Annotated in this window: 718 protein-coding genes, 1 tRNA gene and 8 pseudogenes (2 of these 727 only partly in view); 330 read left to right on the top strand and 397 right to left on the bottom strand. The window is 72.1% G+C overall.

Features of this window, described 5'->3' with window-relative positions:
* The 3 genes from ACQPZF_RS22700 to ACQPZF_RS22710 all read left to right on the top strand — a co-directional run.
* Nucleotides 1-830, top strand: the 3' portion of a protein-coding gene (locus tag ACQPZF_RS22700; RefSeq protein ID WP_433260022.1) for an IS630 family transposase. The gene continues 187 nt to the left of window position 1, outside the view; 830 of the gene's 1,017 nt are visible here — the last part of the coding sequence; its start codon lies beyond the left edge, outside the window; it ends in the stop codon at nucleotides 828-830.
* Between the two features lie 76 nt (nucleotides 831-906).
* The gene (locus ACQPZF_RS22705; RefSeq protein ID WP_433260023.1) at nucleotides 907-1,467 is read left to right on the top strand and encodes a GNAT family N-acetyltransferase; all 561 of its coding nucleotides are present in this window, start codon (nucleotides 907-909) and stop codon (nucleotides 1,465-1,467) included.
* Between the two features lie 94 nt (nucleotides 1,468-1,561).
* Nucleotides 1,562-2,155 carry a TetR/AcrR family transcriptional regulator gene (locus ACQPZF_RS22710; protein WP_433260024.1) on the top strand — a complete coding sequence of 198 codons (594 nt, stop codon included), beginning with the start codon at nucleotides 1,562-1,564 and terminating at the stop codon, nucleotides 2,153-2,155.
* Nucleotides 2,156-2,204: 49 nt separating this feature from the next.
* On the opposite strand, the gene ACQPZF_RS22715 is transcribed toward ACQPZF_RS22710, so the two are convergent.
* Both ACQPZF_RS22715 and ACQPZF_RS22720 read right to left on the bottom strand, forming a co-directional pair.
* Nucleotides 2,205-3,134 (bottom strand): alpha/beta hydrolase, encoded by a 930-nt coding sequence (locus ACQPZF_RS22715; protein WP_433260025.1) that lies wholly within the window; start codon nucleotides 3,132-3,134, stop codon nucleotides 2,205-2,207.
* 170 nt (nucleotides 3,135-3,304) lie between these two features.
* Nucleotides 3,305-4,270: an aldo/keto reductase gene (locus ACQPZF_RS22720; protein ID WP_433260026.1), complete on the bottom strand. Its 966-nt coding sequence runs from the start codon at nucleotides 4,268-4,270 to the stop codon at nucleotides 3,305-3,307.
* A 127-nt stretch (nucleotides 4,271-4,397) separates the two neighbouring features.
* On the opposite strand from ACQPZF_RS22720, the gene ACQPZF_RS22725 reads away from it, so the two are divergent.
* The 3 genes from ACQPZF_RS22725 to ACQPZF_RS22735 all read left to right on the top strand — a co-directional run bounded on the left by ACQPZF_RS22725 (nucleotide 4,398) and on the right by ACQPZF_RS22735 (nucleotide 7,145).
* Nucleotides 4,398-5,738 (top strand): amidohydrolase, encoded by a 1,341-nt coding sequence (locus ACQPZF_RS22725; RefSeq protein ID WP_433260027.1) that lies wholly within the window; start codon nucleotides 4,398-4,400, stop codon nucleotides 5,736-5,738.
* Between the two features lie 80 nt (nucleotides 5,739-5,818).
* Nucleotides 5,819-6,076, top strand: coding sequence for a hypothetical protein (locus ACQPZF_RS22730; RefSeq protein WP_433260028.1), 258 nt, complete (start codon nucleotides 5,819-5,821; stop codon nucleotides 6,074-6,076).
* Nucleotides 6,077-6,434: 358 nt separating this feature from the next.
* Nucleotides 6,435-7,145, top strand: a complete 711-nt coding sequence (locus ACQPZF_RS22735; RefSeq protein WP_433260029.1) for a lysostaphin resistance A-like protein — start codon at nucleotides 6,435-6,437, stop codon at nucleotides 7,143-7,145.
* 108 nt (nucleotides 7,146-7,253) lie between these two features.
* On the opposite strand, the gene ACQPZF_RS22740 is transcribed toward ACQPZF_RS22735, so the two are convergent.
* From ACQPZF_RS22740 to ACQPZF_RS22750, 3 genes are read right to left on the bottom strand one after another with little or no spacing between them, the layout of a single operon-like run.
* Nucleotides 7,254-7,649 carry a RidA family protein gene (locus ACQPZF_RS22740; RefSeq protein WP_433260030.1) on the bottom strand — a complete coding sequence of 132 codons (396 nt, stop codon included), beginning with the start codon at nucleotides 7,647-7,649 and terminating at the stop codon, nucleotides 7,254-7,256.
* Nucleotides 7,650-7,706: 57 nt separating this feature from the next.
* Nucleotides 7,707-8,177, bottom strand: coding sequence for an RrF2 family transcriptional regulator (locus ACQPZF_RS22745; RefSeq protein WP_433260031.1), 471 nt, complete (start codon nucleotides 8,175-8,177; stop codon nucleotides 7,707-7,709).
* A 58-nt stretch (nucleotides 8,178-8,235) separates the two neighbouring features.
* Nucleotides 8,236-8,832 (bottom strand): hypothetical protein, encoded by a 597-nt coding sequence (locus ACQPZF_RS22750; RefSeq protein ID WP_433260032.1) that lies wholly within the window; start codon nucleotides 8,830-8,832, stop codon nucleotides 8,236-8,238.
* Nucleotides 8,833-9,132: 300 nt separating this feature from the next.
* On the opposite strand from ACQPZF_RS22750, the gene ACQPZF_RS22755 reads away from it, so the two are divergent.
* Nucleotides 9,133-12,246 carry an amidohydrolase family protein gene (locus ACQPZF_RS22755; protein ID WP_433260033.1) on the top strand — a complete coding sequence of 1,038 codons (3,114 nt, stop codon included), beginning with the start codon at nucleotides 9,133-9,135 and terminating at the stop codon, nucleotides 12,244-12,246.
* A gap of 45 nt (nucleotides 12,247-12,291) precedes the next feature.
* On the opposite strand, the gene ACQPZF_RS22760 is transcribed toward ACQPZF_RS22755, so the two are convergent.
* From ACQPZF_RS22760 to ACQPZF_RS22780, 5 genes are all read right to left on the bottom strand, one after another.
* Nucleotides 12,292-13,146, bottom strand: a complete 855-nt coding sequence (locus ACQPZF_RS22760; RefSeq protein ID WP_433260034.1) for an SAM-dependent methyltransferase — start codon at nucleotides 13,144-13,146, stop codon at nucleotides 12,292-12,294.
* On the bottom strand, nucleotides 13,143-13,787 hold the full coding sequence (locus tag ACQPZF_RS22765; protein ID WP_433260035.1) for a 4'-phosphopantetheinyl transferase superfamily protein: 645 nt from the start codon (nucleotides 13,785-13,787) through the stop codon (nucleotides 13,143-13,145). The genes ACQPZF_RS22760 and ACQPZF_RS22765 overlap by 4 nt, the downstream gene beginning before the upstream one ends.
* Before the next feature lies 1 nt (nucleotide 13,788).
* On the bottom strand, nucleotides 13,789-14,730 hold the full coding sequence (locus tag ACQPZF_RS22770; RefSeq protein ID WP_433260036.1) for a hypothetical protein: 942 nt from the start codon (nucleotides 14,728-14,730) through the stop codon (nucleotides 13,789-13,791).
* A gap of 5 nt (nucleotides 14,731-14,735) precedes the next feature.
* Nucleotides 14,736-15,611 (bottom strand): diiron oxygenase, encoded by an 876-nt coding sequence (locus tag ACQPZF_RS22775; protein WP_433260037.1) that lies wholly within the window; start codon nucleotides 15,609-15,611, stop codon nucleotides 14,736-14,738.
* Nucleotides 15,612-15,866: 255 nt separating this feature from the next.
* Nucleotides 15,867-19,040, bottom strand: coding sequence for a BTAD domain-containing putative transcriptional regulator (locus ACQPZF_RS22780; RefSeq protein ID WP_433260038.1), 3,174 nt, complete (start codon nucleotides 19,038-19,040; stop codon nucleotides 15,867-15,869).
* Nucleotides 19,041-19,267: 227 nt separating this feature from the next.
* Here ACQPZF_RS22780 and ACQPZF_RS22785 point away from each other — a divergent pair, with 227 nt between their 5' ends.
* Complete coding sequence (locus ACQPZF_RS22785) at nucleotides 19,268-19,972, top strand: helix-turn-helix transcriptional regulator (RefSeq protein WP_433260039.1); 705 nt, start codon at nucleotides 19,268-19,270, stop codon at nucleotides 19,970-19,972.
* A gap of 22 nt (nucleotides 19,973-19,994) precedes the next feature.
* Here ACQPZF_RS22785 and ACQPZF_RS22790 read toward each other — a convergent pair whose 3' ends face one another.
* The 8 genes from ACQPZF_RS22790 to ACQPZF_RS22825 all read right to left on the bottom strand — a co-directional run bounded on the left by ACQPZF_RS22790 (nucleotide 19,995) and on the right by ACQPZF_RS22825 (nucleotide 30,598).
* Nucleotides 19,995-20,801: a protein phosphatase 2C domain-containing protein gene (locus tag ACQPZF_RS22790; protein ID WP_433260040.1), complete on the bottom strand. Its 807-nt coding sequence runs from the start codon at nucleotides 20,799-20,801 to the stop codon at nucleotides 19,995-19,997.
* Nucleotides 20,777-22,435, bottom strand: coding sequence for a hypothetical protein (locus ACQPZF_RS22795; RefSeq protein WP_433260041.1), 1,659 nt, complete (start codon nucleotides 22,433-22,435; stop codon nucleotides 20,777-20,779). The genes ACQPZF_RS22790 and ACQPZF_RS22795 overlap by 25 nt, the downstream gene beginning before the upstream one ends.
* Complete coding sequence (pseB, locus tag ACQPZF_RS22800; protein ID WP_433260042.1) at nucleotides 22,432-23,430, bottom strand: UDP-N-acetylglucosamine 4,6-dehydratase (inverting); 999 nt, start codon at nucleotides 23,428-23,430, stop codon at nucleotides 22,432-22,434. Before pseB ends, ACQPZF_RS22795 begins: the two co-directional genes overlap by 4 nt.
* 52 nt (nucleotides 23,431-23,482) lie before the next feature.
* Nucleotides 23,483-24,679 (bottom strand): DegT/DnrJ/EryC1/StrS family aminotransferase, encoded by a 1,197-nt coding sequence (locus ACQPZF_RS22805; RefSeq protein WP_433260043.1) that lies wholly within the window; start codon nucleotides 24,677-24,679, stop codon nucleotides 23,483-23,485.
* Nucleotides 24,676-25,848, bottom strand: coding sequence for a LuxR C-terminal-related transcriptional regulator (locus ACQPZF_RS22810; protein ID WP_433260044.1), 1,173 nt, complete (start codon nucleotides 25,846-25,848; stop codon nucleotides 24,676-24,678). The genes ACQPZF_RS22805 and ACQPZF_RS22810 overlap by 4 nt, the downstream gene beginning before the upstream one ends.
* Before the next feature lie 15 nt (nucleotides 25,849-25,863).
* Nucleotides 25,864-27,081, bottom strand: a complete 1,218-nt coding sequence (locus tag ACQPZF_RS22815) for an MFS transporter (RefSeq protein ID WP_433260045.1) — start codon at nucleotides 27,079-27,081, stop codon at nucleotides 25,864-25,866.
* A complete protein-coding gene (locus tag ACQPZF_RS22820; protein ID WP_433260046.1) occupies nucleotides 27,078-28,766 on the bottom strand; it encodes a condensation domain-containing protein in 1,689 nt (562 codons plus the stop codon). The genes ACQPZF_RS22815 and ACQPZF_RS22820 overlap by 4 nt, the downstream gene beginning before the upstream one ends.
* 392 nt (nucleotides 28,767-29,158) lie before the next feature.
* Nucleotides 29,159-30,598: a nitroreductase family protein gene (locus tag ACQPZF_RS22825; RefSeq protein ID WP_433260047.1), complete on the bottom strand. Its 1,440-nt coding sequence runs from the start codon at nucleotides 30,596-30,598 to the stop codon at nucleotides 29,159-29,161.
* Nucleotides 30,599-30,756: 158 nt separating this feature from the next.
* On the opposite strand from ACQPZF_RS22825, the gene ACQPZF_RS22830 reads away from it, so the two are divergent.
* Entirely contained in the window at nucleotides 30,757-32,148 is a 1,392-nt protein-coding gene (locus ACQPZF_RS22830) for a hypothetical protein (protein ID WP_433260048.1), read from the top strand.
* Between the two features lie 80 nt (nucleotides 32,149-32,228).
* Here ACQPZF_RS22830 and ACQPZF_RS22835 read toward each other — a convergent pair whose 3' ends face one another.
* Together ACQPZF_RS22835 and ACQPZF_RS22840 are read right to left on the bottom strand one after the other, a co-directional pair.
* The gene (locus tag ACQPZF_RS22835; RefSeq protein ID WP_433260049.1) at nucleotides 32,229-33,728 is read right to left on the bottom strand and encodes an ATP-binding protein; all 1,500 of its coding nucleotides are present in this window, start codon (nucleotides 33,726-33,728) and stop codon (nucleotides 32,229-32,231) included.
* Complete coding sequence (locus ACQPZF_RS22840; protein WP_433260050.1) at nucleotides 33,721-34,413, bottom strand: response regulator transcription factor; 693 nt, start codon at nucleotides 34,411-34,413, stop codon at nucleotides 33,721-33,723. Before ACQPZF_RS22840 ends, ACQPZF_RS22835 begins: the two co-directional genes overlap by 8 nt.
* Before the next feature lie 140 nt (nucleotides 34,414-34,553).
* Here ACQPZF_RS22840 and ACQPZF_RS22845 point away from each other — a divergent pair, with 140 nt between their 5' ends.
* Together ACQPZF_RS22845 and ACQPZF_RS22850 are read left to right on the top strand one after the other, a co-directional pair.
* On the top strand, nucleotides 34,554-35,300 hold the full coding sequence (locus ACQPZF_RS22845; RefSeq protein ID WP_433260051.1) for an ABC transporter ATP-binding protein: 747 nt from the start codon (nucleotides 34,554-34,556) through the stop codon (nucleotides 35,298-35,300).
* A complete protein-coding gene (locus tag ACQPZF_RS22850; RefSeq protein ID WP_433260052.1) occupies nucleotides 35,300-37,810 on the top strand; it encodes an FtsX-like permease family protein in 2,511 nt (836 codons plus the stop codon). Before ACQPZF_RS22845 ends, ACQPZF_RS22850 begins: the two co-directional genes overlap by 1 nt.
* A gap of 33 nt (nucleotides 37,811-37,843) precedes the next feature.
* On the opposite strand, the gene ACQPZF_RS22855 is transcribed toward ACQPZF_RS22850, so the two are convergent.
* Nucleotides 37,844-39,652 carry an FtsX-like permease family protein gene (locus ACQPZF_RS22855; RefSeq protein WP_433260053.1) on the bottom strand — a complete coding sequence of 603 codons (1,809 nt, stop codon included), beginning with the start codon at nucleotides 39,650-39,652 and terminating at the stop codon, nucleotides 37,844-37,846.
* A 1-nt stretch (nucleotide 39,653) separates the two neighbouring features.
* Entirely contained in the window at nucleotides 39,654-40,400 is a 747-nt protein-coding gene (locus ACQPZF_RS22860) for an ABC transporter ATP-binding protein (protein WP_433260054.1), read from the bottom strand.
* 174 nt (nucleotides 40,401-40,574) lie between these two features.
* On the opposite strand from ACQPZF_RS22860, the gene ACQPZF_RS22865 reads away from it, so the two are divergent.
* On the top strand, nucleotides 40,575-41,849 hold the full coding sequence (locus ACQPZF_RS22865) for a sensor histidine kinase (protein WP_433260055.1): 1,275 nt from the start codon (nucleotides 40,575-40,577) through the stop codon (nucleotides 41,847-41,849).
* A gap of 8 nt (nucleotides 41,850-41,857) precedes the next feature.
* Entirely contained in the window at nucleotides 41,858-42,508 is a 651-nt protein-coding gene (locus ACQPZF_RS22870; protein ID WP_433274660.1) for a response regulator transcription factor, read from the top strand.
* 19 nt (nucleotides 42,509-42,527) lie between these two features.
* On the opposite strand, the gene ACQPZF_RS22875 is transcribed toward ACQPZF_RS22870, so the two are convergent.
* Nucleotides 42,528-42,917: an STAS domain-containing protein gene (locus ACQPZF_RS22875; RefSeq protein ID WP_433260056.1), complete on the bottom strand. Its 390-nt coding sequence runs from the start codon at nucleotides 42,915-42,917 to the stop codon at nucleotides 42,528-42,530.
* A gap of 191 nt (nucleotides 42,918-43,108) precedes the next feature.
* Between ACQPZF_RS22875 and ACQPZF_RS22880 the strand changes: the two genes are divergently transcribed.
* Nucleotides 43,109-44,794 carry a serine/threonine-protein kinase gene (locus ACQPZF_RS22880; RefSeq protein ID WP_433260057.1) on the top strand — a complete coding sequence of 562 codons (1,686 nt, stop codon included), beginning with the start codon at nucleotides 43,109-43,111 and terminating at the stop codon, nucleotides 44,792-44,794.
* A 7-nt stretch (nucleotides 44,795-44,801) separates the two neighbouring features.
* Here ACQPZF_RS22880 and ACQPZF_RS22885 read toward each other — a convergent pair whose 3' ends face one another.
* Nucleotides 44,802-45,431: a DsbA family oxidoreductase gene (locus ACQPZF_RS22885; RefSeq protein ID WP_433260058.1), complete on the bottom strand. Its 630-nt coding sequence runs from the start codon at nucleotides 45,429-45,431 to the stop codon at nucleotides 44,802-44,804.
* Nucleotides 45,432-45,574: 143 nt separating this feature from the next.
* On the opposite strand from ACQPZF_RS22885, the gene ACQPZF_RS22890 reads away from it, so the two are divergent.
* The 16 genes from ACQPZF_RS22890 (at nucleotide 45,575) to ACQPZF_RS22965 (ending at nucleotide 71,129) form a co-directional block, all read left to right on the top strand.
* Nucleotides 45,575-46,903 (top strand): ABC transporter substrate-binding protein, encoded by a 1,329-nt coding sequence (locus ACQPZF_RS22890; protein ID WP_433260059.1) that lies wholly within the window; start codon nucleotides 45,575-45,577, stop codon nucleotides 46,901-46,903.
* Between the two features lie 6 nt (nucleotides 46,904-46,909).
* Nucleotides 46,910-47,815 (top strand): carbohydrate ABC transporter permease, encoded by a 906-nt coding sequence (locus ACQPZF_RS22895; RefSeq protein ID WP_433260060.1) that lies wholly within the window; start codon nucleotides 46,910-46,912, stop codon nucleotides 47,813-47,815.
* Nucleotides 47,812-48,630, top strand: coding sequence for a carbohydrate ABC transporter permease (locus tag ACQPZF_RS22900; protein WP_433260061.1), 819 nt, complete (start codon nucleotides 47,812-47,814; stop codon nucleotides 48,628-48,630). Before ACQPZF_RS22895 ends, ACQPZF_RS22900 begins: the two co-directional genes overlap by 4 nt.
* Before the next feature lie 100 nt (nucleotides 48,631-48,730).
* Complete coding sequence (locus tag ACQPZF_RS22905) at nucleotides 48,731-49,528, top strand: 2,3-dihydro-2,3-dihydroxybenzoate dehydrogenase (protein ID WP_433274662.1); 798 nt, start codon at nucleotides 48,731-48,733, stop codon at nucleotides 49,526-49,528.
* 385 nt (nucleotides 49,529-49,913) lie between these two features.
* Nucleotides 49,914-51,116 (top strand): isochorismate synthase, encoded by a 1,203-nt coding sequence (locus ACQPZF_RS22910; protein ID WP_433260062.1) that lies wholly within the window; start codon nucleotides 49,914-49,916, stop codon nucleotides 51,114-51,116.
* Nucleotides 51,113-52,753, top strand: coding sequence for a (2,3-dihydroxybenzoyl)adenylate synthase (locus ACQPZF_RS22915; protein WP_433260063.1), 1,641 nt, complete (start codon nucleotides 51,113-51,115; stop codon nucleotides 52,751-52,753). Before ACQPZF_RS22910 ends, ACQPZF_RS22915 begins: the two co-directional genes overlap by 4 nt.
* 4 nt (nucleotides 52,754-52,757) lie before the next feature.
* Nucleotides 52,758-53,426, top strand: a complete 669-nt coding sequence (locus tag ACQPZF_RS22920) for an isochorismatase family protein (protein ID WP_433260064.1) — start codon at nucleotides 52,758-52,760, stop codon at nucleotides 53,424-53,426.
* Nucleotides 53,423-53,677: a phosphopantetheine-binding protein gene (locus ACQPZF_RS22925; protein ID WP_433260065.1), complete on the top strand. Its 255-nt coding sequence runs from the start codon at nucleotides 53,423-53,425 to the stop codon at nucleotides 53,675-53,677. The genes ACQPZF_RS22920 and ACQPZF_RS22925 overlap by 4 nt, the downstream gene beginning before the upstream one ends.
* Nucleotides 53,674-54,528, top strand: coding sequence for a siderophore-interacting protein (locus tag ACQPZF_RS22930; protein WP_433260066.1), 855 nt, complete (start codon nucleotides 53,674-53,676; stop codon nucleotides 54,526-54,528). Before ACQPZF_RS22925 ends, ACQPZF_RS22930 begins: the two co-directional genes overlap by 4 nt.
* 201 nt (nucleotides 54,529-54,729) lie before the next feature.
* On the top strand, nucleotides 54,730-55,734 hold the full coding sequence (locus ACQPZF_RS22935; protein WP_433260067.1) for an ABC transporter substrate-binding protein: 1,005 nt from the start codon (nucleotides 54,730-54,732) through the stop codon (nucleotides 55,732-55,734).
* Nucleotides 55,731-56,756 (top strand): FecCD family ABC transporter permease, encoded by a 1,026-nt coding sequence (locus ACQPZF_RS22940; RefSeq protein WP_433260068.1) that lies wholly within the window; start codon nucleotides 55,731-55,733, stop codon nucleotides 56,754-56,756. Before ACQPZF_RS22935 ends, ACQPZF_RS22940 begins: the two co-directional genes overlap by 4 nt.
* Entirely contained in the window at nucleotides 56,753-57,775 is a 1,023-nt protein-coding gene (locus ACQPZF_RS22945; protein WP_433260069.1) for a FecCD family ABC transporter permease, read from the top strand. Before ACQPZF_RS22940 ends, ACQPZF_RS22945 begins: the two co-directional genes overlap by 4 nt.
* Nucleotides 57,772-58,098, top strand: coding sequence for a hypothetical protein (locus tag ACQPZF_RS22950; protein WP_433260070.1), 327 nt, complete (start codon nucleotides 57,772-57,774; stop codon nucleotides 58,096-58,098). The genes ACQPZF_RS22945 and ACQPZF_RS22950 overlap by 4 nt, the downstream gene beginning before the upstream one ends.
* A gap of 47 nt (nucleotides 58,099-58,145) precedes the next feature.
* The gene (locus ACQPZF_RS22955) at nucleotides 58,146-68,663 is read left to right on the top strand and encodes an amino acid adenylation domain-containing protein (RefSeq protein ID WP_433260071.1); all 10,518 of its coding nucleotides are present in this window, start codon (nucleotides 58,146-58,148) and stop codon (nucleotides 68,661-68,663) included.
* Nucleotides 68,660-70,111, top strand: a complete 1,452-nt coding sequence (locus ACQPZF_RS22960) for an MDR family MFS transporter (RefSeq protein WP_433260072.1) — start codon at nucleotides 68,660-68,662, stop codon at nucleotides 70,109-70,111. Before ACQPZF_RS22955 ends, ACQPZF_RS22960 begins: the two co-directional genes overlap by 4 nt.
* A complete protein-coding gene (locus ACQPZF_RS22965; protein WP_433260073.1) occupies nucleotides 70,104-71,129 on the top strand; it encodes a 3-deoxy-7-phosphoheptulonate synthase in 1,026 nt (341 codons plus the stop codon). The genes ACQPZF_RS22960 and ACQPZF_RS22965 overlap by 8 nt, the downstream gene beginning before the upstream one ends.
* Nucleotides 71,130-71,147: 18 nt before the next feature.
* On the opposite strand, the gene ACQPZF_RS22970 is transcribed toward ACQPZF_RS22965, so the two are convergent.
* From ACQPZF_RS22970 to ACQPZF_RS22980, 3 genes are all read right to left on the bottom strand, one after another.
* Nucleotides 71,148-71,555, bottom strand: coding sequence for a hypothetical protein (locus ACQPZF_RS22970; protein ID WP_433260074.1), 408 nt, complete (start codon nucleotides 71,553-71,555; stop codon nucleotides 71,148-71,150).
* A complete protein-coding gene (locus ACQPZF_RS22975) occupies nucleotides 71,552-72,265 on the bottom strand; it encodes an acetoacetate decarboxylase family protein (RefSeq protein WP_433260075.1) in 714 nt (237 codons plus the stop codon). The genes ACQPZF_RS22970 and ACQPZF_RS22975 overlap by 4 nt, the downstream gene beginning before the upstream one ends.
* Before the next feature lie 75 nt (nucleotides 72,266-72,340).
* Nucleotides 72,341-74,536, bottom strand: a complete 2,196-nt coding sequence (locus ACQPZF_RS22980) for a S8 family serine peptidase (RefSeq protein ID WP_433260076.1) — start codon at nucleotides 74,534-74,536, stop codon at nucleotides 72,341-72,343.
* Between the two features lie 465 nt (nucleotides 74,537-75,001).
* Between ACQPZF_RS22980 and ACQPZF_RS22985 the strand changes: the two genes are divergently transcribed.
* Nucleotides 75,002-75,244, top strand: a complete 243-nt coding sequence (locus tag ACQPZF_RS22985; protein WP_433260077.1) for a hypothetical protein — start codon at nucleotides 75,002-75,004, stop codon at nucleotides 75,242-75,244.
* Nucleotides 75,245-75,288: 44 nt separating this feature from the next.
* On the opposite strand, the gene ACQPZF_RS22990 is transcribed toward ACQPZF_RS22985, so the two are convergent.
* Nucleotides 75,289-76,173 (bottom strand): hypothetical protein, encoded by an 885-nt coding sequence (locus ACQPZF_RS22990; protein WP_433260078.1) that lies wholly within the window; start codon nucleotides 76,171-76,173, stop codon nucleotides 75,289-75,291.
* Between the two features lie 167 nt (nucleotides 76,174-76,340).
* Between ACQPZF_RS22990 and ACQPZF_RS22995 the strand changes: the two genes are divergently transcribed.
* From ACQPZF_RS22995 to ACQPZF_RS23020, 6 genes are all read left to right on the top strand, one after another.
* Nucleotides 76,341-76,994, top strand: coding sequence for a hypothetical protein (locus tag ACQPZF_RS22995; RefSeq protein ID WP_433260079.1), 654 nt, complete (start codon nucleotides 76,341-76,343; stop codon nucleotides 76,992-76,994).
* A gap of 201 nt (nucleotides 76,995-77,195) precedes the next feature.
* Nucleotides 77,196-77,375 (top strand): hypothetical protein, encoded by a 180-nt coding sequence (locus ACQPZF_RS23000; RefSeq protein WP_433260080.1) that lies wholly within the window; start codon nucleotides 77,196-77,198, stop codon nucleotides 77,373-77,375.
* Nucleotides 77,368-78,054, top strand: coding sequence for a hypothetical protein (locus tag ACQPZF_RS23005; RefSeq protein WP_433260081.1), 687 nt, complete (start codon nucleotides 77,368-77,370; stop codon nucleotides 78,052-78,054). Before ACQPZF_RS23000 ends, ACQPZF_RS23005 begins: the two co-directional genes overlap by 8 nt.
* Nucleotides 78,054-78,968 (top strand): DUF6895 family protein, encoded by a 915-nt coding sequence (locus ACQPZF_RS23010; protein WP_433260082.1) that lies wholly within the window; start codon nucleotides 78,054-78,056, stop codon nucleotides 78,966-78,968. Before ACQPZF_RS23005 ends, ACQPZF_RS23010 begins: the two co-directional genes overlap by 1 nt.
* A gap of 33 nt (nucleotides 78,969-79,001) precedes the next feature.
* The gene (locus ACQPZF_RS23015) at nucleotides 79,002-79,883 is read left to right on the top strand and encodes a DUF6895 family protein (RefSeq protein ID WP_433260083.1); all 882 of its coding nucleotides are present in this window, start codon (nucleotides 79,002-79,004) and stop codon (nucleotides 79,881-79,883) included.
* Nucleotides 79,880-80,893, top strand: coding sequence for a serine hydrolase domain-containing protein (locus ACQPZF_RS23020; protein ID WP_433260084.1), 1,014 nt, complete (start codon nucleotides 79,880-79,882; stop codon nucleotides 80,891-80,893). Before ACQPZF_RS23015 ends, ACQPZF_RS23020 begins: the two co-directional genes overlap by 4 nt.
* 15 nt (nucleotides 80,894-80,908) lie before the next feature.
* On the opposite strand, the gene ACQPZF_RS23025 is transcribed toward ACQPZF_RS23020, so the two are convergent.
* Nucleotides 80,909-81,304, bottom strand: a complete 396-nt coding sequence (locus ACQPZF_RS23025) for a MarR family winged helix-turn-helix transcriptional regulator (protein WP_433260085.1) — start codon at nucleotides 81,302-81,304, stop codon at nucleotides 80,909-80,911.
* A gap of 79 nt (nucleotides 81,305-81,383) precedes the next feature.
* Here ACQPZF_RS23025 and ACQPZF_RS23030 point away from each other — a divergent pair, with 79 nt between their 5' ends.
* From ACQPZF_RS23030 to ACQPZF_RS23045, 4 genes are all read left to right on the top strand, one after another.
* Nucleotides 81,384-82,457: a substrate-binding domain-containing protein gene (locus tag ACQPZF_RS23030; protein ID WP_433260086.1), complete on the top strand. Its 1,074-nt coding sequence runs from the start codon at nucleotides 81,384-81,386 to the stop codon at nucleotides 82,455-82,457.
* Nucleotides 82,458-82,588: 131 nt separating this feature from the next.
* Nucleotides 82,589-83,215 carry an AmiS/UreI family transporter gene (locus ACQPZF_RS23035; RefSeq protein WP_433260087.1) on the top strand — a complete coding sequence of 209 codons (627 nt, stop codon included), beginning with the start codon at nucleotides 82,589-82,591 and terminating at the stop codon, nucleotides 83,213-83,215.
* Nucleotides 83,215-84,252, top strand: a complete 1,038-nt coding sequence (locus ACQPZF_RS23040) for an aliphatic amidase (RefSeq protein ID WP_433260088.1) — start codon at nucleotides 83,215-83,217, stop codon at nucleotides 84,250-84,252. The genes ACQPZF_RS23035 and ACQPZF_RS23040 overlap by 1 nt, the downstream gene beginning before the upstream one ends.
* A gap of 9 nt (nucleotides 84,253-84,261) precedes the next feature.
* On the top strand, nucleotides 84,262-85,260 hold the full coding sequence (locus ACQPZF_RS23045; protein ID WP_433260089.1) for an AAA family ATPase: 999 nt from the start codon (nucleotides 84,262-84,264) through the stop codon (nucleotides 85,258-85,260).
* 96 nt (nucleotides 85,261-85,356) lie between these two features.
* On the opposite strand, the gene ACQPZF_RS23050 is transcribed toward ACQPZF_RS23045, so the two are convergent.
* Together ACQPZF_RS23050 and ACQPZF_RS23055 are read right to left on the bottom strand one after the other, a co-directional pair.
* On the bottom strand, nucleotides 85,357-85,827 hold the full coding sequence (locus ACQPZF_RS23050) for a MaoC family dehydratase (protein ID WP_433260090.1): 471 nt from the start codon (nucleotides 85,825-85,827) through the stop codon (nucleotides 85,357-85,359).
* 227 nt (nucleotides 85,828-86,054) lie between these two features.
* Nucleotides 86,055-87,458, bottom strand: coding sequence for an NAD(P)/FAD-dependent oxidoreductase (locus tag ACQPZF_RS23055; RefSeq protein WP_433260091.1), 1,404 nt, complete (start codon nucleotides 87,456-87,458; stop codon nucleotides 86,055-86,057).
* A 196-nt stretch (nucleotides 87,459-87,654) separates the two neighbouring features.
* On the opposite strand from ACQPZF_RS23055, the gene fabG (ACQPZF_RS23060) reads away from it, so the two are divergent.
* The 5 genes from fabG (ACQPZF_RS23060) to ACQPZF_RS23080 all read left to right on the top strand — a co-directional run bounded on the left by fabG (ACQPZF_RS23060) (nucleotide 87,655) and on the right by ACQPZF_RS23080 (nucleotide 91,580).
* On the top strand, nucleotides 87,655-88,392 hold the full coding sequence (gene fabG / locus ACQPZF_RS23060; RefSeq protein ID WP_433260092.1) for a 3-oxoacyl-ACP reductase FabG: 738 nt from the start codon (nucleotides 87,655-87,657) through the stop codon (nucleotides 88,390-88,392).
* Between the two features lie 11 nt (nucleotides 88,393-88,403).
* On the top strand, nucleotides 88,404-89,366 hold the full coding sequence (locus tag ACQPZF_RS23065) for a 3-oxoacyl-ACP synthase III family protein (protein WP_433260093.1): 963 nt from the start codon (nucleotides 88,404-88,406) through the stop codon (nucleotides 89,364-89,366).
* Nucleotides 89,367-89,393: 27 nt separating this feature from the next.
* The gene (locus ACQPZF_RS23070) at nucleotides 89,394-89,648 is read left to right on the top strand and encodes a phosphopantetheine-binding protein (protein WP_433260094.1); all 255 of its coding nucleotides are present in this window, start codon (nucleotides 89,394-89,396) and stop codon (nucleotides 89,646-89,648) included.
* Between the two features lie 2 nt (nucleotides 89,649-89,650).
* Nucleotides 89,651-90,598, top strand: a complete 948-nt coding sequence (locus ACQPZF_RS23075) for a zinc-binding dehydrogenase (protein WP_433260095.1) — start codon at nucleotides 89,651-89,653, stop codon at nucleotides 90,596-90,598.
* 61 nt (nucleotides 90,599-90,659) lie between these two features.
* Nucleotides 90,660-91,580, top strand: a complete 921-nt coding sequence (locus ACQPZF_RS23080) for a hypothetical protein (protein ID WP_433260096.1) — start codon at nucleotides 90,660-90,662, stop codon at nucleotides 91,578-91,580.
* A gap of 9 nt (nucleotides 91,581-91,589) precedes the next feature.
* Here ACQPZF_RS23080 and ACQPZF_RS23085 read toward each other — a convergent pair whose 3' ends face one another.
* The 7 genes from ACQPZF_RS23085 to ACQPZF_RS23115 form a co-directional block, all read right to left on the bottom strand.
* Nucleotides 91,590-92,363, bottom strand: a complete 774-nt coding sequence (locus tag ACQPZF_RS23085) for an AfsR/SARP family transcriptional regulator (protein ID WP_433260097.1) — start codon at nucleotides 92,361-92,363, stop codon at nucleotides 91,590-91,592.
* A 308-nt stretch (nucleotides 92,364-92,671) separates the two neighbouring features.
* Entirely contained in the window at nucleotides 92,672-92,950 is a 279-nt protein-coding gene (locus ACQPZF_RS23090) for a hypothetical protein (RefSeq protein ID WP_433260098.1), read from the bottom strand.
* A gap of 40 nt (nucleotides 92,951-92,990) precedes the next feature.
* On the bottom strand, nucleotides 92,991-93,653 hold the full coding sequence (locus ACQPZF_RS23095; protein ID WP_433260099.1) for a hypothetical protein: 663 nt from the start codon (nucleotides 93,651-93,653) through the stop codon (nucleotides 92,991-92,993).
* Nucleotides 93,646-94,146, bottom strand: coding sequence for a hypothetical protein (locus ACQPZF_RS23100; protein WP_433260100.1), 501 nt, complete (start codon nucleotides 94,144-94,146; stop codon nucleotides 93,646-93,648). Before ACQPZF_RS23100 ends, ACQPZF_RS23095 begins: the two co-directional genes overlap by 8 nt.
* The gene (locus tag ACQPZF_RS23105) at nucleotides 94,143-94,472 is read right to left on the bottom strand and encodes a hypothetical protein (protein ID WP_433260101.1); all 330 of its coding nucleotides are present in this window, start codon (nucleotides 94,470-94,472) and stop codon (nucleotides 94,143-94,145) included. The genes ACQPZF_RS23100 and ACQPZF_RS23105 overlap by 4 nt, the downstream gene beginning before the upstream one ends.
* 20 nt (nucleotides 94,473-94,492) lie before the next feature.
* A complete protein-coding gene (locus ACQPZF_RS23110) occupies nucleotides 94,493-95,326 on the bottom strand; it encodes a hypothetical protein (protein ID WP_433260102.1) in 834 nt (277 codons plus the stop codon).
* Between the two features lie 119 nt (nucleotides 95,327-95,445).
* Nucleotides 95,446-96,192 (bottom strand): MarR family transcriptional regulator, encoded by a 747-nt coding sequence (locus ACQPZF_RS23115; RefSeq protein ID WP_433260103.1) that lies wholly within the window; start codon nucleotides 96,190-96,192, stop codon nucleotides 95,446-95,448.
* A gap of 266 nt (nucleotides 96,193-96,458) precedes the next feature.
* Between ACQPZF_RS23115 and ACQPZF_RS23120 the strand changes: the two genes are divergently transcribed.
* The 3 genes from ACQPZF_RS23120 (at nucleotide 96,459) to ACQPZF_RS23130 (ending at nucleotide 100,063) form a co-directional block, all read left to right on the top strand.
* Nucleotides 96,459-97,661 carry a cytochrome P450 gene (locus tag ACQPZF_RS23120; RefSeq protein WP_433260104.1) on the top strand — a complete coding sequence of 401 codons (1,203 nt, stop codon included), beginning with the start codon at nucleotides 96,459-96,461 and terminating at the stop codon, nucleotides 97,659-97,661.
* A 3-nt stretch (nucleotides 97,662-97,664) separates the two neighbouring features.
* A complete protein-coding gene (locus tag ACQPZF_RS23125; RefSeq protein ID WP_433260105.1) occupies nucleotides 97,665-98,489 on the top strand; it encodes an oxidoreductase in 825 nt (274 codons plus the stop codon).
* A gap of 182 nt (nucleotides 98,490-98,671) precedes the next feature.
* Nucleotides 98,672-100,063 carry an MFS transporter gene (locus tag ACQPZF_RS23130; protein ID WP_433260106.1) on the top strand — a complete coding sequence of 464 codons (1,392 nt, stop codon included), beginning with the start codon at nucleotides 98,672-98,674 and terminating at the stop codon, nucleotides 100,061-100,063.
* A 48-nt stretch (nucleotides 100,064-100,111) separates the two neighbouring features.
* Here ACQPZF_RS23130 and ACQPZF_RS23135 read toward each other — a convergent pair whose 3' ends face one another.
* The gene (locus tag ACQPZF_RS23135; protein ID WP_433260107.1) at nucleotides 100,112-100,807 is read right to left on the bottom strand and encodes a GntR family transcriptional regulator; all 696 of its coding nucleotides are present in this window, start codon (nucleotides 100,805-100,807) and stop codon (nucleotides 100,112-100,114) included.
* 219 nt (nucleotides 100,808-101,026) lie between these two features.
* Here ACQPZF_RS23135 and ACQPZF_RS23140 point away from each other — a divergent pair, with 219 nt between their 5' ends.
* On the top strand, nucleotides 101,027-102,394 hold the full coding sequence (locus tag ACQPZF_RS23140; protein WP_433260108.1) for an MFS transporter: 1,368 nt from the start codon (nucleotides 101,027-101,029) through the stop codon (nucleotides 102,392-102,394).
* A 63-nt stretch (nucleotides 102,395-102,457) separates the two neighbouring features.
* On the opposite strand, the gene ACQPZF_RS23145 is transcribed toward ACQPZF_RS23140, so the two are convergent.
* Entirely contained in the window at nucleotides 102,458-103,054 is a 597-nt protein-coding gene (locus ACQPZF_RS23145) for a snapalysin family zinc-dependent metalloprotease (RefSeq protein WP_433260109.1), read from the bottom strand.
* Between the two features lie 294 nt (nucleotides 103,055-103,348).
* Here ACQPZF_RS23145 and ACQPZF_RS23150 point away from each other — a divergent pair, with 294 nt between their 5' ends.
* Nucleotides 103,349-104,248, top strand: coding sequence for a hypothetical protein (locus ACQPZF_RS23150; protein WP_433260110.1), 900 nt, complete (start codon nucleotides 103,349-103,351; stop codon nucleotides 104,246-104,248).
* 291 nt (nucleotides 104,249-104,539) lie between these two features.
* Here ACQPZF_RS23150 and ACQPZF_RS23155 read toward each other — a convergent pair whose 3' ends face one another.
* On the bottom strand, nucleotides 104,540-105,409 hold the full coding sequence (locus tag ACQPZF_RS23155) for an isocitrate lyase/PEP mutase family protein (protein WP_433260111.1): 870 nt from the start codon (nucleotides 105,407-105,409) through the stop codon (nucleotides 104,540-104,542).
* A 242-nt stretch (nucleotides 105,410-105,651) separates the two neighbouring features.
* Here ACQPZF_RS23155 and ACQPZF_RS23160 point away from each other — a divergent pair, with 242 nt between their 5' ends.
* Entirely contained in the window at nucleotides 105,652-106,671 is a 1,020-nt protein-coding gene (locus tag ACQPZF_RS23160) for an NAD(P)/FAD-dependent oxidoreductase (RefSeq protein ID WP_433260112.1), read from the top strand.
* A 148-nt stretch (nucleotides 106,672-106,819) separates the two neighbouring features.
* On the opposite strand, the gene ACQPZF_RS23165 is transcribed toward ACQPZF_RS23160, so the two are convergent.
* From ACQPZF_RS23165 to ACQPZF_RS23175, 3 genes are all read right to left on the bottom strand, one after another.
* On the bottom strand, nucleotides 106,820-107,008 hold the full coding sequence (locus tag ACQPZF_RS23165) for a hypothetical protein (RefSeq protein WP_433260113.1): 189 nt from the start codon (nucleotides 107,006-107,008) through the stop codon (nucleotides 106,820-106,822).
* 90 nt (nucleotides 107,009-107,098) lie between these two features.
* Nucleotides 107,099-108,187, bottom strand: coding sequence for a cytochrome P450 (locus ACQPZF_RS23170; protein WP_433260114.1), 1,089 nt, complete (start codon nucleotides 108,185-108,187; stop codon nucleotides 107,099-107,101).
* Nucleotides 108,188-108,506: 319 nt separating this feature from the next.
* Complete coding sequence (locus ACQPZF_RS23175) at nucleotides 108,507-111,197, bottom strand: BTAD domain-containing putative transcriptional regulator (RefSeq protein ID WP_433260115.1); 2,691 nt, start codon at nucleotides 111,195-111,197, stop codon at nucleotides 108,507-108,509.
* 148 nt (nucleotides 111,198-111,345) lie between these two features.
* Between ACQPZF_RS23175 and ACQPZF_RS23180 the strand changes: the two genes are divergently transcribed.
* Genes ACQPZF_RS23180 through ACQPZF_RS23210 form a run of 7 tightly spaced genes read left to right on the top strand, consistent with a single transcriptional unit; the run spans nucleotide 111,346 to nucleotide 120,709 of the window.
* The gene (locus ACQPZF_RS23180) at nucleotides 111,346-113,154 is read left to right on the top strand and encodes a BTAD domain-containing putative transcriptional regulator (protein WP_433260116.1); all 1,809 of its coding nucleotides are present in this window, start codon (nucleotides 111,346-111,348) and stop codon (nucleotides 113,152-113,154) included.
* 42 nt (nucleotides 113,155-113,196) lie between these two features.
* On the top strand, nucleotides 113,197-113,424 hold the full coding sequence (locus ACQPZF_RS23185; RefSeq protein WP_433260117.1) for a hypothetical protein: 228 nt from the start codon (nucleotides 113,197-113,199) through the stop codon (nucleotides 113,422-113,424).
* Nucleotides 113,421-114,716 (top strand): EsaB/YukD family protein, encoded by a 1,296-nt coding sequence (locus ACQPZF_RS23190; RefSeq protein ID WP_433260118.1) that lies wholly within the window; start codon nucleotides 113,421-113,423, stop codon nucleotides 114,714-114,716. The genes ACQPZF_RS23185 and ACQPZF_RS23190 overlap by 4 nt, the downstream gene beginning before the upstream one ends.
* Before the next feature lie 11 nt (nucleotides 114,717-114,727).
* Entirely contained in the window at nucleotides 114,728-115,642 is a 915-nt protein-coding gene (locus tag ACQPZF_RS23195; protein WP_433260119.1) for a MinD/ParA family ATP-binding protein, read from the top strand.
* Nucleotides 115,639-119,613 (top strand): type VII secretion protein EccCa, encoded by a 3,975-nt coding sequence (eccCa, locus tag ACQPZF_RS23200; RefSeq protein WP_433260120.1) that lies wholly within the window; start codon nucleotides 115,639-115,641, stop codon nucleotides 119,611-119,613. Before ACQPZF_RS23195 ends, eccCa (ACQPZF_RS23200) begins: the two co-directional genes overlap by 4 nt.
* Nucleotides 119,610-119,948, top strand: coding sequence for a hypothetical protein (locus tag ACQPZF_RS23205; RefSeq protein ID WP_433260121.1), 339 nt, complete (start codon nucleotides 119,610-119,612; stop codon nucleotides 119,946-119,948). The genes eccCa (ACQPZF_RS23200) and ACQPZF_RS23205 overlap by 4 nt, the downstream gene beginning before the upstream one ends.
* Complete coding sequence (locus tag ACQPZF_RS23210) at nucleotides 119,945-120,709, top strand: DUF6177 family protein (protein ID WP_433260122.1); 765 nt, start codon at nucleotides 119,945-119,947, stop codon at nucleotides 120,707-120,709. The genes ACQPZF_RS23205 and ACQPZF_RS23210 overlap by 4 nt, the downstream gene beginning before the upstream one ends.
* Nucleotides 120,710-120,822: 113 nt before the next feature.
* On the opposite strand, the gene ACQPZF_RS23215 is transcribed toward ACQPZF_RS23210, so the two are convergent.
* Genes ACQPZF_RS23215 through ACQPZF_RS23235 form a run of 5 tightly spaced genes read right to left on the bottom strand, consistent with a single transcriptional unit; the run spans nucleotide 120,823 to nucleotide 124,364 of the window.
* Nucleotides 120,823-121,680: a hypothetical protein gene (locus ACQPZF_RS23215; RefSeq protein WP_433260123.1), complete on the bottom strand. Its 858-nt coding sequence runs from the start codon at nucleotides 121,678-121,680 to the stop codon at nucleotides 120,823-120,825.
* Between the two features lie 30 nt (nucleotides 121,681-121,710).
* On the bottom strand, nucleotides 121,711-123,345 hold the full coding sequence (locus tag ACQPZF_RS23220) for a hypothetical protein (protein ID WP_433260124.1): 1,635 nt from the start codon (nucleotides 123,343-123,345) through the stop codon (nucleotides 121,711-121,713).
* Nucleotides 123,342-123,689, bottom strand: a complete 348-nt coding sequence (locus ACQPZF_RS23225) for a DUF6507 family protein (RefSeq protein WP_433260125.1) — start codon at nucleotides 123,687-123,689, stop codon at nucleotides 123,342-123,344. The genes ACQPZF_RS23220 and ACQPZF_RS23225 overlap by 4 nt, the downstream gene beginning before the upstream one ends.
* Before the next feature lie 7 nt (nucleotides 123,690-123,696).
* Nucleotides 123,697-124,002, bottom strand: coding sequence for a pore-forming ESAT-6 family protein (locus ACQPZF_RS23230; protein ID WP_433260126.1), 306 nt, complete (start codon nucleotides 124,000-124,002; stop codon nucleotides 123,697-123,699).
* Between the two features lie 17 nt (nucleotides 124,003-124,019).
* Nucleotides 124,020-124,364 (bottom strand): hypothetical protein, encoded by a 345-nt coding sequence (locus ACQPZF_RS23235; RefSeq protein ID WP_433260127.1) that lies wholly within the window; start codon nucleotides 124,362-124,364, stop codon nucleotides 124,020-124,022.
* Between the two features lie 971 nt (nucleotides 124,365-125,335).
* On the opposite strand from ACQPZF_RS23235, the gene ACQPZF_RS23240 reads away from it, so the two are divergent.
* Complete coding sequence (locus ACQPZF_RS23240; RefSeq protein WP_433260128.1) at nucleotides 125,336-126,058, top strand: response regulator transcription factor; 723 nt, start codon at nucleotides 125,336-125,338, stop codon at nucleotides 126,056-126,058.
* A 105-nt stretch (nucleotides 126,059-126,163) separates the two neighbouring features.
* On the opposite strand, the gene ACQPZF_RS23245 is transcribed toward ACQPZF_RS23240, so the two are convergent.
* From ACQPZF_RS23245 to ACQPZF_RS23370, 26 genes are all read right to left on the bottom strand, one after another.
* Nucleotides 126,164-127,261 carry an NAD(P)/FAD-dependent oxidoreductase gene (locus ACQPZF_RS23245; protein WP_433260129.1) on the bottom strand — a complete coding sequence of 366 codons (1,098 nt, stop codon included), beginning with the start codon at nucleotides 127,259-127,261 and terminating at the stop codon, nucleotides 126,164-126,166.
* Between the two features lie 99 nt (nucleotides 127,262-127,360).
* Nucleotides 127,361-127,840, bottom strand: coding sequence for a MarR family winged helix-turn-helix transcriptional regulator (locus ACQPZF_RS23250; protein ID WP_433260130.1), 480 nt, complete (start codon nucleotides 127,838-127,840; stop codon nucleotides 127,361-127,363).
* A 97-nt stretch (nucleotides 127,841-127,937) separates the two neighbouring features.
* Complete coding sequence (locus tag ACQPZF_RS23255; protein ID WP_433260131.1) at nucleotides 127,938-129,056, bottom strand: acyl-CoA dehydrogenase family protein; 1,119 nt, start codon at nucleotides 129,054-129,056, stop codon at nucleotides 127,938-127,940.
* Entirely contained in the window at nucleotides 129,053-129,679 is a 627-nt protein-coding gene (locus ACQPZF_RS23260) for an antibiotic biosynthesis monooxygenase family protein (RefSeq protein WP_433260132.1), read from the bottom strand. Before ACQPZF_RS23260 ends, ACQPZF_RS23255 begins: the two co-directional genes overlap by 4 nt.
* A 120-nt stretch (nucleotides 129,680-129,799) precedes the next feature.
* Nucleotides 129,800-130,381, bottom strand: coding sequence for an NADPH-dependent FMN reductase (locus ACQPZF_RS23265; protein ID WP_433260133.1), 582 nt, complete (start codon nucleotides 130,379-130,381; stop codon nucleotides 129,800-129,802).
* Between the two features lie 112 nt (nucleotides 130,382-130,493).
* Entirely contained in the window at nucleotides 130,494-131,282 is a 789-nt protein-coding gene (locus ACQPZF_RS23270; protein ID WP_433260134.1) for an SDR family oxidoreductase, read from the bottom strand.
* Between the two features lies 1 nt (nucleotide 131,283).
* Nucleotides 131,284-131,952, bottom strand: a complete 669-nt coding sequence (locus ACQPZF_RS23275) for an antibiotic biosynthesis monooxygenase (RefSeq protein WP_433260135.1) — start codon at nucleotides 131,950-131,952, stop codon at nucleotides 131,284-131,286.
* A 34-nt stretch (nucleotides 131,953-131,986) separates the two neighbouring features.
* On the bottom strand, nucleotides 131,987-132,754 hold the full coding sequence (locus ACQPZF_RS23280; protein ID WP_433260136.1) for an SDR family oxidoreductase: 768 nt from the start codon (nucleotides 132,752-132,754) through the stop codon (nucleotides 131,987-131,989).
* Between the two features lie 63 nt (nucleotides 132,755-132,817).
* The gene (locus tag ACQPZF_RS23285; RefSeq protein WP_433260137.1) at nucleotides 132,818-133,732 is read right to left on the bottom strand and encodes an LLM class flavin-dependent oxidoreductase; all 915 of its coding nucleotides are present in this window, start codon (nucleotides 133,730-133,732) and stop codon (nucleotides 132,818-132,820) included.
* A gap of 57 nt (nucleotides 133,733-133,789) precedes the next feature.
* Complete coding sequence (locus ACQPZF_RS23290; RefSeq protein ID WP_433260138.1) at nucleotides 133,790-134,482, bottom strand: hypothetical protein; 693 nt, start codon at nucleotides 134,480-134,482, stop codon at nucleotides 133,790-133,792.
* Between the two features lie 31 nt (nucleotides 134,483-134,513).
* Complete coding sequence (locus ACQPZF_RS23295) at nucleotides 134,514-135,560, bottom strand: methyltransferase (protein WP_433260139.1); 1,047 nt, start codon at nucleotides 135,558-135,560, stop codon at nucleotides 134,514-134,516.
* A 59-nt stretch (nucleotides 135,561-135,619) separates the two neighbouring features.
* Nucleotides 135,620-136,837 (bottom strand): MFS transporter, encoded by a 1,218-nt coding sequence (locus ACQPZF_RS23300; protein ID WP_433260140.1) that lies wholly within the window; start codon nucleotides 136,835-136,837, stop codon nucleotides 135,620-135,622.
* Nucleotides 136,831-137,595, bottom strand: coding sequence for an SDR family oxidoreductase (locus tag ACQPZF_RS23305; RefSeq protein WP_433260141.1), 765 nt, complete (start codon nucleotides 137,593-137,595; stop codon nucleotides 136,831-136,833). The genes ACQPZF_RS23300 and ACQPZF_RS23305 overlap by 7 nt, the downstream gene beginning before the upstream one ends.
* Nucleotides 137,596-137,629: 34 nt before the next feature.
* Entirely contained in the window at nucleotides 137,630-139,627 is a 1,998-nt protein-coding gene (locus ACQPZF_RS23310) for an SDR family oxidoreductase (RefSeq protein WP_433260142.1), read from the bottom strand.
* Nucleotides 139,624-141,102, bottom strand: coding sequence for an FAD-dependent monooxygenase (locus ACQPZF_RS23315; protein ID WP_433260143.1), 1,479 nt, complete (start codon nucleotides 141,100-141,102; stop codon nucleotides 139,624-139,626). Before ACQPZF_RS23315 ends, ACQPZF_RS23310 begins: the two co-directional genes overlap by 4 nt.
* 98 nt (nucleotides 141,103-141,200) lie before the next feature.
* Entirely contained in the window at nucleotides 141,201-141,434 is a 234-nt protein-coding gene (locus tag ACQPZF_RS23320; RefSeq protein WP_433260144.1) for an acyl-CoA carboxylase epsilon subunit, read from the bottom strand.
* Nucleotides 141,431-143,002 carry an acyl-CoA carboxylase subunit beta gene (locus ACQPZF_RS23325; protein ID WP_433260145.1) on the bottom strand — a complete coding sequence of 524 codons (1,572 nt, stop codon included), beginning with the start codon at nucleotides 143,000-143,002 and terminating at the stop codon, nucleotides 141,431-141,433. Before ACQPZF_RS23325 ends, ACQPZF_RS23320 begins: the two co-directional genes overlap by 4 nt.
* A gap of 45 nt (nucleotides 143,003-143,047) precedes the next feature.
* Entirely contained in the window at nucleotides 143,048-143,983 is a 936-nt protein-coding gene (locus ACQPZF_RS23330) for an aromatase/cyclase (protein WP_433260146.1), read from the bottom strand.
* Nucleotides 143,984-144,004: 21 nt separating this feature from the next.
* A complete protein-coding gene (gene fabG, locus ACQPZF_RS23335) occupies nucleotides 144,005-144,790 on the bottom strand; it encodes a 3-oxoacyl-ACP reductase FabG (RefSeq protein WP_433260147.1) in 786 nt (261 codons plus the stop codon).
* Nucleotides 144,791-144,874: 84 nt separating this feature from the next.
* Complete coding sequence (locus ACQPZF_RS23340; protein ID WP_433260148.1) at nucleotides 144,875-145,807, bottom strand: alpha/beta hydrolase; 933 nt, start codon at nucleotides 145,805-145,807, stop codon at nucleotides 144,875-144,877.
* A 35-nt stretch (nucleotides 145,808-145,842) separates the two neighbouring features.
* Nucleotides 145,843-146,103 (bottom strand): phosphopantetheine-binding protein, encoded by a 261-nt coding sequence (locus tag ACQPZF_RS23345; RefSeq protein ID WP_433260149.1) that lies wholly within the window; start codon nucleotides 146,101-146,103, stop codon nucleotides 145,843-145,845.
* A gap of 16 nt (nucleotides 146,104-146,119) precedes the next feature.
* Complete coding sequence (locus ACQPZF_RS23350; protein ID WP_433260150.1) at nucleotides 146,120-147,340, bottom strand: ketosynthase chain-length factor; 1,221 nt, start codon at nucleotides 147,338-147,340, stop codon at nucleotides 146,120-146,122.
* Nucleotides 147,337-148,608: a beta-ketoacyl-[acyl-carrier-protein] synthase family protein gene (locus ACQPZF_RS23355; protein ID WP_433260151.1), complete on the bottom strand. Its 1,272-nt coding sequence runs from the start codon at nucleotides 148,606-148,608 to the stop codon at nucleotides 147,337-147,339. Before ACQPZF_RS23355 ends, ACQPZF_RS23350 begins: the two co-directional genes overlap by 4 nt.
* Nucleotides 148,605-148,934: a TcmI family type II polyketide cyclase gene (locus ACQPZF_RS23360; protein WP_433260152.1), complete on the bottom strand. Its 330-nt coding sequence runs from the start codon at nucleotides 148,932-148,934 to the stop codon at nucleotides 148,605-148,607. Before ACQPZF_RS23360 ends, ACQPZF_RS23355 begins: the two co-directional genes overlap by 4 nt.
* A gap of 177 nt (nucleotides 148,935-149,111) precedes the next feature.
* Nucleotides 149,112-149,936 (bottom strand): hypothetical protein, encoded by an 825-nt coding sequence (locus tag ACQPZF_RS23365; RefSeq protein ID WP_433260153.1) that lies wholly within the window; start codon nucleotides 149,934-149,936, stop codon nucleotides 149,112-149,114.
* 245 nt (nucleotides 149,937-150,181) lie between these two features.
* Entirely contained in the window at nucleotides 150,182-151,174 is a 993-nt protein-coding gene (locus tag ACQPZF_RS23370) for an aldo/keto reductase (RefSeq protein ID WP_433260154.1), read from the bottom strand.
* A gap of 236 nt (nucleotides 151,175-151,410) precedes the next feature.
* Here ACQPZF_RS23370 and ACQPZF_RS23375 point away from each other — a divergent pair, with 236 nt between their 5' ends.
* Nucleotides 151,411-152,598, top strand: coding sequence for an MFS transporter (locus ACQPZF_RS23375; protein ID WP_433260155.1), 1,188 nt, complete (start codon nucleotides 151,411-151,413; stop codon nucleotides 152,596-152,598).
* A gap of 35 nt (nucleotides 152,599-152,633) precedes the next feature.
* On the opposite strand, the gene ACQPZF_RS23380 is transcribed toward ACQPZF_RS23375, so the two are convergent.
* Nucleotides 152,634-153,098 (bottom strand): DUF6194 family protein, encoded by a 465-nt coding sequence (locus ACQPZF_RS23380; RefSeq protein ID WP_433260156.1) that lies wholly within the window; start codon nucleotides 153,096-153,098, stop codon nucleotides 152,634-152,636.
* Between the two features lie 109 nt (nucleotides 153,099-153,207).
* On the opposite strand from ACQPZF_RS23380, the gene ACQPZF_RS23385 reads away from it, so the two are divergent.
* Nucleotides 153,208-154,545, top strand: a complete 1,338-nt coding sequence (locus tag ACQPZF_RS23385) for an amidase family protein (protein WP_433260157.1) — start codon at nucleotides 153,208-153,210, stop codon at nucleotides 154,543-154,545.
* A 4-nt stretch (nucleotides 154,546-154,549) separates the two neighbouring features.
* Here ACQPZF_RS23385 and narI read toward each other — a convergent pair whose 3' ends face one another.
* The 6 genes from narI to ACQPZF_RS23415 form a co-directional block, all read right to left on the bottom strand.
* The gene (narI, locus tag ACQPZF_RS23390) at nucleotides 154,550-155,317 is read right to left on the bottom strand and encodes a respiratory nitrate reductase subunit gamma (RefSeq protein ID WP_433260158.1); all 768 of its coding nucleotides are present in this window, start codon (nucleotides 155,315-155,317) and stop codon (nucleotides 154,550-154,552) included.
* A complete protein-coding gene (gene narJ, locus ACQPZF_RS23395) occupies nucleotides 155,314-155,955 on the bottom strand; it encodes a nitrate reductase molybdenum cofactor assembly chaperone (protein ID WP_433260159.1) in 642 nt (213 codons plus the stop codon). The genes narI and narJ overlap by 4 nt, the downstream gene beginning before the upstream one ends.
* Nucleotides 155,952-157,649 carry a nitrate reductase subunit beta gene (narH, locus tag ACQPZF_RS23400; RefSeq protein ID WP_433260160.1) on the bottom strand — a complete coding sequence of 566 codons (1,698 nt, stop codon included), beginning with the start codon at nucleotides 157,647-157,649 and terminating at the stop codon, nucleotides 155,952-155,954. The genes narJ and narH overlap by 4 nt, the downstream gene beginning before the upstream one ends.
* Nucleotides 157,649-161,344 carry a nitrate reductase subunit alpha gene (locus tag ACQPZF_RS23405; protein ID WP_433260161.1) on the bottom strand — a complete coding sequence of 1,232 codons (3,696 nt, stop codon included), beginning with the start codon at nucleotides 161,342-161,344 and terminating at the stop codon, nucleotides 157,649-157,651. Before ACQPZF_RS23405 ends, narH begins: the two co-directional genes overlap by 1 nt.
* A 51-nt stretch (nucleotides 161,345-161,395) precedes the next feature.
* A complete protein-coding gene (locus tag ACQPZF_RS23410; protein WP_433274664.1) occupies nucleotides 161,396-162,622 on the bottom strand; it encodes an MFS transporter in 1,227 nt (408 codons plus the stop codon).
* Nucleotides 162,623-162,842: 220 nt separating this feature from the next.
* Nucleotides 162,843-165,248, bottom strand: a complete 2,406-nt coding sequence (locus ACQPZF_RS23415) for an ATP-binding protein (RefSeq protein WP_433260163.1) — start codon at nucleotides 165,246-165,248, stop codon at nucleotides 162,843-162,845.
* Nucleotides 165,249-165,377: 129 nt separating this feature from the next.
* On the opposite strand from ACQPZF_RS23415, the gene ACQPZF_RS23420 reads away from it, so the two are divergent.
* The 3 genes and pseudogenes from ACQPZF_RS23420 (at nucleotide 165,378) to ACQPZF_RS23430 (ending at nucleotide 167,045) form a co-directional block, all read left to right on the top strand.
* On the top strand, nucleotides 165,378-166,361 hold the full coding sequence (locus ACQPZF_RS23420) for an alpha/beta hydrolase (RefSeq protein ID WP_433260165.1): 984 nt from the start codon (nucleotides 165,378-165,380) through the stop codon (nucleotides 166,359-166,361).
* A gap of 98 nt (nucleotides 166,362-166,459) precedes the next feature.
* A pseudogene (locus ACQPZF_RS23425) lies at nucleotides 166,460-166,651 on the top strand (FAD-binding oxidoreductase); the annotation flags it as partial.
* A 1-nt stretch (nucleotide 166,652) separates the two neighbouring features.
* On the top strand, nucleotides 166,653-167,045 hold the full coding sequence (locus tag ACQPZF_RS23430) for an FAD-dependent oxidoreductase (protein ID WP_433260167.1): 393 nt from the start codon (nucleotides 166,653-166,655) through the stop codon (nucleotides 167,043-167,045).
* On the opposite strand, the gene ACQPZF_RS23435 is transcribed toward ACQPZF_RS23430, so the two are convergent.
* Together ACQPZF_RS23435 and ACQPZF_RS23440 are read right to left on the bottom strand one after the other, a co-directional pair.
* Complete coding sequence (locus ACQPZF_RS23435; RefSeq protein WP_433260169.1) at nucleotides 167,005-167,760, bottom strand: class I SAM-dependent methyltransferase; 756 nt, start codon at nucleotides 167,758-167,760, stop codon at nucleotides 167,005-167,007. The genes ACQPZF_RS23430 and ACQPZF_RS23435 overlap by 41 nt on opposite strands.
* A 28-nt stretch (nucleotides 167,761-167,788) precedes the next feature.
* On the bottom strand, nucleotides 167,789-168,448 hold the full coding sequence (locus ACQPZF_RS23440; RefSeq protein WP_433260171.1) for a peptidylprolyl isomerase: 660 nt from the start codon (nucleotides 168,446-168,448) through the stop codon (nucleotides 167,789-167,791).
* A gap of 362 nt (nucleotides 168,449-168,810) precedes the next feature.
* Here ACQPZF_RS23440 and ACQPZF_RS23445 point away from each other — a divergent pair, with 362 nt between their 5' ends.
* Nucleotides 168,811-169,779 carry a carbohydrate-binding protein gene (locus ACQPZF_RS23445; RefSeq protein ID WP_433260173.1) on the top strand — a complete coding sequence of 323 codons (969 nt, stop codon included), beginning with the start codon at nucleotides 168,811-168,813 and terminating at the stop codon, nucleotides 169,777-169,779.
* 36 nt (nucleotides 169,780-169,815) lie between these two features.
* Here ACQPZF_RS23445 and ACQPZF_RS23450 read toward each other — a convergent pair whose 3' ends face one another.
* Nucleotides 169,816-170,811 (bottom strand): Lrp/AsnC family transcriptional regulator, encoded by a 996-nt coding sequence (locus tag ACQPZF_RS23450; RefSeq protein WP_433260175.1) that lies wholly within the window; start codon nucleotides 170,809-170,811, stop codon nucleotides 169,816-169,818.
* A 75-nt stretch (nucleotides 170,812-170,886) separates the two neighbouring features.
* Between ACQPZF_RS23450 and ACQPZF_RS23455 the strand changes: the two genes are divergently transcribed.
* From ACQPZF_RS23455 to ACQPZF_RS23495, 9 genes are all read left to right on the top strand, one after another.
* Nucleotides 170,887-171,180 carry a hypothetical protein gene (locus ACQPZF_RS23455; RefSeq protein ID WP_433260177.1) on the top strand — a complete coding sequence of 98 codons (294 nt, stop codon included), beginning with the start codon at nucleotides 170,887-170,889 and terminating at the stop codon, nucleotides 171,178-171,180.
* Nucleotides 171,181-171,514: 334 nt separating this feature from the next.
* The gene (locus tag ACQPZF_RS23460; protein ID WP_433260179.1) at nucleotides 171,515-172,219 is read left to right on the top strand and encodes a thioesterase II family protein; all 705 of its coding nucleotides are present in this window, start codon (nucleotides 171,515-171,517) and stop codon (nucleotides 172,217-172,219) included.
* Nucleotides 172,216-173,046 (top strand): SDR family oxidoreductase, encoded by an 831-nt coding sequence (locus ACQPZF_RS23465; RefSeq protein ID WP_433260181.1) that lies wholly within the window; start codon nucleotides 172,216-172,218, stop codon nucleotides 173,044-173,046. The genes ACQPZF_RS23460 and ACQPZF_RS23465 overlap by 4 nt, the downstream gene beginning before the upstream one ends.
* 115 nt (nucleotides 173,047-173,161) lie before the next feature.
* Entirely contained in the window at nucleotides 173,162-175,939 is a 2,778-nt protein-coding gene (locus ACQPZF_RS23470) for an amino acid adenylation domain-containing protein (protein WP_433260183.1), read from the top strand.
* A complete protein-coding gene (locus ACQPZF_RS23475; RefSeq protein WP_433260185.1) occupies nucleotides 175,936-179,418 on the top strand; it encodes an amino acid adenylation domain-containing protein in 3,483 nt (1,160 codons plus the stop codon). The genes ACQPZF_RS23470 and ACQPZF_RS23475 overlap by 4 nt, the downstream gene beginning before the upstream one ends.
* Before the next feature lie 28 nt (nucleotides 179,419-179,446).
* Complete coding sequence (locus ACQPZF_RS23480; RefSeq protein ID WP_433260187.1) at nucleotides 179,447-184,609, top strand: amino acid adenylation domain-containing protein; 5,163 nt, start codon at nucleotides 179,447-179,449, stop codon at nucleotides 184,607-184,609.
* A gap of 1 nt (nucleotide 184,610) precedes the next feature.
* A complete protein-coding gene (locus tag ACQPZF_RS23485; RefSeq protein ID WP_433260189.1) occupies nucleotides 184,611-185,360 on the top strand; it encodes an AzlC family ABC transporter permease in 750 nt (249 codons plus the stop codon).
* Complete coding sequence (locus ACQPZF_RS23490; protein ID WP_433260191.1) at nucleotides 185,357-185,680, top strand: AzlD domain-containing protein; 324 nt, start codon at nucleotides 185,357-185,359, stop codon at nucleotides 185,678-185,680. The genes ACQPZF_RS23485 and ACQPZF_RS23490 overlap by 4 nt, the downstream gene beginning before the upstream one ends.
* Before the next feature lie 501 nt (nucleotides 185,681-186,181).
* Nucleotides 186,182-186,520: a hypothetical protein gene (locus tag ACQPZF_RS23495; RefSeq protein ID WP_433260193.1), complete on the top strand. Its 339-nt coding sequence runs from the start codon at nucleotides 186,182-186,184 to the stop codon at nucleotides 186,518-186,520.
* A gap of 235 nt (nucleotides 186,521-186,755) precedes the next feature.
* Here ACQPZF_RS23495 and ACQPZF_RS23500 read toward each other — a convergent pair whose 3' ends face one another.
* The 5 genes from ACQPZF_RS23500 to ACQPZF_RS23520 form a co-directional block, all read right to left on the bottom strand.
* Nucleotides 186,756-188,063: an MFS transporter gene (locus tag ACQPZF_RS23500; RefSeq protein ID WP_433260195.1), complete on the bottom strand. Its 1,308-nt coding sequence runs from the start codon at nucleotides 188,061-188,063 to the stop codon at nucleotides 186,756-186,758.
* A 74-nt stretch (nucleotides 188,064-188,137) separates the two neighbouring features.
* On the bottom strand, nucleotides 188,138-188,848 hold the full coding sequence (locus ACQPZF_RS23505; RefSeq protein WP_433260197.1) for a DUF899 domain-containing protein: 711 nt from the start codon (nucleotides 188,846-188,848) through the stop codon (nucleotides 188,138-188,140).
* Between the two features lie 150 nt (nucleotides 188,849-188,998).
* Nucleotides 188,999-189,373: an ArsR/SmtB family transcription factor gene (locus ACQPZF_RS23510; RefSeq protein WP_433260199.1), complete on the bottom strand. Its 375-nt coding sequence runs from the start codon at nucleotides 189,371-189,373 to the stop codon at nucleotides 188,999-189,001.
* Nucleotides 189,363-189,794: an SRPBCC domain-containing protein gene (locus ACQPZF_RS23515; RefSeq protein WP_433260201.1), complete on the bottom strand. Its 432-nt coding sequence runs from the start codon at nucleotides 189,792-189,794 to the stop codon at nucleotides 189,363-189,365. The genes ACQPZF_RS23510 and ACQPZF_RS23515 overlap by 11 nt, the downstream gene beginning before the upstream one ends.
* A gap of 164 nt (nucleotides 189,795-189,958) precedes the next feature.
* Nucleotides 189,959-192,829, bottom strand: a complete 2,871-nt coding sequence (locus tag ACQPZF_RS23520) for an AfsR/SARP family transcriptional regulator (RefSeq protein WP_433260203.1) — start codon at nucleotides 192,827-192,829, stop codon at nucleotides 189,959-189,961.
* An 843-nt stretch (nucleotides 192,830-193,672) separates the two neighbouring features.
* Here ACQPZF_RS23520 and ACQPZF_RS23525 point away from each other — a divergent pair.
* Both ACQPZF_RS23525 and ACQPZF_RS23530 read left to right on the top strand, forming a co-directional pair.
* Nucleotides 193,673-197,026: a BTAD domain-containing putative transcriptional regulator gene (locus ACQPZF_RS23525; protein WP_433260205.1), complete on the top strand. Its 3,354-nt coding sequence runs from the start codon at nucleotides 193,673-193,675 to the stop codon at nucleotides 197,024-197,026.
* Between the two features lie 124 nt (nucleotides 197,027-197,150).
* The gene (locus ACQPZF_RS23530) at nucleotides 197,151-200,690 is read left to right on the top strand and encodes a BTAD domain-containing putative transcriptional regulator (RefSeq protein WP_433260207.1); all 3,540 of its coding nucleotides are present in this window, start codon (nucleotides 197,151-197,153) and stop codon (nucleotides 200,688-200,690) included.
* Between the two features lie 164 nt (nucleotides 200,691-200,854).
* Here the strand turns inward: ACQPZF_RS23530 and ACQPZF_RS23535 are convergent, their stop codons facing one another.
* From ACQPZF_RS23535 to ACQPZF_RS23630, 20 genes are all read right to left on the bottom strand, one after another.
* Nucleotides 200,855-201,046: a hypothetical protein gene (locus ACQPZF_RS23535; protein WP_433260209.1), complete on the bottom strand. Its 192-nt coding sequence runs from the start codon at nucleotides 201,044-201,046 to the stop codon at nucleotides 200,855-200,857.
* A gap of 1 nt (nucleotide 201,047) precedes the next feature.
* Nucleotides 201,048-201,623, bottom strand: coding sequence for a response regulator transcription factor (locus ACQPZF_RS23540; RefSeq protein ID WP_433260211.1), 576 nt, complete (start codon nucleotides 201,621-201,623; stop codon nucleotides 201,048-201,050).
* Between the two features lie 119 nt (nucleotides 201,624-201,742).
* Complete coding sequence (locus ACQPZF_RS23545) at nucleotides 201,743-202,828, bottom strand: NAD-dependent epimerase/dehydratase family protein (RefSeq protein WP_433260213.1); 1,086 nt, start codon at nucleotides 202,826-202,828, stop codon at nucleotides 201,743-201,745.
* A gap of 165 nt (nucleotides 202,829-202,993) precedes the next feature.
* Entirely contained in the window at nucleotides 202,994-204,061 is a 1,068-nt protein-coding gene (locus ACQPZF_RS23550; RefSeq protein WP_433260215.1) for an NADase-type glycan-binding domain-containing protein, read from the bottom strand.
* A 32-nt stretch (nucleotides 204,062-204,093) separates the two neighbouring features.
* Nucleotides 204,094-204,645 (bottom strand): phage tail protein, encoded by a 552-nt coding sequence (locus ACQPZF_RS23555; protein WP_433260217.1) that lies wholly within the window; start codon nucleotides 204,643-204,645, stop codon nucleotides 204,094-204,096.
* Complete coding sequence (locus ACQPZF_RS23560; protein WP_433260219.1) at nucleotides 204,642-206,582, bottom strand: putative baseplate assembly protein; 1,941 nt, start codon at nucleotides 206,580-206,582, stop codon at nucleotides 204,642-204,644. The genes ACQPZF_RS23555 and ACQPZF_RS23560 overlap by 4 nt, the downstream gene beginning before the upstream one ends.
* Nucleotides 206,582-206,992 (bottom strand): GPW/gp25 family protein, encoded by a 411-nt coding sequence (locus ACQPZF_RS23565; protein ID WP_433260221.1) that lies wholly within the window; start codon nucleotides 206,990-206,992, stop codon nucleotides 206,582-206,584. Before ACQPZF_RS23565 ends, ACQPZF_RS23560 begins: the two co-directional genes overlap by 1 nt.
* A complete protein-coding gene (locus ACQPZF_RS23570) occupies nucleotides 206,989-207,306 on the bottom strand; it encodes a PAAR domain-containing protein (protein ID WP_433260223.1) in 318 nt (105 codons plus the stop codon). Before ACQPZF_RS23570 ends, ACQPZF_RS23565 begins: the two co-directional genes overlap by 4 nt.
* A 42-nt stretch (nucleotides 207,307-207,348) precedes the next feature.
* On the bottom strand, nucleotides 207,349-209,070 hold the full coding sequence (locus ACQPZF_RS23575) for a VgrG-related protein (protein ID WP_433260225.1): 1,722 nt from the start codon (nucleotides 209,068-209,070) through the stop codon (nucleotides 207,349-207,351).
* Nucleotides 209,071-209,299: 229 nt separating this feature from the next.
* Entirely contained in the window at nucleotides 209,300-210,022 is a 723-nt protein-coding gene (locus ACQPZF_RS23580) for a peptidase M23 (RefSeq protein WP_433260227.1), read from the bottom strand.
* A gap of 19 nt (nucleotides 210,023-210,041) precedes the next feature.
* On the bottom strand, nucleotides 210,042-210,467 hold the full coding sequence (locus ACQPZF_RS23585; RefSeq protein ID WP_433260229.1) for a phage tail protein: 426 nt from the start codon (nucleotides 210,465-210,467) through the stop codon (nucleotides 210,042-210,044).
* 22 nt (nucleotides 210,468-210,489) lie between these two features.
* Nucleotides 210,490-211,008, bottom strand: a complete 519-nt coding sequence (locus ACQPZF_RS23590; RefSeq protein ID WP_433260230.1) for a hypothetical protein — start codon at nucleotides 211,006-211,008, stop codon at nucleotides 210,490-210,492.
* Between the two features lie 2,623 nt (nucleotides 211,009-213,631).
* Nucleotides 213,632-213,790, bottom strand: coding sequence for a DUF6760 family protein (locus ACQPZF_RS23595; protein WP_433260232.1), 159 nt, complete (start codon nucleotides 213,788-213,790; stop codon nucleotides 213,632-213,634).
* On the bottom strand, nucleotides 213,787-214,254 hold the full coding sequence (locus ACQPZF_RS23600) for a hypothetical protein (protein ID WP_433260234.1): 468 nt from the start codon (nucleotides 214,252-214,254) through the stop codon (nucleotides 213,787-213,789). Before ACQPZF_RS23600 ends, ACQPZF_RS23595 begins: the two co-directional genes overlap by 4 nt.
* A complete protein-coding gene (locus tag ACQPZF_RS23605; RefSeq protein WP_433260236.1) occupies nucleotides 214,251-214,691 on the bottom strand; it encodes a phage tail protein in 441 nt (146 codons plus the stop codon). The genes ACQPZF_RS23600 and ACQPZF_RS23605 overlap by 4 nt, the downstream gene beginning before the upstream one ends.
* Nucleotides 214,692-214,739: 48 nt before the next feature.
* Nucleotides 214,740-216,266: a phage tail sheath family protein gene (locus tag ACQPZF_RS23610; protein ID WP_433260238.1), complete on the bottom strand. Its 1,527-nt coding sequence runs from the start codon at nucleotides 216,264-216,266 to the stop codon at nucleotides 214,740-214,742.
* A 331-nt stretch (nucleotides 216,267-216,597) separates the two neighbouring features.
* Nucleotides 216,598-218,679 (bottom strand): ATP-binding protein, encoded by a 2,082-nt coding sequence (locus tag ACQPZF_RS23615; RefSeq protein ID WP_433260240.1) that lies wholly within the window; start codon nucleotides 218,677-218,679, stop codon nucleotides 216,598-216,600.
* Between the two features lie 60 nt (nucleotides 218,680-218,739).
* Entirely contained in the window at nucleotides 218,740-219,444 is a 705-nt protein-coding gene (locus ACQPZF_RS23620; protein ID WP_433260242.1) for a DUF4255 domain-containing protein, read from the bottom strand.
* A gap of 31 nt (nucleotides 219,445-219,475) precedes the next feature.
* Nucleotides 219,476-222,571: a hypothetical protein gene (locus tag ACQPZF_RS23625; RefSeq protein ID WP_433260244.1), complete on the bottom strand. Its 3,096-nt coding sequence runs from the start codon at nucleotides 222,569-222,571 to the stop codon at nucleotides 219,476-219,478.
* 246 nt (nucleotides 222,572-222,817) lie between these two features.
* Nucleotides 222,818-223,420 (bottom strand): response regulator transcription factor, encoded by a 603-nt coding sequence (locus tag ACQPZF_RS23630; RefSeq protein ID WP_433260246.1) that lies wholly within the window; start codon nucleotides 223,418-223,420, stop codon nucleotides 222,818-222,820.
* Between the two features lie 190 nt (nucleotides 223,421-223,610).
* Here ACQPZF_RS23630 and ACQPZF_RS23635 point away from each other — a divergent pair, with 190 nt between their 5' ends.
* A complete protein-coding gene (locus ACQPZF_RS23635; protein ID WP_433260248.1) occupies nucleotides 223,611-224,891 on the top strand; it encodes a COG1470 family protein in 1,281 nt (426 codons plus the stop codon).
* Between the two features lie 217 nt (nucleotides 224,892-225,108).
* Here the strand turns inward: ACQPZF_RS23635 and ACQPZF_RS23640 are convergent, their stop codons facing one another.
* The 6 genes from ACQPZF_RS23640 to ACQPZF_RS23665 all read right to left on the bottom strand — a co-directional run bounded on the left by ACQPZF_RS23640 (nucleotide 225,109) and on the right by ACQPZF_RS23665 (nucleotide 230,180).
* Entirely contained in the window at nucleotides 225,109-226,485 is a 1,377-nt protein-coding gene (locus tag ACQPZF_RS23640) for a GH1 family beta-glucosidase (protein WP_433260250.1), read from the bottom strand.
* Between the two features lie 8 nt (nucleotides 226,486-226,493).
* Entirely contained in the window at nucleotides 226,494-227,315 is an 822-nt protein-coding gene (locus ACQPZF_RS23645; RefSeq protein WP_433260252.1) for a carbohydrate ABC transporter permease, read from the bottom strand.
* Between the two features lie 3 nt (nucleotides 227,316-227,318).
* The gene (locus tag ACQPZF_RS23650) at nucleotides 227,319-228,209 is read right to left on the bottom strand and encodes a carbohydrate ABC transporter permease (RefSeq protein WP_433260254.1); all 891 of its coding nucleotides are present in this window, start codon (nucleotides 228,207-228,209) and stop codon (nucleotides 227,319-227,321) included.
* Nucleotides 228,210-228,217: 8 nt separating this feature from the next.
* Nucleotides 228,218-229,489 (bottom strand): extracellular solute-binding protein, encoded by a 1,272-nt coding sequence (locus ACQPZF_RS23655; RefSeq protein ID WP_433260256.1) that lies wholly within the window; start codon nucleotides 229,487-229,489, stop codon nucleotides 228,218-228,220.
* Between the two features lie 170 nt (nucleotides 229,490-229,659).
* Nucleotides 229,660-229,827 (bottom strand): hypothetical protein, encoded by a 168-nt coding sequence (locus tag ACQPZF_RS23660; RefSeq protein WP_433260258.1) that lies wholly within the window; start codon nucleotides 229,825-229,827, stop codon nucleotides 229,660-229,662.
* Nucleotides 229,824-230,180, bottom strand: a complete 357-nt coding sequence (locus tag ACQPZF_RS23665; protein WP_433260259.1) for a hypothetical protein — start codon at nucleotides 230,178-230,180, stop codon at nucleotides 229,824-229,826. The genes ACQPZF_RS23660 and ACQPZF_RS23665 overlap by 4 nt, the downstream gene beginning before the upstream one ends.
* Before the next feature lie 208 nt (nucleotides 230,181-230,388).
* On the opposite strand from ACQPZF_RS23665, the gene ACQPZF_RS23670 reads away from it, so the two are divergent.
* Nucleotides 230,389-234,072, top strand: a complete 3,684-nt coding sequence (locus ACQPZF_RS23670) for a BTAD domain-containing putative transcriptional regulator (RefSeq protein WP_433260261.1) — start codon at nucleotides 230,389-230,391, stop codon at nucleotides 234,070-234,072.
* 115 nt (nucleotides 234,073-234,187) lie between these two features.
* Here the strand turns inward: ACQPZF_RS23670 and ACQPZF_RS23675 are convergent, their stop codons facing one another.
* The gene (locus tag ACQPZF_RS23675; RefSeq protein ID WP_433260263.1) at nucleotides 234,188-235,204 is read right to left on the bottom strand and encodes a glycosyltransferase; all 1,017 of its coding nucleotides are present in this window, start codon (nucleotides 235,202-235,204) and stop codon (nucleotides 234,188-234,190) included.
* Between the two features lie 28 nt (nucleotides 235,205-235,232).
* Entirely contained in the window at nucleotides 235,233-238,190 is a 2,958-nt protein-coding gene (locus ACQPZF_RS23680) for an AfsR/SARP family transcriptional regulator (protein ID WP_433260265.1), read from the bottom strand.
* A 145-nt stretch (nucleotides 238,191-238,335) separates the two neighbouring features.
* Here ACQPZF_RS23680 and ACQPZF_RS23685 point away from each other — a divergent pair, with 145 nt between their 5' ends.
* From ACQPZF_RS23685 to ACQPZF_RS23695, 3 genes are all read left to right on the top strand, one after another.
* Nucleotides 238,336-241,572, top strand: coding sequence for a LamG domain-containing protein (locus tag ACQPZF_RS23685; protein WP_433260267.1), 3,237 nt, complete (start codon nucleotides 238,336-238,338; stop codon nucleotides 241,570-241,572).
* A gap of 181 nt (nucleotides 241,573-241,753) precedes the next feature.
* Nucleotides 241,754-247,771, top strand: coding sequence for an RHS repeat domain-containing protein (locus ACQPZF_RS23690; protein ID WP_433260269.1), 6,018 nt, complete (start codon nucleotides 241,754-241,756; stop codon nucleotides 247,769-247,771).
* 135 nt (nucleotides 247,772-247,906) lie between these two features.
* Nucleotides 247,907-249,097 carry a 4-hydroxybenzoate 3-monooxygenase gene (locus ACQPZF_RS23695; protein ID WP_433260271.1) on the top strand — a complete coding sequence of 397 codons (1,191 nt, stop codon included), beginning with the start codon at nucleotides 247,907-247,909 and terminating at the stop codon, nucleotides 249,095-249,097.
* Nucleotides 249,098-249,279: 182 nt separating this feature from the next.
* Here ACQPZF_RS23695 and ACQPZF_RS23700 read toward each other — a convergent pair whose 3' ends face one another.
* Nucleotides 249,280-249,708, bottom strand: a complete 429-nt coding sequence (locus tag ACQPZF_RS23700) for a response regulator transcription factor (protein ID WP_433260273.1) — start codon at nucleotides 249,706-249,708, stop codon at nucleotides 249,280-249,282.
* Nucleotides 249,709-249,915: 207 nt separating this feature from the next.
* Here ACQPZF_RS23700 and ACQPZF_RS23705 point away from each other — a divergent pair, with 207 nt between their 5' ends.
* The 5 genes from ACQPZF_RS23705 to ACQPZF_RS23725 all read left to right on the top strand — a co-directional run bounded on the left by ACQPZF_RS23705 (nucleotide 249,916) and on the right by ACQPZF_RS23725 (nucleotide 256,895).
* On the top strand, nucleotides 249,916-250,563 hold the full coding sequence (locus tag ACQPZF_RS23705; RefSeq protein ID WP_433260275.1) for a hypothetical protein: 648 nt from the start codon (nucleotides 249,916-249,918) through the stop codon (nucleotides 250,561-250,563).
* Between the two features lie 7 nt (nucleotides 250,564-250,570).
* Nucleotides 250,571-252,028, top strand: a complete 1,458-nt coding sequence (locus ACQPZF_RS23710; protein WP_433260277.1) for a glutamate--cysteine ligase — start codon at nucleotides 250,571-250,573, stop codon at nucleotides 252,026-252,028.
* 18 nt (nucleotides 252,029-252,046) lie between these two features.
* Entirely contained in the window at nucleotides 252,047-255,070 is a 3,024-nt protein-coding gene (locus ACQPZF_RS23715; RefSeq protein WP_433260279.1) for an amidohydrolase family protein, read from the top strand.
* A gap of 311 nt (nucleotides 255,071-255,381) precedes the next feature.
* Complete coding sequence (locus tag ACQPZF_RS23720; RefSeq protein ID WP_433260281.1) at nucleotides 255,382-256,059, top strand: papain-like cysteine protease family protein; 678 nt, start codon at nucleotides 255,382-255,384, stop codon at nucleotides 256,057-256,059.
* On the top strand, nucleotides 256,056-256,895 hold the full coding sequence (locus ACQPZF_RS23725; protein WP_433260283.1) for a hypothetical protein: 840 nt from the start codon (nucleotides 256,056-256,058) through the stop codon (nucleotides 256,893-256,895). Before ACQPZF_RS23720 ends, ACQPZF_RS23725 begins: the two co-directional genes overlap by 4 nt.
* Here ACQPZF_RS23725 and ACQPZF_RS23730 read toward each other — a convergent pair.
* Nucleotides 256,841-257,812: a helix-turn-helix domain-containing protein gene (locus tag ACQPZF_RS23730; RefSeq protein WP_433260285.1), complete on the bottom strand. Its 972-nt coding sequence runs from the start codon at nucleotides 257,810-257,812 to the stop codon at nucleotides 256,841-256,843. The two genes, ACQPZF_RS23725 and ACQPZF_RS23730, sit on opposite strands and share 55 nt — an antisense overlap.
* A gap of 376 nt (nucleotides 257,813-258,188) precedes the next feature.
* On the opposite strand from ACQPZF_RS23730, the gene ACQPZF_RS23735 reads away from it, so the two are divergent.
* The 4 genes from ACQPZF_RS23735 to ACQPZF_RS23750 all read left to right on the top strand — a co-directional run bounded on the left by ACQPZF_RS23735 (nucleotide 258,189) and on the right by ACQPZF_RS23750 (nucleotide 261,554).
* Nucleotides 258,189-259,832 (top strand): choice-of-anchor B family protein, encoded by a 1,644-nt coding sequence (locus tag ACQPZF_RS23735; RefSeq protein ID WP_433260287.1) that lies wholly within the window; start codon nucleotides 258,189-258,191, stop codon nucleotides 259,830-259,832.
* Nucleotides 259,833-259,914: 82 nt separating this feature from the next.
* A complete protein-coding gene (locus tag ACQPZF_RS23740) occupies nucleotides 259,915-260,793 on the top strand; it encodes a hypothetical protein (RefSeq protein WP_433260289.1) in 879 nt (292 codons plus the stop codon).
* A 46-nt stretch (nucleotides 260,794-260,839) separates the two neighbouring features.
* On the top strand, nucleotides 260,840-261,016 hold the full coding sequence (locus ACQPZF_RS23745; protein WP_433260291.1) for a hypothetical protein: 177 nt from the start codon (nucleotides 260,840-260,842) through the stop codon (nucleotides 261,014-261,016).
* A gap of 214 nt (nucleotides 261,017-261,230) precedes the next feature.
* Nucleotides 261,231-261,554, top strand: a complete 324-nt coding sequence (locus ACQPZF_RS23750; protein WP_433260293.1) for a J domain-containing protein — start codon at nucleotides 261,231-261,233, stop codon at nucleotides 261,552-261,554.
* Between the two features lie 18 nt (nucleotides 261,555-261,572).
* Here the strand turns inward: ACQPZF_RS23750 and ACQPZF_RS23755 are convergent, their stop codons facing one another.
* Nucleotides 261,573-262,403 (bottom strand): SAM-dependent methyltransferase, encoded by an 831-nt coding sequence (locus tag ACQPZF_RS23755; RefSeq protein ID WP_433260295.1) that lies wholly within the window; start codon nucleotides 262,401-262,403, stop codon nucleotides 261,573-261,575.
* Nucleotides 262,404-262,620: 217 nt separating this feature from the next.
* Here ACQPZF_RS23755 and ACQPZF_RS23760 point away from each other — a divergent pair, with 217 nt between their 5' ends.
* Nucleotides 262,621-264,432 carry an oleate hydratase gene (locus ACQPZF_RS23760; protein WP_433260297.1) on the top strand — a complete coding sequence of 604 codons (1,812 nt, stop codon included), beginning with the start codon at nucleotides 262,621-262,623 and terminating at the stop codon, nucleotides 264,430-264,432.
* Here ACQPZF_RS23760 and ACQPZF_RS23765 read toward each other — a convergent pair.
* The 3 genes from ACQPZF_RS23765 to ACQPZF_RS23775 all read right to left on the bottom strand — a co-directional run bounded on the left by ACQPZF_RS23765 (nucleotide 264,429) and on the right by ACQPZF_RS23775 (nucleotide 270,002).
* A complete protein-coding gene (locus tag ACQPZF_RS23765; protein WP_433260299.1) occupies nucleotides 264,429-264,551 on the bottom strand; it encodes a hypothetical protein in 123 nt (40 codons plus the stop codon). The two genes, ACQPZF_RS23760 and ACQPZF_RS23765, sit on opposite strands and share 4 nt — an antisense overlap.
* 31 nt (nucleotides 264,552-264,582) lie before the next feature.
* Complete coding sequence (locus ACQPZF_RS23770) at nucleotides 264,583-268,974, bottom strand: HAD-IC family P-type ATPase (RefSeq protein WP_433260301.1); 4,392 nt, start codon at nucleotides 268,972-268,974, stop codon at nucleotides 264,583-264,585.
* 152 nt (nucleotides 268,975-269,126) lie between these two features.
* Nucleotides 269,127-270,002: an NAD(P)-dependent oxidoreductase gene (locus tag ACQPZF_RS23775; protein WP_433260303.1), complete on the bottom strand. Its 876-nt coding sequence runs from the start codon at nucleotides 270,000-270,002 to the stop codon at nucleotides 269,127-269,129.
* A 114-nt stretch (nucleotides 270,003-270,116) separates the two neighbouring features.
* On the opposite strand from ACQPZF_RS23775, the gene ACQPZF_RS23780 reads away from it, so the two are divergent.
* Complete coding sequence (locus ACQPZF_RS23780) at nucleotides 270,117-270,479, top strand: winged helix-turn-helix transcriptional regulator (protein WP_433260305.1); 363 nt, start codon at nucleotides 270,117-270,119, stop codon at nucleotides 270,477-270,479.
* 886 nt (nucleotides 270,480-271,365) lie between these two features.
* Complete coding sequence (locus tag ACQPZF_RS23785) at nucleotides 271,366-271,722, top strand: MerR family transcriptional regulator (RefSeq protein ID WP_433260307.1); 357 nt, start codon at nucleotides 271,366-271,368, stop codon at nucleotides 271,720-271,722.
* A 196-nt stretch (nucleotides 271,723-271,918) separates the two neighbouring features.
* Here the strand turns inward: ACQPZF_RS23785 and ACQPZF_RS23790 are convergent, their stop codons facing one another.
* Complete coding sequence (locus ACQPZF_RS23790; RefSeq protein WP_433260309.1) at nucleotides 271,919-272,959, bottom strand: Lrp/AsnC family transcriptional regulator; 1,041 nt, start codon at nucleotides 272,957-272,959, stop codon at nucleotides 271,919-271,921.
* An 81-nt stretch (nucleotides 272,960-273,040) separates the two neighbouring features.
* On the opposite strand from ACQPZF_RS23790, the gene ACQPZF_RS23795 reads away from it, so the two are divergent.
* The 7 genes from ACQPZF_RS23795 to ACQPZF_RS23825 all read left to right on the top strand — a co-directional run bounded on the left by ACQPZF_RS23795 (nucleotide 273,041) and on the right by ACQPZF_RS23825 (nucleotide 284,438).
* Nucleotides 273,041-273,292, top strand: coding sequence for a hypothetical protein (locus tag ACQPZF_RS23795; protein WP_433260311.1), 252 nt, complete (start codon nucleotides 273,041-273,043; stop codon nucleotides 273,290-273,292).
* The gene (locus ACQPZF_RS23800; RefSeq protein WP_433260313.1) at nucleotides 273,292-274,767 is read left to right on the top strand and encodes a sodium:solute symporter family protein; all 1,476 of its coding nucleotides are present in this window, start codon (nucleotides 273,292-273,294) and stop codon (nucleotides 274,765-274,767) included. Before ACQPZF_RS23795 ends, ACQPZF_RS23800 begins: the two co-directional genes overlap by 1 nt.
* Nucleotides 274,768-274,804: 37 nt before the next feature.
* On the top strand, nucleotides 274,805-276,448 hold the full coding sequence (locus ACQPZF_RS23805) for an amidohydrolase (protein WP_433260315.1): 1,644 nt from the start codon (nucleotides 274,805-274,807) through the stop codon (nucleotides 276,446-276,448).
* A 19-nt stretch (nucleotides 276,449-276,467) separates the two neighbouring features.
* Nucleotides 276,468-277,856 (top strand): P1 family peptidase, encoded by a 1,389-nt coding sequence (locus ACQPZF_RS23810; protein WP_433260317.1) that lies wholly within the window; start codon nucleotides 276,468-276,470, stop codon nucleotides 277,854-277,856.
* Nucleotides 277,857-278,053: 197 nt separating this feature from the next.
* The gene (locus tag ACQPZF_RS23815) at nucleotides 278,054-279,109 is read left to right on the top strand and encodes a radical SAM protein (RefSeq protein WP_433260319.1); all 1,056 of its coding nucleotides are present in this window, start codon (nucleotides 278,054-278,056) and stop codon (nucleotides 279,107-279,109) included.
* 165 nt (nucleotides 279,110-279,274) lie between these two features.
* Nucleotides 279,275-281,518, top strand: coding sequence for a catalase (locus tag ACQPZF_RS23820; RefSeq protein ID WP_433260321.1), 2,244 nt, complete (start codon nucleotides 279,275-279,277; stop codon nucleotides 281,516-281,518).
* A gap of 208 nt (nucleotides 281,519-281,726) precedes the next feature.
* The gene (locus tag ACQPZF_RS23825) at nucleotides 281,727-284,438 is read left to right on the top strand and encodes an alpha/beta hydrolase family protein (RefSeq protein WP_433260323.1); all 2,712 of its coding nucleotides are present in this window, start codon (nucleotides 281,727-281,729) and stop codon (nucleotides 284,436-284,438) included.
* A gap of 75 nt (nucleotides 284,439-284,513) precedes the next feature.
* Here ACQPZF_RS23825 and ACQPZF_RS23830 read toward each other — a convergent pair whose 3' ends face one another.
* On the bottom strand, nucleotides 284,514-285,188 hold the full coding sequence (locus tag ACQPZF_RS23830) for a S1 family peptidase (protein ID WP_433260325.1): 675 nt from the start codon (nucleotides 285,186-285,188) through the stop codon (nucleotides 284,514-284,516).
* Between the two features lie 60 nt (nucleotides 285,189-285,248).
* Nucleotides 285,249-287,843, bottom strand: coding sequence for an AAA family ATPase (locus ACQPZF_RS23835; protein WP_433260327.1), 2,595 nt, complete (start codon nucleotides 287,841-287,843; stop codon nucleotides 285,249-285,251).
* A 153-nt stretch (nucleotides 287,844-287,996) separates the two neighbouring features.
* Here ACQPZF_RS23835 and ACQPZF_RS23840 point away from each other — a divergent pair, with 153 nt between their 5' ends.
* The 3 genes from ACQPZF_RS23840 to ACQPZF_RS23850 are packed head-to-tail and all read left to right on the top strand — an operon-like array spanning nucleotide 287,997 to nucleotide 290,089.
* On the top strand, nucleotides 287,997-288,608 hold the full coding sequence (locus tag ACQPZF_RS23840) for an isochorismatase family protein (RefSeq protein ID WP_433260329.1): 612 nt from the start codon (nucleotides 287,997-287,999) through the stop codon (nucleotides 288,606-288,608).
* 30 nt (nucleotides 288,609-288,638) lie between these two features.
* Nucleotides 288,639-289,625 carry a LysR family transcriptional regulator gene (locus ACQPZF_RS23845; protein WP_433260331.1) on the top strand — a complete coding sequence of 329 codons (987 nt, stop codon included), beginning with the start codon at nucleotides 288,639-288,641 and terminating at the stop codon, nucleotides 289,623-289,625.
* Between the two features lie 38 nt (nucleotides 289,626-289,663).
* A complete protein-coding gene (locus tag ACQPZF_RS23850) occupies nucleotides 289,664-290,089 on the top strand; it encodes a hypothetical protein (protein WP_433260333.1) in 426 nt (141 codons plus the stop codon).
* A gap of 194 nt (nucleotides 290,090-290,283) precedes the next feature.
* On the opposite strand, the gene ACQPZF_RS23855 is transcribed toward ACQPZF_RS23850, so the two are convergent.
* Nucleotides 290,284-292,953, bottom strand: a complete 2,670-nt coding sequence (locus tag ACQPZF_RS23855; RefSeq protein ID WP_433260335.1) for a BTAD domain-containing putative transcriptional regulator — start codon at nucleotides 292,951-292,953, stop codon at nucleotides 290,284-290,286.
* Nucleotides 292,954-293,098: 145 nt separating this feature from the next.
* On the opposite strand from ACQPZF_RS23855, the gene ACQPZF_RS23860 reads away from it, so the two are divergent.
* The 3 genes from ACQPZF_RS23860 to ACQPZF_RS23870 are packed head-to-tail and all read left to right on the top strand — an operon-like array spanning nucleotide 293,099 to nucleotide 296,486.
* Entirely contained in the window at nucleotides 293,099-294,730 is a 1,632-nt protein-coding gene (locus ACQPZF_RS23860) for a serine hydrolase domain-containing protein (protein ID WP_433260337.1), read from the top strand.
* Between the two features lie 11 nt (nucleotides 294,731-294,741).
* Nucleotides 294,742-295,836 (top strand): sensor histidine kinase, encoded by a 1,095-nt coding sequence (locus tag ACQPZF_RS23865; RefSeq protein ID WP_433260339.1) that lies wholly within the window; start codon nucleotides 294,742-294,744, stop codon nucleotides 295,834-295,836.
* Nucleotides 295,833-296,486, top strand: a complete 654-nt coding sequence (locus ACQPZF_RS23870) for a response regulator (protein WP_433260341.1) — start codon at nucleotides 295,833-295,835, stop codon at nucleotides 296,484-296,486. The genes ACQPZF_RS23865 and ACQPZF_RS23870 overlap by 4 nt, the downstream gene beginning before the upstream one ends.
* Here ACQPZF_RS23870 and ACQPZF_RS23875 read toward each other — a convergent pair.
* The gene (locus ACQPZF_RS23875; RefSeq protein ID WP_433260343.1) at nucleotides 296,473-297,903 is read right to left on the bottom strand and encodes an MFS transporter; all 1,431 of its coding nucleotides are present in this window, start codon (nucleotides 297,901-297,903) and stop codon (nucleotides 296,473-296,475) included. The genes ACQPZF_RS23870 and ACQPZF_RS23875 overlap by 14 nt on opposite strands.
* Nucleotides 297,904-298,028: 125 nt before the next feature.
* Between ACQPZF_RS23875 and ACQPZF_RS23880 the strand changes: the two genes are divergently transcribed.
* From ACQPZF_RS23880 to ACQPZF_RS23915, 8 genes and pseudogenes are all read left to right on the top strand, one after another.
* Nucleotides 298,029-298,928: a LysR family transcriptional regulator gene (locus ACQPZF_RS23880; protein ID WP_433260345.1), complete on the top strand. Its 900-nt coding sequence runs from the start codon at nucleotides 298,029-298,031 to the stop codon at nucleotides 298,926-298,928.
* 91 nt (nucleotides 298,929-299,019) lie between these two features.
* Nucleotides 299,020-299,553, top strand: coding sequence for a hypothetical protein (locus tag ACQPZF_RS23885; RefSeq protein ID WP_433260347.1), 534 nt, complete (start codon nucleotides 299,020-299,022; stop codon nucleotides 299,551-299,553).
* 90 nt (nucleotides 299,554-299,643) lie between these two features.
* Nucleotides 299,644-300,486, top strand: a complete 843-nt coding sequence (locus ACQPZF_RS23890; protein ID WP_433260349.1) for a helix-turn-helix transcriptional regulator — start codon at nucleotides 299,644-299,646, stop codon at nucleotides 300,484-300,486.
* A 322-nt stretch (nucleotides 300,487-300,808) separates the two neighbouring features.
* On the top strand, nucleotides 300,809-303,655 hold the full coding sequence (locus ACQPZF_RS23895) for a BTAD domain-containing putative transcriptional regulator (RefSeq protein WP_433260351.1): 2,847 nt from the start codon (nucleotides 300,809-300,811) through the stop codon (nucleotides 303,653-303,655).
* A gap of 382 nt (nucleotides 303,656-304,037) precedes the next feature.
* Nucleotides 304,038-304,361 carry a hypothetical protein gene (locus tag ACQPZF_RS23900; protein ID WP_433260352.1) on the top strand — a complete coding sequence of 108 codons (324 nt, stop codon included), beginning with the start codon at nucleotides 304,038-304,040 and terminating at the stop codon, nucleotides 304,359-304,361.
* Nucleotides 304,358-305,356: a hypothetical protein gene (locus ACQPZF_RS23905; RefSeq protein WP_433260354.1), complete on the top strand. Its 999-nt coding sequence runs from the start codon at nucleotides 304,358-304,360 to the stop codon at nucleotides 305,354-305,356. The genes ACQPZF_RS23900 and ACQPZF_RS23905 overlap by 4 nt, the downstream gene beginning before the upstream one ends.
* 234 nt (nucleotides 305,357-305,590) lie before the next feature.
* A pseudogene (gene rho, locus ACQPZF_RS23910) lies at nucleotides 305,591-306,688 on the top strand (transcription termination factor Rho); the annotation flags it as partial.
* Between the two features lie 135 nt (nucleotides 306,689-306,823).
* A complete protein-coding gene (locus ACQPZF_RS23915) occupies nucleotides 306,824-307,900 on the top strand; it encodes a phenylacetaldoxime dehydratase family protein (protein WP_433260356.1) in 1,077 nt (358 codons plus the stop codon).
* Here the strand turns inward: ACQPZF_RS23915 and ACQPZF_RS23920 are convergent.
* The 8 genes from ACQPZF_RS23920 to ACQPZF_RS23955 all read right to left on the bottom strand — a co-directional run bounded on the left by ACQPZF_RS23920 (nucleotide 307,894) and on the right by ACQPZF_RS23955 (nucleotide 318,108).
* Nucleotides 307,894-308,280, bottom strand: coding sequence for a hypothetical protein (locus tag ACQPZF_RS23920; protein WP_433260358.1), 387 nt, complete (start codon nucleotides 308,278-308,280; stop codon nucleotides 307,894-307,896). The two genes, ACQPZF_RS23915 and ACQPZF_RS23920, sit on opposite strands and share 7 nt — an antisense overlap.
* A gap of 114 nt (nucleotides 308,281-308,394) precedes the next feature.
* Nucleotides 308,395-311,694, bottom strand: a complete 3,300-nt coding sequence (locus ACQPZF_RS23925; RefSeq protein ID WP_433260359.1) for a S8 family peptidase — start codon at nucleotides 311,692-311,694, stop codon at nucleotides 308,395-308,397.
* 189 nt (nucleotides 311,695-311,883) lie between these two features.
* The gene (locus tag ACQPZF_RS23930) at nucleotides 311,884-312,789 is read right to left on the bottom strand and encodes a DMT family transporter (RefSeq protein WP_433260361.1); all 906 of its coding nucleotides are present in this window, start codon (nucleotides 312,787-312,789) and stop codon (nucleotides 311,884-311,886) included.
* Nucleotides 312,762-313,817 carry a hypothetical protein gene (locus ACQPZF_RS23935; protein ID WP_433260363.1) on the bottom strand — a complete coding sequence of 352 codons (1,056 nt, stop codon included), beginning with the start codon at nucleotides 313,815-313,817 and terminating at the stop codon, nucleotides 312,762-312,764. Before ACQPZF_RS23935 ends, ACQPZF_RS23930 begins: the two co-directional genes overlap by 28 nt.
* 13 nt (nucleotides 313,818-313,830) lie before the next feature.
* Complete coding sequence (locus ACQPZF_RS23940; protein WP_433260365.1) at nucleotides 313,831-314,850, bottom strand: hypothetical protein; 1,020 nt, start codon at nucleotides 314,848-314,850, stop codon at nucleotides 313,831-313,833.
* 239 nt (nucleotides 314,851-315,089) lie between these two features.
* Nucleotides 315,090-316,331, bottom strand: a complete 1,242-nt coding sequence (locus tag ACQPZF_RS23945; RefSeq protein ID WP_433260367.1) for an MFS transporter — start codon at nucleotides 316,329-316,331, stop codon at nucleotides 315,090-315,092.
* Nucleotides 316,328-317,488, bottom strand: a complete 1,161-nt coding sequence (locus ACQPZF_RS23950; protein ID WP_433260369.1) for a PLP-dependent cysteine synthase family protein — start codon at nucleotides 317,486-317,488, stop codon at nucleotides 316,328-316,330. Before ACQPZF_RS23950 ends, ACQPZF_RS23945 begins: the two co-directional genes overlap by 4 nt.
* 257 nt (nucleotides 317,489-317,745) lie before the next feature.
* On the bottom strand, nucleotides 317,746-318,108 hold the full coding sequence (locus tag ACQPZF_RS23955) for a hypothetical protein (protein ID WP_433260370.1): 363 nt from the start codon (nucleotides 318,106-318,108) through the stop codon (nucleotides 317,746-317,748).
* A 323-nt stretch (nucleotides 318,109-318,431) separates the two neighbouring features.
* Between ACQPZF_RS23955 and ACQPZF_RS23960 the strand changes: the two genes are divergently transcribed.
* Nucleotides 318,432-318,908: an MSMEG_6728 family protein gene (locus ACQPZF_RS23960; protein ID WP_433260372.1), complete on the top strand. Its 477-nt coding sequence runs from the start codon at nucleotides 318,432-318,434 to the stop codon at nucleotides 318,906-318,908.
* Nucleotides 318,909-318,969: 61 nt separating this feature from the next.
* Here ACQPZF_RS23960 and ACQPZF_RS23965 read toward each other — a convergent pair whose 3' ends face one another.
* Nucleotides 318,970-320,160 carry a macrolide family glycosyltransferase gene (locus ACQPZF_RS23965; protein ID WP_433260374.1) on the bottom strand — a complete coding sequence of 397 codons (1,191 nt, stop codon included), beginning with the start codon at nucleotides 320,158-320,160 and terminating at the stop codon, nucleotides 318,970-318,972.
* A gap of 197 nt (nucleotides 320,161-320,357) precedes the next feature.
* Here ACQPZF_RS23965 and ACQPZF_RS23970 point away from each other — a divergent pair, with 197 nt between their 5' ends.
* Nucleotides 320,358-320,555, top strand: coding sequence for a hypothetical protein (locus ACQPZF_RS23970; RefSeq protein WP_433260376.1), 198 nt, complete (start codon nucleotides 320,358-320,360; stop codon nucleotides 320,553-320,555).
* A gap of 8 nt (nucleotides 320,556-320,563) precedes the next feature.
* Here the strand turns inward: ACQPZF_RS23970 and ACQPZF_RS23975 are convergent, their stop codons facing one another.
* The 5 genes from ACQPZF_RS23975 to ACQPZF_RS23995 are packed head-to-tail and all read right to left on the bottom strand — an operon-like array spanning nucleotide 320,564 to nucleotide 328,073.
* Complete coding sequence (locus tag ACQPZF_RS23975) at nucleotides 320,564-321,532, bottom strand: zinc-dependent alcohol dehydrogenase family protein (protein ID WP_433260378.1); 969 nt, start codon at nucleotides 321,530-321,532, stop codon at nucleotides 320,564-320,566.
* A gap of 8 nt (nucleotides 321,533-321,540) precedes the next feature.
* Nucleotides 321,541-322,311: a HisA/HisF-related TIM barrel protein gene (locus ACQPZF_RS23980; RefSeq protein WP_433260380.1), complete on the bottom strand. Its 771-nt coding sequence runs from the start codon at nucleotides 322,309-322,311 to the stop codon at nucleotides 321,541-321,543.
* A 34-nt stretch (nucleotides 322,312-322,345) separates the two neighbouring features.
* Nucleotides 322,346-323,581: an FAD-dependent oxidoreductase gene (locus tag ACQPZF_RS23985; protein ID WP_433260382.1), complete on the bottom strand. Its 1,236-nt coding sequence runs from the start codon at nucleotides 323,579-323,581 to the stop codon at nucleotides 322,346-322,348.
* A 22-nt stretch (nucleotides 323,582-323,603) separates the two neighbouring features.
* A complete protein-coding gene (locus ACQPZF_RS23990) occupies nucleotides 323,604-324,266 on the bottom strand; it encodes a hypothetical protein (protein ID WP_433260384.1) in 663 nt (220 codons plus the stop codon).
* A gap of 15 nt (nucleotides 324,267-324,281) precedes the next feature.
* Nucleotides 324,282-328,073, bottom strand: coding sequence for an amino acid adenylation domain-containing protein (locus ACQPZF_RS23995; RefSeq protein ID WP_433260386.1), 3,792 nt, complete (start codon nucleotides 328,071-328,073; stop codon nucleotides 324,282-324,284).
* 510 nt (nucleotides 328,074-328,583) lie between these two features.
* Here ACQPZF_RS23995 and ACQPZF_RS24000 point away from each other — a divergent pair.
* Both ACQPZF_RS24000 and ACQPZF_RS24005 read left to right on the top strand, forming a co-directional pair.
* A complete protein-coding gene (locus tag ACQPZF_RS24000) occupies nucleotides 328,584-329,747 on the top strand; it encodes a S8 family peptidase (protein WP_433260388.1) in 1,164 nt (387 codons plus the stop codon).
* 314 nt (nucleotides 329,748-330,061) lie between these two features.
* A complete protein-coding gene (locus ACQPZF_RS24005) occupies nucleotides 330,062-330,712 on the top strand; it encodes a hypothetical protein (protein WP_433260390.1) in 651 nt (216 codons plus the stop codon).
* Between the two features lie 55 nt (nucleotides 330,713-330,767).
* Here ACQPZF_RS24005 and ACQPZF_RS24010 read toward each other — a convergent pair whose 3' ends face one another.
* A complete protein-coding gene (locus tag ACQPZF_RS24010; protein ID WP_433260392.1) occupies nucleotides 330,768-331,730 on the bottom strand; it encodes a helix-turn-helix transcriptional regulator in 963 nt (320 codons plus the stop codon).
* A 121-nt stretch (nucleotides 331,731-331,851) separates the two neighbouring features.
* Here ACQPZF_RS24010 and ACQPZF_RS24015 point away from each other — a divergent pair, with 121 nt between their 5' ends.
* A complete protein-coding gene (locus ACQPZF_RS24015) occupies nucleotides 331,852-332,526 on the top strand; it encodes an alpha/beta fold hydrolase (protein WP_433260394.1) in 675 nt (224 codons plus the stop codon).
* Nucleotides 332,527-332,656: 130 nt separating this feature from the next.
* Here ACQPZF_RS24015 and ACQPZF_RS24020 read toward each other — a convergent pair whose 3' ends face one another.
* On the bottom strand, nucleotides 332,657-333,583 hold the full coding sequence (locus ACQPZF_RS24020; RefSeq protein WP_433260396.1) for an alpha/beta fold hydrolase: 927 nt from the start codon (nucleotides 333,581-333,583) through the stop codon (nucleotides 332,657-332,659).
* A gap of 65 nt (nucleotides 333,584-333,648) precedes the next feature.
* On the opposite strand from ACQPZF_RS24020, the gene ACQPZF_RS24025 reads away from it, so the two are divergent.
* Both ACQPZF_RS24025 and fabG (ACQPZF_RS24030) read left to right on the top strand, forming a co-directional pair.
* Nucleotides 333,649-334,302: a response regulator transcription factor gene (locus tag ACQPZF_RS24025; protein ID WP_433260398.1), complete on the top strand. Its 654-nt coding sequence runs from the start codon at nucleotides 333,649-333,651 to the stop codon at nucleotides 334,300-334,302.
* Nucleotides 334,299-335,024 carry a 3-oxoacyl-ACP reductase FabG gene (gene fabG / locus ACQPZF_RS24030; protein WP_433260400.1) on the top strand — a complete coding sequence of 242 codons (726 nt, stop codon included), beginning with the start codon at nucleotides 334,299-334,301 and terminating at the stop codon, nucleotides 335,022-335,024. The genes ACQPZF_RS24025 and fabG (ACQPZF_RS24030) overlap by 4 nt, the downstream gene beginning before the upstream one ends.
* Before the next feature lie 13 nt (nucleotides 335,025-335,037).
* Here the strand turns inward: fabG (ACQPZF_RS24030) and ACQPZF_RS24035 are convergent, their stop codons facing one another.
* The 4 genes from ACQPZF_RS24035 to ACQPZF_RS24050 all read right to left on the bottom strand — a co-directional run bounded on the left by ACQPZF_RS24035 (nucleotide 335,038) and on the right by ACQPZF_RS24050 (nucleotide 340,202).
* Complete coding sequence (locus tag ACQPZF_RS24035; RefSeq protein ID WP_433260402.1) at nucleotides 335,038-336,498, bottom strand: aldehyde dehydrogenase family protein; 1,461 nt, start codon at nucleotides 336,496-336,498, stop codon at nucleotides 335,038-335,040.
* Nucleotides 336,495-337,853 (bottom strand): acetyl-CoA carboxylase biotin carboxylase subunit, encoded by a 1,359-nt coding sequence (locus ACQPZF_RS24040; protein WP_433260404.1) that lies wholly within the window; start codon nucleotides 337,851-337,853, stop codon nucleotides 336,495-336,497. The genes ACQPZF_RS24035 and ACQPZF_RS24040 overlap by 4 nt, the downstream gene beginning before the upstream one ends.
* Nucleotides 337,850-338,338, bottom strand: coding sequence for an acetyl-CoA carboxylase biotin carboxyl carrier protein (locus tag ACQPZF_RS24045; protein WP_433260406.1), 489 nt, complete (start codon nucleotides 338,336-338,338; stop codon nucleotides 337,850-337,852). The genes ACQPZF_RS24040 and ACQPZF_RS24045 overlap by 4 nt, the downstream gene beginning before the upstream one ends.
* A 133-nt stretch (nucleotides 338,339-338,471) precedes the next feature.
* Nucleotides 338,472-340,202 carry a carboxyl transferase domain-containing protein gene (locus ACQPZF_RS24050; RefSeq protein ID WP_433260408.1) on the bottom strand — a complete coding sequence of 577 codons (1,731 nt, stop codon included), beginning with the start codon at nucleotides 340,200-340,202 and terminating at the stop codon, nucleotides 338,472-338,474.
* A gap of 227 nt (nucleotides 340,203-340,429) precedes the next feature.
* Here ACQPZF_RS24050 and ACQPZF_RS24055 point away from each other — a divergent pair, with 227 nt between their 5' ends.
* Entirely contained in the window at nucleotides 340,430-343,315 is a 2,886-nt protein-coding gene (locus ACQPZF_RS24055; RefSeq protein ID WP_433260410.1) for a beta-ketoacyl synthase N-terminal-like domain-containing protein, read from the top strand.
* Here ACQPZF_RS24055 and ACQPZF_RS24060 read toward each other — a convergent pair.
* Complete coding sequence (locus ACQPZF_RS24060) at nucleotides 343,289-344,665, bottom strand: wax ester/triacylglycerol synthase domain-containing protein (RefSeq protein ID WP_433260412.1); 1,377 nt, start codon at nucleotides 344,663-344,665, stop codon at nucleotides 343,289-343,291. The two genes, ACQPZF_RS24055 and ACQPZF_RS24060, sit on opposite strands and share 27 nt — an antisense overlap.
* A 273-nt stretch (nucleotides 344,666-344,938) precedes the next feature.
* Between ACQPZF_RS24060 and ACQPZF_RS24065 the strand changes: the two genes are divergently transcribed.
* A complete protein-coding gene (locus ACQPZF_RS24065; protein WP_433260414.1) occupies nucleotides 344,939-346,429 on the top strand; it encodes a GMC oxidoreductase in 1,491 nt (496 codons plus the stop codon).
* 19 nt (nucleotides 346,430-346,448) lie between these two features.
* Here ACQPZF_RS24065 and ACQPZF_RS24070 read toward each other — a convergent pair whose 3' ends face one another.
* Nucleotides 346,449-347,072 (bottom strand): TetR family transcriptional regulator, encoded by a 624-nt coding sequence (locus tag ACQPZF_RS24070; RefSeq protein ID WP_433260416.1) that lies wholly within the window; start codon nucleotides 347,070-347,072, stop codon nucleotides 346,449-346,451.
* 97 nt (nucleotides 347,073-347,169) lie between these two features.
* On the opposite strand from ACQPZF_RS24070, the gene ACQPZF_RS24075 reads away from it, so the two are divergent.
* Nucleotides 347,170-348,378 carry an FAD-dependent oxidoreductase gene (locus tag ACQPZF_RS24075; protein ID WP_433260418.1) on the top strand — a complete coding sequence of 403 codons (1,209 nt, stop codon included), beginning with the start codon at nucleotides 347,170-347,172 and terminating at the stop codon, nucleotides 348,376-348,378.
* On the opposite strand, the gene ACQPZF_RS24080 is transcribed toward ACQPZF_RS24075, so the two are convergent.
* From ACQPZF_RS24080 to ACQPZF_RS24095, 4 genes are all read right to left on the bottom strand, one after another.
* Nucleotides 348,375-349,550, bottom strand: coding sequence for a glycosyltransferase 87 family protein (locus tag ACQPZF_RS24080; protein WP_433260420.1), 1,176 nt, complete (start codon nucleotides 349,548-349,550; stop codon nucleotides 348,375-348,377). The two genes, ACQPZF_RS24075 and ACQPZF_RS24080, sit on opposite strands and share 4 nt — an antisense overlap.
* A 100-nt stretch (nucleotides 349,551-349,650) precedes the next feature.
* On the bottom strand, nucleotides 349,651-350,310 hold the full coding sequence (locus ACQPZF_RS24085; RefSeq protein ID WP_433260422.1) for a response regulator: 660 nt from the start codon (nucleotides 350,308-350,310) through the stop codon (nucleotides 349,651-349,653).
* Entirely contained in the window at nucleotides 350,307-351,539 is a 1,233-nt protein-coding gene (locus ACQPZF_RS24090; RefSeq protein ID WP_433260424.1) for a sensor histidine kinase, read from the bottom strand. The genes ACQPZF_RS24085 and ACQPZF_RS24090 overlap by 4 nt, the downstream gene beginning before the upstream one ends.
* A gap of 86 nt (nucleotides 351,540-351,625) precedes the next feature.
* Nucleotides 351,626-352,045, bottom strand: a complete 420-nt coding sequence (locus ACQPZF_RS24095; protein ID WP_433260426.1) for a hypothetical protein — start codon at nucleotides 352,043-352,045, stop codon at nucleotides 351,626-351,628.
* Nucleotides 352,046-352,208: 163 nt separating this feature from the next.
* Here ACQPZF_RS24095 and ACQPZF_RS24100 point away from each other — a divergent pair, with 163 nt between their 5' ends.
* Nucleotides 352,209-353,258: an alpha/beta fold hydrolase gene (locus ACQPZF_RS24100; RefSeq protein ID WP_433260428.1), complete on the top strand. Its 1,050-nt coding sequence runs from the start codon at nucleotides 352,209-352,211 to the stop codon at nucleotides 353,256-353,258.
* Between the two features lie 11 nt (nucleotides 353,259-353,269).
* Here ACQPZF_RS24100 and ACQPZF_RS24105 read toward each other — a convergent pair whose 3' ends face one another.
* Nucleotides 353,270-356,236: a BTAD domain-containing putative transcriptional regulator gene (locus ACQPZF_RS24105; protein ID WP_433260430.1), complete on the bottom strand. Its 2,967-nt coding sequence runs from the start codon at nucleotides 356,234-356,236 to the stop codon at nucleotides 353,270-353,272.
* 115 nt (nucleotides 356,237-356,351) lie between these two features.
* Between ACQPZF_RS24105 and ACQPZF_RS24110 the strand changes: the two genes are divergently transcribed.
* Nucleotides 356,352-356,987 carry a hypothetical protein gene (locus ACQPZF_RS24110; RefSeq protein WP_433260432.1) on the top strand — a complete coding sequence of 212 codons (636 nt, stop codon included), beginning with the start codon at nucleotides 356,352-356,354 and terminating at the stop codon, nucleotides 356,985-356,987.
* A 3-nt stretch (nucleotides 356,988-356,990) separates the two neighbouring features.
* On the top strand, nucleotides 356,991-357,593 hold the full coding sequence (locus tag ACQPZF_RS24115) for a class F sortase (protein WP_433260434.1): 603 nt from the start codon (nucleotides 356,991-356,993) through the stop codon (nucleotides 357,591-357,593).
* A gap of 55 nt (nucleotides 357,594-357,648) precedes the next feature.
* On the opposite strand, the gene ACQPZF_RS24120 is transcribed toward ACQPZF_RS24115, so the two are convergent.
* On the bottom strand, nucleotides 357,649-358,311 hold the full coding sequence (locus ACQPZF_RS24120) for a helix-turn-helix transcriptional regulator (RefSeq protein ID WP_433260436.1): 663 nt from the start codon (nucleotides 358,309-358,311) through the stop codon (nucleotides 357,649-357,651).
* The gene (locus ACQPZF_RS24125) at nucleotides 358,308-359,645 is read right to left on the bottom strand and encodes a pyridoxal-phosphate dependent enzyme (RefSeq protein WP_433260438.1); all 1,338 of its coding nucleotides are present in this window, start codon (nucleotides 359,643-359,645) and stop codon (nucleotides 358,308-358,310) included. Before ACQPZF_RS24125 ends, ACQPZF_RS24120 begins: the two co-directional genes overlap by 4 nt.
* Before the next feature lie 400 nt (nucleotides 359,646-360,045).
* Here ACQPZF_RS24125 and ACQPZF_RS24130 point away from each other — a divergent pair, with 400 nt between their 5' ends.
* The gene (locus ACQPZF_RS24130) at nucleotides 360,046-360,426 is read left to right on the top strand and encodes a hypothetical protein (protein WP_433260440.1); all 381 of its coding nucleotides are present in this window, start codon (nucleotides 360,046-360,048) and stop codon (nucleotides 360,424-360,426) included.
* 259 nt (nucleotides 360,427-360,685) lie between these two features.
* Nucleotides 360,686-363,478 carry an AfsR/SARP family transcriptional regulator gene (locus ACQPZF_RS24135; protein ID WP_433260442.1) on the top strand — a complete coding sequence of 931 codons (2,793 nt, stop codon included), beginning with the start codon at nucleotides 360,686-360,688 and terminating at the stop codon, nucleotides 363,476-363,478.
* Nucleotides 363,479-363,566: 88 nt separating this feature from the next.
* On the opposite strand, the gene ACQPZF_RS24140 is transcribed toward ACQPZF_RS24135, so the two are convergent.
* On the bottom strand, nucleotides 363,567-366,398 hold the full coding sequence (locus tag ACQPZF_RS24140; protein ID WP_433260444.1) for an AfsR/SARP family transcriptional regulator: 2,832 nt from the start codon (nucleotides 366,396-366,398) through the stop codon (nucleotides 363,567-363,569).
* Between the two features lie 324 nt (nucleotides 366,399-366,722).
* Here ACQPZF_RS24140 and ACQPZF_RS24145 point away from each other — a divergent pair, with 324 nt between their 5' ends.
* Complete coding sequence (locus tag ACQPZF_RS24145; RefSeq protein ID WP_433260446.1) at nucleotides 366,723-367,073, top strand: hypothetical protein; 351 nt, start codon at nucleotides 366,723-366,725, stop codon at nucleotides 367,071-367,073.
* 178 nt (nucleotides 367,074-367,251) lie between these two features.
* Here the strand turns inward: ACQPZF_RS24145 and ACQPZF_RS24150 are convergent, their stop codons facing one another.
* Nucleotides 367,252-368,301 (bottom strand): aminotransferase class V-fold PLP-dependent enzyme, encoded by a 1,050-nt coding sequence (locus tag ACQPZF_RS24150; RefSeq protein ID WP_433260448.1) that lies wholly within the window; start codon nucleotides 368,299-368,301, stop codon nucleotides 367,252-367,254.
* 232 nt (nucleotides 368,302-368,533) lie between these two features.
* Between ACQPZF_RS24150 and ACQPZF_RS24155 the strand changes: the two genes are divergently transcribed.
* Nucleotides 368,534-369,862 carry an amino acid permease gene (locus tag ACQPZF_RS24155; RefSeq protein ID WP_433274666.1) on the top strand — a complete coding sequence of 443 codons (1,329 nt, stop codon included), beginning with the start codon at nucleotides 368,534-368,536 and terminating at the stop codon, nucleotides 369,860-369,862.
* Nucleotides 369,863-369,947: 85 nt separating this feature from the next.
* Here the strand turns inward: ACQPZF_RS24155 and ACQPZF_RS24160 are convergent, their stop codons facing one another.
* Nucleotides 369,948-370,463, bottom strand: a complete 516-nt coding sequence (locus ACQPZF_RS24160) for a carcinine hydrolase/isopenicillin-N N-acyltransferase family protein (RefSeq protein ID WP_433260450.1) — start codon at nucleotides 370,461-370,463, stop codon at nucleotides 369,948-369,950.
* Nucleotides 370,464-371,099: 636 nt separating this feature from the next.
* Here ACQPZF_RS24160 and ACQPZF_RS24165 point away from each other — a divergent pair.
* The 3 genes from ACQPZF_RS24165 to ACQPZF_RS24175 are packed head-to-tail and all read left to right on the top strand — an operon-like array spanning nucleotide 371,100 to nucleotide 381,761.
* Nucleotides 371,100-372,920 (top strand): non-ribosomal peptide synthetase, encoded by a 1,821-nt coding sequence (locus tag ACQPZF_RS24165; RefSeq protein WP_433260452.1) that lies wholly within the window; start codon nucleotides 371,100-371,102, stop codon nucleotides 372,918-372,920.
* Nucleotides 372,913-374,913: a beta-ketoacyl synthase N-terminal-like domain-containing protein gene (locus ACQPZF_RS24170; protein WP_433260454.1), complete on the top strand. Its 2,001-nt coding sequence runs from the start codon at nucleotides 372,913-372,915 to the stop codon at nucleotides 374,911-374,913. The genes ACQPZF_RS24165 and ACQPZF_RS24170 overlap by 8 nt, the downstream gene beginning before the upstream one ends.
* Entirely contained in the window at nucleotides 374,910-381,761 is a 6,852-nt protein-coding gene (locus ACQPZF_RS24175; RefSeq protein WP_433260456.1) for an amino acid adenylation domain-containing protein, read from the top strand. Before ACQPZF_RS24170 ends, ACQPZF_RS24175 begins: the two co-directional genes overlap by 4 nt.
* 100 nt (nucleotides 381,762-381,861) lie before the next feature.
* Here the strand turns inward: ACQPZF_RS24175 and ACQPZF_RS24180 are convergent, their stop codons facing one another.
* The 3 genes and pseudogenes from ACQPZF_RS24180 to ACQPZF_RS24190 all read right to left on the bottom strand — a co-directional run.
* On the bottom strand, nucleotides 381,862-382,179 hold the full coding sequence (locus ACQPZF_RS24180) for a hypothetical protein (RefSeq protein WP_433260458.1): 318 nt from the start codon (nucleotides 382,177-382,179) through the stop codon (nucleotides 381,862-381,864).
* 69 nt (nucleotides 382,180-382,248) lie between these two features.
* On the bottom strand, nucleotides 382,249-382,503 hold the full coding sequence (locus ACQPZF_RS24185) for a transcriptional regulator (RefSeq protein WP_433274668.1): 255 nt from the start codon (nucleotides 382,501-382,503) through the stop codon (nucleotides 382,249-382,251).
* 123 nt (nucleotides 382,504-382,626) lie between these two features.
* Nucleotides 382,627-382,914, bottom strand: a pseudogene (locus ACQPZF_RS24190) (zinc finger protein); the annotation flags it as partial.
* 32 nt (nucleotides 382,915-382,946) lie between these two features.
* Here ACQPZF_RS24190 and ACQPZF_RS24195 point away from each other — a divergent pair.
* Complete coding sequence (locus ACQPZF_RS24195; RefSeq protein WP_433260460.1) at nucleotides 382,947-384,170, top strand: helix-turn-helix domain-containing protein; 1,224 nt, start codon at nucleotides 382,947-382,949, stop codon at nucleotides 384,168-384,170.
* Between the two features lie 7 nt (nucleotides 384,171-384,177).
* Nucleotides 384,178-384,738: an HD domain-containing protein gene (locus ACQPZF_RS24200; protein WP_433260462.1), complete on the top strand. Its 561-nt coding sequence runs from the start codon at nucleotides 384,178-384,180 to the stop codon at nucleotides 384,736-384,738.
* A gap of 72 nt (nucleotides 384,739-384,810) precedes the next feature.
* Here the strand turns inward: ACQPZF_RS24200 and ACQPZF_RS24205 are convergent, their stop codons facing one another.
* From ACQPZF_RS24205 to ACQPZF_RS24250, 10 genes are read right to left on the bottom strand one after another with little or no spacing between them, the layout of a single operon-like run.
* Entirely contained in the window at nucleotides 384,811-385,710 is a 900-nt protein-coding gene (locus ACQPZF_RS24205) for a TauD/TfdA family dioxygenase (protein WP_433260464.1), read from the bottom strand.
* Nucleotides 385,700-386,998 (bottom strand): MFS transporter, encoded by a 1,299-nt coding sequence (locus ACQPZF_RS24210; RefSeq protein ID WP_433260466.1) that lies wholly within the window; start codon nucleotides 386,996-386,998, stop codon nucleotides 385,700-385,702. The genes ACQPZF_RS24205 and ACQPZF_RS24210 overlap by 11 nt, the downstream gene beginning before the upstream one ends.
* Nucleotides 386,991-391,466 carry an amino acid adenylation domain-containing protein gene (locus ACQPZF_RS24215; RefSeq protein ID WP_433260468.1) on the bottom strand — a complete coding sequence of 1,492 codons (4,476 nt, stop codon included), beginning with the start codon at nucleotides 391,464-391,466 and terminating at the stop codon, nucleotides 386,991-386,993. The genes ACQPZF_RS24210 and ACQPZF_RS24215 overlap by 8 nt, the downstream gene beginning before the upstream one ends.
* A 2-nt stretch (nucleotides 391,467-391,468) precedes the next feature.
* Nucleotides 391,469-391,654 (bottom strand): MbtH family protein, encoded by a 186-nt coding sequence (locus tag ACQPZF_RS24220; protein WP_433260470.1) that lies wholly within the window; start codon nucleotides 391,652-391,654, stop codon nucleotides 391,469-391,471.
* Between the two features lie 16 nt (nucleotides 391,655-391,670).
* Entirely contained in the window at nucleotides 391,671-396,944 is a 5,274-nt protein-coding gene (locus ACQPZF_RS24225) for an SDR family NAD(P)-dependent oxidoreductase (protein ID WP_433260472.1), read from the bottom strand.
* Complete coding sequence (locus ACQPZF_RS24230; protein ID WP_433260474.1) at nucleotides 396,941-400,498, bottom strand: amino acid adenylation domain-containing protein; 3,558 nt, start codon at nucleotides 400,496-400,498, stop codon at nucleotides 396,941-396,943. The genes ACQPZF_RS24225 and ACQPZF_RS24230 overlap by 4 nt, the downstream gene beginning before the upstream one ends.
* Nucleotides 400,495-402,777, bottom strand: coding sequence for a lantibiotic dehydratase (locus ACQPZF_RS24235; protein WP_433260476.1), 2,283 nt, complete (start codon nucleotides 402,775-402,777; stop codon nucleotides 400,495-400,497). Before ACQPZF_RS24235 ends, ACQPZF_RS24230 begins: the two co-directional genes overlap by 4 nt.
* Nucleotides 402,778-402,788: 11 nt before the next feature.
* Entirely contained in the window at nucleotides 402,789-404,465 is a 1,677-nt protein-coding gene (locus ACQPZF_RS24240) for a beta-ketoacyl synthase N-terminal-like domain-containing protein (protein ID WP_433260478.1), read from the bottom strand.
* 22 nt (nucleotides 404,466-404,487) lie between these two features.
* Nucleotides 404,488-405,873: a DUF6002 family protein gene (locus tag ACQPZF_RS24245; protein WP_433260480.1), complete on the bottom strand. Its 1,386-nt coding sequence runs from the start codon at nucleotides 405,871-405,873 to the stop codon at nucleotides 404,488-404,490.
* Nucleotides 405,873-406,928 (bottom strand): hypothetical protein, encoded by a 1,056-nt coding sequence (locus ACQPZF_RS24250; RefSeq protein ID WP_433260482.1) that lies wholly within the window; start codon nucleotides 406,926-406,928, stop codon nucleotides 405,873-405,875. Before ACQPZF_RS24250 ends, ACQPZF_RS24245 begins: the two co-directional genes overlap by 1 nt.
* A 187-nt stretch (nucleotides 406,929-407,115) precedes the next feature.
* Between ACQPZF_RS24250 and ACQPZF_RS24255 the strand changes: the two genes are divergently transcribed.
* The 4 genes from ACQPZF_RS24255 (at nucleotide 407,116) to ACQPZF_RS24270 (ending at nucleotide 412,506) form a co-directional block, all read left to right on the top strand.
* Complete coding sequence (locus tag ACQPZF_RS24255; protein ID WP_433260484.1) at nucleotides 407,116-409,248, top strand: non-ribosomal peptide synthetase; 2,133 nt, start codon at nucleotides 407,116-407,118, stop codon at nucleotides 409,246-409,248.
* A gap of 159 nt (nucleotides 409,249-409,407) precedes the next feature.
* Nucleotides 409,408-410,439, top strand: coding sequence for an alpha/beta fold hydrolase (locus ACQPZF_RS24260; RefSeq protein ID WP_433260486.1), 1,032 nt, complete (start codon nucleotides 409,408-409,410; stop codon nucleotides 410,437-410,439).
* A gap of 56 nt (nucleotides 410,440-410,495) precedes the next feature.
* A complete protein-coding gene (locus ACQPZF_RS24265; protein ID WP_433260488.1) occupies nucleotides 410,496-411,167 on the top strand; it encodes a DNA alkylation repair protein in 672 nt (223 codons plus the stop codon).
* 115 nt (nucleotides 411,168-411,282) lie between these two features.
* Nucleotides 411,283-412,506 (top strand): glycosyltransferase, encoded by a 1,224-nt coding sequence (locus ACQPZF_RS24270; RefSeq protein ID WP_433260490.1) that lies wholly within the window; start codon nucleotides 411,283-411,285, stop codon nucleotides 412,504-412,506.
* Nucleotides 412,507-412,554: 48 nt separating this feature from the next.
* Here ACQPZF_RS24270 and ACQPZF_RS24275 read toward each other — a convergent pair whose 3' ends face one another.
* Nucleotides 412,555-413,208 (bottom strand): response regulator, encoded by a 654-nt coding sequence (locus ACQPZF_RS24275; protein WP_433260492.1) that lies wholly within the window; start codon nucleotides 413,206-413,208, stop codon nucleotides 412,555-412,557.
* Between the two features lie 19 nt (nucleotides 413,209-413,227).
* Nucleotides 413,228-414,451: a sensor histidine kinase gene (locus ACQPZF_RS24280; RefSeq protein WP_433260494.1), complete on the bottom strand. Its 1,224-nt coding sequence runs from the start codon at nucleotides 414,449-414,451 to the stop codon at nucleotides 413,228-413,230.
* A gap of 179 nt (nucleotides 414,452-414,630) precedes the next feature.
* Between ACQPZF_RS24280 and ACQPZF_RS24285 the strand changes: the two genes are divergently transcribed.
* From ACQPZF_RS24285 to ACQPZF_RS24295, 3 genes are all read left to right on the top strand, one after another.
* Nucleotides 414,631-415,707, top strand: a complete 1,077-nt coding sequence (locus ACQPZF_RS24285; RefSeq protein WP_433260496.1) for an ABC transporter permease — start codon at nucleotides 414,631-414,633, stop codon at nucleotides 415,705-415,707.
* Nucleotides 415,704-416,456 carry an ABC transporter ATP-binding protein gene (locus tag ACQPZF_RS24290; protein ID WP_433260498.1) on the top strand — a complete coding sequence of 251 codons (753 nt, stop codon included), beginning with the start codon at nucleotides 415,704-415,706 and terminating at the stop codon, nucleotides 416,454-416,456. The genes ACQPZF_RS24285 and ACQPZF_RS24290 overlap by 4 nt, the downstream gene beginning before the upstream one ends.
* Before the next feature lie 63 nt (nucleotides 416,457-416,519).
* Complete coding sequence (locus tag ACQPZF_RS24295; RefSeq protein ID WP_433260500.1) at nucleotides 416,520-417,068, top strand: EF-hand domain-containing protein; 549 nt, start codon at nucleotides 416,520-416,522, stop codon at nucleotides 417,066-417,068.
* A 153-nt stretch (nucleotides 417,069-417,221) separates the two neighbouring features.
* On the opposite strand, the gene ACQPZF_RS24300 is transcribed toward ACQPZF_RS24295, so the two are convergent.
* The 3 genes from ACQPZF_RS24300 to ACQPZF_RS24310 all read right to left on the bottom strand — a co-directional run bounded on the left by ACQPZF_RS24300 (nucleotide 417,222) and on the right by ACQPZF_RS24310 (nucleotide 418,909).
* Nucleotides 417,222-418,139 (bottom strand): hypothetical protein, encoded by a 918-nt coding sequence (locus ACQPZF_RS24300; RefSeq protein ID WP_433260502.1) that lies wholly within the window; start codon nucleotides 418,137-418,139, stop codon nucleotides 417,222-417,224.
* Nucleotides 418,136-418,642, bottom strand: coding sequence for a hypothetical protein (locus ACQPZF_RS24305; protein WP_433260504.1), 507 nt, complete (start codon nucleotides 418,640-418,642; stop codon nucleotides 418,136-418,138). The genes ACQPZF_RS24300 and ACQPZF_RS24305 overlap by 4 nt, the downstream gene beginning before the upstream one ends.
* A gap of 108 nt (nucleotides 418,643-418,750) precedes the next feature.
* Nucleotides 418,751-418,909, bottom strand: coding sequence for a hypothetical protein (locus tag ACQPZF_RS24310; RefSeq protein WP_433260506.1), 159 nt, complete (start codon nucleotides 418,907-418,909; stop codon nucleotides 418,751-418,753).
* A 158-nt stretch (nucleotides 418,910-419,067) separates the two neighbouring features.
* Here ACQPZF_RS24310 and ACQPZF_RS24315 point away from each other — a divergent pair, with 158 nt between their 5' ends.
* From ACQPZF_RS24315 to ACQPZF_RS24325, 3 genes are all read left to right on the top strand, one after another.
* Nucleotides 419,068-422,313 (top strand): AfsR/SARP family transcriptional regulator, encoded by a 3,246-nt coding sequence (locus ACQPZF_RS24315; RefSeq protein WP_433260508.1) that lies wholly within the window; start codon nucleotides 419,068-419,070, stop codon nucleotides 422,311-422,313.
* 103 nt (nucleotides 422,314-422,416) lie between these two features.
* Nucleotides 422,417-425,482 (top strand): hypothetical protein, encoded by a 3,066-nt coding sequence (locus ACQPZF_RS24320; RefSeq protein ID WP_433260510.1) that lies wholly within the window; start codon nucleotides 422,417-422,419, stop codon nucleotides 425,480-425,482.
* Nucleotides 425,483-425,487: 5 nt separating this feature from the next.
* A complete protein-coding gene (locus ACQPZF_RS24325) occupies nucleotides 425,488-425,826 on the top strand; it encodes a hypothetical protein (protein ID WP_433260512.1) in 339 nt (112 codons plus the stop codon).
* A 157-nt stretch (nucleotides 425,827-425,983) separates the two neighbouring features.
* Here ACQPZF_RS24325 and ACQPZF_RS24330 read toward each other — a convergent pair whose 3' ends face one another.
* From ACQPZF_RS24330 to ACQPZF_RS24360, 7 genes are all read right to left on the bottom strand, one after another.
* Nucleotides 425,984-426,382: an STAS domain-containing protein gene (locus ACQPZF_RS24330; RefSeq protein ID WP_433260514.1), complete on the bottom strand. Its 399-nt coding sequence runs from the start codon at nucleotides 426,380-426,382 to the stop codon at nucleotides 425,984-425,986.
* A gap of 134 nt (nucleotides 426,383-426,516) precedes the next feature.
* Nucleotides 426,517-427,188 (bottom strand): ABC transporter ATP-binding protein, encoded by a 672-nt coding sequence (locus ACQPZF_RS24335; RefSeq protein ID WP_433260516.1) that lies wholly within the window; start codon nucleotides 427,186-427,188, stop codon nucleotides 426,517-426,519.
* Nucleotides 427,170-428,105, bottom strand: a complete 936-nt coding sequence (locus ACQPZF_RS24340; protein ID WP_433260518.1) for an ABC transporter ATP-binding protein — start codon at nucleotides 428,103-428,105, stop codon at nucleotides 427,170-427,172. Before ACQPZF_RS24340 ends, ACQPZF_RS24335 begins: the two co-directional genes overlap by 19 nt.
* Nucleotides 428,102-428,989: an ABC transporter permease gene (locus tag ACQPZF_RS24345; RefSeq protein WP_433260520.1), complete on the bottom strand. Its 888-nt coding sequence runs from the start codon at nucleotides 428,987-428,989 to the stop codon at nucleotides 428,102-428,104. The genes ACQPZF_RS24340 and ACQPZF_RS24345 overlap by 4 nt, the downstream gene beginning before the upstream one ends.
* Complete coding sequence (locus tag ACQPZF_RS24350; protein WP_433260522.1) at nucleotides 428,982-429,995, bottom strand: ABC transporter permease; 1,014 nt, start codon at nucleotides 429,993-429,995, stop codon at nucleotides 428,982-428,984. Before ACQPZF_RS24350 ends, ACQPZF_RS24345 begins: the two co-directional genes overlap by 8 nt.
* Complete coding sequence (locus ACQPZF_RS24355; protein ID WP_433260524.1) at nucleotides 429,992-431,572, bottom strand: ABC transporter substrate-binding protein; 1,581 nt, start codon at nucleotides 431,570-431,572, stop codon at nucleotides 429,992-429,994. The genes ACQPZF_RS24350 and ACQPZF_RS24355 overlap by 4 nt, the downstream gene beginning before the upstream one ends.
* Before the next feature lie 101 nt (nucleotides 431,573-431,673).
* Nucleotides 431,674-432,225, bottom strand: a complete 552-nt coding sequence (locus ACQPZF_RS24360; RefSeq protein ID WP_433260526.1) for a GNAT family N-acetyltransferase — start codon at nucleotides 432,223-432,225, stop codon at nucleotides 431,674-431,676.
* Between ACQPZF_RS24360 and ACQPZF_RS24365 the strand changes: the two genes are divergently transcribed.
* The gene (locus ACQPZF_RS24365; protein ID WP_433260528.1) at nucleotides 432,224-432,373 is read left to right on the top strand and encodes a hypothetical protein; all 150 of its coding nucleotides are present in this window, start codon (nucleotides 432,224-432,226) and stop codon (nucleotides 432,371-432,373) included. The two genes, ACQPZF_RS24360 and ACQPZF_RS24365, sit on opposite strands and share 2 nt — an antisense overlap.
* Here ACQPZF_RS24365 and ACQPZF_RS24370 read toward each other — a convergent pair.
* Nucleotides 432,370-432,819 carry a hypothetical protein gene (locus tag ACQPZF_RS24370; protein WP_433260529.1) on the bottom strand — a complete coding sequence of 150 codons (450 nt, stop codon included), beginning with the start codon at nucleotides 432,817-432,819 and terminating at the stop codon, nucleotides 432,370-432,372. The genes ACQPZF_RS24365 and ACQPZF_RS24370 overlap by 4 nt on opposite strands.
* 306 nt (nucleotides 432,820-433,125) lie before the next feature.
* Here ACQPZF_RS24370 and ACQPZF_RS24375 point away from each other — a divergent pair, with 306 nt between their 5' ends.
* Entirely contained in the window at nucleotides 433,126-433,644 is a 519-nt protein-coding gene (locus ACQPZF_RS24375) for a helix-turn-helix domain-containing protein (RefSeq protein WP_433260531.1), read from the top strand.
* 67 nt (nucleotides 433,645-433,711) lie between these two features.
* On the opposite strand, the gene ACQPZF_RS24380 is transcribed toward ACQPZF_RS24375, so the two are convergent.
* Together ACQPZF_RS24380 and ACQPZF_RS24385 are read right to left on the bottom strand one after the other, a co-directional pair.
* Nucleotides 433,712-434,101 carry a bacteriophage spanin2 family protein gene (locus ACQPZF_RS24380; RefSeq protein WP_433260533.1) on the bottom strand — a complete coding sequence of 130 codons (390 nt, stop codon included), beginning with the start codon at nucleotides 434,099-434,101 and terminating at the stop codon, nucleotides 433,712-433,714.
* Between the two features lie 276 nt (nucleotides 434,102-434,377).
* Nucleotides 434,378-435,346 (bottom strand): helix-turn-helix transcriptional regulator, encoded by a 969-nt coding sequence (locus tag ACQPZF_RS24385; RefSeq protein WP_433260535.1) that lies wholly within the window; start codon nucleotides 435,344-435,346, stop codon nucleotides 434,378-434,380.
* A 170-nt stretch (nucleotides 435,347-435,516) separates the two neighbouring features.
* Here ACQPZF_RS24385 and ACQPZF_RS24390 point away from each other — a divergent pair, with 170 nt between their 5' ends.
* A complete protein-coding gene (locus ACQPZF_RS24390; RefSeq protein ID WP_433260537.1) occupies nucleotides 435,517-436,029 on the top strand; it encodes an RICIN domain-containing protein in 513 nt (170 codons plus the stop codon).
* Between the two features lie 45 nt (nucleotides 436,030-436,074).
* Here the strand turns inward: ACQPZF_RS24390 and ACQPZF_RS24395 are convergent, their stop codons facing one another.
* The 4 genes from ACQPZF_RS24395 to ACQPZF_RS24410 all read right to left on the bottom strand — a co-directional run bounded on the left by ACQPZF_RS24395 (nucleotide 436,075) and on the right by ACQPZF_RS24410 (nucleotide 440,185).
* Nucleotides 436,075-436,899, bottom strand: coding sequence for an AfsR/SARP family transcriptional regulator (locus ACQPZF_RS24395; RefSeq protein WP_433260539.1), 825 nt, complete (start codon nucleotides 436,897-436,899; stop codon nucleotides 436,075-436,077).
* 247 nt (nucleotides 436,900-437,146) lie between these two features.
* Nucleotides 437,147-438,304 carry a ricin-type beta-trefoil lectin domain protein gene (locus ACQPZF_RS24400; RefSeq protein WP_433260541.1) on the bottom strand — a complete coding sequence of 386 codons (1,158 nt, stop codon included), beginning with the start codon at nucleotides 438,302-438,304 and terminating at the stop codon, nucleotides 437,147-437,149.
* Between the two features lie 171 nt (nucleotides 438,305-438,475).
* Entirely contained in the window at nucleotides 438,476-439,684 is a 1,209-nt protein-coding gene (locus ACQPZF_RS24405) for a peptidoglycan-binding domain-containing protein (protein WP_433260543.1), read from the bottom strand.
* A gap of 9 nt (nucleotides 439,685-439,693) precedes the next feature.
* Complete coding sequence (locus ACQPZF_RS24410; RefSeq protein ID WP_433260545.1) at nucleotides 439,694-440,185, bottom strand: DUF1772 domain-containing protein; 492 nt, start codon at nucleotides 440,183-440,185, stop codon at nucleotides 439,694-439,696.
* Nucleotides 440,186-440,302: 117 nt separating this feature from the next.
* Here ACQPZF_RS24410 and ACQPZF_RS24415 point away from each other — a divergent pair, with 117 nt between their 5' ends.
* The 3 genes from ACQPZF_RS24415 (at nucleotide 440,303) to ACQPZF_RS24425 (ending at nucleotide 442,873) form a co-directional block, all read left to right on the top strand.
* A complete protein-coding gene (locus ACQPZF_RS24415; protein ID WP_433260547.1) occupies nucleotides 440,303-441,454 on the top strand; it encodes a class II histone deacetylase in 1,152 nt (383 codons plus the stop codon).
* 65 nt (nucleotides 441,455-441,519) lie between these two features.
* Nucleotides 441,520-441,930, top strand: coding sequence for a hypothetical protein (locus ACQPZF_RS24420; protein WP_433260549.1), 411 nt, complete (start codon nucleotides 441,520-441,522; stop codon nucleotides 441,928-441,930).
* A gap of 412 nt (nucleotides 441,931-442,342) precedes the next feature.
* On the top strand, nucleotides 442,343-442,873 hold the full coding sequence (locus tag ACQPZF_RS24425; protein ID WP_433260551.1) for a DUF4360 domain-containing protein: 531 nt from the start codon (nucleotides 442,343-442,345) through the stop codon (nucleotides 442,871-442,873).
* 244 nt (nucleotides 442,874-443,117) lie between these two features.
* Here the strand turns inward: ACQPZF_RS24425 and ACQPZF_RS24430 are convergent, their stop codons facing one another.
* Together ACQPZF_RS24430 and ACQPZF_RS24435 are read right to left on the bottom strand one after the other, a co-directional pair.
* Complete coding sequence (locus tag ACQPZF_RS24430; protein WP_433260553.1) at nucleotides 443,118-443,783, bottom strand: response regulator; 666 nt, start codon at nucleotides 443,781-443,783, stop codon at nucleotides 443,118-443,120.
* On the bottom strand, nucleotides 443,758-444,939 hold the full coding sequence (locus ACQPZF_RS24435) for a sensor histidine kinase (RefSeq protein WP_433260555.1): 1,182 nt from the start codon (nucleotides 444,937-444,939) through the stop codon (nucleotides 443,758-443,760). Before ACQPZF_RS24435 ends, ACQPZF_RS24430 begins: the two co-directional genes overlap by 26 nt.
* A 181-nt stretch (nucleotides 444,940-445,120) precedes the next feature.
* Between ACQPZF_RS24435 and ACQPZF_RS24440 the strand changes: the two genes are divergently transcribed.
* Nucleotides 445,121-445,453, top strand: a complete 333-nt coding sequence (locus ACQPZF_RS24440; RefSeq protein WP_433260557.1) for a hypothetical protein — start codon at nucleotides 445,121-445,123, stop codon at nucleotides 445,451-445,453.
* 83 nt (nucleotides 445,454-445,536) lie between these two features.
* On the opposite strand, the gene ACQPZF_RS24445 is transcribed toward ACQPZF_RS24440, so the two are convergent.
* The 9 genes from ACQPZF_RS24445 to ACQPZF_RS24485 all read right to left on the bottom strand — a co-directional run bounded on the left by ACQPZF_RS24445 (nucleotide 445,537) and on the right by ACQPZF_RS24485 (nucleotide 456,933).
* Nucleotides 445,537-446,115: a hypothetical protein gene (locus ACQPZF_RS24445; protein WP_433260559.1), complete on the bottom strand. Its 579-nt coding sequence runs from the start codon at nucleotides 446,113-446,115 to the stop codon at nucleotides 445,537-445,539.
* A gap of 326 nt (nucleotides 446,116-446,441) precedes the next feature.
* Nucleotides 446,442-447,230 carry an FHA domain-containing protein gene (locus tag ACQPZF_RS24450; protein ID WP_433260560.1) on the bottom strand — a complete coding sequence of 263 codons (789 nt, stop codon included), beginning with the start codon at nucleotides 447,228-447,230 and terminating at the stop codon, nucleotides 446,442-446,444.
* Nucleotides 447,231-447,240: 10 nt separating this feature from the next.
* On the bottom strand, nucleotides 447,241-448,353 hold the full coding sequence (locus ACQPZF_RS24455) for a serine/threonine-protein kinase (RefSeq protein WP_433260562.1): 1,113 nt from the start codon (nucleotides 448,351-448,353) through the stop codon (nucleotides 447,241-447,243).
* Nucleotides 448,350-450,377 (bottom strand): transglutaminaseTgpA domain-containing protein, encoded by a 2,028-nt coding sequence (locus tag ACQPZF_RS24460; protein ID WP_433260564.1) that lies wholly within the window; start codon nucleotides 450,375-450,377, stop codon nucleotides 448,350-448,352. The genes ACQPZF_RS24455 and ACQPZF_RS24460 overlap by 4 nt, the downstream gene beginning before the upstream one ends.
* A complete protein-coding gene (locus ACQPZF_RS24465; protein ID WP_433260566.1) occupies nucleotides 450,374-451,489 on the bottom strand; it encodes a DUF58 domain-containing protein in 1,116 nt (371 codons plus the stop codon). The genes ACQPZF_RS24460 and ACQPZF_RS24465 overlap by 4 nt, the downstream gene beginning before the upstream one ends.
* A 23-nt stretch (nucleotides 451,490-451,512) precedes the next feature.
* On the bottom strand, nucleotides 451,513-452,478 hold the full coding sequence (locus ACQPZF_RS24470) for an AAA family ATPase (protein WP_433260568.1): 966 nt from the start codon (nucleotides 452,476-452,478) through the stop codon (nucleotides 451,513-451,515).
* A gap of 3 nt (nucleotides 452,479-452,481) precedes the next feature.
* The gene (locus tag ACQPZF_RS24475) at nucleotides 452,482-454,626 is read right to left on the bottom strand and encodes a fibronectin type III domain-containing protein (protein WP_433260570.1); all 2,145 of its coding nucleotides are present in this window, start codon (nucleotides 454,624-454,626) and stop codon (nucleotides 452,482-452,484) included.
* Between the two features lie 56 nt (nucleotides 454,627-454,682).
* On the bottom strand, nucleotides 454,683-456,329 hold the full coding sequence (locus tag ACQPZF_RS24480) for a protein kinase domain-containing protein (RefSeq protein WP_433260572.1): 1,647 nt from the start codon (nucleotides 456,327-456,329) through the stop codon (nucleotides 454,683-454,685).
* 220 nt (nucleotides 456,330-456,549) lie between these two features.
* Complete coding sequence (locus ACQPZF_RS24485; RefSeq protein WP_433260574.1) at nucleotides 456,550-456,933, bottom strand: hypothetical protein; 384 nt, start codon at nucleotides 456,931-456,933, stop codon at nucleotides 456,550-456,552.
* Nucleotides 456,934-457,409: 476 nt separating this feature from the next.
* Here ACQPZF_RS24485 and ACQPZF_RS24490 point away from each other — a divergent pair, with 476 nt between their 5' ends.
* Together ACQPZF_RS24490 and ACQPZF_RS24495 are read left to right on the top strand one after the other, a co-directional pair.
* Nucleotides 457,410-457,796 (top strand): tyrosinase family oxidase copper chaperone, encoded by a 387-nt coding sequence (locus tag ACQPZF_RS24490; RefSeq protein WP_433260575.1) that lies wholly within the window; start codon nucleotides 457,410-457,412, stop codon nucleotides 457,794-457,796.
* A gap of 25 nt (nucleotides 457,797-457,821) precedes the next feature.
* Entirely contained in the window at nucleotides 457,822-458,640 is an 819-nt protein-coding gene (locus tag ACQPZF_RS24495; protein ID WP_433260577.1) for a tyrosinase family protein, read from the top strand.
* A 105-nt stretch (nucleotides 458,641-458,745) separates the two neighbouring features.
* Here ACQPZF_RS24495 and ACQPZF_RS24500 read toward each other — a convergent pair whose 3' ends face one another.
* Nucleotides 458,746-459,909, bottom strand: coding sequence for an McrC family protein (locus ACQPZF_RS24500; protein ID WP_433260579.1), 1,164 nt, complete (start codon nucleotides 459,907-459,909; stop codon nucleotides 458,746-458,748).
* Nucleotides 459,906-461,213, bottom strand: a complete 1,308-nt coding sequence (locus ACQPZF_RS24505; RefSeq protein ID WP_433260581.1) for an McrB family protein — start codon at nucleotides 461,211-461,213, stop codon at nucleotides 459,906-459,908. Before ACQPZF_RS24505 ends, ACQPZF_RS24500 begins: the two co-directional genes overlap by 4 nt.
* Nucleotides 461,214-461,689: 476 nt before the next feature.
* Here ACQPZF_RS24505 and ACQPZF_RS24510 point away from each other — a divergent pair, with 476 nt between their 5' ends.
* The 6 genes from ACQPZF_RS24510 (at nucleotide 461,690) to ACQPZF_RS24535 (ending at nucleotide 466,619) form a co-directional block, all read left to right on the top strand.
* On the top strand, nucleotides 461,690-462,919 hold the full coding sequence (locus ACQPZF_RS24510) for a hypothetical protein (protein ID WP_433260583.1): 1,230 nt from the start codon (nucleotides 461,690-461,692) through the stop codon (nucleotides 462,917-462,919).
* Nucleotides 462,916-463,269: a hypothetical protein gene (locus ACQPZF_RS24515; protein WP_433260585.1), complete on the top strand. Its 354-nt coding sequence runs from the start codon at nucleotides 462,916-462,918 to the stop codon at nucleotides 463,267-463,269. Before ACQPZF_RS24510 ends, ACQPZF_RS24515 begins: the two co-directional genes overlap by 4 nt.
* Nucleotides 463,270-463,277: 8 nt before the next feature.
* Entirely contained in the window at nucleotides 463,278-464,294 is a 1,017-nt protein-coding gene (locus ACQPZF_RS24520) for a hypothetical protein (RefSeq protein ID WP_433260587.1), read from the top strand.
* Nucleotides 464,291-464,854 carry a hypothetical protein gene (locus ACQPZF_RS24525; RefSeq protein ID WP_433260589.1) on the top strand — a complete coding sequence of 188 codons (564 nt, stop codon included), beginning with the start codon at nucleotides 464,291-464,293 and terminating at the stop codon, nucleotides 464,852-464,854. The genes ACQPZF_RS24520 and ACQPZF_RS24525 overlap by 4 nt, the downstream gene beginning before the upstream one ends.
* Nucleotides 464,855-464,919: 65 nt before the next feature.
* Entirely contained in the window at nucleotides 464,920-465,987 is a 1,068-nt protein-coding gene (locus ACQPZF_RS24530; RefSeq protein ID WP_433260591.1) for a sensor histidine kinase, read from the top strand.
* Nucleotides 465,975-466,619: a response regulator gene (locus ACQPZF_RS24535; protein WP_433260593.1), complete on the top strand. Its 645-nt coding sequence runs from the start codon at nucleotides 465,975-465,977 to the stop codon at nucleotides 466,617-466,619. The genes ACQPZF_RS24530 and ACQPZF_RS24535 overlap by 13 nt, the downstream gene beginning before the upstream one ends.
* 69 nt (nucleotides 466,620-466,688) lie before the next feature.
* Here the strand turns inward: ACQPZF_RS24535 and ACQPZF_RS24540 are convergent, their stop codons facing one another.
* On the bottom strand, nucleotides 466,689-468,158 hold the full coding sequence (locus ACQPZF_RS24540) for a glycosyltransferase family 2 protein (RefSeq protein ID WP_433260595.1): 1,470 nt from the start codon (nucleotides 468,156-468,158) through the stop codon (nucleotides 466,689-466,691).
* Nucleotides 468,159-468,376: 218 nt separating this feature from the next.
* Here ACQPZF_RS24540 and ACQPZF_RS24545 point away from each other — a divergent pair, with 218 nt between their 5' ends.
* Complete coding sequence (locus ACQPZF_RS24545; RefSeq protein WP_433260597.1) at nucleotides 468,377-469,393, top strand: glycosyltransferase family 2 protein; 1,017 nt, start codon at nucleotides 468,377-468,379, stop codon at nucleotides 469,391-469,393.
* A 37-nt stretch (nucleotides 469,394-469,430) separates the two neighbouring features.
* Here the strand turns inward: ACQPZF_RS24545 and ACQPZF_RS24550 are convergent, their stop codons facing one another.
* Both ACQPZF_RS24550 and ACQPZF_RS24555 read right to left on the bottom strand, forming a co-directional pair.
* Nucleotides 469,431-471,812 carry a glycosyltransferase family 39 protein gene (locus ACQPZF_RS24550; protein WP_433260599.1) on the bottom strand — a complete coding sequence of 794 codons (2,382 nt, stop codon included), beginning with the start codon at nucleotides 471,810-471,812 and terminating at the stop codon, nucleotides 469,431-469,433.
* A gap of 157 nt (nucleotides 471,813-471,969) precedes the next feature.
* Entirely contained in the window at nucleotides 471,970-473,583 is a 1,614-nt protein-coding gene (locus ACQPZF_RS24555) for a S8 family serine peptidase (RefSeq protein WP_433260601.1), read from the bottom strand.
* Nucleotides 473,584-474,026: 443 nt separating this feature from the next.
* On the opposite strand from ACQPZF_RS24555, the gene ACQPZF_RS24560 reads away from it, so the two are divergent.
* Together ACQPZF_RS24560 and ACQPZF_RS24565 are read left to right on the top strand one after the other, a co-directional pair.
* Nucleotides 474,027-474,674, top strand: coding sequence for a response regulator transcription factor (locus ACQPZF_RS24560; protein ID WP_433274670.1), 648 nt, complete (start codon nucleotides 474,027-474,029; stop codon nucleotides 474,672-474,674).
* Complete coding sequence (locus ACQPZF_RS24565; protein WP_433260603.1) at nucleotides 474,671-476,086, top strand: sensor histidine kinase; 1,416 nt, start codon at nucleotides 474,671-474,673, stop codon at nucleotides 476,084-476,086. The genes ACQPZF_RS24560 and ACQPZF_RS24565 overlap by 4 nt, the downstream gene beginning before the upstream one ends.
* 9 nt (nucleotides 476,087-476,095) lie before the next feature.
* Here the strand turns inward: ACQPZF_RS24565 and ACQPZF_RS24570 are convergent, their stop codons facing one another.
* On the bottom strand, nucleotides 476,096-477,601 hold the full coding sequence (locus tag ACQPZF_RS24570) for an aromatic amino acid ammonia-lyase (protein ID WP_433260605.1): 1,506 nt from the start codon (nucleotides 477,599-477,601) through the stop codon (nucleotides 476,096-476,098).
* 121 nt (nucleotides 477,602-477,722) lie between these two features.
* Between ACQPZF_RS24570 and ACQPZF_RS24575 the strand changes: the two genes are divergently transcribed.
* Both ACQPZF_RS24575 and ACQPZF_RS24580 read left to right on the top strand, forming a co-directional pair.
* Nucleotides 477,723-479,189 (top strand): class I adenylate-forming enzyme family protein, encoded by a 1,467-nt coding sequence (locus ACQPZF_RS24575; protein WP_433260607.1) that lies wholly within the window; start codon nucleotides 477,723-477,725, stop codon nucleotides 479,187-479,189.
* 94 nt (nucleotides 479,190-479,283) lie between these two features.
* Complete coding sequence (locus tag ACQPZF_RS24580; RefSeq protein WP_433260609.1) at nucleotides 479,284-480,573, top strand: cation:proton antiporter domain-containing protein; 1,290 nt, start codon at nucleotides 479,284-479,286, stop codon at nucleotides 480,571-480,573.
* A gap of 41 nt (nucleotides 480,574-480,614) precedes the next feature.
* Here the strand turns inward: ACQPZF_RS24580 and ACQPZF_RS24585 are convergent, their stop codons facing one another.
* The gene (locus ACQPZF_RS24585) at nucleotides 480,615-481,220 is read right to left on the bottom strand and encodes a TetR family transcriptional regulator (RefSeq protein ID WP_433260611.1); all 606 of its coding nucleotides are present in this window, start codon (nucleotides 481,218-481,220) and stop codon (nucleotides 480,615-480,617) included.
* Between the two features lie 101 nt (nucleotides 481,221-481,321).
* Here ACQPZF_RS24585 and ACQPZF_RS24590 point away from each other — a divergent pair, with 101 nt between their 5' ends.
* The 3 genes from ACQPZF_RS24590 (at nucleotide 481,322) to ACQPZF_RS24600 (ending at nucleotide 483,917) form a co-directional block, all read left to right on the top strand.
* The gene (locus ACQPZF_RS24590; protein WP_433260613.1) at nucleotides 481,322-482,536 is read left to right on the top strand and encodes an FAD-dependent oxidoreductase; all 1,215 of its coding nucleotides are present in this window, start codon (nucleotides 481,322-481,324) and stop codon (nucleotides 482,534-482,536) included.
* A complete protein-coding gene (locus tag ACQPZF_RS24595; protein WP_433260615.1) occupies nucleotides 482,533-483,141 on the top strand; it encodes a DUF3159 domain-containing protein in 609 nt (202 codons plus the stop codon). The genes ACQPZF_RS24590 and ACQPZF_RS24595 overlap by 4 nt, the downstream gene beginning before the upstream one ends.
* A gap of 74 nt (nucleotides 483,142-483,215) precedes the next feature.
* A complete protein-coding gene (locus ACQPZF_RS24600) occupies nucleotides 483,216-483,917 on the top strand; it encodes a putative immunity protein (RefSeq protein WP_433260617.1) in 702 nt (233 codons plus the stop codon).
* On the opposite strand, the gene ACQPZF_RS24605 is transcribed toward ACQPZF_RS24600, so the two are convergent.
* Together ACQPZF_RS24605 and ACQPZF_RS24610 are read right to left on the bottom strand one after the other, a co-directional pair.
* Entirely contained in the window at nucleotides 483,896-487,237 is a 3,342-nt protein-coding gene (locus tag ACQPZF_RS24605) for a S8 family peptidase (RefSeq protein WP_433260619.1), read from the bottom strand. The genes ACQPZF_RS24600 and ACQPZF_RS24605 overlap by 22 nt on opposite strands.
* Before the next feature lie 108 nt (nucleotides 487,238-487,345).
* Nucleotides 487,346-488,926: a flavin monoamine oxidase family protein gene (locus tag ACQPZF_RS24610; RefSeq protein ID WP_433260621.1), complete on the bottom strand. Its 1,581-nt coding sequence runs from the start codon at nucleotides 488,924-488,926 to the stop codon at nucleotides 487,346-487,348.
* A gap of 295 nt (nucleotides 488,927-489,221) precedes the next feature.
* On the opposite strand from ACQPZF_RS24610, the gene ACQPZF_RS24615 reads away from it, so the two are divergent.
* Entirely contained in the window at nucleotides 489,222-490,130 is a 909-nt protein-coding gene (locus ACQPZF_RS24615; RefSeq protein WP_433260623.1) for a GDSL-type esterase/lipase family protein, read from the top strand.
* A gap of 76 nt (nucleotides 490,131-490,206) precedes the next feature.
* Here ACQPZF_RS24615 and ACQPZF_RS24620 read toward each other — a convergent pair whose 3' ends face one another.
* The gene (locus ACQPZF_RS24620; RefSeq protein ID WP_433260625.1) at nucleotides 490,207-490,569 is read right to left on the bottom strand and encodes a peptidase inhibitor family I36 protein; all 363 of its coding nucleotides are present in this window, start codon (nucleotides 490,567-490,569) and stop codon (nucleotides 490,207-490,209) included.
* Between the two features lie 233 nt (nucleotides 490,570-490,802).
* On the opposite strand from ACQPZF_RS24620, the gene ACQPZF_RS24625 reads away from it, so the two are divergent.
* Entirely contained in the window at nucleotides 490,803-491,993 is a 1,191-nt protein-coding gene (locus ACQPZF_RS24625; RefSeq protein ID WP_433260627.1) for an acyl-CoA dehydrogenase family protein, read from the top strand.
* Nucleotides 491,994-492,337: 344 nt separating this feature from the next.
* Here the strand turns inward: ACQPZF_RS24625 and ACQPZF_RS24630 are convergent, their stop codons facing one another.
* Nucleotides 492,338-492,625 carry a hypothetical protein gene (locus ACQPZF_RS24630; RefSeq protein ID WP_433260629.1) on the bottom strand — a complete coding sequence of 96 codons (288 nt, stop codon included), beginning with the start codon at nucleotides 492,623-492,625 and terminating at the stop codon, nucleotides 492,338-492,340.
* A 13-nt stretch (nucleotides 492,626-492,638) separates the two neighbouring features.
* The gene (locus ACQPZF_RS24635; RefSeq protein WP_433260631.1) at nucleotides 492,639-492,875 is read right to left on the bottom strand and encodes a hypothetical protein; all 237 of its coding nucleotides are present in this window, start codon (nucleotides 492,873-492,875) and stop codon (nucleotides 492,639-492,641) included.
* Between the two features lie 150 nt (nucleotides 492,876-493,025).
* On the opposite strand from ACQPZF_RS24635, the gene ACQPZF_RS24640 reads away from it, so the two are divergent.
* Both ACQPZF_RS24640 and ACQPZF_RS24645 read left to right on the top strand, forming a co-directional pair.
* Nucleotides 493,026-493,379: a PadR family transcriptional regulator gene (locus tag ACQPZF_RS24640; RefSeq protein WP_433260633.1), complete on the top strand. Its 354-nt coding sequence runs from the start codon at nucleotides 493,026-493,028 to the stop codon at nucleotides 493,377-493,379.
* Complete coding sequence (locus ACQPZF_RS24645; protein ID WP_433260635.1) at nucleotides 493,376-494,032, top strand: HAAS signaling domain-containing protein; 657 nt, start codon at nucleotides 493,376-493,378, stop codon at nucleotides 494,030-494,032. The genes ACQPZF_RS24640 and ACQPZF_RS24645 overlap by 4 nt, the downstream gene beginning before the upstream one ends.
* A 30-nt stretch (nucleotides 494,033-494,062) precedes the next feature.
* Here the strand turns inward: ACQPZF_RS24645 and ACQPZF_RS24650 are convergent, their stop codons facing one another.
* The 16 genes from ACQPZF_RS24650 to carA form a co-directional block, all read right to left on the bottom strand.
* Entirely contained in the window at nucleotides 494,063-496,873 is a 2,811-nt protein-coding gene (locus ACQPZF_RS24650) for a BTAD domain-containing putative transcriptional regulator (protein WP_433260637.1), read from the bottom strand.
* Between the two features lie 107 nt (nucleotides 496,874-496,980).
* The gene (locus tag ACQPZF_RS24655) at nucleotides 496,981-498,255 is read right to left on the bottom strand and encodes an MFS transporter (protein WP_433260639.1); all 1,275 of its coding nucleotides are present in this window, start codon (nucleotides 498,253-498,255) and stop codon (nucleotides 496,981-496,983) included.
* Between the two features lie 13 nt (nucleotides 498,256-498,268).
* Nucleotides 498,269-499,510 (bottom strand): Nramp family divalent metal transporter, encoded by a 1,242-nt coding sequence (locus ACQPZF_RS24660; protein WP_433260641.1) that lies wholly within the window; start codon nucleotides 499,508-499,510, stop codon nucleotides 498,269-498,271.
* Nucleotides 499,511-499,531: 21 nt separating this feature from the next.
* Nucleotides 499,532-500,536 (bottom strand): aldo/keto reductase, encoded by a 1,005-nt coding sequence (locus ACQPZF_RS24665; RefSeq protein ID WP_433260643.1) that lies wholly within the window; start codon nucleotides 500,534-500,536, stop codon nucleotides 499,532-499,534.
* 17 nt (nucleotides 500,537-500,553) lie between these two features.
* Nucleotides 500,554-501,750 carry an amidohydrolase family protein gene (locus ACQPZF_RS24670; RefSeq protein ID WP_433260645.1) on the bottom strand — a complete coding sequence of 399 codons (1,197 nt, stop codon included), beginning with the start codon at nucleotides 501,748-501,750 and terminating at the stop codon, nucleotides 500,554-500,556.
* Nucleotides 501,751-501,752: 2 nt separating this feature from the next.
* Nucleotides 501,753-502,106, bottom strand: a complete 354-nt coding sequence (locus ACQPZF_RS24675; protein ID WP_433260647.1) for a hypothetical protein — start codon at nucleotides 502,104-502,106, stop codon at nucleotides 501,753-501,755.
* Nucleotides 502,087-502,521 (bottom strand): Rieske (2Fe-2S) protein, encoded by a 435-nt coding sequence (locus tag ACQPZF_RS24680; RefSeq protein WP_433260649.1) that lies wholly within the window; start codon nucleotides 502,519-502,521, stop codon nucleotides 502,087-502,089. Before ACQPZF_RS24680 ends, ACQPZF_RS24675 begins: the two co-directional genes overlap by 20 nt.
* A gap of 3 nt (nucleotides 502,522-502,524) precedes the next feature.
* Nucleotides 502,525-504,027 (bottom strand): mycofactocin dehydrogenase MftG, encoded by a 1,503-nt coding sequence (gene mftG, locus ACQPZF_RS24685; protein ID WP_433260651.1) that lies wholly within the window; start codon nucleotides 504,025-504,027, stop codon nucleotides 502,525-502,527.
* A complete protein-coding gene (gene hemL / locus ACQPZF_RS24690) occupies nucleotides 504,027-505,334 on the bottom strand; it encodes a glutamate-1-semialdehyde 2,1-aminomutase (protein ID WP_433260653.1) in 1,308 nt (435 codons plus the stop codon). Before hemL ends, mftG begins: the two co-directional genes overlap by 1 nt.
* Before the next feature lie 6 nt (nucleotides 505,335-505,340).
* Nucleotides 505,341-506,351 carry a porphobilinogen synthase gene (gene hemB, locus ACQPZF_RS24695; RefSeq protein ID WP_433260655.1) on the bottom strand — a complete coding sequence of 337 codons (1,011 nt, stop codon included), beginning with the start codon at nucleotides 506,349-506,351 and terminating at the stop codon, nucleotides 505,341-505,343.
* On the bottom strand, nucleotides 506,348-507,580 hold the full coding sequence (gene hemA / locus ACQPZF_RS24700) for a glutamyl-tRNA reductase (RefSeq protein WP_433260657.1): 1,233 nt from the start codon (nucleotides 507,578-507,580) through the stop codon (nucleotides 506,348-506,350). The genes hemB and hemA overlap by 4 nt, the downstream gene beginning before the upstream one ends.
* Before the next feature lie 141 nt (nucleotides 507,581-507,721).
* Nucleotides 507,722-507,792: transfer RNA gene (locus ACQPZF_RS24705), tRNA-OTHER, on the bottom strand.
* A 121-nt stretch (nucleotides 507,793-507,913) separates the two neighbouring features.
* Nucleotides 507,914-509,293, bottom strand: coding sequence for an aldehyde dehydrogenase family protein (locus ACQPZF_RS24710; protein WP_433260659.1), 1,380 nt, complete (start codon nucleotides 509,291-509,293; stop codon nucleotides 507,914-507,916).
* Between the two features lie 2 nt (nucleotides 509,294-509,295).
* Nucleotides 509,296-510,384, bottom strand: a complete 1,089-nt coding sequence (locus ACQPZF_RS24715) for a phenazine antibiotic biosynthesis protein (RefSeq protein ID WP_433260661.1) — start codon at nucleotides 510,382-510,384, stop codon at nucleotides 509,296-509,298.
* A gap of 34 nt (nucleotides 510,385-510,418) precedes the next feature.
* The gene (gene carB, locus ACQPZF_RS24720) at nucleotides 510,419-513,790 is read right to left on the bottom strand and encodes a carbamoyl-phosphate synthase large subunit (RefSeq protein ID WP_433260663.1); all 3,372 of its coding nucleotides are present in this window, start codon (nucleotides 513,788-513,790) and stop codon (nucleotides 510,419-510,421) included.
* Complete coding sequence (gene carA, locus ACQPZF_RS24725) at nucleotides 513,787-514,890, bottom strand: glutamine-hydrolyzing carbamoyl-phosphate synthase small subunit (RefSeq protein WP_433260665.1); 1,104 nt, start codon at nucleotides 514,888-514,890, stop codon at nucleotides 513,787-513,789. Before carA ends, carB begins: the two co-directional genes overlap by 4 nt.
* Before the next feature lie 125 nt (nucleotides 514,891-515,015).
* Between carA and ACQPZF_RS24730 the strand changes: the two genes are divergently transcribed.
* From ACQPZF_RS24730 to ACQPZF_RS24770, 9 genes are all read left to right on the top strand, one after another.
* Nucleotides 515,016-516,803 carry a carbamoyltransferase N-terminal domain-containing protein gene (locus ACQPZF_RS24730; protein WP_433260667.1) on the top strand — a complete coding sequence of 596 codons (1,788 nt, stop codon included), beginning with the start codon at nucleotides 515,016-515,018 and terminating at the stop codon, nucleotides 516,801-516,803.
* Between the two features lie 110 nt (nucleotides 516,804-516,913).
* On the top strand, nucleotides 516,914-517,582 hold the full coding sequence (locus ACQPZF_RS24735) for a LuxR C-terminal-related transcriptional regulator (RefSeq protein WP_433260669.1): 669 nt from the start codon (nucleotides 516,914-516,916) through the stop codon (nucleotides 517,580-517,582).
* 343 nt (nucleotides 517,583-517,925) lie between these two features.
* Nucleotides 517,926-519,410 (top strand): GMC family oxidoreductase, encoded by a 1,485-nt coding sequence (locus tag ACQPZF_RS24740; RefSeq protein ID WP_433260671.1) that lies wholly within the window; start codon nucleotides 517,926-517,928, stop codon nucleotides 519,408-519,410.
* Nucleotides 519,411-519,512: 102 nt separating this feature from the next.
* On the top strand, nucleotides 519,513-520,604 hold the full coding sequence (locus ACQPZF_RS24745) for a phenazine antibiotic biosynthesis protein (protein ID WP_433260673.1): 1,092 nt from the start codon (nucleotides 519,513-519,515) through the stop codon (nucleotides 520,602-520,604).
* 1 nt (nucleotide 520,605) lies between these two features.
* Nucleotides 520,606-522,000 (top strand): aldehyde dehydrogenase family protein, encoded by a 1,395-nt coding sequence (locus tag ACQPZF_RS24750; RefSeq protein WP_433260675.1) that lies wholly within the window; start codon nucleotides 520,606-520,608, stop codon nucleotides 521,998-522,000.
* Nucleotides 522,001-522,036: 36 nt separating this feature from the next.
* Nucleotides 522,037-523,074: a zinc-binding dehydrogenase gene (locus ACQPZF_RS24755; protein ID WP_433260677.1), complete on the top strand. Its 1,038-nt coding sequence runs from the start codon at nucleotides 522,037-522,039 to the stop codon at nucleotides 523,072-523,074.
* 102 nt (nucleotides 523,075-523,176) lie between these two features.
* Nucleotides 523,177-524,052 carry a hypothetical protein gene (locus tag ACQPZF_RS24760; RefSeq protein WP_433260679.1) on the top strand — a complete coding sequence of 292 codons (876 nt, stop codon included), beginning with the start codon at nucleotides 523,177-523,179 and terminating at the stop codon, nucleotides 524,050-524,052.
* A gap of 115 nt (nucleotides 524,053-524,167) precedes the next feature.
* Nucleotides 524,168-525,562, top strand: coding sequence for an amidohydrolase family protein (locus ACQPZF_RS24765; protein ID WP_433260681.1), 1,395 nt, complete (start codon nucleotides 524,168-524,170; stop codon nucleotides 525,560-525,562).
* Nucleotides 525,563-525,777: 215 nt separating this feature from the next.
* Nucleotides 525,778-526,959, top strand: a complete 1,182-nt coding sequence (locus ACQPZF_RS24770; protein WP_433260683.1) for a hypothetical protein — start codon at nucleotides 525,778-525,780, stop codon at nucleotides 526,957-526,959.
* Between the two features lie 99 nt (nucleotides 526,960-527,058).
* Here ACQPZF_RS24770 and ligA read toward each other — a convergent pair whose 3' ends face one another.
* Entirely contained in the window at nucleotides 527,059-529,050 is a 1,992-nt protein-coding gene (gene ligA, locus ACQPZF_RS24775; RefSeq protein ID WP_433260685.1) for an NAD-dependent DNA ligase LigA, read from the bottom strand.
* A gap of 352 nt (nucleotides 529,051-529,402) precedes the next feature.
* On the opposite strand from ligA, the gene ACQPZF_RS24780 reads away from it, so the two are divergent.
* Nucleotides 529,403-530,482 carry a hypothetical protein gene (locus ACQPZF_RS24780; protein ID WP_433260687.1) on the top strand — a complete coding sequence of 360 codons (1,080 nt, stop codon included), beginning with the start codon at nucleotides 529,403-529,405 and terminating at the stop codon, nucleotides 530,480-530,482.
* A gap of 218 nt (nucleotides 530,483-530,700) precedes the next feature.
* Here ACQPZF_RS24780 and ACQPZF_RS24785 read toward each other — a convergent pair whose 3' ends face one another.
* From ACQPZF_RS24785 to ACQPZF_RS24795, 3 genes are all read right to left on the bottom strand, one after another.
* Nucleotides 530,701-531,924 carry a Fic family protein gene (locus tag ACQPZF_RS24785; protein ID WP_433260689.1) on the bottom strand — a complete coding sequence of 408 codons (1,224 nt, stop codon included), beginning with the start codon at nucleotides 531,922-531,924 and terminating at the stop codon, nucleotides 530,701-530,703.
* 289 nt (nucleotides 531,925-532,213) lie between these two features.
* The gene (locus ACQPZF_RS24790) at nucleotides 532,214-533,782 is read right to left on the bottom strand and encodes a multicopper oxidase family protein (protein WP_433274672.1); all 1,569 of its coding nucleotides are present in this window, start codon (nucleotides 533,780-533,782) and stop codon (nucleotides 532,214-532,216) included.
* Entirely contained in the window at nucleotides 533,779-534,186 is a 408-nt protein-coding gene (locus ACQPZF_RS24795; protein WP_433260691.1) for a hypothetical protein, read from the bottom strand. The genes ACQPZF_RS24790 and ACQPZF_RS24795 overlap by 4 nt, the downstream gene beginning before the upstream one ends.
* A gap of 80 nt (nucleotides 534,187-534,266) precedes the next feature.
* Between ACQPZF_RS24795 and ACQPZF_RS24800 the strand changes: the two genes are divergently transcribed.
* On the top strand, nucleotides 534,267-535,145 hold the full coding sequence (locus tag ACQPZF_RS24800) for a LysR family transcriptional regulator (protein ID WP_433260692.1): 879 nt from the start codon (nucleotides 534,267-534,269) through the stop codon (nucleotides 535,143-535,145).
* 223 nt (nucleotides 535,146-535,368) lie between these two features.
* Here the strand turns inward: ACQPZF_RS24800 and ACQPZF_RS24805 are convergent, their stop codons facing one another.
* The gene (locus ACQPZF_RS24805; RefSeq protein ID WP_433260694.1) at nucleotides 535,369-536,022 is read right to left on the bottom strand and encodes a response regulator transcription factor; all 654 of its coding nucleotides are present in this window, start codon (nucleotides 536,020-536,022) and stop codon (nucleotides 535,369-535,371) included.
* Nucleotides 536,022-537,386 carry a sensor histidine kinase gene (locus ACQPZF_RS24810; protein WP_433260696.1) on the bottom strand — a complete coding sequence of 455 codons (1,365 nt, stop codon included), beginning with the start codon at nucleotides 537,384-537,386 and terminating at the stop codon, nucleotides 536,022-536,024. Before ACQPZF_RS24810 ends, ACQPZF_RS24805 begins: the two co-directional genes overlap by 1 nt.
* Nucleotides 537,387-537,557: 171 nt before the next feature.
* Between ACQPZF_RS24810 and ACQPZF_RS24815 the strand changes: the two genes are divergently transcribed.
* Entirely contained in the window at nucleotides 537,558-538,652 is a 1,095-nt protein-coding gene (locus ACQPZF_RS24815; protein WP_433260698.1) for an alpha/beta hydrolase family protein, read from the top strand.
* A 102-nt stretch (nucleotides 538,653-538,754) separates the two neighbouring features.
* Here ACQPZF_RS24815 and ACQPZF_RS24820 read toward each other — a convergent pair whose 3' ends face one another.
* Nucleotides 538,755-539,144 (bottom strand): HNH endonuclease, encoded by a 390-nt coding sequence (locus ACQPZF_RS24820; RefSeq protein ID WP_433260700.1) that lies wholly within the window; start codon nucleotides 539,142-539,144, stop codon nucleotides 538,755-538,757.
* Between the two features lie 325 nt (nucleotides 539,145-539,469).
* Here ACQPZF_RS24820 and ACQPZF_RS24825 point away from each other — a divergent pair, with 325 nt between their 5' ends.
* The gene (locus ACQPZF_RS24825) at nucleotides 539,470-540,501 is read left to right on the top strand and encodes a LacI family DNA-binding transcriptional regulator (RefSeq protein WP_433260702.1); all 1,032 of its coding nucleotides are present in this window, start codon (nucleotides 539,470-539,472) and stop codon (nucleotides 540,499-540,501) included.
* 72 nt (nucleotides 540,502-540,573) lie between these two features.
* On the opposite strand, the gene ACQPZF_RS24830 is transcribed toward ACQPZF_RS24825, so the two are convergent.
* Nucleotides 540,574-541,038: a hypothetical protein gene (locus ACQPZF_RS24830; RefSeq protein ID WP_433260704.1), complete on the bottom strand. Its 465-nt coding sequence runs from the start codon at nucleotides 541,036-541,038 to the stop codon at nucleotides 540,574-540,576.
* Nucleotides 541,039-541,244: 206 nt separating this feature from the next.
* On the opposite strand from ACQPZF_RS24830, the gene ACQPZF_RS24835 reads away from it, so the two are divergent.
* The 4 genes from ACQPZF_RS24835 to ACQPZF_RS24850 are packed head-to-tail and all read left to right on the top strand — an operon-like array spanning nucleotide 541,245 to nucleotide 546,526.
* On the top strand, nucleotides 541,245-542,813 hold the full coding sequence (locus tag ACQPZF_RS24835) for an ABC transporter substrate-binding protein (protein ID WP_433260706.1): 1,569 nt from the start codon (nucleotides 541,245-541,247) through the stop codon (nucleotides 542,811-542,813).
* Nucleotides 542,814-542,830: 17 nt separating this feature from the next.
* Complete coding sequence (locus tag ACQPZF_RS24840; protein ID WP_433260707.1) at nucleotides 542,831-543,817, top strand: ABC transporter permease; 987 nt, start codon at nucleotides 542,831-542,833, stop codon at nucleotides 543,815-543,817.
* Nucleotides 543,818-543,834: 17 nt separating this feature from the next.
* On the top strand, nucleotides 543,835-544,752 hold the full coding sequence (locus ACQPZF_RS24845; protein WP_433274674.1) for an ABC transporter permease: 918 nt from the start codon (nucleotides 543,835-543,837) through the stop codon (nucleotides 544,750-544,752).
* A gap of 1 nt (nucleotide 544,753) precedes the next feature.
* Nucleotides 544,754-546,526, top strand: coding sequence for a dipeptide ABC transporter ATP-binding protein (locus ACQPZF_RS24850; RefSeq protein ID WP_433260709.1), 1,773 nt, complete (start codon nucleotides 544,754-544,756; stop codon nucleotides 546,524-546,526).
* A 15-nt stretch (nucleotides 546,527-546,541) separates the two neighbouring features.
* Here the strand turns inward: ACQPZF_RS24850 and ACQPZF_RS24855 are convergent, their stop codons facing one another.
* The gene (locus ACQPZF_RS24855; protein ID WP_433260711.1) at nucleotides 546,542-547,084 is read right to left on the bottom strand and encodes a cysteine hydrolase family protein; all 543 of its coding nucleotides are present in this window, start codon (nucleotides 547,082-547,084) and stop codon (nucleotides 546,542-546,544) included.
* 193 nt (nucleotides 547,085-547,277) lie between these two features.
* On the opposite strand from ACQPZF_RS24855, the gene ACQPZF_RS24860 reads away from it, so the two are divergent.
* Nucleotides 547,278-550,064 (top strand): AfsR/SARP family transcriptional regulator, encoded by a 2,787-nt coding sequence (locus tag ACQPZF_RS24860; protein WP_433260713.1) that lies wholly within the window; start codon nucleotides 547,278-547,280, stop codon nucleotides 550,062-550,064.
* A 54-nt stretch (nucleotides 550,065-550,118) separates the two neighbouring features.
* On the opposite strand, the gene ACQPZF_RS24865 is transcribed toward ACQPZF_RS24860, so the two are convergent.
* Nucleotides 550,119-551,330 (bottom strand): CynX/NimT family MFS transporter, encoded by a 1,212-nt coding sequence (locus ACQPZF_RS24865; protein ID WP_433260715.1) that lies wholly within the window; start codon nucleotides 551,328-551,330, stop codon nucleotides 550,119-550,121.
* An 82-nt stretch (nucleotides 551,331-551,412) separates the two neighbouring features.
* Complete coding sequence (locus ACQPZF_RS24870; RefSeq protein WP_433260717.1) at nucleotides 551,413-552,177, bottom strand: nucleoside phosphorylase; 765 nt, start codon at nucleotides 552,175-552,177, stop codon at nucleotides 551,413-551,415.
* A gap of 129 nt (nucleotides 552,178-552,306) precedes the next feature.
* On the opposite strand from ACQPZF_RS24870, the gene ACQPZF_RS24875 reads away from it, so the two are divergent.
* Genes ACQPZF_RS24875 through ACQPZF_RS24895 form a run of 5 tightly spaced genes read left to right on the top strand, consistent with a single transcriptional unit; the run spans nucleotide 552,307 to nucleotide 557,907 of the window.
* A complete protein-coding gene (locus ACQPZF_RS24875) occupies nucleotides 552,307-553,053 on the top strand; it encodes an FCD domain-containing protein (protein ID WP_433260719.1) in 747 nt (248 codons plus the stop codon).
* A 54-nt stretch (nucleotides 553,054-553,107) separates the two neighbouring features.
* Complete coding sequence (locus tag ACQPZF_RS24880; protein WP_433260721.1) at nucleotides 553,108-554,136, top strand: ABC transporter substrate-binding protein; 1,029 nt, start codon at nucleotides 553,108-553,110, stop codon at nucleotides 554,134-554,136.
* 4 nt (nucleotides 554,137-554,140) lie between these two features.
* The gene (locus tag ACQPZF_RS24885; protein WP_433260723.1) at nucleotides 554,141-554,989 is read left to right on the top strand and encodes an ABC transporter ATP-binding protein; all 849 of its coding nucleotides are present in this window, start codon (nucleotides 554,141-554,143) and stop codon (nucleotides 554,987-554,989) included.
* Nucleotides 554,986-556,644 (top strand): ABC transporter permease, encoded by a 1,659-nt coding sequence (locus ACQPZF_RS24890; RefSeq protein WP_433260725.1) that lies wholly within the window; start codon nucleotides 554,986-554,988, stop codon nucleotides 556,642-556,644. Before ACQPZF_RS24885 ends, ACQPZF_RS24890 begins: the two co-directional genes overlap by 4 nt.
* A gap of 57 nt (nucleotides 556,645-556,701) precedes the next feature.
* A complete protein-coding gene (locus tag ACQPZF_RS24895; RefSeq protein ID WP_433260727.1) occupies nucleotides 556,702-557,907 on the top strand; it encodes an amidohydrolase in 1,206 nt (401 codons plus the stop codon).
* A 64-nt stretch (nucleotides 557,908-557,971) separates the two neighbouring features.
* Here ACQPZF_RS24895 and ACQPZF_RS24900 read toward each other — a convergent pair whose 3' ends face one another.
* A complete protein-coding gene (locus tag ACQPZF_RS24900; RefSeq protein WP_433260729.1) occupies nucleotides 557,972-559,432 on the bottom strand; it encodes a trypsin-like serine protease in 1,461 nt (486 codons plus the stop codon).
* Between the two features lie 185 nt (nucleotides 559,433-559,617).
* Here ACQPZF_RS24900 and ACQPZF_RS24905 point away from each other — a divergent pair, with 185 nt between their 5' ends.
* Nucleotides 559,618-560,043, top strand: coding sequence for a hypothetical protein (locus ACQPZF_RS24905; RefSeq protein ID WP_433260731.1), 426 nt, complete (start codon nucleotides 559,618-559,620; stop codon nucleotides 560,041-560,043).
* On the opposite strand, the gene ACQPZF_RS24910 is transcribed toward ACQPZF_RS24905, so the two are convergent.
* The 5 genes from ACQPZF_RS24910 to ACQPZF_RS24930 all read right to left on the bottom strand — a co-directional run bounded on the left by ACQPZF_RS24910 (nucleotide 560,044) and on the right by ACQPZF_RS24930 (nucleotide 561,836).
* Nucleotides 560,044-560,223, bottom strand: a complete 180-nt coding sequence (locus tag ACQPZF_RS24910) for a LuxR C-terminal-related transcriptional regulator (protein WP_433260733.1) — start codon at nucleotides 560,221-560,223, stop codon at nucleotides 560,044-560,046.
* Between the two features lie 125 nt (nucleotides 560,224-560,348).
* The gene (locus tag ACQPZF_RS24915) at nucleotides 560,349-560,690 is read right to left on the bottom strand and encodes a hypothetical protein (RefSeq protein ID WP_433260735.1); all 342 of its coding nucleotides are present in this window, start codon (nucleotides 560,688-560,690) and stop codon (nucleotides 560,349-560,351) included.
* Between the two features lie 45 nt (nucleotides 560,691-560,735).
* Nucleotides 560,736-561,266: a bifunctional DNA primase/polymerase gene (locus tag ACQPZF_RS24920; protein ID WP_433260737.1), complete on the bottom strand. Its 531-nt coding sequence runs from the start codon at nucleotides 561,264-561,266 to the stop codon at nucleotides 560,736-560,738.
* A 61-nt stretch (nucleotides 561,267-561,327) separates the two neighbouring features.
* Nucleotides 561,328-561,594, bottom strand: coding sequence for a hypothetical protein (locus ACQPZF_RS24925; protein WP_433260739.1), 267 nt, complete (start codon nucleotides 561,592-561,594; stop codon nucleotides 561,328-561,330).
* Entirely contained in the window at nucleotides 561,591-561,836 is a 246-nt protein-coding gene (locus ACQPZF_RS24930) for a transcriptional regulator (protein WP_433260741.1), read from the bottom strand. Before ACQPZF_RS24930 ends, ACQPZF_RS24925 begins: the two co-directional genes overlap by 4 nt.
* 316 nt (nucleotides 561,837-562,152) lie before the next feature.
* Here ACQPZF_RS24930 and ACQPZF_RS24935 point away from each other — a divergent pair, with 316 nt between their 5' ends.
* Nucleotides 562,153-563,340, top strand: coding sequence for a helix-turn-helix domain-containing protein (locus ACQPZF_RS24935; RefSeq protein WP_433260743.1), 1,188 nt, complete (start codon nucleotides 562,153-562,155; stop codon nucleotides 563,338-563,340).
* A 51-nt stretch (nucleotides 563,341-563,391) separates the two neighbouring features.
* Nucleotides 563,392-564,264 carry a DMT family transporter gene (locus tag ACQPZF_RS24940; protein ID WP_433260745.1) on the top strand — a complete coding sequence of 291 codons (873 nt, stop codon included), beginning with the start codon at nucleotides 563,392-563,394 and terminating at the stop codon, nucleotides 564,262-564,264.
* A 131-nt stretch (nucleotides 564,265-564,395) separates the two neighbouring features.
* On the opposite strand, the gene ACQPZF_RS24945 is transcribed toward ACQPZF_RS24940, so the two are convergent.
* From ACQPZF_RS24945 to ACQPZF_RS24955, 3 genes are read right to left on the bottom strand one after another with little or no spacing between them, the layout of a single operon-like run.
* A complete protein-coding gene (locus ACQPZF_RS24945) occupies nucleotides 564,396-566,132 on the bottom strand; it encodes an ABC transporter ATP-binding protein (RefSeq protein WP_433260747.1) in 1,737 nt (578 codons plus the stop codon).
* Complete coding sequence (locus tag ACQPZF_RS24950) at nucleotides 566,129-567,958, bottom strand: ABC transporter ATP-binding protein (protein ID WP_433260749.1); 1,830 nt, start codon at nucleotides 567,956-567,958, stop codon at nucleotides 566,129-566,131. The genes ACQPZF_RS24945 and ACQPZF_RS24950 overlap by 4 nt, the downstream gene beginning before the upstream one ends.
* Before the next feature lie 37 nt (nucleotides 567,959-567,995).
* The gene (locus ACQPZF_RS24955; protein ID WP_433260751.1) at nucleotides 567,996-568,976 is read right to left on the bottom strand and encodes an alpha/beta hydrolase; all 981 of its coding nucleotides are present in this window, start codon (nucleotides 568,974-568,976) and stop codon (nucleotides 567,996-567,998) included.
* A 174-nt stretch (nucleotides 568,977-569,150) separates the two neighbouring features.
* Here ACQPZF_RS24955 and ACQPZF_RS24960 point away from each other — a divergent pair, with 174 nt between their 5' ends.
* Nucleotides 569,151-569,720, top strand: coding sequence for a TetR/AcrR family transcriptional regulator (locus tag ACQPZF_RS24960; protein ID WP_433260753.1), 570 nt, complete (start codon nucleotides 569,151-569,153; stop codon nucleotides 569,718-569,720).
* 123 nt (nucleotides 569,721-569,843) lie between these two features.
* Here ACQPZF_RS24960 and ACQPZF_RS24965 read toward each other — a convergent pair whose 3' ends face one another.
* Nucleotides 569,844-570,395: an RICIN domain-containing protein gene (locus ACQPZF_RS24965; RefSeq protein ID WP_433260755.1), complete on the bottom strand. Its 552-nt coding sequence runs from the start codon at nucleotides 570,393-570,395 to the stop codon at nucleotides 569,844-569,846.
* Nucleotides 570,396-570,580: 185 nt separating this feature from the next.
* Here ACQPZF_RS24965 and ACQPZF_RS24970 point away from each other — a divergent pair, with 185 nt between their 5' ends.
* The 7 genes from ACQPZF_RS24970 (at nucleotide 570,581) to ACQPZF_RS25000 (ending at nucleotide 579,076) form a co-directional block, all read left to right on the top strand.
* Nucleotides 570,581-572,125, top strand: a complete 1,545-nt coding sequence (locus ACQPZF_RS24970) for an alpha-N-arabinofuranosidase (protein ID WP_433260757.1) — start codon at nucleotides 570,581-570,583, stop codon at nucleotides 572,123-572,125.
* Complete coding sequence (locus ACQPZF_RS24975) at nucleotides 572,122-573,369, top strand: ABC transporter substrate-binding protein (protein WP_433260759.1); 1,248 nt, start codon at nucleotides 572,122-572,124, stop codon at nucleotides 573,367-573,369. The genes ACQPZF_RS24970 and ACQPZF_RS24975 overlap by 4 nt, the downstream gene beginning before the upstream one ends.
* Before the next feature lie 8 nt (nucleotides 573,370-573,377).
* Nucleotides 573,378-574,265 (top strand): carbohydrate ABC transporter permease, encoded by an 888-nt coding sequence (locus ACQPZF_RS24980; protein ID WP_433260761.1) that lies wholly within the window; start codon nucleotides 573,378-573,380, stop codon nucleotides 574,263-574,265.
* 1 nt (nucleotide 574,266) lies between these two features.
* Complete coding sequence (locus ACQPZF_RS24985) at nucleotides 574,267-575,085, top strand: carbohydrate ABC transporter permease (RefSeq protein ID WP_433260763.1); 819 nt, start codon at nucleotides 574,267-574,269, stop codon at nucleotides 575,083-575,085.
* A 102-nt stretch (nucleotides 575,086-575,187) separates the two neighbouring features.
* On the top strand, nucleotides 575,188-576,198 hold the full coding sequence (locus ACQPZF_RS24990) for a LacI family DNA-binding transcriptional regulator (protein ID WP_433260764.1): 1,011 nt from the start codon (nucleotides 575,188-575,190) through the stop codon (nucleotides 576,196-576,198).
* A 141-nt stretch (nucleotides 576,199-576,339) separates the two neighbouring features.
* The gene (locus ACQPZF_RS24995) at nucleotides 576,340-578,127 is read left to right on the top strand and encodes a BTAD domain-containing putative transcriptional regulator (RefSeq protein ID WP_433260766.1); all 1,788 of its coding nucleotides are present in this window, start codon (nucleotides 576,340-576,342) and stop codon (nucleotides 578,125-578,127) included.
* Between the two features lie 352 nt (nucleotides 578,128-578,479).
* Nucleotides 578,480-579,076, top strand: a complete 597-nt coding sequence (locus ACQPZF_RS25000; protein WP_433274676.1) for a GNAT family N-acetyltransferase — start codon at nucleotides 578,480-578,482, stop codon at nucleotides 579,074-579,076.
* A gap of 67 nt (nucleotides 579,077-579,143) precedes the next feature.
* Here ACQPZF_RS25000 and ACQPZF_RS25005 read toward each other — a convergent pair whose 3' ends face one another.
* Nucleotides 579,144-580,901: a Xaa-Pro dipeptidyl-peptidase gene (locus ACQPZF_RS25005; protein ID WP_433260768.1), complete on the bottom strand. Its 1,758-nt coding sequence runs from the start codon at nucleotides 580,899-580,901 to the stop codon at nucleotides 579,144-579,146.
* Between the two features lie 255 nt (nucleotides 580,902-581,156).
* Between ACQPZF_RS25005 and ACQPZF_RS25010 the strand changes: the two genes are divergently transcribed.
* Nucleotides 581,157-582,581, top strand: coding sequence for a WGR domain-containing protein (locus ACQPZF_RS25010; RefSeq protein WP_433260770.1), 1,425 nt, complete (start codon nucleotides 581,157-581,159; stop codon nucleotides 582,579-582,581).
* A gap of 147 nt (nucleotides 582,582-582,728) precedes the next feature.
* A complete protein-coding gene (locus ACQPZF_RS25015; RefSeq protein ID WP_433260772.1) occupies nucleotides 582,729-585,980 on the top strand; it encodes a BTAD domain-containing putative transcriptional regulator in 3,252 nt (1,083 codons plus the stop codon).
* Nucleotides 585,981-586,036: 56 nt separating this feature from the next.
* On the opposite strand, the gene ACQPZF_RS25020 is transcribed toward ACQPZF_RS25015, so the two are convergent.
* The 4 genes from ACQPZF_RS25020 to ACQPZF_RS25035 form a co-directional block, all read right to left on the bottom strand.
* Complete coding sequence (locus tag ACQPZF_RS25020; protein ID WP_433260774.1) at nucleotides 586,037-588,241, bottom strand: ATP-binding protein; 2,205 nt, start codon at nucleotides 588,239-588,241, stop codon at nucleotides 586,037-586,039.
* A 152-nt stretch (nucleotides 588,242-588,393) separates the two neighbouring features.
* Nucleotides 588,394-590,169 (bottom strand): hypothetical protein, encoded by a 1,776-nt coding sequence (locus tag ACQPZF_RS25025; protein ID WP_433260776.1) that lies wholly within the window; start codon nucleotides 590,167-590,169, stop codon nucleotides 588,394-588,396.
* Nucleotides 590,170-590,268: 99 nt separating this feature from the next.
* Nucleotides 590,269-593,802 (bottom strand): CHAT domain-containing tetratricopeptide repeat protein, encoded by a 3,534-nt coding sequence (locus ACQPZF_RS25030; protein ID WP_433260778.1) that lies wholly within the window; start codon nucleotides 593,800-593,802, stop codon nucleotides 590,269-590,271.
* A 12-nt stretch (nucleotides 593,803-593,814) separates the two neighbouring features.
* Nucleotides 593,815-594,153, bottom strand: coding sequence for a hypothetical protein (locus tag ACQPZF_RS25035; protein WP_433260780.1), 339 nt, complete (start codon nucleotides 594,151-594,153; stop codon nucleotides 593,815-593,817).
* A gap of 108 nt (nucleotides 594,154-594,261) precedes the next feature.
* Here ACQPZF_RS25035 and ACQPZF_RS25040 point away from each other — a divergent pair, with 108 nt between their 5' ends.
* From ACQPZF_RS25040 to ACQPZF_RS25065, 6 genes are all read left to right on the top strand, one after another.
* On the top strand, nucleotides 594,262-594,447 hold the full coding sequence (locus tag ACQPZF_RS25040; protein ID WP_433260782.1) for a hypothetical protein: 186 nt from the start codon (nucleotides 594,262-594,264) through the stop codon (nucleotides 594,445-594,447).
* A 356-nt stretch (nucleotides 594,448-594,803) separates the two neighbouring features.
* On the top strand, nucleotides 594,804-594,881 hold the full coding sequence (locus ACQPZF_RS25045; protein WP_433274678.1) for a tryptorubin family RiPP precursor: 78 nt from the start codon (nucleotides 594,804-594,806) through the stop codon (nucleotides 594,879-594,881).
* Between the two features lie 74 nt (nucleotides 594,882-594,955).
* Nucleotides 594,956-595,999: a cytochrome P450 gene (locus tag ACQPZF_RS25050; RefSeq protein WP_433260784.1), complete on the top strand. Its 1,044-nt coding sequence runs from the start codon at nucleotides 594,956-594,958 to the stop codon at nucleotides 595,997-595,999.
* A 24-nt stretch (nucleotides 596,000-596,023) separates the two neighbouring features.
* Nucleotides 596,024-597,292: a cytochrome P450 gene (locus ACQPZF_RS25055; RefSeq protein WP_433260786.1), complete on the top strand. Its 1,269-nt coding sequence runs from the start codon at nucleotides 596,024-596,026 to the stop codon at nucleotides 597,290-597,292.
* A 130-nt stretch (nucleotides 597,293-597,422) separates the two neighbouring features.
* Nucleotides 597,423-598,244, top strand: coding sequence for a helix-turn-helix domain-containing protein (locus ACQPZF_RS25060; RefSeq protein WP_433274680.1), 822 nt, complete (start codon nucleotides 597,423-597,425; stop codon nucleotides 598,242-598,244).
* 66 nt (nucleotides 598,245-598,310) lie between these two features.
* On the top strand, nucleotides 598,311-598,892 hold the full coding sequence (locus ACQPZF_RS25065) for a dihydrofolate reductase family protein (protein ID WP_433260788.1): 582 nt from the start codon (nucleotides 598,311-598,313) through the stop codon (nucleotides 598,890-598,892).
* Between the two features lie 73 nt (nucleotides 598,893-598,965).
* Here the strand turns inward: ACQPZF_RS25065 and ACQPZF_RS25070 are convergent, their stop codons facing one another.
* Nucleotides 598,966-600,603, bottom strand: a complete 1,638-nt coding sequence (locus tag ACQPZF_RS25070; RefSeq protein WP_433260790.1) for a cation:proton antiporter — start codon at nucleotides 600,601-600,603, stop codon at nucleotides 598,966-598,968.
* Nucleotides 600,604-600,791: 188 nt separating this feature from the next.
* On the opposite strand from ACQPZF_RS25070, the gene ACQPZF_RS25075 reads away from it, so the two are divergent.
* Nucleotides 600,792-602,741: a hypothetical protein gene (locus ACQPZF_RS25075; RefSeq protein ID WP_433260792.1), complete on the top strand. Its 1,950-nt coding sequence runs from the start codon at nucleotides 600,792-600,794 to the stop codon at nucleotides 602,739-602,741.
* A gap of 337 nt (nucleotides 602,742-603,078) precedes the next feature.
* Here the strand turns inward: ACQPZF_RS25075 and ACQPZF_RS25080 are convergent, their stop codons facing one another.
* On the bottom strand, nucleotides 603,079-604,098 hold the full coding sequence (locus ACQPZF_RS25080; protein ID WP_433260794.1) for an aldo/keto reductase: 1,020 nt from the start codon (nucleotides 604,096-604,098) through the stop codon (nucleotides 603,079-603,081).
* A gap of 155 nt (nucleotides 604,099-604,253) precedes the next feature.
* Here ACQPZF_RS25080 and ACQPZF_RS25085 point away from each other — a divergent pair, with 155 nt between their 5' ends.
* Together ACQPZF_RS25085 and ACQPZF_RS25090 are read left to right on the top strand one after the other, a co-directional pair.
* Entirely contained in the window at nucleotides 604,254-604,832 is a 579-nt protein-coding gene (locus tag ACQPZF_RS25085) for a TetR/AcrR family transcriptional regulator (protein WP_433274682.1), read from the top strand.
* Nucleotides 604,833-605,002: 170 nt separating this feature from the next.
* Nucleotides 605,003-605,962 carry an anti-sigma factor RsbA family regulatory protein gene (locus ACQPZF_RS25090; RefSeq protein WP_433260796.1) on the top strand — a complete coding sequence of 320 codons (960 nt, stop codon included), beginning with the start codon at nucleotides 605,003-605,005 and terminating at the stop codon, nucleotides 605,960-605,962.
* 35 nt (nucleotides 605,963-605,997) lie between these two features.
* Here ACQPZF_RS25090 and ACQPZF_RS25095 read toward each other — a convergent pair whose 3' ends face one another.
* Nucleotides 605,998-606,603 (bottom strand): SRPBCC family protein, encoded by a 606-nt coding sequence (locus ACQPZF_RS25095; RefSeq protein WP_433274684.1) that lies wholly within the window; start codon nucleotides 606,601-606,603, stop codon nucleotides 605,998-606,000.
* 443 nt (nucleotides 606,604-607,046) lie between these two features.
* Between ACQPZF_RS25095 and ACQPZF_RS25100 the strand changes: the two genes are divergently transcribed.
* The 4 genes from ACQPZF_RS25100 (at nucleotide 607,047) to ACQPZF_RS25115 (ending at nucleotide 612,471) form a co-directional block, all read left to right on the top strand.
* A complete protein-coding gene (locus ACQPZF_RS25100; RefSeq protein WP_433260798.1) occupies nucleotides 607,047-609,662 on the top strand; it encodes an ATP-binding protein in 2,616 nt (871 codons plus the stop codon).
* A 162-nt stretch (nucleotides 609,663-609,824) separates the two neighbouring features.
* Nucleotides 609,825-610,676 (top strand): aldo/keto reductase, encoded by an 852-nt coding sequence (locus tag ACQPZF_RS25105; RefSeq protein ID WP_433260800.1) that lies wholly within the window; start codon nucleotides 609,825-609,827, stop codon nucleotides 610,674-610,676.
* 208 nt (nucleotides 610,677-610,884) lie between these two features.
* On the top strand, nucleotides 610,885-611,730 hold the full coding sequence (locus ACQPZF_RS25110; RefSeq protein ID WP_433260802.1) for a hypothetical protein: 846 nt from the start codon (nucleotides 610,885-610,887) through the stop codon (nucleotides 611,728-611,730).
* A 318-nt stretch (nucleotides 611,731-612,048) separates the two neighbouring features.
* Nucleotides 612,049-612,471 (top strand): hypothetical protein, encoded by a 423-nt coding sequence (locus ACQPZF_RS25115; RefSeq protein ID WP_433260804.1) that lies wholly within the window; start codon nucleotides 612,049-612,051, stop codon nucleotides 612,469-612,471.
* A 122-nt stretch (nucleotides 612,472-612,593) separates the two neighbouring features.
* Here ACQPZF_RS25115 and ACQPZF_RS25120 read toward each other — a convergent pair whose 3' ends face one another.
* Genes ACQPZF_RS25120 through mptB form a run of 3 tightly spaced genes read right to left on the bottom strand, consistent with a single transcriptional unit; the run spans nucleotide 612,594 to nucleotide 616,750 of the window.
* Nucleotides 612,594-613,856: a glycosyltransferase 87 family protein gene (locus tag ACQPZF_RS25120; RefSeq protein WP_433260806.1), complete on the bottom strand. Its 1,263-nt coding sequence runs from the start codon at nucleotides 613,854-613,856 to the stop codon at nucleotides 612,594-612,596.
* Nucleotides 613,846-615,090, bottom strand: a complete 1,245-nt coding sequence (locus ACQPZF_RS25125) for a mannosyltransferase (RefSeq protein WP_433260808.1) — start codon at nucleotides 615,088-615,090, stop codon at nucleotides 613,846-613,848. Before ACQPZF_RS25125 ends, ACQPZF_RS25120 begins: the two co-directional genes overlap by 11 nt.
* Nucleotides 615,083-616,750 (bottom strand): polyprenol phosphomannose-dependent alpha 1,6 mannosyltransferase MptB, encoded by a 1,668-nt coding sequence (gene mptB, locus ACQPZF_RS25130; RefSeq protein ID WP_433260810.1) that lies wholly within the window; start codon nucleotides 616,748-616,750, stop codon nucleotides 615,083-615,085. Before mptB ends, ACQPZF_RS25125 begins: the two co-directional genes overlap by 8 nt.
* A gap of 717 nt (nucleotides 616,751-617,467) precedes the next feature.
* On the opposite strand from mptB, the gene ACQPZF_RS25135 reads away from it, so the two are divergent.
* The gene (locus tag ACQPZF_RS25135) at nucleotides 617,468-618,094 is read left to right on the top strand and encodes a ClpP family protease (RefSeq protein WP_433260812.1); all 627 of its coding nucleotides are present in this window, start codon (nucleotides 617,468-617,470) and stop codon (nucleotides 618,092-618,094) included.
* Nucleotides 618,091-618,699 carry a ClpP family protease gene (locus tag ACQPZF_RS25140; protein ID WP_433260814.1) on the top strand — a complete coding sequence of 203 codons (609 nt, stop codon included), beginning with the start codon at nucleotides 618,091-618,093 and terminating at the stop codon, nucleotides 618,697-618,699. Before ACQPZF_RS25135 ends, ACQPZF_RS25140 begins: the two co-directional genes overlap by 4 nt.
* On the opposite strand, the gene ACQPZF_RS25145 is transcribed toward ACQPZF_RS25140, so the two are convergent.
* From ACQPZF_RS25145 to ACQPZF_RS25165, 5 genes and pseudogenes are all read right to left on the bottom strand, one after another.
* Nucleotides 618,686-619,033, bottom strand: a complete 348-nt coding sequence (locus ACQPZF_RS25145) for a helix-turn-helix domain-containing protein (protein WP_433260816.1) — start codon at nucleotides 619,031-619,033, stop codon at nucleotides 618,686-618,688. The two genes, ACQPZF_RS25140 and ACQPZF_RS25145, sit on opposite strands and share 14 nt — an antisense overlap.
* Before the next feature lie 184 nt (nucleotides 619,034-619,217).
* Complete coding sequence (locus ACQPZF_RS25150) at nucleotides 619,218-620,393, bottom strand: cytochrome P450 (RefSeq protein ID WP_433260818.1); 1,176 nt, start codon at nucleotides 620,391-620,393, stop codon at nucleotides 619,218-619,220.
* Nucleotides 620,394-620,397: 4 nt separating this feature from the next.
* Nucleotides 620,398-621,768: a glutamate decarboxylase gene (locus ACQPZF_RS25155; protein WP_433260820.1), complete on the bottom strand. Its 1,371-nt coding sequence runs from the start codon at nucleotides 621,766-621,768 to the stop codon at nucleotides 620,398-620,400.
* A 93-nt stretch (nucleotides 621,769-621,861) separates the two neighbouring features.
* A complete protein-coding gene (locus ACQPZF_RS25160) occupies nucleotides 621,862-622,506 on the bottom strand; it encodes a transposase (protein ID WP_433260822.1) in 645 nt (214 codons plus the stop codon).
* A gap of 62 nt (nucleotides 622,507-622,568) precedes the next feature.
* Nucleotides 622,569-622,829 (bottom strand): annotated as a pseudogene (locus tag ACQPZF_RS25165) (transposase); the annotation flags it as partial.
* 371 nt (nucleotides 622,830-623,200) lie between these two features.
* Here ACQPZF_RS25165 and ACQPZF_RS25170 point away from each other — a divergent pair.
* Both ACQPZF_RS25170 and ACQPZF_RS25175 read left to right on the top strand, forming a co-directional pair.
* Complete coding sequence (locus ACQPZF_RS25170) at nucleotides 623,201-623,386, top strand: hypothetical protein (protein WP_433260824.1); 186 nt, start codon at nucleotides 623,201-623,203, stop codon at nucleotides 623,384-623,386.
* A gap of 91 nt (nucleotides 623,387-623,477) precedes the next feature.
* Nucleotides 623,478-625,892, top strand: a complete 2,415-nt coding sequence (locus tag ACQPZF_RS25175; RefSeq protein ID WP_433260826.1) for a hypothetical protein — start codon at nucleotides 623,478-623,480, stop codon at nucleotides 625,890-625,892.
* Between the two features lie 452 nt (nucleotides 625,893-626,344).
* Here ACQPZF_RS25175 and ACQPZF_RS25180 read toward each other — a convergent pair whose 3' ends face one another.
* The 3 genes from ACQPZF_RS25180 to ACQPZF_RS25190 are packed head-to-tail and all read right to left on the bottom strand — an operon-like array spanning nucleotide 626,345 to nucleotide 627,143.
* A complete protein-coding gene (locus ACQPZF_RS25180; protein WP_433260828.1) occupies nucleotides 626,345-626,548 on the bottom strand; it encodes a hypothetical protein in 204 nt (67 codons plus the stop codon).
* The gene (locus ACQPZF_RS25185) at nucleotides 626,530-626,874 is read right to left on the bottom strand and encodes a hypothetical protein (protein WP_433260830.1); all 345 of its coding nucleotides are present in this window, start codon (nucleotides 626,872-626,874) and stop codon (nucleotides 626,530-626,532) included. Before ACQPZF_RS25185 ends, ACQPZF_RS25180 begins: the two co-directional genes overlap by 19 nt.
* Nucleotides 626,871-627,143 carry a DUF4158 domain-containing protein gene (locus ACQPZF_RS25190; RefSeq protein ID WP_433260832.1) on the bottom strand — a complete coding sequence of 91 codons (273 nt, stop codon included), beginning with the start codon at nucleotides 627,141-627,143 and terminating at the stop codon, nucleotides 626,871-626,873. Before ACQPZF_RS25190 ends, ACQPZF_RS25185 begins: the two co-directional genes overlap by 4 nt.
* Between ACQPZF_RS25190 and ACQPZF_RS25195 the strand changes: the two are divergent.
* Together ACQPZF_RS25195 and ACQPZF_RS25200 are read left to right on the top strand one after the other, a co-directional pair.
* Nucleotides 627,142-627,402 (top strand): annotated as a pseudogene (locus ACQPZF_RS25195) (transposase); the annotation flags it as partial. The gene ACQPZF_RS25190 and the pseudogene ACQPZF_RS25195 overlap by 2 nt on opposite strands.
* An 86-nt stretch (nucleotides 627,403-627,488) precedes the next feature.
* A pseudogene (locus ACQPZF_RS25200) lies at nucleotides 627,489-627,905 on the top strand (transposase); the annotation flags it as partial.
* A 471-nt stretch (nucleotides 627,906-628,376) separates the two neighbouring features.
* On the opposite strand, the gene ACQPZF_RS25205 reads toward ACQPZF_RS25200, so the two are convergent.
* Together ACQPZF_RS25205 and ACQPZF_RS25210 are read right to left on the bottom strand one after the other, a co-directional pair.
* Complete coding sequence (locus tag ACQPZF_RS25205) at nucleotides 628,377-628,463, bottom strand: hypothetical protein (RefSeq protein ID WP_433274686.1); 87 nt, start codon at nucleotides 628,461-628,463, stop codon at nucleotides 628,377-628,379.
* A complete protein-coding gene (locus tag ACQPZF_RS25210) occupies nucleotides 628,423-628,746 on the bottom strand; it encodes a YbjQ family protein (RefSeq protein WP_433260834.1) in 324 nt (107 codons plus the stop codon). The genes ACQPZF_RS25205 and ACQPZF_RS25210 overlap by 41 nt, the downstream gene beginning before the upstream one ends.
* Nucleotides 628,747-628,922: 176 nt before the next feature.
* Here ACQPZF_RS25210 and ACQPZF_RS25215 point away from each other — a divergent pair, with 176 nt between their 5' ends.
* From ACQPZF_RS25215 to ACQPZF_RS25225, 3 genes are read left to right on the top strand one after another with little or no spacing between them, the layout of a single operon-like run.
* Complete coding sequence (locus tag ACQPZF_RS25215; RefSeq protein ID WP_433260836.1) at nucleotides 628,923-630,641, top strand: amidohydrolase; 1,719 nt, start codon at nucleotides 628,923-628,925, stop codon at nucleotides 630,639-630,641.
* Between the two features lie 39 nt (nucleotides 630,642-630,680).
* The gene (locus ACQPZF_RS25220; protein ID WP_433260837.1) at nucleotides 630,681-631,310 is read left to right on the top strand and encodes a TetR/AcrR family transcriptional regulator; all 630 of its coding nucleotides are present in this window, start codon (nucleotides 630,681-630,683) and stop codon (nucleotides 631,308-631,310) included.
* Nucleotides 631,311-631,344: 34 nt separating this feature from the next.
* Nucleotides 631,345-634,191: a BTAD domain-containing putative transcriptional regulator gene (locus ACQPZF_RS25225; protein WP_433274688.1), complete on the top strand. Its 2,847-nt coding sequence runs from the start codon at nucleotides 631,345-631,347 to the stop codon at nucleotides 634,189-634,191.
* A gap of 18 nt (nucleotides 634,192-634,209) precedes the next feature.
* On the opposite strand, the gene ACQPZF_RS25230 is transcribed toward ACQPZF_RS25225, so the two are convergent.
* On the bottom strand, nucleotides 634,210-635,487 hold the full coding sequence (locus ACQPZF_RS25230; RefSeq protein ID WP_433260839.1) for an RNA polymerase sigma factor: 1,278 nt from the start codon (nucleotides 635,485-635,487) through the stop codon (nucleotides 634,210-634,212).
* Nucleotides 635,484-635,855: a YciI family protein gene (locus ACQPZF_RS25235; protein ID WP_433260841.1), complete on the bottom strand. Its 372-nt coding sequence runs from the start codon at nucleotides 635,853-635,855 to the stop codon at nucleotides 635,484-635,486. Before ACQPZF_RS25235 ends, ACQPZF_RS25230 begins: the two co-directional genes overlap by 4 nt.
* A gap of 199 nt (nucleotides 635,856-636,054) precedes the next feature.
* Here ACQPZF_RS25235 and ACQPZF_RS25240 point away from each other — a divergent pair, with 199 nt between their 5' ends.
* A complete protein-coding gene (locus tag ACQPZF_RS25240; RefSeq protein ID WP_433260843.1) occupies nucleotides 636,055-636,483 on the top strand; it encodes a hypothetical protein in 429 nt (142 codons plus the stop codon).
* A 103-nt stretch (nucleotides 636,484-636,586) separates the two neighbouring features.
* Here ACQPZF_RS25240 and ACQPZF_RS25245 read toward each other — a convergent pair whose 3' ends face one another.
* The 12 genes from ACQPZF_RS25245 to ACQPZF_RS25300 form a co-directional block, all read right to left on the bottom strand.
* Nucleotides 636,587-637,837: an ATP-grasp domain-containing protein gene (locus tag ACQPZF_RS25245; RefSeq protein WP_433260845.1), complete on the bottom strand. Its 1,251-nt coding sequence runs from the start codon at nucleotides 637,835-637,837 to the stop codon at nucleotides 636,587-636,589.
* 83 nt (nucleotides 637,838-637,920) lie between these two features.
* A complete protein-coding gene (locus tag ACQPZF_RS25250) occupies nucleotides 637,921-639,141 on the bottom strand; it encodes an acyl-CoA dehydrogenase family protein (RefSeq protein WP_433260847.1) in 1,221 nt (406 codons plus the stop codon).
* Complete coding sequence (locus tag ACQPZF_RS25255; RefSeq protein WP_433260849.1) at nucleotides 639,138-640,454, bottom strand: ATP-grasp domain-containing protein; 1,317 nt, start codon at nucleotides 640,452-640,454, stop codon at nucleotides 639,138-639,140. The genes ACQPZF_RS25250 and ACQPZF_RS25255 overlap by 4 nt, the downstream gene beginning before the upstream one ends.
* Nucleotides 640,451-641,740: an MFS transporter gene (locus tag ACQPZF_RS25260; RefSeq protein ID WP_433260851.1), complete on the bottom strand. Its 1,290-nt coding sequence runs from the start codon at nucleotides 641,738-641,740 to the stop codon at nucleotides 640,451-640,453. The genes ACQPZF_RS25255 and ACQPZF_RS25260 overlap by 4 nt, the downstream gene beginning before the upstream one ends.
* Nucleotides 641,737-642,762, bottom strand: a complete 1,026-nt coding sequence (locus ACQPZF_RS25265; RefSeq protein ID WP_433260853.1) for an FAD-dependent oxidoreductase — start codon at nucleotides 642,760-642,762, stop codon at nucleotides 641,737-641,739. The genes ACQPZF_RS25260 and ACQPZF_RS25265 overlap by 4 nt, the downstream gene beginning before the upstream one ends.
* Nucleotides 642,762-644,306, bottom strand: a complete 1,545-nt coding sequence (locus tag ACQPZF_RS25270) for a class I tRNA ligase family protein (RefSeq protein ID WP_433260855.1) — start codon at nucleotides 644,304-644,306, stop codon at nucleotides 642,762-642,764. Before ACQPZF_RS25270 ends, ACQPZF_RS25265 begins: the two co-directional genes overlap by 1 nt.
* Nucleotides 644,306-645,589 (bottom strand): lysine N(6)-hydroxylase/L-ornithine N(5)-oxygenase family protein, encoded by a 1,284-nt coding sequence (locus ACQPZF_RS25275; protein WP_433260857.1) that lies wholly within the window; start codon nucleotides 645,587-645,589, stop codon nucleotides 644,306-644,308. The genes ACQPZF_RS25270 and ACQPZF_RS25275 overlap by 1 nt, the downstream gene beginning before the upstream one ends.
* Before the next feature lie 362 nt (nucleotides 645,590-645,951).
* Nucleotides 645,952-646,710 carry a response regulator gene (locus tag ACQPZF_RS25280; protein ID WP_433260859.1) on the bottom strand — a complete coding sequence of 253 codons (759 nt, stop codon included), beginning with the start codon at nucleotides 646,708-646,710 and terminating at the stop codon, nucleotides 645,952-645,954.
* A 599-nt stretch (nucleotides 646,711-647,309) separates the two neighbouring features.
* Entirely contained in the window at nucleotides 647,310-648,557 is a 1,248-nt protein-coding gene (locus tag ACQPZF_RS25285; RefSeq protein ID WP_433260861.1) for a hypothetical protein, read from the bottom strand.
* A 60-nt stretch (nucleotides 648,558-648,617) separates the two neighbouring features.
* On the bottom strand, nucleotides 648,618-649,991 hold the full coding sequence (locus ACQPZF_RS25290; RefSeq protein ID WP_433260863.1) for an FAD-binding oxidoreductase: 1,374 nt from the start codon (nucleotides 649,989-649,991) through the stop codon (nucleotides 648,618-648,620).
* A complete protein-coding gene (locus tag ACQPZF_RS25295; protein WP_433260865.1) occupies nucleotides 649,991-650,314 on the bottom strand; it encodes a hypothetical protein in 324 nt (107 codons plus the stop codon). Before ACQPZF_RS25295 ends, ACQPZF_RS25290 begins: the two co-directional genes overlap by 1 nt.
* Entirely contained in the window at nucleotides 650,311-650,697 is a 387-nt protein-coding gene (locus tag ACQPZF_RS25300; RefSeq protein WP_433260867.1) for a cupin domain-containing protein, read from the bottom strand. The genes ACQPZF_RS25295 and ACQPZF_RS25300 overlap by 4 nt, the downstream gene beginning before the upstream one ends.
* Nucleotides 650,698-651,019: 322 nt before the next feature.
* Here ACQPZF_RS25300 and ACQPZF_RS25305 point away from each other — a divergent pair, with 322 nt between their 5' ends.
* The 7 genes from ACQPZF_RS25305 to ACQPZF_RS25335 all read left to right on the top strand — a co-directional run bounded on the left by ACQPZF_RS25305 (nucleotide 651,020) and on the right by ACQPZF_RS25335 (nucleotide 659,413).
* The gene (locus ACQPZF_RS25305) at nucleotides 651,020-651,961 is read left to right on the top strand and encodes a hypothetical protein (RefSeq protein ID WP_433260869.1); all 942 of its coding nucleotides are present in this window, start codon (nucleotides 651,020-651,022) and stop codon (nucleotides 651,959-651,961) included.
* A 45-nt stretch (nucleotides 651,962-652,006) separates the two neighbouring features.
* Complete coding sequence (locus ACQPZF_RS25310; RefSeq protein ID WP_433260871.1) at nucleotides 652,007-652,501, top strand: SigE family RNA polymerase sigma factor; 495 nt, start codon at nucleotides 652,007-652,009, stop codon at nucleotides 652,499-652,501.
* Between the two features lie 133 nt (nucleotides 652,502-652,634).
* Nucleotides 652,635-653,603, top strand: coding sequence for a GlxA family transcriptional regulator (locus tag ACQPZF_RS25315; RefSeq protein WP_433260873.1), 969 nt, complete (start codon nucleotides 652,635-652,637; stop codon nucleotides 653,601-653,603).
* The gene (locus ACQPZF_RS25320) at nucleotides 653,600-654,205 is read left to right on the top strand and encodes a DJ-1/PfpI family protein (RefSeq protein ID WP_433260875.1); all 606 of its coding nucleotides are present in this window, start codon (nucleotides 653,600-653,602) and stop codon (nucleotides 654,203-654,205) included. The genes ACQPZF_RS25315 and ACQPZF_RS25320 overlap by 4 nt, the downstream gene beginning before the upstream one ends.
* 48 nt (nucleotides 654,206-654,253) lie before the next feature.
* Nucleotides 654,254-654,898, top strand: a complete 645-nt coding sequence (locus tag ACQPZF_RS25325; protein ID WP_433260877.1) for an HD domain-containing protein — start codon at nucleotides 654,254-654,256, stop codon at nucleotides 654,896-654,898.
* Nucleotides 654,899-655,079: 181 nt separating this feature from the next.
* Nucleotides 655,080-655,754 (top strand): class I SAM-dependent methyltransferase, encoded by a 675-nt coding sequence (locus ACQPZF_RS25330; protein WP_433274690.1) that lies wholly within the window; start codon nucleotides 655,080-655,082, stop codon nucleotides 655,752-655,754.
* 161 nt (nucleotides 655,755-655,915) lie between these two features.
* Nucleotides 655,916-659,413, top strand: a complete 3,498-nt coding sequence (locus ACQPZF_RS25335; RefSeq protein ID WP_433260879.1) for an FG-GAP repeat domain-containing protein — start codon at nucleotides 655,916-655,918, stop codon at nucleotides 659,411-659,413.
* Between the two features lie 69 nt (nucleotides 659,414-659,482).
* Here the strand turns inward: ACQPZF_RS25335 and ACQPZF_RS25340 are convergent, their stop codons facing one another.
* Together ACQPZF_RS25340 and ACQPZF_RS25345 are read right to left on the bottom strand one after the other, a co-directional pair.
* On the bottom strand, nucleotides 659,483-662,299 hold the full coding sequence (locus ACQPZF_RS25340) for a BTAD domain-containing putative transcriptional regulator (protein WP_433260881.1): 2,817 nt from the start codon (nucleotides 662,297-662,299) through the stop codon (nucleotides 659,483-659,485).
* 417 nt (nucleotides 662,300-662,716) lie between these two features.
* Entirely contained in the window at nucleotides 662,717-662,983 is a 267-nt protein-coding gene (locus ACQPZF_RS25345; protein ID WP_433260883.1) for a hypothetical protein, read from the bottom strand.
* 523 nt (nucleotides 662,984-663,506) lie between these two features.
* Here ACQPZF_RS25345 and ACQPZF_RS25350 point away from each other — a divergent pair.
* The 8 genes and pseudogenes from ACQPZF_RS25350 to ACQPZF_RS25385 all read left to right on the top strand — a co-directional run bounded on the left by ACQPZF_RS25350 (nucleotide 663,507) and on the right by ACQPZF_RS25385 (nucleotide 676,207).
* Nucleotides 663,507-665,759, top strand: a complete 2,253-nt coding sequence (locus ACQPZF_RS25350) for an ATP-binding protein (protein ID WP_433260885.1) — start codon at nucleotides 663,507-663,509, stop codon at nucleotides 665,757-665,759.
* Between the two features lie 57 nt (nucleotides 665,760-665,816).
* The gene (locus ACQPZF_RS25355; RefSeq protein ID WP_433260887.1) at nucleotides 665,817-667,670 is read left to right on the top strand and encodes an FAD/NAD(P)-binding protein; all 1,854 of its coding nucleotides are present in this window, start codon (nucleotides 665,817-665,819) and stop codon (nucleotides 667,668-667,670) included.
* A gap of 103 nt (nucleotides 667,671-667,773) precedes the next feature.
* Nucleotides 667,774-669,030 carry a putative PEP-binding protein gene (locus tag ACQPZF_RS25360; protein WP_433260888.1) on the top strand — a complete coding sequence of 419 codons (1,257 nt, stop codon included), beginning with the start codon at nucleotides 667,774-667,776 and terminating at the stop codon, nucleotides 669,028-669,030.
* Nucleotides 669,031-669,226: 196 nt separating this feature from the next.
* Nucleotides 669,227-669,991 (top strand): alpha/beta fold hydrolase, encoded by a 765-nt coding sequence (locus ACQPZF_RS25365; protein WP_433260890.1) that lies wholly within the window; start codon nucleotides 669,227-669,229, stop codon nucleotides 669,989-669,991.
* Between the two features lie 145 nt (nucleotides 669,992-670,136).
* Nucleotides 670,137-671,729, top strand: a pseudogene (gene ctaD / locus ACQPZF_RS25370) (aa3-type cytochrome oxidase subunit I); the annotation flags it as partial.
* 530 nt (nucleotides 671,730-672,259) lie between these two features.
* Nucleotides 672,260-672,592: a hypothetical protein gene (locus ACQPZF_RS25375; RefSeq protein WP_433260892.1), complete on the top strand. Its 333-nt coding sequence runs from the start codon at nucleotides 672,260-672,262 to the stop codon at nucleotides 672,590-672,592.
* Nucleotides 672,593-672,856: 264 nt separating this feature from the next.
* Nucleotides 672,857-674,173, top strand: a complete 1,317-nt coding sequence (locus ACQPZF_RS25380; protein ID WP_433260894.1) for a sodium:proton exchanger — start codon at nucleotides 672,857-672,859, stop codon at nucleotides 674,171-674,173.
* A 243-nt stretch (nucleotides 674,174-674,416) separates the two neighbouring features.
* Nucleotides 674,417-676,207, top strand: a complete 1,791-nt coding sequence (locus ACQPZF_RS25385; protein WP_433260896.1) for a thiamine pyrophosphate-requiring protein — start codon at nucleotides 674,417-674,419, stop codon at nucleotides 676,205-676,207.
* An 83-nt stretch (nucleotides 676,208-676,290) separates the two neighbouring features.
* Here ACQPZF_RS25385 and ACQPZF_RS25390 read toward each other — a convergent pair whose 3' ends face one another.
* Genes ACQPZF_RS25390 through ACQPZF_RS25405 form a run of 4 tightly spaced genes read right to left on the bottom strand, consistent with a single transcriptional unit; the run spans nucleotide 676,291 to nucleotide 681,709 of the window.
* On the bottom strand, nucleotides 676,291-677,802 hold the full coding sequence (locus tag ACQPZF_RS25390; RefSeq protein ID WP_433260898.1) for a CoA-acylating methylmalonate-semialdehyde dehydrogenase: 1,512 nt from the start codon (nucleotides 677,800-677,802) through the stop codon (nucleotides 676,291-676,293).
* The gene (locus tag ACQPZF_RS25395) at nucleotides 677,799-678,770 is read right to left on the bottom strand and encodes an alpha/beta hydrolase (protein WP_433260900.1); all 972 of its coding nucleotides are present in this window, start codon (nucleotides 678,768-678,770) and stop codon (nucleotides 677,799-677,801) included. Before ACQPZF_RS25395 ends, ACQPZF_RS25390 begins: the two co-directional genes overlap by 4 nt.
* Nucleotides 678,771-678,800: 30 nt before the next feature.
* A complete protein-coding gene (locus tag ACQPZF_RS25400) occupies nucleotides 678,801-680,144 on the bottom strand; it encodes an amidohydrolase family protein (protein ID WP_433260902.1) in 1,344 nt (447 codons plus the stop codon).
* 35 nt (nucleotides 680,145-680,179) lie between these two features.
* Complete coding sequence (locus tag ACQPZF_RS25405; RefSeq protein WP_433260904.1) at nucleotides 680,180-681,709, bottom strand: FAD-dependent oxidoreductase; 1,530 nt, start codon at nucleotides 681,707-681,709, stop codon at nucleotides 680,180-680,182.
* A 251-nt stretch (nucleotides 681,710-681,960) separates the two neighbouring features.
* On the opposite strand from ACQPZF_RS25405, the gene ACQPZF_RS25410 reads away from it, so the two are divergent.
* Entirely contained in the window at nucleotides 681,961-682,848 is an 888-nt protein-coding gene (locus ACQPZF_RS25410) for an IclR family transcriptional regulator domain-containing protein (RefSeq protein WP_433260906.1), read from the top strand.
* Here the strand turns inward: ACQPZF_RS25410 and ACQPZF_RS25415 are convergent.
* The 3 genes from ACQPZF_RS25415 to ACQPZF_RS25425 all read right to left on the bottom strand — a co-directional run bounded on the left by ACQPZF_RS25415 (nucleotide 682,785) and on the right by ACQPZF_RS25425 (nucleotide 685,747).
* A complete protein-coding gene (locus ACQPZF_RS25415) occupies nucleotides 682,785-683,861 on the bottom strand; it encodes a maleylacetate reductase (protein ID WP_433260908.1) in 1,077 nt (358 codons plus the stop codon). The two genes, ACQPZF_RS25410 and ACQPZF_RS25415, sit on opposite strands and share 64 nt — an antisense overlap.
* Nucleotides 683,858-684,793, bottom strand: a complete 936-nt coding sequence (locus tag ACQPZF_RS25420; protein WP_433260910.1) for a dioxygenase — start codon at nucleotides 684,791-684,793, stop codon at nucleotides 683,858-683,860. Before ACQPZF_RS25420 ends, ACQPZF_RS25415 begins: the two co-directional genes overlap by 4 nt.
* 174 nt (nucleotides 684,794-684,967) lie before the next feature.
* Complete coding sequence (locus ACQPZF_RS25425) at nucleotides 684,968-685,747, bottom strand: IclR family transcriptional regulator (RefSeq protein ID WP_433260912.1); 780 nt, start codon at nucleotides 685,745-685,747, stop codon at nucleotides 684,968-684,970.
* Nucleotides 685,748-685,891: 144 nt separating this feature from the next.
* Between ACQPZF_RS25425 and ACQPZF_RS25430 the strand changes: the two genes are divergently transcribed.
* The 4 genes from ACQPZF_RS25430 to ACQPZF_RS25445 all read left to right on the top strand — a co-directional run bounded on the left by ACQPZF_RS25430 (nucleotide 685,892) and on the right by ACQPZF_RS25445 (nucleotide 690,105).
* Nucleotides 685,892-687,112 carry an FAD-dependent monooxygenase gene (locus ACQPZF_RS25430; RefSeq protein ID WP_433260914.1) on the top strand — a complete coding sequence of 407 codons (1,221 nt, stop codon included), beginning with the start codon at nucleotides 685,892-685,894 and terminating at the stop codon, nucleotides 687,110-687,112.
* A gap of 134 nt (nucleotides 687,113-687,246) precedes the next feature.
* Entirely contained in the window at nucleotides 687,247-687,861 is a 615-nt protein-coding gene (locus tag ACQPZF_RS25435; protein ID WP_433260916.1) for a hypothetical protein, read from the top strand.
* A 32-nt stretch (nucleotides 687,862-687,893) separates the two neighbouring features.
* Complete coding sequence (locus tag ACQPZF_RS25440; RefSeq protein WP_433260918.1) at nucleotides 687,894-688,865, top strand: amidohydrolase family protein; 972 nt, start codon at nucleotides 687,894-687,896, stop codon at nucleotides 688,863-688,865.
* A 10-nt stretch (nucleotides 688,866-688,875) separates the two neighbouring features.
* Nucleotides 688,876-690,105, top strand: coding sequence for an MFS transporter (locus ACQPZF_RS25445; RefSeq protein WP_433260920.1), 1,230 nt, complete (start codon nucleotides 688,876-688,878; stop codon nucleotides 690,103-690,105).
* A gap of 142 nt (nucleotides 690,106-690,247) precedes the next feature.
* Here the strand turns inward: ACQPZF_RS25445 and ACQPZF_RS25450 are convergent, their stop codons facing one another.
* Entirely contained in the window at nucleotides 690,248-690,592 is a 345-nt protein-coding gene (locus ACQPZF_RS25450; protein ID WP_433260922.1) for a hypothetical protein, read from the bottom strand.
* Nucleotides 690,593-690,727: 135 nt separating this feature from the next.
* On the opposite strand from ACQPZF_RS25450, the gene ACQPZF_RS25455 reads away from it, so the two are divergent.
* A complete protein-coding gene (locus ACQPZF_RS25455) occupies nucleotides 690,728-693,412 on the top strand; it encodes a BTAD domain-containing putative transcriptional regulator (protein ID WP_433260924.1) in 2,685 nt (894 codons plus the stop codon).
* Between the two features lie 38 nt (nucleotides 693,413-693,450).
* On the opposite strand, the gene ACQPZF_RS25460 is transcribed toward ACQPZF_RS25455, so the two are convergent.
* Both ACQPZF_RS25460 and ACQPZF_RS25465 read right to left on the bottom strand, forming a co-directional pair.
* Nucleotides 693,451-694,497 carry a hypothetical protein gene (locus ACQPZF_RS25460; protein WP_433260926.1) on the bottom strand — a complete coding sequence of 349 codons (1,047 nt, stop codon included), beginning with the start codon at nucleotides 694,495-694,497 and terminating at the stop codon, nucleotides 693,451-693,453.
* 4 nt (nucleotides 694,498-694,501) lie between these two features.
* The gene (locus ACQPZF_RS25465) at nucleotides 694,502-694,786 is read right to left on the bottom strand and encodes a hypothetical protein (protein ID WP_433260928.1); all 285 of its coding nucleotides are present in this window, start codon (nucleotides 694,784-694,786) and stop codon (nucleotides 694,502-694,504) included.
* Nucleotides 694,787-695,014: 228 nt separating this feature from the next.
* Between ACQPZF_RS25465 and ACQPZF_RS25470 the strand changes: the two genes are divergently transcribed.
* Nucleotides 695,015-696,100, top strand: a complete 1,086-nt coding sequence (locus ACQPZF_RS25470; RefSeq protein ID WP_433260930.1) for a helix-turn-helix domain-containing protein — start codon at nucleotides 695,015-695,017, stop codon at nucleotides 696,098-696,100.
* A gap of 466 nt (nucleotides 696,101-696,566) precedes the next feature.
* Entirely contained in the window at nucleotides 696,567-699,299 is a 2,733-nt protein-coding gene (locus tag ACQPZF_RS25475; protein WP_433260932.1) for an ATP-binding protein, read from the top strand.
* Here the strand turns inward: ACQPZF_RS25475 and ACQPZF_RS25480 are convergent.
* From ACQPZF_RS25480 to ACQPZF_RS25490, 3 genes are all read right to left on the bottom strand, one after another.
* Nucleotides 699,283-699,906: a DUF4360 domain-containing protein gene (locus tag ACQPZF_RS25480; protein ID WP_433260934.1), complete on the bottom strand. Its 624-nt coding sequence runs from the start codon at nucleotides 699,904-699,906 to the stop codon at nucleotides 699,283-699,285. The genes ACQPZF_RS25475 and ACQPZF_RS25480 overlap by 17 nt on opposite strands.
* Nucleotides 699,907-700,069: 163 nt before the next feature.
* Entirely contained in the window at nucleotides 700,070-701,107 is a 1,038-nt protein-coding gene (locus ACQPZF_RS25485) for a MerR family transcriptional regulator (protein WP_433260936.1), read from the bottom strand.
* Complete coding sequence (locus ACQPZF_RS25490) at nucleotides 701,101-701,868, bottom strand: HEAT repeat domain-containing protein (protein WP_433274692.1); 768 nt, start codon at nucleotides 701,866-701,868, stop codon at nucleotides 701,101-701,103. Before ACQPZF_RS25490 ends, ACQPZF_RS25485 begins: the two co-directional genes overlap by 7 nt.
* 232 nt (nucleotides 701,869-702,100) lie before the next feature.
* On the opposite strand from ACQPZF_RS25490, the gene ACQPZF_RS25495 reads away from it, so the two are divergent.
* The gene (locus ACQPZF_RS25495) at nucleotides 702,101-702,943 is read left to right on the top strand and encodes an SDR family NAD(P)-dependent oxidoreductase (protein WP_433260938.1); all 843 of its coding nucleotides are present in this window, start codon (nucleotides 702,101-702,103) and stop codon (nucleotides 702,941-702,943) included.
* Nucleotides 702,944-703,015: 72 nt separating this feature from the next.
* Here the strand turns inward: ACQPZF_RS25495 and ACQPZF_RS25500 are convergent, their stop codons facing one another.
* Nucleotides 703,016-704,581 (bottom strand): endonuclease/exonuclease/phosphatase family protein, encoded by a 1,566-nt coding sequence (locus ACQPZF_RS25500; protein ID WP_433260940.1) that lies wholly within the window; start codon nucleotides 704,579-704,581, stop codon nucleotides 703,016-703,018.
* A 102-nt stretch (nucleotides 704,582-704,683) separates the two neighbouring features.
* Nucleotides 704,684-705,382, bottom strand: coding sequence for a hypothetical protein (locus ACQPZF_RS25505; RefSeq protein WP_433260942.1), 699 nt, complete (start codon nucleotides 705,380-705,382; stop codon nucleotides 704,684-704,686).
* A 247-nt stretch (nucleotides 705,383-705,629) separates the two neighbouring features.
* Here ACQPZF_RS25505 and ACQPZF_RS25510 point away from each other — a divergent pair, with 247 nt between their 5' ends.
* From ACQPZF_RS25510 to hutI, 5 genes are all read left to right on the top strand, one after another.
* Nucleotides 705,630-707,813 carry an ATP-binding protein gene (locus ACQPZF_RS25510; RefSeq protein WP_433260944.1) on the top strand — a complete coding sequence of 728 codons (2,184 nt, stop codon included), beginning with the start codon at nucleotides 705,630-705,632 and terminating at the stop codon, nucleotides 707,811-707,813.
* A 129-nt stretch (nucleotides 707,814-707,942) separates the two neighbouring features.
* On the top strand, nucleotides 707,943-708,632 hold the full coding sequence (locus ACQPZF_RS25515) for a hypothetical protein (RefSeq protein WP_433260946.1): 690 nt from the start codon (nucleotides 707,943-707,945) through the stop codon (nucleotides 708,630-708,632).
* A gap of 6 nt (nucleotides 708,633-708,638) precedes the next feature.
* The gene (locus ACQPZF_RS25520; RefSeq protein WP_433260948.1) at nucleotides 708,639-709,502 is read left to right on the top strand and encodes an MBL fold metallo-hydrolase; all 864 of its coding nucleotides are present in this window, start codon (nucleotides 708,639-708,641) and stop codon (nucleotides 709,500-709,502) included.
* A complete protein-coding gene (locus tag ACQPZF_RS25525) occupies nucleotides 709,502-710,062 on the top strand; it encodes a carboxymuconolactone decarboxylase family protein (protein WP_433260950.1) in 561 nt (186 codons plus the stop codon). Before ACQPZF_RS25520 ends, ACQPZF_RS25525 begins: the two co-directional genes overlap by 1 nt.
* The gene (hutI, locus tag ACQPZF_RS25530; RefSeq protein ID WP_433260952.1) at nucleotides 710,059-711,270 is read left to right on the top strand and encodes an imidazolonepropionase; all 1,212 of its coding nucleotides are present in this window, start codon (nucleotides 710,059-710,061) and stop codon (nucleotides 711,268-711,270) included. Before ACQPZF_RS25525 ends, hutI begins: the two co-directional genes overlap by 4 nt.
* On the opposite strand, the gene ACQPZF_RS25535 is transcribed toward hutI, so the two are convergent.
* From ACQPZF_RS25535 to ACQPZF_RS25570, 8 genes are read right to left on the bottom strand one after another with little or no spacing between them, the layout of a single operon-like run.
* On the bottom strand, nucleotides 711,225-712,034 hold the full coding sequence (locus tag ACQPZF_RS25535) for an SDR family oxidoreductase (RefSeq protein WP_433260954.1): 810 nt from the start codon (nucleotides 712,032-712,034) through the stop codon (nucleotides 711,225-711,227). The two genes, hutI and ACQPZF_RS25535, sit on opposite strands and share 46 nt — an antisense overlap.
* Before the next feature lie 26 nt (nucleotides 712,035-712,060).
* Nucleotides 712,061-713,173, bottom strand: a complete 1,113-nt coding sequence (locus tag ACQPZF_RS25540; RefSeq protein WP_433260956.1) for an ABC transporter substrate-binding protein — start codon at nucleotides 713,171-713,173, stop codon at nucleotides 712,061-712,063.
* 17 nt (nucleotides 713,174-713,190) lie between these two features.
* Entirely contained in the window at nucleotides 713,191-714,351 is a 1,161-nt protein-coding gene (locus ACQPZF_RS25545) for an acyl-CoA dehydrogenase family protein (RefSeq protein ID WP_433260958.1), read from the bottom strand.
* Nucleotides 714,351-716,468, bottom strand: a complete 2,118-nt coding sequence (locus tag ACQPZF_RS25550) for an acetate--CoA ligase family protein (protein WP_433260960.1) — start codon at nucleotides 716,466-716,468, stop codon at nucleotides 714,351-714,353. The genes ACQPZF_RS25545 and ACQPZF_RS25550 overlap by 1 nt, the downstream gene beginning before the upstream one ends.
* Entirely contained in the window at nucleotides 716,468-717,268 is an 801-nt protein-coding gene (locus tag ACQPZF_RS25555) for an enoyl-CoA hydratase/isomerase family protein (RefSeq protein WP_433260962.1), read from the bottom strand. Before ACQPZF_RS25555 ends, ACQPZF_RS25550 begins: the two co-directional genes overlap by 1 nt.
* 7 nt (nucleotides 717,269-717,275) lie before the next feature.
* Nucleotides 717,276-718,361, bottom strand: a complete 1,086-nt coding sequence (locus tag ACQPZF_RS25560) for an ABC transporter ATP-binding protein (protein WP_433260964.1) — start codon at nucleotides 718,359-718,361, stop codon at nucleotides 717,276-717,278.
* Complete coding sequence (locus tag ACQPZF_RS25565) at nucleotides 718,358-719,266, bottom strand: ABC transporter permease (RefSeq protein WP_433260966.1); 909 nt, start codon at nucleotides 719,264-719,266, stop codon at nucleotides 718,358-718,360. Before ACQPZF_RS25565 ends, ACQPZF_RS25560 begins: the two co-directional genes overlap by 4 nt.
* The gene (locus ACQPZF_RS25570) at nucleotides 719,263-720,156 is read right to left on the bottom strand and encodes an ABC transporter permease (protein ID WP_433260968.1); all 894 of its coding nucleotides are present in this window, start codon (nucleotides 720,154-720,156) and stop codon (nucleotides 719,263-719,265) included. Before ACQPZF_RS25570 ends, ACQPZF_RS25565 begins: the two co-directional genes overlap by 4 nt.
* Before the next feature lie 295 nt (nucleotides 720,157-720,451).
* Here ACQPZF_RS25570 and ACQPZF_RS25575 point away from each other — a divergent pair, with 295 nt between their 5' ends.
* From ACQPZF_RS25575 to ACQPZF_RS25625, 11 genes are all read left to right on the top strand, one after another.
* Nucleotides 720,452-721,663, top strand: a complete 1,212-nt coding sequence (locus ACQPZF_RS25575) for a PucR family transcriptional regulator (protein ID WP_433260970.1) — start codon at nucleotides 720,452-720,454, stop codon at nucleotides 721,661-721,663.
* 118 nt (nucleotides 721,664-721,781) lie between these two features.
* The gene (locus ACQPZF_RS25580; protein WP_433260972.1) at nucleotides 721,782-723,206 is read left to right on the top strand and encodes an aldehyde dehydrogenase family protein; all 1,425 of its coding nucleotides are present in this window, start codon (nucleotides 721,782-721,784) and stop codon (nucleotides 723,204-723,206) included.
* Nucleotides 723,203-724,843: a thiamine pyrophosphate-binding protein gene (locus ACQPZF_RS25585; protein WP_433260974.1), complete on the top strand. Its 1,641-nt coding sequence runs from the start codon at nucleotides 723,203-723,205 to the stop codon at nucleotides 724,841-724,843. Before ACQPZF_RS25580 ends, ACQPZF_RS25585 begins: the two co-directional genes overlap by 4 nt.
* A 47-nt stretch (nucleotides 724,844-724,890) precedes the next feature.
* Nucleotides 724,891-726,501, top strand: a complete 1,611-nt coding sequence (locus tag ACQPZF_RS25590) for a urocanate hydratase (protein WP_433260976.1) — start codon at nucleotides 724,891-724,893, stop codon at nucleotides 726,499-726,501.
* Nucleotides 726,498-727,634, top strand: coding sequence for a CaiB/BaiF CoA transferase family protein (locus ACQPZF_RS25595; protein ID WP_433260978.1), 1,137 nt, complete (start codon nucleotides 726,498-726,500; stop codon nucleotides 727,632-727,634). The genes ACQPZF_RS25590 and ACQPZF_RS25595 overlap by 4 nt, the downstream gene beginning before the upstream one ends.
* Entirely contained in the window at nucleotides 727,634-728,785 is a 1,152-nt protein-coding gene (locus ACQPZF_RS25600) for an SGNH/GDSL hydrolase family protein (RefSeq protein WP_433260980.1), read from the top strand. The genes ACQPZF_RS25595 and ACQPZF_RS25600 overlap by 1 nt, the downstream gene beginning before the upstream one ends.
* 106 nt (nucleotides 728,786-728,891) lie before the next feature.
* Entirely contained in the window at nucleotides 728,892-730,115 is a 1,224-nt protein-coding gene (locus ACQPZF_RS25605) for a M20 family metallopeptidase (RefSeq protein WP_433260982.1), read from the top strand.
* Nucleotides 730,112-731,398 carry a M20/M25/M40 family metallo-hydrolase gene (locus tag ACQPZF_RS25610; RefSeq protein WP_433260984.1) on the top strand — a complete coding sequence of 429 codons (1,287 nt, stop codon included), beginning with the start codon at nucleotides 730,112-730,114 and terminating at the stop codon, nucleotides 731,396-731,398. The genes ACQPZF_RS25605 and ACQPZF_RS25610 overlap by 4 nt, the downstream gene beginning before the upstream one ends.
* Complete coding sequence (locus ACQPZF_RS25615; protein WP_433260986.1) at nucleotides 731,395-732,864, top strand: flavin-containing monooxygenase; 1,470 nt, start codon at nucleotides 731,395-731,397, stop codon at nucleotides 732,862-732,864. The genes ACQPZF_RS25610 and ACQPZF_RS25615 overlap by 4 nt, the downstream gene beginning before the upstream one ends.
* Nucleotides 732,861-733,520, top strand: a complete 660-nt coding sequence (locus ACQPZF_RS25620; RefSeq protein WP_433260988.1) for a carboxymuconolactone decarboxylase family protein — start codon at nucleotides 732,861-732,863, stop codon at nucleotides 733,518-733,520. Before ACQPZF_RS25615 ends, ACQPZF_RS25620 begins: the two co-directional genes overlap by 4 nt.
* Entirely contained in the window at nucleotides 733,513-734,277 is a 765-nt protein-coding gene (locus ACQPZF_RS25625) for a crotonase/enoyl-CoA hydratase family protein (RefSeq protein WP_433260990.1), read from the top strand. Before ACQPZF_RS25620 ends, ACQPZF_RS25625 begins: the two co-directional genes overlap by 8 nt.
* Here ACQPZF_RS25625 and ACQPZF_RS25630 read toward each other — a convergent pair.
* From ACQPZF_RS25630 to ACQPZF_RS25650, 5 genes are all read right to left on the bottom strand, one after another.
* Nucleotides 734,274-734,645 carry a nuclear transport factor 2 family protein gene (locus ACQPZF_RS25630; RefSeq protein ID WP_433260992.1) on the bottom strand — a complete coding sequence of 124 codons (372 nt, stop codon included), beginning with the start codon at nucleotides 734,643-734,645 and terminating at the stop codon, nucleotides 734,274-734,276. The genes ACQPZF_RS25625 and ACQPZF_RS25630 overlap by 4 nt on opposite strands.
* The gene (locus ACQPZF_RS25635; protein WP_433260994.1) at nucleotides 734,642-735,487 is read right to left on the bottom strand and encodes a DUF1684 domain-containing protein; all 846 of its coding nucleotides are present in this window, start codon (nucleotides 735,485-735,487) and stop codon (nucleotides 734,642-734,644) included. The genes ACQPZF_RS25630 and ACQPZF_RS25635 overlap by 4 nt, the downstream gene beginning before the upstream one ends.
* A gap of 33 nt (nucleotides 735,488-735,520) precedes the next feature.
* Nucleotides 735,521-736,324: a class I SAM-dependent methyltransferase gene (locus tag ACQPZF_RS25640; RefSeq protein WP_433260996.1), complete on the bottom strand. Its 804-nt coding sequence runs from the start codon at nucleotides 736,322-736,324 to the stop codon at nucleotides 735,521-735,523.
* A 179-nt stretch (nucleotides 736,325-736,503) separates the two neighbouring features.
* A complete protein-coding gene (locus ACQPZF_RS25645) occupies nucleotides 736,504-737,094 on the bottom strand; it encodes a helix-turn-helix domain-containing protein (RefSeq protein WP_433260998.1) in 591 nt (196 codons plus the stop codon).
* A gap of 39 nt (nucleotides 737,095-737,133) precedes the next feature.
* Nucleotides 737,134-738,198: an aldo/keto reductase gene (locus ACQPZF_RS25650; RefSeq protein WP_433261000.1), complete on the bottom strand. Its 1,065-nt coding sequence runs from the start codon at nucleotides 738,196-738,198 to the stop codon at nucleotides 737,134-737,136.
* Nucleotides 738,199-738,314: 116 nt separating this feature from the next.
* On the opposite strand from ACQPZF_RS25650, the gene ACQPZF_RS25655 reads away from it, so the two are divergent.
* Both ACQPZF_RS25655 and ACQPZF_RS25660 read left to right on the top strand, forming a co-directional pair.
* Complete coding sequence (locus tag ACQPZF_RS25655; protein ID WP_433261002.1) at nucleotides 738,315-739,148, top strand: helix-turn-helix transcriptional regulator; 834 nt, start codon at nucleotides 738,315-738,317, stop codon at nucleotides 739,146-739,148.
* A gap of 134 nt (nucleotides 739,149-739,282) precedes the next feature.
* Nucleotides 739,283-740,302 carry an aldo/keto reductase gene (locus ACQPZF_RS25660; protein WP_433261004.1) on the top strand — a complete coding sequence of 340 codons (1,020 nt, stop codon included), beginning with the start codon at nucleotides 739,283-739,285 and terminating at the stop codon, nucleotides 740,300-740,302.
* Between the two features lie 36 nt (nucleotides 740,303-740,338).
* Here the strand turns inward: ACQPZF_RS25660 and ACQPZF_RS25665 are convergent, their stop codons facing one another.
* The 9 genes from ACQPZF_RS25665 to ACQPZF_RS25705 all read right to left on the bottom strand — a co-directional run bounded on the left by ACQPZF_RS25665 (nucleotide 740,339) and on the right by ACQPZF_RS25705 (nucleotide 752,131).
* Nucleotides 740,339-741,844 carry an ArnT family glycosyltransferase gene (locus ACQPZF_RS25665; RefSeq protein ID WP_433261006.1) on the bottom strand — a complete coding sequence of 502 codons (1,506 nt, stop codon included), beginning with the start codon at nucleotides 741,842-741,844 and terminating at the stop codon, nucleotides 740,339-740,341.
* A gap of 123 nt (nucleotides 741,845-741,967) precedes the next feature.
* Nucleotides 741,968-744,484, bottom strand: coding sequence for a glycosyltransferase (locus ACQPZF_RS25670; protein WP_433261008.1), 2,517 nt, complete (start codon nucleotides 744,482-744,484; stop codon nucleotides 741,968-741,970).
* The gene (locus tag ACQPZF_RS25675; RefSeq protein WP_433261010.1) at nucleotides 744,481-745,911 is read right to left on the bottom strand and encodes a glycosyltransferase family 4 protein; all 1,431 of its coding nucleotides are present in this window, start codon (nucleotides 745,909-745,911) and stop codon (nucleotides 744,481-744,483) included. The genes ACQPZF_RS25670 and ACQPZF_RS25675 overlap by 4 nt, the downstream gene beginning before the upstream one ends.
* Nucleotides 745,908-746,663, bottom strand: coding sequence for a glycosyltransferase (locus ACQPZF_RS25680; RefSeq protein ID WP_433261012.1), 756 nt, complete (start codon nucleotides 746,661-746,663; stop codon nucleotides 745,908-745,910). Before ACQPZF_RS25680 ends, ACQPZF_RS25675 begins: the two co-directional genes overlap by 4 nt.
* A 444-nt stretch (nucleotides 746,664-747,107) precedes the next feature.
* Entirely contained in the window at nucleotides 747,108-747,707 is a 600-nt protein-coding gene (cysC, locus tag ACQPZF_RS25685) for an adenylyl-sulfate kinase (protein WP_433261014.1), read from the bottom strand.
* On the bottom strand, nucleotides 747,697-748,869 hold the full coding sequence (locus ACQPZF_RS25690; protein ID WP_433261016.1) for a hypothetical protein: 1,173 nt from the start codon (nucleotides 748,867-748,869) through the stop codon (nucleotides 747,697-747,699). Before ACQPZF_RS25690 ends, cysC begins: the two co-directional genes overlap by 11 nt.
* The gene (locus ACQPZF_RS25695; RefSeq protein WP_433261018.1) at nucleotides 748,862-749,956 is read right to left on the bottom strand and encodes a GNAT family N-acetyltransferase; all 1,095 of its coding nucleotides are present in this window, start codon (nucleotides 749,954-749,956) and stop codon (nucleotides 748,862-748,864) included. The genes ACQPZF_RS25690 and ACQPZF_RS25695 overlap by 8 nt, the downstream gene beginning before the upstream one ends.
* The gene (locus tag ACQPZF_RS25700; RefSeq protein ID WP_433261020.1) at nucleotides 749,922-751,157 is read right to left on the bottom strand and encodes an MFS transporter; all 1,236 of its coding nucleotides are present in this window, start codon (nucleotides 751,155-751,157) and stop codon (nucleotides 749,922-749,924) included. Before ACQPZF_RS25700 ends, ACQPZF_RS25695 begins: the two co-directional genes overlap by 35 nt.
* The gene (locus ACQPZF_RS25705) at nucleotides 751,154-752,131 is read right to left on the bottom strand and encodes a hypothetical protein (RefSeq protein ID WP_433261022.1); all 978 of its coding nucleotides are present in this window, start codon (nucleotides 752,129-752,131) and stop codon (nucleotides 751,154-751,156) included. Before ACQPZF_RS25705 ends, ACQPZF_RS25700 begins: the two co-directional genes overlap by 4 nt.
* A 1,023-nt stretch (nucleotides 752,132-753,154) precedes the next feature.
* Between ACQPZF_RS25705 and ACQPZF_RS25710 the strand changes: the two genes are divergently transcribed.
* From ACQPZF_RS25710 to ACQPZF_RS25770, 13 genes are all read left to right on the top strand, one after another.
* Complete coding sequence (locus tag ACQPZF_RS25710) at nucleotides 753,155-754,501, top strand: lysine N(6)-hydroxylase/L-ornithine N(5)-oxygenase family protein (protein ID WP_433261024.1); 1,347 nt, start codon at nucleotides 753,155-753,157, stop codon at nucleotides 754,499-754,501.
* 147 nt (nucleotides 754,502-754,648) lie between these two features.
* Nucleotides 754,649-755,710 carry a saccharopine dehydrogenase gene (locus ACQPZF_RS25715; RefSeq protein ID WP_433261026.1) on the top strand — a complete coding sequence of 354 codons (1,062 nt, stop codon included), beginning with the start codon at nucleotides 754,649-754,651 and terminating at the stop codon, nucleotides 755,708-755,710.
* Nucleotides 755,703-756,854 (top strand): saccharopine dehydrogenase family protein, encoded by a 1,152-nt coding sequence (locus ACQPZF_RS25720; RefSeq protein WP_433261028.1) that lies wholly within the window; start codon nucleotides 755,703-755,705, stop codon nucleotides 756,852-756,854. The genes ACQPZF_RS25715 and ACQPZF_RS25720 overlap by 8 nt, the downstream gene beginning before the upstream one ends.
* A gap of 517 nt (nucleotides 756,855-757,371) precedes the next feature.
* Entirely contained in the window at nucleotides 757,372-758,685 is a 1,314-nt protein-coding gene (locus ACQPZF_RS25725) for a lysine N(6)-hydroxylase/L-ornithine N(5)-oxygenase family protein (RefSeq protein ID WP_433261030.1), read from the top strand.
* Nucleotides 758,682-759,728: an NAD(P)/FAD-dependent oxidoreductase gene (locus ACQPZF_RS25730; protein WP_433261032.1), complete on the top strand. Its 1,047-nt coding sequence runs from the start codon at nucleotides 758,682-758,684 to the stop codon at nucleotides 759,726-759,728. Before ACQPZF_RS25725 ends, ACQPZF_RS25730 begins: the two co-directional genes overlap by 4 nt.
* On the top strand, nucleotides 759,725-761,701 hold the full coding sequence (locus ACQPZF_RS25735; protein WP_433261034.1) for a class I tRNA ligase family protein: 1,977 nt from the start codon (nucleotides 759,725-759,727) through the stop codon (nucleotides 761,699-761,701). Before ACQPZF_RS25730 ends, ACQPZF_RS25735 begins: the two co-directional genes overlap by 4 nt.
* Nucleotides 761,698-763,326: an AMP-binding protein gene (locus ACQPZF_RS25740; protein ID WP_433261036.1), complete on the top strand. Its 1,629-nt coding sequence runs from the start codon at nucleotides 761,698-761,700 to the stop codon at nucleotides 763,324-763,326. The genes ACQPZF_RS25735 and ACQPZF_RS25740 overlap by 4 nt, the downstream gene beginning before the upstream one ends.
* The gene (locus ACQPZF_RS25745; RefSeq protein ID WP_433261038.1) at nucleotides 763,323-763,916 is read left to right on the top strand and encodes a GNAT family N-acetyltransferase; all 594 of its coding nucleotides are present in this window, start codon (nucleotides 763,323-763,325) and stop codon (nucleotides 763,914-763,916) included. The genes ACQPZF_RS25740 and ACQPZF_RS25745 overlap by 4 nt, the downstream gene beginning before the upstream one ends.
* A gap of 22 nt (nucleotides 763,917-763,938) precedes the next feature.
* Entirely contained in the window at nucleotides 763,939-764,646 is a 708-nt protein-coding gene (locus tag ACQPZF_RS25750) for an alpha/beta hydrolase (protein ID WP_433261040.1), read from the top strand.
* Between the two features lie 22 nt (nucleotides 764,647-764,668).
* A complete protein-coding gene (locus ACQPZF_RS25755; protein ID WP_433261042.1) occupies nucleotides 764,669-765,622 on the top strand; it encodes a cupin-like domain-containing protein in 954 nt (317 codons plus the stop codon).
* Between the two features lie 56 nt (nucleotides 765,623-765,678).
* Entirely contained in the window at nucleotides 765,679-766,881 is a 1,203-nt protein-coding gene (locus tag ACQPZF_RS25760; protein WP_433261044.1) for an ATP-grasp domain-containing protein, read from the top strand.
* A 12-nt stretch (nucleotides 766,882-766,893) separates the two neighbouring features.
* Entirely contained in the window at nucleotides 766,894-768,120 is a 1,227-nt protein-coding gene (locus tag ACQPZF_RS25765) for an MFS transporter (RefSeq protein WP_433261046.1), read from the top strand.
* Between the two features lie 13 nt (nucleotides 768,121-768,133).
* A complete protein-coding gene (locus tag ACQPZF_RS25770; protein ID WP_433261048.1) occupies nucleotides 768,134-768,571 on the top strand; it encodes an N-acetyltransferase family protein in 438 nt (145 codons plus the stop codon).
* Between the two features lie 52 nt (nucleotides 768,572-768,623).
* Here the strand turns inward: ACQPZF_RS25770 and ACQPZF_RS25775 are convergent, their stop codons facing one another.
* The 3 genes from ACQPZF_RS25775 to ACQPZF_RS25785 form a co-directional block, all read right to left on the bottom strand.
* Nucleotides 768,624-771,434: a BTAD domain-containing putative transcriptional regulator gene (locus ACQPZF_RS25775; protein WP_433261049.1), complete on the bottom strand. Its 2,811-nt coding sequence runs from the start codon at nucleotides 771,432-771,434 to the stop codon at nucleotides 768,624-768,626.
* A gap of 109 nt (nucleotides 771,435-771,543) precedes the next feature.
* Nucleotides 771,544-772,140, bottom strand: a complete 597-nt coding sequence (locus ACQPZF_RS25780; protein WP_433261051.1) for an NAD(P)H-dependent oxidoreductase — start codon at nucleotides 772,138-772,140, stop codon at nucleotides 771,544-771,546.
* Nucleotides 772,137-773,198: an LLM class flavin-dependent oxidoreductase gene (locus tag ACQPZF_RS25785; protein WP_433261053.1), complete on the bottom strand. Its 1,062-nt coding sequence runs from the start codon at nucleotides 773,196-773,198 to the stop codon at nucleotides 772,137-772,139. The genes ACQPZF_RS25780 and ACQPZF_RS25785 overlap by 4 nt, the downstream gene beginning before the upstream one ends.
* A 231-nt stretch (nucleotides 773,199-773,429) precedes the next feature.
* On the opposite strand from ACQPZF_RS25785, the gene ACQPZF_RS25790 reads away from it, so the two are divergent.
* Complete coding sequence (locus ACQPZF_RS25790) at nucleotides 773,430-773,900, top strand: MarR family winged helix-turn-helix transcriptional regulator (protein WP_433261055.1); 471 nt, start codon at nucleotides 773,430-773,432, stop codon at nucleotides 773,898-773,900.
* A gap of 49 nt (nucleotides 773,901-773,949) precedes the next feature.
* On the opposite strand, the gene ACQPZF_RS25795 is transcribed toward ACQPZF_RS25790, so the two are convergent.
* The 5 genes from ACQPZF_RS25795 to ACQPZF_RS25815 form a co-directional block, all read right to left on the bottom strand.
* On the bottom strand, nucleotides 773,950-774,864 hold the full coding sequence (locus ACQPZF_RS25795) for a LysR family transcriptional regulator (RefSeq protein WP_433261057.1): 915 nt from the start codon (nucleotides 774,862-774,864) through the stop codon (nucleotides 773,950-773,952).
* Nucleotides 774,865-774,938: 74 nt separating this feature from the next.
* Nucleotides 774,939-775,304, bottom strand: coding sequence for a RidA family protein (locus ACQPZF_RS25800; protein ID WP_433261059.1), 366 nt, complete (start codon nucleotides 775,302-775,304; stop codon nucleotides 774,939-774,941).
* Complete coding sequence (locus tag ACQPZF_RS25805; protein WP_433261061.1) at nucleotides 775,301-776,041, bottom strand: SDR family NAD(P)-dependent oxidoreductase; 741 nt, start codon at nucleotides 776,039-776,041, stop codon at nucleotides 775,301-775,303. Before ACQPZF_RS25805 ends, ACQPZF_RS25800 begins: the two co-directional genes overlap by 4 nt.
* Entirely contained in the window at nucleotides 776,038-776,775 is a 738-nt protein-coding gene (locus ACQPZF_RS25810; protein ID WP_433261063.1) for an SDR family NAD(P)-dependent oxidoreductase, read from the bottom strand. Before ACQPZF_RS25810 ends, ACQPZF_RS25805 begins: the two co-directional genes overlap by 4 nt.
* A 12-nt stretch (nucleotides 776,776-776,787) precedes the next feature.
* Nucleotides 776,788-777,717: a succinylglutamate desuccinylase/aspartoacylase family protein gene (locus tag ACQPZF_RS25815; protein WP_433261065.1), complete on the bottom strand. Its 930-nt coding sequence runs from the start codon at nucleotides 777,715-777,717 to the stop codon at nucleotides 776,788-776,790.
* 252 nt (nucleotides 777,718-777,969) lie between these two features.
* On the opposite strand from ACQPZF_RS25815, the gene ACQPZF_RS25820 reads away from it, so the two are divergent.
* Genes ACQPZF_RS25820 through ACQPZF_RS25850 form a run of 7 tightly spaced genes read left to right on the top strand, consistent with a single transcriptional unit; the run spans nucleotide 777,970 to nucleotide 786,733 of the window.
* Nucleotides 777,970-779,676, top strand: a complete 1,707-nt coding sequence (locus tag ACQPZF_RS25820; protein ID WP_433261067.1) for an ABC transporter family substrate-binding protein — start codon at nucleotides 777,970-777,972, stop codon at nucleotides 779,674-779,676.
* Between the two features lie 56 nt (nucleotides 779,677-779,732).
* On the top strand, nucleotides 779,733-780,710 hold the full coding sequence (locus ACQPZF_RS25825) for an ABC transporter permease (protein ID WP_433261069.1): 978 nt from the start codon (nucleotides 779,733-779,735) through the stop codon (nucleotides 780,708-780,710).
* Nucleotides 780,703-781,617 carry an ABC transporter permease gene (locus tag ACQPZF_RS25830; protein ID WP_433261071.1) on the top strand — a complete coding sequence of 305 codons (915 nt, stop codon included), beginning with the start codon at nucleotides 780,703-780,705 and terminating at the stop codon, nucleotides 781,615-781,617. Before ACQPZF_RS25825 ends, ACQPZF_RS25830 begins: the two co-directional genes overlap by 8 nt.
* A complete protein-coding gene (locus ACQPZF_RS25835) occupies nucleotides 781,614-783,698 on the top strand; it encodes a dipeptide ABC transporter ATP-binding protein (protein ID WP_433261073.1) in 2,085 nt (694 codons plus the stop codon). The genes ACQPZF_RS25830 and ACQPZF_RS25835 overlap by 4 nt, the downstream gene beginning before the upstream one ends.
* Complete coding sequence (locus ACQPZF_RS25840; protein WP_433261075.1) at nucleotides 783,695-784,405, top strand: SDR family NAD(P)-dependent oxidoreductase; 711 nt, start codon at nucleotides 783,695-783,697, stop codon at nucleotides 784,403-784,405. The genes ACQPZF_RS25835 and ACQPZF_RS25840 overlap by 4 nt, the downstream gene beginning before the upstream one ends.
* A 23-nt stretch (nucleotides 784,406-784,428) precedes the next feature.
* Nucleotides 784,429-785,664, top strand: coding sequence for a pyridoxal phosphate-dependent aminotransferase (locus ACQPZF_RS25845; protein ID WP_433261077.1), 1,236 nt, complete (start codon nucleotides 784,429-784,431; stop codon nucleotides 785,662-785,664).
* 46 nt (nucleotides 785,665-785,710) lie between these two features.
* Nucleotides 785,711-786,733: a D-2-hydroxyacid dehydrogenase gene (locus tag ACQPZF_RS25850; protein WP_433261079.1), complete on the top strand. Its 1,023-nt coding sequence runs from the start codon at nucleotides 785,711-785,713 to the stop codon at nucleotides 786,731-786,733.
* Nucleotides 786,734-786,800: 67 nt separating this feature from the next.
* On the opposite strand, the gene ACQPZF_RS25855 is transcribed toward ACQPZF_RS25850, so the two are convergent.
* The 3 genes from ACQPZF_RS25855 to ACQPZF_RS25865 are packed head-to-tail and all read right to left on the bottom strand — an operon-like array spanning nucleotide 786,801 to nucleotide 789,214.
* Nucleotides 786,801-787,520, bottom strand: coding sequence for an SDR family oxidoreductase (locus ACQPZF_RS25855; protein WP_433261081.1), 720 nt, complete (start codon nucleotides 787,518-787,520; stop codon nucleotides 786,801-786,803).
* A 1-nt stretch (nucleotide 787,521) separates the two neighbouring features.
* On the bottom strand, nucleotides 787,522-788,352 hold the full coding sequence (locus ACQPZF_RS25860) for an oxidoreductase (RefSeq protein WP_433261083.1): 831 nt from the start codon (nucleotides 788,350-788,352) through the stop codon (nucleotides 787,522-787,524).
* Between the two features lie 52 nt (nucleotides 788,353-788,404).
* Complete coding sequence (locus tag ACQPZF_RS25865) at nucleotides 788,405-789,214, bottom strand: helix-turn-helix transcriptional regulator (protein ID WP_433261085.1); 810 nt, start codon at nucleotides 789,212-789,214, stop codon at nucleotides 788,405-788,407.
* Between the two features lie 366 nt (nucleotides 789,215-789,580).
* Here ACQPZF_RS25865 and ACQPZF_RS25870 point away from each other — a divergent pair, with 366 nt between their 5' ends.
* The gene (locus ACQPZF_RS25870; protein ID WP_433261087.1) at nucleotides 789,581-789,925 is read left to right on the top strand and encodes a peptidase inhibitor family I36 protein; all 345 of its coding nucleotides are present in this window, start codon (nucleotides 789,581-789,583) and stop codon (nucleotides 789,923-789,925) included.
* 55 nt (nucleotides 789,926-789,980) lie between these two features.
* On the opposite strand, the gene ACQPZF_RS25875 is transcribed toward ACQPZF_RS25870, so the two are convergent.
* From ACQPZF_RS25875 to ACQPZF_RS25900, 6 genes are read right to left on the bottom strand one after another with little or no spacing between them, the layout of a single operon-like run.
* Complete coding sequence (locus tag ACQPZF_RS25875; RefSeq protein WP_433261089.1) at nucleotides 789,981-790,616, bottom strand: GntR family transcriptional regulator; 636 nt, start codon at nucleotides 790,614-790,616, stop codon at nucleotides 789,981-789,983.
* Entirely contained in the window at nucleotides 790,609-791,415 is an 807-nt protein-coding gene (locus ACQPZF_RS25880; protein WP_433261091.1) for a DUF4438 family protein, read from the bottom strand. The genes ACQPZF_RS25875 and ACQPZF_RS25880 overlap by 8 nt, the downstream gene beginning before the upstream one ends.
* On the bottom strand, nucleotides 791,412-792,218 hold the full coding sequence (locus ACQPZF_RS25885; RefSeq protein WP_433261093.1) for a DUF4438 family protein: 807 nt from the start codon (nucleotides 792,216-792,218) through the stop codon (nucleotides 791,412-791,414). Before ACQPZF_RS25885 ends, ACQPZF_RS25880 begins: the two co-directional genes overlap by 4 nt.
* A complete protein-coding gene (locus ACQPZF_RS25890) occupies nucleotides 792,215-793,537 on the bottom strand; it encodes a metallopeptidase TldD-related protein (RefSeq protein WP_433261095.1) in 1,323 nt (440 codons plus the stop codon). The genes ACQPZF_RS25885 and ACQPZF_RS25890 overlap by 4 nt, the downstream gene beginning before the upstream one ends.
* A complete protein-coding gene (locus ACQPZF_RS25895; RefSeq protein WP_433261097.1) occupies nucleotides 793,537-795,003 on the bottom strand; it encodes a TldD/PmbA family protein in 1,467 nt (488 codons plus the stop codon). The genes ACQPZF_RS25890 and ACQPZF_RS25895 overlap by 1 nt, the downstream gene beginning before the upstream one ends.
* Nucleotides 795,000-796,121, bottom strand: a complete 1,122-nt coding sequence (locus ACQPZF_RS25900) for a Gfo/Idh/MocA family protein (protein WP_433261099.1) — start codon at nucleotides 796,119-796,121, stop codon at nucleotides 795,000-795,002. The genes ACQPZF_RS25895 and ACQPZF_RS25900 overlap by 4 nt, the downstream gene beginning before the upstream one ends.
* A gap of 237 nt (nucleotides 796,122-796,358) precedes the next feature.
* Here ACQPZF_RS25900 and ACQPZF_RS25905 point away from each other — a divergent pair, with 237 nt between their 5' ends.
* Nucleotides 796,359-796,997: a type VII secretion system-associated protein gene (locus ACQPZF_RS25905; protein ID WP_433261101.1), complete on the top strand. Its 639-nt coding sequence runs from the start codon at nucleotides 796,359-796,361 to the stop codon at nucleotides 796,995-796,997.
* 64 nt (nucleotides 796,998-797,061) lie between these two features.
* On the opposite strand, the gene ACQPZF_RS25910 is transcribed toward ACQPZF_RS25905, so the two are convergent.
* From ACQPZF_RS25910 to ACQPZF_RS25925, 4 genes and pseudogenes are all read right to left on the bottom strand, one after another.
* Nucleotides 797,062-797,682: a type VII secretion system-associated protein gene (locus ACQPZF_RS25910; protein ID WP_433261103.1), complete on the bottom strand. Its 621-nt coding sequence runs from the start codon at nucleotides 797,680-797,682 to the stop codon at nucleotides 797,062-797,064.
* Between the two features lie 25 nt (nucleotides 797,683-797,707).
* The gene (locus tag ACQPZF_RS25915; protein WP_433261105.1) at nucleotides 797,708-798,670 is read right to left on the bottom strand and encodes a hypothetical protein; all 963 of its coding nucleotides are present in this window, start codon (nucleotides 798,668-798,670) and stop codon (nucleotides 797,708-797,710) included.
* A gap of 4 nt (nucleotides 798,671-798,674) precedes the next feature.
* Nucleotides 798,675-830,669, bottom strand: coding sequence for a peptidoglycan-binding protein (locus tag ACQPZF_RS25920; RefSeq protein ID WP_433274694.1), 31,995 nt, complete (start codon nucleotides 830,667-830,669; stop codon nucleotides 798,675-798,677).
* A pseudogene (locus ACQPZF_RS25925) lies at nucleotides 830,642-831,073 on the bottom strand (hypothetical protein); the annotation flags it as partial. The gene ACQPZF_RS25920 and the pseudogene ACQPZF_RS25925, both read right to left, overlap by 28 nt.
* Here ACQPZF_RS25925 and ACQPZF_RS25930 point away from each other — a divergent pair.
* A complete protein-coding gene (locus ACQPZF_RS25930) occupies nucleotides 831,015-831,545 on the top strand; it encodes a pentapeptide repeat-containing protein (protein ID WP_433274696.1) in 531 nt (176 codons plus the stop codon). The pseudogene ACQPZF_RS25925 and the gene ACQPZF_RS25930 overlap by 59 nt on opposite strands.
* Nucleotides 831,546-833,355: 1,810 nt before the next feature.
* Here the strand turns inward: ACQPZF_RS25930 and ACQPZF_RS25935 are convergent.
* The 8 genes from ACQPZF_RS25935 to ACQPZF_RS25970 form a co-directional block, all read right to left on the bottom strand.
* Entirely contained in the window at nucleotides 833,356-834,063 is a 708-nt protein-coding gene (locus ACQPZF_RS25935; protein WP_433261107.1) for a hypothetical protein, read from the bottom strand.
* Nucleotides 834,064-834,157: 94 nt separating this feature from the next.
* Nucleotides 834,158-834,568, bottom strand: coding sequence for a YbaB/EbfC family nucleoid-associated protein (locus ACQPZF_RS25940; RefSeq protein ID WP_433261109.1), 411 nt, complete (start codon nucleotides 834,566-834,568; stop codon nucleotides 834,158-834,160).
* 113 nt (nucleotides 834,569-834,681) lie between these two features.
* Complete coding sequence (locus ACQPZF_RS25945) at nucleotides 834,682-838,017, bottom strand: right-handed parallel beta-helix repeat-containing protein (RefSeq protein ID WP_433261111.1); 3,336 nt, start codon at nucleotides 838,015-838,017, stop codon at nucleotides 834,682-834,684.
* Between the two features lie 11 nt (nucleotides 838,018-838,028).
* Nucleotides 838,029-840,566, bottom strand: coding sequence for a hypothetical protein (locus ACQPZF_RS25950; protein WP_433261113.1), 2,538 nt, complete (start codon nucleotides 840,564-840,566; stop codon nucleotides 838,029-838,031).
* Between the two features lie 26 nt (nucleotides 840,567-840,592).
* Nucleotides 840,593-841,960 carry a type VII secretion protein EccB gene (eccB, locus tag ACQPZF_RS25955; protein ID WP_433261115.1) on the bottom strand — a complete coding sequence of 456 codons (1,368 nt, stop codon included), beginning with the start codon at nucleotides 841,958-841,960 and terminating at the stop codon, nucleotides 840,593-840,595.
* Between the two features lie 4 nt (nucleotides 841,961-841,964).
* Nucleotides 841,965-843,449 (bottom strand): type VII secretion integral membrane protein EccD, encoded by a 1,485-nt coding sequence (gene eccD, locus ACQPZF_RS25960; RefSeq protein ID WP_433261117.1) that lies wholly within the window; start codon nucleotides 843,447-843,449, stop codon nucleotides 841,965-841,967.
* Between the two features lie 10 nt (nucleotides 843,450-843,459).
* The gene (eccCa, locus tag ACQPZF_RS25965) at nucleotides 843,460-847,470 is read right to left on the bottom strand and encodes a type VII secretion protein EccCa (protein ID WP_433261119.1); all 4,011 of its coding nucleotides are present in this window, start codon (nucleotides 847,468-847,470) and stop codon (nucleotides 843,460-843,462) included.
* Complete coding sequence (locus tag ACQPZF_RS25970) at nucleotides 847,467-848,417, bottom strand: hypothetical protein (protein ID WP_433261121.1); 951 nt, start codon at nucleotides 848,415-848,417, stop codon at nucleotides 847,467-847,469. Before ACQPZF_RS25970 ends, eccCa (ACQPZF_RS25965) begins: the two co-directional genes overlap by 4 nt.
* Before the next feature lie 1,285 nt (nucleotides 848,418-849,702).
* Here ACQPZF_RS25970 and ACQPZF_RS25975 point away from each other — a divergent pair.
* Complete coding sequence (locus tag ACQPZF_RS25975; protein WP_433261123.1) at nucleotides 849,703-850,557, top strand: hypothetical protein; 855 nt, start codon at nucleotides 849,703-849,705, stop codon at nucleotides 850,555-850,557.
* Nucleotides 850,558-850,914: 357 nt separating this feature from the next.
* Here ACQPZF_RS25975 and ACQPZF_RS25980 read toward each other — a convergent pair whose 3' ends face one another.
* From ACQPZF_RS25980 to ACQPZF_RS25990, 3 genes are all read right to left on the bottom strand, one after another.
* Nucleotides 850,915-851,640: a hypothetical protein gene (locus ACQPZF_RS25980; RefSeq protein ID WP_433261125.1), complete on the bottom strand. Its 726-nt coding sequence runs from the start codon at nucleotides 851,638-851,640 to the stop codon at nucleotides 850,915-850,917.
* Between the two features lie 136 nt (nucleotides 851,641-851,776).
* Nucleotides 851,777-852,076: a WXG100 family type VII secretion target gene (locus tag ACQPZF_RS25985; RefSeq protein WP_433261127.1), complete on the bottom strand. Its 300-nt coding sequence runs from the start codon at nucleotides 852,074-852,076 to the stop codon at nucleotides 851,777-851,779.
* A 35-nt stretch (nucleotides 852,077-852,111) separates the two neighbouring features.
* Nucleotides 852,112-852,444 carry a WXG100 family type VII secretion target gene (locus tag ACQPZF_RS25990; RefSeq protein ID WP_433261129.1) on the bottom strand — a complete coding sequence of 111 codons (333 nt, stop codon included), beginning with the start codon at nucleotides 852,442-852,444 and terminating at the stop codon, nucleotides 852,112-852,114.
* 434 nt (nucleotides 852,445-852,878) lie between these two features.
* Between ACQPZF_RS25990 and ACQPZF_RS25995 the strand changes: the two genes are divergently transcribed.
* The 4 genes from ACQPZF_RS25995 to ACQPZF_RS26010 all read left to right on the top strand — a co-directional run bounded on the left by ACQPZF_RS25995 (nucleotide 852,879) and on the right by ACQPZF_RS26010 (nucleotide 855,670).
* Nucleotides 852,879-853,544, top strand: coding sequence for a response regulator transcription factor (locus ACQPZF_RS25995; protein ID WP_433261131.1), 666 nt, complete (start codon nucleotides 852,879-852,881; stop codon nucleotides 853,542-853,544).
* A gap of 171 nt (nucleotides 853,545-853,715) precedes the next feature.
* Nucleotides 853,716-854,138, top strand: coding sequence for a VOC family protein (locus ACQPZF_RS26000; protein ID WP_433261133.1), 423 nt, complete (start codon nucleotides 853,716-853,718; stop codon nucleotides 854,136-854,138).
* Nucleotides 854,139-854,475: 337 nt separating this feature from the next.
* Nucleotides 854,476-854,997: a hypothetical protein gene (locus ACQPZF_RS26005; RefSeq protein ID WP_433261135.1), complete on the top strand. Its 522-nt coding sequence runs from the start codon at nucleotides 854,476-854,478 to the stop codon at nucleotides 854,995-854,997.
* Nucleotides 854,998-855,247: 250 nt separating this feature from the next.
* The gene (locus tag ACQPZF_RS26010; RefSeq protein WP_433261137.1) at nucleotides 855,248-855,670 is read left to right on the top strand and encodes an ATP-binding protein; all 423 of its coding nucleotides are present in this window, start codon (nucleotides 855,248-855,250) and stop codon (nucleotides 855,668-855,670) included.
* 21 nt (nucleotides 855,671-855,691) lie between these two features.
* Here the strand turns inward: ACQPZF_RS26010 and ACQPZF_RS26015 are convergent, their stop codons facing one another.
* The gene (locus ACQPZF_RS26015; RefSeq protein ID WP_433261139.1) at nucleotides 855,692-856,387 is read right to left on the bottom strand and encodes an IMP dehydrogenase; all 696 of its coding nucleotides are present in this window, start codon (nucleotides 856,385-856,387) and stop codon (nucleotides 855,692-855,694) included.
* A 136-nt stretch (nucleotides 856,388-856,523) separates the two neighbouring features.
* Nucleotides 856,524-857,021, bottom strand: coding sequence for a hypothetical protein (locus tag ACQPZF_RS26020; RefSeq protein ID WP_433261141.1), 498 nt, complete (start codon nucleotides 857,019-857,021; stop codon nucleotides 856,524-856,526).
* Between the two features lie 201 nt (nucleotides 857,022-857,222).
* Between ACQPZF_RS26020 and ACQPZF_RS26025 the strand changes: the two genes are divergently transcribed.
* From ACQPZF_RS26025 to ACQPZF_RS26035, 3 genes are all read left to right on the top strand, one after another.
* Nucleotides 857,223-857,441: a cold-shock protein gene (locus tag ACQPZF_RS26025; protein WP_433261143.1), complete on the top strand. Its 219-nt coding sequence runs from the start codon at nucleotides 857,223-857,225 to the stop codon at nucleotides 857,439-857,441.
* 97 nt (nucleotides 857,442-857,538) lie between these two features.
* Nucleotides 857,539-858,111 (top strand): hypothetical protein, encoded by a 573-nt coding sequence (locus tag ACQPZF_RS26030; protein ID WP_433261145.1) that lies wholly within the window; start codon nucleotides 857,539-857,541, stop codon nucleotides 858,109-858,111.
* A 284-nt stretch (nucleotides 858,112-858,395) separates the two neighbouring features.
* Entirely contained in the window at nucleotides 858,396-858,824 is a 429-nt protein-coding gene (locus tag ACQPZF_RS26035) for a PLAT/LH2 domain-containing protein (RefSeq protein ID WP_433261147.1), read from the top strand.
* A gap of 63 nt (nucleotides 858,825-858,887) precedes the next feature.
* Here the strand turns inward: ACQPZF_RS26035 and ACQPZF_RS26040 are convergent, their stop codons facing one another.
* Nucleotides 858,888-860,069 carry a PucR family transcriptional regulator gene (locus ACQPZF_RS26040; protein WP_433261149.1) on the bottom strand — a complete coding sequence of 394 codons (1,182 nt, stop codon included), beginning with the start codon at nucleotides 860,067-860,069 and terminating at the stop codon, nucleotides 858,888-858,890.
* Nucleotides 860,070-860,327: 258 nt separating this feature from the next.
* On the opposite strand from ACQPZF_RS26040, the gene ACQPZF_RS26045 reads away from it, so the two are divergent.
* Nucleotides 860,328-860,837, top strand: a complete 510-nt coding sequence (locus tag ACQPZF_RS26045; protein WP_433261151.1) for a hypothetical protein — start codon at nucleotides 860,328-860,330, stop codon at nucleotides 860,835-860,837.
* A gap of 91 nt (nucleotides 860,838-860,928) precedes the next feature.
* Here the strand turns inward: ACQPZF_RS26045 and ACQPZF_RS26050 are convergent, their stop codons facing one another.
* The 4 genes from ACQPZF_RS26050 to ACQPZF_RS26065 form a co-directional block, all read right to left on the bottom strand.
* Nucleotides 860,929-862,563: an amidase gene (locus tag ACQPZF_RS26050; protein WP_433261152.1), complete on the bottom strand. Its 1,635-nt coding sequence runs from the start codon at nucleotides 862,561-862,563 to the stop codon at nucleotides 860,929-860,931.
* Between the two features lie 157 nt (nucleotides 862,564-862,720).
* Nucleotides 862,721-864,541: a helicase-associated domain-containing protein gene (locus tag ACQPZF_RS26055; RefSeq protein WP_433261154.1), complete on the bottom strand. Its 1,821-nt coding sequence runs from the start codon at nucleotides 864,539-864,541 to the stop codon at nucleotides 862,721-862,723.
* Between the two features lie 65 nt (nucleotides 864,542-864,606).
* Nucleotides 864,607-865,203, bottom strand: a complete 597-nt coding sequence (locus ACQPZF_RS26060) for a DUF3558 family protein (RefSeq protein ID WP_433261156.1) — start codon at nucleotides 865,201-865,203, stop codon at nucleotides 864,607-864,609.
* A 119-nt stretch (nucleotides 865,204-865,322) separates the two neighbouring features.
* Entirely contained in the window at nucleotides 865,323-866,798 is a 1,476-nt protein-coding gene (locus ACQPZF_RS26065) for an APC family permease (protein ID WP_433261158.1), read from the bottom strand.
* A 142-nt stretch (nucleotides 866,799-866,940) separates the two neighbouring features.
* Between ACQPZF_RS26065 and ACQPZF_RS26070 the strand changes: the two genes are divergently transcribed.
* Both ACQPZF_RS26070 and ACQPZF_RS26075 read left to right on the top strand, forming a co-directional pair.
* Complete coding sequence (locus tag ACQPZF_RS26070; protein ID WP_433261160.1) at nucleotides 866,941-868,044, top strand: DUF6461 domain-containing protein; 1,104 nt, start codon at nucleotides 866,941-866,943, stop codon at nucleotides 868,042-868,044.
* Between the two features lie 280 nt (nucleotides 868,045-868,324).
* A complete protein-coding gene (locus tag ACQPZF_RS26075; RefSeq protein ID WP_433261162.1) occupies nucleotides 868,325-868,816 on the top strand; it encodes a DinB family protein in 492 nt (163 codons plus the stop codon).
* A gap of 43 nt (nucleotides 868,817-868,859) precedes the next feature.
* Here the strand turns inward: ACQPZF_RS26075 and ACQPZF_RS26080 are convergent, their stop codons facing one another.
* Nucleotides 868,860-868,988, bottom strand: coding sequence for a hypothetical protein (locus ACQPZF_RS26080; RefSeq protein ID WP_433261164.1), 129 nt, complete (start codon nucleotides 868,986-868,988; stop codon nucleotides 868,860-868,862).
* Nucleotides 868,989-869,187: 199 nt separating this feature from the next.
* Between ACQPZF_RS26080 and ACQPZF_RS26085 the strand changes: the two genes are divergently transcribed.
* The 3 genes from ACQPZF_RS26085 to ACQPZF_RS26095 all read left to right on the top strand — a co-directional run bounded on the left by ACQPZF_RS26085 (nucleotide 869,188) and on the right by ACQPZF_RS26095 (nucleotide 872,683).
* A complete protein-coding gene (locus tag ACQPZF_RS26085) occupies nucleotides 869,188-869,655 on the top strand; it encodes an NUDIX hydrolase (protein WP_433261166.1) in 468 nt (155 codons plus the stop codon).
* Nucleotides 869,656-869,973: 318 nt separating this feature from the next.
* Nucleotides 869,974-870,375 (top strand): RIP homotypic interaction motif-containing protein, encoded by a 402-nt coding sequence (locus ACQPZF_RS26090; RefSeq protein WP_433261168.1) that lies wholly within the window; start codon nucleotides 869,974-869,976, stop codon nucleotides 870,373-870,375.
* Nucleotides 870,353-872,683, top strand: coding sequence for a tetratricopeptide repeat protein (locus ACQPZF_RS26095; protein WP_433261171.1), 2,331 nt, complete (start codon nucleotides 870,353-870,355; stop codon nucleotides 872,681-872,683). Before ACQPZF_RS26090 ends, ACQPZF_RS26095 begins: the two co-directional genes overlap by 23 nt.
* A gap of 79 nt (nucleotides 872,684-872,762) precedes the next feature.
* Here ACQPZF_RS26095 and ACQPZF_RS26100 read toward each other — a convergent pair whose 3' ends face one another.
* From ACQPZF_RS26100 to ACQPZF_RS26120, 5 genes are all read right to left on the bottom strand, one after another.
* On the bottom strand, nucleotides 872,763-873,251 hold the full coding sequence (locus ACQPZF_RS26100; protein ID WP_433261173.1) for a methyltransferase domain-containing protein: 489 nt from the start codon (nucleotides 873,249-873,251) through the stop codon (nucleotides 872,763-872,765).
* A complete protein-coding gene (locus ACQPZF_RS26105) occupies nucleotides 873,248-874,504 on the bottom strand; it encodes a beta-ketoacyl-[acyl-carrier-protein] synthase family protein (RefSeq protein WP_433261175.1) in 1,257 nt (418 codons plus the stop codon). The genes ACQPZF_RS26100 and ACQPZF_RS26105 overlap by 4 nt, the downstream gene beginning before the upstream one ends.
* On the bottom strand, nucleotides 874,501-874,929 hold the full coding sequence (locus tag ACQPZF_RS26110; protein ID WP_433261177.1) for a cupin domain-containing protein: 429 nt from the start codon (nucleotides 874,927-874,929) through the stop codon (nucleotides 874,501-874,503). Before ACQPZF_RS26110 ends, ACQPZF_RS26105 begins: the two co-directional genes overlap by 4 nt.
* Nucleotides 874,926-875,261 carry a TcmI family type II polyketide cyclase gene (locus ACQPZF_RS26115; RefSeq protein WP_433261179.1) on the bottom strand — a complete coding sequence of 112 codons (336 nt, stop codon included), beginning with the start codon at nucleotides 875,259-875,261 and terminating at the stop codon, nucleotides 874,926-874,928. Before ACQPZF_RS26115 ends, ACQPZF_RS26110 begins: the two co-directional genes overlap by 4 nt.
* Before the next feature lie 86 nt (nucleotides 875,262-875,347).
* On the bottom strand, nucleotides 875,348-876,031 hold the full coding sequence (locus tag ACQPZF_RS26120) for an SDR family NAD(P)-dependent oxidoreductase (protein ID WP_433261181.1): 684 nt from the start codon (nucleotides 876,029-876,031) through the stop codon (nucleotides 875,348-875,350).
* Between the two features lie 148 nt (nucleotides 876,032-876,179).
* Here ACQPZF_RS26120 and ACQPZF_RS26125 point away from each other — a divergent pair, with 148 nt between their 5' ends.
* The gene (locus tag ACQPZF_RS26125; RefSeq protein ID WP_433261183.1) at nucleotides 876,180-877,307 is read left to right on the top strand and encodes a nucleotide disphospho-sugar-binding domain-containing protein; all 1,128 of its coding nucleotides are present in this window, start codon (nucleotides 876,180-876,182) and stop codon (nucleotides 877,305-877,307) included.
* Here ACQPZF_RS26125 and ACQPZF_RS26130 read toward each other — a convergent pair.
* Complete coding sequence (locus ACQPZF_RS26130; protein ID WP_433261185.1) at nucleotides 877,301-877,798, bottom strand: hypothetical protein; 498 nt, start codon at nucleotides 877,796-877,798, stop codon at nucleotides 877,301-877,303. The two genes, ACQPZF_RS26125 and ACQPZF_RS26130, sit on opposite strands and share 7 nt — an antisense overlap.
* Before the next feature lie 181 nt (nucleotides 877,799-877,979).
* On the opposite strand from ACQPZF_RS26130, the gene ACQPZF_RS26135 reads away from it, so the two are divergent.
* From ACQPZF_RS26135 to ACQPZF_RS26155, 5 genes are all read left to right on the top strand, one after another.
* Entirely contained in the window at nucleotides 877,980-879,008 is a 1,029-nt protein-coding gene (locus ACQPZF_RS26135) for an LLM class flavin-dependent oxidoreductase (RefSeq protein WP_433261187.1), read from the top strand.
* The gene (locus tag ACQPZF_RS26140) at nucleotides 879,001-880,644 is read left to right on the top strand and encodes a DHA2 family efflux MFS transporter permease subunit (protein WP_433261189.1); all 1,644 of its coding nucleotides are present in this window, start codon (nucleotides 879,001-879,003) and stop codon (nucleotides 880,642-880,644) included. The genes ACQPZF_RS26135 and ACQPZF_RS26140 overlap by 8 nt, the downstream gene beginning before the upstream one ends.
* Before the next feature lie 65 nt (nucleotides 880,645-880,709).
* The gene (locus ACQPZF_RS26145; RefSeq protein ID WP_433261191.1) at nucleotides 880,710-882,191 is read left to right on the top strand and encodes a peptide MFS transporter; all 1,482 of its coding nucleotides are present in this window, start codon (nucleotides 880,710-880,712) and stop codon (nucleotides 882,189-882,191) included.
* 107 nt (nucleotides 882,192-882,298) lie between these two features.
* Nucleotides 882,299-883,432 (top strand): cytochrome P450, encoded by a 1,134-nt coding sequence (locus tag ACQPZF_RS26150; RefSeq protein ID WP_433261193.1) that lies wholly within the window; start codon nucleotides 882,299-882,301, stop codon nucleotides 883,430-883,432.
* A 469-nt stretch (nucleotides 883,433-883,901) separates the two neighbouring features.
* On the top strand, nucleotides 883,902-885,842 hold the full coding sequence (locus ACQPZF_RS26155; RefSeq protein WP_433261195.1) for a BTAD domain-containing putative transcriptional regulator: 1,941 nt from the start codon (nucleotides 883,902-883,904) through the stop codon (nucleotides 885,840-885,842).
* A gap of 101 nt (nucleotides 885,843-885,943) precedes the next feature.
* Here the strand turns inward: ACQPZF_RS26155 and ACQPZF_RS26160 are convergent, their stop codons facing one another.
* From ACQPZF_RS26160 to ACQPZF_RS26230, 15 genes are all read right to left on the bottom strand, one after another.
* Complete coding sequence (locus ACQPZF_RS26160; protein ID WP_433261197.1) at nucleotides 885,944-887,350, bottom strand: acetyl-CoA carboxylase biotin carboxylase subunit; 1,407 nt, start codon at nucleotides 887,348-887,350, stop codon at nucleotides 885,944-885,946.
* Nucleotides 887,347-887,844, bottom strand: coding sequence for an acetyl-CoA carboxylase biotin carboxyl carrier protein (gene accB, locus ACQPZF_RS26165; RefSeq protein WP_433261199.1), 498 nt, complete (start codon nucleotides 887,842-887,844; stop codon nucleotides 887,347-887,349). The genes ACQPZF_RS26160 and accB overlap by 4 nt, the downstream gene beginning before the upstream one ends.
* Complete coding sequence (gene accD / locus ACQPZF_RS26170; protein ID WP_433261201.1) at nucleotides 887,841-889,640, bottom strand: acetyl-CoA carboxylase, carboxyltransferase subunit beta; 1,800 nt, start codon at nucleotides 889,638-889,640, stop codon at nucleotides 887,841-887,843. Before accD ends, accB begins: the two co-directional genes overlap by 4 nt.
* Nucleotides 889,641-889,946: 306 nt before the next feature.
* Entirely contained in the window at nucleotides 889,947-890,255 is a 309-nt protein-coding gene (locus ACQPZF_RS26175; RefSeq protein ID WP_433261203.1) for an antibiotic biosynthesis monooxygenase family protein, read from the bottom strand.
* A complete protein-coding gene (locus tag ACQPZF_RS26180; protein ID WP_433261205.1) occupies nucleotides 890,252-890,611 on the bottom strand; it encodes an antibiotic biosynthesis monooxygenase family protein in 360 nt (119 codons plus the stop codon). The genes ACQPZF_RS26175 and ACQPZF_RS26180 overlap by 4 nt, the downstream gene beginning before the upstream one ends.
* Complete coding sequence (locus ACQPZF_RS26185) at nucleotides 890,608-891,360, bottom strand: SDR family NAD(P)-dependent oxidoreductase (RefSeq protein ID WP_433261207.1); 753 nt, start codon at nucleotides 891,358-891,360, stop codon at nucleotides 890,608-890,610. Before ACQPZF_RS26185 ends, ACQPZF_RS26180 begins: the two co-directional genes overlap by 4 nt.
* 27 nt (nucleotides 891,361-891,387) lie before the next feature.
* The gene (locus ACQPZF_RS26190; protein WP_433261209.1) at nucleotides 891,388-891,849 is read right to left on the bottom strand and encodes a DUF1772 domain-containing protein; all 462 of its coding nucleotides are present in this window, start codon (nucleotides 891,847-891,849) and stop codon (nucleotides 891,388-891,390) included.
* 25 nt (nucleotides 891,850-891,874) lie between these two features.
* Entirely contained in the window at nucleotides 891,875-892,333 is a 459-nt protein-coding gene (locus tag ACQPZF_RS26195; protein ID WP_433261211.1) for an SRPBCC family protein, read from the bottom strand.
* A gap of 1 nt (nucleotide 892,334) precedes the next feature.
* Nucleotides 892,335-892,595 (bottom strand): acyl carrier protein, encoded by a 261-nt coding sequence (locus ACQPZF_RS26200; protein WP_433261213.1) that lies wholly within the window; start codon nucleotides 892,593-892,595, stop codon nucleotides 892,335-892,337.
* Nucleotides 892,595-893,860, bottom strand: a complete 1,266-nt coding sequence (locus ACQPZF_RS26205) for a ketosynthase chain-length factor (RefSeq protein ID WP_433261215.1) — start codon at nucleotides 893,858-893,860, stop codon at nucleotides 892,595-892,597. The genes ACQPZF_RS26200 and ACQPZF_RS26205 overlap by 1 nt, the downstream gene beginning before the upstream one ends.
* 49 nt (nucleotides 893,861-893,909) lie before the next feature.
* Nucleotides 893,910-894,362, bottom strand: a complete 453-nt coding sequence (locus tag ACQPZF_RS26210; protein WP_433261217.1) for a DUF1772 domain-containing protein — start codon at nucleotides 894,360-894,362, stop codon at nucleotides 893,910-893,912.
* The gene (locus ACQPZF_RS26215) at nucleotides 894,356-895,216 is read right to left on the bottom strand and encodes an LLM class flavin-dependent oxidoreductase (protein WP_433261219.1); all 861 of its coding nucleotides are present in this window, start codon (nucleotides 895,214-895,216) and stop codon (nucleotides 894,356-894,358) included. The genes ACQPZF_RS26210 and ACQPZF_RS26215 overlap by 7 nt, the downstream gene beginning before the upstream one ends.
* Before the next feature lie 18 nt (nucleotides 895,217-895,234).
* Nucleotides 895,235-896,125 carry an NAD(P)-dependent oxidoreductase gene (locus ACQPZF_RS26220; protein ID WP_433261222.1) on the bottom strand — a complete coding sequence of 297 codons (891 nt, stop codon included), beginning with the start codon at nucleotides 896,123-896,125 and terminating at the stop codon, nucleotides 895,235-895,237.
* Nucleotides 896,122-896,634, bottom strand: a complete 513-nt coding sequence (locus ACQPZF_RS26225) for a SchA/CurD-like domain-containing protein (protein WP_433261224.1) — start codon at nucleotides 896,632-896,634, stop codon at nucleotides 896,122-896,124. The genes ACQPZF_RS26220 and ACQPZF_RS26225 overlap by 4 nt, the downstream gene beginning before the upstream one ends.
* Nucleotides 896,634-897,374 carry an SDR family NAD(P)-dependent oxidoreductase gene (locus tag ACQPZF_RS26230; protein WP_433261225.1) on the bottom strand — a complete coding sequence of 247 codons (741 nt, stop codon included), beginning with the start codon at nucleotides 897,372-897,374 and terminating at the stop codon, nucleotides 896,634-896,636. Before ACQPZF_RS26230 ends, ACQPZF_RS26225 begins: the two co-directional genes overlap by 1 nt.
* 216 nt (nucleotides 897,375-897,590) lie before the next feature.
* Between ACQPZF_RS26230 and ACQPZF_RS26235 the strand changes: the two genes are divergently transcribed.
* A complete protein-coding gene (locus tag ACQPZF_RS26235; RefSeq protein ID WP_433261227.1) occupies nucleotides 897,591-898,601 on the top strand; it encodes a methyltransferase in 1,011 nt (336 codons plus the stop codon).
* A gap of 51 nt (nucleotides 898,602-898,652) precedes the next feature.
* On the opposite strand, the gene ACQPZF_RS26240 is transcribed toward ACQPZF_RS26235, so the two are convergent.
* Entirely contained in the window at nucleotides 898,653-900,653 is a 2,001-nt protein-coding gene (locus ACQPZF_RS26240; RefSeq protein WP_433261229.1) for a carbamoyltransferase C-terminal domain-containing protein, read from the bottom strand.
* 250 nt (nucleotides 900,654-900,903) lie between these two features.
* Here ACQPZF_RS26240 and ACQPZF_RS26245 point away from each other — a divergent pair, with 250 nt between their 5' ends.
* Genes ACQPZF_RS26245 through ACQPZF_RS26260 form a run of 4 tightly spaced genes read left to right on the top strand, consistent with a single transcriptional unit; the run spans nucleotide 900,904 to nucleotide 904,166 of the window.
* A complete protein-coding gene (locus ACQPZF_RS26245; protein ID WP_433261231.1) occupies nucleotides 900,904-901,701 on the top strand; it encodes an SDR family NAD(P)-dependent oxidoreductase in 798 nt (265 codons plus the stop codon).
* A 42-nt stretch (nucleotides 901,702-901,743) separates the two neighbouring features.
* On the top strand, nucleotides 901,744-902,925 hold the full coding sequence (locus tag ACQPZF_RS26250; RefSeq protein WP_433261233.1) for a cytochrome P450: 1,182 nt from the start codon (nucleotides 901,744-901,746) through the stop codon (nucleotides 902,923-902,925).
* 5 nt (nucleotides 902,926-902,930) lie between these two features.
* Nucleotides 902,931-903,161 carry a ferredoxin gene (locus tag ACQPZF_RS26255; RefSeq protein WP_433274698.1) on the top strand — a complete coding sequence of 77 codons (231 nt, stop codon included), beginning with the start codon at nucleotides 902,931-902,933 and terminating at the stop codon, nucleotides 903,159-903,161.
* 12 nt (nucleotides 903,162-903,173) lie between these two features.
* Nucleotides 903,174-904,166, top strand: a complete 993-nt coding sequence (locus ACQPZF_RS26260) for an NAD-dependent epimerase/dehydratase family protein (RefSeq protein ID WP_433261235.1) — start codon at nucleotides 903,174-903,176, stop codon at nucleotides 904,164-904,166.
* A gap of 82 nt (nucleotides 904,167-904,248) precedes the next feature.
* Here ACQPZF_RS26260 and ACQPZF_RS26265 read toward each other — a convergent pair whose 3' ends face one another.
* Nucleotides 904,249-905,445: a cytochrome P450 gene (locus ACQPZF_RS26265; protein WP_433261237.1), complete on the bottom strand. Its 1,197-nt coding sequence runs from the start codon at nucleotides 905,443-905,445 to the stop codon at nucleotides 904,249-904,251.
* A gap of 32 nt (nucleotides 905,446-905,477) precedes the next feature.
* Nucleotides 905,478-906,557, bottom strand: a complete 1,080-nt coding sequence (locus tag ACQPZF_RS26270; RefSeq protein WP_433261239.1) for a methyltransferase — start codon at nucleotides 906,555-906,557, stop codon at nucleotides 905,478-905,480.
* A gap of 154 nt (nucleotides 906,558-906,711) precedes the next feature.
* Here ACQPZF_RS26270 and ACQPZF_RS26275 point away from each other — a divergent pair, with 154 nt between their 5' ends.
* The 3 genes from ACQPZF_RS26275 to ACQPZF_RS26285 all read left to right on the top strand — a co-directional run bounded on the left by ACQPZF_RS26275 (nucleotide 906,712) and on the right by ACQPZF_RS26285 (nucleotide 909,429).
* Complete coding sequence (locus ACQPZF_RS26275; protein ID WP_433261241.1) at nucleotides 906,712-906,873, top strand: hypothetical protein; 162 nt, start codon at nucleotides 906,712-906,714, stop codon at nucleotides 906,871-906,873.
* 237 nt (nucleotides 906,874-907,110) lie between these two features.
* Nucleotides 907,111-907,830: a TetR/AcrR family transcriptional regulator gene (locus ACQPZF_RS26280; protein ID WP_433261243.1), complete on the top strand. Its 720-nt coding sequence runs from the start codon at nucleotides 907,111-907,113 to the stop codon at nucleotides 907,828-907,830.
* Nucleotides 907,831-907,842: 12 nt separating this feature from the next.
* Nucleotides 907,843-909,429 (top strand): FAD-dependent monooxygenase, encoded by a 1,587-nt coding sequence (locus ACQPZF_RS26285; protein ID WP_433261245.1) that lies wholly within the window; start codon nucleotides 907,843-907,845, stop codon nucleotides 909,427-909,429.
* Nucleotides 909,430-909,522: 93 nt separating this feature from the next.
* Here the strand turns inward: ACQPZF_RS26285 and ACQPZF_RS26290 are convergent, their stop codons facing one another.
* Nucleotides 909,523-910,290: a class I SAM-dependent methyltransferase gene (locus ACQPZF_RS26290; RefSeq protein WP_433261247.1), complete on the bottom strand. Its 768-nt coding sequence runs from the start codon at nucleotides 910,288-910,290 to the stop codon at nucleotides 909,523-909,525.
* A 240-nt stretch (nucleotides 910,291-910,530) separates the two neighbouring features.
* Between ACQPZF_RS26290 and ACQPZF_RS26295 the strand changes: the two genes are divergently transcribed.
* Together ACQPZF_RS26295 and ACQPZF_RS26300 are read left to right on the top strand one after the other, a co-directional pair.
* Nucleotides 910,531-913,377 carry a tetratricopeptide repeat protein gene (locus tag ACQPZF_RS26295; RefSeq protein WP_433261249.1) on the top strand — a complete coding sequence of 949 codons (2,847 nt, stop codon included), beginning with the start codon at nucleotides 910,531-910,533 and terminating at the stop codon, nucleotides 913,375-913,377.
* A 223-nt stretch (nucleotides 913,378-913,600) separates the two neighbouring features.
* Nucleotides 913,601-914,488: a carcinine hydrolase/isopenicillin-N N-acyltransferase family protein gene (locus ACQPZF_RS26300; protein WP_433261251.1), complete on the top strand. Its 888-nt coding sequence runs from the start codon at nucleotides 913,601-913,603 to the stop codon at nucleotides 914,486-914,488.
* Between the two features lie 223 nt (nucleotides 914,489-914,711).
* Here the strand turns inward: ACQPZF_RS26300 and ACQPZF_RS26305 are convergent, their stop codons facing one another.
* The 4 genes from ACQPZF_RS26305 to ACQPZF_RS26320 all read right to left on the bottom strand — a co-directional run bounded on the left by ACQPZF_RS26305 (nucleotide 914,712) and on the right by ACQPZF_RS26320 (nucleotide 916,995).
* Nucleotides 914,712-915,152: an RICIN domain-containing protein gene (locus tag ACQPZF_RS26305; RefSeq protein ID WP_433261253.1), complete on the bottom strand. Its 441-nt coding sequence runs from the start codon at nucleotides 915,150-915,152 to the stop codon at nucleotides 914,712-914,714.
* 165 nt (nucleotides 915,153-915,317) lie between these two features.
* Nucleotides 915,318-915,665, bottom strand: a complete 348-nt coding sequence (locus ACQPZF_RS26310; protein ID WP_433261255.1) for a VOC family protein — start codon at nucleotides 915,663-915,665, stop codon at nucleotides 915,318-915,320.
* A gap of 156 nt (nucleotides 915,666-915,821) precedes the next feature.
* The gene (locus tag ACQPZF_RS26315) at nucleotides 915,822-916,637 is read right to left on the bottom strand and encodes a DUF6597 domain-containing transcriptional factor (protein WP_433261257.1); all 816 of its coding nucleotides are present in this window, start codon (nucleotides 916,635-916,637) and stop codon (nucleotides 915,822-915,824) included.
* 148 nt (nucleotides 916,638-916,785) lie between these two features.
* The gene (locus tag ACQPZF_RS26320) at nucleotides 916,786-916,995 is read right to left on the bottom strand and encodes a DUF2795 domain-containing protein (protein ID WP_433261259.1); all 210 of its coding nucleotides are present in this window, start codon (nucleotides 916,993-916,995) and stop codon (nucleotides 916,786-916,788) included.
* Between the two features lie 208 nt (nucleotides 916,996-917,203).
* On the opposite strand from ACQPZF_RS26320, the gene ACQPZF_RS26325 reads away from it, so the two are divergent.
* A complete protein-coding gene (locus ACQPZF_RS26325; protein WP_433261261.1) occupies nucleotides 917,204-918,880 on the top strand; it encodes a glycoside hydrolase family 99-like domain-containing protein in 1,677 nt (558 codons plus the stop codon).
* 115 nt (nucleotides 918,881-918,995) lie between these two features.
* Here ACQPZF_RS26325 and ACQPZF_RS26330 read toward each other — a convergent pair whose 3' ends face one another.
* Nucleotides 918,996-922,746 carry the 3' portion of a hypothetical protein gene (locus tag ACQPZF_RS26330; RefSeq protein WP_433261263.1) on the bottom strand. The gene runs 77 nt beyond the window's last position, so only the last 3,751 of its 3,828 coding nucleotides appear in the window; the start codon falls outside the window, past its right edge — the gene reads right to left on this strand; its stop codon occupies nucleotides 918,996-918,998.

The raw sequence follows: 922,746 nt of genomic DNA on the forward strand, positions 1-922,746 counted from the left end.
GCGACGGCCTGCCGGGCCTCCCCGACCGAGCCCGCGGCGGGCGGCCCCGACTGGGCAGCCCCCGGCTCGGGCAGCGCATCCGCACCCTGCTGACCACCCCCAAAGCCTGGACCACCGCCCGCCTGTGGCGCGCGGCCGGACGCCCGGCGATGAGCCTGCGCACCTTCCACCGACGACTACGCGAACAAGCCCGCTGGTGCCGCCCCCGCCTGATCGCCAAGGGCGACCCCGACCACGACACGACCTGCGCCGACATCCGCGCCCGCATCGCCGCACTGCCACCGGGATCGGTGGTCCTGGCCGAGGACGAGACCCACATCGACCTGCTGCCCAGGGTCCGCGCAACCTGGATGCCCACCGGCCTGCGCCACCGCATCCCCACACCCGGCACCAACCGCCGCCGCACCGTGCACGGCGCGATCGACCTCGCCACCGGCGCCTTCCACCACCACGTCTCGGTGAAGAACGTCTCCGTGGTGTTCTGCTACTTCCTCCAACAGTTGCTCGACGCCCACCCCGACACCCCCGCCGTCGTGGTCGTCTGCGACAACGGCTCCACCCACCACAGCGGCATCACCCGACGGTGGCTCGCGAAACACCCACGCCTCATCTTGATCCAGGGCGCCAGATACAGCCCACACGACAACCCCGTCGAACGCGTCTGGGCCGGCCTCAAACACTGGATCGCCAACACCGCACCCGCCACCATGGCCGACCGCGTCCGACAGACCCACGCCTACTTCCACAACCGCACCCACGACCAGACCCTCACCACCGCCGCACCCTGGATACCCGAGGGTTACGGACAGAACTTCTGGCCAGGTGCTTAGCGCCATTCCCGTCCGGGACGGCGTTGCCCGGCGACGTCCCCGTTCCCCCGGCGTGCGATCCGGATAGGATTCAGCGGTGCCAGAGGGGGGTCCGGTGGACGTGTCGCCAGTGCTGCGCAAGGCCGTGCGGTCCGATGTGCCGCGGATCGGCGCGCTGATGCGCCGGTCGGTGTTGGAGTTGTTCCCGCTGTTCCACGACGAGCGCGAGACGGCCGCCGCCGCGCGGTACCTCACCGAGCCGGACACGGTGCTGATCGACGACGGGACGTACTTCGTCCACGACGTGGGCGGCGAGGTCGTCGCCTGCGGCGGCTGGAGCAAGCGGGACAAGCTGTACACCGGGTCGGGGGCCGCGCCGTCCGACGATCGGCTGCTCGACCCGGCCACCGAACCCGCGCGGGTGCGGGCGATGTTCGTGCGGGGCGACTGGACGCGGCGTGGTCTGGGGCGCGCGATCCTCGCCCGGTGCGAGCAGGCGGCGCGGGCCGAGGGGTTCGGGTCGCTGGTGCTGATGGCCACGTTGCCCGGTGTGCCGCTGTACCGGTCGTTCGGGTTCCGCGAGGTCCGCCGTGCCCGCATGCCGCTGCCCGACGGTGTCACGCTGGACGGCCTGTCGATGGACTACCCGCTGCGCTGATCCGGCACTGTGCGCCTGCTCCCATGGCCGCCGGGGCGGCCGGATCGCCGATACACTACGGACGTAGACGGAATCGCCGCACGCGAGGAGCACGATGCCCAAGGTCATCGACCACGACGAACGTCGCGAGCACATCGTGGACGTGACGTGGGGCCTCATCGTCCGCGGTGGCCTGGAAGCCGCGACCATGCGCGAGATCGCCACCGCGGCGGGTTTCGCCAACGGCGCGCTGAAGCGGTACTTCGCCAGCAAGGACGCGTTGGTGGAGGCCACCTTCGACCGCGCACTGTCCATGATGGACAAACACATCGCCGGCACGATCTCCGACCACTCCGGCCTGGAGGCGTTGCGCGTCATGTGCTACGGCGCGATGCCGCTGGACGCGAAGCGGGTGACCGCCGGCCGGGTGCTGCTGGCGTTCTGGGAGATGTCGCTGTCCAACAAGGGTTTGCACGACCGGTACCTGGAGCACCTGCGGATCTGGCGTGGGCTGCTGCTCGAACACATCCGGCGGGGGCGCGAGGACGGCGACATCCGCACGTCGATGCCGGACGAGCAACTGGTGGACGAGATCGTCCTGATGAACGCGGGCGCCAACGTGATGAGCCTCGTCGGGCCGCGCTACTCGACCAGGAAACTCCAGAAGCAGCACCTGGACTCGTTCTTCGAACGCCTCACCCGGCCATGAGGCCCGCGCGGAGTGGGTCGGCCCGGGGCCGACCCACTCCGCGGCCGGCTCAGAGCGCGCCGGTGAGGAACGCGACCACGTCCCCGTGCGCCACGGGCGAGATCGGCAGATCGGTGTAGAGCCCGTAGAAGCCGTGGATCTGGCCGTCGTACTGCTTGTACGTCGTCGGGACGCCGGCCTTCTCCAGCCGGGCCGCGTACTGCTCCCCCTCCGACCTCAGCACGTCGTACTCCGCCGTCATCACGAGCGCGGGCGGCAGTCCGGTGAGGTCCACCGCACGGGACGGCAGCAGGTAGGGGTCGTTCAGGTCGTCGGGCGACGACGGGTACTGCTCGAAGAAGAACCGCATGCTGTCCGCGGACATCCCGAACCCGTCCGCGCAGTCCACATAGGACTGGAGATCCGCGTCGCCGGGATGCGCCGTCACGGGGCAGATCAGCACCTGGGCGGAGATCTTCGGCCCGCCCCGGTCCCGGCTCAGCATCGAGATCACGGTGGCCAGGTTGCCGCCCGCGCTCTCGCCGCCGACGGCGACCCGGGACGCGTCGATCCCGCGCTCGGCGCCGTTCGCGACCAGCCACGTCAGGACGGCGTAGCAGTCCTCCGGCGCCGCCGGGAACGGGTCCTCGGGAGCCAGCCGGTACTCCACCGAGGCCACCGCGATACCGCCGTCACGGCAGACGCGGCGGTTGGCGACCTCGTTCTCCTCGATGCCGCCGATCGTCCAGCCGCCGCCGTGCATCCAGACGAACAGCGGCACCGGGCCGGTGGTCTCGGGCAGGTAGAGGCGGACGCGCAGGTCGCCCGCCGGTCCGGGCACCGCCAGGTCGGTGACGGACCGGACCTCGGGCAGTTCGTCCGGCAGGACCAGCGTCGAGGCGAACATGGCACGCAGGTCGGCCGGCGTCAGAGGACCCGTGTCGGCAGGTGGGGCGGGGGTGGCGGAGAGCATCTCGGCGACTGCGGGGTCGAGAGGCATCGGGCGGGATCTCCTTGTCAGGGTCGGGGCGCGGTCGGCGGCGGGGCGGCGGCGAGGTCGGACGGCGGGTCGGCGGCGCGATTCGCGGGCAGAGTCGCGATCCCAGTCGGGGCGGGACCGCGACCCGGATCGCGGACAGAGCCGTGATCAGGGCCGGGGCCGGCGCGGGATCACCAGGAGCCGTCGGCGTTGACCTCGCGGTCCGTCCACAGTGGATCGAGGGCGGCGCGCAGGTCGTCGCCGTGGTCTGCGGCGAGGCGGAGGGCGCCGAGGTTGTCCTCCAACTGGGACATCCTGCTGACGCCGAACAGCACGTTCGCGACGGCGGGATTGGTCAGGCAGAACGCGATCGCGACCTGGGCGGCGGTGGCGTCGAGCCCGGCGGCCACCTCGGCGACCCGGTCGGCCGCCGCGCGGATGGCGTCGCGGATGCCGCCGGGGTCCGCGCCGATCTTGCGTTCGGGGAACTTGCGGCCCGCGAGGATGCCGCCCTCGAACACGTCGGAGGCCTGGAGGGCGAGTTCGCCCGACGCGAAGTACGCGCCGTAGTACTCGCCCTCGGCCATGGTGCGCCGCGCGATGCTGTACTTGAGCTGGGCGAACGAGGGCGGCGTCAGTCCTTCGTCCTTCGCGAACGCCAGTGCCGCCGCCAGGTCCGAGGCGACCCAGTTGTTCACGCCCCACGTGTCGAAGCGGCCCGCACGGATCTGCTCCGCGACGTCGGTGACGATCGACGGGATGTCGGGTGGGGACATGTAGTCGCCGACCACCACGCTGTCGGCCTTCTCGATCCCGATGCGCTCCAACGAAGTCGTCAACTGCTGCTCGAAGCTCGTGGTGGGGTACTCCCACAGCCACAGCTTCCCGCACAGGTGGTAGTCCGCGCGGTCGAGGCCGGCCGCCCGCACCGCCTCGCCGAAGATGAGGTCGGTGCGCGCCTGCTCGGCGTGCGGGCCCATGTTGTAGTGCGCGACGTCGAACAGGGTCACCCCGGCGTCGACGGCGCGCCGCAACAGCTCCACGGCGTCGTCGAAGTCCATCCGGTCCCAGGTGTTCCACGAGCCGAGCCCGAACAGCGGCACCTGCGGGCCGCCGGGGCCCAGCCGCCGGACCGGGACGCGGGATGACTCGCCCATGAGCGCTCCTCACTAGCCGGGTGAAGTTTGGGTTAGTCTACATACATAGACTAAAAATCGGGAGGTTCCCCTGTGGGGCTTCCCGGACTGACGCCGCTTCATCTACATCTGTTGACGGAGGACCCCCGTGGCCACACCCAGGACCGCCGACCTCGTCCTCACCGGCGGCACGGTGCTGACCTTCGACGGCGACGACCGCGAGGCCGCCGCGCTCGCCGTCGCGGACGGGACGGTGATCGGTGTCGGTGACGTCGACCGGTTCACCGGCCCGGACACCCGCGTGGTCGACCTCCGCGGACGCACGGTGTTGCCGGGTATCAACGACTCGCACCTGCACGGCGCCTGGCTCGGCGCCCTGTGGCCGAACACGCTGCTCAGCGGATCCGGCATGGGCGAGGACGCGGGCGCGGGCGGGCCGCTGGTCACCGACGCCGAGTCACGCCGGGCGGCGATCCTGCACGCGGGCGAGGTGGTCTCCCGGCTCGGCATCACCAGCTACACCGAACCCGGCCTCGGTCCCGGCGAGGACGCCGGCCGGACCGGCTGCTTCTCCGCCGCCGTGCTGGACGAGTACGCCGCGCTGGCCGCCGAAGGCCTGCTCCGGGCGCGGGTGACCGTGCTCCGGCTGTTCGGCGAACTCGACGGCCCCAGCTCGGTGGCCGACTTCGAGCGCGGGCTCGCCAGCCCGACCCCCGAGGCGGACCCGCGCTGGCTCAACGTGACCGGCGTGAAGATCTTCGCCGACGGCATCCCGCCGATGCGCTCGGCCTGGACGCACCGCTGCTACCACGACGGCACCTCCGGCAAGCTGCTCGTGGACGGCGCCGAGGACGTCGAGCGCGAGGCCAACCTGCGCCGGATGATCGACCGCGCGCACCGCGTGGGGGCGCAGATCGGCGTGCACGCGACCGGCGACCGCTCGATCGAGGTGGTGGTCTCGGCGATGGCCGACGCGATCGCCGCGCACGGCCCGGCGGGCAGGCACTACCTGATCCACGGCGACCTGCTGTCCGCCGACGTGCTCGCCCGGCTCCCGGAACTCGGCATCGGCCTCAACACCCAGCCGGGTATCGCCGCGACCACCGGTCCGTGGTTGGCGGCTGCGCTCGGTGACGACGCGCTGACCGCCGCGTGGCCGCTGGGCGACGCCTTCGCCCACGGCGTGCGGGTGTGCCTCAGCTCGGACGCGCCGGTGATCGAGCCCGACTGGCGGCGCTGGGTCGCCGCCGCGGCGGAGTGGATGGGCGCGGAGCCCGGCCCGGAGCTGATGCGCCTGCTGCTCCGCGCCTACACCGTGCTCCCGGCGGTGCAGGACGGCGCGGAGGCGTGGAAGGGCTCGATCGAGGTGGGCAAGGTCGCGGACCTGTGCGTGCTGGAGGCCAACCCGCTGGAGCTGGCACCCTCCGACCTGCCGCACGTGGGCGTCGCGATGACCGTGGTGGACGGGCGGGTCGTCTTCGAGCAGTGAAATCCGGCGGTGGGGCAGGTACGGCCCGGTGGTACGGGGTAATCGGTCCTGACAGGCGATCACCGCTGGAGGGAGTCACCGTGGCTGACGAGCGAGTTCGTTCCGAGCAGCAGGAGGAGTTGGAGCGGACGTCCGCCTTGCGCGCCGAGCGGGCGGGCGAAGGCGCGGACGACGTGCCCGCCGCGCAGTTCACCTCACCGGGTGGCGGCGGCGCTCCCGGTGACGAGGAGCCCGCGGAAGTCGCCGAGGACGCGGGCTCCGACTACCTGGCCGGCCCCGAGGCGCAGGCGGTCCGGATCGAGGAGGGCGACGAGGGCAGCGGTCGCGTCGGGGAGTGACGGTCTCGCCCTCGCCGACCGGCGACGGAGGCGACAGCCCGTGGTGGAGAGCGGCGGCCTCGCCCTTGCCGACCGGCGACGAGGGCGACAGCCCGTGGTCGAGAGCGGCGGCCTCGCCCTCCCCGCCGGGCGACGAGGGCAGCGGTCTGTGGCGGAGAGTGACGACTGCCCACTCGCCGGCCGGGCGCTGCGCGGGACCGCGTTCGGACCGCCGAACACGGGGTATCCGCGTGCAATGGGCGACCCGGTGGACACTCCCCTCGTGCAGGCTGGTGACATGACGTCACCAACCCCACCCGGGAAACCCGCTCCACCACCGTCCCGGCCGGGAACACCCGGTCGCGGCGTCGGTGCGGGCATGCGGATGCTGGGCGTGTTCGTCGTCGCCGAACTGGTGATGCTGCTGGCGGCGTTCCTGGTGCTCGTGCCGTTCGCGATCGCCGACCCGACGCTGCTGGACGACAACCGGCTGCCGCCGTGGCCGCTGATCGCCCTGCTGGTGGTGCCCACGTCGCTGGCGGCGGTGGTCGCCGCGGCGGGCACGGCCTTGTTCGGCGGCGGCCCGCGGGCCGGCCGGGTGCGTCGGGAACTGGCGTTCGCCTGGCACTGGCGCGACCTGCGCAACGGGTTGGCGTTCGGCGCGGGCGGCCTGCTGCTGACCATCCCGGCTGCGGCGCTGTGGTCCGCGTGGGTGGGCAACGACGCCGGATCGGCGGTCGGGGACGCGTTCGAGGGCACGAAGCTGGGCCCGGCGGTGGCGCTGATCGCGTTCCTGATCGTCTGGCTGGTGGCGCCGCTGGGCGAGGAGGTGCTGTTCCGGGGCGTGCTGTGGCGGGCCTTGGAACACTGGCGCTGGAACCGCTGGGTGGTCTTCGCGGTCACCACGGTGGTGTTCTCGGTGGCGCACCTGGAACTGCTCCGCACGCCGCTGCTGATCGTGCTGTCCGTGCCGATCGGCCTCGCGAGGGTGTTCACCGGCAACCTGCTGACCTGCGTGGTCGCCCACCAGGTGAACAACTTCCTGCCTGCCGTCGCCCTGCTGCTGACCACGATGGGCGCCCTGCCCTGACCCGGGTCGCCGCGTCGCCGGGTCGCCGGGTCGCCCCGAAGTGGCCGGCACCGGCTCGTGCCGGCCACCCCGGACGGCTGGGCCGCGTTCGGGAGGCGGAACCACGATCTAGGGGCGGGCGGCGACCGCGTCCACTTCGAACTTCATGCCGGGCAGGGCGAGCGTGGCCACTCCGAGCAGGGTCTGCGCGGGCGGCTTGGCGCCCCAGATCTCCCCGACCGCCCGTGACCAGACCTCCAGCTTGGCCTCGTCGTGGTCGACGATGTAGCTGCCGAGCCGGACGACGTGGCTGAAGTCCAGCCCGACGGCGCGCAGCGCGGTGTCCAGGTTGGCCAGCGACCGGCGGACCTGGTCGGCGAAGTCGTCGGACATGACCTGGCCGTCCGGCCCGGAACCGTACTGCCCGGCGATGAACACCAGGTCGCCGGACGTGGTGGCGATGTGGCTGTAGCCGAAGCCCACCGGGTCGTGCAGGCCCTCGGGGTTGACGATGTCGTGCGGCACGGGTTGTCCTCTCGGAACGTGGAGTGTCTCGGCGGCGACCGATCGGGCGGCCGGCGCTCAGGTCGTGAACCAGCGGTGGACCCGTTCGGGCACCGCGGGGGCCGTGCGCTCGACACCGGCCATGACGTCGCCCAGGGTCCGCCCGGCCAGTTCCCTGCGCCAGGCCAGGTCCGCCTGCCCCATCGCCTGGTCGACCGCGCACCGGGTCTCGTCCGCCGGGTCGGCGCCCGGCCCCCGTCGCCGGATTTCGGCGCACCGGAAGGCGGGCCGGGGCCCCTCGATCGCGGTCACCACGTCCAGCAACGTGATCGACTCGGGGGCGCGGGCCAGCCGGAACCCGCCCCGCGGCCCCGGCGTGGAGGCCACGATCCCGTCCCGGGCCAGCGCCTGCAACTGCTTGTTGAGGTAGGCGGAGGGCAGTTCGTAGTAGGCGGCCAGCCGAGCGGCGCTGACCGCGTGCTCCGCCCCGGTCCACGCGAGGTTCAGGCAGCAGTGCACCGCCCACTCGACGCCCTCGCTCATGCGCATATCTGGACATTAGATGTCCAGGATTACCTTCCGCAAGCCGGTGGCGACACCGCTCGGGTCACCCGTCCCCCGTACCGGCCCGGAGGTGTTCGAGCACCCGCTCCCCACGCGCCGAGAGGCGGTAGCCGGTGCCCAGGCTCTCGGTGAGCCCGCGGGCCTTGAGCGTGCGCACGTCCGACTTGAACCGCAGCACCTCCCGACCGACCGCCGCGGCCAACTCCGCCGCCCGCACCCCCGGACGTTCGGCGATCAGCGCGAGCACCGCGCCGGTCCACGCGCCCCGCCCGCTCCGCGCGTCCAGCCGGCGCAACCCCGCGACGACCTCGGCCAACTCGGCCTCGTCGACCTCGGCCCGGTCCCGCAACGCGATCCGCGGGTCGACGCCGACGAACCGCACCTCCACCCGGTAGAGCCGCCGGTCCGGACCCGGCCGCAGGCTCGCCAGGAACTCGTCCCGACCGCCGAACCCGGCGCGCGCCACCTCGTCGTCCGTCACGGCGGCCTCTTCCACGACAGCCACCTCACCGACCCCGATGACACCGACGGCAGTCGTGATCCGCGTGCCCGGCCGGACGTCCGGCCGACGCCACCGCCGGAACGCCAGATCGATCCGGCCCGCCACGATCTCGTCCAGGATCGGACGCGAGAACTGCACCGCGGTCTCCTTCCCACCGTGCGGCCGGCGGGCTACCTCAGGCTCTCGGTTCCCGACCACCGGACCGTGTCACGGTAGAGGGTGAAGGCCAATTTGCGGTGCAGCAGTTCTCTCACTTGCGGATGCCAAGTCGCGCCGGGAGCTTTGGGCTCTTGGCGGTCTTTGCTTCTTGGCGCTTTTGGCTTTTACGGCTTCGGTCGTTCAGCGTCTCAATCGGCCGATTCGGGCCTAGGCGACCATGCCCGCGCGTGGCAGTGTGGGTGATCGGGGTCTCACTGCTGCTCAAGGGGGAGCGATCGCATGGCTTCGCAGGACATGTCCCGACGGGATCTGTTGGCGCGCAGCGGTCAGGTGGCTGCCGCGTTGGGTGTCGTGACCACGGGGGTCGTGACCACGGGGGTCGGCGCGGGCGTCGGGATTGCCGATCAGGTGCAGGAGGCCGGATCGGTGCGGCTCCGCCAGGGCACTTCCATCTCGGTCACCCGATCACCGGACGGCAAGTGGCTGGCCACGGACCTGGTCACCGCGATCTGGGTGGTGCCCTCCGAAGGTGGCACGGCGCGCAGGCTGACCGGTGACTTACAGGACGCGACGCTGCCCTCCTGGGCGCCGGACGGCCGGTCGATCGTGTTCCAGGCCTACCGCGACGGGAACTTCCACCTGTACCTGGTCGACGTCGGCGGCGGGGAGCCTCGTCAGCTCACCACGGGGCGGTTCGACCATCGTGAGCCCGTGTTCTCACCGGATGGCAAGCGGATCGCGTTCACCAGTGATCGGGGTGGCGGCTACGGGATCTGGTTGCTCGACGTCGTTTCCGGTGGTGTCACCAGCCTGACCGGGCTGCCGGACGAGGTCGCCGCTCCGCAGTGGTCCCCGGATGGTGAGCGGATCGTGTTCGCGGTCAACGAGAATGCCGTCGACGTGCTCACCGTGGCCACCGGCGAGCGTGTCCGCGTGGCGACGGCTCCGGCGGGGTCTCGGGTCTTCGGCGCGGCGTTCGGGCCCGATGGCCGCACGCCGTCCTACACGCTCGTGCGTGGCGGCACGGCCGATCTGATGCTCGGCGACCGGCGACTGACCACGGGTGAGGATGTGTTCGGGTTCGCCGCGACGTGGACCGGCGACTCCTTCCTGTACACGGCCGACGGCACGATCCGTCGGCGCACCCTCGGCGGCACTGCGCGGGACATCCCGTTCGAAGCGGCCGTGCCGGTCGCCGCGCGAGTACCGCGTCGGCGGGCGGCCGAGTTGGAGTCCGAAGGGTCGAAGCCGGTCCGTGGTATCGCCAGTCCGGTGGTGTCGGCGGACGGCACGAAGATCGCGTTCCGCGCTCTCAACGCCATTCACCTCGTGCCCATCACCGGCGGGAAACCGCGGAAGCTCACCGACGGGGCCTATTTCGACTCGGACCCCGACTTCGCCCCGGACGGGCGTTCGATCGTGTATTCGAGTGATCGGCTGGGTGTGCCCGCGCTGCGGTTGCGGAACCTGGTCACGGGTGAGGACACCGCGTTGAGCGGCACGGCCGGCGCGCAGACGGCGCCGCGGTTCTCACCGGACGGCGCCCGGATCGCCTACGTCGACCACGACGGCGCGGTGTGGGTCCTCGACGTGCCGACCGGGAACCGGCGGCAGGTCACGCCGCCGCTGTTCATGCCGGGCAGGCCCACCTGGTCGGCGGACGGCACGGTGCTGGCGCTCGCGGCGGTCAAGCCGTTCTCCCGCCGCTTCCGCGAAGGCACCAGCCAGGTCCTCACCGTCGACCTGGTCGGCGGCGAACTCCGCTACACCGAGCCGATGCCGTTCCGCTCGATCGCGACCCGGGGTGACGACGGTCCGGTGTGGTCGCCGGACGGGCGGCAGCTCGCGTTCGTCGTGGAGAGCGTGGCGTGGGTGGTCGCGGTCGACGGGTCGGGCCGGTTCCTCGGCGACCCGCGTCAGGTCACGCACGAGGTGACCGACTCACTGGCGTGGTGCGGGTCGGACGCCTTGGTGTACCTGTGCAACGGCAGGCTGCGGAGAATCCCCCTCGACGGCGGCCCGGCGCGGACCATCCGGCTCGATTTCCACTGGCACCGGCCGAAAGCGCCGCAGCGCACGATCATCCACGCCGGCGCGGTGTGGGACGGCGAGTCCGACGGCCTGCGGCACGACGTGGACATCGTGGTGGAACGGGGCCGCGTCCAGGAAATCCGCCCGCACCGCGCGGCACCGGGAGAAAGCGTGGTCGACGCGCAGGACCTCGTAGCCATGCCGGGACTGATCGACGCGCACAACCACTGGCACCTGCGTGGCCGCCAATGGGGTGCGCGGCAAGGCAGGCTGTGGCTGTCGTACGGCATCACGACCACCCGCTCACCCGGCGACCCGGCGTACCAGTTGGTCGAGACCAGGGAAGCGCTGGCGGCCGGAACCCTGGTGGGGCCGCGGTTCTTCGGCACCGGCGAGGCGATCGACGGCTCCCGCGTCTACTACAACTTCATGCGCCCCACGCTGTCCCGCGAACAGCTCGACCTGGAGCTGAAGCGGGCGCTCGAACTCGACTACGACATGGTCAAGACCTACGTGCGGCTGCCCGTCGAACTCCAGCAGGCCACCGTCACCGCCGCACACCGCGCGGGTATCCCCCTGTCGTCGCACTACCTCTACCCCGCCGCGAACATCGGCATGGACGGCATGGAGCACGTCGGGGCCACCAACCGGCTCGGCTACTCGCACACCATCAGCCGCACCGGGCACGCCTACCAGGACGTGGTCGACCTGTTCGTGAAGTCCGGCATGTCCGTGACACCCACCCTGTTCCAGGCTCGCGCGCTGTACGCCGACGACAAGTCGCTGGTGACCGACGAACGCACCCGCGTGCTGTTCCCGCCGTGGGAGTACGAACGGTACGTCGCCGACGCGAACGCGGCGGGCACCCCGGCGTCCCCGTGGTCGCGCGACGTCCTGGCAGGCTGGGTCGACCTGGTGCTGCGCGTCCACCGCGCCGGCGGGCTGGTCATCTCCGGGACCGACGCGCCGCTGGACGCGATCGGGACGTCGACCCACCAGAACCTCCGGGCCATGGTGGAGTTCGGCTTCACCCCGCGCGAAGCGCTGATCACCGCCACCCGGAACCCGGCGGCGTGGCTGGGGCTGTCGGGCCGGCTCGGCACGCTGCGCCCCGGCGCGCACGCCGACCTGTCACTCGTCGCGGGCAATCCGCTGGCCGACATCCGGGCCGCCGCCGCCGTGCGCCGGGTGATGGTGGGCGGTGTGCTGCACCGGGTCGATGAACTCCTCGAACCGTTCCGCCAGGCACCGCCCACGGCACAACGGGAAGCGTTGGCGCCCCTGGCTTCCGCCGCGCACGACCACGAGCACTGGTGGCACGAGCCCGAGTGGTCGGCCCACGTCTGCTGCGGCCCGTTCTGACCACGGTGCCGGGATGGGCACGCCCGCCCATCCCGGCGCCGGTCGTCAGCGGTCCGCGATCTCGGCGCGGATGAGCCACAGCCGGGACGCGCCGCGCCGATCCCGCGGCTGCACCTCGTAGGGCCAGCGGCTGCCGCCCGCGCCCGGCCGGCCGGGCTCCAGCACGTCCCGCACCCGCCAGCCGTTGTCCGCCAGGAACTTCTCCGGCTCGTCGGTGCCGAAGATCCACGGTGTGCCGTCGGCGCGCAGGTTGTCCAGGAACCGCTGGGAGAACGGGCTGCGCAACAGCCCTCGGCCCAGGATGTCCAAAGCCAGCCTGCTGCCGGGCGCGGACGCGCCGCCCAGCGTGGTCAGCAGGTCCGCCGCCTGTTCCGCGGTGAGGAAGAACGTCAGCGCCTCCGCGATCCACAGCGTCGGCCGCGCCGGGTCGAACCCGGCCTGGACGAGGTCCGGCAGCCACCGCTCGGTGAGGTCGACCGACACCGTCCGGCGCTCGGTGCGGGGTTGCGCGCCGAGCAGGTCCAGCCGCCGCTGCTTCTCCTCGATGAGCGGGCCGTGGTCCACTTCGTACACCACGACGCCGGCCGGCCAGTCGAGCCGGAACGCCCTGGTGTCCATGCCCGCCGCGATCAGCACCACCTGTTCTACGCCGTCCCCGGGGCGCAGCTCCGACACGCTGTCGTCCAGGAACTTGGTGCGGATCGAGATGAACGGCAGCAAACCGCCGCCCGCGTACCGGTCGACCATCTCGAAGCCGCGCGGTGCGGCGAGGTCGCGGGCCAGCGGGTCGACGAACATCGCGTCCGGCCGTTCCGACTCCACCGCGCGCGCCGCGGCCATCCACTGCGCGGTGAACGACACCGCGGGCATGGCCGGCTCGGTCGTGGGCTGCATGCTCATCCCTCCCCCCGCGTGAAGAACGCCCGGTCGATCGCCGAGACCGACTGGAAGTCGGCCAGGTCGATGCGGTCGAAGTCCATCTCGACCCCGCTGGCGTCCTCGATCACGTAGACCAGCTCCACGAAGGACAGCGAGTCGACCAGACGGCTCTCGATGAGGTTCTCGTCCGGTCCGATCTCGGTGCGCTCCGGGTGCCGTCCGAGAATCCAGTCCCGGACCTTGTCGATACCCGGTGTCGGCATGTCCACTCCCCTCGGCAGTGCTCGGTCAGGTGCGACGGAAGCCGCGACCGCGATGGCGCACGACTCGTCGTGGGTGATGCTGATGGCGATGTGCCGGATGCCCGCCCGTTCCGCGAGGCGGGCGGCCCGGCCGCTGAGCCGCACTTCCGGCCAGCCGCCGGGCCCTTTCAGGATCTCCGTGGTGAGCCAGGGCATCGGCTGCCCGGAGACGTGGAACAGCTTGAAGACCGCTTCCTTGGCCGCGATCCGCCCCGCGATGCCCGACGGGTCCAGTCCGTCCGAAGTGGACGAGAGGCGGAACTCCGACTCGGACAGCATGCGCCGCAGCGCCACGCCGGCGATCAGGCCGCGCACGCGGTCGAGCGGCACGATGTCGACACCGATCCGACCGATCGGCATGTCACGACGCCCGTCCGGTCGGAACCGGCGCTCCGGGCGACAGCTCGCGCGCCGCTTCGGACACCGCCGCGTGCGCCGCCCGCACGTCGCCGCCGTGCAGGTCGGTCAACACGGTCAGCCAGCGCTCCAGCCCGAAGGCGACGCAGCCGGTGTACGCGTGCTCGCCGGTGTCGCTCAGCCGGATGTCGCACCGCTCGCCGAAGAAGTTCCGGTGGGTGTTCACCGAGGCGATGGCCAGGTCGCCGTGCTGGAACTCGAACTTGACCGGGCCGAGGCGCTGCATCAGCGCACGCGGGTCGTCCGCCGCGAAGAACGGGTCGACGGCGGCGACCTTGGCCAGCGGGAGGCCGAGCGCGCGGCCGAACCCCTCGATCCGCGCGGTGAAGTCCGCGATCACCCGCTGGGTGTGGTCGTAGCCGCCCAGCGCGACGATCTCCCGCATCTCGAACGCGGCCAGCCTGCGCAGTCCGCCGTAGCGCTCCTCGTTGCGGAAGCAGCGGTTCACCAGCGTGACCACGGTGGACCGGTCGACGCGGGTGCCCTCGTGGTAGAGGTAGACGCCGAAGCAGGTCGCGTGCGGCAGCCCGTACACGGCCTCCCGCAGGTCCGCCGCGCCGAACCGCCCGCCGACCGGTTTCGCGCCGCCCGCCTGCCCACCGACCTCCAGCGCGCCACCCGCCTGCCCGCCACCCGCCTGCCCACCGACCTCCAGCGCGCCGCGCCCGGCCGGCTCCAGCGGACCCGCGACCAGGGCGAGCTGCGGGAAGTTGGTGTAGACGTCGAACTTCTCCAGGTCGCTCACCGGGTACAGCGGCGGCGCGCTGATCTCGTCCGCGCCCGCGGCGGCGCCCCAGCTTGCGAACGTCCGGTCCAGCTCGCGGACCAGCGCCGTCTCGGGCGGGCCGAGGATGGCGAGCGCGTCCGCGCCGGCCACACCGGTCATCCTCGTCATCGGATGATCCCGGTCTTCCGGAGGTACTTGGCCGTCTTGCGGAACACGCGCTGCTCCGCCTCCGCGAGGGCCGGCGAGTCCAGCAGCGCGCGGCGCAGTTCGAGCGGCTGCTCGATGCCCGCGTCGCGGTAGACCTGCGGGTTGACCAGCGACTCGAAGCTGTAGGTCATGTAGCGGCGGAGGTAGGCCGAGACCTCGGCCAGCTCCTCCTCCGTCGCGGTCCGCTTGAAGTCGTCGAACAGCAGCTCGACCAGCTCGCGGCCGAACGCGATGTGCCGGGACTCGTCCTGGTGGTGGATCCGGTTGATGGCGCGGATCGTCTCGTGCAGCCGGTCGTCCACCGCCATCTTGGCGTTGTAGTGGTCGACCAGCTCCTCGAAGATCAGGATGCGGGTGAAGACCAGCAGGCTCTCCACTTTGGACGAGGACGACGTCGGCACCGCCACGCCGCCGCCGGGTGAGCGGTAGATCCGCCCGGCGTAGCGGAGGCAGAACTCCGCGAAGAACCACATGTGCTCGTTCTCCTCACCGATGAAGTGGTGGAAGAACTCCGACGGCGTCTCGAAACCCGTCGTGTGGATCCGCTTGACCACCTCGATGAGCAGTTCGCGGATGCCGTGCACGTTGAGGCTGTAGAAGTTCACGCTCTCGAAGCGGGACAGCGCGAACAACTGCTCCTCGCTCAACGACTCCGCCACCTCCGTGCCGTACGTGGTGGTCAGCTCGGGGCTCATCCACCACATGTGCTCGGGCAGGGCGTCCGGCCACTCGAAGAGCCGGTAGGGGTTGTAGTAGTCGTCGACCGACTTCGACGACAGCCGGTCGAGGATGCCGCGGAACCGGTCGTCCTGGTCGATGAGATCGCTGATCATGAGAGGGATTCCCCCATCCGCACAAGGAATTCTGGTGCTGCGACCGACACTAGGCAGCGCGCCGGCACCCCTCAATGTCCACAACGGGCGTGGCCTCGACCGGTCACACCCGGCAGTCCGCAACCCGGCGACCAACCGCCGCACCTGGACCGGTCACGCCGGGCAATCCCACACCACGGCGGTCACCCGCCGCGCCGGAACCCGTCACACCGGGCAATCCCACAACCCGGCGGTCAACCGCCGCGCCGGAACCCGTCACACCGGACAGTCCCGCAACACGGCGGTCAACCGGCGCACCTCGACCGATCCGGTGTCCGCGAGCACGTCGAGCGCCTGGCGCAGCAGACATCCGGCGGCGGACGGGCCGTCGGCGTGGCGTGCGATCCGGCCCAGGATGCCCAGCGTCCGGCCCTCGCCGATGACGTTGCCGGTGTGGCGGTGGCTGTCCAGCGCGGCCTCGGCGTGCTTGCGGGCTTCGTCGTGGCGGTCCAGTTCGAGGTTCGCCGACGCGAGGATCATCCGGGCCCGCGCGGTCAGCAGGTGGAAGGAGTGCCGTTCGGCCGATTCCAGCGCGGCTTCGGCGTTCATCAGCGCGGTGTGCGGCCGGCCGAGCCGGAGGTCGACGTCCGCGAGCGCCAGCAGACCTTCGGTCTCCGCTCTCGGGTAGTTGATCTCCCTGGCCAGCCGGAGCGCCCGCTCGGCGGGCAACCTCGGCGCGGACGACAGCCCGCTCGGCACACCGACCGACGCCAGCACGGCCAGCGCCGACGCCTCGGTCCGCCGGTCGCCGGTCTCCCGGGCCAGTTCGACGGCCGCCGTGCCGTACTCGGCCGCCCGGTCGGGCTCGCCGGTCTCGGCGTGCAGGGCGGTCAGGCAGGTGAGCGCGGTGACCTGCCCGTACCGCCCGCCGGTCTCCTGGTGCAGCCGCAGCCCGTGCCGCAGGTGACGCCGGGCGTCGGCCAGCCGGCCGAGGTCGAACAGGGCCTCGCCCATGCTGGTGTGGGCGTGCGCGGCGCCGCTGGTCGAGCCGAGCGCCTCGTGCGTCGCCAGCGCCCGGGTGAGGTGCTCCACGGCCTCGCGCGGTCTGCCCAGCTCGCGGCACAGCGTGCCGAGGTTGTGCAGGTTCGTGCCCAGGCCCGCCTGCCAGCCGGTCCGCCGGTTGAGCCGGATGGTCCGGGTGAGTTCGACCATGGCCTCGTCCAGCCTGCCCAGTTCCCAGTACACGCCGCTGACGTTGCCCCTCGCCGCCGCTTCCGCCTCGGCCCAGCCCGCGGCCTCCGCGAGGTCGATGGCGGCGGTGTAGTGCACGATCGACCTCGGGTAGTCGCCGATGCTGCGGTACGCCTGCCCCAGGCTCTGCTCGGCCGCGATCCGGCCGTGCGCCGACCCGTCCGCGATGGCCGACTCCGCCGCGATCCGGGCGACGGCGAGCCACTCGGCCGCGTACCGCCGCAGCCAGAAGTAGCCCCGCAGCACGTCGGCGAGCTGCCACGCGATCCGGCGCGGCCCGTGCTCGGCGGCGTCGCGGACCACCGCGACGAGGTTGGCGCGCTCGGCCTCCAGCCAGGCCAGCGCGCCGGTGTCCTCCTCGAAGTCGACCACCGGGGCCCCGGCCGCCCGGTCGGCCCGGGTCAGCCGGAGCACGTGCGGGGTGAGCCGGGCGGTCGCGGCGGCGGCCAGGTCGAGGTACCAGTCGAACAGCCGCGCGCGGGCCGCCGCGCGCTCGTCCGCGCCGTCCTCGGCCGCCGCCCGTTCGGCGGCGTAGAGCCGCAGCAGGTCGTGGAAGTGGTAGCGGTCGTTCCCGTCCACCTCCACCAGGTGCGTCCCGACCAGTTCCGCGAGCAGTCGCCGCGCTCGCCCGTAGCCCACGCCCAGCAGGGCGGCGGCGGCGTGCACCGGGAAGTCGGGCGTCTTGACCACGCCGAGCAGCCGGAACAACGCCCGCACGGCCGGGTCGAGCGTCCGGTAGGACAGGTCGAAGGTCGCCCGGACCGCGGTCGCCGAGTCGCCGGCCACGCTCAGCCGGTCCAGCCGGTCCGCCGCCCGCAGCCGCGCGACGCAGTCCGCGATCGACTGCTCCTGGCCGGAGGACAGCCCGGCGGAGGCGACGCGCAGCGCCAGCGGGAGGCGGGCGCACAGCGTGATGAGTTCCACCGCGGCCGGTCTCTCGGCCTCGACCCGCGCCGCGCCGACGACCCGTTCGAGCAGCATCACGGACTCGCCCGTGGTGAGCACGTCCAGGCACGACACAGCGGCGTCGTTGGTGACGGCCAGCCCGCGCAGGTCGTCCCGGCTGGTGATCAGCACGGCGCTGCCCCGCGTGCCGGGGAACAGCGGGCGCACCTGCTCCACCGAGGCGGCGTTGTCGAGCAGGATCAGCATCCGCCGGCCGCCGATGGTGGACCGGAACAACGCGGTCAGCTCGTCCAGGTGGGCGGGCATCCGGTCGGCGGGGATGCCCAGCGCGCGGAGGAACCGGATCAGCGCCTCACCGGCCGACACCGCCGCGGCGGGCGCGTACCCGTGCATGTTCACGTAGAGCTGGCCGTCCGGGAACCGGTGCAGCGCCCGGTGCGCCCAGTGCAGGGCGAGCGCGGTCTTGCCGACGCCGGCCGTGCCCGCGACGACGATGACCGGCACCCCGTCGCGGTCCGCCGCCGCGTCGAGGTCGCGCAGGGCCGCGTCCCGTCCGGTGAACGTGGCGACGCCGGGCGGCAACTGGGTGGGCCGCGCGGGCGCGGCGTCCCGCGTCACCAGGTCCAGCTTCGGGTCGGCCCGCAGGATCGCCTGCGCCAGCTCGCCGATCTCGCCGCCGGGCTCCAGCCCGAGTTCGTCGGCGAGCAGGCGGCGGACCTTCCGGTACACCTCCAGCGCCTCGGCCTGGCGGCCCGACCGGTACAGCGCGAGCATGAGCTGGGCGTGCAGGCCCTCGCGCAGCGGGTGTTCCGCCACGAGTTCCCGGAGTTCGGCCACCACCTCGCGGTGGCGGCCGAGCCGCAGCTCCGCCTCCACGCACATGCTGGTCACGACGAGCTTGCACTCGCGCAGCCGCTCGGCTTCCACGTGCAGCACCCGCACCTCGTCCGCCAGTCCGCAGAACGGCGTGCCGCGCCAGAGCGAGATCGCCCGCCGCGCCAGCGAACCCGCGCCGACGTAGTCCCCGCGCTGGTAGGCGGTGCGGGCCTGGCCCGCCAGCGCCTCGAACCGCTCCGCGTCCAGTTCGTCCGGGTGGACCTCCAGCACGTAGCCGGGGCTGCGCAGCGCCACCCGTTCCGGGTCGCCCAGCGCACGCCGGAGCTGGTGCACGTAGAGCTGGAGGTTCTTCGCCGCCGACCGGGGCGGGTCGGTCGGCCAGAGCCCGTCGATCAGCACGCTCGCAGGCACCACTTCGCGCGGCCGGCACAGCAGCAGCGCCAGCAGCTTGCGCACCTTCGGCGCGCCGAGTGGCAGTTCGCGCTCTCCCTCTTTTGTCCCGAGTGGACCGAGAACCCTGAATTCCACTGTTGCCCGCCCCCCAGGTTGCCCGGTGAAGTGGAATTTCGCGATTCGGCATCACTCGTCGAGTGGTCCATACCAACGCTATACCGACCATCAGCACTATTCCGACAGCTTGACCGGGACGGAGCGGGGAACCGAACGCCACAGGGGGGCATTCCGTGATCATCGGGAATCGGCGCGACGAGTTCGGGACATCGGGGCAGGTCGAGCACGCGCGGCTGCTGGACATCTGCCGGGGAGCCCGCCGGGAGGTGCTGTCGACCGTCACCGGCGCCACGCCCGGTGTCGCCGGCAGCCTCACCGAGGCCGTCCGGGAGGTCGCGGACCGGCCGGAGATCCGGGTCCGCCTGCTCTGCGCGCCGCCGGACGACCTCGCGCGCGACCGGATCAGGGAGCTGATCAGGCGGGGCGTGCAGGTGAAGGTCGCCGCCGACCGGCTGCACGACACGCTGCTGATCGACCGCAGGCTGGTGGTCGTGGGCACGGACCGCGCCCGGTCGACGGGCGTCCTGGTAGTGGTGACCGCGCCGTCGGTGATCGCCGCGATGGTCGAGTCGTTCGCGCCGCGCTGGGCCTCGGCGGCGCCGTGGGCGCTGGTCAGCGGCGAGCCGGGCGACTTCGAGCGGTCCATCCTGCGCTGCCTCGTCGCGGGCATGACCGACGACGTGGTGGCGGACCGGCTGGGCGTGTCCGCCCGCACCGTCCGGCGGTACGTGAACGTGCTGATGGACCTGGTGGGCGCGCGCAGCCGGTTCGAGCTGGGCTTCCGGGCGGCCGAGTCGAGCTGGCTGGAACCGAACGCCGGCGGCCACCGCCGGGTCCGGCTCCAGCCCGACGACCGATTAGTCCCGGTCGACGCCTGATCCAGGGTCGCCGGCGAACCGATCAGTCCCGATCGGCACCCGACCCCGCATCGCTCGCGAACCGGCAGAGCGCGGCCGTGGCGTCGTCATGCAGCTTCCCGACGAACCGGCCCGCCGACCGCCGCTCCGCCTCCCTGGTCCGCGCGACCACCTCCGCCGGACCGGTCTCGTCCAACGCCCCGACCAGATCCCGCCAGGTCCAGCCGTACCGCTCGACCAGCCTGGTCACGCCGTCGGTGAGCAGGGCGGCCCGCCGCAGCCCGGCCACCGGCGCCGTGCCGACGAGCGCGTGCCGGGTCGCACCCGGGGTGTTGCCCGCGACCCAGAAGCCGCCGGGCACGTTGCGGATGTGGCGCAGGTCGGCCCACGAGCCGGTGTAGCGGGCCAGCCGGTCGTCGACGACCGGGGTGACGGACCCGTCGGCCCCTTCCAGCACGATGGGCGAGTCGCCGAGCACGAGGTGGTCGACGTGCCGGTCGCGCTGTCGGAGGATCGCCACGGTCGAGGATGGGCTGCACAGGTTGCCCAGGTCGCAGGTGTCGGCGTGCGACCGGCCGACGGCCGCGACGGCGTCGTGCAGGACGTCCGCGAGCGAGCACGCCTTCGACGCGTCGAGCGCCAGCTCGCCGGCCAACCCGCCGGCCAACTGCCGGACGAACCACCGGACGCCGTGCACGCACCCGGTGTCCGTGTCGGGCTCGGCCGTGGCGCCGTCCAGGACCACCGCGAAGTCGTCCCCGGCCACGACCGCGTCCTCGTTGACCCCGTTGTCGCCCGCGCTGGTGGCGAAGACCGTCTCCATGGTCAGCCCGCCTCGTACGCGAGCCACTGGGCGACGGTCCGGATGCCGTCGCCCAGGTCGACGGACGGACGGCCCGCCGCGGACCCGACCCGGGCGTCCGGCTCGTCCACCACGGCGTCCGACAGGTCGATCGGCACGTTCCGCACCACCCGTCCGACGAGTTCCGCGAGCTGCCGGAGGGTGACCGGCGGGCCGTCCGCGAGGTCGACCACGCCGGCCGGTCCGGGACCGTCGAGCAGTGCGTCCAGCGCTCCCGCGAGGTCCCACACGTGGACGAACCGGTACGACCCGGCGACCGCGCCCGCCACCCGCATCGGCCGCATCGTCAGCGACTGGAGCACCAGGTCGTTCAGCGGCGAGTGCCCGACCACGCCGGGCCCGTACGGCACCCCGAAGCGGAGCACCGAGTCCCGCACCCGGATCTCGGCCTCGTCCGACTCCACGACCACCTCGTCCGGTTCCACGACCACCTCGCCCGGCTCGACGCCGTCCATGCCGGAGGTCGTCCGCACCACGTGCCCCCGGTCGGCGAGGTCGTCGGCCAGGGCCCGCTTGAGCGGAGTGTCCGCGCCCGCGAACACGATCCGCCGTCCGGCCGTGGCGCGCGCGGGCGCGCGGGCGCCCGCGAACAACGCCTCGCGGGCGAGTTCCTTCATCGGCGCCTGGAGCCGACGCAACTCCGCCGAGCCGAGTTCCGTGCACAGCCCACCGGGGCCGAGCGTGTCGAGTGCCTTGTCCACCAACGGGTCCGTCCGCCAGTCCACGTTCGACTCGTGGCGGGCGCCGAGGAATCCCAGCGCGTATCCCGTCCGCCAGAACGCCTCCAGCGCGTGGTCCGGGACCGGTCCGTCGGCCCGCAGCCGCCCGACCGCCGGCGCGGCGTCGAACTCCTTCCGGCAGTCGTCCACGTCGATGCCCAGGTGTCGCGAATACCGTTCATAGCCGACCGTCCGCCACCGGTCGTCCCGTCGGATGGAGCACATCGCGAGGCCGTACTTGAAGAACGGCACCGCGTCCGGTCGCAGGACGTCGTCCGCGGGCCATTCCGCGTCCGGCGCGGGCGCGGCGAAGCAGGCGGACATGCGAAGGCCGTGCAGGTCGTTGCCGGAGATGCTGGGGAACTCGCCGTGCTCCACGAGGTTCGGCACGGCCAGCCGGGTGACCGCGCCGACGGACCTCAGGTAGCGGAACAGCACCACGTCGTCCGGCCACGTCCCGCCGTGCTCGCGGGCGTAGTCCGGGAACCCCGCCGCGAGCGCGGCCGGCAGGATCAGCGCGACGTTCGCGGTGTACTCGTCGGCCGGGGCGACCCAGCGGGCACCTGCCAGCGCGCCCAGCCGGACGGCCGCGCCGTTGCGCGAACTCCAGTTGTTGAACAGCACGATCGCGGCGTCCGGGGCCGCCGCGACGGCTCGTTCCGCCTGCCGCCGGAACCCGGCCGACAGCCGGGCGTCGTCCTCCAGCACGAGGTGGTGGGTCGCGCCCGGAGGCACCTCCGACCACGCCCTGATCGACGTGCGCAACCCGGTCGGCGGGCCGCCCGGGTCCGGGTCGAGCACGAGGTCGAGGAAGCCCGGCGGGGCCGCGGCGATCAGTGAGCGGGCGGCGTCCAGTCGGCGCGGGTGCGCCATCACCGCCCCGGTCAGGTGTATCGGTTTCACAGCGTCGACCATGCCCCTTCGCGGTCGAGCATCGTGCGCAGCTCGTCGATGGACAGCCAGGAGTCGTTGGTGTCCGAGCGGTAGGTGAACCCCAGCGAGACGGGCAGGCAGTAGCCGGACGCGACGTAGTCGGTCACCCCGACCGTGGGCAGCACGAGGTAGCGGTCCTCCAGTTGCAGCGTCCGGTAGCTGTCCTCGGCGGCGATCATCTCCTCGTGCAGCTTCTCCCCCGGCCGCAGGCCCACCTCGTAGGTCGGCATGCCGGGCGCGACGGCCTCCGCGAGGTCGGAGACCTTCATGCTGGGGATCTTCGGCACGAACAGCTCGCCGCCCCGCATGGTGTCGAAGGTGTCGACGGTGAACCGCACCGCCTGCTCGGGGGTGATCCAGAACCGGGTCATCCGCTTGTCGGTGATCGGCAGCGTGCTGCCCTCCGCGACCAGCCGGCGGAACAGCGGCAGGACCGAGCCCCGGCTGCCCATCACGTTGCCGAAGCGGACCACCGAGAAGGTCACCCCGCGCTCGGCCGCCCAGGCGTTGGCCGACGTGAAGAGCTTGTCCGCCACCATCTTCGTCGCGCCGTACAGGTTGGTGGGGCTGGACGCCTTGTCCGTGGACAGCGCGACGACCTTCCGCACACCGCAGGCGACGGCGGCCTCCAGCACGTTCTGCGAGCCCTCGATGTTGGTCTTCGCGAACTCGTACGGGTGGTACTCGGCGGTGTCGACCTGCTTGAGCGCGGCGGCGTGCACCACGTGGTCCACACCGCGCATGGCGCGCACCAGGCTGTCCCGGTCCCGGATGTCGCCGAGCACGCAGCTCACCGCGGTGTCCGGGCCGAACGCCTGGCGCATCTCGTACTGCTTCTGCTCGTCCCTGGAGAAGACCACGATCCGGTCCGGTTCGAGGTGGTCCAGCACGTGCCGGGCGAAGGCCCGGCCCAGCGAGCCCGTGCCGCCGGTGACGAGAACGGTCGAATTCCGCAGGACACTCACTATGACCCCCATCGATATCCAGGACGGTCTGCTCTCCGGCCCGCCGAAGGCCTCATCCCGCGTCCGGAACGCGGCGCGCGGTGATCTCCGGTCCGTGCTGGTGGATCCGGTGGACCACCTCGCAGATCCGGTCGACCAGGTGTTCCGGCATGTGCGAGTACAGCGGCACGGCGAGCGCCTTCGCGGCGAGTTCCTCGCTGTGCGGTAACGGTTTCCGGCTGCCGGCGAACCGCTGGTACGCGGTCTGCCGGTGCAGCGGGGGATCGAAGTACGCCCTGGTGGCCACGCCTTCGGCGCGCAGCGCGTCGGCCAGGGTGTCCCGGTCGAGCAGGAACTCCGCCGCCGAGACGGTGAGGCAGAAGTCCTTGTAGGTGCTGCGCGCGCCGGGCGGGATCCGCTGGAACCCGATCCCCGGCAGGTCGGACAGCCCGGCCCGGTAGCGGTCGGCCAGCTCCTGCCGGCGCTCGATCAGCGCGGGCAGCCGGGGCAGGTTGTGCCTGCCGAGCACGGCGGACAGCTCCGGCATGCGCGCGTTCAGGCCGATGAACCGGCTGTCGTAGTCGCCGGCGTTGCCGTAGTCGCGCCCGATCCGCAGCTCGCGCGCGAGGTCGCCGTCGTTGGTGGCGATGATGCCGCCCTCGCCGGTGGTGAAGGGCTTGGTCGGGCTGAGGCTGAACACCTCCGCCGTGCCCCGGCCGCCGACCGGCGAGCCGTCCGGGTACCGGCCGCCGAACGCGGGCGCGGCGTCGATCACCAGCGGGACGCCCCGCTCGGCGGCGATCTTCGCCAGCGCGTCCACGTCGCAGGGCGAGCCGAACGTGTGCACCGCGAGCAGGGCGGCCGTCCGCCCGGTCACCTCGTCGGCCACGCTTCCCGGCGCCACGGCGAAGGTGTGCGGGTCGATGTCGGCGAACACCGGTTCCAGCCCGTTCCACACCGCCGCGTGGCCGCTCGCCATGAACGTGAAGCTGGGCAGGACGATGTCGCCGTGCAGGTCCAGGCACCGCAGGGTCAGCATCAGCCCGCCGGTGCAACTCGCCACGAGGACCGCGTGCGCCACCCCGAGGAGGTCCGCGACCTCGCGTTCCAGCTCGGCCAGGTGCCTGCCCTTCGTGACGATGCCGGAGGACAGCACGTCGTGGAAGGCGGCGAGGAGGTCCGGGTCGGTGGCGATGGTCGGGCGCGCCAGCGGCACCGGGTCGGCCAGGATCGGCGGGCCACCGAGGATGGCCGGTCGGGTCAGCTTCATGGAAGTCCTCCGGGTGATCGGTCGCCGGTCGTCGGGTGCTCGTGCTGGACCGCGGGTGGCCCGACCGCCGGAGGTTGGACCGCCGAGGGTCGAGCCACCGGTTGCACCAAGGCGGGCTGCACCAAGGCGGGCTGCGCTGGAACGGGCTGCGCTGAAGCAGGCTGCACCAAGGCGGGTTGCACTGCCGGTGGCTCCACCGGCGGTTGGACCAGGCCCGCTTTGGCGGCGGTGACCCCGGCCTGGAAGCGGCTGTCGGCCGACATGTCCCGCATGATGACCGCGATGTGGCGGCGCAGCGTCCGTTCCGAGATGCCGACCCGGCGGGCGATGGCGTTGTCCGTGAGACCCGACGCCAGCAGGGTCAGGATGCTGCTCTTCAGCACGTCCAGCACGTCGCTGTAGCCGGGCTGCCGGGGGTTGAACCGCATCGCCGACCGCCAGGCGTGGTCGTGCACCCGGCACAGGAACTCGGCGATGACGGGCTCCTCCACGACCGCGACGGCGTGGTCGTCCGCGTCGTCGCCGGGCGTGAGGATGAACGCGGTCCGGCGGTCGAAGACGATGAAGCGCTCGAAGATGTCGCTGGAGGTGCGGACCTCGCCGCCGGCCTCGGTCACGTCGCGCAGGTAGGAACGGGTGACCGTGTCGCCGCGCCCGGTGTGCGGGTAGAGCAGCCGCACCCGGGCGCCGCGCCGCACGGCGTCCAGCACGAGCGGTCGGGCGGAGCGCGCCTCCGGTGGCTCCTGGGCGATGCAGGTCTGCATCATCAGCGCCTCGGACTCGCACTCGTGCGCGGCCCTCGCCAGCCGGGCCTCGATCTCCGCGAGGTCCCGGTAGACCGCCGTGGTCGACCGCCGGGACCTGCCGCGCTGCGCCCGGCCGAAGGCGTCCGCGAACGGGAGTAGCTGCCGCTGGGCGCGCTGCACCGGCAGGAACAGCTCCGCCCGCGCCGCCTCCGGGCTGACCGCGACCAGCGGCTCCCCCTCCTTGAGCAGCCGGAGCCGGCGCAGCACGCGCACCGCCCGCTCGACGTCCGACCGCCGCGCGGCGAACTCGTCGCCCGCCGCGGACAGCCCGAGGCCGGGATTCGCGAGCACTCGTTCGTAGACCTCGACGACGAAGTCGTCCACGTCGTCGGGCACCGGTTCGCGGTGTGTCGAGACCCGCATGGGTCGCTCCTCCCGTCAGTTCACGCGGCGCAGGTTCCGGATGGCCGGCACGGCGAGCAGCAGCCCGGTGCACACCAGTCCCAGCACGGTCGACAAGGCCATCAGCTCCCGTGCGCCGACCAGCTCCGCCAGCGGTCCCGCCAAGGAGCGGCCCAGGGCCAGCGCCAGCAGGGAACCCGTGACGTCGTAGGCGTAGACGCGGTTGAGCAGGTCCTCCGGGATGTGCGTCTGCACCGTGGTCGACCACAGCACCTGCCAGTACGCCAGGCCGAACCCGGCCACCAGCCAGCCCGCGTAGAGCAGCAGCTCCGGCGGGCGCAGCGCGGGCACGAACGGGTAGGCGACGAACAGCGCCCAGCCGACCGAACCCGCCAGCAGGGGCCGGGAGGCCTTGGTGCGCATCGCGATCGCGCCACCGAGCACGCCGCCCGCGCCGAACAGCGCCATCCCGATGCCGAGCGCGGTCGAGCCGTGGTCCGCGACGACGAGTTCGGCCGCGACCGGCAGCGAGACGCCGGGCACGAAGCACCCGTACACCAACCAGATCGCGATCACGCTCCAGAGCCAGGTGCGGGAGCGGAAGTCCTGCCAGCCCTCCACGAGCTGTCGCCAGTACGACTCCGAAGTGCGGACCGCCGACTCCCGTGCCATCCGCATCGCCACCAGGCAGACCGCGCTGACCCCGTACGTCGCCGCGTAGCAGAAGAAGACCGGGCCCGCGCCGAACGCGCCCAGCATCGCGCCGGCCAGCGCGGGGCCGAGGACGCCCGCGAGCGCCTCGGAGATGCGCAGGACCCCGTTCGCGCGCTGCACGTCGGTGGCGATCTTCGGGATCATGCTCGCCACACCGGGCTGGAACAGGGCCGTCGCCGCGCCGCTCACGAACTGGAGCGCGACGATGGTCACCAGGTCGGGCGAGCCGAGCAGGAAGGCCACCGCCATCGTGCTCTGCACGGCGAGCCGGACCACGTCGGCCAGCACCATCATCCGGCGCGGGGTGAAGCGGTCCGCCAGGACGCCGCCCGCGAGCATGAACAGCGTCAGCGCGGCCATCCACGCGCCCAGCGCGTACCCGACGCCGGTGATGCCGTGCCCGGCGGCGAGCACGCCGACGGACAGGGCGACCGGCAGCATCCCGTCGCCGAGCATGGAGGTGGTGCGGGCGCCGAAGTAGAGCCGGAAGTTCGGCGACCACAGGGATGTCGTCGGCGGCCGGGTGTCGGTCCCGGTCATCGCGGTCCACCCCTGCCACTGCTCCGGGAGACGACCGGCCGGGCGGTCCAGGCGGCGGTGTCGGCGGGGTCGTCGGGCGGGCTCGCGCAGACCACGTACTCGTGCGGGGTGATGGCGGTGACCCGGCCGGGCAGGCGTTCCACGCACCGCCGGTGGACGTCCTCCGGGTCCGCGGGACCGGTCAGGTAGCACACCAGCCGGCGGCCCAGGGCTTCGTCCGGAACGGCTGCCACGTGGTGCGGGCGGTCGCCGAGGACGTCGGCGAGCAGGCCGCGCACGGCGTCGACCTCGATCCAGCACGAGTCGGCGAGGTGCCAGCCGTCGCCGCGCGCCATCGGTTCGAGCGCGGTCAGGGCGGCCACCTCCTTGAGCGGCTGGTCCCGTTCGGCGGCGGCGCGCAGCAGGCGCAGCAGGCCGCGGCAGAACTCGGTGAGCCCGTCCCGGTCCAGGCACAGCGGGTCGGCGAGGAACGTCACGTCCAGTTCCTCGTCCAGCCGGTAGACGTAGACGATGAACCGGATCGGGACGTTCTCCGCCGGCAGCCACTCCAGGCTCGCGTCGAGTTCGGGGGCGTCCGCGGCGAACTCAGGGCCGCCGGGGATCCACACCCAGGGCAGGCGCTTCAGCGCGGACCGCTCGGCCTCGCCGCCGGTCCCGGTCAGCGGGCTCATGTCGTTGAACACCAGGTCGCGGGCGTAGCTCGCGCCCCGTTCCGCGGTGACCCGGGTGATGACGTCCCAGGCCTCCGCCGGGTCGTACCAGGCGGCGCGGTAGGCGGTCAGCGACTCCGCGCGGAGGACGCGCACCAGCTCGTCGAAGGTGCCGGTCTCCGGCACGGGCACCGACAGCAGGGCGTCCTGCGAGATGGTGCCGAACAGGTCGCCGAGTTCCTGGAAGACCCGGTTGCCGTACAAGGAGGTCGTGACGCAGGTCGACAGCCCGGTGTAGTGGCAGACCAGCGCGTTGACGGCGGCCAGCAGGACCGTCGACGGGCTCGCGCCGGTCCGTTCCGCGACGGCCGCGAGGTGCGTCATGGCGACCTGGGACCGGATGCGCAGACCGGGGTGGCGCCAGTCGGTCTTCGCGGACGTGGCGGCGGCGGGCACCGGGAACATGGCCTGCGGCACCTGGCGCATCCGGGACTCCCAGTAGCGCGCCGAGGCCCGGGTGAGCCGCCGCACGAAGGGCTTCCGCTCGAACTCGACCACGTCCAGCGGTTGCGGCCCGTTCGGCGGAAGCTCCCGTCCCGCCGTCAACGCGCTCCACTCCCGCAGCAGGATCTCGCACGCGGCCACGTCCATGGCCAGGTGGCTGACCACCCACACCAGGTGTCGCACGAGACCGTCCTGCGTCACGAAGGCGACCCGCAGCGGCGGGGCCTCCTGGAAGTCGAACGGCCGCGCCCGCAACCGCTTCGCCGTACGCTCGGCGGTGTCCGACGGATCGCCGTCGGCTTCGACCACCTCGATCGCCTGCTCACCGGAGCCCGCGACGTGTTGTGTCACAACGGGTCCGAGCCGGTACTTGGTGCGCAGCGATTCGTGCCGCCGGAGCAGCACCTCGACGAATCCGACCACCTCGGCCGGTGGCAGGTCCGGCACGGCGAACACCATGGCGAGGTTGTCGCGGGTCTGGTCGTCGTCGACGGTGATCGCCCGCATGATGTTCGCGTGGCCGAAGGCCAACGGTCCCGTCCGGTCTGGCCGGCCCGAATAGCACGCCGAAAGTCGGTGCATTTCTCACCTCATGAGTGGAGCCGCGGGATACCCCGATGCGTTCTCGTCTCCGAACCGGTCCGAAACTATGGGCGGCCGGTAGCGGTCAACCAGTGTTTGACAGGTAGCGGACGCACGCCGACCGCCACACCGGCCGCGAGCACGGGGAACCCGGCCGAAATCGTCCACTGTGGACTGATCGGATGACCGGAAGCGGCCACCGGGGGCCGAAGAAGCCTCGCATGCTCCGGAGGGCCGCCGGCCATCAGCGCGCTCGGCGACAGGTGGGCTGCCTGCTCTCAGCGCCCCGCGACCGGCAGACTCGGCCCTCAGCGGACCGCGACCGGCAAGGCTGCCTGCGGTCAGCGCACCCCGAGACGGGTAGGGCTGCCGGGGCGGGTGGCGCCAGGTCGCGAGCGGTAGGCCGGGACTCCTACGGCGGTCGCGAGCAGGCCATCGGTCGGCGAGCGGAGCACTGCCGGCACCGTGGTGTCGGCGATGGTCAGGCCGGTGCAGCCGAGCCGCCGGCCGAAGGCGGACAGGTAGAGCGCGCCGGAGGCGAGCCCGGCGGCGAACTGCAGGACCCGGTAGCCGCGCTCCCCGCGTCGGCCCAGGTACGGCCCGACCCGCGCCGAGTGCAGCACGAGGAACGCGCTGTCGTAAGCCAAGTCCTGGCCGCAGCACAGCGAGCGGGCGTGCGCGCGCGAGTCTCCGTCGGCGACGGGTTCGGGTCCGCCCGCGTCGTGCCACCGGTAGACACCGGGAGACAATCCGTCGACCGCGTTCACGACCACGTGCGACGCCAGCGGCCACGTGCCGGAATCCCAGGGCGGCACGCGGCCCGCCGCGAGCATCGTCGCGCGGAAGGCGTCGAGCGGGATCGTCGCCTTCGGGTCGAAACGGCGTGTGGAGCCGCGGCGCAGGATGACCTCTTCGACGGCCTCGGTTCCGCCCCGGGGCGGCGTGGGCGAGTCCACCGGGGTTTCGGCCCACTGCTCGGCGTCGTCGGAGGTCCGGAGATCGCCGGCCCGATGGGTGTCGCCGATCAGCGGGAAGGTCACCGGGATCGGCCCGAGATCGCCGGTCACCGCGTCGGCCGCCGCTCTCGGCGTCGACCCGGAGCGGCCGAGGTCCACGACGGCGAGCGGGAACTCGTGCGCCGGGTCCGCGCCGACCAGCCGGGCGATCTCCCGGTCCGCGAACCCCAGGCGCACGTGCACCCCGTCGCCGCGCAACGCGTGCAACTGGGCGACGACGGTGCCCGCGTCCCACCAGAGGTGCCGGTAGCCGCGTTCCGCGTACTTCCAGCACGTGCGCCACGGAACGCCGGTCAACACGATCGCGGGCGCGTCGCAGACCGGCGGCGGGCCGATCCCCACCAGCGCGTGGTCGCGCGGGGAGTAGTGCCAGACCCCGTCGTCGAGCCCGTCGACATCGCGCGCGCAGACGTACAGCTCGACGGGGTGCAGGTTCCCGGCCGACGGGGCGGCGCGGAAGTAGACCGGCCGGCCGCCGTCCGGGACGCGGTAGCGGACGACCCCGGCCGAGAAGTACAGCAGGCGGGACAGCTCGACCAGGTCGACCGGCCCGGCCCGGAGCGGAGCGGGAGGTGACAGGTCGGTCGGCAGCACCACCCTCGGCAGCGCGTCCGGGTAGCGCTTGAACTCGGCCGGGTACCGGCTGTCGTCCATCGGCTCGAAGGCCGACAGGACGCGCTCGTCGTCCTCCGGCACGAACCACGGGCGGTCGGGCCGGTAGACCGTCAGCCGGTGGTAGGCCTCGCCGGCGGATTCCGGATCCACCCACCCCACTATAGGTCGGTCGACGGTTCCAGGCGGCCCGCCCCTGATCCGCGGCGAGTTCGTCCTATCGGGTGGTGAACACACGGAAATCTCGTGTCGTGGCGACGGGCGTGCATTCATGGACACCTCGAATCCGGGGACGGGGAAAGCAGGGGGAGATGGCGTACACCGCAGGATCGGCGAAAGTGGACCTGACCCCTCCGTTGACGATCCCGTATCTCGGCGGACTACCCCGGCATTCGCCGTATTTCGGCGTCCACGACGCGCCGCACGCCCGCGCCGTCGCGTTCGGAGAGGACGGCGGCGAGACCGTCGTCGTCATCGCGGTCGACGCGCTCGGCATCAACAACGACATCCTCGGTCCCGGCCGCCACTTCACCGACGAGGTGCGGAACGCCATCGAGCAGGCCACCGGGATTCCGCCGACGCACGTGATGATCGCCAGCTCGCACACCCACTCCAGCCCGGAGACCGGGGACGTCCGCCGGCTGCTCGACACCCCCGGCGCGGACGAGTGGCTCGCGCGGTTCGCCGACCAGCTCGTCACGGCCGCGGTCCAGGCCTTCGACAGTCGGCGGCCGGTCATCGCCCGGCGCGGCAGCGGCGACGTCGTGCGCGGCACGCTGGCGGTCAACCGCGGCGCGTGGGCGTACCCGGACCCGGCCGCCGCGCCGGACGACCCCGAGGTCTCCGTGCTGGTGCTGGAGGCGCCGGACTGGTGCGCGGTGCTCTACAACTTCGCGTCGCACCCGGTGCTGGTGCAGGTGCAGCCGTACGCGTCGGCCGACTTCCCCGGCGTGGCGTCGGACTTCGTCGAGCGCAACGTGCCCGGCTGCCAGGCTGCTTTGTTCCTCCAGGGCGCGTGCGGCAACCAGGAGCCGCCGCCCGATCCGCTCACCCACGACGGCGGGGTGTGGCGGTCGCCGTTCGACGCGGAGCACGACCTCGTGCCGGAGAACGTGCGGGACGCGTTCGCGCACGCCGAGCGGATCGGCTTGGCACTCGGCACCAAGGTGGTCGAGGTCGTCCGGGGCGCGGACACACCGGTGTCGGGGCCGGTCTCCGCCTTGTCGGAACGGCTCGACGTCGCGTCCCGCGAGCTGCCCGACCGCGGGCCGTTCCAGGCGGAGTTGGACGCCCGCGCGCAGGCGCTCGCCGACGCCATCGCCGGCGGCGCGCCGAAAGCCACCGTCGTCCGGCTCTCCGAGCAGGTGCAGGAGACGGAGGAGCAGCTCGTCGCCATCGACCGGGGCGCGGACCCGATCTCCGCCGAGGTGCAGGTGCTGCGCCTGGGTGACGTCGCGCTCGCCGGGTTGCCGGGCGAGCCGTTCGTGGAACTCGGGCTGGGCTTGAAGGAGCTGTCCGACGACGGACGCCAGGTCCTGCCCGTGGGGTACGCCAACGACTACCTCGGCTACCTGACCGACCCGGAGGCGTGGGACAGGCCGATCTACGAGGTCAGCCTCGGCGCGTGGACCCGCATCGGCCGCTTCGGCGGGTCCGAGCTGACCTCCTTGGCGGTGGACCTGGTCGACCGGCTCTGGCCCTGAGCACGAACTGCCGTCACCGGTGCCCGGCCGGCACGAGCACGAGCCGGCGATCTCGCCGGCGACTGCCGCCATGAGCGCGATCAGGCGCCACCACCGGTCTCCTGGGCGGCCGGCAGCCGGGCGACCAGCCGGGCACCCGTTTCGCTGTCCTCCACCCGGAGCGACCCGCCGTGCCGGGCGGCGATGTCACGGGCCAGGGTGAGGCCGAGGCCCGAGCCGCCGGCGTCCCGGGTGCGGGCGTCGTCCAGGCGGGCGAAGCGGTCGAAGACCCGTTCGCGGTCCGCCGGCGGGATGCCGGGGCCGTCGTCGAGCACTTCGAGGACGACCTCGCCCGCCGACCGGGCGACGCGGACGGCGACGGCGGAGTGCGCGTGCCGCACCGCGTTGTCCAGGAGGTTGCGCAGCAGGCGTTCGAGCCGCACCGGCTCGCCCGCCACCGGCGCGGGTCCGTCCACAACGGACTCCACGGTCGGGCCGCCGGCGGTCAGCGCGTGTTCGGCGACCTGCTCCCGCACCACGTCCGCGAGGTCCACGACACCGCACGGCGGCGGGTCCTCGGCCGGGTCGGCGGCGAGTTGCAGCAAGTCCGCCGTGATGCGCTGCAAGCGCTGGACGTCGAGCAGCGACCGGTGGGCGACGGCGGGCCAGTCCGCCCGGCCCGGGTGGGCGATCGCGACCTCCAGGCCGGCCCGCAGGTTCGCCAGCGGGCTGCGCAGCTCGTGACTGGCGTCGGCGACGAAGCGTTCCTGCCGGTCGTGCGCGTGTTGCAGGCGGTCCAGGGTGGTGTTCGTGGTCCGGGCCAGCCGGGCGATCTCGTCCCGGGAACGGGGCACCGGCACGCGCCGGTCGAGCCTGCTCCCGCTGACTTCGGCCAACTCCCGGCGGATGGCCTCCACGGGCCGCAGCGCGCGCCCCGCCGAGAACCACGCGACCAGCGCCGTGAGCAGCACCGCGAGGGGGACGAAGAACCTCAGCGTGTCGTCGTACATGCGCAGCGTCCGCAGCGTGTCCCACGGCAGCACGAACAAGTACAGCGTGAGTCGATGGCTGCCGACCGCGCCAGCACCGGACAACCCGGAGTCCAGAGTGGCCCCTTCGCGACCGACCGGCTCCACCAGACCGGTCGGCACGTCGTCCACCACGCGGCCCAGCACGGTGTACGTGCGGTATTCGCGCCACTGCGGGTGCTCCCCCGGCCGCAGCGTGACCCTTGTGGTGGTCGTCCAATCCGCCGACACCCCGGCGGGCGCCGGCGGCAACGTCGTCCACGTGGGACTCCAGCGGCGCAGGTTGGCGCTGCTCACCACCGCCTGCCCGGAGTCGGCGACCACCTCGAACATCGCGTCGCCGGAAAGCCCCGCCGCGGCCAGCGCGGGACGCCCGCCGCCGAGGGACGCGACGCGGTAGGCGTCGGCCATCCGGTCCAGTTCGGCGTGCGTGGTGTTCCGGGCCTGGTCGGTCAGCCGACTGTCCAGGAACTCGCGCGTCCCCAGCCACCCCAGGGCGAACACGACCACGCAGAGCAGCGTGGCCGCCAGCGCGGTGCTGCGCCGCACCGACACCGGCCACCACCTACTCATCGGCCACCACCGACTCCTCGGCCACCAGCCGGTAGCCGGCGCCGCGCACGGTGCCGATGGTGCGGCGCCCGAACGGCGTGTCCAGCTTCCGCCGCAGCGCGCTCACGTAGACCTCGACGATGTTCGGGTCGCCCCGGTACGCCAGGTCCCACACCTGCTCCAGGATCTCGTGCTTCGCGACCACCTGCCCGTCGTGCCGCAGCAGGCATTCGAGCACCGCGAACTCCTTCGTGGTCAGCGACACCGACCGCCCCGCGCGCCGGCACGTCCGCTTCGCCGGGTCGAGCACCAGGTCACCGAACGCGAGCGTCGCGGGCGCGCCGGCCGAGCCCCGGCGGGTGAGGGCGCGCAGCCGCGCCGTGAGCACCACGTACGAGAACGGTTTGCTCAGGAAGTCGTCGGCGCCCGTGTCCAGCGCCTCGGCCTCGTCGTACTCCCCGTTCTTGGCGGTGAGCATCAGGATCGGCGTGGTCACGCCGCGTTCCCGCAGCGCCGCGCAGACGCGGTAGCCGTTCAGCTTCGGCAGCATGATGTCCAGCACGATCACGTGGTACGGGTGCAGGTGCGCCAGTTCGAGCCCTTCCACGCCGTCGTGGGCGACGTCCACGGCGTAGCCGTCGGCCTCCAGTCCCCATTGGAGCGTTTCGGCCAGCCGCTTTTCGTCCTCCACCACGAGCACCCGCATGACACCGATCGTCCCAGATCCGCGCCGCGGTTCCTGAAGCGATCTTCAGGTCGGTTCAGGAACCGTTCAGGCGTCGACCGCCATGCTCGCCGTGGTGGCCGCGACGGGTGGCCGCCGTCCAGGCCGGTCCAGGGGAGCACATGCACGGGAACACAGTGGACGGTCACGCCGCGGTCGGCGTGGCGGACGTCGTGAAGGTCCACGGTCGCGGTGACACGGCGGTACGGGCGCTGGACCACGTGTCCCTGGACTTCCCGGCCCTCCGCTTCACGGCGGTCATGGGCCCGTCGGGCTCGGGCAAGTCCACGCTCATGCACTGCCTCGCCGGTCTGGACGCGGTGGACGCCGGGGTGGTCCGGATCGGACGGACCGATCTCACCGGCCTGTCCGACGCCGCGCTGACCAGGCTGCGGCGGGACCGGGTCGGGTTCGTGTTCCAGTCCTCCGCCCTGCTGCCGACGTTGAGCGCGGAGGACAACATCCTGCTCGGCTTGCGGCTCGCGGGCCGCCGCCCCGACCGGGCGTGGTTCGCCACGGTGGTCGACGCGCTGGGGCTGCGCCCGAGGCTCCGGCACAAGCCGGGTGAGCTGTCGGGCGGCCAGCAGCAGCGGGTGGCGTGTGCCCGTGCGCTCGTGGGCCGGCCGGAGGTCGTCTTCGCCGACGAGCCCACGGGCAGCCTCGACTCGCGCTCCGGCGCCGAAGTGCTCGACTTCCTGCGCACGTCGGTCCGCGAGCTGGGGCAGACGGTGGTGATGGTGACCCACGATCCCGTCGCCGCGTCCTATGCCGACCACGGGGTGCTCCTCGCCGACGGCCGGGTCGCCGCCCACGTGCCGCGTCCCACCGCCGATACCGTGCTCGCGGCGCTCGCCGGGCTGGGGGCGTGATGCTGCGCACCGTCATCGCCGGGCTGACGGCCCGGCCCCTGCGGCTGGTGCTCTCGGCGGTCGCCATCGCGCTCGGGGTGGCGTTCGTCGCCGGGGCGTCCGTCCTCTCCGACGCCGTCGACGCCGGTCTCCGGGACGCTGTCGCCGTCGAGACCCGCGGGGTGGACGCGTCGATCAGCCGGACCCGCGGCGGGCCGGTGCCGGTCGACCTGGTGGCAGAGGTCCGGCGGGTTCCCGGCGTCGCCGCGGCGGAGGGTCGGGTCACGGTGAGCGCGCCCCTGCGGGACGCGGCGGGCCGCCCGCGGGACACGGCCGCCACCGCCCTTCCCGCCGACGAGGGGCTGCGTCCCTTCGACCTCGCCGAAGGCCGGTTCCCGGGCAACGCCGGCGAGGTCGCGATGGCGCGGGACGAGGCTGCGGACCACCGGCTGGGACAGCCCGTGACCGTCATCGGACAGGACGGCCGCGACCACTCCTTCACGCTGGCCGGGACGTTCCGCCGGCCCACGGACGCGGGCATCGGCGCGGCTGCGCTGGTGCTGCTGCCCGAGGCCCTGGACCGGCTGTCGCCCGGCGCCGGGTTCGCCGAGGTCGTCGTGCGCGCGACGCCGGGAGTCGGTCAGCCGCGACTCGTCGCCGACCTCACGCGGGCGGTCGGCGGCACGGGCGTCTCGGTGGTGACCGGGCACGAGGCAGCCGCGCGGCTGCTGCGCGAGACCCCGCCGGACTCGACCGGCCTGACGGCGTTCTCCACGGCGTTCGCGGTGCTCGCGGTGGTGGTGGCCGCGATGGTGATCGGCAACTCGTTCACCATCCTCGTCGCGCAGCGGGCGAAGGAGTTGGCGCTGCTGCGCTGCGTCGGAGCGGGGAAACGGCAGGTGTTCACGGGGGTGCTCGCCGAGGCCGTGGTGGTGGGCGCGGTCGCGTCCGTGGCCGGGCTGTTCGGCGGGCTCGGCGTCGCCGCGGCGCTCCAGGCGTTCGCGGGAGCCCTCGGCGGACACGCTACGGATGTGCACGTCCCCCTCACCGCACGGACCGTTGTCGCGGCGTTGGCGGTCGGCGTGCTGGTGACGGTGTCGGCGGCGGCGCTCCCGGCCTGGGCGGCGACCCGCGTCGCCCCCGTCGAGGCGTTGCGGAGGCCGATGGAGGGCAGGTCGACCCGGGCCGGGCGGCCCCGTGCGGTGACGGCGATCGTGCTGCTGGTGGCGGGGGTCGGGATGGCCGTGCTCGCGCCGCGCGCCGCGGTGGGGACCGGAGCCGTGCTCGCCGTCGCGGCCATGGTCACGCTGCTCGGCGCGCTGCTGGCGGTCGGGCCGCTGGTGGTCGGCCCGGTCGTGCGCGGGCTGGGCGCGGCCTGCGCACCGCTGCTCGGACTGCCCGCGAGGCTCGCCGCGCTCAACGCCGACCGCAACCCGAAGCGCACCGCCGCCGGCGCCGCCGCGCTCACGATCGGGCTCGCCGTCGCCTCGCTCGTGACGACCGTGGCGGCGGGCGTCGAAGCCGGCCGGACCCGCGGTCTCGACCAGCAGCTCGCGGCGGATTTCACGGTCACGTCGGTGGTCTCGACCCAGCCGCTGCCCGCCACGCTCGCGGACACCCTGGCCGCGGTGCCCGGCGTCGAGGCCGCGGCGCTCCGCCAGTCGTTCTCGGGAGACCTGGGCACGTACGGCGGCGCCGGGATGTCCGCCGTGCGCGGCGACGCCGTGGGCACGCTGCTGCGGCCGGTGGTGCCGGCCGGCCGGCTCGACCGGCTCGGTCCGGGTGAGCTGGCCGTGAGCAGGGAACTCGCCGAGGACACGGGACTCGCAGTCGGCGCCACCGTCCAGGCCGGACCGCGCGACCGGCCGGTTCCGCTGCGGGTCGTCGCGGTCTACGACAGCGTCGAGGCGCCCGGCGTCGACCTCGGGCTCGGCCTGGTCGAACTCGGGCAGATGCCCGCGATCGCCTACGAAGGCAGCCCCGGCTACGACGACAGCGTCCTGGTCGGGCTCACGCCGGGCGCCGACCAGGACCAGGTCCGGCCGGCCCTGGAACGGGCGCTGGCCACCGCGCCACTCGCCCGGCTGAACAGCGTCGACGACCTCCGGGACCAGGTGTCGGCGCCACTGCGGAGCACGCTGGACCTCCTGTGGGCGCTGACCGCGCTGGCCGTGCTGATCGCGTTCGCCGGCATCGCCAACACGCTCTCGCTGTCCGTCCTGGAGCGGACCCGCGAATCGGCCCTGCTCCGCGCGCTCGGCCTGACCAAGGGCGGGCTCCGCGCCACGCTGACCGCGGAATCGGTGTTCGTGGCGCTGTTCGGCGCGGTGTGCGGCCTCCTCCTCGGCACCGGCTCGGCGTGGCTGATCGCGCGAGTGGCGTCGACCGACGCCGAACCGGTGCTGTTCGCCGTGCCGTGGGCCCGACTCGGGGTGCTGCTGGGAGCCGCCGTGCTGGCGGCGCCGCTCGCCGCCGCGATCCCGGCCCGCCGGGCCACGCGGGGTTCGCTCACCGCGGGTATGGCGGAGTGACCTGCGCCGGACCGCCCGACGCCCGCAGCGCCGTCAGTCGGCCGACGGGCGTCGGGCGGTTCGCAGCACCAGCGCCGACGCGGTGAGCGAGGTGGTCAGCAACACGGCCACACAGCCGGCGGCGATCGCGCCCAGCGCACCCCACGGCAGGCGCAGCGGGATGTCCAGGCCCGCTGCCCGCAACGCCTGCCACAGCCCGCCCACCGCGAGGGCCGTCGCCCCCGCGCCCAGGGCCAGGCCCGTGACGGCGATGCCGACCGCTTCCCACAGCACGATCCGCAGCACCTGACCACCGGTCGCACCCAGCAGGCGGAGTCGGGCGAACTCGGACGCGCGCCGGCCGAACGACATGGCGACCGTGTTGGCGACCGCGAACAGCGTGTACAGCAACGCGAACCAGGACAGCAGTTCCGCGCCCACCCGCATACCGTCCTCGCGGAACCCCGCCGTGGTGGACAGCCACTCCCCCGTCGGCACGACCTCCGCGCCCGGCACGCTCGGGGGCTGCGAGGCCTTCACGTGGAGAGCCGGTCGCCGACCGGAGACGAGGTCGGCGGGCAGCAGCACCGGGGCGGTCAGCGGTGGCCCGTCGAACAAGGCGACCACGCGGACGGACGCCCGCGTGCCGTCGGGCAGCACCAGCGCCAGGGCCCCGCCCAACGGAATCCCGAACGCGGACGCCTGCCGGCGGGGCAGGGCGGCGGTGTCGCCGGTCAGCGCGGTCAGGTCGCCGGTGATCGTGCCCAGTCCCAGCACGTCGGGCGCGCCGGCCGGGGTGATGCCCAACGCGGGCAGCGTGCGCGAGGTCCGGTGCACGTGCGCGGTGACCGACGTGTCCTCGATCAGCACCGCGCCCGGCACGGCCGCCGGGTCCAGCCGCGGCCCGGTGACGCGGTAGTCCGAGGTGTGCAGCAGGGCCGCGTCCGCGCGGCCGGCCGCCGCCAGCAGGCCGGTGCCGGCGAGCAGCGAGCCGGTGATCCCGATGGTCGCCAGCACGGGCGCGGCGCAGGACGCGGTGCGGCGCACGGCGGTGCGCAGGTTCTCCCGCGCCACCATCCCGCTCACCATCCGTCGCAGCGGGGTCGTCACCACCGCGGTCAGGCCGGGCACCACCGCGGGTCCGAGCAGCGCGAGCCCCACCACCAGCGGTTGCGCCACGAACAGCGCCAGCGGCAGGCGGCCCTCGGCCGGGACGTTCGGCAGCAGCGCCAGCAGCCCGATGCCCGCGCCCATGGCCAGCAGCCCGAGCAGCCACCGGCCGAACGGCAACGGCCGGGTGTCCGCGGACGCTTCACGGAACGCCTCGACCGGGCTGATCGCACCCGCTCTGCGCGCCGCCGGCCACGCGCCGAGCAACGCCACCACCACCCCCAGCCCGAACGCCAGCAGCAACGGCCCCACCGCCCCCGGCGACGGCAACGCCACACCCTCGGGCAGTACTTCCCGCGCCACCAGCACCCGCACCAGCAGCGACTTCAACGGCAGCCCGAGCACCGCGCCCACCAGCGCCGCCGCCACACCCAGGATCAGCGCCTCGGCCTGCACGATCCGGAACACCTGACCCGGCGCCGCGCCCGCCATGCGCAACAGCGCGAACTCGCGACGGCGCAGCGACACGGTGAACCCGACCGTGCTCGCGACCACGAACACCGTCAGGAACCCGCTGACACCGGCGAACAGCGTCAGCAGACTGCCCGCTTCCGCCAACGCCTTTTCCTCCTCGGCCGCCGAGACCACCAACCCGGCCGCCGAGATCATCGCCACACCGAACACGAGCGTGAGGAACGCGCCCACGAACGACAGCCGCCGCTCCCGCAACGACGCCAACGCGACCAACAACACGTCAGCCCACCTCCCCGGCCGACTCCAGCGCCGTCATCCGCGCCGCGACCGTGCGCGCCGACGGCGCGTCGAGGTGGCCGGACGCCCTGCCGTCCGCCAGGAACGTCACCCGGTCGGCGAAGGACGCGGCCACCGGGTCGTGCGTCACCATGACCTCCGTCTGCCCGCGGTCGTCCACCAGCGAGCGCAGCAGCGCCAGCACCTGCCTCCCGGTGCGGCTGTCCAGCGCGCCGGTCGGTTCGTCGGCGAACAACACCTCCGGCCCGGTGGCCAGCGCGCGGGCGATGGCCACCCGCTGCTGCTGCCCGCCCGACAGCTCACCGGGCCGGTGCCGCGCGCGGTCCGCCAGCCCCACGCCCGCCAGCAGCCCGCGCAGCCGCGCCGGGTCGGTCCGCTCCCCCGCCAGCCGCAGCGGCAGCGCCACGTTCTGCTCGGCGGTCAGCGACGACAGCAGGTTGAAGCCCTGGAACACGAATCCGACCCGGCCGCGGCGCAGCCGGGTCAGCTCGCGCTCGGACAGCGCGCCGAGCGAGGTGTCGCCGAGCCGGACCTCGCCGCCGGTCGGCCGGTCCAGTCCGGCCGCGCACTGGAGCAACGTCGTCTTGCCGGACCCGGACGGGCCCATGACCGCGGTGAACGTGCCGCGGTGGAACACCAGGTCGACCTCGTCCAGCGCCACCACGTGGTTGGGCTCCCGGCCGTGCACCTTCGTCAAGCGCGTCAACCGGATCGCCTCGGGGGATCTCATGGCCCAAGCGAACCGCCAGCGGGCACCCGCGTCACGGGCCCGCGGTGGAGTTCCGGGGGTAGACCCCGCGCTACCCCGCCCGCCGGAGTAGAGCGGGGTCTACCCCGGCGGGCGGGGTAGCACCCGTGTCCGGCGCGGCCGGCGTCCCTAGGGTCGGCGGGGAACTCCCCGGGGTTGGCGGAGAAGGAGGAGGTGCTGGTCGTGGACGCCTTGCGGCTGCTCGGGTCCTCCCGGCCGTGGCGGTCGCTGGCGTACCTGGCGTGCGGCGTGCCGGTCGGGCTGGTGTGCCTGGTGGCGATCGTCGTGCTGGCGGCGCCGGGCGTGCTGCTGCTGCCGGTGGTGCTGGGGCTGGGGCCGCTGATGGCGTTGGGGCAGTTGGGCATCCCGGTCGCGGTGGTCGAGCGGGCGAGGTCCAGGTGGGTGGACCCGCGGCCCGCGCCCGGCCCGCACCCCGCGCTGCCGGACGTCGGCTGGTTCCGCCGCGCGAAGGCCCGGCTGCGGGAGCAGGCCACCTGGCAGGAGCTGGCCTACGCGGTACTGACGGCGACCCTGCTGTGGGTGGTCGACCTGGTGGTGGTGCTGGCCGCCGTCGTGGTGCCGGGGGTGATGCTGCTCGCGCCCGTCGTCGTGCCGCTGCTCCCGCCCGAGGCGGTGCCCGCCGGGAGCGCGATGGCGCGCGCCGGGCTGATCTGGCTGACCGTCCCCTTCGGCCTGGTGGCCCTGGTGCCCGCCGCGTACCTGGTGACGTTCGTGGCGCTGGGCCAGGCGCGGCTGGCCCGCGCGCTGCTGGTCCCGGCCCCGCCCGCGCCCGCCGGCGACCTGGTGGAGGTGCGGCGGTCACGGGCCCGGATGATCGACCGGTACGAGGCGGAACGGCGGCGCATCGAACGCGACCTGCACGACGGCGCGCAGCAGCGGCTCACGTCGGTGACCATGCTGCTCGGCCTGGCGCGGGCGCAGCTCGACGCCGACCACGCGGCGGCCGAGCCGGTGACGCGGGCGCACGCCGAGGTGACGCGGGCGCTGGCCGAGCTGCGGGACCTGGTCAACGGCATCCACCCGAAGATCCTGGCCGACCGGGGGCTCGACGCGGCGCTGGGCGAGCTGGCCGACCGGTGCGCCGTGCCGGTGCGGGTGGCCGCGGCGGTGGGCCGCAGGCTGCCCGACGCCGTGGAGACCGCGGCGTACTACGTGGTGAGCGAGGCGTTGGCCAACGTGGTGAAGCACAGCGGGGCGCGGCACGCCCGGGTGAGCGCGCGGTACGAGGACGGGGTGTTGCTGGTGGAGGTGCACGACGACGGGCGCGGCGGCGCGGACCCGGCGCGCGGGGAGGGCCTGACCGGCTTGGCCGACCGCGCCGCCGTGGTCGGTGGCACGGTGGCGCTGGCGAGCCCGGTCGGCGGACCCACCGTGCTGCGGGTCGACATCCCGGCCGGGCAGGCGTCGTGACGGAGGGTCTGCGGATCGCGGTGGCGGAGGACTCCGTGCTGCTGCGCGAAGGCCTCGTGCGGATACTGGAGTTCTACGGCCACCGGGTGGTGGTCGCGGTGGGCACGGCGGTCGAGCTGGTGGCGGGCGTGCGGTCGACGGCGGTGGACCTGGTGGTCACCGACGTGCGGATGCCGCCGGGCAACAGCGACGAGGGCCTGCGGGCGGCGTTGGACCTGCGGCGGGAACGCCCCGACCTGCCGGTGCTCGTGCTCAGCCAGTACGTGGAGCAGACCTACGCCGCCGAACTGCTGACCACGGACTCGGCCGGCGTCGGCTACCTGCTCAAGGACCGGGTGGGCGACCTGGAGGTCCTGGCGTCCGCGATCCGCCGGGTGGCCGACGGCGGCACCGTCGTGGACCCGCAGGTGGTGCGCCAACTCCTGTCCCGCAACCGGGAGCGCCCGGCTCTGAGCCGCCTCACCGCGCGGGAGCTGGAGGTGCTGGACCTGATGGCGCAGGGGCACAGCAACACCGCCATCGCGCGGGCGCTGTCGGTGAGCGAGGCGGCGGTGGCCAAGCACATCGGCAACGTGTTCGGCAAACTCGACCTGCCGGTCGCGCCGCGGACCCACCGCCGGGTGCTGGCCGTGCTGACCTACCTGCGGGAGGCCCACTGACCCCGGTGGTGACCGCCGGTCAGGCGGGGTTGCGAGGTGCTCGGGCGAGGGCTTCCTCCACCGACGGCACCACGGTCAGGATGCGGGTCAGCGCGGTCGTCCAGAGCAGGCGGGTGAGCTGGTGGTCGGGCTCCACCACCACGGCGAGTTCCAGGCCCTGGTCACCGGCCTGGTGGTGGGCCCGGATCAGGGAGGACAGGCCTACCGACGCCAGCAGGCCGACCTCGTGCAGGTCGACCGCCAGCAGCAGGGCGCCGGCGTCCTTCGCCTGCGCGAACCCGTTGTCCAGGCCTTCGTCCAGCGTCGACACCGTGTCCTGGTCGATGATCCCACCGACCCGCACGAGCACCGCCTGGCCCTCGGCCATCGTCTCGACCCGTGTCCACGGGCCCTCTTCCGGGGATGTCACGCTCCCAGCTAATCACGCCCGGAGGCCGTCGGCAGCTCAACTCACGCCGCCCACCAGGGACGACAGCCGCCAACCGGCCCAACCGCGGCGGCCGACCCGACGATGTCAGCAAGAGGTCACGGCCGTCCGGTGGCGGCGCCGGTTTCGTATGCTGATCAACAACACCAGGCGCGGGACATCGGCGGGCGGGAATGGCACAACAGCCGGCGGGGGCAGCACCGGGTCGGGTCGTCGGCGACCGGTATCGGCTGGTCGAGGCGCTCGACTTCGGTGGCATGGGACGGGTGTGGAAGGCGCGTGACGAGGCGCTGCACATCGACGTCGCGGTCAAGGAGGTGTGGCTGTCGCCGGGGATGTCGGCCGCCGAGCGGGACGAGCGGCTGGCCCGTGCCCGGCGCGAGGCGCGCAACGCGGCCGTCTTGCGCGACCACCCCAACATCGTCGCCGTCCACGACGTCGTCGTCGAGGAGGGCGTCCCCTGGATCGTGATGCGGCTGGTGGCCGGGCGGTCGCTCGACAAGCGCCTCGAAGAGGGGCCGCTGTCCGCCGAGGAGGCCACCCGCGTGGCTTCCGACCTGCTCGACGCACTCGAAGCCGCCCACGGCGTCGGGATCGTGCACCGCGACGTCAAGCCGGCCAACGTGCTGCTCGCCGACAACGGGGACACGCTGCTCGCCGACTTCGGCATCTCCGTGCACCACACCGATACCGCGATCACCGTCACCGGGACGCTCATCGGCTCCGTCGAGTACATGGCCCCCGAGCGGCTGAACGGCAAGGACGGCCTCCCCGAAAGCGACCTGTACTCCCTCGGCGTGACGCTCTTCCAGGCCGTGGAGGGCCGGTCACCGTTCCGCCGCGACACCCCCACGGCCACGCTCACCGCGGTCCTGCTGGAGCCGATGCCGCCGCTGAGCCGTGCCGGCAACCTCGCCACGCTGATCACCGGCCTGCTGGCCAGAGACCCGGCCGGACGCCCGACGTTCGCCGAAGCACGGGCCCGGCTCGCGGCGCCGCCGACGCCGACGGCGAAGATCCCCCAGCCGCCGCCGCGTCCGACGGAAGTGATCCGACCGCCGCAGGGCCCGGCCACCGCGCGACGGTCGCCGGCCGTGGCGTTGGGCCTGGTGATCGCCCTGGTCGTGGTCGGTCTGGTCGTCTTCAGGAGTCAGCTCATCGACGGCCTCGACGCCGCCGTGGACGAGCTGAACTCGTCGTCCGACACCACGACGCGGACGACGACCACCACGCGCAGCCCGCTCACCCAGGCCGCCACCCGCGAACGGGCCACCTCCGAGCGCCGACCGACCAGGACCACCACGACCACACCGGCCTTCGACCCGGCCGATCTCGACGACAAGTCCACCGACGACACGCCGTTGACCACCGCGGCGTTGCTCGCGCAGTCGTTCACCGACTCGAAGGACGTGGGATACACCCGGGAGGGCGCGGACGTCCGCGAGTGCGTCACCGAGTACCTGAGCCAGGAGGTCCGGGACCTCCTGGTCCGCTCCGGCTGCCGCGACGCCGTCACCGGGACCTACGTCGACAAGTCCGGCCGCATCCTGGTCATGGTGTGGGTGGTGCCGATGGCGGACGACCGGACCGCCAAGGCCGCCTACGAGGCCTACGACTCCGCTTCCTGGGGCATCCTGTGCCCGAAGAACGGCCCCGGCTCCGAGATCTGCGACCGCGACCTGGACACCCGCGGCGCGGTGCAGCGCGGCCACACCCGCCGCACCCACCGGTACCTGATCCACTCGACGGCGCTCTACATCAACCTGACGGGTGACCGGAGCGTCGCGCCGTGGCTGGAGTCGGCCGCGAAGGAAGCCGTCCTCTCGGCCGGGCCGGAGAACCACTCGGGCAACCGCTGAGGCGTCGTCAGCGGTCGTCGGACCACGCCGTGCTCAGCGCCTTCGTGAAGGTGTCGAGCGGCTGGGCTCCGGAGATGCCGTAGCGGCCGTCGATGACGAAGAACGGCACCCCGGTGGCCCCGAGCCGCCCGGCTTCCCGTTCGTCGGCGCGGACCGCGTCCAGGTAGGCGTCGGGGTCGTGCAGGACGCGGCGGGTGTCGTCGGGGTCGAGGCCCGCCTGATCGGCGAGCGCGGCCAGGGCCTCGGGCGTGAAGAGGGACGCGGCTTCGCCGAAGTGCGCTGCGAACGACAGTTTCACCAGGCGGTGCTGGAGGCCGTGCTCCTTCGCCAGGTGCAGCAGGCGGTGGGCGTCCAGGGTGCTGCCCACCTCGCGGTCCGTGCGGTAGCCGAGGCCTTCGCCGCGCGCGAGCCGCGCGACCTGGTCGTCCATGCCCGCGCCGCGGGGCCCGAACTTGTCGGTGAGCATCTTCTGCACCGGCTCGGTGTGTCCGGGCTCACGGGCCGGCTCCAGCTCGAACGACCGGTGGACGACCTCCACGCGGTCGCGGTGTTCGAAGCCGTCCAACGCCCGTTCGAAGCGGGTGGTGCCGATGTAGCACCAAGGGCAGACGAGGTCGCTCCAGATGTCGACGCGCATGGTTCTCGGTGTTCCTCGTGGTGCGGGGTCGCGGTGGGCGACCGCCACCCTACGTCGTCACTACGCCGTCCGGGCGACCTGTGTGTGGGAAGACCGTCCCGGGGGAACTGTGTCCGTGATGCCCGGCACGGGGGGAGGCGGTCGTGCGCCGACTACTGGTCACAGCGGTGGTGCCCCTGCTGGTGGTCGCCGGCTGCGGCGGGCTGGGTTCGCGCGGCGCGGACGCGCCGAACACGTTGGTGGCCACGGGCTTCGGCCTGCCCGACGAGCACGCGACCGCGCGGGTGGCGGTGTTCCGCGCCGCCAACCCCGAGGTCGACCTGCGCATCAACGAGGGCGCGTTCGACGAGCAGCAGTTCCTCTCCGCCGTGGCGGCGGGCGATCCGCCGGACCTCGTCTACGCGGAGCGGCGCAAGCTCGGCAGCTACGCCGCCCGGGGCGCGGTGCTGAGCCTGGCGGACTGCGTCCGGGAGCACGACGTGGACCTTGCCCAGTTCCGGGACGCGGCGCTGCGCCAGGTGACCTACCGGGACGAGGTGCACGGGCTGCCGGACTTCGCCAACGTCCGGCTGATGATCATCAACAACCCGGTGGCGCGGGCCGCCGGCCTCGATCCCGCGGCACTGTCCACAACGGACTGGCCGGCGCTGGTCGAGCTGACCGACCGGCTGTCCCGGCTGGAGGGCGGACGCCCGCAGCGCATCGGCTTCGACCCCAAGGTGCCCGAGTTCCTGCCGATGTGGGCCAAGGCGAACGGCGCGGAGCTGGTGTCCGGCGACGGGCGCGACGCCCGGCTGGACGACCCGCGCGTGGTGGAGGCGGTCCGCTTCACCGCGGACCTCGTGCGGCGGCAAGGGGGTTGGGCGTCGTTCAAGGCGTTCCGGGACACCTTCGACCAGTTCGGGGCGGCGAACGCCTACGTGACCGGGCAGCTCGCGGCGATGCCGATGGAGTCCTGGTACATCAACACGCTGGCCACGAACTCGCCCGACGCCGACGTGACGATCGCGCCGTTCACCGACCGGCGGGGCGAGCCGCTGACCGAGACCGGCGGGCAGGCGTGGGCGATCCCGAAAGGCGCGCGGCACCCGGAGCTGGCCTGTCGCTTCCTGGTGACGATGACGTCCACCGACACATGGGTCGCCGCCGCGACCGCCCGCCGGGACACGTTGGCGCGGGCCGGAAAGCCTTACGGCGGGACGTTCACCGCGAACCGGGTGGCCGACGAGCGGATCTTCCGCGAGGTGTTCGACCCGAAGGGCAACCGCATCCTCGAACTCGGTGTGCCGCAGGTGTTGTCTTTGCAGGACAAGGCGTTCGCCGTCGCGCCGAGTCCGGCGGCGAGCGAGCTGGTGCGCGCGTGGGAGGGTGGGGTGAACCGCGTGCTGACCGGTCGGCAGAGCCCTGACGAGGCGATGGCGCAGGCCCAGCGGGAAGCCGAACGGGCACTGAAGCGCGTGGGCGGGAGGTAGCGCCCCATGACGGCGGTCAGCCGGCGCGAGTCGCGGGCAGGATGGTTGTTCCTGTTGCCGTGGGTGGTCGGGTTCCTGGCCTTCACGGCGGGTCCGATGCTGTTCAGCGTGTGGTTGTCGCTGACCCACTACGACATGCTCAAGCCGCCCGAGTTCATCGGGCTGGAGAACTACCGCGAGGCGCTGGTCGACGACCAGGTCGCGACGGCGCTGTGGAACACGCTGGTCTTCACCGTCCTGCACGTGCCCGCCCAGATCGCGCTGGCGCTCGGCCTGGCGAGCCTGCTGCGCCGGGCCGGCCGCTCGGCGGGCTTCTTCCGCACCGTGCTCTACCTGCCGGTGATGACCCCGCCGGTGGCGTTGGCCGCGATGTTCCTGTTGCTGCTCAACGGGCAGAACGGCGCGATCAACGAGTTCCTCGGCTGGTTCGGCTTCACGGGGCCGAACTGGACGACCGACCCGGTGTGGATCAAGCCCGGCCTGGTGCTGATGAGCCTGTGGACGGTCGGCAGCACCGCGGTGCTGTACCTGGCGGCGCTCACCCGCGTGCCGCTCGAACGGTACGAGGCGGCGCGGTTGGACGGCGCGAGCCCGTGGCGGCAGTTCTGGCACGTGACGCTGCCCGGCATCAGCGGCACGGTCTACTTCACCGTGGTGGTCAACACGATCGCGTCGCTCCAGGTGTTCACCGAGGCGTACACGATGTTCTTCGGCGCTCGTGCGAAGCAGTCCAGCGAGGGCGACGCGGCGCTGTTCTACGTGATCCACCTGTTCCGGGAGGCGTTCGAGTCGCTGCGGATGGGCTACGCGTCGGCGTTGGCGTGGGGCTTGTTCGTGGTGATCGCGGTCGTCACGGCGGTGCAGGTGCGGCTGTCCCGCCGGTACGTGCACTACGAAGGCGAACGGCCGTGAAGCGCGTCGCCCCGGGGCTGGGGCTGCTCGTCGTCACGGTGGCGTTCGTCTACCCGTTCTGGTGGCTGGTCAGCGCTTCGCTCAAGGACCGGGCGCACGTGTTCGACAACGCGCTGCTGCCCAGCCCGTTCTCGCCGGGCAACTACGTGGAGATCTGGCGGGCAGTGCCGCTGCTGACCTGGATCGCCAACAGCGTCGCGGTCGGGGTGGCCGCGGCGGCGGCGGCCACGGTCGCGAGCGCCCTGGTGGCGTTCGGCTTCGCGTTGTTCCGGTTCCCCGGTCGCAACCTGCTGTTCGGCGTGGTGCTGGCGACGATGATGCTGCCGAGCGCGGTGACCATGGTGCCGGTCTACCTGGAGTGGCACGCGCTGGGGCTGGCCACCACGCAGATCCCGCTGTGGGCGCAGAACCTGTTCGGCTCGGCCTTCTACATCTTCCTGCTGCGCCAGTTCTTCCTCGGCCTGCCCCGGGAGGTGTTCGACGCCGCGAAGGTGGACGGCGCGAACGCGTGGCGGCTGTTCGCGAGCATGGCGCTCCCGCTGGCGCGTCCGGGCCTGATCGTGGTGTTCGTGTTCGAGCTGAAGGCGGCGTGGACCGACCTGGTCAAGCCGCTGATCTACCTGCGGGAGCCGGAGCTGTACACGCTGCCGCGCGGCCTGAAGACCGTGCTCGACCGGTTCGGCGAGGGCGGCGAGACGCAGTGGGAGCTGGTGCTGGCGGCGAGCACGATCGCCACCGTGCCGATGATCCTGCTGTTCCTGGTGGCGCAGCGGTACTTCGTGCGGGGCACCGTCACGCAGCACGTCGAGCAGTGACGAGGCCGCGAGACGTAGATCACCCGGAATGAGCAGTCCGGAAACACGTCCGTACGTCTAGGTTAGGGGAGCCTAAGCAAAGTTCGTTGGTGAGAGGGGCATCGCGTTGACCTCGTCGGGACTTGGGGACGCGGGGATCGAGGGCAAGGTCGCCCTCGTGACCGGAGCCGCCCGCGGCATCGGGGAGGCCGTGACGGAGGGGCTGGTCCGCGCGGGCGCGACCGTCGCCGCTGTCGATGTCGACACCATCGGGCTGAAACGGGTCGCGGCGGAGTGGGACGGGCAGGTGCGGCCGTACACCGCCGACATCGGCGACTCCGCGGCCGTCGCGCGCGTCGTGGCGGACGTGGAACGCGAGGTGGGCCCGATCGGCATCGGGGTGTCCGTGGCGGGCATCCTGCGGCCGGCGTCGGTGTGCGAGACCACCGACGAGGACTGGGCGGCCACCTTCGCGGTCAACGCCACCGGCGCGTTCACCGTGCTGCGGGAACTCGCGCGCCGGATGGCGCCGCGCGGGAACGGCGTGCTGGTGACGGTCGGGTCGAACGCGGCCGGGGTGCCCCGGATGGGGATGGGCGCCTACGCGGCGTCGAAGGCGGCGGTGACGATGCTGACCCGGTGCCTCGGTTTGGAGCTGGCCGGTTCCGGCATCCGGTGCAACGTCGTGTCGCCCGGATCGACCGACACCGACATGCAACGGATGCTGTGGACCGACGACGAAGGGCCCGCGCGGGTGGTGGCGGGCGATCCGGACCAGTACCGGGTCGGCATTCCGCTGGGACGGATAGCCGATCCGGCCGACATCGCGGAAGCCGTGTTGTTCCTGGTCTCCGATCGCGCCCGGCACATCACCATGCAGAACCTGTACGTCGACGGCGGCGCGACGCTCCGCGCGTGATCGTGACGCACAGACATTGCTCCGAACGGACTGGTACGAATACCCCGTTTCACGCAGTGGCCACGGTGAACGGAGGTTGGGACGGTCGTCCGACCGGCCGCCGCGCGTCGCGCGGCAAGTGCGGCCGAGTAGACCTTCCCCAGTCCAAGTCATTTAGGCTAGCCTAACCAAAGTTGGAGAGTGGCGTTCGATCCCACCGCCTGCCGCCACGTGCGACAGGCGCCGGAGGCTGGTGGCTGACCTCCGCCGGGGCCGGGCTTCGTCGCGCGCCCGCGCGACGACCACATCTCCTTCGCCGACCGATTTCCGGCCGGCACCAGCACCACCAACTTCGGCCATCGGCCGCCGCGACCGCTTCGACCTCCACGCCGAAGGGAATCTCGACGTGTCCCCACCTGTTCTGGTTCGACCCCGGCCCGTGCACCGGGCGGCCGACCTGCTGGCCGCCTACCTGCCGGGGTCGTTCTACTACTCCTCGGCGCAGGGATCGCTGCTGGCCGACGGCGTGCACGCGACCGTCCGGGCAGGCCACGGCTCGCGCGCGCACGCGGCGGCGGACGCGCTCGACGCGGCTGCCGTGGCCGGTGTCGACGGGCCGGTGGTGGCCGGCGCGGTCGGGTTCCGGCCGAACGCCGAGGCCAGCCTGGTCGTCCCCGCCGTGATCAGGCGGGCCGGTGCGCCGGGAGTCGCGGCCGACGTGCCGCCGGCCGCCTTCGGGTCCACGAAGTGGTCGATCGCGGCCCGGCCCGAAGCGGCGGGGTACGCCGAGGCCGTCCGCCGGGCGCTGGCCCTGATCGCCGACGGCGAGCTGCGCAAGGTCGTGCTCGCCCGCTGCCTCGAACTGACCGCGGACGCACCGGTCCCGGTGCCCACCCTGCTGGCCCGGCTGGTGCGGGCGGACCCGGCCGCGCAGGCCTTCGCCGTCGACGTCAGCGCGCCCGGCGACCCCGCGCCCCGCACGCTGGTCGGCGCGAGCCCGGAGCTGCTGGTCGCGCGGCGCGGGGCGCGGGCGGTGGCCAACCCGCTGGCCGGGTCGCTGCCCCGCGTCGCGGACGAAGCCGAGAACCGCCGGCGGATCGCGGCGCTGCTGGCCTCGGAGAAGGACCGGGCCGAGCACGCGCACGTCGCCGCGCAGGTCGCCGAGGTGCTGGGGCGGTTCTGCGTCGACCTGGAGGCGCCCGCCGAGCCGGTGGTGATCGGCACGCCGACGATGTGGCACCTGTCGACCCGGATCACCGGGCGGATCGCGCACCCGGACGACCCGGGGTCGTCGTCCCTGGCGCTGGCCGAGGCGCTGCACCCGACGCCCGCCGTGTGCGGGGTGCCCACCGGGCTCGCCCGCGCCACGATCGCGGACCTGGAGCCCGAGGACCGGGGCTACTACTCCGGGCTGGTCGGCTGGACCGACCTGGACGGCGACGGCGAGTGGAGCGTCACCATCCGCAGCGCCGAGGTGTGCGACCGGACGGTCCGGCTGTTCGCGGGCGCCGGGATCGTCGCGGGCTCGGACCCGGCCGCGGAGCTGGCCGAGACGAGCGCGAAGTTCCGCACGCTGCTGCGCGCGCTGGGACTGGAAGGTGCGGCGTGAGCGCCGGCGTCGACCACGTGCCGTGGCCGCCGGACGTCGCGGCCCGGTACCGCGCCGCCGGGCACTGGCGCGGGCAGACGTTCGGCGCGTGGCTCACCGCGCTGACGGCCGCCTACGCCGACCGCACCGCCGTCGTCGGTGAGCGGGACGGCGCGTCGGCGCGCTGGACGTTCGCCGAACTCGACGCGCGGGCGCACCGTATCGCGGCGGGCCTGGTCGAGCGGGGAGTCCGCGCGGGCGACCGGGTCGTGGTGCAGTTGCCGAACGTGCCGGAGTTCCTGCCGGTGGTGTTCGGCCTGTGGCGGGCGGGCGCGTGGCCGGTGTTCGCGCTGCCCGCGCACCGCCACAGCGAGCTGCGGCACTTCGCGACCCAGAGCGAAGCCGTCGCGATCATCACCGTCGACCACCACGAGCGGCACGACCACGCCGCCACCGCGCGCGCCGTGGCGGGTGACGTGGGCACGGTGCGGGACGTGCTGGTCGTCGGTTCGGCGGAGTTCGACGCCCTGGCGGCGGCGGCACCGCGCGAGCTGCCCGACCCCGATCCGGAGGGCGTGGCGTTCCTCCAGCTCTCCGGTGGCAGCACCGGGTTGCCGAAGCTGATCCCGCGCACCCACGACGACTACCTCTACAGCGTCCGGGAGAGCGCGCGGATCTGCGCGCTGCGCCCGGACAGCGTGTACCTGGCCGCGCTGCCGGTCGCGCACAACTACCCGCTCAGCTCGCCGGGGGTGCTCGGCGCGCTGCACGCGGGCGCGGCGACCGTGCTGGCGCCGCGGCCGGACGCGGACACCGCGTTCCGGCTGATCGAGTCCGAGCGGGTGACGATCACCGGCGTCGTGCCGCCGCTGGCCGCCGCCTGGGTGCAGGCCGCGGCCCGTACCGAACGCGATCTGTCCACTTTGGAGGTCCTGCTGGTCGGCGGCGCGAAGTGCGGCCGTGAGCTGGCCGAGCGGATCGGTCCCGCGCTGGGCTGCCGGTTGCAGCAGGTGTTCGGGATGGCCGAGGGCCTGGTCTGCTACACGCGGCTGGACGACCCCGAGGAAATCGTGCTCGGCACCCAGGGACGCCCGATCTCGCTCGACGACGAGATCCGCCTGGTCGACCCGGACAACCCCGCTGCGTCCTCGGACGACGTGGTGGCCCCGGGCGAGGTCGGGGCTCTGCTGACCCGCGGCCCGTACACGATCCGCGGCTACTACCGCGCCGCCGGGCACAACGCGACCGCGTTCACCCCGGACGGCTTCTACCGGACCGGGGACCTGGTGCGGCGCGGCGCGTCCGGGCACGTGGAGGTCGTCGGCCGGGCGAAGGAGCAGATCAACCGGGGCGGCGAGAAGGTGGCGGCCGAAGAGGTGGAGAACCACCTGATGGCCCACCCGGCGGTGCTGGACGCCGCCGTCGTCGCGGTGCCCGACGAGTACCTCGGCGAGCGGACCTGCGCCTACGTCGTGCCGGTCGCGGGCGCCACGCCCAGCGCCGCCGAGTTGCGCCGCTTCGTCCGGGAGCGCGGCGTCGCGGCGTTCAAGGTGCCCGACCTGGTCGAGGTGGTCGCGGCGTTCCCGGTGACCGGTGTCGGCAAGACCAGCAAACGCGAACTGCGGGTGGCCCTGGCCGCCTTGTCCGAGAAGGGGTGAGGGCGTGTCCCTGCCGAAGATCCAGCCGTACGCGCTGCCCACGGCGGCCGAGCTGCCCGCGGGCCGGGTGGCCTGGCGGCCCGACCCCGCCCGCGCGGCCCTGCTGGTGCACGACGCGCAGCGCTACTTCCTGGCCCCGTACCAGGGCGCGCCCGTCCCGGAGATGACGGCCAACATCGCCGCGCTGGTCGCGGCGGCCCGCGCGCACGACGTGCCGGTGTTCTACACCGCGCAGCCGGGCCACCAGGAAGCCGCCGACCGGGGGCTGCTGACCGAGTTCTGGGGACCGGGCATCGGCGCGGTCATCGACGCCGACCCGCGGGCCGCGGACATCGTCGCCGACCTCGCGCCCGATCAGGACGACACGGTGCTGGTCAAGTGGCGCTACAGCGCCTTCCAGCGCAGCACGTTCGCCGAGCAGCTCGCCGCCCGGGGCCGCGACCAGCTACTGATCACCGGCGTGTACGCGCACATCGGCTGCCAGGCCACGGCCGTCGAGGCGTTCATGCGCGACATCCGGCCCTTCCTGGTCGGCGACGCCGTCGCCGACTTCTCCCGCGAACGGCACGACCAGGCCTGCGAGTACGTCGCGCAGCGCTGCGGGGCCGTCACCACCACCGCAGAGGCGCTGGCCGCGCTGTCCGCGCCGATTCCCGCAGGAGCACCACGATGAGCACCACACCGCCGCCGCTGTCCGCCGAGCGGGTCCGCGCCGATGTCGCGGAACTGCTGGGGTGCGACCCCACCGAACTCACGCCGGAGACCGACCTGTTCGACCTCGGGCTCGACTCGGTCCGGATCATGGGCCTGGTCGAGCGCTGGCGGGCCGCCGGGGCGACCGGGCTGGAGTTCGCCGACCTGGCCGAGCAGCCCGAACTCGGGCGCTGGACGGCGCTGGTCGCCGGAGCGGGGAAGAGCGCGTGAGCCGCGTCGACCACCGCCACCGCCACCTGGAGCGGATCGCCGAGGTCCGGGCGGGCGCGGGCGCGGAGAAGGTGCCCTACCCCATCCGCATCCGCGAGATCACGGTGCTGCGCAAGGAGATGGTCGGCTCCGGGCTGCTGCGGCTGACGCTGGGCGGCCCCGGCGCGGCCGGGTTCGAGGCCCACTCCCCCGACGAGCACGTGAAGCTGATCTTCCCCGAGCCGGACGGGACGCTGCGCCTGCCGGAGCCGAACGGCGACATGCTGCGCTGGCCGCGGCCGTCGCCGACCTCGCGCGAGTACACGGTGCGCCGCCACGACCCCGCGGCCGGCGAGATCGACATCGACGTGGCCCTGCACGACGGCGGCCTGGGCGCGGAGTGGGCGCTGGTGGTCGAGCCGGGCGAGGCCGTGCACGTCGCCGGTCCGCCCGGCGGGCTGATCGTCCCGCACAACTACGACCGGTACCTGCTCGCGGGCGACCTCACCGCGCTGCCCGCCATCGCCCGGTGGCTGGAGGAGCTGCCCCGGACCGCCGCGGGCTGGGCATTCATCGAGGTCGCCGACGCCACCCAGGAGATCGAGCTGTCCGCGCCCGAGGACGTCGAGGTGCACTGGCTGCACCGCGGCGACCTGCCGCCGGGAGCGGGCGACGCGCTGGAACGCGCCGTGCGCGCGGTCTCCGTGCCCGCGGGCGAACGCGTCTACGTCTGGGTCGCGGGCGAGGCCGGCGCCATCAAACCGCTGCGCCGCTGGGTGCGCGACGAACTGCGCCTGGACAAGGCCGACCACGACATCACCGGCTACTGGAAGCGCGGCGTCGCCGACTTCGACGACGACCACGACCACTGACCCGACCCCCGAACCTGTCCCCCAGGCCCGACCCCGGACCCGACCCCAAGGCCCGACTCCAACGCCCGACTCCAACGCCCGACGGGCCGAGCCCGACGCCAAGGCCCGACCCCCACGCCCGACCGGCCGAGCCCGACCACAAACCTGTCCCCCAACCCCTACCCCCACCGCCGATTTTCCGCCGAATCCCGAGGAACACGCATGTCCATCGTCAGATCACCCAGACTCGCCGGCGCGCTGGTGCTCGCCCTCGCCGTGGCCACCGGCTGCGGCTCCGGTTCCGGCGACACCGGCGCCGCCGCCGACGGCAAGGCCGAGACCAGGGTCTTCAAGGCCGACAACGGAGACATCACCATTCCCGTCTCGCCCAAGCGTGTGGTGGCCACCGGCTACGCCGTGCCCGCCATGCTGGAGGCGGACGCGCCGCTCGTGGGTATCTCGACGTGGAAGCGCGGTCTGCCGCTGATGACCGAGGAGGACCTCGCCGCCTACGAGAAGCTGCCCAAGGTGGCGGGTGAGCAGGCCGCCGAGACGAACTACGAGGCCATCGCCCAGGCCGAGCCCGACCTGATCGTGATCGGGGTGCCGAAGCCGGTGCTCGCCGACATCGACCTGGCGCGGCTGGAGAAGGTCGCGCCCGTGGTGGCGATCGGTCCGAACGTGCCGTCCGCGTGGCGCGACCTGTCCCGCAAGCAGGCCGACGCGGCGGGCGCGCTGTCCAAGTTCGACGCGGTCCGCGGCGAGTACCAGACCAAGGCGGACTCGGTCGCGAAGAAGTACGCGGACGTGCTGCCCAAGCTCAAGCTGGCCCACGTCGGCGCGTACGGCGAGGTCGCCAAGGGCAACTTCCAGCGCGAGTTCAACGGCTCCTGGGGCACCAACATCGCCCAGGACACCGGCGCGAACTACTACGGCCAGGTGAAGGTCAAGGGCGGCGGCTCGCGCGACGTCAGCGAGTACCCGTCGATCGAGGAGCTGCCGGCCGCCTTCGCGGAGGCCGACGCGATCACCTACTCGGTCAACGCCGACGGCTCGATCCCCGCGCCGGTGAAGTACGTCCTCGAATCGGAGCTGTGGAAGAACCTGCCGGCGGTCAAGGCCGGCAAGACCTACCCGTTCCGCTACACCGAGGCCGCGACCTACCAGGCGGCCATGAAGACGCTGGACGCGGTCGACCAGGCGTTCGCGCCGCTGCTGGGCCGGTGACCACCACCCGTCGCGGGTCGGACGCGCCGACCGTGCCGCCCCGGACGGGTGCCCGGACCGCGCTGCTGGCCGCCGCGCTGGTGCTGCTGGTCGGGGTGGTGGTGGTGAGCGTCGGGATCGGCGCCCACGCCGTCGCCCCGACCGAGGTGGTGCGGGCGCTGCTGGCCTTCGACGGGTCCGGCGACCACCTCGTGGTCCGGGACATCCGGGTGCCCCGCGCGCTGCTCGCGATCGCCGTGGGCGCCGCGCTGGCGGTGGCCGGCGTGCTGGTCCAGGTGCTGTCGCGCAACCCGCTGGCCGAGCCGGGCGTGCTCGGGGTGACCGCGGGCGCCGGGTTCGCGATCACCGTCGGCACGGCGCTCGGCATCGCCGCCGCGCCGGTGGCGGAGCTGGGGCTGGCCGTGGTCGGCGCGGTGGCCGCCGCGGTGCTGGTCTACTCGGTCGGGCACCGGTCGCCGCTGCGCCTGGTGCTCACCGGGGTCGCGCTGAGCGCGGTGCTGGCGGGGGTGTCGCTGGGGCTGAACCTGATGATGCCGACCGTGTTCGACCGGTTCCGCTTCTGGGCGGTCGGGTCGCTGGCGGGTCGGGAGCAGGCGCCGACGACGCTGCCCGTGCTGGCGATCGCCCTGGGTGTGGTCGCCGCGCTGCTGCTGACCAGGCAGCTCAACGCGATCGCGCTCGGCGACGCCGTGGCGCACACGCTCGGCGTGAACGTGGCCCGGGTCCGGCTGGCCGCGCTGGTGGTGATCACCGTGCTGGCCGGCGCGGCGACCGCGGTGGCCGGGCCGATCCTGTTCGTCGGCCTGATCGTGCCGCACGTGGCGCGGCGGGCGGCGGGCGGCTCGGTGCCGTGGCTGATGGGGTTCGCGGTGGTGTTCGGCCCGATCCTGCTGCTGGTGTCGGACATCGGGTCGCGCGTCCTGCTGCCCACCGGCGAGGTGCCGGTCGCCATCGTGACCGCGTTCCTCGGCGGCCCGGTGCTCATCTGGGCGGTCCGGCGGTACGGGGCGGCGGCGCTATGACCGCGACCGTGCTGCGCCGGGGCGTGCTCTCGGTCCGCGTCGAACACCGCACCCTGACCCTGGTGGCGGCGATGGCCGTGGTCATCGCCGGGCTGGCCCTGCTCGGCCTGTGCTACGGCGCGACCTGGTCGAGCCCGGCGAAGGTGTTCGCCGCGCTGTCCGGCTCGGGCGGCGGCACCGGGGTGGTGATCCGGGAGTGGCGGCTGCCCCGCGTGCTCGCGGGCCTGGTCTTCGGCGCGGCGCTCGGCGTGGCCGGGGCGCTGTTCCAGAACATCACCCGCAACCCCATGGGCAGCCCGGACATCATCGGGCTCGACGCGGGCGCGTACACCGGGGCGCTGGTCGCGATCACCGTGTTGGCCGGCACGTCGGCGCAGTTGACGGTCATCTCCGTGGTGGGCGGTGCGCTCGCCGCGGCGGCGGTCTACCTGCTGTCGCTCGGCGGCGGCCTGTCCGGGCTGCGGCTGGTGGTGATCGGCATCGCCGTCAACGCGATCCTGACGGCGGTGAACTCGTGGATCGTGCTGCGCGCCGAACTGGAGGTCGCCATCGCGGCCGTCGGGTGGAACGCCGGCTCGCTCAACGGCGTCGACTGGGCCGACCTGCACATCCCGTTCGCGGTGATCGCCGTGCTGCTGGTGCTGCTGGCCACCCGCGCCCCCGCCCTGCACCAGGCCGCGCTGGGCACGGCTGTCGCGGTGACGACCGGGGTGCGGCTGGAGCGGCTGCGCTTCCAGCTAGTGCTGATCGGCGTCGGCTGCACCGCCACGGTGACCGCCGTGGCCGGGCCCATCGCGTTCATCGCGCTGGCCGCGCCGCAGATCGGCCGCCGCCTGGCCCGCGCGCCCGGCGTCCCGCTGCTGCCCGCCGCGCTGACCGGCGCGGTGCTGCTGCAGGGAGCCGACCTGGTCGCGCAGCTCATGCTGGCGCCGGTCTCGCTCCCGGTCGGCGTGGTCAGCACCGCGATCGGCGGGTGCTACCTCATCTGGCTGCTCACCAAGGAGGTGCGGCGGACATGACCGCACGGCCGACGACCTGGGCCCCGACCCCGACCCCGAGCCCGAGCGACCAGGCGTGGTCGGACCGGCCGAACCCCGGCCTTCCCGTCACCGCCGGCGTCGCGCCGGCCCTCGCCGCCACCGCCCGCGTCGCGCCCGACACCCGCGGCACCGCCGGGGTCGCGCCCGACTCCGCCGCCACCACCCGCGTCGCGCCCGACTCCGCCGCCACCACCCGCGTCGCGCCCGACTCCGCCGCCACCACCCGCGTCGCGCCCGACTCCGCCGCCACCACCCGCGTCGCGCCCGACTCCGCCGCCACCACCGGCGTGCCGTCGGTCTGACCGCGGCACGACCTCCGAGCGCACTCCCCCGACCCCAGGAGCGTGAGTTGAGCACCGCCCACGTCCAGCACCGCACCACCGCACCGACGCCGGTCGACACGGTGTTCGAGCTGACCAGCGCGCAACTGGGCATCTGGCACGCCCAGCGGCTGGAGCCCGACTCGCCCTACTACCTCGTCGGCGACGTGGTGGAGGTCGCCGGCCCGGAGCCGGTCGACGCCCGCCTGCTCGCCGAGGCGGTCCGCGCCACCACCGAGGAGGCCGAGAGCCTCCGGCTGCGGGTGTTCGACACGCCGTCCGGGCCGCGCCAGGTGATCCGCGACGAGCCCGTCGGGCTGCCCGAGGTGGTCGACGTCAGCGGGGAGCCCGATCCGCTCGCCGCCGCGCAGGCGCTGGTGGACGCCGAGCGGCGCGGCGCCGCCGAGGCCTGCAAGGCGATGGTGGACCGGGAGTTGTTCCGCCACACCGTCATCAAGCTGTCCGACCGCGAGGTCTGGTACACCCAGCTCGGCCACCACCTGGTCTTCGACGGCTACACCGCCGCCATGCTGGCCCGGCGCACCGCCGCCCACTACACCGCCCTGGTCAACGGCGACCCGCCACCGCCGCCGGCGTTCGGCCGGTTCGCCGACGTGGTGGAGGCCGACCGCGCCTACCTGGCGAGCGAGCGGTTCGAACGGGACCGGCAGTACTGGCGCGACCACCTCACCCCGCTGCCGGAGCTGGGCGACGGCGACGCCGCGACGGCCGGGCCGCCGGAGCGCACGCTGACCGCCCGCGCCGTGCTCCCGGCCGAGGAGGTGGACCGGCTGCGCGCGCTCGCGGAACGCGAGGGCACCACCTGGGGTGAGGCGCTGATCGCCTGCTACGCCGCGTTCCTGCACCGGATGGAGGGGCTGACCGACGTCGTGTTCGCCCTGCCGCTGATGTGCCGCACGGGCTCGGCGCTGCGCACGCCGGCGATGGCGGTCAACGTGCTGCCGCTGCGGGTGGCCGTGCGGGGCGACGACGGGCTCGGCGAGCTGAGCAGGCGGGTCGCGGCGGTGATGCGCGAGATGCGCGTCCACCAGCGTTACCGGGGCGAGAACCTGCCGAAGGACCTGGCCGTGCCCGGCGCGGGCGCGCTGCTGCACGGGCGGGGCGTCAACCTCAAGGCGTTCGACCTGGCGATCGACTTCGCGGGCGCGACGGGCGTCCTGCGCAACGTCGCGGGCGGGCCGCCGGAGGACATGGGGCTGAGCGTGCTGCCGACCGGGGACGGCGGGCTGCTGTTGGGCTTCGAGGTCGACGCCCGCACCCACGACCAGGCCGGCGTCGAGCGCAAGCTGACCGCGCTGCGCCGCCTGCTCACCACGCTGACCGGGCCCGACACCCCCGCGATCGGGCGGGTCGAGCTGGTCGGGCCGGAGGAGCGGGCCGAGCTGCTGGCGCAGTGGGCGACGCCCGCGCTGCCCGGCGTGCCGCGGGACGTGCCGGCCCTGCTGGACGACCTGGTGGCGGACCGGCCGGGGCAGACCGTGCTGGTGCACGGCACGGACCGGCTGACGACCGAAGACCTCGTCGGGCGGGTGCACCGCCTGGCACGCGCGTTGCGGGCCGAGGGGATCGGGCCGGACGACGTCGTGGCGCTCGCGCTGCCCCGTTCGGTCGACTTCGTCATCGCCCTGCTGGCGGTGCTCGACGCCGGGGCCGCCTTCCTGCCGCTGGACGTCGAACACCCGCCCGAGCGGCTGCGCGAGCTGGTCGCCGACGCGGGTTCCGCCCTCGTGCTGGCCGTCGGGGAGACCGCCGGGATCGCCCCGGACGCGGTCCCGTGCGTGCTGCTCGACACCCGTGCCGGGCCGGCCGACCTGTCCGGCGCTCCGCTGGCGCGCGAGGAGCTGGCCGCGCCGCGCGACCCGGAACACCTCGCCTACGTCATCTACACCTCCGGGTCGACCGGACGGCCCAAGGGCGTGCTCGGCCGGGCCGGTGGCCTGGCGGCGCTGCTGCACCACCACCGGTCGACCACGGTCGCCGAGACGGAGCGGGCCGCGGGCCGCCGGCTGCGGGTCGCGCACACCTACTCGTTCGCCTTCGACTCCGCTCTCGACCAGCTCATGTGGTTGCTGTGCGGGCACGAACTGCACCTCTACGACGCCGAGCAGGCCCGTGACGCGGAAGCGCTGCTCGCCGCCTACGCCCGGGACCGGATCGACGTCGTGGACACCACTCCGTCGATGGCCGCCCCGCTGATCGAGGCTGGTCTGCTGGACGCCGACCACCGGCCGGCGCTGCTCGTGCTGGGTGGCGAGGCCACTCCGGCGGCGCTGTGGCAGCGCGTCGCCGCGTCCGGTGTCGCGGCCCGCAACATGTACGGGCCGACCGAGGCCGCGGTGGACAGCACCACCGCCCGGATCGACGGCGGCGAGCCGACGATCGGCTTCCCGCTCGCCGGCACCAGGGTCTACCTGCTGGACAACGCCCTCCAGCCGGTGCCGCCCGGCACCCGCGGCGAGCTGTACCTGGCCGGCCCGCACCTGGCCCGCGGCTACCTGGGCCGGCCGGTGGCGACCGCCGAGCGGTTCGTGCCCGACCCGTTCGCGGGGCCCGGCGCGCGGATGTACCGCACCGGCGACCTGGCCCGGTGGACGCCCGGCCGGGGTGTGGAGTTCCTGGGCCGGCGCGACGGCCAGGTCAAGATCCGCGGTCATCGCGTCGAGGTCGGCGAGGTCGAGGCCGCGTTGGGCGCGATGGCCGGTATCAGCGCCGCGGCGGCCACCGTCCGCACGGATGCCGCGACGCCCCGGCTGGTCGGCTACGTCGTGCCCGCGGCCGGTGTCGTGGTCAGCCCCGACTCGGTGCGCTCCGCGCTCGCGGAGCGGCTGCCCGACCACCTCGTGCCCGCGGCCGTGGTCGTGCTGGACGAGCTGCCGCTCACGGTCAACGGCAAGCTGGACCGCGCCGCGCTGCCCGCGCCGCGCGCGACCGGCGGCGGCCGGGCCCCCGGCACCGAGCGGGAGCGGCTGCTGGTCGCGACCGTCGCCGAGGTCATGGGCGCCGAGCGGATCGGCGTGGACGACGACTTCTTCGCCCTCGGCGGGGACAGCATCACCGCGATCAGCGTGAGCAGCCGGTTGCGCGCCCACGGCCTGGAGCTGCGGCCACGCGACCTGCTCGCCCGGCGCAGCCTCGCCTCGCTCGCCGCGGCGGGCCGGGAGATCGGCGCCGGACCCGACCTCGCGCCCGACGACCCGACCGGGCCGGTGCCCGCGCCGCCGATCGTGCGCGCCCTGCTCGACCCGCATCCCGATTTGGACGCGGTGGCCGGGTACGCGCAGTGGACCGCGTTGCGGGTGGACGACGAACTCGCCCTCGACGACCTGGTCGAGGGCGTGCGCGCGGTGCTGGACCACCACGACGCGCTGCGGCTGCTGGTGGGGCCGTCGGCCGAGCTGGTCGTCCGCCCGCGCGGCGCGGTGTCGGCCGCCTCGGTCGTCAGCGAGGTCGCTGCCGATGGCACCGAGGACGAGGTCGCCGCGCTGGCCGAACGGCTGGCCGGGTCGCTCGACCCCCGCTCCGGCGACGTGCTGCGGGTCGCCGTGCTGCGCACCCCGTCGGACGTGCCGGACCGGCTGGTCGTGGTCGCCCACCACCTCGTCGTGGACGGCGTGTCCTGGCGGGTCCTGCTGCCCGACCTGCACGCGGCCTGCGCCGGGAACGACCTCGCGCCGGTCGGGACGTCGTGGCGGCGGCACGCGACGCTGCTCGCCGAACAGGGCGAGAGCGGCGCCCGCCGGAACGAGCTGGACCACTGGCGGCGCACGCTCGACCGCACCCACCTGGGCGACCGGCCGCTGGACCAGGCCGTGGACACCGTGGCCACCGCCGACCGGTCCGCCACGACCGCCTCGGCCGAGGTGACCGACGCGGTGCTCACCGCGCTGCCCGCGGCCTACCGCGCCGGCGTGGACGAGGTGTTGCTCGCCGCGCTCGTGCTGGCGTTGCGGCTCTGGCAGCGCGACCGGGGCCGGCCCGCCGACGACGCGACGACGGTCACCGTGGAAGGCCACGGGCGCGAGCAGCTCGTGGCCGGGACCGACCTGTCCCGCACGGTCGGCTGGTTCACCAGCGAGTACCCGGTGCGGGTGCCCGTCGACGCCGTGCGCGCCGACGCGGACCTGGCCGACGCGCTGGCCGGGGGCGACGCCGCCGGGCGGCTGCTGCGCGCCGCCAAGGAGGCCAAGCGGACGGTGCCCGACGGCGGCATCGGCCACGGCGTGCTGCGCCACCTCGACCCGGTCGCCGGCCCGGAACTCGCCGCGACCCCGCCGCCGGACGTGCTGCTGAACTACCTCGGGCGGTTCGCGTCGCTGCCCGGCGCCGGGTGGCGGCTGCCGGAGCGCGACGCGTTCGCGGTGGTCGAGCCGGCGGGCAAGGCGCTGGAGCAGGTGTTGGCGCTCAACTGCTTCGTGCACGAGGACGACGAGCCCCGCATCGCGGTGGAGTGGACCGCGGCGCGGAAGGTGCTGCCGCCCGACGCGGTGGCGGACCTGCACCGCGCCTGGGAGACCGCGCTGGCCGCGCTCGCCGCGCACGCCGCGCGGATCGGCCCCGACGGCGGCGGGCTCACCCCGTCCGACCTGCCCCTGGTCGACCTCGACCAGGCGGCCGTCGACGCGCTCGAACGCACCGGTCGGATCGCCGATGTCCTGCCCGCGACCCCGTTGCAGGTGGGCCTCTCCTTCCACAGCCTGGTGCGCGGCGACCTGGACACCGACGTCTACGTCGTGCAGGCGCAGACCCTGCTGCACGGTGACCTGGACGCCGACCGGATGCGCGCCGCCGCCGGGGAACTGCTGCGCCGGCACCCGGCGCTGCGCGTGTTCCTGCACACGACGGCGGCCGGCGATGTCGTCCAGGTGATCCCGGAGGGGGTCGACCTCGACTGGCGGCAGGTGGACCTCTCGGGGCACGCCCCGGCCGACCGCGACGACCTGTTCGCCGAGCACGCCCGTGCCGACCTGGCACGCCCGTTCGACACCGGCGAGCCGCCGCTGATCCGCTTCCTGCTGTGCACGCTGGACGCCGAGCAGCACCGGCTGGTCATCACCAACCACCACGCGCTGCTCGACGGGTGGTCCATGCCGCTGGTCGGCCGCACGCTGCTGGGCCTCTACGCCGAACTCGGCGGCGGCCCCGCCGTCCCGGCCGCACCGCCGTTGGCGGAGTTCCACCGCCGGCTCGCCGAACGCGACCACGACGCCGCGCTGGGGGCGTGGCGGGAGGCGTTGGCGGGCGTCGACGAGGGGACGCGGCTGGCGCCGGCCGGGTCGTCGGCCTCGGTCGAGCGCCCGGAGCGGGTGTGGCTCGGCCTCGGGGTGCCGTTCAGCGAACGGCTGCACGCGTTCGCCCGCGAGCGGGGCGTCACGACGACGACGGTGTTGCAGACCGCGTGGGGTGTGCTGCTGGGTCGGCTCACCGGGCGGCGGGACGTGGTCTTCGGCTGCCCGGTCTCCGGCCGGCCCGCCGAGGTGGCCGGGGTCGAGTCGATGATCGGCCAGCTCGGCGGCACCATCCCGGTCCGCGTCCGGTGCGCGCCGGAGGAATCCGCGGCGCGCCTGCTCGACCAGGTGCACGAGGAGAGCGTGGCGCTCGCCGACCACCACCACGTGGGGCTGCCGGAGATCCAACGGACGACCGGCGTGGGCGACCTGTTCGACACCATGCTGGTGATGGAGAACTTCCCGCTCTCCAGCAGACAGCGCACCACCCTCGCGCCCGGCCTGGACCTGGTGGGCGTGGACATCATCGACGCCACGCACTACCCGCTCACCGTCATCGTGATGCCCGAGGACGAGATCTCGCTCGGCCTGGGCTACCAGCCGCACGCGTTCGACGAGGACACCGTGCGCGGCTTCGGCCGCTGGCTGCGCAACCTGCTGCACGAGATCGTGGCCGACCCGGACCGGCCCATCGGCCGGCTGCGGGCGCTGGACGACGAGGAGCGGGACCGGCTGCTGCGGATGGGCGACGGTCCCGCGCACGCCAAGCCACGAGGTGGCTGCCTGGACGAGTTCGCCGGCTGGGTGGCCCGCAAGCCGGACGCCGAGGCGGTGGTCTGCCGCGACCGGACGCTGACCTACGCGGAGCTGGACCGGCGGGCGAACCGCCTCGCGCACGCGCTGCTGGCCCGCGGGGTGCGGCCCCAGGACGCCGTCGCGGTGCTGCTGGGCCGGGACGTGGAGATGGTGGTCGCGCTGTTCGGGGTGCTCAAGGCCGGCGCGGTGTACGTGCCGATGGACGCGAGCTACCCCAAGGACCGGCTGGCGTACATGTTCGAGGACATCACTCCGGCGGCGGTGGTGACGACCGGTGACGCGCTGGCGGTGTTCGGCGGCGCGCTGCCAGCCGACGTGCCGGTGCTCGGGCTGGACGACCCGGCGACGCTCGACGGGCCGTCCTCGTGGGACGCCGATCCGGCCGACGCCCGCCGCGCCCTCACCGAGGACTCGCTGGCCTACGTCATCTACACCTCGGGCACGACCGGCAAGCCCAAGGGCGTCGCGGTGCCGCACCGGGGCGTGCCGGACCTGATCGCGCTCCAGGAGGACGTCGTCGGGGTCACCGAGGGCGAGCGGTACCTGCACTTCGCGTCGACCAGCTTCGACGTGGCGTTCTGGCAGTTCATGGTGCCGCTGCTGTCCGGCGGCACCTCGGTGATCGCGCCCGACGAGGCGCGGGTGCCCGGCGACGAGCTGCTGGACTACATCGTCGAGCACCGGGTGACCGGCGTGAACCTGCTGCCGTCGTTCCTCGCCGCCATGCCCGACGACCTCACCGTGTCGCCCGACGTGTGGTTCATGGTCGGCGCGGAACGCCTGGACCCCGAGCTGGCCCGCCGCTGGGGCGACCGCCGGGCGCTGTTCAACGCCTACGGCCCGACCGAGGTCACGATCAACGCGGTCATGTGGCGGTACGAGGCCGACGACGCGGGCCCGCTGCCGATCGGCCGGCCGGACCCCGGCGTGCGGGCCTACGTGCTGGACGGCGGTCTGCTGCCGGTCGGTGTCGGCGTGACCGGCGAGCTGTACCTGGCCGGGCCGAAGCTGGCGCGCGGCTACGTCAACCGCCCCGACCTGACGGCGGAGCGGTTCGTCGCCGACCCCTACGGCGCGCCCGGTGACCGCATGTACCGCACCGGGGACCTGGTGCACTGGCGGCCGGACGGGAACCTGGTGTTCCTGGGCCGGGCCGACCACCAGGTCAAGATCCGCGGCTTCCGGATCGAGCTGTCGGAGATCGAGACGGTGCTGACCCGGCACCCCGACGTGCGGGCGTGCGCCGTGGTCGTCCGCGAGGACCGGCCCGGTGAGCGCCGGCTGGTCGGCTACGTCATCCCCACCGACGGGGCCGACCCGGACCTGGCGCGGCTGCGCCTGCACCTGGCCGGGGAGCTGCCGGACCACATGGTGCCGACCGCGCTGGTGGTGCTGGACAGCCTGCCGCTCGGTCCCAGCGGCAAGCTCGACCGGGCCGCGCTGCCCGCGCCGGAGGCCCGTGCCGCCGCCCCGGCGCGCGAGCCGGCCACCAACGCGGAAGCCGTGCTGCTCGGCGTGTTCCGCGAGGTGCTGGGCAGCGACGACGTCCACCTGGACGACGCGTTCTTCGACATCGGCGGCGACAGCATCGTGTCCCTGCGAGTCGTCTCGCGGGCCCGTCGCGAAGGCCTGAGCCTGTCCGCCCGCGACGTGTTCGAAGGGGTCACCGTCGCCGGGATCGCCGCGCGCTGCGGCGGTGTCGGCCAGGTCGAGGAGCAGCCCGCGACCGGCGACGCGCCGCTCACCCCTGTCATGCGGGACCTGCTGCGCCGCTGCGCGGCGGCCGGGGCGCCCGCTGACGGCTTCTGCCAGTGGGTGGAGGTCTGCGTGCCGCCGGGCGGCGACCCGGCGACGTGGCGCGCGGTGCTCGACGCCGTGCTGGTCCGGCACGACGCGCTGCGCGGCCACTTGGCCGACGAAGGTTCCGAGCCGACCGGAGTTCGCGGGCCGGTGCTGCGCATCCCGGAGGCGGGCGCGGTGACCGGGGCCGACGTGCTGGTCCACGTGCGCGCGACGGCGTCCGACGACCTGCGTGCCCTGGTGGACGGCCACATCGCCGACGCCCGCGCCGGCATGGACCTGCGCAAGGGTCCGCTGCTGCGGGCGGTGTGGGTGGACGCCGGTCCGACGCGGCCCGGCAGGCTGGCCCTGGTCGCCCACCACATCGTGGTCGACGCGGTGTCATGGCGGATCCTGCTGGACGACATCGCGCACGCCTACCGCACCGCCACCACCGCCGGTTCCACCGCCACCACCACCGCCACCACCAGCGGTTCCGTGTCCGTTCCGCCGCTGCCGAAGCACGGCCAGTCCTTCCTGGGTTGGGCGCGGTCGCTGCGCGAGGCGGTGTCGCGGCGGCGCGTGGAGTTGCCGCACTGGGAACGGGTGGCCGCCGCACCGGCCGAGCCGCTGGCGGCGTCCGCGCTCGACCCCGTCCGCGACACCGCGGCCACCGCGGTCCACCACCACCTCCGGCTGGACCCCGAGACGACGCGGACCGTGCTCACCACGCTGCCCGCCGCCTACCGCACGACACCGGACACCGTGCTGCTCACAGCGCTCGCCGAAGCGGTGGGCGCGTGGCGCGGCGGCGCGGCGGACGTCCTGGTCGCCCTGGAGGGCCACGGGCGTCCCGAGCACACGCCGGACCTGGCCGGCCCGGTCGACCTGTCCCAGACCGTCGGCTGGTTCACCGCCGTCCACCCCGCGCGGATCACGGTGCCCGACGGGGACGTGGCGGCGGCGTTGAAGGCGGTCAAGGAAAGCCTGCGCGCCGCCGGGGACGGGCTCGGCCACGGCATCCTGAGCGTGGACGGGCCGCTGGTCCGGGAGCCGGAGATAAGCTGGAACCACCTCGGCCGGTTCCCCGCCCTCCCGGCCGCCGAGACGCCGTGGCAAGCCCCGCCGGACGCCGATCCGCTCGGGTCGGGCGGCGGCGACGACCTGCCGCTCCCCCACGCCCTGATGATCAACGCCCTGGCGCGCGACGACGGGGACGGCGAAGCCCTCGGCGTCCGGTTCACCTGGCCCTCCGCGTTGTTCACCGAGGCGGAGATCGACCGGTTGGCCGAGTGCTTCCGCCGGGCGCTGGTGCGGATCGCCGGCGATCCCGGTGTGCGCGACCGGGCCGGTCTCACGCCGTCCGACCTGCCCCTGGTCGCGCTCGACCAGGCGGCGATCGAGGCGCTCGAACGGGACCACGCGGTGGCCGACGTGCTGCCGCTGACCCCGTTGCAGGACCTCATGGTCCGGCACGCGCGGACGCATGCCGCCGACCCGTACACCGTGCAGGCGGCGTTCTCGCTGTCCGGGGCGCTCGACGTGGCGGCGCTGCGCGCGGCCGGCGGCGACCTGCTGCGCCGGCACCCGAACCTCGGGGCGGTGTTCCCGCTGTCCCACGAGGTGCAGGTGATCCCCGCCGACCCGCGGCCCGGGTGGCGCGTCGTCGATGTGTCCGATGTGGACGGTGTCGAACGCGTGCTGGCCGACGACCTGGCGGAGCCGTTCGACCTCGCGGCCGGTCCGCCCGTGCGGCTGACCGTGATCCGGCGCGGCCCCGACCGCCACGAGTTCGTGCTGACCAGCCACCACGTGCTGTCCGACGGCTGGTCCGCGCCGCGCATCCTCACCGAGCTGTTCGCGCTCTACACCGCCAGGGTCCGCGGCGACGCGCCGGACCGCGCGCTGCCCGCCCCCGTCCCGTTCGCCCGGTACCTGCGGTGGCTGGCCGATCGCGACCGCACCGCCGACCTGCGCGCCTGGCGTGCCGAGCTGGCGGACCTGCCCGAGGGCGACTACCTCGTCGGCGACCGGCCCGAGGCGGTCGGCGCGGCGGACCCCGTGCTGCTGGAGGTGGACGCCACCGTCGTCTCCGCCCTCACGCGGGCCGCGGCGCACCGCGGCCTGACACCGAACACGGTGCTCCAGGGCGCGTGGTCGGCGGTGCTCGCGGCGCGGTCCGGACGCCGGGACGTCTGCTTCGGCGCCATGGTCTCCGGTCGCACCGCCGACGTCGACGGCGTCGAGGAGATCATCGGCCTGCTGGCCGGCACCGTGCCGGTGCGGGCCCGGTTCGCGGGCACGGTGGGCGAGGCGCTGGCCGACCTCCAGGCGCGGCAGCAGGCGATGGTGCGGCACCACCACGTCGGCCTGCCCGAACTGGCCCGGCTGACCGGACGCCGGCGGCTGTTCGACAGCCTCGTGGTGTTCGAGAACTACCCGGTGGACCCGGACCGGCTGCGCGAGCCCGCACCCGGCCTGGTCGTCACCGGAACCCGGTTCCGGGAGCGCACGCACCACCCGCTGACCCTGACCGTCGTGCCCGACGGCGGCGGCTGGACGGGCGTCCTCGGCTACCAGGCCGGGATGTTCCGCGCCGACGAGGCCGAAGCGCTCGCCGCCCACCTGCTCGCGGTGCTCCGGGACCTCCCCGGGTGCCTCGACCAGGACGCCGGCGACTTCCTCGCCCGGACGGCCGGGCCGTGACCGCCGCCGGGGTCCGGGCCGCCCGCCCGGTGGACGCCGCGCTCTGGCGCACCGCGTTCGTCCTGGTGCTCGGCACGTTCATGGCGACGTTGGACAGCACCATCGTGGCCGTCGGCATCGACGCGCTGGCCGACCGGTTCGACGCGCCGGTCACCGACCTCCAGTGGGTCAGCACCGGCTACCTGCTCGCCGTGGTGGCCGCCGTGCCCGCGTCGGGCTGGCTGGCGGACCGGTTCGGCGGTCGACGGACCTGGCTCGCCGCGGTGGCGGTGTTCCTGCTCGGCTCGGTGCTGTGCGCGCTGGCCTGGTCGCTGCCCAGCCTGATCGCGTTCCGGGTGCTGCAGGGCCTGGCCGGCGGGCTGCTGCCGCCGATCGGGCAGGCCCTGCTGGCGCGGGCGGCCGGCCGGGACCGGATCGGCCGGGTCATCAGCGTCGTGGGGATGGTGCCCCTGCTGTCGCCGGCGCTCGGTCCCCTGGTCGGCGGCTCGATCCTCGGTGTCGCGGACTGGCCGTGGCTGTTCTACGTCAACCTGCCGATCGGCGTGGTCGCGTTGCTCCTCGCGCGCCGCCACGTGCCCTCGGTCCCGCCGGCGGAGCAGCGCGCGCCGTTCGACTTCCGCGGCGCGGCGCTGCTGTCGCCGGGGCTGGCCGTGCTGGTCTTCGGCCTCACCGGATTCGGCGACCGGGCGGTGCCGCCGGCGGTGGCCGCCGCCGCCGTGCTGGTGGGCCTGGGGATGCTGGCCGGGTTCGTGGCGCACGGGCTGCGGACCAGGCGGACACCGCTGATCGACCCGCGGCTGTTCACCCGGCCGCCGTTCGGGGTCGCGGCGCTGGCGTTGGCCGTGCTGGGCGCGTCCGTGTTCGGCACGATGTTCCTGCTGCCGCTGTACCTGCAGACCGGTGAGGGCCTGTCGCCGTGGGAAGCCGGGTTGCTGCTCGCGCCGCAGGGCGTGGGCGCCATCGCGGGCTCGGTGCTGCTCAACCGGATCGTCGACGTGGTGGCCCCGCGCACCCTCGTGCTGACCGGCATCGCGCTGGTCGCCGTCGGCACGGCGCCGTTCACCCAGCTCGGGCACGCGCTGCCGGACGCCGTGATCGCGGCGTCGCTGCTGGTGCGCGGCGTCGGCGCGGCGATGATCGGCGCTCCGGTGATGAACATCGTCTACCGCCGGATCGAACCGGCGCAGCTACCCCGCGCGGCCGGCGCGCTGAATCTGCTCAGCACCGTCGGCGGCTCGATCGGCACCGCGGTCCTCGCCGTGGTGCTGCAACACCGGCTCACCGCGCGCGAGCCGGACATCCCCCTGGCGTTCGCCGACACCTTCTGGTGGGTGCTCGGCTTCGCCCTCGTCGCGGCCGTCGGCGCGACGAGACTCCCCCGCCGCGACCCTGTCGAGTCCACCGTGGACCGACGTCATGATCACGAGAAGGGCTCAGCGGATGCCTGATCTGGACACCCTGCCCACACCAGCCGAGGTGGACGCGGGACACCCCCTGACCACGGCGGTGGCCGAGACGGTGACCCGGCACCGGGAGACCGTCGCGGCCGTCCTCGACCGCCGCGACCCCCGACTGCTCGTCGTGGTCGGCCCGTGCTCGGTGCACGACCCCGACGCCGCACTGGACTACGCACAGCTCCTCAAGGCCGCCGCCGACCGCTTCCACGACGACCTCGTGGTGGTCCTGCGCGCCTACCTGGAGAAGCCGCGCACGGTGGCCGGGTGGACCGGCCTGCTGCCCGACCCGACGCTCGACGGCAAGGGCGACATCACGACCGGCGTGCGGCAAGGCCGGTCATTCCTGGTGGAGGCGGCGAGCGTCGGTTTACCGCTCGCCTACGAGTTCGTCGATCCGCTGCTGGCGCACTACGTCGCCGATCTGGTGACGTGGGGCGCGGTGGGCGCGCGCACGGTGGCCAGCCAGCCGCACCGCCACCTGGCGTCGTGGCTGCCGATGCCGGTGGGCATGAAGAACTGCGTCTCCGGCCACACCGGCACCGCCGTCGACGCCATCCGCGCGGCCGGCCTGCCCCACGCGTTCCCCGGGGTGGCGGCCGACGGGCAGCTCACGACCCTGCGCAGCGCCGGCAACCCCGACGCCCACCTGGTGCTGCGCGGCGGCCCGACGCCCAACTACGACGCCGGCCACGTCGCCGCCGCGCTGGCCGCGCTGACCGCCGCCGGGCTGCCCCGGCGGGTGGTGGTCGACGCCTCCCACGGCAACAGCGGCAAGGACCACCACCGCCAGCCTGCCGTGGTCGGCGACCTGGCGGGCCAGGTCGCCGACGGCAACACCGCCCTGGTGGGCGTCATGATCGAGTCCTACCTCGCCGACGGGCGGCAGGACCCGAGCTGCGGCAAGCTGCGCCCGGACCTCAGCATCACCGACGCCTGCCTCGGGTGGGAGCGCACGGTACCCCTGCTGGAGACGCTGGCCCTCGCCGCGCGGAGGCGTTCGACGAGGTGACGGTGGCGACGCCGGCGCTCAGGCCGCCGCCCGGCGGCGACCGGCGACGAGCAGCGCGACGGGCAGCAGGACGGCCAGGGCGAGCGTGACGACGTTGCCGACCTGGTCGACCACCGGCATGTGGTCGAGGTGGATCAGGTGGAACACCATGTGCGGCACCGCGAACACGAGGTACGCGGTCAGCACGGCCCGCACCACCAGCCGGTCGAGGGTGACCGCCGCGAACGCCAGCGCCACCGCGACGGCGAGGTTGAGGCTGCCGAAGTCGCGCACCAGGTGCTCGTTGAACGGCGGGAACATCGCCACCCAGTGGTGGCCGGGCGCCGGGAAGCCGTCGTAGAACCCCTGCGGCGCGACCAGCGCCCAGCCACCCACGGCCGCCTGCGTGACGGTCAGGAACCACAGTCCGATGCGAAGGAAGGTCATGTCCGGGGGACGAGCCCGGCGGACGGAACGTGACGCCGGGGACCGAACCGCAGGCGGAAACCGGTGAAGGCCAGGCCGAACAGGGGCCGGGCCGTGCCGAGCCACGCCAGCGGCCCGGCGGCGTCGACGCGCCACGACAACCGCGCGAACCCGACCCGGCCGCGGATCCGCAGCGGCGTCGACGCCACTCCTTCGGGCACCGCCTGCCACAGCGTTGCACCTGCGCGGAACGGGAACCGCCACCGGACCGGCCGGTCGACGCGGACCGCGGCGATGGCGACATCCCCGTCGGTGGATCGCGGGACTGCGGTGGATCGCGGGACTGCGGTGGATCGCGGGACTGCGGTCGACTCGAAGCGGGCCAGGTCCTTGGGGATGCCCCACAACGCGCGGCCACCGGCGCGGGAAGCGGGGCTGTCGACCCAGATGTCGGTGATGGACAACCCGATCCGCACCCCGCGCCGCACCAGGACCACGGCGAGCAGCTCCCGGTAGGCGAGCACCCCGCCCGGCCGGTAGTCGGCGAACGCGGTGACCACCACGGCCTTGCCCAGCAGCGTCACCGGCTCGACCGACGTGGGCAGGGCGGGCAGCGCCGCCGAGTCCACCAGCCACGCCGACGCCCAGCCGTCGCCGCGCAGCAGCCACGGCTCGGGCGGGTAGGCCACGCTGTCCACTTCGGACCCGCTCTCCGGTCGGGTGTGCGGCACAGAAACGATCCTAGGACGAAAGACCGTGGGTGACGGGACTGCTCACCGCCACCCACGGTCGTCACCTCGGGACGGTCACGCCACGTCCAGCGTGACGTCGTCCACGACGAACGACGTCTGGAGGTTGCTGTCCTCCGTCCCGGTGAACTCGATCGTCACGGTCTGGCCCGCGAACTCCGCCAGGTCGTAGGTGAGCTGCCGGTACCCGGCCGCGGCGTCGGCGTTGGACAGCGTCGCCAACGTCCTGCCGCCCGCCGTGACGGTCAGCCGGTCGTAGACCGTCGACCCGCGCTCGTCCGTGTCGATGTGCAGCCAGAACGACAGCCGGTAGCCGGAGCACCCGGCCGGGACCGCGACGCTCTGGCCGGCCGAGTCGTTGCTCGCCCGACCCCAGCCGCCCATCCACGCGCTCCACGTGCCGGTGCGCGCGGGCTCGCCTTCGGCCGCGTGCTCGCCGACGACGGACGCCGACGCGGTCCAGCCGGTGGCACCGGACTCGAAGCTCGGGTTGACCACCTTCTGCTCGGGCGTGCAGCCGCCGGTGATGGTCCAGTCGAAGGTGGCCTCGCCGGACCTGCCGGCCGCGTCGGTCACCCGGACGGTCGAGGTGAACTTGCCGGCGGCGGTCGGCTTGCCGGTGAGGTGGCCGCTGCCGGCGTCGACCGACAGGCCACCCGGCAGACCGGTGGCCGACCAGGTGTGGGGCTTCGTGCCGCCGTCGACCACGATCTCCAGGCTGACTGCCTCGCCGACCTTGCCGGTCTGCGCACCGGGGTTGGTCACCGCCAGGTCGCCGCCACCACCGTCCTCGGTGATCGTCCAGGTGAACTCGGCGGTCGCCGACGAGCCCTCGGCGTCCGCCACGGTCACGGCCACCTCGTTGACGCCCGCCGTGGTCGGCGTGCCCTCCGCGAGGGTGCCCTCGGTCGCGCTCGGCTGGAGCACGATGCCCGCGGGCAGCCCCTTCGCCGACCACGTGAACGGCCCGGTGCCGCCGGAGGCCACCAGCTTCAGGTACGTGGCCCGGCCGACCACACCGGTCTGCTTGCCGGGGCTGGGCAGGGTCACCGGGTCGCCCTGCACCCCTGGATCGACGTAGAGCAGCTTGTTCGGCGAGCCGGTGCCCGGATTGGTGATCTTGTCCGGGGTGGCCGCCGCGAGCAGGCCCGCACCCACCTGCGCCGGGGTGTCGTCCGGCCGGTGGGCCAGCCAGACCGCCACGGCGCCCGCGACGTGCGGCGCCGCCATCGACGTGCCGCTGGCGGTGTAGGTCGCGCTGTCGCCGCCCTTCCAGGCCGACACGATCCCCACGCCCGGGGCGAAGATGTCGGTGCAGGTGCCGAAGTTGGAGAAGGTGGCCCGCGTGTCGTTCTTGTCCGACGCGTTGACCGTGATGCCCTCGGCGACCCGTGCGGGCGAGGTGTTGCAGGCGTCCTTGTTGTCGTTCGCCGAAGCCAGGGCGTAGGTGATGCCCGACGCGATCGAGTTGCGGACCGCGGTGTCGAGCGCCACGGCCGCGCCGCCGCCCAGGCTCATGTTCGCCACGGCGGGCTTCACGGCGTTCCTGGTGACCCAGTCGACGCCGCTGATCACGCCGCTGTTCGAGCCGGAGCCCGTGCAGTCCAACACCTTGACGCCGACGATCTTGACGCCCTTCGCGACGCCGTACTCCTTGCCGCCGACGATGCCGCCGACGTGCGTGCCGTGGCCGTGGCAGTCGGTGTTGTCCGTGTCGACCGTGTTGGTGCCCCAGGTCGCACGCCCCTCGAAGGTGCTGTGCGTGGTGCGGACACCGGTGTCGATGATGTACGCCGTGACGTTCTCGGCGCGGGCGCCGTAGCCGTACCTCTGGTCGAGCGGCAGGTCGCGCTGGTCGACGCGGTCCAGGCCCCAGTTCGGCGGGTCGGTCTGGTCGGTGGCGAGCCTGACCTCGGCGTCCTGCTCGACGAACGCGACTCCGGGGTCGGCGGCCAGCCGACGGGCCTGCGCGGCGGTCATCTTCGCGGAGAACCCGCGCACGGCGTGCTGCCAGGCGGCGGTGACCGATCCGCCGTACTCCTTCGCCAGTCGGTCCGCCGTCTGCGCCACCGCGGCACCGCTGTCCTTCACCACGACGATGTAGCTGTCCTTGATCGAACCCGGACGGTCGGCGCCCAGCACGGCGCCCTCGGCCGCGGCGGCGGGCGCGGTGGTGACGCCCAAAGCCAGGACCGCGGCGATCACACCGGACCCGGCGTGCCGCCACCGTCTGCTCGCACGAACTCGTTGCATGAATGGTCTCCTTCAATGCAGGGACCTCCGCCCGGACGCCTCCAGGTGGGCCGGGCAGGGGGAAGGGACCGCAACACTCGCGCGGATATGGGTGCGGACGCCAGCGGTTGTCCGGAAAAGAAGCCGTTCAGCAGTGCGGAATAGGCCGTCGGCCCCAGGCGGCACTCCGGTGTATCAGCGCGACCGGGTCATAACGACCCGGCCATCATTCTCCACGCGCTATGACCGAATTCGGCAGAATCGGCGCCGGCCGGCCCCGGGCCGCTCGGCTGCCGGCCGATCCCGGGCCGCAGGACGCACAACACCCCACCGTGTGAACGAGGGGCGGCTCCCGCGGTCGCCGGGCCGGTGAACGGTTGCGGCGGCGGTGCGGGGGTATTCGACAGGAACGTCAACCGGTCGCCGCTTCACACTCGGTGTCGGCGGAGGGTGGCGATCGATGCCTACTCCCCCAAGGACGTTGCCATGACCTACACACCTCGGCCCGACCGCGGGGCCATCGTCACCTACCTCAACCCGAACGTTTTCGACCCGGACGTCTTCCCGTACGGCGTCATCACCGGACCGCACGTGGTCGACCCGGAAACCGACCGGACGTGGGTGCCCGTGCTGCGGCCGGACCGCACGATGGTCGTGCTGGACGCCGCGAACATCGTCGAAGTGCGGCCGTCACACGATAGTTGGGCCGAACCCGGACCACCATCGTGACCACGACCGGGTGGCCCGACCACCCGGCTCCACCACGTCGGCCCTCACGGCCGCACCGGCACCCAACCACTGCAGAACGACTCCTGGACGCTGGACGGCGGACGCTGCTCCGCCGGCGCCTGCCCACAGGCCCGGACCCAGCGGGCGCGGCCGTCCGCGTCCACGCCCCGGACCGCGGGGCTGTCCGGACCGGCGCCGATGGCGTGCGGTCCGCACTGCCGCCAGTGCTGCCGTTCCCGGGGGTCGGACAGGTAGCTCCAGTCCAGCCACAGCTTGTCCCGGTCGGACGCGGGCCGGGCCAGGTGCGCCCACGCGACCCAGCCGTGGTCGGGATCGCGGTACGCCCGCACCTCGACCAGGCGGTCGGGCTCGACCGCGTCCGCCGGGCCGCTCTCCCGCGCCAGCACGGTCACCCGCGCGTCGGGGCGCGGGGTCAGCGACTCGGCGCACAGCGGGCTCTCCCGCGCCGCCACGACAGCGCTCTCGGCGTCGATACCGTCCGTCGTCGGCGAAACCGGCGCACCGGTCGACCGGTGCCGGAGCACGAGCGCCATCGACACCACGCCGACCACCACGAGAACCACCGCCGCGATTCCGGGCGCCACCGGATAACTCCGGGACACCTTGACCGGCCGGGATTCCCCGTCGACCTGACCGGAAACCGACCGGCCGCCGTCCTGGAGCCGCCGGCGGTCCTCGTTCAACCGGTCGAAAAGGTCTTCCCGCTCACAAGCGAGCAGAATTCCGCGCAATTCGTTGCACGTCGGCAGCCGGCGGCCGTCCTCGATCGCGGGCACACCGGGGCGGGGCACGTAGTACCCGTGGCGTTTGGCGTGCCGGGCGACCGCCTCCACGGGCATCGTGCCGCGCAGTTCACGCAGTAAGGCGCCCAGTTGCGCCGTGGTGGTGACGCTGTCCTGTTCACTCACTGGGACTCCTGGTGATTCCGTGCCGACCGGAAAGTACCGACGGGGACGCCACCCGGCCTGTCGGGCGAGCCGGGAGGACACTCGATCGGGCGATTCACGGGCACGAGGGCCGGTAGCGGGTACACCCCGGGGCAGCACGGACACCCGACCGCGCCGGAGGAGGACACGTGAACCGGAGCAAGTCCGACCTTCACGGGCCGGGCCGGACGTTGTGCCTGGTGCTGTCGGCGGCCCTGGGCCTCGTCCTGGCGCCGATGGCATCCGCCGCGCCCCCGACGCCGGTCTTCGGGCCGGAGATCGACGGGTACGCGGAGTACCAGCCGCAGAGCACCTGCGACCCCGCCGCCAAGCCCGGCGTCGCGGAGTTCAAGGACCTCCTGGTCGCCGCCTACGGGGAGCGCCACTGGGGCATCGAGCGGGCCTGCGACCAGGGCGGGACGAGCGAGCACAAGGAAGGCCGCGCGCTCGACTACGCCTTCGACGTCAACGACGCGACGCAGCGGGCGCAGGCGGACGAGGTGCTGGGCTGGCTCCTGGCGACCGACCCGCACGGCAACCCGCACGCGCTGGTGCGCCGGTTCGGGCTGATGTACATCATCTGGAACAACCAGATCTGGGGCGCCTACGACCAGCGCTGGGTGCAGTACAACGGCTGCTCGGGCGACAGCGGCAACCCGACCGCGTGCCACCGCGACCACATCCACTTCAGCTTCGGCTGGCCCGGTGCGCGCAAGGAGACCTCGTGGTGGAACCCGCCGAGCCTCGCTCGGGTCGACCCCCTCGGCCGACGGCATGACCGGACCGATCCACCGCAACCCTGACCCGCGCCCCGGCTGCCGACGAGCTGCCCGCCGTCCCTCGTTCGGGTTCAGTTTCCCCGGTGGCAGGCGTCGGGCGGTGAGGCCGGGGGTTGCCGCGGCCGGGGACAGGAGTTGCACTGACCGGTGCGGCCACTGCCGTATCCCGTGGATCCGTGTGGTTGCGAAGGGTACGTCCCGAACCAGTGTGAGGAGATGGTCCACGTGTCTGTTCCCGTAGACGCCAAAGCGGTGCCGGTGAGCGCCGAGCTGTTGGCCGCCGAGGTCGGCTCGCTGCTGGACGCGCCCGAGCCGGAGGGCGATTTCCGCGACTCCCGCGAAGCCGTCATGCTCGCGCTCCTGCTCCTCAACCCGCCCGACAAGATCGTCGAAGCGCGTGGCTGATGACCAGGTGAGCGTGGGCGCCCGACTGGCGGACGTAGTCCGGGAACGGGCGGCGGTCGTGCTGTCGGCGTTGCGGGACGGGCCGGTGGTCGAGGACGGCTGGGACGCCTCGGACCCGCTGGTGGTGGCGGCGACCAGGGTGCTCGGCGCCGATGTGCTCGCCGCCCACACCCTGCTCGGGCGGGAGCCGGCCGAGACGGAGGTGGCGCTGGCCCAGGCCGCGGTGGCGGCGTTCCCGGCGGACACGCGCTCGTCGACGGCGGGCGCGTGGACGTACTGGGGGCTGTGCGCGGCGCTGCGCTCGGCGGGCCGGGCCGGGCCCGGCGTGTCGGCGCTCGCACCGCCCGACGCCGGGTGGGCGCGCACCGTGCCGTGGCCGGTGCTGACCCACCGGCTGGCGCAGGTGGCGGCGGTGGCGGTGCCGAAGTGGCACTGCCCGCTGGCCGAGGCGGCGGCCGGGCGGGTGCCCGACGTGGCCCGCGGGTTCGTGCGCGCGGTGCGGCGGCGGGACTGGTCGCAGGCCGCGGGCGCGGGCCGCTGGCTGGCGGTGCTCGGTGGCTTTCCGGAGTCGCTGGGCCTGGACGCGGGACTAACGTTCGTCGGGCACCTCGCCGCGGGCGACCCGCGGGTGGAGTTGCAGGTGCGGGCCGCGCGGCTGATCCGGGAGGCGAGCGCCTGATGCCGGGGTGGGACCTCGCGGACCGGATGGCGCTGCGGGCGCTCGAATGGACGTGGTCCCGGCGCGACTCGTTCCGGCTGCCGGACGATGTCACCGATCCCGCGGTGTCGGTGGACGCCACGCTGAAACCGCTCGGCGAACTCGCGCAGACCGCCGCCTTCGTCCGGCGGTCCAGCGCTGCCGGCAGCCCGCGGCGCCGGCTGGCCGACGACTGCCTCCGGTTCGCCTGGGACCAGCTCCGCCACGGCCAGGTGCTGTTCGACCTGCTCCGCTCCGAGCCCGTCGCCGCCTACCCGCTGGAGGTCTACGCGCCGTTCCCCGGAGCCGGGCTGCGCCACCGGCCGCTGGAGGAGTTCGGTGCGTTCCTGGCGGGCACCCGCGCCTGGCAGGTCGCCGAACACGTGCCCACCCGCGTCCTCGGGGTGCGCAGCGTGCTGCGCGACCTGGCGATCGGGCCCGAGCCGGACCCCGCCGAGGTCGTCGGGCGGACCTGGCTCGGCGGGCGGCCCGAGCCGTGGGCGATGGACGTGCACGCCGGCTACGCGCTGACCCACGACGTGTTCCACCTGACCGACTGGGGTCGCCGGCCCGAGGGGTTGCCCGCGCACCTGGCCGACTACCTGGGGGTGTGGCTGCCGGCGTGGGTGGAGACGTGGCTGGAGGAACGCCACTGGGACCTCACCGGTGAGCTGCTGGCGGTGGACGCCCTGCTCCCCCGGCCCACGGCGGGCCAGGAGACCTGGGAGCGCTACGCCGCCGCGCAGGCCGCGGACGGCTCGGTGCCGGCGGTCGGCGACCGGCTCGGACCGGGCCTGACGCCGCCGGAGGTGTTCGCCGTGTGCCACCACGCCACCCTGGTGGCGGCGTTCGCCGCGGCGCTGGTCGACGCCCGGCCACGTCATGCCGCGGCGTGACCCGCCGGGCCGGCCGGGAGCCCGGAGCCGGTGATGGACCTGCGGCAGGTGCACGAGACCGGGGCACGGGCGTTGGCCTGGACCGACAGCCACCGCGAGGGCTTTCGCCCGGACCGCCCCGAAGGCGGCCTCGCGAGGCTGAAAGCGGTGGGGGAACTGGCGTTGACCGCCGGAGTGCTCCTGCAGGAGGGTGCCGCCGGCGCGCGGCAGGCGACCTGCGCCCGGCGGTTGCTGGACTTCGCCTGGCACGACCTGCTGGACAGCGGCGGGGTGCTGCACCGGCTCCAGCACGACGAGCCCTCCTCGTCCGTCCCGCTGGAGCTCTACGCCCCGTTCCACGACGGCGGCTACCGCAACCCGCCCATCGAGGACACCCTGCGCTCCACCCGGCCGCTGGTCGAGGCCGCCGCCGTGAGCCTGCCCCCCGCCCGGCGGCTGGGCGTGGTCGCCGCCGCGCACCGGCTGGGCCTGGCGTCCGACGCGGACCTCGCCGCCGCCGGCCGGGACACCTGGCTGGGCCACCTGCCCCCGCCGTGGAGCATCGACCGCTCGACCACCTACGACGCCGCGCACACCGTCTTCCACCTCACCGGCTGGGGCGGGCGACCGGACGCCCTGCCCGCCGAGGTGGTCGACTACCTGCGGTGGTGGTTGCCCGCGTGGCTGGAGGAATGCGTCCACCAGCGCGCGTGGGACCTGCTCGGCGGACTGCTCGCCGCGGACGCGTGCCTGCCCGAGCCCGCCCTGCCCGAAGAGGGCTGGGCCCGGCTCTGCGCGGCCCAGACCCCCGACGGCGCGGTGCCCGCCGAGGACGGCGACCTGGACCGGGTCCACCACGCCACCCTGATGACCGTCCTCGCGGCGACCCTGGCCACGTCCCGCGCGCTGACCGCCTTGCTGCCGGGCAAGCCGTGACCACCCGTCGCTCCTACGACGTCGCGCTCCGGCTGCACCGGGCCGCCTACCGCGTCCGCGCCCCGAACGTGGTGTTCGCCTTCTCGTGCCGCGGCGACCGCATGCTGAGCACCGCGGGCACCGACCCGGCCGGAGAACACCTGCGCTACGAGATCGGGTCGGTCTCGAAGACCTTCGCCGCCCTGCTGCTGGCGGAACTGGTCGCCACCGGCCGCCTGGACTACGACACGCCGGCCGGCGCCTGCCTGCCCTCGCCCACGTCCCGCGGCCCGCGGGGGATCACCCTGCTGCACCTGGCCACGCACACCTCGGGCCTGCCCGGCCTGCCCCGCGACCCCTTCTTCTACCGACAGGCGCTCCCCCGGTGGACCACGAACGTCTACGCCGGTTACCCCCGTTGGCGGCTGCTCCGGGCTTTCCACCACCACCGGGGCCACACCCCGCCCGGCTCCCGCTGGGGATACTCCAACTTCGGCGTCGCCGTGCTGGGCCACGCCTTGGCCCACCACGCCGCCACGCCGTACCCGGAACTGCTCGCCCGACACGTGCTGCGCCCACTGGGCCTGGACGACACCTGCCTGCGGCCGGGACCACCCGGCACGGACGCGCTCGGCCACCGCGCCGGCGGCGCACCGGTGCCCCCACTGGACCTGGGCGGCTTCACCGCCGCCGGAGCCGTCCGCGCCACCCCGCACGACCTGCTCACCTACCTGGAAGCCCACCTCGACCCGGACGGCAGCCCCCTGGCCACCGCGCTCCACGCCGTCCACGAGGTCCACACCGCGCCGAGTCCGCGCACGGCGCCCGCCCGCTCCCTGACCTGGTTCCGGACCGACACCGAACACGGACCGATCTACTTCCACGGCGGCGCGACCTTCGGCCACCACGCGTACCTCGGCTACCGGCCGGCCACCCGCACCGCGCTCGCCGCCGTGGCCTCCCGCCGCTACACCCGCCGCCACAACCTCCTCGCCACCGCCCACGACCTGCTGACGACCCTGCGTCCCTAGCGGTCGGCGGTCGGCTCAGCTATCGGCGAGGCGGTGCAGCAGGTCCAGCACTTTCGCCCCGGACTGGCCGAGCAGGTCGCGCTCGACTTCGTCCACCTTCACCGCGACCCGCTTGTGCAGCGCCCGCCCGCGCGGGCTGAGGTAGACGCGGACCCGGCGGCGGTCCTCCGGGTCCACCTCGCGGTACACCGCCGCCGTCGCGACCAGCTTGTCCACCACCCTGGTCACGGTCGGGCCGCTGGCCGGTGTCCGGGCGGTCAGCTCCGTCATGGTCATGCCCCGCCGCTCCGCCAGCGCCGCGAGCACCAGCCACTGGTCGAGGGTGAGGCCTTCGGGGCGCAGAACCTGCTCGACGTGGCCGGTCACCGTGCGGACCGCCCTGGTCAGCGCTCTGGTCAGCGGGTCGTGCACCGGCCCTCCTCTTGCGGAACTTATCCCCGATTGTAAGACTTCCACCTGAAACTAAAAGCCGAGGGTCGAGAGTGTCCGGATGGCAGGAGTCGCCTCGCGGGACGTCCGCGCCGACTGGCGTGTCGCCATGGTGATCCCCCTCCAGGGTCCGGCCGGTCTGTTCGGGCCGTCCTGCGAGGCGATCACCGAACTCGCCGCGCGCGAACTCAACGCCGAGGGCGGCATCCTCGGTCGCGAGGTGTCGTTCGAGGTCGTCGACGGCGGCGGCGCGCCGGACCGGGTGGCGGCGGAGCTGCGCGGCCTGGTCGACGCCGGTCAGGTGGACGCGGTCAGCGGCTGGCACATCTCGTCGGTGCGCAACGCGATCGCGCCGGTGGTCGCCGGGCGGCTGCCGTACGTCTACACCTCGCTGTACGAGGGCGGGGAACGCCGCCCCGGGATCTTCTGCTGCGGCGAGACGCCCCGGACGCAGCTCGCTCCCGCGCTGAAGTGGTTGCGGGACAACGTGGGCGCGCGGAACTGGTTCGTGGTCGGCGACGACTACGTGTGGCCGCACACGTCCGCCGCCGCGGTCCGGGGGTACGCCCACCAGCTCGACCTGCGGATCGTGGGCGAGGCGTTCGTGCGCCTGGGGGTCGGCGACACCACCCGGCTGGTCCGCGAGGTCGAGCGGTCCTCGTGCGACGGCGTGCTGATGCTGCTGGTCGGGCAGGACGCGGTCGAGTTCAACCGGCGGTTCGCCGCGCGCGGCCTGCACGAGCGGCTGGTGCGGTTCAGCCCGCTGATGGAGGAGAACATGTTGCTGGCCAGCGGTCTCGGCGCGACCCGCAACCTGTTCGTCTCCGCCGCGTACTTCCGGTCGATGGTGAACGCCGACGCCATGGACCTGCTGGGCCGGTACGTCGCCCTGCACGGGTCCGACGCCCCCGCGCTGAACAACGCGGCGGAGTCCTGCTACGAAGGGCTTCGCACGCTCGCGAGCCTGGTGCGGCGGGCCGGCACCGCGCGGCTGCCGGAGCTGAACGCGGCGATCGACGGCGTGGCCTACCACGGTCCACGTGGGACGGTGGAGTTCCACGGGCCGCAGGCCGAGCAGTACGTGCACCTGGCCGTCGCGGACGGCTACGACTTCGACGTGATCACCCGCCTCTGACCGTCGGCCACCGCCTTCCCGGTCACCCGGCCACCCCACCCCCGATCGTCCCCGCAGGCCCCTTGACGTGCCTCTTCCGGCCACTTACCTTCATCTGAAATTATTCAAAGTGGTGCTAATAGGGAGGCGCGATGAGCAACGTCGGCCTGCTCTACGTCGGTGCCGTGCTGCTGGTCAACGGCATGGCGCTGCTCGGGAAAGTGCCCGCCCGGTCGGCCGCCGCACTGAACCTGTTCGTCGGCGCGCTCCAGTGCGTCACCCCGACCGTGCTGATCATCCAGGCCAACGGCGACGCGGACGCCGTCCTCGCCGCGTCCGGCCTGTACCTGTTCGGCTTCACCTACCTGTACGTCGGCGTCGCGAGCCTGGCCGGGCTCGAAACCGAGGGCATCGGCTGGTTCTCGCTGTTCGTGGCGGGCGCGGCGGTGGTGTACGCCGGGATCTCGTTCTTCCGCAACGACGATCCGGTGTTCGGCGTGATCTGGCTGTCGTGGGCGCTGCTGTGGGCGTTGTTCTTCCTGGTGTTCGGCCTCGGCGAGGAGAGGCTGACCCGGTTCACCGGCTGGGCGGTGGTGCTGCTGAGCCAGCCGACCTGCACCGTGCCCGCGTTCCTCGCGATGACCGGCTCGCTGCGCTCGGACACCGGCACCGGCCTGCTCGCCGCCGGGCTCGCCGTGGCGCTGATCGCGCTGGCCGCCGTGCTGGCGGCACAGCGGAAGTTGTTCGTACCCCAACCCGTTCTGGCCAAGGAGAGCTGATGCGACACGGTGACATCTCGGCTAGCCCCGACACTGTCGGCGTCGCGGTGGTCAACTACAAGATGCCCCGGCTGCACACCAAGGCCGAGGTGCTCGACAACGCGCGCAAGATCGCGGAGATGCTGGTGGGCATGAAGACCGGCCTGCCGGGCATGGACCTGGTGGTGTTCCCGGAGTACTCGACCCAGGGCATCATGTACGACCCGGGCGAGATGTACGACACCGCCGCGTCCGTCCCCGGCGAGGAGACCGAGATCTTCTCCGCCGCCTGCCGCGAGGCGAACACCTGGGGCGTCTTCTCGATCACCGGTGAGCGGCACGAGGAGCACCCGCACAAGCCGCCCTACAACACCCTCGTGCTGATCAACAACAACGGCGAGATCGTGCAGAAGTACCGCAAGATCCTGCCGTGGTGCCCGATCGAAGGCTGGTACCCCGGTGACACCACGTACGTCTCCGAGGGGCCCAAGGGCATGAAGATCTCCCTGATCATCTGCGACGACGGCAACTACCCGGAGATCTGGCGGGACTGCGCGATGAAGGGCGCGGAGCTGATCGTGCGCTGCCAGGGCTACATGTACCCGGCGAAGGACCAGCAGGTGCTGATGGCCAAGGCGATGGCGTGGGCCAACAACTGCTACGTGGCGGTGGCCAACGCCGCCGGGTTCGACGGCGTGTACTCGTACTTCGGCCACTCGTCGATCATCGGCTTCGACGGCCGCACGCTCGGCGAGACCGGTGAGGAGGAGTACGGCATCCAGTACGCGCAGCTTTCGCTGTCCGCGATCCGGGACGCGCGCACGCACGACCAGTCCCAGAACCACCTGTTCAAGCTGCTGCACCGCGGCTACTCGGGCGTGCACGCGGCGGGCGACGGCGACCTCGGCGTCGCGGACTGCCCGTTCGAGTTCTACAAGCTCTGGGTGACCGACGCCCAGAAGGCGCGGGAGAACGTGGAGGCGATCACACGCGACACGGTGGGCGTCGCGGACTGCCGCGTCGGCACGCTCCCCGTCGAGCGGACGCACGAGGCGTGAGGACGGCCGATGCCGTACCTGACCGACATGTTCCATGAGCAGAACCGTCTCGCGGGCGGCGGGCAGGACCCGGCGCCCGCGGCGGTGGCGGCCCGACTGCGCGGCCGGATGCTCGGCCAGGACGACGCGGTGGACGCGGTCGTGCGCGCGATCACGCTGGCCCGTGCCGGCGCGCACGACCCCGACCGGCCGCTGGCCAACCTCCTGCTGGTCGGCCCGACCGGCGTCGGCAAGACGGAACTCGTCCGGCGGGTGGCCGCCGAGCTGAGGTCCGGACCCGACGACCTGTGCCGGGTGGACATGAGCGCGCTGGCGCAGGAGCACTACGCGGCGTCGTTCAGCGGCGCGCCGCCGGGGTACGCGGGCAGCAAGGAGGGGTTCAGCGTCTTCAGCCGGACCACGGTGGAGGGCGACCCGTACACGCCGGGCATCGTGCTGTTCGACGAGGTGGAGAAGGCGCACCCGACCGTGCTGCGGGCGCTGCTGCACGTGCTGGACACCGGCGTCCTGCGGCTCGCGAACGGCCAGCAGACCATCTCCTTCCGCAACAGCTTCGTGTTCCTGACCTCCAACCTGGGCTCGGCGGAACTCGCTCGGCAGGCGAGCCGTTGGCGCCGGCTCCTCCCCCGCCGCGACGTCGTCTCCCGCGCCCTGACCGCGTTCTTCGACCCCGAATTCCTCAACCGCATCGACGAGGTGGTCGAGTTCCACGCCATCCGCCCCGACATCGCCCTGGACATCACGCTGTTGGAGGTCGACCTGGTGCGCCGCCGGATGCGCGGGCGCGGCGTCCGGCTGGAGGTCGAGGACGCCGCGGCCGAGTGGATCGCACGACGCGGGTTCGACCCGGTGTACGGGGCGCGGGCGCTGCGGCGCTGCCTGCGGGTGGAACTGATCGCGCCGGTCGCGGCGGAGGTGCTGCGCATCCGCCCCACCGGCACCGATCCGCTGCACGTCGCCGTTCGGGTGACCAACGGCGAGTTGACCGCCCACGGCGAGCAGGAGTGATCACCCTATCGGCGGGGCATCATCCGGAAATCCGATTATCCGAACGGCCTTGACGGTTTGTCCGGGACACCGAAACGAATTCAGCGACGACGCAATTCAGGGACGACGCAGGAGGAAGTTCAGCACATCGGCCTTGAAGACCGGCCGCCCTTCCGCGTCCAGGAGTTCCGCCTTCGTGCGGATGAGGCCGCGGTCCGGCTTCGAGTTGGACGCCTTGGCCTCCACCACGGTCACCCGCAGGTGGAGGCGGTCGCCCGCCCGGACCGGCCGCAGCCAGCGCAGTTCGTCCATGCCCGGACCGCCGAGGCTCGCCACCGTGGACAGGTAGTGGGTGGCGAACAGGCGCATCATCAGGCCGGCCGTCTGGAAGCCGCTCGCGATCAGGCCGCCGAACGGACCCTCGGCGGCCTTCCCCGGATCGACGTGGAAGTACTGCGGGTCGTACTCGCGGGCGAACTGGACGATCTTCGCCTCGTCCACCGAGACCTCTTCGGCGAATTCGTAGGTCGCGCCGGGCAGGTAGTCCTCGAAGTACCGCTGGTCGATGGCCGGGGTGAATGCGGTCATTGCCCTCGCTCATCCTCTCGCGATCCGTAATCTCGACGCTATCACGGCACCGCGATCGCACCACTCGTCACCTGAACGGAGGACCCGCGTCGGCGACCGGGCGGAGAAATGCCGTTCTCGCGCGGTATTCCGGTCACGACTCCCGACCGATACCGACGGACTTGGTCACGACTCGACCGATGCCGAGCGGCTTGGTCACGACTCCCGGCCGATGCCGAGGAACTTGGTCACGACTCCCGGCCGATGCCCAACGGCTTGGTCACGAGATACAGACCCGACGCCGTGTCGTGCAGATCGCTCGGCTCGATGCGCAACGCCGCCAGATTGGACGACTCCCCCTCCGGACGCGCCTCGTCAGCACGCCGCCGCGCCCGGTCCGCCTCCTCGATCAACTCGGTCATCACCGCGGTGCCACCGGCCGCACGCGCGTCACGCAGGTCGCTGAGCCCCGCGACGATCTCCACGAAGGCCGCGTTCGCCTGCTCGCCCGCCTGCCGCTCCTTCTCCCGCACCATGCGCTGCGCGAGCCAGAAGTAGCTGTCCTTGCCCTGGTACTGCTCGTACACGCCGGACACGAGCACCAGCAGCCGCGCGTAGGCGTTGCGGTACAACGTCTCGTAGAACCCGGCGGCCTCGCGTTCGGTCACGTCGCCGCGCGCCGTGGCGAGGATCGACGCGGCGGCCAGCGTGGCGCTGTAGAGCGCGAGGTGCACGCCGGTGGACAGCAGCGGGTCCAGGAAGCACGCCGCGTCGCCCACCTCGTAGAAGCCCGGACCACAGAACGCGTCCGCCACGTAGGAGAAGTCCTGCTCGATGCGCACCGGCCGCTGGAACACGCCGCCGGCCATCAGGTCGCGCACGGTCTCCGAATCCCGCACCACGTGCAGCAGCATTTCCTCGTCGGAGCCGAACTCGCGCCGCCGCTGGAGGAAGTTGTCCTGGTGGGTCACGAATCCGACGCTGTGCACGCCGTCGCGCAACGGGATGACCCAGTACCAGCCCTCCGGGTGGGAGATCACGTCGATGCCGCCCGCCGGGGTGTTCGGCAGCGTCGTGCCGCCCTCCCAGTAGCCCCAGATGGCCACGTTCCGGAAGATGTCGTGCGGCCTGCGGTTCTTGAAGTGCCGCGCCGACAGCACGCCCGCGCGGCCCGAGGCGTCGACGAGGTGGTCGAACTCCTCGGTGTGCCGGACCCCGTCGTCGTCCGTCCACTCCGCCGCGTACGGCCGGTCGCCGTCGAACAGCACCCGCCTGACGGTCGCGCCCTGCCGCACGTCCGCGCCCTGCTCGGCGGCGTGGTCGAGCAGGATGTGGTCGAAGTGGTCGCGTTCCACCTGCCACGACGAGACGTTCGTGCCGAACAGCTCGGACCAGTCGATGGTCCAGTCCTCCTCGGCTCCCCAGCGCAGCAGCGCGCCGCGCTTGGCCGGGTACCCCTGGGCGTCGATCTTGTCGACCACGCCGGACAGGCCCAGCACGACCCGACACGACGACGCCAGCGACTCGCCGATGTGGTAGCGGGGGAAGTGCTCCCGCTCCAGCAGCACGACGTCCACCCCGTTGCGGGCCAGCAGGGCCGCCGCGGTCGAGCCGCCGGGGCCGCCGCCGATCACGAGCACCTTCTCGGTCATGTGCTTCCTCGCTTGTCGCCGGAATAGCGGGAAATGGATTCACGGCCGCCTCCGACGCTATGAGGGGCCGAACGGCAGTGTCAACGGCAAACTGCTTCAGCGGCGGTTCAGCGTCCTGAAAGCGGTCGTTCAGGAAATGTGCAACCCGCTCCGTGCTAACTTGGCGATGCGTTTCCGTGCGACCGGCGAGGGAGTCATGGAAAATCCTTGCGTGTTCGTCACCGGCGTTTCCCGGGGAATCGGCCGGGCGGTGGTGCGGCAACTCGCCCGGGACGGCTGGGACGTCGCCGGCTGCTTCCGGACCGGTGCGGACGAGGCCGACAAGGTGGCCGCGGAGGTGGCCGGGCTGGGGCGGCGGGTGTTGTTCGCGCAGTGCGACGTGCGTGCCCGGGACGCGGTGGAAGCACTGGTGGAACGAGTGGAGGAGGAGATCGGGCCGATCACCGGCCTGGTCAACAACGCCGCGGTGACCCGCAACAGCCCGGCGGTGCTGATGCCGCCGCAGGCCTGGCAGGAGGTCGTGGACGTCAACCTGACCGGGGTGTGGAACGTCAGCCAGGCCGTCCTGTTCCGATTCCTGCGCCGCCGCCGGGGTGCGATCGTGACGATTTCCTCGATCGTCGGCATCCGCGGGTTCGTGACCATGGGGAATTACGCGGCGAGCAAGGCCGGGGTGATCGGGATGAGCAAGTCGCTGGCCCTGGAGGCCGCGCCGCACGGCATCCGGGTGAACGTCGTCGCACCCGGCATAACGGACACCGCGCTACTCGACGACATACCGGAAAAAGCCCGCCCGAAAGCGCTCCAGGGCATTCCGCTGGGCCGGTTCGCGCGGCCCGAGGAGATCGCGGACGCGGTGGCGTTCCTGCTGTCGGACAAGGCGTCGTACGTGACCGGGCAGGTGCTCCAGGTCGACGGCGGCGCGGCGATGTGAGGAGGGCACCGGTGTCGATCGGGATCGTCGGGCTGGGCGCGCACCTGCCCGACCGGGTGGTGACGAACGCCGAGGTGGCCGCGTGGGCGGACACCACGGAGGAGTGGATACACACCGTCACGGGCATCGAGGAGCGCCGGTACGCGGCGGACGACGAGGCGACCTCCGACCTCGCGGTCGCCGCCGCGCGCGCCGCGCTGGGCAGCGGTCCGGTCGCCCCGCCGGCGGCGATCCTCCTCGCCACGTCGACCCCGGACCAGCCGCAGCCGGCGACGGCGTCGGTCGTGCAGCGCGCCCTCGGGTTCGCGGGCGTGCCGTCGTTCGACCTCAACGCCGTGTGTTCCGGGTTCCTCTACGCCGTGGTGGTCGCGGAGGCGTTGCTGCGCACCGGTCCGGGAGGCACCGCGCTGGTCGTGGGCGCCGACAAGTACTCCACGATCATGAACCGCCGCGACCGGCGCACGGTCAGCCTGTTCGGCGACGCCGCCGGCGCGGTCGTGCTGGGCGAGGTGCCCGCCGGGTACGGCATCCAGGCGTCGCACCTGCTCACCGACGGCCACCACGCGGAACTGATCGAGGTCCGCGCGGGCGGCACCCGGCTGCCCGCGGGCGATCCGGACGACCACCTGTTCCGGATGAACGGCTTCGTCGTGCGCGAATACGTCCTGCGCACCCTGCCCAAGGCCGTGCACGCGGTGCTCGACGCGTCCGGGGTGCGGCTCGACGAGGTCGACCGGTTCGTCTTCCACCAGGCCAACGCCCGCCTGGTCGAGACGTGCGCGGAGGAGTTGGGCGTCCCGCCGGCCAAGGTGCCGCTGACCGCGCCCCTGCTGGGCAACACCGCGGCGGCGTCGATCCCGGTCACGCTCGCCGCCGCCCACCGCGAACGGCCGCTGCGGCGGGGCGAGCGGATCGTGCTCGCCGCCGTCGGCGGCGGGATGAGCACCGGCGCCGTGCTCCTGACCTGGTACTGACCTGGAACCCGACCGGAAGGAAGAGGGATGAGTGGCTGGGACGAAGTGCACCAGTGGGTCCTGGACCAGCAGGACGAGATCGGCCGGCGCGACGAGCTGCCGCCCGACCTCGACCTGTACGAGGCGGGGGTGCTCACCTCGCTCCAGGTCATCGAGCTGCTGGTGGTCATCGAGCGCGCGAGGGGCGAGAAGGTCGACCGGATGGCCATCGAGCCCGACGACTTCCGCACGCTGGACGCGTTGCGGCGCAAGTTCTTCGGCGACCAGGTCCCGGCGCGGTAGCGGTGTCGGCAGCCCTGCGGGTCGCCCGTCCGGGCGAGTTGGACAGCCTGGAGCTGGTCGCCCGGCCCCGCCGCGGGCCGGGGCCCGGCGAGGTCGCGATCCGGGTCGAGGCGGCCGGCGTGAACTTCAAGGACGTGCTGGTCGCGCTCGGGATGTCCGGTGAGTCGCACGACCTGGGCCTCGACGGCGCCGGTGTGGTGACCGAGTCCGCGGCGGACGGCCTCCGGCCCGGTGACCGCGTCGCGTTCTTCCACGAAGGCGCGTTCGCGGACCACGTCACGGTGCCCGCGGACCTGGTCATGCCGGTGCCGGACGGGATGTCCACGATCGAGGCGGCCACGGTGCCCGTCGCGTTCCTGACCGCGTGGCACGGTCTGGTGCGGCTCGCGTGGCTGCGGCCGGGCGAGGTGGTGCTCGTCCACTCGGCCGCCGGGGGTGTGGGGCTCGCCGCGCTGGATGTCGCCCACCTGTGCGGCGCGGAGGTGCTGGCCACGGCGGGCACCGCCGCGAAGCGCGGGTACCTGCACGGGCTGGGCGTGGCCGAGGTGATGGACTCGCGCACGCCGGACTTCGGCCGGCAGGCGGAGGGACGGGTCGACGTGGTGCTGAACTCGCTGCCCGGCCCGGCCCTGCGCGCGGGCCTGGACACGTTGCGCGAGGGCGGGCGGTTCGTGGAGATCGGCAAGCACGACATCCACGGCGGCGGGTCGATCCCGCTCGCCCCGTTCCGCCGCAACCTCAGCCTGCACAGCGTGGACCTGCTGCTGATGTCCCGGGTGCGCCGTCCGCTGGTCGGCGACCTGTTCCGCGAGCTGGTGCCGCTGTTCGCGGAGAAGCAGCTCGCGCCCCTCCCCCACGTGGTGCACGACGTGGAGGACGCGCCCGCCGCGTTCCGGGCGCTGACCACGGGCCGGCACATCGGCAAGGTGGTCCTCGCTTTCCCCGGCTAGCGGGTCGCCGCCCGGAATCGCCGCTTCCGCAGTGGCCGGCGCGCCTGGCACAGTCTTCAGCGTGTCGTTGGACGATCTGCCGGCCTGGCTGCCGGCCTGGTGCGTGGACCGGTTGGGGGACGAGCCGGTCGGCGTGCTGTTCGAGCTGCGGCAGATGTCGGCGGTGTTCGGGCTGCGGCTCGCCGGTGGTCGGGACGTCGTGGTGAAGGCGCGGGAGGACGACGGACGCGCTGCGTCGTGTGTCGCCGCGCAGGCCCGGCTGGCGGAACGGGGGTTCCCGTGCGCCCGACCGCTCACGCAGGCCGTCCGCGTCGGCGCGCTGGCCGTGCACGCCGAAGAATCCCGGCCCGGTGGTGAGCTGCTGCGCGGCGACTCGCCGGACGTCGCCGCGCGCTACGCGGCGGTGTTCGCCCGGCTGATGGCCGACCTCGCCGACGTGACCGTCGCGCCGCCCCTGCCGAACCCGCGCTGGGCGCGGTGGGACCACACGGACGCCGGGCTGTGGCCGGCGATCGGGTTCCTCGACGAACGGGACCAGAGCGCCGTGCCCGCGTACGTCGTCGACACGGCCGAGCGGGTCCGCAAGCGGCTGCTGGCCACCGACCTGCCGTGCGTGCTGGGTCACGCCGACTTCGAGGCGCAGAACCTCCGCTGGCGGGACGGGGACGTGTGGGCCGTGCACGACTGGGACAGCCTGGCGTGGCAGCCGGAGGCGGCGCTGGTGGGCGCGGCGTCCGGGACGTTCGCCGGCGCCTTGCCGCCGACCCTGGCCCCGGTCGGGAGTTCCGCCGCGTTCCTGGCGGTCTACCAGGACCTCCGGGGGCGCCGGTTCACCGCGGAGGAGCAGGAGGTCGCGTGGGCGGCCGGCCTGTGGACGGCGGCGCACAACGCCCGCTGGGAGGCCCTGCACGGCGACACCCCGCTGTGCGGTGACGCCGTCCGCGCCCAGGCGGCCGAACGCCTCCGCCGAGCGAACGCCTGAGCCGGCTGCTCAGAGGCGGTGCACGCTGGCGCTGGTCTCCAGTTCCCGGTCGCGGCGCAGCATCAGCCGGTGCAGGCGCTGGATCTCCGGGCCCGGCTCCATGCCGAGACCGGCCACCAGTCGCTCGCGCAGCCGCGAGTAGGCGGTGAGCGCTTCCGCGGTGCGGCCGGCGCGGTAGAGGGCGATCATCAGGTAGCCGTGGAAGGTCTCCCACTGCGGGTACCGGTCGACCAGGATGTGCAGCTCGCCGACCAGTTCCTTGTGCCGGTTCAGCATCAGGTTGACGCGCACGAGCTGCTCCTGGGCGGCGAGGTGCTCCTCGTCGAGCCGGATCGCCAGGTGGTGCAGCGCGACACCCTCCCGCACGTCGGCGAGCGCCGCGCCGTCCCACAGGTCCACGGCGCGGCGCAGCAGGGTGGACGCGGACTCCAGGTCGCCCGCCACCTGGGCGTCCCGCGCCTCGCGCGTCCACGCGCGGAACCGGTCGAGGTCCAGCCGGTCGACCGACTCGACCAGGTAGCCGTGCGGTCTGGTCTGCACGCGGACCGTGCCACGGCGTTGTAAATGCTTGCGCAGCCGGGAGATGTACACGTGCACCGCGGCGGCACTGGTCGGCGGCGGCGACTCCGGCCACAACTCCTCGCGAAGCTGACCGCTCGACACCACGTGCCCGGCGTTGACCACCAGCAGGGCCAGCGCGGTGCGTTGTTTCCTCGGTTGCGGCGTGTGGTCCACACCGGACGCGTCACGCATCCGGAACGGGCCCAACACGGCGAAATCCATTGGTTCCCCCTGTCGTCGTTCCGCGGTCGGACGAGCCGCGACGCGCGCCGTCGCACGCCGGAGGTCGGGTCAGGAGGGCACGATCACGTCGGTCCGCGCACCGCGTCCCGCGGCGTGCCGGATTTGCCCCCTAGCGTGGGTGTCACCGAGGATCACCCTCTTCTCACTCTATGTACAAGTGATCCCCCTGTCATCCGACGACCGCCGGCTCACCCTGATGGCTCAGCCGGCGTGACCCGGCGTGGCCGCGGCGGACGGGGCAGGTGGCCGACCGACGACGTCCTGGCACGCCGACGCGGTCGCCTGCCTCACGACCAGGGCTTCTGCTTCTCCAGCTCCTCGTTCACCAACTGGAGGAAGGCCCGCACCTCGGTCTCGCCGTACGGCGGCTCGATGTCCGCCGTCACGGGGTCCGCCTGCGCGAGCGCCTGGGTGATGGCCCGCGCGTACGCCTCGGGACCGTCCACGAAGTACTCGCGGGCGATCATGGCCTCCACCATGCTCGCCGCGACCTCGCGGTCCAGGCCCGGGGCCCGGAACAGGCCGTAGATCACCGAGTTCAGCTCGGCGCGGTGGTCGATCGTCATCGTGCTCCCCTTCGGGGTCTCCGGCGCTGGGCGGACAGCGTCAGGCGAACATCGGGCGGCCACCGGGCCGCGGGCCCTGGAAGTCCCAGATCGGCGGCCGGATGCCGTTCCGGGAGAACTCCTGGGCGAGGTTGGACATGTGCTCGGGGCCGGGCTGGTAGTGGCCGCTCGCGGCGGTGGCGTAGTTGACCCGTCCGTTGGTGACCGACAGCTCCCCCGCCGCCGCCACCGGGTGGCCGCCGGCCAGCGACGAGTGGTGGAAGTGGCCCGGCGCGTGGTGGTTCGAGGCGTACATGTTGCCGTTCCCGTCCATCACGAAGATCGCCCGCTGCCCGCCCCACGCCGAGGTGCCCGACTGCGTGTCGTACAGCGAGCCGTCGCGGGCCCTGCGCAGGTTCCCGCTCCCGTCGACGAACACGCGGTGCGCCTCGCGCTCCTGCGGCGACAGGCGGCGCACCGACCGGCCCGGGAACGGGTTCGCCGGGTGGTTCGGGTCCGTCTCGTGGCGGTACTTGTCCAGCATCGGCTTCTGCCGGTGGTAGCGCGGCACGGTGTGCGGCCCCGGCGTGCCCGGACCCCCGTGGTGCCCGGACGGCCTGGTCCCGCCGCCGCTGCCGCCGCGGTTCGACCGGCGCAGCCACTGGAGGATCGGCCGGAAGATGCCGGCGTTCCCGCCGCCGCCCCGGCCCCCGCGCCTAGCCATTGAGCACCGCGTTGATCGCGACGTCCAGCGCGACGTCCAGCAGCAGCTTGGTGATCTGGCGGAAGATCGGGATCTCCAGCAGCGACGCGCCGAAGGTCACCACGGCGGTCGCGATGGCCTGGGCGATCTCGATGGCCAGCACGACGAGCTGCGCGATCACGGCGACCTTCAGCGCGATGAGCGCCCCGGCGCAGACGTACAGCCCCGCGCCGACCATGGCCGCGGCGGTCGCGCCGTCCTCCAGGTTGTTCTTCGGCGCGTCGTCGCCGTCCCAGAACGACCGGAACCGCTCGACCGCCTCCGCCCTGTTCTGCGACCACACCGCTTCGGCCTGCCCGTGCGCCTCGCCCACCGAGCCGCTCAGGCGGTCGCCGAAGGCGATCCACTCGCCCGCCAGGTCGAACAGCTTGCCCTCGTCGCCCTCCGGCCAGGTGAAGCCGAGCGTGTTCAGCAAGCCCGACAGCTCGGCGGGCAGCATGATCCCCGTGGTCACTGGCCCAGCCTCCCCAGCAGGCCGGTGAACAGCCCGTCGTTGGCCTGCTCGACGCCGGTGTACTCCGCGCCCATCTCGACCAGCTTCCCGCCGGTCTCGGTCAGCACGGCGGTGTTGTCGTCGAAGCACTCCAGCGCGGCCTGGGAGATGGCGTCGTAGACCATCTTCATGGCCGAACCCAGGTCGTCACCGCCGAACGCGTTCTCGAACCCCGCGAGCCGCCCGCTGAACGACTCGATCTCACCCGCCAGCCGCTCGGCCGTGGCGGTGAGCTGTTCTCCCGACTGGCCGATCGTGCCACCCGTGAGGTCCAGATCCCCGGACACCTTCCCCCGCTTCCCGAGCCTTACGGCCCGCCGATGCTACCCATGATCGAGTTCAGCTTCTTGGTGTACCCGCGCAACTGGTCCAGGCTCTGCGTGCGCAGCGCGTCGGCCTGCGCGGCCAGCCGCCCGAAGTCGGCCCCCGCGGCGTCCGGCGGCGACTGGTCGCGCCGCTTGGCGGTCCAGTCGTCCAGCGCGGCGTTGACCGCCTGCCGGGCGCGGTCGTCGAACTGCCGGCTCGTCATGCCCCGCACCGCGCCGGACAGCTCCACTTCGGACACCGTGCCGTCCACCCCGACGGTGACCCACACCTCGTGGTCCTCATCGGAACCGCTGCCGGTCACCTGCGGCCCCTGGAACCCGGCGAGCTGGTCACGCGCCGTGCGCAACGCCGTCGCGGCGTCGGAGAACACCGCGTCCACCCCGCTCGGCGACGGATCGCCGCGCATCCCCGTGCGAGGCCCCACCTTGGCCATCACGTCGTCCAGCGCCGAGCCGATCCGCCGCAGGAACTCGCCGCTCTGCTCGCCGACGGAGTTCAGCCGGTCCAGCAGGACGTCCAAGTCAGGCAAGGGATCGGTGGCGGTGGGCACGGCCGCCCTGGCCGCGGCCAGCGCGGCGTTCACGGCCGTGGCGAGGTGGTCGCCCAAATCGCTCGTCGGGAGTTCGGCCGGCGACCGCCGCACGGCCACCGCCGTGACCCGGCCCTCCGCGACGGTCACCTCCACCAACCCGTCGGCGGACCGGCCGGCGAACCGCCCGTCGTGCTCGGGCACCACGCCCAGGTCGTCGCCCTCCTCGCCGAGCGACCGCCGGTATTCGTCGAGCCGCTGCTCGGGGCTCGCCCCGCTGTCCACAGTGCACCTCCGACCGCTTTGGGTTGTGCCCGAGCGTACTACCCCTTGCACAGCCGGTAGTCGATTTCGGAATTCGCGGCCGGATCGCGTTCGTCCACCGTGGACGGGCCTCGGGCGGATCACCGCGCGGAGAGCGCCTGCCGCCAGTGCTCGGCGGCCTGGGCCATGTCGTGGCCGAGGTGCTCGAAGAAGCGGCTCGTGGTGTGAAGTCGTGCCCCCGCAGGGGTTTCCCGGCCGAGGACGTCGGCGCCGTGCCGCGTGGTGGCCGCCCACATCGCCATCGACCGGGTGCTCGACGCCCAGGCCCGGTACCAGACGTCCTCGTCGATGAGATAACGATCACGCCGGTCGTGGGGGTCGCGTTCCCTTTTGACCATTTCGAGCGGTTCGAGGTAGTTCACGGCTTTGGACACCGACGCCGGGCTGACCTGGAGCCGCTGCACCAGTTCCGCGGCGGTGAGACTGCCGGTGTCGCTGGTGTACAGGCAGGCGAGCACCCGCGCCATCATCGGCGGGAGTCCGGTCTGGACCATCATCCCGGCGAACCGCCGCTCGAACTCCCGCACCGTTTCCGGGCCGCGGTCACGGGTGGCGGCCGTCGTGGTGGCGGCGGTGGCCGTGGCGGCGGTGGTGGTGGTCGGCGTTGCCGGACGCCTGGTCGCCTTGCGGCGGCGGGCCCGCCACGCGGTCGCCTGGTGCGCCCGGTTGGCCCGGTAGCCGTGGGGTCCGCCGTTGCGCGCGATCTCGCGGCTGATGGTGGACGTGGACCGCGCCAGGCGGCGGGCGATCTCGGCGTATTCGAGTCCTTCGGCCAGCCCCGCGGCGATGTGCCTGCGGTCCTCGTGGCTGAGGCGCCCTCCCGGCATCCGTCCTCCCCGGTCGGTCCGATGCGGTCGGTGCAAGTGTGCATTCACGCGCCATCCCATTGCAACGCTGATGCGCACCGCGTTGCATTCGCCGACAAGCTCGTGGCAACGATTAATGTCCCGCCACCTGCGCAGACAACGAAAGATGGGCGACTTCGAATTGCCCCTCCCCCGAACGAGTCGTAGCGTTTTTGACAGTGCGAACGATTCGGACGTCGCCGGTGTGGCGACCCGTTCGCACGCCGGTCGTCCGAAAGGAAATCGACGTGACGTCTTCACCTCCGGTGCCCGCGCTGCCCGTGGAGCGGGCTCCGGGCCGACCCTTCGACCCGCCCGAAGGGCTCGCCGAGCTGCGCACGCGGAGCCCGCTGACCAGGATGGCGTACCCGGACGGGCACGTGGGCTGGCTCGCGACCAGCCACACCCTGACCCGCGAGGTGCTGGCGGATCCGCGCTTCAGCGCCAGGGCCGAGCTGCGGCACGCCCCGATCCCCGGCGTCGCCGCCGCCGACCGCCCGCGACCCGCGCCGCCGGGCAGCTTCACGGCGATGGACCCGCCCGAGCACACCCGCTACCGCCGCCTGCTGACCGGCCAGTTCACCGTGCGCCGGGTGCGCCGGCTCACCGAACGGATCGAGGAGGTCACCGCCGAGCACCTGGACGCGATGGACCGCCACGGCCCGACCGTGGACCTGGTGGAGGCGTACGCGCACCCGATCCCGGCGCAGGTGGTCTGCGAGCTGCTCGGCGTGCCCTACGCCGACCGCGCGCGTTTCCAGCAACACGCGATGGACCTGTTCCGCCTGGGCTCCTCGACCGAGGAGATGATGGCCGCCTACGCCGCGGTGCACGGCTTCGTGCACGAGTTGGTGCTCGCCAAGCGCGCCGCGCCGACCGACGACGTGCTCAGCGGGCTGACCGCCACCGACCTCACCGACGAGGAACTCGTCAACATCGGCTTCACGCTGCTGGGCGCGGGCCTCGACACCACGGCCAACATGGTGGCCCTGAGCGTCTTCGCCCTGCTGCGCCACCCCGAGCAACTCGCCGCGCTGCGCGCCGATCCGAGCCTCACCGACCACGCCATCGAGGAGCTGCTGCGCTACCTGAGCATCATCCCGTTCACGATCCGCGTGGCGCTGGAGGACGTCGAGCTGGCCGGCGTGCTGGTCAAAGCGGGCGAGTCGGTCACCGTGTCGATCCCGGCGGCCAACCGCGACCCGGAGCGGTTCGCCGACCCCGACACGCTCGACCTGTCCCGCCCGGCCGGCGGGCACGTCGCCTTCGGCCACGGCATCCACCAGTGCCTGGGCCAGCAGCTTGCCCGCGTGGAGCTGCGGGTCGCGCTGCCCGCGCTGCTCGACCGGTTCCCGAGCCTCCGCCTGGCGGTCGCGCCCGACGAGGTGGCGATGCGCACCGACATGCTCATCTACGGCGTGCACCGGCTCCCGGTCGACTGGGACAGGTGAGCGATGGCAGCCAAGGTATGCCTCGTCACCGGCGCCTCGTCCGGCATCGGCCACGCCACCGCGCTCGAACTCCTGCGCGCCGGCCACACCGTGTACGGCGCCGCGCGGCGGGTGCGGAAGATGGACTCGATCCGGGCCGCCGGCGGTCACGTGCTGGAAATGGACGTCACGGACGAGGAAGCCGTCGAACGCGCCGTCGACACCGTCGTCGGGGAGCAGCAGAGGATCGACGTCCTGGTGAACAACGCGGGCATCGGCCTGCACGGCGCCATCGAGGACGTGCCGCTCGCACAGGCGCGTCACCAGTTCGAGGTCAACGTCTTCGCACCCGCCCGGCTGGTCCAGCTCGTCCTGCCGCACCTGCGCGCGCAGGGCTCGGGCACGATCGTCAACGTGTCCTCGATCGGCGGCGAGATCGCCCTGCCGCTCGGCGCCTGGTACTACGCGTCCAAGCACGCGCTGGAGGCGTACTCCGACACGCTGCGCCAGGAGGTGAAGGCGTTCGGCGTCGACGTCGTGCTCATCCAGCCCGGCATCATCAAGACCGAGTTCGAGAGCGGCACGGCGCGGGAGCTGCGCGAGATCTCCGGGCGGGGTGCGTACCGGCGGGTCGCCGAGGCGATGGCGCGGCGGGCCGAGACGGAGCTGGGCGGCGACAGCAAGGCGTCGGACCCCGTCGTCGTCGCGAAGGCGATCCGGGAGGCCGTCGAGTCGACGCGGGCGAAGCCGCGCTACGCCGTCGGCCACCTGGCCCGGACCATCCTGCTGCTGAACAGGCTGCTGCCCGACCGCGCCTTCGACCGGATGGTGACGCGCCCCTTCCGCTAGCCTGGCACTGCCTGTTGATTAAGTCAACAGGCGACCCTCCTTCCCGTGACTCGCCTTGCGCCGGAACAGGCCTGACGGGTGCGCACCGGCACCGGGTATTGACAAAGTCAACACCCGGTGCCGAGACTCACCACGCCACCGCCGTCCGCCGAGGCGGAATCCGGACGAAGGAGTCGCACGCCGTGGCCGAACCCACCACCTCGCGCGAGGGGCCGGAGAACACCGTCGACCGCGCCGCCACCTACCGCCGGATCGCGCTGCGGATCATGCCGCTGCTGGTGATCTGCTACATCGTCAACTACATCGACCGGACCAACATCGGGATCGCGCAGCAGGGGCTGCGGCGCGACCTCGACCTCGGACCGGCGGCCTACGGGCTCGGCGTCACCCTGTTCTTCGTCGGGTTCATCCTGTTCGAGGTCCCCAGCAACGCCCTGCTCGCCCGGATCGGCGCGCGCAAGACGCTCGTCCGCATCATGGCGTCGTGGGGCGTGGTGACCATCGCGACCCTGTTCGTGTGGAACGAGCCGTCCTTCTACGTCGCCCGGTTCCTGCTGGGCGTCGCCGAAGCCGGCTTCTTCCCGGGCGCGCTGTTCTACCTGTCCCGCTGGTTCCCCTCCGCGCGGCGCACCAGGATGACCGCGATCTTCTTCATCGGGGTGCCCGTCTCCGGCGTGATCGGCTCGGTGGTCTCCGGCGCCATCATGCACGGGCTCGGCGGCGCGGCGGGCCTCGCCGACTGGCAGTGGCTGTTCCTGGTGGAGGGCATCCCGCCGCTCGTCCTGGCCCTGCTGGTCTTCCGGCTGTTCGTCGACGAACCCGAGCAGGCCCGCTGGCTCAGCCCGGCCGAGAAGGCGGCCGTGCGCGCCGATCTCGACGCGGACCAGAGCCGGAAGCAGCCCGGCGGGAAAGCGGAGCGGCACGGCGGCCTGTCGGTGGCCTTGCGCGACCGCAAGGTCTGGCTCCTCGGCCTCTGCGCGTGCGGCGCGTACACCCTGGCCAACGCGGTGTCGTACTGGACTCCGCGCATCATCGCCGAAGCGGGTGTCGGCAACGTCCTCGACCTCGGCTTCTTCTCCGCCCTGCCGCCGCTGGCGGGCATCGCGGTGATGCTGGTGGTCAGCCGGCACTCCGACCGGACCCTGGAACGCCGGTGGCACACCGCGACCGGCTGGCTCGTCGCCGCCCTGGCGCTGATCGCGCTCTCGTTCTCCGGCGGCAACGTCGCGCTGGTCGTCGTCCTGCTGGCGGTGCTGGCGGCGGCCCACTACGCGGGGCTCACCGTCTTCTACTCGATCCCCTCGATCTACCTGTCCGACCGGGCCGCGGCGACCGGGATCGCCGTGGTCACCTCGATGGGCTCGTTCGCGGCGGCCGTGTCGCCCTCGCTGCTCGGGTTCATCCAGGAAGGCACCGGGAGCCTCGCGCTCGGCCTCCAGATCAGCGCCGCGTTCGTGCTGCTCGCGGTGGCCCTGCTGCTGCTCGGGGTGCGGGCCGGCGACCTGCGCGAAGCCGAGTCCCGCATCGGGCGCGGCCCCGAACCGGCGGCCGGGCGGACCAAGAGCGGCTCGTAGCCCGACCTCAGTCCAGGAGGCCGGGCCACGATTCGGGAGGGGCCGGTCTCACTCCGCGAGGCCGGCCGGGTGCCGATCGGTCTCCCAGTCGACAAAGGCCGCGATGGTGGCCATGCGGTGCGCGCGGGCGCAGTGTTCTACCCACTCCGCGCCCGCTCGCGCGCGGATCAGTTCGAGTAGCTGGTCGTGCTCGGCGACGGACGCCTCCGCCCGCGCGGGGATGAACGAGAACGTCGACTCGCGGATCGTCGCCAGCTTCGACCAGCCGCGCTGGACCAGCTCGACCAGCGCCGGGTTCGGGCACGGCGCGTACAGCGTCTCGTGGAACTCGTGGTTGAGCTGCGTGAAGACGAGCGGGTCGAACGCGCGCAGGCAGGCGCGCATCCGGTCGTTGACCTCCCGCGCCTGCGCCAGGACCGCGTCGGTGACGTGTGGCGCGGCGAGCGCCGTCGCCGCGCCCTCGACGATCGCCAGCGCCTGCATCGTGTGCCGGTACTCCACCGGGTCGACCGCCGCGACGGTCGCGCCGACGTTGCGCTCGAAGTGGACGAGACCTTCCGCCTGGAGCAGCCGGACCGCCTCCCGGATCGGCACCGGGCTCACCCGGAACTCCTTGGCCAGCGAGCCGAGCACCAGCCGGTGCCCCGAACCGTAGGTGCCGTCGGCGATCCGGGATCTGATCACCTGGTAGGCGTGCTGGGCCTTGCTCAACCCGGCCGCCGGCGTTCCGTCCACAGTGGACACCAGTCGCCACCCGACCCTTCCCACCGTGACCCGGAGTTGCGCCGGCTAGTCACTGTGCACCCAAATCGTATACGACAGCCGCGTGCAGCGCCCTGGACCGACTCCGCGCCTGCCGTAGCGAACACAGAACCCTTGTCACCGCCATTCGAAATGATATATGATCTGGCGTCGAGTCCCGACGCACACCGCCTGCGCACCGTCGCAACCAGTGGAGTCGCAATGTCGCGATTGACGGGAAGTATCGACAGGGAACACCGCCGGGTCGTCCTGGCGGCGATGGTCGGCACGACCATCGAGTGGTTCGACTTCTTCATCTACGCCATCTGCGCCGGCCTCGTGTTCGGCAGCCAGTACTTCGCGGCGCTGGGCGAAAACGCGCTGATCCTGTCGTTCGCGACGGTCGGGATCAGCTTCTTCTTCCGGCCCGTCGGCGCGGTGATCGCGGGCCACCTCGGCGACCGGATCGGCAGGCGCGCGATGCTGATCCTCACGCTGCTGCTGATGGGCGTCTCGACCGTCCTGATCGGACTGGTGCCCACCACCGCGACGATCGGGGTGGCCGCACCGGTCATCCTGATCCTGCTCCGCATCCTGCAAGGGCTCTCGGCGGGCGGCGAATGGGGCGGCGCGGCGCTGCTCGCCGTGGAACACGCCCCGGCCGACCGGCGCGGGCTCTACGGCGCGTTCCCCCAGATCGGCGTCCCGATCGGACTGCTGCTGGCCAACGGCGTGCTCGCCCTGGTCGCCGCGCTCACCACCCCGGCCCAGTTCCTCGCCTGGGGCTGGCGGATCCCGTTCCTGCTCAGCGTCGTGCTGATCGTGGTCGGCATGGTGATCCGCACCAAGGTCGCCGAGAGCCCGGTCTTCGAGGAGGTGCGCCGCTCCAAGGTCCGGTCCCGCCTCCCGCTCGTCGTCCTGCTCCGCCACCACTGGCGGCTGGTGCTCGCGGGCGCGCTGGTGTTCGCGGCGAACAACGCGGTCGGCTACATGACCACCGGCGGGTACGTGCAGTCCTACGCGGTCAAGTCGCTGCACCTGGACCGGTCGACCGTGCTGGCGGCGGTGATGATCTCCGCGCTCGGCTGGCTCGCGAGCACCCTCGTCGGCGGCAAGCTGTCCGACCGCTACGGCCGGATCCGGGTCTACCAGGTCGGTTTCGTCATCCAGCTCGCGTGGATGTTCCCGTTCTTCGCACTGGTCAACACCGGCAACGTCGGCCTGCTGGTGGTCGCGCTCATCCTCTTCTCGGTCGGGCTCGGCTTCACCTACGGGCCGCAGGCGGCGCTGTACGCCGAGCTGTACCCGACCACCGTGCGGTACAGCGGCGCCGCCCTGTCGTACGCGCTCGGCGCGGTGCTCGGCGGCGCGTTCGCCCCGACCATCGCCGAGGCGTTGCAGACCAGCACCGGAACCGTGTACTCCGTCGGCGTCTACCTCGCCGTCGTCACCCTCGTCGGCCTGGCCGCCAGCTTCTTCGTGCCGGACAACCGCGGGCGGGCACTCGACACGACCGGCGACCGACCCCCCGCACCCGTGGTCGAACCCACTTCGCGGACGTCCAACCCGCCGGAGGCCGCCACCCCGTGACCGCTGCCGGCACAAGGGACGCCCTTCCACCCTGTAGGAGGGGCGTCCCTCGTGCCAGGTCTCTCAGGACACGGTCGCCAGCGCCCTCACGGGGGCGGGCCAGGAGTCGTCGGACCACTCGATCGGCGAGTCCTTGCCGGACTCGGCGTGGAAGCCGCGGGCGAAGCTCTGGTTGACCCAGTTGGCTTCGGCGGCGCTCGGGTTGGGGTTGCGGCACGCGGTGCCCGCGCTGCCGCCGGACATCAGGATGGTGCAGCTACCGTTGTAGTTGTCCCGCAGGCCGAGGGAGTGCCCCATCTCGTGGGCCACCACCCGCAGCGGCGAGTAACCCTGGTTGATCTGCACCCGGTCGAGGTAGATGGTGCCCGAGCCGTGCCCGATGGTCGCCCGCGAGCCGCCGCCGCTGCCGACGGTGATCCGGATGTTGCCGCCGCTGGGAACCTGGCTCATCCGGATGTTGGGCACGTGGCTGTTCCAGATCTCGATGGCCTGGGGCACGTAGGACGAGTACTCGCCGCCGCCGCTGACCGTGATGTTCCGGGGGGCGGCCAGGCTCGACGCGGTGTCGGCGTACGCGGGCGTCGCCGAGGCGGGTGGGGCGGTGAAGGTGATCGCCGCGAGCGCGACACCGGCCGCCGCGGTCAGAATTCTGCGAAGCAATGTCAACTCCTTTTCACGGGCAGGGGGAAGTCGACCTGCGAACTTTGTGGACAATCGGCCAGGGAATTCGGATCCGTCGACCGACCGGCAGGACAAACTCACCGTATCGGGCAGGTGTCCTTTCACAAGGCCTCCGCCCGCGGCCCGCCCGGTGTCTCCGTACGACGCGGTGGGCCTGCCGCGCAACAGCGCAGGTGTGCTGCCCCGGCGGGGGATTGCGCCGAACCAAACTCTGGAAAACCCTGTATTTCCGGAGAGTCCGCTTGGTACAACTGGGTCGATCGGAGGTGCCACATGGGGCCAGACCCCCGTACGGCGTTCAGCGCCGCGCTGCGCTCCGCCATCCGCGAGAGCGGCCTCACCCTGCAAGCCGTCCACGCCCGCCTGGCCCGCCGCGGAGTCGTGGTGTCCGTGGCGACGCTGAGTAGCTGGCAGTCGGGCACCAACCGCCCGGAGCGGCCCACCTCGTTACAGGCCGTGACCGAACTCGAAATCCTGCTCGGCCTGGCGCCGGGCGCGCTGATCACCCTGCTGGGCCCGCGCCGACCACGCGGCCGACCGAGCCGGAAACCGAGTGGATACCCGCGGGACGACGTCCTCCCGGAATCGGACGCGGTGGCCGACATCGTGCGTGAGATCAGCCCGGAGAAATTCGACGGCATCCGCCTCCTGTACGTGGAGGAGAACGTGCGGGTGAACCCGGACCGGACCCTGCGCGAAATACGCACCCGCTCGGTGGCCGAAGTGCTCCGGGACGGCGTGCGCCGGTGCTTCTCGATAAACTACGCCCATTCCGCCGACGACCTCGACCTGGTCCGGACGACGGCCATCAACCGCTGCCGACTGGGCCGGGTGCGCCGCAACCACGACCGCCGGCTGATCGGGGCGGAGCTGATCCTGGAGCGCGCCTACCACTCGGGCGAGGTGTTCTCCATCGAGTACAAGACCACCACCGGCCAACCGGTCCTCGACACGGAGTACTTCCGGGTCTTCACCACCTCGGTCACCGTCTACGTGCTGCAGGTGACCTTCCACCACGCGATGCTGCCGGTCCGCTGCCACCGTTTCGAGACACCGTCCTGGTCGCAGCCGAGAGCCGATCGCGAAATCGGCCTGGTGGACCGGAAAACCGCCCTGATAGCGGCCCGGGACGTCGAACCCGGTCTGTACGGCATTCGCTGGGAATGGACCTGACCAGGGCTCGCCGCGGCGAGCCGGGTCCGCCGCAGGTCGTGATCACCGACCGGGCCGGCGGTCGCCGGACGTGGTGCGGTGGCGGGGTGAGTGGCATCCAGAACTCGATGGGTCGCCGCACCGCTGCTGCTGATCTTCGGATTCAGCCGGTTCGGCGACCGCGAGCCCGACGGCCTGCTCGCCGGCGGGGCGGTGGGGCGCGTCGCTGTGTCGTCGCCATCGCCGCCGTGCTCGTCCTGTCCCGACGCACCTCGCCGCTGCTCGGGTCCTGATCGGACGGAGCACGCGGCGTCAGGTGCGGACGGTCGAGAAGCCGTCGCGCGCGGAAGGCACCGGGTGGTCGCTCGCCTGGTTCTGCGCCAGCAGGGACTGGGACTCGGCCACGCCGATCGAGTCGGCCGGAAGGCGGCCGTCCGCGTCGCGAAGGCGCGTGAGGGCGTCGTCCATGGCCTGGTGGGCCGCGAACAGGCACGGTGTGCTGTAGATCGTCACGTCCACGCCCAGCGCGGTGAGGTCGGACAGCGACAGCGCGGGCGAACGACCGCCGGCGATCTGGTTGAACACCAACGGTTTCGCGGCAGCCGCGGCGGCGACCCGGCGGAGCGCGTCGGTCGACGGGATGCCGTCCACGAGCACGGCGTCGGCGTCCGTCGCCGCGAACCTGGCGGCGCGGTCGACCATCTCCGACTCGTCGACGGCATCGCTGCGGGCGACGACGAACAGGTCCGTGCGGGTGGTCAGGACCGCGTTCAGCTTGTCGAGGTAGTCCGGCAGCGGGAGGATCTGCTTGCCGCCGACGTGTCCGCAGCGGCGCGGCCTGCGCTGGTCCTCCAGCACCACCCCGGAGGCGCCCACCTGTTCCAGGCCGCGCACCACGTGGCAGGCGACGTCGCTGTCCACGTAGCCGTCGTCGATGTCCACCAGCAGGTGGTGGCGCGGGAACGCCAGCCGCAGGCGCTGCACGAACGCGATCACGTCCGGCCAGGCGATGAACCCGATGTCGGGCAGGCCGTAGTGGGACGCGGAGAACCCGAAACCCGAGACGAACAGGGCGTCGTAGTGCCGCGCCGCGATCGAGGCCGACAGCATGTCGAACACGCCGATCACCGGCGTCGTCCCGGCGGTCGCCACGGCCTCGCGCAGGGCCTTCCCGTATGCCATGCGGGGAACCTGCCACCGGTCGCCGCACGGGGTCGAGATATCGGATGGATGATCCATCGACACGTCCGGGTGCGCCGTCCGCCGACGGGTCCTCGGTGCACGCCGCGAGCGCACGCCACTCGTCGGGCCGGCCCGGGGACTGACCGGTGACCGTCGTCACCGTCCACGCAGGTTGCCAGAACGGCAACAAACTTTGCGAGGACGGCCGGCGGTTTCGCATAGTGGCGGCGGAGGTGGTCGAGATGACCTATCAGGTGGATGACGGCTATGACGTGGTGGTCGTCGGCGGTGGGGCCGCGGGGTTGAGCGGCGCCTTGATCCTGGCTCGGGCGCGGCGGTCGGTGCTGGTGATCGACGCCGGCGCGCCGCGCAACGCCCCGGCCGAGGGTGTGCACGGGCTGCTGGGCAGGGAAGGGACCTCGCCGACCGAGCTGCTGGAACGCGGCCGGGCCGAGGTGCGGGGCTACGGCGGCCACGTGGTGACCGGCGAGGTCGAGTCCGTGACTCCCGGTGACGACGGTTTCGTGGTGGTGTCGGCCGACGGCCGGCCGGTGCGTGCACGTCGGGTGCTGGTGGCCACCGGGCTGGTGGACGAACTGCCGGCGGTGCCGGGTCTGCGGGCCCGGTGGGGTCGGGATGTGCTGCACTGCCCGTACTGCCACGGCTGGGAGTTCCGCGACCGGGCCGTCGGTGTGCTGGCGAGTGGGCCGATGTCGGTGCACCAGGCGTTGCTGTTCCGGCAGTGGAGCGCCGATGTCACCTACTTCTCGCACACCATGCCGCCGCCGACCGACGAGCAGGCGGAGCAGCTCGCCGCCCGCGGGATCAGCGTGGTGGACGGCGAGGTGGCGTCCCTGGAGGTCGTCGACGACCGCGTCGCCGGCCTCCGGCTGGCCGATGGCACGGTGGTCGACCGCGAGGTGGTGGCGGTCGCGCCGCGGATGGTGGCGCGTGCCGGGTTCCTGGCACCGCTCGGGCTGCGGCCGGTCGAACACCCGTCCGGGGCCGGTGAGCACATCCCCGTCGACGCGACCGGTCGCACCGACGTGCCCGGCGTCTGGTTCGCCGGCAACGTCACCGACCTGTCCGCGCAGGTCGGGGCCGCGGCAGCCGCGGGGGCCGCCGCGGGGGGCCAGATCAACGCCGACCTGATCGCCGAGGAGACCCGCCAGGCGGTCGCCGCCTACCGGGATCCGTTCTCGGCCGAGTCCGAGGCACGTCTGTCCGAACTGGTGATGGGCGACCGACGTCACGGCGTGTGAACTACTTCGGGATCGCGAGCGACCGACGTCACGACGTACGCACTTCGGAACCACCAGCGACCGACGTCACGGCGCGTGAACCGCTACAGGACCACGCGCGGCCGTCGGACGCCGGGGTTCCCGCGTCCACTGTGACCGGTCGGGCCGGTTACCCGCCGGGTGGCTGGGAGCGCGGCGGCCCGTCGAGGCCGAGTTCGGTCGTCTCCTCCTCGTCGGGCATCTCCGGGTCGCGCCAGCCCTCGGCGCGGGTCGGCCCGCCGCCCCGCAGGTCGTTGTCGACCTCCTTCTTGAGCTGGTCGTCCGTCGCTGGACCGTGTTGTGTGCTTCCTCGCTCCACGGTGGCTCCTCCGCGAGTCATCTCATGTGGACACTCCGGGTACCCCCGCGAGGCCGGAATTCACCCACCCTCGCCCGACCGGGTGACCGGTCAGGCGAGGGTGTGCCGGGGTGCCGAGAAGATCGCGGTCACGCAGGGAGTGCCGCTGCGCCGGCTCAGCGACAACGGCGGCCGAGCAGCCAGTTGCCGGGCGACCGCCGCGAGACGGCGCACCTCGAACACCGCCGCCACACACGCACCCGGACCGACCGCGAACGGCAGGAAGGCGTCGGGACGACCCGACCACCCCGCCCACCGGCCGGGGTCGAAGGTGTCCGGGTCGGGCCAGTACCGGGGATGTCGCTGGAGGGCGTACGACGGCACGACCACGTCGTCGCCCTCCAGCACGGCCAGCGGACCGATGCGGTGGTCGCGGAGGACCGGGCGGCGGTGCTGCCAGGCCGGCGGCCAGAGCCGCAGGGTCTCCAACGCGACGTGTTCGGGCTCGGCCCCGCCTGCCGCCACGGCGTCCGGCGCGCGTCGGGCGGCCACCAGGTCTCCCGGGTGCAGCACGCAGACCAGCCAGCTCAGCGCCGCCGCCGACGCGCCGGTGAACGCGCTCACCGCGCGCAGGTACACCTCGCCGCCCACGGCGGGGTCCAGGTCGGGGAAGCCGGGCACCGCGCCCGCCGCCACCGCCGGAGCGGCACGGGCGCAGAGCCGGTGGAACGTGCCGTGGTCCGCCTGTCGGCGATCGCCGGTCACCATGCTGTGGAACACGGCGTCCAGGAACGCGGCGACGGTGTCCCGCAACACCGGCTCGCGGTCGAGCCCCAGCGCCCGCCCCGCCGCCGCGACCACCGCGTGCAGACAAGCGCGGTGCAGGTCGCCGTGGGCGGCGGCCACCGCGTCGACCACGGTTCCGGCCGCCTGCTCCGGGTCCTCGGCGGCGAGCGCGCGGTGCGCCCAGCGGTTCAGCGCGCCGCAGACGTCCGGCGGCAGCGCGACACCGCCGGGCCTCCAGAAGGCGGGCACGTGGTCGAGCCGCCCGTCTGCGTCGACCAGGACGCGCCGGGCCAGTGCGGCGTCGCAGATCACGGCGCTGCCGGCGAGCGTGCGGAACACGGGCCGCCGCACGCACCTGCGGTGCAGCCCCCGCATCCCCCGCCAGCCGGTCCGGCGAATCGGACCGAACGACATCCGTCAGTAGTAGGTGTAATGAGGCCGCCACGCGAGCCGGCGGATGCCGCGCTCCACTCCCAGTCGACGCATCAACGGCCTGATCAGACGCTTCACGTGAGCCCCCATATCGCGTGTCCGGTCTTCGACGAGCCGATCTCCACGAAACGCGGCCCCCGCAGGCACGTCAAGGCGCCGTCCGGGTGACGGGCGCTCATGATCCCCGGGGCTACGCGCCTCAACGCCGTTGGTTCGTGCACCGCGTCTCCGCCGGTCTTGTCGCTGCGCGCGCGGTGCTGCGGCTTCTCTACGATCGCGATGGGTTCCCGGCTGCCGCGCTCTAGAGGTCGGCGAGTGCTCGCCGCAGCCGTTCGGCGGCGGCCTTGCGCCCTTGTTGCTCGTACAGCTCCAGCGCCTGCCGCCAGTTCTCCCGGGCCAGGGCGTGGTCGCCGAGTTCGCGCCGGACTTGGCCGAGCCGGTCCAGGGTGCCTGCCTCCTGGTGGACGTTGCGGCTGTCGCGGTGCAGGGCGAGGGCTTCGTGGAAGTAGCCGACGGCCTCGTTGTGGCGTCCCGTCCGCAACGCGATGAAGCCGAGGGTGTCCAAAGTGTCCCCGGCCGCATGGGAACGCTGACGACGGAAGAGGGTCAGCGCTTCCTCCGCGTGGGCGCGAGCGGTGGTGTGGTCGCCGAGATTGCTCTCGTACCAGGCCATCGCGTTGAGCGAGTGGGCTTCCATCAGGGGGTTGCCCAGGCCGCGCAGGAAGTGCCGCGCCCGGGTGGCTTCGTCCAACGCGCGCCGGATGTCGCCGCGCTGTTCCCAGTGCGCGGCAAGGACTTCGTGGGTGTGCGCCTGGCCGCGGACGTCGCCCGCGTCGCCGTACCGCGCCAGCGCCCGGGTGAGGTGGTCCAGCGCCTCGTCCTGCCTGCTCAGCCGGCCGCACGCGTGGCCGAGGCTGCGGTGCGCCAGTCCCCGGGCCGCCGGATCGCCCGCCTGTTCGGCGGCGGCCAGACCGCGCTGCCAGACCGCCAGCTCGTCGGCGAAGCGCCCCAGGTGGTAGTGGTACGAGTACATCGTCCACGCTAGCTGCCACACCGCGGTGTGCCACCCCTCGGCGGCGGCCAGCTCCTGCACCGCCAGCAGGTTGGCGTGCTCGCGGTCGAACCAGCTCATCGCGGTCGGCTTGTCCGGCGGCGTCGAGCCCGCGTTGCAGCTTGCGGCGGCCGGTTCCGGCGCGACCGGCTCGGAGTCGGGGTTGAGGCGCCTGCGCGCCGCGAACGCGGTGTGCAGGTAGAAGTCGACCAGTCGGCGCCGCGCGGCGCGGTCCGGCGCGGCCCGTTCCGACACGTGGAGGCGGACCAGGTCGTGCATCCGGTACCGGCCGGGACGGTGTTCGTCCACCAGGGACACCTGCTCCAGGCCCCGCAGCACCTTCCTCGCCTCGGTGGCGGCCAGGCCGAGCAGCCCGGCGGTCGCCGCCAGGCCGATGTCCGGGCCGGGCGCCTGGCCCAGCAGCTCGAACGCCCTGGCCTGGTCGGGGCTCAGCGCCGCGTGGGAACACGACAGCACCGCCGCCAGGTCGGTGGCCGGGTCGCCGGTGTCCAGCGCCGCCATCCGGGCGTCGCGGAGTTCGGCGGCCAGCGCGGCGAGCGGGAAGTCGGGATGGGCGGCGGCCCGGCCGGCCACGATGCCCAGCGCCAGCGGCACCCCGGCGCAGCACGCCAGGATCTCGGCCACCGCGCCGGGCTCGCGGTCGACCCGGTGCGCGCCGAGCCGGGAGACGACCAGGTCCCGGGCCTCCCGGTCGGACAGCGTGCCGAGGTGCAGCGTCCGGCCGCCGTGCGTGGTGGCGAGGCCGTGCATCCGGTCCCGGCTGGTGATCAGCACCGTGCAGCCGGGGCTGCCCGGCAGCAGGGACCGCACGTGGGCCGAGTCGCGGGCGTTGTCCAGGACGATGAGCATCCGCTTGTCCGCCACCAGGCTCCGGTACAGCGCCGCCTGCGCGTGCGGGTCGACCGGGACCGTGTTCGGCTTGACGCCCAGCGCCTCCAGGAACCCCCGCACGGCGACCTCCGGCGGCATCGGCTCGCCGCCGGGGTCGAACCCGTTGAGGTCCACGAAGAGCTGGCCGTCCGGGTACCGGTCGAGGTTGCGGTGCGCCCAGTGCAGCGCGAGCGACGTCTTGCCGATGCCGCCCAGCCCGCCGATCGCGGAGATCACCGTGGTGCGCGCGGCCGGCGCCACCGCCAGCTCGGCCAGTTCCGCGGCGCGCCCGGTGAACGCGGCGGGGGCGGGCGGGAGCTGGCGCGGCACCACCCCGGAGCCGCCCTCGCCGCGCAGGATCTGCTCGTGCAGGCGGCGGAGTTCGGGGCCGGGGTCGGCGCCGAGTTCGTCGCGGAGCACGGCGCGGGCGTTCGCGAACGCCTGCGCCGCGTCGCCGGGGCGGCCCGCCACGTGCAGCGCCTGCATCAGCAGGCCGTGCAGGCGTTCGCGCAGCGGGTGCGCGTCGACCAGCAGCCGCAGCTCGGAGACCACCTCGGGCGGGTTGCCGGTGCGCACTTCGAGGTCCAGGCACTCCTCCAGCACGGAGAGCCGTTCCTCGGCGAGCGCCTGCTTCACCGCGACCAGGCCGGGCACGTCGGCCAGCGGCTCCCCGCGCCACAGGCCGAGCGCCTGGCGGAACAGCACCACGTCCTGGGTCTGCCGCGCCTTCACCACGAGGTCGCGGAACCGGACCAGGTCGACGCGCTGCGGGTCCACCTCCACCAGGTAGCCGGGCGACCGGTGGGTCAGCCGGACCGCCGGGTCGACGGCGAACGTCCGGCGCAGGTCCGCGACGCAGCCCTGGATGATGTTGCGGGCGGTCTTCGGGGCGTCCTCACCCCACAGCTCGTCCACCAGCCGGTCGACCGGGACGATGCGGCCGGGCTCCAGCAGCAGGGCGGCGAGCACGAACCGGCGCTGCACGCCGCTCGGCCCCAGGTCCTGCCCGTCGTGCGAGACCGAGATCGTGCCGAGCAGTCCGAACTCCACCGCGCCCCCTCCCCCGGCCAGTGTGCCCGCCCCGGCCACCGGATTCGACGGGTTCCGGACGACTGCCCGCTCATGGCGTAGCGGACCACTCACTCAGCGCACAGTCAGCGCCGACTCAGCGCGCTGCCTCACGGTGCTTGCGGTCCTGGTGTCCCAGGGAGTGGAGCTGGTGATGGAGTTCCGGATGCTCGGTCAGTTCGAGCTGCGTGACGGTGACCGCACGCACCACCTCGGTGGGCCGATGCAGCGCGCGCTGCTCGCCCACCTGCTGCTCTCGGCGGGGCAGCCGATCCCGGCGGAAACCCTGGTCGAACGGCTGTGGGGCGGCTCGGCGTCGGACCGCGCGAACGGCATGATCCAGGTGCACGTCCTGCGGCTGCGGCGGGTGCTCGCGGCCGGCGGGTGCGCCGCGACCGTCGCGACGAGCCCGCGCGCCTACCGCGTCGACCTGGGCGCGGACACCCTGGACGTGGCCGAGTTCCGGGGGCACGTCGACGTGGCGGCGCAGGCCCGCGAGGCGGGCGACACGCTCGGCGAGCTGGCGGCGCTGGACGCCGCGCTCGCGTTGTGGCGGGGTGACGTGCTCAGCGGCGTCGGGGGCGACTGGCCCCGGTTCGCGGAGGTCCGACGGCTCATCGACGCGCGGTCCGCCGCGCGTGAGCAGCGGGCGGTGGCCCAGCTCGCGCTGCGCAGGCCGGCGGAGGCGTTGGGCGAGCTGCGGAGCCTCGTCGCCGACCACCCCGACCGCGAGTCGCTGCGCTACCTGCTGGTGCTCGCGCTGCACCGCACCGGACGGCGGGCCGAGGCGCTCGCCGCCTACGACGACGCCTACCGCTACGCCGCCGACCACCTCGGGCTGGCACCCGGCGACGACCTGCGGCGGTTGCAGCGCACGGTGTTGCAGGGCTCGACGGACGAGGTCCGGCTCGAACGCGAGGTGGTCGAGCTGCGCCCGCGCGCGCTGCCCGCCCGGCCCGCGCACTTCGTCGGGCGGGAGGACGACCTCGACCGGCTCGCCGCCGCACGGGGCATCCGGGTGATCACCGGGATGCCCGGGGTCGGCAAGTCGGCGCTGGCCCTGCGGCTCGCGCACGGGCTGCGCGAGGACCACCCGGACGGGCAGCTACACGCCGAACTCGGGCGGATCGACCCGTCGGACGTGCTCGCCCGGTTCCTCCGGCTGCTCGGCGTGCGGGCGGCGTTCGTGCCCGACGGGCTGGTGGAGCGCGCCGAGCTGTTCCGCGCGCACACGGCCGACAAGCGCCTGCTGGTGGTGCTGGACGACGCCACGTCCGCGAGCCAGGTGCGGGCGCTGCTGCCCGGCGACGGGCCGGCCACGGTGATCGTCACCAGTCGGACGCCGCTGGCCGCGCTGGACGGGGCGGTCCGCTGCCGGCTCGACGTGCTCGGCGAACCGGAGTCGGTCGCGCTGCTGGCGGGCGTCGCGGGAGCACGGCGGGTCGAGCTGGCGCCGGCCGCCGCCCGGCTGATCGTCGACCGGTGCGGCCGGCTGCCGCTGGCGCTGCGCGTCGCGGGAGGGCGGCTGGCCGCCCGCCCGGACTGGCCGCTCGCGACCTTCGCCGACCTGCTCGCCGACGACCGCACCCGGCTGGACCGGCTGGTCTGCGAGGACCTGTCGGTGCGGGCGCGCCTGGACGCCGGGTGCGCGGCGCTCGGCGGCGCGGAGCGGCGCGCGTTCCGGCTGCTCGGGCTGCTGGACGCGGGCACGTTCGGCACGGCGACGGTGGCCGCCCTGCTGGACACCGGTGAGGCCGCCGCGCGGGACCTGCTCGACACCCTGGTGGACGCGGGCCTGGTGGCCTCGGCGGGCGCCGACCACGTGCTGCCCGACCTGGTCCGGCTCTACGCGCGGGAACAGGCGGAGCGCCTGGACCCGGTCGGCATCCGGGCCAAGGCACGGCACTGGCTGTCGGCAAGCGGGCAGCAAGCGAACTGACAGGACGGCCCCTCGACGCTGTCGGGGTGGAGGGAGGCAGACATGGCGCGTGAGTACGACAGCCAGTTGCTGGAGTCCGTCGCGGTCCGCCGGCGCAGGCTGCGGGACTCGTTGCTGTGGGGCGGTTTGCGGCACCAGCGGTCCACCGCGGACAACGTCGCCAGGTTCGTGGTCGGCTGCGTGGTCGCGGCGGTGGTGTGCGCGGGGTGCGTCGGCTGGGCGTTCCTCCAGGACGTCCTGCCGCAGCAGAAGCAGGTGTCCACGCGATGACCGCCCACACCAGGGTCACGCTCGTCGGCAGCCGGCGGCGCATCGACGTGGTGCTGCCGTCCGCGGAGCCGCTGGGCGTGCTGCTGCCGGAGTTCCTGCGCATGGCGGACGAACCCCACGGCAGCCCGCCGAACTCGTACCAGCTCGTCGGCACGGACGGGGCCGCCCTGGCGGACGACCGGAGCCTGCACGAGTCCGGCGTGCCCGACGGCGCGGTCCTGCGGATACTGCGCAGGCTGGACGTCCCGTCGGACGCGGTCGTGCACGACGTCGCGGACGCCACGACGGACGACCTGGGCACGCGGGCGTGGCGCTGGGGACCGGGGGCCCGGCGCTGGGCGTGCACGCTGATCGCGGTGCTCGCGGTGACGGCGGCGTGCGCGGTGCCGGCGGAGGCGATGTCACTGCCCGCCCCGGTGGCGCTGGTGTTCGTCGCGGCCGGATCGCTCCTCGCGCGCCGCGGCAGCCGCCCGGTGGGCGTCGCGCTGGTGCTCGCCGGCGGCAGCGTCGGGATCTACCTGGCACTGGAGCAGATCCCGCTCGGCTTCGTCGCGTGGATGGTCGTCGCGGCCGTGGTCGCCGGGGTCACGGTGGTGCTCGGGGTGGTGTCCGACCTGGGCCGGGGCGGCGTGTTCGGCGGTCTCGCCGGGCTCGTGCTGCTCGCGCTGTGGGCCGGGCTGGTGCTGCTCGCCCTGCCGGCGGGCCGGGCGGCTGCGATCGTCGCCGCCGTGGCGGTGCTCGGGCTCGGCGCGCTACCCAGGATCGCGGTCGTCGGCTCGGGTCTCGCCACGCTCGACGACGCCGTGACCGGTGACCGGAGGGTCCGCCGGCCGGCGGTGTCGCAGGCGCTCGCCGCCGCGCACCGCGGGCTGGTGATCGCCACCACCGCGACCGCGGCCGCCGCCGGCGCGGCCGGTGCGCTGCTCGCGGCGCAGCCCGGCCGGTGGGCGACCCCGCTGGCGTGCCTGACCGCGGCGGCGCTGGTGCTGCGGCTGCGGGCGTTCCCGCTGCTGGCCGAGGTCGCCGCGCTGCTCGGCGCGACAGCCGTGATCGGGGGCGCGCTGATCCGGCAGTGGCTGCTCGACCAGCCGGACGCGCGGATCTGGGGGTGCGCGGTGCTGCTCGGCTGCGCCGCGGTCGCCCTGCTGCGCATGGAGTACCTGCCCAAGGAACACGTGCGAGCGCGGTTCCGCCAACTCGCCGACCGCGTCGAGGCCGCGGTGGTGCTCGCGATCGTGCCCGTCGTGATCGGCGAGTTCGGTGTCTACAGCCGCCTGCTCGGCACCTTCTGAAGGAGACAGCCGTGACCGACACCCAGTGGCGCGGGACGCTCGTGCCGCCGCTCGACCCCGACTCGGTGGCCGGTCGCCGCCGGACCGGCGAACCCGCGCACCGCCGGCTGGCCCGCGCGGTCCGCCGCGTGTTCGACCCCTCGGCGGCCGACGTGGAGGAGCTGGCGCAGCTCATCGCCGCCGTCCAGCAGCCCGTCACGACCGGGCGGCGCATCGCCGTCACCGGTGTCCGCGGCGGCGCGGGCAAGACCACCGTGGCGGCGCTGCTCGGGCGGGTGTACTCGCGCCGCCGGGCGGACCGGGTGCTCGCGGTGGACGCCGACCCGGAGAGCGGTTCGCTGTCCTGGCGGCTCGGCGCGCCCACCGGGCACCCGGTCACCGTCCTGGCGAGGCGCGCGGCGAACGGCGACATCAGGAGCATGGCCGACCTCGCGCCGATGCTGGGTGTGGCGGGCCACGGCCTATGGTCGGTGCCCGCGCCGGCGCAGCCCGCGCCCGCGGCGGGCGCGGTCGGGGCCGCCCGGGACGTCGGCGTCGGGCTGTCCCGGTACTTCGGCGTGACCGTGCTCGACTGCGGGCACGGGCTGGTGCTGCCGACGCCGGTCCTGCTGGAGGCGCACGCGGTGGTCGTCGCCACGCCCGCCACCATCGACGGCATCCGCAGCACGCGTGCCGCGCTCGACCGGGTGACCGACCTGAGCCGGTACGTGGTGGCGCTGACGTCGCTCAACGACCGCTCTGAGGGCGTCGACCTGCGCCGTGCCTGCCGGGCGATGGGTGTGCTCGGCGTGCCGGTCGCGCACGTCCGGTTCGACCGCCACCTCGCGGGCGGCGGTGTGATCGACGTGCGGAAGCTCGCCGAGCCGACCGTGGTCGCCGCCACCAGGATCGCGGCGATGGCGCTGGGGCGGGCGAAGCCGCTGTGAACGTCCGACTGGTGCACCGGCCGACGAGGGCGGTCCGGCCGAGGCGTGCCGACGAGCCGCTGGACGTCGCCGCGCCGCCGATCCTGCCGGACGGCAAGGGGTTGTCCGGCATCTTCACGCTGTTGCCGATCGCGGGGTCGACGGCGTCGCTGACGCTGATGATGTTCTTCCGCGGCTCGGGTTTCGCCGCGCTGGGCGCGGTGATGATGGTGGTGGTGCTCGCCGCGACCGGCGTCATGTACCTCAGCCAGCGCGGCCAGGCGGTGCGCAACCGCAAGCAGCACCGCGAGCGCTACCTCGACCACCTGGAACGCCTGCGCGAGGAGCTGGCCGGGCACGAACGCGCGGCGCGCGACGCCGCCGCGCTGCTCGACCCGCCGCCGGACGCGCTCGCCGACCTGGTGCGCGACCGGGGCAGGCGGTGGGAACGTCGGCGGCGCGACCGGGACTTCCTCGTGGTGCGGGTCGGCGCGGGGCCCGCGCCCGGCCGGCCGCTGCGGCTGTCCGACGACGGCACGCCCACCAACCCCACCGACCCGTTCCTGCTCGCCGAGGCCCGGATGCTGCTGCGCCGGTTCGGGACCGTGGCCGGCCAACCGCTGCCGGTGCGGCTCGACCTTGCGGGCGACGTGAGCGTGGTCGGCGACCGGCCGCGGGTGCTCGCGGCGCTGCGGGTGCTGCTGTGCCAGGTCGCCGCGCTGCACGCGCCGGAGGACGTCGCCATCGCCGCCTGCCACCCCGCCGACGCGATCGGCGACTGGTCGTGGCTGCGGTGGCTGCCGCACCTGGCCGATCCGGCGCTGACCGACGAGACCGGCCCGCTGCGCCGGATCGCGCCCGACCCGACGGCGCTGTGCGCGCTGCTCGCCGACGACCTCGCGGCCCGCGCGACCAGGGCGGCGCAGGCGCGCAGGTTCGACGGGACCGCCAACCCCGCGGCGAACGGACAGCGGCTGCTCGTGGTGTGCGACTGCCACGGCCACGACGCGAAACCGCTGCCGCTGCCGGACAAGGCGGCCTCCGCCGCGGAGCTGGGCATCACCGTCGTGCACCTCGTCGCCGAACGGACGGCCGAGCCCGACGAGGTCTCCGCCCGCGTCACCGTCGCTCCCGGCGGCGCGGTCACGGTCGAGGACCTGCGCGCGGACACCACGTCCGAGGGCGAACTCGACCGGTTCCCGCAGGCGTCGGCGGAAGGTCTGGCGCGGTCGCTCGCGCCGTTGCGGCTGCACCCGGAGTCCTACGACGACGGAACGGGCACCGCGCCCGCCGACTTCGCCGAACTGGTCGACGTCGACTGGGCGCCGAGGTCGGACCGCGACTTCCTGCGCGTGCCGATCGGCGTGGACACCGCGGGCCGGCCGGTGCTGCTCGACCTGAAGGAGTCGGCGCAGCTCGGCATGGGCCCGCACGGCCTGTGCGTCGGCGCGACCGGCTCCGGCAAGAGCGAGCTGCTGCGCACCCTGCTGCTGTCGCTCGTCGCCACGCACCCGCCGACGCAGCTCAACCTCGTGATGATCGACTACAAGGGCGGTGCGACGTTCGCGCCGCTGGCCCGCCTGCCGCACGTCACCGGCCTGATCACCAACCTGATCGACGACGACGGCCTGGTCGGCCGGGTCCGGGCGAGCCTCGCGGGTGAAGTGCAGCGGCGCCAACAGGTTCTCGCGGACGCGGGCAAGGTGTCCGACATCGCGACCTACCGGCTGCTCCGCGAGGCCGACCCGGACCTGCCCGAGCTGCCCCACCTGCTGGTGGTCATCGACGAGTTCGGCGAACTGCTCACCGCCGAACCGGAGATGATCGAGCTGTTCCTGACCATCGGGCGCATCGGCCGCTCGATCGGCGTGCACCTCCTGCTGGCCAGCCAGCGCCTGGAAGCGGGCAAGATCCGCCAGCTCGACACGCACCTGTCCTACCGACTGGGCCTGCGCACGCTGTCCGAGACGGAGAGCCGCACCGTGCTGGAGACGCCGGACGCGTTCCACCTGCCGCCACTGCCCGGCTTCGGCTACCTGAAGGTCGACGTCTCGGTCTACACGCAGTTCAAGACCGCGTACGTGTCCGGCCCCCTCCGGACCGGATCCGACGAGCCCGCCGCCGTCACGGGCCCCAGGGTGCGGCCCGCGCTCCCCTACTCGGCGCGGCCGGCGCTGCCTTTGGCGGACGCCGACCACACGGCGACCGAGCGCACCACGGGCCCGACGCTGCTGTCCGCGGTGGTCGACCGGCTGGCGGACGCCGCGCCCGCGGGCCGGCGCCTCTGGCTGCCGCCGCTGCCCGACGCGATCAGCCTCGACCGCGCCGCCGGAGGCCTGCGTGCCTCCGACGCGGGACTGCGGCTCGGCGGCTCGCCGACCTCCTCCGCCGCAGGGTCACCGCTCGGCGGCTCGGCCGCCTCCTCCGCCGCAGGGCCACCGCTCGGCACTCGGCCCACGGGGCTCGCGGTGCCGGTCGGGCTGCTGGACGACCCGGCGAAGCAGTGGCAGGGCACCTGGTGGCTCGACCTGGCGTCCTCCGGCGGCCACGTCGCCGTGCTCGGCGGTCCGCAGTCGGGCAAGACCACGTTCCTGCGCACCCTCGTGCTCGGACTCGCCACCACGCACACACCGGCCGAGGTCGCGGTGTACGGCGTGGACCTCGTCGGCACCGGCCTGCGCGCGCTGGAACGGCTGCCGAACGTCGGCGGCATCGCGGGCCGCGACGACGCCGAACGCGTGCGCCGCACGCTCGAAGAACTGACCGCGATGCTCGAATTGCGCGACGAGGTGTTCCGCCGGCACCGCTTGGACGACATGGCCGAACTGCGCGCCGCGCACGCCGCCGGCCGCGTCCCCGAACTCGCCGCCGCCGACGTCGTGCTGGTGCTCGACGGCTACGGCCACCTGAGCGGCGACTTCGAGCGGCACGAGAGCCTCGTGCACGCGATGCTCGCCCGCGGCGGCGCGCACGGCCTGCACGTCGTCACGACCGCACGGCGGTTCGGCGAGATCCGGATGGCCCAGCAGGTCGCGTTCGGCACCCGCGTCGAACTGCGCCTCGCCGAACCCGCCGAGTCGGGCATCGACGGCAAGCTCGCCCGCGCGGTGCCCACCGGCCGGCCGGGGCGCGCGCTGACGGCCGACAAGCTGTACGGGCAGGTCGCGCTGCCCCGCGTCGACGGCGGCACGGACCTGTCGGGCACCGGCGAGGCGCTGGCGCAGGCGGTGCGCGCGGTCAGGTCGTCGTGGATCGGTCCGACCGCGCCCCCGGTGCGGGTGCTGCCGGGCCTGCTGCCCGCCGACGCGCTGCCGGGCGTCGCGTCCGGCATCCCGTTCGGGGTCGAGGAGAGCACGCTCGGACCTGCCGTGCTCGACCTGTTCGGCGACGACCGGCACCTCCTCGTGCTCGGCGACGGCGGCTGCGGCAAGTCGAACCTGCTGCGGGTGCTCGCGTCCCGGCTGGTGGCAAGCCACACCGAGGACGAGTTGGTGTTCGCGGTGTTCGACCCGCGCCGCACGCTCCGTTCCGTGGTCCCCGAGTCCCACCTGGGCGGCTACGCGCCGAACGCGGCGCTGGCGGCGCAGTTGGCCGGCTCGGTGGGCGAGGAGCTGGCGAACCGCGTGGAGTCCGGCGGCTCGGGCCCGCGGGTGGTGCTGCTGATGGACGACTACGACGTGCTGACCGCCGGAGGGGCCCGGCCGCTGTCGCCGCTCGCGCCGTACGTGTCGGCGGACGTCGGCCTGCACGTGGTGATGACCCGGCGGGTGCTCGGCGCGTCGCGCGGCATCTACGAGCCGTTCACCACCGTCGTGCGGGAATCCGGCTGCACCGGGCTGCTGATGTCCGGCGACCGGTCGGAAGGCCAGGTGTTCCCGGGCGTGCGGCCGTCCGTGCTGCCGGTGGGCCGCGGCCTGCTGATCAGGCAGGGCGACCCGGCCCGCACCGTGCAGACGGCGTACGCCGGCGAGGCAGTGGAGGGTGCGGCGTGACCACCGACTTCATCGCGCTGTGCAGGCAGCGCCCGGACCGGGAGCACATCGCCGCGGCGCTGCACGCCGCCTGCCCGTCGCTCGCCGCGGGCCCGGTCGCGCACGGCGCCCTCCTCCGGATCTACGACGAGGCCGCCCGCCCGCTGGTCGCCGTCGAGGGACCGCTGCTGGTCCAGGTGGCCGGCGAACCGCTGCGGCTGCTGGGGATCGCGGTGGAGGTGCCGGTGTGGTGGATCGAGGCGCGGGCCGAGCTGTCCGACGAACGGGCCACGCTCGTCGCGCGCCGGTTCATCGCGGAGCTGGCCGCCGGGTCGGACGGTGTGGTGTGGCCGTGAAGCACCCGGCGGTCGACCTGTGCACCTCGGCGACGGCGCTGATCTCGCAGCAGCGGTCCGTGGTGGGCCTGTCCACTTGGCTGCTCGACGCGGCCAACTCGTGCGCCGCGGCCGGCCGGCGGTTGCAGTTGCTCACCCCGATCACCAGCAGGCTCACCCGGCCCGCCGCGGACGTGCTGCGCTGCGACGACGCGGACTGGGTGGTGTGGTCGGACGGCGGCGCCTCCGACGGGTTCACCGGCCGGCCGATGAGCTGGCACGGGCAGGGGTTCACCCCCGACGGCCCGGCGCCCGCGGTCGGCCTGCCGTCGTCTTCAGGTGGCGCCGTCGTGCTGGACCTGGTCGTCCGGCACCGGCTCACCGCGTCGACGGAGGTCGGCGGTGTGCTGGAGGACTGCGTGGCCGGGCTGACCGGTGGCGAGGTCACCGGGTGGGGCGTCGCGGAACCCGTCACGCAGCGGTGGAGTCGGGCACGGCTGACCGAGTTCTGCCGGGAACGCGCGCCGCGGCCGACGAAGCTGGTCGTGGTCGGCCGCCCGTCGGTGCTGGGCACCTTGGCGGTGGCGGTGGTGGGCGGAGCGGTGCTGGAACACCTCCACGTCGGCGTGGGTTCCCCGGCGGGCGCGGACCAGGCGGCGGTCGACCGCCTGCGGACCCGGCTCGTGGCGCGCTACGACGTCCGCCTCGCGCATGCGACCTTCCAGCCGGGCCGGACGGACGGCACCGTGGAGCCGGTGCCGCCGCGTCCCCTCGCCCGCTGATCGAACGAGCCGATCGAACACGCCGGTCTACGACCGACGCCGCCATACGAGCAGGTCGACAACCGGCCCCACCCCTCGCGGGGTCGGGACCGGTCGAAGACAGCCGCAACGCGTCAGACGAGCCGGTCCACGATCGGCCGCACCTCGGCGGGCAGGTGCGCCCGTGCGGTGTCCGCGCCGGTGTCCTCGATCCGGACCTCGTGGTACCGACCGGCCGCCCACCAGTAGACCTCGGGGCCGAACGGGTCGCTCGCGCCGTCGTGCAAGGACCGCGCCATCCGGCTGAACGGCACCAGGAAGTCCAGCACGTCCCTCGTGTACACCTCGTGCAGCAGCACCGCGCTGCGCCGCGGCACCGACACCAGCGCACCGAACGGGGCCTCCCCCGGCGTGAACCGCTTGAGCGACATCAGCACGGTGTGCACGTACGGGTTGCCGTCGTGCGCGATCAGCCGGGTGGACATGCCGCCGGGCACCGGGTGGTCGCGGACGTCCAGCTCGCCCAGTTCCGCGACGATCGTCTGCTGCACCGCCCGCTTGCCGATCTCGTCCAGCGAGACCCCGAACGCGGACGCCTGCTCGCGGGTCAGCGCCGACACCCGCGTCTCGTGGTCGACCACCACGGCGAGGTCGAAGTTCTCGTCGTAGGGCAGCGTGACCAGGTTGGCCGGCGCCGGCTGGTGGCGCCGGAACTGGACGCGCAGCCGGTCCGGGGGCGCGGTCGCCTCGGACCGGGCCAGCTCGATGTTCTTCCTGACCGACGTCAGCCAGGTGACGGCGAGCGCGTCCCACTCGCCGCTCGGTGTCCGGTCGGCTTGCTCGACCAGCGACGCGAGTGAGATCCGCGCCCGGCCGTCCGGCAGTGGGACGACCAGCTCGCCCTCCTCCGCGTCCAGCGACGCGTCCGGCGACAGCACCGCCAGCCTCGCGCGGACGGTCTCGATCAGGCTCTGACGGCTCGGGGAGTTCATCCCTCTCCTCCGTTGTGGACGAAGTGACGGCTAGCGTGACACGGCCCGGGGATTGGGCTCGACCTCGGGCTTGAGGTTGTCCTCGTCCCACCCGGCTTTGACGGTCTCCGGGGTGAACACCGGATCGAGCCGGTCGATGACCTCGTTCGACCACTTCGGCTTGATCCGCGCTCCCTGCGTCTTGAGGTCCCAGGTGTGCACAGCCTCCCACCCGCCGTCCGCGGTCTGCCGTTCCAGCAGCAGGTCCGGGACCACCGCGCCGGTGTTGGCGGCCTGCTCGTTGCCGTTGGCGTCCCACTTCGTCTCCGGTCGGATCCGGTAGCCGGAGTCCGGGGTGATCAGCTCGTTCATCCTCGCTTCGACGATGGCCTTGAACCGGCTGTGGGCCTCGGTGCCCTTCCGGCCCGCGAGCATCTGGGGCTTCTCGCCGAGGAGGGTGGCGTACTTCCCCTTCAACTCCTCCCAGTGGTTGGAGGTGTAGTCCCAGGCCTCGTCCGCGTACTGGTCGAGCCTGCCCCGGACCTGGTCGCGGATCTCCCGGGTCTGGGCCTGGATCAGGGCGCGCTCGGCCGGGTCCTGCTTGTCCCACTCGGGCACGTTCACCGGGGTGTTCGGCACGGGTGGCGGCTCCGGCCGCGGGAGTGCCGGCGGGGGCGTGCCGAAGCCGGGCAGCGGGCCGGCCGGGTGCGTGCCCGGCGGGTGCGCTTTGTCGTAGGCGGTGCCGCTGATCGCCAGGTCGGCGCCGCCCGCGGCCACGCTCGCCGCCTTGCCGAGCGGCCCGATCCGGCCGACGCCGGTCAGCAGCGTGCCCACGTTGAAGATCGACTGGCCGAGCGCGGAGCCGGGGTTGGTGCTCCACTCGTCCCACGCGACCGTTCCCTTGAGGACGTTCCCGAGCACCTCCTGCGCGGTGCCCTTGGGCATGCCGGGCAGGTCGACGTGCTCGTTGATGCCGCCGAGGAGGACGCTGGCGGCGAACAGCCCGACGCCCTTCGCCGTCTCGCCGCCGTCGGTGAAGAGGTCCCACCAGCCTTCCAGCCACTCGCCCGCCGCCTTGGCGACGCCGAAAGCGGGGGTCTGCTGCCACGCCGGACCGCCCCACTGGTCGATGATCTCGGCCGGTGTCGCGCCGTACTCCAGCGGCTGCGGCACGCCGTCGCCGTTGCCCGCCACCAGCGGCGCGCCGTTCGCGACCTTCCTGATGCCGTTCGCACAGATCCGCTCCACTTCCATGAACCGGCTCATCAGGGCGGCTGCCTCGGCTCTCACGGCCTCGCGTTCCGCCGCGCTCGAATCCTCCGCACCCACACCTTCACCGCTGGTCGGAGTGAAGCTCGGGACGATGGCGTTCGCCCGCTCGATGAGCGCTCGGGCCTCCGCCTGGAGCGGCACGACCGCGGCGGTGTAGGCCGCCAGTTCAGCCGAGACCGTGACGACGTCGGCGCCGAGCGAGGCGGTGAAGTCCATGATCGGCTGGGTGGCGGCGAACAGCGTCGCCGCCTCGGGCGCTCGGTAGCAGCTTGCCAGCCCCTGCCACGTCCGGTGCACGTTCGCGCCGTTGTCGGTCAACGCGGTCGCTTCGCGGGCCAGCCGGTCCGCGATCGTCGGCAGCGCGTCGACCTTGACTTCGAGCAGCCGCGCGAGCAGTCCGTCGAGGAAGCTCATCCGGGCCTCCGCGCGGGAATGGTCAAGGTCGGGTCCGGCGCGCTCGCCGCCGCCTGCTGGGCGTTGCGGACCATGTCGAAGTCGCCGCGCTCGTACGCGTTGACCGCGGTCCGGCACGCGTCCAGGCAGGCGAGGCCGCGGGCCTTCACGTACGCCACGCCCGGCTTGGACCGGATGGCGATGAAGCCGGCCAGCGCGGTGGCCACCGGCTCCGAGTTCGCCGCCGTCGCACCTCCCACCAGCGCTTCGTCGATGTAGCGGGCGGTGTTCTCGACGTCTTCGAGCGCGCCGGCCGTCCTCGTCCGCACGCCGAGGGCTTCGGCGCCGCGGATGTCGTATTCCACGGCGGGGTCACCCGATGTTCGCGACGGCGTTCGCCGCCTGGACCTGGGCCGCCGTCGCGGACTCGTCGTTGAGCGCCAGCGTGTGCTTGACCAGGTCGATGATCTGCTGGACCTCGTTGGCGGCGCGGTCCCAGCGCGTCTCGACCGACTGGTACGGGTCGGAGACCCCGTCGGCCTGGAAGTCCGACAACGCCTGCGCGACGTGGCCGGTGCGGTCGCCGATCAACGCCTGCAACCGGCCGATGATGCCCGCCAGGTCGCCCTGCACCTGCCCGGACACCGAGGTGTCGTAGCTCCTGCGATCAGTAGGCATCGGTGCTCTCCCCCCGGTCAGCGGACGGAGCCGCGGGCGCCGAAGCGGGCGGCGTCGAAGTTCGCGCCGGCCTGGGTGGCGGTCGCGTTGGTGGACATCTCCTCGTCACCCTGGACGAACGCCGTGTCCATGCCCGACTGGCCGACGACGATGGAGCCGAGCGCGCCGTTGAGATCGGCGCTGACCTGGTCCGAGCGGGACTTGAAGCTGTCCCACATCGCCCGGCCGTTGCCGTTGAACTTGCCCTCCAGCGGACTGGCCGCGGCGATCAGCGCCGTCACCAGCGCGCCCAGCTCGTCACTGGACCCCTGGCTCTGCCGGGTCAACGTGGTCAGGGTCGTCCACCCCATGTCGAACTTCACGAGCGTGCTCCCTTCCTCGACATGGGAACAGCGTCGCGGAGGGGAGCTTGCCGACGGCTGTACGCGCGCTTGCCGCGGCGCACCGACTGGCCGGACATCGCACCGCACGATCTGGTTCAGACCTTTCCGGGATGATTCCGCCGGCAAACACGTGCCCATTCCCGCAGTGACGAACGGTCACCATGCGTAGGGAGATCAGCATTACATGAGAGAAGGTCGGCTGCCATTCCTTGGGAGTCTCAGCACCAATCGCGTAAGCTTTCCACCCCTCCATCCGACGTCAGCCACCCAGTCGCAGGTATACGTCCGGCCGATGCAGCGGCAGCCGCCCCGGCCGGCTTACTACCGGAGAGTAACCCTGTTGCCGATCGGCGGCATTCGCTATGTTATCCATTGGCCGACCACAATGGCGGGTCGGCCGCTGGGTGTCTGGGGGGCAACCATGAGCGTCAACCGCCGACCGTCCATACCACGGTCGAGCCGCGCGCAGGAGCAGAAGTCACATTCGACGGCCGGGGGAATCGCGAATTCTCTCGCGACGCACGTCCCGAGGGGTGGGCCAGGCGACCATCGGCCGGGCGTGGCCTCCACTGAGGCCGCGAATGCCGGCACTCGCGGGTTGCCCGCCTGAGCATTAGTTCAATGACCGATACGACCGGCACCGGCCAGTGTTCACCAGTCCGGACACCGACGTCCGAAAACAAACAAACCGGGCACCGACCGGTGTGCTCGTCGCCGTCCGAATTCGGCAGGTGGTCCGCCGTGAGCACTCGAACGCGATCATTCGCCGCACCTGCCTGCGGCATTGGGCAGAAGTTCACCTTCGACCGCCGCGCCCGGTTCGGCTGCCCGCAGGGAGATGTCCGGGGTTCGCCCGCGGACCACGGTCCACCGGTGATTTCCCGGCAAGCTCGACGCGGTGGAAACCCGCCTGCCCGGCAGACGTTCCAATCGAAAGGGATCTCCCAGCGATGACGCACTTATCGGAGACGCGGCAGACCACGGCGCTACGCGGCATCCCGGTGCGACCGAACGGCTGGCGCGTGCTGGTGGTGGAGAACCACGTCGGCGACGCCGAGGCGTTGGTGGCCGGGCTGCGCCGGCACGGGCACGAGGTGAGCACGGTCGGCACCGGCGGGGAAGCCCTCCAGGTCTTCGACGACGCGGACCTGGTGCTGATCGACCTCGACCTCCCCGACCTGGACGGGCTGGAGGTCTGCCGGAGCATCCGGACCGTCGGCGACACCCCGGTGATCGCCGTCACGGGGCGCGGCAGCGAGCTGGACCGGGTGCTCGGCCTGCACGCCGGCGCCGACGACTACCTGGTCAAACCCTATGGGTTCCGCGAGCTGATGGCGCGGATGGAGGCGGTCATGCGGCGGACGAGGCCGCAGGCCAAGGCCGCCGACGCGATCGTCCACGGCCCGCTGCGGATCGACGCGACCTCGCGGGAGGTCGTGGTGGACGGCCGCGTCGTGGAGTTGACGCGCAAGGAGTTCCAGCTTCTGCACCTGCTCGCCTCGCAGGCCGGCTCCGTGATCCCGCGAAAGCAGATCATGGCGCAGATCTGGGGTGACGTCTGGTCCCGGCGCACGCTCGACACGCACATCAGCAGCCTGCGGGGCAAGCTCGGCAGCAGCGACTGGATCATCACGGTGCGCGGCGTGGGTTTCCGGATCGGGCAGACGGAGTGACGTGGCGCCCGGCCACCGCGCGGCCACCGGTGGACTCGCCGAGCCGGGTGCCGGGACGTGCACCGGGCCCGACGAGTCCACGCGGCCTATCCTTCGAGGGGTGGCTCAGGCGGTGCCGAACTGCTCGGCGAAGCGGCCCGTGAACAGGTCGGCGCCCTTGTACTGGGAGACCGTGTCGGCGGTGACGGCGGCCGTGCCGTCGGGCATCGGTAGCTGGCCGACACCGCCCCGCGGCCCGAGCGGGAGCAGGATCATCGGGTCCGGCGCGGGCGCGTAGGTCGCGGTGGCCCGCTCGCCGCCGAGCTGGGCGATGATGTTCTGCGCCACGATCTCCGCGTGCTGCATCGCGTAGCCGGCCATCTTGGCCTCGGCGAGGTCGGTGATGTCGCCGAGCGCGTAGACGTGCCGGTAGCCCTCGACGTTCAGGTTCTCGGTCACGGCGACCGTACCCCGCGCGGTGCGCGGGGTGAGCTTGCCGTCCGCGAGGTAGTCGCTGTTGACCTGCACGCCGAACGCGCGGAACCAGATGTCGGCGGTGATCTCGTCACCGCCGGTGGTGGCCACGGTGAACGTCCCGGCCTGACCGGGCGCGACCGGCGGCAGCTCCCTGAGGCCGGCGCCGAGCCGCACCTCGATGCCCAGCTCGGCGAGCTGGCGGTGCAGGTCCTCGCGCATCTCCGGCAGGAAGCCGGGCAGCAGCCGCTCGGCCTGGTCGACGATGGTCACCTGCTTGGTCGACCAGACCTCCTTGATCTCCCCGCCTAACTCCAGGCCGACCGGCCCGGCGCCGACGATCAGCACCCGCTGGGCGTCGGCCAGCTCCTTGTGGGTCCGGCGGAGGTCGTCCAGCGCCTGGCTGGTGGTGGTGGAGCCGGCGTTGGGCTTGGCCGGGTAGGCGTAGTCCGAGCCGGTGGCCAGCACCACGTAATCCGCCTCGACCCGCTCGCCGGAGGCGAGGGTGACGCCCGCCGGGTCCACCGAGACCGCGCGGTCGCGGATCACCTTGCCCCTGGTGAGCAGCGTGTCGAAGGAGAAGAACATGTTGCTCGCCCAGTCGGGCTGGGCCAGCGCGCGGAGGGATCCCGCGGCGTTGACGAACGCGTCCCGGGGGTCGATGAGGACGACGTCCGCCTCGGAGTCCAGCGCCTTGGCGACCGCGGATCCCCCGTAACCTCCGCCGATGACCGCGACGGTACGACTCATGACTTCACGCTCCAGACGAAAGAGTTGCAGTTCGTGCCACGAACTATATTAGTTCGTGGCACGAACTGCAAACTCCCCGGCCGGAAAACCGGCGCGGTCCTACTGGCGGCGAGCGGCCGACGCCGCCTCGTCCAGCTCCAGGAAGACCACCGGCACCTCGTTGTCCAGCACGACCCGGCCCAGCAGACCGGCCAACGCCTCGCGCTCGGCCGGGGCGAGGGTCGCCGGCAGCTCGTCGATCCGCCGGCAGGTCTCGGTGTAGAACTCCTCCGCGAGCCTGCTCCCGCGCGGCGTGAGCGCGACCCGCACCGCACGCGTGTCCTGCGGGTCGGGCTCGCGCCGGACCAGGCCGTTCCGCTCGGTGCGGTCCACCAGGCCGGTCAGGCTCGACTTGGCGAGGCCGAGCATCGTGCTCAGCTCGCCCATGCCGTACGGCTGCACCATCAGCACGCACAGTAGCTGGCCCTGCTGCGGCGTGAGGCCGTGCTCCCGCCCCGCCTGGGCGTACACGGCATTCACCAGGAACGAGGTTCGCACCAGGGCGGTCACCAGACCCAGCCGGCCATCCTGCTTACCCATCAGTACAGGGTAACACCGTGATCCACCGCAGTTCGTACGACGAACTACAGTTTTGCGGCGACACGGTTTCGTGCGGCGACATCGAGGCCCGAACAGCTCAGCCGGTGACGAGCCCCCGCGTGTAGGCGAGTGCCGCCGGCTCGAACTGGAGCGCCGCGTGCGAGGCCGCCGCGTGCACGTCCCGCCAGATACGCTGCATCGCGTGGGACGTGCCCTGGCCGCGGGTTCCGGTCACCCGGAAGAGCCGGTCCACCGCTCCGACCAGGATCTCCACCGCGAGCGTGCTGTCACGGTGGCTGCGCTCGGCCCGGCCGTCCGCGAGGCCGCCCAGGTCGGCGGTGTCGGCGACCCGGGACAGCAGCAGCTCGGCCGCGTCGATCTCGCCCGCCGCGCGGGTGAAGGCGATCAGGCTCGACTCCCGTGACGCCGCACGGGCCCCGCTCGGCCGGTCCGCGAGGTGCCGTTCGGCCAGCCGCAGCGCGCCGCGGGCCGCCCCGAGGATCGGTGCGGCGAAGGTCAGCCCGTTCACCGAGAACAACGACGCGGACTGGGCCGTGGTCCCGGGACCGGACAGCACGCCCCGCCGCATGTCGTCCCAGACGAACGTCCGGCACTCCGGCACGAACGCCCGCTCCACGACCAGGGTGTGGCTGCCGGTGGCGTTCATGCCGACCGTCGACCAGGTGTTCAGGTAGGTGAACGAGTCCCCCGGCACGGCGAACACCAGGACCGACCGGTCGCCCTCGCGCGGCGGCGCGGAACTCACCAGCGCCCAGTCGGCGAACTCGACGCCGCTGACGTACAGCCACCGGCCGGACAGCGACCAGCCGCCGTCGACGGGCTCGGCCTCGACACCGGCCGCGACCATCGAGCTGACCAGCCGGGTGTCCGGGCCCTTGGCCCAGACCTCCTCCTGCCCCCCGACCGGCAGGTACGCGCCGAACCGCCCGTTGTACGCCGACAGGGAGGCGATCCAGGCGGCGGACGCGCAGCCTTCGCCGACCGCCGCCACCGCCTTCGTCACCGCGGCGAACGTGGCGTCGCCGCCGCCGAACCGCCGCGGCACGAAGCAGCCGGGGAAGCCCGCCGCCGTCAGCGCCTCGACGGTCTCGTTCCCGATGCCGCCGGCCGCGTCCGAGTCCGCAGCGTCCCGACCGGCCAGGTCGGCGGCGGAGGCGATCGCGTCCGCGTCCGGCCACGTGCCCCCCGCGGTCACGACCGGCCCCGGATGTACTCAAGTCGGCCGAAGTACAGCTCGGCCGTGGTGGCGGAGTCCGGCGGCGACGGTCGCCGCGGCCTGCCCAGGAAGGCGTGGAAGCTCTCCTCGTCCGCCCACTGGGCGTACTTGACCACGTGCTCGCCGGAAAGCCCCCGGTGCACGGCGTGGGACACGTGTCCCGGCACGTCGCCCAGGCCCGGTTCGTCGTGGGTCATCTCCGCGAGCACCGCGGCCTGGTGCTCGGGCGGCGTGCGGACCACGATCACCACCGTGAACCACGGCTTGTCGGCGGACAGCTCGGGCGCCGGATCCCAGGTGTGCACCACCTCGCACGCCACGCTGTCCATCCGGGAGAAGGCCAGGGCTTGGCCGAGCCGGTCCTTGGTGCCGGACTCGCCGCGGAAGGCGTCGTAGTCCTCCCTGCTCTCCCACTGCGCGTAGTTGACCACCGAGCGGCCGTCGAAGCTGCGGTGGAAGTTGCCCGCGACGAGGCCCTTCTGCGTGTGGGCAGGCGGCAGGCTCCGCCACTGGTCGAACAGCAACTGCTGCTCCTCGGGTCCGGGGGTGTGGAAGATGTTGAACAGCGTGAGATAGCCGTCCTCCACCCTGATGGAACTCATGTCGTCTCCCTGGTCAACAGCATCGGGTCAGGACCTCGGCCGCACGACGGCGCGCCACCGGTCGGCGGTCGGAGCCGGCGGTCGGCGGTCGGCGGTCAGAGCCGGCAGTCGGAGGTCGGGTCAGGCGGAGTAGGGGCGCACGGCGCGGGCGTCTTTGAGGGCGGTGGCCCACCAGGCGAGCTTTTCGAGCATCACCTTGGCCGGGGTGGCGGCGCCGGCGGTCCGCAGGCTCCCGTCCGGGCCGAGCTGTTCCCACACCGCGTGGAAGCTGACGGTGTCCCGGATCGTCGTCGCGTGCAGCTCGGCGAACACCTGGCGAAGCTGCTCCACCGCCCGCAGACCGCCGGACAGGCCGCCGTAGGACACGAACCCGACCGGCTTGGCCTGCCACTGCGTGCGGTGCCAGTCGATCAGGTTCTTCAACGGCGCGGTGAAGCTGTGGTTGTACTCCGGCGTGATCACCGCGAACGCGTCAGCCGCCGCCAGCCGCCCGCCGACGTCGGCCGACACCTCGTCCTGGCCGGGCTCCGGCCGCCGGGTCAGCGACAGCGGCAGCTCGAACTCGGCCGGGTCGAGGACGTCGACGTCGAACACGCCGAAGGCGCGGGCCTCGTCCTCGAACCAGCGCGCGACGGCGGGGCCGGACCGTCCTTCGCGGACCGACCCGATGATCACGGCCAGCCGCAGGTCTTCCTCGGACATGGGGCTTCCTTCCTTCGTGCCACGGGATCGGCGATGGAACGCGGAACGTGCAAAGCGGTCGCGCCGACGAAGCGGACAGGCGCGACCCCGCCCCTGCGACGTGGTGCCGCGGTCAGGCCCGGCGGCCGGACCGCATCGCCCGCATGTCGGCCACCCACCGGTCGGGGTCCTGGGCGCGGAGGCGGAACGAGTCGGCCGCCTCCGGGTGCGGGTAGATGTGGATCCGGTTCGCCTCGACGCCCGCGAGCGCGATGTCCGCGACCTGCTCCGGCTCCAGGACGGTGGAGAACGACTTCAGTACCGCCAGTTCCTCGTGGTCGGTGACGCTCGCGGTCAGCATCGGTGTGTTGACCGCCTGCGGCAGCAGGCACGAGACGCCGATGCCCCGGTCGCCGTACTGGACCGCCAGGTGCTCGGCGAACGCGACGGCCCCGTGCTTGGCCACGGTGTACGGGGCCGCGCCGAACGCGGTGAGGACACCGGCCGCGGCGATCGTCTGGAGCAGGTGCCCGCGACCCGCTTCCAGCATCGCCGGGAGCACCGCCCGCGCGGCGTACACGTGCGCCATCAGGTTGACGTCGATCGCACGCCGCCAGTCGTCGTCCGGAGCCTCGAACCCGCCGATCACCGTCAGGCCCGCGTTGGAGACGAACAGGTCGATGGCCCCGAACCGCTCCCGGGTGACCGCGACCAGCTCCTCCACGGCGCTCTCGTCGGCCACGTCGGCGCGCACCGCCATCGCGCCGTCCCCGAGCGCGGACGCGACCTCCTCCGCGCCGTCGCCGTCGAGGTCGGAGACGACGACCCCGCGTGCCCCGGCGTCGCGGAGCTTTTCGGCGAGCGCCTTGCCGATGCCGCTCGCGGCGCCGGTGACGACCGCGACACTGCCTTCGATCTTCATCTCACAGGCTCCCGAACGGGTTGGTGATGACGTAGCGCCACTCGCCGCCGGCGTTCTTCCTCAGCACGTCGAGCCCGCGCCCGCGCCCGGTCATCTCCGGGGCGCCCGGCACCTCGATGCTCCAGTCGACGACGAGCGCCGCGGTGTCACCGGCGACATAGCTCTCGCGCACCTCGGCCGACAGCCTCGGGTCCTTCTTCAGGAACTCGACCACGGCCTCCCGGTGCGCCGCACCGCTGACCGCCTTGCCCGGCTCCCACACCGCCGACGCTCCCGGCGCGTACACCGCCATGATCGCGTCGACATCGCGCTCGTTGTACGCGTCGAGGTACTTCTGGTTCATCGCCGCCGGCTCGGCCGGCTCGGGCGCCGGGCCCGCCGGACCCAGTTTCCGCACCTCCAGGTCCTGCGCCAGGTAGTCCATCCGGGCGGCTAGGAACTCCTGCATGTACGGCTGGGCCAAGTGCCGGGTCAGGTCCTCTTCGGACGCCCACATCTCGTAGAAGACGAACTGGTCGGCGTCGGCCAGGTCCTGGTGGATCCAGCTCTGCAGGCAGCCCTCCTCGCCGCGCGACCGCTCGGCGAGCGTGACGAGGAGGGCTGCCAGCTCGGCGGCTTTCCCGGGTTTGGCGCGGGCGAAGCCCACCGCCGACAGGATCGTGCTCCGCACGTCGGTCTCCATCGCGCTCCGCATGTCGGTCCTCTCAGCTCAGCAGCGTGCCGCCGGTCGCGTCGACGAACGCGCCGGTCATCCAGCGGGCGTCGGCGGACGCGACGAAGGCGACGATGTCGGCCACCTCGGCGACCTCGCCGACCCGGTTGAACACGGACAGCGCGGCCATCCGCTCGACCGCCTCCGGGTTGTCGAACACCGGGTCGCCGTTGTCGGTCACGCCGGGGGCGACCGTGTTGACGGTGATCCCGCGCGCCGCGAGGACCGGGGCCAGGTGCAGCGTGATCTGCTCCAGCGCGCCCTTGCTCATCGCGTACGCGATCTGCTGCGGGAACGTGGAGTGCGTGACGCCGGACGAGATGTTGATCACCCGGCCGCCGTCCGGGATCAGCGCCAAGGCCTGCTGGATGAGGAAGAACGGCGCCTTGGCGTTGACCAGGTAGCAGTTGTCGATGATGTCCTCGGTGACCGCGTCGGGCCCCGCGCCCGCGAAACCGGTGGCGGCGGCGTTGTTCACCAGGACGTCCAGCGTCCTGGAGCCGGTCAGCTCGACGAGGCCCGCCTCGACCGCGGCCAGCAGCCCTGCCACCGAGCCGGGCGCGCCCAACTGCGCCTGCGCGGCGAAGGCACGGCCACCCGCGGCCTCGATCAGCGCCACGGTCTCCTTCGCCGCGGCCTCGTTCGTCGCGTAGTTCACGGCGACGACGGCCCCGTCCCGGGCGAGCCGCAGCGCGATGGCCCGCCCGATGCCCCGGCTGGCCCCGGTGACCAGTGCCGTCTTGTCGTGCAGCCTGCCCATGGATGGCCTTTCCGCTAGGTCGAATACGAAAACCCGATATCGCCGACCGTCGACCGGAATCGACTAGCCGTTTTCCTGCGCGATCGCCTCCCGCACCGCGGGGACGATTTCGCCGCCCCACCGGCCGAGTGAGACGAGATCCGTGGTGCCGCCTTTGGGCGAGAAGAGCAGGAATCCCGACGCGCCGTGCGCCAGGACGGCCCCGGTCAATTCCTCCACCCACTGGTCGACGGAGCCGCCGAGCCAGCGGCCGGCGCGGTCCCGCGGGGAGGCCACCGGCCGGTCGGTGATCTGCCCGGGAAGGTTGAAGATCGTGCGTACCTCGCGCGGGTCGCGGCCCGCGGCGGTCGCCGCGTCGTCGATGACCGGCCGCGACTCCCGGTACCGCTCGCTGAGCCAGTCCGCCGCGTGGCCGGGGATCCAGCCGTCCGCCACCCGGCCGGTCGCGGCGAGCGACTTCGGGCCGACCGACCCGGTCCACACCGGCGGCGCGGCCACCGGAGCGGGCTCGATCCGGTTCACCCGGTAGTGCCGACCCTCGTGGGTGACCGGCGGCCCACCGCCGGACAGCTTCTTGACCAGCACGATCGCCTCCTCGAAGGCGTCCACGGCGGCGCTCGGCGACAGCCGCGGCACGCCCATGTCGGCGATCCGGTCCCACAGCCCGCCCGCGCCCATGCCGAGCACGACCCGGCCGCCGGAGAGCGCGGACAGCGACGTCACGGTCCGCGCCAGCATGGGCGCGGGCCGGGTCGGCAGGTTGCTGACGTTCGCGAAGCCCGCGAGCCGCCGCGTGCCGCCGAGGACGAACCCGAGGGCGGCGTACGCGTCGAGCCGCGTGCCGATGTAGGGGTGGTCCGACAGCGAGAACAGGTCGAGCCCGTCCCGGTCGGCCTGCTGGGTCATGCGCAGCAGCTCCGGCCCGTCCTCGATGCCGCTGTGCGCGCCGAAACCGAAGACGATTCCTTGTACAGACAACTGCCCGACCTTTCCTTGGATGAGGCTATTGCGCACAGCCTGGCACAGGCCGGTGGTTCAGAGTGCCGATTTCCCGATTGCGGAAACCATGGTGTGGAAGTGGTATCGGCGACCCGCGCCGGCCGCTGCCTGACCCATGTATTCCAACAGCGGCTCGATCACCTCTTCGATGTGCGCGACCGCCTCGGCCTCCGACGCCCACTCGGACAGCAGGAAGATCCCGCTGCCGTCCGCGGCGACGTGGAAGTTGGCGGCGAGCGCGCCGGGGTAGGCCCGGTCCGCGCCCTCGTTCTGCTCCTCGTTGTCGAGCAGCCCGTCCACCCACTGGCGCGCCGCTTCGCGGTTGTCCATGGCGAAGACCGCGGCCGGGAAGCACCGGGCGAGCGGGACGGGGTCGGGCAGCGCGGCGGGCTGGACCCTCCGGTACAGCTCGTACGCCTTGGGCGCGCCGGGGGCGATGCCCGCGGTCGCCCAGTCGAACCGCGCGGTGCTCCCCGGCTGCCGCAGGTGCTCCGCCAGCGCCTCACCCGACGACCACTGCGCATAGGTGAGCAGCGACTTGCCGTCGGTCCCGGTGAACAGGGACTGGGCCACCAGGCCCGCGGGCCACTCGGCGGACTCCCAGTGCCCGACAACCTTCGCCGCCGCGGCCCGCTGGCGTTCCACGTCGTCGGTGAAGACCTCTTCGACCAGGGCGACGGCGACGTCGTCGCGTTCGATGGTCGGCCGGATGTCCGTTGCGGTGAGCATGCTCGACTCCTCGGGGGGCTCGCGGGGTGCTTCAGCGGTCCTTGTGGCCGACGACCAGGACGTCGTCGTGGAGGTCGGCGACCTCGGCGGTCTCGGGCCGGAAGCCCGCCTGCGCCAGCCAGCCGTGCAGCTCCTGCACGGAGTACTCGTGGCCGCCACGGGACCAGACGAGCATCGCCAGGCCCGCCAGCACGCCGTGCATCGAAGGCTGCTCCCCGCCCGCCATCGGGTCGTAGACGAACACCGCGCCGCCGGGCCGGAGCGAGTCGTAGGCGTTCTTCAGCAGCCGGACGCGGTCCTCCACGCCCCAGTTGTGCAGCACGTGGCCGAAGACGAGCACATCGGCCTCGGGCAGCCGATCCGTGAAGAAGTCGCCGCCGTGGAACGTGATGGACGGGGCCACGCCGCCCAGCCCGGCCATGTGCCGGGTGAACGCGGGCTCCAGCGGGGGCAGGTCGAACACCGCGCCGGTCAGGTGGGGGTTCGCCGAGACCACCTGGTGCGCGAAGTTGCCGCGCGCGCCGCCGACGTCGACGAAGGACTTGTAGCGGCTCCAGTCGAACCGGCTCATCGCCAGTCCGATGGGTGTGGTGAGCAGGTCCATGCTGTCGAGGAAACCGTCGGTGGCGTCCGCGTCCCGGTACAGCGTGTCGTACGGGTTGCCTTCGACGGCCGCGTGGTTCTGCGGCTGCCCGGTGCGCAGCGCGGTGGCCAGCCCGTCCCACGCGGGGTTCAGCTCCTGGTCGCAGAACCGCAGGTAGCCGCCGAGGTACGCCGGGCGGCCACGGACCAGGAAGGCGTCGGCGACCGCCGAGTTGGCGAACCCGCCGTCGGCCGACTCCAGCAGACCGAGGTGGCGGAGCCCGACGAGCAGGTCGTTGGCGCCGCGCGGGACCAGCCCGAGGTCGGCGGCGAGTTCGGCGGAGGTCGCCGACCGGCCGGACAGCGCGGTGAAGACGTCGTGCTCGACGGCGGCCAGCAGGATCTTCACCTGCCAGTAGCCGGCCATCAGCCCCATGATCGGTCCGGGGTGCGTCGACTCGGGGTGCACGGCCGGCTCGGACGTCTGGGCAGCCATTTCGGGGAACCTCCTGGGTTTTGGGGGTGCGGGCGGGAGGAGATGCGGGCGGCCGGTGGTCAGCGCGGTGCGCCGCTCCGGGTGAGCCCGGTCGGGCGGCCCGCGAGCGCGGTCACCAGTCCGAGCGTCCCGACCACCGTGACGAGCGTGAGCGCCGCGCGGACACCGCCGAGGTGGCTCACCAACGCGACGAGTGGCAACAGCAGGCCCGCGCCGAGTTGGACGCAGAGCTGGTACAGCGACACGGCAGCGCCCCGGTCGGCGATGTCCACCGAGGCCGTGGCGTGCATGTTCAGGGCGGTGAACGCGCAGCAGAAGCCCGCTTCCACCAGCAGCACGGTCGGCAGCATCCCGAGCGCGTACGGACTGTCCTCGGGTCTGGCCGCATACAACACGTAGCCGAGGAACGGGAACAGGGCGCCGAGCGCGATGAGCCGACCGGTCCCGTACCGGGCGATGAGCCGACCCGCGAACGGCACGGCCAGCACCAGCGGGGCGCACGCGGGCAGCAGCGCGAGGGCGGTCTGCCACGGAGTCCAGCCGAACACGCGGTGCGCCTGGAAGGTCATCAGCACCAGCACGCTCTGGTAAGTGCCGTTCAGCGTGGCGGCGACGAGCGCGGAACGCCGCAGCGCGGGGTTGCGGAGCAGCGCGGGCTGCGGCGTCCGGGGTGGACTCACGGTGAGGTCGTGCGGGAGCACGTATCGGCCGAACACCAACAGCACCAAGGCGACCGGGGCGGGGAAGACGAAGATCCAGCGCCAGTCCTGCTCGACCAGCAGGCCGGCGAGGAGCAGCCCGGTGGTGAAGCCGACCGCGCCGAAGAACGAGTACACCGACACGGCCCGCCGTCGCTGCGGCCCTTCGGGGAAGGTCTCGCTGATGATCGCCAGCCCGGCCGGCGCGGTCAGGGCCGCGCAACACCCTTTGACGACGCGGACCGCGACGAGCAGCGCCAGACCGTCGACCAGACCGCCCGCGACCGAGGTCAGCCCGAACACCGCCATGGCGGCGAGGTAGGCCCGTCGTCGTCCGATCCGCGCCGAGACCCGTGGCCCGATCAGCAGCAGCGCGGCGAACCCGAGCGCGAACCCGCTCATCAGCCACTGGACACCCCACGGCGTCAGCCCGAGCCGGCCGGCGATCGTGGGCAGCGCGATCAGCACCACCGACACCTCGATCGCGTCGAGGAGCATGTTGCCGGACAACACGAACAGCAACGACCACCGACGCGCACCCCAGCGCACCGACGATGCCGTGCCGGTGCGGCTCACCACGGCAACACCTGTCCTTCGGGCGTGCCGTTCTCACCCAGGAAGGTGGCTGTGGGGCCGTCGTCGTCGAGCGTCGCCAGCAGCACCGGGATGCGCGCGCCCTGCTCGGCGCCGAGCACACCGTTGTGCCCGTTGATGTCCGTCGCGACGAAGCCGGGAGAGGCGGCGTTGACGAGGATGCCGGTTCCGCGCAGTTCGTTGGCGTAGGTCAGGGTGACCGCGTTGAGCGCGGCCTTGGAGGTGCTGTACGAGAGCATGGTCGGGAACTCGCCGGGCCGGTGCACGCCGGTCGGGTCGAGGTTCCCGGCCGCCGCCGCGAGCGAGCCGACCACACTGCTGACGTTGACGATCCGCGCGGAACCGGCCCGGCGCAGCAGTGGCAGCAGCGCGTTCGTCACCGTGATGACGCCGAACACGTTGGTCTCGTAGACCCGGCGCACCTGCTCCGCCGGGGTCTGGCTGGGCGGCTGCACCGGGCCGCCGACACCGGCGTTGTTGACCAGGACGTGCAGGAGGCCCACCTCGGTCAGCAGCCGCTCGGCCGCCCGCGCGACGGACTTCTCGTCGGTCACGTCGAGGTGCAGGAAGCGCACGTCGAGACCGTCGGCGCGCAACGCCCGCTCGGCGGCCAGGCCGCGTTCCTCGTCGCGGGCGCCCAGGTACACGACCAACCCGCGCTCGGCGAGCTGCCAGGCGATCTCGCGGCCGATGCCCTTGTTGGCCCCGGTGACAACGGCGACACGTGCGGCGTCGGAGGACATGGGTTCCTTCCTCACACTGGGTCGGGGGTCGTGGTCAGCCGAGCAGCGTGCCGCCGGTGGCGTCGATGAAGGCCCCGGTGATCCAGCGGGCCTCGTCGGTCGTCAGGAAGGTCACGACATCGGCCACGTCACCGGCCTCGCCGACCCGTTTGAACGCGGACAGCTCGGACATCGCGTCGACGGCCGCCGGGTTGTCGAAGATCGCGCTGCCGTTGTTGGTGATGCCCGGCGCGACGCTGTTGATGGTGATGCCGCGCGGCGCGAGGAGGCGCGCGAGGTGGAAGGTGAGCTGCTCCACCGCCCCCTTGGTCATCGAGTAGGCGAGCTGCTCGGGGTTGGCCGTGCGGGTCAGGCCCGAGGAGATGTTGACGATGCGACCGCCGTCGGGCATCAGCTCCAGTGCCCTCTGCACGATGAAGTACGGCGCCTTGGCGTTCACCGCGAAATAGCGGTCGAAGTCCTCGGGGGTGAGTTCGTCGGGTGCCTGGCCGGTCGTGGTCACGGCCGCGTTGTTGACCAGGACGTCCAGCTTGCTCTCCCCGACGCGCTCCTTGAGACCTCGTTCCAGGGCCAGGAACAGCTCGTGGACGTCGCCGGGGACGCCGAGTTCGGCGCGGACCTTGAACGCGCAGCCGCCTTCGCCCTCGATGTGACCGACGGTCTCATCGGCCGCCGCGTCGTCGACCGCGTAGTGCACCGCGACCAGGGCGCCCTCGCGGGCGAGCCGGATCGCGGTCGCCCGGCCGATGCCGCGACTGGAGCCGGTGACGAGAGCCGTCCTGCCGGTGAGCCTGTCCATGGTCGATCTCCCGAGGGTGAGGGTGAGGGTGTCCGGGATGCGGGCGTCCGGGATGCGGGCGTCCGGGATGCGGGCGTCCGGGGTGGGTGGTCGCGGTCGTTCCCGGATGTCGAGACCGCTGATCGCGCCGGCGAGGTGGCGGCGGACGGCGCCGAACTCCAGCAGCTCGCCGACGACTTCCCGCAGCGCGGTGACTTCCTCGGCGCCGAACAGCAGGTGCGCCTGCGCCGCGATGTTGGCCAGCGTGCGGGCCCCGGCCGCGTGCCGCTCGGCGTGGTAGCGGTCGAGCAGGCCCGGCCGGGCCCGGCCGGTGACCTCGTGCGCGAGCTTCCAGCCGAGGTTGGCCGCGTCCTGGAGGCCGAGGTTGAGGGCCTGTCCGCCGACCGGCAGCTTGCGGTGCGCGGCGTCGCCGGCGAGCAGCACCCGGCCGCGCCGGTACTCGGTGACCTGCCGGGAGGCGTTGTCGAACCGGTTGAGCCACAACGCCCGCCCGTGGCCGATGTCCTCCCCGGTGACGGCGTGCCACGCCTTGGCCAGCCGGTCGAAGTCGAGATCGCCGGTGACCGGTGCGCCGTGCTCGTGGACCATGAGCCGGGTCGTGCCGTCGGGCCTGCGGTAGGCGGTGGCGACCCCGCCGGGGTAGCGCCGCAGGCGGCGGTCGGCGAGGTCGAGGCCCGCCACGTCGGCGCGCAGCATCTCCTTGTCGGCGTCCCGGCCGGCGAAGTCGAAGCCGCCCAGTCCGCGGACCGTGCTGTCCTCGCCGTCGCAGCCGACCACGTAGGACGCGGTGAGCCGGTACGGCTTCCCGTCCGGCCCGCACACCGCGATCCGCACGTCGTCCGCCGTGCCGGTCAGGCCGGTCACCCGGTGGCCGCGCCGGATCTCGGCGCCCAGGTCGAGCGCGTGCCGCTGGAGCACGGCCTCCAGGCGGCTCTGGAGGCACTCCCACTGACCCGCGTACGGGTGCTCCCCATCGGCGTCCGCGAGGTCGAAGCGCAGGCCGCCGAAGTGGCCGGGGCCCACCGCTGGCAGCTCCCCCAGCCGGGTCAGCAGGCCGCGGTCGGCGAAGATCTCCATGGTGCGCGCGTGCAGGATCGACGCCCGCGACTCGCCGGTCGGCTCGGCCAGCTCCTCCAGCACGAGGGCACGCGCGCCGTTGGCGCGGAGTTCGGCCGCGAGGAACAGGCCGACCGGTCCCGCGCCGACCACGACGACCGGGACGCGCCCCGTCACCGACGCCGCCCGGAGGCCGGACCGAACCAGCGGGCCAGCGACGAGTCCACGTTCCGGTGGCTGCCGGGCGCGGTCCAGGCGACGTAGCCGTCCGGGCGCACCAGCACCGCCGTGACGCCGGTGAGCGTGGGCTCCGGCGGCACGCCGGGGGTGGCGGTCACGATGTCGACCCGGTCCCGCCAGCCCTGTGCCCGGCGGCGCAGCACGGCGTTGTCGGCGAAGTCGAGCAGCACACCACGGCCCGGCCGCAGCAGCTCGGTGCTGCTCGTCGCACGGTTGCCCACGGTCAGCGGCAGGTGTGGCAGGCGCACGCCGAGGAGCGGGTTGGCGCCGCCGCCCACGTCGTACCGGATGTCCAGGCCGCTGACCTTGGCCGCCAGGTGCCGGGCCACCTCGGGGTACCGGATCAGCTCGGACAGGACGTCGCGCAGCGGCTGCGCCTCGGCCCCGCCCAGCACGAGCAGGCTCTGCGCCCGGGTGTTGGCGAGCATCCGGCGACCCACCTCGTGGCGTTCGGAGTGGTAGGTGTCGAGCAGCGCCTCGGGCGCGTAGCCGTGCAGGACCAGCGCCAGCTTCCAGCCGAGGTTGTACGAGTCCTGCACGCCGGTGTTCATGCCCTGCCCGCCGGCGGGCAGGTGCACGTGCGCGGAGTCGCCCGCCAGCAGCACCCGGCCCCGGCGGTACTCGGTGACCTGCCGGGTGGCGTCGCCGAACGCGCTGACCCAGACCGGCTCGGCGTGCGAGATGTCGTCGCCGGTGAGCCGTTTCCAGAGGTCGGCGACTTCGGCGAAGGCGGGCGGCCCGGTCCGCCGGCGGGGCGGCGCGCCGCGTTCGCCGACGATGACCCGGTGGATGCCGCCGGCCAGCCTGGCGACCATCACGAAGCCGTCGCCGACCTGCCGGCCGGTCATCCGCGGTTCCAGGTCGACCCCGCGCAGGTCGGCGAGCAGCATCTCGGTGGTGGCCTCGGTGCCCGGGAAGTCGAACCCGGCCGCCTTGCGCACGCCGCTGCGACCGCCGTCGCAGCCGACCAGGTAGCGGGCCTCGATCCGCCGCTCGCCGCCGGGGCCGCGCACGGTGACCGCCACGTGATCACCGAAGTCTTGCAGCGCAAGGAATTCGTGCCCGCGCCGGATGCGCGCGCCGAGTTCGGTCGCCCGGGCCTCCAGGGCTTCTTCGGTGACCGACTGCGGAACGGTGCGGGCCGCCTCGTGCGCCGCGCCGAGGACGCCGATGTCCAGCGGCAGGCCGCCGAAGTGCCCGGTGTTCCCGGTCTGGTAGTCGCCGAGCCGGCGCAGCAGTCCGCGCTGGTCGAACACCTCCATGGTGCGGGTGGTGAACCCGATACCCCGGGACTCGCCGGTGCATCGCGGATGCCGCTCCACGACCACCACGTCGATTCCCGCGAGGCGCAGCTCCCCGGCGAGCATGAGCCCGGCGGGACCTGCCCCGACAATGACCACCGAAGCGTCCATGAACATCTCCCAAGGAACCGGCGTCGACAAGGTGAGAGCGGCAACGCCGGGCGTTGTCGCGGGAACATTCCGTTGACACAGCAGTCGTGCCGCCGGGGTCAGCGGCGCGCGTGACGGACCGGCCGGGCCGACTGCCAGGTCCGGGCCCCTTCGAAGCCGGCCACCCGTTCGAGCCGGTGCCACGGGGCCGCGGTCCGGGTCGTCCCGTCGGCGGCGTCGCCGCGACGGGCCGCGCACGCCAGCAGCACGGCCGTCAGCGCGGCCAGTTCCTCCGCGCTCGGAGACCCCTTCACCACGCGCAGCACGACGGGGTCGGCCGGTTCCGGCGTCACTGCGGCGGGTTGCCGTGCTTGCGGCGCGGCAGGTCGGCGTGCTTGGCGGACAACATCGCGAGGGCACGGCACAACGTCGAGCGCGTCTCACGCGGGTCGATGACGTCGTCGACCAGACCCCGCTCGGCCGCGTAGTAGGGATGCACCAACTCGGTGCGGTACTCCTCGATCTTCTGCCGGCGCATCGCCTCCGGGTCGTCGGCGGCGGCGATCTCCCGGCGGAACACCACGTTCGCCGCGCCCTCCGCGCCCATCACCGCGATCTCGTTGGACGGCCAGGCATAGCAGAGGTCCGCGCCGATGGACCGCGAGTCCATCACGATGTACGCCCCGCCGTACGCCTTGCGCAGGATCACCGAGATCCGCGGCACGGTGGCGTTGCAGTACGCGTACAGCAGCTTCGCGCCGTGCCGGATGATCCCGCCGTGCTCCTGGTCGACGCCGGGCAGGAAACCCGGCACGTCGACCAGCGTGACGAGCGGGATGTTGAAGGAGTCGCAGAACTGCACGAACCGCGCGCCCTTCTCGCTCGCCTTGATGTCCAGCACGCCCGCCAGCGCGGAGGGCTGGTTGGCGACGATCCCGACCACGTGGCCGTCCAGCCGGGCCAGCGCGCACACGATGTTGGGCGACCAGTCGGCGTGCACCTCCAGGCACTCGCCGTCGTCCACCACCTCGTCGATCACCTTCCGGACGTCGTACGACCGGTTGCCGTCGACGGGCACCAGGTCCAGCACCGCCTCCACCGACCGGTCCGCCGGGTCCTCGCCGCGCACCGCCGGCGGCAGTTCCCGGTTGTTCGACGGCAGCAGCGACAGCAGGTAGCGGACTTCCTCCAGACAGGTCTGCTCGTCGTCGCAGACGAAGTGCGAGACACCCGAGACGGTCCCGTGCACGCCCGCGCCGCCCAGCCCGTCCTGGCTGATCCGCTCCCCCGTGACCGCCTGCACCACGTCCGGGCCGGTGATGAACATCTGCGACGTGTCCCGGACCATGAACACGAAGTCGGTCAGCGCCGGGGAGTACGCCGCCCCGCCCGCGCACGGGCCGAGCATCACGCTGATCTGCGGGATGACCCCGGACGCCCTGGTGTTGCGCTGGAAGATGCCGCCGTAGCCCGCCAGCGCGCTGACGCCCTCCTGGATGCGCGCGCCCGCGCCGTCGTTGAGGCTCACCAGCGGGGCTCCGGCGGCGATCGCCATGTCCATGATCTTGTGGATCTTCTGGGCGTGGGCCTCGCCCAGTGCTCCGCCGAAGATCCGGAAGTCGTGGGCGTAGACGAAGACCGTCCGCCCCTCGACCGTGCCCCACCCGGTGATCACACCGTCGGTGTAGGGCCGCTTGTGCTCCAGCCCGAACCCGCTCGCCCGGTGCCGGCGCAGCGGCTCGACCTCGGCGAAGGATCCCTTGTCCAGCAGCAGTGCGATGCGCTCGCGGGCGGTCAGCTTGCCCTTGTCGTGCTGGCGCCCGGTGGCCGCGGGGTCCGGCCCGTCCTGCGCCAGGTCCTTGAGCCGCCGCAGCTCGTCCAGCCGTTCCCGCACTTCGGGTGCAGAGGTCGTGACGGTCATGGGACAGCACATTCCTTCCGATGACGAGCCGGTCCGCCGCCGTGGTCAGCGCCTGCCCTCGGCGTAGTCCTTGGCGTGGCCGAGAGTGGCGCGGCTGTTGGTGCTCAGCGCGGTGTGCACGTACGCGCGGGCGTCGGCGACGGTGGCGTCCGCGCCGAGGATCCGGGCGATGTTCCCCGTGTCGAGCACCACGGTGTGCTGCGAGGACGCCGCCACGCCGCCGTCGACTTCGGCGAACGTCCAGTAGCCGGTGTGCAGCGTCATCAGCGCGGGCAGGGTCACCTGCTTGTAGGCGATCTTGTGGTGCGGGAACGTCACCCGGTACGACTTCGTGGTGTGCACGGAGCCGTCCTTGGCGCGGGTGTCCATCTCCAGCTCCTGCAAGCCCGGGGTGTCCTCGGCCAGCCGCACCTTGGCGACGTGCGGCAGCCGCTCCGCCCACAGGTGCGCCTCGTTGACGAAGTCGTAGGCATCCTTGGCGGCTCCCTCGATCAGAACGGTGTCCTCGAAGGAGAAGGTGGTCTCGGCCGCGGCGTGGGCCAGCTCGACGTTGACCTTCAGCGCGGCCAGTTCCGAGCGGGAGTTGCGGTCGACGGCCTGGTCGATCCACTCCAGACCGCCGGGGTCGTCGTCCACCGCCCGGTAGTCGTGCAGCAGCCTGATCCGCGATTCGGTCGGGGAGACCGGTTCCACGACCCAGGCGCCGCCCATCGCGGCCACCGGCGGCGTGGACAGCTCCTGGCGGAAGTCGATCCGCAGGCCTTCGGGGTCGAGGACGCGCCGCGACGTCCAGTTCTTGGGCTCGCCGTTGGCGGTCGCCCAGATCCGGATGCGCTCGTTCCTCCCCGAGCGCTCCACCTGCTCGACGTGGATGGTGGGCGGGAAGACCCGCGGCCAGTTCGCCACCTCGGCGAGCAGCCGGAACGCGGTCTCGGCCGGGGCGGTCACGGTGATGTCGTGCTCGACCTCACGGGTGGTCATGGTCAGCTCTCCTCGCCGATCTCAGAAGTTGCCCAGTCCGCCGCAGACGTTGAGCGCCTGCGCGGTGATGGAGGCCGCGGTGTCGGAGGCCAGGTAGCCGACGAGGCCGGCCACCTCCTCCGGCGTGGAGTACCGGCCGAGTGGGATCTTGGCCTGGAACTTCTCCAGGATCGCTTCCTCGGAGGTGTCGTAGGCCGCCGCGTAGCCCTGCCGCACGCGTTGGGCCATCGGGGTTTCCACGTAGCCGGGGCAGACCGCGTTGACCGTGATGCCGGTGGGCGCGAGTTCGTTGCCCAGCGCCTTGGTGAAGCCGACGACACCGTGCTTGGACGCCGAGTACGGCGCGCCCAGCACCACGCCCTGCTTGCCCGCCGTGGACGCGATGTTGATGATCCGACCCCGGTCCTTGCGCCGCATCCCGCCCGCGTTCAGCACCTCGCGGGTCATCCGGAAGACGCTGGTCAGGTTGGTCTCGATGACGTCGTCCCACAACTCGTCGCCGATGTCGGCGGTCACGCCGCCGCCGCTGCGGCCGGCGTTGTTGACCAGCACGTCGACGGCGCCGAAGCAGTCGACCGCGGCCTGGACGAAAGCCTGGACGCCGTCCCCGGACCGGACGTCGACGGTGGTGCCGTCCACCTCCAGCCCGTCGGCCTGGAACCGCTTGACGGTCGCGGCGACGTTGTCGGCGTCGCGCGCGCCGATGAACACCCGGTGGTCCTGCGTCGCGAGGAGCCCCGCGACGGCGAGCCCGATCCCGCTGGTGGCCCCGGTGACGAGCGCGACCCGGTTCTCCTGGTGTGCCATGTGATGCCTTTCTCCCGTGGTCCGGTGCAGGGGGTGGTGGACGGCATCCGGTGCGGATCCGTGCGTGGTGGTGGGCCGGTGCGGTCAGCCGGCGCAGCGGCCGGCCGCCAGGCATTCCTCCAGGAACGCCAGCGCTTTCAGGTGGTACGCGCGGGCCGCCCAGCCCAGGCTGATGTTGTGGCCGCTGTCGGGCTGGCGCTCGACGACGACCCGCGGGCAGGAGGTGAACCGGGCCACCAGGTCGGCCACGGCGCTCTCGTCGTGCCGCCACCAGGACTCGTGCTCGGCGAAGGTGAACCGCACCGGGACGCGGACGCCCGCCGCGACGTCCGGGAAGACCCCGGGCCAGCGCGCGGCGTCCGCCCACTCCCGCTCCGGGACCGGCGCCACGACCGACTCGCCGGCCTGGAACGTGCCGGGCGGGTAGAGGCGCAGCGCGCCCCAGTTCCGCCGCACACCGCCAGCCGGGCGGTTCCCCCGCAAGTCGTCGGGAGCGGCGTACTCGTGGCCGCACCCCGAGATGTCCAGCCCGATCAGACCACCGGCGGCCCGGGACGCCACGGTCAGCGCGACCTTCCCGCCGTAGGAGTGGGCCAGCAGGAAGAACCCGGCGCCCACCGGGTGGCGGTCGGCGAACGACGCGAGCGCCGCGTGCAGCACCGCCGCCTGCTCCTCCCTGGTCTGGCCGTGCGGCAGGGCGGCGGCGGACGCGCCGTAGCCCGGCCGGTCGAGCGCCAGGACGGTGCAGCCGAGGCTCATGCCCAGGGTGACCAGCGACAGGTCCGGGTGGGCCGTGCCGTGGAAGTAGCCGGAGTTCATGCCGACCCCGTGCAGCGCGACCACCACCGCCCGGGGCGGCGTCCGCGCCGGTTCGCCGAGGAGCGCCGACAGCGGGATCCCGGCCGCGTCCAGCCGAACGCGCCGCACCCGACCGTCCGTCGTGGACACCGGCTCCATCGACACCGCCTCCGTGGACACCGGCTCTCCGGACACCGGCCCCGCGGTCGGGTGGGCCATGGTCACCTCCAAGCCGGCCCGGTCCGGTCGGCCGGTCAGACAGCGGCGGACAGGCGGGCGTTGACGAGATCGATCAGCGAACGCGGGGTGTGGTCGGCGTCCAGCGCGTCGTCCAGCGAGACGCCGTACTCCCGCTCGATGTGGCTGCACGTTTCGAGCAGGGCGAGCGACTCGTAGTTCAGCGCCTCGAACCCGGTGTCGAGGATGTCCCCGTCGAGGTCGACGGACTCGTCGGCCCCGGCCGCCTCGCGCAGCACGCGCCGGAGGTCGTCGAGCGTGAATTCCTTGCCTGCCATGGTGTTTCCTTCCCGTTCAGCGGAGTCGGTCGGCGGATCGGACGACCATCGCGGAGTTGAAGCCCCCGTGGCCGCGGGCCAGCACCAGCGCCGTGCGCACCTGGGCGGTGCGCGGCTGGCCCACCAGGTCCAGGCCGTACTCCTCGGCCGGCTCGGTGTGCACGGAGGGCGGGATCAGGCCCTCCTCCATGGCGAGCAGGACCGTCGCCAGGTCGAGCGCCGCGGCGCCGGAGTACAGGCGGCCGGTCATCGTCTTGGGCACGGTGACCGGGACACCCCGCCGCCCGAAGACCGCGGTCAGCGCCTCGGCCTCGACCAGGTCCAGCTCCGGGACCGCCGCGCCGTCGGCGAAGACCACGTCCACGTCGCGCGCGTCCGCACCGGCGTCGGCCAGCGCGAGTCCGATCGCCTCGCACAGCACGGGTGGACGCCCGCTGTCCGGCCGGGGGTCGAAGGTCGCGCCGTAGCCGGCGATCTCGCCGTAGACCCTCGCGCCACGGGCACGGGCCGAGTCCGCCTGCTCCAGGACGACGATCGCGCCGCCCTCGCCCGGCACGTGCCCGGCGGCCCGGCGGTCGAACGGCAGGTAGGCGCCCGCCGGGTCGTCGCAGGTGCTCAACCGGCCGCCGGCCATCTGGGCCACCCACCCCCAAGGGCACAGGGAGGCGTCGACGCCGCCGGACACGACCAGCGGCGTGCCCTTCCGGATCTGGCGGCGGGCCTGGGCGACCGCGTCCAGGCCGCCCGCCTGGTCGCTGACGACGACACCGCTGGGCCCCCTCATGCCGTGGCGGATGGAGATCTGGCCGCTGTTGACCGCGTAGAACCAGGCGAACGACTGGTAGGCGCTCACGTACTCGCTGCCCTGGCTCCACAGCTTGCGCAGCTCGTGCTGGCCGAACTCGAACCCGCCCGCGGCGCTGGCGGTGACCACGCCCATGTCGAACGCGGGCAGTTCGTCCGGCCGCACCCCGGCGTCGGCGAGGGCCCAGTCCGCGGCTACCAGCGCGAGCCGGGTCATCCGGTCGGTCTGCGGCAGCAGCCGGTTCGGCAGGTGGTCCTCGGCGGTGAAGTCGTGGATCTCTCCGGCCAGCCGGGACGGGTACCGCGCGGGGTCGAACCGGGCCAGCCGCCCGATGCCGCTCTTGCCGATCCGGGTCGCCTGCCAGTGGCTCCGCGCACCGAGCCCGGTGGGCGCGACCACGCCCAGCCCGCTCACCACCACCGAGCCGCTCATGCGGCGCTCCTCTCCGGCCGGGCCAGCACCATGGCGCTCTGGAACCCGCCGAAGCCGCTGCCCACGGTGAGCACGGCGTCCGTGGTGTGCTCGCGGGCGGTGACCGGCACGTAGTCGAGGTCGCACTCGGGGTCCGGCGTGCGCAGGTTGGCGGTGGGCGGCACCACGTGGTGCGTCATCGCGAGGATCGACGCGGCGATCTCGATGGAGCCGATGGCGCCGAGGGAGTGGCCGACCATGGACTTGATGGAGCTGACCGGCGTGGCGTAGGCGTGCCCGCCCAGGCTCTTCTTGAACGCGGCGGTCTCGTGCCGGTCGTTCTGCTTGGTGCCCGAGCCGTGCGCGTTGACGTAGTCGATCGCGCTCGGGTCCAGGCGCGCCTCGTCGAGCGCGACGCGGATCGCCTCGGCCATCTCCAGCCCGTCGGGGCGCAGGCCGGTCATGTGGTAGGCGTTGCTGCGCGTCGCGTACCCGGCGATCTCCGCGTGGATCCGGGCGCCCCGCCGGCGGGCGCTGTCCAGCTCTTCGAGGACGAAGAAGGCCGATCCCTCGCCGAGGACGAACCCGTTGCGGGTGCCGTCGAACGGGCGGGAGGCCCGTTCCGGGTCGTCGTGCCGCGGGGTGGTCGCCTTGATCGCGTCGAAGCACGCCATGGTGATCGGCGAGATCGGCGCGTCGGTGGCCCCCGCGACCATCACGTCGGCCGATCCCTCGCGGATCAGCTCGACCGCGTGGCCCACCGCGTCGATGCCCGACGTGCACCCCGTCGACACCACCGCGTTCGGCCCCTGCGCGTCCACGGCCCAGGCGACCTCGGCCGCGAACGAACTCGGCACGAGGTAGTCGTAGAGGTGCCGGACCGCGTACCGGTGGTCGACGAGGTCCAGCCGCCCGCCGTCGCTGACGACCCGGTACTCCTGGTCGAGCCCCATCGTCGCGCCGACCGCGGTGCCGACCGTGACGCCGGTGCGGTGCGGGCCGTGCGCCGCCAGGTCGATGCCGCTGTCGGCGAGCGCGCCACGGGCGGCGACCACGGCGAACTGGGCGGCCCGGTCCATCCGCCGCACCTCCTGCGGGCTCAGCCCGTGCGCCTCCGGGTCGAAGTCGATCTCGGCCGCCACCCGGGAGCGGAACGGCGCGGCGTCGAAGAAGGTGATTCCCCGCGTCGCCGTGCGGCCCTCGCTCAGCAGCGCCCAGAACGCGTCCGCGCCGACGCCGCCGGGCGCCAGCACCTCCAAGCCGGTGACGACCACTCGGCGGCTACTCACGACGAGGCCTCCCACGAGTAGAAGCGGGTCGCCATGGCATCGGCCGGCGACCGCCAGGTCTTCGGGTCGTAGGCCTGGACGAACGGCTTCAGGTCCTCGCTGATCCGCACGAAGCGCGGGTCCGTCCGCGCCTGCTCGATCAGCTCCCCGCCGTTGTCCCGGTCGAAGTCCTGGAGGTGGAAGTACAGGCCCCGGTAGTGGAAGAGCTGCCGCCGCCGGGTGCCCATCAGGTGCGGCATCGTGGTGGCGTCGAAGTCCTTGAACAGGCCGGCCACATCGTCGTTCGCGCCGGGTTCCATCCGGGCCACGATCAACGTGCTGTGCATGCGTTTGTCCTCCGAAGTGTTTCGGTCCGCCGACCGCGCGGATTACGACGCCGGAATCCGGCGATCGGCGATCAGTGGGGAATTACCGCGCCGGAACCCGGCGATCGGTGATGTGCGCGCAAAGGGGAATACCGGTCGATCCGGGAACGATCAGGAGCGGAGCCGCCGGAACGGGGCTCACTTCCCCCGCGACACCCGCGCCTTGCGGCGGCTGAAACAGCCGTGCACGTCGTTCTCCGCGTAGTAGGTGCGGCCCGACCTGGTGACGCGCCGCCACCCCTGCTCGCCGGCGAGCCGGTAGACCGTCCCGGTCGGCGTGCTCCACAACGCGGCGATGTCCGCCGCCGTGAGCCAGCGCTCCTCGGTGGAGGCCGACCGGCGCATCTCCCGGCGCAGCAGGATCCACTCCGGACCGTCCCACGTGTGCCCCGGGTCCGCGCCGCACCGCACCCGCGCGCCCTCGCCGCCCCGCACGGTCGCGGTGAGCACGCCGTCACACGCCGGCGTCACGCACGGCCCGACGACGACCTGCTTGACGGGGTCCGGGTAGGCCGCGCGACGTGCGGTCCGGACCGTCCGCGACACCTCCGCGCTCAGGTCGGCCGCCGCCGGGTGGCACGTCAGCCAGGTGAGGTTGGCCAGCAGGAAGTCGGCCAGCGCGCCGACCTCCCGGACGGGAGCCCGCCGCCGGCGCTCCTCCGCGACCAGTCCGCTCCACGAGGCGAGGGTGGTGACGATCCCCGTCCTCGCCTCGGCCGCGCGGCCGTTCAGCACCAGCCCCGGCAGCGCCCCGCCGGTGGTCTTCTCCCGCAGGCCGCCGGCCGCGCCGGCGCCGAGCGCCACCCCGCAGTCCGCGTGCAGCCGCGGCAGTTCCCGGAGCCCTTCCGCGAGGCGGCCACCGCAGGCCGCGCACAGCTTCCTGCCGTCCGCCGTCCGTGGGCGCCCGCCGCCTCGGCAGCCCGCGCCGGCACACAATTCCCCGTCGAGCACCAGCGGTTCCATCGTCGTCCCCCAGTTTCCCGCGTGCCCGAAGTTTCGGCTACAAAGCACCGGATCCTGACAACAATGTTCTTCGGAACCGAACCCCGCCGTCAAGGGTTCCGACGTCAACGGCAGATCAGAATCGACCGGGTTGTGCCCGCTGTCTTCGCACATTTCCAGGTGAACGTCAGAATTCCCCGGCGAAGGTCAGCTCCGTGGCCGGCGGAGGTCAAATCCAGGTCAGATCGGGTCACGGCGGGACGGGTTCACCAGGCGTAGGCCTCGGGAGCGGGCTTGGCCCCGTTCGGCGCGGGCGGCGGGAACAGCTCGTCCAGCTTCGCCAGCGTGCCGCCGTCCAGCGTGATCGCCAGCGCGCGCTGCGCCCCGTCGAGCTGGTCGACCGTGCGCGGCCCGATGATCGGCCCCGTCACGCCGTCCTGCGCCAGCAGCCACGCCAGCGCGACGTGCGCCGGGTCCTCGCCGATGTCGGCGCACAGCTTCTCGTACGCCTCGACGGCGTCGCCCCGCTTCGCGAGCACGTCGACCGACCGCGCCGAGTTGCCCCGGGAAGCGCCGCCCTCGCGCTGCTTGCGCAGCACGCCGCCGAGCACGCCCCCGTACAGCGGCGACCACGGGATCACGCCCACCCCGTAGTGCCGGGCGGCGGGCAGCACCTCCAGCTCGATCCAGCGGGTCATCAGGTTGTAGAACGACTGCTCGCTGACCAGGCCGAGGAAGTGCCGCGACCGCGCCGCCTCCTGCGCCTGCGCGAGGTGCCAGCCGGCGAAGTTGGACGAGCCGAAGTAGAGGACCTTCCCCTGCTGGCGGAGGATGCCGAGCGCCTCCCAGATCTCCTCCCACGGCGTGTCCCGGTCGACGTGGTGCAGTTGGTACAGGTCGATGTGGTCGGTCCGCAGCCGCTTGAGCGACGCGTCGCACGCGCGCCGGATGTGCAGCGCGGACAGCCTGCTCTCGTTGGGCCAGTCACCCATCGGCAGGTACGCCTTGGTGGCCAGCACGGTCTTCTCGCGCCGTCCACCACCCGTGGCGAACCACCGGCCGATGATCTCCTCGGTGACACCTCGCCCCTTGGTCCCGCCGTACACGTCGGCGGTGTCGAAGAAGTTGATGCCGTGCCCGTGCGCACGGTCCATGATCGCGTGGCTGTCGTCCTCGGATGTCTCCGGCCCGAAGTTCATCGTGCCGAGCACGAGCCGGGACACGGAGAGGCCACTGCGGCCGAGGCGGGTGTACTCCATGTGCCCGCACCCTACTCCCGGCCCGACCCCCGCCGGGCCGGCGCGACCGCCGCCGCACCCGGTGGGGCGCGGGGTTTGGCTTCGGGTGCCCGAAGTGCACCGGCCACGACCGGCCGCACTCGCCAACCGCTTGGCGCACAACGATTTTTGCGGTCACGGCCGGGCGGTGTGCCGAGTGCCCGGCGGCCGGCGCGATTGCGGACCTGGATCATGGTCGAGGTCCTACCATCGCGATCATGAATGGGACGACGGCCGCGACCGCGCGGCGACCATCGGGCGCGATGCTCGCCACCCTGCTCGGGGCCAGCACGATGACCATCATGGCCGGCGCGACGATCATGCCGGCGCTCCCGGGCATGGAACAGCACTTCGCCGCCGTGCCGAACGCCGATCTGCTGGTGCGCCTGGTGCTCACCATGCCCGGTTTGACGATCATGCTCACGGCGCCGCTGCTCGCCTGGCTCGGCAGCCGGGTGGGACGGGTCCGCGTGCTGACCGCCGGCCTGGTGCTCTACGCCGTCGGCGGCTGCTCGGGCCTGGTGCTGGACTGGTTGCCCGCGCTGCTCGCCGGTCGGGCGCTGCTCGGTGTCGGCATCGCGGGCATCATGGTCACCACCACCGCCCTGCTGGCCGACCATTACCCGGCCGGCGAGCACGGCCGGGTGCTGGGTCTGCAGGGTGCGGCGATGGGGTTCGGCGGTGTGGTCTCGCTGCTGTTGGGCGGGTTGCTGGCCGCGTTGAGCTGGCGGGGTGCGTTCGCGGTCTACGTGCTGGCCCTGCCGCTGCTGGCCTTGGTCCTGCGGCACGTCCCCGAGGTCACCGTGAGCCGGACGGCCGCGGAGGACGGCCGCGGCACGTCACCGTGGAGCCCGCGGCTGCTCGGCCTCTACGCCCTGATGTTCCTCGGCATCCTGGTGTTCTACGTGGTGCCGACCCAGGCGCCGTTCTGGCTGGCCGAGATCGGCGCGGAGAACCCGGTCGTGACCGGGGCGCTCATCGCGGCGGTCAACCTGGTGACCACCCTGGTGGGCCTGAACTTCCGGCGGCTGCGCGCCCGGTGGGACCACCGCGTGCTCGGCGTCTGCGTCTTCCTCTCCTACGCCGCGGGACTGGTCGTGGTCGGCTTGGCCGGCTCGCTCTGGATGGTGACCCTCGGGATGCTCGTGGTCGGCGTGGGCATCGGCCTCCAGAACCCGACGCTCAACGGCTGGCTGGCCGCCGCCGCCACGCCCGGCGTGCGGACCAGGGCACTCGGCCTGATGACCTCGGCACTGTTCCTCGCCCAGTTCTCCTCTCCGCTCGTCGCCCAGCCCGTGGTCGACGCCATCGGGCTCGGGGGGATGTTCGTGGTCGCCGGCGGGCTCAGCGCGCTCGTCTGCGTGCTGCTGGCAGGCGCTCGCCTGCTGCCCGGCCGTCGTCCGTGAGCACGGCCGGCTCTCGTCCGACCGCCTGACGGTGTTCAGGCCTTGGCGCGCCGGCCGTGATTGACGTGCTTGCGCACCGAGAACTCGTAGGCCTCGGCGAGCAGGGGCCGCAGCGCCTCGAACGTCGCACTGCCGGGCGAGACGACGCAGACCCAGTGCTGCGCCGCGTAGGTCGGGTGCGGCATCAGCACGTCCCGCGCCGCGTAGTCGAACCCGGTGTCGTACACGCCGTTCTCGTCGCGTTCGGTGGGCACGGCTCCGAAGTGGGCGGTGTAGCCGGCTTTCGTCAGCCCGATGTTCAACCGGTACGCGTCCGGCCCGTCGAGGCGGGAGACGGTGTCGTAGTGGTCGCCGGTCACGATGGTCGCGAACGGCATCTGACGTTCCGGCGGGAGGTCGCCGTCCGGGTCGTAGAGGAAGAACGTGTCGCCGTTCGCCTCGGGGGCGGTAACCCCCTCGAACGCCTCGCGGATGCGCCGGGTCACCTCACTGGAATCCATGCTTCAAGTTTCTCATTGAACCTCCTTTTGAAGGTTGAGCGCGAAGCAGCCGGTACAGTGCCCGACAACCCTCAAACAGCGGTCGCGACAGGTGGCGGGAAGGACGGACATGGCCGAGGAACTCTCCCCGCTGTCGCTGGCCGAATGGCAGGACCTCGATCCGGCCGAGCGCGCCCGTCGGCTGTCCGACACCGTCGACCAGGCCCGCGCCTCGGTGCACGGCGACTGGATCAGTTTCGCCCGCGACACCCCGTCCGGCGCAGGCGTGCTGGCGGGCATCCCGTTCTCCGTCAAGGACAACATCGACGTCCGGGGGCTCGCGACCACGGCGGGCAGCCGACTGCTCGGCGACTCACCCGCCGCGGTCGACGCCAGTGCGGTGAGCGCCCTGGAGGACGCCGGGGCGGTCGTCGTCGGCAAGACCAACCTGCACGAACTCGCTTTCGGGATCACCAGCAACAACAAGGCCTTCGGGCCGGTGCGCAATCCCGCGGACCCGTCCCGCTCGGCCGGCGGGTCGAGCGGCGGCAGCGCGGTCGGCGTCGCGCTCGGCGTCGTGCCGTTCGCGCTCGGCACCGACACCGGCGGTTCCGTCACCATCCCCGCGTCCTTCTGCGGTGTGGTCGGGTTCCGCCCGTCCACCGGCCGGTACCCGGGCGACGGCGTGGTCAACCTCTCCACCAGCCGCGACACCATCGGCATCCACGCCCGCACGGTGCGCGACGTGCGGACCGTGGACGAGGTGATCACCGGCGAACCGGCGGACCACACGCCTCCCGTCGCCCTCGCCGGCCTGCGCGTCGGCCTGCCCCGCAGCCGTTTCCAGGACCTGGACCCCGAAGTGGCGGCAGTCGTCCGCACCGCACTGTCCACTCTGGAGCGAGCGGGGGCGCTCCTGGTCGAGGTGGACCCGGACGACGACCTCGCGGTGGCCGCCGAGTCGGGCAACGACCTGGTGTTCTTCGAAGCGCCGCACCTGCTGGCCCGCCGCGTCGGGTCGCCCGCGGAGCACTGGCCGCGGCACATCGCCTCGCCCGACGTGCGCGCCCTGATCGAGGCGATCCACTCGTCCCCGCTGCCCGCCGAGGCGTACGAGGACGCGAGGGCCGCGCGGTGGCGGCTGCGGCGCACCTACGCCGAACTCTTCACGCGGGTGGACGTCGTCCTGAGCCCGACCTCGCCGGTGCCGCCGCCCCTGCTCGGCGAGGACGACGTGATCCTCCTCAACGGCCGCAGGGCGCCGACCTTCCCGACCGTCACGCGCAACGTCAGTCCCGGCACCGTCGCCGGCCTGCCGATGCTGTCGCTGCCCGCGGGCGTCACCAGTGCCGGGCTCCCGATCGGCCTGTGCCTGGAGACGCACGCCTTCAGCGACTCCCGCCTGCTGCGCATCGCGGACACGATGCAGGCCGCGCTCGCCGCCCAGGCCCGCGAACGGTCGCGGTGAACGGTCAGCGCACGCGTTCCCACCCGCGTCGGGGCGCGCGGCTGCCCAGGTCGGTGTCGCGGCTGCGGTAGACGATGTAGGGGCGGGTGAGGTAGCCCAGCGGCATCGAGAACACGTGCACCAGGCGGCTGAAGGGCCAGAAGGCGAACAACGCCCACGCGGCCAGCGCGTGCAGCCGGAACCCGATCGGCGCGGCGGCCATCAGGGCCGGTTCGGGCTGGAAGGTGAAGACGGACCGGAACCACGGGGAGACCGTCTCGCGGTAGTCGTGGGGGTGGTCGGTGAGGTTGCCCAGCACGGTGGTGCCCAGGCCGAGCAGGATGGTGCCGACCAGCAGCACATACATGACCTTGTCGTTGCGGGTGGTCGCGGAGAACACCGGGCCGACGGTGCGGCGGCGGTAGACCAGGATCGCCGCGCCGACCAGGGTGCAGGCGCCGGCCGGCACACCGAGCACGACGGCGGTCACGTGGTAGGCGGTGTCGCCGATGCCCGCGGCCTCCGTCCACGACTTGGGCACCAGCAGGCCGCCGACGTGCCCGAGCACGACGAGCAGGATGCCGAAGTGGAACAGCGGGCTGCCCAGGCGCAGCAGCCGGTTCTCGTAGAGCTGCGAGGAGCGGGTGGTCCAGCCGAACTTGTCGTAGCGGTAGCGCCAGAAGTGGCCGACGACGAACACCGCGATCGCCACGTACGGAACGACGACCCACAGCAGGATGTCCAGCGTGCCCGGTGACGGAGTCCCGGCGTCCTGGGCGACGAGCGCGGTCATCGGCGGTCCCCTCGCGGTTGCGGCATGTACTCGGGCGGGGCGAACGGGGCCAGGCCGACGTCCTCCTCGGGCGGCCCTTCGGCCGCGAGCCGGGCCACCGCCTCGTGCTCCCGCCTGCCCAGCGGCGGCAGCGTCGCCGACACCGACTCCAGGACGTCCGCCCACGGCGAGCCGGCGTCCCGCAGCCCCAGGCGGATCAGCTCCAGTCCCGCGCGGTGCTCGGTCATCAGCCGGTGTCCCACCACCGGGTCGCCGGTGGCGGCGAACTCCAGCACGACCGCCAGGTGATCGGGCAGTTCGCTGTCGTCCAGTTCCAGTCCGGCGGCGCGGTAGGCGTGCTTGAACCGCAGCAGGGCCATGCCGCGCTTGCGGGTGTCCCCGTAGGCGAAGTAGGTCAGGTAGGGGCTGAACCGCTTGCGGTGGTCGAAGGTCGCCACGTAGTCCGCGGCGAGGACGGTCAGCGGCGTGGCCGCCACGTGGTCCAGGAACCTGTCGAGCGGCACGGCGAGCGGCGCCGGCAGGGTCCGGGTCGCGGCCCGCAGCAGCGGCAGCCGGGCCACCAGTTGCTCGTCGGGGTATCCCATCGCCAGCGACTGGACCTGCCACGCGGTCGCGCGTCGGACCTCGGTGAGCGTCATGGCTTCGGCTCCACCTCACCGGCCGGATCGCCGCCGCCCGGTCGGTGCGCCGGCGGCGGGAACAGGCCTTCCGGACGGCCTTTGCCGTCCCAGTTGAGCAGGTTGACCCGGCTGCCCTTGTCCATCGGCGCGGCCGTGGTGTCGGAGGTCTGCCGGTCGCGCAGCATGCGGAAGTTCTCCACGGCGATCGGCGACGCGCCGCCGGAGTTCTCCCCGAACGGACCGGAGCCGCCCATGCCGGGGCCGCCCTCGTAGTCCAGGCTGCACTCGGTGGCCAGTTCCTCCAGGCCGTGGGCCTGTTCGGCGTGGGCGGGCGGGATGACGTAGCGCTCGTCGTACTTCGCCAGCGCGAGCAGCCGGTACATGTCGTAGACCTGCTCGCCGGTCATGCCGACCTGCCCGGCGATCTGCTCGCGGGGTTCCCGGCCGAGGTTGATGTCCCGCATGTAACAGCGCATCGCGGCCAGCCGGCGCAGCACCGCGTTCACCGGCTCGACGTCGCCCGCGGTGAACAGCCGCGCGAGGTACTCGACCGGGATGCGCAACGCCTCGATCGCGGCGAACAGGTTGCCGTGGTCCTCGGCGTCGTGGCCGGTGTCGCGGACGACGTCGACCACCGGCGACAGCGGCGGGATGTACCAGACCATCGGCATGGTGCGGTACTCCGGGTGCAGCGGCAGCGCCACCTTGTACGTGGTGATCAGCGCGTGGACCGGCGAGCGCCGCGCCGCCTCGATCCAGTCGGCCGGGATGCCCGCGCGCTCGGCCTCGCGGGCCACGACGGGGTCCGCCGGGTCCAGGAACACCTGCCGCTGCGCCTCGTAGAGGTCCTGGTCGTCCGGTGTCGAGGCCGCTTCCAGGACCTTGTCCGCGTCGTAGAGGACCAGGCCGATGTAGCGCAGCCGGCCCACGCAGGTCTCCGCGCACACGGTCGGGATGCCGACCTCGACGCGGGGGAAGCAGAACGTGCACTTCTCGGCCTTGCCGGTGCGGTGGTTGAAGTAGACCTTCTTGTACGGGCAGCCCGTGACGCACATCCGCCAGCCCCGGCAGCGGTCCTGGTCGACCAGGACGATGCCGTCCTCGCTGCGCTTGTAGATCGCGCCGGACGGGCAGGAGGCGGCGCAGGACGGGTTGAGGCAGTGCTCGCAGATGCGGGGCAGGTAGAACATGAAGGTCCGCTCGAACTCGAACTTCACCTTGTCGGCGATGCCCTTGAGCATCGGGTCCTGGTCGCCGTGGTCGGGCGCGCCGCCGAGGTTGTCGTCCCAGTTGGCCGACCAGGTGATCCTGGTGGGCTCGCCGCTGATCAGCGATCTCGGCCGGGCGACCGGGGTGTGCTCCTGCAGCGGCGCGTTGGTCAGGTTGTCGTAGTCGTAGGTCCAGGGCTCGTAGTAGTCGTCGAGACCGGGCAGCTTGGGGTTGCTGAAGATGGTGAGCAGCTTGCGCAGCCGCCCGCCGCCCTTGAGCTTGAGCCGGCCGCGCCTGTTCAGCGTCCAGCCGCCGCGCCAGCGCTCCTGGTCCTCGTAGGTGCGCGGGTACCCCTGCCCCGGCCGGGTCTCGACGTTGTTGAACCAGACGTACTCCACGCCCGAGCGGTTGGTCCACGCCTGCTTGCAGGTCACCGAGCAGGTGTGGCAGCCGATGCACTTGTCGAGGTTCATCACCATGGCCATCTGCGCCATGACCCTCATCAGTACTGCACCTCCTGGCCGCGGCGGCGGATGACGGTCACTTCGTCGCGCTGGTTGCCGGTAGGGCCGAGGTAGTTGAAGGCGAAGGAAAGCTGGGCGTAGCCACCGATCAGGTGCGACGGTTTGATCATCAACCGGGTCAGGGAGTTGTGGATGCCGCCGCGCTTGCCGGAGGTCTCCGCGCGGGGGACGTCGATCAGGCGGTCCTGGGCGTGGTGCAGGTAGACGGTGCCCTCGGGCATGCGGTGGGAGACGACGGCGCGGGCGACGACGACGCCGTTGCGGTTGACCGCCTCGATCCAGTCGTTGTCCGCCACGCCGATCTTCACGGCGTCCTCCTTGGACATCCAGAGGGTCGGCCCGCCGCGGGACAGGCTGAGCATGAAGAGGTTGTCCTGGTACTCGGAGTGGATGGACCACTTGCTGTGCGGGGTGAGGTACCGGACGGTGATGCCCAGCGCGCCCTGCTCGCCGACGCGGGGTTCGTCGAACAGGGCGTGCATGTCCAGCGGTGGCCGGAACACCGGCAACTGCTCGCCGAACTCGGCCATCCAGTCGTGGTCGAGGAAGAAGTGCTGGCGGCCGGTGAGGGTGTGCCAGGGCTTGCGGCGCTCGACGTTGATGGTGAACGGCGAGTAGCGCCGGCCGCCGGTCTCCGAGCCGGACCACTCCGGCGAGGTGATCACCGGCACCGGCGCGGACCGGGTGTCGGCGAAGGTGATCCGCTTGCCCTCGTGCTCGGCGGCCAGGTCCGCCAGCGGGGTGCCGGTCCGCTGTTCGAGGGTGCGGAAGCCCTGCGTGGCCAGGTGCCCGTTGGTGGTGCCGGACAGCGCGAGGATCGCCTCGCACGCGTGCACGTCCCGGACCAGCGACGGGCGGCCGTCGGCCGGGCCGCCGCGGATGGCGCCGTTCTGGTGCCGCAGGTGGTCCACTTCGCGCTCCACCCGGAAGGTGACGCCCTTGGTGGTCGCGCCGAGCGAGTCGGCCAGCGGGCCGAGCGCGCCCATCTTCGCCGCGATCGCGGTGTAGTCGCGCTCCACGACCGTGAGCCTCGGCATGGTGACGCCGGGAACCGGGTCGCACTCGCCGGCCTTCCAGTCCCGCACCACGCCGTGCGGGGTGGCCAGTTCGTCGGGGGTGTCGTGCATCAGCGGGGTGGCCACGACGTCCTTGCGCGTCCCGAGGTGGCCGGCGGCGAGCCGGTCGAAGGCCTCGGCGACGGCCAGGAAGGCCGCCCAGTCGGTGCGGGTCTGCCAGGGCGGCGCGATCGCCGGGTTGAACGAGTGCACGAACGGGTGCATGTCGGTGGTGTTCAGGTCGTGCTTCTCGTACCAGGTCGCGGCGGGGAGCACGACATCGGAGAAGATCGTGGTGCTGGTCATCCGGAAGTCCAGCGACAGCAACAGGTCCAGCTTGCCGACCGGCGCCTCGTCGTGCCACACCACGTCCTTCGGCCGGGCCCCGCCCGGCGGGGTCTCGTGCGCGCGCAGCGAGTGGTCGGCGCCCAGCAGGTGCTTGAGGAAGTACTCGTTGCCCTTGCCGGACGACCCGAGCAGGTTGGCCCGCCAGACGCTGAGCACGCGCGGGAAGTTCGCCGGCGAGTCGGGGTCCTCGCAGGCGAACCGCAGCCGCCCGGCGGTCAGCTCGGACACCACGTGCGCGCCCACCGGGACACCGGCCCGCTCGGCGTCGTCGGCCAGGTCCAGCGGGTTGCGGTCGAAGGTCGGGTACGAGGGCATCCACCCCATCCGCGCGGACTGGGCGATCACGTCGGCGGTGGTCCGGCCCGCCAGTCGCCCGCCGGCCGTGGCGGAGGCGAGGGTGTCCGCGCCGAACCGGTCGTAGCGGAACTGGTCGGTGTGCAGGTACCAGTACGCGGTCTGGATCATCTGGCGCGGCGGGCGCGCCCAGTCCAGCCCGAAGGCGAGTTGCGACCAGCCGGTGATCGGGCGGCACTTCTCCTGCCCGACGTAGTGCGCCCACCCGCCGCCGTTGACGCCCTGGCAGCCGGTGAGCGTGGTCAGCGCCAGGAACGCCCGGTAGATCGTGTCGGAGTGGAACCAGTGGTTGGCCCCCGCCCCCATGATGATCATGGACCGGCCGCGCGATTCCTCGGCGTTGGCCGCGAACTCCCGCGCGATCCGCGCCGCCGCCCGCGCGGGCACACCGGTGATGGCCTCCTGCCAGGCGGGCGTGCACAACTGTTCGGCGTCGTCGTAGCCGGTGGGCCACACCCCGGGCAACCCGTCGCGGTGCACGCCGTACTGCGCGAGCAGCAGGTCGAACACCGTCGTGACCAGGTGCCCGCCGACCCGCCGCACCGGAACCCCGCGCCGCACCACGGCCGGCGCGCCGTCCGGGGCGTCGAAGCGCGGCAGTTCCACGACCGCCGAGTCGCCGCCCGACACCGACAGCAGCGGGTCGACGTCGCCGAGGTCGAGGTTCCACCGGCCCGCGCCCTGCTCCCCGTAGCGGAAGCCGAGCGAGCCGCCGGGCACCACGGGGTCGCCGGTGGCCGAGTCGAGCAGGACGGTCTTGAACGCCGGGTGCTCCTCGCCCGCGGGCCGCTCCAGGTCGGCGGCGGTGAGGAACTTCCCCGGCCGGCAGGCGTCGCCGTGCCGGTCGAGCCGGACCAGGAACGGTAGATCGGTGTAGCGCTTGACGTAGTCGACGAAGTAGGGCGCGGGCCGGTCCACGAAGAACTCGCGCAGGATCACGTGGCCCATCGCCATGGCCAGCGCGCCGTCCGTGCCGGGCCGGGCGGGCAGCCACTCGTCGGCGAACTTGACGTTGTCGGCGTAGTCCGGCGCCACCGCGACCACCTTCTGGCCGCGGTAGCGGGCCTCGGCCATCCAGTGCGCGTCCGGGGTGCGGGTGACCGGCAGGTTCGAGCCCCACATGATCAGGTAGCCCGCGTCCCACCAGTCACCGGACTCGGGCACGTCGGTCTGGTCGCCGAACACCTGCGGCGAGGCCACCGGCAGGTCGGCGTACCAGTCGTAGAACGACAGCATCGCCCCGCCCAGCAACGACACGAACCGGGCGCCGGAGGCGTGCGAGACCATCGACATCGCCGGGATCGGGGAGAACCCGGCCACCCGGTCCGGTCCGTAGCGCTTGATCGTGTGCACGTGCGCGGCGGCGACCAGCTCGGTCGCCTCGTCCCACGACGCGCGCACCAGCCCGCCCTTGCCACGCGCGGACTTGTAGCGGCGGGCGCGTCCGGCGTCCTCCACGACCTCCGCCCAGGCCGTCACCGGATCGCCGGTGCGGGCCTTGGCCTCCCGGTACAGCTCCAGCAGGACACCCCGCACGTAGGGGTAGCGCACCCGCGTCGGCGAGTAGGTGTACCAGGAGAACGCCGCCCCGCGCGGGCAGCCGCGCGGCTCGTACTCCGGCCGGTCGGGGCCCACCGAGGGGTAGTCCGTCTGCTGGGCCTCCCAGGTGATGATCCCGTCCTTGACGTAGACCTTCCACGAGCACGACCCGGTGCAGTTCACCCCGTGGGTGGAACGCACCACCTTGTCGTGGCTCCACCGGTCCCGGTAGAACTCGTCGGCCTGCCGTCCGCCGATCTTGTGCAGCGTGCGCAGGTCGGCGGAGACCTCGGAGCGGCTGAAGAAGCGGCGCGTGCGCACCAGCGCCTCGGTCAACCCGTTGTCCAGGCCCGCACGGGCGTGCGGATCGGTGTTCACGGCGCCGCCTCCTCTGGTGATCGGTCGTTCCGTCCCCGGTGGCCGCGCAGGTCACTCACCGGTCGCGGAGTGGGCGTGCACGGCGCGGCGGACCGCGGTCGAGGTGAACAGGAGGGAGGCCAGGGCGACCACGGCGAGCGCGGCCAGCCCGAGTGCGTAGGAGGAGAACGCGCCGTACAGCGCGCCCATGACCAACGGCGGGACGAACCCGCCCAACCCGCCGGCCGCGCCGACCACCCCGGTGACCGCTCCGACCTTGTTCGCCGGGGCGAGCAGCGCGACCAGCGCGAACACCGCCCCGCTGCCCGCGCCGAGCGCGGCGGCCATGGCCAGGAACGCCACCGTCCCCAGCGGCGCCAGCGGCGGGGTGAACGCCAGCACCACCGCGCACACGGTCACCACGGCCAGACAGGTGGTCAGCACCCGCACGGGGCCGACCCGGTCGGACAGCCAGCCGCCCACCGGCCGCATCAGTACCGCGAGCAGTACGAACCCGGCCATCCGGTTCGCCGCGTCGGCCTGGGTGAGCCCGTAGGCGGTCTTCAGGTAGGCGGGCAGGTACACGGAGAACGCGACGAACCCGCCGAAGGCCACCGCGTACAACGCCGACGCCTGCCAGGTGATCGGCAGCCGGGCGGTGTCGGCGAGCCGGCGGCCCATCGACTGGTCCGGCACGGCGCGCCCCGGAGCGTCCCGCAGCACCAGCGCCGACACCACCGCGTACACCGCGAGCACCGCGGCGGTCACCAGGAAGGGGGTCTCCAGCCCACTCGCGTCCACCAGCTTCACCGTCGTCAGGGCACTGACCGCGGTGCCGCCCATCCCCGCGCCGAAGACCCCGATCGCCAACCCACGCCGCTCGGGCGGGAACCAGGCGTTGACGAACGGCACCCCGACCGCGAACGCGGTGCCGCCCACCCCGAGGAAGAACCCGCCGACCAGCAGGGCGACCAGCGACGAGTGCCCCACCAGCCCCAGGAACAGCACGGGGACGATCGTCACGGCGGACACCAGCGGGAACATCACCCGCCCCCCGAACCGGTCGGTCAACGCGCCCACCGGTATCCGCCCCACCGAACCGACCACCACCGGCACCGCGACCAGCAGGGCCTCCTGGAAGGCGGACAGCCCGAGCGAGTCCTTGAACAGCGGGCCGAGCGGGCTGAGCAACGCCCACGCCCAGAAGTTCACCGCGAACCCGACCGTGGCCAACGCCAGCATCACCCCACGCCGACCGGTCGCCGTACCGTCCTCAGTGGACGGCCGCGATATCCGCATGCCCATCGGTGATCCCTCGCAGCCCGGCTCGCGTGCCCCGGTCATCGTCATCCCGCCTGCCCGACCGCGCACTTCGTGCGATCGCCCGAGGGCGAGGGCGCTCACTCCGCGTGTGGTGCGTTCGGACACGACAGGGCAACGGTCCTACCCGGACGGGTCAACGTCGCTGTCCGGGTGCACGGTCGTCAGGGCGGTGTCACACCGCACTGGAGCGCTCGGCTCACGGTGATGCCTCCCCGGCCAGCAGCGCCCGCACGCGGTCGCCGTCCGGTAGGCCGAGTTGGCCGTAGATCGCGAGCGCCTCCTGCCACCGCCCCACCTCCCCGTCCACGGACCCCAACCCCTCCAGCGCACGGGCCTCCTCGTACCGGTCGCCGACGGCCCTGGCCACCGACAGCGCGTCAGCGTGGTGGGCACGGGCAACGTCGGACGCGCCGGCCGCCAGGTGCGCCGAACCGAGGTTGTTCAACACCTCCGTCTCGATACCGCGGGCGCCGATGTCCCGGGCCAGGTCCAGCGCCCTCCCGAAGAGCGTGAGCGCCTCCTCGGTCCGACCGTCCAGCCGGTGCACCTCCGCGAGGTTGCCCAGGGCACGCGCGGTGCCGCCGGGGTCCGCGAAGATCGTCAGCGCCTCCTCCAGATCGCGCCTGGCCCGGTCGTGGTCGCCCAGTCGGGTGTGGACGACGCCCAGGTTCGTCAGCACGACGGCACGTCCCTTGGCGAACGCGAGGTCGTCGGCGAGGGCCAGCGCCTCCCGGTAGTGCTCCAGCGCTTCCCCGTACCGCCCCAGCCGCTCGTAGAGGTTGCCGAGGTTGTTCAGCGCACCCGCCTCGCCGAGACGGTCGCCGGCCCGCCGGCAGATGTCGAGCGCCTCGCGGTGGTGGCGCATCGCGTCCTGGTGCAGGCCGAGGCGCAGGTACGCCACGCCCAGGTGGTACAGGGCCGCGCCCTCCGCCGACCGGTCGCCGGCGGATCTGGCCGCGTCCCGCACGTGACCGAGGACCGCCAGGGCGTCGCTGTGCCGGCCGCCCTGGTCGAGGTGGCGCTGCAAGGTCTCCGCCAGCCTGGTCGTCGCCGCCGACCATCCCCGCCGGGCCGTGAACGCGACCAGCGCCAGCAGGGACTGCCACTCGGCGTCCACCCACTCGCGGGCGTCGCGGACCGGCAGCGGGGAGTCCGCCGCCGGGCCGGGGTGGAGCGCGTCCATCGCCTGCGCGGCGGTGCCGGCGAAGTGCTCGACCAGCCGGGCCAGGGCCTCGTCCAGCACCTCGGGGTCGGTCACCTGTTCACGGGCGTAGGCCCGCACCAGGTCGTGCATGTCGAACCGGTGCGCGGATGAGCGCTGGATCAGGTGCGCGCGGACGAGGACGTCGAGTCGCCGGGCCGCGGTCCGCTGGTCCGCGCCGAGCAGCGCGGCGGCGGCGGGGAGGCCGATGTCGTGCGCCGGGTGCGCGCCGAGCAACCGGAAGTCCTGGCGGGCCTCGTCGTCCAGGTGCCGCAGCGACCAGGAGAACACCGTCCGCACGGCCGTGTCGGGATCCCCCACGTCGAGCAGGTCGAGACCCTGGACCTCCAGGTCGGCGACCAGTTCGGCCAGCGGCTGGGCGGGACGGCCGTGGGCGCGGGCGGCCACGATGCGCAGGGCCAGCGGCAGGCCGCCGCAGCGCCCGGCCAGTTCGAGCGCCGCCGCCGGCGAGTGGTCGACCTGGTCGCCGACGTGCGCCCGCAGCAGGTCCATCCCCTCGTCGGCGGACAGCGGGCGCAGGTCGAGGCGGTGCGCGCCCGGCCGGACCTGAAGGCCCGCGAGGTCGGTCCGGCTGGTGACCAGGACGAAGCACAGCGGCTCGCCGGGCAGCAGGGGCCGCACCTGGTTGACGTCGAGGGCGTTGTCCAGCACGACCAGCACCCGCTTGCGGGCCAGCAGGCTGCGCAGCCGGGCGGCCCGCTCGTGGGTGTCGGCGGGGATGTCCGGGTCGTCCAGGCCGAGACTGCGCAGGAAGCCCGCCAGCACGTCGGCCGGGTCGTGCGGCTGGACGGGCGAGTAGCCGTGCAGGTCCGCGTACAGGCAGCCGTCCGGGAACCCGGCCGCGACCCGGTGTCCCCAGCGCACGGCCAACGCGGTCTTGCCCACGCCCGCCGGGCCGGCGAGCACCACGATCGGCACGCCGCCCGGCGCGGCCTCCGGCACGGCCCCCGACACGCCGCCCGGCACGGCCTCGGCACGCGCCCGGTCCAGGGCGGCCAGTTCCCGACCGCGACCGGTGAACCCGACCGGGTCGGCGGGCAGCTCGGCCGGCACCGGCGGGGCCTTGCGCGGCGGGCCGCCCGATCCCCGTGGCCGCTGGAGGGCGTCCCGGGCCGTCGCCAGGCGCCGGTGCTCGTCGGCGGGCACGCCCAGCTCGGCCAGCAGGTCGTCCAGGGCCTCGCTGGACGGCAACGTCGTCCCCGCCAGGTAGGCGTAGAGCGTGCTCTGCGAGATCCGCAGCCGCTTGGCCAGCGCGGCGACCTTGACCGGCCCGCGCGCCCCGTGCCGTAACCAGTGCTTCAGCGCCCGCCCGAGATCCGCGGTGGTGCCGACGGAATTTCCAGAGTTTCCGAACTTCTCCAGCGGTGACGGTACTGACACTCCACACATGATGCGCTACTGCCCGTACACGGGACTACTGGGGAGTAGGGGGATCTCGTGCTGTTCGCCTTCCGCGTCTTCCCAGGAGTCGTCCGGACACCCGCCGACCGACCTCATGGAGAACATCCTGTGAAACGCCCAGTTCCCCGGCGTCGTGCGCTCACGCTGGTGATCGCCCTGGTGGCGACCCTCGTCACCGGCGCGGCCACGACGACCGCGACCGCGTCCGCGGTGCCGCCCGCCTTCTCCGACGGGCACGGCATCGAGGTGCGCAACGTCATGCAGACCACACCCCGCACCTACGTGGTCAACATCCACACGAACTCGGTGGACACCCGCGCCCTCGCGTGGACCTACCACGACGTGATCATCACGCTGCCGTCCGACTACAACCCGAACGTCGCCTACCCCGTGCTCTACCTGTACCACGGCCGGGCCCAGGGTCCGGGCGCGTGGCACCGCGAGGCGAACATCGAGGCGGTCACGCACGGGTACCCGATCATCACCGTCGCCGCCGAAGCCGGCTGGGCGGGCTGGGGCACCAACTGGGTCAACCAGTCGGCGGGCGTCCAGCAGTGGGACAGGTTCCACCTGGACGAGCTGATCCCGTGGGTCGACCAGAACCTCAACACCATCCGCGACCGTGAGGGCCGCGCCGTCGCGGGCTTCTCGATGGGCGGCTTCGTGGCGGTCCGGCACGCGACGCACCGCCCGTGGCTGTTCCGGATGGCGGTCGGCATGTCCGGCGGCTACCACCTGGAGGACCAGCGGATGCGCACGGCCGTCACCGCCCCGCTGCCGGAGAAGGGCCTGCCACTCGACGGCCCGTACGGCGCTCCGTGGGATCCGTCGTGGGGCTTCAACAACCCGTGGCACCGGGTGAGCGGCCTCAGCGGGGTGCACACCGTGCTGTACGCGGGCACCCGGCACGACGACCTGCTGGAGGCGCAGGCGCACCGGCTGACCTACGAGTTCCACCAGCACCTGCTGGCCAATGGGATCTTCAATAGCTGGATGGTCGAGTACGACTGCGGCCACTGGATCGAATGCGCCGCGCGGGTCGGTCTCGGCCGTGAACTCCCGGTGATGATGGACGTGCTCCGGCACCCCTGACGGGTCCGACGAGCATCCGGTGAACCGATCCCCCACTGGACGACATCGATGAGGGCGGCAACCTGGAGTGGGCGGCCGACGAGGCACGGCGTGAGCGGCTGAGTCGGAAGGTCGAAGGTGTTCTCGACTACGGGTACGAGGCGCGGTGGCTCAGCCAAGCGGAGCCGGCGCGCCTCGTACCGGACATCGACCCCGACCGGCTCCCGGCGGGCGGGAGCGCGTACTTCCCGCGCGAGGCTTGGACCGAGCCGGTGCGGCTGATCGGCTACCTGCTGTCCAGCGCCGTCTCCCGTGGCACCGAACTGGTGCGCGACGACGCCGTCATCGGGCTGGACGTGGCCGCCGGCGTGGTGCGCCGGCCCGGCTCGCCTCCGCCCGGACGGCGCCGGCCGACTGCTGTTGCACGACGAGCGGATGGACGGCGCGGCACAGGTTTCCGCGAGCGGCGAGGTCGGCGTCGAGCCGGCGGCGGTCGGGGCGGTGCTCGCCGCGGCCCGCGCGCTCTACCCGGGCGTCGGCGCGGCCACGGTGGAGAGCGTGCGCGTCGGCGAACGACCGATCCCGGCCGACGGGCTACCGGTGCTGGGACGGGCGGCCGAGGTGCCCAACCTGGTGCCCGACGTTTCCCGCCAGGATGCCGGGATCATCGCGGAAGCGTCGTCGGTTTCGGGTTCCGGCAACTGAACACCGCGAAACTCGGGCTGCGCCGCAACGCCCCCCAGAACCTCTCCCCACGACCGTCATCGGGCACGACGGTCGGGTGTCGGGTCACGTCACGAAGGCCCGCGCGCCCCAGCGCCGCCTCGAACGCCCCGGCACGCCAGAAGTACGAGCCGAACTCGAAGGACGGGTTGCCGGGCACGTGCACGACGACGGGTTGCCGAAGTCCCGGTGGGCCGGTGCGGTGGATTTCGTAGCCGTAACGGCCGTAGTCGGCCATCGCGTCCCAGTCGACCTCCGGGTTGGGCACGAGCACGACCACCGTGCCGCCGGGAGCCGCGTTCGCGCGCAGGTTCGCGACCATGGCGTCCAGCCCGGCCACGTCCTCCGCGTACCCGAGCAGCCAGACCCCTGTCACGATGTCGAACGCGCCCAGCACCGGCAGCTCCGCCGCGTCGTGCCGGTGGTACTCGATGCCGGCCGGCTCGCGTTCCTCCACCCTCCGGGCGTAGGCCACCATTCCGGCGGTCGAGTCGACGCCGACGACGCGCCCCGCACCGAGCGTGCGGAACAGCCGCGCGTGGAAACCCGTGCCGCACGCGACGTCCAGCACCGACCGGCCGCGCAGGTCCGGCAGCGCGGAGAGCAGCGTCGCGCGTTCGGCGAGTCCGGCGGGAACGTGCCTGGTGCGCTCGTACTGCCGGCCGAGCGCCTCGTACTGCCCGTCCGATTCCGCCATGAACCCCACGCTACCGACCGGACGAGGGTCAGAAGGGCACCGTGATTGCCCAATGAATCCGCACCGGATGCTTCGGCAATCCGTCTTGCGCGCCGTCGGCGATACCCGCCGCGACGATCCGGTCGAGCGTGTCCATTCCGTGCACCACGCGCCCGAGCACGCTGTACGCGGGCGTGATGTTCGCGTGCGAGTGCACGATGAAGAACTGGCTGCCGTTCGTGCCGGGCCCCTGGTTGCCCATCGCCACCGTGCCGCGCGGGTAGGTCTCGCGGCCGGTCACCTCGTCGGCGAACCGGTAGCCGGGGCCGCCTTCCTCCACCCGGTAGATGTCCCCGCACTGGAGGACGCCCAGGCGCGCCGAGTTCGTGAGCCGGAAGCACTGGGTGTGGTGGTAGAACAAGCCGCGCACCAGGTGCGTGAAGTTGTGCACCGCGCAGGAGGCGTTCGACCGGTCCAGTTCGATGACCACCGTGCCGTAGTTCGTCCGGAGGACCGCGGTCGCGGTGCCCCTGGTCAGCGCCGTCGGGCGCGGCGGGCGGACCGGCTTCGCGGCCGGTTTGTCCGGCGTGGGGATGAACTCGCAGTGCTTCGTCGGCCTGGCCTCCCCCGGCGAGGCGGCGGCGACCGGGGTCGCGACGCCGAAGAGAGCCACCAGCAGGACGACAGCGGATACGGCAAACCTTCCCATGCGCAGAGGCTAACGCCCGCGGGTGTGGTGCGCGCCACTCCTCTTCGGGAACTCGGCTCCTCCTCCGACATGCCCTCCGGTTTGCGCGGCACGGCGTCGCGGTAGAAGTCCGTCGAAGGCGCGATCTCCGCACCGCACGGGACTGCCGCCGCGGCAAGGGTGATCTTGCTCACCATTCGCGGCGGCCGGATGACCTATAGCTGTGCTCGCCGGTGAGGTGCACGCTGCGGATACCGCAATGTCCTTGGGGGGACACCGAAAGGTGCCGCTGCGTCCTTCTCCAGGAGCGGTGAGTTGGTTCGCCTACCGAGAGGACGACCGTGGCAAACCCTTCATCACCACCCCGGTTACGCCGTTCGCCGATGCGCCGGGCGGCCGTCGCGCTGCTCGCCGTCGGCACGTTGTCCGCCGCCGCCGCCGCACCGGCCGTGGCCTCATCGTCCACAGTGGACAAGCCGGCCCAGGTCGCCATCCCGTCGCCGGATTCGCCGGTCAGCGGCAGACTCGTGCCCGCGCTGCGCGGTGACGCGGCCAGTGCCGCAGTCGGCCCGGTGGTCAGCGAGCAGTTCCGCAAGCTCGGCGAGTCCCGCCACGCCGACCGGGCGCGTGCCGACCGGCCGGCCGGCGTCGCGAGCATCCCGCCGTGGACCGGCGCCCTGCACACCGTCTGGGGCGCGTTCCCGAACGTCGCCTCCGACGGGGCGCAGGCGACGCACACCATCAACCCGGACATCGCCATGTCGCCGGGCAACCCCGACGTGGTGTACGCCCCGACGCTCGACCCGAGCGGCAAGACGTGCATCGAGGTGACCACGTTCTACTGGCAGGGCGGCAACGGCGTCGGCGCCTGGGACTGGTGCGCGGCTTCGCCGGGATTCGCGGCGGTGGCCTGGATCGACAGCAGCTTCCTGAGCACCTACACGACGACGCTCCTGGGCCCGCCCGCCTACACCGTGCAGGACGTGCAGACCGACCCGGTGACCAACTCCTGGACCGCCTACCTCTACAACTACTCCACCGGGACCTGGGACGCGCTGTTCACCAGCGCCGACCCCGCCAAGCTCACCAACCTGCACGGCGGCTGGAGCATGTTCGAGGTCTACACGAACTACAACCCCGCCACCGGTGAGGGGCACTACTGCACGGAAACGGCCGGCTCCGACTTCTCCGCCGCCGGGATCCAGATCAAGGTCGGCGGCACCTGGAGCCTGCTGACCACGTCCAATTCGTCGGTCACGCCGCCGGGCAGCGTGTCGAGCACCGACTTCGGCTGCACCGGCCTGTCGTTCGCCCTGCCGTCGGCGAACGACTACTGGCAGGTCACCAGCTAGACGGATCGACCGGTGCGACGCCCGCCGTCATCCCGGTCAGGCCCACGGGTCGACCGGGATGACGGCGGTGCTGCGGCCCCCCGGGTCGAGGAGGCAGCCCATCCGCTTGACCGCGCGCAGCTCGATCGTGCGGTCGTTCACGACGAGGGTCGGGAAGTGGGTGGAGAGCTGCTCCTCGAAGCGCTGGCTGTCCGCCAGCGACCGCAGCCACAGGCTGATCACCAGGTTGTCCGCGCCCGTCACCGCCGCGCACATGCGGATCTCCGGCAGGGCGGTCAGACCGGTCGCCACCGCGCGGAGTTCGGGCGGCGGGACCTTGGCCCAGAAGCTCGCCGACACCGGCCACCCCGTGATGGACTGCGCGGTCTCGCAGCGGAACGACAACTCGCCCTCGCGCACCACCCGGGCCAGCCGACGACGGGCGGTGGACGCGCTGGTGCCGGTGAGCCCGGCGATGTCGGCGACGCTGCGCCGGGCGTCCGCCAGCGCCACGAGCAGGTCCCGGTCGGCGGCGGGCAGGACGCCCGTCGCGTTCGGCGGCGGGTGCAGGACGGCGCGCTGACCGCTGGTCAACGAGTCCAGGCGCCACGTGCCGCCCTCCGTGAACATGCGCGTCACCAGGCGCGTCCGGGTGCCTCGGACGCCTTTCAGGCTCAGCACCAGCGCCGACAGCGACTCCAGGTCCGCGGTGAGCACGGTCAGGTAAAGGTCGCGACCGCTGCTCGCGATCGTCACGGAGGCGATCTGCGGCACCCGGACCAGGTCGGCGATCACCTCCTCGCGGGTCGCGGGCTCGCAGTCCACCTCGATGATCGCGAGGCAGCGGTGCCGGGCCCACGCCGTCAGGCGCGGGTAGGCGATCACGCGGGCCAGCCCCGCATCCGACAGCCGGCCCCAGCGGCGGGCGGCCGTCGCCGGGTTGATGTCCAACGCCGCGCCGATCTCCGCCCACGACGCCCGCGGCGCGATCTGCACGACGTTGACCAGCGCCCGGTCCGTCTCATCGAGGTCGTGCTCGACCGAATCCCGCATCAAACCTCCCCGGGTGACGCTTTTCCGGCACTTCTACCTCAGCGTAGAACCGATTGGCCACAGTGAGGCATGGAAATGAACCGGAAGGACTCGCGAGCCGCCCACGTCGCCGGCTGGACCGGCCTGACCGCCGCCGGCCTCGGCGCACCCGCCTATGCCCTGGGCAGCACGCTGCTCGACAGCGGCTCCGGACTGCTGGGCGCCACCTGCGAGGTGGCGACCCTGTGGGGCTGGAGCGCCGACGCCACTTCAGTCCTCTGTGGACTGACGGCCGCGGTCGCCTTGCCGCTGCTCGCGCTCAACGCCGTCGCGTACTCGGCGCTCGTCCTCCTGCTCGGCGACGGCAAGCGGAGACACCGTCGGCGATGAGGAGTCGATTGGAATAGTGCGCGCGTTACGTCGAATACCTGCGCACCCGGACTCCGAATGGGGCAGGCCGGCCTGCACGATGGTGCAGGCATCGGCCGCGAATACCGCAATTCGATCGGGTTTACAACCTGGGCTCGGCAGAACGGGACCGGTTGACGAACCGCGTTACCGGTGTTTTCCTTTAGCCGCGCTTGCGTGGAGTGCCGATGGGGCGGCCTCCGGGATCCCGGCGCGCCTGCGGTGACATCAAGCCGCCATCAGACGACGGCACAGCGCGTTTGGTGGCGTGCACATTTCCTGACAGCGCACCCTCCTGGGTGAAGGAAGGCGTTTCATGCAGCCGACCGTCCTGATCTGCCTGCCCTTCGCCGGTGCGGGAGCGTCGTTCTTCGGCTCGTGGCAGTCGCGGCTACCGGAGGGGGTGAAGGTCGCCGCGGCGCAGTTGGCGGGACGCGAGGAGCGGTTCGTGGAGGAGCCCGGCACGGAGGTCGCCCGCGCGGTGGACGACGTCCTCCCCTGGGTGGTCGAGCAGGTCGCGGGTGCCGGGCAGGTCGCGTTGTTCGGCCACAGCATGGGCGCCGTGCTGGCCTACGACCTCGCCCACCGGCTCGGCGAAGTGGCCGGCGTGTCCCTCGCCAAGGTGTTCGTCAGCGGCTCGCCGGGGCCGTGGAGCGCGCGGGAGAGCCGCGCCACCGGGCTCGACGACGACGAGTTCGTCGCCCGGGTCCAGCGCTTCGCCGGGTACTCGCACCCGGCGCTGGAGCACCCGGAGATGCGCGAACTGCTGCTGCCGGTGCTGCGGGCCGACGTCGCGATGCACGAGAACTACCGGCCCGCGTCCGACAAGCCGCTGTCGGTCCCGATCACGGCGCTGCGCGGGCGTGACGACGGACTGGTGAGCGCCGAGCAGGTCGCGCAGTGGAGTGCGGCCACGACCGGCGCCTTCGCCTGCGTCGAGTTCGCCGGCGGTCACATGTACCTGTCCGACGACCCGGACGACCTCCTCCGGCACCTCGCGGCCGAACTCGGGGCGTCGTGAGCGCGCGGCTGGCCGGCAAGGTCGCGGTGATCACCGGAGCGGCCCGGGGGCTGGGGCGCGCGTGCGCCACCGCGTTCGCCCGCGAGGGCGCGGACCTCGTGCTGCTCGACGTGGCGCGCGACCTGCCGGGCGTGCCCTACCCGCTCGGTTCGGCCGACCAGCTCGACCACACCGCCCTGCTGTGCCGGGAAGAGGGTGTCGCGGTGCAGACGCACCACGTCGACGTCCGCGAACTGGCGGAGGTCGAGGAGGCGGTTGCGACCGCCCGCGCGCGGTTCGGGCGGATCGACGTGCTCGTCAACAACGCGGGCATCGCCGCGCCGGCAGGCAAGGCGGCGCACGAGATCGAAGAGGACGAGTGGCGGTTGATGCTCGACGTCGACCTCTCGGGCGCCTGGCGGACGATCCGCGCGATCGGCGGGCTGATGGCCGGGCAGCGCTCGGGGAGCATCGTCAACATCGCGTCCACCGCGGGTCTGGTCGGCTACCGGCACTTCGCGGGCTACGTCGCCGCGAAGCACGGGCTGATCGGCCTGACCAAGGCCGCCGCGCTGGACTACGCCCCGCTGAAGGTACGGGTCAACGCGCTGTGCCCGGGTTCGGTCCGGGACGACGCGTCGGTCGAGGGCCGCATGCTGTCGGAGATCGCCCGCTCCCTCGACGTGGACGTCGCCGAGCACGAGGAGACCTTCGTCCAAGCACAGCCGATGAACGCGCTGATCGAGCCGGACGACATCGCCTCGACCGCCGTGTGGCTGGCCTCCGACGACTCGCGGCAGGTCACGGGCAGCGTGATCACGGTAGACGGCGGTTTCACCGCCCGCTGAGCCAGAACCGGACAGCTATCCTGGGGGATTCATGCTGCGTTCCGCAGATCGACTGTCAGCGACGGACGGTCCACCGTCCGACCACACGCACGCGTTGCGGATTCGGCTGTCCGATGTGGACACCAACCGACTCTCGCGCGTGCTCGAACAGACCGCGCGCAGTCCACTGTGGAGTGAGCCGGTCCCGGTGGACGCCGATTCGCCGGTCGCCCTGCGCAGGCTGCGCGCCGAACTGCACCGACCGGCCACCCAGGACGGGCCGCCGGTGCGTGCGGTGCTGTTGCGGTATGCCGACGGTGTCGCCGACCTCGTGCTGGTGGCGCACCGCGCGGTGCTGGACACGGCGTCGTTGCGGTTGCTCGTGGACGTGCTGCTCGACCGCGTCCCCGCCGACGGCGTCTCGATCGTCGCCCCGCCGGAAACCTCGGCCGTGGACGCGGCGGTCGTGAAGAGGTGGCGTGAGGCCGACTACTGCGGCACCGCCGAGTGGGCCGCCGGCGACCGCACGGCAGGCGACCGCACGGCAGGCGACCGCACGGGTGTGCTGGAAACCGCGCTGGCGGGGAAGGCGGTCGACGTGCCCGCCACGCTCGCGGTCGCGGGAGCCATCGTCCTAGGCCGGTACGAAGGGCAGGAGTTCCCCGTCGCGGGTTTGGTGACCGGTCTGCCGGACCGGCCGGCCGGGGCGCTGGGCGCGTTCGAGGGCCGCACGCTGCTCGTGGTGGACGCCTCGGGCGCGCGGAGTGTGGTCGAACTGCTCGACGGGGCCTCGGGTCCGCTGTCGTGGTGCGATCGGGCGTTGTACCGGGACCTGACCGACCGGAGCGGTGGCCGCGTGTTCGTCGGGGTCCTGGCCATCGCCACGACGATCGACGCGGACGAGTACCTGCCGTGCCAGACGGCGCCGTTCCCGCTCACCCTGGTGCCACGCGAGGACGCGAACGGCGTCACGCTGGAGGTGCGCCACCGGCTGCGGGACGTGGACGCCGCGACGGCGGGCCGGTTCGCCCGGCACGTCGCGCACGTCTACGCGCAGTTGTGCGCCGCCGGGCCCGAACCCGCGCCGACCGACCTCGAACTGGTGACCGGCGACGAGGTCGGGTGGCTCGCGGGGCTGGGCGGGCCGAAGAGGACGGTGCCGTGGCGGCCGGATCGGATCGACGCCGTGTTCGCCGCCCGCGCCGCCGAACGGCCCGACGCGATCGCGCTCACCTGCGAGGGCGAGTCGACCACCTACGCCGAACTGGACGCGCGGGCCACCCGGTTCGCCGTGGGCCTGCGGGCCAACGGCGTCCGGCCGGGTGACCGGGTCGGCATCTGCCTGGACCGCACGGCGGACCTGGTGGCGGCGATGATCGCCGTGCTGAAGGCGGACGCCGTCTACGTCCCGATGGACCCGGCGCACCCCGCCGACCGGTTGGCCTACACGGTCCGGGACGCCGGCCTGCGGATCGTCGTGACCACTGTGGACGGTGTCGCGAACGCGGTCGACCCGGCAGCGCTGGCCGGGCACGAGGGCACGGTCGCCCCGCCCCGGCGCGGTCCGGACGACGCCGCCTACGTGATCTACACCTCGGGCTCCACCGGTCGCCCCAAGGGCGTCGTCGTGCCGCACCGCAACGTGATCGCGCTGCTCGCCGCCACCGCGTCGGACTTCGCGCTCGACGCCGACGACACCTGGACGCTGTTCCACTCCAGCGCGTTCGACTTCTCCGTGTGGGAGATCTGGGGCAGCCTGCTGACCGGGGCACGGCTCGTGGTGGTGCCGTACTGGGTGTCCCGCTCCCCCGACGAGTTCCGCGCCCTGCTCGCGGCGGAGCACGTCACGGTGCTCAACCAGACGCCGTCCGCGTTCGCGCAACTCGCCGAAGCCGACCGGCACCGGCCCGAACCGCTGAGGCTGCGGCTGGTCGTGTTCGGGGGCGAGGCGCTGGACACCCGCCTGCTGCGGTCCTGGTTCGACCGCTATCCGGAGTCCCGGTGCCGAATGGTGAACATGTACGGCATCACCGAGACCACCGTGCACGTGACCGCGCACACCGTCACCCGCCGGGACGCGCTGACGGGCTCCCGCTCGGTCGGCTCCGCCCTCCCCGGCTGGCACGTCCACGTGCTCGACGAGCGCGGGCGGCAGGTCCCGTGCGGCACGCCCGGCGAGATCTACGTCGGCGGCGAGGGCGTGGCGCTGCACTACCTCGGCCGTCCCCCGCTGACCGCCGAGCGCTTCGTCCCCGACCCGTTCACCGGCGGGCGGATGTACCGCAGCGGCGACCGGGGCCGGCTGCGGCCCGACGGCACGGTGGAACACCTGGGACGGCTGGACAGCCAGGTCAAGGTGCGCGGGTTCCGGATCGAGCTGGACGAGATCCGCAACGTCCTGCTGGACGACCCGGTGGTGCGCGCCGCCGCGGTCGTGGTGGGCGGCGACGCGGCGCTGGACGCGGCGGGCGTGCGGATCGACGCGTACGTGGTGCTGGCCGGGGGTGATCCGGCGGACGTCCGCGCGCGGGCGGCCAAGGTGCTGCCGGACTACATGCTGCCGACGACCGTGACGGCGCTGTCCGCGTTGCCGCTCACCGCGAACGGCAAGCTGGACGCCGCCCGGCTGCCCGAGCCGTCGTCCGGACCGTCGTCCGGGCCGGCGTCCGGGGTGGTGCAGTCGTCCGGGGTGGTGCGGGACCTCTCCTCGGCCTTGATCGAGGTGTGGGAGTCGGTGCTGGGCACGGCGGTCGGCCCGGACGACAACTTCTTCCACCTGGGCGGCAACTCCCTGTTCGCGGTGCGCATCGCGGCGGCGATGCGGCAGCGGGACCTGCCCGCGATGCCGATGCGCGAGCTGTACCTGAACCCCACCGTGCGCGGCCTCGCCGCGGTGCTCGGCGGCCGAGGATGAGCCTGTCCTGGTTGCCCGCGCCCGGCACGCGTGCCTCCGGGCCGGTCGCGATCCCCTTGCCGGCCGGCTCGTCGGCGGACCCGGTGAGCCGCGTGCTCGTGGCGTGGGCGGTGCTGGTGTACCACCACACCGGTGACCGGACGCCGGTCATCAACCTGCGGCACGGGGCCGTGCGGTTGCGGGTGACGCCGGACGCGCCCGTCGGCACGGCGGTCGAGACGTCCGGGACCGACGAGCCCGCGCTCCCGCTCCGGGTGGTCGCCGGGAACAGCCCGGTGCCCCCCGGCGAACTGGTGGTGGCGGTCCACGGGACGGAACTGCGGCTGCACCACGACCCCGACCGGCACGACGCGGACGCCGTCGCCCGGCACGCCCGGCATCTCGGCCGGGTCCTGGCGGTGCTCGCCGAGCGCCCGGACACACCCGTCCGCGAGGTCGACCCGTTGACGCCGGAGGAGCACGCCCGGATCGTGCTGGAGTGGAACGACACCGCGCGGGACTACCCGGCGGACCGGCGCATCGAGCAGTTGGTCGCCGCGCACGCCGCCGCCGCGCCCGACCGACCCGCCGTCGTGCACGGCGACACCGTGCTCACCTACGCCGAGCTGGACCGCCGCGCCGGTCTCCTGGCGGCGCGGCTGCGGGCGGACGGCCTGCGGCGCGCGGAACCGGTGGCCCTGCTGCTCGACCGCGAGCCGGCGCTGGTGGTCGCCGCGCTGGCGGTGCTCAAGGCGGGCGGCGTCTACCTGCCGATCGACCCCGGCTACCCGGCCGAACGGGTCTCCCACCTGCTCGCCGACAGCGGCGCCCGCCAGGTGTTGACCGCGGCCGAGCTTGCCGCGTTCGACTGGACCGGCGGGTCACTGTTCGTGGCGGCGGAGGCGTTCGGCTGCGACGAGCCCGCGTACCTGATGTACACCTCCGGCACGACGGGGCGTCCCAAGGGCGTTCTCGTGCCGCACCGCGGCGTCGTGCGCCTGGTGTCCAATGTGGACTACGTCCGCTTCGACGCCACCACGAGGACGGCGCAGGTCGGCGCGACCGGCTTCGACGCGTCGGTCTGGGAGATGTGGGGCACGCTGATCGGCGGCGGGTGCCTGCACCTGCTCGACCGGGAGACCGTGCTGGACGTCGCGGCGCTGCGGCGGGAACTGGCCGGGCGGCGGATCACCACGGCGCTGTTCACCTCGGCGCTGTTCAACCAGCTCGCCGACGAGGACCCGGCGTTGTTCCGCCCCTTGCGGGACCTGCTGGTGGGTGGCGACGTGCTGGGCGCCGGGCAGGCGCGGGCGGTGCTGCGCGCGAACCCGGGCCTGCGCCTGGTGAACGCCTACGGACCGACCGAGAACGCGGTGATCTCCACCTGCCACGTGGTGACCGAGCCGGTCGGCGACCGCGTGCCGATCGGGCGGCCGGTGCCGAACACCGTGGCGCGCGTGCTGAACCACGACCGCCTGCCGTTGCCGGTGGGCGTTCCCGGTGAGCTGCACGTCGGCGGTGACGGCCTCGCGTCGGGCTACCTCGGCCGGCCCGAGCTGACCGGACGGGCGTTCGTGCCGGACCCGTTCCGGGAGGGCGGGGTCCTGTACCGGACGGGCGACCGGGCGCGGCTGCTGCCCGGTGGCGAGATCGAGTTCGTCGGCCGCACCGACCACCAGGTCAAGGTCCGGGGCTTCCGGGTCGAGCCGGGCGAGGTCGAGACCGCGCTGCTGCGGAATCCCGCGATCCGGGCCGCCGTCGTGCTGGCGCGCCACAGGCCCGGGTCCTCGGACGCCTACCTGTGCGCGTACGTCGCCACCGAGGAGGCTCCGGAAGCCGTCCGGGAAGCCGTGCGGCCACTGCTGCCGCCGCACATGGTCCCGGCGCGGGTCGTGGTGCTGCCCGCGCTTCCGTTGACGGCCAATGGAAAGGTCGACCGCGGCGCGCTGCCCGATCCCGGCGCGGACCTCGGAACCCCCGGCGCGGAACCCGCCGACGAGGTGGAGCGCGTGCTGGTCGGGCTGTGGGAGGAGGTGCTCGGCGTGCGCGGGCTGGGTGTCCAGGACAGCCTCGACCGGCTCGGGGCCAGTTCGCTCACGGCCACCCGGCTCGCGGCACGGGTGCGGAGCCGGTTCGGCGTCGCGTGCCCGGTGTCGGTGGTGCTCGCCACGCCCACCGTCGCCGGGGTGGCCGCGCACGTCCGGTCCGCCGTCGGCACGGGCTTCGTCGGCCCGCGGCCCGGCACCGCGACCGACCGCACCCCGCTGTCCCCGCAGCAGCGCCGGATCTTCGTCGAGCAGATGAAGGACCCCGAGGGCACGCAGTACAACCAGCCGGTCGTCGTGGACCTGCCCGACGTCGACGGCGTGCTGGAGGCCTTCGCCACCCTGGTGGCACGGCACGAGATCCTGCGCACCGACGTCGTGCTGGACGACGACGGCTTCGCGTGGCAACGGGTCCACGACGAGGTTCCGGTCGAGTGGTCGACCGGGTGGGTGAAGCCCTTCGACCCGCACCGGGCGCCGCTGTGGCGGCTGTCGACCACCGGGACGCAGCTCCGGCTGGACATCCACCACCTGATCACCGACGGCATCTCGCTGACGCTGCTGATGACCGAGTGGGCCGCGCTGTTGCGCGGCGACGACCTGCCGCCGGTCGAACTGCGGTACCGCGACTACGCGCACTGGGCTGCCGGGAACGAGGGTCGCCGGATCGCCGCGGAGCAACGGGAGTTCTGGACCGGGGTCCTCACCCCTCCGCCCCGACCGGTCGACCTGCCGACCGACGCGCCCAGGCCGCCACACCGCCGCACCGAGGGTGCGCACCTCACGTTCCCGCTGGGCGCCGAACGCAGCCGCGCCGTCCGTGAACTGGCCCGCACCGAGAGCTGCACGCCCTTCCACGTGCTGCTGGCCGGCTACACGGCATTCCTGGCGCGGATCACCGGCAGCGACGACATCACGGTCGGCACACCGGTGTCCGGCCGCCACCTGCCCGGCGTGGACCGCGTGCAGGGCATGTTCGTGAACACGCTGTGCCTGCGATTCCGCCTTGCCGGCGACCTGTCGTTCCGCACGCACCTGCGCGCCACCGCCGACCACGCGGTGGCCGCCGCCGACCACCAGGATCAGCCGTTCGAGGAACTGGCCCAGGAGTTCGGCGCCCGCGACGGCAGCCGCCACCCGCTCTTCGACACCCTGTTCGCCGTGCAGGACACCGGGCTGCACCAAGTGGACTTCCTCGGCCGCGCCCCGCGCTGGACCCCCGAGGCCACCGGCCGGACGATCTTCGACCTGGAACTCCAGGTGGACGACGCCCCGGAGGGGTTCACCGCCCGCTGGGGGTACCGCACGAGCCTGTTCCAACGGCCGACCGCGGAGCTGTTCCGCGACGAGCTGCCGGCGCTGCTGGACGCCGTGCTGGCCGATCCGGACGCCCCGCTCGACCACCGCGCCCCGGTGAGCGCGGTGGACCTGCCCGACCTCGACTTCGACTTCTGAACGACCGGCTTCGACCGCTGGGGGAACCATGCAATCGTTAGAGACCCGAGGACAGCAGAAGGTCGCCGCCGCCCGGCGACCGCGGCAAGGCGCGTTCTGGCGCGCGGAACTGGCTTCCCTGGCGGAGCGCGCCGGGTTCCCCGCCGGTGGAGGTCCCGGCGGCGTCGCCGTGCTGGACCTCGACGGGCCGGTGTCCGAGTGGCTGGACAAGGTGACCCGCGGCCGGGACACCGCGCTGCGGGCCGTCCTGGCGACCGCCGTCGGCGCGCTGCTGCACCGCTACACGGGTGCGGAGGACTGCGTGCTCGCCACGCCGGCCCGGAATCCGGAGTCGCTGTCCGGGATGGTGGTGCTGCGCCTGTCCCTCACCGCCGACACGACGTTCCGCGGGCTGCTCGGCGAGGCCAGGACCCGGCTGCTCGCCGCGTGGGAGCACGAGGACTACCCGCTCGACCTGCTCGCCGAGGAGTTCGGCGCGGCCGACGGGTTCGGCGGATCCGCCGACGCGACCGGCCACCCGTTCGCGGACGTGGCCGTCGGGTCCACGAGCGAGGCCTTCCCGACCGGTTTCGCGTTCGCGCGGGGACCTCGCGGCCTCCGCCTGGAGTTGCGGCACCGGCACACCGAAGACGAGGCGCTGCGCCTTCTCGCCCACTGCGCGACGCTGCTGGAGCGGGCGAGCGGGGAGCCCGACGCCCCGCTGTCCGACCTCGACCTGCGCACCGACGCCGACCGCGCGCTGATCGCCCGCGCCAACGACACCGCCACGCCGTTCGAGGACACCGTGCGCCTGGACGAGCTGTTCAGCCGCCAGGTGGCGAAGAACCCCGACGCGGTGGCGGTGGTCGGCTCGCTGTCCTACGCGGAACTCGACGCGCGCGCCAACCGGCTCGCGCACACCCTGCGCGGACGCGGCGTCGGGCCCGGCGACCTGGTGGCCGTGCTGGCGGACCGGTCGACCGAGCTGCTGGTCGCGATCTACGCCGTGCTCAAGGCGGGCGGCGCGTACCTGCCGATCGACCCGGCCTACCCGCGCGACCGGATCGACTACGTCCTGGCCGACAGCGCGGCTCCGCTGGTGCTCACCCGGGGCCGCCACGCCGGGCTGGTCGACCGGGTCGAGACGCTGGACCTCGAAGACGAGGGCAACTACGCGGCGGACACCGGCACGCCGACCGTCACCGGTGACGCTCGCGACCTGGCCTACGTGATCTACACCTCCGGCTCCACGGGCCATCCCAAGGGCGTGCAGGTCGAGCACCGGTCGGTGGTCAACCGCATCCGCTGGATGCAGGGCGCGTACCCGATCACGGCCGCCGACGTGATCCTCCAGAAGACGCCGACCTCGTTCGACGTGTCGGTGTGGGAGTTGTTCTGGTGGATGTTCGAGGGCGCGTCCGTGTGCCTGCCCGAGCCGGGCGTCGAGCGCGACCCCGAAAAGCTGGTCGAGGTCATCGAGCGCGTCGGCGTCACCACCGCGCACTTCGTGCCGTCGATGCTCGGCGGGTTCCTGGACTTCGTGGCGGCGGCCGGTGAAGGGCACCGGCTGGCGACCCTGCGCAAGGTGTTCGCCAGCGGTGAAGCCCTTGCGCCGCACCACGTCCACCGTTTCACCGAAGTCGTCACGAGTGCCCGGCTGGTGAACCTCTACGGGCCGACCGAGGCCACGGTCGACGTGACGCACCACGCCTGCGCGGGCGACGAGCGGCGCGTGCCGATCGGCCGGCCGATCGACAACACCCGCATCCACGTGCTGGACGGGCGGTCACGGCCGCAGCCGGTCGGCGCCCCCGGTGAGCTGTGCATCGCGGGCGTGGGACTGGCCAGGGGGTACCTCGGCCGTCCCGAGCTGACCGCCGAGCGGTTCGTCGCCGCGCCGCACGCCGGCGAGGACCGCGTCTACCGGACCGGCGACCTCGCCCGGTGGCTGCCGGACGGCACGGTCGAGTACCTGGGGCGGATGGACCACCAGGTGAAGGTGCGCGGGTACCGCGTCGAGCCCGGCGAGATCGAACAGCGCCTGCGGGAACACCCGGCGGTCAAGGACGCCGTGGTCGTCACGCGCGCCGCGCCCGACGGCCAGGCCGTCCTCCGCGGCTACGTCCTGTCGTCGGCCGCGGTCGCCGAGTCCGAGCTGCGCGCGCACCTCGCGGTGACCCTGCCCGACTACATGGTGCCGTCCCGCATCGTCGCGCTGGACGCGTTCCCCTTGTCCCCCAACGGCAAGCTCGACCGACGCGCGTTGCCCGAGCCGACCGGCACGACCACCGACCACGTCGCGCCGGGCACCCCGGTGGAGATCGAGCTGGCCCGGATCTGGGCGGACGTGCTCGGGCATCAGCGGATCGGCGTGCACGACAACTTCTTCGCGTTGGGGGGCAACAGCATCCACTTCGTGACGGTGCTGGCGAAGGCGCGTGCGGTGGGGATCGGGTTCACCTTCCAGCAGTTCTTCGCCAACCCCACGGTGTCCGCGTTGGCGCGCAGCGTGTCCGAAGGGGCTCAGGTCACCGAGCGGGTAGTGGGCCGGTTCGAGCTGCTGACCCCCGCCGACCGGGAGCGCGTCCCCGCGGGCATCGAGGACGCCTACCCGCTGACCCAGTTGCAGGCGGGCCTGGTGTTCCAGAGCGAGCTCTCGCACGGCACGGCCGAGTACCACGACATCCTCAGCTACCTGATCCAGAGCCCGTTCGACCCCGAGCGGTTCGAGGAGGCGGTGCGCGTCCTGGTGCGGCGCAACCCGATCTTCCGCACCAGCTACCACCTGACCGGGTTCGACGAGTACCTGCAACTCGTGCACGAGGAAGCCCCGCTGCCGCTGGAGATCGCGGACCTGCGCGGGATGGGCGGAGCCGAGCAGGAAGCCTGGTACCAGGACTGGGCGGCACGCGAGAAGGCGCACCGGTTCGTGTGGAGCGAGCCGGGCCTGGTGCGGCTGCACGTCCACGTGCTGGCCGACGACCTCTACCGGTACAGCCTCAGCCAGCACAACTCGGCGCTGGACGGCTGGAGCATCACCCTGGTGCACACCACCCTGTTCGACCTCTACTACCGGCTGCTCGACGGGCGTCCGCTGCCCGGGACCGAGGTGGCCGACCACGCCCGCACCTACGTCGCGCTCGAACGCGCGTCGCTGGCGGACGACGGGCACCGCGCCTACTGGGCGGACCTGCTGGAGGGCGGCGGGCCGACCGAGCTGCCGCGCACCCGCCGGTCCGCGCAGGCCGACGTGTTCCCGGTGGTGTTCCACGAGGTCGGGTTCCCGCGCGGCCTGTCAGACCGGATCGTCGCGCTGGCCGACCGGCTGGCGGTGCCGGTGAAGAACGTGCTGATGGCCGCGCACGCCAAGGTGCTGGCGCTGGTCTCCGGCGACGACGACGTCATCACCGGGTACGAGCACAGCGGACGCCCGGAGGCGGAGGACGCCACCCGCGCGATCGGCCTGTTCCTCAACACGGTGCCGTTCCGGGTGCGGGTGGCCGAGGGGTCGTGGGAGGACCTGGTCCGGCAGGTGTACCGGTCGGAGACCGACCTGCTGCCCGCGCGCCGCTACCCGATGGCGCAGGTGAAGCACGACCTCGGCACGCAGGAGCCGCTGTTCGAGACCGCCTTCAACTTCACCCACTTCACCCTGCTCAAGCGGCTGGACGAGCTGCCCGGCTTCGCGCTGCTGGACGTGCGGGCCAACTCGGAGACGGAGTTCGTGCTGCGCGCCGAGTTCTCCCGGCACTTCGCCTCCGACGACGTCCGGCTCAGCCTGCACTACCACGCGCACCTGTTCGAGCCGTGGCAGATCGCCCGGATGGGCGGCTACTACGTGACCGCGTTCGAGCGGATGACGACGGACCCGGCCGAGGCGCACCACCTCGTGTCGCTGCTGTCCGACGCCGAGATCACCGAGGTCGCCCGGCCGATCGCGGCGCCCGCCGAACTGGTCACCGACCCGGCGAGGCCGTGGCGCGCGGAGGTGGTCGACCGGCATGGCCTGCCGGTCCCGGCCTGGACGCCCGGCGACATCGTGCTCACCGACGGAGCCGAGCGCGTGCCCACCGGGGTCCGGGGACGCCGTACCCGGGACGGGCTGGACGTCCTCGGTCCGCACGTGCGGCGCACGTTCGGCACTCCGGTCGCCGCGGAGACCGCCGAGGACTCGGCGGGGCTGCCCACCACGGCGGTGCAGCGGAGGATCGCCGAGGCGTGGGCGCGGGTGCTGGACATCCCGCAGGCCTCGGTGACGGTGGAGGACAACTTCTTCCTGCTCGGCGGCAGCTCGCTGTCGGCGATGCGCGTGGTGATGGAGCTGGCGGGCCTGGTGTCCCTCACGGACCTGATGCGCAACTCCAGGCTGGACGCGCTCAGCGCGGTCGCCGAGGGCAATCTCGCCGCCGTCTCCGTGGCGGAGACCGGTCTGCTGCACCCGCTCTCGGCGCGGCCGGAACGGGCGGGGTGCGCGCTGGTCTGCTTCCCGTACGCGGGCGGCAACGCGGTGAACTTCGAGCCGCTGGCGCGTGCGCTGGACGCGGCCGGCGACGTCGCGGTGTACGGCGTCGAGCTGCCCGGCCACGACGCGGGCAACCCGGACGAGCCGCCGATGGACATCCGGGACGTCGCCCGCCGGGTGACGGACGAGGTGCGCGCCACCGTGGCCGGCCCGGTGATGCTGTGGGGCCACTGCGTCGGTTCCGCCCTCGCGCTGGAGACGGCGCGGTTGCTGGCGGCCGGCGGTGCGCCGCCGGTCCACGTGTTCGCGGGCGGCAAGGTGTTGCACAGCCCGGAAGTCGCGCGGCGGGGCGTCGAGCAGGTCGGCGCGATGTCCGACGAGGACGTCGTGCGGTGGCTGGTCGACGTGACGGGGCTGACCGGGTTCGACGCGCTGCGGCCCGAGCAGGCGGCGTTCGTGGCCAAGGTCTTCCGGCACGACTCGGGCACCGCGAACGAATACCTGGCCACCGCGGTGGAGTCACCGGACGACCACCGGCTGGGCGCTCCGCTGACCGTGGTCTACGCGACCGACGACCCGCTCACGCCGGACTTCGAGCGGCGGTCGGCGGCGTGGTCGCGGTTCACCGACGACCTCCGCGTGACCGAGGTGGGCGAGGGCGGCCACTACTTCTGCCACTCGGTCCCGGCGCGGGTCGCCGGGCTGGTGGCCGACCGGTGGCGCGAGGCCCGCGCCGGGACGGAGGACTGACATGGGCACACCGGACGAACAAGCGTCCACCACCGTGCGCCAGGAGCTGTGGGAGGGCGTGCGGAGCATGGCGCCCTTCCTGCTCTCGGCGATCCCGCTGGGGATCGTCGGCGGGGTGCTGGGGTTGACCAGCGGCCTGTCCGCGTGGTCGACCCTGGGCCTGGCGATGGCGGTGAACTCGGGCACGGCGCAGTTCGTCGGCATCGCGCTGATCGCGGACGGCGCGGGCTGGCCGACGATCATCCTGACGACGCTCATCCTCGGCCTGCGGATGCTGATCTACTCGACCATCCTCACGCCGCACGTGCGGGACGTCCCGCACCGCTGGCGGGTGCTGCTCGGGTTCGGCCTCATCGACGTGATCTTCTTCGTCGGCTTGGAGAAGCTGAAGAACGGCACCATCACGCGGCGCAAGCACCTGTACTTCATCGGCGCGTCCGCCGCGATGTACACGACCTGGATGGCGTCCACGGTGGTCGGCACCACCCTCGGCTCGGCGATTCCCGACCTGGCCGGCCTGGGCCTGGACTTCCCGATGACCGCCATGTTCGTCGCCATGCTCGCGGCGAGCCTCGCCAACTGGCGGGTCATCGCGGTGGTCGTGACGGCGGGCCTGACCGTGCTGCTGGCGCGAGGCCTGCCCTACAACCTGGGCGTCGTCCTGGCCGCCGTCGTCGGAGCCGCCGTCGGCACCGCGTGCGAACGGATCGAACAGCGGCTCCGCCGCACTTCGGAGGAGGTCGAAGGATGAGCCTGGCACTGCTGATCGTGGGCATGGGGTTGTGCAGCTTCCTGCCGCGCTACCTGCCGCTCGTGCTGCTGGACGGCAAGGAGATGCCGCCGCTGCTGAAGAGCCTGCTGGGCTACACCCCGCAGGCCGTGCTGGCGGCCCTGGTCGTGCCCGCGATGCTCATGCCCACCGGTGACGGGATCCAGTTCACCCTCGCCAACCCGTATCTCGTCGGGGGGACCGCCACCTTGGTCGCGGGACTGCTGATGCCGAAGCGCTTCCTGCTGGTGAGCGCGATCGGCATCGCCGCGTTCTTCCTCGCACGATGGCTGTTCACCTGAGGTCCGATGATCGGGACGAGCGAGCCGCCGACGACGGTCGCGGACTGGTAGCCCAGTGACGCCCCGGTGTAGCGCGGACCTCGCTGGAGTTGGTTTTGCGCAACTATGGTGCGCATACCGGACCGGCCGCCTGGCCGAGGCCCACGTCCCTCAAACGACGCGATCGCCGCAGATAAAGCCACTCACGGTCAGTCGCGCCCCCTGTCGTGGGGTTTGCCCACGCCGCCAACACCGGCCACACCTCGTCTGCGGCTACTTCCAGGCCCCGCACGTCCGCTACGTCATCATGTAGGCAACCGAAATCATGTAGGCAACCGAACACTTTCGGCTCAATAGCCACGGCGAGTAGTCGTGGCGGCGTTGCCTTGCCACGTTCGTCGGGTTTCAGCGAGTGGAGTGGTGAACGGCGGTTGTGATCGGCATGAACCCCATCGGGCGGTCGATCCCTCCGGTGCCGTCCGTGGGGCGGCGAATCCTGCGCGAGCGAAGGAAGTAGGGATCATGCTGCGTCAACTGGCTGGAAAGATCGTCTGCTGTGGTGCCGCGATGGCGCTGGGCCTGGGTGCGCCGGCGTATGCCTCGGCCTCGACCACCGTCGGGGCCGAGGCCCAGGAACAATACTCGTGCTGGCCCGTGGAGTGGCACGGTAACGACGTCGAGGCGGAGGGGTGCGAGCCGGAGGAGAGTCCCAACCTGAAGCCGGATCCGTTCGTCATCCACCCCAAGCTGGACCTGCTTCCGAGGTACATCGTTTGTCAGTCCGGCTCGCAGGTCTGGGATGCCATACGCGGGAATGATTGCCGGTACGTGTGGTACGAGCCGGATGACGAACGTACGTGACGGCTCGTAGCGCACGTTTCCGTCGTACCGGCGTCGAGTCGGGCTGGTGACGTGTCCGAGCACGGACGTGGCCCTTGGCCCGGTCGTCCACCGGTGGACGACCGGGCCAAGGGCCCGTGTGCATCGCACGTGGTGCGGGCTGCAGGGCGGGCAACGCGGACGAGGCCCGCAGCACTACCTGTCCTGCTGGTGAGGGCGACCGGCATCGCCGCGTTCTTCCTCGCACGCTCGCTGTTCACCCGAGGTCGCGACCGCGGGTCTCACCCGCCCAGAGGAACGCGACCACGGTGCACGCGATCATGGCGCACAGCAACAACGCGACCGGAACCGTCGACGGAAACCGTTGCAGCAAAGCCACTCCGACGATCGGGACGAGCGAGCCGCCGACGACGGTCGCGGACTGGTAGCCCAGTGACGCCCCGGTGTAGCGGACCTCGCTGGGGAACAGTTCGGCGAAGAACGCGGACTGGGCGCCGGTCATCAGCCCGTGCAGGGTGAGCCCGACGACCACCACGGCGGTGACGACGCCGGACCGGCCGCCGTCCACCAGCGGCAGCCCGACCAGCGCCCATCCCGCGATCAGCACGGCGACCGCGAGGGCGCACGGCCGTCGCCCGAACCGGTCCGCGAGCAGCCCGCCCGCCGGCATCGCGACCACCTGGAAGACCGACGCGATCGTGATGGCGGTCAGCACCGAGCCCTTCGGCAGGTGCACGATCTGGGTCAGGTAGGAGATCAGGAAGATGCTGAACGTGTAGTAGGTCGCCTTCTCCCCCACGCTCGCCAGCGCGGCGACGGCCACCGGCTTGCGGTGGTGGCGCACCACGGTCGCGATCGGCGCGCGCTCGGGCGCGCCCCCGGCCGACTCGCGCGCGGCCAGGAAGATCGGGGACTCCTCCACGGCCCGCCGCAGCCAGACGCCGATGACCACGAGCACCGCGGACAGCATGAACGGGATGCGCCAGCCCCACGCCAGGAACTCGGCGTTCGAGACACCGAGGCCGAGCAGGGCCAGCACGCCCGTCGCGATCATGTTGCCCAGCGGTCCACCGGTCTGCGGCCAACTGCTCCAGAAACCGCGCCGCGCCGCCGAACCGTGCTCGGCGACCAGCAGCACCGCGCCGCCCCACTCGCCGCCCAGCGCGAGCCCCTGGACCAGTCGCAGCGCCGTCAGCAGGAGCGGCGCGGCGACGCCGATGGCCGCGTAGGACGGGATCAGGCCGATCGCGACCGTCGCGCCGCCCATCAGGATCAGACTGAGCGACAGCGTCCGGCGGCGGCCGATCCGGTCACCGAGGTGCCCGAACAGGACGCCGCCCAGCGGCCTGGCCAGGAACCCGACGGCGTAGGTCGCCAGGGCCAGCAGGACGCCGGTGAGCGGGTCGCCGCTCGGGAAGAAGACCTTGTCGAATACCAGCGCCGCGGCGGTGCCGTAGAGGAAGAAGTCGTAAAACTCGATCGTCGTGCCCACCACGCTCGCCGCCAGGACCTTGGCGAAGCGGCCTCGCGGCGGCGCCGGCACCGGTGCGTCGGTGGTGGACATCCCGCCTCCGAAGTTCGGCTATCGGACGCAAACGCTCGACGCCGATCGACGTTAGGATGATCCGCAACGCACCGTCAAGCGTCGGTGGAACAACACCCGGTCGACGCCGACGGCGGCACGCTGTCGCCGTACTCGTCGTGCCACTGCCACCACTCGTACGGCGGCGTCTGCGGGTAACCCTCGGGCGAGTCCTCCCACTCCTCCTGCCGTCCCAGCGCGGTGAGGTCCAGGTACGCCCACGTGCCGCCCATCACCTCGTCGCCCCGGTTGTTGACGAAGTAGGTGCGGAACACGCGGTCGCCGTCGCGGATGAACGCGTTCGTGCCGTGCCACTCGTCCACGCCGAAGTCGGCGTCGAACCCGTCGGTCAGGGTGTACCAGGGCATCGTCCAGCCCATCCGCGCCTTCAGCCGCCCGATCTCCGCTTGCGGCGCGCGCGAGGCGAAGGCGAGCGTGGTGTCGCGGGCATTCAGGTGCGCCACGTGGGCCACCTGGTCGGCCACCAGGGAACAGCCGCGGCACGCGTGGTCGGGCCAGCCGGACACGCCCGGGTCGAAGAAGGCGCGGTAGACGATCAACTGACGCCGGCCCTCGAACAGGTCGAGCAGGCTCACCCGGCCCGCGGGCCCTTCGAAGGCGTAGTCCTTTTCCACCGCCAGCCACGGCATCCGCCGGCGTTCCGCGGCCAGCGCGTCCCGGGCGCGGGTCAGTTCCTTCTCCTTCACGAGCAGCCGGAGGCGCGCCTCCTCCCACTCCTGCGGCGTGACGATCGGGGGTGTCTTCATCGTGGTTTCCACCTTTCGGTCCAGGTCTCCGTGCAGGGTCACCGCGCGTGGCGGAGGACGGCTTCCTGATGGGGAAGGAGCGGGCGGGCGTCGGCGTCGAAGACCTCCGCGGGGGTCCGGTCGACGGTGCAGGAAGTGGTGAATCCGTGCTCAGTCACGATGTCCTCGGATTTCGGGTGGTCGAGGTGCCGCCGCGGACCGGTCGAGGTGGTCCTTCAACGCGCCGAGCGGGCCGTCCCAGTCGCGGGCCAGCGCGGCCAGGAACTGCTGCGCCACCCGCATCGGCGCGGACCGCAGCCGGTAGCGGACCCGGCGCCGCTCCCCCGGCTCGGCCGTCACCAGGCCTGCTTCGGCCAGCAGCGCCAGGTGCTTGGCGATCGCCTGCCGGGTGATCGGCAGGCGGTCCGCCAGGTCCGTGGCCGTGGCCGGACCCCCGGACGCGAGCGCGGCCAGGATCGCGCGCCGGCTCGGGTCGGCCAGGGCGATGAAGACCTGTTCGGCGACCGCCTCGACGTCAGGCGGCATCGAGGTAGTCGACCAGCTCGCCCAACTCGCTCGCCCAGCCCCTGGTGTTGCCGTCGAACGCCGCGCGGTGCGCGTCCTCCGAGAGCTGGGCGAACCCGGTCTCGACCACCTTCAGCCGCGTGCCCGCGCCGACCGGTTCGAGCGTGAACTCGACGTAGGTGCGGCGCGGGTCGTCCGCGGGCAGGCCGTAGATGTGCCAGGTGAAGCCGAACACGGTCGGCTCCTCGACCCGTTCGATCCGCATCTCGGCCTTGTCGCCGGTGGTCCACGTCGCCTGGGCCGATCCGCCCGGACGGAGGTCGATGGTCGCCTTGTCGCCGAACCACGCGCTCAGGCCCTCGGCCGTGGTGATCGCGGCCCAGACCTTGGCCGGCGGGTGCGCGATCTCGACGGTCCGCTCGATGTGATCAGGGAATCCCACGACAGCCTCCAGTAAGTAGCAACCGAACGGTTGCGACTTTATGGCAACCACCCGGTTGCGTCAACACCAGTCTCGTCGGACTCCCGGCCCGGCAGGACAGCCCGTGCCGAGCAGGACAGCCCGTGCCGAGGAGGGGCAGACCGGTGACGGAGCACGACCGGCCGTCACCGGTCCTGCTCCGGCCCGGCGTCCAGCGCGGCGAGTCGACCTCGGACGCGTTCGGCATCGTCGTCACGTCGTTGCGCCCGGTACATCCGCAGCGCCTCCCGCCACGCCGAGCGCGCCTCGTCGTGCTGTCCCAGGGCCGCGTGCGGGAGGCCGATGTGGTCGAGGCTGTCGGCGATCTGGTACACGTCGTCGAGTTCGCGGAAGATCTCCAGGGCTTCGCGGTACCTCGCGACGGAAGCCTCGTGCCGCCCGGTGTGGTGGTCGATGTAGGCGAGGCTGTCCAGCGTGCCCGCCTCGCCGTCGCGGTGGCGGTGGCGGCGGTTGAGCAGCAGCGCGGCCTCACAGTGCCCGCGCGCGTCGTCGTAGTGCCCCAGCCGGGCGGCGTACCAGCCCATTCCGTTGAGTGCCATGGCTTCCCGCACCGGGTTGCCGAGCCGCCGGTACAGCCCGAGGGCCTGCGCGGTGTGCTCCAGCGCCTCGCGGTCGTCGCCCCGCTGCTCCAGGGCCCAGGCCAGCGCGAGGTGGGCGACGGCCAGGTTGGGCGCGTCGCCGATCCGGTCCGCGACCGCGGCGGCTTGGTGGAGGTGGTCGAGCGCGTCGGCCGGCCGGCCCGTCCTGGCCAGCGCGCCACCGAGGTGTCGGTGGGTCACGGTCCGCACCACCGGGTCGCCGAGGTGGCCGGCGGCGGCGTGGGCGGCCCGCCACAGCGTGACGCTGTCGTGCAGGCGGCTGCGCCGGCGGTGGAACGTCTCCAGCACCTTGGCCAGCTTCCACACGACCTGGTGCAGGCCTTCGGCGACGGCGGCGTGGTGCGCCGCCAGCAGGCAGGGGTGCTCGGTGTCGAACCAGTCGAGGGCCGCCGCGTCGTCGGACAGCGGCTGCGGCCGGCAGCCGGGCACCGCCGGGTCCAACTCCACGCTGCTGGCCACCGGATTCAGCAGCCGGTCGCCGGCGTGGGCGGTGTGCAGGTAGAAGTCGACGACCCGGCGCAGGGCGGCGCTCCGGTCCCCGGCGGTGACGTCGTGCTCCGCGCGTTCGGCGGCGTAGTGGCGGATCAGGTCGTGCATCCGGTGGCGGCCGGCCGGGTCGACCGTGAGCAAGGACGCGCGTTCCAGCGAGCGGAGCACCGCGGTGGTCCTGCCCGGCGGCAGCCCGCACAGGCTCGCGGCGGCCGGCAGGCTGGTGTGCGGGCCGGGCGCCGTCGCCAGCAGCGCGAGGACCCGGGCCTGCTCGGGGCTGAGCGCCCGGTACGACCAGGACAGGACGGCGGGCAGGCTGGCCGCCGGGTCGCCGTCGTCCAGGGCGTCGATGCCGCTGACGCGGAGTTCGGCGGCGATGGCGGCGAGCGAGAACCGCGGCCGGGTGTGGGCGCGGCCGGCGACGATGCTCAAGGCCAGCGGGAAGCCGCCGCAGAGGGCGATCAGCTCGTCCACCGCCGCCGGCTCCGCGGCCACCCGTGCCGCGCCGAGCCGGTTGACCAGCAGGTCGCGGGCCGCGGCGGCGCCGAGAACGTCCAGCGGCACGTGGTGGGCGCCGTGCCCGATGATCAGGCCGGGCAGCTTGTCGCGGCTGGTGACCAGCACCGTGCAGGACCCGCTGCCGGGCAGCAGCGGGGTCACCTGGGCGGCGTCGAAGGCGTTGTCCAGCACCACCAGCAGCCGCTTGTCCGCGACCAGGGTGCGGAACAGCGCCGTCTGGGCGTGCGGGTCGAGCGGGATGCGGCCCACCTCCACCCCCAGGGCGTCGAGGAAGCCGCGGGTCGCCACGGTCGGCGTCATCGGCTGCCCCTCCGGGCTGAAGCCCCGCAGGTCCACGAACAACTGGCCGTCCGGGAAGCGGTCGGCGTGGCGGTGCGCCCAGTGCAGCACCAGCCAGGTTTTGCCGATCCCGCCCGCGCCCCCGATCGCCGAGATGACCACCGTCTTCCCTTCGCGCGCCCGCGCGTCCAGGGTGGCGGTCAGCCCGGCCAGCTCGTCCCCGCGGCCGGTGAACCCCGCCGGGTCCGGCGGCAGTTGACGCGGGACCACCCCGACCGCGCCCATCCCGACCGAGCCCACCCCGACCGCGCCCGTCCCGACCGCGCCCACTCTGGCCGAGCCCACCCCGACTGAGCCCACCGCGGCCGAGCCCACCGCGGCCCGGGTAGGCGGGTCCAGCTCCGGGTCGGTGCGCAGGACCTGCCCGTGCAGGCGGCGCAGCTCCGCGCTGGGGTCTACGCCCAGCTCGGTGCTCAGCGCGACCCGGATGTCCTGGAAGACCTTCAGCGCGTCCCCGGGCCGCCCCGCCCGGTGCAGAGCGCGCATGAGCAGGCCGTGCAGCCGCTCCCGCAACGGGTGTTCGGCCGCGGCCGAGGTCAGCTCGTGGACCAGCCCGCCGTGCCGGCCGGCTCGCAGCTCCAGGTCGGCGTAGTCCTCAAGGGTGGACAGCCGGCTCTCGACCAGGGTCTGCTTGACGGCCGCCAGGCCCGGCGCCGCCACGTCGGCCAGCGGCTCACCACGCCACAGGTCCAACGCCTGCCGGAGCACCGCGGCCCGGTCGCCGCCGTCGCCGGGCTGTCCGCGCAGCGCCCGGAACCGGTGCAGGTCCACCCGCTCCGGGTCGACCACGAGGCGGTAGCCCGGCGGCTGGTGCGCCAGGCGGACGCCGGGATCGGCGGCGAGCAGCCGCCGGAGACCCGAGACGCACCCCTGCACGACGTTCCGCGCGGTCTTGGGCACTTCGTCATCGCTCCACAGCACGTCGACCAGTCGGTCGACGGACACCACCCGATCCGCTTCGAGCAGGAGCAACGCCAGGACGCACCGCTGGTGCGCACTGCTGACGACCAGTTCGCGGTCCCGATGGGCGACCACGAGCGTACCGAGCAACCCGAACTCCACCCTGCCCCCGTCGGCGCACTCCCCCGGCCGCATGGCGCGGCCGGTCCACCACTATCCCGTGCGCCACCCTGCCGACGCCGACGGGGTGACCGGGACGGCTACCGACGCGGAACCTCCGACGGGCGCAACCGGTCCACTCGATCGGCGGCTCGGGGCGACGAACCGTGAACGCGCGCGAACTTCGCCGGTCCTGTCCGAAGTGGATGAACTCGAAGGTCGACCGGTGTCGGGAGCTCAACCCGCTCGGGCACGCGCGGTGGGGCGATCGCGGCTCTGACTGATGGCGCGTCGGCCACGTGTCGGGTCGGCCGCTCAGGGGGTTGCGGCGGGACCGGGAAGAACCGGAACACGGCCGGAGGGCTTCCCGCCCTGCGCCATCCGGACCCGCCGACGAGGCCTTTTCGACAGTCATTGTCAGACCCTGGTGGCCCTGGTCGGCAGCCGCTTGATTCACCGGATTCGACATTCGGTCGTTCCGGAATAAGTGCCGGATGACCGGCCCTGCGGCAGGGAGGGGCGGTGGCCGAGGAGGACGCACGACCTGGTATGACACCGTCGCCGAGCACGCCCGGAGCGCTCGTGGCCGATCGCGGAACCGTTTCGGCTGTTTCTCAGCGTAGCGCCGGCTGTGAACACGACGACCACTTGAGATAACCGAGGCCAGCGATCTCCCAAACACCCCGTGATATTGTATGCCCAATACATCTAACGACCTGCGAGGTTGCTCCCGGCGGCCAACTCCAGTAAGCGGTAAGGCGGATTGCGAAGCAGGTACCCCAGTGATAGCGCGTGGTTCGGCTGGTATTCCACATCTGGTGGCATGACGTGACCATGAGTGACGGGCTTCCGCTCTTCGTCGAACTGCTCGGGCCGGTGCGGGCGTGGCGAGCCGGGACGGAGATCGACGTCGGCGCCGCCCGGCGGCGCGCGGTGTTCACGGTGCTCGCCGTCCGGGCCGGTCAGGCCGTCTCCCGCGAGGAGCTGATCGACGGCGTGTGGGGCGACGCGCCGCCCGCCACCGCCGGGGCCAGCCTCTACACCTACGTGTCCGGCCTGCGCCGCGCCTTCGAGCCCCAGCGCTCCAAGCGGTCGACGGCGGAGATCATCGTCTCCACCGGCGGCGGCTACTCGTTGCGGATCGACCAGGCCTGCTTGGACGTGCACCGCTTCGAGCAGCACCGGGTGCGGGCCCAGGCGCTCGCGGACACCGACGCGGCGGGCGCGCTCGGCGAGCTGGAGCAGGCGTTGGCGTTGTGGCGCGGCGACCCGCTGTTCGAGGTTCCGGGGCCGTTCGCCGAGGCGCAGCGGGCGCGGTTGCAGGAGCTGCGGCTGGCCACCGTCGAGCGGCGCGCCGAACTGGCGCTGGCGGTGGGCAGGCACGCCGACCTGGCCACCGAGCTGCCGGGCCTGATCGCCGAGCACCCGATGCGGGAGGGGCTGCGCGCGCTGCTGGTCACCGCGCTGCACCGCGCCGGCAGGCAGGCCGAGGCGCTGGAGGTGTACCGCGAGGCGCATCGCGTGCTGGTGGACGAGCTGGGCATCGAGCCCGGTCTGGCGCTGCGCCGGGCGCACCGGGAGGTGCGGGGCGGCGACGGACCGCGCGAGGCCGCGGTCGTGGCGGACCGCCCGCACCGGGCCCCGGCTGCGGACGCGGCCGGCACCGGTTTCGTCGGGCGCGACCGCGAGCTGGCCCTGCTGCGCCGGGCCGTCGCCGACGTGGCGGCCGGGCGGGGACGCGCCGTGTGGCTGGACGGCGAAGCGGGCATCGGCAAGTCCGCATTGCTGACCGCCGGGTTGGCGGACGCCGCCGATGCCGGGTGCCGGGTGGTCCGGGCGACCGCCGACGAACTGGGCGGGCGGTTCCCGCTGCGGGTGGTGCTCGACTGCCTGGACGAGACCGCCCTCGACCGGCGGCAGGCGGAGGCCCCGGTGGACGCGGCGGCCGGGTGGCAGGCCGGCGACCCGGTGCCGGCCGTGGCGGACCGCCTGTTGGCGTGCGTGGAGGAGCTGTGCGCGGAGGCCCCGCTGGTGCTCGTGGTGGACGGCGCGCAGTGGGCCGACGAGGCCAGCGTCCTGTTCTGGCGCCGCCTGCTGCGGTTGGCTCACCGCCTGCCGCTGCTGCTGGTCGCCGCGGCGCGCCCGGTGCCGCGGCGGGTGGACGTGGCCGGGCTGCGGCACGCGGTGGCCGACGCCGGCGGCGACGTGGTCGAGCTGGCCGCCCTGCCGGCCGCCGAGGTGGCGGCGCTGGTGACCGGCCTGGTGGGCGCGCCGCCGGGCGACAACCTGCGCCGGCTCGCCGGGCAGGCGGGCGGGAACCCCCGCTACACCAGGGAGACGGTGGACGCGTTGATGCGGGACGGCCTGGTCGAGTTCTGCCACGGCGTCGCCGAGGTGGACGCGGACGCCGTCCAGGAGCTGCCGCCGTCGCTGGTGTCCGCGCTGACCAGGTGGCTGGGCTTCCTGTCGCCGAAGACGGCCGAGGTGCTGCGGTGGGCGGCGCTGCTGGGCGCCGAGTTCTCCGTCCGGGACGCCGCGACGGCGACCGGTCAGCCGGTCGCCGAGCTGATGGCGGCTGTCGACGAGGCCGTGGCGTCGGGCGTGCTGGCCAGCACCGGCTCCCGGCTCGCGTTCCGGCACCCGGTGCTCCGGCACGCCCTGTACCACCGGCTGCCCGGCGCGGTGCGCACCGCGCTGCACCGCCAGCTCGCCGAGTGCCTGACCGAGGCGGGCGCACCGGCGGAGGTGGTCGCCGGTCAGCTCGCCGCCGCTCCGACCGTCGTGGACCCCTGGGTGGTGGACTGGCTGGCGGAGAACGCGCACGCGGTGGAGAGGAGCGCGCCCGACGTGGCGGCCAGGGTGCTGCGCGCGGTGGTCGACCAGCCCGCGCTGGACCGGACGCACCGCGAGCGGCTGACCGCGCGGCTGGCCGACCTGCTGTTCCGGCTCGGCAGGCGACCGGACGCCGAGGCGAGACAGGTGCTGGCCCGGACCCAGGACCCCGGCCTGGCGGCCGAGATGCGCTGGATGCTGCTGCACCTGCGGCACTCGGACGGCGAGGCGGCCGGTTCGGTGGACGTGCTGCGGGCGGCAGTGGACGACGACGGGGTGCCGGCCGTGTGGCGGGCGCGCCTGGGTGCGCTGCTGGCGGCGACCCACAGCTCGGGCGACGAGGCCGAGGAGACCGCGCGGCGGGCGTTGCGGCGCGCGGAGGAGACCGGGGACGACTTCGCCGCGGCGCTCTCGTGGCAGGCGTTGTGGCACGCGAGCGCCGGCCGCCTCGACCACGAGGAGGCGCTGACCCGGGTGGACCGCGCGCTGGCCGTGGTGCGGACCCGTGCCGACCTGGAGGTGTGGCAGACCATGCTGTCCGCGGACAAGGCCGCCACGCTGCGGCACCTGGACCGGCTGGCCGACGCCGACCTGGTGTTGCGCGCGGGCCGCGAGGCGGCGGACAGCCGCGCGTCCGGCGGCCTGCACATCGCGGCGGCCGTGCAGAACTACTGGCTGGGCCGGTGGGACGACGCGGAGCGCGAGGCGGGCGCGAGCGAGCCCGGACCGCGCCGGACCGGCTCCGCGTTCCGGGCGCACGGCCTCGCCGCGCTGGTCGCCGCCCGCCGCGGCTGCGTGGAGATCGCGCGGGACCACCTCCGGGCCGCCGCCGACCGGCGACCGGTCACCGCGATGGAACGGGAGTCCGCCGGGTTCCAGCTTGCCGCCGAGGCGTTCGTCGCGGAGACCACCGGACGCCTCGACCAGGCGGTCGCGGCGCTGGAGCCCCTGCTGGGGACGCCGCGGACACCCGCGCGGCACCAGTGGCTGCCGCTGCTCACCCGGCTGGCGCTGGCCGCCGGTCGGCGCGACATCGCCGGCCGCGCCGCGCGGCTCTGCGCGGAGGACGCTTCCGCGGAACGGGTGCGCGCCGGTGCGTCCGCCGCCGCGGCCCACTGCTTCGGCCTGGTCGACGGCGACCCGGAGCCCGTGCTCGCCGCGGTGGCGCGGTACCGGGACGTGGGCCGGCCGGTCGAGGCGGCCGAAGCGCTGGAGAGCGCCGCCGCCCTGCTCGTGGCGTGCGGTGACGACGCCGGTGCGCGGGCGGCGCTCGACGGGGCCGTTGCCGGGTACGGCAGGCTTGGCGCCGTGCTGGACGTCCGACGCGCCGAGGAGCGGTTGCGCCGGACCGCATGACGAAGGGCACGAGGACGGGCGCGTACCACTGGGGCCGGTACGCGCCGGGAGGACCGATGACGACGTCACCACGACAGCCGCTCCGGGTCACACCGCTCCGACCGGCACACGACGGGGAGGACCGATGACCACCCCGCCACCCCCGCTCCGGGTCGCCCTGCTGGGGCCGGTGCGTGCCTGGTCGGCCGGGCGGGAGATCGCGCTGGGCTCCTCGCGGCAGCGTGGCGTGTTCGCCGTGCTGGCCCTGCGGCCGGGCGTGGTGGTGCGGCGGGACGAGCTGATCCGCGCGGTGTGGGGCGACGACGCGCCGGCGACCGCGGAAGGCAGCGTCTACACCTACATCTCCGTGCTGCGCAAGGCGTTGGAGCCGGACCGGCCGCGGGGCGCCGCCTCGCGGTCGCTGGAGTCGGTCGGTCCGGGCTACCGGCTGGTGCTGGACCCGGCCGCCTCCGACGTGGCCGAGTTCGAGGCGCTGCGGCGACGGGCCCGGCAGCAGCTCGACTCCGGCGCGCCGGAGGCCGCGCTGCGGTCGCTGGACGCGGCGCTGGCCCTGTGGCGCGGCGACCCGATGACGGGCCTGGACGGACCGTTCGCGCGGACGCACCGGTTGCGGCTCGGCGAGGCGCGGGCGTCCGCGCGGGAGTTGCGCGCGGAGGCCGCGCTCGCCGCCGGGGCGCACCTGGACGTGATCGGCGAACTCGGCGCCCTGGTCACCGAGGAGCCGCTGCGGGAACGCCCGCGCGAGCTGCTGATCTCGGCGCTGCACCGGGCCGGCCGCAGTGCCGAGGCGCTGGAGGTCTTCCGCGAGGCCGCGCAGGTGCTGCGGACCGAGCTGGAGGTCGAGCCAGGTCCAGGGCTGCGGGCCGCCCACGAACGGGTGCTCGGAGCCGAGCCGGCCGCGCCCGGCCGCGAACCGCACGCCACCCACCAACGGCTGCCCGGCACCGAACCGGCCGCGCCCGGCCGCGAACCGCACGCCATCCACCAACGGGTGCCCGGCACCGAACCGGCTGCTGCCGGGCGGGAGGTCGTGCGCGTCCTGCCCCGCCCGTCGAACCGCCCGGCGGAGCCCGTCCTGCTCGGGCGGGACGCCGAGCTGGCCATCGTGCGCGGCCTGGTCGAGGACGTGTCCGTCGGACGGGGCCGGGCGGTGTGGGTGGAGGGCGAGCTGGGCATCGGCAAGTCGTCCCTGGTGGACGCGGCACTGGCGGGCGCCGCGGCGGCCGGGCACCAGGTGGCCCACGCCGTGGCGGACGAGCTGGGCACCCGGTTCCCGCTCCGGCCGGCGCTGCACTGCCTGGGGGTCGACGCGCGGTCGGCGGACCCCCGGCGTGCGGAGGTCGCGCAGGCGCTGCGCGGCCGGCGCGCCGCGGGCGAGTCCATCTACGCGGGCGGCGATCCGACCGCCCTGGCCATCGACCGGCTGGTGATGCTGGTGGAGCAGCTCTGCGCGGACGGACCGCTGGTACTGGCCCTGGACGACCTCCAGTGGGCCGACGAGGACAGCATCGAGCTGTGGCACCGGCTGGCCGTCGGCGCCCGCCGGTGGCCGCTGCTGCTGATCGGCGCGGCGCGACCGGTGCCGCACCGGGCCGGCGTGGCGCGGCTGCGGCGGGACGTGGAGTACGGCGGTGGCGTGGTGTTCGACCTGACGCCGCTGACCGACCGCGCCGTGGCGGGCATCGTGGCCGCCCGGGTGGGCGGGGAGCCCGGTCCCGGGCTGCGCGAGATCGCCGCGCGGGCCGGCGGCAACCCGCTCTACGTGCGGGAGGTGGCCGACGCGCTGGTGCGCGAGCAGGCCGTCCGCTACGACACGGGGTTGGCGGACGTGGCGCCGGACGTCCTGGACCGCGCGCCGCTGTCGCTGGTGTCCGCGGTGACCGCCCGGCTCGACTTCCTGTCCGCGCCGACCAGGGAAGTCCTGCGGTGCGGGGCGCTGCTGGGCAGCGAGTTCGCGGTCGGCGACCTGTCGGTCGTGCTGGGCAGGCCGGTGCCGGCCCTGCTGTCCGCGTTCACCGAGGCCCTGGCGGCGGGCGTGCTGCGCGACGCGGGCCCGCGGATGGCCTTCCGCCACCCGCTGATCAGGCAGGCGCTCTACGAGGGCACGCCGGCGGCCTCGCGCACCGCTTTGCACGAGCGGGCCGCCCAGGCGCTCGCGGCGGCCGACGCGCCGGTGGAGCACGTGGCCGGGCAGCTCCTCGCCGCCTCGGACGAGGTCGGCCCGTGGGCGGTGCGGTGGCTGGTGGAACGGGCTCCCGCGCTGGTCCACCGGGCGCCGCTGGTGGCCGTGGAACTGCTCCAGCGCTGCCTGCGCTCCTCGGCCGGGCCCGACGACCAGGACGCGGTGCTGGCCGCGCACCTCGGCAACGCGCTGTTCCGGATCGGCCACGACGCCGAGGCGGAGGAACAGGCCCGACGCGCGCTGCCCCGGCTGCGCGAACCCGACCGGATCGCCGAGGCGCGCTGGACGCTGGCCTACGTGCCCTACCGCGCCTCGCGCCCGCGGGCCGCGCTGGAGGCGCTGCACGAGGCGTTGGCCGACCCCGCGCTGACCGACACCTGGCGCGCGCGGCTGCTGTCACTGCTGGCCCTGGTGCAACGCGCGGGTGTGGGCGACCTCGACGCGGCGGCGGCGAGCGCCCGCCAGGCCATCGAGACGGGCCGGCGCGCGGGCGACCAGTTCGCGATCGGGCAGGCGCTGGAGGTGTTGTGGCAGGTGGACGCGGTGCGGCGGAACTACGTGCGCGCCGTCGGCTACCTGGACCAGGCGCTGGACGTGGTCGGCACCGACGTCGGCCTCACCGACCTGCGCCTGGTGCTGCTGGACAACCGGGTGTTCACGCTCCAGTGCCTGGACCGGCTGGACGAGGCGTCCGAGGCGCTGCGGCTGGCCTTCTCGGTGGCCGGGCCCGGCACCCCGGTGGCGAGCCTGCACGTCGCCGCCGCCGTGCACCAGTTCTGGCTGGGCGGCTGGGACGAAGCGGTGGCGCGGCTCGACGCGGTCCTCGGCGACGACCCGGAGTTCACCGGTTTCGGGCTCCGCGAAGGCGGCCCCGTCCTGCTGCTGCACGGGGTGGCGGCGCTGATCGCCGCACACCGCGACGACGGACCCCGGCTGGCGGCGCACCTCACCGCCGGAGCGGAGCTGCCCCTGGTCACCGAGGCCGACCGGGAGAACTGCGACTTCCTGGTGGCGGCACGCGCGATGGCCGCCGCCCGCCGCGACGACCACGCGGAGGCCGTCGAACTGCTCGGCGCGATCCTGGACACCCGGTACGCCCAGATGATGCTGCGCCACCAGTGGCTACCCGACCTGGTGCGCCTCGCGCTCGACCTCGGCGACCGCGGCACGGCGCGGGCCGCCGTCGAGGCCTGCGAGGCGGAGGCGGCCAGGGAGACGTCGGTCGCACGGGCGGCGGCAGCGGCGCGGCGGTGCCGGTGCCTGCTCGACGGCGACCCGGACGGTCTGCTGGAGGTGGCGGCGCACTACCGGTCGGTCGGCCGCACCTTCGAACTGGCACAGACCCTGGAGGACCGGGCAGTGCTGCTGCACCACCGAGGACACGCGCCGCAGGCCTCGGACGCCCTCCGCGAGGCGATCAGGCTCTACCGCGGGCTCGGCGCGGCATGGGACGTCCGCCGGGCAACCGATCGCCTCGCCTGACCCCCACCAGGCGGCCGATCGCCTCGCTCGACCCCCCACCGGTCAACCGATCGTCCCGCCTGGCCCCCCGCCAGGCAACCGACCGTCCTTCTGTCCCCTCCAGGCAACCGATCGTCCCGCCCGGCCCCCCGCCACGCAACCGGACGTCCCCCCGGACCGCCCCGTCACGGACCGGCCGGCGTCGGCGGCTCGTCGTCCCACTCGGGCGCGGCGCCGATCACCCCGTCGGCGGACATCACCCAGGTCGCCGTCACCACTGGCGCGGGCCCGGGAGCGGCTTCGGTCCGCTCCCGGCGACCCTTCACCAGGTCGACCACGTGCCGCAGTCGGGCTTCGTCCGCTGTCGGCACTGTCATGTCAGATCACTCCCTTCCGCAGGGCGTAGGCGACCGCGTGCGGTCGGTTGCGCAGGTTCAACCTGCTGGTGATGCCGTAGAAGACGTTCTTGATCGTCCGCTCGGAGTAGCACAGCGTGGTGGCGATCTCGGCGGTGTCCAACCCGTCGGCCATCAGCCGCAACACCTCGACCTCGCGGCTGGTCAGCTTGCCCCGCTCGGAGGCGGGCGCCACCAGTTGCCGCTGCAGCCGCCGCACGTGGTCGAGCAGCTCCGCCACCAGACCCGGCGGCATCACGCCCCCTCCCGACGCGGCGGCCAGCACGCTGTGCAGCACGCGATCCCCCGTCGCGCCGCCGCGCGGCAGGATCGCCACCACCCGGCACTCGACGGCGGTCAGCACGTCCGCCTCCGCGATCTCGTCCAACACCAGCACCACGGGGATGCGCGCCTGCGTCGCCATCTGCCGCAGCCCGGCCGTAACCTCCTCGGTGAGCCTGCCGACCGCCACCACGGCGACATCGGCCTCGGTCCGCTGGTGCGCCCCCACCAGCGTGATTTCCGGTCTGGTCCCCAGGTAGCTGGCCAGTCCGGCCATGCTCAGATGATCTGCGGCCTGGACGACCACTCGCACTCGCTGCTCCACCAGTTCCTCCCACAGTTCCGGCTTGCACCACCGAGTGTGCGAGAGGCGGCTTCACGTCTTCTCAAACGCGTCTACAGAGCTTCGGACGCCGATCCAAGTCCGAGGGCGCCGTTCGCGCCGAACGGGAAATTCCGGCCGAATTCACTCCAGTACCGGTGGGTCGTCGCCAGGATGTCGGACAGCCCGCGGGTCGGCCGCCAGCGCGGGTAGTCGCGCCGGAACCGGCGGGTGTCGGTGAGCCACCACCGCAGGTCGGCGTACTCCGGCTCGGCCGAGTACTCGAACTGCACCTCGCGGCCGATCAGGTACTCGTACTCGCCGATGACCTCCAGGATCGAGCAGCCGCGCTCCCGGCCACCGCCCGCGTGGTACACCTCGCCGGAGCGCGGCTCCAGGTAGAAGTGCCAGAACATCTCCACCAGGTCGGCCGCGTCGAGGATGTCGCGCACCTGCTTGCCGCCGTGGCCGCGGATGGTGAACGGCGTGCCGCGCACGGCGTCGCGCACCAGGTCCGACAGGAACCCGTGCCGACCGGGAGGCGCCGAGCGGGCGGCGGTCACGTGGCTCGACCGGAAGACGCCGACGTTCAGCCCGTACCGCCTGCCCTGGTCCTGGGCGGCGAGGTCGGCGGAGAGCACGGACACCGCCGGGAAGACGCGGTCGGCGCGGTCCAGCGGCATCGACTCGTCCACGCCGTGCTGGTGCCACGGGTGGGCGGGGTCGAGTTCCCACCTCGTCGGGGTCTCCACGAACGGCAGCGCCTTCGACACGTCGCCGTAGACGTCGACGGTCGAGTCGAGGACGAACACCGCCTCGGGGCAGTGCGCCCGCACGGCCTCCAGAAGGCTCACCGTGCTCAGCGCGGCGGCGCCGAACCACGGCAGCGGGTCCGCCGCGGGCCGCACCGTGCCGGGGTGCGCCGCGGTGTGCACGACCAGCCGCACGTCGGCGCCGTAGCCGCGCAACACCTCCGCGACCGCCGACTGGTCGCGGAGGTCCGTCCGGTGGTGGCGGAAGTTGGCGAGGCGCTCCGCCTCGCCGGCGTCCCACCGCGGCGGTTCGCCGAGTCCGACGACGAGGTCGAACCGGGTCGAGAACACCCGCACGGCTTCCCCGCCGACCAGGCCGGCCGGTCCGGTGACCACGGCGATGTCCATGTCGACTCCCTTCGATCGCCCGGTCCGTCCAGCCGGGGCGGATGGGAACGGCGTGCGCATCCGGCACACCACTCGATGGTCTGCCTGCCACTGGCGGCGTGGTATCCCCGGAGGCCGGCACTGCCCCACTTGCCGCGGACCGTGCCCGGAAGTCCGGGGAACCGGTCAGGGGCGGCGGAAGAACTCGACCTCGCCCAGCGCGATGTGCCGGCCCGGCGTCAGGCCGGTGGCGGCGCGCACCTTGAGGCTCACCCGCACCACGTCGCTGATGCCGGTGTCCGTGCGCTGAGGGCCGGGTTTGTCGGTGAGGGACACCGGCAGGGTGCGCTTGCCGCCGTCCGCGGTGGTGACGACCACGTCCAGCGCCGACGGCCGCGCCTGGGCGACGAAGCCCTCCTCCTCCGCCGACGCGCCCGTGTGCACCACCAGCGACAGCAGCCGGAACGGGGTGGCGAAGGTGAACTCCACCGAGTCGCCCACGGCCGGTGCGCCCCAGTAGCGGTTGGACAGCCCGTCCGCCGCGGCGGCGGGCGGGTGGTCGGGCACCTCCGCGTTCGCCGTGATGCCCGTCGGCGCCATCGGCGCGGGGGTGGCCAGGCGGTCGCGCAGGTCTTCCCACAGCGTCAGGGCATGCGGGTGGAACAACCAGATCGCGATCACCAGCGCGACCACCACCAGCAGCGCGGCCAGCCGGCGCAGCCACCGCGAGAGGTCGCCACGCCACCGCCACCGCCGGCGGCGGCCCGCGGCCGACGTGGGTTCGTCGGGGTACAACGGGGTGGCGCAGCGGCGGCAGAACCGCCGCCCCGGCGGGTTGGCGGTGCCGCAGTTCGGGCAGGGCGGACCGTCCACCGCCTCGTCGGCGGCCACGCTGGGCAGCGGACGCTTCGCCTCGGGCCTACCCGGAGGCACCGGCCCGAGGTACACCCCCGCCCGACCAGGCGCGCCGCCCGTGCCGCCTCCCGGCCGGCCATGCGCCACACCGCCGGTCCCGGTCGCCCCCGCGCTGTCCGACCGGTCGCCCGCCATTTCCCCCGGCGGCTCCTCTGCCAGGACGCCTGGCGGCACGTCCGTTCGGCCCTCTGACGGCCCCTCGGTCCGGCCGCCCGGCCGCTCCTCCGCCCTGCCGGCGGGCCGCTCCTCCGCCCGGCCGCCCGCCACGCTTCGCCCGCGACCCGCGACCCAGCCCAGGTAGTTGCCGCAGTTGCCGCAGAAGTCGTCCGAATCCCCCACGGCCGCACCGCACTGCGGGCACGACCGCGCGGTCACGGCGCCTCCCCCGTCAGCACCTCGACCACGCACCTCACGTGCACCGGGCACACCGCCGCCACCAGCGCCTCGACCCGCTCCCGGTCCACCGGCCCGGACCGCCCCGGCCGCACCCGCACCACGACGACGTCCGCCGGCTCACCCGGCAGATCGGTGTCCGGCGTGCTCGACCACCGGGCGGCGGGACCGTTCAGCACCTCGGCCCGCACGCCCAGCGCCAGCTCCAGCCGGTCGGCCAACCCGCGCGCGGTGCCGCGGCGGTGGTGCAGTTCCACGGTCCGGCTCACCACCGCGCGCCGGCGCGCGAGCGGCCACGCCGGGTCGATGTCCGCGGCCACCCAGGACGCCAGCCAGGTCACGAAGTCCTCCGGCGCGAGCGCCGGGTCCAGGTAGGCGGGCAGGTTGTCCAAGGTGGACAGGATCGCGGACAGCACCGCGTCCAGCCCGCCGGTGAACCGCTGGGTGAGGTCGTCCGCCGAGTACAGGCCGGGCAGCATCGCGCCGAGCGGGTGGGTGCTCGGCAGCTCCGGGAGCGCGGCCCGGCTCACGGCGCGCCGACCGCGACCTGGTGCTGGTGGGAGAACACCAGCGAGTTCGGCGCGAGTTCCAGGTGCTCGACCGGCGCGCCGCGCGCCCCGGTGAGCGGGTTGGCCGGGAACAGCCGGACCTCGTCCACCAGCGCCACCCCCGGCACGCGTTGCAGCACCGCGAAGACCTCGCCGAACTGCACCGGCCGCCCGAACTCCCACCCGGTGCCGTCCGGGCCGCCGCGCAGCGGGTTGAGGTACCGGTACAGCGCGGCCAGCGCGGCCTCGTGCACCCGGTTGGCCCCGGACTCCGCCGTGACCAGCCGGGCCACCACGGTGATCCCCTGGTAGCGCGGCGGTTCCACGACCAGGCGGGTGCCCAGCAGGCGGCGTTCGTCCAGCCGCCGCGCGACCGCCGCCAGCACCTCCTCGGACGGCATGAGCTGCTCGAACCGCAGCCGGTCGCCCTCGTCGGCGACCGCGTCGGGCACCAGCAGCACCCGGGCCCCGCCCGCCTCGCCGGTGACCGGCAGGCAGCGCACCCGCGCCAGCGACGGCACGGCCTGCCGGGCGATCAGCTCGTGGTCCGCGGCGGTGACCGCGCGTTCCTGCACCCGCAACTGGTGGGGCACCCGAAGTTTCGCCTCGTCCACCGTCTCGGCGTCCACGCCGCCGATCGCCGCCTCGCGGTTCTCCACCTCCGACACGTACGGCTCCGAGCTGCGCAGCACGGAGATCGCGCCACGCGCCACGTTGCCGGCCCGGCCGCCGCCGGTGCGGTAGCGCGGCACCCGGATGACCGAGCCCTTGGGCGGCACCGCCCCGTAGCGGCGCAGCGACCCGTCGGCCTCGCGGACCGCGGGCGGGAACAGGAACACGCCGATGCTCGCGTCCAGCACCACGTGCCGGTCGTCCGGACCGGAGGAGCCGAAGTCCTCCACCACGGTCCAGTCCTCCCAGCCCGCGCCCGTCGACACCTGCGCGACCACCGGGTCGCCGTCCAGCAGCACCGGGAACGTGGGCAGGGTGAACCGCTGGCCGGGCACGCCGGCCGACTCGCCCAGCAGCACGTCGGACTCGACCTCGGCGTGCTCGACGGTCGTGGTGCCGCCGATGGTGAACGCCTCGGCCTCCCGGACGGTCGGCGACTCGGCGTAGAACGGCTGGTCGGCAAGGGGTTCGGTGACCCGGCAGCGCAGCCAGCCCGCGCGGTGGCCCCCGATCACGGACGCGGTGTGCCCGGCGGGGACGTGCAGCACCACCTCGCCGGGCCGGTTGAGGCCGCCGGTGGAGTCCTCGTCGGTGGCGCACGCGGCCCACCCCTGCCCGTCCCACGCCTCCCACACCAGCGGGGGCTGCCGGGGATCGACGCCGACACCCTCGACCTGGCTGTCCAGCCGCAGCACCACGGCACAGCGCGGCACGGCGGCGGACAGGCCGAACAGCGTGGCGTCGCCGACCGCCGGCGTGGCCTGGAAGCACGGCACGTCCTTGCCCGCGTCGAGGTCCCTGGTGCGGTCCACGTAGTCGCCGCGCGCGGACCCGGTGACCAGCCGGGCCAGCGAGCACGGCACGACGGGCAGCTCGTCGGTGGTGGCGAACACCACCTCCTCGGCGTTGTCGCCGCCCACCGTGGCGACCTCGGTCCCCACCGGCAGCAGCACGGTCTCCGGCTGCGGCGCGGACAGCCAGAACGTGACGTGCGCCTTGGCCGCGGTGGGCGGGAACAGCCGCACCCCCAGCAGGTCCAGGAACGCCAGGTAGTTCTTGTCCGGCACCCGGTTGAGCCGGTAGACGAGCTGGTCCACCATGTGCGCGAAGGTCTCGATGAGGGTCACGCCGGGGTCGGAGACGTTGTGGTCCGACCACTCCGGACAGCTCTGCTGGACGTACCTCTTGGCCTCGTCCACGAGCTGTTGGAAGCGCCGGTCGTCCAGGTTGGGCGCGGGCAGCACCATCAGCTCACTCCCGCTTCCTCGGAGGGGATCGTGTAGAAGGGGAAGACCAGGTTGCGCTGGTCGTTGGTGGTGCGGATGGTGTACCGCACCTCGATGTAGAGGGTGCCGACCTCGACCGCGTCGAAGGCGACGACGACGTCGGTGACCTCGATCCGCGGCTCCCACCGGTCCAGCGCGATCCGCACCTCGCGGGCGATGTCGCCGGCGGTGGCGTGGTCGGCCGCCGCGAACACGTACTCGTGGATGCCGCAGCCGAACTCCGGGCGCATCGGCCGCTCGCCGGGCGCGGTGCCCAGGACGAGCCGGATGGCCTCCTGGATCTCCTGCTCCCGCTCCACCATCCCGATGCCGCCGGTGGCGGACACCCGCAGCGGGAAGCCCCAGCCGCGGCCGATGAAGTCGGCGTTCACAGCGGCCCCTCGATGAGCACCGTCTTCGCGCCGAGGATGATGTTGCCCTGGCAGACCGAGCGGTCGCCGACGACGGCGGCGGGCGCGCCGCCGATGAGCACGGTCCTGGGCGGGCCTTTCGGCACGATCACGTTGGACGGTCCCAGCGCGGGGTGGTCGGGCAGCTTGGGGCACGTGTGCACGCTGCCGACGACGGCGGCGGGCAGGCCCTCGATGAGCACGGTGGCCACCTTGAGCGCCAACGGGGCGATCGCCGGGGCGGCGATGACGCCGCCGTGGGACGTCTTGTCACCCACTCGGACAGCGGGGGGCATGGGGACTCTCCTCGGGTAGTGGTGGGCGGGCCGGCCGGCCGGTCAGTTGAGCAGGATCCGCCGGCCGTTGATCTTGACGAACCCGTTCTTGGCGTCGAGCGTGATGTTCTTGGCGTCGAGCGTGATGCCGCGACTGTCCAGCCGCAGCGTGCTGAGCACCCGACGTCCGGGTCCGCGCACGTTCAGCTCCAACCGGCCCCGCCGCTCGTCGAGCCGGATTTCGAGCTGGTTGTCGCCGCTGGCCACCCGGACACCGGAGGTCCGGGCGCCGTCCAGCAGCTCCAGCCGCTGGCCGGTGCGGGACACCAGGGACCGGCGGTTGACCTTGCCGCTGCGGCGGTCCACCAGCGGCAGGTCGTGCCGCGAGGGCTGGTCCACCCCGTTGTAGAGGCCGCCCAGCACGTAGGGCCGGTTCAGGCTGCCCTGCTCGAACCCGACCAGCACCTCGTCGTTGACGTCCGGGCTGAACACCCCGCCGCCCCCGACGCCGCCGAGCTGCACGGTGCGCACCCAGCCGCTCACGTACTTGTCGTCCAGCCACGGGAACTTCAGCTTGACCCAGCCGCGCTGGCCGCCCTTCTCCTTGATGTCGGTGACGATCCCGATCGCCAGGCCCGGCATCCGGGGCGCCGCCGCGGAGGCGCCGTGCGCGGTCAGCCCGGCCAGCGAGCGGTCGTGCGACGCGCTGACCTCGACCACGGTCCGGTAACCCCTCTGCGGTTCCAGCACGTGGCTCACGGCGGTCGCGGTGTAGCGCCCGCTGAACGCCTTGGCGACCTTGCCGCCGAGCGTGATCGGCACGCCCGCGCGCAGCTTCGGGTTGCCCCAGACCACGGCTTCCAGCTCGGCGAAACCCGCGCTGATCGACGCCTCCAGGGAACTCGCCGCCGCCAGCGCCTCCGCCTGCGTGGTGTAGGGCACGTCGGTCGCCAGGGTCCGGTTCTTGGTGCGGAACGCCTTGGCCGCCTTGATCGCGGACAGGCCGGGGACGGTGGTGGTGCTCGGGGTGTTGTCGCGCGTCGCGACCAGCGCCTTCTTCCGGTCCACGTCCCAGCTACGCACCTCCACACCGTTGGCCAGCTCGACGCTGCTCAGCCCGGCCCGCAGCGCCAGCAGGTTGTTGTCGAACTCCAGCACCATGGCGTTGTCGTAGGCGGAGGTCGTCGGCGCGGGCGCCGGCTTGGCGGGCTTGAGCTTGGTGAACTCCAGCTTCCCCTTGTCGTCCACCTGGACCACGGCACCGTGCTCGCGGGCCAGCATCTGGAGGAAGTCCCAGTCCGACACACCGGGCTGGCTGAGGTGCTTGTAGGTGATCCGCTCGGTCTCGACCCGGCCGACGGTCAGCCCGGCGTTCTTGGCGACCCGGCGCACGATGGCGGACGCCACCATGTTCTGGAAGGCCTCCACCCGGCGACCGCGGAACAGCCGGTGCGCTTTGCTCATCGCCCGGATGACGGTGTACGTGCCGGTGCCGTCCACGTCCATCTCGATCGCCGTGACCTCGCCGTTGAACAGCAGTTCGTTGGCCCGGGTCAGCACCGACGCCACGGAGACCCGCAGCGGGGAGCCGATGGTGATGCCGGTCTCGGCCAGCAGCTCCTGGTCGTCGTCGTGGTAGGTCAGCACCGTGGAGTCGGGCAGCCCGACGTTCTCGTCCACCACGCAGCTCACCAGCCGGTCGTCCCACACGCCGTCCACCGGGCCGGCCGCGACGACGATCGGGCTGGCGGCATGGGTGCGCCCGCCTTTCTTGGCCGGGCTCATCGGTGCTCCGCGGGTCGTCGGGTGGACAGGGCAGGTCGGGTGGCCAGGGCTGGTCGTCGGGACAGGGCAGGTTGTCCGGACAGGGCAGGTCGGGTGGCCAGGGCTGGTCGTCGGGACAGGGCAGGTTGTCCGGACAGGGCAGGTCGGGTGGCCAGGGCTGGTCGTCGGGACGGGGCAGGTCGGGTGCGGCCGGCTTGGTTCGGCGGTGCACACCAGCGGTTCGACATCGTCACTCCTCCGGTTCCGGGTCGACGTCCTCGATGCCGGGCAGCAGCAGCTCCCCGCCGGGCACGAGCACCAGCGGGTCGTCGATCCCGTTGGCCTCGGCGATGACGCGCCACGCCTCCGCGTCGCCGTACTCGCGCCAGGCCAACTGCGGCAGGCTGTCGCCGGCGACCACGCGGTGCGTCCGGCGGGCCTCGCGCGACCCGGACGTCGGGTTCTGGCGGGGCGTGTCGACGCCCGCCTCCTCGATCGACAGCGAGCACGTGGCGCGCAGCGGCTTGCCGTCCACGTCGAACAGCGAGTAGGCGACCGACAGGCTGGACAGCACGCCGTCGAAGGAGACCGACTTGGCGGTGCCCCACTCGAAGCGGACCCACGGGCTGGCGGGCGTCTTCTTCCGGATGCTCTTCTTGGTGGGCACGCAGGCCACCATCAGCTTCTCCACGCCCGCTTCCACGGAGTTGTCGTGGGTGGCGGTGGCGTCGAGGAAGACGTCCACGCTGAGCGTGCGCGGTCCGCTGCCGACGAACTCCGGCATCGACGTCTGGCCGGCCATCCGCGAGGGCTGGCGGCGCCACTCGACGGACTTGGACAACGCCAGCGTGCCGGGGTTGAACTGGAACTTGACGGTGGACATCTTCGATCCCGGTTTCGCGCCGACCTTGGCGGGCGGTTCCATGATCACCAGGCGGGCCTTGACCAGGCTCGCCCCGGGTTTCCCTGGCACGACGTGGTTTCCTTCCGCGTCACGACGCCTGGAGGCCCTCGTGGGCGAACTCCAGGGTCTCCACGGCGGCCTGCGACTGGCCCGGGTCGAACGACGGCCCCTGCCAGCGGATCGGGATGACGCCCAGCACCTGCCACCGCACGATCGGCGTCAGATCCGGCGCGAGCGCGACGATCTCGCCGTCCTTGCGCTCGGCCCGCTGGACGATCTCGTTGACCCACTTGAGGATCTTGGCCGAGTCGGCGGTGACCGGCCGCGTCATGGTGATGTTGGACCAGGTAATCCGGGACGGGAGCTGCCAGGTGAACCCGTTGTTGCCGCCCTCGGTGAACTGCTCGACCTCGACCTGCGCGCCCAGCCCGTCGCAGGTGTGGAAGGCGCCCAGGTCGTTGCCCGCTATGGATAGCTGGAAGAAGACGCTGCTGGCGAAGACGGTGTCGGTCATCGGGTTCTCCTGTCGTGCCGGGTCAGCGGCGTCGGTCGTGCAGGCGGCCGGCGCGCTCGCGGCCGGCGCGCAACTCGGCGCGCAGCAGCCTGGCAACCGGGTCGATCAGCATGCGGGCAAGCTTGTCGAGGTTGTCGGACGCGCCTTCGCCGGTGAGCGTCAGACGGTTCGTGGTGGGCAATTCGCCGTCCACTGTGGAGGGAGTCGCGGGCACGGTGGACGCCGGGGCAGGCGTGGCGGAGGACGAAGGGGCCGAGGTGGGCCTCGACGGGCCGGCGACGGCCGGGTTGACGGCGGGTCCGATCCGCTGCACGACGGTCGGGTTGGTGATGCGGAAGCCCTGCGGCCCGGACGGCGGACCCTTGTCACCGGTCGGCTGCCGCTGCACGGCGGTCGGGCCGGCCGGGATCGCGCCGGTTCGCGGCCCCGAGCCCGACGCCGGGGAGGCGCTGGGAGGCGCCGGTGTCGACGGTGGATGCGCTGCCACGACCAGCGGCGCGGAGATCCGCGCCGCGCCGTCGTCGGGTGGTCGTACGCGCACGACCCTCTGCACTGGCGTGTGTCTCGCCGCGCGCTGTACGGGTTTCGCTTGTGGGGCGGCGCTTGGCGGGTGGTGTGCGGTATCGGCTTGCGACGGTGTTGCCTGCGGGGCGGTGGTCGGCAAACGGTGTGCGGTATCGGCTTGCGTGGGCGTTGCTTGCGGGACCGTGTTCGGCAATGTCGAACGTTGCACGGTCTCGGCTCGTGCGGGCGTCGACCGCGCGGCAGAGTCCGGTGCGGATCCCCGTCGCACCGACGTGTCGGACGCCGGCCGTTGCGCGACTGTGCCCGACGCCGGCGTTCGGCGCGGGGACGGGTTCCGGACCGCCGTGCGCTGCACGGGTGCCGACGACCTGGGCGCAGCCTTGGCGGGCGTGGTGGAGGGAGCGGGTTCCTCCAACTGCGCCCGCATCGGCTGCCAGCGCGGCTGGACCACCGGGCGTTGCCGGGGAGCGGCCGGTGCTGTGCGGTCGGTCGCCTCCACTCGCAGGCGCGGGGTCAGCGGCCGGTCCGCCAGGAGCGGAGCCGTCGGCTGGGTTGCCAAAGTCGGAGCCGTCGGCTGGGTTGCCAAAGTCGGAGCCGTCGGCTGGGTTGCCAAAGTCGGGGCCGTTGGCCAGCTCGCCAGGGGCGAAGCCATCGGCTGGCTTGCCGGATGGCTTGTCGGATGGCTTGTCGGACGAGCGGAGCCGGCACTGCGCTGCACCGACGGATTCGCGGTGCCGCCCGAAGACCGTCCATGAGCGACCGGTCCGACGGCTTGCTTTGCCCCATCGGCGTCGGAGGTCCCCTGCGGTGCGATGGTCGCCTGCCGGCTCGCGGGCGCTCCTTCAACGCTGTGTCGAATGGCAGGTGTCGTGCCGTGCACGGCGGGGGCGTCGGTCGTCGCGGCCCGTTGTAGTGGTGTCCGTGGCAGCAGCCGGGTCACCGGGACCACGGGCAGGTTGCCCGATCGCGGCGCTGTCCGCAGGGTCTCGACGGAGCGGGTGCTGCGCTGCACCGGTGCCGGACTCGGCGAATCGGCGGCCCCGGCCTTCCTGGCGACGTTTTCGGTGGTCGCCGTGACGGGCATCGCCGAGAGCTGTTGTCCCAGCCCGACCCTGACGCGGGCGACCGGTGCTGCGAGCGCGGGACTTCCCGACCCGTGACCGGACGGCGTCGCGTCCCACCTGCTCGGGGTCACAGGCACACCCTGCCCCCGCTCGGCCGTGCTCGGGCCCTGACCGAGCAAGGGGTTCACCGGCTCCCCCCGACTCGCGACCTCGCGCTGCACCACGGCATCCGCAGTGGGCACGATCTTCTGCGACACAGCCGATATCGGGTGAACGGGAACATCCACCCGGTCCGGCGCACTCGCCGACTTCACTTCGCGCTGCACCGCAGGGTTCCCAGACCCAGAGGCATTCCCTTGTCCGGACACCACCGGCACCGGCATCGGCGCTGTCGGCGACACCGGCGACGCCGAAGCACTTTGCACCACCGGGCGCGACTCGGGAGCTTTCTGCACCACCGGCCGGGCCGGTGGTGCAGCGCCGGTGACAGCGGCTCGGGGAGTCGGCGACGACCCGCCGGTCAGGGGCGAGGCGCTGGCGGGCATCTGGGCCAGCGGCTCACCCAACATCGGCGCGGATCGGGGTCCGGCGGCCTTCGGCGGCTTCTCCTCGGTTCGCCGCACCACTGGCGCGGCACCGGGAACCGGCGCGGTTGTGCCACCGACCTTTTCGACCCGCTGCACAGCAGGAAGAACGTCCCCACCGGCCTCAAGTCGCGGCACGACGGGAGGAACCTGACCCGCCCCACCGGCAACTTCAAGACGCTGCACGACGAGCCGAGCTGCCCCACCTTCGCCGGCAGCCTCAAGTCGCTGCACCACAGGCGCAGCTTCCGAACCTCCGCCGGCAGGGCCAAGTCGCTGCACCGCAGGCCGAACAGTCGCAGGCTGAACAGTCGCAGCCGGCCCCGTCGCCACACCGGTCCCCGGGCCGGGCGCGGTGCCCGCGCCCTTGTCCGCGGTCACACCCCTCGCGGCCACACCCCTCGCGGCGACCGCGTCCGCACCGCCGCCCACACCACCACCCGCACCACCGCCCACAGCCGCTCCAGCGCCACCCCGCCCCCTGACAGGAGGCGGGGTGGCCGGCGAAGATGGTGCGACCGGCACCCGCCGAGCCGGGCCGGCGGGTCGCTTGGCCGTCGTCAGCGGCGGCGCGAGCGGGGTGAGCGGCACGGCTGCCGGCCGCTCCACCGCCGCGAAGACCGATCCCGGCCGTTCCTGGACATCCGGCCACGACACCACCGGCAGAGCGCCGCTGTCCGAGCGGTGCTCACCCCGTTCCACCGCACGCTGCACGGCCACGCCGTGCAGCACACCCGCCGGAGCCGCCGGATCGACCGCGTGGCCCAGTCCGGTGCCGCCGAACGTGTGGTCCTGCCAGGAGGTCAACCGGTTCCGGAAGCGCAAGCCGTCGCCGACCGCGACGCTGTCGCGTTGGATCACCCCGCCCAGCGGTGGGACGGCGCGCCAGCCGCCGTCCCACGCCGGACGTGCCGGGCGTTCCGCCGCGACCGGTTCCGCCTGCGCCTCGGCCCGCTTGCGTCCGCGGAACCTGTCCCAGAAGGACATCGGTTCACCTCCCTTCGTTCACCCTCGTGTTGATGCGCGCGATCTCCCCGACCCAGCGCCGCCGCTCGTGGTGCTCCAGGTCGAGGATCTCCTCGCGCGCCCAGTGGAAGTGGTAGGCCACGTACGCGACCTCTTCCAGCAGCCGTTCGGCCGCGTACGTCACGATTCCCCCAGGCGACCACCGGCGAGGTCCACTTCGAACGCCGTGCCGCACGACGGGCAGGACACCCCGGCGCGCGTGTGGCCTTCGCTGTTGATGCGCCGGTAGAAGTCCTGGAGGAACGCGATGTCGGTGGCGTACATCTGCTCGACGACGCCGGCGTGCACCTCGTTGACCCCGCCCAGTTCCGTGATGACCTGGCTGAGCAGCACCACGCTGAGGTAGCCGGGGTTCTCCTTGACCCGCAGGTCGATCTGCGGTCGCAGCTCGTCCCGCGCGGTGGCCAGGCGCATCTTTCCGTGCCGGTGCACCTCGCCGTTCGAGTCGACGTAGCCGCGGGGCAGCTCGAAGTCGAACACCGTGCGCAACCCGTGGCCCCCGGTGGGGGCCGTCCGTTCCGGCGGCTGCTTCTTGGTCTCGTCCACCAGCTCGTCGAGCTGGTCGAGGCCGATCGTCCGGCGCCTCATTCGACCTTGATCTCCTCGAACACGAGGGTCACCTTCTCCGTCGCGGCGCTGGACTCACCGGCCTTGAGCGTCGGGCCTTCCCACTTGCTGGCCCACGCGTTCATGAGCTGCATGCGCCGGACCGTGTTCTGCTCGGAGTCCTTGACCTCGATCGTGACGTTCTGCCGGGCCGCGGCAACCGCGCCCTTCTCCAGGGTCTCCTTGAGCCACTTGGTGAACTCCTCGCTGATGTCGAGCCCCCTGGTGAGGGTGACCTCGCCGCCCTTCTGCGCGCCGGGCTGCTTGCGGAGGATCGGCTTGCCGGTGGGTGTCACCTGGGACACCTCCACCACGTCCTCCTCCACGGTGAGCCCGCTGACCTCCTGGAGTGACTCGACCATGAAGCCGCCGAGCTGCACGCCGAAGATATGAGTGGAAAGAGCATCGCCTTCTGCCATGGACGCAGTCGCCTTTCTGGTTCACGTGCCCCGGACCGTGCCGGTGGCTCACTCGTTGACGAGGCTGGTGCTGTCGGAGAACTGCGACAGCCGGAAAACCACGAACTCCGCGGGCTTGACCGGCGCCACGCCGATCTCGCAGATGACCTGGCCGAGGTCGATGGACTCCTGGGGGTTGTTCTCCCGGTCGCACTTGACGTAGAACGCCTCCGACGGGGTGCGGCCGAACAACGCGCCCTGCCGCCACTGCTCGGTGAGGAACGCGGTGATGTTGCGCCGGATGCTGGACCACAGGCGGTCGTCGTTGGGCTCGAAGACGACCCACTGGGTGCCGATCAGGATCGACTCCTCCAGGAAGTTGAACAGCCGCCGCACGTTGAGGTAGCGCCAGGCCGGGTCGGAGGACAGCGTGCGGGCGCCCCAGATCCGGATGCCGCGACCGGGGAACGCGCGCACGCAGTTCACCCCGATCGGGTTGAGCAGGTCCTGCTCGCTCTTGCTCAGCCCGAGTTCGAGGTCCACCGCGCCGCGGATCACCTCGTTCGCGGGCGCCTTGTGCACGCCGCGCTCCGCGTCGTTGCGGGCCCACACGCCGGCGATGTGACCGGACGGCGGCACCATGATGTTCCGCCCGCCGGCCGGGTCGAAGACCTTGATCCACGGGTAGTAGAAGGCCGCGTAGCGGGAGTCGTAGTTGGCGTCCTCCATGCGCCACTTGCGCACCTGCTGCGCGGACAGGCCGGGCGGCGGGTCCAGCACGGCGACCCGGTCGCCCATCTGCTCGCAGTGCGAGATCATCGCAAGCTGCACGGTCTTGACGCCTTCGAGGTCGAGCATGCCGCGCTGGTAGGCGGCCATCAGGTCGGGCGTGACCACCATGGTCACCTCGTCGATGCTCTCCAGGCCGCCGAACCCGGTGCGGGCCTCGGGATCGCCCAGGTACTCCTGGGCGTCGACCACGGCGGGGAGCGCCGCGCCGTCCGAGCCCGCGACGGGCAGCGACACCGACTGCTTCTCCGGCCGGGCCAGCGCGCCGCTCGCCTGGTCGGTGATCTCGATCAGCTTCGAGCGCTCCGACACCTGGGTGACCACGTAGCTCTTGACGTTCTTGCGGGTGGAGACGTCATAGGTCTCCACGACCTTGCCGTTCTGGCGGACCAGCAGCTTGAAGCGGTCGTCCGCCGGGTTCTCGCCGTCGGCGTCGACCACCTCGACGGTGACGTCGCCGCCCGCGCCGGGCAGCGCGGCGACCCGCAACCCGCCGAGCTGCACCGGGTTCGGGGTGGGGGGCTTGGATTCGGTGCCCGCCTGCGGGCCGCCGACGCGCACCACGTACGCCGCGCCGCCGCCGTTGGCGAAGTAGCCGTAGACGGCGTGCGGGAGGTAGGCGTCCTCGATGAAACCGCCGAAGAGCTGCACGTACTGGTTCCAGTTCGCCACCAGGGTGGCCTGGTGGAAGGGTCCGTGCTCGGCGAAGCCGACGAAGGCGGCCACCGCGGTGCCGACCCCCTCGATCGGTCGTGCCCCGGACTGGACCTCCTCCACGTACACGCCGGGTGAGAGGTACTGCGGCATGGTCGCTCCTGTCTGGTGTTCGCTGCTCCCGCTCTGGTGTCACCAGCGTCCTCGCCGCCGCGGCACGGCGGCAGGTCCGCCGACCCTCGGTCGGGGGCAGGCCATTGCCCTTTGGGGCAACAGGTACTTGGAAAGTCCATAATGGACTTTTCGCGGATGGCAATGAGTCCGGGTCATTTCCCACTGGCGGACGGTGGGAGACGACCCGGACTCAGGCGCGCGGCCGGTAGGTCATGGGCTCCGAGATGCGCGGCCGGTAGGTCATGGGCTCGGAGCGTGTGGCCGGGGTCGGTCGCGGGCTCGGAGCGTGTGGCCGGGGTCGGTCGCGGGCTCAGGGGTGCGTGGCGAGGTAGGACCCGAACTCGTGCTCCTGCACCAGCCTGCCGAGCTTGCGGTACTCCTGGTGGACCGCGGCGACCACGTCGGCCATCAGGACCGGTCGGTCGGCCGCGGCGGCGAGGTAGGCGGCGGTCACCGCGCACGCCCGGATCGACCCGCCCGCCAGCTCGAAGCGCTCGGCGCAGAACGCCAGGTCCAGGTCGTCACCGCGGGGCATGGCGCTGCCCAGGCAGCGGTCCCACAGCGCCAGCCGCTGTTCGGCGTCGGGCACCGGGAACTCCGCGATCACGTCGATCCTCCGGGTGAACGCCTCGTCCACATTGGACCGCATGTTGGTGGTCAGCACCGCGATTCCGTCGAAGGACTCCATGCGCTGCAACAGGTACGCCGATTCCACGTTGGCGTACCGGTCACGCGCGTCCCGGACCTCGGAGCGCTTGCCGAACACCGCGTCCGCCTCGTCGAACAGCAGCACCCCGTGCACGCCGGCCGCCTCGGTGAAGATCCGCTCCAGGTTCTTCTCCGTCTCGCCGACGTACTTGTCCACCACCGTGGACAGGTCCACCACGTACAGGTCCATCCCGATCTCGGCCGCGACGACCTCGGCGGACATCGTCTTGCCGGTGCCGGACTCCCCCGCGAACAACGCCACCACCCCGTGCCCCCGACCGCCGCCGGGGCGCATCCGCCACTGGCCCAGCACCCGCTCCCGGTGCTGGGCGCGCAGCACCAGCTCGCCCAACTGCCGCCGGGTCGGCTCGGGCAGCACCAGGTCGTCCCAGCCGACGGCCGGGACGATCCGGCGGGCCAGCCGGTCCAGCCCCGCGCCGTTCTGCGCCCGCACCCCGGCGCGCAGGTGCTCCGGCGCGACCGGCCGGCCGTCCAGCACCGCCAGCCGGGTGGCGACGGACACCGCCCGGTCCACCTCGTCCACCCCGATCCGGTAGCCGCCGAGGGACGTCAGCAGCGCGGCTGTCGGTGGCGTGCCGGTCACGTCGGTCAGCGTCCGCTCCCACCGGGCCGAGCGGCGGTCGGCGTCCAGCGGCGGGACGGGCAGCGAGACCGCGGGACGGGCGGTCCACGTCGGATCCCAGTGCTGCCTGCCGTGGACGATCAGCGGCAGGTCGCCCGCCAGCGTCGTCACCTCGCGCAGCAGCCGGACCCGTTCGGGCGCGAGCGCTTCGACCGGCCCGAGCACGAGCCCCGCGCCGCGCAGCCTCGCCTCCCGGACGACCTGGGCCAGCGCGGGCCGGTCCCGGTCGAGCAGCGCGACCGCGTCCAGCACCACCGCGCCGCGGCCGGCGGCGGCCAGCGCGCCCACCGCCGTCCGACCGCCGTCGCCGGCGGTGTCACGCAGGTGGACCAGGCCGATCCCGGACCGCAGCGCGGCGCCGACCCGGCGGGCGAAGCCGTCCTCGGGACCGGGGTCCGCGGCGACCACGTGGGCGAGGCCGGTCACCGCCTGGTCGGGCGCGTCGTCGCCGAGCAGGTGGGCGACCACGCGGTCGGGCACGCGCAGCACCCTGGACAGTGCGGGCAGGTCCGGTTCGTGCACCTCGACCAAGCCGCCCGCCACGAGGTGCGAGGTGGGCGAGAACCGGAACCGGCCCGCACCCGCCGCCGGCGTACCGCACAGCTCCAGCGCCAGGCCCACGGTCGCCCGGCGGCGGGTCACGTCGTCGTTCAGGTAGCCGTAGAGCCGTTCGAACCGGGCGTCGACGTCCGGCGCCATGGCGACCAGCAGGAACTCCACGTCCAGCCGGTCGAGGTGGAAGTCGCGGGCCAGTTCGAGCAGCCGGGGACCGGGCGCGGCGTCGGTCGGCGGGTCGAGGTGGGGGTCGTCCTCCAGCGGGACGAGCCGGGGCCGGCGGGGCGCGTCCAGCACCCGCCGCACGGCCTCCGGGGTGAGGTAGAGGCCGCGGAACGGGTCGTCGGCGGTCGGGTCGGCCGCCAGCCGCGCCGTCACCGCCTGCCGAACCCGCCGCTCGACCGCGCCCAGCCGACCCCACAGGTAGACCAGGTCCGCCTCGTCGACGGTCATCGGAACAGCGCTCTCGGACACTTCCGCGGTCATCGGATCAGCACTCCAGCCACGTCGGCACCCTGGGATCGGTTCGCCGGAACAGCTCGGCGGTCATCGGATCGGCTCGCCGCGGCGGCGCCTGCCGGTGGGCAGCGGCCGTGACCTGGGCACCGCGAAACCCTCGCCCTCCGCCGTGGTCGGTCCGTCGTAACGCAGCCGCCGGCCGCCGCTCGTCGGCACCTGCTCCGCCTGGGGCACGGACTGCAACACCATGCCCTCGGTCACCGGCGGTCCGGTGGGCGTCCACTCCCCCGCCAGCGGCGAGACGACCTTCAGGTTGACCGCGGGCTTGAGTTCGCCGCCGAGCGCGGACCACACGTCGTTGGACGAGCGGCCCTCCGGCAGCGGCCCGGCGGCCTGCACCGCGACCGACAGGCCGAGTTCGGCCAGCGACCCGGTGAGCCACTCGGTGGCCAGCCGTTCGACGCGCACCAGGCACGCCAGCACCTCGGACAGCAGGCGGTGCTCGTCCTGCGGCCGGTTGGTCCAGGCGGTGACCAGGTAGGACAGCTCGAACCAGCGCGCCGCCCCGCGCAGCCCCACGAGCATGCCGTCCTCGTCGTACACCTCGGTGTTGCCCGCGTTCCGCCGGGACAGGTCCTCCCGGATGTCGTAGAGGAACACGTTGACCGTGGGTGCGTTGCGCCGGGCCGTCCAGTCCGTGGTCGGCGCGTCGAACGCCAGGTCGCCGCGGTCTCCGGGCACGCCGCCGGCGACGAGCAGCCGGCGGATCCCCTCGTCCACCTCGTGGATCACGATTACCTCCTCCTCGTCGTCCGGGCCGCCGTCACCTGCGCCGCACCATGTCCGGCGGCCCGATCGAGCCCGTCACGACGAGGAACGGAGTGGTGGCGGGGCGGAAGCCGGCGCCGGTCGCGGTGATGGTGCGCGGCCCGGTCTGGTCCTTGGCCAGGATCAGGAGCTGCGCGGCGAACCCGCCGTCCGCGCGCGGGATCGTGGGCGCCGCCGCCGCGGTGATGCCGGGCGACCAGGTGAGCCGCACCGGCGTGCCGGGCGGGAAGTCCACGCCCCGCACCGAGGTCACGAAGCCGGGCTCGCCGATCGGCGGCACGGCCACGATGCGCGGCAGGAGCACCCGCATCGGCGCGGTCGCCGTGTTGTCGGCGGGATCGGCGTCCGTTCCGCTGGTCCGCAGCACACCGCCCACGGTGGTCTCCAGGGGCGCGTCCGGCGCGAACACCACCTGCACGACCTGCGCGGCGCCGGGCGCCAGGTCGGGCAGCGCGCAGCTTGCCGCCGAGCACCCCGGCGGCAGCGCCGCCACGGGCACCCGCTCGGGCAGCCCGAAGTCCAGGCGCAGCCCGGTCGCCAAGGCGCCACCCGTGTTGCGCACGGTGTAGCTCGCGGTCGCGCTACCGCCCACATAGGACGGATCTGGCTGCACCACCACGGTCACGCCGGGACCTGCCAACGGCGGCGGCGGTGGGGGCGGCGGGGACGGCGTGGGGGTCGGCGTGGACGGCGGTGTCGGCGAGGGCGAGGGAGCCGGGTCGCGCACGGGGATCTCGGTCTCCGCCGAGTTGTCCGACGGCCGCACGTCCAGCACGTCGCCCGCCACCGACCACGTCACCCGCCGCCGGCCGGGCGTCACGCCGACCAGGTCCACGGCGATCCGCACGCTCGTGCCGTCCTCCACAGCGCCCAGCTCGCACCGCAGCGCGGCGGCGTCGCACGTGCCGCGGTCCGGCCGCACCTCGGCCACCCGGACGCCCGTCGGCACCGCGAAGGTCAGCGTGGTGCCGGGCGAGGTCGCCGGGCCCCGGTTGGCCACCGTCACGGTCGCGGTCGTGGTGGCGCCGGTGTCCAGGTCCGGCACGGAGGCCGGCGCCTCCACCGCCAGGTCCACCGACGGCTGCCAGGTCGGCTCCTTCTGCCTGCCGGGCAGGTCACGCGTGATCCGGTCGAGCCCGCCCTCCGCCGGGTCGAGGACGGCCAGCTCCTCCGGCGAGCGGGCGTCGCCCTGCCGACGGGTGGTGACCACGATCCGGTCGCCGTCCGGCGAGTACGCCGCGTCCCTCGGCTGGAACGGCCCCGCGGGGGGCGCGGTCAACGGCGTCGAGCAGCTACTCTGCCCCCTCGGCTGCAGCACGCGGCACCGGTCGTCGCCGAGCGAGACCTCCACCAGGCCGTCGAACTCGCGGTTGAACACCAGGGCGCCGCTGTCCGGGCGGAACGCCGAGCTGTCGTCGGTCACCCGGCAGTCCGACCCGCAGACCGCCGCCGAGACGTCGCGCTGCCCGTCCAGGGTCCGCGCCCGCGCGGTCCACACGTGGTTGTCGCGGACCTCGGTGGGCGTCCCGGGGTCGCGGATCACGCCCCTGGTGAACGCGAGGGTCTCACCGTCCGGCGACCACGCGGGCTGGGTGTCCTCCCGGTCGGCGACCTCGGGCGGTGGCCTCAGGTTCCCGACCACCGCGCCGGTCGCCACCTCCACGACGACCACCCGGCTCGACCCGGCGCCCCGGCCCGGCACCCCGCCGGGCGAGCGGCGGGCGAAGGCGACGAACCGGCCGTCGGGCGACCACACCGGGTCGAACTCCCAGTCCGACGCCGCGCGGTCGGCGACCGGGAGCCGGCGCGGGTCGCCGCCGTCGGCGTCCACCAGCCAGAGCCGCTGCACCCGCGAGCCGTCGACGTCCTCGAACCGGGTCACCACGATCCGCCGCCCGTCCGGCGAGTAGGTCTGCCGCTGCGTCCACGGGTCGTACCCGTCCCGCGGGTAGAACATCAGGTTCGGGTCCGTGACGCTGTCCGGGTCCTCGCGCAGCACCTCGACACCGAGGTCGCGCGGGTCCACGCCGTCCGGCCGGACGTCCTGGAGGGTGGCGGTGAAGCGGGTGGCCGCGGTCGTCCGCGACACCAGCAGCCGTTGCCCGCCGATCACCGACCACGCGGGCGACGAGAGGTGGCGGTCCTCGGCCAGCAGCAGACCGGGCGCGGCCGTGACCGGCAGCCCCGTTCCGGTGTCGACCTGGTAGACCTTCTCCACGTTCGGGTCGGCCGGGCACGAGCACGTCTGGTCGAAGCTGAGGAACAGCAGGCCGTCCCCGTCGGGCTTCCAGGCAGGCCAGTGGCCGCGCCACCCGGCCTGCTCGCCGCCGAGCACCGGGACGCCGACATCCCCGCCGTCGAGCACCCGGAGCTGGGTGGGCGTGCCCGCGCCGCGGTCCAGGGTGTAGGCGATGCGGTCGTCCACCGGGTTCCAGGCCGGTTCGACCGCCGCGCCGTCGGGTTCGTCGGTCACCCGCACCGCGCTGCCGCCGGCCAGCGGCTGCCGGTACAGCTCCGGGGCGCCGTCGCGGTCGGCGGAGAACGCGATCTGCCTGCCGTCCGGGGAGAACGTCGGCCACGTCTCGTCGTCGTCGGGGCTGGTGGTGAGCTGACGCGCGCCGGTCCCGTCGACGCCCACGACCCACAGGTCGCGCTGCCCGTCGGCGGCGGAGTCGAACACCACCGACCGCAGGTCCGGGGAGAGCTGCGGGTGGGCGGCGTCGCGGCCGGTGGTGAGCCTGCGCACGGAGCCGTCCGGGGTGCGCAGGTACACCTGCGGCCGACGTTCGTCGCGCAGGCTGGTGAACACCACCAGGTCGCCGCGCGCCGAGACGTGGTCGTCGAAGTGCGCGGGCCCGTCGCCCGCCAGCGGCGCGCTCGTCCCCGGCTGGTCGGGCACCGGGTCGGCCACCACGCCGATGCCGCGGTGACCGGTACCCGCGAAGGCGATGCGGCCCGCGGCCCGCGGGTCGTCCTGCTGCGCCACCGCCGGGGCCTGCGTGGTGGCCGCGCGCACCACCACGATCGCCCCGCACAGCGCGACCACGGCGGCCGTCGTGACGACGGCTCGGTTTCTCACCCAGTTGGACAACTCACACACCTCCGGTGGCGGACCTCGTGGGAATCGTCGCCGTGCTCGGCGGGCCGCGGCGAGGCTCGCGCGGGCAAAGTCGAGGACAGGAGCGGGTGCTTCCGGGCAACCCGCGTCAGATCAGGCCGTGCCCCATCACGTAGCCCACCGCGTGGGCGCGGTCGCGCACGGGCAACCGGCGTCAGATCAGGCCGTGCCGCACGGCGTAGCCCACCCCGTGGGCGCGGTCGCGCACGGCAACCCGCGTCAGATCAGGCCATGCCGCATCACGTAGCCCACGGCGTGGGCTCGGTTGCGCAGGTTCAGCCGGGTGTTCACCTCGTGCAGGACGTTCTTCACCGTCCGCTCCGAAAAGGACATCTTGGTCGCGATCTCGGCGGTGTCGAAGCCCTCCGCGATCAGCCGCAGCATGTCCGCCTCGCGTGGCGTCAGCGTGGACAGCGTGGGCGCATTGGGGTCCAGCACGCTGCGTTGCAGCCTGCCGACGTGGTCCAGCAGCCTGCCCAGCAGGTCGCCGGGCAGCACGGCCTCGCCCTTGGCCAGCGCCACGACCGTTCCGATGAGACGGTTCTGGTCGGCCTCGCCGCGGCGCACCACCGCCGACACGCCACAGTCCACAGTGGTCTGCAACGCGTCCTGGTCGAACCGGCCGACGACCACGCCGGTGCGGGTCGTGGACGAGCGCTGTAACCGGCGCAGCAGCCGGGCCACCACGTCGTCCACTTCGTCCACCACCACCAACGACACCAGTGCGCGGGATTCGTCCTGCGGGTCCAGCACCTCGACCTCCGGTCGCGGGCGGAGGAGTTGGACCACACCGGTGCGCAGAACCGGGTCCTCTGTGTACACTGCGACTGGAATTCTCGTTTTCACTGCCGGCCCCCTTCGCACCCCTAGGCCCCGGCGGCCCTGGTGGGACCATCGTGCCCAGCGGTGGCGAGCAGGGGCAGCCGGCCGGGGCGCGAGTGCACTGGATTGCCCGCACAGTGCCCTTTTCTCCCTGCCGGCGGGCCGGGCGTCGTCCCTATCTTTGGCCGTTGTGACCGCAACGACGGAATTCGGTCTCCCCACAGTGGTCGTCACGCCCGGCCAGGAGACCAGCACGACAATGACGGTGCGCAACGACAGCGACATCGTCGAGGCGTACGGGTTCGAGGTGGTGGGCGAGTGCGCACCGTGGACGGGTGTGGAGCCGGCCCGGCTGTCGCTGTACCCCGGCACCTCCGGACAGGTGACCGTGCGGCTGAGCCCGCCGCGGTCGCCGGCGGTGCGCGCGGGAGAGGTGCCGCTGGGTGTGCGGGTGCTCCCCGCCGAGCGGCCCCAGTCGGTGGTGGTGACCGAGACGACCGTGGTGATCGAGCCGTTCGCCGAGCAGCGCGCCGAGCTGGTCCCGGAACGCCGCCGCGCCTGGCGGAGCGCCCGCTACCACGTGGAGGTGCACAACGCGGGCAACACCCCGGTGGCCGTGGCGCTGAGCGCGCCGGAAGCCGACGACCAGCTCACCTACACGGTGGCGGACCGGCCGGTCACGATCGAGCCCGGTCTCCGCACGGAGCTGGACCTGCGGGTGCGGGTCGGCAAGGTGCTGTGGTTCGGCAAGCCCGTGCACTGGCCGCTGCGGCTGGACGGGACCGCCACCGCGGGCGCGGACGTCACCCGGCACGAGCTGGAGGGCGAGCTGATCCAGCTCCCGGTGTTCCCGCGCTGGCTGCTGGCCGTCCTCGCCGCGCTGCTGGCGCTCCTGCTGGCCTGGCTGCTGCTGGTGCGGCCCGCCGTCCGCAGCGCCGCGCGGGAAGCCGCCGACGACCGGGCGCAGGAGATCGCCCAGGCCCAGCAGGAGAACCCGACGCCCCAGCAGCCCGGTGGGCAGAACGGTCAGCAGCCCCAGCAGGCCGGGCAGCAGAACGGGCAGGGGCAAGGGCAGGGACAGCAGCAGGGCACCGGGACCGGTGGTGGGCGGCAGAGTTCCAACACCATCGAGGTGCGCACCGACAGCGGCGGGCGCAGCGTCGGCGCGTACACGGTGCCCGAGGGCAAGGTCTTCCGGATCACCGACATCGTGCTGGGCAACCACCAGGGCGACGAGGGCGTGCTCACCATCGCGTTCGGCGACCGGCCGATCACCTGGATCGCGCTGGAGACGTTCCGCAACCAGGACTACCACTGGGTGACGCCGATCGACATCCCGGAGGGCGCCGCCGTCACCGCGACGGTGGACTGCACCCGGTCCGGCACGCCCGCCAGCGGGCAGCAGGCGCCGAACTGCTTCCAGGTGGTCAACGTCAGCGGCGAACTCGGCGACCTGCCGCCCGACAGCTAAGCGGATGGGCCACCCGGAGGGTTCGGGGAGGGCGCGGCCGACCGGCGGCACCCGGCGCAGGGTACGCCGGGTGTCGGGGTCGTGCGGGACCACGTCGTGCGGCGACGTCCCGGTCGGCTCCCCGAACCCGTCGGGTCCAGGTGGAACGACGCCTCATCCGGCCGGGACCGCGTTGTGCGCTGACACCCCTACGAAGAACCGGCTACGGCCCTCGATTTCACCCGGCCGGCACCGCGTTGTCCGCCACCACTTGCGCGTAGAACCGGCCGCTGTCCTTGACCGTGCGGCGCTGCGTGGCGAAGTCGACGTGCACGAGCCCGAACCGCTGGGTGTAGCCGAAGGACCACTCGAAGTTGTCCAACAGGGACCATGCGAGGTACCCACGCACGTCCGCCCCGCGCCCGATGGCCGCGTGCACCGCGCGCAGGTGCGAAGCCAGGTAGCGAACGCGCCGCACGTCCCGCACCCGGCCGTCCGGGTCCACGACGTCCGCGAACGCCGCCCCGTTCTCGGCCACCACGAGCGGGATGTCGCCGCAGCGGTTTCCCAGCCACACCAGCAGGTCGGTCAGCGACTCCGGGTGCTGCTCCCAGCCGATCGACGTGAGCGGCCCCCGCGGCGGCAGCACGTCCATGCCGCGCAGGCCCGGCAGCGGGCAGTTGCTCGGGGTGGCGGGATCGGCCAGCGGCACGACCCTGGTCGGCGCGTAGTAGTTGACCCCGATCCAGTCCACCGGCGTGGCGGCGGTGGCCAGGTCGCCGTCGCGGATCGCCGGCTCCAGCGCCCCCAGGTGCGCCACGTCCGCGAGTAGACCGTCCGGATACCCTCGCCCCAACACCGGGTCCAGGAAGAACAGGTTCTGCAACACGTCGAACCGGCGGGCCGCGTCGCGGTGCGCGTCGTCGTCGACGTCGGCCAGCGCGGGCGAGAAGTTCAGCACGATCGACAGCCGGTGCCCCGGTCCGCCGCGCTCGCGCAGCACGCGGGTCGCCGTCCCGTGGGCGAGCAGGTGGTGGTGCGCCGCGACGAGCGCCGCGCCGTCGTCGCGCAGGCCGGGAGCGTGCACGCCGACCCCGTAGCCCAGGAACGCGGAGCAGAACGGCTCGTTGAGCGTCGTCCACTCCGCCACCCGGTCGCTCAACCGGTCGTGGACCACGCACGCGTAGTCGGTGAAGCGCCGGACGATGTCACGGTCGCACCACCCGCCGCGGTCCTGCAACGCCTGGGGCAGGTCCCAGTGGTAGAGCGTGACCAGCGGCCGGATGCCGCGGTCGAGCAGGTCGTCCACCAGCTTGTCGTAGAACGCCAGCCCGCGCGGCTCCACCGTCCGCCCGTCCGGCATGACCCGCGGCCACGCCGTGGAGAACCGGTACGCGGGCAGGCCTAACTCGTCCAGCAGCGCCACGTCCTCGCGGTAGCGGCGGAAGTGGTCGCAGGCGGGCTCGCCGGTGGCGCCGCCGACGATCGCGCCCGGCACGGCCGCGAACGTGTCCCAGATGGACGATCCGCGGCCGTCCTCGGCCACCGCGCCCTCGATCTGGTAGGCCGCCGTCGCGGCGCCCCACAGGAAGTCCGACGGGAAAACGTGTTCCATCAACCACCTCACCGGTTGACCGGACCCCGCACGAGGCCGGTGACCAACTGTCTTGCCAGCAGCGCGAACAGCACGACGACCGGCACCGTGCCGAGCACCGCGCCGGTCAGCACGAGCGGGTAGTCGGTGTAGTAGCCGCCCGCCAGGTGGGACAGCGCGACCTGCACCGTGGGCGACTCGACGGGGTCCAGCACCACGAGCGGCCAGAAGAAGTCGTTCCAGGCGGCCAGGAACGTCAGCATCGCGAGCACCACGATGTGCGGGCGCAGCGCGGGCAGCACGACGTGCCAGTAGATCCGCAGCAGCGAGCAGCCGTCCACCCGCGCGGCGTCGACCAGCTCGCGGGGCACCGCCTCCCGGCACGCCTGGCGCATCCAGAACACGCTGAACGCGCTCACCAGGCCCGGCACCACGACCGCCTCCAGCTTGCCGTACCAGCCCAGCCACCCCACCAGCTCGAACAGCGGCACCACGCCGAGCTGCGTCGGCACCATCACCGACCCGAGGGTCAGCGCGAACAGCAGCCGCCGACCGCGGAAGCTCAGGTGGGCGAAGGCGAAACCGGCCAGCGTGGACAGCAGGACGTTCGACACCGTGAGCGTGCCCGCCACGATCGCCGAGTTGCCCAGCGCCGTCTGGAAGTCGACCGCCTCGAACACCGCGCGGACGTTGTGCGCCAGCTCGCCGTCCGGGAGCAGCGGCGGCACCCTGGCCGAGATGCCCGCGTTGTCGTGCGACGCCACGACGACCGACCAGTACAGCGGGAACAGCGAGACGAGCAGCACCGGCAGCAGGGCCGCGGCGGCGAGCGGGCCGGTGGTGCGGCGCACGCCTCAGCCCCGTGCCACGAGCCGGCGCACCAGCGCGGTGTTGCCGAACGCGAACACCGCGCAGAGCAGGAACAACACCCACGAGATGGTCGCGGCGTAGCCGGCGTCGAAGCGCTCGAACCCGTTCTCGTACAGGTACATGACCAGCGTCTGGAACTGCCGGTCGTTCCCGCCGGCGCTGGCGCCGCCGAACAGCCGGGGCTCGGCGAAGAGCTGGAGACCACCGATCGTCGACACGACCGCGGTGAACAGCAGCGTGGGCCGGATGCCGGGCACGGTCACCGACCAGAACGCCCGCGCCCGCGAAGCCCCGTCGAGCGCGGCGGCCTCGTACAGCTCCCTCGGCACGGACTGCATGGCGGCCAGGTAGAGCAGCGCGTTGTAGCCGGTCCACCGCCACATCACCATGAGCGCGACGCCGAGGTGCGCCGACCACGTGTGGGCCTGCCAGTCCAGCGGGTCCGCGCCCAACCACGACAGCACCCAGGCGACCAGGCCCTGGTCGCGCCCGAAAAGCTGGGTGAACACCAGCGCGACCGCGACCACCGGCACCACGTTGGGCAGCAGCACGACCGCCTGCCACGTGGTGCGCCCGCACAAGGGCCGGTCCAGCAGCGCGGCGATCCCCAGCGCGGCGGCCAACTGCGGCACGGTCGCCACGACGAAGATGCTCGCGGTGTTGCCCAGCGCGTTGTAGAAGTGCGGGTCGGTGAACAGTTCGGTGTAGTTGGCGAGCCCGGTGAACCCGTCCGGTCCGTTGAGCAGGTCCCAGCGGTGCAACGACATCCACGCGGTGCGCAGCAGCGGGTACAGGCCGAACACGGCGAACAGCACGAAGAACGGGGCGACGAACAGGTAGGGCGTGACCTTGCGGTCGACGCGGGAGGACAGCACGACGGCCTCTATCGGAGGATGTCGCGGGCTTCGCGGACGGCCTGTTCCCACGCCTGCTCGACGTTCTGCGAGCCCTCCTCGACACGGCCGAGCGCCCGGCCGAACACCGGCCGCACGTCGGCGTCGCGGACTCCCCGGTAGTTGGGCCGCACGGTGTCGGACGAGGCGGCGAAGATCCGGCCCACGGGCGCCCCGGCGAAGTACGGGTCGGTGTGCTCCAGCACGACCGGGTCGCGGTAGACCTCCGGCTCGCTGGGCAGGATGCCGTCCCGCACGAACAGCTTCTCCTGCTGCTCGGGCGCGGTGAGCCACTCGGCGAGCTGGTAGGCCTCGCGCTGGTGCTCGCCCTGTGCGGGCACCGCGAGGTAGGAGCCGCCCCAGTTGCCGCCGCCGCCGGGCACCGCCGTGACGTCCCACTTGCCCGCGCCGCCCGCCCCGCCCGCGTCCTTGATCTGGGCCAGCATCCACGCCGGGCAGGTGATGGTGGCGAAGCGGCCCTGGTTGATGGCGGCGTTCCAGGGCTGCGTGAACGTGGTGACCCTCGCGGTCCGCCCCTTGGCCCCGATCGCGCCGGCGATCGCGAACGCCCGCTGCACGTTGGGGTTGGTGTCGCCGATGAAGGAGTCGTCGGCCTTGGCGAAGTAGTTCTCCTCCGCCTGGTTGAGCACGGCCGTGTAGACCGTGCCGGCCGAGTCGGCGAACTCGGCGTCGGGCACCCGCTCGGCGAACCGGTCCGCGAGGTCGGCGTAGTGTTCCCACGTCGGCCACAGCGCCGCGACCTCGCCCCGGTCGGTGGGCAGGCCCGCGCGCTCGAACAGGTCGCGCCGGTAGCACATGGCGAGGCTGCCCATGTCGGTGCCGAGCCCGAGCACGTACTTCCCGTCGGCGGCGACGCCCTGCTCCCACTTCCACCGCGGCCAGCGGTCACGCAGGTCACCCGCGCCGAACGCGGCCAGATCGGCGAACTGGTGCGACGACTGCCGCAGCCGCGGCATGTACTGCTCCTCGATGGCGACCACGTCGGGTGCGCCACGACCCGCCGCGAGCGCGGTGATCAGTCCTTTGTGGTGGGCGTCGAAGTCGGCCACCCGGCCGACGACGTCCACCTCCGGGTGCGCCTGCTCGTACTCCGCGAACAGCGGCCCGTAGCCGAATTCGCCGAAGGTGGCCACGGTGAGCCGCAGCTTCCCGTCGCCGTCCCCGCCGCCGCACCCGGCGACGACCAGGGCCAGCGCGGTGGCCAGGGTCACCAGTGATCGACCCGCACGCACCCGTCGCATCAGGACTCCTCCGCCTAAAGTCATCAGGTGGTGCCCATGGTGTTCCCGGCGGCGGCCCGCGTGGCGTGCCCGGGGCGGCGTCTGCCCTTCCTTGCGGGATGGTTGCCCGATCGGGCAACGGGGCTGTTCGGACGCGGTGCCCGACTCGGCCGACAGCGCGTCGGGACTCCTCAGCCGCGCCGGCCGCGGCGGTTCCACTCGTCCAGCAGCGCGTCGATCCACGCGGCCAGCAGCCGGGCGGTCTCGGCGTCGAGGTCGGCGACGGCCTGACAGCGCTCCTCGTGGGCGGCGGTCAGCTCGCCGACGAGGTCGAGCAGGCACAACTCGGTCCTGGTCACCGCCCACCCGCCGCTATCCGGAACGCCTCGATGTACTTGGGCAGCTCGTCCAGCGCCTGCTCCCAGGCGCCGGACGCGACCAGCCCGTCGAACGCCGCGTCGAACGCCAGGCGGTCGACGGCGGGGTCGATGTCGCCGCCGGCGACGTCGCGCAGCTTGCGGGACAGCTCCGCCCGGCGCATCCGCGCGCGGACCAGCTTGAGCGTCCACTCCAGCTCGGCGATAACGCGTTCGGCCTGCTCCGGCGGCATCACCAGCCATCCTTCCCGGGCCAGGCGCAGGAGGACATCCCCCGCGAACCTCTCTCCGGCGGTGCCGGGCGCTCGATAGCGCTTGTTCCCATCGGACCGCATACCACCGCACCTCCGCACGCGTCCTCCGAGCCCACCACGCGCGCACCCGGAGGCCAAGGACCCCAAGCTGGATCTGCCCGTCCGTACCCTCACCGCTGCCCGTGCCACCGGGTGCCGGCAGCCGAGCGCGATCGATCTTCCGATAGGTTGGACCAATCTTCGCTGCCGTACGTGTTCCGGTACCTGAGGGCGAGGCTCGGGGGTGCGGATGTCGACCACTTCTGGTGACGGGCTGCGGGTGAGTGTGCTGGGGCCGGTGCGCGCCTGGTCCGGCGGCTCCGAGCTGGCCCTCGGGCCGGCCCGCCAACGGGCGGTGTTCGCGGTGCTCGCGGCGAGGGCCAACCAGGTGGTGTCCCGGCACGAGCTGGTCGACGGCGTGTGGGGGGCCGAGCCGCCCGCGAGCGTGGTGGGCAGCCTGCACACCTACGTGTCGGGGCTGCGCCGGGCGCTCGGGCCCGCCCGAGCGGCGCTCGAATCGCGGTCCACCGGGTACTCGCTGCGGCTGGCGGACGGCGCCGTGGACACCGAGGTGTTCGACCAGGCGCGGGCCGAGGGCACCCGGCTGCTGTCGGCCGGGCGGTGGGCGAAGGCCCGGGAGGCGCTCGGCGGCGCGCTGGAGCTGTGGCACGGCGCGGCGTACGCCGGGGTGCCCGGCCCGTTCGCGGAGCTGGAGCGGCAGCGGCTGGCCGAGCTGCGGCTGGGCGTGGCCGAGCAGCACGCCCGCGTCCGGCTGGAGCTGGGCGAGCACGCCGAGGTGGTCGCGGACCTCACCGAGCTGGTCGCCGAGCACCCGTGGCACGAGTCGCTGCGCGAGCTGGTGATGCTCGCGCTGCACCGCTCCGGGCGGCAGGCCGAGGCGCTGGAGGCGTTCCAGGACGTGCGCCGCGCGCTCGTGTCGGAGCAGGGCGTCGAGCCCGGACCGACGTTGCGCGAGCTGCACCGGGAGATCCTCGCCGGCCGGCCCCGGACCCCGGCGCGGCCACGCAAGCTGCTCAGCGTGCCGCCGCGGGTGGCCCGGGCGGTCCGGGAGCCGAGCGGGACCTTCGTCGGCCGGGCCGAGGAGGTGGCGCAGCTACGCGAGCTGGTGGCCGACGTGCTCGCCGGGCGCGGCACCGCCGTGTGGATCGAGGGTGAGGCGGGCATCGGGAAGTCCGAGCTGCTCACCGTCGCGCTGGCGGACGCCGGCGAGCGGGGCTGCCAGGTCGCCTGGGCGGCGGCCGACGAGCTGGGCAGGCGGTACCCGCTCCAGGTGATCATGGACTGCCTCGCCGTGCGCCCCGGCTCCCCCGACCGGCAGCGGGCGGAGCTGGCCGCCCGGCTGCGCGCCGAGCCCGCCCAGCGCGGCCAGGGCACCGACGACCCGGTGCCGGTGCTGGTGGACGAGCTGCTCGCGCTGGTGGACCAGGCGTGCGCGACCGCGCCGCTGGTGCTGGTGGTCGACGACCTGCACTGGGCGGACGACGCCAGCGTGCTGCTGTGGCACCGGCTGGCCGCCGCGACCCGGCAGCTACCGCTGCTGCTGGTGGCCGCGACCCGCCCCGATCCCGGCCGGCGGGAACTGGCGCAGGTGCGCCGCGGGGTCGAGGCACGCGGCGGGCACATCCTCCCGTTGCGGCCTCTCTCGCCGGCCGACGCGGAGGCGTTGATCGGCCACGCCGTCGGGGCGCCTCCCGGCGCCACCCTGCGTGACCTGGCCCGCCGCACCGCGGGTAACCCGCTCTACCTCACGGAGGTCGTGAACGCCCTGGTGCGCGGGCGTCGGGTGCGGGTGGCCGACGGGGTGGCCGACGTCGACCGGGCCGCCGCCGAGGAGGTGCCGCGCTCGCTGCTCGCCGCGGTGGACCGCACGCTGGACTTCCTGTCCGGTGAAACGCGGGAGGTGCTGCGGCTCGCGGCGCTGCTCGGCGTGGAGTTCCGGGTGGCCGAGCTGACGGCCGTGACCGGGAAGTCGCCGCTGGAGCTGGTGCGGGTGCTGGACGAGGCGGTGGCCGCCACCGTCGTGGTCGAAGCGGGCGACGACCTGGCGTTCCGGCACCCGTACCTGCGGCAGGCGCTGCGCGAGGGCGTGCCCGAGTCGGTGCGCGGTGCGCTGCACCGGCACGCCGCCGAGGCGCTGGCGGGCGTCGGGGTGCCGGTCGAGCGGATCGCCGAGCACCTGGTGGCCGACCCGATCCCGGTGGACGGCTGGGTGGTGCGCTGGCTGGCCGAGAACCACGTCGCGGTGGCCAACCGCGCGCCGTCCATCGCCGCCGACCTGCTGCGGCGCGCCGTCGACACCGACCTGCCGACCCGGGCGCAGCGGGCGAGCATGCTCGCCACCCTGGTCAAGGTGCTGGTCCGGGCGGGGCGGTACCCCGAGGCGGAGGCGGAACGGGCGGTGGTGCTCACCGGCGACCCTGCGGAGGCCGCCGAGATGCGGCACCTGCGCGCGGCCATGCGGCACCGCCGCGGTGACACCGCGACCGCCATCGCCCTGCTGCGCGAGGCGCTGAACACGCCGGACGTGCCGGAGCTGTGGCGGATCCGGCACGTGGCGCTGATGGCCGACTTCCGCCGCGGCGACCTCGCCGACCTCGACCTCGCGGAGCGCACGGCCGTGCGGGCGCACGCGGAAGCAGTCGCCGCGTCCCACCCGTACCCCGCCGCGCACGCGTCGCAGACGCTGTGGCTGGTGAACTCCATCCGGCGCGACCACGAGGTGGCGCTGCGCCACGTGGACGACGCGCTGGCCGTCGTCGGCGACCGGCCCGACCTCGCCGAGCTGCGGTTCGACCTGTTGGACAACCGGGTGTTCACCCTCCAGAACCTGGACCGCCTCGCCGACGCCGAGGACGCGCTGCGCACGGCCCGCGTGGTGGCCGCCCGCCACCACCTGCCGACCGGCCTCCAGGTGTCGGCCGCGGTGCACCACTACTGGACCGGCCGCTGGGACGAGGCGCTGGCCGAGTTGGACGCCGTGACCGAGGACGGGCCGTCCATCACGTTCTTCGGCCTGCGCGAACCGGGGCCGGCCGCGCTGCTGCTGCACGGCGTGGCGGCGCTCATCGCCGGTCGCCGCAACGACCGGGTCACCGCCGCGGCGCACCTGGACGCCGCCGCGGCGCACTCGCCCGCCACCGGTTCGGAGCGGGAGAGCTGTGATTTCCACCTGGTCGCGGTGGCAGTGGCGGCCGAGCAGCGCGGGGCCGTGGAGGAGGCGGTCGCCCGGCTCGCGCCGATCCTGCGCCCGGACTACGCGCGGATGATGCTGCGCCACCAGTGGCTGCCCTACGTGGCCCGGCTCGCGCTCGCCGTCGGCGACCACGCGACGGCCCACGAAGCGGTCGCCGTGTGCGAGGAGGAGGCGGCGAAGGAGGTCCTGCCGGCGCGGGCGTCCGCCGCCGCCGCGCACTGCCGCGGCCTGGTGTCCGGCGACCCGGCCCCGGTGCTGGCCGTCGCCGACCACTACCGCCAGGTCGGTCGCATGGTGGAGTGCGCGTCGGCGCTGGAGGACGCCGGTGTGCTGCTGGCCGCCGCCGACCGCGCCGAGGAGGCGTCGTCCGCCTTCACCGAGGCCGTGGAGCTGTTCGGCAAGCTGTCCGCCCGCTGGGACGTCCAGCGCGCGGAGAACCGCCGCCGCACCACGGGCACCCGCCGCACCGCGTGGGCCCGCCCCGGACCGGCGCGGTCCGAGTGGCAGGCGCGGACCGGGTGGCAGGCGTTGTCGCCGTTGGAGGTTCGCATCGCCCGACTGGTCGCGGCGGGCCTGTCCAACCCGGACATCGCGGAGGAGTTGGCCCTGCCGAGGCGGACCGTGCAGTCGCACGTGGCGAGGCTGGCGGACAAGCTGCACACCGACTCGCGCGCGGGGATCGCCGAACACGTCCGGAAGAACGGGCTGCTCACCCCCTGAGCCGGGTGCGGCCGTCGGACCGTGACCGTTGCCGTTGCCTTCGGACCCGGTGGATCGGCGTGGCGCGGTTCGATCGCTTGGCGTCGCGCGGTCCAAGCAATCGGCGTGGTGCGGTTCAGGCACGCTCGGCGTAGTCCGGCAGTCGGCGGGCGACCTCGTCCGGAGACGGCATGCGGGCGATCTCCTCCGCGATCGCGCGGGCGGCGTCGCGGTGGCCGGTGTCGCCGGTGCGCGGCAACAGCTTGCGGGTGTGGTCGGCGATCGCGTCCGCGCTCACCTCCTCGGGGGGCAGGCACAGCGCGGCGCCCGCGGCGCTGAGCGCGGCGGCGTTGGCGAACTGGTCGGCCCCCTGCGGCAGGATGAGCTGCGGAGCGCCGACGGTGAGCGCACCGAGGGTGGTGCCGCTGCCGCCGTGGTGCACGACCACGTCGACATGCGGCAACAGGTCCGCCTGGGAGACCCAACTGTCCACGGTGACGTTGTCGGGCACGTCGCCGACTTGCTCCGGGCGCACGCGGCCGGTGGCGACGACCACGTGCGCGTCCAGCGTTGCCAACCCCTTGATCGCGGTGGTGAACAACTCCGGAGTGCCGAACGCGGTGCCCAACGTCAGGTAGATCAGCGGCCTCGAATCGCCACGGCCGACCCGGTCGGGTAGCGCGGCCGGTGCGGAGTACCGGACGGGACGCAGCTCGATCCGTTCCTGGGTCGCGACGAAGTCCTCGTCCTGCAACGAAGGCGGGCAGATGTCGAGGTGCGGTCGACCGGGCGCACCGGCGTTCCCCGTCGGCAGTTCGAGACCGATCCCGTCCGGGAACAACCGGCCGAAACCGTGCCAGAGACCGGGAATCCCGGCCCGGTGCGCGGCGACGGCCGCCCCCGGCACACCCCATCCGTGGACGACGAGATCGGGCCGCAACCGGGCCAGTTCGGGCTCCAGGTCTTCGGCGTACACCTCGTAGAACGAATCCGCGGGGCGGAAGGGCCGCAGTCCGTTCGCGGCGAGCGGTGCGTGCACCTCCTCGCCGACGGCGAAGTGCACCTCGTGCCCGGCGTCCCGGGCTGCGATCGCGAGCGGGATCAGCGGGTAGGTGTGGCCGACGGACGCCAGACTGGCGAACAGGACGCGCATGCCGACGAATCTACGCGTAGCGGACGAGCTAACCGGCGTGCAGGAGTTGCTCGACCCGTTGTGCCTCCAGGTGCCTCTGCTGGGCGCGGAAGAGGTCGAGTGCGCGCCGCCAGGCCGTGCGCGCCTCGTCCGTGCGACCACGTGCGGCTTGGACGGTGCCGAGTTGTTCGAACACGTCCGCCAGTCGGGTGGGGATGTCGAGCGCGCCGTACAGTCCCAACGCTTCCGTGTAGCAACGCGCTGCGACGTCCAGGTCGCCCAGCCGGTGGCTGATGTAGCCGAGGCTGTCCAACGCGGACGAGGCGCCGACCGGGCTGTCGTGTCGCCGGTGCAGGGCCAGGGAGAGTTCACAGTGCTCGCGGGCCTGGTGGAGGTCGCCGGTGCGGGCGTGGCACCACCCCAGCGCGTTCAGGCTGTGCGCCCGTTCCACCGGCTTGTCGAGCACCTCGTAGAGACGGCACGTCTCCGCCGCGTGGTGCAGCGCCTGGGACAGGTTGCCCAGCATGTCGTGGCTCTGGGTGAGCGCGTAGTGGGTGTGGGCCTGGCCCAGCAGGTCCCCGCTGCCGACGACGAGGTCGAGCGACCGCCCGAGGTGGGTGAGCGCGGTGCGGTGCTCGCCCAGTTGGGCGAGGTTGATGCCCAGGCAGCGGTGTGCCATGGCCTGGCCGGTGGTGTCGCCGAGCGCGTTCACCGAGTCCAGCGCCACCTGCCACGCCGCCTGGTTGTCGTGGTGGTAGCCCTGTTTGCGGCGGAAGCCGTGCAGTGCCCAGGCGAGCTGCCAGGCGTGGGTGTGCAGGCCGTGACTGGCCGCGGCGCGCTGGGCGGCGAGCAGGGTGGCGTGCTCCTCCCGCAGCCACCGGACCGCCGCGTTGATGTCGGCCGGTCGGTGCGGCCTGGTGGTGGCGGCCGGGGCGGCGGCGTCGATGGCGGGCCGGTGCGGGTCGAGCAGCCGGTCTGCGGCCAGCGCGGAGTGCAGGAGGAAGTCGCACAGCCGCCGCAGTCCGGCCGCCGCCTCGTCCGCGCCGGCCTGTTCGGTCGCGTACAGGCGCACGAGGTCGTGCATCCGGTAGCGGCCGGGTGGGACGCGCTGCACCAGGTGCGCCGACTCCAGGCTCCGCAACAGGATTCCGGCGCGGCGCGGCTCCTCGTCGAGCAGGCCGGCGGCGGCCTCCGCGGAGATGTCCGCGCCGGGTGCGACGGCGAGCAGTCGGAACGCCCTCGCGGTGGCGTCCGGCAGGGCCGCGTGCGAAGACTCGAACACGGCCCTCAGGTCGGCGGTCAGGTCGCCGGTGTCGAGGGCGTCGAGCCGCGCGGTGGCGTCCCGGAGTTCGTCCACCAGCCACGCCAGCCCCGCGCCGGGCCGCGTCCGCGCGCGGGCCGCGAGGATGCTCAGCGCGAGCGGCAGTCCGGCGGCGAGTCCGACCATCTCGCGCGCGGCGTGCCGGTCCGCCGTCACCCGGTCTTCGCCCAGTTGCGCCACCAGCAGCCGGGTCGCTTCACGGGCGTCGAGGAGACCGACCGGCACGGGGTGGGCGCTCTGCGTGGTGTGCAGGCCGATGAGCCGGTCGCGGCTGGTGACCAGCACGGTGGCGGACGACGTGCCGGGCAGCAGTGCGGTGACCTGGGCGGTGTCGCGCGCGTTGTCGAGCAGGACGAGCATCCGCTTGCCGGCGAGCAGTGAGCGGTACAACGCGGTCTGCGCGTCCAGGTCGGCGGGCACGTCGGACGGCGCCACGCCCAGCGCTTCGAGGAAGCCGCGGACCACGGAGGCCGGCGGGGCGGGCTGTTCGCCCGCGGTGAAGCCGCGCAGGTTCGCGTACAGCTCGCCGTCGGGGAACCGGTCCAGGTGGTCGTGCGCCCAGCGCAGCGCCAGCCACGTCTTGCCCACTCCCCCGGCTCCGACGATCGCCACCACGACCAGGCCGGCATCGTCGCGCCCGAGCGCGGCGGTCAACTCGCCCAGCTCGTCCTCGCGGCCGATGAACGAACGCGGCGCGGGCGGCAACTGCCGCGGCACCGGTCGCCGGGCCTCCGTCGTGGGACGGGCCGCGGTGTCGACCGCCGCCGTGGGACGGGCCGCGGTGGGATGGGTCGCGGTGGAGCGGGCTTCGGTTTCGACCGCCGCGGTGTCGACCGCCGCAGTGGGGTGGGCGGCGGTAGAGCGGGCGGCGGTAGAGCTGGCTGCGGTGTCGACCGCCGCGGTGTCGACCGCCGCGGTGGGATGGGCGGCGGTCGGTCGGGCTGTGGTGTCCAGTGCCGGGTCCGCGCGCAGCATGCGTTGCCACAGTTCCTGGAGCGCCGCGGAGGGGTCCAGCCCCAATTCCTCCGCCAGCGCGATCCGGACCTGCCGGTACCGGTCGAGTGCGGCGGCCTGCCGACCGCTGCGGTACAGCGCCAGCATGTGCTGCGCCGCCAGCCGCTCGTCCTGCGGGTGCTCCGCGGCAAGGGCCGCCATCCCTGCCACCAGATCGGCGTGCCGCCCCAGCCTCAGCCGCACGTCGTGGTGGTCGAGCCGGGCGGCGAGCAGGTCTGCCTCCAGGTGGCGGCGGGTCTCGGCCAGCCACGGCGTGTCCAGCCCGGCGAACGGCTCGCCGCGCCACAGCTCGAACGCCGCGGCGAACACCCGGTCGGCCTGCTCGTCGTCGACGGCCCGCGCCCGTGCGACCAGGTCCCGGAACCGGTGCAGGTCCACGGCGTCCGGGTCGCACCGCAGGGCGTAACCCGCCGGACGGCGCTCGATCGCCCACCCGTCGCCGTCCCGGAGCGCCGCCCTCAGCCGGGCCAGATAGGTCCGCAGCGTGCTCGCGGCACGGTGCGGTGGCCGGTCGCCCCACACGCGGTCCGCGAGCCGGTCGCCCGGCACCGGCTCGTTCGCGTCCACCAGCAGCACCGCCAGCACGGTCCGTTGGCGCGCCGGACCCAGGTCGACGAGCGCGTCCCCGACCCGGGCCGCGACCTCGCCGAGCAGTGTGAACGCAGCCTTCATGATCCCCCCGACGAACGATCTCCCCGGGTATCGGTATAGCGGGCTCGGCCTGCGAATTCAACGAACCTGCGGCGATCCGTCGGCGCTGTCCCCCGCAGCATTCGCGGTGACGGGTCGTGCGGTGCACCGGTACGGGGGAATGGCGATGGCTGTGCGGGAGCGCACGAAGGCGTGGGTTCGGTTCGGCGCGGCGGTCGCCTTGCTCGCGGGAGTGCTGACGGCATCCCCGCCCGCACTGGCAGCGCCGACAGAGCAGCCGGACAACGCGTCCGCGTCGGCCGCCGCCCGCCGGTTCGGTCGGCAGGTCGAGGTGGCCGGGCTGCGGTCGCCGACCACACAGGTGTTCGCGAACCCGTCCGGGTCGCTCACCGCGGTGGTCAACGCGCAGCCGGTGCGAGTACGACGCGCCGACGGCGGCTGGGTTCCGGTGGACACCGCGCTGCGCCGGGCGGACGACGGAACCGTGTCCGCCACGGCGTCCCCGCTGGCGGCACGGCTGTCCGGCGGCGGCCACGGCCCGCTGGTCTCCGCAGCGGCCGGCTCCGCCGAGCTGTCGCTGGCGTGGCCGGGTCCGCTACCCGCGCCGGTCCTGTCCGGGGACACCGCCACCTACCCGGAAGTGCTGCCGGGAGTGGATCTCACCGCACGGCTGGCCGTGGACGGGTTCGACACCGCCCTCGTGGTCAAGAACGCCGCCGCAGCGGCGAATCCCGCGCTGCGCCGGATCACGTTCCGCACCACGACCCGCGGCCTGTCGCTGCGGCCCGGACCCGCCGGCACGTCGGTGGCCGTCGCCCCGGACGGCGCCGAGGTCTTCCGCTCGGGTGGCGCCGGCGGAACGGCGACGGCTCTGGAAGTCGGCACCGACAGCCTGGCAGTGCAGTCCGCCCCACCGCCGGACGCGGTCTACCCGCTGGTCGTCGCACCGGTCACCACGGTCCAGGCGGCGAACTGGACCATGATCAACGAACGGCACCCCGACCAGTCCTACTGGAGCCACGACCGCGCGCAGAACGCGAAGGTCGGCTACGTCGAGCAGGCGGGCGACGGGTGGGAGCGCTACCGCTCGATCTGGACCTTCCCGATGGGCGCGTTGCAGGGCAAGCACGTGCTGCGCGCGTGGTTCAGCTCCTACCTCAAGCACACCTACTCGTGCGCCGACAGTTGGACGGACCTGTACGTGGTCAACTCCGTCGACCCAGCGACCACCTGGGCCAACCACAACGGCTCGTGGACCAGGTACCTGGGCGGCGCGCTCAACAGCGACTGCCACGACACCGGCCGGTACAGCGAGTGGGGCGGCGACAAGGTCACCGCCGCCGCGCAGGACGCCACCGGCTGGGGCACCCTCACCCTCGGCCTGCGCGCGGGCGACGAGGGCCGGATCAACGCGGGCTGGAAGAAGTTCGACGAGAACCGGACCGCGCTCTCGGTCGAGTACAACTCCTACCCGAAGGCGCCCGACCTGCTCAGCGTCGAAGGCAGGCCCTGCACGGCCGCCCCGGTGTACGTGGGCACGACGACGCCCACCCTGCGGGCCAGGCCGCGCGACGAGGACGGGCAGGTGCACGAGACGTGGTTCGCCTACGGCGAGCGCGCCTCCTCCGGCGGGCAGTTCCTCACCTGGCACTCGACGCCGCTGCCGAACATCCCCGAAGGCGCGGTCGCGCAGCACCGCATACCGCAGGCGCTGGGCGACGGGAAGCTGTTCGCCTTCCACAGCCAGTCCAACGACGGCATCGACGCCGGCGCGAAGTCCGACTTCTGCGAGTTCGTCGTCGACGTGACCCGGCCGGCCGCGCCGCCGGGGATCGACACGGCCGACGGGCGCTACCCGTCCGACGGCGCGATCCACGGCGGTGTCGGGGTGAGCGGCGACTTCACGTTCACCGCGGCGGGCGTCACCGACGTGGCCGGGTACCTCGTCGGCATCGCCGACCCACCGGCCGAGTTCGTGCCCGCCACGACCCTGGGCGGTGCGGCGACGGCGGGCGTCACCCCGGAGTGGCGCGGCTCCAACACCGTCTACGTCCGCTCGGTCGACCGCGCGGGCAACCAGTCCGACACCGCGCGGCACGACTTCCGGGTCGGCTCGGGCAGGCCGCCGGTCGGCCGCTGGAGCCTCGCCGAGGCGGGCGGCGCCGCGCTCGCCGACTCGTCCGGCAACGGGCGGGCGGCCACCCTGACCGCGGGCACGCTCGGCGTGCCGGGCCGGCTCGTCGGCGGCCCCACCGCGCTGGGCCTGTCCGGGGGCTCCGCCGCCACCGCGACCGCCGCGGTCGACACCGCGCAGAGTTTCAGCGTCGCGGCGTGGGTCCGGTCGACCGGGACCGGCCAGACCCGCACCGCGGTCACCCAGGAAGGCAGCCGAGTGGGCGGCTTCGCCCTCCAGCAGACGGGCGACCGGTGGGCCTTCTCGATGCCGCACAGCGACACCGACGGAACCGCCGCCACCGTCGTGACCGCGCCGGAACCGCCCCGCGTCGGGGTGTGGACGCACCTGGCGGGCACCTACGACACCGCGACCCGGAAGCTCACCCTGTACGTGGACGGCCGCAAGGCGGCGGAGAAGGTCGCGCCGGTCGACGCGTGGCCCGCCACCGGACCGCTGGTCATCGGCCGCGGCCAGGCCGGCGGGGGCGCGGCGGCGTCGTGGCTGGGCGAGCTGGCCGACGTCCGGGTGTGGGACCGCCGGATCTACCTCAGCGAGGTCACCGAACTGGCGAACGAGCTGACGACCGTGGGCGACTGGCGGTTCGACGAGCCGTCCGGGGTCACCATGACGGACTCCTCCGGGTTCGGGCGGTCGGTCACGTTCCCCGGCGGAACCCATCCGGGCTGGGGGCGCGCGGCCGGACACGACGGGACCGGCAGCTCGCTCGCCACCGGCGGCATCGCGGGCACGACGGCCGGCCCGGTCGTGCGCAGCACCACCGGGTTCGCCGTGGCGGCCTGGGTGCGGATCGAAGCGCACACGGCGGGCTGGCAGGCGGCGGTCGCGGCGGACGGCACGCGGGTGAGCCCGTTCTTCCTCCAGTACTCGGCGACCAGCCGCAAGTGGGCGTTCGCCGTCACCGGGTCCGATGTGGACAACCCGGCTCAGCACCGGGCGTACTCGCAGCGCGAGGCCGTGCCGGGCACGTGGGTGCACCTGGTCGGCGTGCACGACCCCGGCGCGAAGCAGGTCAAGCTGTACGTCGACGGCCAACTGGACTCGACGGTGAGCGCGCCGTCCTCGTGGGACGCGCCGGGCGGCGTGACCATCGGGCGCGGCAAGTGGAACGGCGCGCCGTCCGACCGGTGGTACGGCGGCGTGGACGACGTGCGAATCCTGGCCGGCGTGCCCACCGAACTCGACATCGTGTCGCTCTACCACGAGTGACCGACACCCCGGCACCGCTCCACCACGAGTGACCGACATCTCGACGTCGCTCCACCACGAGTGACCGACCCCTCGGCGTCGCTCCACCACGAGTGACCCACCCTCGCTCCGGACAGAAAAGGGACGCGTGATGCGCAGACCGTGGTCGTCAACCCTCCGCGCCGCAACGACACTCGGCCTCGTGCCGGTGCTCGTGGCCGGGCTCGCCGTCGGCGTGGCGGGCGCCGGGCAAGCGGCGGAATACCAACGGCTCCAAGCCCAGCAACACCCCCTGGTGGAGGGCGGGGACGCGCAGGCACTGCCCTACACGCCCGACCCGGACGACGAGGCGGCACGCCGGCCGGTCCCCGCGCCGGTCTGGCCGTCACCGGGCAAGGTCGTCGCGGGACTCGACGCGGGCGCGGCCAAGGCGGGCACGCTGCCGGTGGCGGTCGCCTCCGTCGCGGGGCCGGCGGACCAGCCGGCCACCGTCGACGTCGAAGTCCTCAGCCGGACCGAGGCCGAGCGCGGCGGCTGGGCGGTCGTGCTGCGGCTCGCACCCGCCGGCGGCCGGGACAGCCGTGCCGCGCGGACCTCGGTCTCGGTCACCGTCGACTACTCGGGGTTCCGCTCCGCGTTCGGCGCGGACTACGGCAACCGGTTGCGGCTGCTGCGGTTGCCGGACTGCGCACTGTCCACTCCGGACAAACCGGAGTGCGCGGGAACGCCGCTGCGCTCGTCCAACGACGGCACGAAGCTCGTCGGCGAAGCGCCGGCGCACAGCCTGCTGGCGCTGGACGCCGCGCCCGAGGGCAGCACCGGGACCTTCAAGGCCACCGAGCTGAAGCCGTCCGGCAGTTGGGAGTTCGGCGGGTCGGCCGGCGACTTCTCCTGGCAGTACGGGATGCGGACGCCGCCGGCCGTCGAAGGCCCCTCGCCCCAACTGGAACTGGACTACTCGGCGCAGTCCGTGGACGGCCAGACCGCCGCCACCAACAACCAGCCCTCGTGGGTCGGTGAGGGCTTCTCGTTCTCGGAGGGCTTCATCGAGCGCTCCTACCGGTCGTGCGGGGACGACCTGGGCAACGGGGCCACCAACACCACGAAGACCGGCGACCTGTGCTGGTTCTCCGACAACGCGGTGCTGTCGCTGGGCGGCCAGACCGTCGAACTCGTCCGCGACGACACGACCGGCACCTTCCACGCCAAGCACGAGTCGGGCATGCGGGTCGAGCGGAAGACCGGCGCCGCCAACGGCGACGACGACGGCGAGCACTGGGTCGTCACCGACCGGCAGGGCACCCGGTTCTGGTTCGGCCGCAACCGCATCCCCGCCTGGGCCGACGGGCGTGCCCAGACCGAGTCGACCTGGACGGTCCCGGTGTTCGGCAACCACGTCGGCGAACCGTGCCGGAAGGGCACGCACGCCGCGTCGTCGTGCACGCAGGCGTGGCGGTGGAACCTCGACTACGTGGTCGACGCCCACGACAACTCGATGTCGCTGTGGTACGCCAAGGAGACCAACAAGTACGCGTGGAACGCCGACGCCGCCAAGGCGACGGAGTACGTCCGCTCCGGCTGGCTGTCCCGCATCGACTACGGCACCCGCGCCGACGCGGAGTTCGGCGCCGTGCCCGCGCGGGTCTCGTTCGACCCGGCCGACCGGTGCGAGGCGAACTGCGGCACGAAGAACGCCACCACGTGGAAGGACGTGCCGTGGGACCTGGAGTGCACGGGCGGCCCGTGCCGCGTCGGCAGCCCGACGTTCTGGACCGCCAAGCGCCTGGCCAAGGTCACCACGAGCGTCGCGGACGGCGCGGGCCGCCGGACCGTCGACTCGTGGACTCTGCGGCACAGCTACCCCGACCCCGGTGACAACACCCGCGCCGGCCTGTGGCTCGACGGCATCACCCACACCGGCCACGTGGGCGGCACGCTGAGCATGCCCGAGGTCACCTTCGCCGGGCTGCCGCGCGACAACCGCGTGCACGCCGACTCCGACACCGCGCCGCCGATGAAGTGGCGCCGGGTCGAGCGGATCCGCAACGGGACCGGCGGCGAGATCGTGGTGAGCTACTCCGATCCGGAGTGCGTGGCCGGCCGCACGATGCCCGCCGCGCCCGAGTCGAACACCCTGCGCTGCCACCCGGCCTACTGGACCCGGACCGGCGACACCGAGCCGAAGATCGACTACTTCCACAAGTACGTCGTCACCGCGGTGTCCCAGGTGGACCACACCGGCGGCGCGCCCGTGCAGACCACGGCCTACGAGTACGTCGGCGGCGCGGCCTGGCACTGGGCCGACGACGACGGCATCGGGCTGGAGAAGCACAAGACCTGGAACGGCTGGCGCGGCTACCAGAAGTTGAAGGTCACCGAGGGCTCCGGTCCGGGAGCCCGGCACGGCGAGACCCTGTACTTCCGCGGCATGGACGGCGACCGGCTGCCCGGCGGCGGCCGGCGGACGGTCCAGGTGACCGACTCCGAAGGCGGCGCGGTCGCGGACTCGCCGGGGCTGGAGGGCCGTCCCCGGGAGAAGCGCACCTTCGCCGGCCCCGGCGGAGCGGAGATCTCCGGGGAGATCACCGATCCCTGGCAGTCCGCGCCGACCGCCACCCGCACCGCCGGCGGCGGGACCGTGCACGCGCGGTTCGTCGACGACGGCGTCACCCGGCACCGGATCGCCCTGGACGGCGGACGCGGCCACCTGCGCACCCGCAGCGCCACCGAGTACGACGAGCACGGCCTCGCGGTGCTGGAGAACGACCTCGGCGACGAGAAGACGGCCGACGACGACCAGTGCACCCGCACGACCTACGCGCGGGACACCGGCCGGTGGCTGATCGACTTCGAGGCGCGGTCGCAGACCTACGCCCTGTCCTGCGACCGGCAACCGACGAAGGACGAGGAGGTCGTCTCCGACACCCGCACCTCCTACGACGGCAAGGAACCCGGCGCCGCGCCGGTGAAGGGCGATCCGACCCGCACCGAGGAGATCTCCTCGTTCACCGGCGGTGTGCCGGGCTACACGACCACCTCCCGCTCCGACTACGACGTGCACGGCCGCGTCCTGGCGCACTGGGACGCCCGCAACGCCAAGACCACCACCGCCTACACCCCGGCGGTCGGCGGCCCGGTGACCGGCACCGCCGAGACCAACGATCTCGGCCACACCACGACCACCGTCCTGGAACCGGCGTGGGAGGACGCGGTGCTGTCCACCACCGACCCGAACGGCAAGGTGACCAGCCGGTCCTACGACCCGCTGGGCAGGCTGACCGCGGTGTGGCAGCCGGGTCGGGCGCAGGGGAAGGCCGAGCCGCACGTCAAGCACGGCTACCAGTTCCGCGCCGACGGGCCGACCGTGGTCACCACCGCCGAACTGCACCCCGACGAGGTGCGCTACGTGACGTCGACCGAGCTGTACGACGGGTTCCTGCGGGCCCGGCAGACGCAGCGCCCCGGACCCGCCGGCCGGATCGTCACCGACATCGGCTACGACTCGGCGGGCCGCGTGGCCAAGGCCAACGCCGCCTACCCGACCAGCGGCGCACCGGGGCCGAACCTGTTCGTCGCGTTGGGGGACAACGGTATCCCGAACCAGTTGGTGACCGCGTACGACGCGGCGGACCGGCCGGTGTCCGAGGTCGTCAAGTCCTACGACAAGGAGCAGTCGCGCACGACGACGGTGTACGGCGGGGACCGGATCGACGTCACACCGCCGGCCGGCGACACCGCGACGAGCACCATCACCGACGGCCGCGACCGCAAGGTCGAGCTGCGGCAGTACAAGGGCGGCCGGCCGACCGGCGACCACGACGCCACGAAGTACACCTACACGAGGAAGAACCTCGTGCAGACGGTCGTCGACCCGGTGGGCAACACCTGGACCTACGGCTACGACCTGCGTGGCCGCCAGGTCTCCGAGACCGACCCGGACGCCGGCACGACGACCACCACCTACAACGACGCCGGCGACGAGACGTCGGTGACCGACGCGAAGGGCCGCACGCTGGCCAACACCTACGACTCGCTGGGTCGGCGGACCGGGCTGTTCGAGGGCAGCGCCGGAGGCGTCAAACGGGCCGAGTGGACCTACGACACCAAGGCCCGCGGCCAGGCCGGCGCCAACATCCGCTACCAGGACGGGAAGGCGTTCACCACCGAGGTCACCGGCTACGACAACCACTACCAGCCGACCGGCACGAAGATCACCATCCCGGAGACCCCCGCCACCCCGGCGGGCAAGCTCGCCGGCGGCTACGAGTTCAAGAACACCTACCGCGCCGACGGAAGCCTGGCCACGAGCACGTACCCGGGTTTCGGCGACATGCCGGTCGAGGTGATCGAGTACGGCTACGACGACCTCGCCAAGCCCGCCGTGCTCAAGTCGAAGGTCGGCTCCGGACCGCAGACGACCTACGTGGCGGGCACCCAGTACACGAACCTGGGTGAGCCGGGCGTGCACACGTTCGCGACCGGCCCCACCGGCAAGCTCGTGGAGACGAAGTACACCTACGAGCCGACCGGGCGGCTGTCGGCCACCCTGACCACCAAGGAGACCGGCACGCAGACGATCGCCGACGTGCGGCAGACCTACGACCAGGCGGGCAACATCACCAAGATCGCGGACGTGGCCGCGGACCGGCCGGTCGACACGCAGTGCTTCGGCTACGACCACCTGCGCCGGATGACCGAGTCGTGGACGCCCGCGTCCGGCGACTGCGCCCCGCCGCCGACGGGCGCCGCGCTCGGCGGACCCGCGCCGTACTGGCAGAGCTTCCGCTACGACGCGATCGGCAACCGCACCAGCCGGGTCCGGCACGCGACCCCGAAGGGAGACGTGGAGACGAAGTACAGCTACCCGCCCGCGAAGGCCGCCCGGCCGCACGCCGTGACCGGGACGACGACCACGGACAACTCCGGAACCCGCACCGCGGCCTACGAGTACGACGAGACCGGCAACACCACCAGGCGTCCCGGCGCGGCCGGGGAGCAGACCCTGGCCTGGGACGTCGAGGGCAACGTGGTCTCGGCGACCGACGCGAACGGCACGGCGTCCTATGTGGACGACAGCGAGGGCAACCGCCTGCTCCGTTCCGACGCCAAGGGCACGACGCTGTTCCTGTCGGACCTGCAGGTCCGGTTCGACAAGGCGAGCGGGAAGGTGGACTGGACCCGGTTCTACGAGTACGGGGAGTCGATCGTCGCCCAGCGCACGGCCGCCGGCGTGACGTGGCTGGTGACCGACCAGCAGGGCACCGCGCAGGTGGCGATCGACGAGCGGAGCCAGGAGGTCACCCAGCGGCGGCAGACGCCGTTCGGGGAGATGCGCGGCCAGTCCACCGCGTGGCCCAACGGCTACGGCTTCCAGTTCGGCGCGGAGGAGCCCGGCGGGCTGACCAACGTCGGCGTGCGCCAGTACGACGCGGACACCGGGCGGTTCACGTCGGTCGACCCGATCGCCGACCCGGACAACCCGCAGCAGCTACACGCCTACGCATACGCCAACAACAGCCCGGTCAGCTTCAGCGACCCGACCGGGAAGTGGTGGGGCATGATCGTCGCCGCCGCGGCCAGGCTGGTGAAGCGGATCAAGCAGGCCCGGATCGAGGCCGCGCGCCGGGCGGCGCTGGCCCGTCACGTCCAGCGGATCAAGGCGATCAAGGCGGCCAAGCGCGCCGCCGGGAAAGCCGCCGCCGTCGCCGCGGCGGTCAAGGCACGCCGGGCGAAGTCCGCCGGCAACCGCTCGACGGAGGGCGCGTGGCCGGACGACCTGCGCCGGAAGGCGAAGCAGCAGGAGGTCCGGACGAAGATCACCGACTTCGCGGGCCACTACTCGAACTGGGGGTTCGGCGTCGCCAAAGGGGCCTGTTCGCTGCTGAAGGACGGGAAGGACATGTGCACCGCGGCCATCGGTCCGCTCGAAGGGGCGAACAAGGCGGCGAACAAGTGGGTCGCGGGCACCGCGTTCGACTTCGGGGTCTGGCTGGGCAGGGGCCTGCGCAAGTCGTCGAAGAAGATCAAGGGCCACGCCATCCCGGCGGCGCCGTCGATCCCCGCGCCGAGCAGGCAGGACCGGCCGCAACCGACCCCCGACGGCCCGCCGGTCGGCGGCGGTATCCCGGAGGACCGCACCGGGGGCGGCGGCTCGCCACGCGGGTTGGGCGGCGTGAGCGACGGCCGTGACGTCGGCGGGAGGCAGTCCGGGCCGAGATGACCGACGCCGGGGCGAGGTGATCGGCGCCAGGCCGGGTTGTGCTGTCCTGCCGGACGGGACGACCCGGCCTGGCGATAGGCGCACCGGGATCGGCCGTGCGGGCATAACGTGGCGGTGCGAGGCTCGGGAGGGGCGATGGTGGGCGAAGCACATCGGGGAACGACGACCGTGGTGGTCGTCGGCGCGGGAGTCGCGGGGCTCACGGTCGCGAACCTGTTGCGCCAGGCCGGGATCGACTGCGTGGTGCTCGAACGGCACAGCCGTGACCACGTGGTGCGGCGCCAGCGGGCGGGGGTGCTCGACTTCGCCGCCGAACAGGTCTACCTGCGGTCCGGTCTGGGTGACCGGCTGCTGTCCGGTGCGCCGCCGACCGGATTGCTCGAATTCAGGGTGGACGGCGTGCCCCGGCTGTTCGACGCCGACCTGCACACCGACGGGCGGGCCGGGCGGCTGATACCCCAGCAGCTACTGGTGCGGCGGCTCGTCTCGACGTTCCTCGACGACGGCGGGGACCTCCGTTTCACGGCGGCCGACGTGGCGCTGCACGACGTCACGAGCGACCGACCCCACGTGACGTACCGCGACGCGGACGGCGTCCGACACCGGCTCGACGCGGACTACCTCGCCGGGTGCGACGGGTTCCACGGCGTCAGCCGGCCCGTCGTCCCGCCGGAAGCCCTCACCACCTACCGGCACGCCGACGACATCGGCTGGTTCACCGTGCTGGCCGACTCGCCGCCCCCGCGCCACCCGCTGCTGGCCATGAGCCGGCACGGGTTCGCCGCGCACTTCGGGCGCGGCCCGCAGGCGAGCCGGTTCTACCTCCAGTGCCCACCGGGCGACGACCTGGCTTCCTGGACCGACGAACGGGTCTGGCAGCAGTTGCGGTTGCGGCTGGCCGACGACGGTCTGCCGGACGGCGCGATCGTGGACAAGGCGGTCGTGGACGCACGCAGCTTCGTGGTCGACCCGATGGCGCACGGCAGGCTCTTCCTCGTCGGGGACGCGGCGCACATCGTGCCCCCGATGGGCGGCAAGGGCATGAACCTGGCGATCGCCGACGCGGACGTGCTGGCGCGAGCGCTGTCCGCCGCGGTGCACGACGGCGACGACGGCCTGTTGCGCGGGTACTCCCCCACCTGCCTGCGCAGGGTGTGGAACGACCAGGAGTTCTCGCGGTGGCTGACCGAGGTGGTGTTCCACGGCGCGGACGAAACCACCGCCGGCCCGTTCCGGTGGCAACTGGCCCGGTCACGGCTCGACCGGATCTTCACCTCCCCCGCCGCCGCGCGGGCCTTCGCGGAACTGATGGCCGGCACGGCCTGACACCCGCCTGCTCGCGGACTTTCGCGCAACCGACGGCCGGCACGGCCTGACACCCGCCTGCTCGCGGGCCTTCGCGCAACCGACGGCCGGCACGGCCTGACACCCACCCGCCCACGAACTCCGCCGAACCCACGACCCGCACCGCCCGCACGCGGCTGCGTCGACGAGCGGTGCCGTGCGGGTCATCGGGACCGGTTGCCCGATCGGCCGTGGGACGCGGGGCACGCCGGGCACATCGGCAGCGGTGACGTGGTGGGTTGTGGCGCGGGTGGGTTGGCGTCGCCACGCAGGCACGCGGCGGCCTCACCGCGGGTCGCCACGCCCAGCTTGCCGAAGATGCTGTGCAGGTGGGACTTGACCGTCCGCTCGGAGATCCGCAACTGACGGGCGATCGACCGGTTCGGCATACCGGTCACCATCAGGGTGATGACCTGGCTCTCCCGCGGTGTCAGGTGGACCAGGGGCGTGGTCTGCCGCCGGCGCGACCGGGACGTCGGCGGCTGCGTGCCGATCACCCGTTGGACCTGCGTCCACGCCTCGGAGGCCTGGCGTTGCAGTTCGAGTGCTCTGGTCAGGACTCGACGGAAGTCGTCCTCCGCTGGTGGTGGCATCCAGACCGTCCCGCGTCGTGGTCGGATCGCGGCGGGGCGTCGCCGCTACGGAACGTGACGTTACCATTTACCCTACGTCACCCACAGACGCTGAATGGTTGGTACGAGCCCATCGGACGGGCTCGTCCCGGTAGTAGGCCAAAGGTTCGATGCCCGATTCAGCCGAGCCGGATAGGGTGAGCGGAAAATACGGAAAGGAGTTCGGGCGTGAACGGCAGCCAACTCGTGGACGAATTCCCCGTGCCACTCCGGGAGCACGTGGAGAACAACGAGCTACTGGCCGCGGCCAGGGCGGAACAGGCCGACACGAGCCAGCTCAAACGACTTCTGCTGGCCGAATTCCAGGCACAGGAGGCGGAGTTCACCACCTACTCGACGTTGGTCGCGCGATTCCACCACGAAATTCCCGGCAGTCTGTTCGTGTTCATCGCCGACACGTTGATGAAAGCCCGCCGATTCCTCGTCCAGGATGTGGTGGGTTCGGTCGGGATGACCGCCGACGACATGCGGCAGGCCCCGATATCGCCTCAGGTGAAACGCTTCACCGAATTCATCTCGTGGGTGGCGCTGCACGCGGGCGCGGGTGAGGCCGCGCTGCTGGCGCGCACCGACTTCGTGCTGTGGTGCGGGGTCTGCGCGCCGCTGGCCGACGCGCTGCGCGCCCCCGGCATCCCGTCCGAGGTGCAGGCCTACGTGCAGCACTACGCCGAACTGCCACCGGAGGTCGCGGACGGCGCGGTGGAGGTGGTCGACTTCGGCCTGGCCGCCGGTGAGCGCGAGGAGTGGGTGACCCGCAGCGCCCCGGCCATGGAGCCGCTGCTGCGCGGGTTCTGGCACTTCGTCGCCGCCGGCTGACCGCGCGATGGGCGAGCAGATCGCCGACGAGCACTTCTCCGAGGACGACCGCGCGGCGTTCCGGCGCAGGCTGGACGACTCGCTCGACGGGCTGGCCGCGCTGCTGCGGCGGCCGGGGTTCGGCAGGCGCGCCACCACCGTCGGCGCGGAGCTGGAGATGTTCCTCGTCGCCGACGGCTCGCCCGCGCCGATCAACGAGGCGGTCCGCGAAGCCGCGGCGGACGGCCGGGTGGCGCTGGAGGTCGGGCGGTTCAACCTGGAGGTGAACCTCACGCCGAGGGAGGTCGCGGGCCGCCCGTTCACCGCCGTCCGGGCCGAGACGCGCGAGGTGCTGGGCCTGGTGTCGGAGGCGTCCCGGCGCTTCGGGGCGGCTCCGGTGCTGATCGGCATCCTGCCCACGCTGCGCCGCGAGCACCTCGACCGGGGCAGCATCACGCGCGCGCCCCGGTACCACGTGCTGGACCGCGAACTGGTCAGGCGCAGGACCTCGCCGTTCCGGATCACGATCGACGGCCCCGACCACTGCGCGATCGACGCCGACTCGATCGCCGTGCAGGCGGCCTGCTGCTCCTGGCAGGTGCACCTGGTCGTGCCGCCGGACGAGTTCACGGCGACCTACAACGCCGCGCAGCTCGCCACCGGCCCGGTGCTCGCCGCAGCCGGGAACTCCCCGCTGCTGCTGGGCAGCAGGCTGTGGCAGGAGACCCGGATCGCGCTCTACGAGCAGGGCATGGGCGACCACGCCGCGGGTGCCACGCCGCGGGTGTCCTTCGGCGCCGACTGGCTGCGCGACGGCGCGATAGAGGTCTTCGCCGACCTCGTGCGCACGCACGACAGCATCATTCCCGTGCTTTCCGAAGAGGATCCGGTGGCCGCCGTGCGTGCGGGCCGGACGCCGCGGCTGTCCGAGCTGCGGCTGCACCAGAGCACCGTGTGGAGCTGGAACCGACCGGTCTACGACCCCACGGGCGACGGACACCTGCGGGTGGAGCTGCGGTCGCTGCCCTCCGGCCCCACCCCGCTGGACATGGCGGCCAACACCGCGTTCCTGCTCGGCCTGACCGCCCACCTGGTCCGCGCGGGCGGCGGGCGCACCGCCGGGTTCCCGTTCGCCGCCGCCAGGCAGAACTTCTACCAGGCGGCGGCGACCGGCCTGGCGGCCCGGCTGCGCTGGCCGGGCGAGGACGGACCGTGCCCGGCCGCCGACCTCGCACGCCGGTTGCTGCCGTCGGCCGCGGACGGGCTGTCGGCGCTCGGCGTCGAGCGGGACGAGGCGGACGGGCTGCTGTCCGTGGTGGCCGAGCGGATCGCCACCGGCCGCACCGGCGCGCACTGGCAGCAGCGGGCGTTCGAAGCCCTGCGGGAACGCTCGCCCGCACCGCGGGCGCTGCGCGACCTGGTCCGGCGGTACACCGCGCTCAGCGCGCTCGACCAACCGGTGCACACCTGGCCCATCCCCTGTTGACGCGTCGAGGAGGCACCCGTGACCGAGCCACCGCCCGCCGACCTCCAGGTCGACTTCCCGTTCGACTACGCCGCCTACGTCGCCGACGGGCGGCGCGTCGGCCGTCTGCCCACGCGGGCACTGGGCACGCCGGTCGCGGTGATCGGTGCGGGCGGCAGCGGGCTGACCGCCGCCTACGAACTGCTCCGCGTCGGCTGCCGACCGATCGTCTACGAGGCGGAGACCGCGGCGTCGGGGCCGGGCGGCAGACGGCTCGGCGGGCGGATGCACTCGCTGCGGATGGCGCCGCAGGACAGCGCGGTGGTGGAGCTGGGCTGCATGCGGGTGCCCGAGTCGGCCAAGCTGCTGCGCCAGTACACCGACCTGTTCGGCCTGCACTGGCAGCCGTTCCGGGACGACTACGCCGCCGGCACCACCCCGTGGACGGTGCTCGACGTCGACGGCGTCACCCGCGCCGTGCGCGAGATCACCGACCTCTACCCGGACGACGAGTTGTTCCGGCAGGCCCACACGCGGTGGCAGGCGGCGCTGGAACGAGTCGGCCTGACCGACCTCCGGCAGGCGGTGGCGGCACGGGACCTGGCCGGTATCCGCGCGCGCTGGAGCGGCCTGGTGGCGCGCTTCGAGTCGTGGAGCTTCTACCGCTTCCTGCGCGATCCCGGCGGCGCCGGCCTGACCTGGGACCAGGCGCGCCTGCTGGGCACGGCGGGCGTGGGCACCGCCGCGTGGGACTGCTTCTACGACCTCGGCGTGCTGGAGGTCTTCCGGCTGCTGCTCGCCACCGAGGGCGGCGGCACCCTGCACCTGCGGGAAGGGCTGAGCGCGGTGGCCGAGGCGTTCTGGACGCACCGCACCAGCACGCCGGACGGCCGGTTCACCAGCCTCGCCGAGATCAACGACGGCGCGCCCCGGCCGGGTGTGACCGCCCTGGAGGTCGGCGAGAACGTCGACGAGGGCGTCGTCGTGCACAGCGAGGACGGGCGGTCGGAGCGGTTCCCGGCCGCCGTCTTCACCCCGCAGCTCCACGTGCTGGAGACCACCGTCGACATCCGCCCGGCCCGTCCGGACGGAGCGCCGCCGTTCGGCGCCAAGCTGCGCCGCGCGATCCGCCGGCTGAGCTACTGGCAGTCCGCCAAGACCGCGGTGGTGACGGAGACGCCGTTCTGGACGGGCACCAGCCTGGACGGCGTCACCCTCACCGACCGGCTGCCGCGGGCGGCCTACACGCTGGACTACGGCGAACCGGCCGAGCCTGGCGGCAGGCGGGCGGTGCTGGTGCTGAGCTTCACCTGGGCCGAGGACGCCATGAAGGTCGGAGCGTCCACACTGGACGAACGGGTGGCGATGTTCACCCGCGAACTCGGGCACATCCACCCCGAGATGGCCGACGAGCTGCGCCGCCAAGTGGCCGCCGGCAGCACGTGCACGATCTCCTGGGAGCTGCTGCGCAACTTCCGCGGCCTGTGCCGCTTCTCCCGGCCCGGCGAGCACGCCTACCAGTGGGATCTGTTCGCGCACTTCATGAAGGACTTCGCGGGCACGCCCGCGGTGCCCGGCGAAGCGCCGAACCCGCTGTTCCTGGCCGGCGACGACACCTCGTGGTCATCCGGATGGCTCGACCACGCCCTGGCCTCCGGCCTCAACGCCGCCTGGGGTGTGCTGCGCTGCCTCGGCGGCGACACCGTGCCCGGCAACCCCGGCCCCGGTGACGTGTGGGACGACCACCTGTACCGACCCGTCGCACCACCCGGCTCCGCACCCGACTCGGCACCCGGCCCGGCACCCGACCCGGAGCCGGACCGCGCACCCGCCGTCACGGAGGTCCGCGAGCCCGACGACAGCGGCGACCGGGTCGTGACCGCCGCGCGGCTGTGGGACGGCGAGCGGATGCGGTCGGGTCGAGCGGCCAGGGTGCTCGTCCGGGACGGTCGCGTCGAGGCGGTGGGCGGCGACGTCGAACCGCCGTCCGGGGCCGACGTGGTCGACCTGCCGGACCACACGATCCTGCCGGGGCTCATCGACTGCCACGTGCACGTGCTCGAAGAGGGCCTGAACACCGCGTCGATCGGCAGGCAGCTCCTGCGGGCGCTGCCCAACCTGAGGGACCTGCTGGCCGCCGGGTTCACCACCGTCCGCGACCTCGGCAGCGGCGACCACCCCAGCACCGTCGACCTGCGGGACGCGTTGGCCGCCGGGATCATCGAAGGGCCCCGGCTGATCGTCGCGCCCAACATCCTCTCCGCCAGCGGGGGCCACGGCGACAAGGAGCCCTCGCTCACCGTCCGGTTCGGCATCCCGGTCGGCACTCTCGCCGACGGGGTGGACGAGGTGGTCAACCGGGTCCGCGAGCAGGCGAGGGCGGGCGCGGACTGGATCAAGTTCGCCGCCAGCGGCGGGTTCGGCTCCCCCGTGGACAACCCCACCGGCGTGACCTACTCCCAGCGGGAGATCGACGCGCTGGTCGCCGCGGCGACCGACCTCGGCCTGCCCTGCGCCGTGCACGCGTTCAACGACGAGGCCGTGCGGCGGTCCGTGCGGGCCGGTGTGCGCTCGGTCGAGCACGGCAACCTGGCGGGCGCCGAGACGTTCGCCCTGCTGGCCGAACGGGGCGTGCCCCTGGTCCCCACCCTCTACGCCGTGTTCCACCACGTCGACCGGCTGGACGACGACGAGTTCTGGAAGAGCAAGCCCGCGTTCCTCCGGAGCAAGTTCCGCGACCTCGCCGAGCCGCTGCGGACCTCCGCGGGCCACTTGGCCGACAGCGCGGTCACCCTGGTCTTCGGCACCGACGCGAGCATGGTCCCGCACCGCGAGACGTGGCGGGAGTTCACCGCGATGACCCGGGTCGGCATCAGCCCGGAGCGCGCGCTCACCGCGGCCACCGGCGCCGCGGCCGACCTGCTGCGCCTGCCGGACCTCGGCCGGGTGCGGCCGGGGGCCGTCGCGGATCTCGTCGCCGTCCCCGGCGATCCGTCGTCCGACATCGCGGTCATGGGCGAAGTCGACTTCGTGATGCAGGCGGGTGTGGTCCGCCGAGGCTGAACTGTTCCCCCACGGCGCGTCCGACGGTTTTCCCGTCTCGCCGGCAGCGCGACTCCGGGCCGTTCACATCGCGTGAACGGCCCGTGAATGTTCTCCGCCGCAACGCGGTCCGGCGGACCGGTAAGCACCGGAAAAGCTGTTATCGCCCCGTTCCGGACCCTCGGGCGACCAGTGAACGATCACACCGTGCCGTCCGGAGAACGAACGGCCGTTGTCCGGGCCGGAAAGGGCGCGCACGGTGTTGCTCAGCCAGTCAGTCCGCTCGCGGCCGACCGGCCATTATTCGTTCCCTCCCTGCAAGGAGAACACTCGTGGATCGGAAACCCATCCGACGGGGCCTCCCCTGCCTGGCCGCCATCATGGCCGCCTTCGCCACCGCGGTCGCGTTCCCCGCGCCGGCGCTGGCGGGTGCCCCCGACCAGACCACACCCAACGGATTGATCATGACGGAGGTGCACACCGAGGTCAGGGAAATCACGCCGGCGCACGCACCGCTGAACGTCACGCCGCTGGCGACGAAGAAGCTCACCTACACCCAGCAGGTGCAGCAGCAGAACCAGTGGTGCTGGGCCGCGACCGGCGCCAGCATCGAGCAGACCCTGGGCGTGACGGTCAGCCAGCAGGCGTTCTGCGCCGCGGGCAAGGGCTCCTCAGCGGGCTACTGCCCGAACCAGGCGGCGCAGATCCCGGAGATCGTGCGGGGCTTCCGCGGCACCGGGTTCAACGCCCAGGACGCCCGCGGGTCGATCAGCTTCGCCTCGATCACCCAGCAGATCGACGCCGGTATCCCGCACCTCACCGGCATCTACTGGACCTCCGGAGGTGGGCACGCGGAGGTGATCTACGGCTACGACTCGACCAACCAGACGATCTTCGTCGGCGACCCGTGGCCGAGTTACGAGCGGTACCAGACGTGGAACTACACCCAGTACCGCAGCAACAGCCGGTTCCGTTGGAACGACACCATTGTGAACATCACCAAGGCGTGATCGGAGCCATGGTCGTGATCTGCCGGAAGTTGTTCCCCGCCACCGCGGTCGCCCTCGCCGTCGTGCTCGCAACCGCGTTCGCCAACTCCTCGGCCAGGGCCCGCGAGGTGGTGTCGCCGCCGTCCCCGGCGGACTTCGCCGCCGCCCTGGAAGCCGCGGGGACGCCGGCGGCGATCAGCTTCGCGAAGACCAATTTCCGGCAGGTCCACGGCATCGAGCCGAGCACGGTCGCGGTCGCCGACCACGGCGTGGCGGCCTACGTGCTCAACCCCGACTTCGTCCGGGGTGTCCCCGGCGCGCCGGCCGGGGTGTTGCAGTACATCGCGGTCACCGCCACCGCGGACAACGGGGTGCGCGCCACCCTGCGCGCCAGCCCGGAGGGCCCGGCCGGCGAGTGGGTGGTCGGCAGCGTGTTCTCCGGCGACGACGAGGAGACCCTGAGCCGACGGCTGCGGCCCGGCTCGGTGCTGCTCAACGAACCCCAGATCAACGGCTGGTACGAGCTGACCGCGGCCGGGGTGGTGCTGTTGCAGGCGAGCCTTCCGCAGTCACCGGAAGGGAAGCTCGTCCCGCTCGCGGAGTACCAGCAGCAGGTCCGGTCCCGCTACGGGGACAAGCTGCCGGGCTCCGCCCACGAGAAGGACAACGGAATCGGCCCCACCCAGCAGCACCCCGCCCCACCACCACCCGGTACGGGGCTGCCCGCGCCGGCGATCGGGCTTGCCGTCGCCGGCGCGGTCGGGGTGCTGGCGGTCGCGGCGCTGCTGTTCCGGCGCAGCCGCTACTCCCAGAGGAAGTCGACGCCGGCCAGCGAGGGCTCCAGCCCTTCGAAGTAGGCGCAGGCGAACCCGTTCGGCCCGCACAGCAGCGGCTCGCTGACCGTCGGCGCGAGGCCTTCCCGCGCCCGCTCCACGCGGGTGCAGCGGACCGGCAGCATCGACGGGTCGAAGTGGAGCCGGATCAGGTAGGCCTGCATCCGGCCCCGGATCACCCGGTAGTACGTCGGTGCGGGCACCGGCGTGGTGCACACCAGGGTGAAGCCGAAGACGTGCACGTCCCCCTCGGCGAGCTTGCGGTCGAAGAGGAGCTCGAACACCATCCCCGCCGACGACCGCTGCCTGCGCACCCGGCCGACCCGGCACCCGTCGCCGGCCCGGACGCACGAGGTGTCGATGTCGGCCTCCGGCTCGCTCTGGTGGGTCACCACGAACCCGTCCGGCCCGGACCGCCGCGCGCGCACCGCCATGGTCGACCTGATCTCCGCGATCTCGCGGGCCGGCGTCAACCGCACCTCGTCGAACACGGTGACCAGGTCGAGGTCGGAGTTGCACGGACTGCCGGAGACCCCGTCGAACTCGGCCAGCAGCGCCCCGGTGCGCGCCCAGCTCTGGCTCAGCTCCGGGATCGACGGCACCCGCCGGTCGAGGTCGAGGGTGCGCTGGTGCGGCCCGATCAGCACCACCAGGCTGTCCTCCGGAAGCTGGAGCACGCGTTCCAACGCCCGCACGACATCCAGCGCACGCGGCACCGCCGGGTGCCGCAGCCCCCGTTGCCAGTAGCTCAGCGTCGACTGGGCGATCGTGATGTCGTGGGATCTGAGGTGGGCGCGCAACCGGGACAGCGACAGCCCGCGCCGCCGGATGGCCGCCGCCAGCGCACGGGCGAACGGCCCGTAGCGCAACGCCTGGGCCAGATCACCGGGCGGCACGGGAGCGGGTGGGGCACCTGCGAGCACCTGAACCTCGGGACGCATGCGTTACCTCACGCTGCCGCGTCATCGCGGCCTCGTACGGTGAGCGGCCCTGACTCAGGGTAAGCACGAACCGGGTGGCCGGCCAACCTACCAAAGTCGCATGAGGGTTTGTCGCAAGCGAGCCGGCGGACGCCGCGACGGTTGGTCCTCTGTAGACGGTCAGGCGGACCGACGGTCGGCCCGATCGGCAATTGACTGTCCATAGTGGAGCGAGTGCGGGTTGCCGAGCCGGGCCGACGTGGAAAACCGCTCGGAAGCAGACGATCGGAGGTTAGTTTCCGGCCACTGCTTCTCCTATCGTGGTGTGAACCGATCGGAAAAACCCTGTTTCCGGCCCGCAGTCGCGGTCCGGTTTTCCGGTGAGGAGCACACCACCATGAAAACCCTGCGAATAACGGGGCTGGCCGTGCTCACGGCCTCCGCGGTCGCGTTGTCGATGACGACGGCGTCCGCGCACGACCCCGAGACACCCGAAGGACAGGCGGCGGCCCGCGCGTTCATGGCCGACCACCGCCCGGCCGAACGACACGCGGTGGTCGGCACCGCCGCCGGCGTGCCCTGTGTGGGCGGCAAGGCCGACATCTACCCCTGCAAGAACGTGGACCTGCTCAGCGTGCTGCCGCTGTCGGGCATGGGCGGCGGCAACGGCAACGACGTCTGGGGCTGGACCGACCCGTCCTCCGGCAAGGAGTACGCCATCGTCGGCCGCACCAACGGCACCGCGTTCGTCGACGTGAGCACGCCCACCTCGCCGCGGTACCTCGGCAACCTGCCGTCCAACGGCGGCAGCAGCAACTGGCGCGACATGAAGGTGTACAAGGACCACGCCTTCATCGTGGCCGACTTCATCACCGGGCACGGGATGCAGGTGTTCGACCTGACCCGGCTGCGCACGATCACCACGCCCCAGACGCTCACCGCGGACGTGCTGTACCGGGAGTTCGGCCCGGCGCACAACATCGCCATCAACGAGGAGACCGGATTCGCCTACGCGATCGGCTCCAACACGTGCAGCGGCGGACCGCACATGGTCGACATCCGGACGCCCAAATCACCGAAGAGGGCCGGGTGCGTGTCCCAGGACGGCTACACGCACGACACCCAGTGCGTGATCTACCGCGGCCCGGACACGACCTACCGCGGGAAGGAGATCTGCTTCAACTCCAACGAGGACACGCTGACCATCGTCGACGTGACCAACAAAGCCAACCCGGTGCAGATCTCGCGCAAGGGCTACTCCGGCTACCAGTACTCGCACCAGGGGTGGCTGACCGAGGACCAGCGGTACTTCCTGCTGGACGACGAGTTGGACGAGCAGGCGAACTCGGACAAGCGCACCAAGACCTACATCTGGGACCTGGCCCGCCTGTCGAGCCCGGTGCACACCGGCACGTACAACTCGCCGGCCACCGCGACCGACCACAACCAGTACATCAAGGGCAGGTACTCCTACCAGGCCAACTACCAGGCGGGCCTGCGCATCCTGGATGTCGACAAGGTCTCTTCGGCGCAGCTCACCGAGGTCGGGTACTTCGACATCTACCCCGCCGGCGACGCGGCGCGGTTCAACGGCGCGTGGAGCAACTACCCGTACTTCGCCAGCGGCATCGTGCTGGTCAACGGCATCGAGCAGGGCCTGGTCGTGGTCAAGCCCAACCTCGGCGGCAGCCAGCCCGGCGGGAAGTTCGAGAACACGGCCGACGTCGCCATCCCGGACGGCGGCGGCGCGGTGACGTCGCCGGTGACCGTGACGGGCGTGGCGGGCAACGCGCCGTCGGGGTTGAAGGTCAACGTCGACATCAAGCACACCTACCGCGGCGACCTGGTGATCGAACTGGTCGCCCCGAACGGGTCCGTGTTCCGGTTACAGGGTTCCAGCGCGGACTCCGCCGACAACCTGCTCACCACCTACACGGTGAACGCGTCGGCCGAGGCGGCCAACGGCGAGTGGAAGCTGAAGGTGCAGGACGTCGCCGCCTCCGACAGCGGTTACGTCGACGCCTGGAGCCTCCAGTTCTGAGGTGGGAGCCACGTGACGGGCGACCCTGCCGCTCGCCCGTCACGCACGCGGTCCGCCGCCGGCGGTGAGGTGAGGAGTGACCATGCGCAGTCTGCGGTTCACCGACTGGGTGTTCGTCGTGGCGGCCGTCGCGATCGTGGTGGCCGGGGCGCTGACGTTGTTCCGCCCGACGCCCGGCCCGGCGCACTCGGCGCACCAGCGGGCGGCTCCCGCGGACCTGGTGCCCGCCGCGCACAGCGACGGCTTGTCGGAGACCGAGAGCGGGTACCGGTTCGAGCGGGTCACCGTGCCGGACACCCGCGGTCCCGCCGTGCCGGTCGCGTTCCGGATCATCGGGCCCAACGGGCGGGCGCAGACCGACTTCCTGGACAACCAGACCAAGCAGATGCACTTCTTCGCCGTCCGCGACGACCTCCACGTCTTCCAGCACGTGCACCCGACGCTCGTCGGCGACACCTGGCACACCGCGCTCGCGTTGACCGACGGCGGCGCTTACCGGATGTTCGCCGAGTTCGTGCCACGCGACACCAAGGACCCCCGGCACCCGGTGGTGCTCGGCGTCCCGTTCAGCGTGCCCGGCGACACCACACTGCTGCCGGTACCCGCACCCGGCGCGGAGACCGTGACCGACACCGGGTTCACGGTGGTGCGGACGGATGAGCCGACCGAGCCCACCCCGATGCGGCCACAGGCGCTGAGGTTCGCCATCCGCGCACCCGACGGCGCACCGGTGCGCGACCTCGACCCGCACCTGGGCGCTTACGGGCACATGACCGGGTTCCACACCATGCTGCTGTCCGCCACGCACCTGCACCCGCTCGAACCGCTGGGCGCACCGTTGATCGACGGCGAGCTGACCTTCCAGGCGGTGTTCGCCGACCGCGGCGAGTACCGGCTGTTCCTGGAGTTCTCGCACGACGGACGGGTGCACACCGCGGCCGTCACGGTCGCCGTGGCCTGACCTCGGCGTCGATGGCCATGACAGGCGAGTGCGCCCGGTATCGGCCATGCCGCCCACCGCGGGCATGGCCGGATCGTCGTTCTCGAACATCAGCGGTGTCGCGGATCAAGGGGTCGGTGGCGCCTCCGGTGCGCTCGCGGCATCGGGCGGCGGGCCGTCGCCGGGTGCGGCGAGCCTGGTGATCAGCGCCGGCGACGACGCCAAACAGTTGACCAGCGCTTGAACGGCGACGTGTGCCGCCCCTGGCCTGCGCTCCGGGGCGGCACGGGCCCGCCCGGGGTCCGGAACGGCACAGACCGCTCGGGGCCTGCGCTTCGCGGCGCCACGGACCGCCCCGGGCCTGCGCTCCGGAACGGCACGGACCGCTCGGGGCCGAGGCGCGGAAGGCCGGGAGGCGGAGCCGCGCCGCCGACATCCCACGGAGGTGACCACCGGCGATGACGCAGCGTCCCGCAGCGCCTCCGGACCCCTACACCACGCTCGGTGTCCCACGCGACGCCCCACCCGCGCGGATCACGGCGAGCTACCGCGCGCTGCTCCTGGCCCTCCACCCGGACACCCGGCGTGAGCCCACCGACCCGGCACGCCTGGCCGAGGTCCTGGCCGCCTACGCGCTGCTGCGCGACCCGCGCCGCCGCACCGCCTACGACCGCGAACACCCCGACCCGCCGTCTCCCGGCGAGGTCTCGATCCCGGTGCGCGTATGCGACGCCCGGCACCCCGACATCCAGGTCGGCCCGGTCGGCCACCACCCGCGCTGACGGCTCACGGCACCGCTGCTACCCGCCCGTCCGGTCCACCCGGGCGACGCCGCCATATCCGAGTGGCCGCGCCACGTTCGCCTGCTCCACCTGGTCGTCGGGGCGCCAGTCCGGCAGGCACACCAGGCCGGGTTCGACCAGGGTCGTCCCGTCGTCGAACCACCCGAGGATCTCCTGGTGGGTCCGGACGTACACGTGCTCGTCGGCGGCGGCGTAGGCCTCCACCAGCCGCGCCACCTCGGCCTGCAGTTCCGGAGCGGCGAGTTCGCTCGCGATGTGCGAGATCGCGAGGAAGCTGCCGGGGACCAGCCGCCGCCGGTAGGCCGCGATCAGCTCACCGGGCCGGTCGTCGTCGGAGATGAACAGCATCACCCCGACCATCAGCAGCGCGACCGGCTCGGCGAAGTCGATGAGCCGCCGGGTCTCGGCGTGGCCGAGGACGGTCTCCGGATCGCGGATGTCGGCCTGCACGATCGTCGCGAACGGGTTGTCCGCCAGCAGTTGCCGGGCGTGGGCGTAGGCCACCGGCTCGTAGTCCACGTACACCACGCGGGCCCGCGGGTCGACCTGCTGGACGATCTCGTGCACGTTGCCGACGGTCGGGATGCCCGAGCCCAGGTCGAGGAACTGGCGGATGCCCTGGTCGAGGCAGAACTTGACCACCCGGCGCAGGAACGACCGGTTGAGCTTGGCGACGGCCGGCACCGAGGGCGCGATGTCGAGCACCTGGTGGGCGAACGCGCGGTCGACGGCGAAGTTGTGCGCGCCGTCGAGGAAGTAGTCGTAGGCGCGGGCGGCCGACGGCACGCTGAGATCGATGTCGCTGCGCGGCTCGAAGGACGAGGACACGGTGTCGGGCCTTCCGAGAACTGACCGGGTTGGAATAGCCGAGCCTAGGCCGCGGAACGCGGCGGGTCACGTGCAGGGGTGACCCGGACGGGGTGCGCTCGTCCGAATCGTGGCACCGACCCCCGACGGTCACCGGATCACCCGTTCGTGTCGAGCATCGTGACGCGCAGGCAACGGGCGTGACCGGCCCGGACGCGGTGGAGTTGCGGCCTTCCGGGTGCGAGGTACGTTCCTGAACGGCACACGGGAAGGCATCTCGATGTACTACAGCAACGGGAACTACGAAGCGTTCGCCCGGCCGCGGAAGCCCGAGCGGGTCGACGACAAGACCGCGTGGTTCGTCGGCGCGGGGCTCGCCTCGCTGTCGGGCGCGGCGTTCCTCGTCCGCGACGCGCAGCTCCCCGGCAACCGGATCACCGTCCTGGAGCGGCTGAACCTCCCCGGCGGCGCGCTCGACGGGATCAAGGAGCCGAAGAAGGGCTTCGTCATCCGCGGCGGACGCGAGATGGAGAACCACTTCGAGTGCCTCTGGGACCTGTTCCGCTCCGTCCCGTCACTGGAGGTCGAAGGCGCGAGCGTGCTGGACGAGTTCTACTGGCTCAACAAGGACGACCCGAACCGCTCGCTCCAGCGCGCCACCGTCAACCGCGGGGAGGACGCGCACACCGACGGCCTGTTCACGCTCAGCGACAAGGCGCAGAAGGACATCATCAAGGTCTTCCTCGCCACCCGCGAGGAGGTGGAGGGCAAGCGCATCGACGAGGTGTTCGGCGAGGACTTCCTCAGGAGCAACTTCTGGCTGTACTGGCGGACCATGTTCGCCTTCGAGGAGTGGCACAGCGCGCTGGAGATGAAGCTCTACCTGCACCGCTTCATCCACCACATCGGCGGGCTGCCCGACTTCTCGGCGCTGAAGTTCACCAAGTACAACCAGTACGAGTCGCTGGTGCTGCCGCTGTACAAGTGGCTGCTGGACCAGGGCGTGGTGTTCCGCTTCGGCACCGAGGTGACCGACGTGGACTTCGACATCACCCCGGAGCGCAAGCAGGCCACCCGTGTCCACTGGGTCCAGGACGGTGCGGACGGCGGCGTGGACCTCGGCCCGGACGACCTGCTGTTCATGACCATCGGGTCGCTCACGGAGAACTCCGACAGCGGCGACCACCACACGCCCGCCCGGCTCGACGAGGGCCCCGCGCCGGCGTGGGACCTGTGGCGGCGGATCGCGGCGAAGGACCCCTCGTTCGGGCGGCCGGACGTGTTCGGCGCGCACATCCCGCGGACCAAGTGGGAGTCGGCGACCGTCACCACGCTCGACCGGCGCATCCCCGAGTACATCCAGAAGATCTGCAAGCGCGACCCGTTCAGCGGCCGGGTGGTCACCGGCGGCATCGTCACGGCCAAGGACTCGAGCTGGCTGATGAGCTGGACGGTCAACCGGCAGCCGCACTTCAAGCAGCAGCAGCCGCACGAGATCGTGGTGTGGCTCTACTCGCTGTTCGTGGAGGAGCCGGGCGACTTCGTGCCGAAGCCGATGCAGGACTGCACGGGTGAGGAGATCACCCGCGAGTGGCTGTACCACCTGGGCGTGCCGGTCGGGGACATCCCGGAGATGGCCGCGACCGGCGCCAAGTGCGTGCCGGTGATGATGCCGTACATCACGTCGTTCTTCATGCCCCGCCACGCCGGCGACCGGCCGGACGTCGTGCCGGAGGGCTCGGTGAACTTCGCGTTCATCGGCCAGTTCGCGGAGAGCAGCCGCGACTGCATCTTCACCACCGAGTACTCGGTGCGGACCCCGATGGAGGCCGTCTACACCCTGCTCGACGTGGACCGCGGTGTGCCGGAGGTGTTCGGCTCGACCTACGACGTCCGCGCGCTGCTGTCGGCCACCAGCAGGCTGCGGGACGGGAAGGAGCTGCACCTGCCCGGACCCGCGATCCTCCGGAAGTGGCTGCTCGGCAAGCTCGACGACACCGAGGTGGGCGAGCTGCTGACCGAGTTCGGGCTGGTTCCGGACCAGCCCTAGGCAAGCTGACCGGCGGCGACGGCGTCCCGGTCGTCCTGCTGGTCTTGCTGGTCCTGCTCGTCGGCGGCGGTGATGAGCCGGTCGAGTCGGTTCCTCCTGTCCGGCGCCTTGCCCCTCACGTCGGCGTGAGGTTCCAGCGTAGCCGTGTGGTCAGCGGGATTCCTTCGGCGGGATTTCCTTCGGCTTCAACGGGGACAGCGCCAGGCCGAACAGGTTCGCGGCGGTGGCGCTGGTCAGCGCGATGCCCCAGCCGACCGGGCCCAACGGCGTGCAGCCGAAGAAGTGGCTGACGCCGGGGGTCTGGATGACCGCCGCCAGCGCCGCCGCCGAGCCGACGCTCGCGGCCAGCACCGACCGGTCCAGGCCGCCGGTGACGAGGGTCTGCCCGAGCTGGGTGCCGACCAGCGCGGCCAGCGCCACGGTGCCCGCCCGCCGGGAACGGCCGGTGAGCCGCGCCGCCGTCCACGCGGCGGTCGCGCCCAGCGTGGTGGTGACCGCGCGCCCGGTGATGTCCCTGGTCAGGGCGGTGCCCAGGGACGTGCTGGGGCCCTCCCGCAGCAGGTCGGACACGGATTCGCGGTCCGGCCTGCTCAGTGCGATGGCCATCGCGGGCGCCAGGTCGGTGAGCAGGTTGACCAGCAGGAGCTGCCGGGCGGTCAGTGGCGACCGGCCGGTGACCGCCGCGCCGAGCACGCTGAACGCGATCTCGCCGAAGTTGCCGCCCAGCAGGATGGCCAGCGCCGCGCGCACCGACGCCCACATCGCGCGACCCTCGACCAGCGCGGAGACGATCGTCTCCAGCCGGTCGTCGGTGACCACCAGGTCGGCGGCGGCGCGGGCCGCCGGGGTGCCGCGCCTGCCGAGCGCGATGCCGACGTCGGCCAGCCGGATCGCGGGCGCGTCGTTAGCGCCGTCGCCGGTCATCGCGACCACGCGGCCCAGCCGCTGATAGCCCTCGATGATCCGGACCTTCTGCGCCGGGGTGCACCGGGCGATCACGTCCACGGTCGGCAGCAGGGCGTCCAGCCCGGCGTCGTCCAGCTCCTCGACCTGCGCGCCGCTGACCACCGTGACCTCGCCGGATCCGACGCCGTTGACCTCGGCCGCGATCGCCTCCCCGGTGGCCGGGTGGTCGCCGGTGATCATCACGATCCGCACGCCCGCCGCGCGCAGCTTGGCCGCGGCAGGCGGCGCGCCGTCCCGGACCGGGTCGGCCAGCGCGACGAACCCGAGCAGGGCGAGGTCGCGCACGTCGTCGTCGGCCACCGCGTCGCCCTCGAAGCCGGCGCGCTCGGCGACGGCGAGCACGCGGTGCCCCTGGCCGGCCAGCTTGCGCACCCGGTCCTCCAGCCGCCGGCGGGTCCGCCCGTCCAGGTCGCAGCGCGGCAAGACCACTTCCGGCGCGCCTTTCACGCTCAGCACCAGCCGCTTCCCCAGCCGGCCGAGGGCGGCGTGGTAGCCGCGGGACGGCTCGAACGGCAGCGCCTCGACCGGCGTCCAGCCGCGTGCCCCGGTGGTCGCGCGGACGCGGACCCGCCGCGCCCCGGCCAACACCGCCCGGTCCGTCTGGTGCACCAGGTCGCTCGGCTCGGCGGCGTCCGGCGTGGCCCGGACGGCGGCGGCGAGCACCGTGCGCAGCGGGTCGTCCAGCGAGCCGAGGGCCGCACCGCGCCGGCCGTCGTCGACCCGGCTGACGGTCAGCTTGCCCTCGGTGAGGGTGCCGGTCTTGTCGAAGCACAGCACGTCGACCCGGCCCAGCGCCTCGATCGTGCGGGGGTTGCGGACCAGCGCGCCGTGTTCGGCCAGCCGCCGGGCCGCCGCGAGCTGGGCGGCGTTGACCAGGAACGGCAGCCCCTCGGGCACGGACGCCACGGCGAGGTTCACGGCCGCGCCCATGCTGTCCCGCAGCGGCACGCCGCGCAGCAGCCCCGCGCCGGTCACCGCGACCGCCGACCCCAGCGCGACCGGCAGCGACCGGCGGGTCAGCTCGGCCAGCCGGGTCTCCACGCCCGTGGTGGGCGCGCTGCGCCGCGCCGCCGCCATGGCGCGGCCGACCTCGGTGGCGTCCCCGGTGGCGACCACCACGGCCAACGCCTCCCCGACTGCGATGGTGGTGCCCTCGTAGAGCATGGACGACCGGTCGGCCACCTCGGCGGCCACCACCGGGGCCGGGTCCTTCGGCACCGGCAGCGACTCGCCGGTGACCGAGGACTCGTCGGCTTCCAGCCCGTCGCCGGTGAGCAGCCGGCAGTCGGCCGGCACCACGTCGCCGGCCGCCAGCCGCACCACGTCGCCGGGCACCAGCTCGTCGGCGTTCACCTCGTGCTCGGTCCCGTCCCGCAGCACGGTGGCGCGGACCGCCGACCGGGCGAGCAGACCGGCCAGCGCGCGGTCGGTGTACACCTGCTGGACGCTCCCGATCAGCGCCGACACCCCGACGATGCCCACGACCAGCGCGGCGTCGACCGGGGAGCCCACCGCCGCCGACACCGCGGCCCCGCCGGCCAGCACGGGCGTCAGCGGGTTCGCCAGCTCGGCCAGGAAGGCGGCGCCCAGGCTGGTGCCCACCGCCGGCCGCCGCTCGCCGCGCCGCCGGCGGCGCGCCTCACCGCCGGCCAGGCCGTCCCGGCCCGACCCCAGCCGGTCGAGCACGGCGTCGACGGGCATCAGGTGCCACGGCTGTGCGGCGGGCCGCCCGGCCGGCGCCGACCCGCCGCGCCCCAGCTTGCGCGCCCGCCAGACACCGTTCACGAACCCGATGGCCGAAGCGCCGTTCACCGCCCGCGACGCGCCCTCGGCGGGCCGGCCGCCGCGCGTGCTCAGCGTGCTCACCGCGCCGATGCCGCTGGCCGCCTGGGCGAGCATGATCCCTTCCCGGTTCACCCGCCGCGCGGCCGACACCGCCTCCACCAGCAGCGCGACCGCCGCCACGTCGTCGCCGACGATCAGGTGCGCGCCCCACGGCGGCAGGCCGCCGTCCCGGTGCACCCCGACACCGCAGTCCGCCGAAGCCAACGCCCGCCGGTCGTCGGACACCACCATCACCACGTGCCCGTCGGCCTGGTACCCGCGCACCGCGGCCACCAGGCCGTTCCCGGCCGGCACCACGGCGTCGGCGAACCGGGACCGCTCGCCGTCGCCGGCCACCACCACCCGCACCCCCGCGTCGCGCGCGGCCACCACGACGGCGTCCACGCCCGGTGTGGTCTCGACGTCGACCGCCAGCACGGCCTGCAACCGGTCGCCTCTGGCCAGCCCGAGCACGGTGGGCGCACCGCGACCGGTCAGCTTGCGCTGCTCGCGGGCACCCGTGCTGCCCTGCACCCCGAGCCGGTCCACCGGGCCGATCGCCCAGTCCCCGTCCCGCCGCACGGCCCGCACGTCACGCGGGTCGAACAGGGCGAACGCCCGCTCGGCCGGCTCGGTGGGGTCGGTGTCCGGCAGCGGCACGAGGTCGCTGAGCACCGACCGGCCCGAGCCGAGCGCGGACTCGTCCAGCACCAGCAGGTCCACCGCGTCCAGCCGGCGCAGCACGGACCGTTCCATCACCAGCGTCCCGCGCCGGGCCAGCACCCGGCCCAACTGCGCCGCGAACGCCGCCCGCGAGACCGACGGCGCCTTCGGCAGGCTGGCGACGCCGAGCGCCACGGCCCGGCGGGGTCCGGTGAACGGCGCCGCCGCGAGCCCGGCCACCGCACCGGCGGCCAGCGAGCGCCGGGCGTACCGCTCGACCGGGCCTTCGGGGAACGGCCGCGGCCGTTCGACCGCGATCGGGTCGGCCGCGGCGTCCTCCGGCGAGCCGATCAACCCGGCCTCGGCGGCGCACCAGGCCCGTTCGTGCGCCTTGACCTCACGCCACTGCTGGACGCGCTGGGCGATGTCGAGCAGCGTGCCGTCGCTGTGCGACGCGAGCCCGTGCACCAGCGCGGCCAGCACGGACGTGGCGGAGTCGGCCCGTTCCCGGCCCTGGAACCGACCGGCCGCCAGCTCGCGCAGCCGGGGGTGCAGGTCGACCGCGGCGGTGAGCGCGGCCAGCTCGCCGGGCAGCGGCGCCCACGGCGCGACCTTCGTGATGGCGGCCAGCACGAGCCCCGCGGCATCGGCGGCGAGGGTGGACATCAGCCGCGTGCCCTTGAGGCCGTCGGCCGGGTGGTGCAGCTCGTCCTCGACCAGGCGCTCGTCCTCGGTGGCGGGCTCGGCCTCGGCCCGGCGCACGACGCCGACCAGCTCGGCGGTCGGCGGCGCGGGGTCGGCGACGGCGATGATCACCCGCGACGAGGGCGCGTTCACCCGTGCCCAGACCACACCGGGCCGGCCTTCGAGCGCGCGTTCGATCCGGTCGGCGACCTGCCTGCCCCGCGGCCCGTGCACCCCGTGCGCCTCGATGTGCAGCCGTCCGGGGCAGGACCACACGTTCCGCCGGTCGCGGCGCAGCACGGCGTCGGCGAGGCCCGTGCGTTCGAGCGGGGCGAGGGCGAGGCCGACCAGCCCCTTGGCGATGCCGCCGGCGGCGCGCGCGGGATCGATGCCGAGGAGTTCCACCGTGCGTGGTTTCCCGGACAAGTGTGCGCTAAGCCACCCGTTCGGGTTACCACCGCACACCCCCGGTCCCCCGCACACCCCCCGCACACCCCCGGTCCCCCCGCACACCCCCGCACACCCCCGGTCCCCCCGGTCCCCTCCGGGCCCATCGCTCACCGCGGGTGCTTGATGCTCTCGAAGATGCGGGCGAAGCCCTCCTTCCCGTGGCCGGCATCGATCTGGCGCCGGATGAGGTTCTGCACCATGTCGATCGCCTCGGTGCTGATGCCCTGGGCGGCACTGGCATCGATGATGTTGCGCAGGTCGGAGAACTCCAGGCTCTGCTGCCCCTCGACGGTGTAGTCCCCACCGTCCACGACCGCGGCGAGCCCGGCGAACCCGCCGGTCATGGCGGTCAGCCAGGCCGCGGACCGCTGGGCGAACTCGCCGGCCGTCACGCCGGCACCCGCGACCATCGCCGCGCCGTGCAGGAACCCGGCGAACATGATGTACATGCCGGCGAGCAGGGCCAGGTCGTACAGCGACGCCAGGCCGGCGTCCTCGCCGAAGTAGACGCTCTCGCCCCACAGGTCGAGCAGCGGCCGGCACCGCTCGAACGCGGTCGCCGACCCGCTGTAGAGGATGGACGAGCCCGGCCCGCCGATCATCGACGGGACGGCCATGATGCCGCCGTCGAGGTAGGTCACGCCGTGGCCGGCCGCCCAGGCGGCGATCTCCCGGGACTGCTCCGGCGAGGTGGTGGTCACGTTGACCAAGGTCCGGCCGGCGAGCAGGTCGACCACCGGGTCGAGGACCTCGTGCACCGAGGCCGCGTCGAACAGGCACGCGATCACCACGTCCCCGGCCGCGACCGCCTCGGCCGCCGTGTCGACGGCCGTCGCGCCCAGGCCGACGAGGTCACCGGCCCGGCCGGGCGACCGGTTCCACACCGCGGTGGTGTGCCCAGCCTCCACCAGGGCCGCCGCGAGGGCGCTGCCCATCGCGCCCAAACCGAGGACGCTCACCCGGACACCGTTGCCAGCACTCATTTTTTCCTCCGTAGTCCATCGAGTGCCTTGATCATCACCCACACCGGTAAGGTCGGCCAGTACCGACTAATCAGTGCAATACCCACCTTTTGGTAAGCATGGCCGAGGAGAGACATGACGACGAAGGCGCGCCGAGGTCCCTACTTCTGCGGCATCGACGCGGCGATGGACGTGGTCTCCGGCAAGTGGAAGGTGCTGATCCTGTGGGAACTGCACCACCACGGCGTCCGCCGATTCGCCGAACTCCGCCGCGGCCTGCCCGGGGTGAGCGAGAAGATGCTCATCCAGCACCTGCGGGAAATGGAGGGAGACGGCCTCGTGCACCGCGAGGTGTACCGGGAGGTCCCGCCGAGAGTGGAGTACTCGCTCACCGAGGACGGCGTGTCCCTCAACCAGGCGCTGGCCCCGCTCGGCGTCTGGGGGACTGCGCGGATGCGGCGCATCGGAGCGGAGAAGGTGTCGGCCACGGCTTCCTGAGCACGCGCCGCGAGACGGCGTCCCCGGCGCGGCGTGCGGGAGCCGCGATCTGGCCTCGTGCTCGCGGCCTGCTGACCAGCCCTTTCCGTGCCCAGAGCAGGCCTCGGTCACTCGAACGAGTAAATCTGTGGTGGCGGAGGTAGACATCCGCCCTCCGCTGTGTGTAGTGTTCTCCTTGTTGCGAGAGAGACATGAACACGGGAGATGACGAACTACCCGTGCGGACAAGGCAAGACGGTCGGGCGTGCTGGAGCCGGTCAGTGGAAGGGGTTCCAGCAGGGCGACCAAGGGCAGTCGGCAGGCAGGACCGGACGCACCACCGCAGTGAGCACGACCACCGGAGCCGACAGTCGGATACACCAGCAAGTCGCAAGACAGCAGTCGCAAGACGCAGTACAGATGGATGAGCACAACGCACTACGGTTCATTGCAAGTGCAAGATGCAGTGCAGCACAGGCAAGTCGCAGTACAGGTAGTGCAGTACAGGTAGTTGCAGGTGCAGGACGGTCAGATGTGCCGGGGCCGATCGGTAGAAGGGGTTCCGGCGGGTGACCAAGGACTGTCGGCGAGGTGAAACCGGCGTGTGCAACAGGTCCGGGGCCGACGGTCACGTGAGAACGAGCAAGACAGATCACAGAGGAGAAGGGAAGGGTTGCACACCATCGGATCGCCTGTCTTCGGCTGAACTCTGCCGGACAGGTACCGCAGTTCCATCGGATTGGAAGGTGGTCTTCGGTTACGCACAAGCGATCCCCGCGGTTCCCGCCTCTGGTGCGGGTCCTGTGGACAGAGGAAATCGATCTCACGGTCGGTTGATGGAAGTGAAACCCAACACCCTGGGGCCCCGGCGCGACAGCGCCGGGGCCCCTCGTGATGCGGAGGCGCGATGACCCCAGAGAACAACGAACCGCAGAGCGCGGCGGACAAGTTCGACGACGACCACTACCCCGCCTACACCATGGGCCGGGCAGCGGAGATGCTCGGCACGAGCGCCGGCTTCCTGCGCAGTTTGGACGAGGCGGAGTTCATCGAGCCGCAGCGCTCGGCAGGCGGACACCGCCGGTACTCCCGCTACCAGCTCCGCTTGGCCGCCCGTGTGCGGGAACTGGTCGACCAGGGCACCGCCCTGGACGCGGCCTGCCGCATCGTCACCCTGGAGGACCAACTCCAGGAAGCCAGAGCCCTCAACACCACGCCACCACCCGAGGCGCCCGAGGCGTATCCACCGCTGCGGGGCGTGTAGCCACCCGAGACCGGGACGTCGACCCGAAAGCCGGTCGGCCACGGCGCGCGGCCGTGTTCGCCGCGGCGCCGACGTCCCCATCCGGTCCTGCGGCAACGGCACGTCGACGCCGACACGCTCTCGCGGATCGGCACGGGGTCGGACACCTGGTGCTGGGGCGCACCGCTGCCCGGCGGCGGCGTTCACCGAATGGTCATCACCGAACCACCGCGCGACCGTGCTGCCGCCACAGGTCTATCGGCACGTGCCGGACGGCGCGTCCGGTGGTGTCGAGGATCCAGCCCATGCGTTTGGTGTTGGCCAGGGTGATCGACCGGCCGGTCACGGTCACTTCGGGGAAGCGCTGCGAGATGTAGGACTCCAGCCGGTGACTGTCCGGAATGGACCGGACCCAGCCGTTGATGACCAGGTTGTGCTGTGACGTGACGGCGGCGCACATGCGTATCTCGGGCAGCGTCGCCAGCGCCCGCCCGATCCGCTCCTGGATGTGCGAGTCCACGGTGGCGTGGTAGGTGACGAACACCGGGTAGGGCGACAGGCTCTGCGCCACTTCGCAACGGGCCAGGATGGTGTTGCCGCGGTACAGCTTGCTCAGCCTCCGGCGGACCGTCGACTCGCTCATCCCGGTGCGGTCGGCGAGATCCCGGTAGCTCATCCGGCCGTCGGCTCCCAGTGCGAGGAGCAGCTTCCGGTCGTCGGCGTCGGGAGTCGGGACCGTCCCGCCGTCCGCGTGCGGGGTGGCGTTCCGGATCGCGTCCCGCTGGTTCCTGCCGATGGCGCCGATCTCCCAGCTCGCACCCTCGGTGAAGAACCGGGTGACGATGTGGCTGCGCACGGCGGTGACTCCGGGCAGCCGCCCGAGGACGTCGGTGTGCAGCCGGGCGAGGCCGTCCAGGCCGGACACCATCACGGTGAGCAGCAGGTCTTGGCGGCCGGAGGCGTGCTCGACGCTCGCCACGCACGGCAGGTCGGCCAATCGGCGGGCGGTCCGGGGTACGGCGGCGGGGACGCAGTCCACGTCGATGAACGCCAGGCAGTGGTCGCGGCACACGAACGGCCCGCCGTACGCGGTGACCCAGGCCAAGCCCTCGGAACGCAGCCGCAGCCAGCGGCGGGCGGCGGTGACCGGGCTGGTTTCCACCGCCTTGGCGATCACCGCCCACGGCGCGCGTGGAGCGACCTGCAACGCGTTGATCAGCAACAGGTCGAGTTCGTCCAGTGTGGCGGAATCCTTCATTTTCCCACGGTCCCTGACGGTTCGGTGCGGATCAAGCTGTCGTCGTCCCGGGGAGTTTCATGCTGTCCGCACTGTTTGGCAATGGCTGCCGGGCCGTCGGGCCTGTCGGTCGATCTTCCGGAGGCCGTCGTGCGCCTTGCGCTGTTCCTGCTCGCGGTGCCCGTGGTGGCACTGCTCGCAACCGTGTCCCTACCGTTCGTGAATGGCCCGCACCTGTGGTTCGGGCTGCCTTCGATGCTCGTGTGGTCGGTCGCGTGGGTGCTCACGGTGACGCCCGCGCTGGCGTTCGTCGAACACCGTCGCCGCACCCCTGCCGACCCGGGTGAACGCTGATGTCCGTCGTCCTGGTGGTATCCCTGGTGGGGATCGTCGCGATCGGCGTGGTCGGCGTTCTCGGCCGGCGCAGGCCCGCCGCCGACCTGGAGGAGTGGAGCGTCGGCGGGCGCAATTTCGGGTCGCTCACGACCTGGGTCCTGCAGGCCGGGGAGATCTACACGACGTTCACCTTCCTCGGCCTCGCGGGGCTGGCGTTCACCGCCGGCGTGGCGGTCACCTATGCCCTCCCCTACCTGCCGCTGGCGTACATCGGGCTGTACTTCATCGCGCCGAAGGTGTGGCGGACCGGGCGGGACCGGGGGCACATCACGCAAGGGGACTTCTTCGCCGACCGGTTCCGCAGCCCGCTGCTCGGCCGGCTCACCGCCGCGCTGGGTGTCGTGTTCCTGTTGCCCTACTTGCAGTTGCAGCTCACCGGCCTGGGCCTGGTGGTCGACCTGGTGACGGGCAGCAGATCCGCGGGCATCGCGGCGATGATCATCGCCGCGGTCCTGGTGACGTTGTTCGTGCTGTGGGCCGGCATCAACGGCGTCGCCCGCACGGCCTACCTCAAGGACGCGCTCATGCTCGTCGTCCTCGTGGTGCTCTTCGTCGTCGTCCCCTCCCACTTCTCCGGAGGTCTCGGCGGGATCGGCGAGAGGCTGCTCGACGGCCACGCGTCACTGCTGGTCGTCCCGGCCGAAGGCACGCACAACACGGTGTGGTTCTTCACCGCGATGGTGACCAGCCTGATCAGCGTCCTGTTCCTGACCATGCCCCAGCAGTGGCCGGCCGTGCTGTCGGCGAAGAACGAGAAGGCGCTGCGCCGCAACAGCATCTGGATGCCCGTGTACGGCGCCACCCAGGCGATCCCCATCGTCCTCGGGCTGATCGCCGTCACGGTGCTCACCTCGCCGACCAACGCCAACGGTGTGCTGCTCACCCTGGTGTCCCGGACCCTCCCCGACTGGCTGGTCGGCGTCGTGGCGGTGGCCGTGGCGGCGACGGCTATGGTGCCGGCGGCCGGGATCGTCCTCGGTATGTCCACATTGGTCACCCGCAACGTGCTCCGCGTCCGGGACCGGAGATCCGGGCTGCTGGTGAACTACGTGACCGTGGTGGCCGCGGTGGGTGTCGCGCTGGTCCTGGGGATCGGCCGGCCCGACGCGCTGGCGAACCTCCTGCTGCTGACCTACGGCGGGTTGGCGCAGATGGCTCCCGCCACGGCCTGCGCGTTGGCCCGCCGCACCCGGGCGCGCACGGTGTCGGTCACCACGGGCATCGTCGTCGGCGAACTCGTGCTGATCGGGCTGACGTTCGTCCTGGACTACCGGGGAAGCGTCAACTCCGGCCTGATCGCCTTGGGGTGCAACATCGTCGCCGCCCTCGCCACCGAGGCGGCGCTCCGGGCCCGCCGCCGCCGGTCGACCACACCTGCCGGGACCGACACCGCCGGACCGGACGAAGAGCCCAGGGCCGCGTATGCCCCATGATCGAAGGCCGTACCGCACAGCACGACGAGAGGTTGACATGGCGCAGGAGACAGAGCAGGTGCATCCGCTTCGGCTGATCTCTGCCCGCCGGATCGTCACCATGACCGCGGCCGACGCCGGACGCGCGCCGCGGGCGCTGGTGTGCCTCGGTGAACGGATCATCGCCGTGGGCGGCAAAGACGACCTGGCCGCGCGATTCCCGGAAGCTCTCCACACCGACGTCGGGGACGGCGTCATAGTGCCCGGTCTCAACGACGCCCACATGCACCCCTCGATGGTCGCCGAGGACGCACTGCACGTCGACCTGTCCCCGGACAAGGTGTCCTCGCCGCAGGCGATGACCGAGGCGCTGCGCGCGCAGGCCGCACGCACGCCCGGCGGCGGCTGGGTGCGCGCGTCCCGGTACGACCACGCCAAGACCACCGGCGGGCGCGTCATCGACCGGCACGACCTGGACGCGATCTGTCCCGACCACCCCGTGCTGGTCATCCACATCGCCTGCCACTGGGCGGTCGCGAACTCCGCCGCGCTGGCCGCCGGCGGGCTCACCGACGAGTCCACCGACCGGCCGGGAGGCTCGCTGGGCCGCGATGCCGCCGGTCGCCTCAACGGAATCCTGTACGAGCAGGCGCTGTTCGACTACGCGGTCGGCGCGATGGCCCGCGGCGGGCGGACCGTCATACCCGAGAGCGGTCCCGACGACCGCCGACGCGCGCTGGGCCACGTGCTGACGTCGCTGAACGCCGTCGGGATCACCTCGGCGGGCGACCTGCTGGTGGGTCCGGGCGACATCCGGGTGTACCAGGACGCCGAACAGCACGGTCCGTTGCCGGTGCGGATCAACCTCATGGTGGCCTACCCGCACTTCGACGCGATGCGCGGCCTCGGTGTGCGCAGCGGGTTCGGTGGTTCCCGCCTGAGGTTCGACGGCGTGAAAGCGTTCGTGGACGGCGCGATCGGCGGCGGCACCGCACTGCTCGACGAGCCCTACGAAGGACACCCGCACGACCACGGGCAGCAGGTGGTCGGCGCCGCCGAGCTGACCGACCTCGTGCGCGCCGTGCACGCCGCGGACACCCGGATCGCCGTGCACGCCAACGGGGACCGGGCGATCTCCCTGCTGCTGGACGCCTACGAACGGGTACGGGACACCGATCCACGGCCTCACCTGCGACACCGGATCGAACACTGCACCGTCGTGACCGAGGACATCGTGCGCCGCATCAAGGGCGTCGACGCCATCGTCGCGCCCTTCGGCAGCTACATCGCCTTCCACGGCGACAAACTGCCCGACTGGTACGGCGAGAAGCGGCTGGACCGCATGTTCCCGCACCGCTGGCTGCTGGACGCGGGCATCACCGTGGCCGGTGCTTCCGACTACCCCTGCGCCCCACCGGATCCGCTGCTCGGCATCCAGAGCTGCGTCACCCGGACCACCGCCGCCGGCGACGTGCTCGGCGGCGGCCAACGGATCTCCCCCCGCGAAGCGCTGCGCCTCTACACGGTCGGCGCGGCCGAGGCGCACGGCGAAGCCGCCGACAAGGGCCGGCTGGCTCCCGGCTACCTGGCCGACTTCACCGTGCTGGGCGACGACCCGCTGACCGTCGACCCACACCGCATCGCCGCCATCCCCGTCCGGTCCACCTGGGTCGGCGGCGAGCAGGTCTGGTCCCAACCCTGACACCACTTCGGAGAACGCCATGCGGAAATGGCCCTCGACCACCGTCCTCGCACTGCTCGTCGTGTTCGGCGTCGCCGTGCCGGCCGCCGCCGACGAACCGGGCCGCACCGGTCCGGACAACGCCATCACCGACGTGCCCGGCGTCCTGGTCGGTCACCACACCGACCGGCACAACATCACCGGCACCACCGCCCTCGTCATCCCGAAGGGCGCGACCGCCGGCGCGGACGCACGGGGAGGCGCCCCGGGCACGATCAACACCGACCTGCTCGACCCGGTCGCCCTCCAACCCGACGTCCACGGCCTGTTCCTGTCCGGCGGCAGCGTGATGGGCCTGTCGGCCTACGCCGGCGTCGTGCAGTTCCTCCGCGAGCAGGGCCTGGGCATCAAGTTCGGGGGCAAGGCCGTCCCGGTGGTGCCCGGCGCGATCGTGTTCGACCTCGGCCAGGGCGCCGACGCCGACGACCCGATCGAACAGACCCCCGGCTTCGACGCCGGCTACCAGGCGGCCAAAGCCGCCCGCTCCGGCCCCGTCGAGACGGGCAGCGTCGGCGCGGGCACCGGCACCGGGACCGGCGGACCCCCGGGCCTGCGGCTGAAGGGCGGAGTGGGCACCGCCAGCATCCAACTCGGCGGCGGTGTCGTCGTGGGCGCGCTGGTGGTGGTCAACTCCGCCGGGAAGCTCTACAACGAGGCCGACGGCTGCGAGCTGCACACGCTGTACATGGAGCTCGGCAACGAATACGGCAACACCCGCCGCCCACCACGCGGCTGTCAGACCTCCACCCACGGCAACCCGGCACCACGTGCCGGCCAGACCGACCGCACGGTCGACGAGAACACCACCATCGGCGTGGTCGCCACCAACGCCACCCTGACGGTCGCGCAAGCCGAAAAGCTCGCCCAAGTGGCCCACGACGGCCTGGCGCGGGCCATCCGCCCCGCCCACACCATGGGCGACGGCGACACCACCTTCGCTCTCGGCACCCGCACCACCGGCGCACCCGACGACCGCGGCTACGAGGCGATCCTCGACGCCGCGGCGAGCACCTTCAGCCGTGCCTCCGTGCACGCCGTCCTCGACGCCACCCCGCTGGGCGGCCGGCAGCCCTACTGCCAGGTGTTCCGCGGAGCCTGCGACACCCACCGCCCCGCCGTCGACCCGGCACCGGCAGGCGCCGACCCCGCACCGGCCGACATCGCACCCGCCGACCCCGCACCGGCAGTCGCCAACCCCGCACCGGCAGTCGCGGACCCGGGAACCGGGTCGGGCGGCCCTGGCACGGGGTCGGCGAGTTCGGCCGGACAGGCCCTCGTCCCCGCGCTCCCCTTCATCCTCGCCGCCGCCGGGTTCTGGGCCCTCAGCCGCCGCCGCGCCACCGCGTCCACCCGCCACCGGCTCCGCTGACCGCCTGCCACGCCGCCGCGTCCGCACCATGACGCGGCGGCGTCCGGCGGGCCTCGGGTCGCCGCCGTGACGCGCTCCGGACCACCCGACCGGGTCAACTGGGTGGCGAGCACGGCGTGGTAGCGGCGGCGGTCGGGGACCATGCGACCACGCCCTGGCGGTCGGACTCCGCGACTGCCGGAGAGGAGACGATGGTCTTGACTGGTCGAAGCCGTTCGGCGGTCGGGCCGGACTACCCGCTGGTGCCGCCGACGCCGCGCGAGCTGCAGGTGGAGGTGACCGGTGCCTGCAACCTGCGGTGCCGGATGTGCCTGGTGCGTTACGCGCCCGCGGTCGGTCGGCGGGAAGGTGCGTTGTCCTACGAGCGGTTCCGCGACCTGGTGGACGCGCTGCCCGCGTTGACGAGGCTGACGTTGCAGGGCCTGGGCGAGCCGCTGCTCGCGCCGCACCTGCTGGACATGCTCCGCTACGCCGCGGACCGGAAGGTCGAGGCCGGGTTCAACACCAACGGCGTGCTGCTCGACCGGGGATGGGCGCGTGACCTGATCGCCGCGGGCACCGGCTGGGTGCACGTCTCGCTGGACGGCGCGACCGCCGCGACCTACCAGGACGTGCGGCACTCGACCACGTTCGCGCCGCGGCCCGGCCAGTTCGACCTCGTCGTGGAGAACCTGCGGGTGCTGCTGGCCGAGCGCGCCGCGGCGGGAGGTCCGCGGCCGGTGGTCAAGCTGGTGTTCGTGGCGATGCGGCGCAACATCGCCGAACTTCCCGACCTGGTGGGACTGGCCGCCGACCTCGGGGTGGACGAGCTGTGGGTGCAGAACCTGAGCCACACCTTCGACGACACCGATCCGACCGGCCGGTACGCCGACATCCGCGCGTACGCGGCCGAGGAGGGCCTGGCCGAGGACGTGGAACTGCTGACCCGCGCCTTCGGCGCCGCCACCGCCACCGCCGAGGCCCGCGGGCTGCGCGTCCGGCTACCGTCCACGGTGGACCGACGCCCGCCCGTGCGCACCGACGGCCCCGGCTGCACGTGGCCGTGGGACTCGGCGTACGTCACCCATCTCGGCGAGGTTCAGCCGTGCTGCATGGTGATGGGCAGTGACCGGGCCACCCTCGGCAGGCTGGGCGACCAGCCGTTCACCGCCATCTGGCAGGGCGAGGAGTACCAGCGGTTCCGCGCGGCCCTGCTGACCGACGAGCCGCCCGCCGTGTGCCGCGGGTGCGCGTTGTACCGGCGCACCTTCTGACACGGGGGCATTTCCGTTGCACCGACGCGACTTCGCACAGGTAGCCGCCTCACGGTCGTCCACAGCGGTCACGGATCGTGGTCCGGAGTCCACTCGATAGAGCCCCCGCACCCCGTGTAGACCCCTCCGCGCCGGGGTAGCCGCCAGGCGACCAAGGGAGGGCGAGTGGAGTCGAAGAATCCTGCCGAGATCGTCAAGAACGCTCTCGAGAAGGCAGTCGAGAAGGTGACCGACCTGGTCACGCCGGACATCCCCGGAGCACCCGGGAGCGAGCCGCCGAGCCTCGCGCAGCCGACCGAGCCGCGCGAACCCCTGCCGCCGAAGAGCGACCAGGACGCGCCGGAGACCGTGACCCCCACCGGTGCGCCGACCGGTGCGCCGAAGACGTCGAAGAGCCAGCAGGGCGCGTTCCTGACCACCGCGCAGGGCGTGCGGCTGTACGACACCGACCACTCGCTCAAGGCGGGTGAACGCGGTCCGACGCTGTTGCAGGACCACCACCTGCGCGAGAAGATCATGCACTTCGACCACGAGCGCATCCCCGAGCGGGTGGTGCACGCGCGGGGCGCGGGCGCGCACGGCGTGTTCGTGGGTTACGGCTCCGCGGCGAACGTGTGCAAGGCGGCGTTCCTGCGCGAGGGCGAGACCACGCCGGTGTTCGTGCGGTTCTCCACGGTCGTGGGCTCCCGCGGCTCGGCGGACACCGTGCGTGACACCCGCGGGTTTGCCACGAAGTTCTACACCGCCGAGGGCACGTTCGACCTGGTGGGCAACAACATCCCGGTGTTCTTCATCCAGGACGGCATCAAGTTCCCGGACATCATCCACGCCGTGAAGCCGCACCCCGACCGGGAGATCCCACAGGCGCAGAGCGCGCACGACACGTTCTGGGACTTCGTGTCGCTGCACACCGAGGCCACCCACCACGTGCTGTGGCACATCTCCGACCGGGGCGTGCCGCGGTCCTACCGGACCATGGAGGGCTTCGGCGTCCACACGTTCCGGCTGGTCAACGACGCGGGCGAGACGTCGTTGGTGAAGTTCCACTGGAAGCCGAAGCAGGGCGTGCACTCGCTGCTGTGGGAAGAGGCGCAGCTCATCAGCGGCGTCGACCCCGACTTCCACCGCCGCGACCTGTACGACGCGATCGAGTCCGGCGCGTTCCCCCAGTGGGAACTGGGCATCCAGGTCTTCCCGGACACGCCCGAGCAGCAGTTCGAGGGCATCGACCTGCTCGACGCCACCAAGATCGTGCCGGAGGAACTGGCGCCCGTGCAGCCGATCGGGATGCTCACCCTCAACCGCAACCCGACGAACTTCTTCGCCGAGTCCGAGCAGGTCGCCTTCCACACCGGCCACCTCGTGCCGGGCATCGACGTGACCGACGACCCGCTGCTGCACGCCCGGCTGTTCTCCTACCTGGACACGCAGCTAACCCGCCTGGGCGGGCCGAACTTCGCGCAGATCCCGATCAACCGCCCGCACGTGCCGGTCAACGACATGCTGCGCGACGGGTTCCACCAGCACGCGGTGCACGGCGGTGTCGCGCCGTACAAGCCGAACTCGCTCGACGGCGGGTGCCCGTTCCACGCCGGAGCGGCGGACAAGGCGTACGTCGAGGTGCCGCAGCGCATCGTGGAGGCCACGAAGGTCCGGCGGGCGGCGGCGTCGTTCGACGACCACTTCACCCAGCCGCGCCTGTTCTTCCGCAGCCTGAGCCCGATCGAGCAGGAGCACGTGATCCGCGCATTCACGTTCGAACTCGGCAAGTGCTACGAGCAGGCGATCAAGGAGCGGGCGCTGCTCGTGCTGGCCAGGGTCGACGCGCGGCTGTGCGCCGAGGTCGCCACCGGCCTCGGGCTGCCCGCGCCCGAGGCCCAGGACCTGCCCGACGTGCCGCCCAGCCCGGCGCTGTCCCAGCTCGGGCACACCTGGCCGGTCGACGGCCGGGTGGTGGGGATCGTCGTGGACGCCGACGACCCGGACGGCCTCGACGGGGTCCGCACGGCCCGGACCGCGCTGCAGGCGGCCGGCGTGGTGCCGCTGATCATCGCGAGCCGCGGCGGCGACCTCGCCCACGGGCTGGTGGCCCAGCGCACGTTCCTGACCGCGCGCTCGGTCGAGTTCGACGCCCTCCTGGTGGCCGCGGCTCCCCCGCCCGCCCCGGACGCACTGCCGGTGCGGGACGAGAAGTCCGGCGCGAGCGCGTCGCCGCTCGACCCGCGCGTGGACCTCCTCGTCGCCGAGACCTACCGGCACGCCAAGGCGATCGGCGCGTGGGGCCCCGGCGTCGCGGTGGTCGGCGCCGGCCCCGGCGTGGTCACCGGCGACGGGCCGGCCGACGTCGTCCAGGAGGTGCTGACCCTGCTCGGCGAACACCGCGTGTGGGCCAGGCTCGCACCCGCGTGATCCGATAGCCCGCACGGCCCTCGGCCGGTCGGCCCCCGCTACCGGGGAGCGACCGGCCGAGGGCCGTTTCCGGTCGCGGACACCGCCGGAAAACAAATTGACGAGGCGCATTATATCAGAACTAAAAGCCTCCTTTCAGGCCCTTGTGCGGAAATATTCGAGGGCACTACAACTATTCGTGCATCGGCCAATTCGAGGGGGATTGCGCATGCGTTTGACCAAGTTGTTGCTGCCCGCGCTGCTCGTGGCCGGCCTCGCCACCCCGGTGGTGGCGGCGGCCGAGCCGGCGGCGGGTCCGCCGCCACCGGGGTGGACCTACACCGGAGCCCAGTTGGTGTGGACGGCGCCCACGGCGATCCCGGCGGGCGACGCCGCGATCGAGTTCTGGGACGGCGACCGGCTGCTCGGGGTGCCGCGTCCGTCCGCCGACCAGCGCACCTACACCCTGGACCGGCCCAGGATCGGCAGTGCCGACGGGCTCCAGGTCCGGGCCGCCGGCCGCCGGCTGGACGCCGAGGAGCCGGTGCGCCCGTTGGGCACGACACCGCCGCCCGCACCGGCACCGCTCGCCGCCGGCGCGGTCGACCCCGGCAAGCCCGGCCCCTTCCGGACGCGCACCGGGGAGTACGCGCTGGACCCGATCACCGTGCCGGGATACCCGGCGCCCATCGAGATGCAGGCCGTGGTCGTGGCGCCGAAGGGCCTGCCCGGCAAGCGCCCGCTGGCGCTGTTCCTGCACGGCAGGCACTTCACCTGCTACGACCCGGACGACCCGAACAGGATCCTGCTGTCGTGGCCGTGCCCGGCGGACGCCAAGCCGGTGCCGAGCCACCGCGGGTACCTCCAGGCGCAGCAACTGCTCGCCTCGCAGGGCTACGTGACCGTGTCCGTCTCCGCCAACGGCGTCAACGCGCAGGACGCCGCGGACGTCGAGGCGGGTGCGGGAGCGCGGTCGGCGCTGGTCCGCGCGCACCTGGCGAAGTGGGCGGACTGGGCGGGCCCCGGTCGCGGCTCGGCGCCGGAGATCGTCCGCGCCGCACCCGCCGCCGACCTGGCGAACGTGTTCCTGGTCGGGCACTCCCGCGGCGGCGAAGGCGTCAACCGGGCGGCCACCGACAGCATCACCCCGCCACCGCCGGGCAGCGGCCACGACGGCCCGGCGCGCTGGACGATCAAGGGCGACCTGCTGATCGGCCCGACGATCTTCGGGCACAACCCCGCGCCGGACGTGCCGTCGGTGACCATCCTGCCCGGCTGCGACGGTGACGTGAGCGACCTCCAGGGTCAGCTCTACCTGGACGCGACCCGCGGCTTCGGCCGGGGAGCCGCGCTGCACAGCGCGCTCTACTTCGTCGGCGCGAACCACAACTACTTCAACACCGAGTGGACCCCCGGCCAGGCGGCGGCCCCGGCGTCCGACGACTTCTTCCCCCTGCCCCCCGACGCGGTGTGCTCGTCGGGAACCCCCACCCGGCTGACGGCGGAGCAGCAGCAAACGGCGGGCGCGACCTACATCGCGGCGGCGGCACGCCTGTTCATCGCGGGTGACCAGCGGGTCCTGCCGCTGCTCGACGGCAGTGGCGTCCGCGCGCCGTCGGCCGACCCGGCGCGGGTGCTCAGCCATGCCGTCGGCGGCGCGCGGACGCCGTTCGTCGTGCCCGACGACGCGACCGCGGCCGGTGGCAGCGCGCGGATGTGCGCGCAGGTCCCGGCGGACCCGGACTCCGCGTGCGTCTTCGACCCGTCCGGACGGTGGGGATCACCGCACTTCACCTGGTTCCGCGGGATCAGGCCGGAGCCCGGCAGGTTCGCCGTGGCGCTGGAGTGGTCCGCCGAGGGCCGGTCGGCGGTCGTGCGTCCCGGCCAGCCGGTCTCGCTGGCCGGGGCACGGGACCTGGCGCTGCGGCTGATCGTCCCGCCGAACACCGTGGCGAACCGCTTCGACGTGGCGGTCACCGACACGGCCGGTCGCCGCGCGCAGCTCGGTTCGGTGTCGCTCGACGGGCTGCCCGCCACCGAACGGCTGTCCGCCCGCTGGGCGCAGGAGGTCCGCGTCCCGCTGCCGTCGCACGGCGTCGACCTGCGCCAGGTCGCCGCGCTGGAACTCGTCCCGCGCGCCGGGGCCGGGCAGGCGTGGCTCATCGACGCGCACGGCTGGAGCCACGGCCTGCCGGACCCGCGACCGGCCGCGCTGCCGCGGGTCGACGTGGGTGAGCTGACGGTCGAGGAAGGCGACTCCGGCACGCGGACCGTCCAGGTCCCGGTCGCCGTGTCCGGCGACGGCGCCGGCTCGGTGCGGCTGTTCATCAACGACGAGAACGGCCGCACGTACACCCAGCGGCTGGTGACCCTCCAGCCCGGCCAACACCGGATCGAGATCCCGATGGAGGTCGCCGGCAACACCCGCTGGAGTTCGGGCTCACGGCGCGCGCTGCTGGTGAAAGCCGTCCAGGGCACGGTCGCCGGCCGCTACGCGGGTGGACTCAGGGTGCTCGACGACGACCCGGAGCCGACGCTCACCGTCACCCCGGCCGCCGAGGTCGCCGAGGGCGGTGTCCTGACCTGGCGCGTGACCCTCTCCGCGGCGGCCGACGAGGCCATCCTCCGGCTGGGCGCGCCGATCGCCCCGGCCGGCGCGCCGGAACTGTCCTCCACCGATGTCGACGCCGAGTGGTTCCGGCGGCTGGCGAACCCGGACGAACCGCTGCCGTCCCGGCCGTTGTCCACGACCCGGCTGCGCACCTTCCTGTACGTCCCGCCGGGTGAGCTGAGCACGGAGATCACCGTCCCGACGGTGGCGGACACCGAGGCGGAGCCGGCCGAGCAGGTCCGGTTGCACTTCACGTCGCTGCCGCCGGGCGGCAGCGAGTTCACCGTCGTCGGCACGGTCACCGACCCGGCCACACCACACCGGTCCTGACGCCACACCCGAAGGAGCCCGGGTGTCCGTGCCGCGGCACGGACACCCGGGCTCCCGCGTGGTGACGCGGTGCGGTCAGACCCCCGCGGTGGAGCGGATCCAGGCCCGCACGGCGGGCACGCTGGAGTACTGCTGCGTCGACGTGCCGTCGGCGGTCGACGCGACGCCGACCTGCAGGCCGTTGTACATCTGCGGGCCGCCCGAGTCACCGGACCACGCGTTGCCGTTGATCCGGCTGGTGCACAGCGCCTGACCGCCGTAGTAGTCGCGGCAGATCGAGGTCATCCGCACGTTGGCGGTCTTCAACTGGGGCGACACCGGGCCGTTGCGGCTGGTGTACCCCCACCCGTAGATCTGGTTGGTGGTGCCGTTCGCGGGGTTGGTGTCGGCCAGCTTGGAGTACTCGCTGGTCTGGATGGGCGTGCTGAGCTGGAGCAGGGAGACGTCGGCCGAGTTGTTGACGTACCGCGTCACCGAGCTGGGCGTGCCCTGGGCCCGCTGGACGTTGCCGACCCGGACCGTCAGGCCCGTGCCGACGCAGTGCTTCGCGGTGAGCACCCAGTTCGGCGAGATGATCGTGCCCGAACAGGTGAACGAGCCGTTGCGGTAGACCGCCGCGGCCCACGGGGCCGACGACACCAGCGTGCCACCGATGATCATGGGCTCGACGCTGCCGCCGCTCGGGCTCGCGTTGGCCGGAGCAGCGGTGACCGCGCACAGCAGGGCGCAGGCAAGGATGAAAGGACGCATGCTGATCTCCTCGTCCTCTAGGCAGGGTGGGACAAGCGAGAGTCAGGATGGATGTCCGGTTCACCGGTCGGAAACGGGGAATTCCCGCTCCCCGCGCAACCGGGCGGCGAGCTGCGTGCGGTTGTGCACCGCCAGCTTGCGGTAGATCCGGGTCAGCGCGCCCTCGACCGTCTTGACGCTGATGTTCAGCCGCCCGGCCACCTCCGGGTTGCTGGCGCCCTCGATGACCTGCCGGGCGATCCGGGCCTCGAACCCGGCCAGGGTGGCGCCGCCGGGGGTGTCCCCGAGCAGCACCGCCGCCCGTCCGGCCCACCTCGGCGCGCCGCTCTCGGTGAACACCTGCCGGGCCTGTTCGAACAGCTTGCGGGAAGCTCCGCGCCGCCGGCGCCTGCGTTCGGTGACGCCGAGCGCCAGCAGGCTCCGGCCGAGCTGCAACGGTTGGCGCAACTCCCGGTGCGCCTCGACCGCCGCCTCCAGGGACCGCTCCGCCCTGCCGTAGTCCTTGAGCGCCAGCCGGAGCAGGCCGTCCGCCCGGTCGAGCGACGCGATCACGCCGCGCCTGCCGAGCCGCACCGCGCCCGCCCTGGCCCCGCCGATCACCCCGGCGGCCTCCTCCAGGTGGCCGACCGCGATCAGCGGCTCGGCCAGGTCCGGGCGGATCCCGAACACCGCGGGGTCCATGACGCCCATGTCCTGTTCCAGCCTGACCGCCCGGCGCAGCGGTTCGAGCGCGGCCTCCGGATCGCCCGCGCTCAACGCCGCCAGCCCCTGGGCGTGCAGGTTGCGCACGAGGAAGGAGTCGTCACCATCCGCTTCGGCCCGGTTCGCTCCCCGCCGCGCGAGGGCGTCCGCCACCACCGGGTCACCGCCGTACGCCTCCGCCAGCGCGGCCCCGTAGCAGGCCAGCGCGAGGTCGGAGCCCATGGTCTCGGCCAGCCGCAGGCACTCGGTGGCCCGGTACAGCGCGCTGTCGCACCGCCCCATCGCGACCCACACCTCGATCGCGGCCCAGGTCATACCGACCAGCTCGGACCGCATGCCGCGGTCGACCGCGTGGTCGAGCAGCACCGTGAGCTGGTCGGACGCGGTCTGCAACCGGTCGGCGAACAGGTCGAGGCGGGCGGCCACCCACAGCGTGCCGTCGTGCGTGACCACCATCCGCTCGGGCACGATCCGCCGGGCCAGGTCGAGGGTCCGGGTGGCGGTGGGGTCGCCGAGGGCGATCTGGCACAGCGCGAGCGAGCACAGCGCCATGACCTCGGTGTGCACGTCCTTGGCGGTCCTGGCGAGCAGCACGGCGTCCGCGAAGTGCCGGGCGGCCTCGCGCAGGTCGCCGCCCAGCGCGGAGTGCAGCGCGACCCGGTACTCCACCGGGGCTTCCAGCGCGGCGTCCCCCTTGGCGTGCGTCAACGCCTCACCCACGATGCCGCCGGCGGCCGTCCTGGCGTAGCGGACGGCGTCGACCATCACCAACTGGGCCCGGACCCGCTGGCTCTTCGGCACGCCGGGCGAGCGCAGCACCTCGCGCGCCAGCGCGGTCGCCAGCTCGTGCCGGCCCGCGCCCAGCGCGTCGCTCGCGGCACGCAACCGCCGCCCGGCCGCGCGCGCCGGGGTGCTCGGCGGGGTGCGTTCGGCGGCGAGCCCGCCCAGCTCGCCGGCCCGTCCGAGCGCTCCCCGCCGGCGTGCCGCGCTCGCCGCCCGGAGCAGCATCGCGGCGGTGGGCTCGTCGAAGCCGGTGACCGAGTAGGCGCGGTGCCGCGCCCGCTCCACCGGGTCCGGCGCCACCTCCGCCAGCCGGGAGTGCACCGCGCGGACCTCGTCCGGGGAGACGACGAGGGGTAGCGCGGCGGCCACGAGAAGCTGCCGGAACCGCACCTCGCCGTCGGGCGCCACCCGGACCAGCGGGCAGGCCCCGAGTTCGGCGGCTGCCCGCTCGCGTCCGTAGTGGACGATCAGGCGCAGGCTGGGCTTGTCCATCAGGGCGGCCACGAGCAGGGTGGTGCGGGTTCCGGCGGGCTGCGCGTCCAGCAGTTCCCGGACGACCTGCCGCAGCCGGGCCGGGATCTCGCCGGGGGACTTGCTCAACTCGATGGCGTACAACGGGTTCCCACCGGTGAGCCGGACGTCGACCTGGCCGTGCCGGGACATCAGCTCGGCGGTCGCCGCGGCGGACAGCGGCGGCACCTCGACCGCCTCGCCGCACCACCCGATCCCCGGCTCCCGGGCGGCGACGACCAGTCGCGGCTCGGCCCTGGCCGCCGCGAACGCCAGCACCTCCGCCGTCGCGCCGTCGATCCACTGCCCGTTGTCGATGGCGACCACCGGGGCCACCTCGCGGAACACGGTCAGCACGGCCTGCCGCAGCGCCAGCGGGTCCGGCTCACCGGCGCGACGCCGCAACGCGCGGTCCAACGCCTCCTGCCGCGGCGGCGGCAGGTCGACCCGGACGTCGGCGAGGAGGTCCGCCAGCACCAGGTACGGGACCTGCCGGTCGGCCTCCGCCGGGCTGCTCCGGAGAACCGTGCCGACGACCGGCACGACGGCCTCCAGGACCGCGGACTTCCCGATCCCGACCGGCCCGTGCAGCAGCACGCGGCCACGCGCGAGCCTGGCGCGCACGGTGGACAGCAGGTCGTCACGACCGAGGAGATCCATATCGTCACCGACCGTACTGCCGGCCGCAACCGGCCCTCAACGGTCTCGTACTCCGGGGGCTGGGTGCGGGCCGGGTATAAACGATTCCGATACCAGCAGGGCGAGACACCGTGTTAGCGTCGCGGAACAATTCTTCGGGAATGAAGGACCGATATGACGACCCCTCCCTGGATAGTCGATCCGGAGACCTGCGCGCTGCTCGTCATCGACATGCAGAACGATTTCGTCCGCGAGGGTTTCCCGATGGCCGTGCCGATGGCCCGCGAGCGGGTGCCGGTCATGCGGAACGTCCTCGACACGTGCCGGGGCGCGGGAATTCCCGCGATCTACACGCAGCACATCCTCTATGACACCTTCGACGTGTCGCCGCTGGAGACCGCGTACATCCCCCGGCTGCGCCGATCCGGCATGCGCGACGGCAGCCACGGCGCGGAGATCATCGACGAACTCGCGCCGGAGCCGGGCGAGATGGTGATCCGGAAACACCGGTACGACGCCTTCCACAACACCCCGCTGCACAGCGTGCTGAACACGATCCGGGGACTGCGGCGGGTCGACACGGTGATCATCATCGGCACCCTCACCGAGGCGTGCTGCGAGTCGACCGCCCGCAGCGCGTACATGCACGACTACCGCGTCGCCTTCATCGAAGACGCGACCGGCGCCCTTTCCGATTCCGCGCAGGAGGCGACCCTCCGCTCGATCCGCGGCTTCTTCGGCCGGGTGCTGTCCTCGGCCGGGCTCGCCGACGAGCTGGAGGGATGAGCCGGCAGGCGGTGTGGGACGGTGGACGGCATGGATCTGGAGGGCCTGCGGTCGTTCCTGGCGGTGGCCCGGCACCGCACCATCTCCAAGGCCGCCGCCAGTCTGCACGTGACCCAGCCGACGATGAGCCTGCGGCTGCGCCGCTTGGAGGACGGGCTCGGGTTCCCCCTGTTCGAACGGGGGTGGCGCGGTGTCACGCTGACCCGTAGAGGCGCGTACTTCCTGCCGTACGCGGCCCAGCTCGTCCGGGACCTGGCCGGCGCGTCCGCGGTGCTCGGCGAGCCGGGGCACGGGCGTCCGCTGAGCTTCGCGACCGTCGCGCGGGGGCGTGCGGACCAACTCGTCGTCGGGGTGGACCCGTGGCTCACCGGCCGGCTGACCGACGCGGTCGTGGACACGTTCCACGCGGCGACGGGGCCGGCCGGCTTCCGGATCAGCAGCAGGCCGGCGCCCACCCTGATCGACCTGCTCGAACTGGGGCACCTCGACTACGCCGTGTACTACTCGACGGGCCGCGGCGACGTCTCCCACGCCCGGCCCCTGCTCCGCGATCGGATGGTGCTGGTGCACCACTCGGACCTCGTCCTGGAGGGTGAGTCAGCCGTCCGCGAAGCCCTGGCGAACCACGACTTCCTGCTGTTCGACAATCCCGTGCTGACCCACCACGCGGACGTGACCACCCGGCTGATCGACCACTACGGGCTCACCCGGTTCCGCGTGGTGGACGACCTCGACGTGATGCTCTCGCTGCTGCGCAAGGGCGACACGATCTCGATCCTGCCGGTCAGCGCGCTTCCCCCGGACTCGCGGAGCGCGAAGGTCTCCATCACCGAGCTGGGCCGGTTCCCGCCGGAGATCACCATCGACCTCGGCTGGCACGCGGGCAGCGGCCGGGCGGCGGAGTCCGGCGCGTTCCACGCCGCGATCAGTGCGGCGGTCGGAGCAGCGGTCGGCACGGCGGTCGGCACGGCGATCGGCCAACAAACGCCCAACGGATCGCCAACACCCGGTTCCTAGGGTCGCCTCTGCTCGTTCGACGACCAGAGGAGAAACCCATGTCACGATGGAGCGTAGTAGCCGGCGCCGCGGTGGCGTCCCTGGCAGCAGGCCTGCTGCTCACCGCACCCGCGAACGCGGTCGGCAGCACCAGCCTCCCGTCCCGGCTGTACGGGTGCGCCCGCGGCGACTTCTGCTCGTACTCGACCGAGGTCATCTCGGCCGGCACGAAGATCAGCATCGGCCGGGGCGAGGACTGGTCGGTGTCGAAGGTGGCCGACAGCCCCTACCGGAACGTCCGGTCGTTCTTCAACTACGGCTACCCGGACACCGAGCCCAAGGTGCGGGTCACCTACGTCCTGCCGACCGGCGCGAAGTCCAGCATGTGCGTCGGTCCCGCCAAGGACGGCAACGTGGGCGCCGGCCACGAGCTGCCCGGCGTGCCGGTGACGGTGATCAAGATCGACTGGCGGAGTAGCTGCTAGCAACGGACCGCCCGGCGCACTCGCGTCCACCGGGACGCGGGTGCGCCGATCCGACCGACCACACCAACCGCCGACCACCGACCACCGACCGCCAAGCGCCAAGCGCCCGCCAACCGCCGAGCGCCCATTGACCGACCACCGGGCAGCGCCCGTCAGACCGGCGCGCGGAGTCGGCTCCCCCGGCGAGTGCGGTGTCAGCCGGGCCGGAGGCCGTCCAGCCGGTCGCGGATGCGGTCGGCTTCCGCCGTGACGTGCTGCGCCACCGCGAGGGCCAAGGCTCGTTCCAGGTGGGGCGTGGCCTGCTCGTGCCGGCCCAGGGCGAGCAGGTTCTCGGCCCGCAGGACGAGGGCGAGGCGTTCCAGCACCTGGTCCCCGATCCGCCTGATCCCCTCGGCCACCCGGGCGAAGAGCTCCTCCGCGCGGTCGTGCTCGCCCTGCCGGAACGCGAGCCGGGCGGTGGCGAACCGGACCATCAAGGCCGGTCGCCTGATCCCGTCGGCGACGGCGGCGGCCCGCGCCAGGTCCGCACGGGCGGCGGCGCCGTCGCCCAGCGCGTAGTGACCCTCCGCCATGTGCACGAGGATGAACGACTCCGTGGCCCGGTCCCCCGCCGCACGGGCGATCCGGTGGGCCTCGACGGCGTGCGCGAGCCCGGCGCCGGGCAGCCCGACGCGGTGCCACGCCCGCCCGAGGCTGGCCACCGCCAGTGCCCGGAACGAACCGTCCTCCAGGGCGGGCAGTCCCTGCACGAGCAGGTCGACGGCCTCGCGATCGCGTCGGGTGAACAGGGACATCGCGCCCAGCGAGACGAGCATCGCCGAGACGCCGAACTCGTCGCCCTGTTCCCGGCACACCCGCAGCGCCAGCGTCGAGGTGGCCCGCCAGTCCGACAGGTGGCCCCGCAGCTCGAACAGCCGCACGCCGGTCAGCGCCAGCTCCCAGCACAGCCCGGCCCGGCCGTCGGCGGCGCACTGGTCGATCGCCGCCAGCAGGGTCGCGTACTCGGCGTCCAGCCAGTCCAGCGGATCGGCCGGCAGCACCTCCCCGTCGGGCTGCCAGCGGGGCGTGTCACCGTGCGGCAGGCGGAACCCGCCCTGGTACTCCCGCAGGTAGGCGCACCGGGCCAGCGCGAGCAGGCAGCCGAAGACCCGTTCGAGGACCGCGTCCCGCCCGTCGGCGCCCATCGTCCGCTCGGCCTGCTCGCGGGCCAGCAGCCGGACCAGGTTGTGGAAGCGGTAGCGCTCCTGCCCCGCCACGTCGATCCCGACCGGCTGCACGAGCTGGGCCTCGGCCAGCCGCTCCAGCAGGTCGCCGCCCTCGGCGAGCGAGGTGTCCAGCACCGCCGCGGCGACCCAGGCCGGGAAGTCTGGCACGTCGAGCAGCCCCAGCCGCTCGAACAGGGTCCGCTCGGCGTCGGGCAGGTCGCGGTAGCCGACCTCCAGGCTGGTGCGCACGTCCAGCTCGCCGACCCGCAGCTCGTCCAGCCGCCGCCCGCCGGCGAGCCGGTCCGCCAGGGTGTCCGCGGTCCAGCCGGGTCTGGTCACCAGCCGGGCACCGGCCACCCGCAGCGCCAGCGGGAGCCGGCCGCACAGGTCCGCCAGCCGCATCGCGTCCGGTGGCTCGATGCCGGCGAGGCGGGCGACGAGCAGCGCCGCGTCGGCCCGCGGCAGCACGTCCAGCGCGATCAGGCACGCCCCCGCGTCGACGACCAGCCGTTCGAACCTGCTCCGGCCGGTCACCACCGCGCACGAGCCCGCCGAGCCGGGCAGCAGCGGCACGACCTGCGCGGAGCTGTCGGCGTTGTCCAGCACGACCAGGACCCGCCGGTCGGCCAGCAGGCGGCGGTAGAGCGCTCCCCGTTCAGCCGCCCCGTCCGGCACCCTGGCGACGCCCAGCGCGACCAGGAACCGTTCGAGCACCTCCTCGGGCGCACGGCCGCGGCCCAGGTCGGCGTACAGCCGCCCGTCGGGGTAGCGGTCGGCGTTGCGGTGCGCCCACCGCAGCGCCAGCCCGGTCTTGCCGACACCGGCCACTCCGCTGATCACCGCGACCGGCGGGTGCCCGCGGCCGGCCACCAGGGCGTCGAGCACGGCCAGCTCGCGGGTCCTCCCGGTGAACGCGTGCACGTCGGCGGGCAGCAGGTCCGGCGCGGCCTCGTCGCCGTGCAGCAGCTCGGTGTGCAGGTCCCGCAGGGCGGGGCCGGGCTCGACCCCGAGTTCCTCGACGAACGCCCGCCGGCTGTCCCGGTAGAGCCGCAGCGCGTCGGCCCGCAGCCCGGCCTGGCGCAGCGCCCTCATCCGCAACTCGACCAGCCCCTCCCGCAACGGGTGGGCGGCCGTCTCGGCGGCCAGGTCCGCAGCGCACTCCCGGGCGCGGTCCAGCGCCAGCAATGCCTCCGCGCGCCGTTCCACGGCGACCAGCCGCAGCTCCTCCAGCCGGGCCGCGTCCCCGCTCAGGGCGTCCAGGTCCGCCAGCTCCGCGTAGGCCGGGCCGCGCCACAGCGCCAACGCCTCGCCGGTCAGCGCCAGCACCCTCTCCGGCGCGCCCACCTCCGCGGCGCGGTCGCACAGCGCCGCGAACCGGGCGGCGTCGAACTCGCCCTCCCCGACGTCCAGCCGGTAGCCGTCGCCGTCGCGGGAGACCCGTTCGGCGCCGAGCACCCGGCGCAGGTGGTGCACGTGCCAGCGGAGCGTGCCGGCCGAGGGTGGCCGCCCGCCCCAGGCCGCCTCCGCGAGCCGGTCGTCGGACACCGACCGGCTCACCTCGGCGAGCAGCACCGCCAGCAACACCCGCTGTTTGCCCGTCGCCTCGACACCGTCGACGGCCACCCGCCCCAGGACCGCGAACTCCATGATCGGTGACATTTCCACACGTCGGGGCGTGGACGGCCCGCTTTCGCCGGATCACGGCCATGACGAAGGTCAGGGGTGTCGGGTGACGTCCGGGTCCTGTGGCGGCGAGCCGGAATTCCTAGCGTGACCGGCATCGACTTGATGATCGGAGTGCGCTGTGTGGCAGGACGAGCGTTGGCGGCTGGTGGTCGCGGTGGCGGTGGTGGCGGTGATGTCGGCCGTGTCACCGACCCCGGCGTCGGCGGAGGCCGTGGTGGACCGGACGGAGGTGGATCGGTCGGCGGTGGACCGGGCGGGGGTGGACCGGGCGGGGGTGGACCGGGCGGGGGTGGACCGGGCGGGGGTGGACCGGGCGGGGGTGGACCGGGCGGCGGTTGATCCGGCGGCAGTGGACCGGTTCGTGGCGGAGTTCGCGGAGGACGCCGGGTACCCGGGTGTCGCCGTCGCGATCACCAAGGGTGATCAGGTGGTGCACGTGGCCGGTCACGGTCACGACTCCGCGGGCGCGGCGGTGACCGCGGCGACGCCGATGCCGGTGGCCTCGGTGAGCAAGTCGTTCACCGCGCTCGCCGTGATGCGGTTGGTGGAGGCGGGAAAGGTGGCGTTGGACGAACCCGTGCGCCGCTACCTCCCCGACTTCCGGGTCGCCGACCCGCGCGGCGCGGCGATCACGGTCCGGCAGTTGCTCAACCAGACCTCGGGACTCTCCGACCGCACGCTGCGGGAGAAGAGCCTGCCGCAACCGGACTCCCCGGCGGGGGCCGTCGTGCGGGCCGGTCAGGCGACGCTGGCCACCGACCCGGGCACGAAGCACCACTACACGAACACGAACTACCACCTGGCCGCGCGGCTGGTGGAGGTCGTGAGCGGCGAGCCGTTCGCGGACCACCTCCGCCGGCACGTGTTCGAGCCCGCGGGAATGCGGTCGACCACCACGATCGGGCTCACCCCGCGCGATCTGCCGCACGAGGTGCGCGAGGGCCACGTCTTCGCCTACGGCGCGTCGGTCCCCGCCACGGAGCCGACGCGGTTCGTGGCGGGTTCCGACGGTGTGCTGACCACGGCCGAGGACATGGCCCGGTGGCTGGTCGTGCAGTCCACCGGTGGCCGGGCGGCCGACGGTGTGCGGCTGGTTTCGCCCGAGGGCATCACGGCCATGCACACCCCGTCGGATCCCCGCTGGACCTACGGGATGGGCTGGGACACCGGCTCCGACGGGAAAGTGCGCCACGGCGGCATCTGGTTCACCTACTCGGCCGGCGCGCTGCTGTTGCCCTCCGGCCACGGCATCGCGGTGATGACCAACAGCGGGGTGGGGCTGGGCAACGAGGGCACCGGCCGGCTGGAGGAAGGCATCGCCGCCCTCCTGACGGGCGGCTCGCCGGACAGCGGCTCGCCCACCCGGTTGATCATCGACCTGGTCCTGGCCGGGCTCACCCTGCTGAGCCTCGCGCTCGGCGTCCGCAACCTGCGGCGCAGCCGGGTGTGGGCGAAGCGGTTCGCCACCCGGCCGGTCTGGCGGGTGGCCCTGCGGCTGCTCCCCCGGGCGGTGCCGGCGGCCGTCCTGATTCCACTGCCGGATCTGCTGGGCTTGCTCGTCGGAGGTGGGCGGGACCTCACGTTCGTCCAGCTCGGGTACTACTCGGTGGCGCTGGTGAGCTGGCTGCTGGTGGCGAGCGCGCTGAACCTCGCGGTGGCCGCCACGCGGATCGTGTCGCTGGCTCGGCTGCGTCGACCGGCCCGTGACGTGCCCAGACCGGAGGCGTCGTGGCTGGTACCGGCACGGTAGCGTCGGCGATCGTGAAGGGTCCAACGGGCAGGTGGAGGTGGCCTGCCCCGCCGTGGGCGCTGGCGGTGCTCGCCGCGCTGCTGACGGCGCCCACCCTCGCCCACGAGGAACTGGGCTGGGCGATGATCGGCGCACTGCTCGCGCCGAGCCTGGCGGTGGTGCTGCTCGCGAGGTTCTCGCTGATCTCGCTCGGCGTGTGCGCGGTCACGGCGGTGTCGATGACACTGGCCATGCACGACAGCGTTCCCCCGTGGAGCGTGGCGCTCGGCGCGGCGCTGGGCGTGATCGGCTTCCTGGCCGGTCGGGACACGTCCGGCCCGGTCTCCGCGGTGCTGGCGGTGTTCGCGGTGGCGGCGGTGTCGGCGGTCCTGCTCGTCCTGGTCGAGGACGAGGCGGGGGTCACCGGGCTGCTGTCACTGGTGCTGTCCGTGGTGCTCCCCTGGTTCCTCGGCCGGTCCGTCCGCCAGCAGACCGAGCTGGCCGCGGCGGCGGCCGAGCGGGTCCACCTGCGGGAGCGTGCTCGCATCGCGCACGACATGCACGACACGCTCGGGCACGAGTTGAGCCTGCTGGCGCTGCGGGCCGGGGCGCTGGAGATCGCACCCGACCTCGATGAGCGGCACCGGGCGGCGGTGGCGCAGTTGCGCGCCGCCGCCGGGGCGGCGACCGATCGGCTGGCCGACATCGTGACCGTGCTGCGCGACGGCGAGCCCGCGCCGCTGCACCCGGTCTCCGGGCACGTCGAGGACCTCGTCCAGCGGGCGGCGCAGGCCGGCATGGCGGTGTCGCTGGAGTGGGCCGGACCACGGCTGTTGCCGCCCGTGGTCGACCAGGCCGTCCACGGTGTCGTGCAGGAGGCGTTGACCAACGCCGTGAAGCACTCGGTCGGGTCGGCCGTCCAGGTGCAGGTGGCGACCGCGGAGGCGTCGACCGTCGTCACCGTGACCAACGCCCTGCCGGCGAGACCGCGCCGCGGCGCCGGTGGCCGCGTCGGGCTGGTCACGCTGCGGGAACGGGTCCGGTCGGTCGGCGGCACGCTCGACGTCAACCGGGACGCCCACGCCTTCGAGGTCGTGGCGGTGCTGCCGCACGAGGGGACGCCGTGATCCGGGTACTGCTCGCCGACGACGAGGTGATGATCCGCGCCGGAGTGCGGGCCATCCTCACCACGGACCCCGACATCACCGTGGTCGCCGAGGCCGGTGACGGCCGGGAAGCCGTCGAACTCGCCCTCGCGCACCGCCCCGACGTCGCCCTGCTCGACATCCGCATGCCCGAACTGGACGGTCTCGCCGCGGCCGGCGAGATCACCCGCGTGGCCCCCGGAGTCGCCGTGGCGATGCTGACCACCTTCGGCGACGACATCTACGTGGCCCGCGCGCTCGACGGCGGCGCGCTGGGCTTCTTGCTCAAGTCCGGTGATCCGCGCGAACTGCTCACCGGCGTCCACGCGGTGGCCGGCGGCGGGGCCTACCTCGCGCCGAGAGTCGCGGCCCGGGTGCTCACCACCCTGCGTTCCACCGGCCTAGGTCGCGCGCACGCGGCCCGCGCCCGCACCGGGTCGCTCACCGAACGGGAGCGGGAGGTGCTGGCGCTGCTCGGCGCCGGTCTGTCCAACGCGCAGATCGCCCGCCGGCTCGGTCTGGTCGAGGGCACCGTCAAGGGCCACGTCAGCGCCATCTTCACCCGGCTCGACCTCGACAACCGCGTGCAAGCCGCGATCCTGGCCCACGAGGCGGAACTCATCGCCGAGTGACCCGGGAGCCGCCGCTCCGGGAACGCAGTCGGAGCACCAGCACCACGGACAGGCCGAAGGCCACCAGGAGCGCCGCGACGGCGAATGTCCGATGGGTGCCCCGGGCCACCTCCGCCGACGCGGCCGTGGTGACGTCACCCGTGCCGGCGGAGAAGGCGAAGACCGTGCCCATGACCGATGCGCCGGTCATGAGGCCCAGGTTCCGGGAGAGGTTCAGCAGCCCCGACACCAGTCCGCGCCGGTGCGGGGCGACGTCCTTCATGACCGCGGTGTTGTTGGCCGCCTGGAACAACGCGTAGCAGGCGGTGACCGCGACCAGTGGCAGGACGTAGCCCAGGACGCCGGCCGCGGTGGGCATCACGGAGAGCACCACGGCGCCGCCGATGATGCCGCCGAGCCCGACGACCACCATGGCCGGGGCTCCGAAACGGTCGGTGGCGCGGCCCGCCGGGACGCCGGCGAGGGCGGACACCGCGGGGCCCGCCGACATCGCCAGGCCCACCAGGGCCGGGTCGAGCCCGAGCGCGTGCGCCAGGTGGAACGGGCCCACGACGAGCGTGGTCATCATGACGGTCGAAACCAGCGCGCTCGTCGTCAGGCCGGCGGCGAGGACGGGGTCGCGGAACAGCGAGAGGGTGACCAAAGGGGCTGCGACCCGGCGTTCGGTGACGACGAAGAGGGCGAGGCCCGCACCCGTGACGACGAGCAGTCCCACGGCGAGCGGGCCGAACGAGTCTCCGTCGACCGTCATGGCCAGCGCGTAGGCGCCCAGCGTGATCGCCAACAACGCCATGCCCACCACGTCGAACCGCCGGTGCGTCGTCGCCGGTGCGTCGTCGGGCAGCACCCGAAGGGTGAGCGCGAGCGCGACGAGGCCGAGCGGCACGCCGACGAGGAAGATCGCGCGCCAGCCGAAGACCTCGATCAGGACTCCGCCGAGCGAGGGGCCCAGCGCCGTGCCGACCGCCGACATCGTGCCGAGCAGCCCCATGACGCTGCCGGTGCGGTCCTCGGGCACCGTCTCGCCGACGAAGGCCATGGTCAGCGCCATCATGCACGCGGCGCCGACTCCTTGGAGCGCGCGGGCCGCGACCAGCAGGGGAAGGTTCGGGGCCAGGCCGCAGAGCAGCGTCGCGAGGGTGAACACGGCGATGCCGCCGAGCAGCAGAGGACGCCGGCCGACGAGGTCGCCGAGGCGGCCGACGCCCACGATCAGGGTCGTGATGGCCAGCAGGTAGGCGATCACCACCCACTGGACCTCGTTGAAGGCGGCGTCGAAGGCGACCGCCATGGTCGGCAGGCCGACGTTGGCGACGCTGATGCTCAGCGAGGGCAGCAGCATGGACAGTGACAGCGCGGTGAGCGCCCAGGCCAGTGGTGGGCGGCGGGTCCGCTCGGGTTCGGTTGCGGGTCTCAAGTGCGCTTCCTTCGTGTCGACGGGTCGCCCTGAACGTAAGTCCCGTTGTGACCTGGCGGAAGGCGCAACGATCGCAACCCGGCTGTGCATGTGACGCCATGTCCGGGCTGTGAGATTGTGAGCGCATGGCCCGGCCCGATCTGAACCTGCTGGTCACGCTGGACGTCCTGCTCGAAGAGGGCAGCGTGACGCGGGCGGGCGAGCGGCTTGCGCTCAGTCCGTCGGCGATGAGTCGCGCCCTTGCGCGGTTGCGGCGAGCCACCGGCGACCCGCTGCTGGTGCGCGCCGGCCGGGGGTTGGTGCCCACGCCCCACGCCGTGGCACTGCGCGACCGGGTGCGGAGGCTGGTCCAGGAAGCCGAGGAGGTGCTGCGGCCGGCCTCTCCGCTGGACCTGGCGACGCTGGAGAGGACGTTCGCGTTGCGCAGCAGTGATGGTTTCGTGGAGCGCTTCGGACCCGCGCTGGTGGCCGAGGTCGGCCGGGAGGCGCCCGGCGTCCGACTCCGGTTCCTGCGGAAGACCAAAAAGGACACCGCTCCTTTGCGCGACGGCGTTGTCGATCTGGAGACGGGTGTCGTGGAGCAGGCCCCGGCTCCGGACGTGGTGAGCGAGCCGCTGTTCACCGACCGGTTCATCGGTGTGGTCCGCAGCGCTCACCCGCTGAGCACCGGGAAGGTGACGGCGGCCCGGTACGCCTCCTCGCGGCACGTGCACGTCTCGCGGCGCGGGCTGCCGGAGGGGCTGGTGGACGCGGCCCTTCCGACCGGTCACCATCGGCGGATCGTGACCATGGTCGACGGGTTCGGCGCGGCGTTGGCGCTGGCGAACGCGTCGGATCTGGTGGCCACGGTCCCGGACCGCCACACCGCGCATCTTCGGCAGGGGATGTGCTCTTTCGAGTTGCCGTTCCGCGCTCCCGAGGTGACGGTGTCGCTGCTGTGGCACGTCCGGCTCGACGCGGACCCGGCTCATCGTTGGTTGCGCGATCGGGTGGTTGATGTGTGTCGTTTCGACGGGCGGGATTGATCCGTGTCGTACGGGGGATGAGCGCGTCGTACAGGGGGTGGCTGGGATGGCCGGCCTGGATAGTCGCGTGTGGACCGGGTACTCCAGCGGCATGATGAGACGCGCACTGTGGCAGGGCTTGGTCTCCGGCGCGGCCGGGGTCGCGGTGATGACGCTGGGCGAGAAGGTGGAACAGCGCCTGACCGGCCGGCCCGACTCCTACGTGCCCGCCCGGGTGTTGCAACGGCTCACCGGGATGAAGGAGCGCCCGGGGCGGCAGCCGCTCGCGGTGAACTGGGCGATGCACTTCGGCCAGGGCATCGTGCTCGGCGTCCTCCGGTCGGTGATGGCGCACGCCGGGCTGCGGGGGCCGTCGGCCTCGGCGAAGTTCGCCGTCGTCCGGCTGACCAACGACCAGATCCTGGAGAACGCCACCGGCGTCGGCGCGCCACCGTCCACCTGGCCCCGTGCCGAACTGGCGGTGGACCTGCTGCACAAAGCGGTCTACGCCTTCGCCACCGGCGCCGTCGCCGACGCCCTCGCCGCGCGCTCCGGCCCCGGTCCGGGCCAACGCCACGCCGCCGTCCTGCCCGGCCGCCACGCCGACGTCGGACCACTGCCGCGCGAGACCACCCGCAGCCGCTGAACCCCGGACAGGTCTTGCCCTGCAAGGACTGGTCGTGCCTGTCACTCGCAAGGTCAGGCTCGCGCCCGGAGGGTCGGGCATAGTGGGGACGTGGGCGTTTCCGGGCAGTTGGGCGAGTTCCTGCGGGCGCGGCGGGCACACCTGCGACCCGAGGACGTCGGTCTGCCCGCACTGCCCGGCCGGCGCGTGGCGGGGCTGCGCCGCGAGGAACTGGCCCACCTGGCCGGCGTCAGCGTCTCGTACTACACGCGGCTGGAGCAGCGCCGGACCGTCAACGCCTCCGGCGCCGTGCTGGACGCCCTCGCCGGCGCCCTGCGGCTGGACGAACACGAGCGCACCCACCTGCGCGCCCTCGCGTCACAACGCCGCCGTCCTCTCAAACGCCCACCGGTGGAGCAGGTCGACGCACTGACCCGCACCCTGCTGCACTCGTTGGGGAACATCCCGGCGCTGGTCGTCGGCCGCCGCGCGGACGTGCTGGCGTGGAACCCGCTCGGGCACGTCCTGTTCGCCGGGCACGTCGACCCGACAGCACCAGACCGGTCCGCCGACCGCCCCAACCTGGCCCGGATGCTGTTCCTCGACCCCCGTACCCGCGACCTCTACGCGGACTGGGGCGGCAAGGCGCGGGGGATCGTGGCGAGCCTGCGGCTGGTCGCCGGCCGGTATCCCGAGGACGCCCTGTTGGCTTCGCTGATCGGCGAACTGACCATGAGGAGCCCCGAGTTCGCGGCGATGTGGCGCGGCCACCGGGTCAGGCCCTGCCGCGGCGACACCTGCCGGCTGCGCCACCCCTTGGTCGGCGAGCTGACCGTCACCCCGCAGCGCCTGCTGCTCGCCCACTCGCCCGAGCAGGCCGTGATCGCGGTGACCGCCGGACAAGGCTTCGAGGACTCCATCACCCTCCTGAGCCGGTTCGCGTCCTCGGGCTGACCTTCGAGCGGGCCGGGAACAGGTGTGCCCGCGGGTTGCCCTTCCTCGGCCGCTGGCGCAGCGGTCGGCCGACGAGGTGGGAGCGCGGGCCTACACGTCGGGCCGCGGCCGGGCGCCGACCGAGGGCACCCGCGTTTCAGCCGCTACGGAACCGGCCCGGCGCATTCCGGCGACAGGGCCGGCGGGTCGCGTTGGACCTCCGGTTCCCACGTCGTCCCCTGGTCATCATCAACTCCCGCACGAAAACCCGTTTGCGCAGGTCAGCGGACGAGTAGGCTGAACTCGGCGCTGGGGAGCGCCGGCTGCGCACAGGGGGTGGGGGATGGACTTCCGCGTGCTGGGGACGCTGGAGGTGTGGTCCGGGGCGGAACGGATCGCGGTGGACAGCCCGCGGCACCAGCGGGTGCTCGCGGCGCTGGTGTTGGCGCCGCGGACCGTGGTGTCGATCTCGCGGCTGGTCGAGGCCGTCTGGGCGGAACGACCGCCGGCGACCGCCGGGAAGCAGGTGCAGAACTGCGTGTCGGCGCTGCGCGACCGGCTGGGCGGCGGTGGCCTCATCACCACCGACGGGCCCGGCTACCGGCTCGCCGTCGCCGACGAGCAGCTCGACTGGCTCCGGTTCCGGCAGGGCGTCGACGCCGCCCGGACGCTCGCCTGCCAGGACCGGCCAGCCGACGCGGTGGACGCGCTCAAGGCGGCGCTCGCGCTGTGGCGGGGACCGGCGCTGGACGGGGCCGGCTCGCCCGCGCTCGCCGCGCGGGCCGCGTTGCTGGACGAGCAGCGGCTGGACGCCGTCGAGCTGTGCGCGCAGTGGCAGCTAGCGCTGGGCCGGTACCGCGAGGTGGTGGACGAGCTGTCGGCGTACGCGGTGGAGCACCCGTTGCGGGAGCGGACCCACGCGCGGCTGATGCTGGCCTTGGACCGCTGCGGGCGGAAGTCCGACGCGTTGACGGTGTTCACCGGCCTCCGGACGCGGCTGGCCGACGAGCTGGGCGTCGACCCAGGTCCCGAGGCGCGGCACGCGCACCTGGCGGTCCTGCGCGCCGACCGGCCAGGCGATCCCGAAGTGCGCCACGCACACCTGGCCGTGCTGCCCGCCGACGAGCCCGGCGTCGATCCCGAGATCCGGCCCGCGCACCTGGCAGTCCTGCACGACGACCCGGCCGACGCCGAGACCTCGTCGCTCGACGTGCCGGCCCCGTTCGACCTGCCGGCCGACCCGCTGTCCCGGGCGGCCGACGACTTGGCGGCGGCCATCGCACGGCAGTGGACCGCCGAGGCCGAACTCCGGTCGCTGAACCAGCCCGAACCGGTGCGGGTCCGCTGGTCCACCACGCCGCGCCCGGTCACGGCGGGCCACCGCGCGCCGGGCGCGCCGGAGGTCCTGCGGGGTGACCTGTCGGACGTCGTGGCGAAGTTCCGGACCGTGCCCACCGGGCAGCTCGTCATCCTGGGCGAACCGGGCGCGGGGAAGACCGTGCTCGCCATCCTGCTCACCCTCGGGCTGCTCGCCGACCGGACGCCCGACCAGCCGGTGCCCGTCCTGCTGCCGCTGGCGTCGTGGAACCCGCGCGAAGAGCACCTGCTCACGTGGCTCGCCCGCAGGCTGCTGGAGGAGTACCCCGGCCTGGGCAACACCGACGCGTACGGCCCGGACGCCGCGACCCGGCTCGTCGTGGAGGGCCACGTCCTCCCGGTGCTCGACGGCCTGGACGAGACGCCCGCGGAGCTGCACACCACGGCCGTCGACGCGTTGGACCGCGCCGGGACGAGCACACCGGCCCTGGTGCTCACCAGCCGCTGGCTGGAGTACGAGCGCGTCGTCCGGGAGTCCGGCACGCTGCTGGCCCGCGCGTCCGTGGTGGAGATCGAGCCGGTCACCCCGGACGACGCCGCGGCGTTCCTGACCGCCCGCGCCCCGGCCGGCGAAACCCGCTGGCAGCCCGTGGTGGACCGGCTCAGCCGCGATCCCGGCGGGCCGCTGGCCCGCGCGCTGCGGACGCCGCTGATGGTCAACCTCGCCCGCACCGCCTACGCCTCCCCCGAGTCCCGGCCCGAGGAGCTGTGCGGGTTCGACGACACCGGCGAGCTGGAGGGGCACCTGTTGGACGCGTACTTACCCACCGTCTACGCCGAACGCCCCGCCCACCCGTCCGGGCACCCCAACGCCCCGCGGTACGAGCCGCGGCAGGCGCAGCGGTGGCTGACGTTCCTCGCCGACCACCTCCGCCGGCAGCGGACCCGCGACCTGGCGTGGTGGCGGCTGGACCGCGCCTTGCCCGCCGGCGTCCTCGGCCTGCTGCCCGCGGTCGTTTTCGCGGTCACCGGCTGGGTCGTGGGCGGCGTCCGGGTCGCGCTGGTGTACGGGCTGTCGTTCGGCCTCGCGGGGGTGGTGGCGCACGCGTTCGGCGCCCGGCCCGGTCCGCTCCGGGTGGAGTTCCGGCTGCGCGGCACGGGCGCGAAGTTCGGCTCCCGGTTCGGCGTCGGCGTCGCGATCGGGGTCGGGGTCGGGCTCGCGTGGTCACTGTCGCCGGGCGTGATCCTGGTGCTGGCGCTGGTGTTCGGGTTCGGCATCGGCGGGCACTCCCGGCTGGCCACACCCGCCGAGGTCGGCCGCGCGACCACGCCCGCGTCCCTGCTGCGCATGGACCGCAACGCCGCGCTGTCGTTCACGGTGTCCTTCGCGCTGTGCCTCGGACTGTTCTACGGCTTGGCGTTCGCGTACACCCGGGAATTGCGCTTCACCGCGTTGTGGGGCGGGCGGTTCGACATCGTGATCGCGCTGGTGGGCGGGTTCGCGGCGGCCATGCTCGGCCGGTTCCTGCTGGGACGCCTCGGCAGCATCGCGTACGGGCTCGCCGGTGCGCTGGTGGGCGGCCAGGTCTTCCCACGCGCGCAGGAACCCGCCGACGCCATCGCGGCCGGGATGCTGTTCGGGGTCGCCGTCGGCCTGTCGGTCTGCCTGTCCCGCGCTTGGGGGTCCTGGTGCGTCAGCCGGCTGTGGCTCGCCGCGGACGGGCACACCCCGATGCGCCTCATGGCGTTCCTGGACGACGCGCACCGACGTGGTGTGCTGCGCCAAGTCGGCGCCGTCTACCAGTTCCGGCACGCCCGGCTGCAGGACCGGCTGGCAGGCGGCCCGAGTGAGCGAAAACGACCCCGCCGCTGAAGCCGGGTCGGTCCGGTCACGTACCACCGGGTGAATTGCCGCAACTGTATCTCACCGGCGGTCGAAGTCCTCTTGTCTTCTATAGGGGTTCCGTCCCCTCTCGGAGGTGGGAACGATGCGATGCCGCAGCATGGTCAGCCCGTTGGTCATAATCGCAACACTCACGGCCGGATGCGCGAGCCGTCCCGAAGAGGGCGGCGCAACCTCGCCGCGAACGCAGTCCCCGGTCGATTCCGAAGTTCCGTCGAGCGCGGAATCGACGGATGCGCCGCCCACGGAACCGACGGGTGCTCGTCCCACCGACCGCGAGACGACCCGGCCCACCACGAAGGGGAATCCGTCGGGCGCGTTGGGCAGCCCGATCAAATTCGACCCCACCCAGTTGGACCCCACACTCAGCGAACGGCGCGACTACTTCCGCCGGCTGCTCGCCGCGGAATGCCCGGCCGACCGGTGCCAGGTCGAGATCCGCACGACATACCACGACAACCCGGAGTCCACCGGGGACGACTGCCTGGTCAAAGCCACGAGCTGGCCCAGACCTCCGCACCGGGGCATGACGATCACCATCGAGGTGTGGAACCCGTGCTCGGAGAACGACCGCCCGCCCAAGACGACAACGTCCAGCACCCGGTCCACCACTTCCGTCCAGCCCACGGCCACTGAGCGGACCACCACCGACACGACGAGCACGGACGGCGGGTGACCGTGTCGGGAACGCGCACCCGCCGCGGCCGAATACCGGTCCTCGCGTCCGACGCGAGGACCCGGCGAATCCCGCACCGCATACACCTTTCCGACCCGGAGCCGACACCGGAGCAGGCAGACGACACCAAGGGACCGGCACGAGCGCTCAAACTCGTCGGCTCGGCGATCGCCAATGCGACTCTGCTCACCGCCCTGGTGTTCCACTTCGGTTTCCTCTACACCCAAGTGTTCTTCAGTCATTTCCGGGTGCACTACACGATGCTCGGCCAGACCACCGAGGAGATTCTCGCCAGGGGTGCCGACGGCATGTTCATCCCGCTGGCGGTGATCTCCGCCGCGACGCTCCTCGTGACGTGCGCGGTCCGCTATCTGCGTGTCCGGCTGAAGGCGAGCACGTGGCTGGCTGTTCTGCGGGTGTGCACTCCGATCGCCGCCGTCGTGGGGATCGTCCTGGTCGGCACGGCCGTGCTCGTCGCGGTCGACCCCGAGCCGTTCCGCGAGTACCCCGGTCTGCCCGGCATGGGTTTCTCCGTGGGCATCCTGTCGCTGGTCTTCGCCTGGCGGCGGGTGGTGTCGGCGTCCGACGCGGCGGACCGCGCAGCCGGCGCGGTCGTGGCGGAGTGGGTGATCACGTTCGTCCTGGTGAGCATCGGCCTCTTCTGGGCGGTCAGCGACTACTCCACCGCGGTCGGCGTCCGCCGGGCGTTCGAGGTCGAGGCCAGGGTGCCCGCGATGCCGGACGCGCTCCTGTTCAGCACGCGGAGCCTCAACCTCTCCGCGCGGGACGTGCGCGAGGTCGAGTGCACGCGGCCCGACTCGGCCTACCGGTACCGGTACGACGGCCTCAAGCTCCTGCTCCAGTCCGGGAACCAGTACGTGCTGCTACCGGTCGCGTGGACTTCGGCGGACGGCACGGCGATCGTGCTCCCCCGGAACGACCAGCTCCGGCTGGAGTTCACGCCGGCCGCCACCGCGCCCGGCGACACCTGCTAGCCGGCCGGTAGCCGGTCGGGGCGTCCGGACGGTGGTGGGTTGCGGTCGCCGCGGGTTCCGGCTACTCTGGGCGCGTCCCCGGTGGATGTTGGCTCCGGCCTCCCACGGGACGTCTCCCAGGTTCGAACCCCGACTCGCGGCGTTCGCCTTGATCCCGGTCCCGTGTGCGCACGGCCCGCTTCCGTCCGGAAAGGACGCACCTAACCCATGACATCGACTTTGTCGCGCGAAAACGAAACCGAGGCGGCGGTCTCCGTCACCGGCATCCTCGACCTCCGCGGCGCCACCGCCCACCTCCGGACCAGCGGCTACCTCGCCGGATCGGACGACGTGCACGTGCCGCCCTCCGTGGTCGAGCGGTTCGGGCTGCGCCGGGGCGACCTGGTGTCCGGCACGACCGGCCCGGCCCGCGGCAGGCAGCGCGCACCGCTGGTGCGGGTGGCCGAGGTCAACGGCCACCCGGCCGCGAATGCGTTGCGCCGCCCCGCTTTCACCGATCTCGTGCCCCTGCACCCGACCGAGCGGCTGCGGCTGGAGACCGCGCCGGACAACCTGACCACCCGCGTGATCGACCTGGCGATGCCGGTCGGCAAGGGCCAGCGGGCGCTGATCGTCGCGCCGCCCAAGGCGGGCAAGACCACCGTGCTGCAGGCCATCGCGCACGGCATAAGCCGGAACAACCCGGAGTGCCACCTGATCACGGTGCTGGTCGGCGAACGGCCCGAGGAGGTCACCGACCTCCGCCGTACCGTGCCGGGAGAGGTGGTCGCGTCCACCTTCGACCGCTCGCCGGCGGACCACATCGCCGTCGCCGAACTCGCCGTCGAACGCGCCAAGCGCCTGGTGGAGGAAGGCCGCGACGTGGTGGTGCTGCTCGACTCGCTGACCCGCCTCGGCCGCGCCTACAACCTCGCCGCCCCCGCGTCCGGCCGCATCCTGTCCGGTGGCATCGACTCCAGCGCCCTGCTGCCGCCCAAGCGGTTCCTCGGCGCGGCCCGCAACGTCGAAGACGGCGGCTCCCTGACCATCTTCGCCACCGCGCTGGTGGAGACCGGTTCGCTCGGCGACACCCTCATCTTCGAGGAGTACAAGGCCACCGGGAACGCGGAACTGAAGCTGGACCGGAAGATCGCGGGCAAGCGGGTCTTCCCGGCCGTGGACCTGGAGCAGTCCGGCACCCGACGCGACGACCTGCTGATGTCGCCCGAAGAACTCGCCGTCACCCACACCCTGCGCCGGGTGCTCGACGGCCGCGAGGTCGACGTCCTGCTCGACCGCCTCCGCAAAACCCGCACCAACACCGAATTCCTCACCCAACTCGCCCACGCCTGACTGCCCGTCGAGGGAGTGGTCACACCTCCCGACATCCCGCCCGGCCCTGGACATCGGCTGCCATCATCTACTGCTACTGGCACCCGTCCCCACCACCCAGCCGGGCACCCGCCCGGCGAGCACCCGGAGGTCCGTGTGGATCACCCCGTCGCAGCCGCCCACCTCGATCCACGGCTCCAGCGCACCGCGCCGAACCGGCCGCCGGGACACTCGCCGCGCGGTGGACCGGCGTTGCAGGTGGTCCTGCCGGTGGAACGGGTCGTGGTGCAGCGGATCGGCGTCCAGGGCGACCGGACCACGCAGGCATCCGACCGCCTCCGGGAGCTGCTGGCCGGACCGCACGGCCCGGCCAGGGCCGAACGGACCGAGGACCGCGACCACGACGCCACCGAAGTCGTGGTGTGCTACTGGACCGACCCGGACGAGCACACCGCCTGGTGGACGTCGGAGCCGGTCCGGACGTGGTGGGACGACCTGCCCACGCAGGGCCCGGTCGGGCACTGGCACGAGACCACCACGATCCCGGCCGACCGGATCGAAACCATGTACTCCAGCCCGCTCGCCGCGGGTCTGGCGGCCCTCGCGCCCTCCGGCCTCACCGACCTGCACGACTACCCCGGCGCGATGCGGGACCGTTTCGCGGCGTCCGACCACACCGACCTGACGACCGCGGCCGGCACCCCGTTGCGCACCGACCTGCCGCCCGGAACGTCCCCCCGCGGCCGACGCGTGCGGCTGCTCGGCCCCTCACCCGAGGGCCTGTGCTGGGTCCGCACCGCCCAGGACTGGGCCTCCGCGCCCGCCGACCAGGTAGCGGCCTTCCAGGACGTCGTGGAACCCACCTACCGCGCCGGCTACCGCCACCTCGCCACCGCGCCGGCCGAGGAGGGATGCCTCTCCGCCCAACTCGTCGGCGATCTGGACCCCGACGGCGACCCCAAGCGCAGTTCCGCCGTCGTCGCCTGGTTCCGCGGCATCACCGACCTGGAGCGGTGGGCCCACCACCACCCCACCCACCACGCCATCCTCAACGCCTTCTGGACCGCGCTGGTCGCGCCGTACATGGAGCAGCTCAAGCTGGTGCTCTGGCACGAAGTCCACGTGCTGCCCGCGGGCGCGCTGGAGTTCGAGTACGTCAACTGCGCCGATGGCACCGGCCTGCTATCCGTTGCAGGCCAAGGCGACCAGGCCCGCGCGGACGACGCCTACTGAGCCCCACGCGCGGCGGCGATCCGGTCGAGGGCGGACTTGGCTGTGCGGCGCACCCGTCCGCACAGCCAAACGCCGGCGACCGCCGAGTAGCGCACGAGGACGCCGGGCAAGCCGAGGGCGTCCAACGCCGCTTCCGCCGCGTCGCCCAGACCCAGCCGGGTCCACCACGCCCCCGTGCGGCCACGTGTTCGCCTGGCCCGCCACTCCCGGTGGGCCAGCAGCACCGTCCGGACCAGCAGGCAGACCAGTCCGAAGTGGACGACCAGCAGTGGCCAGCACAGCGCCGCGCACAGCTCCCTCAGCCCCCGCGCCCAGCCGTCACGCGCACGCAGCACCGGGTCGGCGACGGCGGCCGGGACACGCGGCAGGGAAATCGTCATGACCAGCACGGTCGCGCGGACCGGCACCGGTCCAGTAGGTCACCTGACGCACAACGGCGAGACTCACCCGGATACCTCGCGATCCTCGTGCCGGATCACGGCCATCGGGCCGGACTACGTGCGGTAGGCCCTCGTTATCGTCTGGTCGACCCGGTTGCCGTCGGCGTCCGCGGCGGATGCCTTCAACGAGACCAGACCGCCGGCAGGCGGGTTCCTCACCAAGGCGACGCCGGAGTCACCGACGCGGACGTAGAAGGGCTTCGTCCACGTCACCCCGTCGTCCACGGACACCTGGAGGTCGAACTCCCGGGTCACGCCGGCGGACGAGTCGGGCTGGTGCTGGATCGCGAACGGGATGGCGAACAGCCGTCCGGCGGGCGCCCGCTGGTCGAGGTCCAGGTGTGGGGTGAAGCGGACAGCCGACAGCGGCAGGTTCCGCGCCCGCTCCCCCGCGACGTGGGCCGACCGGAACGTCCACTGCGCGGTGATCGACTTGGACACGATGTCCAGGCCGGGCATCTGCCGGTGGACGGAGAACTGGTACGTCGCGTCACCGGGCGGGACGTTGGCGTCCAACTGCACGGTGCGCGTGCGCTCGGCCACCACCACGCCGTCGCGGATCAGTTTGGCGGATGCGATGCGCGTGTGCCCGGTGCCGATGTGAGTACTGCTGTCCGTCGCCAGTGACGGCACGAGCGACAGCGTGTCGGCCTTGCGGGACATGGCGATCGTCGGCCCGTCCCACGGGTTCGGCGACGGGTCGTTCCGGAAAGCCGGGCCCAGCACGCCGAGGTTCCACGTCTCCTTCGTGGTGCGGCCGGGGACCATCGTCGTGAACGGCGTGTAGCCGTGCGACTGGTTCGAATCGTCGACGATGCCCCGGAAGCTCTTGCCGTACTCGACATCGCTCGTCGCCGAGTAGTACTCGGTCCGGACCAGCGGCAGCACGGCATCGCCCCGGAAGCCCAGCCACCGCGACTCCGTGTCCCACACCGGCTTGTAGCCGATGTAGATCGAGGCGCGCTCGCCCGGTGCGGCGGCTGCGTACCGCGCCTCGGTCACCGCGAGGTCCTTGGGCTCGAACGTCCTGGCGAAGCCGTCGAAGAAGGTGCCCCGGCGGGAGTGCCAGGCGAAGTTGTACGCGTAGGGCGAGTTGAGCGTCGAACCGTCCTCGTTCCTGCGGAGGAATCCCGCCGCGGCGCTGCCGGAGATCATGCCGTCCGGGTCGTCGGGGCCGACCTGCCCGGCGTACAGCCGCTCGAACGAGGATCCGAGCAGGGTGTCGCCGAGGTACCACTCACCGCTCCGCACGCGGTAGTTGAGGCCGATCTGCGCGATCGTCGGGGCCGCGTCCGGTCTGGGCGTGGTGACCGAGAGGGGTTTCGCCGTCCGGACGTCGACGATGACGGTCTGGTCGCGGTCCATGATGATCCTCGGCGCGACGAGCATGCTCTGCGTGCCGGTGGTCCACTCGCCGTCGTAGATCAGGGTGTCGAACGTGTACCGCCCCTTGGGCAGCCGGAGGGTGGCGACGCCGTCGGGGTGGTAGACCGTCCGCCCGCCGGGGCGGTCGCCCTGGGAGATGAAGTAGGTGTAGGCCCGGGTGCTGGGATTGCCGTCCCAGCCGATCGCCTTGATGGTCAGCGTGTGCATCTCGGGTTCGAGGTACACGTTCATCGGCGTGCGCAGGCTGATGCCGTCCGCGGTCGCCGATAGGACACCGCCGAGGTGGGTGTCGATCGGCACGGCGACCGACGGGTCCATCGTCACGGTCACCGTGGCGGAGCCGCCCGCGGGCACCGTGACAGCCGGGCTGTCGACCGTGAGGAACCCGTCCGGAAGCGGTTTGCCGGCGTTGTCCATCGCGTCCAGCTTGAGGTCCAGGTGCAGTGGCGCGGAGCCGTCGTTGTGGTACGTCACCGTCCTGCGGACCGATTCGCGGTAAGGGAACTGTTGCATGCCAAAGGAAAGCGCGGCAGGTTCGGCGGTGGCGGCCTGGCCGACCGCACGTTCCACGTCGAGCCGGCCGGCGCCGGTGGCGAACCAGTTCTGCACGTCCGCGCCGGCCGAGGCGACGAGCCCTTGCTTCAGCCGGGCCGGGCTCCAGTCCGGGTGGCGCTGGGCCAGCAGCGCGGCGGCCCCGGCCACGTGCGGTGTCGCCATCGACGTGCCGCTGAACTCGGCGTAGTTCCCCGATCCGGCGGTGCCGGCGGCACGTGCCGCGACGATCCCGACTCCCGGCGCGCTGATCTCGGGCTTGACCGCGAGGTCGCCGAGCACCATGCCGCGGTTGCTGAACGCCGCCGGCTTGTCCGTGTCGTCCACGGCTCCGACGGCCAAGGCGCTCGGCGCGCTCGCGGGCGAGCCGGTCAGCCCCGCGGCGTTCCCGCTCGCCGCCACGAACAGGGTGCCGGGGTGTGCCTCGACCGCGCTCTCCAGCGGGTCCAGGCCGGCCAGGTTGAAGCCGCCGATGCTCATGTTGACGATCTTGACGCCACGGGCGGCCAGCCAGTCGATCCCTTGCACCACAGCCGAATCCTGGCAGCTACCCGACCGCCGGCAGGCCTTCACCACGTAGAGCTCGGCGTCCGGGGCGACACCGGTGTGCCTGCCGTCCTGGGCGGCTCCGGTCCCGGCCGCGATCGAGGCGACGTGCGTGCCGTGGCCGTGGTGGTCGATGTTGTCGGCTTCCGACGTGAAGTCGACCCGTTCGACGACCTTGCCCACGAGATCGGGGTGCGTGTCGTCGACGCCCGTGTCGATGATCCCGATGGTCGTGCCCGCGCCGCGGTAACCCGCCGCCCAGGCCGCCGGAGCGCCGATCCGGGGGACGCTGACGTCGAGTGAGACCTTCGACATCCCGTCCAGCCAGACCTTCTCCACGCCCGGCCGCAGCGCCCGGCCGTCGTCGGCGAGCAGACTGTGCCAGGTGGACACCGCGTCGCTGTGGTTCTGCCGCACCGCGACGGTGCGCGCGGCCGGGGACTCCGCGGTCACCACCAGGTTGGTGCGGTCCAGCCCGGCGTGCGAGGCCGTCGCGCCCTCCGGGTAGGTCAGCAGCAACGGGAGGTCGGGGCGCTGGTCGTACCCGTCCCTGACGAGCTGGGTCACGTCGAACAGCCGGGGATCCAGCCTGCCCTCGGTGAGCAGCGGCAGCGCGTCCACCGGGATGACGTGCCGGTGGCCGTCGACCTCGCGCGCCACGAACCGCATGCCCGGCCTGGCCGGGGAGGGGTCCGGGGACACCCGGTCGCCGTCCTCGGAGACCAGGACCCGGTCGCCGGTCACGAGTCTGACGGTGCGGACCGGCTGGTCGGCGTCCGGCTCCGCGGCCGGGTCGGCCCACACCGGGACGCCGGGCGTCAGCGCGACCAGCGACAGGGCTACCAGCAGGCGGGACAAGCGGTGGGCCATAACCTGATCGCTCCGTTCGCGGTGCGCGGGCAGACGGCAATCCCTGCAGGTCGCGACCAGGCCGTGCGGCGGAACGTCCTAAGGTCCTCGGGTATCGGTACCTTGCCACACCGACGATCACGGCCGCGAGCGCCGCCGGGCAACCGGAGCGCCGATGTGCCCTAAAGGGCAACGCCGGCGACAGTCGGGTCAGCGCGCCGGCGCCGCGACCGGGGCACGCTTGTCCCTCGCGCGTTCCCACAGGTAGAGGGCGGCCAGCGCGACGAGGATCAGCACCGAGCCGGCGATCTCGTTGGGGTGCAGCCGTTCACCACGCACGACCACGCCCGCCACCACCGCGACGACCGGGATCAGGTAGAACGCCAGCGAGGCCGACACCGGGCCCACCCGCGCGATCAGCCAGTAGTTGACCAGGAACGCCACCGCCGTGCCGAGTCCGAGCAGCACCAGGCAGACCACGATCAGCCACGTCGCGGTGGCCGGCTCGACCAGGTGCCCGCTGGTCGCCGGCACCATGATCACGATGGCCGTCAACGCCTGCGACGCGGCCAGCGACAGCTTCGTGTCGTCCACCGTCTTCATCATCCGGCCCGCGTAGCTGTAGGCGACGGCGTAGCACGCGGCGCCGCCCAGGCACAGCAACTGGCCGCGCAGCGACACGTCGCCGCCGCCGCTCCACGGCGCCAGCACGACGGCCAGCCCCGCGAACCCGACCAGGCACGCGCCGATCGCCGCCGGGCTGGGCCGGTCCCGCAGGAACAGCCACGCCACCGGGATGGTCAGCAGCGGCGTCAGGCCGGTGTACAGCCCGGCCAGCGCGCTGGTGACCTCCTCCTGGCCCGAGGCGAACAGCAGCCACGGGATGGCCTGGCCGAGCAGCCCCATCCCGGCCAACTTCACCCACGTCGACCCCTTGCGGGGCAGCGCCGCGCGGGTCGCCCGGACCAGCAGGAGCAGCGCGACACCGCCCAGCGCCAACCGGACCGCCACGACCTGGGCCGGGTTGAGGCCTTCCAGGGCTTCCTCCACCAGCAGGAAGTTGGTCCCCCAGACGGTGGCGAGAACGGCTACGCCGGCAACGTCAGCGGGGCGCAAGTGAGGGCCTTCCCGGCGGCGGTCGGGTACCCGGCGGACGTGAGGTCCCGGACGCCTCCGCCGTTGCCGTACCAGGAGACGATCTGGGCGTCGATGCGGGCGCGCTGCTCGATCACGTCGGCGACCGCCTTGGCGCACTCGCGCACGGTTTCCGTGCTGAGATAAGGGAATTCCGCGAGCAGGTCCAGCGACACCGCGTCGTGGGCCTCGTCCTCGTTGACATCGGAGTGGGCCACGATGGGCTGCACGAACCCCTCGGGCAGGCCGACGTCCGCGCACCGCGCCCGGAACAGGTCGAGGAAGTCCAGTTCGGGCTCCTCCATGGGGAACAGCGTCGCGAGCAGCGCGACCGGGAAGTTGTACGCGTAGACGCCGAGCGACGCCATGACGGCCGCGGTCGCCGGCATCGGTTGCGCGCGCAGCAGCTTGTCACGCGTGATCCCCACGGCCGCCAAGGACTTCTCCAGCATGCGGTCGTGGTCGCGCTCGCTCTGGTAGAAGTCCATGAGCTTGGTCCACACCTCGATGCCGAGGTCGTCGCGGGCCAGCGCTGGGGCCAGCGCACGCGGGCACAGGTGCGTCACGTGCCAGTACTCGACGGCGTAGCCGATGAGCTGCTCGCGCGTCACGGTGCCGGCGGTCATGGCCTCGATCAGCGGGCTGTGCACGGTGGCGCGCACCTCCTCGGCGTGCCGCCGCAGGAACGCGTACGCGGTGAGGCCGCTCATGCCGGCTTCCGCGGTCTGCTCGGCCTCGACGATCATGCCCTGCTCGTCCAGGGCTTCGAGCATCCCGGCGTACTCCTCCGGCGTGCCGGGGAACACCGCCGCGAGGTCCGGCGCGCCGAGCCGCCCGCCCGCCAGCACGTCGAGGAACTCGTGGAACCGGTCCGCGCGGTCCGCGTCGAACTCGAACTCCACGAACCTGCGGCCGTCGAGGTAGCTGAACTCCGCGCCGTTGTCGGGCGTGCGGGTCCGGGTGACGCCTTCGCGCAGTGCGGGCCGCCGGAAGCCGACCAGCGTGCTCATCGTGCCTCCACAGCTAGATGTCGACGGTGCGCAGCAGCGGGCGCGAGGGGTCGGAGTAGTACTGGAGGATGCCGTTGAAGAACTCGGCGTAGGCCTCCATGAACAGGTGGGCCTTGGCGACCCAGCGCCGTTCGGTGTCCTCGTCCACGCCGGGCACGAGCGCGAACAGCTCGCGGCTGACGGACGCGTGGTCGTGGCCCGCGTTGACCCGGGCGTGCTCGCGCATGGGGCCGACGAAACCGGCGTCCACGCCGACCCGGTCGCAGGCGGACAGGAACGCGTCGTAGGCGATCTGCCCGTCGGCCCCGGCCGTGTCGGAATCGAGTCGGCCTTCCAGGATGCCGATGGTGGCCAGGAAGAACAGTGGATCGGTCCGCGCCCACCAGGACAGCAATCTGATCAGACTCGACGTGGTCGGCAGCGGGCGGGCCCGCACGAGCTGGTCCTTGGTGACGCCGAGCGGCTCGAAAGCCCGCACCACGATGTCGTCGTGCCGGTGCTCCTCATGGTAGAAGCCGTTGAGCATGGTTCGCATTTCGGCGTTCTCGGCCAGCGCGAGGACGGCCGCGTCGAACTCGTTCTCCCGGAACAGGAAGAACCAGTTCTCCAGTCCGAAACCGTGGAAGACGTTGTGGTGGACGGTCTCCGGCCGCTCCAGCACGGCCTGCCAGAACGGACCGGCGAAAATCAGGTCCTCCAGTTGCCGGTGGAAGACGTCCTCCAGCCGGGAGAGCACGGCGAGGCCGGCGGCGGCGGGCGCGGGCGCGCCGTCGTCGACGAGGCCCCACACCACCGCCGGCGCGACGACCTCCCGGACCAGGCCGCCGTCGAGGCCGTGCTCACCGGCCAGCGCCTCGACGGTGGTGCGGCCGTCGAGACGGCCCAACAGCCGGACGAAGTCGTCCTGCGTCATCCCGTCGGGCGGCTCGACGTCCAGGACGCCGCCCGGGGTGTGCAGCTCGGCCGCTCCCGCGGCGCTGACCCTCAATTCCGCGCGCAGGCGCGGTCGACTCGGCACGAAATCAGCCGTCACCACGATCCCCGATTCCGACAGTTGGCGCGGCAACCGGCGCCGACGAGTCGACGCCGGCCACCGCTCACCGTTTCGACGTGCGGCAAAAACGATCTCTCAGAGGTGCACGGCGGACAGAGCCGGCACCTTGGCACGACGCTTGATACGCATTTTCCACCCCATTTCCCAATTATGGAAAATCGACTGTGCGCTTCCCGATGGTTCCACGGCCCCCGGCGACCGGCAATGGACCGAACGCGCTAATCGACGGACCGGTCGGGCCGGGTGCGAAAGCGGGTCATTCCCGGCACGGCCAACGTGCCCGCGCAGGCCAGCAGCACCACGACGGCGGTGCCGATCAGCGCGGTCCGCGGGCCGGTCGCCTCGACGGCCGGCGGCAGCAACGCGAGGCCGAGTGGACTCATCGAATAGGAGACCATGAAGTCCAATGAGGACACGCGTGCCTGCAATCCCGGCGGCACCTCGCGTTGCACCGCGCTGAACCAGGGGACGTTGAACAGCTCCATGCCGACACCGGCCAGCACGTAGGCGGCCACCAGCGGCCACACGACCGGGGAAAGCGCCAAGGCCAACGGAATCCCCGCGTACAGCGCCAGTCCCAGCACCGCGACCAGGCCGGGCAGCCGGGGCGTCCAGCGCGTCATGACCGCACCGCCGGCCAACGCCCCGACCGAGTAGCCGGTGAGCGCGGCGGCGTAGACGAAGTCGGTGCCGAACCGCTCCAGGCTGATCACCGGCAGCAGCACCAACTGGGACGCCTCCCCCACGGCGAGCACGAAGACCAGCATCACCAGACCGGCGACGAACCAGCGGTGGCGACGCGCTTCCCGCACACCGGACAGGAACTGGGCCACCACCGACCCTTCCGGACGGGAGTGGTCGGCGCGGCGTTCGGGCAGTCGGCGCACGGCGAGCGCGGCCAGGCACCACAGGACGGCCGTGAGCAGGCACACCGCCCACGGTCCGAGCAAGAGGACCGCCGCGGTGGCCACGCCGGGCGCGAGCACGAGCGCGAGCCGGAAGGTGACGGTGGACAGGGCGTTCGCCGACTGCCGTTGCCGCTCGGGGACGACCTCGCCGAGCATCGCCTGGTAGGAGGGGCGGAAAGCCCCTTCGCCCGCGCCGACGAGGAGCACGCACGCGGCGCTGCCCCAGCTCGGTCCGGCCAGCGCCACCGGCAGCAGGAGCGCGGCGGCGGCCCGCAGCAGGCACGCCAGGACCATCGTCTTGCGCCGGGACCACCGGTCGGCCAGCACGCCGCCCGGGATGGTCGCGGCCACGAAGCCGACGGTCTTGGCGGCCAGTACCTGGCCCAGCACCACGGCCCCGGAGCCCTGGTGCACCAACGCCAGCGTCACGGCCGCGGGCAGCAGGGAGACCGCCCAGGCGTCGGCGGTGTTGGCCGACCACAGGCGGCGGAAGCCGGGGATCGACCACGCGCCGCCCGCGGCGTTCTCGACCTGGTCGGTGCTGCTGGTCATGACCGCGGCCGGGGCACGGCGGCCGAGCCGCGCTCGTCGACCGGAGCGTGCGGCGACCCCAGCTCGCCGGCCAGTTCGGGACGGTAGTTGGCCGTCTGCGGCGGGTGGACGCTGTACGGGGTCAGGCGGTCGACCCTGCGGCGCAGCTCGCCCGGCGAGGTGTCCAGGCTCAACCCGTGCTCGCTGAGCCAGTCGTCGTGGTAGATCGTGTGCAGGTACCGCTCACCGCTGTCGGCGGCGATGAGGGCGACGGAGCGGTCCGGGCCGTGCTGCCGGGCCAGCCGCAGGGCCACGCACAGCGCCGCGCCGGTCGAGCCGCCGACCAGGATGCCCTCCGCGCGGGCCAGCACCCGGCAGGCGAGGAAGGCGTCCTCGTCGGACACCTTGTACACCGAGTCCAGCCGGGACAGGTCGTCCAGGTTGGCGGGCGTCCAGCCCAGGCCGACGCCCGGGATGAGGTAGGCGTGGGACTCGCCGCCGAACACGGTCGACCCGACCGCGTCCACGCCGGCCATGTGCACCTCCGGCGCATGCTCCCGCAGGTAGCGGGAGATCCCGCCCAGTTGCCCGCCCGTGCTCACCGTGGCGACCACCGCGGCGAGCGCGGGGCCGGTCTGGTCGACCAGTTCGACGGCCGTGTCGCGGTAGTGGGCCTGGGCGTTGAGCGGGTTGAAGCACTGGTCGGGGCGGAAGGAGCCGGGGATCTCCCGGTGCAGCCGGTTGGCCAGGGCGATGCGGGTCTTGTGGTAGGAGCCGGTGTCGTCCTGCTCGTCGACGACGATCACGTCCGCCCCGAACGCGTGCAGCATCGCGAGGTTGGTCGCGGTGGCCTTGGGGTCGACGATGATGATCACCCGGTAGCCGCGGGCCGCGCCGATCATCGCCAGCGAGATGCCGAAGTTGCCCGAGGAGGACTCGATGACGGTGCCGCCGGGCCGCAACAGGCCGTCCTCCTCGGCTTTGCGCACGATGTGCCAGGCCGGGCGGTCCTTGATGCTGCCGCCGGGGTTGCACCGCTCCAGCTTGACGACCACGGAGGCGTCGGACGCCCCGGTCAGGTTCTGCAGGCTGATCATCGGGGTGCCCCCGATGGTGTCCAGCACGGGTGGGGCGGCGACGCCGTTCAGGTCGGTGCAGGGGAACGGGGTGTGGACCATGTGAACTCCAAGGACTGCGAGTCGGGACGAAACGGCGGAGGCAGGGACAACCGCCGGACTGGCAGCGGACGGTGTGGCGCGTGGTTCGGGCACGACAAGGCGTCCCGTGCCGGGCGGCTCGCACGGAATGGTTCAGATCAGGGCTGTCGGCGGCGCCTGGTGGATTTCAGGGCACGCGAACCGGTCCCGCACCGCCGCGGGCGGCGTCGGGCGCACGCGATGCCGAGGGAAGCCGACGACCGGCACACTGCGGCAGGTCAGGTTCGGGCGATGCACACCGAAAGCAGAATGGCCCGACCCCCGCGGGCCCGCACCGGTGGTGCCCGTTCGGCGTCACGCGTGGAATGGACCCACGCCGCGCCGCACACGGCGACAGGCAGCACCAGGGCACAAAGCGCGAGCAGGTTCTTCAGGCCCGCGAAGGCGCCGGCGACAAAACACCCGGGATCATGGATCAGCGCACCACAGCCATCGGTATCGCCGTGGTGGTCGCCCACCGGCGACGGCGCCGTGGTGACGATGTGGACAAGCGATGCGGCACTCGACTCGTGCGCATTGTCATCGGTCGCACAGACCGCTACGTACAGGTACAGGAAACCAGCCAGTAACGCCCACGCCACGGCAGACCGCGGCCACCGGACAGTCCGCCGGCTGTCTCCCCCACCTTCCACAGTTATGGACGATACTGAACCAGCCGGGCGTGCGACATATCCGATCGTAGGTATCGCGACCTGCTACGAATGGCAACTGTCAATTGCTGAACACCGACCGTGGCCAGGTACATCAGGATTCATGCGATCGGGGACGAATTACCTACTTCGAATGGAGTAGACCCCGAGGTGGCTTCAGGACAGCACGCCGGCGAAGTCGTCGGGGTAGCCGAGGACAGCGAGCCCCTACTGCCCGGTGCCATAAAGCCGCCGGGACCGGGTACCCGCAGAGCGTGCAGACGTTCCTGCCTTACCCCGATTTCGCCGCGACCGCACGCGTGCTGGACAAGCGGCGGTTGGGCAAGCAGCGGGTCGAGGCGATCCAGGTGTTGCGCGGACTGGTCGTCCCCGGCTACGGCTGGCGGCACCACCCGGCGGTCAAGATGTGGGCCGGGTACGAGGAGGCGCTGGTGCGGTACGGGCTGGAGGTCTGCGCCGCCTGGTGCGCGCTCGGGCACGCCGACACGTGCGCGGCCACGCTCCGCGCCGGGCTGGTCCAGGTCCGGGGCGACACCGAGGTCCGCGACCAGGCCGGGCTGGCGGCGGCGGGCGACCTGCCGCCGTGGCTGGGAGACGACGACCTGCACCGCAGCCACCGCTCGGCGCTGGTGCGCAAGGACCCCGCGCACTACGGGCCGCTGTTCCCGGGCGTGCCGGCGGACCTGCCGTACGTGTGGCCCGACTCCGACCGCGCCCGCCACACCGCCTGACCACCGCCGAGCCGTCCGGCACCCGCCACACCTGTTCTCGTGGTCACACCGCGCAGGCCGGTCAGGCAGACCTCCGCGCGGTGTGGATGTGGCGTTCGATGTCGTCGGCGCCCTGGACGGCACCTCCGGCGTCGGCGATGTCGTTCCGCATGAGGTCGAGGTTCGCCCGCACGGCCGGGTTGTCGATGACGTCGGCCACGGCCGAGCGCAGTGCTGCCGGGGTGACCGCGTCGACGGGCAGGTGGACGCCCAGACCGAGTTGGTGGACCCGTTCGGCGTTGGCGACCTGTTCCGGTGTGCGCGGCACCGCGACCAGCGGGACGCCCTGACCCAGCGCCTCCATCGTGGAGTTCATGCCGGCGTGCGAGACGAACGCGGCGGCGTGGCGGAGCACGGCCCGCTGGGGGAACCTGGGCCGGACCTCCACGGTCGGCGGCAGCGGGCCGAGGTCGGCGGGGTCCGTGCCACCGATCGTCATCGCGACCTGCCACGGGCCGTCGGCCAGGGCTTCCGCGGCGGCGCGGTAGAAGTCGGCGTCGGTCAGCCGGCTGCCCAGCGAGACGTACACCAGCGGTGCGCGCAGGACGCGGGGTGACCAGGGTGCCCGGTCCGCGCGGTCCGCGCGGTCGGCCGCCGGCGGGCCGAGGAACCGGAAGCGCTGGTCGAACTCGTCGCCCGCGGACTGGAAGCGGCGCGGGACGAACACCAGGTTGAGGTCTTCGGGCACGTCCATGGTCCCCGCGACGTCGAGGTCGACACCGTGTTCGGCCGCGAACCGGGCGCAGTCGGCGGCGAGCGCCGCCATCGCCGGGTTGCCGTCGTCGAGCCCGGCCGTCATCCGGGCGTCCAGCGAGAACGAACCGCCGGAGGCGAAGTGGGGCACGCAGCGCACCGCGGGCACATCCGTCCGCCGGGCCACGAGCCGCGCCGGCCAGTTCGTCGCGTCGTACACCACCCCGTCGGGTCGGGTGGCGGCGCAGTGCGCCAGCAGCACCGGGTAGGTGGCGCTCAGGGCGGCGAAGTAGTGCCGCAACCACGCCGCCAACACGTCGGGGCCGATGCGTGGCGGCGGGGTGAACGGCGGCAGCGAGGCCAGCGGCACCCACCCGGCCCCGACCTCCCGGACCACGTCGGCGTTCTCGGCCCCGGTCGCGTACTCCACCCGGTGACCGCGCCGCACCAACTCCTCGACCAGCGGGATGGTCGGGGTGAGGTGCCCGTCTCCGGCGAGTGCGACGAACAGCAGGCGCATCCGCCGGAGCATAGGGACCACGAGCGGCCGGCCACCGCAGGAGGGTGGCCGACGGACCGGGTCCTCCGTCCGCCGACCACCGCTCGCGGCGCAGCCCCTGCCGCTGCGCCGGATCGGCCAGGCTGCCGAAGCCGCGGTGGGGAGCCTGCGGCCGGGCGCCTTCCCCGATCCGCCGTCCAGTCCATCAGGCGGGCCGAATGCGGACCAGGCAGAACAACCGGCGGAAGTGCGGGCAACACCACCGCCGCGCGGCCTCGAACCCGCCGACCGCCGGCGCGCGGGACGGACTGCGGCAACCGGGTGCCCGCGACCCGCGAACCGCCACCGCGCGGGACGAAGGGTGGCAACCGGTGCCCGCGAACTCGGCGGGCAACCGGGCGGACGACTCCCCGTGACAATGCGATCAGCCGGTCAGGATCACCTTGCCGTTGCGGTCCGGGCGGTGGGCGTGTTCCAGGGCCTGTCTGACGTCGTCCAGGTCGTAGGTGGCCGCCACGGGCGCCGCGAAGCCGGGGGTGCCGAGCAGGGCGATGGCGTGCTCGGCCAGCTCGACGCGGACGTGGGCGGGCAGTCGGGCGAGGTGGTGGGGCAGCCAGAAGCCGCGAACGGTCAAGCCCGCGAACACCAGCGCGTGCGGCGTGATGGTGAGCGCGCCGCCGTCGAGCATCCCGATCACCACAACCTGCCCGCCCGGTCGGACGCAGCGGAGTGCGGTGCTGCCCGGTTGTCCGCCCACGGCGTCCAGCACGGCGTGGGCACCCTGGCCGTCGGTCGTGTCGAGCACGCGGCGGACGAGGTCGTCGGTCGCGACGTTCACCACGATGGCGGCTCCGGCACGGGTGAGGTGGTCGACGTGCCGGTGGTCGCGGACGACGCAGATGCACCGGATGTCGTTGCGGCACGCCAGGTGGAGGACCATCCTCGACAGCGCCGACCCGGCCGCGGTGATCAGCAGCCAGTCGTCGCCGCACAGCGCGAGTTGGCGGACGAGCAGGAGCGCCGTGACGGGGTTGACGGTGAGCTGGCACGCCACGGAGTCCGGCAGGCGGTCCGGCACCGGCACCACGTCCGGTTCCGGCACCGTGACGTACTCCTGCCAGGTGCCTTGTGCCGACACGGCCACGCGTTGGCCGACGGCGTACCCGTCGGCCGTGGTCTCCTCGACGGTGCCGACGCCTTCGAACCCCGGCACGGCGGGCAGGGTGGGCCGCCGCCCGTAGCGGCCCTCGATGAACAGCTCGTCGGACGGGTTGATCGGGCGGGCCCGGAGTCTCACCAGGACCTCCCCCGCGCCGGGTCGGGGACGTGGCCGGGTCACCGGCGTGACGACGGCGGAAGGGGGGCCGTGGTGGGAGAAGACCACGCTGCGCATGGCGGGCGTCACCGTTCGGCGTGCAGCGGGGTGCGGCGGATGTCGTCCAGCGGGACGCGGCCCGAGTGCAGCATCCTGTTGGCCAGCACGAACGCCGCGCCGCCGGTCGTGATGCCCGCGCGCAGGTCTTCGATGCTGCGGCTGCCGCCGGACGCGACCACCGGCAGCCCGGTGGCGTCGACCAGCGTGCGGGTGAGGGCGTGGTCGAAGCCCCGGCCGGTGCCCTCGCGGTCGGCGCAGTTGGCGATGACCAGGCCGCACCCGAGGTCGGCCAGCGTCCGGCCGAACGAGACGACGTCGATCCCGGTCGGGGCCTCGCCCCCGTCGACGTACACCGTCCAGCCGTCCTCACCCTCGCGGCCCCTGGCGTTGACCGTGCCCACCACCCGGTCCGACCCGAAGCGCGCGGTCGCCGCCGCGACGACCTCCGGGTCGGTGACGACGCTCGTGCTCACCGACACCGCCGCCGCGCCGGCGTCCAGCAGCGTCCCGCAGGACTCGACGGACGGGATGCGGCCGTGGTGCAGGGAGACCAGGGGCCTGATCGCCGACGCCGCGCCCGCGATGATCGCGACCGTTTCGGCGAGCGCGTCCCAGGTGTCCATCACGTCGATCAGGACGCGTTGCACACCCGCTTCGGCGTACCGCCGGACCAGCTCGACCGGATCCCGGTCGTCCCGCACGCCGGCGATGCCGGTGGCATCGGTGGAGCGCCCTGCCACGACGTCGACGCACGGGATGAGCACGTCGATGAGGCTCGGGGAATCGGTGACGGACATGGGAGTCCTCCCAGCGGGTGGTCGTCGGAGCGGGTCAGGGCGTGGTCAGGTGCCGCAGGCGGGAGCTGCCCGGTGCGAGCCGGCGGGCCACCTCGGCCGCCGAGTCGATCGCGGTCTCCTGGTCGCCGGGGCCGGCCGTGTAGTGGCCGGCGAAGTGCAGACCTTCGTGCCCCTGCACCATCGCCAGCGTGCGTTGCGCGCGGACCAGGTCGGCGGTGGGCGGCAGCGCCTCGAAGGCGCTCGTCGCCAGCACCTGTCGCGGGAGGACGGAGCGGTGGGTGATCTGGCTCTTGAACACGTCGACGCCGTACGACGGCCCGTACCAGAAGCTCGACTCCGCCCAGCCGTCGTGGCTGACCACGTTGTGGGTCGACCACCGGGACCGGTCCCCCGGCATGTACACGGGATCGAGGTGCAGCGCGTAGCGCACCGGCCGACAGGCGAACCGGTGCAACACGTGCCACGGCCTGCCGGGCGCGGTCATCGACTCGGGGAGCAGCCGCACCGCCGTCGGTGGCGGCACGGCGAGCACCAGCCGCTCCACCGCGCACCGGCCGCCGGCCGTGTCGGACAGCACGTACCCGCCCTCGGTGCGCTCGATGCGGTCGACCGCGGTCCCGGTGCGGATCTCGGTCCTCGTCAACTGCCCGGCCACGGCCCAGGAGAGGCTTTCCATGCCGCCACGCAGGATGCGCACCGGCATCGCCTCGTCGCTCGCGACGCCGGCCAGGTACGTGAGCGCGGCACGGGCCGATACGCCGGCCACCTCCGGCACCGCGCACCCGAACAGACTGGCGATCAGCGCGTACAGGACGTGGTCCACCGCCTGCGGCGGCAGCGACCGGGAGGCCACCACCTCGCCGAACGGGACGTCCCACGCCGGCGGCTCACCCAGGCCGTCCAGAAAGGACTTGACCGGTTCCCAGGCCGGACCGTGCCCCACGCCGGCGGGTCGTCCGGGGTGGCTGCCCACCAACGAGGGTGACACGTCGTCCGCCCAGAACGTGTGCGAGGACGGGATGTCGGCGAAGTGCCGCTCGCCGAACCCGACGGCGGTCAGCAGCGCGGAGTGCGGCGAGGAGTCGTCCGCCGCGATCTCCTGGGCGCCGAGGTCGAAGGTGGCGGACACGCCGTCGACGCATCCCGTCACCGACCGCGCGTTGCCCCCGATGCGGGAGCGGGCCTCCACCACGACCGCGGTGCACACCTCGTCGATCAGCCAGGCGGTCACCAAGCCCGCGATGCCCGCTCCCACGATGCCGACGCGCATGGCGACGCCTCCCCCGTCGCCGTCAGGACCAGGACTCGGCGGAGGCCCGCCAGAACAGCCCGATGTTGGCCTCCAGCAACCGGGCCGCGAAGGCGGCCTCGTCCGGGTCGTCGCCCCGCGCGATGCCGTCGTCCACCACCTCCAACGCCAACGCGAGCAGCTCCTCCGACGCCGTCCCCTCGTAGTAGGCGAAGAACTCGTCGGGCACGGTGAGCGTCGACTCCCGCGCGGCGGCGGAGATCGCCACGCAGTCCGGGAAGTAGACGGTCATGTCGGTGTGCAGGGCCAAGGCCAGCGACGCCTGGCTGCCGGTCACCGCGATCCACGACAGGCACCCGCCGAAGGCGTAGATCGCCGGGTCCGGCACCCTGCGCCGCAGGTCGGCGTCGTCGAACCCGAACGCGCGGGCACAGGCGAGGAGCTTCGGCGTGGCGTCGGAGACGAGCTGGATGATCCCGGTCAGGAACTTCGTCACCGGCTGGCGCGGGTGCCTCGTCAGCCCGACGCCGTAGGCCACCTGCTCGGCGTGGTGGGCCTCCAGTTCGGTGAGGACCATCCCGCGCAGGTCGTCCAGGGTGAGCGTCCCGTTGTGCGCCTTGTCCAGCACGGCGTTGCCGATCGGCTGCTCGCCGCGCAGCGTGGCGAGCCGTGCGGCGAGTTCGGATGCGGCGACGTGGTTCGCCATGGTGTGGCTCCTCGACTAGTGGTGCGATTCCTCGGCGCGGCCGGTGAGGGCGGCGGCCCAGTAGGCGTGCAGCAGGGGTGCGACCCGGTCCGCCGTGCCGGCGATGGTGTCCGGTTCCTCGTCCTCCTCGATCGCGCGGGCGATCACCTGCCCGCAGGCTTCGAACGACGCAGCGAGCACCTGCCGCGAGTCGTCGAGGTACCGGAGCACCGGGGTGGGCGCCAGGGTGGTCACCCGGCGCAGGGCGTGGCCGAGTTCCGCGCAGACCGCCGAGTGCATCAGCAGTCCACTCCGGACGGCCGCCGCGGCGGCTCCGGGACCGGCGTCGGCGGCCAGACCGGTGAAGAACGCGGCGAGGCCGACGGCGGCCGGAGCCGGCTCGCGCGGAGCGCCGTCCAGGGCTTCGGCGGCGGCCCGCGCGCCGAGCACCAGGTCGGTGACCGCCTCGGAGAGCCGGTCGAACAGCCCGCCGGCGGGTGTGCCGCGGAACCGGTGCGCCAGCCGCGTGAACGCCTCGGCCTCGGCCCGACGGGTGTGGACCTCGCCGACGGCGACCCGACGCAGCTCCTCGGACCCGAGGTGGTCGTGGCACGCCGACCTGCCCAGCGGGCTCGCGCCGACGTGCGCCGTCAGATCGGGGAGCATCCGCCGGACCAGGGCGGCCGTCCCCGCCCCGCCCGGCGTCCCGGTGTCGTCGGCGGGCAGGGGGCGGGTCGCGTCGCGGCCCGGGGCGGGGGGCAGGAAGCCGGACTTGATCAGGCGGTCGAGGTACTTGTCCAGCAGGTCCGCGTCGACGGGAGGCGGGTGCGGCCCCGCCTCGCCGGTGGCCCGCGCGGTGTTGGCGCGGCTGAACTGCGGGAAGTTCCCGGCGAGCTGCATCTCCTCGACGGTGGTGGAGGTTCCCGTAACCCTGGTGTTGAACATGGGGAGGTACGGGGTCATCGGGCGGTAGGGGTCCGTCCTGCTCAGGTTCGTCACGTGGTCGACCCAGTCGGCGTAGGGGACCTTGCTGATGCGGTACCCCCGGTGGCGCAGCCGGTCCACGAGCAGGTCGAGGCGCGCGGCGTGGGGGTTGGCGAGGTGGTACGTCCGGCCGTCGTGCCGTTGGGTGCGGATGATGTGGACGATGGTTTCCGCGGTGTAGTCCACCGGGACGAAGTCGAGCGGCAGTTCGACGTCGGGGGCCGTTCCGGTCTCGACTATCGCGCGGAACCACGCGCACAGGAAGGTGTCGGTGTTCCAGATGCCCCGGTCGCGGGTGCCGGTGATCTCGGACGGCCGGTGGATCGACACCGGGAGGCCGCGTCGCGCGGCGTCGCGCACCAACTGCTCGGCGACCCACTTGGTCTCCAGGTAGCCCAGCGAGAGCCGCTCCGGGAAGCCGGGCGGCTCGTCCTCCATGACGTAGCGGGAACCGGTGGCGGCGAAGCCCGTCAGCACGGCGATGGTCGAGATGTGGTGGAAGGTCTTCAGCCGTGGCGACGCGGCGAGTTCGAGCAGCGTGCGGACGCTGTCGACGTTGCTGCCCCGCAGCGCCTCGTAGGGGTAGGCGAAGTTGACCGCCGCTCCATTGTGGACGATCGTGTCCACGGTGCCCGCGAGCCGGTCGAACCCGTCCTCCTCCAGCCCCAGCCGGGGTTCGGACAGGTCGCCCACCAGCGGCACGACGTGGTCCGCGACCTTGTCGTAGTCCAGGCCGTAGCGGCGGACGCGGCCGGCGAGCCTGCGCCGCGCGTGCGCCTCGTCGTGCGCCCGGACCAGGCAGTGCACCTCCGGGACACCGGCGTCGACGAGGCGGTCGAGCAGGAACACACCGAGGAAGCCGGACGCGCCGGTGAGCAGCACCCGCCGGGGGGCCGCCGGATCACCGGCGGGCGGCGCGCTGAACCGCAACTCCTCCGACAGCCGGGCCTCCTGGGAGAAGTCCACGGCGGTGGCCGCGCTCTCGTCCGCGGCGGAGCGCACGGCGTCGACCTGTCGCGCGAACCGCTCCAAACTCGGATCGGTCAGCAGGGCGCGGACCAGCGACCCGGTCCGGTGCGGCGCGACCCCGGCCTGGCCGCCCACCGCCGCGGCGACCTGCGCGGCCTGGACCGACTGGCCGCCCAGCGCGAAGAAGTCGTCCTGCCGCCGCACGGCGGGGACGCCCAGGGCCCGCTGCCACACCGACGCCACCAGGCGCTCGGCGCCCTCCCGCGGGCGGTCGCGCTCGTCCACCGGCGCCTGCTCGGACTCCCCGGTGGTCCGCAGCCGGTCCCGGTCGACCTTCCCGCTGGACGTGAGGGGCATGGCGTCGACCACCCTCAGCTCGGTGGGCACCATGAACATCGGCAGCCGGTCCCGCAGGTGGCGGCGCAACGCCTCGGGCAGCGCCCGCCGGTCCGCGCCGCCTGCCCCCGTGACCCAGCCGCACAGGTGCCGGGCACCGGCCGGCCCGTCGAGCACCGCGACCACGGCCTCCTCCACCTGGTGGTGCGCGGCCAGCACGATCTCGATCTCGCGCAGCTCCACGCGGAAGCCGTCGATCTTGACCTGCCGGTCCCGGCGGCCGAGGAACTCCAGCACCCCGTCGCGTCGCCAGCGGGCCATGTCGCCCGTGCGGTAGAGCACGCCTCCGCGCCGGTCGGAGAACTGGTCGGGCACGAACCGCTGGGCGGTGAGCCGCGGCTTGTTCAGGTAGCCGATCGCCACACCGTCGCCGCCCACCCACAGCTCGCCCTCCTCCCCGACGTCGGCGAGCGACCCGTCCTCCCGGACCACGTACGCCGTGGAGTCGCAGACCGGGCGGCCGATCGGCACCGACTCGGCCTCCGGCGGCAGCTCCTCCACCACGTGGGCGGTGCTCAGCCCCGTGTTCTCGGTCGGTCCGTAGCCGTCGACCAGCCGGCCCGGCCGGGCCGTCGCCAGGAGCTTGCGGACCACGTTCGGGTTCAACGCGTCGCCGCCCGCGACCAGGCGGCGCAGACCGCGGAACATCTCCGGCCGCTGGGCGACGAACTGGTGGAACAACGCGGACCCGAGCCACATCGTGGTCACCCGCTGCTGCGCCAGGAAGGACTCCAGGGCCGGCGCGGACAGCACGGTCTCCCGCGTCGGGATCGCCAGCCGCGCGCCGTTCAGCAACGCGCCGAACAGTTCGAAGACCGACATGTCGAAGGTCGGGTTGACGGTCGCGCACACGGTGTCGTCGGGGCGGAACGCGAGGACACCCGTGTTCCGCGCCAGCCGGACGATCCCGCGATGCGGCACCACCACCCCTTTGGGCGCGCCCGTCGAACCCGACGTGTACATGACGTAGGCGGGGTGCCGAGCGGTCAGTTCCGGCCGCTGCGGCGGCTCGGCGTCGACGGTGTCCCGCACGCCCAGCACGAGGACGTCCGACGGCAGCGCGTCGTTCCCGGTCGGCGGAACGACCACGACGCCGCACCCCGCGTCGGCGAGCACGGTTTCGACCCGCGGCTGCGGATCGTCCGGTCCGATCGGAACCCACCGGGCTCCGGTGCGCAGGATGGCGAGAATCGCCACATAGGCGTCCACCGACCGCTCGATCGCCACCGCGACGGAATCCCCCACCCGGACACCTTCCGCGGCCAACACCGCCGCCAGGTTCTCCATGCGGCGCAGGACTTCGCCGTAAGTCAGGTCCTCGCCGTCCTGAGGGGACAGCGCGACAGCGTCGGGAGTCGCTTGCGCCTGTGCCGCGAACAACTCGTGGACGAGCCCGTCACGTGGATAGTCCGTGGCTGTTCGATTCCACGTCCGAACCCTATCCAGGTGCTCGGCCCGCGACGGCTCCGGCGATTCCAAGAAACCCACTCCCCAACGCGGTGAAAGGTGCCACAAACACGATATTATCGCAGGTCAGAGGCTGCAAGCGGCCGTTCGGGTAACTGGCCTTCACCGTGTTGCGCTGGACTTTCCGAGTGCATTTCCCCGACTGCCCGCCAAGTGGTCAGCGGCCGATCAGGGAAAATCCTCCCACCGGTCTTGCCCCGGTCGGTTCGGCGGAGTAGAGAAGTGCGCGGTGACAAGTTCGTCGGCGATAGAAATGCCCCCTGAATCAGTCCGGGCAATTCCTGCACCGCAGGGCGATGTGCCCGCCGCCGACGGACCCGACGGACCCCGCCGCGGGCGACCGGGCGTCCTCGGCCTGATCATTCCGGGTCAGTCCGCCATTCGACCTGGACACCGAACGATGGTAGGGCGACCGTTCAGAGTCTTTTCCGGTCGGCACGGAGCAATTGTCCTGTCGGTCCGGTCACGGTGCGGCCGGCGCGCCCTAGCCTGCGGAAGTCCGGAAGACGCACAGGAGGTGCGATGAGGACAGCATCCTGGTTGACGGCCACGGCCCTGGTAGCCGGTGGACTGGCGGGTGTCACACCGGTCGCCGTGGCCGATGTGCTGGGCGCGGGCGCGCCCGGCGCGATCGATGGCAGCTATGTGGTGGTGCTCAAGGGAGAACACCCCGCGGGTGACCTGGCGACCCGGTACTCGGGCACGGTCGTCCACACGTTCTCCCAGGTGTTCCAAGGGTTCTCGGTGCGCATGACGGCACGCGACGCGCGGCGGCTCGCCGCCGACCCGGCGGTGTCCTATGTGCAGCAGAACCAACGGGTGAGAGTCGCCGGCGAGCAGCGCAACCCGCCGTCGTGGGGACTGGACCGGATCGACCAGCCCCGCCCGCCGCTGGACGACAACTACCGGTACCCCAACACGGCGTCGAACGTCACCGTCTACGTCGTCGACACCGGAGTCCGGGTCAGCCACCGGGACTTCGGCGGACGTGCGGTGTGGGGCACGAACACCGTGGACGATCAGCAAGAGGACTGCCACGGGCACGGCACGCACGTCGCGGGCACCGTCGGCGGGCGCACCTACGGCGTGGCGAAGGAAGTCCGGCTGGTCTCGGCGAAGGTGTTCGACTGCTACGGCAACGGCAGCAGCGAGGACGTCGCCGAGGCGTTGGACTGGGTGGTGTCGCAGCACGTGTCCGGCCCGGCCGTGGCGAACATGAGCCTCGGCGGCGACGCCCCGGACCGCGTGATCGAGGACGCGGTGCGGCGGACCATCGCCGACGGCGTGGTCGCGGTGGTGGCGGCGGGCAACGAGTCCGACGACGCGTGCCGGCACTCGCCGTCACGGGTGCGGGAGGCGTTGACCGTCGCGTCGACCGGCTGGAACGACGGCCGGTCGTACTTCTCCAACTACGGAAGCTGTGTCGACCTGTTCGCGCCGGGTGAGAGCATCACCTCGGCGTACAACGGCAGCGACACGGACTCGGGCGACCTGTCCGGCACGTCCATGGCGACGCCGCACGTGGCCGGGGCGGCAGCACTGCTGCTGTCCGGGAACCCCGCGCTCACGCCGGACCAGGTGGCTACCGCGTTGCTGAACGACGCCACCAAGAACGTGGTGTCCAACCCCGCGGGCTCGCCGAACCGACTCTTGACGGTCAAGCCCGCGTACCGGCCCGGCCACTGACCCGGCCCGCGCCGGGCCGCCCGCACCCTCCGGACCCGCCCGTCGACCACGACCCTGGTCGACCGGCCGGTGTCATCGCGTCGGAGGGTGCGGGCGGCCCGGCGCAGCCGTCCTCTTCGGACATATCACTGCCGAAGAACTCCTTCAACGCCGAACGTGCCACGGATGGCGCAGTCTCCAGGGGCATCGGCGGTGCCCGCGCACTGCCCTCGACGCCCTGTCCGGCGGTGTCCGGCGCGCCCTTGGATGGGCTCGTCGCCGCCCGGCTCGAACGGGGAGGCGACGACCGATCACCTGTCGTGGAAGGAGTGTTGATGAAGCTGTCCCAGCGGGCCCGATCCGCGCTGAACCGCGTCGGCGCACTGGTACTCGCCGTCGCGGCGTTCGGGTTGGCTCCCGTATCGGCCAACGCCGGAACCCTCCCGGCCCAGTTCGAGTACAGCTATGAGACCGGCTTCGAGGGCTGGACCGCCAAGACCGACCAGAACACCGGCGTCCCCGAGTGCGAGCCGCACGTCTCGTCGGTGGGTCGCTCGACCGCCAAAGCCAAGGACGGCGTCCACAGCGTCGACTTCGTGACGGACGGCACCCACGACTGCGGCCTGCTCTGGCTCGAACGCGAGTTCGCGGTCGGCACCACCGCGCCGGTGCGGCTCGACCTGTCGATGTGGCTGTGGACCGCGGACCTCCCCGGCGGCGGCGCCGGCGGTTTGAACAAGGTGGCCGCGTACAGCGGCCCCACCTGCGTCGACGACCCGGTCCAGGAGAACGGCTGGGTGGGCTTCACCGAACTCGGCGACACCGGCCACGACGAGGCCGCCGGCTGGTACGAGTACCGCTACCAGGCCACCGTCACGCCGAACGCCGACGGCAACATCTGCGTCGGGCAGGCATTCAAGATCGCCTCGACATACCCCTTCATCAAGCACTACTACCTCGACCAGACCACCGTCACGCTGTCCTGACCCCACTCCGCGGTGCTCCCGTCCCACCACCGGTGGGGCGGGAGTCCGGTCCCGATCAGGGTCGGTCCGCCGAGGCGGCGGCGAACCGCGCCGCGACCGTCGCGACCGCGGCACGGAGTTCCGGCCCGCCGTCGACGCGGAAGGCGAACGGCACGCACGCCAACCACTCCTGCGCGTACATGCCCGGATTGCTCGTGCTGCCGACCAGCACGCACCCGTCCCCTGCTGGTTCGAGCCGTCCCATGGGAGGCCGGACCCACGGCGCCACCTCGCGCAGCGGGGCGTCGAACACCACGCGGGTGGGGAACTCCCACCCGGTGCCCAGGTTCTCCTCCACCACCGCCACCGGGTCGAGGCCTTCGGGCGGCTCGAACCCGTGCGCGGTCTGCCGGACCGCGCGCACCCGGTCGACCCGGTAGGTGCGGACCGCGTCCGCGCGGTGGGAGTGGCACAGCAGGTACCAGCGCCCGTGGCGGACGACGACCGCCCAGGGGTCCACCTCGGCCTCCCACTCGTTGCCGGCCTCGCTCCGGTACGTGACCAGCACCCGGCGTCGGGCCGCGACAGCGGCGACGAGCGCGCTGGTGGTGGCCGGGTCCGGGCGGGCCGAGTGCCGGTCGGGCGCGGCCGACGCGTGCTCCCGCAGCGCGCCCGCCTGCCGGCCGACGCGCTCGGGCAGTGCCCGGATGACCTTGTTGAGCGCGGAGCCGACGAGGTCGTCGACGTCGGCGGCGGCCGGGTGCCCGTCGAGCACCGCCATGACCAGGCCGAGTGCCTCGGACTCGGTGAAGACGACCGGGGGGAGCCTGGTGCCGCGCCCGAGCCGGTACCCGCCGTACGGGCCGCGGGTCGACTCGACGGGGATGCCCGCCTCCCGCAGGATGCCGACGTACCGACGCGCGGCCCGCTCCGTGACGCCCAGCGACGCGGCGAGTTCGCCTGCTGTCACACCGGGGCGGGCTTGGAGGATCTCCAGGGCGCGCAGGGCGCGCGCGGTGGGGCTGGGATCGGTCGGCACACGAGCAGGCTAGGCGGTCCCGGGAGTGAACCGGAAGCAGATCGTCCGGAACTGGCTCTAGCGTGACGGGCAGTGGGAGCACCGGCTCCGAGCCGACCGTGTTGGAGAGAGAAAACCGATCATGGACATCCTGCTCATCGGCGGCCTGTGGCTCGACGGGTCCGCCTGGGACGACGTCGTGCCCGTCCTCGAAGCACTGGGCCACCGCCCGGTGCCGCTCACCCTCCCGGACCACGCGTCCGCCACTCTCGACGACCAGGTGGCGGCGGTGCTCGGCGCGGTGGCGTCGGCGTCCGGAAAACCCGTGGTGGTAGGGCATTCGGCCGCCGCCACGCTGGCCTGGCTGGCCGCCGACGCGCTACCGGGGCAGGTTGCCCGGGTCGTCCTCGTCGGCGGCTTCCCGGCCGTCGACGGGCAGCCCTACGCCGACTTCTTCGAGGTGGCGGACGGCGTCATGCCGTTCCCGGGGTGGGGTCCGTTCGAGGGGCCGGACTCCGCCGATCTCGACGCGGAGGCCCGGCGCGGCTTCGAGGCGCGCGCGATCCCCGTTCCCGAAGGGGTGGCCAGGGGCGTGGTGCGGCTGACCGACGAGCGGCGGTTCGACGTGCCGGTCCTGGTCGTGTGCCCCGAGTTCGGCACCGCCCAGGCCGAGGAGTGGATCGGCGCCGGTGACGTGCCCGAACTCGCCAAGGCCCGGCACGTCGACTTCGCGGACATCGACTCGGGCCACTGGCCGATGATCACCAAGCCGGTCGAACTCGCCCGACTGCTGGCCGCGGCGGCTGCCGAGTCCTGAGGGGGTCGCCGAAGCCTCGGTGGGTCGCCAAACCCGAGGAAGTCGCCGAAGCCTCGGTGGGTCGCCAAAACCCGAGGAAGTCGCCGAAACCCGAGGAAGTCGCCGCACTCGCCCGCACGACCGCCCGGCATCAGCGACCCTCGCGGGAGTGGTCGGCGATCAGCGCGGCGGTGTGCTCGCCGTGCTGGTGGCAGAAGCCGTGCGCTCCGGGAGAGGTCACGGCGCGGCCTTGCCGGGCGGTGGCCCCCAACCGGGTCGCCCAGGATGCCGGGCAGAACGTGTCGTGTTCGCCCCGCACCACGAGCACCGGGCAGGAAACCTCCGCGATGGTCTCCTCGGGACGATCGCTCTGTGCGGAGCGCAGGAACCCGCAGATCGTCCGGAAACCGATGCGGGCACAGCCGGGCAGGACGGTGCGCCACAGGTGGAGCGGCTCGTGCGCCGCGTCGCGGAGCAGGGCGGGCAACAGCAGCGGCAGTCGCCTCAGCGTGGGCGGGAAGGTCGGCGACAGCAGGACCAGGGCCTGGACGGCTCCGGGGTTCTCGACAGCGGCGCGCAGGGCGGCCTGCGCGCCGGTGGAGTGCCCGACCAGCACGACGGGTGCGTCCGGCACGGCCGCCAGCCACGCGGCCACCGTCGCGGCGACGGCCGGAAGGTCCGCCCGACCCACGTCCAGCACGAACGTCTGGGTCCACGCCGCACACCCGTGCGCGGTGTTCATCAGGTACTCGACCACGCCGAGCCCGGGGACGACGACCGCGGCCGGCACTCCGGCGCGTCGGTCGCCCGCGTGCAGGCTGCGCACCCGCCGGCCGCGGACCTCGTCGTACCGGGCGCGGTGGTGGTGCTCCATCGACGCGACCTCCTCGTACGCGGGAACACAGCCGGCGGTGCGGGTCGATCCCGGCAGAGCACCGGCAGGTCCGGCGAAGTCGACACCCAGGCCGCCGAGCCGGCCCCCGAAAGCGGGCAGGCCCGCAGCGGCGGCGTTGCTCCGTACGGGTTGTGACCAGCCGGAACGCTCACGCCGGCCGGCGAACCGCTGTTCCCGCGCCACCCTGCATGCTACAGTCTGTCACCGCGATGTGACGTTGCGCAACTGGCCGAGGTGGGGACGCTCATATGACCGGCTTCTGTCCTTCATCGACGTCCGCCGACCGCACCTCGCACGTCCTCCGGCGCTGGCTGGACATCAACGGGCTGACCACCGCCGACCTGGTGCGGGACCTGGAGTGCCGGGCGCACCGGCACCGGTGGAGCCGGGAAGAACTCGACTCGTGCCTGAGGTGGGCTCGCTCCGAGCACGGCGACGACCCCATGCCGCCCCGGCTCCTCCAGGCCGTGTTCAGCCACATGGAGGAGACGCTGAAGGACGCCATCGCCGCGATCCGCTGGGCGTCGGTCCTGCACCAGGCGGGCGCGGACCTGGCGACGACCGCGTTGCGGGAGCAGGTGACCCGGTTGGAGCGCGAGATCCCGACGCAGCGGACCGCCGCGGGAACCGCCGAACCGGCGTCCGCGTCGCCCGGCAGGCGTCCCGACAACCTCACCCCCCGCGAACGGCAGGTCCTCCAGCTACTGGGCCTGGGCCAGTCGAACCGCCGGATCTCGCGGTGCCTGGGCCTGTCGGAGAAGACCGTGAAGAACTACCTCAGCTCGTTGTTCGCGAAGCTGGCCGTCACCGACCGGACGACGGCGGTGCTCGTCGCCCTGCACCACGGGTACATCTCCCTGCCCCCGATGGCTCGTGACCTGCCCGATCCGGTGCTCCGGTGACCTCGCGGGTGGCCGTGGTCACCGGGGGTTCGCGCGGCATCGGGCGCGCGGTGGTGGCCACCCTGACGAGGGATGGCCACGACGTCGCGTTCTGCTACGAATCCGACGACGAAGCCGCGCGGGACGCGGTGGCCGAGGCGGAATCGCGCGGCCGGGCCGTCGTGGCGGTGCGCTGCGACGTCGCCGACCCCGACGCGGTGCGGCACTTCGTGGCGCGGGTGCACGACACGCTGGGGCCGGTGTCGGTCCTGGTGAACAACGCCGGCGTCATGCAGGACGGTTGGCTGGCGAGGATGCGCGACGAGCAGTGGGCCCGCGTGCTGGAGGTGAACCTCACCGGCGTGTTCCGGATGACGCGGGAGATCGTGCCGGACCTGATGAGCCGGCACGGCGGATCCGTCGTCACGCTGTCGTCGGTGGTGGGCTTGGACGGCAACGCCGGACAGGTGAACTACGCGTCGTCCAAGGCCGCGCTGACCGGCTTCACCCGGTCGCTGGCCAAGGAGCTGCGGCCGTTCGGGATCCGGGTGAACGCCGTTGCGCCGGGTTTCATCAGGACCGCGACGACCCGCCCCTACGAGGACAGGTGGCGGCCCCTCATCCCGCTGGGCCGGTTCGGCACCCCCGAGGAGGTGTCCGAGCTGATCGGTTTCCTGGTCTCCGACCGGGCCTCCGGCATCACCGGGCAGGTGCTGCGGATCGACGGCGGGCTGCGGATGTGACGGTCCTCCCGCGTCACGGTCCCGGTGGTGGGCCGAACACGGCGGACTGCAGGTGGCTGGTCTTGAGGAACACGTAGGCCGCCTCCCCGTGGACGCCCGCCGACCGGCCGGTTCCGCCGTGGCTGGGCAGCAGGGGGACGAAGTCGAGGTGCGGTTGGTTCACCTTGAGCATCGCCCCGTTGCGCACACCGGTCACGAACCGCTCGGCGACGGCGGGATCGCCGGTCCACAACGAGTTGCGGAGCCCGTAGCGGTTCCCGTCCAGGAAGTCGATCACCTGGGACAGCAGGCGGTCCGGGTCGGGGTCCAGGGCCGGCACGACGACCGACAGCAGTGGGAAGAACGTCTCGTCGCGGACGGCGGCCAGTCCCGCCGCCAGGTCCAGGCCGTCGACCCGGAGCACGGTGGGCTCCAGGAACGGCCCGGCGGGGTGCACCGCACCGGCGAGGGTGCGGCGTCGCCCACCGCACACCACGACCGCGCCGGCGGCTCGGGCCTCCGCCAGCACGGCGACGTGCGCGTCACCGGGCACCGGCGTGAGCAGGGTCGTCTCGTCCTCCGGGCGGCCGGGCAGGAGGTCGACGGCACGCCGGCGCAGCTCCTCGACCACCTCGTCCGCCACCTCCGGGTGGACCACCGCCCGGTTGGGCGCGATGCACATCTGCCCGGAGCAGTGGAACGCCGTCAGCAGGGACTCCACCGCGTCGGCCGTGGAGGCGTCCTTCCACACCACGACCGTGTCATTGCCCGACAGTTCGAGCACGGCCTTCTTTCCCCGGTCCACACAGGACTGGTGGAAGCGGTGACCACGATCGCTGTTGCCGTAGTAGACGATGTCGTGGATTCGCGGGTCGTCCAACCACTGGTGGAGCACTAGGTCCGGGTCCGCGCAGAAGAAGCCCAGCGTTCCGGGCGGCGCGTGCAGTTCCTCCAGACAGGGCACGAGAACGTGCCGCAGCAGGAACATCGTGCTCGACGGGGAGCGCCGTGGCACCCGGACCACCACCGCGTTGCCGGCCATGAGCCCGTGCACCGCCACGGTCGTGGCGCTGAAGGCAGGCGCGTTCCCGGGCGGGTTGACCGCGACAACGCCGTCAGGTTTGTGCTGTAGCACCAGACGTCGGTCCCCGTCGCGCCACTCGAAGCGCATGAGGCGCTGGTACCAGCGGCACGACTTCTCATCGAACATCCCCAGCATGCTGTCGATGAGCCATCGGCCGACGCGCCCGGGGCACCCCTCGGCGATCAGCAGCGCCAGGAACTCCTCGGCCGCGTCGCGCAACCGTCGGCAGAACAGCGGTCCCAGGGCGAACCGCTGTGCCGTCGGCACAGCGGCCCACCGGGGCGCAGCCTGCGCCGCCGCGACGGTGGCGGCACGCACCTCGTCCGGACCGGCGAGGGCGTGGCGACCGGGCGGCGGTGGCAGGTCTGCCCGCGGTTCCTCCGACGGGGAGCCGACCTGCGGCGAGGTCATCGGGCACCACCCGTCCCGCTGAGCGTCCGGCAGGCCGCTTCCACCACACCTGCCCGGTGCTCACCGCTCTCGAAGTCCCGGTGGCGGAGTATCGCGACCAGCGCTTCCGCGTTGTGGGCGACGCCTCGGCACACGAATTCCTCCAGTGCCTGGATCAGGCGACGGCGGGCGGTGTCCCGGTCGGGCCCCCAGCAGACGACCTTGGCCAGCAGCGGGTCGTAGTGCGGCGACACGGTGGTCCGCGGTGTGAGCCAGGTGTCGACGCGGACACCCGGACCACCGGGGAGGACGAGGTCGGTGACGGTGCCGCAGCTCGGAGCCCAGTCGCGTGCGGGGTCCTCGGCGGTGATGCGCGCCTCCACCGCGTGTCCGCGCGGCGGCGCCTCGTCCGGCACGGGCTCCCCCATCGCTTCGCGGATCATCCAGGCGACCAGGTCGTGTCCGGTGCGGACCTCGGTGACGGGGTGTTCGACCTGGAGCCGCGGGTTGATCTCGGTGCAGAAGGGCTCACCCGCGTCATCGATCAGGAACTCGACCGTGGCGAGGCCGCGCAGCCCCAGGTGGCGGGCCGTGCGCACCGCCCAGTCGCCCAGCGCCTCGCGCCGGGAGGGGGTCAGCCCCGCCGCCGGGGACTCCTCGACCAGCTTCTGGTTGCGCCGCTGCACCGTGCAGTCCCGCTCACCGAGGTGGACGGCGTTCCCGTGGCGGTCGGCGAGCACCTGGACCTCGACGTGTCGCGCGTTTTCCATCCATTTCTCCACGTACAGGCGGTCGTCGTGGAACAGCGTCCACGCCGAGTCACGGGCCTTGTCGAAGACCGCGGCCAACCGGTCCTCGTGGTCGACCCGGACGACGCCACGGCCACCGCCGCCGACCGCGGCCTTGAGCGCGACCGGGTAGCCGATGTCACGCGCCTGACCGGTGGCGTCGGCCAACCCCGTCACCGGGTTCCGCGAACCGGGCAGCACGGGCAGTCCCGCCGCCGACACCGCGTTGCGGGTGGCGATCTTGTCGCCGAGCAGGGTGAGGTGCTCGGGGGACGGCCCCACCCACGTGATGCCGCTGTCACGGCAGGCGGCGGCGAAATCCGCGTCCTCGGCGAGGAACCCGTAGCCGGGGTGCACCGCGTCGGCCCCGGTGCGGGCACAGGCGTAGAGCAGGGCGGGGATGGAGAGGTAGCTGTGGTCCGCCGGTCCGGGCCCGACGCACACCGCGTCATCCGCGAGGCGCACCGGGAGGCTGTCGCGGTCCGCGGTCGAATGCGCCACCGCACAACGGATGTCGAGCAGGCGGCAGGCTCTGATGACGCGCACCGCCACCTCGCCCCGGTTGCACACGAGCAGCGTGTCGATCATGCGGTGCGCCGGCCGGTAGGTGGTTCGTCGGCCGGGTCGGGCAGCAGGTCGACGAGCGGCTGCCCGTACTCGACGAGCTGCCGGTCGGCGACGTGGATGGCGCTGACGGTGCCCGCCCGGTCGGCGACGACCGGGGTGAAGACCTTCATCGCCTCGACCAGGCCGAGTTCGTCACCGGCCGCGGCCCGGTCGCCGACTTCCACGAACGGGGGTTTGCCGGGCGCGGGGCACCGGTGGAAGACGCCGATCGCCGGCGCGGTCACGGGGATCGTGTCCGGTGCGGGGCAGTCGACCGGCGCCGCGTCGGCGCTGCTGTCGGTCTTTGCCGAGTCGGCACTGGTTCCGGTCTCCGCCGCAGCGGGGTTGCCTCCCGGTTCCGGGCGCAGGGTCACATCGAGTTCGAACCGGCCGTTGCGCACCTGGATCCGCTGTGCGCGGGACGGCCCGACGAGGGCCAGCACCTCGCTGAGCGTCTGGACCACCACCGCCGCGACGTCCTTCCGGTCGGGAGGCGGGTGCAGGCCAGGCCGGTCGGTAGGCGGGTGCGGGCCAGGCCGGTCGGGTGGCGGGTGCGGGCCAGGCCGGTCGGGTGGCGGGTGCAGGCCGGACGCAAGTCGATCATCCACTGTGGACCCCATTCCGCCCCGTGGCGTCCGTGGCGCGGCCGGCGTCGGTGGCGACATCGCCGTGCCGGCACCAGGCGCGGCCCAGTGCCCGCAGGCGTCGACTTCGGCGTGTCACGAGCGCCGGGCCGCTCTGCCCCCGGAGTTCGGCGAGGTGTCGGCGCAAAGCCGCGGCCAACAGCTCTCCCGCGAGCGCGGGTGCGGTGTGCGCGCCACCCGGCGGTTCGTCCACGACCTCGTCGATCAACCCGTGCCGGTGCAGGTCGGTCGCGCGCAGGTGCAGCGCGCGAGCCGCCTCCGGCGCCTTGGCGCTGTCCGAGAACAGGATCGCCGCGCACCCCTCCGGGCTGATGACCGAGAAGGTCGCGTTCTGCTGCATCAGCAGGCGGTCCCCGATGGCCAGGGCGAGCGCTCCCCCGCTGCCGCCTTCGCCGATCACGGCGCACAGCACCGGGGTGGCCAGCCGGGCGGCGGTGAGCATGGTCTCGGCGATGGCCGCGGACTGGTTGTCGGCTTCGGCGTCCGGGTGCGCGCCGGGGGTGTCGACCAGGGTCACCACCGGGATGGACCAGCGTTCGGCCAGGGTCATCGCCCTCGTCGCCTTGCGGTAGCCGGCGGGCAGCGCCATCCCCCCGTTCCGGGGCCGCGATCCGTCGGTGACCCTGTTGTGGCCGATGACCACGACGGGATCACCGGCCAGTCGTGCCAGCCCGGTGAAGATCGTCGGGTCGTCGGCGCGCAGGCGGTCGCCGTGCAGTTCCAGCACGTCGGTGAACACGGTGTCCAGGTAGTGCGCCAGCCGGGGCCGGTGCGCGGCGCGCACGGCGAGCACCGCGTCCCACGGATCGACCGCCTCCACGGGCCGCGCGAGGCTCGCCGGGGCTCCGGTTCCGCCGGTCGGCTCGCGCGCCGCCGCCCGCGTCGCGTACGCCACCAGGCGACCCAGGCACCCGGGCAGCTCATGCCGGGGCACGACGAGGTCCACGTGCCCGTGCCGCAAGAGGAACGCGGCGGTCTGGAAGTCGGCGGGCAGCGTCCTCCCGGTGGTCTGCTCGATCACCCGCCGCCCGGCGAAGCCCGCTCGGGTGCCCTCCTCGGCCAGCACGACGTCGCCGGCGCTGGCGAAGGACACCTGCACACCGCCGATGACGGGATCGGTGAGCACGCTGAGGTAAGGCACCCCGGCCTCCCGCAGCGCACCGATCGCCGCCGCCGTCTTGGCGCCCTGCACCAAGGCGAAAGCGCCCTCCTGCATGCGACCGCCGCCCGAAGCCGACACCGTCAGCAGGGGAACGCGCTCGTGCAAGGCGATTTCCGCGCCACGTGCGACCTTCTCCCCGACCACGACTCCCATCGACCCGCCGAGGAAGTCGAAGTCGAACACCACCAGCACTACTCGGCGGCCCGCGATGGCGGCGGTGCCGAGCAGGGCCGCTTCCCTCAACCCGGTCCGCTCGCGGGTCCGCGCGTGCCGCAGCGGGTACGGGATGCGGTCGCGGAAGTCGAGCGGATCGCCCGGCGTCAGCGCCGCCTCGTGCTCCTGGAAGGTGCCCGCGTCCACCAGGAAGCCGATCCGGTCCACGGCCGACATCCGGAACGGCGCGGCGCAGCCCGGACAGGTCCACCGGGGCGCGAGCGCGCGGCGCGGCCACCACCGGCGGCACCCGGCGCAGTGCCGCCACCGGTCCGCGGTCGTCTCGATCCTGGCGAGCACGTCGTCGACCACGCGTTCCCCTCCCTCCGACCGCCATCGACCGGGACCGCACCATGATTGCCGGTGGCCGCCGCCGGAACCTCCGGGACGAAGGTCCCGGGACGAACGGCACTGGCGTCGTTCCCCGGCCGCACCGACGATGCCCTGGCTCGGCTGACGCGATCGCCCGGCGGCCGGGACCGGACCGCGTCGCGTGGCCCGCGTGGATCGTCCGGGCGCCGCCGAGACGGAGTTCGCCGATGACGCGTGGCGACGAGGAGCCGATCGCGGTGATCGGCGCGGGCTGCCGCTTCCCGCGCATCCGCGGTGTCCGGGAGTTCTGGCGCGCCCTGTGCGACGGGGTCGACGTGGTGGGTCCGATCGGGGCGGAGCGGTACGGTCTCCGGCCGCTCGCGCAGCCCGACGACGGCAACGGCGGGCCCGCACCCGCGGCGCGGATGGGGTCGCTCGACGACATCTCGGCGTTCGACGCCGGTTTCTTCGGCATCGGCCGGCGGCAGGCCGCGCACATGGATCCCCAGCAGCGGCTGATGGTGGAGACCACGTGGGAGGCCTTCGAGGACGCCGGGATCGTGCCCGGCAGCCCGGCCGCGCACGCGACCGGGGTGTTCGCCGCGCAGACGGCGTCGCACTACTGGCACCTGCTGGCGCGCGACGGTCTGCTCGACATGTACGGGGTGCTCGGGGCGGGGACGCACGCCGGTCTGAGCGGTCAGCTTTCCTTCCAGCTAGACCTGCGCGGCCCGAGCATGACCGTGGACACCAACTGCTCGGGCGGGCTGGCCGCCGTCCACCTCGCGCGCAAGAGCCTGCACGCGGGCGAGTGCGGGTTGGCGGTGGCCGGGGCGGTGCAACTCGTCCTGTCCCCGGAGGAACACCTCGCCTACGGTCGCGCGGGAGTGCTCTCCGCCCGTGGGCGGTGCGCCTTCGCCGATGCCGAGGCGGACGGTTTCGTGCGGGGCGAGGGGTGCGCGGTGGTCGTGCTCAAGCCGCTGTCCGCCGCCTTGCGGGACGGTGACCGGGTGTACGCGGCCCTGCTCGGCAGCGCCATGACGAACGACGGCCGGCAGAGCCCGACGGTGCTCGGCCCGGCGCGTGCCGCCCAGGAGGAGGCTCTGCGCCGCGCATACGACGACGCGGGAGTCGACCCCTCGCGGGTGTCCTTCGTGGAGGCCCACGGTGTCGGCACGCCGGTCGGCGATCCGGTGGAGATCACCGCCCTGGCGTCCGTGCTCGGCCCCGGCCGGCGGCCCGACCACCCGCTCCTGGTCGGCTCGGTGCGGGGCAACCTCGGGCACCAGGAACCCGTCGCCGGGCTCACCGGGCTGATCAAGGCCGCTCTGGCGCTGCACCACCGGGTGCTGCCCGCGACGCTGCACCACACCACGCCGAACCCCGCCGTGCCGTGGGACCGGCTGCCCTGCTCGGTCGTCTCGGAGCCCACCGCGCTGCCCCGGCACGGAGCACCGGTCGCGGCCGGGGTGAACTCGTTGAGCGTGAGCGGCACCAACGTGCACGCCGTACTCGGATCGGTCGACGGACCGCCGGACGACGGCACACCGGACGGTCCGCTGGTGCTGGTGCTCTCGGCACGCCACCCGGACAGCCTCGACGCGCTGATCGACGCCCACGCCGATTTCCTGGAAACCTCGCCCGAGGTGGCCATGGCCGACAGTTGCCACACGGCGGCGGTCCGTCGCGCGCACCACCCCTACCGGCGGGTGTTCCGGGCGGGTGACCGCGCGGAGATGGTGGAAGCCCTGCGCCACCGGCCCCGTGCGGTGCACGCCGCCGCGTCGCCCGCGCCGCCGGAGGTGGTGCTCGTCCTGCACGACGGCCACGCCGACCGCGCCTGCATCGAGGAGCTTTCCCGCCGCAGCAACACTTTCCGCGACGCCGTCCAGCAGGCCGAAGCGGCGTTGCGCTGCCTACCCGGCACGCCGCCGTTCGACCCGGCGATGGTGCCCGACACCATGTCGTGGCTGCTGGCGATGGGGCTGACGGCGTTGTGGCGCGACTGGGGCGTGCCGGCGAGGACCGTGCGGGCGAGTGGTTCGGGATCGGTTGTCGACCCGGATCGTCCGGTGCTGCACTTCGACCGCACCGGGGTTTCCTCCAGCGACACGACCGAAGGCGACCACGCGGTCTACGACTCGCTGGTGGATGCGGCGGCCCGCCTCCACGAGATCGGGCACGACGTGCGGTGGGAGCGAATCCTCCCACCCGGTCGACCGGTGAGCCTGCCGCCTTATCCGTGGCGCAAGGACCGGTACTGGGCGCCGACGACGGGCGGCCCCGCCGAACAGGCCCACCCGCTGCTGCCCGACCACGCCACCGAGGAGCGCACGGTGCGGTGGCGTGCGACCCCGCACCCGGCCGGTTCGCCGTTGACACCGGGCGGGTTGGTGGAACTGGCGGCGGCGGTCGCCCACCGGCTGTGTGGTTCCGCCCCGGCCACGCTCCGGCAGTTGCGCGTGATGCACCGCGCGGCACTCCGGCAGGTGAGCGCGGTGCCCAAGCCGGCACTCCGGCACGACGGCGCGTTGGAAGCCACCGGGCTGGCCGCGCGGCCGGGTCGCTGGCGGTTCACCGTCACCGAGGCTCCCGGCGTCGCGACGGAACGATCGGGGCCACCCCGTCGCCTCGCCGAAGGGTTCGCGCGGAGATCGCGGCAGCGTGACGCGCAGGAACTCCTTGCCGAACTGCGCCCCCTGCGACAGCTCGGCCTCATCCCGGTGACCGACGACGATGCCGTGGCATGGCACGCCGGGACAGCGGCGGAACTGGAGTCCCGCGGTGTGCGCGGCCTGGTCCGGCACGGGAACGCCGTGCTGCTGCGACTGGCCGCCCCACCACCCGGTGAGGTCGACTTCCGGTTCCCGCCGGACCTGCTGGACCTGTTGCTGGAGGTGGCCTCGGGTTCGGCACCGGAGGTGCCCGGCGACGTGCTCGACATCGAGCGGGCCACCGTCACGGGCCGCTGGACGTCCCTGATGTGGGGACTGGTGAGCTGCCCGCCGGACGGGCCCGCGGACATCCGGGTGTGCGACGACGAGGGCGCGGTGCTGGTCGGGTTGGGCGGCGTGCGCCGCGCTTCCTCACCGGTGCGGGTCGACGTCCGGTGACGGCGTGTTCCGGATCTGCGCCAGCACGTCCTCCCACTCCCGGTGGAGGCAGTCGAGGAACACCTCGGGCCGGCGGATCGCCGCCGGGTCGAGGTTCAGACCGATGTGGCAGTTGGCGCCGTAGGACACCATCACGGCGGTCGCCGCCCCGAGGACCACGGGCGCGAACGGGTACACCGCCTCCACCCGCGCACCCGCCAGCCACGCCGACTCGGCGGTGCCGGGAAAGTTGGAAGCCAGCAGATCGTTGCCGCGGAACAACATCCGCTCGGCGAACGCGATCACCGGTGCGGGCATCGGCGTCGCGCAGCGGGCCAGCACCGCCAACGCCTTGAGCGCCGTGCCGTCGCGCGCGGAGGCGACCGCGGCCCGCACACCGCGGACCCGTCGGGCGAAGTCCGCTCCGCTCATCGGAGCGGCCAGTCGGTGGCTGGCGAACCGGTTGCCGCCGGGGTCCGACTCGGCGGTGCGGGTGCTGATCGGCATCAGCACCGGCAACTCGGCGAGTTCGACGCCGAAGTGCTCGTGGTACCGGCTGAACGCGCCGAGCAGCAGCGCGAGGTAGCAGTCGTTCATCGAGCCGCCGACGGCCCGGCCGGCCGCCCGCAGATCGGCCGTCGGCAGGGTCACGGCGTCGAAGAACCGGGCTCGGCTCCGCCCGCTCAACAGCGGCGAGGGTGGCGCGGCGGGCAGCATGGTCGCCTTGAGGACGGTGCGCGCGAACCGTCCCGCCCGGACTCCCGCCGCCACCGGGCCCGACGAGCGGCGAGGCGCGCCGACCCGGTGTCGCCCGTCCGGCGGGGCCGTCGGCGTCGGCAGCGGGGTGAGCCGGACCGGGCTGTCGGACGCCCCGGCGTCGTGCAGCACGGCGAATAGCTGCGCGGCGCCGATGCCGTCGCAGAGGCTGTGGTGCAGCTTGAGGACGTACGCGGCGCCGCCTCCGGCCAGCCCCTCCACGAGGGTCGCCTCCCACAGCGGGCGCGTGCGGTCGAGAGGGGTCAGGGCGGCGGTGCGCGCCAGGTCGAGCAGCCGCCGGAGGGTGCCCGGCTCCGGCAGCCGGACCCGGCGCAGGTGGTAGCCGAGGTCGAAGTGCGGATCGTCCTCCCAGCGCGGCCGACCGAGCCGCACCGCCGAATCGGCGACCCGCTGCCGCAGTCTCGGCGCCACCCGGCTGAGCCGGTCGTGCCGCCGCACCAGGTGGTCCCAGTCCGGCGCCCGGTCCAGCACCTCGACCGCCATGATCACGACCCGGATGCGGGGATCGGTCTCACCACGCCAGAACATCGTCTCCATCGCGCTCATCCGGGGCTCGGCGCTCCAGAGCGGCGGGCCGGTGGGGGTAGGCCGCATGAGACCTCGCTTCCGGACGCAGTCCACGGCAAGCCGCCGACGCCACCACCTCGGGCCGCCGGAGGTCGAGAGTGATTGTCGGAGAACGACACCCGCTCGACCACGTGACTTCCGACCGGGGACCTCCAGCCCCGGCCGGACGGAGCAGTCACCGGCCCGGATTAGCCCTCGGCCGGAGCGCCACCGCCCGGACTTCCCCGCGCCATTGCCCCGATGCGCCCCGAGACGGGATGGTGCTGCCCGGAACAGTCCGGCCCGCCCCGAGGAGGCGTCATGGCGTCGATCGCACGCCTCATCCCCGTCCGGGAAGTGCACCGCGACGCGGTCGTCGTGGGCAGCGGTTTCGGCGGCGCGGTCGCCGCGCTGCGGTTGGCCGAGGCCGGTGTGCGCACCCTCGTGCTGGAACGGGGACGGCGCTGGCGGGGCGCGGCGGCCTTCCCCCGGCTGTACCACCCGGACCGCCGGGTGAGCTGGCTGGCCAGGACGCCCGTGCTGCCCGGCTCGCCGCCGGCGTTGTTCCCCCGGTACACCGGCCTGGTGGAGAAGGTCGCCGGCCGGGGGATCAGCGTGCTGTGCGGGGCGGGCGTCGGCGGCGGTTCGCTGCACTACGGCGGAGCCTCGACCCGCCCGTCCGCCGAGCTGTTCAGCCGGGTCATGCCCGCCGGCGTCGACTTCGAGGAGCTGAACCGGTTCCACTACCCGCGGGCGGCGGCGGCGCTGCGCCTCTCCCCCGTTCCCGACGACGTCCTCCGCCACGAGCGGTACACCTCCAGCCGGCGCTTCCTGGTCGAAGCCCGCAAGGCGGGCCTGCGGACCTCGCGCCTGCGGCAACCGATGGACTGGGACGTCGTGCGCCGGGAACTCGCCGGCGGGCTGCCGCCGTTCGCCGCCCACGGGGACGTCCTCTACGGCGTCAACAACAACGCACGCCACTCCTTGGACAAGACCTACCTCGCCGCCGCCGAAGCCACCGGATCATGCGAAATAGCCCCGCTCCACGTCGTCCGGGAACTCACTGCCGGCACAACGCACCGCTACACGCTCCGGTGCGACCGCATCGCGACCGACGGCACGGTGCAGGAGCACATCCGCGTCGCCACCGACACGGTGTTCCTCGCGGCGGGCTCAGCCGGCACGTCCGATCTCCTGGTGCGTGCGCGAGGATCCGGCGCGCTGCCCGACCTACCGGACGGCGTCGGGCGGTACTGGGGCAACAACGGAGACCGCATCCACCTCCGCACCTTGGCGCCCGGCCCCACCCTGCCGCGTCAGGGCGGCCCGGCCTGCGTCGGCGCAGACGACTGGGCCGCGCCCACCGGACCGGCGACCGTGCAGCACCTCCCATTGCCCTTCGGGTTCGAGACCAGGAGCACGGTGTTGGTGTGCATGGGGCTACCCGACGGGTATGGGGCTTTCCACTACGACACCGGAACCGGAGAGTCCGGACTGACCTGGCCGACGGGGGCCGACAGCGGGGCAGGGCGGGCGGTCCGGGCGGTCGTCCGCCGACTGGTGGCGGCGGGTGGCGGGGTGTCCGTCCACCTCACCGCCGCCGTGCCGGTCACCTTCCACCCGCTCGGCGGCGCGGTCATCGGCCCGGTCTGCGACCAGGCCGGCCGGGTGCACGACCACCCGGGCCTCCACGTCACGGACGCCGCGCTGATCCCCGGCACCACCGGCTGCTGCAACCCCTCGTGGACCATCACCGCCTTGGCGGAACGCTGTATGGACCGGCTCCTGTCCGGAGGGCGCGGGCTCTCCTGAGACCGGAAGGTCCGTAGCCCTATCTCCCCGCACCCGAGCCGCTGTCGCGCGACGCCGCCGAGGTGACGTCCTCGACCAGCGCGGTGACCACCTGCCGAAGACGTGCACGGACCTCGGACCCGGCATCGGAGGTGAGCACCAGGTGGTGGAGCACACCGACCAACGCCAAGGCCAGCGCCGCGGGCTCGGCGGACGCGGCCACCCGGCCCAGCCGTCGCTCGGCGGCGAGGTAGGTGGCGGCGGCGCTCTCGATCGCGTCGAGGCCGGCCGCCTCGTCCCCGAGCACGGCCCGGACACGACCCGCCAGTTCCGGTCGTGAGGCGAGGAGGCCCGCCAACACCCGGACGGTCGTCAGCGGGGTCGCCAGGAGGGCCTCGCACAGGTTTCCGACGACGCTGCCCGTGCCGGCCCTCTCCGGCAGCGCGGCGGCCCGTGCGGAGACCAGGAAGGAGCGGTCGACGGCGTAGTCGGCCAGGAAGTCGTCGAAATCGGCGAAGTGCCCGTACAGCAGGCCGGTCGCGACGCCGGCTTCGGCGGTGACCGCCCGACCGCTGAGCCGGCCCACCCCGTCCCGGGTGATCACGCGTTCGGCGGCGGAGAAGAGCTGCTGCCTGATCTCCGGGATGGCGACACCTCTGGGCACGCCGTCCAGTCTAAGTGCACGGACAGGCGGCTTGCGCCCGGAATGAGCATGTGTTCATACTCGGTGTGAGCACATGCTCATTCCGAGGGGAGCGCCAGTGGCACGAGGTGTCGAGGGCAGGGTGCGGCGGGCGGTCGTCGCGGGTGCCGGTATCGCCGGTTTGGCCACCGCGCTGCGACTGCACCAGACCGGTTGGGAAGTGCTCGTGGTCGAGCGCGCCCCGGCTCGCCGCAGCAGCGGGTACCTGGTGAACCTGCTCGGACAGGGCTACGACGCCGCGGCACGCCTCGGCGTGCTGCCCGCGTTGGCGGATCGGGATCTCGGGGTGTTCACCTCGATCCTCGTCAAGGCCGATGGCCGGCCGAAGCTCACGGTGCCCGCCGCGCTCGCGCAAGCGGCGCTGGGCGCGCGGGCTATCACGGTGTTCCGGGGCGATCTGGAGTCCACGCTGTACGAGGCGGTGCGCCCGGCCGTCGCGATCCGCTTCGGCACCACCGTCCGCGCCGTCACCCAGGACCACGACGAAGTCCGGGTCACGCTGAGCGACGGCACGTCCGAGCGGGCGGATCTCCTCGTCGGCGCGGACGGCCTGCACTCCGGCGTCCGCGAGGTCGTGTTCGGTCCCGAGCCCGAGTTCCGGGTGGACCTGCGGCACGTGGTCGGGGCGTTCCCGCTCGACCGGGTGCCGCGGGAGGTGCCGGACGGCGCGGGGGCCACGTTCATCGGTCCACGGCGCACGGCGGCGGTGATCAACCTGGGGCCGGGTCGGTCGTCGGCGTTCTTCACCTACCGCAGCGACGATCCGGCCGACCTGGCGCGAGGGCCGGTGCGCGCCCTCACCGCGGTCTTCGGGGATCTGGGCGGAGGCGTGCCCGACGCGCTCCGCCAACTGGAGGCCGACCCGACCGGCGCGTACTTCGACTCCGTCGGCCAGGTCGTGATGGACCGGTGGAGCCGGGGCCGGGTCGTGGTGCTCGGCGACGCCGCCTGGTGCGTCTCGCTGTTCGCCGGCTACGGCGCGGCCCTCGCGCTCGCCGGAGCCGACCACCTGGGCACCGCGTTGGCGGAACACGGCGACGACGTCCCCGCGGCGCTGGCCCACTGGGAAGGGCTGCTGCGCCCCGAGGTCCGCACACGGCAGGCGTCGGCCCGCAGGGGAATCAGCCAGTACGCACCACCCAGCCAAGCCCATGTCCGGGCACGCGAGCTGATGATCCGGGCCATCGGGCTCCCCGGAATCCGCAGCTTGGTCCGACGTTCCGTCCAGCGCGCGAACCGGACGTCGACCGCGCCGGACAGGGACTAGACGTGGTGGAGTGGCGGCTTCCGGCCGGTGCGCACGAGGTGGACCGCCAGCGCCGCGCCGGCCACCAACGCGCTGAGGACGTACGCGTTGCCCACCAACGATTCCAGCGGTGTCCACGCCAGTTCGCGGTGGTCGCCTTGCGGCACGAGCCAGAACGTCCAACCGCTGAACGCCGCCACGACCGGGACGACGACCGGCACGAACCGCTTCCGCATCAGGACGCACAGCGGCGCGACCCACACCCAGTGGTGGGTCCACGAGATCGGGCTGACGAGCAGGCCGCAGAAAGCCGTCACCAGCATGGCTTCCACACTGTTCCCGCGATCCTCCGCGGCACGCGCGAGGAGCGCCGCGACCACGACACAGGTGACGGCGAGCAGCGCCAACACCAGCGTCGCCGCCGGCGAGGGGCCCGCCAGCCGTCGGACGAGGCCGCTGAGCGACTGGTTGCCCGACCAGACGTTGGACATCGCGCCGTTGGCGCCGAGCACCGCCCCGCTCCAGTACCGCACCGTGTCGCCGGGCAGCAGCACGAACGCCACGCAGCCGAGTCCGGCGAACGTCCCGAGCGCACGCAGCGCGTCACCGCGTCGCCGAGTCACCACCAGGTGGAGGACGAAGATCAACGGCGTCAGCTTGATCGCCGCGGCGACGCCGACGAGCACCCCGCAGAAGCGGGAACCCCGCAGTGCCAACACATCCACCACTACCAGTGCCATCAGTAGGACGTTGATCTGGCCGAACCCGATCGTGCGCCACACCGGTTCCAGCGCCGGCAGCAGGAGGAGGAAACCGGACGGGTACGCGACGGCAGGCGAACGGTCGCGCACGAGCCGGACCACCACGACCAGTCCCGCGACGGTCGACACGGCCATGACGCCCCAGACCAACTGGGTGGGCAGCACCGCCAGCGGGAGGAACACCAGTGCCGCGGTCGGCGGGTAGGCGAACGGCAGGTCCGGCGACCAGTCCGGGGTCGCCGCCAGCCGTCCGTAGAGATCCTGGCCGTTCAGCACGGCGAGGGCTCCGGAGCGGTACACCGCGCTGTCGAGCCCCAGCGGCCACCCCCACAGCCACCACACCAGCGCGACCACCACGCCCGCAGCCGCGACCACGGCGGCGACCGGTTCGTGGACCAAGCGGAAGGGCAGCGGGCGAGCGGTGCTGATCACCGGACGGACGTTATGGACCGCCGGACCGGAAATCGTCCCGCCGCGGTGGTGTTCTCGGCTCGCCCGCCGGTACGGCCCCGGCAGGAGCAGTACCGGGGTACTACCCGTTCGGCGCCACCAGACCCGATTCGTAGGCCAGCACGACGGCTTGGGCGCGGTCCCGCAGCCCGAGCTTGGTCAGCACCCGGCTGACGTGGCTCTTGGCGGTCTGCTCGGCGATGGTGAGCGCGCCGGCGATCTCCGCGTTCGACAGGCCGCGTGCGATCAGGCGCAACACCTCCACCTCACGGGGCGTGAGGTTCTTCAGGGCCGCGCTGTCGGGCCTGCCGGCGGCCCGCTCGGCGAACGCCGCGATCAGCCGGCGGGTGACCGAGGGCGCGAACAGCGTGTGACCCGCGGACACCACCCGCACGGCGGTCACCAGGTCCGCCAACGGCGCGTCCTTCAGCATGAACCCGCTCGCGCCCGCGCGGAGCGCCCCGTAGACGTGCTCGTCCAGGTCGAACGTCGTGAGCACCAGCACCCGCGGGTGCCCGCCGCCGCCCGCCAGGATGAGGCGGGTGGCCTCCAGGCCGTCCATCACCGGCATCCGGACGTCCATCAGCACCACGTCGGGCGTGAGCGCGCCGGCCAGGGACACCGCCTCGGACCCGGTCGCCGCCTCGCCGACGACCTCCAGGTCCGGTTGGCTGTCCAGGGCGACACGGAAGCTCTCCCGGATCATCGCCTGGTCGTCCACGATCAGGATCCTGGTCGTCATGCGTCGTCCTCTCCCCCGAGCGGCAGTGCCACGACCACCGCGAAGCCCCCGTCCGGGGTGTGCCCGGCGGTGAACCCGCCGCCGAGCGCCCGGACGCGCTCGCCCATGCCCACGAGTCCGTGCCGGGGCCGTGCCGGGTCCACGTCGAGCGCCGGCCGGCGACCAGCCGCGTTCTCGACGGTGATCCGCAGCGTCCCGCCGTCGACGGCCAGCTTGATCGAGACGGCGCCGCCCGGCGCGTGCCGCCCGCTGTTGCTGAGCGCCTCCTGGACGATCCGGTACGCCGAGAGCCCGACGCCCGCCGGCAGCCGACCGCGGTCCATGTCCAGGGTGATCTCCGCGCCGGTCGCCCGGAATCGCGCGACCATCTCCGCGATGTCGTCCAAGCCGGGCTGCGGCGTCGTGCCCGGCGCGTCGTCGGACGACCGCAGCACGCCGAGCATCCGGCGCATCTCGGCCAGGCCGTCGCGGGCCATCCGCTGCAGCACGTCGAACTCGGCGCGCACCTCGGGCGCCATGTCGGGCAGCCGGTACGCCGCCGCGTCCGCGCGCAGCACGAGCGCCGACATGTGGTGGCTGACGACGTCGTGCAGCTCACGCGCGATGCGGGTGCGCTCCTCCAGCGCCACGGCCCTGGTCTGTTCGGCCAGCCGCTGGCGATCCGCCTGCCGGCGCAACCGCACCGCGTTGCCGAAGAGCATCACGCCCGCCGCGAGCGCGGCCACCAGAAGCAGGTTCCGCCAGTCGGTGAAGTGGGGCGCCGCCGCGGCGGTGGTCAGCACCCACACCTGGAGCAGCACCGGCTTCTCGTGGCTCACCGCGATCGTGTAGAGGACGAACCCGGTGGCGAGGGCGAAGCCCATCGTCCACGGCCAACCCCACATCCGGACCAGGTTCACGTACGGGGCGTAGAGCAGCGGCGCGACGAGCACCAGCACCGCGGTGAGACGCCACGCCACCAAAGGGCGCCACAGCACCGCGAGCACCGGAACGGTCGTCAGCACTCCGCCGCCCACCATCACGGCGTTCGCATCGGCCACCGGGCTCAGGTTGATCGGCACGACCGCGAAGAACACGCTCAGAACGGCCACCAGGACGACCGTCGACCGGGCTCGGCCACCGCCTGTGAAAGCCGGGCCCGTCCCCCGCGCCACTACGAAGACGAGGACCCGCAGGACGTCGAGCACCGCCCCGCGCAGCCTCGCCGATGCCCGGCCCACATCCCCCACGCGACCAAGCTAGCGCCACGGCCGCGTCGGGCTCACCGGCGCACCTCGGAAAACGCCGACGCGGGCGGCGGTGGTGGCGGTCGCGTTCAGTCCGAGAAGCTGCCGCTCAGGTTGGCGGTGTTGTCGCTGCCGGGTGAGCCGCTGCCCGCGGTCTGCGTCAGCAGCCGCCCGTCCACCGTGGCCGTCGCGGCGAAGGTTCCGCCACTGTGCCGCATGGTCAGCTCCCACTCGTGGTTGCCGGTGCCGTACGGGACCTCGACCGTCTTGCTCCACGGCAGTCCCACCTCCTTCTCCTCGCTGACCTTCCCGTCGAGCGTGAAGGTCAGGGACGAGAGGGTGGCCGTGCCGGTCACGTCCAACACCAGGACGTGTTGCCGCGCCGGGCTGGTAGAGGTTGCCGCGGTGGTCTCCCCGGGTGGTGGCGTGGAGGCGGCCGGAGGCGCCGAACCTCCGCACGCGGTGAGCAGGCTCGCGGCGAGCAGCGCGACGACGACTGTTCGGGTCATGGTGGCCATTGAACCCGCGATGCGCGGGACCGGTCCCCGCCGCCGTCATCGGTCCCGGTCTCGTCTTGCCGGGATGGCAAGTTCGCGTGCGGTCGGCGCCGGCTCAGGGCGATGGTGGAGCCGTTCCGCCGGTTTCCTTTCTCCGACAACGAAGAGGCGCGCCATGCACCGTCCGACACACCCGATCCGCCCGGCTTCGACCCCGGCGCGCCGGATGCGCGCCGCAGCCGCCGCGGCCGTGCTGGCGCTGATCACCGCGTGCGGGTCCGCCACCGGCCCGACGGCCCCGGCGGTCCCGTCCGTGCCGCAGGAGTCCGGTTTCGACGCCGCCACGCGCGACGACGCGGAGTTCAACCGCACGTTCCGGCACGAGTTCGCCGACGCCGACGGGGTGCGCATGCACTACGTCAAGGGCGGTTCCGGTCCTGCCCTGGTCCTGCTGCACGGCTGGCCGCAGACCTGGTTCGAGTGGCGCGGCATCATGCCCGCCCTGGCCGAGCACCACACCGTGTACGCGCTCGACCTGCCCGGTCTGGGCGACAGCACCGGGTCGCCGCCGTCCTACGACAAAGCCACCCTGGCCCGCTACGTGCACACCCTCGTCGCCGAGCGGCTCGGCGTGCGCGACGCCCGGGTCGTCGGGCACGACCTCGGCGCGGCGGTGGCGTTCCAGTACGCCGTCCAGTTCCCGCAGGACGTCGCCAAGCTGGCCTACCTCGACCTCCCGCTGCCGGGCCCGGCCCTCGACGGCGCGCGCTATCGCGGCCTGAGCTGGCACATCGCGTTCCACGCGCAGGAGCAGGTCCCCGAAGCCGTCGTCGGCGACGACGTGCGCGAGTACCTCAGCCTGTTCTACCCCCAGGTCGCCTTCGGCGGCACGGCCTTCGGCGGGACCGGCGCCGCGTCGCCGTTCACCGACGCCGAGGTCGACGAGTACACCCGCACCTACCGTCGTCCCGAGGTGCTGCACGGCGGGTTCGAGCTGTACCGCACCCTCGACCAGGACGTGATCGCCAACACCGCGGCGGCTCCCATCACCACACCGACGTTGCTGATGACCGCCGCCGGCCTGCTCGACGCCACGAGGGCGACCGTCGCACCCCGGATCGCCACCATCACCCGCGCGGTCGAGGTGCCCCGTGCCGGGCATTGGCTCGCCGAGGAGAACCCGCAGTTCGTCACCACGGAACTGCTCGCCTTCCTGGGTGCCTGAAAGGGCCTCCGTCACCGGGCGTTGTCCGGCTTGTTGCCGGTGGGATCGGCGAGTTGTCGTCGGACGCGCTCGGCGTCGATGTCGCGGTCTTGTTCGCGGTACAGCGAAAGCGCTTCCCGCCACACTTCGCGGGCCTCGTCGTGGTGGCCGAGTGCGGTGTGGGAGTGCGCGAGGCGGTCCAGGGTGTTGGCGGCGTTGTGGGTGTTGCCGAGGGCGCGGTGCAGGGTCAGGGCCTGCTGGTAGTGGTGGACCGCCTGGGCGTGGTGGCCCGTGTGGTGTTCGATGTAGCCCAGGCTGTCCAGGGTGTGCGCCTCGCCGTCGGGTTCGTGGTGGCGCCGGAGCACGGCGAGTGCGGCCCGGCAGTGTTCGCGGGCGGCGTCGTACTCCCCCACCTGGGCGGTGTACCAGCCCACCCCGTTGAGCGCGACGGCTTCCCGCACCGGGTTGTCGAGGACGCGGTAGAGGTCCAGGGAGTGCCGGGCGTGGTCCAGGGCCTTGCGGTCGTCCCCCCGCCGCTCCCACGCCATCGCGAGCGCGTGGTGGATGTGGGCCCGGTTGCGGGTGTCCTGGAGGTCTTCGGCCAAGGCGAGTGCCTGGTGCAGGTGCCCGGTGGCCTCTTCGTGCCGCCCCAGCTTGGAGTGGGCGAGGCCGAGGCGTCGGTGGGTGTGGACGGGGACGGTGGGGTCGGGCAGGTGGGCGGCGGCGTCCAGCGCGGCCCGCCACACGGCCAGGTCGGCGTGGAAGTGGCCCCGCCGCCGGTGGAAACCGGTCAGGCTCCAGGCGAAGTGCCAGCCCGCGTGGTGGCGCCGGTGGCGGTGGGCTTGGTGCTGGGCGGCGAGCAGGTGGGGGTGTTCGGCGTCCAGCCAGGCCATCGCGGACCGCAGGTCGGGCAGCGGGTGCGGGTGCGCGCCGGGCCCGGCCGGCTCCGGCCGGAACGGCTCCGAGTGGGGGGTCAGGAGGCGGTGGGCGGCATGGGCGGTGTGCAGGTAGAAGTCGACCACGCGGTCCAGCGCCGCCCGCCGCACCGGTTCCGGCAGGGTGTCGGCGAGGGTGGTGGCGTAGGCGCGGACGAGGTCGTGCATCCCGTATCGGCCGTCGGGGCGGGGCTCGATCAGCGAGGCGTCGGCCAGGGCGCGCAGCACGGCACGGGTTTCCCGCGCGGGCAGGTCGGTGAGGCAGGCGGCGGCGGGCAGGCCGGTGTCGGGTCCGGGTGCGATGCCCAGCAGGGCGAACACCGTGCGTTGTCCCTCGGTCAGCCGGCGCAGGGACCAGGACAGCACGGCGGGCAGGCTCGCGGCGGGGTCGTCGGCGTCCAGGGCGTCCAGGCCCGACTCGCGCAGTTCGGCGACGGCCTCGGCCGGTGACAGGTGGTGGCCGATGCGGGCGGCGGTCAGGCCGAGCGCGAGCGGGAACCCGCCGCACAGGCCGATCAGCTCGGCCACCGCCCGTTCATCGGCCACGACGCGTTCCATGCCGAGGGTGGCGACCAGCAGGGCGCGGGACTCGGCGCTGCTGAGCACACCCAGGGACAGCGGGCGGGCGCCGTGCCGGGCGGGCAGCGCGGGGAGCCGGTTGCGGCTGGTGACCAGCACGGCGCAGGACGGGCTGCCGGGCAGCAGCGGCACCACCTGGTCCGCGGTGGCGGCGTTGTCCAGCACCACCAGCATCCGCCGGTCCGCGACCAGGCTCCGGTACAGCGCCGTCTGGGCGTCCAGGTCGGGCGGGACTCGGTCGGGTGCGACACCGAGGGCGCCCAGGAAGCCCCGCAACGCGTCCTCCGCGGCCGTCGGCCGTCCGGCGGGGCTGAACCCGCGCAGGTCCGCGAATAGCTGCCCGTCGGGGAACCGGTCCAGGTGCTGGTGTGCCCAGTGCAACGCGAGCCAGGTCTTGCCGATTCCGCCGGCGCCGGCCAGCGCCGAGATCACCACCGTCGTGCCCGCCCCGGAGTCCAGGGCCTTCGTCAACTCGGCGGACTCGTCGGCCCGGCCGGTGAACAACCGGGGCAGCGCCGGCAACTGGCGGGGCGGGGCCGGCAGCCGACGGGACGGGGTCGATGCCGTGCCCGGGGCGGTCAGGTCCGGGTCCGCCGCCAGGATCCGGACGTGCAGGCGCTGGAGCTGCGGCCCGGGATCGGCGCCGAGTTGGTCGACCAATCGGGTGCGCAGGTGCTGGTAGTGCGCCAGCGCGTCGGCCTGGCGACCGCTGCGGCACAGCGCGAGCATGAGCTGGGCGGCGGCACGTTCGTCCAGCGGGTGGCGGTGCGCGCGGTCGAACAGCCCCGGCAGCAGCCCGGTGTGCCGGCCGAGGCGCAACGCGGTGTCGGCGTGGTCGAGTTCGGCGGCCAGGCGTTCCCGCTCCAGGCTGGCGCGCAGGCCGTTCGCCCACGGTATGTCCAAATCGGACAGTGGCTCGCCCCGCCACAGCTCCAGCGCCTGTTCCAGGGACCGCACGGCCCGCTCGTCGTCCTCGGCACGGGCCCGGGTGATCAGGTGGCGGAACCGGTGCAGGTCGACGGCCTGCTCGTCGACGGTGAGCTGGTAGCCGCCGGACCGGCGGGTCAGGCGCACCTCCTGGGTAGCCGAGAGGACGGCGCGCAGCCGCGACAGGTAGCTGTGCAACGACTTGCGTCCCGGCGGTCGCCCGTCCCACAAGCGGTCCAGCAGCAGGTCGGCGGGCACGACGCGGTTGGCCTCGACCAGCAGCACCGCCAACACGCCCCGCTGCTTGGCGTGGCCCAGATCCACCGGCACACCGTCCAGTTCGGCCTCGACACTGCCCAACAGCCGGAACCGCACCACCACAACCCTCTCCCTCCCCACCGGGATGTCAGCGGCGGCCGGAGCGCCGCCGCCGACACGGCCAGGACGCCGCCCACACCGGGACGGCTGCCGGGCCATCGGGACCGGCCCGTCGCCGAACACCGCGTTCCCGTCGGTGTAGCCCGCTTTCCGCACGGTGCGCCCGGTGCTCCGGATCACGCGATTCCGGTTTGAGCGCGACCGACTTCGTGTGGTGGAGTATGCCCTGCTAGAAGGCTGCCAGGGGGGTTCCTCGACGCCTGCGCACAATCCCGACGTAGAGGAACGGCACAAAGTGAACAAGAATGTCGGCCGCGTTGTCTCCGCCGTGTTCGCGGGCGCCGCGCTCACCACGGCCACCGCGCCCGCGGCCATCGCGGCGCCGATCGGCGCGCACGCCGAAAACCCGGTGCGCCACCCGTCCGAGGAAGCCGCCGCGCTGCGTGACCAGGGCATCGCCGTGAGGGAGGCGGCCGATCAGCTCAAGGCGGCGGCGGAGGCGGCGACCACGCCCGCCGAGGCCCAGGCCGTGCTGGACGCCGCGCCCGGTCTCAAGGCCCTCGCGGAGCAGGTGGACGAGGACGCCCAGGCGTACCTGAACCGCGACATCCCCGGCCAGACGCACGACGACCGCATCGCCGTCGCCCAGGGCATCCACCACGCGGGCACCGCGATCACCACGGCCGACGAGGCCGTCGCCATCGCGACCCCGAAGGCCGTCGTGACGCCCGACCCGACCAACCCCGACCCGACCAGCCCCGACCCGACCAGCCCGGAGCCGACCACGCCCGCGCCGACCACCCCGGTTCCGACCACGGAACCGTCCACGCCCGCGCCGACCACCCCGGCCGCCGGCGCGGCGCAGCCGCAGGTCAAGGTCAAGCCGAAGGGCGGCGTGGCCACCGGTGGCGGCGCCACCGCCCGGACCTGAGCCGTGCCGAAGCACCCGGAGCGGGGCGGCCTCACCGCCGCCCTGCTCGTCTTCGCCGCCTTCGTGCTCGGCGGCTGCGGCTCCGCGCCGACACCGGCCTCGGCGCCCGCCTCGACGGCCTCCACGCCGCCGGCGGCCGTGGTCGCGGGAGGAAGCGCCGGGACACCGGTCACGGTGGAGATCCCGCGGATCGGCGCGAAGTCGTCCCTCATCGACGTCGGCCTGAACCCCGACGGAACGCTCGAAGTCCCTCCGGTCGACCAGCCGATGCAGGCCGCCTGGTACCGCCTCGGGCCCAAGCCGGGCGAGACCGGACCGGCGGTGGTGCTGGGCCACGTCGACGGCGACTCGCGGCCCGGCATCTTCTTCCGGCTCCGTGAACTGGTGGCGAACGACGAGGTGCTGGTCACCGACCAGACGGGGCGGACGCGGAAGTTCGTCGTCCACCGCTCCCTCCAGGTCGCCAAGGACGCCTTCCCGACCGAGGAGGTCTACGGCGACACCACGGGGCCCGAACTGCGGGTGATCACCTGTAGCGGGACGTTCGACGCCGCCGCCGACAGCTACCGGGACAACACGATCGTCTTCGCGAGACTCGCGGCCTGATCCGCGACGCTGAACCCCGTGGCGGCGGTGCGGTCGGTCACCGTCGACCCTTTCCTCAGGTCGACGGGTTCCCTTCTCCCCTCAACCTGGCGAGGTCGTTGTACAAGGCGGTCCGCGAGATGCCCAGCCGCCTCGCCACCCGCGCGGGCGCGCCGCGCAGTGCGAACACCCCGGCGTCGTGCAGGGAGCGGACGAGTTCCGACCGCTGGTCGCGCCCCAGCGCCGACGCCGGCACCGCATGCGCGCGTTCGGCTCGTCCGACCAGGGAGTCGACGACCTGGTCGAGGTCTCCGGAGAAGTTCGTCGTGGCGATCGGGGCGTCCCCGGGCGGCGTGGACAGCCCGAGGAGGTCCGACAACACGCCCGCGGCGCGGTTGATGGCCGAGATGTCGATGTTCACGCACAACGCGCCGATCAGCGTCCCGTCGACATCGCGCAGCGGCAGCGTCGTGCACTTGAGCATCCGTCCGTCCGGGGTGCGGGTCAGGTAGCCGACCTCGTTGCGGGCGTCGGCGCCCGCCGCGAGGACGCGCAGGCCGATCTCGCTCATCGCGTCCCCGACCTCCCGTCCGGTGACCGAGCCGGCGACGGCGACGACGGAGTGCCGCTGGTGCCGGTAGTCGTGCAGCACGACCTCGCAGCTCCGCCCGAAAGTCGCGGCGATGCCGTCGACCACGGGGGTCAACGCGGCGAACACCGCGTCCGCCGTGCTGCTCACTCACCGCCTCCGGAGGGTCCGGAGGTCCCGAGGCCCGCGCCTCCGGAGAATCCGGAGGTCCCGAAGTCCGCGCCCCCGGAGGGTCCGGAGGCCCCGAAGTCCGCGCCCCCGGAGGGTCCGGAGGCCCCGAAGTCCGCGCCCCCGGAGAGTCCCGAGATCCCGAAGGCTCCGCCCGCGTGGGCATCGGGAGACGCAGGCCGCGCGGCCCCGTCGAGCAGGTCGCGCACCGCGGTGGCGGCCTTGAGACCCGAACCGCTGAGCATGACCACCGTCGTCTCGCCCGGCGTGATCCGCCCCGCGTCGACCAGCCGGGTGACCGCGGCGGCGGCGATCGCGCTGGTGGGCTCCACGAACAGCCCCTGCGCGCACAGCTCGCCCAGGGCGGTGACGATGTCCTGTTCGGGGATCGCGACGGTCGCGCCGCCGCTGTCCCGGAGCGCGGCGAGCAGCCGGCGCAGCCGCAGGGGGTGGCGGATCGCGGTGCCCTCGGCGATCGTCGGCCGCACCGCGCGGTCCACCGGGCCGTCCGCTCCGGCGGTGAAGGCGGCGTCCACCGGCGAGCAGTTGAGCGGCTGCGCCGCGAACAGGCGCGGCGGGCGCGGGATCAGGCCCGAGGCGACGAGTTCCCGGAACCCCAGGTGGCAGCCCAGCAGGCTGCTGCCCGCCCCGACCGGCAGGACGACGTTGTCCGGCGCCCGGAAGTCCAGGTCCTCCCACAGCTCGTAGGCCAGCGTCTTGACCCCCTCCAAGAACAGCGCCTGCCAGTTGTGGCTCGCGTAGCAGGTCCGGTCGGACTGGCGGATCGCCTCGGCCTGCGCCTCCTCCCGGGGGCCGTCGACGAGCTGGACCCGCGCGCCGTAGGCGGCAACCTGGGCGATCTTCGCCGGCGAGGTGTGCGCCGGGGCGAGGATCCGCACCGCCATCCCACCGGCCGCGCCGTACCCGGCGACCGAGGAGCCGCCGTTGCCGGAGCTGTCCTCCAGCACCGATGTGATGCCGTGCTGCCGCAGGTAGGACAGCATCACGCTGGTCCCGCGGTCCTTGAAGCTGCCGGTCGGGTTGAGCCACTCCAGCTTGAACAACGGCCGCACGCCGCCCCACCGGCCCTCCACCAGCGGGGTGCGGCCCTCGCCCAGCGAGATCGGGCGGGCGATGTCCACCGGCAGGCACGCGCGGTAGCGCCACAGCGAACGCTCCCCCGGCTCGATGTCGTCCCGGCCGATCCCCGCCCCGGGCGTGAGCATCAACGGCCGTCCGGCGTCCGAACGCCACCGGGGCTCCTCCAGCGGGTACTCGCTGCCGTCAACGGGATCGACGTACCGCGATCCGACCATCCGACCTCCAACTTCGCACAAACTGTCCAGCTTTGGACGAAGTGTCCCAGGGCAGGATGGGCCCACGCCACCGGGTTGTCGGACCGGTCCGATCCGGGCCGGTTGAGACGGTTCGACGGGCTGACCTGCCCGGGAGTGCGGCGCGAACGCGCCACCAAAGCGGGTTCTCGCATACTTCGGCCCGCACTGCCCCGGGGAAACCCGGAGTTGCCGCCGTCCGAGTTATTCGGATCCGACTGTGGGAGAGAATATGCGTGCTCCGTTGAGGAGAGTCAGCCGGGCAATCACCATTGTGGCGACCTGCGTCCTGGCAATGGCGTCGCTGACCGGTCCGGTCGCGGCGACGGATCGGCCGGAAACCCCGTCCTGGGCCAATTGGGGTGCCACCAGACCGCTCGCCGTGACGTTCAGCGTCAAGTTGACCAAGACCACGCGGGAGGGTTCGGTTTCGAAGACGGACATCATCTACTGCGGCGGAGGTGTCACCGACCCCTACGTCTCCGATGGTGCGATTCGGGCCGACGCGGAAGCGGGCTGCAGCGCGGAGGTCGACAACATCTACCTGGTGGCCGCACTCTACTTCGGCAACGGCAACAACGTGGCCGAACGGGTCGAGAACTTCCCGAAGTCGAAGTACGCCACGAAGTTCGCACCGTACGGCTGCCTGGGCATGAACCTGGACATCTACAGCTACGGGCGGGCCATCTTCACCAAGGAGGGATACGAGAATTCACCGCTCGACATGGCAGGGCGGTCACCGACCCGGACCCTCTACTGCTGAGGTCGCCGGAACGCGCCGGAGGCGGCCCCGACCCGCCTCCGGCGTCACCGCCGGCAACCGGCGCCGCACGGCCGTCGCAAGTCACGTCGGGTTGGAATCGTTGTCCCACCCCTTTTCCGACTTTTTTCACGTCTGGTGTTGGCACATCCGGAGCAGGGTGGCGAGCCGAACGTTGCAAGTTCCTCCGGCGGTCTTGAATCGGTCGGTCGGACTGGCTAGACAGCGCTGTGACACGCGGCCGGCTCGAAGGTGGCAGGATATGACGGTGGAATTCCGTCTGCTCGACGATATCCAGGCTCTGATCGCCGGCGAAACCGTCGACATCGGCCACACCCGCCAACGGACGGTGTTGGCCGCGCTGTTGGTCGACGCAAACCGCGTGGTGCCCGTCGACCAGCTCGTGGACCGGGTGTGGGGCGAACACCGGCTGCCGGCTCGGCCCGCCAACACGGTGCAGACCTACATCAGCCTCCTGCGGCGGGCGCTGGCCGGCGCCGAGGACGTGACGATCGCCTGGCGGTCGAACGGCTACCAGTTGTCGGTGGACCCCGCCGCGGTGGACCTGCACCTGTACCGCGACCTGATCGACCGGGCGCGGGGCACCGAGGACGACGCCCACGCGGTGAGCCTGTTCAAACGGGCGTTCGGCCTGTGGCGGGGACAGCCGTTCGGCGTGCTCGACACGTCGTGGCTCACCTCGGTCCGCGCCGCGCTGGAAGAGGAGCGGTACAACGCGCAACTCGACCTCACCGACGTCCAGCTCCGCAGCGGGCACCACGCGGAACTGCTCACCGAGCTGTCCGACCGCGTCGCCCTGCACCCGCTCGACGAACGGCTGACCGGTCAGCTCATGCTCGCGCTCTACCGCAGCGGCCGGCAGGCCGACGCGCTGCGGCACTACGAGAGGATCCGGCGGCGGCTGGTCGACGAGCTGGGCGCCGATCCCAGCCAACCGCTCCGGTCGCTGCACCAGCGGATGCTCGCCGCGCACCCGGACCTGGCCGCGCCGGAGCGGCGGACCACCACCTCCACCGCACCGGCGCCGATGCCCCGCCAGCTCCCCGCGCCGCCCAGGACCTTCACCGGCCGGGCACGCGAACTCGCCGAACTCAGCGCCGCCCTGGACGCCGCCGGCCGGGACGGCACGGTGATGATCTCGGTGATCGGCGGGGCGGGCGGCGTCGGCAAGACCTGGCTGGCCCTGCACTGGGCCCACCAGAACATCGACCGGTTCCCGGACGGCCAGCTCTACGTCAACCTGCGCGGCTTCGACCCCACGGCGGCGCCGATGCCGGCCGCCGTGGCGCTGCGGGGTTTCCTGGACGCCTTCCAGGTCGACCCCGGCGCCATCCCGGCCGATCCGGATGCCCAGGCGGGGCTGTACCGGAGCCTGGTCGCCGGCAAACGCGTGCTCGTCGTGCTGGACAACGCCCACGACAGCGCCCAGGCCGTCCCGCTGCTGCCCGGCAGTCCACTGTGCACGGTCCTGGTCACCAGCCGGCACCAGCTCCCCGGCCTGGTCGCCGGGCACGACGCGCGACCGCTCACGCTCGACGTGCTCGATCCGCCCGACGCGCGGGAACTGCTCGTGCGCCACCTCGGCCACCACCGGCTCGCCGCCGAACCGGACGCCGTGGCGGAGCTGGTCGCCTGTTGCGCGGGCCTACCCCTCGCGTTGAGCATCCTGGCCGCGCGGGCGGCCTCGCACCCCACGTTCCCGCTCGCCGTGCTGGCCAAGGAACTGCGCCTCGACTGCGACCGGCTCAACGCGTTGAACGCCGGTGAGCTGTCCACCAACCTGCGAGCGGTGTTCGCCGGCTCCTACTACGCCCTCGGCACGGCCGCCGCGCTGTTCGAACTGCTCGGGTCGGCGCCGGGGCCGGACATCAGCCTGCCGGCCGCCGCGTCCCTGGCCGGCCTGCCGCCGCCGGCCACCCTCGACCTCCTCAACCGCCTGGAGCGGGCCCACCTGGTCCAGCAGCACCGGCCGGGCCGCTACCGGATGCACGACCTCATCCGGCTCCACGCCACCGAGCAGTCCCACCGCCACCCCCCGGCCACCCTCGACGCGGCCCACCGGCGACTGATCGACTTCTACGTGCACACCGCCGCCGCCGGCGATCACCTCCTGGAGCCCTACCGCCCCCGCGTCGAGCTGGGCCAGCCGGAACCGGGCTGCGTCCCGCTGCCGCCGGCCGGACCGACCGCCGCGACCGAGTGGTTCACCGCGGAACACCCTTGTCTGCTCGCCGCGCAGGAGTGGGCCAACGACCGCGGCTGGGACACGGCGGTGTGGCGGCTCGCCTGGACGCTGCACACCTTCCACCGCAGGCAAGGTCACCTGCACCTGCAGATCACCACCTGGCAGGTCGGGCTCGGCGCGGCCCGGAGGCTCGGCGAGCACACCATCGAGGCCCAGGCGCACCGCTGGCTCGGCGACGCGTTCACCAGGGCGCAGCGGCACAGCGAAGCCCACGACCACCTGCAACGCGCCCTCACCCTGGCCGAGCAGTCCAACGACGTCCAAGGCCAAGCCCACACCCACCACGCCCTCGCGTGGGCGTGGGAACTACGCGGGGACGACCACCACGCGCTGCTCCACGCGACCCACGCCCTGCGGCTGTACCAGTTGCTCGCCGACCCGGTGGGCGAGGCCCGAGCGCTGAACCAGGCCGGCTGGCACCACGCCCGACTCGGCGACTACGCCAGCGCGCGCTCGCTGTGCGAGCAGGCCCTGGTCCTCAACCGCCGGCAGCGGGACCTCGACGGCGAAGCGGCCACCGGGGACAGCCTGGGCTACATCGCCCACCAGACCGGCCGGCACACCGACGCCCTGCGCCTCTACCGGCACACCCTCACGCTGTTCCGCCGGGTGGGCAACACCTACCAGGAAGCCGACACCCTGGACCGGCTCGGACAGACCCACCTCGCCCTCGGCCGCCACGCCGAAGCCCGGCACGCGTGGTCGCAGGCGTTGGAGCTGTACCACGCCCAACGGCGAACCGACGACATCGGCCGTGTCCGACAGCACCTGGCGCGCCTCGACTGCTGAGTCGGCCCACCCGTGACGCCGCAGCGCCCACCTGCGACGCAGCAGCGGCCACCTGCGACCCAGCAGCGGAGGAACGCCGGCGAACCCGCTATGTCGACCGGGACGCCGCGCCCGACTTGAGAGGTGTCCGGAGTCCGTCGAGCTGTTGTCGCACGCGTTCGGCATCCGCGGCGCGGTGCTGGGTCTCGTACAGCTTCAGGGCCTGCCGCCAGGCGGTCCGCGTCGCCTCCCGGTCGCCGAGCGCGAAGTGCGTGTGGCCGAGTCCGTCGAAGACGTCGGCCTCGTCGTAGGTGTGGCCGAGGTCGCGGCACAGGCCGACCGCGAGGCGGTAGTGGTCCAGGGCTTCGGTGTGGTTGCCGGTGAGGCGGGCGATCAGGCCCAGGCTGTCCCGGGTGACGGCTTCGACCTGGCGGTGCCGGCGGCGGCGCGCGAGGTCCAAGGCGGCCTCGCAGTGGGCGCGGGCCTCGTCGTAGTCGCCCTGTTGCGCCTCGTACCAGCCCACCGCGTTGAGCGCGGCGGCTTCCCACTCCTGCGAGTCGAGGTCCTGGAACAGGCGCAGGGCGTGCGTCGCGTGCCGCAACGCCGAGTCGGTGCGCCCCTGCCGTTCCCAGGCCCACGCGAGCGCGCGGTGGATGTGGGCCTGGGAGGTGCGGTCGCCGATGTGCTCGGCCAGCTCCAGGGCCTGGTCCAGGTGCCGCAAGGCCTCCCCGGTCGACCCGGCGTAGGCCGCGGCGACGCCCAGGCAGCGGCGGGCCAGGGCGCGGACGGCCGGGTCGTCGTGCCGCTCGGCCGCGGGCAGTCCCGCACGCCACATCGTGACCTTGTCGGGCAGGCGTCCTCGTCGGGAGTGGAACGAGTCCAGCGCCCAGGCCAACTGCCACACCGGCGGGTGCCATCCGTGGTCGGCGGCCAGTCGTTGGGCGGCCGACAGGTTCCCGTGTTCGGCGGAGATCCACTCCAGCGCGGCGGACTGGTCGGCCAGGGGGTGCGGTCGGCAGTCCGGGACGGGTTCGTCGAGCCGGATCGGGTCGCGGTGCGGGTTGAGCAGCCGGTCGGCCGCGTGGGCGGTGTGCAGGTAGAAGTCGACCAGCCGCCGTTGCGCCGCCTGGCGATCGGCCTCGGCGAGGTCGTGGCGGGCCCGGTCGACGGCGTAGAGGTGGATGAGGTCGTGCATCCGCCACCGGCCGGGAGTGTGCTGCCGCACCAGGTGCATGTCCTCCAACGCGCGCAGCACCGTCCGCGTCGCCGGCGCGGGCAGGCCGGCGAGGGCTGTCGCGGCGGGCAGGCCGATGTCCGGGCCGGAGGACAGTCCCAGCAGCGCGAACACCCGCACCTGCTCGGCGGACAGGGCGTGGTGGGACCAGGACAGCACGGCCGGCAGGCTCGCGGCGGTGCTGTCGTCGGCGAGCGCGTCCAGCCGCGTGGTGGCGTCCAGCAGTTCGGCGGCCATCGCCGCCAGCGGGAACTCCGGGTAGGCCGCCGCACGACCGGCCACGATGGACAGTGCCAGTGGCAGTCCGTTGCAGCAGGCCAACATCTCCTTGACCGCGGCCGGCTCGGCCGCCACCCGCCGGCCGCCGAGCCACGCGGTGAGCACGTCCGCGGCCTCGACCGGCCCGAGCGGGTCGACGCGCAGCGGGCGGGCGCCGTGCCGGGTGAGGAGTTCGGTGAGCCGGTTGCGGCTGGTGACGACGACCGTGCAGGTGGGACTGCCGGGCAGCAGCGGCACGACCTGGTCGGCGTCCCGGGCGTTGTCGATCACGATCAGCATCCGCCGGTCCGACACCAGGCTGCGGAACAGGGCGCTCTGGGCGTGCGGGTCGTGCGGGACCGACTGCGGGTCGACGCCGAGTGCGTCGAGGAACCCGCGCAGCGCGGTGGACGGGTCCATGGGGTTCGCGGTGGGGCTGAAGCCGTGCAGGTCCACGAAGAGCTGACCGTCGGGGAACCGGTCGGCCTGCTGGTGCGCCCAGTGCAGGGCCAGCCAGGTCTTCCCGATCCCGCCGGCGCCGGCGATCACGGAGATCGCCACGGTCGCGGGCGCTCCGGCGGCCTCCGGCGGCGCGCAGTCCGCGGCGGCGAGGGCGGCCAGCTCGGCGGTCCGGCCGGTGAGCTGCGGTGGCGCCGGGGGTAGCTGCCGCGGCACCGGCGGCGGTGTCGTCGCCGCCTGCTCGCGGGCCGGGGACAGGGCCGGATCGGCGGTGAGGATCCGCTGGTGCAGGTCGCGCAGCGCCGGCGCGGGATCGGCGCCCAGCTCCTCGGCCAGCCGCTGCCGGGTCCGCTGGTAGTGCTCCAGGGCGTCGGCCTGCCGTCCGCTCCGGTACAGCGCGAGGATGAGCTGCCCGACCAGCCGTTCGTCCAGCGGGTTCTCCTCGACCAGGGTGGACAGGTCGGCCACCAGCCCGGCGTGCCGCCCCAGCCGCAGCGCGATGTCGTTGTGGTGGAGCTGGGCGGCCCACCGCTCGCGGTCGAGCGTGCGGCGCACGGCGTCGACCCACGCGCCGTCCGCCCCGCCGAGCGCCGTGCCCCGCCAGAGGCCGAGCGCCTGCTCCGCGAGCGCCAGCGCCGCCTCCCCGTCCTCGGTCCGCGACCGCTTCACCAGCAGGCGGAACCGGTGCAGGTCCACCGCGTCCTCGTCGACCGGCAGCAGGTAGCCGCCGGGCGTCCGGTCGATGGTCACCTCCGGCACGTCGGCGAACGCCTGCCGCAGCCGGTACAGGTACCCGTACAGCGTGCCGCGCGCCTGCCGGGGCGCTTGACCGCCCCACACCCGTTCCACCAGCACGTCGAGCGGCTGGGCGCGGTTCGGCTCGACCAGCAGCGCCGCCAGCACGCACCGCTGCCGGGAGTGCCCGAGATCGACCGCCACACCGGCCACCCGCGCCTGGATCTCGCCGAGTAATCCGAACTGCACCGACATCGCCCCCCCCAGTGCTCGCTGCGCCCCCTGCACGGGGTACCGGCCCGAGCCGCCGAGGGCAACACAGCTCCCAGATTTTCCCCAGATCGGCAGTGGACCCTACGCCGGCCAAGCGTCCCGCGAGGTGAGTCGCCGCCGTCGGTCCGGCTTTCCGCCGGGCAGGTCCCGGATCCACCCGAAACCGGCCACGCGTCCCGCGGGCGACTCGCCGCCGCCGGTTCGGCTTTCCGCCAGGCAGGTCCCAGATCCGCCCGAGACCGGTCGCGCACGCTGAGTCGCACAGCAGGCTCCACCGAGCAGGCTCCACCGAGAGGGGAACAGGCGATGCGAAAGCTCGGCATCCGGATCGGCGTCGTGGTGGCCGGACTGGCGGCGGCGGTGCTCATGCCCGGTTCGGCGCAGGCGATCGGGGACAACGGAAGCTGCACCACGCTGAAGGGGTCCAACGGCGGGTCCGCCAAGGTGTGCGGCGACTACTGGCGTTCGGGCAGCCTCTACGACGGGACCTACTCGATCCGCTCGTCCAACGTGTACGTGCAGTTCCAAGCCGACGGCGGCCGGTGGACCGCCATCGGGGGCAAGGGCACGACCGGCAGCGGCACCTTCGAGCAGCTCAGGACCTTCTACCTGCGGGCGTGCACCAACAACGGCAGCGCGTGCAGCGGGAAGTGGTAGGCCGTTCCACACCGAGTCCCGACGGCCGGCCACGGACACCGCGTCCGCTACGGTGTGCCGTCCGTGTAGTGGAAGACCCTGCTCACGTTCGCTCCTCAGTTCTCGCGCCGGTAGTCCGCGATGGCGGAGCACACGGTGTCCACATCGGACTCGTCGGTGTAGTAGTGGAACGCGAGCCTCAGCACCGCGCCGCGCGGCGCGGTGGCGATCCGACGCCGGGACAGGTAGGCGGCCAGCCGGTCGGGGTGGTCGTCGACCAGCGCGACCATCGGGCCCGGCTCGGGAGGCGCCCAGATCCGTCCCCCTGGGCCAGCAGCCGTTCGCGGGTTCGCACGGCCAGCTCCACCACGTGCCGGCCAACGTCGTGAATGTCCACTCTGGACAGCAGGCGCATACCCGCGTTCGCGGCGTACACGGCGGGGATGCCCGGCGTGCCGGTCTCGAACCGGCGGGCCTGGGTGGGGAAGTCGACGGTCCGCGGGTCGAAGCGGAACGGGTCGACCCGGCCGAACCAACCCGTCAACTGCGGCGGCAGGTCGTCCGCCACACCGTCACGGGCGTAGAGGAACGCGACACCGGGCAGGCCCAGCAGGTACTTGAGCGCACCGGAAACGAGGTAGTCGCAGCCCAGTTCCCGCACGTCGACCGGGAGCACCCCGGTGGCCTGGTACGCGTCCACGAACACCTTGGCGCCCACCTCGCGCGCCTTGGCCACCGCAGCGGCGACCGGCATCCGCGCGCCATTGCGGTAGGACACCACGGGAATCGACACCAGACCGGTGCGCTCGTCGATCGCTGCGACCAGTTCCCCGGGATCGACCGTCGCGCCCCGCTCGGGCACGTGGACGACCTCGGCTCCGCGCGCGCCCTGCGCCACCCACACATGACCGATGGACGGGAACTCCATGTCCGTGCTGACGACCACGGGCCGCGTCGACCAGTCCCTGGTCGACGCCACCTGGTATGCGCCGTCGGAGGCGCAGTGCACCACCGCGATCTCCTCCGGGGTGGCGCCGATCAGCTCGGCGAACCGGCGGCGGGCCTGGTCCACCTCGGCCATCCAGAGTTCCCACGGCGCACCGTGTTCCCGCATACTGGAGGTCAGCTCGGCAAGCGCTGCCGGCAACTCGCCGGACAACGCGCCCTGGCTGCAACTGGCCAGGTGCACGGTGTCGGCGAGCGCCGGGAAGTTCTCCCGGAACTGGCCGCTGGTCAGTCCCGTGTGCATCGCCTCCCACGCTGAAATGCCTGTGGTGCCGCCAATCGGATCGTAGGAGCGCGCCGCGTGTGCGTCAAAGGGCAGTGCGACCTCTCGCCGGTTGACACCGCGTCGCCACGGCCAACAGACTCGCTGGAACTGTTCAACCCCAGCGGACCGGCTGGAGGTCGGCGTGGCGGTCCCGTCAGGCACCACGGAAACCCACGGCCTGCGGCGCACGCTCACCGGGCGGCAGTTGGGGATGATCGGCCTCGGCGGCGCGATCGGCACGGGGCTGTTCCTCGGCTTGGCGCTCGCCATCTCCTATGCCGGGCCCGCGACGATCCTCGCGTACGCGATCTGCGCGCTCGTGGCGTTCGTCATCGCCTGGGCGCTGGCCGAAATGGTCGTGGTGCACCCGGAAGCCGGGTCGTTCGGCGCCATCGCGCACCGGTACCTCGGGCCGCTGGCCGGTTTCGTGCAGCGCTGGACCTATTGGACCATCCAGGCCATCTCGGTCGGCGGTGACATCGTCGCGGCGGGGCTGTACGTCAGGTTCTGGTGGCCGCAGCTTCCCCTGTGGCCGCTGGTGGTCGTCTTCGCGGTGGTGGTGCTGGGCGCGAACGCGCTGGCGGTGCGGTTCTTCGGCACGGTGGAGTACTGGCTCGCGATGATCAAGGTGATCGCCGTCGTGGTCTTCATCGGGCTGGGCCTGGTGCTGATCACGGTGGGCCTGCCCGAGTCGCCCGCGACCGGCCTGGCCAACCTCACCGCACACGGCGGTTTCCTGCCCAACGGCTGGCAGGGACTGTTCCTGGCCATGGTGTTCGTGCTGTTCAGCTACATCGGCACCGAAGTCGTCGCGGTGACCGCCGCCGAGTCCGAACACCCCGAACGCGACATCCCGCGCGCCGCCCGCCGCATGGTGCTCCGCCTCGTGGTGTTCTACATCCTCGCGATAGCCGTCATCCTCACCGTGGCGCCCTGGACCGTGACCGCGCAGGGCGGGAGCGTGGACGCCAGTCCGTTCGTCCGCGTCGTCGAGGACGCGGGCGTCCCGGCCGCCGCCGCGATCATCAACTTCGTCGTGCTCACCGCGGCGTTGTCCAGTGCCAACACCAACCTGTACCTGACGACGCGGATGCTGCACTCGCTGGCGGCCGACCGGTACGCGCCCGCGTGGGCCGGTCGGGTGAGCCGGTCGGGCGTGCCGCGCAACGCGCTCGCGTTGTCCGCGCTGGGGCCCGGCCTCGCCGTCACCCTGTCCGCCGCCACCGACCGCGCCTACCTCGCGCTGTTCGGCATCTCGATCTTCGGCGCGCTGATGGTGTGGATCCTGATCCTGTTGACGCACCGGGCCTTCCGCCGCGCCACGACCCGCCCGTCACCGGTCCGCCTGTGGGGTGCGCCCGTCACGTCCGGCCTCGCCGCGCTGTTCCTGCTCGGCGTCCTGGTGTCCACCGCGTTCATCGACGGGCTGGACACCGCGTGGATGGTGGGCGTGCCGTTCTTCGCGGTGCTGGTCGTCGCCCACACCGTGATCACCCGACGGCGGGCGCGCCGACCGGCTCCGAGTGAGCCGACGCCCTGACCGGGACGTGACGAGCCGATGCCCTGACCGGGTCGTGACGAGCCGACGCGCTGACCGGGACGGGTGAGCCGACGCGCTGACCGGGTCAGGGTGAGCCGAGCGGGAGCCGGTGCACCTGCCCGCCGGTGGTCAGCAACAGGTCGCGTTCGCCCGGCCGGTACACCGCCGACCACTGGGTGTGCGGCTGGGCGACCTCGGCGAGCAGCGCGAACGCGTCATCGGCCGACAGCCGACCGTCGACACCTGTCAGGCGCGACGCCACGGCCCGGTAGCGGTCGTGGTCCGAACGGGCCTGTTCCGCCACCGCGGCCAGCGGGAAGTTCTCCATGGCCTGCCAGTGGTCGCCGGACGGCCTCGGCGTCACCCGCAGCTTGCCGTCCAGGAACTCGACCACCGCCGACGCCCCGTTCGCGTCCGCCACGAGGTAGTGCAGACCGGGGCCCCCGCCGAAGTCGACGTAGTGGCCGCCCAGCAGCGCCACCGCCTCGTCCACGGTCCGCGCCCGGTCCAGCACCAGGCGCAGGACGCCGACGCTCCCGACGGCCGGTCGGCCCGGTCGCGGCTCGGCCCGCGCCCGGTCGAGCGCCGCCATGCCGACCACCAGGCCGTGTTTCGTTCATCCCGTCGAACGGCAGCGTGACCGCCTTCAGCAGGGCCTCCCGGGACGGCGGAGCGCCGGCGGTCGCCCCGAGGTAGGACAGGTCGACCACGGAGACCGAGCGGTAGGCGTCCGACGGGTTCGCGTGCAGCACCAGCGCCGGGTTGTGGTCCCAGTCGAAGTTCCGCCCCACCAGCGGGGAGCCGGGTGCGCCCGCCGCGACGAACAGCGTGCAGCCGAACGGCGCCCGGTCGGCTCCTCCGGGGCGGTCGCCCGCCACGTCGAGCCGCGGCGCGGGGCCGAAGTAGGTCATCGCGTACAGCGGGTGGTCGTCCAGCTTGCGCAGGGTCGCGAGGCTCCGCGCCGCGTCGCCCTCCGTCGGCGTCACGACCAGTGCCCGCGCCGTCGTCTCCGGTGGCGGCTCGACAGGCGGCAGCGGCTGTCCGGGCCACGGAGGGGCGCTGCTGACCAGCACCGCCATGGACACCAGCAGCACACCGAGCACCCTCGCTGCCATCGGTCGCCAGGGTTCCCGAAGCGCCGGGGCCGATCAATACCCAATCAGGTGCACGGCTGGTGTGTTCGGGGTTACAGTCGGGCGCGGCTTCGGCCGCGGACGCGCGAACTTTGGGGGGGAGCGTGCGCGATTTGGCGGCATCACCTATACCCGATCTCATCAGCGAGCGGACGGCCGCCGCGCCGGACGCCCTCGCCGCCGCCGACGGCACGCGGAGCCTCACCTACCGGGAACTCGACCTCGCCGCCGGGCGGCTCGCGGTGCGATTGGGTGCCGAGGGGGTCCGCGCCGGGAGCGCTGTCGGCCTGGTGCTCGCCCGCGGCGTCGACCTGGTGGTCGCCCAGCTCGCGATCCTGCGGGCGGGCGCCACGATCGTGCCGCTGGACCCGGTGAACCCGCCTGCCCGCCTCGCCCGGATGCTGGACCAGGCCGCGCCGGCGGTCGTCGTCACCAGCCCCGACCAGCTCGACCGGCTGCCCGGCAACGCCCTCACGCTGGACTGGCGGCGGCTTTCGGCCACCGGCGGCGAGGTGGTCCCGCCCGCGCCCGTGCACCCCGACCAACTCGCCTACGTGACCTACACGTCCGGCTCGACCGGCACGCCCAAGGGCGTGATGATCACCCACCGGTCGCTGGCCGCCACGGTCGACTGGTCGCGGCGGCTGTTGGCGCTGTCCCCCGCCGACCGGGTCGGGATGACGGCCTCCCCCGGTTTCGACGTCAGCGTGCTGGACACGTTCGCCGCGCTGGCCGCCGGCGCGAGCGTGCACGCCCCGGACGGCGGGTTGCTGTCCTCCCCCGCCGACCTGCGGCGGTGGCTGCTCGCCGAACGGATCACCGTGTGCTTCCTGCCGACGCCGGTCGGCGAGACCGCGCTCGGCCTGGAGTGGCCGCCCGACTGCGCATTGCGCCTGCTGCACGTCGGGGGCGCGGCGCTGCACCGGCACCCGGACCGCGGACTGCCGTTCGACGTGCTGAACCTGTACGGCCTGACCGAGGTCGGCGTCTGGAGCACCTACGCCCGCCTCGAACCCGGCCGCGCCGGCGTGCCCCCGATCGGGCGGCCGGTCGACGGCGCCGAGGTGCTGGTGCTGGACGAACAGCTCCGGCCCGCGCGGGTCGGGGAGATCTACCTCGGCGGAGTCGGGACGGCGCGGGGTTACCTGGGCAGCCCCGGCCTGACCGCGGACCGCTTCGTCCCGCACCCGTGGGCGGCGGGCGAGCGCCTCTACCGGACCGGTGACCGCGCGAGGGTGCGGCCCGACGGCGACCTGGACTTCCTCGGCCGGACCGACCACCAGGTGCAGGGCAGCGGCGGGGTCCGCATCGAACCGGGCGAGATCGAGGCCGCGCTGGTCGCCCACCCCGAGGTGGGCCAGGCGGTCGTCACCGCGGTCGACGGCAGGCTCGCCGCCTACGTCACGGGCACACCGGACACCGAGGCACTGCGCGCCCACCTGGCCGCGCGGCTGCCGCGGTACATGGTCCCGGACGACTACACGGCGCTGGACAGCTTCCCGCTCACCGCCACCGGCAAGATCGACCGGAACGCGCTGCCCGAGATAGCCCGCCGCGCGGCCTCCGCACCGTACGAACCGCCCGGCACCGCGCTGCAACAGCAGCTTGCCGGGATCTGGCAGACCGTGCTCGGCCTCGACCGGGTGGGCATCCACGACAGCTTCTTCGACATCGGCGGCAACTCCATGTCCCTGGTGCAGGTCTACGGGCACTTGACGCGGATCGCCTCCCGGGACGTGTCACTGGTGGAGCTGTACGAGTTCCCCACCATCGCCGCGTTCTCCCGGCACCTGGAGAACGGCGGTCCCGAAGCGCCCGCCGAACCCGTGCGGGACCGTGCCCGGTCGGCGCGTGCCGGGTTGGCGCGTGCCCGGTTGGCGCAGGACCGTCGCGGCGGCATCGAGGAAGGCGGCGCCGGTGACTGACACCCACATCGCGGTGGTCGGCATGGCGGGCCGGTTCGCCGGCGCGCCCGACCTGGACGCCTACTGGCGGACCATCTCGACCGGCACCACCGCCGTGCGCGAGCTGACCACGGAGGAGTTGCTGGCCGCCGGCGAGGACCCGAAGCAGCTCGCCGACCCGGCCTACGTGCGCCAGTACGGCAAGCTCGACCGGGCGGAGTGGTTCGACGCCGAGTTCTTCGGCTACGCGCCGGTCGACGCGGTGCTCAGCGACCCCCAGCACCGGGTCTTCCTGGAAACCTGCTGGCAGGCCATGGAGGACGCGGGCTACCCGCCGTCGGCGACCGACGCGGTGGTCGGTGTCTACGGCGGCTGCGGGCAGTCGCGGTACTGGTCGCTGGTCGGCCGGCACCGCGACCGGTTCCCGGGGCTCGACGACGTGCGGCTGGCGATGGTCGCGGGAGCCGACCACCTGTGCCTGCGGGTGTCGCACAAGCTGGGGCTGACCGGACCGAGCATGACCGTGCTGTCCACCTGTTCCACCGCGTTGGTCGCGGTGCACCAGGCGTGTCAGGCGCTGCTGTTCGGCGACTGCGACATGGCGCTGGCGGGCGGCGTGTCGGTGCGGGTGCCGGCCCGGGGCGCGGTGGCCAGGGCGGGCAGCGTGCTGTCGCCGGACGGGGTGTGCCGGGCCTTCGACGCCAAGGCCAACGGCACGGTGTTCGGTGACGGCGCGGGCGTCGTCCTGCTCAAGCGGTACGCCGACGCGGTGGACGACGGCGACCACATCCACGCCGTCATCCGGGGTTCGGCGGTGAACAACGACGGGAGCGACCGCGTCGGCTACGGCGCGCCCGGCGTGTCCGGGCAGACCAAGGTGATCAGGTCGGCGCTGGCGGCGGCCGAGGCGGCTCCCGAGACCATCGACTACGTGGAAGCCCACGGCACCGGCACCCGGATCGGTGATCCCATCGAGGTGGCCGCGCTGACCAAGGCGTTCGGCGGCGGCGCTCCCGGCGCCACCGTCCTGGGCACGGTCAAGCCGAACATCGGCCACACGGACGCCGCCGCGGGCATCGCCGGGTTGCTAAAGGTGATCCTCGCGCTGCGCCACCGGGTGCTGCCGCCGAGCATCAACTTCGAGCAGCCCAACCCCGTGATCGACTTCGCGGCCGGACCGTTCACGGTGCGCACCGAGGCCACGCCGTGGCCCGAGCGCGGGCGTCCCCGGCGGGCCGGCGTCAGCTCGTTCGGGATCGGCGCCACCAACGCGCACGTCGTCGTGGAGGAAGCGCCGCCGCCGAAGCCCACCGGACCACCGGGAACACACCGGCTGCTGGTCCTGTCGGCGACCACGGAGCCCGCGCTGCGCAAGATGAGGGCCGAACTCGCCGCACACCTGACCGCGCATCCCGAGCAGTCGCTGGACGATGTCGCCTACACGCTCCAGGTAGGCCGGGTCGGGTTCCCGCACCGCTGGTGCGCGGTGGTCACCGACCACACCGCCGCGGTCCGGGCACTGACCGACGAGGACACCGCACAGGACCACGCCGAGCACGACCACGCTGGGCAGGACCACTCGGCGGGCACCGCCGACGAGCTGCGCCGGCTCGGCGAGCGGTGGCTCGCGGGCGAGGCGATCCGGCCCGTCGAGCGCCGGCGACGGGTTCCGCTGCCGACATACCCGTTCCAACGGCAGCGCCACATCGTGGAGTCGGAGCCCGTCGCCGCACCGCCGACCGCGCCGGTACCGACCTCAGCGCCGACTTCCTGGCAGCCGGCCGACATCGTGGCGACCGTCGCCCTGCTGTTCGCCGAAGTGCTGCAACAGCCCGAGGTCGAGGAAGACGACGACTTCTTCGCGCTCGGCGGCGACTCGCTGATCGCCGTAGGCCTGATCGCCCGCATCGACGAGACGTTCGACGTGGCGCTCACACCGGAAACCGTGTTCGGCGACCCGACGCCCGCGGGCGTCGCCACCGCCATCGGGGCACTGATCGAGGGGGAGCAATGACGGGTTCGACGGGCGCTCCACTCTCCTTCCCCCAGCAACGGCTGTGGTTCCTCGACCAGCTCCTGCCGGGCAACACGGCCTACCACACGAGCTGGGCGGTGCGCCTGACCGGAACGCTGGACCTCGACGCGCTGACCTGGAGCCTGCGGCGGATCATCGAGCGGCACGAGGTGCTGCGCACCAGCTTCCCCGCGCCGGACGGCGAGCCGACGCAGTGGGTGGCTCCCGCCGGGGACATCTCGCTGCCCTTGGAAGACCTGAGCACGCTGCCGGCGGCGGAGCGGGAAGCCGCGGCGAGGGACCGGATCGGCGCGGAGATCGCCATCCCGTTCGAGCTGACGGAAGCGCCGCCGTTGCGGATGCGGCTGTTCCGGCTGGCCGAGGAGGACCACGTCCTCTCGGTGGTCGTGCACCACATCCTGGTCGACGGGTGGTCCACCGGGCTGTTCTTCGGCGAACTGGCCCGGCTGTACTCCGCGCGGGTCGCCGGCCTGCCCGACCCGCTGGCCCCGCTTCCCTTGCAGTACCGCGACTTCGCACGGCAACAGCGGGCCGAGGTCACCGGCGCGCACCTCGCGAAGACCCTCGACTGGTGGCGCGCGCACCTGGCGGGCGCGCCGACGTTGTTGGACCTGCCGACGGACCTGCCGAGGCCCACGGTGCAGACGTTCGACGGCGCGACGCACCAGATCCCGCTGCCCGGCGAGCTGTGGCGCGCGATCGTCGACTGCGGGCGCGCGCACAAGGCCACGCCGTTCATGGTGCTGCACACCGCGCTCGCCGGTCTGCTGAGCAGGCTCACCGGCGCGACCGACCTGGTGATCGGCAGCCCGGTCGCCGGTCGCACCCGGTCGGAGCACGAGCAGCTCATCGGCATGTTCGCCAACACACTTCCGCTGCGCGTCCAAGTCGGCGGTGACCCGACGGTGGCCGACCTGCTCGGCCAGGCACGGACCTCGGCGCTCGGCGCGTTCGCCCACGCCGACCTGCCGTTCGAGCAACTGGTCGAGGAGTTGCAGCCGGAGCGGGTGATGAGCCACAACCCGCTGGTGCAGGTCATGCTCACGCTCCAGAACACCCGGCGGTCGCACGCGGCGGAGGTGCCCGTGGGCGCGTTGGGCATGGAGCACTTCCCGATGGGGCTCGACGCCGCGTTCGTCGACCTGTGGCTGGAGGTCCGGCCACCGTCCACACCGGACGCCGACGACGCGATCGTCCGGTTCGTCTACAAGTCCGACCTGTTCACGCCGGACGCCGTCGCCCGGTTGGCCGGCCACTTCCGGACCCTGCTGCGGGACCTGACCGCGCGGCCGTCGGCGCGGCTGTCCGAGCTGACCCTGCTCGACGCCGCCGAACGCGCGCGGGTGCTGGACGTCTTCGGCGCGCAGCCGCTCGACCCGGACGTCCGCGACACCCTGCCCGGCTTGTTCGAACGGCAGGCCGAGCGGACGCCGGACGCCGTCGCGGTGTCGCTGGGGTCGAAGCGGCTCGACTACGCCGAACTCAACCGGCGGGCGAACCGGCTGGCACACCGGTTGCGCGACCTGGGCGTCGGGCCGGAGACCCTGGTCGCGATCTGCGCCGCACGGGACGTGGAACTGGTCGTCTCGACGCTCGCCGTGCTCAAGGCCGGTGGCGCGTACGTGCCGCTCGACCCCACGAACCCGGCCGAGCGCCTGAAGTACGTCCTCGGCGACACCGGTGCGCGCATCCTGCTCGCCCAGGAGCACTTGCGCGACCGGTTGCCGGACTACGACGGCCGGATCGTCCTGCTGGACGGCCCGGAAGAAGACGGGGTGTGGCCCGACCACAACCCGCCCCCGGTGACGAAAGCGGACCACCTCGCGTACGTGATCTACACGTCGGGCTCCACCGGCAGGCCCAAGGGCGTGATGATCGAGCACCGCCAGGTCGTCCGGCTGATGACGGCGGCGGACGAGCACTTCGACTTCGACGCGACGGATGTCTGGGCGCTGCTGCACTCGCACGCGTTCGACCTGTCGGTCTGGGAGATGTGGGGCGCGTTCACCAAGGGCGGCCGGGTGGCGATCGTGCCCGCCGACGCGGTCCGCGACCACGAGGCGCTGGTAGACCTGTTGCGTGCCGAGCGCGTCACGGTGCTGACCCAGACACCGCCCGCGTTCCGGGCGCTGCGCACCACGTTGACCGCGATCGGCCGCTCGTTCCGCGACCTCGACGTGCGCACCGTCGTGTTCGGCGGTGACGCGTTGCACGTGCGGGAGCTGGAGCAGTGGTTCGCCGAGCACGGCGACGCCAAACCCGCGCTGGTCAACATGTACGGGATCACCGAGACGACCGTGCACGTCACGTACAAGCGGGTGCTCCGGGAGGATCTGGCCGCCACGCCCTCGTCGCCGATCGGCCGCGCGTTGCCCGACCTGCGCGGCTACGTGCTGGACGAACGGCTGGAGCCGGTGCCCGTCGGCGTGCCGGGTGAGCTGTTCGTCGCGGGCCACGGGCTCGCCCGCGGGTACCTGGACCGGCCGGGCATGACGGCGTGGCGGTTCCTCCCCGAGCCGTTCAGCGGCACGCCGGGCGCGCGGATGTACCGCACCGGCGACCAGGTGCGCTGGCTGCCCGACGGCACGCTGGAGTTCCTCGGCCGCACCGACCGCCAGGTGAAGGTGCGCGGCTACCGCATCGAGCCGGGCGAGATCGAGGCGGCGATGCTGGAACACCCGATGGTCGGCGAAGCGGTCGTGCTGCCGCGCACCGACCAGGAGGGCAACGTCGACCTGGTCGGCTACCTGTCCGTCGAACCGGGCAGCGAGCTGGTCGACCGGTCGAGCACGGCCGCCGTGGACACCTGGAGCGAGGTGTTCGACCTGGCGTTCGGCGAGGAAGCCGATCCCTTCGCAAGCTGGGACTCCAGCTACACCGGGGAGCCCATCGCCCGTGAGGCGATGGCCGAGTGGCTCGACCACGCCGTGGCGCAAATCGCCGAGTCCCGACCGCGCCGCATCCTCGACGTCGGCTGCGGAACCGGGTTGTTCCTGCGCCGGCTGGCCCCGCTGTGCGAGCGCTACGTGGGCACCGACGTCTCCGGGTCGGCGCTCGCGGCGGCGCGCAAGCAGGCGGAGCTGGCCGGGCTCGGCCCGGACCGGGTCGAGCTGCGCAGGCAGTCCGCCGACGACCTGACCGGCTTGGCCGGCGACCGGTTCGACGCGATCCTGCTCGACTCGGTCGTGCAGTACTTCCCGTCGGTCGACTACCTGGTCACGGTGCTGGCAGGGCTGATCGGCCTGGTCGAGCCCGGCGGGTTCGTGTTCGTCGGCGACGTCCGCCACCTCGGGCTGCTGGAGGCGTTCCACACCTCGGTCGAGCGGTACCGCAGTGCGGCGGACGACTCCACGGCCGCACTGCGCAACCGGGTGGCGCAGCGGGTGGGCGGCGAGAACGAGCTGTTGGTCGACCCCGAGCTGTTCCGTCGGCTGGAGGGCGTCACGTCGGTCGACATCCGTCTCAAGCGCGGGTCGCACCACACGGAGTTGGAGCGGTTCCGCTACGACGTGGTGCTCCGCGTCGGCGGCTCCCCGCCCGAGGAGCAGGGAGCGATCCCGTCGCGCACGTGGTCCGGGACGGTGGCGCAGTTCCGCGACTGGCTCGCCGGAGAACGACCCGACATCGCCACGGTGCGCGCCATCCCCAACGCCCGCGTCGCGGACGACCTGCGTGCCGCCGCCGTGCTCGCCGATCCGGTCGCCGCGCCCGCCACGGTCGGCGACCTGGCCAAGGTGCCCGTCCCGCACGGGATCGACCCCGAGGAACTGGCGGTGGCGGCGGAAGGGCTCGGCTACCGGGTCGGGCTGCGGTTCTCCGCGTCCGGCGGTCCGGGGCTGTTCGACCTCACGGTCGCCGTCGGGGAGCTGCCCGCCGAGCCGCCGTCGCCGCGGGAGCGGGTCGACTGGTCCCGGTTCGCCAACTTCTGCCTGCGGGACCGGTGGGAGGCGGAGGTCGTCCCCGCGGTGCGGGCGCACCTGGCCGAACGGCTGCCCGGCCACCTGGTGCCCGCGCGGTTCGTCGTCCTGGACCGGCTGCCGCTGAACCGCAGCGGGAAGGTCGACCACGGCACGCTGCCGCCGCCGACCTCGGCACGGGCCGACGACGCCTCGTTCGTCGCGCCGGGTGACGAGACCGAACGGCTGCTCGCGAGCATCTGGGCCGAGGTGCTGGGGCTGGAACGGGTCGGCGTCACGGACGACTTCTTCGCGCTGGGCGGCGACTCGCTGCGCAGCGTCCAGGTGGTCGGCCGGGCCCGTGCCGAAGGGCTCGAACTGACCGCGCGGGGGATGTTCGAGCACCCGACCATCGCCGAGCTGGCCACCGTCGCGCGGCGGACCGAGGCCGCGCCGACCAGGGTGCCGCTCACCACCGCGCAACGCCTGCTGCGCGGCATCGACCCGGTGTCGATGACCGTGCTGGAACCGGCCGTCCGGCTGGACCCGGAAACCCTCGACGCCGCGCTGGCCTTCGTCGCCCGACGCCACGACGCGCTGCGGCTCACCTCGGACGGCGACGACTGGTCCGTCGAACCGGGCGAGCCCAAGGTGCACTGGCGGTCGGATGACGCGGCGGCCTTCCACCCGGCGGACTTCGACCCGGCCACCACGGTCGTCCGCGTCGTCGGCACGGACCCGGGTTCCGCGGTGCCCCAACGACTGGTGCTCGTGGTGAACCGCCTGGCGGTGGACGAGCGCGGGGTGCGCGTCCTGCTGGCCGAACTGGGCCTGGCCTACCGGCAGCTCGCCGCCGGCACGGCGATCCGCCTGCCGGGCCGCCCGGTCGGCTTCGCCGCGTGGGCCGCCGGCCAACCGGTCGTGCCCGCCGTGCCCGCCGTGGTCGAGCCCTCCCCCGTGGTCGAGCACGTGCCGACGGCGGAACAGGTCGCCGCGGTGACCGGCCCGCTGGCCGCGGCGTACCGGATGTCGCCGGCCGAAGCCCTGCTGGCCGCCGTCGTGCTGGGCGTCCGGCGGTCCCGGTCGGGCGGGCTGGCGGTGCGCCGCCGGGACGTGGCGACGGGCGTGGGCCGGTTCGACGTCGTGGCGTCGCTCCCGACGTCGGACGAGCTGTCCCTGTCGGCGGTGAAGGAGCAGTTGCGGGCGGCGACGCCGGGGGTCGCGCCGGTCGTCGTGCACCTGGTGGACGAGGACGTGCCGGACCCGGAACCGTTGCTGCGCGGCACGTTCGACGACCGGGTCGACCGGCTGGGTGTCGACGCCGACGTGGTGGTGCGCTGGGACGGCGTCCGCGCGCGGCTCCAGCTCGCCGGCCCGGCCGCGGCGGGCATCGCCGCCGACGTGGAGCGCGCGTTCGCCGACCTCGCCGAGCACGCCGCCACCGAGGAGATCGGCACGTGCACGCCGTCGGACTTCCCGTTGGCGGGCCTGGACCAGAAGACCCTGAGCCGGGTGTTCGGCAACGGCAGGCACATCGAGGACGTGTACCCGGTCGGCCCGCACCAGGACTGGATGCTCGGGTGCTACCGCGACCGGGGTGAGCCGAGCCTCTACGGCTTCGACCTGACGTGGGCGGGCGAGGACATCGACCCCGAGGCGTGGGCGGCGGCGTGGCGGGTGGTGGTCGCCCGGCAGCCCAACCTGCGGACGGCCGTCCTCACCGAGGGCGTTCCCCGGCCGTTGCAGGTGGTCCACCGGGACGTGCCGCTGCGGTTCGAGGTGGAGGACTGGCGGCACCTGGACCCGCAGGAGCAGGGCCGGCGTTGGCACGCCCACATGGACGGGCTCTACTCGCGGGGCTTCGACCTGGCCGAGCCGGGCCACTCGCGGCACGCCCTGTTCCGGGTCGGCGAGCGGACCTACTGGTGGACCTGGTTCGTCAACTACCTGCTGTTCGACGGCGTCTCGTTCTACCGGGCGTTCCACGAGGCCCAGACCGTGTACCAGTCGATCGTGCGAGGCGGCGACCCGGACCTGCCGGACGTGGTCCCGCCCGTCAGGTACATCGAGTGGTTCGAACGCCGGGACCTCGCGCCGACCCTGGACTACTGGCGCGCACGGCTGGCCGGCTTCACCACCGCGACCCCGCTCGTGCAGCGGCTGGACGGCGACCCGACCGCGCCGCGACACCCCCAGCGGACCGGCCGCTCCGCCATGCTGTCGCGCCGGTCGAGCACCGCGCTGCGGGTGACGGCACGACGTCACCAGTTGACGCTGTTCACGCTCGTGCAGGCCGCTTGGGCGCTGCTGCTGCACGACACCACCGGCGACACCGACGTGCTGTTCGGCAACGTGGTCGGCGGACGGCCGGACGAGGTGCCCGGTGCGGAGCAGGTGGTCGGCTACAGCAACCTGCACCTGCCCGCACGGGTGTCCGTCCCACCGGCCAAGCCGCTGCTGGAGTGGTTGCGGGAACTCCAGGCGACCCAGGTGGACGACCGCGCGCACCAGTGGAGCCCGTTGCGCCGCATCAAGGAAGTCAGCGAGATCCCGGCCGACGCCGACCTCTACCAGTCGTGCCTGTTCTTCATGGACGGTCCGCTGCGCGCGGCCCCCCGGTCGGAGACCTGGCGGCGGATCATCGGCGGGGCCAACACCGAGCACGAGGTGCGGGTCGTGATCGGACCGGCGGAGACGATCTCGCTGAGCGTGGTCTACAACAAGGGCACGTTCTCCGACGACCGGATGGATCTGGTGCTGCGCAAGGTGTGCACGGCACTGAACCGGATGACGGCGTCGCTGGACGGCTCGGTGGCCGACCTGCTCGGCGCGCTGGCGGACCCCGACGAGGTGGACATCATCGCCCGGGAGGACCAACTGCTGTTCGGCACGGCTCCCGCGCGGCCGGCCGCCGACCTGACCGCCGGCTGACGGAGAGGGGCCGAAGGCGTTCCACCGTTCCGACTCCACGCCGACAGCACCGGTCAGCGACCGGTGCTGCGGTCGGGTCGTTCCTCCGCAGGCCGCCCACTCAGATCGTCACGTCGGTAGCAACCTTCGGTGTGCCGGTCAACCACACCAACCGCGCGCTTGTGCCGTCGCCTTCCGCGAAGTAGGACAGGGCGCTCTCCGGCTCCTGAAGACGTGCTCGGAAGTCACCTTCCCGTGAGACGATCTCGGCGTGGCAGGGGAAAGCCATGCCGTAGGCCGCGATGTAGCCGTCGTGGCGGTGGCCGTACTCCACCGCCACGGCGAACAGTCTCGGAGCGTCGTCAGTGGCGAGCCCTTCCAGGAACGTGGCGAACCCGGCCTCGTCCCACAGCGGTTCCAGTTCAGTCAGGTCAGTCATCGTGGTCCTCCTCAATGCTCGCCAGAAGTCTTGTGGGTTCGTCGACCCACAGCACGGCCGTCTGCCCACTCATCCAGTACTCCCCCGACCTTCAGCCGTTGGAACGCGGACGATCTCGAACAGATCATGGAACTCCATCGGTGCCAGGGCCGTGAGCGCACCGCCGATGAACGCCGGCCCTGGTTGGAGCTCACCCGCCCTGACCCTCTTCACGGTGGAGCGGTTCAGGCCCATCGCTTGCCCAAGCGCGTAGTCGGAGGGGAAACCTGCCAGCAGCGCGGCCTTCCCGAATGCTTTGACGCGGAGCCTTACCGTGTACGACACGCAACTCCTTCGGTTTGCGCACGCCGGCAGGCTCACCGCACAGGACCTCACCCGACTGGTCGAGCGGGGCCCGCTCGGACGACGTGCCGGCAGCTCGTCACGTGTAAGTACGCCGATGGCTTTTCGCCATGTGCTGTCACAGGGCGAGCACTCCGGCTCACAACCCAGCACCGGCCACTCCGTGGGCAGGGTCACGGCCGCCCCACAGAGCGTTTCGCCCGAATCTCCGGGATTGAGCGAGCACGCGATTGCGTGTCGCGCACCCTCATGCGGGTACCAGCGGAACGGGGCTGCGGTCGGGTACGCGTGACTCACCGTGGCCACTGCGCCTACTCTCAGGCTTCCGTGCGCCGTGTCGTCAACCCCACTATGTGCGGTCTCACCGTGGGCCACGGAATGCGGGATACCCACTCGTCACCTCCGGCTCGCTCCGCTGTTCACAGGTGGCAGGAACGCTTGAAGGAAACGCTACGATCAACGTTGATCAGGAAGAACTGACTGCCGGTGCGAGTGCCGCAACGGGTCACGGGCACCACCGAGAGGTGATCATGCGAAGCGGAGCCGCAACCCTGACCCGCAGTCAGGGTTGGCGATCCATCGGGGTGGTCTCGGGTTTCGTGCTGAAGTTGAGCCGCCAGGCCGCCGGTCTCACCCAGGAACAACTGGCTGCACTTCTCGGCGTGGATGTCACGACGGTGCAAGGGTGGGAATCGGGGCGCCGCCCCATGTCCGCCATAGGAACCGGAGAATTCATCCGGATAGGTGCACGACTGGTTCGAGCCGGCGCCCCGCCCTCGACCGGACGGTACCTGCGCCTGGCGATCGAAGCAGATCTCGTGCTGTCGACCGGGGTTGAAGCCGGTCCCGGATGGGTGGATCCGAACCTCCACCCGCTAGCCGCCGGCGTCCACCGCAAGGACCTGACAAACCTCATCACCTGGCCGTTCACCCGAAGCGCACCGCCGCATCTGCTCGAATTCGCTCCGAGCCGGCCGAGGCGCGGTCCGGCACCGACGTATCCATCACTTGGAGCCGTCGAACAGGCCCGTTTCTTCGACCACCTCCAACTGGTCGCGGACCGCAGCAGGAACACACCTGAATCCCTGCTGCGGCGACAAGCGGTCTACTTGCTCGGTTTCGACCGGCGAGGTCACGTGGTCGACTGGCTTCGCGACGAATGGTCACGCGCCGGACGGAAGGCTCTCCGACCTGGCGACATCACGAGCCTGCTCGAAGCTCGTTCTGCGTCGGTGGCACTCGCCTTGACCGGCGACGGCTCCCACCTACACGATTTCGTCGCCAAGACCACGGGCACCGAGGCCGAGCTTGCGAATCTGAACTACTGGGCACACTGGCTCGGCGAGTCGAGCGGAACACAGACCGACGACTCGTTCATGCTTGAACACGACAAGCAGGGGTGGTCAGGCGCACGGCTACTTTCCCACCTCACCAGCCGGCTGGATCCGCACTCACCACACCTACCGCTGAACCTGCACACTTTGCAGGCACTCGCAGCGTCACGACCCGCCCTGCTCAAAGGTGAACCCAAGATCAAGAAAACGCTTGAGCAAGCCCTGACCCGTCTGGCTTCCAGCGGTACGCTGACCCAACTCGGCAGCAATCAGGTCACCATGCTCAACTACGCTCTGCGTATCTCGGACCACTAGGAGAAAAGTGTCGCACGAGGCTTCCGCACTGGCCGCATTCGGCTACGAACTCGGCATCCTGAAAAGGGTCCGCCGCACCGGATGGTGGCACGCGGGTGTTCGAGACCCGGAGTCGGTCGCCGAGCACACCATGAGAGTCGCGCAACTGGCCGCGCTGATCGCCGCCGAAGAGGGCGCGGACCCGGCACACGCCGCCTTCCTCGCGCTGTGGCACGACACCCAGGAGACACGGACCGGCGATCTTCCCCATACGGCTGGCGACTACCTCGACAAGCCCGACGCTCGCCGGATCACGGCCGACCAGACAGCCAAACTGCCGGAACGGTCCCGCGATGTGGTTCGCGCGGCGGTGGACGAGTACGAGACAAGGCAGTCCCCCGAAGCGCTGTGCGCCAGTGATGCGGACAAACTGGAGATGCTGCTCCAAGCGATCGAGTACCGGGATCTGGGCGTCCGACGGGTCGAGGGTTGGATCGACTCAGCACAGAAGAACCTGAAGACCTCGACCGCGCGCAACATCGCACAGGCCGCCGTCACGACCTCCCCGCTCGCCTGGCGCAACCGATAGGACTTCATCGACGGACACACCGTCAGCCCGGTCGGACGGTCCGGGATGAGGCCGGCTCCGGGCGTTCCCCGCTCAGGTCATCGACACCAGGATCCGGCGTGCGCCCGTGTACGCCTGCCTCCCGTGCAGCGCCAGCATGTTCTCCACCACCATCACGTCACCCCGCTCCCAGGGCAACGCCACCTCGTGCTTCTTCGCCGCGACACGCACGGCGTCCAGATCCGCCACCGGAATCGGCTGCCCGTCGCCGTAGGTGACGGAGTGCGGCAGATCGGCCTCGTCCTCCACCAGCTCCAACAACGCCTCCCGCTCGGCGGGCGGCAGGTTCGACGGATGCCACTGGTCGGCCTGGGTGAACCACACCTCCTCCCCCGTCACCGGGTGGGTCCGGGTCGCCGGACGTGTCGCGGCCGTCCGCAGGCCGCCGTCGTCGGTCCACTCGAACGACATGTCCGCGTCCGCCAGGAACCGCTCCACCTCGGCGCGGTCGTCCGTCTCGAACGTCCGCTGCCACGACTTGCCCAGCCCGTAGCCGCCGTGCAGGTGTTGGCGGTAGGTCACGCCGCGCCCGGTGAACCGCGCCCGCACCGCCGGGTCCAGGTCGGCCAGCAGCGCCCGGCCGTCGCACACCGGGGTCGCGCCGCCGGTCTCGGCGGCGACCAGGCAGCAGAAGAACAGGTACCGCGGCCACGAGCCGGCGTAGGAAAGCTCGTTGTGCAAGGAGATCTCGTACTCGGGCGGGTACTCCGTCGACGTGAAGACGCCGTCGGCCACCTTGCTGCGCGGTGTGTTCCCGCCCCGGTAGCTGGTCAGCGGATCACCGAACCGGGCGACCGCCGCGTGGAACTGCTCGGGCGTGCCGATGTCCAGCCCGCGCAGCAGGACGACACCGCGAGTGCCCAACGCCTCTTCGACCTCGGCGCGGGACGCGTCCGCGCCCAGCCGCACGACGGTCGTGCCCTCACTCCGCATGTTTCCCCGTCTCCGGCGCCATCGTGGCCGCCTCCTCCTCGCTCGGCAGATCACGCATCCCCGGGATGACCGACGTCGCGTACACCACCATCGGCAGCAGCACGCCGATCGAGGCCACCCACACCACGGCCTGCACGCCCACCGCGTCGGCCGCCACACCGGCCACGAGCGCGCCGACCGGGACCATCGCCAGCGACAGCGCGCGCAGCGTCGCGACCACCCGGCCCTGCAACTCGTCCGGCGTGACGACCTGCCGCAACGTCGTCTGGACGACCGTGCCGATCTGGGAGAACAGCCCGTACCCGAACTGGGACACCACCAACAGCCCGATCACCAGCCACACCGGCCGCGCCCAGGACGCGATCGGGACGAGCAGCAGGACGACGACTGCGCTGCCGACCGACCACATCACCGTCCGCCCGACCCCGAAGCGCTTCATGGCCCTGATCGACAGCCAGGAGCCGACCACCGCGCCCGGACCGGCGGCGGCGAAGATCCCCGCGACCCAGCCGGCGGGCACTTCCAGCACGCGGATCAGGTACAGCACGTACAACGTCTGGAGGGCGCTGTAGAACAGCCAGAACACCGCCGTCGCCACGGTGATCGCCCGCAGCACGGGGTGCCGCAGCACCCAGCTCATCCCCGCGCCGATGGCCTTGAACACGTTCGGGCGCTGCGCCGCGGGAGGCGGGGTGGGATCGGGCTTGCGGATGAACACCAGCAGCAGCGCCGACGCCAGGTAGGTCACCGCGCTGGTGACGAGCACCAGCGCCGACGCCACCGCGGAGATCGCGAGACCGGCCGCGCCCGGACCGGCGAACTGCGCGGCCGACCGGCTCAGTTCGAGCTTCTGGTTGCCCTCCGCGAGCAGGCTCCGGCCCGCCAGCGACGGCAGGTAGGCGTGGTAGGCGGTCTCGAACATGACCCCGAGGACGCCGAGGCCCAGCACGACGACCCACAGCACCTCGATCCGCAGCCACCCCGCCAGGTGCAGCGCCGGGATCGCCGCCAGCAGCGCGAACCGGCCTAGGTCGGTCCAGATCATCGCCCGCCGCCGGCGCACCCGGTCCACCCAGACGCCCGCGAACAGGAACAGCAGGAACGGAAGCTGGGACAGCGCGCTCAGCACGCCCATCTCGGTCGCGGACGCGTTCAGCAGGATGACCGCGACCAGCGGCAGCACCGTGCGGGCGACCTGCGCGCCGAACACGGCGAGCGTCTGGCCGCCCCACAGCCTGAGGAAGTCCGGGTGCCGCCACAGGGCACCGGTTTCGGCGGGTTCAGTCATCGACCAGCTCCGCCGCCGTGTCCGCCAAGGGTTTGTCGGGTTCCGCGGCGGCTGCCGCGAGGAGGTCGGTGTAGTGGGCCGCGAACCGCCGCATGGTCTCCTCGTCGAACAGCTCCGGCCGGTACTCCAGCGCGCAGGTGAGCCCGTCAGGGCGCCGCCACAGGTACAGGAACACGTCGAACTTCGCGCTGCCCAACCCGAACGGCTCGAACTCCAGGCGCACCCCGCCCATGTCCACGGGCAGCGCACGGCGGTCGTCGGCGAGCATGAACATGGTCTGCACCAACGGGGTCGTGCTCGGGTCGCGGCGCGGCGCCAGCTCGTCCACCAGCACCTCGAACGGCACATCGGCGTTGCTGTAGGCCTCGATGGTCACCTGCCGCACCCGGCGCAGCAGCTCCCGGAACGTGGGCGCGCCCCCGGCGTCGACCCGCAGCGCCAACGTGTTCACGAAGAACCCGATCAGGGGTTCCAGCTCCGGCCGCTGCCGGGTGATCATCGGCACGCCCACCGCGAGGTCGTGCGCGCCGCTGTAGCGCCGCAGCAGCTCCACGTAGCACGCGAGGGAGGCCATGAACAGCGTCGCGCCCTCCCCCGCGCCGACCGCGCGCAACGCGTCCACCACGTCGGCGGGCACGTCGAACCGCAGGTACGCCCCGGACACCCCGATCCTCGGCGGCCGGGGCCGGTCGGTCGGCAGGTCGAGCCGGGCGGGCAGGCCGGCGAGCTGCCGCCGCCAGTAGGCGAGCTGCGGATCGGCGGCCTCGCCGGACATCGCCGCCCGCTGCCACGCCGCGAAGTCCGCGTACCGCACCGGGAGTTCGGGCAGGCGGGCCGCACGGCCGTCGCGCAGCGCCGGGTACAGCTCGGCCAGCTCCGCGGACAGCACCTCGACCGACGGACCGTCGAACACGGCGTGGTGCACGGTGAGCAGCAACTGGTGCTCGTCGGACGCGAGCCGGATCAGCAGGACCCGCAGCGGCGGCCGGGTCGCCAGGTCGAAGGGCAGGCCGCCGCGCTCGTCCAGCAGCGCCCGCCGCTCGTCCTCCCGTTCGACGGGGTCGAGGCCGGACAGGTCGACCAGTTCGAACGGGAAGCCGGGCTCCGCGTCGACGACCCTGGTCAGCCCGTCCGGCGTGGCGACGAACCTGGTCCGCAGCACCTCGTGCCGCCGCACGATCCCGCGCAACGCGCGCTCCAGCACGTCCCGGTCCAGCGGGCCGGTCAGCCGGCGCAGGTACTGGACGTTGTGCAGGGTCGCGCCGGGGTTGAGCTGGTCGGTGAACCACAGCCGCTGCTCGCCGTAGGACGCCAACTCCACCTCGCCGGGCGGCACGGGCGTGATCGGCGGCAGGTCGCCGGTCCGGAGCTTGCCCGCGACCACGGCGGCCAGCCTGGCGACGGTCGGCTCGGCGAACACGACCGGGAGCGGCAGCGTCACCCCGAACGCCTTGCGCATCCTGGTGATCAGCTTGATCACCAGCAGCGAGTGGCCGCCGATCGCGATGAAGTCGTCGGTGCGCCGGATGTGCTCGCGGCCGAGCAGCGACCCGAACAGCCCGGCGACGACCTCTTCGAATTCCCCGGACGGAGCGTCCCCGGTGGGGGTCACCGGCGCGGGCGGCAGAGCGGGCAGCCGGGACCGGTCCAGCTTGCCGTGCGGTGTCAGCGGCAGTTCGTCCAGCACGGTCAACGACGTGGGCACCATGAAGTCGGGCAGCGCACGGGCGGCGTGGGCGCGCAGGGCGTCCGGGTCGAGCCGCCTGCCCGCCACGGGGATGAGGTACGCGGCCAGCTCGGGCGACGCCGTCACCGCGCAGTCCGCGACGTCCGGGTGGCCCGCGAGCACGTGCCGCACCTCGCCGAGTTCGACCCGGTGGCCGCGGATCTTGACCTGGTCGTCGGACCGGCCGAGGAATTCCAGCGCGCCGCCACGCAACCTGCGCACCCGGTCGCCGGTGCGGTACAGCCGCGCGCCGGACCTGCCGGAGAACGGGTCGGGCCGGAACCGGTCGGCGGTCAGGCCGGGTCGGCCGAGGTATCCCCGGGAGACGGTCGCACCGCCGATGCACAGCTCGCCGACGACGCCGTCCGGCACCGGCTCGCCCAGCTCGTCCAGCACGTAGGCCTCGGCATGGGCCATCGGCCAGCCCAGCGGGGTGAGCCCGCCGATCGGGTGCGCGTCGCGGTCGGCGGGCAGCGCCAGCACGCCCACCGTGGTCTCGGTCGGCCCGTAGTGGTTGACGACGTCCACCGTGCGCCGCAGCTCGCGCAGACGGTCCACTGTGGACGCTTCACCACCGAGGATCAGCGCCCGGCGCGGCGCCAGCTCGGCGGCGTCCAGCGCCGCCAGGTGCGACGGGGTGATCTTGAGGTAGTCGACGGCCTCGCGCCGCAGGTGCTCCCCCAGCCACGCCGAGTCCGTCGCGCGCTCGCGGCTCACCAGGTGCAGTGTGCCGCCGCCGCACAGCGCGCCGAAGAAGGCCGTCACGGCGAAGTCGTAGGTCAACGGCTGGAGCGAGGCCCACACCGGGCGGTCCGGTGGTGTGAGCAGCGCGGCGACCCCGTCGAGGTAGGCCGCGAGGTTGCCGTGCGTCACCCCGACCGCCTTCGGCTCGCCGGTCGAGCCGGACGTGTAGACCAGGTAGGCCAACGACTCCGGCCGGATCACGACGGACGGCAGGTCGTCGCGAGCGTCATCCGGGTGCAGGACCGGCAGGTCGTCGCGAGCGTCGTCCGGGTGCAGGACCGGCAGGTCGTCGCGGGCGTCGTCCAAGTGCAGCACCGGCAGGTCGGTGTCGATCCGCCGCCCACCGGTGGCGACCACGGCGACGGCGCCCGCGTCGGCGAGCAGGAAGCGCATCCGCTCCGCCGGGTGCTCCACGTCGAGCGGCAGGTAAGGCCGCCCGGACGCGAGCACACCGAGCACCGCCACGGCCAGCTCCACCGTGTTGTCGAACAACACCGCCACCGGCCCGGGGCCGAACCTGGACAGCCTGTGCGTTAACCGGTTCGCCCGGCCGCGCAGCTCCCCGTAGGTGAGCCGGCCACCCGCCGAGTCACACACGGCGACCTCGTCCGGCAGCCGTGAAGCGGCCCGCGCGAAGCGAACCGGCGCAGGCGTCTCCGGGTCCACCGCGCCGGTCGACGGCTGGGCGGTCAGCCGCTCGCGCTCGCCGTCGAGCAGCAGCGGCAACCGGTTCACCGCAAGGTCGGGGTCCGCCAGGGCGGCTCCCATGAGCCGGGTGAACCGGTCGGCGAGGTCGTGCGCGGTCGACTCGTCGAACAGGTCGGCGCTGTACTCCAGCCGGCCGCGCAGCAACCCGTCGGCGTCCTCGGCCAGGTCCAGGATGAGGTCGACCTTCGCGGTGCCGTTGCCGGTCTGCGGGCTGCCGATGGACGGGATCAGGTTCAGCACCACCTGGTAGAGCGGCGCCCGCGCCGCGTCCCGGTCCGGCGCCAGCTCCTCGACCAGCCGGTCGAACGGGATTTCCGAGTGGTCCAGCGCCGAGCGCAGCGTCTCGGTGGACCGCCGCACCAGCTCGCGGAACGACGGCGTGCCGCCGCAGTCCACCCGCAGCACCAGCGTGTTCACGAACATGCCGATCAACGGCTCCAGCTCGGGTAGCTGCCGGCCCGCGACCGGGCACGCCACCACGACGTCGGCCTGCCCGGACAGCCGGTGCAGCACCGCGACGAAACCCGCCAGCAGCACCGCGTACGCCGTCGTGCCCGCCGTCCTGGCGAGCCGCTTGACCGCCTGGTGGTCCTCGGCGGGCAGTTCGAGCCACACCTCGCCGCCGCGGTGGCTCGGCCGCGGCGGGCGCGGGCGGTCGGTGGGCAGACCGATCTCCGGCGGCAGGTCGGCCAGCCGCCGCCGCCAGTACGCCAGCTCCCCGTCCAGCGCGCCGCCGGCGAGCTGGTCCCGTTGCCAGGCGGCGAAGTCGGCGTACTGGATCTCCAGCTCGGGCAGCTCGGCGGCGTCCTCGCGACCGGCGGCCCGGTACAGCCCGGTCAGGTCGCCGACCAGGTTCGACACGGACCGGGCGTCGAACACGCAGTGGTGGACCACGAAACCGAGCACCCAGCGGTCCTCGGGCAGCCGGATCAGCCGGGCCCGCCACAGCGGCGCGGAGGCCGGGTCGATCGGTCGCGCGCAGTCGGCCGTCACCAGCGCGTCGACCTCGTCCGGCGACGCGTCGGTCACGGCGAACTCCACCGGCACCCGCCGGTGCACGACCTGCGTCAGCCGACCGTCCACAATGGCCAGTGCGGTGCGCAGCGTCTCGTGCCGGTCGACCAGCCGCTCGAACGCGTCCCGGAACAGGTCGACGTCGAGGCCGTCGGGCAGCGTCACCGGGAACGCGATGTTGTACACCCCGAGGTCGGGCGCGAGCTGGGCGACGAACCAGAGCCGTTCCTGGGCGAACGACGCCGGGAAGAGCTGCGTCTCCGGTCGGTCGCCCATGGTCAGTCCTGCTCCGCGAGCGCTTCGCGCAGGCTGCGCGGGCGCATGTCGGTCCACACCTCGTCCACGTGGGCCATGCACTCCTCGCGCTCACCGGTGAACCCCGCGTCGCGCCAGCCCGGCGGGTTCGGCCGGTCCGCCGGCCAGATCGAGTACTGCTCCTCGTCGTTCACGACCACCTTGAACATCGCTCGTCCCCCGTCCTCAGGCGTTGCGCCGCAGTTTCGGAATGGTCCGTGCGGGCGCTTCGGCCGGTTCTTCCGCCCGCAACTGCTCGACCTTGACCGCCAGCCCGGCGACCGTCGGCGCGTCGAACAGGCTGCGCATCGGCAGCCGGACGCCGACCGCCTTGCGGATCTGCGCGATGAGCTGCACCGCCACCAGCGAGTTGCCGCCCAGCTCGAAGAAGTCGTCGTCCACGCCGACGTGCTCGACGCCGATCGTCTGGCGCCAGATCCGGGCGAGCACCGCTTCCAGCTCGGTGGTGGGCTCCGCCCCCGTGACCGCCACCGCGTCGGCGGCGGGCTCGTCGGCGGCGATCGTGTCGGTGGTCGTCGCGGCGATCCGGTCGACCAGCTCGGCGACCGTCTCGGTGTTGACCACGACCTGCGGACCGAGGTCGGCGGCCAGCACGCGGCGGAACGCCTCCGCGCCGTCGGCGGGCCGGATGCCACGTCCGGCCGTCGTTTCCGCGACCGGCTCGTCCTCCTGCCCGGCGAGGTTGCGCGCCACCGAGTCGGTGTCCACCCGCCGCAGCGTGAAGTCGCTGATGCCCACCAGCGGGACGCCGGCCTCGTCCACCAGGGTGAGGTCGGCGGTCAGCACCTCGGGCGAGGTCTCGGTGTAGCGCAGGTGGCTGTAGAACCGCGCGGGCAGCGGGGCCCGCACCACCACCCGGCCGTAGCTCAGCGGCAGGTAGGAGCCCTCACCGCGGCTGCCGAACGAGGTGGCGACGTCCAGCAGCGACGGGTGCAGCACCCAGCGGTCGAGGTCGGGCAGAGCCTCGGCGGGCGCTTCGACGAGGGCCAGTTCCTCGCCGTCGCCGACGTGTACCTCGCCCAGCGCCGCCCAGCGGGGGCCGAAGGTGAGCATGCTGGTCCGGCCGCCGGTGCGGAACGGGTTGTCCACGTCGTCGGCGGCCCGCACGCACCGCGCCTTGACGGCGTCCAAATCTACTTTGTCCATAGTGGACGATTGTGTCCAGCCGCCGCTGCCGCGCACGTGTTCGCGGCGCACGCCGTCACGGAGGCTGGTGATGGTGAACTCCCCGCCGTCGAAGCTCACCCGGTACTCGGCGGCCGACCCGTCCGGCACGGACAGCGGTTCCAGGAACGCCACGTCCGTCAGCTCGACCACGGCGTCGCCGTCGGGCGCGGGCACGCAGTGCGCGACGGTCGCCCGCGCGTTCTCCAGGTGCCCGGTGCCGGGCACCACCCCGACCCCGGCGATCCGGTGCTCGTCCAGCAGCCACTGGGTGTCCGGGCGGATGACGCCCCAGCACGCCGACTCGCCCCGGTGGCCGAGCAGCGGGTGGTCGACCGGCTCGGCGACCTCCGGCGCGACGCTGCCCGCCAGGCCCTCCACCGCCATGCCGACTTCCCGCCACGCGCCCCAGTCCAGCGAGAGCACCCGGCACGGCCAGCCGTGGTCGCTGCGGGCGTAGGCGTCCAGGAACGCGTTGGCGGCGCAGTAGTCCACCTGCCCGAAGCCGCCCACGACGCCGGTGACCGACGAGCACAGCGCGACGAAGTCCAGCGGCAGGTCGCCGAACGCCTGCCGCAGCGCGAGCGTCCCGGCCAGCTTCGGCGCGAGCACGCTCCTCGCCACGGCGTGGTCCTTGACCTCCGCCATCCCGCCACCCGCCAGACCCGCGGCGTGCACAATCCCGTCCAGCCCGCCCAGCTCCGCCACCACCCGGTCGCGGACCCGGCGCAGCGCCGCCGGATCGGTGACGTCGGCGGCGAGGACGAGCACGGTCGCGCCCGCCCGCTCCATCCGGCGGACGGCCTCGATCGCCCGGCCGATCCGCCCGGCAGGCCCGTGCACCGCGAGGTGGGTGTCCCAGTCGGCGCGGGGCGGCAGACCGGACCTGGACACCAGCGCCAGGCGTGCCCCGAACCGCACCGCCAGGTCCTCGGCGAGCGTGATGCCGATGCCGCCGAGCCCACCGGTCACCAGGTAGCGGCCCTGCGCGCGCAGCACGTCCGGCTGGGCGGGCAACGACACCTGCTCGTACTCCACCGCCCACCGCCGGCCGGACCGGAGCGCGACGGACGGACCACCGGACCGCAGTTCGCCCACCAGGTGCGCGGCCGTGGTCCGGTCTGCCACGTCGATGTGGCGCACGGTCAGCCAGGGCAGCTCCAGCGGCAGCACCCGCGCCAGGCCGATCGCCGTGGCCTGCTCGGGCCGGGTGAGGTCCGCGCCGAGCACGTCCTCCGCGCCCGAGGTCAGCACGTCGAGCCGGACGTCACCGCCCTCCGCCCGACCGGCCAGCGCCTGCACCAACCGCAACACGCCGAAGAAGCCGGTCTCCTGCGCCCGCCACGCCGCGTCGATGTCGACACCCGCGGGCTCGGCGTCCAACGCCCCGGCGTGCACGACCCAGCTCACACCGTCGGTCGCGATGTCGTCCCCCGGCGCGGCCTCGGTGACGGACACGCCGTCCGCCCGCAGCGCGTCGGCCAGCGCGGCTCCGCGTTCCCCTGCCACGATCACCACGGCTTCGGCGGGCGCGGACCCCGGCCGGGGCGACGGCGGGAGCTGCCGCCACGTCGGCACCGCGAACCAGTCGTCCAGCGGCAGCGGACCGGTGCGCGGCTTGGCGACCGCCATCCCGCCATCGGGGTCCGGGTCCACCCAGTGCCGCTTGCGCTGGTACGGGTAGGTCGGCAGGGACACCCGCCGACCGGGCGCGCCGAACCCCACCGGCTCGACGCCCGCCACCCAGAGCCTGCCCACGGCGGCGCACAGCGTCGCCACGTCCCCGATCCGCTCGCCGGGGCCGGGCAGGCTGGGCAGCGGCGCCATCGCGCCGGCCGGCACTTGCCTGCGCGCCAACCCGGATAGCTGCCGGCCGGGGCCGCACTCCACCAGCGCCCACGCGCCGCCGTCCGCCAGGAGCGCCGCGACACACGCGCCGAAGCGGACCGGTCGGCGCAGGTGCGTCGCCCAGTACGCCGGATCGGTCGCCTGCTCGTCGGTGATCGGCAGCCCGGTGACGTTGGACAGGAACCGCAGTCGCGGAGCGCGGCGCGGCACCGCCGCGACCGCCGCGGTGAACTCGTCCAGGATCGGGTCCATCATCGGCGAGTGGAACGCGTGCGAGGTGCGCAACACCCGACACGAAACCCCTTGCTCCTTGTAGCTTTCCGCCAGCGCCGTCACGGCGTCGGTCGGGCCCGAGACGACGCACGCGCCGGGCCCGTTCACGGTCGCGACGGCGCAGCCGGTGCCGGTCAGCCGATCGGCCACTTCGGACTCGTCCAGCGGCACGGCGAGCATCGAGCCCTCCGGCACCGACTGCATCAGCCGGCCGCGCACGGCCACCAGCCGCAACGCGTCCGCCAACTCGAAGACACCCGCGAGCGTGGCCGCCACGTACTCGCCGATGGAGTGGCCGATCATCGCCGCCGGCTCGACACCCCAGTGCCGCCACAGCGCGGCGAGGGCGTATTCCAGCACGAACAGCGCGGGCTGCGTGTACCTCGTCTGCCCCAGCGTGTCGTCCGATCCGGCGGTGAACATCAGCGTCCGGATGTCCAGTCCCAGAGCGGGTTCCAGGATGGCGGCGCACTCGTCCACCACATCGCGGAACACCGGCTCGGTGTCGTAGAGTTCCGCGCCCATGCCCGCGTACTGGCCGCCCTGCCCGGTGAACAGGAACGCCACGCGCGGTGGCGACCCCGCGGCGTGTCCGGTGATGGGCTTGCGCAGCGCCTTGACGGCGGCCTCCGCATCGGCCGCCACGACGACGGCGCGGTGCGCGCGTGCGGTGCGTCCCACGCGGAGCGTGTGCGCGATGTCGGTCAGGTCGCCGTCGGGGTTCTCCGTCAGGTGCGCGGCCAACCGGTCCACGGCGGCGGACAGCGCGGTCTCGGTCTGCGCGGACACCTGGAGCAGGTGCGCCGGGCGCGCGGCCCGACGCGTCTCGGCCGGCGCGGGTGCTTCCTCCAGGATCAGGTGCGCGTTGGTGCCGCCGATGCCGAACGAGCTGACCGCGGCCCGCCGCGGCGTCTCCCCCGCCTCCCATTTCGACAGGGTGGTCGCGATGTGGAACGGGCTGTCCTCCAGGTCGATCGCCGGGTTGACCGACTCGAAGTTGATCGTCGCCGGGATCAGCCGGTGTTCCAGCGCGAGCACGGTCTTGATCAGGCCGATGACGCCCGCCGCCTGGCTGAGGTGGCCGAGGTTGGACTTCACCGAGCCGAGCGCGCACCACTGCCGGTCGGCGGTGCCCTGGGTGTACGCGCCGGACAGCGCGGCGACCTCGATCGGGTCGCCGAGCGCGGTGCCGGTGCCGTGCGCCTCGACGTACCCGACCGTGCGGGGGTCGACGTCCGCGACGGCCAGCGCCTGCGCGACGCACTCGACCTGGCCCTCGACGCTGGGCGCGGAGAACCCGACCTTCGCGGAGCCGTCGTTGTTGATCGCGTTGCCCAGCACCACGCCGCGCACGTGGTCGCCGTCGGCGACCGCGTCGGACAGCCGCTTGAGCAGGACCACGCCGACGCCGCTGCCCCACAGGGTGCCGTTGGCCCTGGCGTCGAACGGCCGGCAGTGCCCGTCGGGCGAGGTGTAGCCCTCCATGCCCTGGTAGCCCTTGCCGTGCGGCAGTTCGACGCACACGCCGCCGGCCAGCGCCATGTCGCACTCGCCGTTGCGCAGCGCCTCCACTGCCAGGTGCGTGGCGACCAGCGATGTCGAGCAGGCGGTGTGCACGGTGAGGCTCGGCCCGCGGAGGTTCAGCTTGTAGGACACCAGGGTCGCGACGTAGTCGGGGTAGTTGGAGCTGGAGATGCCCAGGTTCCCGGCGGCCCGCTGCCACAGCTCCGCGTTCCGGAACAGGTTCGTCCACTGGTAGTGGTCCGCGCCCGTGCCCGCGTAGACGCCGATCGCGCCGGGGTAGCGCGCCGGGTCGTAGCCCGCGTCCTCCAGCGCCGAGTGCGACGTCTCCAGGAACAGCCGGTGCTGGGGGTTGGCCAGCTCCGCCTCCCGCGGCGTCATCCCGAACAGCTCGGCGTCGAAGTGCTCCAGCTTGTCGATCACCGGCGCGGCCGACACCCAGCTCGGGTCGGCCAGCTCGTCCTCGGTGACGCCGAGCGCGAGCTGCTCCTCCCTGGTGTAGAAGGTGATCGACTCCACCCCGTCCACCAGGTTGCGCCAGAACCGGTCGAGGTCGCCGGCTCCCGGCACGCGTGCCGCCATGCCGATGATCGCGATCGGCTCCACCCCGTCGGCGAACTCCTCGTGCGTCATGTGTCGATCTCCTGTTCGGCGGTGCGGGCGGCGGGCCTGCGCCGGGCCCGGCTCTTCCGGGCGGCGGCCCGCTGCGCCGCGCGGGCAAGCTGCACGTTCTGCGCGACGCCGTCCAGGTGTGCGGCCAGCGAGCGGATGTTGGGGTACCGGAACAGGTCCACCACCCTGATCTCCCGGTCGAACAGCTCGGCCAGCCGGGACTGGACCGTCACGACGGACAGCGAGTGCCCGCCGACGTCGAAGAAGTTGTCGGTCGGTCCGACCGAGTCGAGCCGCAGCACGTCGCACCAGACCTCGCCGACGGCGATCTCGGTGGGGGTGCGCAGCTCCCCGCCGCTGTCCGGCGTCGGTTCCGGCGTCTTTTGAACGTCTTCGTGCCGCGGCCTCGTGGTGTCCGGACAGTCGACCGCGACACCGGCCACCGGCTGCTCCGCGGCGGCGATCAGCTCACCGACCAGCCGCAGGTAGTCGGCGAGCAACGCCTCGATCCGCGGCAGGTCGTACAGGTCGGGGTTGAACACGACATCGAGCGCGAACCGCCCGTCCCGTTCCACCAGGTACACGGTGAGGTCGAACGGCGAACCCGGCATCGCGACCGGCACCGGCCCGGTGCGCACGGCCGGCAGTGCGAGCCGGGGTTCCGCGAAGTTGAAGACGTTGAACAGCACCTGCACCAGCGCGGATCTCGCCGGATCGCGTGGCACGCCGAGCTTGTCCACGATCCGCTCCAGTGGCGCGGCCGGGTGCCCGGTGACACCGAGGAACTCTTCGCGGCACGCGTGGACGGCCGCGGCGAAGTCGGCGCTGTCGTCGACGCGCAGCCGCACCGGCACCACGTCGACGAAGAACCCGACGAGGTCTTCGAAACCCGACTCGGCGCGGTCGGCGACGACCACGCCCACGACGTTGTCCGGCCGGCCGGTCAGCCGCCGCAGCACTTGGCCGAACGCGGCGAGCAGCACCAGGGAAGGCGTCGCGCCCCGGGTCGCGGCGAACCCGCGGACCGCGTCGTCCAGCGCCGGCGGGAACGCCGCCGTGGCGCTGCGGCCCGAGTAGGTCTGCGCCGGCGGGCGGGGCCGGTCGCGCGGGAGGTCGAGGACCGCGGGCGCGTCCGCCAGGTGCCCCACCCACCAGGCGAGGTCGGCGTCACCGTCCCGCTCGTCGCGGTCCGCCCGCCATACCGCGTAGTCCGCGTACCCCACGGGCAGCGGCGGCAACACGACCTCAAACGATTTCCCATTATCGGATTTTGCATTATCGAGTCCGACACTCTCGGAATAGGCGGCGGCCAGATCCCGGTAGAGCACCGACTGCGACCACCCGTCCGCGACGGCGTGGTGCAGCACGAAGCCGAGCACGTGGTCGTCCGGCCCGAGTCGGTACAGCGTCACCCGCCACACCGGTCCGGCGGCCAGGTCGATCGGCGTCGCCGCGTCGGCCGCCAGCCGGGCGGGCATTTCGGCCTCGGTCACCGCGACCACCGGCAACGGCACGTCCGCCGGCGGTTCGCACACCGCGGCGGGCACGCCCGCGGAGGCCGCGATCCGCCACCGCAGCACGTCGTGCCGGTCGGCGACCGCCCGCAACGCGCCACGCAGCGCGCCGACGTCCAACGGGCCGCGCAGCCGTTCGGCGAACGCGATGTTGTAGGCGGCGCTGTCCGGCGCGAGTTGGTCGAGGAACCACATCCGGCGTTGCGACGGCGACAGCGTCGGCGGGTTGCCGGTGGACGGCGCGGTGCGGGGCAGCGGCGTGGCCCGCTCGACCTGTCCGGCGATGCCCGCGAACGTGCGGTGGGTGAACACGTCGGCGGCGGCGAGGTCCTTGCCCAACTCCGCGCGGACGGCGGCGACGAACCGCATCACCGCGATCGAGTGCCCGCCCGAGGCGAAGAAGTCGTGGTCGTCGGCCGGCGCGACACCGAGGACGCGCAGCCAGATCGCCGCGAGCGGATCGGCGGACACCTCCGCGACCGTCTCCGCGACCATTTCCGCGGCAGCCACCGTCCGTTCCCGCAGCAGCGCGCGGTCCACCTTGCCCGTCGCCCCGCTCACCGGTAGCCCGTCGAGGCGCACGAACCGGCTCGGCACCATCGCGGGGGTGAGCCGTTGCGCGCAGTGGTCCCGGATCTCCTGCTCCGGCAGGGGTTCCGGTCCGTCCACAAAGGCCACCAGCTCGGCACCGGACGGTCCGGGCACGGCCTCCACCGCGACCGTCCCGATCGCCGGGTGGTCGCGCAGCACCGCCTCCACCTCGGCGAGTTCGATGCGCTGGCCCCGGATCTTGACCTGGCGGTCCCGCCGGCCGAGGAAGTCGAACCACCCGTCCGGCCGTTCCCGCACCACGTCCCCGGTGCGGTAGAGCCGGGCGCCGGGCACAGCGGAGAACGGGTCGGGCACGAACCGGTCCGCGGTCAGCCCCGGCCGGCCGAGGTAGCCCCGGGCCACGCCCGCGCCGCCGATCACGAGTTCGCCCGCCGTGCCCGGCGGCACCGGCTCCAGCCGCTCGTCCACGACGTGCGGCCGGTGGTCGGCCAGCGGCGTGCCGAGCGGCAGCGGCTCGGTCCACCGCCCGGTCAGGGCGTTGACGAGCACCACCACCGTGGTCTCGGTCGGGCCGTAGACGTGCCAGAGCCGCCGGCCGCGCGCGGTCCACCGCTCGACCAGCTCCGGTTCGACCACATCGCCGCCGACGGCCACGGTCCGCAGGTCGGGCAGGTCCGGGTCGAGCAGGCGCAGCACCACCGGCGTGACGACCAGCCACGTGACGCGGTGCTCGCGCAGGAACCGGTCCAGCCGCGCGGGGTCCGCCCGGTCCTCGCTCCCGACCAGGTGCACGGACCCGCCGACCGCCAGCGGGGCGAACACGTCGAGGGTGAAGGCGTCGAACGCGTACGAGGAGAACCCCGCCGCCCGGGTGTCGGCATCGATACCGACGCACGGCGCGGAGGCGGTCACGAACGCGACCATGTTGCGGTGCGTGGTCAGCACGCCCTTCGGCTTGCCGGTCGAGCCGGACGTGTAGATCACGTGGGCGAGGTCGTCCGGCCCCGCTGGAATGACGGACGGCTCGGCGGACACCGCGTCCGGCACGGGGACCAGCGGGTACCCGTCCAGCGGGCGGTCCGCGCCGTCGACCACCAACGCCCCGATCGCGGCGTCGGCGGCGATGTCCGCCAGCCGCCGGCGCGGCAGGACCGGTTCCAGCGGCACGTAGGCGGCGCCCGCCATCAGCACCCCGAGCACCGCGACGACCAGCGACGGCCGGCGGTCCACGCACACGCCGACCAACGAGCCACGCCCGACGCCGACGGCACGCAGGTCCGCGGCGAGCGTGCCCGCGCGACCGACCAGCTCCCGGTAGGTCAGCGACTCGTCCCACTGCCGCACCGCGACCGCGTCCGGCGTGCGGCGGGCCTGGGCGAGGACGAGATCGGCGACGGTGGCGTCCGGACCTGCCGCCATCGGGCCGGCCGTCACCGGGTGGTCTGTCATCAGGCCTGCCGTCACCGGGTCTGCCGTCACCGGGTCTGCCGCCATCGGGTGGTCTGTCATCGGGCGGCCTCCGGGTCGACGAGCTGCAACCGCAGCTCACTGGAATACCGCCGGCCGTCGGCGTCGGCCAGCCAGTGCCGGCCGACATCGGGCAGCACCTCGGAGACCGTCACCGCCCCCGCCCGGTCGGCACGGGCCGAACTGGCCACCATGGCGCACAGCGACGCGGCGTGCAGCGGACTGGTCAGGTCCACGTAGAACGGCTTGATCTCGGTGCCCAGCTTGACGAAGACCCGGTCCGGCAGGCCGAGCGCACGCCGCCACCGGCGGACCGCAAGGTATCTGTCGCGCTCGCCGACGACGTCCGCCAGACCGGTCTCCGCGATGGTGGTGCGCCAGGTTTCCCTTGCCACGACGAGCTTGTCGACCGTGATGCGCGGTGTGTGCGGCCGGCCGTGGACGAGTTTGAACCCGTCCACGGCGTGGATCGCGAGCAGTGCCGAGAACATCTCCAGCAACGGCCGCCGCCGTCCGTCCGGCGCGTGGGCGACGAGGTCCGGCGTCACCACGACGGACGTGGCGGGCAGCAGCCGGTCCGGGTCCGCGCCCGGCGCGGGGCCGATCCCGAGCCACCGGTCGGTCGGACCGTCCAGGGTGTGCGCGACGCGGCCGGAGTAGCGCGGCCAGTCGGTCGGGTAGAGCGGCCGGATCCGGTGCTCCCCGAGGTCGGCGGCCAGCGCGCGGCTCAGCGCTGCCGGGTCCGGGTGCCACCGGGTGAACACGGCGCAGTCGAACGTCGGCCACGCGGTGTGCAGTTCGCCCAGCACCACCAGGTAGTCGCCGCGGTTGATCGCGTCCACGTCCGGCGCGCAGATCTGGAGGTCCGGGCTGTGCAGCCGGCCGGCCGACCAACCGGGGCGGTCGGCCGGGAACGCCGCCGCCGCGGCCGGCGCCAGTTCGGCGGACGTGAAGTGCAGCGGACCGTCGACCGGCGCGCCGTCCAACCCGAAGAGCTTCGCCCACCGCCCGCCGAACTCGCGCGCCACCGCGTCGACGGGTCGGTCACCGGTCCCGAACAGCGGGCCTTGGGCGAGGTACCAGAGATCGGCCAGCCGCACTTCGTCCGTCTCGGCGGCGAGGTCTTCGTACAGCTCGCGCAACGCGGCCCCGTAGGCGTCCGCCAGCTCCGCGGTCAGCCAGCGCGCCGCGCCCAGCAGCAGGGCCATCGGCTCGGCGAGGTCGGCCAGCAACCGCCCGCCCACGACCACGTCCACGTCGCGGGCGGTCTCCTCGACGCACAGGCCGCGCCCGGCGTAGGTCTGCCCCGCCTTGCGCTGGGCGGGCACGCCGGTGATGGCGGTGAACTCGGCGTCGAGCCCGGCCAGCGCCGCCTTCAGCCGGTCGGCGTCCCCGGCGGCGGCCGACACCTCGTCGCGGGCGGTGGTCAGCCGGTCCAGCCCACCGGCGGCCCGCGCCCGGACCACCGGATCGCCGATGCCCGCCACCAGCGCGTGCAGCGCGGCTTCCGCCTCCGGCCCCTGCGGCAGGTCGCCCCGCCAGCTCGTCAACCCCCGTTCGGCGAGCCGGGCCAGCAGCAGGTGGCCGTCGTCGGCGGTGCGGACCAGGCCGGCGGCGAGCAGGTCGGCGATCACCGCCACGGCCGGCGTCCGACCGTCGCAGCGGACCAGCGCCGCGAGTTCGGCCGGGGACACCGGGATCGGCGGCTGCACGGGCCGGAGCACGCGACGGCCCGCCTCGTCCAGGGTCAGGTGGGGCTGTCGGGCGGGCGGCAGCCAGCGGCGGACCTCCGGGTCCTCGGCCAGCCGGTGCGCGAACGCGGTCAGCGCCCAGTGCTCGAAGTGCACCGCGCGGTCGCGCACCAGGTGTTCGCCGATCCGCGTGGTGATCGACGGCGCGTGCGGGTCGACGGTCGCCCACGCGGCAGGGCCGAAGAACCCGACGGTCTCGTTCTTCGCGCAGTACCGCTGCCAGTACCGGACGACCAGCCGTTCCCGCTCACGCCGCTTCTTCCGGCGCGGCTCGGCGGGATCGGCGCGCACCAGGCCGTCCAGCGCGGTGAGCGCGGTGGTGCTCTGCCAGGTGACCGCTTCCCGCAGCAGCGGGTCGGCCGCGAGGTCCCGGCACACCGCGGTGCCCGCGGCCAGCGCCCGTGCGAACTCCTCGTCGAACCGCGGCTCGTCCGCCTCGCCGGCCAGGAACGCGTCGGCGGCACGGGCGGCCTCCGGCGCGGCGAACCGGTCCAACCCGTCGATCGGGAACCCGGTGCTGCGCACCACGGCATCCCGCCACACCGACCAGCCCGTCGTGCCCAGCGGCACCAGATGCGCGTTCAGGACGACACCTCGATCCAGTGCCGTCGAGGCTGCAACGGGTGGTGCGGCAGGGAAACCACGCGGCCGGCGCTGCCGGGTGTCCGGCTCACATCCGGCCCGGCACTGTCCTCACCGGCATTGTCCTGGTCGGCACTGTCCTCACCGGCACTGTCTCCACCGGCGGCGACCCGGTCGAGCCACGCGATGGCCGAAGGGATGTCGTCGCACGCCGACGCGGCCCGGAACGCGTACCGCTGCCTGCTCGCCAACGTGTGGGCGACGTCGTCCAGCCGCAACCCGGCCTCGGTCGCCAGGTGGGCGCTCAGCCGGGCGGCGAGCAGCCGCAACGCCTCCGGCGTGCGCGCCGAGACCACCAGCGTTTGCGGACCCGAGGGCTCCTCCCGGGGATCGTCCACCGGCGGCTGCTCGACGATCACGTGAGCGTTCGTGCCGCCGAGGCCGAACGAGCTGACCCCGGCCACCCGGTCCGGCCGGTTCCACTCGGTCGTCTTGACCGGCACGAAGAACGGCCCGGCCGCGAAGTCGATCTCCGGGTTCGGCACGTCGTGGTGCAGGGTGGCGGGGATGGTCGCGTTCCGGACGGCGAGCACCGCCTTGATCAACCCGGTGACGCCCGCGGCGGCATCGAGGTTGCCGAGGTTCGTCTTCACCGAGCCGAGCGCGCAGGAGCCCGCGGACGCCCCGAACGCCTGCGTCAGCGCGGCCACTTCGATCGCGTCGCCGACCGGCGTGCCGCTGCCGTGCGCCTCGACATAGCCGATGTCGGCACCCGACAGGGAGTTGCACGCCAGCGCCTCGGTGACGACGGCGACCTGCCCGTCCAGCCCCGGCACGGCGAACCCGGCCCGCGCCGAGCCGTCGTTGTTCACCGCCCAGCCGCGCAGCACCCCGTACACTTGGGCGCCGCGCTCCAACGCGTCCGCGAGCCGTTCCAGCGCCACCACGGCGACACCACTGCCGTAACCGCTGCCCTGCCCGGCCGCGTCGAACGCACGACACCGGCCGTCCGGCGAGACCAGCCCGCCGGGCGTGTGCCGGAAACGCGGCTCGGTGACGCTCACCCCACCGGCCAGCGCCACGTCGCACCGGAAGTCCGCCAAGCTCTGCGCGGCGGTGCACACGGCGACCAGCGAACTGGAACAAGCCGTCTGCACGGCGACCGCGGGCCCGGTGAGGCCCAGCCGGTAAGCCACCTGGGCAGGCAGGTAGTCCGCCGCCCATCGCGTCGCTAACAGTTCTTCCCAGTCCTCCCCCGCCTGCCGCGCGAGCAGCCGGAACAGGAAGTACCGGTTCGCCGAAGCACCCGCGAACACGCCGATCGCGCGCTCGGGATCGGTGGGGTCGACGGCCGCGTCCTGCAACGCCACCCACGACTGTTCGAGAAAGAGCCGCTGCTGGGGATCCATGGCCCGCGCCTCCGACGCGGGCACGTCGAAGAACTCGGCGTCGAAGTCGGCGACACCCGCCAGCCTGCCGTGCCCGCGCACGAGGGCCGGGTCTGCGATCAACGACTCGGCGACGCCGAGCGCCCGCAGTTCCTCGTCCGTGTGGTCGTGCACGGCGTCGACCCCGTCGAGCAGGTTGCGCCACAACGTCGGCACGTCGGGAGCCGCCGGGAACCTCCCGGCCAGCCCCACGACGGCGATCTCGTCCCCGCCGTACTCGTGCTCCATGGGCTTCCCCCACCCCGTCGACTCAGCCGGACACGGCGCGTGCGATGTCCTCCACGGTCAGCACCGGGGTCAGCGCCTCGGCTCCCAACGGCTCGTAGTCGGCCGTCGAGTAGCGGCCCGACCCGTGCACCACGATGTCGCGCCCCTCCTCCACCAGGCCGCGGTCGATCGCGTTGCACACCCCGGTCAGCGCCATCACCAGCGACCACTCGCGCAGCGTGCGCAGGTCGGCGGGCAGCCCGCCGACGTCGCCCAGCAACGCGCGCAGCGCCGGGTACCGGGCGACACACTCAGCCAGCGACACCACGACACCGTCACCCCCGAACGTGGTGATCAGGTCGTTCATCGCGGGCGAGGTGGCCGGCTGGTGGGTGTAGAACGTCGGGTCCAGCACCTCGTGCGGGTCGTAGGTGACCTCCGGGAACCGCGCGTCGGCCGACTGCCGGTACAGCCCGGTCGCCCCGTCGAACCGGTAGTCCGGCCGGTGGGCGTGGTCGAAGTCGCCGTGCCGCAGGTTGACCACCATGTCGGGGGTGCCGAGGTGCTGCACGAGCAGGCTCGCGGGCCGGGTCGTCCGGCTCGCCACGCCCAGGTCCTCCAGCACCGCCCGGCCCTGGTGGTAGCCGAGGAGGCCGAACGCGCTCGACACCGCGTGCGCGTGCAGCCGGGGCGCCGCGCCGTCCGCGTCGGTCGGGTCGACCCGCTGCTCGAAGAACGCCCTGGCCACGTCGGCGGTGAGGTAGTTGCCGAGTTGGAGGGTGAACCAGAGGCGCACGCCGTCCCGGCTCAGGGCCGCGGCGTGCCGGTCGACGAACTCCCGGCCCAGCGGCTTGACGCCTTCCGCGTCCGGACCCCCGTAGAGCAGCACGGGGTTGAGCGCCCGCAGGCGCTCGTCGTCGGACAGCCTGCTCGCGCGCAGCTTCGGCCGGCACGACTCGGGCGCGAGCACGGCCACCCGTAGCTGCTCCGGCTCGACCAGCCCGGCGTCGATCGCCCGCAGCACGGCGTCCCGCAGCGCCACGCCCTTGTTCGCCGACGTCGGCGAGAAGATCATGACGCGTTCGCCGGTCCGGCGGATGTACTCGACCGCCCTCGCCACGATCAGCAGCGACGCGAACGTCTTGGTGGTGCCGGTGCCGGGGTTGCCGGTCAGGTCGAGCAACGTCAGCCGGTGACCGCCGTACTCCCCGAACGGCAGCCAACCGGCGGTCGCCACCGATAAGAAGTCCCGGACGGCCTCGTCCAGTTCGGGCAGCGCGTAGCCGGGCGAGAAGGCGGCCGGGTCGGCGACGACCGGGCCCCGGTCGGGCACGCACCGTTCGATCGCGCGCGGCAGGAGGTCGTAGAAGTCGACCAACAGGTTCGCGGTGCCACTCGGCGCGGGCGCCGTCGTCGCGGAATTCGGCATCAGACCGGCATCTCCACTCCACCCCGGCGCTGCGCGAGCGGTTCGCCGCGCAGTCGCTCCCTCAATGCGTCCAACCGAGCAGTGGCCGCGGGCAGGTCGCCGACGTCGAACCCTTCGGCGAACCCGGGCAGGAACTCCGCGACGGCCGGGCCGAAGACCACGCGGTCGCCGTCGACCACGACGCCGTCGGCGACCGCGGCCCGCTGGTTGAAGGCGACCGCCTCGGCCCGGCTCACCCCGGCCGGCAGGCGCAGCTCGATGTCCTTTCCGGCCACCCGGACCGGGTAGCCGCCGGGCAGCCCCAGCGGGCCCGGCAGGTTCGTCTCGACCGGCGTCCCGGACAGCACCGCGTCCAGCAGCACGGCGGCGGCGAACCCGGTGATCTGGTTCAGCTCGGTGCGTTCGGCACTCCGCTGCGCGACGAGCAGGTCGGCGGGCGCGGTGACCGGCTCGTCGTCGCACCACACCCGGACCTCTTCGCGGCCCTCGGCAGGCTCGTGCAGGTGGACGTGGTGGGCGAGCATCCGCAGCCGGGTCTGGTCGGGCAGCCCGAGCGCGGCCTGCGCGCTGGCGGCCAGCAGCGCGATGTTGCCGACGCCGCACAGCACGGGCACGCCGAGCGCGGCGAGCAGCGGGTTCACCGCGTCCGGGAAGCACCCGTTGATCAGCCACGACCGCTCGGGCAGCGCGCGGCCGACCCGCAGCGCGAGTTCCGCCTGGAACGGCAGCGTGATCCCGAAGCCGGCGCGCCCGACGAGCGCGGTCCACGCCGAGGGCGCGGTCAGCCGTTCCCACGGTGACTGGCTCGACGCGCACACCAGCGCCCCGTCGACGTCGGCCACCGGCCGCTCCACGTCACCGACGAACGGCGTGAAGGCGACACCGGCACGTCCGCCGGAGGCCGCGCGGGCGTTCGCGATGTAGCAGAGCTGCTCGGTCTTGCCGGCGCTCCGGCCGATCACGACCACTTCGACGGACGTGGTCGCGACCGCGGCCAACGAGTAGCAGACGGCACGTGCCAAATCTCCGGTGCCGACGACGGCGATCTTGTGCACAGGCGCGCTCCCCCCAGCAGCGTCGCGCTCTCCCCAGAGCCCCCAGCGCCACGTCTGACCGGGACGAACACCGGTGTTCGTGGCCTGGTGACGGATGCTACATACCGTCGGCCTGCGCTGAAAGGGTTCTTCTTCACAATCGTTCACAGGTACGCTCCCGACCGGTTGCACGGAGTTGGGGGGCTCGATGACGACCACGGAAATCGCGGCGGCGCTGGCCGTGCTGCGCTGCTACAGCGGTTCGGCGCAGGCGCGCCTGCTGGCACCCGGCGCGGCGGCAGGGGCTCCCGACGACCTCACCGGCATCCCGCACGAGGCACGACTGGTGGTCGTCGACGGCCGGCCGCGACTGGAGTTCGACGGTGTCGAGGTGCCGGAGCCGTTCGCCCGGTGCATGGCCGAAGACCTCGTCACGGCGCTCGACCGGCTGCGCGCCGACCCGACCGCGGACCCGCTGCCCGAGCCGGCCGCGGCACGGTTGGCGCCACCCGCGCCGCCGCCCGGCGGGAACGTCGACCGGTCCATCCCGGAGGCGTTCTGGGAGCAGGTGGACCGGTCCCCCGAGCGGCCGGCGGTGATCGGCGACGACGCCACGCTGAGCTACCGGGAGCTGGGCGAACGGGTGGCCGGCTGCGCGACGCTGTTACGGGACACCGAACCCGGCAGCCGGGTCGGCCTGCTGCTGGACCACGGCCCCGACACGGTCACCGCCATCCTGGCCACGCTCGCCGTGGGCGGGGTGTACGTGCCGCTCGACCCGCGCTACCCGGCGCCGCGGCTCGCGGCGATGGTCGCCCAGGCCGAGGTGTCGGTGATCCTGACCAGCGCGGCGCACCGCACGCTCGCCGCCGGCTACGGCACCCCGGTCCTGGACATCGCCGACGCGCCGCCGTCCGCGCACCGCCCGACCCGCACGCCGCCCGCTCCCGACGCGCCCGCCTACATCCTGCACACCAGTGGTTCCACCGGGGTGCCCAAGGGTGTCGCGCAGACCCACCGCAACGTGCTGCACCAGGTCCGCCTGCACCACGACAACTTGCGGATCACGGCGGACGACCGGATCAGCGTGGTGTCCTCGTTCGGCTTCGACATGGCCGTCACCGACATGTTCTCGGCGGTGCTCACCGGCGCGTGCTGCGTGCCGGTCGACGTCCGCGCGCTTGGGCTGGTCGGCCTCGCCAACGCGCTGCGCGGGCACGGCGTGACGATCTACCACTCCACGCCGACGGTGTTCCGGTACCTCGCCGACTGCCTGGCCGGCGCGGTGCTGCCGCACCTGCGCGTGGTCGTCCTCGGCGGTGAACCGGTCACCCACGCCGATCTCGACCGCTGCCGCGAACACCTGCCGCCGCACGGTGTGCTCGTCAACGGCTACGGCGCGACGGAGATCAGCTTCGCGGTGCAGAACCACCTGCCGTTGAGCGCCGGAAGTCCCGAGCCGCACGGGGTCCTGCCCATCGGGCGGCCACTGCACGGGGCGCGGATCGGCCTGGTCGCCCCGGACGGCACGCCGTCCGCCATCGCCGGCGAGATCATGATCAGCAGCGACTACCTGGGGTCCTACTGGGACGGTCCGGACGAGGAGCGGTCGCGGTTCGACACCGACCACGAGGGCGTCCGCCGCTACCGCACCGGCGACCTCGCCCGGCGGCTGCCCGACGGCAGCCTGGTGTACCTGGGACGACGCGACCGGCAGGTCAAGGTGCGCGGCTACCGGGTCGAACCCGGCGAGGTGGAACTGGCGCTGGGCCGGGTTCCGGGCGTGGCGAGGGCCGTCGTCGTCGCGGACCGCCGGGACGACGAACACCTGTTGCGCGCGTTCGTCACCAACGGAGGCCGGGACGCGTTGCGGCCGAACGAAGTGCGCGATGCCGTGGCCCGCCTGCTGCCCGACTACCTGGTGCCCACCACGCTGGACGTCGTGCCGGACCTCCCGCTGACCCCGACCGGCAAGGTCGACGCCGGTGCCTTGCTGGAGCGCTACCCGCTGCGCTCCCCCGGCGCGGTCGAACCGGCCGTCGCCGGTCTCGAAGGCCGGATCACCGCGGTCTGGTCCGACGTGCTGGGACGAGGCGACATCGGCCCGAACGACCGCTTCTTCGACATCGGCGGTCACTCACTGCTGGCCGCGACCGTGCACCACCGCCTGGTGGAGAGCCTGGACCGGACCTTCCCGCTGACCGCGCTCTACGCCCACCCCACCGTCGCCGAGTTGGCCGAATACCTGCGCACCGGCACCACTTCGGACACCACCACCCCGATCACGGACCGCATGGCCCGCCGCCGCCTCGACCGCGCCCGACGCGACAGGCGCCGCTGACCGGCCGCAGTCCACACAAGACAGCGGCAGAACACGTTCACGGCGCACGATGATCCGACAAGTCTGGCTACTTCGGACCCGATGAGGCAGATTCTCCCCATGTGGTGTCGCCGGGCCGGCGACACCACAGCCGGACTGCCCCGGACCGAAGGGACCACCGTGACCGAAACCCAGTACCACGACCTCGGTGATTTCACGTTGCAGCACGGCGCGACCCTGCGCGGCGCGCGGCTGGCCTACGCGACCTACGGAACGCTCAACGCCGAGAAGTCCAACGCCGTCGTGTACCCGACGTGGTACTCCGGCCGCCACTGGGACAACGAGTGGCTCATCGGCGCGGGTATGGCGCTCGACCCCGACAAGTACTTCGTCATCGTCCCGAACATGCTGGGCAACGGCCTGTCCAGCTCACCGAGCAACACCACCGGCGGCTACGGCGGCCCCCGCTTCCCCCACGTGACGTTCCACGACCAGGTCCGCGCGCAGCACGACCTGGTGACGCGGCACTTCGGCATCGAACGCCTGGCGCTGGTCACCGGCTGGTCGATGGGCGCGGGCCAGACCTACCAATGGGCGGTCAGCCACCCGGAGATGGTCGAGCGCATCGCCCCGTTCTGCGGCTCGTCGGTGACCAGCACCCACAACAAGGTGTTCCTGGAAGGCGTGAAAGCGGCCCTGACCGCCGACTCCGCCTTCGACGGGGGCTGGTACGGCGACACCGTGCCCGTCGTCGGCCTGCGGGCCTGCGCCCGCGTCTACGCCGGGTGGGGCTTCTCGCAGGCGTTCTACTGGGAGAAGGAGTACCAGAAGCTCGGGTACACGTCGCTGGAGGACTTCCTGGTGGACTTCTGGGAGGGCTTCTTCCTGGACGGCCGTGATCCCAACAACCTGCTGTCCATGCTGTGGACGTGGCAGAACGGCGACGTCGGGAAGACCCCCGGCTTCGCCGGCGACACCGTGGCGGCGCTGGGCTCGATCCGCGCCACGGCCATCGTGCTCCCGGCGGAGAAGGACCTGTACTTCCCGCCGGAGGACGAGGCGTGGGCGGTGAGTCACATGGCCAACGCCGAACTGCGGGTCATCCCCGGGATCTGGGGCCACTTCGCCGGACACGGCAGCAACGACCCCGACACCGAATTCATCGACACCGCCTTGCGCGAACTGCTCGCCCGCCCCGGCGGCCTCGACTGACTTGCGCCTGCGGGCGGATTCGGACCAGGTTGACGCTCACATGAACGGAGGCGGAGTTGGCTGAGACGACGGTGGCCGAGGTGATGGCCGAACTGGCCGCGCTGGAGGACCCGAAGGCACGCGCGGTGAACGAGAAGCACGGTGACGATCACGGGGTGAACCTCGGCAAGCTGCGGGCGGTCGCGAAGCGGCTGAAGACACAGCAGGAACTCTCACGCCGACTGTGGGAGACGGGCGACACCGCGGCGCGACTGCTGTCGCTCCTGATCTGCCGCCCGAAGGCGTTCGAGCGTGCCGAGTTGGACGCCATGCTGCGCGAGGCGCGCACCCCCAAGGTGCACGACTGGCTGGTGAACTACGTGGTGAAGAAGAGCCCGCACGCCGAGGAGCTGCGGGTGGCCTGGTTCGCCGATCCCGATCCGGTGGTGGCGAGTGCGGGCTGGGCGCTGACCACCGAACGCGTGGCGAAGAAACCGGAGGGCCTGGACCTCGCGGGACTGCTCGACATCGTCGAAGCGGAGATGAAAGACGCCCCGGATCGCCTGCAATGGGCGATGAACAACTGCCTGGCCCAGATCGGGATCGACCACGCCGGGCACCGCTCCCGCGCGATCGACATCGGGGAACGGCTGGAAGTGCTCAAAGACTACCCGACTCCACCGAACTGCACGTCCCCGTTCGCGCCCATCTGGATCACCGAGATGGTGCGCCGACAGCACGCCGAATAGGCATCTCCTTGCCCCCTTCAATTTATAGCGGACCCCGGGGCTTGCGGCAAGACCCGGGTCGTACCCCAGAATTGCCGGCCGAAAGCCGATACCTGGGGAAATTGGGGGATTTGAGATGCGTGTGCTGTTGACGACGTGGGGATCGCGCGGGGACGTCGAACCGTTGGTGGGGCTCGCGGTGGCGTTGCGGGAACTCGGCGCGGAGGCGCTGGTGTGCGCGCCTCCGGACGAGGATTTCCGGACGCTGCCGGCGCGTGTCGGCGTGCCGCTGGTGCCGCTCGGCCCGACGGTGCGCTCGGTGGTCGCCGGCACGAAGCCGCCGACGGCGGAGGACGCGTTCCGGCTCGCTCGCGAACTGGTCGCCGCGCGGTTCGACACGCTCGGCGCGGCGGCCGAGGGATGTGACGCGCTGGTGGCGGGCGGCCTGATGCCGGCCGGCGCACGGGACGTGGCCGAGAAACTGGGCATCCGCTACGTGTACGCGTGCTTCCAGCTCTTCGGACTGCCGTCGCGGCACTTCGCCCCGGGGGCGCGGCCGGGCAGGCAGTCCCCGCGGGAGACCGACAACCGGGCGCTGTGGGAGCAGGACGCCCAGCGGGTGAACGGCCTGTACCGCGCGGCGCTCAACAGCCATCGGGCGGCGATCGGCCTGCCGCCGGTGGACAACGTCCGCGACCACGTCTTCACCGACCGGCCGTGGCTGGCGGCGGACGAGACGCTGAGCCCGTGGGAGGGCATGACGGACCTCGACCTCGTGCACACCGGGGCGTGGGTCCTGCCCGACGACCGTCCGCTCCCGGACGGGCTGGAGGCGTTCCTGGACGCCGGCACGCCACCGGTGTACGTGGGCTTCGGCAGCATGGCCGCGTACGCCCCGAAGGACGTCGCCAGGGTGTCCATCGAGGCGATCCGCGCGCAGGGCCGCCGGGTCCTCCTCGCCCGCGGGTGGGCCGGACTGGCCCCGATCGACGACGCCGACGACTGCTTCGTCGTCGGCGAGGTAAACCAGCAGGCGCTGTTCCACAGGGTGGCCGCCGTCGTGCACCACGGCGGCGCGGGCACCACCACGACGACCGCACGAGCCGGCGCGCCCCAGGTCGTGGTGCCCCAGATCGCGGACCAGCCGTACTGGGCCGCCCGGGTGGCCGAGCTGGGCATCGGCGTGGCACACGAGGGCTCGACGCCGACCTTCGACTCCCTGTACGCCGCGCTCGGCACGGCCTTGGCCCCCGAGACCCGGGCGCGGGCCGAGGCCGTGGCCGGCACGATCCAGGTCGACGGGGCGACGGTGGCCGCGAAACTGCTCCTCGACGCAGTGGGCCGCCGACAGACCGGGTGAACCACCGGGAATCGGCACCCCGGTTCCGAGGGTGCCGATTGATCCTGGTCAGCGTCGGATGACGCCGAGGTCGGTGGCGGTCGCGACGGCCGCGGTGCGGGAGTTGACGCCGAGTTTGGTGTAGATGCGGGCCAGGTGGGATTTGACGGTGCCTTCGGTGAGGTGGAGACGGGCGCCGACGGCCTGGTTGGACAGGCCGTCGGCGACCAGGGCCAGGACTTCGGCTTCGCGGCGGGTGAGGCCGGTGCCGGGGGTGCGCAGGCGGTTTATGAGCCGGTCCGCGACGGCGGGGGCGAGGGCGGTGTGGCCTGCGGCGGCGGCGCGCACCGCGGCGGCGAGGTCCTCGGGTGGCGCGTCCTTGAGGAGGTAGCCGGTGGCGCCCGCTTCGATGGCGGGCAGGGTGTCGGCGTCGGTGTCGTAGGTGGTGATGACCACGACTCGGGGCGCGCCGGGACGGGCGGTGATCGCGGCGGTGGCTTCGGCCCCGGTCATGCCGCCGTTGAACCGCAGGTCCATCAGGACGACGTCGATCTCGCCACCGGTGGCGAGGGCGACGGCCTCTTCGGCGGTGGCGGCCTCGGCCACGATCACGAGGTCGGGTTCGGTTTCCAACACGGCCCGCAGTCCGGCGCGCACCACGGGGTGGTCGTCGGCGAGCAGGAGGCGGATGGGGGTGCCCGGCCGGTCCCCGGTGTCGTTCACGGCCTGTCCTCGGTGTCGTTCACGATCCATCCCCGATGTCGCTTCCGGCGGTGGGCGGGGTGACGGGCAGCCGTGCGGCCAGGGCGGTGCCGCGGCCCTCGGCGGTCTCGATGGTGAAGGTGCCGCCGAGGGCCTGCGTCCGTGCGCGCATGGCCGCCAGTCCGAAGCCGCCGGTGTCCGGGTCGGGGGCAGGGAGGCGTCCGGGGTCGAAGCCACTGCCGTCGTCGACGACGTCCACGGCGACGTGGTCGTCGAGGTAGCTGAGGGTGACGTCGGCGGTGCGGGATCGGGCGTGGCGGACGGTGTTGGCCAGGGCCGACTGGGCGATGCGCAGGAGGGCGACCTCGTGCGCGGTGGGCAACGGCGCGGGATCGCCGGTGAGGTGGAAGCGGGCGGTGAGCCGGTGGCGGGTGGAGGTGGTGGCGCACAGGCGTTCCAGCGCGTCGGCCAGGGTGGACTCCGCCAGCGCGGGTGGGGCGAGCGCGGCGACGAAGCGGCGGGCCTCGGCGAGGTTGTCCACCGCTGACTGCCGGGCCTGGTCGACGTAGCCCGCGGCCTTCCCGGGCTGGTCGGGCAGGGCTCGTTCGGCCGCGCGCAGCAGGAGCTGGATGCTGGACAGCCCCTGGGCCAGGGTGTCGTGGATCTCCCGCGCCAGGCGTTCGCGTTCGCTCAGCACGCCCGCGGTGTGCTCGGCCTTCGCCAGGTCGGCGCGGGTGGCGGTGAGTTCGTCGATGAGCACGCGCCGTCGTTCGCTCTCCCGGTAGAGGGCCTGGTAACCCCACACCACCGCGACCGCCACCGCGGCGCCGAGGGCGGGGCCGATCGCGGTGGCCGGGGTGAAGGCGCCGGTGTGCGCGGCGAAACCGGTGATCGCGGCCACCGCGGTGGCCGCCACCGCGGCCAGTCCCACGCGGCGCGACAACAGGTGGAGCTGGAGGAAGTACAGCGGGAAGGCGAGCCACACCGCGTCGGCGGACAGGACCAGCAGCGCCACCCACGCCCCGCTGACGACGGCCGACCACACCGCCGCGCCGCGCCGGGACGTGCGCACGCTCGGCAAGAGCGGGCCCGCCGCGTACACGGACCCCAAGGCCGCAGCGAGCGCGAGGACGGCGGTGGCGTCCGCCGCCCCGCCGATCACGGCCCGGCCCGCGGTGAGCACGAGCAGGCAGGCGAACAGCAGGTGCAGGCACCAGGTCAGCACCCGGCTGGTCGGCGTAGGAGCGGTCGAGTCCACAGTCATCCCAGCTTAGGCGCGCCGCCGGAGGTCGGCCTCTGTCGAAAGTGACAACCCCCGGGTCTCCTTTCGAGCCGTCGAGTGCCGTCCTGCGCCAGATGTCCGGCGCCTACGACATGGTCGACAGTGGCGTCATACCGCCCATCACGCCACACCTCCCACCACGTCGGAAGGCAGCTCACGCCGTGTTCGTCGCCCTGAGAGACCTGAAGTTCGCCAAGGGCCGCTTCGCCCTGATGGGCACCGTCATCGTGCTCATCACCCTGTTGGTGGGCCTGCTGTCCGGGCTGACCGCGGGCCTCGCGCACCAGAACGTGTCCGCGATCACCGACCTGCCCGTGGACCGGATCTCGTTCACCGCGCCCACGGAGGGTCAGGACCCGTCCTACTCGGACTCCGCCGTCACCGAAGCGCAGTGGCGGCAGTGGTCCGCCACCCCAGGCGTGCTCTCGGCCGAACCCCTTGGCATCACCACGACCAAGGCCACCGCGGACGCCCGGAGCGTGGCGGTCTCGCTCTTCGGCGTGCGGCCCGGGTCAGCCCTCGCCCCGGACGGGGACGCGATCGACGACCGGTCGGTGACCCTGTCCTCCCCCGCCGCCGACGACCTCGGCGTCACGACCGGCGACACCGTCACCCTCGCCGGACGGGACCTGACCGTCACCACAGTGCGTGGCGAGGCCTACTTCAGCCACACCCCGGTCGTGTGGACCAGCCTCGCCACGTGGCGGCACACCGCACCACCCGCTACGGGCGACATGACGGTCATCGCACTGAAGACCACCTCGGACACCGACCTGGCAGCCGCCGACGCCGCGGCGGGCACCCGGACCGTCGCCAAGGACGACTCGCTGCCCGCCATCGGCTCCTACAGCTCGGAGAACGGCTCGCTGCAACTCATGCGCGGCTTCCTGTTCGCCATCTCCGCGCTGGTCATCGGTGCGTTCTTCACCGTCTGGACCATCCAGCGCAGCGCCGACATCGCCATCCTCAAGGCGCTCGGCGCCCCCACCGCCACCCTGCTGCGCGACGCACTGGGCCAAGCCCTGGTCCTCCTGCTGGGCGGGACGCTCGTCGGCACGGTCCTCGCCGCCACCACCGGAGCGCTGGTCGCCGGCGGCGCCGTGCCCTTCCTGCTCGATCCCGCGACCGTCCTCACCCCGGCCGCCACCACGATCCTGCTCGGCACGCTGGGCGCCGCGCTGGCGGTCCGCCGCATCACCGCCGTCGACCCGCTGACCGCATTGGGGAGCGCCCGATGAGCCTGTCCCTGACCGACGTCACCCTCACCTACCCCGACGGGGACACCCGTCTGACCGCCCTGGACCACGTCACGCTCGACGTGCCCAAGGGCACCATGACCGCGGTGACCGGCCCCTCCGGTTCGGGCAAGTCCAGCCTGCTCGCCGTGGCCGCCACCCTCATCACCCCGGACTCCGGCACCGTCACCGTCGACGGCGCCACCACCACCGGCATGAACCGCGGCCAACTCACCGACCTGCGCCGCCACCGGATCGGCATCGTCTTCCAGCAACCGAACCTGCTGCCCGCGCTCACCGCCGCCGAACAACTCCAGGTGATGGCACAGATCGCCGGCCACCAGCCCGCCAAGGCCAGGCGCCGGGCGCTGGACCTGCTTGCCGTGGTCGGCCTCGCGGACCGGGCCGACCACCGTCCGCACCAACTCTCCGGCGGCCAACGCCAACGCGTCAACATCGCCCGCGCCCTGATGAACAACCCCACGGTGCTGCTGGTCGACGAACCCACCAGCGCCCTGGACCACGACCGAGGCGCCGCGGTGATCGACCTCATCACCCACCTGACCCACCGACAGGCGACGGCCACCGTCCTGGTCACCCACGACCGGAGCCACCTGACCGCCGTCGACCACCTCGCCGAGATCCACGACGGCCGTCTCCAGCAGGCGACTCCGCCCTTGCGCGGCCGGGCATCCACTCGTAGTGGTGAACCAACCCCGCTGCGGACGGTCGACGAGGGCGGATGTTCGTAGAGTCCGCACGGTATCGCGCCGATCGCCGTGATCGGCGCGGCGGGCGAATCGGGGCCTCACACCATGACCAGTGTCCTGAAAGACCAGAAGTTCAACATCGTCTTCGACTGGTTCGACCTGGGCAAGGACGGCCATCTCACGCAGGACGATTTCCAGGCCACCGCCCGGGTGTTCGCCAAGGTGGCCCGCAAGGGCGACCAGGCCACCGTCACCGCCATCCACGACGCCTTCGACGCCTGGTGGCGGCTGCTGCTCGAACACGGGGACACCGGCGGCGACGGGAGGATCTCGCGCGAAGAGTTCATCACCGTCATGCAGGTCAACGTCACCGCCCCCGAGCACTTCCAGGACGCGGTCATGGCCATCGCCGACGCGGTGATCAACGCCCTGGACACCGACCAGGACGGCGTGCTCACCCACGACGAGTACGTACGCCTGTACGAAGCGCTCGGCATCTCCCGCGAACACTCCAGTGAGGCGTTCGCAAAACTGGACCTCGACGGCAGCGGGACGATCAGCCACGCCGAATTCCGCTCGGCCATCTCCGACTTCTACCTCAGCACCGACCCGGACGCGCCAGGCAACCACCTCCTCGGACCGGTCACCCCGTAGCACCCCCTGACGGTGATCGTCCGCTACCTCGGCACCCCTCGACCATGATCCGCGGGTGGAGGCTCGGCGTACCCCTCAGACGCCGAGCCTCACCCCCAGTCCACCCGCTTCGATCGGGTCTGGACGCTGGCACCCTCGGCTATCGAAAGAGGATCAGTCGACTACTCGTCCCGGCTCGGGTCGAACACCACCGCCGCCGGGCGCCGCGTCCCCGCTCCGGTCGGACATCGACGCGCAGCCGACCGCCAACAGGCCGATCACCACCAGGCCGAAGGCGGGCAGGTTCATCATGACCGCGATCGTCCCGTGCAGGCCGACGCCCAGCACCAGGGCCACCCGACGCGCCGACCGCCCGCCCAGGACGGCGACCGCGATCGCGAGCTGCACGACGATCACCGCCCAGGTGGCGGTCGCGATCAGCCAGTACGAGCCCAGGACCGGTCCGAGGGCGTCGCGCACCGACGACGAGAGCCCGTGGTCCGGGTCGTGCATGACCAGGTGCAGCCCAGTGCCCTGCCGCCACTGCGGGTCGCGGAGCTTCGACACCGAGGCGGACAGGTAGATCACGCAGATCTGCGCTCGGATCGTGCACAGGCCGGCCAGCGCGACACCCCGCAGGGGCGCCGGGAGCGGCCCGCGCACGGCGCTCCACTGCCACACCCGGTCGTCGCCCAGGCACAACGGGATCAGGAGGAGGGTCGTCACCTGGGCGATCTCGTCGCCGCCGTCGACCGGCGGTAGGCCCGCCGCGAAGCTGAACGCGACGTACCAGTGGGGCACGCAGGTCCACCGCGGGCTGAGCCCCGAGAGGACCACACCCAGCACGACCACCGCGACGACGCGGGCCACCTGCGCGCCCTGGCCGGAACCGCCGGTGAGGCACCACAGGCCGATCGCGCGGACACCGTCGCAGCGCGGATCGACCCCGCCGATGAACAGGTCCGCGTCGGAGTTGGCCGCGAGCACGGCCAGGTGGGCGGCGGCCAAGGCGCTGCGCCCGAACGCCAACGGCAGGCCTCGCGGCTCGCAGCGCACGGCGGCCCGGCCGAGCGCCGCCCGCACCCGGTTCACCCGGTGCACCGCAGGTCGGTGACGGCGATCAGGTGCGTGTGGCGCGGCGGCTCCGGCAGGTGTCCGCGCACGGACGGCGTCACCCGCTCCAGGGCCACCACGACCGTCCCGCAGAACTCCGCGCGGGGGAACGGGTTGTCCGCCCGGTAAACGAGCGCGAGGTCCACGGCCTCCGCGCACCGGCCGTCGACCAGCCGCCCGCAGGGCTGCCAGTGCCGGTCGGGCACCCGGAGCGCGACGCGCCTGAGTTCGGTCCGCCGCGCTTCACCGGTCCGGCCCAGGCCACCGGCGTTCCCGGTCCAGTCCCGGCGCTCGTGCGCCCTGGTCAGCCTGCCGTCGTCGGCGATCCGGTACCCGACGACCGCGTCCTCGCCCAGGCGCGTGAAGAACGTCCACTTCTGCGGCCAGAGCACCCGGTAGGCGTCCAGTTGCCGCGTCACCGCCGCCGGCACGAGGCCCACGTCGAACTCGGCGGCGCACGTCACCGCGAAGGTCGTGAGCAAGGCGGTGGCCGCGACGAGGAACCCCCGCGTGCTCCGCGCCTCCTGTTCCGCGCAACCGGGTCCGTGGCGTGTTCCTGGGCAATCGCAGGAACCGGACGCCACGCGAACCTAGTTCCAGATCTGCGTCGCGGGCGGTGTCGGGGGCACGAAGACGTTGTTCCGCAGCTCCGCCCCGTCGTCCCGGCTGTCTTCCCACGACCCGCCGGTCATGACCGCGCCGATCGCCAGCACGATCGACAGGGCCAGTCCGGCGATGAATGACCGCATTGCTCCCCCGTTCGAGCGTCGAGAACCGTGCTCAACGAATGTCGGAGCGTTCTCCACACACTGCTGACCGCCCCATCTTAGCGACATGCGCTATCCACCCACTACTCATCGGCTACTCGTGGTAGACCTGCTGAGGCGGAGGTGTCGGGGCGCGGCTCGTGTCGATCGCCCCCGTGGCGCCGATGTGGGAGCGTAAGACGTCCATGGGGTGGCGAGTGGTGGAGTTCCTGATCCTCGGGCCGCTGGAAATGCGTTCGTCCGGCGAGGTGGTGCGCGTGCCGGGTGTGCGCCAGCGGAAGCTGTTGGCACTGCTGCTGCTGAACGCCAACCGGGTCGTGCCGGTCGACCGGCTGGTCGACGAGGTGTGGGACGACCCGCCGCAGTCGGTGCGGCAGCAGGTCCACAACGCGGTGGCCGCGCTGCGCAAGACGCTGGCCACGGCGCACGGCGACCACGTGCTCACCCGGACAGAGGTGGGGTACCGGCTCGACCTGCCCGAGGGCGCGGTGGACGTCGACCACTTCCGCGCCCGCACCCGCGACGCCGCGCGGGCCCGTGCGGCCGGCCGGTTGCCGGAGGCCGCCCGGCTGCTGGAGTCCGCGCTGGAACTGTGGCGGGGCGACGCGCTGACCGGTGTCGAGGGCCAGGAGGTCGCGAACGCCTCGGCACGCCTGGGCGAGCAGCGCCTGGCCGTCGTCCAGGACCTGCTGGCGCTGCGCCTGGACCTGGGCGAAGCCGGTGCGGTCATCGCGGACCTGCGCAAACTCGTCGCCGAACACCCGTTGCGGGAGTCCCTGCGGGGGCTGCTGATGCTGGCCCTGCACCGCGGCGGCCGACCGGCCGACGCGCTGGCGGTCTACGACGAGGGCAGACGGGTGCTGGCCGAGGAACTCGGCCTGGACCCCGGCATCGAGCTGCGCAGGCTCCACGCGGCGATCCTCGGCGGGACCGTCGTCGATCCCCCGCGCGCCGCGCCGCCGACCGTGCTGGACGCGCCGCCGACCGCGCTCGGCGCACCACCGCCCCCATCGGACGAGACGGCGCAGCCCGCGGTCGAGGCGCGGTTACCGCGCACCCCGGGCGAACCGGGGACCGGCGGCGAGCCGGCGGCGAAGTCCTACCTGCCGCACGACACCAGGGACTTCTCCGGCCGGTCGGCGGAACTCGACCGACTGCTCGCCGAGACGCACGGCGCGCTGCCGACCGCGTTGGTGATCTCCGCGATCGACGGCATGGGCGGCGTCGGCAAGACGGCGCTGGCCGTCCACCTCGCCCACCGGATCGCGGCGGACTACCCGGACGGGCAGTACTTCATCGACCTGCACGGCTTCAGCCCCGGCGTCGACCCGATCACCCCCGAACAGGCGTTGGACGCGTTGCTGCGCGACAGCGGCGTGCCGCCGGAGATCGTCCCGTTCGGCGTGGAACGACGCAGTGCCCTGTGGCGATCGCACATGGCCGGCCGCCGGGCGCTGCTGATCCTGGACAACGCGGTCGACGCCGCGCACATCCGGCCGCTGCTGCCCGGAACGGCGGGCGTCCTCGTGCTCGTCACCAGCCGCCGCAAGCTCACCGCGCTCGACGGCGCGGTGCCGATGCCCCTGGACGTGCTGCCCCGCCAGGACGCGGTCGCGTTGTTCACGCGCGTGGCGGGCGCGCCGCAGGTGGTGGGCGAGGAGGAGACGGTCGCCAGGGCGGTGGAACTGTGCGGTCGGCTGCCGCTGGCCATCCGCATCGCCGCGGCGCGCCTGCGCGACCGGACGACCTGGACGGTCGCCGATCTCGTGGACCGCCTGGACAGTCAGACCCGACGCCAGCAGTTCCTCCAGGTCGAAGACCGCAGCGTCACGGCCGTGATCGGACTGTCCTACCACTGCCTGCCCCCGTCACGACAACGGCTGTTCCGGCTGCTCAGCCTCCACCCCGGCACGGATTTCGACGCCTACAGCGCCGCCGCGCTGGCCGACTGCCCCCTGGACCAGGCCGAGTACGACCTGGAGACGCTGTTCGACGACAACCTGTTGCGGCAGAACACCGCCGGGCGCTTCTACTTCCACGACCTCGTGCGCGACTGCGCGCACCAGGTCCTCGTCGAGACCGACGGCGAGGACGAACGCCGGGCAGCGCTGCACCGCCTCTTCGACTACTACCTCCACGCCGCGCACACGTGGTCGGCGGACCTGGACAACCGCTTGTACAACCAGCCGCCCGACGTGGACCGGCCGCCGAAGGACGTGCGTGCCGCTTCCTCGGCGTCGCACGCCGTGGAGATCCTCGGCTCGGAGCACGAGAACCTGCTCGCCGTCGCCCGGTACACCGCGGCGCACGACTGGCACCGGCACGCCTGGCAGTTCGCCTGCGTGCTCCAGCCGTCACTGCGGATGCGGTACTACGGCGAGGGTTCGTTCGAGCTGTTCGAAGGAGGCCTGCGTGCCGCCCGCGCCGCCGGCCACGCCCGCGGCGAATCGGCCTGCCTGCAAGGCCTGGCCGTGGTGTGCCGCGAGCGGCGGTCGCCCGCCGAAGCCAGGCGTTATCTGGAACAGGCGCTGGAGTTGACCCGGGAACTGGGCGACCGCGACGCCGAAGCGGCCCAGCTCAACGACCTGGGCGGGCTCCACGTGGTGGAGGACCGCCTGGCCGAGGCGCGGGACGCGTTCCACGCGGCCGAGGCGTTGACGGCGCACGCCCCGGACACGATCTTGCGCGCGTCGATCACCAACGGCCTCGGCGTGGTCCACCGCGACCTGGGGCGGTACGACGAAGCGTTGACCTACCTGCACCGTTCGCTGGCCATGACCGCGACCGGCCGGGTACCCCACGCCAGGCCGCTGACGTCCTGGAGCGTCGGAGCGGTGTACCACTTCCAGGGCAGGCACGACGAGGCCCTGCGCGAGTTCGAACGAATCCTGCGCACCAGTCGCGCGGACGGTTTCGAGCACGGCGAGGCCGTGGCGCTGCTGGGCCTGAGCGGCGTGCGGCGTTCGCTCGGCGACCTGCTGGAGTCCCTGGAACTGGGGCGGCGGTCGTTGGCGCTGGCGCGGAAGATGGAACTGACGAGGCTCGAATGCGAAGTGCTCAACGCGATCGGTGAGACCACCCTGGCCCTCGGCGACCTCGACCAGGCGCACCAGGTGTACGAGCAGGCCGAGGACCACGCCCGGCGGCGCGCCGTGCGGCGCGAAGAGGCCCGTGCCGCGGAGGGCTTCGCCCACATCGCGCTGGCACGTGGCGACAAAGCGGAAGCCGGACGCCAGTGGGGACGCGCCATCGGCTTGTACCCCGAGGGGTTGGCCGAGGCGGAATACGCGAAACGCCATGTGGCGTCCTTGGACGACGAGGGCACGACGTGCTTCCGTTGCGAGACCGCCGATCGCAGTCGGCCGGATCGAGGCCGCGCCACCTGAGTAGACCCCTGGCCGATCTTGGGCCGAAAGGGCAGCGACGAGTGCCCGTGAAGTGGTGCGCGGGGACGCCCTGCCGACGTCGCGCCACCGGTAGACAGGGTGCGTGCACGCGTCGGGACACGACGATCACGCGGGCCGGAAGGACGCCGCCGGTCGTCCGGCCACCGACCGATCGGCCGCCCGCGCCGGGCCCAAGCCCGGATCGGCACGTCACCTGCTCGCGCTGCAACGCGCGGCGGGCAATCGCGCCGTGTCCGGCGCGGTGGCGTCGCGCCCGGTCGTGCAGCGCTTGGACGTGGGCGCGCTCCTCGGCCCGGTGCAGGCCGCGCCGCCCAGCGAACTGGGGACGCAGCTCGCCGCCGCGGTCGCGGCCACACCGTCCGAATTGGACACCACGAGGACCGGACTCGCCGACCGGCTCCCGGAACGCCCCGCGCCGACGGGCCTCGCGCCGGGCCCGGCCGCGACGCCCGACGCGCCGGTCACAGACCTCGCGGCGCCCGATGTGCCGGTCACGAACCCCACCGGGCCCGCCATGCCGGTCACGGACCCCGCAGCGCCCGACATACCGGTCACGAACCCCACCGCGCCCGCGCCGGTCGGCCAGGCCGGTCGCGCGGACCCGGCCGCCGCCGACCGGCTCGCCACGTCCGGCACGTCGGCCATCACCGCCGCGGCGGCCACCGCGACGGTCACGACGCCGGCCGCGACCGAGCAGGTGCGCCCGGTCGTCACGCCGGGCCTGCTGCCGTCGCCGACGCTGGGCGCACCGACGGAGGTCCCCGCGCCCGGCACGACGCCGATCGCCGTCGGCGAGGAGAAGGCGGCTCTCGACGCCACCATGGGGCCCGAGATCCACCAAGCGCTCGCCGGCGCGCTCGCACCGACGACGGCCGCCGGCCGCGCACACGAGGAGGCGGTGGCGGCCACCACGAGCCAGGCCAAGGCAGGCGTCGAGGCTGCCCAGGCCGACGCGGTCGTCCAGCAGCAGGCGGCCGTCGGCGGCGCGGACGCCCAGGTCCGCGCCCTGCACGGCTCGTGGACCGCGCAAAAGGCGGGCATCGTCGACGAGCAGCGCACGGCGATCCTGGCCGAGTCCGGCCAGACCAGGGCCGAGGCGGCGCGCACGATGGCGGAGGCCGACGCCAAGGCCGAGGCCGAACGGGAGAAGGCCCAGCAGGACGACAAGCCGCGCGGCCTGTGGGACCGGGTGAAGTCGGTGGGCTCCGCGGTCGTCAGCGGCGTGCGGAACCTCGCGGCCTCGGTCGTGGCCGGGATCGGGGCGATCCTCGACGCCGCCAGGCAACGCGTCGGCGGGCTGCTCAGCCGGTTCGCCTCCGCCGTGCGGCAGCGGGTCGGGTCGGCGCTCAACGCCATCCGCGACGGCGCCCGCCGGGCCGCGGCGGCCATCGCCGGCGCGATCAGCAGCGCCCGGCAGTTCGTGACCCGGCTCGCCGACGCCGCGCGGAACCTCGCCACCAGGATCTGGCGCGCCGCCGCCGACCGGCTCTCGGCGCTGTGGCGCACGCTGCAGAACGCCGTCGCCTCGGCCATCCGCGGGGCGATCGCGTTGGCGCGCAAGGTGGCCGGCGCGCTGGCCCTGGTCCGCGAGATCCTCAAGCTGCTGGGCAACAAGCTGCTCGCGTTCATCATGGACGCCGTCGCGGACCCGCAGGGCAAGGTGGTCGCGCCGATGGTCGCGACCACGGCGCCGCTGGCGGGAGCCGTGCCGGGCAAGGCCGACGACCTGTCCGGCGAGCACGTCGGCGGCGCTGCGCCGCAGGCGGTGCAGCGCCAGGCCGCGGTGCAGCGCCAGGCCACCACCACCGCCGCGCCGCCCGGCGAGACGTTCGGCGCCGGGGTGAAGCGGCACCTGCGCGGCGCCGGGTCGGACTTCCTCGACAACTGGGCGAGCGTCCTGGGCGACATCATCGTCAAGGTCCTGTTCTGGGTGCCGATGATCGTCGAGGAGGGGCCGCAGCTCTGGGCCGAGGCCCGCGCGATCTTCACCGGCGGTGGCGGCGTCGACCGGCTCGACCACGTCCTGGGCACGTTGCGGCACCTGGTCAGCATCGTCGGCGGCACGCTGGCCACCATCGGCGTCTGGGCGCTGATCATCGCCTGGATCGGCGGGCCGGTCGCCGAGGGCGCCGTGCTCGGCGCGTACGAGGCGGCGAGCCTGACCGTCCTCGTCGCCGACGCGGCGCTGACCGCCGCGGAACTGGGCAAGTACGCCTACAGCGCCACCCGGTCCGGCATCGACGCGGCGACCCGCGAGCGCTACCTGCAGAAGTTCACCAGCACCGGGATCGCCGGCGCCATCACCGCCGTCCTGGTGGGGCTGGGCATCCTGGCCGCCCGGCTCGCCAAGGCGTTCAAGCTCCGCCGCGCGGCCTCCGTCCCGCCCGCCGCGGAGCCCCGGAGGCCGCCCCCGGTCGACGACCGGCCGCCGACGCCGACCCAGGACCAGCCGCCGGTCCACGACCGACCTCCGGTCCAGGAACAGCCGCCGGTTCAGGAACAGCCTCCGCCACGGCCGGTGGAGACCCCTTACAACGCGGCGGCGCGCACCGACGCGGAACTCCGGCTCGACCTCGACCCGGCGCCCAGGACCGGCGAGACCGCGCAGCAGGCCGCCGATCGCGTCCAGGCGGCCAGGTCGGAGATCGCGGTCCGCGAGGCCACCGTCGTCTACAACGCCCTGGGCGACGAGCCGCCCCGGCTCAACATCGCCGAGAACGACGCCGCGCACGCCGCCGACGGCGCGCACAGCGTCGAACGGCACGGCTCTGGCGTGCAGCTACGCCGGGGCGCGCCGGGCACGCGAACGGTGGAAGGCCGGATCTACGGCGACCCGCCGTGGGCGCGTGCCGAGAACTGGTCGTACAAGTGGATCGACGACGCGACCATGAACCGCACGGTCAACGAGCACGTGCGGGCCAACTGGGAGGCGATCCGCAGCGACCTGGCGCTCAACGGCGAGTACAACGGCACGTTCAACGCGGGTCACCGCACCGGCGAGGGCTTCTTCAACCAGGGCATGTTCGGCACCGGCGCGCGATCGGCCCGCTACGGGCAGACCAGTTACGTGACGCTGCGCCTGCGCCTGCTGCCCGGCACCCCGCCGCGCTTCTTCGTCGTCACCGCGTTCCCCTCGGGGCTACCCTGATGCCCATGGAGGTGCCGGAAGGGCTGCGCGCGCGGGCGAACCGACCTTCGCCACCGCCACTGGAACAGGTGCGCACGTTCCTGCGCGGCCACGTCGCCGACGCGGAGAGCCTGGACGAGGTGCGCGCCGACCTCGCCCGCCTGGCGGAGGTCAACGCCGGCACCGTGCGCCGCATCGCCGAGGCCATCACCGCCCTGCTGGCCGACCCGCCGCCCGCCGGCGTCCTGGCGACGCTGGTGGCGTGGGACGGCAACTGGGTGCTGGAGGACGACACTTCCGACGCCCAGGCGGCGCGGTGGCTCGGCAATCTCGCCGACCTGGTCCGGAGCGCCGTTGACGGCTGAACCCGATCCGGTGTTCCGCTTCAAGCGCTGATCAAGAGGTTCCGCTTCAAGCGCTGATCAAGAGCATGCTCGGAATCGCTGCGGATGCCCGATGATCGGCACCCACCAACCCCTCCGGGTCCGTCTCGTCGGAGGCCGACTGGAAGCCCGGCACGTGCTACGACGGCCACCACGAGAAATCGGGTTCGGTGTGGGGTCCGGCGGCTTTGGCCCGTACCGCGGCCACCGCCTCGTCAACGGTCGAGCACAAGCCGAGCAGATCGTCCACCCGGGTCAGCCTCATCGGCCGTGCGACGGCCCGCCGCGCGGCCACCACGGCTAACGCGACGCCCGACCGCCCGGCGCGCTCCCACACCTCCACCAGGACGGCGATGCCCAGCGAACCGAAGAACTCGACGCCCGCCAGGTCGACCACCAGACCGTCGGGAGAGCCGCGCAGACAGGCGAACAGGTCGGCACGCACCTGCCGGCAGCTCTCGGTGTCGATCCCACCGCGCACCTCGGCGATCACGACGCCGTCCCGCTCGGTCGCCCCTACCTTCACACGATCGTGCAAGACGCTCCTCGGGCGCACCCGCCGCGGGCGCTCTGCTGGAGTTTCGGGGGTACGGATCACCCGATGTGGTTACCCACCGTCGTGTACTCGACACCTCGAAACGCAACGACGCGGTCGAACGACCCGCGCCCGGCTCACGGACCGGAGGCGTCGCCCAGCCGCGAGACGTGATCGGCCCAGTGGTCGAGGAGCACGGTGTCGTGCGAGATGGCCAGCACGCCCGCGCCGGTTTCCCGCTGGTAGTCGCGGATGACGGCCACGAGAGCCGCCGTGGTGGAGGCGTCCAGCATGGTCGTCATCTCATCGCACACGAGGTAGGCCGGGCGCAGCGCAAGGGCTCGGGCCAGGCACGCGCGCTGGAGTTGGCCGTCGCTGACCTCGTGGGGCCGCCGGGCGAGCAGGTCCGGGGTGAGCATCACCAGTTCGGCGAGTTCGTCCACGCGGTCGACCGGCTGGCCGTTGGCGCGCAAGGGTTCCGCGATCGCCGTGCGCAGCGTCATCCGCTGGTCGACCGACAGGCGGGGTTGTTGGAACAGCACGCCGATACGGGTTCGGTGACGGCGGGGCGCGCGGTGGCGGTGGCCGGTCACCGGGACGCCGTCGAGCACGACGGTGCCCGCCGACGGTTTGTGCAGCAGTGCCAGCACACGCGCCAGGGTCGACTTCCCGCTGCCGCTGGGCCCGACCAGGCCGACCGTCTGTCCGGGGTGGACGGTCAGGCTGACGTCGGTGATCACGTGGTGACGTGGGTGGTAGCCGGCGGTGATCGCCTCGGCGCGCAGTCCGGTCAGCACGGCACGTGGCACGCGTAGGCGTGGTCGTCGTCGGTCAGGGTCGGGCGCTCGGCGCAGACCGGGACCACCTGGTCGCAGCGGGGCGCGAACGAGCAGCCGGCCGGCAGGTCGGTGAGCAGCGGGGGCCCGCCGGGGATCGGCGTGAACGCGCGGTCGGGCAGGGCGTTGACGAGGCCGCGGCTGTAGTGGTGGCGCGGCGTGTCGAACACGTCCGCGGTCGGGCCGATCTCCACGATCCGCCCCGCGTACATGACCGCGATCCGGTCGGCGATGCGGTGCGCGGCGGCCAGGTCGTGGGTGATCAGCAGGACCGCGCGGCCGTCCGTGACCATCCGCCGGAACTCCGCGATGAGCCCGTCGACCAGGGGCCGGTCCAGGCCGGTGGTGGGTTCGTCGGCGATGAGCAGCCACGGGTCGCCGACCAGGGCGAGCGCGTTCGCCACGCGTTGCGCCAGACCGCCGGACAGTTCGTGCGGGTAGCGGTCGAGGTCGGCCGGCGACAGCCCGGCTCGGGCCGCGACGCGGTGCGCGTGGTCGCGTGGCGCGGGGTCCGAGGGGTGGTGGACGCGCACGGCCTCCTCCAGTTGGGCGCGGGCGGTGCGCACCGGGGTGAGGTGGGAGGCCGGGCTCTGCGGGATGAGCCCGACGCGGCGGCCCCGGACGGTCTTGGCGAGCACCGCATCGGGCGTGGCGAGCAGGTCCAGGGGCGGTCCGTCACCGGTCAGCGTCGCCGTTCCGGAGGTCTGCGCGTTGCCGGGCAGGAACCCGAGCAGCGCGTGCGCGAGCACGGTCTTGCCGCAGCCGCTCTCGCCCACCAGCGCCAGGCACTCGCCCGGCCGGACCCGCAGGGACACGTCGTTGACGGCCGCCACGGTGGCTCCCGGCAAGGTGAACCGCACGCTGACGTGGTCGAGCACGAGTTCGGTCACCACGACAGCTCCGATCTGCGTCGGGGGTTGAGCCGGTCCCGCCAGACCCCGCTCAGCCCGGAGATGGCGAGGGTGGCGGCGATCAGGACGACGCCGGGGGCCAGCGACATCCACCAGCCGCCGGTCAGCAGCGACCGCTGCGCGTCGTTGATCATGTTGCCGATGCTGGCGGAGTGCGGCGGCAGGCCCAGGCCCAGGAACGACAGCGCGGTCTCGTGCCACACCGCGTGCGGCACCATCAGCGTGGTGGCCAGCAGCACCTGCGGCGCGACGTTGGGCAGCAGGTGCCGCACCAGGATGCGCGTGCGGGACGAGCCGCCGACGATCGCCGCGTCGACGAACGGGCGGTCACGCAGCGACAGGACTTCCGAGCGCACGATCCGGGCGGCGGTCAGCCAGTGGGTCAGGCCGATGGAGATCACCACGGCGGTCAGGCTGGGCCGCAGGATCGCGACGATCACGATGCCCAGCAGCAGGTGCGGCACCGACGCGACGGCGTCGACCAGGCGCATCAGCACGCGGTCGAGCCAGCCGCCGGCCGCGCCCGCGAGCGCGCCGACCGCGGTGCCGAGCACGGCCGAGATCAGAGCGGCGACCAGGCCCACCGCCAGCGACACCCGGAACGCGTAGACGCAGCGCAGCAGCACGTCGCGCCCGAGTTCGTCGGTGCCGAACGGGTGCGCCGGCGACGGCGGCCGGTTGGCCGAGGCGAGGTCGACGTACTGCTGGTCGAGGTCGACCACGAGGGGCACCACGAGCGCCGCGAGGACGAGCACGCCCAGGACGACGGCGGCCGGGATCAACCGCCGGCGCGGCGACCGGGGCGTGCTCGCGGCGGCGATCCTCGACCGCGGGACGGGCCGCCACAGCGGGGTGTCAGCCATCGAGCCTCACCCTCGGGTCGGCCACCGCGTAGAGCACGTCGGCGAGCAGGTTGCCGAGCAGCACCACCGCGGTGGCCAGCACGGTGAGCGCGCCCAGCAGCGCGAAGTCCACGTTGAGCGCGGCGTCGACGGTGGCCCGTGCGATACCGGGCCAGGAGAACACGGTCTCCACCAGCAGCGCCCCGGTGATCAGTTCGGGTATCCGCGCGCCGAGCAGCGTCAGGAACGGCAGCAGCGACGTGCGCAGCGCGTGCCCGGACACGACCAGGTGATCCGGCAGACCGCGGGAACGGGCGCCGATCACGTGGTCGGAGGTGAACGACTCCAGCAGGTTCTGCCGGACGAACAGCACGTACCAGGGCGCCTGCGAGATCGCGAGCACCGACGCGGGCAGCAGCAGGTGCCGGGCGACCTGCCCGACGCTCACCGCGGCGTCGGCGTCGGTCAGGCCCCCGCCGGGCAGCCACTGGAGTTCGAGCGCGAACACGTACAGCGCGGCCAGCCCCAGCCAGAACACCGGCGCGGCCTCCAGCGCGTAGGCGACCGCGGTGATCGTCCGGTCCAGCCACCCGCCCTGCCGCCAGGCGGCGACCGTGCCGAGCACCAGCCCGAGCAGCAACGCGACGGCGAAGCCGACCGCGACGAGCAGCACCGACCAGCCGAGCCGTTCGCCGATCACCTGCGCCACCGGTTGCCGCATGGTCAGCGAGTCGCCGAAGTCACCGGCGACGGCGTGCCGCAGCCAGGCCAGGTACTGCTCGACCACCGGCTGGTCGACGCCCCAGTTCGCCCGGATCTGCGCCACCCGCTCGGGCGACGCGCCGATGATGCGCACCCCGAAGTAGCGCTCCACCGGGTCGAACGGCGACGCCTTGGCGAGCGCGAACAACGCGAAGCCGACCAGCAGCAGCACCGGCACCGCGAATGCGAGCCTGCGCAGCACGAGCAGGCTCAGCGCCCGGCCGCGCCCGCGGGTGCGCGCGGTCGTCGCGGGGATGGCGGTCACGACTTGGGCGTCCAGCGCTCAAGGTTCCACCACACCGCGTGCACCAGCCCGTGGTCGTGCGGCTCGACCTGCGCGGCCTGCCCGTCCCACTTGTCCCGCAGCACGTAGGTGTGGTCGAGGAACACCAGGAACGCCCAGCCCGGATCCGCGACGTAGGCCTTCTGGAAGTCGCTGTACGCCTGCTTGCGCGCGCTCGGGTCGAGGCTGCGGCGCGCGGTGTCCAGGGCGGTGTCCACCGCCGGGTTGCGGTAGAGCGTCATGTTGACGTAGCCGGGCTGACCGGCGTAGCGGGAGTGCAGCAGGGTGTACGCCGTGGTGTCGGGGTCGTACGGCTCTCCCCCGCCCCACATGCTCGCCGCTTCCTTCTGCCGTTGCAGCATCAACTCGAAGGTGGTCGCCTCGACCGGCGCGTCGATGCCCAGTTTCGCGATGTCGCTCGCCGCCGCCAGCGCCAGTTCCTTGCGCAGCACGTCCGGCGCCGGGTACAGGATCGGCAGCCGCGCCGCCTGCCCGTCGCGCGACCGCTTGCCGTCCGCTCCCCTGCGCCAGCCCGCCTCGTCCAGCAACCGCTCCGCTTCGGCCGTGTCGTACTCGAACGAGGCGGCCGGGTCGTACCACTGGTCGACGTACGGCGAGATCGGTGTCGCGGCCGGCTTCCCGGCGCCCGCCAGCACGGTGTCGATCATCGCCTGCCGGTCGAGCCCGAGGTTGATCGCCCGCCGCACCTTCGGGTCGGAGGTGAGCGGCAGGTCGGACGGGATGCCCAGGCCGCGGTAGTCGGCGGACGGGTTCTGCACGATCCGGTAACCCGGCTTGCCGGTGTAGGACTTGGCCAGCTTCGGCGGCAGCACGGTGCCGTCGAACTCCCCGGCGGCCATCCGCGTGGCACGCGCGTTGTCGTCCGGCACGAACACCACCGTCACCGTCTTGATGGCGGGCGGGCCGTCCCGGTAGCCCTCGTTGGCCTTGAGCACCAGCCGGTCGCCCTTGCGCCACTCCGACACCGTGTACGGGCCGGTGCCGATCGGGGCGGTGTTGAACGGCGCGCTGTTCACGTCCACGCCGTCGAACGCCTTGCGCGGCACGATGCCCAGCGTCAGGTGCTGCACCAGCGGCACGTAAGGGTAGGACAGCCGGAACACGACCGTGCGCTCGTCCGGGGCGCTCACCTCGGCCACCGCGTCGAAGCGGGACGCGACCGTGGAATTGGACTTCGGGTCCAGCACGGACCGGTAGGTGAAGACCACGTCCTCCGCCGTCAGCGCGGTGCCGTCGGAGAAGGTGGTTCCGGCGCGCAGCTTCGCCGTCCAGGTCAGACCGTCCGCCGACGCGGTCGGCACCTCTTCCGCCAGGACCGGCACCAGGCGCAGCTCCGCGTCACGGGACACCAGGCCGTCGAACACCTTCGACGCGCCGTCCGGCGCGTAGCCGAGGATCGGGTTCAGGTTCTCCGGCTCGCTGCCGGCCGCGATCACGATCGACTGGCCGTCGCCGCCGGTCGCGCCCCCGCCGTCCGGAGACGTGCACGCGGCGGCCAGTCCGACGACAACGACGACGCTGATCAACCGACGGCGCACACGTATCACCCCTGGCGGAAGGTCACCACTGCCGTCAGCAGCTAACAGCAAGTCTTTTGCAACAGCAAGAGCCAGGCATGAGTCGAGACCTCAGCGACTCGTCAGGCCGGCCCGCCGTCCAAGGTCATCACCAGCAGCGGCACGTCGTCCGCGACGGTGAACCTGCCGCGCACCACCCAGCCCGCGGACTCGTAGAACGCCCGCGCCCGCGACTCGGCGTGCACGCACAGCCACGCCGGCGCGTGCCCGGCGACGAACCGGCGCAACAACTCCCGCCCCAGCCCGCGCCCCCGGTGGGCGGCGTCGACCATCAGCTCGGCCACCTCCAGCGCCGGCGACCGCAGCCGGCGGTGCTCGGACTCGTCCACCGCGCCGAACACACCGGCGTAGAACCGGCTGTCGGGCACCCCGGCCGCCGCCGGCCAGCCGTAGACGACACCCGCCAGGTCCACGCCGGCCCACGCCGCCACGCCGTGCGCGCCCGCCGTGCCCAGGTGGCAGGCGAGCCGGTCGGGGAAGGCGGCGAACTGCTCCTCGCCCTCGGACCACGGCGGGTCGGCGAAGCAGCCCCGGTAGAGACGTTCCAGCGGAACGGCCATCCGGGCCAGTTCCGCCGCGCCGACCGTCCGGAGAACGTACTCACCAGACCCCATGACCGGACAGCGTAACGAGGCGCGTCGCCGGGCGGTCGACGCCGAACCACCGGACGTCGGGCCGGGTCGACGCCCGGTGGGTGGCGCGCTCACCGTGAGCGCGCCACCTGCCTACCGGCCCGAGCCGCCCTCAGCCCGGCTCGGCTAGCAACGCTGCCAGGGGCCCCAGCTCCCGTTGCCGGGGTCGGTGCTGCACCAGAACGAACCTCCCCCGGAGGCCACGTACACCTCGACCAGCCGCATTCCGGTGCTCTGGTTCCAGGCCACGCTGGTGACGTGGTCGGCCCTGCCGTTGTGCGGCATCTGCCACCAGCCGCCGCTGCCCGGCCACGCGTGCCAGATCGTGCGGTCGGGCGCGATGCCGAAGGCTTCCAGCCGGCCACTGGAGAACCAGTCGATCTCCTGGACCACCGTGGCATCGCGGAACGTTCCCGTGTAGCCGTAGTAGGTGGCCTGGTAGGACAGCACACCGACCGAGTCGGCCGTGGTCGGTGTCGCGGCGACGGCGGTGGCCGGCGCCATGGCGGACACCAGCGCACCCACCAACAACGTTCCCGATAACAGTCGCGCCGTTCGGCGCAGCAGAGATGACATGGACGAACTCCCCTTCGTGAAGAAAGAAATCAGCAGTCGACCGTTCTGACACATCCGGCGTGCCACCGGGCTTTTCGCGTTCGAACGAAACGCCGGTCATACCGACCCGTTCCCGCACCCGGGGCCACACCGCCCCGATGGACGTGCCGATTCAGCGTGGCAAGGGTTGCCGAAGCCTGCCAAGGGCGTCCGCCTGTCCCGGACAGCTCGCCGGCGTCGTGCCTGGCAGGCAGGTCGTGTCCGGTCAGCCGGACAGGGCCGGGCAGGGCGCTGGCCGCAGGTGGCGCGATGACCCATGATGAACCGATGACCTTGAACGACATCCAGCCGGAGTCGGCGCACGACGTCGCGGAGTTCGTCAGCCTGCTGCGGCTGCTCAAACAGCATTCCGGCCGCACCCTGCGCCAACTGGAAGAGAAGGCCGCGGAACAGAATTCGGTGCTGCCCCGCAGCACCGTGGCCGACATGCTGCGCGGCACGGGCCTGCCCCGACCGGAATTGCTCGCGGCGTTCGTGCGCGCCTGTGACGACGAACGCCGCTTGGCGCAGTGGTTACGCGTGCGGGAGCGCCTGGCCGTCGACCCGCACCTCGCCCCTCGTCCGGCGGACACCGCTCCCGACCGCGATCACGACCCGGCCGGCGACTTCCCGCGATGGGGTGCGCGGGCGATCGCGGCATCGGTCGGCACCGTGCTCGCGGCGATCGTCCTGCTGTTGGCGGTGGTGAACTCGGTCAGGACCAGCAGCTCGGACATGGAGGTCGTCGAAGGCCGGCCCGCGCCGTCGGTCACCTCGACGCAGACCTCTTCCCCGCCTTGGAGGTAGCGGGACCGTCCGGCACAGACGCTGGTCGGCAGCGCGATCGGGACCGGACCGCCGGCCGTCGGCTCCGTCACGGGGCGCAGGCGCTGGTCAGCGCGGCCACCTGATCGGCCTTGGTCGCGACCCACGCGGCCGGGCGGCCGACCAGGTCGTCCACCGTGACGTCGCGCAGGGTGGCGGCGAGTGCGGTGATGGCCTCGTTGACGGTGGTGTCGGCGGCGGACGCGGCGAGGGTGGCCAGCGAGTCGGCGGCGGCGTGCGCGTTGTCCACCGCCTGCTCCGGCGAGCCGGGGTCGAAGATGGCGGAGGCCTGGGACAGCGCGTCGGCGCACACCTGCACCGTGGTGGCGGTGTCGGCGATCGAGTTCGCGGTCTGCGCCACTTCCTGCGCCGCGCCACAGCCGCTCACGACGGCGACGAGGGCGACAGCGGACAGCGCGACGGCAACGTGGGAACGCATCGGGTCTCCTCCGGCTCATCCGAACCAGAGGTCTCCCCGGTCACCGCGACAACCGCGATGACGTCGTGACCGAGCCGCTACCAAGCGACCGTAATGACGATCACGAACCGGGCGGGTACTCCCCTCCGCACCTCAAGCATCCGGAAAACCGGCCTCCCCGTCAAGCGCGGCACTTCGGGCTTGAGACACCACCGGCCCGCGCCGCACCCCCGCCAAACGGACCTTCTGACCGATCCCGCCTCACCGCGCGCTGACGGCGGCCGACGCAGCCGTTCCTCAACCCTGCCCCAAGGCGGCGACGAGTTCATCGCGCCCTCCGGCGCCGGTCCGGTGGAACACCGCTTTCAGGTGGTCGTTCACCGTGTGCACGGACAAGTCGAGTCGGCGGGCGATCTGCTTGGGCGCCGCACCGTCGTACAGTTCCGCGACGACCTGCCGCTCACGGGTCGTGATCCCGTACCAGTCGCAGAAGGCCGGGAGCAGCAGGGCGCCCGTGGCCGCCTGCACGAGGACCGCCACGTCCCCGGTGGCGGAGCTGTCCAGCGGCTGGCCGTGCATGGCGACCCACCGGCCGTAGCTCGCGGCGGGCCCGTAGACGACCGGCGGCCGGGCACGTGGATCGCGGGCATGTGCGCGGGTCACCACGGACAGTTCGGCGACGAACGCCGCACTCGCCCAGTCCGGGAGGTTGTGGCCCTGCGCGAGCAGCCGGTGCCAACTGCGTGCCTGCGGAGTGACCGACCGGACCTTGTGGTCGGGACCGACGATCATGACGCCCGGCGGCAACAGGGGCACGGTCGGCGCCAGCGGACCCGCGGTGACGTAGCCGCGGAGCGCGGCGATCAGGGATGGCCCGAGGTCGGCGATCCGACGCGCGTCGTCAGCCTCGAACGGCTTAACGCCCCGTGCTCGGAGGAGCCGCAGCGTCCCCCACACACCGCGGCCGTCGCGCAACGTCAACCGCAGCTCGCATCCGACGCCGTGGTCGCCGAACAGCCGCTGGGTGTCCTGGTCGGACCGATGATCGCCGCCGGCCCGGACGAGGTCGGCCTCGTACCCGTGCCAGAACTCGAACGCACCCGGACCGGACCCCAGCGTCGGATTGGTCCCCTCCAGCCGCAGGGCTTCGTGCGCGACCACGGACGCGATCTCGCGCGAGACCACCGCGCCCAGGTGCTCCGAGCTGATCCCCCGACCCGACGCCTCGGACAACTCGTGCCGCAACCGGTTCCCCACGCCAGTCATACCCCCGAGTCTGACCGCGGCGCAGTGGCCGGGCAATAGCGGAACACGGCGACGGGGCGGCCGACACCCCCCAAGTTTGGGGATACCCCGCTCACCTGTCCCCCGGCCAGAGTTCGGATCGACTCGATTGGCGTACCAGCAGAATCGACGTACCAGCAGAGGAGTTCCACATGGCCAAGTCACGGCGATTCGCGCTCTTGCTGACAGCGGTGGGTCTCGCGACGAGCAGCGTGGTCATCGGCGCCGCCACCTCCGCGAGCAGCGCGCCGGAGCAACAGGCCGGGCCGGCGGCGGCAGGTCAACTCATCGCGTCGAACATGAACAACCGATGTCTCTCCGTGGTGAACTTCAACAAGGAGAACGGCGCCGCGACGCACATGTACGACTGCAACGGCGACGCGAGTCAGCGGTGGGCGTTGCAGCACACCCTGCTCCGCAGCGACCTGAACACGACCAAGTGCCTGGACGTGTCATTCGGCAACGGCGACAACGGCGCGATGATCGGCATGTTCGACTGCCACGGCGGGACGGCGCAGCAGTGGTACTGGCACCAGGCCGAACTGCGCAACAACATCAACCACAAGTGCCTGACCATCGCCGACTCGAACACGTGGAACGGGGCGGCCCTGGTGTTGCGGACCTGCGAAGGCGACGACAACCAGCGGTGGCGGCCCATCGGCTGAACCCACCCGGGCTCGGAGCCCTTCCGGGTCGCCCGCCCTTCCGGGTCACCTCGGTGCGACCCGGAAGGGCTCCCAGTTGTCAGCCTCGTCCAAGCGCCCGGTGAAAGCCGACAACGGGACGGTCGGGCGGAGGGATTCGGTGTCGGCGGCCAGCACGTAGCGGTGGACGTGCCGCAGCCGCGTCCCGGGCTCGATGCCGAGTTCCCCCACCAACCGGCCCCGGAACCGCCGGTAGTGGTCCAGCGCCTCCACCCGCCGGCCGCTGCCGTGCAGCGCCAGCATCAACTGGGCCGCGAGCCGCTCGTCCATCGGGTGGGCGTGCGCCAGCGCGGGCAGCGTGGCCGCGAGTTCGGTGAACCTGCCCAGGTCGAGCGCCTGGTCCGCACGCTTCACCTCGACGTCCAGGCGCGCGCGGTCCAGGTGCGACCTGACCGCGCTGAGCCACGGGGAATCCACCTCGTCGAACGCCACACCACGCCACAGCGCCACGGCCTCGTCCAACAACGCCAGCGACCGCACGCCGTCCGGCTCCGCTCGCGCCCGTTCGGACAGCGCGGTGAACCGGTGCACGTCCACCGAGTCCGGATCGACGGTCAGCGCGTAGCCACCCGAGCGGCGCGCGATGGTCGCGCCGTCCGCCGCCGGCAGGCTCCTGCGCAAGCGGTGCAGGTAGCTGTAGAGCGTGGACCGCGCGCTCTTCGGCGCGGAACCGCCCCACACCCGTTCCACCAGCCGGTCGGTCGGCACCACCTGGTTCGCCTCCAACAGCAACACCACCAGGACGCACCGTTGACGGGCGTGGCCGAGGTCGATCCGCTCCCCGTCCGCCCACGCCTCGACGCCGCCCAGGATCGTGAACTTCACCGCCATACGACGAGGGTCGCAGCCGGTTGCTCCGGGCACAGGGGCAGCACGTGCAGAACGGCTGCCCCGACGCACCGCGTTCCGGCTCTCGCCCCGCAAATCCACGCCTGCGTTTCCGGCGCTCGTCCCGGGCCACGGCGGACTCGGCGGCGGCGGCTTAGCGGTGGTGGCTTAGCGGTGGAGGCTTAGCGGCGGAGGCTTAGCGGTGGAGGCCCGGCCACGGCGCGGTGACCGGACCTCCGGACCTAGGGCATCACCACCAGGTGGCGGTGCACCCGCGATTCCCGTCCGCGTTCCCCTCGCAGAGCTTGATGTCCAGGACATCGTTGGCCTCGACGGTGACGTGCGCGGTGGCGCCCCTCGGGACGCCGTCCGGTGGCACGTGCCGGATCCCGGCCGAGGTCCGCACGGCGAGCACCGACGACTGGAACGGACTGCCGGCGTTCGTGACGATCCTGGCCTTCGCGGTCCACCGGCCGTCGGGAAGCTGGTACTTCGTCGCGTACGCCGTCGCACCCGCCCGTGCCGTGGTGACCGCACGGTTGCCGACTTGAACGGGACTGCCGGGCCCTCGTGCGGTGAGGAACTGGCTGTCGGCCACGTTCCAGTGGTCCGCCAGGTAGGTCCCGTCCGCCGGGGCGGTGTTGAAGTAATCGTCGTTGTTGCAGTCGACGATGTTCTCCTCGGCCGACGGGCACTCGATCTTCAGCCCGTGGTCGGGCAGGCCGCCGTCGTCGTAGCACATGATGTCCTGGTCGTCCCAGCAGTGCCCGAACTCCGTGCCGTGCGGAGCGCTGGACTGGACGCCGCCGAGGCTGTGCAGCAGTTCGTGCCCGCCCGGACCCCAGTCGGCACAGCCCCGGTCGATCACGGCCCACCCCGGACCCGAGTTGAGCGGGTTGTCCTCCCCCGGCTCGTCGGAATCCCCGGGGTCGTTCCACGCCAGGCCGCAGTCGTGCGTTCCCTCGTCGAACACGAGGTACTTGCGGTCGGTTCGGTTATGGCCGAGCGCCTTGAGCGCGTCCACGACCTTTTCCGCGTTGTCCAGCTCCGATGCCGGGATGGCGACGTTGAGCACGACCGGCCGACAACTCGCGTGGTGCACGAACCGGACGTGGCGCACCCCACCAGTCCGCTGCGCCCCTTCCAGCACGGCCGCGTCGATCCGGTCCGCCCACCCCTGGATGTTCGACTCCATCTCGGGGAAGCGGTCCGGCTCGCCGATCCCGCGGACGTACATGAGCTGGACCCGTTTGCCGGTGACGCCGTCACCGTCGCAGATCGCGGCGGCGGGAGTGAACAAGGTGGGGCTCGTGTAGACGCTCGCGGTGGCGTTCTGGGGCAGCATCCCCGATACCGCCAGTGCGCCGGCGAGCACCGCCGTGCACCGTCTGGCGATTCCTCCGATCACAATTCCCCCTTCGGTGTGTTTCCGTGCGGCCCGATCGTTGGCCGGTGACCTTGGGGGAACCTGGAATGCGTCCGTGGTGGACGTTTTCGGGCGCGGATCGGCCCGGACCGGTCAGGAATCGAAAAGCACCGGTTCCCGCGCCGCGACGGGTCGTGACCGGACGGGGTCGCGTCAGAAGAACACGAAGCCGCCGACGAAGTGCACTTCGGCGTGGTCGTCGAACGAGCCGTCGGGTTTGCGGTCGCGGGCGATCGGAAGCTCGCCGTTGATCCCGAGTTCGATCTTGACCGGGATACCGTGCAGCTTGCCCACGCCGATACCCAGGGTGATGCCCGTTTCGAGCCATCCCCGCGGCTGGCGGAACGCGTCCTTGACCCCGGCCCCGGCCGCCAGCGCGACCTCGACCTGCTCGGAGATCATCACCTTGAGGACGTCCAACTGCAGCTTCAGCGTCGGGAACTCGTGGCGGTCCTGGCACAGCGACGGCAGGAGGTCCAGGCTCAGCGTCGGCTCGGAGCCGATCACGACCCGGTCGCCCAGGCGCAGCACGCGGTAGTTGACCAGTCCCGAGACCTCCACCTGCGCGAAGTCGCACAGCTTCGGCTTGTGGTCCTTCTCCGTGGTCGCCAGCAGCAACTGGCCGCCGATGGCGACCTCGCCCTTGACGAGCGGCTCCTTGTCCTCCTTGGCGGGCAGCGCCGTGGCGGTGTCGAGACTCACCTTGCCCTCGGGCCGCTGTTTCACCGTGCCCTTCGAGTCGGCCGCCGCCGGTTTCGTGGTGGCCGCGGACATCCGGCCGGGCACCTCGCCGGGGTCCAGCGTGTCGTCTTTGGGCGGCTCCTTCGCCCGGTAGACGCAGTCGAGCTTGGTCAACGTCCGCAGCCCCGCTTCGTGGCCGCCCGGTGGGATGCCGTTGCGCTCCTGGAACGTGCGCACGGCGGTGCGCGTCTCGTCGCCCCACACGCCGTCCGGTGCGCCGGTGCGCATGGTCTTGGGCATCAGGAAGGGCGGCCCGAGGTCGTGCAGGGCCTGTTGGAGCGCCTTGACCGGATCTCCGCGCTCGCTCTGGCCCAGCGGCGGGCTGTTGCGGGCGGCCGACTGGAGGCGGGTGTTGCCGGCGAACCGGCTGTGTTCGAGTGGCGGCGCGCAGGCCGCGCCACCACCGGCGGCGGGCACCCGCTGCACCGCGCGCGTGAACGCCCGGTTGCCGACGGCTTTCTGCACGGCCAAGAGGCGTTCGGCCGGGACGCCGTGCCCCACGGGGCCCGGGAAATCCCGCCCCACGGGGCCGGGCCGGGACGGGCGCGCACTTGCGACGACCGGAGGCGACCGCCGGCCGGACGCGGCGCCGAGTTCCGCCCGTGCCTTCACGCCTGCCATCGTCTCACGTCAGCGACCAGCCCCATAGCCCGTTCGACGCAACGCCCAAGCGGCGACGGTGAGGGCCGCCAGCCGTGCCAGGTTGCCGCGGTGCCAGGTCGTGGCCAGACTGCGGCGTTCGGTTGCGCTCAACGGCTTTCCACTCCGCAACAGTCGTAGATTGACCCTCTTCACCAGATAGGCGGTCAGCGCCGCCGCCGACGCCGTGCCCGCCGCGGCGGTGGTGATCGCACGCCTGTCGCCGCCGGATCGCCAACTGTCGACCAGAGCCGCCGCCGTGGCCACGACGGTCACCGGTGCCGCCGGGAGGTAGTAGCGGAGCGGGCTCCCCGCCCTCAGCAGCCCTGGCGACCGGTTCGGTTGCGCATCCGCGAGGAGCCGAGGCATGTCGACCATCGCCTCGTAGGCGTTGCCGAAGAACCAATGGGCTTGGCCGACGCCGGCGATCACTGCCCACCGCGATCGGGACGGCCTGGCCGGACTGCTCGAACGGTTCCGCATGTCACCAGGATCCCAGACACCGCACGGTCCGCGCGATCACTGGCCGTCACATCCGGCGACCAGGAGTAACCGGGCAGGCGCTGGACGCCCGGCGGATTCCGACACCAGGATCGACTCATGGCAACCGGCTACGTGTACCACGAGCTGTACGGCTGGCACGACACGGGAACGCACGCGGGCCTGGTGCCCGCCGACCCCCGCCGGGGCGTCCAGCCGTTCCGGCACTTCGAGAATCCCGAGGCCAAGCGCCGGGTGCACGAGCTGGTGGTGGCGACCGGGCTGCTCGACAAGCTGACCCGCCTCGCGCCGCGCCCGGCCACCGACGACGAGATCCTGCTCGTGCACACGCCCGGCCACCTCCAGCGGCTGACCGACGCCAACGACACCGGCGGCGACGCGGGCGACGGCGGCAGCCCGTTCGGGCGGGGGTCGCTGGACATCGCGCGGCTCGCGATCGGCGGCGTGGTGCGCTCCGTGGAGGCCGTGCTGGACCAGGAGGTGGACAACGCCTACGCCCTGATCCGCCCGCCGGGCCACCACGCGGTGCCCGACTCGGGGATGGGCTTCTGCATGTTGGCCAACATCGCCATCGCGGTGCAGGCCGCGCGGCGGACGCGCGGTGTCGGGCGGATCGCGGTGGTGGACATCGACGTGCACCACGGCAACGGCACCCAGACGGTGTTCTGGGAGGACCGCGACGTGCTCGCCCTCTCGCTGCACCAGGACCGGGTGTTCCCGCCGAACTCCGGCTTCGTCACCGAGCGCGGCGCCGGCGAGGGCTTCGGCTACACGCTGAACCTGCCGCTGCCACCGGGCACCGGCACCGGCGGCTACCTGGAGGCGATGCGCCGGGTCGTGCTGCCCGCGCTGCACCGGTACCGGCCGGACCTGATCATGGTCGCGGCGGGCTTCGACGCCAACGCGCTCGACCCGCTGGCCCGCATGATGCTCACCCCGCGCGGGTACCGCGAAATCGCCAGGATGCTGGTGGACGCGGCGGCCGAGCTGTGCGACGGGCGGATCGTGTGCGCGCACGAGGGCGGGTACGACGAGGCTTACGTGCCGTTCTGCGCGCACGCCGTGATCGAGGTGCTGGCGGGTGTGGAGGAGCCGTTCCCGGACCCGTTCCGGTTCGACAACCTGGGCCAGCAGGAACTCCAGCCGCACCAGGAGGCCGCCATCGAGGCGGCGGAGGAACTGGTCGACGACATCTGCGGGCCGGACGCCGGACAACCCGCGCCCCACGACGGCCCGCCTCTGCCCGGGTAACGACTTCCGGAGTTCGCACGACAGGAAGCCATACGGCAGCACGGCGGCAGGAGGCTGAAGGCGGCATGAGTGTGTGGAGTCGGCACGGTGTGTTGGAGAAGGTGCGTGACGCCTTGGCCGCGGTCACGATCGTCAACCCGAACGGCCACCACCTCGGGCGGCCGTTCATGACGGCCTACCAGCTCGCGATCAAGCTCGACGAGGCGCACCCGGAGGTCGCCCGGGCGCTCGGCGTGGAGATCGGCGGCAGCGGCATCGGCAGCCACAACAGTTTGGCCCAGTACCTCGCCCACGAGTTGTCCAGGGGGATCAAGGAGGCGGGCGGGAGTTACCCGATCGAAGGGGCGTTCCTCTCCAACGACCACGTGACCGCGCTGAACTACGTCACCTCGGACGGCAGGGAAATCTCCAGCAGTGCCACCGGCAGCGGGCTCGACGTCACGCTGTTCCGGCTTCGCTCAGCGGACCGGGTGTAAGCAGGCCCGAACACATTCCCATCCGCGATGCCCGCCCGTTTCGCGGTGTTGCACAACGAGCACACGGCAGGTTATGCCATCGGGTGCGTGCGTTTGTAAACGGTGCGTCGGACATTGGGGCCGGCTGATCGACCGCGGGTCGGCGGCGCGTTGCGCACTTCGTCCGACGATGACAGGTCACGAGGCATAAGAACCCGTTGAACGTCATGCGTGTACGGGATCGTCTATCCGGCGGAGTCTCGGCACAGGCGCTCCCGCTACCGTCTGGTGCTGCCGCCGCACCGAGCACCACCCAGAGAGCACGACCCAGAGAGGCTCCCCCATGCTGACCACGGCAGCGGCAACGCTCTTAGCCGTTTCGATGTTGGTTCCGGTCAACGGATCGCACGATGTCGACGAACCCGCTCCCCCGATGCGAGTCGAGGCGGTGACCGCCAACGGGTCGGGCTGCCCCGCGGGCACTGCGGAGGTCTCGACCGGCACCAACACCTTCAGCGTGTCCTACCGCGCCTTCTTCGCCCAGGCGGGCGGCGGAGCGGGTGAGGTCGACTTCCGGAAGAACTGCCAGTTGAACGTCCGTGTGAGCCTCCCGCCGGGCTACACCTACGGCCTCGCCCGGACCTCTTACAACGGCTTCGCCCACCTGGAAGCGGGTGCGACGGCCCTGCACCGGGTCAACTTCTACTTCCAGGGCTCGACGTCCAGCACGACGCTGAACTACCCGTTCAGCGGCCCGACGAACGACGAGTGGCGGACGAGCTACCGGCCGGACCGGGACGAGATCGTCTACTCGCCGTGCGGCGACGACCGCAACCTCAACATCAACGCGGAGCTGCGGGTCGACGTCGGCACGTCGGACCGGTCGAAGCGGAGCTTCATCCTGGCGGAGGCCAGCCGCGGCGCCATTCACGCGAAGTACGACTTCACCACGAAGTCCTGCTGACAGTAGGAGTTCCACCGGGCCGCCGCGCGTCACGCGCGGCGATCCCGGAAGCGGGCAAGTCGCGGTCCTGGCCCACCCCGGTGGGTCGGGACCGCGACGTCGAGTGGACTTTCCGGCGGTTCGACGGCGGGGCCGGGGCGTGGTCGCGGCACAGCTCGGCCGGCAGGCCGACGACGGCCCGGTCGAAGCGCTTGGCGTCGAACCGGCCCGAGCCCGGCGACGCGGGGCCGGATCGGCGGCCCGCTCAACCGGAACGCCGCGCCGGTGCGGACGGGCCCAGGCCGGACTGGATCGCGTAGACCACGAGCTGCGCGCGGTCACGGGCGTGGAGTTTGAGCATGGCCCGGCCGATGTGGGTCCGGACGGTCTCGCTGCTCACGGACAGCCGCTCGGCGATCTCGTGGTTGGACATGCCCGTGGCGGCCCAGCCGGCGACCTCGCGTTCGCGCCGGGTCAGCCTCCTGATCTCCGGGTGGACCGCGGCGGTGCGGCTGAGCCGGGCGATGACGCCGCGGGTGACCGCGGGCGACAGCACCGACTGCCCGTCGGCGACGACACGGATCGCGCGCAGCATCTCCGCGGGTTCGACATCTTTGAGGACGAATCCGTCGGCGCCGTGGCTCAGCGCGTCGAACACGTACTCGTCGAGGTCGAACACGGTCAGCATCACCACCCGGACAGCGACGAGCGCCGGATCGGCGGTGATCGCACGCAGGGCGGCCAAGCCGCTCGTCCCGGGCATCCGGACATCCAGGAGCACGACGTCGGGAACGGTTTCCCGGACCACCGCGACGCCGGCGTCCCCATCGGCACCCTCGCCCACGAGTTCGGTGTCCGGCGCGGAGTCCAGCAGTGCGCGCACCCCACCCCGCACGAGCGCTTCGTCATCGACCACGACGACCCGGATCACCCGCACTCCCCTCTCGCAACGGCAACCACGCCACCACCGCGAATCCCCCGCCGGCGCGCGGGCCGGCCCGGAGGTCGCCGCCCACCGCCTCGGCCCGAGCGCTCATCGCACGGAGGCCCGAGCCGGTTCCGGCGCCGACCGGCGGGCCGCCCGCGGTCCGGCCGGTGTCGACGACCTCCAGCAGCAACCTGCCGTCGTCAACGTCGATCCGGACCCGAGCGGTCGTGGCGCCGGCGTGCCGTAGCACGTTGGTCAGCGACTCGTGCACGATCCGGTAGGCGGCGGCGTCGACCTCCGGCGACAACGCCGGGAGGCGGGGATCGATGTGCACCCGGACGTCCACCGCACCGGCCCGGAGGCGGTCGGTCAACCGGTCGAGGTCGGCCAGACCGGCAGCCGGCCGCTCGGGTGGCGGCACCACGTGGGCAGCGGGTGCCGCGTCGGGGCCCCGCAACGTCTCCAGCGCGGCACGCAGGTTCATCAGGGACTCGCGGCTGGTGGCGCGCACGGCCTCCATCGCCGTCCTGGCTTCCCGCGCGTCGCGGTCGAACACGTGCAACGCCACGCCCGCCTGCATGGTGATGACCGCGAGCCCGTGGCCGAGGGAGTCGTGCAGGTTCTCGGCCATCCGCAGCCGGTCGTCCGCGGCGATCCGGCGAGCGTGCGCGGTGCGCGAACCGACCGGTGCCCCGCGGTGGACGCGGATCGCGACGCCGACCGCGAACGCCGCGGCGAGGACCGCGCCCCACACCAGCGTCTGCCACAGCATGGCGGACGCGACCGTGTCCACCGGCTGCTCGCGCATCCGCTTGGCCCAGGACACCGCGAGGAGAACGGCGAACTGCACACCCGCGGTGAGCGCGGCCTGCCCCGCCGGCCGATGCCTGGCCAGCAGCAGGATCGCGGCGGGCACCGTCAGCAGGATCGGGCCGAACGGGTAGCCGATCATCAGGTAGGTGGTGACCACCACCCCGTTCAGCGTCACGCACAGCACCGGCGACCGGCCCGCGCTCAGCGTCAGCGCCGCGGCCACCACGAGCACGTAGGCCGGCGCGTCCGCGTCCCGCACCGCCTCGGGCTGGCTGTTCCCCGTCGTGGCCAGGCCGATGGCGATGAACGGCCACCACCGGCGCGCGTCCACTGACCATCGCCGCATGTGTTCCCTCCCCCGCGCAATGACGGTAGGGCTCCGGACGCCGGCGGGCGTCCCCTGCTCGACGTACCGGACGTACGCAATTCCGCGTATGCGGAACACGTCACCACGGGGACGCCGGGGCGGGAACATCCGGCCACGCTCGGACCGTGACCGAAAGCGTCCGGCGTAGGAGGAACAGATCATGCAACGCAAGGTCAAGGCACTGGCAATCACGACGGCCGCCGTTGCTGCGATGTTCGTCGGTCCCGCGGCACAGGCGCATGAGAAGTACATCCACCACGGCGACGACAAAGCCGCCGTAACAGCCGACCACAAGACCGTCAGCGTCCGGGACGGGGAATGCGACAACCACTTCGTGTGGGTGGAGTGGACCGCCGGCAACGGCACCACCGGCAGTCTGACGGACGCCAACGGCTGCGCCGGGATCGGCAACCAGTGGTCCGTCCCGTCCGGGGTCGCGCAGTTCCGGCTCTGCGAAGAGGCCGTGTCCTGCACCGCCTGGACGTACGCGTGAGTCGGAGCGGGTGATCGCACGACGTCCTCGGGTCGGCCGCGGGCGCGCGGGTCGACCCGAGGACGTCATTCCGATCAGGGTGGTCAGCAGCTCAGGAACTTCTCCGGAACGGTTTCCACCCAGATCGAATCCGTGAGGGGCTTCCCGGCGTAGAACGTGACCTCGACATAGGCCACCCCGATCCAGAAGGCGGGGAAGCACGTGCCGAGCGTGTGCGGAAGGCCCTGCATGACGCGGGTCGAACTGTTCCCGCCGTTGAGCGGGATGTTCTCGTTCTTGTGGGCGACCGACCAACTGTCGCTCTCGTTGAACTTGTAGAGCAGGTACATGTGCAGCGTGCCCCTGAGCCACCGGCCGTCGCACTGCATGATGAACGTCCAGTTGACCGTCGGCCTCGGGCTCCAGTCCGGCAGCGATGCGTCGAGGTTGCAGACGACCTGGTCGTCCGGCACGTCGTTCATCGTGGCGCGAGGCGCCTTCGTACCGGTCACGCCCAACCGGTTGCCGGCGTTCGCGACCGCCGGGCCCGCTGTGATCGCCTGGTCGCTGACGACCAGGCCGCCGTGCGAGGAACCCGCGCTCACCGGTTGAGCGACGACTATCTGGACAACACCGGCCAAGAACGCCACGAGTGCCGCGACAACAAGGCGCTTGCGTCTCATCAATGTTCCTTTCGGAGAGACCTGGCAGACCCGACAGCGCCACCGCTCCCTCCCCGGTGCGCTGTTCGAGGAGCACAAGAGTGCCGCGCGCCGCGTTGGCAACTCTTTAGTAGCTCGTGGTTCGCCTGGTCAGAAGCCTCCGGGCGGGACCGCACCCCCGCTGTCGCGCCGGGCCCGCCGCGTAGCCGGTCACGCGTATTCCGCCACCAGAGCAGCGCCGACGGTGGTGGCGGCGGTGGTGGAGGCCTCCGCGGCGGCGAGGAGTGCGAGGCCGGAGATGGCCTGTCCGTCCACCCGGCCGCGGCGCGGCGGGACGAGACCGGACGTCAGTCCAGCAAGGACAGGTCCTGGGGCACGAGCGTGGTCGACCGCACCAGTTCCCGGAGCAGGTTGTCGTTGAGGGCGTTGCCGACCGGCTCGCCGACCTCCTCCCGGGTCAGGTAGGGCACGCCCCGGCCGGACAGGCGGTCGCGGACGATGCCGACCCGGTGCTCGACCTTCTTGGCGGTCCAGCCCACCTCGGGCTGGAGTTCCGCGAGGCGCAGCGCGGTCTCCTTCCAGGTGAGGGGTTTGGGGTTGGGTTCGCGGAGGAGGTAGTGCCAGCCGAGCACGACGAGCATCACCCGTTCCTCGGCGCTGAGCGGGTACGGGCGCGGTGGGTCGGTGATGTCGTTGTGCCGGGAGCGGGGCTGGCTGCCGTCCGGGCCGGTGACGAAGACCTCCAGCAGGTGTTCGCGGTCGCGGGAGCCCGGGACGTGCACCGGTGTGTAGCCCGCTCCCAGCGGGATCGGGTCCTCGTCGGCGAACAGCCACTGCGAGCGCGGCAGCCGGATGGGCCTGCGCCCGGTGTTGCGCAGCCACCAGCGGCCGTGGTGGTGGGTCAGCTCGCCTTGCCTGCGGCTCACCTGCTGGTCGTCCTCGCCCAGGCAGACGTGCACGTCCGGGCGGTTCCGCCCGAAGTAGACCGTCCGGCTCTCCCTCGGTCCCACGGCATAGCCACCGCCGAGGGCCAGTGCGTGTATCGCGCCCGCGACCGTGCGCGGGACGCCGAGTGACAGGCTGCCGTGCCCCTTGGGCAACAACAGTCCGCCCGCGTGCTGCAGTTCCGGGTCCACTCCGCTCTCCTCACCTGCTACAGACAGCACCTCGTACGCCCACCGGTCGACTTTCGACCACCTGGTCCCCTTTGGTGCCGCGAACCAGGAAGCAGTACTTGCGCCCCGCCTCGACGGGCACCTTCATCGTGTGGTTGTGCTCCGCCAGGAGCGTGTCGGCCTTCTCCCCCTCGGGCCACACCACGACCGCGAAGAAGAGCTTGTCGTCGTTCGTGCTCCAGGTGAGCGACACCTGGTCGCCCAGGTCGACGGGCTCGTCGAGAATGAGGGTGATCACCGGCGCGATGGTCGCCGGCGGCGGCTGCCCCTCGCGGCGCGGCCAGAAGACGAGCGCCACCAGCACCGCCGCCAGCACCCCGGCCGCGGCCACGTGCCACCAGGAGAACGACCTGCGCGGCGGGCTCTCCGCGGACACGTCCTCGGCCATCAGGAGCGTCCGCTTCGCGGCCTCGGGCGCGAGCAGCCGACCGATCGCCGTGGACAGTCCGATCGGGACGTCGGGCCGGCTGATCGCGGGAACGGGGTCGCCGAGCACCCGCAGGATGCGCTCGCCGGTCATCTCCCCGATCCGACTGGGATGCGGCGATTCGCCGGTCAGCGCGAAGTGCAGGACCGCGCCGAGCCCGTAGAGGTCGGTCCGCGCGTCGGCCACGCCGGTGCGCAGCGTCTCCGGGGACACCCATTCGATGCCGTACAACGGATCCCGCCGGAACGCCTGCCGCAGGGCGATGCCGAAATCCGCCAGCACCGGCTCGCCGGTGGCGCGGAACAGGACGTTCGACGGGCTCACACCGCCGTGCAGCACGTCGACCCGGTGAGCGGCGACGAGCGCGCGCGACAACGCGCCGCCCAGCGCGGCCACCTCGTCCGGGGGCAGCGGTCCGTCGCGCCGCACCCGGCTCGCCAGCGACTCGGCGCACAGCTCCATCCGCAGCGCGTGCCTGCCGTCCACCACTTCGACGTGCTCGACCGGCAGCACCGCGGCCGACAGCTTCGCGAGCTTGGCCCGGTCACGCTCGACCGCGGCGAGAGTACGTCGGTCGAACTTGCCGGGGAACACCTTCAACGCGCTCCCCGCGACGGCGTACACGTCGGCCACCGGACCGCTACCGAGCAACCTCATCGAACCGCGAACCCCGCCTTGAACCGGGCACCGGCCGATCGTCGCGCGAGCGTTCTGCGGATCTCCCGCACGGCCGTCCACGCCGCGGCCACGTCACGGTCGTGCGCGCCCGCTCCCGACCACAGCGCCATGTCCAGCAGGCCGGCCAACCGGTGCAGATCGTCCACGATGGACCCCTCGGACACCGCCGCCAGCTCCCGGGCCGTCATCCCCGGGGTGACCCTCGTGCCGTGCGCCCGCAGCAGATCGCGGGCTTCCCACCAGGCGGCGACCACACCACGGGCCCCGGTGAGGCGTTTGCGGCGCCAGGTCCGGAAGATTTTCGCCACCGGGACGGCGATCACGCCCAGCGCGAGCAGCGCCAGCAGGCCGGCCACGCCCCACGCCGCCAGCGCGCGGAAGTCGACGTCCGGACCCTGCTCCGGCACCGACTCCGCAGCGGGCAGGGGCGGGTCGGACCGCTGCTCCGGAGGCGGCAGCTCGGCCCGCGCCCGCGCCGTGACCTGCGCCAGCCGGGACTGGGCCGGGGCCGCGCCGCTCGCCGCGCCGGCGGGGTCGAGCGGAACCCAGCCGACCCCGGCCACCGCGACCTCCGGCCACGCGAGCACGTCACGGTTCCGCACGACCGTCCGGCCGTCGACCACGGTCCGCGGCACGCGGTACCCCACGGCCAGCCGGGCCGGGATGCCGACGCTCCGGGCCAGCACCACGTACGACGCGGCGAACTGCTCGCTGGTCCCCCGCTTGGTGTCCAGCAGGAATTCGCGGAGCTGCGGCCAGCCGCTGCCGGTCGGCAGCTCCGCTCCCGTCGCGACCCGGTACTCGCGACTCAGGTACTGCTCCAGCACGAGCGCGGTGCGGAAGGTCGGACGGGCGCCGCCGGTGGCCGTCCGCGCCAGCTCCGCGATGCCAGGGGGGACGATGCCGAGGTCGCCGGGCGCGAACTCGGACGAGACCCCGGCGTCGCGGAGCCGGTCGGGATCGACCTCCGGTTCCCACCACCGCAGGTCGTACTCCACCTGCCCGGCGCGGCCGGGCGCCAGCAGCATGCCGGTGCCCTGGTCGACCAGTGGTGCGATGCCGTCCACCGACGCGGGCATGGCCTGGCTGGGCACCCACGGCTCGTCGCGGGGCACGGTGAGCCGCGCGGACTGGGCGGCCGTCGGCACGGTCACCCCCGGCGGCGGCCCGATCTCCTCGCCGAGCCTGCGGTACCGGTCCGTCGGAGTCCACGTGACGCCGTCGAACCCGTCCAGGACCACCAGCCGCCAGCGGTCGACCGGGGCGTCGCTCGTGTAGCTGAAGACCTCCGCGTCCGGGTTCGACAGCCGGGCCGCGACCCTGCTCAGCGGACTGGCGGTGCGGGGCAGCGGCGCGTGGGCGGACTGGGTCTGCTGCAACGAGAACCTCGGCCCCGGGTCGAACGCCGTGACCGCGAGGCCCGCCACGAGGCTCACCGCGATCGTCGGGATGATCGCCGACCGCAGCCGGACGACGAACAGCCCGGCGACGACCACGGCGTAGGCGAACGCGACGAGGGTCGCCGCGATCCCCGACATGGCGACGAAAGCCTGGCTCAGCGCGAGCAGCGCGAGGCTCGGCAGCACGGCGACCGCGGGCCGGCGCAGCAGCTCGATCCCCACCATGGCGGTGAAGAGCACGAGCAGCGGCACGAACAGCAGCAGTTCGGCGTCCGGGCGCACCGGCCACGTCGACTGCAGGGTGAGCTGCCACGAGTCCGTGACGCCCGCGACCAGCGCGCGCAGGGTCGTCGCGGTCGGCAGGCCGTTGAGCGTCGTGTGGAACAGCGAGACTTCGGTCAACGCCGACAGACCGAGGACCAGCACGAGCGCGGGCCGCGCAAGCTGGAGCGCGGGAACGCGGATGCACAGCTCGACGGCCGCGTAGGACGCCACGAGCACGGCCGCGATCGGCGCGACCAGCGACCACAGGCCGAACACCGGGCCGAACAGCAGGCCCGGCACCGCCGCCGCGACGAGCACGAAGAAGGCGCGGACCCTCATCGGGCGACCACCGTCTGCCAGTGCAGCGTCGCGTCCGACGCGTCCGTCGCACGCAACACCCGGACCCCCGGGATCTGCGGCGCGGGACCGTTCAACACCACCACGACGACATCCACGTACCTCGGACGCACCGCGGCGAGGGCGGAGCAATCCTCAGCCGAGACGACGGACGAGATCACCACGAGCATGCCGCCGCCGGCGTGCGCCAGCGGCGCGGGCACGAGCGGCAACCCGCTCCGCTTCGCCCGTTCCACGACGCACAACTCGTCCAGGAACCGCCGGACCGCGCCCGATCCGGGTGTCGTGCCGACGTCGATCCCGCTCGACGTGACCAGCCGGCAGCGGTGCTCCTCCTTCGCCGCCGCGACCACCAGGGACGCCGCCACCTCGACGGCCTCCTCGAACTCCGGCTCCGCGGGGATCTCGCGGCGGTTGTCCAGCAGCACCGTGAACTGCGGCTGGTGCGGGTCGGCGTAGTCCCGGATCATGAGCTGCCCGGTCCGCGCCGTCGCTTTCCAGTGCAGGTGGCGCACTTCGTCGCCGGGGACGTACGCACGCACCTCGCGGATGTCCAGCGACCCGCGCGGCGAGGTCTCGGTGGCCGCGCCGTCGTGGTGCTGCAGCGGAAGGCCGCCGGCGACGGAGCGGACCGGGTGCGTGCGCGGGTAGACCCACAACGTCGTCGTGTCACCCAGGAACAGCTCGGACTGCCCGAGGCCGAGCGCATCCGTCCGGCGCAGGCTCAACGGCCCCACTTCGTGCTTCCCCCGCTGCTCGGTCGGCAGTTCGTTCAGGTAGGACTGCTCCGCGCCGCCCGCGAGCGACCGGACGGCGACGGTCAGGGTGTACGCGCCCACCCGGTCCACCGCGGTGAAACCGCTCTGCCGCCGCGAGCCCGGGTTGTGGACGCGCAACGTGATCCCCGCCTTGCCCCCGCGTTCCACCCGGTCGCGGAACAACTCCCGGATCACGTCCACCCGGGGCCGCCGTCCCGCCACGGCCAACGCGGCGACGACGGCCCCCACCGCGATCGCGCCGAGCGCGAGCAGCAGCGGGTGGCCGGCGATCAGGCCGAGCGTGATCAGCAACGCCGCGGTCACCAGAGTGCCCACGCCACGCCGGGTCAACCGCATGGTCAGGCCCCCGTGGCGCCGACGACGGGAACCGGGATCTTGGCCAGCAGGTCCGTCACGACGTCCTCGGCCGTGCGCTGCCGCAGCTCGGCGTCGGGCGTGAGGATCAGGCGGTGGTCCAGCACCGGGTGCGCCACCTGCTTGATGTCGTCGACCGTCACGAAATCGCGCCCGTAGGTCGCGGCGATCCCCTGCGCCGCGCGGATGAGCGCGATGCTGCCGCGCGGGCTGGCGCCGTACCGGACATCCGAGTACTGCCGGGTGGTGGCCGCGATGGTCGCCGCGTACCGGACCAGGGCGGTGTCGATGCGGGTGCCGCGCACCTGGGCCACGGCGGTCTGCAGGGTCGGGATGTCGACCACCGGCGGCAGCTCGTCGGGGTCCACCCCGGCGCGGTCGCTGATGATCACCATCACCTCGGCCTCCAGGTTCGGGTACCCCATCCGCAGCCGCATCAGGAACCGGTCGAGCTGGGCTTCCGGCAGCCGGTAGGTGCCCGCCATCTCGATCGGGTTCTGCGTGGCGATCACCAGGAACGGCCTGGGCACCTCGTGCCGCACCGCGTCGACCGTGACCCGCCGCTCCGACATGACTTCGAGCAGCGCCGACTGGGTCTTCGGCGTGCCGCGGTTGATCTCGTCGGCCAGCACCACGTTGGCGAACACACCGCCGGGGTGGAACACGAACTTCTCGTCGTGCTGGTGGTAGACCTGCACACCGGTGATGTCCCCGGGCAGCAGGTCGGGCGTGAACTGGATCCGGTTCCAGGTGCCGCCGATGCTCCGGGCCAGGCACCGGGCGAGCGTGGTCTTGCCGACCCCCGGCACGTCCTCGAACAGCAGGTGCCCTTCGCTGAACAGCGCGGCCACGGCCAGCCGCACGACCTCCGGCTTGCCCCGCACCACCCGCTGCACGTTGGCGGCGATCCGTTCGTAGACCTCGCTGGCCTGGGTCACGTTGCTGGTCAAGGTTCACGTCCAAGTGATCGGGTCGGAGCTGACGACTTCCTGGCCGGAGCGGGTGAGCACGGTGACCCACACGGTCTCGCCGGGCACGTCGTAGTTCAGTTCGTTGTAGGCCGCGGCCCCGGTGGCGTCCGTGGTGAAGCTCTCGGTCCGGACGTCGCGGTTGGAGTTGGAACTCAGCCTCAGGTGGTAGGTCGTGTTGGGGTCGAGCCCCGTCATCGTCGCGTTCACCCAGGCACACGCCGGCGGATGGCAGTTGTCCGTTTCGGAGGGCCCGCCCTTCTTGATCTCGGCCGTGGCGGGCGGGGCGGGCACGTCTTCGACCGTGACGAACGCCGGCTCGCTTTCGAGGGTCTGACCGTCCGGAGCCCTGGTCACCACGAGCACGGTGAACGTGTAGACGGTGTCGGCCCGCAACTGCGGGTACGTGGTCTGGGTGGTGGTCACCTCGCGGTTGGCCTGGCCGGTCCCGGTGACCACGTAGTGCACCAGCGTGCCGCCGTTGAGCGCCGGCTGTCCCCAGAGGAGCTGGACGTCCCGGGTCGGCCGGTCGTCGACGTCGTACGAGGACCTCAGGTTGACCGGCCGATCAGCGGGCGAGACCGGCGCGACCGGCGTGACCGGGTTGGCCGACGCGCCCGGACCCGCGCCCACCTCGTTGGTCGCGGTGACCGTCATGACGTACCGCTCGCCGTTCGTCAGTCCGCCGACGGTGGTCTGGAGCACTCCGCCGCCGACCGGGACGGACCCGGTCCGACCGCTGTCGCCCTGCCAGGACACCAGGTACGACGTGATCGGAGCCCGGTTGTCCGGCGCCGCCTGCCACGTGACGATCGCGGAACCGTTGCCCGGCTGGGCGATGACCGACGGCGGCGCGCCCGGCCGACCGGCCGGCACCGGGGGCGGCGGGGGCGGGGGCGGCGGCGTGGTCGTCTGCTGCGGTTCCGGCCGGCGCGAGTCCGGGGTCGGGGTCGGCCGCCCGTCCGACGTGTCCGGGAGCGGCAGGCCGACGCCCACGTCGGTCTCGCGGTCGGGAACCTGCGGCTGCGGCTGTGGCTGCGGGGTGTCGGCGGGCTTGCCGGTCACGTCGACGTCCTGGAGCTTGCCGTCCTCGGCGACCACCAGGACCTGCGTGCCCTCGGCGTCCTCGACGTAGATCTGCTCGTCCTCACCCTGCGTGAGCCGCGGTTGGCCGTCCTTCTGCTTGAGCGGTTTCTCGTCCCGGCGCGTGCCGTCCGGTCCGTACGTCAGCACCGTCCCCTGCTGCCGGTCCACCAGGGCGACCACTTCACCGGTCGACACCGGGCCGTCGTAGTCGCCCGCCGGCAACGCGATCGTGACCGGCTCCGCCGCCGGCGAGTCCGGGTCCACCAGCAGCAGGCTGCGCCGGACCGGGTCGAGGACCGCCACCCGGCCCGCCAGGTCCCTGGTGGCGGGCCGCGAGTTCGGCGACAGCGAGACGCCCAGCGGTTTGCCCGGACCGAACGTGCCGTTGTCGACGGTGTGCAGCTCGCTGGTGAACAGGTCGACGAACGAGGGACGCCCGTTCACCACAGTCAGCGCGCCGGCGTGGTCCGCGGGCGCGGATACCGGGCAGCCGGACAGCTCGACCGCGTCCTTGGCAACCGTGCAGATCGAGCCGACCCCGGTGCGGTGCAACCACATCGTGCCGTCGTCGGTGACCACCGGGCTGCCGATGGCGCCACCCGCCGAGATCGTCGCGGTGGGGTCGCCGAGGCGGACGATCTTGCCGGCGTTGCGGTAGACCGCGTACGGGCCGCCGACCACCTCGATGCCCAGCGGGAACTCGTCGGAGGGCGGCGAGACCGAGCCGCGCGGTGACAGCGTCGCCTTGTCGAACTGGGTGATCCGGCTCGGACCGATCACGAAGCCGCTGGTGTCGCCTTGCAGGACCTGGCTGCCGACCTCGGCCTCCAACGGCAGGTGCGCGTCGATGTTCGCCGTGCCGCCGTCGACGTGGAACACCGCTCCCAGCACCGAGTTGTAGACCCAGTGGCCGGCCGTCGTGAACGGCGCGGCCGACAAGGGGCGGGTGGGCCCGATGAGCGCACCCGCCAGTGCCGCGGCGCACAGGACCGCCAGCAGGGCGTACGACCCGCTCTTCCGTGACGTCGAGCGCCTGGTAGTCACAGTGGCAACCTATCCGTGCTGTCCGGGACCGGTCCCCGGCCCTGTTGCCTGCGGTTTCAAGGGTTGAACTGAAGGCTGTCGCGAATCCGGGCGATCAGGGGCTGCGCGGCACGCCACTCTTCCTCCAGCGCCGACGCGTCGCCGGCGAACAGCCAGAACGTCACCGTGTAGATCGTCGCCCCACGCGAGACCGCCCAGACCCTCGTGCGGAACCACATGGGGCCCGCGGCCTCGCGGTGGGTGTACTCCAGATCGGCCGACAGGCCGTTGTCCGTCAGGAGGACCTGCCGGAAGTCGACGTTGGCCCGGCTGTCCCGCTGGGCCTTCGCCTCGTCCGTCAGGTACGCGAGCGCCGACACCCCTGGTTTGGTGGTGTCCCGCAGCACCCGCACGGTCAGTGGGCCGACCTTCGGGTCGGCCTTGCGGGCTTCCCAGCGGACGTCGCTGAGCGCGCCGTCCACCGAGGAGGAGCGCTGCCAGTCCGGCGGGATGCCGACCTCGAAGTTCAGCCGCGCTTCCCGGTAGGTCTTCAGCGCGACCTGCGCGGCCGGGTCCGACGAGGGCCGCGTGGTCGACGTCGGCGAGGCGAGCCCCTGCTCACCCCGCGACTGGTCGACGAGGATCACCGTGGCCACCACCGCCCCGATCGCGAGCACGACACCGACCGCGAGCAGCGGGCCGCGCCGCGCGCGGGACTTGCGCGGCGTGAACGGGTCGAGCGTCCGGTCGTCCGGCGCGGCGCGCTTGGTCAGCGGCGGGAGCGGCGGCGGCAGGGTGCGGGTGTTGGGCGTGGTCTCGTCGGCGACCGTCACCGCGCCGCCCGGGTTCTCGTCCTGGGTGGGGAACTCGAACCGCACCCTGGTCCCGTCCGGGGCCGACGAGGGCAGCACCGACAGCTCGGTCAGCTTGTCGATGGCCTGCCGCGCGGTCCACCGCTCAGCGGGTTTCTTGCGCAGCAGGCCCTGGATGATCGGCCAGAACCGGCCGATGTTCGCGTGCGGGTCCGGCTCCTGGGACAACGCCGCCGCCAGCGTGGACTGGATGTCCGAGCGCTGGAACGGCGTCCGGCCGACGAGCATGCGGTAGAGCGTGACCCCCACCGACCACAGGTCGGCCGCGGGCAACGCCTCCTCGCCCAGGATGCGTTCCGGCGCGATGTACTCCGGGGCGCCGGGGATCTGCCCGGTCGCGGTGAGCACGGACGCCCCGTCGATCACGGCGATGCCGAAGTCGGTGAGGACGACCTTGTCGCCGACCAGCATGACGTTGCCCGGTTTCACGTCCCGGTGCAGCACGCCGTTGGTGTGGGCGTAGTCGAGGGCCTCCAGCACCTGGACACCGATCTTCGCGACCCGGTTGGCGGGCATCGCGCCCTCGGCGTCGAGTGCTTCCCCGAGCGAGCGGCCGGACAGTAGCTGCATCACGATCCACGGCAGGCCGCGCTCGTCGGTCACGACGTCGTGCACCGTGATGACGCCCGGGTGTTCGCTCAGCTTCGCGGCGGCTCTCGCCTCCCGCAACGTGCGCCGGACCTCCGGATCGGTGTCCCTGATCTCCCGGCCGCGCGGCTGGATCTCTTTGACGGCCACGTCCCGGTGCAGGTATTCGTCGTGCGCGAGCCAGACGATGCCCATCCCGCCCCGACCGAGCGACCGGCGCAGGCGGTACCGCCCGACAATCAGCCGCCCCTCGCCCTCAGTCACGAGGGTAATGTACCGGCCACGGTGCGTGTCCGGCGCCGAACGGGGTAACTGCGGTTGGGCCGGCGCTCCCGCGCGCTGTGCCACCCCTGCATATCGGGTGATCACACCACCGCGGCCCGCACCTACCGCGCCGCCCGGTCCGGTCGAAGACGCGCAGGAGCCGCCCGCTGCCGACATCGTCGGGCGGGCGGCCGGATCTGCGGATCAGTCGTTCCGCGGATCAGTCGTTGGAGACCAGCAGCAGGTACCCCTCGACGGTGCCGATGACGCACTGGTAGTCGGACCAGATGTCATTGGCGACGCCGTTGTTGCCGGCGGCCTCACACGTCTCCTCGTCGGCGAGGGTGGCGATGTACACGTCCTCGAACGAGCCGCCCGTCCCCTCTACGAACAGGCCGTAGTCGATCAGGATGGGGTTGCACTCGTAGTCCGCGAACACCCCGCCGTCCACTCCGCGCTCACCGGCCGCCGTGCAGTCCACCTGCGGTGCGGAGAGGATGAAGACGTCGGGGTCCGGGGTGGCCTGGGCCGTTCCGGCGGCTACCGTGAAAACGGCCGCAAGGGCCGCGAGAAGGGTCGCGAAGAAGCGCACTCGTCTGTTCATGTCAGTTCCCTCCCGATTGTTTCGGCGCTGGTCTTCCGGCGAACGTGGCGGGCTGCGCCGGGGTTCGTCCTGACGGGATCGCAGGTCGGTGCCCGAACCGACGTTAACAGCGGATTACCGAGCATTGAAGGCCACTCGCGTCGACTGTTAACGACTACCTGCGGGATTCCTTCCGCAGGTAGTCGACAGCACTGGTCACACCGTCGACGACCGGCAATATGTGATGCGCGTCACGCAACGCTGTAACAGAATTGGCGGTGACGACCGGCCGGAATGCTTTTACCGACGAGACCGGACGGCGACAAGGTGATCGCCGCCACCTGTTTCACACTTTATCCGGACAAGATCGTCTATTTGGCCGCGTTTTCACAGAAAAGTCCACTGATAACGTCGGGACAGCGGCGCTTCCGGGGGCAGGTGGAGCCCGCTTTCGGATTGTTCGCGTCGCGTTCATCACGCAGACAGGTGGCACAAACATGCATGTCGACAAGGACGGGACGGACAAGGCCGTCGGCCGAAGAAGATTTCTCGTCGGCGGTCTGGTCGGCGGCGGCGTCGCCGTGGCCGCCGGGGCCGGCCTGATCGGGCTGGGCTCGGACGCGCAGGCGATGGCGCTGGAGGAGTTCGACGAGGTGTACCAGGGGCGGCGGATCCGGGGGTGGGCCATCGCCAACGGGGACAACCCGCGCAGCGAGGCGACCGTGGACGGCGACGCGCTGCACATCATGCGCAACGGCGACGGCACGTACACGACGTCGGTGAACCACTACGAGTCCTTCGACTCCCTCCGCGCCGCCGCTCGGCGCGCGGTGGAGACGCTCGGCGGCCTGCGGCCGGAATCGCAACTGGCACACGGGCATTGAGCCGGGCATCGGACAGGGGGAGATCATGGGGATCCGCAAGAACCAGCAGAACCTGACCGCCACCGAGCGGTCGAACCTCGTCAACGCCTTGCTGACGCTCAAGCAGAACGGCCGCTACGACCTCTTCGTGCGCCTGCACATCGACCGGGCCAACGGGGACAGCGACTGGTCGACGCGCATCGGCCACCGGTCGCCGTCGTTCCTGCCCTGGCACCGCAAGTACCTGATCGACTTCGAACTGGCGCTCCAGGAGGTCGACCCGTCGGTCACCCTCCCGTACTGGGACTGGACGACCGCGGGCAGCACCTCCACGCTGTGGTCGAACGACTTCATGGGCCCCAACGGAACCTCCACGGCCAACTGGCGGGTCAACGCCGGCCCGTTCGCCCAGTCGACCGGCAGGTGGACGCTGAACGTGCGCAGCGACTCGGCGAACTACCTGCGCCGGAGCTTCGGCACCGGTGGGCTGCGACTGCCCGCGGCGAGCGAGGTGTCGTCGGTGCTGGGGCTCACGACCTACGACACGTCGCCGTGGAACAGCACGTCGACCAACAGCTTCCGCAACTACCTGGAGGGCTTCCGCGGTCCGAACGTGCACAACCGGGTGCACAACTGGGTAAGCGGCACGATGGCCGGCGCGGGCTCGCCGAACGACCCGGTCTTCTGGCTGCACCACTGCAACGTCGACCGCCTGTGGTCGCAGTGGCAGGCCCGGAACCCCGGCCTGACCTACCTGCCGACCGCCGGGACGACGGACGTGGTGGACATCGACGAGGCGATGAACCCGTGGACCACCACACCACGCAACATGCTGGACCACAGCGCCATCTACCAATACCAGTGACGGCAGCCGCCCTCCCCGGAGGGTGACCACCGCTGAACCCGATGACCTCGCGGTCGACCCGACCGCGAGGTCATCGCCGCGACCGGGCACGGGTCACAGGCCGGCTCAGGTCCACGCAGAACGTGCCAGTCTCTCGACCTGAGCGATCAGGTCCTGCGGCGGCACGCCGAGGTCCAGCGCGTACTGGGTGACCGTGACCGGTGAGTTGAGGACCTGGTGCGGTGTGACGCCGGCGGTGTCGCCTGCGTAGACGAGCCAGGCGCGGTCGACGCTCAGCGCGGTGCAGTAGGCGAGCACTTGGTAGAGGTCCGTGTTCGGGTACCGACCGGACTTGCTTTCGAGCTTGTACTTCGCGTCCACGATGAACCGGGGCGCGCCGTCCACCAGGTGCACGACGTCGATGTTCATCGAGATCGCGCCGCCTGCGTCGAGCTTGGCCGGGAACTGCCGTTCGGTTCGACCGGGGCCGGAACTCCACGCCTCGGTCAGGGCGGCGGTCACGAAGTCCTCGAAGACCTTCTCCATGTTGACGACGAACGAGGCGATCGACAGGCCGTCGTCCCCCACCTCGAACGAAAGCGTGTCCAGCACCAGTTCCGCGATCCGCAGTGCGGGGTGGTAGGGGGCGTTGAGCCGGTGCGGACGCCACCGCGGCAAGGGCGTTCCCTGCGCCAGCGGTGACACGCCGGTGAACCGGTTGAGCAGGTGGTGCAGGCGGGTCCGGATGGCTGCGTCCACGCGGGGAACCGTGAGCATCCGGCTGACCGCGGCCCGCAGCAGGCGGTTCTCGGGGATGTCGACCGTGAACTCGTCATGCGTGATCTCCATCGGCATCATGCGACCGGGCCGCCTGGTGATCTGGTCGCCGACCCGGACCCGCCCGCGGATCACCGTGCTCGTCGTGTGCTCGGTGGTGTAGCCGAGGAGCACACCGCGGGTGAGAGCGCGTTCGACGTTGCGGCACAGGGTTTCCGCGACGACCGCCCACAGTCCGTCTGCTTCCGCTCCCTCGACGTTTTCCGGGCGGAAGCCCGGGTTCATCGCGTACCCGAGCATGAACAGCAAGCGCGGGATGCTGACCTTCGGCGTCACCACGACGTCGAGTCCGTAGGCGTGCACGGCGCCGACCCGCTTGGCTCTGGGCACCAGCGTGAAGGCCGCGCCGGCCGACCGGACATCGACCAGCCCGCACCCTCGCAGGTAGGCTACCTGTGCGACGGTGAGCGACACGGTCTTGCCCGTGCGGGTGTTCTCGTCGAGGACGATCACGGCAGGTTGCGGATGGCGTCGAGGCCGAAGGTGTCGTGCACCCGCTGACGGGACATGCGCTCGTAGAAGTGCTCCTCCAGCAGCGGCAGGATCGAGTGCTCCCACACGAGGTCCAGCCCGTGGTCCGCGTCCGGCTTCATCAGGTAGGAAGGACCGATCTTGAACTCGTGATCGCCGATCGCCCGGTTGAGCTTGGCGAGGAGGGAGACACGCTCGTCGTCCTTGCCGTGTGCCTCGGCCCACCGCGACAGCACATCGCGCACCGGGGGGTGGTCCGGGTGGAGTTCGACGAAGGCGAACCGGCGCCGCATGGCTGCGTCCACCAGGGCGATCGAACGGTCGGCGGTGTTCATCGTACCGATGACGAAGATGTTCGCGGGCAGCTTGAACCGGTCGCCGGGCGAGTACTGGAGGTCGATCGCCTCATCGCGGTACTCCAGCAGGAAGTACAGCTCTCCGAAGACCTTCGGCAGGTTCGCCCGGTTGATCTCGTCGATGATCAGGACGTGAGGCCGTTCCTGGTCCGCCTCGGCGTCGGCTGCCAGCCGGCGCAGCGGACCGGGCACCAGGTCGAAGGCTGCTGTCTCACCGTTGAACCGAGGCCGGAAGCCCTCGAAGAAGTCTTCGTAGGCGTACGACGGGTGGAACTGCACTAATCGGGTCGCGCCCGGATCGGCGATGTGACGTGCCAGCTCCCGTGCCAGGTGGGTCTTCCCGGTGCCGGGCGGCCCGTACAGCACCACCTGCTTGCGGAGCTGCAACAGCTTGACGACCTTCTCCAACCAGGGCAGGTCGAAGTGCAACCGGTCGGCCAGTTCCCGGGTTGCAACAGGCAGTTCCGCACCGCCGGTGGGCTGCTGGACGGGCTGCGACAGGTCCGCGGCCAAGCGATCCGCATCGTCGGCGCCGTATCCGGGCACCCGCAACCTGAGCCGGATCTGCTTGGTGGCGTTGCCGTCCGGAGTCTTGCCGATCCTCCCCTGGGCACGGCTCAGCTTCCGGCGAAATTGATCGATGTCCGGCAAGTCCGCCAGCACGACCGGCGTCTCCAGGATCGTGCGCTGCTCCTCGGGCAGGCCCTGGACCCTGCTGGAGTCGACGATCCCGCCTTCCAGTGAGGCTCCACGATCGCGAAGCCGCCGGAGAAGCAGCTCAAGGGTGCGGTTGTACTGGGGATTGCGTCCCTCCGGGTACCCGGAGGACCTGCCGCTTGCGCTGCTCATGACCAACGCGAGCAGGTCGCCGTCCGGCTCGATCTTGAACTCCGCGTTGAGCACGGCTCCCGTGTCGTCTGTTGCGTGCACGCACTGATCATCGTATGCCGGTGTGGCGGGGTTACCGCCGACCCGTCCGGACCCACTCGGCGGGAGCTATCGGCTGCGTGCGCTGTTCGAACACCCGGGACCGCAGCGAGGGGTTGTCCGCGGTCATCGCTGCGGGGCTGCCGGCAACCGGCGTGGTGGGATTGTCGATCTCGCTGCACGTACGCCGTGGTGAGGCGTTGCGCCAAGCCGAACGTGACCGGGCCGTCGAGGTCACCGATCGACGGCCCGTCCCTTGCCGAATGGGCACCCACCGACACCGCGCCGATCGCCCTCGCTCACAGCGACCCTTACCACGACACGTTGCCGGGCTGATGCCCCGAGTGCGTTCAGGGCGTGCCGACTGATCGCAGGACGTTCGGCCGCAGGCCCGATGATCAGAAGTAGTTCTCCGGCACTAGTCAAGACACTGCTCGGGCCGTATGCGGCGGCGATGGCTGCTTCCTACGCTCGGTGGCGTGTTCATTCGTCTGGTGCTGGGCATTTCGGTGCTGCTGATCCTGGTCGCGAGACCCGCGTCGGCGCATGTGGTCAGCGCCGGGGCCGACCTCCGGCTCGCGCAGACCATCGCGGGAGCCGAGGTGACGGTCGTCATCAGGGGCACGCCGGAGGTTCCCGGGCCGTTGTATGTCGATCTCGTTGCGCACCAACCGGTTCCCGATCTCGTCATCGGCCTTGCGGTGGGTGGGAGTGCCGGGACGGTCCGGCTTCTGCGTGGCCGGCCCGGCACTTATCCGGCTGTGCTCCAGGTTCGGGACACCGGTCCGCACGAGCTGCACCTCAAGGCCGCCGCCGAGTTCTCGGTGCTGCCGTTCCGGGTGCAGACCCCTCGGCCGGCGACGTGGGAAATGGTGGTGTACGGCGGTTTCGGGGCGACCGGGCTCTTGCTCGCGGCCGGGATCGTCGCGGGGGCCCGGGCGCGGCGGTCGGCGGCCGTGGCGCTGGGCGGTCTCGGGGTGGCCGTCGTGATCGTCGCGGCCACGGTTGCCGTGGTGTCGCCGGAACTCGGAGACGAGCAGCGTGACCTCGGCCGGCCCAATGCCCAGGCCTTCCTGAGCGTCACGCCGGCCCAGCCTGCCGTGGGCGAGGAGTTCACGGTGCGGTTCGACCTCGTCGACGGCGCGACCGGTCAGCCGGCCGACGACCTCGCGGTGCACCACGCGGCTCTGGCGCACCTCGTCGTCACCAGTGGGGACGGCGGGTTCTTCCGGCACGTCCATCCACTGAGGACGGAACGAGGCCGCCTCGAAGCCCGGCTGACGGCGGACCGGGCCGGTTCGTACCTGGCACACGCCGAGTTCGAACGGACCGACGCGGGCGGGCAGCTCGTCTCCGGGCGGTTCGACGTCAGTGGGCCCGGTGGGCCCGACTTGGCGCACACCGTCGCCTGGACGTTCCCCGCCGGGCGGCCGGTCATGATCGAGGTCGACACCGGCGACACCGGCCTCCAGTCGTGGCTCGGCATGGCCGGCCACCTGATCACCCGTGACCGTGCGGGCGCCTTCCTGGGCCACGTCCACGAGCAGGGCGGCATGGCGTCCACATCGGACGGAACCGTCACCGCGCACGGCCCCGAACTGCGCTTCACGGTCAGCTTCCCCAGACCCGGGCAGTACTTCGCGTGGGTGCAGTACGCCAGGGACTTCGAGATCGTGACGGTCCCCTACCTGATCGAGGTCACGCGGTGAAGCGGCCCGTCCTCTGGGTGATCGCGGTCGCGGTGGCCGTCGTCGCCGTGCTGTCGCTCACGACGTCACCGGACGCGGAACCGGTGCGGCTCAGCCACTCCGGTGTCACCGTGCAGCTCGACAAGGCGGGCACCGGCAGCGTCACCGCCCGGGTCGAGGTTTCCGCACAGGCGGTGTCGCTGTTCGCCACGATGCCGGCCATGGGGCACCTGACCCCCGAAATCATTGCCACACCCGAAGAACCGGGTTCGTTCCGAGCCTCCGGCGAGCTGTTCCCGATGACCGGCCGGTGGGAGCTGTCCGTCCGGGCCGACAGCCGGGTCGTGACGTTCGACATCACTGTGAAATAGGAGTTCCGATGGTACCCAGACGACAAGTGGTCGGCGCTTGGCTGCTGCTGACCGGGTTCTGCTCGCTGTGGCTGGGCGTGGCGTGGGACGGCCAGTGGCACGTCGACGTCGGTCCGGACACGTTCTTCACCGCGCCACACCTGATGTTCTACTTCGGCACCGCCCTGATCGGCCTGACCAGCCTCGTCGTGGTGCTGACCAGCCGGCAGGCCGCGGCCGGGCCGGCGGTGCGGGTGCTGGGGCTCCGCGCCCCGGTCGCGTTCCTGGTCGCCGGGCTCGGCGCGGCCGGGCACCTGGTCTACGGCGCGATCGACCTGTGGTGGCACACCGTCTACGGGTTCGACGTCCTGGAGAGCACCCCGTCGCACCTCAGCCTCCAGTTGGCCATGCACGTCCAGTCGGTCGGGGTGATCATGGCGTTCGCGGCGCTGCGGACGACGATGTCCGGTCGGTGGGGACTGGTCGCGGCCGGGGCGTTCAGCGTCGCCTCCGGCGCGATCGTGCTCGACGGTTCCGTCTTCGGCGTCAAACTGAGTGTCATCGCGCTGGCTGCCGTGTCGGCGTGGACGCTGTGCGCCATCACCGGGATCACCCGCGCCGCGCGGTGGGTACTCGCCCTCGGGCTGGCGTTCATCGCGGTCCATGCCGCCAGCTTCTTCTTCCCCCCGCTGGCCACCGAGCTGTACGCGGACGGCATCGGCCAGCCGATCCGGGACAACGCGCTGGGCGTGCCGCTGGTCGCCTTGGCCATGCCGATCGCCTACCCGGTCACCGCGCTGATCGCGGCCGGCTCGGTCGAACTGGCCCGGCGCCGGAACCTGTCCCCCAGCGCCACGATGGCGGCGTTGGGCGCGTTCGTCGGGCTCGTGGCCGCGCTGCCCCGGATCTTCCTCGACGAAACCGGGTCGAACCCGCTGTGGAGCGTCCTGGTCATGACGGCGTTCGGAGCGCTCGCGGGCCGGTTCGGCTGGCAGTGCGCGGCGCTGATGCGGCGGCTCAGCCCGCGTGAGGCGGTGGCGGCATGAGGTTCCTGCTCGGGATCGGCGTTGCCGCCTCGGTGGTGCTGATGGCCACCCCTGTCGCGACCGCGCGGGTGGAGTCGCTGACGATCGTGCACAGCGAGCGCGTTCCGCTGGGGCACAGCACGTTGAGCGCGTCGTTCACGGACTGGCCCGTCAAAGCCGGGCGGTCGCTAGACTTCACGTTCGAGCCGGAGGGTGGCATCGAGGGGCGCTCCGGCACCGTGCGGGCGATCGCGCCGTCCGGGAAACCGGAGGCGCTGGGCATCGTCGGTCTCGACGGCGACGCGGACATGGAGCTGCAACGGCACCCGCAGGCGCGGCACGCGTGGGGGCTGGACGTCGTGGCACTACCCGAGGAGGGCTTGTGGCGCTTCGAGTTCACCGTGCACGGGGCGGACGGGGTCGCGACCGGCACGTTGCCGATCGCGGCGGGACCGACGCCCGGACCGCCGATGGCGGCGAGCTGGGCGGTCGGCATGGCGCCGTGGGCGGTGGCTCTGGTGGTGCTGGCGCGCAGGTGGTGGCGGGTCCGCAGGCAAGCCGTGCTCGGCTGGAACGGCTGAGTCGCCTGGAACGGCCGGGGCGCTCGGAACGGCTGAGCGATGGCCTGCTGGTTCTGCTGCCGCTGATGGTCTCGTCGCTCACCATCTTCAACGAACCGCGCGAGCGCCACGTCTGGGCCCTGCTCGTGGTGGCGGCGGCGCAGACCTTCGCGCTCGCGTGGTGCCGCCGCTTCCCGTTGACCGTCCTCCTGGTCGTGATCGGCCTGGAGACCACGCTCGTCGTGATCGGCTCGGAGATGCTCGTCGGGTTCCTCGCGGCGGCGTGGGCCCTCGGCGCGTGGGGAAAGCCCCTCCAGCACCGGATCGGGCTGGTGATCGGCCTGACCCTGCTGACCATCGGGCTGGTGTTGAGCGTCAGCGGCGGCGCGGCGCCCGGTTTCGCGCTGGCCGGGGTCACGTCGGTGGCGCTGATGTTCGTGGGGTTCTCGATGAGCGGACGGCTGGGCGCCCGGCAGCGCACCCGCATCGACGAACTCGAATCCGAGCGCGCCGAGACCGAGCAGCGGGCGGCCGAGCGCGAACGCGCGCTGCTGGCCAGGGAGTTGCACGACATCCTGAACCACTCGGTGACCACGATGGTGCTCGACGCGACGGCCGCCGCGGAGACCGGATCGCCCGACGAGGCACGGGAAACCCTGGCCAGGGTCGCGCAGACCGGCCGCAACTCCCTCGCGGAGTTGCGCCGGCTGCTCGGTGTGCTGCGCACGAACGCGTCCGCCGCCGACCACGACCCGCTGCTCGTGCCGCCCGGTCTGGCCCAGCTCGACTCGCTGGTCGAGAGCATCCCCGGCGCGCGGATCAGCCTCGTCCGGTCCGGGACCGCGGGCCCGCTGGACGTCAGCATCGAGCACGCGGCGTACCGCGTGATCCAGGAAGCCCTGACCAACGTGGTCAAGCACGCCGGCTCGGTCGCGACCACCGTGTCCCTCTCGTTCACCGCGGACCACCTGTCCGTCGTCGTCGGCAACGGGAAGTCGGTGACAACGCCGGATCGCGGCACGGGCATGGGCTTGATCGGCATGAGGGAACGCGTCTCCCTCGTCGGGGGCACGCTCGCCGCGGGACCGCGTGCCGACGGCGGGTTCGAGGTGCGCGCGGTGCTGCCGGTGAGGTCCGTGCCGTGCTCCGGGTAGTGGTCTGCGACGACGAGCAGCTTCTCCGGGAAGCCCTGGCGAAGATCATCGACGCGGCGCCGGACCTGTCCGTGGTCGGCGTCGCGGCCGACGGCCGGCAAGCGGTGACCGCCGTCGACCAGCACGCCCCGGACGTCGTGCTGATGGACATCCGGATGCCCGTGCTGGACGGGATCGAGGCCACGCGGCGGATCGCCGGCCGGACCAAGGTCCTCGTCCTGACCACCTACGACCTCGACGCCTACGTCTACGCCGCGCTCCAGGCGGGCGCGGGCGGCTTCCTGCTCAAGGACGCGCCCAGCGAGCGGCTGCGCGACGGCATCCGCATCGTCGCCTCCGGTCAGGCCGTGCTCGCGCCCGAGGCGACCGCCCGGATGATCGCCGCTTTCCGCCCGGCCATGCCGACCGCCGAGGACCAGCGGCTGTTGCCGGCGATCCACGGCCTCTCGCCACGGGAACGCGAGGTCTGCGAACTCATCGCCGAAGGCCTCGCCAACGACGACATCGCCCGGCGCCTGACCATCAGCCGGCACACGGTGAAGGTCCACGTCTCCAACATCCTCGGCAAACTCGGCTTCTCCGACCGGGTGCACGTGGTGCTGGCCTGGTCCCGGCTGCGCGGGCAGCTCTGACCCGGGCGTGCCTGCCACGGCCGGGGCACCCGCTGTCCGCACGCCGACCTCGCCGGGAACGCCCCCGGGTCAGTCTGCCGGTGGCGCCTGGAGCGGGATGCCGTGGCTCTCGTCCGCGACCAGGCCGTGGCGGGTGAGTTCCCAGTGGTGGCGCTTGCCGGGGCGCAGGAGCTGGCTCAGCGCCTTGTAGGCGGCGACGCTCATCAGCGCCCAGTACAGCGGCACGGTGAGCATGGTCGGGACGGCGCGGTGCAGGCCGCGTTCCATGCAGCCGGCCATGAAGTGGTAGAGCACGGCGAGGTTGCCGCCCAGCATGGTGGCCACCCCCGCGTAGAGCACCGCCGGCGGGAACAGCGGCTCGATCGGCTCCGGTCCCACCACCAGGTAGAGGCACGTCAGCACCCAGAACAGGGGGTTGACCAGCGTGGTGACGGTGGACAGGCCGAAGGTGAGCTGGAAGCCGACGAACCGCCGGACGCCCAGTTCGCGGAGCAGCCGCCACGGGTTGCGCATGTGCACCAGCCAGGTCTGGAAGTAGCCCTTGATCCAGCGGCTGCGCTGGCGGATCCAGTTGCCCAGCTCGCTGTTGGCCTCCTCGTAGGTGACGGAGTCGATCATGCGGACGTCCCAGCCCCGCCGGGCGATGCGCACGCCCAGGTCGGCGTCCTCGGTGACGTTGTGCGGATCCCAGCCGCCGAGCGCGCGCAGGGCGTCGACCCGGAAGTGGTTGGAGGTGCCGCCCAGCGGGATGGGCAGGTCGAAGCGGTCCAGCCCGCGCATCGCCAAGGCGAAGTTCAACGCGTACTCCGCGGCGAAGTTGCGGGTCAACCAGTTCGTCCAGGGGTTCCAGTAGGCGAGTTCGGCCTGCACGCACACCACCCGGTCCGGTTGGCCCGCGAACGCCGCCACCGCCTTGCGCAACTGGTCCGACTCGGGCCGGTCCTCCGCGTCGTAGATGACGCACAGCTCGCCGGTGGCGCGGGACAGGCCCGCGTTGCACGCGTTGGGCTTGGTCCGCGGCCCGCCCGCGGGGACGGGCAGCACCTCGAACTCCGGCCGCAGCTCCAAGGCGGCCAGCGCCGGGAGGGTGATCTCGTCGTCCGGTTCGACCAGCAGCAGCACCTGGAGCCGGTCGGCCGGGTAGTCGAGCCGGTTGATGCTCGCGATCAGGCCCGGCAGCACCACCTCCTCGCGGTGCAACGGCACGAGCACGGTGTAGGGCGGCGGGTTCCGGCGGACGGCCGGGTCCTCGGCGCCGGACTCGACGACCCGCGCACCGCGACCGGCGACCACCAGCAGGCACCGGAAGCAGATCACCAGGACGTAGCAGGCCGTGACGGAGACGACGAACGCCTGCACCCACCACAGTGGACGCGGACCGGCCCCGGTGAGGACTTCCACCACGGCCGCGCACAGCACGGCGGACGCCAGCGCGGACACCGTGACCTGCTGGCCGCGGCTGAGCAGCCGGCGGGCGCTGTGCTCCTCGGGGAGGACGGGTTCTTCGACGGGGGTGGGAAGGCGTCGGCCGTCATACACGCTGGGATCGCATCTCGACAGGCTCCTGCTGGTCGAACCCGACCCTACCCCGCTGTCCACCGCTGTCGGGCTCCCGAATGTGTGAACCTCCGAGCCGTCACCGAAAAGGATGACCTGCCGGCGAGCGAGGTTGCGGCGGCCGGGCCGGGCTCCCATCCTGCAAGACGGCGGCAGAGGAAAGATCCACGAACCCGTTCCGATCGAGGGGGTGACGAACGATGACGCCTGCCGCCGCGGGCCGGAAGCGGTCGGTGACCTACATCTTCCCGGTCTACAACGAAGCCGAGAACATCGACCTGTTGCACCGCACGGTGTCGCAGGTCGTCGAACCGCTCCTCGACCGGTACCGGGTGGACTTCATCTACGTGGACGACGGCAGCACGGACGACTCCACCGCCCGGTTGCAGGCGCTCGCCGACGCGGACGACCGGGTCACCGTGGTCGAGCTGGCCCGCAACTTCGGACACCAGCTCGCCGTCACGGCGGGGCTCGACCTCGCCGACGCCGACGCGGTGATCGTCATGGACAGCGACCTCCAGGACCCGCCGCGGGTGAGCGTCGAGCTGATCGACAAGTGGCGGCAGGGCTACGAGGTGGTGTACGCGCAGCGCCGCTCCCGCCGCGACACGACGTTCAAGCGGACCACCGCGAGCGCCTTCTACTGGGTGCTGCGCAAGGCAGCGTCCATCGACATCCCGCGCGACACCGGCGACTTCCGGCTGCTCGACCGCAAGGTGGTCGACGAACTGCGCAAGTTCCGCGAGCGGGACCGGTTCCTGCGCGGACTGGTCAGCTACATCGGCTTCCGGCAGGTCGGCGTGCCGTTCGACCGGGACGAGCGGCACGCGGGGGTGACCGGCTACCCGTTGCGCAAGATGCTGCGGTTCGCCGCCGACGGCGTCCTCGGCTTCTCGGTCGCTCCGCTCAAGCTGATCAGCAGGCTCGGCTACGCCATCTCCTTCCTGAGCCTGCTGGGCATCGTCTACGCGGTCGGGGTGAAGGTCCTCGCGCCGGAGACGACGGTGCCGGGCTGGGCGTTCATCACGATCTCGATGTTCTTCCTCGGCGGCATCCAGATCACCATGCAGGGCGTGCTCGGCAGCTACATCGGCCGGACGTACGCCCAGGCCCAGGGCAGACCGCTCTACACCGTCGCGGCCGTGCGCACCGCGGCGCGGGCACCGGGTGGGCCCGGCGACTCGACAGACCCCGCGAGCCGGAGCCTGGCCGGGTGAAGCCGACCGCCGACGCCCTGACTGCGGTCCTGGTCGATCACCGGATGCCATCCGACGCATCCGGTTGGGGCTGCCGGGCACGGCACCCGGCGGGACCGTCCCCGCAGGGCGGCTGCTCGACGCGGCGGTAGAACACGTGGTGGTCGTCCGCGTAGATGGACCGGTAGTCGCGGTGCATGAGCGGGTTGTCGTGCAGGCTGCGCCACACCCGGTCCTCGGCGCCCGGTGTGCGGCGCAGGTGGATCCAGCGGATGCCGTGCCCGGCCGGATCGGCCAGGGCCGGTTCCCACTGGCGGAAGCTGCCCTCGTCGACGACCTGGTCGGTGGGCACGCGGGAGTCGAAGCCGACGGTCTCGTTGCTCCACGACTGCATCAGCACCCGACCGTGGTCGTAGTGCTCGCGCAGCCAGGCGGCGGCCACGGCGTTGGCGCGCTCGGCGGGTTTCGTGCGGAAAGCCCGCGCCTCCTCCAGCGTCGCCGTGCCCGACAACGAGAGCAGCCCGCAGGCCGACAGCACCAGGAACGCGGGCAGCAAGCGGACCCACGCCCACCGGATCAGCACGACGAGGTAGGCCGTGAACACCGCCGCGGGCAGAACCATGACCAGTGCGAACCGGACGTTGTAGAGGTCGCCGCCGATCTCGGGAACGTGCAACGGGCGTTGACCCGAGTGCAGCGCGCACACGAAGAACGGCAGGAACACCAGCAGCGGCAACGGAGCCGGGGCCTCGGCGCGCAGCCGGGTCCGCCACACGTAGCAGACCAGCCCTGCGGTGGCCAGGAGCAGGATCAGCGGCCCCAGGTCGTGGTTCATGGCGTACAGGTAGGTCCGCGAGGACACGCCCCAGTCGCCCACCGCGCGTTCGCCGGCGCTGACCCACAGCGCGGGTTTGGCGAACTCGCCGCGCAGGAAGTTCAGCGGGTCGCCGAAGATCGCGGCGTTCCACACCGCCCAGCCGACGACCCCGCTGACCGCCAGGCAGCCGAAGAACACCAGCTCCGCCCGCACCCGCACCCACGGTTTCGGCCGTGCCCGCCGCCACGAGTGCAGTCCGACGACCGCCGCGACCGCCACGAGGAAGACCCACCCCTCGTAGCGCACCAGGGTGGCCGCCAGGACGGCGACCGCCGTGGCGGCCAGGTGCCGGTAGTCGCCGTGTCGGCACCACCGCAGCAGGTGCCAGGTCGTCGCCGCGAGACACGCGAACAGCAGTGCCTCGGTCATCGGCGTGCTCTGCAGGTACAGCACATTGGGGTTGGCGCAGAACACGAGCGCCGCGGTCACCCCGCCCACCCGGCGGCCGGTGAGGTCCACACCGATGCGGTAGAGCCAGCCCGCTGTCGCGACGTAGGCGCACATGGACACCACGCACGCCGCGACACCCGAGTGGTACCACGACTCACGGGCCACCAGCGGCAGGTTCAGCCCGTGCGGCAGCGGAAGCCAGACACCACCGAACTGGGCGGCGCCGCGGGTGGAGGCGTCGAGCACCCGGCGGCTGATCATCAGGTGCGACACCGCGTCGGGATACGCCAACGTGGTCTGGTGCGCGGCGACGACCACGCACGCGCCGATCGACAGCACCGCCGCGACCAGGAGCACCACCCCGAGCACCGGGTCACGCGGCGGCAGCAGCCGGCGGGCGGCACGTCCGACCGGACCCGCGCGCAGCAGGTCCGCCCAGACGCCCAGCAGGCTCGTCACCGTGGCGGTCGAGCCGGTCGGCTTGTGGTCGCGTCCCGGCATGTGGTGGACCGGGCGGTGCAGGATCCGGGCTCCTTGTGTGCGCAGCTTCGCGATCAGCTCCGCCGGAGCGGCGGCGGGCGGGCCGGTCAGCTCCACCGCCACCAGCGCCCGCCGGTCGACCAGGAGGTGGGCGGAGTCCAGGCAGCGACGGCCGGTGCCCAGCAACAGCAGGCACACCGCCGTCCGCAGCCAGTCGCGCACCCCGCCGGCGACCGAGCCGACGCGGTCACGCCGGTAGCCGACCACCACGTCGGCTCGCTCCCGGCGTGCCACCGCCAGCAGGTCGGGCAACTGGGCGGCGGCGAACCGGCCGTCGGTCAGGAAGACCCGGCGGTGGTCGGGGTGGGCCGCCGCCGCTCGCAGGCCGGTGTGCACCGGCGCGCCACCTTGGCACTCCTCGCGGCGGACCACCTCCAGCCGATCCGGATAGAGGTCCACGAGCGCGCCCGCGCCCGCCTCCGAATCCCCGTCCACCACGAGGACGACCCGATGACGCTCCGCGGCCCGGTCCAACGCGGCCAGGTGGTCATCCACAATGGACACCAGGTCGCTCTGCCCCGGCACCCAGGACAGCACGACGGTGACCCCCTCCGTCGCAGCCGGGTCCTCGGTCGGAGGGAAGGGGTCGTCCTCGGGGTCGGCGACAGCGGCGGTGCGGAGGTCGTGGTCCACAGGCCTCATGCTGCTGGTGGAACCACCAGCCCGCCATCCGAGCGCCCCCCGGTCACCGCGGCAGGTGTGGGCGTGCTCCGCCCGCACCTGCCGCGGTGGGACCTGTCCCGGCGTTGACGGCCTTCGTGCCCGACGCCGGCCGGTCAGGGCCCGACGGCTAGGAGACGGTCCACGTGAACGTGGTCTGCCCGGGACCGGTCGAGCTGTCGCTGGCGTACACCGTGCTGGTGTAGGTGCCGGCGGTGGTCGGAGTCCCCGAGATCACGCCGGTGCCCGCCGCGATGCTCAGACCGGGCGGCAGGCCGGTGGCCCAGTACGTCAGCGGGTCGTCGTTCCCGTCCCACGCCTGGATCGCCAGGCTCGTCGGCTGCCACCGGCTCACCTGGCGCGGTCCCGGGTAGGCGACCCGCTCCGGGAAGTTCACCCCGGCCAGGTAGTGGCCGATGGCCGTCTGCAGGTTCGGCAGCGGGCCGATGTGCTGCGTGCCGCTCTGCGCGGTGCCGGTGGCGATCAGGATCTCGCGGGCCTGGGCGGGCGACAGCGTCTCGCCGTTCGCCTCGGCCGCGCTGAGCAGCGCCGCCAGCGCGGACGCCACGACCGGCGACGCGCTCGACGTGCCGCTGAAGCCACTGGTGTACTTGTCGTTCGGCCCGGTCCCGTACAGGGCGCCGTAGCCGGTGGTGGTGACGCACTCGCCCCAGCCCTGCACGTCCACCCGGGTGCCGTAGTTGGAGAAGCCCAGCTTCGACCGGGGCGTGCCGGTGCAGCCGGGCGCGGCGCCGGCGCCGACGATGATCGCGCCGGAGTCGGGCTTGTCGGCCGGGAACCGGGCCCCGAAGCACGGGTCGTTGAGGTCCTGGTTGCCGTTGCCGCCGGCCTCCACGACGTGCCGCCCGGACTGCACCGCGGTGACGATCGCGTCGTACACCGAGTCCCACACCTCCATGGGCGCGTAGTCGGCGCAGTAGCCGACGTGCTGCTCGATGAGGAGCACGTCGCCGACGTCCACGTTCGAGGCCGCCGTGAGGATCGCGTTGGCGAGGTCGTAGCCGTACTCCTGGCTGACGACGTTGGTGTAGTGCAGGCCCGCGTCGGGGACCAGGCCGGTCACGCCGAACCCGTTGTCGTCGGCGCCGATCACACCGAGGACGGCCGTGCCGTGGTCGATGCTGCTCGGGGTGAAGTCCGGTGTCCCGTTGGGGATGAGCGCGCCGGGAAGCTGGAGCTTGGTCAGGTCCTCGTGCTGGGGGTTCCAGTTCCGTTCGAGGTCGACCACCTTGACGTTGCCGCCCTTGCCGCCCGGGACGGTGCGCGCGTAGTCGGCGTCGATGCCGCTGCTGGTCCACGGGTCCGCGTAGCCCTGCTGGCCGGAGAAGTCCGGCGTGGCCGGATCGCTGCCCTCCGGCTGCGGGTAGGCGATCTCGACCTCGGCCAGCGCGGTCAGCTCCCGCGCGGCGGCCTTGGCGTCCACCCCCGGCGCGAGCCGGACGCGGTGCCACCGCTCCAGTCCGGGCGCCGACTGGGCGGCGCCCTGCGGCCTCAGTCTGGCCAGTCTGTCGTCAAGCCGCGTGAACAGCGGCGTCATCCGGGCGATCTCGCGGTCGTCCAACGCCCCGCGCACGGCGGCGACGCCGGCCCCGGAGGCCAGCTTCACCTCGATGACCGCGCCCGGACCCGCGGGCGCCGCCACGGCGGTCGGCGCGGTCAGCGCCGCCATCCCCGCGCTCGCCAGGAGCGCGGCGGTCAGCAGCGGTAAGGATTTCTTCTTCACGGAGTTGCCCCTTCTTCGACAGCCACCGGTGAGGGTGAGCGGAACCGTTGGGGGCACGCGCTGCGCGCGCGAAGAACACCGCCCGCTCGGCGGTGCGTGGACATGGTCCTTCGTGGAGTTCCCCCAGTGTCACCCCTGTGCTTCACTTCAGCGCACAGCGGCGTCCGTGTCCAGCGCCTGAGATCAATTGGGCCGTTCGGCCCAGCGCTTCGAGTACGCGTTCCCGAATCTCCGGCAACGGGGAAATTCGTTGTGGTGACGGGGAAATCGCCTGATCGTCGGCCGGGACGGCGTCGTCCCGGCGGAAGGTCCACCGGCGACGGTTGCGGAAGATGCGGTCAGGACACCGGATCTTCGGTCGAGCACGTTGACGGGCCACCCGGACGTGGGATTCTGGGAACGTGCGCGGTACCACCGGGTCCTGGCCGGCCGACCGCTTCAGGCTGCTCCTGGTCGAGGACGACCGGGAACTCGTGGAGTTGCTCTCCGACGCGTGGCGCGGGGAGGGCTACGTCGTGGACGTGGCCCTGGACGGGCACCGCGGGCTGCACCTCGGGCTCACCCGTCCGTACGACGTGGTGGTCATCGACCGCGGCCTGCCCGCCCTCGATGGTCTGGACCTCCTGGTGCGCCTGCGGGCGAAGTCCATCTGGACGCGGGCGTTGATCCTCACCGCGCTGGGCACGGTGCACGACCGGATCGACGGGCTCGACGCGGGCGCCGACGACTACCTGGTGAAGCCCTTCGACCTGGAGGAGCTGAGCGCCCGGGTGCGGGCGCTGTGCCGGCGGGCGCTGGAGTTGGCCGACGTGCTGCGGATCGGCTCCGGGCACCTCGACATCGCGCGGCGGGAGGTCGTGCTGCCCGAGGGCGGACGGGTGTCGCTCACGGCCCGGGAGTTCGCGCTGCTGCGGGTGCTGGCGACCCACCCGGACACGGTGCACACGCGGGCGTCGTTGCGGCGGTCGGTGTTCCAGGACGCGCCCGCACAATCCATTGTGGACACTTATGTGTACTACCTGCGGGCCAAGCTCGGCCGTTCGGTGGTGCGCACGGTGCCGGGACTCGGGTATCGGTTGGGGGCGTTGTGAGCCGTTCGTGGGCCGAGGCGGAACGCGTGGTGATCCGGCGGACACGTCTGCGGGTCAGCGTGCTGGTGGGATCGGCGATCACCGTGCTGGTCGCGTTCGTCGGCGGGATCGCCTACGCGATGATGGCGCACTCGCAGGACACGCAGGTGACGCGCGAGCTGCGGTACAACGCCGAGCACGGGACGCCGTCGACGCCTCCGGGCTGCACGTGGCTGTTCACCCTCGACAACGGGGTGATCGACGACGGGGTGCTGCGGGTGCCACCGGGGTTCCCGCTGCGTGACGACCTCGACGCGGCGCGGGTGTCGCGCGGGGTGATCGAGCGCACCGTCGAACGCAACGGCACGAAGTACCTGGTGCTCACCCAGCCGGGCGACGGCGACGGCACGGTGCAGGCGGTGTTCGACACGCGCTACCAGATCGCCGACCGGCAGCACCTCCTGCTGGCGTTGGCGGTCGCGGAGATCGGTGGCCTGCTCGCGGCGGCCGTGACCGGGCTGCTGGTGGGCAGGCGCGCGGTCGCGCCCCTGGCGGAGGCGCTGGGCAGGCAGCGGCGGTTCGTCACCGACGCGAGCCACGAGCTGCGGACACCGATCGCGCGGGCGTACACGCGGGTCCAACTGCTCGCTCGGCGTGCCGCGGCGGCCGAACTGCCCGACGACCACCGCGCCGGTCTCGACAAGCTCGCCGGCTCGATCCGCGGGCTCGGGGACGTGGTGGACGACCTGCTGCTGTCCGCGCGGCTGAACGACGAGTCCGCGGGTCTCGACGGACGGGCGGTCGACCTGGCCGCCCTGGCGCAGGCCGCGGTGGCGACGGAGAGCGAACGGGCGAGCGAACGGCGGATCACGCTGACCGTCGAGCGGGCCGCCGGTCCGCTGGTCGTGGCCGGCGTCGAGACCGCGTTGCGGCGCGCGGTGGACGAGTTGCTGGCGAACGCGGTGCGCCACACCCCGGAGGGCGGCCGGATCGACGTGTGCCTCGGGCGGGGACGGGGCGGGTGCGTCGAGCTGGTCGTCGCGGACACCGGCGAGGGGTTCGACCCGGTGGAGGCGGACCGGCTCTTCGACCGGTTCCACCGCGGGCCCGGTGGGTCGGAGCGCCGTTTCGGGCTGGGGCTGGCGCTGTTGCGGGAGGTCGTGACGAGCCACGGGGGCACCGTCGAGGCGATCGGCTACCCCGGTCGGGGCGCCCGGTTCACGCTGCGCCTGCCGGCGGCCGAGCCCGACAGCGAGGTCGTGGCGGGCTCGGGCGTCGATGTCCCGGCGAATTCCGGCCTCGGCATCGGGACGAGCGCGGGCGTCGATGTGGCGGCGAATTCCGGCCCTGGCATCGGGACGGACGCGGGCGTCGATGTCGCGGCGGACGCGGGTGCGGGTGCGGACCAGGAGATCACCACCGGGTACCGGTAGCCGGTTCGGTCACCGGTACCCGGTGACCAGTTCGGCGGCGACGCGGACGTCGGCGTCGAGCGGGCGGTCTGGGTCGACGGGGCGGATCGCGCGGGCCAGGGTGTCGAGCAGTGCGGCGCAGCGGGGGGCCGTGGGTCGTCTGCCACCCACGTGGAGGGCCTGTCGCAGGCCCAGCGCGAGGGAGCCGCACAGCAGCCGGAGCAGTTCGGCGAGGTCGTACGCGCGCAGCGCGGCCTGGGTGCCGAACGGCACGACGTCCTGGTTGTGCAGGTTGGTCGGCAGGCTCTGGGTGCTGGCGGGCACGGCCAGGCGGCGGATCTCGGCGACGAACGCGGTGGTGGCGAGTTGCACGCCTTGCAGCCCGTGTTGGCGGCCGGGGCCCGCGGCCAGCATCGGCGGCAGACCGGTGTTGCGCACGGGGTCGACGAGCAGGTCGAGCTGTCGCTCGGCGAGGTTGCCCAGGGACGCGGTGACCATGGCGAGGACGTCGGCGGCGAACGCGGCGGGCTGGCCGAAGAAGTTGCCGCCGTGCGTGACGAGGTCGTCGGCCGGGAAGAACAGCGGGTTGTCGCTGACGCCGGCCAGATCGGCGGCGACGATGCCGTCGACGTAGCGCAGTGCGTCCTCCGCGGCGCCGAGCAACTGAGGGGAACACCGGATGCTGTAAGGCTCCTGGAGCGGACGAGCGCCGCTCGGGACGATGCCGGAGAGGGTGCCGCGCATGCGGTCTGCGACAGCGGTAGCGCCCGCGTGCCCGTACGCAGTGATCAGGCGCGGGTCGAGGAAACCGGGGTCCGCGCCGAGCATGTCCACGAGCACGCAGGTGAGGTCCTGGATGGCACGGTGCGAGGCGCGGACGCTGCCGAGCGCGAGGGCGGTGGCGGCGGTTGTCACCGACGTGCCGTTGACCAGCGCCAGCGCGTCGCGGCCGTCGAGGCTGAGCGGTGTCAGCCCGGCGTGGCGCAGGGCTTCGCCCGCGGGCATCCGGTCGCCGTGGACGTAGGCGTGTCCCCTGCCGCGCAACGCCTGGGTCGCGTAGGCGAGCGGGATGAGGTCGCCGCTCGCGCCGACCGAGCCGTACCGCGGGATCGCCGGCACGAACGTGGTCGCCAGCATCGCGGCGAGCCCGTCGACGACGTGTGCGGACACCCCCGAGACCCCTTGGGAGAGTGACCACGCCCGCACGAGCAGCGCGGCGCGGGCGATGTCGGCGGGGAGGTCGGGCCCCTGGCCCGCGCCGAGGTGTGCGAGGGTGTTGTCGCACTGGTCGGCCTGCTCGGCACGGCCGGCGAAACCGGCGAGTGCGCCGAACCCGGTCTTGGCGCCGTAGACGGGCCGGTCCTCGTCGGCGAGCACGTTGCGCAGGAACTCGCGACCGCGGTCGATCCGGCTCCGGACGGCGGGGTTGACGAGCACCGTGAGCGGTGCTGCGGCACGATGGAGGTCGTCGCCGCGCAGGGGTGCGCCGAGGTCCACGGGGGCGTCGGTCGCGGTGTCGGGGACGGTCGTGGTCACGTCGCCGACGGTAGGGAACCGATCTCAAAGGGTTCTGAGATCGCCTGGGTAGCTTCCCGGAGCATGGCACCTGACAACGTGATCATCGGGGCCCTGGCCGACTCCGCCGCGGCGGCCCGCCGTGCCTCCGCGTGACGCCGAGCCGTTCCCGCGTGCGGTGCTCGACGCGCTCGACGCCGCCGGGGACCGGCCGGTGTTCGAACACGGCGCCCGCGTGGTCACCGGCGCGGAGCTGCTCGACCTCGTCGCACGGATCGCCGCCGGGCTGCGGCACGGGGGGCTGGGTCCGGGTGACGGCGTCGCCCTGCTGCTCGGCGTCACCCCGGAGGCGTTCGCCACGATCCTCGCCGCCCACGCGGCGGGGACCAGGGTGGTGGGTGTGCGGCCGGGGCTGACCGACGGGCAACTGCGTCACCTGCTCGGTCTCGACATCGCCGCGGTGGTCACGGACTCGGACGTCGGGTACGCCCCGCGCACGCTCACCGTGGACGCGCTGCGCCTGGCCCGCGCCGACGCCGGTCCCCTGCGGCCGGCCGGGCGGCCGGCGGACGTCGCCCGGCTGATCCACACCAGCGGCAGCACGGGTGCGCCCAAGGCGTGCGCGCAGACCTACGCCGCGATGACGGCCGCGTGGACCGCGCGCCCGGCGGCGTGGCCGCCCGCGATCCGCGACCTGGCGTCCCGGCTGGACCGCTACCTCGTGTTCGGGTCGCTGTCGAGCCAGGTGATGTTCGAGTACGCCGTGCTGACCATCGCCGCCGGTGGGGTCGTGGTCGTGGCCGACCGGCCCGCGCTGCCCGACGCGATCACCCGCCACCGCGCGTCCGGGAGCGTGATCACCGTCCCCCGCCTGGCGAAGCTCGTCGCCGCGCAGCGCCGGCACCCGGCCGACCTGTCGACGCTGCGCGCGCTGATGGTGTCCGGGTCTCCCCTGGCACCCGACCGGCACCGCGAGGCGCTGGACGTGCTCGGACCGGTCGTGTTCCACGGCTACGGCCAGTCCGAGACCGGCATGATCGCCATGGCCACCCCCGACGACCCGCCCGGCTCGGTGGGAATCCCGCCCGCGGCGGTGGCCGTCGAGGTCCGCGACGAGCACGGCGCGCCGGTGCCGGCGGGGGTCGACGGCGAGCTGTTCGTCCGCACCCCGGCCCAGGCCGGCGCGTACTGGGCGGACCCGGCGCAGTCGGCCGAGGTGTTCGTGGACGGCTGGGCGCGCACCCGCGACCTGGGCCGGTTCGACGCGGACGGCCGCCTGTACCTGACCGGTCGCACGCGGGACGTGGTCATCGTCAACGCGAACCTGTACTACGCGGGCCCGATCGAGCGGGTCATCGCCGAGCACCCGGACGTCGCCGAGGCCTACGTGGTCGCCGTGCCGGACGAGGACACCGGCGAGGCGGTGCACGCGTTCGTGGTGCCGACCGCCGGCCGGGCGCCCGACCTGGCGGCGCTGCGGGCGCTGGTGACCGCCCGGCTGGGAGCGGCGTGCGCGCCGGCGCGCGTGACCGCGATCGCGGAACCACCGCTCGCCCCGAGCGGCAAGCCCGACAAGCGCCTGCTGTCCCGCTCCGGACGCGGGGAGTAGGCGTGTCCGGCGAGCGTCCGACGGCGTGCGTCGCCCTCGGCGACGCGCCCGACACCCCGGTGCGGCACCGACCGCCTCACACCCAGGAGACCGAGTGAACCAGATCGAGTTCGCGTTGCGGGTGTTCGCCGCGCTGGCGGTCGTGCTCGCCGCGACGACGTTGTGCGGACGTCTCGCCATGGTGGTCAGGCAGCCGAGGGTGGTCGGCGAGATGGTCGCCGGCGTCCTGCTCGGACCCGCGCTGCTCGGCGCGGTCGTGCCCGGCGTGCAGGCCCAGCTCTTCCCGACGGACGTCAAGGGCGTCCTGTACGTGCTGAGCACCATCGGGTTGACGTTCTACATGTTCCTCGTCGGGGCCTCGCTCGACCACGGCCTCGCCGCCGGGCGGAACATGCGGCGGGCGTCGGTGCTCGCCGCGTCCGGCATCCTGCCGACCTTCGCGCTCGGCGCCGGAGCGGCGGCGCTGTTCTTCGGTTCGCTGAGCCAGGACGGCACGAGCCTGTGGGAGTTCATGCTCTTCGTCGGCGGCGCCCTGTCGATCACCGCGTTCCCCATGCTGGCCCGCATCCTGCAGGAGCGCGGCATCGCGAACACGCCCATCGGCGGCCTCACCCTGGTCGCGGCGGCGATCGACGACGCGGCGGCGTGGGTGATCCTCGCGGTGATCATCGCCGTCGGAGCGGCGGGCAGCCCGCTCGACGCGCTGGACACCGTGGCGGGTGCGGCGGTGTTCGCGGCGCTGATGCTGACGGTGGGGCGCAAGCTGCTCGGCAGGCTGGGCGAACGGGTGGAGCGCGCGGGCCGGATGAGCCGCGACCTGATGGCGCTCGTCCTGCTCGTCGTGCTGGTGGCGGGCTGGTTCACCGACTACATCGGGGTGTTCTCGGTGTTCGGCGGGTTCATCACCGGTCTGGCGATGCCGCAGTCCGCGGTCGTGCGCCGGGAGCTGGAGACCCGGCTCACGGACCTGAACTCCATCCTGCTGCTGCCGGTGTTCTTCGCGTTCAGCGGGCTGAACACCGAGGTGTCCGGCTTCGGCGCGGGCGGCGCGCTGTGGTGGCCGCTCGCGGTGATCATGGCGGTCGCGTTCGCCGGCAAGTACCTCGGCTGCGCCTTGGTGGTGCGCGTCCAGGGCTTCCCGTGGCGCTACGCGTCGGCGGTCGGCGGGCTGATGAACGCGCGGGGCCTGATGATCCTGGTCTTCATCAACATCGGCCTGGCGCACGGGATGGTGTCCTCGGAGCTGTTCGCGATCCTCGTCGCGGTGGCGATCGTGACCACCGCCGCCGCGATGCCGATCTACCGGGCGTCCCTGCCGGATGGCGCGGACCGGACCACGGACGACGTCACACCACCCCCGGTACCCGCGCCCAACACGCCGTAACACGTCATCGCCGACGAACGGAAGCCTTGTCGGACAAGAGGTCACGGTGGCGCCGAGCCGGTCAGGCAGTGTTGCGCGATCGCGCCGAACCGGGCCACCAGTTCCTCGACGGACGCGGAGGCGATCGGCTCGACCCGCACCAGGTACCGCGCCACGGTGAGGCCCAGGAGCTGCACGTTGACCATGCCGGCCCGCAGCGCGGCGTCCGGCGTGTCCAGCATGGCCGCCAGTCGGCCGGTGATCTCCCGGTCGATGTACTCGCGGAGCAGCGCTTCCGACTGGTCGTGGGTGGGCGCCGACCGGGTGAGCATCGCGAGGGGCGTGCGGTCGGACTTCTCCAGGTTCTCCAGCAGGGCCCGGATGACGCGTTCCCCGATGCCGTCGAGGCCGCCGGTGAAGATCGACTCGATGGCCGGCGGCACCTGCGCGGACATCTCGATGGCCGCCGCGAACAGGCCCTGCTTGGTGCCGAAGAAGTAGAACACCATCGCCGGGTCCACCCCGGCCTCGGCGGCGACCGCGCGCACCGTCGTGCCGCCGTAGCCGTGCGCGCGGAACAGCGCGCGGGCGGCCTCCAGGATGCGCTGCCTGCTCTCCGCGCCGGATCGCCAGCGCCCGGGGCGGCTGGGGGAACTGTGCTCTGCCATGACCGGAGGAGTCTATCGAACCTTTCTTCACCTGTTGGTGGAGTTTCGTCGCCAAGCGCGCTAGCGTGAACTTCATCAAGTGATGAAGAAAGGGTGTGGCGATGCGGGTGGTCGTGGTCGGCGCGGGGCTCGGCGGGTTGACGCTGGCCCACGGGTTACGTCGGGCGGGGATCGACGTCGTGGTGCACGAGCGGGACGGGGCGCGAGGACGTCGACAGGGGGTGAGCCTGCATCTCGACGACCGGGGAACGGAGGCGCTGCGCGCGTGCCTGCCGCCGGCGCACCTGGCGATGGTGGACGCCACCACGGGCGGACCGCGGGAGCGGACCCTTGCACTGTCCGAAGTGGACGGACGGCTCACGGTCGTGCGCGCCCAGCCGTACGACGGCACGACGGGGCCGGCGCGGCCCGGCCGGCAGGTGGACCGGTCGCTGCTGCGGGCGGTGCTGCTGACCGGGCTGGAGGACGCGGTGCGGTTCGGGGCGGAGTTCACGCGGTTCGAGGAGCGGGCCGACGGCGCCGTGCGGGCGTGGTTCGCCGATGGCAGCACGGACACCGCCGACGTGCTGGTCGGCGCGGACGGGATCGGGTCGGCGGTCCGCCGGCAACATTTGCCGCACGTGCGGGTGGTCGACACGGGCAAGCGCACGCTGATGGGCGCGACACCGCTACGGGCCGTCGCCGGCACCGGGCTGCCCGACCTGATCGGCCACAGCGCCACCACCGTCCAGGTGCGCGGCACGATGATGGTGCTGGGCGTGCTGCGGTTCACCCAGCCGCCGGTGGCCGCGCGCGACCGGTGGCTGCCCGACCTCCGCTCCCCTGTCGTCGCCGATGCCGAGGACTACGTGATGTGGGCGCTGCCCGTCACCCAGGACCGGCTCGGACCGGCCGGGTCGCCGACCGCGGTGTGGCGCCGGGCCCGGGAGCTGACCGCGGACCTGCACCCGACGTTGCGGCTGGTCGTCGACGAGGCGTGGCCGGAGGTCACGGTCGCGCTGCGGGGCGGCACGATCCCGGCGATGCCGGCCTGGCCCGCCGGCCCGGTGACGGTCCTCGGCGACGCCATCCACCTGGCCCCGGGGTTCGGCGGCAACCTGGCGATGCGGGACGCGCACCGCCTCCGCGAGGCCCTGGTCCACGCCGCCCGAGGAAAACAGGACCTGATCACCGCGATCGGCGCCTACGAGGACGCGATGCGTCGGGACAGCTTCCCCGCCACCGGCGCCACCCGGCTCGAACCGGCTCCCGGTGGAGCACGCGAACCGTTGCCGGCCGACCGGGTGCGCGGGTCGCTCGCGGAGTCGGGCGCATGAACTTCGACGCGCTGACGCAGAAGTCGCTGTCCCTGTTCGCCGCCGTGGGCGGTTGGCGGACGGTCGCCGAAGCCGTCGTGTCGCGGGCGCTGTTCGTCGTCGTCTACCTCCTGACCGGTCAGGTGTCGACCTCGGCGTCGGTGGCGGTCGCCGGTGTGTTCGTGTTCGCGGTGGTCCGGGTGTGCACCGACCGCAAGTACTGGCAACCGGTGGTCGGGCTGGTCATGGTGGGTGCGTCCGCGCTGCTGGCCGGGAGCACCGGGCAGGCGGTCGACTTCTACCTCACGAGCCTGCTGCTCCCGATGGGCGTCGGGACGGTGCTCCTGGTGTCCATGCTGGTGCGGTGGCCGGTGATCGGGCTGGTGGTGGGCGGGAAGCGCGGCGATCGGTTCGGCTGGCGGCGCGACCGCGCACGGCTCCGGCGCTATCAGGCGTGCACGGGGGTGTTCTTCACGAAGCTCGTCCTCGCGGTGGCGGTGCTGACGCCGTTGTACCTGACCGGGCAGGTGGTCGCCCTCGGCATCGCCAGCACGCTGCTGAGCACGCCCACGCTAATCCTCTGCCTCTTCGTGTGCCGGCGGCTCCTGCGCGCCGAAGCGGTTTGAGACTTCAGCGCACGGCTGCCTGGTCGGAGCGGCGAAAGTATCAACCCGATAGTTCAACGATACGATTGAAGCTCATGAGTCCGGACAGTGACGACCTCGCACCCGCCGAGGTGCCGTTGAGCGACGAAGACCGCCGCCTTGTCGCATCCTGGGCCGTCGATTGCGCCGAGCGGGCGTTGCCCCTGTTCGAGGCGAAGGCCCCCGGCGACACCCGTCCGCGCGAAGCGATCGAGGGCACCCGGGCCTTTGCTGTCGGCGGCAAGAGGACAGCGCGCCTGCGCACTCTCGCCTGGGCGGCTCTCGCCGCCGGACGCGAGGTCGGCGATCCGGTCGCCACCGCCGCCGCTCGCGCCGCGTCCGCCGCGGCGGGAACCCCGTACATCCACGCCTTGGCGACTCCTCACCAGGCGAACCACATCCACGGGCCGGCGCTGTATCAGGCACAGGCCCGCGAACTGGCGGCCGGCGGCGACCCCGACGTCGGCGACGAGGAGATCCGATGGGCTATCGAGCACGCCTCACCGGCCCTCCGCGAGGTGGTGCGCCGGTTTCCGGCCGGCAGGCCCAGCCGCAGCCGGCTGGGCCTGCTCAAGCACCAGCTCGACACCGGCCTTCGCCGTGGACCGGCGTCATCGGGCAAGGCGAAGTACCCGCTGCAACGGGCCGCTGAGCCCTCCCCGCACCGTCGACCCGTGGACGGGCGACGGGATCGCGGTGAGCGTGGTGCCCACCGCGATCCCGTCCGGGTCGCTCCTTACGACTCGGTCAAGCCATAGGCTCGGATGATGGTCTGGTCGATCGCGTTGCCCGCGGTGTCGGTGGCGGTGATGTGGAGGGAGATCGCCCCGGACGGGGGATGCTGGAGCTGGGCCACGTAATTGCCGTCACCCAGGTCGAGCAGCACCATCGGGCTCCACGTCTGACCGTCGTCGGAGGACGCCCGGCCTTGGACCGTCGCGATCGGCGGACCGTCCACACCGGGCACGTGGCCCACGTGGACCGGGAAGCCGTAGGACCCGCCTCCCGGCGCGCGGTTGTACTCGTCCAGCAGTGGTCGGTACGCGACCTCCAGCAGAGGAATGCGGTCGGTGCCGCCGTTCTGCGGGCGGCTGGAGTCGAAGGTCCAGGTGGTGGCGGTCCGCGTCGAGTACACCCACCAGGGCAGCGACCGATCGTTGGTGTGGGTCACGCGGTAGGTGGCGCGGTCCGGAAGAGCGGGCACGGACACGTTCGGTACGCGGTCCTCGCTCAACACCTGTTCACCATTGACGTGCACCGTGACGTGGTGCAGGTCCTGGCCGGGCACCCGGTCGTGCCAGTTCCCCGCGGTGTCCACGTGCGGGGCCATCAGGATCCGGATGGTGTCCCCCGTGCGCGTGCCGGGAGGCCGCGACCACAACGGGCCCGGCCGGGACGGCCTGCCCAGCCACTCCTCCCGTAGCGCCGTCCCGGACTGGTAGGACGTGACCGGGCCGTTGAAGAGCCCCAAATCCTGCGTCACCCGGGTCATCGAGACCACGTGCTGCCATTGGGTCTCGCCGGTGGAGACGAAGTACGTCCTCTTCGAGGGTCTGGGCACGGTGCGATAGACCTCCTTGGAGTGCGAGTAGTTCGGGCGATCCGCCCACCGCACGTCCATGCCCGCCGAGTCCGAGCCGTCGGCCTTGTACCAGGTGTCCAGGATCGCGGTGTTGGTCCGGTCGACGCGGTACGACAACACCGGTGGCACGCGTTGCTTCTCCGGCAGCAGCAGGTCGTACTCGTAGGGAGGCGGGCCGCCCTGGTCGCCCGGCGGTGCCAGGAGGTCCCACTTGCTGTAGAACTCGAAGTCGCCCTTGGTGACCGTCTCCGTGGGCGCCGCGTAGGCCGGGACGGCATAGGGCACGAGCTGGCTGTCGTAGAAGGTCCGGCCGTCCAGGGCCCGGTAGAAGCCCAGTGAGACCGCGTTCGTCGTGGTGGGGAGTTCCGTGTCGACCACGATCCGGTTCGCCGTCCGACCGTCGAGGGTGATGGCGGCGTTCCCCGTCACCTCGAACTCCGGGTCGCTGACGAGCGCCGTCTCGGCGACCAGTTCGGTCGCGGGGTTCTCCGAGCTGAGGAAGCCCACCGCGGTGTAGGTGCCGGGCGGGACGCGGAACGTCGCTGTCGAATCGCCGGGCGTCACGTAACGCTCGACCCGGTCGTTCTCCGGGCTCCACAGGAGGACCCGGCTGGACGGGTGCAGGAAACCGCTGCGGGGGATGCCCGTGACGGCGATGTCGTACATCTCGGCTTCGAAGGCGGCGCCGACGGACGTGTGCACGACGGTGTCGCCGTCGACGCCGAGGAGGTAGCCGCCGAAGCGACCGGGCTTCCCGGCCGCCGGGTCGACCGTCAACTGCACCGCGGCCGTGCCGCCCGCCGGGACCGCCACCTGCGGTCGGTCGACGGTGAACATCCCCGCCGGCGCCGCGCTCCCGTCCTGGTGGGACACCTCCAGCGACAGCCGCAACGTCACCTCCGCCGCCGTGGCGTTGGTGTAGGTCACGGTCCTGGTCACCGGCGCGGTGGGGTACGGCCACCGCAGGTAGCCCAGGTTCAGCGTGCCCGGCCCGGCGTGCACCCGCTGGGCGGACGCCCGCGCCACGTCCAGCCGACCGCCGCCCTGCTGGTACACGTCCGTCCCGGCGCCGGTCCGCGCCGTCGTGATCAGGGCGTCCTTGAGCTGGGTGTTGGTGTAGCCGGGGTGCTGCTGCGCGAGGATCGCCGCCGCGCCGGCCACGTGCGGGGTGGCCATCGACGTGCCGGAGATCCGCTGGTAGCGCCCGTCCACGATCGGGCCGCGGTTGCTGCCCTCCGCCCGCGCCGCCGCGATCTCCACACCAGGGGCGACCAGGTCCGGCTTGATGGCGAAGTCCCCGCCACGCGGACCGGTGCTGGAGAACGGCGCCAGCGCGTCGGCGCGGTTCACCGCGCCCACCGTGAGCGCCTCGTCGGCCCAGCCCGGACTGGTGATGGTGCTCTCGCCGAGTTCGCCCTCGTTCCCGGCGGCGACCACCACCAGGGCGCCGCTGCTCCGGCTGACCGAGTCCACCGCCATCGAGAGCGGGTCCGGGCCGGTCGCCGGCAGCTCCGAGCCGATGCTCATGTTGATCACGTCCGAGCCCTGGGCGACGGACCACTCCAGCCCTTCGATCACCGCGTCGGTCGTGGCCACGCCCTGGCTGTTGAGCACCTTGGCGTTGACCAGCTTGGCGCCCGGCGCGACGCCCTTGCGCACCACCGGCGTCGCCTCCCCGGCGCCCGCCACGGTCGAGGCCACGTGCGTGCCGTGCCCGTTGCCGTCCGAGGCGTCCGGGTCGGTGGAGAAGTTGGCCTCCGCCACCACCTTCCCGCCGTCCAGGTCCGGGTGCGTGGTGTCGATGCCGGAGTCCACCACGGCTACCGTCACGCCCGTCCCGTCGAAGCCGCCCGCCCACGCCTGCGGCGCGCCGACCTGCGGAACGCTCCGGTCCAGGACGGCCTCGAACTTGCGGTTCAGCCACACCTTCCGCACCGCGCCCGCCGCGGACACCGCCGGCCAGAACGCACCGGCCTGGTCCTTCTGCTGCCACATCGACCGCGCGTTGATGCTCTCCAGCACGAACCGCTCCGCCGCGCCCTGAGGGGGCGCCACCGAAGCGGCCTGCGCCGACTCCGGGTCGTACTGCACGATCACCGGCAGTCGCGTGCTGTGCGCGTCGTCGTACCCGTCGGCCACCAGCGCCGTCAGGTTGAACAGCTCCACGTCCACCCGGTCGGCGGCGACCAGGTGCGCCACGTCCGACGGCAGCAGGTAGAACCGGCCGTCGACCGTGCGGGTGCTGTACCCGACGTGCTCGCGGCCCGGAGCCGGCGAGAAGATCGTCTTGTGCCGCCCGTCCGACGACGTGTGCAGCTCGACCCGGTCACCGGTGACCAGCGTGATCGTGTGCCGCTCCCCCTGCGACGGCTCTTCCGCGTCCTGCGGTGTCGCGGTGGTCTGTGGTGCGACCAGCAGGCTCGCGGTGAACGCGGCCGTGACGGCAATTCCCCATTTCCGTGTCCTGCCTGGGAAGAACTTCGATCTTGTGCCCATTCAGCTACCCCCTACCTGACGAAGTGGACGATCCCTTGACTTCCCTGCGCTGCGCAGGAAGTGATGCCCGGGGCAACCGCCCGGATGGGTCTGTGGGGCACGGCGGCCTCAGCTTGCCGCGACTCGCCGGTGGATCCCGGTGACGGCGGCGCGGGCGGACAGGAACGCGCCGTCCTGCCAGGAGATCCAGTGGCTGAGCCAGTCGCCGGCGAAGTGGACGCGGCCGGCCGGGCGGGTCAGCAGCCGGTACTCGGGCGAGTCCTGCGACGGCCACGTCACCCAGCCGCCCTCGATGAACGGGGTCCGCGCCCACGCCGCCGAGAACGACGACCGCACGTCGCGCCGGTACACATCGCCGTAGATCTTCGCGCCCTGCTCCAACGCCCGGCGGAGTCGCTCGTCCGGCGTCATCCGGTCGTAGACCGCGGCTTCGGCGTCGATGTTGTAGTACCCCAGCACCACACCGCGCTCGGTGTGCATGCCGGAGGACGGGAACCAGATCTGGTAGAGGTCCAGGTCGGTCCGGCTGATCCCGCCGTAGAGCCGGAAGTCCTGCTCCCACCAGCGGCGGCCGTACTCCACCCCGAGCTTGCCCACCGGGTTCGGCTTCGGCGTGGCCAACGCGGCGGCGACCTCCGGACCGAGGTTGTGCTGGAGCCGTGCCAGGATGTGCGGCGGCAGCGCCGCGACGCAGAAGTCGCCCCGCTCCACCCGCAGCGCACCGTGCGGGTCGCGGTAGGCGACCTCCACCCCGTCGTCGCGATTCGTGATCGACCGGACCTCGCAGCGGTACCGGAGCCGTTGCCGGCCCACGGCCGCCGCCAACGCCAGCGGGATCCGGTCGGTGCCGCCGACCACCTGGTACATCATCATCGCGTACTCGAAGTTGAGTTCGAACGCGAAGAAGCGGTTGAGGTTGCGGGCGAACACCCGGGACAACGCCTCCGGCGGCCCCAGCACCGTCCCCTGCTCCGTGCCCGCGCCCGGCAGCACCGAATAGCCCCGGCGGCTGCCACCCCGGTAGGCGAATCCTTCGTCGCGGCCTCCGATGGTGCCGAAGGTGCCGAGGAACGACAGCAGCCGCTCCTTGTCCACGGCCGACAACTCGCCGTCCAGCGCGCCCCGGTCGGTGGCTTTGGCCAGCAGTTCCGAGATGTACCCGAAGGCGTCGGCCTTGACCGCCCGCATCGTGGTGGGGCGGCCGTCCACCTTCTCTTCGTAGAGGTGCGCGTTGGCGTTCTGGCCCGCGAAAGGCTCGATGGGGATGCCCAACTCGCGGCAGTAGTCCAGGGCGACCATGGACTGCGCGAGCCGGGCGGCGCCGGCGTTGAAGTACTGCCCCTGCGAGAACCCGGCGGTCTGCACCCGTCCGTCCAGATCCCGCGCGCGGTCCCCGCCCCGCACCGTCCACACCCGGCCGCCCGAACGCTCGCCCGCCTCTAACACCACGCAGTCGTACCCGGCCTTGCCTAACTCGTAGGCGGTGGTCAGCCCCGCGATGCCCGCACCCAGCACCACCACCCGACGGCCTCTCCTCCGAGGATCCAGATCCCCCTCCCGCGGCGGGACGAACGGCGTGGCGTCGGCCTCGGGCACCAGCCCCAGCGCACCCATCGTCTGGAACACCGCGCCCGCGCCGCCGGCCATGCCGACGGCCTCCAGGAAACGCCGACGTGTCAAAGCAGCCATCTGCACTCCCAACCTCGGATACCGTGGTGGCGAGGCGTGGCGATGGCGGGCTTCGGGCCGGCTGAGCGTCACAGCGACTCGTTCACGGCAGACCTGCGAATCACGAGGATCGGACCACGGCCCGAAGCCGTGGGCCACGACCGGCTGATCCCGTGGCACCTTCAGCCACCAGAACTGCCCGGACGGGCACCTTTCGTGCCCGGAAGCAACCGGAGTCCTTTGTGGACGCGGCAGGCCCGCCGCTCGGTACGCTGGGGAGCCGGGGCGGCCCTCGTCCCGGACGGGAGGGGTCGACGTGCCGGGAACTCGGCGATTCGCGCTGGTCGGGCCGCTGTTGCTGCTGCTCGGAGCGTGCACCGCGGGGCCGGCCGAGACCCCCGCGACGCCGATGTCGACGACGGCGTCCACGAACCCCGTCGAACGGGTGTACGTGTCGTTGGGCGATTCGTACGCGACCGGGTACCGACCGGCGGACGCCGGCGCACCGGCGGGCGCCTCGCGTGAGGGCTTCGCCTACCTCGTCGCCGGGCAGTCCGACCTGCGGTTGATCAACCTCGCGTGCAGCGGTGCGACCTCGGCGCAGCTTCGCGGCGAACCCGGCTGCGCCCCCGGCAACCGCGCCCCTGACGCACCCGACCCGGCGGGCCGCACCCAGCTCGACGCGGCCGTGCAGGCGCTGCGCGAGCACCAGGGGCGAGTGGGCCTGGTGACGGTCGTGATCGGCGGCAACGACCTGGCGCCGTGCGCGCGGGAGTCGGATGCGCTGACGTGCGCGTCCCGGGCCGTGGCGGATGTCCGGGCCAACCTGGCCGCGACCCTGCCCGTCCTGCGCGCAGCCGCCGGCGAGGCCCCGATCGTGGGGCTGACTTACCCGGACGTGTTCCTCGGCGCGTGGGTGTCCCCGGCGTTCCCGGACGGCCGGGACCTCGCGCGCCTGTCGGTGACGCTGTTCCGGGACTTCTTCAACACCGCGCTCAAGGCCGAGTACGAGAAGGTCGGGGCGGACTTCGTGGACGTCACCGCCACCACCGGGGGCTACGGGCCGTTGACGGAGACGACCCAGGACCCGACATACGGCCCGATCCCGACACCGGTGGCGAAGGTGTGCGCCTTGACGTACTTCTGCCGTCACACCGACGTGCACCCAACGCCCGACGGCCACCGGGCGATCGCCTCCGCCGTCCTGACCGCCACGGGCCGCTGACCCCGGCGACGTGCCCGAAGCCCGTAACCGGCGGGTGCCCGCCCACGGTCGCGTGGACGGGCACCCGCGGGGTCCGCTAACAGGGCTGCACGGAGCTGACCTTGTCGCGGACGTGGTTGGCGATCCGACCCTGGAACTTGTCCGGGATCGTGTCGATCGGCGTCTCATACCCGGCGTGCTCGTACAGGCACCACGCCTTGCCGCTGATGTTGCGCGCCGAGTAGACGTGGTCGTTGAGCTTGCCGCCGGAGATGCCGCCCAGGTCGAAGGCGCCCTTCAGCATGCCCAGCCGCGGCGATTCCCCGTTCTCGCCGTGGTAGATGCAGAACGACCACTTCTCGCACTCCCAGTTGGCCGGCGCGGCCGTGGCCGGCGCGGTCAGGGCGGTCGTCGCGCCGAGTGCCAGAGCGGCCGAGGCGACCGCACGTCGGATGCGCATGATTGCTCCCCCTTGCTGTTCCGACCGGCTCGTGCGGCCGGTCGGTGACGACACTAGGGGTGCCCGACTACTCGCTGTCACTACTTTGGTTGTGGACCAAAGGAGGACGTCATTCGGAATTCGTTCGATCGGTGCAGCCGGACTTGTTTGGGCAGGCATTACGCTGCGGGCAGCGATGTTTGCGATGCTCCTTCACCTGCCCGATCTCCATCGACCGTTTCGCGGGGAATACGATGACAACCAAGGAATCCACACGGTCGGATCAGGACCTCCGGGAGCGCGTGGCGGCTATTGTCGGGTTAATTCGCGACAATGCGGTCCGCGCCGAACGCGAGCGGCGAATTCCCGATGAGGTCGTCGAGGCGCTGTCCTCGTCCGGGCTGCACCGGATGTGCGTCCCACGTCGCTACGGCGGCTACCAGACCGGCGCGACCGCACAGGCCGAACTGATGACCATGATCGCCGAGGCCTGCGGTTCCACCGCGTGGGTGGAGGCCATCTACATCGCGGGCGCCCGGATCGTCGCGCTGTTCCCCGACGAGGCCCAGGACGAGGTGTTCGCCACGCCCGACGTCCGCGTCGCGGGCGTGTTCAACACGACCGTCACCGCGACGCCGGCCGACGACGGCTACGTGATCAACGGCCGCAGTCCGTTCAACACCGGGTGCCTGCACGCCCACTGGGACACCCTCATCACCACCACCGCGCCGGTCGACGGCCGTCCGCCGGAGCTGCTGTGGGTGCTCGTGCCCATGTCGGACCTGGAGATCCTGGACGACTGGAACGTCACCGGCCTGGTCGGGACCGGCAGCAACACGGCCGTCGCCCACGACCTGTTCGTCCCCGCCCACCGCGTGCTCCCGGTGGTCCCGACCCTGGCCGAGGGGAGGTTCCGGTCCGAGGCCAACGCGCACGACCCGTACTACCGAGCAGCCCTCGTGCCCTACCTCTGCGCCCTCACCTGTGCGACCTTCCTCGGCATGGCCAACGCGGCACTGGCCGAGTTCACCGAACGCATCCACCGCCGCGGCATCACCTACACCGACCACCGCGCCCAGCACGAAGCCCCGATCACCCACTTCCAACTCGCCGAGGCCACGATGAAGACCGCGTGCGCCGAACACCTCACCAACCACACCGCCCGGCTGTCCGAGGCCGATGAAAGCGGCAGCACGCCCTATGCCGTGCGGGACAGGGTGCGGGCCAGGGCGACCATGGGGTACGTGGCCCGGACAGCGAAGGAAGCCGTCGACATCGTCAGCTCGGCGAGCGGCGGTTCCTCCCTCCGGACGACCGCGCCCATGCAACGCATCAGCCGCGACATCCACGCGCTCAACCTGCACGCGCTCATCTCCCCCACCACCAACCTCGAACTCCTGGGCCGCACACTCGCCGGCCTCTCCCCCACGACGCCCTTCCTCTAGCCCGGGTTTCAAAGGTGTCGTAGCCGGACCTGCACAGAGCCCTTTACGGGCACCGGCCGCGTGCTGGTGCGCCCGCGCGACCGTGGAATCCACGCTCACGTCCCACACGATCAGCCCCTCGACGTCCGCGCGGGCCTGCAACGCGGTCGCGGTCGCCGGTCAGACCCCGGCGCGCCGGCACTGTCGGAACAACCCGTACACGGTCTGCCGGGGCCCATAGTCCAGCGGGACGTCCCGCCACCGACCCGCGCCCGCCACCGGATGCCGTCGATCAACTGCCGTTCACTCCACTTCGGCGGGCGGGCACCGACACGCCGCTGGTCACCTCACCTTTGGCACACGGGCTAGCAGAGGTACTCGTACGGCAGCCAGCCCCAGACGTTCTCGCCCCCATAAGCGAATCCATACGCCCACTGGTAGCCGTTGTGGTAGGCGCTGTGGTCGTAGTCGAAGCTCTCACCGTTGTAGAGGATGGCGATCGCATGGCCGGCCGGGTTGTCACGTACCCAGACGCTTTGCGCACAGACCTTCCGGCGGGTAACCGCCTCGGCCGGTAGTGCCGTTGTCGTCAGCAGACCGGCGGTTGCCAGCACGGCGGCGGCCGTGGTCGCCACACTCGTCTTCAAGGTCATCTCAGTTGTCCCGTCAGTGGTAAGGGCACAGTGTGGCGGTGGACCCGTTGCCCAGGTCCTGCGCGAGGATGCCGAGCGGTACGTAGCCCGCCACGTCGGTCCGGCGGTCGTACCCGAGGCTCCAGTTGCCGCTCGTCGAGTAGTGGTGCCAGACCTCGTAGTACGAGACCCAGCCGACCCGCGTGGAGTTGGACGTAGCGCGGATCAGGGCCACCACCGCCCAGCCCCGGGACCAGGCCGTCCACCGCAAGGCCGAAGGCCCGCGAGGTGGCCGGCCGAACCGCCAGGTCGGCGGGCAGACCGGGACCGTTCCGGGATCGGCGTTCCCGGCTCGCTGCGCCGGGCTCGGGGTCCGCGGAGTCGCTTCCGGTTCCTTGCGACGCAAGGTAGCCTGTGGTGCGTGCAGCCCGGGGACCGTGAGCGGAGCCCGTTGGCGCAGATGCGTCGTGGGGTGGTCGAGTACTGCGTGCTCGCGCTGCTCGGGAAGCGCGAGCGGTACGCGGTGGAGTTGGTGCAGGTGTTGGCCCGGCACGGGTTGATCGCCGGCGAGGGCACGGTCTACCCGCTGTTGTCCCGGCTGCGCCGGCAGGGCTTGGTGGAGACGACCTGGCAGGAGAGCGCGGCCGGGCCGCCGCGCAGGTACTACCGGCTCAGCGACGAGGGCGCCGCCGCGGTGGGGCGTTTCGCGCAGGACTGGGCATCGTTGAGCGAATCCGTGGACAGGATCATCGGCGGAGAGGACGGTCAGGCGTGAACAGGTCGGTTGTGGCACACCCGCTGGTGACCTCGTACCTGGACAGGTTGCGGCGGCAGGCGGCGGCGTTGCCGGAGACCCGGCGCGAGGAGTTGGTGGAGGAGATCCGGTCGCATCTTGAGGTCTCGCTGCTCTTACCAGCGTCCGAGTCGCAGATCCGGGACATGCTCGACAGGTTGGGCACGCCGGAGGAGATCGTGGACGCCGAACTGGACGACCCGCGGGTCTCGACGGCCCGGCAGGCGGAGCGTGAGCCGTTGCGCAGGCGCGACGTCGCCGGCCTGGTGCTGCTGCTGCTCGGGGGCGGGCTGCTGCCTCCGGTGGGCTACCTGGTCGGAACCGCGTTGGTGGGGACGTCGCGGAGCTGGTCGGCGCCGGTGCGGGCGCTGTTGGTGGGATTGCCGTGCGTGATCGCGCTGGCCCAGGTCGTCGGGTTCGTCCGGGACGAACGGTGGTACTCGCCCGCCGATTTGGTGTCCGATCCGCGTGGCCTGCTGGGTGATTTCCTCGGCATCGGACTCCTTGCGCTGCCGTACACGGCAGCGCAGGTCGCACTGTTGATCGTTGTGTGGCTCTTCTTCAACCACCTTGGGACGAGTTCGACGACGCGGCGGGAAGCCCGTGGTCGACGCCTTCCCCATCACCTCCGGTGACCACCGGGAACTACTGGTCGACCACGCCGATCATGCGATGGACCCACGGGCCGCCGCCGCGAGGTCGTCCAGGGCGTCGAGTTGGCGTTGGACCCGCACGGCGTCGTCGTGGCGGCCTTGGCCCCGGTACAGCTCCAGCGCCTCCCGCCACACCTCGCGGGCGTGGTCGTGGTGGCCCAGGGCGGCGTGGGGGTGGCCGAGGTGGTCGAGGGTGTTGGCGGTTCGGTTGGTGTTGCGCAGGCCGCGGGCCAGGATCAGGGCTTGGCGGTAGTACGCGATGGCCTGGTGGTGGTCGTCCGTGTGGTGGGCGATGTAGGCCAGGCTGTCCAGGGCGGTCGCCTCACCGCCGGGGTCGGGGTGGCGGCGGTGCAGGGCGAGGGCGGCCTGGCAGTGGGCTCGGGCGGTGTCGTAGTCACCCAGCCGGGCGGCGAACCAGCCCACCTGGTTGAGCGCGTCGGCTTCCCACACCGGCCGGTCCAGACCGCGGACGAGGCGCAGGGCGTGGATGGAGTGCTCCAAGGCCTGCCGGTCGTCCCCGCGCCGTTCCCAGGCGTGCGCCAGCGTCAGGTGGGCGTGTGCCTGGGCGGCGCGGTCGTGCTCGGCCAGGGCGAGCGCCCGGTGCAGGTGCTCGATGGCCTCGGTGTGCCGCCCCAGGTCGAGGTAGGAGCGCCCGAGGCACCGGTGGACGAGGGTGTGCGTGGCGGGGTCGGACAGGTGCGCGCACGCGTCCAGCGCGGCCTGCCACATGGCGAGGCGGTCGTGGCGGTGTCCCTGCCGGGTGTGGAAGGTGCCCAGGGTCCAGGCGAGGTGCCAGACGGTGTCGTGCCAGGCGTGGGTGGTGGCGGTCTGCTGGGCGGCCAGCAGGTGGAGGTGTTCGGCGTCGAACCACGCCAGCGCCGCCGACATGTCCGGCAGCGGATGGGCCAGGGTGCCGGGTGCGGGCGGGTCCAGGTGGATGGGGTGGCGGTGCGGTTCCAGGAGGCGTTCGGCGGCGTGGGCGGTGTGGGTGTAGAAGCCGACGACTCGGCGCAGTGCCTCCTCCCGCACGTCCCCCGCCAGGTCGTCGGCGGTGGTGGCGGCGTAGGCGCGCACGAGGTCGTGCATCGAGTACCGGTCGTGGGGGTCACGATCCAGCAGGGACGCCTCGACAAGGGCGCGCAGCAGACGCCGGGTGTGGGCCGGCGGGTGCCCGATGAGGCTCACGGCGGCGGGCAGGCCGAGGTCGGGTCCGGGGGCGACGCCGATCAGGCTGAACGCTTGTCGCTGTTCCGGGGTCAGCGCCCGACAGGACCAGGACAGCACCGTCGGCAGGCTGCCGGTGGGCTCGTCGTCGTCCAACGCCTCCAGGCCCGACTCGCGCAGTTCCGCGACGATCCGCGCCAGCGGCAGGTGCGGCTCAGTGTGCGCACGTCCCCCGATCAGGCTCAACGCCAACGGGAAACCCCGGCAATAGGCCAGCAGGTCGGCCACGGCGTCGGGTTCGGCGGCGACGCGGTCGGCGCCGGCGCGCTCGGTGAGCAGGGCCCGCGCCTCGTGCCCGACGAGGGGTTCCAGATGCAGGTGGTGGGCGCCGTGGCGGCTCACCAGGCTGGTCAGCCGGCGGCGGCTGGTGACCACGACCGTGCAGGTCGGGCTACCCGGTAACAACGGGATGACCTGGTCGGTGGTGGCGGCGTTGTCCAACACGATCAGCATGCGCTTGTCGGCGACCAGACTCCGGTACAACGCGGTCTGCGCCTGCGGGTCGGTGGGAATGCGGGCCGGGTCGACGTCCAGCGCGTCGAGGAACCCCCGCACCGCCACCGCCGGGTCGAGGGGCAAGCTGTCGGGGCTGAACCCACGCAGGTCCACGAACAACTGCCCGTCCGGGAACCGGTCCACCACACCGTGCGCCCAGTGCAACGCCAGCCAGGTCTTGCCGATCCCGCCGGCCCCGGCCAGGGCCGAGATCACCACCGAGCCCCCGCCCTCGGCCACCTCGGCGAACGCCGTGTTCAACCCGGCCAACTCCCCGGAACGGCCCACGAAGTGCGGCGGTGCCGAAGGCAACTGCCGCGGCACCGGAGCCGGTCGGTGCGGTGCCGGAGACGGACCGGCCGCCGGCTCGGTCAGCGTGCTGTCGGCGGTGAGGATCCGGTGGTACAAAGCCTGCAACTCAGGGCCGGGATCAGCACCCAGGTCCTCCGCCAACCTCTCCCGCACGACCTGGTAGCGGGCCAGCGCATCCGCCTGACGACCCGACCGGTACAACGCCGTCAGATACTGGCCGGCCAACCGCTCGTCCAACGGCCGGTCCTCGACCTGCGCGGCCAACACCGGCAACACCTCACCGTGCCGGCCGACCCGCAGCAGCCCGTCGATGTGGTCCAACTCGGCCGCGGTGCGCTCACCCCACAACCTCGTGCGCCACTGGTTCGCCCACGGCGTGTCCAAACCGGACAACGGCTCACCACGCCACAGATCCAACGCCCGCTCCCGCAACCCCACCGCCTCGACATCGTCATCGGCGACACGGGCCTGCGCCACCAGATCGGCGAACCGGTGCGTGTCCACCACCGACGGGTCTACCGGACACAGGTAACCACCGCCGGCACGAGTGATCGTCACCCCGACCGGAGCCAACACGCGACGCAACTGCGAGATGTAGGTGTGCAACGACGGCGGCACCCGTCCCCCAGGTCGCTCCCCCCACACCCGCTCCACCACCACCTCGGGCAGCACCGGCCGACCCGGCTCCGCCACCAACGCCGCCAGCACATGCCGCTGCCGCGGCGACCCCACATCCACCACCCGACCGTCCACCACGACATCGACAGCACCCAGCAAACGGACCTCAACCACCACGACAACCCCAGGCGCTCGACTCCCACGGACGGCCACCGACCAACCGCAAGCAGTACCGCCGCGCGAACGACGAAGTCAAGCCGTGCGACCACGGGTGACGGGTGTCAGGACCTCGGCACGCAGGCGAACGTCAGCAGGGCGCCGGCGGCCAGGTACAGCGAGACCGACCACGCCTGCCCACCGGCCAGGTCGAGCAGGGCGGTGGCGACGAACGGCGACAGCCCGCCGCCCAGCACCGCACCGGTCTGGTAGCCCAGTGACACACCGGTGTAGCGAACGGTGGTGGTGAAGCGTTCCACGCAGAACGCCGCGAGCGGGCCGAACACCGCGGACGCGCCGACGAACCCGCCGACCAGGGCGACGACGATCAGCGCGGGACTGCCGGTGTCCAGCAGCCAGAACATCGGGAACGCGTACGCCACGAGGAAGACCGCACCCCCGCGCAGCACGGGTGCGCGGCCGATCCGATCGGACAGCTTGGCGAAGAACAGGACGGCCGCGATCTCCATCGCCGTGCCGACCATGGTGGCCACCAGCATGACGTTTCGGGACACGCCGACGTGCTGGATGCCGTAGGACAGCACGAACACGGTCAACATGCTCATGAACGCGTTGAGCCCCATGTTGATCCCGACCAGCCGCAACACCTGTCGCCAGTGCTCGCGCAGCGTCTCCGCCACCGGCCGGCGGGCGCGCCGGCCCTGGTCGCGCACCTCGGTGAACTCGGGGCTCTCCGCCACCCGCAGGCGGATGTAGAGCCCGACCACCAGCAGGACGAGACTCAGCAGGAACGGCACCCGCCAGCCCCAGGTCAGCAGCTCGTCACCGGAGAGCGCGACCACCGCGGCGAACACCCCGGTGGACAGCAGGTGCCCGCCCGGCGCGCCGAGGAACGCCCACGCCCCGTACCAGCCACGCCGCCCCGGTGGCGCGTGCTCGACGACCAGCACCACCGCACCACCCTGCTCCCCACCGAGGAAGAACCCCTGCACCAGCCGCAACGTCACGAGCAACAGCGGGGCCAGCACCCCGATCGACGCGTAGGTCGGCAGCACCCCGATGGCCGCCGTGCACAGCCCGGTCATGGTCACGGTGAGCACCAGCATGTTCTTGCGCCCGGTCCGATCGCCGAAGTGGCCGAGCACCACGCCGCCGATGGGACGGGTCAGGAAGCCGGCGCCGAACGTCGCGAACGCCAGCAGCACCCCGACCACGGGTTCCGCGGTGGGGAAGAAGAGCTTGTTGAACACCACCGCCGACGCGGTGCCGTAGATGAGGAAGTCGTAGAACTCCAGCGCCGTGCCGACCGTGCCGGCGGCTGCGGCCTTGCGCGCCGCGGCGGTGTCCGGTGTGGACCGTGCTTCCTGGCGGACGCTCACCGGTGGTCACCTCTCATCCCAGTAGCTGTTGGTGGAGCAGGACGGTGTTCAGCCCGATGACCGCGGCGGCGATGCCGGCGCACACCACCGTCGTGGCCTTCCGGTTGACGTGCTCCCCCATCACCGACCGGCTGCCGGTCAGCACGAGCAGCGGGACGAGCGCGAACGGGATGCCGAAGGACAGGACCACTTGGCTGATCACCAGGGTGCTGGTCGAGTCGACGCCGACGGCGGGCAACACCAGCGCGGGCGCCATGGTGATGGCGCGGCGCAGCCAGACCGGCACGGTGCGGCCGAGAAAACCGCGCATCACGACCTGCCCGACGTAGGTGCCGACGCTGGCCGAGGAAAGCCCGGAAGCGAGCAGGGCGACGGCGAAGGTCACCGCCGCGCCGGCGCCGAGCACGCCGAGCAGCGCGCCGTGCGTGTCCTCGATCGTGGGCTGACCGCCGCCGCCGGCGAACAGCCTCGCGGCGAACACGATGATCGCGAGGTTCACCACACCGGCCAGGCCGAGCGCCAGTGCCACGTCCACCCGCGCCGCCCGCAGCGCCGGCTCCCGGTCGCCGTCCCCGTACCGCCGGCCGCCGGCCAGGTCCGACTGGAGGTAGAGGGCGTGCGGCATGATGGTCGCCCCGATCATGCCGATCGCGAGCAACACGCTCGTGTCGTCGGCGAACGCGGGCCGCAGTCCGGCCAGCATGCCCTCGCCGGACGCGCCGGTGCGGACGACCAGGTAGAGCAGACCGGCGCACACGACGGCCAACAGCAACGGGGTGACGAGCTGGAGGCTGCGCCGCCCGCGGCGCCGCAGGGACAACAGGAACAACGTCGCCACACCGGTGACCAGCGTGGCGGGCAGCATCGGCACCCCGAAGAGCAGGTTCAGCGCCAGTGCGGCGCCGGTGAACTCGGCGACGTCGGTCGCCATCGCCACGATCTCCGCCTGCACCCACAGCAGGCGGACCACGGGCCGGGGGAAGCGACGGCGGCACATCAGGGCGAGGTCGCGGCCGGTGACGATGCCGAGCTTGCCGGACAGGTACTGGATGGGCATGGCCGCCAGGCAGGCCAGCAGCGCCACCCACAGCAGCAGGTAGCCGTACCCGGCGCCGGCCTGGATGTTCGTGGCGAAGTTGCCCGGGTCCACATAGGCGATCGCGGCCACCCACGCCGGGCCGATCAGCCTCAGGAACCGCCGATGGCCCGGCGACGGCCGAGGCGCGATCGACAACGCTGACGGGGTGGTGTCCACCGACGGGTCCTCTCCCGGCGCTCAGCCGTTGACGTAGCGCATCTCTTCCTCGCCGTAGCGGTCGCCGGCCGCGCCGCCGGCCACTGCCGCGTCGATGTCCGCGAGGTCCGACGCGGAGAGCCGGACCTCCGCGGCACGCGCGTTCTCGACCAGGGATCCGATCCGCGTGGTGCCGGGAATCGGCACGATGTCGCGGCCCTGGTGCAGCAGCCAGGCCAGCGCGAGCCGGCCCGGGGTGATCGAGAGCCGGTCCGCGATGGCGCCGAGGCGGTCGACCAGCGCGACGTTGGCCGGCAGGTTCTCGTCGCTGAACCGCGGGTTGGTCCGGCGGTAGTCGCCTTCCGCGAAGTCGTCCGCGCGGCGCACCCGGCCGGTCAGCATGCCGCGCCCGAGCGGGCTGTACGCCACGAACCCGATGCCGAGTTCCCGGCAGGTGGGCAGCAGTTCCGCCGCCGAATCCCTGCTCCACAACGAGTACTCGGTCTGGACCGCGGTGACCGGGTGCACGGCGTGCGCGGCACGCACGGTCGCCGGCGCGGCCTCGGAGATCCCGAGGAACCGGGCTTTGCCCGCCGCCACCAGTTCGGCCATGGCGCCCCAGGTCTCGGCGACCGGCACATCGGGGTCCACGCGGTGCTGGTAGTAGAGGTCGATGTGGTCGACACCGAGCCGGCGCAGGGACGCGTCGCAGGCGCTCCGGACGTACTCCGGCCGGCCGTTGATGCCGGCCAGCGAACCGTCCGGCCTGCGTTCCGCGCCGAACTTGGTGGCCAGCACCACCTTCTCCCGCCGGCCGGCGATGGCCCGGCCGACCAGTTCCTCGTTCGTGTGCGGGCCGTACGCGTCCGACGTGTCCAGCAGGTCGACCCCCAGTTCGACCGCCCGGTGCACGACCTCCACCGACCGCGCGTCGTCCCGGACCCGGTCCTCGCCGGCCAGCGGCAGGTACCGGCTGGACATCCCCATGCAGCCCAGCCCCACGGCCGGGACGTCGAGCGCACCGAGCTTCCGTCGGGGCACGGACATGTCGACACCTCCTCCCGCTACAGGCCGAAGACCTCGCGCGCGTTCTCGCCGAGGATCCGCCGCTTGGCGTGCTCGCTGAGGAACGGCAGGTCGTAGATGACACTGGGCAGGTCGAAGTCCCAGTGCGGGTAGTCGGACGAGTAGAGCAACCGGTTCTCCGCGTTGATCTTCTCGAACGTGGTGGCCAGCGCTTCCATGCTCGCCACGCGCTCCATCGGCTGGGTGGTGAAGTACATGTCGCGGATGTAGTCGCTCGGCATCTTCGTCAGCATGGGCGCCTCGGACGAGCGCATCAGGTACTCGTGGTCCAGCCGGTCCATCATGAACGGTATCCACGCGATCCCGCTCTCGATCCAGATCACCTTCAGCTCGGGGAACCGCTCCGGTATCCCGTTCACGATCCAGTTGGTCAGGTGGATCATGTTGTAGAACGGGAAAGCCAGCGCGTGCACCGACATGAACCGGTTGAGCTGCTCCAAGGCGCGTTCCTGCCAGTTGTAGACCGCGTGGAACCCGAGCGGCCTGCCCAGGTCCTGCAACGCGGCGTAGACCGGCATGTAGGCGTTGTGGTGCACCGGCCGGTATCGACAGCTTGTGACCATGAACCCGGCCACACCGGGCACGTCGCCGAACTCCCGCACCAGGCGCAGGCTCGCCTCGGGGTCGTTGAACGGCAGGTACAGCATGGCCTTGATGGAGTCGTCGACCGAGAGGATCCGGTCGCTGATCCACCGGGCGTACGCCCTGGCCATCGCGACCTCGATCTCCGGCTGCGGGTGCGGGCTGAGGTTGAGCATCGGCGTGGGCATGATCACCGCGTAGTCGATGCCCATGCTGCTCATGTACCGCCTGGTCAGCGTGACGTCCGGGTGGACATCACCGCGGTCGGCCGTCTCCACCCGGCGCCCCTCGGACACCTTGATCCGGCCGGCCACGTCCTGGTCGCCGACCTGGGTCGGCAGCAGGCCGGGCCGCCCGCCCGCGCGGGCGCTCGCCGCCTCCAGCCGCTGCCGGGTCACCGGGTCCTCGACGTAGCCGAAGATCTCCGCCCAGGACGTGCTCTCGTAGTGGTGCGCGTCGGAATCCACGATCAGGAAGTCCGCGTAGCGGCGCTCCTCCGCCTGCCGGGCCGCGTTCACCAGCAGCTTGCGGGTGTCGAACGGTTCCAGCCCGGCGGCGCGCGCCGCCACCGGCTGTCCGGCGTCGACCGCCATGGTCACGCTCCCTTCCCGGTGACTCCCCAGTTCTGCCAGACCGCGAGTTCGAACACCTCGACCTCGACCGCTTCCAGCATCCGGGACACCGCCACCACCACCTCGGTCGCGGTGATCGCGTCCTCGTCCGGGAAGGCCGCCGCCGGCGAGCCGGCGCGCACCTTCGCCACGTACAAGCGGACCGCGGCGGTCAGCAGCCGCTGCGCCGCTTTGTCCGGCACCCGCTCCGCGTCGTCCGGGGCCTGCGCGAGCAGGCCCACCAGTTCCTCCAGCTCGGTCAGCCCGGCTTCGAGATCCACTGTGGACAGCGGTTGGACGTCCACCGCGGACAGTGGGTCAGGTTCGAACGTAGACATCGTCACCTCGCACTACGACGGCGAATGCGGTCAGTTTCCGGCTGGGCACCGTGACGCACCGGCCGGTTTCCAGCTCGTACTCCCAGCCGTGCCAGGGGCACACCAGGTGCTGCTCGGTGTCGGAGAACCGCTCACCGACCAGCGTGCGGTCGTCGGCGAGGACCGCCTCGACCTTGGGCATCAGCTCGCCCTCGCACACCGGCCCGCCCTGGTGCAGGCACAGGTTGCGGTAGGCGTACCACCGGTCCCCGACCCGGAACACCCCGATCTCCAGGTCGCCGGCCCGCAGGATCTTCCGCACGCCGTCGGCGAAGTCGGCTACCCGCCCGGCGTGCCACTCGGTCTCCCCGACCTCCGGGGCCTGCTGCTGCGCACGCCGGCCGACCAGCCAGTCCAGACCACTGTGGACGTTCATCGGTCATCCCTTCCCGGTCAGGACGGACGTCGTGGCCGGCCGGGCGGCGGCCAGCGACTCGGCGCACCGCTCGGCGACCATCAACACGGACAGGTGGGTGTTGGCGGCCAGGATCGCGGGGATGATCGAGGCGTCCACCACGTGCAGGCCGGTCACGCCGTGCACCGCGCCGGTCGCGTCCACCACGGCGTCCCGGTCCGGGCCCATGCGGCAGGTGCCGACCGCGTGCTGGTAGGAACTCAGCCGCGCGCGGATCGCGTCCGCCAGTTCGGTGTCACCCGTCACCGCGGGCCACAGTTCCCGGTCGGTGATCCCCGACAGCGGCGGTGTGGCGGCGATCCGCCGGGCGATCCGGATGCCGCCCAGCAGCCGCCGCAGGTCCTCGGGTTCCGCGAGGTGGGCGGAGTCGATCAGCGGCGGCACGGCGGGGTCGGCCGAGCGCAGCCGCAGCCACCCCTTGGAGCGGGGGCACATCATGGACACCGCGATCGTCACGACCGGCCCGTCCTCGGTGTCGTCCGGACCGATGGGGAAGATGTGCAGGTCGGGCGCAAGCTGCTCCGCCCCGCTGGGGCAGGTGAGCAGGGTCTGCAACACCGGCCGGCCGGGCCGGGCGGTCGTGCCGGGCGCGGCGAACCGCAGGCGCACCAGCACGTGGTCCTGGAGGTTGGCGCCGACACCCGGCCGGTCGGCCACCGGGGTGATGCCCAGCGCCCGCAGGTCCTCGGCCGGCCCGACGCCGGATCGCAGCAGCAGCGCCGGTGAGCCGTAGACCCCGCCGCACAGCACCACGTGCCCGGCGGGCACGAACTCCCCGTCGACCAGCCGCACCCCGACCGCGCGGCGCCCGTCGAACACCACCCGGTCCGCGGTGCAATCGCTGCGCACTCGGAGGTTCGGCCGTTCGCGGGCGGCGGCGAGGTAGGTCAACGCGGTGGACTCCCGCACCCCGTCCACCCGGTTCAGCGGAACCGGCCCGGCGCCGTGCGCGCCGGGCGCGTTGTGGTCGGCGATCCTCGGGTGGCCGGCGGCCCGCGCGGCGTCCAGGAACGCCCGCTGCGTCGGGTTCAGCTCGTCGGCGGCGTAGCGGCGCACCGGCATGGGGCCGGTCGAGCCGTGCCAGCGGTCCTGGAAGTCCAGGTCGTGCTCGACCTTGCGGAAGTAGGGCAGCACGTCGGCGAACGCCCACCCGGGATTGCCGGCGGCGGCCCAGGCGTCGTACTCGTCCGGCCGGCCCCGGGTCATCATCGCGGAGTTCACCGCCGACGACCCGCCGACCACCTTGCCGGCCTTCAACGTGACGCCGTCGACGCTCTGGTAGCCCCAGTAGTCGTCGCTCTTGGCCGACGTGCGGCCCCGGGCGATCTCCGGTGGCAGGTCGGCCGGATCGGTGCCGTAGTCGGGACCGGCCTCCAGCAGCAGCACGGACCGGCCGGGATCCTCGGACAACCGACCGGCCAGCACGCCGCCCGCCGAGCCGGCGCCGACGATGACGAAGTCGTGCATCAGCGGTACTCCCTGGTCAGCCAGTCGGCCGCGATCTCGCAGGTGCGGTCCACGTCGGCGGGTGTGTGCGCGCCGGACAGGAAGCCGGCCTCGAACGGGCTGGGCGCCAGGTGGATGCCCCGGGCCAGCAGGTGCCGGAAGAACCGGCGGAAGGCGTCGGTGTCCGTGCCGGAGGCCGAGGCGAAGTCGGTGGGCGGCGACTCGGTGAAGAACAGGCCCAGCATCGAGCCGACCCGGTGCACCGAGACCGGCGCGTCGGCGGTGGCCTGCCGCATGCCGGTCTCCCAGCGCCGGCCCAGCTCCTCCAGTCGCCGGTGGCAGCCGGTGCGCAGCGCGGTGCGCACCGTGGCGAGCCCGGCGGCCATCGCGACCGGGTTCCCGGACAGCGTGCCCGCCTGGTAGACCGGGCCGAGCGGCGCCAGCAGCTCCATCACGTCGCGCCGCCCGCCGAACGCGCCGACCGGCAGCCCGCCGCCGATCACCTTGCCGAAGCAGCTCAGATCCGGCGTCACGGCGTAGAGTTGTTGCGCGCCACCGGGAGCCACCCGGAACCCGGTCATCACCTCGTCGAAGACGAGCAACGCGCCGTGCCGCGTGGTCAGCTCGCGCAGGCCGGGCAGGAAGCCCGCCGCGGGCGGCACGCACCCCATGTTGCCGGCGACCGGCTCCACGATCACCGCGGCCACGTTCCCGCCGTGACCGGAGAAGTACTCCCGCACCGCGTCGAGATCGTTGTAGGGCAACACGACGGTGTCCGCGACCGCACCCCGCGGCACGCCGGCGCTGTCCGGCTGCCCTTGCGTCGCGGCACCGGAGCCGGCGGACACCAGCAGCACGTCGCCGTGCCCGTGGTAGTTGCCCTCGAACTTCACGACCACGTCCCGCCCGGTGAAGCCGCGGGCGAGCCGGATCGCGCTCATCGTCGCCTCGGTGCCGGAGTTGGTCATCCGCAGCATCTCCACGGACGGCACCAGCTCCCGCACCAGCTCGGCCAGCTCGATCTCCAGTTCGGTGGTCGCGCCGAAGCCGGTGCCGTTCCGGGCGGTCGCGCTGATCGCGTCGACCACCTCGGGGTGCGCGTGCCCGAGGACGAGCGGGCCGTAGCTGAGCACGTAGTCCACATAGGACTTGCCATTCACATCGGTGACCCGCGCGCCGGAACCGCCGGCGATCACCAACGGCCGCCCGCCGACGGCCCGGAACGACCGGACCGGACTGTTGACCCCGCCGGGCAGGACAGCCTCGGCACGCTCCAGCAACCGCGCGCGGCGATCCCCGGCCACGGCCTCCACAACCCCGTCGATCACCACCGGTCACCTCTTCCTCAACTGCTCGGCCACGTCGAGCGCGTGGTAGGTCAACACCATGTCGGCGCCGGCCCGCTTGATCGCGGACAGCACCTCGACCGCGGCGGCGGGCCCGTCCAGCCACCCGCGCTCCGCCGCGGCGTGGACCATCGCGTACTCGCCGCTGACGTTGTACGCGGCGACCGGCAGGGCCGTCTCCCGCCGGATGCGGTGGATGACGTCCAGGTAGGCCAGTGCCGGCTTCACCATCACGATGTCGGCGCCCTCGTCGACGTCCCTGCGCACCTCAAGGTCCGCCTCCCGGCCGTTCGCCGGGTCCATCTGGTAGCCACGCCGGTCCCCGACCCGGGGGCTGCTCTCCGCGGCGTCGCGGAACGGGCCGTAGAAGGCCGAGGCGTACTTGGCGGAGTAAGCCATGATCGCCCGATCCGTGAAACCCGCTTCGTCCAGCCCCGCGCGGATCGCCGCCACCTGGCCGTCCATCATGCCGGACGGCGCGACCAAATCCGCGCCGGCCGCCGCCTGCGCGACCGCGACACGCTGGTACAGGGCAAGGGTTTCGTCGTTGTCGACGGTGTCCCCGGCAAGCGGCCCGCAGTGCCCGTGATCGGTGTAGTCGCACAGGCACAGGTCGGTGATCAGCGCCAGCCGGTCGCCGAAGTGCTCGCGCAGGGCGCGCAACGCCCTCGGCACGATGCCGTCCGACGCCCAGGCCGCCGAGCCCACCGAGTCCTTGCGCGCCGGGACGCCGAACAGCATGACCGCCGGAATTCCCGCCGCGACCAGGCGTTCGCCGTGCCGCAGCAGTCCGTCCAGCGAGAACTGGCACTGCCCCGGCAGCGAGGGGACCGCCTGCGACTCGGTCACACCGTCCTTGACGAACAGCGGCGCCACCAGGTCCGCCGGGCTCAGCCGGACCTCCGCGGACATCCGCCGCAGTGCCTCGGTGCGCCGCAGCCGGCGACCCCGGTCACGTGGCGGGACGACCGACGGCGGACCCGTCAGCCGAGTGGTCATGGTGTCTCCCGCAGGACGAGTTGGCGGGTAATCTCGTGGGCGACCTGCGGCGAGTTCTCGACGGCGATCTCCTTGAGGCCGGCGTAGAACGTGTGCAGCAGCTTGCCGCTCAGCCGGGACGCGAACTGGTTGATGTCGTCCTCCGGCAACCCGGCGTGGTCCAATGCGCGCTCGGCCTCGGTCTTGATGGTGTCCTCGTAGTGGTGGCGCAACTCCTGGAACACCGGGGAGATGGACCGCGTCCGGCACCACTCGGCGAACTTCTCGGCCTCGGCGTCCAGCCGGTCGGCGGCCTGGTCGGCCCACTCCTGGTGCTGCCCGTCCTCGCCGATGGCGAGGTCGAGCATGGCGCGCATGTCCAGCAGCCGCACGTTGGGCAGGCTCCCGATGCTCTGCTCGGTGTTGCGCGGCACCCCGAGGTCCACCACCAGGCGCTCCCGGTCGTCGGCCGCGGCCAGGTGGTCGAGGTGCAGGACCGGCCCGTCGCCGGACATCGCGCACACCACGATGTCCGCGTCGCGCGCCGCCGCCGGCAGCCGGGTGAGCGGACCGCCCCGCCCGCCGACCCGGGCGGCCATCCGCTCGGCCCGGTCGACGGTGCGGTTGAGCACGGTCAGCTCGCCGACGCCCATCCCCGCCAGCTTCTCGGCCATCTCCCGCGCGGTCTCACCGGCGCCGACCACGACCGCGGCGCAGTCGCGCGGCGGGGGCGCCGCAGCTCGCAGCCACCCCATGGCGGTGTCGGTGAGGGAACGCTTCTGGTGGCTGATGCCCAGCGCGTTGCGGATCTCCCGCGCCGCGCTGATCGCCTGCTGGAACATGCGGTCCAGGATCGGTCCGGCGGTGTCGGCCTCGCGGGCGGCGTGGTGCGCCCGCCGCACCTGGCCGAGGATCTCGTACTCACCGAGACGGGCGGACTTCAGACCGGCCGCGACCTGGATGAGGTGGTGCATCGCGGCGGCGTCCAGGCGCACCGCGGGGCTCAGCTCGTCCCGTTCCCGCTCCGACCGCATGGCGTTGAGCTGTTCGGTGAGCGCCCGCACCGCGCGCCGCGGGTCGACCGCGGCGGCGTACAACTCCACCCGGTGGCAGGTGGCCACCATCGCCAGCTCGGAGACACCGCTGTCGGCGAGCCGCGCGAGCGCGTCGCCCCCGCCGTCCGAGCGCGGCCGGAACAACCCGATCGCTTCCTGTGAACTGGTGTCGAAGTCGATTCCTACCTGGCACACGTGGTTTTCCACGAACCCGTCACCACGCGGCGGCACCGGAGTTGCGCGGTCTGGCCCGCGCGCTTCCGAGTACGACATCCGAACTCTCCCGGCGTCAGTTTTCCCGATTTGGATTCCGCTGTCCGTCGTAGCTGTCCGTAGTAGCCCCGGTGGGATTCGAACCCACGTTCCGACAGGAGATGCCGCGTCTTCGGCCGCTGGACCACGGGGCCTGGAAACAATGTTCGTGGAGATTCACCACTACTTCGAGGTTATTCAGGGCGGACCGGCCGGACAAGGCACTCCGCTACCTTGTTGACGGCACCAGAGGTACCTCCGGGGCCATCCGAAGCATTAGTCCGATCGCCTGCGGACGACCGCCTTGGTGCGCATCAGGAACTCGGCCAGGTACCGGTCGTGCGGCACGCCGGGCGCCAGCCACCAGGTCGGGGTCTGTCCACTGTAGACGTTGCCGATGGTCGGCTCGGCCAGCAGCCGGTCGAGCAGCCGGTCGTCCCGGGTCATCGCCGTGAGCACCAACGTGTTCCGCAGCGGTCCGAGCCCCGCGTCCGGTGTCCACGGCGCCACCCACACGCACGGGAACGGCAGCTCCACGCCGGCCTGCGGCGCGTGCGGATCGGGCAACTGGTGCACCGCCGGCCGCAACACGGCGCTGCCGTCGCTCAGCTCGTCCGCGATGCCGTCACCGCCGAGCCACGGCCGAGTGCCCTCGGCACGCCGTGCCAGCAGCGCCGAGAGCGTCCGCGCGGTCTCCAGCGGGCGCACCGGCAGCGACGCCTTCTCGTCCTCCGGCGGCAGGCTCGGGAGCGCGGCGAGCCGTTCGGCCACCGCCGCGGCGACCGGGGCCGGGTCGCCCTCGACGAACACCGCTGTCGTGTTCACGCAGGCCGTGCCGGCGTGGTGCGCGACCGAGGAGACGAGGGTGTCGAGGTGCGCCCGCCAGTCCACGTCGGCGGTGATCAGGATCTTCGACCGGCCGGGCCCCTGCGGCAGCACCGTAGTGTGGCCGGCGTGCTTGCCGATCACCTCGTCGTCGCCGTAGACCATGCCGAGGTCGGCGCCGCGCAGGACGTCGTCGGCGGCGGCGTGGTCGGTCGGCAGGAGCATCACCTCGTCATCGCCGAACCCGGCCGCGCGGAGCGCCGCCACGAGCCGGTGCGGGGTGAGCGGTTCCCGCCGGGACGGGCGGACCACCACCCGGTAGCCCAGCGCGAGGGCTTCCAGCCAGTGGCCGTGCACCCTGGGGTGGTTGCCGGGAGCGTGCACCGCGAACACGTCGGCGCGCCGCACCCACACCGCCCGCCCGGTCCGGGTCAGCGGATCCCGCCAGTCCGTGACGGCGCCGACCGGCCGGGCCTCGGCGGCGCTGCGGTACGCCTCGGCCGCCCGGTCCGCGGTGGCGCGGGTCGCCGCGCGCACGGTCGAGATCGGCATCCCGGCGACCCGGCTGACCAGCAGCTCGTAGTCGTCGGCGGAGAGCCCTTCGACGGTGCCGGAGGCGAACAGCTTGCCGGCGCGGCCGAGCGCGGCCACCCGTTCGTCGGTGGGCGTGGTTTCCGCCCGGCGCGCGGCGGCCAGCGCGCGGTCGATGAACAGCTTCGGCACGAGGCTCAGGCGGACCGCCGGGTCGCCGGCCACGTCGGTGACGGTCAGCCGGTTCCGGGCCCGGTAGGCGCCGTCCGGTCCGAGCGCGTCGAGTTCGACGGGTGCCACGGTCAGTACACCCCCTCGATGACGTCCTCGTCCTCGAACCGCTCGACCGGCGCGACGTCGGCGACCGAGTCACCCGCGCGGTCCGCCGGCGGCTCGACCCTGGTGGCCAGGTCGCGTTCCAGGTTGTTGGGCAGCAACATGGCCTTGCTGACGTGGTTCATCACCACCCGACCCCGTTCCCCGTACGCCACCGGCTCGCCGCTGTCCTCGTCGACCACGAGGAACGTGTTGTACGGCGAGAACGTGTCGAACACCGCCGGTCCGTCGTCGGGCAGGCCGGGCCGCTCCCCTGCGCCGCCGAGGGTCAAAGTGCTGCCGTAGGTGCCGAACAGCGTGACATCGGGCAGCACCTCGGTGCGGTAGAGGTGTCGTGTGTCAGCGTCCATGTGCGCGCCGCCCCACATGATCGCCCGCACCTTCCGGCCGATCAGCTCGACCACCTCGTCGTCGCGGCACAGCCTCCGCAGCATCGGCGGCGTGGTGGACAGCACACCGATGTCCTGGCTGCGCAACACGAACACGGCCTGCTCGGTCAAGTGGTCCAGATAGGACTCCACCTCGTCGGCCCGTCCCCGGGCGAGGAGTTTCTTCACCCACCGGGGATCCACGTCGATGGCGAACCCCAACCCACCGCGCTCGACGGCGTAGCGCCGGAAGAACTCGCCCGCGATGTGCGGTCCGGTCGGCACCATCCCCAGCCAGCCGACGTTCCTCGGCACGCCGTGCGCGTCCATGGTGGCGCTGCTCCAGGCGACCGCGCGGGCCATCCAGTCCGGCGTGACCACCACGCGTTTCGGCGGGCCGGTGGTGCCCCCGCTCTCGTAGACCCCGACGAGGTCGGGTCGCGGACCGTAGCCGCGGGGTATCAGGTCCGCGACCGGCACGTCCCGCAACTCGTCGACGAGGTTGGGGAACAGCCGCAGGTCCGCCAGGCTCTTGACATCCGCACGCGGGTCGAAGTCCAGCGAAGGCGCTCGGCCGAGCCAGAACGGCGATCCGGTCTCCGGGTCGAAGTGCCACGCCATGGCGGCGCGGACAAACTCGTCCGGATCGGGTCGGGCGTCGAACGGAAGATCCAGTAGTTGCGCCACAACGTCTCCTTCCCGATGACGACCGCCGATCACATCAACGCCCGCCGCCCTGCAACGAGTACGGCACCAGGTTCTCGCGCTGCAACGCACCGATCGCTACAGCCATCGCCCACGCACCCGCCGCAGTGGTGACACACGGAATCCCCTGCGCCACCGCAGCCGCACGCAGACGAGAGCGATCCCCCCGCACCCGACGAGACCGGTTGGCGACCGTGACGACCATGACAAGCTCACCGGACCGCACCGCGGCCACCAGCGCATCGTCGTCGGTGACCACCGCGCAGCGCACCCCGTGCAGGCGCAACGCCGTGGCGGTGTCCGGGTCCGCCCACGCGGCGAGGCCCAGTCCGGTCAGCTCGCGCACGGTGTCGGCGAGGTGGGCGCCGTCGGGGGCGGTGACGAACACCGCGCCGGCGTCGGGCAGCTTGCCGTGGACCCCGAGTTGCGCCTTGGCGAAGGCCAGGGGGAACGCGGTGTCGACGCCCATGACCTCACCGGTGGACTTCATCTCCGGGCCGAGCAGGCAGTCCACCCCGTCGCCGTCCGGGGTGCGGAAGCGGTGGAACGGCAGCACCGCCGCCTTCACGGCGGTCAGCCGCCCAGACGCACCGGCGTCCAACGCCGTCGCGGCAGCCGGCGGCCAAGATGCTCCGTCGTCCACCGCCTTCACGGCCGTCGGCGGCCCGGATGCTCCACCGTCGTCCGCCGACAGCACTCCGGACGCGCGGAGTTCGGCGATGGTCGAGCCGGTCATGATCAGCGTGGCCGCCTTGGCCAGCGCCACGCCGGTGGCCTTCGAGACGAACGGCACCGTCCTGCTGGCGCGCGGATTGGCCTCCAGCACCGAAAGCGTGCCGTCGTGCAGTGCGTACTGCACGTTGAGCAACCCCCGCACGCCGACGCCCTCCGCGATCGCCTCGGTGGCGGAACGCACGGCGGCCAGGTCGGCCGGCCGCAGGGTGACGGGCGGGAGCACGCACGACGAGTCGCCGGAGTGCACACCGGTCGGCTCGATGTGTTCCATGACAGCGCCCACGTACAACTCCACGCCGTCGTAAAGCGCGTCGACGTCGATTTCCACCGCACCGTCGAGGAACTGGTCCACCAGCGCGGGACGGTCGGCGCTGATCCCGGTGGGGCAGGCGTCGACCGAGCCCTCGTCGTCCAGGATGTGCATCCCCTGCCCGCCGAGCACGTAGGAGGGGCGGACCAGCACCGGGTAGCCGATCTCGTCCGCGACGCGCCGGATGTCCGCCACCGAAGTGGCCATGCCCCAGCGTGGCGCGGTCAACCCCTTGCGCGCCAAGAGGTCCGCGAACACCCCGCGGTCTTCGGCCGTGTCGATGGCCTCCGGCGGAGTGCCGAGCACCGGCACCCCGGCGGCCACCAACGGGCCGGCCAGGCGGAGCGGCGTCTGCCCGCCCAACTGCACGACGACTCCCGCGACACCGCCGGCGCCCGGGTCCTCGGCGGCGGACGAGTCGTCCTCCGCCGCCACGATCTCCAGGACGTCTTCCAGGGTCACCGGTTCGAAGTACAGCCGGTCCGAGATGTCGTAGTCGGTGGAGACGGTCTCCGGGTTGCAGTTCACCAGCACGGCTTCGAAGCCCCGCTGCCGGGCGGCGATGACGGCGTGCACGCACGAGTAGTCGAACTCGACGCCTTGGCCGATGCGGTTCGGGCCGGCGCCCAGGATGACCACCTTGGGCGGACCGTCCCGCCGTCCGATCTCGGTTTCCGCGGCGGAGTCGTGCTCGTAGGCCGAGTAGTGGTAAGGCGTCCGGGCCGCGAACTCGCCCGCGCAGGTGTCCACCGTCTTGAACACCGGCCGCACGCCCCAGCGGTGCCGCAGCCGACGGACCTCGTGCTCGTCGGCCAGCTCAGGCCGCAGCGCCGCGAGCTGGGCGTCGGACAGGCCGGTGCACTTGGCGTGCCGCACCAGGTCCGCGTCCAGCTCGGGCGCGGCGGCGATCTCCGCGCCCACCTCGCTGATCAGCGCGATCTGGTCCACGAACCACGGGTCCACGCCGCTGGCCCGCGCCACCTCGGCGACGGTGGCGCCCCGGCGCAGCGCCTCCTCCATCGTGTAGAGCCGGTCCTCGTGCGGGGTGCGCAGCTTCCGCAGCAACTCCGCCGCCGAACGGGGTCGCCCGTCCGGGCCCGGCTCGTCCGGCCCGGTCCAGAACCCGGCCCGGGTGGTCTCGGTGGAGCGCATGGCCTTGCCGAGCGCTTCCGGGAAGCTGCGGCCCACCGCCATGGCCTCGCCGACGCTCTTCATCGTCGTGGTCAGCTCGCGGTCGGCGTCGGGGAACTTGGCGAAGTCGAACCGCGGCACCTTGACGACCACGTAGTCCAAGGTCGGTTCGAACGAGGCCGGCGTCTCGCCGGTGATGTCGTTGGTGATCTCGTCGAGGGTGTAGCCGATCGCGAGCTGCGTCGCGATCTTGGCGATGGGGAACCCGGTGGCCTTCGACGCCAGCGCCGACGACCGGGAGACCCGCGGGTTCATCTCGATCACCACCAGGTCCCCGTTCCGCGGGTCGACCGCGAACTGGATGTTGCAGCCCCCGGTGTCGACCCCCACCGCGCGCAGCACCGCGATGCCGAGATCACGCATCCGCTGGTACTCCCGGTCGGTCAACGTCATGGTGGGCGCCACCGTCACCGAGTCCCCGGTGTGCACCCCCATCGGGTCGACGTTCTCGATCGCGCACACGACGACCACGTTGTCGTGCCGGTCCCGCATCAGCTCCAGCTCGTACTCCTTCCAGCCGAGCACCGACTCCTCGACCAGCACCTCGTGCACCGGCGACTCGGCCAGCGCCGCCGCGGCGATCCTCTCGACGTCCTCGGCGGCGCGTGCGACGCCGGAACCGAGTCCGCCCATCGTGAAGCTGGGCCGGACCACCACCGGCAGGCCATGGTCGGCGACGAACGCGTGGACCGCGCGCAACGACCGGCACCGCCTGCTGCGGGGCACCTCCCCGCCGACCGAACGCACGATCTCCTTGAACCGCTGCCGGTCCTCGCCGCGCCGGATGGCCTCGATGTCCGCGCCGATCAGCTCGACGTCGTACTTGGCCAGCACGCCGCGCTCGTGCAGCTCCACCGCGACGTTCAACGCGGTCTGGCCGCCCAGGGTCGCCAACAACGCGTCCGGCCGCTCCGCGGCGATCACGTCCTCCACCGACTGGGCCGTCAGCGGTTCCACGTAGGTGGCGTCGGCGAACTCCGGGTCGGTCATGATGGTCGCCGGGTTCGAGTTGACCAGGCTGACCCGCAGGCCCTCCGCGCGCAGCACGCGGCACGCCTGGGTGCCCGAGTAGTCGAACTCGGCGGCCTGGCCGATCCTGATCGGTCCCGACCCGATCACCAGCACATGTCCGAGGTCGGCGCGCCTGGTCATCGCCGGACCCCCAGGAGGCTGGTGAACTCGTCGAACAGCGACTCCGCGTCATGCGGACCGGCGCTCGCTTCCGGGTGGTACTGCACCCCGAAAGCGGGCACGTCCAGGCAGCGCACCCCTTCCACGGTCGCGTCATTGGGGCAGAAGTGGGTGACCCGCGCGGCCCCGAACGCCGTGTCGAACCGCTCGTCCGGCGCACCGGCCACCGCGAAACCGTGGTTGTGCGCGGTGATCGCCACCCGCCCGGTCGCCGTGTCGACCACCGGGATGTTGCTGCCCCGATGCCCGTACCGCATCTTGTACGTGGACATGCCGAGCGCCTGCCCGAGGAGCTGGTGCCCGAGGCAGACCCCGAACAGCGGCACCTCGGCCCGCAACACCCCGCGGACGAACTCCACCAGGTGTCCGGCGGAGGCCGGGTCACCGGGCCCGTTCGACACGAGCACCCCGTCCACGCCCCGGTCCAGCGGTTCCGCCGGGCCGGCCGTGCCGGGCAGCAGGTGGACCTCCACGCCGCGCCGCCGCAACTGCCGCACCAGGTTCCGCTTGCACCCCAGGTCCAGCACGGCGACCCGGAACCGCGTGGCGCCGAAGGCGGGCAGCACGGCCGGCCGGCGGGGGCTCACGTCGCCGGTCAGGTTCGCGCCGGTCATCGGCGCACTCGCGCGCACCGTCGCGAGAGCGGTTGCGACGTCGACCGGTCCGGAGAACACGCCCGCGCGCATGCTGCCGCGATCGCGGATGCGGCGGGTGATCGCCCTGGTGTCCACACCGCGGACGCCCACGACGCCCTGCCGCGCCAGCTCGTCGTCGAGCCGGGAGCGCGCCCGCCAGCTCGACGGGTGCCGCGCCGGATCCCGGACCACGTAACCGGCCGCCCAGACGCGCCCCGACTCGTCGTCTTCCGCCGTCCACCCGGTGTTGCCGATGTGCGGGGCGGTGGCCAGCACGATCTGCCGGTGGTAGGACGGATCGGTCAACGTCTCCTGATAGCCGGTCATCCCGGTGCAGAACACCAGCTCGCCCACCGTCGCGCCCCGGGCCCCGAACGACTCACCCGCACAGGTCGTGCCGTCCTCCAGTACCAGCGTCGCGGTCATCGCACCCTCGTCGGCTCGCAGAGTTTTCCGGTCGTCCCAACGGAACCAGTCGACGCGGGCGGCCACCAATACTCCACGGGACCAACTTTCCCGCCACCAAAGTGCCGGCCGAAGCCATCCGCGGTGTGTTGTCACCGCCTCCGCGCAGCCGCCATCGTGCTGTCGAGACCCGAAACCAGGTCGAGGAGACGATCACGTTGCTTGTTTGCGGGGTAAAGCTCACTCATGACGGTGGGGTCGCGCTGCTGGACGGTCAGGACGTCGTCTTCAGCGTCGAAATGGAGAAGTTGGACAACAACGAGCGGTACAGCACCGTGGAGGATTTAGAGGTCATCCCGCACATTCTCGGCGAGTTCGGCTACCGCCTCGCCGACGTCGACGTGGTGGCGGTCGACGGCTGGGAGACCGGGTCGGTCCGCAGGCGGCTCGGCGGTCGCGAGATCGAGGTTCCCCTGGCCGGCTACCGCGAGCAGTCGACGGCCGCCGACGTCTGCGAACCGCAGGTCGCCGGTTCCCTCGACTTCGCCGGCCACCCGCTGCCGTACCGCAGCTACACCCACGTGGCCGGGCACGTCGCAGCCGCCTACTGCACCAGCCCGTTCGCCGCGGACGGCGCGCCCGCCCTGGTGCTGACGTGGGACGGCGGGATGTTCCCCCGGCTCTACGAGGTGCGTCCCGGCGGCCGGTCCGTTCGCCCGCTCGGCCACGTGTTCCCGGTGATCGGCCACGTGTACGCCGCCGCCGGGCACCACTTCGGCCCGTTCCTGGACGGCCGGGAGCGCACGGCGAACGGCTTGTACGACCAGTCCGTCGAGCTGTCCATCGCGGGCAAGCTGATGGCCTACATCGCCCTCGGCGCCCCGTCGGAGACGGCCCTGGAGCTGATCCGGGAGTCCTACGCCCACCACTTCGAGTCCGACTCCGAGGTAGCCCGGGAATACCGTGCGGAGATCACCGGCAACGGGCTGATCGAGGAACGCTCGATGGTCTACATCCACGCGTTCTACGAGCAGATCCGGAAGCGGGCGAGGCAGCACGACATCTCCGACGAGGACGTGCTGGCGTCGGTGCACCGGTTCTTCCAGGACCTGCTGGTGGACCGGCTGGCCGCCAAGGTCGAGTCCGTCAAGGGCGCCGGTGGCCGCTGGAACCTGTGCTTCGGCGGTGGCTGCGCGCTGAACATCAAGTGGAACAACGCGCTGCGCGAACACCCGTTGTTCGCCGACGTGTGGGTGCCACCGTTCCCGAACGACTCCGGCTCGCCGATCGGCGCCGCCGCGAGCCACCTGGTGCACGCGACCGGGAGCACCGCGCTGCGCTGGAACGTCCGCGGTGGGCCCCGGCTGGCCCCCGCCGAGCCGACGGGATGGCGTCGGGACGACTGCTCCGTCGCCGAACTGGCCGCGGTGCTGCACGACACCGGCGAGCCCGTGGTGGTGTTGGACGGCCGCGCCGAACTCGGGCCACGGGCGCTGGGCGGCCGGAGCATCATCGCGCCCGCCGTGCGGCCGGCGATGAAGGACCGGCTCAACGAGATGAAAGGACGCGCGCCCTACCGCCCGGTCGCGCCGATCTGCCTGGCCGAGCACGCGCCCGAGGTGTTCGACCCCGGCACGTCCGACCCGTACATGCTGTTCGAACACCGCGTGCGGCCGGAATGGCTGGACCGGGTGCCGGCCATCGCGCACCTCGACGGAACCGCCCGACTGCAAACGGTTTCCGTGGACGACGACGCCACGACCTATGCCCTGCTCCGGCATTACCACGCGCGCAGCGGCATACCGGTGCTGTGCAACACCAGCGCCAACTACAACGGCAGCGGATTCTTCCCGGACGTGGCCTCGGCCGCGCGATGGGGCCGTGCCGACCGGATCTGGAGTCGCGGAGTCCTGTACACCAAGCAGGAAGAATGAGCCGGTGGTGATCGTCGACCCGATGACCCGACAGGCATGATATTCCACCCCTCGGCGCCACTTCCGATATCGAGCACTAGAAACGTCCGGTCGTGGGTAAACCTCCCTGCATGGGGATGCAACCACGAACCGAGAAGGACATCCACGTCGTCCTGGTCGACCCCGAGCCGGTGCGCCGAACGGGGTTCCGCACCGTCCTGACCAAGATCCCGCAAGTGACGCGGACCGTCGAGGTGACCACCCACGCGGATGTGCCGCCGGCCGTGTCGCGCCACCAGCTCACGAGCGGGATAATCCTGCTGGCCACCGATTCGCCGTTCGCCGCGGACTTGCAGGCGGTGGGAGTGCTCTGCCGGTCGTGCCCGCGGCACGAGGTGGTCCTGCTGCGGGAACTCGCCGGGCGGCACGAGGCGGACCTCCTGCTCTCCTGCGGGGTCCGCGGGAGCATCGGACCGGTCGTCGACGAAGACACCCTCGCCAGCGCGGTGCTGATCATCGCCGCGGGTGGCACGGTGTTCTTCCCCTCGCTGTCCAAGGACGCGGACGACACCGGGACCATCCACTCCCGCATCGGCCCCGAACCGGCCGCCGTCGGCCTCACCGACCGGGAGCAGAACGTCCTTTCGCTGCTCGGCAAGGGAATGGCCAACCGAGGGATCGCGGACAACCTGTCACTCTCGGAGAACACGGTGAAGAAGTACGTCTCCGAGGTGTTGCGCAAAACCGGACAACCGGACCGGTTCCGCGCCGCCCTCTACGCGCACCGCCACGGCATTTGACCTCGGGAACAGTCGGACGACACGGCGGAAAACACACCATGATTGCACTGCCGGTGATTGCACTGCTTGTGATTGCACTGCGGCGCTTCACCCGATCGCACCAACACGACAGGATGATTCACCCTGGTTCGCCCCGGCCCCGGACGCGGCACCGACGTACCCTTGCGATGCGAACTCCGACAGATACGCTCGGGATCTGAAGCTGTGCAACGACATCGCCGGTCCCCAGCCAATGCGGCTCCGTGCCCGGTGGCCGAATGGGGCGGTTTCGGCCGCACGCCGCCGGGAGTCCGCCCGTGACGGGCGTCGAATCGCGCGTGTGCGAGGAAAGGAACAGGTAGCGATGGGGTACGACGTGGTGATCGTCGGCGCGGGTTCGGCAGGCGGCGTGCTGGCCAACCGCCTCTCCGCGGACCCCGACCGCTCGGTGCTGCTGCTGGAGGCGGGCCCGGACTTCGGTTCGACGGCGCGGGACCAGCCCAGCGAGATCGCCGACGCCAACAACCTCACCGAAACCCCTTACGACTGGGGGTACACCAGCGAGCCGGACAGCGACGGCAGGAGCATCCCCCTGTTCGCGGGCCGGGTGGTCGGCGGCAGTTCGGCGACGAACAACGCGATGGCGCTGCGCGGCCAACCCGCCGACTACGACTCGTGGGCCGCCCTCGGCAATCCCGGCCTCGGCTTCGCCGACGTGCTGCCGTACTTCCGCGCCGTGGAACGGGACCTGGACTTCACCGACGAGTGGCACGGCGACGCCGGAGCGGTGCCGGTCAACCGTCCCCGCCCCGGCGACCTGACGCCGGTGCAGCGGGCCTTCACGGACGCCTGCGTGGCCGCCGGGCACGCCGCGGTCGCCGACCACAACGCCCCCGGCGCGCGCGGCGTCGGGCCGATGCCCTTCAACCAGCTCGGCGGAGTCCGCCAGTCCACCGCGCTGACCTACCTCGCGGCGGCACGGGAACGGCCCAACCTCACCGTGCGCGGCGGCGTGCGGGTCGGAGAGGTGTTGCTGGCCGGGAACCGCGCGGTCGGGGTGCGGCTGGTCGAGCCCGCCGAGACGGTCCACGCCGACCTCGTCGTGCTGGCGGCCGGCGCGTACGGGTCGCCGCTGACGTTGCTCCGCTCCGGCATCGGCCCGGCCGCCGAACTCCGCGAGGCCGGCGTCGAGACCCGGGTCGACCTGCCCGGCGTCGGGCGGAACCTGCGGGACCACCCGCTGCTCCGGCTGCCCTTCACCACCACCGCGGCCGAGGCGACGCCTCCGTTGCAGGCCATGCTCACCTGCGCGTGGAACGGCGACGACACCGAGCCCGACCTCCAGATCTTCCCCGCCGGGCCGGCGGCGGTCGACGGCGTGCCGCAGTGCCACGTGGTCGTCGCGGTGATCGCCCCACGCTCCCGCGGCAGCCTGCGGCTGCGCGCCGACGGGTCGGGCACCCGCCCCGCCATCTCCCCGTGCCTGTTGGACCACCCCGACGACGTGGACCGCGCGGTGGCCGGCATCCGCCTCGCCCACGAGATCGCCAGCACCGGGCCGCTGGCAGCGCTGGTGACCCCGCGGCTGCCGGTGGACGACGCCACGGACGCCGACCTGGCGGCCATGGCCCGCGCGGAGGTCGCGTCCTACCAGCACCCGGTCGGCACCTGCCGGATAGGACCCGAGCACGACCCGTCCGCGGTGACCGACACCACGGGCGCGGTGCGCGGGATCGACGGGCTGCACGTGGTGGACGCGTCCACCATGCCCGACATCCCGCGCGCGAACACCAACCTGCCGACGCTGATGCTCGCCGAACACTTCGCCGCCGCGCTGTCCGCGCGCTGAACGGACCGCGAACGGGCTACGGGCGAGCCGGCTCCCAGCAAGGTCACTGCCCACGACGTGAACACAGAAACGAGGTTTGCCATGCCGACCGGGGTGCGAACGATGGAGGAGGTACGAACCGTTCTGGAGGCGCCCCCTCATCAGACACCGGACCCGGACGAGGTCGTCGCCGCCGCCATGGCGTGGCACTTCGACCCGGCCACCGGATCGCCGTTCTGGCTGCGGCTGGCCGAAAAGCTGCCCTTCACCCCCCAGTCCGACATCCGCACCGTCGCCGACCTGAGCCGGTTCCCGGACCTCAGCGCCGAGTTGCGCACCGCGGCCGTCGCCGACCTGGTGCCCAGGGGATGCGCGGGATCGGGCCCACCGACCGTCTTCGAGAGCGGTGGCACCACCGGTCCGCCCAAGCGGGTGGTCGACTTCGGCATGGCCGAGCGCAACCTGCGGTGGTACCAGCCGGTGCTGGACGCGCACGGCTTCCCGGCCGTCGGCGACTGGCTGTACCTCGGCCCGACCGGCCCGCACCTCGCCGGGTGGTCCAGCCACGTGCTGGCCCGGCTGCGGGAGTCGACCTGCTTCACCGTCGACCTGGACCCGCGCTGGGTGAAGCGCCGGGCCGCCGAGGGCGACCAGGCCGGGGTGGACCGCTACGTCGACCACATCCTCACGCAGGCGGGCTGGATCCTGGAGACGCAGGACATCGCGGTGCTGTTCGCCACGCCACCGCTGCTGGAGGGCATCGCCGCGCGGGACAGGCTGGCCGAGCTGGCCGCCGCCAACGTGCGGGCGGTCCTGTGGGGCGGCACGTCGATGGACGCGGAGACCCGCCGCCTGCTGTCGACGGAGGTGTTCGACGGCATCCCGGTCGTCGGCGTCTACGGCAACACGTTGATGGGCGCGGCTCCGCAACGTCCGGGCGCGCCCGGCGACGAGGACCGCTGCGTGTTCCAGCCGTTCGAGCCGTACACCCACATCACGCTGGTCGACGAGGAGACCGGCCGCCCGGTGGACTACGGCGAGCGTGGCCGGGTGCTGCTGCACCGGCTCGACCGGGACGTCTTCCTGCCGTCCGTGAGCGAACGGGACACCGCCGTGCGGATGCCGCCGGCGGCCGGGTTCACCGGCGACGGGGTGGCCGACATCCGCCCCGTGGCGGCGGTGGGCGGCACGGCCGTCATCGAGGGGGTGTACTGACATGTCCTTCACCGCGGCGGAAGACCGGGTGGGCACGGAGGCCGATGTCGAGGTCATCCGGCCGGCCGGCGAGCACCGCTCGGCGAACCGGGTGGCGCTCACCGACGTGCGCGGCCGGCCGGTCGGCGAGATGGGGTTGGCGCCCAGCCTGCTCGTCCGGCGGGTGGTGGCGGAACTGCGGCGGGGGCGGCCGGACCCACTCGCGCGACGGGCGGAGGGCATCCGCCACGCGGGCCGCCTGTTCGCCGAGGAGGAACTCGCCGGCGAGCGTCCCGAGGACTACGTGCGCTCGGTGGCGCGCACGTCCGGGGTGCCCGCCACGGGCGTCCGGCAGGGGTTGGACCACATCGCCGCGATGGCGCGGCGCATCGAGGAAGTGGTGGCCGCGCAACGTCCGGTCGGCACGGCCGAGTCCTGGCGGGCGCCGGAGACGGTCGGCGGTTGCGGCGTGTGGTACCGCCGAGGAGACGTGCTCGTGGTGCAGGCGCCGGGCAACCACCCCGGTCCGCACGCCGAATGGCTCGTCGCACTGGGCTTGGGCTACCGGGTGGCCGTCCGCCCCTCGCAACGCGACCCGTACACACCACGCAGGCTGATGCGCGCGCTCCGCGCCGCCGGGGTGGCCCCGGCGACGTACGCCTTGGTGCCGACCGACTACGAGGTCGCCGACACGCTGGTGCGGTCCGGCGATCTCGCCATGGTGTACGGGAACGAGGAGGTCGTCCGCCGCCACCAGGACGACCGACGGGTGTTTCCCCAGGGGCCGGGCCGGTCCAAGGTGGTCGTCACGTCCGATGCGGACTGGCGGGAGCACCTGGACCTGATCGTGGAGTCGGTGGCCGGTGGTGGCGGGACGGCCTGCATCAACACCACCGTGGTGTGCGCCGAGTCCGAGCCCGACGCGCTCGCCGACGCGCTGGGCGAACGGTTGGCGGCGTTGCCCTCGCTGCCGCCGGAGCACCCCGACGCCGTGCTGCCCGTGCAGTCGGTCGAGCGGGCAGGCGCGATCGACGGCTGGCTCGCCGGGCACCGCGACCGGGTGGTCGGCGGCTGGTCCGGGCGCGGCACCGAGGACCTCGCCGACGGCAGCGCGGTGCTGCGCCCCGCGGTGCTGCGCCTGCCGGACACGGCATCCGCGGCGACCGCTCCGGAGATGCCGTTCCCCCTGGTCTGGGTCGCACCATGGACCTGGGACGCCGGCATCCAGCCGCTGCGCGACACGCTCACCCTGGCCCTGTTCACGGAGAACGAGCGGCTGGTGGACGAGTGCGTCGACGAGCCGGGCATCCGCAATGTCCACCTCGGCCGGTACGCCACCAACTGGTTCGAAGCCGGCATGCCGCACGACGGCTACCTGGCGGAGTTCCTGATGGGCACGAAGACCGTGGCCCGCTGAACCGCCTCGGTTCCCCCACCCGACCGGAGGTCCCCCATGCGGGCAAGCCTGATCTACGGCGCCGGGGACGTCCGCGTGGAGGACGTGCCCGACCCGGAGTTGCGCGAACCGACCGACGCCGTGGTGCGGGTCCTGCGCTCGGCCATCTGCGGCAGCGACCTGCTGCCCTACCGGACGCGACCGGCCACCGACTCGGGCGACCCGATCGGCCACGAGTTCGTGGGCATCGTGGAGGACACCGGTGACGACGTGTCGGGGCCGGCGGTAGGAGACCTGGTGATCGCGCCGTTCGCCTTCGCGGACAACACGTGCGAGTACTGCGCCGACCGCCTGCACACTTCCTGCCCGCACGGCGGCGTCTTCGGCATGGACGGCGTCGACGGCGGCCAAGCCGAAGCCGTGCGGGTGCCCCAGGCCCCCGGCACGCTGGTCAAGGCGCCGGTCGGCGAGGACTCGGCACTGCTGTCCTCACTGCTCACCCTGGCCGACGTCTACGCCACCGGCCACCACGCCGCGACGACCGCCGCCGTCACCCCGCGCACCTCGGTGACCGTGATCGGCGACGGCGCGGTCGGCCTGTCGGCGGTGCTGGCCGCCCGCCGGCTCGGTGCCGAGCGGATCACGCTGATGAGCCGCCACGCCGACAGGGGCCGCCTCGGTCTGGAGTTCGGCGCCACGGACGTCGTCGTCGAACGCGGCGAGGAGGGCGTGGCGAGGGTCCGCGAACTGACCGGCGGCCACGGCACGCACCGGGTGCTGGAGTGCGTCGGCAGCAGCCTCGCGCTGGAAACGGCGTTCGGCGTCGTGCGCGACGGTGGAGTGGTGAGCAGGGTCGGCGTCCCGCAGTACACCGAGGGGCCGGTGGGCTTCGACGCGATGTTCGACCGCGGCATAACCCTCACCGGCGGCCTGACACCGGCCCGTGCCTATATCGAACAACTCCTGCCCGACGTCCTCGACGGCGCCGTCGAACCCGGTCGGGTGTTCAGCCACACGGTCGACCTGCCGGACGTCCCGACCGGGTACGAAGCCATGGCCGACCGCGAGGCGCTCAAGGTTCTCGTCCGTCCTTGAATGCCCGGTCGGAAAACCAAGCCCGTGCCGCGCGGATGGCCACGGCGGACTGGTGCCGCGGAACAGCGGTTTCGCACGCCGTGCACGGGGTAGCGAATCGACATGCACTCACCGGACGACCGACAGCGCACGCCGCGCGGTGACGCCGCGTTCGCCGAGCCGGCCCAGCGCTTCGCCGAGCGGGTGGCCGCGGTGCGGCACTGCGTGGACGCGCGGTACGTGCGGCCGGACTGGGTGCTGCGCAACGCCGAATTGGAACGCGACCTGCTGCCCGTTCCGCCGGTGGACTTCCTGCGCCATCCGTCGATCGCGTTCCAGATGTTCGTCAACGAGCGGGTGCTGCCGCACGAGTTGCCCTATGTGCGTTCGCGGCTCACCGACGAGCGCCTGCTCGCCGAACCGTCGGTCGGCGAGCCCCCGACGGTGCCGTTGCCGGGCAGTGGCGTCCGGACCTCGGCGAACACCGTGCACCAGCTTTTCCACCTGCTGCGCTACCAGGAGGCGACCGGACGGCGGATCGACGACGCCGCCACGATCGTGGAGTGGGGCGGCGGGTTCGGCGCCCTGATGCGTCTGATCGTCGCCATGCACCGCGGTGAGCCGACCTGCGTCATCTTCGACACCCCGATCTTCAGCGCCGTGCAGTGGCTCTACCTGAGCGCGGTGTTCGGCGAGGAGCGGATCGTGCTGCACGACGCCGCGCCGGTGCGGCCGATCGGCGGGTGTGTCAACCTCGTGCCGATAGGCCTGGTCGGCGCGACGGAAGTGGACGCGGACCTGTTCATCTCGAACTGGGCGCTCAACGAGAGCATGCCCCAGGCCAGGCAGGACGTGCTGGACCGCCACTGGTTCGGCGCCGACTCGCTGCTGCTGGCGATGCACGCCGGAGACCCGTTCACCGCGGCGGTGCTGGCGGCGGGAGCCGAGGCGGTCCCGCTCGGCGACTTCATGCCCGGACAGCAGTATTTGGTCGTCTGAGCAGTCGGCGACTTGCTCTGGGGACCACGGCCGTCCCGGTACCGTGGTTCCACCGGCCTGGTCGCGGGGGTGCCGCCGACCCGGCTTCGTGCCGACTGGATGCAGGGGGCCACCGATGTGCCGATTCCACGGTGTCGATCCATCCGCCGCATCCCCGGCCACCGGTCGCGCGTTCGGCCGCCGGGCGCTGCTCGCGGGCGCCGGCGGAGTGCTCGCTGCCGGCACCCTGTCCTCGGTCGCCGCGGCGGTGCCGCGGTCGCTGTCGCGCACTTGGGCGATCGTCGGCGCGACGGTGTTCGACGGCGTCCGGCCGGTGTCCGACGCCACCGTGCTGATAAGCGGTGACCGTGTCGTCCGGGTCGGCAGGCGGGCCGCGGTCCCCCTGCCGCCGAACACCGATGTGGTCGACGGGCGGGGCAGGTTCGTGATCCCCGGTCTGATCGAGGCACACCACCACCTCGGCGGCGCCACGTTCGAGGAGCGTGCGGCGAACCTGTCCAGGCTGCTGGGGTTCGGCTACACCACGGTGTTCGACCCCTTCGTGTCGCTGGCCAACTTCGCGAGGCTCAAGGAGCACTCGGCGGCGGGCGCGCCGTCGCCGCGGTACCTCGGCACCGGACCGATGCTCGGCAGCCCCGGTGGGTGGGCCGACTTCGACCTGCCGGAGACCCTGGTGGTCACCGACCCGGAGCACGCCTTCGAGGTCGTGGGCAAGCTGGCCGAGGCCGGCGTGGACGCCGTCAAAGCGGCCAACGACGACTGGGCCTGGGGCCGCAACCGGCTGGCGACCATGCCCGAGGACGTGCAGGCGGCAATCGTCACGGCCGCGCGCCGGCACGGGCTCAAGGTGTTCTTCCACGCGCCGGCCAGGCGGCTGGCCGCCCAGGCGCTGGAGGCCGGTGCCGCCGGTCTGCTGCACGGGGTGCTGGACGAGCCGGTGGACCGGGAGTTCGTCCGGCTGCTGGGCCGGACCGGAGCGTCCTACGTGAGCACCGTCGTGATCTTCGAGGTGTTCGGCGACGTGGTCGACACCGTCGGCCGGCAGCAGGCGTACGACCGGCAGGGCCTCGTGCCGGCCGCTACCTACGACGCGCTGCGCGGTCCGGAGGCCATCGCGGCGATCGAGTCGCTGGTCGACCCGGCCGAGGTGCGCTCGTTCCTGCCGACGCTGCGGGCCAACGTCGAGCCGGTGTCGCGCAGCGGCGCCAACCTCACGTTCGGCTCCGACGGCGGGTCGTTCGGCGAGGCGCTGGGCATCGGCAGCCAGTTCGAACTGGTCCGGAACGGCGCTGCCGGGCTGAGCCCGCTGCGGGTCCTCCGCGGGGCGACGCTCGGCGCGGCGCGGATGCTCGGGCGGCACGACCGGGGCCGCCTGGCGCCGGGCAAGCTCGCCGACCTGGTGATCCTGTCGGCGGACCCGCTCGCGGACCTGACCAACCTGCACTTCATCGACCAGGTAGCGCGAGGCGGACGACTGTTCGACGCGGCCGACCTGCTCGCGACCCGCTGAGCCTCACCGCGCCCACCCTCGTACGGCCCAGCGCTCCCACCCTCGTACGGCCCAGCGCGCCCGAACCCCGTGGCCCGGCTCGAAGCCGGCCTGCCGTGCGCACCCGCACGCACCAGCGGAAAGAGTTCCCTTTCGGGCACCCGGTGTCCTGCCACACTTAGTTGAAAAATCAAACTCCTGAAAGGACCGTGATGGGAAGACTACGGAATGTAATCGTGGTGTTGGCCGCGGTCGCCGCGGGCATCGCCACGACGGCACCGGCCGGAGTCGCCACGGCACAACCCGCCGACGCCGGAGGTGGACACCTGACCAGGGTCGACACCGACGCCGCCGGCAACCCGGAGTCCGAGGGCGGCGAGATCAATTCCGTCGCGCTCTCCGGCAACGGCCGGTATGCGCTGCTTTACGTGCGCACCAACAGCAACATGGTGCCCGAGCCGTACCGGACGCCCACTTGGACCGGTGGGTACCTGGTGCGCAAGGACTTGCAGACCGGATCGACTCTCCTCGTGAGCCTGAAGGAGGACGGCACCCCGCAGCGCGCCGACTGGCGGTACGGCGCGATCGGTTGGGACGGCACGACCTTCGCCTACTCCAGCGGTGACTCCGAGGAGCCGTCGCTGTTCTACCGCGACCTGTCGTCCGGCGTCCGGCGCGTCGTGACCGAGCCGTGGCGGTGGTTCATCGAGTCGATCACCCTGTCCCGCGACAACCGCTCGCTGACCTGGACCAGTCTCGGCGAACGGTCGGGCAACCGGATCACCCGCCACGACCTCGTCTCCGGCGAGACGAAGGTCCTGCTGGAATGCGGCGACTTCTTCACCGGCTGCTACCGCCCCAGCGGGCTGTTCGTGTCCGACGACGCCACCAAGTTGGTGTTCAAGTACCGGGCGACGTCCAAGGAGCCCACGCTGGTGACGCTCCTCGACACCACCACCGGTGCGCTGCGGACACTGCCGGAAGCCACGCCGGACAGCAGTTACCGGCTCAGCGGCGACGGCAAGTGGGTCTTCTTCACCCTCGTCAACGGCGAGCAGATCGAGATCAGGAAGGTCTCCACCACACCGGGCGCCACCCCGGTGCCGCTGCGGTCGTGGCGAGTCGACGAGACGTGGTCCATGCGCCTGCACTCCGTCAGTCCCGACGGGAACCTGATCGGCTACACCCTGATGAGCGGGAACCGCGCCGACAAGTACTTCGCCTCGGCCCGTGCGCACGTCTTCGACCAGGCGACCGGGCGGACGACGCTCTTCGCCGACCCGCGCCCCGGCAAGACGTACTCGACGTCCCCCGTCATCAGCGGGAACTCCCGAGTGGTCGTGGTGCAGGAATGGTGCCTGGGCGGAATTAGCTGCGGCGTCCGGACCGGCTGGTATTCGAGCCACCTGGGCGGGTAGCCCTGGCGGAGGACTCGGCCGAACCGCAAGCCCTCGTGGGTCGTCACGCACGCGGTGGGGCCGTCGATCGGCCCCACCGCCGACTCCAATCCCGTCCCGCTAGACCACCTTGGCGTCGATGAGCTGTTGCCAGACGACGCCCTGGTCCACGACCTCGACGCCGAGCTTCTCGGCCTTGGCGATCTTGCTCGCACCGACCTCGGCTCCGGTGATGAGCAGATCGGTGTTCGCCGACACCGACGACGCGATGGTCGCGCCGGCCTTCTCGCACAGCCTCTGGAAGGTGGGGCGGGGGACTTTCTCGCCGGAGCGCGGGTCGCTGATCGCCCCGGTGATCACCACCGTCCGGTCGGCCAGCGGCGCGTCGGACGCGACGACGGGCGGCAGGTCTTCTTCGCGCACGTCCAGGGAAACGCCGCGCTGCCGCAGCCGTTCCAGTTCGGGCCGCAGCCGGGTCAGGTGCTCGATCAGCGACGACGCGACCTTCGGGCCGATGTCCTCCACTGCCACCAGGCGTTCCTCGCCGGCGTCGGCGACCTCCTCCAGCGAGCCGAACCCCGCGCGGCACAGTCGGGTGGCGGTGCCCTCCGACGCCATCGGGATCGCCAGACCGATCAGCGCCCGGCGCAGCCCCACGCCGCGGCTGTGGGCGATCGACTCGATCATGCGCGCGGCCGAGACCTCGCCGATGCGCTCGAACTCCAATAGCTGTTCCCTGGTCAGGGCGTAGAAGTCCGACGGGTGTTCCAGCAGGCCGGCCTCGGCGAGCCGTTCGATCCACACCGGACCGACCGCCTCGATGTCCGCCGCGGCCCGGGACGCCCAGTGGATCAGCCGCCGCACGGTCTGGGCGGGGCAGGCGACGTTGGTGCAGAACAGCTCCCGGCTGTTGCCCTGCTCGGTCAGCGCCTGCCCGCACGACGGGCACGCGGCGGGCGGCACGATCTCCCGCTCCGCCCCCGTGCGCTTCGACTCGTCCAACACCCCGGCGACGAACGGGATCACGTCGCCCGCGCGGCGGACCAGCACGACATCACCGATGCGGATGCCGCGCGCCCGGATCACCTCCTGGTTGGCCAGCGTCGCGCGGGTGACCGTCGTGCCGCCCACGAACACCGGCTCCAACTGGGCCACCGGGGCGATCTTGCCGGTCTTGCCCACGTCCCAGACCACATCGGACAGCACCGTGGTCTTCTCCTCGGCGGCGAACTTGTAGGCCAGCGCGCCGCGGGGCGAACTCGACCGGGTGCCGGCGGCGGCGAAGGCGTCCCGGTTCGCCAGCCGCAGCACCGCGCCGTCCAGGTCGTAGTCGAGGTCGTTGCGCCCCTGCTCGATCCGGGTGATCACGGCCTGCGACGCCGCCGCGTCGGCGCAGTGCCGCATCTCGGCGACGTCGAACCCGAGGGTGCGCAGGCCCTCCTCCAGGTCGGCGGCGGCGCCCCCGGCCGAGGTGTCCAGGTCGAACCCGAAGAACCTCAGCCGGCGTTCGGCGACCGTGGCCGGGTCCTTGGCGCGCAGCGTGCCGGCGGCGGCGTTGCGCGGGTTGATCAGCGGCTTGTCCGGGTGCGCCTCGTTGTAGGCGGCGAAGGTCGAGCGCAGCATCACCGCCTCACCGCGCACCTCGACCCGGCCGGGCGCGTCGATCCGCTCCGGGACGCCGTCGACCAGGGCTCTGACCAGTGGCGTCACGTCGTCGCCGGTGGTCCCGTCGCCGCGGGTGACCGCCCGTGCGAGCCTCCCCTCCTCGTAGACCAGCGCCAGCGACAGCCCGTCCAGCTTCGGCATGACCACCACCGGCTGGCCGGGGAAGCGGTCGAAGAACGCGGCGACCTGCTCGGGCCGGGTCGCCTTCTCCAGCGACAGCATCGGCCGCGAGTGCCGGACCGGCGCGTGCAGCACCGCCGGCGCGCCCACCTGCTCCAGCGGGTTCGGGTCCGGCGCCAGCTCCGGGTTCGCCTCGATCAAACCCCGCAGCTCGTCCTCGATCGCGTCGTACTCGGCGTCCGCCACCAACGGCGAACCGCGGTAGTAGGCGTCACGCAGCACCACGACCTGGTCGGCCAGTTCCCGGATCCGTTCCACAGCGTCCACGCCGCGAACGCTACCTGCGCCCACCGACAGAACACGTGCCGCGACCGGTGGGCTGTCACCCGGTCGGGTTGACAGTGTTGATCATGTGTGGAAGAACTTGCGCGCTGTCGCCCGACTGGTTCCGGGTGGTCCCCCGGGGGCTACGGTTGCTGGGTCGAATGGGCGACGGGGGGATCCGTTCGGGGCGGTGGCACTGCATGATCGGTGCGGAGCGCAGTCCGGTTTCGAACGCGGCGGAGGGCTGGAGAGGCGGGGCCGAAGCGACGGGTCGAGGTCGACTGAGGAGTTGTTGCTGGTGAGCCAGGCGTGGGACAGATCACCGACCCGCATCGACCTGCTCCACAGTTTTCAGGTGCTCGACAGCACCGAGTTGCCGGCTCGCGTGCTGGCGGCCGGCGCGAACCTGGACCCCACACAGCTCGGCTCGGTGCCGGCGTCGCTCCACGACCGGACCGAGGGAGTGGTCAAGCTCGGGGACGACCTGTTCGGCTGGGCGCCCGCGCCGCCGCCGCTGCCCGACCCGTGGCGTGATCCCGCGCGGTCGGTGGCCCGTCGTATCGGCGAGGACCTGCTGTTATCCCTGGACGCCGTGTGCCAGGCACTGGGGCGTCCGGTGCAGGGCTTCGACTACGAGCCCGACACCGTGGTCCTGCCGCCGATGCGGTTCCCCGATCCGGCACACGCCACGTCCTGGCTGCGCCGCCACCTGGTTTCGGCGTCGGCCGCGGTGCGCGCGTGCGGCAGGGCACGGATGCGGTCGTTGGCGGTCGCGTTGGCGGCACGCCTGTGGATCTGCGCGCCGGCCGACGTGGACGACCGGTGGGCGGCCGGCCTGACCGACGCCGGCACCCGGGCCGCGATCGACGCCCGCGAGCCGCGGACCTTCGCCCGGTTGTTGCGGTTGAGCGCGCAGTGGTTCGCCGACCGGGGCGATTTCGCCACGGCGGAAGCGCACGGGGTGCGCGAGTGGATGGCGTGGAAGAGACTGGACGACGTCGACGGCATGATCGACGTGCTGTGGCACCGCGCGGCGGTGTACCGGGCGGCGCGACGCGGCTCCAGCGAGTTGGACTGCTACCCGCGGCTGCTGTCGCTCTACCGACGGCGCGGAGACGAAGTCGGTATCGCGCGGACGTCGGCGGCCAACGGCTCGGCGTTGTTCGCCGTGGGACGCGACCGGGACGCGGCGGAACAGCTTCACCGAACGGTCCGCGACATCGCGAAACTGCCCGCCTTCCCCACCGGGGAACACGCCGCCGCACTGGAGACCTTGGGGCGCGCGCACTGGCGACTGGGCGCGTGGACCGCGGCACGCAGACGCTTCCACGCCGCGTTACGCCTCGTGGACGGCACCGACGGGCAGACCGCGGACCGTATCCGCGGCCTGCTCGGCGTCCCCGACGGGCAACCGCTGCCGGAAGCCCCGGACTAGCGGTCCCACCAGAGATTGACCAGCGTCCACGCGACCTGGATCAACGTGAGCACCGGTTTCACCGCCCTGAAGAGCTTGCGCCACACCGAAGTCGACCGCCGGCGGCGATGGCGGCCGGTGCCGCGGGCGATCCGGCGGGGCGGACGGCCTAACCGGAGGCGGCGGCGGGCAGGAGGTCGGGTCATGATCGTGTCGAGGTCTTTTCGGTTCGGGGACGGTCAGTCCGGGGGTGGGTCGAACAGGTTCTCGTCGGTCTCGGGGGCGGGCGGGCGCTGCACCGTGAACAGGTCGAGCACCTCGTGGCACACGAAGACCTTGTTGTAAGACTTGTCGTCGACGACCTCCAGGATTCCCTTCCCGACCAGGTGACGGGTCACCTGGGAAGCGGTGTAGTCGGAGAAGCCGTAGGCCGCCTCCAAACCCCGGTTGCTGGTCACCGGCGCGGTGACCAGGCCCGCCACCACGCGCTGCACGGCCGGGGAACCCCCGGCCCGCTCCAGCAGCACCTGCCGCAGCCGCCCCATGTCGTCCATCAGGCGCAACTGCTCCTCCGCCTGGGTGCGCACGCCGTCGGCGTAGAAGGTGATCCACTCCTCGACCGGGCCGCCCTCCACGACCGCCCGTATCCGGGCGTGGTAACCCTTCCCGCGCGCGGCGGGCCACGACGCCAACGGCAGCACCTGGGCGCGGACCAGCCCGGAGCGCACCATCGCGAGGGAGCTGTAGATCCGGGCCAGGTGGCCGTTCGCCTCGGGATAGGGCTGCAACAGCTCCAGGTGCAGGTGCCCGAGCGCGATCCGGCCGACCCGCGACAGCGGATGCGGTCGCCCCACCCAGGCCGACCACTCCGCCAGCGCCCGGCCAAGGCGTTCCCCCGGCGGCATGGTCAGCACGTACGCCTGGTCCGGGGTCGGCCCCAACCACCCTTGGTAAGCGCGCAGTCCGTCCTCCAGCGACCGCGGCCCGCGCCCGGTCAGCCTCGCGCTGACCGCACCCAACAGCTCCAGGTCGATCGCCGCCCCGGCCGCCAGCCGGTCCGCGCCGTACCGGGAGGCGAGGATGAACCGGCCTACCGGATTCCGGTCCAGGACGACCTCCTCGGGATCGCCCACCCCCTCCGCCGCGCGCGTCAGCATCAGGTCGACCAGCCAGGTCTCCAGCATCGACGCGTCCACGCCGACCAGCTCCGCCGAACTGCGCACCTCGCGGAACCGGGTGCAGAGCACGAACATCTCGCGGTCCGGCAGCCGGTGCACCGCCTCGTCCACCCGTCCGACCGCGTGCTCGGCGTTCGCCAGTTCCCGGTGGGCCGCGGTGGACAGGACGATGTCGGCGGGCAGCGAGGACGGCGCGAACGCCCGCTCCCCGCGCAACTGCTCGGGCACCGCGGAGACGTCGCCCGGCTCGACCCACTCGCCGTACGGCGACGCCCCAGAAGACATGGGGCGAATCGTGGAGCATTCGAGCAAAATCGCGCAACTGCTCGACTGGCGCTGATCAGGATTCGCGACACCACGGCCCCGAACAGCCGCCCGCGCGCCGAGAAGTGCCGTGCCCCGGCTAGCAAGAGCATCCCTGCACGTCAGAGAACTACGACAACCCAGCGAATACGCAGAATTGCGGTTGACGGGGCATCCACCGGACGTCGGGGGCATTCGTCACGGCGCTACCGCTACCCCGGTATTCCCGCGCGCCGGGAATGAGAACTTCACTCGGTCGGGTGACGATTGATCAGGTCACCTCGAAGTTCGCCATCATCGCCATGTCCTCGTGCTCGGCGTTGTGGCAGTGGAACACGTAGCGGCCGGGGTAGCCGTCGAAGCGGGTGATGACCTCGACCGCCTGGCCCGGACCCAGGTCGACGGTGTCCTTGACGCCGGCGTCGAACGGTCCGGGTGGACCACCGCCGCGCGAGAGGATGTGGAAACCCACCAGGTGCAGGTGGACGGGGTGGTGCAGATCGGCGACGAACCGCCAGACCTCCACGTCGCCCAGCCGCGGCCGGGCCGCCATCCGGTCCGGTGCGAACGGTTCGCCGCCGATCACCCAGCCCGCACGCCCGTGGACGCGGCCCGCGCGGAACGAGAACTCGCGGGTCGTGGTGGCCTGCGACCGGGTGAGCGGAGCGATGTCGCCGAGCCGCGGCGGTATCCGGCTCTCGTCCGGCGCGTGGCGGGCGACGACGAACCGCATGACCTGCGCGGTCGAACCGGAGCCGAGGCGGTTCACCAGGGTGACCCGGGTGCCGACCGGGTACCGGCCGAAGTCCACGATGACGTCGTACCGCTCGGCCGGGCCGATCGGCAGGTGGTCGTGGCTGCGCGGGGCGTCCAGGAGCCCTTGGTCGCTGCCGATCTGGACGAGCCCGCCACCGCCGGCCGGCGGTGGTTCCAGCGCGAGGTCGTAGCGGCGGGCGTTGGAGGCGTTGAGGATGCGGAGCCGGTACCGGGCCGCCGCTACCTCGTGCACCGGCCACGGCGCCCCGTTGACCAGGATGACGTCGCCGAACACGCCTTCCACGTACTCAGCTTCGACGCCGGGGACGGTCCGCAGTGTCCGGTCGATGGACGGGTACGAGAACGCGCCGTGCTCGTCGAAGGCGCGGTCGGCGATCATCAGCGGCAGTTCGCGGTCCCCTGCCGGGAGGCCCAGCGCCTCCTCCTCGTCGTCACGGACCAGGTGGAAACCGGCCAGCCCCCGGTACACGGCCGGGCCGGTGAAGTCCATGCGGTGGTCGTGGTACCACAGGGTCGCCGCACGTTGCCGCAGCGGGAAGACGTAGTCGCGGGAGCCGTGCGCGATACGGGCGCGGGCATCGTGCATACCGTGCGCCGGGTGGCCACCGTCCCAACCCGACACCGGCAGGACGAGATCGGTCGGGTAGCCGTCCGAGTCGGCGGGTGTCCGCCCGCCGTGCAGGTGGACCACGGTCGGCACGGGGAGCTCGTTGCGGTGGTGGACCACGGCCGTCCGGTCCCGCCGCGACTCGATGGTCGGCCCGGGGAACGTCCCGTCGTACCCCCAGATCGGCGTCCGGATGCCCGGCAGGATCTCCGCTGTCGCCTCGCGCTGGGTGATCGTGTAGTGATCGGCGTCGGCTGTCCTCAGTGGACGGAGGACCGGCGGGATCGGCAGCGGCACCCGGAACGGCTTCGGCAACGGAACCCCGCTGCGCAGCAACTCGCCCGTGCCCTGCGCGCCCGCGCCGAGGAGCCGCGGTCCCGCCAGCCCGGCGGCGAGGAGGAGGCCGGCCCCGCCGGTGAGCCCCAGGAACGTCCGCCGGGGAATCCGCCCGCTCATCGGCCCACCCGCCACGCCTGCGGACGCCACACGGCGACCGTCGTCAGCACCATCGCGGCGACCAGCGCGACCCCGAGCGGCACGTGCAGGTCGAGGACGCCGGCGAGCCCGGCGAAGTACTGCCCGGTCTCCCCCGCGGCGACGAGCAGGCCGACCCCGAACAGCCATCGCGGTCCGCCGGCCAGCCACAGCACCAGGGCCGCCAGGACCTGCGCGTAGCCCAGGTAGGACACCACGTCGGCGCCCCACCGGTGCAGCCCGAGCATGTCGTAGTCGCCGCTCAGGTAGCCACCGGCGAACACCGGCTGACCGCTGACCGCGACGGCGTGGGCGCTCACGAGCACCCGGTTGACCAGCAGCACCCCGGTCGCCGACCGGCGTCGCGGGATCACGGTTGCATTCACGCGACCGACCGTAGGATCTGCCGCCTTATACTGTCCAAGACAAGAATAGTCATCTGTTCATAACAGAAGAGGCATCAGCAGTGGATCTCCTGGCACTCCGCTACTTCCAGGCGGTCGCCCGGCTGGAGCACGTCGGCCGGGCCGCTGACCGGTTGCGGATCGCGCAGCCGTCACTCAGCCGGACGCTGGCCAAGCTGGAGAACGACCTGGGCGTGCCGCTGTTCGACCGGCACGGCCGCCGCATCCGGCTCAACCGCTTCGGCGCCGCGTTCCTCCGGCGCGTCGACCGGGCACTGGCCGAACTGGACGATGCCCGTCAGGAACTCTCCGACGCCGCCGGTCTCGAACGCGGCACCGTGTCCGTCGCCGCCGAGACCCTGTTGCCCCTCACCGAAGTGCTCCGGTCGTTCATCGCCGACCACCCGCTGGTCGACGTGCGGCTGCGCCAGTCGTCGGCGGCGGTGATGGCGGAACAGCTTCGGAACGGCGACGTCGACCTGTGCGTCGCCTCGCAGCCCCTGACCGGCCCGGAGATCCGGAGTCGCGTGCTCGTGGACGAACCCGTGCTGCTGTGCGTGCCGGTCGGACACCGGCTCGCCGAACGCCGGCACGTCGGCATCCCCGACCTGGCCGGCGAACCCCTCATCACGACCCGGGTCGGCTACTGGCAACGGGAACTCGCCGAACGACTCTTCGCCAAAGCCGGCCTCGAACCCCGCATCGTGTGCGAGGGCGACGAACCGGCGGTGCTGTTCCACCTCATGGGCGTCGGCCTCGGCATCGGGCTCGTGCCGGCCACCGGCCGGCGCTCCGACACCAGCGGGACCGTGGCGTGGTTGGACGTCGACGATCCGGACTGCCACCGGGTCCTCACCGTGGCGTGGCGGCGGGACACGTACCTCTCCGCCGCCGCGCAACGCTTCCGCGACCACACGATCGAGCACTTCCCCACGCGATGAGCGGTGCGCGCCGTCAGGGCGGTGCCGTCAGGGCGGTGCCGTCAGGGCGGTGCCGTCAGGGCGGTGCCGTCAGGGCGGTGCCGTCAGGGCGGTGCCGTCAGGGCGGTGCCGTCAGGGCGGTGCCGTCAGGGCGGTGCCGTCAGGGCGGTGCCGTCAGGGCGGTGCCGTCAGGGCGGTGCCGTCAGGGCGGTGCCGTCAGGGCGGTGCCGTCAGGGCGGTGCCGTCAGGGCGGTGCGGTCAGGCCGGCCTCGTAGGCGAGGATGGCGGCCTGGACCCGGTTGCGTGCGTCGAGCTTGTCCAGGATGGAGCTGACGTGGGCCTTCACCGTTCCCTCCACGATGTGCAGGGTGTGGGCGATCTCGGCGTTGGAGCGCCCGGCCCCGAGCAGTGCGAGGACGTCGCGTTCGCGTTCGGTCAGGGTGTGCATCCGTTGGCGTGCTCGGGTCGCCGAGACACCCATGTCGCGGTAGTCGCGGATGACGCGGTGGGCGACGGCCGGTGACAGGAACGCCGCCCCGGCCGCGACGGCGTGCACGGCCGTGATCAGCTCACGCGGGTCGGACGCCTTGAGCAGGAACCCGGCCGCGCCGCCGCCGAGAGCGTGCGCGATGTAGTCGTCCTGGCCGAACGTGGTGAGCATGACGACTCTCGTCGCCGGTGCCACCGCGGCGATCCCGGCGGCTGCGGCGAGGCCGTCGAGTCCGGGCATCCGGATGTCCAGCAACGCCACCTGCGGGCGGTGCGCACGCGCCAACTCCACGGCCTGCCGCCCGTCGGCGGCCTCGGCGACGACCTCGATGCCGCCGTCGGTGGCCAGGATCGCCCGCACACCGGCCCGCACCATCGCCTCGTCGTCGGCCAGCAGCACCCGGATCACTACGCCTGCTCCAACCGGGCCTTCGACACCAGCACACCGGCCACGAAACACAACTGGTAGACGTCCGGACCGACATCGAGCAGCCCGTCGCCGGCCTGGTAGTAGACGCAGCTCGCGTCGGCCGGTCGTGGTGGCGCTTCGATCACTCTCGGCGTCCGGCCGATGTCGTGCGGCGGCAGCAGCCGCTCGATGTCCGCGCGTGCCCGGCCGGGCCGCAGTTCCTCGTACCGGTCGTCCGCGAGCCCGGTCCGCGTGGCGGTGAGCTGCTGCACGACGACGAGTGACGCGATCAGCGCGAGCCCGCCGCCGACCGGCAGCGCCGCGGTCTGGAGCAGTCGGCGTCGGGTCAGCCGCCTGCTGACGCCGAGTCCGACACCGGGAGGGCCGTCCTCGCGCGGCGCCGTGTCGTCGGGCAGCACCGCGCGCACCGTCCAGCCGCCGTCCGGCCGGGGGCCCGCCGCGAGCCGGCCGCCGGCCAGCCGGACCCGCTCGTCCAACCCGATCAGCCCCTGCCCGGCCCCCGTGCCGGCACCCGGTCGCGCCGCCGCGTCGTTGACGACCTCGACGCGGGTGCCGGTGTCCTGCCGGGTAAGCGTGACGGTCACCTGCGCGCCCGGCGCGTGCCGGGTGGCGTTGGTCAGCGACTCCTGGACCACGCGGTGGGCTGCCTGGCTGGTCATCGGCGACCAGGCCGGGACCGGGCCGTGGTGCCGGAACTGCACCCGCAGGCCGGCCGCGGCGGCGCGCCGGACCAGGGCGTCGATGCTCTCGTCCGCCGGATGGAGGTCGGCCGCGGCGTCCGCGCGGCCGAGCACCCGGATGATCTCGTGCAGCCGGTGGGTGGCCCGGACCGCGCCGGCCCGCAGCTCGCCCGCGGACCGGCGCTGCTCGTCGGTGAGCCCGGTCGCGAGTTCCAGCGCGCCGCCGTGCAGCGCGATCAGCGCCAGTTCGTGCCCGAGCGAGTCGTGCATGTCCTGCGCGATCCGAGCCCGCTCGCGCAACCGGGCCTGATCGGCGACGATGCCGCGCTCACGCGCGCGTTGTTCGGCGCGCAGCCGCCGGTAGCGGCCGACCCACCACGGCAGCACCGAGGCGGTGAACTCCGCCGACACCACCGAGAGCCAGCCGGCGATCGGGTCGGGCGAGAGCCGGAACGCGAGCGCCAGGCCGGTGAACGTCACGGCGGTGAACACCCACAGCGCGAGCGGGAGGGACGCCATCCACCGGCCCGCCGGGTACGCCAGCACGGCCATCGGCAACAGCAGCCAGCCGCCGCCGTCGAAGGTCAGCACCACCGAGAGGGACAGCCCGGCCGACAGGAGCAGCGGCGGCGCCCAGCACAGGTCTGCTCGCCGGTGTCGCACCGGACCCACGATACAAACCGGGGCGGTCGCCGTGCCCCCGACGAAAGTAAGGGTGCCTGCCTGTCGGAAGTCCAATGCCCCAGCGGGGTCGGCATCCCTAGCGTCGACGCGGTGATCACCGCCGAGCCGGCGGTGTGGTCGCGAAACCCGACCCGACAAGGAGATACGCGAGTGGTACGCACATTCATGACGGTGATCGCCGGTGTGGTGGCGGCTGCGGCGCTCGTCGCGCCGGCCGGCGCCTCGCCGGGCGAGTTGGTGCTGCCCGCGCCGACCGGGCACCACCCGGTCGGTTGGCACCGACTGCACCTGGTCGACCAGGACCGGACCGACCCGTGGGTGCCGACCGGACCACGGGAGCTGATGGTCTCGGTGTGGTACCCGGCCGCCACGGCGCGCGGCGACCGCGTGCCGTACGCCAGCGCCGAGGAGTCGCGGCTGCTGTTGGAGCAATACGGCATCACCGACGTGCCTCCGGATGCGCTGACCAGGGTCCGCACCCACGCGCGGGCCGGAGCGCCGCCGCTGCGCACACCCCGTCGGCTGCCGCTGGTCGTGCTGTCGCCGGGCCTGGCGTTCCCGCGCTGGACGCTCACGACGCCGGCCGAGGACTTGGCCAGTCGCGGATATGTCGTGGTCGGCGTCGACCACACCTACGAGGGCGCGGCGGTCACGTTCCCCGACGGGCGCGTGGCCGAGTGCGTGGTGTGCGAGGGCGGCGCGAGCGGCGCGGCGATCACCGCCAGTAGGGCCTTGGACATCTCGTTCGTGCTGGACCGCGTGCTCGCCCGGTACCGGAACCTGGTCGACCCGCACCGGATCGCGGCCGGGGGCCACTCGATCGGCGGGGCCGCCGCCGGCGCCACGATGCTCGCGGACCCGCGCGTGGACGCCGGGTTCAACCTCGACGGATCGTTCCAGCCGGCTTTCACCCGGGACCTGCCCCGCCCGTTCCTCCTGGTGAGCGCGGAGGACCGGAGTCCGGGGAACCGCCCGGACTGGGATCAAACGTGGCCGCGCCTGACCGGCTGGCGGCACTGGCTCCAGGTGCCGGACATGCAGCACGCTTCGGCGAGCGACGCCGCCGTCATCGTGGAATGGCTGGGCCTGCCCGCCCAGCCGCTGCCGGGCACCCGGGTGGTCGAGATCATCCGCACCTACCTGGCCGCGTTCGCCGACCTGCACCTGCGGCACCGCCCCCAACCGCTGCTGGACGGGCCGTCGCCCCGGTTCCCCGAGGTGCGCTTCGTGAGCCCGGCCCGTTGATCAGGGGCGACGACTCGTAACGTCGCGCGGCGTCCGGTCGATCCTCCCGCTGGCCTGGCAGTCCGCCCGATCCGGGAGAGTGGCGTGAGCGAACGACCCGGACTACCCGGACCGCCCCGGCGCCGCCTCCGCGTCCGGCTGCACCGAGGGCCCCAGCCCGAGTGCCGCCCGAACCTCGAAGTGCCGCAACAGGAACGCCCGCTCGTCCAGCCGCTTCCGCCGCAGCCAGCCGGTGACCTCGGCGTTGCACTTGCTCGTGTTGCACGCACGGCAGGCGGGCACGATGTTGTCGAGGGTGTAGCGCCCGCCGCGCGAGAGGGCCAGCACGCAGTCCCGTTGCAGCGGCTGGTCGGTCGCGCCGCAGTACGCGCACCCGCCCCAGGCGGTCCGGAGCGCGGTCCACTGCTCGTCGGTCAGGTCGTGCTCGACGCGGTCCATCCGGCGTTGGCGTCGGCGAGCGGCACGGGCCTTTCGACTTCGGTTGACCGCCATCCGGACAGCGTACCCAGCCCCCCGGTCAGGGCGGACGGGCAGCCGGCGAGCGGTTCCACAAAGGACAGAGCGGTAGAGACAACCACCCGCCTGAGTAGACGTGTGACTACCAGGGCGGACGCTGGAAGACGCGTGTCGAGTAAGCTCTGACGCCTTGGCCGCCCGACGCCGCCTCGACCCGTAGTCCTTCCCGGCAGGGCGGGCACGCTGTCGAAAACGCGTCCGGCGGTGAGCCGCCTCGCGTGCTCTAAAGTAAGGGTGTGACCACGTCACAGGCGATATCCGGAACACCGGCGCGGCTACGGAAGTGACAGGGAGCAGGAGCGTGGGACCGAAGAGCACGGCGAGTCCTGCGCGCAGGCCCACCCTCCACGACGTCGGACGCCTCGCGGGGACATCGACGGCCGTCGTCAGCTACGTCCTCAACGGCGGGCCCCGGCCGGTTTCGGACAAGACGCGGATCAAGGTCGAAGAAGCCATCCGGATGCTCGGCTACCGGCGCAACCCCCTCGCGGGCGCGTTGAGCGGTGGCCGGTCCAACCTCGTCGGGCTGCTGGTGCCCGACACCGCGAACGCCTTCTTCGGCGAACTCTCGCGCTGCATCGAGGCGGAGGGGCGTCGCCGAGGCCTGCTCACCCTGCTCGGCAACACCGGCTACCACTCGTCCCTCGGGGACGAATACGGCAAGGCGTTCTCGGAGCTGCGACCACGCGGGATCTTCGTGACGACCGGCGAGGAGCCCCGACAGGAGGACGGGACGCCCAGGGTCTACGTGCAGTGGGCCGCGCCCGACACCACCTCGCCGAGCGTGACCTTCAACGACTTCCAGGGCGCGAAGCTCGTCGTGGAGCACCTGCTCCGACACGGCTACCAGGACATCTTCTGCGTGGCCGGAGCAATCGAGGAGGGTCCGGCGCAAGGCCGGGAAGGCGGCTGGCGCCAGGCGATGGAGGACGCCGGACTGCCCACGGAAGGTAGGCTCATCCGTGCCCTCTTCGACCGGGTGGAGGTGGAGAGGGCGGTGCGGCACGTCCTCGAAAGCGAGCACCGGCCGCGCGCGATCTACGCCACGACCGACGAGCAGGCGCTCGTGACGATCCGCACGGCGACGAACCTGGGGCTGCGCGTGCCGGATGACCTCGCCGTGGTGGGCTTCGACGGCATCCGCGAGGCACGGCTCGGGAGCTTCCCGCTCACCACCATCAGCCTGCCGCTGGAGGAGCTGGCGGTCCGCGCCTTCGACGCCCTGGACGCCGTGGACGAAGGCGAAGGTCCGGGGGCTTCGGTGGTGTTGGACGGCACGCTCAGCATCGGCGTGACGTGCGGTTGCGAGCACGGCACAGCCGCCGACGGGTGATTCCCGCGGTGTCCGGGTCGCGCCGGCCCCGCCACGCGAGCACACGGCGGGGCTGACGCTGTCCGACCAGGCCTACGGCTTGGGCGTGTGCTCGTCCGACCCGTAGTTCGGGCTCAAGGACAGGGCGCTGAACCGGAACGGGCGGTCGACGCGGTTGAAGCCGAGCGGGCAGTGGCGGACGCCCGCGGGCAGGTAGACCGAGCCGCTCGTGGTGATCGTGTGCCGGACGCCCTCGATGTCCAGGTAGATCTCCGCGCCGAGGTCGTCCACGTTGTCCGGGTCGTTGCCGTGCCAGATCAGGACCTCGTCGTAGTCGTGCTCGTGCTCCTTCACCCACTGCACGGGGGTGTCGCACTCGCTGATCCACGTGTAGGTCAGGTGGATCTTGCTCTGGGGCACCTCCTGCGAGCGCATGAGGGCGAGCGCGGGGCCCACGTTGTCCGGCTCCACGATGTCGGCGGCGGCTCCCTCGTTGACGAGGTCGTCGATACAGCTCTGCATCTTCCTGACGAACAGGTGTTCGTACGGACTGGTCATCGTCCCTCTTCCTCCGGTGGTCGCCCTGGGCGGTCGGCGCCGAGGCTAGCAACGTTCTAAACGATTAGATAGATCCTCCGGAACCTCTTCCGTCCTGCCGGAAGCCGACGTACTGTGTGGCGCAGTTCATCCGGGACCGAGCGCGGGGGGGCACGGTCTAACGGCTTAGAACCCAGACCATCCGCCTTCGGAACTGGAGTTGCCCAATGTCGCGCAGACCCCCACGCCCCCGGCACGCCGTCGGGTCGGGCAGGCCGGCCGGACGCCCCTCGTCCAGGCTGCTCGGCGTCACCGCCGGTGTCGTCCTCGCCGCGGCGGCGCTCACGGGCTGCGCTCCTCCGGAACGGGCCGGGGACGGTGGGAGCGGCACGCTCCGCATCGCCGCCGCCACCGACCCCGGCGAGAGCCTGAACCCCTACGCGAGCAACCAGAGCCCCACCCAGCAGCTCCGCAGCGCCCTGCTGTACGAGGGCCTCACCCGCCTGGACCCCACGGGCAAGGTCGAGTGGCGCCTCGCCACCGACATGACCCCGAACGCGGACTTCAGCGAGTGGACGATCAAGCTCCGCCCCGGCGTCGAGTTCACCGACGGGAGCGGCTTCACCTCCGCCGACGTGGTGGCGAGCATCAAGTACCTGCGCGACCCCGCGCACGCCGTCCAGGGGCTGGCGTTCATCGAGAAGATCGACCCGGACGCCGTGGCGGCGGTGGACGAGCTGACCGTCCGGGTCGGGTTGAGCGAGCCCTTCGCACCCTTCAAGGACATCTGGGCGAACGTCCTGCTGCCCATGACCAAGGCGGGCTCGGTGCCCGAGCAGCCGATCGGCACCGGACCGTTCGCGGTCAAGAGCTTCTCCGCCGGACGACAGTCCACATTGGAGCGGTTCGACGGCCACTGGGGTGACCGGCCCAAGCTCGGCACGATCGACATCGTGGAGTTCCCGAGCCAGCAGGCGCAGGCGAACGCCCTGCTCTCCAACCAGGTCGACATCGCCTCGGGCGCGACCCCGACCATCGCGAAGTCGCTCGCGGGCCGGGACGACATCGAACTCCTCGACAGCAAGGGCGACTTCACGCTGCGGATCGGCTTCAACACCACCGTGGCTCCCTTCGACGACGTGCGGGTGCGCCAGGCGCTGCGCCTCCTGGTCGACCGGGAACAGGTCGTGTCCAACGCGTTCGGCGGGTACGCGCGGGTGGCGAACGACCACGAGGGCGGCACGCCGCAGTGCGGCACACCGGAGATCACCCAGCGCGCGCAGGACATCGAGCAGGCGAAGAAGCTCCTCGCCGAGGCGGGCCAGAGCGGCCTGTCGTTCGCCGTCACCACCGACGGACTCCTGCCCGGCATGCAGGAACTGGCCCAGGTGTTCTCCGAGAACGCCGCGAAGGCGGGCGTGAAGGTCGACGTCAACATCGTCACGGTGCCGGAGCTGCTGTCGAAGTGGGGCCAGTGGCCGGCGTTCATCGACTTCAACCCGATCCCCTACCTGCCGACCGTGATCGGCGGCCTCCTCCCGGACCGGGTCGGGAACGCCACGCACTGGGACAACGCCGACTTCGTGGGGCTCGCCGACCAGCTCTTCGTCGCGCCCGAGCCGCAGCAGTGCTCGATCATGAACCGGATGCACGTGATCGAGCACCAGCAGGGGGCGACCATCGTGCCCGCGTTCGTCAACGTGCTGATGCCCTACCGCAGCAACGTCAGCGGGCTGGTGCCGGACGTGAACGGCCGCCCGCTGTCCTTCCTGACGAACGTGACGGTCGGCGGCTGACCATGTCCCGACTGACGATGCGGATACGCACTCTCCATCGCGGTTCGCCGCCGGGTGCGAGGAGCACCACGATCCGGTGGCTGGCAGGTCGGCTCGTTCTCGGCGTGCTCGTGCTGTTCCTGGTGTCGGTGCTGCTCTTCCTCGTGACGCAGGCGCTGCCGGGCGACGTGGCGCGGATCATCCTGGGCAAGGACGCGACCGTCGAGCAGGTGGCGGCCCTCCGCCGGCAGCTCGGGCTCGACCGGTCGCTCGTCGCCCAGTACTGGCAGTGGCTCTCCGGCGTGCTCACCGGGGAGATGGGCACCTCCCTGGAGAACGGCGAGCCCGTGGTCGACATCATCGGGCCGAGGATGTTCAACTCGTTCACCCTCGGCCTCATCTCGATGGTCCTGATCCTCCCGCTCGCCGTGGTCATCGGCGTCCTCAGCGCCTACCGGCGCGACAGCGCCTTCGACAAGGCTTTCGTCGCGGTGTCCTCGCTGTTCACCGCGCTCCCGGCCTTCGTCGTGGGAATGCTGCTGATCGCGTTCTTCGCCACGTCGGTGCTCGGCGTGCTGCCGGGCGTCTCGAACATCCCGCCCGGAGACCTGCCCTGGTGGTACCCGGCGGAACTCGTCCTGCCGGTCACCACCCTGACGCTCATGGGTGTCATGTACCTCGGGCGCCTGGTTCGCGCCTCGTTCATCGACGCGATGAACAGCGAGTACGTGCAGACGGCGATCCTGAAGGGACTCAGCGGTCGCCGCATCCTGTTCCGACACGCCCTGCCCAACGCGATCGCGGCAAGCCTTCCGGCGGCCAGCCTCGTCGCCGCGGTCACCATCACGGGCGTCGTCGTGGTCGAGTACGTGTACTCCTACCCGGGCCTCGGGACGGCGGTGGTCAGCGCGGTGAATTCCCACGACCTGCCCGTGATGCAGGCGTCCATCCTCATCCTCGCCACCGCGTACTACGTCTTCAACCTCCTTGCGGACGTCTTCGCGGCCATGAGCAGGTCGCGATGAAGGAGCAGGCAGTGACGATGAATCAGACACCCGGCCTGCCGGTGCCGGAGACTCCGCTGATCGGGGACGCGGCGGGCGCTGTCGCCGTGGCGGGTGGGAAGAGCGGCCTCTCCGTGCTCGGCCGTGCCCTCCGCACCGGACCGGCCCGGCTCGGGCTCGTGCTGCTCACGGCGGTCGGACTGGTGGTCGTGCTCGGGCCGTTGCCCGCGCCCCATGCCCCGGACGCCATCGTCGGGCAGCCGTTGGCGGGGCCGGGCGGGAAGTTCCTGCTGGGCACCGACATCCTCGGCCGGGACGTGCTGAGCCGCCTGCTCCACGGGGGCCTCAACCTGACGTGGATGGCGTTGCTCGCCGCGGGTCTCGGCGTGTTCCTCGGCTGTCTCGTCGGCCTCACCGCCGCCTACCGGGGCGGAGCCGTCGACACGGTGCTGATGCGGGCCATGGACGTCCTGTTGAGCTTTCCCGAGATCATCTTCGTGCTCCTGTTCGTGTCCATGCTCGGCCGGAGCACGCTGCTGACCGCGGTGCTCGTCGGAGTGGCGTTCGTGCCCGGCGTCTCCCGCGTGATGCGCGGCGCGGCACTGCCGGTGATCGGCAGCGAGTACGTGCTCTGGGCGCGGGCGAACGGGCTGCCGGCGACGCGGATCCTCCTCCGGGAGGTTTTGCCCGGCGTGACCTCGCCGCTCATGGTGGAGACCGGCATGCGGCTCGTCTGGGCGGTCTCGGCGATCGCCTCGCTGAGCTACCTCGGGTTCGGCATCGCCCCGCCGGCGGCGGACTGGGGCCTGATGGTCGGCGAGAACCAGGACGGCCTCTCGATCGCTCCCCTCCCGGTGCTCGCGCCGATCGCGCTGATCCTCATGATGGCGCTCGGGGGCAACCTCATCGCCGAATCCGTCGCCAGGACGGTCGGCCGCACGGAAGGGAAGAACTGACGTGGCGAAGGAGGTGCGGGTCTCCGGCGTCACCGTGACGGTCGACGCCACGGGCAGCGACATCGTCCGCGACATCGGTTTCGAACTCGGCCGGGGCGAGGTCATGGGCGTGGTCGGCGAGTCGGGCTCCGGCAAGAGCACACTCGCGCTCGCGCTGCTGGGGTTCGCGCGGAAGGGCGCGACGATCACCGGCGGACGAGTGGTCGTCGACGGCGTCGACCTGCTCGCCCTGCCGGAAGGGCAGTTGCGTCGCGCACGGGGGAGCAAGGTCGCCTATGTCCCACAGGACCCGGCGACCGCGCTGAACCCGAGCCTGAGCCTGGCGACCCAGCTCACCGAGGGGCTGCGGTTGCCCGCGCGCGAGGCGCTGTCCCGCGTCCGGCCGCTGCTCAAGGCCGTGGGGCTGCCGAGCGACGACGCGTTCCTCAAGCGCCGTCCCCGGCAACTGTCCGGTGGTCAGCAGCAGCGCGTTGCCATCGCGATGGCGATCGCGGCCGGACCGCGCCTGATCGTGCTCGACGAGCCGACCACCGGGCTCGACGTCTCCACCCAGGCCCGGGTGCTCGAAATGGTGCGCGAACTCTGCCGGGAACACGACATGGCGGCGATCTACGTCTCCCACGACCTCGCCGTCGTGGCCGACGTCGCCGACTACGTCACCGTCATGTACGGGGGCGAGGTGGTCGAGAGCGGCACCGACCGGGACGTGCTCATCCGCGCCGCCCACCCGTACACCCGCGCGCTGCTGGCCGCGGTGCCCTCCGCGACCCACCGGCACCGACTCGTCCCGATCCCCGGACGTGCCCCCAGTGCCGACGAGAGCCGGCCGGGATGTGTCTTCGCGCCGCGTTGTGCCCACGCCGTGGCCGAATGCGGGGAGAAGCACCCCGAGCTCGTGCCGGGGCCGTCGGGAACGCTGGCACGATGCCTGCGCACGGACGAGGTGGTGCGGACACCGCGAGTCCTGCCGCGCGCGGACGAGACGAACGTGGTCGCCGATGGACAGGCCGTGTTCTCGGTCTCCGGTCTGAACGCCGGGTACGGCGGCAGGCAGATCCTCTTCGACGTGTCGTTCGGCCTCGCCCGGGGCGAGTGCCTGGCCCTCGTCGGCGAGTCGGGCAGCGGCAAGACCACGATGTCGCGTTGCCTCGTGGGCCTGCACGAGGAGCAGGAGGGGACGCTGACGTTCGAGGGTCGCCAAGTTCCAGCCATAGCGGGAAAACGCAGCAAAGAGACGCGCCGCGAGTTGCAGTACGTCTTCCAGAACCCTTACGGCTCGCTCAATCCCCATCGCAGCGTGGAGAGCAGCCTCGTCGTGCCACTACAGCACTATTTCGGCGTGAGCGCGCGCGAGGCCAGGACGCGGGTGCGGGAGGCGCTTGAGCGCGTCGAGATCTCCTCGCAGCTCGCCGGCCGCTACCCGTCCGAACTGTCCGGAGGGCAGCGGCAGCGGGTCGCGATCGCCCGTGCCCTCGTGTGCGAGCCGAAACTGCTCATCTGCGACGAGGTGACGTCCGCGCTGGACGTGTCGGTGCAGGCGTCCGTGGTGGAACTGCTGCGTTCACTCTTGGGCGACGGCCTGTCGATGATCTTCGTCACCCACAACCTGGCCGTCGTGCGCAGCATCGCGGACAGCGTCGTCGTGCTGAGCCAAGGGCGGGTCGTGGAGTCGGGCGCGGCCGATCCCGTGCTCACCACGCCTTCGCACCCTTACACGCAGAGTCTCATCGCCGCCACGCTTGAGGTGCCCGATACCTTCGAACCCGCCGTTTAGCGCTTGGAGGACGAGCTAAGACCACTCGGAGCAGGGAACGACCCCGAATCCCCGACTGGGGAAGACGGCGTCCATGAAGAAGTCGTGCATGGCCGGATCGCCGTCGGCGCAACCGTCCCGCAGCACGGTCACCCGGTAGCCGCGATCCGCCGCGTCGTAGCACGTCGCGGCCACCATCGCGCTGGTCGCGACGCCTGCGACCACGACGCTGTCGACGCCGCCGGCGCGGAGCACCAGGTCGAGATCCGTGCCGGCGAACGCGCTGGCGCGGCGTTTCAGCACGACGACGTCCTCGTCGGCCACCGGCAGGTCGACCTCGGTACCGGCCGATCCCTCGTGGAAGGTGTCCCCGGCTTCGTAGAACGTCCTGAACAGAGCGTTGCCCGGCGGCAAGTCGGTCCCGTTGCCCCGGACGGCGAAGCGCACGAACACCACCAGGACACCGGCCGCGCGGGCGCGCGGGAGCAGGTCGGTGAGCGGCGGCAGGACCTGCTTGGCGAACGGGTAGTTGCCCGTGATACCACGCTGGAGGTCACCGATGATCAGTGCGGTGGTCATGACAGGCTCCCGTTCGGCCGCTCCATCCCACCAACCTACCGGTCGTGAAAATCGACACGAGTTGGGCGTAATCGGGCACTGTGCCTGATCAGGCAGACCGCGGTCACGCGCCTTGACCCGCTCGTCCCGGCGGCGGTACAGGTAGCGGTTGGGGGGCGCCGTCTGTGCAAGTCGAGCGCCTGGGGTTGTCGTGGTGGTTGAGGTCCGTTTGCTGGGTTCCGTCGATGTCGTGGTCGACGGTCGGGTGGTGGATGTGGGGTCGCCGCGGCAGCGGCACGTGCTGGCTGCGTTGGTGGCCGAGCCGGGTCGGCCGGTGCTGCCCGAGGTGGTGGTGGAGCGGGTGTGGGGGCAGCGATCCGGGGAGCGGATGCCGCCGTCGTTGCACACCTACATCTCGCAGTTGCGTCGTGCCCTCGCTCCGGTCGGGGTGACGATCACCCGCGCCGGCGGTGGTTACCTGTGCCCGGTAGACCCGTCGGCGGTGGACACGCACCGGTTCGCCGATCTCGTCGCGCAGGCCCGTGTCGCCGATGACGACGTCGAGGCGGTGGGGCTGTGGGAGCAGGCATTGGGACTGTGGCGTGGCGACCCGCTGTCCGGCCTCGACACACCGTGGGCGAACCAGTGGCGCATCCGACTGCAGGATGAGCGCACCGCGGCCGAGTTGGACCACATCGACGGGCTGCTGCGGGTCGGCCGGCACGGTGAGGTGTTACCGCTGCTGGCCGCGCAGGTCGAGGACCGGCCGTTGGACGAGCGGCTGGCCGGCCAGTACCTCACGGCGTTGTACCGGTCGGGTCGCCAGGCCGACGCCTTAGCCCGCTACCAGGTCGTGCGGGAGCGGTTGGCCGAGGATCTGGGTGCTGATCCCGGCCGTGAGTTGCAGGCTTTGTACCACCGGATCCTCACCGCCGACACCACGCTGACCGAGCCGGCGGACGACCACTCCGCACCCCGGCAACCGTCACCGGTGCCCCGACAACTCCCTCCTGCGCCACCGCACTTCGTCGGCCGTGCCGACGAGATGGCACGCCTGACCTCCACCCTGACGGCGGCGGAAGGCGGCGGGACGGTGGTGATCTCGGCGTTGGCCGGAGCCGGCGGGATCGGCAAGACCTGGCTGGCACTGCACTGGGCCCACCACGTGGTCGACCGGTTCCCGGACGGCCAACTCTTCGTGGACCTGCGCGGCTTCAGCCCCGACAGCTTGCCCCTCGACCCGACGGTCGCCGTGCGAGGGTTCCTCGACGCCCTCGACGTCGACCCGGCCCGCATCCCCACCGACCCGCAGGCACAGACCGCCCTGTACCGCAGCCTGGTCGCCGACAAACGCATGCTGATCGTGCTGGACAACGCCGCCACCACCGACCAGATCACCCCACTGCTACCCGGCAGCCCGACCTGCACCGTCATCGCCACCAGCCGCCGCCGGCTCACCACCCTGATCAGCCGGCACGGCGCCCACCACCTCCACCTCGAACCCCTCACCGAAGACGAAGCCCGCACCCTGCTCACCGACCGCGCCGGCCCCACCCGCGTCGCCGCCGAACCCGACGCCGTCACCGACCTGCTGACCTACTGCCGGGGTTTCCCGTTGGCGTTGAGCCTCATCGCCGGACGCGCCCACACCGAGCCCCGACTACCCCTGACTAAAATCGCCGCCGAACTCCGCGAGCTGGGCCTGGACGCATTGGACGACGACGAACCGACCGGCAGCCTGCCCACCGTGCTGTCCTGGTCCTACCGAACCCTCACCCTCGAACAACAACACGCCTTCAGCCTCCTGGGCACCGCACCAGGACCCGACATCAGCCTGCCGGCCGCAGCCGGCCTCACCGGGCACCCACTCGGCCACACCCGACGCCTGTTACGCGCCCTCACCGAGGCATCCCTGCTCGACCACGACCCCGACGACCGGTACTCGATGCACGACCTCGTGCGCGCCTACGCCGCCACCACCGCCGACGACCTCGCCGAGGACGTGCGAGAGCAGGCGCTGCGCCGCGTCCTGGACTTCTACACCCACACCGCCGACGCCGCCGACCGCCTGGTCTACCCGCACCGCCCGCCGACGCCGATGGACCCGCTCGCCCCGGACACCCGCCCCCACCCCCTGCCCGACACCGCGGCGGCGCTGGCCTGGTTCGACACCGAACACCCCCACCTGCTCGCCGCCCAGCAGACCGCCGCCGCCCAACCGTGGCACCACACCGTCTGGCACCTCGCCCGGACCACGGCCGCCTACCACATCCGGCGTGGACACCGGGTCGACAAGCTCACGATGTGGCAGGCAGCGCTGAACGCCGTCGTCCACCTGCCCGACCCCACCGTCCGAATCCACACCCACCGGTTCCTCGGCCGCGCCTACGGCGACCTCGCGCGGCACGACGAGGCGGTCGAGCACCTGCGGCAAGCCCTCACCCTGGCCGAGCGACACCACGACAACGTCCAGCAGGCCCATACGCACCACGCGCTCACGAAGGCCTGGGAGCTGGTCGAGGACTACGAGCAGGCGCTGGCGCACGCCACCGACGCCCTGCGCCTCTACCGCACCGTCGAAGAACCGGTGTGGCACGCCAACGCGCTCAACTCGGTGGGCTGGATCGCCGCCCAGCTTGGCGACTACGACACCGCCCGCCGCCACTGCGAGGAAGCGCTCACCCTGCACCGCCGGCACAACGACCCCGAAGGCGAGGCGAACGCCCTGGACAGCCTGGCCTTCATCGCCCACCACACCGGCGACCACCAGCAGGCGGTCGACAACTACCAGCAGGCCCTCGCCCTGTTCCGCGGCCTGCGCCACACCTACATCTCCGCCGGCATCTTCGACTGGCTCGGCCACTGCCACACCGCGCTCGGCCGGCACGACCAAGCCCGCGCCGCGTGGCGGGAAGCCCTCCGGCTGTACCAGGACCAGGGCCGCGACGACGCCGCCGCGCAGGTCCAGCGCCAACTGGACGAGCAGGAGGCCGGCTCCTGACGTGGGAACCGGTCGCCCGGTGTCAGTGGGCGGCCGGCCACGTGATCGCAGGCGTCAGGGCGGCTCGGACGCCCTGACGGGTCGACCGGGCTCCGCCGGTGTCGTGAACCGACCCCGCCCGGCGGCGAAGGCAAGCCCCACCTGCACGACGCACACCGCGATCAGGAACAGGATCGGGGCCGACCACGAGCCGGTCACGTCCCGCAGCACCCCGACCAGGAACGGACCGCCGGCGGCGACGAGGTAGCCACCGCTCTGGGCCAGCGCCGACAGCGCGGCGGTGCCGGCGGCGGAGCGGGTTCGCAGGCTGAACAGGGCCAGGGTCAACGGGAACACGCCGCCGCCCACGCCGATCAGCAGCGCCCACAGCCACGGCGCCGAAGCCGGTCTCGTCAGGAGTCCCGCGAGGCCGAGGAGCTGGCACGCGGTCAGGCCCGCGCCGAGGCAGCCCTGTGTCCGCATCCGGGACGCGAGAACGGGAACCACGAAGTACACCGGCACACCGGCGAGGACGCTGAGGGACAGCAGCGCACCGGCCTCGCTGAACGAGAAGCCCACATCGTGGTACACCGTGGGCAGCCAGGCCATCACGGTGAACGCGAGCAACGACTGCGTCGCGAACAGCAGCGTGACCACCCACGCGACCGGACTGCGCATCATGGCCCGCACGGACACCCCGGTCTCGGCAGGAGCCGCGCCCCGACGCACCAGAGGCAGCCAGACGATCAGCGCGGCGGCGGCGAGCACCGACCACGCGGCGAGGCCGCCCCGCCAGCCACCGGTGACGGTGCCGACCGGCACCGTCGCCACCGCGCCGAGGGCCGCACCGAGGGACAGCACGGCGCTGTACGCACCCGTGACCTCGCCGACGCGGCGTGGGAACTCCGCCTTGACGACCACCGGGACCAGGACGTTCGCGGTGGCGATGCCGGCGCAGGCCAGCAACGTCCCGGCGAGCAGCGTGGCTTCGCCACCGGAGACGCGGACCAGCAGCCCGACGAGCAGTGCGCCGACCGCGATCGCCAGCCCGGCCGGGGCGCCGACCCAGCGCACCAGCCGGGGCGTCGCGGCGGCGACCACGCCGAAGCACACCACCGGCAGCGTCGCGGCGGTCGACGCGGCCACCGTCGACATCCCCAAGTCGCCGCGCACCTGGTCGAGCACCGCGCCCAGGCTGGTGACCGCCACCCGGAGGTTCGCGGCGATCAGCAGAATGCCGGCCAGCACCGCCACCACCCGGGCAGGCGGTCGGCGCGGCAACCTCATCGCCCACCCGGCCGCCTGCCCACCGGAGCGGCGCGGTGGCCGTGGGCAAGCGCTTCCGGCGTGCCGCGGAACGGTTCGCCGCTCAAGCCACACCGACCGATCGCCCGGCCTCGACGAGGTGGCGCACGGCTGCCACGGCGGTGGCGAACAGCGGCTCCACGGCCGGCGCGGGCCCGCCGGCGCGGACGGCGTCCTCGCTCCACATCATCATCACGCTGCCGGTGCGCACGTCCAGCACGGACCCGACGATGAAGACCGCGGCCGTCTCCATCTCCGAGCAGACGGCCCCGCCCCGGCGCCAGATCTCCAGGCGCTCCACCAGTTCCGCGGCGAGCGGCATCCGTTCGGGCTCCATCTCGCCGTAGTACGAGTCCTTGGTGTGCGCGAGCCCGCACCGGTACGGCACTCCCCCGGCGTCCGCCGCCTCCTGGAGCGCCCGCACCACCTCGATCGTCGCCACGGCGGGGAACTCGACGGGCAGGTACTGCTTCGTCGTCCCCTCGTCCCTGATGGCTCCGGTCACGATGGCCAGTTCCCCGTTCCGGGTGCCGGGCTGCAGCGAGCCGGACACGCCCACGCGGATCATCGTGTCGACACCGAGGGCGGCCAGCTCCTCCACCGCGAGGGCCGTCGACGGTCCCCCGACGCCGGTCGAGGTGACCACCACGGTCTCGCCGGCCAGCGATCCGCGCCAGGTCTCGAACTCGCGGTTGCGCACGACGAACTCCGGCTCGTCGAGGAGCGCGGCGATGGCGGCGGCGTGGTCGGGGTTGGCGGGCAGCAGCGCGTACCCGCCGACGTCCCGCACGTCCAAGTGGAGGTGGTGGGCGCGGCCGTTCGTAGTCATACCGGGTCTCCTCGGTCCGTCACGGTCAACGACAGAAAGTCAGGAATCACGTACGTCCGTCACTATTGACCGACACCGTAGAGGGCTATTACCTTCGCCACAACAACTTGACCGAGGAGGGGACGGAGCGTGCACCACACGCCACCGATCGAGTCCGCGCTGCTTGCGGCCATGAGTTCGCAGGCAGGCCCGATGGGCGCCCGCGCCGCGCTCGGACACCTTCGGCAACAGGGGTTCGCCGTCAGCGAGTCGACGGTCAGCCGGTTGCTGCGGGAGCTGGACGAGCGGGCGTTGACCCGGTCACTCGGCAAGAAGGGGAGGGTGCTCACCGAGGAGGGCCGGCGGGCCGCCGCGAACCTGCTGCTGGACCACCGGCGGGCGTCCACCTTCGCCGACGCCCTCAACCTGCGGGACGTCCACGACCTGGTGGACCACCTCGCGGGGAGGCGCGGGATCGAGCGGGAAGCCGCGCGGGCCGCCGCGCTGCGGGCCCGGCCCGAGGAGCTGGCCCAGCTCCGCAAGATGGTCGAGACCACCGGCTCGGGTCGCTGGCAGGAACGGCTCGGCTTCCACCGGACGATCGGCGAGGCGTCGCACAACAGGCAGATCCAAGCCATCACCAGCACGCTGTTCGACGAACGCCTCGACCCGTTGGAACACCTGCTGGTGCTGATCGGGATCAAGCAGGAAGCGCTGGTGCGGTGGGACGGGGAACACCGCGGCATCGTGGCGGGCATCGCGGACCGGGATCCGGACCGCGCCGAGCGCCTGATGGTCGTGCACCTCGACGGGATGATCCGGGACACCGAGCTGTTCGCGAACAGCGGCAACGCCTACGTCATCCACGCGGTGCTCGCGGAGATCGAATCCAGGTGAAACCACCGTCCTGCGCACGCGAGTGACCAGGATGCACATCGTTCGGGAGCGCACATGACCCAGATCCTTTCGCAGCACGGGATGAGCCGCCGCTCGTTCCTCCGGACCACCGGGCTGGGCACGTCCGCGGCGGCCGGGATGTGGCTCGCGGGCTGCGGCGCCGCGGGTGACGGGTCCGCCGCCGGGGGTCGGGTGTCGGTGAAACTCGGCTGGATCCCGAACGTCGAGTACTCCGGCATCTTCGTCGGCGTCGCGGACGGGTTCTACGCCAAGCAGGGCCTGGAGGTCGAGGTCGTGCCGGGCGGGCCGAACTCGGCGGTCACGCCGCTGGTCACGACGAACCGGGTCGACGTCGGCATCGAGGCGATCCCGGAGAACGTCGCCACCGCCGTCACCGGCGGCGCGAAGCTGAAGATCGTCGGCGCCGGGTTGCAGAAGAGCCCGGAGTGCTGGATCTCGCTGGCGGACAACCCGGTCCGGACGCCCAAGGACATCGAGGGCCGGAAACTCGGCATCACGCTGGCGGGCAAGAACACCGCGCTGGTGTTCATGAAGAAGAACGGCGTCGACCCCGACAAGGTGTCGCTCGTGCCCATCCAGTTCGACCCGGCGCCGCTGGCGGCCCGCGAGGTCGACGCCCTCTGGGGGTTCGCGTCCAACCAGCCCGTGGCGCTGGGCCTGCGCGGCATCGAGACCCACGTGATGCCGATGGCCGACTACGGTTTCAACCGGATGCAAGGCGTGTTCTTCGTGACACAGGCCACTTTGGACGATCCCACCGCGCGGGAGAACGCGCGGAAGTTCCTGGCCGGCAGCCGACAGGGCTGGGACGCCGCGCTGCGGAGCCACCAGCGCGCGGCGGAGGTGACGGTCCAGAAGTACGGCCAGGACCTCGGCCTCAAGCTCGACGAGCAGGTCAAGACGCTGACCGCGATGGCGCCGTACGTCAGCGGCGCGGAGGCCGCCTCGAAGGGGCTGCTCTGGATGCCCGACGCGCTGATCGAGGAGACGATCGCGAGCCTGGCCAGCATCGGCATCACCGCCGACAGGTCCCTGTTCACCAACGAACTCCTCGAAGGATGACCCGGTGTCGGATCGGAGGGAAGCGATGCTCGAAGCCGCCGCGCGAGTCGACGCCGCACCGGGTGGTGGCCCACCACCCGGTGACGGGATCACCATTCGCGGTCTGAGCAAGACCTACCTGGGCGGCGCCTCGGCGATCGAAGCGCTGCGCGAGTTCACCTACGAGTCCCGCCGCGGCGAGTTCGTGGGGCTGCTCGGCCCCTCGGGCTGCGGCAAGTCCACGGTCCTGCGCGTGCTGGCCGACCTGGAGACACCGACCGGCGGCACGGTCTCCGTCCACGGGCACACCCCGAGGCAGTTGCGCGAGCGGCACGGCATCGGGGTCGCCTTCCAGGACGCCGGCCTGTTGCCGTGGCGCACGGTGGAGGCGAACATCCGGCTCCCGCTGGAGGTCGCCGGCCGCCGCGACGACCGGGAGGTGGCCGACCTCATCCGCCTGGTCGGCCTCACCGGGTTCGAGAAGGCCCGCCCGTCGCAGCTTTCCGGCGGGATGCGGCAGCGGGTCTCGCTCGCGAGGTCCCTCGTCACCCGGCCGGAACTGCTGCTGCTGGACGAGCCGTTCGGCGCGCTGGACGACCTGACCCGCCAGCGCCTCAACTTCGAACTCCAGCGCATCTGGTCGGAGCGCGGCACCACCACCGTGCTCGTCACGCACGGCATCGCCGAGGCGGTGCTGCTGTCCGACACCGTCATCCTGATGTCCCCGCGCCCCGGCACCGTGGTCGAGGTCGTCCCCATCGACCTGCCCCGGCCGCGGACCGCGGAAATCCTGCGGGACAAGGCGTTCCACGCGCTGTGCGACGAGCTGGCCCGCAAGTTGTTCGCGGGCGGCGAAGACGGGAAGACCCGGTGAACGGCGCGGCGCCCGGACGACAGCGCAGCGAGGTCGCCCCCGGACGGCGGCGCAGCGTGGTGGCGTCCGGACGGTTGCGCCGCGTGGTCGCGCCCGGCCTGACCGTGCTCGCGCTGGTCCTGGTCTGGCAGGCGGCCTCGTCGTTCGGCAACCTCGCGGCGGTGGTGCCGTCGCCTCTGGACGTGCTGCGGCAGATGGGGGACGATGCGCACTACTACCCGCAGAACGCGGCGGCCACGATGTCGTCGGCGGCGCAGGGATACCTGTGGGGCAACGGGATCGCGATCGTCCTGGCGTTGTGCACGCTGCCGTTCCCCCGCGTTCAGGCATTGCTGGAGCGGGTCGCGGTCGGGGCCATCGCCCTGCCGCTCATCGCCATCGCCCCGCTGCTCGCGATCGCGTTCCCCGGCGACACGCCCAGTGTCATCCTCGCCGCGCAGGCGGTGGTCTTCACGACGCTCGTCGCGACCATCCTCGGTCTCAACAGCGTGGACAAGACGTCGGTCGAGGTGATCCGCGCGTGCGGCGGCTCGGAGTGGACGGTCATCCGCAAGGTGCGGCTGCCCGCGGCGATCCCGAGCTGCGTCGCCGGTCTCCAGGTCGCCGCGCCGAGCGCCATCCTCGGGGCGATCATCGGTGAGTACATGGGCGGCGCGCGGGGGCTCGGGGTCGCGATGGTCCAGGCCCAGGGCGCGTTCGACGTGCCCAGGGCGTGGGGCTTGGCGATCGTCACCTCGCTGCTCGCGGCGGTGGCCTTCCTCGTGCTGCCGGCGGCGACCAGGCTGGCCCTGCCCTGGACCCGTTCGGTCGACACGGTGCTGGGCGCCCGCGCGGAACGACGCCGGAGCCGGGGCGGCGGAGGCCTCGCCGGCCTGCGCCGTGCCGTCGTGGCCTTGGTGTCCACGGTGGTCGGGGTCGTGCTGTGCTGGTGGCTGCTCGTCCTCGTCGTTCCCGGCGGCAGCGCCGTCGCCCGGGGTCCGCTGGAGGTCCTGTCCTACTTCGCGGACGGCGACACGCAACTCGTCACCTCCGACGGTGAGGCCCAGGGCGCGCTGTCGTACCTGGTGTCGTCCCTGGGGCGCACCCTCGTGGACGCCGGCGTCGGGTTCGCCGCCGGGCTCGTCCTCGCCGTGCTGACCGCCGTGCTCGCGCACGAGTTCCCGGTCGTCGAGCGCATCCTGATGCCGATCTCGATCGCCCTCCGGTCGGTCCCGATCGTCGCGGCGATGCCCCTGCTGGCGCTCGTGTTCGGGCGCGGCGTGGTCGCCGTCACCATCCTCATCGCGGTGATGACGTTCTTCCCCGTGCTGGTCAACCTCCTGCTCGCGATGAAGGCCGTGCCCCGCAGCGCCACGGACCTCTTCAGCGCGATCGGGGCCGGCCGCCGGCAGCGGGTCGTCAAACTGCTGATGCCCTACTCGTCCCAGGCTTTGCTGGCCTCCGTGAAGGTCGCGCTGCCGCTGTCCGTGGGCGCGGCGATGGTGGCCGAATGGCTCGCCACCGGACACGGCCTGGGCGCCTCGATGACCGTCGCCGCCACGCTGTCCGACTACAACTTCGTGTGGGGCGGGGTCGCCGCCGTCCTGCTGACTTCCCTTGCGGCGTACCACATCGCCAACGCGCTGGAGGACTCCGCGCTGCGCCGGCTCGAATGACGCCGGTGCCGCCACGCCCGACCCACGACCGTGTCACGACGGAAAGCGAGACAACACATGAGCAGAACCATCCTGTCCAACGGACGCCTCAACGGTGTCGGCGACCCGCAAGTGATCACGGTTGTCGACGGGAAGATCGATTCCATCGATAGCGCCGTCCCGGCGGATCTGGGGCCCGCCGACCACGTCGAGGATTTGAACGGCCAGATCGTCCTGCCGGGCTTCGTGGACGGGCACGCGCACGCCGACAAGAGCCTGTGGGGAGAGCCGTGGGTCCGGCGGGAATCCGAGCCCATCACCATGGAGCAGATGTTCGAGGACACGGTGCGGCAGTGGGAGGAGACCACCACTCCGGTCGCACAGCGCGCGAGCCTCTTCCTCAAGAAGTGCGTCGGGTACGGTTCGACGTCCATCAGGACGTTCGTGGACGTGGCCCCGGAAGTGGGGCTCGACGGGATTCGCGGGCTGTTCGAGGTGCGCGAGGAACTGGCCGATCTCACCGATCTCCGGATCGTGGCCTTCCCCCAGCTCGGCCTGCTGCGCAAGCCCGGCACCGCCGAACTGCTCGAACAGGCCCTCCGGGAAGGCGCGGACGCGGTCGGGGGCCTGGACCCGGCGGGGGTGGACGGCGACGCGGCCCGCCAGCTCGACACCGTGTTCGGGCTGGCCGAGAAGTACCAGGTCCCGGTCGACTTCCACCTGCACGAGTCCGGCGAACTCGGCGGCTGGCTCATCGGGCAGATCGCCGCGCGGGTCAAGGCACTCGGCATGCAGGGCAAGGTCAGCCTGTGCGACGTGTTCAGCCTCGCGGAGCCCACCCCGGCGCAGCTCGACCACCTCGGCACCCTGCTCGCCGACGCCGGGATCGCGGTCGCCGTGGGTGTGCACGGGCTCCTCCCGGTGCCGGACGTGAAGACGTTGCACGCCATGGGTGTCCGCATGTGCCTCGGCTCCGACTCGGCGCGGAGCCGGTGGTCGCCGTGGGGCGAGGGCGACATCCTGTCCCGCGCGATGTTCATGGCCTACAAGTGTTACTGGCGGCGGGACGAGGACCTGGAGTTCGCGGTGGCCATGGCCACCACCCTGGGGCGCGACGCGCTCGAATTCGAGCGGTGCGCCCTCTCCGTCGGCGATCCGGCCGACCTGGTGGTGCTGCCGGGCGAGACGATCGGGGAGGTCGTCGTGACGCCGCCCCAGCGGACCCTGGTGATGAAGCGCGGGAAGATCGTGGCCCGCGCCGGCGAGATCACCCTTCCGGGCTGACGCGAACACCGCGTCAGCCCGTGCGGCACCGTCGGTGGTGTCGGGGTGGCCGAGCCGTTGGGCGTCAGCCGTTCGGCGTGGTGATCACGGAGAACACCGAGCCCTGGCCGGCGAGCCGGGCGTTGAGTTCGGTGAGGACGGTCTCGATGGGCACGTAGTTGTTCAGCTCCCCGGACCAGCACGCGCCGGAGCGGGACTGCTGGCTGCCTTCGAGGATGCCCAGCGCGGTGTGGTCGACCTGGCTGAACAGCGGTCCGCCGCTGTCACCGGGTCGCGCGCAGATGTCGGTGTTGATGCCGACGTCGGTGGACAGCACCCGCCCGCACCGCGTCCCGACCAGGTAGCCCTCACCCGCTCCGCTGTCGACCGAGTCCGGGTAGTTGACCGCGCTGGAGCCCGAACCGGTGGCGCACACGACCCAGCCGGCCTTGATCTCGGCCAGCGTGTGCGTGCCGGTGATGTGCTCGTCCGCCGAGGTGGCCTGCGCACCGCACGGGGTGTCGGCATTGCTGTCGGCGCCGCCGTTGCGGCAGTACTTCAGCACCCGGTTGCGCCCGGCGTGGCTCTCCAGCCACGTCGCGGCGGTCGCGGTGTCGACGTACGGCAGCGCCGCGTAGTCGTAGGGGTAGGAGTTCTTCTCGATGCCGTGCTGCTGGAGGACGGCGCTGCCGTTGTGCTGGGTCGGGGTGTTGTTCGTCTTGGTCGCCATGCAGTGGCCCGCGGTCAGCACCCACGCCTTGCCCGGAAAACCACCGCCGGTCGACCGCAGGTTGAAGCCGCTCGTGCAGCCGCCCCAGGTTCCGTTGTCCCGCTTCATGTCCAGTCGCAGACCACCCCGCATCGGGCCGTGGCCGGTGCAGTACAGCGGATGGCAGAAACCCCAGTCGACGTTCGCGGCGGCCATCGGCTCCGGCTTGACCAGCGTCCTGGGCACCGCCAACCCCGACTCGGCTTCGACCGCCCGCCGCGCGGCGTCCGCCTCCGCGGCGACCGAGAACGCCCCGACCCGGCCGGCCTTCTCCTGGGTGACCCACGCGCGTTCCCACACCACGACACGGTTCTCGGACTCGCTGACCGCCGGCAGGTAGACCGCATCGGGCCCGGCGCCGACCCGCGTGGCGACCCGGTCCCTGGCCTCGGCCAACTGGGCCAACGAGTACCGCACCGGCTTCGTCCGCACGTGCGCCCGATCCGACAGCCCCGCAAGATGGGGTCCGGCGGCGGCCGGCCTGGTCATCGCCACCACGAGCACACCGCCCGCGCCGTGGTCGAGCCACATCCCGCCGTACTCCGCGCCCGCGTGACGCCGGAGCAGCCCGTCGAGCTTCGCGGCGTCGTCCTGCAACTCCAGCCGCCGAAGCGCCTCCCGCTCGGACACACCGTAGGTGCCGACCAGGTACCGCACGGACTCCTGAACGGAGGCCGGATCGAGCGCCCCGGCCGACAACGGACCCGCGACCGCGCCTTCGGACGGACCGACCACGACGATCAACGCGGACGCCAACGCGGCCACCGCGGCACGCACGCCTCTGACCCTGACCACGAATCCCCCCGATTCACCGCAGTTCCAGCCCAAACGGTAGCCAAGGTCGCGCCTCGGGGTCTGCGCCGAACGGCCCAACTCGCGGACCGGCCCGCCTCGGGGACCGGTCCCGGCCGGCGCGGATAGCGTGACGCCGTATTGCTCCCCTCATGGTGCGGAGGCTGACGGTGGCAACGGTGGTGAGCCGGGTTGCGCTCGGCGTGTGCGCGGTGCTCGCGATCGTCGGTGGCGCGTTGCTCACGCTGATGGTCGTGCTGTACTTCACCGCCGACGAGTACGTCCCGGCACTAAACGAGATCGGCGGGTGGGGCATCCTCGCCGGGATGTGCGGGCTCGCGATCTACGTGGCGGGCGTCATCCGGGCCAACATCGCCCTGCGCGTCGGGGCCGGGCTCGGCCTCGCGGGGGTCGCGTTCGTCGTCAGCATGATCATCGCGGTCGTCGTCTCGCTGGCGGGAGACCGCGGTGGCGAGCGGGGCACGCTGGAGGACGGCACCGCCGGCTTCGTCTGGCTCCTCGCCGGTGTGTTCTTCGCGCGGACGGCGGCGGCCGGCAGGTGGCCGGTGGTCCGGAAACGGGAGCACTCCGCCTGATCAACCGCGCCCGGCCCGGACCAGGCCGTGCTCGTAGGCGAGCACGGCCGCGTGCGTCCGGTCCCGTGCGCCGATCATGGTGAACAGCCGGGAGACGTACGTCCTCACCGTTGCCGTTGTGAGGGTTAACTCGTCGCCGATCTCGGCGGTGGTTGGAAGGTGAGGCAGGACGGCTAGCATTTACCCCTCCAGCCTGGACACACGAACCGCTGCCCGAAGCCCTCTCCCATACCCGAAGAAGGCAGCCCTCACCAGGAAGGCCACCTCCTCCGAACCACCCGCCGCGCAGCCGTGCTGTGCGGCGCTCAGCTCTGCTGGGCAGCAGCCCTTCCTTCCTCCAGCCACACCACATGCACCCGTCGCACTCCCATCGACCGCGAGGAAATCTCGAACAGCGTCCGAGCACGCTCCGCGCTCTGGGAGTGCAGTCGGAAGTCGCCTTCCACGGAGTTGACGTCAGCGCGGTCTTCGTAGGCCAGGCCGTAGCCCGCTACGCGGGCGTCCCGACCTTCCCCGAACTCCTCCACGAGAGCGAACAGCCGTGGTGCTTCAGTCACGGCCAGCTCCCGCATGAGCCTTCCGAACTCCTCTGGGTTCCACGGTGGCATGGGCATGGTCGGTGCGATCTGCTCCACCAGCTCGGTCACGCGCTCTTCCTCTTCTCGTACCTCTGGATCAATTCGGCCAGCGCGTCAGCGGGCATCAGGACGTTTGTGCGCTTGTTCGGGCGTGACCAGCCAGATCACCGGGGTGGTCTCCAGGGCGCTCGGCGGCAAGGGCATCGGCAGCCCGGCTTCCACCACCTGGGCCTCGCTGCTCAGCAACACTGCGGGCAGCGGCGGCCGAACCAGGAAGTACGCCAGTGGCATGTTCGGGAAGGACAGCACCGGTGTCGGGAACGCACGGAACCAAGGATTGTCGGCCAGGGCCATGACCAGCGACTCGGCCACGGCGAACCCACCCAACTCCGGACCGGTCACGGTGAAGACGTTGGGTTCGTGCAGACCGGAAACCGACCACCACCCGCGCACCAGCTCGACATCGGTGGTCGCGTGCTCAATCGGTTGGAGACACGGACTGGTGACCGGTTGTTCGTCAACCGGGCTGGCGAAGTGGCCGTCATGCCAGATGGCTCCGGGGATGACCGGCCAGTTCAGTTCGGCGTAGCTCAAGGCCGCTTGCAATGTCGTGGTCTGCCTGGTGTCCGGCTCACTGCTCGGCACTGCGTTGCCCTTCTGTGGTGGTGATCAACGGCAGTTTGGTTGCGGTGGACGAGTCCGGGCTTCAAAGCTCCGGCATGGGGTGTGGCCGGTTGCCCGCCTGGCCGCCCGCGTGCTGCACAGGCAGAGCCAGCCCGAGGGATCTGGCGAGGATGGCCTCAGCCAGTTCGCGGAGGTCTTCTCCGAGCGCGGCCTCCACCTCGGCCGGCAGAACGGTGTACTCGGTGATGGCTGTTGCGTTGGCCTCGTCCATGAGCCGCACGACGTAGCGGCCGAGTCGGTGGTTGAGGCTCGTCAGCCAGGCGTTGAACAGGAGTTCGTCCTTGGTCATGGGGTACCGCTTCGTTCGGTGAGGGGCACGACCTCGAACAGGTCGTCAAACTGCATGGGAGCCAGGGCAACAAGGGCGCCGCCGATGAAGGCCGGACCGGGCTGAAGTTCGCCACTCACCATCCGCGCGACCGTGGAGCGGTTGATGTCCATCGCCTTGGCCAGCCCGTAGTCGGAGCGGAAACCGGCAAGTCGGGCAGCCTTGGTGAAGGTGTCGGTACGCAGCCGGATAGTATGCGACATCCCTGCCTTCAGTCCTCTGTGGACGGAAGTGAATATTTGGGTGTCATGGTCACTGCTCCCTTGTAGCGCGGGTTTCGTCATCGGGTGGCCCGAGCACCAGGCGGCGCGGGGACCACCGGGGACTTGGGAGGCAACTCACCGGAGGGCTTGTCCAGCGCTGGGGCCGAGATCAAGAGTGGAATCCCCGCGGGGCGACGGACAGCGCCGCTTTGCCGCCTCGGTATCGCCCAAACGGGGCCAGCCTGGTGCAGCGCTACGCTTAACCAGGCAGAATCCGCACCGCAGATCGCAGCAGCCAATGCCCGGAGGTCACCCGATGGCAGTACGGCGCACCGGCTTTGTCCGGGCCAGGAAGGCCGCTGGCTTCACCCAGGAGTCGTTCGCGGAAATCATGCACGTTGACCGCTCCACTGTGGCGCGCTGGGAGCAGGGAGCGCGTGAGCCGCTGCCGTACCAGCGTCCGAAGCTTGCCCGGCTGCTGAAGATCACGATGAACAAGCTGGACGAGCTGCTGCACACCGAGACGGAAAGTGTTGCGGCGACGCAACATGTGGATCCTCCCGCAGTCGTGTTGCCCGCGCCACGGGTGGTCCATGCCGAGCTACTGACGCAGTACGAGGCGCTAACGAGCGCCTATCGCCAGATCGACTACCAGGCCGGCTCAGCAGCGGTGTACGAACAGACCGTCTCTCAACTCAACCGCCTGATGGGCATGGCTGACAACGTGCCGTCATCCCACTACCAGCGGTTCGCCCTAGTACTCGGTGACACAGCCCAGCTCGCCGCCTGGTTGGCAATCGACCACCAGGACTACGGCGCAGCACGGCGCTATACCTCATTGGCCCTCTCCAGCGCACAGGAAGGCGAGGACGCCCAACTGCACGCCTACGTGCTGGGGATCATGAGCTACATCCACCTGCACGCGGGTCGAGGGCCAGACGCGTTGCGCCTGCTGCTGGCCGCGCTGCACCTGGCGGAGAACCCGCGTTTCGGCATCAGCCAAGCTGTCCACTCCTGGCTGTCCGAAGCCATCGGGGAGGCATACGCCCTGGCTGGGGACAGCCAGGCGGGAGCGGCAGCGCTGGCCAAGGCTGAGCGATTGTTCGATGGCGTCGACCCGTCCGACGTACCGGCGTGGCTCGGCTTCTACAACGGCGCTGAACACACCATGCGGTTGAAGGGGCGCTGCCTCGTCCGGCTCGGTGATGGTGCCGCTGCGGTGACCGCGCTGGAGGAAGCCGTCCAGGCATTGCCCGTGCACTATGTCCGGGAACGCTCCGGCACGCTCATCGACTTGGCCATCGCTCGCCTGATGCCGTCGCGCGCCGGCCAGACCTCAGCCGTCGAACCCGAGGCTGCCGCCACTACTGCCCTCGAAGCGTGGGAGCTGGCCGTCCAGACTGGCTCCGGCCGCAACCAACGCCAGGTACGCGAGCTGCTGCCCCAGCTCCAGCCCTACCGGCAGCTCGGCGCTGTCCGGACGTTGCTGGAGGCAGCCCCGTAGCATCGGCACTGTGCCGGCTGGGAGTGAAGACAGCACCGAAAGCGCCAGGTGATGAGCCGCAGGAACTGGCTGATGCTCGGGGTGTTGTCCTTCCTGTGGGGCGCGGCCTACCTGGTAATCGCGGTCGCCCTGCGCGGCTTTCCGCCGGTGGTTGTGGTGTTTGGGCGAGTCTTCCTCGCTGCACTATTCCTCGCACCACTGGCCATCCGACGCGACGTTTTGAGGCCACTGCTGAAGCACCCGTGGTGGGTGCTGGTGACCATCCTTGTGCAGTCCACCGCACCTTTGCTGCTCCTTACCTACGGGCAACAATGGCAATCCGCTGGTCTCACAGGGGTGCTCATTGGGGCACAACCGCTGTTTGTTGCGGCACTCGCTACCTGGTTCGCGCCTGACGAGAAGCCGGAGGGTGTCAAAGGAATCCTCGGGCTCGTTACGGGCTTCGCTGGTATCGGGCTGCTATTCGGGGTAGACATCGGCGGTAGTTCACACCTGCTGCTTGGCGGCATCCTGGTCACTGCGGGTGCTTTGTGCTATGCCGTGGGGTCTATTCTGATTCACCGCAAACTCAGCTTTGCTCAGCCGCTTGGCGTCGCTACCTCGGCCATGCTGGTGAGCAGCGCAGTAACCGCCATTCCGGCCGTACTGTTGTTGCCTGACCAGATGCCACCGTTCGCCAGTGTGGCTGCCCTAGTCGCGCTTGGCGTGGTGTTCACAGCCCTGACGCTCACCGTGTTCTACGACCTCATCGCACGAGCCGGGCCAAGCAAGGCGACCTTGGCGTTCTATCTGTCGCCCGGTGTAACAGTCGTGCTTGGCTGGTTGCTGCTTGATGAGCAGGTGCAGTGGTCGACGGTGGTCGGACTGGCAGCAATTATCTTGGGGTCGATGCTGGCGGCGGGTAGGGCAGAGGTTGGCGGGTAGCAGCACATTCCCTTCACTTCAAGTTGTCGACTACCCGGTAGCGTCGTACGCTATTAGGTGATCATGAGGCTGCTTCGCTTGCTTGCTCCTCTTGCAGTGCGGTGGTCGTCATTCTGAGGTCTTGCAGCAGGTCACGACGGTTCGCGTATCTCTGAAGCACCTCCGGCCGGCGCGAGGGAGATGTCCCAGAAACCGGCGTACCGGCCGCCACGAAGCAACAGCTCGTCGTGGCTGCCTTCCTCCACGATCCGGCCGCCGTCCAGGAAGACGACCCGATCGGCGCGTTGGACGGTCCGCATCCGGTGCGCCACCATCACCACCGTCCGGCCCGCCATCAGGCGCTCGATGCCCTCGTGGACCGCGGCCTCGTTCACCGGGTCCAGGGCGGAGGTCACCTCGTCCAGCAGCACGATGGGCGCGTCCTTCAGCAGTGCTCGCGCGATCGAGACACGCTGGCGCTCACCGCCCGACAGCAGTGCGCCGCCCTCGCCGACGTTCGTCGCCCACCCGCCGGGCAGCCGCTCGATCACGTCGTCCAGTTGCGCCGCAGTCGCCGCCGCCCGCACCTCGGCGTCGTCGGCGTCGGGACGGCCGAGACGCACGTTCTCCTCGATCGTGCCGTCGAAGAGGTAGACCTCCTGGAAGACGATGGCGATCCGCGACATCAACACGTCGGAGCCGATGTCGCGCACGTCCACGCCGCCCACGCGCACCGCGCCCGAGTCGACGTCGTAGAACCGCGCGAGCAACTGCAACAAGGTGCTCTTGCCCGCACCCGACGGTCCCACCACGGCCAGCCGCTGCCCCTCCGGCACGGACAACGACACGCCGTCCACCACCGTGCGGTCACCGTGCCGGAAGCCGACGGACCTGAACTCCAGGCCGTGGCCTGCGGGCTCGATCGGCGCGGGAGGTTCCGGCAGCGGCTCGGTGCGCAACACCGCGTCGAGTCTCGCCAGCACGAAACGGGCACCGCGCAGCTTGCCACCGATATCCGCCAGCGACAGCACCGGATCCGCGCAGCGGGCGGCCAGCACCAGGATCGCCAGCACCTCCGCCGCACCGATGTTCCCGCCGAGCGCGTGGTAGGCGCCCAGGACGAGCAACACGGTGAACATCGCCTGCACCGCGAGCGTCAGGCCCACCGCGCCGGGCAGTGCCGTCAGCGTGGCACGGCGGGACGCCCGCTGGAGCCCCGACAGCGCGTCGTCGAGCAGCCGGAAGCGTTCGGCGGTCCGGCCACCGGCTCGCAGCACCGGCTGCGCCTGGAGGTATTCGATCACCCGACCGGTGGCCTCGTGGTCGCGTTCGGCGCGCTCCGCGTCGCCGGCGGCCATCGAGCGTCCCGTCCAGACCTGGATCGCCGCCACGACCGGCACGGCGACCACCGCGGCCAGCCCGAGTTGCCAGTTGAAGGCGAGCATCACGACGACGATCGTCAGCGGCGTCACGCAGGCGGAGATGAACGGGGCCAACAGGTGCGCGATGACACCCATCGCGTCCAGGACACCGCGGCCGGCCAGGACGGACACCTCCCCCACGCGGCCGGCGCTGTACCAGCCGATGGGCAACCGGGCCAGATGGTCACCGAGCCGGTGGTACATACCGCGCAGCAGCGTGGTGCCGCCGCGGAAACCGGACAGATCGCTGCTGTAGCGCAACGCGCCGTAAACCGCGACCGCGGCCCCGAACGCGATCAGCCACGGCCACGCGTCTCCGGGCGTGCTCCCGAACAGTGCGCGCAGCACGGGAACCAGCAGCGCGTACGACAGACCTTCGGCGATCGCGGTCGTCGTCATCAGGGCCACGGTGCGCCGGACCGGCCGGGCGTACTCGCGTCCCAGCACACGCAGCAGCATGCGAATCATCGGGGCTCGTCTCCTTGCCTTGCGCCACCGCGGTTTTCGTTCCCGTCGGCCGCCGCGGATCGGTGCGACTCCCAGAACGCGGCGAACTTCCCGTTCTGCGCCAACAACTCGGCGGGCCGGCCGCACTCCACGATCGACCCGTTCTCCAGCATCACGACGGTGTCCGCGTCGGCGACCGTCTCCAGGCGGTGGGCGATGACCAGGATCGTCCGGTCGCCCGCCGGCGCCGCCAGGGCCCGGCGCACCGCCTGCTCGGTCTGCGGGTCGGCGAAGGCGGTCGCCTCGTCCAGCACGAGAACGGGCGCGGCGGCGAGCAGCGCGCGGGCGAGCGAGATCCGCTGTGCCTCACCACCCGACAGCCCGGTTCCGGCGCCGATCACCGTGTCGTACCCGTGCGGCAGTTCGAGGATCCGATCGTGGATGTTCGCCTGCCGGGCGGCGCGGACCACGTCTGCGCGGTCGGCGTCGGGCACCGCCAGCGCGATGTTGTCCGCGACCGACGCACGCAGCAGGCGAACGTCCTGGAACACGAACGAGACCATCCGGTAGAGCTGCCGGCTGCCGAGGTCGCGCAGGTCCGCACCGCCGAGGAGGACCGAGCCGTGCGTCGGGTCGAAGAACCGCGGCAAGAGCTGGACGAGCGTGGACTTCCCGCTCCCCGACGGCCCGACGATCGCCGTGACCGTGCCCGGCTCGATCACCAGGTCGATCCCGCGCAGCACCTCGTGATCGGGCTCGTAGCCGAAGCGGACGTCCCTCAGTTCCACCCGGTGGCCCTGCGGCGCGACCGGGTGCGCGGGTTCCGGGAGCGACGGCACCGCGAGCACGTCCCGAATCCGGCCGACCGCGCGCCGGGCCGCCTGCAGGTCGTCGAAGCCGTGACCGAGGGCCGCCACGGGAGCCGTCAGGCCCAAGCCCAGCAGGACGAACGGCAGCACGTCGGCCGGGGCCAGGCCACCGGTCGTGACCAGCGCCGTACCGCCGACCAGCACGACCAGCAGCACGAACGGCGGCGACAGCGCAAGCTGCATCCCGGCGGCGATCCCGGACATGCCGCGCACCCACCGGTTGAAGGTGCCGACGAAATCGTCCGCCGCCGTGCGGAACCTGCGGTGGGCGCGGCCGGTTCCGCCGAAGGCCTTGACCACCGAGATGCCTTGCACGAACTCGACCACCGAACTGGAGACCCGCCCCATGGCCGCGTCGAACTCCGTCTGCTCCCGCAGCCTGGTCGGGGTCATCATCAGGGGCACCAGCGCCACTGCCAGCACCACCGGTGTCAACGTGATGAGCGTGAGCCGCCAGTCGACGGTGAACAGGTAGACCAGCGACACCAGCGGCACCACGAAGGCCGAGACGAGTTCGCCGGGGGCGTGGGCGATGAACGGGTGCACGGCGCTCACGTCCTCGCCCACGACCTTCGCCAGCTCACCGGTCCGGCGCCGGGAGATCCAGCCGATCGGCACGCGCCCCAGCCGCGCGGCCAGTTGCCGGCGGAACGACAACTGCACCCGGCCGTCGAGCAGGTGCCCGATCCCGGACGACCCGGCCGTGCACAGCAGCCGGACCAGCAGGCCGACCGCGCCCGCGATCACGGCGGTCCGGACGTGACCGTGGTCGACCGGGCCGGGCGACAGCAACGTGCGACCCAGTTCCACCACCGCCAGCAGCGGCGCCAGCCCCGCGACAGCGCCGATGACCTGGAGGACCACCACGGCCGTGAAACCCGGAAGATGAGGGCGCAGCAGCCGTGCCAGGCCCTGTCCCGCCGTGGGATCGGCTTCCGGTGACGGCCCGCTCGCCCCGGCGAGGTCGGTGGTGCTCATCGCTCTCCCGTCGTCAGTCTCATCGCGACCCGGCACGTCATGGGGCGAGGCGTTCTCGGAGGAACCCGGCGATCTCCGCCCGCGCGGCCTTCGCCCGCGGCACCACGCACGGCATGCTGAGGAACGCGTGCGTCGCTCCGGGGTGTTCGGTGAGCCGCGCGGGTGTCCCGGACTCCAGCAGCCGTTCGGCGTAACGGCGGCCGTGGTCGGCCACCGGGTCGAGGGTCGGCACCACCACGAGCGCCGGGGCCAGTCCGCTCAGGTCGTCGGCGTGCAACGGCGACAGCGCACGGGGATCGGTGCCCGGCGGAACGGCCAATCGCCGGTACAGCCGCACCTGCGGCACGGTCAGGGTCGGGCTGTCCGCGTGCCGGGCCATCGAGGGGTAGTCGAGCGCCGTCTCGGTCAGGTCGAGCGCGGGGTTGACCAACACCTGCGCCCGCACGGGCAGGTCGGACTCCTTGGCCCGGATCGCGGCCAGTGCGGCGATCATCCCGCCGTTGCTCTCCCCGAAGAGCGCGGCCCGCGCCGGGTCCACTCCCCATTCCCCGGCGTGCCGAACCACGTGCCGCAGCACGTCCCAGCCGTCGTCGACGGCCGCCGCCAGCGGAGTCCCCGGCGCGAGGAGCCGGTGCTCGACCGACACGACGACCGCGGGCAGCCGCGCGGCGAGGTGGCTGTTCACCCAGTCGCTCTGCACCGCCGTGCCGACGAACCCGCCGCCGTGCACGTGGAGCACGAGCGGCAGACCGCCGCCGTTCCCGGAGGACGACGGCCGGTACACCCGGACCCGGACCTGACGGTCGGGCAGCGTCACCTCCTGCCACCGGATCACCGCGGCGCGGTCCGGCAACCCGGTGATCAGCCGGGCGAGCGGCGACGCCCGCTTGCGGTTCGTCGCGTCGCGGAAGGCCGCCAACTCCTCGCCCGTGATCGCCGACCAGTCCGGCTCCTTGATCAGCGCCTGAAGCAGCCGCACCCCCAGTGGCGGCCGTTCAACGGCGGTGACGTCGTCCATCTCTCCCCCTCGCAGTGATTCGCTACTCCTAGTATCGATACTGATCGTAGCGCAACTCGCCGCGGTACGGCCATCACTCCGGCTACCTCCGAACAGCGGGGACAGCGGGACAGCGGGGCAGAGTGTCGTCGCGGTAGCGAAACCGCCGGTAGCGCTACTGGCTATCGTGTGGCCATGGCCCGAGCGACCTCATCCGCCCGACCACCCGGTCGCCCGCGCGCCGGCATCGACGCCGTGGTCTTCACCGCGACGCTGACCACGGTCCACGAGCTGGGCTACACCGGCGCGACGATGGATCGCATCGCGGCGGCGGCGGGCGTCGCGAAGACGACGATCTACCGCCGCTGGCCGTCGAAGGGGTCGCTGATCGTGGACTGCCTCCTCGACGCGTTGGGCCCGGCGCCGCTGACGGGCGCCGGTCGAGCCGAGGTCGTGTCCTCGGCCGTCCACTGGATCGCGGGGAAGATCGGCGAGCCGGGGGTGGGCGCGGCGTTCGCTGGTGTGTTCGTCGACGCCGTCAGCGATCCGGCACTGCGCGAGGTCCTGTCCACGCGGTTGCAGGACCCGTACCGGCTCGCGCTCCAGGACGTGCTGGACGAGCCGGAGCACCGGGTCCTGCTGCTCATCGACACCGTCGTCGGAACCCTGCTGCACCGGATGGGCATGACCGGCGCGCCGATGGTCGACGCCGACGTCAGCGCACTGATCGAGATGGTCCAGCACCACTTCACGGGGGCGCGGTAGATCATGCCGCCGCTGCTCGTGCCCACGGTGGGCACGAGCAGCGGCGGCGGTGATGAGTGGCTGTGCGTGCCGGGCTACCCCTCGAAATCCGGCCGGTCGCAGCTTCGCCACCGAACTTCCGGATCAGGACAACGACCAGACGTGGTCGTCGGTCAGCGAGCAGTGCCAGAGGGTCAGCCGGGCGTCGGGACCGCCGGAGCCGTTGAGGCCGTCGACGTCGAGGCACAGGGCCGGGTCCTTGACGTGGTGGAAGCGCCAGCCGTTGCCCACCCACTCCAGGCTGAACATCTGGTTGTCGGACGGGCCCAGGACGCAGTGGTACTGGCTGATCTTCGTGGTCGCGGGGACGGCTCCGAACGCGGGCACGTCCATGCAGTAGCCGTCCTTGACGTTCTGGATCGCGTAGGTGCCGTCCGGGTAGGGCAGGAGGCGCCACAACTGGTTGTCGCCCGGCCCGGGGTTGCAGTACCACTGGTTGACCGGGCCGTCGATCGTCCCGGGGCCGAACCCGGGCACGTCGGCGCACAGGCCGGTGCGGACGTTGACGAGCAGTTGGTCGGCGTTGACCGCCGGCGCGGGCTGGGCGTGGGCGGGCGCCGCCGACAGTGCCAGCGCGGCGGCGGCGGTCGCGATGGCGACCTGGAACATTCTTCGCGCCCGAGTTGTGGTCGACATGATCCCTCTTCCTCGTGTTTGCAGCGTGCCGAGGAGCGTGGCAGCCGGGCTTTGCCCGAACCTTGACGTCCCGGCGGCCGGCGCGCGCCGCCGTGCAAGGTTTCGCCAAGGTCGGGGCCGGATCTTTTGCCGCGATACCCGAGCAGGTGTGGCTCCCTGCCGAAGCGCCCCGGGGGTGAAGGCTTGTGCGAAGCGGCAGCCTGGTGCTCGATCCCGACTTCACCGTCAGCCCGGTGGACCGCCGGTTGTTCGGCTCGTTCGTCGAGCACATGGGCCGGGCCGTGTACACGGGGGTGTTCGAACCCGGCCACCCCGAAGCGGACGAGAACGGCTTCCGCGATGACGTCCTGCGCCTGGTCAGGGAGCTGGGCGTCAGCGTCGTGCGCTATCCCGGCGGCAACTTCGTCTCCGGGTACCGCTGGGAGGACGGGGTCGGCCCGGTGGGTGAGCGGCCGGGCCGGCTCGACCTCGCGTGGCGGCAGCGGGAGACCAACCGGTTCGGGCTCGACGAGTTCGTGTGCTGGGCCCGGTCCGCGGGCGTCGAGCCGATGATGGCGGTGAACCTCGGCACGCGCGGTGTGCAGGAGGCCTGTGACCTGCTCGAATACGCCAACCACGGCAGTGGCACGTACTGGTCCGACCTCCGCGTCAAGCACGGCTCCCTCGCTCCGCACGACATCCGGCTGTGGTGCCTCGGCAACGAGCTGGACGGTCCCTGGCAGCTCGGCGCGAAGACCGCGTACGAGTACGGCCGGCTCGCCAACGAGACGGCCAAGGCGATGCGCCGGGTCGACCCGGACATCGAACTCGTGCTGTGCGGCAGCTCCAACAGCTCCATGCCCACCTTCGGCACCTGGGAGGCGACGGCGCTGGAGGAGGCTTACGATGCCGTCGACTACATCTCGCTGCACGCCTACTACGAGGAGCGCGACCGGGATCTCGCGAGCTTCCTGGCCAGCGCGGTCGACATGGACGGATTCATCGACGGCGTCGTCGCGACCGCCGACCACGTGCGCGCCAAGCTGCGCAGGCGGAAGACGATGATGCTGTCGTTCGACGAGTGGAACGTGTGGTCCCAGCAACGGTTCACCGGCCGTCAGCGGGCAAGCTGGGAGCACGCCCCCAGGCTGATCGAGGAGACCTACACGGCGGCCGACGCGGTGGTGGTGGGCAGCTACCTGATCACGCTGCTGCGCCATGCGGACCGGGTCCGGGTGGCGTGCCAGGCCCAGTTGGTCAACGTGATCGCGCCGATCCGGACCGAACCGTCCGGCCCGTCGTGGCGGCAGACCACCTACCACCCGTTCGCGCTGACCGCGCGGTGGGCGCGCGGGACCGTGCTGCGGGTGGAGAGCACCGCACCGGAGTGCGAGACGAGCGCTTTCGGGGCGGTGCCCGCGCTCGACGCCGTCGCCACGCACGACGAGGACACCGGTGACACCGCGCTGTTCTGCGTCAACCGGAGCACGACCGACGCCCTGCCGATCTGCGGCAGGCTCGGGTTCCGCGAGCCGCTCGCACTCGTGGATGCGGTGGTCGTCGCCGGGGATGATCCCTACGCCGTGAACGACCTGCGCACGCCCGATCGGGTCGTGCCGAAGCCGTTGAGCGGCACGCGGGTCGACGCCGGCGTGGTCACGGCCCTGCTGCCGCCCGCCTCGTGGTCGATGATCCGCATGAGCCCGAAATCGAACCTCCAGCACTCAGACGACGCGGTGGAGCCTAGATGAGAATGCGGCGCGGCACGTTCACCTCGATGGTGCTGGTGTTGACGACGGCGCTCGTGCTCAGCGGCTGCACCGCGGGCGGCGACGCCGTGGTGCGGCTGACGTTCTGGAACGGGTTCACCGGCCCCGACCGGCCCGTGCTCGAAGAGCTGGTGGAGACGTTCAACCGGACGCATCCCGGTGTCCGGGTCGAGATGAACGTCATGCCGTGGGACGTGCTGTTCCAGAAGATGCCCGCCGCCTACAACGCCGGCCGCGGGCCCGACCTGGCCGCGTTCGAGACGGTGCGGATCGCCATGTACGCGAGCAGGGGGTTCCTCGGCGCGGTGGACGACTGGTACACCGCCGCCTCGGCGGCATTGCACCAGCACGCCGCCGAGGCGACCCGGTACGACGGGAAGCGCTACGGGCTTCCGTTCACGTTCACGCCGACGCTGTTGTTCTACAACCGGAAGTTGTTCCGGGAGGCGGGCCTGGACCCGGACCGGCCGCCGACGACCTGGCCGGAGTGGCAGGACCACGCGCTGCGCCTGACGAAGTTCACCGAAGGCAGCGACACCCCGTCCCAGTTCGGGCTGGCCATCCCCGACCACCAGTCCGTCCAGATCTGGCCGATCCTGTTGTGGGGCAACGGGGGCGACATCCTCTCCGCGGACGGCCGACGGCCGGCGGTCGACGATCCGGCCACGGTGGAGGCGGTGCGCACGTGGGCCGACCTGATCGCCACCCGGAAGGTCTCGCCGATCGGGCTGTCGGGCCCCGAGGCCGACAAGCTGTTCGAGACCGGCAAGGCGGCCATGGAGATCGTCGGCCCGTGGATGACCGCCGGCTTCACCAAGGCCGGTGTCGACTACGGCGTGGCGATGGTCCCCGCGGGGCCGAAGCGGCAGGTCACCATGGCCGCCAGCACGACGCTCGCGCTGTCCGCGACGGCGGACGCGACCACGCGGCGGGCCGCCGGCGAGTTCTTCGCGTTCTGGACCTCGCCGGAGACCCAGCAGCGGTGGTCGGCCGGCACCGGGTTCCCGACCGTCCGGACCGATGTCAAGCCGCAGAACGCGCAGGCCGCCGTCTTCGACCGGCACGCCGGCGCCGCGGTCGTCCTCCTGCCGGGAGTCCCGGAGTACCAGAAGATCTACACCGAGATCCTGGAGCCGGCGATCCAGCGCGTCGAGCACGGCGAGGCGTCGGCCGAGGAGGCGATGTCCCGGGCGGCCGAGCAGATCCGGCCGCTGCTGGCGAGGTGACCACCGACATGACCAGACCGAGACGTCGCGGACCGGCCCTCCGGGCCCTGACCGCCTATGCGTTCCTCGCGCCTTCCCTCGTCGTGATCGGCCTCTTCACCGTGTGGCCGCTGGTCATGGCCGCCGGCAGCTCGGTCCGCGACGTCCGGCCCGGCGGCGGCGAGTGGGTGGGTGCGGACAACTACCTCGCCGTCCTGCACAGCGACGACTTCCGCAACGCGCTCGGGAACACCGCCGTGTACGTCGCCCTGGCCACGCCGGTGACGGTCGCGTGCGCCCTCGGTCTGGCGTTGCTGCTCGACAGGAAGCTCGCCGGGCGCTCGTTCTTCCGGTCCGCCGTCTTCGTGCCGGCGGTGGTCTCGCTGGGCGTGATGGCCATCTCCTGGCGCTTCCTGCTCGACCCCGAGATCGGGCTGGTCCCCTACTGGCTGCACCGGCTGGGTATCCCCGCCGGGAACGGGATCCGCGACCCCGACCTCGGTCTGGTCTACCTCGCCGTGGTGCACGTGTGGCGCAACGTCGGGTTCTACGCCGTCATGTACCTGGCCGGTCTGAGCACGATCCCGCGGACCTTCTACGAGTCCGTCCACCTGGACGGCGCGAACGCGTGGCAGCGCTTCCGGCACATCACGTGGCCGCTGCTGGGCAACACCACCGCGTTCGTGTCGATCCTGGCGGTCGTCACCGCCGTGCAGGCCTTCGACCACGTGTTCGTCATGACCGGCGGTGGGCCGTTCTCGTCCACCGAGACGCTGGTCTACCTGTTGTACCGGAAGGGATTCGAGGATCTCGAATTCGGCTACGCCGCCACGTTGGGATGGATCGTGCTGCTCCTGGTGTTCGCGCTCTCGCTGGCCCAGAACCTGTACTTCAGCCGCCGGGTGGTCAGGTACTGACATGCGGGAGGCACCGGCGGGGCCGGTCGTCTACGCCGGGCTCGTCGTCGTCGCGGCGCTCGTCCTGCTGCCGCTGGGGTGGACCGTGCTGGCCTCGCTCACGCCGGAGGCCCAGATCGCGCGGTTCCCTCCCCGCGTGCTGCCCGAGGACATCACCTTCGAGCACTACCGCGAGATCTGGCGGCAGCTCCCGCTGGCCAGGCAGTTCCTCAACACCCTGGTCTTCGCGGGCGGCGTCACCGTGCTGTCGCTGCTGTTCGACTCGATGGCGGCCTACGCCCTGGCCAGGCTGGACTTCCCCGGCAAACGCCTGGTGTTCGGGCTGGTGCTGGCGCTGCTGATGATCCCGCCGCAGGTCACGCTCGTCCCGCTCTACGAGCTGATGAGCGACCTGGACTGGATCAACACCTACCACGGGCTGATCCTGCCCAGGGCCGGCAGCGCGTTCGGGATCTTCTTCCTGCGCCAGTTCTTCCTCACCATCCCCCGCGACCTCGACGACGCCGCGCGGATCGACGGCGCGTCGCACCTGCGGATCTACGCCCGGATCATGGTCCCGGTCTCCGCGCCCGCCGTGCTCACGCTGGGTCTGTTCCACTTCATGTACAACTGGAACGACCTGCTGTGGCCGTTGGTCTTCACCACCGACCGGTCGATGCACACGCTGCCGGCGGGCCTGGCCCTGTTCATGGGCAAACACGTGGTCCAGTACGGGCTCCTGATGGCCGGGGCGGTGCTGACCCTCGTCCCGGTCGTGCTCGCCTTCGTGCTCGTCCAGCGCCGGTTCGTGGAGGGCATCGCCACCACCGGGATGCGGTGACGGCTCCGCACGGCCCACCGCGGGTGCGCCACTGAGCGGCTTGTACATCGTTGTAAACCGCACGTACGATCCTCAGCACCGAACGCGGGACAGGAGGCGGTAGTGGCGTCGAGCCTGAAGGATGTCGCGCGGTACGCGGGCGTCTCGATCAAGACCGTGTCCAATGTGGTCAACGGATACGTGCACGTGTCGGCCGCCACCAGAGCGAAGGTCCAGCAGGCCATCACGGCGTTGAACTACCGGCCCAACACCGCGGCCCGCCACCTGCGGCAGGGCCGTTCCGGGGTGATCGCCCTGGCCCTGCCCGAACTGCGGGCGCCCTACTTCGCCGAACTCGCCGGCTACGTGGTGAACGCGGCGGACGAGCGTTCCCTCAAGGTCCTCATCGAGCAGACCGACGGCGCCCGGGACCGGGAGCTGGAGATCACCGAAGGGGTGCCCGGCCACCTGATCGACGGCCTGATCCTGAGCCCGCTCGCCCTGACCAAGGAGGACCTCGAACCACGCGCGGACCGGGTGCCGATGATCCTGCTGGGCGAACAGATCACCGACGGCGCCGCGGATCGCGTCGTGGTCGACAACGTCGCGGCGGCCGAGGAGGCGGTCGCGCACCTGGTCTCCCTCGGCCGACGGCGGATCGCCGCCATCGGAGCCCAGGACACCGCGCCCGGCGCCACCGCCAGGCTGCGGCTGCGGGGATACCGGCAGGCGCTGCACCGCGCCGGGATCGCGTGCGACCCGGACCTCGTCATGCCGGTCGAGCAGTTCCACCGGCACGACGGGGCGCTGGCCATGCAACGGCTGCTCGACCTGGCGCCGCCGCCCGACGCGGTGTTCTGCTTCAACGACCTGCTCGGCCTGGGAGCGCTGCGCACCCTGCTCAGCCGCGGGCTGTCCGTTCCCGGAGACGTCGCGGTCGTGGGATTCGACGACATCGAGGAAAGCCAATACAGCACGCCCACCCTCACCACCGTCTCGCCGGACAAGGCGGAGATCGCCAGGACGGCCGTCGACCTGTTGATCAGCCGCGTCAGCGGTGATCGCGATTCCACGCCGCGGAGCGTGAATCCGGGGTACCGGCTCATTCGCCGCGAGAGCACTCTCGGCGGCTGAGCCCGCCGCGCACCGTTCGACAACTCTTTGCCCGATGGGGTTTACAACGTTGGTTGCAACGTTGTACAACTCTGGGGAGGCGGGAAGTGACGAAGACGGGGATAAACGCGAAAAGGCTTCACCGTGGTTGGGGGGAGCGACATGGATTTGCGATTACTCGGACCCGTAGAACTGCGGACCGCGGGCCGGCGGATCAATCTGGGCGCGACGAAGCAGCAATGCCTGCTCGCGGTGCTGCTGTGGAACGCCGGGCAGCCGATCCCGATAGCGACGTTGATCGACCACCTGTGGGACGGCAACTCCCCCAGGCACGCCCGGCAGTCGGTCTACAGCTACGTGACCCGGCTGCGCCAGGCGCTGACGGCCTGCGACGCCACCATCGAGCGGACGCCGGGCGGCGGCTACCTGCTGGACGTCGACCCGGACGCGGTCGACGTGCACCGGTTCCGCCGACTGGTCTCGGCGGCACGCGCGACCGCCGGTGATCCGACGCGGCGGGAACGCCTCTTGCGGGAGGCGCTGGGCCTGTGGCGCGGAACGCCGCTGGCGGGGGTGAACGGGTGCTGGGCCGAGCGCGTCCGCGCGGGCCTGGAGGACACGCACACCGAAGCCTGCCTCGCCTGGGCCGACGCCGCGCTGAACGTCGGCGACTCCGCCGCCGTCGTGACCGCTGCGCCCGCGATGCTCGCCGCGCACCCGCTGAACGAGCCGCTCGCCGCGTTGCTGATGCGGGCGCTCGACGGCGAAGGCCGCCAAGCGGAAGCCCTCGCCTGCTACGCGCGGATGCGCAGCCGCTTGCGCGACGAACTCGGCACCGAGCCCGGCCCGGTGTTGCGCGCCGTCCACGAGCGCCTGCTGGGCGACACCGACGTCGCCCCGCCGATCCCGAGCGGCCGGCCGGGTCGGACCGACCAGCTCATCGGCCGCGATGCCGAACGGGCCGAACTGACCCGCCAACTCGCCGCGCACCGGTTGGTCACCATCGTCGGGTTGGGCGGGTGCGGCAAGAGCACCCTCGCGATCCACGTGGCCCGAACACTGCAGGCACGTTTCCCGGACGGCGTCGCCGTGCTGGACATGGCGGTGCTGACCGAGGCGCAGGAGGCGATCGGCGCACTCGCGTGCCTGCTCCACATCACGCCCGAACCGCCGGAGGACCCGCTCTCCGCCGTCGAGCGGGCACTGGACGACCGCAGGTGCCTCGTGGTGGCGGACAACTGCGAGCACGTGTCCCCGCGCACCGCCGCGTTCCTGGGCAGGCTGGCCGCACGGTGCCGGGACCTGACCGTGCTGGCCACCTCGCGGCAACCCCTCGGCCTGGCCGGCGAGAACCTCTGGCGGCTCCCGCCGCTGCGCCGGCAGCCGGCGATCGCGCTGTTCTGCCGGCGCGCCGGCCAGGATCTCCACCCGCGGACCCTGTCCGCCGCCGACCACGAGCACATCGCCGAGATCTGCCACCTGCTCGACGACCTCCCGCTGGCCCTGGAACTGGCCGCCACGCGACTGCGCACCTTCCCCTTGCCGGATCTCACGCGGCGGCTGCGCCACGGCCTGGACCTGCTGTTCCGCACCGGATCAGGCGAGAAGCACCGTCATCACACCCTCGCCGCCGCGATCGGCTGGCCCTTCCGGTCCCTGCCGGACACCGAGCGCCGACTGCTGGCCCGCCTCGCCGACCTGCCGGACGGCGTGGACCTGGCGACCGCCGAAGCCACGTGCGGGTTCGAACCGCTCGCCCCGGTCGCCGTGGCGCCGGCGCTCGCCGCGCTGGTCGACCGCTGCCTGGTGCAGCCACACGACCTCGACGGCCGACGCCGGTTCCGGCTGCCGAGGACCGTGCGCGTCCTCGCCGGCCAACTGCGGGCCGAATTCGGTGAGTCGACCGTCGGCCGGGCACAGGTCCGCGAACGCGTCGGAAGCATGGTGTGAAACCGGCTCGCCGGCGGATCCGAAGCGGTCTGGAGGCGGCCCGCGAAGCCGTCCGGTGCCACCGCCCGACCGCTCACGACTCGGCGGAACGTGCCGGGCACTTCGCGCTCGCGTCGCGACGCCTCGCCGACCGAGCGGGCGAACTGGGCTTTTCCGATGAAGCCGTTCGCGCGGCCCGGGAGTCGGCCGGCATCCACCGCCGCCTGGGCGACGCCGAGGCGATCCGTGCTCTCCCATCCCGGTTCTGAACCCGGTACCATCGCTGCCGATGATCATGAATACGCTCCGCCCGGACCTGGCCGGCAGCCGTGCCCCGTTGTGGGCCGACGGAGTGAGCCGGGTCGGGCGGAAGGTGCGGTTACGCGAGATCGGCCCCGCCGACCACCGCACCCTGAAGCGGTTCGACCGGGACTCGGCCGGCGGCCGTGACCCGCAAGTCGGCGGATACCGGCACTGGGCGGCGCACCGGGCGACCGCCGTCGACCCCGGCGACGACCGCCACCTCGCGATCGAGACGCTGCACGGCCGACTGCTGGTCGGGTCGATGTGGGTGCTGGTCGACCCGGCCGGCAGCCGGTTCAGCTACGGCATCGGGATCGGGCCGCAGCACCGGCGCTGCGGCTACGCCGGCGACGCCGTCACCGTCCTGCTCGCCTTCATGTTCCGGCAGCACGACTACCACAGGTGCGAGGTCAGCATCTACGGCGGCAACTTCGCCTCGCTGTCGTTGCACGGGGAACTCGGCTTCCGCGAGGAGGGCCGCCCGCGGGACACCGAGCTGGTGCGCGGCGAGGTCCGGTATCCCGTGCTGATGGGCATCACCGCCGACGAATTCGCCGCGCACCACCCGGACTACGCCGCGGCACGCGGTCCGGTCGGCCCCTGGCGGGGACGGCACTGGCGAACGCGGCGGCGAGGACGGCACTGGCGCACCGAACGCCTGCGCTGACGCCGATCGGCCGTGACCGGTCCCCTCTCGGAACGGCCCCGGGAACCGGTGCTCGGCGACGACTTGCTCAGGTGGCCAGCGGCACCGTCACGGAACTGCCGGGAGCCAGGCGCAGCCTGGTGCCGGCCGACGGCCGCAGTGTGTAGTCGTGATCCGTGGAGACGACGACCAGGCCGATCCGACGGCCCGCCGCGAACACGTAGTCCTTGGGCTCCATGGGGAACCGCAGGTCGTACTCCTGTCCGCGCACCACCTTCGCCCCGCCGCTGATCGAGTCGCGGTTCTGCGGGTCGATCCAGCCCCGCGTCACGATCACGGGCGCGGCGGTGCTGCCGACCGGGCCGTAGTCCACCAGCAGCGCGGTCACGTTGGCGTCGTCCCGGTTCTCCACCGCCACCCGCAGGGACACGGTCGTGTTGCCGGACAGGCGGGACGCCGTGGTGAGCGGGTCCGAGCGGTAGACCAGCCGGTTCGGGTCGGCGGTGTCGGGGCGGGCGGCGAGTTGCGCCGCGGTCCGCGTCCGGCCCTGGTCGTCGAACGCCTGCGCCACACCGGGTGCGGCCGACGGCGCGAGCCGTCCGGGCGCGGTGGCGGACGTCGCCGTGAGGTGCAGCGTCGTGGGCTTGGCGGCGGGGTCGGGCCAGTCGGCGAGCTTGCGCCAGCCGTCGTTGTGCTCGACCTCGGCGGTCGGCTCGCGCATGATCCCGTTGTCGGTTCCCTTGAGCCAGTAGTCGAACCAGCGCAGCAGCGTGGCCTGGTAGTCCGAGCGGGCCGGTGCGCCGTGGCCACCGCGGTGCAGCCAGATCTTGCGCGGGATGTTGTTGCGGCGCAACGCTTCCCACCACTGCGAGTACTGCGTCCCCTTGACGTTCCAGTCCGCGTGGCCGTGGATGACGAAGACGCTCGCCGTCACGCGGCCCGCCTGCCTGGTGTAGTTGCGCTCGTCCCAGAAGGCGGTGTAGTCGCCGGTGACGCGGTCCTGGCGCTGGGTGAGCGCGGCGATCTCGTCCGCGCACCCGGTGCGGGTGACGACGGCCTTGGCCAGCACGTCGGCGTCCTCGCCCTGGTACCCGCCCGGTGCGACGACCAGGCCGTTGGCGCGGTAGTAGTCGTACCAGTTCGACAGGGCCGCGATCGGCACGATGGTCTTCAGACCCTGGACGCCGGTGGTGGCGACCATGGTGGGCAGGGTGCCGTTGTAGGAGATGCCGGTCATGCCGACGTTGCCGTCGCTCCACGACGCGGTGACCTCGCGGCCCGCGCTGTCGACACCGCGGGCCCGGCCGTTGAGCCAGTCCACGACCGCCTTGCCCGCCAACGCCTCCTGCTGGTCACCGCTGGTGGGGCAGCCCTCGGACGCGCCGGTGCCGATGCTGTGCCCCAGGACGACGGCGTAGCCGCGCGGCACGAAGTAGTCGTCGAGCCAGCCCGCCAGGTTCGGCGACGCCGTGCGGACGGCGCCGTCCGGCCGTCGCGTGGTCCCGAACAGCCCTTCCTGCGGCAACCGGGCGACGTCCACCGGGTGCATGGGGACCGTGCCGGTGCCCGTCCGGTAGGGGCTGTGCTCGAACACCACCGGGTAGCGGCCCGTCCCGGACGGGCGGGCGATGTCGAGCGCGATGCGGTCGGGGCGGCCGTCATGGTCGCTGTCGACCGTCGACTCGACGTAGACGCGCTGCTCCACGACGGCCGCGGCCGGAGGCGGTGCGGCGAACGCGTCCGGCGCGCCCGTGGCGGTCAGCAGGACGACCACACCGAGCCCGAACATGGAGGTCATCGGACGACGGGGCGCACGGGTCGTCGGAGCGCCGAGGGGTGGTGCCATCGCAGGTCTCCTTCGCAGGGACTCGCGGGCGGACACGCACGCGAGTGGAGCTGGACGGCGGCGACGCCGACCAGTGTGGCGCAGGGCCGCGACGCGGCAACAGTGCACGACACTTCCGGATGACGTCGGGGGTGCGGTCAGCCGACCACCGCTGCCATCCTCTGCCCCAACCTCCCCGGTCGGCGGGCACGGCTGCGGAATTGTCGTGTCACTCGATAGCGTGCGCTCAGTTCACGTGAAATAGGGAGCGAACGCATGTCTGGCACGACGTACCTGGAACTGTCCGAGGCGGGCGGTGGGGCGCACAAGTTCTACGAGGTGCGGGTCGACGGCACCGAGGTCACCATCACCTACGGGCGCATCGGGGAACAGGGCCAGGTCAGGAGCGCGACCTTCGCCGACCACGCCAAGGCGCTCAAGGCGGCCGAGAAGAAGATCGGCGAGAAGGTGCGCAAGGGCTACGCCCCCGCCGTCAGGGGGATGCGCCAACGCCGGGCGGTGAGCCGGCGGCAGATCGTCAGCACCCGCTCGTCCGCGCACCAGGCGCCGGTGCTGTGGCGGTTCGCCTCCGGGGCCCCGGCGTTCGGGATCTTCATCGGCGAGGACCACGCCTGGGTCGGCAACGAGAACGGTGACGTCTACACCCTCACCCACGACGGCCGGGTCACCGGTCGGTTCGGGCTGCCCGACGCCGTCAAGTGCATCGTGGCCGACGACTTCTGGATCTACGCGGGGTGCGACGACGGCCAGGTGTACGACCTCGGCGCCAAGGTGCCCCGGGTGGCCTACGAGATCGCCGACGACGTCGACATCTACTGGCTCGACATCCACGACGGCGTGCTCGGCGTGTCCGACCGGCAGGGCCGGGTGACCGTGGTGGACCACGAGGACGAGTTCCAGTGGTCGTGCCCGGCCACCGGCGACAGCGCCTGGATGGTCCGCTGCTCGGCGGAGGGCGTCTTCCACGGCCACTCCCGGGGCGTCACCCACTACACCGGCCGCGGTCACCGGGCCTGGCACGCCGACACCGTCGGAGAGGTGCTGTTCGGCTGGCAGGAGCACGCCGAGGTGTTCGCGGGCACCAGCCGGGGCCGGGTGCACCGGTTCGCCAAGTCGGACGGGCGCGAGACGGGCGTCTACCGCTGCGACGCGCCCGTGTTCTCCTGCGCGACGTCGCCCGACGGCGAGTTCGTCTTCGCGGGCGACAACCAGTCCTCGGTGTACTGCTTCGCCGCCGACGGAACGCGGCTGTGGAAGCTCGCGACCGGGTGCGGCTCGGCGTTCTCCATGCAGTACCGCGACGAGCGGCTCTACCTGGTGACCACGGACGGTTCGCTCGCCTGCCTCGACGCCGGCCCGGCCGCCGTGCACGCGGCCGAGCAGGGGCAGCTCCCGCCGCGCCGTGACATCAAGGCCGGCAGCATCGACCGCGTCGAGGCGACCGCCGAGGTCGAGGTCGTCTCGCACGTCGCTCCGGGCGAGGGCGTCGTCGTCGAGTGCGTGCAGCAAGGCGGGCGGATGAGGGTGCACGTCGTCTCGGACGGGTACGACCGCACGTGGGGCGTGCAGTTCCCCAAGAACATCCGCGTGCCCGGCGCCCGGTACCTGGTCGCCGAAGTGCTCACGTCGGCCGGCGGATCGTTCTACCGCACCCGCGGCGAGATCAAGCGCCTCCGCTGAACACCGGCGCCTGGGCCACAGTCCTCCGTACTCGATCGACACGGCACAGATGAGGGGGAACGCCATCGGTCCGGAGAACGACAGTAGGAGTGGGGGCTGACGTCACACCCGGTGTGGGTCGCGGGCTCGCGCAGGTCAGGGGGGCCGATGCAGGTACGGGTACTGGGGCCGGTCGACGTGCTGGTGAACGGCACGCCGCGAGCTGTGCGCGGACTGCGGCGCAAGGCGTTGCTCGCGGTTCTCGCCCTGCACGCGGAGAAGATCGTGAGCACCGACCGGCTGATCGAGGCGGTCTGGGCCGGTCGGCCGCCCGCGACGGCGCCGAACACGCTGCAACGGCACCTGTCGCACCTGCGTGGGGTGCTGGGCGACCGGACGTCCATCCAGGCGCGACCGCCCGGGTACGTCCTCGACATCGGCGCGGACGCCACCGACCTGATGGTCGCCGAGCGGCTCATCCGGCTGGGCAGGCAGTCGACCGATCCGGCCGCGAGCGCGACCCACCTGCGGGCGGCCCTGGCCCTGTGGCGTGACCAGGCGCTGCTGGACGTCGCCGGACTGCCCTGGCTGGACACCCAGGCCGAGCGCCTGGCCTCGATCAGGCAGGACGCGTCGGCAGCCCTGATCGAGGCGCGGCTGGCCCTCGGCGAGCACCGGCAACTGGTACCGGAGCTGGAGCGGTTGAGCCTGCGCCACAGGTTCGACGAACACCTGCACGGTCGGCTGATGCTCGCGCTGTACCGCTCGGGGCGTCAGGCCGAAGCGCTCGCCGCCTACCAACGGTTGAGGCACGCGCTCGGCGACGAGTTGGGGATCGATCCGAGCGCGGCGCTGCGCGACCTCGAAGCGGCCATGCTGCGCCAGGACGTCACCCTCACACCAACCACGCCACCGACCGCACTGCCCACCGCACCACCACTCGCGATGCCACCTGTGTCGCCGCCCACGCCGCCGACCGCGGTACCGATCGCGCCGACCTCGCCGACCGCGGTGTCGGGCCGGGTGGGCGTGAAGCGCGGCGTGCTGGAACGCGAGCGGGAGATCGCCGGGTTGGCCGGCGCGGCGCGGGAGGCCGCGGCCGGGAGCGGGTCGGTGGTGCTGGTGTCCGGCGAGGCGGGTATCGGCAAGTCCAGCCTCGTCCAGGCGATCGGCGGGCTGCTGCCACCGGCCGGTCGCCTGCTCGTCGGCTACTGCGACGACCTGGCCACGCCGCGGACGCTCGGGCCGTTCCGCGAGCTGGCCGGTTCGGTCGACGCGGAGCGGGCCGGCGTGCTGCGGGACGGCGGCGATCGGGACCGGGTGCTCGACGCGGTGCACGCGGAGCTGTCGAGGGGCCGGCCGACCGTCCTCGCCGTCGAGGACGTGCACTGGGCCGACGACGCGACCCTGGACGCGCTGTCCGTCCTGGTGCGCCTGGTGGCCGACCTGCCGGCCGTGCTCGTGCTGACGTACCGCGACGACCTGGGCCCCGGCCACCCGTTGCAGCGGGTGCTCGGGCAGGTGGCCCGCGCGCCACGGGTGCGGCGGCTCGCGCCGGCCCGGCTGTCCGAGGCGGCGGTGCGGGAGCTGACCGCCCCGAGCCCGCTCGACCCGCGTCAGGTGCACTCGGTGACCGGCGGCAACCCGTTCTTCGTCACCGAGATCCTCGCGTCCGGCGAGACCGTCCGCGTCCCGCCGACGATCGTCGACGCGGTGCTCGCCAGGGTGCACGGCCTGGACCCGGGCACCAGGGAGGCGCTGGACCAGCTCGCCGTCATACCCTCCACTGTGGACAGACGGTTGCTCGACGCGGTGCTGCCCGGGGGCATCGCCTCGGTGGCCGCCGCCGAGCAGCGCGGTCTGCTGACGGTGACCCCGACCCGGACGGCGTTCCGGCACACGCTGATCCGCCGTGCCGTCGTGGACTCGCTCGCGGTGGCACGACGGGTGGAGCTGAACCGGCGCGTCCTCGCCGCCCTGGTCGAGCGGGAGGACTCCGACCCGTCCCGGATCATGCACCACGCGGCCGAGGCCGGCGACCGGGACGCGGTCGTCCGCTACGGTCCCCGGGCGGCGCGGGACGCCACCCGGGCCGGCTCACACCGGGAGGCCGCCGCCCACTTGCGGCTCGTGCTGGCGTACGAGGAGAACTTCGACCCCGCCGAGCTGGCCGACCTGTTCAGCGCCTACGCCGCCGCGTGCGCCACGATCGGCGACATACCCGACGCCGTCACCGCCCGGCGGGCCGCCGTCGACCTGCGCCGCACGCTCGGCGATCGCCGCAAGCTCGGGGCCGAGCTGCTGCAACTGTCGCGGGTGTACTGGATGGCCGGCGAGCCGGAGCTGATGGAACGCGGCTCCGACGAGTCCATCGAGGTGCTGGAGGCCGCCGGCGACGACCGACTGCTCGCCCACGCGCTCAGCCATCGCAGCGCGCTGCGCTCATTCGCTTGGCGCAACAGGGAAAGCATCGAGGTCGGCGAGCGCGCCCTGGCGCTCGCCCGCGCGGTGGGCGACTCCGCCGTCGTGTCCCACGTGCTGGCGAGCATCGGCGGCGCGCAGTGGCAATGCGGCCTGCCGGAAGCCCGAGCCACGTTGGAGGAGAGCCTGAGCGTGGCGCGGTCGATCGGCTCGGTCGGCGACATCTGCCGGGCCACCTGCAACATCGTCGGGATGCTGGTCGACGGCCACCGCCTCGACGAGGCCGCCGACTACGTCACCGCGGCGATCGAACTGGCCGAGGGTGCGGAACACGTGCGGTTCTACCACCACATGCACGCGATCCGATCGGTCGTGGCGTTCGCCGCCGGCCGCTGGGACCAGGCGGTCGCGGACGCGGAACTGGTGATCACCGCGTCGCCGCCGGTCAAGGCGCCCACGAAATGCCCGGCGCTGACCGTGCTCGGCCGAGTGCGGGTCCGCCGGGGCCTGCCCGGCGGTGAAGACCTGCTCGCCGACGCGTGGGACCTGGCGCAGCGGACCCGGGTGCTGGACAACATCGGACCCGTCGCCGTCGCCCGCGCCGAAGCGGCCTGGCTGCGCGACGACCTGGCGGCCGTGGCGGCGGTGCTCGACCAGGTCCACGCCGAAGCGAGCCGCGTCGGCGCGGCGTCGCTGCGGGCGGAGCTGGGCTACTGGCTGACCAAAGCCGGCCGGCCGGTCCCGCCCGACGACGACCCCCGCCTCTACGCGCGCTGGGCCGGCGGCGACTGGCGCGAGGCAGCCGCCACCTGGCGGAAAGCCGGTCGCGCCTACGAGCACGCTGCCGCGCTCGCCGACAGCCCCGACCCCGACGACCGGCGCACCGCACTCGGCATCCTGGACGAACTGGGCGCCGAGCCACTGGCCCACCGCGTGCGCCGGACTCTCGACGGCAAGCCCCGGGCCGGTGCCGCCTACCGCTACGAACCCCGCTCCTGATCGTCAGGTCTACCGTGGTGCGGCCCCGGGGCGTGCACCGCGGATCACCCTGCCGGTCAGCGCGTGTCCGGCTCGGTGTCGAGGTCGTCGAGTTGCCGCTGGACGCGTTGGGCATCGGTGTCGCGGCCCTGTTCCCGGTACAGCTCAAGGGCTTCCTGCCACGCCTCGCGCGCCCGGTCGCGCTGGTCGAGGACGGCGAGGGGGTGGCCGAGGCGGTCGAGGATGTTGGCGGCATCGGTGGTGTAGCCGAGGGTGCGGAACAGGGCGAGGGCCTGCCGGTAGTGGTGGATGGCCTCGTGGTGGTGGCCGGTGTGGTGGTCGATGAGGCCGAGGCTGTCCAGGGTGGCCGCCTCCCCGTCGGGGTTGTCGTGGCGGCGGTGCAGGGTGAGGGCGACCCGGCAGTGTTCGCGGGCGGTGTCGTAGTCGCCGAGGCGGGCCGCGTACCAGCTCACCGTGCTGAGCGCGACGGCTTCCCACATCGGCTGTTCGAGCGTGCGGTAGAGGCCCAGGGCGCGGCGGGCGTGCTCCAGCGCCTGCTGGTCTTCCCCCCGCCGTCCCCGCGCCCGTGCCAGGGCGCGGTGGATGTGCGCCTGCTCGGTGAGGTCGTGGTGCTGCTCGGCCAGGGCGAGGGCTTCGCGCAGGTGTCCGGCGGCCTGGTCGTGCCGCCTCAGCCGGGAGAGGGCGCGGCCGAGGAGCCGGTGGGCGAGCATGCGGGGAGCCGGGTCGGGCAGGTGCCCGGCGGCGTCCAGCGCGGCCTGCCACACGGCCAGGTCGTCGTGGCGGTGCCCCCGCCGGGTGTGGAAGGTGGTCACTGCCCAGGCCAGGTGCAGCACCGTGTGGTGGCGGTGGTGGGTGGCCGCGGTGTGCTGCGCGGCGAGCAGGTGGAGGTGTTCGGTGTCCAGCCAGGCCAACGCGGCAGCGAGGTCGGGCAGCGGGAGGGGTCGAACGCCCGGTGCGGGCGGGTCGAGCCGCAGCGGCTGGGATTGGGAGGTGAGGAGGCGGCCGGCGGTGTGGGCGGTGTGCAGGTAGAAGTCGACCACCCGCTCCAACGCCGCCCGCCGCACAGTCCCGTCCAGGTCGTGGTGGGCGGTGGCGGCGTAAGCGCGGATCAGGTCGTGCATGGCGTAGCGGCCGTGCGGGCGCCGGTCGATCAGGGAGGCGTCCTCCAGCGTGCGCAGCGCGTTGCGTGCCTGCGCCGGAGGCAGGCCGGTGAGGGAGGCGGCGGCGGGCAGGCCGATGTCCGGGCCCGGAGCGATCCCGAGCAGCGCGAAGACCTGCCGCTGTCCGGTGGTCAGGTGGTGCAGGGACCAGGACAGCACCGCGGGCAGGCTGGCGGTCGGGTCGTCGCTGTCCAGGGCGTCCAGGCCGGACTCGCGCAGTTCGGCGGCGATGTCGCTCAGCGGCACCCGCGGCCGGGTGCGGGCGCGGGCGGCGATGACACCCAGCGCCAGCGGGAACCCGCCGCACAGCCCGACCAGCTCGGTCACGGCCCCCTGGTCGGCCGCCACCCGCGGCGCACCCAGCCACGCCACCAGCAGCGCGCGGGCCTCGGCGTCGGTGAGCACGTCCAGCGACAGCGGCCGGGCGCCGTGCCGGGCGACCAGACCCGGCAGCCGGTTGCGGCTGGTCACCAGCACGGTGCACGACCGCCCGCCCGGCAGCAGCGGGGCCACCTGCTCGACGGTCGCGGCGTTGTCCAGCACGATCAGCATCCGCTTGTCCGCGATCAGGCTGCGGTACAACGCCGCCTGCGCGTCCACCTCGGCGGGCAGGCCGTCGGGGGCCATGCCCAGGGCGGTGAGGAACCCGCGCACCGCGTGTCCCGGCGCCATCGGCTCGCCGGCGGGGCTGAAACCGCACAGGTCGACGAACAACTGCCCGTCGGGGAACCGGTCGACGTGCCGGTTCGCCCACCCCAGCGCGAGCCAGGTCTTGCCGATCCCGCCGGCCCCGCCGATCGCCGAGATCACCACCGTCCTCCCCGCCACCGCGGACGCGCCGGCGTGCCCGTCCGGGGAGGTGGTGCTCAAGGTGCGGTCGAGCACGGCCAGTTCGGTGACCCGTCCGGTGAACAACTCCCGCGCGGCGGGCAGTTGACGCGGCACCACCGACGCGCGCGGCGGCGGTGCGTGGAGGTGCACGTCGCCGTGCACGGCGCCGGCCTGCACCACCCCGCCCGCGGGGCCCGACAGCGTGTTGCGCAGGCCCTCCCGGTCCTCGGGCTCGGGCTCGTCCGGCCGCCCGGACTCGGGCGTCACCACCTCGGACACCTCCCGGCCGCGTGCACGGACTGGTGATCCCAGCGTTCCACCCGGCGGGCGCACCACGGCCGGCCACGGCGGAATTCACCCGACCGTCCGAGCCCGCGACTCACCTGCGCGGTCGAGGACTTCGTGCACGGCAGGGCCGCGCCTCACCCCTGTGGGCCACCGCCCGAGGGCGGCCGGAACCGATCGGAACGGGGCCCGACCAGGTCCTGGTAGAGCGCCCGGACCTGGTCGTCGTCCTGCGCCTGCGCGCGCAACCGCGTCCAGTGGTCCTCCAGGTCGCGGAGGAAGCCCTGCCAGCCGCCGGTCCCGCTGTCGACCTCGTTGAGATCGACGTAGCGCTGGTTCGTCGACATCCCGCCCTGGCCGATCTTGTCCTGCTTGTGGCCGTGGAAGCTGGACTCCGGGTTGGCGGTGGCCTCGCTGGAGAGGATGGTGTGCCGGTAGCCGACCGGGCTCCAGCCGCCGGGTGCCGTGGTCTCGATGCCGACCATCAACGCGCCGTCGCGGTTTCGCTCCGGGGGCTGGAAGCGGATGAACATGTGGCCGTAGGTGCCGTTCGGCCGGACGACGTCGTTGTGGTAGTCGAGGGTGCCCCAGCCGCCGGCAGCCAGGTTGACGCCGTAGACCCGGGCCGTCTCGACGGGGAGGTCGAGTTTCGTCTTCGCCCAGTGCAGAGCCCCGTTCCGCGCCCCGGTCCGCTTTCCGCCCCGCTCCTCGAAACGACCCGGCGCGCCCTCGGGCCGGTTCGCGCCGACGCTCACCCGGTGGGTGCCGTAGCCGCGGATCTCGGTCGGGTCGACGTCCTTCCCCTCGTGGGTCAGGCCCAGCCAGTCGGTCATGGCGAACGCGTCCCCCGCGTCGGCGAGTTGCGGGATCCGTATGTTGACCCGGCCGCCGTGCGCCAACGCCCTGGCCACGTCGCCTTCCCGGAAGTCGACGTGCTGGTCGCCCCGGTAGGTCTTCAGGCCGTTCTGGAGGATGAGGAAGACCTTGGTGAGGATGTTGTTGCCCCGCACGGCCGTCTGGGCTTCCTCCGCGGCGCTTGCGTCGTCGTCGCCGGACAGCGCCGGTGGGACGTAGCCGGGCAGCACCGGCGGGACGAGGGTGTTCACGAACGTGTCGCGGATCTGCCGGTCGCGCTGGTGGGTGATCGTCGCGACCTCCGCGTCCGACAGCCCCTTGGTGTCGCGCAGCCGCAGTGCGCGGCCGAGCGTGAACGCGGGTGTGCGGTGCTCCGGTGATCCGTACGGGGCCGAGCCGTGCTGGTTCCACGCGATCGTCGCGATCAGCAGCCGGGTACCCGGGGGCTGTCTCAGCCAGTTCTCGTACTGCTTCGGCTCGCCCCTTTTCGCCTTCTCCTTGCCTTTCGCCTGCTCGGGCTTCGCCTGCTCGGGCTTGGCCTGCTCGGGCTTGGCCTGCTCGGGCTTTTCCGGCTTGCTCGCCGCCGGCACCGGCTTGGCCGTGTTCCGGTAGTACCTCTCCGCTTCCGCGTACCCGCCGATCCCGACGCGTCGCAGCCAAGCGGGGTCGCAGCGCTTGATCAGGTCCAGTTCCGCGGCGCTGAACAGCGGTCCCTTGGTGAGTCTTTCCTCCAGCGCGGCACGCTCCAGCGACACACCCACCGCGCCGCGCACCCGCGCCATCGGACCGGGTGAGCCGACCAGGGACCTGCTGAGCCGTTCCTCGGGGCTGCCGGTGTCCGCGTGCCCGGACGTGTCGCCGGTTGTGTCACCGGTTGTGTCACCGGACGCGCGCTGGACGAGAAGGCTGGTGGCGCGGTTGCCGATGGTGCGTTGCAGTTCGAGCACCCTGCTGGGGGTCAACCCCACCGTGGGCGGCCGGCGCACGTGCTCCACTGGCCGCGGGGCCGTGGGACCGGGTGTCTCCCGTTCACGGGCGTGATCCGTGTGCGAGTGCATTCCGGCCCTCCTCCTGAAGCCCAGGCTAGGGACGGCGGGCCACGCCGGTCAGCGAGCGCAGGGGCACGGGCGGGGCAGTGCGGTTGCCCTTTCGCGCAGTCAGTTCGGTTCAGCCGGCTCCGACAACAACTCCTCGAAGCGGGCCGTGAGCTTCGTGATCAGTTGAGGGGTAAGCTGGTCGGAGGACAGCAGGAAGCGCGCGAACTGCTCCTGCGCCCCTTGGGCGTCACCGCTCTCCACCAGGGACTCCGCCAGGGACATCAGCGCGACGGCGGTGCGCTCGTCGGAGTTGAACCCCATCATCGTGCGGACCACCGCTTCACCCAGCTCGATCGCTCCGGCGACGTCGCCCTTCCGGCGCAACGCCTGTGCGATCAGCGAGTCGGCATCGGCCACGTACAACGCCATGCCGTGTTCGGAGTAGAAGCTCCGCGCGGCGGCGAGTTCCCGCAAGGCATCGTCGTCCCTGCCCCGCTTGAGTTCCACGATGCCGAGTTCGTAGTGCGCGTTGGCCTTCCGCAGGCCGTTCGCGGAGGGCAGGTCGAGCACGAAGTGACACCACGAGGCCGCATCGTCGAGGTTGTTCGTCTCCTCTTCGAGGATGGCGAGGTGCAGCGCGGTACGCGCCGCGTTGCCGACGCCGGGCGTCCCCAACTCCAGCTCGATCGCCGACGTCAGCCAATGACGCGCGGCGGCGAAGTCCCGGCGTTCGCGGGCGGTCACGCCCAGCGTGCGTTGGAGTTCGGCCGCGGTCGACAGTCGGCTGTCCAGCATCGCCTCGCGCAGCTCGCTCAGCAGCGTCTCGACCGGGCGGGCGGCCGTGTCCTCGGTCTCGGCGGCGCGCAGTTCGTCGGCCATGTCCGCCAGCCCGACTTCACGCGCCAGTTCGGCGGCCGAGAGGGGCGGCAGTTCGAAATCCCGGACCGCCCTCCGCACCATCGCCCGGCACCGGTCGAGACCGCCTCCGTCCGCCTCGGCCGAGGCGTGCCGCACGGCTTCGGCGAGCGTCGCCCGGACCGTGTTCGGATGCCCCATCTCCAACGCGATCCGGTTGCGCCACAACAACATCGACAGCACGTTCGGGCGCACCAGGGGATGGTCGCGGTCGGCCAGGATGTGCTCGACGTGCAGGGTCGCCTGCTCCCAGTCGGAGCGGGCCATCGCGGCCTGTCCGATCATCTCGTGCAGGCTGAGTCGCAGTCCCCTGGCATCGGGATCGGACTTCAACCGGTCGAAGCAGAGCCCGAAGACGTGGGTCACCACCTCGATGGAGCGCCACCAGGCCAGCGAGCCCAAGGGCTCGTCGTCGTGGTAAGCCGCCGCGAGTTCTCCGGCGAGGCCGTAGTCGGCGGCCTCGATGGCGCGCAGCATGGCTATCCAGACGTTGGAGTCCATGTAGGCGGACATCAGCTCGCGCGCCTGGCGTCCGGCGTACCCGACCCCCTTCGGCTGACCGGGGAACATGTTCTTGATCACGCCGACGACACTGGCGTTGGCGCCGCGTTGCAGCGCCCGCAACTGCTCCGGGGAGAAGCGCCCGGCCAGTTCTCCGCGCAGCGCGTAACCGACCACCGGCGACATGTGGTACTCCCTTCCGACGCCGTGCGCGGTCGGGCGGAGCACCCCTGCCCGGTGGGCCTGGTCCAGCAGTTCCCGCCAGTCGTCCGACGAGATGTGCGTCCCGGTCACCGCGTGGAAGCGGTCGTTCACCAACCCTCGGTCGGTGAAGACCGACAGGACGGTCGGGACGATCAGGTAGCCGAAGAGCCCGAGGTAGGACAGCGCCGACAGCATCGGTGGTGGCAGCTCCGCCAGGCGCCGTCGGACGGCGGCGTCCAGGAACGGGTCGCCGTCGCCTTCCGGGTAGCCGAGGTCGAGACGCCACGGGATGCGGGACAGCGGAACGCTCCCCCACGCGCGGAGCACCGCCGCCAGGGTTCCGCCATGCCACCCCGTGCAGCGGATCAGCCACTTGAACTCGGGCTCGTTGAGCGGCAGCACCGAGTCGCCCGCCATCGACTCCTTCATCGGGTCGACGAGGGCGTGCGCCACCAGGTCGTCCGGCAGGTCGCCGGTGGCGTGGCTGTGATGTGGCAGGGTGAACGAGTCGTGCCGAGCGCTCATCAGCACGCGGTGCTCCGCGGGCAGCGCACGGACGGCTTCCGCGCACAGGTCGACATGCCCGTCGACACCGTCCCACACGTGCAACACCGGCCGACCTGCGAAGCGTCGTGCGTTGTCCCGGATGCGGCGCGGCAACAAGCCTTCGTCGGCCGCCAACTGCTCGCCGGTGATGAACTCGACGTGCTCGAACCCGTTGCTCAGCAAGGCATACCGGGCGTAGGCGCGCAGCAGCACGCTCTTGCCGCTCGCGACGGGAGCGTGCACGACGACGGGATTGCCACGGTGCAGTTGCCGGTCGATGTCGGCCAGTTCTCCGTCCTGGTACATCAGCGACTGCACCGAGGCGGCTTCCGGGGCGTCCGGTCCGGCCGTGTGCCCGCCCGGTGTGCCGACCTGGACCCGCAGGTCCACCGGCTGTTGTTCGTAGAGCACCGGGATGATGTGGAAGGGACGGGCGGACCGGTCTTCGCCGGTGGCCTCCGGCAGGAGCGCACGCCGTCCGTCCGCCACGGCCGCAGCAAGGGCGCGGCCGTGGGTGAGCGCGTCGTAGAACGCGGTCATGAACGTGGCGACCACACCCGCCTCGACCGTGTGGGTCATCGCCAGCACGGCCCGTGCGCCCCGGTCCAGGAGCGCGGAGGCCACCGAGTTCGCCTCGCCCACCACCGGGCTGTCCGCGGCGGGAACGTGGTGGTAGGCCGAGCGGCAGGCATTGAGCACGATCAACGGGATCCGGTCGGTCGGGACGAGGTCGGCGAACTCGGCCGCCGAAACCCGCCGGCCCCGGTCCTCCTCGTCCTCGAACACCAGACCGCAGTCGACGCCGCCCGCCGCGGCTTCGGCGTAACCGTGGCCGTCGAAGTGCAGGATGTCGTATCCGTCCCGGTCCGCCAGCACCGTGCGCAACTGCTCGACCGTGGCCGGGCGGAGCAGGTCGACCGCCACCGCCCCACCGGTCAGCTCAGCGGCCCGCAGCAGGGGGCCGCGCACCGTGCGCGGCCGGACGTCCATGGCCCCGAAGGGTCGCGGCGAGACGAGCAGCACCCGCAGCGGCCTGGTGGCCGGAGACCGCTCGGCGGAGGGCCGGCTCCGCCGCGGCGTCACGCGGCGACGGACGAGTTCGCGGGCCGACGCCAAGGACTTGTCCGCGGCACCGGGTCGATGCAGCAACTCCCACGGCAACCCCAGAAAGCTCGCGTCGTCCGACACGATGCGGACGGCGTGGTCACCGGGAGCCTCCACCACCGGCCTGACCAGCGCGGCGCTCTCGGGCGACGCCGACAACACCTGGAAGAGAGCCGCACCGATGTCGTCCACAGTGGACAGTGCTGCGGTGCGGCGGCGGTGGTCGGGCCCGATCGCCAGCCGCGGGCAGTCCTCCAGCAACCAGCGCAGGGTTTCCGCCAGTTCGGGGGTGCACGGATTGCGGAACGGAACGGTCGCCGCACCCGTGGGCGCGGTCAGCAGCACCTCGTCGCGGCCTCGGGAAGTGATCGTCAGCTCGGACAAGGCCGAGGCGTCTCAGGGTCGGTCTGTCGGGCCGTCGTCGGACAGGCGCACCTCGATGATCGACGTGCCGTCCGGCTTCTCGGTCTTCTGGAAGTACAGCTCCCGCCCCCGGGCGTTGCGCTTGAGCAGACGTCGCAGGAGGTCGTAGATCGCGTTGGCGGTCACGCCGCCCGCCAGCGAGCCGAGCACGATCACCGCCTGGCCGAGCAACTCGGACGCGTTGTAGTGGTCAGCGGGCGTGACCGGGCGGGCCACGGCCACCCGCGGGCCGTCCTCCCCCACGTTCCAGGCGTGCGCCAACTGCTCGCTCCGCACACCGAACTCGGCCGACACGGCCACCATCAGCTCCACCGACGCTCCCCCAAGCACGATCAACTTCACAGCGCTGTCTCTGCGTGCTCATCGACAGCCAGAGAGCCGACGTTACGACCGTCACAAGGATAGGACCCCGGAGCCGGTGTGCGACGACAGCACGTCGCGCCGACCGCCTCGCCGCCCTCGGACGACTTCCACGCCGCGGGGTACGAGGTGCACGTCAACCTCAGCCCGGTGGTGGTGCACGACGGCCGGCTGGACGACTGGCGCGAACTGCTGGGCCTGATCACGCGCCACGCTCCGTACCTGCGCGTCCGCTACGCGTTCTGACGGGTGCGACAGCCGCACCAGCCAGGCGGAGCCCGCCCGGCTGGTCGCACACCGCAAGGCTGTGGCCCGCACCGTAGATCGCTGGTTGCCCCTGCGGTCATGAGGCCGGTGATGACCAATGCCGCGACCCACACCGGAGATGCGGGTTTTGTTCCGCACGGGCCGTCCCCCTTTCGCTCTGTTCGGACTTCGGACTTTTCCAGGTCGACCCGAAAACCGGGGTCAACAGTTTAATGACCATTGCCCGAAGTGGAAAAGATTGCCCCATCGGACCACGTCGCTTGACGCTGCAACCCGATCGGCATACCACTGGAGACCGTCCGATGCGAAGTCGAACAGATCCGGAGGGAGTCGCGATGCGCCTTGTTCACGCGATCAAGCAGTTCATGCCGCGGAAGAGCCTGAAGGCCTACGCCTGGTACGGCTGGCTCTGACCGGTCGCTGCCGAGTCGCCGGCCCGTGCCCGTCACATTCCGGCGGGCGCGGGCCGGTCCGGAAGGAGCACGGGATGACCACCACCGGTCGAAAGGCGCGGGAGACCGTTTTCGCGCCGCGCATCGACGAACTCCTGCGGACGCACCGCGGCCACTCGCTGTTCCGCCTCGAACCGGACACCGTCGGCGTCGCCGGGCCGGACCTGATGGACGCGGTCCTCCGGGCAAGGCCGGCCAACGCCGAGGAGCGGCCGACGTTCAAACCCGTGTTGGGTCGCCGCGTCACCCGTGCGGAGTCCGCCGCCCTCATGCAGGCGGTGGCCGCCGACGTCCGTGCCGCCCTCAAGAAGCCGCCGGCCGCGGACGCCGCCGCCCGGCTCACCGGCCGGTGGCCGCTCGCCGCCCACAACTACCTGCGTGACCTCGTCTTCGGCCGGGAGCGCCTGCGGTTCCGCGTCCTGGTGGACCGCAGGCTCGAACTGACGCCGAAGCTCACCTGGGCGGCGGTCGCCGCCGGGGCCGCCGCGCTGGGCAGGCCCGGCCCCGGCGCGGCGCTGTCCTACCTGGCGGCACTCGTGGCGGAGGCGGACGACTTCACCGAGCGGCGCTTCGCCCTGTACCTGTACCGCCGGGTCGCGGCCCCGGTCTGCTTCACCGTGGCCGCACTCGTCACCAGCGCCCTCTGGCTCGGGGCCCCGTTCGACGACACCACACCGAACCGCCACATCCTGGACGAGGCACTGCGCCTGCTGCCGCCGTCGTGGAACATCCTGCGCGTGGCGTCCCCGGAGTTCAGCCGCGTGGACGCCACGATCCGGGCGGACGACGACCTGCTCCTCCTACCGCTGCTCAGCCACCGCGACCCGGCCCTGTGGGACGACCCCGACGAGTTCGCGCCCGAGCGGTGGCACGACCTGGACCCCGACCACACCCCCGGCTACCTGCCGTTCGGCCACGTCAACGAACGCTGCTGGGGTCGCCACATGGTTCTCCCGCTGGCCGAGCACCTGCTCGACGTCGTGCGCCGCGACGGCCTGGCGGTGGACCCGGACCAGACGACCGGTCGGGTGGCACTCGACGGTCTGCTGGAGGTTTCCAGCGTCCGGGTGGTTCGCTGACCCCAGCCGAGCGGAGGAGACGGCATGGCGGCCGGTGACGAGCGACGTGCGCCTTCCACCCAGGACCTCGTGGGCGGGCCGGATCTGCGGGGCTGCGCCCACCACCTGGTCGAGGACCGACAACGCGACCGCGGGGAGTGGGTCACGGAGGCCGACCTCCCCAACGGGGTCCGCGTGCACGTCGTCACGGCGCCGTTGGAGGTCGCGCGCCCACTCCTGGCCGATCCGCGACTGTCCAAGGACTCCGCGAAGCTGACCGCCGTGCAGCAGCGGCAACTCGTCGCGCGGGACCTGCCCCCGGACGTCAACGGCATGTTCGCGCGCACGGTGCTGAACTCCGACGGCCTGGACCACCAGCGCCTGCGCGGGCTGGTGGCCGGTGAGTTCACCGCGCGGCGGGTGCGGGCGCTGCGTCCGCGGATCGAGCAGGTCGCCGCCGAACTCGTCGCCGGCCTGCCGGTCGGTGAGCCCGTGGACCTGGTGACCCGGCTCGCCACTCCCCTGCCGCTGACGGTCGTCAACGAGATGTTGGGCGTCCCGGCGCGGGACGCGGCGCGCCTGAGCGAGTGGACGGACGCGCTGCTGGCGGGCAGGCCCGAACTCAACCTCCCCGCCACCCGGCGGTTGCGGGGCTACCTGGCCGAGTTGATCGACCACAAGCGCGACCACCCGGACGACGGGCTGCTCAGCGCCCTGGTCGCGGTCAGCCTGGACGGCGATCGGCTCAGCCCGGACGAGCTGGTCGGGACCGCACTGCTGTTGATCGTGGCCGGCCACGAGACCACGGCCAACGTCATCGGCAACGCGATCGCCCTGCTGCTGGCGCACCGCGACGAGCCGGGCGGCTGGCGATGGCTGGCCGCGCACCCCGACCACGTGGACCAGGTGGTCGAGGAGGTGTCGAGAGTCGATCCGGGCGTGCGCAACGCCCCTCACCGGTTCGCCGAAGTGGACCTCGACGTGGGCGGCTCCACCATCCCCGCCGGTGCGATCGTCCTGGTCAACCTCGGCTCGGCGGGTCGAGACCCGGCGGTGCACGGCGACGACGCGCGGTCGTTCGCGCCCGGCCGCGAGACCCGTGCCCAGCACGTGGCGTTCGGGCACGGTCCGCACTACTGCATCGGCGCCCGACTGGCCCGGCTGGAGGTCGGCACCGTGCTGCGGGAGGTGACCTCGCGCTATCCGGGCTCCTACGCCGTGGGCGACCGGACCGACGTCCTCGACCGGTTCCCCCGCCGCCAGTCCCCGATCATGAACCCGTACCGGGCGGTCGAGGCCGTCCTCGTCGCCTGACCGCCATCGCCTGCGGACGGTGACGGTCGCGACGGCGAAGACGTTGCCGGCGGCAGCGCGGCTGGACCATCCCGGCGCGCGATGCCGGCGGGGCGTCGGCGATGCTGTGGGCGTGGAGTACGTGTCCAGAGTGCCGCGACCGCCGCTGGACGGGCTGATCGACGACCTCTACTACCTGGGGGGTGCGCCGCCGTACGCCCGGCTGACACTGCCGCCGGGGCCGTCGGCGTTGCTCATCGTCAACCTCGGGGCGCCGTTCCGCATCCGCGCCGGCACCGACATCGGGACGGCCGAGTACGCCGACGGCTGCGTGGTCACCATGCCCACCCGCGCGTGGGAGTTCGGCTACCCACCCCGGACCCGGTCCGTCGGCGTGCACTTCAAGCCGTGGGGGGCGGCACCGTTCCTGCCGATGCCCGCGGCCGAGCTGTGTGACCGGCCGGTGACGGTGGAGCAGGTTTGGGGCCGGCCCGCCGTTGCCGGGCTGCGGGACCGGCTGGCCACGGCGCCCGGACCGCACGAGATGCTGACGCTGCTGGAGGAGGAGCTGCTGCGACGGCTGTGCGAGACCGCCGGCCTGGGGCTGGTCCGCCATACGAGCAGCGTCATCGCGGCGACCGGCGGGGCGGTGGCGATCGGCGACCTGAGCGTGGCAGCCGGCGTCAGCAGCACTCAACTGGCGAAGCGGTTCAAGGAGCTCATCGGCGTCACGCCGAAGCGGCTGGCCCGCACCTACCGCTTCGCCGCCACCGTGTTCGCGATCAACCCCGCCGGACCGGTCGACTGGGGCGACCTCGCCGGTGGCGCAGGCTACTTCGACCAGGCCCACTTCGGCCACGAGTTCCGGGCGTTCACGGGGCTCACGCCGACCCGGTACGTCGAAGTACGGCGGCGGTTCCTGCGCGAACACCCCGGCCACGCGCTGGACGGCTGGCCGCTGCCGGCCGATTGATTTCTTACAAGAGCGACAGCTCACGACACGCTAATTTCGGGGCACCCCCAAGCAGAGGAGAGCCCCGTGGGCAAAGTGGTCATGTACAGCTCGGTGTCGGTGGACGGCTTCATCGCGGACGAGAATGACCAGCCCGGACCGCTGTTCGACTGGTTGTCCGGCGGCGACGTCCCGTTGGACGAGAGCGGCGAGCTGAAGGTGTCGCAGACCTCCTACGACTACACCCGGCCGTACTGGGACCAGATCGGGGTGACCATCGCCGGCCGCCACGTCTTCGACCTGACGGACGGCTGGGACGGGAAGCCTCCGAGCGGGATCGACCACGTGGTCGTCGTGACACACCGGCCGGAGCCCGAGGGCTGGAACCCCGAGGCGCCGTTCCACTTCGTCGACGGCGTCGAGGCAGCCGTGGCCAGGGCGCAGGAGCTGGCGGGTGACCGTCTGGTCGAGGTCGCCGCCGGCGACGTCGGTGGCCAGGCGCTTGCCGCGGGCCTGGTCGACGAGGTGCGCATGGACGTCGTGCCCGTCGTGTTCGGGTCCGGCAAGCGCTACTTCGGGTCGGTCCACGCCCAGCACCTGTTGGAGGGTCCTGACGTGGTGATTCAGGGCCACCGGGTGCTTCACCTGCGCTATCGGGTGCGCCGTTGACCGATCCGAGCGGGTTGCCGGTGCGGTCGGCTGGGCAACTCCGGGCCACCGGTACCCCGTATGCCGGGGACGATCACCCGGTGGGGCTGCCGCGCAACTCCAGGGTGATCTGCTCCGCGTCGACGTTGCGCAGTGCGGCGGACAACGCGTCGGCGTCGAACGTGCCCTCGTCACGGGCGTCGAGGAGCGCATCGCGTTGCGCGGTGAGCACTGTGAGGCGGTGCTGCTTGTCCGAGACGCCCTCCGGGCGCGGGACGTCGCGGGCCGCGTCTTCGAGCAGCGCCAGGATCTGCCGCCGCTCGGCTTCCTGCTCGGCCTGGTCGGCCGCGTCCGTCCGGGCCGGGAAGAGCCGCTTGACGAGGAGCCCGACCGTTCCGCCCTGCCCCAGCAGCGACAGGGTGGCGACGGCGAAGGCGACGAAGACCAGCAGGGCCCGGTGCGGGGCGTTCTCCGGGAGGGTCTGCGCGGCGGCGACGGTGATCGCGCCGCGCATGCCCGCCCAGACCACGACCGTGCCCTCGCGGACGCCGAGCGGCTGCCGCAGCAGGTAGTCGATGTCGGCGAGCGAGCGGCGGACCCTGGTGGCGAAGCGCTGCAGGTCGCGTTGCGTGTGATGACGGCGGCCAGGGCCGCGGCGTCGCACCACCGGCACCGGGTCGCCGGCTTCGAGGCGTTCCCCCATGGCGGCGATGCGGGGCTGGAGCACCTGCCAGCGCAGCGCGCGACGCCGCAGCGCCCACAGCAGGGGCGCGACGTAGGCCGCGCGCACGGCCAGCGTCACCGCGAGCGCCCCGGCCGCGATCCCGATCGCCGTGCCGAGGCCGGTGTGCTCGCGCTGCACCTCGCCGAGGATCGCGGACAACTGGAGCCCCATCGCGAGGAAGACCACGCCTTCGAGGACGAGTTCGACGCTCGCCCAGTTCTGCGCGTCCGACATCCGGTGCCGGGGCGGCAGCACGCGGGGCGCGCGGGAGCCGGTGATCAGGCCTGCCACGACGGCGGCGACGAGGCCGGAGCTGTCCAGCAGTTCGGCGGGGACGGCAGCCGCGAACGGGACGGTGAACGACAGGATCGTGTTCACGGTCGCGTCCGCCACCCGCCGGCGCACCGCCAGGTTCGCCCACCCGACGACGACCCCGACGACGACGGCGACCGCGATGGCGTACGCGAAGGTGCCCACCGCGCCCCAGAAGGAGAACCCGGCTGCCGTGGCGACGACCGCGGTGCGCAGGAGCACCAGGGCGGTGGCGTCGTTGAGCAGGCTCTCGCCGTCGAGGATGACCACGGCGCGGCGCGGGATGCCGGTCCCCTTGATGATGGAGGTCGCCACCGCGTCGGTGGGGCTGATGATCGCGCCGAGCGCGACGCCCCAGACGAACCCGAGGCCGGGGACGAGCCAGGCGAACAGCGCGCCCAGCACGAGGGCGCTCGCGACCACCAGCAGGACGGACAGGCCGCTGATGGCCCGGAACTCGCGGCGGAAGTTCATGGCGGGCATGGACACCGCGGAGGCGTAGAGCAGCGGTGGCAGCAGGCCTTGGAGGATCCACTCCGGGTCGACCTCGACGTCTTCGAGCACCGGGGCCAGCGCGACGACGATGCCCACCAGCACGAGGACGAGCGGGGCGGCGACACCCAGTCTCGGCGCGAGCACCGCGGCGGCGGCGATGACCACCAGCGCCAGCACCGCGACTGCGACGACCTCCAGCACACACCCTCCTCCGCGGTTGTGCCCACCATGCTGGGGCACGAACCCGCTTCGCGCCCCTCCGGCGACCGGTGCGGCCACCGTCCCGACGTCGGCGGGAAAACGACCCGTCAGGAAGTCCGGACGAATTCCACCCCGATTCGCGGCGTAGTAGATCTTCGCCTTGGGTAGTCGTGCTTCGGTTTCCGTCGTTGCGGTCGGCGCCGGGCGTCGAACCGCAGGTAGAGAGAGGATTCCTGATGAGACGACGATGGTGGCTTGCGCCGGCCGCCGCATTTGCGGTATTAGCCGGTTCGACCGCCGTGACGGCCGGTCCGCTCGCGTCCGCAGCGGCTACGACGGTTGTCGCACACCATTCCGGCGAATGCTCGGACGTGCGCGGCGGCCCGCAAGCGGTCCAGGACGGCGCGGTGATCGAGCAATTGGAGTGCACCGGCGCGTCCAACCATTACTGGACGGCGGGTTCGTCCCCGCAGCTACCTCCGACGGTGGAAGTCCGCAACGGCGAATACTGGGCACTGCCGGCGCGATACCCCGCCAAGAGCCCCTATGGCGGCCTGAACCAGATCTGGGGACCGGCGGTCAACTGGAGCCCGACCACCGACCTGCATTGGGTGGGCGCGTACTGGCGCGACCTCAACCCGTCCGAAGGGGTTTACCGGTGGGACCGGATCGAAAGCATCACCAGCGCCAACTCGTACAGCTTGAACCAGCTCGGCGCGGCGGGTAAGACGGCGCTCATCTGGACGATACTCGGCACGGTCGACAACACCGGAAAGTGGCACGCGCCGCAGTGGGTGATCGACAAGTGCGCGAAAGCCGGCAAGCCGGTGAAAGTGATCAACAACGGCTCGGCGGCGTGGGGCCTGGCCCTGTGGGAGAGCTGCCCGCGGCAGGAAGTGGTGCGTTTCATCAAGGAGATGTTCAGCCGCTACGGGACCGACGCACGCGTCAAGTACGCGTACGCGACGACGCTCAACGCCGGCGAGTTCTGGATGCCGGGCAACGTCTACCGCGATGCGGTCGCCAAGGGCCTGACCCCGGAGATCCTGAAATCCTACGCAAAAGACATCATCGACGCCTGGGCGACTGCGGTGGGCGCGAAGAAAGTCGTCTGGACGAGTGCCGGCGAGTGGAACCTTCCGGACGACACCGACCCCGGCGTGTCGAAGTGGCTGGCCGACTACGCGCTCCGGAACCTGGGCACGCAACTGCGTGAAGGAAATGGCGAGAGCGTCACGGCGCAGTTGAGGCAGCCGCTCATCGGGCAGGACACGGTGGCCGTCCAGCCCACTCCCGTCGGCGCGCAGCCCGGACAGTCCCACTACTACCTGACGGCGAAGACGATCCACGAGATCGGCCGCGCGGGCGTGTCGTTCTACGGGAACGAATTCGAGATCGCGAACCTCGCCGGCGTGTTCGACAACTACGACTACTACCGCCTGGCCGTGTTGAACATGCTGCGCAAGGGCCACAACTGGGCGATCTTCCCCCGCGAGCTGCGCACGGACGCCAACGATGCGGCACATCCGCGATTCGCGGCACTGCGGGACTACTTCCGGCAGAGCGCAGGCTACCCGGTGAACGAGTCGCCGGACGCCTGGGCCACGTTGCAGATGTTCTACGACGGCTGTTACAACGGCACCCGCCGCTACCACAACTACGAGAAGTTCCTCCTCCAGCGGGACGTCCAATCCGGCGGACGCACGACACCGGCCGAGCAGCACACGTGGGCCCCGGACCAGTACGGCTTCTGCAAGGTCGGCGAGGGCGGGTCCACGCAACCAGCCGTGACCTACTTCGCGCGACGAACCGATCACGCGAGCGGCAACGACTACATCTACTTCGACCTGGACAACCGATTCGCCCCGACGACCGCGCGCGACTTCAGGATCGCCGTCACCTACCGCGACACGGGAACGGCGAAGTGGAGTCTGCAGTACAGCACGGCGAACGCCGCGACCGTCTCCACACCGACGGTCACGAACACGAATTCCGGCGTGCTGAAGACCGCGATCTTCAGCCTGTCGGACGCATCGTTCCGGGGTGCGCAGCCGTCGGGCATGGATTTCCGCCTCTACAACGGCGGATCGGCCGACCTCGTCGTCCGCGGCGTGCGGTTGATCCGCGGCGGTGCCTGAGCTGAGGTGATCGATCGACCGCAGGGTGGGCCACGGCGACGGCCGTGGCCCACCTCTAACGGCAGGAATCCCGCGGCCTGGTAGATGGCCCTGGTGTCGGCGTAACCCTGGTCGGGGTGGGCCGGTCCGAGGGTCTTCACCTGGAGGAGCCGGCAGCCGCCCGCGCGGAGGGCCGTCTCGACCGCGGTCACCCAGCGACCTCCGACACCCGGTACTCCACGACGCCCAGCCTGCCCGAACGGCGAACACGGCTCCACCGGGTTCGGCCGGCACGCGGTCGTTCGGCGAGGTGCGCCCTACCGCAGGACGTCGTGGTGCTCGACGACTCGACGGGCGTTCAGCGACGTCGCTGCGCCGCGTCGAGCAGGGACGGTGGCGTGTCGTTCTTCTCGTGCGGGGCGAGGTCGACGCCGGGAGCGACGACCGCGTCGATCGCGTCGAGCACGTCGGCCGACAGCACGGTGTCCGCGGCGGCGAGCTGGGAGTGCAGGTGGTCCAGGGTGCGCGGGCCGATGATCGCGCTGGTCACGGCCGGGTGCGCGGTCACGAAACCGAGTGCGAGCTGGATCATCGTCAGACCGGCCTCGTCGGCGACCGCGGCCAGCCGCTCGACGGCGTCGAGCTTGGCCCGGTTGGCGGGAATGGCGGTGTCGAAGCGTTGCGGCAGGAACGCCGAGCGGCTGGTGGTGACTTCCCGGCCCTCGCGGATCGCGCCCGACAGCCAGCCCGAGGCCAGCGGGCTCCACACCAGCACGCCCAGTCCGTACTGCTCCGTCACGGGCAGGACGTGGGCCTCGACCCCGCGCTGGAGGATCGAGTAGTTGGGCTGTTCGGTGACGTAGCGGCCCAGGTGGTTCTCCCGGGCGGCCCACTGAGCCTGCACGACGCGGTACGCGGGGAACGTCGAGGAGCCGAAGTAGCGGATCTTCCCCGCGCGCCGCAGGTCGGTCAGCACCGACAGCGTCTCCTCGTCGCTGGTCCTCGGGTCCCACCGGTGGATCTGGTAGAGATCGATGTGGTCGACGCCCAGCCGACGCAGGCTGTCGTCCAACGCGGTGACCAGCCAGCGGCGCGAACTGCCCTGGTGGTTGCGCTCGTCGCCGATGGGCATGGTCGCCTTCGTGGCCAGCACGATGTCGTCGCGGCGGCCGGCGACGGCCTTGCCGACCAGCTCCTCCGACTCGCCCTGGCCGTACATGTCGGCGGTGTCGATGAGGTTGATCCCCCCGGCCAGGGCGGCGTCGACCATGGCGGTGACCTCGTCCTGGGTGGTGCGTCCCAGCTTGCCGAAGTTCATCGCGCCGAGCACGAGGGTGCTGACCTGCACACCGGTGCGGCCCAAGGTGCGGTACTGCATGGCTGTTCCTCCACGAAATGTGCGGCGAGCGCGCGACGGGTTGGCCCGGTCCGCCCGCTCTGGCATCCTGGTAACAAGCGGATCGTTGTTCCGCTAACCAATATACGGAACGTTGTTCCGTTTGCCAAGTTGGAGGTAGCGGCGCAGTGGCCGACATGGACAGCGGGCCGGGGTCGCCGACCCCGCGGAAGCGGGCCGACGCCCGGCGCAACGAGAAGACGCTGCTGGACGCGGCCGGCGCGGCTTTCGTCACGTCCGGCGTCGACGTGCCGGTGCGCGACATCGCCGCCAGGGCCGGCGTCGGCGTCGGCACGATCTACCGCCACTTCCCGACGCGGGCCGACCTCATCGTCGCCGTCTACCGGCACCAGGTGGAAGCCTGCGCCGAGGCCGGCCCGACCCTGCTGGCGAACAGCACCACACCGCACGCCGCCCTGACCCGGTGGATCAACCTCTTCGTCGACTTCCTGGTCACCAAGCACGGCCTCGCCGAGGCGCTGCAGTCCGACGACGCCGCCTTCGAGACCCTGCACGCCTACTTCCTCGACCGCCTCGTCCCCGTGTGCGCCCAACTGCTCGACGCCGCCACCACGGCCGGCGAGATCCGCCCCGACACGGATGCCTACGAACTGCTGCGCGGCGTCGGCAATCTCTGCATCGGCGCGGGCAGCAACCCCCGCTACGACGCGCGCCGCATGGTCGGACTCCTGATCGCCGGACTGCGCGTCCACTAGAGACGCAGGCGGAGCATCGTTCCGCTCTTCGACACGCACCCCGGCCTGCCTCGTGCGGCCGTTCGACTACACTTTCCTCGTATCTGGGGCGGTGGTGGGCGCGGGTGCCACTGTCCGACCGCTCGACCTCCAGAGGCGTCGACCTCGACCGGCGCGCGTGGAGCGGCACGATGAGGACAGGTGTAGGCGCCGGCGGCCGTGGCTACGACCACGCCGCGGTCTACTACGACTCCTACGACGAGTTGCTGGCCGTCGTGGTGCCGTTCGCCCGCGCCGGCCTGGACGCCGGTGAGCCGACCGTGGTGTCGCTGGAGCAGCACAAAGTCGACCTGGTGCGCGCCGCGCTGCCGGAGAAGTCGGACGTCACCTTCCTCGTCGCCGACGACCTCTACGCACGACCCGCCGCCGCCATCAAGTCCTACCGGGAACTGATGACCGAGTACGTCGCCCAAGGCGCGCGGCACATCCGCATCTTCGGCGAGGTCCCCCGCTCGGGACTGGGCGCCACCTGGGACTGGTGGGCCCGGTACGAAGCGGCGGTCAACCACATCTACGACGAGTTCCCGCTCCGCAGCATGTGCGGCTACGACACCCGCACCACACCACGGCACGTCCTGCACGACGTCGCACTCACCCACCCGTTCGTGGTCACGCCCGACGGCCGGCACCTGGCCAACGACCGCTACGTCGAGCCGCCCACGTTTCTCACCACGCCCCGGCCAGTGCTGGACCATTCGGTCCAGTACTCGCCCCCGCTGGTCGAAATGACCGACCCCACCCCACTCGCCGCTCGCCGCGCCGTGCTCGCCGCCAACCGCAGCGGCCTGCCCGCCGAACAGGTCGGCGACATGGTGCTGGCGGTGACCGAGGTCGTCACCAACGCCCTGCTCCACGGCCGCCCACCGGTCCACGTCCGCCTCTGGTCCGACCCGGGACGCCTGGTCGTCACGGTCCACGACCGCGGCGCCGGACCCGACGACCCGTTCGCCGGCCTGCTGCCCGCCCCGAACCGGTCCCTCGGCGGCCTCGGCCTCTGGCTGGCCCACCAACTCTGCCACCACATCGCCCTCGACCGCGACGACAACGGCTTCACCGTCCGCCTCACCATGGGCGACCCCGAGCACGGCTGACCAGCACCCCGCTACGCGCCGCCGCCCGGCTCCGATCAGTCGCAGTGCCGGGCTTCGGCGGCGGTCGTGAGCGCCGCCAGCCAGGCGTCGAGACCGTCCCCGAGGTAGCGGACGGAGGTGGGCACGTCGGCTTCGACCTGGTCACCGGTCCAGGTCTCCTCGGTGCGCACCAGGACACCGCCCTCGGCCTCGGTGAAGTTCCAGACGTGGACGCCCCGGTCGATGCGCAGCCCCTCGCCGATCGCGGGTCCGGTCCAGCGGATGCACTTGTGGTGCCGGAGCTGCTCGATGGTGGAGGTGATGACCAGGGTCGTGGCCGGGGTGGTGGGCGTGGCGGGCACCGGGGTGGTCCACAGGAACTGCGAGCGCGGTCGGAGCGGGCCGTGGTCCAGGCGCTTGCTGCTGGTCACGACCTGCTGCCAGGACGGCCAGCGCTCCACGTCGGTCTGCAGGCCCCAGATCGTCCTCGGCGACGCCTTGATCAGGGTCTCGGTGCGGTACCGGATCTTGGCGGCGGGATCGACGCCTGCCCCTCGGCAGGTCAGCGAGGTCGGGTGGGTGGTCTGGCCGGGTGCGGCGGCTTGAGCGGGTGCGGCGGTGAGACCGAGGATGCCTGCGGCGGCCAGCGGGATCGCGAGCAGGGCAGCACGCGCACCGGCCCGGCGGCGCGGGGTCGGTGAGGCACCCGCCCGACGGCGCGAGGTTGGCGCGGGGTCGGCCCGATGGCGCGGAGACGGCGCGGGGTCGGCCCGATGGCGAAGGGACGGCGCGGGGTTGGCCCGATGGCGCGGAGACGGCGCGGGGTCGGCTCGGCGGCGCGAGGTCGGTGCGGCATCGGGGCGGGCCTGGTGGTCGGGCGGGGTGGGCGAGTCGGTGGTGGGCATGGTCCTTCTCCTTGTCCGTCAACTGGTCCGACCACCCGGTTCGGCGTCGGCCGCGGTGGTCGGGCGAGGCAGCCGGCGCTGGAGCCGACCGTGCTCTTCGCTGGGCTCCACGATGCCGCCGGGTGACTGCGGTTCGCGTCGGTGGTTCTCGCCTACCCGTCCTGGATTTAGTGCGGTCCGTCCGCCATGATTCGTGGCAAATGGATGTTCTGCTCGGGCGGCGGGACGAGACGTCGCGGCTTCAGGTGTTGTTGGACGAGGCGGCACGGTCCCGGGGCGACGCCGTGCTGCTGCGCGGGGAACCGGGCATCGGCAAGAGCGCGCTCTTGGCCCACCTGGCCGAAGCGGCCTCCGGTTTCCTGGTCGTGAGGGCCTCCGGCGCCGAGTTCGAGACCGAGCTGCCGTACTCGGCGTTGCACCAACTGTGCGTTCCGGTCCTGGCGCACCTGGAGGCGTTGCCTGCCCCGCACCGCACGGCGCTGCGGATCGCGTTCGGCATGGACACCGGCACCCCCGACCCGTTCCTGGCCGGGGCGGCGACGCTGGGCCTGCTGCTGGAGAGCGACCGGCCGCTGCTGTGCCTCGTCGACGACGCCCACTGGCTGGACCGCGCCTCGGCGCGGGCGCTGGCGTTCGTGGCCCGCCGGGTGGCCGCCGAGCGGGTGGCGGTGGTCTTCGCGGCACGCGAGGACGTGCCCGAACTGGATCACCTGCCCAAGCTGGACGTCCAGCCGCTCAGCGAGCCCGAAGCACGCGCGTTGCTGGCCCGCGAGATCCGCGCGCCCCTGGACGAACGGGTCCGCGACCGCGTCCTGGCCGAGTCCCGCGGCAACCCGCTGGCCCTGGTGGAACTGGCCGGGACCGCCGGGCTGACCGGCCTCGCCGGTGGCTTCGACCTGCCCGCCCCGGCCGCCGCCGAACGGAGCTTCCGCGCCCGGTTGGCGGGGCTGCCGCCCGAGGTCCGGCTGCTGCTGACGGTGGCCGCCGCCGAGCCGATGGGCGATCCCGGCCTGCTGTGGCGGGCGGCGGCGCTGCTGGGTGTGGAGGAGACCGCCGCGCGGGACGTGCCGCTGGTCGAGTTCGGCACCAGGGTGCGCTTCGTGCACCCCCTGGCCCGCTCGGCGGTCTACCAGGCCGCGACCGAGTCCCAGCGGCGTCGCGCGCACCACGCCCTCGCGCAGGTCAGCGACCCGCTCGCCGATCCCGACCGGGTGGCCTGGCATCGCGCCCGCGCCGGCGTCGGCCCCGACGAGGAGGTGGCCGCCGCACTCGCCGACTCGGCGTCCCGCGCGCAGTCCCGTGGCGGGGTGGCCGCCGCGGCGGCGTTCCTGGAGCGCTCCGCCGCGTTGACCCTCGAACCCGGCCTGCGGGTCGAGCGGGTGCTGGCCGCGGTCGAGGCCAAGCTGTCCGCCGGGGACTTCGACGTGGCCGCCGAACTGCTGTCCACCGTCCACCCCGACGATCCGCGGGTCGACCTGCTGCGCGGCCGGATCTCCTTCACCCGCTTCCGAGGCGGGGACCTCCCCACCGACCACCTCCTCCGCGCCGCCGCCAAGCTGGCGGACAAGGAGCCGGCGGACGCGCGGACGACCTACGTGGACGCCATCGAGATGGCCATCCTCACCGGCGGCCTGGCGGGGGTGGTCGACGCCGCGAGGACGGCGCCTCCCGTGCCCGGACTTCCGCGCAGCGCCGACACCGTCCTGGACGGCATGGTGGCGTTGGCCGACCACGGCCACCGAGCCGCCGCCGAACTGCTGCGCCCCGTCGTGGCCGACAGCGGCGACGAAGCGTGGACCCGGTGGCCGACCCTCGGCTACCTGCTCGCCCTCGAACTGTGGGACGCCGACGCCATGTGCGACATCGCCGCCCGGGTCACCGCGGCCGGGCGGGAATCCGGTTCCTTCCACGTGCTGCCGATCGGGCTCGCCATGCTCGCCACCGTCACCGCGCACACCGGCGACTTCGGCGCCGCCAAGGAGATGATCTCCGAGGAGGAGGCGATCGCGGAGGCCACCGGCGCCGCTCCCCTCGTCTACCCACGCCTCCACCTGGCGGCCCTGCACGGGCGGCGCACCGAAGCCGAGGACCTGTTCTCCCGGGTCGGCCCGCACATGAGCCTGAGCGTGCAGTACGCGACCGCCGTCCTCGGCAACGGCCTCGCCGACTACCCGGTCGCCCTGCGGGCCGCCGAGCAGGCGATCGCCACCGGCGACCTCGGACTGGCCGGCCAAGCCCTGCCCGAACTGGTCGAAGCCGCCGTGCGCTGCGGCCGTGACCAAACCGCGCGCTCCGCCCTCGCGGCGCTGACCGAGCGCACGAGTGCGGGCGGACAACCGTGGGGGCGGGGCATCGAGGCCTACGCACGTGCCTTGGTGGACAACGACGAAGACGCCTACCAGCAGGCCATCTCGCTGCTGGAGGCCAGTCCGCCGGCGATCTCCCGCGGTCGCGCCCACCTGGTCTACGGAGAGTGGCTGCGCCGACAGGGACGACGCAGCGACGCGCGGACCCAACTCCGCCGCGCCCACGAACTGCTGTCCGGTCTCGGCGCGGAAGCCTTCGCGACCCGGGCGGCGAACGAACTGCGAGCCACCGGCGAACGCGCACGCAGCCGTTCGTCACCGGCCTCCGACGCACTCACGGTGCAGGAGGTGCACATCGCCCGCCTGGTCGCCGACGGCGCCACCTCCAAAGAGGTCGCCGCCAAGCTGTTCCTCAGTCCGCGCACCGTCGACGCGCACCTGCGCAACATCTTCCGCAAGCTGGCCATCACCTCGCGCCGCCGGCTCCGGGACCTCCCCGCCATCCGCTAGCCCGACCGCCGACAGCGGCTGGTGCTGCTCGGGGCTCGGTCGCCTGATACAGCGAATCGTGCCACCCGCGCGGTTCCGCGGTGTTTCGTCGGTGGTGCCCGGGGTAGGCGAGGCGGAGTACCGTCGCCGGAACCATCCGCCGCGCCCAGAAGGAACCACCCCGTGCACAACGTGACCCTCAACAATGGCGTCGAGATGCCGATCCTCGGCTTCGGCGTCTACCAGATCCCGCCGGATCAGACCGAGCAGGCCGTCACCGACGCCCTCGCCGCCGGCTACCGGCTGCTCGACACCGCGGCCGGCTACGGCAACGAGGAGGCCCTGGGCCGCGCGATCAAGGCCAGCGGCATCCCGCGCGAACAACTGTTCGTCACCACCAAGCTGTGGGTGCAGGACGGCCCCGCCGGGGACAACACCAAGCGCGCGTTCGACACCTCGTTGCGCAGGCTCGGCCTGGACCACGTCGACCTGTACCTGATGCACCAGCCCTACGGCGACGTCTACAGCCAGTGGCGGGCCATGCAGGACATCTACCGCGAGGGGCGCGCCAAGGCGATCGGGGTGTCCAACTTCTACCCCGACCGGCTCGTCGACCTGATCGAGCACAACGAGGTCGCACCCGCGGTGAACCAGATCGAAACGCACCCGTTCTTCCAGCGCACCGCCGAGCAGGACATCATGCGCGAGCGCGGTGTCCAGATCGAGTCGTGGGGGCCGTTCGCCGAGGGCAGGAACAACCTGTTCACCCACCCCGTGCTGAGCGGGATCGCCGAGGAGCACGGCAGGTCCGTGGCACAGGTGGTGCTGCGCTGGCTGGTGCAGCGCGAGGTCGTCGTGATCCCGAAGTCCGTCCGCGCCGACCGGATGGCGGAGAACATCGCCGTGTTCGACTTCGGCCTCACCGACGAGGAGATGGCCCGCATCGCCGCCCTGGACACCGGCGCGTCGCTGTTCTTCGACCACCGCGACCCGACGATGACCAGCCGGCTCGGCAAGGTCCGCGTGACCGACTGACCACCGCGTTCCAGGCCCCGCGTTCCAGGCCCCGCGTTCCAGGCCCCGCGTTCCAGGCCATCGCGTTCCAGGACACCGCCGCACGACACGGCCGGAACCGCGGTCAGCCGGGCGACAATGGTTCGAAAGCTCGGCGGTTCTTCCCCTTCGGGCAGGTTTTGTGGGTCTTCTGTGCCAAGTGGACGGTTACCGGCGATAGGTTCGCCGCATGACTCCCGAGATGTCACGCAGGTTGAACCTGTTCCGCGTAGAGGCTCTCCGGCGGGACATCCCCGACGCGGATGTCGAGCGGTGGTTGGGCATTGCCCGGCCGTGTGCGAGGTTGACGTCTGATGGGGACGGGCCCGTCGTGGGCCGGTTCGGCGGTCCCGTGCTGCTCCCCGCGGACGCCCCGGACCCCTGGTTCCCCCTCGTCGCCTCGATCGACTGCGCGGCCCTGCCCGGGGATGCGACGGATCTGCCGCTGCCGGACGACGGTCATCTGCTGCTGTTCGCCTTCCCGGAACTCTCGGACGGCCCCGAATCCGCGGGAGAGGTGGTGTACGTCCCCGCCGGCACGCCCGTCGAGGAGCGGGACAGGAACCCCTACTTCTACGGTGAGGTCCCGGGCTACCAGGAGATCTGCGAGGCGTACCCGCAGGGTGAGCTGCGCCTGGCGGTCGATGTGTCCCTGCCCTACCACGGTGCGGTGGAGATTCCCGAGCATCCTTACATGGAGCCGCTTCCCGGGCATCCCCACTCCGAGCAGCTACGCGACGTGTGGCTGGACACGTGCGGCGACAGCGGGGCGTTGCAGATCGGCGGCTACGGCTGGGAGGAGTCCCTCGAATTCGATCCCGTCGCGACGGCCGCGTGGTTCGCCGGGGAGGCGGAGCGGAACGGCAGTCGGCCGGTTGACACCACCGGCGCGGCCGGGGACTGGGTGCTGCTCGCGGACTGGTACACCGACATCCAGGACGTGGCCGGCGCCACCGTCCACTGGGCGATCAGGCTGGACGACCTGGCCGCACGGCGCTTCGACCGTGCGCATTCGACCGTGTTCTGGAATCCCTGACACCACCCGGAGGGCTCCTGTCACGCACTGAGCCCCTTCCGCGCCTCGGGAACCTGCTGTGGGAAGCCGAAGTGCTGGCTCTCACCCTGTTCCGCGCTCTCGGCAACACCGCCCTGGCCGCCAACATCCCCGACAACCTCGGCGACCTCTACCGATCAATCGTCCGATGTGGACAGTACAGACTTTCGTTGCCACAAACAGCGTTGGATGGCAAGCCTGTCGGGCTGTGACGGTGGACGCGCCCGGACGGCGGTAGGTGCCCCGGCACGCGCCTCGGCAGACTCAAGAGGTCCAGACCAATCTTGGAGTGGAGGACCTGTGCGGAGTTCGACCGACCGCAAGCGCACCGTCCGGACCCTCGCCGCCGTGGCCCTGGCCGCCGGCGCCCTCACCGTCGCGGCCGGCCCGGCGGCTGCGGCCACCGGCGCCCCGGTGAGAGCCCTCGCCGGCTGCGTCACCACGGACATCCACCTCGACCCGGCGGCGAGGGAGGCCGGTTGGACGGTCGAGTGTTCCAGCCGCCGGTACGTGTACGTCGACGTCACCGTCTTCGCCGGCGGCGTGGCGGACAGCAACCCCTGGGAGGCGAGGTGGGTCGACGGCGGGGACACCTGGCAGGACCTCAACGTCTACCCGCAGACCAGCCCGCCCATCGACCACCTCTGCGTGCACGTGGTCAGCTACGTGAACCCGGACAACCCGCTGGAGCAGCCGGAGGTCATCGGGCACTCCTGCGTGTGACCCGGTGACGTGGCCCGACGTGCGGACCGCGTCAGGAACACGTGCCGCGGCCGTCCCGGTGTGCCCACCGGGACGGCCGCGGCCGGTTCGGTCCAGGCGGGTGCCGGGTGCAGCCGACGCCGTCACGCTCCGACGTCGGAGAGACCCGGTGTCACTCCTCGGGACGCCACCGCACGTCTGCCGATGACGAACGCGATCCCGGCCAGGGTGAGCAGGGCGAGCGCCGGGTAGGCCCACCCGATGGCGGAGAGGTAGCCGGGCCTGCTGATCGTCCAGATCGTCGGCTGCCGGTCGAGCTGGAACGCGATCACGTCCAGGAACATCACCGGGCACCAGAGCACCAGTAGCCAGCGGCGCAGCCACGGCGTGCCGCGGGTGTGCAGCAGCCAGATCAGCAGCGGCCCCACCCACACCCAGTGGTGGTCCCACGAGATCGGCGACACGAGCAGCCCGAAGAACTGCACGACCAGCACGCCGAGCAGCGCGTCACCCGACCGGACCGCCGTGCGCAGCGCGAAGCCGGTGAGCACCGCCGCCACCACGACCGCGACGAGCCACGGCCAGGACATCCCCACGTCGTAGCCGAAGGTGCGGGACAGCGCGCCGCGCAGCGACTGGTTGTGCGCGGTGGCGACCGGGCCCACCCGGCTCGCGTCGCCCAGCAGGCTGAACCAGTAGTGCTTGGCCTGCGCCGGGTCCACGGCGAAGCCGAGCCCGACGCTCACCGCGAACGCCACCACCGACCACAGGGCCGCGGCGAACCTGCGGGCGGCGAGGTAGTACAGCCCGGAGACGGCCGGCACCAGTTTCACGCCCGCCGCGAAGCCGACCCCGGCCCCCGCGAGCCGCGGGTTCTTGGCCAGCATCGCACCGAGCACGATGGCCGACAGCACCAGGTTGATCTGACCGAACTCGAACGTGTGGTAGACCGGCTGCATCCACAGCAGCAGCGCGGTCCACAGCAGCGCACGACGCCGCCACAGCGGGGCGTCCGCGGTCCAGCCCGTGCCGGCCACGTGCCGCAGGGCGACGCGCACCATCCAGTACAGGCACAACGCGGACAGCAGGCGCCAGGTCCACTGCGCCACGACCCACGGCAGCCACGTCATCGGCAGGAACACCAGCGCGCCGAACGGCGGGTAGGTGAACGGCAGCGGGAAGTCGGGCGGCGAGTTCGGCGAGGTGACCTGGTACAGGTCGTCGCTCAACACGTGCGGGGCGAGCGCCCAGTACACGTACAGGTCGATCGTCTCGTTCCCGAACCCGGTGACGATGGTCCACGCGCGCACCAGCGCGGAGACCACCAGCAGCCACGGGGCCAGGGCCAGCAGCCGCCGTTCCCACTCCGCGAGCGTCTTCCGGCGGGTCGACAGCTCAGCCGGCATTGCGCCCGGCCTTCGACGTCTCGGTGAGCGGCGGCCCGTCGTCCTGCCGCGGCGCGCCGGTGTCCGCGCGGAGCAGCCTCGGCAGCACCGCGAGCGTGATCAGCGCGAGCAGCGGGTAGCACCACCCGAGCACGGCCAGCGGCCACGGCCGGGGGATCTCCCAGATGCTCGGCTGCTGGTCGATCAGGTAGGTGATCAGGTCCGTGCCGGTGGCGACCACCCAGGCCGCGGCGAGGGACCACCCGAGCGGGCCGCGGCGGGCCGCCCCATAGCAGATCCACAGCACCAGGGGCACCACCCACACCCAGTGGTGGCTCCAGGAGATGGGCGAGAACAGCAGGCCGAATAGCTGCACGGCCACCACGGTCGCCAGCGTGTCGCCCGCCCGCACCGCGGCACGCAGCGCGAACCCGGTCAGCACGGCGGACACCACCACCGCTAGCAGCCACGGCCAGGACGTGCCGACGTCGTGGCCGAGGCTGCGCGACAACGCGCCCCGCAGCGACTGGTTGATCGCGGACCCCACCGGGCCCACCCGGTCGGCCGCCCCGAGCAGGTCGAACCAGTAGCGCCACGAGTCGGCGGGCGAGGCGAGGAAGCCCAGGGCCGCGGTGAGCGCGAAACCCCCCGCCGACCAGGCCGCCGCGGCGAACCTGCGGGTGACCAGGAAGTACAGCGACGAGATCGCGGGAGTCAGCTTCAAACCCGCCGCGACACCGACGCCGAGCCCGGCCACCGCTTGGCGGGAGGCGACCATCGCGGCGAACACGCCGGCGATCAGCACCAGGTTGATCTGCCCGAAGTCGAGGGTCTTGCGGACCGGCTCGCACCACAGGGCCAGCGCCGTCCACAGCATCGCCCGGCGCGACCAGGTGGCGTCCCACGGCTGCTCCGACCTGGCGGCCACCAGCTTCAACGCCGTCCGGACCAGCCACCACAGGCACACCAAGGACAGGAGCTGCCACACGATGCGGGCGGCCAGCCACGGCAGCCACGACAGCGGGATGAAGACCAGCGCCGCGAACGGCGGGTAGGTGAACGGCAGCGGGAAGTCCGCCGTGAACGGCATGTCGATCGTGTAGAGCTGGTCGCTCAACAGGTTCGGCGCCAGGGTCCAGTAGACCTTGAGGTCGATCATGCCCCAGCCGTCAGGGCTGCCCAGCACCCAGGCGTACCGGCCGAGCGAGAGCAACAGCACCAGCGGCGCGAACCGGAGCAGCTTGCGCTCAGCCAACGCCGTCCCCCTTGAGCCCCGGCTGGGAGCGCGGGACCTGGTCCTGGCGCTGCCCGGCCACCTCCGGCTCTTCGGCGGCGACCTCGACGACCTCCGCGCCGGACGGGGCCGGGCCGGTGGGCGGGGTCGGCGTCGCCGTTTGCCCAGGTCCGCGCTGGAGCAGGGACATGCCCACCCACACGCCGATCAGCACGGTGACGGCCAGGTAGGACCACCACAGCACCGGGTTCATCGACCCGTAGTGCCACCGCGCGACGATCGTGCCGTCGGGCAGCGTCACCAGCACCATCCACACCGAGGTGCCGGCCGCGACCGCGAGCCACCGGTCCTTCCACGCGAACGCGGCGGCGATCGCCAACGCCCAGGTGAAGTACCACGGGAGCACCGACGGGGCGAGCACGGTGGCGGCGAGCAGGGCGATCGCGGCGCGCCGGATGGCCTCCACGCCGCCCGCCCTGGCCATCCACCACTGGCGGACGAGCACCGCGACCAGGACGTAGACCCCGGCCGACCGGAAGAACCCGAGGAAGCCTTCGTAGGTGGCGGCGCCGAAGTGGCGCCCGACCGAGTAGAACGCGAGTTCGGCGACCGCGCAGGGCAGCGACATCCAGGTCAGCAGCGGGGTCTGGGACCGCAGCACGTCGATCCACCCCAGATCGACCCCGGCCACCAGCGTGGACAGGCCGAACACGCCGACGAAGGTGAGCCCGCCGACCGCGCACACCTTGACGAAGCGGTGCCGGGCGGGACCGGACATCCGGGCCACCCACACCCACACCAGGAACGGGATCACCAGCACCGCGGTGGCCTTCACGGCGGTCGCCAGGGCGATCACCGCGAACCCGCGCACGTGCTTGCCGTCCAGCACCATCAGCACGCCGACCGCCATCAGGCCGACCATCAGGATGTCGTTGTGCGCGCCGCCGATGCCCACCGCGATCACCAGCGGGTTGGCCACGGTCAGCCACAGCGCCACCGAGACGCGCCCGCCGAGGTGCCGCGCGAGGCCCGGCGTCGCCCAGGCGAGCAGCACGAGCCCGCAGAGCACGGCCAGCCGCATGAGGACCGCGCCGATGATCACGTTGTCGCCGGTCACGGCGACCACCGACTTGGCGAGCAGGAGGAACAGCGGCCCGTAGGGCGACGGCGTGTCCTGCCACAGCGACGCCACGTTCCCGCCGAGCGGGAGGGTCAACGCGGACGCGCCGGTCGTGTAGGGGTCGAACCCGCGCAGCAGCACCGCGCCCTGGGCCAGGTAGCTGTAGACGTCCCGGCTGTACAGCGGCGGGGCGATGATCAGCGGTGCGGTCCAGGCGGCGGCGGCCAGCGCGACCCCGCGACCGCCGATCTCGCCGGAGCGCACCATCCGGCCGAGCCGGATCCACGACACGACCATGAGCGCCAGTCCGGCGAACAGGACCGCGGTGGCGAGGTCACGGCCGTGGCCGTAGCGCACCACGTTGAAGAAGGTGTCGCTCAGGAGCGGATCGCGGTGGACGACCGCGCCGGCTCCGACGCCGCCGATCGCGATCAGGAGCGCGCCGAGCACGCCCGGCCGCAGCACCCGCAGCGGAACCTGCCGGATCACCGTCTTCCACACGTTCGGGCGATCCGCGACGACCTGCGCCCGTTCGCCGCCCGCGTTGACGTCAGCGATCACGACCAGGTCCGCCTCATCGATCCGGTGATCCGTCCTCGCGTGCGCCGACCCTGCGGGTGGGGAACGGCGACGGGGAGATCAGGGACGTGTGCGGCCATGACCCGGAATGCTGGCACGATCGTCCACTCCGGATGACACGAAACCCATGTTTGCTCTTTCGTTCCGGGTGTGTGGTTCCCCACCTTGGCCGACAGTCGGAAAGCGTCCCGCGATCCCGCATCGGTGCCGCTGCCTGTTCCTGTTGCCCGCGTCACCACGGCGTGGTTCACGGGCGTGGGAACGATCGTCCCAACAGACGACCTTACTACAGGCCCTCCGGCGCCCGAGGACCACCCGATGTGACGATCGCCCCTCCCCGCGCCCCGACGGTCGGCGTTGCGCGACGGGTGCGGCCTTGAACCGCGACGTCGGGAGACTGGGCGGGGTGCCGGCATGACCGAGGGGTACCCGCGGGCAAACCACCCATCCGGGCTACCGGCGTGAGGGGTACGGGCGTGAGGGGTCGGGCGTCGGGTCGGGCGTCACGGGTCGGGCGTCACGGGTCGGGCGGCAGGGGTCGGGCGGCAGGGGTCGCGCGCCACGGGTCGGGCGTCAGGCGTCGGGAGGCGGGGGATCGCGAGGCGGGGACCGGAGGGCCGGCACCTGCCTGCTGAGGGCTGATCTGCCCACAGCAGCGAGACCGGCGGATCGCGGCGGTGCGTCGGCATTGTTCGGAGCATGACCGACAACGAGAAGCAGCCGCTGTTCGACCACCGGCTTCGGGAACGGTTCTTCAGCCGACGGGTGCTCGTGCTCGACGGCCCGCTCGACGACGACAACGGGACGGTGCTCGCCACCCAACTGCTCTCCCTCGCCGCCGAGGATCCCGGCAAGGACATCGCGCTGTGGATCCACTCGCCGGGCGGCTCGGTCCCCGCGATGCTGGCCATCCGCGACGTGATGCGGCTCGTGCCGTGCGACGTGGCGACGCTCGCGCTGGGGCTGGCGTGCAGCGCGGGGCAGTTCCTGCTGTCCGCGGGCACACCGGGCAAACGGTTCGCCCTCCCCCACGCCCGCATCCTGATGCACCAGGGCTCGGCGGGGATCGGCGGCTCGGCGGTCGAGGTGCAGGTGCAGGCGGACGACCTGCGGCACACCCGCGACACCGTGCTCGGGCTCATCGCGGAGGACACCGGCCAGCCGATCGACCGGATCTTCACCGACTCCCTGCACGACCGCTGGTTCACCACCGCTCAAGCACGCGAGTACGGCTTCATCGACCACATCGTCGACAGTCTCGGCCAGGTGGTGCCGGTGCGCACGCACGAACTGGGCCTCGGCCCGCGGACGGAGGCACGCGCATGAGCACCTACACCATCCCCAACGTGATCACCCGCAGCGTCAACGGCGAGCGGATCATGGACGTCTACTCGCACCTGCTGTCCGAGCGGATCGTCTACCTCGGCACCGCGATCGACTCCGGTGTGGCCAACGCGCTGATCGCCCAGCTCCTGCACCTGGAGGCGGACAACCCGGAACGCGAGATCAACCTCTACATCAACAGCGAGGGCGGCGACCCGTCCGCGATGCTCGCGCTGTACGACACCATGCGCTACATCAAAGCGCCGGTGGCGACGACGTGCGTCGGCCAGGCGGTCGCGGCCGGTGCGGTGCTGCTGGCCGCCGGCGAGGCCGGGCACCGCTTCGTGCTGCCCCACACCCGGGTGGTGCTGCACCAGCCCGCGGCACAGGGCCGCGGCACCATCCCCGACCTCATCCTCCAGGCCGACGAGGTGGTGCGGGTGCGCACCCAGTTGGAGGACATCCTCTCGCTGCACACCGGACGCGCCGCCACGCAGCTCCGGCACGACACCGACCGCGACCGGGTGTTCGACGCGGCGGGCGCCGTCGGCTACGGGCTCGCGGACCACGTCCTCGAACACCGCACCGGCGATCTCACGCGGCCATGAGCACCGGTCCCGCCGGGCGACGCCCGACCGTGCGATCCGCGCCGCGGTGCCGCCGGACATCGCTCGCGATGCCGGCGAGCAGGTCGACCAGCCCGACCCCGAGCGCACCGGTGACCGCGGCGATCATCTCGCTGGAGGGCTCCTTGCGACCGCGTTCGATCTCAGACAAGTACTGCGGCGAGATACCGGCCCGCTCCGCGATGTCGACCAGACGGCTACCCCGCTCCTCCCTGGCCGCTCGCAGACTCCGGCCCAGCACCTCGCGCCACAGCGGCTCGGGCTCGCGGTCCGGCGTGCGGGTGCGCTTCTGGTGGAAAGGGAGGATGTCCGCCATGCCGTCATCCTGACGCAGGTCCGACGCCCCGGGGCAGTGGTTCCGCTCCTGGCGGAACCGGCGCTCCCGGGGCACGGTTACCGCCCCGGCGGAACCCAGCCCCCGGGACATCCCCGGCGATCGTCGACGGGCCGGACCAGCGGGGCATTGGACTGTCGGCGACACCGGCGGCCCGGGGTTCCGCTCAGGACGCCCGCTTCGCCGCCCCGTCCCACACCGCGTCGAGCGGCCCCGGCAGCCGCAGCTTCCAGCCGTGCGGGGCCGCGCTCCAGCCCGGCGCCGGCCGCACCGCGGGCATCCGCTCCAACAGCACGTCCAGCGCGGTGCGCGCCGCGGCGGTGACGAGTGGGTACGCCGGGCAGTCGTGCGGCCCGACACCGAACCCGAGGTGCCGTCGGACGTCGCGGCGCAGGTCGAACCGGTCCGGATCGGTGAACTCCGCCTCGTCCCGGTTGGCCGAGGCGATGGCGGCGGCGACCATGTCGCCGGCCGGGATCTCCCGCCCGCCCAGCGTCACCGCCCGTGTCGTCCGTCTGCCCAGCACGCCCACCGGAGCGCTCCACCGCAACGCCTCGTACACCGCGGCCCCGAGCAGCGACCGGTCGGCCCGGACCGCGGCGAGCTGGTCCGGCGCCGACCACAACGCCACCAGCGTCCAGCCCGCCAGCCAGCCGGGCTCGACCACGCTCAGCGCGAGGTGCTTGAGCACCGGCAGCACGTCGGCGTCCGGCCGTGGGCCGCCACGCCGGTTCGCGTGCAGCAGGTGGGAGATCACCGACCCGTCCGGCTGCTCCCGCAACCGCCGGACGACCGCGGTCAGCCCCGTGTCGTCCGCCATCACCTCGGCTGCTCCGGCGTCCACCGCCGGGTCGCGGCCGAAGTTGTTCGCCACCTCGGTGAGCACTCTTCCCCAGCGGCGCAAGGTGTCCGCCACTTCAAGGTCCACCCCGAGGTGGGTGGCCACCGCGATCGCCGTGACCGGCTCGAAGTAGTCCGCGGCCAGCTCGGCGCAGCCGGCCGGGAACACCTCGTCGGCCACCCGGTGCGCGACCGGCCGGGCGACGGTGTCCACGTAGTCGGTCACCCGGTGGGCGTCGTAGTCGTGCCGGAACGCCTCCCGCACGTCCTGGTGCGACTTCCCTTCCCGGAACAGCATGGGCGCCCCGCCGCACAGCCCGTGCATCGGCGACGCCGGCTGCTCGGTGGTGAACCGCTCGGTGTCCGTCAGGACGGTGTGGACGTCGTGCCAGCCGGTCACCAGCCACTGGCGGACCTCCGGCGCCCAGCTCACCGGTTCCCCCCTCCGGAGCCGCGCGTAGGCCGGGTAGGGGTCGCTCTCCAGTTCCGCGATCGTGACCACGGTGTCAGTCCGCGAACGACGGCGCGGTCGCCTCGGGCAGCGGGAACGGGTGGCGTGCCAGCCGGTCGGCGTGCTTGGCGAGGCTTTCGAGGAACTTGGACGCGAGGTCGAGCGTGAACCCCTGCCTGCACACGACGCGCAGCACGTGCACGTGCTCCAGGTTCGGCGGCAGGCTGTACGCGGGCACGTGCCAGCCGTCGCTCTTGAGCGCCTCGGAGAGGTGGTACGCGGTGAAGCCCACGGCCTCCGGGTCGCGCACGCTGAAGGCCACCACCGGCAGGTCCTCGCCGTCGCTGACGATCTCGAACGGCCCGATGGCCTGGACGCCCTTCGCGACCTGCCGCGCGACCTCCTGGCACCGCTGCGCGATGAGCTGGTAGCCGGCCAGCCCGTTGCGCAGGAACTGGTAGTACTGCGCGATCACGCCGGAGGCCGGCCGGGAGAAGTTGAGCGTGAACGTCGGGTGGTGGCCGCCGAGCACGTTGCAGTCGAAGATCAGCGATTCGGGCAGGTACTCGGGATCACGCCACAGGCACCAGCCGGACCCCGGGTAGACGAGGCCGAACTTGTGGCCGGACGCGTTGATCGACACCACCCTGGGCAGCGCGAAGTCCCAGGCGAAGTCGACGTCGAGGAACGGCGCGACGAACCCGCCACTGGCCGCGTCGACGTGCAGCGGCACGTCGACCCCCCGGTCGGCCGCCACCCCGTCGAGCGCGGTCGCGATCTCCGCGACCGGGTCGTAACGCCCGTCCTGGGTGCTGCCGAGCACCGCGACGACCCCGATCGTGTGCTCGTCCACCGCCTCGGCGGTGAGCGCCGGGTCGAGGGTCGTGCGGCCCTCCGCGAGCGGCACCATCCGGGCTTCCACGTCCCAGAAGTTGCAGAACTTCGGCCAGCAGACGTGGACGTGGCTGCCGAACACCATGTTGGGCCGGCCGGTGCCGCCCCGCTCCCGCCAGCGGCGCAGCATGGCCAGCCCGGCGAGCATGGCGGCCTCCGAGCTGCCGCTCGTGGAGCAGCCGATGAACCGGCCGTCGTCCTCGTGCCACAGGTTGGCGAGCGCGTTGATGCATTCCTGCTCGATGTCGGAGCTGGCCGGGTACTCCTCGCGGTTCATCAGGTTGATCGCGGCGGTCTCCGCGTAGATCCGCTCCAACTCCGGTTCGGCGGCCGTCGTGCAGAACGTGGCGAGGTTGAGCGCCGCCCGGCCGTCGAGCAACAGCCTGGAATGCACGATGCCCGCCGCGACGCCCGCGGGCATGGGGTTCTCGGGGAGCCTGCCCTTCGGGATGACGTCCTCGTCGATTCGCTGCGCGAATACGGGCGCGATCTGGAGGTCCTGCTCGTCGGTGATCACGCGTTGCAGGCTCATGGCGACCTCATTCTTCGGTGTTTAATGACCGATATGAGGTCTATCGCGCATCCGGCGTAGTGGTTAGCCGCTGTTCAGGTGAACAGGTGTCGCCTATTGGGTGAACGAGGCGATCATGTTCTGTTCCATGAGCGGCGGTAGCGTGAAGATGTTTCCGGTATCGCCCGGTATTGCGGCACGAAAGAGCGAGTGCGATGGGTTCGCCAGCAGAATGTAAGTAGCTGTTTCCGAGCTACTGGGTTGGGTGAGTCGGTGGCTGGTGATGCGGATCATGGACCAGCGGACCATGGCCTCGTGGTGGTGGCGTAGTCGTTCGTAGTCGCGGACGCAGCGGCGGTTTCCGGTGATCCACGCCAGAGTCCGCTTCACCACCCAACGTCTGGGCAGTACGGTGAGGTACGGCAGTTGCGGGCGTTGGACGACTTCCACCCGCAGGCCGAGGGTTGCGCGAGCCCAGTCGAACAGAGGGCCGGTGTAGCCGCCGTCGACCCATACCAACCTCACCCGCTCACCGGCGGTGGCGCGCATCCGCCGCAACAGGCTGCGGGCGGCGACGCGGTCCTGGGTGGAGGCCGGGGTGACAAGCACCGCTACCAGCAAGCCCGTCGTGTCCACGACGATGTGGCGCTTGCGGCCGGTGACCTTCTTGCCACCGTCCCAGCCGCGCGTGGCCCGGCCGACGGTCTCGGCGGCGCGCACCGATTGCGAGTCCATGACCGCCGCCGACGGCGCCGCCACCCGGCCCTCCCCCCGGCGGACGCGGTCGCAGCCCGTCGAGCAACAGCCTGCGGCGCACCGACCTTCTCCCAGGCGGCGAAACGCTTGCAGACCGTCGGCCACGGCGGGAAGTCGGCCGGTAGAGCGCGCCACTTGATGCCGTTGTCGACCACATACAGGATCGCGTCCACGATCACCCGACGACAGTGCTTCTCCCACCGCCCACTGCGACCTGCCAGGCATGCGGGATCGGGCAGCAGCGGGTCGAGTTCGGCCCACTGGGCGTCGGTGGCATCGGTGGGATACCGAGCCGTCCGCACGGTGGGCTGGCGGGAAGCCGTCATGGCGGCAGCAGAAGGCACCCGCGGTGGGACCCGCGGGGGTCGGGCACGATAACAACGGAACTCCTGAGGGAACGGTGCATAGACACCGTCCGGTCTACCAGGAGTTCCCTCGTCTGCACACCAACGGCCTCCACCCGACAAGGCCGAAAACAGGCTCAGATCGGTCGCCCCAGCGACGGGTTGCGGAATAATTCCCCTCCATTGTGCACCGCGCTACGGTCCGCGCCTGAACAGTGGTAGGAGTCACCATTCTGGGTGAGGTTGGCGCACCTGCGGGGGAAGAGCACGCAGCCCGGTTGCCCTGGCCCAGCGGTGCTAGCAACCTGAATGGACCGGAAGATCCAGCACCCACCAATGAATGGAGGGCCGGCGTGTCCCTCGAAGTCGAATACGTGTACCCGGCTACGGAACTCGACGACAGGATTCGCGACCTCAACACCCGCCGCCGCCGAGTGACCAGTGTGATTGCCGCCGAAAAACGAACAGGAGGTTTCTTCCCAATCACCAGCCAGTCCGCACCGGAGCACACGGGCTTTCTCATCTTCACCGAAGACTGATCGCCGCGTTCGCCGGACAGTCCCGAGGATCATCCAATGTACCGGGACTCGCGCGCATCGGTACGCACAACTGATGATTCATGGAGAAGCAATGGCTGAAACAGAGATCGAGATGGATGACCGCGAAGGGCGCAGATCCGACCGCGAGTTCAGCGACGACGTCACAGAAGATGTCAAGGTCACCGCCAAGGAACTGTTCAAGCTGTCCGACGAGGACTGGAAGAAGTTGCAGGAGGTCCTCGACCCGATCGCACAGGAAGTTTCCGTGCGAGTCGACGACATCACGGCGATCGACCGGATGGACAGCGCCGGGCGCAGCCTCGACAACGTGGTCGAAAAGATCACCGACGGCATCAAGAAAGATCTCCAGGAATTGATCGACGAGATGAAGAAGCAGCGCGAGGAGGAAATCGGTCTGCAAAAACGCAAAGGCCGGCTCTACTGCCGCGCGAAAGGGCTGCTGGCCGTCCTGGCAATCATCACCACGGTCAACGGGATCGGCCCGACCGTCATCGCGGTGCTGAAGTATATCAAGGAAAACCAGGGGCTCGAGCTTGGTGACGAGGTAGCGGCCGGGGTCCGAGGGACTTCCACACTCACCCCCGACCAAAAGAAGAAAGTCCAGAAGCAGCTCGATCGGTGGTGGGCACTGGACGACAGCTTGATGTGGGCACACCTCGCGGGCCGAGCCGACCGGTGGGACCCCTCACTGCAGGGGCAGGTGCTCATGGTGGAAATCGTGAAGCTTGCAGCGAAGAAACCCGCGCAGGCGTTTGTGTGGAACAGCAGCGCGGACAAGGCCAAAGCCGTCCAAGCCTGTGTTGACGCATACTGGAAGTTCACGCCCAAGCCGGGAAAGCCCAAGTCCCGAGCACTGTACGAGTTCGTCGTATCCTACCGGTACAACGGAAATCGGTTGTCGCGGCCGGTCGCCGCCGACGTCGTGGAGTTGGCGCTCTACCAGATCATCGAGTCGCGGCGCGTGCCAATCGGTGCGCGACTGCACTTTCCGGGCAAGGGGGACAGTGCGAACCTCCTGTACGCCATCACCTACTTCGGTAGGGTGCGCCGAAAAGGCCGGGCGATCCGCGGCCTGCACCCGCGTCGCCGCCGCACTGACGACCCCCATGAGTTCGCCCAACTGCGACTCCACTGCGGGGAGTTGCCGGTGTTTCAGGAATCCGTGGTCAACCAGTGGCTCGACAAGTTCGACAAGACGAAGCGGGAACAACTGATCGCGCGACGAGATAAGGCGATCGCCGCGTGGCGCAAGGGCTACCCGCTTCGCCCGAACGAAAAGGTGACTTCCGAATTCATGACGGCCCTCCAAACGCACTGGGGAGGCAACGAGCAGTACACGCTAGTCTACAGCCGGAGCACGGACCAGGGTGCATTGGCGGTAGTGGTGCAGGGCAGCAAGATCGACCGCAATACTGGCGACTACGAATGCCTGGCAGAGGGGTTCGGCCTCGCCAGTGAGATCGATGGGCGTGCCGAAGCCAAGGATTCTCCAGTACCGCTGGACATCGTCGAGCAGTGCCTTGGCACGCTGAGCATGATAGCGTTCGCCTGTGGCCCGTACGGTGCCGTCATCGGTGCGGTGGGCCTGGCGCTCAACACCATCCTCACCGTTTCATTCCCACCTAAACAGGTCAACCTTCCCAAAATTCTCGACGACATCCTCAAGGCGGACCTCGCAGTCGACCACATCCGCGATGACATGACGAAGATCTTGGCCTACACCAAGTGGGTCAGCCAACAGGCCGAGGCTGCTGTGGCGAACGAGTACAACTACAAGCAGGGCAAGGCGTACAACGACACCCTGAACGAAATCAAGAGCACGGTAACCAATGCACTGGAACCGAACTACCCGCTGCTGACCGCGATCAGCAGACTCCAGAACGGCGATTTTGACACCGGCGGCTTGGCACCCTTCAAAATCCTGGCACTGCCGGCGTTCATTCAGGGGATGACGATCCATCTGCTCTACCTCCAGGTAAGCATCCTCCTGTCCAACGATGCAACGACCTTTAAGTCGCCGAAAACCGTGTACCTCGTCAACGCTGCCAAGGACTACCAGAAGCACCTCAAGACGCAGATCGGCGCGATCTCGGACAAGTACTACTCGCGCATGCGTTATTCCGGCTCGCCCATCGAGCAGACACCGACCTCCCACGACTGTTCGGGAGGGTACTGCACCTATAGTTCGTACCTCATGTTCGAGGATCCCATGTCCGACTCCTTCCCGCGCCGCCCTGCCACCTTCCTCCCGCCGAGGAACGAATGGCGTGCTGTCTGGTACGAGAAGTGCGACCCAAAGAAGGGAGGCGGCTGGGACTGTCCGTCCTCCGACGCCCAAAAGGCGCACAAGGACTACTGGGCATCGGTTGAGACCGATCTGCGCAACTTCTACAACTTTAGCGCCACGCGACAAGACGACCTGAACAAGGCCGTCGGCAGGCTCCAGGAAATCATCGACAAGTACGAGCCGTTGACCCGGGGGTAGCGTCGCCGATATCGCTACCGGTTCGTTCGTCATGGGCAAAGTGGTGGCGCACACCAAGGGTTCGACGGCCGCTCGGGTTCACATGGTGCTGCCGGAGTGGAGGCGTCACCAGCGGTTCGGTGGTTGTGCCGCCCGCACTGCCGTGAACAGGGCTCTGCAGGCCCGGCAGTCGGCTGGCCGGAGAAAACGCTATGGCGGATGCTCTACGAGTTCGCCAGCCGGGCGCCGCGGTGCTCGCAGTCAACGTCGAGGACCTGGACCTGTCCAACAAGCAGCCCCTCGACCGGGCCGCGTTGGAGCAGGTGCTCGCCACGCTGCTCACCGGAGCCGCCGAACTCGGGTCATATCCAACCGTCTGCTCTGGCACATCAACGTCACTGACGAGACCGACGCCGATGTCGCCGACTGGCTCGGCGGCTACGGCCTGACCGGGTCGTGCTGGTTGACGACCGTTAACCGCCCTGCCCTGCCACGACCCCCACCGTCGAGCTGAACGTCAACCACGTCTCCGCCCTGACCGCGGCCCGCGCCGCAGTCCTGCTCCGCTGGCGGACATCGCCCTTCATCACCGTCGACGACCCGGAGGACAGGTTCAGCCCCACCACGTTCACCGTCGCCCGCCAGCACAGCGGCGTGTTCACCACCTGGACGACCACGCCACCGGCGTCCGACTGACGGGCCTACGAGCCGAGCCCGTCCCCCGAAGTGCCACGACCGGCTCGTCCACCGACAGATCCGACCGGCCCGCGCCTAACCCGCGCAGAAACGCAAGCTTCGCCACCTCGGCCCGCACCGCCGTGGGCGACGCCTCCACCGGCCCGGTGGACAACCACCGCAGCCGCGTCGCCTTCACCTCCGGGTCGACGACCAGCAACCCGTCCAACGCCGCACACCGCTCCCCGGTGAACCACCCGGCCAGCCGGTCCCACGTCTCCCGCTGCGCCCGTGCCTGGGCGTGCGCTACCCGTTCCACGACCGTCACCGGACCCAGCCGATCACCTTCGCCGACAACAGGTACTCACAGCCCAGCCGGAACAACAACGTCGGCGAGTCGTGCTCCATCGCCCGCGCCAACGAGAACTCATCCAACTCCTTGAGCGCCAACGACGTCGGCAGCAGCCACCCCAGATACCGCGCCACCAACCGCAGATGATCCGTCCACGTCTTCGCCCGCCGCCCGTAAGCCCGTAACTTGCCCGGATCGACCCCGAGCTGCCCAGCCAACCGCGCCACCGCCACCGGCGGCGCCATGACGGCTTCCCGCCAGCCCACCGTGCGGACGGCTCGGTATCCCACCGATGCCACCGACGCCCAGTGGGCCGAACTCGACCCGCTGCTGCCCGATCCCGCATGCCTGGCAGGTCGCAGTGGGCGGTGGGAGAAGCACTGTCGTCGGGTGATCGTGGACGCGATCCTGTATGTGGTCGACAACGGCATCAAGTGGCGCGCTCTACCGGCCGACTTCCCGCCGTGGCCGACGGTCTGCAAGCGTTTCGCCGCCTGGGAGAAGGTCGGTGCGCCGCAGGCTGTTGCTCGACGGGCTGCGACCGCGTCCGCCGGGGGGAGGGCCGGGTGGCGGCGCCGTCGGCGGCGGTCATGGACTCGCAATCGGTGCGCGCCGCCGAGACCGTCGGCCGGGCCACGCGCGGCTGGGACGGTGGCAAGAAGGTCACCGGCCGCAAGCGCCACATCGTCGTGGACACGACGGGCTTGCTGGTAGCGGTGCTTGTCACCCCGGCCTCCACCCAGGACCGCGTCGCCGCCCGCAGCCTGTTGCGGCGGATGCGCGCCACCGCCGGTGAGCGGGTGAGGTTGGTATGGGTCGACGGCGGCTACACCGGCCCTCTGTTCGACTGGGCTCGCGCAACCCTCGGCCTGCGGGTGGAAGTCGTCCAACGCCCGCAACTGCCGTACCTCACCGTACTGCCCAGACGTTGGGTGGTGAAGCGGACTCTGGCGTGGATCACCGGAAACCGCCGCTGCGTCCGCGACTACGAACGACTACGCCACCACCACGAGGCCATGGTCCGCTGGTCCATGATCCGCATCACCAGCCACCGACTCACCCAACCCAGTAGCTCGGAAACAGCTACTAATAACCTGCTCGGCATCACTACTGCATTTCGGCGACAACGTTGCACTTCAGGCTGGTGGCGCTGCGTGACCGACAGATCACCCGCCCCACGCCCACCTGGTTCCCGGACCGGCGACGAACACCGCGTCGCGGGCGTCGTCCACGAGCCGTCGGGAGCTGAAGTCGCTGGTGACCGCCAACCCGTTGCACGAAGGGCCGCACGCAGAGCTCATTCGGGTGCCGGCGGGTCAGCGGCCGGCGATCGACCCGAACCTGCGGTCGCAGTTCAGCGTCGCCAACTTCGCGAACGTGCAGGCAGGCCACGCGCCCTCGGACACTCGTTACAGGCCTTCCCCACTACCACGCCAAAGTGCTGTCCCTCATCTGCCACACCGCCGCTCGGAGACGCGTTACTGCGTCTTCTCGATGACGGCGGCAGTGCCGTACGCGCACACCTCAGTGCCGACGTCCGCGGCTTCGGTCACGTCGAAGCGCATCGCCAGGATCGCGTTGGCCCCCCCGGCTCCGCGCTTGCTCGACGAGTCGCGACATCGCCTCGTTGCGGCTGTCGACCAGGGTCTTGGTCAGCCCCTTGAGTTCCCCGCCGAAGATCGACTTCAGGCCCGCGCCGATCAGGGCGCCCACGTGCCGCGACCGCACCGTCAAGCCGAAGACCTCGCCGATCACCTGCCGCACCTGGTAACCGGGCACCTCGTTGGTGGTCACCACCAGCACGTCCTGATCCGCCGACTGGCCGCCGCCGAAGTCGTCGATCGTCATCGCCGCCTACCTCTCCCTCTGGTGCGCCTGCGTCGGTCCCCCTCCATGAAAGCACCCCGCGACCGGGCGCACCCCGCCGGATGTCCTCAGTGGACGCACTGCCATACACCTTGTCCGGATGCAGTGTCCGGACATAGTATCTGCCATCTCGTCAGCGTCGATGAGGAGGAAACCGGATGACCAGGGATGACCGCGCCACGTTGTTCCACGGTGGCCGAGTGGTCACGATGCGCCAGGACAAGGCCGTCGCCGACGCGATCGTCGTGCGGGACGGCCGGGTCGTGGCCACCGGCACCGAGCAGGACATGCGGGCCGCCGCCGGCGACCAGGCCAGGACCGTCGACCTGGCGGGCGCCACCGTGCTGCCCGGACTGATCGACATGCACCCGCACCTGATCCACTGGAGCGGCATCAAGCGTTCGGTGGTGGACCTGTTCGACTGCCGCGACCACGGTGAGATCGCCGCACGGATCAGCGCCGCCGCCGCGAGAACGCCCAAAGGGCAGTGGATCCGCTGCTCGCCCATCGGGGAACCGCACTACTTCCTCCGCCGCTCCTACCGCGACCTGGCCGAAGGAGAGCTGCCGACCCGGCACCTGCTGGACGCCGCGGCGCCGGACCACCCGGTCTGGATCCAGGCCTGGGCCCCGGTCAACCCGGCCGTGACCGTGCTGAACACACGTGGACTGTGGAACATCCAGGTCTCCAGGAACACGCCGGACCGGGTCGGCCGGGTCTCGGTCGAGAAGGACGCGGACGGCGAGCCGACCGGCCGGCTGCTCGGGCCGGTGAACAACTACTACAACAACGAGCCGTGGTGGGACTCCGTCCTGGCGCGGATCGACGGCGTGTCACCGGAGGACTGGTACGAGGGGGCCAGGAGCGGGATGGCCGAGGCGAACCGCAGGGGCGTCACGGCCGTCTTCGAGGGCCACATGATGGACTGGCCGCTCATCGACGTCTACCGCCAGCACGGCAACGCGGGCACGTTGACCACCCGCGTCCTGTGCACACCCGACGCCGAGCCGCACGGACTGCCGAACTCCGTCGCGCTGACCGAAACCGAGCTGGTGCAGCGGCTGGAACTCGCCTACCGCGTTCAGGATCTCTCCGGTGACATGTTCCGGACGGAGAGTTTCCTGTGCACCCGGGGCGGTCCGTTCAACCCGGGCATGATGGTCCTCGACCGCAGCCACCGGGGGCCCTACGGCGAGTGGACGAAGGGCATCGAGTTCATCCCGGAGTGGAAGGGCCGGCTCATGGTCGAGTTCGCGGCCGAGCGCGGGATGCGGATGAACCTGATCTCGGTGGCCGACCGCGAGCACGGCATCGCGCTGGAACACCTGGAGACCGCCCGGCGCAAGTTCGGCGACTTCTCCGAACAGCAGTGGATTCTCCAGCACGCCTACTTCATGGACGACGAGCAGTGCCGCCGCTACCGCGACCTCGGATTCCAGATCACCACCAGCATGTCCTTCTCCCACTTCAAGATGCACACCTTCCGGGAACGGCTGGGCAGCGACTACCTCAAGAACCTGATTCCGCTGCGACGCGAGTTGGACCACGGTTTCGACGTCGGTTGCGGCACCGACTGGGGGCCCGCGAACGTGTTCGAGCACATCGCGTTCGCGCAGACCCACCGCGGCGTCTTCGGCGACCGCAACGACGGCCCGGCCCAGGTCATCGACCGCGAGCAGGCGCTGGCCACGTGGACCCGGTCGGCCGCCCGAATCCTGCGCTGGAAGGGAATCGGCACGCTGGAGGCGGGCGGGCACGCGGACCTGATCGTCGTCGACCGCGATCCGCTCACCACTCCGACCGACGACCTGAAGGACACGAAGGTGCACCTGACCATGCTCGGCGGGCGTCCGGTGCACGACGAAGGCGTCCTCTAGGATCGGCGACATGATTCCCGGACAGGCCCGCGTGCGCCGATGACGCCCAGGCGTGCGTCCCGTGGTGTGCAGCGGGACGGGTCGGTCGAAGTAGCCATCGTGGAGGCGGTCGGCAGAATTCTGGCGGACCGCTCCATCGAGGACGTGGCGGTTTCCGACATCCTCGGCGAGGCCGGGGTGTCCCGGGCGACGTTCTATTTCTACTTCGAGTCCAAGCACGCCGTCGTGGCCGCGTTGTTCGAGCGGATCCTCGGTGACGTGTACGGGGAATTCGAGCGGCACTGGCTCGAAGTGGACGCCGCGGCCGGGGATGCCGCCGATTCCCTCTACACGGCGTTGTCGGCGGTCTATCGCGTCTTCCTGACCCACGGCCCGGTGCTGCGCACGGTCGCCCGCGCCTATCCCGAGCAGCCCGAACTCGCCCGTGCCTTCGAGCACATGATGGACCGCCTGATCGCCGGCGCGTCCGCGAAGATCGTGGCCGACCGGGCGGCGGGGGTCGCGCCGGCCGGTCACGACGCTCGCGAACTCGCCACCACCCTGGTGTGGATGAACGAACGCTGCTTCTACGTGAACTCGCTGCAACCCGATCGCGGGTGGGCGTCCTCGGACGCCATGATCCGGTCGCTGGCCGACATCTGGGCGTCGGCCATCTACCGGTCCGCCTGAGCGGCGTGGTGCTCGGCCGACGGACCGATTGGTGATGGTGGTGGACTTCCGACTGCTGGGCGGTGTGCGGGGGCGCGGGGACGGTGGGCCGGTCGACCTGGGGCACCGGCGGCAACGCGGAGTGCTGGGCGTGCTGCTGGTGGAGGCCAACCACCCGGTCACCGTCGAGCGGCTGCTCGACCGGGTGTGGGGCGCGCGTCCACCGTTACGGGGCAGGGAGACGCTGTACGGCTACCTGACCCGGCTGCGCAAGGCCCTGACCGGGATCGACGGGGTGCGGCTGGAGCGCGGCCCCGGCGGCTACCGGCTCGCCCTCGACGAGCAGACCGTCGACCTGCACCGCTGGCACCACCTCCGCACCCTGGCCGGGACCTCGAACGACGAGCACGCCCTGGCGCTGTACGAGCGGGCGCTGCGGCTGTGGGAGGGCGAGCCGCTGCCCGAGCTGGACACGCCCTGGGCCGAACAGCTACGGACCACCCTGGGCGACCAACGCCTGGCCGCGGAACTGGACCACACCGACGTGGCCCTGCGCCGCGGTCGCCACACCGATCTCTTACCCGTTCTGACCGACCGCGCGGCACGGCACCCGCTGGACGAACGCCTCGCCGGCCAGCTAATGCTGGCCCTGTACCGCAACGGACGCCAGGCCGACGCCCTCGACCACTACCGACGGCTGTGCGGCCGGCTCGCCGAGGAGTTGGGCGCCGACCCCGTGCCGCTCCTGCGCCGACTCCACCACCGCATCCTCACCGCCGATCCCGGCCTCGCCCACTCCACGACGACCGCGCACGGGTCGGCGGTGGCGCCCCGCCAACTGCCGGCCGCGCCCCGGCTGTTCACCGGCCGCGTCGCCGAGCTGGCCGGACTGGACCGCGCCCTGGCCACCGCCGGTCCGGACGGCGGCTCCGGAACGGTGGCGGGAGCGACGGTGGTGATCTCGGCGATCGGCGGCACCGGCGGGATCGGCAAGACGTGGCTCGCCCTGACGTGGGCGCACCGCAACCTGGACCGGTTCCCCGACGGGCAGCTCCACGTCGACCTGCGCGGCTTCGACCCCTCGGGGCAGCCGATGCCGCCCGAGGTGGCGGTGCGCGCCTTCCTCGACGCGCTCGGCGTCGCGCCCACCGCGGTCCCGTCGGGCTTCGACGCCCAAGTCGGGCTGTACCGGACGTTGGTGGCGGGCAAGCGGATGCTGATCGTGCTGGACAACGCCGCCACCACCGACCAGGTCGCCCCGCTGCTGCCCGGCGGCGCGACCTGCGTCGTGCTGATCACCAGCCGCAACCGCCTCACCGGCCTGGTCGCCGCGCACGACGTGTTCCCCGTGGCCTTGGACGTGGTCACCGCGGACGAGGCCAGGGAGATGCTCATCCGACGCCTGGGCGTCGATCGGGTCGACGCCGAACCGGATGCCGTGCGGGAGATGGTCCGGCGTTGCGCGGGACTACCCCTGGCCCTGGGCATCCTCGCCGCCCGCGCCGCGACCTACCCGGACCGCCCGCTCGCCGCGCTGGCCGAGGAGCTGTCCGACCAGTCGGCCGGACTCGACGCGCTGGACACCGGCGAGGTGACCTGGAACCTGCGGGCGGTGTTCTCCTGGTCGTACCACGCCCTGAGCACCGGGGCGGCCACCTGCTTCGGGCTGCTGGGACTCGCGCCGGCCGCCGACCTCACCCTGGACGCCGTGGCCTCGCTGACCGCGCAGCTTGCGGCGGAGGCACGGAAGTTGTTGCGGGAGCTGGAGAAGTCCCACCTCATCGCGGAGACGACGCCGGGCCGCTACCGCATGCACGACCTCGTTCGGCTGTACGCGGCCGAGGAAGGCCGCCGCGACGTCCCCGCCGACCTCAGGCAGTCGGCGCTGCGCCGGTTGGTCGACTTCTACCTGCACACCGCGCACTCGGCCGATCGGCTGCTCAACGAGCACCAACTGCCCATCGAGATCAGCGAACCGGCGGCAGGCTGCCTGCCACGGCGAATGGACAGCGTGGACGCCTCGGTGGCCTGGCAGGACACCGAATACGGCAACCTCCTCGCCGTCCACCGGTTCGCCGTCGAAAGCGGGTCGCACCGGACCGTGTGGCGGCTGACCCGGCTGCTGACCAACCTGCAGTCCCGGCGCGGCGACCAGCGCGACCACCTCGCCCTCTGCCTGGCCGGGCTCGACGCCGCCGAGCACCTGGACGAGCCCGACCTCCTGATCAGAGCCCACCGGCTGGTCGGCCGGGCGTGCATCCGGACCGGGCGGCACGACCAGGCCATGGACCACCTCCGAAGATCGCTCGCGCTGACCGGGCACGTCGACGACGCGATCCGGCAGCAGGCGCTGACCCAGACGATGATCGGGTGGGCGTGGTCGAGGCAGGGGGACGACGAACGGGCGCTGGAACACACCCTGCACGCCCTGAGGCAGTACACGATCCTCGGCTCCGTCCACGGCCAGGCCGACGCGCACAACCAGGCGGGCTGGTACTCGGCCCGCATCGGTCTTCACGACCAAGCGCAAGCCCACGGCGAACGGGCCGTCGACCTGTTCCGAGCGCTCGGCGACACCGAAGGCGAAGCCGACGCGACAGACACGCTCGGGTACATCGCGCACCGCACGGGCCGGTACGAGGACGCGCTCGAACACTACGGCCTCGCACTCGATTTGAGTCGGCGCATCGGCAACTCCGAGGACGAAGTGAACATCCTGGAGCACCTGGGCGACCTGTACGCGACCCTCGGCCGGCACGACGAGGCGCGTGACGCCTGGCGGCGGGCGACCGACCTCCTCCAGGCGCAGCACCGAGCCGACGACGCGGACCGCATCCGGCAGCGGCTCCACGACCTCGACCACACCGCCGGCAACTCCCCTGGCTCGACCGCCGGCCCTTGACCTGCCGCCGGTGTCGATTCACCGGCGATCCGGCGGGTCGAGGTGGTCGGCCTTGTCGTGCAGGTATCGCTGTTCGACGTGGTTGCCGGTGAGGGTCGCCGCTTGGCGGTAGAAGGCTGCGGCACCCGTCGTGTCGCCGGTCATCTGGAGCAGGTGCGCGCGGACCGCGCGTTCTCGTTGGTGGGTCAGCGGGTTCCGGTCCAGGTGATGGCTCCGGTTGAGGTCGTCGAGCAGTGCCAGCCCTCGTTCGGGCCCGTAGGCCCGAGCCACCGCGACGACCCGGCTGAGCCGTACCGGAGCGGTGGGCGCGAGTCGTTCGAGCCACAGGTAGAGCGCGGCGATCTGCGGCCAGTCCGTCCGCTCGGGCGACGAGGCGGTGGCGTGCACGGCCGCGATCGCCGCCTGCACCTGGTACGGGCCGAGTCGGCGGCGGAGCCAGACGCCGTCGATCAGTCCGGTGCCTTCCCGGATCAGGTCGGGGCGCCATCGCGTCCGGTCCTGCTCCTCCAGTGGCACGAGTTCGCCGTCGTCGCCCGTGCGGGCCGGCTGCCGTGCCTCGGTGAGCAGCATCAGCGCGAGCAGGCCGGTGACCTCGGCGGCCACCTCGTCGTCGGCGGGCAGGCCGGCGTGCAGCATGCGGGTGAGCCGGATCGCCTCGTGGGTCAGGTCGACGCGGGTGAGCGCGTCGCCGGACGAGGTCGTGTAGCCCTCGTTGAAGATCAGGTAGAGCACCTGCGCGACCGCGGCGAGCCGGCTGTCCCGGTCGGCGTCGGTCGGCGGGGTGAAGCGGGCCCCCGCGCGGGCCAGTTGCTGTTTCGCACGGCTGATCCGGGTGCCCATGGTGTTCTCGGTGGTGCCGTGGGCGTGGGCGATCTCGGCGGTGGTCAGGCCGCCCACCGCGCGCAGCGTGAGCGCCACCTGGGAAGCGGGGCTGAGCGCGGGGTGGCAGCACAGCAGCAGCAGGGTGAGGCTGTCGTCGGTGTCCGGTGGCGGGCCCGCGTGCCGGGCCGGCTCGCCCATCGCCAGGTCGGCCAGGCCGGCTTCCCGCTCGCGCCTGCGTCGCGCCTGGTCGGCGCGGAGCAGGTCGACCATCTTCCGGTAGCCGATGCGGATCAGCCAAGCGCGCGGGTTCTCCGGCACGCCGTCGGCGGGCCACGTCCGGATCGCGGCGAGCAACGCCTCCTGCACCGCGTCCTCGGCGATGTCGAACCGGCCGAAGCGCCGCACCAGCGCGCCGAGCACCTGCGGCGCCTCGGTGCGCAGCAGGCGCTCGACCTCCTCGGTGGGACGGGTCATGCGCCGAAGTCGTCGCCCATGATCGGGCGGATCTCGATCGGCTCGCCCAGCGCGTCGACGATGCGCGCGACGATCTCTACGGCGCGCTCGTGGCTCGCCACGTCGATCACGGCGAAGCTGGCCAGCACCTCCTTCAGCTCGGCGAACGGGCCGTCGGTCGCCACCACGCCGTCCGCGGTCCTGCGGACCGTGGTGCTGACCGCGGGGTGGCCGAGCCCTTCGCTGCCGACGAACTCGCCGGTCTCGACCAGTTCCCGCTCGAACTCCTGGTAGACGGCGAACGCGGCCAGCGCCTCCTCGGACGGGGTGTCGGCGGTGGCGGCGTCCCACGCGGCGGCCGGGGTGTAGCTGAGCAGCAGGTACTTCACGGTTGTCCCTCTTCCTCGGTAGTACTCGGGCAACCGTACGTGGCCACCCGAGGCTCGGTGAGCGCTTGCCGCCACCACGTCGCCGGCTCGTGGATCTCGACCCGACCCGACTGTGACGCGCGTCACTGAAAGCGGGTGTCGAGACCGGGATGCCGGCTCCGAGGTACCGGCACACAGCAAACGACCCGAGGAGGACGAGATGTCCGAGACGACCCCCCAGCCGAGCGCCGAGCTGCGAGCCCTGGACCGACTGGTCGGCGCCTGGAACGTGACCGGCGGCGCCGAGGGAACCGTGCGGTACGAATGGATGCCCGGCCGGTTCTTCCTGCTCCAGCACGTCGAGCTGACCCAGTTCGGCGAGCCGGTCACGGGCTTGGAGGTGATCGGCAACCTGCGCCCGTTCGGTGAGCCCACCGGAGCGGACGTGGTGTCCCGGTTCTACGACTCGACCGGCAACACGCTCGACTACGTCTACGAACTGGCCGGCGACACGCTGACCATCTGGGGCGGCGCGAAGGGCAGCCCGGCGTACTACCGGGGCACGTTCAGCGCCGACGGCACCGCGGTCACCGGGGAGTGGGTCTACCCGGGCGGCGGCGGATACCCGTCCACCATGACCCGGAGCTGAGCCCGGCGCCGACCGGCTGGGAGCGGTGACCTCCGGACCACATCACCGCTCCCGGCCGAGACGGCTGTCCGACCTTCGACAAGCTTCACCGAACGCCGAACCTTCAAGCGCCCACTTCGATGCGCACGAGGCCGGCTGCCTTCTCGGCGCGTCGCAGAGCCTCGGCGGGGCTGTCCGCGGCAGCCATCACCAGACCGGCGCGGTCCCACGAGCTGCGCAGGTGCGAGAACCGGTGGCCGGGCCCGACCGGGACGTCCACGAGGAACACACCGTCGACCTGCCGCGCCTGGTCGACGCCGCGCACCGCCTCGACCACTCCCGGAGCCATCTCCACGAAGCGCACCGCGGCACCGCCGGTGGCGCGCCGCGGCAGCGGAGGCAGCTCCTCCCCCTTCATCAGCGAGAAGTACGCCTGCAACAGCTTCATCGGATAAGCCCGGTCGATGATCTCCATGATGCCGTCGCCCGGGATGCGTCCCGCGCACTCCACCAGGTGCGGTTCCCCGTCGCCGACGATCCACTCGCAGTGCACGATGCCGGTGCCGTAGCCGACCGCCGCCAGCACCTGCCTGGTCCGCTCCCCCAGCAGCCCGGCGAGGTCGTCGGGGATGTCGGCGGGCACGATGTGCGCCAGCTCCACCGGGCGCGGGCCCGGGAAGAGCTGCTTGCCGGTGACGTTCGCGAACAGCGGCTCGCCGTCGCGGACCAGCATCTCGACGCTGAACTCCGCCCCGTGCAGGTACCGCTCGGCCAGCATGCGCAGTTCCATCGGCTTGTCGGGCACGAAGACGCCCTCGTCCTGCTCGACGCACGCCGCCCACGCGTCCGCCACCTCCGCCGGGCCGTGGACGACCTGGGTGCCGACCGCCGCCTGCCGGTTCGCGGGCTTGATCACGACCGGCCCGCCGCCCTGCGCCGCCATGAACGCCGTGACGTCCGCCGGGCCGCGCACGGTGACGCTCTCGGGGTTGGGCACCCCCGCCCGCGCGGTCACGCGGCGCAGCAGCGCCTTGTCGCGCAGGGTGCGGGCGGCCTCGGAACCCGCGCCGGGCAGTCCGTACCGCTCGGCGAGCCGGGCGGCGAACGGGGTCGCGTACTCGACCAGCGGGACCACCGCCGCCGGGTCGAGGTCCGGGTGGGCGGCGTGGAAGTCGTCGGCCGACCCCGGTCTGGTGTACTCCCACCGGATGAGGCCGCCGACGGCGGCGTTGCCCTCGCACTTGGCGCCCAGATCACGCTTGCGCGCCACGTCCGGCTCCTCCACCACCAGCACGGACCCCGCGGGCGCCGTACCGGCCAGGTCCCGGAACACCGGCGTCACGAAACCGACGATCAACACGGGCCGATCTGTCATGTCCCCTCCATGGTCGGGTCGAGCCGGGGTCGCCGCGCCCGGCGTGGGAGGTCTCCCGCCCACGCGGGCGCGGCGGGGGCCACCTACGCCGGCTTGTCCACGATGCCGAGCATGATCCGCAGGCTCGGCTTGGCGCCCAACAGGTACGCGCCGACGGACTGGGTGACCCGGTCCCCCGCGGTCACGTGCTGGCGGATCGCCGAAGCGTCGCGCAGCCAGCGGTTCAGCGGGTCGTCGTCCCGGAGCGTCGAGGCGCCGAGCAGGTCGCAGAGCTGCCGGGTGACCGAGCGGGCCATGCCGAACGCCTGCCAGCCGGTCAGCGCCGGCGCGCCCCGCTCGTCGGGCGTGAGGTCGTCCAGCGTGCCCACGCCGTCGGCGGTGACCTCCCACACCCGCTCCAGCGCCTTGTACACACCGGACCGGGCCGAGTAGTACTCGGCTTCGCACTCGGCCAGGGCGATCTGCACCCTTTCGAGCTGCGACCAGGGCGTGTCGGTCATCCGGTCGACCCGCGTCGCGATCACCTCGCGGGCGTGGTCCAGCGCGGCACGGGCGATGCCGAGCGAGACGCCGCACATGCTGCGCTGGATCACCTCGGGTTGCACCAGCGGCCCGTTGGGCACCTTCGGGCTGTCGAACGTGAGGGTGTGGTTGTCCGGCACGAACACGTCGTTGATCCGGTAGTCGCAGCTACCGGACCCGCGCAGGCCGAGGGTGTGCCAGTTGTCGATGCTCTCGATCTGCCCGCCCGGCACGAAGAACAGCCGCGACTCGTGCGGGTTGCTGCCGTCCGGGCTGGCGTAGGGCTCGCCGTTCTCGTACACGAAGGCGCCCGAGCCCACCCAGTCGGCGTGCGTGGAGCCGCTGCCGAACGGCCACCGGCCGCTGAGCCGGAAGCCGCCGGGCACCTTGTCGGCACGCCCGATCGGCATGATCACGGCCGCCGTGTGCATGTCGAGGCGGAACATCCGGCGCGCCTCGTCCTGGTCCAGGAAGTTGGCGTGCAGACCGATGTCCGAGCCGAGCTTCGCGCACCAGCCCGCGGACGAGTCGCCGTAGGCGATGGTCTCGATCACCTCGACCTGCTCCATCGAGGTCATCTCCGGGCCGCCCCACGCCCGGCTGAAGCACATCCGGAAGACACCCGCGTCGCGCAGCATCTCCACCACGTCGTCGGGCAGCCGCCGGTTCCGCTCGATCTCGGCGGACCGCTTGCGCAGGATCGGGACGAGCGCCTTGGCGTTGGCCAGGATCTCGGCTCCGGTCAGCGTCGCCTCGGCGCGCGCCGGCTCGGTGATCGTCATGCGGGAACTCCCTCTTCTTCGTCCACGTCGAGCAGTCCTGCGGGCATCTCGAAGGCCGCGCCGGGCGCGGGTGGGTCGACGGGTTCGGCGTCGAGTCGCACCAGGGCGGCAGCGGTGTCCAGGTGCTCGGCGCAGGTGCGGGTGTCGTCGGCCGCGCACACCACGAACGAGTGGCGGGCCAGGTAGCCGCCGGGTGGCAGCCGGAGGGTCGTGCCGGAGGTGATCATCGGCGACGCGGCGACCAGGCCGGGCGCCTCGTCCGGCACGGTGACGGTGTGCACCAGGCAGTCCCGGTCGGGGTAGCCGAACCGGATGCCAGCCACCGCGTGCTTGCTCATCGCGACGGTGGGCCGGTTCCCGGTGGCCACGTCGAACAGGACCTCGCCGGGGTCGATACCGGTGGCGGTCCGGCCGAGGAACGGGATCAGGTCGCCGCCGAGCCTGCCGTTGACCTCGATGATCAGCGGGCCGCGGTCGGTCAGCCGGACCTCGGAGTGGGTGATGCCGTCCTCCACGCCGAGCGCGCGGTGCGCCCGTGCCAGGACGTCGACCAGTTCGGCGTCGTGCAGCAGCGGGTCGTCCGCGTCGACGACGTGGCCCACCTCCTCGAAGTACGGGTGGCCGCCGGTCTGCTTGCGGGCCAGGAACATCGGCAGGTACTCGCCCTTGTGCACGGCGGCGTCGACGCTGATCTCCGGCCCGGACGCGTACGCCTCGACCAGCGCGCCCGCGCGGTAGCGGCTCTGGTCGACGGTGGCCGCGCCCATCGCGACGCCGAACGCGGCGTCCAGTTCGGACTCGTCGGCGGCGAACACGACGCCGATGCTGGCGCCCATGGACCGCGGCTTGAGCACCACCGGGTAGCCGATCCGCCGCGCCGCCTCCCGGGCCTCCGCCAGACTGGCGGTCAGCGCGAAGCCCGGTTGCACCAGGCCTTCGGCGGTGAGCACGGACCGGGTGCGGTTCTTGTCCCGGCAGCCGCGGACACCGTCCACGCCGAGCCCCGGCACGCCGAGTTCGGCGGCGAGTTCACCCGCGGCGAGCACGACCGGCTCGTCCCAGCACATCAGGCCGACGATCCGGTGCCGCGCGGCGACCTCGCGGGCGGCGGCGAGCATCTCCCCGGGGTCGAACACGTTGGTGAGGACGATCTCGTCGAAGTAGGCGCGCTGCCAGGTGGGTTTGAGGTTGTTCAGCAGCACCAGGCGCAGGCCCGCCGCCCGGGCGCGCCGGTGGATGGAGGCGACCAGGTACTCGCGGTAGATCTTCAGCCCGCTGCCGATGACCAGCAGCACACCGTTCGACTCGTTCATGCCTTCCCTCCCACGATGTCCGACTCCGTGTCGCGTGCCGACTCCGGGTCGCGTGCCGACTCCGGCACGGGGACCTGCTTGAGGCCGTGCAGGTGCAGCGAGCCCGCGACCAGGGACAGCAGGGCGCAGAAGCCCCAGAACGCCGGGCCGCCGTACGTGGTCCACACGAAGAGGCCCACCAGCGGGCCCAGCGCCGCCCCGACGCCCATCAGCGTCTCCCGCGTCCCGACGTACCGGCCGCGCAACGGGACCGGGAACGTGGCGGGGTGGGAGGACGTGCTCGGCCCGTGGACCATCACCCCGCTCGTCACCAGCAGCACGCCGACGATCACGAAGGCCGGGTGCTCGCCCAGGAACCCGTAGAGCAGGTACCCCGCGCCGCTCACGACGTTGCCGGAGAACCCGGCGAACCTCTTCGGGAGCCGCACGATGTACGTGGTGATCTTCAGCTCGCAGGTGATCAGCACGATCGAGGAGATCATCAGGACCGTGCTGTACAAGCTCGTCGGGTAGCCCTCGGCGACGATGTTGAGCGGCAGCACGGCGACCGACGCGCCGTAGACGACCATGCCGGACATGCTTGCTGCCAGGAAGCACAGGAACCGGTGGTCCCGGACCATCGTCGCGTACACCGCGCGGGCGCTCAGAACCGGCTCGGGCTCGCGGCCGGGCTCGGGGTCCTCGCGGTGTGCCGGGGTGTCCTTCGGCAGCACCGTGAACGCCAGCAGCGCCCACAGGGCCGCGGTGGCGGCGTCCACCCAGAACAGCAGGTTCCAGTCCACCAGGATGAGCACGGCCGCGAGCATCGGCGCCACGGCCGCGCCGACGTTCAGCGCGATCCGCATCATCGAGAAGCCCATGACCTTGTGCCGTTCCGGCATCAGGTCGCTCAGCAACACCGCCGCGGCCGGCCGGTACGCCTGGGTGGCCAGGCCGGCGAGCGCGACCACCGCGTACAGCGCCCACTGCGATGGCGAATCGCCGACCAGGGGGATCAGCGCCACGAGTGGCGCCGCACAGCCCATGGCCGCCACGATCGTGGCGCGGGAGCCGATCCGGTGGGTCAGCTCGCCGCCCAGCATCCCGCCGAAGATCGACCCGACGCTGTAGGCGGTCAGGCAGAGGCCGGCGACTTCCAGCGGCGCGCCGCGGAAGGTCAGGTAGAGGATCAGGAACGTCTGGACGAACGCGCCCAGTTGGTTGACGAGCATGCCGCCGAGCAGGTACACGACCGGGGTCGGGGTCGCGCGCAGCACCGCGAACACCCCGGTCCTCGCGTCGGTCACGCCGCCACCTCCATCGTCGCGTCGACGATCCGGCCCGCGGCCAGCGGAGCCGAGGCGAACCCGTTGCCGCCGCAGGCCGGCCGTGCCCACACGCCGGGTAACGCCTCGGTCAGGACGGCGCCGCCCTCGGTGGTCGCGTAGTGGCAGTCCTTGACGGCCACTACGGTATATCCGTCCACATCGGACAGTATTCGCGCGTCGAGAACCCGTTGTGCCCAGTCGGTTCCATCATCCGAATCCACTGTGGACACCTCGCGGCACACGGCGTCGGTGCTGATCTTCAACAGCGTGCCCGCACCGGGTGGCACGAGCCAGGCCCGTCCGTCCGGGCCGATGCGACCGACTCCCGGCGCGGCCTCCCACCAGTGCCGCAGATGCTCCGGCGGTCTCAGGTACACCATCGTCTGCCGGAGCAGCGTGACCGCCGGGCCGACCAGGTCCCGGGTCCACGGCCCGCCGGCGACCAGCACGAGATCGGCCCCGAAGACCTCGCCGCCTGCCCGGACGCGCCCGCTGTCGACCGACGTCACGGTGCGGCCGGGACGCAGCCGCACGTTCTCCCGGCCCGCCAACCACTCCGCCGCCGCGCGCAGCACGCGTTCGGCGAGCAGCACGCCCGCATCGGTCTCGACGACGCCGACGGCGCCCGCCGGGAACGTCACGTGCGGCAGCTCCGCCGGATCGGTGGTGGTCACCGGCAGGCCGGCGGCAGCCGCGGTGGCGACCGCCGCGTCGACGTGGTCCTCGGCGACCGCGGAGACGATGCCGACCCGGCGGTAGAACCGCGTCGCCAGCACCGCCTCCAACTCCCGCCACCGGCGCTGGGCAGCCGCCATGCGCCGGCTCGCGGGGACGTCGCCCGGGGTGAGCGCGTGGATCGCCCGGTGCTGGTCGTGGGAGCTCGACGCCGGGTTCGGGATCGCTCCGCCGTCGAGCACGGTCACCAGGTGCCCGGCGAGCGCGCACTCGACCGCGGTCACCAGCCCGGTGACCCCGCCGCCGACGATGACGACCGCCGCCATCAGCCACCGACCCCGGTCAGCCGAGGCAGCTTGATCGGCGTGTACTGGGTGGCGCCCTCCGGTTCGGCGAGCACGGTGTCCGGCAGCGCCTCGGCGGCCAGGTCGATCAGGATCGGCGCGGCGCAGCGCAGGAACACCTCGACCTCGTAGCAGAAGTCGCCGACGTCCTCGGCGGTCACCTGCCGGCGGTCCAGCCGGGCCAACTGCTCGGTGATGGTGTGGGCGGCGTGGGTGAGGCTGAAGTGCGCCAGGTCGAAGTCGTCCCGGAACCGCTCGAAGATGCGGTACCCGACGGCCCGCGACGCCGCCGACACCGGGAACGGGCCCTGGCCGACCCACTCGTCCACCTTGTCCACCACCCGGTTCCACGGGTCCACCAGCCGCAGTGTGGTGATCCGGTCCAGCGCCTCCCGGGTGAAGTCGGTGCGCTGGAACTCCGGCCCGGTGACGGACAGGTGGAAGCGGACCAGGTCGCGCGGCACCTCGGCCACCAGGTCCCGGCCGGAGATCACGTGGCCGCGGCTGGTGGAGAACTTCTCGTTGCTCAGCTCGTAGAACTCGTTGCTGACCCACTGGTCGGCCAGCACGTAGTCGCCCAGCGCGATCAGCATCGCGGTGCCGACCACGGCGAACGGGTAGACCGCGTCCGTGCCCAGGAAGTAGACGACCCGGGTGCCGGAGCCCGCCAGCCACAGCTCGTCGTCCGCGGACAGCACGGCCCCGTGCGCCTCGGCCGCCAGCGCCGTGCAGTACATGCTCCACGGCATGCCCTCCAGGTCGGCGTAGACGACCTGGCCCGTGGTGTCCGGGAACGGGGCCGGGATGCCCCAGGTGATCGGCTGCGTGATGATCGCGTCGACCAGCGGCTCGGACAGCAGCTTGTCGATCAGCAGCGCCATCCGGGGCCGCATCCTCGGGCGTTGCCGGGCGAAGTACTCCTCCAGCTCGGCCCGGTAGTCCTCGACCGGGAAGACCAGCACCCGGGCCTCGCGGTAGGTGACCGGGTCGTCCGGGTCCAGCGTGGAGCGCGGGTCGATCAGGTCGCCGGGCAGGATGGGGTGCGCGCAGCTCTCGCACAGCCCGGCGCAGTTCTCCGCCAGGCAGAACGGGCAGGTGCCGCGCACGTAGGAGTCGGTCAGGAACTCGCCGGTGGCGCTGGAGTACGGCAGTTTCACCGACTTCAGCACCAGCTTGTCCTTGGCCCGCAGCCGGTCGTAGAAGTTGACCACCATCTTGACGAACCGGTCGTCCACGCAGCCGAACGCGTCGATGTCGATGCCCAGCGCCGCCAGCGTCCGCGAGACCTCGTCGGCCGAGCGCAGCCGCAGCTCCTCCGGGTCCACGCCCAGCCGCTTGGCCGTGGTGACGACGTAGTTCTGGGTGAAGTGCATGCCGGTGGCCAGCAGCGCCTCGCGGTTGAGCGAGCGGGCGAAGCGGACGCACACGTCGGCGGCCAGGAACGGGCCGGCCAGGTGCCCCACGTGCAGGTCGCCGTTCGCCGTCGGCGCGGGCGAGATCACCACGGTGCGCTTGAACTCCTCCATCACGCGCTCCTGAGCTTGGTGGGGACCGCCCGGCGCGCGAGCAGGTCGCCGAGGATGTCGTGGGACCGGTGGGCCAGCACGCTGATCAGGGAGTCCGCGATGCCGTGCGTCTCCTCGTTGACGCCCTGGAGGTAGAGCCCGCCCCAGGCCGCCTCGCCCATCTCCACCCGGTGGAAGCGGCTGACCGAGATCTCGGACAGCCCGGCCTTCTCCGCCAGCGCCCGCGCCAGGCGCGGCATGCCCGCGTCGTAGCCGGTGCCCAGCAGCACGAGGTCGCAGTGCAGCGGCTCGACCTTGCCGGTCTTGCGGTCACGCAGGTTGAGCACCACCTCGTCGCCGGCCATCCGGGCGCCGACCACCTCGGTCATCGCCCGCACGGTGGAGCGCCGCGGGCCGAGGCGCTTCTGCTGGTACAGCATCAGGTAGATCTCTTCCAGGAACGGCGGCGCCAGACCCGCGTAGTTGGTCAGCCGCATCTCGTCCAGGATCTGCGCCCGCACCTCGGCCGGGCTGTTGTAGAAGTCGTCCACGAACGACGGGTAGAACAGCTCGTTGACGAACTTGCTGGTCTGGTAGGACTGGAAGCCGATCGACCGGATGACGATGGTCGGCTCGCTCAGCGGCAGGTTCTGGTGCAGCGCCATGAACATCTCCGCGGCGCTCTGCGCTCCGCCGATGACGACCGGCCGGATCTTCCGGTCCTTGGGCACCTGCGCGATCCGCGAGTTGTACTGGGCGCTGTGCACGATGCGGTCCTTCGGCAGGTCCGCGAACACCTCCGGCACGTGCGGGTCGCGGCCTCCGCCGATGACCAGGTCGCGGCAGCGGATCGTGTCGCCCCCGGTGAGCCGCACGGTCCACCCGGAGATCAGGCCGTCCGCGTCGCGGGTGGGCTCGATCGTCTCGGCCCGGACGCTGTAGCGGATCCGCACCTTCTCCAGGTTGGCCGCCACCCACTGGAGGTAGTCGGACAGCTCCCAGCGGAACGGGTTGAACGTAGCGAGGTTGACGAACTCGTCGAGCCGGTTCTGGTCGTGCAGGAAGTTCAGGAACGAGAACCGGCTGCGCGGATTGCGCAAGGTCACCAGGTCTTTCAGGAACGAGACCTGGCTGCGGGCCCACGGCATCAGCAGATCACGCTGCCACTTGATGTCCGGGCTCTGCTCCAGCAGCAGCGTGCCGCGCGTCAGCTCGTCCGAACCGGATTCCTCGATGGCCACCGCCAGCGCGAGGTTCGCCGGTCCCGCGCCGATCGCCAGTACGCCGACTTCTTGGTCAGTCACACATCCCACCTCAATTGTGTCACCTGCTCGCGAAGATTCTCGGATGCCAAAGCGGACGCACGATCCACAGGGGACTACGGCGTTCTTACCGGCCGATGGCCCCACCGTTGTCCAGTAGGCTAGATTCGCTTGCTTCCCCGCTGACAGGGGAACCGTTCCCATCGTTCGGGGAATCTGGCGCACGGTGCCCGATCGGGGCACATCGGCGCGCCAGGACTCTTTGCCACCAACAGAGATGACCATCGGGGGCGGTGCGCAGGGCATGGTTCGCGGCCGGTCGCGGAAGGCGGTTGACGCCTCCGGCCGGCGCGCGGCAGGGGTGGTCTGGATCGCGCAGTCAGTCGTGCACTGCGGAAGAAGGGCTAACCGCGGCCGAGACCGGCCTCGCGGGCCAGCACGATCGCCTGCGAGCGATCGGCGACGCCGAGTTTGCCGAACACCGCGGACACGCGGTTGCTGATGGTCTTGGGGGCGAGCGCCAGTTCCTTGGAGATCGCGGAGTTCGATTTCCCGGCGGCGATGCGCTCCAGGACGTCCCGTTCCCGCCCGGTCAACTGCGGGAACGGATAAGGGCTGTTGTCACGCATCAGCCGCAGGGTCGCGATGAAACGGCCGGCGATCGTGTTGCCCACGATCACGTCGCCGGCCGCGACCGCCTGCACAGCGCGCAGGATCTGCCGGGCCCCCGCGGTCTTCAGGACGTAGCCGCGTGCGCCGAACCGGAGGGCCGAGGTGATCGACTCGTCGTCGTCGAAGGCGCTGAACACCAGCACGCCTGTACGCGGCGAGGTGTTCAGGATGCGGCTGACCAGCGCGAGGCGCGACAGGTTCGGGGTGTCGATGTCGATGACCAGGACGTCCGGCCGGTGCCGGGCGACCGCGGCGACCGCCTGCTCGGCGGTCGCGACCTCGGCGACCACCTCGATCTGGCCGGACCGCTCCAGCACGGACCGCACGCCGTCGCGGGTGACGAGCTGGGCGTCGGCGACCACCACCGACAGCGCGGCGGTCATGCTGGGCAGGATCTCCACGCTCTGCGTCCGGATGGCCACCGATCCGAGCCCGTTGCCCCCTCCGGCTCTTAACGGCACGAAATCATCACTGTCCGTTTGAACGCTCATCTCACTTCCTCACCCCATATTCCGGCGCGGACGTCCCCACGGCCACACCGGGCGCACGCGGCGATCACGGTTCTGCTCCGCGGCGTCGACCGGAGTGACTGTCCGTGGCGCTCCCGATACCCGCCGCGTCGCTTGTGCCGGACCTTCGTCGCGGAGCGCACAGGCGACCGCGGTCGCCTGTGCGCCGGTCATGTCCGAATCGGACTCGTCGATATATCACCGCAGCGCACCCCCCAGACCAAAGCGGCTAAGTAAGGGCCGGCCGAACCCCCGGCTCGCCGACCCATTTGCCAATTCTAAGCCACCGCGTTCGCGCGCGCTCCACCGAACGGTTCCGACCTTGCTCGACCGAACGGGCCAGGCCAGAAGAATTTAGCCGAATAAATCTTCCACGGCTTCCCGATCGGTCTTGACATTTCGCGGACGCCAGGACCGCCAGGCGCCATCACGGGTAATCAACAACAAGGGGGTATGTCATTTAAAAAACCTATTGCCACCCCGCGGTGACCGGGCGTATGGCGGCATTTCACACCCGGTGTCCGGTATGGGCCGCGACGCACGGCGCGCGACACAGCGCGCCCGGCACGCGCGCGGCGGGATCACCTGGTCTTCGCGGCCTCGTCGCCCAGTGCCTCCACCGTGCGGAACACCGGGATCGACCGGGAGGCGGCCAGGTACGGCGTCCCTTCGGTGTAGCCGGTCCCGGTGGCGTCGCCGAGCATGCGCACGGCCAGCCGGTAGTGGGTGTTGCGCCACCGGAGCATCGCCCGCGCGAAGCCGCGCATCGCCTCGGCGACCCGCTCCCGGTCCGCCGAGGACACGTCGCCGGCCGCGCGGACCTCCCGGTAGGCGTCGTCCAACGTGGTGTTCTGCCCGGTTTCGACGCGCAGGCGGACGTCGGGCACGGAGTGGAACGCCGACGAGTCCAGGCGTTCCCGGTCGGGCGTCCGGCACAGCGATTCCACCAGCTTGTAGTTGCGCGACTGGATCGCGCTCGCGCCCTCGGTGAACTGGCGGAACGTGCGGAAGGACTCGATCTGCATGGTGGCCAGCATGGAGAACATCGGCCCGGCGCCCTGCAACGCGGTCCGCGAGCTGTCCAGGAAGTGCACCGCCCGGTCGAAGTCGCGTCCCGCGAGCGCGGCGACCGCGGCCCTGAGCTGGACCGCCAGCAACGCGAACAGGGTCTCGAAGGTCTGCAACACCCGTAAGAACAAGTACTCGTCGTGCACGGTGAAGACCGGCAGGATGCTCAGTTCCAGGGCCCGCCGCTCGTCGAACGAGGTGTCCTCCCGCACCACGGAGCCGACCTGGCGGGCCAGCGCCACCGGTTCGATCTCGGTCAGCCCGCTGTCCAGGGACATCCGCCGCAGCGCCGGCCGGATCGCCCGCAACCCGTGCTTGCAGCGCTTGGTGACCAGGTCGGGGTCCGGCCGCATCGCCGGCAGCAGGGTGATCCGCCCGTCCAGCACCGCGGCCTCGAACGCGAGGGCGTCGGCGACGAGCTGGACGGTGAGCCGGTCGCAGCGGGACCGGGCGAACGGGGCCTGCGCGATCGGATCGTCCACGGTGGGCAGGCGTAGCTGGGCCAGCGCCAGGTAGGTGGGGTAGTCGTAGCGTTGGTCCGGTTTGTCCAGCGCCGTGGAGAGGAAGTCCGCCAGCGTCCGGACGTGCGCCCAGGGGCCGCGCAGGTCCGGGAGCAGGTCGCGGACCTCGGCCAGGAGCTTCAGCAGCTCCGGGGGCGCGAAGTGCTTGCCGACGCGGTGGAAGTGCCAGACGACCGCGTCGTAGGGGAAGGTCTTCGGGTCCGGGTGGTGCAGCCACGACCGGACTTCTGCTGTGCACATGGAACCTGCCGCTCGGATCATGACCGTGGGCGGCGGGGCGGGCGCCAGGGTGCCCTGGTGTCACGCCCCGATGCCATGGTCGAAGGTGAAGACGCCGTCCGGATCTCTTCTCCGCTTGATGTCCAGCAGTCGCGGGTAGTTCGCGCCGTAGTAGGCGGTGCTCCGGTCGGCCAGGTCCGGGTCGATGAAGTTCACGTACGCTCCCTCGCCGACGTGGGGCGCCATCGCCCGGTGCAGGTCGGTCAGCCAGCGCAGGTTGGCCTCGACCACCGCGGGCTCGTCGTCGTCCGCCCAGGACGTGTCCAGGTTCAGCATGAACAACGCGTCCCGGTGGGCGAAGGCCGTGGCGTCGGGGGCCACGTCCCCGACGGCGCCGCCCCAGGAGAACAGGGCCGCGCCGCCGCCGTCCGGGTTGCCGCTGCCCGGCCACCGGTCGACGTGCGCCAGCAGCGTGGCGATCGCCTCGTCCGGCAGCGGTTCGGCGACGAAGTTGGTCTTGGCCGCGAACGCCGCGGCCGTCGTGTCGTGCAGGATGAAGTCCTTGGCGCCCCAGAAGGTCTCGTCGGCGATGTGCTCGCGGACGGGGCGGGCGACGGACAACACCGGGTCGAGCAGGTCCCGCAGTTCCCGCGACGGTCCCATGTGCATGCCGATGGCCGACACGACGGTGTTGTCGCCGGTGGTGTTGACGCCGATGCGCGTCGCGAACCCGCGCGGCGCCTTCGCCAGCGTGTCCTGCAACGTGGCGAACACCTTCGGGGCGTCACCGCGGTCCCAGAGCAGCAGGTAGGTGGAGCAGTCCACCACCGGTCGCGCCTGGAACTCGAAGGACACGTTGATGCCGAAGTTGCCTCCGCCACCGCCGCGGCAGGCCCAGAACAGGTCTTCGTTCTCGACCGCGTCGCAGGTGAGCAGTTCGCCGTCGGCGGTGACGATGGTCGTGCTGACCAGGGCGTCCGCGGTGAGCCCGTAGACGCGCGAGGTCGGCGCCGTCCCGCCGCCGAGCACCAGGCCGGCGATGCCCACCGACGAGCCGTTGCCCAGCGCGAAGGCCATGTTCTCCGGTTCGATCGCCGCGTAGACGTCCGCCATCCGCGCGCCGCCGGCGGCGGTGACGATGCCGTCGGAACCGTTGGCGTGCACGGTGTTCAGCAGGCTCATGTCGACGACGAGGCCGGTGTTGACGGAGCAGCCGCCGTAGCTGTGGCCGCCGCTGCGGGCGACGATCGGCACATCGACGTCACGGGCCCACTTGACGGCCGCCCGGACATCGGCCACGGACGCGACCGAGAGCACGCCCAGGGGCGTGGTCGCGGCGAACCTGGTGTTGAACGGAACGCTGCGTGCTCGGAATCCCGCGTCGCCGGGGCGGCGCACCCGGCCCGCGACGAGCCCCGCGAGGCGATCCCAGTCGGACTGCCGGAGGGAGGGCATCAGCCCACCTCCTCCAGGTAGCCCTGGCCCACGGCCGCTCGCGGGGCGTAGCGCTGCCAGTTCTCGCGCAGGCGGACGCGGCCGTCGTCGGCGATCTCGGGGGTGTTGACCGTGCTGCCGCAGATCAGGTCGCCGGTGGCCAGCACGAGGGTGTACCCGAGGTGCAGCGTGCCGTCCTCGGAGCGGGTGCCGGTCAGCGTGCCGCGGCGCACCTCGCCGCCGGCGACCTCCGCCCAGACGACGTCGCCGTCCTGGTGGTAGACGGCGACCGTGCCGCTGTCGTCACCGGGCCTGCGGAAGCGGCGGCCCTCGTAGTTGATCACTCGCCCGACTCCGCGTCGAGGAACTCGGTGGACATGGCGCGGTCCCACCAGATCGAGTAGTAGGAGAAGTCCTCGTCGCCCTCGTTGACCACGGAGTGGCCGGTGTTGGCGGGCATGAAGACGATGTCGCCCGCGGCGCACTCGATCCGGCCCTCGTCGGTGACCAGGACACCGCCGCCCGCCATCGCGATCATGATCTCGTCCTCGCCGTGGGCGTGCGGCTCCGTGACGTCGCCGGGCCGGACGATGCACCAGGCCCCGCGGAACGGTGTGGTCATCCCCGGCCAGGGGTGGAGGAGCTTGAAGTCAAGGCCGAAGTTGCGGGAGACCCGCTCGTGCTCCCCTCGGCGGATGTCCACGGGTGCGGTCGCTTGCTCAGCCACGTTCCTACTCCGATCGGCATACGTCGTACTGCTGGACGGGAGGCCTTCCGAGACTAAGTTCGCGGGTTTCCCCGGTAGTAGGGGCGAGCTTCCCGACGGCCGGGGAATCTGTTGCGCCGCAGGGAGAGCGTCCCGGGTCCTCGGAACACCTCCGGAGACCTTCCACAGAGGACTGTCGGCGCGCCGACCGGCCCGGGGCCTGTGATCGTTGACACACCGCCATTCGAGGGGTGGAGGAACCGCGCGCGTACGCCACGGGCCGCCGTCACGTTGCCGCGTCGTGGAAGCAACATGAGATACCCCTGGACCCGTTTTCCGGGGTGTGAAGAGCACGCGGGCGGGATTGGTGGCGATGAGCGTGGGCGCGGTGGCCGCGTTGGCGGTGACCGCGGTGACGGTGGTGGACCGGGCGGACCGGCAGCAGCCGCCCGCAGCCGCGGCCACGATCGCGACGAAGGCGGCCGGCTCGGCGACGTCCACCGCGGGGTCCGAGCTGAAGACCGTGCCGCCGCCCGCGGAGTCGGGGCGGACGGCCGTGCCGGCGCCGCAAGATCCGACGGTCGCCCCCTTGCCGCGCGACCTGGCTCCCGAGAGCGAGCCGCCGGTGGTCAGCCTGGAGGGCGTCGCGCCGGGCGTGCGGCGCGGGATCGTCGTGTTCGACCGGGAGACCGGCCGCGAGGTGTTCGCCGAGCAGCCCGACGAGCCGTTCCCGGCGGCCTCCGTGATCAAGCTGCTGATCGCCCTCGACGCGCTGGAGCGGGGCGCGGCCTCGCCGGACGTGGTGGCGGAGATGCTGTCGACCAGCGACGACCACATCGCCAACCGGCTGTGGCGGCTGTCGATCCCGCGGGACTGGTCGGCGCGGCTCGGGCTCACCGGGCTGGTGCCGCCGACGGACCCGTACCGGTGGGGCGACACGCTGATGACGGCGCACGACGTCGTCGCCATCTACCGCTACGTGCTCGACTCGCCGCAGGCGGAGGTGGTCGTCCGCGCGCTGGAGGCGGCGACGCCGCTCGGTGCGGACGGCTTCGACCAGACCTTCGGCATCCCTGACGCCGTGGGCGACCACCGGTGGGCCGTCAAGCAGGGCTGGGCCTGCTGCTACTACGGTCTGCGGGCGCTGAACACCACCGGTGTCATCGACGACCGCTACGTGGTCGCCATGCTGACCGAACAGCCGAGCCCGACCGGGTATGCCGAGGCGAGCCGGCGGGTGACCGCCCTCGTGACGGCGCTGAACCCGCTGTTCGGCGAGGTGTGACGCAGCGCACTGGGACGTCCGGAGCCGTTGCGACGGATAACCTGTGTGACCGACGACGAGTTCCAGCGCTACGCGATGGCGAACGCCGCGATGATCCGCCGCACCGCGTACCGGCTCTGCGGCGACCGGCACGTCGCGGACGACCTGACGCAGACGACGCTGGCCAAGCTGTACGCGGCGTGGCCGCGGTTGCCGCGGGACGTGAACCTGGACGCCTACACCCGGAAGGTGTTGCAGCGCACGGCGATCGACGAAGGCCGACGGCTGTTCCGCAGGCATGAGACGACCGTGGGCGAACCGCCGCCGATGGCCGTGCCCCCGGCCGGTGTGGAGGACGTGCTGGACGTGCGCGCCGCGCTGGTGCGACTGCCGCCGGGGCAACGCGCGGCCGTGGTGCTGCGCTACTGCGCGGACCTGAGCCTGGCCGAGACCGCCCGGCGGCTGGGGTGCGCCGAGGGGACGGTGAAGAGCCAGGCGGCCAAGGGGCTGGCGGCGTTGCGCGAGATCCTGACGGTCCGGCCCCGCCAGTCGGCCGCGTGAAGCGGGCTGGTGGGTTCGCGCCGGCTTTCGTACGCGGATGATCACTCGCGCGCCGGCACCACACCGCTCGCATGGCGCGATCTGTGGGGCACGTGTCGTTGACGCCATCGGCGCGACGAACGAGTCTGAACCCATGCGCCGCGTCGTTTTCGTGATCTACCAAGGCTTCCAGCCGCTCGACCTGGTGGGACCGCACGAGGTGTTCGAGCATGCGAACACCCTGGCCGGCGGTGGCTACCGGTGTCAGGTCGTGGCGCCCGCGGCCGGTTCCGTGAAGGCGCACAGCGGGCTCTCGCTCCACGCCGAGCACGGGATCGGCGACCTCGCGCCCGACGGTGTCGACACGCTGGTCGTGGCGGGCGGTCGCGGTGTCGACGAGGCGTGCCACGACGCCGCGCTGGTCGACTGGATCTCCGCCGCGGCCCGCGGAGCACGCCGTGTCACCTCGGTGTGCAGCGGGGTCTTCCTGCTGGCCGCCGCGGGACTCGTCCAAGGCCTGCGGGTCACGACGCACTGGGCGCGCGAGGAGCAGTTGCGGCGCGCGCACCCGGAGGTGGTCGTCGACTGCGACCCGATCTTCATCCGGGAGGGCCGGGTCTGGACGTCCGCGGGCGTCACCGCGGGCATGGACCTGTCCCTCGCCCTGGTGGAGGACGACCACGGGCGCGACACGGCGCACGCGGTCGCCCAGGAGCTGGTGATGTTCCTGCGCCGGCCGGGCAGCCAGTCGCAGTTCAGCGTGCCGCTGTGGGGTGCGCGTCCCACGACCGACCCGATCCGGGAGGCGGTGGCGGCGGTCATCTCCTCGCCCGGCTCGCGGCACGGCATCCCCGACCTGGCCGCCCGCGCCGGCCTCAGCCCCCGGCACCTCCAGCGCCGGTTCACCGCCGAGCTGGGCATGCCACCGGCCACCTACGTGGAACGCGTGCGCGTCGAGGCCGCGCGTCGCGCACTGGCCGAGGCCGACGACCCGGTGGACGCGATCGCCCGGCGCCTGGGCTTCGGCTCCGCCGAAACGCTGCGCCGCGCGTTCCACCGGCATGTCGGCGTCGCACCATCCGACTACCGGGAACGGTTCCGAGCCATGAAGGAATACGCATGACCACCTACGGATTGCTGATCTTCGACCGGGCCGAGGAGTTGGACTTCGTCGGCCCCTGGGAGATCTTCACCGCGTCCTCGATGCTGCGCGACCACGCCGACACCGTCGTGCTGATCGCCGAGAGCACCGAACCCGTGCGCTGCAACAAGGGCATGCGCGTCCTGCCCGATCACACCCTCGGCGACCACCCGCCGCTGGACGTCCTGCTGGTCCCCGGCGGCAACGGCGCCCGCGAGACCCAGGTCCACAACCCCGCCGTGACCGGGTGGATCGCCGAAGTGGCCGCCGCGGCGTCCTGGGTGACCAGCGTCTGCACCGGCGCCGCCCTCCTGCACGCGTCGGGCGTCGCACGCAATCGCCGCGTGGCCACGCACTTCTCGTACGAGGACAAGCTCGAAGCCCTGGGCGACATCACGGTCGTGCGCGACGCCCGCTACGTGGTGGACGGCAACCTGGTCACCAGCCAGGGCGTGTCCGCCGGGATCGACATGGCGCTGTGGTTGGTCGGACGCCTGCACGGACGCGACCACGCACGCCAGGTCCGCCGCTACGTGCAGTACGAGCCCGCACCGCCGTACCTCGCCGACGAACCGCTCACCTGACCGTCCACCCAACCGTTTCAACCTGTCCCATACCGAACAAGGGAAGTCATGACCAGCACCGAACTGCGTTTCCCGACCACCGAAATCGCTGTCAGCGCCCGCGAGTACGTCGAGCGGATCGAACCGGCGGTCCTGGCCAACCACAGCCTGCGCGCCTACCTGTTCGGCACCGCCATCGCGGCCCAGCGGGGTTGGCAGGCAGGCGAGGACTACGACGACGAACTGCTGTTCCTGTGCTGCGTCCTGCACGACGTGGGGTTGACCGAGGAAGGCGACGGCGACCGGCGCTTCGAGGTCGACGGCGCCGACCTGGCCGTCCGCTTCGTGCTGGAACGAGGCCTCACCGAGGCGCGGGCGCAGGTGGTCTGGGACGCGATCGCGTTGCACACCTCCCCGGACATCGCCGAACGCAAGGGCCCGGAGGTCGCGCTCACCCAGGCGGGCACGATCACGGACGTCGCCGGCACCGGAGCCTCGCTCCTGCCGGTCGGGTACGCCGACGAAGTGCACGCCCGCTTCCCCCGACTCGACGTGGAAGACGGCCTGGCCGACGCCATCGTCGCCCAAGCCCTCGCCAAGCCCGCCAAGGGAGCACCCATGACCCTGCCCGGCGAGCTTGTACGCCAACGCGTGCCTTCGGTACACATGTCGACGTGGAACGACATGGTGGCTGCTTCACCGTGGCGCAAGTAGGCGCACACCGCGCTCGCGATGTGGCAACGGTCGCGGTTCGGTTGAGCCGACCCTCAAGCCGCGCGACCGTTCCACGTCGGGCAGGTCGACCGTCGACAGGGAGGCACACGTGGCAGGAACCGAGCTGTACGACGAGATCGGCACGGGATACTCGCTGGGGCGGCGCACCGACCCGCGGTGGATGAGTGCCATCGTCGCAGCGCTCGGCGACGCGCGGTCGATCGCCGACGTGGGCGCGGGCACAGGCTCCTATGAACCGGCCGGTCGAGTGGTGCTCGCCGTCGAACCCTCCCGCGAGATGATCGATCAACGACCGCCGGGTGCCGCCCCGGCGGTCCGCGCGGTCGCCGAGGCCTTGCCGCTCCGCGACCACTCGGTCGACGCCGCGCTGGCGGTGCTCACCGTCCACCACTGGACCGACTGGCGCCGGGGGCTCGCGGAACTACGGCGAATCGCGCCCCGCCAAGTCGTCCTCGCCTACGACACCCGTCGACACACCGACTTCTGGTTCGTCCGCGAGTACGTGCCCGAAATCGCCGACCTGGAACTCAGCCGGCCCTCGGCACCGGACATCGCGGACGAACTGGACGCCGAAAGCGTCACACCCCTGCCGCTCCCCTGGGACTTCACCGACGGTGTCTTCCCGGCCTACTGGCGACGCCCGGCCGCCTACCTCGATCCCCGCGTCCGCCACGCCTGCTCGGCACTCGCGCAGACGAACCCCGACGCCGTCGAGCGGGGCATCGACCAGCTACGCGAAGACCTCGAATCCGGCCGCTGGCACGAGCACCACCAAGACCTCCTCGAACTCGACCACTGGGACGCCGGCTTCCGCCTCATCGTGTCGCACACCTGAATCATCGGCGTTCCGGTCTGGCGGGCGCGTTCCCCGTCGCCCCCACCCGAGCAAGGTCCATCAGTCCGTGCCAGGTCCGTGAAAGGCCGGCTGGGCATCATGTGCCGGCGTTCGGTCCCCGGAGGGACCGCCACACCCGGCACACGAGGGGAACACTGGGGATGCGAAGACTTCACGTCTTCTGGGTACTGGCCGCGTTGATCGGCACGGTGCTGGTGAGCCCGTTCACCGCTCCGCGCGCGGCGCTGGCGGACGACTCGCCGTCGTTGCCGCTGCCGAGCAACTGCAATTCGACACCGTGGGTCTACAAGAGCAAGGTCGACTACTTCGCCGGCCTCCGGCCCATCCGGAGGGACACCGCGCCGCCCGGCGTGAGGCAGAAGAGGACCTTCAAGGAGACGTTCACGACCGAGGAAGGGCGGGAGCTGTCGGCCTCCGCGGGCATCAGCGTCGGAGCCGGGGCCGCCACCGCGTCCGCCCAGGCCGGCATCACGATCCACCAGAAGATGACGGTCACCGGCGAGGTCACGAGCGAGTTCGACGTGCCGGAGGGCAAGACGCTGAACGTGCAGTACGGCGTCTACATGACGCGGGTCTGGTTCGAGCGCGACTTCCACCCCGCCGGCTGCGAGTGGGACATGCCCTACCCGTTCGGCGAGTGGTACTCCTACCTGGACGTCCCACAGGCCATCGGCTACAAGGCGTGGTACGAGGGCGGCGGTCCCGCTTCGCCGGGCTCGCCGGGCGCGGTGAACCCGCCCGCGCCGCCGAAGCCGCAGCCGGTCACGTCGGTGCACGGCCTCGCGGACGGGACCGTGCTCGCCACCACCGACACCCGCCGCATCTACAAGATGGTGGGCGGCGCGCCGGTCTGGCAGGCCACCTGCGCCGACGGGATCTGCGCGCCCGAGTCGAGGCCGACCACCCAGGCGGTGATCGACGACGGCCCCGACACACCGCGCAACGGCTCGTCGGCCATCGACCAGCGCGGCCGGATCTACCTCTTCGTCGGCGGCGCGCCGCTGTGGCAGTCGAGCTGCGCGGCGCCGATCAACTGCGGCACCCCGCCCAAGATCTCCGACTGGTCCATCGACGCGCGCGACCACATGAACCGGGTGCCCGCGGACGGCAACCTGATCCAGGGCTGGACCGGCTCGTCCGCCACCCCGGTGGCGATGACGGTGGGTGGCGCCCGGGTCAACTTCGCCAGCCCGCAGGAGATCATCGACACGGGTCACGGCGCGAACTGGGCCGGCAAGGTCGTCACCGTCTCCGCCCCCTCGTTCAGCGGGCTGGGCGAGATCCCCGCGGACGGCACGCTCATCCAAGGCACGGTCGGCGGTTCCTCGACCCCCGTCGCCATGTTCGTCGCGGGCTCGCGGATCAACTTCGCCGGCCCCCAGGAGATCATCGACACCGGCTACGGCGCGAACTGGCCGTCGAAGGTGCGGGCGATCCCGGCCAGGGCCTTCAACGCGATGCGCGCCGACATCCCGCCGGACGGCTCCCTGGTGCAGGGCGTGTCGACCGCGGGCAACACCCCGGTGGCGATGATGGCCGGCGCCGCGCGGATCAACTTCGCCAACCCGCAGGAGATCATCGACGCGGGCTACGGCGCGGACTGGCGGACGCAGGTCCGGGCGATCCCCACCCGTGCCTTCAACATGATCCTGGCCGACGTCCCGGTCGACGGCACGCTGGTGCAGGGCACGGGGGGCGGAACGTCCACCGCGGTCGCGGCGCTGGTCGGCGGTGCGCGGATCGACTTCCACAGCCCGCAGGAGGTCGTCGACGCCGGCTACGGCGGCGACTGGGCGGCCAAGGTGCGGGCCATCCCGACGCGGGCGTTCAACGGCATCCAGACCAGGATCGGCGACGGCACGCTGCTCAAGAAACCCGGCCACGACGGCGTGGTCATCGTGCTCCGCGGTCACCTGACCGGCTTCCACAGCATGGCCGAGCTGGCCGACGCCGGGTACAGCGGGGGGCTCATCCGCACCATTCCCGGCCGCGTGTTCGACGCGATGCCGGTGGGCCTGCCCAACGGCGTCCTGGTCAAGAAGCCGCACGACCCCGGCATCGGCGTGGTGCTCGGTGGCGGCTGGGTGACGTTCCACAGCGAGGCCGAGGTCGCGGGCTCCGGCTACGACATCGCCCAGACCTACCCGCTGCCGCCCCGGGTGGTCGACGCGATGCCCCGCACGATCGGTGACGGCGTCTTCGTGAAGAAGCCGGAGCACACCGGTGTCGGTGTGATGCTGGGCGGGGGCTGGACCGCCTTCCACAGCATGGACGAGCTGCGTGCGTCCGGGTATCCCGCGAACCCCATCCACACCATCCCTGCGCGGGTGCTGGACGCGCTGCCGAAGACGATCGGCGACGGCGTGCTGGTGAAGAAGCCGGAGCACGACGGTGTCGCCCTGGTGCTGGGCGGCGGCCGGGTGGCGTTCCACTCGCTGGGCGAACTGGAGGGCTCCGGCTACGGCGGCAGGCCGATCCACCTCCTCCCGGGCCGCGTGCTCGACGCCCTGCCGACCACCGTCGGCGACGGCGTCCTGATCAAGTCGCCCGACTCGCCGACGAAGTGGTGGATGATCGGCGGCACCCGCGAGTCCACCGACCGCGAGGGTCGCGTGTGGACGATCCCGACGCGTGCCCTGAAGCTGATCCCGAACTCGTTCCCGCAGACCCAGGTGGCGAGGGCGACCGACTTCAACGGTGACGGTCGCGACGACATCGCCGCCTTCACGAGGGGCGACGGCGGCGACGTGTACGTCTCCACTTCCGATGGCACCAAGTTCGTGGAAGAGGGGTGGAAGTGGCACGAGTGGTTCGCGCCGGGACAGGAGATCCCCGGCGGCGGCGACTTCAACGGTGACGGGAAGACCGACATCGCGACGTTCACCCGCGGCGGCGCCAACAAGGTCTACGTGGCCCTGTCGACCGGAGCGGGCTTCGCCCCCGCCGCGCTGTGGAGCGAGAACCTCGCGGTCGGCACGGATTTGCCGTCGGTGGGCGACTTCAACGGCGACGGGAAGGACGACATCGCCACCTTCACCCGCGGAGACACGGGCGACGTGCACGTGGCGCTCTCCGACGGGACGAAGTTCGTCCACAGTGGAGCGATGTGGTACGACTGGTTCGCGCCCGACGTGGAGGTCCCCGACGTCGGCGACTTCAACGGCGACGGCAAGGACGACATCGTCACCTTCACCCGAGGCAACGTCGGCAAGGTCTACGTGGCGCTGTCGACCGGGACGTCCTTCGCTCCCGTCACCGTCTGGCACTCGTGGTTCTCCGTCGCCGAAGAAGTCCCCGCGACCGGTGACTTCAACGGAGACGGCAAGACCGACGTCGCGACCTTCACGCGCGGCGAAGGAGCGGACGTCTACGTGGCCCTCTCCGACGGCGGCAAGTTCGTGCCGGCCGGGAAGTGGCACGACCGCTTCGCCGTCGGCAAGGAGGTGCCCGGCATCGGCGACTTCGACGGCGACGGCAAGGACGACATCGTCACCTTCACCCGCGGAGACGCGGCGGACGTGTACGTGTCGTTGTCCGACGGCACGAAGTTCGTGCAACAAGGGATGAAGTGGCACGACCGTTTCGCAGTCGGCAAGGAGGTGCCGATGCCGGGGGCCTACCCCGCGGAACTCCACTAGGCACGCCAGGTGGCCATCGCGCGGAGGTGCGGTGGCCACCAGCCGTCGTCCTGTTGTTCGGGTTGCCGCCTAGGCAGGGTCAGGGGCTCCGGCCGGACTGTGGTGGGTGGTCTTGTCGAGGTTGTCGAGCTGTTGCTGGATGCGTTGGGCGTCGGTGTCGCGGCCTTGTTCCCGGTACAGCTTGAGGGCCTCCTGCCATACCGCGCGGGTCTGGTCGCGTTGGCCGAGGGCGGCGTGGGAGTGGCCGAGGGTGTCGAGCGCGTTGGCGGCGACGGTGACGTAGCCGAGCGTGTGGAACAGGGCCAAGGCCTGCCGGTAGTACTCGATGGCCTGGTGGTGGTTGCCGGTGTGGTGGTCGATGTAGCCGAGGCTGTCCAGGGTGGTGGCCTCGCCGTCGGTGTAGTTGTGCTGTCGTTGCAGGACGAGGGCGGCCTGGCAGTGCTCGCGGGCGGTGTCGTAGTCGCCGAGGCGGGCGGCGAACCAGCCGGCCGAGGCGAGCAGGTCGGCCTCCCACACCGGGTTGTCGAGGGTGCGGAAGAGATCCAGGGCGAGCCGGCAGTGTTCCAAGGCCCGCCGGTCGTCGTCCTGGAGTTCCCATACCCGGGCGAAGACGTCGTGGGTGTGGGCCTGCTGGGTGGGGTCGTCGTGCTGTTCGGCCAGCGCGAGGGCCTGGTTCAGGTGGCTGATGGCCGGGTCGTGTCGGCCGGATTCGGCGTGGGCCGCGCCGAGGTAGCGGTGGGCGAGGATGCGGATGGTGGGGTCGGGCAGGTGGTCGGCGACGTCGAGTGCGGTCTGCCATACGGCGAGGGCGTCGTGGCGGTGTCCCCGCCGTTGGTGGAAGGTGGTCAGGGTCCAGGCCAGGTGCCACACCGTCTGGTAGCGGTGGTGGTGGACGGCGGTGTGCTGGGTGGCGAGCAGGTGGGGGTGGTGGGCGTCCAGCCAGTCCATCGCCGCCGGGTGGTCGGGCAGTGGGTGGGGGTGGGTGCCGGGGGCGGGCGGGTCGAGCGTGATCGGCGGGCGGTGGGGGTTCAAGTGGAACGCGGCGGTGTGGGCGGTGTGGAGGTAGAAGTCGACCACCCGGTCCAGCGCGGACAGCCGCACCGGTTCGGGCAGGGTGTCGGCAACCATGGCCGCGTAGGCGCGGACGACGTCGTGCATGGCGTATCGGCCGCCGGGGTGTTGGGTGTCGATCAGGGAGGCGTCGGCCAGTGCGCGCAGCACCGCTCGGGTGTCCCGTGCGGGCAGGCCGGTGAGGCTGGCGGCGGCGGGCAGATCGATATCGGGGCCGGGTGCGATACCCAGCATGGCGAACGCGATGCGTTGCTGCTCGGTGAGGTGGCGCAACGACCAGGACAGCACGGCGGGCAGGCTCGCGGTGGGGTCGTCGTCGTCGAGGGCGTCCAGGCCCGACTCGCGTAGTTCGGCGACGGCTTCGGCCAGCGGCAGGTGGGGCTCGGCGGCGGCGCGGGCGGTGATCAGGCCGAGCGCGAGTGGGAACCCGCCGCACAGCGCGATGAGTTCGGCGGCGGCGGGTTCGTCGGCGGCGACGCGCTCCGCGCCCAGGGCTGCGACCAGCAGGGCGTGGGCGTCGGTGTCGGTGAGCACGTCCAGGGGCAGCGGCTGGGCGCCGTGGCGGGCGATCAGCCCCGGGAGCCGGTTGCGGCTGGTGACCAGCACGGTGCAGGTCGACGTGCCGGGCAGCAGCGGCACCACCTGGTCCGCGGTGGCGGCGTTGTCCAGCACTATCAGCATCCGCCGGTCCGCGACCAGGCTGCGGAACAAGGCAGACTTGGCGTCCGGGTCGTGCGGGATGCGGTCCGGGGCGACGCCCAGAGCGCCGAGGAACCCCCGCAGCGCTTCCTCCGGGGCGGTCGGCGGGCCGGTGGGACTGAACCCGTGCAGGTCCACGAAAAGCTGCCCGTCGGGGAAGCGGTCGGTGTTGTGGTGCGCCCAGTGCAGCGCGAGCCAGGTCTTGCCGATCCCACCGGCCCCGGCCAACGCCGAGATCACCACCGTCGCGTCCGCGGCCTCCACCGCCTTGGTCAACCGGGCGGACTCGTCGGTACGGCCGGTGAACAACCGGGGCGGAGCCGGCAACTGACGAGGCACCACCACCGACGCCACCGCGACCGCGGCCCTGGCCGGAGCGGTCAGATCCGCATCCGTGTCCAGGATCCGCCGGTACAACTCCTGGAGCCGGACCCCGGGATCGGCGCCGAGTTCGTCGACCAACCGCATGCGCACCTGCCGGTACTGCTCCAACGCGTCGGCCTGCCGACCACTGCGGTACAACGCCAGCATCAACTGACCGGCGACCCGCTCGTCCAACGGATGACGCTGCGCCCGATCCGCGAGACCCGGCAACAACTCCGCATGCCGACCCAGGCGCAACGCGACATCCACGTGATCCAACTCCGCCGCCAGCCGCTCCCGTCCCAAAGTGACGCGCAGGCTGTCCGCCCAGGGAGTGTCCAGATCCGCCAACGGCGCACCCCGCCACATCCCCAAGGCCTGCTCGAACAACTCCACCGCCCGCTCATCGTCCACCGCACGCGCCCCGGCCACCAACTCCCGCACCACATGCAGATCCACGCGCTGTTCCTCGACGGTGAGCCGGTAACCGCCGGAACGACGCTCCAACTGCACATCCCCGGCACCGGACAACGCCGCCCGCAAACCGGAAAGATAGGTGTACAGCGAATTCCGGGCCCGGACTGGAACCGGCTCACCCCACACGCACGTCAGCAACCGATCCATCGGAACGAGCTGACCGGCCTCCACCAACAGCACCGCCAACACCCCACGCTGCTTGGCCGAACCCAACTCCACCGGCACACCGCCGACCTCGGCCTCGATACCACCCAGCAACCGGAACCACACCGTCATCACGACCTCCTGACCCGTGTCCGCCCTGTGCCGGAATCACCGAACAGGCACGCGGCGAGTTCGGCCAAGCGCGGGTGTCGGACGCGCCCCGGCAACTGTCACGCCACAGCGTGGTACACCGGTCCTGAAACGACGGAACCGGGCCGGCCGTTTCCTCGGCCAGGGCACGGATCGGTCGGCGGCACGCGGACGGATGCGCGCCGTGCCTCATGCCGCCGCACGGTAAGCCGGCGTCCGACCGTCCACAAGTCCCGGTGTCGGGAATACGCTGACTGTTGCACGAAAGGACATACCGCATCTTGGTTCGTGGACATGTCGCGAGGCGTCGTGCCACGATGCGCTTGACGGCGCCCGGATTCCGCGGTGAGGTGACGCGGCCGGCGCAGGGATCAGCGGCCCGCAGGTGGCGCCGGCCGACTATCCCGTCGAGCACTGCCGGACGCGAGTGACCAGACCGGTGGCGGGAAGGTGCAGTCCCGCGGTCGCGGCGCGCCAACTACCGAACGTGTCGCGCGGGCCGATGGCCGCGCCCCCGCCGACCCGCCCAAGCCCTGCCACCCAGTCGACCCGGTCATCCAGGACGTTCCATAGGCCCGCCAGGACGCCGCCGGGCACGAGGACCCTGGCGATCTCGGGCCCCGCGACGGCCATGTCGAACCAGTGCAGCGCGTTCCCGGCCAGCACGGCGTCAACGGACGCGTCCGGCAGCGGTATCGCCTCGGCACTACCCGGCCGGGCGCGGATGCCAGCGCCCAGCGCACCGCGTCCGGCGCGTAGTCCGGACGGTGCTCGGCGTATTCGACGGCCGCCGCGCCGAACGACGAGGCGTGAAGTAACCGCACAGCCCGTTCCACACGGGTCACCTTATCCGCGCCGCGAACTTCCCTCCATCGCGGCGAATGCCGTCTCGCCGTTCAGGGGCCGCCGCCGTGCGGACCGACCGGCCCGCACATTCGGTGAGTACCTGCGATTCCTGCGCCGCCAGGCCCGGATCACCCGATGGGAACTGATTTGACATTTTTGCCAGTCCGAGGGCGGCGACAGGATCACGAGGAGAACTCATGAAGCCGTGCTGCGTGATTCCGCCGCCGCGACCGGTGCCACGGTGGAATGCTGAGACGGCCCGTTCGTGGACGGCACTGGGGAGGTGCTGGGGGTGGTGATGCCCGTACCGGAACAGCCGGACGGACCCGGGGGTGGTGCCGGGGTGCGCAATGCGGTGTCGGGTCCTCCGGGTGTGGTGGTGCAGGCCGGTGCGGTGCACGGCGGTGTGACCGTGCACCCTCAGCGTTTGCCGGCCGTGCCGGTGGTGCCGCGTCAGGTGCCGGCGGCGCCTGAGTTGTTCACCGGTCGGGTCGCCGAGTTGGCCCTGTTGGACGGTGCTCTGGTGTCGGGGGCGGTGCTCGCCGCGGAGGGGCGGGGCGGGGTGTCGGGTCCGGCTTCCGCCGATCTGTCGGTGGCGGGGGTGACGGTGGTGATCTCGGCGATCGGCGGACCGGGTGGGATCGGCAAGACGTGGCTGGCCCTGGCGTGGGCGAACCGGAACCTGGGCCGGTTCCCCGACGGGCAGTTGTTCGTGGACCTGCGTGGTTTCAGCCCGGTCGGGGAGCCGGTGGCGTGGGAGACGGCGGTGCGGGGGTTCCTCGACGCGTTGGGTGTGGATCCCGATCGGCTGCCGGCCGGGTCGGACGCGCGGGCGGCGTTGTACCGGAGTCTGGTCGCCGGGCGGCGGATGTTGGTCGTGTTGGACAACGCGGCCACCGCCGAGCAGGTCGTCCCGCTGCTGCCCGGCGGCCGGTCCTGCACGGTGCTGGTGACCAGCCGCAACCGGCTCGCGGGGCTGGTCGCCCGGCACGGCGCCCGTCCGCTGCCGCTGGGCGTGCTGCCCGACGCCGAGGCCCACGCCCTGCTGGCGTCGTCGCTGGGCGCGGCACGGGTGGCAGGCGACGAGCGGGCGGTGGGAGAGCTGATCGCGTTGTGCGGCGGGTTCCCGCTGGCGCTGGGGATCGTCGCCGCCCGCACCCGCGCCCGGCCGGGCCTGCCGCTGGCGGAGATCGTCGCCGAGGTGCGCGAATCCGGCCCGGCCGCGCTGGACGACGCCGACCCGGCCGCCAGCCTGCCGGGCGTGCTGTCCTGGTCGCTACGCCACCTGACCGCCGAACAACGCCGGGTGTTCGCCCTGCTGAGCATCGCCCCCGGCCCGGACACCGGCATCCCCGCCGCCGCGGCCCTCGCCGGCTTCTCGCGGGAGCACACCGTGCAGGTGCTGGGCGCCCTGGAAAACGCGTCGCTGATCGACCGGCACGCGGGCGGTCGTTACGCGATGCACGACCTGATCCGCGCCTACGCCGCCACACTCGCCCACAGCGACCTGGCCGAGCCCGTACGGCGGGAAGCGCTGGAACGGGTGGTGGACTTCTACCTGCACACCGCCCACACCGCCCAATACCTCCTGGAACCCGAAGCCACCCCGATCCGACCGGAACCCGCGGCACCCGCCGTCCGCCCGCACCCGCTGCCCGACCCGTCCTCGGCGATGGCCTGGTTCGACGCCGAACACGCCCACCTGCTCGCCGCCCAACGCACCGCGGCCCGCCGGCAACGCCACCACACCGTCTGGCACCTCGCCTGGAACCTGGTCGTCTTCCACTGGCGGCGGGGACACCGCCACAGCGACGTGACCACCTGGCGCGCCGCACTGGACGCCGCGACCCGACTACCCGACCCCGCACGCCGCATCCGCGCCCACCGACACCTCGGCCGCGCCCACTCCCGACTGGGACAGCACGCCGAAGCCGCCGGACACCTGCACCAAGCCCTCGTCCGAGCCGAACACCACCACGACACCGACCAACAAGCCGCCACCCACAACGAACTCGCACTGGCATCGGGGCAGCGCGGAGACCACCGCAAAGCCCTCGACCACGCCCGACGCGCCGTGGACCTCTACCGCACCCTCGACAAACCGATCTCCGAAACCGCAGCGCTCAGCACGATGGGCCTGCACGCCGCCCATCTGGGCGACCACGACACCGCCCGCGACCACTGCCAGGCCGCCCTCGCGCTGCTCCGCCACCACCACACCCCCCGCGGCGAGGCAGGCGTCCAGGACGTCCTGGGCCTGGTCGAGCACCACACCGGCCACCACCACCAGGCCATCCACCACCACCAACGCGCCGCCACCCTGTACCGCGAGGTCAACAGCCTCTACGACGTCGCGGACGTCCTCGACCACCTCGGCCACCCACACACCGCCCTCGGCCGCTACGACCAAGCCCGCACCACCTGGCAGGAAGCCCTGGAGCTCTACCGACAACAAGGCCGCGACACCGACACCCAACGCGTCCAACAACAACTCGACACCCTCGACCGCGCCCGCAACGACACCATCGCGGACGCCCCATCCCGCAACGAGTCCGAAGTGACGCACACGCGGAACGGTCACAACGACGTGTGCTAGCGGCGGGATCGACGGTAATGTACGGCTGATCACCGAAAAAGCATTTGTGGGGGCAGAATGCAGCCTTTCGATCGAATCCGCAGGGTAGTTGTCGTGGGAGCGGGATTAGGTGGTACGGCGACCGTTGTGCGCATTCTCCGGTGCGCCCGGGAACCGCTGGAGGTCGTGCTCGTCGAACGTCGGGCGGACTACCGGAATTCCGGTGTCGCCTACCAGCCGGACGGCAACCACTGGCACCACGTGTTCAACATCCAGGCGGGCCGCATGTCGGCGTTCCGGGAGGACGTGGACGACTTCGTGAACTGGGCGAACCACGAGGTGGACCGGTCGGGTTGGCCGGACGAGTGGCGTGGGCACACCTTCACCGAGTTCGGTCCCGCGCCCCGCCGGATCTACCCCGAGTACCTGGCGGCCCGGCTCGCCGAAGCGGTCCGGGAGGCGGCCGAGGGCGTAGTCCTGGTCGAGGCGGACGGTGAAGTCGTGGACATCGAGGTGACCGGCGACCAGGTCGACGTGGTGATCGAGGGATTCGCCGGGGAAACCGGCGGTGAACGCGTCGACCGGGCGGTTCTGAAAGCCGACCAGGTCATCCTCGCGACCGGGCTGGAAATGCGCTACCCGGCTTTCGCGGCAGAAGTGACGGAGCACCCCGCGTTCGTCCGCAACCCCTACTCGAAAGCCGGCGTCGAACAACTGCTCGGCCTTCGGCCGGACGCGGCGGTCGCCATCGTCGGCACCTTGCTGAGCGCGTACGACTCCGCGACCCTGCTCCTGCGCCGCGGGCACCGCGGCCCGATCCACCTGATCTCGCGATCCGGACTGACCCTGCGGACCTATCCGGACGACCACCGGCACCGGGTCATCGACCTGCCGCCGCCGGACCTGAAGGCCGACGGGTACGAAGGACGCGAGGAGTTCGTCCGCCGGTTCACCGCGGAATGGGAGCGCGCGTGCGCCGCGGTCGCCGCCGAGCACCCCGACGTGGCCCCGGAGGTGATCCCCGAACGGGTCGCCAAGTCCTGGGAGCCCCACCTGCCCGCGATCCTGGAACGGGTGCCCTCGGCCGACCTCCGGTGGGCTCTCGACACCTACGGCAGCCTCCTGGCCGTGCTGCGGGTCGGCGCGATGTCCTACACCACGGAGACCGTCGACGCCGCCCTCGCCACCGGTCGGATCACCCTGACCAGCGGGACGGTCGAGCACATCCGGGCCGGGGAGAACGGCTCGCTGGTGCTGTCGGTCGCCGGCCGGGACACCGCGCACACCATCGAGGCCGATCTGGTGCTCGGCAATTTCGGCCGGGAGTCCGATTACACCCGCGCCGACTCGACGCTCTGGGTGAACCTCCTGCGCCGGAAAACGGCCGTCGCGCACCGCCGCACGGGTCGCGGGGTGGAAGTGGACGCGGCGGGCAACCTGGTCGGCTCGGACGGCGCGCCGTCCGGGCCGATCCTGGTCGTCGGCAGCCCCCGGGAAGGCGACGAGCTGGTCCGCAACGGCCGGACGGGCGCGTTCACCTTCAACCTGGCCGCCATCAAGAACCACTCCGTCACAGCCGCGACGACCGTGCTGCACCGGATCGAGTCCTGCTTCGACGAACAGGCCACCGCGCTGACCGACACGGCCGACCACGAACTGCACGAGGCCTTCACGCACTCCGTGACGCTCGACGTGCGGCGCATGGCCGCCCGCCGCCGCACGGAACGCAACGCGCACGCCATCCGCCTGGAGCGCGGCATCCGACGAATCCGGGACATCACCTTCCGAAATGGCGGAAAACCGGTTTCCGACCGGGCGCTGCGTTTCGCGGTGAACGCCGCCGCGACGGTCAAGCTGACCGACCTCTCGGTGACCCCGCGCGACCTGAGGACCCTCCTCGGACTCGACGGACCGGAGGGTCCGACCGGCTGAACGGCGATTTCCGCCCGGAACGGAGTAGCGCGATTGCGGGGCCCCCACTACCCCGGCACTCGGGAAGATGCCGAGCCGGCCGGGCGACTGCGACGCTCGTGCCATGCCTCGGATTCGGCAGGGAGAACACCGTGAGCCTCGTGAAATCCCGGGTGTAGTGCTGGTCGGCGGGCCGGCGACGAGTGTCCGAGGTGTCGGCAACCGCACCGGTCGGCCGCAACGCGGTTCCGTCCTGGTGGTGGAAAAGCTCGGCCCCGAGCTGTACGAGGCGATCGTCGCGTCGGTCGCGGTCGTCTGCTCGGCGGGCGGCCGGACCGGTCACATGGAGTCGCTGTGCCGCTCGCGCGGCATCCCGGTGCTCCGGGTCGCGACCGCCGACCTCCCGGACATCGTCGGGGAAGTCACCGTGCGCACCGACCGCCAATCGGTGACCCTCGGCGGTGTCGAGCCGCACGACGACACCGGCGGCTGGCCGACGGTGAAACCCGAAGACCTGCGGTCGATCTGCGTGGTGATCGCCGACGGGACCGACGTCCAGGCGACCAACGCGCTGACGCCCCGGGTCGAGCAGGTGGAGTCCTTCTTCATCCGCGAGGAGTTCGTCTGCCTGTCGGCGGGCCTGAGCCCGCTGGACGCCCTGCGCGCGGGCGTGCGCGAGGCCGAGCGTTACGGCGCGGCGATCGGTGCGGAGCTGTGCGCGATCGTCAAGGAGCTGCTGCCCGGCCAGCGCCTGGTGATGCGGCTGCTGGACCTGCGTTCCGACGACGCGGCCCGGATCACCAACGCGACCGACGTCGACCACGAGACCAACCCCGAGCTGGGCCTGCACGGGGCGCGCTGGCTGTTGCAGGAGCCGCACTACCCGGACGCCTTCCGGGCGCTGCGCGGACACGTGCTGGAGCGCCTGGGCCCGGACGCCGACCGGTTGACCTTCGCCGTGCCGTTCATCAACGACAGCGACGAGTTCGTACGGCTGCGGGCCCGCCTGGACCTGTCGGACGACGTGCCGCTGTCGGTGTTCGTGGAGACACCCGCCGCGGTGCACTCGACGGCCGCGTTCTGCGCCGCCGGGGCAAGCGAGGTCTTCGTCGGCACCAAGGACCTCACCCAGTTCTACCTGGCGGCCGACCGGGGCAACCACCGGGTCGCCGCCTACTACCAGACCCGGCACCCCGCCGTGCTGGCCGGTCTGCGCCAGGCGCTGGAGGACGGCCGCGCCGCGGGCATCCCGGTGCACGTGTTCGCGCTCGGCGTGGACGCCGACCACTACCTGGCCGACCTGCCGGTGGACCGCTTCATGATGTGCACGGCGGAACTGCGTCAACTGGTGGACCGGCAACCCGATCCCAGTCCGGTGTAGACGGTCGGACACCCGGGCCGGGCGGCGCCTCTTCCGGGAAGGCGTCGCGGCTCGACCGCCATGCGTTGGGAGTACCCGGTTCCGTCGCCACCACTCCACTTCCCCGCTGTCCGGCTCGTTTGCCGCTGACCGGACAGGGTACGTCGAGTAGGCGAAGCCAGGCTGCGGCGGTCACCGGCCGCGGACAGGAGGAGCCATGCGAGCACTGAAACGGGTCGCCGAGACCGAGCAGACGCTGCTCGTGATGCTGAGCATGGTCCCCCGCCTCCTGCGCGACGCGGACTGGCGGCGCAGGTCCCCGGACGAGGGCGCGGGCCTCGGCGTGCTGCTCGTCCCCGGTTTCGGGTTCGGCGACCGCAGCCTCGCCCTGGCGGCGGCGTGGCTCCGGGCGCGGGGCTACCGGCCCGCGCCCGCTCGGATCGGGTTCAACGTGGGCTGCACGAGCGAGTTGGTCGACCGCATCGAGCGGCGGCTCGAAGAGCACGCGGACCTCACCGGGCGGCGGGTGGTCCTGCTCGGGCAGAGCCGCGGCGGCTGGCTCGGCAGGCTGGCGGCGGTGCGCAGGCCGGACCTGGTCCGGGGTCTGGTGACGCTCGGATCCCCGGTGCTCAACCCACTCGGCGCGACCTCCGGGGTGGTCAGGGTCGCGCGGGCGTTGGCGCGGCTGTCCGCTCTCGGCGTGCCCGGACTGCTCGACGACGACTGCTTCACCGGCTCCTGCTACGAGACCAACGTGGCCTTGCTCGCCGCGGAACTGCCGCCCTCGGTCCCTGCCCTGGCCGTCTACTCCCGCCTCGACCGCGTCGCACCGTGGCACCTGTGCCAGGACCCCAGCGCGGAGTGCGTCGAGATCCGCAGCAGCCACACCGCGATGGGCCTGCACCCCGACTTCTACCGCGTCCTGCGGCCGAGGCTCGCCTCCTGGGCCACAGAGGACGATCGGGTGCCGTCACTCGTGTGACGCGGGAATCCAGGGCAGGTGAGTCGTGCCGAGCAAGCGGATCGTCCTGGAGCCGATCGACCAAGGCCGCGGGCACGCCGAGCGCGAGCGGCCCGACTCCTCCCACCCGTACCCGGCCGACCTCGACCACGAGCCCGGCAAGCGGTTGCTGGGCCTCCTGCGCACCACCGACCACAAGCAGATCGGCATCCTCTACCTGGCGACGTCCTTCGGGTTCTTCGTCATCGGCGGCCTGCTCGCCCTGTTCATGCGCGCCGAACTCACCGCGCCCGGCCTGCAGTTGCTGTCCAACGAGCAGTACAACCAGATGTTCACCGCGCACGGCACCCTGATGCTGCTGCTCTACGCCACCCCGAACGTCTTCGGCTTCGCCAACTTCGTCCTGCCCCTCCAGATCGGCTCACCGGACGTGGCGTTCCCGCGCCTCAACGCCCTGTCCTACTGGCTGTTCCTGTTCGGCGGGCTCATCGTGCTCAGCGGGTTCCTCACCCCCGGCGGCACCGCCGACTTCGGCTGGACCGGCTACACCCCGCTCAGCGGCGCGGCGCACTCCCCCGGCGTGGGCGCCGACCTGTGGGCCGCCGGGCTGGTCGTCAGCGGGCTGGGCACCATCCTCGGCGCGGTCAACATGATCACCACCGTGGTCTGCCTGCGCGGGCCGGGGATGACCCTGTGGCGGATGCCCATCTTCACCTGGAACATCCTGTTCACCAGCATCCTGGTCCTGCTGGCCTTCCCCGTGCTGACCGCCGCCCTGTTCGGGCTGCTGGCCGACCGGCACCTCGGCGCGCACGTGTTCGACCCGGCCAACGGCGGGGCGGTCCTCTGGCAGCACCTGTTCTGGTTCTTCGGCCACCCCGAGGTCTACATCGTCGCCCTGCCCTACTTCGGCATCATCACCGAGATCCTGCCGGTGTTCAGCCGCAAGCCGATCTTCGGCTATCGCGGCCTGGTGTTCGCCACCATCACCATCACACTGCTGTCGGCCGCGGTGTGGGCGCACCACATGTTCGCCACCGGCGCCGTCCTGCTGCCGTTCTTCGCCTTCACCTCCTTCCTCATCGCCGTGCCCACGGGCATCAAGTTCGTCAACTGGATCGGCACGATGTGGCGCGGCAGCCTCACCTTCGAGGCACCCATGCTGTGGTCGATCGGGTTTTTGGTCACGTTCCTGTTCGGCGGCTTGTCGGGGGTGGTCCTCGCCTCCCCGCCGCTGGACTTCCACCTCACCGACACCTACTTCGTCGTCGCCCACTTCCACTACGTGCTGTTCGGCACCATCGTGTTCGCCACCTTCGCGGGCCTGTACTTCTGGTGGCCCAAGATGACCGGTCGGATGCTCGACGAGGGCCTGGCCAAGTGGCATTTCTGGACCACGTTCGTCGGCTTCCACGCCACGTTCCTGGTCCACCACTGGCTGGGCGAGGCCGGGATGCCCCGCCGCTACGCCGACTACCTGCCCGGCGACGGGTTCACCGGGATGCACCTGGTCTCCACCATCGGGTCGTTCCTGCTCGGCGCGTCCACACTGGTGTTCGTCTGGAACGCCTTCCGCACGCACCGGCACGGCGAGCGCGTCACCTCGGAAGACCCCTGGGGCTTCGGCAACTCCCTCGAATGGGCGACCACCAGCCCACCGCCACGCCACAACTTCCACCGGCTGCCCCGCATCCGCTCCGAACGCCCCGCCTTCGAACTGCACCACCCCGAGGCGGCGGAGCGGATGCGCCGCGAGGCCGTCGGCGGACCCGGTGGCCGCAAGACCGGGCACCGGCACGAACGCGAGGGCTTCCACGCGGACGAGTCGTTCAAGCGCACCGAGCAGCAGGGCACCGGGCCGGCCCACCTGGGCCGCAACCGACGTGACCGCATCGCACGGGTGTTCGTGCTGACGGCCGCGGCCGTCGCGGGCGTCGCGGCGGCGGTCGGCTTCGCCGGTGACCGCCTCCTGTGGTGGGACATCGGCGTCGGGCACGCCGCACTGCTCGCGGCGTTCGCCGTCGCGGCCGGGGTGAGCCCGTGGTGGCGCCGGTCGCTGGTCGGGTTCGCGTTCGCGGGCTCGGTGCTGATGCTGGGCCTGTTCGTCTGGCCCGCCACGTCGACGGAGCCCACGCGCCCCTTCGGACTCGGCCACCCCGACAGCCTGTTGCACCTCGGATTGGGGGCGCTCCTCCTGACGGGCGCGCTGTTCAGCGTGGGAGGCCGGTTCGCCAACCCGTGGAGCGACGAACAGGCCGACCGGTCCCGTGACCGACCCGGAGGTGAACCGTGAGCAGCCGCCCGCGGCAGGACGACCGGCTGTACTGGTGGAAGGTCGCGGCCGGCTCGGTGACCACCGCCTACCTCGCCGCCTTGCTGCTCACCGCGCTGCGGCACGAGTCGGGCAGCGCCGCCTACGCACCCGTCGTCGCCGTGGTCCTGGTCGCGGTCGCGTCGGGCGTCGCGGTCTCGGTCGTCCGGCGGGGCCGAGCGTGGCTGCGCCGCCCGCCCCGCACGGGCGGGCCGCTGGAGGAGCGGGTGGCCTCGATCGCCGGCGTGGTCGGCACCGCGATCATCGCGGCGGTGATCGCGCTCCGCATCCGCCGCAACGACCGCTCGTGACAGCGGCTTGTACTGACGCGGCTTGTACTGACGCGGCTTGTACTGACGCGGCTCGTGCCGACGCGGTGGCGGGCCCCACCAGCCACTACGCCCCCGTCGCCGCCAACGTCCTGGCCTCGTACCGCCAGTGGTCAAGGGACGCGTGCCCACCACAGCGGGACACGCGGCTCCGCCGTCTCACGGTTGAGCCCACGTGACGGGTGGTACCGCTGATGGGTGCGCGTCCCACAGCGCCGCCGGCACTACCTCGGAGGTGGAGCGACCTTGTCAGGTGACCGACGCGGGTTCCCGCTCAGGCTGCTGTTCGCGGCGGTGGTCGCCCTGCCGGGGACCTGGCTGGGGGCCGCCGACTACCTGGGCGCGCCGCACCCGGAACTGCCGGCGGCGGTGGCCGCGGCGGTGTTCGGCCTGGCGATCGTGGGCGCGGCGTTCGTGCTGTCCTGGGCCGCCGAGGCCGCACAGGTCGACATCAGCGCGGGCTTGGCCATCGCGGTGCTGGCGCTCGTGGCGGTGCTGCCGGAGTACGCCGTCGACCTGGTGTTCACCTTCCAGGCCGGTCAGGAGTACGCGCAGCAGGGGACCTGCGCGCCTCCGCCGGGCGAGGCGGACCCGTGCTCGCTCGCGCTGGCGAACATGACCGGCGCCAACCGGGTCCTGGTCGGGTTCGGCTGGCCGCTGGTGGTGCTCGTGGGCGCACTCGCCGTGCGGCGGGCCGACCGCGAGAGCCGGTCCACCCGGCAGGGCCGGGTGGCGCTGGCCCCGGTGATGTCGGCCGAAGTCGTCTTCCTCGGCGCGGCGACGCTGTACTCGCTGACCCTGCCGCTGCGCACCTCGCTCACGCTGGTCGACGCCGCGGTGTTCCTGGCCATCTTCGCCGGCTACGCGTGGCGGCTGTCCAAAGCCCCGGTCGAGCAGCCGCAACTGCTGGGCGTGTCGGCGTGGGTGGGCGGCAAGGCGCGCCGGCCGCGGCGGTGGTGGGTGGCCGGCATGTTCGCGTTCGCCGGGCTGGTCATCCTGGCCACCGCCGAGCACTTCGCGCACGACCTCGTGGCGACCGGCACCCACCTGGGCGTCGACGAGTTCCTGCTGGTCCAGTGGGTCGCGCCGCTGGCCAGCGAGTCGCCGGAGCTGATCGTGGCCTGCCTGTACGCCACGCGGCTGATGGCCTCGCACTCCCTGGGCACGCTGCTGTCCAGCAAGGTCAACCAGTGGACCCTGCTGGTCGGCACCATCCCGGTGGTGTTCGCGATCTCCAGCGGCAGCACGCACGGCCTGCCCCTGGACGGCCACCAGCGCCTGGAACTGCTCATCACCGCCGCCCAGTCGCTGTTCGCGGTGAGCATCCTCGCCGACCTCGGCCTCACCACCGCCGGCGCGGTGACCCTGTTCGCGTTGTTCGCCACCCAGTTCACCGCAAGCATCGTGCTGCCCGACAACGCCAACCGACTGGTGATCGTCGTGCTGTCCGCGGTCTACATCGTCCTCGCGATCGGCCAACTGGTACGCCGACGACACATCGGCGCCCGCACCGCTCGCGACGGGGTGGTCACCCCGTTCCGCGAACTGGCCGAGCGCTCCTGAACCGACGTGCCGCGCGGCGTCACCCGAACATCGCCAACACGGCGCCGATCCCGGCAAGAGGTGCTCGCCGGGGTACCGCCCGGCGCACTCACCCGACTCCGCCCCCGCAGGCGCCACCCCAGGAGCGGACGGGAACTGACACCCGGAGTGCATTCCGATCGGCTTGTATCCGGCCGGACCGCGTGTGGAATACCCCGCGCCGGGTAGTCGCCCAGAACGGACGACGGAATCGAGGAGATCGGCATGTCCGAGACGGTCGCTGACTACGTGCTCGCCAGGCTGCGCGACTGGGGTGTCAAACAGGTGTTCGCCTATCCGGGTGACGGCATCAACGGGATCGTGGCCGCCTTCGGCAAAGCCGACAACAACCCCAGGTTCATCCAGTCCAGGCACGAGGAGATGTCCGCGTTCGAGGCGGTCGGCTACGCCAAGTTCAGCGGCGAGGTCGGTGTCTGCATGGCCACCTCCGGGCCCGGCGCCATCCACCTTCTCAACGGCCTCTACGACGCCAAGTGCGATCACGTGCCGGTGGTGGCGATCGTGGGGCAGACCGCGCGCAGCGCGATGGGCGGCAGCTACCAGCAGGAGGTCGACCTCCAGTCGCTGTACAAGGACGTGGCCGGCGCCTACCTGGTGGAGGTCAACGTCGCCGAGCAGCTACCCAACGCCCTGGACCGGGCCATCCGCATCGCCGACGCCGAACGCGCCCCCACCGCGATCATCATCCCGAGCGACCTCCAGGAGGAGGAGTACACACCGCCCGGGCACGAGTTCAAGCAGGTGCCCTCCAGCCCGCCCAGCCGGGTGAACTCGGTGCTGGTCCCGAACCAGGACGACATCGCCCGCGCCGCGGAGGTCCTCAACTCGGGAGAGAAGGTGGCGATGCTGATCGGGCAGGGCGCCCGCGCCGCCGCCGAGGAGGTCGTCCAGGTCGCCGAGCTGACCGGCGCGGGGGTGGCCAAGGCGCTGCTGGGCAAGGACGTGCTGTCCGACGAGCTGCCGTTCGTCACCGGTTCGATCGGCCTGCTGGGCACCCGCCCGAGCTACGAGCTGATGCGCGACTGCGACACGCTGCTCATCGTCGGGTCGAACTTCCCCTACTCGCAGTTCATGCCCCCGTTCGGGCAGGCCCGCGCGGTGCAGGTCGACATCGACGGCAAGTTCATCGGCATGCGCTACCCCACCGAGGTCAACCTCGTCGGCGACTCCGCCGCGACCCTGCGGGCGCTGGTCCCGCTGCTGCGGCGCAAGCCCGACCGGACGTGGCGCGAGCAGGTCGAGAAGAACGTCAGCGGCTGGTGGGAGACGATGGAGCAGCAGGCCGCGTTGGACGCCAAGCCGGTCAACCCGATGCGCATCGTGTCCGAGCTGTCGGCGCGGGCCCCGGAGAACGCGATCTTCACCGCCGACTCCGGTTCGGCCGCCGACTGGTACGCCCGGCACCTGAAGATGCGCGGCACCATGCGCGGGTCGCTGTCGGGCACCCTGGCCACCATGGGCCCGGGGGTGCCGTACGCGATCGGCGCGAAGTTCGCCCACCCCGACCGGCCGGTGGTCGCGCTGGTCGGCGACGGGGCGATGCAGATGAACGGCATGGCCGAGCTGATCACCATCGCCCGCTACCGGCCGCTGTGGTCCGACCAGCGCCTGGTCGTGTGCGTGTTCCACAACAACGACCTCAACCAGGTCACGTGGGAGCTGCGGGCGATGGGCGGCGCGCCGAAGTTCGAGGAGTCCCAGTCCCTGCCCGACGTGGACTACGCGGGCTTCGCCCGGTCCGTGGGCCTGGAGGCCGTCGTCGTCGACTCCCCCGACCAGCTCGGCCCGGCGTGGGACCGCGCGCTGAGCGCGAACGCGCCGACCGTGCTGGACGTCCGCTGCGACCCGGAGGTGCCGCCCATCCCGCCGCACGCCACCTTCGACCAGGTCAAGTCGGTCGCCGAGGCCATCCTGAAGGGCGACCCGGACGCCTGGCACCTGATGGCGCAGGGCATCAAGACCAAGGCCCAGGAGATGCTGCCCGGCAGGCGCTGAACCTCACCACGGATCCGGACGCCGGACCCTTTACGCGGTGCCCCGCCTCGCGCAGCGCCACCGCTGAACGCCGGAACAGCGCATCAGTCGTTCGCCCGGAAACCCAGGTCGATCCCACCCTCGGTGCGGTCCGGCCAACGGCTGGTCACGACCTTGCCGCGGGTGAAGAAGCGGAACCCCTCGACGCCGTGCGCGTGGGTGTCGCCGAAGAGCGAGTCCTTCCAGCCGCCGAAGCTGTAGTACGCCATCGGAACCGGGACGGGGACGTTGATGCCGACCATGCCGGCTTCGACCTCGCGTTGGAAGCGCCGCGCCGCGCCGCCGTCGTTGGTGAACACGCACGCCCCGTTGCCGAAGGGGTTGGCGTTGACCAGGTCCAGCGCCTCGTCGTAGGAGCGGACCCGGACGACGGACAGCACCGGCCCGAAGACCTCGTCGGTGTAGACGCTCATCTCCGGCGTGACGTGGTCGAGCAGGGTGGGGCCGAGCCAGAAGCCGCCCGCCGCGCCGTCCGGCCGGACGTGGCGGCCGTCGAGGACGACCCGCGCCCCGGCCCGCTCGCCCGCGTCGACGTAGGCGGCGACCTTGTCGCGGTGCTGTCCGGTCACCAGAGGGCCCATGTCGTTGGCGCGGGTTCCGTCGCCGGTTTTGATGCGCGCGGCCCGTTCGGCGATCCGGGTGACCAGCTCGTCGGCGACGGGGTCGACGGCGACCACCACGCTGACGGCCATGCAGCGCTGCCCCGCCGACCCGAATCCGGCGTTCACGGCTGCCCCGGCGGCGGCGTCCAGGTCCGCGTCGGGCAGCACGAGCATGTGGTTCTTGGCGCCGCCGAGGGCTTGGACGCGCTTGCCGTGCGCGGTCGCGGTCGCGTGGACGTGCCGGGCGACCGGGGTGGATCCGACGAACGAGACGGCTTTGACGTCCGGGTGGGTGAGCAGTCCGTCCACGGCGGTCCGGTCGCCGTGGAGGACGGTGAACACGCCCGACGGCAGGCCCGCCTCGGCCAGCAGCCCGGCGAGCCAGTTCGCCGCGGAGGGGACCTTCTCGCTCGGCTTGAGCACGACGGTGTTGCCCGCGGCGAGGGCGATCGGGATGAACCACAGGGGGACCATCGCGGGGAAGTTGAACGGCGTGACGATCGCGACCGGGCCGAGCGGCTGGCGGATCGAGCAGAGGTCGACCCTGGTGGAGGCGTTCTCCGTCATCTCGCCTTTGAGCAGGTGCGGCGCGCCGCAGGCGAATTCGACCACTTCCTGGCCCCGGCTGATCTCGCCGAGCGCGTCCGCGAGCACCTTGCCGTGCTCGGCGGTGATCAGCTCCGCCAGCTCGGGCTTGCGCTGCTCCAGCAGTTCGCGGAAGCGGAACAGGATCCTGGTGCGCCTGGTGAGCGACAGGTCGCGCCAGGCGGGGAAGGCCACCTTCGCCGAGGCGACCGCGGCCCGGGTGTCGGCGCGGTCGGCCAGCACGACCCGGCCGGTGACCTCGCCGGTCGCCGGGTTGGTGACGGGTGCGGTGTCCGTGCCGGTGCCGGTGTGCGTGGTGCCGTCGATCCAGTGCCGCACCTCGCGCAGGTCGGACGGGGCGGTGGTCATGTGTTGTCCTTCGTGCTGGGAGCGGACGGGTGCCCGGGGCCGGCGAGCAGGCCGGCGAATTCGGCGGTCAGCTCGGACACGGCGGCGTCGGCCGCCGGTGACAGGCCGGGCATCCCGAAGAAGGGGTGGATGAGGCCCGGGTACACCCGCAGGGCGGTGCTCACGCCGGCCTGGAGGAGTCGTGCCGCGTAGACGATCCCGTCGTCGCACAGCGGGTCGAACCCCGCCACGCCGATCACCGCGGGTGCGACGCCGGCCAGGTCCGGCGTCAGCGCCGGTGAGACCCGCGGGTCCGCGGCGCGGCTGTCGTCGTCGGCGAAGTAGCAGCTCCGGATGACGGCCAGGTCGGCGCGGGTCAGGAAGTGGCCCTCGCCGTTGCGGGCGACCGACGGGTAGTCGGTCGCGAAGTCCGTCACCGGCGCGGCCAGCAGTTGGCCCGCCACGGGGATTCCCGCGTCCCGGGCCCCGATCGCGGTGACCGCGGCCAGGTTCGCGCCCGAGCTCTCCCCGGCGAGGCCGATGCGGTGGGGGTCGCCGCCGAGGTCGTCGATGAACTCGGCCACCCACCGCAGCGCGTCCGCCGCGTCCTCGACCGCGGCCGGGAACGGGTGCTCGGGGGCGAGCCGGTAGTCGACGGAGACCACGCAGGCGTGGAGTTCGTGGGCGAGGCGCCGGGCCACGTCCTGCATGAGGTGGGCGCTTCCCATCGTGAAGCCGCCGGGGTGGAAGTAGAGGACCGTCGGCGCCGGGGCGGTGTGGCCGACCGGCCGGACGACCTTGAGCGGCAGGTGTCCGACGTGGAGGTCCTCGACGCTCGCGACCGGGGCGAAGGCCGCCGGATCCCAGTTGTCCTCGATCGCGCCCCGCATCCGCTCGCGCATCTCCGCGGGAGTTCCGGCGAACCCGGGCGGTGCGCCGGCCGTCCGGAGAGCGGCGAGGAAACGGCTGATGTCCGGGTCGAGTGGCATGAGGTCCTTTCAGGGGTTTCGAACTCGGTGTCAGGAGCCGAGGAGGTGGTGGTGGGACACCAGCGCGAGTTCGCGGGCGCGGTCGAGCCCGTCGCCGACGAACGAGCCGGCGCGTTTGCGGACGACGCCGTCGATCAGGACGGTGTCGACGTTGCCGGGGTGCGCGGAGGACACCAGCGCGGCCACGGGGTCGGTCACCGGGAAGAGGTTGACGTCGGTCGCGCGGACGAGGACGACGTCCGCGCGCTTGCCCGGCGTGAGGCTGCCGACCTGCGCGCCGAGCCCGAGCGCGGCGGCGCCGCCCCGGGTGGCCATGGCGAACGCCTCGTGCACGCCGAACGGGGAGAGCCGGTCGGCGAACCGGGACCGCCCTTCCGCGAGCTGGTTGCGGTGGGCGGCCAAGCCCACCCGGAGCTGGGTGAACAGGTCCGCCGCGCCGAAGGTCTCGGTGTCGCTGCTCAGGCCGGCGGTGACGCCGAAGGCCCGCACCCGGTCGATCGGGGTGTGCCCGATGCCGGGCAGCCCCTGCTCGTGCTGGGGCGCGAGCGCGACCGACGCCCCGCTCGCGGCGATCATGGCGAACTCGTCGTCGCTGGACTCGCTGCAGTGCACGAAGGTCAGGTCCGGACCCAGCAGCCCCGCGCGGTCGAGCTGGGCGATCGCGCCCACCGCGCCGTATTCGGGTCCGCATCCCATGTGGATGGACGTGCGGATGCCCAGATCGCGCGCCATGCCGAGGTCTCGGCCGGTCACGTCCAGAGTGGACAGCTCCGGTCCGCGAGCGGCAAGCTGCAACGTCACCAGCGCGCCGTCGTCGGGCAGCAGGTCGCGGCGGATCCGCCGGACGTCGTCGGTGTGCGGTCGCTCGCTGCGGTCGATCCACGCCGGCAGGTCGACCAGCGGCCAGCCGTGCCCGAAGACCGCCCGGATCCCGGCGTCGCGCAGCGCCGCGATGGCCTGGTCGCTGTGCTCGGGCGAGTTCTGCACGTGCGACCAGTCCATCAGCGTGGTCGTGCCCGCGTCGATGGCGGACAGCGCGCCCAGGAGGGTGCCCGCGTACACGTCCTCGGGGCGGTAGCGAGGGCCGAGCCGGCCGAACATCTCGCCGAAGTAGCTCCGCAGGTCGAGTCCGGTGCACCGGTGGCGGACCGCGGACTGCCAGGTGTGCTTGTGGGTGTCCACGAGTCCGGGCAGCACGATCATGCCGGTGGCGTCGATGACCTCCGCGCCGTCGTGGCCCAGGCCCGGTCCGACGGCCGCGATCAGGTTGTCCTCGATCAGCACGTCGCACCCGGTGGTCGTGCCGAGCGCCGGGTCGCCGGTGACGACCCAGCCGTTCGTGATGAGGGTGCGCCGCGGTGCGTGGTCGGCCATCGCTGTTCCTCGTTTCGCCGGTGCCGGGTCGTGGGTCACTGCACGACCGCCGCCGGGTGCGGTTCGGCGGCTGCCAGGCCGATCGCCTCCTGGTGGGCGCTCAGCACCTCGGCGTCGGTGGGCCGCACGTCCCAGGCGCGTGCGACGTAGGCGTCCGGCCGGATCAGCGCCGTCGTGGCGCCGGCCAACTCCCGCGGGAGGACGGTGTCCGGCGCGGCGGCGGCGGTGGTGATCGACCCGGGCAGCGCCCGCGGGGTCGCGGTGGTGTCGACCAGGACGAATCCCGCGTTCCTCGCGACGTCGACGTAGCACGCGCCGAGCGGGGAGTCGACGGGGAAGTCGCTCACGCGCGTGCCGTCCGCGCGGTGCGGGTCGGCCGCCCGGTGGTAGGACGTGCCGAAGCCGCTCAACCGGTTGCGGAGGATGGCGTTGACCTCGGGCACCGGCACCAGTTCGCGTTCCACGAAGTCCTTGAGCGCGAGCCCGCCGGGCGAGAAGTCGAAGTGCAGGGCGCACTGCGCGGCGACGTCGTCCATCAGCGCCTTGAGCACCGGGTGCCGCTCGTCGTGGTAGCTGTCGAGCAGGGCGTCGGGCGCCCGGCCGGTGGCGGCCAGGCCCAGCTTCCAGCCGAGGTTGAAGGCGTCCTGCATGCAGTAGTTCATCCCGATGCCGCTGGCCGGGTAGTGCACCCGGGTCGCCTCGCCGACGAGCAGCACCCGACCGCTGCGGAACGCGGGCACCTGGCGGTGCGCGTCGCCGTAGCGCGAGAGCCATTTCGCCGTGGTCAGGCCGAAGTCGGTGCCGAAGATCAGCCGCAGGGACTCCCGGACCTCCGGCATGGTGACGGGTTCGGTCTTGGGCGTGTGCCGGCGGTGCTCGGCGACGATGATGAACCGCGTGATCCCCCGGCCGAACGGGTAGGCCAGCACCCAGCCGTGCTCGTTGCGCCGCATCCGCATCGACGCCTGCCACGGGAAGGACAGGTCGGCGTCGACGGCGACCGCGGTCATCCGCGTCCGGTGGCCTTCGAAGGGGATGCCCGCCGCTTCGCGCACGAGGCTGCGTGCGCCGTCCGCGCCCACCAGGTAGGACGCGTCCAGGTCGACCGCCGCCCCGTCGACGTCGCGCGCGGTGACCGTGACGCGTTCCCCGTCCGCGACGTGGCCGAGGTAGGTGACGCCCCGCCGGAAGTCGACCCCCTGCTGCACCGCCCACTCCGCGAGCAGGTGCTCCGTGGTCATCTGGGGCAGGATCAACGCGTACGGGAACTTGCTGTCCAACAGGTCGTACCGCAGGCCGGCGAGTCCGGCGTACATGTAGCGCGGCACCTCGAAGTCCGGCCGCCACTGCCGGGCCGCCGCCCGGAACCTCCCCATCAGCCCGCGCGCGTCGAGCAGCTCCAGCACGCGCGGCTGGATCACGCCGGCGCGCGAGTGCGTGTCCTCGGTACGCCGCTCCAACACGACGACGCGGGCTCCTGCGCGTGCGGCCTCGGCGGCGGCGGTCAGACCGGCCGGACCGCCGCCGATGACGACGACATCGGCAGACGGGGCACTGTTCGACATGGGATGTCCTCCACTACGACCGGTGAGCGGCCACATGTCCGCTAGGCGGTCATCGGCCGCCGCGAAGAAGGATGCGACTTCCAGGCGGCACTGTCAAGCAAAGCTGAACAAGAGTTTTCGCTTATATGTCTTCGATTTGTCGAGAGCCCGACGAAGCAGAGCTGCGGACGATTGTCCGCATGACGGCCGATGCGCACGGCAGCCCACCGGCCTGGCTAGGCTGTCGTCCGATCGCCGACGAAGGGAGTGCGATGCCACGCGACGACGCCGGCCCCGACTTCATCGAGGCCCTGGCCCGTGGTCTCGACGTGTTGAAGTGCTTCGGCACGCGCCCCGTGCCGATGTCCCTCGCGGAGATCGCGACGGCGACCGGGTTGGCCCGGCCGACGACCCGCCGGATCGTGCTCACGCTCGAACACCTCGGCTACGCCCGGTCCACGCCCGAAGGGGTGACCCTCACGCCCAGGGTGCTCGAACTGGGCGTCGCCTACACGCTCTCGACCGGCCTCTGGGAGGTGGCGGGGCCCCACCTGGCCGAACTGGTCGCCCGCACCGACCAGGCCGCCTCCATCGCGCAGCTCGACGGGTCGGACATCCTCTACGTGGCCCGCGTCGAAGCGCCCAAGGTGGTTTCCGTCAACGTCAAGGTGGGCACGCGCTTCCCCGCCGGCAGCACCGCGCTGGGCAAGGTCCTGCTCGCCGCCCTGGACCCCGACGAACTGCGGCGGGCGCTGGCCACGCCCAGCCGGTCCCCCGTCCGCCCGCACCGGCCGAAGTCCGCGCGGGAACTCGAAGCCGAACTGCGCGAGGTCCGCGCCCGCGGCTGGGCGTCGACCGACGAGGAGGTGGCGCTCGGTGTGCGGTCCGTCGCCGCGCCGCTGCGCGACGGCGACGGGCGGACGACGGCCGCGGTCAACATCGCCGCGATCGCGGCCGAGGTCGGCCACCGGGAGCTGGTCGAAGAGCTGCTGCCGATGCTGCTCCGGACCGCCGGCGCGATCGGGCGCGACCACGACCTGATCCACGCCGCGCCGCAACGGGTCGTGCGCCGCGGGCCGGACTCGTCCCACACCGGTCACCCCGGTACGGGTGGTTCTCCGCCCCAGGCGGCGCGGAGCAACCCGGCCACGCCCTCGTAGGTCACGGGCGCGGGGTTCGCATAGGGGTCTCGGACGGCCTCTTCGGCGATCCGCTCGATGTCGGCCTCGGCCATCCCGAGTTCGCGCAGCGACCGCGGTGTGCCCAGCCGACCGGAGAGATCCCACAGCCGACGTGCCGGATCCTGTCCGTGCCACGCACGACGCAGGGCTTCGACCGCGTCGGGGGCGGCGTCCTGGTTGTACGCGAGCGCGTACGGCAGGAGCACGGTGTGCGTCGGGGCGTGCGGCAGGTCCAGCGCACCACCGAGCACGTGACACAGCTTGTGGTGCAACGACATCGTCGTGGCACCGAGGCAGGCGCCGCACAGCCACGACCCGTACAGCGCCAGGGTGCGGGCGTCGAGGTCGCTCCCGTCCGCCGCCACCACCGGCAGCGCTTCGGCCATCGCCCGCGCGCCCTCCTCCGCCATCAACGAGATGATCGGCGAGCGGTCGGGGGCGTAGAGGGCTTCGACGGCGTGCGCGATGGCGTTGAAGCCGCTCGTCATGGACAACCCCACCGGCAGCCCGACGGTGAGTTCGGGGTCGTAGAGGACGCTCGCGGGCAGCACCCGGCGGTCCCGGCCCGTCCGCTTCCGCCCGTTCTCCGTGATGCCCCACACGGGGGTCATCTCCGAGCCCGCGTAGGTGGTGGGCACCGCGACCACCGGCAGGCCGTGCTCCAGCGCGACGGCCTTGCCCAGGCCGACGGCCGATCCGCCGCCGACCGCGACACAGCAGTCGGCGTCGAGTTCGACCGCCCGCTCCCGCGCCCGGCGCGCCACCTCGACCGGGACGTGCATGCGTGCTTCGGCGAGCACCCCGGCCGAATGCGCGCCCAACGCGCGGGAGATCGCCTGGCCGGTCTCTTCCTGCTCGGGCGAGCAGAGGACGAGGGCACGGCGCAATCCCAGCCGGACGACCTCCTCGGGCAGCTCGGCGACCACACCGGCCCCGAAGCGCACCCGCATCGGGGCGGCGTCGTAGGAGAAGGCGGAGCGGAACACGGTCACCGCCCCCCGTCGCCGTCGAGCGGGCTCAGGACGACGTCGAAGTGCACGGTCCGGAACGGGTTCGGCAGACCGGCTTGCGCCGCGCGGACCGGATCGTCCACCAGCGGGAAATCCCGCACCAGGCTGGGCTTCACCCCGAACACCGCGTCGGAGTCGAGGTACGGGGTGCCCGCCACGAACAGGTGGGTGGTCACCGTTCGGTAGCCGGGCGCGGACACCTCGAAGTGGATGTGCGCGGGCCGGTTGGGGTGCCGGGACGTCGCCGCCAGCAGCCGCCCGACCGGTCCGTCGGCGGGGATCGGGTAGTAGCGCGGCACGATCGAGCGGAACCGGAACCGCCCGTCGCCGTCCGCGGTGAACAGGCCGCGCAGATTCCGGTCCGACTTCGTTTCGGGCCGCTGCACGTCGTAGAAGCCTTCGTCGTCGGCCTGCCACACGTCGACCTCGGCCCCCGGCACCGGCCGCCCGTCGGGGCCGGCCACGCTGCCGGTCACCAGGCACGGCGTGCCCCGGCCGTCCTCGGCGATGGAGGCGCCCAGCTCACGGCGCGGCGAGGCGACCACGTGGAAAGGACCCTCCACAGTGGACTCGGTGGTCCCGTCGCCCGCCCGGTTGTTGATCGTCTCGACCAGCATCGACGCGCCGAGGACGTCCGAGAGCAGGATGAACTCCTGGCGGGTCTCGGTGCACGTCCGGCCGGTCGCGGTCAGGAACTCGATCGCCGCCGCCCACTCCTCGTCGGTCAGCTCGACGTCCTTGATGAAGTCGTGCAGGTGCCGCACCAGCGAGGTGAGCACCCGGCGCAGGCGCGCGTCCCGGGTGCCGGCGAAACTCGCCGCCACCACCTCCGCCGATCGCTCCTCGCTGAACAGCTCGCTCGCCGGGACGGCGGGAGGTTCGGCGACGGCGCCGGACACGTCCCGTTCGGCCATGGTCGTCCTCCAGGTTCTCGGGCAGTGCGGGTGCCGCCTCGGACGTCTTCGCGGACACTCCTCGGCCGCCGCGCCCACCTGATCCGGCGCACGGCCGGCCGCTGCTCGGATTGTCGTCCCGCCCGGTGCGCCGCGCCCAGTGCGATGTCCGTTCAATGGACATCCGGCCACGGCTCACGCGTCGCGGATCCTGATCCCCGGACGCCACCCCAGCACGCGGGAGATGCCCAGACCGCTGGCGATCAACGACGGGAGCGCCGCCTGGTGCTTCACCGAGCCGGCCCGCACCACCACCGACAACGCCGCCACCACCGTGCCCTCACCGTCCACGATCCGGGTGGCGACCGAATCGGCGCCGGTGGTCAGCTCACCCCGGACGCTCGCGGTGCCGGTGCGGCGGCACTCGGCGAGCTGGCCGCGCAGGACGGCCGGGTCGACGATCGTGCGGGGCGTGTAGCGCCGCAGCTTGCCGGACAGCACACCGTCGACCAGGTCGCCGCCGCCGTGGGCCAGCAGCACCTTGCCCACGCCCGAGCAGTGCAGCGGCAGCCGGCCACCCACCTGGGAGACCAAGCCCGGCGCGCGCGGGGCGGACAGCCGCTCGATGATCACGGCCTCCGTGCCTTCCCGGACCGCCAACTGCACGTGCTGGCGCAGCGCCGTGTAGAGGTCTTCCATGAACGGCTGCGCGCTGCTGCGCAGCGACTCGGTGAGCGGGGCCAGCGTGCCAAGCTGCCACAGCCGCAAGCCGATCGTGAAGCGGCCGTCCTGGTTGCGGCTCAACGCGCCGACGTCGGCCAGCTCCATCGCGAGCCGGCGCACGGTCGCGTGCGGCAGCCCCGTCCGGCGCACGAGGTCGGCGAGGGTGAGCGCGCTCTGGTCGGGCTGGAACGCGAACAGCACCTCCAGCAGGCGGGAACTCACGCTCCGGCCGGGTTCGTTGGTGCGGGGCACGGCACGTCCTCCTGTCGGCGTCCGGTCCGAGGGCCGCCGAGTATGTCCATAGGACGGTCGATCGTGCCAGTCCGCCCGACCCGGCCGGGCAGCATGACGTGGTCATCGTGCAAGCGAACACGACCGCAGGAGCCGAAGACTGAGATGTCCGGGTCGAACATCGGGTCACCGAGGATCGCGATCATCGGCGGCGGGATCGGCGGCCTCGCCACCGCGGCCTTCCTCCACCAGGCCGGGCTGCGCAGCACCGTGTACGAACAGGCGCCGGTGCTGGCGGAGGTCGGCGCCGGGCTGGTGGTCGCGCCGAACGCCGCCCGCCTCCTGCGCCGGCTCGGCGTGCTGGAGGCACTGCTGCGCCGCGCCGTCCGGTTGGACGTCGGCTGGGAGTTCCGGCGCTGGCAGGACGGGACGGTCCTGTCGGCGGAGGACCTCGCGGCGGCGTGCGAGCGGCTCTACGGCGAGCACACCTACGCGGCGCACCGGGCCGACCTGCTGGAGGTCATCAGGAGCGCCGTTCCGCCCGGGACGATCCGGCTCGGCAGGCGGTGCGCCGCGCTCGCCCTGCGGGAAGGCCGCCCGGAGTTGCGGTTCGCCGACGGCGAGGTGGTCCGGGCCGACGTCGTCATCGGCGCGGACGGGGTGCACTCGGTGGTGCGCGGCGCGATCGCCGAACCGCGCGCGGCCACGTACTCGGGCCTGTGCGCCTTCCGCGCCCTGGTGCCCGGCGACCGCGCGCCGTCGTTCGCCCGGCGGCCCGCGCAGAGCCTCTGGATCGGGCCGGGCCGGCACCTCGTGCACTACCCGGTCTCGGCGGGCGAGTTCGTGAACCTCGTGGCGTTCGCGCCGGCGGGCGACGACTCGGTGGAGTCGTGGACGGCGCGGGCGACGGTCGAGGAGTTCCTGCGCGAGTTCGACGGGTGGGATCCCAGGCTGGTCGACCTCATCCGGGCGGCGGAGACCCCGGGCCGGTGGGCGCTGCTGGACCGCGCGCCCCTCCGGCGGTGGTCCGAAGGGCCGGTCACGCTGCTCGGCGACGCCGCACACCCCATGTTCCCGTTCTTCGCCCAGGGTTCCGCGCAGGCGATCGAGGACGCCGCCGTGCTGGCCCGGTGCCTCGCCGAGGACGTCGCCGACCCGGTCCGGGCGCTGGAGCGCTACGAAGCGCTGCGACTCCCCCGCACCACCAGGCTCCAGGAGTTGAGCCACGGGCGATCACACGTCAACCACCTCCCCGACGGACCGGACCAGCGAGCGCGCGACCGGTCCTTCACCGAGCTGGACCCGTTGATCGCCAACGGTTGGATCTACGAGTACGACCCCGACCGCGTGGTCTCCGCCGGCGGCCCGAAAGAAATTGGTCCCTGACGACGGGTGTGTCCCTTGTGGACAAAAAGGGGTCCATTCAACGGACACGGTGATGCCGGGACGCGGGGTCGTCACGGAAAGTCTGTGCCACCACTCGTGGCGACGTGGCCACGACAGTTCCAAGGAGTGCGGAGTTGAAGGTATTCGATGTGCGGGACATCTCGACGGGCGTCGACGCCGCGCTCGCGGTGGTGGAGAACCCGAAGCACCGGCACGTGCTGAAGAACTACCGCCGGCACGCGCTGCTGGAGGTTTCAGGGCTGTGGCAGGACATCCTGATCCCGACGATGACCGTCGAGCACCCGGTCTACCGGCTCACCGAACGCGGGCGGACGACGGTGCTCGACGGCATGGACGAGGTGCGCGGCCTCTACTCGGACATCGTCGGTCGCGGGGTGAACGTCTTCGGCGCGCTGGAGGAGGAAGTCGCCGTGTCGGACTACGGGATCTTCATCGAGGCCGCCTTCGCCCAGGTCGTGCGCGGCACCGATCCCGCACTCGCCGGCGAGGGCGTCGACCCGGACGGCACCTACCAGGTCTCGCACCGGTTCGCCGCCACCTGGCCCTACCGGGACGGGCGGCTGGTCGGCGAGTTCGTGTACGACGACACCGGTAGCTGGCGCGTGGACGAAGTCCCGCGGTCCGCGCTGCTCTCCCCGGCGGAGGCCCGCGAGGCGCTGGCCCCCTACCTGGCGCAGAGCCCCCTCTCCGAGATCGAAGAGGGCCTTCGGTTGTTCCAGGACCGGTGAAAGCTCCGACGCCGACCGAGGGGAACGACGAGATGAGCGCTGCGGAATCGACCGGCCGCTACGTGGACATCCACGCGCACTTCACGGTGCCGAGCACGGCGGAAGAACGCGTGCGCACCTGGCAGGCCATGCTGGGGCAAGGGATCTACTTCCCCGAACCGCACGAGTGGTCGGTGGAGCGGACTCTGTCCTATATGGACTCCTCCGGCACCGCCATGCAGTTGCTGAGCAACGTCCCGGACAGCCTGCCCGCGCTCCGGGCGTCCAACGACTACGGCGCGACGCTCGTACAGGACCACCCGTCGCGGTTCGGGCTCCTGGCGGCGCTGCCGACGGACGACCCGTCGGCCGCGTTGACGGAGGCCAGGAGGGCGCGGAACGTCCTCGGCGCCGACGGTTTCGCGGTGACGACGAACTACCACGGTGTCCACCTGGGCGACGAATCCCTTGCCCCGCTGTGGAAGCAGCTCGACGAGTGGGACTCCGTGGTGTTCGTCCACCCGGACGCCCGCCGGCCGCCGACGCTCGACCACCCCGCGCCGCTGTACGAGGTGGCCTTCGACACCGCCCGCACGGTCTTCGACATGGTGTTCCGCAAGACGTTCGCGCGCCATCCCGGCATCACGTTCGTGATCGCCCACTGCGGAGGTGCGTTCCCCGCGTTGACCGGGCGACTCCGACTGCTGGGCAACGAGTCCTGGGTGCCGCAGGGGATCACCGCGCACGACATCGACGCGCAGGTCTCGTCCCTCTACGTCGACACGGCGGCGACGGCCTTCCCGCAGTCCCTGCTCCCCGCGGTGGCGACGGTCGGAGCCGACCACATCGTCTACGGCAGCGACTGGGGTGCGCCGTGCACGACCGAGGCGTCCGCCGAGGCGAACCGGTCGAGCCTCGGGCACTGCGGAGCGCTGTCCTCCCGGGAAGCCGACGGCGTCCGGGACCGCGCGCTCGACCTCTTCCCGGGAGCCGCGCTGCGGATCGCCGGTTCGACCGACCTGTGAGGAGTCACCCATGTCGACCACCGGGCCAGTTCGAAGACAGGACCGGGACCTGACCGGCGCGAGCCGGCGGAACACCCTGGTCACGATCATGTTCTTCGCCGCCGGCATCGTGTTCCTGGACCGCTTCGGGATCACCTTCCTCTTCCCGCAGATCGGCGCGGAACTCCACCTGACCAACAGCCAGCTCGGCTCGCTGGTCTCGGTCACCGCCATCACCTGGGCGATCTCCAGCCTGATCTTCTCGGTCCTGTCGGACCGCTTCGGCGGCAGGGCCAAGTGGCTGATCGTGGCGAGCCTGGTGCTGTTCTCCGGTGCCGTCGGCCTGATCGGGCTGGCCCCGGACTACGAGACGATGCTGCTGTTCCGCGCGATCATCGGGTTCTGCGAGGGTCCGGCGATACCGCTGATCCAGGGCGCGGTCGCCCGCGCGTCGTCACCGGGCCGACGCGGGCGGAACCTGGGCATCGTCATCGCCGGGACACTGGTCATCGGCAGCGCGCTCGCGCCGGGCATCATGGTCGGGCTCGCCACGGCGGTGGGTTGGCGACCGGCGTTCGCCCTCGTCGCCGTCCCGGGCATCGCCGTGGCGATCCTGGTGGCCGTGTTCATGCGCGAGGAGGGGTCCGCGACGCACACCCACCGGGTCCGGGCGCGTGACTTCCGCCTGGTTCTGGCCAACCGCAACGTCCTGCTGGCGCTCGTGGGCACGACGGTCTGCATCGGCTCCAGCATCGGCTTCGGCACCTTCGCACCGGTCTTCCTCGCCGCCGAAGGGCATTCCCCCGCCACCTCGACCCTCGTGCTCACCGTGTACGGCCTCGTCATCGCACTGGGCAACATCGTCGCGCCCGCCGTCTCGGACAGGTTCGGCCGCAAACCCGCCCTGTGCGCGGCTGCCGTGTGCAGCGGACTGGTGCCGGTGTTCTTCGTGCTGTTCGCGGATTCTGTGCCGTTGCTCATGGCGTCGATGGTGGTGGGCTTGATGGCGGGAGGCTCGCTCACGCTGATCGCCTATGTGGTGCCCGGCGAATCGGTGCCGCCCGAGTTGATGGCCACGGCGTTCGCCCTCCAGATCGCGGTAGGCGAAACCGTGGGCGGAACCCTGGGCCCGCAACTCGGCGGCGCGGTCGCCGACGCCACGCACGACCTCGCGAACACGCTACTGCTGTACGGCGCGGCGCCGATCCTGCTGGTCCTGGTCTCCGTGCTGATCCGCGAGACCGCGCCGCACCGGCGATAGCCCCGAAGAAGAGCCCGCCGGTGAACGGTGGCAGGTACCGCAGGTTGAAGAGTCCGAGCGTTCCCTGTCGAGAGGTGTCGACAGGGAACGCCTCCTCGGCGCCGGATCAAGCCTGCGAAAGCGTTGTCGACACCGTCAACACTCAGCAGTACACGTGCACCCCTGTCGCCCGGGAGGACGGAATCGCCCTCTCGGTCCCTGCCGGAATGAAGACAGGGGGGTGGTTCGCGTAGTAGATGGTGAAGGCATTGCCGTGCGCCTTGGCGTAGCGGAAGAAGTCGTCCAGACCGCTCACCCCGCAGCGCTCGACGTTCCAGACGTCCCCGTTCTGGTGGTGGACGCAAGCCCTCCCGTGATCACACTTGTAGTTCCAGTACTGCGGCTGGACGTCGGCCGCGGAAGCCACGCCGGGGCCGCTGATGAGCGCGGCCACGCCGAGAGCCGCCGCCATCGCCACCCGACTCCCGATCCCCTTGATCGATCGCATCGAAGATCCCTTTCTCGTTCCGGACTGTCACGCCAAGTTCGCAGGCCGTCCGTGCGCAGACCTTGTCCACTCCTTGTGTCCGGCCTTGCCCCTTCCCCGGCGTCTCGCTATACAAGGCGTCGGGGGAGGGGGCTCATGGCGGTCGAGTTCGACGTGCTCGGTGAACTCGTCGTGCGCGTGGACGGTCGGGTGGTGGATCTCGGGCCCGCGCGGCGGCGGTGCGTGCTGGCGGCCTTGCTCCTGGACGCGAATCGGACGGTGTCGCTCGACCAAGTGGCCGACCGGGTGTGGGGCGAGTCGTTGCCGGAACGTGTCGGCAACACGCTCTGGAGCTACCTGTCGAGGTTGCGGCAGGTGATGGGCCCGGCCATCGAACGCGGTCCGCTCGGCTACCGGGTGGTCGTCCAGCCGGGATGCCTGGACCTGCACAGGTATCGGGACGCGGTCGCGGCGGGCGAGCACGAGAAGGCCTTCGCGCTCTGGCGCGGTGAGCCGTTCGCGGGCCTGCGCACCGACTGGCTCGACCAGGTCCGGGAGTCGCTGCTGGCCGAGCACTTCGCCGCCCGGCTCGACCACTTCGACGTCCGGATCGAACGAGGCGGGCACTCGGGTGCGCTCGCCGAGTTGCGGGGACTGAGCGAGGACCACCCGCTGGATGAGCGGCTGCACCGGCAACTGATCCTGGCGCTGTACCGCAGCGGACGGCAGGCGGAGGCGCTGGAGAGGTACGAGGTGGTCCGCAGGCGGCTCGCCGACGCCGTCGGCGCCGATCCGAGCCCGGCGCTGCGCGCCGTCCACCAGGACATCCTGGCCGGCGCGGGCGCGGTTCCGGTGACCGGCTCGCGGCCACGGCAGCTACCGCCGGAGATCCGCGGGTTCGTCGGCCGGGTGTCCACTTTGGACGCTTTGGGTGACGCGCTCGACGGCACCGGCGCACTCGTGATCGACGGCGCGGGAGGGATCGGCAAGACGACCCTCGCGGTTCACTGGGCGCACCGGGTCAAGCACCTGTTCCCCGACGGCCAGCTCTACCTCAACCTGCACGGCTTCGGGCCGAGCGCACCGGTCGGCGCCGGCGACGCGCTCGAATCGCTCCTGCGCGGGCTCGGTGTGCCCACCGACCGGATTCCCCCTGGCGTCCCCGAGCGGACCGCGTTGTTCCGCAGCGTGCTGGACGGGCAGCGGGTGCTGCTGCTGCTCGACAACGTCAAGGACAGCGAGCAGGTCCGGCCGCTGTTGCCGGGCAACGGGTCCTTCGTGCTGGCCACCAGCCGGTCCCGGCTGCGCGGCCTGTCGGTCCGCGAAGGCGCCCGGCTGCTGACGTTGGACCTGTTGTCACCCGCCGAAGCGCTCGTCCTGCTCGGCAGCGTGATCGGCGCCGCCCGGGTCGAGGACGAGCGGGAGGCGGCGGTGGAGCTGGTCGAACTGTGCGCGCGACTGCCGCTGGCCGTCCGGCTCGCCGCCGAACAGGCCGCCCTGCACCCGGCGTGGCCGCTGCGGAGACTGGTGGACTCGATACGGCGCAAGCCGAGTCGGCTGGAGGCGCTGTCGTTGGACGATGACGCGGACACCGATCTCCGCGCGCTCTTCAGGTGGTCCTACGAGTCGTTGGAACCCGAAGCGGCCCGCATGTTCGCGCTGCTCGGCCTCTTCCCCGGCAACGACATCAGCGTCCCGGCCGCGGCGGCGCTCGCGGGGGTGGACGGGACGCGGGCCGGGACGGCGTTGGGCCGGCTGGTCACGGCCAGCATGCTCGGCAGACGGGACGACGACCGCTACGAACCGCACGACCTGATCCGTGAGTTCGCGCAGGGGATCGCGCGCGACGCCGAGGAGGAACGGACGGCGCGCGACCGCCTGGTCGGCTGGTACGTCCACACCGCGGTCAACGGCCGCCACGTCCTGACTTCCGAGCCGCACGAACTGCCCGTGGAACCGCTGCCGGAGAGCGTCACCGCGCTGGAGTTCACCGACCGCCGGACGGCGATGGCCTGGTATGACGCGGAACGGGACACGTTGCTCGAACTGGTGCTGAACGCCGAGCAGCACGGCGGGAAACGCACCGGCATCCTGATCGCGCAGCTCTGCTGGAACTACTTCCACCTGCGCGGCGGCTACACGCATTTGATGGCGGCGTACGAGGCAAGCCTCGGCTACGCGGTCGAACTCGGCGACGAGTACCTGGAAGCCAGGTGTTGCAACGGTTTGACGCTGCCCTACGAAAAGCTCGGGCGAACCGAGGACGACCTCGCCGCCGGCGTGAGGGCGCTGCGCATCTTCGAGAAGCTCGGTGACGACAACCAACAGGCGACCTCGCTGCTCAACCTCAGCTCGATCTACAACTCGGCCGGACGTCATCGCGATGCCTACGACGCGACGGTGCGCGCCCGGTCCCTCGCCCTCGCCGGGGAGGACGCGGTGCTCGCGGCGATGGCGCTGAACAACCACGCCAACTCGCTCGTCGGACTGGGCCGGTTCCCCGAGGCGCTGACCGCCGCGCGGCAGGCGGCGGCCGAGTTCCGGGCCACCGGCGAGCTGTCGCGCCTGATCGCCGGCCTGGACACGATCGCGAACGTGCACGCCGCGAGCGGTGACCACCGGGCGGCGGTCGAGGCGGGCAGGGACGCGCTCAAGGTCGCGGAGGAAGTCGATGCGACAGCACGCGAGTCGGCCCTGCGGGTCCGTCTCGGCCACCGACTGGTGGCCGCCGGTGAACGTTCTCAAGCCATCGACGTCTGGCGCCGTGCCCACGAGCTGGCGATCCAGCGGCAGGATCCGGCAGCGCACGAGATCGAGGCACTCCTCAGCCACATGACCTGATCAGAAAGCCGCTCGACGCACCGTCTCACCCGAGGGCGTCACCGGCCGGTCAGCAGGGGTGGCACGGGGGCGAGCCGGGATTCACCGGACTCCGTGGTCGTGGTCGTGCGCCACAGGGCAGTGCACGCCTCGCGCACGACACTGACGATGCCGCCGTGCTCCGCCGCGAACCGGGTTAGTTCGCGGAACGTCCGATTCGACTCCCCCAACTCACCGAAGTGTGCCGTGTACAGGAAGTTCCCGGAATGCGAAATCTGCTGGTAGAAGCCGATCGCCCGCAGGCAGTCGCCGAGCCTCCGCCCGGCCGGGTCACGGGACCGTTCGTGCTCGGCGATCTGCTCCGCCGGCGTTCTCGCCGCGTGGCGGACGAAGTGTCCGGGTATCTTGACGTGGACGTCCGCCGCACGGCGGGAGTCGATCGGCACGCCGCTCACGGCCGCCTCGGCCGCGGTCGTCGGCACGGCCACCTCCCGGTACGCGAGCGCGTCATGCGGGAAGCGGTCCAGCGCCCCGGGTTCGAGCGGGCGGTCGGGCAGGACCACGTCGTACTCACCCGTGTACGTCTCGGACTCGATGAAACCAGTGGCTCCCGGGTGGCCTTGGACCAGCTTCTTCGCCTCTTCGCTCCGCCGCCGGAGGAGCACTCCCAGCCGACCGTGGTCACCGCGCGACCGGTCGAGGACGAATTGCTGGGTGAAGTTGTGCTGGTACCCGGTCGGTTGCTCGCCGGCGAAGTCGTGGGGCTCGAACCCGAGCGCGAGCAATCCAGCCACCAGGCCCGGGTCCACCGCGACCAGTCCGACGTGGGTCTCGATGGTCGTGCGCCGCACGGGCTCGTCAATCTCACACCCGGCGACTTGGCGCACGACATCGGTTAACCGGCCACGCCGCTCGGAGACCGTCAACGCCTCCCGGGCGATCCGTGCGCACAGTTCGTCGCTGACTTGTCCGAACGGTTTGCGGTCGGGATTCAGCGGCAGCGTTTCCGGCCGATAGGTGAAGTTCTTCAGCGCGGCGACGATCGAGGCGATCGGCAGGCCGGACGAATCCGGACCGGTCTGCGGATTCGACAGATACGAGTTCAACTCACTACACCCTTTCCGAATCATTGGAACTGCGATTTCGCGCTTCGACGTTCGGCAGCAGGACGAGCCCGGCCACCAGCAGGTCCCCGAGGACCTGGCCGAGGATGTCGACCGGCAACCAGGCGAACCGGTCGGACTGGGCGGTCCACCAGCCCCAAACGAATACGGACACACCGGCGGCGACCGCGAGCCACCAGCGTGCCGGCCACCGTGAAAGGCGGCTGCGGGGAAAGAGCAGGTGCCGCCGGTGGCCGGCGGACCATCGCTTCGAGAACAGCTTCTCCGTCATGTCAGCCAGTGTGGGGTCGTGCGGTGCGGCACACGAGGAGCTGAGCGTCTTCAAGCGTCTTCAGCCGCACGCGAGGCCGCGCAGTGCGCAACCGACCAGAGCCGACCGGGGCACGGGAAAAGTTTGATGAAGACCGCCACCGCCGCGTAGCATCGAGTAGCATGAGCGGCACGGAGCGTGATCGGTCGTCGCAATTCACCCATCAGCGTCCTCGTGCGAGGTGTGGCTATGGACTCGTTTCCGGCGGCTCTGCGCCAATTGCGGGAGGAAGCGGGATTGTCCCTGGCGGCTCTCGCGGCGCGGTCGAAGGTGTCGAAATCGCATATCGGCAATCTGGAGTCGGGTGCCCGGGAGCCGAACCCGGCCGTCGTCCGGGCACTGGACCACGCGCTGGGCGTCGGAGGCTTCCTGGTCGCCGTGGCGGGAGAGGCTGACCAGGTGAGACGGCGCACGCTGTTGGCGGGCCTGGGCATGGGCGCCGGGGTCTTGACGGGTTCGGCGGTCAGCGAGGTGCTGAGACACGCCCTGATGGCGTCGCTCGACGCCACCGTCGACGATTGGCACGAGATAGCGGAAACCCACGGCCAGGACTACATGACCGTGCCCGCCGCGGACCTCCAGGCCCGCCTCACCAGGGACCTCGCCTGCCTGCGCCCCGCCCTGGCCGACCACCCGCAGTTGTGGGCGGTCGCCTGCCGCCTCGCGGCGCTGGAGGCCATGACGTCGACGTCACTGGGCGACAAGCCGCAGGGCGAACGCTGGTGGCGCACCGCGCGGCTGGCCGGCACGCGATCAGGTGATTCGTCGGTGATCCTCTGGCTGCAAGGCCGCGCGGCCTTCCGCGCGGCCCACGAGAACGTCGATCCGCGGACCGTGCTCCGGATGGCGGAGGACGTCGACGCCGCCGAGGCCCATGCCGCACGAGCCTGGGCGTTCGCGCGCCTGGGCGACCGTCGCACCGCCACGTCCGCCATCGAGGCGGCGCGAACGGCACTGGACCGCTTTCCACCGGCCACGCAGCCGACGATGTACAAGATGGCGCCCTGGCGGCTGAGCCTGGCCGAGAGCCGCGTCTTCGCACTCCTGCGCGACAAGACGGCGATGTGGTCGGCACTGGGCGACGTGCCGCCGGACATGGTCGAGTGGACCGCTCACCGGGAAATCTGCATCGCACTGGCGGAGTCGACCACCGGCGACCGGCCCTCCGGCCTGGCTCGGGCGAACGCGGCCCTGGAGATGCTGCCCGAAGCATCGCGCGTCTCGGTCGTCCGCAACCTGGTCCACGAGGTGAGTGCCGTCGGAACGTCGAGCTGACGCTTCGACCCGTGGAGATGCGCGCCGGGTTCCCGGAACCCACTCGCCCAGCTTCCGGCCTTCGGGGCTCGTGCGCTCCTGCGGAGGAGCCGGTCGGTCGGTCACCGTCGTGGACGGCACCGGTGGGCCTCGACTCCGTCACTACGAGCTGCGCGAGGGCACTGCCCCGGAGGGCGAGGCGCAGCGCGGGCACGGCCCTGCCGCGGGTGTGCCAGGCGTTGAGGAACGTGTGAAAGCCGCGTGCGCCTCCGGCCCGTCACCCGCGATCAGACGCCAGAGATCCGCGTCCGTCCCAAGAGGCGGCCCGCTCCCGGAGGTGTCGCCCAGGGCCGACACCTCCGTCCGCTGTGGTGGAGCTTGTGTCATGCACTGCATGAGGCCGCCGCCGAACCGACGCTGCACCACCACCCGATGTCCCTGGTCACACCGCGGTGGACGAGTTGGGTGGACACGGTCGGGTGGAACTGTGCGGCTGATCGGGCGGTACCCGCAGTGGGGCGGAGAGGCCTGGCGGCTGTGCGGTAGAACCGGGATGGTGGAGTCCGGTCAGGCGGTCCACCGCACGATCGTCGTGGTGGATGTGGAGGGGTTCGGCGACCCGCGGCGGACGTTGCCCCATCAGGTGGGCACCCGGGCCGGTCTGTACCGGGTGGTCGCCGACAGCCTGCGCGCGGCGGGGGTGCCGTGGGACGGTTGCTACCACGAGGACCGCGGCGACAGCGTGTTCGTGCTGGTTCCGCCCGAGTACCCCAAGGCGCCGTTGGTGGAGGTGCTGCCGGAGGCGTTGGCACGGGCGCTGCGGGAGCACAACGACACCAGCCCTGCCGCGCAACGCACTCGGTTGCGGGTGGCGGTGCACGCCGGTGAGGTGGCCTTCGACGGGCACGGCGTCACCTCGACCGCGGTGACCACCGCCTTCCGCCTGCTCGACGCGCCGACGGTGAAGCAGGCGCTGGCCGACTCACCCGGGCTGGTCGCGCTGGTCGTGTCGCGCTGGACCTTCGACGAGGTCGTCCGCCACTGCGCGGTGCTCGACCCGGCCACCTTCCGACCGGTGTCGGTGCAGGTGAAAGAGGTCCGCGACACCGCCTGGGTCGCCCTGCCCGACCATCCCTACCCCGCCGACCCGGGCGTGCTCGACCAGCCCGCACCCGACGACCGCCGCGACGACCGCCGCGACGCGCCCCGGCAACTGCCCGCGCCCCCGGCCCACTTCGTCGGTCGCGCGGAGTACCTGGCCGACCTGGACCGCGCCCTGACAACCGCCGACGGGACGGCGGTGGTGATCTCCGCGCTGGGCGGGACGGGCGGCATCGGCAAGACCTGGCTGGCGCTGCACTGGGCCCATCGCCACGCCGACCGCTTCCCCGACGGGCACCTGTTCGTCGACCTGCGCGGCTTCAGCCCCGACAGCTTGCCCCTCGACCCGGCGGTCGCGGTACGCGGTTTCCTCGACGCGCTCGGCGTCGCCCCGGGCCGCCTTCCCGTCGACCCCGACGCGCAGGCCGCGCTGTACCGCAGCCTGGTCGCGGACAGGCGGATGCTGGTCGTGCTGGACAACGCCGCCACCGCCGACCAGGTCGTCCCGCTGCTGCCCGGCAGCCCGGCCTGCGCCGTGCTGGTCACCGGCCGCACCACGCTCGCCGCGTTGATCGACCGGTACGGCGCACGCCACCTGCAGCTCGACATCCTTCCCCGGCGGGAAGCCCGTGCCCTGCTGACCGAACGCCTCGGCGAGGCACGGGTGGCCGCCGAGCACGCGGCGATCGACGACCTGGTCGAGCTGTGCGGGCGCTACCCGCTGGCGCTGTCGATCACCGCGCGCCACGCCGCCACCCACCCCCTGGTCCCGCTGGCCGAGTTCGCCGCCGAACTGCGCGACCTCGGTCTGGACGCACTCGACAACGACGACCCGACCGCCAGCCTGCCCGCCGTGCTGTCCTGGTCCCTGCGCGGCCTGACCACCGACCAACGGCAGGTGTTCGCCCTGCTGGGCACCGCCCCCGGCCCGGACACCGGGTTGCCCGCCGCCGCCTCCCTCACCGGCCTGCCCGAGGCGCGGGCACGCCAGGCCCTGCGCGCCCTGGAGGACGCCTCACTGCTCGACCGGCGCCCGCACGGCCGCTACCGGATGCACGACCTGGTCCGCGCCTACGCCGCCACCACCGCCCAGGACCTGGCAGAGCCGGTGCGGCGCGCCGCGTCGGAGCGGGTGGCAGGCTTCTACCTGCACACCGCCCGCGCGGCGGACCTGCTCCTGGATCCGCAGCGCCCACAGATCGAGTTCGACCCGCCTGCGGCCCACTGCCGACCACAGGGCTTCCAGGACGAAGAGGAAGCACGAGCGTGGTTCACCACCGAGCACCTCTGCCTCCTGGCGGCCCAGACCCAGGCCGTCGAACAAGGCCGACACGACACGGTGTGGCGCATGGCGTGGGTGTTGGACACGTTCCACCGCCGGCTGGGACACCTGCACGACAACCTCGCCGTGTGGCGGGCGGGGCTGGCCGCGACCCGTCAGGTCGGCGACCTCGCCACCCGGGCCCGTGCCCACCGCTTCCTCGGCCGCGCCCTCTCCAGGCTGGGTCAGCACACCGAGGCCCTGGAGCACCTCCACCAGGACCTCGTGCTAGGCGAGCGGGCCGGTGACATCGCCGGACAGGCCTACGCACACCGCGCGCTGGCCTGGGCCCAAGAACAACGGGGAGACCTCCAGCAGGCGTTGGACCACGTCACCGCCGGCCTCCGCCTGTTCCGGGCCGCCGGCCTTCACGGCTCGGAGGAGGCCAGCGCCCTCGGCTCGATGGGCTGGCTACAGGCACAGCTCGGCGACTACACCACCGCCCGCACCCACTGCGCAGCCGCCCTCGACCTCCACCGCCGCAGCCACGACCAGGAGGGCGAGGCCGTGACGCAGGACAGCCTCGGCTACATCGCCCACCAGGTGGGGCACTACGCCGACGCCCTCGACCACTACGACAAGGCGCTCGCCCTCTTCCACGACCTCGGCTACACCTACTACGAAGCCCAGACACGCGAGCACCTCGGCCACACCCGTCACGCCCTCGACCAACCAGGACAAGCCCGCGCGGTGTGGCTGAAGGCGCTGGAGCTCTACCGGCGACAGGGCCGCGACGCCGACGCCCAGCGCGTCCGACAAGAACTCGACGGCCTCGTCGACATCACCGGCAGGGCTTGAACGCCAGTCGGTACTCGGCGTGGGCGGGCGCGTCGACGGAGTCCCCGGAGATCATGCTCCACTCGGCCGGGTCGGAGGAGCCGAGATTGGCCCGCAGTTCCGCGTTGATGGTGAGATTTCGGAGTTCGCCGCACGGGACGTAGACGATCCCGCCCGGGGTGGCCGTGTGCTCCACCTCCCACTCGTCGCTCTGGGGCCCGGAGAATTTCCTTTCCACGTTGACGATGCCGATCTGGCCCTGGAAGGCCAAGTTGGCCTTGTGCGCCGCCGTCGCGCCCCGTGCCAGGTGGAGGTAGCCGTTGTAGGTGGCACGCGCGATGCCGTAGGTGAAGCTCTTCGGCGGGACGATCCGGAGTTCCAGCCGGCAGGACGCCCGATCGACGACCCTGCCGGTCCCGCCGCCGACCTTGGCGATGTAGTCACCGAAGGTGGTGGTGAAGGACTCGTGGTCCTCGGCGACGGTGACGATGACGCTGCGGCAGCCCGATCCGTCGGCCGTCACCACGCTCACGGAAATCGGGGGACCAGCGTAATCGGCACCGGCCGCGCCGTGCGCCGGAACCACCGTCGACAGGGCCAGCAGCGCTGCCGTTGCCATGATCAGCATGAGGAAACCCCTCTGAACGCACACCCGGCGACGGCGGCAGCAACACCCTAGCGCGCCGGTCCGCGAACGCACTCCACCACAGGAACGATCCTCGAACGATCCGGTCCCGCGAAGCAAGCGAACACCGGCCCGAGCAGCGGGGGCGTCGAGGGTCCGCAGGCCTTTACGGGACCTCGTCGCCCCGGTCTTCGGTGGACCGCACTTCGAGAGCGGCGACGAAGGCCGAGGCGACGAGGGCGACAGCGCGGTCGTCGTCGTGGGCCAGTCGGCGCAGGACCTCCCGCGCGGTGGTCCCCGGCAGCTCGACCAGGGCCTGGGTCAGGCGTATCCGCGCCGCGGAGTCCGCGGTGTGCGCGGCGAGTTCGTCGCTCAGCGCGGTCAGGATCCGGTCCGCGCACCCGGGGTCCTGGGACAGCGTTCCCAGTACCTCCGCCGCGTCGACGTCGTTGGCCCCCTCGACCACCATGCCGACGAGTGTCGGCACGGCCGCGGCCACCCCGCGCGTGCCCACGGCCAGAGCGGCGTGCCTGCGCACCGTCGTGTCCGGGTCTCCGAGCGCGTCCGCGAGCGCCGCGGTCGTAGCCGGGGCGTCGGGCATGTCGGCGATCGCCAGTACCGCGCGCCGGCGGACGTCGACGTCCTCCGAGTGCAGGCCGGCGGTCAGCGTCGCCACGCCGTCGCCGTCCGATCGGGCGAGCGCCCAGCGCAAGGCGCCCGCGACGTTGGGGTCGGATTCGGCCAGGACCGCCCCCGCCAGCAGCTCGGCGGGCACCGACACGCCCTCCGGCCTGGACAGGACGGCCTGCTGCCTGCGCGCCGCGCTGGTCGAGTCGAGCCCCTGCATAAGTTCGACGATGCGCAGGACGCCCTCCCAGCCGGTGGGCGCCGACGCGTCGATCGCGCGGAGCCGCCCGAGCAGCTCCTGGTCCCGTGCCAAGCGGTCTTCCGTCCACCGGATGAGGTCGCTGACCAGTGCGGACGGCGTGAAAGCCGGGTCCTCCAGCGCACGCCCGACCTGCTTGAGCGAGAGTCCGAGGGACCGCAGGCTCTCCACGTGGAAGATCCTGCGGACGTCCTCGGCGGAGTACTCGCGGTAGCCGCCGACGGTGCGACCGGTCGGTCGCACCAGGCCGAGGGCGTCGTAGTGCCGGAGCATCCGGGTGCTCACCCCCGAGTGGCGAGCCACATCACCGATCAGCAATCCGCAGCCCCCGCCGGCTCGGTCGGCTCGGTCGGCTCGGTCGGCTCCGTGGTCCCGGCCACTCCCGACGCGGCAGCGGCAGCAGCGGCGGCGGCTTGTTCGGGCCCGAGTGTGACGAGTCGCTTCGCCTCTTCGACGGCCGCGTCGAACCCGGTCTCCGGGTCGTGCAGGAGCAGCACGGTGGCACGGGCGTGCGCGGCCACCACCGGGTCGGGGTTCGCCGCGGCCTCCTCCAGGGCGGGCTCGATCACCTCACCGAGGCCGACGAGGGCCCGGCTCAGGCTCAGCCGCATGCCGCGGTCGCCCCGGCCGAGCTGCACGACCAATTCGTCGGCCAGGTCCTTCTTGTCGTCCTCGGGCACGAGGGCGACCGCGACGCGCCAAGCGGTCCGCGCGACCTCGTCGTCGGCGTCGCGCAGCATGTCACGCGTGATCCAGGCCCACGCGCCCTTGTCGCCGATCTTCGAGAGCGTGTGCAACGCCTGGCTGCGGGCCTGAGCGCGCCCGGAGTCGAGTTCCCGGCGGATCCTGGGCAGGGTGATCTCCGGCGAGAGACGGGTCAGCGCCCAGGACAGCATGTCGCGCACGAAGAAGTCCGGCTCGACCGCGCACCGCTCCACAAGGGACTCCAAGAGGCCCGGGTCGGGGTTCGAGCCTGCCGCCAGGGCCGCCTGGAGCCGGACCGACGAGTCCTCGGCGCCCAGCGCGGCGGCCATGCGGGTGTTCTGCGGGGTTCCGCTTGTCGTGTTGATCGGGACCACCTCCCGCAGCCAGTGGACACCTTGCCACTGTGTCAAGGTCAAGCCCGTGACCGGCCGATCAGGAGATCATCCGGTCCGGACGCCGCCTGCGCGCGCCGAGCACGGCGGGTGACGCTACCGGACACCGCTGGAGCGGGCACGCCGTGGCTGATCGGATCCGGTCCGCGGCGCGGGAGGGTGTCCTCGACGATTGGTCACTCGTCTGTGCGCCTGGTGTTCCAGAATGCCGGCCATGGGTGTCCTTGACGGCAAGGCTGTGGTGATCACCGGTGCGGGTCGTGGCCTGGGCAGGGCGTACGCCCTGCACGCCGCGTCCTGTGGTGCGGCGGTGGTGGTGAACGACATCGACGGGCAACCGGCCGAGGACGTGGTCTCACTGATCCGGGGTGCGGGGGGCCGGGCAGCCGCGAGCATCGGTTCGGTCGCCGATCCCGACCAGGCACGGGCTCCGGTCCGGCGGTGCCTGACCGAGTTCGGCCGGATCGACGGTCTCGTGAACAACGCCGGCCTGCGCTACCAGGCTCCGGCGTGGGACGACGACCCCGCGCGGATGCGGGCGTTGATCGAGGTCAACGTCCTGGGATCGATGTACTGCGGGTCGGCGGCTGCCGCGGCGATGCGTTCCGGGGGCGGCGGGTCGATCGTCAACACGGCGTCGCTGGCGATGGTCGGGCAGCCGACCGCGGCGGCCTACTCGGCGTCCAAGGGCGCGGTGGCCTCGATGACTGTCGCGTGGGCGGTGGAACTCGCCGACCACGGCGTACGGGTCAACGGCATCTGCCCCGTGGCCTGGACCCGGATGGCCCAGGCCGACACCAGGACGCCTTCCGCCCCGGACCAGACACCGGACAGGATCGCGCCCATCGTCAGCTACCTGCTCAGCGACCTCTCCAGCGGTGTGACCGGCCAACTGATCCGCTTCACCGCCGCCAAGCTCCACATCGTGTCCCACCACTCGGCCAAGGACCCCGTCCTGCGCAACGACGGCTGGGACGTCCACGACATCGCCGAAGCCTTCGACACCCACCTCGCCGACACGCTCGAACCGCCGCCCGCGCAGAAGTGGACGCGATAGCGCGCCACCCCGACCTCGAAGTGCGCGACGCCCGCCCCGGACGCCCGCACCGATCGACCGGAGGCCGGTCGGTCAGAACCAGGCGGTGCGGAAGGTGGTCAGGACGGCCGCGTGATCCGAGGACCAGGCATTGCCGCGGTGGTGGGGAACCGCGGCCGGCTTGCCCTCGACCAAGGCCTCCGACTTCACCACACCCAGCGGGCCCGCGTAGTAGACGAAGTCGATCCTGTCCTGCGGTTCCGGCTCGCCCTTGTGCGAGTCGTGGCCGTAGCCACCGGTGAACACCGGGTAGACCGGCGACCACGTGGCCCCCGGCGCTGTCACCGGGTTCCGGTTCGCCACCCGGTAGGAGTCCCGGAGCGAGGCCCGCAGGGGGAGCACCGAGGTCGGCCACGGGACGTCGCCGTAGCCGCACCGGCGGGTGGTCGCGGTCCAGTCGAGGTGGGAGGGCGCGTTGAAGTCACCGACCAGCAGCACCGGCGTGCGCCACGCGGCGGCCAGGTCCGGGCGCATCTCCCGCAGCACGGCCTCGATCTGGGGCGTGCGGCCGGAGCGCTCCTCGTTGGCCAGTAGCTGTTCCTCCGTCATCCTGCCGAAGCACGCGTCGTACGGGCCGTACGGGTTGTGGCCGAGGTGGACGTTCCACACCACGACCTCCTGCCGTTCGTCGGCGCGCACGCGCACCTTCGTCGCCACCGACAGCGGGCCGCCGGCGACCGGCTGCCTGCGCTCGACGATCGGGTACCGGCTGATCACTCCCAGGTCGGTGCCCGCCTGGTGGTAGTCCCAGCCCAGCGCCTCCGCCAGCTCCCGGGTGGAGGTGGCCGAGGTCTCCTGGAGACCCACGACGTCGACATCGGACCGGAGCAGGAACCGGAGCTGCTTCTCCCGGCCGCCGTCGACCTGGCTGCCGCCGTGCCACAGGTTGAAGCTCATCGCTTTGAGCTCCGGCACCAGCTTCGTGCCCGGCGGGCGGACGTCGACGCCCGCTGTCGCCGTGCTGGTCTCGCCGCGTGCGTTGCGCGCCTCGACGCGCAGGGGTGCCGAGCGCCGGGAGTCGCTTGAGCGGGGGGTTCCACCGATGTGACCCTCGGCCGACACGGTGATCCAGTCCGGGCCGCCGGTCTTGCGGAAGGTGAGTCCGTCGACGTCCCCGCGCACCAGTCCCCGCACCGTCGCCTGGTACGGCACGCGGGCGCGGGCGTTGCGCAGGTCGAAGGTGTCGGTGATGAAGTGCAACGGCGCGTTGCTCGTGATCTTCACCTTCGCCGGCGTCGCGAGCCACCGGTACCCGTCCTGGGCCAAGGCGAAGACGATGTAGTCGCCCGGCTCCAGCCCGTCGGTCGGCAGCACGGCCTTGCCGCTGCCCGCCGTGATGTACGTCCACCGGGTCGACGGTCCGACGTACTCCTCGTCCACCGGGCCGTTGCCGGGGTCGGAGTAGAGGCCGAGCCAGTTGGTCGCGTGCGGGACGGGGGTGGTGTAAGTCGCCTCGATCGGTTCACCGACGCGCACCGCCGACGACTTCAGTTGCAGCGTGCCGTCCGGTGCCGCCGACGCCGGGGTCACGGCAGTGGACAGGACGAGTGCCGCCGCCAGGAGCGGGGTGAGCCAACGCATCCGCGCCTCCTTGATCACGCCGGCAGCGTAGGTCGGGCTGGTGACGAGCGCGTGTAATCGCTGTTGCCGACGACTGGCCGGGAGCGGAACCCCACAGGCTTCGGCTGACGCCTCCGGAGGTCAGAGCGGGTAGGGACTGGTCGGCAAGTGCATGATCGGGTTGCAGCGTTCGCAGAGGGTTCGGCCTGGGCGCCTCCACAGGAGGCGTCCGCGGCATCCCTCGCACTCGACGCTCGACTCGGCGACGTGCGAGGCGTTGTGGCAATCGGTGGGCTCCGACGAGGCGCGGTCGTCGTCCGATGGCATTCCCGGGGTGTAGCGGGCGGGGCTGCCGGTCAGCGACTCGTACAGACGCAGGTCGTTCGGCGGGACCAGGTACACGGTGCTGCCGGTGGTCATGAGTGGCACCGCCCTGCCGGCGGGGACCAGGGCTGCCACGTGGTCCAGTGTCAGGCCTGCCCACGGCCTGAGCTTCGGGTGATCGCCGCCACAGTGCCGGCGGTTGTCCGGGCATGTCGCGAAGTTGTGCACGGTGCACTTGGCGACGTCGACCCAGCGCAGACCGGTGGCCACGGCCGAGCCCCTGGGAGGCAGGTTGTCCCACGGGATGTGGTTGCAGCCCACCGAGGGCACCCGGCCGTCGTGCCTGCGGACGAACATCTCGTCGTGGCCGGGCACCGCCGGTTCCAGGCAGAGCAGCACGCGGTCACCGCGCCCGATCCTGCCCCGCAGCGAGGCGACCGTCTGGTAGTCGCTCCCGGAGAGGCGGGAGAGGTCCAACTCGCGGTTGTCCGGGACGTACAGCACACGCGTCGTCATGACGGCCCCGCATTCTCACGACCAGGAGGTAGTTGAGCGAAGAGCTGCGTGCCTGATGGTAGGACGCCTGGCGAGCGGCAAGCGGTGGACACGGCGCCCTACAGGGAAAAGCCATGGGGCGTCCGTCGTTGTGCGGAGCGGGTCGGTGCGGTCGGGTGAATTCGGTCGGTGCGGGCCGGTGTTTGCGATGGTGCGGTGGAACGCTGGGACTTGCCAGTCCTGGATCGGACCGGGGAGGTGTCCTCCGGTGGTGCCGCCCGAGCCGGAACACCCCGACGGCTCCGAGTCCGCCGGTCCGGGCGGCGCTGGTGTGCGCAACACGGCGTCCGGTGTTGTGGGTGCGGTGGTGCAGGCCGGTGTGGTGCACGGTGACGTGCACCTGTACGCGGCGTCGCCCATTCCGGTGGTGCCGCGGCAGTTGCCCGCCGCGCCGGGGTTGTTCGCGGGGCGGGTGGCGGAGTTGGCCGGGTTGGACCGTGCCCTGCCCGCCGATCTGCCTGTCGCGGGTGCGACGGTGGTGGTCTCGGCGATCGGCGGGGCCGGCGGCATCGGCAAGACCTGGCTGGCCCTGGCGTGGGCGCACCGCCGGCTGGACCGGTTCCCCGACGGACAGCTTTTCGTGGACCTGCACGGGTTCAGCCCCACCGGTGAGCCGATGGCGTCCGGGGCGGCGGTGCGCGGGTTCCTCGACGCCCTGGGCGTCGACCCCGGCCGCATCCCGACCGACCTCGACGCCCAGGCCGCGCTGTACCGCAGCCTCGTCGCGGACAGGCGGATGCTGATCGTGCTGGACAACGCCGCCACCGCCGAGCAGGTCGTGCCGCTGCTGCCCGGCAGCCCGACCTGCACCGTGCTGATCACCGGCCGCCACCGGCTCACCTCCCTGATCGACCGGCACGGCGCCCGCCACCTCCACCTGGACGTCCTCACCCGCGACGAGGCCCGGACCCTGCTGACCGCACGCATCGGCCCCGACCGCGCCGCCGCCGAACCCGACGCCGTCGACGAACTGGTCGACCTGTGCGGGGGCTACCCACTGGCCCTGACGATCACCGCCCGCAACGCCGCCACCCACCCCGCCATCCCCCTGGCCGAGATCGCCGCCGAACTGCGCGAACTGGGCTTGGACGCACTCGACAACGACGACCCGACCGCCAGCCTGCCCACCGTGCTGTCCTGGTCACTGCGCCGGCTCACCGACGAGCAACGCACTCTGTTCGCACTACTCGGAACCGCCCCGGGCCCCGACACGACCCTGCCTGCCGTGGTCTCCCTCACCGGCCTGTCCACAGCCCGCGCACGCAAGGCCTTGGCGACGTTGGAAGAGGCGTCGCTGGTCGAACGGCGACCGCACGGCCGATACGCGATGCACGACCTGGTCCGCCACTACGCCGCCACCGCCGCCACCGCACTGCCCGAGCACACCAGGGAGACAGCCCTGGCCCGAGTGATGGACTTCCACCTGCACACCGCTCTCGCCGCCGACCGCCTGCTGAACCCCCACCGCCGACTCGCACCACCCGACCCGCCCGCGGACGGCGTCCACCCGCACCCGCTGCCCGACGCCGAGACCGCGATGGCCTGGCTGGACGCCGAGCACGCCACCCTCCTGGCCACCCAACGCGCCGCCGTCGCCCTCCGCCGCCACCACGCCGTCTGGCACCTCGCCTGGGCACTGGACACCTTCCACCTCCGGCGGGGTCACCTGCGTGACACGCTCGCCGTGTGGCGGTCCGCGCGGGACGCCGCCGAACACCTGCCCGACCCCACCACCCGCAGCCGCACCCACCGCAATCTCGGCTGGGCCTGTTCCCGGCTGGGCATGCACGCGGAGGCCATCGAACACCTGGACCGGGCCCTCGACCTGGCCGTGCACCACCACGACCGTCCCGAACAGGCGCACACCCACCGGGTGCTGGCTTCCGCCTGGGGACAACGGGGAGACCTCCGGCGGGCCTTGGACCACGCCCGACACGCCCTCGGCCGCTACCGCACCCTCGACCAGCCGGTGCGGGAGGCCGAGGTGCTCAACCTGATGGGCTGGTACGCGGCGGGCCTGGGCGAGTTCGTCACCGCCCGCGACCACTGCCGCGCCGCCCTCACGCTGCACCAGCACCACGACAACTCCAGCGGTGAGGCGGCCACCCTGGACAGCCTCGCGCTCATCGCCCACCGCACGGGCGACCACCGGCAGGCCGTCGACCACTACCACGAGGCCCTCACCCTGTACCGCACCCTCGGCGACGCCTACGAGGTCGCGGACACCCTCGACCGCATAGGCCACCCCCACGTCGCCCTCGGACACCACGACCAAGCCCGCACGGTCTGGCTGGGTGCGCTGGAGCTGTACCGCGAACAAGGCCGCGACACCGATGCCCAACGCGTCCGACGACAACTCCACGACCTCGACAACCCCACCGACCCCTGCTGACCGGTCCCGCGCACGATGGCCACCCGCATTGGGACGCGTACCCAGAGATTTCCGCCGGCCGTTGTGCCGGGCGGACAGTGTTTTCGCAGGTCGTTGACGCGGTTCGGGCTGCTGTGTTTCAGTCCGGCGGTGACGCAGGACGTGTTCGGCGCCCCATTCGTGCTCGTGGTGGGGCTCACGACAGATCCGGACGAGGATCCCGAGGCGATCGAGCTGTTCGATCGCTACTACAGCACCGTCCACCTCCCCGAGATGCTGAAGCTGAACCCCGGATTCGTCACCGCGGCGCGGTTCGAGTCGACCGAACCCGATCCGGGTGGCACTCCGACGCCGCGATGGCTTGCGGTCTACGGCATCGACAGCGAGCAGTCCGCGCGGGACTTCGTCAGCCGCGACGACCGGCGGCCGGCCTACTCACCCGGCCCGCCGGCCTGGGGCAGGGCTCGACCGGTGTGGCGGATGATCTGGCGCACCACCGCGGTCTTCGGCGGACTGGTCGGCCCGGTCAGCCGGACGGCGCTGATCGGGATGAGCCCGGCGGCCGGCGCGGACCCGGCCGGGCTCGCCGAGTTCGACCAGTTCTACAGCCGCACCCACCTGCCCGAGATCGTGGCCGGGTTCGGGTACGACCGGGGCACCCGGCTTGAGCTGTGGCATGAGTTCCGCCACCCCGCGCCGGGTTGCCCTCGGTTCTGTGCCGTGTACGAGGGCCGCGGCGCGCGGACCACCCCGGGCTCCGCGCTGACACCGGGACCGGACGCCTGGGAGAACCGTGAAGTGTCGTGGCGGGTGAAATACCGGCCCCTTACTGAGGAGTGACCGCATTTGTCCCCGATCGGACTCGACACCCTCCACATCGGCGCCATGACCGTCTCGCACGTCAGCGACGGCGTGCTGGCCGGCCCACGACGGACCTGGTTCAACGGCGTGGACCCCGCGCAGTGGATGCCCGCCGTGGGCGTGACCGACCCGGACACGCCCTTCACGGTCAACTTCGGCGGGTTCGTGATCACCGGCGACGGCCACGTCACGCTCGTGGACACCGGCTGGGGCCATCGCGCGCACGAAGTGCCAGGACTGGAGGGCGCCGGACTGATGCTCGACCGCCTGGCCGACCTGGGCATCGCACCCGGCGACGTCGACCGGATCGTGCAGAGCCACCTGCACGCCGACCACTGCGGCTGGCTGGTCGAGGACGACGAGCACACGCCGACGTTCCCGAACGCCACCGTGTACATCCACGATCAGGAGGTGGCGTACTGGTCGGGTGACGAGGTCGACCTGATCGAGGCGAACCGCAAGATGCTGCCGACCGTCCGGCCGAGGGTCGAGGCCGTGCGCTCCGCGGGCGCGCTGCGGACATACTCGGGTGAACTGGCCTTGTCCGACGCGGTCACCATTGTCCCGACTCCGGGGCACACCCCGGGACACGTGTGCGTGATGGTGGCGTCCGGTGGCCGGACCGCTCTCCTGGTCGGCGATCTCGCGCATCACCCGACGCACCTGGAACACCACCACTGGCTGCCGGTCATCGACCACTCCCCCGAGCAGTCCGTGCTCAGCCGCGGACGGATCGCGGAGCTGGCGGCGGAGAGCAAGGCGGTCGTTCTCGCGCCGCACTTCCCCATCCCCACCCGGGTCGAGGTGGGCCGTGCCCCCGACGGCTCGTTCCACAGCGAGGTGAACTGATGCCGCCGGACACACCGCGGATCGCACCGGTGCCGGTCGACGACTATCACCGGCTGGAACGTGACCTGTTCGGCGAGCAGGCCAGGCGCGGCACCGCGAACATCTCCCGGACGTGGGCGCACAACCCCGGCCTGATGAAGGCGCAGCGCCCGTTGCAGGACTACCTGTTCGACGCGTCGACGCTGCCGGCCCGGCACCGGGAGCTGGCGATCCTCCGCATCGGGTGGCTGTGCCAGTCGGCGTACGAGTTCGGCCAGCACACCGTGTTCGGACAGCAGGCGGGCCTCACCCCGGAGGAGGTCGAGCGCGTCACCCGCGGGCCACAAGCCGACGGGTGGACCGAATTCGAGTCGGCGCTGCTGCAAGCGGTCGACCAGTTGCACGGCACCGCGCGCATCGCCGACGAGACGTGGACCGTGCTGACCGGAACCTACGACGCCGCAAAGATGATCGACCTCATCGCCGTCGTCGGTCGTTATTGGACAGTCAGCGTCACGCTCAACTCACTCGGCGTTCAGCTCGATCCCGGCAAGCCCGGATTCCCGGGCACGGCACCGTGACCGCTACCGTCGTAGACGGGATCGGCCTGCTCGTCACCAACGATCCGGCGTGCGGACGAGGTGCCTTGGGGCAGCTCGCGAACGCCGCCCTGGTCATCGAGCACGGGCGGGTGCTGTGGGTCGGGCCTGCCGCTGACGCACCACCGGCGGACGAACGGATCGACGTGGCAGGGCGGTGTGTCGTCCCGGGATTCGTGGACAGTCACAGCCACCTCGTGTTCGCCGGGGACCGGGCCGCCGAGTTCACGGCCCGGATGGCGGGCGAGCGGTACACGACCGGTGGGATCGCGACGACAATCCGGGCAACCCGTGCGGCAAGCGACGACGACCTGCGCACCACGGCGTCCCGGTTGGCCGCGGAGGCGTTGGCGGCGGGCACGACCACCATCGAGGTCAAGAGCGGCTACGGGCTGACCGTGCGGGACGAGATCCGCTCACTGCGCGCCGCCGCGACCGTCACCGAGGAGGTGACTTTCCTCGGCGCACACGTGATCCCACCGGAATACGCCGCCTGCCCGGACGACTACGTCGCCCTGGTCACCGGCCCGATGCTGGACGCCTGCGCGCCTGGGGCGAAGTGGGCCGATGTGTCCTGTGAGGACAGTTCCTTCGACGCTGATCGTGCGCGAGCCGTGCTCACCGCGGCCCAGGCCAAAGGGCTCGGGCTGCGCGTACACGCCAACCAGTTCGCCCATGACGCCGGAATAGCGCTCGCCGTCGAGTTCGGCGCGGCGAGCGCGGACCATTGCACGTACACGACCGACAAGGACATCGAGGCACTGGCCGCGAGCACAACGGTGGCGACGTTGTTGCCCGCGGCCGAGTTCAGCACCCGGTCGCCGTATCCGGACGCGAGGCGGATGGTGGACGCGGGCGTGACCGTGGCCATCGCCACCGACTGCAACCCGGGCTCCGCCCACACGACGAACATGCCGTTCTGCATCGCCTTGGCGGTGCGGGAGATGCGCCTGACTCCCGACGAGGCACTGTGGTCCGCCACCCGGGGCGGCGCCCGGGCCCTGCGCCGAGACGACGTCGGCAGGCTGTCGCCGGGAGCCCTTGCCGATGCCGTCGTGCTCGACGCGCCGTCACACCTCCACCTCGCCTACCGACCGGGCGTCCCGATCGTCCACTCCGTACTCCGCCGGGGCGAGCCCGTGCTTCAACGAGCAGCCGTGCCGGCGATGTCGGCGACCGGGGATCCGTAGACCTGACGGCCCAGCGACTGCCCGCCGTCCGCGGTCAGCACCGACCCGGTCACGTACCCGGCCTGGTCGCTGAGCAGGAACGCGGTGAGGTCGCCGATTTCCTCCGGAGTGCCGAACCGGCCCGCCGGCACGGAGGCCAGGACCCGGTCGTGGTCCTCCGCGGACGCCCACAGCGCCGCACCCGCCCCTTCCGTCGTGGTCGGACCCGGCGCGATGCAGTTCAACCGGATGCCGTACCGCGCCCATTCCACGGCCAACGACTTCGACATCGCGACCACCCCCGCCTTCGCCGCGGCACTGTGCACGGTGCCGGGGTGTCCCGTCCACGCGTACGTCGCCACGACGCTGACGACGGCTCCCGGCGTGCCTGCCTCGATCAGCCGCCGGCCCACAGCCGAAGTGCAGTTCCACGCTCCGTTGAGGACGATGTCGACCACCGCGCGCCACCCATTGGGAGACAGGCGCTCCGCCGGTGTCACGAAGTTGCCCGCGGCGTTGTTGACGAGGCCGTCGATCCGCCCGAAACGAGCCACGGTGGCGTCGACGCACTCCTGTACGGCGGCCGGGTCGCGCACGTCACCCGAGTGGGCGAGTGCGGCTCCACCACTGCGCTCGGCAGCGGCCACCACCGCTTCGAGCGGTTCGACACGACGGCCCAGAACGGTGACCGACGCACCCAGTTCGACCAGCCGCAGTGCGGTGGCCGCGCCTATCCCGGTCCCGCCTCCCGTGACCAGATAAACACGGCCCTGCAACGATTCCACGGAGTCTCCTCGGTCTGGTGGCCAGGTCATGTCGCCGCGAACTGCTGGAACCGCTTGAGCACCGCCTCGCGGTTCTTGCCCCACCACGCGGCATCGTTGAGGAACTGCACCTCGGCGTTGGCCGGGTAGGACGGCATGGACAGCGCCAGGTTCTTGTCCATCAGGTCCAGCGCCTTGCTGTTCGCCGGGCCGTTGTTGTAGTTGCTCCACACCGCGGCCTGGACCTCGGGCCGCACGGAGTACTCCGCCAGCTTGAACGCCGCCTCCTTGTTGGGCGCGCCCCTCGGCACCGACCACGAGGCGAGTTGCAGCATCCCGCCGTTCCAGGTGAAGTCCAGCGGCGCGCCCTCCTTGCGCAGGGCGTCGACCCGGCCGGAGAACATGCTGGCGGCCACCACCTGGCCGCTGACCAGCATCTGGCCCGGCTGGGAGCCCGCGGTCCACCACTGCGGCACGTTGGGCTTGAGCTGCTGGAGCCTGCCGAACGCGCGGTCGAGGTCCACCGGGTACACCTTGTCACGCGGCACGCCGTCGCTGAGCAGCGCGAACTCCAGGTCCGGCGGGACGCCCTGGTCGGCGCCGCGCAGGGTGCGCTTGCCGGGGAACTTGCCGACGTCCCACATGTCCTGCCAGCCGGCGAGCTTGGCGGAGCCGAGCGCCTTGGTGTTCCAGGCGAGCACCACCGAGAACAGGTAGTAGGTCAGCCACTTCGGATCCACATAGGACGGATCGATGCCCGGTATGGTGCGCAGCCGGTCCGGCAGATCCTCGAAGTAGTCGCGGCCGACCGGGAGCACGGTGGACGGGCCGCCGGCGATCAGGTCCCACTCGACGTTGCCGGTGTCCACCATCGCCTTGATCTTCGCGGTGGTCGGCGGTCCGGCGATGACCACCTCGATGCCGGTCTCCTTGCTGAAGGGGTCGAAGATGTGCTTCTTCTCCGCCTCCTGCAACGCACCGCCCCAGTCCGCGACGACCACGCGTTTGCTGCCGCCACCACCGCCTCCACCGCTGCCGCAGGCACTCAGCAGGGTGCCCGCGCCGCCGAGCGCCGCGAGGCCGCCCGCCAGCACGGCACCGCGTCTGAGCAGGTCACGGCGGGATAGCGCACCGGAGGGGAAACCGGCTGTGTTCGTCATGATGAACCGTCCTTGGGCTAGCTGAACATCCCTCGCTTGAGGAGGTTGCTCGCGATGATCACGCGCTGGATTTCCGAGGTGCCTTCCCAGATCCGCTCGATCCGGGCGTTGCGGTAGGCACGCTCCACATAGGTCTCGTTCATGTAGCCGGTTCCCCCGAAGATCTGCAGCACCCGGTCGGCGACCCGGCCGAGCGCCTCGCTGGCGAACAGCTTGGCCATCGACGCCTTGGCGTTGACGACCTTGGGCGGCTCGCCGTGGTCGGCCGCCCACGCGGCGTGGTAGGTCAGCAGCCGCGCGGCGTGCAGGTCCGTCGCGCAGTCCGCCAGCATGAACTGGATCGCCTGGTAGTCGGCGATGGGACGGCCGAACTGCACCCGCTGCTTCGCCCAGTCCACCCCGTCCCCGATCAGCCTGCCCATCGGGCCGAGACACCGCGCGGCCGTCATGATCCGGCCCGCGCTCAGCCCGCCCTGCGCGATGTCGAACCCCCGTCCCGGTTCGCCCAGCACGTTCTCCGCCGGCACCGCGCAGTCGTCGAACAGCAACTCCGCCTGCCGGTATCCGCGGTGCCCCATGGTCTTGTGGAGCTGCCCCACACCGAACCCGGGCGTGCCCTTGTCCACGAGGAACGCGGTGATCCGGTCCCGCTCCCGGTCCGGGTGCGTCACGGCGAAGACGATGGCGAAGTCCGCGGAGTCCCCGTGGCTGATGAACCTCTTGCGGCCGTTGATCACCCACTGCCCGTCACACAGCTCGGCGCGGGTCTTGATACCGGCCGCGTCCGACCCGGTGTCCGGCTCGGTGAGCGCGAAGCACCACTGCCGGTCGCCGCGCACACACGGCAGCAGGTACCGCTCCCGCTGCTCTCCCACGCAGGCGAGCAGGATGCGCGGGGTGGCCGGGACCACCTCGGCGACACCGCCGAGCGCGCGGAACAGCTCCTCGGTGACCAGGACCTGCCCGAGCACGTCCAGACCGGCGCCGCCGACCTCGTCCGGCATGCCGAGCCCGTTCAGCCCGACCGCCACGGCTTTGCGGCGGATCTCCCGTTCCACCTCCTCCGGCAGCCCGTCGTATTCCTCCACGTAGTCCTCGTGCGGGATCAGTTCCTTGTCCACGAAGGCGCGCACCGTCTCGCGGAACGCCCGCAGCTCGTCGGGGATCGTGAAGTCCATCAGAACCTTCCCTCCGCCCGTCCACCGACCACGACCAGCGCGTCCAGGGCCACACACCCGCTGTCCGCGCAGAGCAGGGGGTTGACGTCGATCTCGGTCACCTCGGGCAGCTCGGCCAGCAACCGGCCGATCCGCACCACGGCGTCGGCGACCGCGTCCAGGTCGGCGGCGGGCGCGCCGCGATACCCGTGCAGCAGGCGGGCGACCCGAAGCGTGGCGATGGCCTCGCGCACCTCGTCGGGACCGAACGGCCACAACAGTTCCGTCACGTCCGCGAGCAGCTCGGTCAGCACTCCGCCGGCGCCCACCACCACCAGTGAGCCTGCCGGGTCGTTGCGACCGCCGACGATCAGCTCCACACCGGGCCCCGCCATCCGTTCGACCCGGAACCTCAGTGGCGTGTCCGGTCCGAACGCGGTGGTCCCGGCTCGGGTCAACCGGTCGAACGCCTGACGAACCGCGTTCCGGTCGGGCAGAGCCACTTCCACCCCGCCGATGTCGGACTTGTGGGCCAGACCGGCGGCTTCGAGCTTGGCCACGACGGGATAGCCGATGTCGTCGGCCACCGCCACCGCGTCAGCCACATCCGCGACGGACGCTCCCCGCGGCACCGACAGGCCGTAGAGTTCGAGCAGGTTTTTGGCCGCCGTCTCGGTCAGTACGGGTTCGCCACCTTCGAGCAGCCTCAGCGCGGTGGGCCGGTTGCCGGAGTCGGGCGGCAGCGGAACCGGCTTCGGACGCGGGGCGCCGGCGAGAGCGATCGCACGCAACGCGGGACGCACTCCGGCCAGCAGCACCACGCCGTGCCGCTCGGCCATCGCGTCGAGGTCACGGACCACGTCGGTCGTCGTCGTGACGAGCGCGACCGGAACGTCCAGCGAGTCCGCGGCTTTCCCCGCTCCCCCGACCATCTCCGGCCAGCCGTTGCCGTCGAGTGGTTCCGAGAACGTCGGGGCGTCGCCGACGAACGCGACCACGTCCACGTCCGGGCTCTGTCCCATGGCAAGGGCAGCCGTCTCGTACACGTCGAACTGCCCCCACGCCCCGGCCGTGAGGTCCAAGGGATTGGCGACCGGACAGTGCTCCGGGAGCACCGCCGCGAGAGCACGTGTTGCGGTGTCGTCCAGGTCGGCCAGCCGGACGCCGACATCCTCGGCGAGGTCGGCGACCATCCCGCACTCACCGCCCGAACTGGCGAACACCCCCAGGGACCGGCCACGGGGCCGGTTGCCCGCCGACAACAGCCGGCACAGGGCGATCAGCTCGTCCAGGTCGTCCACCCGGTGCACGCCGGTCTGCCGGAACAGCGCGGTGTAGGCGCTGTCACGACCGGCGAGCGTGCCGGTGTGGGCGAGCGTGGCGGCCTCTCCCCTGGCCGACCGCCCGACCTTCAGCACGACGATCGCGACATCCTGCTCGGCCGCGCGCAGCGCCAGTTCCCGGAACCGCGGGACGTCGGCGAGGCCCTCCATCACCAGTGCGACAACACGGACAGCCGGGTCGGTCAGGTAGTACTCCAGGCAGTCCGCCAGGTCGAGCACAGCCTGGTTGCCCGCCGACACCGCGTACGCCACCGCCGGGAGGCGGCCGGAGAGCATCGTGGTCAACGCCATGTTGCCGCTCTGCGCCGCGATCGCCACCACGCCCTCGGACTCCGCGTGGGCGTACGGCATCTCGATGCCCCACAACGCGGCCCGGCCGCGGAAGCTCGCCACGCCAAGGCAGTTCGGGCCGATCAGCGGCAAGCGGTCCGCGGCCACGGCCCTCATCCGTTCCTGTAGCGCCCGACCCTCGGCGTCCCGCTCGGCGAAACCGGCCGCGTAGACGACCATCCCGCCGACCCCGAACTCCACGGCCTGCGCCACCACACCGGGCGCCGACTGCGCCGGCACAGCGACCGCCACCGCGTCGGGCACTTCGGGCAGGTCGAGCAGTGACGGGTAGGCGGCGATCCCGTCCACCTCGTCGTGTCGCGGATGGACGGCGTACAACCGGCCGGGGAAACCGAGTTGGCGGGTGTTCCGCAACGTCCGCAGGCCATAGCCGCCCTTGGGCGACGCGCCGACCACGGCGACGCTGGCAGGCCGGAACAGCTTGTCGAGACGATGTCCGCTCATCATCGCCCCACGAACACTGGGGACCGACGTTCGATCGCAGCCTTCAGCCCCTCGGCCTTGTCCTCGGTGGGCACGCAGAGCAGCGCGCCGCGCTGCTCGTTGCGCAGCGCCTCCTCGATACCGACGGTGTATCCCCGGCGGATGTTCTGCTTGGCCTGGCCGATGGCGACGGTCGGGCCGGCCGCGAACACCCGGGCCTGCGCCATGGCGCGATCCATCAGCGCGTCCGGTTCCGTCACGTCGCTGACCAGCCCGATGCGCAGCGCTTCGGCCGCGTCGAAGATCCGGCCGGTGTAGATCAGCTCCGCCGCGCGGGCCTCGCCGACGATCCTGGGCAGCAGGTAGGAACCGCCCGCGTCCGGGCAGATCCCGCGCTGGGCGTAGATCTCGCCGAACCGGGCGGTGCTCGCGGCGAACCGCATGTCCGCGGTGAGCGCGAGATCCAGGCCCGCGCCGACCGCGACCCCGTTGACGGCGGCGATCACCGGTTTGGGCAGCCAGTACAGCCGGGCGATGGTCCGGTGCATCTTCGCGGGCCACGACTCCTCGTCCGCGTCGTGACCGCCCGCCCACTCCTTGACGTCGGCGCCCGAGCAGAACCCGCGGCCGGCGCCGGTGATCACCACGGCGCGGACGGCCGGGTCCTTGCCCGCCTGCATCACGACCCGGTCCAGCTCGTCGATGTCCTTGTTGGCGATGGCGTTGAGCCGGTCCGGCTTGTTCAGCGTCAGCACGCCGACCGCGCCGTCCAGGTGCCAGGTGAGGCTGTTCAGCCCGGAGATCTCCATCAGTGGTCCCATTTCGCGTTCAGCTCACCTTGAGCAGGAACCGGCCGTCCTGCGGTGTCCACGTCAGCCAGCACGAATCGCCCGGCGCCAGCCGCCGCCCGGTCGTGGCGGGCACCGTGACCTGGAACTGCGCGCCCGCCTCGGCCCGCAGGTGTGCTTCGACCTGGGCGCCCAGGTACACGGTGGTCCCGACGGTGCAGCAGACCGCGTTGACGTCGGACGCCTCCGGGCGCACGTCGGTGAGCCGGAACCGCTCGGGGCGGATCATGAACTCGCCGTCCGGCTCGGCGCAGGAGTCGTTCTCCCTGGCCACGGTGACGGGCCCGGTCACGCCCTCGACGTCGAGCACGGTGTGCCCCCCGCCCTCGATCCGCTTCGCGGGCAGGCACACCGACTGCCCGAGGAACTTCGCGACGAACGAGTTCACCGGGCGCTCGTAGATCTCGTCCGGCGGCGCCGTCTGCTGGAGAACCCCTTGGTGCATCACGCCGATGCGGTCCGACAACGCCAACGCCTCGTCCTGGTCGTGGGTCACGTACATGACCGTGGCGCCGATGCGTTGCTGCAAGGACTTCAGTTCCAGCCTCATGTGATCGCGCAGGTTCCGGTCCAGCGCACCCAAGGGCTCGTCCATCAGCAACACGCTGGGGTCGAACACGAACGCACGGGCCAGCGCGACCCGCTGTTGCTGCCCACCGGAGAGCTGCCGGGGGTAACGGCCGCGGTAGGCCGTCAACTGGGTCATGGCCAGCACCCTGTCCACTTCGCGTTCGATCTCGTGCCTGCCCCGCTTGCGCATCCGCAGTGGGAAGGCGACGTTCTGCGCGACCGTCATGTGCGGGAACAACGCGTAGTTCTGGAAGACCAGGCCGATGTTGCGCTTTTCCGGGACCTCGTCGGTCACGTTCCGGCCGGCCAGCCGGATCTCACCGGCGGTGGCGGCCTCCAGCCCGGCCAGCATCCGCAGCGTGGTGGTCTTGCCCGACCCGCTGGGGCCCAGCAGCGTGACGAACTCACCCTCGCGGATACCGAGGTTCAGGTCCCGCACGGCCGGGAAGTCCCCGTAGGACTTGTGGATGCGGTCGAAGACCACCTGGTCGGTCATGCGCGGCGCTCCCGTCGCTCCCGGAGAAGTTTGACCAGTTCCGCCAGCAGGAACAGCCCGGTGCACACCACGATCAGCACGGTCCCGGCGACCGCCAGGGTGGGCGTGATGTCGTAGCGGACGCTGTCCCACAGCTTGCGCGCCAGCGTGACCGACCCGCTGCCGGAGACGAACAGGATGATCACCGCCTCGTCGAAGGCGATGACGAACGCGAACAGCGCGCCCGCCGAGATCGCCGAGGTGAGCTGGGGCAGGGTGATCCGGCGCAGGGTCTGCGTCATGCCCGCGCCGAGGGTCCGTGCGGCGTTCTCCAGCTCGGGGTCGAACTGCTGCAACGCGTTGGACACCGCGACGAGCACGTACGGCACGCCCATCACCGAGTAGGCCATCGAGATCAGCACCCACTCGCCGATCACCCGGAGTTCGGCGAAGACGAAGTAGTAGCTCATCGCCAGCACGATGATCGGCACGACGATCGGCGAGTACAGCAGTGCGAAGACCAGCGACTTGCCCTTGGCGGGCGACCGGGCCAGCCCCCACGCGGCGACGGTGCCGACGACCGTGGAGATCAGCGCGGCCAGCAGGGCGATCTTGGCGCTCTGCACCGTGGCCGCGACCCACTCGGAGTCCGCGAAGAACTGCTCGTAGTGCCGGAGCGACCAGCCCTCCAGGGGAAACGTCAGGTAGTCGACGCTGTTGAAGGACTCCAAGACCACGATCAGGATCGGCACGACCAGGAACGCGAGCACCAGTGCGACCACACCGCGCAGGCACCAGCGCAACACCCGCTCCAGCCGGGTCGTGGGAAGCCGGTCCCGGCGGCGTGCGGTGACCCGTGCGGGCACGGCGGAGTCCACTGTGGCCTGTCCGGCGGTTGCCGCCGGGGCGCGGGAGGTGACGCTCACAGTGACACCAGCCCCTTCACCTTGGTCAGTTTCCGGACGACCACGGTGAGCAGCACGGCGACGACCAGCAGCAGCGCGGCCAACGCCGCCGCCATCCCCCAGTCGAAGGTCACCTGGACGCTCTGCGCGATCACCACGGCGATGGTGCTCTCCTTGGGTCCACCGACCAGCGCGGGCGTGACGTAGAACCCGAGTCCGATCACGAAGACGAGCATCGCGCTGCTGATCGCGGCCGGGATCGCCAACGGGAGGTAGACCCCGGTGAACGCCCGCACCGGGCCGGCGCCGAGGGTCCGCGCCGCCCGGACCAGCGAGCCGTCGATCTGGTCGAGCGTGCCCTTGATGATCAGGATCGGGAACGGCAGGAGGATGTGGGTCAGCGCGACGACCACGGCGGCCTCGCTGTACAGCAGGCCGTCGGAGTCACCGGTGATCGGCGCGAGCAGGCTGGTCACCACGCCGTTGTCGCCGAGCAGCACCATCCAGGCGAACGACCGGACCAGCACGCTGGTCCAGAACGGGATGACCACCAGCAGCAGCAGGACCCTGGTCAGCCGCGGGGAGGCGCCCGACAGGAAGTACGCCACCGGGAAACCGAGCACCACGGTGAGCACGGCGACTTCGAGGGAGATCCGGACGGTCACCCAGAGTGCCTGCCAGACCACCGGATCGGCCGCGGCCCTGGTGAAGTTGCCCAGTCCCGGCTCCGGCTCGGTGAACGCCCGGAGGAGCATTCCACCGACCGGATACGCGTAGACCAGCGCCATGAACACGACCGGCAGCACCAGGGCCACCGTCGTGAACTTCGGCCGCCAGGGCCGGGCCGGTTGCGGCTGCCGACCGGCGGTGGAATCAGCGACCGGCGGACTGGCCGTGGATGCGGGCGTCACCAGGTCTCACCGTCCCTCCGTTGGGCTGGTGGCTGTTCGTCGGCAGGCTGTGAAAGGACCCGCCGTCTGTCGGCACAGTCAACGGGTCGCGACCGCCCGGTGTCATGAGGTCGCCGCCACAAAGCTGTTGTGAGCCCGCTGTGTTCGCCACACAGTCCGGGTCACGATCCGTGTACGACCAGTGCCGATGGCCATTGCCGTCCGCCGTGGCCCTTGACTACCCGCGTCCGCGTAGGCAGGATCGGCAGCCCAGGGGCCTGGAGGAATTATGTCGAAAATGGACATATTCCCGGCCGTGGCCACGGATCTCCGAGCCGCGGCCACGCCGATCGCCAACGAGTTCGTCCGGCAGCACGTCTCCGGATCGGACCCGGCGGTGGGCGACCGGCTGGCGCCGGTCGAGACCTTCGAGGTCGCGGTCCGGATCGTGCACCTGTGCGCGGCGGCGCTCGGCGGCGAGCGGAGCGTCGCGGACTTTCCCTCGGTGCGCGGCGCCCGGATCGCGTTGCAGGGCAAACCGGTGGCCGAGGCGGTGGAATGGCTGCGGTCCCTCGAACGAGTGGTCACCGACCACGTGCTCGCCGAATCCGTGCTCGACCTCGACGTGATCCGCGCCGTGGTGGCCCGGGTCGGCGAGCTGTTCGACGAGCTGTGCACGCACGAGCTGGAGTCGTTCAGCAGCACCTACGAGGAACTGTCCAGTTGGCACTCACGGGTCAGCACCGACCTGCTGAGCTGCCTGGTCGCGGGGCTGCCGGTGGACGCCACCACGGTCAACAACCACGCGCGCGTCCTGAACATCAATCCGCACCAGTCGTTCCGCGCGTTCGCCGCGTACCACGACCCGCCGCCCAGCCCGCAGCACCGGGCACGGGCGCGACGCCGGGTGCTGGAGGTGCTCTGGCGGCACGACCCCCGGCGGGAGGCCCTGATCCGCGATCGCGACGGGATGCTGCTCGCGCTGGTGCCGGTCGACCGGGACGGACCCGGCCTGGTCGAGCTGTTCCGGCGGATGCTCGCCGAGGAGCCGGGGCAGGCGCTGTTCATGTCCGCGGGCGAGCCGGGCGAGTCGCTGGTCGCCGCCGGGCATAGCTGCCGCCAAGCCCTCTCGGCCCTGGAGATCGCCGTCTACCGCGGCCTGCGCGGCCAGCTCACCCAGTGCACCGAGGTGATCCTCGAAGTGCTGCTGGCCCACAACCGGTGGGTGTCCAACCGGATCATCGACACCCGGATCAGCCAGCTCGTGGAGAAACCGCACCTGGTGGAGACCCTGCGGGTCTACATCCAGTGCGACATGGCGCTCCAGCGCACCGCGGAGGAACTGGTGGTGCACCCCAACACCGTGGCGTACCGGCTGCGCCAGATCGCCACGCTGACCGGCCGCGACATGCGCCGGATCACCGATATCAGCGACCTGAACGTGGCGCTGATGGCGCTGGACGCGGTGGAGATGCGGCGGGACCAGGAGCAGGGCCGGACCGACCTGCGGGCGAGGCTGTTCGCCTGACCACTGTGCCGCGGCCATAAGAGCGGCCCGATTTCTTTGGGTCGCCGAGCCGAACCGGTTGCGGCGGAACGATCCTACGCTTGCCTGGCGATCAACGACCAGGCCTGAGCGGAGTGCCATGGACCACCGCGCGGATACCTACATCGACGGCGAATGGGTCGAGAGCAGGGGTGAGGACGTCATCGCGGTGCTCGACCCCAGCACCGGCCAGTGCATCGCGACCGTGCGCGAGTCGGGCACCGATGACATCGACGCCGCCGTCGCCGCGGCGGACCGGGCCCGTCCTGTCCTGCGCGCCATGCCGGTCGCGGACCGGGCAGCCTTGCTGCACCGGATCGCCGACGAGCTGGAACGGCGGGCGGACCTGCTCGCCGACACCATCTCGCGGGAGATGGGCATGCCCCGCAAGCACTGTGCGGACTACCAGGTCCACACGGCCGTCCGCACGTTCCGCAACAGCGCTCAGGCGCTGTCCGAGGTGGCGTTCACGTGGGACGTCGGTCATTCGACCGTCCGCCGCGAGCCGGTCGGCGTGGTCGCGGCGATCAGCCCGTGGAACTTCCCGCTGTTGCAGACCGCCGCCAAGATCGGGCCCGCCCTGGCCGCAGGCTGCCCGGTGGTGTTCAAGCCCAGCGAGATCACCCCGTTGGACGCCCTCATCCTCGCCGAGGCGGTGGCCGCCGCGGGTGCGCCGCCGGGTGCGTTCAACCTCGTGCTCGGCAACGGTTTCACCATCGGCGAGTACCTGGTCCGGCACCCCGGCACGGCCATGGTCTCGCTCACCGGGTCCACCAGGGCGGGCCGCCGGGTGTCCCAGGTCGCCGCCGCGACGGTCAAGAGGGTGGCGCTCGAACTGGGCGGCAAGTCGGCCTCCCTGGTGCTGCCGGACGGCGACCTCGAAGCCGCGGTGGCCGGCTGCGTCCGGACCGTGATGGTCAACAGTGGACAGACGTGCACCGCGCTGACCCGTCTGCTCGTGCCGTTCCACGACATGGCCGGCGCCGAGCGGCTGGTGGCCGAGGCGATGGCCGGCTACCGGGTCGGCACCGCCGACGACCCGGCCGCGGACGTCGGACCGCTGGCCAGCGCCACCCAACAACACCGGGTCACCGAACACCTCGAACGCGCACCGGTCGACGGCGCACGGGTGATCTGGGCGCATCCCACCGCCGACCTTCCCGACGCCGGGTTCTTCGTCGCGCCGACGGCTTTCGTGGTCACCGACCCCGGGATCAAGCTCGCGCAGCAGGAAGTGTTCGGGCCGGTACTCGCGGTGATCCCGTACACCGACGAGGACCACGCCGTGGCCATCGCCAACGGCACGGAATACGGCCTGGCCGGAGCGGTCTGGTCCGCCGACGAGGAACGAGCGGTGCGCGTGGCCGACCGGTTGGAGGCGGGGAGCATCGCGGTCAACGGCGCGCCTTTCAACGGCATGGCGCCGTTCGGCGGGTACAAGCAGTCCGGTCACGGCCGGGAGCTGGGCGCACACGGGATCATGGAGTTCACGGAGGTCAAATCGATCCAGCGGCGGCCGGTATGAGCGCCCGCACCGGTGGGGACGCCGTCCTCGACGCACTGCACGCGCTCGGCGTCGAGTACGTGTTCGCCGTGGCCAGCGTGCACAACCTGCCGATCCTGGACGCCATCCGCCGCCGTGGCGGGGTCCGGGTGGTCAACGTCCGGCACGAGCAGTCAGCCGTGCACGCCGCCGACGGCTACGCCAGGACCACCGGGAAGCTGGGGGTGGCCCTGGCGTCGACCGGCCCCGGCACCGCCAACGCCATGGGCGGGTTGTTCGAGGCGAACTTCGCCGGCTCCCGGGTGCTGCTGATCACCGGGCAGGTGGAGACGCGGTTCTACGGGCAGGGACGGGCCTTCCTGCACGAGGCGGAGCAGCAGGTTCCGATGTTGCGGACGCTGACCAGGGACACGTGGTCGGTGCGCCGGGCGGAGGACATCGCCGAGGCCGTGATCGCCGCCGGCCGGGCCACCGCTGTGGGCAACCCACGGCCGACCGCCGTGGAAATTCCGATCGACCTCCAGTACGCGGAAGTCGCCGAGCGGGTTCCCGAGGTGCCTGCGGTGGTGCGGGCGGTCCCGGACGCAGGGCGGCTCGCCGCCGCCGCGGACCTGCTGGCAGCGGCTCGGCGACCGTTGGTGTGGTCCGGCGGCGGTGTGCTGGGTGCCGAAGCGTGGCCGCGGTTGCGGAAGTTCGTGCGACGGCTCGGCATCCCCGTCGTCACGACGGTCCAGGGACGTGGAGCGCTGGCCGAGGACGACCCGCTGTGCCTGGGGCCTTCCGCCACCACTCCCCCGTTGCGGGCGATCGTGGAGCAGGCGGATGTCGTCCTCGCCGTGGGCACCCGGTTCCAGCAGTACAGCACCGACCACTGGCGGTTGCGGCTGACGGCGGACCTGATCCACGCCGACGCGGACCCCTCGGTGTTCGGCCGCTCGTACCCGCCTGCGGTGACGCTACCCGGCGACGCTCGCGAAACCGTTGCCGCGCTGGACGCCGCCGTCGCCACGACCTCGGCGGACCCTGGTTGGCCCGCCAGGGCCAGGCAGGCGGCCGACGAGGCACGGGAAGCCGCGCTGTCCGTGCTGGGGTCGGATCACCGGGAGCTGGTGGAGATCATCCGCCGGCTGCTCCCCCGCGGTGGGGCGGTCGTCCGGGACTCGACCATCCCGGCGTACGCGTGGGGTGATCGGCTGCTGCCGGTGCTGGAGCCGCGGACCTCGCTGAACCCGGCGTCGGCCGCGATCGGCCCCGGCCTGCCGCTGGCATTGGGAGCGGCCATCGGCCGGGGCGAGCGCTGCGTGGTGATCCACGGTGACGGCGGGATCATGCTGTCCATCGCCGAGCTGTCCACTTTGGCGCAGTTCGGGCTGCCGGTCACCGTGTGCGTGTTCAACGACCGCGGCTACGGCGTGCTGCGCAACGTCCAGCGCGCCACGTTCGACGGCGCGCGCAACGACGTCGATCTGTCCACACCGGACTTCGTTGCGCTCGCCGCGGCGATGGGCGTCGACGGCCAGTGGGTGGACGACGTCGCCGGTTTCGAGAAGGCGTTCGCGCACTCGGTCCGGAGCACAGGTCCGTTCCTGATCGAAGTGGACATGACCGCACTGGCCCCGATCAAGGCCACCGCGGGCCGCTACCGGCTGCTGGGCTGAAGGCCGCGGCTCCGCCTGAGAACCACAGATTCCGAGAGGGCAAGGACATGGTCCATGGGCTGCGCTGCCGTGGCTGGCGTCAGGAAACGCTGCTGCGCATGTTGGAGAACACACTCGGGCACGCCGAGCGGCCGGACGAGCTGATCGTCTACGCGGGCCTCGCCAAAGCCGCCCGCGATCACCAGGCGTTGGCCACGACCGTGGCCGCGCTGTCCGAACTGGACGAGGACGAGACACTGGTGATCCAGTCCGGCAAGCCGATCGGGGTGTTCCCGACCGGACCGAACGCCCCGCTGGTGCTGATGGCCACCAGCAACCTCGTCGGCCGGTGGGCCACCAGCGAGCACTTCTACGACCTGGAACGCCGTGGCCTGATCATGTGGGGCGGCTACACCGCGGGCGACTGGCAGTACATCGGGTCGCAGGGCATCCTCCAGGGCACCTACCAGACGCTGGTGGCGGTGGCCGACGAGCACTTCGACGGCGACCTGCGCGGCCGGCTCGTGGTGACCGCCGGGTTGGGCGGCATGGGCGGCGCGCAACCACTGGCCACCGTGATGGCGGGCGGGGTCGCGCTCTGCGTCGAGGTCGACCCCGACCGGATCAAGCGCAGGCTGGACAGCGGATACCTGGTCCGGGCGACGGACTCGGTGGACGAGGCGCTGGCGTGGGCGCGGGACAGCGTGCGCACGCGGACACCCGACTCCATCGGACTGCTCGGCAACGCCGCGGAGATCCTGCCGCTGCTCAGGGACAAGGGCGTGGTGCCCGACGTGGTGACCGACCAGACGCCCGCGCACGACCTGCTGTACGGCTACGTGCCGGCGAAGCACACCCCGGCCGAGGTGGCCGAGCTGCGCGAACGGGATCCGGACGAGTTGATCCGGCTGGCCGAGGAGTCCATCGCCCGGCACGTCGACTGCCTGCTCGCCTGGCTGGACGCGGGTGCGGTGGTGTTCGAGTACGGCAACAACATCCGGGCGCAAGCCGCCAAGTCGGGACTGAAGGCCTTCCGCATCCCGATCTTCGTGGAGCGGTACATCAGGCCGCTGTTCTGCCGTGGCCTCGGTCCGTTCCGCTGGCTGGCCGCGTCGGGCGACACCGCCGACATCGACTTCATCGACGACCTGGTGCTGGCCAACTTCCCGGACAACCCGCTGGTGGCACGCTGGATCCCGTTGGCGCGGCGGTTCGTGCGGCAGTCCGGGCTGCCCGCACGGATCTCGTGGCTCGCCCACGGCGAACGCACCCGTCTCGCGCTGCTCGTCAACGAGGCGGTGCGCAGGGGCGACCTCAAGGGGCCTGTCGCGTTCACCCGCGACCACCTGGACGCCGGGGGCGTCGCACAACCGTTGCGGGAGACCGAGAACATGCCGGACGGCTCGGACGCCGTGTCGGACTGGCCGCTGCTGAACGCCCTGCTGACCGCCGGCTCCGGCGCCGACCTGGTCGCCATCCACGCGGGCGGTGGCGGGTACGCCGGTTACATGCAGAGCGCCGGGGTCACGTTGGTCGCCGACGGCACTCCGGCCGCGGACGACCGGATCCGCGCCGCGCTGACCGCCGACACCGGGATCGGCATCATGCGTTACGCGGACGCGGGATACGAGACGGCGGCGAAAGCCGTCCGGGACAGCGGACTGCGGTGGTTCGCATGACCGGCGCGGCACTGCACGGCATCCGGGTGCTGGATCTCAGCCGGGTGCTCTCCGGGCCGCTGTGCGCCAGGATACTGGCCGATCTCGGCGCCGAGGTCGTGAAGGTGGAGGCGCCCGGCGGGGACGACGGGCGGCACTTCGGCCCGTTCGTCGGCGGGACCAGCACATTCCACAGGTTGTTGAACCGCAACAAGTTCGGCATCACGCTGGACCTGCGCACGCAGCGGGGCCGCGACCGGCTGGCCGGCCTGGTCCGCGGCGCCGACGTGCTGATCGAGAACTTCCGCCCCGGCGTGCTGGACCGGCTCGGCTTCCCGCCGGAGCACCTGCTGCGGCTCAACCCGCGCCTGGTCGCCGTCAGCATCAGCGGGTTCGGCCGGACCGGGCCGTGGTCGGACCGACCCGCCTACGACCTCATCGTGCAGGCGGTGTCCGGGCTGATGTCCGTGACCGGCCCGGACGGCGGACCGGGCGTCCGGGTGGGGATCAGCATCGGTGACGTGGTCCCGGCGCTCTACGGCGCGGTGGCCACGCTTTCCGCGTTGCACGAGCGAGCGCGGACCGGCCGGGGGCAGCACATCGACGTCGCCATGTTCGACAGCCTGATCTCCGTGCTCGAATCCGCCGCGATGCGTGCTCTGTACACAATGGACGACATCGTGCCCACCGGCAGCCACCACGCGGTGAGCGCCCCGTACGGCACCTTCGCCACCAAGGACCAACCGGTCGCCATCGCCGTCGCGAGCGATGCCCTCTTCACACGTCTGGCGAGCGTGCTGGACCGGCCGGAGTGGTTGGCGGACAGGCGGTACGGCAGCGACGCGGACCGTGCCCGGCATCGCGACGAGTTGCGGCGTGACGTGGAGGACGCGCTCGCCGGCATGACCCGTGACGAGGCGATCACGGTGTTGTCCGCGGGTGGCGTGCCGTGCAGCCCGGTGTACGGCATCCGCGACGCGCTGAACCACCCGCACACCGCGGCACGCGGCATGATCAGGACGGAACCGGACGGCTTCCGGACCCTGGACGTGGGCGTGCGCACCGCCGGCACGGTCGGGCAGTTCCGCCCCGCGCCTTCCCTCGGCCAGCACAACGACCTGGTGGAGGACTGGATCCACAACTGGCGGACCTGATGGCGACCACGCGGATCACGTTCCCGGACAAGCGGATCACCATCGCCGGCGCACTGGCTCTCGACCCGGCCCCCGGCGGCGGCACCATCCCGCACAGGCTGCCGGCATGGACCCGGACGCAGGCCGCCGACCCGTACCTGGACCTCGTCGCTCCTCGTCCGGCCGGTGTCCGGCTGTTGCTGCGCACCAACGCTTCCCGGCTCTCCCTGGACGTGCGGGTCACCCGCTTCCGCAACACCCACTTCCCGCTCTTCCCGGTCGTCTTCGACCTCGTCATCGACGGCGACCGGATGCTGTCGCGCCTTGCCACCGACGGTGATCTCTGCGTCGTGGACGCCGGTGCCGTGGTGCAGCGGACCGAGGGACAGGCGGAGACCATCACGTTCGACGGGCTCGGCACCGGCTGGAAGCACGTCGAACTGTGGTTGCCGCAGGCGGCCATCGTCGTGTTGCGCGCACTGCACGCCGACGGGGCGGTCGAACCCGGCACCGCGCCGGCCGACCGCTGGATCCACTACGGCAGCTCCATCAGCCACTGCGCCGAAGCCGACGGCCCCGCCCGCACGTGGCCCGCCCTGGTCGCCCGGCGCGCCGGGCTGGACCTGCTGTGCCTGGCGTTCGCGGGCAACTGCCAGCTCGACCCCTTCGTGGCACGCACGATCCGCGACACCCCCGCCACGGCGATCAGCCTCAAGGTCGCCGTCAACGTGCTGAACACCGCGTCGATGACCACCCGCACCTTCGGCCCCGCGTTGCACGGCTTCCTCGACACGGTCAGGGAAGGCCACCCCGACACGCCGGTCGTGGTCGCGTCGCCGATCGTCTTCCCCTCCGCCGAAGACCGCACCGGCCCCAGCCCGCAACGGGCGGACGGCAGGTACGAGGCGATCGGCCAGGCCGTCGACCGCTCGGACCGCACCGCGCTGACCATGCGGCGGATGCGGGAGATCGTCGCCGATGTGGTCGCGGTCCGGGCGGGCGACGATCGTCGCCTCCGGTACCTCGACGGGCTGACACTGCTCGGTCCGGGCGACGCCGGCGCTCTGTACGACGGCCTGCACCCCGACGCCGCCGGCTACGCGCGCATCGCCGAGCGCTTCCACACCGCGGCCTTCGGGCCGGACGGTCTCCTCGCTGTGCGTCCGCCATAACGGACGCCGCGGTTCTTTGGGTCGCCGGGCTCAAGACGGTTCGCGGCCCGCGATCCTACGCTCGGGCAGCACCGCGGCCGACTCGATCCACAAAGGACGGATGCCCATGCCTGGTCCAGCGAGCACGACCGATGCCGGACGAGTGGTCGACGTCGTCGACGAGCACGCGGACCGGCTCGTCTCCTTCCTCAGGGACTTCCTGCGCATCCCCAGCGTCTGGGGTGACGCGCGGGCGCTGACCACGGCCGCGGAGTACCTGGCCGCGCCGCTGCGGGACGCGGGCCTCGATGTGGAGCTGCCGTACTCCGGCACCGACGGGATGCCCAACGTGCTGGCCAGGTGGGGTGACGGAACAGCCGAGCCTGCCAGGGACGCCTTGATCCTCAACGGTCACATGGAGGTGTATCCGCCGTCGGAGTCGTGGCAGCGCGACCCGTTCGGCGGCGACATCGAGGACGGTCGTGTCTACGGCGTCGGCGTGGCGGACATGAAGGCGGGCACCGCCGCCATGACGATGGCGACGGTGCTGTTGGCCGAGGCCGGTTTGCGCCCACCCCGTGACGTCGTCGTCCTCGCGGTGCCCAACCACTTCGAAGGTGGCGAGGGGACACGCCAGGCACTCAGGGACGGTCTGCGCGCCGAGTACGCTATCAACTGCGAGCCCAGCGACCTGCACGTGCTCACCGGACAGCGCGGCATCGCGTACGTGACCGTGACGGTGACCGGCCGGGCCGCCCACACCACGGCGCTCGACATCGGTGTGAACGCCGTCGAGCGGGCCGCGAAGGTGATCGGCGAGGTGCTGGCGATGCCGATCACCGACAGCGCCGGCCGGGCACTGCCGGACGTCAAGGTCTGCAACCCCGCCCGGATCACCGGAGGTGTGGCGCACAACCTGGTGCCGGAGCGGTGCGAGATCACCTTCGACTTCCGGTTCCCGGCCGCGCAGACGCAGGGGGACGTGCTGCGCGACGTGCGGGCGGCCGTGTCGCGCGCGCTCGACCGGCTCGCCGAGTTCCCGGTCGACGTGACGCTGGAGGCGACCTGCGTCCGGAATCCACGCAGTTCCCTGGCCATGTCGCCGGACGAGCGGATCGTGCTCGACGTCGCCGCCGCGCACCGGCGGGTGACCGGCGAGCCTGCCCGGTTCGACGTGCACAAGGCGTGGCCGGACACCCCGATCTTCTGGGAGGCCGGGATCAAGGCGGTCACCTACGGACCCGGGTCGATGGACTGCTACTGGGACGACGAGTCCGTGCCCGTCGCCGACTACCTCACCGCCGTGAAGACCTACGCCCTCGCTGCCCTCACCCTCGGCGGCCCCCGATGACCGCGCCGGGCCGCAAGCCGGTCGAGGAGATCTGCAGCGACCTGATCCGGTTCGACACCAGCAACCCAGGTTCCCACGAACGCGCGGCGGCCGAGTACGTGGCGACGCACCTGTCCGACAGCGGGCTCGACCCCCTGGTGTACGAGCAACTCCCCCGTCGCACCAATGTCGTCGCCCGGTGGCCGGGCCGCGATCCGAGCCTGCCCGCGCTGCTGGTCCAGGGCCACCTGGACACCGTTCCGGCCGACCGCGCGGCCTGGTCGGTCGACCCGCACAGCGGTGAGATCGCCGACGGGCACGTGTGGGGCCGCGGCGCGGTGGACATGAAGAACGCGGTGGCCATGACGCTCTCCGCGGTGGACGCCATGGTGACCGCCGGCCGGCGGCCGAACCGCGACATCGTGCTGGCGTTCCTCGCCGACGAGGAGACCGGGGGCAGGCACGGCGCCGGTTTCCTGGTCGAGCGCCACCGCGAACTGTTCGACGGCTGCCAGGCCGCGATCGGCGAGGTGGGCGGGTTCAACGTCACCCCGCCGCGCGACCGGACGGTGTTCGCCATCTCGGTGGCGGACAAGGGGTTGCGGTGGTACGAAGTCCGCGAGCGCGGGATCGCGGGGCACGGCAGCATGATCGCCGAGGACAACCCGATCCCCAAGCTGGCCGCGACCGTGCGGCGCCTGGTGTCCGCGGACCAGCCGCTCGCCGTCACCGAACCGATGCGGGCGCTGGCTTCGCGCCTGGCCGGGCACGAAGTGGACGATCCGGATGAGGTCCACACCCTGCTGGCGACCACCACCGGGCCGTTCGCCCGGATGCTCGTCGCCGGCATCCGCAACACCGTCAACGTGACCCGGACCGGCGCGGGGTACAAGGAGAACGTGATCCCCGGTAACGCGTGGGCCCGGTTCGACTGCCGGTTCGTCCCCGGCCACGAGGACGCGATCGACGACCACATCAGGACGGGGCTCGGCGACTCGGCCACCGCCACGCTCCTGCGGCGCAGCCCGGCGGCCTGGACCGACCACGATGGGGAGTGGTTCGACCGGATGACGGATGCGTTGTGCGACGTGCTGCCCGGCAGCGAGGCCGCACCGTTCGTGTTCAGCGGTGGCACGGACAACAAGTGGTTCCGGCAACTGGGGATGCAGACTTTCGGGTTCACCCCGATGCTGCTGCCGCCGGGCTACGACTACCCGGCGATGTTCCACGGTGTTGACGAGCGCTGCCCGGTGGACGCGCTGCGGTTCGGCGTGGACGTGTTGACGGGGCTGATGTCCCGATGACCGCGGCACACCCCAGGGTGGCGATCATCGGCTGCGGGCTCGGCGGCATCGCCGCCGCCGTCAAGCTCAAGCGACGCGGCATTGCGGCGTTCACCGTCTTCGAGCAGTCCGACGGCCCCGGCGGCACGTGGTGGGACAACCGCTACCCCGGTTGCGAGGTCGACATCCCGTCGCACGCCTACTCGTTCTCGTTCCTCACCTACGACTGGTCGCGGACCCACGCGACGCAACCGGAGTTGCAGGAGTACGCCGAGCACGTGCTCGACCGGTTCGACCTCCGGCGGCACTGCCGGTTCCGGACCCGGGTGGAATCGGCGACCTGGCACGAGGACACGGCGCGCTACGAGGTCCGGCTGGCCGATGGCGGGACGGAGTGGTTCGACGTGGTGATTAGCTGCCTCGGGCTGCTCAACGTCCCGCGCTACCCGGACTGGCCGGGGCTGGACGGGTTCGCGGGCGTGCAGTTCCACACCGCGCGCTGGGACCACGGACAGGACCTCGCCGGCAAGCGGGTGGCGGTGGTGGGCACGGGTTCGACCGCGACGCAGGTCGTGCCCGCCATCGCCGGCCAGGTGGACCGGCTGTACGTCTTCCAGCGCCAGCCCGGCTGGATCATGCCCAAGGGCGAACGGGACTTCACCGCGCGCGAGCGACACCTGTTCCGGCGCTTCCCGATCCTGCAGAAGCTGCGGCGGGCGAGCCTGTTCTACCAGTTCAGGGTCATGTTCAAGGGGTACGACCTGGCCAGTGCGCGGCAGCGGGAGAACCTGCGGCGGTGCCGGGAGTACCTCCGCGACACCATCGACGACCCCGCGCTGCGGGCCCACCTCACCCCGGACTACCCGTGGGGGTGCAAACGGCCCGTGCTGGCGACCGGGTTCTACCCCGCGCTCAACCGCCCGAACGTCGAACTCGTGCCGCACGCCGTCACTCGCGTGACCCCGACCGGGATCGTGGCCGCGGACGGCGTGGAACGACAGGTCGACGTGCTCGTCATGGCCACCGGGTTCCAGACGACGAACTTCCTCGCCTCCCTTGACGTCCGCGGGGTGAACGGGGCCGCCATCCACGACGTGTGGAACGGCGAGCCGTCGGCGTTCCTCGGCATCACCGTGCCCGGGTTCCCCAACTTCTTCATGCTGTACGGGCCGAACACCAACGGCGGCTTCTCCATCGTCGCCCAGCTCGAACGCCAGGCCGAGGTCGCCGCGCGCGCCGTCGCGGGTCTGCGGAACAGGCGGGGCAGCGTCGTGGACACCAAGGCGGACGCGGCCCGCCGCTGGGTGCGCTGGGTCGACCGGGAGATCGTGCGCAGCACCTCCGCGATGGAGGCGAACTGCACCAACTACTACCACTCGGCGACCGGGCGCAACGTCACCCAATGGCCCAAACCGCACGGCGAGTACTACCTGCTGACCAAGATCCTGCCGTACTTCGGCTTCGTCCGGCGGAAAGGACGCACATGAACCTCACCGGCCGCACCTGGCAGGCGGTGTCGAAGTCCGACCCCGAGTTCTTCGCCGCCTGCGCCGGCCTGGCCGCAGCGCCCACCCTGGCCCCGAAACTCCGGGAACTCGTGGCGATCGCCGTCAACGCGTCCGCCACGCACCTGCACGTCCCGGGCCTGCGCAGGCACATCCGCCGGGCACTGGCCGAAGGCGCGGACGCGGCGGAGATCATGGCGGTCCTCCAGCTCACCTCGGTCGTGGGCGTGCACGCGGTGGCCGTCGGCGTGCCGATGCTCGGCGAACAGGGCGGGATCACCCGGCCCGACCTGAAAGCGGAGTTCATCGCCCGGCGCGGGTACTGGGATCCGGTCTGGGAGCAGGTGCTCGCCCTCGATCCCGGTTACTTCGCCGCCTACCTGGAGTTCTCGTCGGCGCCGTGGCGCGGGGACACGTTGGGCCCCAAGGTCAGGGAGCTGGTCTACGTGGCGATCGACGCCTCGGCCACCCACATGTACGCCCCCGGCCTCAAGGTGCACATCGACAACGCCCGTGCGCACGGAGCGACCACGGCGGAGATCATGGCGGTGCTGGAGGTCGCCAGCCTGATCGGGCTGCAGACCATCGAGGTCGCCGTGCCGATCCTGCTGGCGGAATTGGCGGGGGACGATGACTGACGAGGTGCTGGTCGAGCGGCAAGGCGGAATCCAGGTCATCACCATCAACCGGCCGCGCGCGCGCAACGCGATAGACGCGGCCGTGACCGCGGGCATGGCCGCGGCCCTGGACCGGTTGGACGAGGACGACAGCATCGCGGTCGGGGTGCTGACCGGGGCGGGCGGCACGTTCTGCGCGGGGATGGACCTCAAGGCGTTCCTGCGCGGCGAGGACGTGACGCTGCCCGGACGCGGCCTGGCAGGCATGGCCCGGCGCCCGCCGCGCAAACCCGTCGTCGCCGCCGTGGAGGGCTACGCGCTGGCCGGCGGTTTCGAACTGGTGCTGGCCTGCGACCTCGTCGTCGCGGCCGACACGGCGACGTTCGGCCTCCCGGAGGTGCGCCGTGGCCTGGTGGCCGCGAGCGGCGGCCTGCTGCGCCTGCCCAGGCGCTTGCCGTACCACCTGGCCATGGAACTCGCGCTCACCGGCGCACCCATGACCGCCGAAACCGCCCACCACCACGGCCTGGTGAACCGCCTGACCGCACCGGGACAGGCGCTTCCGGTCGCGCTCGACCTCGCCGGAACCATCGCCGCCAACGGCCCGCTCGCTGTCCGGGCAAGCAAACGAGTGATCTCCGACGGCACGGGCTGGTCCACGTCGGAGGGGTTCGACCGGCAGGAGGAGATCATCGCCCCGGTCCTCGACTCCGCCGACGCCGAGGAGGGCGCCAGGGCCTTCACGGAGAAACGCTCGCCACGATGGCGGAACAGCTAGCCCGCCGGATTTCCGCCGGACATGCCGGCATATTCCTCGATGCGGGTGATGAGGCCGTTCTCGAAGCGGAAGTACACGGCGGCGTCGACGCGGAAGAGCGCTCCGTCCTTCATGACCACGTTCAGGACGTGTTGCTGGAGGACTTCGTCGGGCTGGGAGAACTGCCGGGTGATGTCGTAGCGCATCGACCGGACGGGCTCGACCAGGGCTTCCATGCCGGAGATGTTCTCCTCGATCGTCGAGTCGCCCTTCCCGTCGTTGTGCCAGACGGTGGCCTTCTCGGAGCACATCGCCCGCGCGTCGGCCCACTTCCTGTTCTCCAGGTGGCGGAGGTAGGTGATCGCCTTGTCCTTGAGGTCCTGGCTCATGGTGTCGCTTCCTTGCTGTGGGCGTGGACGAAGGCGCGTTCTCCTGCTTCGACCGGCAGGGGCAGGTGGTTGCCGGGAGGAGGGAGAGGACAGGTGTAGATGGCCGGGGCCAGGTGGTGGTGGGAGAGCGTCACCTGGTTGAAGTCGACCGTCAGGGTGCTGCCGGGCTCCAGGAGGGGCAGCACCAGCCAGCGGCCGATGTCGGGTGTTCCGGTGCCGTTGGTCTCGTCGGTGAAGATCACGAGTCGTTGGCCCGGCATGTCTTCGAGCACGGACAGCACGTAGTCAGTGCCGTTGATGGTGACGGCGAGGTCGACGGGTGCCAGGACGGCTTGCGTGCTGCGGGGAGTCGTCAGGCGTCCCACTTCGATGCGACGGCCTTCCGGAGCGGCCCGGTATTCGCCTTCGAAGACCCAGGCCGGGTCGTAGGGGTAGGTGTCGATCCCGCTGAGGCCCGATCGGGCGAGTTTTTGGTGGTCCATGACGACCACGCCGTAGAACCCGTCCGCGCCTCCGGCGAAACCCACTTGTCCGCCGGGGAACGCGAGAGAGCTGCCGGAGGGCACTTCGACCGTGCCGTCCACCGCTTCGCCGTTGACCGTCACGCCGTCGTCGGCCGCGGCCGAGACCGTCAAGACGTCCGCCTCGGTGAGGCGCCACTGGCCGGGGACGCCCGGGAAGACGTGGGCGTCCCGGCCGGTCACCCGGCCGTTGGCGACGACCTTCGCCTTGCCGTTCGGGCCGGCGATCTCGTCCCACCTGTCCTTGCGCCACGCCTCGTAGCCGGCGGGCACGTGATCGTTCGCTGTCTGCTGGTGCGAGGGAACGTGACTTGCATCCATGAGGTGTCGATCCCTTTCTCCACTGCCGAGAGGTCAGGTGCGGCGTGCGGCCCACACGACGCGTTCGGTGCGCACCGCGAGGTCGTCGCGGCGGGTGATGCAGCGAGGGCTGTCGATGTCGAGCAACTGGTCCAGCGCGGCGAAGTCGTCCGCCGAGAGCGCATCGGCGACGGCGTCACGCACGCGTCGCAGGCCGGCGAGCGCGTAGCGGCCGACAGCCTCGGAGCGGGAGCCGTCGATGTCGACGGCGATCGTGCGTTCGCCTACGAGGGTGAATCCGGCGGTGGTCAGCTTGAGGCCCCAGTCGGCGCCTCGGTGGGGTACGTGCTCGGCGTGGCGGCGGTCGCTCGCGGCGTGACAGCGCGCCTCCAGGCCAGGGCGGTTCTCGGGGGCGTCGTCGGGCAGGAACCGGGGGAAGCCGGCGAGTTCGACCACGGCGAACAGTCCGCCGGGTACCAGCGCGTCGTGTACCCGGCGCAGCGTGCGGTCGGGATCGGCCAGGTGGTGCAGCGAAGCCGACGCCCACACCAGGTCGGGCTCGCCGAGTTCCGGCCACGTCGAGTCCAGGTCGGCCTGGACCGTGCGCACGCGGTCGGCCACCCCGTGCTCACCGGCCTTGTCCCGCAGGCGCCGCAGGTGGTCGGCCGAGGAGTCGACGGCGGTGACGTGTGCCTCGGGGAAGCGGGCGAGTAGGGCAAAAGTGCCAGCGCCGGTCCCACCGCCCAGGTCCACGATCTGGCGGGGGCTCACGTCGACGGGCAGCCACGCGGTGATGGACGCGGTGTGCTCGGCGAGGACCTCCGCGTCGAGATCGAGAATTTCAGCGTGTCCGTCCACGTCGCTCCGGTGGCCATGTCCGTGATCGTGGACGTGGGCACCGTCTTGGTCCTGCGCACTGAGCTTCATAACGCCACGGTAGGTCGGTCATGCGTCAGGTGCACGGCGTCTTGCCTATGAGGCAAGGCGCTCGCCGTTCGGGATGCCGATGACGCAATCGATCGAGCACCAGCCGGTCATCACGATCGGTCGGTCGCCGGCCGTGCCTTCTTGTCGGCCTGGTGCCCGCGGCGGGCTTCGCGGTCGAAGATGCCCAGGATTTCGCACGGCCCGCCCGCGGTGCCGATCGCGTGCGGGAGCATGGTGGGGAACTCGGCGGCTTGGTTGGTCTCCACCCGGAATCGGCGGTGGCCCAGCAGGAGCACGGCGGTGCCGGAGAGGACGACGAGCCACTCGCGGCCCGGGTGCGCGCGCATCCGGGCGGGGTTGTCCGGCGGTGGGTTCGTCATGCGCTGGCGCATGACGGTCATCCCGGGATCCGCTTTGACCGGCCACCGCAGCGAGCCGTGGGTGCCGTCGATCACCGGATTGGCGATCACGTCGTCCGTGTCGTTCTCGACCAACTGATCGAGAGAGGTGTCCAGGGCACGGGCGAGCGTGACAAGCTGGTCCAGGGCGAGGCGGCGCCGGCCGTTCTCGATCCGGCTGAGCGACGACGGACTCAGCCGGGCGCGGGTGGCCAGCTCCTCCAGCGACCAACCCTGCGCTACTCGCAGGGCGCGAATGCGTTTGCGCACCAGGCCGTCCAACTCGTCATCGTCTTGCGTCACAGGCCTGACCCTATGCTTGAACCGCAAGCTGTGCTCGGATCAGCGGCGGGTTTCGATCTTCAGGTCGCCCTTGGTCACCTTGCGGATGTGGTCACTGGCGAGCAGGTCGTGCGGGTAGCCGAGGTCGATCGCGCCGGCCTTGTCCAGGCGGGCCAACTGGGAGGCGGTGAAGTCGACCTCCAAGGCGCCCAGGTTGTCCTCCAACTGCGCAGGCGTGCGTGCGCCGATGACCGGTGCCGTCACTCCTGGGCTCTGCAGCGCCCAGGCCAGCCCCACCTGGGCGGGGGTGCGGCCCAGGTCCGCGGCGACCTCCTGCACGACAGCGGCGACGGCGAGGTTGCGTTCGGTGACCATGCCCAAGGCGGCGTTGAAGCTCTTGCGGGTGCCGTCGTCGGGTGCGACGTTCGCCGCGGTCAGGTCGGCGCGGCTGTACTTGCCGGTGAGCACCCCGCCGGCCAGCGGTGAGTACGGGACCACACCCAGCCCCATCTCGCGTGCCATGGGGATCAGGTCACGTTCCCCGGTGCGGGCGATCAGGTTGTGTTCGATCTGCAGCGCGACCAGCGGCGACCAGCCGCGCAGGTCGGCGATCGCCTGCATGCGCGACACCTGCCAGGCCGGCGTGTTGGAGATCCCCAGGTACAAGACCTTGCCCTGCCGGACCAGGTCGTCCATACCGCGCAGGATCTCCTCGACCGGCGTCGTCACATCCCACACGTGCAGGTACAGCAGGTCGAGGTAGTCCGTGCTGAGCTGTCGCAGACTGGCTTCCACCGACGCGAACAGGCCTTTGCGGTGAGCGCCCCCGGAATTCGGGTCGCCGGGCCGGCGCAGCGTCGTGTACTTCGTCGCCAGCACCAGGCTCTCGCGGTTGTCGCGGGTGAATTCGCCCAGCAGGCGCTCGGAGCTGCCATTGGTGTAGGTGTTGGCGGTGTCGATGAAGTTGCCGCCGCGCTCGACGTAGGTGTCGAACAGCTTGCGCGCCTCGTCCTGCCCGGCTCCCCAGCCCCATTCGGTGCCGAAGGTCGCCGCGCCCAGCGCCAGCGGTGAGACCCGCAGCCCGGAGCGGCCCAGCAGCCGGTAGGTGTCGAGGGTGAGCGACATCGTGTCCTCCTGTGCTCGTGATCCGCTGTCGGAACAAGCCTGGGGCCGTCGCGCGCCGGAAGTAAGGGAAAGGACTTCCTGGGAACACCAGTCCTACCCTGGCGGTTGGACCGGGCATGACGACCCGCGCGGTGGACACGACGCGGGAGCTGGCCGCGTTCCTGCGAACCCGGCGCGAACGCCTGGACCCGCACGATTTCGGACTGCCGTCGCGTCGGCGGTCCCGGCGGACCCCGGGGCTGCGCCGCGAAGAGGTCGCCGAACTGGCCGGAGTCAGCGTCGACTACCTCGTGCGGCTGGAACAGGCGCGGGGGCTGCGGCCCTCCGCGGAGGTGGTGGAGGCGCTGTCCCGGGCGCTGCGCCTGGCACCCGACGAGCGCGCCTACCTCTTCGACCTGGCCCGGCCGCGCCCCCGCAACGCCGACCGGCCGGCCACCGCTGCCGCGCCGCCGCTGGCCCGGCTGGTCGCCGACCTGTCGCCGCTGCCGGCCATGGTGATGAACCACCGCTACGACATGCTGGCCTGGAACGGCGAAATGGCGAGACTGCTGCCGGATTTCGACACCCTGCCGCCGTCGCGGCGCAATGCGCTGTGGCTGTGCCTCGGGTATCCGAAGATGCGTGATTTCTACGTCGACCGCGAACGCGTCGTGCGAGAGGGGATCGCCCACCTGCGCACCGCGTGGGCGGCGCATCCGGAGGATCAGGTGTTGACCGACCTCATCGCCGGGTTCACCGCCGGTGACGAGGAATTCGCGCGATTGTGGGGCGAGCGGGACGTCAAGGTCAACGGCCGCGGGCGCAAGGTGATGCGGCACCCCGGCGTCGGTCCGATCGCCGTGCATTTCGAGACGCTCACACCACTGCAGGATCCGGACCAACTGTTGGTGATCTACCGCGCCGCGGACGACGAGAGCCGGTCTGCCTTGGACCGGTTGTCCGCACGGTGACCAGTTGCCCGAAAAGGCCGATCCGGTGGTTGGCGGTGGAGGCCTCGGCACCGTCCTCGCTACCCTCGAACCCGGCCTGCCGCAGGCGAAATCGCCAATCGTTCCCGGTGGACGAACGGACGGATGGATTTTCCATGGCACAGCTCGGCCGCTCGGGTATCGACGTGTTCCCCCTCGTGCTCGGCGGGAACACGTTCGGCTGGACCAGCGACGAGGCGACCTCGCACCGGGTGCTGGACGCCTTCGTCGCGGGCGGTGGCAACTTCATCGACACCGCGGACGGCTACTCCGCTTTCCTGCCGGGCAACTCCGGCGGCGAGTCGGAGACGATCATCGGCTCGTGGCTGGCCGGCCGCAAGAACCGCGACGCCGTCGTGATCGGGACCAAGGTGGGCGAGCACCCCGGGTTCAAGGGACTGGCCGCGGCCAACGTCGCGGCGGCTTTGGACGCGTCGCTGACGCGGTTGGGGACCGACTACGTCGATGTGTACTACGCCCACTTCGACGACCCCAAGACGCCGCTCGCCGAAACCGTCGAAGCGTTCGACGCGCTGCGCAAAGCAGGCAAGATCCGCGCGGTGGCCTTGTCGAACTACACCGGCGCCCGGATCGCCGAGTGGCTGGACAGTTGCCACCGCGAAGGGTACGAGCCCCCGACCGTCGTCCAGCCGCACTACAACCTCGTGACGCGTCAGCCGTACGAGCGCGAGATCGCTCCCGTCCTCGCCGGCAAGGGGATCGCCGCCGTGCCGTACTTCGCGCTGGCCAGTGGGTTCCTCACCGGCAAGTACCGCAGGATCGGCAGGTCCCGCAAGGCCATGCCGTACCTCGCGCTGGCCGGCGGGCTCCTCACCGGCAAGCACCGCAGGAACAAGCAGGACTTCGGCGGGGCAATCCGTCACATCCTCGCAGGCCGGTACTTCTCCGCGGCCGGGCTCGCCGTCGTCGAGGTGGTCGAGGACATCGCGTCCGCCCGCGGGGTGGAGATGGCCACGGTGGCGATCGCCTGGCTGCGCGACCGCCCGGGTGTGGTCGCTCCGCTCGCGAGCGCCCGGACGGTCGAACAGCTCCCGGCTCTGCTGGCCTCGGCGACGTTGGAACTCTCCGCGGACGAGACGGCCGCGCTGGACGAGGTGTCCGCTCGGGTCGAGTGAAGCCGGAGCCCGGCTGGTCGAGTAGCGGCTTCCGCGTCATGATCCGATGCCTTCAAGGGCCGCCCTGTCCAAGGTGGCGCGGTCGATTCGCCACAGGACGGTGGCGCCGTTGCTCGGGCCGCTGAAGGTGACGAGGGGTGTGGCGCTGTCACGCAGCCAGGTGATGACGGCGGTCTTGGCGTAGCTGTACCCCTGTTCGGTGAGCAGGTCGTGCGTGAGGATGTAGGTGGCGCCGTTGTCGCGCAGTGTCGGTGCGGAGGGCCAGACGCCGAACCTGGGGTCGTCGGCGAAAGCCCACTGAGCCGTGTTGGAGGTGACGCCGACCTTGGCATCGGCGGGCAGGTGGTGGCGCACCCAGTCGCGGACGGCTTGGATGCTGTTGTCCCTGGTGGTCTCGACGCGGATGCCCAGTGCCGCGGTGAGCACGATCAGGCAGGCCAGGCCGACCGCGCCGGCTCTGGCCAGGCGGGGGTGGCTGTCGCGGAGTTCCGCCGCGGCAGCGCCGAGGGCCAGGGTTCCGGCGACGATGACGCCGTACCCGTACTGTTCCTCGAAGGTGCCGAAGGCCGCGGCGTAGAGGCCGAGTGCGCCCATTGCCACCGCGCACATCCCGACGAGTCGTCGCGCTGGTTGTGCGCTGCGTGCCGCGATCACCCCGACGACGGGGCATGCGGCGAGCAGGAGGTAGCTGGTGCCGAAGTACCCGAACTGGTCGATGAGGCGGCCGATGAGGTTCGGGGTGTCGGGTGCGTTGAAACCGGTGGTCTGGGTGAGGCCGATCATCCGTTCGATGCCGTCGAGCTTGGCGTGGCCCCACGTGCCCAACAGCCCGTTGAACAGGACGACGGTCAGGTACAGCAGGTAGGGCACGGCACCGGCGGCGAGCACGACCGCCACTTCCTTGGTGTGCAGGGTTTTCTTCCAGACCACGGCCAAGGCGAGGGGCACGGCGGCGAGCACGATCGTGACGTCCTTGGTCAGCACGCCGCAGCCCAGCAGGAGTCCTGCCGCGATCGCGGTTCCCGTCGGGACGCGGCCTCCGCTGCTGACGGCCCGGACGAGGAGCAGGTAGCCGGCCAGGGTCACCGCGATGGCGGGGGTCTCCAGGAAGAGCCTGCTGTTGTTGCGCAGCACGAACGGGTCGAACGCGAGGATCGTCGCGCAACCCGCGGCGATGCCGGTGCCGGCGACACGGCTGATCAGCAGGAAACCGAGTGCGACGGTCACGGCGCCCAGCACGGCGTTGCCCCAGCGCAGCGCCAGCGCGAGGTCCATGTCGGTTCCCGACAACCCGAACAAGTCGATGAGCAGGCCGTTGAGCAGGAAGCTGCCGGGCGGGTGCAGGAAGAAGGGGATGCCGTCGAGGTTGGGCAACTGGCCTCGGGACGCGGTGGAGCCCAGTCGCGCGTACACCATTTCGTCTACCCACAGGTCGAAGGCGCGGGTCAGGCCGAGGGCTCGCACCGCCAAGGCGACGATGCCGAAACCTGTCGCGATGAGCAGCGGCGCGTGCCTGCGCGGTTGTCCTTCGGTGTGTGTCATGAGGGGCGTTGTCACGGGTTCACCGCCTTGTGGGGTGCAGTGTGGTGATCGCGTCGAGCCAGGCGATGAGTTCCCGGCGGTCGTCGGCCGTGGGCAGCCTGGCGGCGGTGGCGGAGATGTCGATCATCTCGTGGGTGCGGGCGTCGTCGGGGCCGGCTCCGGGTGAGAGCAGCAGGAGGGGCCGTCCCCGTGGACAGCGCGGTGGTAGAAGTCAGCCTGGCGTCGTGCGAGCGTGTCCCAGTCGTAGGTCTCGGCGAACGAGCGGGCCCGGCGGACACGGTCGTCGGACTTGGGTGTGCGGTGCAAGCGGACCAGGGCCTCGGCGAAGGCCGGCACGTCGAACGGGGCGACCAGTTCGCCGCTGTGGGCCGGCACGACTTCGCGCAGGCAGGGGATGTCGAACGCGAGCACGGGAGTGCCGGTGGCGAGTGCTTCGACGGCGACGATGCCGAAGGTCTCGAACCGGGACGGGACGACCGCGAGGCGGGCGCGGGCGAGCAGGTCGTACTTCGCCTGCCCGGCGACCCAGCCGGTGAAGCGGACGCGGTCGGCGATGCCGAGGTCGTCGGCCAGGTCCCGCATCCGGTGCTCGCCGGGCCCGGTCCCGGCGACGACCAGGTTCCCGGTGACGTGGTGGCAGGCCGAGGCCCAGGCGCGCAGGAGCAGGTCGAGGCCTTTCTGCATGAACTCCAATCGTCCTATGTAGACGATGTCGTCGCCGTCGGAGGGAGTGGCGGCGAACGCCGACGGGTCCACCCCGTTGCCGATGACCTCGACGTGCGCACGGGGGTTCAGGGCGGCCAACCGGTCCGCGACGCCCCGCGACACGGCGACCAGTCGCCGGTGGCGACGCACACCGAACCGTTCGACGAGGTGGAACGGGAGGTGGTACTGGCGGGCTTTGTCGCGGGCGTTGAGCCACTGGACGACACCGATCGTCGGCCGGCCGGTCCACAGTGGAGCGGCCATCGTGGAGACGGGTGCGAAGAAGTCCTCCACGACGAGGTCGGCGGCGTGCCCGCGCGCGGCGAAGGGGAGCACCAGGGCGTAGCCGACGACCCGCCCGACCAGGGTCCTCCCCCGTCCCAGGCCGACGTGCAGGTAGCGGACGCCGTCCTGGACGCGGTCGCGGCAGCCGGGGAACCTCGTGGTCAGCACGGTGACCCGGTGGCCTGCGGCCACCAGCCTCCGGTCGATCTCGTGGGTGCGCAGGGAACCGCCGCCCGAGCCGGGCATTTCCGGGTCCTCGAATCCCAGGTGCAGGATGTCCAGGAACTCCCCCGGCCTCCGGCGCGGTTCGCGACGCGGCCACAGCGCCACCAGAACCGCGACGACCGCGACGCCCAGCCACACCGGTGTCGAGAAGCCGGCCACCAGCAGCACCACGGTCAGCACGGCGGCGGACACCGCGGCACGGGGTATCGCCCGAACCGCGTGGGTGGGCAGGAACCGCCGAACGAGCACCGCGCACACCAACGCGGCGGTCGAGGTGCCGAGGGCCGCGCCGACCGCGAGTCCCGTTGTGGCGGCGGTGTACCAGCCCGCGCACATGCTGCCGGTGACCACCACGGTCGCCGTGGCGAGCGCGGCACGGCACCTGGCGTGGGCGCCCACCCCCAGCAACACCATGACCACGGTGCTGATCGCCCCGAACGAGAACCCGGCGACCGCCAGCCAGGGCAACAGGCCGATCGCGCCCGCGTACCGATCGGGCAGCACGGCCAGCACCGCCGACGCCGGCACGGTGGCGACCACGGCGGCGACGGGCAGGGCGAGCCGGGTGAACGACCGGAGCACCGCACCGACCACCTCGGGAGCCCGCTCGGGTGCGGTGTTGCGCAGCAGCGGGAAACCGGTCAGCGCCGCTGCGGCGGCCACGTACACCGGGCCCTTGGCCAACACCGCCACCGCCTGGTAGCCGGCACCGGCCGTCGAGTCGCCGTCGAGCGCGGCCACGAGCACGACATCGCACCCGATCAGGGCGGACAGCGTGAACTGCGTCGAGGCGAGCACGCCGGTCTCGCGCCACCGGGCCCGATCGCGGACCAGGCCCGGCCGCCAGGCCAGGTCGCCGCGCAGGGTGGTCACGCCCGTCCAGACCACGACGACCGTGCCGACGACGAACCCGCCGACCGCGCCCGCCGAGCCGAGTCCCAGCGCGACGGCGGCCACACTCGCCACCAGCCGCAGCACGACCTCGGCGACGGAGGCCGCGGCGTAGCGGCCGAACCGCGCTTCGCCTTGCAGCCATCCCCACACCGGGGAGATGACGAACACCGCGAACCCCGCCGCACCCAGCGCCACGGCCACGCCGGGTGTGCTCAGGACCAGGCCGAGACCGGTCAGCACCACGGCGGTGACCACCCCTCCGAGCAACGCCACGAGCACCGCGAAACCCGTGCTGTCGCGCCGGGCCTCCGAGCCCGCCGGGCAGGCCCGCACCGCGCGGGCCAAGGGCAGCGGCACCAAGGCGGCGGCGGCCACGCCGGCGGTGGTCAGCAGCGACTGGGCGGCGCTGTAGTCGACGAACTGCGCGGGCGTCAGCAGGTTGGCCATGAGCAGGGTGCCGACGTAGCCGGCGACGCCGACCAGCCCGGCGGACGCGGTCACCAGCGCCCCCGCGCGGTGGAGCCCGTTCACGCCCGCCTCGCCTCCTCGCGGGTGGGCGTCAGGCGGACCGGCAGACCGGCCGGGCCGGCGAGCAGGTCGTAGCGGTCGGCCAGGCGCACGTGCTCGACGGTCAGCCCGAGCCGTTCGACCACGCGTGGCGCGTCGAAGTCGTCGCAGCCGCCCAGCAGCACGGTCGTGCCGCCGTCGCGGTGGGTGGTGATCTCGTCGGTGGCGCGCAGCCGCCCGACGACGGGTGTGGCGCCCGGCGCGCAGCGGACGACGGTGGCGATGTCGGGTCGGGCGGTGCGGCGGCAGCCGACCTGCTGTCCGGCCGCCTGCTGCACGATCACGCCGGCCAGCAGTTCGGCGCTGCGCTCCCACGTGAAGCACCCCGCCCACGCCCGGCACCGGTCGGCGAACGCGTCGGCCGTGCCGGGGTCCGCCAGGTCCGAGAGCATGCCGGCCACCGCCGCGGGCAGGTCGTCGGTGTCATCCACCAGTCGGCCGGTGCGGCCGTGGATGACCGAATCACGCACACCGGGGGCGTCCACGGCCAGGCACGGCACTCCCCGGCCGGCCGCTTCGATGATGGCGCACCCCCAGCCCTCGCCCGCGGAGGTGGACACGGTCAGCCAGGCGCGGCTGAGGATCGCGTCCCGGACCGCGTCCGGCTGCCACCCGTGGAAGGTCACCACCTCGTGCAGGCCGAGACGTGCGGCGAGGGCGCGCAGGCGGGGCAGTTCGACGCCGTCGCCGACGATGTCGACGCGCACGGCCGGCAACCGGGCCGCCACCTCCGGCAGCGCCGACACCAGCAGGTCCAGGCGCTTGTGCGGGACCAGCCGGCTGACCACCGCGATCATCGGGTCGGGATCGCGCGGCCCGATCGCGCCTGCCGGGGTGGCGGTGCCGTTGGGCACGATCGAGATCGGTCCGCGCAAACCCAGGCGCTGCCGCAGCCGGGTGCGCGTGGACGGCGAGACCGCCACCGTGAGACGACGCCCGTACACCCGGCGGGCCACCGGCCCCTCCAGGAACCGGCCCACCGCCGCCATCGGCGCGGCGAACCGGTCGGCGAACTGGTCCTGGTGCACGTGGTGCACCACCTGGACCACGGGCACGCTCCGACCGGCGAACACCGGGGCGAAGAACGGGATTCCGTTCTGGCAGTCCACGATCGCGTCGAACCCGCCGCTGTCGCGCAGCAACCGCCACGCCACCCTCGGGTACACCGACAGGGTGCCGCCGGCGCGCACCACGTCGATGCCGTCGATCACCTCGTGCGCGGGCAGCGCGGCCGGACGCGCGGTCAGCCACGTCACCCGAACTCCCGCCTCGACCCAGCGACGGGCGATGTGGTGCATGTACGACTCCGCCCCACCGGCCTGCGGGTGGCGGATGTCCCGCCAGTTCAACACGGCCAAGTGCTTGCCGCGCAGTCGTTCCACGTTGGTCATGCGACACCCGGCCGGTACAGGCGCAGCAGCGACACGAACGAGGCCACGCCGTCGCGCACGGGGTGGAAGGTCGAACGCGCGTCGTCGGTCCACGCCACCGGGATCTCCACGACCTGCCGACCCGCGGCCTGCACCTGGCGCAACAGCTCCACGTCGAAGGCGAAACCCGTTACCCGGCACCGCCGCAACGCCGCGTGCACCACGTCCCGTTGGAAGAACTTGAACCCGCACTGCGTGTCGCGCACCCCTACCACCAACGGTCGCGCCAACGCCCGGAACACCGCACTGCCCAGGCGCCGCCCCAACGGCTGGGCGCGCACGAACCGCGCTCCCGGCGCATGCCGCGAGGCCACCACCGCCGGCGCGCCCCACCGCAGTCGGGACATCACCTCGGTCAACGTGTCCAACGGCGTGGACAGGTCCGCGTCCACGAACCCCACGAACGCCGCCGTCCCCACCGACAGACCCCGCCGCACCGCGGCGCCCTTGCCGGGGCGCGAACACCCGATCACCGCCAGGTCCACCCCGCCGGCCTCGACACCTCTCACCACCTCGGCCGTCTCGTCGACGCTGCCGTTGTCCACCACGACGATCCGCGTGCGCCACGGGCGCTGGTCGAGGTAGGCCACCGCCTCACGCAGGGTCGCGGGCAACCGCGCCGCCTCGTTGTAGGCGGGAATCACGATCTCCAGGTCGACCACCCGACGAACGGGCCCCACCGCGCCGGGCAAGCCGAGAACACATCTCGACATGGCCATGTGCATCCTATTCCAGGTAAAAGGAGAAAAGATCGAAACACGAGTTCGATCACGACGAACTCCGGATCGCTACCGCCAGATAGATAACCGGCGCACCACACCGACAAACACCGACCGCGGCGCAATAAGCGAATCCGGCCTTCGACTTCGGTTAAAGCCTTGCCGATCGGCGCAGGTCACCCAGGCCCGGAGTGCGACCGCGCGCAGTCACCGGCCGAAGACGTTCACCCGCACGGCTCAACCGAGGGGGTGATGTTTCCCGACCGATCAAGGCGGACGTTAACAGGCAAGGCCCACACAGCTTTTCACAAAAGATGTTGAAAACAGGCGGCGGCGAAACCTTCACAGCACCCGCCGGCCCAAACGTTATTCACCACGCAAACAGTGCGCGCCACGTCCTCACCGCCGCCGTGGCGGCAACCCTTGCGACATCACCGATCAGGTGGTCGGGTGCGTACCGGTCGGTGCGAACTTCCTGGCCACTCGCCCTGCCATGAACTGCCCGATCGCCACCACGAGGTCGAGCGCGGAGCCGGTCACGTCGCGATCCGCGGTCGTGATCCGGATCTCCGGCTGCTCCGGCGCCTCGTACGGGTCGTCCACCCCGGTAAGGCCGGTCATCCGACCCGTGCGCTGGCGGGCGTAGAGCCCCTTCACGTCCCGCTGCGCGCACAACGCGAGCGGGGTGTCCACGAACGCCTCCACGTACGGGGTGCCCGAGCCCTCGTGGAGCGCCCGCACCGCCGCACGACTGTCCCGGTAGGGCGCGATGACGGGCACGAGCACCACGATTCCGTTCCGTGCCAGCAGTTCCGCCACGAATCCGACCCTGCGGACGTTCGTGTCGCGGTCGGCCCGGCTGAAACCGAGATCCGCGCACAGGTGCCCGCGGATCTCGTCGCCGTCCAGCACCTGGACGCGGACGCCCCGGCGGAGCAGCACTTTCCCGGCTTCCTGCGCGATCGACGACTTGCCCGCGCTGGGCAGGCCCGTGAGCCACACCGTGACCCCCTTGTCGAACGCCGTGTCAACCACCATGTCCAACCCCCTGGTCCAGCAACGTGATCACGTCGGCCGTCTCGCCGACGCGTTCGTCCAGCGCCCGGTCGAGCAGGCCGGGCAGCGCCGGGCCGTGCTGGGCCACCACGAGCGGCAGCGACGAGCGGCCCTGCTGCCCGAGCCGTTCCCACCACGGTTCGGGCAGCAGGGCGAGCCGGTCGACGTCGAACCGGGACACGCCGAGGAACTGCGGGACGCCGACGGTCTCACCGATCCGCTTCGCGAACGTCGTGATGACGCCGTTCATCTCGGCCAGGTAGGCCGACATCTTCTCCGCGCCGATGGACACCGAGACGCCCAGGCGGTAGGCCTGCCCGACGTTGAGGTAGTTCGGGCAGATCAGCGTGGAGCGCACGTCGGAGGGGTCGACCACCACGTCGTCGGCCGCCACCTCGTACAGCTTGTTCTCCGCGTCGACGCCCCTGAGCGCCAGGCCCATCGCACGCATCGCCTGCTGCCACCGCCGCGCGGCCCCACCCGCCAGCGAGAAGGCGTTCACCAGGTCGATCGGGACTTCCACCGTGCCGCCCGGGGAGTGCAGGCCGGCGCGGCGTTCGAGCTCCATCCGGTAGACCATCGCGAAGTACGCGAAGTTCGTGGCGTGCCGCGCGAGGTCGACGGCCTCCGCGTCGCTGTCGCACAGGTCGTCCGGCAGGTCCGGAACCGGTTGTCCGAGCAGGATCTGGTGCTCGAACCTCGGCCCCCTGCTGAACAACCGCGTCCGCGTCGGACGGTGGTCGGCCGTGACGCGCCACCAAATGTGGGGCTTCCACCTGCTGTCGCTGAGGTTGTTGTGCGTCACCTGCGTGCGGAGGTGGACCGCCGGGCGGGGTCCTCGGCCGAACTCCGTGGTGCGCAGGCAGAACCACGGGAACGTCATCATCGGCGCGAACGCGTTCATGCTCACGTGGGTCGAACTGTGCACGATCATCGGCGTGTCGATGAAGGCGTGCAACGACTCGTCGTCCCACCCGAGCGTCCGCCGCAGCCGTTCCAGTTGCGATGCCGGCCCGGACCACACCCGAGCTTCCACGGATCGGACGAAGTCCGCGAGCTGACGGCGGCGGTCGCGCTCGTCGGAGGACGGTTCCCCGGCGGGTGCGAACCGCGAGAGCGCGTCACGCAGGGTGGGTTCAGTCATCGGTGCGGTGTCCTCCGTCCATCGGCGGATCCGGCTCCGCGGCGGCGGACAGCACGTCCATCCGCACCGTGGCCGCACTGCCGAACCCGGCCTTGAAGTGGCTGATGCCGTGCAGCTTCTCAGGCACGAAGGAGTGCTGTCCCGGGTAGATCCGGTCGCCCACCTCGAAACCGGCGCAGCCCAGCTCCTTGGCGTGCTCGATCGCCCGCCACAGCAGGACGTGGCTCAGCCCGGCGCCCTTGTGCGCCGGGTCGTGCGCCGCGGTGGAGTAGAAGCACATGCGGGTCGACGTGGCGAAGTGCGCGACCGCGACCTCGCGCTCGGCGTCCTCGGCCACCACGAGGAAACCCTCCCCGAGGCGAACGGATTCGACCACGGCCCGCCAGTACGCCTCCGAGCGCACCGTGCTGCCACGCATGATCCGGTGCAGCCGCACCATCAGGTCCGCGTGGTCCGGCCGGACGGTGTCCGGGCCGACGACCCGCATCCGCAACTGGGGCGTCCGCTTGCGCAGGATGCGCCGGTGGTTGTCGCGCAGTCCCGCGCGGATGGCCTCCGGGCTCTGCCGGAGGTCGATCACCTGGGTGAAGTACGGAACCGCTTGTCCGCCGTCACGGAGCACGCGTTCGCTCAACGGCGACAACCTGCCGTGGGCCAGGAAGTCGCGCAGGTGGTACCCCGGCGCGCCGTGGCGCCGCACCAACTCGTCGAGCCTGCCGTGCAGCAGTCCGGCTGCGGCGGCCACCCGGTCCTCCCCCGCGGTGGAATCGCGGACGAGGTAGAGCGGTCTGCCGTAGCAGGAGATCCGGGTGCCGCCGCGGTGCCGCTCCACCGTCAGCGCGAGCCCGGCGACGGGCCGGCCGTCCTCCACCGCGACGAGGCGTTCGGGCGCCAGGTCGACCGGTAGGTCCCCGGACTGCTCGTAGCGCAGGTGACCGGGCAGGTAGTACACCGGCTGGAAGTGCCGCGCGGCGGCGAGCAGTTCCCCCGGCTGGTAGTACGGCGGCTGGACGGCGTCGGCGTCCCACAGCCGCCGCCACAGGTCGTCGCCGTCAGGGTCGGCCGTGTGGTGCAGGCTGATCGACATTTCCCTCCTCCTTCCTCCCTCGGGGGTCCAGCGACACCGCCATCAGCAGTGCGCCCGCCGCCAGCGCCGCGCCCAGCAGCAGCCAGCCGGGCACGCCGAGCCCCAGGCCCAGCGTCACCAGCAGCGCGGGCGCCAGGGACTCCGAGATCCCCTGCCCGAGGGCGAACACGGACTGGTAGTCGCCCTGTCGGCCGGGCACGGCCCGCGCCACGCTCGCCTCGAACGCGGCAGCCGCGTGCCAGATCTCGGCGATGGTGTGGACGACGACACCTGCCACCAGCAACACGATCGCCACCACGGGCGAGCCGAGCGCCGCGCACCCCAGCGCCGGGACGCTGATCAGGAACAGGCCCGCGGCACGCTTGAGGTACGCGGCCGACGTCCGCACCGAGGTGATGCGCCGGCTCACCCTGACCTGGAGCAGCACCACCATCGCGGTGTTCAGCGCCAGCAGCGGCGACAGCGTCCAGTCGGGGACGCTCGTGCGATCGGCGATCCACAGCGGCAGGCCGATGATCAACACGGAGTAGTGCAGGCTCACCACGGCGTTGAGCGCGGTCAGCCGCAGGTACGACGGATCCCGCAGCGCCGACCGGCCCGGCGCCGGCGCACCGGTCGCGCCGGCCGGGCGCCACCGGACACGCGCCAGGAACACCGCGGCGCCGACGAAGGTCAGCGCGTCGACGGCGAACAGCAGCGAGTACGCGGCCCGGCTGTCGGCGGCCACCGCCAGCCCCGCGGCCAGCGCACCCAACGACATCCCCAGGTTGTTCATCGCCCGCAGGTGCGCGCGCACGACCGTCCGGTCGTCCGGGCCCGCGACGTCGGCGATCAACGCGTTGTTCACGCCGCGCGCGGCTTTCTGCCCGATCGAGTACACCACCGCCGTGGCGGCGAACCAGCCGACGCTGTCTGGCAGCAGGAACAAGGCGGTCGCACCGCCCTGGACCAGCAGCAGTGCCTGGAGCACCGGTTTCGCGCCGAAGCGGTCCGCGGCGCGCCCGATCGGCACGGCGGTGGCCAACCCCGCGTACTCCGCGACGGTCAGCGCGATCCCGACCGCCACGGGCTCCAGCCCGACAACGCGCGTGAAGAACAGCAGTGACGCGACCATGAACAAGCCGTTGCCGAAGGAGTTGACCAGCGTCGCGCCGGCGAGCAACCCCACTGTGGGCGACCGCGCCCACAGAGCGGGCCTCATCGCGGTGCGCTCAACCGGGTGAGGTCGTCGATGCCGAGGTCACGGGCGCAGGCCAGCACCGAGGTCCGGTAGATCCCGTCGATGTGGTCCGCGCGGGCCAACTCCTCGTCCTCGGCGGTCAGGGCGACCTCGCTGGTCCGCCGGTAGCTGTAGCCGTCGCCGGACGAGTGCAGTCCGGGCACGTGGTAGGGCTCGGGCTCGTCGGGGTAGATGACGGTCGCCGCCTCCGAGTTGAGGTCGCCGCGACTGCCCCAGCCGGTCACCACCGTGTCCTCGTACCGGTCCGCCACGCCCAGCCGCTCGAACAGCCGGCGCACCGCGTCCGCGGGCTGCCGGCTGGCCTCGTAGGCGAAGTGCGTGACCGGGACGCCCGCGGCGCGTGCGCGCGCACGGATCCGGGGGTAGTTCAGCGTCGACAGCTCGAAGTTGTCCCGCACCCGGCGGCGGCCGATCTTCCCCTGCCACTTCACCAGCCACGAGTTCAGCGACGCCACCGGTTCGCGGTCGAGCACCAGCAGGTGCAGGCGCTCCTTCGGCCACCCCGCGTCGAGCAGGCACCCGATCGGGTCGAACAGCGTCTCGTAGTGGACGTACGGCCCGGCCATCTCCTTGGCGAACAACACTTCCTGGCCGTCGGGCAGCGCCCAGGGCGCCCCGCTGCCGCCGACCATGACGTGCCGCGCGATCGTCTTGACCGGTTGGTAGTAGGCCGGGATGCCGGCCACGCCGAACAGGTTGGTCAGCGCCGTGGACCCGACCCGGCACTTGCCCCAGGCCACGACGAGCAGGGGGAAGTCCCGCGGCGACCGGCCGGTGAACCCGCGTGCCAGCGTCCGCGACACCTCGTCGGACAGGGCGGCGACGGTGGTCGGCCGGAGCTGGTAGGCGCCGTCCGGCTCCAGTTCGGCGTGCACGAGGTCGGCCTCGGCGTCGTCGGCGAGGAGCTTCTTGAGACGGTCGGTCGATTCCTTCATGGAGTGGCACCTCCGGTGTGCGACAAGCGGTTGGCCGTGGTGGAGAAGGGCTGGTGGGCGAGGTCGGCGCGGGCTCCGGCGGTCCGGCGGGACGCGGTCCGACCCGCTCGGGGGCCGGCGGCTTGCGGCGGCCGGTCGAGCGGTTACGTCATCCGGACCTCGACACGCCGCCGACCCGGAGTCGCATTCGGGCACAATGCCCGGAAATTCCGTGGTGCGACCAGCGCTATAACGACCCGACCCCAGTTGAATACCGACAGATCCGCCGCACCGGCTGGACAGGTGACCAAGCCACCACTGAGCCCCCTATTTTCTGCGATGTCTCGCAGCCCCGCGGTCGAACATACAGTCGACTGTTAGGGCCTTCAAGTATCGGTCTGCGACACATCTCCCCCACCACGGGTGGCTCGGGCGACGGATCGCGTACAGATCACGTGGAATCAAGACGCAGAGCAGGAAAATTCCGTTCGCACTGGACTAAGACGGTGAGGTCCTGCCGCCCGCAACGCGCAGCGCGGCAGACGCTGTTTCACACGTTCGGAGCACACGTAGGCCGAGTGCGCCGAGTCCGGCAGCACAGCCTGTGCACCGCCCGCGTATCCGCAGGCCCTTTGTCGGTTTGTTACTCCATACAGGTGGCGGCCTCTTCACCATCTCCTTCTCCTGTGGTTAAGCTGACTTTGGCGCAAGGGGCTTGGGGATTGCCGAGACGCTATCCCGGAAGCGCCGATAAGATTCACGACCCAGTACACGACACGCACGGGCCACACGACCCGTGCGCCACACGCGTGCCTGTCCGGTCTGCGAAGTCGGTGCGCTCCCCAGGGGGACCGGAATTGGACTGCATCGAATTCGCCGACCGCGCGTTTGTGCCGGACGGACGCCGACCGCGCTCCAGTCCCGCGTTCACGCGAATCTGTCCGACAGTGCGACCCCGCCCAGGCGGTCCGTCCATTGTGGACAGCCAGGTGACGGTGCACGGTCGCACCCGTCCACACCGGACGGGGTTGGGAGGAGTGACCGATGGGGAACAACCCGGTGGGTGCGGACGGAACGCACCTCTCGGCCGCGGACGAGCCCGCGCGGCACTACCGCTGCGTCGGGATCGGTGTGGGACCGGCGAACCTGAGCCTGGCATCGCTCCTGCACGGCAAGGACGACGTGCCGAACCTCTTCCTGGAGCGCAAGGAGCAGTTCACCTGGCACGACGGGCAGCAGATACCCGGGGCCTCGCTCCAGGTGTCGCTGTTCAAGGACCTGGTGACGCTCGCCGACCCGACCAACAGCTTCTCGTTCCTGTCCTACCTGCACGACCGCGGCCGGATCTACCACTTCATCAACGCCCAGTTCGGCGCGGTGCCCCGGCGGGAGTTCCGCGACTACCTGCGGTGGGCGAGCGAGCGCAACGAGAACATCGCCTTCGGCGAGGAGGTGCGGTCGGTCGGGTTCACCGACCGGTTCGTCGTGCGCACCACCAAGCGGACCGTCACCGCCGACCACGTCGTCATCGGCGTCGGCAACGGTCCGTGGGTGCCCGAACAGGCCCGGTCGCTGCTCGGGCCCACCCAGTTCCACGTCAGCGAGTACGTCGAGCGGGCGCGGGACCTGGGCGGCGCGCGGGTGGCGGTGGTCGGGGGCGGGCAGTCCGGCGCCGAGGCGTTCCTGGACCTGCTCGCGCGGCCGGACGGCGAGCGGCCCGGCCGCATCACCTGGATCTCGCGGCGGCGCAACTACCTGCCGATCGACGACTCGCCGTTCAGCAACGACTACTTCACGCCCGGCTACTCCGATCACTTCTTCGGCCTGGACAGGTCGGAGCGGGAGGCGTTCACCGCCGAGCAGGTGCTGCTCAGCGACGGCATCTCGCTCGACACCGTCCGCGAGATCTACCAGCGGATCTACCTGCGCCGGTTCGTCCACGCCGACGAGGACCAGGTCGTGCTGTGGCCCGACCGTGCGGTCACCGGGGTGGCGCGGGCCGGCGACGGCGCGGGGTGGGAGCTGACCGTGCGGCCGAACGGCGCCGCGCGACCCGCCGAGCGCACGACGGTGGACGTCGTGGTGTGGGCGACCGGGTTCCGCCCGGCAGGGCTGGACTTCCTGGCGCCCATCGCGGACCGGCTGGAGCGCGAGGGTGCGGAGTTCAAGCTGGACCACAACTTCGCCGTGGTGTGGGACGGCCCACCCGAGCACCACGTGTTCGTGCAGAACGGCGCACGGGTGCAACGGGGGTTGGCGGACCCGAACCTGAGCCTGATCGCCTGGCGCAGCCAGCGGATCGCGGACCGCATCCGCGGCGTGAAGAGCGACGACCAGTTCGAGTCGTTCATCCGGTGGTCGTCGCCACCGGTGACCGAGGACCTGCGGTGAACAGGGCGACGTGCGGAAACGGTCGGGGCGTCCTCGTCGGGCGCCCGACGCCGGCCGCGCACGCCACCGGTCCCGCTCCGGCGGCTTTACGGGTGGTGCTCGGCGGCTCCACTTGACGGCCTGCATACAGACTTGTAACCAGTACTGGTGAAGATCCACGTCTGGATACGCGGCGAAACCAGGACTACCGAACAGCGGGCACCGATCGTGCCCGACGACGCACGGGCGCTGGTGGCCGCAGGATGCGCCGTCACCGTCGAGGACTCGCCGCAGCGGGTGTTCCCCATCGAGGACTACGCCGAAGCCGGCTGCCGCATCGTCACGGCGGGTAGCTGGGTGGACGCGCCACCGGACACCTTCGTGATCGGGCTGAAGGAGCTTCCCGACCAGCCCGCCGCGTTGGCGCACCGGCATGTGTTCTTCGGACACGTCTACAAAGGACAGCCCGGCGCGGAGCAGCTTCTGCGCCGGTTCACCGCCGGCGGCGGAACGCTGCTGGACCTGGAGTACCTCGTGGACGAGCACGGGAGGCGGCTGGCCGCGTTCGGGTTCTGGGCGGGTTACCTGGGCGCGGCGCTGGCCGTGCTCCACCACGGCGGCCTGCTGTCGCCGCCGCTGCGGCCGATGTCGCGGGACGGGCTGGACGAGGCGCTGCGGCAGGTCTCGGGCGGCGACCTCCCCGAAGTCCTCGTGGTGGGCGCGCTCGGCCGCAGCGGTCGCGGCGCGCGGGCGGCGCTGGAGGTCGCGGGCATCGCGCCGACCTGCTGGGACCTGGCCGAGACGCGCGAACTGGACCGGGCCGCTTTGCTGGGGCACGACGTGCTGGTCAACGCGGCGCTGTCCACCGGTCCGGCGGAACCGCTGCTGAGGCCCGCCGATCTGGCGGACCCGGCGCGCCGGCTGTCGGTCGTCGGCGACGTGAGCTGCGACGTGGGCGGCCCCTACAACCTGCTGCCGGTCTACGACCACACGACCAGTTGGGAGCACCCCGTCCGGCGGCTGGGCACCGGCTCCCCGCCGCTGGACGTCATCGCCATCGACAACCTGCCCTCGCTGCTGGCGGTCGAGGCGAGCGTGGACTTCTCCCGTGATCTGCTACCGCACCTGCTCACCCTGGGCACGGACGCGCCGCAATGGCGTCAGTGCGCCGGGTTCTTCCACACCGCCGTCGAGGCGTCGGCGGACACCGGGGTGATCGGCCGTGGCTGAGGCGAGGGCCGCCACCGGGCGGGTGCACTGGATCGGCACCGGGCTGTCCACCGGCAGCGGTCTGCGGCTGCTGTGCGACGCGGCGTCGGTGGTGCTGTGGGGGCGCACCGCGGAACGCGCCGAACAGTGCCTGGCCCGGCTGGGGTTGTCCGGGCGGGCGGAGACGCGCGGGCTCGGGCCGGCCGCCCTGGCGGAGCAGGTGGAGCCCGGTGACCTGGTCGTTTCCATGCTGCCCGCGCCGCTGCACGCCGACGTGCTGCGGGTGTGCCTCGACGCGGGCGCGCACTTCGTCTGCTCCAGCTACCTGTCCGACGAGTTGGAGGTCTTGTCCGTCCCCGCCGCCGACCGGGGGTCGGTCGTGCTGGTGGAGACGGGGCTGGACCCCGGCCTGGACCACCTGCTGGCGCACGACCTGGTGGACCGCGCCGGTGCGGCGATCGGCCCCGACACGCCCGCGACGATCGGGTTCACCTCCTACTGCGGCGGCATCCCGGCGGTGCTCAACGAGTTCCGCTACCGCTTTAGCTGGGCCCCGCGCAGCGTGCTGACCGCGCTGCGCAGCCCGGCCCGGTACGTGGAGGGTGGGGAGGAGCGGCTGGTCGAACGGCCGTGGGAGGCGGTCCGGCCGCACGTGCTGCACGGCGAGGAGTTCGAGGTCTACCCCAACCGCGACAGCGTGCCGTACCTGGCGCAGTACCGGGTGCCGCCGGCGTGGCGGGCGGACTCGTTCATCCGCGGCACCCTGCGGCCGGCCGGCTGGAGCACGGCGTGGGCGCCGGTGTTCGAGGTCCTGCGCGACGGTGACGACGACCAGGTCACGGAATTGGCCGGGGAACTGGCCCGCAAGTACCCCACCACGGACGAGGACCGCGACCGCGTGGTGCTCGCGGTCGCGTTGCGCGTCGAGGCCGACAGTGGCGAGTCCTGGGCCGGCGAGCACGTGCTCGACGTGACCGGGGACGACTCGGACAGCGCGATGGCCCGCACGGTGTCGACGCCGCTCGCGCGCGCCGTCCTCGACGTGCTGGAGGGGCGCACGGCCGCGGGGCTGCACCGTGCCACCGACGACCCCGACACGGCGCGGCGGTGGCTGACCTACCTCGCCGAACGGGGGGTGCACGTCAGGACGTCGCCGTCCCGCTGAGCAGGCCGACGGTTTTCGAAGTTCAGCGCCGCCTTGACCGGGATCGGTTCGTGGTAACGGTCAAGGCGGCGTGCGGCGGAAGCAATACCGGAGCATTCGGAAGCAGCACGCGGCCTTCCCCCATTCCGGGTATCCACCGTAGTGCCGCACCGATCCGCAACCGCACTACCCCGACCTGGTCCGACCTGCTTGTTTCCGGTCGGCCAAAGAATCGCATACCACCATTTGGGGCAAGGCGCACACCTTCGGGGTGCGGCGCGATTTTCACATATCTGAGCACATTATTCCACTCGACCTGTACCGAAATTCACGGTGGCGCGGCCGTCAGCGAGTAGCTACGCTTCGGCGGGGATGCACTGATCACACGGGTTCGGTGTACCCGGTTTGCTGGGGGAATCCACGCCGGTCTGCGCGCAGCGCGCCTTACCGTCGTGCACGCACGCCGCCCACGGTCGGCGGCTGTTGCGCTGCGCTTTTCCGCGAATTCCCCCGCATACGGACTTGGGGGGTTTCGGCAATGCACGGGAATGGAGTGCGCCATGTCAACTGCCTGGGTGTGGGGGTCGGCCCGGCGAACCTGAGCCTGGCTTCGCTGCTGCACGGCCATCCCGAGGTCGGCAACGTCTTCATGGACCGCCGGACCGCGTTCGGCTGGCACGACGGCCAGCAGTTGCCCGACGCGCGGCTGCAGGTGTCGATGCTCAAGGACCTGGTCAGCCTCGCCGATCCGACGAATCCGTTCTCGTTCCTGTCCTACCTGCACGACCGCGGGCGGATCTACCACTTCATCAACGCGCAGTTCGACGCGGTGCCCCGGCAGGAGTTCCGCGATTACCTGAAGTGGGCGAGCGAGCGCAACCCGAACGTCGTCCACGGCGAGGAAGTGCGGTCGATCGAGTTCGACGGCGTGTTCGTCGTGCGCACCGACCAGCGGACGGTCACCGCGGACAACATCTCCGTCGGAGTGGGCCTCGGGCCCGCCGTGCCCGCGTTCGCCCGCCCGTTCCTCGGCGCGACCCAGTTCCACATCAGTGACTTCGTGGACCGCGCGGTCGACCTGGCGGGCAAGCGGGTGTGCGTGGTCGGCGGCGGCCAGTCCGGGGCCGAGGCCTTCCTCGACCTGATCAACCGCGAGCCGCGGGACGCGCCGCGCCGGATCTCGTGGATCACGCGCCGGCGGAACTACCTGCCGATCGACGACTCGCCGTTCACCAACGACTTCTACATGCCCGACCACTCCGACTACTTCGCCGGGCTCGACCCCGCGGCGCGGGCGCGCTTCACCACCGAGCAGGCGCTCAGCAGCGACGGCATCTCCGAGTCGACCCTGCGCGACATCTACCAGCGGGTCTACGTGCGCCGGTTCGTGGAGGGGCGGCACGACCAGATCGCGCTGTTCCCGCACCGCGAGGTCTTCGACGTGCAACCGGGCGCCCGTGACGGCTGGTCGTTGCGGATGCGGCACCGCGACCACCCCGGCGTGCCGGGGCAGTTGGACGTGGACGTCGTGGTGTGGGCGACCGGCTTCAGCCCGGCCACGATGAGCTTCCTGGACCCGATCGCGCACCGGATCGACCGCGAGGGCGACGAGTTCCGCATCGACGACCAGTTCGCGGTCCGCTGGGACGGTCCTCCCGGCCGCGACATCTTCCTGCACAACGCCGCGATGCGGCAGCGCGGCCTGCCCGATCGCAACCTCAGCCTCATCGCCTGGCGCAGCCGCCGGATCGTGGACCGGCTGCGCGGGGTGCGCGGCGACGAGCAGCGCCCGTCGTTCATGGAGTGGGCGCCGAAGACCGGTCCGGTGGACGACGCGGTGGTGGTGGGATGACCGACGTCGACGTCGCCGTGGTGGGTGGCGGGATCATCGGGGCACTGGCGGTGCGCGAGCTGCTCGACCGCGCGCCGGGGCGGCGGATCGCGTTGCTGGAGCGGGACGTCGTCGGCGCGGGCGCGAGCGGGCGCTCGGCGGGGCTGCACTTCCCGCGCGGCGCGACGGCCCGGGTGCGGGCGCTCTCGGCGGCCGGTGAGGACTTCTACGCACGGCTGCGGGCAGCCGACCCGACCGTGCCGATCCACCCGCTCGACGCGGTCGTGATCGGCGGTGACGTGGGGAAGGTCTACCTCGACCGGCCCGTGCCGGTCCCGGTCGACCGGGTGCCGGACGAGGTCGTGGTGCCCGAGGGCGCACGCGCCTGGTCCGTGGCGGGCTGCCACTACGCCGATGTCGGCGCGCTGACGGCGACGCTGGTGCGCCGGCTGCGACCGCACGCCGACGTGCGCGAGGGCGTCGCCGTGGTCGCCGTGGAACCGGCGGCCGACGAGGTGCGGCTCGTGCTGGGCACCGGCGACGTGGTCCGGGCGGGCTCCGTGGTCCTCGCGCCCGGACCGTGGGTGCACGCACCCGCGTGGCACGACCTGGTGGCGCCGCTGGGCCTGCGGGTCAAGCTCGTGGTGGCGCTGCACGTCGACCGCGTGCCCCCGCCGGACGCCCCGCTGGTGGTGCTGCACGACGACGACTCGTTCCTGCTGCCGGTGCGCCACCGCGGCCACTGGCTGTTCAGCCACACCAGCACCCGCTGGGACGTCCGACCCGACGAGCTGACCGGCGGGCTGTCGGCCGACATGCTCGCCGAGGGCCGCGCGGCGCTGGCCCGCCACGCGCCCGCGTCGCTGCCGCTCGCGACGTCCGGACGGGTCTTCTGCGACGCGTACAGCCCCGCGCGCGAGCCCGTCGTCCAGGCCCTCGACCCAGCTTGCCGGGTGGTGTTCGCGGGCGCCGCCAACGGTTCCGGCTACCGCCTCGGGCCCGCGATCGCGTCGGCCGCCGCAGACCTCGCCCTGGAACCCGCCGTGCAAAGGAATCACGCGTGATCATCGACCATTACGCACCCGAGAAGCTGGCCGAGGCGTTCGGCATCGACATGAACTCCGTGCCGGACTTCGGTCCCGGCGCGGGGTGGGGCCGGGTCGTGCCCGGCGGGAGCAGCACGCCGCACCAGCACGACGAGGTCGAGGTGTTCGTCCTGGTCCGGGGTCGGGGCGAGGTGGTCGTGGACGGCAAGGCCGTCCCGGTCGGTCCCGGCACGGTCGTGCGCTTCGCGCCGTTCGAGACGCACGTGGTGACCAACACCGGCGACGAGGACCTGGTGTTCTTCGACCTGTACTGGCGCGACCCGGCCGAGGCGGTCGCGACCGCCGCCGCGCCGCTGCGCCGGCGGTTCGACCAGCGCCCGGTGTTCGTGTTCTCCACCCCTCCGACGCCCAACGGCGACCTGCACCTGGGGCACCTGTCCGGCCCGTACCTGGGCGCGGACGCGTTCGTGCGGTTCCACCGGATGAACGGTGTGCGCGCCTGGCACCTCACCGGCAGCGACGACTACCAGAGCTACGTCGTCGACCGCGCCGAGCGCGACGGCGCCACCCCGGCCGAGACCGCCGCCCGGTACTCCGCCGAGATCGCCGGGACACTGCGGCTGATGGACATCGAGGTGCACCGCTACACCGTCACCGACGTCGACCCGACCTACCGCGACGGGCTGCGGGACTTCTTCTCCCGGGTCGTGTCCTCGGGCGTGATCCGCCCGCACAGCGGTCCCGCCCTGGTCGACCCGGAGACCGGCGACTACCTCTACGAGGTCGGCGTCTCCGGCGCGTGCCCCGGCTGCGGCGGCGGCACGAGCGGCAACATCTGCGAGGAGTGCGGCGAGCCGAACGTCTGCGTGGACCTCGGCGAGCCGACGGTCCGGCGCACCGGCGGTCCCGCCGCCGTCGCCGAGCGGACCCGCTTCTCGCTGCCGCTGCACGAGTTCGCCAAGGAAGTCGCCGCGCACCACAACCTCGGCCGGGTGCCCGCGCGGCTGCGCGAGCTGGCCGACCGGGTGTTCCGCCGGGAGCGCTTCGAACTGCCGGTGACCCACCCGTCGGGCTGGGGCGTCCCGCCCGCCGAGGCCGGCGTGGACGAGCAGGTGATCTGGGTGTGGCCGGAGATGGCCTACGGCTTCCTGCACGGCATCCAGGGCCTCGGAGCCCAGCTCGGCGAGGACTGGGCCGCCGCGCGGCCGGGCGCCGACTGGAAGGTCGTGCACTTCTTCGGCTACGACAACAGCTTCTACCACTCGATCCTGTACCCGGTGCTGTACCGGCTCGCGTTCCCCGGCTGGGAGCCGGACATCGACTACCACGTCAACGAGTTCTACCTGCTCCAGCACGAGAAGTTCTCCACGAGCAGGCGGCACGCGGTGTGGGGCAAGGACGTCCTGCGCCCCGACACGGTGGACGCGGTGCGCTACTTCCTGGCACGCACCCGCCCCGAGGGCCGGCGGACGAACTACGACCCGGCCGACTTCGACGCCGTCGTGCGCGACACGCTGGTCGGCACGTGGCAGCGGTGGCTGCACGACCTCGGGGCGCGGGTCCGGGACGGTTTCGGCGGCGTCGTGCCGGATGCCGGGCGCTGGACCCCCGAGCACACCGCGTTCCTCGACCGGCTCGAAGGCCGCCGGTCCGCCGTCACGGGCGCGCTCGGCGCGGACGGCTTCTCGCTCAACCGGGCGGCGGCCGAGCTGACCGGGCTGGTCGAGGACGTCGTGCGGTTCACCGACACCGAGCGGCCGACCGCGGGCGTGGACCGGTGGCACGACGAGACGCGCACCGCCCTGGCGCTCGAACTCGCCGCCGCGGCGCTGCTGGCCCGCTGCGCGGCGCCGGTCATGCCGCGCTTCGCCGGCCGCCTCGCCGCCGCGCTCGGCCTGCCCGAGCCGACCACGTGGCCGCGGACGGTCGAACTGGTGCCGGCCGGCACGGCGGTCGAGCTGGACGTGCCGTTCTTCGGGGCGGCTCCGTGAACCCGCTGGACATCGTCGCCACGACGGCGAACGGCGACACCCGTCACCGGCTCCACCACCGCGTCGACGGACGCCTCACGTCGGTGCCGCTCGCCGAGGTCGACGCGGGCGCGCGGGCGGTCGCCGCGTGGCTGCGCGACCTCGGCGTGCGGCGCGGCGACCGCGTCGGCGTCCTGTCGCGCAACCGGCTGGAATGGGTGCTGCTCGACCTGGCGGTGCTCAAGCTCGGCGCGGTGACGGCCGGGTTCGAGCCCGACCGGTTCGACCCGGCCCGGGTCGTGGCGGACTTCGGACTGGCGCTGCTGTTCACCGACTCCCCGGTGACCGGTTCCGCGGCGGGCTCGACTTCGGCCGGCCCGACCGTGGCAGACCCGACCTCCCTGGACTCGACCGCGGCAGGCCCGGCCTCGACAAGCCCGACCGCCGCGGGCGACCGGGTCAGGTCGATCGCCGAGGTCGCCGACGCCGCACGCACCGGGCGCGACGTGCCGCCGGGGCCGGGCTACGGACCCGCGGACATCTGCGCGATCAAGTTCACCTCCGGCAGCACGGGCTCGCCCAAGGGCCTGGAGGTGACGGCCGCCAGCGTCGCCGACTCGCTCGCCGCCGTGCAGGACATGTTCCACCACGGCGACGGCGACAACCTGCTGGTGTTCCTCGGCAACTGGTTCCTCCAGCAGCGGTACTGGTTCTACTCCGCCCTCGCGCACGGCCACGACGTCACCCTCGCCACCGTGGACGACGCGCTCGACGTCGCCCGCGAGGCCCGCCCCACCGTGGTGATGGGCGTGCCCGGCTTCTACGAGCAGCTCAGGTCGCTGGTGGCGGACGTGCCGGAAACCACGAGGGGACAAGCGATCCAGGACCGGATGGGCGGGCGAATCCGCTACCTCTGGACGGGGTCGGCGCCCGCGGGCCGGGCCGTGCTGGAGTTCTTCAACGGCGCGGGCGTCCCGCTGTACGAGGGCTACGGCCTGAACGAGACCTGCATCGTCACCAAGAACCACCCCGGCGCGTTCCGGCTGGGCAGCGTCGGGAAACCGCTGCCGCACAAGACGATCCGCTTCGACCCGGACGGCGTCCTGGTGGTCGGCAGCCGGTTCCCGGTCAACACCCGGTACACGTGGTCCGCGCCCGGTGCGAACGAGAAGATGTTCCTGCCCACCGGCGAGGTGCGCACCCAGGACATCGGCTACGTGGACGACGACGGCTTCCTCTACATCCAGGGCCGGGTCGACGACGTCATCGCACTGGGCACCGGGTACAACGTGATCGCACCCGTCGTGGAGCACCGGCTGCGCGAGCACCGGGCGGTGCACGACTGCGTGCTGCACGGCAGCGGCCGGGACCGACTGGTGGCCGTGGTCTCGCCCGCGCCCGGAGCCGACCTCGACGCCCTGCGCGAGTTCGTCGCGCGGCTCAACGGGACGCTGCTGCCCGAGCAGCGCGTGCACGCGGTCGTCGTGGCCGCCGAGCGGTTCTCGATCGACAACGGGCTGCTCACCGGGCAGTACAAGCCTCGGCGCGGCGAGATCCACCAGCGGCACGCGGCGGGGATCGAGGCGGCCCACGCCGGTCCACCGCTCGCGGTCGTCCGCGCGGTCAACCAGGAGGAACGGGTATGAGCTGGGCGAAACTGGGTGACGCGGTGCTGACCAACAGCCGTGTCGAGCTGCGGCGGGTGCGCCTGACGGACCGCGAGGAGTTCGCGCGGATCGCCTACGACCAGGCCATCTGGGAGTACTTCGTCACCCGCGTCGCCGGGCCCGACGACCTCGACGCGTTCCTGGAGAACAGCGTCCGCGAGACGCTCAACGGCACCCGGGTCGTGTTCGCGATCATCGACCGGGAGAGCGGCCGGATCGCGGGCAGCTCCGCGTTCGGCAACCTCGCCGAGGCCGACCGCCGGATCGAGATCGGCTGGTCGTGGGTCTCCGTGGAGGCGCGCCGGACCGGGGTCAACCGGGGGGCCAAGCTCGCGCTGCTCGACCACGCCTTCGACGAACTGGGCTGCGAGCGCGTCGAGTTCAAGACCGACGTGCTCAACGAGGGCGCGCGGAAGGGCCTGCTCGGGATCGGCGCGCGGGAGGAAGGCGTCCTGCGCAGCTTCAACTTCATGCCGGGTGGGCGGCGTCGCGACGTCGTCTACTACAGCATCCTGCGGTCGGAATGGCCCGACGTGCGCCGCGAGCGGTTCGCGTCGGCACTGGGGTGAGTGGATCCACAAGGGGGAATGAGTGCACATCGAGGAACTGGACTTCGACGTCGACGGGGAGAAGCTCGTCGCGACGAAGGTGCTCGCCGCCGCGGACCGGCCACCGGTGGTGGTGCACCTGCACGGCTTGGGCGCCACCGCCAACCGGCACGGCGTCCGCTACCTGCTCGACGAGTTGGCGCTGGGCGGCACCAGCTCGCTGACGTTCGACTACTCCGGCAACGGGGACAGCACCGGCGAGCTGACCGGCACGACGCTGGGCCGCCGGTTCGCCGAGACGGTCGCGGCGGCGCGGCACCTGGCCGAGGGCGAACCGCCCGTGCTGCTGGGCACCAGCATGGGCGCGTACCTGGCCGCCGCGGCGGTGCCGGTGCTCCGACCACGCGCGCTGGTGCTGTTCGTGCCGGCCGCCTACCCGGCGGGCTGCGACGACCACCCGTTCGACGGGACGCTCGTCGGTCCGGGCGCCTACCCGGACTCCCCCGCGTTCAGCGGGCTGCGGGAGTTCGACGGGGACCTGCTGATCCTGGCCGCGCGGCAGGACCAGGTCGTGCCGTCCGACGTGGTGGGCGCGTACCTGACGAACGCGACGTCCGCCCGGACGACCAGGGTCGTGGAGCTGGACTGCGACCACTTCGTGCACCGCTGGCTGCCCGGCCGGCCCGCGGAGCTGGCCCGGGTGCACGCCGAGCTGGCCCGCATCGTCACGACCACGACCACAACGCACTGACAAGAGGGGGAAGACTGCTGTGGTGAACGAACCCAACGTGCTGCGCCGGCACGACGTGGCGAGCCTCGACGCGGTGGAGCACTCGTTCCGCGCGGGCGCGCTCGCCGAGGCCGTGCGCGACGCGCCGGTCCTGGACACGCGCTCGGGCCTGACGGCCGAGGAGTTCGCGGAGGAGTACCGCGGCACGCAGCGGCCGGTGGTGCTCGAAGGCCACGCGGCCGACTGGCCGTCGGTGCGCGACTGGTCGTTCGAGGTGCTCGCGGAGCGGGTCGGCGGCGTCGAGGTCGTGGTCGACAGCTACAGCACCAAGGCGGCGCGCAAGGTGACGTTCGCGCGGTTCGTGGAGCTGCTGCGGGAGAGCGAGGCGAAGGACGACGCGCCGATCTACCTCCAGGAGTGGTACTACCAGACCACCGCCCCGGAGCTGGCCGCGGACATGCCCGAGCTGGACATCGCCCAGTACGACTTCCGCCGCGACCTGTACGGCGACAAGGCGTCGACCAACCACCAGCTCTGGATCGGCCAGCGCGGCGGCGTGACCCGGATGCACCAGGACTCGTACATGGTCGACGTGATGCACGCGCAGATCGTCGGCACGAAGCGCTGGTACGTGATGGGCCCCGACGCCGTGCTGCCCCGCGACGCGGACGGCGAGCCGGACTTCGACGCGCTGCTCGCCTCTCCGCAGGCGAAGCTGCACCGCTTCGACCTCAAGCCCGGTGACGTGCTGTACCTGCCCGCGAACTGGTTCCACCGCATCGAGCTGCTGGAGAACTCGATCGGACTGGGCCGCAAGTGCCTGGACCAGGTGAACCTGCGCCTGCACATCAAGCAGCGGATGACGGAGCTGCTGGCGCTGCTGCTCAACTACGACGAGGTCGCCGAGACCCACCCCGAGCTGGTCGACGTCGTGATGGCGCGCAGCCGGACGTGGGCCAACCGGATGGACATCGACCTGTCGCGGCTGCGTCCGTGACCACCGGTCCCGGGCCCGCACGGGCCCCGGGACTCCGCACTCCTGGGGGATGGGAATTGGCACCACGCAAGCACGTGCTCGTCGTCGGCGGACCGAGCACAATCCTGCCCAAGCTGGCCGCGCTGGGCCTGCGCCACTCGATGGTGCAGCTTCCTGAACTGGTGCGGCCCGAGCAGTACGCCGCCGCCGAGCGCTACGGCGTGCTGGACTACCGCGTCGAGGCCGAACTCGCCGCGGTGAGCCGCGCCTGGCACGCGGTCGACCCGTTCGACGCGGTCGTGTCGTTCACCGAGTACGGCCTGGAACCGGCCTCGCGCACCGCCGCCGACCTGGGGGTGGCCGGCGACAACCTGGCGGCCGTGCGCGCGACGCGGGACAAGACCACGACGCGCGCCCTGCTCGACCGCGCGGGGCTGAGCCCGGTGCGGTACCGGGTGTGCGCCGACGTGGCCGAGGCGTCGGCGTTCCTGCGGGAGGTCGGCGGCCCGGTCGTGCTCAAGCCGCGTGACCGGGGGCTGAGCGAGGGCGTGTACCTCGTGGCCGACGAGTCCGACCTGGCGCGCCGCTGGGCGCTGACCACCGAGGTGGAGTCCGGCGCGGTGCTGGTCGAGGAGTTCCTCGACGGCCCGGAGTTCAGCGTCGAGTCGATCTCCTTCGACGGCGCGCACGAGATCGCCATGATCACCGAGAAGGTGACCACCCCGCTGCCGCGCTTCGTCGAGTTGGGGCACCAGGTGCCCGCCCGCCTCGACGAGTCGACCCGCGCGGACGTGGTCGGCCTCGTGACCCGGTTCCTGGACCTGATCGGCCAGACCACCGGGCCCGCGCACACCGAGCTGCGGCTGACCCGGACCGGGCCGCGGCTGATCGAGTCGCAGACCCGGATCGGCGGCGACCAGGTGTGGGAGCTGTGCGAACTGGTCTCCGGTGTCGACCTGATGGCCGAGAACATCGCGCACCTCGTCGGCGTGCCGCGGCCCGGACGCGCGCCCGTGGCGTCGGCCGCCGCGATCCGGTTCTTCGCCCACGAGAACGTCCTCGTGCGGGACGTGCGGGACGTGGCCGCCGCCGGGACCGCGCCGGGTGTGGTGCGCGTCGAGTGCACGCTGGCCGCCGGCCAGGAGCTGGGGCCCCTGCTGTCGTCGGCGTCGCGCCAGGGGTACGTGCTGGCGACCGGGGGCACCGTGCAGGAGGCGGTCGCCGCCGCCGAGCGGGCCCGCGATCTCGTCCGGGTGAAGACCGAACCGCTGACCGCCTGAGAGGTTCCTCCGATGCACACCGCCGAGGGCGCCGCGCCGCCGCGGTCCGCGCGGCACGCCACCGCGTACGTCGTCACGCACTACCTGCTGATGTACCTGGGCTACTACGGCCTGATCTCCACCCTGGTCGTGACGCTCAAGGCGGCGTCGTTCACCGACGCGCGGGTGGCCGTGCTGGTCATGGTGTTCGCGCTGACCAACAAGATCTCCAACATCCCGCTCGCGCCGCTGCTCGACCGGATCCCGGCCGCGTACTCCGTGCTCATCGGCTGCCTGGTCGCGAGCGGCGGCTTCGTCGGCCTCCGGTTCGCCTCCGGCATGGTCGCCACGGTCGTCGCGCTCGGCGTCGCGGGTATCGGGATCTCGGTGAACGCGCTGGCCAGCAAGCAGCTCGCCGCCGCCGCGAGCGACCGGATCGAGAACCAGTCGCAGTTGTTCTCGCTGATCAGCATCGGGGTGAACGTCGCGGCGGCGGTGGCCGCGCCGCTCGCCCTGCTGTTCGTGGACCGGGGACAGCACGGCTGGGTGCTGCTCGCCGTCGCGCTGCTCTACGGCGTCGCGGGCGTGGCGACGTTCCTCAACCGGCGCATCGTGCCGGTCGCGGCGTCCGCGTCGAAGCGGGCGTTCTCGGTGCGGACGTACACGGCGCTGGCGCGCACTCCGGGCGTGCGCGAGTTCCTCCTGGTGAACATGTTCTACTGGTTCCTCTACGGCCAGTTGTTCAACGTGCTGGCCGTTTACGTGTCGCAGGACCTGCACGAGGCCGACCGGCTGGGCTGGCTCTACACGGCCAACGCGGCGCTGGTCGTCGTCGCCCAGCTCGCCGTGACCCGGATGGCGGGCGCGTGGTCGCGCGGCTCGCAGCTCAACACGGTCGTGGCGTCGTACTCGGTGTTCGCGGTCGGGTTCGCGGTGGCGTGGGCGATGCCGGGGTACTGGGGCGCGGTGGCGTTCGTGGTGGTGTTCACCACCGCCGAGATGCTGTACGTGCCGGCGGGCGACGTGGTGATCGTCCGCCTGATCCCGCAGGGCGACCGCGCGGTCGGGTACAGCGTGTTCGCGGTGAGCACGGCGATCGGCGAGGCGCTGGGAGCCGGCGCGGGCGTCTGGACCTACCGGTGGTTCGCCGAGGACGGCGTGTTCTGGCTGCTCGCGGCGGTGCTCGCGGTCGTGTTCACGATCGTCACCCACCTGCTGCGCCGGTCGAGCGCCGGCCTGCGCGCCGCGGCGGCGGGATGACACGATGACCACCATGACGACGGTGACTCCGCTGCGCCCGGACGACCGCGCCGCGTGGGAAGTCCTCGCCCGCGGCTACAAGGCGTTCTACCGGACCGAGGTGGCCGACGAGGACTACGCGCGGGTGTGGCACCGGCTGCTGGCGGGCGACGCGATCCACGGCCTGGCCGCGCGCTCGGGCGACACTCTCGTCGGGATCACGCACTACCTGTTCCACGCCAACGTCTGGTCCGCGGGCGCGTGCTACCTCCAAGACCTGTACGTGGCCGAGCAGGCCCGCGGTCTGGGCGCCGCACGGGCGCTGATCGAGGCCGTGGCCGACGCCACCCGCGCCCACGGCGCCGTCCGGCTCTACTGGAACACGATGCACGACAACACCACGGCCCGCGCGCTTTACGACAAGGTAGCCGTGCACCGCGGTTTCGTGGTGTACGAACACCCGCTCGACTGACCGTCCACACCGGACGGCTTGCACGATCGCTGCCGCCCGGCGAGGCCTGGGGTCAACGGGTGGCGTCGGCGATGTCCTGCTCGTCCAGGGTGTCGAGTTGGCGTTGGAGCCGCGCGGCGTCGTCGTGGCGGCCCTGCTCCCGGTACAGCTCCAGCGCCTCCTGCCACACCTCGCGGGCCTGGTCGTGCCTGCCGAGGGCGGCGAGCGGCCGGCCGAGGCTGTCGAGGCTGTTGGAGATTTGGAAGCGGTCGTCGAGCGTGCGGCGCAGGGTGAGGGCCTGCTGGTAGTGCGCGATCGCGTCGTGGTGGTCGCCGGTGTGGTGGTCGATGTAGCCCAGGCTGTCCAGGGCGGCTGCCTCGCCGCCGGCGTTGTGGTGTTGTCGGTGCAGGACGAGGGCGGCCTGGCAGTGTTCGCGGGCGGTGTCGTACTCGCCCAGGAGGGCGGCGTGCCAGCCCACCCCGTTGAGCGCCGCGGCTTCCGTTGTCGGGTTGTCGATCTCGCGGAACAAGTCCAGCGCGTGGAGTGCGTGGTCGAGGGCCTTGCGGTTGTCCCCCAGCAGTTCCCATGAGGTCGCCAGCTCGTGGTGGGTGGCGGCTTGCTGGAAGTTGTCGTGGTGGTGTTCGGCCAGGGCGAGGGCTCGGTGCAGGTGCTCGGCGGCCCCCTCGGACCGGCCCAGGTGGGCGTGGGCGCGGCCGAGGTAGCGGTGGGCGCGGATGCGGACGACGGGGTCGGGGAGGTGGGCGGCGGCGCTCACCGCGACCTCCCACATGGCGAGGTCGTCGTGGCGGTGTCCCCGGCGGTAGTGGTAGGTGGTCAGGTTCCAGGCCAGGTGCCAGGCGGTGTGGTGCCAGGCGTGGGTGGCGGCGGTGTGCTGGGCGGCGAGCAGGTGGGAGTGTTGGTCGTCCAGCCAGGCCATGGCCGCCGGCACGTCGGCCAGCGGGTGGGCATGGGTACCGGGCGCGGGTGGGTCCGGCGGGAGTACCGGGGTGTGGGGGTACAGGACGTGTTGGGCGGCGTGCACGGTGTGGGTGTAGAAGTCGAGGACTCGGCGCAGCGCCTGCTCCCGCACGTCCTCGGTCAGATCGTCGGCGGTGGTGGTGGCGTAGGCGCGGATGAGGTCGTGCATCGAGTACCGGTCGTCTGGGTCGCGGTCGAGCAGGGACGCGTCGGTGAGGGTGCGGAGCAGGCGTCGGGTGTGGGCCGGTGACTGTCCCATGAGGCCGGCGGCGGCGGGCAGGCTGATGTCGGGTCCGGGTGCGATGCCGAGCAGGCCGAACGCCTGTTGTTGTTCGGCGGTGAGCGCCTGGTGGGACCAGGACAGCACGGCGGGCAGGCTGCCGGTGGGCTCGTCGTCGTCCAACGCGTCCAGGCCCAGCTCGCGCAGTTCGGCGACGATCCGCGCCAGTGGCAGGTGCGGCTCGGCATGGGCACGGCCGCTGATCAGGCTCAGGGCGAGGGGAAAACCCCGGCAGTAGGCCAGCAGGTCGGTGACGGCCTCGGGTTCGGCGGCGACGCGGGTGGGGCCGGCGCGGTCGGTGAGCAGGGTGCGGGCTTCGTCCTCGGTGAGGGGTTCCAGGTGCAGGTGGTGGGCGCCGTGCCGGCTGATCAGGGTGGTGAGCCGGCGGCGGCTGGTAGCGATGACGGTGCAGGTCGGGCTGCCGGGTAGCAGTGGGGTGATCTGGTCGGTGGTGGCGGCGTTGTCCAGCACGATCAGCATGCGTTTGTCGGCGACCAGGCTGCGGTACAGGGCGGTCTGTGCCTGCGGGTCGGCGGGGATGCGGGCCGGGTCGACGTCGAGGGCGTCGAGGAACCCGCGCACGGCGACCGTCGGGTCGAGGGGCAAGCTGTCGGAGCTGAAGCCGCGCAGGTCCACGAAGAGCTGCCCGTCCGGGAACCGGTCGACCACCTGGTGCGCCCAGTGCAGTGCCAGCCAGGTCTTGCCGATCCCGCCGGCCCCGGCCAACGCCGAGATCACCACCGTCCCGCCGCCCTCCGCCGCCGCCGTCAGGGTGGAGGTCAGTCGCGCCAGTTCGGCGGCCCGGCCGACGAAGTGCGCCGGAGCCGGCGGCAACTGCCGGGGCACCGGGGATGGTTGCCGGGGCGTCGGGGGCGGGTCCGCCGGCGGCCCGGTCAACGTGGGGTCCGCGGTGAGGATCCGCTGGTACAGGGCTTGCAGGTCCGGGCCGGGGTCGGCGCCGAGGTCCTCGGCCAGCCGCTCCCGCACGGCGTGGTAGCGGGCCAGGGCGTCGGATTGGCGGCCGGACCGGTATAACGCGGTCAGGTACTGACCCGCCAGCCGCTCGTCCAGGGGCCGGTCCTCGACCCGGGCGGCCAACACCGGCAGCGCCTCGCCGTGCCGGCCGACCCGCAGCAGCCCATCGATGTGGTCCAGCTCCGCCGCGGTGCGTTCATCGTGCAGTCGGGTGCGCCATTGGTCGGCCCACTGCGTGTCCAGACCGAGCACCGGGTCACCTCGCCACAGGCCCAACGCCTGCTCCCACAACCCCACGGCCTCGGCGGCGTCCTCGGCGGCGCGGGCCCGCGCGACCAGCGCGGCGAACCGGTGGACGTCCACCGTCGACGGCTCCACCGGACACACGTAGCCACCGGCGTGGCGGGTGATCGTCACCCCGACCGGGGCCAGCGCACGGCGCAGTTGCGAGATGTAGGTGTGCAACGACGGCGGCACCTGCTGCGGACGCTGCTCCCCCCACACCCGCTCCACCACCACCTCCGGTCTCACCGGCCGACCCTGCTCGGCCGCCAACACCGCCAGCACGTGCCGCTGCCGCGGCGCCCCCACCTCCACCACCCGACCATCCGCCACGACTTCGACAGCGCCCAACAGGCGGATCTCCACCACCACGGCACACCCCTGGTGCTCGACTCCCACAGACGGCGACCCCGGACCGCGAGCCGTACCGCCGCGCGGACAGGAAGTCAAGGCACACCACCATAGCCGGCGTACGAGATCACGGACCCGACGCACGGGTTCTGAGAAGGTCCGCGACATCGGTGAGAGCGACCTCGATGCGTCCATGGACGCGGGGGTTGAGCAGCGACGTGCCGTCGAAGTCCCCGGCGGACGCGAAGACCGCCACCGGGATCGTCAACGCCTGGAAGAAGGCGAACAGAGGCCGCAAGGCGTGCTCCAGGACGAGCGCGTGGTGGTCGCCTCCGCCGGTCGCGACGAGGAGCACGGGCTTGTTCGCCAGCGCGTACTGGTCGACGAGGTCGAAGAAGTGCTTGAACATGCCCGGGTACGTGCCCCGGTACACCGGAACGGCCGCGACGAGCAGGTCGGCTTCCTCGGCGAGGCGGAGCTTCGCCTCGACCTCCGCCGGAGCGTCCGCACGCTCGATCGTGCCGGTGAAGGACGGGCCCAGGTGGTAGACGTCGATCCGGGACGTCTCGACCGGCAGCATTCCGCCGAGCGTGTCGAGCACCACGCCGACGAGCCCCATGGTCTTGGACGGGCGGCTCGGGCTGCCGTTGACGACCACGACCCGCAGTGCCGGGCCGGCCGGGCGCGTGGCCGGTGCCGCGTCGGTGGCGAACGGGGTCGTCATGCCGCAACCCCTTCCCGTGCCGCGACTTCACGCCGCACGACCGGTGCGACCTCGGTGCCGAGCAGCTCGATCGCCTGGAGGTGGTCTTTCTGCGGCATCCCGCCGAAACCCAACTGGAGAATGGCGCGGTTCAGGCCGTACCGCTCGTGGTAGGCGAGGAGCTTGTCGATGACCTCCTGCGGGCTGCCGACCAGCAGCCCGGCCGCCGGCGACGACTGCGCGTCGAACACGGACCGCGGGAGTGCGAAGCCGACGCCGCGCTGGTGGTTGTTCTCCACCATGCCGGTGGCGAAGTAGGGGTACATGGTGTCCCGCGCGCCCTGGCTCGTCCGCCCGACGTACCCGTGCACGTTGATGCTGATCGGCAGGGTGTTCGCGGCGTGCCCGGCCTGCGCCGCGGCCTCCCGGTAGCGCAGGACGGTCTCCTCGTGGAAGGCCATCGGTCCGAGCAGCAGGGCCAGCGCCATCGGCAGGCCGCGACGGCCGGTGCTGACGGCCGACGCGATCGATCCGCCGACACCGACCCAGATCGGTATCGTCCCGCCGTCGGCGCGGGGCGCGACGTCGGCTTCGACCAGGGGTGCGCGGAAGTGGCCCTGCCAGGTCACCGGGTTCCCGTCGCGGATCTTGAGCAGCAGGTCCAGCTTCTCGCGGAACAGGTCCGCGTAGTCCTGGAGGTCGTACCCGAACAGCGGGAAGGACTCGGTGTAGGAGCCGCGTCCGGCGATGATCTCGGCGCGGCCGGCGGACAGCAGGTCGATCGTGGCGAACTGTTCCCAGACCCGGACGGGATCCTCCGAGCTGAGCACGGTGACCGCGCTCGTCAGCCTGATGCTCCCGGTCTTCGCCGCGGCGGCGGCCAGCAGGATGGCCGGCGCCGATCCGACGAAGTCGGAGCGGTGGTGCTCACCGACGCCGAACACGTCGAGGCCGACCTGGTCGGCGACCTGCGCCTGCTCGATCGTCTCGCGGACGCGCTGCCGAGGAGACGGCAGGGCCCCGGTGGCCGGGTCCGCCGTGAGTTCGCCGAACGTCATGACGCCGATCTCGAATGACATGGTCGTTCCCCTCTCCGGTCGGCGGCACGGCGCCGCCGACGATCACGTCCGTTCCAACCTGCCTGCGCAAGCAGATATTTCCGGGTGCCGGTGTGATGTAGTTGCCTGCGCAGATAGATTGCCGACCGCACGGCACGCGGGTACGTTGTGGGGATTCCGGTCTGACGGAGGTGCCTGCGCAGGCAGGCACCCGGTTGGCTCCGGAGACGCCTAGCCGATACCGTGCCGCTCATGGCGACCGACGAGCTGCGAGAACTCGAAGAGCAGGCGTGGGAGGGCTTCCTGCTCACCCACGACCGGATCTGGCGTGCCATCGAGGCCGGGCTCGCTCCGCTGGACGTGACCATGGCCGAGTACAGCGTGATGGCACTGCTGGGCAAGGCCGGCCGGAACGGCATGCGGATGTCGGAACTGGCCCAGCGCCGCCTGATGTCCAGCGGCGGGTTCACCCGGCTCGCCGACCGGCTCGAACGTCGCGGGCTGATCGAGCGACGGCGGGCGGCGGGCGACGGGCGTGGCTTCGAGGCCGTCCTGACCCGCGACGGGCGGTCGCTCCTGCGCAAGGCGTGGCGCCGGCAGCACAGCGACCTGCGGAGGCTCTTCTTCGACCGGCTGGACGACGAGCACCTGCGCAACCTCGCCGAAGTCTGGGCACTCCTCGCCCCGGACGACTCGAACGCGGTGGACGAGCGCCCCGCGTAGCCCGCCTAGCCCGATGCGACCGCCGGTGAGTAACCGCTCGGCGGCGGTGTCAGGTGTCGTTCTCCAGTCGCGCGCACACGGTTTCGAGCACTCCCAGGGCGGCGGTCAGGGCGGGGCGGCGGCCGGTCGGGGTGCGCCAGACGCCGTAGATGCGGCGCAGCGGCGGGGAGGTCACCGGGAGCACGCGCACCGACGGCGGGAGTGGCCCTCGGCCCATGCGGGGCACCAGGGCCATGCCGAGGCCGGCGCCGACCAGTTCTATCTGGCTGGCGTACTCGGTGACGATGTGGGTGAACCTGGCCGGGTTCGGGGTGTGCTGGAAGGCGTTGAGCAGGAAGTCGTGCGCCACCGAACCGGGTTCGTAGAGCCACCGCTCCCCGCGCAGTTCGTCCAGGTCCACCGACGGCCGCCCGACCAGCGGGTGCTCGTGGTGGGCGAGCACGTCGGACAGGTCGTCGCCCAGGTGCCTGGCCTGGAGACCGTCCGGCAGGGACAGCGGGATCGCCATCCAGTCGTGCGCCACGGCCAGGTCCGCCGTGCCTCTGGCGACCAGTTCCACCGCGCGGTGCGAGTCGGCTTCGATCAGCCGCAGCGACAGGTCCGACCAGGCCCGCGCCAGGTCCTCCGTCGCGGCGGGCAGCACGCCGCGCGCGGCGGTGGGGAAGGCGGCGATGGTGAGCGTCCCGGTGACCGTCTCGCTCTGCGCCTGGAGTTCGGCGCTCATGCTCTCCAGCTCGACCACGATCCGGCTGGCCGACTCGGCCAGGACGCGGCCGGCCGGGGTCAGCGTGGTCCGGCCGGCCTGGTGCTCCACGAGCTGCTGGTGCACGTCCCGGCTCAGCCTGGCGATCTGCTGGGAGATCGCCGAGGGGGTGTAGCCGAGCGCGCTGGCGGCGGCCGTCATCGAACCGTGGACGGCGAGGGCCTCGATCGCGCGCAGCCCTGCCAGGCTCACCGTCAGCACCCTGGCGCCACCTCACTCCCTGTGTTCGGCCACCGCCGACATCCTGGCACGACACAGCCCACGGGCAACCCTCGTCACCTGCTGTCACCGTGGGACGACGGGAGGTGCAGGACGGCATCCACCTCCACCTTGACCGACCGCAGCCCGGCCACCACCGTCGTGCGCGCCGGTCGCCACTCGCCGAAGTGGGCCGCGTACGCGCGGTCGAACTCGGGGAAGTCGGCGGCGTCGGCCAGGTAGGCGGTCACCTTCACCACGCACGTGGGGTCGCCGCCCGCCGCCTCTACGACGGCCGAGAGGTTGCGCAGGGCGAGCGCGGTCTCGGCGGCGACGTCGGCGGGCTGGTAGGAGCCGTCGGGCAGCCGGGGCACCTGCCCGGACACGTACACGGTGTCCCCCGCACGCACGAACGGCCGGTAGTGCCCGGCGGGCGGGATCATCCGCGGGTCACCCGGATCGCCTCGGACATCTGGAAGGCGTTGAACCGGTGCCCGGTGGCGAAGTCGGCGTCGATCCCGGCCAGGAACGCGAACGCGGGCGCGAGCCGCGAAGGCGGCACGATCCCGATCCGCATCTCCTCGGTGTAGTGGGAGTCGGACATGGGTGTGTCGATGGGCCGTCCGGTCGACATGGTGTTCACCGCCACGTTGTGCTCGCGGCCCTCCAGCGCGAGCACCTTCATCAGCCCCTCCTGAGCGTGCTTGCCGGGCGTGTACGCGGTCTCCTTGACGAACCCGGACAGCGCCGACCCGGAGGACAGGAACACGATGCTCCCGTCGCGCGCGGCGACCATGTGCGGCCACACGGTCCTGGTGAGCACGTACGCCGCGCCGAGGATGATGTCGACCTCGCGCCGCCAGTCCTCGAAGGTGACGTCCGACATGGACACTTCCTTGAGCACGGCGGCGTTGTGGATCAACGCCCTGGGCGGGCCGTAGTGCGCCAGTGCCGCCTCCGTCGCGTCCTGCGTGGCCACCGGGTCGGCCAGGTCCACGACGAGCGGCAGCACGTCCCCGCCCGCCGACCGAAGCTGCCCGGTCAGCGCGGCCAGCTTCTCCCCCTGCACGTCCATCAGCGCCACGCGCATCCCGGCGGCGACGAGTTCGCGGGCGATCTCCCGGCCGAGCCCTTCCGCCGCGCCGGTCAGGAACGCCACCCTGCCCTTGACGTCGATCACGCGGACGCTCCTTCCCGGGTGACCCGGATCGCCTCGGACACCTGGAAGGCGTTGAACCGGTGCCCGCTCGCGAAGTCGGCGTCGATCCCGGCCAGGAACGCGAACGCGGGCGCGAGCCGCGAAGGCGGCACCATCACCGCGCGCTGGGCGTCGGAGTAGGTGTAGGCCAGCGGACCGTCGATCGGCGCTCCGGTGGTGATGGTGTTGACCGCGACGCCGTGCTCGCGGCCCTCCAGGGCGAGCACCTTCATCAGCCCTTCCTGGCCGTGCTTCCCCGCCACATAGGCGGCCTCGTTCGCGAACCCGGACAGCGCCGAGCCCGACGAGACGAACACGATGCTGCCGTCGCGCGCCGAAACCATGCCGGGCCACACGGCTTTCGACAGCACGAAAGCGCTCTGGAGGATGCTGTCGGTCTCGGCCTTGAACCCAGGCACGTCGAGTTCCAGCACGGGTGTCTCGCGGAACACCGCCGAGTTGTGGACGAACAGCCGGGGCGTGCCGAACCGCTCCAAGGCCTCCTGCGCCGAGGCACGCAGCACGTGCGCGTCGGTGAAGTCGGTGACGAACGCGCGCACGGAGGGCAGTTCGTCGGCCAGCGCGCGCACCGCGTCGGCCTGGTCGCAGAGCATCGCGACGGTCATGCCGGCGGCGGCCAGTTCGCGGGCGACGGCGTGGCCGAGGTCTTCGGCGTTGCCGGCGACGAGGGCGAAGCGGCCGGTGGGGTCGATCATCGTGGGGACTCCTCAGGCGATCTCGGCGACGAGGGCGACGACCTGGCCGGGTGACTCGATCCGAGCCAGGGTGGGGCGTAGCAGCGCGAGCGCGGTGCGCGGGAACGGAGCGCGGAAGGTCTCCACGACCTCGCTGGACACCGGGTCGAGCAGGTGGCCGACGACGGTGTCCCGCGCGACCACGGCGCCGAGGGCGGCCTCCCGCAGGACCGGTTGGTAGATGCCCGGCCGGGACGTCGACAGGGGCACCTTGCCGGTGGCCACGGTGCCCGGCTCGTCGGGCAGGTCGGCTTCGGTCAGTACGCCCGCCTTGCCCAGCGCCCGGCGCAGCCCGCGGGTGACGGCGGCGGCGCGGTCCTCCTCGAACTCCCCGCGACCGCCCATCTCGACCCACACGGCGACCGCGCCCTGCGCGCGGGCGTGCCCGGTGAGGCTGGAGGTGCGGTCGGGGCCGTCGAGGATGAGCGGGGTGCCCATCCACTCGGCCACGTGCTCGCTGCCGGGGAACCGGTAGGTGAAGCAGTTGATGTTCCAGCTACCGCCGCCGTGCACGTCCAGCACCACGTCCGCGCCGTCGACCGCGTGCTCGGCCAGCACCGCGGCCAGCCGCTGGGTGTGCGAGCCCCGCAGGTCGCCGGGGAACGAGCTGTTCAGGTCGAGCAGGTCCAGGTGGGTCTGGCGGGCGTCGGCCTCGGTGGCCAGCGGGTGCGCCACGGGCACCACCCGCAGCGTGCCGAGCAGCTCCTCCCGCCGCACGCCGGCCAGCAGCCGGTTGACCGCGAGCGTGCCCCAGGGCCCCTCGTCCCCGTGCACGCTCGCCACGAGCAGCCCCACCGGACCGCCCTCGCCCACGGTCCCGATCCGCACGTCGACCGAGCCGTACGCCAGTGACGACGTGACCGGATAATCGCTCCACTGGATCGTTTCGGCGAGTGTCGGCATATTCGCTCCCTGTCGTCCGGCGCGCTCCGATATTCGGTGCGCGAATTCTGCGCAGACCGGCCCACGGAGCACAAGACAGAGTTCCGCAACGGGCGCGATTACCTTTACTTAACGCCGGACGGCCTGCTCAGCAGCCCTTTAGCAAGCATTAAAGGGGGTCTTCACCGATTGTTGCTTGCCACTTCCGACGACCCACCTGTTCACTCTGGTAACCGCGGTCCAGGCCACCGTCGAAAAGTTGTGGAGCAGCGCATGAATCGTCGAACGATGCCCGGCGTGCTCGCCGTCGCCCTGGCGGTGTCGGCCTGCTCGGCCGGGTCGCCGGAAGGCGGGGACACGTCCAACCTGGTGCGGGGCGACGCCAACACGGTCAACACCGGCACCGCGAAGCAGGGCGGGACGATCACCTACGTCCTGGAGCGCAACATCCTGAACTGGAACCCGCTGGGCGCGGACATCGGGGTGGCCACCCAACTGGTCGCCGACGTCTACGACCCCGGCGCGTTCGTCAGCCTGCCCGACCTCAAGACCATCGAGCTGAACAAGGACCTGCTGGTCAGCGCCGAGCAGACCAGCGAGTCGCCGCAGACCCTGGTCTACCGGATCAACCCGAAGGCCGTGTGGAACGACGGCACGCCGATCACCGCCGCCGACTTCGACTACGTGCGCCGGGCGTCGAGCCCGAGCACGTGCCCGACGTGCGAGGTCGCCTCCACCATGGGCTACGAGAACATCAGCTCCCTGGTCGGCACGGACGACGGGCGCACGGTCACCGTGACGTTCAGCGAGCCCTTCGGCGACTGGAAGTCGCTGTTCGGCCCGATCCTGCCCGCCCACGTCGCCAGGAAACTCGGCGACGACGGCACCCCGGAGGGCCTGGCCAAGTCCTTCAACGAGGGGTTCCGCTACAAGGACTCCTTCCCCGACTGGTCCGGCGGCCCGTTCATGTTCAAGTCGTGGCAGACCAACCAGGCCGCGACGCTGGTGCCCAACCCGAGGTGGTGGGGCAAGCCGGTCACGCTGGACAGCCTGGTGTTCCGCATCGTCACCGACACCTCGCAGGAGGTGCCGGCGTTGCAGAACGACGAGGTCCAGATCATCAACCCGGACCCCCAGGTCGACCTGCTGCGCAACGTGCAGGCGCTGGGCGGTGTGAAGTACCAGCTCGTCCAAGGCCTGCGCAAGCAGATGGTGCTGCCCAACCTGAACAACCCGGCCATGCAGGACCCCGTGCTGCGCAGGGCGCTGTTCACCGCGATGGACGTCGGGCAGACCATCGGCAAGACGGTCGGCCAGTTCTCCTCCGACGCCACGCCGCTGCGCAACCGCATCTACGTCCCCCAGCAGCCCGGGTACAAGGACAACCTCGGCACGCTGGGCACCGGTGACGTCACCAAGGCCACGTCCATCCTCACCGACGCCGGGTACAAGATCGACGCCGGCAAGCTGATCGACCCGCAGGGCAAGCCGGTGCCGACGCTGACCATGCGCTACATCCAGAACAACCAGATCCTCCAGACGGTGTGCCAGTTGTTCGCCGACACCGCCAAGAAGCTCGGCGTGACGGTGGACGTGCAGACCACCGACTCGGTCGGCGCGACCGTGACCCACCAGGCGGGCAAGGACTTCGACCTGTTCGCGATGGGCTGGATCGGGCAGACGTTCGTGGCCTCCCAGTACTCCCAGGCGTTCAAGACCAAGGCCGGGCTCAACTTCGGCGGCTACTCCAACCCCGTGGTGGACGACCTGCTCACCAAGGCGCTCGCCGCCACGGACGAGTCCAAGGTTGCCGAATACCTCAACGGGGTGGACGCGCAGCTCACCGAGGACGCCTACATCCTGCCGCTCTACCAGGTGCCGGACCTGTTGGCGTACAAGGCGAACCTGGTCAACGTCCGGGCCAACGGCACCTACTACGGCCCGCCCTACAACGGTGGCGAGTGGGGCATCGCCGAATGACGGGCCGCGCGGCGCGGGTGTGACACCCGCGCCGCGCCAGGGGAAGGCAGGCAGCGATGTTGGCTTACGTGCTGCGGCGGCTGCTGCACACGATCCCGATCGTGCTGGTCGGCTCGTTCGTCACGTTCGTGATGGTCAGCGCGTCGGGTGACCCGCTGGGCGACCTGAAGGCGAAGCAGCCGCCGGTGTCGCAGGCGATCCTGGACGCCGAGGCCCACCGGATGCGACTCGACCAGCCCCTGCTGGAGCGCTACTGGCGCTGGCTGACCGGAATCCTGAGCGGCGACTGGGGCCCGTCGGTCAAGCGGATCGACATCGGCGCGGAGATCTGGCCGCGGCTGCTGGTGTCGGCCCGGCTGGTCACGCTGGCCGTGCTGCTGGCCTTGATGCTCGCGCTGGTGATCGGCGTGGTGAGCGCGGTCAAGCGGTACTCCGCGGTGGACTACGTCTTCACCGCGGTCGGGTTCCTGCTGCTGTCGATGCCCGCGTTCTGGTTCGCGGTGCTGTTGAAGCAGCAGGCGATCGACCTGAACCAGACCACCGGGACCACGCTGGTCTACACCGTGGGCGAGGCGTCGATCCCGCCGCCTTCCGGGCTGTGGCCCACCGTGCTCGACGTGCTCGGGCACATCGTCCTCCCGACGATCGTGCTGGCCATGACCTCGTTCGCGCCGTGGAGCCGGTTCGTGCGCTCGTCGATGATCGAGGTGCAGCAGAGCGACTACGTGCGGCTGGCCCGCGCCAAGGGACTCAGGCGGCGCACGGTGTTGGTGCGCCACGCGTTGCGCACCGCACTGGTGCCGCTGACCACGGTCGTGGCGCTGGACCTGGCCGTGCTGTTTTCCGGCGCGGTGATCACCGAGACCGTGTTCCAGTGGCGCGGCATGGGCTCGTTCCTGCTGTCGTCGGTGCGGGACAAGGACATCTACGCCGTCATGGCCTGGCTGCTGCTGGTGTCGCTGATCGTCGTGGTGTTCAACCTCGTCGCCGACCTGCTCTACGCCGTGCTGGACAGGAGGATCCGCCTTGGTTGAGACCGTGCAGACACCCGTCGCGCCGCACGCGGACGGCGAGGCGCCGGTGGCCACGCCCCGGTGGCGGCTGGTGGTGCGCCGGTTCCTGCGCCACCGGCTCGCGACGATCAGCCTGGTCGTGTTCGTGCTGCTGGTGCTGCTCGCCTTCGTGGGCGGCGAGCTGTGGCACTACCGGTACGACGTGTACACCCCCGACAACTCGCAGCCGCCGTCGGCCGAGCACCCGTTCGGCACCGACGCCACCGGCTACGACCTGCTGGCCCAGGTGCTGCGCGGCACGCAGCGGTCGATCGAGATCGCGCTGTTCGTGGCCGCGGTCTCCGGGGTGTTCGGCAGCGTGTGGGGCGCGGTCGCCGGGCTGCACGGCGGCAAGGTCGACACGCTGATGATGCGCGTCGCCGACCTGGTGCTGATCTTCCCGGCGATCGCGGTGGCCGCCGTGCTGGCCAACAACGTCGGCGCGAGCAGCCAGGGCTGGCTGCTGATCGGGCTGGTGCTGGCCGCCCTCACCTGGCCCTACGTGGCACGGCTGGTGCGCGGGCTGGTGCTGTCGCTGCGCGAGCGGGAGTTCATCGCCGCCGCGCGCACCTTCGGAGCGGGCTCGTGGCGGATCATCTTCCGGCACGTGCTGCCCAACGCGATGGGGACCATCATCGTCGCCGTGACGATCATCGTCGCGGTCGCGATCCTGGCCGAGACGGCGCTGTCGTTCATCGGGTTCGGCGTGCGCCCGCCGGACACCTCGCTGGGCCTGCTGGTCAGCCAGAACCAGACCGCGGTGTCCACCCGGCCGTGGCTGTTCTACTTCCCCGGGCTGTTCATCGTGGTCATCGCCCTGAGCATCAACTTCATCGGCGACGGACTGCGCGACGCCTTCGACAACACCAGGTCACGGAGCAGGCGATGACGACGGCGACCACCGCGGAGGTGCTCGGCATCCGCGACCTCACCGTGGCCTTCCCCGACGAGCAGGGACAGGTCAGCGCGGTGCGGGGCGTGTCCTGGTCGCTGCGGGCCGGCGAGGTGCTGGGCGTGGTCGGCGAGTCCGGATGCGGCAAGTCCGCGACCGCGCTGGCCGTGATGGGACTGCTGCCGCCCGGCGCGCGGGTCGGCGGGTCGGTCCGGTTCCGCGACCGGGAACTGGTGGGGCTGCGCGACGACGAGATGGCCTCGGTGCGCGGCCGGTCCGTCGCGATGGTGTTCCAGGACCCGCTGTCGGCGCTGAACCCCGTGTACTCGGTGGGCTTCCAGGTCGCCGAAGCGGTGCGGGCGCACCACCCGCGGCTGGGCCGCGAGCAGGCCGTCGAACGGGCGATCGCGCTGCTGGAGCTGGTCGGCATCCCCAACGCGCGCGACCGGGCCGGGGACTACCCGCACGAGTTCTCCGGCGGGATGCGGCAGCGCGTGGTGATCGCCATCGCGATGGCCGACGACCCGGACGTGATCATCGCCGACGAGCCGACCACCGCGCTGGACGTGACGATCCAGGCCCAGGTGCTCGACGCGCTGCGCACCGCCCGCGAGCAGACCGGCGCCGCGACCATGCTGATCACGCACGACCTCGGGGTGGTCGCCGGGCAGGCCGACCGCGTGGTCGTGATGTACGCGGGCAAGGTCGTGGAGTCCGGCACGGTCGAGGAGGTCTTCTACTCGCCGCGGATGCCGTACACGCTGGGGCTGCTGGGCAGCCTGCCCCGGCTCGACGGTCGGGAGGACGCGCGGCTGACCCCGATCGCCGGCACCCCTCCCCCGCTGGACCGGCCGATCACCGGGTGCGCGTTCGCGCCGAGGTGCCCACTGGCCCGCGACCTCTGCCGCACCGAGGAGCCCGCGCTGGCTCCGGTGGACGGCGAGCACCTGGCCGCGTGCCACTTCAGCGCGGAACTCGTCGGCGCACGGCCCCAGGACGTGTTCCCGCCGCGTACCGCGCCGGTCGCCGTGGCCGCTGGTTCGGAGACTGCCGCGCCCGCTGCCGTAGAAGCCGCCGTGCCCGCTGGTGCGGACGAACCCGGTGCCGGGCAGCCGATCCCGATCGTCGCCGCCTCGGGTCTGGTGAAGCACTACCGGGTGCGTGGCACGGGGTTGTTGCGCCGTGACCGGGGCGAGCTGCACGCGGTGTGCGACGTGTCGTTCGACCTGTCGGCGGGCGAGACCCTGGGCTTGGTCGGCGAGTCCGGCTCGGGCAAGTCGACCATCGCCAAGCTGTTGATGTCACTGGAGAAGCCGACCGGCGGCGGGGTGCTGCTCGACGGCCGGCCGCTGTCGCCGCGCGGGCACGCCCGCGATCTCCAGATCGTGTTCCAGGACCCGATGAACTCGCTCGACCCGCGGATGACCGCGGCGGACCTCGTCGCGGAACCGCTGCGGATCAACGGCGTCGGCCGCCGCGAGGCCCGGACCCGGGCGCTGGAGTTGCTGGGGTCGGTCGGGTTGTCCGGCGCGCGGTCCGAGCGCTACCCGCACGAGTTCTCCGGCGGCCAGCGCCAGCGCATCGGCATCGCCCGCGCCCTGGCGCTGCGGCCCCGCGTGCTGGTGCTCGACGAACCGGTGTCCGCGCTGGACGTGTCGGTCCAGGCCGACGTGATCAACCTCCTAGAGGACCTCCAGGACGCGCTGGGCCTGGCGTACCTGTTCATCGCGCACGACCTGTCGGTGGTGCGGCACATCGCCGACCGGGTGGCCGTGCTCTACCTCGGCCGGGTCGTGGAGACCGGCGACCGCGACACGGTGTTCGACCACCCCCGGCACCCCTACACGCGGGCGCTGGTCTCGGCCGTGCCGCTGCCCGACCCGCGCAAGGAACGGGCCCGCGAGCGGATCATCCTGACCGGCGACGTGCCCAGTCCGGTGAACCCGCCGTCGGGGTGCCGGTTCCGCACCCGGTGCCCGCTGCACCTCGGCGGGCTGACCGACGAGCAGCGCTCCCGCTGCGCCGGCGAGACCCCCGCGCTGCTCGACGGCGTGGCGTGCCACTGGGTCCGGCGGTGAGCGGGCCGCTGTCGGGCCGGGTCGCGCTGGTCACCGGCGCGGCCCGGGGCATCGGGCGGGCGTGCGCGGTGCGGTTGGCCGAGCAGGGCGCGGACCTGGTGCTGCTGGACATCGGGGTGGTCAGCCGGCTGGCCACCGTGCCCGCCGCCCTCGCCGGGGCCGACGAGCTGTCCGGGGTGGCCGAGCAGGCGCGGGCGATGGGCCGGCGGGTGGTGTCGCGGTTCGTGGACGTGCGCGACGCCGACGCCCTGCGCGCGGCCGTGCGGGCGGGGGTGGACGCCCTTGGTTCGGTGGACGTCGCGGTGCCCGCGGCCGTGGTCCGGTCCAGCGGCGGCGCGTGGACCATGACGGAGAGCCAATGGCGGGCGGTGGTCGAGGTGAACCTCACCGGGGTGTGGCAGACGGCGAAGGCCGTGGCGCCCGTGATGGTCCGGCAGCGGTCCGGGTCGATCGTGTTCATCGGCTCGGACCCCGAGCGCCCGCCCGAGGCGGGCCACGCGCACCTCGCCGCGGCCAAGCACGGGGTCTGGGGGCTGGCGCGGTCGTTCGCGCTGGAGCTGGCGGGCACGGGCGTGCGGGCCAACAGCGTCGACCCCGGACCGCTCGACGGCGCCGGGCAGGCCGCGGTCGCCGACGCCGTGCTCTACCTGGCCTCGGACGAGGCGCGCGGCGTGACGGGGTCGTCCATCCTGGCCGGCCCGGCGTGAACCAGACGACAGGAGACACCGACATGGCGGCAAGCCGTCACCCCGTCGAATCGCGGCGGGTGCTGCGCACGCACCTGCCCGAGCGGGCGGACACGCTGGGCACGTCCGTCCGGGAGGCGGACCTGGAGCTGCGGTTGGACGGCGCCGGGCACGGCCTGCTGGACACCACGCACTTCGACACGGTCCGCTTCCCGCCGCCGCCGTGGGCGCTGGCCGCGTTCACCGCCGCGGCGAACGACGGCGACCTGGCCTACACCGGGTACCGGGGCAACGCCGAGGTGCGGGCGACGTGCGCGCGGTCGGTGTCGGGCCTGCTGGGCGTCGACGTCGACCCGGATCGCGAGATCGTGATCACCACCGGCACCCAGGGCGGCCTGTTCGCCACGCTGAGCGCCGTGGTCGACTCGGGCGACGTGGTGGCGCTGGCCGACCCCGAATACCTGTTCGTGGAAAGGATGCTGCGATTCCTGGGCGCGCGGGTGGTGCGCGTGGGCATGGTCGAGCACCCCGCCGGGCCGCAGCTCGACCTGACCGCGTTGGAGGAGGCCGTGGTTCGCGAGGGCGTCACGCTCCTGCTCACGTCCAACCCGAACAACCCCACCGGGACCGTCTACACGCCCGAGACCGTCCGCGGCCTGGCCGCGCTCGCCGTGCGGCACGACCTGCTGGTGGTCGTGGACGAGCTGTACTGCCGGCTGGTCTACGACGAGACGCCGTTCACCCATCTCGCGGCGCAGCCGGGGATGGCGCAGCGGACCGTGACCCTGCTCGGCGGGTCGAAGACGGAGTCGCTGAGCGGCTACCGCGTCGGCGTCGCCGTGGGCCCCGCCGAGGTGGTGGACGCGATCGAGCAGGTCATGGCGATCTCGTGCCTGCGCGCGCCCGCGTACGCCCAGCACGTGTTGACGCGGTGGCTGGTTGATGACGTGGAGTTCGTGCGCACCCGCGTCGGCGAGCTGCGGGCGTTGCGGGAGATGACGGCCGAGCGGCTGCGCCGGGTCGACGGGCTGCTAGTGCGGCCCGGCGCGGGCACCGCCTACCTTTGGCCGGACGTGTCGGCGCTGGGGATCGGGGACGTGGAGGTGGCGAAGGTGTTGCAGAGCCGGGCCGGGGTGGTCGTCAGCCCCGGCTACCAGTTCGGCCCGTCGGGGCACGGCCGGTTCCGGGTGTGCTACGCCCGCGAGGAGACCGGGTGGTCCGCCGCCCTGGACCGCGTGGTGGACGCGCTCAACCACGCCGCGCAGGCGGTGGCCTCGTGACACGCGTGGCGGACGCGCTCAACCACGCTGCGACGGCGGTGGCCTCGTGACCCGGGTGGTGATCTGCTCGCCGCTGGAACCCGAGCTGGTGGCGCGCATCGCGGCGGTGGACCCGCGGGTCGAAGTGCTCTACGAGCCCGAACTGCTGCCCGTGCCGCGCTACGCCGGGGACCACGTGGGCGTGCTGCCGGAGCTGACCGCCGAGCAGCGGCAACGGTGGTTCGCCCTCACCTCCACGGCCGAGGTGGCGTTCGACTTCGACCGGCGCGCGCCGGCCGAGGTCAACGAGAACTTCCCGCTGCTGCGGTGGGTGCAGGGCACCAGCGCGGGCCTGGGCAGGCTCACCGACCGGTTCCCGCTGGACCTGTCGAAGGTCGTCGTGACCACCGCCGCCGGGGTGCACGCCGTGCCGCTGGCCGAATTCGTGCTGACGGGACTCCTGCACTTCGTGAAGGACGTGCCGCGGCTCAAGACGTGGCAGGCCGAGCACCGCTGGAGCCGCTACACCAGCCGCACGCTGTCCGGGCAGCGCGTGCTGGTGGTCGGGTTGGGCGCCGTCGGACGGCACACCGCCGCCGTGCTGGCCGGGCTCGGCGTCGAGGTCGTCGGCGCGGTGCGGCCGGGCGGCACGTCCGGCGCGCCCGGCGTGACCGAGGTGGTGGGCTTCGACGCGATCGCGTCGGTGCTGCCGGGGGTGGACGCGGTCGTGCTGGCGTGCCCGTTGACGCCGCAGACCGAGGGCCTGCTGGGCGCGGCGGAACTGGCCGCGCTCAAACCGCACGCCGTGGTGGTGAACATCGCGCGCGGCCAGGTCGTGGACGAGGCCGCCATGACCGCGGCACTCGCATCCGGGGCTTTGCGCGGCGCGGTGCTCGATGTCGCGTCGGTCGAACCGCTGCCCGACGACTCGCCGCTGTGGGACCTGCCCAACGTGATCGTGTCACCGCACTCGGCCTCGACGGCGGCGAACGAGAACGCCCTGATCACCGACATCTTCTGCGACAACCTGCGGCGATGGCTCGACGGCACACCCCTGCGCAACCTTTACCGGCCCGAACTGGGCTACTAGACTAGCTCACGGTGGAGCTGGAGGGCAGCGAGAAACCAGCGGTGGCCGCCGAGGCGCTGTACCGCTACTACCGCTGACGCGCCGGCCGGATCACCAGCTCGTTCACGTCCACATCGGACGGTTGGTCGACCGCGTACGAGATGGCTTCGGCAATGGCGTCCGACGGAATGGCGTTCGCACGGTAGGTGCGCATCCGTTCCCTCGCGCCGGCCTCCGTGATGGTGGTGGCGAGTTCGGACTCCACCACGCCGGGCGAGACCGTGGTGACGCGAATGCCCGGTTCCAGCTCCTGCCGCAGCCCTTCGGTGATCGCCCAGGCGGCGTGCTTGGTGGCGGCGTAGACGGCTGCCGTCGGCGACACCGCGTGCGCGGCGATCGACGCCACCGTCACGAAGTGACCGCTGCCGGCACGCTGGAAGTGCGGCAGTGCCGCAGCGATCCCGTGCAGCAACCCGCGCACGTTCACGTCGATCATCCGGTCCCACTCGTCGACCAGCAGTGAGTCCATCCGGGACAGTGGCATCACGCCGGCGTTGCCCACGAACACGTCCACACGCCCGTGCCGCTCGACCGCACCGTCGACGAACTCCGCGACGTCCTCGCGGTCGGTCACGTCCAGCCGGCGGGTCTCGACGCTGCCGCCGTCGGCACGGATCTTGCCGGCCAGCTCCGCCAGCCGGTCCTCCCGTCGCGCGCCGGCGACCACGTGGTGTCCTTCGCGGGCAAGGCGCAGTGCGGTCGCGTGGCCGATCCCGCTGCTGGCGCCGGTGATGAGCACGACCTTCATGTCAGTTCTCCGGGTAGTCGGTGGACAGGGTGAGCGAGCGCCACTCGTCGAACGTGGCACGCAGCGTGTCGAGGCGGGCGGTCGCGATGTCGTAGGCGGCCTTGCCGAGCAGCAACCGCAGCGGCGGCTCGTCCGACTCGACCGCGGTGAGCACGGCCTGCGCGGCACGTGCCGGATCGCCGGGCTGATGTCCGTACGTGGCAAGGGTTGCGGTCCGACGCGCGCCCGCGGTCTCGGCGTAGTCGTCGATGACCGTCGCGGACTGGCGCATCGACGGGCCCGACCAGTTGGTGCGGAACGCGCCCGGCTCGACGATCGTCACGCGGATCCCCAACGGCGCGACCTCGGCGGCGAGCGACTCGGACAGACCCTCGACCGCGAACTTCGTCGCGTGGTAGTAGCCGGTCGCGCCGAACGCGGCCAGCCCGCCCAGGGACGAGATGGTGACGATGTGACCGGACCGGCGGGCCCGCATGCCGGGCAGCACGGCCTTCGTGACGTCGACGAGCCCGTGCACGTTGGTGTCGAACAAACCGCGGACCTCGGCGTCCTCGCCCTCCTCGATGGCGGCCAGGTAGCCGTAGCCGGCGTTGTTGACCAGCACGTCGATGCGGCCGAACGTGTCCTCTGCCGTGGCGACCGCGGCCGTGACCTGGGCGTGGTCGGTGACGTCGAGCGGAAGTACCAGGGCCCGGTCGTTCGAGCCGAGGTCCGCGACCTGCTCCGGGTCGCGGGCGGTGACCACGGCACGCCGGCCACGGTCGAGTACGGCCGTCGCGATCGCGCGACCGAGACCGGTCGAACAACCGGTGACAAACCAGACGGAGGTCATGAATTCTCCTTTTTCGGGCAGGGGCGAGCCCCGGTCCGTGCAGAATGTGAACTCAGCGCGCGGTCAGGCTTCCCAGCAGCGACAGCGCCTCGGCGGACGGGCTGCCGGGTTCGGCCTGGTAGACGACCAGTTGCTGGCCTGGTGCGCTGTTCACGGTGAGCGACTCGTAGGTGAGGGTCAGTTCCCCGACGAGCGGGTGCCGGAAACGCTTGGTCTCGCGGCCCTTCTGGCGGATGTCGTGCCGGGCCCAAAGCCTGCGGAAGTCCTCGCTCTTGAGCGACAGCTCCCCGACGGTCTGGATGAGCCACTGGTCGTCGGGGTCGGTGTGCGATCGCAGGCCGCCGACGGTGTTGATGGCCACGCGTTCCCAGTCCGGGTAGAAGTCGCGGGCGTCCGGGTCGAGGAACACCAGCCGCACCAGGTCGTCACTGTACGTGTGACCGGCGAACAGGGCCTCGCCGAGCTGGTTGTGGGCCAGCACGTTCATGCACCGCCCGAGCACGACCGCGGGAGTGCTGGTCCAGGCGGCCATCATGGCCACCAGCGCCGGGCTGACCTGCTCCTTCCGCGCACGCACACGTGGCCGCGGGCGGGGCCTGGCCAGCTCGTGCAGGTAGGCCCTGGCGTCCTCGTCGAGGTCCAGCGCCCGCGCGAGCGCGTCGATGACCTGCGGCGACGGGTTCCGCTCGCGGCCCTGCTCAAGCCGCACGTAGTAGTCGCTGCTCACGCCGGCCAGCAACGCGACCTCGGTCCGGCGCAGGCCGGACACCCGCCTGCGGGTGCCGGGCGCCAGGTCGACATCCTCCGGCCGCACCTGCGCGCGCCTGGCCTTGAGGAACTCACCGATCGCGTTGCTGCCCACGTCTTCGAGGTTAGTTCCGTTCGGGAACGGAAGGGTGGGTGTGTCACTCCTAGTAGCGTGTCGCTGCTTAGTCTTGGTACCTGTGACTGGGAGGCTGTTGTCCGGCAGGTCCCCTTTCCTGCCGCACAAGGACTGTTGCCATGGCCTTACTGGTGAACGCGACAATCCACGAGGGGCGATCACCCGTCCGTGCGGGCCGAGGTCTTCACCCGGACGGGGAGCGGCTTTCCATCGTTCAGGCGCTGCCCGTCTACTGCATCCGGAGCAGGATGACGACGAGGCCCGCATCCGGGCCTGGAACGTCGACAGGAAACGGAGTTTCGCCCCATGCATCGGATTCGCGGGTTCACCATAGCCTCGGTCGCCTTGCTCTCCGCCTTCGGTGCGGCACCCACCGCGACCGCGGCCCCCACCCCGCCGGTCGCCAAGATCGCCTACAACTCCTGCCACAACGGCTACTTCTGCATCTACGACGACTGGAACGGCGGCGGCACCAAGTGCCAGTGGTCGCAGCGCGAACTGGCGAACACCGCGGACAACTGCTCCTTCATCCAGGCGGGGCGCAACGTCCGCTCGGTGTGGAACAAGACCGATCACCGAGTGCAGTACTACACCGCGACCAACTTCAACAACCGCGTCGGCTCCACCCCCTCCGGCAACGGCGGCAACCTGCAGGGCAACTACCAGATCCGGTCGTTCAAGCCCCAGTGACGGCCCGGAACCGCTGAACGCGCCGGGTCGCGGATCGCCATGCTCGGCCCGAGCGCTACAGCACGTAGTCCTCGCGCAGGTAGTGCCGGTACAGCGCGGACGCGACGGTGGACGGGTCGCCGTCGGCCAGCGCGTCCACGAGGTCACGGTGCAGGCCGGGCATGGCGGCCAGGTCCAGGTGCTGTTCCTCCAAGGACGACCGCATGACCGCGCCCATCTGGGCGTCCATCCCGGCGAACAGCTTCGCCAGGCGGGGCTTGCGCGCGGCGGCGACCAAGTGGCCGTGGAACGCCGTGTCGAGGTCGACCACAGCGGCAAGGTCTCCGTCGCGGGCGGCGTGCTCCATCCGCTCGACCAGCTCGGTGAGGGGGTCCAGGAGGTCGGCCGTGCCGTGCGCCAGCACCGCCCGGACCGCGCCCTCCTCCAGCACGTAGCGGGCGTAGCAGGCGTCCTGGATGTCCTCGTGGGACAGCCGCGTCACGGTGCTGTGGCGGCGCGGGCTGATCTCGACCAGGCCCTCGCTCTCCAGCCTGGTGAGCGCGGTCCGGACGGTAGAGCGGCTGACGCCCAGCTCCTCCGCGATCGACATCTCCACCAGCCGCGAGCCCGAGGGCAGCTCGTTGTTGAGGATGCGGGTGCGCAGCAGGCGGTGCACGCTGTCGGGCAGCGAGCGGTGTTCGAGGTCAGGCATCGGGGCACCCCAGCAGGTCCGGTGTCACTCCCACGTGGCCGGTCGGGTCCACGCGCACGTCGAAGTCCGCCGCGGGTCCGCACAGGATCGGCATCGCGCCGGGGCCGTGGCCGGGTAGCGGGCTGGACGCGTGGACCACCACCGCCATGGTCAACCACCCTTCCCGGTGCCCCGCGTTGTGCCGGACGTCGACGTCGTCGATGCATAGCAGATCACCCAGCCGCCAGTGCGCCGCATCCGCCCGGTCGACCTGCACGTCGAGGTCCCACTGGTGCGCGGGGCGGCCGAACCCGTTGCCCACCAGGTACGAGGGCACACGGGCACGGACGGACCCCACGTCCAGTGCCGCGAGCACGGCGGGGTCGACGTTCAGCACGGTGCTGCTGCCCCGGACGGCGGCTCCCTGGCCGTGCGCGCGGATCGCCACCCGGTCCGCGGGCAACATCCGGGCCAGCACCTCCTGCGGGAACACCGCGATCACCCGCCCCTCACGCTTGCCCAGCACGCGGCCGGTCGCGCCGCGCGCGTCGCCGGTGCGCACGACGGCTTCGTTGCCCAGGCACGCGAACGCGGTCAGCGCGTGGCAGGCCGCCGGGTCGGGGTGCACGAGGGTGACGCCGGGGGCCGCGTGGTCGCCGTCGACGTCGAACACGCCGTCGCCCAGCCGCAGGCCCAGCACGACGCCGCCGGTCGCGGTCGGCACGTAGGGCGCGCCGTCGCGGTCGACCAGGTACGGCGCGGGGCCGAGCCGAGGGGTCTCCACCTCGCCGAGCAGGGTGGTCCGGACCAGGGTGCTCACCAGTCGGCTCCGATGTTCGCGGTGGGGTCGTCAACGAGGTCGAACGCCTCGGCCGGCCCGGTGAACAGGGTGGTGGGGCCGGGTCCGTGGCCGAACAGCCGGCAGTCGCCGGTGCTGATCGCGCCGATGGTCACGTACCCGGCGCGGTAGGCCCGGCCGAACCGGTGGTCCTGGTCCCGCAGCGCCACCAGGTCGCCGATGCGCACGTCCGTGACGCCCATGAGGTCGGTGTTCGCGAACTCCGACGCCATGCCCGTGCCCGCGCCGGGAGCCGACCGCGGAATCCGCGCGGCGACGGACACCCGCAGCCTGCCGTCCGGGGCGGTGTCGACGGGCAGGTGCGGCAGCAGGTCGGGGTCGAGGTTCTTGACCACGACGGCGGGGTGGTCGAGCAGCCGCAGCCCTTGACCTCGGGCCCTGATCGCCACCCGGTCGCCCGGCGCGACCTCGTCCGCGTCGGCGAGGTCGACCAGCACGAAGGCGTGCTGGCCCAGGACGCGGCCGGTCGGGCGGTGACCGCCGAGCACGGTGACCTCGTTGCCCACGCACGCCAGGTATTGCAGGGCGTGGTTGGCCGCGGGATCGGGGTGCCACACCGACAGCCCCGGTTCGAGGTGGTCGGCGGCGTGGCCGGTGGCCGGGTCGCCGACGCGCACGCCGAGGGTGACCCCGCCCATGCCGGGCAGCAGGAACGCCCGGCCGTCGCCGTCGACCCGGTAGCCGAACCGGTCGCCCAGGGGCGGGCACACCTCACCCGCCAGCACCTGCGTCAGCAGCCGGTGGGCGTTGGTGCGCGGCGTCACCGGGGACCGAACCGGAAGCCGTGCGCGCGGATCGCCGGCGCGGTGACCGACCCGTTCCACACGTTCATGATCGGCTGGGCGCGCAGCACGTCGCCGACTCCGTCCACAGTGGACAGCAGGTCGAACACCGGCTGGGTGAACCGGGCTCCCCGCACGGGATCGGCCAACTCACCGTCCACGATCCGGAAGCAGGCGTCGCGGGTGACGCCGGTGATCGTGGACGCCTGCCGGTCGACCAGCCGCGTGTACCAGAACCGCTCGACGTAGAGGCCGTCCTCCACGCCCGCGACGAGGTCGCCCTCCGTACCGGGCGCCATCACGACGTTCGCCGCGACGGGCGAGGGCACGGCCTCGCGCGCCACGTGGGTGTGGCCCGTGCGGTCGGTGACGGGCACGCCGACGAGCCCGGCGGTGAGCAACGGCACCACGGCTTTGGACGTGCCCAGCACGTCGAACGGGATGGGCAGCCCGTACGGGTGCGACGCGTCGTCGGCGACGGTGACCAACTCGGAGGCCACCCGCAGGCCCGGTCTGGTCGCCACCCCGACGCCCGCCTGCGCCAATCCGCCCTCGAAGCCGAGCACCCCCAGGAACCCGAGCAGTTCGCAGGTGGCCTCGGGCCCGAGCACGACGGTGTAGGCCCCGTCGGGCAGCGGCTGCCGGCCCCGGGTCCGCACGGCGCGGTCGACGGTGTCCGCCACGGTCGCGGCGTCCAGGCCCAGCGCGTCGCGCGACCGGTGCAGGTTCGCCCAGTGCGCCGAGCCGTCCCGGTCGCCCACCGTGAAGCTGCCGGTGGCCTCGGTCGCCACCACGTGCCGCAGCGCGCCGGTGCTGGAGGCGACCGCGAGCTGGGTCACGGCGCGGCCGACCATGCCCGCCGCGGTGGTGCCGGCCCGGCGCGCCCGGGTCATCGCCTCGGCGGCGATCGCGATCCGGGCCGGGGCGTCGAACGCGGCGGTGTCGTCGTGCCACAGGACGTGGTCGTCGGTGTCGCGGTGCTGCGGTGTCCACGCCGAGCCCGGCGCGGTGGCCGAGCGGGCGAGTCCGGACGCGATCGCGGTGGCCCGGCGGACCGCGTCGGGAACCCGGTCCAGCGCGCTGGTCGCGACCCGCGCGGCGTGCCCGTCCACGACGGCCCGCACGACGACCTGCTGTTCGGTGATGTCCTGCGGCTGGTGGACGCGCTCGCCCGCGAACCGGGTGTACTCGCCCGCACGGGCCAGCAGCGCGGCGTCGACGTGGTCCGCGGCGGCGGCGCGGACGGCGTCGGCCAACAGCCCGGTGGCGCGGGCGGGGTCGACGGGAGCGGCGAAGGCCATCACGCCACCCCGATCCGGACGCCACGCACGAGCGTGGACGGCGCGCCGTGGCTGAGGAAACTCCACTGCTTGGGCTCGCCCTTGCCGCACGGGTAGCCGAAGATGCGCAGGTCGTCGGCCACCGCCTCGACCGAACCCCAGAACTCCGGGGTGATCCCGCCGTAGGAGAAGTTCTTCAGCAACCGCCCCCTCTTCCCGCCGCGCACCTCGTAGGCCACTTCGGTGCCGAACTGGAAGTTCAACCGCTGCTCGTCGATGGACCACGACCGGTTGTCGTCGGCGTAGATGCCGTCACCGAGCCGATCGCACAGTTCATCGAGTGTGCCCTCGCCGGGTTCCAGGTAGACGTGGGTGGCGAAGCAGACCGGTGTGTACGCCCAGCCGTCCGAACGCGCCGCCCCGGTGAGGGCCGCGCCCGTGCGTGCCGACGAGTCCAGAGTGGACAGTGTGTTGCGCACGATGCCGCGGTCGATGAGGGTGCGGCGGCGCGCGGGGGTGCCCTCGTCATCGAAGGCGAAGCTGCCGCGGGTGCCGGGCACGGTCGGGTCGCTGGTGATGGTGACGGCGGGTGAGCCGTAGCGCAGCGAGCCGATGTCGTCCACACCGATGAACGAGGTGCCCGCGAAGTTCGCCTCGTCGCCGATGATCCGGTCGAGTTCCAGCGCGTGTCCGGCGGACTCGTGGATCTGCAAGGACATCTGCTGGCCACCGAGCACCACGTCGGCGGTGCCGGACGGCGCGACCGGCGCGGTGAGCAGCGCCACCGCTTCCTCACCGACCCGAGCCGCGTTGGCCACCAGGTCGCGGCCGACGACGAACTCCCACCCGGCCGCGCCGGTGTCGCCGTGGAACGAGTTCGGGTAGCTGCGCCGCTGCACGTCACCGTGCCCGGCGGCGGTCGCCATCACCAGCACGCCGGACTCCACGAAATGCTGGTGCTGGCGGGATCCCACCGAGTTGCCGAAGTGCCGGTGCTGCCGCTTGGCGTTGATCCCCGCCTGCGCGGACACCACCAGGCGTGGTGCGGACACCGCGTCCAGCGCCTCGGTGAGCAGCGTCTGCCGGACGTCCTGCGCCGTGGCGAAGGGGTCGTGCTCCACCGCGGTCTCGTAGCGCCCGCTGTGCACTTCGAGTTCCGGGAGGCGCACCGGCTTGGACGCGCCGCGCCCCGCCACGGCGAGCGCATGCGCCTGACGCGCGGCCTCGGCGGCGTCGACGGCCTCGGCCAGCGGGCGGGCGGCAAATCCCCACACGCCGTCGACCAGCACACGGACCCCGATGCCGAGGGTGTGCTCGACGCGCTCGTCCACGTCCGCGCCCGACTGCCGGTACACCCGCAGTTCCTCCGCCTCCACCAGCCGCACGTCGGCGTACTCGGCCCGACCGCCGACCGCGTCCAGCGCCACCTCCACCAGCGCGCGGGCCGTGGCGTCGTCCGCCATCGCACCCCACCCGTGCGGGCTCACGCAGCGCCTCCAAGCGGGAAGTCGACCCACGCGCGGCGGCGGAACGACGCCTCGAACGCGTTGATCGTCTCCTGCACCAGCGCGCCCTGGGCGAAGTCGCCCTGGTTGGTCCCGCCGCCGGCCAGGATCTCGGTGGTGAAGTCGGCGCAGAGGTTGGCGTAGAACAGCGAGTCCCAGTCCTCTGTGGACGAACCGCCGGGCGGGAAGAACTCCGCCGGGATCTCCCGTTCCACGAACTCCGGATCGTCCTTGGTGGCCGTGCGGATCGTCTGGCAGCGGCCGGCTTCCTCCACCAGCCGCACGATCAGCGCGCCCTCCGAGCCGTAGAGCCGGGCCTCGATGCCAGGAAGGTTGCCCACCGTGACGTAGGAGGACTGGATGGAGGCAATAATGTCGGTGTCGAACTCGCAGATCCACATGTCGCCGTCGTCGATGTTCAGCCGCTGGCTGCGCCCCGTGGCGCGGACCACCCGCTCGGGCAGGAAGTTGCGCATCGTGCCGACCACGGAGGTCAGCCGGGCGCCGGCCCACCAGTGCATGATGTCGATGATCGGCGCGCCGTAGCCCTCGATGGACGAGGTGGCGATGACCTCCGGGTCGGCGTCGGGATCGACCTGGCGCATCGGGGTGGCGGGGTCGATCCACTGGCTGTTCTGCTCGAAGCCGTTGAACACGTAGGGCGTGCCGATGAACCCGGCGTCGACCAGGCTCTTGGCGTAGCGGACGGCAGGCGCGTACCGGAACGTGAAACCGAGTTTGGTCAGGAGCCCCTTGGCCCTGGCCGCGTCGGCGAGCGCCTTGGTCTCCCGGTAGTCCCGGTGCACCGGCTTCTCGCACAGCACGTGCTTCCCCGCCTCGATCGCCGCCGCCGACACCTCGAAGTGCGCCGTGTTGGCCGTGACGACGTCGACCACGTCGATTGACGGGTCGTCAAGCACCTCGCGGTAATCCCCCGCGGTCCGCCGGACCCCGAACAGGCGCGCGGCCTCCCCCAACACCTGCCGGTCGCTGTCGACCAACGCGACCACCTCGACCCTCGGATCACGCGACCACCCCGGCAGGTGCGCCCGCTGGGCCCACCGCCCCGCTCCGACGACGGCAACCCGCACCTTGTCCATGTCGCACTCCTCACCTGGGGTGCACCGACCGTATGTCGACTGTCGATTGCCGACAATCGACAGTGACTGTGACGCCCGACACACCGTGCCGGTCATCAAGGCAATTCCGTTGCCCGAACGTCCCCGATCCCGATCGTCGCGACAGCGCATTTCGTGGTCCTGATCGCATCATGTTGGGGCGGCACGGCCTGCTCGCTGTCACCGGCGCGCCCGGCCACAGCAGAACGGAGAACGGCAGTGGACGCGGACACCGGGGCACGGACGGCGTCGGAGAACTGGCTGCTGCTGATGGACCCGGTATGGCAGCCGGTGACGGACAACGACCCGCCCCCGACCGACGCGGTGGTCGGGCTGTGGCCGGTGGAGGACCACGACAGGCTCGGCAAGTTCCGCGCCAACCCGGACTACCGGCCGTCCGACGAGGACTCACCCACCGACCCGCTGGACACGGTCCTGCGGCTCGTGCTGATGGACCGGGCGACGACGGTCCACATCCAGTTGATGCTGCGGGACGCGTTCTTCGACATCGCCGTGGACGCTGACGGCAGACCGCTGGTGCGCACGTCACCGGACGACATCCCGTGCGTCGTCCTCGCCACCAGCGAACCGCACCGCGCCCGCGTCACCTCGCCGGACTGGTCACGCGTCGACCTGATCGAACTGGCGACGCTCCTCGCCGACGACATCGACGTGCTGATCAACCCGGGCGGCCCCGCCGAAGTGCGACTCACCGGCGACTTCATCCGCGAGACCGTGCTGCTGAACGACGAGGACCTCCGGACCGCCACCCCGGACAGCGGTGACACCGGCGGTCTTCGGATGGCCCGCTGGGAGGTTCCGGAAGATCGGGCACCGGGTCCGAAGACCGGCGGATGACCTTCGACCACACCGTCGAAGGCCACCCGAACCGCTTGGTGCCACGCCGCGGCCTGGAGGCTCGTCAGGAGCCGTCGTCAGGGGCTGGAATGCGCCAGGCCAGCATCCGGAGCTGGTCCTCGCCCGCCGCGGGCAGGCCGGCCCACGCGGCGGCGAGCTGCTTGTCGGACGGGTGACGGGCGGACTTCACGAAGGCCGCGACCAGCCGCAGCGACCCGGGACTGCCCGGGTTGAACAGCACATCCGCCCCGGCCGACAGCAGATCGGTCAGTTCCTCGATCCCGACCCGCTGCCACGAGGCGACCTCCGGGGACGACGACCGGTACCACGGTGAGGTCGCCACGAGCAGGCAGGAGACCCGGTCCGGGGACTGCACCACCAGCGGGTCTCCGTCCTCCCCGAGCGCGACCTCGTACTCGCTGTCGCGCAGCAGCAACCGCACCTGCGCCGCCACGGGACGGCCCGCGGTCAGCAGTCGGAACAACGCGTCGAGCGGGTCGGCCGGCGCCTCCGGGTCACTTGGGACATAGCCGGGATTGGCCCGGAAGCGGCCCAGTCCGGCGTCCGCGTCCACCGGCCACAGCCCCATGACGGATTCCACGGGTGGCTCGGTCTCCTCCCCGGTGGCCGTCCAGGCGGGGTCCATCAGCAGGTACCAGTGAGCATCGCGGGCTTCGGGCCGCACGGGTTCTCCTCTTCCGGGCAAGGGTTCAGTCCACCGGGCCGAGCAGGTGGCTCAGCGCACGGTGGACGGTCACCGCGTCGAGCCGTGCCGGCGGCTGATCGGTCAGATAGATGTGCGCCAGGAACGGCGCGTCCGGAGCCAGGTCGTGGTGCTCCAGGTAGTACGAGACGGCGTCCGGCCACAGCCACACACCGTCAGTGCGGTAGTTCATCGGCACCACCCGGCCGCGCTCGGGCGCCACCACGTCGGCCATCGTGTCGCCGCTGCCGAGCAGCAGCTCGCCCCCGCCCAGGTACGCGAGGACGCGCTCCCGCTCGGCGGGGTCGGCGATCCGGGGGTGGTCCTCGTCGAACACCGGGCCGCCCTCCGCGTCGACTCCGTCGAAGACCCGCACCACGAACATCTCGACGGGTTCGGCCGCCGCCCACACGAGCCTGCCGCCCGCACGGGCCGCACGCTGGTAGGACGGGGCGTCACCGGGACCGACGACCTCCACCCTCGGCACGTCCGCCCGTCCGTCCAGCACCCGGCACAGCCGCCCGGCGAGCGCCGCGAGGTCACCGCCGTCCGTCGTCACCACGTACACCGGCACTCGTGGTCCGTCGTCCCGCAACGGTGTGCGCCAGGCCATCCACAGCCCACGCGCGGACGGGGTCGCGGCCAGCACCTCGACCAACGCGGCAGTGGTTTCGTCACGCACGTCCTGTTCGCCTGCACCGGCGAACAGCCACACGAGCGGCGGTCGCACGTCGGAGAGCGGAATACCGGTGAACGCCCCGAACGCGGATTCATCCACTAGTTCGCTGAGCACCGCCGCATCCGCGACGCTCACCGGCACCCGACTCCGGGCCAGCTCGTGCGTGACCGCCACCGCCACGTCCCCCACCGCACCATCGGCTAGTTGCCGACGAGCGGACGCCAGGAAATCGTCCGGCACACGGCCCGCCAGACCCAGCAGCACTTCGTGCATCCCATCGGCGGTGGTCACACGATCACCTCGTTCCGTCGAGCCGCCGGGCGAACAGCCGCTGGAGGATCCGGTCGGCTGGATCGTCGATGAACGGGTCGTCGTCGTCGAGCTCCGCCTCCATCACCGCGTCGACGTTCGAGAGCAGCACCTGGGCCAGTCGCCGGGCGGGATCGCCGGCGTTAGCTTCTTGCCGGTGCTTGTACAGCAGGTAGGCCACGGCACTGAGCACTCGCCGGAACGCGGGAAGGAGCTCTCGCAGTTCGTCGGCGGACACGGAGAAGGCGCGCAGACCTTCGGCACTCGGGTCGTTCGCATATGGGCCCTCCGCACCCCAGCGGTCCACCAGACCCGTGCGGTCCTCCACAGACAAGTCGTCCACGTCCATGTCGTCCAGGGACACCTCAGGTGGCTGGACGAAAGGCAGGGCACGCAGCCGCCATGTGCGAGCGGACTGCGGGGTGTCGACCAGGAGGCTCTCGAGCTCCTCCACAGCCCACTTCACGACCCGGTGCCACGGGAGGTCCAGCTCCCGCGCGACTGCCCAGCCGTGGACGGAGAGCATCCGCGCCAGCGCCTCGCCACCGGCCGCTTCGCCGGCCTTCCGGCCGAACTCCTTCGCCTCGGCCGCGAACCGGAACTCGACCGCGGCCTGCTGGTCCGCCGGTCGCCACCACACCCGCTCGATCGTCCTGTGGGGCCTCGGGGCACCGCCCTCGGTGGGCGCGGCCTCCGCGACGGGCTCGACACCCGCCCGCGTCGCCTCTGCTCGTGCCCGCACCAGGCCGGCTTGTGCCTCCGCGGCCTCTTCGTACGTCTGCACGGTGTCCACGTATGCGCTGCTTCCGGCCCTTTGACGGGTGTACGCCGCGCCCGCACGCGTAGACGCGGCGTCGTCGAACACCTGGGCAGCCTTCATGCGTGCCCGCACAGCCTCGGTACGCACCTGCCGGGTTTCGACGCTCGCCTGCTCGACCGCGGCCTCGGCAGCCTCCAAGAAATCCCGCGCGAACTCCTGCGTCTGCGCATCCTCGCTACGCGCCCAGTCGCTGGCGATCGTCTCAGCCAGCACGGTCCGCAGGGCATGCTCATGAGCCTGCGCGGCATCAACACGGGCCTGTGCAGTATCGGCGCTCGCCCGCGCAATCGTCGCCTCATCGGCTTCCGCGTCCCGGGCAGCGTCCTCGCGCGCCTGCGCGACATCAACGCGCGCCCGTGCAGTCTCGGTGTGGGCCCGCGCGATGTCGGACGCACCAGACTCCTCGGCCCGCAAGGCATCTTCCCGGGCCTCGGCGGTCTCAACACGCGCCACCATTTCGTCGACACGGGCAGCCGCGGCTGCGGCACGGGCCTCCCTCGCCGCTGCGAACACCCGATTCGCCTCGATCATCGCCCGATTCCGCTTGGTGTCGCCCTCCAATGAGTAGGATTCCGCCCGCGCGATCTGGTCCCTAGGTGCCGCGACCTTCCGCAGAGCGTCCACGATAGCTTGCGCGGCATCAGCATACGCCGACACAGTCGAAAAACGCGCCCACGCAATCGTCACCCCGTCGACGCCCGCGGTCCGCAGGGCATCCTCATGAGCCTGCGCGGCATGAAAATGCGCCCGTGCGGCCTCAGCACGCTTCACCACGATGTACGTGCGCGCTGCCGCGATCTTGTCCGCATCGGCCATCTCGGTCCGCAGGGCATCCTCATAGGCCTGTGCGGCATCTACCCGTGCCCGCGCAGTATCAAGAGCCGCCTGGCTGATCGTCACCTTTTCGGCGCCCGCGGTCCGCACGGCATTCTCATGAGCCTGCGCGGCATTAACACGCGCCTGTGCGGCCTCGACACGCGCCTGGACAGCGGCTGTGCGGGCGCGTGTCGCCTCGACACGCGCGCGCTCGACAGCGTCCGCATCCGCCGACGAGAGCTGCTCCAGCTTCACCTTGAACTGGGCATGATCGGCCTCGGCCTCTTTGCCCGCGGCGCGCGCCAACATCATCTCCGCATGGCCGCGCATGGCCACCTCCGCGCCCCCGCCCGCGAACGCCGCGGCATCGACTCGGGTTTTCGCGGCTGACGCCCGCGCCCAGGCAGCGTCCGCCCGAGCCTGCGCAGCTTCCACCTGCAGTTTCACGATCGCCGGCACATCGGATCCATCGGCCTCCGCGCGTCGGAGACGAGCCTCGGCCGACACCTCATGAGCCTGCGCGGCCTCCGCTCGGGCCTGCTCGATCACCTCCGCGCTCTCGCTCGCGGCCTCCGCAACCAGCACCCTGGCCTCGGTAACCGCGTGCCGAGCCAAGGCGATCTTCAGCTCCACCGTCGCGAGCGCGCGCAGATCAGGCGCGGATCCCTGGCTGCGCTCCAGGAGGACGGCTTTGGTTTCGGCGGCCTGCACGCGATATTCCGCGGCCACCACCCGGTATTCCGCAACGGCCAGGGGGGAATTCTCCGCCTCCGCGAGGGCCACGCGCGCCCTGGCGGCCCGCACCCGTTGGTTCGCGGCATCCACATCGGCCTTCGCCGCCTCGATGCGGCGCTGCTTGGTCTGCTCCGGGTCAGCCTCCTTGCGTGCGGCCTTCGCATGTTCGACGGCCGCGAGGGCTTCCTCGGATTGCGCGGCCAACTGCGCGGCCTCGAACTTGGCCTCCGCGACGACTCGGGCATCGCCCCGGTTCGCTTCCTGCTCCCGCGCCCGATCCCGGGCCTGCCGCGCCGCTTGCCGCACGTCGTTGTGCCGCAATTTCGCGAGTTTCACCGATTCGATTTCCGCCGCGCGGCGTCCCGCCGCATTCCCCACCGCTATCGTCAACTGCCGGAAGAATTCCTCCCGATACTCGGCGCCGCGGTTCGGCTCGCCGGCGGCGCGCGGGCGAGGACCGATGATCGACTCGGCCCAGGGGTACCACGTCGTGATGAAGGCGGGGTCGGGTCCAGCGGGGTCGAGCACAGGCGCATCCTGGGGCGGCAGGTAGTCCGGTGGTGGCACGGGCTCGTGGTAGCCGGGAACCGGGTCCAGGGAAGACTGCTCGTCCGACCGCGAGATCCAGGTCAGCAGGTGGTCGAAGCCCACCATCACCTTGGTACCGGAACGCAGGTCGGCGACCAGCTTGTTCACGGAGTCTTCGGGCGCGGTCCGGATCCGGTACGCGATGTGGTGCAGCATGTCCGAGTACAGCTCCTTGGCGTCGTCCTCCTCCATCCCGCTCATGAAGTGCCATGTCGAATCGGGGACGCCGCGCTGGCGAAGTCCCTCCGGCAAGAGCGGACCGAGCCGCGTTCGTGCCTGGTCCAGCAGGAAACTGACGCGGTCTGGCCCTAGCCCTAGCTGCCCGAGTTGATCGCGGCTGGAGCCGAGCTCGGGCGCCCAGAACGACCGGAAGTCGGCGATCTTCCTGAGGAGCCGGTGTGGATCGACGTTGTCCAGCCGTTCCCGCACAACGTCCCACGGCACGGAGAACCCCTCGTCAAGCGTAACCCGCACGGGTCCGTCCACCGTCCACGTCCGCACCCACTCGGCGTGGTTGCGGATGATCTTCGCCGCTTCGTAGGCGCGCGAGAGCTGACGTTCGGTGGGATTCAGGTGGCCACCGACGAACAGCAGCGACGCAAGATACCGCGTGACGATGGCGTGCAGCTCACTCTGTCGGTCGCGGTCGGGTCCGATGCCCGGCAGCACTCGCGGGAGTGGGCCCACCATGGCCGTGGCGAAGCGAAGGGCCTTGTCTCGCGCCTGCGGTGGCTGCGCGTCGAGTCCGGGCTGCTGGCGGGCGGTAATTTCCGGCCACCTCTCCACGAACATGTCGGACAGAGCGGCCAGTTCGTCGTGTCCGAGCAGTTCGGTGAACCGCGCCCGCAGGTTCCGGGCGTGCACTGCCGTACCGCCGTCCTCGGCGCCGGAATTTCGTTGAGCCAACCTCGTTGACACGGCCGCGACCGCGAGCTGCCACAGTCGGTCCTGTTCCTCGGTCGAGGGGCCCAGGCCCGTGCGGCCGGCCGGCCGTTGCCCGAGCAACCTCTCGGCGTCCTGCGACAGCCGCGCGGCCCGGCCTGGGTCCCCCCAGTACACCGTCAGGTCCTTGTGTGAGACTACCCGCTCGTACAGGAGCGATTCGAAAGTGGCTGTCACGAGTGAGAGCGAACCGGCGTACGCCTGCGGGATCACCTGCGAGAACGGCAAGTCGAACGACACCCGGGTGACACCGTCGCCGTTGAACCAGTTCTCGAGGCGCTCCAGCAAGCTGCCCCATTCCTGCCAGTTCCTTTCCCCATCAGCGCCGAAGACGTACCGGGAGACTCCGACAACCAGCCGTTCGTACACCGTTACCCGATGCGCACCGACCGCCCCGTGCCCCGGCTCACGCAGCCGCCCGATCAGGGCCCGAGCGGCTGCTCGCATGTCGCGCGTGCTTTCCATCGCACTGAGACGCTGTTGTCGTGCGACGTAGGCCATCCTATCCAGGATCATCGACCCGTCGTCGTAGTCGAGCATTTTCTGGAACTCGAGCACTAGGGCGCGCGCATAGAGCTGTACCTCAAATTCGGGTCGGTTGGGCGTCGCCCCAATGGCCGCCACGGCGGCGACCATGCGCCGCCACAGCCGCTGCTGTTCCTCGGCGTCCAGGCCCGTTCCCCACTGCGGCGCCGGGCGCTGCCCGAGCATCATTTCGGCCTGCCGGCGCATCTCCGCGGCTCGGGCGTCGTTCGTGCCCGCCAACAGCATCTCGCCTTCACGCATGGTGGGGTACCTGGCAAGCTCGAACAGGGCGGCCTGATAGGCCGGGCCACCGAAGCCCCTCTGGTCCGAGCCGTTGTCCCAGCTCCGGAAGTCGAGCTGAGCCCTGCGCCACATGGCCTCAACATCGTGGTAGGGGATCGTGAGACGCTCCACGCCGTCGGCGTTCACTTCCGCCTCCAGCCACTCGAGCGTCGGCCGTGACTCGTCCAGGACGTCCGTCCAGGTGCTGCGACCGGCCACCTCCAGACTGCGCGCCAGTACTGCGGCCACCCGGTCGTACATCAGCGCGCGCCGCGGCACGAACCGGCCATCGGGCTCGCGCAGCGGGCCGAGCAGGGCCAAACTCACGGCGCGGTAGTCCGGCCGACCATCCGGGCGTGGGGTGACGAACTCAGGCGTCTCCCCATCAACCGACGCCGCCCACGCGAACAATGCGGATTCGCGCCGGGCCTCCCTGACGCGCTTCCAGAACGTCTCGTCGTTCACGACGAAGGAGAAGTCCACGGCGCTGTCGAACGGCACATCGTCGACAGCCGGCGTGCGCAACCGTGCGAATTCGTTGCGCATGTCGCGTGCCATCTGCCGGTAGTCGTCGATGCCCTGCGCGGGCATTCCCTGCACCCTTCGGTAGCCCACCGCCGCGGCCATCTCGTCGACCAGCGCGCTCTCCGGCAGTGTGAGGCCCCGGTGACGAATCCTCAGCCGCCGGTTGCCCGAATCGCGGCACTGGGCCAGCAGCTGCAGGGCATGGTGATCCGACAGCGCAATCCGCGGGATTTGCTCAGCCGGTGCGGTGAGGTGCCGACGCCATCGCGGATCGGACCGGAACGCGGTGATTTCCGCATCCGTCAGGTTCCGCGTCCGGGCGAGGACGTAGACGGCCTGCAGCTGCTCCCGCATCGCCCTGGTGGTCCGCCACCCGCCGAGCATCGCGTGCAGCTCGGCACCGGGCTTGTTGCGATACGCCCGGATCATCTCGTGCGCGAGCATATTCGTGAGCTGCCTGTACAGCTCGCTCAGCCGGCGCCCCGCAGGGACCTCCCGCGGCGTGGGCTCGGGACCGAGCATGGCTCGCGCGACCCGGAGCGCGTAGTGCTCGAACAGTGTTCGGCCGGGTGCGGGGCGCGCGACTTCCTCCACGGTCGTCGCTGCCGCCGCGGCGCGAACACGCCACCTCCCCGCCAGCGTCCCAATGGCGCTGAGCAGGCTGTCGGGCAGCATCTGGACGCTCGGGCCCTCGGTCACCCCGACAGCGGTCACCCCCTGCTTGTGGTGCGTCTCCCCCGCCTCACCCAGCCGCACGACCGACGCATCACCGAGCAGCCTCACCCCACCGGTCTGGAACACCTCAGTCGTACCCCGCGCAGCCACCTGCCCGGCAACCCGACCACGCAGCAGATCCCCCAACTCCGAGTCAACCGCCCCCAATCCACAACTCAGCCACACCAACCACGACTGCCGATCCCACGACGCCCCCGGACCGGCGCTCACACCCGACAACAACCGAACCATCTGCTCGGGATCGAGCTCCAGCTCCACCCCCGCCTCGTTCGCCACCCGGAACCTGCCACCGGAATGGTGCGCCGCCACGACGAACGGACGCACACCCTCCGGCACGCCGAACAACTCACGTGCCGACCCACCCGCACCCGACCTGAACGCCTTATTCAGAATCCCGGCCTCGTCGTCATCACGCGGGAAACCAACACCGATCAGCGCGCCATCCTCATCACGCAACTCGACGAACCGCACAGGCGGGTCGGCAACGGGTGCGGCGGCCTCCGGGCCGGACTGTTCGGACGGGCCCGCGGGCGGCACGGCAGCCGGCCCCGTCACCACGCTCCGGGCGCCGTGACCCGGCTGATCACCGGCACTCGCGACGTCCTGGTGAGCGGTTCGGAGCGCGACTGCCAGATCAGATTGCCCGGTCGCGACAGACCCGTGCCGCGAGTGCACGACCCAACCGCGGGGGTCAGGCGCAACCTCGTGGCCGGTCCGTCGGATCGCCCACAAGCGGCCCTGTCCGCCAAACGCCGGCTGGGAGGCGGTCAGGACCGGGTGGTCCTGCCTCTTCGCCCACGACTCGAACCACGGAGTGGTCTCGGCGCCCGGCGCCGACAGCACCACCGCGTTGTTCCGCCCGACGCCACGCTCGCCCAGGATTCCGACGAACCGCTCGCCGGTCACCTCCCCACCGTCCCAGAGCGCGATCCGACCGTTGGGCAACACCTTGGCCACCACCAGGTCGGCGCCCGGGTACTCCTCCATCTTCCGCGCCAGTCGAACGGCCTGTGCCACCGAGTGCGACTGGTCCGGGAAGAACAGCCCACCACGCGGCAGCCCCAGGGTTCGGGACCGGAGAAGCGGATCGTTGTCACCGGTGTGCTGCCAAGGTTCGGTCGTCGCGAGCAACCGCACGGCCTGCTCCTCCACGGCCACGCTCAGGTCGAGCAGGTCCAGGAACGCCAGCAGCTCGGGCAGCCGCGGGGTGCTCCTGCCCACCAGCGCCGGCTCGGCGACCAGCTCGTCGAGCCTCTGCTGGACCGACGTGTCCGTCGCCGCCATCGCCATCGCCGCACTGATCTCGCTGTACGCCTGCCACCGGGCGGCGTCCAGACCACCCGCCCAGAACCGGAAGACGACTCCGTCCTCGCGCCCGAAGCCGACCGCGTCGGACTCGTCCCGGTTCAACCGGTGGACGTCGTCGGCCGTCCGAACGCTGTCCGGACTCGGTGGGACCGGTATCGGGCCGGCCTCGGTCAGCACCCGATGACCCGCTCCCGCCGGCCCGCTGCCGAGCCGGTACAGCAGGGACTCGAACACCTTGGCCAACCGCGCCAGCTGCACGGACTCCGCCGGAACGAGCATCGGCCGAAGCCCGAGCGTGAGCTGCCCGCCGGTGACCGCGCCGTCGCCGCCCGCCTTACTGGCGAGCTCCAGGCGGGTGGCGAACCGCTGCCAGATGGGTTCGCCGGGATCCAGGACCGGCGACACGAGTGCCACCGTCGTGGAGCCCGGTTCCCGGACCAGCCGCCACTCGTCCCGCTCGAAATCCTCGACTGATTCCTCGCGGTCGGTCGACGCCTCGCGGCCCGCATCGAGTCGTGGGTCGTCGGACTCGGCAGCGCTGACGAGGCCGGCTTCGCGCAAGTCGTGCGCAAGGGCCCGCACCCGGCCGTCGAACCCCTCCGCCGGAAGCCGGAACCGCACTTCGAAACGAGCCTGCACGGCAGTGCGGGAACCCATGCCGCCGGGCACGCCCCCGGCATGGTGAACGAGGACAGGCTGCCCTTGCTGAGCGCGGCGGCCGGCCTCGGTGTAGTGCCACGACGCCCACATCCGGCGTACCCGGCCCAGCAAGTCACGGGCGTCGCCTTCCATCGCGCGCAAGCGGTCTACGGCCGCGCTGTCCAACGGCACATCGGCCGCGGAGGCGACCTGCCCGCGCAGTTCCGGCAACATGTCCGGCGGCAGCGTGTCCAGGTACTGCTTCGTACGTGCGAGGGCGCGCATGACGTCGCCAATCAGACGACGGCGTGCGTGGGCCTCCGCGATCGCCTCGGCCAGATCGGTCTTCCCGGTCGAGAAGGATGCCGTGCCCGTGCGCTCGGTCCAGCCGTGCTGGTTCATCTCGACCCGCTGCCGGCCGTCGTCGACGAACTGCCGCGCCGCCAGCACCCGTCCGTGCGCGTCGATCACCACGTCAGGCGCTGTCAACACGGGCCGCCCCGGCAGGCCCGCCAGCAGAGCGTGGAACCAGGGCGTCCTGTCCGCGCCCGATATCGCCAACGCCATGGTGCCGGTCAGATGGAGATGACGGCCCGTGAGGGCGTCGATGAACCTGTCGCCGTCTACGGTGCGACCGTCCCAGAGCGCGATCTGATCGGTTCCGGGCTCCAGGTCCGCGATGATGATCTTGACACCCTCGTACCCGTGCACGCGCCGAGCGGTCCGCACCGCGTCGGCCACCGACTGCCCGGGGCGCGGGAAGAGCAGGCCGCCGTTCGGCAGTCCCACCGCCTGGGCACGGAAACGCTGATCGTTGTCGCCGGTGTCCCTCCAGGGTTCGGTGGCCGCGAACAGGTACACCGCCTGCTCCTGCGCCGCGAGGCTCAACGGCAGCAACTCCAGGAAGTTCAGCAGGGCGGGCAGCCCGTCGTCACCGCCCTGCGCCAGCAGCATCGGCCGATCGGCCATCAGGGCGTCCAGACGCCCGTAGATCGACGGATCCCGCGCCGCCACCAGCATCGCCGCGCTGATCTCCGCCTGCGTCTGCCGCACGCCCGAATCCAGGCTGGCCGCCCAGAACCGGAACTCGACCCGGGCGCCTTCGCCTTCCGTGACGTGCTGGAAGTTCACCGCGTCGTGCTTCCCGGCGCTCAGCTTGAGCACGTCCTCCAGGGACGACACCGTGGCCGGATCCAGCGGCAGCGGATTCGGCCCCACCAGCTTGACATTGCGCAGACCGCCACCCGGGTAGTTGCCCAAGCGGTACAGCACCGCTTCGAACGCCTTCGTCAACTGGGCCAGCCGTACGTATTCGACCGGTGTCAACGGGGTTTCCAGACTCACGTTGACGTGGCCGCCCATACCGTCGGCATGCCCGTCGGCACTCTTGACAGAGGTCAACACCTCGTCGTAACGATCCCAGGTATCGGCGTCGCGGCCGGGCCGCAGCTTCGGCGAGATGAGCTCGAGCGCATTCTGGTCGGAGGCTTCCCACGACAACGCCCACCTGCCGGTGGCAAGCACCTCGGCTATCTCCTCGGCGTGCCCTTCGAACGGCTCCTGGCCGGGCTCCCACCCGAGAAGATCCCGGTCGGACAGGTCGATGGCGAGCTCGGCGATCTCGTCGCTGTCCCCTTCGGGGATCAGGAACTCGTCCTCGAATCCGAGCACGGTCCCCGGGAGCGAGGTGATGCCGCCCGGCACCCCGTCCCGGTGGAACGGCGGTGTGAACGCGCGGGACTGCTCCATCGTGCGTTTGGCCTCGTGGTAGTCCCGTTCGATCCACTGGGCGCGGGCCTGGTAAGCCTCTCGCACCAGAAGTTGGACCGAGTGCGCGAACTCACGCAACTCCTCGGGGTCCCTTGCGGCGAAGTCGTCCCGCCGCACCGCATCCCGCCACGCGTCGGCTTGAGCGCGCACCTGCGGCGGGTAGTCGGGCAACGCCTGCAGGTGCCGGTGCAGCGCGGCGACGCCCACCCGCACCTCGGACACCAGCTTCGCCCTGGCATCCGGGTCCATCCGGGTCGTCGGGCCCCCGATCGGCCTGGTGTCGATCAGTCCATCGGGCCGCAGCTGGATGCTGTCGCCTTCCGCTTCGGCATCCGGGGCCAGCAGGATGCGCCGGCCCTTGATCACCCCGACCGAGGCCACCGCCTGCTGGTGAGCGGGAAGTCCCTCCTGGTCCAACCGCACCACCGATCGATCAGCCAGCAACCTCACCCCACCGGCTTCGAACACCTCCGGCCTACCCCGCGCGGCCAACTGCCCGCCAAAACGACCACCCAGCAAATCCGCCAACCCCCGGCCCACGACCGGATCAACCGCACCCACCTGACAGCTCAAATACACCAACCACGGCGCCCGACCCTCCGATACCTCCGCCCCACCCACAATTGACAACAACAACCGGGCCATCTGCCCGTAATCAAGACCAAGCTCCACCCCCGACTGATCCGCCACCCGGAATCCGACCACATTATGGTGCGCCGCGATCACCAACGACTCGGCACCCTCCGGCACACCGAACAACTCACGCACCGACCTACCAGCGCCCAAGTTGAACGCCTGCCGCATCACCTCCTCTTCAGCGGCGCCACGCGGGAAACCAACACCCACGACCACACCCTCTTCAACCAACTGAACGAACCGCACATCCTCCGGCCGCACATCGCCCCGCCCCGGTACGCCCTCCACGATCCGAAGCAACGTCTCCGCTTGCCGCGCCACCTCCGCCCGCGCCGCCTCCGCCCGCGCCGCCGCCGCCCGCGCCGCCGCCGCCCGCGCCGCCTCCGCCCGCGCCTCCGCCCGCGCCTTCGCCCGCGCCTTCGCCCGCGCCTTCTCCCGCGCCTTCTCCCGCGCCGCCGCCGCCCGCGCCGCCTCCGGCCGCGCCTCCGCCCGCGCCACCGCCCGCGCCACCGCCGCCCGCGCCGCCTCCGCCCGCGCCTCCGCCCGCGCCGCCTCCGCCCGCCAACGCTCACTGGCCTGCCGGTCTTCCTCAAACCACCGCGCCCGCTGCGCCGGACGCTCCTCCGGCGACAAACTCCCGAGCACCGTTTGCCGGTGCTCGCTCAGCTCCGGTTGCGCAGCCTCACCGCTCACGAGCGCGGAATCGCCGGTCACATCCGCGGGAATACTGATCCGCGCCTCAACCGTGTCTCCCTCGCCGGGGAGCACCTCGATGCTCACCGCGTCATGGAAGACGCTGTCGACGCTCGGCAACAGGTGGTCATCCGCCTTGTCAGCACGCACCGACTCGATCGCCTTCAGCACCACGACGGAAATCTCTCCGACGCGTTTCCATCGGTCCTTGCCGGCGCCCAGTCTCACCAATAGCCGCGGACGGTCGGACTCCTCTTCGAACACCCTCTCCGCGAAACCCTTGGCCATCCACGCCAAACGCTGCCGATGCGCCTCCGGCAAAAGCGCGCGACCAGCGACGAACGAAAGGTCCAAGCTCGACGCATTCGCGTAGTAGTCTTCGGACTCCTGCGGCGAGTCGAAATCCACCTCGACCCGGCCGAACACGGGGGCGGATCCTGGGAGGCCTGGCGGCCAAGAATCATGCTGCACCGTGAAAGGGATACTCAGCTCGCCCCGAGCATCCAACAGCGTGCTCAACTGCGCAGTCATCGCCGTAGACCGCCTGTCGGAGGTGCACACGAACAAGCGCACATCCGGCGCCTCGACACCCGGACCCCGTCTCTCGATTTCCGCCGCAATCCGGGCACCGATCTTCATCAACGACTCTTGATGTTCCGGTTTGAGCTTCGGCGGGGAACCTTCGGCGAACTTGCCCTCCCACGCCACTTCCGCCGAAGAGCCGAACGGGAAGGAGAGTCTGGACCACGGCCACCACGCGGGGTCCCGCGCGGCCTCCTGCCGGTCCAAGTGCTTCAGCTTCTTCCGCTGCGCATCATACCCCGCTTTCTCCCGCTTCAGCCGCGCCAACCCCTCGGTGCGCCGGGGCTCAGGCAGCTGCTTAACCTCCTCCCGCTCCATTTTGAGCCGATGCGCCCAATCCTCGGTGGCTCGCTTGTGCCGCGCCAATTCCTGTGTGCGCTGCCGCTCATCGGGCAACTTCTCCGCCAGTTTCTTCCAACGATGAGCGCTAGGGACCCAGTCCTGCTTCGCCACCGTATACGCGAAGCTTGCCGGAAATTGCGCCTGGAGGTGCTCCAGCACGATCGGCTCCGCAGGGTCGGGCCCCGGCCCGAGGTGGGGAGTCTGGTCCGACCCCAGAGCTCCGCCGGACGGCTCCGCACGGCCGACCTCCGACGCGTCCTCCACGTCCGGCGATTCCAAGGCGTCCGCCATCGCCACATCGCCGCGCACCGCGGCATCCGGTCCACGTTCGGGCTCACCAAGCGCCGGCTCCGGTCCACCCGGATCAGCGTCCCGATCGGAAGGCATCGCAATCGCCCCGGAGCCGGGATCACCGGCCGACAAGTCGTCCCAGAACCTGTCATCACCCCACGGAACCTCCGACAACCAGGCGAGGCCCTCCGACTCCCCTGCCTCCGGCACCCCTGCCTCGGCAAGCAACCGGTCGAACACAGCACCAGGCCGGTTGGGCAACAGCCCCACCGCAGACGAATCGGAGACCGACCCGCCGAACAACGAATCGCCACCACCCGAGCCGGGACCACCGTCCTCCGGATAGACCAGAAGATCCTCCCAAGCGGGGTCCAATTCGGCAGGCGGTTCGCCGTACCCGGCCTTCTCCGGACCGGCGGGACGGAACTGACCCGGCTCACCCGTGAACAACCCCGGCGTGTGGTTGTCCGGCCAGTCCGACCCCGACGGGAAACCCTCCTCCCACGAAGGACCACCGGGCCACCCACCCTCCGAACCCGGAACACCACCCATCTCCACATCACCCCGGCGGAACTCCTCCGCTCGCTGCTCCTCCAGCGACCTCGGCGCCGCCGCCTCTTCCTGCCGACGACGCTCCCTGTCCCGCCGGTCTTTCTCCACCCACCGCGCCAACTGCGCCGCACGCTCCTCAGGCGGCAACTTCCTGAGCCTCGCCCGCTGGTATTTGTTCATCGGCATTGGCGCAACAGGCTCACCCCCGTCCGCGGAGGGAACCACGAGCCGCGCCTCGATCGTGTCCCCGCCCATGACGGACCGCTCGATCTTCACGACGCTCTTGACATCCGGCAGCAGACCCCGCCTGCCGGCACGCGCCGACTTGAACGCCTCCCGCACCACCTCGGAAACCTCGTCGTCGCGCTTCCTTGCGATCTTGCCGCCGTCCAGTGTTACTACCAGCCGCTGGCCGTCGGCCCGCCCGTCGAACACCCGCTCCGCGAAACCCTTGACCATCCACCCCAAACGCTGCCGATGCGCCTCCGGCAAAAGCCCGAGACGAGCGGCGAAGGAAAGGTCCAAGCTCGACGCATTCGCGTAGTAGTCTTCGGACTCCCGCGGCGAGTCGAAATCCACCTCGACCCGACCGAACGCATCGGCCATTCCAGGGAAGCGCGACGACTGTCGTTTATGGTGCACCGTGATACGGATTCCCAGCCCGCCCAGGGCATTCGCCAGAATGCCCTGCTGGGCGGCAATCTTCCGACGGAAGGCATCGCTCTGCGCGGTGGACGAAACTACGAACACGCGCACATCCGGTGCCTCGACATGAGGACCCCGTTCCCCGATTTCCTTCTTGATCCGAGCGCCGAGCTCCGCCAATGCCGCTTGATCAACTTGGGACAGCTCCGGCGGGTCGACTTCGAGGAATTCGCCCTCCCACTCCACTTTACTCGGCAGGGTGAGCGGGAAGGAGTGCCGGGACCACGGCGAGTGCGTGAGCTGCTCCCCCCGGACCGACTGCCGGTTCCCTCCCGCCTCTGCCGCGATCGGCTCGTCGGCAACCCGCCCGGTGTCCCGCAACCGCTCCTGGGTTCCGGACGGCCCAGGTTCTCCCGGACGCTCTCTTCGGCTCGACCGCTCGGGCACACCGCGCCGACCCGGGCGACCGCCGGGGCCCCCCGTCATCCGGGGGTTGCCGGTTTCGGAACGGAGCTGCTTGGACAACTCGACTGCACCGGCCTCGGGTTCGAGCTTGTCGCGGTCCATAAACAACCGCCACGCCACCAGATCGAAGACCGCGTCCTCCCGCTCCCGCCCAGCACGGTCCTCCGCGGACAGATTGCCTATACGGACGGCGATCTGGTGCTGCGGCGTCACGATCTCCGTAGCCCGCCTCCACCACGCATCCGCGGCTTCAACGCTCAACTTGCCCCGGTAGAGAACCCTACGGGCCTCCGCCAACTCTTCCTCCCGGCCGGGCAAAGGACCCGGCGCGACCTGTCCAGGATCCGGCCGCATGGCCGATGGCCGGGAGAACCCGGTACCGACCACCCTGCCCGCCGAATCCGCCAACGGAATCACCGATCGGGGTGACGGACGGCCCTCCGTGTGAGGGGTGGGCTCCTCGGGCTGCGCGTCGGGATCCGCCGATGTGGGCGCCGCCGTGCCGACGGTCGTTCGTTCCGGTGCCGGGTCGTCCGCCGGGGAGACATGGCCGGGCGACATCGCGCCCTCTGGCCACGACCGACTCCGGACGTCGCCGTCGTACCCGGCCTCACTCGCCAACACCCGCAGCGCGTCCACCCGGTCCCGGAACTCCGGCGAGTCCGCGTGGTTGGTGACGAACAGCAGAGACGGGTACCCGCGCCAGTCGCCGTACGTCTCAGGGTCGAGAGCCGACAGGAAGGCCATCAGAACCGGCGCGTCGACGGTCTGGGTACCACCGTCGCGCAGCGGGATCTCGAAACCTTCGGGACCGTGCGTCACCGCGACGGTGAACTCGTCGGGCGGTCGCGTACTACGCCGGAACGCCTCGCCGAGCCTGTCGCCCTCGCCGGGCAGGGGGAACCCGACACCTACCGCGTTTCCACCCGCGTCCCGCAGCGGGACGATGTCCACCTCGGCCTGTGGTGGCGTGAACTCGGCCAACGCTCGACCGTCGGGTTCCGGATCGCGGATCTCGAACTCGGGCTGTTCGAAGCGGGCTCCCTGCTCGACCGTCGGGTGGATCGCCGTGAAGTGCTCTTGCAGCGCTTCCATGACCACGCCGACCACGGCGTCGTCGGCCGCCAGGGTCAGGGTGGGGACCGGCATGCCCTGCGCTTGCCGCCGAGCCACGACGGTGCCGGTGAGGTCGAACAGCCGGAACAGCTCCGACTTGGCCGCGTCGGGCAGCTTGCCGGTCGTCGGATCAGGGGTGATGTCCACCGGCGGCGGTCCGTCCGCGCCGAAAACACCGGCCGGGTAGGTGTACTCGCCGAGCCGCATCGCGAGACCCACGTCGGACACGACGAGGACGTCCTCGGGCAGCGCGGGTAGCACGACCGGGTTCGGCCGCCCCTGCTCCCACCGCCCCAGCGTCGCGGTCCGCACCTGCATGGCGAGCTCCGGTCGGGAGGCGATGAAGCCCAACGCGGCCGACCAGATCCGATCGGGTTCCGCGTGGCGCGCGACCACCTCCGCCACCACGGTCAGGTGCAGGTCGCCATCGCGGTTGCGCAGATCACGCACGAGGGTCTGCACGACCTTCTTGGTCAGCTCCACGGTCTCGTGGGGACCGCTCACCGGCGGCACAGCCGTCTTCGTCGCTCCTGGGAGCCAACTCTGCGCCGTGTGCATGGTGACCGCGCGCACGACCGGCTCGTGGACGTATCCCAGTCCGGGCAGGAAGGATCGCAACAGGAAGTCTGGACCAGTGCGACGCATCACCGAGTTGCGTCGCGCTCGCGCGTCCCCGGACCTGTCGAAGAACTCCTTGTTCATCGTTTCCGTCGCGGGGTCGAACAGCTCACGTTGCCGCTTGTCGTAGTTCTTGGCGATCCCCTGGAGCGCCAGGCCGGCGAGCGGGTGGTTGCGCGGCATCGCGAACGCGGCGTTGTTGAGCATCTTCGTGCTGGTGTGAAGCAACGCCCACGCCTCGGGCGAGTGCACCACGTCCGCGGCGAGGCCGACATCGTGCACCTCGTTGTCACCGTCGGTGTAGATGCCGCCGAACGCCCGCACGACCTCGAACCTGGCGATGTCGCTCGCCGCGGCCCAGCCCCGTCCGCTCTGCTTGTGCAGTTCGCTGCGGAAGAAGGGGTGCAAGCGCATCGGCGAGTTGTCGGAGAACACCTCGTCGAAGTTGAGCACCCGGACGTTGTGCTCGACCGCCCACTCCGCCATCTCGCGGATGTCCGAGTGCTCGTCACGCCCGCCGTCCGCCGGTGGTGGCGTGGCGCGGGCGGCTTCGAACACGCGGCGTGGGATGTCCGTCCACACCACGGACGTGCCGGTCCGGTCGCCGGTGGCGCGGTCGAAGTACAGATCGGCCCCGGCGCCGAACCGCTGCCTGATGTCGCGCGTCGGGCCGCGGTCGACCAGCGGGCTGCCCATCCAGATCGTGTGCAGCAGCTTCGGCATCTCCAGCCGCTCCGGCAGCGGCGGGACGTCACCGGGCGCCCAGTCGGTGCGGGTGTCCGCCGGCCGGTCGACGCCGATCACCAGATCGTCCCGGGAAGCCAGGCTCTCGGCGGTGATCACGTCCGGTGTCGGCCTGGTCAGGTCCATCAGGTCGAACAAGGCCGGGAGTTGCGCGGTGCTCACGCGGGAGATGTCCAGGCCCGCGAGGAAGTTCGGCGCCGGGGTCGGGGCGAGCAGGCCGAACAGGTCGGGCCCGATCAGGTCGTGCGGCACGACGGGATCCGCCACGGCCGCGTCCCTCAGCGCCTCCTCCAACGGGATCTCCGCCGCCGGCCGCTGGTCGTCGATCTCCACCCTCGGCGAACCAACCGGAGCAGGGCGACCGGGGGACATCTCTTCCGACTCGGCCGAGCCGCGTCGGCCGTCGCCCGGTCCGGGGGTCGTGGTCTCGGCCGGAGATTCGGCCGACAGGGCCTCATCGCCGGCTGCCGGCTCCTGCGGGTCCGTGGACCGCCCGGGTGACCCGTCGTCCGGTTCGGGAGAACCGGGAGGGGTCTGGGCATCATCCGGCGCGGACGGGCCGGCGGCGCGCGCGGACAGGTCAGCGGCCCGCTCCGCTCGTTGCACCGCCTCGCCCGCGACCACGTCCGCCGCCGCGACCAGCCCGGACCGGTGGTGGCCTTCAGCGGCCTGGTGTGTGTAAGTAGCGATCTGATCGGCGTGGTGGCGGGCCTCGCGTGCGGCGTCCCCTGCCGTGCGGGCAGCGGCCTGCGCGGCCTCGACAGCGGTGTGACGCGCCGCGGTCTGCTCTGTCCTCGCCGCGTTGCCGGCTTCCCGCGCCGCGACCTCGGCCGCGTGCTCGGCGGCTTCCGCCGCCCGGGTGACGGGCTGGGCCGCCCGTGCGGCGGCGATCTGCAGGTCGTAGTACTCCTTCGCCGCCCAGTACGCGGCCTCGGCCCTCCGACGGGTGGCCCCCGCGACTGCGAACTCACCGGTGGTCTCCGGCGTCTGCCGCAGCCGAAGCCCTTCGAGCGCCTTCTCCGCGTTCTTCCAATCCTGCCCGGCTTCGTGCAGCCGGGTCACCGCCTCGGTGAGGGGCTGGGGCAGCGGCCGTGCGGGGTCCGGTCGATGCCGGACGCCATATGCCTCGTGCACGACGAGGTCCGCGACACCCACTCCGGACGGGGCCCGCCAACTCTTGGGCCTGGCCACGAACCGGAACTCCACGTCGTGCAGGTCGACCTGGGTGATGTTGCCGCCCGCGGCCGGCGGTGTCGTGACCTTGTCCTTGGGCCGGACGCGGTTCGGCGACGCCTCCAGCGTGTCGTCGAGGCCGCCGACCGGCACATCGGTCCGGACGTTGCTCATCGCCGAGCCGAAGTTGTTGCGGCCCTCGCTGAACTGGTTCGCTCCCGCCGGGTGCGCGGCTCCACCGCCGGCCAGCAACGGATGACCGGTCACCTCCACCTCGTGCCCCGTCCGGGTGAGGGGCGTGTCCTGGTAGTAGGTGTTCGTCTTCGGTTCGATGTCCACCCCGGCGCTGGCCGACGACAGCTTCGGGTCGTGCCGGAGCCGGGCGTGCACCTCCAGGTCGTGGCCCGCCAGCGGCACCACGTACTCACCGCGCATCATCAGCCCGAGACCGGCCTTCACCGCCGGCAGCGTGAGCGCCGTCCTCAAGTCGACGACCGTTTTCGAGTCCACGTTCGCGCGGAGCGTGCTCCCGGCTCGCGCCACGGCCAGCAGCGCCTGGTCGCGGAGGTCCGCCAGGTCGCCGAAGTAGTGCTCGGCTTGGAAGGCCCCCCGCTCATAGCTGAACCCGCCGGCGGCCGGCTCGCGTGCGCCGGGGTCGGTCACCGTGACGTAGCCGGGCTGTGTGCGCCACTCGGCGAGCTCCGCGGCGGTGATGCGCCGCGGGCGTACGAGCTTCCGCGGACGGTCCTGGTCGGCTGTCGACGGCCGCGGGACCGCCTCGCCCAGCCGCCGCCTGCCGCCGGACGGTGCGGGGAACGACTCCTCCGGCAGCTTCAACAGGGTCACGTCACCGCGCCGCGTCACGTCTGTCGCGACCACTTCCCGGGCCGTCTGGTGACCGGTCTCGTCCAGCCCGAAGTCCCGCTCGACCCTCAGCTCCAGCGCGAGCTGTCCGGAGTAGGCGGCCATGGGGCCCGAGGTCTTCGCCTCTTGGCTGTGCTCGTCGAGCCGACCCACCGTCCGCTTGTCGTCCCGGACGGACAGCGACGCGTCGGCCGTCAGGCCCTGCCCGAGGTTTCCCGCACCGGGCCCGGTGCCGGTCTGCTGTCCGGCAGCCACCGGGTCGGGTTGCGCCCCGAGGCGGATACCAGGACGCACCGTCGCGGCCACCGTGGCGACCGTGAGCCCGGAGGATCGCGATGTGGTCCCCTGCGTCGCCAAGAGGTCCACCACCGACAACTTGTCCACGTGCTCGATCCCGGAGAAACGGGGAGCTTCGACGAAGCTGGGATCGACGCCCAGGTAGTAGGTCTTGCCTCGCCACCGGCCGACTTCGAGTCGAACCGGCTCGATCCGCCCGCCGTTGAGCGCCGAGTTCAGCGTGCGGTGCACGTTCGCCAGGAACTGCTGCACCTGGCGGTAGTTGTCGTGGGTGGTGTCGTGCGGAGACTTCGGCAGGAACAGGTCCGCGGCCTCTTCGCCGAGGCTTTCCGCCAGCCTGCGATGCAGGTGTGGGATGCGGTCCCGCAGATCGATCGTCGTGGTGATCGCGCCGAGCCCCAGCGAAACGCCCTTCCCGCTCACCACGGACCCGGGCACCTCCGCCACCGGCGGGGCCGTGCCGGTGTCACCGGTAGGCTCGGCACGCCCACCGCTCGCGGTGGACGGACCAGCGCCAGGCTGATCAGCGGGGGCGGGTGCAGGGGCAGGCAGGCCGCCCATCGCCGCGATCTGCTCGTCGGTCGCCCACATCAGCATGGACCGAGGCAGCTCCAAACTGACGCCGGCGCGGGTGGGCTCGCCGTCGGCCAACACCTCCCACTTGTCGAAGTTGCCCCGGTACTTCGCCTCAGCCGCCACTTCTACCCGCAGATCGACCCAGACCAAGGTCTCCTTGACCGGTTTCGCGCCCATGACCGAGGTCCGCTCGGCGGCCTCCACCACGTTGTCCGAGCCGTGCCCCGTCCGGAAGGCCAGCAGCTCGACCAGACCGGCGAAGACCCCGCGGAACCGGGTCACGATGTCCCCGCTGCCCGCCGAACCACTGATCGGGATCACCGCGTCGACCACGTTGGTGGTGTACTGGCTGCCGTTCCCGTCGGACTTCACGAGGCCCGTCGAACCGCCGTACCTCTTCTCGATCGACTGGTACTCCACCGGCGAAACCGGCGTGGGGTTCGCCGGCGTGAGCACCACGGCGGCGTCCACGTCCAGGTCACGACGGCGACGTTCCCAGGTTCGGTGGACGGGGATCGGCTCCCACCTCCGCCTGCTCCTCCGGAGCGAGTCCGGGGTGAGCCGCTCCTCGCCGGAACGCGAGTTCGTGCCCCGTGGGAACACCGCCCTCCCGTCCGCGTCCACGGCGTCCACCGGGTCCTTCGACGCCGCGAAGACCTGGGTGTCCACCGCATCGCCGATGTGGTCGGTACCGAGCACCGCGACGACCACGACGTCGTCCAGCACCCGGGGGGCCTTCCTGTGCAGCTTGTTGGGCGGCGGCACCGGGGCCGCCATGGGCACCACGTTGCGCGGAAGCACCGGCATCAACGGAGTCGGCGGGGTCGTGGTGGTCAACGCCTCCGGCACCAGGATTCGCAGCGGCACCACCACCGGCCCCAGTCGCCACTCCCCGGTTGGGGCGGGATCGGCGACGTCATCCGCACCGACCAGCGGCGGAACCGACTTCCCCCGGCGGCCCAACGTGATTCCCCGTAGCAGGGCACTGGGCCGCACGTATGAATGGACATCGATCCAGATCTCCAACGACGCGATGTAGGCCCACACCCTCCCTGCCTCGACCCCACCGTCCTGGGCGACGGTGTCACCGTGCTCCCGGGCCGTTCCTTCCTCGTTCTTGCCGACCAGCGTGTCGGAATGCGACCAGAGCTTGCTCCAGGTTCCCCTCACGAACACCAGGTTCGATGACGGGCCGGCACCGAAGGGCGTCCACACGGCGATCTGGAGACCGGCGTCGAACTTCGTCGGCTTCGTGCGGGTGGCCGAGAAATCGAGCTTCTCGACGGTTTCGCTGGTCACGGAGGACGTCTCGATAGCCGGCTCACCGAGAGGACGGACATCGACGAGCCGCGCCCACGGGTTCACAACGTTGACGTAGTCCTGGAAAGTCGACTTCTTCGTCAACGCGAACCACAGCCCGCGATCGGTGAGCATCGTGTCGATCATCTCGGAAAGATGCCCGTCCGACAGGTCCTGCCGGAGCTGCTCGCCTCGCCCGAGCAGTCGTGCCACGGATGCCTTGAGGCCGCGCGAGTACCACGCGACCTCGACATCACCGAACTCGACGACGTAGTCGCTGCGGGTCAGGTGATACCACTTGCGGCCGGGGAGCTTCCGCAGAGCACCAGCCACCAAAGCGTCGAGGCTTTTCCCACCACTGAAGTCGTCGACGGAGGCGCCACCGATCGAGGTGCCGTCCAGAACATAGGGAGGTGGATAACGTTCGAACTGCGCTGCCGGACCTCTCTCCGGCCCCATAGCCGCATCCCCGGCCCTGTTCTCCGGCATCGTGGCCGGCGAGCCGGCAGCCGCCGGCTCGCCGGCCGTGGCGGCATCGGTCCGGCCGGGTCCCAGCCCTGCCCGCTCGGCCTTGTCCGCCGGAGTCGACTGGTACGACACGATCTCGCCGTCCAGCGTGCGGACCCCGCCACCCAACTGCCGCACCTGAAGCCGGTGCACCGTCCGGTACCGGACCGTATTACCGGTCGTTTCGACGGAGGTTTTGGTCAACGCCTTGTCCGAGTGCCGCAAGATGTGCTCTTTGGAGTTTGATAGGCCGACGACAGGCCCAGCACCGACGAAGACCGCTTCGGCGTCGCCGCCTACCGCCACCACCACCATGCCATTCGCTCCCCGGCTCGTGGTGTCCGCGTTCGTCACCGTGTCCTTGACGAACCTGCCGGTCGTGTTCTTCGCTTCCACCGTCTCGATGTACTGGACGGTTTCCGCCACGGCCCGCATCTCGAACATGCTGGCCGTGTTCCACCAGCGGTTCCACCAGCGCTCGCCCTCCGGCCCCTTCACCAGCGGCTGCGACCGCACCCAGCCCGCGTCGGGGTTCGCCCCGTCGTCGAACACCGCCATCTTGTGCCAGTGGAACTCGATGTTGGCGTCGCTCAGGAACTCCTGCAGCGTCTCGCGACCCGTCGAGCCGATCTCCCTGAGGCTCGTCGGCAGTCCCGTCGCCGCCTGGTCGAAGAGACCGCGGCCTCGCTCGGTGACCGAGTACACGGTTTCCACCGCGGGCGCCGACGGCAGATCACCCTGCACCGGACGCGGCGGGTCGCCGGGATCCGGCCGGGCGAACGACACCGGCGCGCCGAGATCCACCGTGCCGGTCACCGACGGAGCCCGTCCGGAGCCCTCCGGATCCGCCGGGTCGTCGATCCGCCCGACCGGCCGTCCTTTGGGATCCAGCAACGAATAGGTCACTCGGACCGGCACCCGAACCGGGTGCAGCTCTCCCCACTCGACCTTGCTCGACGCCGTCGTCTTGCGCTGTCCCTCCGCAACGTGTGCCGAGTTCGGCGCAAATGGCAGCCCGACGCCCGCACCGAGGATCAGGGGCGGCGTCACGAGGGCCGTCGCCCGCGCGTTCAGGCTGCCGTCGCGGGACGTGCCCGTCACGTTGTCCGACCACGTCTTGTCGTCGCTGGACGACACCGCCGGATCCGGCTCGGCTTTGCGGTCGAGCGCCTCCACCTGATCCCACAACAGCTCGGCACGCAGCGTCAACTCGTAGACCTTCTTGCCGACCACGATCCGATAGGGCGGCCGGTGGTTCTCACCGACGAAGGACAGAACCTGTGCGTTCACCTCCGCCTGCACCTGCGCGAGCTTGCTGTGTCCACGCAAAGCAGGCACCAGCTCGGACAGACGCGCCCGGATGTCCGCGCCATTAACGGGCGTCAACTGCCGCGTCGGACCCGCGGCCCTGTTCTCCAGCAGGTAGTCCGGAACCTTCGCCCGCACGGTGTCCGGGTCGAGGGCGTCGGCCGGTCCTCGCACAGTGTCCGGGTCGAGGGCGTCGGCCGGTCCTCGCACGATGTCCGGGTCGAGAGCGTCGCCCGGTGCGGGCTGCTCGTCGATGGAGTCCAGCCCCGGTCGCCAGCGAGCGCCGGCCGGTCGCGGGCGGGTGCCGGCCGGTCGCAGCTCCGAGTCCCCCGACGGGGACTGCCCGGCGTGATCCGGTTCCCGCGAACCGGGCTGCTCGCTGGACTGCCCGGCGATCTCACCAGCCGCCTCGGGGCCGTTGCGGAGCAGCTCGGCCGCGACGAGGGTGATAAGGTCCGGCCGATCGTGAACGCCACGCTCGGCGACGATCGCCTTCGCGGCGTCGATCAATTCTCGATAGCGGCCCTCAGGCTGCTTCTCGAGTACCTTCTCCGCACTGGCAAGGCGTTCGGCCACCGGGCCGCCTTCAGGGTCGACTGTCTCAGAAAGCCCACGCGGGCGCGCCGAACCGCCGTCCCCGGCCGGTACTTCCTCCTGCCGATCACCATCACCGCCCTCCGTCCCCACGCCACCGTCATCCGAACGACTCGACGGGAGCAAATCAGCCGGAGGATCCACGTCCGCGGCCGGATCGAACAAGTAAGGACGGCCCAGGCGCTCCATCAAACGATCGATGAAGAGTCCCCGCTCCTCCTCCGCGGACACCAGGTCCGCCTCCTGCTCCGACGGCGCGGCCTCCACCCGCACGTGGAACTGATCCCAGGACGGCGCCACCCACGTGCGCAAGTTCACCTTCTGGTTGGCCACCCGCCAGGCGCCGCGCGCACCAGGCCACACCCGAACGGTCACCTCACGCACGAACCGCCCCGGCCGAGGTTCCATCCGACGCACCTCGAACCCGTCGACGATCGACGCCACACCAGGTTGCGACCGCAACCCCTCCCATTCGCCCGGCAACAACGGATCGAGCTTGTCCTCCGTCCGCTGCCGCCAGAAACGCCGCAACTCATCGTCAACACTGTCGTAGTCCAGCCGGAGCATGGCCCCGCGCTGCCCACCGCTGTCCCGATCCGTGGACGGCTCGCGATGACCGTCAACACTCAGGTCGTCGATCGGGTCGCCACTGAACCGCACCGCAGGCAGCACCGCACCGTCGACGTCCCCACCAACACCACCGGACTCCGCATACGCAACCTGCAACGCCTCATACGCCGAATCCACCGCAGCATCAAGAGCCGCAAGCTCCTCCGCCGAAGCCCCCCGCTCCCAAGCATCAAAACGCGCCTGCACCACCACATCAAGCGCACGAACCTCAGCAGACGCCACCCCGACATCACGCCGCGCCAACTCACGAAGCGCCTCCGTCAAACGCTCCTGCGCATCCTCCACAGCCGACGCAAGCCGAGCAGGCGACCGAACCACACCATCCCCACCCACATCCCCCGCACCGACATTCGCCTCAACCGCAGCATCGAACACATGCGCCGCCACAGCAGCATCAAGCTCAAACCAAGCAGAACCCAACCGCCCCAACAAACCACCCGAACCAGACACACCACCCGAAACGTCGATCGGGTCGCCACTGAACCGCACCGCAGGCAGCACCGCACCGTCGACGTCCCCACCAACACCACCGGACTCCGCATACGCAACCTGCAACGCCTCATACGCCGAATCCACCGCAGCATCAAGAGCCGCAAGCTCCTCCGCCGAAGCCCCCCGCTCCCAAGCATCAAAACGCGCCTGCACCACCACATCAAGCGCACGAACCTCAGCAGACGCCACCCCGACATCACGCCGCGCCAACTCACGAAGCGCCTCCGTCAAACGCTCCTGCGCATCCTCCACAGCCGACGCAAGCCGAGCAGGCGACCGAACCACACCATCCCCACCCACATCCCCCGCACCGACATTCGCCTCAACCGCAGCATCGAACACATGCGCCGCCACAGCAGCATCAAGCTCAAACCAAGCAGAATCCAACCGGTCCAACAAACCACCCGAACCAGACACACCACCCGGTTCATGCCGCGACTCAGGGTCCAGGTCGTACTCATCCGCCTGCTGCGAATCCCACTCCGCCGCCAACAACGCGCGAACTGCGTCGGCATCGCTGCCTCGCGTCGACGCCTTCGCTTGAGGCGGCGGCGTGGAGCGCGGGTCCGAGGCATCCAGGCGGGTGTCGCGGACCGCGACCCCACTGGCGGCGGTCCTCTCGATCACCCACAGATGCCGGGGCCGCAAGCCGACGTCCTTGCCGCCGAGAGCGTCCGCGCCCATGATGCTGCTGTCACCCTTGTGAATACCGGAACTCGTGGCGTGCTTCAGCAACACGCGCGACCGGTCGAGGTTCTCGTCCGGCACACCCAACGCGTGCAGGATCTCATGAGCCAGCTCCCACGGCTCGGCGTTCCGATTCCAGTACCGCTGATAGGTGCGGCCGTCGACCACCTCGACGGTGTAGTGCGCATCCGCCTTGTCGGTGTACTCGAGGTTGACGTGGAACTGGTCACCACTGGGCAGGCGGAAACCCTTGTTGAAGAACGAATTCACCGCATCGAGGGCCCTGTCACGCACCTGGCCGGCACCGGTCGCCTGCTTGAGGTACACCTTGACCGTGTACTCCTGGACGAATCGGCCAGGACTGACCTCGATCCGACGCAGGTCGTACTTGATCGGGCTGGAGTAGCTCGAGACGTCCGACGGCGTGCTCGCCGTCTCGACGTCCTCAACCGCCGTGTCGACCGTGTGCGCATACGCGCCATCCCGACGGTGCGCCCACGCCTCCGGCAGCACAGGATTCCGGGGCTCGAACCACTTCGCCGTCTCCAGCCGACTGTGCCGCCACGACTCGTCATCGATGACACCCCGGCCTTCTTCGACCTTCGGGGCGGTGTTGGCCAACGGCGGCGGCGCCCCACCGCTGCGCACCGTCGAAGGCGCAGTGGTCTTGGGTTTCGGCAGAGGCGGCGCGGGCGGAGCATTCGGATCCAACGAACTGGCGTCGACCGACGGCAACGGCGCCGAGTCCCTCTCCACCGGCCCGTCGGCACCGGACGGCCCGGCTATGAAGCCAACGGTTTCGGGCTCGGCCACCGGAGCAGGACGACCGAACGACCCAGCCGACAGGGCGATGTCAGCAGAACCGCCCGATCCCCTGTCAGCAGCCATGTCGAGGAGATGGGTCTCGCCGAGGAAGAACGCCGACATGGCGTTGCGGATGCCGACGATTCCGACCGCCCGGCCGGCATTCGCTATCTCGTCGTAGCGGGCGGGCGGCGGGGTCGGGTGGTCCTGGCCGTCGCGTTCGAAGTACTCGCCTTCGATCTGCTCGCGCAGGCCCGCGTCGAACTTCAGGTTGTCCCACACCATTTCCGCGAAATACTCGACCAAGCCCTCCCTGAACACCTTCCGGACTCGCCGTTCCGGAATGGCCGCCCGGTACCGCACCTGGTCTGGGTGTTCGAGGGTGTGCAGGTACTCGTGGATGACGGTGCCGAACAGCTTGTAGAGCTCGGTCCGTTTACTCGCCGCGTCGGGGCCTCGGAACCGCTGGAGGTTGACCGTCCCTCCTACCGCCGACGCTGGCCAGTTGTGCCGGATGGCCACCACGTCCTGCGCCCGGGCCGTGGCGACCTTCTCCACGACCCGGGCGAGGAGCGCCTTCTCCTCAGCCCGGCTCTGCACCGCCCCGTGCTCGCGGTGGATCGCTCCGATTTTCCGGTTGGAGTCGAGCTTCTCCTCAAGGTAGCGCTTCACCAGCATGTCCGCGTACGTGGGTGACGCCTGGACTGCGGCGGCGGTGACCTCGTACTGGTCGCGGATGTTGACGCCGTACTGGAGTGGGGGCCCGGCCTTGTAACGGCCGAAGACGGCGTCGACCGCGTCCTTGGCGGCGCCCGCCACCCGGTTGATCTCCTCCTTCTCCTCGTCCTTCATCAGGTCGTCGGGGTCACGCGGCGGCTGCTGGTCGACATAGGAGTCGCGGTCGCTGTTGATCACCTCGTAGAGTGCGCGCTCGATGCGGTCCTCGTACGCGGGCTGGCCCGGGATGTCCCGGCGGAACTCGGGCAACACCCCGCGCTCGCCGCGCTGCTCAATGGTCACCGCGTCGCGCAGCGCCTGCCGCTGGTCGGGACCAAGAAGCCGGGTGTCTTCGTTCAACATCCGGCCTCTGTTGATCGCGATCCGACGTTCCAGGCCGTGGTCGGCGAAAACCGCGTCGAGGAAGTCCATCGTCCCTAGGTCGAGCACGCCGGTTTGCGGCTCCTTCACGACGCGCTGGAACTCGATCAGGGCTTGCTTCGTGGCAGGCCCGAATCTACCGTCGACCTCTATGAAGGAACCCGATTCAATGAGGGCCTGCTGGATGACCGCGACGTGCGTACCGGCCTCACCCTCCCCAAGCTGCGATTCACCCCGGAAGACAGCCTCCAACCTCGGGTCGCCACGGAACCGGTAACTCTCCAAAGCCGAGTCGGGCTGGTCGGTCGGCGCATCGCCGACCAAGCGCTCGGTCACTTCGGCGTCGGGCCCGAAACCGTGCACCTCGGCTACGTCGTCGATCAGCGGGAGAAGGCGGTTCAGATCAGCCCAACGCTCGGGGCCGAGCGCGTTCCGCAGGTTGACAGCCAACCCGGGATCGCGCCGCAACACACCGGCCGCGCCGCCGGGATCACGACTGGCGCGAGCTCTCAACTCCGCCAGCAAGGTGTCCGGGTCACGCGAGTCCCTGGCCAGATCCGGACGAGCCGACGGACCGGTGCCCTGCCCGCCGCCGAGGCCCTGATCGCCGTGCTCCCGAGGTACGTCCTCATCGGAGTCCTCCGACGTGGAGTCTTCCGAGCTCTCGGAGGCCATGTCCTCGTCCCCGTCCAGCGGGCTTTGAGGCGCCTGGTCATCCGACTGCGGGAAGAGCTGATCGAGCTCGTCCGCACGCGCCGGGCCGAGCGCGTTCCGCAGTCTGGTCGCCGTTTCGGGGTGGCGTTGCAGCGCGCCGACCGCGCCGCCGGGCTCACGGCCGGCGAGTCTGCTCAGCGCCGCCATCAGGGCGGCCGGGTCGTACATGCCTTGCGCGACGAGGTCGGCGCCACTGCCCACGTGGTCGGTGAAGACCTGGTCGACGCGGTTTCGGGATCGGCGGCGCCCCTCGAAGAAGTTGTTGGCCAGCTTGTCCGCGGCGTCCCTCGCCCCCACGTCACTGTCTTTCCAGGTGGGGCGTATCGGGTTGTCCGCATCCGGCGCGGGGAACGAGTGGACGTGCACGTCGGTGACGACCACAACCGGGCGGCTACCGGGCAACGTCAGCAGTTCGGCAGGTTCGCCGGTCTCCGCGAGGTTCTCCGTCCCCCACAGCCGCGGGTTGTCTTTCCAGTCCTGGCGGAGTTTTGTCAGGACGTGGTCAACGTCGCCCTCCACCGTCAACCGGTTACCGTCGTCGGCCACCCCCAACGACGCCAGCCACTCATCGACCGTAATGGGCCGACCGGCGACGATGGGGTCGAACACCGCCCAGGACGGCCCGGTCGGACCATCGCGCTGGACCACCGGAGCAACGTGGTAGTCGAAGTTGACCGGTTTCGTTTCGCCGTCCCTGGCGTCCTCCGCGTGGCGCGAGAACACCGCGAGCTCTGGATCCGTCCGGGCCACGAAGACCTTCGAGGGGAACGCGCCGAGACGGTTCAGCTCAAGTGCCCAAAAATGCGCACGCCCGTAGCAGCCGTCATCGGGGTAGTTGACGGGAATGGGCAACCGGCCATACCTGTAGTGGTCGACCGAAAGGCTCTTCAGACGGTCGAACAACCGCTCGGCCTGCTCGGGCGTCACCGGGTCGGCGCTGGTCTTCCCGAGCACGTGGTCGATGAAGGCGCTCTCAGCAGGCCGCAGCCCGTGCACATCGGTTCTGAGATCACTGTCCGACAGGTCACGATAGGCGACTTCCACCGGCCAGATCTTGTGCAGATCCCGGTCGAACTGCCGCAGGATCGCCATGACCCTATCGAACTGCCGGCCCCGGACCCCGTCGACCAACGCCCGGGCCACCGCGATCACGTTCGGCAACTCATTCGCGTCTTTGAACGGAGGCACCTCGGTCGACCCGATCCTCGGCACGGTGGTCGGGTCCACCTCGGGGGCTGCCACGAGACCCGTGATCTCCCGCGCCCGCAACAACTCTTGCGAGCTCAACCGTCCACTGTCGACCGCGGACGTGAGCGCGTCATCGATCTGCGAATGGACTGCCGGGCCGCCATCTCGCAACCGACCCTCGCGCTGGAGCAGGGTGAACAGCCTGCCGGTGTCCACCGGGCCGGCAGCCTCCAGGACGTCGTGGATCCGCCGGTACGCCCCGTCCACAGGGCCGGTCCCCTCGGCCGCCGATTCCGGTTCCATGTCCACATCGGATCCGGAATCACTCTCATCCGAAATGGACATCGACCCGGAACCAGTGGACCCCGTGCCCGTCCCCGCCGTCCCCGAAGGGCCCGCGGCACCCTCGGTCGGTCCGGGGTTCGGGCGGGCGCCGATAGCCCCCCGCACCCGAGGGTTCTCGCTGTCCCGCGCCAACCGCTTGGACAGCTTACGAGCGCGTTCCTCCGCGTCCGAGACGGACACACCGGCTTGGTGATCCCGCACCATCTGCGCGGTCACGATCGTCTGGAACACGTAATCCCGCCCGAGCAGATCCCGCTGCTCCGGACTGATCGGCGCGATGAACGTCTGGGTCTGATAAGAATTCGACAGAATCCGCCCTGCCCGCAAAAAAATGTCGGTCACCACAGTCTCGGACGCCTTGCTTCTGTCCAGATCCGACCGCGCCCGCTCCCACGACGACGCCGCCCCAGGCGGCAACACCGCCGCCACCCCAGGCGGCAACACCCCCGTCGGCGAACCATCCGGCGCAGCCAACGACCCGTCCCGCGCCAGGACAACCCCATCACCGGCCAACCCGTCACGCCGGAACGGCACGTCGTCTTCCGGATCCCACAGGTCCGACGGCAGTGGCTCCTCCACCGACCTGTCCGGCATCGACTCCTCGGACACCCGCACAGGCGGCGAATCCCGCACCGCCGACTCACCCAGACGGTCCGACCCGATCGTGTCCACGCCCGCCGGAGAGAACGCTGGGTCAACAGGGCCGACCGGGCCGCTCGGCATGCCCAGACTCTGCTGCACCGTCACCGGCCCGTCGGCACCGGACGGCTCGGCTGTGGCGACATCGTTTTTCGGCTCGGCCACCGGAGCGAAACGACCGAACGACCCAACCGGCTGTGCGGCGTCGAAGGGACCGTCCGACCCGGTGTGAGGGGCCATCGAGAGGAGATGGGTCTCGCCGAGGAAGAACGCCGACATGGCGTTGCGGATCCCGACGATCCCGACCGCCCGGCCGGCGTTCACCGTCTCGGGGTAGCGGTGAGGCACCGGGATCGGGCCGTGCAGGACGTAGGGGTCGAAGTACCGGCCTTCGATCCGCGAGCGCAGGTCCGTGTCGAACCGCAAGCCGTCCCACACCATCTTCGCGAAATAGTCGACCAAGCCCTCCGCAAGCACCTTCCCGCCCCGCTGACCCGGCAAGGCCCGCCGGTACTGCACATGATTGGGGTGTTCGAGAGTGTGCAGGTACTCGTGGATGACGGTGCCGAACAGCTTGTACAGCTCGTTCCGGTTGCTCGCCGGGTCGGGGCCCCGGTACCGCTGGATCCTGACCTCCCCTGCTAGCGCCTGCCCTGGCCAGTTGTGCTCGATGGCCACCACTTCGTGCCACCGGGCTGCGGTGACCCGCTCCTCGACCAGGGCGATGAGCGACTGCTCCTCGGCCCGGCTCTGCACCGCCCCGTGCTCGTGGTCGATCGCTCCGATTGACGGGTTGGTGTCGAGCTCCCTCCGGATGAACCACGTCACCAGCAGGTCCCGGTACATGTGCGACTCTTGGACTGCGGCGGCGGCGAACTCAAACTGGTCGCGGATGTTGAGGTTGTACCGGAGTGCGGGTCCGATCTTGTAACGGCCGAAGACGGCGTCGACCGCGTCCGTGGCGGCATCCGCCACCCAGTTGATCTCATCCGGCGTCAGCAGGTTCTCGGGGTAACGCAGCGGCCGCTGATCGACCAAGACGCTGCGGCGGCTGGTGATCGCCTCGTCGAGTGCGTGCTGGATGCGGACCTCGTACGCGGGCAGGCCCGGGATGGACCGGCGGAACTCGGGCAGCACCCCGCCCTCGCCGCGCTGCTCGGTGGTCACCGCGTCGCGCAGCGCCCGCTGCCGGCCGAGGTCAGGAACCTGGGTGCCTTGGCCCAACGCCCGGTCCGGGTGGGTCGCGATCCAGCGTTCCGGGAGGTGGTCGCTGAAATGCTTGTCGAGGACGTGCATCGTCGCGCGGTCGAGCTCGCCGGTTTCCGGCAGGCCCTCGTAGGTCTGGAACTCGATCAGGGCATCCTTCGTGGCAGGCCCGAATACGCCGTCGACCTCCACATAGTGGTTCCTATCAAGGAGGGCCTGCTGGACGATCGCCACGTGCGTACCGGCCGCCCCCTCCCCAAGCTGCGCTTCACCCCGGAAGGCAGCCTCCAGCCACGGGTCGCCACCGAACCGGAGACTCCACAAAACCGGGGCCTGCCAATCGGCCGGCGCATGGCCGACCAAACGCTCGTCCGCTTCGGATTCAGGTCCGAACCGACCGGGATCGCTCGACGGGCCAGCCCCTTCCGTCGGCCCGGAGTCCGGGCGGGCACCGGCAGCCCCCCGCACCCGAGGACTCCCACTGGCCCGCGCCAACCGCCTGGACAGCCCGCGGGCGTTCTCCTCCGCGGTCGCGACGGGCACACCGGCCTGGCGATCCCGCACCATCTGCGCGGTCACGATCGTCTGGAACACGTAATCCCGCCCGAGCAGATCCCGCTGCTCCGGACTGATCGGCGCGATGTACGTCTGAGTCTGATAATGATCCGACAAAATCCGCCCCGCCCGCGGCGAAATGTCGGCCACCACCGCCTCGGACGCCTTGCTGTCACCCAGATACGACCGCGCCCGCTCCCACGACGACGCCACTCCGGGCGGCAGCACCGCCGCCACCCCAGGCGGCAACACCCCCGTCGGCGAACCATCCGGCGCAGCCAACGACCCGTCCCACGCCAGGACAACCCCGTCGCCGGCCAACCCGTCACGCCGGAACGGCACGTCGTCTTCCGGATCCCACAGGTCCGACGGCGATGGCCCCTCCACCGACCTGTCCAGCGTCGACTCCTCGGACACCCGCACAGGCGGCGAGTCCCGCATAGCGTCGTTGGCGGGATCGTCGACTGTCGGCGCGCCGCTGACGCCGTCATCCCGCAGCGTCGACCCGCTCAGGTGGTTCGACCCGTTCGTGTCCACGCCTGCCGGAGAGAACGCTGGGTCGATGGGGCTGACCGGGCCGCTCGAAATGCCCTGACTTTGCTGCTCCGTCAACGGGCTGACCGGGCCGTCCGGCATGCCGTCGTTGCCACCGGCCACAGAGGTGTCGATCGACAACTCCGGCCGCCCACTCGGCGAAGGTTGCGGGCTGTCGGGCGTGGTCCCCGACGACGCTGGGGCCTCCCCGTTCGCCCCTGGGGATTGCGATGATGGCGGGGCCGGAAGCTCCGAATCGCTCGGTCCGCCGGACACCAACGGGACTTCGCGGTCGGGGGCCGAAGGATCCAGCGACGACGAACCTGGAGCCGACCCACCGGTCGAGGATTCTGCTCGCGACGCACCAGGCTGCTGATTCCCTGCCTGCTGGCTGCCAGGCTGCTGAGCCGAACCCGGCTGGACCGAACCCGGCTGAGCCGAACCCGGCTGAGCCGAACCCGGCTGAGCCGAACCCGGCTGAGCCGAACCCGGCTGAGCCGAACCCGGCTGAGCCGAACCCGGCTGAGCCGAACCCGGCTGAGCCGAACCCGGCTGAGCCGAACCCGGCTGTGTGGTGGCGTGCCCGCCCGGCTGCGGTGCCGGACTCTGCTGCTGGCCTTCGAGCTGCGCCTGCGACGGTCCGGTCGACTGCGTGGGTGCCGGCCCGCCTTGCGGTTGGGACGTCGGCGTCTCCGTCGATGGCGGACCGGAGACGGGCTGTTCCAGATCCGGCAGCCCAGCTGGCGTCCCCATCTGGGCATTCGGCTGCCCGCCAGGCGTTTGCCCACCACCAGTCGACAGTCCACCGGACGACAGCCCACCACCAGTCGAACCAGTGGCACCACCAGACGACAGCCCACCAATCGGGCCGGTCGCACCACCAGGCAACAATCCATTAGGGGACTGGCCGGTGCCGGGCTCGTTCATCCCGCGCTGCGGGGCCGGGCTGAGGCCGTGATCGGGCCCTGTCGTATGTGATTTCAGGCCCGGCGAGTCGCCGCTCGGACCGAAGTCGTTGCCCCGCTGCGGTTCCGATGTGCCGAAGCCGTGGCCGGCGATGTCCTGGGTCGGCGGCCGAAGACCCGCGTCGCCGTAGCCAGGTGTCGGATCTCCGCTCGACGGTGGTGTCGAACCGTCCGGACCACCCTGCTCGCCGAATCCCGGACCACCGGATCGCGGATCACCACCGAACGAGCCTCCACCGGGACTCGACGAGTCGAAGCCGCCGCCGGAACTGGAGGGGCCACGTCCGGACGAGCCGTCAGGCTGCGGGCCGGTGGGGCCGAAGCCGCCATCGGGAAGGCCGTTTTCCGGCCCACCGCGCGACACGTTCGGCACGTTCCCCAGCGCGTTGTTGAAGCGGTCGGTCAGGTAGTTGCCCCACTCCTGGGCCTTCTGCGACGAATAACCGCTAAACAGGCCGTTGACGAAGCCCGCCCACAGGCTGCCGAAACCGCCCCCATACACCATCGAGCCGGTGAAGTTGGTGATGACCTCGGTGAGGCCTTCGGTAGTGCCCGCTCCGGCCGCACTACGCGCGAACTTCGGGTCCACCTTCATCAGCGCGCTGTGCAGCAAGACCTGGTTGGCTCCAGCGAAGGCGCCGAGCCACAGGGACGCGAGCAGCTCCTTGACATTGACCTCGGTGCGGTTCCCCTCGATGAACTGGATGCCTTCGGCAGCCATGTACTCGGCTACCTCCTGGAAAGCCTCCCCCGCCGCCTCATCGATCGTTCTCCCGACGAGCACGAGCGCGTTGAACTTCGTCGCGGTGTGCCCCGCGACGTTGTCCAGGAAGTTCTTCTTCGCCTGCTCAATGGCGGACAACCCGCCGGGCGGCGTCGGGCTGGGCGGCAGGCCACCAGGCGGCGTCGGGGAATCCTTCGGCACCGGCGGCGGCACTGGGCCGTCGCCCTTCGGCACCGGCGGTGCGGGGCTGTCGCCTTTCGGCGCGGGCGGCGTCGGGGAATCCTTCGGAACCGGCGGCGGCACCGGGCCGTCGCCCTTCGGCACCGGCGGTGGGGGGCCGTCGCCCTTGGGGGCCGGGGGCTTCGGGCCGCCGCCCTTCGGTCCGGACGAGACCGGTGGCTTGATGTCGTTGATCAGGTGCTTGAGGTCGCTGACGCCGTTCGGGCTGAACCGCGGCCCGTGCGTGAGTTTCGTGGCGAGGGTGGTGGCGAGCCTGCTGAAGAAATTCATCTGGATCTGTTGGACGATCAGCCGGGCCGCCAGGATGGAGCTGGGAATCAGTGCCGCGGTCAGGGGTCCACCCGCCAGGAGCCACATGAGCTCCGTACCGGTGAGGTTGAACGTAATCAGGAGCCCGTACTTGGTGTGCTCCTCGTTCAACGCGTGGTCATCCAGTTTGGTTGCCTGCTCTTGGCCGACCTTCGCCAGTTCCGGCGCCTGGTCGCCCTGCATGCGGGCGTGGTCGTAGAACGCCCTCTGGGTGTCGCCGCCGACGGCTCCCAGGACCCGGCTCGTCGCGTTGCCCACGTTCTGCACCGACTCGATGACGTTGGCGCTAAAGCCCCTCCAAGCCTCCGCGAGCGCGCGCAGCTTGTCCTCGTCGCCTTTCGGCCAGAAGTCACCTCCGACGAGCACAAAGACCCACTGCATGTCCTCGTTGATCATCAGGCTCATCAGCGTGCCAACGTCAATCTGCTAGTGCGGCTCGGTTTCAGATCGTCCGGTCAATCAGCCCGGCCCCGGGTTCCCCCTGCCTGCGTCCCCTCAGGTTCCGACGGCGACCTCTCCGGCAGCGGCTCACCGTTCCGGTCCACGGGTGCTACCGCGTGTCCGGCTTCGGCGGGAAGATCGGTTCCATGCTCGTCGACGACGGGATACCGCCCGGATCAACGAAATCCGCCCGAACGACACCCTCCCCGTCGAACGGGGCTACCTTGAATTTCGGCGGCTCGCCCGGGTCGCCGGTTGGGCCCATGCCGGGCCGGAAGTCGGGCGTCGCCGCCTTCAACGGCGCAAACTTGTCCTCCTCCGTCCTGAACTGCACCAGCGCCTGCTTGCCCTGCTCCGTCTTGGCCTGCACCGGCGCCCGCTTGTCCTCCTCCGTCCTGAACCCCACCGGCGCCCGCTTGTCCTCCTCCGTGGTGAACCGCCCCTGCCCGCCCGGACCGCCAGAACTACTCCCTGGCTTCAACAACTTGCCTTGCTGTGCACTGCCCCGCTGCTGGCCGCCCTGACCGCCCTGACCGCCGCCATTCGGCGGGTTTCCGTACAGGACCTGTTTCTGGAGTTCGAGCCCCAAGTCGTCGTTGTTCCACTCTGTTCCGTTGGACAGCCGCGCGAGTTGTTGCAGGCCCTTGGCGGTCAACCCGAACTGCTGGGAAAGCTGGGTCAGGCCGTCGGTGAAGGACCGCTTGGTGTCGAGGTAGTTGGGCTCGAAGAGCTTGCCGGCGTCGTCGTCGCCCCAGGAGCCTTCCAGGTCCGCGAGATCGTTCAGCGACAACTGGAGCCGGCTCACGAGGTTGGCCAAGTCCTGGAACCCGTCGCCGCCACGCGACACGCCTCCGTCGTCCATCCGAAACTGCCCACTCATCGCATCCTCCCTTCAGTCCGTGCAGGACGAGCTAGTTGCCGGTGATCCCGTTCAGGATGTCCGCGGCAGTGCGCGGCTCCGCGGGCATCATCGCCTGCAGGTCCGCCTTGCCCTCGACGATGGCGCGCGCGTCGAACTGCGGCGGCATGATCGCCCCGAGCAGCTTCGCCGTCTCGTCCAGCGCCTGGGAGCGCGCGTCGTTGATCGTGGTGAGGATGACCTCGGCCAGCTCGGCGGGCACCATCCGCTTGTAGGCCTCGGTGGGGAACTTCAGGCTCGTGACCTCGCCTTGGGAGCCGACGCTGACCGTGACCACCTTGCGCGGAGCCGTCGCGCTGCACGAGACCTCGCCGAGCGCGCGTTGCAGATCGGCGAGGCCCGCTCGCTGCTCGTGATACTGCGCGAGAGTCCGTTCCATTTCGTGTTCGTAGCTTGTGGACACGTCATCTCCTTGTCCTACGTCGACATCCTCAGCCAAGCCGGGGCGGCTTGGCCGAAACCAGGCACCCGGTGGTGATAGGGCGCCGGCGTGCACCATGTCTGCCCGATCGTCCTTCAGCCGACCGACGCCAGCCCTTCGTTCACCACCTGGGACGCCGGCCGCGGCGGCACTCCGCGCAGGTCCGCGGAAGCGAGGGTGCGCGATGCCGCCGTGGCGGCGAGCCGGTCGGCCAGCCGGTGCGCGGCCCGGACCGTCCGCTCCGGCGATTCCGCCAGTTGTACGCTGATCGCCGATCGCACGTCGTCGGGCACCTGGTGGCCACGCCTGCGCAGGTGCCGCACGGCGATCTCGGTCAGGTCGGCGACGCCGTACTCCGCCAGGTCCCAGTTCGCGCCGAACGACTGGCGCAGGGTGGGAACCAGCTCGAACAGCGCGGCCAGGCCGGCGCGCTCGCCGATCAGGACGACAGCGACATCGCCCGCGTGCTGCCGCATCCCTTCGAGCACGGCCTCAACGATCTCCACGCGCGCATCCACGTGTTCGGCGGCCGAGTCGCCGATGTCCGCGTCGACGACGAGAACACCGCCTCTGGCCTCCTCGAAAGCGTTGGCCACCAGTTCTTTCGCCTGACCGGGCCACTGCGGGGACAAGTCCGCCGACATCGACACCCGCACCACCTGACCGATGCCGATCAGGTCCAGCTCGGCGAGGCACTGGGCGTAGAGCCTCGCCACCTCGCCACGCCCGCTGCCGGTCCGACCGCCGAGGATCACGCTCGCCTCGCGGCCCATGGGCTTGCGGTGCTTCTTCAACTCGCACAGGCGCATCAGGTTCATCCCGGCGGCGTCGCGAACCTCGGCGACGCCGGTCAGCCGGCACAGCCTGCTCCACCCGTGGCTCGCCTTCAGCGCGGCGCGCGGGTCGGCGTCGGCGTCCGGCGCCGCGGCGGCCTTCCCGGCGTCCTCGGCCAGCAGCGCCAACTCGGCCCGCAGGTCGGCCCCCGTGAGCCGGTTCAGCTCCGAGTCCTTGGTCGGCGGCTCCAACGCCAGCCGCGAGGCCTGGTTGCCCACCATCGCTTCGAACAGCTTGCGCGCCACGCGACCGTTGCCGAACGTGGCGTTCCTCGGCACCCGCTCGTAGTACTCGGTGAGCGCGCCGATCGCGTCGTCGGTCAGCTCGTAGTAGTGCTTGCGGCACAGGTTCACGGTGATCGTGACGAGCTCGTCGACGCTGTAGTTGGGGAACTCGACGGTCCTGGTGAAGCGGGAGGCGACACCGGGGTTGGAGGCGAGGAACTCCTCCATCAGCTCCGAGTAGCCGGCGACGATGACCACCAGCTCGTCCCGGTGGTCCTCCATCATCTTCATCAGCGCGTCGACGGCCTCCTGGCCGAAGTCCGGGCCGTTGATGCCCTTCTGGCTGGTGAGGGTGTACGCCTCGTCGATGAACAGCACGCCGCCGAGCGCCTTCGTGACGACCTCGGTCGTCTTGATCGCCGTGGAGCCGATGTACTGGCCGACCAGGTCCGCCCGCGCCACCTCGATCATGTGGCCCTTCGCCAGGATGCCCAGTTCCGCGAGCACCGAGCCGTAGAGCCTGGCCACCGTGGTCTTGCCGGTCCCCGGCGGGCCGGCGAACACCAGGTGCCGGCTCATCGGCGGCATCGGCAGGCCCATCTGCTGCCGCAGTCGGGTCATCTTGATCAGGTTGATGAGCCCGAGGACTTCCTTCTTCACCCCGTCCAAGCCGATGAGGCCGTCCAACTCGGCGAGGGGGCCGTCCAGGTTGGCGCCGCCCGCCGTGCCGGCGACCGCCGCGCCGAGCGCTCCCGTGTCCACCTCGGCTGGAGCGGACCGCGCGGGTGCGGGGCGCCGGCTGTCCGCCTCGCCGTCGGTCACCAGGCCGTTCAGCGAGACGCGGTCGTGCTCGATCCGCCGGTTCACCGCGACGCCACCGCTGTCGGTGATCACGCACTGGCTCAGCCTCACCGGTTCCTCGGTGTCCACCCGCACCCCGTCGCCGATGCTGCCGCTGATGTCGCAGGAGGTCAACGAGGCCCGCGCGCCGGGTTCGATGCTGACGCCGTGCCGGCCGGAACCGCGCACCCGGCAGCGGTCCGCGGTCACCGCACCGCCGGCGACCACCTGGATGCCGTCTGCCGAGCAGTCCACGAACTCGCTGTCCCGCAGGGACACCTCGGAGTTCGATCCCGCGCGCAGGCCGCCACCGCGGACCACGGTGGACGCGATCGTCGCCTGAGTGCCGTCGTCCAGCAGCACGGCGGACTCCGCGCCGGAGGCGAGCTGCGCGTCGCTGACCGTGAGCAGGACGACGTCGGACGCGCTGATCGCCACCTCGGTCGCCTCGACGGCCGCGTCGGTCAGCTCCAGCTTGCTGCGCCCGTCCGCCACGATGGCGGGTCCGCGCTCGGCGTGCACGCGCAGCCCGGCGAAGCGGACGTCCGAAGCGGACCTGACCACCACGGCGCCCTCGCTGGTGCCGCGCACGGTGGTGGCCGAGAACCGCGGCGCGCTGCCGTCGTCGATGACGATCCCGAGGGGCGAGTCGGTGACGTCACAGCCGCTGAACGTCGGCGAGGACTTCCCGGTGACGTGCACGGCGTTGCGCCCGGCCGCGGTGAAGGTGCAGTCGCGCAGCTCCGGCGCCGCTCCGCCGGCGATGTGCGCCGCCTGGTGCGCGGCACCCGCGAACGTAGAGTCTACAATGGACACTTTGCCGTCGCTGAGCACGTACAGGTCGAGGTTGCCGCTGTCGCGGACGGTCAACCCGGTGATGGTGGCCACGGCCCGCTGCTCCACGACCATCGCCGGCTTCTCCGCGCCCGTGACGGTGCACCGCTCGATCACCGCACGGCCGTCGCCGTTGACGCAGATGCCGTTGCCCTTGGCCTGTTTCACCGTGCTGTCGCGCAGCACCAGCGAACCCACCTCGGTGACCACCACCCCGGACGACTCCACGTCGACCACCTCGGTGTCGGCCACCGTGCTGGTCACCGACGAGGCAATCACGAAACCGGCGCCGCCCGTGCTGGTGACCACGCAGCGCCGCAGCACGACCGCGCCCCGTCCCCGGGTCAGCACCGTGGTCCACGACGCGCCACCGACCCGGCAGGAGTCCATGGCCACCTCGCCGCCCGGCACGTCCACCGCGGCCAGCTTCTCGTCACCACAGGTCAGCACGAGGCCGTTGAGCTGCGCCGCGTCCGTGTGGCACACCAGCACACTGCCCGACCGCGCGTGGATCTCGACCGTGCCCGGCCCGTCCTGCGCCGTCAGGGTCACCATCCGGTCCAGCACGAGGTTCTCCTCATAGCGGCCGGGCATGATGGTGATCATCGCGTCGCTCGACGCGCCTGCGATCGCCGCACCGACCGACGAGAACGCCCCGGGTCCGCCTCCGCCGACCACGATCATCTGCCGCTTCGCCATGGGCGTATCTCCTAAGCCAGACCAGGCAGCGCCTGGAATCGATTCGTCAACGACTCCGGAATGCGCCGCTTCGGCTTCGCCGCGGCCCAGCGATCCGCGCAACGCCGCAACGACGTCATCGCCAGGTCGTCGAGCGAAGCGCGGTTGGCGTCCACCTTGCCGCCGTCGTCGATCTCGCTCAGCGCCAGCTCCCGCAACAGGATCTGCCCGCGCCCCCCGGCCGTCGGCTCGGTCGCGTCCAGCACCTTGAAGCTGGTTCCCGGCACGAACAGCACGCGGTCCTCGGTCGGCTGACCCTCCGGTTCGAGCAGCTTGGTACGGCGCGCGGTCATCGACCACACCAGCACGTCCACGTTCCCCTCCTGGCCGGAGCACGGCTCGCTCAGCGCATTGACGAAGCCCCACTCGGTGAGCAGCTTGCGACCGCGGTAGAGATCCCACTGCGCGCTCGTCGGCGTCATGGTGAACACGGTCGCGCCCCGGTGCGAGGGCAGCCGCCGCAGCCCCGCGACGACGCAGCGCGCGAACGGCACGTGCGGCCCGACCTTCGCCGTCCGCAGCGCCCGGTCGATCTCCGCGCCTTCCGGACCGAGGTAGAGCTGGACCGCGACGGCCTCGGTGAGCACGTCGGAATTGGAGCCCGTCACAGCGCCCTGAAGGCCGGGGTGCTCGGAGAGCACACGGGCGATGGTGTTGGCCAGCACGCCGTACCGGGGGCCGAGGTTCTTGCGCAGCCACGCGCGTTCCTCGTCGATGCCCTTGGTGGGCAACAACGCGGACGCTGCGGGCTCGGGCGTTGGCTGCCGTTTCGCAGTCGCCTCGCGCGTGATCTGCGCGGTCGCCTCGCGCGTGGTCGTCGGCGCCGCCTTCGGTTCGGTCCGAGAAGCGGCTTGGTGGGTGGTCGTCCCGCCGCCCTCGGGCGCGCTCGGCGGCGTGGCGTCCGCCGGCGCGCTCTCCAGGCGCATCAGGTCCGGAGAGTACGGGGCGGCCGGAAGCGCGGGAGCATTCCCCTGGGCAACAGGGGTTTCCACGCTCGTGGCGGCCGACGCGACGTGCGTCTGCGGGGCCGGGACGGCCACCGTGCGCTCGGAGTCGTCCTCCAGGGCGTCGATCCCGGCGGGTGCCGACGGCGGCGCGATCGCCGGCTCGACGGGGCCCGGCACCGCGACGTGCTCGACTGGGTCGGCCGACGCGAGTTGCGCCGGTACAGCCGGGATGGCCATCGTGCGCTCGACGTCGCTCTCCGCGCGGTCGGTCTCGACGGCGTCGATCTCGGCGAGCGCGAGCCCGGTGATCCGGATGCCCGCCTGCGCCAACGCCGACGCCGGCACCACCCGGCTGACCCGCCTGGTGGGGAGGTCCAGCCGGCCGAGCACGTCCTCGGCGAGCGTCCGCATCCGCTGGGTCTGGTCCTGCGTGGCCCCGTCGAACACCAGCAGGTTCTCGCCGGGATCCGCCGGGGTCGCGCGGACCTCCTCCGCGTTGGTCAGGTAGTTCGTCGGGCGGACCCACAGGCCGGCCTGGACGACCTCGACCACCGCGTCCGGCGTGTACCAGAACACCGCGGGCGCCAGCTCCGCGACGCCGTGGACAGGGCGCCGGTAGCCGTGCAGGGTCGGCACGGTGGGCTTGTCCTCCTCCGGTGGCCGGTAGAAGACGCTCGTGGCGAAGGTGTTCCAGCCCAGCGAGCCGTCCTCGTGCACGGTGAACACGTCGGGCGACTGCGCCGAGCCGACCGGCAGGCCGGTGTAGCAGACCAGTCCGGCGCCCAACCCGTCCGCGAGCGCCTGCCCGACCGCGACCTGCGGGGGAACCGCGACCGGTCCGTAGTGGACGAATCGAACACTGGCCCGGAGGTGATCGGGGACCGTCGCGCAGAAGCGCAGCACGTCGTCCACGGAGATCGCCGGCGTGCCGGGGCAGCCGAGCACGACCGTCAGCAGCTCGGCCTGGCAGGGCATCTCGTTGATCAGCCGGCCCCGGCCGGCGTGCAACTGCGCGTCGTGCCCGACCGGCCGGATCCACACCCCGCCGGGCAGCGGCTCGGCCACGCCGGTCGAGCTGGTCGGGGCCGAGTCGGCGAACACCTTGGCATCCCAGGAGGGGCGTGGGAAGCGCTTGCCCGCCCACTGCGGCGGGTGCCCCGGCCGGAAGCGCACCCAGCCGCTGTCCTGCCCGGAGTGGACGAACAGCGCGCCGCTCGCGCCACGCACCACCATCCCGTCCGGCGCGATCACCGGCCGGCCGATCCGCTGGGCGAGCCACTGCCCGGCCAGCGCGGTCGCCTCCCGGGACCGGCCGCCGAGCACCAGGCGGACACCACGCCTGCCGCGCGGCAGGTGCGTCGCGACGGATTCCCACACCCCGATCGGGACGTCGGTCGGCAGGTCCACCACCACCAGGTCGTGGTGCGGGTCCGGGGCGACGGACATGGCCAGCGACATCGCCTCGTTGGTCAGCGCGTCCTTGGCGTGCACCACCATCGCGTTGCCGATCGTGCGGTACGCCAGGTCCATCGGCGCCTGGTGGCGAGGCCGGCGCTTGTTCATCGACATCCTGGCTCGCAGCGACATGGCTAGCCTTTCTCGCCTGCGCCGAGTTCGGCGCGGGACAACGTGGGACCGGACGGCAGCGCGTCGAGCACCGCGGCGGACACCGGCGTCGGCACCACGCCGCCGTAGCCCAGCGCGTTCACCGAGTCGTCATCCGGCAGCAGGTACTTGATGCCCCGGTCGGTGATCAGGAAGCGGTGCGGCTTCTTCTGCCCCTCCGGCAGCGGGACCGCGGCGGCGAGCATTCCGGAGTTGGGCCGCACGATCGCGCCGGTGCCACCGGTCATCGGTGGTCCGGCCATCGACACCGGCGCGATCCCCACGTAGCTCGCCACCGACACCTCGTGCGGTCGCTGCGCCAGGCAGACCACGTGCGTGCCCGGCGCACGGAGTTCCTCCACCGTCGACGTCCCCAGCACGTCGGGCAACCGGCCCATGAGCGTGGAGTCGGCCGAGCGCGGCGCGGCGGCGATGTCGGCGGCCGTGAGGTCGGCCGGCGCGCGGTTCGGGTACTTCGCCGACAGCAGCGCGAACTCGGTGCGGCTCATCGGCGCGAGGCCGTCGTCCCGCAACACGAAGAACTGATCGCCGCCACTGGGCATCGGCTGCCGGAACGTCTGGCCGGTCCGCCACTCCGCGCCGGCGATCTCCATCTCCCGCTGTCCGTCGCCGGGGATCTCGGCGGCGGCGAGCACCTCCCCGTCGGGCAGCGCGGCGAGCCAGCTTTCGGGCGCTTCCGGCGGCGCGATCCGGGGCACTCCGAGCGCGACGAGCGCGCTGGGTTCGCCGAGCCGGTGCTTGTTCCCGCGGAGCACCAGGTACTGCCTGCCGTCCGAGGAGGCGACCACGACGTTGCGGTCGTCGGGAACCGGCTGCGGGAGCGTCGCCGGCGTAAGGTCCATGCTCATCGCCGCCGGCACGTCCTGTTGACCGTTCAGGCACAGCGTCCACGGCCCACCGACGAGGTTGGCCGCGGGCGGCACGCTGTCCGGTGCGTCGGGGATGCCGATCGGCGCGCCGTGGGGCACCCCGGGCATCGACGCGCTGGAGATCATCTCCACGCGTGCCTTGCCACCCTGCAACAGCAGGGCCGAAGCCTGGTTCAACGTCGGGCGCAGCTCGCCGCCGAGGTAGACGTAGCGGTTGCCGGTCTCCTCCTCGACGATGAGGACGCCTTCCTTCCGCCAGGCGAAGTTCCCGCCGGGCACGATGAGGCCGTACACCCAGAAGCCGACCGCGACCAGCAGCGCGATCACCAGGCCGAAGTAGAAGCCGAACGAGCGGCCACGGTCCGGCGGCTCCGCGGGGCTGGGATCACCGGTGGTCAGCGCGGAGGACATCCGCCCCATGAGGAACGCATGGGCGTCGACGCGGTCCTTCTGAGTCTGCACCCGGTCACCCCGCCAGTCCGCGTGCCCAGGCGTAGACGCCGAGCACTTGGAGCAGCAGCGGCAGCACCGCCAGGGCGGTCACCGTCTCGGAGATGTTGCCGACGTGCCCCCAGATCGGCAGCAGCCGACGGGTCGGCGGCCTGGTCGCGGCGAGCACCAGCGGCACGAGCGCGACCAGCATCAGGATGATCACGAACCACTGGAACGACGTCGACGCCCCATCGGTCTGGTGCAGCGCGATGAACACGACGCCGGCCGTGCCGGACGCGGTCACCGCGAGTCGTTGCAGCACGCCGACGAAGTGGCGGGCGCGCAACAGGATCGCCACGACGAACACGATGGGCAGCACGTCGCCGACCCAGCCGGGCACGTCGAGGAGGAACGGGACGGACACCAGGTAGACCAGCGAGGCGCCCGCGGTGAGCACGCTGTAGTACCGGTCGGCGAAACCGGTCTGCTCGACGATCTCCTTGGCCGGCGCGGGGTCGATGTCGATCTGCAACTCGGCGGCCGACTTCGGCAGGTGTGGCCCGCGCAGCCGCGCGGCGCGGATCGCGATCTTGGGTGCGTAGATCGTCAACAGGAAGAACGCCGTCGACACCACCGCGGCCGTCTGGCCCGGGGTCAGCTCGACACCGGCGTGCAGCCATCCGCTGATCAGGACTGTGATCCCGCTGAGCGCGATCACGCCGAACGGCACGATCGGCAGGTGCTGCGCCACGGAGTACCGCGCGCCGAGCAACAGGGCGGCGGCTCCGGTCGCACACACCGCGGCGACCAACACCTGTGGTGTGCTCAGCTCCAGCGCGTGCTCCGGGCCGGCGACGCCGATCAGGCCGGCGGTCGCGGCGAAGCAGCACGCCGCGACGCCGGGCAGGGCGGCCAGCAGGTAGTCGTCGAGCCACCGTCCCGCGGAGACCGATGCGGCGGCGAACAACCCGGCGAGCACCCCGGAGCCGATCGTCGCCGCCGTGCCGGAGCCGCTCGCGAACAGCACCGCGAACACCGTGGCGACCGCGACGACGGCGAGGCCGGTGAACAGGAAGCGGGCGTGCTCCGGCCGCCAGTGGTTGCTCTGCCAGCCGATCGCGGTGGCCATGCCGTCGGCGATGTCGTCGAAGTCCAGTTCCGGCAACGGGTTTCCCGCCGGACGCAGGTAGAGCTGCTCACCCTCGATCAGGTCGAGCGTCTCGGGCGTGCCGTCCGGGTCGAGCGGCTGCTCGCCGAGCCGTTGCAGGACCCACGATCCCACCTCGCCGGGTTCCGGCTCGGTGTGGTTGCCGGCGCCGGCCGGCATCCCGTTCAGGGCACCGGGAGTCGCCTGGTCGGCGAGGGCGTCCGCGGCCGGGCGGGTCTCGTCCACGGTGTGCCGCACGAGGATCGGCAGCAGGGTTCCGATGGTGGTCGAGACCGGCACCGCGAGGTCGGCCTTGCCGCTCGGGCCGAAGACGGTGAGCCGGCACAGCTCAGCCGGTTGTGCGCTGGTCATGCGGACTCCCTCATCGCGATTCCCCCACCAGTTCCCGTGCCGGCGCGGGGACGAAACCGGTCTGGATCAACTTGATCCCCCGCCGGGTGACGAGTTGGGCCCGTCCGGCCGACAGCGTGCGCGGCTTGGCCTCGCCGAGGAACTTGCCCTCCTCCTTCGGGTAGGAGAAGAGCAGGCCGGGGGTGCCCAGCTCCCACAGCCGCCGGATGACCGGGTCCATCATCCCCCGCATGCTGCCCGCGCTGGAGCGCGCGATGATCACGTGCAGTCCGATGTGGACACCCTGGGCCATCAGCGGGAGCAGGGGGTCCAGCGTGGACCCCATCCCCGCCGCGCGGCTGAACAGCTCGTAGTCGTCCACGACGACGAACACTTCGGGCCCGTCCCACCAGTCCCGCCGGCGCAGCCGGTCCGGGGTGATCTCCGGGCCGGGAACCCGTTTGCCGAGCGAGACCGACGCGCGGCCGGCCAGGTCGTAGAGCGCGTCCGCGGTGATGCCGTAGCCGGTGCGGTACTCCTCCGGCACGTTCTCATCGAGGTCCCGGCGCGAGTCGCCGAGCAGGACCTTGGCCTCGTTGGGCCGGTACCGCCGGGTCACCGCGTCGAGCACCAGCCGCAGCGCGTTGGTCTTGCCCGTCTCGTTGTCGCCGAACACCAACAGGTGCGGCGTCGCGGCGAAGTCGTGCCACACCGGGTTGAGCCGCTGCTCGTCCAGTCCGAGACAGCAGCGCAGCAACTCGCCCTCCGGGGCGGGCAGGTCGGCGACCGGGAGCTTGCCCGGCAGCAACCGGACCGCGGGCGCCGGTCGGCCCGGCCAGAACGTCCGCGCCTCCTCGGCGGCGGCCTTGGTCGCCGCGGTGAGGTCGTCGGTGTCCGCGCTGCCGTCCATCCTCGGCAGCGCCGCGAGGAAGTGGTAGCCGTCCGACGTCAGGCCGCGGCCGGGCTGCGAGGGCACGGTGGCCGCCTTGCGCGAGGCGACCTCCGACTCCATCGAGTCGCCGAGCCGCAGCTCGTAACGGGTGCCGATGAGATCGCGCAGCCACGGCCGGATCTCCGACCACCGGGTCGCGGCGACCACGACGTGGACGCCGTAGGACAGGCCGCGCGACGCCAGTTCGTTGATCTTGGTTTCGAGTTCGTCGTAGTCCTGCCGGAGGCTGAACCAGCCGTCCACCACCAGGAACACGTCGCCGTGCTGGTCGACCAGCTCGCCGTGCCCGCGCAGCCTGCGGTAGGCCTCCATGGAGTCGACGCCGTGCTCGGTGAACGCCGCCTCGCGCGACTCCAGGATCTGCAACAACTCCTCGATCGTGCGGACCACCCGGTCGCGCTCCAGCCGGGTGGCCACCGAGCCGACGTGCGGCAGCCCGGACACGGACATGATCCCGCCGCCGCCGAAGTCCAGGCAGTAGAACTGGACTTCGTCCGGGGTGTGGGTCATCGCCAGCGACAGCATCAGCGTGCGCAGCAGCGTCGACTTGCCGGTCTGCGGTGCGCCGACCACCGCGACGTGCCCGTTCGCGCCGGACACGTCGGCGAACAGCAGCTCGCGGACCTGCTCGTCCGGCCGGTCCACCATGCCGACGGGCACCCGCAGGTGGCCGAACGCGGTGCGGTCCTCCACGATCATGCCGTAGACGGCGTCCGGCAACACGCTCGGCAGCAGGCTGTCCAGGGTCGGCGACTCCGACAGCGGCGGCAGCCAGACCTGGCGCGCCGGCGGGCCGGCGCCCACCAGCCGGTCGATGAGCACCTCCGCGAGGCTCGCCACCTTCTCCCCGGGCGCGGCCGGTGCCTCCTCTTCGTCCACTTCGGACTTGACGGCGGCGTCCGCGTCGACGGGGTCGACGAGCACGTGCTTGAGCGGATGCGCCTTGGTGTCGAACAGCGTCACGTCGCCCGTGACCGGAGCCGACTGCCGCACCGGCCCGGCGCTCGACGTCGTGACCGGGGCCGGCCCGGAGACGTAGGCGCCCTTGAACCGCAACAGGTTCGACATGTCGAGCTTCAGGTAGCCGTTGCCCGGCTCGGACGGCAGCTCGTAGGCCTTGGCGACACCGATGACGCTGCGCGACTCCATCGAGGAGAAGGTGCGCAGCGCGATCCGGTAGGACAGGTGTCCCTCCACCCGGTTGATCCGGCCCTCGTCCAGCCGCTGCGAGGCGAGCAGCAGGTGCACGCCGAGGCTGCGGCCGAGGCGTCCGATGGAGACGAACAGCTCCATGAACTCCGGCTTGCTGGTCAGCAGCTCGGAGAACTCGTCGACGACCACGAGCAGCACCGGGAACGGCGCGAGCGGTTCGCCGGCGGCACGCGCCTTCTCGTACTCGTACAGCGAGACGTAGCCGCTGGCGCGCAGGAACTCCTGCCGACGGGTCATCTCACCGTTGATGGCGTCCTGCATCCGGCTGACCAGAGGCAGCTCGTCGGCGAGGTTGGTGATCACCGCGGAGGTGTGCGGCAGCTTCTCCATGCCGATGAACGTCGCGCCGCCCTTGAAGTCGACCAGCACGAGGTTGAGGATCTCCGACGAGTGGGTGGCCGCGAGCCCGCAGACCAGCGTGCGCAGCAGCTCGCTCTTGCCGGAGCCGGTGGCGCCGATGAGCATCCCGTGCGGTCCGACGCCGCCCTGGGCCGGCTCCTTCAGGTCCAGCTCGATGACCTCGCCGTCCTCGCTGACCCCGATCGGCACGGACATCCTGGCGCGCAACGTGTTGCGCTGCCGCCACTGCGCCGCCACGTCGAAGGTGTTGACGTCCTTGATGCCCAGCAGGGTGGTCAGCTCGAAGTCGCTCTCCAGCGGTCGGTCGGCGACCTCGACGGTGCCGCTGGTGCGCCGGGGCGCCAGGAGCCTGGCCAGGCGCTCGGCCTGCGGCAGGCTGAGGCGGTCGCACTGCGCGGTGCCGACCGCGTCGCCGGAGGGGAACTCGACCGTCGTGCCGCGGCAGGTCAGGCGCAACACCTTGGGCCCGCCGGTCATCGTGCCGGTCACGTCGAGCAGCACCACGTTGCGCAGACCGGCGCCGTACAGCCGGGAGTGCTCCGGGATGCCGCCGAGGTAGGCGACGATCACGATGAGCGGTTCGCTCGCCCCGGCCGGCACGGTCTTGTCGTGGTCGCCCCGGTCGGTGATCTCCGGACCGAGCAGGTCCATCAGCTCGTCGTGGTCGCAGGCCAGCATGCGCACCGGCCCGGCGGTGTCCCGGGCGGTCGGGTGCGCGTTGTGCGGCAACCACTTCACCCAGTCCCACTCCGGCCGGCCGACTTCCGGCGTCAGCACGGCGACGTGCAGCTCGTCCGGGGCGTGGAAGGTGACGAGCTGGCCGACGATCGCGCGGGCCAGGCCGAGCGCGGCGTCGGCGTCCCCGGCCAGCTCGACGCTGGTGAAGCTGCGCATCCCGACCGAGGTGGGGATTCCGGTCACGGTGCGGTAGGTCTCGCCGAACCGGCGCAGCGACACCGAGGCCAGCGGTTCGAGGTCTTCGATCGGCTTCGTGGACGGCGGCAGGAACTTCAGCGCGGCCGGCTGGCTGCCCAGGCCGATCCGCGCCCTGCCGAAGTCCTCGTGGCTGCCCCGCCGCTCCCAGAGCCGCTTGCTCGTGGCGATCGACCACAGCCAGCCCGGATCCGGGTTGTGCCAGGCGACCGACCGCCGCTGCGCGTTCGCGGTGTCCCTGGCCTGCTTGCGCAACTGCGCGATGTAGCGCAGGTAGTCGCGGCGCTCGGCCTGCATCTTCTTCTTGCGCTCGATGCCGGCCGAGCCGATCTGGGACAGGCTCATGAAGATCATGGACGTGCCCATGGCGCCGCCCATGATGTACATGATCGGCGAACCGTTGCCCACGGTGAACATGAGCACCATGGCGATGCTGCCGATGCCCATCGGCAGGAACATCAGCACGGAGCTGAAGTTCCGCGACGCCTGTTCGGCCATCACCGGTGGCTCTTCGAGCTGCACCTCGCCGTCGGGCAACTCCGGGCCGGCCGCGCGGGGCGGCCGTTTGACCGTGATGGTGCTCATCCCAGCACTCCGTTGCCCGGCGCGGGCTTGGCACTGCCCCAGGCGTCGTCGGACTGCTGGAGCAGGTTCGCCGCGGTGCGTTCCTTCTCCCCGTCCTCGTCCTCGGCCTCCGGGGCGTCGTCCGGCTCCTCCTCCGGTTCCGGCGGCGGCGCGGCGGAGCACATCAGCAGCGGCTGATCGTCCACCGCGACCTCACCGTTCTTGCGGCGATAGGTGCTCGGCGTGTCCTGCCCACTCACCCATGGCTCGCTCTCCCGAAGCGCGTAGTCGGGGGCGTGTTCTGTCCGCTCCTCCTCGTCGGTGGCCTTGCGGACCGGCGAGACGAGGAACCCGAGCGCACCGGCTCCGGCGAGGACGCCCCACGCCGCCGTGTCCTCCTCGGCCTCGGGCGGCCGCACCACCGCAACCCGGTCGTCGCCCGGCTCGTCCTGCTCGTCCTCCGGCCAGGCCGGCGCGGGGTCCGCCGAGTACGGAATGGGCTGTTCGGTGGGAACACCCGGCACGACCGAGGCATCCGGAGCGGACACCGGTCCACCGGCGGACACCTGACGGCCGTCCGGCTCACCGGCGAGCACCTGCCGGCCGTCCGGCTGACCCGCGTCGGGTGCCCACGGCTCGGACCCGTTGCCCAGCAAGGCGGCCGAATCCGGTCGTCGCGCACCGCGATCGTCGCCACCCGGCAGGCCACCCATCGGGGGCAACACCACCGGCGGCAACTGCCCACCGTCCACGCCGAACCCGTCCTTCGACGTGACCGGTCCTGGCGTCGCCCACGACTCCGGTTCGCCAGCGGGAACCTGTTGCCCACCAGGCTCCCCGGCGTCGGGAACGCCGGGTGCCCAGGGCTCGGACTCGTTGCCCAGCAGGCCAGACGAATCCGGACGCTCCGCACCCGCACCCGAACCCGGCGAACCACCCATCGGCGGCGGCATCATCGGAGGCGACATCGGCGGGACCATCGCACCACCATCGGGCACCTTGGACGCCCACGACTCCGGATCACCCGCAGGCGCTTCCAAACCACCAGGCTCAACACTCGGCAGTGAGGTACCGCCCGACCACGGCTCGGACTCGTTGCCCAACAAACCAGACGAATCCGGACGCTCCGCACCCGAACCACCACCCGGCGAACCACCCGCCGGCGGCGGCATCATCGGAGGCGACATCGGAGGCACAGCCCCGCCACCACCAACAGGCACCCGCGACGCCCACGACTCCGGATCACCCGCCGGGGCCTCCAAACCACCAGGCTCGACAGCCGGCGGCGGCGTACCACCCGACCACGGCTCGGACTCGTTGCCCAACAAACCAGACGAATCCGGACGCTCCGCACCCGAACCACCATTCGGCGAACCACCCGCCGGCGGCGGCATCATCGGAGGCGACATCGGAGGCACAGCCCCGCCGCCACCAACAGGCACCTTGGACGCCCACGACTCCGGACGACCAGCAGGAGCCTCCAAACCACCAGGCTCGACAACCGGCGGCGGCGTACCACCCGACCACGGCGCCGACTCATTGCCCAACAAACCAGACGAATCCGGACGCTCCACACCCGAACCCGAACCCGGCGAACCACCCGCCGGCGGCGGCATCATCGGAGGCGACATCGGAGGCACAGCCCCGCCGCCACCAACAGGCACCTTGGACGCCCACGACTCCGGACGACCAGCAGGAGCCTCCAAACCACCAGGGTCAACAACCGGCGGCGGCGTACCACCCGACCACGGCGACGTCTCATTGCCCAACAAACCAGACGAATCCGGACGCTCCACACCCGAACCCGAACCCGGCGAACCACCCATCGGCGGCGGCATCATCGGAGGCATCGGGCCGCCCCGGTCGTCCTGCCTCTGCCCAGAGCCCGGCCCGTTGATGTCCGTCGCCCAGTCCGTTGGCTTCAACCCGTCGGGCGGCGGAATCGAGGACGGCGGAATCGAGGACGGCGGCGGCAACGGCGTACCGCCACCTGGCATCGGCTTGAGATCCGGCGTCCCGCCGCCGCCCTTCAGGCCACCGCCGGACATATCCGGCAGCTTGCTGTTGCCCAGGTTGCTGTTGCCCAGGCCATTCGTACCGGATGGCGGGAGGACCGAAGGCGGCGGAGTCGGCCGGGCACCAGTCGGCCCGGTACCGGTCGGCGGCGTGCCCGGCGGCACCCGGTCGGGCTGACGCAACGAACCACCCGGCGGCAACGGCGAACCATCCGGCGTCTGCACACGAGACAGCGGCATGTTCCGGGGCAACTGGTCAGGGGACTGTCGCAATCCGTCAGGCGGCGGCGTCGGCGTCAGCGGCTTCAGCGGAGGCGGCGACTGCGACGGCTTCGGCGGAGGAGAAGACTGCATCGGCTTCGGCGGAGGAGCCGACTGCGATGATCCCATCGGCTTCGGCGACGCCGGCGGCTTCGGCGGAGGAGTCGCCTGCAGCGACTGCAGTGGAGGCGACTGCGATGGTCCCATCGGCTTCGGCGACGCCGGCGACTTCGGCGGAGGAGGCGTCTGCGGCGACTTCGGCGGAGGAGGCGTCTGCGGCGACTTCGGCGGAGGAGGCGACTGCGGCGACTTCGGCTTCGGCGGAGGAGGGGGCGGCTTCGGCAGAGGAGGAGGCGTCGGCGTCTTGAGGCCTGGCGGAGGGGCCGGCTTATCGACGAGGTCCGTGATGTCCGGCGGGCGGACCGCCTCCACCGAAGTCTTGTACTGGTCGGTGAGGTGCCGCGCGACGATTCGCATGTCGTCGGTCATCATCTTCACGATCTCGGGTTTCGCCGAGACCTGGACCAGACCGTTCGACATGACCGGCGCGCCGGCTTCCTTCGCCTCGTTCGCGTACCAGACGTTGATGTCGTTGAGCCGCCCTTGCGCCCAGCGGAGTTGCTGGCCGTTGTTCCACAGGCTGCTCGGCACGGGGTTGGAGCCGTGGCCGGCGATCTGGTCGGCTCTGGCGCGGATCTCGCGGGAGAGCTTCTGCATCAGGTTCAGGAACGAGGTGGCGGCCTCACCCTTCCACGCGCCGTGTTCGCCGGCGAGCGCCTTCGCCTGGTTGGCCACGCTCTCGGCGATGAGGTACATGGAATTCTGGGCGTAGTTGAGGGTTGTCGCGGTTTCCTCGAGCGTCTCCGGGGAGGCGTACTGCTTCATGCGGTCGCTGTTCGAAGTCGTGTTGACGCCGCCCGGTCCGTTGTCCACCGCGGACCCGCCCACGACGGCCGCGTGGATGTCCTTCCACGACCAGTGCTCGAACGAGTAGAGGTCGTCCACCTTGCCTGACGTCGGCGGCCAGACCGAGCCGTCCGAGTCCTGACGGAAACCGTTGTTTTTGTGCTGTTCGATCTCTTTGTCGTCGGGCTTTACTGTATGGTCGTCGTCAGCCATGACCCCTCAACCCTCAACTTACGCAAAGCGAACACCGATGTGAGGCCACCACGTCGGGGCTGGGCGAACCTCAGGTCGCCGTGTTGCCCTTCATTCCGTTGATGTTTCCGCGCAGACCGCCGACGAATTCACCGAGATCTTTGCCGCTCATCTTGTTGAACTCTTCGTGGTTCTGGTAGGTGGCCGCGAGGGTCCGCGAAGACTTGACGATCTCCGTCAGCGCGTCCCTGACCCGGTCGATGAAACCCAGCGAGGCCGGCACGAGCCCTTTTGACCCGACGATACCGTCCTTCAATACGAAGGACGCGGGCAGGCTGCCGGGGGCGAGCTTGACGCCCTGCAGCTTCTTGGCAACCTCGTCGAGCGGACCGAAAAGCTGCTCGATGTTGCTCGCGAAGACCTTGATCGCCTCGGTGCTGACCTTCGTCACGCCCTTGCCGGGCGTCTTGTCGCCGCCGGGGACCGACGGGGCCTTGAACGGTTTGTCGTCGCCGAACTTGTGTTCCGGATCACCGGGAGCCTTGTCGTCCCGTTCGTCCTTGTGCTTGTCGGAATTGAAGTAGCCCTTGACGTCCTTGCCGCCACCGTCATTGTCCGGCGGCGCGTCCTTGCCCCCATGCTGCGGGATGTGCGTTTTCTCGTACTTCTCCCACTCCGCCCACTCTTTGTCGAACAACTTCTCGTCGAAGCTGTGGTTCTCACTGCCGTCCGAAAGGGTCTTCGGGTTCGTATCGGAGAGAAAATCGTCCGGACCTTTGTCGAGCTTGATTCCGGTCTTGGGATCCGTGTAGGTCATCCACCCACCATCCAGGTCAGCGATCTAGCTGTCGAAATCAACGACCGGAACGTGCCGCCCACCCCGGTCTGCCAAGCCGAGCCCAGAGCACGGCGCCGGCGCGAGTTGACCGCCGGTCGCCGCGCCGGAAAGTCCGTCAGCGGACGGAGCCGTCCCACATCTGGGTGCCCGTGTGCTCGACCTTGAGATAACCGTTGGAGATCTCGTTGAGCGTCACCTCGGCCCGCTGCAGGGAATAGGGCATCCGCGCGGCGGCGGCGTCCCACTTCTGCTTGCTGACGTTGTAGGCGTCGCGCGCGTCGCTGGTCCACTCCTGGAGGCTGCCGGTTACGTTGCTGTGCAACTCGTCGAGCATCGTCCGGATGTTGTTGGTGATCGCGGCCATGTTGTCCCGCGTGGCGTCGGCCAGCGAGAAGTTGAACTGGTACTGAGCCAAGACCTTCTCCTTAACTATCCGTGCGGCCGGAAGCCTTACTTCCCGCGCTCGAGGTCGGACAGGCCGCCGGCCCACTGGCCCGCGATGCTGGTGGCGTTCTCTTCGTTCTGGCTGTAGACGGTGGCGTTGCCGCCCATCGTCTCGATCATGTGGTTCAGCTCCTGGATGATGATCTGGAACTGACGCTCCCAGTCGTTCATCGCCTGACCGAACTTGGCCGACGCATCACCGGTCCACGAGGCCATCAGCGAGGCCTGGTTCTCGTTCACCGACTGCATCTGCCTGGTCGCCGAAGACGACGCCGCCTCGAAGAGCGAGGCGGCTTGCTTCATGCCCGTTGTTGCTACCGATACGTTGTCGACTGCCATCGCGATTTCTCCGGTTTTGTCGAATCGGACACGATGCAGGGTGCAAATGACCTGCTACGCCCCGCCGTCGCGGAGTCTGCCTGTCGATCACTCCGGCGGGAAAGCGAGCGGGGGTCACCTTGCCCGATCGTCCCCCCAGGTTGCCTGGTTCCGCCCTGGGCACCGCTTCGATAGCCACCTCACGGCGGCGCAGCCGTCAGTGTGCGGCCGGCTCAGGCCGCCGGGTTGGTGGCGCACGACGCAGGGCCCGGCAGGCGAGGAGCCGACCTGACCGAGGCGACACGGACCGCGTACCCGTCGCGCTCCAGCAGTCGGGCGCGGGACACACTGGCCGCCCCCACCGCACACGGTGTCGGGACGGAATGGAGGGATCATCCGCTGCGTTTGAACTTCGCACGAAAAACCTTTGAGTCGGGATGCGGATACTCAGCGGCATGAGCCAGCAGCGGCTGCACGCCGGGCGTTCGCAGGTCGTCAAGGTTGCGGTGCACTCATCGGACGCGGTCAGCAGGCGGGGTGCGACCGATCTCCTCAGCGGTGATCCCAGGTTGCGCGTGCTCGACGAAGCGGATCACCCGCAGGCCTCCGTCACGGTCGTCGTGGAGCGGTTAGTCGGCGATCCGGCACTCTCCTGGTTGCGCCGAATCCGCGACGGGTCGACGGCGGAGATCACTCCTCGATGCGTGCTCGTGACCGACAGCGCTCGCGGCATCGGCGTGCTCACCGCCGTCGAATGTGGCGTCGCGGCTGTCCTGTCCAGGCAGGACGCCGACCGCACCCGGCTGGTGGAGACGGTGGTGTCGGTGAGCCGCGGCATCGCGCACCTGCCCCCGGCGATGCAGGGAGAACTGCTGCTCCAACTGGACCGGGTACGTCGCGAGGTCCTGGAACCGAACGGCCTGACCATGACCGGCGTGGACGCCCGCGAGCGCGACGTGCTCCGACTGCTCGCCGAAGGCCTGAGCACCGACGAGATCGCCAACGAACTCGCCTACTCGGAACGAACCGTGAAAAACGTCCTGTACGGACTGATGTCACGCCACGCCCTGAACACCAGGGCCCACGCGGTCGCATACGCACTGCGCACCGGCATCGTCTAACCGCCACACAGTACGGACCAGCACACACCACAGCGCACTCGGACAGACCACGCGCTGCCTGGCGGTGGACGCCGAGGCTGAGCGAGCCCTCCAGAGAAGAGGACACACCCTGGCCGCTTCCCTTGCGACTGTTGTCTCGCATCAGACATCACGTCCAGGTAAGGAGCAACCTTGTCCATCACGACCACGACCCACCTGAACTTCCGCGGCGACGCGCGCCCGGCGCTGGAGTTCTACCAGTCCGTGTTCGGCGGCCACCTCGCCGTCGTCACGTACACGGACGCCGGGAACGTCCAGGAGGAGTCCGCCGCCGACCAGGTGATGTGGGGCCAGGTGCTCGCCGAGAACGGCTTCCACGTCATGGCCTACGACGTGCCCTCGGGGATGGGCTACGACCAGGGCGAGAACTCGTTCTTCGTCTCCGTGCGCGGCCGGACCGTCGAAGAGGTAACCGGCTACTGGGAGAAGCTCTCCGCCGGGGCGACCGTCGTGATCCCGATGGGCCCGGCGGGTTGGGCTCCCGCCTACGGGATGCTGCGGGACCGTTTCGGCGTCGTCTGGGTCGTCGATGTCGTCAGCGAATACAACGGGTGACGCACCCGCCATGGGTGGGAAGTAACCCCACCCATGGCGGGCCCGGCCAATGGCCGAACACCCGACAGGACCCCACACGATGAGGAGGCGCTCTCTCGGCCGCACCGGAATCCAGGTCAGCCCCTACTCCCGCCCCCGGTGCGCTTCCTGCCCGCGTTCGACACAACTACCACGACCGCAGCCGCATCATCGACCACGCCCGCGGCCCTGATCCGATCGCGGACATCCGTGCCGCCGACCGGGTGATGGGCGGTCGGGTCGGCTAACGGCCCTGCGGCTGCGGCGAAGTCACCGGTTGCCGCACGTTCCGCCGCCGGTCGCCGAGGAGGACGAACCCATGATGTCGTCACGACTGTCCCGTTGCGCCGCCGCGCTCCTGCTGACCGCCGCAGCCACGCTGATCGCCACACCTGCCCGAGCCGCGGGCGTGGACCAGGTGTGCGTGGGCACTGAAGTCACCACCTTCGACCCGCCGCTGACCCTCACCGCCCGGCCGACGACCATCACCGTCAGCGGCGTCTACCCCACGTGCACGAGCCCCGCGGCGGTCACGGCGACCTACTCCGAGACCTTCGTCCTCACCGCGTCCTGCCTGGTCCTGTTCGACTCCGGTTCGGCCCTCCGCACCTTCACGTGGGGCGGGACGACGGCGCCGAGCACGTTCCAGTACAACGTCACCTCCAGCGCCGTGGCCGGCCAGGTCGTGGTGACCAACACCGGCGTGATCACCGCGGGCGGCTTCGCGCCGGCGGGCGCGGAACAGGTGATCACCCTGGTGACTCCGAACCTCCTCCAATGCCTGACCGTTGGGGTGCCGAGCGTGACCGGCCCGACCACCCTCACCGTCCACAGCCCCTGACGACGCCGCCCTCAGACAAGTCCACAGTGGACTGAACGATCGCTTTCGTGGTGCCGCTTGACCGGCCCCCGGCGGATTCGTGACGATCGTGCGACCCCATGCCTGGCCGAGGTCGACGCCACCAAGGTGTGCGAACATCCTGGTAACTGCGACGCAAGGAGATCAAGAACCCCTCGCGCATGGTGTTGTCGGGGCAAGCGGACGATGATGAGCGTTCCGTGCAACGTGGTGGGGTGAAAGGCAGGATCGGATGGACCAGCCACCGCAGGGCGACCCACCCGCGGCGCTCATGCTCCCGCTGCCCGACACCGTCCGGTTGGCGTCGGTCCGTAGCTGGACGGCCGCCGCTCTGACCGGGTGGACCGAGGACGAGCGGGAGGACTGCCTGTTGGTGATGAACGAGCTGGTCAGCAACGCCTACGACCACGGGAGCGGCCCGCGCCGCCTGCGGCTGTCCTGCGCCTCGCCGCCCGGCCTGGTCCGGATCGAGGTGGACGACACCTCCTCCGAGGCGCCCACTCCCCGCCGTTCCCGGATCAGCACGACCCGCGGCCGGGGCCTGGTGATCGTGCAACAACTGTCCCAGCAGTGGGGCGTGATCTTTCACGACTTCCACAAGACCGTCTGGGCCCAGATCAGCACCCGCGCCGCCCACCTCGCCCAGTCCCGGTAGCGCCGGTGGCGCTACCGGCGGTCAGTCGAGGGTCGTGTCGGCGTTGTCGCGCACGGCGACCGCGGCGGTGTTCTCCTGGTAGCTCTGCTCGGAGACCAGGGTGACCCGGGCGGTGGCCTGGAAGGTCGGGATGGTCGCCGCGCCGCACGAGGCCATCGTGGCCTTGATCTTCGCCACGGTCAGGGCCAGCGTGTCGCCGAGGTCGCCCACGTAGGGCACGTAGCCGTCGACGCCCTCTTCGAAGTGCAGTTTGTCCTCGCCCTGGTCGTAGCGCTGCCAGTTCCGCGCCCGGCCGGAACCCTCGCCCCAGTACTCCTTGAACACCGAGCCGCCGATGCGCACCTTCTTGCCCGGTGACTGGTCGAACCGCGCGAAGTAGCGGCCCGTCATGACGAAATCCGCGCCCGCGTCGGCCAGGAATCGGAACGCCTCACCGTCGACCACGTTGCCACCGCCGATCGGCACGTCCGGGAACTCCCGCTTGACCCACCGCAGCGCCTCGGCCTGCCAGTCGCTGTACCCGTCGGAGGAGTCCAGGCACAGCACGTCCGCCCCCGCCTCGACCAGCGCCGGCGCCCGCTCGCGGTAGTCGTGCGTGTTGACACCCGCCCCCACCCGGAACCGCTTGGCCGTGTCCACCACCGCGCCGGGGAACTGCTTGTGCTCGGCGTAGTCCGACCGGAACACCAAATGCTGGAGGTGCCCGGCGCCGTCCACGACCGGCAGGCAGTCCAGCCGCTCCTCCCACAGCAGGGTGTTGGCCTCCGCGCCAGAGTCTCCACAGGGGCCGGACGTCCGTTCAGCCGGCCCTGCAACGCACGGGCACCACCCTCGGCGGAGTCGAAGACAAGCGTCACGACGGAGGTTGCCCTGGGGCTCGGCGAACGACACGTGCCAGTTCGCCCCGATAGGTCGTGCCCAGCCCGGTGACGGTGCCTTCGAACGGCCCCTTCCCTCGAACCGTGGTGGTGAACCAGTTCGGCGGCAGCACGACTCGGTCACCGACCTCTAGCGGAGGACTGCCGCCCCATCGGTACGCGTACCGGCCGTCGATCTCGACCACTTGATCGCCGTCGAAGTCGTAATAACGCAAGGCGTCCTCGAGTTTCTTCGTCAACTCCGCGACCTTGCTTTCCAACTGTTCGACACGGTCCTTCCGGTACTCCGCGCTCCACTCGGCCATCTGTTGACCACGGCGCATACCCTCTTCGAGCCCAATCCCGTACCACCGGGCCAGCTCGTCGTCGCCGTCGGCGGCGTGGCTTCGGCACGACACGACCGAGCCGTGGAGCTGGGTTTGGCACGGCTTGCCCGACTTGGTCGGACGCCCGCATCGCCGGATCTCAGGCACATCAGCCATGGGACACCACCTTCCTCAACAGAGTGATGGCCCGGCCCTGCCGCAACGTTACGCACATCCGGTGTCGTCGGTCTCGAAAGTAGTTGGGTCGACGCCCTGCGGTCACGCGGTCAGCGAGGGAGCCACGCCGATCGGCCGACCACGGGCTCACGGTCGGTTGACCCGACAGAGGGCGGTCGCCATGCTCCCGACATGGCCCACGGCATCGTGAAGTTCTTCAAGGACAAGAAGGGCTGGGGCGCGATCGCCTCGGCCGACCTGCCGGACGGCTTCGACGCGTGGGTGCACTTCAGCGTGATCGAGATGGACGGCTACCACGTCTTGGAAGCCGGTGACCAGGTCGAGTTCGACTACGAAACAGCCCGTCAGGACAGCTTCCACTTCCGCGCGACCCGCGTCCGCAAAGTCTGACCATCCGCCAGCCTCCGCCCGCGATGGTGGGCTGGGTCGTTGTCCAACCGTTGTCACTTTCCGCCCACGGCGCTTCCGAGGCCGCCACCCTGGAACCGTGGACGACGAAGCACCGACCGCACGGTTCCCCTGGCTCACGGTGTTCTGGGCCGCGCTGATCCTCGCGTGGTTGCTCACCGTGCCACTGTTCGCGGTCCAAGGCGCCTTCGTGTCGTTCCTGGGAACGCCGACCGGCGCCGAACTCGCCCTGCGCGACAACCTCTACGGCTGGGCGCAGATCGCCGCCATCGCACTGCCCGTGCTCGGCGTGACAGTGGCCGTAGCGGCAAAGCAGTGGACGGCCGCGATCGTCGTGGGAAGCGTGCTCCTCTTCAGCGCCGCGAACATCGCCGTCGAACGCTCGCGCGACCGCCCACCCACACCGACCACCTACGCCCCCGTCTGCCAAGGACACAGGGGCGGCGACGTCACCGACCCCTGCCCTTCGACGGAACGCGACCCGAGCCCGGTGTCGTTCGGGTCGGGCTACCGCACGGATCGCTATCCGGCCTCGTCTGTGGGTCATCGGTGGCCGCGTCCCCGGCACGCGGACGCGTCACCACCGCCACGCCGAGCGGCACCTCGCCCGCGGACAACCCGTCGAGCGCGGCGAACTCGTTCACCCGGTTGACGAAACCCGCCGGCGGCCGAGGTAGCTGGTCCGGCGGCTCGACCGACCCGACGACGAGGTTGTCGACCACCACATCACCACCGACGGAACCGACCTGCACCACCGACCCGGCGACGCCCTCGACCGTGTTGCGGACACCGGCGTCCCGCCGAGCCCCACTCGAATCCGGCTGCCGGGGACGGGCCGCGCTGCCGGTCGACCGTCGAGCCACCACCGATCGGCTGCCCCGGTCGCCTTCACTGGGCAGGCGCTACCCACGCGCATGAACCATGGAGGAGGGGCTGGTGAACAGAACGAGAAGCGCGATTCGCACCGTGCTGTGCATGATCGTGGCGATGGCCGCCGTGCTCGCCGGGACGAGCGTCGCGCAGGCGACGGTGGTCTCCTACACGGTCCGGGTGAAGACCTGCGATCGGGCGAACGCCGACACCGACGGCAACCTGCACATCACGATCCTCGGCACCGCGGGCGAGGTGCCGGCGACCGAACTCGACAACCCCGGCGACGACCGCGAACGCAACCGGACCGACGAGTACGACCTGCTGGGCGAGGACATCGGCACGGTCACCTCGATCATCCTGCAGTTCCGGCTGGCCGGCAGCACGGACTGGTGCCTGGTCGACGTCGTGATCGTCGGCCCGCACGGGGTGACGGTGCACCCGTTCAACAACTTCATCAGGAACAACGCGAACATCCAGATCGGCGCGGCGTGACCGCGCCGCGGCTGCGGCGGTGCTCGGTGCCGCCGCAGCCGCGGCCGGTGCGGTTGCCGCTGGTCAGTCCCAGGCGCCGGCGAGGGTGCGGGCGATGGCGGTGGCGAGGATGCGAACCCCGTGCGGTGAGCCGGGGTCGATGCCGGTCAGCTCCTCGGCCCGGTGCAGCCGGTAGTCCAGGGTCCGCGGGTGGATGCACAGCGACTGCGCGGTGCGCAGCCGACTGCAGTCGTTCCGGTAGTAGCAGTCCAAAGTAGACACTAGGTTCGGTCCGGCGGCGAGGCGGCGTGCGACCTCGCGCAGCCACTGGTCGACCTTGGGCAGCCGGGCGACGGCGAGTTCCACGAAGACGTCGGCGACGCCGTGCATGCGGCGCGGCGCGGCCTGCACCGGCGCGACACCCGCGGCCTGCCGCGCCAAGGCCGCGGCCTCGGCCAGCCCGTTCACCCGCCCGCCGGCGCAGCCGACCGCGCACGGCCCGCCGAGCGACTCGGCGAAGTCCCGGACCACCGCGAGCGCCGGGTCGTCGGGCGCGGCCGGCAGCCACGGCGGGGCCAGGCCGCCGCTCGGCACGAGCGCGACGAATTCCGCCAGCTCCGCCCAGCTCATCGGCACTTGGTGCTGCTTGAACAGGTGCTCGACGACGTCACCGCGGGACGGCAGGACGCCGGCCGACGCCGGGACGCGGACCACCACCACGGTGTAGTGGTCCGACAGCCGCACGCCGAGGGAGGACGACACGTGACGCGCCATCGCGTCGTCGGCGAGCAGCATCCGCGTCAACTGCTGAACCCGCTCGGCCACCGACAGGAAACGCCGCTGCCCCTCCAGGAAACCCTCGAAGTAGGCGCTGGTGCCGATCCTGCCCTGCGCGCCGAACCAGCCGGTGAGGTGGAGCAGGTCGGCCAGGTCGTTCGGCCCGGTCGCGTCCTGGATCTCGTGCAGCATCAGCGTGCCGTGCAGCACCACGGCACGCCGCACCGACGCCGGCGAGACGCCCTGCGCGCCCCGCTCGGCCCCGATCGCGGCGATGCGGGCGCGGTCGTCCTCGGCCAGCGGTCGTTCGTCGGATGCCAGGGACACCGTGCTGCGCCGGAACCAGACCGCGTAGTCCAGCATCGCGGCTCTCGCGCGCGGGTCGGCGGCGGTGTCCCGGTACTCGGGCAGTTCCCTCCCGTAGACGGCGATCTCGTTGCGGGCGTTCGTCTCCGCCCGCCTGTTCAAGGCGACGAAAAGACCCTTCATCACAGCTCCCGGCCCGGGGCGGCACGCCACCGGGCAAGCCGATGCTAGTGAGTGTTCCCGGTGGCCGGTGCGAAGAACATCCCAGTGGCGGCACAAGATCGACCGCCCGGCGGTGTCCGGGCACCCCGTTTGCGCGACGTGACAAAACAGCCGGCACCGCAGGGCACGCGGGCGTCGCCCTTTCACGAAGCGCCGCCGCCCGGAGCCTTGACACGCTGACGCCCCGAAGTCCCCCGACCCCACCCCTAGGAGACGCACATGTTGCGCTCGCGACCCAATCGCGTGGCCACGCTGCTGGTCGGCGCCCTCGCCACGGTCGGCGCGATGGTCACCGCCGTCGGCCCGGCCACCGCCGCGCCGACGACTTCCTACACCTGCAACGACCCGCTCACCGGCGTGGACTTCCTCGCCTCGTGGACGGGCACCGGCGCCTCCGACATCATCTGGGCCCAGCCCGGCAGCGTGCTGGTCTCGCTCGGCGGCGACGACTCGGTGTACTCCGAGATCGCCGGCCCGACCGCGATCGCCTGTCTCGGCAACGGGGCCGACACCTTCGGCAACAGCGACCTGCAACAGAGTTCGGTGGGCTACTTCCGGGTCCGCGGCGAGGACGGCAACGACAACATCACCGGCGGCAACGGCAACGACGTCCTGGTCGGCGGCAAGGACAACGACACCCTGGTCGGCGGACCCGGACAGGACCGGGTCGACGGCGGGCCCGGCGTGGACCGGTGCGACGCCGAGATCGAGACCAACTGCGAGTTCTGACCCCGCCGGCCGGGCCGCCACCCCGCGGAGGTGGTCCGGCCGTCACCGGGCGATGTCGGCCGGTTCAGGGGTCGGCCAGTTCAGGGTTCGGTCAGTTCAGGGGTGGGGTGCTCGTCGGTGGCCGGCGGTGGTGCGTCGCTTGCTCGTAGTCGAACCCCAGCCCGAGCAGGGTCGGTTCGCTGAACGGCGCGCCCAGCAGCTCGACACCCACCGGCAGGCCGTCCGGGGTGAAGCCGGCGGGGACGGTCAGGGCCGGGAAGCCGGTGTTGGCGGCCAGGGCGCAGGACCTGCCCCCGGGCTGCGGTTGCCCGATCACAGGGGCCTGCTGCGGGACGGTCGGATAGACCAGCGCGTCGAGGTCGTTGTCGTCCATGAGCGTCCGCAGCAGTTGTTGCGCTTCCGCCCGCCGGGCCAACCGCTGGTGGTAGTCGTCCTGCGGGCCGGTCGAGCGACCCAGCCGGGGCTTGAGCCGCTCCAGCACGGTCGGCGTGACGTCGCCGGAGGTGACGATGTCGGCCAGCGTCACCAGGTCTGTCGGCGGCTCCAGCCGGGCCAGTGAGCGCGGGAACTTGGAGCCCGGTGCCGCCAGGTAGCGGTTGAGGTCGCGCTCGTGCTCGTCGTTGATCACCCAGGAGGCGTCCACGGCGGCCATCAGCGCGGGTTGGGCCGGCAGGTCGATGACGGTCGCGCCCTGCGCCGCCATGTCCGCCGCGGCCTCCCGGACCAGCGCCGTCGTCACCTGCTCCGGGGCCGACGTGCCCAGATAGTCGGTGAGCACACCGATACGGGCGTCGACCAACGCGGTGTCGCCCAGCGCGGCGGTGTAGGTGTGCGGTATTCGTCCGATGGACGCCTTGGTGGACGGGTCGTCCGGGTCGTACCCGGCGGTGGCGTCCAGGACCAGCGCGATGTCACGGACCGACTTGGCCATGGGGCCGCCGACGTCCTGGGTGTCCGAGAGGGGCGCGATGCCGTCGCGGCTGGAAAGCCCCAGCGTGGGCCGCAACCCGACCAAACTGTTGTGCGCCGCCGGGTTGCGGATCGAACCGCAGGTGTCCGAGCCCAGGCCGAACGCGCCGAACGCGGCTGCGATGCCGGCGCCCGTGCCGCCGCTGGAGCCGCCCGGGTAGCGGGCCTGGTCGTAGGGGTTGCGGGTCTGCCCGCCGAGCGAGCTGATGGTCTCGATGCCGCTGGCGAACTCGTGCAGGTTGGTCTTGGCGACGACGATCGCGCCGGCGCCGCGCAGCCGCGCCACCTGCTCGGCGTCATCGGCGGTGCGCCAGCGCCGCAACGCCAGTGAGCCGTTCGACGTGGGCAGGTCCGCGGTGTCGTAGTTGTCCTTGATCAGGATCGGGATGCCGTGCAGCGGGCCGCGGACGTGCCCGCGACGCCGTTCGGCGTCGAGCCGGGCCGCGACGGCGATTGCGTCAGGGTCCTCGCGAATGACCGCGTTGACACCGGGCTGGTCGGCATAGGCCTGCTCGTAGGCGTCGATACGTGCCTTAAACGCCTTGACCAACCCGACCGAGGTGACCCGGCCGCCGGCCAGCAACTCGCCCAACCTGGTGGCGTCCACGTCCACCACCCAGTCGGCGATTCCCCGATCACCGACCACGGCGCCGCTACCCGTCGCCGCGACGACCGAAGGGGCGGACGTCACCAGGACGACGACACCCGCCACGAGTGCCGCTGCCCGGTTGCGCCGGCGGTGCGATCGTCCAGCCATGCCAGTCCCCTCACCGCCGCGCGACCCTGTCGAACAGCCAGGGGTCGAGAAGCACGAGCCGTTTGCCGGCGTTGCCCGGCCACGACCGGTACCGGCCAATCCTGAACTCCATGTGCCGTGGCGACTATCCGTCAAACGGGGTGCGTCGCGTCCACCATCACAGTCTCGCCGGTGACACCGACTTGATCCGCTCCACCCTGAACTGCCGGTCGGCCTCCCGCAGGTGACACCACGCCGCCAGGAACGGCCCGTCCCACCCGATCGGTGTGATGGTGCGTTGCGAGGATTCGCCCTTCCCGTCGACGTAGTCGATGCGCACGTCCGACCGGTCGTCGATGGCCCCCGCCAACAACGCCACCGCCTTCGTCGACAACTTCCGGTTCCGTGTCCGCACGATCTGCGCCGTCGACGGCTCGTCCGGGTCGGGGAGGTCCACCGCAACCGGCTCCGCCTCTTCCACCGGAGCGACCGCTCGCGCCTTCCGCCGCCGCCGAACCACGACACTTCCCGACGACGGGTCCTCGACCACCGCGAACCCTTCCGCCCGCAACTGCGCGACCGACTCGGAAGGCGTCATCGCACCCGCCGCCACGGTCGGCGCCAACTCGGCGAAACCGGGTAATCGCACCACCTCCGCGATGACGTTCGGCTCCGCCACCACGCAGCACCCCACCTCCCGCACCCGCACCTGCCCCCGCCCGCGCTCCCCCAACAACGTCCGCAGCGCCCACGGCACGTTCCGCTGCGTCAGCCCGTTCAACGCGGTCAGCAACGACTCCCCGGTCCATCCCCGCGCGAACGCCGCCCGCACACTGGCCGGGGTGAACTGCCACACCCGGGCCCCGTCCTCCACCCGGCTCTCCGCGGAAGCCTCCAACAGCCGCGTGGCCTCCACCGTCAACTGGCCGAACACCACAGCCTTCAGGTCGTCCAGCACCTCCACCTCGCACGGCATCGGCACCACCACCCCGGCCACCGAAGCGGCCAACTCCTCCGTGTTGTCGGCGGACAACAACGCTTCCCCGCAGACGCTCAGCGCATCCCCCGCCACCACCCCCACCATCGCCGCCTCGCGCACCGCCCCGTCGACGCGCTCGTGCACCGCCGGGCAGAACCAAGGGGCGGCAGCAGCGATCCCCTTGATCGACGACCCGTCCCGCCCCGCTCGCAACACCGCCCACCGAGCCGCCCGAGCACGTGGCGACTCGACCTTCGACACGGCCGGATTCGGCCGGGCAGTCGGGGAATAGGACAACCGGAACCAGGTCCAGGCCAACTCGGCCCACTGCCGGGCAGGCGTCGCCTCCCGCCACCGCCAGTACCGCGCGGTCGCCTCGAAAGCCGTCCCGACCTGCACCGACAACCCGGCCGCGAACAGCAGGTCCAACACCAGCGACAGGTAGCCGTCGTCCAGCCCGAGCGCCGCCCGCAACCGCTGCCGCTCCTGCTTCCCCACCCCGCCTTCCTTCAACCCCACGATCGGCCTGCTGGTGTCCAACAACGCATAAGCCGAACGCAGCAGGTGCTGCGCCGAAGACCGCAACTCACCGTCCGAACCGCCCAGACCACGCTCGACCGCGGGCCGCCCGGTCACCTCCAACGGGCCGTCCGTCCGCTTCCACCGCTCCAGGAGCAGCGGCACCAGGCACACGACCTCGCCGTCCGGCCAGGCCACCCCGACCTCCCGCAGCTCGCGCAACGCCGACCGGACCGCCTCCCGATCCCCTCCGGTCAACGCCGCCACGGAGTCCACGGTGGCCTGAGCCCCCAACCTGGCCGCCGCCCGCCCCGCCGCCTCCGCATCCCGGCTGACCAACCGCACCGCAGCGAACGCCCCACGACCGCTCAACCGCTCCGCGAGCGCCTCAGGCCCGTCCGGCACCGGCGCCACCCACACCTCCGGCCGAACCCGCCGAACCTCAGCCAACTCCGCCCGGTCGATCCGACCGAGGTACTCCGCGAACGAACCGGTGCCCATACGTGGAATTCTGCCCAGGACCAAGGCTGTTCCGGAACCGGCGGCGCCGCCTCGAACGGTTCGATTCAGGAGGGCAGGCGGGACACGATGAGCCGGGCGAGGGACTCGGTGGCGGCGCACTGGTCGGCGGTGGAGTCCTTGACGACCACGATCATCGAGAGGCCGGCGGGCTTCGGCCGGTCCTCCGTCGCGGCTTCCAGCAGCACGGTCAGGTGGCACACGCCGTGGTCGCCCTTCCGGCGCGCCGGGTACCCGCCGATCTCCGCGCGCTCGCCGAGCCAGGCGATCACCGGGGCGGAGAAGGCCACCAGGCCCGAGTCCGGGCGTCCCTGCGCGTCGACACTGCCCTCGACCGACCAGTTGCACCGGTTCGGCTGGTTCCGCTGCCCCTCCATGACCGCGATCCCCAGAGCCGTCGAGACCTCGCCGGAGTCCAGCAGCGTGCACAGGTCGTCGGGCAACTCGTGGGGGTCGGACACCGTCTCCGCGCGCAGTTCAGCCTGAGCGTCCGAGACTTCCGAGGTGGAGGACGAAGTGCCGGGCGCGCTCGGGGTGGCCGGCGGCTGCCCGGTGGCGTCGGTGGTCGTGGTGGCGCAGCCGGCCGTCAGGACGAGGGCCACCAGCACCGCTGTCCGGGCCGACTTGGCGGCGAGGCGGTTCACAGCGCGGGACTCTAACCGATCAAGTCCACCCGGCCGGAGCGATCACGCAGCCATCGATCACGCCCCACAGCGGAAGCCGGTCTGACCTTCGGAGCGGCAACCGACCTGACCTCCGGCGATCAGTCGCCGGTACCCGCCGGCGATCGGTCGGTTGGGGCCGGGTCGCGTTCCAGGTCGGTGCTCAGCGCCTGGTAGACCGACGGGCGGTGGCGGCGCAGCCACCAGGCCACCGCCAGGCCCGCCGCCGCGACGAGCGGCAGCAGCCAGGGCAACCGGGCGATGACCGGGTTGTCCGAACCCGCCAGCGTGGGGAAGTTGGCGATCGCCAGCGCCACGATGACGGCCAGGCCGAGTGCACCCAGGCCGGGCGCGAGCACCGTCCGCGCGAACCGGCGGTCGCCGACCCTGCGGAAGTGGACCACGATCGCCACCGCCGCGAGGAACTGGAGCACGAGGATGCCGAGCGTGCCGAGACCGGTCATGCTCGCGGTCAGCGCGGTCACCGGATCGAGGCCGGCCAGCCGGAAGGCCAGCGCGACCAGCGAGGCGAACAGCAACTGCACGATCGCCGCACGCCGCGGCACGCCGGTGCCCAGGTGGGTGCGGCCCAGCCGCCGCGGCAGCACGCCCACCCGGCCCAGCGCGTACAGGTAGCGGGTGGCCGAGTTGTGCAGCGCCAGCAACGCGGCGAACAGGCTGACGACGAGCAGCACGGTCATCACCTTCGTCAACGCTTCGCCCAGGTGTTCCCGCGCCACGGAGAAGACCAGGTCGCCGGTCGACAGGTGCGCGAGGGCGACGTCCTGGGCCTGCGCGACGCCGATCGCGCTGACCACGGCCCAAGTGGTGAACGCGGCGAAGATCCCGATGAACCCGATCGCGAGGTAGGTCGCCCTCGGGATCGTCCGGCGCGGGTCTTTCGCCTCCTCGCCGAACAGCGCCGTGGCCTCGAACCCGATGAACGCGTTCGCGGCGAACAACAAGGCCAGCCCGCCCGCGCCCTGCGCCACCACCGAGGGGTCGAACACGGACAGCGAGAACCCATGCCGGACCAGCACGCTGACGTCCAGCACCAGCAGGATCGACACCTCCAGGACCAGGCAGACCGCGAGCACCCGGGCGCTGACGCCGATGCCCCGCCGGCCGAGGAGGAACACCAGCACCACCGACAGCGCGCTCCACACGATCCAGTCGAGGTCCGGCCCGAACACCTCCGCGATCCCGGTGGAGGTGAAGAACCCGCTGGTGCCGATCGCGCCGGCGACGAAGCAGTTGTAGCCCAGCATCGCGATGAACCCGGCGACCAGCCCGAAGGTCTTGCCCAGCCCGCGCACGACGAACGCGTAGAAGCCACCGGCGTTGGTGAGGCTCTTCGACATCTGCGCGTAGCCCACCGCGAACAGCAACAACACGACCGTCGCCACGATGAACGCCACGACCATGCCGCCGCCGTTGCCGAGCGCGATGCCGAGGGCCGCGATCACCACCATCCCGGTCAACGGCGCGACCGCGGCCAGCACCAGGAAGACGATGCCGGGCACTCCGAGCACGTTGCGGGCGAGCGCTGTGTCTTCCCGAGACTCGCTGCGACTCATGGCTGGCGAGTATCCAACCGCGCACGGGCGCCGTCCTTGCCGTAGCGCGCACACGTCTTGCTCCTACGCGACCCGAACACGGCACCCGCGTTGCGGGCAGCCTCTCCGCATGGTGAGGCCGCGCCTGTGGAAGGGTGGATTCATGTTGCCGGAGCCCACTACCGAAGTCGATGCGGTGGACCACTACGTGGCGCTCTTGGCGGACGCCGGGTGGCCAGGGGAGACGATGTGCCTGACCGTCGTGCGCGGGCTTCCCGTCGCCGAGGCGCTGATCCGTTTCAACGGCGAGGCCACCGACCGCGAGGTGACGTTGGTCGACGCCGGCCAGGCCTCGACCGCCGCGTTCCCCGACGAACTGCCGCTCGTGGTCGCCGACGTGCTCGACGGGTGGGTGGTGCTGGCCGAGGACAACGGTTGGAACGGGGCGGATCTCTCGGTCCTGGCCCGGTTGTCGGAAGGCGGCACGGTTGCCGCGAGCGCCTACTGGAACGTCAACCTGCTCGCCCAAGTCGCCCTGGCCCACGACGGCGAGGTGGTCGGAGCCTTCGACTTCGTCATCGACGAGCCGCCCGCCGAGGGTGCGATGGAGCCGTTCATCCGAGGCTTGGACTTCACCGACGCCGAGCGGATGTGCGCAGCCGCGCTGGCTTTCCTCGAACGCGTCAGCGGCGTGCGCGTGCCGGTCGACTGGTCGACTCGCCCGCACCCCGCCTCGGTGATCGGCCGTTTTCCGTGGCTGAACCGGTCCGGCGCCACAGGGTGGCTGACCGACATGGCGCCGGAATTGCACGCGGGCCTGTCGACGGCGAGTGACGCGCAGGTCCGCGCCGTGACCACCCTTGCCGCCACTTGGGCTTGCGAGACAACCGGTGTCGAGGACCCGGCCGTGCTCGACACCCTCGCCCGAGACGTCGACACCGTGCCCGCCGCGGAGCGCGCCGTCCTGCGCGAACGCCTGGCCGAGCGCACCCGGGAGGAGTACCGGCAGGCCCTGAACCTGCGCTGGGACCACTGCCGCCCGCTGGGACTGGAGAAGATCGCCGCACTGCAGGGCGAAGTCAGCCGCCGCAACGCCGACCGTTCCGCCGAACACGGCTCGGTCGCCCGCACTCACGCCATGGTGGCGGCACGCGGCAGGCTGATGGACGACCCCCGGGTCGGCCTGGGCCTGGCGGTGGCCAACGCCTACCAGATCGACAAACCGGGCTGGCCCGCCCTCCGCGACCGCCTCACGCAAGCCCTCTGAGTCCTGCTCCAGAACCGACGGACTCCGACTTTCGGCCGACGTTGACCCCGACCTCGCGGACACCATAGGATGACGACGCTGGCGCCTTCGCTGGAACTGCCCGGCGACCGAGTTCGGTGAGTACATCGAACGTCTCGGCGTCCCCCTCTTGTTCCAGCTTCTGGACGCATCGCGCCGCCCCTCATCCCCCGCGTCGAATCGCGGCCTTGTCGCCGACCACGCCGACCGGACGTGGACCGCGCGAATTCTTCGACCACCGCAAAAGAACGGAGTAAAAGCCATGAGTACCGACAGGATCACCGACGGCACCGAACGAGCGATCATCGAGAACATGCTCGATCGCAACCGCGAAGCCCTCATCGAGACCGTGCGCGGCCTTTCCGAAACCGACGCCCGCCGTCGACTCGTCGCTTCCCTGACGACACCGATCTCCTTGATCAAGCATGCCGCAGGCGCCGAACGGATCTGGTTCCAACGGTTCTGGGCGGGCCTCGAAGAATCCGAGTGCGACGGGTACTCGAACCGGGACGAGGGCACCTTCACCGTCACAGCCGACGAGTCCTTGGCCGACGTGATCGCCGAGTTCGAACGCGCAAGCCAACGATCACGTGAGATCGCCGCCCGTTTCCACCTTGACGACACCAAGGACAACCCCCTTGAAGGAACAGTCAGCATGCGGTGGACGCTGCTCTCCATGATCGAAGAATTCGCACGGCACGCGGGACACGGCGACATCCTCCGCGAACAGATCGATCAGCCACCCTCGGACTGACCACGAACCCCGCGCTCGTCAGCGGACCGGCCCTGCCGCGCGTTCAGGCAGCCTGATCGAAACCTTCCCGCTTCCGCACCTCTTCGGGCGCACGCTCATCCTTAGCCGGGAACACCCAGCGACGGAACGCCCACAAGCGGAACACCATGGCGATCAGCGTGCCGATGACCATCCTCTGGTGTTGAACGACCACTCGCGGTTGAGGATGTACGACACGATCGAGTTGTCCCGTCCGGTTGAACTTGCCGGAGGACGGCGGGGCCGACCTGCGGTTCGCCAACCAAGTCCGGACGGTTTGGCGGGCGTGTCCGGACTCAGTGGGCGAGATCCGGCGGCGTCGCCTTGCCGATAGGGTCGCCAAGGAGGTGCGGATGAGTTTCCGGCTGGCGGCATATGCCGTGTGCGTCGAGGACGGGCGTGTGTTGCTCGCCCGTTGTGTTTCGCCGACGGGAGACACGAACTGGACTCTTCCGGGCGGCAAGGTTGAGCATGCCGAGGACCCGTTCGACGCGGTGGTCCGGGAGGTCGCCGAGGAGACGGGCTGCGAGGCGGTGGTCGAACGCCTGTTGGGCGTGGACTCAAGGGTGATTCCCGCCGCCGAAGCGCGGTTGGGGATGGAGCACCACAACGTCGGCATCTTCTACCAGGTCCGGATTATTGGTGGCGCCTTGCGGCCCGAGCCGAACGGCGAGACCGCTGGGTCGGCCTGGACTTCGACATCGGACGTCGCCGGTCTGTGCCGATCGTCACTCGTTGACGTCGGTCTTGCGTTGGCGCGGACGCTTCCGGCAACCGGCCACGTCGCTCCCGTCGCGGTCGGCGGCCTGATCGGGCATTGACGTGCCGTCCAGGAAACGACAGCGAGGACAGCGGTCATCGCGCGCCGTGCGCGGCGCTTCACTGCCCCGACAACTCCGGACGGTGGTACGCCGATTCGACCACCAGCACGTGCACGACGAGCACGGCGACGCATAACACGCTGCCCACCGCGGCGAGCACGGGACTCGAACGACCACGGCCGTCCAGTGGTCATAGTCAGGACTTCGCCCACAGCGGAACCTCTGTCACCACTGCGCCCGCGGGACTGGATCGGCGTTGCGCGGGGCTGTTAGGTTCCATCACTGACGGTGATGGAACACCGTGGGCTGGGGTGGCTGATGTCGGCTGAGTTAATCGTGACCGCGTTGGTGACGGGTGCGACCGCAGGTGCAACGGCGACCGCTACGACCGCCGTGACCGATGCCTACGCGGGGGTCAAGCACGGCGTGCGGCGGCTGTTCCGCCGCGCGGCCGAGACGGGCGCGGTCGACGGCGATCCGGACGCCGCCGCCGAGGAGTTGTTCGCCCGGGTGGAGACAGATCCCGAGGCCGGCAGGGAAGTGCTGGCCGGGCTGGATCCCGAGCGCGACGCCGAGTTGGCAGCCGCGGCCCGGCGGCTGGTGGACCTCGTCGGCCGAGCCGGGAAGTACGAGGTCGTGGTGCGGGACAACACCGGGGTGCAGGTCGGCGACCACAACGAGATGACGATCAACCTCGGTGAGCGGCGCGCCCGTGAGTGAGCCGCCCGACCCGCGGGTCGTCCACCTCGACGGCGGCACCGGGATCCAGATCGGCTCCAACAACCGGCAGACCATCCACTACCACGGGGCCACCGGACCGCCTTGGCCCGTGCGGGTGGGCACGGTCCCGATGGTTGCCGACTGCTACCAGGAGCGCGCCGTCGAGGACGGCCTCGACAGCGCGGCCACGACCGTGGTCACCGGGATGGGCGGCGTGGGCAAGACCCAGATCGCCGCCCGGCACGTCCGCGGGTCCTGGGCCGACCCGGCCGTCGACCTCGCCGTGTGGATCACGGCGGTGGACCGGGACACGATCGCGGCCGGCTACGCGCAGGCCGCTCGGGCGATCGGGCAGGCCACCCTTGACGACGACCCGGCGACCGCGGCCCGGGTGCTGGTGAACTGGCTGGCCACCACCGACCGCCGCTGGGTCGTCGTGCTCGACGACGTGCGGGATCCCGGTGACGTGCACGGCCTCTGGCCGCCGGGCAGCGGCGTCACGGTGGTGACCACCCGCCGCCGGGACGCCGCCCTGCGACGCACCGACCGGCGGGTCATCGAGGTCGCCCCGTACACCGCGGACGAGTCGGTGTCCTACCTGCGGTCGAAGGTGGTCCGACCGGACCTGCTCGACGGCGCCGCGAACCTCGCCGCCGAGCTGGGCGGGCTGCCGCTGGCCCTGGCCCAGGCCGCGGCGTTCGTGCAGGACGTGGAGATCACCTGCGCGGAGTACGTGCGGCAGTTCCGCGCGGGCCGCGACGTCGCACCCGACGCCCTCCCGGACGAGCACCAGCACACGGTCGACCGGACCTGGGCGCTGTCGATCGAACGCGCCGACGAGCTGGCGCCGGCGGGCGTCGCCCGGCCGTTGCTGGAGTTGCTGTCGTTCCTCGACCCCAACGGCATCCCCACGGCGGTGGCGACCACCGCCGTGACCTTGGCCTACCTCGGTGTCCGCGCCGACCGGCCGGTGTCCGCCGAGGACTCCCTGCGCGCGGTGCAGGTCCTGCGTCGCCTCAGCCTCGCCGACACCGACCAGGCACATCCCCACCTCGGCATCCGCGTCCACGCCCTGGTGCAACACGCGACCCGCGCGGCGATCGAGAAGACGACCCTGATCGCCAACTTCGCCGCCCAAGCGCTGGTCGAGAGCTGGCCGGAAAACGAACGCGACCCCGTCCTCGGGCAGGGTCTCCGGGCGAACGCCGCCGAGCTGATGCGGCACGCACTCGCCCATCTCCTGATCCCCGACGGGCACGTCGTGTTGCACCGCCACGGCCGGAGCCTGGGCGAGGCCGGCCTGGCCCGCGCCGCGGAGGACCACTTCCGGCGCATGAGCGCGGCAGCCGCGCGGGCGCTCGGCGCGGACCACCCGACGACGCTCACCCTGCGCGGTGAGCAGGCCACGTGGCGGGGCTACTCGGGTGACGTCGCGGGCGCGGTCGTCGAGTCGGAACGACTGCTCGCAGATCGCGTGCGGATCAAGGGACCGGAGGACCCGACCACGTTGACCACGCGGCACAACCTCGCGTACTGGCGGGGCGAAGCCGGGGACCTGGCCGGTGCGGTGGCCGAGCTGGACCGGCTGCTGGAGATCGAGCTCCGGGTGCTGGGCGTGGACGACCGGAGCACGCTCACGACCCGTTACTCCCGCGCTCTGTGGCGGGCGCGCGCGGCCGAAGCGGCGAGTGTGGTCACCGAGTTCGAGCATCTCCTCGCCGACTGGACCCGGGTGTGCGGTGCGGACGACCCCGGCACCCTGACGGTCCGTCACGAGCTGGCGCGCTGCCGGGGGAAGGCCGGGAACCCGGCGGCAGCGGTGATCGAGTTCCGACGTCTGGTCGAGGATCAGACGCGGGTGCACGGCAAGGAGCACCCCCACACGCTGACCGCCCGCCACGATCTGGCGAACTGGCGAGGTGAGGCCGGGGACGTGCCGGGTGCGGTCACCGAGTTCGAACGGCTCGTCGCGGACAGCGTCCGGGTGCACGGACCGGACCACCCGGCCACCCTGAGCGCCCGGAGCGGCCTCCTGCATCATCGCGCCCGCATCGGCGGTCTGCCGGCGGTGGCACGCGAGCTGGCGCAGCTCCTCGCCGACAGGACGCGGGTGCTGGGGCCGGACCACCCCGAGACCCTGACCACCCGCGGGAGCCTGGCGACCGTGCGCGGTGGCTGTGGCGACGTGGCACGTGCGGTGGCCGAAACCGAACAACTCCTGCGGGACCGGACCCGCGTGCTCGGCCCCGACCACCCCGACACCCGCGCCTCCCGGGAAAACCTGGCGTACTGGCGCGCACGGGCGTGACAGGCGGTGGGAACCGTTGAGCGCTCCCGGTAGGTGACCGCGAACCGTTGAGCGCTCCCGGTAGGCGACCGCGAACCGTTCAGCGCTCCCGGTAGGCGACCGCGCAGAGGAACGACAGCGGGACCTGCCGGCGCTCGCGCGCGATCAGCGGAACCCGGAAACCGTTGCCCACCAACAGCCGCACGACCGCCGCGGTGCGAGGGCGGTCGGCCGTGCCGTCGTCCGGCACGACGAGGGCGAAGGCGCCGCCGGGGCGGAGGACCCTGGCGACCTCCCGGACGACGTCGTCCGGGACGGGGTGGTCGGCCATCATGCTGTCGGTGAGCACCACGTCGAACCGGCCGGCGGGCATCGGCAGGTGCCGCGGGTCGGCGCGGACGGCGAGGGTGGCGCTGTCCGGCCGGTGCTCCTTCCACGGCGAGGCGATCACCAGGAGCGCCGCCGGGTAGCGCGCCCGCAGTGCCGCGTCCAGCGCCGGCACGCCGCTGCCCACCAGCAGCAGCAGGTCGCGGGCGGAGCGCGGCAGCATGCCGACCACCCGCCGCGGCGTGGCGGTGGACGCGGTCACGAGGGCCTGGTGAGCAGCATCGCGCTCTGGAAACCGCCGAATCCGCTGCCGACGCTGAGCACGACGTCCATGCGGTGGTCGCGCGCGGTCAGCGGCACGTAGTCCAGGTCGCACTCCGGATCGGCGTTGTGCAGGTTGGCCGTGGGCGGCACCACCTGCCGGTCGAGGGCGAGCGCGCACGCGGCGACCTCGATCGACCCGATGGCGCCGAGCGAGTGGCCGACCATGGACTTGATGGAGCTGACCGGGATGCGCCGGGCGTGCTCGCCCAGGCTGCGCTTGAACGCCGCCGTCTCGTGGCGGTCGTTCTGCCTGGTGCCCGAACCGTGCGCGTTGACGTAGTCCACGTCGGTGGGGTCCAGCTTGGCCCGGTGCAACGCCGCCGAGATCGCCTCGGCCATCTCGCGCCCGTCGGGTTTCAACCCGGTCATGTGGAAGGCGTTGCTGCGACCGGCGAACCCCGCGTACTCGGCGTAGACGTGCGCGCCCCGCGCACGGGCCCTCGACGCCTCCTCCAGCACCATCACCGCCGCGCCCTCGCCGAGCACGAACCCGTCCCGTCGCGCGTCGAACGGTCGGGAGGCGTGCTCGGCGTCGTCGTTGTTGGGCGAGGTGGCCCGGATCGCGTCGAAGCACGCGGAGGTGATCGGCGACACGGGCGCGTCGGTCGCGCCCGCCAGCACCACGTCGGCGGAGCCCTCCTCGATGAGGGCCGCCCCGTGGGCGAGCGCGTCGAGGCCGGACGTGCAGCCGGTCGAGATCAGCGCCGTCGCCCCCTCCGCGGCCACCTCCCACGCCACCTCCACGGCGAGCGTGCTGGGCACCATGTAGCCGTAGAGGTGGGGAACGCCGTAGGTGTGGTCGACGAGCCACTTGCGCCCCTCGTCCGCGACCACCTGGTACTCCGACTCCAGGCTCATCGTGCAGCCGACGGCGCTGCCGATGCTGACCGCCGTCCGGCCGGGGTCGCCCGCCGCCAGGTCGATCCCGCTGTCCGCCACCGCCTCCCGCGCGCTCACCACGGCGAACATCGCGGCCCGGTCCATCCGGCGGACCTGCACCGCCGACAGGCCCGCCGCCGCCGGGTCGAAGTCGACCTCCGCGGCGATCCGGGAGCGGAACGGGGCCGCGTCGAACAGGCTGATCCGCCGGGTGGCCGTCCGCCCCGCCGAGAGCAGGTCCCAGAACGCCTCCCGGCCGATCGCGCCGGGGGCGACCACCCCGACGCCGGTGATGGCCACGCGCCGGGTCACACCGGACCGCCGACGTCGGGGTTGGCCTGCCGCGGCTCGGCCGCCGGCTCGGTGTCCACGTGGCCGAGTTCCGGTCGGGGCGCCAATGGCGAGAGGTGGAACACCACGTGCGCCCGCTCGGCGCCCGTGTTCACCAGCCGGTGCCGCACGCCGATCGGCACGAGCACCGAGTCCCCCGCGCCGAGCTCCACCGGGTCGCCGTCCAGCGACAGCACCAGTTCGCCGCTGACCACGTGCAGGAACTCCTCGGAGAACGGGTGGTAGTGCTCGGTGACGAACTCCCCCGCCCCGAGCCACAGCACGCCGCCGAACCCGGACGTCGCCTGCACGGTGCGCGGGCTCAGCGTGACGCGGATGTCACCGCCGCGGCGGCGGTTGGGCACCGCGTCGTCCACGTTGACCTTGAGCTGTCGGGTGGCCGTCATCGGACGACCCCGGCTTCCGGCGTCCAGGTGTAGAACGGCCGGGCCATGGCGTCCTTCGGTTCGCGCCACCCTGGGTCGTACGGCGAGACCAGCTCCGCCAGGGTGGTGTTGAGCTTCTGGTACAGCGGGTGGCTGCGTGCCCGGTACAGCCGCGGTGAGATGTCCTCGTCGGCCTCGACCAGGTGGAAGTACAGCGAGTGGAAGGTGAACAGCGTCCGCCGCGTCACGCCGATCAGGTGCGGCAGGTCGGTCGAGTCGGACTCGGCGAAGCTCTCGGCGATCGGCTGCGGGTCGTCGGTCCGCAGCTTCGCCACGATCAAGGTCCGGTGCATGGGTCGCCCCCCTGACGGCTCTCGGTGGTCACCCGGCCGATCCTCGCCCGGAGTGTTGGAGGCGGGCTCGAAACCGGCGCAGGCGGTTACCAGTCGACCTGCCGCCCGCCGCGCAGGAAGACGCCCGACGGCCCGTCGTCGGGCAGCATCGCCGCGTGGACGACGTCGCGCGCCGCGTCCTCCGGTTCGCGCTGCCCGCGCGGCATCATCCGGGTGCGGGTCGTGCCGGGGTTCACCGCGTTCACCAGGACGCCGCTGCCCCTGGTCCGGTCGGCCAGCATCGTGGTCAGCCCGTTCAACGCGGTCTTGGACACCGAGTAGCCCGGCGCACCCGCGTACAACCCGTTGCTGAACGCACCGGTACCACTGGACACCAGGACCACCCTCCCCCACCCCCGCTCGACCATGCCCGGCACGAACGCCTGGGCGACCCGCCAGGAGCCGAGCAGGTTCACCGCCAGGGTCCGCTCGACCAGGTCGAGCGGGACGCCGAGCGGGTCGGTCCCGCCGTCGAGCAGCACCCCCGCGTTGCCCACCAGGACGTCGACCGGGCCGACCCGGTCGCGGACCCCGGTGACGGCGGCGGGATCGGTGACGTCCAGGGTCTCCGCCCGGACCCCCGGGCCCAGCGTCGCGGCGGCGTCCGCCACCGCCGCCCCGTCCCGGCCGGTCATGATCACCGCCAGTCCCCGCGCCCGCAGCGCGGCGGCGACCGCCAGGCCGAGCCCCCGGTTCGCACCGGTGACCAACGCGACTCGTGGTTCGCCCATCCCCTGCTCCCGTCCGTAGGTGTGGGTTCCACCCCGGAACCCACCCCGGGGCCAGGGTGGGCGCACACCCTCGAAGACGGTTGGAGGACGGGCCGGGCGTTGCTCCGCGTTCGAAGTTCCCGCGAGCCGCTCCCGCCACCCTGTGGTGGTGCGCATCATCTTCGCCACCTGGGCGTGGCCCTCACACCTGTACGCGCTCGTGCCGCTCGCCTGGGCCTGCCGGACCGCGGGCCACGAGGTGCTGGTGGTCACCGAGCCGGAACTCGTCGGGACGACCACCCGCACCGGGCTGCCCGTGGTCGGGGTAGGTGCGGGCGGGGTGGACACCCTCGGCCTGGTGCGGGGGTACCTGACCGGCGGCAGGCCGGGCGGCGGGGCTCCCCGCGCGCTGGAGATGGTGGTGGCGCACGCGGAGTCCATGGTGGACGGTCTCGTCGACGTGATCCGGGAGTTCCGCGCGGACGTGGTGGTCTACGAGACCACCACGATGGCGGGGCCGATCGCCGCCGCCGCGACCGGCGTGCCCGCGATCCGCCACCTGTACGGCACGGACCTGCTGGCCGTGGCACGGCCGGTGGTGCTCGACGCCCTCGCCCCGGTGGCCCGGAGGCGCGGTGTGGAGTCGTTCGAACCGCTGGGCGTCGCGACCGTCGACCCGACCCCGGCCACCCTCCAGGGCCCGACCGACTACCCGCGCCTGCCCGTGCGGCACGTGCCGTTCAACGGCCCGGGAGTCGCACCGCGGACCGCCGGACGAGGCGACCGCCCGCTGGTGTGCGTCACGTGGGGCCACACGATCGCGCGCCTCGACCCGGACCGCTTCCTCGCGGGACGGGTCGCGACCGCGGTGGCCGACCTCGACGTGGACGTCGTGCTCGCCGTGTCGACGTCCCAACTGCCGATGCTCGGCCCGGTCCGCGACAACGTCACGGTTGTGGTCGACACCCCGGTCCAGCACCTGTTCCCGAACTGCGACCTCGTGATCGGCCACGGCGGCGCGAGCACGGTGTTGACCGCACTCGGCTCCGGAGTGCCACTGCTGCTGGTGCCGCAACTACCCGACCACGCACGGCACTCCGCGCGCGTAGCGGCAGTCGGGGCGGGAACAGTCCTGTCAGTGGACAACGCGACCGGACCGGAACTACGCCGACGAGCCGCGGAAATCCTCGACGGCGACACCGAACGCGCCGCCGCCCACGCGCTGCGAGACGAGATCCGGCGGATGCCGCCACCCACCCGTGTGGTCGACGACATCGTCACCCTCGCCGGTCAATAGCGAGTGCCCGAGGTGGTGGTCTCCACCTGGAAGACCTGGTTGCCGGCCACGTCGTACGCCGTGCCCGTGCCCGACGCCGTCCAGGAGTCGGCCGACGTCATCCTCCCGGTCTGCTGGACCCGCACCTCACCGGTCCACACCTCCTCGTCGTCGTAGGTGAACTCGCGGAACGAGAAGTCGAAGCCGCCGGTCGCCGGCCGCCACTGCCCGAGGCTCAGGTTCTGCGCCCTGGTCGTGGTGCCCAGGCAGGTTCCCCCGACGGTGAAGGAGAACAGGCCGCGCTCGGGCGGGATCGCCGGGTTCACGAACGTCACCACCACCGCCCAGTTCCCGAGGGGGACCGGCGCACCGGCCTCCTGGCCCGCGACCGGCACGCCCGGCCCGGCCCGGTCGACCGCCGCGGCGGGCCCGGTGAACAGGCCCAGCGCGAGGATCGGCACCATCACCGACGCCCTGCCGAGCGGGGACCTTCCGGTTGTCGTGGTTCGCATGCTGATCTCCCTACGACTGGTCCGCTGCTACAGCGTCCGACCGTAGTTGCGGGAGGTCGAGACGTGCTGGAACAGCGGTCGAGCCCGGCTCCGACGGGGTTGCGCCGGACCTGCTCCCGCTTCGAGGCGGGAGTGCGAGCCTTCGCCGTACACAGCGTTTCGGCGGAAGGGGTGTCCGGGCATGAAACTCGGCGTCAACGTCTCCCACCTGGACGCGGTGGACACCGCGCGGGAAGCCGAGCGGCTCGGCTACGACCTCGTGGTCGTCCCGGAGGGGTTCCGCGCGGACGGGGCCACAGTCCTCGGCGCCGTGGCGACCGCGACCTCGCGGATCGGCATCGCGTCCGGCGTCCTCCAGATCCCGGCCCGGACACCGGCCACCACGGCGCTCACCGCGGCCACCCTGGACGCGTTGTCGCACGGGCGTTTCCGGCTCGGCCTCGGGGTGTCCAACCCGGACATCTCCGAGGGGTGGCACGGCGTGGCGTTCGACCACCCGCTCGGCCGGACCCGGGAGTACGTGGAGATCGTCCGGCGCGCGCTGTCCGGCGAGCGGGTCGTCCACCGGGGCGAGCACTTCCGCGTCCCGCTGCCGGGGCGCACCGATCACCCGCTCGTGCTGCACACCGACCCGGCGCACGACCGCGTCCCGGTCTACCTCGCCGCGGTCGGGCCGAGGAACAAGGAGCTGGCCGGTGAGATCGCCGACGGCTGGCTGGGCGCCTTCGCGCCGCCGGACGACCTGCCGGACACGCTGGTGTCCCTGCGCGCCGGCCGGGAACGCGCCGGGCGCGGACTCGACGGCTTCGAGGTGCTGTGCGGCGTGCCGGTGGTGGTCGGCGCGGACGTCGAGTCGAGCGCGGACCCCGTGCGCGGGTACCTCGCCCACTTCCTGGGCATGGGCGACCCGCGCCGCAACGTCTACTCCGGACTGGTGCGGCGCATGGGCTACGGGCAGGCCGTGGCGGACGTCCACGCGCACGTGGCCGCGAACGACCAGCGGGCGGCGGCGACCGCGGTGCCGACCGAACTCGTCGACCGGGTGTCGTTGCTCGGCCCGCCGGAACGGATCGCCGAGCGCGTGCGGGCGTACACCGCCTGCGGCATCACCACCCTCGTGGTCTCCCCCTTCGCGCGCACGACGGCCGAGCGGCTCGACATCCTGCGGACCGTGGCCGGGGCGCTGGACCGCACCGGCGCGGGTGTCTGAGCGGCCGGACGCGGTGGCCGCCGGGAAGGTCGCCGCGGGCGCACCGCGGAAGGCACCCGGGCTGCGCGCGCTCCGCGGCAACCCGTGGGCGGTCCTGTCGACCGCCTGCCTCGGGTACTTCATGACCATCCTGAACACCGGCTCGGTGAGCATCGCGATCCCGCGGATCCAGGCGGACCTGGGCGCGAGCCTGAACGAGGTGCTGTGGATGGTCGGCGCCTACGTGCTCGCCCTGGCCGTGCTGGTGATCACGGCGGGCAAGCTCGGCGACCTCGTCGGGCAGCGCGCGGTGTTCCTCGCCGGGATGACGCTGTTCACCGCGGCGTCGGCGCTGTGCGGGCTGGCCGGGCAGCCATGGCTGCTGATCGGCGCGCGCCTGCTCCAGGGCGTGGGCGCCGCGCTGGTCATCCCGCAGGCGCTCACCATCGTGACGCTCGCGTTCCCGCCGGGGCGGCGCGGGGTGGCGGGCTCGGTGTGGGGCGTGGCCGCGGCCCTCGGCGGCGTCGCCGGGCCGACCCTGGGCGGGCTGGTGGTCTCGACCGCGGGCTGGCGCTGGATCTTCTACCTCAACCTGCCGACCGGCGTGCTGACCGTGGTGCTGACGCTGCTGCTCGTGACCGACCGGCGCGGGTCGCGGGCCGGGCGGCTGGACCTGCTGGGCGTGGTGCTGGCGGGCGCCGCCCTCGGGTCGATCACGTTCGGCCTGCTGGAGGGTGAGCGGTACGGGTTCGGCCACGTGACGGCGTTCCTGACCATCCCGTCGATCCTCGCGGCGGGCGGTGTCCTGCTCGTCCTCTTCGCCCTGTGGCAGCGGCGCGCCCGCGAGCCGTTGGCGCCGCCCGCCCTGTTCGGTCACCGGACCTTCCCGTCGATGTGCTTCGTGGTGGCCGCGGTCGCGACGGCGCTGATGAGCATCTCGCTGTCGATGACCCTCTACCTCCAGTCGGTGCTCGGCCTGACCGCCGTGCGGGCCGGCTTGGCGCTGGCCCCGTGGGCGGTGGGCGTGCTGCTCGGCTTTCCGTTCACCGGCAGGCTGGTCGACCGGTTCGGCGGCCGGGTGGTGCTGGTGACCGGGCTGTCGGCGTACGCGTGCTGCCTGACCGCCATCGGGCTGCTCGCCGGCGCCGGAGCCGGCGAGCACGCCCTGCTGGTCCCCCTCGCGCTGGCCGGGTTGTCGCAGTCCGCGGCCTTCGCACCCGTCGTCGCGCTGGCGCTGCGCGACGTGGCCCCGGACCTGGTCGGCGCGGCCTCCGGCGTGTTCAACGCGGTCCGCCAGCTCGGCACGCTGGTGGCGGTGGGCGGCCTGGGCGCGTTGCTGCACGGGAGGCTGGACAGCGGCATCCGCTCGGCCGCCGCGACCGCGAGTGGGGAGCTGCCCGACCGGTACCGAAAGCCCTTCGTCGACGGCGTGGTCGAGGCGGCGGCCTTCGGCGACGGGGCGGGGATCGGGATCGCGCCGGGGACACCGGCCGACGTGGCGCTGCGGATGCACGACCTCGCCGAAGCGGCCTACGCGCAGGCCTTCGGCGCTGCGGTCAGGTTCACCCTGCTGGTCTGCGCGGCGCTCATCGCGGTCGCGACCGCGGTCGCCTGGGCGTCGCGGGAGCGAGCGGAGGCCGACGTCGGGGCGGTGTGACGCACGGTGGAACCCGCCGGCGGAGCGCCGGCGGTCGGGAGAGCCACGGGAGGACGACTGTGGGAGTGCAGCCGGATGACCGGGCGGCGACGGCCGCCGACGACGGGGCGAGGCGGCGGTTCGGATACCCGGACTGGTTCGTCACGCTGTTCCTGACCGACATCTGGGAGCGGTTCAGCTTCTACGGCATGGCCGCCGTGCTCACCTTGTACGCGGCCTCCCCGGCGGCCGAGGGCGGGCTCGGCCTGCCCCCGTCCTCGGCCGCGGCCCTGTTCGGCTCGTACCTGGGCCTGGTGTTCCTGCTCGCGCTGCCGGGCGGTTGGCTCGGCGACCGGGTCCTGGGCACCCGGCGGGCGACCCTGTACGGCTGCGTGCTCATCGCCTTCGGCCACTACGGCATGGCCGTCCCCGCGCGGTGGACGTCCTACCTCGGCCTGGTGCTGATCGCGGCGGGCACCGGCCTGCTCAAGCCGAACATGGCCGCCCTGCTCAGCAGCGGGTACCGCCCGGAGGAGCACGTGCGCCGCCAAGCCGCGTTCTCGATCTTCTACGTCAGCATCCAGGTCAGCGCGCTGATCGCACCGCTGGTCGTCGGCGCGCTGAGCGAAATCCTGGGCTGGCACTGGGGTTTCGCGGCGGCGGGCGTCGGCATGACGTTCGGCGTGGTGCAGTTCGCGCGCGGCTCGGGGCACTTCGGCGACCGGGGCGTGGCGCCCGGTCATCCGGCGCCGGTCGCGCTTCGGCAGGCAGTGGGCCGGCGGACCGCCGCGTTCCTCGGCGTCGCCGGGGTGCTGGCCGCCGTCGACGTCCTCGCCGGGACGTTCACCGAGATGCACGTGATCGCCGCGATCGGGCTGTGCGCCGTCGTGGTGCCGTTCGTGTGCTTCGTCGCCGTGGTGCGCGACCGGACGCTGGGAGCCGCGCCGCGCCGGCGGCTGCTCCCGTTCTTCTGGCTGCTGCTGTCGTACGCGACGTTCTGGTTGTTGGCGGCCCAGTCGGGCTCGATGCTCAACCTGTTCGCCCGCGAGCACACCGCCCGCTCGGTGGCCGGGGTCGTGCTGCCCGCGAGCTGGTTCCAGTCCGTGATCCCGCTGTTCATCCTGCTCACCGCGCCGTTCTTCGCCTGGCTGTGGCCGCGGCTCGGCGACCGGTTCGGGGTGCCCGCGAAATTCGGGCTCGCGCTCGGGTTCGTCGGTGCGGCGTTCATCGTGATGAGCCGGGCGGCGGCGCTCGCCGTCGAGGGTCCCGTCTCGCCGCTGTGGCTGATCGCGGCCTTCCTGCTGGTGGCCTGCGGCGAGGTGGTGATCGGGCCGGTCGGGATCTCCACCGCGGCCGAGGTGGTCGACAGCACGCGCTCGGGCCGGACCATCGGTCTGCTCTGGCTGTTCAGCGGCTTCGGCGCCGGGCTGGGCAGCCAGGTCGTGCACCTGTCGGACCTCTGGTCCGACCGGCTCTACTACCTGGTGCTCGGCCTGTTCGCCGTCGGTGTCGGCATCGCGGTCGTGCGGTGCCGCCGGGTCCTCGGGCGGGTCGCGGTCACCGGGTGACCGGGGACGGGATCGACTGCCCTTCAGGCGTTCTTGCGGCGGTTTCGAGTGGTTGCGGACACGATCGATCAGGTGACGCACACCCAGTCGGTGGAGGGACACTGAAGATGACCATGAGGTTCCCGTTCCCGTGGCCCCCCGGTGCGGACCGGCCCGCGGAGCTCGGCACGTTGCGCGACGAACCGGCTGTCCGGGTCACCATGCCCAGCGGTGACCCCGCCTGGCTGGTGACCCGGTACGCCGACGTCCGCGCCGTGCTGTCCGACCCGCGCCTGAGCCGCAACCGGGACCGCCCCGGCGCACCGCGGATCTCCGTCGAGCAGACGAAAGCGTTCCAGAACCCGGGCATCGACCGCGATCCCCCGGGCCACACCCGCATGCGCAGGCTGATGGTCAAGGCGTTCACCCCGGCCAGGGTCGAGCGGCTGCGGCCGTACGTCACCGAGGTGGCCGAGGAGCTGCTGGCCGGGCTCGCCGCCCGGACGCCGCCGGTCGACCTGGTCGCCGAGTTCGCGGTCCCGCTGACGCTGCGGGTCATCTGCCGGCTGCTCGGCGTCCCGGTGCGGGACCAGCACCGGTTCCGGGGCGACCTCGCCGACGCCGCCCGCTACATCGGCGAGTTGATCGAGACCAAGCGGGCCGACCCCGGCGACGACCTGGTCAGCGCGTTGATCGGGGTGCACGACGAGCAGGACGGCAGGCTCGGAGCCCACGAGCTGCACCGGTGGTGCATGGTCCTGCTGCTCGCCGGGTACGAGACGACCGCGAGCCAGCTCGGCAGCAGCGTGGTCCTCCTGCTCCGGCACCCCGAACAGCTCGCCCTGCTGCGGTCCCGCCCCGAACTCGTCCCCGACGCCGTGGAGGAACTGCTGCGCTGCCAGGTGGCGGGTCACTCGCTGTCCATGCTGCGGTACGTCACCGAGGACATCGACGTCGGGGGCGTCACCGTGCCGGCGGGCTCCGGCCTGATCCCGGTGCTGGAATCGGCGAACATGGACCACCGCGTCTTCCCCGACCCGGAGCGCCTGGACATCACCCGGGACAGCGGGGGCCAACTCATGTTCAGCGCAGGACCCCACTTCTGCCTGGGCGCCTCGCTCGCCCGGCTCGAACTGCGGGTGGCGCTGACCGCGCTGATCCGGCGATTCCCCACCCTGCGCCTCGCGGTCGAAGTCGACCGGCTGCGCCACCACGAGAACCCGCTCGAACTAGGATTCACCGAGGTTCCGGTCGCCTGGTGAATCCGTTGTCCGCATTAATCGGGCCTTTCCCGTGATTCTCGACTACACCCGTGCAGCGGCGCGTTCCTACTCCTTTCGGCTGCGTCCGACGGAGCGGTCCGCCGCCATCCGGGCGACCCGCGGATACGACCGGCCGACTGCGGTCCAGCACGGCAATCACCCATACCGGCCGCCGTCCCGGCGCACCGGCCACCAGTTACACCATCGCGGTGCGCGATCGTCACCGCCAAGCGTGGCCATCCGGGATCGTCTCGCCAAACAGCATCTCGATAGGTCCACTTCTATCGGACTTGACATGAGCGGGACTTAGGCTTAAATGGGAGAGAGTCTTATTAGGCTTATTTGGGGGAGCAGGGTGCACGCGATGTGCGACTTCACGCGGTGTGCACAGTGATTCAGGACGTCGGCGTTGTAGAGCGCTCATCCGCTCCAAGCCCATTTCGTCTGAAGTCCAGGAGGGGGAATCACGGTGGAGGTCAACTTACTCGGCTCACTGGAAGTCCTGCGCAACGACATCGTCATCACGCCATCGGCGCCGAAACTGCGACAAGTTCTCAGCCTGCTCACCGTCAACGCGAACAGGGTGGTCCGGCGGGAACGCCTGGTCGACGAACTCTGGGACGACAACCCGCCGACGAGCGTCACCACCACGGTGCAGACCTACATCTACCAACTCCGCAAGCAACTGGGGCTCGGCACCGCTCCGCACGCGTCGTCCGCGGAGGCCGACAGCGCGGCAGCCACCCTGCACACCACGCCCAAGGGCTACCAGTTGTCGCTGGACCCGGCGGGCCTGGACTCCACCAGGTTCGAACTGCTGGCCGACCGCGGTCACGTCGAGTTCGAGGCCGGCCGGTTCGCCTCGGCGGCCACGACCCTCGCGGACGCGCTCAGCCTCTGGCGCGGGCCGGCGCTGGTCGACGTCCCCCTCGGCCCCAGCCTGCGCAGCGAGACGCTCCGGCTGGAGGAGATGCGCAAGAAAGTCCTCGAACAGCGGCTGGAAGCGGACCTGCAGCTCGGCAGGCACCAGGAGCTGATCGGCGAGCTGACCGGCCTCACCGCGGAGCAGCCGACCAACGAGCGCTACCCGGAGATGCTGATGCTGGCGCTGCACCGCTCCGGCAGGCGCGCCGACGCCCTGGACGTCTACCAGCAGACCCGGGCCGTGCTGTCCGACCGCCTCGGCCTCGACCCGTCGAGCTACCTGCAACGCATCCACCACGCCGTGCTGGCCGCCGACCCGGGGCTCGACCTGCCGTCGTTGCGCACGCGGACGTCCATCCGGTCCGGGCCGCCGGAGCAACTGCCGCCCGAGCGCGGCGCGCTCGTCGGCCGGGAGAGCCAGCTCACGAAGGTGCTCGACGCCATGGTCGCCCGGCGCGGCTCGGGACCGACCGTGGTGGCGCTCATCGGGCCGCCCGGTTCGGGCACGTCCGCGCTGTGCATCAGGGCCGGGCACGAGCTCCGCGACCGCTACCCGGACGGCCAGCTCTGCGCCCGGCTCAGCGACCTCGACGGGGGCCAGGTGCCCACCGCCGACCTGCTCGCCGAGTTCCTGAGGTCGATGGGGATGCCCGAGTCGCAGATGCCCGCCTCGGCGGACGAGCGGTCCAGGGTGTTCCTGAACTGGTCGGCCCAACGCCGGATGCTGCTGGTGCTCGACGACGTCTTCAACGTCGAGCAACTGCTGCCGCTGCTGCCCTTCGGCGCGGGGTGCGGCGTGCTGCTCAACAGCCGCCGCCGCATGTTCACGCCGTCCGTGGCGACCACGGTGGAGGTGCCGCCCCTGGATCACGCCGACGGCGTGCGACTGCTCACCGACCTGCTCGGGGAACACCGGGTCGCGGAGGACCGCGCGGGGACCGACGCCCTGGTCGCGCTGTGCGACGGGCTGCCGATGGCGCTGCACGCCGTCGTCACCCGCCTCCAGGAACGCCCGCACTGGCCCATCAGCAGGCTGGTCTCCTGGATCGGCGTCGAGGCGGACCACCGCAGGTCCGCCGACGACCCGCTCGGCATGCGGTCGAGCGTCGACCGCACGTGGCGCAGCGCTCCGCCGGCGGTGCGGGACGCGTTCCGGCGGCTCGCTGCCGCGGAGTCGGCCACCATGTCCGTGGCGGAGGCCGCGCGGGTGCTCGCGGTCGACGAACACCACGCCGAGTCGCTGGTGGAGCGGCTCGTGGAGTTCCAGCTCATGCAGGCCGAATCGGTCGCGCACGGCGTGGACGCGCGCTACCGCTTCGTGCCCTGCGTCCGCACCGTGGGGCGGCAGCTCGGCCCGGACAGCTCCGCGCCGGCGCAGCGGAGGAACGCGGACGACGGGAACGACCCGCTACGCCCGAACCCCCGCGGGGAGCGGCGCCCCCGGGACGCCGCCGCACCGCTGGTGGTCACCGACAGCTACCGTTGACCAGATCGGGCGACCTCAAGCCCAGAGACCTCGTCGACCAGCCCACGAGTTCGTTGACCGGCCCAGGCCTCGTTTGACCGCCCAGGACCTCGTTGACCAGCTCAGGCGACCTCGGGGTCGTCCGCCCCGTCGGCGGTCGCCGATCCGGCGGCCATCTCGGCGAGCAGGGACGTCGAGTGCGTGCCCGCCCGGAACCGCTCGTCGGCGAGGATCTCGCGGAGCACCTCCCGCGTGGTGCGCAAGCCGGCGCCCGCGATGCGGAACTCGGCGAGCGCCCGTTCCATCCGGGCCAGGGCGGCATCCCGGTCCGGCGCCCACACGACCAGCTTGGCCAGCAGCGAGTCGTAGTCCGGCGGCACCACCGACCCGGTGTGCACGTGGGTGTCCAGCCGCACGAAGGGCCCACCGGGCGGGACGAACTCGGTCACCGTCCCGGGGCACGGCGCGAAGTCGCGCGTCGGGTCCTCCGCGTTGATCCGGCACTCCAGCGCCACGCCGCGGAACTCGACGGCCGACTGCTCGACGGAGAGCGGCAGCCCGCCCGCGACCAGAAGCTGCTCCCGCACGACGTCGATGCCGGTCACCATCTCGGTGACCGGGTGCTCGACCTGGATGCGGCAGTTCGCCTCGATGAAGGCGAACCGGTCGCGGTGCACCAGGAACTCGAACGTGCCCGCCCCCGTGTAGCCCACCGCGCGGGCGCCGCGCACCGCCGCCTCCGCCAGCGCGTCCGCCATCCCGTCCGGCAGGCCGGGCGCCGGGCACTCCTCGACCAGCTTCTGGTGCCGCCGCTGCACCGAGCAGTCGCGGTTGCCCAGGTGCACCACGGCGCCGTGCTCGTCGGCGAGGAGCTGGACCTCGACGTGCCTGGCGTGTTCCCAGAACTGCTCCAGGTAGACCCGGTCGTCCCCGAACACCGACCGCGCCGCGGCCCGGACGGCGCGCACCGTCTGCTCCAGGTCCGCCCACCGGCGCACGACGGCCATGCCGCGGCCCCCGCCGCCCGCCGCCGCCTTGACGATCAGCGGCAGACCGATCCGCCGTGCCTCGACGAGGGCTTCGGACGCACCCCTCACCGGCTCGACGGTTCCCGGCAGGACGGGCACGCCGGTCCCGGCCATGAGCCGCCTGGCGAGCACCTTGTCACCCATCCGCGCGATCACGTCGGGGCGCGGGCCGACGAACACCAGGCCGTTGCGCGCGCAGATCTCGGCGAAGTCGGGGTCCTCGGAGAGGAACCCGTAGCCGGGGTGGACCGCGTCGGCGCCGGTGCGCAGCGCGGCCTCGACCAGGGCGGGCGCGTAGAGGTAGCTGCGCCTGGGCGCACCGGGCCCGATCTGCACCGCCTCGTCGGCCAGCCGGACCGCCGCCGAGTCCCGGTCGACGGTCGAGTGCGCGACGACGGTGCGGATGCCCATCTCCCGGCAGGTGCGCACGATCCGGAGCGCGATCTCGCCCCGGTTGGCCACCAGCACCTTCCCGACGGGCCGCCGCGGCACCCTGGTCATCCGACCGGCTCCAGCACCAGCAGCGGCTGGCCGTACTCGACCGGCTCGCCGTCGCCGATCAGCACCTCGACCACCCTCCCGGCCCGGTCGGCCGTGATCGGGTTCATCAGCTTCATCGCCTCGATGATCGCCACCTGCCTGCCCGCCTCGACCAGGTCGCCCACCTCCACGAAGGGCGGCGCACCCGGCTGCGGCGCGCGGTAGAACGTGCCGACCAGCGGCGCGCGGACCCGGTGCCCCGCGTCCGGCGGACCGTCGTCCGCCGGGGTCTCGGCCGCCGCGGCCGGCTCGACCGCCTGGTCGGGCCACTCGACCTCCACGCTGGCGAGGCCGATCCGCACGTTGACCCTGCGCGGCGCCCTGGTCGCCGAGCGCACGATCTCGGCGAACCCCCGGAGCAGGGCCTCCATCACGTCCTGCCCCGCGGGGGCGGCGGTCTCCGGGTCGAGCGGGCCCAGGTAGGCCATCGTCCCGCGTTCCTGCGTCTCGGTCATTCCCCTGTCCTCCCGGTTCCGGGCAGCCGCCCGTGGTCGAACGCGCTGATCCCGCCGAGGTCCCGGAACCGGGCCCGGCGCCCGGCCACCAGCCGGTCGCGGTCCAGCGCGCACAGCTCGTCCAGCGCGTGGCGCACGGCCTCGCCGAGCAGCCTGCTGGCACCCGCCGGATCGGTGTGCGCTCCCCCGGCCGGCTCCCGGACCACGCCGTCGACGACACCCAGCCGCAGCAGCGACCGGGCGTCCACCCGCAGCGCGGTCGCGGCCTCGGCGGTGGCCGTCGAGGTGCGCCAGAGGATCGCGGCGCACCCCTCCGGGCTGATCACCGAGTAGATCGCGTGCTCGGACATGAGCACCCGGTCGGCGGCGGCGAGCGCGATGGCCCCGCCGCTGCCGCCTTCGCCGGTGATCACGCTGAGCACGGGCACGGGCAGTCCGCCCACGACCCGCAGGCACTCGGCGATGGCGTGGGCCTGGCCGTGCCGCTCCGCGTCCGGGCCGGGGTGCGCGCCGGGGGTGTCGACCAGGGTGAGCACCGGCAGTCCGAGCTTGGCCGCGAGCCGCATCAGCCGCACCGCCTTGCGGTAGCCGGCGGGCGAGGCCATGCCGAAGTTGTTCCGCACCAACTCGTCGGTGCTGTGCCCCTTCCGGTGCCCGATCACCACCACCGCGCGCCCGCCGAGGAGCGCGACGCCGACGACGAGGGCAGGGCAGTCCGCACCCGCCCGGTCGCCGCGCAGGGCGACGAACCCGTCGCACCAGTTCGCGAGGTGGTCCCCCACCGTCGGCCGCGCGGTGTCCCGCGCCCACCGCAACACCTCCTCGACCGGCCGCGGCGCCAGCAGGTCAGGGTCGGTCACGGTCGGACCACCGGCCGGTCCCGCCCCCGCCAGGTCCGCCTCACCTACGGTCGAGCCACCGACCGACCCCGACAGATCCGCCCCGCCCACAGACGAATCACCGATCGATCCCGGTTCCGGCGCGGGGTGACCGGAGCCGGCCGCCAGGAGCACGCCGAGCACCTGCGGCAACTCGCCGCGGGGCACCACGTCGTCGACCAGGCCGTGCTCCAACAGGAACTCCGCTGTCTGGAATCCCTCGGGCAGCTCCTCGGCGATGGTCTGCCGGATCACCCTCGGCCCGGCGAAACCCATCCGGGCGCCCGGTTCGGCGATGATCACGTCGGACAGCGTGGCGAACGACGCGGCGACACCGCCGAAGGTCGGATCGGTGACGAGCGTGACGGTGAGCAGGCCCGCCTCGTCCATCGCGGCCATCGCGTTCGAGGTCTTCGCCAGTTGCACCAGCGACAGCGCGCCCTCCTGCATCCGGGCCCCACCGGACGCGGTGACCAGCACGAGGGGGAGCCGGTGGGCCAGCGCCGTGTCCACCGCGGTCACCACCGCCTCCCCCGCGGCCGTGCCCACGCTGCCCCCGAGGAACCGGAAGTCCAGCACCGCGACCACGACCGGTCGGCCGGCGATCGTGCCGCGCGCGACCAGGACGGCGTCGTCCAGCCCGGTCTCCGCGCGGGCGGCTGCCAGGCGCTGCCGGTAGGGCACCCGGTCGTGGAACGCCAGCGGGTCGACCGCGGTCGGCCCGGGTTCGACGGCGCGGCCCGACCTGGGGTCGAGCAGGTGGTCCAGGCGTTCCGGCGCGGTCAGCCTCTGGTGCCAACCGCACTCCGGGCACACGTGGGCGAGTCGGGCGAACCGCTTGCGGTACAGGAGCACCCCGCACTGCCCGCACGCCGTCCAGTCCTGGTCGATGTCGACCGACACCTCCGCTGTGCTCATCCCCAGCTCCATTCGCTCCCGATCCCGGCTCACCCGGCCGGGTGGTTCGGCGTACCCGCTCAGGGCGGAGCCGGCCGAGACGAGGCCGTCGTGAAGCAGCCGGAGGGCACTGCGCCACCTCGGCCCCGCCGACCGCCCCTCCGCCGGTGGTCGCACGTCGTCGTCCTCCACCCGCCGTCCTCCCCGCGCCGTCCTCCGCGCCGTTCTCCCGCGCCGTCCTCCCATGCCGGTTCGCGCCCGCGCCGTTCTCCCACGCCGGTCCGCGCCCGCGCCGTTCTCCCACGCCGGCCCGCACCCCGTGCGCGTTCACGCCCCGTACCGGGCCACGACCTCGTAGATGCCGACCGGCCGGGCCGCCCTGGTGTCCAGGAAGGGCCGCAGCGGCTCGGTCTGTCCTTTGTGGAGCGGACCGGTCTCCCAGTCGTCGAACGCCGCCCGATCGCGCCACGAGCTGGCGACCACGAACCCGAGGGGGTCGTGCACCGAGCGCAGCAACTCGTTGCCGAGCAGGCCGGGCGTTCCCGAGAGGAGCTTGCTCGACTCGTGGTAGGCGGCCTCGATGCCGGCGACGTCCTCGCCCGCGTAGAAGAGCAAAACCCGCAGCCCGCCGCTCACCGCACCGCCTCCCACTCCCGGTGCGAGCGGGCACCACCGGTGTTGGCCATGTGCGCGACCACGCGCATCGTGACCATCGACGCGGCCACCCGGAACGGGTGCAGCTTCGTGCGGTGGTCGACGTGGCGCCCGCTGGTCTCGAACTCCCGGAACCGCTCCTCGTCCACCCAGTCGCTCACCACGTAGAAGACGCCGGGTTCCTCCGCGCTCCGCGACAGCCACTGGCCCAGGCTGGCGGGGTGCGAGGTGATCGCGTCGCCGATCGAGCGCCACACCCGCACGAACTCGTCCTCCAGCCCCGGCTTGATCTCCATCCGGAGCATCACCCGGAAGACACCGCCGCCCACCCCGGTCACGCGATGCCCCCGTCCACGGGGATCACGCCGCCGGTCACGTAGCGCGCGAGGTCGCTCGCCAGCCACAGCACCGCGCCCGCGACGTCGTCCGGTGTGCCGAGCCTGCCCAGCGAGGTCTTGCCGGAGTACCGCTCGACCATCGCGGTGCGCTGCTGCTCGGGCATCGCCTCCAGCGCCTCCGTGCGGATCACGCCGAGGGAGAGCACGTTGAAGCGGATGCCGCGATCGCCGAACTCGCGTGCCAGGGACTTCGTCAGCCCGTGCAGGGCGGCCTTGGTGGTGGTGTAGTGCGCCCGCAACGGGATGCCCACCTCGATCGACTTCGAGCTGATGTTGACCACCGACGAGCCCTCGCCCAGCAGCGGCAGGGCGCCCTGGATCACCAGGTGCGTCCCCGTGACGTTGGTCGCCAGCACCCGCGCCCACTCCGCGGGCTCCAGTTCGGCGTACGGCACGTGGCTGATGACGGCGGCGTTGTTGACCACGAGGTCGAGCCGGCCGAACCGGTCGCGGCACGCCGAGAGCAGGTCGTCGACCTGCGCCGGGTCCGCGACGTCGGCACGGACGACCTCGTGCCGGTCGCCGATCTCCTTCAGCTCGCGCTTCAGCGACACCGCTGCCTCGCCCTCCTGCCGGCAGCAGGTGATGACGTCCACCCCGGCACGGGCCAGCGCGAGCACGACGCCCCTGCCGATCCCCCTGGTGCCACCGGTGACGAGCGCCTGTTTTCCGATCAGACCGAGATCCATCCCGTCCTCCTCAAGCTCTACCGCGGGTCACAGCAGCAGACCGGCGGCGACGCAGTTGACCAGCATCGCGAGCACCACCAGGCCGGTGCGTGCCCGGTTCCAGGAACCCCAGTGCCTGCGCGGATCCCGTTGGGCGAAGTCGTCCGGCAGCGCCTCCGGGTCCAGCGCGCGGACCCACCGGTTCACCGGGACGTTCTTGACGACCGAGATCGCCACGGTGCCCGCGGCGGACGCGGCGGCCACCAGGAACAGCGTCGTGCTCGCCGCCGTCGGCGCGATGAGGGCGAGCACGACGCCGCCGAGCACCGTGCCGGCCAGGCACACCGGCATGAACGGGTCGTAGCGCGTGGAGAAGAACGCGTGCGCCTCCACGTACCGGCCCGGCGGCAGGCGTTCCAGCAGCGGGAACCCACCGAGCTGCGTGCCGACCAGCACGCCGGCCGCGAGCCCGTTCAACAGCAGCACGAGCGGTACCAGAACCTGGGACATCGTCGGCGCGCCCTCCGGTCCCACCTCAGCCGACCTTGGCCGCGGCGGCTTCCACCTTCTCCTTGATCAGCTTCTGCTGGATCGGCGACTGGCGGTCGAGCCGCTCCTGCATGGCCGCGTCGTCCACCGGCGCGCCGGGCTTCATCTCGAAGTCCTGCACCCACCGCATCAGCACGCCGTCGTCGGTGGGCACGTACTCCCAGTAGATCCACATGTACTTGAACGGCCCGGTCTCGACCCGGTGCGCGCGCACCGTCCTCGTGGCCGGGTCGGGTGTGCGGGCCGAGACCCAGCTCCAGGTCGTGCCGTTCTCGTCCGGGTGCAGCGCGAGGCGGAACAGGATCGTGCCGTCCCGCTCGCTCAGAACCTCGGTGGAGGCGTACTCGCTGAACAGGTCGGGCCACGACCGGATGTCGTTGGTCATGTCCCAGACGAGGTGCATCGGGGCGGCGATGAGAATCTGGTTGTCGGTGTGCCCTGCCATGTCACGCCTCCAGTCGTGCGAGCTGCCCGTTGATGAACCGCACCGCGCGCGCCGGCGTGGGCATCTCCGGTATCGCGTCCTCCGGGATGGACACCCGGTAGCGGCGCTCGACCTGGCTGACCAGTTCGAGCACGGCCAGCGAGTCGTAGCCCAGGGCCTGGAACTCGACGTCGGCGATGTCGCCGTCCAGGTCGACGTCCTCCGGAACCCCGGACGCGGTGCGCATGATCTCTTTCAGCTCCTGCAGCGAGAAGTCGCCCATCAAATGTCTCCGTTCCCCTCGTTCGTGCTCCGCTCGGCCCGCCGCAGCACCAGCGCCGCGGTGAACCCGCCGTATCCCCTGGCCAGCACGAGCGCCGTGCGCGGCGCGGTGTGCCGGGGCCGGCCCAACACCAGGTCGATGCCGTGCTCGGGCACCGGGTGCCGCGGACCGGTGGTGTGCGGGACGACGCCGTCCCGCAGGGACAGCAGGGCGGTCGCCACGTCCAGCGCGGCGCCCCCGCCGTAGAGGCGCCCGGTCAGCGTCTTCGGCACGGTGACCGGGACCGCGCCCCGGCCGAACACCGCGCTGATCGCCGCGGCCTCCTCGGCGTCGGCCGACGGGACGCCCGCGCCGTCGGCGAACACGACGTCCACTTCGGACGGTTCCGCGCCCGCGTCGAGGAGGGCTCGCTCGATCGTCCGCCGCAGCACGGGCGGCCTGGTCGACCCCGGCGGTGGGTCGAACCCGGCCGCGTAGCCCGCGATCGTGCCGTAGCCGCCGCCGGCGCCCCGGGCCGCCGCGTGCGCGGTGTCCTCCACGACGAGGATCGCGCCGCCCTCACCCGGCACGTGGCCCGTCGCGCCGGCGTCGAAGGGCAGGTAGGCCCGCTCGGGGTCCTCGACCGGGGAGAGGCGGCCACCGGTGAGCTGGGCGGTGAGGCCGTAGGGGCACAGCGAGGCGTCGGTGCCGCCGCTCACCACCAGCCGGACGTCACCGCGCAGCAGCCTGCGGGCCTGACCGAGCACGTCCAGGCCGCCCGCCTGCTCACAGGACAGCACGCCGCACGGTCCGCGCATGCCGTGCCGGATCGACACCTGCCCGGTCAGCGCCGCGTAGAACCACGCGATCGACTGGTACGGGCCGACCCACGACGGGCCGTTGCGGTAGAGCCGTTGCATCTCGTTCTGGCCGAACTCCGTGCCGCCTGAGGAACTGGCCGTGACCACGGCCATCTCGTACTCGGGCAGCAGGGCCGGGTCGATCCCCGCGTCGGCGAGCGCGGCCTCCGCCGCGGCCAGCCCGAGGTGCGTCCACCGGTCCGTCTGCGGCACCAGCCTGCTGGGCACCCGGTCCGCCGTCTCGAAGTCGAGCACCTCGCCCGCCAGTCGGACCGGGTAGCCGCTGGGGTCGAACCGGGTGATCCGGCCGATGCCGGACTTCCCGTCCAGCACCGCCTGCCAGTGCGACTCGACATCCGAACCCGTCGGGGCGACCACTCCGATGCCGGTCACGACCGGACCGGCGACCGCCGCGGACCCGCTCATCCGACCCACCTCCTCTCCTGTTCGTGGGACAACCGGCCGGCTCGGTGGCTCACCGGGCCCCGACCACGCCGAACGCGTTGACCGCGACCGCCAGCACGGCGAGCACCGTGCGCAGCAGGTGCCAGCGCCGCCACCGCGGCCTGGGGTCCTGCCAGCCCTCGGGGAGCCCGTCGACCGCGAACCCGTGCACCGCGCGGTTGATCGGGACGTTGCAGAAGTGCGACACGACCGACACGCCGAGCACCAGCGCGGCGGCGATCGCGAACAGGCCCGCCGACGAGGGCGCCAGCACCGCGAGCAGCACGTCGGCCACCGCCGTGGTCAGCACGATGACCGGCATCGTCGGATCCCAGTGCCGGCCGATCAGCCGGTGCGCGTGCACGTACTGCTCGGCCGGCATGGCGATCAGCGCGGGCAGCACGGCGAGGGCCACCGCGAACAGCACGCCCGCGGTCACCCCGCTGCCGACCACGGCGACGACCTCCAGCAGCTCGACTAGCACGGCTCGACCACCTCGGCGATCCGGTCGACGTGGTCGGGGTCGTCCGTGCAGGAGAACAGCAGCAACTCGTCGCAACCGCCCGCCGCGTGCCCGTCCACGATCTCCCGCAGCGCGGCGGCGTCGGTGACGACCGAGTCCACCAGGCGATCCGCCTTGTCGCCGCGGTAGGAGTAGTAGTCGCGCAGGTACTCGCCGGCACGGCGCCGGCCGTCCGCGCCGAGCGACACGTAGCCCAGGGCGATCATGCGGGGGACGTCCACCCGGCCCTCGCGGGCCCAGAACTCCTTGGTGCGCTGGACGAGGTCCGGGTAGGCGGTGACCGACCCGCCCGGCGAGATCCAGCCGGAGCCGTACTTCGCGGCCCGGCGCAGCGCGGCGGGCGAGTGCCCGCCGACCCACAGGGGCACCGAGCCGGTCGAGGGCCTGGGCCCGACGCCCGGCGTCGCGCCACCGCCCCGCCAGACCTCGTCGAGCTGGTCCAGCAGCGCGTCCAGCCTGCGTCCCCTGGTCCGGTAGTCGACGCCGGTGGCGTGGAAGTCGTCCTCCCGCCCCCCGGCCGCGACACCCAGCACGAGCCGCCCGGCGGACAGCTTGTCCAGGCTGGCGAGCTGCTTGGCCAGTTCGACGGCGCTCGGCCGGTACGCCGCCAGCAGAACCGTGGTGGCCAACCGGATGCGCGTGGTGGCGCCCGCCGCGGCGGCCAGCGCCACGACGCTGTCGTAGCTGTCGTAGACCAGCCGGTCGAGCACGGCGAGGGTGCTGAAGCCCGCGGCGTCCGCGCGGCGCGCGAACTCCAGCAGGTCGCGCCCGTCCGCGCCCGGCACGGTGGTGGGCAGTCCGAGCCCGATGTCCATCCCGATCTCCCCGCGGTGTCAGCGGCGGTCGGCCGGTGTCGGTCGCACCTCGACCACCACCGCCGCGTCGTCGTCGCCCCGGCCGGCTCGCAGCACCAGGTCGTAGTCGTCCACCGCCTGCCGCAGCAGCGGCATCTCCACGCCGTGCTCCAGCGCCTCGGCGCGGGCCAGGGCCAAGTCCTTGTGCATGAGCACCGCCCGGAAGCCCGCGTCCCGGTAGTCGCGCTCGCGCATGAATTTGGAGCGGAAGCCCAGCACGGGTGAACTCCACCCGCTGTTCTCGATCGCGGTCAGCAGCAGCTCCCGGCCCAACCCCGCCGCCTCGACGAACGAGACGGCTTCGGCGAGCGCGACGGTCTGCACCCCGAGCAGCAGGTTGAAGGCCAGCTTGAGCACGCTCGCGGCGCCGGTGTCACCGAGGTGGCGGACCTCCTGGCCGATCGCGTCGAGCACGTCCCGCACCCGGTCGACGTCCGGGACGGCGCCCGCCGCGAACACGCGCACCCGCCCGGCCGCCGCCATCTGCGGGTTGCCCACCACGCAGGCCTCCACCCGGCGCACCCCGTCCGCCGCCAGCTTGTCGGCCGCCTCCCGGGCGAAGCCCGGCGACACGGTCGTCGTGTCGACCACCGTCGTGCCGGGGACGAGCGCGCCGCTCAGCTCGCCGAAGAGCACGTCCGTGACGGCGTCCTCGTCGGCCAGGCTGAGCAGCACGACCCGCGCGCCGGTCACGGCCGCCCGCGCCGAGGTCGCCACGACCGCACCCGCCCGGCCGAGGGGTTCGGCCTTGGCCATCGTGCGGTTGGACACGACGACCGGGAACCCGGCGGCCACCAGGGCGTGCGCCATGCCTCCGCCCATGCTGCCCAGGCCGATCACGGCGACCGGTCCTCCGCCCGCGGCGCTCATCCCTTGACCGGCTCTGCGTCGAGCTGCGCGGCTCCGGGGTTCCCGGCTCCGGCGTGCCCGCCTTCGGGGTGCCTGCCTCCGGCCTGTGCGCCTTCAGAGCGCCCGCCTTCAGAGCGCTCGGCTTCGGGGTGCCCGCCTTCGGGGTGCGTGTCGACCGAGAGCTGCGAGATGCACCGCATGGTGGCGTCGCGGAAGTAGCTGCCGAAGCCCTCCACCGTCCCGGTGTCGCGCTTCCGCTTCAGGTACGGCGCCAGCTTCTCCTCCAGCAGGTGCACACCCCGCTGGGTGGCCATGTGCCTGCCGATCGCCGCGAAGTCGCCCTCGTAGTGGATCACCCGGACCATCAGCTCGCCCTTGATGAACACGGCGGTGCCGAGCAGGCGCCCGACCGGGTTCCCGTCCTCGTCACGAAGGGTCGGTGTGTCCACCCGGCGGAACGCGCCGAAGATCCCGGCGATCTCGTCCTCGTGCCCGGCTTCCACGTCGTAGGTGATCACGGCGTACGGCATCAGATTCCTCCATCCACGGTCACGGTCGCCCCGGTGACGTACCGGGACGTGTCACCGGCGAAGAACAGGACCGCGCCCGCGACGTCCTCCGGTTCGCCGAGCCTGCCCAGCGCCGTCATGCCCCGCACCACCGCGGCCGGCGGGCCGGCTTCGCCCTCGGACCCGATGAGTCCCGGCGCGACCAGGTTGACCCTGATCCGGCGCGGGCCGAGTTCCTTGCACAGCGCCCGGGTGAAGCCGATCAGCGCCGCTTTGGACGCCGTGTAGTGCACACCCTCGGGTCGACCGCGCAGCGCCACGGACGCCCCGACGTTCACCACCGAACCCCCGTCGGCCAACAGCGGCAGCGCCGCGCGCGTGACGAGGTAGGCGGACGTCAGGTTGTGGTCGAGGACGCGACGCCACTCGTCCTCCCCCAGGTCGGCCAGCGGCGCCGAGCCGTCCACCCCGACGTTGTTGACGAGGACGTCGAGCCCGCCCAGCGCCGTGCCGACGGCGGCGAGCAGGTGCTCCGCGCCGGCCCGGGTGGTGACATCCGCGGCGACCGTCGCGTTGCGGTCGCCGAGAGCCTTCAACTCGCGGGCGACCGCCTCGACCGTCCCACCCGGACCGCGGTGCCCGATGACGACTTCCGCGCCGGCCCGTGCGAAGGCGAGCGCGGTGGCCCGCCCGATGCCCCGGCTGCCACCGGTGACCAGCACCCGTCTGCCCGCCAAGCTCCGGTCGGGCCCCTGGGTCACGCTCCGCTCCACCACAAGCCACCCCTCTTCGACATCGTGACAACGCCGATCGTGTCCCCCGGCGTCGGAAACGGCCTCGAAGCCCGAGCAAGGCCCGGAACCGCCTGTGCTCCAAGGCGTTTCGAGGTCGGCTCGATGCGGCGCTGGGACGGTAGCGCCGGATCGGCGCACCCGCCTTCCGGCACGCGAGCGGCGGCGACACGGACGGAGCACCGCATGACAGGCACGGTCACACACCTCGACACGGCCGAGGACATCCTTCGGCTGGGCAACGCCTTCTGCGAGGCCAAGGCGTTGCTCACGGCGGTCCAACTGGACCTGTTCGACACCCTGGACGCCCGTCCGCTGACCGAGGAGGAGATCCGGGACCGGTTGGGGCTGCACGGCCGGGGCCTGGCGGACTTCCTGCGGCTGCTGGTCGCGCTCGGGCTGCTCGAAGCCGACGGCGGGCGGTACACCGGCTCGCCGAGCGCCCGACGGCACCTCGTCACCGGAAAACCCGGCTACGTCGGCGGTTTCCTGCGGCGGACCGACCACAACCGCTACCCGCTGTGGGGCAGGCTCGCCGACGCGCTGCGCACCGGCAAGCCGCAGTACGACGGCGATTTCCGGCAGGTCCTGTCCACACCGGCCGCGCTGGAGCAGTTCGTGCAGATGATGGACGGCCTCACCCAGGTGCTCGCGCCGCAACTGGCGGACGCCCACGATTGGTCGACCGCGCGCTCCGTGGTGGACGTCGGCGGGTGCCGCGGCAACGTGGCGGGCCACGTCGTCCGGGCCAACCCGGGTCTGACCGGGCACGTGTTCGACCTGCCGCAGATCGAGCCGTTCTTCGCGCGGCACGTCGAGCGGATGGGCCTCACCGGCCGCATCTCCTTCCACGGCGGCGACTTCTTCGAGGACGACCTGCCCCACGGGGACGTCGTCGTGATGGGCCACGTCCTGCACAACTGGAACGAGTCGCAGCGCGCGCGACTGGTGGCGAAAGCGCACCAGGCCGTGCACCCCGGCGGCGCGCTGCTGGTCTACGACCGCATGCTGGACGGCCACTCCGCCAGCCCCACCGAGAACCTGGTGATCAGCCTCGACATGCTGCTGGTCTCCGAGGGCGGCGCCGAGTACACAGTGGACGAACTGCGGCGGCACGCCGAGTCGGCGGGCTTCGCGTCGGTCACCGCGCGGCCCCTGGGCGACCACGACACCCTCGTGGTGTGCCGCAAGGACTAGCGCGTCGCCCCCTGCCCGCCCACCGGTGGCGCGGGCAGGGGGACGACGCGGTCACACCCCGGCGACCCGCCGGACGGCATCGAGTTCCAGGCCGAGAAGCTGCGACGTGCCGAAGTTGGTGAACCGGTGCTCGGCGCGGGCCATGCTGCGCTCCGCGGCCTCCGCGAGCCCGGGATCCTCCCGCAGCCGGTGCTCGACGGCCTCGCGCGCCGCGGCGGCGCCCTCGACCGTGCGCAGGTCGAACCGGTCCTGCGCGGTCAGGTCCAGCAGGAGCACGTGCAGGTAGAGGTCCGGCAGGCCGTGCGGGTTCTCCTCCGCGCGCACCGCGGTCTCCCGCTCGGCGGGGAACCCGACGAACGGCTCCCTCGCCCGCGGGTACGGTCCGTCGGCCCGGTAGGCGTCGAAGTTCCGGAACGCCACGCGCCTGCCGTTGAAGTAGCCGACGCCGACCCGCCTGCGGAGGCAGAAGTTGAACGCCTCCCGGATGGTGTCGATGATCGGCTCGTTCTTGTCGTTGAGCGAGGTGTTGCACAACATCGGCACGCCGGTCCGGCGGTGCATCGCGGTCAGCAGGGCGTGCAGCTCCGGGTTCTGCCCCGGGTTCACCGACTGCACGCGGGCCGAGTGGTCCAGGTGCGCCACCGCCGGGATGAGGTGCCGGCGGTCGCCGCGGATCGTGAAGGTTTCCAGCATGTAGGGCGAGGGCCTGCTGTCCTCGAACCAGTCGGCGAGGTGGTCCTCCAGGACCACCGGCGCGACCGGGCGCCACCACTCGCGCAGCTTGAACCGGTTGAGGGTGTCCTTCGCCGCCATCGAGGTCGGGTCGGCGATCAGGCTGCGGTTGCCCAGCGCCCTCGGCCCGATCTCCGACCGCCCGCTGAACCACACCACCGGTTCGGCGAGAATGTCCCGCACCGCCTGGTCGTGGTCGATGTCGCCCACGTCGTCGACGAACCCGGCGAACTCCCGCAGCGCGCCGTCCAGGTCGCGGTCCTCACGGCCGAGGTAGGCGCCGGGGAACGAGAACTCGAACCTCTCACCCGCGGTCTTCTTGTGGAAGGCCGCCAGCCCCATGCCGATCGACTGCCCGCCGTCGTCCACGCAGGGCGGCGCGAGGAACCCGCGGAACCCGTACTTGGCCATCAGGTGGCTGTTGGTCGGGCAGTTCAGCGCGTACCCGCCGGACAGCGCGAGGTGGGTCTCGGCCGGGTCGAGGTCGAACCGCGCCAAGGCCCGCTCGACGTTGCGCTCCATGACCAGCACCGAGATGGCCTGGACCTCCTTCATGACCGCGCTGACGAGGCTCTCCTCCTCGGTGAACTCCGGGTCGGCGTCCGCCGTCTCGCGCACCCGCGCGACGATCCGCTCCAGCGCCGCCGGCGCGTGCTCCAGCGATGCGACGCCGGTGAAGTCGACCTGGTCGAGGACGGCCTCGCGGTCGCAGTGCCCGACGGCCTTGGTCGCCGTGGCGAGGGCCATCAGGGTGCCCTCGCGCATCCCGAACCGGTCCTTGGCCGTGCTGTAGAGCAATCCCGGCGAGGCGACGGGGAAGATCTCGACGGCGCCGCGGCGGACCAGGGCGCCGCTGAACCAGTGGCGCTTGTAGCGCCGGTCGACCAGGCGGTCCGGCCCGCCGTCGACGGCGAAGCCCAGCGTGGTCCCCCCGAAGAAGACGTCGCTGTCCAGCAGCAGCGCGCTGTAGAGGTGCCCCAGGCTGTGATAGGCGATGTCCGGGTGCTCGGCGACCAGGTGGTAGTCGTCCACTGTGGACAGACCGGGGGTGCCCCACGTCTCGACCACGTCGGCGAGGGACACGCCGTGCGGCCGGAGCAGCCCGTCGAGGAACCCGCGCAGGTCGCTCTCGGTGAGGAACGGCGTGCGGTGGTGCTTCAGGCCGCTGAGGCGCTCCAGCTCCCAGTGCGCGAGCAGCCGCACCTCGGGACCGTCCTTCCGCCACAACGAGACGTTGTGGTCGTGCCGGTAGGAGACCCGGGCCACCCGGTGCAGCCCCGGCACGGTCAGGTAGGTCGACAGATAGTAGCCATCCCGCATTTTCCCTCCACGGATTCCGGCGCACGACCCCGAGGGCGTCACCCGACGACACCGGCAGTCTCGTCCCGCCGGCTGGGGGTGTGCTCGAAGCGCGAGCAAGGTGGGTCGCGGTGGCTTCCACGGCGTTTCGAGCGCACCTCGACCCCGCGCTGGGAGGGTGGTGCCGGGCCGCGCGGGGAGGTGGACGCGTTCCGCGGCGGCCGGACCACCCGCGTCGGCGCAGGCGACCGGCGGAACGAGGGAGAACCACATGGAGCTCGGACTCTCCGGAAAGGTCGTGCTGGTCACCGGCGGCAGCGGCTCGCTCGGCTCGGCGATGGTGACGGCCTTCGCCGCCGAGGGCGCCCGCATCGCGCTGACCTACCGGCACGACCCCGGCCGCGCCGAGAAGCTGGCGCGCGCGGTCGAGGCCCGGGGCGGCGAGGTGCTCGTGGTCGAGTACGACCTGGCCGACCGCGCCTCCATCCGCTCGGCCGTCGACACCGTCGTCGGCGAGTGGGGCGCGCTCGACGTGCTCGTGCTCAACGCCTCCGCGCAGCAGGGCACCCGCACGACCCCCGTGGCGTTCGAGGACGTCCCCGTCGAGCACTGGCAGCAGGCGCTGCGGACCGACGTCGAAGGCGCGTTCCACACCGTGCAGGCCGCCCTGCCCGCGATGAAGGGCCGGGGCTGGGGCCGGATCGTGCTGCTCTCGGCCAACATCGTGGTCCGCGGCGCCAACGGCGACGAGCCGTTCATCGCCAGCAAGATGGCGTTGCACGGCCTCGGCCGGACCCTGGCCACCGAACTGGCGGCGGACGGCATCCTGGTCAACGTCGTCGCGCCGGGGGCCACCGTCAGCGACGGTTTCCTGCGTCGGTTCCCCGACGAGACCAGGGCGACCTTCGCCGGGCTCGACGACGCGGGGATCAAGCGGGTGCTCAACCACGGCGCCCCCGTGGGCAAGGTCTCGACCCCCGCCGACGTGGCCAACGCGGTGTTGTTCCTGGCCTCCGGGGCCAACGGCAACATCAGCGGCAACGTGCTGCACGTCGCCGGGGGGCACTGAGTGGTCCCGCCCGAAGCGCCCCGGACGCGGTCAGGAGCGACGATGACCCCGACACCGGTCTTCCCCCAGGCACGGACCTGCCCCCACCTTCCGCCCAAGGGGTACGCCGAGTTGCGGGACGGCGAACCGCTGCGCAGGGTCCGGCTCTACAGCGGGCAGACGGCGTGGCTGGTGACCAAGTACGAGCAGGCGCGCACGCTGCTGCTCGACCCGAGGCTGTCCTCCGACCGCCGCAACCCCGGCTTCCCGGTGATCTCGGTGCAGGTCGAGCTGCTCACCGAGCGCAAGCGCCAGGCGCTCATCGGGATGGACCCGCCGGAGCACGACGCCCAGCGGCGGATGTTCCTGCCGGACTTCACCGTGAAGAAGGCGCGGGAGCGGCGGCCCGACATCGAGCGGATCGTGCACGGGGCGCTGGACCGGATGCTGGCCGGGGGCTCGCCGGGCGACCTGTTCCGCGACTTCGCGCTGCCGGTGCCGTTCATGGTCATCTGCCGGCTGCTGGGCGCGCCGTGGGACGACCACGAGTTCTTCCAGGACGCCATCCGCCGGCTGGTGCGGACCTTCGACACGGCGGAGGGCAGGCAGGCGGGCGCCGAACTGCTGTCCTACTTCGAGCGGCTGGTCGTCGAGCACGAGCGGCGACCCGGCCCCGGGCTGATCGGCCGGCTCGCCGGCACCCGGCGGATCTCGCGGGACGACCTGGCGCTCGCGGCGATGTCGCTGCTCATCGCGGGGCACGAGACCACCGCGTCGATGATCGCGCTCGGCGCCGTCACCCTGCTCGAACACCCCGACCAGCTCGCCGAGTTCCGCGCCGACCCGGACGCCGTCGCACCCGCGGTCGAGGAACTGCTGCGCTACCAGTCGATCGCCGACAGCGCGAACATCCGGGTGGCCACCGCCGACATCGAGATCGCCGGTGTGCTCGTCAAGGCCGGTGAAGGCATCCTGATCCCGGCCTCGATCGCGAACCGGGACGCCGGGGTGTTCGCCGCTCCGGACGCGTTCGACATCCACCGCGGCGCGGGCAACCACATCGCCTTCGGCTACGGCAGGCACCAGTGCCTCGGCCAGAACCTGGCCCGGCTGGAGCTCCAGGTCGCGCTGACCGCGCTGTTCGACCGCGTGCCGACGCTGCGGCTGGCCGTGCCCGCCGACCAGCTCGTCGCCCGCCCGCCGGGCGCGATCCAGGGCATCGACGCCCTACCGGTGAGCTGGTGACCGGGATGCCGGAGGCGACCATGCACGTGGCGGCGGACCGGGACGTGTGCGTCGGCGCGGGGTTGTGCGCGCTGACCGCACCCGACGTCTTCGACCAGGACGAGGAGGGCATCGTGACGGTGCTGGCCGACCACCCGCCCGGGGAGGCGCGGGACGCGGTGCTCCGGGTCGAGACCCTGTGCCCGTCGGGAGCCGTCCGCGTCACGCGGCGGGTCGCCGGCGGCGAGCGGGCCTGAGGGCGGCGGACCATGCGACTGCTCCTGCTCGGCGGCACCGAGTTCGTCGGCCGTGCGACGGCCGAGGAGGCACTGGCCCGGGGCTGGGAGGTGACCGTGTTCCACCGCGGCCACCACGAGCCGCCACCGGGCGTGACCGCGCTGCACGGCGACCGGGGCGCGCCGGACGGCCTGGCGGCGTTGGGCCGGGGCGAGTGGGACGCGGTGGTGGACACCTGGTCCGGTGCGCCCCGGGCGGTGCGGGACGCCGCCCGCCTGCTCGCGGACCGGGTCGGACACTGCGCCTACGTCTCCAGCCGGGGCATCTACGACTTCCCGGTGCCGCCGCCGCTGACCGAGGACCGGCCGGTGGTGGACGGGTCGCCGGACGACGACGATGTCGACTACCGCCGGGCCAAGCGGGGCGGCGAGCTGGCCGTGACCGCCGCGTTCGGCGAGCGGGCGCTGGTGGTGCGCCCCGGTCTCGTCTTCGGCCCCCGGGAGACGTCCCGCCGGCTGCCGTGGTGGCTGCGCCGCGTCGCCCGCGGCGGGCGGGTCCTGGCACCCGGGCCGCGGGAACTGGGCCTCCAGTACATCGACTCGCGCGACCTCGCCGCCTGGGTCCTGGACGCGGCCGAACGCGGTCTCGGCGGCGTGCACAACGCGGTGTGCCCGCCGGGTCACGCCACGACCGGTGACCTGCTCGACGCGTGCGCGGCCGTCACCGGCTCGGGGGCGGAGCTGTGCTGGACCGCCCCCGAGCGGGTGCTGGCCGCGGGCATCAGGCCGTGGACCGACCTGCCGATCTGGCTCCCGCCCGGCGAGATGCACGAACTCCTGCACCGGACCGACGTGTCCAAGGCGGTGGCGGCCGGTCTGCGCTGCCGTCCTCTGGCGGAGACCGTGGCCGACACCTGGGACTGGTTGCGCGGTGTCGACGGGCCGCTGTCCACGGGGTCCTTGCCGCGCAACGACGACCTGGTGGGGCTGGACCCCCTGCTGGAGGCGCAGGTGCTGTCGGGGTAACCGGCTGATCGCGACCGCCCCCGAACGACGAGTCCCCGCACCGGACCCGGTGCGGGGACTCGTCTTCCCGGCCTCCTGGCGGTCACCAGTCCACCGGGACCGCGGTCAACCCTCCGATCAGCGTTCCCTCGACCCGGGCCAACGCGTCGACGGACACGGCGAGGCGCAGGTTCGGGAACCGGCGCAGCAGGGTCTCCAGCACGACCCGCAGTTCGAGCCGGGCGAGCGAAGCGCCGACGCAGAAGTGCGGTCCGACGCTGAAGGTGACGTGCTGGTTGTCCTCACGGGACACGTCGAACTCGCCGGCCCGCGCGAACACGGTCTCGTCCCAATTCGCCGACTCGACGGACGGGATCACGCTCGTCCCCTTGGGCACCCGCACCCCGCCGACCTCGATGTCCTCGGTGACGTACCGCAGCATCGACAGCGACCCGTTGATGAGCTTCCACCGGAGCACCTCCTCGACCGCGTTCGGCACCAGCGCCGGGTTCGCGCGCAGGGCGGCAAACTGGTCGGGGTGCGCCAGGACCTTGGCCACCGTGTAGCCGATCTGGCTCGCCGTGGTCTCGTAGCCGACCAGCAGGAGCAGCCTGCACCACCAGTGCAGCTCGTACTCGCTCAGGCGGACGTCGTCGTTGTCGTGCACCCGGGTCAGCTCGCTGATCAGGTCGTCGGCCGGCGCGGCCCGCTTGGCCTCGATCAGGGCGCCCATGTAGGCGCCGAGCTGCCCCATCGCGGTCTGGATCTCGGCCCGTCCGTACTTCCCGGTCGACAGGAACTTGTCGGTCCACCCCCGGAACCGCTCCTGGTCCTCCACCGGCACACCGAGCAGGTCGCACACCACCCGGATGGCCAGCGGGAACGCCAAGGCCTCCGACACGTCCGCAGGCCGCGGGCCGTTTGCCATCTTCGTGACCAGCTCGTCGACGATCTCCTGCACGCGCGGGCGCATGTTCTCGACCATCGTGGCGGTGAACGCCTTCATCACCAGGCGTCGGACCCGGGTGTGCTCCGGCGGGTCCGGGTCCATCCCGGGGTCCTGGAACATCTTGTTGTCCGACGTCATCCTGGCGGCGTCCGGCCGGTTGAGGTTGCGGCTCACCCTCGGGTCGGTGAGCACCGCCCGGACGTCCTCGTAGCGCGTCACCAGCAGGGCGTGGTCGCCGCTCGGCAGCCGGACCGGGATCACCGGGCGGTCGCGGGCGGTCGCCAGCTCGACCGGCACCTCCAGCGGCGCGGGTCGGGCGAAGGGGTACGGGACGGGTTCTTCCGTGCTCATGTCGTCGCCTTCCTGCGCTGCGGGGCAAGTCGTCACCGGCGCGGGAGGGGGCGGCCCTCGACGATGCCGTGCGGTTCGACCGTGGGGTGGATCGCGACCGTCTCGAACCCCGCCTCCGCGAGCAGGGTCGACCACTCGTGCGCGGTCCGCTCCCGGCCGCCGTTGGTCACCGCCATCGCGATGTCCATCAGCTTGCTGTAGTGCGGGTCGTTGCCGGTCGGCAGCACGCCGTCGATGATCAGGACCCGCGCGTCCGGGTCGGGGCCGATCGCCTCGCGGATGCGCTTGAGCACCCCGACGCAGAGGTCGTCGGCCCAGTCGTGCATGACGGCCTTGAGCACGTACGCGTCCACCCCCGACGGGACGCCGTCGAAGAAGCTCCCGGCCACCAACTCGACGCGGTCGGCGACGCCCTGCGCCTCCAGCACCGGCGGCGCGGTCGCGATGGCGGTCGCGATGTCGAACAGCACGCCGCGCGAGTCGGGGTAGCGGCGCAGGATCGCCGCCAGCAGCCGGCCCTGGCCACCGCCGATGTCGGCGATCCTGGGGAACCGCCCGAAGTCGAACGAGTCCGCGATCCGCGGCGCGCGCTCGTCGTTGAGCTCCGACATCGCCTTGTGGAACGCCGACGCGAACTCCGGGGCGTCCTGCTCCAGGTACTCGAAGAAGTTCTTGCCGTTGCGCAGCCTGCGCCCGTTGGGCTCCCCGGTGCGGACCGTGTCGGCGGCGTAGCCGAAGCAGTTCCACACCGTGGGCTCGCCGTAGAAGTACGCGAGGTACCTCAGCGTTCCCGGCACGTCGCTGCACAGGTACTCGGCTTTCGGCGTCAGCTCGAAACGCCCGTCCTCCCGTTCGGCGAACACCCCGACCGAAGCGGCGGCCCGCAGGAACCGGTAGAGCGTGGGCGCGTGCGACCCGGTCGCCGCGGCGAGGTCCGGCACCGCCCGCGGTCCTCTTGCGAGCAGGTCGGCGACGCCGAGGCGGGCGAGGACGGTCAAGGTGCCCGCCACCCACTTACCCGCCAGCATCATCATGACCTCGTGCTGCTCGCCCCGGTCCCCGTGCGACCGGCCGTGCGACGCCGGAATCCGATCCACCGAGCTGGTTGCCATCCCGATTCCTCCCTGCGGCCGGCGTGCGCCGCCGTTGGCGAGCGGACGCGCCGAGTCTGTGGCGCAAGGTTTTCACCGGTGTCTCGAAGACGGGTCGAGCCGAGTTGAAGCCCGCGCCGCCTGCGACTCCCACGCCGTCGCAGCGCTGACCCGCTTGTGCGGCGGATACCCACTCGCGCTCGGGCTGGTCGCCGCACGTGCCGCCGCCGCACCCCACCTGCGCCTGGCGGACACCGTCGCCGAACTCCACGACCTCGGTCTGGACGCCCTGGCCTCCGACGACCCCACCGCCAGCCTGCCCGCGGTGCTGTCCTGATCCCTGGACCGGCTCACCGACCGGCAACGCGGCACCGAGTCGACCGACTGGCAGGAAGACCTCAACACCGTCCGCCGGTCGATCCGCGCCCGCGCCGAACACGCCCTCGCCCGGATGAAGAACCGGACCATCCTGCGAAGTGCGGTCGCTACCGGCATGCTCGACAGTGACACACCACACACGAACACGTTTGTCACGATCTCGTTCGTAACGAACATGTTCGTCTAGTCTGGGTTCGTGGACAGGGAACCAAGAGTTGCCCAGAGTCGCCGGGAACGTCCGGCGAAACCGGCACTGACCCGTGCGGGCATCGTGACGGCCGCCGTCGCGGTCATGGATGCCGAGGGGTTGGAGAAGGTGACGATGCGGCGGCTGGCCACCGAGCTCGATACCGGCGCGGCGTCGCTGTACGTCTACTTCCGCAACGCCGCGGAACTACGGGCCGCAGTGCTCGATGAGCTGCTCGCCGACGTGGATCTCGCCCCGGTCACCGCGGCCGGGGATTGGCGAGACCGGATGCAGGCGGTGCTGGACTCCTACCTGGCGGTGCTGCTGCGGTACCCGCCGCTGGCGCGCTCGGCGCTGCTGACCCGCCCCTCGGGGCCCCGCTACCTGGACCTGGTGGAAGCGCTGCTGACCCTGTTGCGCGACGGCGACGTGGATGACGCGCGGGCGGCCTGGGCGGTGGATCTGCTGCTGCAGTTCGCCACCGCCACCGGCGCCGAGCAGGCCACCCGCCGAGAGAACCCCGAGGACAACTCGGAGTGGAATGCGCTGGTCACCGCCATCACCAACGCCGATCGCGCCCAGCACCCGCTGGTCAACGCCCTGGCCCGCGAACTGCTGTCCGGACCCGGACAGGTCAGGGTGAGCTGGGGGCTGTCGGTGCTGGTCAACGGCATCCTCGCCACCCCACGACCCCCGGTCGAGCCCGTCCGACCCACCGACAACGGCTGAAAGAGCCCCGTCATGACCAACAGCACCACCGCGTCGACAACCGAAACCACACCGGTGCTCGTCGTCGGCGGCAGCCTCGTCGGCCTGTCCGCCGCAGTCTTCCTCGCCTGGCAGGACGTGCCGCTCGTCGTGGTCGAAAAGCACCAGGGCAGTTCACTGCACCCACGGGCGATCGGCTACACCACCCGCACCCTGGAACTGTTCCGCCAGGTCGGCATCGAGGTCCCGACATCGGGACACGGCAGCGGCGCACCGCGGCGTGCCCGAGTGGAGTCGCTGGCGGGCAGGTGGATGGAGGAATATCCCTGGAGTCCCGGCGGCGGCCCGAAACCACAGATCAGGTACTCCCCGGTCGGTGGCACCGCCATCGCGCAGGACAAACTGGAACCCATCCTGCGGGACCGGGCCCGCGACCTGGGTGCCGACCTGCGGCTGGGCACCGAACTGATCGGGTTCACACAGGACGACGACGGCGTGAGCGCGACCCTCCGCCGCCGCGATGACGGTCACGAATACGAGATCCGCGCCCAGTACGTGATCGCTGCCGACGGCGCGACCAGCCCGACCCGCGAAGCCCTCGGAATCGGCCGAGAGGGTGAGGGCCTGTTGTCGGTGCAACGCTCGATCCTGTTCACCGCCCCGATCGACCACTACCTGGAGAAGGGCGTGGTGCAGTTCGAGATCGGACAACCCGACTTCACAGCGTTCCTGACCACCTACTCCGACGGCCGGTGGGTGCTGATGCTCAGCGACGATGTCGACCGCACCGAAGACGAACAGAAAACGCTGGTGCGTCAAGCGGTCGGGATTCCCGATCTGCCGGTCGAGTTGATCACAACCGGGCGCTGGGAACTCGCTGCGTTGATCGCGAAGCGATTCTCGGCCGGGCGCGTGTTCCTGGCCGGCGACGCCGCGCACCAGCTTCCACCCAACCGCGGCGGGTTCGGCGCCAACACCGGCATCGACGACGTCCACAACCTTGCCTGGAAACTGTCCGCGGTCCTGTCCGGGCAATCGGATCCGCGCCTGCTGGACACCTACGACGCCGAGCGGCGGCCGATCGCCGAACTACGCCACGAGCAGATCTTCGCCCGCGCCGACTACAAGGCCTTCCTGACCGCCCCACGCTCGGACGTCCCGGTACTGGACGACAACGCCATCGAACTCGGGCAGCTCTACCGCTCCGACGCCGTGGCCGGGGCCGGTCCCGAATTGCCGCCGGCGCAACGCCCGGACGAGTGGGCCGGTCAGCCCGGCACCCGCGCCCCGCACCTGCCGATCACCACCACCGACGGCCAGGAAACATCGACCCTCGACCTGTTCGGGCGCGGCTGGGTGCTGCTGTCCCAAGACCCACTGTGGGCGCCCGCCGCCCAGCAGACCACCGACCACCTGGGCATCCCGGTGCGTTTCGTGCACCTCGGCGCCGAGGTGGACACGACCGACCCACACACGTTCCCAACCGCCTTCGGCACCGGCCCCCAAGGCGCCACGCTGGTGCGCCCCGACGGCTACATCGCCTGGCGCACGACCGATGTCCCGGTATCCCCGGCCGAGACCTTGACCGACGCGCTCGCCCGGGTGGCCGCGGCCGGGTGAACACCCCGATACGACCAACACACGATCGTCTACCGAGCTGCCGTCCTCATCCACGCCGCAATCGCAGGGATCCACGCTTTGTCAGACACGCCCCTAGTTTGCGGGCCGCCGTACGTTCTGACTGAAGTCGGCAGCTTCGAGGACGAAGAACAGGAAGCTCAAAAAGGCCCCGGAAGGGAACCTCGCCATCTCGTCGGAGAAGAGTTCGTGGGCTTCCGGCGCCGGAGGCGGCTCGCTGATCACGGCCGTGCGGAAGCCGGCTGCGGTGAAGGCGTCGGTCATCGCGTGCAGCGGCCGGTGCCAGTAGGTGAGCACGGCCTTCTGGCCGTTGAAGGTGCACTCCTCGGACCACTTGCTGGTCGCGAAGTAGTCGGCCTCGCGATACTCCATTTTGAAGATGATGGGGTGGTTGACGACCACGATCAGCCGGCCGCCGGGCTTCAGCACCCGCCGCAGCTCGGCCAGCGGCGCGGTCCAGTCCTCCAGGTAGTGCAGCACCAGGGCCGCGATGACATCGTCGAACGCGCCGTCGGGGTATGGCAGCGGTTGGCCGATGTCGGCGACCCGCAGGTCCGTGTCGGCGCCGAGCCGCTGCCGGGCCAGCTCCACCATTTTCGCGCTGCGGTCGAAGCCGGCCACGACGGCGCCCCGCTCGCGCAGCGCCTCGGACACGGCACCGGAGCCGCACCCGGCGTCGAGGACCCGCCGACCGGCCACGTCCCCGGCCAGGTCCACGATCGCGGGCCGGGTGTAGTAGGCGTTGAGGAGGCTGGTGTCGTTCTCGACCGTGTACGCCTCGGCGAAGCTGTCGTAGTCGTTCTCCACGGCCACGTCGGCGGAACTCTCGTGATCGGCAGGCATGTTCCCCATACTGCCGAGTGATCAATCAGGATTCCAGGAGACCTCGACCACCAGTCGCCCGCTCGGGCAACGGGCCACTCGCGGATCGCGGGTCGGGAGCCTGCGCCACCGCGAACTCCAGTCGGACGAGACACCACTGGTCAAGCGCTCGTACCTGGACTACTACATCTGCGGAGAGACGGGGCTCCTTTCGGTGTATGTTGCTCGTTCGATCAGGTCTCCGTTGCCGGGTAGGTGGGATTGACTACCGGAAGACGAGCGCTGCTCGCACTGCTCGCTTTGGTCCTGTCCGTTCCGGTCGCGGTGTGGTTGGGGGTCTGGCTCGGGATCGCGGTGGGCGCCGCCGGCGTCGTCGCGGCGGTGCTCCTGGGGCGGGCTTCGTTCGGCAATCGCGTGTCGAGCAGCGTGTACGGCAGCGTCGTGCAGTCGCACAGCATCGGCACGGTAGTGCTTTCCGAAGCGCCGCAACCGAAAGAGCCTCCTCGGCAGGTCGTCGTCGGCGAGATCCCCAACGAGCCCCCGGACTACCAGCCGCGTCCGGCGGCGGGTGACCACCTGTCGAACCTCGCCGGCGGCAACGATGTCGTCGTCGTGTGCGCGATGACAGGCCAGCGGGGCGTCGGCAAGTCGCAGCTCGCCGCCGCCTACGCGCGCAAGTGCATCCGCGAAGGCGTCCCGCTGGTCGCGTGGATCGCGGCCGAGACGCCGGACCTGTTGCTGGCGGGGATGAGCGAGGTGGGTGTCCGGCTCGGTCTGCGCGGTCCCCGGGACGACGTGCGCAGCACCGCCCTGCGGGTGCGTTCGTGGTTGGAGAGCCGGACCGAACCGGCCCTGTTGGTGTTCGACAACGCCACGGACGCCGACGCGCTCAGGCCGTTGATCCCGACTTCCGGGTGCACGCAGGTGCTGATCACCAGCACGTGGACGGCGACGGGCAACCTCGGCGCGCTGTTCGTGCTGGACGTGTTCACCTTCGACGAGGCGCTGGCCTACCTCGCCGAAGCCACCCGCCGCCCGGACGTGGACGGCGCCCGGATGCTGTCACACGAGCTGGGACGCCTGCCGCTCGCGCTCGCCCAGGCCGCGGCGGTCATCCGGACGCAGCGCCTGGACTACCCGACCTACCTGCACCGGCTGCGGTCCACCCCGGTCGAACGGCACCTGGTGCGCCGGCCCGGCGAGTCCTACCCGCACGGGACCGCCGAGGCGATCCTGTTGTCCCTCAACGACGTCGGCTTCACCGAGGGCGGCTTGGCCGCGCAGGTGCTGCAGTTGGTGTCCCTGCTCTCGCCCGACGGCGTGCCACGGTCCGTGCTGCACGCCGCAGCCGCGCGGATGGACGTGGACGAGGTGCTGGAGCGGCTCGCCTCGTCGTCGGTCATCACGTTCAGCGTCGGCGGCGAGAACATCATCATGCACCGTCTCGTACAGCGCGTGATCCGCGACCGCTGCACGTTCGAGGGGACGTTCGAAGCGGTGGTGCAGAACGCCGTCACCCGGCTGCGGACGTTGCTGCCGAAGGAAACCGAGGCGCTGCAACGCCGACGCGAGTCCGACGCGCTGATCCGGCAGATCGCCGCGCTCCGCGAGCACTGCACGTCCGACCGGGTCGATTCGCCGGCGCTCCTCGGCGACCTGGTGGACCTCCGGACGTGGTCGGTGCGCCAGCTCATCCAGACCGCCGACCTGCACCGCGCGGAACTGTTCGCGATGGAGGTCGCGCAGGACGCGGGCCGGGTGCTGCCCGACGACGACCTCCGGTCGTGGACGGCGCGCAACGACCTCGCCACCATCCACCTCTACTCCGGCCGGGTCGACGTGGCGGTCGCGCAGTACCAGCGCACGCTGATCGAAGTGGAACGGCTGCTCGGACCGCGACACCCCGCTGTGGTCGCGTTCGCGCGCGATCTCGCGGCGGCCTACGTACAGGCGGGTCGGCTGCTGGACGCGACCCGCCTGTACGAGCGCGTCGTCGCCGACGCGGAGCAGGCCCGGGTGGCTCCGACGGTGCTGGTCGACTACCGGCACGAGTTGGCGTCGGCCTACGACCAGGCGGGACAGGACGATCGGGTCGTCGCCGCCTACGACCACGCCCTGCGCGACGCGCACGCCGCCTTCGGCCCGGAGCACCCGGTCACCAGGTTGATCGGTCAGAACCGGGAACGCGCCGTGGCGTTCCACTCGCCGCCCGAACCGGCAACGTCCCGGCGCGCCGGGCCGCGACCGCAACTGCTCGGCGCGGACCTGGGTTTCGCCCGTGACGGCTGGGTGAGCAGCCGGAGCCGTTCGGAGATCAGCGCGCTGCACGACCGGATCGGCAGACTCTCCCGGCAGATGTCCGAGGACGAGCCCCTGGTCATCCGGCTGCGCGGCGACCTGGTGCGTTCCTACCTCCGGGCCGGGCGGACGGCGGAGGCGGTGGAGTTGGCCGAGCACAACTTCAACCGCGCGTCCGACGCCTGGCCGGACGACCTGGGGAGGGTACGCGACGAACTGGCGGTCGCCCGGGAAGGCGCCGGCGACCTGGACGACGCGGCGCGGTTGTTCGCCGTGACGCGGGACGAGCGGATCGCCGGGTTTGGTGTCGGTTCGCCGGAGGTGTTGGCGAGCCTCGACAACCTGGCACGCGTCGCCCTGGCGGCGGGCCGGCTGGACGAGGCGGTCGCCGCCTTCGAACGCAACCTAGGCACGGCACAACGCATTTTCGGGCCCGACAGCCAGGAAGTGCTGCCATACCGCAACAATCTCGGCCGCGCGTACGAGGCCGCCAACCGTCCCGACGAGGCTTACCGCTGGTACATCCACGCCGCCGAGACCGCCGGCACCCTCCACGGTCGCAGCCACCCCGAAACCGGCCTGTACCAAGCCAATGCCGCCCGCGTCCGCCCCCGCGAAGCCCTCGGCCCTCGGGTGGACAAACGACAACCGGCACCCGAGGTCCGTTTCGAGGAGATCCACTACCGGGCCAACCAGGAACGATCCGGGCCCGATGCCCCGGAACACCGTCCGGTGCGGCGCATTCTGGAGGACGACTCGAACGCGTTCGACGTGGACGGCAAAGCCGCGCCGCCGGTGATCGGGCTGTAGCGCCCGGCAACGGCAGCCCACCTCCGGACACGCAAGACGAAACCACCCCGGACATCCGACCGCTGCCTCTTCCTCTGCCTGGGCGTCGGCGAGCACGACATCCCGACCGCGGCCGAGGACAGGCTCACGCGGTACCGATCGGTGCTGCACGACCGGGCGGTTCGCCAATCCTGCCGGTAGTTCCGCATGGTCCCGCGCGAGGCCGCGCGGGACGATCGGAACGGTGGACAGCGTGACGCACGGCGCCGCCGGATCGATGACCTTCCGGGCCTTCGCGGAGGACCTTCCCGGCGACCAGTGGCGGAAGCACGTCCGCCGCCACTGGTCGCCGCCGTCGGACGACGACGAGCCGGACCTGTTCCGGCGGTGGTCCACCCTCCAGTCGATCGCGCCCCGCCTCGTCCCGCTGTGGCTGGAACTGCTGAGAAGCACGGGCCCGGCGGACCCGGCGCTGGCCGCACACCTGACCCACGTCGACCTACCCCTGCCGGTGGTGCACGGACCCCAGGGCACCGCCGGCCGGGCGCTCGTGCGCAACCTCGCCTGCGAACCCGACCGGTTCGAGGGCACGCTGTGGCGCAGCCGGCTGACCCACCGCCGGGTCTTGGGCATGACAGCGGGCCTGTGGGGCCTGTTCGACGGGATGAACGACGACGGCCTGGTCGTGTCCACGACCGCGGGCACGGGCCGGTGCCGCGGCGGGCTGAGCGGGCCGATCCTGGTGCGGCACCTGCTGGAGCACTGCGCGACGGTCGCCGACGTGGACGAGGCGCTGCCGACCTGGCAGACCGGCGTGGCGCACGACCTCACCGTGCTGGACGCGACCGGCGCCAGGGCGGCCTACCGACTGGTCCCGGACCGACCGGTCCATCGGGGCCGCACGCTGCACTGGGACTCGACCGAGGAGGGCGGCCTGGCGATGTCGTGCCCGCCGCTCTTCCGGGAAGACGGCTTGGTCGACACCGTCTACACCGCCGTGTACCGCCCGGCGGACGGCGAGGTCACACTGATGTGGCACGGTTGCGAGTGGACGCTCGGTTTCGACCGGTTCGAGTCGGGCGAACTCGTCGTCGCCCTCCCCCACCGGCAGGACTGGCCCGGCTTCGGGTGAGCACCTGCCGGGCGTGAGAGCGGTGGTCGCGGATGTTCCCCGCAGGCCATGCCTCGCTCCCGGGTGACCTACCGGAAGCAGGATCAAGTTCGAGTGGCTTCCCCGGACCCGCGTTCAGGCATCCGAAGTGGACCGGCGAAGCGAACTTCCCGTTGACTCCCGGCAAGGCAGGAGTCAACGGGAAGTCACCGCTCTCCCGTCCCAGCGGACAGGAGCTCCGGCCTCACCGCCAGCGCTCTGTCCAATCCCCGGTGCAGCCGACCGTGCGGATGCCGTGGACGCCGCTGTACAGGCAGTGGTTGTTCCACATGCTCACCAACTCCCAATCACCGTTGCCCCAGTCCCCCATGCGCCAACGCTGCCACGCACCGTCGTTGCAGCCGAAGCCGCGCACGCCGTGCTCACTGTTGTCCAGGCACATCTTCGTGCCGACGTTCATGAAGCGGTAAGTGCCGTCGCTGTACCGCTTCACCTCCCACAACTGGTGGGGCCCGCCGTTCCTCGGGCGCGTGTGCACACCCTGTTCGAAGTTGTGGTCCAGGAAGTAGCCGCCGTCCCCCCTGCTCTGCCAGGTCCACTGTTGCGCGGCCGACGCCGACGGCACCACCGCCAGCATTGCCAGCATCACGGTGGCGAGCACCGCCGCGACTCGTCCGAGCTTCATCCGTCCCCCTCATGAGGTGCGTTTTCCGTACGGGCGACGACTGTGCCGGCGTGACCTGGCACGAACCTGGCACGGCGTGTCGGATACCTGCCCGACGGGGGGAAGTGCGGTTCCGGCTGTGACTTGTACCTCTTATCAGGATGGCTGGAGGCGGACGGTCGTCGCTCACGAGAGGTGGGCCAGGACGTTGATGATCGTGCCGCCGGGATCTTCGACGAAGAAGCGGCGCACGCCCCACGGCTCGTCCCGGATGGGGTAGACCACGCGCAGGCCCTGTTCCACCGCGGCCGTGTGCGCGGCGTCGACGGCCGCCGGGGAGCCCAGATCGAGGCCGAAGCTCGGCGCGGGGTCCTCCATCCCGAGCGGCGGGATGATCACCTGCGCCGACGGGTTGGCCGGCGACGCGAGCCCCAGCACGGGGGCCCGCATGGCGATCTCCAGACCGAGCACGTCGGTGTAGAACGCCTGCGAGGCGGCCAGGTTCGCGCCCCCGGCATACGCCACGATCCTCATCACGGACATAGCGACGGCCTCCCAGGTCGTGTGGTCGACAGCAGTGGCCAAGCGTCCGCTCGGGCAACGTGCGCTGTCGTCGATGAATCGCTGTCGATCCATGCCGCAAGCCTGCTGTTCCAACAGGCTCGGCGTCTTGGACGAATGCGAAACGGCCTACCGAGCCAGCGGCACGTGGTTGAGCTGCCCGCCCCTGCCGCGCAGGTACGCGGTCGGCGAGAGCCCGCTGTGGGCGCGGAACTCGCGGACGAGGTGCGCCTGGTCGTAGTAGCCGCGTTCGACGGCGAACGCCGACCACCCGAGCCGGCCGACCCGGTCGATGCCGGTCAGGACCGAGCGGAAGCGTTGCAGGCGCTGGTAGCTCTTGGGGCTGAGCCCGACCTCGCTGCGGAACACCTGCTGCACGCGGCGGGTCGTCCACCCGAGCCGGTCGCCGAGTTCGCCGACGCCGGGGTACTCCGGGGTCCGGGACAGCCACGTGGTCGCCGCGGCGACCAACGGGTGCACGGCCTGATCCAAGCCCGTCAGCCGCTCGCGCAACACCGCTTCGAGCACCCGCAGCCGGCTCGTCGCGTCAGGGGCGTCGAGCATCCGCTCACGGGCCCGCGTCGCGCCGACGCCCCACAGGTCCTCCAGGGCGACGTGGCGGTCGGCAAGCTCGCACAGCGGGACGTCGATCAGTGCCCGTGCCCGGCCGGGCCGGAACACCACGCCAAGGACGTGCGAGTGCGAGGTGGGGTCGAGCACGTAGGCGTGTCGGTACGGCCCGGCCGCCAGCACGCCGGGGAGGCGTCGGCTGGTGCCGTCCTCGGCGGGCATCCGGAAGTCGTCCGCGGACAGGTTCACCATGAGTTCGACCGTGCCGGTGGGCAGCCGCAGTTCCGGGCCCTGCCCCGGGCCCGTGGACTCGTGCAGCCAACACAGGGCCACGTACTCGCCCAGCAGCCCGCCAGGCACTACGGAACTGAACATCCTGCTCAAAACGATACCCGCCGTGAGGTTCGGCCAGGTCGGTAGCACGTTCCCGCAGGTCCGCGCTGCCCCGGGTCCAGGCCGCGGTACGGCACGGCCGACGGTCACTCCCGGGCGATCAGAAAGCGAACATCATTCATCTCGATGCTCAGACCTCCCGGTCCTGGTCGATCGCGACCACCTCGACCACCTCGTCGAAGGACCCGTACACCTGGTCGGGGATCGAGCGCAGCGCGTGCACCGAATCCTCGTCGGCGTTGTTGCGCGAGGCGTGGTCGACCAGTTGTCCCTTGTCCGCCGGGTACCCCACGTCGCCCAGCACGGTGCGCAGCCTGCCCACCGTCGTCGTGTCGCTCATCGCACTCCCTCCGTGCCGGCTCTCGGCTCCCGCCGACTACCCGCCATCCGGCCGGTCGACACGTCCGCATTGCCTGTTCACCGCAGGGTGTGAGTCGGCGCACTCGTGGCAAAAGGCACGCACCGGGCGGGCGGCTCGGCGAGGATGTGACCTCGTGAAGGCACGAGTCCCTTGGGTGGTCGCACTCCTGTTGGCGACCCTGACCCCGATGTCCACCACGAACGCTCCGCCCGCCGCCGCGGCGGGCAACTCCGAGAACAAGGTCACCGACCCGGTGCCGCTGCTGGAACTGCACACCGGCGCGGGCCTGTTCTGGACGCTGTCGCAGGGCGAGGCGCAGGCCGCCGTCACCTCGCACGGCATGCGGCTGCGCGCGGACGCCCGCGTCGGCTACCTGCGCCGGGCGCCGTTCACCGGCTCGCAGCCGATCTACCGGCTGCGCAAGGCGACCGAGTCCGCCTACCTGCTGACCGCGTCGACGGCCGAGCGGGACCAGCTCACCACCGGCGCGAACCCGCCGTTCCGGTACGAGGGCGTCATCGGGCACGCGTCGGCGACCGCGCAGCCCGGCACCGAGGTGCTGTACCGGATGCGCAAGGACGGCGTGCTCAACTCGTGGCGCCCGGTGTTGGCGTCGCAGGCCGACGCACTGGTGGCCCAGGGCTGGCGGATCGACGGTCCGCTGGGGCACGTGCATCCGCGGTGGATCCGGACCGGCGCCATCTACTTCGGCGTGTTCGACGCGAACGGCAACCGGTCCATGATGGACCGCATCGAGCAGTACTACGGCCCGGAGGCGGCGAACGACTGGTGGGGCGGCGTCCGGCACGCGCACGACCGCCACCCCAAGGCCGTGGGGCACTGGCGCGACGAGGACTTCTCCCACCTCAAGCCGGCGATCGGCTACTACGACGACGCCCGGCCGGAGACGCTGGAGAAGCAGATCGCCCAGGCCGCGGGTGCGGGCCTGGACCACTTCGCGTTCTACTGGTACTGGAACCCCGGCGCGGCCGACGAGCAGTACGCCACCGGGCTGCGCTCGTTCCTGGCCGCGCGCAACCGCTCCGACCTCAGGTTCACGGTGCTGCCGTGCATCCACCCGTGGGGCGGCGGCGCGGGCGGGACGCTGCGGATGCCGAGCGACCAGATCTCCCGGGCGGCGCGGATCCTCGTGGACGACTACCTGTCGCAACCGAACATCCTGCGGGCCAACGACGGCCGACCGATGCTGCAGCTTTGCGACGTGCGCGGTATCGGCAAACCCAACGGCGGCCCTCCGGACAACACCGTCGACGCCGCGGCGGTCCGCCAGTTCACCGACGCCATCCGCACCCGCGCCCGCATGACGCTCGGCGAGGAGGTGTTGATCACCATGACCACCGACAACGGCGTGCCCAAGCCCGAGCACGGCCTGGACGGCGGCTACTGCCCGGGTCGGTGGGACCGGCAGGCCGGCTCGTACGAGAACTACGTCGCGGGCGAACGCCGGTTCTTCGCCACCCAGCTTGGTTCGCTGATCCGGTGCGCCACCTCGGACTTCGACGAGCGGCCCCGCATCGGCATCAGCATCGCCGACCCGGTGCTGCCCGGCGACACCCCGGAGGAGGCACGGACCAAGCTGCACACGTCCTTCCGCTGGTACGAGGACCAGTCCCTGCCCGCGTTCCGCCGGCTGCTGGCCGACATCCGCGCCGACCTGGACGCCTCCACTCGTCCGTCCACAGTGGACAACTTCGTGCTGCTCTACGCGTGGAACGAGTGGCACGAGGGCGGGGTGATCGAGCCGAACGCCCGGGACGGCTGCGCCTACCTCGACGCCGTGCGGGCCGAACTGCGGCTGACCAAGGGCACCGGCTGCGTCGCCGACCCGCCTGCCATCCGGTAGCCGGGTGCCGAGCCGCCAACACCTGAAGCAGGCCCGGTCGAGCCATTCCCGCTGCTGACCGGGCCTGCGACGAAACCGGTCTGAGCGCGGTGCTCGTGGGGTTGGTGCGTCGACCTCATCTCGTGGCGCAGGGGGGCGAGTAGCGCAGGCCCGTCAGGTACTCGTCCCAGTCGGCGCGGCTGATCGACGGGTACGCCACCTCGCAGACGCGCCGGACGGCGCGCTCCGGGTCGATGTCCCACAGGCGGGTCGTGTGGTCCTGGCTGATGGTCGCCAGCGCACTGCCGTCGGGACGGAACACGGCCATGAACACCCTGTCGGTGTGGCCGAGCAACGTCGCCACCTCGGTCGGGTGGGCGATGTCCGTGACGTCCCACAGCTTCGCCGAGCGGTCGCCGCTGACGGTGACCAAGGTCCGCCCGTCCGGGCTGAAGGCCGCGGAGTAGACGGCGTCGGAGTGGTCGGTGACGACAGCGACCTGGCGGGCGCGCCCGGGATCGGTGACGTCCCACAGCCGCGCGGTCCGGTCGATGCCCGTGGTCACCACCGTGTGCCCGTCAGGGCTGAACGCGACCGAACCGACCGGGCTCGTGTGCTCGGCCAGGATCGCGGTCGGCCGGGGACGACGTGGGTCGGTGATGTCCCACAACCGTGCGGTCCGGTCCAGGCTCGCCGTCGCGAGGGAGCGCCCGTCGGGGCTGAACGCGACCGCGCCGACCACGTCCCCGTGGTCGGTCATGGTGGAGATCGCCTCGGGGTGACCGGGATCGGTCACGTCCCACATGCGGACGACGTGGTCCTCTCCGGTCGCCGCCATCATGCGGCCGTCGGGGCTGAACGCGACGGAGATGGTGCTGCCGGTGGGAACGTCGATGCGGGACAACTCGTGCGCGGCGCGCGGGTCGGAGACGTTCCACAGCCGGACGGTGCGGTCGTGACCGGTGGTTGCCATGGTCCGCCCGTCCGGGCTGAGAGCCACCCAACGGACGATCTCGCCGTGACCTGTCAGCGTGGCGACCTCTGTCGCGGAGTCGAGCCCGTCGGTCTCCCAGAGCCGGATGGCTTCGTCCCGGCCGACCGTCGCCACCAGGCGGCCATCCGCGCGGTAGGCCACTCCGTACACCGAGTCCGCGTGGCCGGCCAGGACGCGGCCGGGAAGGGACCACAGCCGGACGGTCCGGTCGTCGCCGACGGAGGCCAGGGTCCTGCCGTCCGGGCTGAACCGGGCGGTGGCCACCACGGAGGTGTGTCCGGTGAGCGTCATCAGCTCGGTCGCTGTCGGGGAGCCGTCGAGCCGCCACAGGCGGACGGTGCGGTCGTACCCGGCAGTGGCGAGGGTGCGTCCGTCAGGGCTGAAGGCCACCGAGCGCACCGAGTCGGTGTGGCCTTCCAGGGTCGCCCGCTCGCGCGGGTCGGCGACGTCGGAGACGTCCCACAACCGGGCGGTGTGGTCGCCCTGGCCGACGGCCAGGGTCCGGCCGTCCGGGCTGAAGGCGAGCCGGAGCACCACTTCACCGTGGCTGTCCAGGATCTCGGGCGGACCGGGTCGGGCCGGGTCGGAGATGTCCCACAACCGGGGAGGCGTCCGTCCGCCGGCCGCTGCCAGGGTCCGGCCGTCCAGGCTCAACGTGACCGCCATGACGGGTTCCGTGCTGCCGCCCAGCACGGCCAACGGCCTGGGGTTCCGGGGATCGGTGACGTCGAAGAGCCGCACGGTGCGGTCCGCCCCGGTGGAGGCCAGCAGGGTTCCGTTGGTGCTGAAGACAACCGACGTGACGGTGTCGGTGTGCCCGGAGACCGTGGCCAACCCGACCGGTGAGCCGGGTTCGGTGACGTCCCACAGCCTGATCATGCGGTCCTCACCCGCCGTCGCCAGGACGGCACCACCGGCTCCGAACGCCGCGCCGTGGACGGGGTCGGGCCCCGTGGCGATAGTGGCCAGCGCCTTCGGGCGGTGCGCGTCGGCGACGTGCCACAGCCGCGTGGTGCCGTCGTTGCTCGCCGTGGCCAGGGTTCTGCCGTCGGGACCGTGGGCGACGTCGTACAGGTTGTCGGTGTGGCCCGTCAGGATTGTCGCGTACGGGCTGGAGAAGGTGCTGAGCAGGCTGCTGCGTGCTTCCACCGTGGGGGCGGCCAGGTACGCGGCCACGCCAAGCTGTGCCGCCAGGGCCGGGTTCGCGACGCGCAACTCGTTGGCCTGGGCGGCGACCTTCTGCGAGACGGCGTTGTTGCGCTGCTCCGTGACGGTTCTCTGGGCGCGCAGGGCGAAGAAGGTCGCACCGGTGGCCACCAGGAGCAAGGCGGTGAGGGCGGCGACGAGTTGGCGCAGCCGCCGAGCCCGTCGGCGGACCCTGTCCAGTTCATCGGTTTCGGCCGCCGCGCTCGCGTCGACGAACTCGCGCTCACGTGGGCCGAGCACCACTCTCCCACCCACGACCAACTCCCGCGCCGCGGCGAGCCGCGCACCCCGGTAGAGCGCCCAGGGGTCACGGTCGACCGCCTCCCACGCGTCGACGGCCTCGGTGAGCCGGCGATAGGCGCGCAGGCTCTCGCGGTCCTCGGCCAGCCAGTCACGCAGCCTCGGCCACGAGCGGATCAGCGCCTCGTGGGCTATCTCTATGCCGTCTCGGCCGCGCGCGATCAGGCGAGCCGACGTCAGCGCCTCCAGGACGGCGACGAGCTCCGGGTCGTCGGTGTCCAGCTCGCCGGGCCCGATCCGGCGCTTGGTGTCCTCGGTGCCCTCGCCGAACGCGGTGAGGCGCAAGAACAGCATCCGCGCGAGCGCCTGTCGCCCGGCCCCGAGCGAGGCGTAGACATCCTCCGCGGTCTTGGCCAGGGAGCCCTCGATCCCGCCCGCCGCGAGGAACCCGCCGAGCGTGAGCGCCACCCCGCGCCGCCGCCGCCACGTCTCCAGCAGCGCGTGGGACAGCAAGGGCAGGACGGCGGCCTGCCCGGCGGCTTGGGCCAGGAGTGTGGCCAGGAGTTCGGCTTCGAGCCTGCACCCGGCCGCGGCGGCGGGCAGGGTGATGGCCCGCCGCAGCTCCTCCATCGTCATGGGCCCGACCGTGACCTGCGCGTTCTCCAGCACGTCCGCCAGCGCGGCATACTGCGTGCAGTGCCCGTAGAAGTCGGCCCGCACCCCGATCACCACCCGGCAGCGACTGGTGTCGGCACGAGTCGCGGCGACCAGGTGGTCGATGAACCGAACCCGCTCGGCCTCGTCCCGGCAGAGCGTGAACACCTCTTCGAACTGGTCCACGACCAGCACGACCTCCGCTTCGGCCCGCCGACCCGCGACACCGACCCGAACCGCCCGGTGCAGACCCTGCGGGTCGTCGGCGAACTCCGCTCGCAGCGCCGCGCCCAAGGCGCCGCCGGTGAGCCGAGCCGCCTGCACCGCGATCTCCTCCAGCGGGTGCGCGCCTGGCGTGAACACCAGCGAGGACCGGTGCGGATCGGCGGCCAGCCGAGGCAGCAGGCCGGCTCGGAGCAGCGAGGACTTCCCCGCCCCCGAGATGCCGACAACGGCGGCGAACCGCTCGCGCGACAGCCGTTCGACAAGCCGGTCCACCAGGTCTTCCCGGCCGAAGTACCGTTCGGCGTCATCCGCCTGGAACGCCGCCAGCCCGACGTAGGGCGCCTGCACCGGGTCTTCGTCGGACCTGCGCGTCTCCACGGCGAGCACGGCCGCGAGGTCGAGCCAGCGGCGTTCCCACTCCGCCACGTCACCCCGGCACGCGCGGACGTAGGCCAGGGTGACCGGCAGACTGGGCAGCTTCCGACCGGAGGCCGCCTCGGACAGGGTCGCCACGGAGTAGTGCACGGCGGCCGACAACTTCCGGTAGGTCGGGTTGCCGGCCTGCACC

The organism is Actinosynnema sp. CS-041913 (genome assembly GCF_050942485.1).
Taxonomy (GTDB): domain Bacteria; phylum Actinomycetota; class Actinomycetes; order Mycobacteriales; family Pseudonocardiaceae; genus Actinosynnema.

What these genes read in the sequence shown, in the direction of transcription:
- ACQPZF_RS22710 (WP_433260024.1), top strand. Translation starts at nt 1,562, where the DNA reads ATGCCCAAGGTCATCGACCACGACGAACGTCGCGAGCACATCGTGGAC.
- ACQPZF_RS22715 (WP_433260025.1), bottom strand. Translation starts at nt 3,134, where the DNA reads ATGCCTCTCGACCCCGCAGTCGCCGAGATGCTCTCCGCCACCCCCGCC.
- ACQPZF_RS22720 (WP_433260026.1), bottom strand. Translation starts at nt 4,270, where the DNA reads ATGGGCGAGTCATCCCGCGTCCCGGTCCGGCGGCTGGGCCCCGGCGGC.
- ACQPZF_RS22735 (WP_433260029.1), top strand. Translation starts at nt 6,435, where the DNA reads ATGCGGATGCTGGGCGTGTTCGTCGTCGCCGAACTGGTGATGCTGCTG.
- ACQPZF_RS22745 (WP_433260031.1), bottom strand. Translation starts at nt 8,177, where the DNA reads ATGCGCATGAGCGAGGGCGTCGAGTGGGCGGTGCACTGCTGCCTGAAC.
- ACQPZF_RS22755 (WP_433260033.1), top strand. Translation starts at nt 9,133, where the DNA reads ATGGCTTCGCAGGACATGTCCCGACGGGATCTGTTGGCGCGCAGCGGT.
- ACQPZF_RS22760 (WP_433260034.1), bottom strand. Translation starts at nt 13,146, where the DNA reads ATGAGCATGCAGCCCACGACCGAGCCGGCCATGCCCGCGGTGTCGTTC.
- ACQPZF_RS22765 (WP_433260035.1), bottom strand. Translation starts at nt 13,787, where the DNA reads ATGCCGATCGGTCGGATCGGTGTCGACATCGTGCCGCTCGACCGCGTG.
- ACQPZF_RS22770 (WP_433260036.1), bottom strand. Translation starts at nt 14,730, where the DNA reads ATGACCGGTGTGGCCGGCGCGGACGCGCTCGCCATCCTCGGCCCGCCC.
- ACQPZF_RS22775 (WP_433260037.1), bottom strand. Translation starts at nt 15,611, where the DNA reads ATGATCAGCGATCTCATCGACCAGGACGACCGGTTCCGCGGCATCCTC.
- ACQPZF_RS22805 (WP_433260043.1), bottom strand. Translation starts at nt 24,679, where the DNA reads ATGAAGCTGACCCGACCGGCCATCCTCGGTGGCCCGCCGATCCTGGCC.
- ACQPZF_RS22810 (WP_433260044.1), bottom strand. Translation starts at nt 25,848, where the DNA reads ATGCGGGTCTCGACACACCGCGAACCGGTGCCCGACGACGTGGACGAC.
- ACQPZF_RS22815 (WP_433260045.1), bottom strand. Translation starts at nt 27,081, where the DNA reads ATGACCGGGACCGACACCCGGCCGCCGACGACATCCCTGTGGTCGCCG.
- ACQPZF_RS22830 (WP_433260048.1), top strand. Translation starts at nt 30,757, where the DNA reads ATGGCGTACACCGCAGGATCGGCGAAAGTGGACCTGACCCCTCCGTTG.
- ACQPZF_RS22835 (WP_433260049.1), bottom strand. Translation starts at nt 33,728, where the DNA reads ATGAGTAGGTGGTGGCCGGTGTCGGTGCGGCGCAGCACCGCGCTGGCG.
- ACQPZF_RS22840 (WP_433260050.1), bottom strand. Translation starts at nt 34,413, where the DNA reads ATGCGGGTGCTCGTGGTGGAGGACGAAAAGCGGCTGGCCGAAACGCTC.
- ACQPZF_RS22845 (WP_433260051.1), top strand. Translation starts at nt 34,554, where the DNA reads ATGCACGGGAACACAGTGGACGGTCACGCCGCGGTCGGCGTGGCGGAC.
- ACQPZF_RS22850 (WP_433260052.1), top strand. Translation starts at nt 35,300, where the DNA reads ATGCTGCGCACCGTCATCGCCGGGCTGACGGCCCGGCCCCTGCGGCTG.
- ACQPZF_RS22860 (WP_433260054.1), bottom strand. Translation starts at nt 40,400, where the DNA reads ATGAGATCCCCCGAGGCGATCCGGTTGACGCGCTTGACGAAGGTGCAC.
- ACQPZF_RS22880 (WP_433260057.1), top strand. Translation starts at nt 43,109, where the DNA reads ATGGCACAACAGCCGGCGGGGGCAGCACCGGGTCGGGTCGTCGGCGAC.
- ACQPZF_RS22885 (WP_433260058.1), bottom strand. Translation starts at nt 45,431, where the DNA reads ATGCGCGTCGACATCTGGAGCGACCTCGTCTGCCCTTGGTGCTACATC.
- ACQPZF_RS22895 (WP_433260060.1), top strand. Translation starts at nt 46,910, where the DNA reads ATGACGGCGGTCAGCCGGCGCGAGTCGCGGGCAGGATGGTTGTTCCTG.
- ACQPZF_RS22925 (WP_433260065.1), top strand. Translation starts at nt 53,423, where the DNA reads ATGAGCACCACACCGCCGCCGCTGTCCGCCGAGCGGGTCCGCGCCGAT.
- ACQPZF_RS22935 (WP_433260067.1), top strand. Translation starts at nt 54,730, where the DNA reads ATGTCCATCGTCAGATCACCCAGACTCGCCGGCGCGCTGGTGCTCGCC.
- ACQPZF_RS22945 (WP_433260069.1), top strand. Translation starts at nt 56,753, where the DNA reads ATGACCGCGACCGTGCTGCGCCGGGGCGTGCTCTCGGTCCGCGTCGAA.
- ACQPZF_RS22950 (WP_433260070.1), top strand. Translation starts at nt 57,772, where the DNA reads ATGACCGCACGGCCGACGACCTGGGCCCCGACCCCGACCCCGAGCCCG.
- ACQPZF_RS22965 (WP_433260073.1), top strand. Translation starts at nt 70,104, where the DNA reads ATGCCTGATCTGGACACCCTGCCCACACCAGCCGAGGTGGACGCGGGA.
- ACQPZF_RS22970 (WP_433260074.1), bottom strand. Translation starts at nt 71,555, where the DNA reads ATGACCTTCCTTCGCATCGGACTGTGGTTCCTGACCGTCACGCAGGCG.
- ACQPZF_RS22980 (WP_433260076.1), bottom strand. Translation starts at nt 74,536, where the DNA reads ATGCAACGAGTTCGTGCGAGCAGACGGTGGCGGCACGCCGGGTCCGGT.
- ACQPZF_RS22985 (WP_433260077.1), top strand. Translation starts at nt 75,002, where the DNA reads ATGACCTACACACCTCGGCCCGACCGCGGGGCCATCGTCACCTACCTC.
- ACQPZF_RS23010 (WP_433260082.1), top strand. Translation starts at nt 78,054, where the DNA reads ATGCCGGGGTGGGACCTCGCGGACCGGATGGCGCTGCGGGCGCTCGAA.
- ACQPZF_RS23015 (WP_433260083.1), top strand. Translation starts at nt 79,002, where the DNA reads ATGGACCTGCGGCAGGTGCACGAGACCGGGGCACGGGCGTTGGCCTGG.
- ACQPZF_RS23030 (WP_433260086.1), top strand. Translation starts at nt 81,384, where the DNA reads ATGGCAGGAGTCGCCTCGCGGGACGTCCGCGCCGACTGGCGTGTCGCC.
- ACQPZF_RS23035 (WP_433260087.1), top strand. Translation starts at nt 82,589, where the DNA reads ATGAGCAACGTCGGCCTGCTCTACGTCGGTGCCGTGCTGCTGGTCAAC.
- ACQPZF_RS23040 (WP_433260088.1), top strand. Translation starts at nt 83,215, where the DNA reads ATGCGACACGGTGACATCTCGGCTAGCCCCGACACTGTCGGCGTCGCG.
- ACQPZF_RS23045 (WP_433260089.1), top strand. Translation starts at nt 84,262, where the DNA reads ATGCCGTACCTGACCGACATGTTCCATGAGCAGAACCGTCTCGCGGGC.
- ACQPZF_RS23050 (WP_433260090.1), bottom strand. Translation starts at nt 85,827, where the DNA reads ATGACCGCATTCACCCCGGCCATCGACCAGCGGTACTTCGAGGACTAC.
- ACQPZF_RS23055 (WP_433260091.1), bottom strand. Translation starts at nt 87,458, where the DNA reads ATGACCGAGAAGGTGCTCGTGATCGGCGGCGGCCCCGGCGGCTCGACC.
- fabG (WP_433260092.1), top strand. Translation starts at nt 87,655, where the DNA reads ATGGAAAATCCTTGCGTGTTCGTCACCGGCGTTTCCCGGGGAATCGGC.
- ACQPZF_RS23070 (WP_433260094.1), top strand. Translation starts at nt 89,394, where the DNA reads ATGAGTGGCTGGGACGAAGTGCACCAGTGGGTCCTGGACCAGCAGGAC.
- ACQPZF_RS23085 (WP_433260097.1), bottom strand. Translation starts at nt 92,363, where the DNA reads ATGGATTTCGCCGTGTTGGGCCCGTTCCGGATGCGTGACGCGTCCGGT.
- ACQPZF_RS23090 (WP_433260098.1), bottom strand. Translation starts at nt 92,950, where the DNA reads ATGACGATCGACCACCGCGCCGAGCTGAACTCGGTGATCTACGGCCTG.
- ACQPZF_RS23095 (WP_433260099.1), bottom strand. Translation starts at nt 93,653, where the DNA reads ATGGCTAGGCGCGGGGGCCGGGGCGGCGGCGGGAACGCCGGCATCTTC.
- ACQPZF_RS23115 (WP_433260103.1), bottom strand. Translation starts at nt 96,192, where the DNA reads ATGCCGGGAGGGCGCCTCAGCCACGAGGACCGCAGGCACATCGCCGCG.
- ACQPZF_RS23125 (WP_433260105.1), top strand. Translation starts at nt 97,665, where the DNA reads ATGGCAGCCAAGGTATGCCTCGTCACCGGCGCCTCGTCCGGCATCGGC.
- ACQPZF_RS23140 (WP_433260108.1), top strand. Translation starts at nt 101,027, where the DNA reads ATGTCGCGATTGACGGGAAGTATCGACAGGGAACACCGCCGGGTCGTC.
- ACQPZF_RS23150 (WP_433260110.1), top strand. Translation starts at nt 103,349, where the DNA reads ATGGGGCCAGACCCCCGTACGGCGTTCAGCGCCGCGCTGCGCTCCGCC.
- ACQPZF_RS23155 (WP_433260111.1), bottom strand. Translation starts at nt 105,409, where the DNA reads ATGGCATACGGGAAGGCCCTGCGCGAGGCCGTGGCGACCGCCGGGACG.
- ACQPZF_RS23160 (WP_433260112.1), top strand. Translation starts at nt 105,652, where the DNA reads ATGACCTATCAGGTGGATGACGGCTATGACGTGGTGGTCGTCGGCGGT.
- ACQPZF_RS23170 (WP_433260114.1), bottom strand. Translation starts at nt 108,187, where the DNA reads ATGTCGTTCGGTCCGATTCGCCGGACCGGCTGGCGGGGGATGCGGGGG.
- ACQPZF_RS23185 (WP_433260117.1), top strand. Translation starts at nt 113,197, where the DNA reads ATGGCGCGTGAGTACGACAGCCAGTTGCTGGAGTCCGTCGCGGTCCGC.
- ACQPZF_RS23190 (WP_433260118.1), top strand. Translation starts at nt 113,421, where the DNA reads ATGACCGCCCACACCAGGGTCACGCTCGTCGGCAGCCGGCGGCGCATC.
- ACQPZF_RS23215 (WP_433260123.1), bottom strand. Translation starts at nt 121,680, where the DNA reads ATGAACTCCCCGAGCCGTCAGAGCCTGATCGAGACCGTCCGCGCGAGG.
- ACQPZF_RS23220 (WP_433260124.1), bottom strand. Translation starts at nt 123,345, where the DNA reads ATGAGCTTCCTCGACGGACTGCTCGCGCGGCTGCTCGAAGTCAAGGTC.
- ACQPZF_RS23230 (WP_433260126.1), bottom strand. Translation starts at nt 124,002, where the DNA reads ATGCCTACTGATCGCAGGAGCTACGACACCTCGGTGTCCGGGCAGGTG.
- ACQPZF_RS23240 (WP_433260128.1), top strand. Translation starts at nt 125,336, where the DNA reads ATGACGCACTTATCGGAGACGCGGCAGACCACGGCGCTACGCGGCATC.
- ACQPZF_RS23245 (WP_433260129.1), bottom strand. Translation starts at nt 127,261, where the DNA reads ATGAGTCGTACCGTCGCGGTCATCGGCGGAGGTTACGGGGGATCCGCG.
- ACQPZF_RS23250 (WP_433260130.1), bottom strand. Translation starts at nt 127,840, where the DNA reads ATGGGTAAGCAGGATGGCCGGCTGGGTCTGGTGACCGCCCTGGTGCGA.
- ACQPZF_RS23260 (WP_433260132.1), bottom strand. Translation starts at nt 129,679, where the DNA reads ATGAGTTCCATCAGGGTGGAGGACGGCTATCTCACGCTGTTCAACATC.
- ACQPZF_RS23265 (WP_433260133.1), bottom strand. Translation starts at nt 130,381, where the DNA reads ATGTCCGAGGAAGACCTGCGGCTGGCCGTGATCATCGGGTCGGTCCGC.
- ACQPZF_RS23270 (WP_433260134.1), bottom strand. Translation starts at nt 131,282, where the DNA reads ATGAAGATCGAAGGCAGTGTCGCGGTCGTCACCGGCGCCGCGAGCGGC.
- ACQPZF_RS23280 (WP_433260136.1), bottom strand. Translation starts at nt 132,754, where the DNA reads ATGGGCAGGCTGCACGACAAGACGGCACTGGTCACCGGGGCCAGCCGG.
- ACQPZF_RS23290 (WP_433260138.1), bottom strand. Translation starts at nt 134,482, where the DNA reads ATGCTCACCGCAACGGACATCCGGCCGACCATCGAACGCGACGACGTC.
- ACQPZF_RS23295 (WP_433260139.1), bottom strand. Translation starts at nt 135,560, where the DNA reads ATGGCTGCCCAGACGTCCGAGCCGGCCGTGCACCCCGAGTCGACGCAC.
- ACQPZF_RS23305 (WP_433260141.1), bottom strand. Translation starts at nt 137,595, where the DNA reads ATGTCCTCCGACGCCGCACGTGTCGCCGTTGTCACCGGGGCCAACAAG.
- ACQPZF_RS23315 (WP_433260143.1), bottom strand. Translation starts at nt 141,102, where the DNA reads ATGGACGCTTCGGTGGTCATTGTCGGGGCAGGTCCCGCCGGGCTCATG.
- ACQPZF_RS23325 (WP_433260145.1), bottom strand. Translation starts at nt 143,002, where the DNA reads ATGACCGTCACGACCTCTGCACCCGAAGTGCGGGAACGGCTGGACGAG.
- ACQPZF_RS23330 (WP_433260146.1), bottom strand. Translation starts at nt 143,983, where the DNA reads ATGACCACCCGTGAGGTCGAGCACGACATCACCGTGACCGCCCCGGCC.
- fabG (WP_433260147.1), bottom strand. Translation starts at nt 144,790, where the DNA reads ATGGCACACCAGGAGAACCGGGTCGCGCTCGTCACCGGGGCCACCAGC.
- ACQPZF_RS23340 (WP_433260148.1), bottom strand. Translation starts at nt 145,807, where the DNA reads ATGGCCCACCCGACCGCGGGGCCGGTGTCCGGAGAGCCGGTGTCCACG.
- ACQPZF_RS23345 (WP_433260149.1), bottom strand. Translation starts at nt 146,103, where the DNA reads ATGGCAGGCAAGGAATTCACGCTCGACGACCTCCGGCGCGTGCTGCGC.
- ACQPZF_RS23350 (WP_433260150.1), bottom strand. Translation starts at nt 147,340, where the DNA reads ATGAGCGGCTCGGTGGTGGTGAGCGGGCTGGGCGTGGTCGCGCCCACC.
- ACQPZF_RS23360 (WP_433260152.1), bottom strand. Translation starts at nt 148,934, where the DNA reads ATGCACAGCACGTTGATCGTGGCCCGGATGGAACCCGGCGCGAACGAC.
- ACQPZF_RS23365 (WP_433260153.1), bottom strand. Translation starts at nt 149,936, where the DNA reads ATGGAACCGCTGGTGCTCGACGGGGAATTGTGTGCCGGCGCGGGCTGC.
- ACQPZF_RS23370 (WP_433260154.1), bottom strand. Translation starts at nt 151,174, where the DNA reads ATGGAGTACACCCGCCTCGGCCGCAGTGGCCTCTCCGTGTCCCGGCTC.
- ACQPZF_RS23375 (WP_433260155.1), top strand. Translation starts at nt 151,411, where the DNA reads ATGAATGGGACGACGGCCGCGACCGCGCGGCGACCATCGGGCGCGATG.
- ACQPZF_RS23380 (WP_433260156.1), bottom strand. Translation starts at nt 153,098, where the DNA reads ATGGATTCCAGTGAGGTGACCCGGCGCATCCGCGAGGCGTTCGAGGGG.
- ACQPZF_RS23385 (WP_433260157.1), top strand. Translation starts at nt 153,208, where the DNA reads ATGGCCGAGGAACTCTCCCCGCTGTCGCTGGCCGAATGGCAGGACCTC.
- narI (WP_433260158.1), bottom strand. Translation starts at nt 155,317, where the DNA reads ATGACCGCGCTCGTCGCCCAGGACGCCGGGACTCCGTCACCGGGCACG.
- narJ (WP_433260159.1), bottom strand. Translation starts at nt 155,955, where the DNA reads ATGACGCTCACCGAGGTCCGACGCGCGACCGCGTGGCAGGTCCAGTCG.
- narH (WP_433260160.1), bottom strand. Translation starts at nt 157,649, where the DNA reads ATGAGGGTCATGGCGCAGATGGCCATGGTGATGAACCTCGACAAGTGC.
- ACQPZF_RS23410 (WP_433274664.1), bottom strand. Translation starts at nt 162,622, where the DNA reads ATGCGGATATCGCGGCCGTCCACTGAGGACGGTACGGCGACCGGTCGG.
- ACQPZF_RS23435 (WP_433260169.1), bottom strand. Translation starts at nt 167,760, where the DNA reads ATGGCGGAATCGGACGGGCAGTACGAGGCGCTCGGCCGGCAGTACGAG.
- ACQPZF_RS23440 (WP_433260171.1), bottom strand. Translation starts at nt 168,448, where the DNA reads ATGGGAAGGTTTGCCGTATCCGCTGTCGTCCTGCTGGTGGCTCTCTTC.
- ACQPZF_RS23445 (WP_433260173.1), top strand. Translation starts at nt 168,811, where the DNA reads ATGCGCCGGGCGGCCGTCGCGCTGCTCGCCGTCGGCACGTTGTCCGCC.
- ACQPZF_RS23450 (WP_433260175.1), bottom strand. Translation starts at nt 170,811, where the DNA reads ATGCGGGATTCGGTCGAGCACGACCTCGATGAGACGGACCGGGCGCTG.
- ACQPZF_RS23455 (WP_433260177.1), top strand. Translation starts at nt 170,887, where the DNA reads ATGAACCGGAAGGACTCGCGAGCCGCCCACGTCGCCGGCTGGACCGGC.
- ACQPZF_RS23460 (WP_433260179.1), top strand. Translation starts at nt 171,515, where the DNA reads ATGCAGCCGACCGTCCTGATCTGCCTGCCCTTCGCCGGTGCGGGAGCG.
- ACQPZF_RS23475 (WP_433260185.1), top strand. Translation starts at nt 175,936, where the DNA reads ATGAGCCTGTCCTGGTTGCCCGCGCCCGGCACGCGTGCCTCCGGGCCG.
- ACQPZF_RS23480 (WP_433260187.1), top strand. Translation starts at nt 179,447, where the DNA reads ATGCAATCGTTAGAGACCCGAGGACAGCAGAAGGTCGCCGCCGCCCGG.
- ACQPZF_RS23485 (WP_433260189.1), top strand. Translation starts at nt 184,611, where the DNA reads ATGGGCACACCGGACGAACAAGCGTCCACCACCGTGCGCCAGGAGCTG.
- ACQPZF_RS23490 (WP_433260191.1), top strand. Translation starts at nt 185,357, where the DNA reads ATGAGCCTGGCACTGCTGATCGTGGGCATGGGGTTGTGCAGCTTCCTG.
- ACQPZF_RS23495 (WP_433260193.1), top strand. Translation starts at nt 186,182, where the DNA reads ATGCTGCGTCAACTGGCTGGAAAGATCGTCTGCTGTGGTGCCGCGATG.
- ACQPZF_RS23500 (WP_433260195.1), bottom strand. Translation starts at nt 188,063, where the DNA reads ATGTCCACCACCGACGCACCGGTGCCGGCGCCGCCGCGAGGCCGCTTC.
- ACQPZF_RS23505 (WP_433260197.1), bottom strand. Translation starts at nt 188,848, where the DNA reads ATGAAGACACCCCCGATCGTCACGCCGCAGGAGTGGGAGGAGGCGCGC.
- ACQPZF_RS23510 (WP_433260199.1), bottom strand. Translation starts at nt 189,373, where the DNA reads ATGCCGCCTGACGTCGAGGCGGTCGCCGAACAGGTCTTCATCGCCCTG.
- ACQPZF_RS23525 (WP_433260205.1), top strand. Translation starts at nt 193,673, where the DNA reads ATGAGTGACGGGCTTCCGCTCTTCGTCGAACTGCTCGGGCCGGTGCGG.
- ACQPZF_RS23530 (WP_433260207.1), top strand. Translation starts at nt 197,151, where the DNA reads ATGACCACCCCGCCACCCCCGCTCCGGGTCGCCCTGCTGGGGCCGGTG.
- ACQPZF_RS23535 (WP_433260209.1), bottom strand. Translation starts at nt 201,046, where the DNA reads ATGACAGTGCCGACAGCGGACGAAGCCCGACTGCGGCACGTGGTCGAC.
- ACQPZF_RS23540 (WP_433260211.1), bottom strand. Translation starts at nt 201,623, where the DNA reads ATGGCCGGACTGGCCAGCTACCTGGGGACCAGACCGGAAATCACGCTG.
- ACQPZF_RS23545 (WP_433260213.1), bottom strand. Translation starts at nt 202,828, where the DNA reads ATGGACATCGCCGTGGTCACCGGACCGGCCGGCCTGGTCGGCGGGGAA.
- ACQPZF_RS23560 (WP_433260219.1), bottom strand. Translation starts at nt 206,582, where the DNA reads ATGGTGCTGCCCGCGCCCAACCTGGACGACCGGCGCTTCCAACAGCTC.
- ACQPZF_RS23570 (WP_433260223.1), bottom strand. Translation starts at nt 207,306, where the DNA reads ATGCCCCCCGCTGTCCGAGTGGGTGACAAGACGTCCCACGGCGGCGTC.
- ACQPZF_RS23575 (WP_433260225.1), bottom strand. Translation starts at nt 209,070, where the DNA reads ATGAGCCCGGCCAAGAAAGGCGGGCGCACCCATGCCGCCAGCCCGATC.
- ACQPZF_RS23585 (WP_433260229.1), bottom strand. Translation starts at nt 210,467, where the DNA reads ATGACCGACACCGTCTTCGCCAGCAGCGTCTTCTTCCAGCTATCCATA.
- ACQPZF_RS23600 (WP_433260234.1), bottom strand. Translation starts at nt 214,254, where the DNA reads ATGAGGCGCCGGACGATCGGCCTCGACCAGCTCGACGAGCTGGTGGAC.
- ACQPZF_RS23605 (WP_433260236.1), bottom strand. Translation starts at nt 214,691, where the DNA reads ATGGCAGAAGGCGATGCTCTTTCCACTCATATCTTCGGCGTGCAGCTC.
- ACQPZF_RS23610 (WP_433260238.1), bottom strand. Translation starts at nt 216,266, where the DNA reads ATGCCGCAGTACCTCTCACCCGGCGTGTACGTGGAGGAGGTCCAGTCC.
- ACQPZF_RS23615 (WP_433260240.1), bottom strand. Translation starts at nt 218,679, where the DNA reads ATGACCGCGGAAGTGTCCGAGAGCGCTGTTCCGATGACCGTCGACGAG.
- ACQPZF_RS23640 (WP_433260250.1), bottom strand. Translation starts at nt 226,485, where the DNA reads ATGGAACACGTTTTCCCGTCGGACTTCCTGTGGGGCGCCGCGACGGCG.
- ACQPZF_RS23655 (WP_433260256.1), bottom strand. Translation starts at nt 229,489, where the DNA reads ATGCGACGGGTGCGTGCGGGTCGATCACTGGTGACCCTGGCCACCGCG.
- ACQPZF_RS23665 (WP_433260259.1), bottom strand. Translation starts at nt 230,180, where the DNA reads ATGCGGTCCGATGGGAACAAGCGCTATCGAGCGCCCGGCACCGCCGGA.
- ACQPZF_RS23670 (WP_433260261.1), top strand. Translation starts at nt 230,389, where the DNA reads ATGTCGACCACTTCTGGTGACGGGCTGCGGGTGAGTGTGCTGGGGCCG.
- ACQPZF_RS23675 (WP_433260263.1), bottom strand. Translation starts at nt 235,204, where the DNA reads ATGCGCGTCCTGTTCGCCAGTCTGGCGTCCGTCGGCCACACCTACCCG.
- ACQPZF_RS23680 (WP_433260265.1), bottom strand. Translation starts at nt 238,190, where the DNA reads ATGAAGGCTGCGTTCACACTGCTCGGCGAGGTCGCGGCCCGGGTCGGG.
- ACQPZF_RS23685 (WP_433260267.1), top strand. Translation starts at nt 238,336, where the DNA reads ATGGCTGTGCGGGAGCGCACGAAGGCGTGGGTTCGGTTCGGCGCGGCG.
- ACQPZF_RS23695 (WP_433260271.1), top strand. Translation starts at nt 247,907, where the DNA reads ATGGTGGGCGAAGCACATCGGGGAACGACGACCGTGGTGGTCGTCGGC.
- ACQPZF_RS23700 (WP_433260273.1), bottom strand. Translation starts at nt 249,708, where the DNA reads ATGCCACCACCAGCGGAGGACGACTTCCGTCGAGTCCTGACCAGAGCA.
- ACQPZF_RS23710 (WP_433260277.1), top strand. Translation starts at nt 250,571, where the DNA reads ATGGGCGAGCAGATCGCCGACGAGCACTTCTCCGAGGACGACCGCGCG.
- ACQPZF_RS23730 (WP_433260285.1), bottom strand. Translation starts at nt 257,812, where the DNA reads ATGCGTCCCGAGGTTCAGGTGCTCGCAGGTGCCCCACCCGCTCCCGTG.
- ACQPZF_RS23735 (WP_433260287.1), top strand. Translation starts at nt 258,189, where the DNA reads ATGAAAACCCTGCGAATAACGGGGCTGGCCGTGCTCACGGCCTCCGCG.
- ACQPZF_RS23740 (WP_433260289.1), top strand. Translation starts at nt 259,915, where the DNA reads ATGCGCAGTCTGCGGTTCACCGACTGGGTGTTCGTCGTGGCGGCCGTC.
- ACQPZF_RS23745 (WP_433260291.1), top strand. Translation starts at nt 260,840, where the DNA reads ATGCCGCCCACCGCGGGCATGGCCGGATCGTCGTTCTCGAACATCAGC.
- ACQPZF_RS23750 (WP_433260293.1), top strand. Translation starts at nt 261,231, where the DNA reads ATGACGCAGCGTCCCGCAGCGCCTCCGGACCCCTACACCACGCTCGGT.
- ACQPZF_RS23775 (WP_433260303.1), bottom strand. Translation starts at nt 270,002, where the DNA reads ATGAGTGCTGGCAACGGTGTCCGGGTGAGCGTCCTCGGTTTGGGCGCG.
- ACQPZF_RS23780 (WP_433260305.1), top strand. Translation starts at nt 270,117, where the DNA reads ATGACGACGAAGGCGCGCCGAGGTCCCTACTTCTGCGGCATCGACGCG.
- ACQPZF_RS23785 (WP_433260307.1), top strand. Translation starts at nt 271,366, where the DNA reads ATGACCCCAGAGAACAACGAACCGCAGAGCGCGGCGGACAAGTTCGAC.
- ACQPZF_RS23790 (WP_433260309.1), bottom strand. Translation starts at nt 272,959, where the DNA reads ATGAAGGATTCCGCCACACTGGACGAACTCGACCTGTTGCTGATCAAC.
- ACQPZF_RS23795 (WP_433260311.1), top strand. Translation starts at nt 273,041, where the DNA reads ATGGCTGCCGGGCCGTCGGGCCTGTCGGTCGATCTTCCGGAGGCCGTC.
- ACQPZF_RS23800 (WP_433260313.1), top strand. Translation starts at nt 273,292, where the DNA reads ATGTCCGTCGTCCTGGTGGTATCCCTGGTGGGGATCGTCGCGATCGGC.
- ACQPZF_RS23805 (WP_433260315.1), top strand. Translation starts at nt 274,805, where the DNA reads ATGGCGCAGGAGACAGAGCAGGTGCATCCGCTTCGGCTGATCTCTGCC.
- ACQPZF_RS23810 (WP_433260317.1), top strand. Translation starts at nt 276,468, where the DNA reads ATGCGGAAATGGCCCTCGACCACCGTCCTCGCACTGCTCGTCGTGTTC.
- ACQPZF_RS23825 (WP_433260323.1), top strand. Translation starts at nt 281,727, where the DNA reads ATGCGTTTGACCAAGTTGTTGCTGCCCGCGCTGCTCGTGGCCGGCCTC.
- ACQPZF_RS23830 (WP_433260325.1), bottom strand. Translation starts at nt 285,188, where the DNA reads ATGCGTCCTTTCATCCTTGCCTGCGCCCTGCTGTGCGCGGTCACCGCT.
- ACQPZF_RS23835 (WP_433260327.1), bottom strand. Translation starts at nt 287,843, where the DNA reads ATGGATCTCCTCGGTCGTGACGACCTGCTGTCCACCGTGCGCGCCAGG.
- ACQPZF_RS23840 (WP_433260329.1), top strand. Translation starts at nt 287,997, where the DNA reads ATGACGACCCCTCCCTGGATAGTCGATCCGGAGACCTGCGCGCTGCTC.
- ACQPZF_RS23845 (WP_433260331.1), top strand. Translation starts at nt 288,639, where the DNA reads ATGGATCTGGAGGGCCTGCGGTCGTTCCTGGCGGTGGCCCGGCACCGC.
- ACQPZF_RS23850 (WP_433260333.1), top strand. Translation starts at nt 289,664, where the DNA reads ATGTCACGATGGAGCGTAGTAGCCGGCGCCGCGGTGGCGTCCCTGGCA.
- ACQPZF_RS23855 (WP_433260335.1), bottom strand. Translation starts at nt 292,953, where the DNA reads ATGTCACCGATCATGGAGTTCGCGGTCCTGGGGCGGGTGGCCGTCGAC.
- ACQPZF_RS23880 (WP_433260345.1), top strand. Translation starts at nt 298,029, where the DNA reads ATGGCCCGGCCCGATCTGAACCTGCTGGTCACGCTGGACGTCCTGCTC.
- ACQPZF_RS23885 (WP_433260347.1), top strand. Translation starts at nt 299,020, where the DNA reads ATGATGAGACGCGCACTGTGGCAGGGCTTGGTCTCCGGCGCGGCCGGG.
- ACQPZF_RS23895 (WP_433260351.1), top strand. Translation starts at nt 300,809, where the DNA reads ATGGACTTCCGCGTGCTGGGGACGCTGGAGGTGTGGTCCGGGGCGGAA.
- ACQPZF_RS23920 (WP_433260358.1), bottom strand. Translation starts at nt 308,280, where the DNA reads ATGACGATTTCCCTGCCGCGTGTCCCGGCCGCCGTCGCCGACCCGGTG.
- ACQPZF_RS23925 (WP_433260359.1), bottom strand. Translation starts at nt 311,694, where the DNA reads ATGGCCCACCGCTTGTCCCGCCTGCTGGTAGCCCTGTCGCTGGTCGCG.
- ACQPZF_RS23935 (WP_433260363.1), bottom strand. Translation starts at nt 313,817, where the DNA reads ATGAGCACGCTGGTCGGCTTCCGGCGGCCCGCACTGCGCGAAGGCGTC.
- ACQPZF_RS23945 (WP_433260367.1), bottom strand. Translation starts at nt 316,331, where the DNA reads ATGACCAGCAGCACCGACCAGGTCGAGAACGCCGCGGGCGGCGCGTGG.
- ACQPZF_RS23950 (WP_433260369.1), bottom strand. Translation starts at nt 317,488, where the DNA reads ATGGTCCACACCCCGTTCCCCTGCACCGACCTGAACGGCGTCGCCGCC.
- ACQPZF_RS23965 (WP_433260374.1), bottom strand. Translation starts at nt 320,160, where the DNA reads ATGCGCCTGCTGTTCGTCGCACTCGCCGGAGACGGGCACCTCACCCCG.
- ACQPZF_RS23970 (WP_433260376.1), top strand. Translation starts at nt 320,358, where the DNA reads ATGCGGACCAGGCAGAACAACCGGCGGAAGTGCGGGCAACACCACCGC.
- ACQPZF_RS23975 (WP_433260378.1), bottom strand. Translation starts at nt 321,532, where the DNA reads ATGCGCAGCGTGGTCTTCTCCCACCACGGCCCCCCTTCCGCCGTCGTC.
- ACQPZF_RS23980 (WP_433260380.1), bottom strand. Translation starts at nt 322,311, where the DNA reads ATGTCCGTCACCGATTCCCCGAGCCTCATCGACGTGCTCATCCCGTGC.
- ACQPZF_RS23985 (WP_433260382.1), bottom strand. Translation starts at nt 323,581, where the DNA reads ATGCGCGTCGGCATCGTGGGAGCGGGCATCGCGGGCTTGGTGACCGCC.
- ACQPZF_RS23990 (WP_433260384.1), bottom strand. Translation starts at nt 324,266, where the DNA reads ATGGCGAACCACGTCGCCGCATCCGAACTCGCCGCACGGCTCGCCACG.
- ACQPZF_RS24000 (WP_433260388.1), top strand. Translation starts at nt 328,584, where the DNA reads ATGAGGACAGCATCCTGGTTGACGGCCACGGCCCTGGTAGCCGGTGGA.
- ACQPZF_RS24005 (WP_433260390.1), top strand. Translation starts at nt 330,062, where the DNA reads ATGAAGCTGTCCCAGCGGGCCCGATCCGCGCTGAACCGCGTCGGCGCA.
- ACQPZF_RS24015 (WP_433260394.1), top strand. Translation starts at nt 331,852, where the DNA reads ATGGACATCCTGCTCATCGGCGGCCTGTGGCTCGACGGGTCCGCCTGG.
- ACQPZF_RS24025 (WP_433260398.1), top strand. Translation starts at nt 333,649, where the DNA reads ATGACCGGCTTCTGTCCTTCATCGACGTCCGCCGACCGCACCTCGCAC.
- ACQPZF_RS24035 (WP_433260402.1), bottom strand. Translation starts at nt 336,498, where the DNA reads ATGACCTCGCCGCAGGTCGGCTCCCCGTCGGAGGAACCGCGGGCAGAC.
- ACQPZF_RS24040 (WP_433260404.1), bottom strand. Translation starts at nt 337,853, where the DNA reads ATGATCGACACGCTGCTCGTGTGCAACCGGGGCGAGGTGGCGGTGCGC.
- ACQPZF_RS24055 (WP_433260410.1), top strand. Translation starts at nt 340,430, where the DNA reads ATGACGCGTGGCGACGAGGAGCCGATCGCGGTGATCGGCGCGGGCTGC.
- ACQPZF_RS24060 (WP_433260412.1), bottom strand. Translation starts at nt 344,665, where the DNA reads ATGCGGCCTACCCCCACCGGCCCGCCGCTCTGGAGCGCCGAGCCCCGG.
- ACQPZF_RS24065 (WP_433260414.1), top strand. Translation starts at nt 344,939, where the DNA reads ATGGCGTCGATCGCACGCCTCATCCCCGTCCGGGAAGTGCACCGCGAC.
- ACQPZF_RS24085 (WP_433260422.1), bottom strand. Translation starts at nt 350,310, where the DNA reads ATGACGACCAGGATCCTGATCGTGGACGACCAGGCGATGATCCGGGAG.
- ACQPZF_RS24095 (WP_433260426.1), bottom strand. Translation starts at nt 352,045, where the DNA reads ATGACCCGAACAGTCGTCGTCGCGCTGCTCGCCGCGAGCCTGCTCACC.
- ACQPZF_RS24100 (WP_433260428.1), top strand. Translation starts at nt 352,209, where the DNA reads ATGCACCGTCCGACACACCCGATCCGCCCGGCTTCGACCCCGGCGCGC.
- ACQPZF_RS24125 (WP_433260438.1), bottom strand. Translation starts at nt 359,645, where the DNA reads ATGGTCGGATCGCGGTACGTCGATCCCGTTGACGGCAGCGAGTACCCG.
- ACQPZF_RS24135 (WP_433260442.1), top strand. Translation starts at nt 360,686, where the DNA reads ATGACGGTGGAATTCCGTCTGCTCGACGATATCCAGGCTCTGATCGCC.
- ACQPZF_RS24140 (WP_433260444.1), bottom strand. Translation starts at nt 366,398, where the DNA reads ATGTCGGTGCAGTTCGGATTACTCGGCGAGATCCAGGCGCGGGTGGCC.
- ACQPZF_RS24145 (WP_433260446.1), top strand. Translation starts at nt 366,723, where the DNA reads ATGCGAAAGCTCGGCATCCGGATCGGCGTCGTGGTGGCCGGACTGGCG.
- ACQPZF_RS24150 (WP_433260448.1), bottom strand. Translation starts at nt 368,301, where the DNA reads ATGCACACGGGACTGACCAGCGGCCAGTTCCGGGAGAACTTCCCGGCG.
- ACQPZF_RS24155 (WP_433274666.1), top strand. Translation starts at nt 368,534, where the DNA reads ATGATCGGCCTCGGCGGCGCGATCGGCACGGGGCTGTTCCTCGGCTTG.
- ACQPZF_RS24175 (WP_433260456.1), top strand. Translation starts at nt 374,910, where the DNA reads ATGACGGGTTCGACGGGCGCTCCACTCTCCTTCCCCCAGCAACGGCTG.
- ACQPZF_RS24180 (WP_433260458.1), bottom strand. Translation starts at nt 382,179, where the DNA reads ATGACTGACCTGACTGAACTGGAACCGCTGTGGGACGAGGCCGGGTTC.
- ACQPZF_RS24205 (WP_433260464.1), bottom strand. Translation starts at nt 385,710, where the DNA reads ATGCGGAGTGAGGGCACGACCGTCGTGCGGCTGGGCGCGGACGCGTCC.
- ACQPZF_RS24210 (WP_433260466.1), bottom strand. Translation starts at nt 386,998, where the DNA reads ATGACTGAACCCGCCGAAACCGGTGCCCTGTGGCGGCACCCGGACTTC.
- ACQPZF_RS24215 (WP_433260468.1), bottom strand. Translation starts at nt 391,466, where the DNA reads ATGGGCGACCGACCGGAGACGCAGCTCTTCCCGGCGTCGTTCGCCCAG.
- ACQPZF_RS24220 (WP_433260470.1), bottom strand. Translation starts at nt 391,654, where the DNA reads ATGTTCAAGGTGGTCGTGAACGACGAGGAGCAGTACTCGATCTGGCCG.
- ACQPZF_RS24225 (WP_433260472.1), bottom strand. Translation starts at nt 396,944, where the DNA reads ATGACGCACGAGGAGTTCGCCGACGGGGTGGAGCCGATCGCGATCATC.
- ACQPZF_RS24230 (WP_433260474.1), bottom strand. Translation starts at nt 400,498, where the DNA reads ATGACAGACCACCCGATGGCGGCAGACCCGGTGACGGCAGACCCGGTG.
- ACQPZF_RS24240 (WP_433260478.1), bottom strand. Translation starts at nt 404,465, where the DNA reads ATGGAGCACGAGTACGGCGGGGACGAGATCGCCGTCGTGGGGCTGGCC.
- ACQPZF_RS24245 (WP_433260480.1), bottom strand. Translation starts at nt 405,873, where the DNA reads ATGCCGAATTCCGCGACGACGGCGCCCGCGCCGAGTGGCACCGCGAAC.
- ACQPZF_RS24255 (WP_433260484.1), top strand. Translation starts at nt 407,116, where the DNA reads ATGACGACCACGGAAATCGCGGCGGCGCTGGCCGTGCTGCGCTGCTAC.
- ACQPZF_RS24270 (WP_433260490.1), top strand. Translation starts at nt 411,283, where the DNA reads ATGCGTGTGCTGTTGACGACGTGGGGATCGCGCGGGGACGTCGAACCG.
- ACQPZF_RS24280 (WP_433260494.1), bottom strand. Translation starts at nt 414,451, where the DNA reads ATGACTGTGGACTCGACCGCTCCTACGCCGACCAGCCGGGTGCTGACC.
- ACQPZF_RS24290 (WP_433260498.1), top strand. Translation starts at nt 415,704, where the DNA reads ATGAGCCTGTCCCTGACCGACGTCACCCTCACCTACCCCGACGGGGAC.
- ACQPZF_RS24295 (WP_433260500.1), top strand. Translation starts at nt 416,520, where the DNA reads ATGACCAGTGTCCTGAAAGACCAGAAGTTCAACATCGTCTTCGACTGG.
- ACQPZF_RS24310 (WP_433260506.1), bottom strand. Translation starts at nt 418,909, where the DNA reads ATGCGGTCATTCATCGCCGGACTGGCCCTGTCGATCGTGCTGGCGATC.
- ACQPZF_RS24325 (WP_433260512.1), top strand. Translation starts at nt 425,488, where the DNA reads ATGGAGGTGCCGGAAGGGCTGCGCGCGCGGGCGAACCGACCTTCGCCA.
- ACQPZF_RS24345 (WP_433260520.1), bottom strand. Translation starts at nt 428,989, where the DNA reads ATGGCTGACACCCCGCTGTGGCGGCCCGTCCCGCGGTCGAGGATCGCC.
- ACQPZF_RS24365 (WP_433260528.1), top strand. Translation starts at nt 432,224, where the DNA reads ATGACCGGACAGCGTAACGAGGCGCGTCGCCGGGCGGTCGACGCCGAA.
- ACQPZF_RS24360 (WP_433260526.1), bottom strand. Translation starts at nt 432,225, where the DNA reads ATGGGGTCTGGTGAGTACGTTCTCCGGACGGTCGGCGCGGCGGAACTG.
- ACQPZF_RS24370 (WP_433260529.1), bottom strand. Translation starts at nt 432,819, where the DNA reads ATGTCATCTCTGCTGCGCCGAACGGCGCGACTGTTATCGGGAACGTTG.
- ACQPZF_RS24375 (WP_433260531.1), top strand. Translation starts at nt 433,126, where the DNA reads ATGACCTTGAACGACATCCAGCCGGAGTCGGCGCACGACGTCGCGGAG.
- ACQPZF_RS24380 (WP_433260533.1), bottom strand. Translation starts at nt 434,101, where the DNA reads ATGCGTTCCCACGTTGCCGTCGCGCTGTCCGCTGTCGCCCTCGTCGCC.
- ACQPZF_RS24385 (WP_433260535.1), bottom strand. Translation starts at nt 435,346, where the DNA reads ATGACTGGCGTGGGGAACCGGTTGCGGCACGAGTTGTCCGAGGCGTCG.
- ACQPZF_RS24390 (WP_433260537.1), top strand. Translation starts at nt 435,517, where the DNA reads ATGGCCAAGTCACGGCGATTCGCGCTCTTGCTGACAGCGGTGGGTCTC.
- ACQPZF_RS24395 (WP_433260539.1), bottom strand. Translation starts at nt 436,899, where the DNA reads ATGGCGGTGAAGTTCACGATCCTGGGCGGCGTCGAGGCGTGGGCGGAC.
- ACQPZF_RS24405 (WP_433260543.1), bottom strand. Translation starts at nt 439,684, where the DNA reads ATGGCAGGCGTGAAGGCACGGGCGGAACTCGGCGCCGCGTCCGGCCGG.
- ACQPZF_RS24410 (WP_433260545.1), bottom strand. Translation starts at nt 440,185, where the DNA reads ATGCGGAACCGTTCGAGCAGTCCGGCCAGGCCGTCCCGATCGCGGTGG.
- ACQPZF_RS24415 (WP_433260547.1), top strand. Translation starts at nt 440,303, where the DNA reads ATGGCAACCGGCTACGTGTACCACGAGCTGTACGGCTGGCACGACACG.
- ACQPZF_RS24420 (WP_433260549.1), top strand. Translation starts at nt 441,520, where the DNA reads ATGAGTGTGTGGAGTCGGCACGGTGTGTTGGAGAAGGTGCGTGACGCC.
- ACQPZF_RS24425 (WP_433260551.1), top strand. Translation starts at nt 442,343, where the DNA reads ATGCGAGTCGAGGCGGTGACCGCCAACGGGTCGGGCTGCCCCGCGGGC.
- ACQPZF_RS24435 (WP_433260555.1), bottom strand. Translation starts at nt 444,939, where the DNA reads ATGCGGCGATGGTCAGTGGACGCGCGCCGGTGGTGGCCGTTCATCGCC.
- ACQPZF_RS24440 (WP_433260557.1), top strand. Translation starts at nt 445,121, where the DNA reads ATGCAACGCAAGGTCAAGGCACTGGCAATCACGACGGCCGCCGTTGCT.
- ACQPZF_RS24445 (WP_433260559.1), bottom strand. Translation starts at nt 446,115, where the DNA reads ATGAGACGCAAGCGCCTTGTTGTCGCGGCACTCGTGGCGTTCTTGGCC.
- ACQPZF_RS24455 (WP_433260562.1), bottom strand. Translation starts at nt 448,353, where the DNA reads ATGAGGTTGCTCGGTAGCGGTCCGGTGGCCGACGTGTACGCCGTCGCG.
- ACQPZF_RS24460 (WP_433260564.1), bottom strand. Translation starts at nt 450,377, where the DNA reads ATGAGGGTCCGCGCCTTCTTCGTGCTCGTCGCGGCGGCGGTGCCGGGC.
- ACQPZF_RS24485 (WP_433260574.1), bottom strand. Translation starts at nt 456,933, where the DNA reads ATGAACAGACGAGTGCGCTTCTTCGCGACCCTTCTCGCGGCCCTTGCG.
- ACQPZF_RS24490 (WP_433260575.1), top strand. Translation starts at nt 457,410, where the DNA reads ATGCATGTCGACAAGGACGGGACGGACAAGGCCGTCGGCCGAAGAAGA.
- ACQPZF_RS24495 (WP_433260577.1), top strand. Translation starts at nt 457,822, where the DNA reads ATGGGGATCCGCAAGAACCAGCAGAACCTGACCGCCACCGAGCGGTCG.
- ACQPZF_RS24520 (WP_433260587.1), top strand. Translation starts at nt 463,278, where the DNA reads ATGGTACCCAGACGACAAGTGGTCGGCGCTTGGCTGCTGCTGACCGGG.
- ACQPZF_RS24525 (WP_433260589.1), top strand. Translation starts at nt 464,291, where the DNA reads ATGAGGTTCCTGCTCGGGATCGGCGTTGCCGCCTCGGTGGTGCTGATG.
- ACQPZF_RS24530 (WP_433260591.1), top strand. Translation starts at nt 464,920, where the DNA reads ATGGTCTCGTCGCTCACCATCTTCAACGAACCGCGCGAGCGCCACGTC.
- ACQPZF_RS24545 (WP_433260597.1), top strand. Translation starts at nt 468,377, where the DNA reads ATGACGCCTGCCGCCGCGGGCCGGAAGCGGTCGGTGACCTACATCTTC.
- ACQPZF_RS24585 (WP_433260611.1), bottom strand. Translation starts at nt 481,220, where the DNA reads ATGGCAGAGCACAGTTCCCCCAGCCGCCCCGGGCGCTGGCGATCCGGC.
- ACQPZF_RS24590 (WP_433260613.1), top strand. Translation starts at nt 481,322, where the DNA reads ATGCGGGTGGTCGTGGTCGGCGCGGGGCTCGGCGGGTTGACGCTGGCC.
- ACQPZF_RS24595 (WP_433260615.1), top strand. Translation starts at nt 482,533, where the DNA reads ATGAACTTCGACGCGCTGACGCAGAAGTCGCTGTCCCTGTTCGCCGCC.
- ACQPZF_RS24600 (WP_433260617.1), top strand. Translation starts at nt 483,216, where the DNA reads ATGAGTCCGGACAGTGACGACCTCGCACCCGCCGAGGTGCCGTTGAGC.
- ACQPZF_RS24605 (WP_433260619.1), bottom strand. Translation starts at nt 487,237, where the DNA reads ATGGGCACAAGATCGAAGTTCTTCCCAGGCAGGACACGGAAATGGGGA.
- ACQPZF_RS24610 (WP_433260621.1), bottom strand. Translation starts at nt 488,926, where the DNA reads ATGGCTGCTTTGACACGTCGGCGTTTCCTGGAGGCCGTCGGCATGGCC.
- ACQPZF_RS24620 (WP_433260625.1), bottom strand. Translation starts at nt 490,569, where the DNA reads ATGCGCATCCGACGTGCGGTCGCCTCGGCCGCTCTGGCACTCGGCGCG.
- ACQPZF_RS24625 (WP_433260627.1), top strand. Translation starts at nt 490,803, where the DNA reads ATGACAACCAAGGAATCCACACGGTCGGATCAGGACCTCCGGGAGCGC.
- ACQPZF_RS24630 (WP_433260629.1), bottom strand. Translation starts at nt 492,625, where the DNA reads ATGACCTTGAAGACGAGTGTGGCGACCACGGCCGCCGCCGTGCTGGCA.
- ACQPZF_RS24665 (WP_433260643.1), bottom strand. Translation starts at nt 500,536, where the DNA reads ATGTCCGTGCCCCGACGGAAGCTCGGTGCGCTCGACGTCCCGGCCGTG.
- ACQPZF_RS24670 (WP_433260645.1), bottom strand. Translation starts at nt 501,750, where the DNA reads ATGGCGGTCGACGCCGGACAGCCGGTGGCGGCGCGCGCCGCCGGGCTG.
- ACQPZF_RS24675 (WP_433260647.1), bottom strand. Translation starts at nt 502,106, where the DNA reads ATGTCTACGTTCGAACCTGACCCACTGTCCGCGGTGGACGTCCAACCG.
- ACQPZF_RS24680 (WP_433260649.1), bottom strand. Translation starts at nt 502,521, where the DNA reads ATGAACGTCCACAGTGGTCTGGACTGGCTGGTCGGCCGGCGTGCGCAG.
- mftG (WP_433260651.1), bottom strand. Translation starts at nt 504,027, where the DNA reads ATGCACGACTTCGTCATCGTCGGCGCCGGCTCGGCGGGCGGCGTGCTG.
- hemB (WP_433260655.1), bottom strand. Translation starts at nt 506,351, where the DNA reads ATGACCACTCGGCTGACGGGTCCGCCGTCGGTCGTCCCGCCACGTGAC.
- carB (WP_433260663.1), bottom strand. Translation starts at nt 513,790, where the DNA reads ATGACCAGGCGCGCCGACCTCGGACATGTGCTGGTGATCGGGTCGGGA.
- carA (WP_433260665.1), bottom strand. Translation starts at nt 514,890, where the DNA reads ATGACCGCGACGCTGGTACTGGAGGACGGCACGACCTGTGCGGGTGAG.
- ACQPZF_RS24735 (WP_433260669.1), top strand. Translation starts at nt 516,914, where the DNA reads ATGGGGATGCAACCACGAACCGAGAAGGACATCCACGTCGTCCTGGTC.
- ACQPZF_RS24740 (WP_433260671.1), top strand. Translation starts at nt 517,926, where the DNA reads ATGGGGTACGACGTGGTGATCGTCGGCGCGGGTTCGGCAGGCGGCGTG.
- ACQPZF_RS24745 (WP_433260673.1), top strand. Translation starts at nt 519,513, where the DNA reads ATGGAGGAGGTACGAACCGTTCTGGAGGCGCCCCCTCATCAGACACCG.
- ACQPZF_RS24750 (WP_433260675.1), top strand. Translation starts at nt 520,606, where the DNA reads ATGTCCTTCACCGCGGCGGAAGACCGGGTGGGCACGGAGGCCGATGTC.
- ACQPZF_RS24755 (WP_433260677.1), top strand. Translation starts at nt 522,037, where the DNA reads ATGCGGGCAAGCCTGATCTACGGCGCCGGGGACGTCCGCGTGGAGGAC.
- ACQPZF_RS24760 (WP_433260679.1), top strand. Translation starts at nt 523,177, where the DNA reads ATGCACTCACCGGACGACCGACAGCGCACGCCGCGCGGTGACGCCGCG.
- ACQPZF_RS24765 (WP_433260681.1), top strand. Translation starts at nt 524,168, where the DNA reads ATGTGCCGATTCCACGGTGTCGATCCATCCGCCGCATCCCCGGCCACC.
- ACQPZF_RS24785 (WP_433260689.1), bottom strand. Translation starts at nt 531,924, where the DNA reads ATGTCTTCTGGGGCGTCGCCGTACGGCGAGTGGGTCGAGCCGGGCGAC.
- ACQPZF_RS24790 (WP_433274672.1), bottom strand. Translation starts at nt 533,782, where the DNA reads ATGAGCGGGCGGATTCCCCGGCGGACGTTCCTGGGGCTCACCGGCGGG.
- ACQPZF_RS24820 (WP_433260700.1), bottom strand. Translation starts at nt 539,144, where the DNA reads ATGGCGGTCAACCGAAGTCGAAAGGCCCGTGCCGCTCGCCGACGCCAA.
- ACQPZF_RS24830 (WP_433260704.1), bottom strand. Translation starts at nt 541,038, where the DNA reads ATGACCAGTCCGTACGAACACCTGTTCGTCAGGAAGATGCAGAGCTGT.
- ACQPZF_RS24835 (WP_433260706.1), top strand. Translation starts at nt 541,245, where the DNA reads ATGTCGCGCAGACCCCCACGCCCCCGGCACGCCGTCGGGTCGGGCAGG.
- ACQPZF_RS24840 (WP_433260707.1), top strand. Translation starts at nt 542,831, where the DNA reads ATGCGGATACGCACTCTCCATCGCGGTTCGCCGCCGGGTGCGAGGAGC.
- ACQPZF_RS24845 (WP_433274674.1), top strand. Translation starts at nt 543,835, where the DNA reads ATGAATCAGACACCCGGCCTGCCGGTGCCGGAGACTCCGCTGATCGGG.
- ACQPZF_RS24855 (WP_433260711.1), bottom strand. Translation starts at nt 547,084, where the DNA reads ATGACCACCGCACTGATCATCGGTGACCTCCAGCGTGGTATCACGGGC.
- ACQPZF_RS24865 (WP_433260715.1), bottom strand. Translation starts at nt 551,330, where the DNA reads ATGAGGTTGCCGCGCCGACCGCCTGCCCGGGTGGTGGCGGTGCTGGCC.
- ACQPZF_RS24870 (WP_433260717.1), bottom strand. Translation starts at nt 552,177, where the DNA reads ATGACTACGAACGGCCGCGCCCACCACCTCCACTTGGACGTGCGGGAC.
- ACQPZF_RS24880 (WP_433260721.1), top strand. Translation starts at nt 553,108, where the DNA reads ATGACCCAGATCCTTTCGCAGCACGGGATGAGCCGCCGCTCGTTCCTC.
- ACQPZF_RS24895 (WP_433260727.1), top strand. Translation starts at nt 556,702, where the DNA reads ATGAGCAGAACCATCCTGTCCAACGGACGCCTCAACGGTGTCGGCGAC.
- ACQPZF_RS24910 (WP_433260733.1), bottom strand. Translation starts at nt 560,223, where the DNA reads ATGCTAGCCGTCCTGCCTCACCTTCCAACCACCGCCGAGATCGGCGAC.
- ACQPZF_RS24925 (WP_433260739.1), bottom strand. Translation starts at nt 561,594, where the DNA reads ATGACCAAGGACGAACTCCTGTTCAACGCCTGGCTGACGAGCCTCAAC.
- ACQPZF_RS24930 (WP_433260741.1), bottom strand. Translation starts at nt 561,836, where the DNA reads ATGTCGCATACTATCCGGCTGCGTACCGACACCTTCACCAAGGCTGCC.
- ACQPZF_RS24935 (WP_433260743.1), top strand. Translation starts at nt 562,153, where the DNA reads ATGGCAGTACGGCGCACCGGCTTTGTCCGGGCCAGGAAGGCCGCTGGC.
- ACQPZF_RS24940 (WP_433260745.1), top strand. Translation starts at nt 563,392, where the DNA reads ATGAGCCGCAGGAACTGGCTGATGCTCGGGGTGTTGTCCTTCCTGTGG.
- ACQPZF_RS24945 (WP_433260747.1), bottom strand. Translation starts at nt 566,132, where the DNA reads ATGATTCGCATGCTGCTGCGTGTGCTGGGACGCGAGTACGCCCGGCCG.
- ACQPZF_RS24950 (WP_433260749.1), bottom strand. Translation starts at nt 567,958, where the DNA reads ATGAGCACCACCGACCTCGCCGGGGCGAGCGGGCCGTCACCGGAAGCC.
- ACQPZF_RS24955 (WP_433260751.1), bottom strand. Translation starts at nt 568,976, where the DNA reads ATGGACGACGTCACCGCCGTTGAACGGCCGCCACTGGGGGTGCGGCTG.
- ACQPZF_RS24960 (WP_433260753.1), top strand. Translation starts at nt 569,151, where the DNA reads ATGGCCCGAGCGACCTCATCCGCCCGACCACCCGGTCGCCCGCGCGCC.
- ACQPZF_RS24965 (WP_433260755.1), bottom strand. Translation starts at nt 570,395, where the DNA reads ATGTCGACCACAACTCGGGCGCGAAGAATGTTCCAGGTCGCCATCGCG.
- ACQPZF_RS24975 (WP_433260759.1), top strand. Translation starts at nt 572,122, where the DNA reads ATGAGAATGCGGCGCGGCACGTTCACCTCGATGGTGCTGGTGTTGACG.
- ACQPZF_RS24980 (WP_433260761.1), top strand. Translation starts at nt 573,378, where the DNA reads ATGACCAGACCGAGACGTCGCGGACCGGCCCTCCGGGCCCTGACCGCC.
- ACQPZF_RS24985 (WP_433260763.1), top strand. Translation starts at nt 574,267, where the DNA reads ATGCGGGAGGCACCGGCGGGGCCGGTCGTCTACGCCGGGCTCGTCGTC.
- ACQPZF_RS24995 (WP_433260766.1), top strand. Translation starts at nt 576,340, where the DNA reads ATGGATTTGCGATTACTCGGACCCGTAGAACTGCGGACCGCGGGCCGG.
- ACQPZF_RS25005 (WP_433260768.1), bottom strand. Translation starts at nt 580,901, where the DNA reads ATGGCACCACCCCTCGGCGCTCCGACGACCCGTGCGCCCCGTCGTCCG.
- ACQPZF_RS25010 (WP_433260770.1), top strand. Translation starts at nt 581,157, where the DNA reads ATGTCTGGCACGACGTACCTGGAACTGTCCGAGGCGGGCGGTGGGGCG.
- ACQPZF_RS25015 (WP_433260772.1), top strand. Translation starts at nt 582,729, where the DNA reads ATGCAGGTACGGGTACTGGGGCCGGTCGACGTGCTGGTGAACGGCACG.
- ACQPZF_RS25025 (WP_433260776.1), bottom strand. Translation starts at nt 590,169, where the DNA reads ATGCACTCGCACACGGATCACGCCCGTGAACGGGAGACACCCGGTCCC.
- ACQPZF_RS25045 (WP_433274678.1), top strand. Translation starts at nt 594,804, where the DNA reads ATGCGCCTTGTTCACGCGATCAAGCAGTTCATGCCGCGGAAGAGCCTG.
- ACQPZF_RS25050 (WP_433260784.1), top strand. Translation starts at nt 594,956, where the DNA reads ATGACCACCACCGGTCGAAAGGCGCGGGAGACCGTTTTCGCGCCGCGC.
- ACQPZF_RS25055 (WP_433260786.1), top strand. Translation starts at nt 596,024, where the DNA reads ATGGCGGCCGGTGACGAGCGACGTGCGCCTTCCACCCAGGACCTCGTG.
- ACQPZF_RS25080 (WP_433260794.1), bottom strand. Translation starts at nt 604,098, where the DNA reads ATGCAGTACCGCACCTTGGGCCGCACCGGTGTGCAGGTCAGCACCCTC.
- ACQPZF_RS25085 (WP_433274682.1), top strand. Translation starts at nt 604,254, where the DNA reads ATGGACAGCGGGCCGGGGTCGCCGACCCCGCGGAAGCGGGCCGACGCC.
- ACQPZF_RS25090 (WP_433260796.1), top strand. Translation starts at nt 605,003, where the DNA reads ATGAGGACAGGTGTAGGCGCCGGCGGCCGTGGCTACGACCACGCCGCG.
- ACQPZF_RS25100 (WP_433260798.1), top strand. Translation starts at nt 607,047, where the DNA reads ATGGATGTTCTGCTCGGGCGGCGGGACGAGACGTCGCGGCTTCAGGTG.
- ACQPZF_RS25110 (WP_433260802.1), top strand. Translation starts at nt 610,885, where the DNA reads ATGACTCCCGAGATGTCACGCAGGTTGAACCTGTTCCGCGTAGAGGCT.
- ACQPZF_RS25120 (WP_433260806.1), bottom strand. Translation starts at nt 613,856, where the DNA reads ATGCCGGCTGAGCTGTCGACCCGCCGGAAGACGCTCGCGGAGTGGGAA.
- ACQPZF_RS25135 (WP_433260812.1), top strand. Translation starts at nt 617,468, where the DNA reads ATGACCGACAACGAGAAGCAGCCGCTGTTCGACCACCGGCTTCGGGAA.
- ACQPZF_RS25140 (WP_433260814.1), top strand. Translation starts at nt 618,091, where the DNA reads ATGAGCACCTACACCATCCCCAACGTGATCACCCGCAGCGTCAACGGC.
- ACQPZF_RS25145 (WP_433260816.1), bottom strand. Translation starts at nt 619,033, where the DNA reads ATGGCGGACATCCTCCCTTTCCACCAGAAGCGCACCCGCACGCCGGAC.
- ACQPZF_RS25155 (WP_433260820.1), bottom strand. Translation starts at nt 621,768, where the DNA reads ATGAGCCTGCAACGCGTGATCACCGACGAGCAGGACCTCCAGATCGCG.
- ACQPZF_RS25175 (WP_433260826.1), top strand. Translation starts at nt 623,478, where the DNA reads ATGGCTGAAACAGAGATCGAGATGGATGACCGCGAAGGGCGCAGATCC.
- ACQPZF_RS25190 (WP_433260832.1), bottom strand. Translation starts at nt 627,143, where the DNA reads ATGGCGCCGCCGGTGGCGGTGGCGCGGTTGGCTGGGCAGCTCGGGGTC.
- ACQPZF_RS25205 (WP_433274686.1), bottom strand. Translation starts at nt 628,463, where the DNA reads ATGCGCTTCGACGTGACCGAAGCCGCGGACGTCGGCACTGAGGTGTGC.
- ACQPZF_RS25210 (WP_433260834.1), bottom strand. Translation starts at nt 628,746, where the DNA reads ATGACGATCGACGACTTCGGCGGCGGCCAGTCGGCGGATCAGGACGTG.
- ACQPZF_RS25215 (WP_433260836.1), top strand. Translation starts at nt 628,923, where the DNA reads ATGACCAGGGATGACCGCGCCACGTTGTTCCACGGTGGCCGAGTGGTC.
- ACQPZF_RS25220 (WP_433260837.1), top strand. Translation starts at nt 630,681, where the DNA reads ATGACGCCCAGGCGTGCGTCCCGTGGTGTGCAGCGGGACGGGTCGGTC.
- ACQPZF_RS25225 (WP_433274688.1), top strand. Translation starts at nt 631,345, where the DNA reads ATGGTGGTGGACTTCCGACTGCTGGGCGGTGTGCGGGGGCGCGGGGAC.
- ACQPZF_RS25230 (WP_433260839.1), bottom strand. Translation starts at nt 635,487, where the DNA reads ATGACCCGTCCCACCGAGGAGGTCGAGCGCCTGCTGCGCACCGAGGCG.
- ACQPZF_RS25240 (WP_433260843.1), top strand. Translation starts at nt 636,055, where the DNA reads ATGTCCGAGACGACCCCCCAGCCGAGCGCCGAGCTGCGAGCCCTGGAC.
- ACQPZF_RS25245 (WP_433260845.1), bottom strand. Translation starts at nt 637,837, where the DNA reads ATGACAGATCGGCCCGTGTTGATCGTCGGTTTCGTGACGCCGGTGTTC.
- ACQPZF_RS25250 (WP_433260847.1), bottom strand. Translation starts at nt 639,141, where the DNA reads ATGACGATCACCGAGCCGGCGCGCGCCGAGGCGACGCTGACCGGAGCC.
- ACQPZF_RS25255 (WP_433260849.1), bottom strand. Translation starts at nt 640,454, where the DNA reads ATGAACGAGTCGAACGGTGTGCTGCTGGTCATCGGCAGCGGGCTGAAG.
- ACQPZF_RS25265 (WP_433260853.1), bottom strand. Translation starts at nt 642,762, where the DNA reads ATGGCGGCGGTCGTCATCGTCGGCGGCGGGGTCACCGGGCTGGTGACC.
- ACQPZF_RS25270 (WP_433260855.1), bottom strand. Translation starts at nt 644,306, where the DNA reads ATGGAGGAGTTCAAGCGCACCGTGGTGATCTCGCCCGCGCCGACGGCG.
- ACQPZF_RS25280 (WP_433260859.1), bottom strand. Translation starts at nt 646,710, where the DNA reads ATGAGCGTTCAAACGGACAGTGATGATTTCGTGCCGTTAAGAGCCGGA.
- ACQPZF_RS25285 (WP_433260861.1), bottom strand. Translation starts at nt 648,557, where the DNA reads ATGTGCACAGCAGAAGTCCGGTCGTGGCTGCACCACCCGGACCCGAAG.
- ACQPZF_RS25290 (WP_433260863.1), bottom strand. Translation starts at nt 649,991, where the DNA reads ATGCCCTCCCTCCGGCAGTCCGACTGGGATCGCCTCGCGGGGCTCGTC.
- ACQPZF_RS25315 (WP_433260873.1), top strand. Translation starts at nt 652,635, where the DNA reads ATGCGCCGCGTCGTTTTCGTGATCTACCAAGGCTTCCAGCCGCTCGAC.
- ACQPZF_RS25320 (WP_433260875.1), top strand. Translation starts at nt 653,600, where the DNA reads ATGACCACCTACGGATTGCTGATCTTCGACCGGGCCGAGGAGTTGGAC.
- ACQPZF_RS25325 (WP_433260877.1), top strand. Translation starts at nt 654,254, where the DNA reads ATGACCAGCACCGAACTGCGTTTCCCGACCACCGAAATCGCTGTCAGC.
- ACQPZF_RS25330 (WP_433274690.1), top strand. Translation starts at nt 655,080, where the DNA reads ATGAGTGCCATCGTCGCAGCGCTCGGCGACGCGCGGTCGATCGCCGAC.
- ACQPZF_RS25335 (WP_433260879.1), top strand. Translation starts at nt 655,916, where the DNA reads ATGCGAAGACTTCACGTCTTCTGGGTACTGGCCGCGTTGATCGGCACG.
- ACQPZF_RS25340 (WP_433260881.1), bottom strand. Translation starts at nt 662,299, where the DNA reads ATGACGGTGTGGTTCCGGTTGCTGGGTGGTATCGAGGCCGAGGTCGGC.
- ACQPZF_RS25355 (WP_433260887.1), top strand. Translation starts at nt 665,817, where the DNA reads ATGCAGCCTTTCGATCGAATCCGCAGGGTAGTTGTCGTGGGAGCGGGA.
- ACQPZF_RS25360 (WP_433260888.1), top strand. Translation starts at nt 667,774, where the DNA reads ATGCCTCGGATTCGGCAGGGAGAACACCGTGAGCCTCGTGAAATCCCG.
- ACQPZF_RS25365 (WP_433260890.1), top strand. Translation starts at nt 669,227, where the DNA reads ATGCGAGCACTGAAACGGGTCGCCGAGACCGAGCAGACGCTGCTCGTG.
- ACQPZF_RS25385 (WP_433260896.1), top strand. Translation starts at nt 674,417, where the DNA reads ATGTCCGAGACGGTCGCTGACTACGTGCTCGCCAGGCTGCGCGACTGG.
- ACQPZF_RS25390 (WP_433260898.1), bottom strand. Translation starts at nt 677,802, where the DNA reads ATGACCACCGCCCCGTCCGACCTGCGCGAGGTGCGGCACTGGATCGAC.
- ACQPZF_RS25395 (WP_433260900.1), bottom strand. Translation starts at nt 678,770, where the DNA reads ATGCCACTCGACCCGGACATCAGCCGTTTCCTCGCCGCTCTCCGGACG.
- ACQPZF_RS25400 (WP_433260902.1), bottom strand. Translation starts at nt 680,144, where the DNA reads ATGGCCGACCACGCACCGCGGCGCACCCTCATCACGAACGGCTGGGTC.
- ACQPZF_RS25405 (WP_433260904.1), bottom strand. Translation starts at nt 681,709, where the DNA reads ATGTCGAACAGTGCCCCGTCTGCCGATGTCGTCGTCATCGGCGGCGGT.
- ACQPZF_RS25410 (WP_433260906.1), top strand. Translation starts at nt 681,961, where the DNA reads ATGCCACGCGACGACGCCGGCCCCGACTTCATCGAGGCCCTGGCCCGT.
- ACQPZF_RS25420 (WP_433260910.1), bottom strand. Translation starts at nt 684,793, where the DNA reads ATGGCCGAACGGGACGTGTCCGGCGCCGTCGCCGAACCTCCCGCCGTC.
- ACQPZF_RS25430 (WP_433260914.1), top strand. Translation starts at nt 685,892, where the DNA reads ATGTCCGGGTCGAACATCGGGTCACCGAGGATCGCGATCATCGGCGGC.
- ACQPZF_RS25440 (WP_433260918.1), top strand. Translation starts at nt 687,894, where the DNA reads ATGAGCGCTGCGGAATCGACCGGCCGCTACGTGGACATCCACGCGCAC.
- ACQPZF_RS25445 (WP_433260920.1), top strand. Translation starts at nt 688,876, where the DNA reads ATGTCGACCACCGGGCCAGTTCGAAGACAGGACCGGGACCTGACCGGC.
- ACQPZF_RS25450 (WP_433260922.1), bottom strand. Translation starts at nt 690,592, where the DNA reads ATGCGATCGATCAAGGGGATCGGGAGTCGGGTGGCGATGGCGGCGGCT.
- ACQPZF_RS25455 (WP_433260924.1), top strand. Translation starts at nt 690,728, where the DNA reads ATGGCGGTCGAGTTCGACGTGCTCGGTGAACTCGTCGTGCGCGTGGAC.
- ACQPZF_RS25465 (WP_433260928.1), bottom strand. Translation starts at nt 694,786, where the DNA reads ATGACGGAGAAGCTGTTCTCGAAGCGATGGTCCGCCGGCCACCGGCGG.
- ACQPZF_RS25470 (WP_433260930.1), top strand. Translation starts at nt 695,015, where the DNA reads ATGGACTCGTTTCCGGCGGCTCTGCGCCAATTGCGGGAGGAAGCGGGA.
- ACQPZF_RS25480 (WP_433260934.1), bottom strand. Translation starts at nt 699,906, where the DNA reads ATGCTGATCATGGCAACGGCAGCGCTGCTGGCCCTGTCGACGGTGGTT.
- ACQPZF_RS25495 (WP_433260938.1), top strand. Translation starts at nt 702,101, where the DNA reads ATGGGTGTCCTTGACGGCAAGGCTGTGGTGATCACCGGTGCGGGTCGT.
- ACQPZF_RS25505 (WP_433260942.1), bottom strand. Translation starts at nt 705,382, where the DNA reads ATGACGACGCGTGTGCTGTACGTCCCGGACAACCGCGAGTTGGACCTC.
- ACQPZF_RS25525 (WP_433260950.1), top strand. Translation starts at nt 709,502, where the DNA reads ATGCCGCCGGACACACCGCGGATCGCACCGGTGCCGGTCGACGACTAT.
- ACQPZF_RS25540 (WP_433260956.1), bottom strand. Translation starts at nt 713,173, where the DNA reads ATGACGAACACAGCCGGTTTCCCCTCCGGTGCGCTATCCCGCCGTGAC.
- ACQPZF_RS25545 (WP_433260958.1), bottom strand. Translation starts at nt 714,351, where the DNA reads ATGGACTTCACGATCCCCGACGAGCTGCGGGCGTTCCGCGAGACGGTG.
- ACQPZF_RS25550 (WP_433260960.1), bottom strand. Translation starts at nt 716,468, where the DNA reads ATGAGCGGACATCGTCTCGACAAGCTGTTCCGGCCTGCCAGCGTCGCC.
- ACQPZF_RS25555 (WP_433260962.1), bottom strand. Translation starts at nt 717,268, where the DNA reads ATGGGACCACTGATGGAGATCTCCGGGCTGAACAGCCTCACCTGGCAC.
- ACQPZF_RS25560 (WP_433260964.1), bottom strand. Translation starts at nt 718,361, where the DNA reads ATGACCGACCAGGTGGTCTTCGACCGCATCCACAAGTCCTACGGGGAC.
- ACQPZF_RS25580 (WP_433260972.1), top strand. Translation starts at nt 721,782, where the DNA reads ATGGACCACCGCGCGGATACCTACATCGACGGCGAATGGGTCGAGAGC.
- ACQPZF_RS25585 (WP_433260974.1), top strand. Translation starts at nt 723,203, where the DNA reads ATGAGCGCCCGCACCGGTGGGGACGCCGTCCTCGACGCACTGCACGCG.
- ACQPZF_RS25590 (WP_433260976.1), top strand. Translation starts at nt 724,891, where the DNA reads ATGGTCCATGGGCTGCGCTGCCGTGGCTGGCGTCAGGAAACGCTGCTG.
- ACQPZF_RS25595 (WP_433260978.1), top strand. Translation starts at nt 726,498, where the DNA reads ATGACCGGCGCGGCACTGCACGGCATCCGGGTGCTGGATCTCAGCCGG.
- ACQPZF_RS25600 (WP_433260980.1), top strand. Translation starts at nt 727,634, where the DNA reads ATGGCGACCACGCGGATCACGTTCCCGGACAAGCGGATCACCATCGCC.
- ACQPZF_RS25605 (WP_433260982.1), top strand. Translation starts at nt 728,892, where the DNA reads ATGCCTGGTCCAGCGAGCACGACCGATGCCGGACGAGTGGTCGACGTC.
- ACQPZF_RS25610 (WP_433260984.1), top strand. Translation starts at nt 730,112, where the DNA reads ATGACCGCGCCGGGCCGCAAGCCGGTCGAGGAGATCTGCAGCGACCTG.
- ACQPZF_RS25615 (WP_433260986.1), top strand. Translation starts at nt 731,395, where the DNA reads ATGACCGCGGCACACCCCAGGGTGGCGATCATCGGCTGCGGGCTCGGC.
- ACQPZF_RS25620 (WP_433260988.1), top strand. Translation starts at nt 732,861, where the DNA reads ATGAACCTCACCGGCCGCACCTGGCAGGCGGTGTCGAAGTCCGACCCC.
- ACQPZF_RS25625 (WP_433260990.1), top strand. Translation starts at nt 733,513, where the DNA reads ATGACTGACGAGGTGCTGGTCGAGCGGCAAGGCGGAATCCAGGTCATC.
- ACQPZF_RS25630 (WP_433260992.1), bottom strand. Translation starts at nt 734,645, where the DNA reads ATGAGCCAGGACCTCAAGGACAAGGCGATCACCTACCTCCGCCACCTG.
- ACQPZF_RS25635 (WP_433260994.1), bottom strand. Translation starts at nt 735,487, where the DNA reads ATGGATGCAAGTCACGTTCCCTCGCACCAGCAGACAGCGAACGATCAC.
- ACQPZF_RS25650 (WP_433261000.1), bottom strand. Translation starts at nt 738,198, where the DNA reads ATGTCGCTCACCCTCGACACCTACCGGCTGCTGGGCCGCTCCGGGCTG.
- ACQPZF_RS25655 (WP_433261002.1), top strand. Translation starts at nt 738,315, where the DNA reads ATGACGACCCGCGCGGTGGACACGACGCGGGAGCTGGCCGCGTTCCTG.
- ACQPZF_RS25660 (WP_433261004.1), top strand. Translation starts at nt 739,283, where the DNA reads ATGGCACAGCTCGGCCGCTCGGGTATCGACGTGTTCCCCCTCGTGCTC.
- ACQPZF_RS25665 (WP_433261006.1), bottom strand. Translation starts at nt 741,844, where the DNA reads ATGACACACACCGAAGGACAACCGCGCAGGCACGCGCCGCTGCTCATC.
- ACQPZF_RS25675 (WP_433261010.1), bottom strand. Translation starts at nt 745,911, where the DNA reads ATGACCAACGTGGAACGACTGCGCGGCAAGCACTTGGCCGTGTTGAAC.
- ACQPZF_RS25680 (WP_433261012.1), bottom strand. Translation starts at nt 746,663, where the DNA reads ATGTCGAGATGTGTTCTCGGCTTGCCCGGCGCGGTGGGGCCCGTTCGT.
- cysC (WP_433261014.1), bottom strand. Translation starts at nt 747,707, where the DNA reads ATGGTGGTTGACACGGCGTTCGACAAGGGGGTCACGGTGTGGCTCACG.
- ACQPZF_RS25690 (WP_433261016.1), bottom strand. Translation starts at nt 748,869, where the DNA reads ATGACTGAACCCACCCTGCGTGACGCGCTCTCGCGGTTCGCACCCGCC.
- ACQPZF_RS25695 (WP_433261018.1), bottom strand. Translation starts at nt 749,956, where the DNA reads ATGTCGATCAGCCTGCACCACACGGCCGACCCTGACGGCGACGACCTG.
- ACQPZF_RS25700 (WP_433261020.1), bottom strand. Translation starts at nt 751,157, where the DNA reads ATGAGGCCCGCTCTGTGGGCGCGGTCGCCCACAGTGGGGTTGCTCGCC.
- ACQPZF_RS25705 (WP_433261022.1), bottom strand. Translation starts at nt 752,131, where the DNA reads ATGAAGGAATCGACCGACCGTCTCAAGAAGCTCCTCGCCGACGACGCC.
- ACQPZF_RS25710 (WP_433261024.1), top strand. Translation starts at nt 753,155, where the DNA reads ATGGGGAACAACCCGGTGGGTGCGGACGGAACGCACCTCTCGGCCGCG.
- ACQPZF_RS25725 (WP_433261030.1), top strand. Translation starts at nt 757,372, where the DNA reads ATGCACGGGAATGGAGTGCGCCATGTCAACTGCCTGGGTGTGGGGGTC.
- ACQPZF_RS25730 (WP_433261032.1), top strand. Translation starts at nt 758,682, where the DNA reads ATGACCGACGTCGACGTCGCCGTGGTGGGTGGCGGGATCATCGGGGCA.
- ACQPZF_RS25745 (WP_433261038.1), top strand. Translation starts at nt 763,323, where the DNA reads ATGAGCTGGGCGAAACTGGGTGACGCGGTGCTGACCAACAGCCGTGTC.
- ACQPZF_RS25765 (WP_433261046.1), top strand. Translation starts at nt 766,894, where the DNA reads ATGCACACCGCCGAGGGCGCCGCGCCGCCGCGGTCCGCGCGGCACGCC.
- ACQPZF_RS25770 (WP_433261048.1), top strand. Translation starts at nt 768,134, where the DNA reads ATGACGACGGTGACTCCGCTGCGCCCGGACGACCGCGCCGCGTGGGAA.
- ACQPZF_RS25780 (WP_433261051.1), bottom strand. Translation starts at nt 772,140, where the DNA reads ATGACGACCCCGTTCGCCACCGACGCGGCACCGGCCACGCGCCCGGCC.
- ACQPZF_RS25785 (WP_433261053.1), bottom strand. Translation starts at nt 773,198, where the DNA reads ATGTCATTCGAGATCGGCGTCATGACGTTCGGCGAACTCACGGCGGAC.
- ACQPZF_RS25790 (WP_433261055.1), top strand. Translation starts at nt 773,430, where the DNA reads ATGGCGACCGACGAGCTGCGAGAACTCGAAGAGCAGGCGTGGGAGGGC.
- ACQPZF_RS25800 (WP_433261059.1), bottom strand. Translation starts at nt 775,304, where the DNA reads ATGATCCCGCCCGCCGGGCACTACCGGCCGTTCGTGCGTGCGGGGGAC.
- ACQPZF_RS25810 (WP_433261063.1), bottom strand. Translation starts at nt 776,775, where the DNA reads ATGATCGACCCCACCGGCCGCTTCGCCCTCGTCGCCGGCAACGCCGAA.
- ACQPZF_RS25815 (WP_433261065.1), bottom strand. Translation starts at nt 777,717, where the DNA reads ATGCCGACACTCGCCGAAACGATCCAGTGGAGCGATTATCCGGTCACG.
- ACQPZF_RS25820 (WP_433261067.1), top strand. Translation starts at nt 777,970, where the DNA reads ATGAATCGTCGAACGATGCCCGGCGTGCTCGCCGTCGCCCTGGCGGTG.
- ACQPZF_RS25825 (WP_433261069.1), top strand. Translation starts at nt 779,733, where the DNA reads ATGTTGGCTTACGTGCTGCGGCGGCTGCTGCACACGATCCCGATCGTG.
- ACQPZF_RS25835 (WP_433261073.1), top strand. Translation starts at nt 781,614, where the DNA reads ATGACGACGGCGACCACCGCGGAGGTGCTCGGCATCCGCGACCTCACC.
- ACQPZF_RS25845 (WP_433261077.1), top strand. Translation starts at nt 784,429, where the DNA reads ATGGCGGCAAGCCGTCACCCCGTCGAATCGCGGCGGGTGCTGCGCACG.
- ACQPZF_RS25855 (WP_433261081.1), bottom strand. Translation starts at nt 787,520, where the DNA reads ATGAAGGTCGTGCTCATCACCGGCGCCAGCAGCGGGATCGGCCACGCG.
- ACQPZF_RS25860 (WP_433261083.1), bottom strand. Translation starts at nt 788,352, where the DNA reads ATGACCTCCGTCTGGTTTGTCACCGGTTGTTCGACCGGTCTCGGTCGC.
- ACQPZF_RS25875 (WP_433261089.1), bottom strand. Translation starts at nt 790,616, where the DNA reads ATGCCTGACCTCGAACACCGCTCGCTGCCCGACAGCGTGCACCGCCTG.
- ACQPZF_RS25890 (WP_433261095.1), bottom strand. Translation starts at nt 793,537, where the DNA reads ATGGCCTTCGCCGCTCCCGTCGACCCCGCCCGCGCCACCGGGCTGTTG.
- ACQPZF_RS25900 (WP_433261099.1), bottom strand. Translation starts at nt 796,121, where the DNA reads ATGGACAAGGTGCGGGTTGCCGTCGTCGGAGCGGGGCGGTGGGCCCAG.
- ACQPZF_RS25920 (WP_433274694.1), bottom strand. Translation starts at nt 830,669, where the DNA reads ATGCCGGACGGCCCGGTCAGCCCGTTGACGGAGCAGCAAAGTCAGGGC.
- ACQPZF_RS25945 (WP_433261111.1), bottom strand. Translation starts at nt 838,017, where the DNA reads ATGGCGAAGCGGCAGATGATCGTGGTCGGCGGAGGCGGACCCGGGGCG.
- ACQPZF_RS25950 (WP_433261113.1), bottom strand. Translation starts at nt 840,566, where the DNA reads ATGAACAAGCGCCGGCCTCGCCACCAGGCGCCGATGGACCTGGCGTAC.
- eccD (WP_433261117.1), bottom strand. Translation starts at nt 843,449, where the DNA reads ATGACCAGCGCACAACCGGCTGAGCTGTGCCGGCTCACCGTCTTCGGC.
- eccCa (WP_433261119.1), bottom strand. Translation starts at nt 847,470, where the DNA reads ATGAGCACCATCACGGTCAAACGGCCGCCCCGCGCGGCCGGCCCGGAG.
- ACQPZF_RS25970 (WP_433261121.1), bottom strand. Translation starts at nt 848,417, where the DNA reads ATGTCGCCTCCGATGATGCCGCCGCCGATGGGTGGTTCGCCGGGTTCG.
- ACQPZF_RS25975 (WP_433261123.1), top strand. Translation starts at nt 849,703, where the DNA reads ATGTTCCGGGGCAACTGGTCAGGGGACTGTCGCAATCCGTCAGGCGGC.
- ACQPZF_RS25980 (WP_433261125.1), bottom strand. Translation starts at nt 851,640, where the DNA reads ATGACCTACACGGATCCCAAGACCGGAATCAAGCTCGACAAAGGTCCG.
- ACQPZF_RS25990 (WP_433261129.1), bottom strand. Translation starts at nt 852,444, where the DNA reads ATGGCAGTCGACAACGTATCGGTAGCAACAACGGGCATGAAGCAAGCC.
- ACQPZF_RS25995 (WP_433261131.1), top strand. Translation starts at nt 852,879, where the DNA reads ATGAGCCAGCAGCGGCTGCACGCCGGGCGTTCGCAGGTCGTCAAGGTT.
- ACQPZF_RS26005 (WP_433261135.1), top strand. Translation starts at nt 854,476, where the DNA reads ATGATGTCGTCACGACTGTCCCGTTGCGCCGCCGCGCTCCTGCTGACC.
- ACQPZF_RS26010 (WP_433261137.1), top strand. Translation starts at nt 855,248, where the DNA reads ATGGACCAGCCACCGCAGGGCGACCCACCCGCGGCGCTCATGCTCCCG.
- ACQPZF_RS26025 (WP_433261143.1), top strand. Translation starts at nt 857,223, where the DNA reads ATGGCCCACGGCATCGTGAAGTTCTTCAAGGACAAGAAGGGCTGGGGC.
- ACQPZF_RS26040 (WP_433261149.1), bottom strand. Translation starts at nt 860,069, where the DNA reads ATGAAGGGTCTTTTCGTCGCCTTGAACAGGCGGGCGGAGACGAACGCC.
- ACQPZF_RS26045 (WP_433261151.1), top strand. Translation starts at nt 860,328, where the DNA reads ATGTTGCGCTCGCGACCCAATCGCGTGGCCACGCTGCTGGTCGGCGCC.
- ACQPZF_RS26050 (WP_433261152.1), bottom strand. Translation starts at nt 862,563, where the DNA reads ATGGCTGGACGATCGCACCGCCGGCGCAACCGGGCAGCGGCACTCGTG.
- ACQPZF_RS26055 (WP_433261154.1), bottom strand. Translation starts at nt 864,541, where the DNA reads ATGGGCACCGGTTCGTTCGCGGAGTACCTCGGTCGGATCGACCGGGCG.
- ACQPZF_RS26065 (WP_433261158.1), bottom strand. Translation starts at nt 866,798, where the DNA reads ATGAGTCGCAGCGAGTCTCGGGAAGACACAGCGCTCGCCCGCAACGTG.
- ACQPZF_RS26070 (WP_433261160.1), top strand. Translation starts at nt 866,941, where the DNA reads ATGTTGCCGGAGCCCACTACCGAAGTCGATGCGGTGGACCACTACGTG.
- ACQPZF_RS26075 (WP_433261162.1), top strand. Translation starts at nt 868,325, where the DNA reads ATGAGTACCGACAGGATCACCGACGGCACCGAACGAGCGATCATCGAG.
- ACQPZF_RS26080 (WP_433261164.1), bottom strand. Translation starts at nt 868,988, where the DNA reads ATGGTCATCGGCACGCTGATCGCCATGGTGTTCCGCTTGTGGGCGTTC.
- ACQPZF_RS26085 (WP_433261166.1), top strand. Translation starts at nt 869,188, where the DNA reads ATGAGTTTCCGGCTGGCGGCATATGCCGTGTGCGTCGAGGACGGGCGT.
- ACQPZF_RS26090 (WP_433261168.1), top strand. Translation starts at nt 869,974, where the DNA reads ATGTCGGCTGAGTTAATCGTGACCGCGTTGGTGACGGGTGCGACCGCA.
- ACQPZF_RS26110 (WP_433261177.1), bottom strand. Translation starts at nt 874,929, where the DNA reads ATGACGGCCACCCGACAGCTCAAGGTCAACGTGGACGACGCGGTGCCC.
- ACQPZF_RS26115 (WP_433261179.1), bottom strand. Translation starts at nt 875,261, where the DNA reads ATGCACCGGACCTTGATCGTGGCGAAGCTGCGGACCGACGACCCGCAG.
- ACQPZF_RS26120 (WP_433261181.1), bottom strand. Translation starts at nt 876,031, where the DNA reads ATGGGCGAACCACGAGTCGCGTTGGTCACCGGTGCGAACCGGGGGCTC.
- ACQPZF_RS26130 (WP_433261185.1), bottom strand. Translation starts at nt 877,798, where the DNA reads ATGCGAACCACGACAACCGGAAGGTCCCCGCTCGGCAGGGCGTCGGTG.
- ACQPZF_RS26135 (WP_433261187.1), top strand. Translation starts at nt 877,980, where the DNA reads ATGAAACTCGGCGTCAACGTCTCCCACCTGGACGCGGTGGACACCGCG.
- ACQPZF_RS26150 (WP_433261193.1), top strand. Translation starts at nt 882,299, where the DNA reads ATGACCATGAGGTTCCCGTTCCCGTGGCCCCCCGGTGCGGACCGGCCC.
- ACQPZF_RS26160 (WP_433261197.1), bottom strand. Translation starts at nt 887,350, where the DNA reads ATGACCAGGGTGCCGCGGCGGCCCGTCGGGAAGGTGCTGGTGGCCAAC.
- accB (WP_433261199.1), bottom strand. Translation starts at nt 887,844, where the DNA reads ATGACCGAGACGCAGGAACGCGGGACGATGGCCTACCTGGGCCCGCTC.
- accD (WP_433261201.1), bottom strand. Translation starts at nt 889,640, where the DNA reads ATGAGCACAGCGGAGGTGTCGGTCGACATCGACCAGGACTGGACGGCG.
- ACQPZF_RS26185 (WP_433261207.1), bottom strand. Translation starts at nt 891,360, where the DNA reads ATGGATCTCGGTCTGATCGGAAAACAGGCGCTCGTCACCGGTGGCACC.
- ACQPZF_RS26190 (WP_433261209.1), bottom strand. Translation starts at nt 891,849, where the DNA reads ATGTCCCAGGTTCTGGTACCGCTCGTGCTGCTGTTGAACGGGCTCGCG.
- ACQPZF_RS26195 (WP_433261211.1), bottom strand. Translation starts at nt 892,333, where the DNA reads ATGGCAGGGCACACCGACAACCAGATTCTCATCGCCGCCCCGATGCAC.
- ACQPZF_RS26200 (WP_433261213.1), bottom strand. Translation starts at nt 892,595, where the DNA reads ATGGGCGACTTCTCGCTGCAGGAGCTGAAAGAGATCATGCGCACCGCG.
- ACQPZF_RS26205 (WP_433261215.1), bottom strand. Translation starts at nt 893,860, where the DNA reads ATGAGCGGGTCCGCGGCGGTCGCCGGTCCGGTCGTGACCGGCATCGGA.
- ACQPZF_RS26215 (WP_433261219.1), bottom strand. Translation starts at nt 895,216, where the DNA reads ATGGACATCGGGCTCGGACTGCCCACCACCGTGCCGGGCGCGGACGGG.
- ACQPZF_RS26220 (WP_433261222.1), bottom strand. Translation starts at nt 896,125, where the DNA reads ATGAGCGCCGCGGGCGGAGGACCGGTCGCCGTGATCGGCCTGGGCAGC.
- ACQPZF_RS26225 (WP_433261224.1), bottom strand. Translation starts at nt 896,634, where the DNA reads ATGCCGTACGCCGTGATCACCTACGACGTGGAAGCCGGGCACGAGGAC.
- ACQPZF_RS26235 (WP_433261227.1), top strand. Translation starts at nt 897,591, where the DNA reads ATGACAGGCACGGTCACACACCTCGACACGGCCGAGGACATCCTTCGG.
- ACQPZF_RS26240 (WP_433261229.1), bottom strand. Translation starts at nt 900,653, where the DNA reads ATGCGGGATGGCTACTATCTGTCGACCTACCTGACCGTGCCGGGGCTG.
- ACQPZF_RS26245 (WP_433261231.1), top strand. Translation starts at nt 900,904, where the DNA reads ATGGAGCTCGGACTCTCCGGAAAGGTCGTGCTGGTCACCGGCGGCAGC.
- ACQPZF_RS26250 (WP_433261233.1), top strand. Translation starts at nt 901,744, where the DNA reads ATGACCCCGACACCGGTCTTCCCCCAGGCACGGACCTGCCCCCACCTT.
- ACQPZF_RS26255 (WP_433274698.1), top strand. Translation starts at nt 902,931, where the DNA reads ATGCCGGAGGCGACCATGCACGTGGCGGCGGACCGGGACGTGTGCGTC.
- ACQPZF_RS26260 (WP_433261235.1), top strand. Translation starts at nt 903,174, where the DNA reads ATGCGACTGCTCCTGCTCGGCGGCACCGAGTTCGTCGGCCGTGCGACG.
- ACQPZF_RS26265 (WP_433261237.1), bottom strand. Translation starts at nt 905,445, where the DNA reads ATGAGCACGGAAGAACCCGTCCCGTACCCCTTCGCCCGACCCGCGCCG.
- ACQPZF_RS26270 (WP_433261239.1), bottom strand. Translation starts at nt 906,557, where the DNA reads ATGGCAACCAGCTCGGTGGATCGGATTCCGGCGTCGCACGGCCGGTCG.
- ACQPZF_RS26285 (WP_433261245.1), top strand. Translation starts at nt 907,843, where the DNA reads ATGACCAACAGCACCACCGCGTCGACAACCGAAACCACACCGGTGCTC.
- ACQPZF_RS26290 (WP_433261247.1), bottom strand. Translation starts at nt 910,290, where the DNA reads ATGCCTGCCGATCACGAGAGTTCCGCCGACGTGGCCGTGGAGAACGAC.
- ACQPZF_RS26305 (WP_433261253.1), bottom strand. Translation starts at nt 915,152, where the DNA reads ATGAAGCTCGGACGAGTCGCGGCGGTGCTCGCCACCGTGATGCTGGCA.
- ACQPZF_RS26310 (WP_433261255.1), bottom strand. Translation starts at nt 915,665, where the DNA reads ATGAGGATCGTGGCGTATGCCGGGGGCGCGAACCTGGCCGCCTCGCAG.
- ACQPZF_RS26315 (WP_433261257.1), bottom strand. Translation starts at nt 916,637, where the DNA reads ATGTTCAGTTCCGTAGTGCCTGGCGGGCTGCTGGGCGAGTACGTGGCC.
- ACQPZF_RS26320 (WP_433261259.1), bottom strand. Translation starts at nt 916,995, where the DNA reads ATGAGCGACACGACGACGGTGGGCAGGCTGCGCACCGTGCTGGGCGAC.
- ACQPZF_RS26325 (WP_433261261.1), top strand. Translation starts at nt 917,204, where the DNA reads ATGTCCACCACGAACGCTCCGCCCGCCGCCGCGGCGGGCAACTCCGAG.